The sequence below is a fragment of the Bacillus sp. WC2503 genome, assembly GCF_052682895.1.
Genome location: NZ_JBQYMD010000001.1, coordinates 1,409,735 through 2,332,480 on the forward strand (window position 1 = coordinate 1,409,735; position 922,746 = coordinate 2,332,480).

Consider the following 922,746-nt stretch of genomic DNA (forward strand, 5'->3'; position numbering starts at 1 on the left):
TTCAAACGTGAGACATAGTAAGCTCCTTTATCATGGATCTTCTGTAAGTCATGTAAGTCGAAATAGCCTAAATCTCTTATGTACAAGTCTTTTGGTTGAATGGTTTGTAGGCTTGTTGAACCAAAGGTTTTATCATTTTCTCTTCCTTCTCCTACATAAACGTGCAGGAACTTTCCACTCAATAGGTCATACTCCAATTGAATTTTAACTCCTGCCGTATGGCTACTTCCACCAGAACCTTGATAATGTGAAGAAAACTTATCTGGAAGCTGAAATGTTGTAGAGTCTAGAATCCGAATGTGCTTAAATGCCGTGGTATATTGATGAATTATTTCTTTTGTTGAATGAATTCTTTGAGTTAGAAGGTTAGCTAGAACTTGTTCAAGAAACTGTACTGCGGAAGCATTAAATCGTTGGTTAAGTCCTTCAGGGCTGATAAGAATACCTGTAGATACTTCAAGGCAGCTACATAATTGTGTGAGTGATGTACTTGCAACCTGTTGACTAAGCCATACACATAAAGCAACTAACTCCTGTGCTTGATATTTACTCTTTCGCTGAACGAATCCTTTTTCTTTGGCTAGGTGTTCTAGAACATGAGGAGACATATGTCGTTGTAATTCTTCAGCAATCGGTTGAAGTTCGTCAAGGATCGAAAGATTCATAAAGAGACGCCATCCTTTCCTATAATTCTACAGAAAGGATAACGTCTTTTTTGCTTTATGGATAGTGCAGAACCTTAGCTTTATATCGATGTGGCGGTACCCCTGGAAGCTTTGGATACAATCTGATATAGGCTTAATTTCGTGGGTTTGTCCTGGTTGTAGCTGGTATGGATTCGGCAATTGTTACGGGAAAAAGAACCGACATTCTGACAAATATGGAAAACCGAAAACGGCCGTGTATGAAACTTTCTATATTTATACTCAAAGTTGGTGCTACTTCTTTATTGCATTAGATAGTAATGTAATTTATAATACGTTTAAATGATTAAATTCTTCAACAAAAGGAAATGTGAGTGAAATGAACTGTAATGATAAAGTAATGCATCTTTTAGAAAGTTTAGGACCGTGTTTTCAAGGGCTGGGAGATCCAACACGTCGGCAAATTGTATCACTTTTAATTGATAAAGATAGCTTAAATGTGACGCAAATTGCGGAGCATATTCCTATGTCAAGGCCTACTGTATCTCATCATCTGAAAATATTGAAACAATCAGGGTTGCTTCAAGTTCAGAAAAAAGGCACTGAAATGTATTATTGCCTTGAATTTAATGAAACAATAAATCTTTTAAAAGAACTTGTTTCTTTAGTCGAAGATGAATGTAAGAATTAGATACAAATTTATAATTTAGGGACACATTTTGCCCCTTTTTTAATGGTTTTTATGTTAAAAGGTTTAAGTTTTTAATCATTTAAACTTATAAGTGAATACTAATTAAAATGGAGGTTTCAGATGAATAAGAAAACCGTATTAATTGTTGGTGGATATGGAGTTGTTGGTAGCCAAATTGCTCAAATTTTACATGATCGACATCCTGATTTGGAAATTAGATTAGGAGGAAGAACCTTAGGGAAAGCACTACCTTTTGAATCAGAGAGAGTAAAAATAGTCAAGGTGGACAACACAACAGATGATCCTTTAAGAAGTTTGAATGATAATCTCACATTAGTTGTTAATGCGGTTAATGATTCTCAAGATAGACTACTTCTATCCGCGGTCAAAAGAAGAATTCCATTGGTTGACATTACTCGTTGGACTGAACGATTTCAGAGTTCTATTGCTCGATTGAAAAATGTTGAAGTTCAATCCCCTGTTGTATTAGCTTCTGGGTGGATGGGGGGGACAGCAGCCCTTTTTTCTAAAATTTATTCAAAAGATCTTCAAGAGGTTACAGTTGATATCAACGCATTATATTCTCTTCAAGACAAAGCAGGACCAAATTCAACAGCATATATGGATCGGTTAACTATTCCATTTGAAGTCAAATCTCAAGAGGGAATGCGACAGGCCTATCCAATGACTGATCCAATCAAAGTCCGCTTTCCCAACGGTTATATAACAAAATGTTATCGTTTGGATACTCCTGATCACATAACTCTGCCAGAATCTATTCATGCTGTTTCGGCTAACTTTCGTATTGCTTTTGATAGTAAAATATCTACATATGGATTGGTTTCTCTGGTGAATACAGGAATTTGGAAAATAATTAGCGGAGAAAAATTTACCGGTTTACGGAAAAATATTCTCTATAAACCCGGAAAGGGAAGTGCACATAACATAGTTATTCACCTTAAAGGTTATGATGATACTGGTGTATTGCATAGACGATGTGTGAACATATCGGATCCGTTAGGACAGACACATCTTACTGCTTTAGGAGCATCTGTCCAAGCAGAGAATATTTTACAAACATCTGATATTGTGGTTCCGAATTCTGAAATTTACTTTCCAGAAAATCTATTAGATTTGGGTGTGAATGCATCTACAATTTTAGATTTTTATAGAGAATACGGAGTTAATATTACGACAGAAAATATATAAAAGGTACCGTTCTATACGTGGTAGTACACATATCGCTATCAAACTAAAGTTAAGAAATCGAATTCCTCACATTCATCAATTTAAGAAGTCTAGTATTCCTCAAAACGAAAAAAATGAGCTGAATTGTAAGAAACAACTGTACAGAAATAAAATTTTCGTTTTGGGGTAAATCGTCCTTGTTAGCTTGATGGCGATGTGGTGGTATCCCTATACAGTTACTCATAATTTTTGTACTGTGTAACTCAAAAGAGAAAGTTAAATGAAATCAATGATACCAAGGGATTTAACGATAGGGTCAGTTACACACAATATAAGATATGGGTAAGTGAAGAGAAGGCATTTGATGGGCAGGTGGTGCAATCCTAATAGATTTGGGATCTCTCTTTGTATCACCATCCTTTAATTATCATATACATATAAAGTATTAAAAATAAATTTTAAAGGAGAAATATGCTATATGACAAAATTGGAGGAACTAGAGAAAGATTTTAATCAAATGAAACTAGATTTAAAAGCTATACAACATGATATGAGAAATTTAGAAACAAGAATACTAGTAGCTGAAAAGGATGTTTTAACTATTAATAAACAATTAGATAAAATTAGTGCAAATACTACATGGATTTTACGATTAATCATAAGCGGATTGTTAACAGGAGTACTTGGTGTAGTAGCAAGAGCCCTGTTATAGGAAAAAAGGATGTTGGTCAATCAAAACGGATTTAGCGAAGCAAAGAGATTATTTGATTAACTAGCGTGGGAGCCCTTCAAGGATTGAGGGGCTCAAAGGGGACAGTCCTCCATAGGGTACACTCTTTACCGTTGATGTGGTTTACATATATTTTGATAGTCGTAGAAATTACCTCCTGCTCTTAATAAGCAATAGGTGAACAGTCTGGGACAGTATAGGCAGTATAGGAGAATCGCCACAAAACGAAAGAATCATAAGCCTGCCCAAGCGACAAAATTTTGGTTCAAATCATAATTGTTATTGATTTTAAAAAAATAAAAAATCGCCTTATTAAAGGCGATTCATTTTGCATTCTATTGATAAATAAATATCTTTTAAAATTAAATACAATGTCCTACATTAACGTCTTTCTGGATCTTTGTCTTTTTTTCTAAGACCAAATAATCCTAGTAGTCCCAATAAACCAAGCCAAGTCCAATTATTATTTTTATTACGATTATCATTTAAATCATTTGTCGTATTTACATTTCGAGTTCTCACATCATTATTAACTCTATTCATGTTATAGTCATTAACTCTATTCGTGTTATAGTCATTAACTCGAGTTGTAGTATTGTTATTGTTAACTCTATTCGTATTATATCCATCGTATTCAGCATGGACGCTTGTACCAAAAACCATAATAGTTAGTAATAGGGCACCTAAAATAGATGAAAGTTTTTTACTCATGTTTTTCCCCCCTTTCGTATTTAGTAATGTCTCCAGTTCCTTTAGACAATATTCGGTTGAAAATATATAAAACCATTTGAATTGAAATTATAATAAACATCTTTAATTTTTATTATTAAAAGTACTTAATAATAGTGGATTAAGTTAATTAAAAGGTATTTATTCTTTATAAGCATAAATTTTTGGTAACGGTACATTCTATGAGAGGTAATTACTATATTTGGGTAAGGTGTTCCTTATGAGTTATAAGAACTTATTTTCTTTAATCAAGAACATGGTTGGGAAAATTTTTTCTATAGTAAGTATTGTTGCTAAAAGTCTAATTTCTTTAAGGAGGAATATTTTTATGGGTATTTTAAGTGGAAATCCACAAAATGAACCAATGCACTACGGAGAAGTCTTTGGAATTTGGAGTTATCTTGCAGCGGCACAAGGTGCAATTGCTGGATATCAAGTTCTTATTAACCACACAGGAGACGAGGATTTAAAGAAATTTTTAGAAAACCTTGTAGAGAATGATATTCAATCAGAAGTTGAAGAATTAAAAAATATATTAAAATTGAATGGTGTTGCATTACCACCAGCACCTCCAGAAAGACCAGTTGCATCTATTGAAACGATTCCTCCTGGTGCTCGTATTAATGATGCAGAAATTGCAGCTAAAGTTTCTATGGATCTTGCTGCTGGGTTAGTAGCATGTAGTCAAGCTATGGGACAATCTCTTCGAGAAGACGTTGGAATGATGTTTGGTCAATTTCATATGAAAAAAGCACAAGCTGGAGCTATATTACTTCGACTGAATAAGAAAAAAGGTTGGATTATTCCGCCTCCATTACATGTTCTACAATCAGATCAAGCATAATACCTAAATAAAATCCAATCTATTCTATTCTTTATGACTGTTGCAGTGAGGTTGTCTAGGAAAATAAAGGTTATTAGTGAATTAAAATAAGTGGCAGAGTCGTGACCGCTTTTTGGCAGTAAATGTGCCGGTTGTTTTGGAATTAACGTGATATATTTGTATTGTGAGTAGTGGCGGAAAACATTGCTTATAAAATTCCTTATAACTGAAAATGGGTCGTCATAACCGGTGGCGAAGGTTGCAGATTGGATGAACAGTTATTTCTTGTTTTCACATTTAATTGGAATTCACGTTGTATAAACGGGGAAGGGCTTTTGCTCTTCTTCCAGTTACTTAATAATGTACAAACAAATTGATGCAGCAATATTAGGTGATTGGAAGAAGGAGAAAACTTCATTTACCGTAATTGAAATACAAATAAATAATTGATATCAGAGCATCCATTCAGGTGCTTTTTCTTTTGATATGCTAATTAATCACAAATCGGTATTCCAAGTACTCTTAGAGCTAATGCTACTTGAAGAGAAATCTCTAATCTAGCAATTTCGATACCAGCTACTGTAAGAACTAAAAAAGAATGGCCATTTACAAACAAAACAAACTCAACACAAACCAAATATTGTAAATGATGGTCAAAAATTATCTAATGTAACACATCATATATTTTGTTACATTAGATTTCAGAAGAGAAATGCTGTTATATCAACGTTTCTATTGTTTTATAAAAATAGATACCATATTTTATGTAACATATTGTATAATAAAGATACATCTAATGTAACATAATGTATGGAGGGGTAAGGAATGAAGTTTGTGCAACCAATTCGAGATAAGAAAAAATTAGAAGAAGTGAAAGAGGTTTTACGTCGCCAGTCTTATCGTGATTTGTTTTTATTTGAAATGGGAATCAATACAGGTCTAAGAATTAGTGATTTATTAAAGTTACACGTAAATGATGTGAAAGAAAGAACTCACATTGTAATTAAAGAACAGAAGACCGGGAAAGAGAAACGTTTCATTATCAATACAGCGTTAAGAGAAAAAATAAATGAGTATGTAAGTGGAATGAATGAAACAGATTGCTTATTTGCTTCTAAAAAGACAGGAAAACCGATCACAAGAATTCAAGCTTATCGAATTATGAACGCTGCTGCTGAAAAAGTAGGGCTTGATGAAATTGGAACGCATACTCTTAGAAAAACTTTTGGATACCATTATTACCAAAAGACAAAAGATGTAGTAATGCTACAAACAATCTTTAATCATTCCGCTCCATCGATTACATTACGTTATATAGGGATCCGACAAGATGAGATTGATAAATCATTAGAAGACTTCAGTTTATAAATGAGACACAAACAAAAGTAGCGAATTTGCTGCTTTTTTATTTTGTATAGAAAAAGGAACCTCTAAGGATCCCTTTTATACTACGCTGTCTTATAATTTTTATCTTTAATCCTATTTTTAGTAGCCATTAATGCAGCGTAGGTAGCTATAGCACTACCTAAATCATAGACTTGGAATTTGTGGTCAAGAGCAAGTCCTACAATGAAATTGTAGCTGTATATAAAACATGTAATACCGAATAACCATAACATAAACTTCAAGTCTTTTAAGCTCAATCTATAATTCTTGATTTTTTCCCACATATGTATCAGCTCCTTTCAGTATGGGTTACTTATAATATTACATTTAAATTTATAGATTTACAATAAAGCAAAAAGCGATTAGCGTGAGGTGGTGTAAATGGAAGAAGAAACTATAAACGTTCCTACATGCTCTGTTTGTAATGAACCTTGCATGTGGACATTAAAAATGCCATTAACTATTACTCATTTTGATAAAACATATCTCCGTGAAGCAAATACGGATAATGCTCATATATGCATTGAGTGTTTAGAGAAGGAAGTGCAAGCAATTGGATAAGGGGGCAGGTGTTATGTAATTATGGCCAGACAACGAAGTCCAGACCGTAACAAAGCGTATGAAATATTTAAAGAACATAACGGCGATATTACTAATCGTAAAATTTCCGAATTGTTGTCTACATCCGAAAAAACTGTAAGTGAAAAAACGGTTGGTGGATGGAAATCCAAAGATGGATGGATAGACCAATTAAATGGAGTACTCCATAAAAATGAACGGAGTACTCCAAAGAAAGATACGGAGTACTCCAAAAAGAAACCAGGAGCACCCAAAGGTAATAAGAATGCTGTAAACAATCGTGGTGGAGCTAAAAAGGGCAATAAAAATGCTGCTGGTAATCCCGGAGGATCTGCTCCATTGCGTAATGGTAATGCTGCTACTCATGGTTTATATAGAAAGTATTTACCAAAAGAATTATATGATTTAAAAGAAGAGCTAGAGGAAGCGATTAACAATGATTCTTTATCGATTCTATGGGAAAGTATAATGTTGCAGCACGCTCAAATCATTCATGCTCAACGTATTATGTTCGTTAATAATAAAGAGGACATGACAAAGGAACTAAGAAAGAAAAAACTTAGTGAAAGCGGATTTGAAGAAGAGTGGGAAATTCAATTTGCTTGGGATAAACAAGCGAGTTTCTTAAATGCTCAATCTAAGGCCCTTTCTACTTTGTCTGCTCTTATTAGAGATTTTGACAGATTAGCAAATATAGATGATGAGCGGCGTGCCAAACTTGAATTTATCCAGGTTCAAATCGACAAAATTAAATCTAATACTAATAATAATGATAACAATATTGAGCCAGTTGTCATTGTAGACAATATCAGTGGTGATTTAAATGTCTAAAAAGCAAATCGGTGAAATACTGCCGCCGGCATTTCATCAAGTTTGGTTAGCTCGTAAATGTGAATCGATATTAAAAATCGTTTGTAAAGGCGGACGTGGTTCAGGTAAATCTACTGATATATCCATTTGTATTGTTATGGATCTTATTCAGTTTCCTATTACAGTGCTTTGCATACGTAAAGTAAAGGATACAATAAGGGAATCTTGCTATGAGCAAATAAAAGAAGCTATAGAAATACTAGGTGTAGAACATTTATTTCGTTTTAAAGAAAGTCCAATGGAAATCATTTATAAGCCGCGTGGAAACAAAATGATATTCCGTGGCGCTGATGACCCTGCAAAAATCAAATCTATTAAGATAGCCAAATATCCAGTTGCTATTGCGTGGTTTGAAGAATTGGCCGAATTTAAATTAGAGGAAGATGTTTCTACAATAGAAAAATCTATTTTGCGTAAAGAATTACCGAATGGATTGCGATATAAAATGTATTACTCATACAACCCACCGAAGAGAAAACAATCCTGGGTTAATAAGAAGTTTGAAACGCAATTCAGACCAAAGAATACATTTGTACATCATAGTACATACCATGATAACCCGCATATTTCTAAGCAGTTTGTAGAAGAAGCAGAAGAAACAAAAAGGCTTAAACCGCAGCAATATGAACATGAGTATGAAGGAAAACCAACGGGCAGCGGCGTTGTTCCATTTAGTAACCTTAAATTCAGACGTATTACAGATAAAGAAATTAAAACATTTGATAATATACGTCAAGGAATTGACTGGGGTTATGGGAATGACGCGCTGTCTTTTGGTCGTATGCATTATGACAAAACACGCAGGAAGCTTTATATATTTGGTGAAATACATGGTGTTAAAATCAGTAACCGTTCATTAGCTGAAAAGATTAAGAAACTCGGCTGGGATGATGTTGAAATAATTGCGGATTCTTCTGAACCAAAATCAATCGATGAAATGAAAAACGATCATGATATTAAGAGAATCAAGGGTGCAGTTAAAGGGCCTGGTTCTGTTGAATACGGAGAAAAATGGTTAGATGATTTAGTAGAAATCATAATTGATCCCGAGCGTTGTCCAAAAACTGCAGGTGAATTTGAAAATATTGATTATGAAGTTGATAAAGATGGTAATCCGAAAAACAGATTACAAGATAAGGACAATCATAGTATCGATATGACTCGTTATGCATGTGAGGACGATATGAGCAAACGTAAAGTAGTTATGGGTGGAAAGGTTAAAAGAATGTAGTCGAGCATTTATTGTTCGGCTATTTCTTTTGCTTTCTATTAATAGAAGAAAGGAGGACATACAAAGGATATGAGCGACAAGAAAACCATAAAAAATGTAAAAGTATTTAGTATAAATAAATCCGCAGATGGCCCAAAGAATAAGGAAGATAACAGCAAACAAATGGCAGTTGACCCATTCGCACAAATATATGGAGATAGGGGATTGGTTAAGCCTCCTTATGATATGAAGGTACTGATGGATATAAAGGAAAGTAACCCTATTCATTCTGCTTGTATTAGCGCGAAAGTGGATGATATTGCAGGTGTCGGCTTTGACTTCGCGCCTTTTGAAGAAGTGAAAGAAGCAGCGAGCCAGGAGCAATATGAAATGCTAAAGAATTTCATGCGGAAGTGCAACCCAGAAATGACAAGTTCAGAAATTCTTAGAGCTGTATGGGAGGATTATGAAACAGTTGGCTGGGGCATTATTGAAGTTGTTCGCGATAATAAAGGTGAAAGTCCGGTAGAGCTTTATCATATACCGGGACATACAGTACGTGCTCATAAGGACAAAATACGCTTTGCTCAAATCGTAAACAATAAAGAAATATGGTTTAAAAAGTTTAATTATCCAGATGATTATCATCTGGATAATGGTAGGCCTTTAGGTGCAGATGATCTTGTAGGAAATGGAACAGAAAAAGCCGGAGAAGTAATTGTTATTCGTAAATTTGGTTCTCGTTCTTCTTATTATGGAATACCTAATTACGTTAGTTCTATAGGTTCAATAGTGGGTTCACAAGCAGCAAGAGATTACAATATCGACTTTTTTACAGGTAAAACCATCCCGGATTCCATTTTATTTCTTGAGGGAGTCGATGAAGTAGATTCTGGAACAGAAAATGAACTGAAAGCATTCTTCTCTGCAGAAACAAAAGGAGAACATCATAAATTAGCCGTTGTACCTGTGCCAGATGGTGCGAAAGCAAGGTTAGAAAAGATTAGTCCAGATGTAAAAGAAGGTAGTTTCCGTTTATATAAACAGGATAGCGCAATGGAGATATGTGTGGCCCATCGTGTACCGCCTTATCGTATCGGCTGGGCTATGACAGGTTCATTGGGGCAAACAACTGCTAAAGAAATGAACGAGATGTACAAGCGCTCTATTATAGAGCCTGGTCAAGAAATCCTAGAGCATCGATTGAACAATCAATTATTCCGTGTATTCGCTGAAATACTAGGTAGTTTAGATTGGCATTTCAAATTAAATGAAATTGATACGGATGACCGTGAAGCGGATTTAAAGTATGCAAAAGACAGTTATGAGGGTGGAATATTAAAACTGAATGAGTCTCGTAAAGTAGTAGGTTATGAACCTGTACCAGAAGGAGATAAATTCTTTGATGGTAAAACTGAATCTTCTCCGCCTGAACCAATTGCGAAAGCTGCAGATAATGAGCAAGAGAACATAATTGCTATTAATGCATTTAGGGAAAAGCATGAAGAAGTAGAGAAAGCTATGCAAAAGAAGGTAGCGGATTTTTTTCCGGACAGGGAAAACGGCTCTTAAACCTGCTTCCCGTAATTCGTATTAATAAAGCAGATGAAGAAATTGATCTTGTAATTGCAGAAGCAGAAGTTGATGAATTTCTTGATAGTGTCGATTGGGATGAAGAAAGACAAATGTTTGTCGATGAAGTCACAGACACGCTGCAGGATGATGTAACAGAATTTGTACAAAGTACCATTGCATCAAATGGTTTAACTTGGATGGTATTAGATCCAATTGGTGACGTAGCTGCAAAATGGGTTGCTGCTTATGCCTTTGAATTAGCAAAGGGAATCCATGAAACTACTAAAGATAGATTAAGAGAAACAATGTTAAAGAATCTTAGTGAGGGAATGGGTGTCGATGCATTAAGTGTTTCTATTGCAGATGTGATGACAGAAGCAAGTAACTACAGAGCAATGATGATTGCACGTACAGAAACAACATATGCAATGAATTACGGCAATTTAATTGCTTATAAGGGCGCAAATAGAAATAAGAAAACATGGCTTACAGGAAACGATGAGCGTGTTTGTAAAGAATGTGGTGGTTTACATGGGGAAACGGTAGACATTGATGATCTATTTAGTAATGGAAAGATGTGTCCGCCAGCTCATCCACATTGCCGCTGCACTATGATTTCAGAAGAGTAATAAAATACACCTATTTGATTGGGGTTTCATCGTCAAAACGTATGCGGCTTTAAAGTGGCTATTATGCGTTTTGACAGTGGAACCCCAATATTGATAGGGAAGGAGGTAAAACGATGGGATACGAACTAAAAAACGCCAATATCAGCTATGTTTCATTAGTTACTAAGGGCGCTAATGGTCGTCAATTCGCCATTATGAAAAGCGAATCTGCTAAACAACCAAATATATCGAAACAAGTTCCAATCCTTAAAACAGAGGAAGAGAAGCAGCTTGTTACAGGTGTGGTATATGAACCAGATGTAGAAGATTCACATGGGGATAAAATGACCGCAGAAGAAATAGAAAAGGCTGCTTATACCTTTATGGAAAATTACCAACATATCGACAAGCAACATGATGAAATCGCTGGTAAAGGAACAGTTGTTGAAAACTGGATTGCTAAAAGTGATATGACAGTAGGCGAACAAGAAGTACAAGCAGGAACGTGGCTTATGACGGTTCGTGTTGATGATGCAGACACTTGGGAAGAAATTAAAAAAGGTGAAGTCACTGGTTTTTCTATGGGTGGATTTGGTGAACGTGTAGAAATTGCCAAGACTGATGATTTTACTCATGAAGATAAAGGCATTATTCGAAAAATGCTAGATTTCGTTAAAGGTGAAACTCACAAAATCGCAAAAGGCGAAGTAAAAGACTGCTTTATTGATGAAAAACAAAAGCGTGATTTACGGGCTGTTTTTAATTTGTTTGAAGATGTGTTCTATTGGGAGATTTGGGAAAGTAATCCCGATATCGACCGTATGGCAGCTGCTCTTGACGATATGAAGGACATACTTTCTTCTATTAAAGGTGGTTATACCATTGCGAAATCAGAAGACAGTGTACAAGCAGAAAGCATTGTTTTAGAAAGTATTAAAAAAGCGGGGAAAGTATTATCCCAAAAGAATCATACAAAATTAGATGAAGCATTAGCTTTAATTACTGAAATAAAAGAAGCTGCTTCACCACAGGAGGAAGATGAAATGAAAGCAGAAGATATTGCAGAGATTGTTAAACAAGCAGTAGAGCCACTAGCTACCAAGTTAGATAAGATTGAAAAACAAGTGAATGGTGAAGAAGTAGAACCGACACCAGAAGAGCAAACGGATGAAGAGAAAGTTGCAGCAGTTATTCAAAAAGCATTGGAGCCATTTGCTGAACGTCTTGAGAATATCGAAAACGCGGCTTCTATTCGTAAAAGTTTAGATCCAGACGAAGAATTTACACCAGGACAACAACAAATTAAAAAGTCTAAATGGGCAGGAATTAACCTGTAATATAAGGGGGAAATATAAATATGGGCACAATGAACAATCAGGATTTATTAAAACGTGTATCTAGAATTGAAAAGACAATTACTACAGGATCAGTTTCTTCTGGTTTATTAAATCCAGAGCAAAGCAAAGAATTCTTTAGAATGGCATTTGACGCAACACCATTCTCTCAATTACATCGAAAAGAGATGCGTAAAGCAAAACAAGGTGTACTTGATAAAGTTGGTATTGGCGGCCGCATTCTACGTAAGAAAACAGAGAATAAAGATGAGGATTACCGTGCAGGTGTTAATACATCAACTATTCCATACAATACAAAAGCACTTCGTCTACCTTGGGAAATTACAGAAGAAACGCTGCGTGAAAATATTGAAGGTGAAGGTTTTGAAGATACTGTAATGACACTTATGTCAACTCAAACAGGTATTGATTTAGAGGATTTACACTGGAATGGTGATGTTGAATCATCTGATCCATTTTTATCAATTAACGATGGCTGGTTGAAGAAGATATTAAAATCAAAAGAATCGCATATTATTGACCACGCTAAACTAGTAACTGGTACAGGGGAAGAAGCAAAAGCTAATGGATTTGGTAAAGGTTCGATCTTTGCTTTATCTGGTGTAATGCCAAATAAATATAAAAATAGTAATCTTCGTTGGATTATGTCACCAAATCGTAGAGAAAAATGGATTGAATATTTAACAAACCGTCCAACTGGAGCGGGAGACGCTGCGTTATTAGGAGCAGGAGATCAAGTAAATAAACCAATGGGTTATGGGATTGTTACAGTTCCTTCTCTATCAGATGACATTATTATTCTTGCAGATCCACGTAACTTTATTGCTGTTAACACATATGAAACTCGCATTCGTAAAACAACAGAAGGTAAATCTGCAGTAATGGAAGATAAACGATTCTATGTAATTCACTTTGATGATGATGCTGTAATTCAAGAAATGGATGCAGTAGCAATCCTAACAAATATTCCGGATACGTTTGGAGCTTAATATCCAGGCGTATTTTTTATGGGAATAAACCCTTTGTTATTAGGGTTTTGAATGTATACTTTTTTAATATTTTCTTGTTTTTAACGGGAAATGAGATAGAACCAATAAAACTAGCAATGCGAATGTAAACTTTCATTTAAAAGTTTACATTCATTTTTCAATGTGAATATCTAAAAGTTTTAACAGTTTGATAACATGATAGTTAAACAAATTAATGAAGAACAATGAATTAATATAATATTTTATAAAGATAGATTATCGAAATTTCTGCGTAATATTAAAGTAATTTCTAAAAAAACATTTATACTAAGCCATAAAAAAATAATTATAAAAAGAAAATCAATAATTATTATTAAATAGTTTTTTGACTCTCTTTTTATTTCTGTATTTAGTGCTGAAATAAAATTTATTTTTAATAAAATTAAGACTGAAAAAAATAATAAATTGAATAAAAAAATATCCATTATGAGACCCCTTTGTATGTTTTGGTAATAAATTACACTTATTATCAAATATACAAAATTTTTCGTTAAGGAGTAAGTCCAGATAGATAAAAAAGTAAACTTTTATGCAATAGTTTACATTCGTGAAAGGGGTGTTAATTATGAAAGTAGTTACGCTGCGATTAGGTGGTACTTACACGGCTTATGGACAAAAGTTTAAGAATGGCCAAGAAGAAACAGTAGCAAATGATAAAGCTGATTACCTTGTAAGTACTGGACATTTTGAACTTGTAAAAGAAGTCGATAAGAAGGAGAAAGAAACATAATGGATATTACCATGCAGGACATTAAAGACCGCGTAAATGTGCAGAAAATGCCCGATAAGGTTATTCAAGAACTAATAGATTACTACGCAGTTATTGTTAGGAAGTATATAAGAGTTAAGCCGGAGAATCCAATGAAAGAAGTCATTCAAACAAGCAAACTAGCTTGGCTTTCTTTTCCTGCTGAATCTATAGCAAAAGTAACTCATGTTAGTTCGAAACAAGATATGACCGATTCTATTACTGTAAATGGGCGTATTGTTTACGGTTTATCTGAAAATCAGTTATATGAATTCGAATATAAGATACAAGATTATGACGATCTGCAGGTACTTATGAAAAAATGTATTATTGATTTGGTTGTTTCTGCAGTAGTTCGTGCTAACTTACAACGAAAAGGCATGAAGACAACGGAGAGCATTGGCGATTATTCGTACCAGATTAGCCCAGAAACACTAGATGAACCAGCTACAAACAATAAGATACTCAATGGTTTAAAAGGCTTTAGAGCAAGAGTTAAGCCGGTGATGGCCACATGAACGAAATGTATTTTGATGATGGTGGAATGGATGATTTATATATACATGAGGTAGTTGTAAAACGAAAAATGAAAAAGAAACAATCCTCTGGTAATTATGCAGAAACAGAGGAAGACATTTATGAGAATATGACTTGTCGTGTAACTACTAATTCTGCTGCTGATAATGAGAGGTTTAAGCGTGATAAACAAAATTTTGATACAATCTTTAAGATATATGCACCTGCTTCTTACAAAATTAAGCCTAATGATCGTATTCATTTCAAAAGTGAAGAATTAGGTGTTGATTATACGTTTGAAGTTAAAGGAGAACCGCGCAATCCTGCGTTTATGAATCACCACATTGAAATTTATTGCGAAAAGGTATGATTCTATATGGCTAATTCAGTAGAAATTGAGTATTCAAGCAATATGGAGCAAATCAAGACGCATATTAACGCTATGTGTGTTGAAAAGGTCACAGCAGCATCTATTCATTTACAAAATCAAGTGAAGAAGAACCTCACGGGTAGCCGTAGCGGTAAACAATACAAAATACCTCATACGAGTCGTAAATATACTGCTTCTAAACCAGGTGAAGCTCCTGCTGTTCGTACCGGTGACTTGTTAAATTCGATTAAATACAATGTTAAACGGTCACAATCAGAGGTATTGGGTGCCGTAGGAAGCGACTTGCAGAAAGCAATATGGCTTGAAACTGGTACAAGTCATATGGAAGCCCGCCCATTCCTATTAAAAGCGTTTGAAAAAGAACGCAGAGAGCTTAAAAGAATGATGGGAGGGTAATTGTATGTCTAATGCTATTGCAGCTATTAGAATGCTTGTAGAGAACGATGAAATAATAAAAGCTAATCTATCAGAATATGGTGAAGGCGAGGACAAAGGCCCTGCTCTTTCATTTCAAACTGCACAAGATGATATGGAAATGCCTTATGTAGTTATGAGAATTGAAGCAGATAATCCGGATGATGTTGAAATTATAGATCGTATGATTCTAAATTTCGATGTGTATTGTGATAATGGGGATTATGATAAGGCAAAGTTAATTGCTACACGTATTGAAAAGTTACTAGATAGAGAAGTTGGTTTAAAAGATGATGGGATACTTTCTATACATCGTGCAGGTAAACTGTCGGTACCAGATGAAGACCCATCTATCATTCATATAAATGCGAAATTTCTTGTCCGAACCATGCGAACGGACTTGTATTAGGGGGTAGGGCAAATGAGCTGGAAATTAATTAATGGTGTCCGTGAAGGGACTACAGATAATTTTGTTATCGGTCCTGGTGTCATGTACAAAGGGTTTAAAAGTGTAAAAGAATTAGGTGAACTTGTAGGAGCGACTACAGGCGGAACTAAAGTGGGTTTTGATCGTGAGTATTATGATGCAGATATTGATGGTGTACTAGGTAAAATGGTTCGCGGTAAGTGGTTATTAAAAGATGAGCCGCATGTAGAACTTACATTAGTAGAGTTTACAAAAGAAAACCTGCAGTTAGCTTTACCAGGGATGACGGTAGATAGTACAACTGAAACTGATTACGATATTATGAAACCTTCAAATGATATTCCAGATTCGAATTACCATGATATCGCACTAATCGGTATGATTTCGGGTAGTGAGTTACCAGTAATTTTTGTAATTCGTAATGCAATGGTAGTTTCATCTATTGAAGTGGATCTAAAAGACGGTAAAGGAACGGTTGGTTTGAAATGTAAGTTTATCGGTCATTACAGTGAATCTGCACCAACTACACCACCATACGAAATCTATTTACCAAAGAAAAAGAAAGCAACAGTACAAAAAGCACCGGCTACCGCATAAATGGTAGTCGGTTTTCTATTGCATAAAACGAACGGAATACAAAAAAAGGAGCGGACAAAATGACTTCTATATTAGAAAAAATGATGAATACCGGTACAGAAATTACAATCTTAGGTGAAAAAGTAACAATGCGACGATTAAATGTAACGGATGTTTGGCGATTCGCTAAGATTATTTCGAAGGTTGGACGCAGCGCAATGGCTAACTTTGCTGATTTCGGTAAGGATAAGCAAACAATGGATGAACTAACTAAAGCAGCAGAATCTCTTCCAGAAGAAGAAAAGCAAGCGCAATTAGTTGCACTTAAAGAGAAGCAACAACAAAAAGGATTAGAATTTGCTTTCCGTGTTCTAACGATGATCCCTGCTTGCGAGGATGATTTTACAGAGTTCTTTGCTAGTTTATTAAAAGTGAAAGCAGAAGAATTTAGACAGTTCCCTCCGGAAGCAATGGTTACTGTTATACAGGGCCTATTAGAAAGTGAAGACTTAATGACTTTTTTCAACCAGGTCAAGGGACTCGTGAAAGTTCAGAGCGAGAAATGGAGCCAATCAGCAGCGGTACCGAACCTAGCGTAAATGAAAATTCAGATGAATATTTAGAGGAAGCCGAACAAAATATGTTACGTGCTTTCGATAAAATCCAAAAACGGTATGGATGGACAGATGATTATGTCTTATCAATACCGTATTCGCGTTTAATGGACCTGTTTTCTTTAATTGCACAAGAAGAGCAGCAAGAAGAACTAAATGAGTGGAAGAAGATGGCGTTCATTGGCTTTCAAACTCGTCAACTTGAAGAAGGTACTACTTTTAATGATTATCTTCAAGCCTTTGGACTAACTGACACCCAGGACGATAAAGAATCATCTTATGAAATGGGTCAAGTGTGGACGAAAGAAGAGTGTGAAGCGCATGCTGCTCAAATCATGGCTCACTTCCAAGAAGACGATGAAGAATAAAATGGGTATCGGCCCCGTGAAAGGGGGTGCGTAAATGTTAGCTGAAATGTTCCAACTGTTCGGAACGATTGGTATTAAAGCAGAAGGCGCTTATAAAGATTTACAACAATTCGAAGATCGTGTACAAAAAACTGCAAATGGAATGCATGATAAGTTTCAAAAAGCAGGGGAATCAATTAGCCATGTAGGTAGCAAGATGCAAGAAACAGGAGCAAATATGACTGCAGGTGTTTCATTGCCTTTAGCTGGTATTGGTGCTGCTGCTGTAAAAGTAGCGTCTGATTTTGATGCGTCTAATAGAAAGCTAGAATCTACACTTGGTTTATCAAAAGAAGCTACAAAAGAGCTTGGTAATGTTGCAAAAGATACCTGGAAAGATGGATTTGGAGAAAGTATTCAAGAAGTTGATGAAGCCGTAATACAAGTAAGTCAAAACATGAAGAATCTTTCTTTCGATGAAATGCAGGGAGCTACGCAGAACGCTATGACTCTTGCAAAAACTTTTGACACGGATGTTAATGAGGTTACACGAGGGGCCGGACAGCTTATGAATCAGTTCGGTTTAGATGCAAAAGAGACATTTGACCTTTTAGCTTCTGGTGGACAAGCAGGCTTAAACTTCTCAAATGAAATGTTTGATAACATTTCCGAATACGCGCCTTTATTTAAACAAGCAGGATTTTCTGCAGAAGAGATGTTTACCATTATGGCAAATGGGACGCAAGATGGTTCATACAATCTCGATTACATAAACGACCTTGTGAAAGAGTTCGGTATTCGTGTACAAGATGGATCAAAAGGTGTAACTGAAGCATTTGCAGAAATGAGCCCAGAAACTCAAAAGGTTTGGGACAATTTCAATAAAGGTAAAGGAACTTCTGCAGATGTATTTAATGCCGTCTTAGGTGATTTAGGTAAGATGGACGATAAAGTAAAAGCAAACCAACTTGGTGTTGCTGTATTCGGTACAAAATGGGAAGACATGGGTGCAGATGCTGTATTAGGTCTAAATAACGCCGATGGTGCATTACAAAACGTTGATGGCAGCATGAAAAAAATGCAGAAAACGCAGCAAGAAGCTTTTGGTGTTCGTTGGCAGAAACTTGCTCGTACTACAATGGCATCATTAGAACCGTTAGGACAAGCTATTTTAGACATTGCAGAAGTTGCTCTTCCTCCAATCATTAAAGCAGTAGAAGTTGCTGCAAAGGCATTTAGTTCAATTCCTAAGCCAATTCAAATTGGTATTGTAGCAATTTTAGGTATGGTTGCTGTATTAGGGCCATTAATTGCCATGATGGGCTTTATGAGAAGTGGAGTAGGTGCATTTGTTGGCTCGTTTAGATTCCTTGTACCAGTATTAACAAAAGTACCAATGCTATTTACAGGGATACTAAAGGTTGGCCCTAAACTTATTGGTATGTTTGGTGGAATAGGAAAGGCCCTAGCACTGTTGGGCAGATCCATGATGACTTTACTGATGAATCCTTGGACGATTGCCATACTAGCAATTGTAGGATTAGTATATCTGATTTATAAAAACTGGGATGACATCGTTAAATATACCAAACAAGCAGTTAAATGGGTTGGTGATGCCTGTTCTAAGGCTTGGGACGCAACCGTAAAAGGTGCGAAATCCGCTTGGAATGGTTTAGGTAAGTTCTTCTCTGGATTCTGGGAAGGTACGAAAAAATTATTCAGTTCTGCAATGTCATTCATAGGTAAAATATTTTCTAAAGCTTGGGATGGTTATGTAAAAGTAGTTAAATTTTATTTTAGCTTAATGAAAAATATAATTGAATTCGGTTGGAATGCTATAAAATTCATTTTCAAATTTGCCTTAGATGGATTAAAAAAAATTGTAGATGGTACATGGAAGTTCATTAAGAATAGTGTCCAAAAAGCTGTTAACACTTGGGAAAATATATTTAACACTGGATGGAATATTATTAAAAGAATTTTCTCTATAGCTTTAGCTTTAATAAAGCAGTACGTAAAAACCGAATTTGAAAAAATGAAAAATACAATTTCCAGTGTTTTTAATACGATTAAGGATATTGTAAAAAAAGCCTGGGACGCAATTAAATCAACCTTTACTACAGTATTAAAATTCTTAAAAGATTTTGTGAAATCTTCTTGGGAATCTATTAAAGATTCAATTTCTAGCGTTATGAACACAATTAAAAATGTGATTCAGTCAGCTTGGAATTTTATAAAGTTCATAATCATAAGTGCAGTACGTGAATTTGTTGGGTTTGTAATTACTAATTTCAACAAATTATATAACACAATAACCGATGTTGTTGGCGGTATAAAAGAATTTATTGTTAGTAGCTTTAAAACTATAAAGAAAGCAATCACTGGTGCATTTACAGGGGTTGTAGATACTGTAAAAGATGTATTTAGTAAGGTTGGTTCTATAGTAAAAAACGTAGCAAAAGATGCAGTTAGCTGGGGAAAAGATATTATCGCAGGTATTGGTGAAGGTATGTCCGGCATGGCAGATTGGCTTATAAAAAAAGCTAAAGGAGTTGTTTCGGGAATACCTAAAGCCGTATTAAAGTTCTTTGGTATCCGAAGCCCATCCCGGTTAATGATGGAATACGGGGGCTATATTACAGAAGGTCTTGGTGTAGGGATGGAAAAAATGATTCCTGCAGTAGACAAAGCTTCTGAACTATTAAATAAAGCTGTCGTTCCACCTAAACCAATGAAACTAGTAACCGATGTATCTAATCAAATTGGACAAATGGGCGCACGTTCTGCTGATTTAATTGGTAAAACTGCACATCCATTTGCGGGACAAACCCACGTTGAGAAGAAAACGGATAATGGCGTAACAATTCAAAATGCTACATTTAAAATCTCTGTTGAAAAACTACAATCTGCAGACGACTTTGTAAAAATGAGAAAGCTGCTACAAAACGTAGTTGCTGATGATCTAATGGGAATGGCGGTGCGAAATGTATGAGTATATTAAAAACATTGCATAGAAGAGCTGGTTCATACCATCTCTTAGGAAAGGCTGCAGAGCTAAAAGACACAATACGATATACCATTAATTTCTCATGGCCTGGGACATATAACTTTTCGTTTTTGTCCCAGGTTCCTATTGGTTCTGATGGAATGCTACCGAATAAATACTTTGTTGTTCGGGTTAATGGGATTGAAAGATTCAGAGCACGAGGTCCTTATGATTGGGAAGCGAGAGAAATCTTTGTTGGTGCAGGTCCACAAACGATTGAATTTACAACAATCGGTTATGGTTCTTCTGACGTAGCATATATACGCGACGTACATTATTATGCTTTTGGACATGTACCTAATATCGAAAAGATTGAACAAACAAAATTACCGAAATCACTAGATGGCTTAAAAACTTATAATGTCATGCACGGATATCCTCGTTACCAAAGTGCAGGGAATAAAGGTTGTGAAGTAGAATTTACGGCTCTATTCAACGATATCAGTCATTGGCGTGAGTTCATGAGGGAAATATATCGCCCTCATATTATTACAGGTGATTACGGTACCTACGGGGGTATTATTCCACCGAATGAAGTAGATGCAATACGAAAAGGAACGCTAGTCATAGCAAAATGCAAATTAATATCTATGTCACAAGCAGGAGTAGGAGTTGATGGAATGTGAGAGAAGGATCTATTTCTTTAATTAGAATGTTGGGGAGCTATTTCCAGGTTGGGAATAACTCCCCTAATTTAATTGTTTATATGAAAAGAAGAGACTCTTCTTCTTACGTACAAATACAACACCGTGTAATAGGCTTAGAAGTGCAGGAGAACGCAGATCAGTTTGCTAGTACATTTACTATTACCTTTGCGAATGAATACGGCCAAATGGCTCCTGATAACTGGTATGGTAAGTTCTCTTCTATTTCAGAATGGTTTTATAACAGTGAGGTAACAAATACAAACCAGCTATATCCGCAGACTGAATTTAAAGTGTCTATTGGCTACGGTGAGGAATCATTACCTTATATACATGGTTTTGTATCTGATGTGAAGGTAAATGCCGAAAGCGGCACGATTTCAGTTACCTGCACTACATCCTATAAGAAGGTTTTACATAAATCAGTAATCCCAACACCTGGTTCAGATGAAATTGTTGCACCTACCGGTAATGTTTATGATGTTGTGAAGTTCTTCTTCCAAAAAGCCGGAGTTGTCCTACACGGTAACAGAGTAAATATTCCTGGAACCAATCAAAGCTGGATTGTGGAAGGAGCAACCGGTAAGAGATTTCAAAAATGGGATGAAATTGTTCGCGATATTATAGATACAACATTCCATTATATTAAACACGAACCAGACGGAAGTTGTACATTTATGAAAATGCCAGACTATGCAATTAATGAACCTGCAAAGTTTAGTTTTAGAGAAGGGGAAAACCTTATCTCTTTAGATATGCAGCTAACTGATCAGGATATCAGTAATAGTATTGTTGTTAAATGTGGAGATTACGCAAACGGATTTCTTAATTCGTTTTTATTAAAAAATGTATCGCAGGGTGATTTACGAGAGGAAATGATAGAAGTTCCCTGGGCAACTACTTTCTTTGCAAGAAGAGCGGTTGCTGCAGCTTATCATTTAAAAGCAATTCAGAAGTTCAGAACATTAACAGTAGCAGTAGTTGGTGATCCAAGGATTCAATTATTTGATGTTATTTCTGTTTACAATAGAGATTCTGGTCAACAGTGGAATTACTTTGTTAAAGGGATTAATACAATGATCTCTGCAGATGATGGATTCTATCAAACTTTAGATTTAACTGTTAACTATGGGTATGAACCTGCTCCCTATACAGATATAACCGGTATTACAGTAAATGTAGATACATTACGTTTAAAACTTTGGGATTGGGATTTAGAGGATGGCGATTTATTAAATATTTACTGTAATGATAAATTAATCGAAGAGAATTATTTCATCCGGAACAATCCGACATATGTAGATATTCCACTTGAATATGGCGTGAATATTATCGTATTTGAAGCAGTACGAAACCCAAAAGGGATTCTTACAGGACGTTTGCAAGTACTGGATACGCAAAATAATATCTTATTTGATTATGGTTCTTTACCAGATTTATCATTTCCTCGGGTAAATCAAGATGCAAATCACTATTATATCCAGCGTCCAGCCAAAACATGGTCTGTGACGCGCGTGAACTAGGGGTGATTCTATGATAATGCAAAAAAACTTATATGATCCAATCATGTATTTGATGAAAGGATTAATTGACAGGCAAATATATACCGGTGGTAAACCAATGCCTGGTAATGACCCAAACGATGTATTTAAAGAAGGTATGACAGAAGGTTACACCCTCATTCGTGATGGTGCTCGTTTATCTGCAGTCGATGGAGATAAATACTTACACTATGATTTAGCCTTTAATTCACAAGGTATGCTAGAAAAGGTTCTTATCTCTCATAAAGTAACCGGAAAAGAGATGGAGATACAATTAATATATAATGCGCAAAAACAATTGGAACGTGTGCAGCCGCGACTTCTTAATAAAGGTAACGGTATACTATCTGATTTACCAATTCCCGATGTGTCGTAATGATACACGGGAATTTTTTAATACAAGAAAAGGGTGATTGCTCTTGTTTGAAACAACTTATTTAGCCGGTGGCCGATTAGATCCACCTTTTCATCCAACTAAAACAGAACCATTCATACCTGGTTTCATTATGGATTCTACATCATTTAAAACCGATGAAAAGAAATATACATTACCTGCAGATATGGAGATTTATGCAGTTAGTGTTAGTTCTTCTATTTACGAATTAGATGATAAATGGGATTTAATCGTGAACGGGCAAACCGTTTGCCAAGATATTTATACAAAGCGGATCCCGGAAGGTATGCATTTTATGGTTTATAAAGCAGTAAAAGCAGGAGACACAATTGTATTTCGATTTCATAATCAAGGGATTCTTGATAAAACAATTTGGTTTGAATTGCACTTTTTAAGATAAGGGGGCGTATTGATGAGTTTTGCTGTTACCTATATGGCTGGTGGAAGATTCGACGCACCTTACTTCCCAACAAAAACAGAGCCATTCATACAAGGGCGAAGAGTTGGTATACATGATGAAATTCATTTAGATAAGTTTTCATTACCATTCGAAACAGAAATGATTGCTTTTTCTGTTGCTGCTTCACATTACAGTGATTCGGACTATTGGAATTTATTTATAAATGGTCAACAAGTATTTAAAGAGGTTTATGTAAAAGATGTGCCGGAGGGATTTAATTTCTCCATTGTAAAACCTATACCTGCTAATGCAGAGCTAAAGTTCGAATACCACAATGTATCCGCAGAGAAAAAGGCTATATGGCTTAATTACCAACTATTAAGAGATTAGGAGCGTGTAATAGATGGCATACGTTGAAAAAATGTATACAGAAGGCGAATTCCAAGACGAAATTGTTAAATTGGTAATCGCTAACGGATGGAAGAAAGTAAAATCATTTTTCAGAGCTGTTTATCCAGATATGGAACAGAAATCTGACGATGATACAAAATTTGAATTTGGCATGAGTAAACACATGTTAGTGAAGAACAATAGCGGTTCTATTTATGGGATTGCTCAAATTTCAAAATGGTCACTTAAAAAGTCAGAGATTAAATACAACTTCACAAATGAAGAAGGAAAGAAAGCTTTTGCTGAAGACGGTAAAAAACGTCTAGAAAGTGGCAGGGATCGTTCTTGTTTTTACGTTTATATGATTGAAAAAGAACCAAGCGTTGCTGATGAAGGTATACTTGTTCTTCCTTATGAATCTAATAAATTTGAAAAAATATTATTAGATGTGGAATTAACTAAGATAACAGTTACTACAAAAGCAAGTCCAGGTGGTGGCGGTAGTACTTACAAAATTTACTCTTACGATGAAGCGGAGACACAAGTCATGATGTCCCCTTGGGTAAAGGTAACATTACGAAATACGAATTTACAAGGTATCAACGCTCAAACAAATTGGTGGCCGGATTCATTGGTCCGGATTAATGGCCAAGTTGATGAAAGCCGTGTTGTTTTATTAATACAAGCTGATAATACACCAGCCTTTGAAAACAACGTAGTTCCAGTTACACCGCTTTATATGGGCCAATTAGAAAGTTACGCTAATGATGATACATTAGGTGATGCATTATGGGCAGGAACAGCTTTTGATACAGGTAATGAAGAAGCATCACATAAATTTGATTTTAACGATACGAAACCATATAGAAATGTAGAAAACTACATGCCTGTCATGAAGTCTTATCCACGTTCCCCTGGTAATGGTATTGATAACGTGATTATTAAACGTTCAAGATTAGGAGCAAGGTACCAGGCTCATTTTATTGCTTGGAATGTAGCACCTAATGCAATGCCACCAGATCGCGTTGGTAAAGATGGCGGTCAATATTCACTAGCATGGCAATCACAAGATAATGACGAATACAAATATCAATTTAACCCGTCTGTTTACAGTAATAAAGTACATACTTCACGCGCTTATATTGTTCATCCAGATGAAGGTGTACGTGGATATTTACCTTATATGATCCTATTGTCTCCACTAGGTCTATTAAATGGCGATAGATTAAAAGTTAGAAAGAATACTTGTCCGGATTCACACGACATTTACAAATTCTTTAATGTAGATGCTATTTCACCAATTACAAAAAGACCTGCTACGGCCTACCGTCCTGCTGGATTAGGTATTTTTGAGAAAACAGTATAAAGGAGTGTACATATATGTGGTTTGATAAAGTCGTATATTTACAAACATTACCGCAAGAATTAGAAAAACTATTTGCAGATAACGGTTGGAAACGAACGCTATTTTTCCAAATTAAGAGCGGCATTTCAAAATTTATTGATGTAAGGTTGTTTGAATCATTAGGAAGTGATGGAGAACGCAGAAGATTCGGCATAGCAAATGCGTATGATACTGCGGATTCTGATTTCACTGATAGCCGGTTTATTTCTGCAGATTCTCCACTAGGTAAATTAGGGATGGGGGATGGAGTTAAGAAAGACTTCTCTATCCCTGTTTCTCCTGTTCTTGGCCCTTCTGTCATTGTATATGTAAATGGGTTTGAGCAAGAAAAGAGTAAATATAAGGTGGATGCAACTACAGGAAAAGTAACATTTACTACCGCTATTGCAAAAGGCGATAAAGTAACATGCGAATATAGATTAGCTACCAACACATATGAACCGAATAATGACATGCTGCTATTTACTTTCAATCGATACTTTATTGAAAAAGAGATCCTTTCCGGTGATAAATTAGGTGAATTAGGAAAAGGAAATGGAACGAAAAAGAACTTCGCATTGCTATTCCCTAACTTTGACGAAAGTAGGACCGTAGTTTACAAGGATAATACTATTGTTGATCCTAGCGAGTATTCGTTCACTGAAACGGAAATTGTATTTAAAACCGCACCTGCAGCAGATACAACAATTAAGATTAGCGGTATTTATTTCTTATTACCAAAAGAAGACGGAACACTGGATACATTAACGGCAAAAACAAGTTTCGATGTACAAAAGATGGAAAGTATTATGGGCGAAGTATATTCTACGATTAATTTTGTGAACCCATCCCCTTATACATCAATTAGTTTTACACCGGAGCAGCGTTTCTGTAAAGAATTAAATCGCGACTCTGTTGTTTATCTGTATGGGAACGCAAACAAGGACCGCTTAATTATGTTTATGCGTGTAGATCCAACACCAAATCCAGTTCGTGCATTATTTGTTCCGTTGTATATCGGAAAATTATATACATTCGATGTTGCACCAAGAAAAAACATGATTATTTTAAGCGGCTGCAGACCAGGCGACCAATTTGTATATTCACCAAATAAGAAAATTGGTAATGCGCCACTTGATTACGGTTCTGATACATCAAACGGAAACGAAACGGTTCAATTATCACAATCAAGTACAGGAGCCATGTACCAGCATCATTATTTAGCTTTCATTACTCATGATATGTCAGTAGATAGTGGACAAGGACGCTTTAATCCATCGGTTTATAGTGGTAAATATCATTTATCTCAAATTTATATTGTGCATCCAAATGATGGCTATGTTGGAAAGCTGGATGATGTATATGCAGTACATCCGAAGAACATCCAACAAGCCGATGAGCTAGAAATTGAAAAAACAGTTGTAGATGAAGTGCTTGGACAAGGTGACGGACACCGTAAAGTATTTCATTTAGAACATAAGCCAAAGGGCGAAACGTTAAGATTATTCATTTCATGTAAAGAAGTAGAAAAAACAGATTATGTATACAATGCAGAAGATAAGACCGTTACATTTAACGAAGCACCGGTTATAGGTTCTGAAATCACAGGCGCTTATGAAATGGCTCAATTATATCGTTACACATTACCGACAACGCCCGTTTGTCCTATGACACAAGCGAAAGCAACACCATTTAATCCAATTGGTTTAGCAATCTACAAAGAAGATATTTAAGCATAAGGGGGTAGCAGAAGAATGAGTGAAAAAGTTTATTCTATTGCTTCCCCTTCTATATGTACCAAAGAAAAAAGTCATGTTGTTGTAGTTGATTCTGGACCTAATCAGAATGAAAAAGTTTATTCTTTCTCTATTACACCAGCGAATACAGAAAACAAAAATGATGTTGATTATCCAGTTTGCATTGCTCCTTATGCGAGATATAAGGCTGTTAAAGAAGATAACGCAGGAGTAACTGCCACTAAAGTAAGAGCAAAAGGGATTTTAACAGATGTTGTAGAGAATGCATTGCGACAAATAGAGGTAGAAGCCTACATTTCAAATACAACTGATATTGATTTAAATCGAAATATAAATGTGGCCAACATTGAAATGCAGCATTCGCAACGAATGGACAGTATTTCTGTTCAACTAATTTCTGCAGAAGCATCGCAACAACATAGACGAATTTTCGATATAAACCATATCGAAGGGGTAGAGAGCGAAAAACCAAACGAGATAGAGGCAATGGTACACGCTTCTGATGAAACAGATCTTATAACGAATAAATATGAAGCTGCACCGATCATACAGCAGGATTTACTACAAGGTAAGTTACGTGAATTCGCTGCAGGTGTAGAAGTATTACCGGAATGGGTAAATGTTGCACGTATTGTATATGGTGAAGGTTTCTATAATGATCTTATGGCTGATAGAGTTACAACGGATTATGAAGCTGTATCAATACATAATGAAACGAGCGAGATTGTTACCAGGGAGCTAAAAGCTACACATGCAGAGGTTACTTTATCTACTGCAGTGCCAAATATATTACCTGTATCCATTGCCGAAAATGAAACTGGTGATATACAGCAAAAAGAAATGCTTCTTCATGCTCCGGCACAATTCGAATTTGGTACAAAAGAGCGAGAAGTCAAAGGAATCATAGAAGAATTTGATTTGTTCAATGGTATGGGTATACCGGTTTATCTTCCGGATTATGATTTATTTGCTCGTATGCAAAGAGACATTGAAACGTCTATCGCTAAACAATATGAGTTGAATCGTGTAGAAGAAATTGAAAATGTGGACCTGCTTCCTTATGAAGATATTGAAAGCGCGTATTTAATTCGTGAAATAGATGTAGAGCAAATTAAACTGGATCAAACTATTCGAGCAAAGGAACTTGCTGCAGATGTTATTGCAAGTAATGAAGTAAGCAAGAAAATAAATGTATTTGATTCTGAAAGAAATGAATCTACATCATTTACAAGAACAAAAGAACAGTATGCGAATGTAGATACAACACACGAATTTGAACGTATCGCAGAAACACTTAATTCTGTTTATGCCGATCAACAAGAATTCGCAAATAAAGAAAATGTATTTACTGCAGATGTAGAGGTAGGACAAGAAGTTGAAAATACTTCACGGGTATTATCTGTTAAAGATGTTTCCGAAACTGACGATGCGAATAAATCGCAAAACATATTCGAGATACAGACAATTGTCGCAGAAGAAGCAGAGAGATTACATGAAATAAATGCCGGTATTACTACTGCAGATTATTCTCATCGTATCTTAAAAGAATTACAAAGCGTATCGCCAGACGTTACTTTTGCAGAAATGAAAAATGAGTTGCAAGCAACTGTAGTTGAACTGGATCAAGCAGATAAAGAAGATACTGCAGTACTTACACATGTAGATGCAACTTCTTCATTCGGATTAAAAGAACGCGTGCTTATTACCGATGTAAATACTGATGAAGTTGCCAATAAAACAGAAAAAGAATTTCAAGCTAACATAGAAGAGTTTGATTTATTTGAGGGCCTTGGTATTCCTGTATATCTTCCAGAATTCGATTTGTTCGGCCGTGTTCAAAAAGAACTAGAAACACGTATTACCTTATTTAATAATTCATCTAAATCATTAAATGTGATGCAGATGAAACTAGATCAAACAATTGAATCTGAAAAAGCAATAAAAGAACATACAACTGCAGTAATTGAAGAAGTGGCTTCTGACATCGTTCCAGTTATCTTAGATACTGAACATATATCATTAGATATTTCTTATAAACAGGATACACAACAAGCTCTTATTACAGAGCAAGAAGCCTTTACCGGTATACGTGAATTTGAAAGCGGAATTATCTCTGATATAACACCAGCCGATAAAGAAGTTATAACGAGAGATACAAATGTAATTGAAACTGTAGATGCAGCAAGGGAATCTGAACGATATGCAATCGTTAGTAAACAAGAATTATTAGAGCGACAGGCTATTGTAGACGCTGCGACTAATGAAGTAGATACACTTGATAGGAAACGTGAATTAGAAATCGTTACAGAGGAATATGAACGATTTGAACGTACACCAGAACGAGAATCAGTTCTAGAGGATAATGAACTATTCAAAATGGAGAGAGTACTAGATACAGAAAAACCAGATGAATTAATAGTTATTGAAAAAGAAAATGATGATCCTAAGTTATGGCTGCGACATAGCCGCCAATCTTGGTGGACAAATTCAAACTGGAAGAAAACAAGATAAAGAGAAGGTGATAAAATGGCAATCCAATTAGGAAAAAACTTATTGCAACCAGAACCAGGGTGGACTCGTGAACATTGCACTTTAGAGAATGCAAAACCAGGTAAGTTTTTTTCAAATGTAGACTTAACCGGCAATATTACAGGAGATAAATGGCGTGTAGTTGGGGATTCTAGCAGTTTAGAGCGGAATAGTTCCTGGTATGTCGGTGACTCTTTAGGTCGTTCATTTTATTTTAAATTTACAGGGACCGCATTGCGTATATTATTGAAAAATTTTACAACTCATGCATTTAACATTACTGTCACTATAGATAATATAAGATATGTTGGTTGGGTACCAGCTTATTCTGCTGAATACTCTCTTGTCGTATTTGAGCAACTTAATCTAATTAAGGGTGAACATAACGTTAAAGTAACTACAGAAGGAAGGGCTTCTGGTGCACCTGGATCTGCTTATACGTTTTTAACTGCTATTGATTACGCAGATTTAGGTGCTAAAGTTGGTGATGTATTAAAAGAACCGGAACCAGGTTGGAAACGGTTTGATGATACGGATAGCAATTTTCAATATTCTGGAGCATGGGACATATCTAAATCAATTGGACCCTATGGAGGTTCTTTACACTTTTGTCGAGAAAACAACAAAATAGTAACTGTACAATTCAATTTTTTCGGGACAGCTTTACGAATTATAGGCTTATTATTTTCTGCGTATGATGTAGGTCAAATTTCAATTGATAACATGCCACCCGAAAACATCTCTTATAAAAATGGTTCCACAAGGTATCAGGCACTAGTTTATGAGAAATTCGATTTAACTGAGGGTGTTCATACAGTGAGTTTATCCGGCCTTAATATAAATTTTGATGCAATCGATATTTTGGCCGGAGAGTTAATTCCCTTTAATTCTCGAAAAAAACAAGTATCGCTATACGAAAAAGAAAGTGGAAAAATATTTGTAGACGATTTTGATTACGTAAATCCCAAATGGCTTATGTCACTATCAAGTGCATTTAACAATGCTATCAAAAAAGGTTTCTTACGTATGAATCATTCTGCAGATAAAGACGTTATGCTGTTAATCGATAAACCGCAAGGTAACTTTGCAATCCAGGTTATTGCGGATTATGCTCCTACAAAAGAAGGAGATGAGGGTGGCTTACTGCTCTATCAAAACGAAAAGAATAAGGTTGAATTCCTTGAATCTTATGCTGCTAATGGTTCACAAATCAATAAAGAGTGGATGGCAATTTGTAAGGAAGATCAATGGGACTTTTACACAAAGACAGATACATTTTTTGATTATGCGGATAACGACTCATTAGCAGCAAAAAGAATTGGTGTTGTTTTAAAAAGAGGAACTGCAGAGGGATTTGTACCGCTAGACATCAATAAAATTATTATGACAACAAGCAACATGTTACGTCTGCGCCAACTATATGAAAATTATAAGGTTGTATTAAAAGATACTGCAGATAATATACTGTCTACTAACATTGTAGCTGCAGCTCATACAGGCATTGATATTCTACTTCCTTCTTTAGAGTTTGAAGGAATCATAGAAATATATGACGAGGAAAACGAACTAATAGCAAAGAAACAAGCTACCTTTTACGGTGGGGATATGTATTGCATGGGTTCATCCCTGCAAATCAAAATGAATAGCGAAGAATTAAATACAACGGATCCAACGAACTTAGGTTACATGGTGAATAATGAGCGTATTGTAAAAATGACAATCGTAAATGACAACATCGGTACTGCTACAAATATAAAACTATCCATTCAACAGTACATGGAGAAAGTTGGTTACACCTGGGCGCTTATTTCGTTAGATGGGACAAGCTATTTAAATGAAATACAGATTGATTCAGTAGCCGCACAAAGTACGCGTGATTTTTGGGTAAAGGTTGTGAAGGATACAAATTTCCTAGCATTCGAACCAATTTATTTTAATATTCATCTAAAACATAATTGAGGTGAATACAATATGGGAACTGTAATGAAATTATATAAATATACATCGGAAAGTGAGATTACACCATCAATCCTTATTGAGAGGAATATAAAAATTACAATTGAACCAGGAAAAACTCTATATGCTCCACTAGATGTAGGTTGTAACAAATACGATATTCGCACGATTCAAGTTACAAATGATTCAAATGTTGAAGCAATGTTATTTATGTACGATCAAAAAGAGAATGGGAATCAAATTTATAAAAGTTTATCAGAAAAAAGAACATATGATATTTTAGCCATTCCTTGCGAGGATAAAGATCATACAAACAAGGTCCATCTTTATATAGAAAATAGGGGCGTAGCAAACTCTACTTTTAATGTTTCTATGAAAGCCATACGTTTAAGTTAAGGAGGAACATATAAAATGACAAATAAAATTTGTAAGTTACACAGACTAGAGCGAAGAGAAGTCTTTATGAAGATTATCGATGAAATGAAAAAGGCTGGATGGCAGCAATTAAATGCTGATGCGCCATCAAAAGATAAAATTTACGTCATGTACTCAAGCGGTAACGACGGTATGAAGAACCATTCTTTAGAATTGCGCCCATTCGATTACGTCACTGCAACTAGCAAAGATATTATAGCAGGGATATATAGAGACTATGATATAAGAGACCCTGATAAGTATGCTACTGATGCAACCTTTAGATTAATTGAACGATATGATAAAGAGCAGGATGTTACTTTCGGAGGACCTGGTCCTTTCTACCCTTTGTGTTTTCATCAAGGGAAAGTAACTAACAGCACTAGTGTTACTACTATTAGTAAACCAATTGCTATGGTGGACCTATATTTATACGTTGATAAAGACATTGTTATCTATTGTGTTTATGAAAACGATGATAATCTTCCAGAACGAAAAGGGAAGACTGTAATGGGATTATTCGGAATTCCAGATGAACTATATCAACAAGAACAATTCAAGCCTATATCTTCTCCTTTTAGTGTCTTGGTGAGTGTTTGTCCAAAGTCCCCTGGTGCAGCAATGGTAGCTGCTAGAAGTAAGCTTATATATGATGGATTAAATAGTATTCCTGTTAATACTTTCATTTGGGATAAGGTATTTTTAAAGGCACCTTCTTTAGAAGGAAATATAATATTCACATCATTTTTTATGGGAGATAACGTAGATGGATTAAGGGCAAAATTTGATGGCCTTTACACATATAGAGGTTCAAATTTTGTAACTGGTGATATCGTTGAAATTTCTCAAGATGAAGAAGTGCAGAAATATAAATTATTTAACACCTACTACTCAAGTGTATGGAGTTCATTTCCGGAGTTCAACATTGCATTAAGGGTAGAATAAGGCTGGTGATTTTATGACAATAAAAGGCATAATAATTCAACCAAAAACAATGTATCAAACCGTACAACGTAAACCACAAATACGCAAAGGCTCAAAATTAGAAATCAGTGACATGTATATTACAGGGGTGAGACAAACCGCCACACGAAAAGGGGTTATGTTTAATTTCTCCCGAAACGAAAGCAAAACTACTGAAAAAGCAGTAATGAAACCACCACGTACTGAACCACTAGAATACGCGTGGAAGAAAATGAACATATAACTGGATCAAAACTCAAGCGTGCAGCAGCAGGCTTTTTTATTTTGGTCAAAATTTGAAAGGAGGTGAGAACTTGGAAAGAATTCACGAACTCATCAAGGCATTGAATATAAGCGATGTTATTACAAGTACTCAATTTAAAGTAGGTGGTGCTATCGGTGGTGGATTAGGAACAATAATTAATTTACTCTACGGCAAAGCTAATTTAATTTGGATATCAATTTATTGCTGGATTATCATGCTCGACTGGATTACGGGTAGTAAAGCTTCAAAGGTAGACGGAACATACTCATCACAATATGGAATTGAGGGCATCACGAGAACCGTGGTGCTTTTATCATTACCAGCTCTTGCACATTTATTTGATATTGCTCTTAAACTACCTGATTTCTTTTTCTTCATGGTAGTCGGTGGATTGAGTTATCACATTTTTAATAGTTTTGCAGCAAACTGTGCACGAATTGGCTGGGAAAAATGGATTCCTGCATGGTTATTAGAAAGTGTAGCATCCGAAATTCAAGCAAAAATCCAAAGAAGTGATGCACGAAAAGAAAAACATAACACCAAATAAAAAATACACGCCTTACATAAGGAGAGCATTGTCAAAAGACGGTGCTCTTTTTGTTTGGCAAAAGGGGAAAATACACAATGAAAAAACCAATTAAACTATTTAGTTCTTTATTTATGACTCTATTACTCTTATTTTCGTTTGCTACGGCTTCATTTGCCGATAGAGTACTAATTATCCAAGACTTACCGAAACAAGCATATCGCTACGGTGTGGGCGCTTATGAGGGCGTTGTTGCACATAGTACTGCAACACCAGAAGCACCAGCAATTAACATTCGAAATTATGAAGCTAGAACATGGAGAAATGCATTTGTACATTATGCTGTAGATTGGAACGAAACAGTCCAAATTGCTGATACTAAATATGTTGCTTATGGTGCTGGACCAGCTGCAAACAAAAGATTTGTTCACGTAGAACTTTCTGAAACTAGCAACCCAGATAAATTTAAATCTTCTTACGAACGTTATGTAAAACTATTAGCTAAGATTTTAAAAGATAGAGGGATTCATCCAAGCAAAGGTTTATGGACACATAAAGATATTACTTACAAATTAGGTGGAACTGACCATGAAGATCCGATTAATTATCTTCGCAGTCATGGTGTATCAGAATCACAATTCAGAGCGAACGTACAAAAGGCGTATGAAGGCGCAACAGTTACAGTTAAACCAAAACCACAAGAACCATCTCAAAAAGTTGTAGGCGCAACAGGAGTAGCTTACATTGATGGGTTTAACGTAAACCTAAGAAGTGGACCATCAACAAATCATGGTACTATCCGTCAATTAAATAAAGGGGAATCATATCAAGTATGGGGAAAACAAGGTGATTGGTTAAATCTTGGCGGTAACCAATGGATTTATAACAACCCTTCTTACATTCGATATGAAGGGGAACAAACTAATACTTCAAGTTCTGTAGTAGGAAAACGTGTTGTTTCTAAAGTGGACGACCTTCGTTTCTATGACTCTGCTTCTTGGTCTGATAAAGATGTAGCAGGAACGGTAGATGAAGGGCTTAGATTTACTATTGACGCTAAAGTATCAGTGAATGGTTCACCACAATACAAAGTACACAACAGTAAAGGCACAACATACTATGTAACTGCAAATGAAGCCTATGTGTATGTAAAGTAGGGGAACCGCCAGCATCTTGGAATAAAATCATGCTAAGCAAAAAAATACAATAAGCTGCCCATATGGACAGCTTATTTACATAATTATTGTTATCAGTAGTAAAATTTAACTCAAAAATAGCTAATTTTATTAGTTGTTGAATGTCTGAAAAAAATCAAACTAATGATATTGTCGAGATCCTTTGGTAACTTCTTGCTGTGATGACTATCATAGTGACTTTTTCTCCAGCAACCATTATTAGTGGTTAATTACCATAGGGACTTATTTTTGAAATTTGCTATTTTTTAGAAAGTATGTTAATTTAAGAAAGACCTATTTTTGTTCGGTTTGAGATTAAAAATAAATTTTGTTTTTCGTCTAAGGTATTTGAGCAAGGGTAGTAACATATGTGTGGGTATCCACACTAGGAGGCAACAATTATGGAACAAGGTAAAGTAAAATGGTTTAATGCAGACAAAGGTTTTGGATTCATCGAGCGTCAAGGTGGAGAAGACGTATTCGTACATTTCTCAGCTATCCAAATCGACGGTTACAAATCTTTAGACGAAGGACAAAGTGTAACGTTTGAAGTAGAACAAGGACAACGTGGCCTACAAGCTACTAATGTTCAAAAAGCTTAATATTAGTTCATGAAAGACCCTCTTGTAGGGTCTTTTTTTGATTTTGTTATAATATTCCGAATACAACTTTTTAAGGGGATTTGGAGTGCTTAACTTTTAATAAAAAAGAAGATGTTAGGTGTATCACCACATCGCTATCAAGCTAAGAAAATATAACTACCTCCAGAACAAGATTTTATGCTAATTTGTAATAAAAAAGCTCATTTTTTTGTTTTGGGGCTGATTTGTATTCTTAAGTTGATGGGCATGGGGTATCACCAGCATTCCGGAAAAAAACCACGCTAAGCAAAAAATAAGCTGTCCAGATGGACAGCTTATTTACATAACTACCGTTATTGGAAGTTACTTAGCATTTTATATCAGTAGTCCTCTAATATAAAAAAAGATCATCCAAAGGATGATCTAGATAACACAGTATTCGAAATAAGAGATTAAAGTGTACTAACCCAGTATGATTCTATATTTTGTTCTTGTACTTTTTGCATTAGTGTTTGTACGGCAGTATCTGGCATGACTTTATGTTTTCTTAAATTTTCTTTGTCAGGTACAATCCAGTAGAATTCTAGGTGAGATTCTTTTGATGTAGGATTTGTTTCAACTTCTAATGTATCACTATTAACTTTAAAGACATGATTAATTTCGTAATGTTGTGTATTCTCATCTTTCCATTGATTTTCAATTACACCAAGGAACTTTTCAATAGAACAAGGAGTTCCTATCTCTTCCTCCCATTCTCGTATAAGTGCATGTTGTACTGATTCTCCTAATTCAATATGTCCTCCTGGTAAAAAACAATGATGCCCTTTATAGTGTGCTACTAACAATTTTCCATCTTTTATAAGTACGCCTCTTGCAACATGGTGAAATTGAACCTTCATGTTTTTCCTCCTTAAATTGCTTATCAGATATTAAATTCTTTTAGAAGTAGTGAAATCCCTTTGTATAGCGTATACATGATTGGTTAACATAACGTCTCATTATTGGTAGCAAGAAAAAGGCGAATTCCTCTTGAAAGTAGGGATTCGCCTTTTTCTTTTTCTATAACCCTATTCATCTTTTTATACATTCCTATCCTGGTGCGATTTTAGGGTTCTTGTTTGTTACTGGAACTGTATAAAATCTTGCATACTCTTAGCGTGTTTTTTTCCGAAATGCTGAGGGCACCCTTTTTCATTTTTTAACGTTAAAAAATGGGATTTTTCTATATTTACCCTATTTTAATTTGACTCACGTCAAATAAAATGCTATAATAAGAGTATAAAGAAAAGGAGGTGAACAAAGTGGATTGGATGATAATCTTATGAACGATAACAGCGTTCATAACAATTTACTCTCAACTTTCTTCTGGTGTTAAAGACACAATTGATATTTACTACAAAATCAAGGAAGAAAAAGAAAAGAGTCGCTCCCGCCAAGAAAACGACTCTGAGTAAGACACCGCAAGAGAGGGAAACCTCTCTCGTACCTAAGATTATATCACATGACACTATATTTTATGAAAAAAGTCATTTTTAGTAACATACCAATTGTTGTGATTTTAGGATACATCTTGTATCAAATTGATTATAACAATTTACAAACATTAGATTACATCTTCATCGTACTGTGTATACTTGCATTTGTAATGATGGTGTTTAATTTAGTAACTACCTATATCAAGGGAAAGCAGGAGAAAAAGAATGTATAAATTTGAAACCAAAGACGATTTAATTCGTTTTATTCAAAATGAAATCGTGAATACTTCGGAAGCATTAGAAATTTTGGGTTGTTCACGCCAAAATTTAAATGTAATGGTGCAGAAAGAAAAAGTGAAACCAATTAAAGAAATGTCACGAGATCGATTGTATTTTAAAGAAGATATTATAAAAAGCAAAGAGCAAATGAGAAAGTAACCCATAAATCGACGGGTTACTTTTTTTATGCCGTTCTAACATAAAAAATAAGTTACGGATAACTAAAACATGAATATGTGAAATAAAAAACTTTATCAATTCGGTAGAACCCCTTTTTATATTTCTTTGATACTTACTAAAAGGAATCTTATTTTTAAAACAGAATAGTTATATTTTGAAATTACTTTTGTATTTATTAAAGAGGGGGTGAATTAGTGTTTAAATTTATTTGGGCAATTGCATTCGCTCTAATTATATTTTTTATTGTACGAAGTACGTTTATACCCTATATAGCTTCTAATGAAAATATTGTAGCTTTATTTGTCATTTTTACAGTAGTTATTATTAATTCATGGATTATTGATTTAATAAATCGTCTATATAAAAAGAAAGCCGAACTAGATAAATAGTCTAGTTCGGCTTTCTTTTTATTTTGTATATTTCATAACCTTTGTATCTGTATATACTTTCTTACCGTTTTTAATTGTATCCGTTACTGTTTTTACATAATGGTTAACTGCATCAAGATCTCTATACGCCTCAGTATGGTAATACGTAATAGAAGGTTGATTAAAATACATTAATCCACTTGCAACTACTTGTGCAGTAACCTGTACTGGTTTCCAAGGAATATAAGAAGATAATCCATTTACTAAAATAAGTCCTACATTATAACTGTCTTTATTAATCCTATTGCTTGAATCTTTGCTACTAGCGTGTTTCCAGTTGAAGCTACCATCATTAATAATTACTCCTTGTACATTACTTGTACGGGTCTCAGTCCCTGAAACCTCCCTATTAATAACGTTTTCGTTTTCATCAAATTTTACTGTTTCACTGTATAACACTTCAAATTCTGAATTTGAAGTATCCAAAGGGGATGTCACACCTGCAAATTTTGCTGGTGAATTAGTAGATTCAGGTGCTTTAGGTGAATCTGCATACACATTACCTGCGCCCCAACCAGTACCAGCTAACATACCACCAACTAGTAACATTGGGATTGCCTTTTTCTTTAATAAGTTTTTATAACCCATAATAACATCTCCATTCATTTGAAAAAATTATGCTATTTTACCGGTATTTTCTAGCACACTTCCGATACTAACTTACAGAAATCTTAAAATAAACAATTTTCAGATAAAAATACTTACAAAACAATTCGACACCCCTTCTTAAAGCTATACCCTTACTGGGCTTATAATGATTTTTATATAAATAATTTCATCTTTACAATCTAACGATTTACCGATGTTTTTACGTCAATTGATAAAAAATACATTTAATATTCTGAATATTTTTTTATAAAATTGTTTTTTACAACTTATTACAATTAAACTTTGTTATGATTGATTTTATATAAACTAAATAAAGGAGATTGCGATATGATAATTCTGAATAATGAAAAAGTTACTAAACTATTAAATGAATGGTATAAAGTTATTCTATCTAAACAAATAACAAAAGCGACAAGAATGAAAGAAGAAGTTGATGAAAAGATTAGTGTCTTAATGGTCGAACAAAACCGAGATCTACAAGATCAAAATCTCTTATTGTATTATTCTCTATTGGATTATAGTTATAAAGTGTTAATAAATAAATCATATGTAACTCGTAGTGATTTTGATGCAGTTGAAAAACTTACAACAAAAACTATTGATGAGTATTTAAAATACTACTACCATTTCTATAAAGCTGTGCATAACACCATGATTGCTAACTATATGGAAGCTATGGAGCAATTTGAAGAAGCTGAACGACTTTTAGAGTATATTCCTAACGAAATTGAAAAAGCTGAATTTAATTATAAACTTGGTGAACTATATTACCATCTTCAACAACCTTTATTAACAATTAAGCATGTCATGAAAGCAAAAGACATATACAAAAAGCATGAAGACTATGTAATAAATCAAATTGAATGCGATACAATCCTGGGATTGGCAAGTGTCACTTTAAGTCAGTTTGAACAAGGAGAAGAACTTTTTGTTAGGTGTTTGGATATGGCTAAAAAACATAACTGTACTCGACTAATTACCTTAATTCAATACAACTTAGGTTTTCTTTATGCAAAACAAGGTATATCCGCAACTGCAATTCGGCATTTAATGGATGTCTATAAATCTGAGAGACCTTACCATAAAACTGTGTTCTTATTGGCTCGAGAACATTTCAAAGTAAATGAAATTGAACAAGCACAAGAATTTTTGACTCAAGGTTTTGAATTAGCTGACGTTGAATATACACATCATTTACGAATACTTCGAGCACAATACGATGAAAATTATAAGCAGAATCTAGAAACAACGATTGCAGATGGACTAGATTACTTCGAATCCCAAAAACTTTATGGATTTATGGAAGAGTACGCTGGAATTTTAGCGAAAAAACTTTATCAAGAAGGTAATCATGAGAAGGCTAGCCAATATTTTAATATATCTTATGATGCTAAAGAATTACTTCAGAAGGGAAGTGCGTTAAAATGAAAAAAGTACTAATGGGATTTGTTAGTTTTGCTGCTGTTTTAACTATTGGAAGTTTTGCAGAATCTAATACATCACAAGCTGATCATGGTAGACCGCCTGCACCACAAAGACCAGATTATATTTCTAATGTGGCCGATTTTGATCACGGTAGACCACCTGCGCCGGCATACGAATACGGCGATACTTATATTGATCATGGTGAACATATATAAAACAAAAAGAGGACGTGATATATACGTCCTCTTTTTGTTTTATTTTAATTACGACCAAAGTATATTTGAAATAATATAAGGGATAATGTTCTAGTATATCAATTTCATCAACAATAATGTCTGGGTGTGGATTGCTATCAAGAAACTATCCGAGTGCCAACAGGAAAAAGTGTTAGTTTCTCATATAAATCTCATAATTGAGAATTGGTTTAAATAACCGGTGCACCAACAGCAAAATGCGATTCATATATTTGCACACATTTTGCTCACATTTTGTTCACGTACTATATAAAAAAATATGAAAATCTATAAAAATAATTATTTCAATAAAATTTATTCTAGATATTAAAAAGTGCCAAAACCCTTGTGGTATAAGGGTTTTGGCACTTTTGTGTTTTTTATATTTTATCAAATAAACAATCCTAAAACTGCTCATTCTTCTCCCAAGATTCAACGATATAATGAGCAATTGTGGGGTTATATCCTTTTCCAACTAAAAACATAATCGCAGCGACTTCTGTTAAAGCGTGTTTATGTGAAGTATGTTTCGCTTCATTTAAACCATAATCTACCCAAGGTTTTACGAAATCTAATACAGGTTTCTTTAAAGGTAAAAATTGTGTACCGACAACTTGTTGAATTTGTTGTTGAGTCGGTTCTGTAATAGGCCCAGGTGGTAAAATTTGTGGTTGTGTAATATCTAAAGTCGGACCTGGTGGTAAAATTTGTGGTTGCGTTGGATCAATTGTTGGTGGTTTAGGTGGTGAGACACGTGCGTCGTAGTTGGGTTGATACATTTGTTGTTGGTATTGTGGTTGTTGTGGCTGAGTTACATACGGATTTTGTTGTTCTTGAGTTTGCGGTGCTGCATATGGATTTTGAGGATATTCATAATTTGGACGTGTGTCATATGGATTTTGTTGTTCTTGAGTTTGCGGTGCTGCATATGGATTTTGAGGATATTCATAATTTGGACGTGTGTCGTATGGATTTTGTTGTTCTTGAGCTTGCGGTGTAGCGTATGGATTTTGTTCGTATTGTTGTTCTGGCTGTTGTAATTCTTGTTCCTCATATTGTTCTGTATATCTTTGTTCCGGTTGCTGAGGGTAAAATGGTTGTTGTGGATAAGGTGGTTGATTATTATAGAACATGTTTATTCCTCCTTCATGATGATGCCTACCACCTAGTGTATGGGCGGACAAGAAAATATGTGATGAAAAAAGGCGGGCGTGTTACAATAAGAAACTGGGTGAAGATAAAATGACAAAACAAGAAAAGATTAAAAAAACAATTACTTTTGTAAAAAATATTTTAGAAAAAGATGCGAGTGGGCATGATTGGTATCATATTGAGCGCGTACATAAACTGGCGATTTCTTTATCCGAGCAAGAAGGAGGAAATCGTTTTATAATTGAAATGGCAGCATTACTTCACGATGTGGCAGATGAAAAGTTAAATGAAAGTGAAGAAGCAGGAATGAAAAAAGTTTCTGATTGGTTAGAAGAGTTACATGTAGATGAGGAAGAAAGTAAACATATTCTTCATATCATCGTCAATATGTCTTATAAGGGTGGGCATGGCGGCGCAGTTGAGTCAGTTGAAGGGAAAATTGTTCAAGATGCAGACCGTTTAGATGCCCTTGGAGCAATTGGGATTGCACGTACTTTTGCATATGGCGGAGCGAAAGGGAGATTAATGTATGATCCAACAATTCCGCCGCGTGAAGTAATGACGAAAGAAGAGTATAGAAAAAATAACGATCCATCTTTAAATCATTTTTATGAAAAACTTTTAAAATTAAAAGACTTAATGAATACGAACGCAGCAAAACAAGAAGCTGAAGTTCGTCATTGTTATATGGAACAGTTTATAGAACAATTTATGAAAGAGTGGAATGCACAAATATGAAAATGTTAACTGTGGAGAACTTATCGAAATCATACGGAGAAAAACCGTTATTTGATGGATTATCATGTAGTATTACAGAAGGACAACGTGTCGGAATTATTGGTGTAAATGGTACTGGTAAATCAACATTATTAAAAATTATTGCAGGGTTAGAAACTCCTGATACAGGTGAAATGACGCATTCACGTGGATATACAATTAGTTATTTATCACAGCAACCAGAGTTTGATGAAAAACTAACAGTATTAGAGCAAGTGTTCCATGGTGATACACCTTTAATTCGTCTTCTTCGTGATTATGAAAAAGCACTATTAAATATTGAAAAAGATCCAAGTAATGAAAAAGTACAGGAACAATTATTTGCAGTGCAGCAACGTATGGATGCAATGAGTGCATGGGAAGCAAATGCAAATGCGAAATCTCTTCTAACGAAATTAGGAATTACAGATTTCACTGCAACTGTTGGGAATTTATCTGGTGGACAGAAAAAACGTATCGCAATGGCACAATGTTTTATTGAAACACCTGATTTATTAATTTTAGACGAGCCTACGAACCATCTTGACCATGAGACAGTTGAATGGTTAGAAGAATATTTAGCAAGATATACAGGGGCGGTATTACTTGTAACCCATGATCGTTATTTCTTAGATCGTGTGACGAATCGTATTTTTGAATTAGATAATGGTAAACTATATAGCTACGAAGGAAACTATAGTACATTTTTAGAAGCGAAAGCACTTCGTGAAGAGCAAGAATTGGCACAAGAATCCAAACGCCAAAATTTATATCGTCGTGAACTTGCTTGGATTCGCCGTGGTGCAAAAGCCCGTTCTACGAAACAAAAGGCGCGTATTCAGCGTTTTGATGAGTTAAAGGAACAAGAAGGGCCAGCTGCAAAACAGTCAGTTGATATTGCACTAAGTGGAAGTCGTTTAGGAAAGAAAGTACTTGAGTTAAAAGATGTAACGAAAAAATTTGGCGATAAGACGGTATTACATAATTTTAATCATATTGTGAAACCAGGCGATCGTATCGGAATTATTGGGGCGAATGGAAGCGGGAAATCTTCTCTATTAAATATGCTTGCAGGCAAGTTATCTCCTGATAGTGGTGAAGTTGAAGTAGGACAAACTGTAAAAGTTGCTTATTATACGCAAGAAAATGAAGAGATGAATTTAAATCAGCGTATGATTGAATACATTAAAGAGATTGCAGAAGTTATTCATACAACAGATGGAAAAGTAATTGGTGCATCTCAAATGTTAGAACGTTTCTTATTCCCGACGCATTCACATGGTACACCGCTTGGTAAACTATCTGGTGGTGAAAGAAGACGTTTATATTTATTACGTATTTTAATGGGGGAACCAAACGTACTATTACTTGATGAACCTACGAATGATCTAGATACACAAACATTAACAGTACTAGAAGATTATTTAGAAGATTTCCCAGGTGTCGTTTTAACTGTATCGCATGACCGTTACTTCTTAGATAAAGTAGTAGATGAACTGTTCATCTTTACTGGCGGAGGAGAAGTGCGTGAGTTCCTAGGTAGTTATACAGATTATTTAGAAATGGAAAAAACGAAAGAACTTATTGAGAAAGCGGAAGTTCAAAAAGAGAAAAAAGTAGTAGAAGCAGCTCCAAAACAACAACGTAAACGTAAACTTTCATACAATGAGCAGCGTGAATGGGAAACAATTGAAGATACAATTGCCGAACTAGAAGAGAAAATTGAGTCAATTGGAGAAGAACTTGCGAAAGTTGGATCTGACTTCACAAAGGCACAAGAATTATCTGAAGCACAGCAGAAAACAGAAGAAGAGCTAGAAAAAACGATGGAAAGATGGAGTGAACTATCAGATATCGTTGAAGGATTAAAATAAAAACAAGCTGCATATATTGAAAAGTAAAGAGAAAAACTTTACACTATTGGTAGAACCTATTTTAGGAGGGAAAAAATGAGAACATCTAATCCAATGTTGAAAAAAGAGGCATTTCGTAAAGAGGGAGCAAGCGCTTCTGCGATGACTATTGGCGGAACAGTAGGCAAAACGTTTATCATGCTTATCTTGCTACTTGCAACGTCTGTCTATTCATACATACAGATGATGCAGGGTACGATGAAAATGCCAGTGTTAATTGGTGCATTAGTAATTGCGGCAATCATCGCATTTGCATCTATCTTCTTCCCGCGAATGGCACCAATTGGGGCGCCAATTTATGCGGCGGTAGAAGGAGTTGTATTAGGAAGTATTTCAGCAGTTTATACAATGAAATTTGGCGATTCTATCGTTTTAAACGCTGTATTACTTACAATTTCAATTCTATTTGCAATGTTAGTTTTATATGCAACACGCGTTGTAAAGGTAACTGATAAATTCCGTACGGGTGTAATTGCAGCGACAATGGGAATTATGGTTATGTATTTAATCGTATTCTTATTAAATATGTTCGGTGTAACTGTTCCATATATTCACCAGGGCGGTACAATCGGTATTATCATTAGTGCGGTTGTTATTGTAGTTGCTGCATTAAATTTATTACTAGATTTCGATTTAATCGAAAGCGGTGCACGTAGCCAAGCTCCAAAATATATGGAATGGTACAGTGCAATGGGTCTAATGATGACTCTAGTATGGTTATACTTAGAAATTCTTCGTTTCGTTTCTTACTTTACGAAAAATGACTAATGAAAAAATCCTGCATGAAATGTGCAGGATTTTTTTATTTTCAAAGATAAATTGAATGAATGGTATAATGTGGATGTTAGAAGTTTGAATGGAAGGGGATGGAATATGATGAAAGAGAAGAAAGGGATTATGAAAAAACTATTTTCTAAAAGTTTTTTCATAGAACTAGATGATGCTTTAACATATCCGTCAGCAGAATGCATTATTTCAGCCATTGAAGGGTATGCAGCTGAATGTAATGAACTACTAAAATTTGAGAGTAAAGTTAAACCGATTACATTCTACTTAGACGATGCATTGTTTAGCGCTGAAATAAAGATGGCTCGCGGAGGGTATTACATCTCTTGCAGTGAAATATAATATATCTTGAAACCTTACATGTTCATAATATGTAGGGTTTCTTTTTTGCTTTTTTATATGCAAAGTAATCCTTTTTACTTTAGAAATATATAATTTTATCCTTTTTACCCTTCACACATTTTTCTTTACAATGAAGAAAAACATGCGAGGTGGTATAACTTATGATGAATCGAGTTGTATTAATCGGTAGATTGACAAAGGATCCAGAATTATACTACACAAAACAAGGCGTCGCTTATGCACGAATATGTGTTGCAGTGAATAGAGGATTTCGAAATAGTTTAGGTGAACAACAAGCAGATTTTATAAATTGTGTCGTTTGGCGAAGAGCAGCTGAAAATGTAACAGAATATTGTACGAAGGGATCACTTGTTGGAATTACAGGGCGTATTCATACGAATAATTACGATGATGAAAAAGGAAAGAAAATATATAGAACTGAAGTTGTGATTGAGAGTATTACCTTTTTGGAGAGAAGGAGGAAGGGGGCATCGTAATAAAAGGGGATTTTAAGTAATAGCTTCGGAAAAAATTGTGGAAAGTATTTTAATAAATTTAAAGAAGGGGTACTGTCAGCAATTTTGAAGAAAAATACGCTAACGAAAATTATAAATTTAAAATTTTTTATACTGAATATTGAAAGACTCCTCTGGAAATGGTTACTCATTGAAGTGGGATTATTAGATTGGTTCTATTCCACATTTTTCACGGTACTTGTTAATCTTTTGAATCATTGATTTATTAATATTGAAGATAATTATGTGCATATTAATCACATAATTTGTCCCTATCAAAATGAACTTTTCTTGCATCTACTATATTGTTAAGAATATTTTATTTTGAAAGGATGTGATTATATGGCTCATAAATCTACTGGGGTTTTTCGAGTTCCGGTTTCTGAGAATGGTATTATTCCAACTGCTCTCAATATTATGTTAAACAATGATTCACGCTGCCATACTAGTAATGTAACGGTAATTGTTAAGAGAAGTCCAAACACTTTTTTCCCAACGCAAAATGAATTAGTTGAAATCTCTCGTACTATTGTTTCTTTAGGACCAAACAGAACATCTAAGATTGTGTTGTTTACTCCAGAATTCCATATAGAAGATTTTCTTGACGTTATCATTAGAGGAAATAAAGATGATGTTGAGGATGTTCTTGTGTATTCTTTCTTAGCGGACTCAGAAGGTCACAATCTTCCATCTACTGTTTTCAGAAATGAAGAATATACTTTTGCTTGCTAACACCATGATGATGTATATCATACACAAATATATTTGACATAATATGGAATTACCGTAACGAAAAAGGCGAACCTCTTAATTTCATAAAGGGTTCGCCTTTTTTCTTTCTATCACTCTAAGCAATTCCATTAATTCATCTTTCGGAATATCCACAATCAAAATGTCTTCAGAAATCAATTCTCCACCAACAAGTCCCTCAGAGCGCATTCGTATGAACGTTTTTATATATAAATCGTTCTTCTTTCTTAGTAGTATCCTCCAGAGCTTTATTTATTAACTGCACTTCACTTTAAAATGAATGATCTAACTAGGATATAGATACCTCTTTTTATGTAGGGCAAAGAGAACAAATTCCCTCCTTAAAATAAAACCTATCGGAAGCGAACGGTTTTAAAATTTCGTTCCTAATTTGAAATGTAAAAAATGAAATAGTATGGTAGCGGGAAGAAAGTAGTAAAATTAAGCATCCGAGTAGGAGTATAGAGTGATAACATGTTACAATACAGCTAAGAACACGCAATAAAGGAGAGTTTTTTACGTGAAGATTAAAGCAATTGAACCGACGCCAAGTCCAAATACAATGAAAGTTATTTTGAATGAAGTATTACCATCAGGAGCGCGTAATAATTATACAAATGAAAATAAAGAACAAGCACCAGTACAAGTGCAAGAAATTTTGAAAATTGAAGGCATTAAAGGTGTGTATCATGTAGCAGACTTTTTAGCAGTCGAGCGTAATGCGAAGTATGATTGGAAAGTTTTATTACAACAAGTTCGTGCCGTTTTCGGTGAAGAAGTAGTAGAAGAAAGCGAAGAACAGCAACTTTCTCACTTTGGAGAAGTGAAAGTATTTATTCAAATGTTCTTTACAATTCCGATGCAAGTGAAGTTAACAGATGGAACGACGGAAGAGCGTGTTGGTTTACCTGATCGTTTTAAAGAATCAATCATGAAAGTGCAAATGTCTGCACCTAACGTTGTGAAAGAGCGTAAATGGGTAGAGCAAAGTACACGTTACGGTAATTTTGAAGAAATAGGGAAAGAAGTAGTAGAAGAAATTGTTGCTGCTTATTCAGAAGAACGTGTAAATGAAACAGTTAAAGAATTATTAGATCAGGCTGGGGCAGTTGAAGTAACGATTCAAAAGCGTGAGCCATATAAAGTAACAGAAGAGATGATGAAAGATTCTGACTGGAAAAATCGTTTTGCAGCTTTAGAGCAAATGGATCCTACTGAAGAGGATATTCTAGTGTTGAAAATGGCGTTAGACGATGAAAAAGTATCTATCCGCCGCATAGCAACAGCTTATTTAGGTATGGTAAAAGGTGATGAAGTATTACCGTTATTATATAAAGCGTTATTAGATCGTTCAGTAAGTGTTCGTCGTACTGCAGGGGATTGCTTATCAGACGTAGGTGACCCAGCAGCGATGTTCGTTATGATTAAATCGCTGAAAGACCCAAGTAAATTAGTACGCTGGCGTGCAGCTATGTTCTTATTTGAACTTGGAGATGAAAGTGCGATTCCGGCATTAAAAGCAGCGCAAGATGATCCAGAGTTTGAAGTAGCGATGCAAGCTCGTCTTGCATTAGAGCGTATTGAAGGCGGCGAAGAAGCGAAAGGTTCTGTATGGAAACAAATGACGGAATCTCGTAAAGGGGAATAATATATGATTGTTTTCTATGATAGTTGGTGTCCGATGTGTACTGCAGTGGCAGAGCGTACGAAGAAATTAGATAAAAAGGGTAAAATGACATTTGTTTCATTTCGAGATGATGATGTAGTTAAGAAGTATGATCTTTCTCAAGAACTACAAAGTAAGATGGAGCAAAGGATGTATATTTTTAAAAATAATAAATGGTATGACGGAATTCATAGCATAAACGTATTAGCGAAGGCTGTTCCATCTTATTGGTTTGCAGTGCCTTTTATAAAATTATCTATCGTACTTGGATTTGGAAGCAAAGTATACGATTATATCGCTAACAATAGAAAACTTGTCCCAGTTGGACATTGCCGCGGTGGGGTTTGTGAAATCCCTTCAAAAAAATGAAAACGTCACTATCTTTCTTTTGCACCTATTAATAGAGCGTGATATGATGAATTTGGAATGAAAGTTGAAGGAGAGATACAAGATGTCAAATGCTTATGAAGAATACATGCGTCAAATGGTAATTCCAATGCGCCAAGAATTAGTGCGTTCTGGATTTGAAGAGTTAACTACAGAAGAAGCTGTTACAGAATTTATGGAGAATGCATCAGGTACAACATTAGTAGTTGTAAACTCAGTTTGTGGATGTGCAGCTGGTTTAGCGCGTCCATCAGCAGGTCAAGCAGTTGTTCGTGCTGAAAAACAACCTGATCATCTTGTAACTGTATTTGCAGGTCAAGATAAAGATGCTACTGCAAAAATGCGTGAATACTTCGGAGAAATCCCTCCATCTTCACCATCTATGGCATTATTAAAAGGAAAAGAAGTTGTTCACTTCATTCACCGTCATGAAATTGAAGGTGCAACTATGGACGAAATTATTACGAACTTAGAACAAGCTTTCGAAAAGAATTGCTAAAGAAGGGGGAGAGTAAATCTCCCTCTTTTCTTTATATAGAGGTGAAATAATGATAGTAACAACAGCAGGACGAACAAATAAAGAAATGACATCTTATGCAAAAAAAATAGCGACAGAATTAAATAGTTCTTTCGTTATACGTAATGATATACCTGTGCACAAACTGCATGAGAAATATGAACAAGATGTGCTTGTCGTAGGGAAGAACCGATTAGCTATTTACCCTGAAGGTACGGAAGAGTCGTTTTTCTTTCATCCAAACTCAGCAATGTTTCGTGTGAAAAGGTTAATGCGCGGAGAGCACGATCCGTTTGTACAAGCTGCTAAATTAGAGAGCGGAATGACGGTGTTAGATTGTACGCTCGGCATGGCATCAGATAGTATTGTAGCTAGCTATATTGTTGGTGAAAGTGGAAAGGTAACAGGACTTGAAGGTAACGAATATATGGCTTACATAATGGAAAAAGGTTTGCAAACATGGTCTTCATCAGTTGCTGAAATCGATAAGGCAATGCAAAGAATCCATGTAAAGCAAACAGAGCATTTCGCTTTTTTAACGCAATGTGAGGATAATAGTTATGACGTTGTTTACCTTGATCCGATGTTTGAAGAAACTGTCATAGAATCAGATGGAATTAAAGGATTAAAACACTTCGCTTTGTATCATGATATTACTGATGAAACAATTGCGGAAGCGAAGCGTGTGGCGAGAAAGCGTATTGTTCTGAAAGACCATTTCCGTAGTACTAGATTTGAAAAACACAATTTTCACGTATACAAAAGAAAAAGTGCAAAGTTTCATTTTGGCGTAATTGACCCTTGCTAATTGTTTGAAAAGATGTATAATAAGCAATAATTAATTAAATATACTGTCTGTGATGAAGAGAGTAGTCTTTTTCAGAAGGAAAGCGAGCTAGGGATGGTGTGAGCCTAGTGCGGAAGAAAAAGATGAAGCGCACTTCGGAGACGCTTCTTGAACGAATAGTAGAGTAAGCCGAGGTCCCCTGTCCTCGTTATAAACGGGAAAGTGGTTCGTAATGAACAACAAGGGTGGTACCACGGGTTAAAACTCGTCTCTTATATAGAGACGAGTTTTTTGTGTTTAAAAAAATAAGGAGGTTGTAGTATGGAATATAAAACACAGTTTGCGAAAAGTTTATCAAATATTTTTGTAAATGAATTAACGCAAAATCAAATTTTAGATTTAATCGAAACACCGAAACAAGATGAATTCGGAGATGCAGCGTTCCCATGTTTTTCACTAGCGAAGCAATATGAAAAATCACCAGCTATTATCGCAAAGGAAATTGCGGAGAAAGTAAATGATCCGTTCTTTACGAAAGTAGAGGCTGTTGGTCCTTATGTAAATGTATTTTTCAATCGTGAAACTGTAAGTGATGCTGTATTAAAAACGATTTTAGCTAAGAAAGAAGAATACGGTCAAAATTACTTTGGATGTGAAAAAACAGTAGTTATTGATTACTCATCTCCAAATATTGCAAAACCTTTTTCGATGGGGCATTTACGTTCTACAATGATTGGAAATTCACTGAAACATATCGCTGAAAAATGTGGCTATGAAGTTGTAGGAATTAATTATATTGGGGATTGGGGAACACAGTTTGGAAAGTTAATTACTGCTTATAAAAAATGGGGAAATGAAGCAGTAGTTAAAGAGGATCCAATCCGTGAATTATTTAAGTTATACGTTCAATTCCATGAAGAGGTAAAAGACGACGAAGAACTAGAAGAAGAAGGGCGTGCTTGGTTTAAGAAATTAGAAGAAGGTGATGAAGAAGCTGTTGAGCTTTGGAATTGGTTCCGTCACGAATCCTTAAAAGAATTTTCTCGAATTTATGAACTTCTCGGTGTAGAATTTACTAATTTTCAAGGAGAAGCTTTTTATAATAACTTAATGGAAGATTTCATTGGGATTTTAGAGGAGCATGAGTTGCTTGAAGAGTCAGAAGGCGCATTAGTCGTTAATTTAGAAGAAGAGGGAATGCCGCCTTGCTTAATTAGAAAATCAGATGGTGCGACTATTTACGCAACACGTGACTTAACGGCAGCGTTATATCGTCAAAACACTTATGCATTTGATAAAGCCCTATATGTAGTTGGCCTGGAACAAAGTTTACACTTCAATCAATTTTTCACTGTATTAAAAAAGCTTGGCTACAATTGGGTTGACGGCATGGAACATGTACCGTTTGGGTTCATTTTAAAAGACGGTAAGAAAATGTCGACACGTAAAGGAAGAGTTATTTTACTTGAAGAAGTACTTGAGGAAGCAATAGACCTTGCAAAACAAAATATTGAAGAGAAAAACCCAAACTTAAAACAGAAAGAAGAAGTAGCAAAGCAAGTCGGTGTAGGAGCAGTCATCTTCCACGATTTGAAAAATGAGCGTATGCATAATATCGAATTCTCATTAGAAAATATGCTGAAATTCGAAGGAGAAACAGGACCATATGTACAGTACACACATGCGCGTGCTTGCTCTATTTTAAGAAAAGAAAGTGTAGAATTTGAAACGTGTACGTTTGCATTAAAAGATGATCATAGCTGGAGCGTCGTAAAATTACTGAATAAGTTCCGACAAGTAATTGAAGCAGCCTTCAACAAAAATGAGCCATCAATCATTTCGAAATACGTATTAGATGTAGCACAATCGTTCAATAAATATTATGGAAATGTGCGTATATTGGAAGAGAGTAAAGAGAAAGACAGCAGACTGGCATTAGTTTATGCTGTGACGGTTGTATTAAAAGAGGGATTACGTTTGCTTGGGGTGGAGGCACCTGAGGAGATGTAACATAAAAAGGTGTACGTATCATAGTAGATATGTATACCTTTTTTATATTTATAGGAAAGGTATAAGCAAAAGTTTCATTTTTTTAAAACTAAACTTAACTTTTCTTTAAAGTATAGGAATGTCTTTATTAAATGGAGAATTGTAATGTTATATAAGGAGGCGTTAGGTTTGGAAACATACGACTGGAACAGTAAACTAACATATTTAAAAAATACAAGAGATTTATATTACAACGACGATTATGTAAGTTTTTTAGTAAATTCAGTTTGGAAGATTAATAAGCCCGTACATATCGTTGATTTCGGTTGTGGATATGGTTATTTAGGCTTAGTATTAATGCCGTTACTTCCAGAAGGTTCAAAGTATACAGGCATTGATAGTGGAGAAACATTACTTGCTGAAGCGAGAGAGTTGTTTCATCTACTTCCATATGAATCAGAATTTATTGAGGGGGATGCTACAGAAATTGAATTGAACGATAAATACGATATAGCAATCTGTCATGCTTTCCTATTACATATGAATACTCCAAAAATGATGTTAGAAAAAATGATACATGCAATTAAAAAAGGTGGTAAAATAATCTGTTTTGAACCACATTGGATTTCAAATATGTCTTCATATGTCTTAGATGGAGAGAATCAATCGGAAATTATTAAACTAGGTGCTTTGCAGAAGTTATTTGAAAAAGACGCGCAGAGAAACGGTAAAGATGGAAATATTGGCATGAAAATACCGATGTATTTAAGTAAATTAGGTGTGAAAAATATTGAGTGTAGAGTGAGCGATAAAGTGAACTTTTTAGACTCTAGTATGCATCACAATGATAAACACAGTTTGTATCATTCATTAAGAGAAGAGGGGATTGCGGACAACCCGGGTGATAAACAGCAATTTATAGAACGTTTAATGATAAGAGGATTAACATATGATGAAGCATTAGCTCAATATGAAGCAGAACTACGATTTTTTAAAGCGCTCCATATACATTCATCTTTAGTATATGCTCCGAATATGAAAATTACATTTGGTGACATAGAATGTTAAAAGGTAGCAATTTATTGAGGATTGACATTTTTTATCGATAAGTCGATATTCACCGTATAATCGCTGATATATTTGAATTATCGCCGATATAATTTCATGTACTGATTTTGGCCTTGAAAAGATAAGATCCTCAATTCACGTTATTCCATATAATTAAACAAAATACGAAGAAAAACAATCATTTTTACTATATTTTGTTATAAATTCGAATAATATTAAATAATACTATCCATTATAGGAGATTTTAGTTGAATACCTACAATATGATGTGTAAAATCTAAGCAAGTAGCAGTTTAAATAAATATTCGAGGTGAATGCATGCTAGATTTTAAGCAGTTAGAAGCTTGTTTGAAAGACAAGAGATTTGTAGATGGATTACAGGAAATAAATAATGAAATTTCATATATAAAAGAAACGAATACTTTATCCTATGTGAAGACTTGGCTTGCTAATATTCCTTCACATAAGGAGTTTGATATATTAATTCGCCTTACTGATGAAGGGCTTATGCACCAATACAGTTCATTCCTCATTCGCTACGCTTATAAAAAATTCCCAAATATGAGAACGCTCTCTTTATATTGTGATGAGTTAATTGATGAGCGAAAAATCCTTGAAGCAGAACAGTTGTTAAAAGACTCTTTAGAAGAGGCAGATAAAGAAGAAATAGATGACGATTTTTTAGCGAAAACATATTTTACTTTAGTACGATGTTTATTAGAAATGAAACGAAATGAAGAAGCGCTCATTTATATGCAAAAAGCAGAGGAGTACAGTACACGTGCGGTCTTTGATAAATGGGGCTACGTCTATATGCATACAGGTGAATGGGAGAAAGCAGAAGAACAATTTTTAGCTGGAAAGCAGCATAAAGATTGTGAAGAACTATCTACCTACTTATTATCACAGTTATATGCGAATAAAGGGGAACAAAAACATGCATTACAGTTAATTGATGATGCGATTGTAAAGTTTCCACAAGTACCATATTTTCATTTTGAAAAGGTAAAGTATTTATTAGATTTAGCGAAATATGAAGAGATGTTAGAGGTAATAGATAATATTAATAGTACGCTTCCTTATCATGCTTATGAAACTTACTTTGTACATTTACGTGCAGAAGCGTTGTACAAAATGAATAAACTTGTAGATTTACAACAGTTATTAAAAGAAGAAAAAAGTTTAAAAGGCTCTTTATATCATAATTTAGAAAAAAATCCAGATGGAAAAAAGGTTCACCTGCCGATAGTTCCAATTGTACAAAAGGATAATTATTGTGTTCCGACAAGTTTAGAAATGATGTTGCAGCTATGGGGAGAAAAACGTACACAAGATGAAATAGCAGAGTTTATTTTTGATATGACAGGCTCAAAGTTTTCCGATACGGTCTCTTATATTGAAGAGTTAGGCTATGAATATCGTTATTTTAAAGGGAATGAGGAAATTTATAAGATATTACTCGACCGAAAGATCCCCGTTTTATTAAGTATAGACATCGAACATGCTTCACATGTGCAAGTGCTATCAGGATATGATGATACGTTACAAGCTTTTTATGTTCAAGATCCAAACTTTATAGAACCAGTTCTTGTGGAATATAGTAAATTGCAAGAGAAATATCGTTATACAGGTTGTTTGGCGATCACGTTTGTTCCGAAAGAAAAGAAGGAAAAACTAGCATTTTTAAGTGAAGAAGAGAATCATTATTTTAAATCCATTTTCTCTCTTACAGATCATTTAGATGAACAAGATAAAGAGGGAATTAATAACTTAGTACAATTTTTAAAAGAGACGAGTGATAATCGGAATACGTGGTTATATACGATGAAACATTTAGATGTTGAAGTAGATAAAGAATTTATTTTATATTGTATAGAAAAGTTAATGGAAAAGTTTCCGAACTCGGATTTTGTTAAATTGCATGGTGCACAGTGCTTTATTCGTCTTCAAGAAATGGAGAAAGCTGAGCAAATGCTGGCAAGTGTTGAGAAGAAAAATAATCGTGCTTTATATCATTTGATAAATGGAAGATATGCATTTGAACAGGAAAGTTATATAGAAGCGATTACAAGTTTTCGTTCCTCATTACAATTGGACGCAGATCAGCCGATCGCCTGGAGTTTCCTTGCGTTATCTTATATGTATATCGATCAATCTGAAAATGCGTTGCAGTTTTCTCAAGTAGCTGTAGAACGTAGTCCAGAAAGGTTCACTTTAACGAATCACGGTTTAATATTAATAGATTTAGAAAGATATGAAGAAGCATATGAAATCTTTAATAATTTGTTAAGAGAATATAAAAATGAGGCGCATGTATGGTATGAACGAGCGAGATGTGCGCATCAATTAGGGAAATTACATTTAGCGATAAAAGGACTTAAAGTGGCGATTCAGTTAGATAGTAATGCGCCTTACATTTATACGAAACTTTCAGAGATCTATGAATCTGATTTGAAGGATGAGAAAAGCACAAAAGAAATTTTATTAAAAGGTATTGAGAATTGTGATGATAAGGCGTCTCTATATGTAAGATTAGGTGATTATCATTTTCAAAATGATAGTCTGGAAGAAGCAGAAACATTATATAAGCGTGCTTTAGAAGAAGATAATGAAGATGTTTATTCTCATTTCGGACTTACGCAAGTTTATATGGCAAAAGAGCGATATGATGAAGCGAAAGAATATATTCTTGGTCTCGAAACACAAATTGAAAAGAGCCAAGATTTCCTTATGAATGCAGGAATGGTTTTATGGGATGCAGAGGTTGAACTTGGTGGAAATGAAGATGGGTTTAAAGTAGCATTGTCTAAGTTAGAGAGTGGTATAAAGCAGAGTGAATATAATGTAGCAAGTGCGTTAGATGAATATGTGAATCGAATTAAAGGAACTGTATTTGTACAACGAGGTATAGCATTCTTAAGAACGTTACAAAAAGAAAGAAATGAAGTAAGTGAATACAGTTGTTATGCAGGTATTTTACATGAATCTATTGGACAGTATGGCCAAGCGATGAAAAGATATAATAAAGCAATAGAACAAAAGAAAACGGCATTGCCATATTACCGAATTGGTGAAACACTTATGGCATTAGGACAATTGACAGAAGCAAAACAAGCGTATGAAACATGTTTAGAGCTTGATGAAAACTTTTTAGGTGTACATTTACAACTAGCAGAAATATACGAAAAAGAAGAAGACCGTTTCAAAGAACAAATTCATATGGTTCAGGCGATGAAAGAAGAGCCTTTGTATATAAATATGGAATATTTGGCACAGCTTTCAGTAGAAATAAATCTTCAAGAAGAGTTGCTAAAGGAATTAGAACATCTAGCAGGCGAAGTACCCGAAATATGGCGCTTAGATGCGATTGCGTATGTGTATGGAGCGATGGATGAAATAGATAAAGAACAAGCACAGATTGAAGAAGCGCTACAATTAGATAGTGAGCATGCAGAAGTTCTATATCATTATGTAAAAGTATTAGTGAAAAAAAGAGATGCAAAAGCGATTGAAGTTGCAATGAAAGTAATACAAAAAGATGTAAATAATGAACGTATATTTGATGTTTATGTAAAAGCGGTAGAACAACATAAGAAATTGTCTAACATCCGGGATTTTCTTCATACATTAAAAGTGAAAAAAGCAGAAAGAAGTACAGCATTCATGTGTGCAGCAGCTGCGGTTACGGAAAGATGGATTGAACGTCAACAAAATGAACAACCGAAAAAATCTATATTTACGAGAGCTTTTTATCGTATGAAAAACCGGGCAAAAGAAATTTCAATGGTTACAACAATTATTGAGTTATATGAAATCTCATTAAAGTTAAATCCAAAAAATAGTATGGCAGCACAACGATTTGGATTATTTTACGAAAATGTATCGATGAATAAAGAAGCGATAGATGTTCTGCAAACATCGTTAGAAAATAAATGGGATTATGAGGTAGCGAAGCAACTTGTAAATCTTTTCATTGAGTGTGAGGACGAAGATTTGTTACAAGATGCTGTAGAGTTAATGAAGCAATTAGTTCGAGAGCTACCGGATGATTATGATACGCTTCTTATACAAGCGCAAGTATTCTTGAAAGTTGGGGAAGAAGGAAAAGCAGAAAAAATATGCTTACAATTAACGGAGAAAACACCGTTTGTAAGTAGAGGATTCCTTGCTTTAGGAGAAATATACCAAAGTCAAGAGAGATATGAAGAGGCAATTCAGTTATTAGAAGATGCTTCTATACATCATCCAAATGATACGGCAATTCTTCTCTCATTAGCATCTTCATATCATAGTGCCGGCCAAACGATAAAGGCAGAAAAAATAACAAGTGAAGTAGTAACAATGGATACGAGTGATCTGTTAGCAAGATATGATCATGCTTGTTATTTAGCGTTATTAAATAGAAATGCAGAGGCGAAAGAAGAGCTTGAACATGTACTTCGTGAGGATGAATCTGGATTTTTTGCTGAACTTATCGAAGAAGATGAAGATCTAGCAAGACTGAGAGAGTTTGAAAAGTAATTGTATATGTATATAAGTAGTGAAAAAAGGATATAAATAAAAATATATTTTGAATTAGTTGACAATTTATTGTTAAATGGCATAAAATAGCTTTTAACAAAGTATACAAATCTGAAGACGAGAAAGAGTAAAATAATGAACTGTTCCCCAGAGAGCCGGTAAAGTGCTGAAAGCCGGTGTTCAGACGTTATTTGAAAATCATCTCCGAGGAGCCGAGGCTGAAAGTAAGTAGGCCCGGACGGATGTCTACCGTTACAAAGAACGCGTATGTTAGTACGTTGCTAAGCGCTATTAGTGAAAAGCTAATAGAATTAGGGTGGTAACGCGGGTAAACCCGTCCCTACTTCATAGGGGCGGGTTTTTTGTGTGCTTTTAAAACATTCAAAGGAGTGATTGTAGATGAAGAAAGTAGATGTAAAAGAGTCAGCTGTAGGGAGAGAAACACGTATTCGTAAGCAGTGGAACGAACAGAGCATTTTTGAACAATCAATTCAGAATCGAGAAGGCGCGCAATCGTTTGTGTTTTATGAAGGACCACCAACGGCGAACGGTTTACCACACGTCGGCCATGCACTTGGTCGGGCAATTAAAGATTTAGTAGCAAGATATAAAACGATGGCCGGTTTTAAAGTAGTAAGAAAAGCAGGATGGGATACACACGGTTTACCTGTAGAATTAGGTGTTGAGAAGCAACTTGGTATTTCTGGTAAACATGAAATCGAAGAGTACGGAATTGAGCCATTTATTAAGAAGTGTAAAGAGAGTGTATTCACATATGAAAAGCAGTGGCGTGAGTTCACTGAAAGTATCGGTTATTGGGTAGATATGGATGATCCATACGTTACTTTAGAAAATCCATATATCGAAAGTGTATGGCATATTTTAGGGACGATTCATGAAAAAGGCTTGTTATATAAAGGGCATAGAGTTTCACCGTACTGCCCAAGCTGTCAAACCTCTCTCAGTTCACATGAAGTTGCACAAGGGTATAAAACAGTAAAAGATTTAAGTGCAACAGTTAAGTTTAAAGTGGAAAATAGTGAAAATGAGTATTTCTTAGGTTGGACGACAACACCATGGACACTTCCAGCAAATGTTGCACTTGCTGTACATTCAAATATGGAATACGTTAAAGCGAAACAAGAAGGTCATGTATACATTGTTGCGAAAGAACGTGTACAAGAAGTATTAAAAGAAAACTATGAAGTATTATCTGTTCATAAAGGTGAAGAATTAGTAAATACATTTTACACAGCACCATTTCCAATGAAAGAAGTGACAAATGGTTACCGTGTTATTGCAGCGGATTTTGTAACGGCAGATAGTGGTACTGGACTCGTTCATATTGCTCCAGCATATGGGGAAGATGATTATAGAGTTGTTCAAAGTGAAGGATTGTCGTTCCTACATGTTGTAGATGGAAAAGGTGAGTATACAGATGCAGTACCATTTTTGAAAGGTAAATTTGTAAAAGATTGTGACGTTGATATCGTTCGTTATTTGGCGAAGGAAGGTTTGCTATATCATAAAGAAAAATATGAACATAGTTATCCGCATTGCTGGCGTTGTGATTCACCACTTCTTTATTATGCAGGAGAAAGTTGGTTAATCCGAACAACTGCAATTAAAGATACATTTTTAAAAAATAATGATTCTGTTACTTGGTATCCGGATCATATGAAACATGGACGTTTTGGTAAGTTTTTAGAAAATATGGTTGACTGGAATATTAGCCGAAATAGATATTGGGGAACACCATTAAACGTATGGGAATGCGAAAGTTGCGATCATCAGTTCGCACCGAAAAGCATTGCTGAATTAAGAAAGCATAGTAAGAAAGAAACACCTGAAGATTTAGAATTGCATAAGCCGTATGTAGATGAAGTGCAAGTCTGCTGCGGGAAATGCGGAGGCACAATGAATCGCACACCAGAAGTAATCGATGTTTGGTTTGATAGTGGTTCTATGCCATTTGCACAATATCATTACCCATTTGAAAATAAAGATTTATTTGAAGAGCAGTTTCCAGCGGATGTTATTGCAGAAGGAATTGATCAAACACGCGGCTGGTTTTATAGTTTATTAGCAGTATCAGCACTATATACAGGCAAAGTGCCGTATAAACGAGTGTTATCACTAGGGCATGTTTTAGATGAAGAAGGACAAAAAATGTCTAAAAGTAAAGGCAATGCACTAGATCCAGTTGATTTAGTAGAGAAGTTTGGTGCAGATGCGCTAAGATGGGCTTTACTCGTTGATAGTGCCCCGTGGAATGCGAAGCGTTTTTCTGAAAGAACAGTACTGGAAGCGAAATCTAAATTTGTAGATACATTAGTCAATGTGTATAGCTTCTACGTTTTATATGCAAATTTAGATGAGTATAATCCGAAAGAAACGTATGACGTAAAGCTTACGAAATTAGACGAATGGGTATTATCAAGATTGCATAGTACAACGAAAAAAGTGAGAACAGCACTTGATGAGTATCAATTTACGAATGCAGCTCGTGAAATTGCAGCACTTGTAGATGAAGTGAGTAACTGGTATGTAAGACGCTCACGTAATCGTTTCTGGGAATCTGGTATGAACGCTGAAAAAGCATCTGCCTATGAGACACTTCATGAAGTGCTTGTAACAATTAGTAAATTAATTGCACCATTTACACCGTTTGTCGCGGAAGACATTCATCTGAATTTAGAAGGAAGTAGCGTTCATTTAGCGGATTATCCAGTTGTAAATGAATCACTACTTCAGCCGAAATTAGAAGCGGAAATGGATGCTGTTTTACAAGTTGTCGAACTTGGAAGAAGTAACCGTAATCAGCATTCTTTAAAAGTAAAACAGCCGTTAGCTGAGCTTGTATTACTTGAGCATAAAGAGAATGATATCGATTGGGAATCTTATCGCGATATTGTAATGGATGAGCTAAATGTGAAAGCATTCCATGTTGAACTGGATGAAACGAAGTATACATCATATCAATTGAAGCTCAATTTTAAAACAGCAGGGCCGAAGTTCGGTAAAAATGTGAATGCAGTAAACGGCTGGTTAAAACAATTATCACAAGAAGAAGTACAAAAATTTGTATCAACAGAAAGAGCAGTTTACGAAGCAACATCAGGAGAAGAAGTGGTTGTAACCGCTGAAGATGTGTTAGTTGAGAAAGTTGCAAAATCAGGATTCTCTAATACGACTAACGGACAATATACGGTTATGTTAGATACGAATGTAACGGAAGAATTGTTACAAGAAGGAGTAGCTCGTGAATTCATTCGTGCGGTTCAAGAATATCGTAAGCAGTTGAATTTACCAGTTAACTTACGAGTTGATGTGATTCTTGATGCAGAGGAAGAACTACAGCAAACGTTAACGAATCATAAACATCTATTGGAAGAAAACTTACTCGTCAAGCAATTTACATTTGGCCACTTAACGAATGAAGACGACGAGCTTTCTTTAGGGGAGACAAAACTCCGAATTAAGTTAAGCGAGGCTAATTAATGAAAAAAGGAAGTTGGAATCATTCCAACTTCCTTTTTTGTATGAAGGGAGATTAACCGGATGATTTCCTCATAATCCACTCGATAGGGACACTGGAACATTTCTTTCTTCATATTTTAAAAGTATAAGGTTGAAAGAATTGATAAAGAAATATATTTCTAAAGTATTGTTTTCGTTTTACACATAAATATTGAGAAAATTTCACTTACCCAAAATGTAAAGGTAATAGAATTGCTCGTATAGAATTACTCGTAGATTCACTTTATTTCGTTACTTGTCGACAGTAATAGCCTTATAGGAATGGGGTAAAGGTTTCAATTTATTAGGGGGAGTGGTTTTATGTTAAACAAAAAAATGGTGGCAATGGCAATGACTGTACCATTAGTAATGGGGACGATTTCTACAGTTTCCGCATTGGAAAAGAAGCAAGTAAAGGTAGAAGCTTATTCACCACAGAAAAAAGCAGTTGAATATTTAAAAGGGAATGCCAATCAGTATGGATTAAAGCCCGATCTTTCAGACTTGCAATATATTTCTACAACAGAAACGTCAGTAGCTTCATATGTTAGGTTCCAACAAGTAGTAAATGGCGCGCCTGTATTTTCAAAACAAATTACGGTTACTCTTAACGGAGAGGGAAAAGGAGTACTTGCTGTTTCTGATTATCAACCTGTTACAGGTGTGAAAGAAGTAACGACAAAAATTAGTGAAAAAGATGCAATACAAAAATCAATGGCGTATGTTGGAGAAGCGAGTGAGCAAAACTTATGGGCTCCTACAGAAAAAGAATTCGGATATATTGTAGAAGAAGGTGTCGCTCTTCCAGTATATAAAGTGGTAGTCCATTCTAATAATCCATTCGGTGCATGGGAAACATTCATTGATGCAGAAAATGGAAAGTTAATTAAAAAGGTTGATATAAACCGAAAAGCTGAAGGGTCAGGAAAAGTATTTTTACCTAACCCGGTCGTATCTAGCGGTAGTAAAGTAGGATTAAAAGATAATAATGATGCAGATTCAACAGCTCTAACGAACCAATTGAAGACTGTTACGTTAAAAGGTTTAGATGGAACAGGATTTTTAATTGGAGAGTATGTAACGATTTCTTCAAAAGCGATGACGAAATCTACAAACTTACAATTTAACTATACACGTGCAAATGATAGCTTTGAAGATGTTATGTCGTATTATCATATCGATACATTGCAGCGCTATATTCAAGGACTAGGCTTTAAAAATATTAATAATCGTTCGATTAAAGTAAATGTTAATGGTACAACGGATGATAACTCATTCTATTCTCCATCAACGAAAGCTTTAACTTTCGGTACTGGCGGAGTTGATGATGCAGAAGATGCTGGTATTATCGCGCATGAATACGGCCATTCAATTCAAGACAATCAAGTGCCTGGATTCGGTAGCTCACCAGAAGGTGGAGCAATGGGAGAAGGATTTGGTGATTTCTTAGGTGCTACTTATGAAGATGCAGTGTCGACTACAGGGTACGGAAAAGCATGTGTTGGAGAATGGGATGCGACAGCTTATTCTAGTTCGGATCCAACATGCTTACGCCGATTAGATACGAATAAAGTATATCCGAAAGATATTACGAATGAAGTACATGATGATGGGGAAATTTGGGCTCAAGGACAATACGAAATGGCACAAGCTTTTGGCCGTGATGTAGCAACAAAAATTATTTTACAATCACATTGGTCATTAACGCCAAATGCTAAATTCCGTGATGGAGCAAAAGCAATTAAGCAAGCGGATGCTCTTCTATATGGCGGACAACATGCTGCTGATATCGATCGTATTTGGGCAGCAAGAGGAATTAGTACGAATTAATATAAAAAGTCGTGGCGTTTATAAGCCACGACTTTTTAATTTACATAAGAACTGGTACTAGTAAATAAATTAATATCAATGATAATGTGAATACATCCGCAGCCTCATTTACTTTTTAGATTCTTTAAAAACAAAATGCTCTTTAAATTTTCTAGACTCAACTTTTTGACCGTTTCGCATCGAGCGGAAAGGGTGTTCTTGCCACGTAATAATCACGTCAACCTCATCTGTTTTTGTAGAAATAGGTAAGTTAGCATGTTCAAATCCAGTTTTGTTGCTTGCTAAACGACTTTCCTTTAGGGAAAAGAGTTCATATTTCGTTTTTGTATTTGGCTCGTTGCGGAAGACTTCAACTTGTACGTTATACACTTCGCTTTTTCCGAGATTTTTTACAGAGAAATAATATGTTTGAAATACACCTTTTTTAGGTTGCAACAATTTTTTACTCGTTTTTTTCACTTCATCAATATTCACTTGCCATTGATTAGAATGTTGAGAGATTGGTAAAGATTTTGGTGAATATGCGTACGTTTCATTTACTACAATTTGGCATAACAAAAGGAGAAAGAAACTAATTGCTTTTTTCATATGTACACCTCCGCTACAATTTTGCTATTAATATGCGTGGGAAACATGTAAATTATGTAATAAAATGGAAATGTATATAGAGCGTGAAAAAGACTAGTGTAAATCTAAATGGGAAAATAATAATAGAACATGAAAAATACGCATATATAACGGTAGATGAAGAATCTTAAATAAAAAGGCTTGCGTTTTATAAAATAAAGAGATAGAATACTCTGTAAATATAAAAAGTGATGATCAGGAAAAGTACATGATGCAAAGGTCTACAGAGAGCAATCGGTTGCTGGGAAGATTGCGATACCGCATGATGGAAAGACACCTGTGAGTGTTGCTTTGAACGTGATTATTAGTAAAAGCAAACGGTACCTACCGTTATCAGGGCTAAGATGGTCATTGTGACAATTTGGGTGGTACCGCGGAAAAAATCCGTCCCTATTTCTAGGGGCGGATTTTTGTATTCTTTGAAAGGAGGTGAGTGAACGTGGATGACGACGATGACAACAATAACGTAAATAAAATGAAAACTATTGGAGGGAAATATAATGGGGCAAATAATGAAGCGTTCACTCACTCAAGCGAGTACAGAGCATGTTGGAAAAGTGGTACTCTTACAAGGGTGGGTAAAAAAGATCCGTCATCTAGGTAATGTTAGTTTTTTATTATTACGGGACCGAAAGGGAGTTATTCAATGTGTATTAGAAAACAAGTTAGCTGGATACAAGGTTGATGTAGAAAGTGTCGTTCAAATAGTTGGTGAAATTGTAGAGACTTCGAAAACAGAATTAGGGGTTGAAGTACTTGCTCATGAAGTGAAAGTATTAAATGGTGCAGAACAACTTCCATTTGAATTAAATAAAAAGAAATTACAAGTTGGTTTAGATCAACTATTGAATGAACGAGTATTATCGTTAAGACATGAGCGAACCGCGGCGATATTTAAAGTGAAAGCTACACTCGCTCAAAGTTTTAGTGACTATTTAACAGAGAACGATTTCATACGTATATTTACGCCGAAAATTGTTTCACAAGGGGCAGAAGGAGGAGCGAATGTTTTTAAGCTTCCATATTTCCAAAAAGAAGCTTATTTAGCTCAATCACCACAGTTTTATAAACAAATGACGGTAGCGGGAGGATTGGAACGTGTTTTTGAAATTGCACCTGTTTACAGAGCGGAACATCACAACTCTTCCCGTCATTTGAATGAATATATATCGTTAGACGTAGAGCTTGGATTTATCGATGATTTTCATGAAGTGATGCAATTAGAAACGGATGTTTTACGATATATGTTTCAGCAAGTAGGAGAAACATGTGAGAAAGAACTACAACAATTACAAATAGAAGTACCTGTCATTACTGAAATACCGAAAATTACATTGTCAGAAGCACAAGAGATTTTGAAAAGTAAGTACCGGAAAGAATCACCGATTGGAGATTTAGATACAGAAGGTGAAAAGTTACTAGGGAAATATGTGAAAGAAACATATAATAGTGAATTTGTTTTCATTACACATTATCCGAAAGAAGCGAGACCGATGTATACGATGCCGAATAACGAGAATCCATCTATTACTGATTCGTTCGACTTACTATATAAAGGATTAGAAATAACATCAGGAGCACAGCGAATTCATAATTATGATCTATTACTCGCATCTTTTAAAGAAAAAGGATTACACCCAGAGAAATTTCAATCTTATTTAAATACATTCCGATACGGTTGTCCACCGCATGGCGGTTTCGGCATTGGGCTAGAAAGGATTGTATATAAACTTTTAGAATTAACGAACGTACGAGAGGCGAGTGCTTTTCCGAGAGATTGTACACGTCTTACACCATAAAAAAGAACCTTCGCGATTATCGCGAAGATTCTTTTTTAATGTTCTTTTATTTTTACATTGAAAGTTTATAAAAAATCTTTTCGACAAAAAAATTAATATATACCTTGACAGTTATAAATATAACCGATATACTTCATATTAATTTCAAAAGAAAATATATTCTAAATATTAAAATGTGTTGAATAGGAGTAGTAAGGTCATGTATTTGTGCAGAGAGCTATGGGTTGGTGCGACATAGTCAAATGACATCCTGAACTCGCCTAGGAGCAGTAAGGTGGAACGGAATTACATTCTTAGTAAATCTTAACGGTTAACCTTCGATATTAGGTTTGTAATCAAACGATTACTACTAAGGTGGATTCATAATGGAATCAATAAGGGTGGTACCGCGTTAAGTAAATGGCTTAGCGTCTCTTTTTATAAAGAGATGCTGAGCCATTTTTTATTTTATAGAAAAAGAAATGGAGGGTTTATTCGGATAGGTATATAAAATTTAATTATTTGTATAAAAAGATTTAATTAGGAGGAAAATAAGATGAAACAGACGGAGCAATGGACTTCGAAATTAGGATTTATAATGGCTGCAGCAGGATCAGCAATTGGATTAGGCGCAATATGGAAGTTTCCTTATATCGCTGGGAAGAGCGGGGGAGGAGCATTCTTTTTAATTTTTATATTATTTACTGTGTTAATTGGACTACCACTATTAATAGCTGAATTTATGATTGGACGCAGTACACAGAAACAAGCAGTTGGCGCATTTAAAAGTATTGCACCAAATACAGGGTGGCACTGGATTGGACGCCTTGGCGTTGGAACGTGTTTTATATTACTTTCGTTTTATAGTGTTGTAGGTGGATGGGTATTGATTTATTTATTTAGAGGAGTAACTGGACAACTTATTACTCCGGGACAAAATTACGGTGCATTATTTACTGAAACAATTGGAAATCCCGCTTGGGCTATTACTGGACATTTCGCTTTTATGTTCATTACGATATGGGTTGTATCAAAAGGTGTACAAAACGGAATTGAAAAAGCAAGTAAATATATGTTACCAGCATTGTTCGTTTTATTTGTCGCCCTTATTATTCGTTCATTAACATTGGATAATGCAATGCAAGGTGTGAAGTTTTTCTTACAACCAGATTTCTCAAAGATTACTTCAGAAAGTATTTTGTTCGCAATGGGCCAATCGTTCTTTGCGATTAGTATCGGAATATCAATTATGGTTACGTATAGTTCCTATTTAAATAAAAAAGAAAGTTTACCAAAATCAGCAATAACAATTGTTGGATTGAATTTATTCGTTTCTTTATTTGCAGGTCTTGCAATTTTTCCAGCAGTATTTTCATTAGGAATGGAGCCGACGGAAGGGCCTGGATTGCTATTTATCGTATTACCATCTGTATTTAGTCAAATTCCATTTGGCGGATTGTTCTTAACGGTATTTCTTGCGCTATTTACATTTGCCACATTAACATCGGCGTTTTCTCTACTAGAGACGGTTGTTTCAGCATTAGCAAATGGTGAACAAGAAAGAAGAACGAAACTATCATGGATCATTGGTTTCTGTATTTTCTTAGTAGGTATACCATCTGCGTTATCATTTGGAGTATGGAGTGATATTACGATTTTTGGTAAGAATATTTTTGATGCGGTAGACTTTTTATCTAGTAATATATTAATGCCACTAGGAGCGCTATTTATTAGTATTTTCGTATCATTCAAAATGGAAAAGAAGGTGCTAGAAGCAGAATTTTTTGTAGGTGGAAATTACGGAAAGAAAGTATTTACTTGTTGGGCATTTTTACTTCGGTTTGTAGCGCCACTTGCCATCATCATCGTCTTTTTAAATGTAATAGGAATTATTTAACATTAAATGTTATAATATACAGTAAAAAAGAAGGTGATGATTATAAAGGCGAATTTGATAGAAGCAGGGAAATACATGGACATTAGAGGGAAGAAGTTATATGTTGAAGCACATGGAAACCCTAAAAGTGAGCCTGTATTATACTTGCACGGCGGTCCAGGAGAGAGCTGTTATGATTTTTCATTTCATCAAGCGGAACGTTTAAAAGATTCTTTATATGTAATTATGATAGATCAAAGAGGTGTTTGTCGCTCAGAAGAAATTCTTGAGGACGAAGCTTTTGGATTAAATGATTTGATTGAAGATTGTGAAGAACTAAAAAAAGTATTGCAAATTGAGAAGTGGTCTGTAATTGGACATTCTTTCGGTGGATATGTAGCATTGTTATATGCATTGATATATCCAAGTTCAATAGAGAAAATAATATTTGAAGGATCAACTTTTGATTTTGCATTAACAAGTAGAGCTTTGTTACAAAAGACAGGGGATTTATTAAAAAAGTATGGAAAAGAAGAAGTAGCAGAAGAGTCCATCGCTTATTCATCTAGCAATGCTAGTTCCGAAGAGTTGCTTGAAGCTTATATAAGATTAAGCGATGAATTAGAAGAAAAAAGAATGGAGATTTACAATAATAAGGAAGATAGGACAGATGAGAGTTTATACAGTGATCAAGAGTGGGAAATATTTTCAAAACGCTCCAAGATTCATTTTGATAGATTAAAATTAGAAGGCGCATGTCATACATCATTATTATCCAAAATAAAAGATGTACAAAATCCAATGTTATTACTTGTAGGAAAACATGATGTAGTAACGTGTGAAAAACAAATTGAAATATTTAATAAAGATGCTCGAAACGGCAAGTATATTGCATTTGAAGAGAGCGGTCATTCACCTCATTATGAGGAAGCAGATAGATTCGCAGAAACAGTCATGTATTTTTTGAAATGAAGAAAAGGGTGCTTCTATTAATGAGAAGCACCCTTTTTAAATTTCTGGATATGTGATTGTTATGTTAGGCCATTTACTTTGCCAATTCTTTTTAATAACTCTGTTTTTGTACATATGTATACGTCCTTTTGATTCGAGAAAATGAGCTGTTGGTCTCACTTGTAATGAAAGAACATCTTCAATACCGCACGGAGCTGTTAATATAACATTGTTTTTTTCGTCTAATGTAACCCCTAAAGCCGTTGCTGTTTCAGGGAATTTAGAAATAGCATCAATAGAAGAAGAATATGGTGGCATGTTGTTCACCACATGCATACGAGCTTGATTTTTAACCGACCAAGGTATAGAAGCATCCATATTTGTTAGTGTTTTCTCTACGGATTGTTCATATGTCTCGTCTTTATGTAATGGATCAAAATAGATGACATCAACGTCCGGTGTAGCAGTTCTTACTTCGTAGTTATGCAAAGTATCCCAAAGTTTAGAACGAACAAAACCGGCGCAAATCCACCAATCAGGTAGCTCTAGTGATTTTGCTATGTGTAATACGTTCATCATCCATTTGTCGTTTTCTATTAAGCGAATTACATCTTGTTCTGTTTGTATCTTCATTGATAAATTCACCTTCCTAGTAAATTAATGCATCAGTTCAATAATCCATAAAATCCAGTAAGCACCTGGTACGAACAACAGTTGTGCGAGTAAAGTACCGAGAAGTCTAGATATCATTAACCAACCATACATTTTACTCATAGATTCAGCACCATTTTCTGATTGTAAAGCACGCTCTGTTAATAGAGCAATGCGTGGATCGAGCAATACTGTTAATAAAATAGTAGCAAAACCATTCACAAGGCCAGAAGCTGTACTTGCATTTGTTGCGTAATCTGGATTTAGAAAAGAAGCATAAAGGGCAGAAAGAACACCTGCTGTATAAATTGCAGTAGCAAACATGTTAATAAGCATAATACGCTTTGGGATACCACCGATACGCAATCTATGAATCATTTCAAATCTTGGAAAGCGCACATATTTTTTTGTGTACTTTAATTTTTGAATGTTATTTGTTTTCATCATTCGAATGAAAGAACCATCTGTTTCAAAGTTTTGAATGACATATCCAAATAGTTTTGTCAAAGTTGGATAAAGAATAATCGCAAGTAAGGTACCTATGGAAGCAGATAATAGTACAAGTCGTATAGTATGCTCTAAATTAATAGAAGCATCTCGTTTTGCTTCATCGACAATCCCGCCAATTAAAAAGGCTTGTAGTAAATTTGAAGTTCTTGAAATAAGTAATACCATTCCTACGACAGATAAGGCAACGACAATCTTTTTTAAACGAACACCAGCTAATCGAATACTATAAGAACTAGTTTCGACTGCGTGGATGACAATTGTGAAAGCCATTATAAAAATTAACGTAATTGACATTTGTTTCACCAGTTTCTATTGAATTAATTGCAACTTTCTTACTTTATCATATCTATCCGTCTAATGTAACCGAAACTATGTAACATAGAAAAAGTGATTTTTTTGAAAAAACAAATAATGGTAGTATAGTAGAGGTAGAGTAGTAAAAAAACCTTTAGTATTACATGTAAAGTAGGATGAGTGGGGGATTAAATATGTATACAACATTTTTATTTGATTTAGATGGAACAGTAACGGATCCTAAAAAGGGGATTGTAAATTCAGTTTTGTACGCGTTAGAAAAGGTTGGAATTGAAGAATTACATATAAGTGAGTTAGATTCATTTATTGGTCCTCCTATTCAGTAATCATTCGTAGAGAGATATAATATGAATGAAGGAGAAGTTGAACGAGCTGTTTTTTATTTCAGGGAATATTTAAAGCAACGTGGGTTGTTGGAGAATAGTGTATACGAGGGTATTCCAAATCTCCTAAAACAATTAAAAGATAACGGAAATCGTTTATTTATAGCTACTTCAAAGCCTACTATTTTTGCTAGACAAGTAATAGAGCATTTTCAACTAACGAATTATTTTGAAGATATCATTGGAAGTAATTTAAATGGAACAAGAATAAAAAAAGAAGAAATAATTGCACATATTTTACTTCAGAATGAAGGACTTAATAAAGAGGAAGTTGTTATGATTGGAGATAGAAAGCACGATATAATAGGTGCAAATCATAATGGAATTGCTTCAATTGGTGTTTTATATGGCTATGGTAGTGAAAATGAGTTGATTGAAGTTAGTTCGACTCATATAGCGAAGGATATAGAAGAACTACACCATTTTTGTATAGAAAATAGTTTAATAAAAAAATAAAAATAGAGACTAACAATCCCTTTATAACGTATGACGATGAAATCGTTTCTGTTTAAAGGGATTTTTCATATGTAATCGAATATGTATAATTAGACATTTTAGTATGAAAAATTTGTATGAATTAGAGGAGGGATGTCAGAAATGAAAGATTAGTAGAAGTTTATCAATAAAAGATTGAATTTTCAGTTTAAAGGAGGGGTATAATTGGAGCTAGTTATTATATTATTAGCACTTAGCTTACTTATGTTTGTAGCTTATAGAGGGTTTTCTGTTATTTTATTTGCACCAATTTTTGCATTATTTGCGGTATTTTTGACAGAACCTAGTTTTGTATTACCTTTCTTTTCTAATATTTTTATGGAGAAAATGGTAGGGTTTATTAAACTATATTTCCCGGTGTTTTTACTTGGAGCAATTTTTGGGAAAGTAGTAGAAATGTCAGGAATTGCTGATTCTATTGCAAAGACGATTGTAGAGTTGGTTGGAGAAAAACGTACAATTTTAGCGATTGTTTTAATGGGTGCTATTTTAACATATAGTGGTGTTAGTGTATATGTAGTGGTATTTGCTATATTTCCGTTTGCAGCTAAGCTTTTTCGACAAGCTAATATTCCAAAACGCTTAATACCTGGAACAATTGTCCTTGGAGCAGTAACATTTACAATGGATGCGCTCCCTGGATCACCACAAATTCAAAATGTAATACCTACAACATTTTTTAAAACGGATATTTATGCTGCACCGATACTTGGTATTGTAGGGGCAATTTTTGTACTCACGTTAGGTTTATTATATTTAGAGAGTAGGCGTAAGAAGGCAAAAGCAGCAGGTGAAGGATATTTTGGTTTTAACGATGGGAATACTGAAATGGCAGCATCTTTGGAATTAGAGCAGAAAGAAATACCGCTGTTAAATAGTTTAGAAATTACGAGGGCACAACAACTTATTGCTTTTATACCACTTATTTTAGTAGGTGTAATGAATAAAGTGTTTACTATTATGATACCGAAGTGGTATCCGAACGGTTTTGACTTTTCAGCAATTGGTATGAAAGCATTTGGAAAAGTAGAATTGAGTGCGGTAGTTGGAATATGGTCTGTAGAATTGGCACTTATAATAGGAATTTTAACAACTCTTTTATTATACTGGAGACGGGTAGTAACAGGATTTCAAGCTGGATTGAATACAAGTATTGGTGGAGCACTACTTGCAACAATGAACACTGGAGCAGAATTTGGTTTCGGTGGTGTCATTGCAGCACTTCCAGGTTTTGCAATTATGAGAGATGGCATTTCTGCAACGTTCACAAATCCTTTAGTGAATGGAGCGGTAACGACGAATATTTTAGCCGGTATTACAGGTTCTGCATCAGGAGGAATGGGGATTGTTTTAAGTGCGATGGGGGATAAATTTATTGCAGCAGCCAATCAATTTGATATCCCATTAGAAGTTATGCACCGTATCGTATCAATGGCATCAGGAGGAATGGATACATTACCACATAACGGGGCTATTATTACTATTCTTACAGTAACAGGTTTAACACATAAACAGTCATATAAAGATATATTTGCTATTACAGTTTTGAAAACGCTTGCTGTGTTTTTAGTTATCGCATTCTATACTATTACAGGAATTTATTAAAAATAGATACTATATGAATTGTAAAGGTTTATTTAGTTGATATTTTATAAACTAAACATTAATAAGGGTAAGAAGGGGTGGAGTATTTGCAAGAAGTTGCTGAGTTTCGTATGCCGAAGTCTGTACTATATGGAAGAAATTCGATTGAAAAGCTGGGGGAACAATCAAAGAAGTTTGGGAAAAGAGCTTTTATAGTTACTGATACAATTATGGAGAAATTAGGGTATGTTGAAAGGTGCATAAAACAGCTAAATAAGAAAGGGATTACTGTTATTACATATAATAAAGTGAATGCTGAGCCTACAAATTTACACGTATTAGAAGCGTTAACGATTTGTAAAGAAGGGAAGTGTGATTTTATTATCGGTATTGGTGGTGGAAGTTGTATTGATGCTGCGAAAGCAGTAGCGGTGTTATATACTAATGGTGGAGCAATTGAATATTACGTCCAAAAAGATGTTGAAATAGAAAATGATCCACTACCACTCATTGCAATTCCAACAACTTCAGGTACTGGGTCAGAAGTAACAAGTGTAGCAGTAATTACGAATAAAAAAACAGATGTAAAAATGATGATGAAGCATCCGAGTTTTACCCCGCAAGTAGCGATTATTGACCCGATATTAACAAGTTCGGTACCACCTCATATTACGGCAGCGACAGGTATAGATGCATTATGCCATGCAATTGAAGCATATATTTCTAAATTTTCTCAACCACTTACAGATGTACTTGCTCTTTCGGCTATTGAAAGTATTATGAAATATTTACGTATTGTATATGAAGATGGAGGTAATATGGAAGCAAGGGAAGCAATGATGATCGCTTCATTACAAGCTGGAATTGCATTCTCAAATGCATCTGTTACATTAGTTCATGGAATGTCAAGACCAGTAGGGGCGTTATTTCATGTACCACATGGTATATCAAATGCAATACTATTACCCACAGTTTTAGAATATACAAAAGTGAGTGCAACAAAAAGACTAGCGGAAATTGGACGTTGTTTAAATAAAGATATGTATTCCTATTGTGATGAAGAAGTAGCCGATTATACGCTGAGGGAAATAAAAAAACTTTGTTTTGATCTTCGTATTCCAAATTTAAAAGAATACGGAATCGGTGAGGTTGAATTTGAAAATGCTATTTCAAAAATGGCCTCAGATGCAATTGAAAGTGGTAGCCCAGGAAATAATCCGCGAGTTCCTTCTTATAATGAAATTAAACAGTTGTATCGACAATGTTTTAATTATCAATATGAAAATTCTATAAAAACATTAGGGAGTTAATTTCAGAATATTCACATAAAATTTCCTTGGAAATAGTTAAAACAAGACTTTATATTATAAACTTAAAGTCTTGTTTTATTGTGTATAATATACATAATAAAACATTGTTATTAGTTTAGAAAAAAGTTTAGGTAGGTGTGTTATATATGAAAACGATAGGGCTTATAGGTGGTATGAGTTGGGAATCGACTTCGGAATATTATCGAATTTTAAATGAAGAGATAAAAAGTAAATTAGGAGGATTACACTCAGCAAAATGTTTGATTAATAGTGTGGATTTTGAAGAGATTGAACGATTCCAGTCTAACGGGGATTGGGATGGAGCAGGAGAAGTATTAGGGAATGCGGCGTATTCATTGCAGAAGGGAGGAGCAGATTTTATAATCATTTGCACAAATACAATGCATAAAGTAGTGGAGAAAATAAAAGAGAATATTAACATCCCCGTATTACATATTGCTGATACTACTGCAAAAGAAATTAAAAGAAAAGGTATTCAAACGATTGGTCTACTTGGAACGAAATATACAATGGAGCAAGATTTCTATAAGTCACGTATAGAAGAGAATAATATAAAAGTAATAGTGCCAGTAGAAAAAAATAGAGAAAAATTAAATGAAATAATTTATACAGAATTATGTTTAGGAAAAATAACATCGCAATCTAGAGAATATTATAAAAGAGTCATAGAAGAGCTAGTGCAAAAAGGAGCACAGGGAATAATTTTAGGTTGTACAGAAATAGGATTATTAATAAAGCAGGAAGACGTATTAGTTCCGATATTTGATACAACTTTTATACATGCAATGGAAGCAGTAAATGTGGCTTTAGAAAATAGATTATAATTATATTATGTAAACTTAGTTCGTGTATGTGGAAAACATTCAGAAAATATTTTATAATGTAAGTGGTTACATTTAAGGGGGATGCGTATGTTTTCAGTTCAACCAATCGCATTTGTACATAATGAAAGAAAGGAAATAAAAGATGACGAATGGGGAGAAGTAAGATCCTGTATTACTTTAACTGAATTGTATACAGAGGAAAGTATACAAGGGATTGAAGAATTTTCTCATATTGAAGTTGTTTTTTATTTTCATAAAGTAACGGATGAACAAATTCAATATGTTGCTAGACATCCTAGAAATAATAATGATTATCCTAAAGTAGGCATTTTTGCACAGCGCGGGAAAAATCGCCCGAATCGCTTAGGTGTAACAATTGTAAAAGTGATAAAAAGAGACGGTAAATCAATTATTGTTGAGGGATTAGATGCTATTGATGGCACCCCTATATTGGATATAAAGCCGGTAATGAAAGAGTTTATGCCGAAAGAAGAAATTCTACAGCCTAAATGGGTAACGGATATAATGAGACAGTATTGGAAGGGGAATGGAGTAAAATGAGAATATATGAGGCAACAATTGCAGATTTAGATGGACTAGCATCAGTTTTTAATAACTATCGTATGTTTTACCGACAAGATTCCGATTTAGATGGTGCAAAAGTATTTTTACAAAATCGTATCGAGAGAAAAGAATCCGTTATTTTCGTAGCAGTTGAAGACGGTGAATATATTGGATTCACGCAACTATATCCATCATTTTCTTCCATTTCAATGAAAGAATTATGGATTTTAAATGATCTGTTTGTACAAGCCGCGAAGCGCGGAACTGGAACAGGTAAAAAATTATTAGAAGCTGCTAAAAAATTCGCATTAGAAAATGGCGCAAAAGGTGTAAAATTACAAACAGAGATTGATAATTTATCAGCACAGCGATTATACGCTGAAAATGGTTATTTAAGAGATAATCGTTATTTCCATTATGAATTAACATTTTAAAAAATGTAAGATTAAAAGAGACGTTTTCAAAATGAAAACGTCTCTTTTAAATTGTATTATAGTTGATTTAATATCCAGTTTGTTGCATCTTCAAAGTTTTCTGCAATGTAGTTTGGCTCAATATGTGCCCACCTGTCTCGGTACGTATGTAAAGCATCGTATCCAGCGCCTGTTCGTACTAATATTGTTGTCGCATTCACTTTTTCACCTGCCACAATATCAGTCCAACGATCACCAACTACAGCACATTGTGTTAAATCAAGCCCATGTTTTTCCGCTGCTTTTAGAAGCATGCCTGTACTTGGTTTACGGCATTCACAACCATCACCATGTTTGTGAGGACAAACGTAAATATCATCAAAACCGAAACCTTTTAATTCTTGTACAAAATCAGCTACAGTCGCTATTCCATCCGCGATACCTGGTTGATTTGTGAAAGAGAAAATTTTTATATTTTGAGCTTTTATTTTTTGCAGAGCTGCTTTTGTAAAGGGGAATAATGTAAAAGAACCAGGGTAATGTATTGTAGTGTCGCCGCCAATTGTACCGTCACGATCAATGAAAATTGCTTTAATGTTTGTCATATTTATAGTCCCTTCAAGTGAAAAGTAGTTTAAAAATGTTTTACAAATCGATATCCATTTACTTCATAACCTAATTTTTTGTAAAAAGGATGTGCTTCTACTCTTTTTGTTCCACTAACTAGCCATGTTCCAATGCAATGATGCTTCTTTGCTAATTGTTCTGCATAATCCATTAACACCTGTCCAATGCCTTTCCGCCGTATTGTAGAATCGACGCTAATAATTGAAATTTCTCCATAACGAGTTACATCTTCTAAATTTTCGCGTATACGAAACCCGAGTAATCCAAATATAGTTTCTTCTTCCACATAAACATATAAAAAATCAAAAGGACTCATTTGTACGAATTGCAAGCGGTTGTTCATATCTTCATAGGAAATAGAGGAACCTTTTAATTCTTTCGTTAAAGAACAAAGTGCATCTATATCATCTACCGTCGCTTCACGAATTTGAAAAGACATATTATTCACTCCAATAAAATGTAATCAAACATTTAATATTCTGTTAAAAAATGTTTTTTCCTGCTATGAAAATAAATATTTTATAATGATATATAGATAGTTATACTTCTTCATTTTTATTTATTACCAGCTGTAATTGCCGGGATTATTTTTATAGTATGGATTGGTTGGATTGTATTTTTACCATAGAAAAAGAGCCGAAAATGGCTCTTTTTCTAATCTGTCACACATTGATAAATAAAATATACTAAAACGAGTATGCTTGCGGCAGAATACATGACATCTAAAGTCATTTGGTCGCCTCCTTATTGTTGTTGTATTTTATTGTATTGTATGAAATCTTACAATTTCATATTCAAGTGAAAAATATGTGAACGTTAACAAAATTGTAAAGTGCAAAAATTACAATCATTTTGTATAATAGAAGAAACAACCGTTATATAAAGTGAAACTTTAATCAGTGGGGGTTTTCTTCATCCCCACTGATTATTAGCCTTCACCAATCGGGCTTTTACGGGCAGTTGATCCCCTGCCTAACTTCTTTGCCTTTACTGAATTTTGAGGTGGTGGGGGTCTTACTTACCCGTTAATGCGGGATAAAATATAATGAGTGAAAGGGGAGGGAACATAAATGCCAAATTGGTTTAGAAAAACCTTAGTCGCATTAATTACCGTATTTACATTTGGTTTAGTGACGCCTCCTTCCATATTGCTTGATAATGCCAAAGCTGCGGACAAGCCTACGAGTACAGCTGGGCAACAAAATTTGGAGAGTACGTCCTATACATATGAAGAAACGAATGACAGGTTAACCACCGATACTTTTATTACTTATGCAATGCAAGAAGCAGAGAAGCAGTCGATGCAAAAGTTTGGAACTAAAATTGGTCCAGTAATTGAAGATGAGTTTAAAGATGTAATATTACCGAAAATTGAAGAGGCAATTGCTGAGCTTGCAAATGATGTTCCAGAGGAGTCGTTGCAATCATTATCGATTTCTCAGAAACCCGCTGGTGGAAATAATGAAAAGATTTTTCACGTTTACGATACGAAATCTGGAAATGACTTACTACGATTTCATGTAAGAAGAGATCATCCACCGCAAGATGGTTATTATTTCAATTTCCATTATCATCGTTTTGATGATGGATACTCTGGACATCATGAACTAGGAAATATTTATTGGAATACGAATGTACCGCCAAAATGGCTTTCTTAAAAAGAACAAGAGAAAATCTTGTTCTTTTTTTGTTGATAAAAGGGTAAGACAACTATGTTGTTGAATAACATATGTTTAGGAAAAAAGAAGAAAAGGGAGTATGGAAATGCAAAAATATATTGTTTTTGACTTTGATGGCACATTAGTAGATTCACAAAATATATTTGTACCGATCTATAATCAAATAGCTGAAAAGCATGGTTATAAAACAGTAAGGGAAGAAGAAATTGAGCATTTACGTAAATTAACGATGCCCGAGAGATGTAAGCAACTCGATGTACCACTGTATAAACTACCGATATTAGCGTTAGAGTTTTATAAATTATATCAACCAGCTATAAAAGATCTCGTTTTGTTCCATGGGATGAAGGATGTATTAGATGAATTACATAAAAAAGGCTACGGGATTGCCGTCATATCCTCTAACTCAGAAGAGCATATTCGAGCGTTTTTACATAATAATGGTATCGAAAATATTCAAGAAGTGTATTGTTCTAAAAATTTGTTCGGTAAAGACAAAATGATAAAAAGGTTTTTAAAATCAAAAAAAATAACAGAGCAAGAAATGTTATATGTCGGTGATGAACAGCGAGATGTAGCAGCGTGTAAAAAGGCTGGTGTGAACGTAATTTGGGTATCTTGGGGATATGATGTCATTGAAACAGTGAAAAAAGATGCACCAGATTATATGGTTCATACGCCTATGGAAATTGTACAAGTCGTACAAGGGGCACATTCTTAATATGAATACACTTCGAGCAGGTATTCATCATATTGAATTTTGGGTCGCGAATTTAGAGGAGTCTATTTCTTTTTATGATAAATTGTTTTCGATAATTGGATGGAGAAAGTTAAATGAAGTAGCATATAGTACGGGAGAAAGTGAAATATATTTTAAAGAGGTGGACGGGGAAATTGTAAGGACTTTAGGGCCTAGACATATTTGTTATCAAGCTACTCGTAGAGAAATAGTTGATGAAGTAGCAGATTTTCTTGCTAGTACAAAAGTGAAGGTAATACGTGGTCCGATAGAAATGAATCATTATTCGGACGGATACTATACGGTTGATTTTTACGATCCGAATGGATTTATTATAGAAGTAGCGTATACACCAAATGTAGAAATGTAAGGGGAATAAACATGAAGACAATTGCAGCACGGCAAAACAATATACAAATAGTAAAGGATGCAGCAAATATTGAAGAAATTTCTAAAGGTTTCTCACCTGATAAAAAATATATCATTACGACTATTAAAGATGAAAAGTATTTGTTACGGACAGGCGATATAAAAGAGTTTGAAAGAAAGAAAATAGAGTTTCAAATTTTAAATGAAATGCAAAAACGTAGTGTGCAAGCACAAAGGCCAATTGAAATGGGTTTGTTGGAAGAAGAAGGTTTATGCTACGGTGTTTTTTCGTATATAGAAGGAGAAGATGCGAAAAAATTGTTGCCTACATATACACTAAAAGAACAATATGATATTGGTATAGAAGCAGGAAAAGATTTAGCAAAAATGCATACATATGAAGCTCCTAAGGGTATACTTCCATGGTATGAAAGAGCCATGAAAAAACATCGAAAATATTTAGAGGCATACAAAACATGCGGAATAAAAATAAAAAATGATGATAAAATCATTAAGTTTATAGATGAAAATGAAATGTATGTACAAAACCGCCCAAATCGATTTCAACACGATGATTTTCATTTAGAAAATATAATTGTGCGGGATGGGAAATATGTAGGTGTTGTTGATTTTAATGGTTATGACTGGGGCGACCCACTTCATGATTTTGTAAAAATTGCACTATTTGCAAGAGACATTAGTATTCCGTATTCAATCGGACAAATAGAAGGATACTTTAATAGGAGAATACCAGAGGAGTTCTGGAAATTATATGCGGTGTACGTCGGCATGACAGTTTTCTCATCAGTTGTCTGGACATTACGAGCAGCACCGCATATGTTAGATGATATGTTAGAGCGTCTTACTATAGTTTTAGAGGATCATAATAACTTTGAGTTATCGAAGCCGATTTGGTTTCAATCAGATAAGATTGATATGAAATAGAAAAGATAGGTGTAATTCGCACCTATCTTTATTTTTTACCATCAAAATACTTATTTAATTTTCTTAAATATAAGCGGCTGAGTACTTAACGTAGCTGGCACATGTAACTGAAGGGATGGAAATTCACCACTCACACTCATTTCATAAGCGAATAATAAACTCATTTTCATTCGGAATAAGTCAACTTTTGCAGAGAAGATGTCGTAATGATGATGTGTTAATTGAATGTCCATTTCCATGAATTGCACAAATAATGAATCATCTCGCTTGTATACTTGTAATGTTCCGTATGCAGGATGTTCGAAAGTACCAGTATAATCCTCTAATTTGTGAGAAGGTGTAGTCCCTTTAATTTGCTCAGGAAGGGATTCAGTTGCTTCTTTCATCATTTCCTTCATTTTTTCAGTATCTTCTACAGCACGTTTATGCCAATCGATGCCTTCTAATTCAAGTAGCTCGTCATAAATTTGGTTAGCAAGATAAGTAGGAAGTAATGTGCCTCCAGCATTCGTTAAAATGACAAGACCTACATTTTCTTTTGGCATGAATGAAACAAGTGCCGAAAATCCATCAATATTACCGCCATGATGAATCACTTTGTTACCACGATAAGCGCTAATAAACCAACCGAGGCCGTAACTATTTAATGGAGATTCAGGGAGTGATAGAACTGGTTGATCTGGAATTGAATTGTGTGGTGTATACATTTGTTGTAATAATTCAGAGGAGATTAATTCATGATCTCCAAACTTTCCTTTGTTTAAGTGAAGAAGTACCCAATTTACCATATCTTCAATTGTAGAATTAATACACCCAGCAGCGCCAACTGTATCGATGTTACGGAATGGAACTTCTTTTATTTCACCGTCTTTTTCAATGTAAGGTAAAGCATAATCCTCTGTAATTTGTGAATCTGTAACAGAGAAGTTTGTATGCCTCATATTTAAAGGTTCTAAAATATGTTCTGTAGCGTATTGCTCCCACGTTTGATTTGTAATGTTTTCAACAATGCAGCTAATTGTCGCATACATTAAGTTGTTATATAAAAATGCTGTTCGGAACGGTGCATCAAGTGGTAAATGTTTTATTTTTTCAACGAGATCTTTTCGAGATAAGGAAGAGCTGTACCAAAGAGCATCATGACGACTCACTCCAGTGCGGTGAGAGGCTAAATCCCGTCCTGTAACTTGTGAGGTAGCAAGTAGTTCACATAAAGAGAAGTTAGGTATATAAGACTGGACAGGAGTATCCCAATTAAACTTTTTTTGCTGTGCTAACAAGCTTAATGAAAGTGTGCCAAAAGCTTTCGTTGAGGAACCGATTGCGAACCGGGTGCTCGGTGTAACAGCCTCTTTTGTTTCTATATTTCGATAGCCGAAACCTTCTGAAAGAATAACTTCACCGTCTTTTATAACAGCTACAGCAGCACCAGGAACTTTTAAATCCTTCATCATTTTTTCAACCGTAGTTTGTAACGAAGTCATAACAGGAGTTTCAATTTTAGACATAATTCTAACCTCCAAATTTAAATTTTGTCCTACCGCACTATACTTTCGGTAATAGAAAATGAAAACCTTTTTAAATATGGAAAGTTAATAATTTTGTAAGAATTACTGAAAATAATTTTTATTTATCAAGATTATTAAATTTGTTGTTTTTCATGTTATGATAAATTTCATATAAGATTGAAAGAAGGTTTTTCTACATATGAAACATGCTGAATATGAATACTTAAATTTATGCCGCCATGTAATGGAGCACGGTACGAAGAAAGAAGATCGTACAGGGACAGGAACTGTATCTGTATTTGGATATCAAATGCGTTTTGATCTGAGTAAAGGATTTCCTTTATTAACCACAAAGAGAGTACCATTTCGCCTTGTAGCAAGTGAACTACTTTGGTTTATGAAAGGTGATACAAACATTCGCTATTTATTGCAGCATAATAATAACATTTGGAATGAATGGGCATTTAAGAGCTGGGTAGAAAGTGACGAGTATACTGGGCCTGATATGACAGATTTCGGTCTTCGCTCACAACAAGATGAGGAATTTAAAGTGCAATATGATGAGCAAATGGACCTATTTAAAAAGAATGTTTTAGAAGATGATGATTTTTCGAATAAATATGGCTACTTAGGAGACGTATATGGCAAGCAATGGCGTGCTTGGAAAACGACGGCTGGTGAAACACTGGATCAACTAAAAGATGTAATTGAAATGATTAAAAAAACGCCAGATTCACGTCGCTTAATCGTTTCTGCTTGGAATCCTGAAGACGTACCGAGTATGGCATTACCGCCTTGTCATACGCTATTCCAGTTTTATGTAGCGGACGGAAAACTTTCTTGTCAGCTATATCAAAGAAGTGGCGACATCTTCCTTGGAATTCCATTTAACATCGCAAGTTATTCACTACTAACACATTTAATTGCACATGAATGTGGTCTTGAAGTAGGAGAATTTGTTCATACAATTGGAGATGCGCATATTTATACGAATCATTTTGAACAAGTAGAAAAACAATTGGCACGTGAACCACGTCCGTTCCCGAAACTTACATTAAATCCAGATGTGAAATCTGTGTTTGATTTTGAGATGGAAGATTTAACGATTGAAGGATATGATCCACACCCAGCGATTAAAGCACCGGTTGCAGTGTAATTGTAGAGGAGATGACAAGATGATTGTTTCATTTATGGTCGCAATGGACGAGAATAGAGTAATTGGTAAAGATAATAACTTACCTTGGCGTTTACCGAGTGAATTACAGTATGTAAAGAAAACAACGATGGGTCACCCACTTATTATGGGGAGAAAGAACTATGAAGCAATTGGTAGACCATTGCCTGGAAGACGTAATATTATTGTAACTCGTAATGAAGGGTATCATGTAGAAGGCTGCGAAGTAGCTCATACTGTAGAAGAAGTGTTTGAACTATGTAAAAATGAAGAAGAGATTTTTATTTTTGGCGGAGCGCAAATTTATGATCTCTTTTTACCGTATGTAGACAAGTTATATATAACAAAAATCCACCACGCATTTGAAGGAGACACATTCTTCCCAGAAATGGATATGACAAATTGGAAAGAGATTTTTGTAGAAAAAGGTTTAACGGATGAAAAAAATCCGTATACGTATTATTACCATGTATACGAGAAACAACAATAATAAAAAAAATTGATGTGAGTATTCGCATCAATTTTTTTTATTTGTATTTATAAATGTAAGTTTATAGATGGTATTCAATAGTGCTATAATGAAAGGTAGCATGTGAAAAATGCTAAAATTTTCAAAAGTATTAATATAGAAAGAGGAGGAGAATCAGTTGAGAAAAATATGGGGGATTCTTTTTCTTTGCTTAACATTCATGTTAGTTGGATGTGGTAAAGAAGAAAAACCACAAGAAGCGTTTGATACATATGTGAAATCATGGAATAAACAAAAATTTGCAGATATGTACGATCAATTATCAGAAAATGCAAAAAAAGATATTTCCAAGAAAGAGTTTACTGAGAAATATGAAAAAATTTATTCTGGTATTGAAGTGAAAGACTTAAAGGTAGAAACAGGGGAAGTAAAAGAAGATAAAAAAGATGAAGGCCCTGTTCCTTTTAAAGTAAGCATGGATACAGTTGGTGGTAAAATCACTTTTGGTCATGAAGCAAAAATGGTGAAAGAAAAAGATGGAGATAAAGAATCTTGGAAAATAGATTGGACACCTGATTTCATTTTCCCTGGCATGACAAAAGATAGTAAAGTGCGTATGCAAACGACAGAGCCAAAACGTGGTGAAATATACGATCGTAATGGAAAAGGTCTTGCGACGAATGGGAAAGCTTCTGAGATCGGAATCGTTCCAGAAAAATTAGATGAAACTGCACCGCAAACGAAAGAAGCAGTAGCTAAGTTGTTAAATATGTCTGTAGAAGAAATTGATCAAAAACTAACTGCTAAATGGGTAAAACCAGGGTATCTTGTACCAATTGGAATTTTACCTGAAGGGGCAACGCAAAATACGTATATTGATTTACCTGGTGTTGCAACAAAACCTGTAAATGTTCGTACATATCCGTTAGGGGAAGCGGCAGCTCATCTAACTGGTTATATCGGAAAGATAAATGCTGAAGATTTAAAAACGCTACAAAAGAAAGGCTACCAAGCTGATGAGCCAGTTGGTAAAGCTGGATTAGAGCAAGTATTGGAAGAAAAGCTACGCGGTAAAAAAGGTGGCCGTGTCTTTGTAGAAGATGCACAAGGAAAAGAAATTAAAAATTTAGCAAAAACAGAAGCTGTTGATGGAGAAAATGTAACTTTAACTATCGATAGTGCTGTTCAAGAAAAAACGTATAATGAAATGAAGGGCGAAGTTGGTTCAAGTGCGGCAATTAATCCGAAAAGTGGAGAAACAATTGCACTTGTAAGTAGTCCAGCATATGATCCTAATTTAATTGCACGAGGAACATCGAAAGCACAACGTGAAGCTTGGAATAATGATCCGAAAAAACCGATGACGAACCGATTTACACAATTATCGGTACCAGGTTCTGTATTTAAGCCAATTACAGCTGCAATCGGTCTTGAAACGAAAACGATTGATCCAAAAGAAGAATTGAAAATTGAAGGATTGAAATGGACAAAAGATTCTTCTTGGGGCAATTATTACGTAACACGTGTGAAAGATGCAAATCCGATTGATTTGGATAAGGCAATGAAATATTCGGATAATATTTACTTCGCACAAGAAGCTTTAAAAATCGGAAAAGATAAATTTATGAGTGAAGCGAAAAAATTCGGATTCGATGAGAAATTACCAATTGAATATGGATTCCCAGCTTCTAAAATCGCAAATGATGGTATTAAAAATGATATTCAAATGGCAGATACAGGATATGGTCAAGGACAAGTGTTAATGACTCCTCTTCATCTAGCTTTAACATATGCGCCAATTGTAAATGATGGAACAATTCCGTCACCATATATCATTAAAACAGATAAACAACCAAAAGCTTGGAAAGAAAATGTCATTTCAAAAGGAAATCAGGATATATTAAAAACTGCTATGACTAAAGTAATTAATGATCCGGATGGTACAGGGAAAATTGCTAAAATCGATGGTATGACCCTTGCTGGAAAAACAGGTACAGCGGAATTAAAAGTATCTAAAGAGGCCGAAGGAAAAGAACTAGGCTGGTTCGCTGCATTTGATTTAAATGCACCTGATATGGTCATTACAATGATGATTGAAGATGTAAAAGGTAGAGGTGGAAGTAACATTCCAGCTGAAAAAGTGAAACATATTTTTCAAAAATAAAGGTTGATGAAGGACTATCTCCATGAAATATGGAGGTAGTTTTTTATTTAGTTAACATTTTAAATGGAAATATATAATTTATAGATTACAAAACAACTTATTAACTTACGAAAAAAAAGTAGCTATTTTTTATTGACATGAAGCGAGAGATTTTGTATTATACTTACATAAGGTAAGTTATTTACTTTCGAATTATAAATCTCAAATTAAAGATAAAATTAAAGGGAGAGAATACAATGACAAAAGTACTATTTATCACAGCAAATCCAAATTCAGCAGAAGGTTCTTTCGGAATGGCAGTAGGAGAAGCTTTCATCGAAGCTTATAAAAACGAGCATCCACAAGACGAAGTTGTAACAGTTGATTTATTCAATACGACTGTACCAGCAATTGATGCAGATGTATTTGCTGCTTGGGGTAAATTTGCAGCAGGTGAAGGCTTTGAAACTTTAACAGGAGTTCAACAACAAAAAGTTGCAGCAATGAACACAAACTTAGAAACATTTATGCATGCAGATCGTTATGTATTCGTAACTCCAATGTGGAACTTTAGCTATCCACCAGTAGTAAAAGCATACTTAGATAACTTAGCAATCGCAGGTAAAACATTCAAATATACTGAAAATGGTCCAGTTGGCTTATTAGAAGGCAAAAAAGCACTTCACATTCAAGCAACAGGTGGCGTTTATTCTGAAGGAGCATACGCAGCTGTAGACTTCGGTCGTAATCACTTGAAAACAGTATTAGGATTCATCGGTGTAAATGAAACTGAATATATTGCAGTTGAAGGTATGAATGCTAATCCTGAAAAAGCACAAGAAATTAAAGAAGCAGCAATTGCTAACGCACGTGAATTAGCAAAACGTTTCTAATATAGAATACTTAAAAATGTCCAAACACTTGTTGTTTGGACATTTTTTCTTCTTTTTCCTTCGTTTGTCTAGTATAATGAAGGTCGGAATGATAATAGGTGGGGGTTCTGTATGATTCAAACTTTTTTTAAAATCTTTTATTTAATTTTAATTGTAATTGCGATTACACCGAGAATGTGGCGTCTTAAAAAACAAGTAAATACGATGTCACCGCAAGAAAAAGATAATGCTGTGTATAAAACGACAAATTGGTTTGGTAAAAAAATGGTACGTGTTGCTGGTGGGGCAGTAGAAGTAAAAGGGCTTGAAAATGTTCCGAAAGACAAGCCGGTACTAGTTGTAAGTAATCATCAAAGTAATATGGATATTCCTGTTTTACTAGGTTACTTAAATAAACCAATTGGATTCGTTTCAAAGGCAGAGATTAAGAAGTTTCCAGTTGTACCAACTTGGATGGAACTTATGAATTGTGTATTTATGGTTCGTAATGATCGTCGTCAATCTCTTCAAGCGATTAAAGATGGAATTGAACTATTAAAGAATGGACATTCTATCGTAATTTTCCCTGAAGGAACGAGAAGTAAGGGTGGCGAAATTGGAGAGTTTAAAGCTGGTAGTTTTCACCTAGCAGTAAAATCTGGTGTAGCAATCTTACCTGTAGCGTTAGATGGTACATATAAAATGTTTGAAGCGAATGGAAATCGTATGAAACGAGCTCATGCAACAGTAACGATTTCTAAGCCGATTACACCTGAAGAGTATGCGAATATGGATATTAAAGAATTAACGAAGCATACACAGGATGTTATCGCATCACAATTACATAAGTAATAAAAAAGGTTTCAGCTTTCATCAAGCTGAAACCTTTTTTATTACGCTGCAGGTAAGACGTAAAAGAGTACACAGAAGAACATCATTGCACTACCGCCTAAAACGAAGAGGTGCCAAATGGCATGGTTGAAAGGTAGCTTTTCCCAAAGGAAGAAGATTGCCCCGACTGAATATAAAATGCCACCTGCTAAAAGTAGTGAAAAACCATGTCCAGTTAGATTTTCGTAAAGTGGTTTAATAGCAACGATTATGAGCCAGCCCATAATGATGTAACATAAAGTTGATGCTTTTATAAAACGGCGTACAAAGAAAATTTTGAAGACAATACCGCCAATTGCAAGTGTCCATATAATTGCGAGTAACGTCCAACCTAAAGGTCCACGAAGTGTAATGAGTAGAAAAGGAGTATATGTGCCAGCGATTAATAAATAGATGGCTGAGTGATCTAAAATAGTAAATAATTTTTCTACTTTTGGATGGTGAATGCTATGTAGCAACGTTGAAAACAAGTACAGTAAGAACATGCTTACACCATAAACGGTAAATGCAACAACAGCAGATGCAGTACCATGTTTAGACGCATGAATAATTAATATAATTAAGGCAGGGATGCTTAAAATGGCACCGATACCATGTGTTATTGCATTTGCAATTTCTTCTTTCACAAAATGTGTCATTCGTGTCATTTTTTCAGTCATAATGCAAATCCTTTCTACTATCATAAAATAATATGTCATTTCCCTTACCATATCATACACAAGAGCAATAGAAAATGAAATTTGTATAATTGATTATATTTTTGAATTTTTTTGACAAAAGACGATGGATTTGTTGACGTTTTCAAACTTTTTTGACAAAATAAAATTATGCAATAGTAGGACAAGAAATCTACTAATAAAGGGGATGGGGAAATGTTTTCAAATATTGGCTTTCCAGGGTTAATTTTAATCTTAGTAGCTGTACTAATATTATTTGGGCCTAAAAAATTGCCGGAAATCGGAAAGGCTTTAGGGGAAACGTTAAAAGAATTCAAAAAATCAACGAAAGAATTGACTGATGACGCATTTCAAGAGAAGGAAAAGAAAGAAAAAATGTAATGGATTTTCCTCGTAATGGATAAGTAAAGTGTGGTGAACGAGATGGAAGATCGGGAAATGAGTGTAGTAGAACATATCGTTGAGCTTCGCAAACGAGTAATTTATACAGTGTTATCCTTTGTATTATTTTTAATTATTGGATTTACTTTTACGAAGGATATTTATTTTTGGCTTGTAAAAGATTTACCAATGAAATTAACTGTTCTCGGTCCAAGTGATGTATTGTGGATTTTTTTCTCGATTGCTACAGTATTTGCTATCGTTTGTACAATTCCTTTTGCTGCTATACAAATTTGGTTATTTGTAAAACCAGGTTTACATCCAAATGAACAAAAGATGACTGTAATGTATATACCGGTATTGTCTATATTATTTATTGCAGGTTTAAGTTTTGGATATTTTATTGTAATGCCGTTTTTATTTCATTTTTTAACTACGATAGGTAATGAAATGTTTAATACGATGTTTACGACAGAAAAGTATTTTCATTTTGTACTTAATTTAACAGTTCCATTTGCTGTGATTTTTGAATTACCTGTAGTGGTAATGTTTTTAACGAGTATTGGCATACTTACGGCGGAGTTTCTAATAAAAATAAGAAGGTATGCTTACGTAGCATTGATTATCATTGCCTCGTGTATATCACCGCCAGATTTTTTATCTCATAGTTTAGTTGCGGTACCGCTTATTTGTATTTATGAAATTAGTATTGCCTTATCAAAGATTGTTAGTAAGCGAAAAAAGAAAAGGGAAGAAGAAATACAGTCGAAAAGTGCCTCGTTATAAAGGCACTTTTTTAATTATTTGTTATACTATGGCTATAAACGTATACAATATAAAGAAGAAAAAAATAATAGAATCTCCAAAATTTAGACAAACTTTGCACCTTTATAAGTTTATACTGAATGTATTAAGCAATTTACGGATAACGAGATTCCCGTCTCACGTGATAATTAGGACGGGGGATGGATTAGGTGGAGATGAATAGAGAATAAATCTACTAACCATAAGGACTAAAGGGATCATCTAAGGATACTTTTGTATTCAAAGGAGTCTCCACTTTAAACAACGTGTTACAGCGTAAAGTAGAGGAAGTTCAAAATCCAATGAAAAAGAGGATTGATATTGTGATTACGAAAAGTTTTTATTTCACTCATTCAACAGGGGATTGTATTAAAATATTCGAAATCCCTGTCCTACAGGCGCAGCATCCATTATCGTTTCTAATTCAGTCTCGTCTTCAATTATTTATTGCAAAAATTCAAAAACAAAAGCACCCAAGATTTTCGTATTCTTTCCGTGAATATTTACAAAAATGTTTGAAGTGGAATGATTATTTAAATGTATATAAAACAAATACCCTTGAAAAAAACGCATAAATTAGAGCAGGACAGAGTCAGGAATACTCTGTCTTTTTATTTTAGGTATAAAAATATAATTAATTTGATGAAATTTCGTTCGAAATTGTTGAAAGCATTAGGAATGCTAGTATAATAACAAGGAGAGCGTATTGGAAAGGGAAGAAGGATAGTATGCAAAAAATTAAAATTGTAACAGATTCAACGGCAGATTTATCACAAGATGTAATCGAGAAGTATGACATTCATGTTCTACCATTATCAATCTCTGTAAATGGACAAACATATTTAGATCGCGTTGATTTACAACCTGATGAGTTTATTGAAGAAATGATTAAATCAGAGGAACTACCAAAAACATCACAACCAGCTATGGGTACATTTGTAGAAATGTATGACAAGCTAGGTGAAGATGGAAGTGAAGTACTTTCTATCCATATGACAAGTGGAATGAGTGGTACTGTTGCGACTGCAAATAGTGCTGCATCGATGACTGATACAAAAGTAACAGTTGTTGATTCACAATTTATTACACATGCTTTAGCATATCAAGTAATAGAATCTGCAAAAATGGCAAATGAAGGACGCTCACTAGAAGAAATTTTAAAACGTGTAGATGAAGTGAGAAAGAATACTCGTTTATATGTAGTGGTAGATACATTAGAAAACTTAGTGAAGGGTGGACGTATCGGTAAAGGAAAAGCGTTTATCGGTTCGCTACTTAATATAAAGCCAATTGCTAGCCTTGAAGACGGTGTTTATAACCCTGTAACGAAAGTGCGCAGTCAAGGCCAAATTGTAAAAACGTTAGCTAAGTTATTTGAGCAAGATACAGCAGGAAAAGTTGTAAAAGCTGTTGCGATTCCGCATGCAAAAGCAATTCCTTTAGCTGAAAGTATGAAAGCAGCTGTGGAAAAAGTGAGTGGATTTACTCAATCAGAAATTTTCTATACAACGCCTATTATTAGTACTCATACAGGTCCGGGTGCAATTGGATTTATGTATTTAGCAGAGTAATAAAAAAGCTACTTGAAAATATATTTCAAGTAGCTTTTTTATCCCGCATTAACGGACAGTAAGACCCTCACCTCAAAATTCAGCGAAAGCAAAGAAGTTAGGTGTGAGATCAACGGTCCGTAAATGCCCGATTGGTGAAGGCTAATAATCAGTGGGGATGATGAACAACCCCCACTGATTAAAGTTTCACTTTATGTGAATAGAAAGTAAGAAATGAGAAGGGCTATACAGGCGCTCCCGCTAATGATGTAGCGAGTCTGTAAATATTCATTCATAGAAAACACCCTTTATGATTTTCTATATTATATGATGGATATAGAAAATAAGTAGTTACATTACACTTGTAAAGTTTCGATTTTTTCTTGTACTTGTTTTTTATTTGTGTCGCTATTATAAGTAAAAGTTTGGCCTAAAAAGAGTACATGCAGTTGTTCCCACGGTAACATACGTAAATTCCAATTACTTCGAAGTTTTGTTATTGCCTCGCGAGGTGTTTCATCAGCAAGTGCAAAAGCTCCGTAATGCATTGGAATAAAATGTGTCGCGTTTAAATCTAAATAAGCTTGCACTGCTTCTTCAGGGGAAACATGAGATACTTTCATAAACCATTCTGGTTCATAAGCGCCAATTGGCATAAGAGCAATATCAATTAAAAAGCGCTTTCCAATCTCTTTGAAACCCTGGAAATAGCCGCTGTCGCCACAAAAATAAATGGTTTCCAAAGTCGTTTCATTATCAATAATCCATCCACCCCAGTGAGATGTATTCATGTCAAATAAGGATCTTCTCGTCCAGTGCTGAGCAGGTACGAAGTGAAAAGAAACTTCATTAATCGTCGTACTTTCCCACCATTTATATTCTTCTACATGCGTAAATTTCTTACGAGTAAATAATTTTTTTAATCCGATAGGTACAAGATATAGAACATCATCATTTAACTGACGAAGAGTTGAAAAATCTAAATGATCATAATGACCGTGTGAAATAAGGACTATATCAATTTTAGGTAGTTCTTGTATAGTAAGACCTGGTTCAGTAAGCCTCGGAACTAACTTTAATTTATTTGCCCATACTGGATCTGTTAATATATTAAGTCCATTCGTTTGGATAAGAAAAGTAGAATGGCCCACCCATGTGACTGTCGTTTTTTCAACATTGCTTTGCAAAAATGCATTTTGTTTAACAGGTGATTGTTCTACTAAAAAAGAAAAGTCTTTTTTGTTCAGCTTTCGTTCTTTACGCCATCTTAAAAAAGAAAGAATTGATTTTTTTGTACTGACATTATCCATATTTTCATAGCGCTTTGCCATGAACATCACCTCATTTAAAATCGTTGTAGTTGTATTGTACCGAAATGTTGTTAAGGAATACAGTGTATAACATGGATTAATGTTTAATTAATTGTTAAAAAATAGGGAGAGGTATTTACAATTTTAACATTGAGCTTTGTTTTGCGAATACGATTTAGAGAAATAATAGTGAAAAAACATATTTTGTCTAGTAATTCGCTTGAAATTAAGAAGTATCATACGTAAATTCGTACGATTTCGTGAACAAATGCAGTAAACAATTTTCTCGTAGTGTTAACTTTTGTTATGATGAGCATAACCTATTTAAATTTAGGATAGAGAAAAGAGGTTTATAAATGAAGCGTTATCAAAAACTAATTGGTCTTATGGTTGTATTTTGTCTATTTGTACTCGCTGGATGTAGTGGATCAGGCTCAAAGCTTCGTAAACCATTAAATTGGGATTTAGAAACTTTCCAATTCACAAATCAAGATGGAAAACAATTTGGTACAAAAGATTTAAAAGGGAAAGTATGGGTTGCAGATTTTATGTTCACAAACTGTCAAACAGTTTGTCCGCCAATGACTGCTAATATGGCAAAATTACAGAAGATGGCAAAGGAAGAGAAGTTAGACGTTCAGTTTGTCTCGTTTAGTGTAGATCCAGATCTTGATAAACCAGAAAATCTGAAAGCTTTCATTCAAAAGTTTACAGAAGATACTAGTAATTGGAATTTATTGACGGGTTATTCGTTAGAAGATATTACAAAGTTTTCAAAAGATAATTTCCAATCACTTGTAGATAAGCCAGAGAACGGTCAAGTAATACATGGTACATCATTTTATTTAATTGATCAAAATGGAAAAGTAATGAAAAAGTATAGCGGTATTAGTAATACACCGTACGAAGATATAATACGTGATATGAAGCGATTAGTGGATTAAAAATAAGGGTGCGTAGCACCCTTATTTTTTTACATTAGTCTATAGATAAAATGTCATGCTGTTGTGGAAGTTTCGGTGCACGAATTTCTAACACACCATTTTGATAGGAAGCTTTCGCTGCTTTTTTATTAATGGAATAAGGCAATTTAATCATTCTTGCGGCTTCTGAAATAGACCGTTCTCGGCGATAATAGTTATGAGATGTTTGTTCTTCTGCCTCTTCAAGTATTTCTTCTTTTACAGAGACTTTTAAGTATTCGGTTTGTATTTCAATTTGAATTTGCTCTTTTTGTATACCCGGTAGTTCAGCGGTAACAACGAGTTCTTCATCAACTTCATATAAATCTACAGGGAATGTTAATAAACGATTTCCTTTTTGGAAAAAATGATTCAAATCAGCGATTACATTGCGAAGAGGTGTTTGCTCAAAAAAATCATCAATTTGCTTTAAATAATTGCGAACCGGTGGACGAGAAGAATCTTTTTTTTCTTCACTCATGGTATTCCCTCCTAGAAATCAATTTGCAATATCATATGACAAAAGCGGAGAAAGGTGATTGCCTAATTTTCATGTTTTCATAAAAAAATGTTAAAAATGTGAAATGGAGTGATTTTTTTATAGTTTTTGGTCGCCATATTGAGTTGATTATGCTAGTATAAATAGGGTTGATATAGTAGTATAGAAACAGAATGAAAACCGAAAGAGGGTAAGAAGTATGTGTGGTTTTGTAGGATGTTTATGTGAAAACCCTAGAGAGTTTTCAGAAACAGAAAAACATCAATTTGAAAATATGAACACGATGATTTTCCACCGCGGTCCAGATGACGAAGGATATTTTCGTGATGAACATGTACAATTTGGCTTCCGCCGTTTAAGTATCATTGACTTAGAGGCAGGACATCAGCCGCTAACTTATGAAAATGATCGATATGTAATTATTTTTAATGGTGAAATTTACAATTATGTAGAATTACGCGAAATGTTACTTGAAAAAGGTGCGACTTTCGCAACGCAATCTGATACAGAAGTTATCATTGCATTGTATGCACATATGAAAGAAAAATGTGTAGACTATCTTCGTGGTATGTTTGCATTTATGATTTGGGATCGTGAAGAAAAGAAACTTTTCGGTGCACGTGACCACTTTGGTATTAAACCATTATATATCGCGCAACAAGGTGATACTACATTCTTCGCATCTGAGAAGAAAAGTATTATGCATGTAATGGAAGACAAAGGGGTAAACCCAACGTCACTACAACATTACTTTACGTACCAATATGGTCCAGAACCAGAAACATTAACAATTGATGTTAATAAAATTGAGCCTGGTCATTATTTCGTAAAGGAAATCGGTAAAGAGATGGAAATCCATCGCTACTGGAAGCCTTATTTCAATGCTTCAAGCGCAACGAAAGAAGAGCATATCCAAGCAATTCGTGATGTATTATACGATTCAGTAAAAGTACATATGCGAAGTGATGTACCAGTAGGTTCATTCTTATCTGGTGGTATCGATTCATCTATTATCGCTTCTATCGCAAGAGAAATGAATCCGAACCTTTTAACGTTCTCTGTTGGTTTTGAACAACGTGGTTTCAGTGAAGTTGATGTTGCGAAAGAAACTGCTGAGAAATTAGGCGTTAAAAACCATAACGTATTTATTTCAGCGAAAGAATTTATGGATGAGTTCCCAAAAATTATTTGGCATATGGATGATCCTTTAGCAGATCCAGCAGCTGTACCATTGTACTTCGTTGCAAAAGAAGCACGTAAACATGTAACAGTTGTTCTTTCAGGGGAAGGCGCAGACGAGCTATTTGGTGGTTATAACATTTACCGTGAGCCAAACTCACTAAAAATGTTCTCGTACATTCCTAGCCCAGGTAAGAGCGTTCTAAAAGCATTAAGCGGTGCTCTTAAAGAAGGATTTAAAGGAAAGAGCTTCCTAGAGCGTGGATGTACGCCAATTGAGGAGCGCTACTATGGAAACGCGAAAATCTTCCGTGAAGAAGAGAAAGCGGAATTAATGAAGTTCTACAATGAAAGTGTTAACTATATGGATATCACGAAACCATTGTATAACGAGATTAAAGATTATGATGATGTAAGTAAAATGCAGTACATTGACATGTTCACGTGGTTACGTGGTGACATTTTATTAAAAGCTGATAAAATGACAATGGCAAACTCATTAGAACTTCGTGTACCGTTCTTAGATAAAGAAGTATTCGATGTTGCATCTAAAATTCCAACTGAATTAAAGATTGCTAACGGAACTACGAAAGCTATTTTACGTGAAGCAGCACGCGGAATCGTTCCAGATCACGTGTTAGATCGTAAAAAACTTGGATTCCCGGTACCAATTCGTCACTGGTTAAAAGATGAAATGCATGACTGGGCTATAAATATTATAAACGAAAGTAAAACAGATCATTTAATCGACAAACAGTATGTATTAAACTTACTGGAAGCACATTGTGCAGATAAAGGCGATTATAGCCGTAAAATTTGGACTGTACTTGCGTTTATGGTTTGGCACCAAATTTATGTTGAGCATAAATACGATACGAATAAGTTCCACGAAGAAACAAAACGTGCGTATAGCTTAGTTTAATAAGAAAAACCTTAAGACCGCATATGGTCTTAAGGTTTTTTTTCATAAATAGAACGTATTATTGATACAATAATAGTAAAAGGATGGACAACATATGATTGCGTTTGAAAAAGTAACAGTAGAAAATGAAAGCGTTGTTAAAGAAATGTTCCGCTCGCATAATGTAAGTGAGAAACAGGTGCAGTATTGCGTAAAAGTTGATGATACATATATTGGTGTAATAGATTACAGTGTTCAAGAAGAGAGTGTAGTTTTATCTCAATTAATAATTCATTTTGATTATCAAAGTTACGGATATGGAACAAATACGTATTTTACATTTGAAGAGATGATGAAACAAAGAGGTGTGAAAGAGATAAAAGTGTTACAAAAGGAATTAACAGAACAAGCAAAAACTTTCATAGAGAGCTTTGGCTTTAATGAAGAAGATGGAACATACGTGAAGAAAATATAACGATGATTAGTAATGTGCTAAAATAAATATAAGGCAGGTGGATACATGATAATGACTTCTGGTCTTGTATTAATTGGAGGATGTTTTATTTTGGCAGAACTAAGCCATAAGTTCATTCGGAAAAGAGCTAGTAAGAAAAGAAAGCCGTACGAATTACAATATGTACCTGTGTTTTTTATTTTGTTTTGCATGCTTGTTACAGTACAAAATATTACTAATTTCCCGCCACTTTTGAACATTTTTTTAAAGTTCGGTTTGTTATACAGCGGTGTTGGAATGGGTCTTTTATTTATTTTATTTTGCATACGTTATATTCACTATCAATCGTATATATTTATTTTAAATTGGTTAAAGCAAGATGATAGAAACCGCCTTACATAAGGTGGTTTTTTATTTGTAATTGTAACGGAACTTGTACATTTTACATAAAATAGGACGAGTAGCAATGTAAACCTATTACACGAAAGAAAGGAACGAGACAGTGATATGAAACTTGTAATAGACGCAGGTCACGGTGGATATGATTCTGGTGCTGTTGGTAATGGTTTAGTAGAAAAAAACTTAACACTTCAAATAGCGAGACGTGTGCGAGACATTCTATCTGCAAACTACCCAATTACTATTAAAATGACACGTGATAGTGATGTATTTATCTCTTTATCAGAACGTGCTAATATCGCTAATTCTTTTGGAGCAGATTACTTTATCTCATTTCATATAAATAGTGGCGGTGGAACTGGATTTGAAAGTTATATTTATAATGGGTTATCTAACAGTAGCTCCGCATATGCAAAGCAACAAAAAATTCATGCAGCAGTCAATCCTGTATTAACAAAATACGGCCTTCGTGACCGAGGGGCAAAAAAAGCAAATTATGCAGTACTAAGAGAGACTGCAATGGATGCAATTTTAACTGAGACTGCTTTTATTGATACAACGTTTGATGCAAATTTATTGAAAAACCCACAATTTATTGAAGATCTATGTCAAGCATATGTAAACGGAATAGCAGCTATTTTTGGAGTAGCTCCGAATCCAAATCCTCCAAATCCACAACCTCCAAATCCACAACCTCCAAACCCTCAGCCAACACCACAAACGAAGGGAATTGCTTATATACTTGGGAAAAATGTAAATTTAAGAAGTGGCCCATCAACATCATCTTCAGTAATTCGCCAATTAAACTCTCCAGAATCGTATGTCGTATATCAAGAAAGTAACGGATGGTTAGACTTAGGTAACGGACAGTGGGTGTATTATGACCCGTCTTACATTAATTTTGTAAAGACGAGCAATAGTGATGGTAGCGCAATCGGTGTCGCATATATACAAGGAACGAATGTGAATTTAAGAAGTGGTCCATCAACATCTTCTTCAGTAATTCGTAAATTAAATAAACCAGAATCTTATTTAGTATTTATTAATCAAAACAGTTGGTTGAACCTTGGTGGAAATCAGTGGGTGTATAATGATCCATCATATATTAAATATAATCGATATTAGGAAATAAATTTATAATGTAATATGAATGCGTATCTATATATAACATAGATACGCATTTTAAGAACGGCCATTATTTACATACTTATACAGATAGTTTCAAAAAGAAACATTTGAATAACGGATAGAATCTAAATAGTATATATTAAAAAAGTTCTCTGATATACATTGACAATGTATGTAATATACATTAACCTTTAGTTGTTAATGATAATCGATTTCATCTAGGGAGGACATATGTTACATACTAAAAAAATGTTTATGTTCTGCATTATGATACTTATGGTTATAATCGCAGGGTGTAGTAAAGAAGAAAAAAAAGAAAATGATCCATCAGCTAAAGCGAAAGATTCTTATACTGTAAAGCATGCAATGGGGGAAACAACAGTAAATGGTACACCTAAAAAAGTTGTTGTTTTAACAAATGAAGGTGCAGAGGCTCTTCTAGCTGTGGGAGTAACGCCAGTTGGAACTACGAAACCGCGTGCGGGTGATGAATGGTACCCTCATTTAGCGAAAGAGTTAAAAGATACGAAAGTTGTAGGAACTGAGCGTGATATTAATTTAGAGGCAGTAATGAAGCTTAAGCCGGATTTAATTATCGGGAATAAAATGCGTCATGAAAAAATATATGAACAATTGAAAGAAATCGCGCCAACTGTATACGCTGAAACATTGCGTGGAGATTGGAAGGAAAACTTTACGCTCTATACAAAGGCTGTAAATAAAGAAAAAGAAGGTCAAAAGGCAATTGAAGATTATAAAAAGCGTATTGAAGGAATGAAAGAGAAGCTAGGAGATAAATTAAGCTCTAAAGTTTCTATTATTCGCTTCGTTCCAGGTGATGTTCGTATATATCAAAAGAACTCATTCTCAGGTGTTGTTTTAAACGATATTGGATTTAAACGACCACCATTACAAGATAAAGATGAATTTGCGATAAAAGGAATTACAAAAGAACAAATTCCAAATATGGACGGGGACTACTTATTCTATTTCACATCTGATAAAGATGGCGATAAGAAGAATGAAGGAAACACGTTAGCAAAAGAATGGACAGAAGACCCACTCTTTAAGCAGCTACAAGCCTCTAAAAATAATAAAGTATTCCAAGTAGATGAAGTAATTTGGAATACAGCAGGCGGTATTAAAGCAGCAAACCTAATGCTAGATGATATTGAAAAATATTTTCTGAAATAAAGTTGAACCAATCAGGCGATTACGGGCCGTTATCTCCCACCTAACCTTGAGGTGAGAGTTTTACTGCCCGTCAATAGCGGGATAAATGAATGGCTGAGTGCATCACTTTAAATAGGTGATGCATTTTTTATTTATATAAATACAGAAAATTCCTTTTTTTCAGTCGTTTTAAGTTGTACAATAAAATCAATCACGTAATAAAGGAGTGGGAAGGAATGAAAGCTACTCATAAAGATTGGATTTTGTTTAATGGGAGAATTGTAAATACGAAGAAAGAACAGCCGATGGTTGCATTAGAAGAGCGAGGTTTCCAATTTGGTGATGGTATATATGAGGTATTCAGACTATACGATGGGAAGCCACATTTATTAGATTTACATTTGGAGCGTTTTTTTAAATCAATGGAAGAAATTAAACTCATTGCACCATTTACAAAGGAAGAGTTAGTAGAAGAGCTACATCAAATGATTGAAAAAAATCAATTTCAAGAAGATGGTAATGTATATTTACAAATATCAAGAGGTGCTCAAGCAAGAAACCATGTATATGAAAAAGACCTTCAACCAACGTATTTTGCAAATATTGTTTCGTTCCCAAGACCAGTCGCTACGATGGAAGTCGGTATAAAAGTAACGATAGAGGAGGATATAAGATGGAAATTTTGTCATATAAAATCATTAAATCTACTTCCTAATATCATGATTAAAAATAAAATAAATGAACAAGGATATCAAGAAGCGATTTTAGTGCGAGATGGAGTTGTAACAGAGGGATGTCATTCTAATTTTTTCATAGTAAAAAATGATAAACTGATTACACATCCAGCTGATCACTTTATTTTGCATGGTATTACTCGCTATTATGTTATAACATTAGCGAAAGAGTTACATATCGAAGTAGAAGAACGAGAATTTTCATTACAAGAGGTATATGAGGCGGATGAGTGCTTTTTTACAGCGACACCACTCGAAATATTCCCGGTTGTTCAAATTGGCGATGAACAGTTTGCTAGCGGCGAAAGAGGACCAATTACGAAAAAACTACAATCTGCATATGAAGAAAGTATTAGTTTGTTTAAAGTGACAAATTAATAATGAAGAAAAAAGCTGGTATTCCCCCAGCTTTTTTTCATGATATAATTCAAACATAGGACAGGTTTTGAAAACGCTGTAAAAGGGGATTTAATGTATGAATTATGAAGCTTTTAAAGAGGTAATCCACGGAAGAAGAAGTGTTAGAAAGTTTACAGAACAAGAAGTATCTACTAGTGATATAAAAGAAATTATTGATTGCGCTCGTTATGCACCGAGTGATACGAACTCGCAAACGTGGGAGTTCTTAGTCATTATGAATCGAGAGAAAATTAAAGAAATTGAACAAATGACTTGGGATGCATTACATAAACTTGCGGCAAAAGCAGCAGAAAATGGAGAAGAGAAAGCAGGGAAATTACTTACACGTTCTTTCGGGCCATATGCAACAGCTTTCTCTGAGGCACCAGTATTAATCGTATGTTTGGCAACACCTTATGAATCAAAGTTTCGTGAAAAGATATTTGATCCAATTGCCTTCGTTCCGGATGCAGTGTGGGAAGAGGAAGGAATTAAGAGTAGCTGTTTAGCGGCACAAAACTTAATGCTGGCTGCACATGCGAAGGGTCTTGGTACGTGTCCAATGACAGGGCCTGTATTGTTAGCTCAAAAAGAACTAAGACAATATTTCCAAATTGAGACCGAAAAACAAATAAATATGGTTATTTCACTCGGTTATCCGAAAGATAAACCGAAGAAACTTCCAAGAAAAGAAGTAGATGAGATTACAACGTTTATTTTTTAATCACCATATAGAAAAGACATTGAAATAACAATGTCTTTTTATTTTGGATAGGTATGTTATTAATTTGTTGGGCTAAAATGATAAATAAGATAAAATTACTATTTATTTCATTAAAAAAATTAATGTTCTATTAAGGAAAGTATGGTACAGTAATCGTGAGCAAGCTACTAGTATTTGTTCATGAAAGTGTTAAAAATAGTTTTAAAATTACAAAGTTATTTTTGTATAATAAATTATAATGAAATTACAGGGGGGATGAATTTTGAAGAAATTCATAATCGCTGGATTGTCTGTATTGTTATTAGTAGGCTGTGGTGCTCCAAAGGAAAAAGAGGATGCACAGTCAAATCAGGAAGAACAAGTTGTAAATGCGAGTGAGGAGAGTATGGTTGTATTTCCTGAAGGGGCAGTACCAATTGGAGAAGGGATAGTAAAAGTCATTACACCAGATGGTACTTCTGAAAACGGCAACACACCGACTGTATTTATCAAAAAAGATACTTTAATTCAGCAAGTTGAATTAGAACTTTCTAATTTTCAAAACGATAAAGAAACATTCGTATTTGTAGATCAAATATTTGCTGATAAACATCAAGTAACTAGTACAACACAGACAACAGTACAATTAAAAGAAAAGACACTTGAGACAGGTAGTCATACGATTACTGCAGCTCAGTTTGAAAATAATGACCCAAAAGGAAAAGTCATTAGCTTTAATCAAGCGACGTTTGAAACGAAGCCAGCATCTTAATTATGGATAAAAAGTACATTACTTAAAGTAGTAGTGTACTTTTTAATTTGGATATAAATGGGTTGTTGAGAATAATTTGTTTCACTTTCTAGTACGTATGAATAGTAAGAAATTACTCTTTATTACTAAGAAAGAGTAAGAGGTTGAAGGTGTGCAGCGATTTGTTCGTATTATCTTGCTTAGTATGATAATTTCGATAATCTGGTTTACTTTACACGAGGTGGTTGAAGTTACACTCAATTATCAAATCCATGACATGCTAATAGGAACAGTATGTTTTGTCATAGTATATCTGTTTTATGATAAACTTAGATTAAGTTAAGTTTTGCAAGAAAAATGTAGGTATTTCATTTGAAATGTCGAATAGTACATACGATGTCGTAATAACAAATTTTCTATTGTTTATTGTGAAACAGGAGAAGGAGAGATAGTAGTTATGAAACGAGCTCTTATTAATATCGATTATACATATGATTTTGTAGCTGAAAAAGGTGCTTTAACTTGCGGGAAACCAGGTCAAGAAATTGAGAAGGAACTTGTACATATAACGAAGCAATATATTGAAAATGGAGATTATGTAGTGTTTGCAATCGACAAACATGAAGAAAATGATGAATATCATCCAGAAGTAAAGTTGTTCCCTCCTCATAATATAGCAGGTACAAATGGAAGAGACTTATTCGGTGAATTACAAGATGTATACGAAAAATATAAAAATGATGCGAATGTATATTATATGGATAAAACGCGATACAGTGCATTTGCTGGAACAGATCTAGAGATGAAGTTGAGAGAACGAGGAATAGAAGAAGTTCATCTTGTAGGGGTGTGCACTGATATTTGTGTTCTTCATACAGCAGTAGATGCTTATAATAAAGGATTTAAAATTGTTGTATATGAAAAGGCAGTTGCATCTTTTAATGCGCAAGGACATGAATATGCACTTGGACATTTTAAATCTTGTTTACATGCAGAAGTGAAGTGAAAAAGAGGCCTTTGAAAAGGCCTCTTTTTACGTTTAAATTGAGACGACATTTTGCTCAATTAGTTTTTTTATGAACGGGCTAATGTTTTCTGGTAGCCCATTTAAATCAAAAAATTGTACATGTAATGATTCAACTCCGTCAGCTTTTAGCAAGCCACCTTTAATGTCTTTGCAAAGGTAAGCGATTGTTATAGGATAAAATTCATCTCCGTTCGCTAATTTCACAAAAAACTCTTTACCTGAAAATACACTTACTAACTGAAGTATACCAATTTCAATACCTGTTTCTTCAAGTACTTCTCGTCTTCCGGCTTCTTCTGTGGATTCACCAAGTTCCACAAAACCTCCAGGAACACCCCACATGCCATTTCGTCTTTGTTGTAGTAATATTTGTCCTTGGTCATTTAAAACAGCTACAGCAACTCCTGCTAAATTGAGTGGTCTTGATCCAACAATTTCTCTTAGTTCTTCGATATACCCCATTAATTGTAACCTCCGTGAAAAAAGTATCAAATGAATGATTCGGTGTTATGTGAATGTATTCCTTTAAATGAGGTAAGTATTACAAAGTTGTTTATAAAAATTTCTATTGTAATCTCCCTTTAGATTATTAAAAAGGGTATATTTATAGTAAATAGAAAAGGGCATCAGAAGTTGAAAGATTAATGAAAGGGTTATATTGTTGAAGATGTACTAGGGATACAAATACATAGTTAAGAAAGTAAAATGAAAGGTCAGGGGAAAAGTTACGAAAGAAAATTTTGAGATAATTAATAAGGAATTATAATAGATTAGCTCTACATGAAAATTTAAAAAATAAGGAAGTGGATAGATGAGTATATTAGCGTATACGGAGGAGTTTTTTAATTATGTAAGGGAGTTTTTACTATTAAGATTTTTACTATTTGCTTTAGTTCTTATCATTATTTCGTTTGTTATTAATCGCATTATTGATTGGTTTTTTAGAAAGTCCAGCTTTTTTGATGAAGAGGTAGAGCAGACGATTCAAAGTGTCATTCGATCTATTTTTAGATATATCATTATCATCAGTCTAATCATTTATTTAATTAGTCAGTTTGTAGATATAAAAAGTATCATTGCAGGTGCAGGGATAGCGGGAGTTGTCATTGGTTTTGCTGCGCAACAGATGCTAAAAGATGTCATATTAGGCTTTGCGAGATTAGCGGACAAAGAGTTTCGCGTTGGCGATTTTGTTACTTTTAATGGAACAAATTCAGGAACTATTGAGGAAATTAGTATTCGTTTTATGCAAATACGTGAATGGTCAGGAAAACTACTTACCATACCACATGGAGAGATTAGAACGATACAAAATTTTAATAAAGGGTGGATGCGAGTAATTGAACGCATCACGGTAAGTTATCAGGAAGACCCTACAAGAGTTAAGGAATTGTTAGAAGACGTATGTGTGATATGCAATGAAAATTTGGAACAAAGTTTGTATAGAGTAGAGGATGAGGCTGTTGAACCATTTAAATATGTTGGTGTTACAGACTTAAATCCTAACCTTAAATATGTTGGATATGAATTTTGTATTACAGGTTTAATTAAACCAGAAGATTATTTTGAAACTTCTAGACAAGTAAGGTTTGCATTAATGGCTATGTTCCATAAACATCAAGTGCAAATGCCAGCAGCGAATATGTTCGTTACTACTGAAAGTTTGCAGCATATCCGTGGAGAACAATTTTTGTCAGACAATTAAATAAAGCTTTACATTTAGAATTCTGATTTATAGATGTAGATGAGTCTTAGAGGGTTTAAAAGTAACTTCATTACTTGGCGTTGTTCAGTTTAAGAATTACGCGGTCAAAATTTAAAGGGAAAATAAAAAAATGATTGATAAATAAAAAGAGCTGAAGGAATTCAGCTCTTTTTATTTGTAGAATTTAGAAATTTCTTAATGTTATAATGATAGTTGGTGATGAGAATGAACTTTGAAGAAAAAGAGATACATCGTTTAGAAGCATTAAAAGAAATTGCGGAATTGTTAAATGAAGCAACGAATTTACAGGACATGTTAGAAAAAGTTTTACATACATTGTTACAAGTTATGAATTTACAAACAGGGTGGATATTTTTTATTGATGAAAGTGGAAAGCACCGTATGCTTGTAGACGAAAACTTACCACCAGCTCTTACGTGGCAAGAGAAGAAGCCGATGTGTGAAGGAGACTGTTGGTGTGTAGAGCGTTTTGTGAATGGCAGATTAGAAAAAGCGACAAATATTATTGAATGTAAGCGAATAGAAGATGCGATTGAATGTAATTGGGGTGAAACAGAAGATGTTACACATCATGCGACAATTCCGCTTAGGTCCGGATCAGAGAAATTTGGTCTATTAAATGTGGCTGCACCTCATAAGACTCATTTTTCTGAGGAAGAGTTAGCGTTATTAGAAGCGATTGCATTTCAAATTGGAACGACAATACAACGTATTCAATTAGTGGAGAAAGAACGTAAATATGTAGTGGTAGCGGAAAGAAATCGATTGGCTCGTGATTTACATGATTCAGTAAAACAATTGTTATTTTCTATTATGCTAACAGCGAAAGGCACTCTGAATATGACGCAAGATAGAGGTCTGCAAGAGATGTTAAGTTATATTGGAGAATTATCACAAGAAGCATTACAAGAGATGACGCTATTAATTTGGCAATTAAGACCTGAAGGATTAGAGAAGGGATTAGCAGAAGCAATTCAAAATTACGGGAAGTTATTAGGAGTTCAAGTGGAAGTTCGAATTGATGGGATGGTTTCAATTGGGGATGAAATAGAAGAAGTTTTATGGCGTATTAGCCAAGAGGCGCTACATAATTGTAAAAAGCATGCTTCGTGTGAAAAGGTACATGTTCTTTTAAAAATAGAAAATAACCAGTTACATTTTTACATAGAAGACAATGGAATAGGATTTATACAAGAACAAGTAAGGGGATCAGCACTTGGTCTGAAAAGTATGAAGGAACGTATTCAGTTAATGAAGGGATCGTTTCAAATTACAACAGAGCTAAAAAAGGGTACAAAAATAGAAATTCAATTGCCGATTTGAAGGGGAGAATAAGGTTGAAGATTAAACTGCTACTAGTTGAGGATCATCATATCGTTCGAAGAGGACTTGTATTCTTCTTGAAAACGAGAGAAGAATTTGAAATTATTGGGGAAGCGGAAAATGGCGAAAAGGCATTACATTTCGTGCAAAAAGAAAAACCGGATGTCGTGCTAATGGATGTATCGATGCCGAAAATGGATGGAATTGAGGCAACAAAACGTATAAAGCAATACGATGAGACGATAAAGGTACTTATATTAAGTAGTTTTTCAGAGCAAGATTATGTTATACCAGCACTTGAAGCTGGAGCAGACGGTTATCAATTAAAAGAAGTACAACCTGAGCAACTTGTCGCTTCTATTATTGCAGTACATCAAGGAAATGCGAATTTTCACCCGAAAGTAACACCTGCATTAATGGGGCGTTCCGCAGTAAAGAAGGAAATAGAAAATCCTTTTTCAATGTTAACGAAAAGAGAGCAAGAGGTACTTCGCGAAATTGCGAAAGGAAGAAGCAACAAGGAAATTGCAGCAGAGCTTCACATTACAGAACAAACTGTGAAAACGCACGTTTCAAACGTTTTAGCTAAATTGGAAGTAGATGATCGTACACAAGCTGCATTATATGCGGTGAAGTATGGGGGAAACTAGTTATAAGTGTGTCATATGTTAAGGTAACATTTATAGGAACAAATAAATAATAGTATGATACCGAATAAAGGTTTTTCTTCTTTCAATAATTAGGTACAATATAGCTACAATGGAAGGGGAAGATATGCTATGCCTGGAACAAGAAGTGGGATTGGAAAAATTCAGGCTTCGTTAAACGGTTTGTCACCGAAATTGCGAAGTATTGCCGAACATATTTTGAAACATCCACAAGATGTTGTACATAAATCTATTACTGAATTAGCAGAAGTTACGAATAGTTCCGAAGCTACGATATTCCGCTTATGTAAACACCTTGGTTTGCAAGGGTTTCAAGATTTGAAAATTACATTAGCTCGTGAAATTGTACATACACCGATGCAAAATATTCATGAAGAAGTATCAGCAGAAGATAGTATGGTAACAGTTGCTAAAAAAGTTTTTCATTCGCATATTACAGGACTGCAAGATACATTACATTTGTTAAATGACACCGCACTTGAGAAAGCTGTACGAGCTTTGCAAGAAGCGAACCGAATTGAGTTTTACGGAAATGGTGGCTCTGGAATTATTGCGATGGATGCATATCATAAATTTATGAGAACGGGTATTTCTTGTATTGCTCATACAGATTCTCATTTTCAAATTATGGGTGCTGGTTTACTTACAAAAGAAGCAGTAATCATTGCAATTTCTCATTCTGGTAGTAATAAAGGATTATTGGAAGCGTTAGAAGTAGCAAAAGCAAGAGGAGCTTGCATTATTGCAATTACGAGCTATCAGAAATCAGCACTAAGTCAACTTGCTGATATAACACTTTATACTTCAACACGTGAAACAGAATTTCGTACGGAAGCAAGTTCATCACGCTTAGCGCAGCTAAGTTTATTAGATACTTTGTATGTAGGATTGTCGTTGCAACGACAAGAGGAAACACTACAAAATTTACAAAGTATACGTGAAACAATTTCGATGAAGCGAATATAAAAAAGCTCTTCAAATGAAGAGCTTTTTTATATTGGTGGATCGTTTGATTATATAATCTCTAAATGTAGTTGATTTATTTTCCTGTAGAAAAATGCGACCTACTTATATTCATAAACTCTCATCTTTAATTCAGTTAAGAAATCGATTTATGCAATAATTCAAACATTGTTCATAATTTCACAATTTGCTTATGAAATGTCATGTTATGATGAACGTGTAATGATGATTGAACATTTAAATTTGGCGCAATAATTAGCCAAAATAGTGAGGACAGTAGTTGTGAGATGAACTCATTAAAACTCTAAAACACTAAAGGGGAGATCACATATGAAAGCAGTAGTGGTTAATAAAAACAGCAAAGCGAACATCGAGGTTATTGAAAAAGAATTACGTCCGTTACATTCAGGTGAAGCGTTAGTAGATGTAGAGTACTGTGGGGTTTGCCACACTGATTTACACGTTGCGAATCATGATTTTGGTAACACGGATGGCCGCATCCTTGGTCATGAAGGTGTAGGTATTGTTACTAAACTTGCTGATGATGTAACTTCACTTAAAGTTGGTGACCGTGTAAGTATTGCATGGATGTTCCAATCTTGTGGACGTTGTGAATATTGCGTAACTGGTAGAGAGACATTCTGTCGTGAAGTTAAAAATGCTGGTTATTCAGTAGATGGTGGTATGGCTGAACAATGTATCGTTACAGCTGATTATGCAGTGAAAGTACCAGAAGGATTAGATCCTGCTCAAGCATCATCAATTACATGTGCAGGCGTAACTACATATAAAGCTATTAAAGTATCAGATATTAAACCTGGTCAACCTATCGTCATCTATGGTTGTGGTGGATTAGGTAACTTAGCTATCCAATATGCTAAAAACGTATTTGGTGCAAAGGTAATTGCAGTAGATATTAATGATGATAAATTAGCCTTAGCAAAAGAGGTTGGTGCTGATATGACTATCAATCCAATTTCTCAAGGTCCTGCTGATAAGATAGTGCAAGATGAGTTTGGTGGTGCTTATGCTGCTGTAGTAACAGCCGTTTCTAAAGTAGCATTCAACTCAGCGGTTGATGCAGTACGTGCCTGTGGTAAAGTAGTTGCGGTAGGGTTACCAGTAGAAACTATGGATTTAAACATTCCACGACTTGTACTAGACGGAATTGAAGTAGTTGGCTCTCTAGTAGGTACTCGTAAGGATCTCGAAGAGGCATTTATGTTCGGTGCAGAAGGAAAAGTAGTACCGGTTGTTCAAACGTGTTCTCTAGATAAAGTACAAAATGTATTCGAAGAAATGGAACAAGGTAAAATTCAAGGGCGTATGGTAATCGATTTTAAACAGAATAGTTGTGATTGTAAATAATTCATTTTAAATATAAAAAGCATGAGTCTAGCAAAGGTCATGTAAAAAAGTTAGACGGCATAAAAAAGATGATTCCTGTATTCAATAGGGATCATCTTCTTTATATTCTACTAATATCAATGCCAATTCATACTTGATTGAGGAGATATGATTAAAAGTTCACTTTATTTGCAAACGAAAAAGAATCTTTATTTTTAACAAACTTTTTATGATCTGGAACGTTTTGAGTTGCTACAACTTGCGAATCTCTTGCTTTCAGTGCATCTTGAATCCCGATTGTCATAAGCTTAATAAATAGAATCGTAATAAAGAATGAAGCGAGAGTATAAAAAATAATCCACCATGAAAGATTCATTTCATTACGATTTAATCCAATAAGGCCTGCCCAATCATTAGATATAGAAACAGGTCTGAGCACTCCGTCATAGAGTTCACGCATTTGTATCCCGCCAATTACAATGTTAAGCAACGCTAAATGGATAACGAGTATGAGTGTTTGGACGATATGTTCCATGAATAACACAAATAAGCGGTCAAGTAATAAGACTCGTAAGTGTTTTTTGATAATATGAAAACGGCTAGCACCCAGTAATTGTGAACTTAAGATGTAATCTCGTTTCATAAATTCATCCACCTCTGAGGATATATATAAAGAAAGTGTAGGCAGAGCGACGAAAATAAGTACGAGTACTTGATAAAACGTAAATGAAATATTTGGATCTAACCCATCGGCATTTGATGTGATTACAATATTAACGGGCGTGATGAGTATGAATGCGATAAATAGAGTTGGAATATAATAAAAAACTTCTGAGCATGCCTGGAAAAATCTCTTGAGTTTTGGAGCGTATAAACTTAAGAGGATTCCTATACATGTTCCGCATAAAATTCGAAAGAAGCTAATTGCCACGGCTAATAAAATAGTGAATTTTGCTCCTTCTACAATTTGTAAGAAAACAGACTCTCCAAAACGATCAGATCCAAAAGGCGGTATTAACGATGGTGGAAAGGGGGCCTTTCCAAGTAATTCGTTATTGCCATTGTAAAGTAACTGAGGAGGTTTTGGGATGTTATCTTTAAAGAACCAACTATAAATAAAACTAGCTGAAATAAGTATGAATAAATAAGTAAAGCCGATTAAAAAGCGTTTTGATTTCCAAATAGATTTCATAATGTTGCTCCTTTCAATTGATTTTGCCATCTATTCATCATGAATGAGATTATTTGAAAAATGGTATAAAACGGTAAAATAATCATAACAAGTATGATAAATGCAGCTGGTGGTGAAATAAACGCCTTATTAAATAAAAATTGAATAATACCTTGCATATTAAAAACAAATTCTAAAATGAATAAGTTAGACAGTAAGAAAACAAAAATCGTTTTTAAATGATGGAAGAAGTGGATAGATATATTTTTGAATAAATGAATGCATAGTATATAACTTGATGAAAGGCCTTTTCCATATGCAACCTCTACGTAATGTTTTCCATGTTCTTCTTTTATGTATAACACCATCATCCGAAACATTTGTAATGTAGGTAAGACAGCTAAAGATAAAATAGGGAGTAAATAAGCTCGATTTTCATTAAAAGAAATAATGGTGACAGGAGATTCCCCGAATTTCTGAAGTACCCATATGAAAAATATTTGCAAACAAATCATCATCATCATATCAGGGACAGCTTCTAATATGAACACAATTCGGTTTATCCATTTTTTTATATAATCTTTTGCTAAAAAATAAAAAAATGCCATGCTAGAAGATAGAAAGAGCGCAAGTAAAAAGGCTAAAAATAATACAGTAAATGAATATAGGTAAGGTTCTAAAACAGTTGGGAATAATGGTGTTTTTTTGAAACTACCAAATTTCGGGTCTGAGCCGATAACCACTAATGATTCAGGGGAGAAAACCTCTTTTAACATAGTAACGATCTGATTAAAAAAATATATTGGTTGAAAGGTAAATCCTTGTTGAGTGATAAATAAATAAGGTAAATTTAATAATAGTAAGAGTGATAAAAGAATTGATGAAAGCTTAATTGTGAATTGAGTTATTGTATGTAACATTAAATCCCTCCGACATCTTTTTACAACATTATACAATAAATCCTAATTTATTGTTTTATTTTTCTGAAAAATAAGAATTTTTTTGGGTTTAATAATTATAATACGTAATATGCATTTATATGGTAAAAATGTTATATTAAGGAACCGGTCCCTATGTCCATCAAGCAAAATGTGCAGTATTTCCATTTTCGAGGCATTTACTTTTCTTCAGTTGATGGGCATTTGGTGCTATTCCATTGCGATCAAGTTAATAGAACTAAGTTTTCTTAAAATAAAAACCACCGAAATATAGAAGTGATTTTGAACGTAAGGAATTTGTAAGGAAGGAGTAAGAAAAAAGAGATTTTCAATATGTATGATCAAAATATAGAGAAGAACGGGGGGGGAGTAGTTACTATCTATTTATATAAAAACAAATTAATTAATAAAACGCTATGGAAGAAAAGAAGAAATTATAGAAGTTAACAGATATCTGAAGAAGAGGGATTAATCATTTATTAGGTCAGAGGGTTGTTTGAAGAAATAATTGGTGTATAGATGATTGCAAATTCAGTATTGACTTTTATCATTGGGAGGGTTGATAGCTGTGTGATTAGCATATGAGATACCTATCAACCATCAATACAATTTAAATAAGAGGAGAGGAATGCTTTATGAAAAAACGCAGTAAAATTACATGTGCCAGTCTAGCACTTTTAATAGGTGGAAGTTCCCTGTTATACATAACATCAAACTCAATTGTAAAAGCAGAATCTACGCAAAATGTATCTAGTTCGTTACAAACAAGTACTCAAAGCGATCGTACTTCCGTTAAGAACGCAATACGGGATGCACTACAACTTGGATACCCGGGAATACTCGCTAACATTTCTAAGGGTGGTAAAACTTGGAGTTATGCCGCTGGGATAGCGGATGTGAGAACCAAGAAAACAATGAAAGCAGATTTTCGCTTTCGTATTGGCAGTGTGACGAAAACGTTCATTGCAACAGTTCTACTTCAATTATCTGGAGAGAATCGTTTGAATTTAGACGACTCCATTGAAAAATGGTTGCCTGGTGTCATTCAAGGAAACGGATATGATGGTAACCAGATTACGATCCGGCAAATATTGAATCATACAAGTGGTATTGCTGACTATATGAATTCAAAAGACTTCGATATTATGGATACAAAAAAATCGTATACGGCTGAAGAATTTGTAAAGATGGGGATTTCACTTCCCCCAGAATTTGCCCCAGGAAAGGGTTGGTCTTATTCAAACACAGGATACGTATTACTGGGGATCCTTATTGAAAAAGTAACTGGCAACAGCTATGCGGAAGAGATTGAAAATCGGATTATTGAACCGCTTGATTTGTCAAATACATTTCTACCTGGTAATTCAAGCGTAATTCCAGGCACGAAGCATGCCCGTGGCTATATCCAACTAGACGGAGCAAGTGAGCTAAAAGACGTTACGTATATTAACCCAGGTAGCTCGGATGGGGATATGATTTCTACTGCTGACGATTTAAATAAATTCTTTTCATACTTACTCAGTGGTAAATTGCTGAAGGAACAGCAGCTAAATCAAATGCTTACTACAGTTCCCACAGATAGAGAAGGAACGGGATATGGTCTTGGAATCGTTGAATTTAAGCTTCCGAATGGTGTCTCGGTATGGGGACATAGAGGTAGCGTTCTAGGGTTTTCCACTTTTGTTGGTGGAACACTTGGAGGCAAACATACATTGGCCGTCAATTTGAACAGCTTTAACTTTAGTAATCCTGATCCTTTTAAAAGTATTTTACTTGCTGAATTTAGGAAGTAGGCAAAAAGGCGAAATGGATAAGTTTTGTCATAGGTTTATAGTTTAAAATATATCATTTTGGTGCAAAAAACAACTTGCTCTAAAAAATTTAATACTCGTAATTAAGTATAAAAGAACGCTATCGTTTTAAGAAAATATTTCAGGAGGGTTTTATGAAAAAGAAAATGATTACTGCATTTGGTGTTTCTGCTATAATACTGACTAATTTTGTAGGAAGTACTTATGCAGACTCGAAAACAGGAGTTTCTGTTACAGCTCCCTACAATAAAAATCAAATAGCGGAATGGTTAGAAATGCACGCGAAGCCTTTAAGAACAACGAATCCAAATTCACCTTTTAATGATTTAAAACCACTTAAGAATATGGTAGGTTCAGCTTCAATTGTAGGTTTAGGTGAAGCTACGCATGGGGCTCATGAAGTTTTTACGATGAAAAACCGTATTGTGAATTATTTAGTATCTGAAAAGGGCTTTACCAACCTAGTTTTAGAAGAGGGGTGGGACAGAGCTTTAGAACTTGATCGATATGTTCTTACTGGTGAGGGAAATCCAAGCCAACATCTATCACCTGTATTTAAGACGAAAGAAATGTTAGATTTACTTGATTGGATTCGGCAATATAATGCTAATCCAAAACATAAATCTAAAGTGCGTATCATCGGGATGGACATTCAATCAGTAAACGAGAATGTTTATAATAATATAATAGAATATATTAAAAGAACCAATTCAAAACTTGTGCCGAGGATAGAAGAGAAGATAAAAGGTCTTATTCCTGTAACAAAGGATATGAATACTTTTGAAAGCCTTACGAAAGAAGAAAAAGAAAAGTATATTTCAGATGCTAAACAAATTAGTGCTTTATTAGAGGGAAATAAAAGTTATTTAAATGGGAAATCTAAAGAGTTCGCATGGATAAAACAAAATGCTCGTATTATTGAACAGTTTACTACAATGTTAACGTCACCTCCTGATAAACCATCTGATTTATATTTGAAACATGATATCGCAATGTATGAAAATGCGAAGTGGACTGAAGAACATTTAGGAAAAACTATTGTATGGGGGCATAATGGCCACGTTTCGAAAACAAATATGCTTCCTTTTGTATACCCTAAAGTAGCTGGGCAGTATTTAGCAGAGTATTATGGAAAACGGTACGTATCTATTGGAACATCAGTTTATGAAGGACAATACAATGTCAAGAATAGCGATGGTGAATTTGGCCCATATGGAATATTAAAATCGGATGATCCAAACAGTTATAACTACATCTTTGGACAAGTTAAAAAAGATCGATTTTTTATTGATTTACGTAAGGCAAACGGCGTGACAAAAACTTGGTTAAACGAACAACATCCAATTTTCGCTGGAGTAACTACCGAAGGGCCTGATATACCAAAAACAGTTGATATATCATTAGGTAAAGCGTTTGATATACTTGTTCAAATTCAAAAAGTGAGTCCATCTCAACTACATCAATAAATTTAGAATAATGTACCTTAATGAAGTGTAGTGTTAAGTGTCAATAGAGTTGTTTGAATATGTCAGTTAGGTTATTTTCATTAAAGAATTATTAAATGGAATAAATGTTTTTAAATTAGAGACGATGTGGGATAGAAGCACAGTATCATCAAGTTAACAAAATAAAATTCTACCTAAAATGAAAAAATACGCTATTCTTTCTATAGAATCATAGGTGGTCTGGCCCCATTTGGTGAGACAAAGAAAAAACACCTAGATAACATGTTTCCTATAAGCTATAGGTGACATATTATCTAATTTTCTCTGAATCCGTTCATTATTATAGTAGTGGATGTATTCATCCACAGTTTGTATTATACTAGCATTATTCGATTGTTTTATATTTTGCGCATAGAATCCTTCGGATTTCAAATGAGAATGAAAGGATTCTATGAGGGCATTATCATGGCAGTTTCCTGTACGAGACATGCTTGTGATAATGCCTTTTTCTTTGGCATATGTTTGAAATTGTTTTGATGTATACACCTTTCCTTGATCCGAATGTAAAATCGTATCAATCACATTTCGCTTTTTTAAAGCCTCTTTTAGAGTATCTAATACAAGAGAAACATCCTGTGTCTCAGCTATTTTATAACTTACAATTTCATTGTTAAACCCATCTATAATAGATGAAAAATAAAGAGTCTTATTGCCGAACATCAAATATGTGATATCAGTGAACCATTTTTCATTAGGCTTGGTAGCTTTAAATCTCCGTTGTATTCTATTTTTAGCTACCACTGGTTCATGACCGAGTACAAATATCTTTTTCTTTTTTCTAACCCGAGATAATACGTTGTATTTTCTCATGATACGTAATACTTTTTTATGATTCATTACGATGTTAAATTGATCACGTAGACAAGCTGTAACCCGACGATATCCATACCGATATTTATGATGTTGACATATTTCTATTACGGTTTTTTCTTCATGGTTAGTTACTGTTTTCTCCTGCTTTTTCCAACGATAATAAGTAGCACGTGAAATATTAAATATGGAACACAGTTCTGCAATTGTAAAAATTGATTGCCATTCCTTTATCATTTTCATTATTTCTTCTTTTCCTCCCACCTCCTTAAGATTTCTTGGCACTTTTCCAGCAATATAATCTTTGCCTTTAAATAACGTATTTCTAATTCTTTTTGTTCAAGTTCTGTTAACCTTGTTAAGCCTTTTCCATGTGCAGATTGTCTTCCAATAGATTGTTCAAACCGATAGGTTTCGCCTTCACGATACCATTTCATCCAAGTTTTAATTTGAGCCACATGTCTAATTCCTAAGGCATCCATAATTTCTTTATTTTTGAATCCTTGGTGTTTCATTTCAACTACTTTCCACTTTATTTCGGCGGGATAATGCACCTTTTTCCCCATACGAAAAACACCTCCATTAAAATCATAACTGATACTTACGATTTAGAGAGGTGTTTTTTATCGTCTCATTCCCAGGGTTCACTCCAATAGGAAAGGATGGCGTTTTTTGATCTAATCTATTACTACAATTTGTTCAAGGAATTTAAAACTTTTTATGCAAAAATACCTTACGAAATCTTACTAAAAATGTTGGTTTTGTACAATGAACCACATATCCATCAAGCTAAAGAATTAGTTACCCAAAAACTAGAAAAAGAGTGTGTTTTGAAACAAATATGAAGCAATTTTACCGCATGGAAAAGCTAAATATAGTATGTAAATGAAAGGGAATGAGGGAATTTATTTTTCGTTATGAAAAAAATTTTCTTTTTAAAACTTGATTAAAGAAAAAATATTTTATATACTAATTCATGTAAACGGTTTACTAAATCGTATTTTGCTAGAAACGAAGGGAAGATTCGCATGGAAACAAGGGGGAGAGTAATCGGGATTGATATCGGTACCACAAGTACGAAAACGGTTGTATTCACTGAAAACGGTAAAGTCGTTGCATCACATGCAATTGATTATCCAATCATTCAACCGAACGTCGGATGGGCGGAGCAAGATCCTGATGTAATATGTGCCGCTGTATACAAAAGTGTAAGCGTTGCCATTAAAAAAGGTAATGTACTACCAGAAGATATTTCTTCAATCGGTATTAGTACAGCTATGCACGCATTAATTGCAGTAGATGAAAACGGTGCGCCGTTAACGCGTTCTATCATTTGGGCAGATAATCGAAGTACGAAGCAATCAGAAAAATTATTACAACAAATGAATGGGCATGAAATTTATAGACGTACAGGTACACCAATTCATCCGATGTCACCACTTTCTAAATTGTTATGGATGAAAGAAGAGGAACCAGAGTTATATACAAGTGCTTATAAATTCATTTCCATTAAAGAGTATGTGATTTACCAATTATTTTCACGCTACGTAGTTGATTATTCGATTGCTTCTGCTACGGGGTTATTTAATTTAGAAACATTAAACTGGGATGAAGATGTTTTAACTATGTTACATATGTCACCAGAACAATTATCAACACCTGTACCAACTACATATATTTTATCGGGAATGAAACCGGAATTAGCACAAAAAATGGGCATTCATGAAGATACTCCAGTTGTTATTGGTGCGAGTGATGGTGTTCTTGCAAATGTAGGTGTTGGTGCAATATCACCTGGCTCCGCTGCAATTACGATTGGGACAAGTGGTGCGGTTCGAACTATTGCATCGAGTGTTAATACAGATGAAAAAGGAAGAACTTTTTGTTACGCATTAACAGATGAGCACTGGGTTATCGGTGGGCCAACGAATAACGGTGGAATATTACTTAGGTGGTTACGTGATGAATTTGGTAGCCCGGAACAAGAGGTAGCGAGGAAGCTTGGGATTGATCCTTATGATTTATTAATTAAGTATGCGGAAAGTGTACCAGCTGGAGCAGATGGATTACTATTTTTACCGTTTCTATCTGGAGAACGTGCACCCTACTGGAATGCAAATGCTCGAGGTACATTCTTTGGGATAAACCTTCAGCACAAACGAGAACATTTTATACGAGCAGTTATGGAAGGTGTCTGTATGAGTGTATATTCAGTTGCACTTGCAATCCGTGATTGTACAGGACCACTTACTGAAATACGTGTTTCAGGAGGATTTGCGAAGTCTGCATTTTGGAGACAAATGCTCTCCGATATGATGGGAAAAGAATTGCTTGTTCCTGAAAGTCATGAAGCATCTGCGCTTGGGGCAGCGGCACTTGCTTTATATGCGGTAGGAAAAATTGATTCTCTTGACGAGGTGAAGGATTGGATTGATATTGTCCATCACCATGTACCAAATAAAGAAAATACGGCTATTTATTTAGAAATGTTTTATATGTATGAACGACTTTACAATCGATTGAAAGAAGAATTTGATTGTATAGCTGCTTTCCAACGTAAACAATAGGGGGATTGGGAGAAATGGTAGTTGGGATTGTACTAGCGGCAGTTGTCATACTACTTCTACTTATTACAGTAGTGAAATGGCATCCATTTGTCGCATTAATTTTAACAGCAATCGGAGTTGGGCTAGCAATGGGGATGCCCTTGGTTGCAACTTCACCACAACATCCAGGGATTATTGATTCTATTAAATCGGGTCTTGGAAGTACGTTAGGGTTTTTAGCAATTGTTTTAGCATTAGGAACGATGCTTGGGAAAATGATGGCCGAATCTGGCGGTGCTGAACGAATTGCTAACACATTAATTGATCGTTTTGGGAAGAAACGTGTTCACTGGGCAATGATGTTTGTTGCATTTTTAGTAGGGATTCCGGTGTTTTTCCAAGTTGGATTTGTACTATTAATTCCATTAGTATTTACAATCGCCATAGAAACAGGGGTATCACTTATTACAATCGGTATTCCGCTTGTAGCAGGTCTTTCAGTTGTACATGGACTTGTTCCACCACATCCAGCAGCGATGGCAGCGGTAGGTATTTTTAAAGCAGATGTAGGGAAGACAATTTTATATGCATTAATTGTCGGACTTCCAACTGCAATTATTTCGGGGCCGCTTTACGGAAAATGGATCGGTGCTCGTATACATAAAGAAGTGCCGTTAGATATAGCGGAGCAATTTATTGAAAGAGACAAGAAGAAAGAACTTCCTAGCTTCGGAAATACATTGTTTACTATTTTACTTCCAGTATTTCTTATGCTTGGTGCATCCATTGCTGAAGTAGCGTTACATAAAACGAGTCAACTTGCACAAGTGTTACACTTTATTGGAGATCCAATAGTCGCTTTATTAATTGCAACGATTTATTCTTTCTTTAGTCTTGGTTATGCAAAAGGATTTTCTAAAGATAAAGTATTACAATTTACAAATGATTGCTTAGGGCCAATTGCAAACATACTGTTAGTAATTGGTGCTGGTGGTGCGTTTAATAAGGTGTTATTAGATTCTGGAATTGGTACTACAATTGCTGAAATGGCGAAAGAATCACATATTTCACCAATATTACTTGGATGGGGAATTGCAGCACTTATCCGAGTTGCAACGGGATCAGCTACTGTTTCTATGATGACAGCAGCTGGAATTGTAGCACCGATTGCAGCAAGTACACCTGGGGTAAATGTTGAACTACTAGCACTTGCAACAGGCGCAGGGTCATTAATTTTATCACATGTGAATGATTCTGGATTTTGGATGATTAAAGAGTATTTCGGAATGACTGTGAAAGAAACATTATTAACATGGACTGCAATGGAGACGATACTATCAGTTGTAGCACTTGGATTAATTTCGTTATTAAATATATTTGTATAGAATGGGAGATTGATTAATATGAAACTAGGTTTAATTGGATTAGGAAAAATGGGATTCCCATTAGCTGAACACTTACATGAAGACAAGCATGAAGTAGTTGTATACGATGTAAATAAAGAGCTTGTAGAAAAGGCAGGAAAACTAGGAATTACTGCACGTCATACATTAAAAGAAATGATCGCTGAATTAGAAGCTCCTCGTACGATATGGGTAATGGTGCCTGCAGGAGAAGTTGTAGAGTCAGTATTAAAAGATGTGTATCCGTTATTAGATGAAGGTGATATCGTTATTGAAGGTGGAAATTCATTCTATAAAGATACGTTACGCCGTGCTGAAGAAGCAAAAAGCTTCGGATTACATTATGTAGATATCGGTACATCTGGCGGTGTAGAAGGAGCTAGATACGGTGCTTGTTTAATGGTTGGTGGAGAAAAAGAAATTTATTACCAATTAGAACCTTTATTTAAAGATTTAGCAGTAGAAAATGGCTATTCTTATGCTGGCCGCGTTGGTAGTGGTCATTTCTTAAAAATGGTTCATAACGGTATTGAGTACGGCATGATGCAAGCAATCGCTGAAGGATTTGAAGTACTAGATAAGAGTGACTTTGATTTCAATTATGAAGATGTTGCAAAAGTATGGGCGAACGGATCAGTAATCCGCGGTTGGTTAATGGACTTAACTGAAAAAGCATTTGCAGATGATCCTAAACTTGATGGCATTAAAGGTGTAATGAACTCTTCAGGAGAAGGGAAATGGACTGTTGAAACTGCGCTTGAGTTACAAGCAGCGGCACCAGTAATCGCGATGTCATTATTTATGCGCTATCGTTCTCAGGAAGATGATACATTCCACGGAAAAGTAGTTTCAGCACTACGTAATCAGTTCGGTGGACATGAAGTTGTAAAAAAATAAGGATGTTTTTGAAAAGAAACTTGTGCATAAGCGCAAGTTTCTTTTTTATAGTTTAAGAAATTACTAATTTAAAAATACCAATCAATCATCGTTTTTTTGTCACAAATGACAGCTTCAACATTCATTGATTGAACAATATATTCTATATTTTCTTCTTTAGCTAATAATAAGGTTGTAAAGGAATCGTATATACTCATAAACGCATACTCATTGTCTTCTCCAGTAATAATTAACTCATTATTGCTAATGTCCCAAATATCTAATGGAGTAGTATTATTTACCTGTAATAATCCGTTTGTATCAAGAATTGGTTCAGAGAAATATAGATTTTTTGCACCTTTAGAACCGAGGAGTTTAAGTAATTTGTGTAATAAAAATATAGACGTATAATCTTCTGTTGGATAATAAAGATCTTTTTTTAAGTTTGAATGTAGCTTTTCAGCTAAATCCTCTCTTTTATATTCTTCTGAAAAGGCACTAATGGAAGTCAACATGGCCATTGCTAGGTCTGCGTATGAATGTAATCCACTACAAGACATCATTTCCTTCCAATAAACGGATTTCCCATTGTGAATGATTTCTTCAGCGCTAGGATAGATGTGCTCATATGGTCTTTTTCTCACAGACTTTTCCCATCCTAAAGGCATTTGGACAAATGGATGTAGCAATATAGCTGCAGATTTAAAATTACTTGGTAGTTGTTCTAAAATTGGTGATTTGTCATCTAGCCAAATGTAATCCAACAAAATATAACCTCCTTTTAGACTTTGAAATGTACGGATTCCCGTATTATGTTTTTTTGTATTGATTGTATCAAATATAAAGCGAAGCATGAAATATGTCCCAACATAAAAGTAAGAATAAATAAAATGAAGTTTTCATAAATAGTAAAAGGGTGCTTATGTCATCAGTATAGCTAAAAAATGTTGTTACATATGAGAAGAGCGTGTTAATAAAATATGAGGTGGTTAAATGGGAAATGAGCAAGTGAAGTCTGCAAAGGAAGAAAAAAAGTTATGTCTTTGTATGATTGTCAAAAATGAGTCTAGAATTATGGAAAGATGTTTAAATGCAACAAAATCAATTGTAGATTATGTTTCTATTTGTGATACTGGATCGACGGATAATACGCCTGAAATTATTGAAAATTGGTGTAAGGAAAATGAGATACCTGGGACGGTTCATCATGAGCCGTTTAAAAACTTTGGTTATAACAGAAGTTTAGCTGTTTCATTAGCGCAAAAAACATATCCAGAAGCAGATTATTTATTAATATTAGATGCGGATATGATTTTAGAGGTTGATCCGAATTTCGATAAAACGAGCTTAACGGAAGATCATTATCTTACATTGCAATATGATGTTCATATTAAATATTGGCTTACACGTCTTTTGAAAGCTTCTTTACCATGGAAATCTGTCGGTGTTACTCATGAGTATTGGGATATAGATCGCTCAAAAGTTGGAGCGAATTACAATACGAGGGTAGATCGGTTAGAGACTCTTGTCGTGAATGATCCCGGAGATGGCGGGAGTAAAGCTGATAAATTTGAAAGAGATGAGAGGTTGTTGTTACAAGGAATAAACGACCCAGAAACAACGCCAGATTTGCATATAAGATATTTATTTTATTTAGCTCAGACTTATTTTCATTTAAGTCAATTTGAAGATTCGATTAAATGGTATAAAAAACGAGTGGAAGCAGGGGGTTGGGTTGAAGAGGTATTCTATTCGTTATTGCGAATAGGATTTTGTTATGAGCAGTTAGCAAATCGTTCAGCAAATAAACAAAATGAAGTGACAGATGCTGATGAAAAAGAAAATGTTAAAGGGCAAGAAGAGAAATATTTAGCATTAGCTGTTTTTTATTTTCAAAAAGCGTGGGAATATAGACCAACTCGGGCTGAACCATTATACCAACTTGCAAGGTTGTATCGATTACGATCTCAAAACAATATTGCTTTGATGTATGCTCTGCAAGGGAAGGAAATTCCTTTTCCAAAGGATGATCTTTTATTTGTAGATTATCATGTGTATGATTACTTATTTGACTATGAAATTTCTATTAGTGCTTTCTATATACCTCATAAAAAACATTTAGGGGCGGTGTCGCAAAAGTATTTGGAATCGATTAAAGAAGAGATTCCATTTCATATAGCAAATGTAGTAGAGAATAATGCGAAATTTTATTAAATACATTTTCGGTTAAAGGAGTAGTGGAGTAATCATGGAATTAATGCGATGGGCGATTGAACTAGGAGAATCGGTGCATGGAAATACGTATGAAGAATTGATGCCACTACTAGACTATTATTATGATCGTGATCATTTAAAAGCGTATTGTATCGCAAATCTTCTTTTAAACATGGATGTATTAGATGAACATCGTGAAAGAATCGAATTAAGAAGATGCATCGCTGCTTATTATGCTGGATTATATAAAGTGGCAAGAAAACATGCAAATGAGTTGGTACTTAAACATCCGGATGTAGATTTATATAAAAATAATTTAAAATTAATGGAAGTTTATTTGAATAAAGAATATGATTATTGTCTTTTTATATGCCCGAAGACGTACGGTAGTTTCATAGATGTTGCGCGAGCTTTGAAATGGAGGTTGGAGCAGGAGGGAAATACAGTAATTATATCAGAAACAATACTGGGAAATGTAAAGAATACAGTTATTTTTGGAGCGCATACATACGCTTATAACCCGAATCTCCTTCCGCAAGATGCAATTATTTATAATTTAGAACAGCTATACGAAGGAAGTCCATATGCGCACCCGCTTTATTTAATATTATTAAAAGATAGAGTGATTTGGGATTATAGTAAACAAAATATAGAGTGGCTAAAACAAAAAGGGGTAGGAAAAGAAATAAAACATGTAAAAATGAACTATGCTCCAACTTTGGAAATAAAAAAAGATGCATTTGAAGATGACATTACTGAAGATATTGATATTCTGTTTATAGGTGCTCTTAATCCGAGGCGGCAAGCTATTTTTGATCATCTAAAAGCGATTGCCCCAAATTTAAATATAGTTTTTAAAAATAATGCGTGGGGAATTGTTAGAAATGAATTGATTGCTAGAGCTAAAATTATATTAAATATTCATTTTTACTTATCAGGAATTCTTGAAACACCTCGCGTGTCTTATGCAGTCGCAAATAAGAAATTTATTATTTCCGAAAATAGTAATCCAGAAGATGAGGTAGAGTGGCCGGGAATTGTATTTACTCCGTACGAAAAAATAATTGAAAACGTAATGAAATATATAGAATTACCAGAAGAACGAACAGAATTAGCGGAAAAAGCATATTACCATTTTGAGGCAAATAAAAGCATAGGTACAATAAGTCAGAATGGTGAAACAAAGTAATAGCGCGAAACTCATACGAAAGTATGAGTTCTTTTTTCGTGTATCATACTATTTGATTAAGGAAGTTCCCTCTTTATATTGTGTTTTGTATAGAAATTTCTGATAATATATAAGTAGAATTTGAAAACAAAGGGGAGAATTGTTTATGAAACTAGTCGTTATTAACGGTACACCAAGAAAATTAGGTAGAACTCGCGTTGTGGCAAAATATATTGCAGATCAATTTGAAGGGGAGTTATACGATTTAGCAATAGAGGAATTGCCTTTATATAACGGCGAAGAATCGCAACGTGATTTAGAGGCAGTAAAAAAATTAAAAGCGTTAGTGAAAGCAGCAGACGGTGTAGTACTATGTACACCAGAATATCATAATGCGATGAGCGGAGCGCTGAAAAACTCGTTAGATTACTTAAGTAGTAGTGAGTTTATCCATAAACCTGTCGCATTATTAGCTGTTGCGGGGGGCGGTAAAGGAGGAATTAACGCATTAAATAGTATGCGAACTGTTGCTAGAGGTGTTTACGCAAATGCAATCCCAAAACAAGTAGTGCTTGATGGACTTCACGTACAAGATGGTGAACTTGGAGAAGATGCAAAACCATTAATTCATGATGTAGTTAAAGAATTAAAAGCATATATGAGCGTATATAAAGAGGTGAAAAAACAACTAGGAGTGGAGTGATATGTCCTCGCTTTATCATGATTCTCGCTTGTATTACATTCTAGGAGCCAATAGTTTATCAGCTATTGGTTCCGGGATTGTTATGATTACGATCCCATGGTTGTTAATTAAAGAAGGTGGGGGAGAGACAACGTTTGGTTATGTTTCGATCGTTGCAACCCTCATTATGTTTTTATTAACACCATTCATTGGGCAAAGCATTGATCGTTTTTCAAGAAAATCTTTATTGTTATGTAACGAAGGTATCGGGATAGCCGTTATAGGAATGATGACTATATGGGGATTTGCCGGGCAATCTTATCATTCTATTCATTACATTATTATTTATATAGCAGGGTCATTCTATTATCTATTATTCTATCCTACAATTTTTGCATTTAACCAAGAAATATTTCAAGCAGAACATTATAAAAATTTAAGTGGAACGATGGAGATACAAGGACAGTTAACACAAGTTATTTCAGGAGCAGCTGCGAGTTTTTTAATTGAAATTGTTTCTTTGAAATGGATCTTGTTAGTAGATATGTTAACTTTTGCAGGAGCATTTTTTCTTTTCTTATGTATACCGTACGTAAAGAAAAAAGAAGTGAAACGGAAAGTACCGTTTAAGAAGCAATTGTTCGAAGGAATTCACTTTATGAAAAAGTGTCCTAAGCTTTTTTGGTTTTTACTTGCCACTTATATGCCGTTTATCGGTGTTATGATGGCAAATTATTTAATACCAGTTTATATTTCAGATATACTTAAAGCCAATGCTTCTGTATACGCAGTAGAAGGTATGATGTACGGTGTCGGAGCGGTTATTGCGGGAATCAGTATTCCACTCATAATGAAGTATGTTAAAACAGAAGTTTCAATCGTTTTGACGATGATCATTTATGTAATTTCAATTACCATAATGATCATTGAACCGTCCGTAATGCTGTTATATGGACTAGCGATTTTTCATGCGATTGGAAACGCTGGAACAAGAGTCGCGAGAAATGTATTGATGATGGAGGAAATCCCAAACGAAGTAATGGGACGAGTGGACAGCTTATTTCGCTTAATTGGTACAGGAATACGAATAGTAATATTAATGGTGTTTACAGCAGGTGTATCTAAAGTTGGGGTAATGCTCCCATTTTACCTATTAAGCTGTATATTGATCCTATCATTAGGAATCGCTCTTTACTATGTGATATCACAACGTAAAATCAGAGGGGATGTTCCGAATAAATCACTCGTTTAAAAATTACTTCTGCCTCCCTTTCTTTTTCTATATAATAAAAAGAAAGGGAGTGTTAACTTATTTATGAACAAATGGATATTACTTATAATCTTATTACTACCGCCACTATACATTATTTATATGACGTTTCGAATGAATAAAGTTGCTCGTGAGAAATTGAGTAATCACTCTCCATACGTTCTTATATTAGGTGCAAAGTTATTTGGAGATAGACCGTCTTTATCACTTCAAAACCGTTTGGATGTAGCGTTGGAATATTTATATTCTCACCCTGAGGTGAAAGTAATTGTTTCAGGTGGTCAAGGAGAAGATGAAGATATACCGGAAGCTCACAGTATGAGAAACTATTTAATGGTACACGGTATAGATGAGAGTCGTATTTTAATGGAAGACCGTTCGACAAATACGTATGAAAATTTGAAGTTTAGTATGGATTTATTTGATGTAAAACATGCGGTAGTTGTCAGTAATACGTATCATTTATATCGAACAAAAATAATTGCAAGGCGTTTAGGAATAAAGATGGAGGCATTAGCTGCAGAAACGCCAATGCGTTCTAAGAGAAAAATGTATGTGCGTGAATATGCTGCTATTATGAAAACAATATTGTTCGACCGTTAGAGCTCAAATGTGAGCTCTTTTTTATATAGAAATAATGCGTATCATTTGAAATGAATTCCATATTCCATCAAAATAAAGGAAACAACAATAAAGGAGTTGTATTTGTGATTCAATTTAATCATGTGTCAAAAGCGTATGAAGATGGCACAAAAGCAGTGGATTCATTGCATTTAGAAATTAAAAAAGGAGAATTTTTTGTTCTCATTGGTCCGAGTGGTTGCGGGAAAACAACGACAATGAAGATGATTAATCGTTTGATTGAAACGACAGAAGGTTCAATTTTAATCGATGGAAAAGATATTCAACAATATAATATAAATGAATTACGTTGGAATATAGGATACGTGTTGCAGCAAATTGCTTTATTTCCACATATGACAATCGCTGAAAATATTGCAGTTGTTCCTGAAATGAGAAAATGGAGCAAAAAAGAAATAAAAGCACGTGTCGATGACTTGCTACAGATGGTTGGGCTCGATCCAGATGTATATCGTGATCGTATGCCTGATGAATTGTCAGGAGGGCAAAAACAACGTGTCGGTGTCGTACGGGCATTAGCCGCAAATCCGAAAATTGTTCTTATGGACGAACCATTTAGTGCGTTAGATCCGTTAAGCAGGGAGCAACTTCAGAAGGATATCGTACAACTGCAAAAAAAGATTCAAAAAACGATCGTGTTTGTAACGCACGATATGCAAGAGGCATTATCACTTGGTGATCGCATTTGTGTAATGAGAGCAGGAAAAGTTGTTCAATTAGATACACCTGAAGGTATTATACATAATCCGAAAAATGAGTTTGTTGAGGAGTTCATTGGAAATCGTGGGCGACAATGGTATGAGGGAATAATTATAGAAGATGTAATGCCACTAGACGATCATACACGAATAGAAGGAGCTGCTTTATCTTTACATGCTCCTTTACAAGAAGCACTAGTCCGTTTACAAACTGAAGAATCAGTGCCGGTTGAAAAAGATGGTCAATATGTTGGTATGTTAACAAGTCGTCATATTGTCAATTATATTGTTGAACAAATGAAGGAGAGAGGCTAAACAGTGACTGATTTTATTCAAACGTTCCAAGAAAGAAAAATAGAATTGCTAAGTGCATTAAGTGAGCATTTACAAATATCGCTTATTTCACTATTTTTTGCAGTAATTATTGCAGTGCCACTTGGCATTATATTAACGAGAAAAGAACGAATGGCTGAATTTATAATAGGGACTTCTGCTGTTATGCAGACAGTGCCCTCACTTGCTTTACTTGGACTATTAATTCCGTTAGTAGGAATTGGAAAACTGCCAGCTATAATCGCATTAGTTGTGTATGCACTATTACCTATTTTACGAAATACATATACAGGAATACGGGAATTAGATGAATCACTTATAGAAGCGGCGAGAGCTATGGGGATGAATAGCTGGAAAAGGTTATGGAAGGTAGAGCTTCCGCTCGCGTTGCCAATTATTATGGCTGGTATTCGTACAGCGATGGTATTAATTGTTGGAACGGCTACATTAGCTGCTTTAATAGGTGCTGGTGGGCTCGGTAAGCTCATACTACTCGGAATCGATCGAAATGACCATGCGCTTATCATTTTAGGGGCCGTACCAGCTGCGTTACTCGCTTTATTCTTTGATATAGTACTTCGCATACTTGAGAGTCCCAAACGCTCTTCTAAGCGCGTTATATTGACGATATGTATAGTTGTAGTTATGATTGCTACTCCATTTCTATGGAATACACAAAAGAAAGATATAGTTATTGCTGGAAAACTTGGATCGGAGCCAGAAATTTTAATTCAAATGTACAAACAACTTATTGAACAGGATACAGATTTACAAGTAGAATTAAAGCCGGGTCTTGGGAAAACAGCATTTGTATTTGAAGCGTTAAAATCAGGTGAAGTAGATATATACCCAGAATTTTCAGGAACAGCCTTATCTACTTTCGTGAAAGAAGAACCGAAAAGCACAAATCGTGAGGAAGTATATGAACAAGCTCGCGTTGGAATGGAAAAAAAATATAATATGGTTATGTTAAATCCAATGGAGTATAACAATACATATGCACTAGCGATGCCGAAAAAAATAGCAGATCAAAAGAATATAAATACAATTTCTGATTTAGGAAATATTGCACAGGAAGCTAAAGTAGGATTTACATTAGAATTTGCAGATCGTGAAGATGGTTATAAAGGAATGCAAAAGTTATATAACTATAAGTTTTTAAATGTTAAAACGATGGAACCGAAACTGCGTTATAGTGCAATTCAATCTGGTGATGTGAACGTAATCGATGCATATTCAACGGATAGTGAATTGGAGCAATACGGACTTAAAGTGCTAAAAGATGATAAAGGATTATTCCCACCTTATCAAGGTGCGCCGTTATTAAGAAAAGAGACATTACAAAAATATCCTGAACTTGAAAAAGTATTAAATAAATTAGCTGGAAAGATTACAGATGAAGAAATGCGAAAAATGAATTATGAAGTAAATGTGAATGGTAAAAGTAGTGAAGAAGTAGCGAAACAATTTTTACAAAAAGAGAATTTACTTCGTTAATTTTACAAGAAATATACAATTTTATATGTTTAAAATGACCGCTCATTACAAAATGAGCGGTTTTTTGTGCATACTTATACATTTTTTCAAAAAAGTATTCCATTTTTCTTCATTTTCTTTTAGAATAAGTAATGTTTTCCTGAAAAAATATAAGAGAAACGTCTATTAGAGAAAAAGGTGACTTTAATAGTTGAACGAACATAACACCTAGAATGACAGATGGGGTGGTACAAATAGAAAAGAAGTTAGGGTTTTTTCCGTTAATCGCATTAGTAGTTGGAACGATGGTTGGTGGCGGTGTTTTTAGTTTACCGCATGATTTAGCAGTAGGAGCAAATAGTGGTGCAACGATAATTGGTTGGTGTATTACAGCAATGGGAATGATTCCACTTGCGCTCGTATATCAAACGTTAGCAAGACAAAAACCGGAGCTTGAGGGCGGAATTTATAGTTATGCACGAGCTGGATTCGGTGAATATATTGGTTTTAACAGTGCTTGGGGATACTGGCTGGCAGGGATTTTAGGAAATGTTGCAACAATTATGCTACTGTTTAGTACATTAGGTTACTTCTTCCCAATTTTTAAAGGTGGAAATAATGTTGCGTCAATCGTAGGTGCATCACTTTTACTATGGACATTGCATTTTCTAATTTTATTTGGAATTCGTGAAGCTTCCATTATGAATGTTATTGCAACAGTAGGGAAATTAGTTCCGATCTTATTATTTATTGTCGTAATGGTAACAGCGTTTCGTTGGGATACATTTACACATGATTTTTGGGGAGAAGGAACAATCTCACTTTCCGCTATTCTTGGTCAAGTGAAAAATACAATGCTTGTAACGCTATGGGTGTTCATTGGGGTTGAAGGAGCAGTTGTATTATCAGGAAGAGCAAAAAATAGTAGGGACGTTGGAAAAGCGACAGTACTTGGATTAATTTTAGTTATGTCTATTTATATTTTAATTTCTGTTCTGTCAATGGGAGCAATGACGCGAGGAGAACTTTCCGTTTTAGAAACTCCTTCAATGGGACATGTATTAGAACATGTTGTTGGGCCATGGGGTGCAATGGCAATTAATATTGGATTAGTTGCGTCACTTGTAGGTACATTAATTGGCTGGTTTTTACTTGTTTCGGAAATTTCTCACGTAGCAGGAAAAGATGGCGTGTTTCCGAAGGTCTTTACGAAAACCAATAAAAAGCAAACGCCACACATGGCATTATGGATTTCAAATATCGTTGCTCAAATTATATTTATAATTGTTCTGTTTTCAGAATCGACATATCAAATTATGTATTTTATTGCGTCAACATCAATATTATTACCATATTTATTATCAGCGCTATACCAATTCAAATTAGTAATTACAAATGAACTAAAAGATGCAAAAGTAAAAAATGGCTCGTTAGCTTTAATTGCCTCTATTTATTCTGTATGGCTTATTTATGCAGCGGGTTTAAAGAATTTATTACTCGTTTCAATCGTATATGGAATTGGGATTATCGTTTACATGTTTGCACGAAAAGAAAAAGGGAATCGTTGTTTTGTAGGTATAGAGAGATATGTGATGTGGGCAATTGTTGTCGCAGCTATCACATCACTTTATCTGTTGATAACTGGAACGATAAAAATGTAAAAGTCCTTTTCATTTAAAGGGCTTTTTTCTTTGTGTAGAGAATATTTAATACATAAGATATTCAGGAGGGATGAAAATGGAAGAAAAAGAACAGTTGTCTAGAATAATTGATTTAGCTAGTGAGTTAAGGAAAGTATTAGTACAAGAATCTTTTTTTAATCATCATCCTGAACTAAGGGGAGTAATTGAAAATTTAGCGAGTTCTGTTGAGAATTTAGCGGAGTTGCAGCAAAATAAAGATGAAAACGCTGAGGATCGATTACGATATGTACTGGCTAAAATGAAAATTGCTCACAATGCTATTTTACAAGAGAAAAAAGCATTTCCATCTCATTAATATACGTTTTAATTTTGAACCTGGCGGATAACGTCAGGTTTTTTATTTCTAGTTTTTTTTTTCTTTCATACACTAAGAATAGTATGAAAAAAGAAGGTGATTAAGATGAAATTACATAAAGCTCTTCAGCCAAGTTTTATAAAACGAATGTACTATATGAGGTTTATCGGGAAATTTACAAAAGCAGAGAGAGAGAAGAATGGAGAGAATTTTTTTGTACAATGTCTATCGCCAATACCATCTAATTTACAAGAGCAATTTACAAATGAACATTATATATTTGAAGGGTTATGTAGCAATAAAAAGAATGAAAAGATTTTTTCAGAATTAAAGAAGAAGAAATTAGAAAAGCAATTGGTTATGTTTCGTCTTTATTATGAAAGAGGAAATGTGTACGTGGAGTTAATATGTACAGAAGAACCTAGAGAAATAGCAACTGGCTATAAAATGATTCCAGCACCTAAAGTTGCAGATAATAAAAAAAGAGAGTCTTTAGAACGAAAGCTTTGTAATGGTTATTTATCATTTCTTATGCCGAAATATCCAAAAGACTTTGAGTCTCCTGAATTACTGTGGCATGATGGAAGGTTATATGGAAATATATTGTTAAAGTCATCAATTAGTTCAATCGCGTATTTTGAACAAAATCGAGAATGTAAATATATAGACTTAAGTGACTGGATGAAGCATGTAGAAATTGCGGTAGAAGAGCAATTGTATTTCGTAAGTGATCAAGTGTATGAGCAATTAAAAAAACGAATAACGGAAGAAGGGAAGCTAGTTGAAGTAGAGGATATAAAAGTACACAAGGAAGTATGGGAATGGGATGAGCGTGAATCATCCTTTTTACAGTATGTACAAAGTACGGTGCGTAATAAAGGGATGTATTTGGACGAAACAGATATTTATAATTTTCATATAAGTGTAAAAACAAATATGTTAACGATTCTTGGTGGTATACCGGGAGTTGGAAAATCACGCTTTGTGCAAGCTTATGCAGAGGCACTTGGATTACAGTATGGAGAAGAATTGGTTTGGATTCCGATTTCTCCATCGTATCAAGAACCACATGATTTACTTGGATATCTTCACCCAAATGGTACTTTTATTGAAAGTGAAACAAAGTTAGTTAGAGCGTTAATGAAGGCAAAAGAAAATCAAAATCAATTGTATATAATCGTTTTTGATGAAATGAACATGTCACATATTGAGCATTGGTTTACTCCATTTCTATCTGTTCTTCAACTTGAAAAGGAAAATCGTATTTTGAATTTGTATGAGGGTGCGCAGAAATTAGAAAACCAAATTCCATCAACAATTGAAATTGGAGAAAATATTATCTTTGTAGGTACTGTGAATTTTGATGAAACAACGAAAGAACTCTCTGATCGATTATTAGACCGAACCAATTTAATTACGTTACAAAAAATTCCGTTTTGTGAGATGTGCATGGTACAAGAGAAAGGTGTATTACAACCACCTCTGAAAGTAACAGCGGGAGAATTTCGGATAAATTGGATCAGAAAGAAATCTATGATTGAAGTGTTTTCTGAAGAAGAGTTAGAGCTATTAGATAAGTTGCATGTTGTATTGTCATCACATGATGCGTCAAAGGGAATTTCTTTTCGATGTGCAAATGCAATTGCTATGTATTTGCAAAATATACCATTTCAAAATAATCATTCTTATATGATTAGCAGAGAAGAAGGTTTTGATTTACAAATAAAGCAACGTGTACTGACGAAATTAAGAGGTACTGAAATGATGGTTGGGTCATTACTTTCTGAAGAAGTAAAAAGGGGAGCGACTTTAGTACCTCTTTTGCAATCGCCACTTGCAAACAGAGTCTCTACATTTGAACACTCTTTAGCATATATAAGAGAAAAACGTAGAGAACTGGAGTTGTATGGATATGCGAAATGAAGAGCGGTATGAAACAGAAATCGTTGATACGAATGAAACGCTCCCTTTTGTATTAAAGTTAATCATAGGAACAGAGGCAAAAGGGGAGTATATTTTATTAAATCGTCTTTGCACATCTACTACAGCATTAGTTCAATGTATTTACAAAGTACAAGAATTAAAACCGATAAGATTGCATTACCATTATGAAAGTCCAATGAATATTACTTTCATATGGAATAAAGTGTATGAGGGCCAGAAAAATATAAAAGAGTCACAATACGAAATAAATGAAAAAAAACAAAAGGTACTAATTTATGAACATGGAAAAACGGAATTCTTTTATCCATGGCGATGTGGTTTATATCATTTTGAAGTTCGCATAGAAGACACAACGTATTATGGTGCTTTTCAAATCGTTCCAAAAAATTTTTTTGATGACCAATTTGAAATGATTCAAAACTATGTAAAGTCAATTTTAAATGAGTTGATTTTAGATAGAGGTTATTATAAAAAGACTTTCTCTGCCCTTAGTGATATTGAGGATTCTTCTTATTTAGTAATACTTAGAAAGCTGCCGCAAAAAATGAAAAAGATAAAACAAGTTTTTAAAAAGATTGAATCAAGTTCAAAATTTATACATGAATATAAATGGGAAGTGAAGGAACGGAAGGCAACGAGAAAAGGAACAATAATGGCGGAAAGAAAGTCCTATACGAAATATTATAATCGTAAGTTTATTGAACAAAAAAATAGTAGGGAAAATGCATTTCTTAAATTTAAAGCGATGCAATTTTATCATTATTTACTTGAAGCCGAAAGTTTTTTACGTCAAACAATTGAAATATTAGAAAGAGAAAAAAAGAAAAAATTAGAAGAGTTTGAAGCTGTAAAAACGATTATGCAAACAATTGAGCGTAATGGATCTGTGACTGATAGAGAGAAGCAAAAATATAAAAATATACATTTACTAAAAGAAGCCGATTTACGTAAAAGCTCTGTGAAAATACAAGAATATAAAATATTAGCTCATATTGTACGTGAAAGTGTACAATACTTTAAAACTTTAATATATTCCCCCTTTTGGAGAGAAGTTTCTGAAACGGGTAATATGAACTCATACGATTTACCAATTCCACATCAACAATTACTACAGCATTTAAACTTACTTCCACAATATACAGATCAATCTCCATCTTTATTATTTGTATATAAACCAACGTTTTTAGTGTATGAATATTACGCTTTTTTTATCGTTATTTCCATGCTAGAGCAAATTGGTTTTAAAGCTAGAAATCCCATTCGTGAACAAATACAAGAGCATTTTTATGTAGATGGGTTACAAGATGGGACGACAGTAGTTTTACATCAAGATGATATGAAGGTCCATGTTGCATTTAATGACTTAATTGAAACACATCCCCTTATTGCATTAAGTAAAGGGAGTAACTTTTATAATGGCGAGGATACAAAAAAACCAGATATTCGCTTAGACTGTTATGTAAAGGAAGAAGGGAAATACGTATATAAATCTTCTATTATTATTGAAGTGAAGTATAGCCCAATGTACAATATTTTTCAGCACGTTGGAAATACGAAAGCGACTGAGCAAATGTATAAATACTGGTCTATAAAGTATGTAGAAGAACAGAATGGAAAGCGTGTTTTTCATCGACGGGCAATTTATGAAGTCATTTGTGTATATCCAGGAAGTCATATGCATAGTAAAAAAATTGAATCTGGGTGCGGTGTCTTTTTGCAATTGTATCCATATAAGACGAAACAAGGAGAAGAGAAATTAGCAGGAAAACATGGGATGGTACAAATCTTTGAGAAGTGGTTAAAAAATAATAAGAAGTAAAAGAAATCCTTTTTCATAAAGGATTTTTTTAGATTAAGAAGAATTATATGCTGTATGGAAGTAGGTAGGATGTAATTTAAAAAGTGATACACATAGGTTATTAGAATAACTGTACATGTGAGGTAAAAGACGACGAAGTTGGAATTTAATTCATTTTGCAGAATATAATAAGTCATAAATATTTTTAGTTGCATACGAAGATTTGTTCTTATATGATAGATAGTGAAAGCGTTATCAAAACAGAGCGGCGATGGGAAAGGCGGGGAAATATGTTCCAGCGTGTTCAAACAAAGGAAGAACATTTTTGGTTCGAGCAACTATGGGGAGATTTTTGTGAAGAAAGAAACTTAATGTTCGTAGAACGTAATTTAAATCCAACACGATTTTTATTAATAGAAGATGAGCATCATATAGGTACAGTAGAGTGTATTAAGTATACGGTACCCGAACAATCAAATTCTGAGTTTTTCTATCCGTTTTCTAAAAATGATTTAGTGAAAGATTTGAAAAATGTGTATGAAATAGGCAAGCTAAGTATTGCGAAAACGTCTCGTGGGAGAGGGCATTTCAAAAGGCTAACAGCTATTTTATTTGTGCATGCGTTAGAAACGAAAGCGGAATGGTATATTGCAGCAGTTACAAAAAGAATGTATATGTATCTACTAACACTCGGTTTTCCTATAGAGCCGATAGACAATCCATTTCAGTTTCATGATACTTTACAAGGTGTACCAGTGCGAATTCATGCTCGAAAAGGAGTTACGCATTTGTATTCTTTAAAAGAATTTCGCGATGTGATTCAAGGGAATGCTCATGCACAGGCATTAATCGCGGAATACAGTAAGAATATTATGTTAACAAAATAATTAGAAGTGAATATATATAATATAGAGAATGATATATTAATATGGCAGTATCCTTCATGAAAAAATGACCCTTATTGTTTTAATAAGGGTCTAAAAATCATAATCCAAATATACTAAAAATCATTTTGCGGCGCTTCGGTTTCTTTTCTCTTTCATATGTTGGTTTTGAATCAGGAGTAATATATATGGGCTCTTCTTTTTTGAGGGAAGCTTCTAGCTTTTGGATTCGTTCTAACATTTCCTCCATTTCACGACGGTGTTGCAAAAGTTGGTACGTAACGACATCATTTGCCTTATCTTGCATTTGCTCCTCCATTCGATCTAGCCTTCTTGTAATTGTGTGTAATTGAGTAGCTAATTGTTCAAAGTCATTTGATGATGTGTTTTGAAAAATTGTGTTTACTTGAGTTTTTAATTCTTCAACATCATTTGATGATGTTTTTTGAGTAGGTTGAGAGTTTTGCGAATGCTCAATTTGAGAACGATGGTATTCTAACATTTGATCTACATCATCTTGTTTGAAAATAAAGTGACCATATTTATTTTTTTCTATCGTAAGATTTAATTGTTGTGCAATCCGGACAACAGCCTTGGGGCTAACACCTAACTTTTTTGCGATAAATGGTGTTTTATATTCCAAAATAATCCCTCCTATATATATCCTGTTGAATGATTTCGATCTATGAAGTAAGTTCCCTTCCGGTATGACAAAAGAAGTGTGGAATCGGCAAAGAAAGTGTTTTTTCACGAAATTAAGTTGTGAAGAATATATCGTTTATATAAAAATGATTCATCTTAAGATTTAGAATAATTTGATTTGACGAGGGGAAATGAATTAGATTATCATAATGATAAATATCTTTTTTATGTATGCATATAATATATAAAAAGGTGGTTGCTAATGTAGAATTTTGTTAGAGTATTAGAATGCTTACTTCACTTGAATAAAATTAAGTAGGAGGTGGCTTCCTTGCTTACAATGTAAGTAAGGAAAAGTATTTGGACATATATAGTATAAGTATAGTGATTGTTTTAATTGCCTTAACGGCATTTTTCGTTGCAGCAGAATTTGCAATTGTTAAAGTGAGGAGTTCACGAATTGACAATTTAATTGCAGAGGGAAATAATCGTGCAACTTCTGTCAAAACAGTCATTACAAACTTAGACGAATATTTATCGGCTTGCCAGTTAGGAATAACAGTTACAGCTCTTGGAATTGGGTGGTTTGGTAAACCTGCGCTAAAGCAAATATTTGACACGCTTTTTGCAAATTGGAAAATATCTACTCAGCTCGCAGATATTTTTGCTGTAATTTTAGTATTTTTGTTAATTACTTTTTTACATGTTGTAATAGGGGAATTGGCCCCAAAAACAGTTGCAATTCAAAAATCTGAACAAGTGAGTTTGCTTGTTTCTAAGCCGTTAATTTTCTTTTATCATATTGCATTCCCATTCATTTGGCTATTAAATGGTTCAGCTCGAATCATTACGAAGCTGCTAGGGCTGAAACCGCCGAAAGGGCATGATGAGGTTCATTCGGAAGAAGAATTACGGTTATTAGTTTCAGAAAGTTACAAAAATGGTGAAATTAATCAATCTGAATATAAATATGTAAATAAAATTTTTGAATTTGATGATCGGATTGCAAAAGAAATAATGGTACCTCGAACTGAAATGAATATTATAAGTAAAGAAATGCCCGCTGAAGAAGCTTTGCAAAAAATGTCTCGTGAAAAATATACAAGGTATCCAGTTGTTGATGGTGACAAAGACCACGTAATAGGTTTTGTAAATTTTAAAGATATTTTTACTGAGTTTGTACAGCATAAAGCTGTTAATAAAAAGACAGTAGAGCAATATGTTAGACCAATTATTTTAGTTATTGATTCTATTCCAATTCATGATTTGTTTTTAAAAATGCAAAAAGAAAGAACACATATTGCTATATTGATAGATGAATATGGTGGTACATCTGGACTTGTTACTGTTGAAGATATTTTAGAGGAAATTGTAGGAGATATTCAGGATGAGTTTGATACGGATGAACAGCCAGAAATTCAACAAGTTAGTGAAACAAAGACGATACTAGAGGGAAAAGTACTCGTTAGTGAAGTGAATACGTTATTTGGTCTAGCGATTGATGATGATGGTGTTGATACAATTGGTGGTTGGATATTAACGAAGAATATAGAGATTGCTGAAGAGGATTCCATTGAAATTGAAAATTATAAGTTTTGTGTGAAAGAATTAGACGGGCGCTATATTAAAAGGTTAGAAGTTACAAAAACAGTAGAATCGATTGTCGTTTTAGAAGATGAAAAACAAATTTCTTTACAAGAGCAAATTAGCTCGTAAACTCTGCTATATAGCAGAGTTTTTTTGAGCATAATGTTTTTGGAGGAATACGGGCTATGATACAATTACATAAGTCAGACCTTTCACTAAGTGAAGTATTATTTTATACATATATTTGGAAGGGGAAGAAAGATGAAAAAGCATTTATATATAAATGGAGATTGGAAGTCAGTAAACACGTATAAACCATTATATGCACCATACTCTGAAGAAACGTTAGCGGAAATTGCACAAGGAACGGAAGAAGATGTTCAAGAGGCTGTTACTTCTGCAAAAAATGCAATGAAAAAAATGAATACATTAACAGCATACGATCGGGCAACTATTTTAGAGAAGGTTGCGCAAATAATGGATGAAAGAAGAGAAGAGTTTGCAGAAATTATTGCAAAAGAGGCTGCAAAACCAATACGTGCTGCAAGGGGAGAAGTAGATCGTACTGTTCTAACATATAAATTTGCAGCAGAAGAAGCGAAGCGTATATATGGTGAAACATTGCCACTTGACGCAGCACCTGGTGCAGATGGGCGGATTGCCTATACGATTCGCAAACCAATTGGGGTTATAGGAGCTATTACGCCATTTAACTTTCCGTTAAATTTAGTAGCGCATAAAGTGGGCCCTGCAATTGCTGCCGGAAACACAGTTGTGTTAAAACCAGCTGATCAAACGCCATTATCTTCTTACGCATTAGTTGAATTATTTGAAGAAGCAGGGTTGCCAAAGGGAGCTTTGAATATCATTTCTGGTCCTGGTGCAACTGTTGGCGAGGCAATTGTTAAAAATGATGATGTTGCGTCCATTACTTTTACCGGAAGTCCGAAAGTCGGAATCGGAATAAAGGAAAAGGCTGGATTAAAACGAGTTACGTTGGAATTAGGATCCAATGCTGCCGTTATTATTGATGAAGATGTAGAGTTAACTGATGAGATTATGGAACGCGTGAAATGGGGCGCATTTGTTAATAATGGACAAGTTTGTATTTCGGTACAACGTGTGTTTGTACACGAAAAGAGAATGGATGAATTTCTTTCGAAGCTAAAGAAAGCGATGGAAACTGTTGTTGTTGGTGATCCAATGAATGAGGAAACGGATGTATCAGCTTTAATTTCGAAAAAAGATGTAAAGCGAATTGAAATGTGGGTGCAAGAAGCAATTAAGGAAGGAGCAACTGTTTTATACGGTGGTAAGAAGCGTGATGAAAGAATTTTCGAACCAACTGTATTAACAAATGTTCCAGAGCATGTATCTGTACAGTACCAAGAAGTATTTGGTCCAGTTATGACAGTAAATACATTTAAAGAATTTGATGAGGCGATAGAGAAAGTAAATCATTCACGTTACGGTTTACAAGCAGGCGTATTTACAAATAACTTATTTAAAGCGATGCGTGCAATTGATGAGTTAGAGGTTGGTGGGGTTATGATTAATGATATTCCAACGTTTAGAGTAGATCATATGCCTTACGGTGGTGTGAAAGAAAGTGGCACGGGTCGTGAAGGAATTAAATATGCAATTGAAGAAATGACAGAAATGAAATTAGTGTGTATTAAAAAATAAAGCAAAAGGTACACTTGTTTAATTAAGTGTACCTTTTATTTTACTTCATTTCTTGTTTAAAAATAGCATCTTCTACATAAATTTGTTCTTTATCTACAGCTGTGCTATGAGATAATACTAAACCGATTGGTGTTGCTGTATCTTTATTTTGAACAATTGTAAAAGGAATATTTTTTTCGTTTGCTAATTTAATGTATTTTGATAAATGTGGGTAAGCAATGCCACCGTTTAGGAGGATTTGTAATGATTGAGAAGAGCGTATGCTACTTGCTACTTCAGTATATACATTACTTTGCATTACTTGACCGATAGTTAAAGCGATTTCTACGCGCTCACGTAATGTAGTTAAATACATATTACGTTCTTCTGGTTTGTTTTGCTTTTGGCCATAAATGCCTTCTTGGAGATAGTCTTCCACATTTTTATTTACCATATTTTTCACACCTTTCACTTCCTATTGTACGCAAGAATTAAAAATGATGCAAAAAAAGTCGTTTTGAATACGGAAATAATTAAAAAAATGAGAAGGAAAAAGAGAGATTTGAATATAAATAATTAAATAAGAAAGAAAAAAATAATTTTATCAACAGAAATTAACAAAATGTGACAATAATCTATTAACGAAACATATTTTTTGTGTTAATATTCAAAATATAAAGGGTATTCGTCGTATGGAAATGGAGTGAATGGAGGTTTTTCCAATCGATAAGGATATTAAAGAAGTATTTTGTTCACACTTGAAAAACAATAGGCACCAATTCGTAGAGAACTGGAAAAACAAAATGATAATTTCTGAAAAAGATCCATTTAAACTAGAAGTAGTTCAAAATGGAGAGGATTTATTAGAGTTAATAATCGAACTTACTATGGAAGATAAAGATATAAATTATCTTCAACCATTATGCGAGAAAATCGCAATTGAACGAGCAGGAGCAGATGCGAATATTGGAGACTTTGTTTATAATGCAAATGTGGGAAGAAATGAACTTTTTGAAGCGATGTGTGAATTAGATGTTAGCGCTCGTGAATTGAAACCAATTATGGCCAAAATACATACTTGTTTTGACAAATTAATTTATTATACCGTTTTAAAATACTCGGAAATTATATCGAGGAATTTAGAGGAAAAACAGCAATATATTAATGAAACACATAAAGAAAGGCTGACGATTTTAGGCCAAATGTCAGCTAGTTTTGTACATGAATTTCGTAATCCGCTTACTTCAATTATGGGATTTGTCAAATTATTAAAGGCAGACCATCCGAGTTTATCGTATTTAGATATCATTTCGCATGAATTAGATCAATTAAATTTTCGAATCTCGCAATTTTTACTCGTTTCGAAAAAAGAAATGTGGAATGAATCGGAACGTTTTTGGCTTAATGACTTGTTCCAAGATATTATACAGTTCTTATATCCGAGTTTGGTTAATGCAAATGTTTCGATTGAAAAGAATTTGCCGTATCCAATACCACTTGTTGGTTATCGGAGTGAAGTGAGGCAAGTATTTTTAAATATTTTAATGAACTCAATTGACGCTATGGAAGCAATGAAAGAAGAGCGGAAAATAATCATTGATGTTTTTGAAGAAGAGCAAGCTATTCGAATTGTGATAAAAAATAATGGACCGATGATTCCAGCTGAAAATGTAGAAACGATTTTTGAACCATTTGTAACTACTAAAAAATTAGGAACTGGTATTGGGTTATTTGTATGTAAACAAATTGTAGAAAAACATAACGGGTCCATTATGTGTCGTTCAGATAGCGATTGGACAGAATTTCAAATTGCATTTCAAAAGTAAACAGTCTACACCAAATAAATGGTGTAGACTGTTTTAATTTGTAAGTATAACGACTTCTAATTTAGGGTCTTTAGTTGAATAACCTACTATTGAAATGGTATAAATTATATTCGGTTCAACATCGAATTTAGGTAAAGTTAACAGGATTTTTTTATTATCTGCGAGTGAAACTTCAATATCTGCTGTACCAGGGCTAACTTGTAAAAAATCTGTTATTTGTTTAAAGAGCACATTTTCAAATAAATGATCTCCACCTTTTAAATCTACGTTAACAACAGGGGTATCTGGAGAAAAATGCATAAATCGAATTTTGGCTTGCCCAGATGGTATATGTGTATTATCAAGTATAGGTTGTAATTGTAGGTGATTATCACTATTTATTGCGGCAAGTGTATACGTATGATTTCCCATTATCGGTACTAAAGCTGAAAAAATTGGAGTTTCGTTCCCGACAGGGACGATATCAATGCGATATTTACCTTGCACTAATGATAAATAGGGGCTAAATTGCTTAAATGAAATGTTTTTGATTACCTTTTGTCCATTTACTAAAATGTCAACCGCAGGCGTGTTTGGTGCAGAATGAAAAATTCTTATATGTGACGGTAAAGCAGCTTCTTGTGAATCTCTTTTTTCATATGCCTGTACAAGTTTTGTAAGTGCATCGTAATACTTCATATATAGTTCTACATATTTTTTGGGATTGCTATATTGATAGTAACGGGCGAGCTGATCGTAACGTACAGCTTCTTGTCCATATTTTTCGATTTCAGATTGAGACATGCACATTCCTCCTTTGTCATCATTAAAACTATATGCGAAGTGAGAAAGAGGTTATGCGAAAAACTTGTATTTCTGAATGGGAAAAGTAAAAGATTAAAAACATATTTTGGGAGAAGTATGTCTGAGTATTATTGGCTAGTAAAGTGGTGCTAAAAGAGATGTATATGGAGTTAGTTAAGTTGAATAGAAGCTTATATTTACTAGGAGTAATAAAAATATAAAAAGACTAAATTATAAGGGCATTTCAATCAACGTATCGAATACATGTATAAAAAATTTTTAGTAAAGGGATTTTTTAATTTATAGGCAAACACACATACAAAGGGATAATTGTCCTACATAATTTATAAAGGAAAGGTAGTTTAACTTCGGTGGAAGGAGTGACACCTTGGGATGGGGATATCCCGATTATGATTGTGAATGAAGTTATGAAGGAATTTGTGTGAAAAATCGTTATATGACTGTTGAATTCGTAAAACGTATGGTTTTTTGATTTATTTTAGCGAGTCCCAGTAATATTGATAAAAGAGCGTCGTGCCGAACTGATTAATGTGGTTAATCGGTTCTTTTTTTATGTATAAACTGAAAATATTAAATGTGGAAAATTAGTTTCTATAAAAAGATTGTTATCATTGCGGCGAGATAATTGTCGAAATTTTTTTGGAAATATGCAATTTAAAGTAGGATAATAGGAAGGAGTTTAAAGGGAGTTCCGTCGAAGTTTACACAATGTCGGCATTTGAGGGAAGCTGGCATTATGTTAGGAAAACATTTAGTAATACGTTACTTTTATATAAGGGAGGGTTATTTGAGCGTATAGATAAGGATTAGTCTTTGTTTTAAGTTCTGAATTTTCTGTTTTCGAAACATTTATTAGCACTCATTTGTATATTTTATAATAGTATTTTGATAAATTCACTGCTTGTGCAGAGGATTCTTTTTTATGAAAGAAACGTCAATTTTCTTCATATACATATACAAATTGAAGAAATGGGGGAGCGCTATGCGCGATTACTTAATTAAACCACTTGTTGGTCAGCCGTATCCAATGATTTCACATGGAAAAGGTGTATATTTGTATGACCAGAACGGAAATAAATATTTTGATGGTTCGTCAGGAGCAATTACGGCAGGTATTGGACATGGCGTAAAGGAGATTGCAGATGTTATTAAAAAGCAAGCAGAGGAGATTGCTTTCGTATATAGATCACAGTTTACGAGTGAACCAGCTGAAAAACTAGCAAAGAAGTTAAGTGATTTAAGTGTAGGAGATTTGAACTGGAGCTTTTTCGTAAATAGTGGTACGGAAGCAAATGAAACAGCTATGAAAATTGCAATTCAGCATTTTCAGGAGCGCGGTATTCAAGGGAAACATAAAATTTTATCACGCTGGATGAGCTATCACGGTATTACGATGGGAGCCTTGTCAATGTCTGGGCATCCGCTGCGCAGACAACGTTTCGTATCTATTTTGGAAGATTATCCAACTATTCCAGCCCCATATTGTTTCAGGTGCCCTGTACAAAAGGTATATCCAACTTGTCAGCTTGCTTGTGCAACTGAACTAGAAAGATCAATTGAAAGAATTGGTGCGGAGCATATTGCAGCTTTTATTGCTGAACCGATTATCGGAGCAGCTGGCGGTGCGGTTGTACCGCCGAAAGAATATTATAAAGTGATTAAAGATATTTGTAGTCATTACGATATTTTATTCATTGCGGATGAAGTAATGACTGGGCTTGGTCGTACTGGTGCATGGTTTGCGATGGAGCATTGGGGTGTAGAACCGGATATTATGACGCTTGGTAAGGGATTAGGAGCGGGATATACACCAATGGCTGCGACGATTGTTAGTGACCGAGTTATGGAGCCAATTTTACGTGGGTCACGTTCTGTTATGAGTGGTCATACGCTAAGTGCAAATCCATTATCTGCAGCAACGGCTCTAGCTGTTATTGAATACATGGAGAAACATAATCTACCTGAAAAAACAGCGGAAAAGGGAGAATATTTAATTAAGGGACTACAGAAAGTTCAGCAACAATCGACAATTATTGCGGATGTGCGTGGAAAAGGGTTGCTGATCGGAATAGAATTGCAACCGTTTACAAAAGCTTCGGAGCTTATTTCGGTTGCAGCTAAAAATGGTCTCCTTTTATACCAAGCTGTTTCAGGGCAAGCAGGAAAAGAAGATAGCGCACTGCTTGTGGCACCGCCAATGACAACTACATATTCCGAGTTAGATGAATTACTTTCAATTTTTGCAAAAAGTGTAGAAGAGATGATGCAAAAAGGAGGGCATAGTATCGTATGACAACAATTACAAATACATTCAATAAATTAAAAGGGATAGAGGAAGTAATTTCTTTGTTCCATGATGATATGACATTAATGTTTGGGGGATTTGGGGGAATTGGATCCCCTCCAACTTTAATACAGGCTATTTTAGAAAAGGGAGTTACAAATTTAAATTTAATAGGAAATGACACTGGCTTTCCTGATGTAGGAATCGGTCGTCTTGTTACAAATGAACGGGTTAAGTCTTTAGTTACTTCCCATATTGGTTCAAATCCAAATGCAGGAAGACAGTTAAATGAAGGACGATTACAAATTGAGTTTTCCCCGCAAGGAACATTAGCAGAGCGTATTCGCGCTGGAGGCGTAGGGCTTGGTGGTGTTTTAGTTGATGTTGGTGTTGATACGATTGTTGAAGATGGAAAACGAACAGTCGAAATGAATGGCAAGACATACTTAGTTGAAACTGCATTAACTGCTGAAGTTGCGATTGTTTATGCGAAAAAAGCTGATCCGTTTGGTAATCTTGTATTCGACAAAAGTGCGCGGAATATGAATCCTCATGTTGCTATGGCTGGGGACATAACGATTGTAGAAGCAGAAGAAATTGTTCCACTTGGAAGTTTAGATCCTGAGGAAATTGTCGTTCCAGGTGTTTTCGTAAATTATATCGTACCGTCGGAAGGAGTGAATTGGAAATGGGTATGGGCGTAGAAGTGAGAGATAAGATTGCTAGGCGTGCGGCGAAAGAAATACAAAATGGCATGATTGTAAATTTAGGTATTGGCATTCCATCGCTTATACCGAATCATTTGCCTGACGATATAAATGTAATGTTTCATGCAGAAAATGGAATCGTCGGTATGGGGCCAACGCCAAGTAAAGGGAATGAAGACGAGAATTTATGTAATGCAGCAGGTTTACCGACTTCTCTTATTACAGGAGCGAGTTATTTTGATAGCTGCACTGCGTTTGGGATGATTCGAAAAGGTTTACTAGATATAACGATTCTTGGGTCATTACAAGTGAGTGAGAATGGAGATTTAGCAAACTGGATTGTACCAGGGAAACGTGTGCCCGGTATTGGGGGAGCGATGGATTTAGCACAAAAAGCGAAGCGTGTCGTTGTTGTGATGAATCATGTTGATAAATACGGAAATGCAAAAATTGTTTCAGAGTGTACATTGCCATTAACGTCAAAGAAATGTGTAGATTTAATTATTACAGATATGGCGGTTATGGAAGTGACTTCGAGTGGACTCATTTTACAAGAATTAATGAGCCCGTATACAGTAGAAGATATAAAGCGACATACGGAAGCTGAGTTTCAAATTGGCTCTAACTTACTAGTTATTGAATGAGGGGAGATATAATATATGAAGCAATTAAAAAAGCAAGTTTGTGATTATATTGAGAGTCATGAAGAGGAAAGTGTGAAATTTTTAACACGGTTAATTCAAGAAAAAAGCGTATCTGGTGATGAAAGTGGTGCGCAGGCAATTGTGATTGAAAAATTACGTGAGCTAGGTTTAGATCTTGATATTTGGGAACCATCTTTTTCTAAAATGAAAGATCATCCTTATTTTGTATCACCACGTACAAGTTTTTCAGACAGCCCGAACATTGTGGCAACTTTAAAAGGAAGCGGCGATGGAAAATCTATGATATTAAATGGGCATATTGATGTAGTACCAGAAGGCGATGTGAATCAATGGGACCATCACCCATATAGTGGTGAGAAAATAGGGAATCGTATATATGGCCGAGGAACGACGGATATGAAAGGCGGCAATGTCGCACTTATGCTTGCGATGGAAGCGATTATTGAATCTGGTGTTGAATTAAAAGGAGATATTTATTTTCAAAGTGTCATAGAAGAAGAAAGTGGCGGGGCAGGGACATTAGCGACTATATTACGAGGATATAAGGCAGATGGTGTCATTATTCCAGAACCGACTAATATGAAGTTTTTCCCGAAGCAACAAGGGTCAATGTGGTTCCGTCTACATGTAAAAGGGAAAGCTGCACACGGTGGTACACGTTATGAAGGAGTAAGTGCAATTGAAAAAAGCATGTTTGTTATAGATCATTTGAGAAAATTAGAAGAGAAGAGAAATGGTCGAATTACTGATCCGTTATTTAAAGGAATTCCGATTCCAATTCCAATTAATATTGGGAAAATTGAAGGTGGTAGCTGGCCAAGTTCTGTTCCTGATTCGTTAATTTTAGAAGGAAGATATGGTATTGCGCCGAATGAGACTATAGAGGCAGCAAAAGAAGAGTTTGAGAGTTGGATCGCTGAATTACATGATGTGGACAATTGGTTTGTTGAAAATCCAGTAGAAGTAGAATGGTTTGGAGCGAGATGGGTTCCTGGTGAACTAGAAGAAAACCATGAGTTAATTACAACACTTCAGCATAACTTTGTTGAAATTGAAGGGAAGGAACCAATGATTGAAGCATCTCCGTGGGGGACTGATGGAGGTTTATTTACACAAATCTCAGGTGTACCAACGATAGTATTTGGTCCGGGAGAGACGAAAGTAGCACACTATCCAAACGAATATATAGAAATTGATAAAATGATAGCTGCCGCAAAAATTATTGCATGTACATTACTAGATTGGTGTGAGGTGAAAAAATGAAATACTATGAATCTTTTAGAGAGCAGACAAATTGCCATACAGTAGAAGGAGTTTTAGATTATTTTAATAAACGTATTCGAATAGATCACTATACAGGAAATGTTGAAAGTATTATACAGACAATTGACGGACTAGCAGAGAAACATTCTTTCACTAAATGTATTATTAAAGGAAAGGGAGAGCATGTTTCAACATGGCTCTCTTTCGGTTTCTTATTGGAAGCGACGATACCTCATTATTTTCAAGGACACGATGCATACTTCTTTGTGAAATATAATAATGATGAAAGACGAAATAGTATTCATTGGTCTGAGGAAGATACTATTTTAAGTGGTGTAAAAGCAAAAGAAGTAAAAGAAAAAGTAGTCCCGGAGAAATTTCTGTTAAGAAAAGCGACTGAAGAAGATGCAGAAGAATTAGCAACTGTCTTTGGAAAAGTATTTGAAGTGTATCCGACACCTTTAAATGAAGCGAGTTATGTATTACAGACGATGAAAGAAGACGATACAATTTACTACGTATATGAATTTGAGGGGAAAATCATTAGTACAGCGTCTGCAGAAATGAACGTAAAGGAAGGCAATGCAGAATTAACGAATTGTGCTACTTTACCTGAATATCGTAAACATGGGTTTATGAAAAGTTTGCTCATTAAGTTAGAAGAAGAGCTTCAAGAAAAATCTATTTTCTGTTCCTATACAATTGCTCGATCGCTATCTTTCGGTATGAATGCTGCCTTTCATCAGTTAGGCTATACATATACAGGAAGACTGGCGAACAATTGCTACATTTTCGATAAGTTGGAAGATATGAATATATGGGTAAAAGATTTATCTAGCTATTCGAAAGCATGAAGGCTCCCGCCTCAAAATTCGGCTGTAAAGTAAAAAAGTTAGGTGGGAATCGGGCTGCTCGTAAAAGCCCGACTAATTAAAGTTTTACGTTATCTAATCAAAAATAAATTTCATCAAAATATTAGAACGGAATCGTCATGCTTATAATCGCACATAGGTATGCCGGAAATTCGGCATAGTATTTGCTGAATTTTCGGCAAAAGGGGGGATGACATTGCTAGCAGTTTCGACACAAGAAGTCATTGAAGCGATTTTGGGCAGTATTGATGAGGCTATACACGCAGTAGATGAAAATGGTATTACAATTTTTTATAATACAGTTGCTGCGAAACACGATGGATCCAAAATTGAAAAAGTGTTAGGAAAGCATTTGTTAGAGGCGTTCCCATCTTTAACTAGGGAAACGAGTACATTGATGAAAGTTTTAGATACAAAAAAACCAATTGTACATCAAGTGCAACATTATCAAAATTTAAATGGAGAAGATGTTTGTACTGTAAATACGACGTTACCTATTTTTATAGATGGGAATATTGCTGGTGCTGTTGAAATTGCGAAAGACTACTCTACAATTCAAAAGCTAACTGATACCATTGTCGATTTACAGTCGAAAATAAAGCGATCGTCTAGAAAAAAAGTGATTAAAAAGCATGCTGCATTTGAGACGATAGTGACAAATGATTCTCGCTTTAAACAGACGAAAGAGTTAGCGCAAAAAGTAGCGCCAACAGATGCAAACGTTTTAATATATGGTGAAACGGGAACAGGAAAAGAACTGTTCGTGCAAGCAATTCATGAAGCTTCTAAAAGAAAAAACAAGCCATTTATTGCACAAAACTGTGCAGCTTTACCAGAATCACTATTAGAAAGCTTACTGTTTGGAACGACAAAAGGTAGCTATACAGGGGCGATTGAACGGGCAGGCTTATTTGAACTTGTAGATGGAGGAACATTATTTTTAGATGAACTGAATTCAATGCCGCTCGATTTACAAGCGAAAATGCTACGTGTATTAGAGGATGGAGTCATTAGACGAATCGGTGATAATAAGACGAGGAAAGTAGATGTTCGCGTGATTACCGCGATGAATCAGCCGCCAGAAGTATGTTTACGAGAAAATAAAATTCGCACTGATTTATATTATAGATTAAATGTGTTTTCATTATATATCCCGCCACTACGTGAAAGAACTGAGGATGTATTACTATTAGCTTCTTATTTCTTGAAAGAATATAATAAAAGCTATAAAAAAGGTGTACTTCAAATTGATAAGGAAGCGAAAGAAAGACTACAAGCTTATCAATGGCCTGGAAATGTTCGTGAGTTAAAACATACAATTGAACATGCTGTCATTATTGCGGAAGGAAATGCATTAACCGCAAATTGTTTACCTCGTATATTTAAGAAAGAGAAACTTCCAAAGAAGAAAAGTATATTACCGCTTCGGGAAGCTCTTCATCAAACAGAAAAGGAATTAATAGACCAAGCGTTGATTGAAACGGAAGGAAATATTTTGCAAGCAGCAAAAATGTTAGGTATTCCGCGTCAAACGCTTCAATATAAACTGAGTAAGTACGACAAAACCGCCGAATAATCGGCGGTTTTTGTGTGTTTGCACCAATAAAAGAACGTTTACATATATAAAAGGTAATGAATATGATAGTTAATATTCTGTTATTACTGCACTTGAAAATATTTTTTCTCCTATATAGTAGGGTATTTCGCACATTTACTTATCAAGAATATGAAGTTGGCATAACAATTGCTTATATAAAGGATGAGCGTATAAAAAGGGGGAATAGCAATGTTACATGATGTATACAAACCAAATCGTCACTGGAAGGATATCGAATTATGGAAAGATGTTACTGAAGAGCAATGGAATGATTGGGTTTGGCAATTAACGAATACGATCAAAACGTTAGATGACTTAAGGAAAGTGATTAACTTAACACCTGAAGAAGAAGAGGGCGTTAAAATTTCAACGAAAACGATCCCGTTAAATATTACACCGTATTATGCTTGGCTAATGAATCCTGATGACCCACGCTGTCCGATTCGGATGCAATCTGTACCGATCTCGGAAGAGTTATATAAAACGAAATATGATTTAGAAGATCCACTTCATGAAGATGAAGATTCACCAGTTCCAGGGCTAACACATCGTTATCCTGACCGCGTATTATTCTTAGTAACGAATCAATGTTCTATGTATTGTCGTTACTGTACACGCCGTCGTTTTAGTGGACAAATTGGAATGGGTGTACCGAAGAAACAATTAGACGATGCGATTGCTTATATTAGTGAAACACCACAAGTACGTGACGTTTTAATCTCTGGTGGTGACGGTCTTCTAATTAATGATAAAATTTTAGAATACGTATTAAAAAATTTACGAGAGATTCCGCATGTTGAAATTATTCGTATCGGAACGAGAGCACCAGTAGTATTTCCGCAACGTATTACAGAAAACTTATGTAACATTATTAAAAAGTACCATCCAGTATGGTTAAATACACATTTCAACACTTCTATTGAAATTACAGAGGAATCGAAAAAAGCATGTGAAATGCTAGCGAACGCGGGTGTTCCAATTGGAAACCAAGCGGTAATTTTAGCAGGTATTAACGATAGCGTTCCAATTATGAAAAAGCTAATGCATGACTTAGTAAAAATCCGTGTACGTCCATATTATATTTACCAATGTGACTTATCTGAAGGTATTGGACATTTCCGTGCACCAGTTTCTAAAGGTCTTGAAATTATTGAAGGCTTACGTGGACATACTTCTGGCTATGCAGTACCGACATTCGTTGTGGATGCACCGGGCGGAGGCGGAAAAATTGCGCTTCAGCCAAACTATTTAATTTCACAAAGTGCGGATAAAGTTGTACTTCGTAACTTTGAAGGGGTTATTACGACGTATCCAGAACCAGAGAGCTACATTCCAGGAAGAGCTGAAGGTTACTTTAAAGAAATTTATCCGAACTATGAAGAAAAACGTTCAGATGTTGGTATTGCAGGTCTTATGAGCGATAAGAAATTTAACCTTGTTCCAGATGATTTACAGCGTATGAACCGTCGTAAAGACTATGAAGATAATGATACGCATGCATCTTTAAAAGATAAACGTGATAAGCGAGACCAATTAAAAGATAAAAAATATCAATCGCAAATGGCTAAATTAGAAGAAAACGACAAAAAAACTGAGGGTGATGCAGTATGAATTGTATGTGGTGTGACAGTACAGAAGCGAAAGAAAGCTTGAATACTGTGTATTGGGAACTACCAGATGGTACGAAAGCCATTGAAATCCAAAAGACACCATGTATTTCTTGTTCCTCATGTGGAATGGACTATCAAGCAGACCATACTGTAAAAGAAATTGAAGATCAGTTGTTTTTAATTTATACGAAAGATTTGCCAAAACAACTAACATATGAAGAGTTAATGGGAAGACCAAGACTATTAAAAAGAAATTATTTCGACTTTTAACCAGCTTTTATGCTGGTTTTTTTCTTTTTTGCCTTGTATAATGTACCCAAGTTAGAAAGGCAGGGAATATTTTTGAAAAAGACATTTTACCATTATATGATGAAGCATCGCGCAGCTTTATTTAGAAATGAAATTTCAGATTTAGCAGAGGCAATGTATGATGATTTAAGTTTTCCGAAGCAATCTGAAGACTATGATGAAATTAGTTCATACTTAGAGTTAAGTGGAATGCTAGAAAGTATGTCTATATTTGATGAAGCGTGGGATTTATACATACAAGAAGGATAAAAACGATTTGAAAACATACAGAATACATTACTTCTTGAAAGTGAAGTATTCTGTATGTTTTTTTATATGAAATGTCTTGATTTAAAGCTAGTCTATTTACTAGCTTTTTTTGCGTTTCACATAAATTTTATGTAGTGATATTTTTTTATCGAAAAAATTTATGAATATAAGCTTCTGTGATAAGCGTTTTTAAGTAGGTTGCATATACTGTTATCAAAATCACGACGTCAAAAAAAGGAGAGATAGAGATGGCAAGAAAAAAACAACCTAAATACAACGTAGGGGACATAGTCGTGATTACGCTATATGGAACCGTTGGTAAAATCACAAATATGAAAGTTTTAGATGGGGTTTATGTATACGAAGTCAATAATCACGATGGATTTTATGTAGAACAAACATTGCAGCACGTTACAGAGCAAGAAATGAAAAAGGGCGATACGGAGTGGATTGAATTAAATTATAATTTCACCTTTGGTGATCTCGTGCAAGTGACTGGATATGATAAAGATGTTTTCCGTATTGTTGGTTTTCGTACAGAGGTATGGAGATACAAAAATGACGCATGGGAAGATACGATATATGAGTTATCACGAATTACGGATGGTGAATGGTTAGAAGCGGATGAATCAGATTTAACTTTACTTGCCAATGCTCAAACGGCAAATGCAATTTTGAAGAAAATGAAACAAGATAAAGCCGGCATGAATAAATTGGATTTAGGAAAATTAAAGTCAATTAACAACTCGAAAAAAGTGAGTGTTAAGACAAATCGTCAAGAAATCATAGATGGGTTACTTGATATTTATAACGATTATCAATTGTTATTTGATACATTTAAAGATGAAGAATATAAAATTGTTATGGATGTTGTTCATAATTATTTAGTTAAATTGACAGAGAAAAAATAGTTAACTAGACAGAGAGAATAAATTGAACAACAACATATGCAGTATAAGGTATGCCTACAATTATTAAAAAAATAAAAAGCCATTTAATAAGAGAGTCTGCCCATTGATCTTCATGCATGAACTCTTCTTTTGTTTGTTCTACTTCGTATTGGTATTCCATTATTATTTCCCCCTTTTGGATAGCTTGTACTACCATCGTATGCACCTCGTCCAAATGATATGACCTATAAAAAAAGAAAAACTATTTTTCTAATCTCATATACATAATTTTGAGATTTTTTCATAAAACAGAAATAAAGGAGTGATGCTCATGAAGGAAATTGAAGTCGTAATTGATACGGAAGAGATTGCGGAGTTTTTTTATGAGCAACTAATTGAAAGGGGATACGTCCCAAAGCGAGAGGAAATTGAAGATCTCGCAGATATTACATTCGAGTATTTATTAGAGAAATGCATGATTGACGAAGTTTTTGATGAAGAGGAAGATTGAAAGTAACGGCGGGCTAAACTCGTCGTTTTTTACTCTTTACAAACTTGTCACAAATGTGCTTATAAATTATTGGTATAATTAAGAGAAAATTTTACTAAAGAGGTGAAGGGATGTTCAAAAAAATTATTGATTCTTTATTAGGAAAGAAAAAAAATCGTTCGTATTCGAGTAGTGATTATCGTCATAGAGGGCGCTCTTATTCAAGTAGTGACTATAAGCGACGTTCATCTGGTTATGGACACCAACATTATAAAAGAAAACGTAAAAGCCGTAGCTTCTTTTCAAGTAGCTGATGAAATGGCATCGTGTACTAGCTTTATTTGATAGACCACTGCGAAAAAATACAATTGTAGCAGAACGTTATAAAATTGAATCAGTAATTGGAATGGGCAGTTATGGGGTTACATATGTCGTTAATGATTTACAAATAAATAGATATAAAGTCTTAAAACAGTTAAGACAAAGTAAACAAAGATATGAGTCTGGTAGAAAATCATTTGAGCAAGAGAAAATGATTTTACAAACATTGAATCATCAAGCAATTCCTAGTTTCTATGATCAGTTCTTATGGGAGAAAAAAAGCTTTTTTGTGATGGAATATATGCCTGGTGAAAATTTTGAAGATTATATTTTCTCAGATGGGCGTGTATATAAAGAACGTGAAGTTTTTGAAATTTTATATGAAATATTAGGAATTGTTTCAGTTTTTCATAGTAAAGGTATTATTCACCGAGATTTACGTATTCCGAACATATTAATGAAAGAAAATCAAATTAGTATTATTGATTTTGGATTAGCTAAATATAAAGGTGAGGATGATGAGCGAGCTACAACGTATGAAGGTGAACAAGCTTTGATGCGAGAAGTTCACTTTCGTAGCGATTTTTATGCGCTTGGCCATTTCTCGTTATTTTTATTATATGCAGGATATGAATCTATTGAAAAACATGAAAAGCCATGGTATGAAGAGTTAACTTTGAAAAATGATAATCGTGAAATATTGATGCGAATGTTACAAATAAAAACACCGTACTATGAGAATGTACAAGATTTAAAAAAAGATATAGCTTTTGCTTTAGAAAGGATGGAGACTCCATGTTTCAAAAGTTTTTAGCGAGTGTTGGCATTGGTAGTGCAAAAGTAGATACTGTTCTTGAAAAAGAGGAGTATGTAGTTGGAGAAACGATAGTAGGGAAGGTTCGTATAACTGGGGGATCAGTTAGCCAACGAATTGAAAGCATTTACTTAACGTTATCTACATCATATGTAAGAGAAGTGGATGATAAAAAAGTAACAGCAACGTTTGACTTAGAGCGAGTTCGTTTAACAGATCCATTTTCTGTAGAGCCAAATGAAAAGAAAGAAATTCCATTTTCATTTAAGATGCCAATTGAAGCACCACTAACACTTGGAATGAAAACGGTTTGGGTTCATACAGGCCTTGATATTAAAAATAGTATTGATCCAAGTGACCGTGATTACATTCAAGTGTTGCCAAATGCACTATTGAACAGTGTATTAGAGAGTGTAAATCAATTAGGTTTTAAAGCGCGTCATATAGAATGCGAAGAATTACCATATCGATTACGTAAGCAAGTACCATTCGCACAAGAGTTTGAGTTTATTCCTGTTTCAGGACAGTATTATGGGAAATTAGATGAATTAGAATTATTAATCTTGCCAAGTTCCCACGATCGGTTAGAAATCATTATGGAAGTAGATAGAAAATCACGTGGATTGGCAGGTTTATTTGCAGAAGCACTTGATCTGGATGAGAAGGTTATTCGCTTTACAGTAACGAATGAAGATATCCCAACGATGCAGCAAAAAATTAACAATTATATTTTTTAATAAACTATGCATAAAAAAGAAATGGAGAGGAAAACTAAAACAACCGCTCCATTTTTTTGCATAGTGAGGTTATGTATGTGAAACGATATCGACATTTATACTTGTTAAGCTTTACTCTACTCATTTGTTTTGTCGCACTATCACTTTCGTATCATACCGCTTGTATTGAGAAATTTGACAATATAGTTGCACACTTTATTCAAAGTTTTCGAAACGATTATTTGACAACCTATTTTACTTGGGTGTCCTTTATCGGTTCCAAAAGAATATATTTTCCGTTACTCATTATTCTTGTAATGTATTTTCTCGTTAGAAAAAAGTTGCTTAGTGCATTACTTCTAACAATTAATTACTACGGATCTCGTTATTTAAACAGTATGCTTAAACTATGGTATGAACGGGCAAGACCTGATGTAACGCAGCTTGTTACTGCAACTGGATATAGTTTTCCGAGCGGTCATACGATGAATGCTACTGCTTTTTTAGGATTTATTGCATACGTCACAATTACTGAAGAGCGTATTTCATTGCATAAAAAACTGTTGATTATTCTTATAGCAAGCTTTGTTGTATTATCTATTTCAGTTAGCCGAATATATCTTGGCGTGCATTTTCCATCTGACATATTAGCAGGATGGGCAGCTGGCGGTAGCTGGCTCGTTTTATGTGTTATATTTCATAAAGCGTTTATAAAAAAAGAACCTATGTCATAATAGGTTCTTTTTCCATTGGTTCAACATGAATGTGGGCATGGTAAATTCCGAATTTTTTTCGAAGCATGGCTTCGATGTTGTCAGTAATACAGTGACTTTCTCCAACATCCATACGAGCGTCTACCTCGATTGTAATATCAACGTACGTTTGATTCCCGTACATACGCGCTCGAATATCTACAATGTTTTCCACACCAGAAATATGCTCAATAGCATCAGCATATTCTTCCATTTTATTAGGATCAATGCCATCTGTTAGCATATGAGAAGCTTCTACGAAAATTTCCCATGCAGTTTTACAAATAATAAGGCCGACAATTAGAGCGGCAATAGGATCTAAAATAGGCATTTGGAACTGTGAGCCGACAATGCCTACAACTGTACCAATACTTACGAGCGCATCTGATAAATTATCCTTTGCGGCAGCTTCTAATGATTTACTCTTTGTTCGAATTGCAATCTTTTTCGTATACCTAAATACACAGTACATAACGACAGCAGAAAATAAAGCTACCCATGCAGCAAGTACATTGGGCGCAACTTGTTTCGGATTTAAAAATGATTGAATGGCACTAATAACAACTTCTAATCCGACCGTTGCCATAATGAAAGAAGCAACAAGCGAAGCTATTTGTTCTGCACGCGAATGCCCATATGGATGATCTGGATCTCGAGGTTTACGAGAAATTTTTAAACCGATTAATATTGCTAAAGAGGCACCAATATCCGTTAAGTTATTCAAACCGTCAGCACGTAATGCGCTAGAGAGGGTAATATAACTGATGATAATTTTCATAGAGGATAAAAATATGTAGGCCATAATGCTGACAATAGCACCTTTATCAGCTTCTTTATGAGAAAGAGTATCCATTTTAATCACGCACCTTTCTTTAAAGGAATTTCTTTCTATACATAGAGTATCAAATGAAACTCGTGTGGGTCTATACAAACATTGTTGACACTTTATAGCTTTTTAAGTAGGGGGTAACAATGTTTCGTTAAGGAAAAATATGTTGAAAAGTACAAAGTGAGGGTATGAATATAATTGGGAATCATTCACAATGAAAGGGATACGATGGTAGGTGGATGTAGAAACGAATGCTTTTCTTACTATGTATTTTTCTAATAATGACTGGATGTAATTCATCAAATGATGAAATTGTGAAGAAGTATTATATTTCTAAATGATCAATATCTACATGTAAAGGATACGGTGGATTAAATGAAAGATATGTAATGAACATAGAAAACAAACAAATAATCAATGGGGTTCATAATTTTTGGATTGAAATGAAAAAACAAAAGGAAAGTGGCGAAATACCACAATACGATATATTAATTACATATGAAAGTGGTGATACGAACGTATACATCTATACTTAGGGGATGAAGGGGGAAAGGAGTGTAATTATGTACATTGGTCATGAAGAAAGAGCTACGACAATAATTGTGAAAAAAGATGAAAATCCTCTGAAAAATATTTTTCAGAGGATTTTCATCTTAGTATGCTTCTAAAAACTCAGTAACTTGCTCTTCAGTTTTTGCATTAGCACTATGTAAGTGGCCTAGCTTCTCGCCATTTTGATATACAAGTAAACTTGGAATACCCATTACTTGATACTCTTCAGCGATACTTGGGAACTCATCTTTATTAATAGAATACCATTCAAACTTATTGAACTCTTCCATTACCTCTCCGATAAAGTTGTCCATGCGTACACAATCTGGGCACCATGTAGTAAAGAACTTAACAACTACTGGCTCCTCACTTGCGATGATGTCCTTGAATTCCTTGTCAGACTTGATTTCTCTCATGTTTTTGACTCCTCTCAATGTCACACGGATAAGCTAGTATTTTTATGCAAAATCCGTAATTGCAAACATTTTGCAAACATTAGTGTTTTTGAAATAGATTGTTTGCAAAATCTTCGACTGCTTTTTCTTGTAGGCCTGGTACAACATGTGAGTAGGTGTCTAATGTGATGCCTACTCTTTTATGTCCTAATCGTTCACTGACAATCTTCGGGTGAATACCTTGTTTCAACATTAATGTTGCATGGGTATGCCTTAAATCATGGAAACGAATATCAGGAACCTCACTTTTCTTTATAAGCTTTTTCTTCATTTTTTGCAAGTAGCTGGGATGGCATGATTAGAAATTTCTTTAGATATTTATGGGGAAGTATCGTTAATAGAGTGACATTAAAACTAAATGGACTAGATAATTAGAAAGTGAGAGTGATTCATAATGAATTTTTCAAAAGAAAATACAAAAAAGATTCCGTAACTGAAAAAATGGGTTGCGGTTTTTTCTTTACTTGAATTTTATTATATTAAATTCGGTATGCGAAAAGATTTTAGATGAATTGGCGCCTTATTTGTCTGCACTTGGTATGGACTTAGGTATATGGACAGACCATGAGGAAATCTCTGAATATACTAATAAAAAAGGAGATGTTGAGTAATGGCGCGTTATAGTTTACATGGAGGACACAATAGTATTGTACAAGGGGCTAACTGGGGAAATCGGAAAGAGCATGTTTTGGATCGTCAAGTTAAAGATGCGGTTGCGGCCAAGTTAAAAGCTTTAGGACACACAGTCTATGATGATACGGACGAAGTAGGAAGCACTCAAGCTCAAAATTTAAATAATATTATTCGTAATAGTAATTCACATGTTGTAGATTTAGCTATTGCTTTTCACCTTAATGCAAGTGATGGGACTGGGCAGGGTGTTGAAGTGCTGTATTATGATCAGAATGAACTAGCATCTAAAATTTCAGCTCAACTAGCAAAAGATATTGGATGGCGTGATCGTGGTGCGAAACAACGTAAAGATTTAGCAGTATTGAATGGGACTAAAGCACCAGCTATTCTTATCGAATTAGGATTCATTGATAATGATTCCGACATGGCAAAATGGGATGTTGATAAAATCGCTAATTCAATCGTTTTTGCTTTAACTGGACAATCTGGTGGAGGTAGCCAACCACCTCAAAAACGTAATATTGTCGAAGTTGGTGGAATAGGTAAAGAAAACTTGGCTGAATTAGTAAGTGCTTTAAACTCAGTTAAGATGACAGGTAACTTAATTCTTAGAAGTGATGGCTATGTTTATCCTGTAACTGATCCAACTAGCGATACTCAATTAAAAGCATTCACTGATTATCTTGACCGTAAAGGCTGGGCATATACTGTTAAGTAAACATACTATGTAAATACAAATAAGCCTATGTAAAGCGAAAAAAAGAGGCCTACTCGTATGATGAGTAGGCTGCTTTTTTATTTTATAAAATAAATTAATTTGAATAGAGGTTTTCCTCAAGCATTTATTAAAGCTACGAATATTTATAAGAATATGAGTATGGAAACAGGTCTAATTTTGGAATAGCGGAGGAGATTGTTGTGGACATAACTCAAAGTGTGGCAAGAATAGTGGTAAATGGGAAAGACCTTCCGTTCACTGCAGTTCAAACTTCTGCGTGGAATAATGGTCCTGTATATGATGTAACTGTTTCAACAAAGCAGAGAGTGAACGAGCTTTATCAATTTATGTGGTCACAGGTACCAGTTACACTTACGATGTATTTTCTTCAAGGAGCAGACTTAATGCGATTTGTAAGGATTACTGGGATTAATGAAAGTGTAACGGGAGAATATATATATCATTTCTCTTGGGGATAAAAGCAATTTAAAGTAGCCTAAAAGCTACTTTTTTATTTTGTTAAGGAATTATCGGAAAATCGTGAATGAAAAGTCCCTCCAAAATATATGAAGTGACTTTTCATTCACAAATACTAATAAATTAAGAATGTATGAAAAAGGTTGTAAGTTCACCTATATAAGGAGGGCTGATAGAGCTAGCCACATATAGTTTTTTATTTGAGGTACATTTATTTTTGGATCATAAAATCACCTTTAATAGTTAAAGTATTATTAGCAGATGAAGCTTGGAAGTGAAATAGGAAATTAGGAGGGAAATAGAAACGTTTAAAATGAAAAACGTGCTAAAGGCTAGTAGACTAGCTCTTAGCACTCACTGAAATAATTATACATAACATACTTTGTAATAACTTATTCGGAAGTGAGTTGAAATTAATGTTTTATTCATATGTGGATTCTCAAGTTGGCATACGACCAGCGTATGGTACGGCTATAACGTATAGCGGGGCACAAAGTACAGTTCAAGCTGTTCAACAAGCATTGCAAATGCAACAACAAATGCAAATGCAGCAAGGTATACAACCGTATTATTCCTCAATGGAGTATTTTTACCCAACGCAACATTTTACACCATATGGAATTGCTTTTACTTCAATTCCATATGGAACAGTATTCAATTTATAAATATAGAGGAATAAAATGAATACAAAAGGGTGCAAGTAAAAAGCACCCTTTTAAAAATAAGAATAGCTAGTCCAAACCTCTCTAATCAATCTTGCATAATATGTAGTAATAAGCTTGAAAGGGGAACGAGTATGTCTTGTTATTACTACTGTAAGTATTGTAAGGATTATAAAAAGAAGCAACATGATTGTCGTAATAACACTAGTAAGTGTCATGCCAACAAGGATAACCTTGTTAGGGCATCAACATTTAGAGCTAGAAATACTGTAAATCAAAATGTTCCTGCTAATACTTTTGTGAAAGTGTTATTCCAAAATGAACAATTTGATTTAGCAAATGAGTATAATCCAGCAACGTCTATTTTTATGCCGAAGACGAAAGGCGTATATTCTATTATTGGAACGATTGGTTTCTTTCCAAACGATACAAATTTAAATTATAGAGCTCGTGTAGAAATTCGTGTGAATGGAAATGCAGCAATAGCTATAGATAATGACTTTTTTGGTCCAATAGGTTTTGGAAATGTTGTAAGTGTTTCAACAATCATTCAATTGAATGCAGGAGATATAGTTGAGATTTATGCACAAAGTAGTATAGATGGTGTTTTAAGCCCCTTAGAAGATGGTTCGCACTTTGAAGCGGCAAGATTTCCGTCTCCTACTAAATAAAGTAGGTAATTTAAAAATGAATAGAAGTTTAATAATAGATCCTCACCAAACAGGTGGGGATTCATTTCTTTATTAATAATAGTAACAGCTCATCCAAGCTTTTCTAATCAATTTTGCATAGTATGTAATAATAAATTTAAAGGGGGACTTACTACGTCTTATTATTACTGTAAGTATTGTAACGAGTACAAAAAGAAGAGTCATGATTGTTATAGGAAAAGTAGTCAATGTGATGGGAAGTATGTAAAAGTAAATTGTTGTGGTAATAAGAAAGAGGAGCTTGTAAGAGCGTCGGCATTTAGAGCTGTGAATACAGTTAATCAACCTATTCTGGCAAATACGTCTGTTAAAGTGTTATTTCAAAATGAACAATTTGATTTAGCAAATGAATATAATCCAGTAACATCCACTTTTATGCCTAAGACTAGAGGGGTGTATAGTGTATTAGGGAATATAACATTCTCACCAAATGATATTAATGTGAATTACAGAGCTAGAGTAGAAATTCGTGTAAATGGAAATACAGCAATAGCTATAGATAATGATTACTTTGGGACAGGGGTATTTTTTAATAATGATGTTTCAGTCACTTCTATTCTTCAATTAGAAGCAGGGGATGTAGTTGAAATTTTCGCAGAGAGTAGTATTGATGGCGTTATTGTACAAAACGTTAATGGTTTAAATACTGTTCATTTTGAAGCGGCAAGGTTTCCTTCTCCAATTGAATGGAGCTGATAAGTAGATGTTTTATAGAAAGTTTGTTAAGACCCTCACTAAATAGTGTGGGCTTTTTATTGTTTTTCTAAAATATATAAGCAATCAGATTTAATTTCGTTTATTATATGAGTGTTTTATGAATTAGATATAATAGAAGAGAAATGAATGGTAATAGTGAGAGTATAATATATAGAAGGTTATTGTCGAATCCACACGATGGATATAAAAAAAGAGCATACATAAAAAGTATGCTCAAAAGAAAGATAGGTTTTATGAGTGGATAATCTCCATAGGATAATATATGCGTGTTTAATGAAAATGTGTAAAGAATCAATAAATTATCAATGGAATATCATGAAATGAGTAATTTTAGTTTAGGGATGTAGTTGTTTTCTTTCGAAATAATCTAGGTAACAAAGTTGTGAAAATCGTGCATGATGGGGACTAACAATGGGATAATGATCGTACTTCAGTTACATATTTCTTAAAGGTTGGATATTGCGTGATAGTTTGGCATTTAGGGGTGAGTAGTTGATTAATTATAGAAACATTTGTAATTACTTCGTTACAAGGACCGAAAAATGTAACTTTTAGTTTTGAATTCGGTGGAACTTTGAACACGATAGGTTCTTTTTTCATGAAATCAGCTCCTAATATTCCACATTATATGTGCTTCACCTTTTGATTTAAATGATTATTAAGGTGTATTTATATAATATGAAATCTTTGTTAAGTTGATTATAATATAGAACCTCATTGTCGTATAAGTACATAAACATGTGGGGAAAAGCGGAGAATACTCTATGAAATGTATAATTAATATAATATGAAAAATGATTTGATTATCTAATGCATTTTATGTCCTGATACATATTACGGTAGTAAGAATAGTATGAGGAGGTAATAAAAGAATGCAAGAAAATGTACAAGCTCAGCCACAGCTTTCACCACCGTGGATCACACATTTTAATGAACTAAGAAATTCAATTGGTGCTGATCCAACAGTTACAGTGGGGCCACTTATTCCGGTTGGCGGGAATTATATTATTTTAGTGCATGCGTTAAGTAATGAAAAAGCGAGAGCATTAGCAACGCTTCTAAAATCTTCTGTACAATTTGGAAATGTAAGTGTAACGGTTATTGTAACGAATAATGAAAATGAAATTGTAAATCCATTTCCTTGTCCACTAGATGCATTTGAAATTGCGCATTTATTTCAAGTAGCGTTAGAGAATAATCCTTATTTTGAACAAGTTGTGGTACAACCTCAGTTCCCTGGTGGAGTGAATGTTGTATTTCCAGTTTTTAAAGCGGAAGTGATTCAATTTTTTAATGATGATATTTCAAATCTATGTCAAACGTTTACAGGTGTTGCTGCAAATGTGTTTCGTGATGTAATGCAGGATGATGTTTGTGATATCCCAATATTATTTTCCACAAGTTGCGTTATGAACAGTGAAAATCCACAATTACAAAATAAAGATTTAGAACCAAAGTTGTTTTATTAAGATGCAAAAAGACATTTTCAAAAATCGGAAATGTCTTTTTTTATGTATTAATATTATTTTGTACCAAAATTTATTGGCTGGCAATCAGTGGTAAAATGTAAAAAAATTATAGTTTTACTCAATTTTAAATAGGCTGGATAGCGTATGGAATTGTTGATTACAGATAGAAATGAAATAAACAATGAGTGTTAGGCTAGACTATTATAAAAAGATAGTTCACATATAGGGGTTTTCTACGTACAAGCAAATAAACATAGGACATATAGAAGATTTTATATTATCAACAGAAAAATCATTTTTAAATAAATTGATATTTTCACGCCTAATTATATGAGTTAGAGGAGAGATTGAAAGAAGTAGTTTTAAAGATTATATATTTCAAAAAATAAAGATTTCTTCTTATTTATATTATAGATAGATAGTAATAGATATATGTGGATTACGCTAAAACAAGCTTTGAATATGATAATAAAAAGGAGTTGAATTGTAATGGGTTACATTGTTGATATTTCAAAGTGGAATGGAACTATTAATTGGGAAATTGCAGCGCCTCAACTAGATTTAGTTATTGCTAGAGTGCAAGATGGTTCAAATACGGTGGATTTTATGTATCAAAATTATGTGAATGCAATGAAGAAGCATAGTGTTCCGTTTGGTAATTATGCATTTTGTCGTTTTATTTCTATTGCAGATGCAAAGAAAGAGGCACAAGATTTTTGGAATCGTGGCGATAAGTCTGCTGCGTTTTGGGTGGCGGATGTTGAAGTACAAACGATGGTAGATATGCAAGGCGGGACACAAGTATTTATAGATGAATTACGTCGTTTAGGTGCGAAAAAAGTAGGTTTATATGTTGGGCATCACACGTATGTATCGTTTGGAGCGCGTAATATTGATGCTGATTTTGTATGGATTCCTCGTTATGGAGGGAATAAGCCGGCGTATCCGTGTGATATTTGGCAATATACGGATTCGGGGAATGTTCCTGGGATCGGGAAATGTGATTTGAATCAATTAATAGGAAATAAGTCACTTTCCTGGTTTATAGATTCGAATCAAGAAAATCAATCTAATGTAGTGGATTTGCAGCAATCAAGTGGTATTGGTATTGCAGTTTCAAAATATCCTGATGGATACGGCATAAATTTATATGAAAATCCTGTGAACCCCCAGTATACAGGTGCAATCACTAAGAAAATCCCGTATTTAATTTTAAACAGTTATTGGGGAGGCGGCGATAAAGATATGATTTGCTTAGGGAATGATAAGCAGTGGGTATATTTAAACCATTTTGATGTGAGATGGTATTATGCTTCTTCAAAATATCCTGTCGGGTACGGAGTGAATTATTATGGAGAGCCTGAATGTATTAATTATAAAGGAAATATAGATGGATCAACATCTTACCGTGTGTGGGGAAGAGTAAAAAATGCGGTAGATATCGGACAAAGTAGTTGGATACCGGAAAAACATTTAATCATTAAGTAACCTTAGTCGTTAAATGTTTTTGAGGCATTCGTAAAGAGTCTTCTCATTAATAAATAGTGAGAAGATTTTTCATATTTGTGTATAAAAAATATGATACATATTTGATTCAAATGAAATGAATTACATATGGAAAACACACTGTTTTCACAATAACGGTGTATAGTTACGTTGCATAATAATAAAAGTGAGGTATTTGAATTGAAAAAGAAAAAGCTATTTTTGGGAACAATTATTTCATGCGTGGTACTCGCATTATCTGCATGTGGTTCCTCAGACAACGTAGTAACATCAAAAGTAGGAAATGTTACAGAGAAAGAGTTAAGTAAAGAATTAAAACAAAAATATGGAGAAAGTACATTATATCAAATGGTATTAAGTAAGGCGCTGCTAGATAAATATAAAGTTTCAGATGAGGAAGCAACAAAACAAGTAAAAGAAGCAAAAGATAAAATGGGTGACAATTTTAAAGAGACTTTAGAAAAACTTGGGTTAAAAAACGAAGATGAATTAAAAGAAAAAATGAAACCAGAAATTGCATTTGAAAAAGCGATTAAAGCGACTGTCACAGAAAAAGATGTAAAAGATAACTATAAACCAGAAATGAAGGTAAGTCATATTTTAGTAAAAGATGAAAAAACCGCTAAAGAAGTAAAAGAGAAAGTGAATAATGGTGAAGATTTTGCCACTTTAGCGAAGCAGTACTCAGAAGATACTGGTTCAAAGGAACAGGGCGGGGAAATAGCTGGTTTTGGCCCTGGGCAAACTGTTAAAGAATTTGAGGAAGCTGCGTATAAATTAAATGCAGGACAAGTAAGTGAACCAGTTAAAACATCTTACGGTTACCATATTATTAAAGTGACCGATAAAAAAGAGTTGAAACCATTTGAAGAAGTGAAGGATAAGATCCGTAAAGATTTAGAACAACAAAGATTACAAGATACGACAGGTAAATGGAAACAGCAAGTAGTCAATGATTTATTAAAAGATGCTGATATTAAGGTGAATGATAAAGAATATAAAGAGACATTTAAATTTCTAGAAAAGAAATAATACGGATAAAAAAACAGAAATGTAGCATTTTGCTAGACTTCTGTTTTTTGTTTTTTTGAAAAAAGAATGCAGACTTCTTCGGTAAACACAATCATACTAGAATGATTCGGATAAGTAAAAAACAAAAAACTAAATAAAATAAAATTTTTAAAGGTAAAACTCTAGAAGTATTATGTAACTTGAATTAGAAAAGGGAACTCATATTGAGTTCCCTTTTCTAATTAGTGTGTGTGTTATAAAAAAGATAGTAAGACAATATAATATTACATTTAAATATTAAGAATTACAATGGAAAATTGTAGGAAAATGAAATTGGAAATAATAATCGTTTTAAAAAATGTTGATATAGTAATGTTTTGATTATTTTATTACATATAAATTAAGTATATAAATTTTTATAGTGGATCAACATAATTTGAAGAATAGTACATATAATATTTTTGAATAAACATTTGCAATATTATAGGAAGTGAAAAGTTGAGCATTCTATTAAAAAGGATGTTCTTTTTGTTATGAATATTTCTAAATGTATTATTTACTAGATGAATAAATGAAAGTGGGGGAGAATATATGAAAGTGATTTTTCAAAGAGAAGACGGAGGGAAAGTTTTTGAATCGAATGATGAAAATATAAGTGATTTATTAGCTATATTAAAAGAAACGAAAGGGATTAAAATTGGGATGGTTGAGTATGAAGTGTTAAAATATGAAATAGAGTATTTTCGTCATCCGAAAAGAGGAGAAACGGAGAGAGAGTTACATATAACCATACATCCTAAATATATGTAATGAATGGTAGCGATATCAAACTATTATGAAAGCAAAGGAGTATTTGATATTGTAATATGATATGTACGAAAAGAGAGTGTGGAAATCGCCCTCTTTTCACAGAAAACCTATAAGGAATAAATTGAGTTACATTATAAATTTCTTAAATTTTGTGAGTTCGTTCATTATAATGTATGTTTGCGTTTAATAATGGTTCATGCAAAAAAATAAAGCTTTGTAGTGTAGGCAGGGATATTATATTCAATTAAAAAAATATAATATTGTAGTTTGTTGACGAATAATAAATGAAACTTTCATTTCAAAAAAAAAGCTAGTCAAGATAAAAAATAAACTTGAATAACGTATTAGAAAAAACGATTTCACTTTATGTGAAATCGTTTTTTTATTCGCTATATGTATTTCAATGTGTAGAGAGTAAAAAGTTTGTTTTAAGGGAAAATAAACTATAGATAAAGTTCAATGTTTCAAATTACATTTTGTAAAAAAAATATACATATGCCTCTTCTCAAAAGAACGTAAGTTCGTGTATAATTAGAACAAACGTTCCTTGGAGTGTAGACATTATACAATTTAGAAATAAATACGAGCTTAGTAATTACTAAAAATGATGGAGTAACAGTATGTGTGAAATAGAGTGGATAAATGATCAAGGAGATAAAGAAATGAATCATGTAAAGAGGCGGAAAGAAGAAAGAGAGTGGGTTCCATTTACAGTAATGTCGGAACAATTGTTAAGTATGAGAAAGGTTATTGGTGAGAAATTAAAAGTGCAAAGGCCGATAGTAACAAATGAAGAAAAAGAAAGAATTTCTGATAAATTGCTAACGGCATTATTGTCTGAGCAAGAAATATTGGTGACATATTTTGAAGATGGCTACATACTTACAAGTTATATGACAGTCGTTCATATAGACCCGGTAAGGCAGATTATAATGTGCACAGACGCATTTTATAAAACTCACGTAATGAGTTTTACAGATGTAATTGAAATAATGTAATAGAAGCTGAACTTTAATATCCAGCTTCTATTATTTCTGATAGATGGAAGAAATAATGCGAAATAGCAGCTAGCTTCATGCTAACTGCTAAGCCCCAGGGAAAGGGAGAAAAAGATAGGGTACTCCAACATTCAATAATAGCTGTGAAACAGCCTGATTATAGTATAGACAAATTTAAAATTCCTATACATAAAGATGAAAAATAGGGTTAGGCTGTACCCACTTGATTTTGATCTGCAAGGTCCGAATCAAACGTATTAGTCGCACTAACACCGTTAAAAGTATTAACAACAAAACCAACGTTTGATGCGCCAGATCCATTGTAAGCTTTCGTATTTTCTTTCGGAGAAACGTTGTAGAAATCACCTAAGTTAAATGATCCGTTACTATTTTGTACAACTAAATTCCCTACAACTGAGGGCATAATTTTCACCTGCTTTATAATGAATTGTTAACATTACTATATGGGAGTAAAGTCCAAATGGTTCATGTAACAAAAATTGTGGAATAGTAAAACGTTTCAAGCGTGGCTTTCAATAAAAGTGTGTTAAACTTAATATGAGTTGGATAATAAAAAAGAAATAATTTGTATAATTAATATATACGAAAACAAAGGAGGCAAAATGTTATGAATAACGTTATAAAAAAAGTAGATTTATCAGATGCAAAATCAAGTAATCTTGTTGCGCTTATTTATAGCAATGAAGTTATATTGATTGAAAACGCATTTTGTCCAAATGAAATAAAATTAAAGTTTAATGAGATTGCAATTTTATCTGCAATTAAAACAGCTCATATTGCAAAAGTGTCCATCAGAAAAGAACTTGAAGCGCTTTTTCATGATACAGGAGTATTACTGGTGAAACAAAGTGCTGAAGTTGGTAGCAGTCAATCTATAACAATGCATTTTGAGCAGTTCAAAAAATTACAATATGAAATTGAGCTTTTAAATAAAAGTATGTAATCAGGCTAGTTGAAGATTTTTTCACAAAAGTGGACTGTGTTATGTTGAAAAGTGGATTGGAAATTATTTGGATGAATCGCACTATAAACATAAATATAGTTTTATGAAAATGCAGGGTAATGAGGATTTTCAAGCTGGTAAATTAGGTACAGTTTATATGTATCAATGTAAAAATGCGGGAAAGAAAAGTTGCAATTTAAAAATTAATAATGAAATAAACAACGAATTTTTAAATATGTAAACGGGAGTAACCATTATGGTTACTCTTTTGTTTATGTGTGCAATATTAAAAATACTTCTAAAGTATGAAGTGTTTTTAATACTTTAGTAAATAGATAAATGAAGGTTAAAGGAGTAAAATATGGTAAAGGGAGGCGAGGGATTGAAGCGAAATGACATTAGGAAACTCGTAATTATTACAGGAGTGACGCAAGGATTAGGACGCGCGATGGTTGATCGATTTCATGAATTGGGATGGAACATATGTGGATGTGGACGTTCAAAAGATAAAATTGAAGAACTAAAAAAACAATACGGTAATACACATGATTTTCAAATAATTGATGTTTCAGATTCGCAGCAAGTTAGTAGTTGGGCAAATGATATCCTTACTAAATATCGGGCTCCCGACTTGTTAATAAATAATGCATCAATTGTGAATCAAAATGCACCAATTTGGAAAGTTACCGCTGGGGAATTTGAAAATGTAATGAATGTAAACGTGAATGGTGTAGTAAATGTAATAAGAGCATTTGTCCCAGCAATGGTAGATAGAAAAGAAGGAATTATTATTAATATGAGTTCTAGTTGGGGAAGAGAAGGTGAGGCAGATCTTGCACCATACTGTGCCTCGAAGTTTGCAATTGAAGGTATCACGAAATCTATGGCACTGGAATTGCCTGATGGTGTGGCTGTAGTTGCTTTAGATCCTGGCGGTGGTATTAGCACTCCAATGCTGCATTCATGTGCACCACAGTATGTTAATGAATCACCCACACCTGAAATGTGGTCACATAATGCGATTCGATATATATTGAATATAACAATAGATAAAAATGGAGATTCATTGACATGCCCAGCATGTGTTTAAAAATAAGTATCTATTACTCAATGTAATTTCAGTGATATACGTTTTGGCTAAAAAAGTACCTTTAAGGTACTTTTTGTATTAGTAACACATTATAGAATGCACAAAATTACATATGGAAAATAAAATATTTGATTAAGAGTGACTTTTGGTTATTTCGAAAGCACGAGAAAATATCAAAATAGGTGATAAAAATGAATCCAAGCAGTTTAAAAGTGACAGGAGCATGGTATCAAGTAGGAGGAAATCTTACAGCTGCTATTGGAACGACAAGAGGATTTATTGGGGAAGAGAAAATTGAATCGGACCTTGTTATTATAGGAAGCTCATTACAAGCCTTCGGGTATATTTTACAAATTATAGCGAGTAATTATACCGAAGATGAAGATGAAGAAGTAGAAAATCGAAATATAAGTTTGCAGAATGAAAGTGAAACACTGGATAAAATGGGAATTGAGTTATTGGCATTAGGGAATATATCAAATGTAATAGGAACATATTTTAATAAAAATAAACAATTAACAGAGAATGATTATCTTATCATTGTCGGGAACAGTTTACAATCGATTGGTGCTTTTTTAGGAGTAGAAGCAGCTTTGATTGAGATGAAAGTAATACAGCGAATCATTGTACTAGGCAATTCTATGCAAAGCTTAGGGGCCGGACTACAAGCGTATCAAGGCATAATTAATTTATCGAAGGATGAAGTAGAAAACGAAGATCGTATTCTTGATAAGAAGGATGAGAGGATAATAGCACTGATTGGTATTTGGATACAGGCAATAGGAACGGTAATTTCTGCGATTGGATTAACTGCAGTAGAGAAAGAGAAAAGTTTTGAAAATAATAAGAATTTTAAAATGCTCATTGAAAGAGCGGATGTAAAATGTAATTAAATAGGTAGGAAGAGTTTGGTCTAGTAGGTTTTTTTGCATATGGATAGAATATATATTATAGAAGAAATGTTATAATTGCTTAATTGAAATTTGTGTAACTTCAAAATCAAAGAGTGTGCTTGCATATGAAAAGAAGTGTTATAAAAAATCCAAAATAAGGAGTTTTCAAGAGATGATGTACTTATTGGCAATTCTACTTCCACCTGTAGCTGTATTATTTTGCGGAAAGCCATTTCAAGCAATAATTAATTTCATATTAACTTTAATATTTTGGGTTCCAGGCGTCATACACGCGATTTTAGTCGTACATGATAAAAAGGCGGATCGGCGAGTGAGAAAACAAATTCAAGCATATGATGAAATTAATAAGAGGAATAGAAGATAATTCGTCTGTGAAAATAGTATAAAAAGAAAGGGGGATTAACCTCCTTTCTTTTTATTTGGTGCTTAAGTTTAAATTTTAGTGTAGCGGAAAGAATTTTTAATGTAAGTTTTATGGTAATAACTTTTAGATTGTGCATTTAATAAACCATTGTAAATGTTTTCAGGTACATTAAAGAAATCATACATGCCATTTTTGAATTGGATTCGTAAAATCATAGAAAAGGGATTATAACCAACAGCAATCAAATTTTTTGATATAACAGGAGATAATTTCATAAGCATACAACTCCTTAATTTTATTTGTAAATTCTTTTAGAAATGAGGATTAGGTTGTTGAAATAAGAATATGTAAAGCAGCAGTAATACGGATAGCCAATATATTAAATCTTTGTTATACCTATTTATAAAGAAGTTCACACGAAGTTCATATCGATATGCTATTTTTATCTCACCTTTGATGAAATTAATAAGAAAATATTGACCATTTGAAAAAAAGGTATATTATTTATACGAGGTATTAAAATTTTATCTCTTCCATTTTATGCGTAATGGGGCAGCTTTATTTGAAGGAATAGAGGTAAAAAATAATTTGTTTAAGAGTATCTAAAATTTATAATCTGTGAATTAGGAAAATATTGAATGCTTCCGATGAACACACTTTCTAAATGTAAAGATATTTGGGAAGGTGGCCTCAATATTTTTAGTAAATCAACGGGAGAATTGAAAGGCAGGAGAAAGTAACATGTCAGAAAATTATCGTTCTCGAGAGGAGCGACGACAAGTTAAAAAGAAAAATCAGCCAGCTTCTAAAAAACAAAAACCAAAGGGTAAAACATCATTTTTCCGTAAGTTTTTAATTAGTTGTTTATTACTTGGTATTGTAGGTTTAGTGGCGGGGGTTGCTACCTTTTTTGTAATGATTAAGGATGCACCAAAACTTGAAAAAGCAAAACTTGTTAATCCGTTATCCTCAAAAATTTATGATAAAGACGGGAAGTTGGTATATGAATACGGAAAAGAAAAGCGAACCAACGTTACGTATGATCAAATCCCTAAATTAGTAGAAAATGCTTTTTTAGCTGCGGAAGATGCACGTTTTTATGAGCATAGTGGTGTGGATTTCAAAGGTACTGCTCGTGCAGTTTTAGTTAGTTTAAAAGGAGATTACGGTTCGCAAGGCGGAAGTACAATAACGCAGCAAGTTATTAAAAACTACTTCTTATCAATGGATAAAACACCAAAGCGTAAGGCGCAAGAAGTGTATTTAGCTTATAAGCTAGAACAACAGTATTCAAAACATGAAATATTAGAGATGTACTTAAACAAAATTAATTTAGGAAACCGCTCATACGGAATCGCAACAGCAGCACAAAACTACTATAATAAAGAATTAAAAGACTTAACATTACCAGAAGTTGCGATGCTTGCAGGTTTACCGAAAGCACCAAATAATTACGACCCGTCGAAACCACAAAATATTCAAAAGGCAACAGAAAGAAGAAATGTTGTACTAAAGTTAATGAATCGACATGGTTATATTACAAAAGCAGAAATGGAAGAAGCGTCGAAAGTACCAGTGGACAAAGGTGTTCAAAAGGCAGCTGAATTACAAGCGATGCCACATCCTGCATTTATGGATGCAGTTGTGAAAGAAGTTGAAAAAGAATTACCTGATGCTAATATTGGTTCTGATGGTTTAGAAATTTATACAACATTAGACAAAAAGGCACAAACATTGGCTGATAATATTTTAAATACAAATATTATTGATTATCCAAGTGAGAAATTCCAAGGGGCTTTCACATTTATGGATACGAAAACAGGTGAAGTACGTGCTATAGGTAGTGGGCGTGGTGAAAATAAGGCTGTATTTAAAGGTCATAATATGGCAACTGAATTAGATCGCTCAGCAGGTTCAACAATGAAACCGATCTTTGATTATGCTCCTGCAATTGAATATTTAAAATGGGCTACTTATCATCAAGTCGATGACTCGCCATTTAAGTATACTGGTGGTCAAGATGTCAGAAACTCAGATAGAGGGTATTTAGGACAAATTACAATGCGTGAAGCATTAAAATTATCACGTAATGTTCCAGCTATTAAAACTGCAAAAGAAGTAGGAATAACTAAATCAAAAGCTTTCTCTGAAAAGTTAGGTATTACATTTAATGCACCACCGACAGAATCAACAGCGATTGGTACAAATGAAGTATCGCCAACTGAGATGGCAGGTGCGTATGCTGCATTTGGTAATGACGGTAAATATACGAAGCCGCATTTTGTTAAAAAAGTGGTTTATCCAGATGGTAAATCGAAAAGTTTTGAGCAAAAGTCAAAACGAGTGATGGAAGATTATACAGCTTATATGATTACAGATATGCTTCGTTCCGTCGTAACATCTGGTACTGGTACAGCTGCTAATATAAGTTCTTTAGATGTAGCTGGTAAAACAGGAACAACGAACTATTCTTCGGAAAAAGCAGCGCAATATAAATTACCAGACAGTGCGACTCGTGATAGCTGGTTTGCAGGATATACACCGCAGTATACGATGGCAGTATGGACTGGTTATATGAAAGATAGTAAAGACGATTATATTAGTAGTAAAAATACGAAAATTGCACAGTTGATCTTTAAAGAAATGATGAGCGAGATGGCTACTGATAAATCACAATTTAAGATGCCAAGTAGTGTTGTGAAAGAAGGTAATGAATTACGTATAAAAGGTGAGAAACGTGATTCTTCACCAAATACGAGCGTACCGAATACAACTGAACAGCCGAAACAAGATCAGCAGCAAAAAACTGAAGAAGAGAAAAAGCAAGAAGAACTTAAGAAACAGGAAGAATTAAAGAAACAAGAAGAACAAAAGAAACAAGATGACCTTAAGAAGCAACAAGAAGAACAAAAGAAACAAGATGACCTTAAGAAGCAAGAAGAACAAAAGAAAGAAAATGAACAAAATAATGGAAATGGTCAAGGAAATACAACGCCTCCAAACAACGGAGGAGGCGGGAGCACAACGCCGCCGAACAACGGAGGAGGCGGGAACACAACGCCGCCGAATAACGGAGGAGGCGGGAACACAACGCCACCGAATAACGGAGGAGGCGGGAACACAACACCGCCGAATAACGGGGGAGGTCAAGGGAATCCAACCCCACCAGTGACAACTCCACCGAATAATGGGGGGAATGCAGGAGAAGTCCCTGCTAATACTGGCCAATAAGAAAAGTTAATAAAAAGCAATTAAAAAAGTCGAATTTCTTACATAAGGAATTCGACTTTTTTATGTTGAAAAGGGATTGGAAGTAAATATAGGAGCTATGCAATGATGCTATTTAAATGTTAAACGTACCATAGAAATTTTGAAAATAAATGGATGGAAAATGATAAAAGACTTGAGTCGGGGGTAATGGAACATAACTGGGGTTATAAAAGGTAGTGCTACTTGGGTGTGTACCGTGATGCCAAAATGAGGGAGTAACTTGACCGGGAACTTGATATTGTTGCCAAGTTGCGGGAAGTTCAATGCCAACATCAGAGCTAGCTGTATGGACGGCGGGCACATGTATTCCGGGAGTTGAAGGAACCACGGCAGTTACTCTTGATAATACCCACATAAAAATAATCACTCCTAAGTTGAGATAATAAAATAGTATATTCTCTTAACACGTATAAAGGTACAAATACATAGGACTTTCGGTTAAAGCATACGTACAAAGTCGTACGACCAATCAATGCTGAGAGTGGACTATTTAATATGAAAAGATACGTCTTTTTGCTGAGGGAAAAGAGACAGAGAAAATGTACAATGGGAGTGTTAATCGTAAATTTCACGTGTTTATGGGGGTGTTTTTATGGAACGATTATGGACGAAGTCATTTATTCAAATGTCTTTCGCAATGTTATTTTTATTTACAGGGTTTTATTTACTTGTTCCAACGCTTCCTCTATTCATTAAAGAGATTGGTGGAAATGAATCACAAGTTGGATTGATGATGGGAATGTTTACAATAGCTGCTGTTGTAATACGACCGATTATTGGAGGTATGTTAGATCAATATGGTAGAAGGTCTTTTATTATTTTCGGACTCATCCTTTTTGGGCTAACGATGTATTCCTATAATTTAGCATCGACTATAGTCCTTTTAGCAGTTTTACGCGTTATTCACGGAGTGACATGGGCCGTTTCTACAACAGCTGTTGGAACTGCGATAACTGATATTATTCCAGATTCACGCCGTGGAGAAGGTATGGGCTGGTACGGGATGGCTATGACAATTGCAATGGCAATCGGACCGATGATTGGATTATGGGTAGTACAATATTATTCATTTCATGGTCTATTCCTTTTAGCAACTCTTTTATCTTTCATGGCAGTTATATTATCGTTAATAACGAAAATGTCATTCACGCCACAAAAGGAAAAAGGGAAAATTCAACTATTTGAAAAATCCGTTTTATCAATTACGGTTGTTGTTTTCTTTTTATCATTTGCATATGGTGGCATTACAACGTTTTTACCGTTATTCGCTTCTTCAATTAATGTGAATCCTGGGATGTTCTTTCTTGTATATGCAATTGCATTAACAATTGTAAGACCGATTTCAGGTAAATTATTAGATAAATATGGAGAAGTATTCATCATACTTCCAGCACTATGTATTACTATTTTAGCTATAGTTGTATTAACGATGGCAAATGGTTTGACGGGCATCATTATTGCAGCGACATTATACGGTGTGGGATTTGGCTCAGCACAGCCAGCTTTACAAGCGGCGATGCTTACAATTGTTGATCCTAGTAAAAGAGGAGTTGCTAACGCTTCGTTTTTTACAGCATTTGATTTAGGTATCGGATTAGGTGCAATTTTACTTGGATTTGTGTCACAAATTTTTGGCTATCGTATTTTATTTACAGCAAGCTCTGTTTCAGCTGTAATAGCTTTACTTGTTTTTGGTATGTTTGTAAGACAAAAGTTAAGTGAAAAAGAATTAAGCCGAGAGGGATAAAATTGAATATTATCGTTGAAAACGAAGCTGTAAAATGGTTTAAAGAAGAATTATGAATCAATCGCAATGAATGTATTCGATTTGTCATAAGATATGGTGGAAACAGTTCAATTCAGCCCGGATATTCTTTAGAGATTGTTTCTGAGAAACCAGATGGGGAAATAGTGTCAGTGAAGAAAGATGGTATTCTATTTTTGTAGATTTTGATGATCTTTGGTACTTTCAAAACTATGATTTAGTTGTAAGTTATCATAAAGAAACAGAAGAAATTTAATTTAATTATGTAAAATAATAACTTTATTAAAAATGAATAAGTTTTATATAAGAATTATATTTAGAGGATAGTGAAATAAATATCATATAGAAACGAGCTGTACATGTGTGCAACTCGTTTTTTCTATTTTGTAATAAAATTCGGAAAAAAGATATGTTTGATGGGATTATATGGTTTATCTCTATATTTTGTTTTAAAAAGAAGTGTAAAGAAGTCTGTCCTTTCTTTGAAAAATATGAAAATTATTTTCAAAAAATTGTATTGTTACATCAATAAAAGTATAGGAAACTTATCATTATAAAATAAATTGAAATCTTCTAAAAACTCTGATACATTGAAATAGAAATGTAGTTCTAAAGTATTGTAAAGGCTTACAGTTATGTGCACGAAGATCTATTAGGATTGGAGGAAATAATAATGAAAGCTGAAGAAAAATTTTCCCCGGGATTAGATGGTGTAGTAGCAGCGGAGACGAAAATCTCGTTTCTTGACACAGTAAAAGGTGAAATTGTAATTCAAGGGTATGATTTAATCGAACTCTCAAAAACAAAAGAGTATTTAGACATTGTGCACCTTTTATTAGAAGAACATCTACCGAATGAGGATGAAAAAGAAACACTTGAAAAGAAATTAAAAGAAGAATATGCAGTGCCAGAAGGGGTATTCAACGTTCTAAAGGCGTTGCCTAAAGAAACGCATCCTATGGATGGCTTGCGTACAGGTGTGTCTGCATTAGCTGGTTATGATAATGATATTGAAAATCGCTCGTTAGAAGTAAACAAAGATCGAGGTTATAAGCTTTTAAGTAAAGTACCAAATATTGTAGCAAATAGCTATCATATTTTAAATAATGAGGAGCCAATTGAGCCTCTTCAGGAATTGTCATATAGTGCGAATTTCTTCTATATGTTAACTGGTAAGAAACCGACTGAACTTGAGGAGAAGATCTTTGATCGTTCCCTTGTTTTATATAGTGAACATGAAATGCCAAACTCTACATTTACAGCGCGTGTAATTGCGTCAACACAATCAGATTTATACGGTGCTCTAACTGGTGCGGTTGCATCTTTAAAGGGAAGCTTACACGGCGGTGCGAATGAAGCTGTTATGTACATGCTTTTAGAGGCTGGCAATGTTGAGAAGTTTGAAGAGTTATTACAGAAAAAACTATATAACAAAGAAAAAATTATGGGCTTTGGACACCGTGTTTATATGAAGAAAATGGATCCAAGAGCACTTATGATGAAGGAAGCCTTAAAACAGCTATGTGATGTAAAAGGTGATTATACACTATATGAAATGTGTGAGGCTGGAGAGAAAATCATGGAGAAGGAAAAAGGCATTTATCCGAATCTTGATTATTATGCAGCACCTGTATATTGGATGCTTGGTATCCCAATTCAACTGTACACACCAATCTTCTTTAGCTCTAGAACAGTAGGACTATGTGCGCACGTTATTGAGCAACATGCAAATAATCGCTTGTTCCGTCCACGTGTAAATTATGTTGGCGAGCGACATGTACTTAGTAAATAAGAACAACTGGGGAGTTGTTAGCGCCGCCCGCCAGATGGGTGTTTGACAGACACCCATCATTAATAATAACGAATTTTCGACAGAAAGGGAAGAATAGCATGATTAAAACAAATGAAATTAAACAAAAAGATGCATTATTAGAAGAAATTACGGATTATGTATTAAATAAAGAGGTTACTAGTGCAGAAGCATTTAGTACTGCTCGCTACGTATTATTAGATACACTTGGATGCGGAATTTTAGCACTGCAATATCCAGAGTGTACGAAATTATTAGGTCCAGTTGTACCAGGAACGGTTGTGCCAAACGGTACACGTGTACCAGGAACGTCTTATGTACTAGATCCAGTAAAAGGTGCATTCAATATTGGATGTATGATCCGTTGGTTAGACTATAACGATACTTGGCTTGCAGCAGAATGGGGACATCCATCTGATAACTTAGGCGGAATTTTAGCAGTTGCAGATTATATTAGCCGTGTTCGTATTTCAGAAGGAAAAGAACCATTAAAAGTACGTGAAGTACTAGAAATGATGATTAAAGCACATGAAATTCAAGGTGTACTTGCTTTAGAAAACAGCTTAAACCGCGTTGGTCTTGACCACGTATTATATGTAAAAGTAGCAACAACTGCAGTAGTTGCGAAAATGCTTGGTGGAACACGTGAAGAAATCTTTAATGCATTATCACATGCGTGGATTGATAACTCTAGTCTTCGTACATATCGACATGCTCCAAATACTGGATCACGTAAATCATGGGCAGCAGGTGATGCGACGAGTCGCGGTGTTCATCTTGCAATGACTGCTCTAAAAGGTGAAATGGGTTATCCAACAGCATTATCTGCGCCAGGATGGGGATTCCAAGATGTATTATTTAACAAACAAGAATTAAAATTAGCTAGACCACTAGAGTCTTATGTAATGGAAAATGTATTATTTAAAGTATCATATCCAGCAGAATTCCATGCACAAACAGCTGCAGAATGTGCAGTGAAATTACATCCGGAAATTAAAGAAAGATTAGATGAAATTGATCGTATTACAATTACAACTCATGAATCAGCAATTCGTATTATCGATAAAGAAGGTCCATTAAATAACCCAGCTGATCGTGATCATTGTTTACAATACATTACGGCAATTGGTTTATTAAAAGGAGATATCGTAGCGGACGATTATGAGGATGTAGTAGCAAATGATTCACGTGTAGATGAATTACGTAATAAGATGGTTGTTGTTGAAAACAAACAGTACAGTTTAGATTATCTTGACCCGAACAAGCGCTCAATCGCCAACGCTATTCAAGTTCATTTTAAAGATGGTACTGTAACAGAAAACGTGGAATGTGAATACCCACTTGGTCACCGTTTCCGTAGAGACGAAGCGATTCCAAAAGTTGTTCAAAAATTCACTGCAAATATGGCAGGTCATTATTCTAGTAAGCAACAAGAACAAATTCATGAAGTTTGTTTAAATGAAGAAAAACTAGAAAATATGAATGTAAACGAATTTGTAGATCTATTCTTAATTTAATAATAGGGGGAATTTAGAATGGCTTGGGTTGTGAATAAACAGTCAACACAAGAGGAGCTTGCGAATGGCTTCCGAGCTTTAGTAGAAGCAAATGAAATTTTGCAAATTCCAGGTGCTCATGATGCAATGGCCGCTCTTGTTGCAAAAAATACAGGTTTTTCAGCTCTTTATTTATCGGGAGCTGCTTACACTGCAAGTAAAGGTCTGCCAGATTTAGGTATCGTGACATCTACTGAAGTAGCTGAAAGAGCAAGAGATCTAGTTAGAGCTACAGATTTACCAGTTCTTGTTGATATTGATACAGGATTTGGTGGAGTACTAAACGTAGCGAGAACAGCTGTAGAAATGGTAGAGGCAAAAGTAGCGGCTGTTCAAATTGAAGATCAACAATTACCGAAGAAATGTGGACATTTAAATGGTAAGAAACTTGTTACGACAGAAGAATTAGTTCAAAAAATTAAAGCGATTAAAGAAGTTGCGCCAAGCTTATATATTGTTGCACGCACAGATGCTCGCGGTGTAGAAGGACTAGATGCTGCGATTGAAAGAGCGAATGCATATGTTAAAGCAGGTGCAGACGCAATTTTCCCAGAAGCGCTTCAATCGGAAGAAGAATTCCGTTTATTTACTAGCAAAGTGAATGCACCTTTACTAGCAAATATGACTGAGTTTGGGAAAACACCATATTATAGTGCTGAGGAATTTGCGAATATGGGCTTCCAAATGGTGATTTATCCAGTAACGTCGCTTCGAGTTGCTGCAAAAGCATATGAGAATGTATTCACGCTAATTAAAGAGACTGGTTCTCAAAAAGATGCACTTTCAAATATGCAAACGAGAAGCGAGCTATATGAGACAATTTCATATCATGACTTTGAAGAATTAGATACTGGAATTGCAAAAACAGTATTATCAGAAGATCAATAGATAAAACAACTAGGGCGATGAGAATACATCTTTGGCAAAATGAACTGCTTGATGTGAAAATTCATCGCCTTCTGTTTTCAATAATAAGATATTCCACTCATCGTAGACGAGCATACGCAAAAAGCAATGAAGGTCGAAATGATAGGGGGATTCAGATGGAGAAAACGAAGTTACCTTGGGATGAATTTTTTTCAATCAATAAAGATGTGAACAATACTTTCTTTACACCAGAAGATTTTTCAGGGGATGAAGACTTAATCGCAAAAACGACAGAACAATTCGTTAAACAGGAAATTGTTCCACAAATTGAAAACATTGAAAAACATAACTATAAAGTTTCTCGTCAATTATTTGAGAAAGCTGGGGAACTTGGATTATTAGGCATTGAGGTACCAGAAGATTATGGCGGGTTCGAGTTAGGAAAGGCTGTCTCAGGTCTTGTAGCAGAGAAGATGGGTTACGCTGGTGCATTTAGTGTTTCTTTTAATATACACGCTGGTGTCGGTACATTGCCTTACATATATTACGGAACGAAAGAACAGAAAGAAAAATATTTACCAAAAATCGCATCGGGAGAATGGATTGGGGCTTATGCTCTAACTGAGCCAAATGCTGGTTCTGATGCATTAAGTGCAAAAACAAGCGCAATTTTGAATGAAGAGGGTACAGCTTGGAAGTTGAATGGTGAGAAGCAGTGGATTACAAATGCTCATATGGCAGATGTATACGTTGTTTTTGCGAAGACAAATAAAGGAATGACAGCGTTTATTGTCGAAAGAACATGTGAAGGTGTATCTATTGGATTAGAAGAAAAGAAAATGGGGATTAAAGGTTCTTCAACAGCGACGCTTATTTTAGAAGATGTAGTTATCCCTGCTGAAAATGTGTTAGGGGAAGTTGGGAAAGGGCATCACGTAGCCCTTAATATTCTTAACTTCGCTAGACTAAAACTTGCTTTTGGAAATATTGGAACAGCAAAACAAGCAATTGGTTTGTCAGTTCAATATGGAAAAGAGCGAAAACAGTTCCAAACGGAATTAGTAGACTTTACGATGATACAAGAGAAAATTGCAAATATGATCATTATAACATATGGAGCAGAAAGTGCAGCTTATCGTACAGCAGGTGTAATTGATGACGCAATTCATGAGAGTGATGAGGACCTTATGAAAAAAATGTCCCAATTTGCAATTGAATGTGCACTGAATAAAGTGAACGCTTCTGAAACACTTGCTTATATCGTAGATGAAGCTGTACAAATTCATGGCGGTTACGGTTATATGCAAGAATACGAAGTAGAACGATTATATCGTGATGCTAGAATTAGTCGTATTTTTGAAGGGACAAATGAAATTAATAGATTAACAGTTGCCAAAATGTTAATGAAGCAAATCGAACAAATAGAAGATACTGAAGTAGAAATTGATATAGCAACTGTAGAAAGAAACCATCGTTACATTTTATTAGCGAAAAAATTGTTGAAACAATCTTTGAAAACGCTCTCTAAAACTCCAGGATTAAAAATTGATCAAGAGCAAGAATATTCACGTGTATTATCAAATATGTTGACGGACGTGTACGTCATGGAATCAGCATTTTTACGTACGAGTAAAGCAATTAATAAAAATGGTGAAGAAAAAGAGCGTACAAAACAAATGATAACGGATGTTATTTGTGAGGAAGGCTATCGTAAAGTAGAAGAAGCGGCGATTTCTATACTTTCAGCGGCTGTCACAGAAGAACAAGATAGACACGTAATGTTAGCTGAAATCCGTCAATTATTAGTGCCTTTATACACGAACGTATTTACGAAAAAGAGAGAAATTGCGAAAGCTATTATAAATCGTGGGAAATATATTGTGTAAATAGGAGGAAAGCGATATGAAAAAGATTGGTTTTATCGGTTTAGGTAACATGGGCCTTCCGATGTCTAAAAATTTAGTTAAATCAAGTTACACAGTATATGGTGTGGACTTAAATAAAGAGGCTGAAGCTTCCTTTGAAAAAGAAGGAGGAATTATCGGCTTATCAATCTCAAAATTAGCAGAGACATGCGATGTGATTTTTACAAGTTTACCTTCACCTCGTGCTGTTGAAGCAGTATATTTTGGGGAAGAAGGATTATTTGAAAATAGCCACTCGAATGTCGTATTAATTGATACAAGTACTGTATCTCCACAATTAAACAAACAGTTAGAGGAGTCGGCGAAAGAAAAGAAAGTAGACTTTTTAGCCGCACCAGTTAGCGGTGGGGTAATTGGTGCAGAAAATCGTACATTAACGTTTATGGTAGGTGGATCAAAAGACGTATATGATAAAACTGAATCTATCATGGAAGTGTTAGGAGCAAATATTTTCCACGTAAGCGAGCAAATTGATAGTGGTACGACTGTTAAATTAATTAACAATCTATTAATTGGTTTCTATACAGCTGGTGTGAGTGAAGCTTTAACATTAGCGAAAAAGAGTAATATGGATTTAGATAAAATGTTTAATATTTTAAATGTAAGTTACGGTCAAAGTAGAATTTATGAGCGCAATTATAAAAGTTTCATTGCAGCAGAAAACTATGAGCCAGGATTTACTGTAAATCTATTAAAAAAAGATTTAGGCTTTGCAGTTGATTTAGCTAAGGAAAGTGAACTTCACTTACCTGTAAGTGAAATGTTATTAAATGTATATGAAGAAGCGAGTGAGGCAGGATATGGTGAAAACGATATGGCTGCTTTATATAAGAAAGTTAGCGAACAATTAATTTCTAATCAAAAATAAATCATAAAAAGGAGAGAATACAATGATTACAACTGAAATTAAACGAGTAAAAAATCATATTAATGGCGAGTGGGTAGAATCTACTGGTACAGAAGTAGAAGCGGTTCCGAATCCAGCGACTGGAAAAATCATTGCTTACGTTCCACTTTCTCCAAAAGAAGACGTTGAAAAGGCTGTTGAAGCGGCAAAAGCGGCATTTGAAACATGGTCTAAAGTACCAGTTCCGAATCGTTCAAGAAATCTATATAAATATTTACAGCTATTACAAGAAAATAAAGATGAGCTTGCAAAAATCATTACGCTAGAAAATGGTAAAACGCTAACAGATGCAACAGGTGAAGTACAACGTGGTATTGAAGCGGTAGAACTTGCAACATCAGCTCCAAATTTAATGATGGGACAAGCTCTTCCTAATATCGCAAGCGGAATTGATGGATCGATCTGGCGCTATCCAATTGGAGTTGTTGCGGGTATTACACCGTTTAACTTCCCAATGATGATTCCATTATGGATGTTCCCACTTGCAATTGCTTGCGGTAATACGTTCGTATTAAAAACATCTGAGAGAACGCCACTTTTAGCAGAGCGACTTGTAGAGTTATTCTATGAAGCTGGTTTTCCAAAAGGGGTATTAAATTTAGTACAAGGCGGAAAAGATGTTGTAAATAGCATTTTAGAAAATAAAGATATTCAAGCTGTTTCGTTCGTTGGTTCTGAGCCGGTAGCTCGTTACGTATATGAAACAGGTACGAAACATGGAAAACGTGTACAAGCGTTAGCAGGTGCGAAAAATCATGCGATTGTAATGCCAGATTGCAATCTTGAAAAAACGGTACAAGGTGTAATTGGATCTGCGTTTGCAAGTAGTGGAGAGCGCTGCATGGCATGTTCAGTAGTAGCAGTAGTAGATGAAATTGCTGATGAATTTATCGACGTACTAGTAGCAGAGACGAAAAAACTAAAAGTAGGTGACGGTTTCAACGAAGATAATTACGTTGGACCATTAATCCGTGAATCGCATAAAGAGCGTGTTTTAGGCTATATTAATAGCGGTGTAGCAGATGGAGCAACTTTATTAGTAGATGGTCGTAAAATTAATGAAGAAGTTGGAGAAGGTTACTTCGTTGGAGCAACAATCTTTGATGGCGTAAACCAAGAAATGAAAATTTGGCAAGATGAAATTTTCGCTCCAGTATTAAGTATTGTGAGAGTGAAAGATTTAGAAGAAGGTATTAAATTAACAAATCAATCTAAATTTGCGAATGGTGCTGTTATTTACACTTCAAATGGGAAGCATGCACAAACATTCCGTGATAACATCGATGCTGGTATGATCGGTGTAAACGTAAATGTTCCTGCACCAATGGCATTCTTCGCATTTGCAGGAAATAAAGCTTCCTTCTTTGGTGATTTAGGTACAAATGGTACAGATGGCGTTCAATTCTATACACGTAAAAAGGTTGTAACGGAGCGCTGGTTTTAATAAAGAGTAGACTGCCAGATTAGTTGTTAAATGCGAAAAACACCACTATTAATAGTGGTGTTTTTCGCATTTATCCCGCTATTAGCGAGCAGTAAAACTCCCATCTCCAAATTCGGCTAGAGCAAAAAAGTTAAGTGGAAGCCCTGTGCAGTCCGTAAACGCCCGATTGGTGAAGGCTAATAATTGGCGGGGGATGAACAAAACCCCATTGATTAAAGTTTCACTTTATTAATTATTTTTTTCTAATGCTAGTTTAATACCAAATCCAATTAAAACGATTCCTGTTAGCCCTTGAATATAACGTTGCGTCTTCGGTTTCTTCATAAAAGCACTAATTTTATCAATTAAAAATATATAAAAGGCAAACCAAATGATTGTTAAAACGAGATAAGTAAGACCCATTACGAGAAGCTGAATAAATGTATTATGACTTGGATTTAAAAATTGTGGTAAAAAAGTTAAAAAGAAGACTGCAATTTTAGGGTTTAATAAATTCGTAAGAAACCCTTGGCGAAAACAAGAAGTATGTTCTTTATCATTATTTATAGATACATCATTTGTATTTACACCTTCTTTGTTTTTCACTGCTAATAGGGCTTTAATACCAATATAGATTAAATAAAGGGCCCCAACATATTTGAAAATAGAAAATAAAAGAGCTGACTTTACAATGAGTGCGGAAAGACCAATTACAGCAGCTAAAGTATGAATCAAAAGTGCTACACATGTACCGAATACTGTTTTAACACCGCCCATTTTACCAGCAACTAATGTGTTCTTCGTAGCCATCGCTGTATCAGGTCCAGGTAAAATGATTAGACAAATAGACATAATGATGAAAAGAAGATAATTTTCTATCATATTCGTCCTCCTTCTTTATTTTTAGAATATTTGATTAAAATTAGTTTAGCACAAAATTTGATTTAATAAAATTAAATTTTGTTAAAAAATATTAAATAAGAAGAGGCTATATTCGTAGTGGTGAATACACTACAAATATAGCCTCACTGTTAGGCATTAAGTAAGTTAAAGAAACGATTTACGTCGTCTTCTGAAACATCGCTTACCTGTTTATATTTATAATTCGGATTTTGGTCTTTATCAACGACAACGGAGCGTACGCCCTCGAAGAAATCTTCATGTCTCATGAAATTTTTAGCAAGTATAAGATCTGTAGCGAAACATTCTTCAACAGATTTTCCTTTGCCATCTAATAGTTGTTTTAAAGTTACTTTTAATGAAATTGGAGATTTTGATAATAATATTTGTTTCGTTTGTAAAGCGAATTCGCTATCTCCTTTTTCTAATGAGTCGATAATTTCTTCAATCGTTTCTAAGGCAAAGTGTGTATTAATTTCCTCTAATGAAGCAGCAAGTTTGCTTTCTAAGTCAGGAGTAGATGTAAAGGTTTGAAGAACTGCTTTTAAATGAGTATGTACATCTTCAGTATGCCAATTTACGTTGTCAAGTTCGGCTAGAAAAGCTGGTAATGAATCAGACGTCATAAAGTAATCAGCAGCATGAATAAATAATACGTCAGAAGCTTTTAAAATAGATGCTGTTAAAGCAACGTAATATCCTGTATATCCAGGTGCTTTATTTAAGAAATATGCGGCGCCGACGTCTGGAAAGAAGCCGATGTTCATCTCAGGCATCGCCCATTTTGTGCGCTCCGTCACAATACGATACTTCGCACCATTTGTAAGTCCGACACCACCACCCATTACAATTCCATCTAAACAAGCGATAATCGGTTTTTTATATTGATAAATATATGTATCAATTTCATACTCTTCTTCAAAAAAACGTTCTGCATGCTGTAAAGCAACTTCGTTTGAACGTGCTTCGTAAAGAGTTTTAATGTCACCGCCTGCGCAAAAACCTTTCGTTCCGGCTCCCTTTAATACGATAATTGCAATGCGCTCATCGTTCTCCCATTCTTTAAGTTTTTGCCCAATTGGTTGTAACATATCATAAGATAAAGAGTTAAGTGCTTTTGGGCGGTTTAAAGTAATTGATGCAACGCCGTTTTCACTAACAGAAAATAAAACGTTTTCAGTCATGATTCATCCTCCCTTATATATCTTCTTATTCTTAATTCTTGATACGTATTGAAATGTCCTGTATAAATTTTGTCTAAAGTTGACGGTAAGTGTTATTTTATTCCGCTATTTGTGGATAAGAAGGCCCACACCTTGAAATTCGACGCATACGAGAAAGTTAGGTAGAAGAGAATGGCTGTTAAAAGTTTGATAGGTACGAGCGATAGGCAGTGGGAGTTTTGTTCATACCTATTAATTCATGCTTCACTTTATTCAACGCATATTTTGCCGAGTTATCTTTGCAGGATTTTGAATATTGAAGATGAATAATACATTATTAATGTAAGTGATATTATTTGAAATTATTATGGCAAAAGCGCTATTATAAATGTGTAAAATGTAAAAAATTTCTTGAAAACAGATGGTTTAAATGATAAAGAATGTTTACATGGAATTAGAAATAGAGAAAGGAGAAATCGGAATGCCAGGACCTTTATTATTGTCGGTTATTATCTTGTCATCATTAATGATAGGGATTACTCAGTTTTTTCATCATACAGATACGACAGAAGAAGTAAAGGATAAAGTTCGTCTCGTATTTCCGATTTTTATCGTATCTATTTCCTTATGTTTTCTATTAAATAAAGATGGGTATATTGTGGTGGTTTTTTCATTTTTCGTAGCGAGCGTTTTAATAACGATTTTATATTATGTAATGAAAGATTATATGCAAAAATAAAAATGTCTAAATAGACATTTTTATTTTTGCATAGCATTAAATTTCACATACCGTAATTTTAATAAAAACATAAAACATATAGCAACAGAAAAGTGTGTACTTTACCGTGTATGTACTTGTCAATCTTGCATAGCCACTATACTATTAAAATGTAGAGATTATAAGAAGGGGTTGTATCTATTATGAAATTTGAGATGCACACAAAAATAGTTTCAAATGAAAAAGAAGTAAGATTACATATGGAAGAAAACATATTTCAATTAAACTTGAATGGTTATCATTTATTTGCAGTTCAAGAAATATTACCTTTATATAAATCAAATGAAGAAAGAATTGGTAGTGCGATTATACAAAAGTTAGAGTGGGAGAACGGAAAAACTACAGTAAACTATAAACTCGTATCACTAAACTCAGTAAATTAAAAGGAGAAGGAAATTATGAAGTTATTTCATACAGCGGATTGGCATTTAGGCAAGCTTGTTCATGGCGTGTATATGACTGAAGATCAAAAGATTGTATTAGATCAGTTTGTACAAGCTATTGAAGAAGAAAAACCAGATGCCGTAATTATTGCAGGGGACTTATATGACCGAGCAATTCCACCTACGGAAGCAGTAGACTTATTAAATGATGTATTACAAAAAATAGTGATTGATTTACAAACACCAGTTATCGCAGTTGCAGGAAACCATGATAGTCCAGATCGTATACATTTCGGTAGTAGTTTAATGAAGAAACAAGGATTATTTATTGTGGGGCAATTTCAATTTCCATATGAACCCATTGTATTAAATGATGAATATGGCGAGGTTCACTTCCATCTAGTTCCCTATGCGGATCCAAGCATAGTTAGACATGTATTGAAAAACGAAGACGTCCGATCTCATGATGATGCGATGCGTATTTTTATGAATGAACTTTCTGAAACGATGGATAAAGAAGCAAGACATGTATTTGTAGGTCATGCATTTGTAACTTCTGCGGGAGAAGCGGAGGAGAATACAAGTGATGCAGAACGTCCGCTTTCAATTGGTGGTGCTGAATACGTAAATAGTCATTATTTTGATAAATTTCATTACACAGCGCTTGGACATTTACATCAAGCGCATTTCGTACGTAATGAGACAATTCGATATTCAGGTTCGCCACTTGCATATTCTATTTCTGAAGAAAAACATAAAAAAGGATATTATATCGTGGAACTGGACGAAAAGGGTGAAACAACAATTGAAAAAAGATTACTTACACCACGTCGTAAAATGCGAACAGTAGAAGCGAAAATAGATGAATTATTACAACATCCGGTAAGTGAAGATTACGTGTTTGTAAAACTATTAGATGAAAATCCTGTTTTGCAGCCAATGGAAAAAATACGCTCTGTATATCCAAATGCAATGCATGTTGAAAGGTCTATTCAAAGGCGAGAGTTCACAGAGTCAAATGAAGTAACTGTTTCAAGACATAAAACGGATGATGTATCTCTTTTAAAAGCTTTTTATAAAGAAATGAAAGGCTTAGATTTATCAGAAGAGAAAGAACGTCTATTTGTAGAAGTATTACAAACAGTGCAAGAACGGGAAGGTGAACGAGGATGAGACCGATTCAGCTAATTATGACAGCATTTGGGCCATATAAACAGACAGAAGTAATCAATTTTGATGATCTTGGAGAGCATCGTATCTTCGCCATTTCTGGAAATACGGGAGCTGGAAAAACAACGATTTTTGATGCGATTTGTTACGTATTATATGGTGAAGCTAGTGGGGAAGAACGTAGTGATACGAGCATGCTTCGAAGTCAGTTTGCTGATGATAATGTTTATACAAGTGTAGAACTAACTTTTCAGTTAAAAGGGAAGCGCTATGAAATAAAACGGCAACTTGGCCATAAAAAACAAGGGAATAAGACGATTACAGGACATGCAGTAGAATTATATGACGTTATGGATGGAGAAAAAATTCCAGCTGTTGATCGTTTTCATGTAACAGATGTAAACAAAAAAGTGGAAGATTTAATTGGGTTAAGTAAACATCAATTTAGTCAAATTGTTATGTTACCACAAGGAGAATTCCGAAAACTATTAACATCTGAGACAGAAAACAAAGAAGAGATTTTACGTCGTATTTTTAAAACAGATCGTTATAAATTAATGCGTGAATTACTTGATCAAAAACGAAAACAATGGAAAGACGTTCTGCAAGAAAAACAAAAAGAGCGAGAGTTACATTTCCGCAATGTATTTAAACTACCAATTCGAGATGGAGCATTATTAGAGACATTAGTGGAACAAGAACATGTAAATACGCATCAAGTAGTAGAGGCGTTAGAGCAAGAAACAACGGCATATAAGACAGAGGTTGCGCAATTACAACTAGAACAAGATGCTCGAACAAAGCAATTAAAAGAAGCTGAAACACGTTTTCATGCAGCAAAATCTGTAAATGAGAAATTTACAGATTTACAACAAAAGAATGAGAGATACAACACTTTACAAGAAAACCGTGCAGTCATTGAAAGGAAAGAAACATCTTTTAGACGTGCGGAACAAGCAAAGCATTTATTACCATTTGAGCAATGGCACGAGGAAGCAATGCAAAATGAACAGAAGGCTGAAAGTTTATTAAAGCAGATTATCGTAAAAAAAGAGAATATAATAACCAGTTTTACACTTGCACAGCAGAAATACGAAGTAGAAAAAAATAAAGAACTTGAACGAGAAGATGCTAAAAAACTTGTTCAAAGATTAGAAGAATTACAATCAATTATTGCATCATTAGCTGAAAAAAAGTTGAATTTACAAAACGCTGAAATTCAACTAGGAAGATTAAAAGAAAGTATGCAAAAGCTCGATCAACTACTAGAAGAGCATACAAATCAAAAACAGAGAATGTCTGGTGAATTACAGCAATTGGAACAAGCACTTGAGCAGTATGTAGCGAAAGTAGAAGAACTAACGAACATGCGAGAAGATGCAAAAGTTTTAAAGCAAGCATATGACGTTTGGCAAGAGAAACAAAAATTCGAGCAAGAAAAAGAAGCAGCATATACTAAGATGCAAGAGGCAGTTCGTGCATATGAAAATATGGAACGCCGCTGGCTAAGCGAACAAGCAGGCATATTAGCACTTCATTTACATGATGGTGAATCTTGTCCAGTTTGTGGTAGTACGAATCATCCGAAAAAAGCGACAGAGCAAAGTGATGCGATTGATGAAAAAGAGTTAAATGATTTAAGAGACAAGAAAAATGTCGCTGAAAAATTACATGTTCAAGTAGAGGAGAAATGGAATTTCTATCGACTACAATATGAACAGGTGATCGAAGAAGTCATGAAACGAGGGTATCACTCAGATGAATTAGTTGAAACGTACAGTGCACTCGTTCAAAAAGGAAAACAATTAGCGGCAGAAGTTAATACGTTAAAAGAAAGCGAAGAAACGCGTAAGCAAATTGCTGTGAATATAAAAAGTGTAGAAGAAAAAGTAGATGAACTTCAAAAACAAAAGCGTGAAGCAGAAACATTGCAGCACCGTACAGAAATGGAGTGCATGCAACTTCGTACGTCATATGAACATGATAAGCAAAATATTCCAGATAACTTACAAACAGTACAAGCTTGGAAAGTACAGTTTGACCAAGCAATGCAACAACTTAGGTTAATGGAAGACGAATGGAAGAAAGTGCAAGAAGCATATCAACATTGGCAAAATGAAAATATACGTATTCAAGCAGAACATGAAGGTGCATCTAATCAATTTGAAAGTGCAAAATTGAAGAAAGAAGAGACTCTCGCGCGCTTTATGAAAGAACTAGAGCAGAGGGGATTTATAGATCAGCTAACGTATAAAGAAGCTAAGTTAAATGATGCTGAGATGGAGATGTTACAAAAAGAAATTCAAAGTTACTATTCATCTCTTGAAGTACTTGCAAAACAAATTGAAGAGTTACATGCTGAATTAAAAGATAAAAAGTTTATAGATATTACATCGTTAGGTGAGCATATAAAAGAATTAGAAATCAATCTCGATATAAGTAAAGAAAAACGACAACGTGCGCAAAACGCTGTAACATATATTTCTGATTTACATGAAAATATTAGACGTATTGATGAACAAATTCATGAGGAAGAAAAAGCTTTCCAAGAACTAGTTGATTTATATGAAGTAATGAAAGGCGATAACGAAAGTCGCATATCATTCGAGCGTTACATCTTAATTGAGTATTTAGAACAAATTGTTCAAATTGCAAACGAACGATTACGAAAATTATCAAATGGGCAATTTTATTTAAAAAGAAGTGAGCGAGTTGAAAAAAGAAACCGTCAAAGTGGATTAGGTTTAGATGTGTACGATGCATACACCGGCCAAACACGTGATGTGAAAACATTATCTGGCGGTGAGAAGTTTAACGCATCGCTTTGCTTGGCGCTTGGAATGGCAGACGTCATTCAAGCGTATGAAGGTGGTATTTCCATTGAAACGATGTTTATCGATGAAGGTTTCGGTTCATTAGATGAGGAATCATTAACGAAAGCAGTAGACGCTTTAATTGACTTACAAAAATCAGGCCGATTTATCGGTGTTATTTCACACGTTCAAGAGTTGAAAAACGCAATGCCAGCTGTATTAGAAGTAACAAAGCAGAAGGATGGGTGTAGTCAGACTCGGTTTGTGGTGAAGTAAGTTCAATTTTAGTTCATGCTAAAAGATTTAATCACGCTTTTCTCGAATTGTTTCATAAATTTATTATGTAAGTAATAGTTTATATTTTAAAATGTTTTATTTACATTTAAATTTAAATAAAAGTATGTAAGCTGGTTCTAATCGTTATTAAATGTAGAACTTATGAAAAATCAAAGGCCGTCTCTTTTTTTAGAGACGGCCTTTGTATGTTTGTTATTCAAAATTTGATAACTCACCTATGAATTATCAGAAGAAGGCGGTGTATTTTCCAAACGATTATAAGCTTTAAAAGCTACGATTGCCGATATAACACCACCTACTAAAAATAGAGTTGATCCACCAACTAAAATGATACGACTGACATATGTCTCACGTGCTTCTTCAATTTCTTCTTGTAACATTGTAGGCATATGAAATCCTCCTTTGCCAAATTGTTTTGTAAATAGTATATACAAACGCCTAAAATGTGTTAAGATTACTGGATAGTTTTATGCGGAAGATACAAAATGCATAAAACTATCCAGCACGTAGTAGGATGCAAGTCATTAAATAAATCTTCATCATAAATTTATGCTAACTTCACATAGAGCACATATTAACATTGTATTATGTATATGTACCAAATAAATAAATGAATAAATAAAAAAAGTGAATAATTGTAAGTTCTATTTTTGAAAATTTGAGATCCTATTATTTCTATATAAAGGTCTTGAGCGGGAGTATTGAATTTTGTAGAAATGGATCTTAATAAAAAGGAATTCATATAAAAGGGGAATGTCTTATGACAACATATACGAGTGAAATGAAAAAAAGTGTAGTTTCAGAAGAGGATGTAGATATTTTAAAAATTATGGCGCATCCAATCCGATTACAAATTGTAAATGAATTAAGTACTAGAAAAACTTGTAATGTAACACAATTAACAGAATTGTTGAATATTCCACAATCGACTGTTTCGCAACATTTATCAAAAATGAAAGGTAAAGTGTTACGAGCTGAGCGAAAGGGTTTAGAAATTTATTATCACATTAATAATTTAAAAGCGAGTAAGATTGTTAATGTTTTAGGATATATAAACTAATGAAGTATTATGATATAAAATAGCCTCTGCTGGTGAGCAGAGGCTATTTTGTGTTGTTTTATCCCGCATTAACGGGCAATGAAACTTCCACCTCAAAATTTAGCTTGAGCAAAGAAATTAGGATGGGAGATAAACTGCCCGTTAATGCCCGATTGGTGAGGGTTGATTAAAGTTTTACTTTATGTATTTGCATTTAAAATTTTATAGTTTTTATGATTTACTATCGTTCGATCAAATTCAAAAGTACCACCGCTTACATCTGTAATTTCAACTAAGACCGATTCAGTATATAGTTTTAGTACAGACCCTGTAATCTTTAAATTATTTCGTTGAAAAAGTATAGTATCCCCTACGTTTGCTTTCATAGTACCTCCTTATAAAAGACAGAAATATTTGTTTATTACATATATTAAACCACGGATAGTTATATTAGTGAATATTTAGTTTTGTTTATCAATGAAAAATTTTTTATTTAATAAAAAAGTATAGAGTGCTCCTATGGTAAAAGTTATATTTTGTTTAAGGTTATTATATGCAAAGTAAAATTTTTCAGAATTGGCGAACCAATATTTCTATGTAAATTATGTAGCTAAACAAATTAATCAAAAGAGAGATAATATGTAGCTCTAAACGTAAAGTAGATCAGCAAAGTTTTATAGGGAAGGCAGCATTGTTTTTAGGAGTACAGTAAGTGATTTCTTCAATAAGTATAAATAAGCGTTTCTCAAAAGTAATAGTATTCAGGTGAATATAGTATAAGGAATGAAAAGAAATGGAGTTATGATCTGTATAAATCTGACTAAAAATATAGAAAAACTCAAATATAAAAAGGTATTCAATTAAAAATGGAGAAGTAATATATATGAAAGGAGAGATTCATATGAGTAAAGGGAAAAAGAAAGTTAAGCAAACTAGTTTTCTGGTGAATTTTTTGAACGGCAAGGGGAGTCTCGTGAAATTTTAATAGTATTATAGTTATCCCCTTGTGAAAAAATTGGTTGGGGGAATATATAAATGATAACAGAAATGAATATTAAAGTAGTTTGTGAGGAACAGTTTTCAAATAGAGAAATAAAAATTTTAGAGACGTTTCTTTCAACTCTATCGGGGCATTCTAACGCTTTCGTTACAAAAGAGGGGATGTTTTTAAATCCTTTAAGTAAAGAGAAGAGTGTGGTCTATTATCACAATTTTGTATTTGTAAAATCACTTACAGAAGAAAAGTGTGCAGAATTAAAAGAAGTTTTAACAAGACGTATTAAAAACGCTTTCGTTATGATGGAATTTGTAGAGCCAATCGTTACATTTGAAGAAACAATTATAAACGTATAAAGAAAATCAGCCTTATGAATTGACCTAATAAAACCTTCTCTTTACTAAATAGTAAAGAGAAGGTTTTATTACAGCCCAGTTTAATTTACGAAAATACAACAACTCAATTCAAATAGTACGTGTATTAACAAAGGCTGACAATGATTTCATTTGTGTTCTACTATTTAAAGTTCAATTCAAAGATGGTTGTCAAACAGATATTCATATAGGCCGAATTTTTGAAAGTAAAGTTTTTAATAAGATAGGTATAGATGAGAAGTCATTCTGAGATTAAAGAGGACACTATAGGATTGTAACCATTACACTTTTAATGTAATGGTTTTTTTCATGCAAACAACCAGAAACTTCGAAAAGAAGTTATATATATTCGTATCCAATTAAGTAGGGAACCTTTTGTTTGCATAAGGTAATCAAAATTTGACTGGAGCAAAGAAATTAGGTGGGAGTCGGGCTGCCCGTAAACATTTGATTGGTGTGGCCTAATAATCAATGAGAGGTGAATAAAATCCTACAGATTAAAGTTTCACTAAATGAAAAAGATTTCAAAAACACTTGTAAGCCGTACTTATATAACACAATACGAACAGCCGCTACGTATTTAATAAGTAGTTCTTTGTATTTCACCCTTCGTTTTCTGTAACTGATTTCATATTTTTGACGCTTTGTATTGTAAGTGCTTACATAAGCGGAAACATCTTATACAATGAAGTTGTCAAATCAAAGAGGTGGACAAAATGAACATAAAAAAATCAAATGTAGCGAATAGCATTGAAATAGAAGGAGGAGGCGGGATAATATGAAAAAATCAACTGTTAATCCATGGCTTGTTGTCCTTGGTACAGTCATAGTACAAATGGGGCTTGGAACGATATATACTTGGAGCTTGTTCAATCAGCCTTTAGTTAGTAAATTTGGTTGGAGTCTGAATGCTGTTGCTATAACTTTCTCGATTACAAGCCTTTCTTTAGCGTTTTCAACATTGTTTGCGAGTAAATTGCAAGAAAAATGGGGACTTCGTAAACTCATTATGATAGCTGGACTAGCATTAGGACTAGGATTAATACTTAGTTCACAAGCTTCCTCATTAATATTGCTTTATGTATTAGCAGGAGTTGTCGTAGGGTATGCAGATGGTACAGCATATATCACTTCACTATCGAATTTAATTAAGTGGTTTCCAGAGCGTAAAGGTTTAATTGCTGGTATATCTGTCTCTGCATATGGTTCAGGTAGCCTAATCTTTAAATACATAAACGCACAGTTGATTGAATCAGTTGGTGTATCACAAGCGTTTATATACTGGGGTTTAATTGTTACAGCTATGATTGTGATTGGCGCTTGTTTAATCCATCAAGCTGCTGATCAAGGGGCAGTTCATGAAACAAAAACGAAGGAATATACAACGAAAGAAATGCTAGGTACAAAACAAGTATACTTATTATTTATTATGTTATTTACATCATGTATGAGTGGCTTATACTTAATTGGCATGGTAAAAGACATCGGTGTTCAACTTGTAGGGCTTAGCGCAACAACAGCAGCTAATGCAGTGGCTATGGTTGCAATCTTCAATACATTAGGTCGTATTATTCTAGGACCGTTATCAGATAAAATCGGCCGTTTAAAAATCGTTACTGGTACTTTTGTTGCTATGGCGACTTCAGTCTTGGTCCTAAGTTTCGTAGATTTAAATTATGGTATCTACTTCGTCTGTGTAGCAAGTGTAGCGTTTTGCTTTGGCGGAAATATCACTATTTTCCCAGCTATTGTTGGTGATTTCTTCGGCATGAAAAATCATAGTAAAAACTACGGAATTGTGTATCAAGGATTCGGGTTTGGAGCGCTTGCAGGTTCCTTTATCGGTGCAATTCTAGGTGGATTTAAACCAACTTTCATGGTGATCGGCGTATTATGTGTCGTGTCATTTATTATCGCAATTTTAATTCAAGCACCTAATAAGAAAAAAGAAAAAGAAGAAGAATATCGCAGTGTAGCGTAACGATTTAAACCTTCTATGGCACTACGATAAGAAAAAGCACTCTATGAAATAGGGTGCTTTTTTCTATATGAACTTTTTTAAATTATTTTTCCCTACCAAGTCCTTGTAATCGACGTAATGATACGAATAAAAGCGCGAGTAAAACATCAATTTGGATTATATTAGGATTTTATTAAGGGATGCATAATATAGGAAAATCTAAATAAATCTTAGATTATACATAGAATATTTATTGAGAAATGAAAGATGTAAAATAAAATATTTTCAGAAAAATGTTGAGAAAAGAAAAAATGAATTTTTGGTAAAGCATTGTAGGCGAAGAAATCTACAAGTTATCTTTTTGAATTTCAAAAAGATGATAAGGAATTATGGATTTATTTTGTATCCTTTATTACAGCCCGTAAAACCCCCAATGAATAAAGTTGCACTTTATTTAAAGTACTTTTTAATGCTTATAGATGTAGACTTACATAGAAACATAAAAAATATTTTGTCTGAAAAATAAAAAAAGATTGACAAGATTATTGAGAAACATTATCATTTCGATGTAAGAGCAGTAAATGAAAAACATTATCAATTAATTGCATTTTAATGAAAAGTACACTTGACCAATTAGTTTAGTAAGTGTATTATTTTTTACATTACCAATGATAATGAAAATCGTTATCATTTAATTTGTTTCATTAGATTAATTTTTATATGAAAGGATAGAGGAAATGAACGCAGGGGAATTTGATGGAAAAACCGTTTTCGTAACAGGTGCAGCGCAAGGTATAGGTAGTGTTGTAGCAAAAATGTTTTTAGAAAGAGGGGCTACAGTTATTGCGGTTGATCAAAATGAAGAAGGGTTAAATGTGTTATTAAATCATGATGCATCATATGAAACGCGTATGAAGACATTTCATTTAGATGTGAGTGATAGCAATGCTGTTGAAGAGGTAGTAAACCGAATTGAAAATGACATAGCGCCTATAGATATATTAGTAAATGTCGCAGGAGTTTTACGAATGGGAGCGATTAACTCTTTAAGTGATGAAGATTGGCATAAAACATTCTCTGTAAATACTACAGGAGTTTTCTATATATCTCGATCGGTAAGTAAACGTATGATGGTAAGAAAATCAGGGGCAATTGTTACAGTTGGCTCAAATGCAGCAAATACTCCGAGAATGGAAATGGCTGCGTATGCTGCATCAAAAGCTGCAACGACAATGTTCATGAAATGTTTAGGATTAGAGCTTGCATCATACAATATTCGCTGCAACTTAGTTTCTCCTGGTTCTACTGAAACTGAAATGCAAAGGTTACTATGGGCTGATGAGAATGGAGCTAAAAATATAATTGCTGGTTCCCAAAATACATACAGACTCGGTATACCATTACAAAAAATTGCACAACCTTCAGAAATTGCTGAAGCAGTATTGTTTTTAGCTTCTGATAAAGCGAGTCATATTACAATGCACAATTTATGTGTCGATGGCGGAGCTACATTAGGAGTTTAATAAAAAATTCAGGAGGTTTTCATACTATGAATGAACTTACAGCCGTAAAGGAACTGTCAGAAAAATTATTAGAAGATTATAAGACTGAATCTTCGTTCTTTTTCGCTTCACCAACTCGAACGATATTGACAGAAGGAGAGGTTACTACAGTAAAACATCATGAAATTGAAAGTTTTCCAGAACTTGTACAAGCGGTATTAAGTAATGCAAAACAATCCGGAAATCCGAATCCTATCGTTGTTGGTGCTTTGCCTTTTGATCGTAGAAAAGAAGTTCAACTTATTGTACCGGAATATTGCAGAATTACTGAGTGTTTACAGTTGGAGACAACAAATGAGATAAAACCAAATGAGAAACTGACATTTGAAATGACACCGGTTCCAGCTTCTGAAACTTATATGAATGGTGTGAAGCAAGGGATTGAAAAAATTCAGGATGGAGATTTAAAGAAAATCGTTCTATCTAGATCGTTAGATGTTAAATCTTCAGAGAAGATTGATAAACAAAAACTACTTCGCGAATTAGCAGAGCATAATAAGCACGGTTATACATTTGCTGTGAATTTACCGAAAGATGAAAAAGAGAACAATAAGACATTAATTGGAGCAAGCCCTGAATTGCTTGTTTCACGTAGTGGTATGCAAGTCGTTTCTAATCCATTAGCTGGTTCAAGACCAAGAAGTGACGATCCAGCTGAAGATAAAAGAAGAGCAGAGGAATTACTCTCTTCACCAAAAGATTTACATGAACATGCGGTAGTAGTTGAAGCGGTTGCTGCTGCGCTTCGTCCGTATTGTCATACATTGCATGTGCCAGAAAAACCATCAGTTATTCATAGTGAAGCAATGTGGCATTTGTCTACCGAAGTGAAAGGTGAACTTAAGAATCCAAATACTTCTTCTTTACAATTAGCAATTGCTCTCCATCCTACGCCAGCAGTTTGCGGAACTCCAATGGAAGCAGCAAGAGAGGCTATTCAAAAAATTGAGCCATTTGACCGTGAATTCTTTACAGGAATGTTAGGGTGGAGCGATCTAAATGGAGATGGCGAATGGATTGTTACAATTCGTTGTGCGGAAGTGCAAGAGAATACACTTCGTTTATATGCAGGAGCTGGAGTTGTTGCTGAGTCAAAACCAGAAGATGAGCTAGCAGAAACATCAGCTAAGTTCCAAACAATGCTGAAGGCTTTAGGGTTAAGAGATAATTCGTTGAATGAATAGGGGGAAGAAAGAATGTTAACAGGTTATACGGAATGGCCAAAAGAATTCGTCGATCGTTACCGAGAAGAAGGGTGTTGGCTTGGTGAAACATTTGGCCGAGTGTTAAGAGAGCGTGCTGAAAAATATGGAGATCAGATTGCAGTTGTAAGCGGTAATAAGCATATAACGTATAGTGAACTTGATAAAAAGGTAGATCGCTTAGCTTCAGGTTTACTGAATGTAGGAATAAAGAAAGAAGACCGAGTTGTAATCCAGTTACCTAATATTATAGAGTTTTTCGAAATATGTTTTGCACTATTTCGAATTGGAGCGCTTCCTGTTTTTGCGCTACCTTCACATCGAAGCAGTGAAATTAGTTATTTTTGTGAGTTTGGCGAGGCGAGCGCTTACGTTATTTCAGATAAGGCTCTCGGTTTTGATTATCGAAAACTAGCAAGAGAAGTGAAAGAGAAAGTGCAAACTTTACAACATGTAATTGTAGTGGGAGAAGAAGAAGAGTTTGTGAACATAAATGATCTGTATATGGATCCCGTCTCATTACCAGAAGTTCAGCCAAGTGATGTTGCGTTTCTTCAATTATCAGGAGGGACAACAGGACTTTCTAAATTAATTCCTAGAACACATGATGACTATATTTATAGTTTACGTGTTAGTGCTGAAATTTGTAATTTAAATGCAGAAAGTGTCTATATGGCCGTTCTTCCAGTAGCACACAATTACCCGATGAGTTCTCCAGGAACATTTGGAACTTTCTATGCGGGTGGAAAGGTAGTGTTGGCAACTGGAGGGAGTCCAGACGAGGCATTTGCTCTTATAGAAAAAGAAAAAGTGACGATTACAGCGCTCGTTCCACCATTAGCAATGATTTGGCTTGATGCTGCATCTTCCCGTAATAACGATTTATCGAGCTTGCAAGTGATTCAAGTAGGTGGTGCGAAATTTAGTGCCGAAGTTGCGAAGCGTATTCGTCCTACATTTGGATGTACGTTACAGCAAGTGTTTGGTATGGCAGAAGGGCTAGTAAATTACACAAGATTAAATGATCCGGAAGAAATCATTATTCATACACAAGGTAGACCGATGTCTACATCCGATGAAGTAAAGGTTGTTGATGAAAATGATAACGATGTAAAACCGGGTGAAGTAGGTAGTTTATTAACACGAGGTCCATATACAATTCGTGGTTATTATAAAGCGGAAGAGCATAATGCACGATCATTTACAAAGGATGGATTTTATCGCACAGGTGATCTTGTAAAAGTAAATGAACAAGGTTACATCATTGTAGAAGGAAGAGATAAAGATCAAATTAATCGTGGTGGTGAGAAAGTTGCTGCGGAAGAGGTTGAAAATCATCTATTAGCACATGATGCAGTACATGATGTAGCAATTGTATCTATGCCTGACGATTATTTAGGTGAACGCACCTGTGCTTTTGTTATAGCTCGCGGACAAGTTCCAACTGTAAGTGAATTAAAAATGTTTTTAAGAGAACGTGGTATAGCGGCTTATAAAATTCCAGATCGAATTGAATTTATTGAATCATTCCCGCAAACAGGAGTCGGAAAAGTCAGCAAAAAAGAACTACGTAAAGTCATTGCTGAAAAACTTATTACAGTAAAACAATAATAAAAACCGGAAGGAAGTGATTAGATGGCTATCCCATCTATTTCAGTATATAAAATGCCAATTGAATCAGAACTACCAAAAAATAAAGTGAATTGGACACCAGACCCGAAACGTGCAGTACTTTTAATTCATGACATGCAAGAATATTTTCTTGATGCATATAGCGATAAAGAATCACCAAAAGTAGAACTTATTTCAAATATTAAAATGATAAGAGAAAAATGTAAACAACTTGGTATACCAGTTGTTTATACAGCGCAACCTGGTGGACAAACGTTAGAACAAAGAGGTTTATTACAAGACTTTTGGGGTGACGGTATTCCTGCTGGACCAGATAAAAAGAAAATTGTTGATGAACTTACTCCTGATGAGGAGGATATATTCCTAACAAAATGGAGATATAGTGCATTTAAAAAGACAAATCTATTAGAAATTTTAAATGAACAAGGAAGAAATCAACTCATTATTTGCGGTATTTATGCGCATATTGGATGCCTTTTAACAGCTTGTGAAGCATTTATGGATGGTATAGAGCCGTTCTTTGTAGCAGATGCAGTTGCTGATTTTTCACTAGAGCATCATAAACAAGCATTGGAGTATGCATCTAATAGATGCGCAGTAACGACATCAACAAACCTATTGTTAAAAGATTTACAAAGTGTAAAAGGTGATGAGAGTGAAGGAATCACTATACAGGAAGTACATGAACTAGTTGCACAACTACTTCGTGAGCCAGTAGAGAGTATTGATATTGATGAGGACTTATTAAATAGAGGGCTTGATTCGGTCAGAATTATGAGTTTAGTAGAGAAGTGGCGTCGTGAAGGGAAAGAAATCACGTTTGCAGATTTAGCAGAACGTCCAACTGTTGCAGGTTGGTACAGCTTACTATCTTCACAAACAGCACAGGTGCTGTAACAAATAGACTACATAATAAAGGGGTAGTAAAGAATGCCTAACAGTCAAAAGATTCGTCATTCGTTATCATCTGCGCAGTCTGGTATGTGGTTTGCGCAACAATTAGATCCGCTTAATCCGATATATAATACTGGGGAATATGTAGAAATAAACGGGAATATTCATCAAGACATTTTTGAATTAGCTGTACGTAAAGTTGTAATGGAAGCAGAAGCACTTCATGTTCGCTTCGAAGAGGATGAAATTGGCCCATGGCAAGTTATTGAAGAATCACAGTTTCATATGCATTTTATTGACGTTCGTAAAGAAGAAAATCCTGAAGAAGCTGCTAAAGTATGGATGAAAAATGATTTATCTATGCCAGTCGATTTGAAAAAAGATACTTTATTTACTGAAGCACTTATTCAAGTTGAAAATAATCGTTTCTTTTGGTATCAGCGCATCCATCACATTGTGATGGATGGCTATGGATTTTCACTTCTTAGCCAAAAGGTAGCGAATGAGTATACATCACTTATAGAAGAAACAAACAAGAATGAAAAGCCATTTGGTTCTCTTGCAAAAGTTGTGCAAGAAGATATTGAGTATCGTGAGTCTAAACAATTTCAGGAAGATCGTACTTTTTGGTTAGAAAAATTTGCGGATGAACCAGAAGTTGTAAGTTTGGCAGAACGAGCACCGAGAACATCAAATGGATTTTCACGAGAAACAGCTTATTTATCTAGTTCTAGCACGAAAACTTTACTAGAAGAAATCAATATTTCGTTAACAAGTTGGCCGGAATTCATTGTCGCTGTAACAAGTATTTATATGCATAAATTAACAGGTGAAAATGATATTGTTTTAGGTTTACCAATGATGGGACGTCTAGGTTCTGTATCTATTCATACACCTAGTATGGTAATGAATTTAGTTCCACTTCGTATTACAGTAACTCCAAATATAACTCTTGCGGAATTATTGCAACAAGTTTCTAAAGAAATCCGAGATGTACGTCGCCATCATAAATACCGTCATGAGGAATTAAGAAGAGACTTAAAGTTACTAGGTGAAAATCAAAGGTTGTTTGGACCGTTAGTGAATGTTATGCCATTTGATTACGGGCTTAATTTTGCTGGGAAGCGTGGTATTACGCATAACTTATCAGCAGGACCTGTCGATGATTTATCGATAAATGTATATAAACGTTTTGATCAAAAGGAGTTAATGATTCATTTTGATGCGAATCCCGAAGTATATAATGGCGCGGAGCTAGCATTGCATAAAGAAAGATTTATGAATCTATTTGAATTAGTAATAAATAATTATGAGAAAAACGAGTCTATTGGAAAAATAAACATTACTCTGCCTGAAGAAAACCATAAAGTTTTATTGGAATGGAATGAAACGAAGGAAGATGATGAGTTAATCAGTCTACCTATATCATTTGAAAAACAAGTGCAAAAAAATCCAAATAAACTAGCGATTACTTGTGACGGTGTAAACCTTACGTATAAAGAGCTAAATGAACGAGCGAATGAACTAGCACATTATTTAGTAGAAGAAGGCATACGACCAAACCAGTTTGTAGCTTTAGTATTCCCTAGATCAATAGAAATGGTAGTTAGTATGCTAGCGGTCTTAAAGGCTGGTGCAGCATATTTACCAATAGATCCAGAATACCCAGCAGAAAGAGTTAATTATATAGTAAATGATGCAAAACTAGTTTGTATCATAACACATTCATCTGTTTCATCTAAGTTAGTTATAGAAAATGATATGAAAAAAATTGTATTAGATGAAGAAGAAACGAAACTAGCGTTACATACATATTCTCGTATGAATATAGCATGTAAGAATGATGTATCACTTTTAAACCCAGCCTATACAATATATACTTCAGGCTCAACAGGAAACCCAAAAGGTGTAATTGTTCCTATGAGAGGTTTAAGTAACTTTTTAATGGCTATGCAACAAAAGTTTTCATTAAATGAAAATGATCATTTATTAGCAGTTACAACTTTTGCGTTTGATATTTCTGCTCTAGAAATTTATTTACCTCTTATTAGTGGCGCAAGTTTAACAATTGCGCAAAAAGAAGACATACAAGAGCCATCAGCATTAACGACACTTTTACAAGAAGAAAGAGTGACCATTATGCAGGCTACACCGACGCTTTGGCAGGCGTTAGTAACTGATTATCCAGAAAAGCTACAAGGGCTAAACATACTTGTTGGTGGTGAAGCTCTTCCAGCGTATTTAGCAAATAAATTAAAAGAATTAGGTTGCTCAATAACTAATTTATATGGACCAACTGAAACGACGATTTGGTCTACTTTCATGAACATTGATGAAAGTGAAAAGGGTATACCACCTATTGGAAAGCCAATTTGCAATACAGAAGTGTATGTATTGGATGCAGGATTACAACCTGTTCCACCTGAAGTTATCGGTGAATTATATATTGCAGGAGAAGGAATCGCAAGCGGATATTTAGGAAAACCTGCGTTAACGGCTGAACGATTTGTTGCAAATCCATATGGAGAACCAGGGAAGCTTATGTACCGCACAGGTGATCTTGTGAAATGGCGTAACGACGGTGTGCTAGAGTACATGAGTCGCGCAGATCATCAAATAAAAATTCGTGGTTTCCGAATTGAATTAGCTGAAATTGAAACGGTATTACAACGACATGAAAATATTCAACAAGCGGTAGTGATGGTACGAGAAGATCGTCCAAATGATAAACGCATCATTGCGTATATCGTTGCAGAAGAAAAGGAACCGATTAATCTTTCAGAAATTCGTTCTTATGTTTCAGAAAGTTTAGCGAATTATATGATACCATCGGCATTTGTTGTGCTAGAAGAATTACCATTAACGCCAAATGGTAAGGTTGACAGAAAGAAATTACCTGCTCCTGATTTTAATGGAATGAACAATGAGAGAGTTGCTAGAAATCCGAAAGAAGAAATATTATGTGATTTATTTGCAGAAGTACTTGGTGTTTCTCGAATTAACATTGATGATAATTTCTTTGAAATGGGTGGACATTCACTTCTCGCATCTCGTTTAATGGCAAGAATTCGTGAAACGTTAAGTGTGGAATTAGGAATCGGGAAACTATTTGAATCACCAACTGTTGCCGAACTGGCGAAACAATTAAACCATGCAAAAAGTGCAAGACCAGCTATTCAGAAAGCAAGTAGGCCAAATGAAGTTCCACTTTCATTTGCACAGCGCAGGTTATGGTTCTTAAATTGTTTAGAAGGTCCAAGTCCTACTTATAATATTCCGCTAGTCATTCGTATGAATGGAATATTGAATCGGCAAGCATTACAAGGTGCTTTTTATGATGTAGTTGAGAAACATGAAACACTTAGAACAATTTTCCCTAACGTATTAGGTAGTTCCTATCAGAAAATTTTAGATATGGAAAACTTAAATCTAGAAATGGTTATAACTAATACATGTAAAGATGAATTAGAAAGTGTACTTTCAGAGGCGGTAAGATATAGCTTTAACCTCGATTTTGAGCCGGCAGTTCGTTTGCAACTTTTTACAGTGAGTGAAAACGAACATGTATTATTAATTCTATTACATCATATTGTAGGTGATGGCTGGTCATTACAGCCGTTAACGAGAGATTTTACAGCGGCGTATAAAGCACGATGTCAAGGTGACAGAGTTCAGCTGGAGACACTACCAGTTCAATACGCAGATTATGCACTTTGGCAACAGCAATTGCTAGGTGATGAAACGACACCAGAAAGTCTTATTTCAACACAATTAGATTTTTGGAAAGAAGAACTTAAAGGTTTACCAGACCAAATGGAGTTGCCTACAGATTACCAGCGTCCGGTGGAAACGAGTTATCGCGGGGAAACAATTCATTTTCATATAGATGAAGGTATGCATAGTAGGTTAGTAGAGCTTGGTCGTAAAAATGGGGTTAGTTTGTTTATGGTATTGCAAGCAGGACTTAGTGCACTATTTACAAGATTAGGTGCAGGCACTGATATACCAATTGGAAGTCCGATTGCTGGAAGAAATGATGATGTACTTTCAGATATTGTTGGTTTATTTGTAAATACATTAGTGTTACGTACAAATACGTCAGGAGATCCAAGTTTTAAAGAATTATTAAATAGAGTGAAGCAGGTAAATCTTGCAGCTTATGAAAATCAAGATGTTCCATTTGAAAGGCTTGTTGAAGTGTTAAATCCAGTACGTACTCGAAACAGCCACCCGTTGTTTCAAGTTATGTTGGCTTTTCAAAATACACCAGAAGCAACGTTTAATGCACCAGATTTAGAAGCGAGCCTTGAAATTCAAAGCGTTGGTTCTGCAAAATTTGATTTAACATTTGAAATTAGTGAGAGTAACGAGGTTGATGGTACTCCGAACGGTTTACATGGATTACTAGAGTTTAGTACCGATTTATATAAACGTGAAACGGTTCAAAAACTAATAGAACGATTCATTTTGTTATTAGATGATGCAGCTACAAATCCGAATCAATCAATTGGCAGATTAGAAATATTAACTGTAGCAGAGAAAAATACAGTATTAGAAAAGTGGAATGGTGGTTTTCAAATTGCACCAGAAATGACATTGCCACAATTGTTTGAAAAGCAGGCTCATATAAATCCAAATTCTATAGCTGTTGTCTTTGAAGATAAGAAATTAACTTATGAAAAGTTAAATAGAAAAGCAAATAAAATAGCTCGATTCCTAATAGCAAAAGGGGTTGGTCCTGATCAACTCGTTGCTTTAGCGATGCCAAGATCATTAAACATGGTTGTAAGCTTACTTGCTGTTCTTAAAGCAGGTGCCGGATACCTTCCGTTAGATCCAGATTATCCGTCAGATCGTATTTCATTTATGCTACACGATGCGAAACCATCATGTGTATTAACAAATTCAAGTGTAGAAATTGAATGTGATGAGTCACTAAAGATTTTAGTTGATGATGTGAACGTAATGGAAGAAATTGAGAAATATAGTGAAGAAAATATTGATGAAATGGAGTGCCTGAAGCCGTTAGCTCCTTCACATATTGCTTACGTTATTTATACGTCAGGCTCAACAGGTAGACCGAAAGGAGTTATGATACCTCATCAAAATGTAGTAAGACTTTTAGGAGCAACCGATCATTGGTTCCAATTTGACGCAGACGATGTGTGGACGATGTTCCATTCATACGCTTTTGATTTCTCGGTTTGGGAAATTTGGGGACCTTTATTATATGGAGGGCGTTTAGTTGTAGTACCACATACTGTAAGTCGCTCGCCGAAAGAATTTTTACAGCTTCTTGTTAAGGAAAAGGTTACTGTTTTAAACCAAACTCCATCAGCGTTCTATCAATTGATGCAAGCAGATCGTGAAAATGAAGAGGTTGGTCAAAAACTATCTTTACGATATGTTGTTTTTGGTGGAGAAGCACTTGAACTAAGTCGATTAGAAGATTGGTATAGTCGTCATCCTCATAACGCACCGAAACTTATTAATATGTACGGTATAACGGAGACGACGGTACATGTTAGTTATATTGAGTTAGATGAGAGTATCGTTTCTTTACGAGCAAATAGTTTAATCGGGTGCAGTATACCAGATCTTAAAGTATACGTATTAGATAACTATTTACAACCAGTGCCGCCAGGAGTAGTTGGAGAAATGTATGTTGCAGGTGCTGGACTAGCTCGTGGATATTTAGGAAGAGCAGGATTAACGGCTGAACGTTTTATCGCAGATCCATTTGGTAAACCTGGTACAAGAATGTATCGCACAGGAGACTTAGCGCGCTGGCGTCAAGATGGGACGTTAGATTATATAGGACGTGCAGATCATCAAATTAAAATTCGTGGATTCCGAATTGAATTAGGGGAAATAGAAGCGGTCATAATGAAACACGATAAAGTTGAACAAGTGGCCGTTATTGTCCGGGAGGATCAACCAGGGGATAAACGATTAGTTGCTTATATCGTCGCATCAAATAATGAAACGATTGATACGAATGAAATGCGTCAGCATGCTAGTGGTAGTTTACCAGATTATATGGTTCCATACGCTTTTGTAGTAGTAAATGAGTTACCTTTAACTCCAAACGGTAAATTAGATAGAAAGGCATTGCCAGCTCCAGAGTTTATTGCATCATCATCTAGCCGCGGACCGAGAACACCGCAAGAAGAAATGTTATGTGACTTGTTTACAGAAGTTTTAAGTGTGTCTCAAATTGGAATTGATGATGGATTCTTTGATCTTGGTGGTCATTCACTTCTTGCAGTGCAGCTTATGAGTCGTATGAAAGAGGCACTTGGCGTTGAACTGAATATTGGAACTTTATTTGCAGCACCTACTGTTGCGGGGCTTGCTGAAAGGCTTGAGATTGGGAATGGTCAAAGTGCACTTGATGTATTGCTTCCATTACGAGCAAGCGGGGATCAATTACCACTATTTTGTGTACATCCAGCAGGTGGATTAAGTTGGTGCTATGCAGGACTTATGAAATCTTTAGGAACAGATTATCCAATCTATGGTGTACAAGCACGTGGTATCGCTGAAAATGAAGAACTTCCAAAAAGTTTAGAGGAGATGGCGGCGGATTACTTGAAACATGTTCGTGAAATACAGCCTCATGGACCATATCGTTTATTAGGTTGGTCGCTTGGAGGAAATGTTGTGCATGCAATGGCGGCGCAACTACAAAATGAAGGAGAAGAAGTAGAATTACTCGTTATGCTTGATTCTTATCCTGGACACTTCTTACCGAATACGGAAGCGCCTACTGAAGAGGAAGCGTTAATCGCATTACTTGCTTTAGGCGGATATGACCCAGACAACATGGATGGTAAACCACTTACAATGGAAAGTGCAGTTGAAATCCTTCGTAAAGATGGAAGTGCATTAGCAAGTCTTGAAGAAGAGACTATATTGAACTTGAAAGAAACATATGTAAATTCAGTAGGGTTGTTAGGGAAATATGTACCGAAAGTTTATAACGGGGATATTTTATTCTTTAGGTCTACTGTTATACCAGACTGGTTTGATCCTATTTCTCCAAATACATGGCTAAATTATTTAGATGGAGATATCGTGCAACATGATATTGATTGTAGACATAAAGATTTATGTCAGCCAGGGCCGCTTACAGAAATTGGGCAAGTACTAGCGAAATATTTACAGAATAAGAAAGGGGTAAATAGAGTATGACGAATCCATTTGAAAATGATAATTACACATATAAAGTATTAATGAATGAGGAGGGCCAGTATTCTCTCTGGCCTGCCTTTCTCGATGTACCAATTGGATGGAATGTCGTACATGAAGAAGCTAGCAGACAAGTTTGCTTAGAATGCGTTGAAGTAAACTGGAATGATTTAGAGCCAAAAAAAAATCAAATTAGCGAAAAAATATTAGTAGGAAAACAATAATGAAAGTAAAAATAAATCCAAAAGTAGTTATAAGCATCGTGTATATAACAGCGATGTTTATGGCTGCGATGGATGCAACAATTGTGAATGTAGCATTGCAAACGATAAGCAAAGAACTGCAAGTACCCCCATCTGCAATGGGGACAGTAAATGTTGGGTATTTAGTTAGCTTAGCTGTTTTTCTTCCGATTTCCGGTTGGTTAGGCGATCGTTTTGGTACGAAAAGAGTATTTTTAACTGCCCTTTTCGTTTTTACAATTGCATCTGCATTATGTGGAATTGCGAATGATATTACTTCATTAAATATTTTTCGTATCATTCAAGGTGCAGGTGGCGGACTTTTAACACCGGTCGGGATGGCGATGTTATTCCGAACATTTTCACCAGAGGAAAGACCAAAAATTTCTCGATTTATTGTACTGCCAATTGCTGTTGCACCAGCGATTGGACCAATTATTGGTGGTTTCTTTGTAGATCAAATGTCTTGGCGCTGGGCATTTTATATTAATTTGCCGTTTGGTATTATTGCGTTGCTATTTGGACTTCTATTTTTAGCAGAGCATATTGAAAAATCAGCTGGTCGTTTTGATTCTCTCGGTTTTGTTCTTTCAGCACCAGGTTTTGCGATGCTCATCTATGCACTCAGTCAAGGGCCGTCAAAAGGATGGATTTCTCCAGAAATAATAAGTACTGGGATAGCTGGGATTGTATTCATTTCACTGTTTATAATAGTAGAATTGAAAGTAAAGCAACCGATGTTAGATTTACGCTTATTAAAAGAACCCGTTTTTAGAAAAATGAGTCTCATATCCTTGTTTTCATCTGCTGGTTTACTTGGAATGCTATTTGTTTTTCCGCTTATGTATCAAAATGTAATCGGAGTTTCTGCGCTGGAATCAGGTCTTACGACATTCCCAGAGGCGATTGGATTAATGATTTCTTCGCAAATTGTACCATGGACGTATAAGAAATTAGGTGCTCGAAAGGTAATCTCTATTGGACTAATAAGTACCGCGGTTATATTTGTATTATTAAGTTTTGTAAATCATGATACGAATCCATGGCAAATACGGGCATTATTGTTTGGCATAGGTATTTTCTTAGGGCAGTCTGTCGGTGCAGTTCAATTTTCTGCTTTTAACAATATCACACCATCTTCTATGGGTAGAGCAACTACTATATTCAATGTGCAAAACCGATTAGGATCTGCAATAGGAGTTGCTGTTTTAGCTAGTATACTGTCTGGTTTTGGAAGTAATAACGTACAGAATAACGCACAATCAGATTTCTTGCCATATCAAGCGGCATTAATTGGATCAGCACTATTTTTACTTATAGCATTACTATTTTCTTTACGTATTTCTGATAAAGAGGTAATGTCAAAGAAGAAAGAAAAAATGTTATCCGTATCACAAAAAGAGAAAGAACTCGTCAATGAATAGCAATATATGTATGCTACTTTAATTGAAATTGATATTAGTAGTAAAAAGGAGATTTTACATGATAGAAAGTAAAGTTGTAGATTCTATACCAACTTTGAATGAGAATGATTGTCAAATATGGTGGGCAAGAATTTCAGATTTACAATCATGGCATTACAATTTACTAAATGATGTAGAGCAAGAGAAAGCAAATTCATATCATCATTCGGCAGATCGTGCACGTTTTATAATAGGTTGCGTAATTAGTAGGTTAGTTCTTGGAAAGATACTTTCTATGTCGCCAGTTCAAGTGCCGATTGATCGATTGTGCCCAGTATGTAAGTTACAACATGGTAGGCCGCAATTACCAGAAGGTATGCCACAATTATCAGTTTCACATTCGGGTGAGTGGGTTGTCGTTGCATTTACAAAATCTGCATCTGTCGGTGTTGATGTTGAACAAATGAATCCAAATGTAGATGTGATGAAAATGGCAGAGGGCGTATTAACAGATATTGAAATAGCACAAGTTATGAAATTACCTAATGAACAGCGATTAGAAGGATTTTTAACGTATTGGACTCGAAAAGAAGCTGTGCTGAAAGCGACAGGTGAAGGACTATTGATTCCACCAGTTGAAATTACTGTATCAGCTCCAAATGATCCTCCTAAATTGTTGGTTTTTAGGGATAGACAAGAGTTAGCAGAAAATACAAGGATGGAAGATGTAAGGCCTAGTTTAGATTATATGGCTTCCATTGCAATATTTAGTAAAGAAGTAACTGAAATTACGCAGTTAGACGCGGTAGCGCTCTTAAATTATAAATAAGTTTAATAAAATATTTTATAGAAGAGGTGTTCCACATGTTAGTGGCGGAAAGTAGAACAAATGAATTCACTTATAATGTACAAGCAATTAAAAATATTTTATTTTCTGGAGATACATCATCTATTCTTGCTTTAGAAAAGCTTTTGAATGATACAGTTCAATTTGATGTTCTAGAACAAGAGGTAATAGATAGGCAGTACATTCCGAAAGAAGCAAAAAATTTCTTTGATAAAAACGGAACATTTCTTTATCGTGTATCTAATGTTAGTTATAATGGTAAGGTGTTATCTGAAAATCTAATTTTTGCGGATACTTCTTTTTTACCGGATACAATAAAAAGTGAATTAGAAAGTGGAACTATTCCTGTTGAAAACCTGATAGAAAAAATGGAAGTAAGAAGAAACGTATTATATGAAGGATATCAGCCATCTGGAAATATTATCGAATTGTTTGATGGATGTTCAGTTGCGGCGAATGTGTATCCAACTAGAAAATATCAAATTGTAAGTAACTACAAATGTGTATTTTATATTTGTGAAGTGTATCATGCAGAAAATATAAAGGACTTGCTTAAATAAGAAATAAACAAGAAACCAGCCTATAAAATGGCTGGTTTCTTGTTTATTTAACAGCTTCTTTTAATTCTTTACCTGCTTTAAATGCTGGAACTTTACCAGCCGCAATTTGAATTTCTTCCCCAGTTTGTGGGTTACGCCCTGTACGAGCAGATCTTTCACGCACTTCAAACGTTCCAAAACCGATTAATTGAACTTTATCGCCAGATTGTAATGCGTTAGCAATTGTGTCAAATACGGATTGTACAGCTGCAGAAGCATCCTTTTGAGAAATATCAGCTGTTTGTGCCACATTTTTAATTAATTCTGTTTTATTCATGTTTTCACCTCATAAAAATTTTTTTAGAATGAATGTTTTAGTATAATGGATAGTAAAGATAAAGCTAGTTTTATGGTTGGAAAGAATACTATATAGTTATGTTAATTTCGTTGCAAGAGACTGAATCCCTGCTAATAATTGGGGATTAATTAAGAATTGATGCATACAAAAAGCAATAGTATGAGGATGAGGGGGAATATACGTATGATTTTTCGTGAAAAGAGTGAGAAAGAGAGTATATTAATTCGTCAACATGATCATGGTTTTTTGGCTGGAGAGATTGCTAGGCATATAAAAGAATGTTTTTTTGAAGATACAACATACTTAAAAGAGACAATTGATGCAATATATGAACATGATAGAGGATGGATAGAACTTGATAAAGTACCAATTTTGAATGATGCTAAAAATATTCCGTATACATTTATGGATTGTCCAAGCCCATTACGTTTTGTTTTTTATACGATTGGTTTGAATGAAATTGAAGATTCTAATCCATACGGGGCATTACTGTGTAGTAAACACTTTTTATCATTCCCATTAAATGAGGAAGATGAAGAGATGCTTTCTTTTTATAAACATGAATTAGAACGACAAAAAAGAATTTTGAAAACGTTAACAAAGGAACAGTTTGCGATGTTCGATAAACATTATAGATTATTAAAGTTTTGTGATGAACTTTCTTTATACGTATGTATGAATAAGCCTGGTGTCAAAAAGAAAGATGAAGTTGATTTATTTAAAGATGGTTTTGAAGGAACAGAAATGTTTAATAGTAAAGAGGAGAAACTTATTCAAGCTGAATGGGTGGACGAGGAAACAATTCGGATTACACCATTTCCATTTCAAACGGAATTTTATACGTATGTAAAATATAAAACGATAAATAAACATGAAATTGAAGAAAAAGGGATTGTAAAAGCTGATAGAGAATCGGAAATGAAGGAGCAAAACATTCGTTTTATACAATAAGGAGGTAATATAAATTGAAAGATTATATATTAAAACAGTGTGATTACCATGCTTGGGCTAATACTAGATTATTCAATCGATTAAAAGAGTTACCAAATTATGAGACAATTTTTAATGAGCAGATACAGAGTGTATTCCCATCCATTAAGGATACTTTTGCGCATATTTATATTACAGATCAAGTGTGGTTACACATATTACATGGCAGAAGTATGAGTGAAGCAATACAAGATCGTGAAAAGTTAAAAAAACAAATCGATACAAAATCGCTAAATGAATTAGAAGAAATGTTTTTAAATATAGCTAATCAGTATAAAGAATTTCTAAGTACACAACAAGATGTACATGCTGAATTTGTTATTAAGAATCCATATGCAGGGACACTACATACTTCAATTTTAGAATTAGTGCAACACGTCGTAAATCATGGTACATATCATAGAGGAAATATAACAGCAATGATCCGTCAACTTGGTCATTCATCGACAATGATGGATTTTGTACTGTATTTACATATGATTCAGAAAAAGGGGGAGTAATATAGTTTGTAAGAAGGAGAGACTTTAATTGTAAAAGTCTCTCCTTCTATTTTATCCTGCATGAACTGCCTATAAAGTACCGATTAGTGTGGGAAAATAATCATTTGGGATGTACAAAGCCTCCAATAATTAAAGTTTCACTGTATTTCTTACGAAGCTTTATTTTCTTGTAATTGCTTAGCGTATTGTACAGCCTTATATGCATTGACTCTACCGTTTTTCCAGTACGTACCTGTACCACTAATTTTATCAGAAGTTGACTCAATAATTTGGCGGATTTGTGTATTGCTATATCCTTGATTTGCTAAAAGAGCAGCGACTCCTGCAACATGAGGTGTTGCCATAGATGTACCACTTAATGATTGATACGTGCTCCCTTTATATGTTGAATATATATTTGAACCTGGTGCTGCAACATCTACCCAGCTACCATAAGTAGAAAATGAAGATTTTCTATCTGATTGATCTGTAGAAGCAACTGCAATTACTTCGCTGTAATAAGCAGGGTAATTAGCTTTTGTATTTCCAGCATTTCCAGCAGCTGCAACTATAACAGAGCCTTTATTCCATGCATATTGAACTGCTTGTTGTAATGCAGTACCACCATTTGGAGCTCCTAAACTTAAACTAATTACTTTTGCACCCGAATCAGCAGCTTCTCGAATACCTTGCGCTACAGCATCAAGAGTCCCGCTTCCTTGATTATCTAATACGCGAACAGCGTAAATGGAAGTCTGCGGGGCAACACCAGCAATTCCGACGCTATTATTCGTAAGTGCTCCAGTAATTCCAGCGCAATGTGTACCATGACCATTACCATCATCAGATGTATTGTCGTTATCAACATAATCATGTCCGTAAATTACTTTAGAAGCTAAATCAGGATGTGAGCCTTGAACTCCTGTATCAATGATAGCTACTTTTACACCAGGATCACTTCGTTGGCTATCCCAAGCTTGTGGAGCTTGGATCTTTTGTAATCCATATTGATTTTTAAAATATGGATCGTTTGGATTCCAAAAGGCATGAACGTAATAATTCGGCTGTGCATATTCCACATCTGGATTATTTTTATAACTCTTTATTTTTTCTTTTACAGTACCTTTTGAAAATTGAACGACTTCAAAACCTAACTTATCATCTTTAGATAAGACATTAGCTCCGACAGATTTATGAAAAGATTGCACATTATTTAAAGATGCATTTTGCTTGAACTTAACGATTAATTGGTTAGGAACGTAATCAGTAGATGATGTTTCAGCACTTGAAGTATTCGTGTTAAAGAAGAAACCACCAATAATAAATGACAAAACAGATAGGAAAACAATGAATTTGTTTTTCAAAAGATTTTTCCTCCCTTTTCTTGGATGAGTTTTTCAGCGACACTTTAATGTCGCATTCCTTTTCAACTATATAGTTAGACCATACGATTTATGACATTTATGTGAAAAACTTTTATTGGAATAAAAAGGGGGGAAGATTGATATAAATTTATTTTAAATGATATTGGTTGAGTAAGAGAACGAAAAAAGGAATGCTCATTATGCATGAATCATTCCTTTTTTCATAGATTAATTGTGATTTCCAAATGAAGTTATACCATTTATAAATAGTTGTTACGTTTTATCCATCTTGATAAAAGAAATCTAAGTGGTTAAGAGGGAGTGACTCTATTTCTTGTCTATTAGAAACTTTGTTTCACATATCTTGTTGTGTTATTTGTTTCTGTATTTAATAATTGTAAGGTCTTACCATCGAAATTCTGTACCATATAAGGTATGTCTTTCTTAGAAACAGTGACTTCTTTACCGTTGTCCATTCGCTTCGTTATATGTAATTCAAAAGTCATAGAGTTTTTATCGTAAGACCATGTTCCTTCCGTTATATTGTCCTTGTTTGGGTAAGTTCCTGCTGTATATAACTCAAAAGTATTTCCACCTTTTATGATTAATGTTACTAGGAAACCACTAGAAGTTTCAAGTCCCCAGTCAGCAATTAACTCAGTTCCGTCTGTTACTTTACTCTTAACGTTTGCTTCGTTAACACCTGAATTAGTGTCTATTCCTGTTTTCTCACTAGCAGATATTCCGCCGCCGTTCGCCTTCGTTACTTCGTTTTTCATGTTGTTATATACTTCAATCCAGTATTTGTCGCCTTCTTTAACTAACTTTTCAGCGTTTTCAATTACTTCTTTGTCAGTTTTACCACCAGTATTTTTCTCTGTGTTTTGTGAGAAAATACGTTCTACTCCCTCAAAGGCTTTTCTGTACTTAGCGGTTGCTTTCTCAATATCCTTTTGAGCATCTATATACTTGTTCGGTGGGTCGATTTCTTCAAACTTATCAATTGCTTTAAAGATGTTTTCGACACTAACTAATACGTCTTTTCGTGTCTTATTGCCTTTGCTAGCTTCCCCAACTATATTATTGTACTCTTTGAATAATCTATCAAACTCATTTCCTAAATCAATTAAATACATAGGATAGTCGTCTGCTAATACTCTTACTTTCTTCACATCAGAAGTTGACTGCTTTGAAGTACTAGAGTCAGCTTCTTTAGAAGTCTTAACTTCAGAATCCGTCTTAGCGGTTTTAGACTCTTCTGTCTTAGCGGTTTTAGACTCTTCTGTTTTAGCAGGTTTAGACTCTTCTATTTTTATGCAACCGTTCATTAACAACATAACTGGTATGGTTAATCCTATTAGTTTCTTTGCTTTCATGATTAAATGCCCCTTATCCTTAGTTAATAAATTAGCCGTATCTATTTACCTTGATTTCAGCCTTACTGTGTTTTTCTAGAAATACTATCTGTTGCTTCCTCAAAAAGCTTTGAACCATCTTTAGCTTTCGTTAATGACTGATTCATCTTACTTTCGTTTTGTTCTTCTATTGCATCAAAAAGAAGTGCAAATGCTTCATTATAAAGTTCCATTGATTGTTTTATATTTTCTTGTTCTACTTTTAACTCAGGCGGTGCTTGGAGGTTTCTTAACTTTGTTACATATGCTTTTGCTCCACCTATACTTAATTGTACTTCACTTTTCTTTTGACTATATGACTTAACATCTGAACTTGCTACCTTTTCCATTAATTTCAAAACATCATCAACTTTAGTAGCATTTTCTACTATTTCTGACTTGTATTTCTCAACTTCTGAACCACTTAACTTTGCAGTGGATGAACTAGAGGAAGTAGATGATTTTGAATTGTTAGAAGAAGAACTTGGTTTACTACTTGATGAGTTACTGTTTGCATCTTTACCATTCGCTGCAGATAAGCTATCATCTTTTTTACTATCGGTTGACTTACTCTCTTTCTCCATCTTTTGCGTTTCTTCTTTCTTTGGTTCCGCTTTCTTACTATCAGTTTCAATTGTAATACAACCACTTAATAACATAACTGGTAATGCTAAACTTACTAATTTCTTTGCTTTCATGATTCTTAATACCCCTTTATTTGTAAAATTTAGTGCAAACAAGTTAACATACTTAACTAAGAAGTTTTCTCCGAATAACATCTTAGAATCGTCCATCTATAGATTACCTTTATATTACATAATCTTCAAGAGTTTTCCTTTTGTAATTTTCTGGTTATTAAGTTGTGATTTGTATTGATTTGTATATAATCAACTGGACTTTAAAGTTTTTTGATAATACTGCTTAAAAAAAGAGGGGATTCTTACAGAGATATTTATGTTGAGTTTTGTTCTATTTTAGCATTACTTCACTATAATTTATGTGTGATGCTAATGATTTTTAGAGTAACCAACACTGATCAATTTAAATGAAGTTTACTTAAAAAATAAAAGAATATGCTAAACATATTCTTTTATTTACTTTAATGGAATTTTTTTAATAATATAAAATAAAAAGCCCTACATTTTGACCAATTTCTTTTTCAAAATGTAGGGCTGTATTCTATATAAAATTAATATTTATAGTGAAATTTGAACTGCAGTTATTTTAAACATAGATTAACTTGCCTGTTTTTTATGATTTTCTTTCAATTTTTCTGCTTGTAAAAAGCGATTTGTTTCAGCGACAACGATACCACTTAATCCGATTAATCCGATTAAGTTTGGAATTGCCATAAGTCCATTTGCAATATCAGCAAATGTCCATACGATACCAAGTTTTAAATTGGCACCAATCGCAATCATCACGATAAAGATTGCTTTATAATATCGAACAGCACCTTCTCCAAATAAATAAGCGACACATTTCTCACCGTAATATGACCAGCCTAAAATAGTAGAGTAGGCGAATAAAATTATGGCAATACCAAGGATCATACTACCAGCGGTGCCGAATACAGATTGGAATGCAAGTGTTGTAGCTTCAACACCGGTTTTACCGGATTTCCATGCTCCAGTTGTAATTAATACAAGTCCTGTAATTGTACAGACGATAAATGTATCAAGAAAAGTACCAGTCATAGAAACTAAAGCTTGTTTTGCAGGTGAATCTGTTTTTGCTGCAGCGGCCGCAATAGGAGCACTACCTAAACCAGCTTCGTTCGCAAATACACCGCGCGCCATTCCGATTTGAATAGCTGATGCGACTGTTGCTCCAATAAAACCACCTGCGGCTGCTGTACCTTGAAATGCACCAGAAAAAATAAGTGAAAATGCTTCTGGAATTTGATCAAAGTGATAGAAAATAATAATAAGACCAGCAATTATATAAAAGAAAGCTTTAATAGGAACGATAAATCCCGTTACTTTCCCGATTTTTTTTACACCGCCTAAAATAACAATAGCGATTAAAAATGACATTAATATACCAGTTAAAGCAGGGGGGAAAGAGAAATTAATTCGCATTGCCTCTGCAACTGAGTTAGATTGCACCATATTACCGATCCCGAAAGAAGCAGTTGTACCGAATATAGCGAATAAAACAGCAAGCCATTTCTTACCTAAGCCACGCTCTAAATAATACATTGGTCCACCTGAATATTCACCATTTTCATTACTAACACGGTATTTCACTGCTAGAATTGCTTCGGCATACTTTGTTGCCATTCCGAATAAAGCGGTAATCCACATCCAAAAAATTGCACCAGGACCACCAATTGTAACAGCTGTTGCAACACCGGCGATATTTCCCATACCAATCGTTGCGGCCATAGCTGTCATGAGTGCTTGGAAGTGGCTAATATCTCCAGAAGATGACGTATCTTCTGACTTTTTAAATGCTATTTTGTGAGCGTATAATAGTTTACTAAACTGTAAACCTTTCAAACGCACTGTGAGAATGATACCAGTACCAACGAGTAGCAACAAAGTTGGCAATCCCCACACGTAATGATTCATTTGTTCTAATACTTTACTTACTGTCTCCATCTTTATTCTCCTTTTTTAGAAAAAATAAAAACCACTTCAAGTAAATGAAATGGTCTCTGGAGAAACAAGGAATAGAAAAATAAACCGATACAAATCGGCATTTTCCTTCGCTTGTCTCTGTCCTTTTTACCTGAGAGATTATCCGCTAAAATAGCGGATTTGCTCCTTCGGCGCTCTTTTTCCTCCGCGCTATTAAAAGCGAGAGGGAGTCTCTCCAGAGATTCGTCCCCATGCAGTTCTACTTGTAACCAAGACCTGAGAGTTTCAAAGTTGGTATTACAACTTTTTGCCCCGTCGGTAGATCAATTGACCTTCTCCTGAATGGTTCATCCGAATTATAAAATTAATATACACATTGAATGTAAATCAATAAAAATATTATAGACAGATAAACTGTGAATTGCAATCTTTTTTTTATTTTAAAATAGTAAACAGTTTTATTTTTTAGAAATTCCTAATTTATCTTTAATTTCATTTAAAGTAGATAAAGCGATGACAATATGTTGATCGGCAAGCCCTAAAGCCTGTTTTGTATTTTCAATTATTTCATTGGCCGGAGTAGAATTATTGTATTTATCAATAATTAAATCTGCTGCATTTTTCATGTAATTTGATGCGGATTTAAACTGAGTTGTGAATTGGATTAGTTGTTTTTGTATATGTATATCCGTTATGTTTTCTTCGATTTTTATCGTGTCTATTTCGTTCATAAGTGTTTCATACTGTTTGGAAACAGCACTCATTGTAACTAATAGTTTATTTCTATCCACTGAATCTCCGTTCGTGTTCATCTCTTCCCAGGCAGGCAACCAATCTTTTTCGATAATGTCATTATAATTAGTAGTCAATTCCTTAATTTTAGGTTGTAATTTAGTTTTGAAAGTTTTTGTATCCACTGTTTCTACAGTTTCTTTTTCATTATCAGTTTTATTTTTACCATTAGTTACGTAGAAAATCGTACCGAAAATGATGAAAATAGAAATAACTACTGTCCATTTAGTAAAAAGAATTTTCTTCAATATGTAACGCCTCCAAAATTTAAAAACTTATAATTATAATATATAACAATAATGTTGTTTTAAATAGAGAAAATAAAGTTAGAAGTGATTTGAATTACATCTTTTTTATACGTAACTAATTAAAATTAGTAAAAAGATGAAAGGAATATGTAAGAAAGGGGAATCTTAGTGAAAGTGAATAAAAGAAAACTAGTTTTAAATATTGTAACGGCTATGTTATTAATTGGTGTATCTCGCATTAACGGGCAGTAAGACCCCCACTTCAAAATGCAGCGAAAGCAAAGAAGTTAGGTGGGGGATGAAGAATCCCAAAATGAGTAAAGTTTCACTTTATTTGCACTCATTTATGTAGACAAAGAATCTAAAATTGAAAAATTTCCAGTACCAATGTCAGCAATCCATATTAATGATGATAATGAAGAGGTTTATACATATATAAGTGTAATGCTTATTATAAAGGCAAGTGGATGGGAGCCAGCCTAGTTAGTTTTAAAAAAGTGGAACGAAAGGTAAATGTAAAACATTATCCGAGAGAAATTACGTATTATTTATTTGAGCAATAGATATACAAGGGAGAAAAGATTTCGATGTAATTCCTATAGAGCTACATTTTTTATATTCCGAATTATTTGAAATGAAAACAGATAGATGGTTTGATAGATATAGTGCAAAAAAATGATTATTTGTACAAAAGTAGAAGTTTTTAGTTACCATAGTTTTGTTATGTAAACTAATTGTTGTAAGAGAGAGATTGTATAATAAGGGGGAAGTAGAAATGTTACTAAAAACAATATTTTGCAAAGTGGGAGAAGAGAAAAGGGAGATGTTTTCGGCTGCTCAAGAAAAATGGCGTGATTTACAACATTTAGATGGTTTTCATGGGCAATTTGGTGGATGGAATGAAGATGAGGCATGTGTATATACTTTATGGGAAGATAGAAGTGCATATCAATCATTTATGAACGGTGCTCACGATACAATTTATTTAAATAGTAATCAAAAAGATACGTTTCTTTCATGTGAAATTGAACTATTTCAAACGTTGTATGATATAAATGATAAGCCTTTGCAAAACGTTGTTACAGAAGGATCATTCGTAAGAGTTGCCATATGTGATGTAAAGGGAGAAAAAGAAAATCATTTTTTACATAAGCAAGAAACAATTTGGAATAAAGGAATGGAGAATGCAAAAGGGATGTTAGGTGGAGTAGTTGCGAAGTCTTTAAAAAATGAAACTCGTTACATAGTATTAACTTATTGGGAAGATGAAATGGCGCATCAATATTATGTGGAAGAGGGTTTTCCCATGTTGTATAAACTGGCTAACATTCATGAAGATATAGAAGAGATAAGAAGTAAACAAGCTGTATGTAAGGAAGAATGGCTTGTATATTAAGTGCAGAAAAAGTGTATAAATGAATGTATAATAAAGATAATTTCTTGTAAACAAGAAATTAATAGAAGACGTCATATACCCTTTCATGTTAATATATTTAAGTTAAAATAGGAGGCTTACCCTTTTGTATTGTACGGTAGAAGCAGTGTGAGCTTGAAATTTTTTATGAAAAGGATGTGCCTAACTTGCGTATCAATAAATTTATTAGTGAAGCTGGAAAAGCGTCTCGACGCGGAGCAGATAAATTAATTAATGAGAGAAGAGTAATTATTAACGGTAAGGTTGCAAAAATTGGTGACCAAGTAAATCCAGGTGATGATGTACGAGTGAATGGAGAGCAACTTCGTATTGCTCGAGACCATGTGTATATCGCTTTAAATAAACCAGTAGGTATTACATGTACAAGTGAAAAAGCAGTAAAAGGTAATATTATTGATTTAGTGAATCACCCTTTACGTATTAGTCATATTGGACGTCTCGATAAAGACTCAGACGGTTTAATTTTGTTAACGAATGATGGCGATATCGTTAATGAGATTTTACGTGCTGAAAACAAGCATGAGAAAGAATATATCGTTTCAGTGGATAAGCCAATTACACCTGATTTCTTAGAGAAAATGGCAGCGGGAGTTAAAATTTTAGGTACAAAAACACTTCCTTGTGAGGTTACACAGTTATCAAAATATGAGTTCCAAATTATTTTAACACAAGGGCTGAATCGTCAAATTCGCCGTATGTGTGAAGCTTTAGGTTATCAAGTGTATACGTTAAAACGTACGAGAATTATGAATATAGAATTGAATAATTTACCAGTTGGGCAGTGGAGAGATTTATCGAAGAAAGAGAAAAGACGTCTATTTTCAGATTTAAATTACGAACCACAAGATTGGTAAAATTGTGAAGTGAAACCAAAAAAATTTGGTTTCACTTTTTTAAATTAAATAAATAATTTTTTTAAACACTTGCAAAAATAAAATGAATAAGATATATTAAATAACAATAAATGGATGTTTTATAAAAGCAAAGAAAAGGACACGAGTTATTTTACCCGGTTATACAGAGAAGGAAGGAAAGCTGAGAACTTCCTAACGCAGAAAAATAACTTACCACCTTAGAGCTGCACTGGGGAAATGAAGTATCTAGTGCCGTGTATGCGACGTTATCGCAAAAGAAGCCATTATGTTTTTTGTGATGGGAATCTGGGTGGAACCACGGATATAAGCATATTCGTCCCTATTTTAGGGATGAATATGCTTTTTTGCATTCAATTTCATAATAAGCGAAGAAAAGGACACGAGTTATTTTACCCGGTTATACAGAGAAGGAAGGAAAGCTGAGAACTTCCTAACGCAGAAAAATAACTTACCACCTTAGAGCTGCACTGGGGAAATGAAGTATCTAGTGCCGTGTAAACGACGTTACCGTAAAAGAAGCCATTGTAGGTTTACAATGGGAATCTGGGTGGAACCACGGGTAAAAGCACGCTCGTCCCTATTTTAGGGATGAGTGTGCTTTTTATTATGAAATGGAGAGATGAAAAATGAAAGAACAGATGATTGAAATTAAATTTCCAGATGGTAGTGTTAAAGAATTTGTAAAAGGAATTACTTTAGAAGAAATTGCTGGATCAATTAGTAGTAGCTTGAAAAGGAAAGCAGTCGCGGGGAAAGTAAATGATCAGTTATATGATTTACGCCGAAATATTGAAGAAAATGCGGAAGTAGAAATCATTACTATAGATTCAAATGATGGAGTAGAAATTGCAAGACACTCTGCGGCACATATTTTAGCGCAAGCTGTAAAAAGATTATATGGTGATATAAATCTTGGGGTAGGGCCTGTTATTGAAAATGGATTTTATTATGATATGGATCTTCCAAGTAGTGTAAACGTAGAAGATTTACCAAAAATCGAGAAAGAAATGAGAAATATTATAAAAGAAAATATAAGTATAGAACGAGTTGAGGTTTCTCGAGAAGAAGCAGCAAAACTGTTTCAAGAAATGAACGATCGCTTGAAATTAGAACTTTTAGAAGCAATTCCTAGTGGGGAAAGTGTAACACTATATAAACAAGGTGAATTTGTAGATTTATGTAGGGGGCCACATGTACCATCTACAGGTTATTTGAAAGCATTTCAATTAACTCACGTTTCCGGTGCATATTGGCGAGGTGATAGTAATAACCAAGTGCTTCAGCGTATATATGGTGTTGCATTCTCTTCTCAAAAAGAGTTAGAAGAGTATTTACATTTTGTTGAAGAAGCAGCAAAAAGAAACCACCGTAAGTTAGGTAATGAACTTGAGTTATTTATGTTTTCTGAAGAGGCTCCGGGAATGCCATTTTATTTACCGAAAGGCCAAATTATTCGGAATGAATTAGAAGCATTTTTAAGAGAAATTCAAAAAGAATACAATTATCAAGAAGTACGCACTCCGTTTATGATGAACCAAGAAGTATGGGAGAGATCAGGGCACTGGGGCCATTATAAAGATAATATGTATTTCTCAGAAGTAGACAACAAAAGTTTTGCATTAAAGCCAATGAACTGTCCAGGACACATGCTTATGTTCAAAAATAAATTGCATTCTTATCGTGAATTACCAATTCGCATGTGTGAGTTCGGTCAAGTGCATCGCCATGAATTTAGCGGAGCGTTAAACGGATTATTAAGAGTACGTACTTTCTGCCAAGATGATGCTCATTTATTTGTAACACCAGAACAAATTGAGGATGAAATTAAATCCGTAATGGGGCAAATTGATTACGTATATAAAACTTTTGGATTCGAATATGAAGTGGAGCTGTCTACTCGTCCAGAAGATTCAATGGGTGACGATAAATTGTGGGAGCAAGCAGAAGCCGCATTAGAAAATGTATTACAGTCATTGAATTATAAATATAGACTAAATGAAGGTGACGGCGCATTTTATGGACCGAAGATTGATTTCCATATTAAAGATGCCTTAAATAGAAGTCACCAGTGCGGAACAATTCAGCTTGATTTCCAAATGCCAGAGAAATTCGATTTAAATTATATAGATGTGAAGAATGAAAAGAAAAGACCAGTTGTTATTCACCGAGCAGTTTTAGGTTCGTTAGACCGCTTTTTAGCAATATTAATTGAACACTTTGGAGGCGCGTTCCCGGCATGGGTAGCACCAGTTCAAGTGAAAGTAATTCCAGTTTCAAATGCAGTTCATGTACAATATGCAAATGAGGTTGCAGATAAATTAGCACAAGCTGGAGTTCGTATTGAACGAGATGTGCGAGACGAAAAGTTAGGATATAAAATAAGAGAAGCACAAATGCAAAAAATTCCTTATGTTCTTGTTATTGGGGATAAGGAAATGGAAAACGGATCTGTAAATGTACGTAAATATGGGGAAGAAAAGTCAGAAGTTGTTGCGCTAGATGTATTTGCGGCAAGTATGGAAGAGGAAATAAAGAATAGAAAATATTGATTAAAAAGAAAACACACCATTAGAATTTGGTGTGTTTTCTTGTTTACCTTACAAAAATGTAAGGTAAATGTAAGAGAAATCGAATGAACGAGTTTTAGAAAAGTGAGAATATGAAGGAGGAAAAAGGTTCATGTTACTTGTGCATCTCTTTCTGTTTGAAAAGCTAAAAAATAGTAAGATTTTACATGAGTGAAAAATAAGGATTATATGAAAAAAATAATACTATACAAAAGGGATGGAGTGAAAGAAATGTCAACAAATGTAGTTACTGTAGAAAGTGTAGAAAAAACGTATGGGAAAAGAAATGAGAATCAGTCAAAAGCATTAAGAGGCGTATCATTACATATTAAGGAAGGGGAATTCGTCGGGATCATGGGTCCTTCTGGATCTGGAAAAACGACTTTACTTAATGTGATTAGTACACTGGATCAAGCGACAGGTGGTAGTGTGACGATAGCTGGTACAAATATTACTTCTATGAAGGGGAATGCATTATCAGATTTTCGTTCTCAAAAATTAGGATTCATTTTTCAAGATTTTAACTTACTAGAAAACTTATCAATTTATGAAAATATTGCTTTGCCTCTTTCTTTGCAAGGTGTACCGTCAAGTGAGATTACAGGAAAAGTAAATGAGGTTGCGAAGAAATTAGGAATTACTGAAATTTTAACAAAATATCCGACTGCTGTTTCTGGTGGGCAAAAACAAAGAACAGCGGCAGCACGAGCTTTAGTACATAATCCGGCAATCGTATTAGCAGATGAACCAACAGGAGCACTTGATAGTAAAAATGCAAAAAGTTTATTAGAAGCAATGCAAGATTTACATGAAAATCACAATGTAAGTATTTTGATGGTTACACATGATGCGTTTAGTGCAAGTTACTGTGAGCGTATTTTATTCATTCAAGATGGTCTTCTTTATAAAGAATTAAATCGTCAAGGCACTCGAGAGAATTTCTATCAAGACATTTTAGGTGTGCTCGCTCATATGGGCTCAGCTGCTGAGTCTAAGTAGGGGGCGAAACAATGTTATTTAAATTATCACGTCATAGTATGAAAAAGATGTTAAAAGATTATATGGTTTTACTGATTGGTCTCGTTATTAGTATTAGTATTTTCTATATGTTCCAAACGATGGCGATGAACAGTGAATTTACAAAAGATAATAGTCTCATTAGTAGTATTAGACTCGTCTTCTGGGTAGGTGCAATATTACTTTCTTTCATAACTGTATTTTATATTATATATGCCAATTCTTTTTTACTTACATTAAGAAGAAAAGAACTTGGTATGTATATGATGCTTGGAGCGAAAAAGAAAAAAGTAGCACAGTTATTATTTATTGAAACATTCGGTATGGGTATTGTCAGTATTATTATCGGTATTTTAGTAGGAATGTTACTTGCAAGTGTAGCAGGAAATTTTTTAATGAATGGCATGGAAATTTCAGCAAAAGGTAGTTACGCATCTGTATACACACCAGCTATTTTAGTTACATCTATTTTCTTCTTAATACTATTTTTCATTACGGGTATAATGAATAGCATTCGATTGTTACGTAAAACAGAACTAGAGTTAATTCGTGAAGATGAAACACTAGATGAAGTAAAGAAAAGTAAAACTCGCATTATTATAATGACAGTACTGGGTGTATTACTAGTAAGTACAGGGTATTATTTTATGGTAAATATAAGAACATATGCTGAACTTGGTTTTATAATAGCGACGATTGTTACAACACTTGGAACGTACTTTATTTTTAGTTCATTGCTCCCATTTTTTGTGATGAAAATTAAGGGAAATAAAAAACGAAATGAAATGGGCTTAAATAGTTTTACATATGCACAGTTACGCTTTCGAGTAAATAGTTTATCGAGAGTATTAGGAACTGTAGCGATGTTAATTGCATTAGGTGCAGGGGCAATGACAGCAGGTATGGCATTTCAAAAAAATGTAGGCATTATGACAGATTTCTCACGTGTATATGATGTCGTAATTCATGATCCAAATGATCAAGATACAGCAGCATTAAAGGAAATGGAAATAGTTGAAGAAAGCAAGTATAAGTATAAAGTAGATGGAGAAGCGGTGTATTACTTACGTGACGATTTAACTGAGAAACCGCCACTTATTTCCGACCGCTTTAATATGGAAACTTTAAAAGAGCCTGCGCGTAAACGGGTGGCTGAACCTTTAACTGAACCTGTATATTCTGCTTTGGAAGCTCCCGAAGCAGTGAATAAACTTCCTCGTATGCCAAAAGATTGGGAAGATGCGGTTGTAAGAGAAATACAAATTACACATAATCAATTTAACGGAAAGCCTGTAAGAATTGCTGATGAAGAGCATTATAAAGGAATTCAAGGAACAGAACATACTGTAACATTAGCAAAAGTAGATGATATGAAAAAATATAAACCATTATTGATCGAAATAGACAAGAGACAAAAAGAACAAATTGAAAAAACAACAGGTGCAAAAGTAGACTTATTTACGAAAATGACAATTTATCAGTTTATGAACAGTTTCATGAGTGGGACAATGTTTATGGGGTTTTTCCTCGGAATTGCCTTTCTAGCAATGATGGCAAGTTCGCTTATGTTCAAAATATTAACGGGTGCTTCTCGTGATGTACGACGTTATGAAATGTTACGAAAAATAGGTGTTAGACGTAGTATGCTGACAAAAAGTATTTATAAAGAAATTTCATATTTATTTATCTTCCCAGCAATCATTGGAATTTCCCACGTTTTAGTAGGGCTTAACTTATTCAGTTTTATTTTAGTTGACCCGTTTGTAAAAGTGTGGGTGCCAATAGGGATTTTCTTAGTCATTTATTTCATCTATTACTGGATAACTGTTCAACTTTATAAAGGGATGGTAATGCCGAAAGAAGAAGTAGCGAAATAGTTTATGAAAAAAGTCCTTGTTTTGAAAACAAGGGCTTTTTTCTATGTTTGTGATACATAAATACGGTATGCAAGACGTTATTAAGTCTTCATAATAATAAAATATTGAAAATTAAGAAAATATTAAGAGTTTATATAGCGGAAAGTTAAGATGTGTATGGGACATTAGTAATGTACAAAAACATTGAGATGAAATTGGAAAGTGTACTGGTTTAGTACTTTTATTTTCTTGAGGTAGTTTTGCAGAAATAAATTGATATTTTATAAATTTAACAGAAAGGAAGCGTATTATGAAAAAGATAAAAAAATCAATAAAACTTATTGGAGTCATTACTATACTATTACTAACCATAGCACTAATATTTCCTACATGGACTTCGCAAATAAAGAGTAATAACAGTATAAGTACATTAGAACAAGTAGAGATAAATGGAAGTGGTCATGAGATTATGATACGTGGCAAAGATAAGAGGAATCCAGTAATTATCTTTGTTCATGGTGGACCAGGTTCTTCGGAAATACCATATGCTCAAAAATATCAATACTTATTGGAAGAGAAATTCACAGTTGTTAATTATGATCAAAGGGCAAGCGGGAAATCGTATCATTTTTTTGAAGACTATTCGAAATTATCATCAGACCTACTTGTAGAAGATTTATTAGCTATGACAGATTATGTTTCAAAACGTCTCGGTAAAGAAAAAGTAATATTGATTGGGCATTCTTACGGTACATATATTGGAATGCAAGCTGCCTATAAAGCTCCTGAAAAATATGAAGCGTATGTTGGTATAGGGCAGATGAGTGACACAGTAGAAAGTGAGATGGATAGTTTAAAATACGTTATTGAACAGGCGCAAAATGGGGGAAATGCGGAGGAGGTTTCATATTTAAAAGAGTTAACCGAAAAAATTAAAAACGGCGATACATACACTCCGAGAGATTATGTTACAAAATATGGTGGAACATCAAGACTCATTGAAAATCCAGATGGTGATAACATTCAGATGTTACTTAGTAATGAATATAACTTGTTAGACGTAATTCGTTATAACGTTGGATTATCACATTCCCAAACGGTCTTATTAGAAAAAGATTTAAAGAATCCATTACCTACTAAAGTAACTAAGCTAAAGCTACCATTTTATCTTCTTATGGGTAAATATGACTATAATACTTCATTTCATGCAGCTAAAAAATATTTTGATTTGATTGAAGCGGATCAAAAGGAATTTATAGCTTTTGAAAACTCAGCACATTACCCTCAATTTGAAGAAAAGGAAAAGTTTTATGAGTGGATGTGTGATACATTCGTAAAATAGAATTAAATACAAAAAGCACTTAGTTTAAAAATAAGTGCTTTTTTATAGTATGGAATTGATTAGGAAGGAAAATATTGGATAATGATCGAAAGATATAATACAACTTCCAAAAAATGACGGGAATTGCTATGTTTTTTAGAAAGAGGAGTTAATTTGTTAAAAGGTATAGGTACTATACATGGATTTTATTTCTGAATATTCATTTAAATAGAAAGGATAATAGTTATGTTCATTCGAATTGGTAAGTGGTGTGGAGTTACATGTTTACAATTATTTGCGGCACTTATTTGTATCCTTTTTTTAGGGGCACTTCCGCGTTTATTTAAAGGACTGCAAATTGATTTAATCGGTTTTTGGGACACAGTTCTGTTTCTCGGGGAGAAGTTACTAAAACCGGGTGAAATTACGTATGGATTTCGGAACTCAAGAAAGTTATTTCCACAAATATGGATTCATTATGTAGAGACAATGTTTGTATTTATTTCGGCATTTATACTTTCTTTACTCATTGCGTATGTTATCGTTGTGTGGGTATTGCAGCGCTCTCAATCAAAGCAACGTATATGGAATGGAGTTTTCGTCGCACTTGAAAGTATCCCGGACATTTTATTAATTTTATTATCTCAACTTCTAGTAGTAATTATCTTTCAAAAAACAGGATTTATGCCAGTGAAACATGCGGGATTTGGTGAGGATAGAGCTCGTATGTTACCAATAATATGTCTTGCTATACCTACAACGTTATTATTTATGAAGCTACTATTATTACGTTTTAGAGAAGAATTAGAGAAAGATTATAGCATATTTGCAAAGAGTAAAGGACTGAGTTTAAGACATGTTTTGACGCACCATATTTCAAGAAATGTCTTGTTAACAACAGTCTATTATGCAAAAACAAATATTTTATTTATGTTATCAAATTTATATATTATTGAATGGCTATTTAATACGTACGGCATGTTTGTTTTTTTAAAAGAAAATTCCAAATTAGAAATATTTACAGTGAGTTTAGTTATATTATACGTACCGCTTTTTATACTATTTCGTTTATTACATACGCTTTTAAAAAATGTTATAAAGGAGCGTGTGTAACATGTGGCAAGTTGTAAAAAGAGATGTGAGATTTTGGCTAGGTGTTACTTTTTTGAGTGTATTAATGATTGTTAGTATTGGAAATACGGTGTTTTTTGACGGAAATATTCGTGAATTAACAATGATGTATAACGAAAAAGGAGAATTAGAGGCTGCTCCGTTTCACTTACGGGTTACGTTTCAAATTATAGTTCTTGCGTGCCTTGCTGTACCAACTGTTATGTTGTATACGGCGCAAGAAGTAAAGCGTATTAAGAATGAAGAATTTATGTTGGCTGCTACTGTGCTCGGAGGGAGTAAGTGGCAGCGGTTGAAACGCCATGTATGGCCACATATGTTACCATCATTTCTTTTATTAGTAGCCCAGCAATTTGTAAGCACCCTATTACTTCTCTTACATCTTGGTTTGTTAGAACTGTTTTTCGGCGGAACAATAATCTTTGGTATAGAGGCGGATAGTGTAACAAAAGAATGGACAGGATTAATTGGTCAAAACTTCCGTCATTTAACTACTCATACTTGGATCGTGGTCATACCAATTCTTTTTTATAGTATGACAATCTTATCTGGAAATTTGATTAGTAATAGTATGCAAGATGCAATTAAATTAGGAAATGTGAGAAGGCCAAAGGGGGAAAAGAAAAAAGGGAAAGTAGAGAAACAAATACAACCAACTATGAATGATTTTTCATTCTATAGAGAGGTACAAAAATAAAAAAAGATAGCTGAAGACAAATCGTTTTCAGCTATCTTTTTTCGTTTAAAGTGGAGGTAAATCAATTTTACCTTCTTCAAATAATTCTTTTATCATATGTTTCGTATAACCAGCTGCTTGACCAAATGTGATTTTTGCTGGCATTGGTGCTTCGTTTACATCTACAACTACATCAATAATACACGGCCTGTTTTGTTTTACTGCACTTTCGAAAGCAGGTAGTAGTTCATCTAATTTCTCAATACGGTAGCCAATACCGCCGCACGCCTCTGCATATTTTGCGAAATCTGGATTCGTTAAATCGGTGCCGAATTCGATATTACCCATAACTTCTTGTTCGAATTTAATCATGGCAATTTTATTATTGTTCAATACGACGACAACGATTGGTAGTTTATATTTTACAGCTGTTACAAAATCGTTCATAGTCATTCCAAATCCGCCGTCACCACAAACTGCAAATACTTGTTTATTCGGGAACGCAATTTTTCCAGCAAGTGCACCAGGTAAACCGCAGCCAAGTGTTGCGAGCCAGCTTGAAATGATAAATTGCTGGTTCGTCATACGGAAGTGCCTTGCTGTCCAGACCGTTACATTTCCGACATCAACTGAAAGAATGGCGTCATCTTCTGCTACTTGCTGCAATGCATGCATAACGCGTTGTGGTTTAATTGGAGTAGAGGAATCTTCTTCCTGACCGTGTAATTTTTCTTCCCACTTTTTCATCATTTCTTGATGATCCTCTAAGAAGGAATGGTCCTCGTGTTTTTCTACATTTTCAATTAACCATTTTAATGTTTTATCAGCATCACCGGCTAAGCCGATATCTGTCACATAACGCTTCCCGATTTGGGCAGGATCTGTATCGATATGAATTGTTTTTGCCTTTTCAGGTAAGAAACCAGTGAACGGATAAGAAGTACCCACCATAATTAAAGTATCCGCGTGTTTCATTGCTTCATAAGATGGTTTCGTTCCAATTAATCCTAATCCACCGATGCAAAGTGGGTGTTCATCAGGAACAATTCCTTTAGCTGGCAATGTAAGTACGATTGGAGCGCCGATATGTTCTGCGAATGCAAGTAAAGATTCTCTTGCATGTTTTGCGCCTTTACCTGCTAAAATAACAGGTTTTGTCGCTTCATTTATTGCGAGTTTCGCTGCATCTAAATCTTCTTTTTGCGGAAATAGCTCAGGCAATGTAAAAGAAGTGTTTGTAACACGAGCCCCATTTTTTACTTCGAATTTCGGAACGTCATCCGGAATAGTGAGAACAGATACACCTTTTTTCGTATAGGCCATACGAATCGCTTGATTCACTACAGCAGGTAGTTGCTCCGCTGACATAATGCGCTGGTTATACACTGCAACATCATCAAACAATCTTTCTAAGTTTACTTCTTGGAAAAAATCCGTTCCGAGTAAATCGGTTTCTACCTGTCCTGAAATTGCTAGCACAGGAGCCTTATCGAGTTTCGCATCATATAAACCGTTTAATAAATGAATAGCTCCAGGTCCTGCGATTGCCATACAAACACCGAGTTTCCCTGTTAATTTCGCATAAGCGGCCGCTGCTAATGCGCCAGCTTCTTCGTGGCGAACTTGAATGAATTTAATTTTATCTTGTTTTTTTCTTAAAGCTTCAATTATAGAATTAATAGAATCTCCAGGCATACCGTATATATGTTCTACTCCCCATTCAATTAATAAATCAACTAATGCTTCACCAGCTGTTTTCCCAAACATAATTGTTCCTCCTCATAATAGGTAGATAACATTATGTTTTGAAGAAAAAGGAAAAATATACAAATAATAAATTTTTTAGCTTTAATGATGAACAGCGAATAAAGTAAACACTGTTATTAGTAAAAAACCACTAGTTGCCCACATGAGAAATATAAGGAAAGAGAGCTGTTTCTTAGCTTTCCAAAGCATTTCATGAATTGTGACATAACCAAGTGAACCGATAGCGCTTCCCATAATGAGACCTTGTAAATGAAGAGCTTTTCCTTCCATTAAAATGCCAAACACCGTACCGGTACCGAGAATAAGAGAAAGTAATAAAGTTGTTAATAGAAATGAAATATATTTATGTTTTGTAAAAAGAAAGGGGATAATTAAAGCTAATCCTTCTGGAATATGGTGAACGACGATTGCTATTAAAAAGGGGATGGCTGAGTCAGCATGATTAATAAAAGCTGTGCCTAACGCAAATCCACTCGGTATATTATGAATAAATATAGCGAAAGAGAGAAACAGGAATGTTTGCCATGCTTGTTGATCCTTTTTATGTATCATTGGATGGTGACAATAGTTATCTAATAAGCTCATAACTAAAATACCGATAGCTATACCAAGTATAGGACCAATCATTTCATAGCTTGAAAATGTTTCAGGAATAATTTCAAGGGATAAAAGGCCAAGCAAAATACCACCACATAATGCATATAAACGATGCATCTTTTCTTCAATTAGTTGACGTGTTGCAACTCCAACAGCACCTCCTAATAGTAATCCACCGAACGAAAAAAATGTTACAATCATTGGAATCCATAAACGCTCCATAATATCACACTCCGATTGTAGTCCCTTATTTTTAACTTACGAAAAGTTAAGTTGGATTAGTCCAAGTAATTGTGTTTGAGTATAGAGAAAAAACTAGCAATTCGTTATAATTTATATATTAAATTTAAGTGGGAATATGAAAAGGGGAATTGATTATGCAGCAAATTAAAAAAATAGGAAACTCATTTTGGTATATGACACCTGTTTCTGAAACAGATAGACCTATATTAGGAATGGTCGTTGGAAAAGAAAAAACTTTAATGATTGATGCAGGGAATTCAGAAGAACATGCACAATTGTTTTTAGAAATGCTAAAAGAACAGAATGTATCGAGTCCTGATTTCGTAGCACTAACGCATTGGCACTGGGATCATATTTTTGGATTACCTGTACTACAAGAGGCATTGTCTATTGCACATTCTGAAACGAAAAAAGAGATGAGTACACTTGTTTCTTATGAATGGACAGATGAAGCGTTGGACACACGTGTAAAAGAGGGTACTGAAATTGAATTTTGTGCGGAGTGTATCAAAAAAGAGTTTAATGAAAAAGCGAGAAATATTAAAATTATTCCTCCAACTTTAACATTCCAGAATCAACTTGAATTAGATCTTGGTGAAGTGACATGTGTGCTAAAGCATGTGGGCGGAGATCATTCACATGACTCTGTTGTTATGTATATAAAAGAAGAAAAGATATTGTTTTTAGGAGACTGTATATATGCAGATATTTTTTCTTCGAAGTGGAACTATACGACGAAACGAACGGTTACATTAATAGATGAATTAGAAAAATTTGATGCTGAGACATATATTCTTTCTCATGGGACAGCTATAAATCGGGAGGAGTTTTTAAAAGAAATACAATTGCTAAAAACAGTAGGAACATACACAGAAGCTCATAAAGGCGATGAAGAGAAGATAAAGGCAGCGTATAAACAAGAGCTAGATAGAGAATTAAATGAAGATGAGTTAGAAACAATAACGTATTTTGTAAATGGTTATGAAATGGTTAGCCAGTAAAACGCAACTCTAATCAAATAGCCTTAAACTGTACAAAAAGAGTATTGAAGTTTACTTCAATACTCTTTTTAATAAGTAAATATTAAGCCGCAACCAATTTGAGTTTTTTTGCAGGCTTATCATCTGAAGTTATACGACTTTATTTATTTTTCGTATAGATAGAATTTCAAGTGGAAGCTTTCTTTGCTAAGTCAGTTATATAGTTGAAAAAAACATTGTGGTTTACATTATAAACGACATTTACAGGTCGCCCATCATCAGTTTCCACTGTACGCCCTTGGCTAGGTCCGTATGTATGAACAATACTTTTAATCGTTTGTACCTTTGCAAGGTCAGCTTTCCCAACAAACGCAGCGGTTAATACATCCCACAAATAGTAAGTAGAGTTCGTTGAAAAGTGAACGAGAGGAGGAACCATCGCATAGCATTGACCAAGGAAATCAACACCAATATATTTACGCTCTTTTGCCCACTGTTCACGGATGTCTATTGTTAACGGAACTTGATTTGTACTTTCTAGTGTTACTAAGTCGATTTCAATCTTCGCCTCCCATACACGATCTACTGCTTCAGGGTCCCAAAACGAATTCCACTCAGCCGTTCCATCGTGTTCCGGCTCATGTACATTGCCTGCGGTCCGAAATGTACCGCCCATCCAAACGAGACGTTCAATTTTATCTTCGATTATAGGAGCCTCATATAATGCACGGGCTAGGTCAGTTAGCGGCCCTGTAAATAATAAAGTTGTTTTTCCTTCCGTTTGTAGAAGAGTTTCTATTAAATGATGATGCGCAGGTTTGGCTGCTGCAGGTGTTGCAACTTTTCCATACTCATTTAAAATGGGTAAAGCATCTACATAAAATGCATGCATTCGCCAGTCTTTCGGAAATGGATTTTTTCCACGAGAGTTTGACGCTGCTACTTCGATATTACCTTTGCCGAAGCGATCAATAATTTTACGACTTGCAGACATTGCGGGTTCTAAATAACAATCTGCAGGGATAACTGAAACACCTGTAAGTTCGACATTACCCATCTGGAGTAATAAAAATAGTGAAATTAGATCATCTACACCACCATCATGATTGAAGTACACCTTTTTCATCATTGTAATCTCCATTCTCTAATATTTAGCCAAGAATTAAATTTTAATTTTGGAAAAATCATCGATAATTTCCACCACCTGAATTTTCCCATTAATCAGTAGTTCAGGTAATTCGCTTTTGCTATTTCCTTTCCAATAGTCTCTAGCCTGTTCAATTTTTCTGGAGAAAGAAATACCATCTTCTTTTGGTAAAAGATTTCCGTCGCTTTCAAAAGAATTTCCACTCACTAGTAGCTTAACAATCTGTAAAACATCTCGGTTGTAAGAATCAAATAACGCTTTCCATTTCAAAGCATCTTCATAGCTTTTAGAAGCATATAAGCAAGATAACCTTGAAGGGTATTCAGGATATTCTTGAAGCCTAACCATTTCGACAATCGTTTCCCTAACGGCTCTAATTGTTTGATCCGTATATTTCATAACTACTTGAGCGTTTTCATTATTTATATGTAGTTCGTTATTTATATAATTGCTTTTTAAAATTTGAATAGAATCTTCGCCAGTAGCATTTAAGTGTTCTCTTTCAAAAAAGAAGTGATATAAAGTGTTAGTTTGATTATTATCAAAATGAATGATTTGTCCGATATTCATTTTTTTCTTTGTAACGATGTGATATGCGTAAAATTCTGCTTCATTCATAGTTATCCTCCTAGTAGTAATATATTTCAATGTTAAATTTAGTAATTCAACATTGAAATATATAAAACCTTTATAAACATACAGTTATAGAATGGGAAGATTAGAGTGAAGAGTGAAAGAAATAAACGTAAACGCTTTCGAAATGTTCACAAAATGTTCACTTACGAAGGAGTTTCCAATATCGATATAATGGCAAAGACTCAAAGAGAAGGGATGATGAAAGTTGCCAACAACAAGAAAGGAAAACCTCCAATTCGGTATGATGATGTGCCTAGGGATGGTTATCGTAATGACGTTTTACAATTTATTATTGAACGGAGCAGGAGGGCCAATTCATATTAAGGAGATCGCATTAGAACTACTAATTGGATTTATGATTGCGTTATTAATTGAGATATGTATCGTTGGGCCTTGTGCGAAAAAAATTGTATTCGCGATACCGTTTAATAAATCGAAGAAAATAAATATTATAGTAGCGATGGCTACAGCTATGGTAATCGGAATGGTTTTCTTTATGTCATTTTACGGAATGGCTATGATGTATTTACATGGTGGACTACAAGGGGAATCATTTGTTTCAAGTTATTTTTCAATTTTTATTAAAAATTTCATTATGGCTTATCCATTACAATTAATTATTATGGGGCCGCTTGTGCGTTTCTTATTTGCGAAGTTTGTTATGAAGAAGACTGTTAATGTAGCGTAGTTATAATATGTAAAAAATTATATATTAATAAAAATATAAAAACACATCTCAAATTTTTGAGATGTGTTTTTTGTTCATTTCTAATTATTTTCATAGTGATGTGATATTTGTCCTTTTGCCTTTTAGGGTCATAGCTTTTAATTAAGTTAGAAATAAAAAATTAGGAGATGATTTTTTGAAAGGCATTGTATTTGCTGTTTTTGCTGGTGTATGTATAACACTTCAAGGAACCTTTAATGCGAAACTTAGTTCACATATCGGCATATGGTCAACGAGTATTATAACGCATTTAATTGGGTTCCTTATTGCAATAACTATATTTTTGTTAAAGAAAGAAGAGAAAGTAACGGATTTAAAGGGTGTGAAAAAAACATATTTAGTAGCCGGTGCATTTGGTGGATTCATTATTTGTGCAGAAACTATAGCGATATATTCAATGGGGGTTACATTGACAGCTGGCACACTTATGGTTGCTCAATTGTTAACAGCAACTTTCATTGAAATAAAAGGACTGTTCCATATAAAAAAGATACAGATGGAGAGATATCATATTGTGGGAACAATAGTAATGATTATAGGGATTGTAATATTTAATATGTGAATAGAAGGAGGAAATGAGAATGGAGAATAGATCAGATTTAATTATTCATTATTTGAAAACTAATAAAATATTTGAGATTTTTTCAGAAATAGATACAGCTTATTTTCAAATAAATCATTTTGAAAAAGGCAAGTTTATTTGCAATATAGATGACGAAATGGATCGTTTATATTTTGTAGTGAAAGGTAAAGTAAAAGTTTATACGATTACACCAGAAGGAAAGAAACTAATTCTTCGCTTTATCAATCCATTGGCGGTTGTTGGTGATCTTGAATTGATACAAAAAAGCAAGACTCATAATGTCGTTGAAGCTTGTTCAGATGTTGTAGCTATCTCCATTTCTAATACGGTTATTAGAAACAAGTTATTACATGATCCTATATTTATGAACTTCTTGCTTGAAAACATTGCGAACACGTTAAAAATATCGACCCGTTTTACAGCTCTAAATTTACTTTATCCAGTAGAAGTGCGTGTAGCTAGTTATTTACTATCAATTTCAACAGATAGTAACGGAAATATGTATAAAGAGGATTTAGATGCAACTTCCATATCAAGTATTGCTGATTTTATAGGAGTAAGTTATAGGCACGTAATTCGGGTGTTACAAAAATTAAATAAAGAAAAATTAATTGAAAAGAAAAATGGAGTTATCGTAATTAAAGATTTTTCTAGAATGAAGGAAGTTGCTAAAGATAATATATATGAGCAATGAAAGGGAGAGGAATATTTTGATTGGATTTAGTTTAGCTATATTTGCTGGAGTATTAATTAGCTTACAATCTATTTTTAACACAAAGGTCAATGAATGTGTAGGACAGTGGTTAACAACTGCATGTGTTCTTGGAATAGGTCTCATAAGTTCTGGTCTATTTTATATCATAACAGAGAAAAGTATTAGCATTAATTTTTACACTACAAATTATTTGTTTTATATAAGCGGATTGTTTGGCATTGGATTAATTATTTGTATAATGGGTGCAATAAAGAGTTTAGGTCCAGCGTATACGGTGTTAATTAGTCTTATTACACAATTAGTTGTTGCATTATGTATTGATACATTCGGATTGTTTGGAATGGAGAGCGTTCCAATACAAATAAATAAATTAGTTGGAATAGGTGTATTAATTGTAGGGGTAGGAATTTTTAAAAATCTATTTTCGAATAAGAAAGCTATTCATATAAACAAGGATAGGGTCTAAAGAATTTAAAGGAAAAAGGTGTTAATGATTAGAATAATTACACTTAGCTCGAATGGCTGAGGAACAATTAACTGGCCAATATAGATTAGACTAAGTTAAAGAAATGAAAAAAGAAACTATATATAAAACGGGTTCTTTTTTACATAAATTTCAAGAATTTTGATGGTGAACTAGAAAAATGGCTTCTCAAATTCTTTTAAAACGATCCTTTAAAGTGGAGTTAATAACATAGGTATCATTAGGGAAAAAACCTCATATGAGTAGTCAGAGGGTGTTTAAATAGCATTTTGTTTTTATTTATAGTATTTAATAAACTATAATATAACTTCATTTAAAGGTATTTTGATTCTTAATTAAAAATAAAGTGGAAAATTAAGAATATGTTGATGTGGTGCGGTATGAAAGCTAGGTAGCATAAAGATTAATAATACAAAGATGAACAACATATAAATAAAGTTTATTCATATGTTCTATCTCCCCTGCAATTCCTAGTATTTTTGAAATCTATATATTTCTTCCTCATTTGTGGAAAATAAAACTAATGTTGGGACCAGTAATATTGTGGGGATTAGATAAAAATAGTTGTCCCTATATCGCCAGAATTTTAAATATTCCATTCGTTTTTTATGTTTTCTTTTTTTATTTTTGTACTGATGATAAGATTCTTTTCTCAATTAGATCTTTAAATAACGTAGATCTATTTGGTGCTTGAATTTCTTCCAACGTGTACTTTCCGAAGCATAGTGGTTCATAAATAGTCTTATCATTGTCCTCTGTCGTTAATTTCCCGACTTTTTGTTATCTTTGTCTAAAATTTGAAACACAGTAGGTTTTCAGTTTTACATTTAAATTAGCATTATCTATTTTTGGAATTCAATTTGTACAAGTAATTGAATTGAAATTTTGATTGTTGGTTTTTGTGGTGGTACAGTATCTCTTGTTACTTTCGCTGTATTTTGAATCTTTTTTCCAGCTTGGTCCTCGCATGGAGTACCACTGTATTTTGTATGTTCTTCACTGTTTTCTCAAGTGTAATGATTAGATCTTGTAGAATTAAGAAATGACCTTCATTCATTTCATTTTCTTATCTACTCTGATATTTAGATGCTAATTACAATTAAATAATATATGATTTTCATAAAAAAGATATAGTAATATTTTGTCGTGAATTGTACTAATTTGATATTTTATAGTATTATTTGTCGTGAATTATACCTAGCAGAATATATATTATGAAACTATAAAAGGAACAATGAGGAAAATTATCAAATAATTTACTTAAAAGGAGAATGTAATGAATACTTCTATCGATATACAACACTTGTGTGATCTTGCACATAAAGCATTTAATGCCCCTGTACATATTTTATCTACAGACAAAAAAATTTTATATCATTCTACATCTGATGATGTTTATAGTCCTTTTTATTCTTCAAAAGAAGAACATCTTAGTGATATTTATCAAGAAAACGATCCCTTTAACTTACCACTTTTCAGATGTAACAGCTATCTTGAAAATTTTGTTCTAATACATATAGAAAATCATGATCACATTAAAGGGACTATTATTATCGGTCCCACTATACATCCAAAAGGTTCAGATGATATGACCATAAAACTTCAAAAAGAATTTAAATCAAGTGATAAAATTCAAGAAAGACTAGCCTATTATCAGTGTTTATCTGAGATTGAAAAAACTACATTAATTGATATGGGAATTTTATTACATTACATGATTTTCAATGAAAAGTTAGATGTGGGTATTGTTTTAGAAAAAAATAAAGTACTAGAGGAAGTTCCTAATAAAATTGTGAAACCTGATTTATATATTTTAAAACGCCGACAAAACAAACCTAAAACTCACAACATGGCATTAGTAAATGATTTCTTTTTGACTATCAAAGAAGGAAATAAAAAAAAGTTAATACAGTATATGTATGCAGTTTCACAAGAGGATGTTGAACTGATGTTAATAGAGGATCCGCTCAGGAACCAAAAAAACCTTGGAATTATTGCGATTACCTTAGCTACTCGATATGCGATAGAAGGGAACCTGCCACCAGATATTGCTTTTGCTCATAGTATTTTATATATACAAACTCTGGAACAATTAGATAACGTAGAATCTGCAAAGCGATTGTCAGGAGACGCTTTACGTACCTTTGCAGATCGTGTGAAAGAATTCAATGCACAAAAGTATTCATACGCGGTTACTACATGTATGAAACATATTAATAAAAATGTTTACGATGGAATAACTCTCAATGAACTTGCTAATCATTTGGAAATTACCCCTACTTATCTGTCTAAACTATTTAAAAAAGAAATGGGAATTACTTTAAGCGAATATATTCAAAGGGAACGAGTGGAAGAAGCAAAAAAATTATTAACTCTAACTACTTATTCGCTATCAGATATCTGTGCTTGGCTTAACTTTAATGACCAAAGTTATTTTACGAGGGTTTTCAAAAAAATTACTAGCATGACCCCTAGACAGTACCGTGAAAAATATACAATAATATAGGCTTGTTATCTGGTCTCAATGTAAAAACTTAAAAATAGGTGTAAGTAATCTCTAAAACTTGAAAATACTGAGCTTATTACTCTAGAAAAAGTGTGTGATTTGTTTAGATAAGGAACTTGTATTCAAATAGACGTATGATCAACCTGATATTATCTTGTTAGCGGAACAGTTTCAATTTTCAGGAGTTGGCAAAAATAATGGAGAAACGAAGCTTATCTATTTTTTAAATAATAATTAGGCGCTGGATTTATCAGTATAGTTCTGAATTAGACAAACGAGTCTGACGTCAGCTCAAACAAATAGCTTTTGAAGAGTCCATGAAACATATATCCAAGCAAAAGCACAATGGAAATGTTTATACCATATTGTTAACTTGAAACACTATTTTTCTAAAGAAAACAAAAAAACAGAAGGCTGCAAAGGATTTTTAAGAAAGCTTTGCAGCTATTTTATATTTTAAAATCTATGGTTATAACGATGGATAAGTTTATAGATTAATATCTCCATTTTAAATATTTATTAATGTTGATATTAGGGTATATTTCGTAAAAATTAATAATGTAACATATATCACATGATATATCTATGTTTTATGCAATTATACATAACTAAATAAAGGTAAAAAAGTATAAAAAAACCTATTAAATTATTCTATAAGTATTTTTTCTAAAATATAATTTCTTGGTTAAGCTAAAATAGTTATTTTGTAACCTTATATATATTAATTTGTAATCATTACAATTACAGAGGTGAAATTTTTAATTAATTATATTTGTATAATATTTTTGGCTCGTGTTTTTACTTAACAGTTAAATTATTGAGTACAATCGACAAAATTTTGCTATTTACGCATTAAAAATTTAATGTTTTAATGAACAACATAACTGGTATGACCAGAGAGAAAGGAGAAGATGACGCTAATAGGAGTATAGCGAAGTTGTAAGTAACATTATGTCGAAAATAATTATCTTAATAATCAGTTAATTAACGAGAGACCTAGAATCTCAAAATGATCAAGTTTGTAATAAAAGTGTTCTAAGTTTTTGCATAACAAAAGTGAATTTATTCCGCAATAAAAGTATAAGCAATGTACAGTATAAGTTCATCTTTTGTAGTCTTGTAAGGCTCTTGCTGACAAAACTAAGAGACATATTATGTAATTGATATTAAACAAGGTCAAAACAGGATTAACTGTCAGCATTGGTTTATCTATCCTCGCGGTTCTGTAAGTTAAACCGCAACTCTATGGGAGAATTAATATTTTACTACCCATTGGGTGTCTAATTCAAATATAGCTGATGAATTTTTATTGTTTATTTTTGAAAAATAGAGTATCTAAATGAGAGATGAGTAAAATTCTTACATCCTATTAGAAGTAAAAAATAAGGATAACACCCTATCTGAAAGACTTCTCTTTCCTCATCCGTGTACAAAGAGAGAGCCTAGTGCTAGGTCGTACAAGTTATATGAATCAATTTATAGAAAAAAATGGTAAAGGAGTGTACGGAATGAAGAATAAAATAATGACAGGATTTTTAATAACATCCATTGTAACTGGAGCGACTATTCCTATCAATACTCTCGCAACACCAATCGTTCAAGCAGAAACTCAACAGGAAAACATGGATATTTCTTCATCATTACGAAAATTAGGTGCGCAATCTAAATTAATCCAAACGTATATTGATCAATCTTTAATGAGTCCTAATGTACAGCTAGAGGAAGTCCCAGCTTTAAATACAAATCAATTCCTAATCAAACAAGATATGAAGGAATGGTCATCGGAACTCTATCCACAGTTAATTCTATTAAATTCAAAAAGCAAAGGATTTGTAACAAAATTTAATAGCTATTATCCGACATTAAAATCGTATGTAGACAATAAAGAAGATAGAGAAGGTTTTGTGGATAGACTTGAAGTACTTCAAGAAATGGCTATGACGAATCAAGAAAATGCGCAACGACAAATTAATGAGTTAACTGATCTTAAATTACAGCTTGATAAAAAATTAAAAGATTTCGATACTAATGTGGCAACTGCGCAAGGCATATTAGGTACAGATGGAACAGGAAAAATAGATCAGTTAAAAAATGAAATATTAAATACCAAAAAAGCAATTCAAAATGATTTACAACAAATTGCATTAATACCAGGAGCTTTAAATGAGCAGGGATTTGCTATATTCAAAGAAATTTATAGTCTTTCAAAAGAAATTATTGAACCGGCTGCTCAAGCAGGGATGGCAGCGTATAACAAAGGAAAAGAAATTAACAACTCTATTCTAGAAGCTGAGAAAAAAGCAGCGCAAGAAGCGACAGAGCAAGGTAAAACAGCTCTAGAAATTGAATCGGCAAAAAAAGCAGCTCGTGAAGCAATTGAGAAAAGCAAACAAGGTGAAATAGCTGCAGCTGCAGCTGCAAAAACGCAAGAATATGACCTGATGAAAGCCATTGATACTGAAAAGATTAAGAAAACATTTGGTGTCTTCGCAGAAGTAAATAAACTAACAGCAGAGCAGCGATCATATTTAGATGACTTAGAGAAACAAAACCAAAAAATATATGATTTAACAACGAAACTATCAATAGCAGATTTGCAAAAATCAATGCTTCTTCTTTCACAAAATGATTTGCATACGTTTGCAAATCAAGTAGATGTAGAACTTGACCTACTAAAGCGCTATAAAGAAGATTTGGATCTAATAAAAAATAATATTACAAAATTATCTACTAATGTTGATGCAACTAACGAGCAGTCTCAAAAAGATACATTAAGACAATTAAAAAATGTAATAAGTTACCTTGAAGAACAGGTATATAAATTTTGATATTACGTTTTTGGAAAAACTATGAAAATTCTAGGAATCTAGCGAAAAAAGGAGAAAAGTGATGAAAAAATTCCCATTCAAAGTGCTAACTTTAGCCACTCTGGCAACGGTTATAACTGCTACTACTGGTAACACTATTCATGCATTTGCACAAGAAACGACCGCTCAAGAACAAAAAGTAGGCAATTATGTTTTAGGTCCTGAGGGACTGAAGAAAGCATTGGCTGAAACAGGGTCTCATATTCTTGTAATGGATTTGTACGCAAAAACAATGATTAAGCAACCGAATGTAAATTTATCTAATATCGATTTAGGATCAGAAGGAGGAGAGTTGCTCAAAAATATTCACCTTAATCAAGAACTGTCACGAATCAATGCGAATTATTGGTTAGATACAGCGAAGCCACAGATTCAAAAAACAGCTCGTAATATTGTAAATTACGATGAACAATTTCAAAATTATTACGACACATTAGTAGATACTGTACAAAAGAAAGATAAGGCAGGTCTAAAAGAGGGCATAAATGATTTAATTACAACAATTAATACAAATTCAAAAGAGGTAACAGATGTAATTAAGATGCTACAAGACTTCAAAGGGAAACTATATCAAAATTCTACAGATTTTAAAAATAATGTTGGTGGTCCAGATGGGAAAGGTGGATTAACTGCAATATTAGCAGGTCAACAAGCAACGATTCCACAACTTCAAGCTGAAATTGAGCAACTTCGTTCTACTCAGAAAAAACATTTTGATGATGTATTAGCATGGTCAATTGGTGGTGGATTGGGAGCAGCTATTTTAGTTATTGCAGCTATTGGAGGAGCAGTTGTAATTGTTGTAACTGGTGGTACAGCAACACCGGCTGTTGTTGGTGGACTTTCAGCTCTTGGAGCAGCTGGTATCGGTCTAGGAACTGCGGCTGGTGTCACGGCATCTAAGCATATGGACTCCTATAACGAAATTTCTAACAAAATCGGGGAATTAAGTATGAAAGCAGATCGTGCTAATCAAGCAGTTCTTTCGCTTACTAACGCGAAAGAAACATTGGCATATCTATACCAGACTGTAGATCAAGCGATATTGTCTCTAACAAATATTCAAAAGCAATGGAATACAATGGGCGCAAATTATACAGATTTACTGGATAATATCGATTCTATGCAAGACCACAAATTCTCTTTAATACCGGATGATTTAAAAGCTGCTAAAGAAAGTTGGAATGATATTCATAAAGATGCAGAATTCATTTCAAAAGACATCGCTTTTAAACAGGAATAGAACTGAAAATGAAAACTTATATTGGAGGAATATAAAATGATGAAAAATATCCCGTACAAACTAATCGTCGCATCGGCTCTTTTAACTATGACAGCAACTTCTGTAGTCTCACCAGTAGCAACTTTTGCAAGTGAAATTGAACAAACGAACAATGGAGATACGGCTCTTTCTGCAAATGAAGCGAGAATGAAAGAGACCTTGCAAAAGGCTGGATTATTTGCAAAATCTATGAATGCCTATTCTTATATGCTAATTAAGAATCCTGATGTAAATTTTGAAGGAATTACTATTAATGGATATGTAGATTTACCTGGTAGAATCGTACAAGATCAAAAGAATGCAAGAGCACATGCTGTTACTTGGGACACGAAAGTAAAAAAACAGCTTTTAGATACATTGACTGGTATTGTTGAATATGATACAACGTTCGACAATTATTATGAAACATTGGTTGAGGCGATTAATACAGGGGATGGAGAAACTTTAAAAGAAGGAATTACAGATTTACGAGGTGAAATTCAACAAAACCAAAAGTACGCACAACAATTAATAGAAGAATTAACTAAATTAAGAGACTCTATTGGACAAGATGTTAGAGCATTTGGAGGCAATAAAGATCTTTTGCAGTCGATTCTAAAAAACCAAGGTGCAGATGTTGATGCAGATCAAAAGCGTCTAGAAGAAGTATTAGGATCAGTAAACTATTATAAACAATTAGAATCTGATGGGTTTAATGTAATGAAGGGTGCTATTTTGGGTCTACCAATAATTGGCGGTATTATAGTGGGAGTAGCAAGAGACAACTTAGGTAAGTTAGAGCCTTTATTAGCAGAATTACGTCAGACCGTGGATTATAAAGTAACATTAAATCGTGTAGTTGGAGTTGCTTATAGTAATATTAATGAAATGCACAAGGCACTTGATGATGCTATTAACGCTCTTACTTATATGTCAACGCAGTGGCATGATTTAGATTCTCAATATTCGGGCGTTCTAGGCCATATTGAGAATGCAGCTCAAAAAGCGGATCAAAATAAATTTAAATTCTTAAAACCTAATTTAAATGCAGCGAAAGATAGTTGGAAAACATTACGAACAGATGCTGTTACATTAAAAGAGGGGATAAAGGAATTAAAAGTGGAAACTGTTACTCCACAAAAATAGGGAAATATTTATTCTGTTGCAAAGTGACCCATAACATAGAGAGTCTATGATTACACTGATAAACAGTAAAGCGGTAATTAATAAATCCTTATATATTAAAAAGGCGGAGTCTCATTAAAGACTTCGCCTTTCACTTATATATAAGTTGTATCCAAATAAAAAGATAGCCATGTAGTTTACTTGTTTTTAAAAATTTGTAACAGAATCGATCAATAGGAGACAGGTTATATAGATTTGCTTAATAATATCGAATCTATGCAACAACATCTTCTTTTAATAAGAATAGGACTTGAAATCATACTCTATACAGGAGGAATAAGAAAAGATGAAAAAAAAACCTTATAAAATACTGGCTGTATCAGCATTTTTAATTATGACAACTACCTATGCACTCACACCAATAGCAACCTTTGCAATTGAAACTGAACAAACGAACACTGGAGATATGTCTCTTTCAGCAAATGAAGAAAAGATGAAAAAAACTGTACAAGATGCTGGGTTATTTGCAAAGGCTATGAATGAATATTCTTATTTGCTAATTAATAATCCGGATGTGAGTTTTGAAGGGATTTCTATTAATGGGTATGCAGATTTACCTAGTAAAATTGTACAGGATCAAAAGAATGCAAGAGCACATGCTGTTACATGGAATACAAAAGTAAAAAAACAGCTTTTAGATACATTGACCGGCATTATTGAATACGATACAAAGTTTGAAAATTATTATGAAACATTAGTAGAGGCGATCAATAATGGAAATGGGGATACTTTAAAAAAGGGGATTACAGATTTAAGGGTGGGGATTCAACGAAACCAAAAGTCCGCAAAAGCGTTAATAGAAGAATTAACTAAATTTAAAAACGCTATTGGAGAAGATGTTAGAGTATTTGGAAGCCATAAAGAGACCTTGCAATCGATTTTAAAAAACCAAGGAGCTGATGTAGAGACTGATCAAAAGCGTTTAGATGAAGTTTTAGGACAAGTAAACTATTATAAGAAATTAGAATCTGATGGGTTAATAATGGTGAAAGTCCCTTTTATCCCCACGCTTATTTCTGGTGGCATAATGATAGGTACTGCTAGAGATAATTTAGGTCGATTAGAGCCTGCTTTAGCAGAATTACGTAAAACTGTAGATTATAAAATTACATTAAATCGTGTAGTCGGAGTTGCATTTCATAATATTAGTGATATGCATAGTACGATTGATAGTGCTATTACTGCTCTTACTTATATGTCCACACAATGGGATGATTTAGACTCTCAATATTCGGGCGTAATGGGGCATATTGATAAAGTTGATGAAAAAGCTGATCAAAATAGATATAAATTTTTAAAGCCTAACTTGAATTCAGCTAAAGACAGTTGGAAAACATTAAGAGCAGATGTTGTCACATTACTAGAAGGTATAAAAATTGCAGAGAAGAAAGAACAAGATTTTATGAATCTACTTCGTCCATCAAACGTTTTTTACTTTTATAAAAAAATCCATAACGCATATACTTTTGAAATAAAGACTGGAACAAATGCACCAAATGCGTCTTATAAAGTTATGAATTTAACTAAAAACACTGTTCATCATATGTGGAGTGGAGGTGCTAATACAAGCATGTGGGCTGACTGGCTTTCATTCAATCCAAATGATGAATTTGCGGTGGTAGCAGTAGTGGATGGAAAAGAATATGTTGTATATAAAGACAAAGTAGAAAATATAATGAACTGAACCCGAAAAAATGTATTAATTGGAGATGGTACACTAAACTAGACACCAAGTTAATTGAAAAATTGACCGGCATATGGCTCCTTATTTCCTAGAACCCCTAGCTAAAGCAAAGGAATTCGTACATAGATTAGTTGACATTTATGTAGGTTTCATCCATTTTCAAAGATAGTTTTTCTTTTTTGTTTTATTTTTCAAAAATCACGAATGAAATTTCCGCATTTACGAACTCAGCACATAATGGTTGTTAGATGAATTGACATACCACGTCCCTTTAGAATTTCAGGCATATTATGATAACTTAAAGAAAAAAATAATAGTAGCAAATGGCTACTATTATTTTTCTTTAAAATATCACATCTATCATGTTCCTTATTTGCTTTCCCAGAATTTATTCTAGTTAAAAAAACCTTGCACCAGAACACATATTGTTCTGATGCAAGGTTCGCTGCAATATAAAATACACGACAGTAAGGGCAAGACATAAAATGTGATTTCAAATGAAACATATGTATATGTGAAGTAAGGTAAAAGAGGGGCTGCTCATAACCAGTAGCCCTTCTTTATAACGTTATTTTGCAGGGGAATGTTCAAATATACGTTATATATCATATTCCTCTTTTTCGGAAGAGCAACAAGAACATCTAGCTTAAAAATTTTCACAACAGAGCCAGATAACGTGTTAAAGTATTAATTACTGTGCATGTAAAGATAAAAAAAAGAGCCTTACAAAAAGATGTTTGTAATAGTTTAGCTTATACGATTTTAGGGGATTAATAGTACTTTGTGCCGTTATTATTAACCTAATTTCCAAGAAAAAGAGGTGAATGTAGGATGACTAAACCTTTTAAAAAAAATAGTCGTTATATGGTTGGATTGGACAGTCTAAGGGGCCTAGCTATACTAGGTGTTATTTTGTATCATATTAATTTTAATTGGATGCCTGGAGGATTTTTAGGAGTTACTGTATTTTTTGTACTTTCAGGTTATTTAATTACAGATATTCTAGCCATAGAGTGGAAGAGAAATAAGAGAATTGATTTAAAAAAATTCTGGCTTAGTAGGGCAAGGAGATTGCTTCCAGGAATGCTTGTTATGCTCGTTATAACGTTGGCATGGATTACAGTTTTTCATAGCTCTTTACTTGAAAAAATGCGCGGAGATTCATTAGCGGCATTATTTTATGTTAGTAACTGGTGGTATATTTATCATAAATTATCGTACTTTGATAATTTTAACCAGCTTTCTCCATTGAATCATTTTTGGTCGTTAGCAGTTGAGGAACAATTCTACGTTGTTTGGCCGTTTATCATTAGTTTAGGGCTTTACTACATAAAAAAACAATCCCGTATGATTTTATTAATTTGTCTGGGAGCCGTTGCTTCAGCTTTAGCGATGGCAATTTTGTATGAACCTGGAGCTGATCCGAGCAGAATATATTATGGTACAGATACGAGGGCCTTTTCCTTACTTATCGGAGCGGTACTTGCCTTAGTTTGGCCAAGCAATAGACTTGCAAATAAAATTATCCCAAAGGCGCGTTTCATTCTTGATGTAGTGGGGGGCATTGCCCTTATTATTATTTTGGTTATGTTTTGGAAGACCAATCAATATGATCCATTTCTATACAAGGGAGGAATGGTTCTCTTATCAATTGCAACAGCATTGTTAGTCGCAAATCTAGCTCATCCAGCTAGTCGTATTGCTCAATTTTTACGATTTAGACCTTTACGTTGGATAGGGATAAGATCGTATGGCATATACCTCTGGCATTATCCAATTCTTACATTGACGACTCCAAAGGTAAATGCTGGGGATTTTTCATTAATAAGAGCAATCCTTCAATTTCTTTTGATTATATTGATTGCGCAAATTTCATGGAAGTTTATTGAAAAACCAATCCGACAAGGTGCGCTCCGGAACATTCAGTTTAAGAATTTAAGAATTCAAAATGTCACTTTAGGTGTTAAGTTAGCTTTAATTTGTACATTATTCGTTTCGTCGATAGCGGTCGTAGGGTTATCAAAAGCTAGTAAGGCTAAGGAGAACTCTCAACAAGATAAGGTAAAAGCAGCACAAACACAACCGGCGCCACATCCAGTTGCAGTTTGGGAAAATCCAAATCAAGAGACGCCTCAAAAACAAGGGGAATCAAGAGAAGTAAATTCTGCGCAACCTAAAAATTCACTCACAGTTACTGCGATAGGCGATTCCGTTATGATTGATATTACTCCGTATTTAAAAAATACTTTTCCTGATATTAGGATTGATGCCCAAATTGGTCGCCAGCTGTCAAAAGCGATTCCGGTAGTTGAACAGTTAAAATATGAAGGTAATTTAGGAAATTATGTCATTATTGGATTAGGTACAAATGGAGCCTTTACTACTGAACAACTTGTTTCATTAATAAAAGTAATTGGAAACGAACGTAAAATCATATTTATTAATACGAGAGTACCACGTCCGTGGGAATCAATCGTGAATGAGAGACTGAAAGTAACGGTATCTGAATATCCGAATGTAACTCTAGTTGATTGGTATGCAGCAAGTGCTGGAAAGAAAGACTACTTTGCACCTGACGGTGTGCATTTAACCAAAGTAGGTGCAGAAGCATACGCAGCACTTGTAGCCAAAGCGGTGAAGCAATAATTAAATATGTTTTATTAACTTCTGTTGGGTAAGGAAATGGTTCTGAGTATGAGGTGCCACTCTGAGGTTTAATTACAATTCAAAAAAGAATATTATTCATGTTCTTCTAATCTAAGATTTAGAGTGGCCTGACTCACTTCTGTAATTTGACATGAAATATATGCAAACCTGAAAAAAAGAAAAGGAACTAGAAGAGGCTACAAAGAATACAAAATATGAAGTTGAAATATTAGGAAGAGACTCCGCAGGTAGAAGCACTGCAAATACATTAAAAGAACGACTTGCAATGAAAAAAATTAATTCAAATCCACAAAGAATAGTTCTAACGAGAATACCAATGACAGATTCTTGTTGACCCAAAGAAGGTGGCTAGGAATGGAACTCTTGTAGCAATTCATTATTTTAAAAATAATAGAACAGGCGAATTTAATGATTTTAAATTTAAAAATTAATTTTTTGTTGATAGGAGCTTGTATGTGAAGGTAATGTGTATAAAAAATTCAGGAGATACATTTTCAGAGGTTTTATTAGATCAAGGATATAATCGAGACTCTATTATAAATTTAGAAACCGATAAGGAATATGTGGTTTATGGTATTAGTTCATTGAATGGAGCATTAGACTATCTAATCTTGGGTGAAAATGAAAACTTGCCTTCATGGTACCCAGCAGAATTGTTTGAAGTATCGAACCCTTTACAACCTTTAGAATGGTATTTTGCGGATCATAAACATAGTAAAGCGACAACGATACAATATATATGGGGTTATAAAGAATTAGCTTTAAATGATAGACATGCTCTTGGTTTAATAGAAAGGGAGAATAAAGATATTGCAATATTTTTAAAGCGAAAAGCCGAAATTGAGGAATTAGAAGAATCGTAATAGTGAAGGAATTGATTAATTTATAAAAAACGTAGGAATTAAATATTCCTACGTTTTTTTGTACATAACATTTAAATAAACACCTTATTTTTGGGGATTTACAGGTTCAAATGGAAGATGCCCTGATTTTCGATTTGAATCAATATGATACTATTTACATGTATTGTCATGTACGGAATTATATTTTTTTGCACCTGAACTGTGTATATTATTTGTAGGATTTTCTGTTTTTATGTCGAATATATCTTTAATGCAGGGAGGGACATTACATGATTATTAAAGACTATTTCATCAATCTTTCTATTTTTTCTTTATTAGTTAGCGCAGCGATATTTATTCAAGTGTTTTTGATTCATTCCAGGCGATATTTCGAAAAATTCTATGGAGGGATTATTGCAGTTACTTTGATGCTCTTTTCTTTTCCATACATGGGATTTTCCTACGATCTTCGAGTTGTTCCTCTTATTCTATCTTTTATTTACTTTGGTCGCATTGCTGGTTGGATTACACTAATTAGCATAATTATAATGCGTATCTTTTTCATTGGTGGGTATTGGGAGCCACCTGTGATTGCATATTTAAGTATGAGTGTTCTATTTTTTACTTTTAAAACATATTTTAAAAACCTTCATCCTTTTAAAAGTGCATCTTTATATTTTTCTATTTTTGTCGGAATAAAGTGGTTAGTTGGTGTATTATTTAATACTACATTACTTTACACAGGAGGCTTATTATATATAGCGTTAGGACTTTTAATTGGGCTATTTCTTATGGAAGCCTACCAGAGATTGTATTATTTAACACAGGACTTATCTAAAATGAACCGGGAATTAAAAAAATCCAAGCAAGAACTTACAGATACCGTACATGAGCTTCAAGGAGGGATTTTTAAATTTAAAAAAGTGGGTAAGCACTTTATACACACTTTATGTGATGGACAGTTTTATTATCAAAAAGGATTTTACTCTGAACAGGTGGTAGGGAAAAGCTTACGGACTATTGATGCCTCTATTGTTCCACCACATTTAGTTTCACAATTGATGAAGTATTATCTTCAGGCATGGGAAGGGAAAGAAATTATATTCGAATTATCCTGGCCAGATGATAAAACAATTATTCTTATTGCACTTAGGCCGATTAAACGAAATGGACAAGTTATTGAAGTTGTTGGTTCTACAGTCGATATAACCGAAAGGAAAAAGGTAGAATCAGAATTAAGAGCTACCAAAGAATTACTAGAATCATTTATAAAGCATAATGTAGATGCTATTACCATATCTGATCGAGAAGGGCATATTTTACAAGCAAATAAAGCTTATGAAAAGATATTTGGATGGTCATTAGAAGAAATCATAGGTAAGAGATTACCTTGTGTACCAGATTTCTTAATGGAAGAATCACTCGAAAATATTCAGAAAATTCTAACAGGAGAATCCGTAGTTACTAGATTAGAAACTGTTAGACGACGTAACGATGGAAGTCTTCTTGATGTCAGTCTGACAGTTTCTCCTATATTAGACGTAAGAGGAAATGTGATAGCTTTATCTGCAATATGTAGAGACATCTCTGAAAGAAAACAAGCAGAAAGAGAGCGACATCAATTACATCAACAATTAAAAGATAGTGAAATGAAGTACCGTGCACTAATCGAACAAGCAACTGATGCAGTATATGTAGTAGAGCTGAATGAAAATTATGTTCCCAGTCGATTCATTGAGGTAAACCCTGTTGGTTGTAAAAGATTTGGATATAGTAGAGAAGAGCTGCTCTCGTTACCATTTCCAAATGTAGTACCACAAGATTCTAAAATGATTGTAAGGTTGTTAGAAAAAATTAGAGAGGGAGAAACTTCCTTCACTTTACAAGATGAATATGCTTTTCCAACAGGAAAAATAATAACAACTGAGTTTAGTGTCCGTGTTTTTAACTTAAATGGTAAAAAGGTTTTCCTGAGTATTTCTCGTGATATCACTGAACGGCTAAAAACAGAAGAATTACTACGGAAATCTGAAAAACTTGCTGTCGTAGGACAATTAGCGACTGCAATGGCTCATGAAATTAATAATCCATTAACCGCAATGAAAGGGTTTATGCAATTACTAAAATCAACGGAAACTGAGAATAATCAGGGGTATATAAATATAGTATCATCAGAGATTGAGCGTATAGAAAGTATTACTAATGAATTTATGGCGGTAGCCAAACCACAGGTGGTAAAGATACAACCTAATGATATTAGTGTGCTAATGGATCAAGTTTTAATGCTACTGCAACCTCAAGCAATGATGAATAATATAAAAATTAGAATTGATTTTACACCCGGTATTCCATTGATTCCATGTGAAGGAAATCAATTAAAACAAGTATTTGTTAATATTATAAAAAATGCAATTGAATCCATGCCAACAGGAGGAGAAATTTTGATTCAATTTGATAAACTTGATAATAATCAAATAAGGATTCGCTTTATCGATCAAGGATGTGGGATTCCAAAAGAACGTATACCATACTTAGGAGAACCTTTTTACAGTATTAAGGAAGAGGGAATCGGCTTAGGATTAATGGTATGTTATAAAATTATTGAAACACACCAGGGGAAGGTATTTATTGAGAGTGAAGTGAATAAGGGAACTATAGTTGAAGTCACTCTTCCAATTTGCACGCTTCAAAATTAAAACATTCTTTTACTGAAATTTTATAAATTAGTAAGCAGTTAGCTTTGGCTAGCTGTTTTTTTGTATATATTGTAATCGATTCTTCATATTACGGCTTTTTAATGTTTCATATATAGATTTTAAAAACTCTGTAAGTGTTTTGTAACATTTACGAGAGACTTTTTTAACAGTTATGAGAGAGAAAAGAAAGATTTGTTATATATGATGAAATTAATCTTACTAGTAGGTGTTCTAATTGACCTAGAAACCAAGGAGGAAAAATAACAATGAAACAATTGAAGCCAGCAATTAGTGTATTAGGTAGTGTATCGATGGCACTGACTTTAGCATCTCCTGCTTTAGCAGATGTAAAACAACCGAATCCAGGAGGTACAGTTGAAATATTCAAAGAGAATGTAAATGTAAAAAAAGAAGATAAGAATTTCACGCTCGGATCTGATGGGGAAATAGGTTCACTCATTACACAAAACATTGAAATGGCAAACAACGATTGGGATAAAGATGGTATTTCTAACGACTTAGAGATGAATGGATATAAAATTGAATTCAATTCACAAACTGGAAAAAATGAAGCGAAAGCATGGGATCCCGAGAAGGATAAAGGGAAACCAAAATTTATATCGAATCCTATGAATGCAAATACGGATGGTGATCCTTTTACTGATATGTATGAGGTTGAGAATTATAACAACGATTCTGATACTAATTTCAATCCGATAGTTGCCAACATGCCGAATTTGCAAATTGGTGTCAAACGAATTGAAGTAATTCCTATTGCAACCATTACGGATAATAATGGCGGATCAGTCAGCAGAGGATGGGAAAAAAGTGTATCTACACAACATTCATTTAATGTAGGTTTAAGTGGTTCAGGTGGTGTAGAAGGCTCAGCAGCCGGTCCTGTTCCTTCCGGAAGTGTTTCAGCAAATGTGGGATACGGATATTCAAAAACAACTACGGAAACGGAGAGTTATACAAATAATTTTGATTGGTCTACTGCAACAACTGTGGATACAGCGAACGCAGCAAAATTACGGGTACATTTGGAATATAAGAATGTAGGAACAGCATCCGCTGAAAATGTTTCGCCTCATTTTAATATTCGTTTAGGAAACAAAATTATTAATACTGTAAAGGCAACACAAGATCGTTATAAAGCAAACTATTTAAGTACAGAAAAAGGTGGACGGAATAAAACAGAAGTAGTAATTGACAGTTTAGAAGGACAAGCAGATGCGAATATTGTCTTATCTTTGGATGAATTGAAAGCTGTTGAACAAGGGGAACTTCTTTCGATTGAAGTTTTACCTACAAGTACAATGGATTTATCTATTGAAAAAGGTGAAGAAATTATGCATTTGGGGGATTCAGGGAGATATGAGTCTAGAGTAAATGCAGCTACTGAACAATTAGAAACAGATATAGGAAATATACCAAAGTTTAGGGTATATACTCCTAAAGACAAATCCCTTGCTGATACGCCAGTTTTATCCTATAACGAAGTTTTTCAACATGTAAATATAGATACGAAAAAAGTAAATCATATTGTAAACAAGGCTAAAAGTACTAATAACGTATCAGTAGTTTCAGCTAATAATGGAACTGATGCATTGAACGATTTAAAAGCGGGACAGGGAAATCGCGGTTATTTACATAAAGACTCTGTACACGGTGCTTTTGCAAAACTACAGCAACCAACATTAGTAGAAGGTAGTTTTGATTCTGTGACGCAAAAGATTAGGGCAACAATTTTACCTGGTTTATTTGGTGTGAGTAAAGAGATTCCTACTACTTATAGTAAGAAATGGAATGCTCCGTCACAAACAGTAACACTAGTTAAACGTGAGAATGGATTTACATATGAGTCTAGAGAAAATATACACCCTATTAAATCTGAAATTGCTTCGCACAGAAAAGTTACATTTGAAATCAATGACGCACACAATCTAACCCCTACACAAAAGATTGATACTGAAATTAAAGCTAATAAAGAATTTGAAGATTATGTAGTAGATAATTCAGGTGAATTTGTTACAGAAGGGGTTCCTTATACCGTAGCTTCATATGGAAATACAGCTTATTGGGGAAGTCATCATGCCGGGAATAAATGGGAGTATCTTTGGGCTGAAAAATCTAGCGATGAAAAAGTGAATGTAATTATTGAAAGAGTAGGTCAACCTAAACCTGGAAAACCAATTAAAAAGGATGAAGAGGTATTAATTAAATTTCGAAATCCTATTTATTCAGATTATGCATATTTAAAACTTCAAGATAGTTATATCCATTTAGATCAAAAACAGAATGCAAGTACTTTTAAATTTAATCATGCATATCCAAAGAATTTCACTGGATACCATAAGCAATGGAACATACTATCTAATGGTAACAAGTTAAAGGTAGGATATTTAATCGATTATATGAAATATGGTAATGGAGAGAATGGGACTGATACTATAGCATGGAATCTATCAAGAGTTCAGTAATCGGTAACAGTTCTGTTGCTAAGTTTGAAAAGAGAACCGGAAATGAATTGAATCCGTAAAGTTAGATACAATAATTTAGGTTACTAATAAGGAATGAGTTCGATGTTGAATCGGACTCATTCCTTTTAATTTATATAATTTAGTAACTACTATTTTAAATACTTATCTAGTCATATAAGTAATCAAATGTTAAGATTACTATCTGTATTACAAAATTTATTTTCTGAATTTTCATTGGATAATAGAAACAATAAATTTTGCATTATTGGTGAAAAAGAAGTGAGGATAGTATATGAAGAAAAGAATTTTAATCGTAGAAGATGAAGAAAATATTCGAGAAGTATGCAAACGGTATTTAGAAAGAGAAGAATATGAAGTTTATACCGCTGTAAATGGTAAAGAAGGTTGGGATTTATTTCTTACACATCAACCAGATTTAATTATATTAGATTTGATGATGCCAAAAAAAGATGGATGGGAATTATGCGAGGAAATTCGTCAACAGTCAAATGTCCCTATTATTATGTTAACTGCTAAGGGAGAGGAAAGGGATCGAATTTTAGGCTTAACAATGGGGGCAGATGATTATTTAACAAAGCCATTTTCCCCTCGTGAATTAGTATTAAGGGTTCAAATTATACTAAGAAGAGGAAGCCATGTACCAATACAAGCGAAAGAATCTCTATTGGAAGTGATAGAGTTTCCAGATTTAAAAATATATCCAAAGACAAGATATGTACTTGTTTGTGATAAGGAAGTGGAGTTAACGGTGAAAGAGTTTGAGGTACTTTATCTCATGGCAAAGCATCCAAAACAAGTATTTTCTCGCTCGCAGCTTCTTGAATTAATTTGGGATTTTGGACATGAAGGAGCATCAAACACAGTTACCGTGTTAGTGAGTCGTTTACGTGAAAAGCTCGAAAAGCATACGATAAAGAATCGTTGGATTCATACGGTTTGGGGTATAGGATATCGCTTTGAGCCAAATGGAGGAAATGAAACATGAGATTACGTATTCAATTGTTACTCATGAATCTATTAAGTACTAGTATTATGGTAATTGCTATATGGTATAGTGAGACGAAAATGTTACTTGAACCGGAACAAACGCGGTTATTAACAGTAATTGCATTTGTGGCATTCATTATTTCAACGTTTATTTATTGGTTAATGACACGTCCTATCATGAAATCTATACAAAATTTAATAAAATTGACGAAACAATTTAGTGATAGACACTTTGAAACGATGTATATAATTGGGCAAGAACCACGTGAGTTTAAAGAATTGGCAACAGCTTTTCAACAGATGGCAAAAAAATTAGAAGAAGGGTTTACTAAGTTAGAGGAACAGGAAAACTCTCGTAAGGAGCTAATTACCAATATCTCACACGACTTACGAACACCTATGGCGAGCATGCAAATGATGATAGAAGCATTACAAGATAACCTGATTGAAGATCCTGAAATAAAAAAGCAATACTTGGCAACGGTTTTAAAAGAAATAGAAAGATTAAATGGATTAATTAACGACTTATTTGATCTTTCAAAGTTAGAGTTTGAGCAAGTAGATTTTCACCCAAGTTTCACACATTTAGATAAAGTTCTATTAGATGTATTAGAGTCACATTCTGTCTTATTAGGAGACAAACAAATCCATGTGCAATTGGATGTCCCTGATACATTACCTCGACTTTTGATTATGCCTTGCAAAATTGAAAGGGTCATAGGTAATTTATTACATAATGCAATTCGATATTCTCCTATCTCTGGAACAATTGAATTGACTGTAGTGGAAAATAAATCAACTCAACAGGTCCAATTCACTATGCGGGATGAAGGAATGGGAATTTCTCCAAATGATCAATTACGTGTATTTGAACGTTTTTTTAGAACAGATCGATCAAGAAGTTCACAATCTGGAGGTTCCGGACTTGGATTAGCTATTGCAAAATCATTAATTGAAATGCACAAAGGGGAAATTGGTGTAAGGAATCGCGCAGATGGTAAGCAGGGAAGTGAATTTTGGTTCACTCTTCCCATCACATCAGTAAAAAATAAGATGGCTGAAAGACTTTTGTAACATTTACGTTAGAAAAATGAAAGACCTTCTTGTTAACATACTACTACACAGTATGTTACAGGAGGTTTTTTACTTTATGAAAAGAAAATATGTATGGCTTATAGGTGGTTTAATAATTGTATTGGGGATTTTATGGTCATTGTTCCGACCAGAGAAATTATTTATTGATAAGCACGTAAATGAATCATTGCCACAAGCAGAGATACAATCAACTGAAGTAAGGCAACAAAGTGATCGAGTAATAAGGGAAGGTCAGTTTCAAAACGGTGTCCATGAAACAACTGGAACGGCAAAAATTCACCAATTAGCGGATGGAAAACGTGTTTTACGACTTTCTAATTTTGCAACATCAAATGGGCCAGATGTACGAGTTGTATTAGTTCCTACAAATCGTTTGAAAAATAATGAAGACGTAAAAAACTATCAGTATATTGAATTAGGAAAATTAAAGGGAAATAAAGGAGACCAAAACTACGAAATTCCTGAAGGGTTAGATGTAAATGAATATGGTTCGGTTTCTGTTTGGTGTAAAAGATTTAATGAAAACTTTGGTGCGGTTTATTTTAATAATTAAATATGAACTTAAAATTTCCTCTTACAGACGAAATTCATATGGGTTATGGTAAAAGCTGCAGCGGACTTAGTTGCTAAGAAGGGCACTCATAAGAGTGTCTTTTTCATATTTCTCAATTTTTGTATATTTTAGTGCAATTGGACGTTTACGAAGAGATTTTATTCGTGCATAAATAATTTTAAGAGTATGCCAGGAAATCTTTGATTTATCAAGAAAAATTAAATTTAAAATGTATTATATACAGAAGCTACTTGAGGGGTGTTAAGATGCTAAATTTCTCATTTTGGGGTAGTTGCTTTTCATAGCTATATGACTATGTATCGGTACCCCATAAGAAAAAGGCAGGAACATATCAAATATGTTCCTGCCTTTTTCTTAAGTTTAACATGTATAACCTAAATATAAATGTATTGCGGCCTTCTTTATTTATTATTTTTCAAACCGCAAATGAACAAACTTCAACATCTTTATTACGTTTACAATTCGCATCATAATACGTGTACTACCATCCCAATCTTTATTTGTAGGTATACCTTTAAAGAAAGGGGAGCAACTTAATACTTTTATGGAAGAAGACCATTTTTCTATTGATTTTGGATTGTTTACATAAAAATACATCATCGCGCCGTTATTACCAGATTTTTTTACGGTTGCATTCGAAAGGTTCAGTGCGAATTTTGATTCAGCATCAAAATATAGCTCTCCTCCAGGAAAACGTTTTGACATAGCAACTATGATCTCTTTTAAATCTTCTTCTTTAAAGTAATAAAATACACCTGCTGATATAAAAAGAATACCGTCGTTTGGATCATATCTTATATCGTCAAACCAAGAAGTATCAAAAAATGATTTAGTGATGCTAATATTCCTAGGTGTATCTTCAATTAAAGTCTTGCGAAAAGAGATTGCATCGGGTAAATCAAGGTTATACCAATGTATTGTACCGTTATCAATTCTTGAAAAAGTAGTATCTAGTCCTGAACCGATATTTACTATAGTGGCGTTCGGGTGTTTTGCTATAAATTGTTTTATCGTATCATCAATTTTTCGTGCACGGGTAATGTATGTGATACATCCGTATTCGCCAAATGTATTTGCTATTGTTGAGAAGTCAAAATCGCATTCTTTAATTATTCGAATAGCCTCTGTATCATCTAAAATATCCTTATTTTTCTCACTGCCATATGCTCGTCCCCATAGGGGAATAAGCATCGTACCTTGTACTGATTGTAAATCTAACTCTTTAACCATGAAACATCCTCCGTTGCATAATAAAACAATATATTTAGTCGTTATGTAACATTTTTGAGAGCATTGTATTTGTTTTATATAGTCCGTAAGTTAAATCCCGCCTATCTTCTTCAGATAACTTTTCGAGGTTTACTGTGAAATTTTTATAAATTTGTTTCCATCTCTCATAATGTACCTTTTCAGCCTTTTCTGTCAGAGAAATTAATACAGCTCTTTTGTCTACCGTATCTTGTTTTTTTACAATATAGCCGTTTAGTTCTAAATTACGTAAAGTTACACTTAATTGTTGCTTAGGAATGTTTAAATAATTAGCAATCATCTTTGAATTTACAGGTACTTTTTGCTGGGCGAGATACTCCACTACGTGTTGTTCTAAATGTGTAAATTCAGAGGATTTTTCTGATAGAAATTTGAAAGTACCTGACATATTTAATAATAAATTCATGTATTCGTTTAATAATTCTTTATGAGACATTATTTTCGCTTCCTTTTTGGATTTAGTCATTATTTTATTACTAATTTAGCTATAAATCAAATGTTTAAACTTATTATAGTAAATTAATATTTACTAATTTGTTATTTTGAAATTATATGAAATAAAGAAGAGGAGGATGAGAAGTGATTTTAGAAAAGACGAATATGGCCAAAAATAAAATATTACTAAATATACGTAACTAATGAATGCAATGTCTTTTTCAGTTATTATGTTGTAAATAATTTTATGATAAAATTTTTTACATAATGAAATAAAGGGGTAGTATTCTATGGGTTATTTCTCAAACAGTTTATTAGTTTTGTTCGTTCTTATTGTATGTAGCTGCATAATTTTTGGGTGATAATATAGTGGTAGATTTATATAAAAGAAGTGATCTCAGGTGAGGTAACTTCTTTTTATTTTATGTTGAGAAGGAATTCTGTTTTTCTTATTGAAGTTTGTTCAAGTTAAGTTGATGATGGTTTAAAAATTTTAATAGAGCAATGTAAAAGAGGATACAAATAAATAGGAGAATAGGGAGGCGTTTATGAAAACTAAAATAAGCTACACAATTGAACATCCAACAAATTTCAATGAATTAGTAGCTTTATATGAATCTTTAGGATGGAATTCTCTAAAATTAACGGTTAATGAATTGGAACAAATGTGTAAACAAAGTTGGTATGTGATATATGCTTTTAAAGAGCAACAATTAATTGGCATGGGGCGTGTTATATCTGATGGTGTAATAACAGGCGTTATTTGTGGTGTATGTGTATTGCCAAAATATCAGTCCATTGGCATTGGAAAAGAAATAGTAGAACGATTAATCCAGCACTGTGAACAAAAAAAGGTTATTCCCCAACTGATGTGTGTGGAAAAATTGCAATCTTACTATGAATCTATAGGGTTTGAGGTATTCTCTGTTGGGATGACAAAACATATTAAAAGATAGTGGCGCTTTATATTTTCAGTTTACTCGTACATATTTTCAAACTTCAGTATAAAGGAGAATTGCTGTATGGAGATTGCTAAAGGGGTAGAAATGTTACAACTTGAATTACAAGAATTTATTATTCACCTAATTCTTTTATGGGATGATGAAATGGCAGTATTAATAGATACTGGCTTCCCTGGACAAATTGAAGATATACAAGTAGAGATGGAGAGAGTTGACGTATCGTTTGATAAATTAAAAGCAGTGATTTTAACGCATCAGGATATAGATCATACAGGTAGTCTTCCAGAGTTGTTGCAGAACTGTGGAAGTAATATTAAAGTTTATGCGCACGAGCTAGATAAGCCGTATATTGAAGGGGATTTACCTTTATTGAAAGGTGGAAATGTGGAGAATCTACCAAAAGGAAAAGTGAGTGATACTGTGATTGATGGACAAGAACTTCCGTATTGCGGTGGCATACTAATTCTCCATACGCCAGGACACACGCCGGGTCATATTAGTTTATATTTGAAACAAAGTAAAACTCTTATCGCTGGGGATTCAATGTATAGTGTAAATGGAATGTTAGGAGGAATTCATGCTCCAACTACTTTGGATGTTCAGGAAGCACAACAGTCTTTGAAGAAGTATTTAAATCTAGATATTGAATCCGTAGTTTGTTACCATGGGGGATTAAGTAAAGGGAATATAAATGCACAAATTCAAAATTTGTAAATAATAATTTTTTGCTAATTGGTGCTAAAGAATAATCTAATTGTAAGTATATAAATAAAACACGTAATTGATAAAAGAGCATGTTTGAGAAAAATTCAAATATGCTCTTTTATTAAAGGAAATCTATTTAATACGAATGACCTAACCCGTTCCAATAAAAAGAAACGATTTCTTGTGCTAATTCATCTATATTTGCAAGAATAGGATTGTGATTTTCATCCTTAAAATTCCCAATTGATAATAAAGATACGAAAGCATGGGCAGCAAATTTAGGATTGCCTTTACTTATTTCTCCAAGTTGCATCGCGTTATGAAGTGCTTTTTCCAACACTTCATACATGTTATCTTCGGCATTTTTTAATTCTTTCAACTGCTCTTCAGATAAAGAGTGTTTTGCATCTTTCATAAAGTTCTTCATGTCAATATCCATCGTTGCGTGTAAGTATACTGTAGCGAAGTCTAACAACCTTTCTTCCAAAGTTTTATTCGTGGAAAGTATTTGATCCATATTCTCTCTTATACGTATCATCATTTGAATCATAGTAGCGGTAAATAAATCAGCTTTTGTAGAATAGTAATAGTAGACGGTTGCTTTCGTAACACCGCATTCTTTCGCGACCTCATCCATAGAAACGACTTGATAATTTTGAGTAAGAAATAATCGAGTTGCAACTTCTAAAATTATTTCTTTTGTAGATTTTGTATTTTTATTTTGACGAGGTCTTCCGAGAGGACGTTGTTTTTGTTCCAAATACATTCGCTCCTGACATTTATTATTGAGATAATTATAACATAATTTTTAATCTTTCTTGATTAATTAACTGACCAGTATATATAATTAATATTGTAGGAAAAAAGGAAGGTGGGTTTTTATGAAAAAGCACCCGTTACATATGTTAGGGAGGATTGTAGCAGGGAAGAATACGCAATGGATAACTTTATCAGTTTGGATCCTTATTACATTAGTACTTTCATTTACGTTGCCACAAGTAAATAGTACGAAAGAACCGAATCCGAAAAATTTACCTGAAACAGCTATGTCACAGCAAGCGGAAGAACTTATGAAAAAAGAGTTTCCTAATAATGCAGGAAATCCGTTGTTAGTAGTATGGCATAGAGATGGTGGATTACAGTCAAAAGACTATAAACTTATACAGGACGTTTATAAAGAGTTAAAAGCTAGCCCTTTAAAAGAACAATCAATGTTACCACCATTTGATACAATTCCAGAGCAAGTATTATCAAAAAGTGCATCAAAAGATGGTACATCATTTGTCACATCGATATTCTTTAATAAATCAGCTGGTACGGATATATTAAAGGGAAATCTTGAAGATGTAAGAAAACTGGTGAATAGTAAGGTGGATGTTGATCCATTTAAACAAAAAATAACGGACTCTGGTTTACATGTTCGATTATCTGGCCCTGTAGGTATTCAAACAGATGCGGTTAGTTTATTTAGTCAAGCTGATGTGAAATTATTAGTCGCTACTGTACTATTAGTATTGGTTTTATTAATTTTACTTTACCGTTCACCAATTTTAGCAATTTTACCTATACTTGTTGTTGGCTTTGCATACGGTATTATTAGTCCTACACTTGGTTTTTTAGCTGATCATGGGTGGATTAAAGTAGATGCCCAAGCGATATCAATCATGACCGTATTATTGTTTGGCGCGGGTACAGACTATTGTCTATTTTTAATTTCAAGATATAGAGAGTACTTGTTAGAAGAAGAAAGTAAATATAAAGCGCTGCAACTTGCGATTAAAGCATCTGGCGGGGCAATTATAATGAGTGCATTAACTGTCGTACTTGGATTAGGAACATTATTACTTGCTCATTACGGCGCCTTTCATCGATTTGCAGTACCATTTAGTGTTGCTGTATTCATAATGGGGGTTGCTGCTTTAACAATTCTTCCTGCATTTTTATTAATTTTCGGCAGAGCTGCATTCTTTCCGTTTATACCAAGAACAACTGCGATGAATGAGGAGTTTGCAAGAAAGAAACAGAAAGTAATAGAAGTTAAAAAATCAAAAGGCTCCTTTAGTAATAAACTTGGAGATATTGTCGTACGAAGACCGTGGACAATAATTATGCTAACTATGTTTGTATTAGGTGGATTAGCTTCATTCGTACCACGTATTCAATACACATATGACCTTTTAGAATCGTTTCCGAAGGATATGCCTTCACGTGAAGGGTTTACGTTAATTAGTGATCATTTTTCAGCTGGAGAACTAGCGCCAGTAAAAGTTGTTGTTAATACGAAAGGAAAAGAGCTTCCTATTAAACAAGAGATAGAGAAATTTTCTTTTGTAAATACAGTGAAAGAGCCAAAAGAGGGAAAAGAAAATAAACAAATACAAATGTATGAAGTTTCTTTAGCGGAAAATCCGTACGCAATTGAAGCGCTAGATCAAATCCCTAAATTGAAAAATAGTGTAGAAAAAGTATTAAAAGATGCGGGGATTAATGATGTTGAAGGTCAATTGTGGATTGGTGGAGAAACAGCGTCACTATATGACACAAAACAAATTACGGAACGTGATGAAGCAGTTATTATTCCAGTAATGATTAGTATAATAGCTTTACTATTACTTGTCTACTTACGATCAATTGTAGCGATGATTTATTTAATAGTAACAGTTGTTTTATCATTCTTCTCTGCATTAGGAGCAGGATGGATATTACTTCACTTTGGTATGGGAGCGCCGGCAATACAAGGGGCGATACCGCTATACGCATTCGTATTTTTAGTTGCTTTAGGTGAAGATTATAATATCTTTATGGTTTCAGAAATATGGAAAAACAGAAAGACACAAAATCACTTGGATGCAGTAAAAAATGGTGTTATACAAACAGGAAGTGTCATTACATCCGCAGGTTTAATTTTAGCAGGAACTTTTGCGGTGTTAGGTACGTTACCAATTCAAGTTTTAGTTCAATTTGGTATTGTGACCGCAATTGGAGTTTTACTTGATACGTTTATCGTAAGACCGTTACTTGTACCGGCAATTACAGTTGTTTTAGGTCGCTTTGCTTTTTGGCCAGGGAAACTTTCAAAAAAGAGTGAAGAAATACAAAAAGTGGATGCATAGTTAAAAAAGCCGAGGATATTTTCCTTGGCTTTTTTCTATGTAGTTCATTAATTTTTTGAAGTCAAATCATCAGTTACAGCGTGATCAGCATCTTCAATGGTTGTTTCGGGCATTCCGTATAAGCCGTTCATTGCTTGTTCTTCGCTAGTTAGATTTGCAGTATTATTATTGTGAATAGATGTAGTGTTTTCGATAACATTTACTTTTTTATTTTCATTTTTATCATGCATGTTTGAATCCTCCAAACGTCATTTGATTTATCCCGCATTAACGGGCAGTAAGACCTCCACCTCAAAATTCGGCAAAAACAAAGAAGGTTAGGTGGGGGATCAACTGCCCCCCACTGATTAAAGTTTCACATTATTAATAGTATGTGGATGGATTGCAAGAAATATGTGAATGGATTTTTGCAAATGTTATATAATTAAATAAAAACGTGAGTATAAATGTAAACTATAAGGAGTGAACAAGTGTGGTGAAAACAAGGAAATTAGCCTTCTAAAATAAAAATGAAATTTTAGGAGGCTAATGAAATGAAGTTTCATGTAATTGACAGAGAAAATTGGAATAGAGAGCAGTATTTTGAACATTATTTAAAATTAAAGTGTTCGTTTAGTATGACAGCGAATGTTGATATTACGATGATGCTAGAGAAAATACATCAAAAGGAAATAAAATTTTATCCGACTTTTATTTATATAATTTCTAGAATGATAAATAAACATAAAGAATTTCGAACATGTTTTAATGATGAAGGAGTTTTAGGGTATTGGGAGGAAATGATACCTAGTTATACAATCTTTCATAAAGGTGATAAATCTTTTTCAAGTATATGGACGGATTATTCTAGTGATTTCCACATTTTCTATAAAAACTATGAAGAGGATATGAAATGTTTTGCTAATGTTCATGGTCTCTTCCCGAAAGAAAATATTCCGCCAAATGTTTATCCGATTTCTGGGATACCTTGGACTAGTTTTACAGGATTTAATTTAAATATTAATAATGATGGTGATTTTCTATTACCAATTATAACTTGCGGAAAATATTTCAATGATGGAAGCAAGGTAATGCTACCTTTTTCATTGCAAGTACATCATGCGGTTTGTGATGGATATCATGCGAGTCGTTTTATAGAGGATTTACAGGAACTAGTTAATACATGTAACGAATGGCTTTAAGTAATATCAAATTTTTAATTATATAAAATTGAAAATGAATAAGCGTAAAATAAAAAGAAGAGAACATGTGTATATTACATGTTCTCTTCTTTTTATTCATTCATACTAAGTAACAGTGGAAAATATAGGTTGATTTGTAGTTTAATAGTAAAGAGAGTGATTGATTTTAATTTTCTTTATTTTATAACTATATAGATTACAAAAGTTATGAGATTGTAACAATGAAGGGGAACACAAAAATGACAATAATATCTATAGAAAAAGCTACAATTTTAGATGCTGAAAAGTTAACAGAAATAATGAAAAGAACATTTGACGAAGAAGCGAAGCGGTGGTTATGCGGCCAATATGATGTAATTGATTATAACATTCAACCGCCAGGATATTCTTCAGTTGAAATGATGAAATATTCAATTGAAGAATTGGATTCTTACAAAGTGATAATGGATGAAAAAATAATCGGGGGAATTATAGTTACGATCTCTGGTAAATCGTACGGAAGAATCGATCGTATTTTTGTAGAGCCTTTTCTTCAAGGAAAAGGAATTGGATCAAGGATTATTAAGTTAATAGAAGAAAAATTTCCGAACATAAGGATTTGGGATCTTGAAACATCTAGTAGACAAGTTAATAATCATCATTTTTATAAAAAAATGGGCTATGAAATCATTTTTAAATCTGAAGATGAGTATTGCTATGTAAAAAGAAAAAATGTAGGTGCAGGTGAAGAGAACCTAATTAAAAATAAAGATATGAAAAATGGTCAATACGAAAACTGTAATTTGGTTCATACAGAATATTATCAAGTAAATTTAAAAAATAGTGCATTTGTTGGTAGTAATATAATGCATATGAATATGAGTAATTGTAATGTAAGTCAATCAAAGTTTAGGAATATAAACTTTAGAAGGTCTTCATATGCAGATTTAAATCTTTCTAGTAGTACATTTAATTTGGTGACATTAGGTGGAGTGCAATTCAAAAATACAAGTCTTGGAGATGACAAGGAACCTCTTTCATTTGAAAACTGTGATTTGGAAGGTAGTACAATGCATAATAGTAACCTGAAAAATATTGAAATAGTAAATTGTGATGTAACTGGTATGAAAATAAATGGTATTCCAATAGAGAATTTGCTTGAGCTATATAATAAGGTGAAAATTTAAAGTATAGGGTTATTAGGTTGTTAGGATAAGGTGTTTGGAAACTAAGTGTTATATCAAAATAATTATGTAGAAATAACATAAAGAAATACAGGTGGGGAATGATTTAATATAGGTTTCTAGAATGATAATATAATTCTATTTATATGGAGGGTGAGGAATATGGAAATCAACATACGAGCAGTAGAAATACAAGATGCTAGAGCAATTCATCGTATATGTATACAGGATGAGGTTTTACCTTATATGGTTTTCTTACCTAGCATGCGTGTAGACGCTATGGAAAATAGAATTCGAAACTTAGCACCAAATCAATTTGAATTTGTTGCAGAATATGACGGGGAAGTAGTAGGGTTTATTGGCTTAACACAAAGTCCGGGACGAAGATCTCATTCAGGCGATTTATTTATTGGGGTAGACAGTGAATATCATAATAAAGGTATTGGCAAAGCACTTCTTACAAAAATGCTTGATTTAGCTGATAATTGGTTAATGTTAGAGAGAGTAGAACTTGGTGTATTAGAAACGAATCCGAAAGCAAAAGATCTATATGAAAAATTGGGGTTTGTAGTAGAAGGGGTAAAGGTAGGGAATTTAAAGGCTCACGGAAAGTTTATAAATGAAATTATGATGAGTCGTTTTAGACCTGATGGTTTAATTGTACATAATTAATATGTAAAAGCATGACAAATCAATGTCATGCTTTTTTAATTGTCATTTGCGATTCGCTAGTTTCGGTTGTAATAAAAATAATGTTAATCCAATGAAAATAATTGAAATTCCTAGTGCTTGTTGTAAAGTAATGGTTTCACTCAAAATAAAATATGCTAGAACACAAGTACCAATTGTTTCACCTAAAATACTCATTGAAATAACAGTAGCGCTCATCCATTTTAATAACCAATTGAATATCGTTTGTCCTAAAATCGTTGCAATGAAAGCTAGTCCAATAAAGGACAACCAAGTTTGTGTAGCGTAATGAATGAAAGATTGTTGCTGCATATAAGCAAATATACCGAGAAAGCATGCGCTACTTCCATAACTAATTACCGAATATGGTATAAGAGATAAATCTTTACGAATGTGTTGACTAATGAAAAAGTAAGCTGTAATAATGCCGGCCGCCATAAATGCTAAAATATCTCCGTATAAAGCGTCGCCACTAATTTGGAAATCTTGCCAACCGATGACGATACTTCCTGAAATGGCAATGAAGCAACCGATAACCGCTCCTTTCGTAAATCTCTCTTTAAATAAAAAGTAACCACCAACCATTGAAAATAAAGGTTGTAACGTTACGATAACTGTAGAACTTGCTACGGAAGTATATCGTAAGGATTCAAACCATAGTACATAATGTGTAGCTAAAAATAGCCCGGATAGAAATCCGAATCCCCATTGTTTTTTCGATAATGTTTTTAGTTCGTTTCGATTCCTTTTATTAAATAGTAATAACGGTAACAGAATTACTGTAGCAAATAATAATCGATAAAAAGCAATAATTGCCGCAGGAGCATCTGCCAATTTCACAAAAATTGCTGAAGTTGATAAGGCGAATACACCGAAAAATAAGATGAAATATGAAAAAATAGATGATTTCAAAGTCTGTCCCTCCGATAGAGTGTTTATTATAATATACTTAATGCGATATAATGCACAAAGGTAAGTATATAAGTCTCGAAGACGATAGAAAAGGATTATTTGCCCTTGTTTAGTAAGTCAGCACAAAGGGAATGAAACATACATTATGATGGACGAAAGGGAGTAGTTATTTTGATTCACTATCGACTTGGACAAACTGTTTTAAGTTATCGTAAGAAAAATAATATGACAATTCGTGAGTTTGCTGAGTATGCAGGGATCAGCACGTCACTGATTAGCCAAATTGAAAGAGGACATGCTAATCCTTCTTTAAATGTATTGGAATTAATTGCGAAAGCATTAAATGTGCCGCTATTTACACTTTTTATTAATGATATTGATACAGACTCACTCATTTCTAAGAAAAAAGATCGAAAAAAAGTATATCGGGAAAATAATGATCACATTGTATATGATGTATTAACACCTGATTTTATGAAAGCACGTATTGAAATGTTAATGATGGATTTAAATAAAAAAGCAAGCACAACGGAAAGTCACTATTCACATGAAGATAAGGAAGAGATTGCGGTTGTCATGAAAGGGGAAGTTTATGTGGAATTAGAAGGAAAAGAATATTTTTTAGAAGAAGGTGATGTTGTACGTATCCCACCAAACGTGAAGCATCGATTTTTGAATAAAAGTGATGAATCGAATCACATTTTATTTGTATTAACGCCATCTTTAGGATGAATATAAAGTGAGTTTTATTATGGGGGATAGAAAATGGAAAATAAAAGTTTGTTAAAAGGCGGCCTTTCAATTATTTCTCAATGCAAAAAACAAACAAAGGATATTTGGCATGCACATTACGGGGCAGCTGCAATTGCTAGTTATTTTTTCATGAAGGATAATAATATTGAAGAAGAGATAGCTCGTAATATGCATTCTCATACAAAAATGATGCTGAACAAGAAAAACTTAGATGAAATCATCGATAGTAAAGAAGAAATTGATTTTCAAAGTGCTGAAAAAAAGATAATAAAATCATTGGAATATACAATTGATGAACTTCATTGGGTCGGGCATAACGTCATTTATGCGGCATTAAGTTTATTAGCTATGAAAGAGCTACAAAAATGGGGAAATAATCAAGCGATAGAAGGGATAACTGATCTTATATTATCATTTCAAAAAACAATTCCTGGTAGATCGTGGATTGGTTTTACGACGAAAGAAGTTAAACAATTAAGTATATATGACGAGATACAAAGTGAATTAAGAAATCCAAAACAATTATCTAAGTTTATTTTAAATGAACTATCGGAGTTTAAGGTTATTTATAGAGCAGAATCACATCATGATTTAATTGGCCATATGCTTACTTTTTCCCACGCAATTAATATAATGTATGATTTAGGACATAAAGATGTATTTCAACGAGGGATACGTCCGCTTTTAAAACTAGTATACGTACTGCGTGCTAGTAAAAAACTTATGCTGAATACTAAAATAAATCTACATTCTCCTATAGATCATTTGCCTTTAATTGAATCTAAACGTGCTCACGTATTACCAACTGAAAATCAATTTTGGCTAAAGGACTATAGTGAATTTGATTGGGATTTTGGACATGTTTTCAAATTCTCATATAGTTATTTTGATCATATAAAGAGAGCTCCGGAATATAAAGGTATAACCTTAGAACAATTCCGGTATGTTATTCATTCGTAATGAATTTTAATAATCTGTAAAAAGGGAGGATATAAGTTTCTTTTTTTGTTAGTAGCATATTGTTTTTTCAAATATGTAAGATTTTACATGTGTATTTTACTTTTACTAATTATGTAAGTAGGCTATACTAAATAACATACATTTTATGTTTGGAGAGAAGTAAATCGACATGGAACTAGTAAAATTGGAAAAGGTAATTGAAATAAAAAAAGAAGAACTTTTATATTTAGTATCGGATTATGGAATTCAACATGAAAAAGTACTGGCATTAAGTCAAGAAATAGACAAACTGATCAATTACTTTATGTTTTTAAAATAGAGAGAACTATGACGTGATTTGTAAATGTTATAGTTCTTTTTTATATATTCATTTACAATGATGGTTATGTACGGATTAAATGTATATAAATGTATTTGTATATAGTGTCAAATTTTTTACAGAATGCGCAAGCCGCTAGTCGAATGTAAGGAGTATTGGGTATAATAAATAAAGGAATGATTAATTGTATCGGTTAGGAGCGCAGCACATATGAAAACAGTTGTTGTTATCGGTGGAGGTATAACGGGACTTTCTACTATGTTTTATTTAGAAAAATTAAAAAAGGATTATAATATCGATTTACATTTAATCCTTGTCGAGAAAGAAGAGTCTTTAGGTGGTAAAATCCATAGTGTTGAAGAACAGGATTTTATTATGGAATCAGGAGCGGATTCTATCGTTGCTCGCAATGAACATGTTATGCCGCTTGTAAAAGATTTAAACTTAGAAGAAGAAATGGTATATAACGAAACGGGTATTTCATACATATATTCTGATAATATTTTACACCCAATTCCTTCTGACAGTATATTTGGTATTCCGATGAGTGTCGAGTCGTTGTTTAGCAGTACGCTAGTCTCAACGAAAGGGAAAATTGTTGCTTTAAAAGATTTTATAACGAAAAATAAAGAGTTTACGAAAGATACATCACTTGCTCTATTTTTAGAAAGCTTTTTAGGAAAAGAGTTAGTGGAAAGACAAATTGCGCCGGTACTTTCAGGCGTGTATTCTGGTAAATTGAATGAGCTTACAATGGCATCAACATTACCGTATTTACTTGATTATAAAAATAAATATGGAAGTATTATGAAAGGTTTTGAAGAGAATAAAAAGCAATTTCAATCAGCAGGAAATAAAAAGTTTGTATCATTTAAAAGTGGACTATCTACGATAATTAATCGCTTAGAAGACAAGTTAACTGAAACTGTCATAAAAAAAGGTGCTGTAACGACGGCTGTAAGTAAACGAGGAGATCAATATGAGATTTCTATTGCAAATCAGGAATCAATCCAAGCTGATTATGTTGTTTTAGCAGCTCCGCATGATATAGCACAAACTTTATTACAATCTAATGAGTTAAACGAGCATTTTAATAAATTTAAAAATTCATCACTTATTAGTATTTATTTAGGTTTTGACATTCCAGATGAACAACTACCGGCGGACGGTACAGGGTTTATCGTAACAGAAAACAGTGATTTACATTGTGATGCTTGTACATGGACAAGCCGGAAGTGGAAACATACATCGGGTACACAAAAGCTTTTAGTAAGAATGTTTTATAAGAGTACCAATCCGATATATGAAACGATCAAAAATTATAGTGAAGAAGAATTAGTACGAGTCGCTTTATATGATATTGAAAAGAGTCTTGGAATTAAAGGTGAACCAGAAGTAGTTGAAGTTACAAATTGGAAAGATTTAATGCCGAAATATCATTTAGAACATAATCAAGCGGTTCAAGCATTAAATGAAAAATTGACTGCTCTATATCCTAATGTATATTTAGCTGGCGCTTCATATTACGGTGTTGGAATTGGTGCATGTATTGGAAACGGGAAGAATACGGCCAAAGAAATAATGACTACATTAAGTGAAGAGTTAAAATAATAATATAGAATACATATGTAAAAACTGTCCATTCAGTCTACTGGAGGGACAGTTTTTTATTTATTTCACTTGAATGGAAACTTTTTTAGTTCTTCCATTATTCTCTTTTATTGTTAATGTAATATTTCCAGACTCTTTAAATGAGTATGGTGAGAGTTGATAAATTTCTTTTATGTTGTGTTTTTCTTTTAGTTTATTTGTGGATATTGATACTATACTTGCCCTCCAAAATTCTTGTTTGCCTGAAGGATAATCTATGAATATTTCTGGATTTTTAAACTGTAATGTTTCCCAAGAGGCGAAATACAGTTCAACTTCTACATCTTTTTTCGGTAAGTTCGCTGAGAAATAACCGAACTCGCCCACATTACCGAAAACGGTGTAGTTTTGGTTATGTAATTTAATATCTAAATAACTAGGTTGATATGTTGCTGCGTGATAGATTCCATATGAAAGAGAGAGTGTGGCAGCGATTAATATACCAATTGAAAATGTCTTAAAGCTATTTCCTTTAAAGTTAGTCATCATGGATGAGTTTGGTGTGAATTTTTTTGCGAATAAAAAAATAAGCAAAATGAGTAAGAGGGCTAAGCTGATGAATATATACATAGAATTTTTACACCTCCATAATAGAATGGAATATTTTCTATATTTTAACATTAATGTATGAATTAGTCTGTTGTTTTAGAATGGAAATTATTCTTATAATGAGCGAACGGATGTATCTGGAGGGATATTGGTATTATGTAAAGCGAAATAAGCAAAATATAAATTACATTATATGACCAAGGCGGTAATCAACAAGTAAGAAGGTATACTCTTACTTGTTATAGAATAAAAAGGAAAAGAGTCATTAGAAATATTTGATTAGTGGGACATTGAGGACTTGCCTAATTATGAATATTTTTTCTGGTATAATAAATTAGTAGAGAGAAAGGAGTGATCCTGTGGTATTCCCTATATTAGAAACAGAGCGCTTGCGTTTAGTTGAAATAGAACAATCTTATTGTCAAAAAATATATGAAATCTTTTCATTGGATGAAGTTACATGTTATTACGGTATGAATTCTTTTACGGAATTTGGCCAAGCTTCACGTATGATTGAATCTTTTTCGAAAAATTACTTTGAGAAAAAGGCAATACGATGGGGGATTGTGTTAAAAGAAACAAACACTTTAATTGGGACAATTGGGTTGAATAATTTACAATTATGGAGTAAACGATCTGAAATAGGGTATGATTTGCATCCGCGTTATTGGGGGCAGGGATATGCTTCGGAAGCAGCCGGGGAAATCATTCATTATGGATTTCAAGATTTAGGTTTATATAGAATTGGAGCTATTACATATCCTGAAAACGTTACTTCTTGTAAAATGCTATCTAAAATAGGTTTTCAAAAGGAAGGTTTGTTACGCGGCTATATTCATCAAGGAAATAAACAACACGATGCATTGTTATATTCTATAGTGCGAACAGATGTAGAGGAATTAAATATTTAATAAAAACCCCTCTTATTAAAAGAGGGGTTAAGTAAAATTAACCTAACTTAGGTAATAAACGTTCTCCGCTTTTCATGCTACTTTTACATAAAGGGCATTTAGGTTCTTCTTCAAATGAAAAGTTCTTTCTCATCCATCCTAAACAATCCTCTGATTCACATTCCCAAACAGGTGTTTGTTCTGGTGGTACTTCTGCTACATCGTTCTTTCGATTGCGATACATGTAACCACTCCTTTTATGTAAAAAATTTTAGTTATATATTAAAAAGGTTGTTAACCGAGCTGGTAACAACCTTTTTATTGTTTGAATTATAGCTTTACAACGTTTTTAGCTTGAGGTCCACGGTTACCGTCTTCAACTTCGAAGCTAACTTCTTGACCTTCGTCAAGAGACTTGAAGCCGTCGCCAGTGATAGCTGAGAAGTGAACGAATACGTCGTTACCGTCTGCAACTTCGATGAAACCGAAACCTTTTTCGCTGTTAAACCATTTTACTTTACCTGTTAATGTCATGGTAATGCCTCCTAAAATTTAAAAAGATTACAATATGATCGGCCTTATTTGAATGAAAATAAAAGTTCACATATTATCAAAAACCCATAAGGAGTACGAAATGGTCCTGATTGATACTTGATAATATGCAAAGAAAATATATTGTTAAATTGACCTTAATTACTATCTTACAACAAATGGTGTGAAATAGCAAGTGCTGGTAATACCAGTGAGTAATTTGGGCGATAATGGTAAAACGCACAAAGACATCTCTTTTATTTATATATTATTCCTAATCTGAATGTATTCCAAACAGAAATCATTTATATAAAAAAGTATGTTTAAAGGAAACGGTATATTTTTTAAGAATAAAGATGATTACAATAATTAGGAGGATGAATATTGCAAAATAAACAATTTAAAATAATCGAAGCAGCAAAAGAAGGAAGAAGGAAAGTTCACCCTGTCTTTGCTGTTATACTTGCAATTGTATTTTTGACTTTAGGTGAATTGTTTATGTTATTTATGCTGTTTTTACCGAAAACAGAAACAACTTTTATGAAGGCAATTTATAGCAATATTGAGATGATATTAACGTTTGGCGGGGCTATATTTTTTGTGTTTTTATGGATTAAATTTGTAGAGAAAAGGTCGTTTTCATCTATTGGTTTTTGGAATGAGCAATGGATGAGAAAGTATTTGAGAGGGGCACTAATAGGGTGTATTTTCATTTCGATACCAGTAATTTTACTCATATTAACAGGAAATGTAAAACTACAAATGCAAGAAATTACGATGACAGTTATATTTGGTATTGTAGGATCTTTAGTCGCATTTTTAATACAAGGGGCCACTGAAGAAATTGTTGTAAGAGGTTGGTTATTCCCAGTTCTTTCTGTTAGAAGCCGTATATGGATTGGAATTGTTGTGACGTCCTTTTTATTTGGTTTTCTTCATTTGCTTAATCCAGGAATTACAATTCTTTCAATATCGAATATAATATTAGTTGGCGTATTTGCAGCTTTTTACGTTTTAAAGGACAGTAGTCTTTGGGGGATTTGTGCATGGCATTCCATTTGGAATTGGGCACAATATAACGTTTATGGCTTTGCCGTTAGTGGAATGACGATATATTCAACACCACTATTTAAACCTGTAAAAAATGGCAATGAAGTCCTTCATGGAGGCTCATTTGGGATTGAAGGTAGTATTATTACAACAATAATGCTTTCTATCGCTTCAATTGTTTTATGGAGACAGTTATGGGGGAGAAGAGCGAAACAACGAGATTTTAGTTAATGAAAGTGGGAGAAACTATGGGGATTATAGCGTTTGAGGGAGCGAGTGCTGTTGGGAAAAGTACAACATGCCGTGAACTAGAAAACAATTATGGAGCCTTCATTATACCTGAAGTGAATTTTTTATTTGAAAGACCAAAAAATGAACATAGAACATGGTATTTTGAAAAACAAGTAGAGCGCTGGAATATGGCAGTGCAAAAATCGCAGCAATATGAATTAGTAATACTTGATGGGGATATATATCAGCCACTTAGTTATAATTGGTGTTTTCATTTTGATATATTTAATCAGCCTTTATCTTTAATAGAAAACTTTTATAAAGAAAAGATGATAAATAGGGAAATTGGTTTTCCAGATCAATATTTTTATTTGTACACGAATGATGAAGAACCTAGAAAACGAAAAGAATTTGATGAGACGAGAAGCAGAAGAAACTTTGAAAAACATTTACATATATCAAAATCGTTGCAGTGTTATTATGAAAATTTAAATACCGTCACAGACGGGTACTGTAAATTGATTGAAGCAAAAAGTATAAAGTCGAATGAATTAGAAATTGTGAAAAGTTTAAACAGCTTAAACGTATGTGAAGATAGACGTTTTGATGTTTCGAGGTTAGATGCTATTACGGAGTGGTTAAAAGAAAATCGTGCATAAAGTAAAAACAACGAGTGTTGTAGAAGGCGCTCGTTGTTTTTTGTTTCCATATAAATATAAAGGGAAATTTTGTAGAATATTTTTGGATTTTGACGGAATAATCTTTCAATTTTACAAAAAAAGAAATACAATATAAGGAAATATATATAAATAATATGGTAGGGGATGGGATGAACTATTTTGAATGAAGGAACTGTTTTATATAAGAAATAATGAGGTAGTAAGAACAGAGATATTTGGGAGGAAATAAGCGAGATGAAAACACTATTTAAAATAATCGGTATTATAGCTGGTATGGCAGTAATCGGAGTAGGTTTAACATATGGTATGCTTTATTATTTGAATAATAGTAAACCAGTTGCGAAAAAGTCAACGCCAGCAGCTCCGGCAGTAGAAGTGCTAGCTGATAGTAATGTAAAAGCCGAAGATGCGAAGCTTTTAGAAAATGGCAATCATTCATTACCTAATAGTGGTTTTAATAAAAATTTTAAATGGACAGATGAGAACATACAGACAGCGTTACATGAAATGGCACACCAAAAAACGAAAGCTGAACAAAAATGGGGCTATATTTTTATCACACAAGAACGTATTGAAAGTTTACTTGAAATTATAAATAGTAATGATGTTGCACAAAAAAATACATATGTGGATATTTTAGAACGATGGAAACAAGGGAAATATGAAAAGGTTGATGTGGATCATAATAAAATTTGGAAATTGCAAAGTGGGAATTTAGGAGAAGGAAAAGGAATAATGTCGCAAGCTGAACAAAAAGAATTAATTAATCAAGTGTTTATGCAAAAAGGTACATATTCAGGTAGTAAATTAATTGCAGGTGGGGGACAGGCTAACAAATAATATACTTATCAATGAAAAAGAGTAAGTGCTTTTTAGGCAGTTACTCTTTTTTTGTGCACATTTTTAATAATTTAGCCTCGCTCTAGTAAGGAAAGAAACGACTGTAGTACCGGGGAAATCCATCTAGATTTATGATAGATTACATGACTTTGAATAACGGCTGGAGTTTCGATAGGTTGAAAACGTATTTGTTCCTTTTGACAATTCTCTTGTACAACGATGTAAGGAAGAATTGAAATTCCTAATTCACACATAACAGCTTGTTTAATGACTTCAACATTAGAAGTTTCAAATGTTTTTTCTAGAATATTTCCACTTTGACGCAAAAAACGATCGACCATTGGTCGATAACCGCAGCTTTGTTCTGTAAAAATAAACTGAGTATCCTGTAATAAACGAAATGGATTTTCCTGTACGGGGGAATGAATAGGTAAAATCCATCCGAATGTTTCATTACAAAAAGTACGTATAATAAAATCGTTATGTGCTATACTTTCACCAATTAAGAAGATAACATCTGTTTCTCCTTCATGTAGCTTTTTCAGTGCATGTTCATTTGTAGTAGTCTCAAGAACGATATTTACTTTCGGATTTTGCTGTTTGTAAGTACGTAATAATTGTGGTAAACGGTACACTGCTAACGATTCGTTAGATGTAATACTTAACGTCCCTTCCAAATAATCATTATTTTGAGGGATTTCTTGTGCTTTTTCATAAATAGCAAGTAATTCTAATGCATAAGGATGAAATTGATGACCTGCTTTTGTAAGAAGTACTTTTTTCCCTAATCGATCGAAAAGAGGGATATGTAAGTCGTTTTCTAATGCTTTTATATGCCCTGTAACAGTAGATTGCGCATAACCTAATGCAAGAGCAGCTTTAGAAAAACCGCCATGCTTAACAATGGCACAAAATGTTTTAACATGTCTCATTTCCATAAGTGACCCCTCTTTTAATATCATGATTTGTGAATGATTATATCATGTATTTCAATTTTTCAAATGATTAAATTTCTTTTAATATTATGTTGTGGGGAAATTCATGTAAGCAGTATTGGAGGAGAAAAAATGAGTAAAAAGAGCTATCATGTAGCTGTTGTTGGAGCTACAGGTGCAGTAGGTCAGAAAATTATTGAACTGTTAGAACAAGAAACAAAGTTTAATATAGCTGAAGTTACATTCCTTTCGTCAAAACGATCTGCTGGTAAGAAAGTACAATTTAAAGGGCGAGAGATTACAATACAAGAGGCAAAAACAACTAGTTTTGAAAGTGTAGATATTGCCTTTTTCAGTGCTGGAGGAGAAGTGTCTAGACAATTTGTAAATCACGCAGTTTCTAGTGGCGCAATCGTAATTGATAACACAAGTGAGTACCGAATGGTGCACGATGTACCGCTCGTTGTTCCAGAGGTTAATTCACACACTTTAAAGGAGCATAACGGTATTATTGCAGTTCCGAATTGTTCAGCATTACAGATGGTAACAGCTCTTCAGCCAATCCGAAAATCATTCGGTTTAGAACGAATTATCGTTTCCACTTATCAAGCTGTATCAGGTTCTGGAATTCATGCGATTCATGAATTAAAAGAACAAGCTAAGTCGATGCTTACAGGTGAAGAAGTGAAGAGTGCTATATTACCAGTGAAAAAAGATAAAAAGCATTATCCAATTGCGTTTAATGTACTGCCTCAAGTAGATATATTCACTGATAATGATTTCACTTTTGAAGAAGTAAAGATGATTCAAGAGACGAAGAAAATTTTAGAAGACCCAAACCTGAAAATGGCAGCTACTTGTGTACGTGTTCCAGTTGTATCAGGTCATTCAGAATCAGTTTATATAGAACTTGAAAAAGAAACAACTGTTATAGAAATTAAAGAAGTACTGCTCGATGCACCAGGTGTTATTTTACAAGATAATCCTAGTGAACAGCTGTATCCAATGCCATTATATGCAGAAGGGAAAATAGATACGTTTGTCGGAAGAATTAGGAAAGACCCTGATACGCCAAAAGGATTCCATCTTTGGATCGTTTCCGATAATTTGTTAAAAGGTGCGGCTTGGAATTCAGTTCAAATCGCAGAGACGTTGGTGGAAAAGGGAATCATTTAGCATAATAGAGTTACACATGTATTATAAGAACTAGGAAACTATTGATTGTAAAAGTATCCTAGTTTTTATTTTAGTGAGAATTTAAAATGAATTAGTTTTTATAGTGTTTTTATAAATATCCATTAGTTTTGTAAAGAATGTACTGTTATTTTTAGTTGCTCAATAAATTCTCGAGTTGCAGCGCACATATATTTATCTTTTCTATAAATCAGTCCTATATCTATAGTTGGAGTAGGATCTTCTATTTTAATAGCTTGAATGTTTTCGTTTTGCAAAAAGTCTATATACGGTTTGGGTAACACTGTAATTCCCATACCTTTTGAAACCATTTGAATTAAAGATTCCATCGTACTAATTTCTAAAATTGGTTTTGGTTTGAAGCTAAAGTTTTGACAATAGGTCGTAAGTAGTTCTGTTAAATAAAAGTTTTTTGGTAGAAGGATTAAAGGGTAGTTCTGTAATTCTTTAATAGACACGTGATCAAGCTCACTTAAAGGATGACCGATTGGAATAACTAATGTAAGTTCACTTTTATATAGCGGGATAGAAACAATTTCTTTATCTTGTACCGGGAGAAATGTAATACCAATATCTAATTCGTTTTGAAACAATTTTTCGCGAATTTCTCCTGTGCGAAGTCCTAACACAGAAAGCTCAATGTTTGGATAAAGAGTATTGAAGTGTAAAAGGGTTGGCGGTAGTAAATAATTTACAACGGTTAACAATGAGCCGATTGTTAAGGATCCGTACTGTAATCCATTTAAGTCCTGGATAGCAGAACGGGCTTGTTCGACTTCATGAAAAATGGTTTTACTATGTGATAATAAAATCTTTCCTGCTTCAGTTAAAGATATCTTTTTACCAATTCGATCGAAAAGTGGCATTCCTACTTCATGTTCTAACGCACGTATTTGTTGACTTAGTGAAGGTTGGGAAATGTTTAATTTTTCGGCTGCCTTTGTGAAATGCAATTCTTTCGAAACAGCTAAAAAGTATTCTAATTGTCGTAATTCGATTGGAATCACCTCAAATTTAATCATAGGATATACCTATCATTATTATATAAATAATTGAATTGAACAATGGTTTTGTGCGATTTATAATCACTTTATTAGAAATAGATTGATGATAAAGATTAGATGAGGTGAAGAGGAATTGTTGAAATCGAGCGTATTACCAGGCAGTTATTCAAAAGTACTTCAAAAAAGGTATGAGGAGGCTGTACCGACAGGAATATATCATTTAACACCTTTATATGTAAAAAAAGCTAGCGGAGCGATCATTACAGATGTAGATGGGAATCAGTTTATTGATTTTGCTGGTGGTATTGGAATGCAAAATGTTGGTCATTGTCATCCGAAAGTTGTAAGAGCGGTACAAGAACAAGCAAAGTCATTTATTCATCCTTGTTTTCATGTAACTCCATATGAAAACTATATTGCTTTAGCAGAGAAAATTAATGAAAAAATACCAGGAACAAGTAAGAAAAAAACGATGTTTGCAAATAGTGGTGCGGAAGCGATTGAAAATGCTGTAAAAATCGCACGTAAAGTAACAGGGAGAAGTAAAGTAATTTCGTTTGAACGAGGATTTCATGGGAGAACATTAATGACGATGTCTTTATCAACGAAAGAAAACCCATATAAAGCAGGATTTGGCCCGTTCGTTTCAGACATGCATATATTGTCGTATCCGTACTATTACAGAGCTGCAGAAGGAGTTTCTTCTGAAGAAGTGGATTCTCAAGTCATCTATCAGTTTGAAAAATTTTTAGAGGAAGTATCACCTGAAAAAGTAGCGGCAATCGTAATGGAACCAGTACAAGGAGAAGGGGGATTTATTGTTCCTTCCATTTTATTTGTAAAACGAATCCGGGAAATTTGTGATCAATATGGAATTTTAATGATCATGGATGAAGTGCAAACTGGATTTGGCAGAACTGGAAAATGGTTTGCAACGGAACATTTTAATATAGAACCTGACATTATTGCATTATCAAAATCAATAGCTGGAGGCTTACCATTAAGTGCGATTGTTGGGCGCGCTGAGTTTATGGATGTTCCTGGAAGGGGTCAAATCGGTGGGACCTTTGCAGGAAGTCCGTTATCATGCGCAGCCGGTCTTGCTGTATTTGAAATTATGGAAGAAGAAAACCTAGTTGAAAGAGCTCAACAAATTGGAAATAGAATAATGTCACATTTACATGCAATGCAATTAAAATACGAAGTCATAGGTGACGTTCGTGGAATTGGTGCAATGGTTGCAATGGAACTTGTAACGGATCGTATAACAAAAGAACCAGCAAAAGAACTAACAGTACAATTAATTGATGAATTCTGGAAGAATGGGCTTATAAGTATTGGGGCAGGGATATTTGATAATGTACTACGTTTTTTACCGCCTCTAGTTATTTCAAATGAAGAAATTGATAAAGGTTTTGAAATAATAAATCAATCTTTTAAAAAATTGTGCGGAAAGTGAGAGAGGCAATTATGATGAATAAATTATATGAGGTACTATCACTAAATATAGGATTCCCAAAAGAAGTTATGTATGGAGGAAAATTAATTCATACGGGTATAAATAAAACGAAAACAAAGGAACCTATATATTTATCATTTTTAAAATTTAAAGGTGATGGTCAGGCGGATTTAGTTCATCATGGAGGGGTGGATAAAGCGGTTTGTGTGTATTCGGGTGAACATTATAGTTATTGGGAAGAAACATTGAATCAAGACCTTGAATATGGAGCATTCGGAGAAAATATAACAGTAAGTGGTATGCGTGAAGAGGATGTTTGTATCGGTGATACGTTTGAGCTCGGAGAAGCGATAGTACAAGTAACGCAACCAAGGCAACCTTGTTTTAAGTTAGCTAAGAAATACAATATTCCAAAGTTACCACTGTATTTTCAAGAAACAGGATATACAGGATTTTATTTTCGTGTATTAAAAGAAGGGTGGGTATCGCCAGTTGATACGTTAAAGTTGCTGAAGTCTGATCCAATAAGTATTACAGTAGCGTTTGCTAATCGTATTATGCATAAGGAAAAACAAAATATAGAAGGGATAAAGAGAATTTTAGAAGTACATGCACTTTCTACTAGTTGGAGAAAGACATTTGAAAAGCGACTGAGGGGAGAAGAAATAAATACGAAGGAGAGGCTTGAAGGAATAAAAGAATAAAAAAATATTTTTATAAATAGTGCATTTCTAATAGTAAAAACTAACTAGAAAGCACTGTTTTTATATAATAACCTTATTAATATACAAAAATCTTAATATTTTTTTATTCGACTTTTTTTCTAATTGTGAAAACATAAAATTAATTGGATTATTTTTTTATATTTTATGATAGTATATTGATTTGTAAGACCTATTATTTTAAGGTCAGGTCATATAACCATATATAATTTTATGGAATTGAAGTATGGAGGGACAACATGGGGAATGTTGAAAAATTTGCAAATCTTCTAATAGAAGAACCGAAAAGAGAGCAGTTATTTCCTTTATTTGAAGAAGTGTTTGGTATTGAGAGTCAAACATTACGTGATTTTACGGAGAAAGGATATTGGGATTATACATATAAAGCTTTATCATTTTTACAAGATAACAAAGTGATTGCGAATGTTGCTGCATTTTCACTTCCGCTTTTAATGAATGGTGAAAAAATAAATGCAGTGGGTATTCAATCGGTAATGACACATCCGAATCATCGTCGACATGGGTTAATGAAACAATTGTTTAGTAAGATGATAGAAGAAATTGATGAGCAATGTGAGTGTGCGCTTTTATTTACTGAAAATCCAGAACTATATAAACCATTTGGTTTTCAAATTGTGCAAGAATATTTGATGGAACTATCATACGAAAACAAGAGTGATAAAGATTCTCAACTTAAAAAGTTAGATTTTTATAATGAAGAGGATAGACAATTAATACATGAGATGATTGAAAATGGCCAAAGGCTTTCTAATACATTTTCAACGTTAAATTACCGCTCTTCGTTTTATTTAAATATGTATGATTCAACATGGAATGAAAACCTATATTATTCAGAGAAATTAGATACGTTGATTGTTTTTACAATAGAAAATCAAAAACTAAAATTATATGGAGTGTTTGCTCCGGTACTTCCGATTTTAGATGAATTATGTGAGGAAATCTCTGGGGAATTTAAGGAGATTGAATTTTATTTTTGCCCAGATCAATTAGGAATTGATGATGTACAATATACAGAATTACAGACTAGTAAGTATTTAATGGTTCGAAGTAATAAGGAATTAGATTTTAAAGGTTATAAATTCCCGGTGTTAACCGAGTTTTAAATATTAATTTAATTGCTTTTTTATGGAGGAATTATGAAAACATCATATATACCAAATCATATTGAGCAACTTACCGTAATGAATGTACCTAAATATTACAAACTGGAAGAAAATCATACATTCATTGTCCATTCGAAGGCAGAAACAGATTGTTGGCTGAAAACACATTATGGCTTTGAAATAATGAATGGTCATGTATTTTATAATGAGATTATGACAGATTTTCAGGCTGAAGTTCAGTTACGTATGAGTCCAAATGCGACATACGATCAAGCAGGTCTTTTTGTTATGATTTCGGAGAACTGTTGGTTAAAAACTTCTTTAGAGTATATCCCTGAGGGGCCATCTCATTTAGGTGCTGTCGTAACGAATAATGGATATTCTGACTGGTCAACGCAAGATTATCCAACTGAAGCAGCTAAGCAACAACTTCGTTTTCGAATTATTCGAAAACGCGGTGATTATTCAATATATGTGAAAATAAGTCAGCGATGGGAACAAATAAGAATCGCTCATTTAATGGAGGATATAGGGAATGAGCCTGTTAAAATAGGCTTTTACACGTGTAGTCCTTCTAAAAATAAAGGATTTGAGACTGAGTTTTTCGATTTTACAATTGAAGAAATATAGATAAAAAACCGCATTCTTTTCATTAAGAATGCGGTTTTTGTATTTGTATATTTATAAAGCACATTTATTGACCGAAAAGTCATTAATGCTTATCATTTAATAATGTTAAATATTAATTTGCATAATATAATAAAAGTAAAGAAGAAATTACAAACTATAGGGTTTAAATAAGGAGGGGTATGAATTACTCAGTGGTAATTTCATGGAAAAAGGAGATTATGTATGAAATCATTTCGCAAGCTATTACAGTATTTAAAACCATACATGTTCTTCGCTATTATTGGACCGCTATTTATGGTACTTGAGGTTGCGATGGACTTAATTCAACCGACTATTATGCAACATATTATTGATGTTGGGATTGCAAATAGGGATTTGAATTATGTAATAAAAATGGGGCTTCTTATGATAGGAGCAGCGGCACTTGGGTTAGTTGGAGGACTTGGGTGTATGATGTATTCTACAAAAGCAGCTGTAAATTTCGCTACAGACATACGAAAAGATGTGTTTACAAAAATAGAAACATTTTCTAGTAAAAATCGGGATACATTTGGAACCGGAAAATTATTAACGATTGTGACAAATGATATTACATCAATTCAATCGGCGATGACGATGACTTTACGTGTTCTCGTTCGTGGCCCTTTGTTATTTATCGGAAGTATAATTATTGTTTTTGTAACAGCGAGGGAGTTATTTCCAATATTACTTGTAGTTGTACCAATTTTATTACTTGCGATTATTTTAATTGCAAGTAAAGCGAGTGGAACGTTTAAAAAGGTGCAAGAAGCATTAGATAAAGTGAATACAAAGTTACAAGAAAATTTATCTGGTGTACGTGTTATAAAAGCGTATGTAAGACAAAAATATGAAATTTCTCAGTTTGGAAATGTGAATACAAATTTAACGAAGATAAATATTCGAGCTGTGCAACTTATTTCCTTAATGATGCCAATTATTATGCTAGTTGTAAGTGGTGGGATTGTCGCAACACTATGGATTGGTGGAGAAAAAGTATTTAATGGAACTCTTCAAGTAGGTGCGATTTTAGCATTTATAAACTATTTGAATATCATTTTAATGGCACTTATGTCTATTAGTATGGTATTTATTCAAATTGCTCGAGCTTTTCCATCTGCGGATCGTGTACAACAAGTCTTAAATACTGAAGTTGATATTATGAACGAAGCTAACGCAATTGAACCTGAGAAAATCGAAGGAAATATTGATTTTAAAGATGTTAGTTATAGTTATACGAAAAATAATGAATACGTTTTAAAAGATATTTCATTCAGCATACGTAAAGGTGAAAAAGTAGGAATTATCGGTTCTACAGGGAGTGGTAAGTCTACTTTAGCTAAACTGCTACCACGCTTATATGATATTGAGCAAGGTGAAATTTGTATTGACGGAATAAATGTTAAGAGGTACGATTTACAAAAATTGCGTGCTTCAATAGGTTTTGTACCTCAAACGGCATTGTTGTTCTCAGGAAGTATAGAAGAGAATTTACGTTACGGTAAAGAAGATGCAACACACGATGAATTGGAAACAGCAGCTTCATCTGCGTGTGCGACTGAGTTTATTAACAAGTTGGAAGAATCGTATCATTATAACTTAACACAAGGTGCGACGAATTTATCAGGTGGACAAAAACAACGTGTATCCATTGCGAGAGCGCTTGTGAGAAAACCATCTATTCTTATATTAGATGATTCTACATCAGCAGTTGATGCGAAATCAGAAGCGAACATTCAATCGGCATTAAGAACAGAATATAAAGGAACAACGACATTATTAATTGCTTCTAAAATCTCATCTATAATAGATGCTGATAAAATTCTCGTATTAGATAATGGTGAATTAGTTGGTGATGGTACACATGAACAACTGCTAGAACAATGTGAGGTATATCAGGAAATTTATCTTTCCCAAGGTGGTAATTTGCATAAAGAAGGTGGGAAAGAACATGCGTAATTTTCAAGGACAATTTGCTAATAAAGGTGGACGTAACTCGCCTAAGAGTGGAAAAGTTAAAAATACTAAAGGTACTGTAAAGCGGATTTGGAACTATATGGGGTATGAAAAGGCTGCTCTAATGTTCGTTATATTTCTAGTATTTGTTACGACATTACTTGGGTTATTAGGTCCATATTTTATGGGAGTAATTATAGATCAATATATTGTACCGAAAGATTTAAACGGTACGGCAAGAATGTGTATGTTACTTATTGCAATTTACGGTGTAACGGTGCTTTTAACGTGGTTACAAACGTATGTCATGATTAATGTTGCATTAAAGACAATTCAAAAAATACGACAAGATATATTTGAGAAAATCCAAACGCTTTCTTTACGGTTCTTTGATGTACGTTCTCAAGGTGATTTAATGAGCCGTGTGACAAATGATATTGACAATTTAAATCAAGCGTTGACGCAAAGTGTCGTACAGATTATTTCATCAGCGTTAACCTTTATAGGTGTGACGATTGCGATGTTCTCATTAAATTGGATTTTGGCACTTGTAACTTTAATTACAGTACCTATTATGTTTTTCGTTACAAAAAAACTTGTTGCATATAGTGGTAAAAACTTTGCAAAGCGTCAAAAAGATTTAGGAGAATTAAATGGTTTTATTGAAGAAGCTATAACAGGCGCGGATGTTACAACGTTATACGGGAAAGAAAAAGAAACCGTACAAAATTTCAATAAAATTAATGAACAACTAAGAATTTCAGCAACGAAGGCTGATACATTTTCAGCTTTTATTTTTCCGAGTATGAACTTTATTAATAACTTAGGAATGGGGCTTGTAATTGGGACTGGATCCGTTATGGTATTAAACGGTATGACAACAGTAGGTGTCATTGCGGCGTTTATTAATTATTCTCGTCAATTTTCAAGACCACTAAGTCAATTTGCAACGTTAATGAATACGATTCAAGCGGCAGTTGCGGGTGGAGAACGTGTTTTTGAAATTATGGATGAGGTACCAGAAATTCAAAATAAAAAAGACGCATTCGTTGTACAAAATATACATGGGCATGTTGAACTTGAGAATGTTTCGTTTGGTTATGTGGAGAATAAAACAATTTTAAAAGAAGTAAGTCTTAAGGCACAGCCTGGAGAGACAATTGCTTTAGTTGGTCCAACGGGATCGGGAAAAACAACAATCATAAACTTATTAACTCGATTTTATGATATACAGCAAGGACAAATTCATATTGATGGAAAAGATATAAAAGATTATGATATCAATTCTTTACGAAGTAAAATAGGAGTAGTTTTACAAGATACGTATTTATTTGCTGGGACAATTATGGATAATATCCGTTATGGACGATTACATGCAAGTGATGAAGAAGTAATCAATGCAGCAAAGGCTGCATCGGCACATTCTTTTATTAAACATTTACCGAAACAATATGAAACAGAGATTGCTTCAGAAGGATCGAATTTAAGTCAAGGACAAAAACAACTTCTTGCGATTGCAAGGGCAATTTTAGCAGATGCGGACATATTAATTCTTGATGAAGCGACATCTAATATTGATACGAGAACAGAATTGCAAATTCAAGCAGGATTAAACAATTTAATGAGAGGTAGAACGAGTTTCGTAATCGCTCATCGACTCAAAACGATTGAAAAGGCAGATCAAATCCTAGTTATAAAGGATGGGAGTATTTTAGAAAGAGGGAATCATGAATCTCTCATGGAAGATCGAGGATTTTACTTTGAATTGTATACGAGTCAGTTTAAAATTTAATAATAATATTCATGTGGTGCGGTTTCTGTAGAAAAGAGAAACCGCATTTTTAATGATTGTAAACATTGCTAAACCCAATAGTCTTTCATTAAATACTTTGACAGTATCACCTTGAATCTCTGGTAAAACATATGAATAGCGTTTGAGGTTGCAAAAATGCGGATTAAACATAGTTAAGTTACAAAAAGGGTAGAATATACAGTTGTTCAGGTATGTAATTTATGTGTTTTTTTAGAATTACGAGTTGTTAGCAAAAACTAGCGGCCTCAGTGACAGATGGTAGAAATAGTTTACGTGGTATTGTAATAATCTCAAGCGCTATCTGCGTTGAATATAGGAGTATTTGAGTTAAATCTAAAGCGAGTGTTAAAAGTATTATGAAGCTTGTAAGAATTACAAAACTACCCCAAAAGAAACTTTTTGAAGTGTTGCGGAAATCTTTTATTAAGGAAAAGAAAGAAAAAAATGCGGTAACAATAAGAATGAAAATTTTATACTTATCAGACATTATAACCCTCCCAAAGAACAGTAACTTATATTATACCGTATTTTTCAGTATTATTATAAATAGACTTTAAAGTGAATATTACGAAAAAAGAAAACCACAACTAATGTTTTAAGTTGTGGTTTTCTTTTTTGAGTACTTTGTTTTAGAAGATAGATAATCTAGAATTGAAAAAACTTTAAAGGGATTACCATACTTTATTTCCGATCCAGCATCAGGTGCTCAATGAAACGGTATGAAAGGTTATAGGCTGGTAATACGAGAATAAATAAGGGCGGATCTGTGTACAACAATATTCCCATATCAAAGTTCTACTAGAGAAAAGTAGTTAGTTAAGGGCAGTATGTGAATAAAAAACAGATGGGTGTGGAAACTAAATATTTATGACATTAAGGACAAAGATTAGGAAATATAGATTGGTATGAAAAAGTACAAAAATCTAAAATTAGAATGAGCATTGAACTAGTGTATAACGATTGAAACGGCACTGAAGACTAATAAAACGGCCATAATGATGTTAAATAATTGGTTATGTTTTATTAATAATTTTTGGAATATTGAACCAAATAAACTCCAACTACATGTACTCATTAAACCGACTACACCTAGAAATAATGAAAAAAGTAGAAAACTTGAATATGAATTGTAGTAAGGGAGTATGAAAGTCGATACTACAGTCAGTCCGAATAATATCCCTTTAGGGTTAACGAATTGAAGAGAAATCCCCACTGTAAATAAGTTTTTATTATCTTTTTCACTGGGATTCGTACTGCCTTTACTAGTGAGTATTTTAAAAGCTAAATATAACATGTATGTTACACCTAAAACTTTTAAAGGGAATTCGATTATGGGTAAGATATTAAGTAGTACTACATTAAAGAAACTACATAAAGAAGTGAGGATGAAAAAGCCGAAAGCTACTCCAAAGCAAAATTGCATGCTCCTCTTTAACCCGTATTGATTGGCGTATGTCATAGCTAAAAAATTGTTAGGGCCGGGTGTGAAACTACTTATAAAAACAAATAATAAAAAAGAAAATATAGGCATTTCAAAACCCCCTTATTATTTTTTGTGTGTTATAATGACCGAAAAGAACAATATAACGTGTACTTTTTATTATACATAACGGTCGTTATATTGTATATAGTGTAGGGGTGTTTTTTTATGGAAGAAATTCAACTTATTCTAGCGAAAAATTTAAAAACAATACGAGAAAAAGAAAAATTAAGTTTAGAAAAGGTTTCTCAATTAACAGGAGTGAGTAAAACGATGATTGGACAAATTGAAAGAGGAGAATCAAGTCCGACACTAACAACAATATGGAAAATTGCTAATGGATTGAAAGTGTCTTTTACTTCTTTAATCAATAATCCACAACCCGATATAAAAGTTGTTTTACGGGATGATGTTCAAGTATTGTCTGAAGATAATGGGAGATATAAAGTGTATCCTTCTTTTCCTTTTCAAGATGATAGAAATTTTGAAATGTATACAGTTGAAATAGAAACAGAAGGGGAACTGAGTTCAGAAGGGCATAAAGAAGGAGCAGAAGAATTTATAACGGTATTTGAAGGAGAATTGACAATAAAAGTGAATAATTGTCAGTATAAATTAAATAGTGGAGATTCCATTCGTTTTAAGGCCGATAGATCACACTCTTATCATAATTTAGGGAAATCGTTGACTCGATTAAGCATGACAATTTATTACCCAGCTACATAAGTGTGCATTTATATATATAAAAGATAAAACCATCTATACAAGGTGGTTTTTATTTTGTGTTAAATTACAAAAAAAGACACTCGTTTGAGTGTCAACATAGTATTGCTCTCGCGTATAGGATTGGAGTACGTTTCTCAAATACGTATTGAGAGATGGTTCGTAAAGGAGAAACTGTCTTCATATTTAATGTAACATCGGTAAGGGTGAGTGTAAATTGATAATGTATATACGGAAAATTTAGTATAGATAGTTTCTACTATAAATATAGTGCAATTTGTTCTGTGTTACGTAATCAACGCCATGAAATAATTGAGTGGTTCTTATTATTATGACAGACTTGGTATTTAATAATGTGTATTAGAAAAAGAATGAATCATTTTTTAATCGATTCGTATAATTGTTAGAGAGGCACCTGTTGAACCACTTCCAACTAAATTAACAATGGATAATATACCGAATAATTGAAGTGAAATTGTATTACCAGCAATTAAATTAGTAATTAAATTATTATTATAATTTGAAGTTGATATAGCGGGAGAAAAAATAGAGCCAGAAAGTGGAGTTGAAGCGTTTAATAGTAACCTTGTTCCAGCGAGTAGAGAAGTTGTCGTATTAACTTGATAGGTTAAATGATATCTTCCGGTTACAGGAATTGTAAATACATCGTTTGAAGCGTTAACTGTAAAATTACCGAGGCTTTGGTTATTAGAAAGTGGAATATTAGTTCCACCTAATATAACTGAGATGGGACCACCTAATGTATTATTAGCGAACATAGAGTTTGTTGTAACTATTGACCCAGTACTTCCGGTAGGTCCAGTACTTCCAGTAGGTCCAGTACTTCCAGTAGGTCCAGTACTTCCGGTAGGTCCAGTATTTCCGGTAGGTCCAGTACTTCCGGTAGACCCAGTATTCCCAGTAGGTCCTGTAAGTCTGTATGGAAGAATTATTTCAAGAGCCATTGATAGTAGTTCTTCTTTTATTTTTTCATTTTTATCTTGCATATAAATCACCTCATTTTTAAATTAGATACCAATAAGTGTAGTATTTTTAGAATGGAACTATCATTTTATTCTATTAATAGTAGTAGTTTATAGTAACGGTAAAATGTTTAATAAATATATGAATCATTTGGAAAGAAAAAGAATAGTTATGAAGTTATTTCTTAATAATAGAGTCATAATAATGTATGTTAGTTAAAAACGTGTGGAATGAGGTATTGAATTGAAGCGGAATGATAAATTATCAATGAATAAAGGTAGGATAGGACCTGAGAATATTGGACCTACATTTCCAGTTCTTCCACCAATTTATGTTCCGACTGGAAGTACAGGGCCAACGGGAGCAACGGGAGCAACGGGAGTAACAGGAGCAACGGGAGCAACGGGAGCAACAGGGGTAACAGGAGCAACAGGAGTAACAGGAGCAACGGGAGTAACGGGATCAACCGGAGTAACGGGGGCAACCGGAGCAACCGGAGCAACCGGAGTAACAGGGGTAACAGGAGCAACCGGAGTAACAGGGGTAACAGGAGCAACCGGAGTAACAGGGGTAACAGGAGCAACCGGAGTAACAGGGGTAACAGGAGCAACCGGAGTAACAGGGGTAACAGGAGCAACGGGAGCAACGGGAGTAACAGGGATAACAGGAGCAACAGGTCCTACTGGGGGGATTGGCCCCATAACAACAACAAATTTGTTATATTATACTTTTTCAGATGGAGAGAAACTTATATATACAAACGCAGATGGGATAGCTCAATATGGTACAACGAATATATTATCACCTAGTGAGGTTTCATATATTAATTTGTTTATTAATGGGATTCTGCAACCACAACCATTTTATGAAGTTAGTACAGGTAAACTAACTTTATTGGATAATCAACCACCATCGCAAGGGTCTTCAATTATTTTGCAATTTATCATTATTAATTAAAAAAGACAGATTCTTATTATAAAAGGAATCTGTCTTTTTTGTTTTAAATTACATTCGTTAACATTAAGTGACGATAAATTCGATTGTGATTGGAATTCCGCCGTCTAATGCATCTCCACCAGGGATTGTAATAGCGCCAGTAGGGCCAGTAGTAACACTGGAGTTCACACTGGGCTGAAGGATACCGTTTACATATAGGTTGTAATACGTGAAAGTCGGAAATGCAGTTGCAGTAGTACCCGCATCGTTTAAGCAAGCTGTGGCAGCAACCGCAAAGGCTGCGCCTGTGCCAGTCCCAGCTCCTAGTGTAGATGTGAATCTTCTAGATGCCATAAATGGTTGAATGATAGGCAATTAATTCTCACTCCTATTCATATTTTATTGGAACGAAGTATTGAATAACTTGTCCACTATATTGTATGAGAGTTTTCTAGAATAGAAACGGCTTTAGGATTAGAAGAGTAGCATAATTTTATTAAAGGTATAACTTTTACTACAATTAAAAAGCGATGTTGGTATTTATGGAATATATGCTAAGGGTTAATTTGAATTTTTGTATTCGAATTAATAGATATTTTTGGAGGTAAGAGATAAACGTGGAAAAATAAAATAAACTCTTAAGTTTAGGTGTTTAATCTAAGCACTCAATTATTAAAAACATATAATTAATATGTGAGTCATGAACATAATTAAATGACGTTTTCAAGTTTGATTATCATTCATATTTCCTATTTTAAGAGAAACATATAACTCAACTACTTTTTTCAATCGCATCTTTTATATTACTTAGAATAGGAAAACACTCAACTATAAGAAAAGTAAGGAGGAAATAAATGAAACATAATGATTGTTTTGATCATAATAACTGCAATCCGATTGTTTTTTCAGCAGATTGTTGTAAAAATCCACAGTCAGTTCCTATTACTAGGGAACAATTAAGTCAATTAATTACTTTACTAAACTCATTAGTATCAGCTATTTCAGCATTCTTTGCAAATCCAAGTAATGCAAACAGATTAGTGTTACTCGATTTATTTAATCAATTTTTAATTTTCTTAAATTCCTTATTACCTTCCCCAGAAGTTAATTTTTTGAAACAATTAACTCAAAGTATTATAGTTTTATTACAATCTCCAGCACCTAATTTAGGACAATTGTCAACATTATTGCAACAATTTTATAGCGCCCTTGCACAATTCTTCTTCGCTTTAGATCTTATCCCTATATCCTGCAACTCAAATGTTGATTCTGCAACTTTACAACTTCTTTTTAATTTATTAATTCAATTAATCAATGCTACTCCAGGGGCGACAGGTCCAACAGGCCCAACAGGCCCAACAGGAACAGGAGCAACAGGGGCAACAGGTCCAACAGGAGCAACAGGTCCAACAGGCCCAACAGGCCCAACAGGAACAGGAGCAACAGGAGCAACAGGAGCAACAGGAGCAACAGGCCCAACAGGCCCAACAGGAGCAACAGGTCCAACAGGAGCAACCGGTCCAACAGGAGCAACAGGTCCAACAGGTCCAACAGGCCCAACAGGTCCAACAGGAGCAACAGGAGCTGGAGCGGTTATTCCGTTTGCATCAGGTGGACCAGTAGCATTAGCAACTGTTTTAGGTGGATTAGCAAACACAGGAGCACTTCTTGGATTTGGAAGTTCATTCTTCCCTGTAATTGTCCCACCTGGTGGCCCGATTACTATAGGCCCTGTACCTCCAGTATTTGATTTCGCATTTGTAGCTCCTCGCGCAGGTACAATTACTTCGTTAGCAGGATTCTTTAGTGTAACTGTAGCGGTTGCTTTAGCGTTAGGAAGCATACAAATTCAAATGCAGTTGTACAGCGCACCAGCAGCAAGTAATACTTTCACTCCAGTAGGTACACCGTTACTATTAACACCAGCATTTAGTGGTCTTATTGCTATCGGTAATACCGCGAGTGGTATTAGCGCACAAGCAATTGCGGTCGCTCCACAAGATAAGATATTACTTGTTGTTTCATCAACTACACCAGGTTTTGATATAGCTACTGCTATTACAGGATTCGCAAGTGCAGGGATAACATTCGTCTAAGCATCGCGTCTTAAATGGTGACCATTGAAAAAAGGAATACTCTTTTTAAGAGTATTCCTTTTTGTATAGCTAAAAAAGATCTTATTTATTTTTATTGCAGTTACATCCTTTTTTCTTTACATAGCCTTGCTCGGCTAAGTCTCTTTGCGATTGGGAATTGGAAGATTGGGAATTGGAAGATTGAGAGGATGCTGACGAGCTACTATTTTTATTATTTGAGTAGTTTTTTCGATAGTTATAATTACTCATAGTACTATCACCTCCAATTAATTATATAAATATTATATGTATGAACTCTATTATTTGTTACGATAAAAAATCTCCTTGGTATTTTCCAAGGAGATAAAGGATGGTTCTATTAAAATGATACTAATTAATACCCCCAGTAAAGAGGGAAGTAATAAGAATCTTGGTAATATAGATTTTGTTGTTGAGTAGGGGGCTGAGTTGACTGATTTATCATGTCGCGGTTTTGATTACAGTTTGCTGGAGGACCAATTACAGTAGTGGATTGAATTGGGGATACTGCTTGTTTCCATTGTTGTTCATTGAGGCAATAAGTATGAGCCATCATATTGGCTGGAGTTAATCTTAAAATATCAGAACCAAAAATAACTTCTGGGGTTGGGGCATCGAAAATAGCTAATAAATGAGTATTATCCGCTGAAGCGATTTCGTAATGCCACCATGCTTGTGGAATGTTGGCAACTTGCCCTGGTTTTATCGGTAAGTTTAATATTTGATTTGTAAATGGATTAAGTAAAGAAACAACAGCAGATCCTGAAATGCAGTAAACAAGTTCAGCAGCATTTTGATGAATATGTGGTTCTACAACATTGCCTGTACTTAAATAAATATCTAGTAAAGAAGTATTTTCTAAAGTATTTAATTGTTTTATGCCAAGTACGTTTATATAGTTTTGGGCATCTTTCTTAAAAAAATTACTTTTACTTACATCATGAGTGAAATTGGTTGAAGGAGAGGTGTAGTCGATATTGGAAGTCAATTGTATTACCTGCCTTTCTATTGGAAAGTATGGGTACAAATTTAGGATATGTGCCTAGTGTTAGTTATGTGCATTTGTTTATATCGTAATACATTCACTTATTTTATAAACAATATGGCCTGTACTTCTTATTTCTCATAATGTTAATACGGATAAAAATTAGAGTGAACGAATGAAAGACGGAATTCGTGATGTTAGGTAAGGAGTAAAAATATTAAAGTATATTTTAATGGTTACGTTATATGAAAAGACCAATGCCTTTTAGAAAGGAATTGGTCTTGTATTTAAGATAGGTTATTGCTGAATAATTAATTGTGCTTTAGCGGTATAGGCGTAATTTAGCCACAATAATGCCAAGTTTTATTTTAAACTAAAATGGATTTCTATGACGTCAAAATGGGATACCGTTGTTTTAAGTGTAACAGGTATGCCAATTACTTTTACTTGTTTCATGTTATATGCAATTCTTGGAAATGCAGAGAAAGTAAAATCAATAATTGTAGCACCATCTGGTAAATAAATGGGTTATAAATCTGAAGTATAAGCCGTAATGATATTTTCAAATAGTTCATACGATACTAGATTGTGGAAAGCGATTGGATCTGTAGTTAATAAATTGTTATTAAAATGGCCATTTTCAAGTGCTATATTGTCTTCGAAATCGTTTATAGTTGGTTTGTAAAATTGATGAATCATTCCAAGGATTTTATAGCAATCTAACACACTTGTAGTGGTGATACATATTCGTGAAACACCTGATACGTTTTGAGATTCTTGTAGTTGTGAGTAGGCAGAGTAAATGGGGCTGAGTTCATAACGTATTTCAATAGAATAAACCTCCTTTAAAATTGTTTTAAATATGTAAAAAATAAAGGTGTTGAGATTAAACTATATTCGTATTCTCATTCATACTTTTGATTGATAGAAAAAAGTAATGAAAATGTTAATTTTAAATTACATCAATCATTTATAAGGAGTGAATGTTTATGTCATTTAGTGAAATGATTAGAAATGAAGTGCTCAGCTGGACGGGTGTTTCTGAAAAACCGCATCGATTTGGTGGTATTGAAATAAATTATGGTAAGAAGGAACTTGGTCATCTTCATGGTGATAAATTAGTTGATTTACCATTTCCGAAGTTAAAGCGAGATGAATTAGTGAAGCAAGGATTGGTAAAACCACATCACGTATTACCTGAATCAGGATGGATCAGTTATTATATAAAGAGTGAAGAGGATATTCCATTTGCAATTGAGTTATTTCGAATGCAATATGACCGAATAAAAAAATAATGAAAGTCAGTAGATAAATAAAAATATATTTTCATGTCACATCCCTCCTTAATCGTTCGTCTTGTATGTAGAACGATAAGGAGGGATTTTATTATGAAGAAATTTGATGTAGCAATTGTTGGCGGTGGGCTTGCTGGATTAACAGCATCTATATATTTAGCGAAAGCTGGAAAGAAAGTGATTGTATTAGAAAAGTCCAGGCGATTTGGTGGTCGAGGGATGACTATAAATAAAAATGGGATCTGCATGAATCTTGGTGCACATGCCTTATATAGAGGAGGAGCAGCATTTTTAACTTTTAATGAGCTCGGTATGAATCTTCCGGGTGGAATACCGACTACAAAAGCACATGGAATATGGAAAGGGGATATATTCACTATCCCAACAGATTTTCGCTCTATTTTATCAACACCACTACTTTCGTGGTCTGCAAAAGTACAATTCTCACGTCTTATGATTCGTTTAGGGAATTTAGATGTAGGAGAAGTTCCAAAAATGAGCCTAACTGCATGGGCGGAAAATGAAATAAAAGATCCAATGGTTCGCAATATATTTTATGCGCTATGCCGAACAACAACATATACGTTTGCTCCTACAATACAATTAGCTTCTTCAGTATTAAAGCAAATACAACTATCTATGAAAGAAGGCGTACTTTATGTAGATGGTGGTTGGGAGACGATTATAACAAAATTAAGAGATATAGCGAATAATGTCGGGGTGCAATTTTTGGCTAAAAAGCATGTTTTGGAGATAGAGCATTACGAAGATAAACAAAGAATACATTGTTTTGATGATGAGGTTTTTGAAGTAGGCACAGTCATCGTGACGACTCCGCCGAAAGAAGCTTGTAAAATAATAAAAGGTGCAGAAGGAACAAGTTTGCATAGATGGAGTGAACAATCGGTACCGGTTACTGTTGCTGCATTAGATATTGGCTTGAGACGATTACCCAATCCTACACATCAATTTGTAATAGGACTAGATCAACCTATATTTTTCACAAATCAATCGAGAGCAGCTAAATTAAGTGAAGATGGATCCATTGCAGTGAGTCTAATTAAGTACCATAATACTGTGCTAGAGATGAATCATATTCATGAAGATAAAGAACAGTTAGAAAGTACGATGGAGTTGTTACATCCAAATTGGAAAAGAGAAGTTGTTGCACAGCAATATTTACCGAAAATAACAGTAGCATATGATTTTTCTCATATTGAACGAGTTGAAACTCCAGGTCCTAATATCCCTGAAATGCCAGGTGTTTATGTTGCAGGTGATTGGACTGGGCAGGATGAATTATTAGCTGATGCTGCAGTAGCAAGCGGAAAACGTGCAGCGTTACACATTTTAAAGCAATTAGAAAGTGAGGGTGTTCATCATGGAAACGGAGCAGTTATATGAAGCGTATCAACCATTATTATTTTCGTTAGCATATAGAATTCTTGGGAGTGTTATGGATGCCGAGGATATCGTTCAGGATGTATTTATCTCGCTGAATAACATAGAGAATATTCAGTCTATCGAAAATATGAAAGCATATTTGTGTAAGATGGCAACAAATCGTTCAATTGATAAATTACGTTCGGCAGCGCATAAACGTAACGTGTATGTGGGGATGTGGTTACCAGAGCCACTTGTAGAAGAGAGTGATGAGCCATCAGAGTCATTTGTAATGAAAGAATCCCTTTCCACGGCATATTTATTACTTTTACAACAACTGTCTGAAGTAGAAAGGATTGTTTTCATATTAAGAGAGGTTTTCAGTTATGAATACGAAGAAATAGCTTCAATTGTTGATAAGAGTAGTGTGAACTGCAGGAAGATCTTTCAACGTGCACGAAAAAGCATTTTGGAGAAACCGAAGCAATCAAAATTAAGCACAGAGAAAATGGCTGCTTATGTTGAAAAGTTTGTATCATCATTACAGTGTGGGGATGCGGAAGGCATGCTAGAAGTATTAAAAACAGATGCTATACTCAAAGCTGATGGTGGTGGTAAAGTTACGACTGCGATCCATCCGATTTATTCTGCGGATCGAATTATACGTTTGTTCTTTGGAATTGCACAACGATTGACTGAAGAGTACACTGTTGATTTCAAAATGGTAAATGGTATACCAGGAGTTATAGTTACAATAAATAATAAAGTAACTTATGTTCTTTCGTTTGCATTTGAGGATGAGAAAATTTCAAATATTTATATGATGGTTAACCCTGAAAAACTTATGCATTTAAATGTAAAAATATAAAAAAGCGCATTTCTTCAGAAATGCGTTTTTTATTATTTTTCTAACATTTCAAGAGGTACATCTTTTTCGCCAGCTACCTCAAATTTAATTTCCCCGTCTTCTTCATAAATACGTGTAATAATCGGTATAGTAATCATTAATTTTTTATGCTGCTTTCGTTTTCGAGCAGCATCTAAGCTAATCACGTTCATTTGTAAGCATCCTTTCTTCTGGAAATATATAAACAAAGAAAATGCGTCCGAAAAGGGCGCTTAATTGAATTTGAAATACCGATTCATTTAAATGGGGTTTATATAATTTAATAACTGCAATTTTAATGTGAAATAATATGAATGGAATAATTGCACGTAGAAATTAACTTTACCAAAAAACGAAACAATATGCTATAAAAAATTATAAATCTTTGTCATATAACAGGAAAAAGGTTTTTGTTTCGCATATAATAAAAAGTAGACGGGCAGCAAGAGCTTTTTCATCATATTGCTTGGAAAGGCGATGAAAAGAATGGATACAGTAGATTCATTATTATTGCAACTTGAACAATATGGAGAAGAGCATGATCGAAATAAAAAAACAAGGGAAGAAAAATTACGGAATGTTTCTCGTGAAATGGGGCAATTTTTATCAATTTTAGTAAAAGGGTGTAATGCAAAAAAAATTTTAGAAATTGGAACTTCTAATGGCTATTCTACATTGTGGTTAGCGAATGCGGTAGAAGAAACAAATGGAAATGTAACAACTGTAGAGCTTTCTTCAGAACGAGTTGGAGAGGCACTTGCCAATTTTGAAAAGGCACACCTGTTACAAAGAATCGATATTCATAATCAAGAAGCAGGGGCATTTTTAGATTTGCAATTAGATCATTCATTTGATTTTATTTTCCTAGATTCAGAGCGTACGCAATACATGTGGTGGTTTGAGCATATAAAACGTATGTTACAACCAAAAGGTTTTCTTGTTGTTGATAATGCAACTTCTCATGCGAGTGAATTAGGTGAGTTTATAAAAATGATTGAAGAAGATGATACGTTTGAAACGGTGTTATTAGCTTTTCAAAAGGGGGCATTTGTAGCGCGCAAGAATAAATAGAAGTGAACGTAATATAATTATCACATTGAAAGCGGGCAAATGTCAAAAGATTGACTACAGCATGACAGAAAGAATGTAAATTATATAGATAACATACGAAGAATCCGCCTTCAGCATGTTCTTCTCTAGGTCTTAAGTCTGAGGAAAATAATGTGGATAACAGGTATACTTATACTAAGAAACAGGGAATGACTGCATAAGCAGATATTTCTTGAAAAATCGATTTCAAACAGACTGATTGTACATGAAATACGATAAATGAAATGAAAAATAGTGCATATAAATTCGCACATATAAATAAAGGAGCGATTTTGTTGACTGAACTCGAGAAAAAAGAACCCGTATCAATTGTGAAAGATAATAATGTAGGAGTAGTAGTTGATACAGTTATAAAAGATGAAGAACTTGATGAATTGAATAAAGAAGCTGATCTTTATGTACACAAGTTAAATAGCGAGCAAAATACAGATTTATCAAAAGTATTGTCTCAGCTAGGAGATTTAGGGGATAAAGAGCAACAAGCGGCAGGACAAACGTTATCGGCGTTAAAACGTCCTGTAACAGCGATGATGAATGGGAAAAATGAAGAAATTCCAAATACATTGTTAGAGTTACGAAAAGTGGTATCAGAGCTTGATCCGAATTCATTAAAAGCAAGTGGTATGAAGAAAATAATGTTTAAAGTATTCAAAAAAAATCCACTTGAAACATATGTGCATAAATACCAATCTATAGATAAGCAAATCGAGGAGATTATTAGATCCCTTCTAATTGGCCGTGACAATTTGCAAGAAGATACGGTTGGCCTTGAAATGTTAAAAGAGCAATCGCATGATAAAATTCATGCTCTTGATAAACAAGTATACTTAGGGAAAAAACTTGCTGGGATGCTTGAAGCTGAGAAGCAAAACCCAGAGCGTCAAAGAGATATTCCATTAATAAACGATGCATTAGAAAAGATACTTGTACGTACACGTAATATGCAGCAAGCGAAAAGTGTACTATTACAATCGATTGCATCTGTAGATATCATTAAGAAAAATAATGAAAAGTTAACAGAGGCAATTCGTAATGCAATTACGATGACGCAAAACGTTGTAACAGTTTCAGCTGCTATTCAGCTAGCATTAACGAATCAACGTAAAACAATTGATGCTGTTAATGCGACAAATGAAGCAATTGAATCAATGGTATTAAGTAACTCTCAAGCATTGAAGCAAAATACAGAAGAAACAACAAAGTTGCTTGAAAATCCTGCTATTAGCATGGATAAATTACGTGAGTCATTCCAAAATGTATTCGCAGCGATTGAAGCTTCTGAGAAATCGTCAGAACGTATTATTGAGTCTAGTAAGAAATTTGTCATTGAATTAGACACATTTAATGATGAGATGAAGCAGAAACTCATTCAACGTCCAAGAAAATAACAGATTATTAGAGGAGGTGAAAAAATGAGTTTCATTCAAACAGTATTAGTACTATTAGGTACATTACTTTTAATCGCATTTACTGTCGTTGTTTTAGTAGTATATTTTGGACGTAAACTGTATTTTTCATGGACGAAACCATACAAGAGGGCGCAAGATTCTATAGAAAAGTTATCGAATAAATCGACACCGTTTTTACAAGAGTTTACGCAACATCCACTCTTTTATCGATGGATTCGTACAGAAGGAAAGAAAGAACAACATACATTGAATACTCTTTTCTGTACATCAAGTCAACGTACGAGAGAGCAAGTATTTTCAATGTTACCGAAAGAAAAACAGAAAAAAGTGCATGTAATGGCAAAAACAACGAAAAAGCTTACAAATGAAGATATCGATGTGGCCGCGATGAAAGTGAAAGATTTCTTAAGACAAGAAACGCAGCAAACTGTAAAACCGTCAGACCTATCGTTTTATAAATTGTATTTTTATGATCGATATCCAGATGCATTGAATACAATTCAAACGTATAAACGCTCGATAAATCCTTCATTACAAAGAACAGTTGATGATATTACAATTTCAGTATTAAATGCATTGCCGTATTATCAAGAGCAGCGTATGTATGAACAACAACATAAACTTGAAACGTTCTTAATGAAAGATTTAACTGCGATGTTATCTTTAGTGGTGCAATTACCTCCGTCACAACGACCAGAAAAAGAAGAAGAGTTAAAAGTCTACTTGCAAAATTTCAAAAAAGAAATGGAAGTAGTAGAGCGTGATATTCGGGACTCCATTGATCATGATTTGAATGTGAAGATGAGAGCAGCGACTGAGAAGTTTAAGAATAAATAGAAAAAGCGCCTTAAAAGCTAAGTGTTTCTCAGCTTTAAGGCGTTTTTTTGAGATTTTATTTTGCCTTAACGGTAGTATAACTAGAAGCACCACTTTCGTTATGCAATCGATCAACTGCAGTTACCACATACGTATAAGTTTCTCCAGAAATAGCCGTTTTATCTACGTAAATTTCTCCAAGTTTTGTTTTTCTTACAGTGGTAAGTAAATGTTTTGGGTTGTGTATATCCACTTCATTTTTTCCATTCACACGGTAAATGGCGTAATAAGCAGAGTCATTATCTCTATTGTCAATTATTCCTACAGCAATACCGTCATCTCTTGGAATGGCACCTTTTAAAGTAGGTTGTTTTGGTGGATCATGATCAAGCCAAGGCATGGGCGGGATTAATGCAGGATGTATATATATGTCTTTGGAGAGTCTATCTTTTATTCCAAGTGGATTGTTATTTATATCTTTTAAACTGAAATGCATACTACCTTTTATTTGTGGATATTGATGGTTTAATGCGATTTGCTTCGGATATTCTTCTGGATTAGACCAAGCAGGGACAGAGTTGTTATTAATTTTATAAGCCGCTTGACCGATGTAAAGGTGAATCGGTTTGTTATTTGTTTCTTTTACCCACCAATCTACTAATATGTCATATGCAGCAGGTGTGAAACCGATATTCCAATATATTTGCGGTGTAATGTAATCAATGTACCCTTTTTGTATCCACTCACGTGTGTCAGCATAAAGATCATCGTAGTTTCTTTGACCTGCGGCTGTATTAGAGCCAGTTGGATCGTCAGCTATATTTCGCCATACGCCGAACGGACTAATGCCAAACTTTACGTATGATTTTTCTTGTTTTATAGCAGTATTTAAACCTTTTACGAGTTCATTTACATTATTGCGACGCCAATCTTCGATAGTTGAAAAATTCCCGTTATTATATAATTCAAATGTTTTTTGATCAGGAAATTCTTCGCCAACTACTTTATAAGGATAAAAATAATCGTCCATATGAATTGCATCAACATCATAATTTTTTACGATTTCTAAAGCGCCTTCTGTTATAAAGTTTTTCACTTCTGGAATACCAGGGTTGTAATATAGCTTCCCGCCGTAAGGTACAACCCAATCGGGATGTTGTCTTGCAGGGTGATTTTCTGATAGTCGATTTATATCAGTGTGATTCATCGTTATTCGGTATGGATTAATCCATGCGTGGAATTCTATATTTCTTTTATGTGCTTCTTCAATCATAAATGCGAGCGGGTCGTATCCAGGGTCTTTTCCTTGTGTACCTGTAATGTATTCAGACCAAGGACCGTAATTTGAAGGATAAAAAGCATCAGCGGTTGGTTTTATTTGTACAACGACTGCGTTCATACCAGTGTTTTTTACATCGTCTAATAATTTTATAAATTCTTGTTTCTGCTTTTCGATAGGTAAGCCAGTTTTTGAGGGCCAATCAATATTAAGAACAGATGCTATCCATACAGCGCGTAATTCATGCTTTTTGTAAGTAGTATTTACTTCAGCATAGGTAGAGTGAGGGGAAATGAAAGAGAAAGGAGTAAACAAGATGATGATACAACACATCATTAATAAACGTTTCATAATCATTTATACGCCTCCCTATTATACGATTATTTAAAATAATATATGATGTGAGGTTGGCCTTGCAATTGAGAAAAATAAATATTGAAACATTAATTTAATAGGAAAAATATTTTTAGTGAAATTTACTTTCAGTATAACTAAATCGTTTCATGTCTTCATATGCTTGTTAGTAAAGTGAAACTTTCTTTCATTTGAAGGAAATAATTTATAAGTATAGGAGGCTTCAATAATGAAAGTTTTATTCGTTTGTTCTGGAGGAATGTCCAGCGCAATTGTTGTAAACGCTTTAAAAAAAGAAGCGGAGAAAAAAGGTGTGAGCATGGAAGTGCATGCAATTGGAACGAATGAGGTAGAGGAAGAAGTGAAGAATGGTTGGGATGTTGTAATGGTTGCACCTCAAATAAGACACCGATTTGATTCTGTAAAAAAATTTGCAGAAGAGGAATCCATTCCGTGCGGCATTATTCCACCGCAAGCATACACACCGCTTGGTGGACCGACTTTGTTGAAAACTGTAAATGAATTAATTAGTTAGGGGGAAGCGTTATGAATAAGTTTGTCACGTTTCTTGATAAAAACTTATCTGGACCGATGGCAAGGCTTTCTGAACAGAGGCATTTACAAGCAATCCGTGATGGAGTTATTTCGGCGTTACCATTTATTATTGTAGGGAGTTTCTTTTTAATAGTAGCATTTCCCCCATTACCGAAAGATAGTTTCATATCAGTATGGGCATTGAAAAATCAAACAAGTATATTAATACCATATCGGTTAACGATGTTTATTATGTCTTTATATATAGCATTTGGAATAGGATATAATTTAGCAAAAAGTTATAAGTTAGATGCTTTATCAGGAGCACAGCTTGCGGTATGTTCACTGCTATTAACGTTAACCCCTGAATTAATTGATAAAAAAGGATTTATGCTTCCGATGACAAATCTCGGAGGTCATGGATTATTTGTGACGATGATTGTTTCTATTTTATCCGTAGAGATATTAAGGTTTTGTAAGACGAAAAATGTAATGATTAAAATGCCAGAACAAGTACCGCCATCTGTATCACGTTCATTTGAAGCACTTATACCTGCTGCATTCGTTATTATTATAATGAGTCTAGTAACTGTCGTTTTTAGCATTGATTTACACCATGTTGTTGATAAATTAGCAGCACCATTAGTAAAAGCTGGTGATAGTTACTTCGGTGTAATCATTCCAGTGTTTTTAATTACATTTTTTTGGTCATTCGGAATCCATGGTGTGTCGGTTGTTGGAACTGTTGCTCGGCCATTATGGGAAGTTTACTTAGGGAAAAATGGTGAAGCAATTGCTAGTGGAGCAGATCAGTTGCCATTCATATCACCAGAACCGTTATATCAATGGTTTATATGGATTGGCGGTTCTGGTGCGACGTTAGGGCTTGTATTAGCTATGATTGTATTTGGTCGATCAAAATATTCGAAAGCATTATCAAGAACTTGTATTGTTCCTGGTATTTTTAATATTAATGAACCTGTTATTTTCGGATTACCGATTGTACTAAATCCAATTTTAATTATCCCGTTTATCATTACACCACTCGTAACAGCAACTGTTGCATATTCAGCAACTGCGATGGGATTTGTAACGCCAACACATATTATGCCGCCGTGGACATTACCAGCTCCAATTGGCGCGTATTTAGCCACAGGTGGGGATTGGCGTGCAGTGGTATTAGTTTTTATAAATATAGCAATATCATTTCTTATTTACCTACCATTCTTTAAAATGTATGACAAAAATATGATTGAAATTGAAAAGAATGGTGACGGGGAATCTGTTAGTCCTTAAGCTTTATACGGTTATTTTGAGTGATAGACTTTATGTCTATCACTTCTTTCGTATTAAACTGAGAGAAGGTGTAAAGGAATGAATATAAAATTTAGTTATAAAGGTGTATTTATATTATTGTTTGGAGTAATATGTGCAAATTTACTCTTAGTACCTGTATTAAGAATACTAAATCTATCACAAATGCATAGTATATGGCTCGTTACAAGTATTGCGGCAAGTGTTTTGCTTACGATCGTTGTTTCTTTTATTGATGGCACATTTGTATCGAAAGTCCAGTTGTTTATTAGATTTGTATTGTTTTCTGTAGGTTGTACGTTGTTTACTTACATAATTGTTTTTTAGTGAATAGGGGGCATGCATAGTATGTATATTGCAGGGATAATGTCCGGTACATCGTTAGACGGAATAGATGTAGCGCTCGTTCATATTGAAGGAAACGGTGTAGATTCTAAAGTTGAACTCATTCATTTTACTACTGTTCCATTTTGTAAGGATATAAAAAATGAGATACAGCAGGCTTTATCAATTGATACATCTAATGTTCAATTGATATGCAGTTTGAACTTTAAGCTTGGTTTATGTTTTGCTAATGCTGTAAAGGAAGTTTGTAAAAAGGCTAATTTGTCATTGGAACGATTAGATTTAATAGGTTCTCACGGACAAACGATTTATCATCAGCCAAAACAAGAAGGCAATTTTATTTCTTCGACATTACAAATTGGAGAACCAGCAGTTATAGCATATGAAACGGAAACAACAGTAATCTCTAATTTTCGAACGATGGATATGGCAGCAGGAGGACAAGGCGCACCACTTGTACCATATTCAGAGATTATTTTATACCAGCATCAAACTAAAAATAGGATACTGCAAAATATTGGTGGGATTGGTAATGTTACAGTCATACCAAGTAAACGAAGTAATAAAAGTGTTATTGCTTTTGATACTGGTCCAGGAAATATGGTAATTGATGAAGTGTGTCAAAGATTATTTCATTTACCATATGATCGAAAGGGTGAAATTGCAAAACAGGGGGTAGTTGTAGATGAAATATTAACATACTGTATGAACCATCCATTCTTAAAAATGAAACCACCAAAATCAACAGGTAGAGAACAATTTGGAAAAGAGTTTGTGAGTGAATTATTAAAGCAATTTGAAAAGTATAGTAAAGAAAGTATATTGACGACTGTCACGATGTTTACAGCAAGTTCAATTGTTCAGCATTATAAGGAGTTTATTTTTCCATTGTATGAAATTGATGAGGTAGTTCTAGGTGGAGGCGGAAGCTATAATGACACACTTGTCGAAATGATACAGAATAAATTAAGAGAAGAAAGATGCAGAATATGTATTCAAGAAGATATTGGGTATTCTTCAGCGGCGAAAGAAGCAATCGCATTTGCAGTTTTAGCAAACGAAACGTACCATCGTAATCCGAGTAATGTGCCGAGTGCTACAGGTGCTAAGGAACCGGTTGTTTTAGGGAATATAACTTTCCATACGACTAGAAGATGAAAGTAGGGCAAGTAAATGAAGTATATGATTGGAGTAGATGGTGGGGGGACGAAGACAGAAGCAATTGCATTTGATCAAGACGGAAATGAGCTTGCGAGAGGTACAAGTGGATTTGGAAATATAGTAATAAATTATGAGAATGCACTCACACATATTATAGATGCGATTAATCAATGTTGGGAACGTTTAATAAATGAGCATTGCGTTTGTATTTGTTTAGGATTAGCAGGTATAAGTGGAGCAAATACAAATGAATTAACAATACGTCTAAAAAAGAAGTACGGAACACAAATTGAAGTTTTTAATGACGCAATGATTGCACATGCAGCTGCTTTAAAAGGGAAGGAAGGAATTTTAACAATTGGCGGTACAGGTGCGATTTGCCTAGGAAAGAAAGGGACAGTATACGAGTATAGCGGTGGATGGGGACATATTTTAGGGGATGAAGGAAGCGGATATTGGATTGCATTACAAGCTTTAAAGAAAATGGCATTACAATTCGATCAAGGAGTTAGCCTTTGTCCATTAAGCTTGAATATTCAAAGGCAGTTTCAACTTTTGACACCGTCTCATATAAAAAGCCTAGTATATACTTCTTCAAAAGATAAAGTTGCAGCAATCGCACCATTAGTTATTCAGGAAGCGAGAAATGGGAATGAGGGTGCACATGAAATTATGATGCAAGCTGGTAAGGAATTAGCGAGAATTACAGTAGATGTTTATAATAAGATGCAATGTAAGTTTTCAACTCCAATTGCAGTAAGTGGTAGCATATTACGTTTAGTTCCTGAAATATATGATGTATTTAAGAAGTGCTGTGAGGAAAGGATTGAAGAACTTACATTTGTATCACAATCAGAAATGGCAGTGAAAGGAACATACTATTTAATGAAGGATTTATATTTTAAAGTGTAAATAGATAAATGAGAATTTTTGTATGATTTGTAAAAATATGATGTTAAAATGTACAAAGGGATGTAGATTAAAAAATGTACAATATACGTAGTAATTGAATAGTGTATATGTATTCCCATGTAGAAAGTGAATGATTACATGATTAATAGTATGCAGTTTTTGTATTTGGTGGCTTCTTATTTATTTGGTAACATCTTGACCGCTTATATAGTAACAAAGTTGAGACATAATGTTGATATTAGGGATGAAGGAAGCGGAAATCCTGGCGCAAGAAATATGGGGCGCGTATATGGAAAATGGTATTTCGTCGCTACATTTTTAGGTGATGCCATTAAAGGTGCAATTGTAGTTTGTATAGCAAAATATCTTTTTGAAGATGCTACATTCGTAATGTTAACATTATTGGTCGTTATTATTGGACATATTTACCCAATGTTGTTTAAAGGTAAGGGCGGAAAGGGCATTTCAACATTTATCGGAGGACTCATCGCATTTGATTATTTGATAGCGCTTACTCTCATAGGTATTTTTATTGTTTTTTATTTAATATTTAAAGGATTTACAAAGCCAGGGTTAATTACAATCGCTTGTTTACCAATTTGTATGGTTTTTTATTCTTACTCTATTGGTACGAATATATTAAGTGTACTTATTATTGTTCTTATTTTATATGTAAATCGAGAATAAAGTGGACCTTTTATCCCGCTATTTGCCGGGCAGTAAGACCCCCACCTCAAAATTCAGCGGAAGCAAAGAAGTTAGGTGGGGGTCGGGCTGCCCGTAAAAGCCCGATTGGTGAAGGTTAATAATCAGTGGGGGATGAACAAAACCCCCACTGATTAAAGTTTCACTTTATAAGTGGGGGTATCTCCACTTATAATTTTTATGAATTAAACAACGAGCAATAAGTAGAGAGAAAGGGGATAGGACATGGGGATAATTTATAAAATTGCTGATCAAGCTTGGGAATTTGAAAGTATACATAAATTGAACTATAAAACATTTGTAGAAGAAATTCCGCAACATGAAGAAACGGAGGAACGTTTTCGTATAGATCGATTTCATGAAGAAAATACATATTTAATTTGTTTAGACGGTGTGAAGTTAGTAGGTATGGTCGCGGTAAGAGGAAAACGCCCATTCTCATTACATAATAAAATCTCAAATTTAGATGTATATTTAAACAAACATGGTGAAAACGTATATGAAATTCGTTTGCTTTCAGTAGAACGTGAATATAGAAATGGTAGAGCGTTGTTAGGATTAATTCGCTTTTTACATCGTTATTTGCTTCTAAATGGATATGAATTGGCACTCATTTCAGCTACAACACGTGAGCTGCCTTTATATGAGCAAATGGGGTTCAAATCTTTCCATACGTTAGTTGGAACAGAAGAAGCAGCTTTTCAGCCAATGTATGTTACACCTACTATGTTCGAAGAATCGAGTGTTGGAGGTATTATGACGAAAGAATTTACGTTTTTACCTGGTCCAGTAGACATGGAAGAGAATGTTCAAAAGGCGTTTTCTACTAAGCCTATTTCGCATCGTTCTAAGTCATTTCAAGTGACAATGGACAATGTAAAGAAACGATTACTTCAAATGACAAAAGCAAAACATGTACAAATTATGTTAGGAACAGGGACGTTAGCGAATGATGCGATTGCTTTACAGATACGTTCTTTAAAAGGTAAAGGGTTAGTTTTAGCGAATGGAGAGTTTGGTAATAGATTAATTGAGCAGGCAAAACGAGCACATTTAAATTTTGATACGTATAAAAAACAAATGGGAGAGTCGTTTAAACAAATCGAATTAGAAAAAATAATTGTAAGTGGAAATTATGAATGGCTTTGGTTTGTTCATCATGAAACATCAACTGGAATGTTAAATAATTTGGACGAGCTAAATGTCTTTTGTAAAAAGTATCATATGAAACTATGTGTAGATTGTATTAGTTCAATTGGAGCAATACCGATAGATTTGAAGGATGTATATTTTGCAAGTGGCGTTAGCGGGAAAGCGATTAAATCATTTACAGGATTATCTTTCGTTTTTCATAATCACAATATAGAGAAAAACGAAGCAATACCTGCGTATATGGACATTGGTATGTATGAAATGAATGACAGCATTCCATATTCACATTCATGGAATTTAATTTACGCACTGCAAGAAGCATTGAAGAAATTTGAGGATGAAACGGCGTTTGTAAAAATAAAAGAGACATATGCTTATATGGAAGAAGCTATTACTAATATGGGTTTAAAGCTTGTTTCACCTAAAGAGCACACCGCGCAAATTATACTCACCATTCAGTTAAATGAAGGGTATTCTTCTAAAACAGTAGGCGATGCATTAGCATTGCAAGGATACATTGTTCATTATGAGTCATCTTATTTGCAAAAAAATAATTGGATCCAAATTGCATGTTTAAATCATTATAAAGAACGTGATAGGAAGAGGATGTTGAATTGTTTGCAGGTGTGTGTTACAGAAAGTCCTTTTAGCGTAAATAATTATTTATAAATTTTATAAAGTTATAATTTACACTTGCTAAGCGAATAGAAGTACATGTATTGACAACAGTCTAAAAGAGAGCGAAAGCCCTCTTTTAAACTTACTTAAATGGACTACTCACAGATTGGAATACCGAGAACTCTCAAAGCTAGTGCTACTTGAAGAGTAATTTCCAATCTAGCAATTTCGATGCCAGCAACTGTGAGTACTAAAAAAGGTTGGCCGTTTACGAACACGATACAACTTTCCATATATACGCCTCCTTTCTAGTAATCTACTACAGTATATGAATAAAACTATAATACGTTATAGTCAGATTCGTGAATTTTATGAAAAATAATAGATTTAAACTATGTTCACGAAATAAATGGGCTCATAGTGTCAATCATATAATAAAAAGCATCTAAAATAAGATGCTTTTTACTATATGTACGTTTTCAGCGTGACAATAAATAAAGCGAATCAATAATCAATAGAGAGGGAAATATATTGATAAATATTTGTATGAGGTAAACTAAGAAGGTTTTAGAAAAACAAAAAGGAATTTTTATACTTGTAACATAAAAATTCTAGGGGGATGTTAATATGGAAAAAACTATGATGGTAGAAACAACAAACATGATGATGTCTATGGAAAAAATGATGTGTGAAATGAAGTGTATGAAAATGATGATGAATAACATGATGCAAATGGATGTAGAAATGGATAAGGCAATGATGGTAAAAATGAACGAATGTGATGAAATGATGAAGACAACTATGTCTATGATGAAAGCGATGAAAGAGAAATGTTGTTGAAGTAACAAAGTATAGCGTAAAATGATGCGGATTTTGCAAATTTGAATTAGAAAAGAGCCTGTATTAGTTGGTACACTAAAATAGGCTCTTTTTAAAGATTGTTCAAAAATAAATTGATTTGATAAAAAAAGAACTAAAGATTATTTTAGTTCTTTTTTCTGTTTTAACACTGTTCAAATCATTGGATTAAAAGCTATAGAAGATGGATAAGTAGTGAACAAAGACAAGTGAGAGCCTATCTTTCTTCGTTAAATGTGTGCTGAAGTAAACAAGGACTCCATTTTAATTTTACTCTTTTCACGAATTTCAGCGTCTGCATGCCTCATAACGTATTTATGCGCTACAGCAATTGCTAAAACATCATCTAATAAGCCAATCCCGATAATAGCAGCTATATCTGGAATGAAATCGATTGTTAATACGTAATAGGATAAAGCAGCTAATATTATGAGTTTTGCTTTAGTAGGTAACGTTTTCTTTTTCATTGTGTAAAATAAAATAATACTTTCATATACGCTGGATTTTCCAAGGTTTGCGGAGCTTTTTTTGAATTTTTTCCAAAGCGTCTGTTTCTCCATATAAACACTCCTTTTACAAAAACATATATTTTTTAAAAGGATGGACAAAGAAGTGAGGGAATAATCCATTTTATTTTTGTTTCTTAATTTATAATTCCATAAGAATAGGAAATTACCTGTTCAAAATAATATAATGTTTATGATGCAACGACCTACAGTGTTTCATTACATAGTATGGATAATAAAATTTATGTAGTCAAAAATGGTGAGGTTGCTGATATTGTAAGAAAGGCTATTTTTCATGGGCATGGATTTGATCCGGTTCATTGTTTAGGAGAAGAGAACGGCAATACTTATAGGTTAGCTTTAGAATTGGGTGACATTATGTACTATAATCTCTATCACGGCTCATGAGGTGGAATATACGTTAGATGACATCGCTCAAATGAATATATCTAAATTAGCAATAAGATACCCAGACGGATTTAATCGAGAAGCTTGTCGGAAATCTGTTGATGGGAAGTGAGACCAAGTTTGAATTTTGTACAGAAACTAAAGAAGCCCATACTTCAATTCGTGATATGTATAGTAAAATGTATGTGGATGATGCAGTTATTATTAAACATTTAATAAACGGTATGGGGGAAGGGAAATGAAGATAATAGAATTACCAATTGAATTTGAATGTAACGGGCGAAAACAATGGATTTATCCGAGCTTAATTGTATTAAACAATGAATTAACTTTAGTAGATACAGGTTATAAAAATTTTTTACCTTTAATTGAAAATGAAATTTTAAAACATGGATATGAGATGAAAAACTTAAAAAATATAATTATTACTCATTATGATGATGATCATATAGGGTCTTTATACGATTTCAAAGTGAAATATCCTCAACTTCATGTTATTGCTAGTGAAATAGAATCCAACTACATTAATGGTGAAATAAAATCAGAGAGACTAGTTCAAGCTGAAGAAATGTTAGAACATATGCCAATTGAAGAGAAAGAATTTAGTGAATGGTTTATACAACAGTTAAAAAATATAAGACATATTTCTGTCGATGAAAAAGTATATGATGGTCAAATGATTTTGAATGATAAATGTCAAATAGTAGCGACGCCAGGACATACTTCGGGGCATATTTCATTATATTTTCCGGACTTAGACTGTGTAATTACAGGGGATGCGGCCGTTCAAGATAATAATGAATTAGTAATAGCTAATCCAAATTTTTGCTTAGATACAGAAAAAGCGGAAGAATCTTTAAAGAGAATTAAAAACCTTAAAGCAGCAAGTTATTATTGCTATCATGGAGGAAAACTCATTATATAAAATATATAAAAAAACCGATCTTTCTTATATTGAAAAGATCGGTTTTTTAATTCATAGATTCCGCAATTCTTATTAAATCAGTAACATTGTATTTTCTTTTTATGTATAGTTTGTTACCAAGGGCGATTTTATATTGAAAACCGTCCTTCTGAAAGATAAGTTCGTATGCTAAATCAAAATGAGGATTATATACTGCCTTTATATTATGTTTTAAAATGTAAAATTTAGTGCCCTTATGTACATATTGATCTAATTTATGTTGAACTGGTGAAACAGTGATTTTAAAAATCCCATTACTATCTTTATTGTAGTATCGTAGTTCTAAGTAATCGTTATAGATGTACCCTTGAAATTCATGAATTTCGAACGGGAATTTTGTAGGAGTAAGTATATGTTCCTTACACTTCATTTCATATTTTTTTACAATAGTAGCTTCTCTCATTAGAGGATTAGTTCCATCATAAATTTGATTAATTTGAGATATTTTATTGTTTTTTGTTATTATTTCTAAAATGTAACCGATAGTAAATTCATCATCAGTGTCTTTGAAATAGGAAATAAGAATTGTAGTATCCTCTTTTGGAGATGGTATTATTTTAATTTCATGAATAGGTTTTTCCTTTTGGAATGTAGGTAGTTCAATCCCTTCTGTTACATATGACCGCATAAATTTTTTATCATTTTGGAGTAAAGCTTGTTTAAATTCACTTATCACATTTGTTTGAGATTTCGCCATAATAATTGAGGTCGATTGAAAATATAGTAAGAACAATATACAAAATATCTTTATGAATGTATTGGTCAATTTTATCACCTTGTAACTATGTTTCCTTAACATTGAAATATATATGTATAGGAGGGGAAAAGATGAGTTTATTGCTTGATGTAATAATGGCTATAATTACATTTTATCCTCGAAATGATATGAAATTAAAACATCATATTGCAAAGTTAAGTGAATTCGAGTGGTTTCGAAAGCTACACGAAGATACAAAGTATACAAGACTAATTTGGAGTAATAGAAAAATTAAAATGTTCATTTTGTCTACTACTAACATGGAAGCATTAATAAATTCCGAGACAAAACAAAAAGAATTTGTCCACCTAGTACATGATGAATATAAAAAAAGAAGGTAAGAATTTTTTTATTTTTCATATTTGGCGAAACAAATGGTACAATGAAAGCTAATGTGAAAAATAAGGAAAAGAAGTGGTCTATTTGAAAAACTTTTTAGAATTAGGAATTAGTGAAACTTTTAATCATACATTACGTGAAAATGGAATTACGGAAGCAACACCAATTCAGGAAAAAGCAATTCCTGTTATTATGTCAGGTAAAGATATTATTGGGCAAGCGAAAACAGGAACGGGTAAAACATTAGCATTTGTCTTACCGATTTTAGAAAAAATCGATCCAGAGTCTAGTGATGTTCAGGCTTTAATTGTTGCACCAACAAGGGAACTAGCATTGCAAATTACAACTGAAATTAAAAAAATGCTTGTTCAAAGAGAAGATATTAATGTACTAGCGATTTATGGCGGGCAAGATGTAGCACAACAATTGAGAAAGTTAAAAGGTAATACACATATTGTTGTAGCAACACCAGGACGATTATTAGATCATATACGACGTGAAACAATTGATCTAAGTAATCTTTCAACGATTGTACTAGATGAAGCGGATCAAATGCTTTATTTCGGTTTCTTATATGATATTGAAGATATTTTAGATGAGACACCTGGTAGCAAACAAACGATGTTATTCTCAGCAACGATGCCAAAAGATATTAAAAAATTGGCGAAACGTTATATGGATGAGCCGCAAATGATTCAAGTACAAAGTGAAGAAGTAACGGTAGATACAATTGAACAGCGTGTCATTGAGACGACAGATCGTGCAAAGCCAGATGCACTTCGTTTTGTTATGGATCGTGATCAGCCATTTTTAGCAGTTATTTTCTGTCGTACAAAGGTTAGAGCAAGTAAGTTGTATGATAATTTAAAAGGACTAGGTTATAATTGTGCTGAACTTCATGGTGATATACCTCAAGCGAAACGTGAAAGAGTCATGAAGAGTTTCCGCGAAGCTAAAATTCAGTACTTAATCGCAACGGATGTAGCAGCTCGTGGACTTGATGTAGATGGTGTAACGCACGTATTTAACTATGATATCCCTGAAGATGTAGAAAGTTATATTCACCGCATTGGCCGAACAGGACGTGCAGGTGGATCAGGTCTTGCAATTACGTTCGTTGCAGCGAAAGATGAAAAACATTTAGAAGAAATTGAAAAAACGCTTGGTGCACCAATACAAAGAGAAATAATCGAACAACCGAAGATAAAACGTGTAGATGAAAATGGAAAACCGGTACCAAAGCCGGCTCCAAAGAAATCAGGTCAAAATCGTCAAAGAGATAGCCGTGAAGGTTCAAGACGTGATTCGAGAAATAGCTCAAGAAGTGATTCGAGAAATGGTTCGAGAAATGAAAATAATCAATCATTTAATAAGCCAAGCAATAAGAAAAGTAGTACAAATCAAGGTCAGAAAAGACGTGGGCGTTAAAATATGAAGTGGTAATTGGGATGAAGAGATATATTGTTTGTTAATAGAGAAATCGATATATAATAAAAAAATCCTGATACAATTATGAATGCAGAAGGAGGCACAAAAATTTGTGGCTCTTTTTGTATTTTAAGATTAGGTTGGTATGCATTTGCTCAATGCGAGTAAAGTTGATAATTTCATTTACCGTATTTAAAGTGAATTGAAAAATAAAGAAAGAATAAAATGTGGAGTTTCATTTGTCTGAATGTTCAGGAGGTTATATAATGATTTTCTGACTATTAAAATATGGAGGAGTGCAAATGAAAAATGAAACGTTACACACACAAGAAGACATTTTAAAAATGCTTGATTCATTATTAAGACCTGCAGAACCATTTTGGAATGAATTTTATGCCAATAGAGAAAAGGATGTTCCGTTTTTTGAAAATATTCCAGATGAGAATCTAGTTTCGTATATACAAAAAGAGAGAGTTTCAAAAGGGAAAGTATTAGAACTTGGATGTGGTCCAGGTAGAAATGCCATTTATTTAGCGAATGAAGGATTTGATGTTACAGCAGTGGATTTATCTGCAGAAGGCATTCAGTGGGCAAAAGAGAGGGCGTTGGCAAAAGGGGTACAAATTCACTTCATTTGTGATTCAATTTTCAATTTAGAGGTTCAAAATGAATTTGATTTTATATATGATTCTGGTTGCCTTCATCATATTCCACCACATAGAAGAATGAATTATATAGAGTTAATTGATAGATATTTAAAATCAGGTGGTTATTTCGGATTAACATGTTTTGCAGCAGGTGATTTGGATGAACGAAATGGATCAGAAATAACAGATTGGGACGTATATAGAGGTTGGAGTTTACAAGGTGGTCTTGCATATTCTGAAGAAAAATTGAGAGAGATATTTAAAGAGTTTGAAGTAATTGAAATTAGGAAGATGAAACAAATGAAACAACCGAATGATATGTTTGGGGAATCATTTCTTTGGACAGCATTGTTTAAGAAGAAATGAAAATTAGATAATTGACAAATTTACCGTTTTTATAGACAATACATTTATAAGAATGTACGTTCGGTTTTGTTGAACGATGTATGTTTTGCATAAATACATAACAAGGGGCTGTCTCTATATGAGTAACACAAATCAAAAAATTACTACATTTTTAATGTTTGAAGGAAAAGCTGAAGAAGCGATGAATTTTTACACATCCCTATTTGATCAATCAGAAATTGTAAGTATCTCTCGCTACGATGAAAATGGACCTGGTAAAGAGGGAACTGTAATTCATGCAACTTTTACGCTAAACGGACAAGAGTTCATGTGTATTGATAGTTATGTAAATCATAATTTTACATTCACTCCAGCTATGTCTCTTTATGTAACTTGTGAGACAGAAGAAGAAATTGAAACGGTCTTTCATAAACTAGCGCAGGATGGAGCAATTCTTATGCCTTTAGGTTCTTATCCGTTTAGTAAAAAGTTTGGCTGGTTAAATGATAAGTATGGTGTATCTTGGCAGTTAACTCTTGCTGAATAAAAAAGAAGCATCACTTATTTGTATAATGTGTTCAGTTAAGAGTTTGAAAAATTAAATAACTTTAAAAAGCGTTCCAACTGTCAACAGGTTTGGAACGCCTTTTTTGTTGGTATATCATTTTTGGGGAATTGTTAATTAATATCGTTTATTTTAAATGAATTGAATAGTTGTCTAATTTCGTGTTTATTTAGAATGTTTTTATATTTGCGGTCGATTATCTGTTAAGATAAATATATACAACTAAGTATTTACTATCTGGTAGGTTAATAAAAAAAGGAATGTATAAATAGTTAATAATCTTACAATTAAATTGCAACTAGGTAGTTAGGAGGAAAAATCGCAATGGATACTACACAACAAAACAGTAATGCATGGGATAAGAAGGTGGAAGAAGGTTCTAGATACACGCAGCCTGTAAGTAGCGAGATTATTGAGAAAAGCAAATCAGGTGAATGGGAGATTACAGTCACTACGGAAAAATCAGTTCCTAGAGAGTGGTTTCCAAAGTCATTAGATGGATTAAAGATACTTTGCTTAGCATCAGGTGGCGGACAACAAGCACCAGTTCTAGCTGCTGCTGGAGCAGATGTAACAGTTACTGATATATCTAAGAAGCAATTGGAACAAGATAAAAAGGTAGCAAAACGGGATGGTTTAACTTTAAAAACCGTACAAGGAGATATGTCAGACCTTGGTGATTTTGAGGATGAATATTTTGATATTGTCGTAAATCCTGTCTCTAATTTGTTTGTAAAAGATGTTCATCTTGTATGGAATGAAGTTTCTAGGGTTTTAAAGAATAAAGGTATTCTTATTGCTGGATTTACAAATCCGTTACTATGGATTTTTGATGATAACCAAGAACAAAAAGGTATTCTTGATGTTAAACATTCAATTCCTTCATCAACATTGGATTATTTACCAGAGGATGAAGTTCAAGATTACATCGATTTAAATCAAACAATAGAATATGCACATACTTTAGAAAACCAAATCCAAGGTCAAATTGAAGCTGGTTTTGTTATAGTGGGTTTTTATGAGGATGATTTTGGTGGAACAAGGATATTAGATAAGCATATTAAAACCTTTATTGCCACTAAAGCTATAAAGTTAAAGGTTGATTAAAAATTTTAGCTTGTTACACAGGGTGTTAGTCGAAGAAGGGATTTATAAATAGTAAAAGTTCAATATACAAGGAAAAGGATGGCACTTACCATCCTTTTCCTTGTATATTTTGAGTGGCAAAACAAGTTTTACAACTTGTAGCTGAACCCGTTATGATTTTTGTAGCGACGCTTTTTCTTTTTAAGAATTTTGGATGCCGAATCTTTTTCCAAGTTTAGCTAACAATTCAGGCTGATCCCCTTGGCTCATTACAACTTCAATAAAGATAAGTCGATTCATATTAAAACTTATTTTATTTAAGACTTCTGCTAACTCTATTTCATTTTCTACTTTAAATGTGAGACTTTTTTCTTCTGATCCGAATACATTTGGCAGTTTATTATAATCCCACATTTGTATGTCATTATATGGTTGGTCTCGTCCATGAATCGCTCGTTCAACAGTATATCCGTTGTTATTAATTAAAAATATGATTGGTTTTAAATTATGACGTAACATAGTGGATAATTCTTGAACAGTTAACTGGAAAGAACCATCACCAATAATTAAAATGTTACGCCGTGTTACATTAGCGAGTTGTGTTCCTAATAGAGCGGGAAGTGTATATCCGATAGATCCCCATAACGGTTGTCCTACAAATGAAGCGTTATTAGGTAAAGGGATAGTGGCACTACCGAAGTATGGTGTTCCTTGCTCTGCAATTAAGACGTCGTTTTCTTGTAAGAAGTGGTACAATTGTTGCCAAAAACGTTGTTGTGTAACGATTTGTGCTTTTGGATTGAACTCTTTAGTAATAGATGATGATTCTGAAATAAATGGCTTAATTTCAAACGTTTCTTCATTACGATGCTTGATTGAATTAATTAAATATTGTAATACGTCTTTCATTACAACCGGTCCGTATTTTTTATCTATAATTTTCACAGTATAGGGATGGATTTCTATAACTTGTTCTTTCGTAAAACCTTGTGTAAAGCCACCGGTAATAGTATCAGTTAATTTCACACCGATACTAATGATACAGTCAGATTCATCAACTCTTTTTCGCAAGTATGGAGGACTAACATCGCCAGTGTAAATTCCTATAAATTGAGGATGTTTTTCTGGGAATATGCCCTTGCCCATACTTAGTGAAGCGATAGGGAAGCCAGTTTTTTCTACGAGTTGATGTAAATCTTCTTCAGCATAAAAACGATTCACTTCAAAATCAGCTAATATAACCGGTTTTTTGGCGCTATTTATTTTTGAAATGGCATGTAGAAGCATTTTATCTAATGCGTCTTTATTACTTACTATGGGATGATTTAAGATTGGTTCCGTAGGTTTATTAATTGGTTTATTATATACATCGATCGGTAAATTAATATGGACTGGACGTTTTTCATTCCAACATGCACGGAGTACACGGTCAATTTCCTCAGCGGCATGCTCAGGGATTAAATTTGTTTGTGCTATAGTAATTTCTCGATACATATTGGAAAAGTGATCGAACTTTCCATCACCTAATGTATGATGAACGAGTTCTCCATTTTCCATTACAGTTGTTGTTGGTGTACCGGTAATTTTTATAACTGGTACGTTTTCGGCATATGAGCCGGCAATGCCGTTTATGGCGCTCAATTCCCCCACACCAAAAGTGGTAATAAGAGCAGCAACACCTTTTATGCGAGCATATCCATCTGCTGCATATGCCGCATTTAATTCATTACAGTTGCCAATCCACTCTAAATTTTTATGTGCAATCACATCATCTAAAAAGGCAAGATTATAATCACCAGGAACACCAAATATATGCTCAATTCCTAATTCGTATAATCGATCTAATAAATATGTACTTACAGTATATTGCGTTTTCAAGAGAATCATCTCCTAATTATTTTAGTTCGTGTAGCGAATGCTTCAATGGACTACAGAAGTTCAAGTGCGTTGATTAAAATATTCATTACTGGATTGTGGTATAATTTACATACAGGGGGAAAGTAGATGACACAACATAAAGAAGAACAGATGAATGAGGCATTGGCATTATTTTATTTTGCATATAAGACATTTACTGAAAAGCCAGATGAAATTATAAAAGAATATGGTATACAACGAGTGCATCACCGAATTTTATTTTTTATCGCACGTTTTCCAGGGATAAGTGTAAATGAGTTACTATCGCTATTAGAAATAAGTAAACAAGCTCTTCATGGACCACTGCGTCAACTTGTGGAAAAGGGACTAATTGAAAGTAATGAAGCTACTCATGATCGTCGAGTAAAACAATTATCCTTAACAGAAGAAGGGACAGATTTAGAGAAAAAACTAAGTGATGTTCAAAGAAAGCAAATGGGTGCTATTTTTTCAAAATTTGGTGAATCATGTGAAGAGAATTGGCATCAAGTTATGAACGAAATGGCGAATAGCCGTTCAGGTCATGATGCATGGATAGCGAAAAGAGAAATTCCAGTTGATCAAAAATAATGAGAAATAGGCCTTTCTTTATAGTTTGAAAAAGAAAGAATTTTATCCATGCATTTGGCAACTATGGATAAATCATAGAGTGAATGGATAAAAAGGTGCATTACTAGATACTTTATACGTGTACGCGATGGAACAATAAAATTCACATTTCCGAGAGGGGAATTATAATGATAAAACTTGTACTAATTCGTCACGGACAAAGTTTATGGAACCTTGAAAATCGTTTTACTGGATGGACGGATGTAGATCTATCAGAGAATGGATTAAGTGAAGCAAGAGAAGCAGGAGCAATATTAAAGGAAAACGGTTATACTTTCGATGTTGCTTACACATCTGTATTAAAACGAGCAATCCGGACTGTATGGATTGTTCTTCATGAAATGGATCTTACTTGGGTGCCTGTACATAAATCATGGAAACTAAATGAAAGGCATTATGGAGCGCTACAAGGATTGAATAAAGAAGAAACTGCAAAAAAATACGGTGAAGAACAAGTTCATATTTGGAGAAGAAGTGTCAATGTAAGACCACCGGCTATTACTGAAGAAGATCCTAGATATGAAGCGAATGATCCGAGATACAAAACACTCAAAAAAGGTGAATTTCCATTGACAGAATGTTTAGAGGATACGGAGAAGAGAGTGCTGGAGTATTGGCATTCAGAAATTGCACCATCATTAAAAAGTGGTGAGAAAGTAATTATTTCATCGCATGGTAATACAATTCGATCGCTAGTGAAATACTTAGACAACCTTTCAAATGATGGTGTGGTTTCATTAAATATTCCAACTAGCATTCCGCTCGTTTATGAATTAGACGAAAATTTACGTCCGATTCGCCATTATTATTTAAGTATGGATGGAGAAGTACCTGAAGGGGAAATTCCGAAACATATTTCTTTTTAACATGAAAATTTGAAATGCATGCTTGTCTACATATACAATGTAGACTCATGATAAAAGACGTGGCCTCCTTCTAATGTATATGCGATGTAGCTAAATTTAGAAGCTTGTCCACGTCTTTTGTCATAAAGAGAGCTGCTTGCGCATGTAATGATATCGTGAGTAGTTTTTGAATGGAGGGTGATGTAATTGACGATCTCTAACATTCGAATTGGCTTATTTATTTTAGCAATCGTTTTTGTAGTTCTTGTTTTCTTTTATTGGAGAAATGAAGAGTTGTATGAAGAGAAAAAGCAGCGAATTCGAAAAACTTGGTATGGATTATTCATAACATCAGTCACAGTTTATTTCATGATTAAAGGAATCGATTTAACCCTCTGGAAAAATTTATTAATGTTCACTGCGATGGTCATTTTCGTTGATATTTCATTTATTTTAACACCTAACATTTCGGAAATATGGGGAGCGAAATTTAGCGATATCGGTAAAACTGTTCAATCCATAAAGCGGTCATTAATCGCTTCAAAAGCAAGAGGGGAAATATATACGAACATTATCCAAAATATTAATCCAGCAGCATTTGGGACGATGGAATGGCATACGGAAGAGGAATATACAAAAAGCTTAAACACATTTTTAGATTCATATGGGGAAAAAATCGGAGCGAAAATTGTTGTATTTGAAGCAGCGAATGAATTAAATACGGGCTTTCGTGGTATTCGTTCTCAATTTAGTATTACAATACCTATAGAGCATATAGAGCAATTGAATGAACAAAAAGCAGTACAAGTAGAAAACGTGGGAATTATACCAGCAAAAATAATGAATGATGTTTTTATCGTTATTGATGGGAAGAAGAATAGCCTGCAAGATCGAGATTTTGAAAATGTATATAATTTAACAATACATCATAGTTATTTTAGTAAGTAGGACAGAATCGTTTTTCTGTCCTTTTCTTCTATACATAAATTCAAAACAAAATTCGACAAAGTTGAATAAAATAGGACAATCATTCCTACACTAGCAGGTAGAGGTGATTGTAGTGATAAAAGATTATGACAATGATTTTTTTAAAGAAGAAAATGAAGATACAACAGATTTCTCTTTAATCAAAGGAGATACGTTGCAGCAAGTAGAAAAGTTAGAAGAAGAATTAAAAAGAAAATGATTCGTGTACACTGTGTCTTTATTTGCTATATAATATAAATAGAAGGTTGTATCTTTTTGAAAAGGGGGAGAAGAGATGGCTGAAATAAATGTACAAAAGTCTTCGTTTTTTAAAGAAAAAAAAGAAGAATCAAATACAGATTTCTCTCTAGTGAAAGGTGCATTAACGGAAAATATAAATCGGTTAGAAAAACTTATGAATAATAGCAGTTCAAAATATATACGAGTACAAAAAACAAAAGAAAATGCATAGAGCATTTTCTTTTGTTTTTTATTCCGTTATTTGCGGGTTAGTTTCAAGTTAGTTAACATTTAATTTTTCTTTTACTTTTCCGGGTAAATCTACTTTCTGAATTTCTTCATAGGACTTCACTTCAAAAGATGATATTTCATTTTTATCTATATCATCTTGATCTACATAAAGACGTAAAAACGCATTATCATTTAATTTATGGTCGTTTTCTTTTTTTGTACTTCTAAATGTAATTTGTTTTTTTTCTCCGTCTTCATCATATGCGGGCAACGTATAGTTCCGTAAGCTTCTGCCTTCTACTTTTTCAATAGCGCCTTCACCTTTTATCTGTACGTAATATACATCCTTACCAATTCTATTTAGTGATGCTCTCTCACATCCAATAGTAATGCTTGAAAATAATAAACATAGTGTCATAACAGCAAAAAGCTTTTTCATATTATTTATCTCCTTCAATTTGTTTCTTTAAAAAGTATACAACTATTGTTAAATTAGAAAAATCGATATAGATTACAACATTCTTACAATGATGTAAGAGTATAAGGTATAGAGCGCAGAAGGATTAAATTGAACTGTTCATAATAAATTTTTAATACGTTTAAAGAAAGGTAAAATAATGAATCATGGTATAATGATAAAAGACTTACATACTATTTTTTCATTTTGAGAGGAGCTTGAAAAATGTATTCTACTTTAGAACAATTAACAAAGCACCCTGTATTTTATCATTTTGCAGAAATTTCAAAGATTCCTAGAGGATCAGGTAATGAAAAGGAAATTAGTGATTATTTAGTGCGCTTTGCAAAAGAGCGTAACTTAGAAGTGATTCAAGATCAAGCATTGAATGTCATTATTAAAAAAGACGCAACTGCTGGCTATGAGAGTGTACCAGCTATTATCATTCAAGGTCACATGGATATGGTTTGTGAAAAAAATCAAGCAACAGTACATGATTTTGAAAAAGATCCAATTGAGTTACGAATTATTGGAGACATGCTATATGCGAATCAAACAACTTTAGGTGCTGATAACGGTATTGCTGTTGCATATGCATTAGCTTTATTAGATTCAAAAGATATTCCGCATCCAGCACTTGAAGTAGTAATTACTACTGAAGAAGAAACGACAATGGGCGGAGCTTTTGCTGTTGATGCAAACCACTTTGATGGAAAGATCTTTATAAATATTGATTCTGAAGAAGATCATAAATTACTTGTAAGTAGCGCAGGTGGTGCGAAAGCAGTTGAAACAATTGCAGTAATTTGGGATGAGGCACCTGCACATATGGACGCATACCGTCTATATGTTGGTGGACTTAAGGGCGGACATTCTGGTATGGAAATTGATAAACAACGCGGAAATGCGAACAAAGTACTAGGACGAGTTTTACGTGATTTATCAATAAATATTCAATTTGATATATGTGAGGCTCACGGCGGATTAAAAACGAATGCAATTCCACGTGAAAGTGTAGCTACAATTTTATTACGTCAAGAAGATGTAGAGCAAGTTGAAGAAAAGTTAAAATCATGGACACGAGTATTACAAGAAGAAATGCGTGCTGTTGATCCAGATGTTCATGTTACACTGACAAAATTAGATGAGAAAGTAGAAAAAGTATTTGCTAAAGAAACACAAAAACAGCTGATTTCATCATTATTCTTAATTCCAAATGGCATTCAAAGTATGAGCATGGATATTAAAGGCCTTGTAGAAAGTTCAACAAATTTAGGGGTTATTGAAACGCTGCAAGATGAAATTAAATTGCGAAACGAAGTAAGAAGTTCTGTAAGTAGTTTAAAACGACATATTGCAGATGAAATTAAATATATTGCTGAATTAGTTGGAGCAACATTTGAATTAGAGTCAGAATATCCGGAGTGGCCATACAATCCAAACTCACAAATTCGTAATTTGTTTGAAAAAGTACATCAAGAAAAATACAACAAAGATGTTGAAATCTTCGCTGTACATGCAGGGATTGAATGCAGTGTATTCGTTCAAAAGATGCCTGAATTAGATGCAATTTCATTCGGGCCAGATATATTCAACGTCCACACTCCAGATGAGCATATTAGTATTTCTTCTGTTGTGAACAACTGGGGATTCTTCGTTGATGTAATGCAGGGAATGAAAGAATTAGCCAAATAATAACGATAAAATGAAAAGTAGCCTATAAAAATTTATAGGCTCTTTTTTTGTGTTGGAATTTATCCCGCATTAACAGGTAGTAAGACCCCCACCTCAAAATTCAGCGAGGGCAAAGAAGTTAGGTGGGGGTCGGGCTGCCCATAAAAGCCCGATTGGTTTAACTAATAATCAGTGGGGGATGAATAAAACCCCCACTGATTAAAGTTTCACTTTATGAGAAGTCATTTTTCGTTAGTATGTAATATTAAGCTTGAACAATTAATAAGGATGAATTGTTGATGTTTTTTAATACTTATGAAGGGGTGAAAAAATGAAGGGAAGAAAGCAATGTATTGTTTGTATGTTTTTATTGTTCTTTACATTTAGTTTCATTGGTGTTCACAAAATAATAGCAGAAGAAGTTGAATTTTCAGGAACAACTGCTCCATTGAATGTAAATGTTAGAGAAGAAAAAAGCTTGAATGCAAATATTGTAGAGGTGATTCCCGGAAATACAAAAGTATCCTTTAAAGGATGGGAGTATGGTGAAGCGGTTAAAGATTACTGGACAGGAAATTTAGATAATCGTTGGTTTTATTATTTTAAAGATGGGAAAAAAGTATATGTAACGTCAGCTTATATTAATGGGAATCCTCCAAATACATCAACAGATCGTAAATTATCTGTTCCTAACATATTACAAGAAAGATCAAATTGGTGTTGGGCGGGCACTTCGGTTTCAGTTTTAAATTATTTTGGGAAAACTCCTTCACAAGATCAGTATGTTAGGTATGTCAAAGGTGGATCATATAATAATCCTGCAACTTCACGTGAAATACAATATGGATTATCAGGATATGGTGTTAGCTCAGCTATAAGTTCTGGAGCAAAATCGTATGATTGGTTCAAAAATCAAATTAATAGTAATCAACCGATGATTGCACTCATTATGTGGCAAAATGGAGCTAACATCGGACACTTTCTAGTACTTGATGGATTCTATAAAGGTACAAATGGAACAGACTATATAACTTACATGGACCCTTGGTATGGTGATCATTATAATCATAATTTCAGTACGTTCCATAACAATAATAATTTTTGGTGGAATGAAACTGTTTATAATATCCGTGCAAATTAATAATATTAAAAGTGTGGGGGTTCATGAATGGGAAAACTACTTAGGCTTGTGATACCATGCATTTGTTTAATGACTGTTATTATTTTCGCTAGTAAAATTAGTTATGCATCAAAAAATAAAAGTGAGCCAGTACAATCGATCGCATTAAAAGATTATCAATATAGTAAGAGTAGTTCTTCTGAAAATGTAAGTTTTGAAAAAATAACAACCTCACCATTTTCGTTACCAATCTATGAAACAATTCCAGCACAGCAAATGTTAAATAGCTCTGAATTTAAGCATATACTATTACCAACAAATGAAAAGTTGTGGTTTATTATGAAAGGTGAGCAGCCGGAGGGACTAATTGTTGCGAATGATACTGAACCGATTCGAACGGGTGGAGAAAATAGAAGTAAAGATTTATATGGGCTATATAAAGCAATAAAAAATAATACAAATGAAACAAAAAATATTAGTTATTTTGAATTTGAAGGGCAAGGAATATTGGTAGTAAATCAAAATAATGACCAAGAAATATATCTTAGTAAGGGTGCTGCTGCTATATTAAAACTTCCTGCTGGTCAAAAAATAGTAAGCAGTGAAGTAATACAGAAAATGAAAGAGAGAATCGTAACTGCTTTTGAATAGTTAATTATAAACTGAATAAATATATACGTATGTAATATGAAATTTCATGTACTGTATTAGTTTTAGAAATGAATACATTCATAAAAAATACAGTAGACGGAGCAGAAAAGATAACAAGTGAAAAAAAGCGCGAGATGTTATAGGGGTCAATGGTGATTATAGTAGGAATTGTTGATTCTTATTTGTTATTTATATGAGGTTGAACAGGCAAAAGGATTGATGTTAGAGGTATAAACATAATAGTGCATATAAAAAGGTTAGAGAAGCTAATTCTTAAACCTTTTTATATGCATTCCAATTATTAGTTTTTATAAATGGTGGAGTTACACATGCTCATCAAGTTAACATTTCATACCACCCCCGGAGTGGATTTTTTGCACAGAAAGATATTGTTCGATTTAAATCGTGCTTCATACGTAATAATTTAATTAAAAAAGCTTGACCTTAACACTATGTAAAGGTTTACAGTGGAACAGAAAAGGAGGTTAAGAAATGCAAAAAATAACGAAATTGTGTATGAGTGCTGTACTAACCACATCTATTATTAGTGGTTATGCTCAAATTAAGGGAATTGAGAAAGTCCAGGCGAAGGAAATTGAAAAACCGCAGAGAGAAGATAGGAAGAAAGTAGAGGCGCAAAAAATAGTAGGAAAGTATACAATGCCAGATGAAAAAAGCAAACATGAAGGAACATGGCTACAATGGCCTCATGAACTTACATACGGGTCAAAATATCAGCAAGAAGTAGAACCGATTTGGATTCAAATGACAGAATCTTTAAGCAAAGGAGAAAAAGTTCATATTGTTGCATATGATCAAGAAGAGAAAGAAAGAATTATTGAAGTTCTAACGGATCAAGGGGTAAATATGGAGAAAATTGATTTCTTTATCGCACCTACTGACGATGTATGGGCTAGAGATACTGGACCAATTTTTGTTTACGATAATGACAAAAATTTAAAGATATTAGATCCAGGCTTTAACGGATGGGGAAAGAAAACGCCATATAAGAAAGATGCTCGTCTTCGTGAGAATCTTAGCAATCAGTTAGGCATTGAAAGAATAAATTGGAATAAATTTGTTCTTGAAGGTGGCGCATTTGAATTGGATGGTAATGGAACTGTTTTATTAACTAGAAGTGCTGTGACGAATAAAAATAGGAACGCTAAATTGTTAGAAAAGGATATTGAAAAATATTTTAGTGAACTTGGGGTAACAAATTTTATTTGGTTAGATGGAGCACCTAACTTAGATATTACTGATTTTCATATTGATGGATTTGCCAAATTCCACGATAAATCTACTATTATAACGTTAAAAGAAAAAGATTTGGCTGAATGGGGAGCGTCTGGCAAAGATATTAACAAGTTGCTGCAGGCAAAAGATGCTACAGGTAATAAGTACAAGTATGTATATCTACCGCTAAGTAAGAATAATGTTACATTAAAAAATGGGAAGAAGCTTGATTATAAAGGTTCCTATATTAATTATTATATAGCGAATGAAGTCATCTTAGTTCCAAACTATAATGATCCTAATGATAAAATAGCAAATGAGATGATTCAAAAACTTTATCCTGATCGTAAAGTGTTGGGGATAGATGTAAGAGAGCTGTATAAAAATGGTGGTATGATTCATTGTATTACTCAACAACAACCAATTAATTTAAAATAATATATTTATAATTCTTTGGGAAGTTGTCTATTTCTTATGAGAATCTGTTTATCCATAGGATAGGTAAAGACGCGATAGCATTTTTACCTATTTTATTGTATTTTTTTATGAGTTTAGTATAACTTTCCTATAAACTGAAGAAACCTACCCTTTTTGAAAAAATCTTAATCAAAATGATAGGTTTTTTAAATGAAAAGCTATACTTGCTGTTGCGGAAGAAACATTGTTTAAAGGTATGTTTTCACCTTTTAAAAGTTTCTAGTACAATCATTCTTACTAAAATATCTATAAGAATAAGATTTATATGTTTTTTTTAACAATCCATACATGCCCATCAACTTCAGAATGCAGAATTACCATAAATAATAAAAGTTCAGCGGTTTTTCTGTTTTTATTTGTAACTTAAACGAATTATACTTGGACAATTATTGTGCAATCTTTTCAAATAAATGACTTTCTTTATTTGAAAATAAGGGTGCATCTATAAACCCAAAATGATAAACTAAAATACCTAATTCCACTCTAGAATGAATACGCCATTTTTCTTTAATATGATTAATTATCGTTGAAATTCTTCTAGGGCTAATATATATCTTTTTGGAAATTTCTGCATCTGTTAATCCTTTTGCTACATAAATAGCCACTTCTAACTCTCTTTCGGTTAACATTCTTTTCATAAAATAAGCTCCTTCGAAATTATTCATATAAAAATCAAAAGAAACTATTATTTGAAATAAAGCTGAAAAATCATATCCAATACTCTTTATTCCCTTTAATTGTAATAATTTCTCTCATTTTAATACAAGTTTGTAAAAGAAACTATAAATCAATATAATTAGTAATTGTAACTATATTAATTTTACATCACATTAAAAGTTGGAAAATATTCTTATACTCATAAATTGTTACATTTGAGGGGGAGAAATGGAATTCTATAATCTCGGTATTATTATTAAAGAACTTAGAAAGAAAAAAAATATATCACAATCTGAACTATGTCGGGGAATATGTTCACAAAGTCAGATTAGTAAGATAGAAAAAGGTATTATTTATCCATCTAGCATATTGTTGTATCAATTATCTGAAAGACTTGGTGTTGATCCGAATTATATATTTGCGCTAACTCAAAATAAAAAATTAAAATATGTAGAAAACGTAAAATATGTAATAAGAGATTGCATAAAACAAAAACAATATGAAGAACTTTATGAAATAGTGAAAAAAGAGAAAAACGAAAATAATTTCGAGTCAAAAGAAAATAAACAATTTCTACTATGGCATGAAGCAATTGCTATATTTATGGTGAACAGATCAACAAAAACTGCTTTAAATCTTTTAAATCATGCATTAAAACTAACTGTAACCAATGCTGATTTTTTATCAGAAAGAGAAATAGATATTATGCATACAATGGCAGTAATCTATGCGGAAAATGGAGAATATGAAAAAAGTATAGGCATATTAAAGAAATGTTTAAGTAATTTTAATAAGATAGAATTTCCTAGAAATAAAGAAATTAAATTAAGAATTATTTATAACTTAACAAAATGTTTACATCTTACATATGAACATGTAGAAGCAATAAAGTACAGTGATATAGGTATTAAATTAGCCATTAATATAAATAGTTTATACTTATTAGGGGAACTAAATTTCGAAAAAGGTTCAAATTTATTAGAACTTCAGCAATCTAGTGAAGATGGTTTTAACTATATTAATAAGGCTTTATTTATTTTTGAACTAACAGAAAGAAAACAATATATTAAGATAATCAAGGATAAATATTTTAAAAACCAGAAATAAACATGAGAAAGCTTTAATATGAGCTATTCCTTATTGGAATTTCCTGTTAAAATAAGTGCTGTAATACGAACTATTCCTTATTGCTGTTTATTGCTAAAATAAGTCCTGTAATAGTAGATAAAAATAAAGGGTGACATTTTATGAAATCAAGAGGGAGTACTCGTAAAGCAGATAGTATGGGGCGTATTGTTATTCCAATGGAAATAAGACGGAGTTTAGGAATTGTAGAAAAAGATGCGCTAGAAATGTTTGTGGAAGATGATCAGATTATTTTGCGGAAATATCAATCTTCGCAAGCTTGTGCAATTACAGGTGATATTTCAGATAAGAATATTTCGTTAGCGAATGGGAAGATTATTGTAAGTCCAGAGGGAACAGAACTGTTAATAAAGAAGTTACAGCAATATCTTTTAAAATAAAAGATAAGTAAGAACTTTAAAATAAAATATACTTGTAAAGAAGGTCCTCTATCATTCAGGGGACTTTTTTTATTGCAAAGACAGGTTGTTTAATTGTTATAAATAAAATAGAGGGGAATAGCTGGTCCAATGAAATGCGAATTATCCTAAAAGTAGTCTGACTATTTTTTATAAAAAATCCTAACTATTTACATTTTTTGGTTTCGTGTTATATTTTTACTGTTAGTATGAAGAAAATTCTGATTTCGATTTTCGGAAAGTTTTAGAAAATGAATTAGATTTTTAAATTAAATATGCTAATTCAAGGGGAATTCGTTGGAGAAATGTAACTAAGAGGAAATCTCGTATCATTCACGTTTAGTATCTGTAAATTGGTGGTTCTAATAGTTCTGACGAAAAGCAAAGGAGCAAAAAAGAAGTGGGTAGTTCATTTAACAGGAGATATGGTGTAGAAAAATAAAATAACGGAGGTTTTATAATGAATAAAGGAATACTGCAGATTACGGAAATTGAAGAAATTACTATTCCTAATGTATTAAAGGATAAAATCAAGAATCTGATAGACAATGAATTAAAAACTCATAATCCTTATACTTGTGATCAAGAAATAGCTGCAAGCTTTTCAAAAGAGTGGCTCATTTGTTTGATTGACTATTCAAAGAAAACTCCGAATTCAGATGTAAAAAAACTACTTCATATGATAAAAGAAGCGAATTGTGGTGGAAACGTACCGCCTATCCTTATTAAAAATATTCCGTGTGATCCTATGGAAACCCTATTACCTGGAGAAAATCGCAAAGGCTTTAATTATGGTGAAAACGAACACGATAGAATGAAAAAATATTTTTATGCTGAATGGGTCACATGGCTTTTTGCCACACTTTTTAATTATGATGCTTTGATTCATCCGTCCGAACATGCAGGGAAAAATAGATTTCATCTCATTTCCCCTTTAAACAATGATGAAGTTTTGCGAAATGTCGGTGCAAGCACTGGTGGCGGAAACTTTTATCAACATAACGATGCGACAGTGTATACAGATATGAAAGATCAATTACATATTGAAGAAAGATTGAAATCGTTCAATACGAATTTAGACATTGTATCGAATAGACTTAATAAATCCGTCGAACTAATAGTTTCGGAAATTACTTGCGGCAAATTTACGAGGGTTGATGCTCTTTTATTAAAAGGAGTGTTAAATTTAAAAACCAATACTCATATTGGAACACCAAAATTACTTCAAAAGCATCTTGAAGAAAATCACTTCAGTAAAGATGATATATTGGCGATAAGTAAAATGCCTATTGCTCATATCGCAGGAATGGCGGATGGTGAAATATCGGGATTCGTAGGGGAAATAAACCAAATTATATTTTTGGATGATAATGGTGATATTATTGCAACTTGTTTGAATGGAGCAGAAAATAGATTGATTTATGTGGGAGGAAGTGAAGAAGAAAAGTTAAAATTCGACATGTTTTTGGAACTGTTACGGACAATGCCTACTTATAAAGTCCCGCTTACATCTGAAGATTTATTGATTATGCCAAATTCATACTATGGTAAGCAAACAAATGTAACCCATGGTAGAGAAAGGTTATCGGAGGAAGAATATAAAATTCCGATTGGTGATAATAAGTATGGACGTAGAATTGTTTGCAGGCAATACGTTTCCAGCCGATTACGCGACCAGAAAGAGAGTTACTTTACAGATATCATAAACTAGTTTAAAGAGAGGAGGGAGAATGGGAAGGTTTGGGCTGTAATAGCTCAAACCTTCCCATTTCCTTTATATGGATTTTACTATTGAATTACTCATATTACTATTTTTAGTAGCTATTTTAGCAGGATGGATAGATACAATTGCTGGGGGCGGTGGTATGATAACTATCCCAGTAATGTTATTAGTAGGTATGTCTCCTTCTGTAGCGATAGCAACTAATAAACTACAAGGGAGTAGCGGAACCCTCATGGCAACTGTGATTTTTATTAAGAAGAAAGAAATTAATCTCAAAGAAATGCGTTTGTCCATCTTAATGACCTTTTTTGGATCTATTTTGGGTGGATGGCTTATTTTACAGATACGAGCAGAATATTTAATCATGATATTACCTTTCTTACTTATTATTATTGGTCTTTATTTTCTATTATCTCCAAATATAGCAAACGAAGATCGACCGAGAAAAATAAGTATGTTGTTATTTGCGTTAACAGTGGCTCCATTCCTTGGATTTTATGATGGTTTCTTCGGCCCAGGAACAGGTAGCTTAATTGCTTTAGCTTTCATTCTTTTATGTGGATATAGTGCTACAAGAGCAACTGCAAATGCTAAGATTTTGAATTTTACTAGTAATTTCGCTGCTTTGTTATATTTTATTATTTTTGGCCAAATTGATTGGACAATTGGGCTGATTATGATGCTTGGTCAAATTATAGGGTCATATATTGGGGCAAAGATGGTGCTTACAAAAGGGACGTCATTAATACGACCAATAGTGGTTATTGTTTGCTTTGTCATGGCAATTAAAATTTTTTTACAAAATATGAACTAAATGTAATCAATATATTATTTGTATCAAAGTCAGAGTGTTTTAATGTTCTTATTACAGTATTACGCTGTTTAAGATGTGTTCAAAATTAAACAATTTGACTAGTGTAATGTATTGCGGTATGCTTTTTTTAGTATAAAAGAAAGGCTTGAAGATAATGATTCGTCGTTTGAAAAAGTTTAAAAATGTAGCTGTCGTATTAAGCTTCTAAGTAAATTATTAAATCTACCATACTTAGAAGCGAGGAATGTAATTATGAAGCATCCATTATATAATCATTGGTCTGAAACGAAGTATTTAAAAGATATAGTAACAAATCCACTTATTGAAGTAGGAGAGTACTCCTATTATTCAGGATATTATGGCGATCAAAATTTTGAAGATGGTTGCGTTAGATATTTATGGGGCGATGCTAAGTCTCGAGTACTGTTCAATCCAATTGAACAGATGGGTTGGCAACTTGATAAACTCATTATTGGAAATTATGTTTGTATTGCAAGTGGAGTTGTCATTTTAATGGGTGGGAATCATAATCATCACCCTGAATGGATTACAGTTTATCCATTCATTGAGCAAATAGAACAATCATATGAACCGAAGGGTGATACAGTCATTAAAAGCGATGCCTGGATTGGTATGAATGCTATAATAATGCCTGGCGTTACAATCGGTGAAGGTGCAATTGTTGCGGCAGGATCTGTCGTAAGTAAAGATGTTCCGTCGTATACAATAGTTGGTGGAAATCCTGCTAAGGAAATAAAGAAACGATTCACTGATATAGAAATAAACATGTTAATGGAAATGCGTTGGTTTGATTGGGATAGGGAATTGATTGAGAAGGCAATTCCTCTTTTATCTAGTCCATCCATCGAACCATTATTTGCTTTTTATAAAAATGAAGTGAAAAATAAATAAATCAGTTAGAAAAACTACATTCAATATAGGATGTAGTTTTTTTCTTATTTAGTATGAGTCTAGCAAATAGCTGCATTGAATAAGTAAAAACCTTGATAGCTAATAAACGAATGCTAAGCTACCAGTGTGTCTCGATATTTAATCGGAACACACTGTTTTTTTGTAAACATGGAACAAATGTATTACTTACACTGTCTATTAAGTGTAATCCTAAAAAATATGAAAGTACGGATCATTTTGAAAAATACGAAGGTATTAAAAAGAGGGATGTGTGTGGGAATACGAAGTGTCATTGTCCTAAAAGGGTTTGATGAGATGGTCTATATGAAAGTTATCCTAACGTCTTATATGTATATAGAATTTGATAACACTGTCTGTTTTTTGAGGATTATGTTAGAAGAACGTTTTTTGAGTAAAAAGATATTGGAGGTAACAGAAGTGAAAGGTATGTTTTGCAAGAGATTTATTGCAATAGTAACAGTGCTTGCACTATTTTGTAGCATTGTTGTTACATCTGGAAGAGCATCAGCGGAAACAGTTCCTGCTATAGACGTTGAAGCAGGATCAGCAATTTTAATAGAGGCAAATTCCGGAAAAATTTTATATCAAAAAAATGCAGATGAATCATTGGCAATTGCTAGTATGACAAAAATGATGAGCGAATACTTAGTGCATGAAGCGGTAGCTAAAGGAAAAATTAAATGGGATCAAAAAGTTAAAATCTCTGAATATGCACATAAGATTTCGCAAGATCGTTCATTATCAAACGTTCCATTAGAAAATGGTGGCTCTTATACGGTAAAAGAGTTATATGAGGCAATGGCAATTTACTCTGCAAATGGTGCAACAATTGCTTTAGTTGAAGAGATTGCTGGTAAAGAAGTCAATTTTGTAAAAATGATGAACGATAAGTCAAAAGAGTTTGGAATGAAAGATTATAAATTTGTAAACTCTACAGGCTTAACAAATCAAGATTTAAAAGGATATCACCCAGAAGGGACAACTCTAGACGAGAAAAATAAAATGTCTGCAAGGGATTGTGCAATTTTAGCACAACGTCTTATTCAAGATTTCCCCCAAATATTAAATACAGCAAAAATTCCTAAAAAAACATTCCAAGAGGGTGGTAAATATCCAATTGATATGGCGAACTTTAATTGGATGTTAAAAGGTTTAATTAAGCAATATGAAGGTGTAGATGGTTTGAAAACAGGAACGACTCCAGAAGCGGGAGATTGTTTCACTGGTACAGTAGAAAGAAATGGTATGCGCCTAATTTCTGTAGTGATAAAAGCAAAATCTCATACGGCACGTTTTGATGAAACAAAGAAATTATACGATTATGGATTTGCGAATTTTGAAGTGAAGAATGTCTACGGAAAAGATGCAGTAGTAAAAGGACATGAAACAGTTCGAGTAGCAAATGCAAAAGATAAAGATGTAGTAGTTCAAACGAAGCAAGCTGTTGCACTTCCAATGCCGAAGGGCAACAATGACGTTTATAAAAAAGAATTTAAAGTATCGAATAAAGAACAAGAAGCGCCTATTAAAAAAGGTGTAACAATTAGTAAAATGATTATCTCGCCTAAAGATAATATAGATCCTGGGTTCTTATCAGGTAAATCATTACAAATAGACCTTGTAACAAAATCTGATGTAGAACAAGCAAATTGGTTTACACGTTTTATGCGCCAAATCGGATCTTTCTTTAGCGGTATGTGGGATAGTGCGGTTGATATAGTAAAAAGCTAACTTTATAGGATAAAACTAAATAGTAATCTGGAACAAAAAGTTTCAAAGTACTATAGATTCTTATGAGGGTAGCTTGGAATGGAAGATTGTATTAATTCTCAAATTTGGTTCTTCGGAACTTTTCGTATTGCAATTAAGCTAAAATTGGTCTGGCCCCATTTGGTGAGACAAAGAAAAAACACCTAGATAATATGTTTCCTATAAGCTATAGGTGACATATTATCTAATTTTCTCTGAATCCGTTCATTATTATAGTAGTGGATGTATTCATCCACAGTTTGTATTATACTAGCATTATTCGATTGTTTTATATTTTGCGCATAGAATCCTTCGGATTTCAAATGAGAATGAAAGGATTCTATGAGGGCATTATCATGGCAGTTTCCTGTACGAGACATGCTTGTGATAATGCCTTTTTCTTTGGCATATGTTTGAAATTGTTTTGATGTATACACCTTTCCTTGATCCGAATGTAAAATCGTATCAATCACATTTCGCTTTTTTAAAGCCTCTTTTAGAGTATCTAATACAAGAGAAACATCCTGTGTCTCAGCTATTTTATAACTTACAATTTCATTGTTAAACCCATCTATAATAGATGAAAAATAAAGAGTCTTATTGCCGAACATCAAATATGTGATATCAGTGAACCATTTTTCATTAGGCTTGGTAGCTTTAAATCTCCGTTGTATTCTATTTTTAGCTACCACTGGTTCATGACCGAGTACAAATATCTTTTTCTTTTTTCTAACCCGAGATAATACGTTGTATTTTCTCATGATACGTAATACTTTTTTATGATTCATTACGATGTTAAATTGATCACGTAGACAAGCTGTAACCCGACGATATCCATACCGATATTTATGATGTTGACATATTTCTATTACGGTTTTTTCTTCATGGTTAGTTACTGTTTTCTCCTGCTTTTTCCAACGATAATAAGTAGCACGTGAAATATTAAATATGGAACACAGTTCTGCAATTGTAAAAATTGATTGCCATTCCTTTATCATTTTCATTATTTCTTCTTTTCCTCCCACCTCCTTAAGATTTCTTGGCACTTTTCCAGCAATATAATCTTTGCCTTTAAATAACGTATTTCTAATTCTTTTTGTTCAAGTTCTGTTAACCTTTTTAAGCCTTTTCCATGTGCAGATTGTCTTCCAATAGATTGTTCAAACCGATAGGTTTCGCCTTCACGATACCATTTCATCCAAGTTTTAATTTGAGCCACATGTCTAATTCCTAAGGCATCCATAATTTCTTTATTTTTGAATCCTTGGTGTTTCATTTCAACTACTTTCCACTTTATTTCGGCGGGATAATGCACCTTTTTCCCCATACGAAAAACACCTCCATTAAAATCATAACTGATACTTACGATTTAGAGAGGTGTTTTTTATCGTCTCATTCCCAGGGTTCACTCCAATACAGGAAGGATGGCGTTTATTATGAATATTTAGATTCAAAGGGTTCTGATGCAAGGTTAGTTTAATAAAGTTACATGATGAAAGAACATTCATTATTCCATCAGGTGAAAATAAAAATTGATACCTGGTACTTATTTCTGTTATTAAATTTTATAAAAATTTAATAAAATCTTTTCTTTCTATTAAATATTTTGTTTTAAATTAATTATATAAAGAAATGGAGGCTAGAAAATAGATGCATAGATTGAGTTTGTACTGCTTATATTAGAGATTTAAAGAAAGAATATGTACGATTCTCCCACTACACTAGTATAGTGGCCTTTATTAACAGAAAAATTTACAATTTACAAGGAGAATATTTTATGAGTAAGAGAATAAAAGAATTAGATTCCATACGAGGGTTAGCAGCACTTACAGTGGTATTTGGACATTTTTGTTTAATGCTACCATCGTTGCCTAATTCTATTAAATTTTCCCCGCTTAGGTTTTTATGGGCGGGTGGAGAAGCGGTAATCGTTTTTTATGTACTGAGCGGTTTTGTGTTATCTATGGCACTTTATCATTCAAAAACAAATTATTGGGGATATTTAATTAAGCGATTTGTAAGAATTTATATTCCTTACTATTTTTGGATAATCATTACCTTTGCGTTATTTATTTTGTTTTCCCCGTATGAGGTGGCAGGACTACGGGATTGGTTCTATGATAGGTGGCAAGGGTCTATAACAAAAATAGATATTATAAACCACATTGTGCTTCTTAATAACTTTTTTACGGAAAATTACAATCCAGTTATTTGGTCATTGGCTCAAGAAATGCGTATATCGATTGTATTTCCTTTGTTATTCCTTCTTTTTTATAAACTGAGTTGGAAGAAAACGATATTAATTGCTTTGAGCTTTTCTTTAATTAGTGTTTTCCTTAATATGTTGCATATTGGGAAAGCAGAGGGATTTTATAATGGTTATGCCGATACACTGCATTTCACATCTATGTTTATGGTTGGAATGTTACTTTTTAAGTATCAGGAAAAACTTATTTACTTATATCAAAATATGAAAAAATATAAAAAAGGATTTCTTATTGCATTAGGGATTATTCTATATTTATATTCCATTTTAATTTATGGTTTTTCCCGTAATGATACTACTTTCTTATTCAAAGATTGGGGTGTCGTAATGGGGGTTAGTATATTTATTATAATGGCTATGAGTAACCTAAAAATAAAAGCATTTTTAAATAAGAGTGTATTTGTATATTTAGGAGAAATTTCATACAGTATCTATTTGTGTCATTTTCCAATCATGATGGTACTATTTAAACTTTTGTATACAAAGATACCTATTTTTTTCCTTCTCACTTTGTGCATTATAATGACACTACTTTTTTCTATAGTTTCGTATCATTTAATCGAAAAGAAATGTATCAACTGGGCAAAACAAAGAACAACAAATTTTTTGAAAAAAGTATAATTCCTAGAGAGATTTTATTTCTTTAGTAAATATACGAATATGACTGATTCCTAAGTATACTTAGGAATCGGTCAATTTTGGATTCTAAATGTAAATATAGTAAAGTGGAATATAATTGAAAACGAAAACGAAAACCACTTAGAAATAACAATTACGGTGTGAGCTATTGTATAGTATAGATATGGTTAATAATAAAGGGGGAATACATATGTGGAAGCGATTTGTAGCAATTGGTGATAGTTTTACAGAGGGGATAGGGGATGGAGTTGAGGGAATAGCATTAAAAAGCTGGGTAGATCATTTTGTTCAACTGTGTGAAAACGATATAGAATATGCTAATTTTGCAAAGCGTGGGTTAGTAACTGAAGAAATTCGCTCGCAGCAATTGGAAAAGGCATTAACTTTTAATCCAGATTTGGTTAGTCTCATTGCAGGTGCAAATGATGTTTTAAAAGGACGTTGGAATCATGATGCATATAAGAACGATATGGAATTTATGATAGACACATTAAGTAAAACAGGCGCTGATATTATGATAGCAAACCTTCCAGATTTTACTGTTAGGCTTCCATTTCCTTCTGGAAAAAAACAAGTATTAAAAGAAAAATTATTAGAGGCGAATGAAGTTATACTTTCGCTGAGTAGAGAGTATAAGCTTCATCATGTTGACTTTTGGAATCATCATTTAGTTAATGACAATACGCTTTGGTCTACGGATTTCATTCATCCAAACTCAAAAGGATATGTAAAAGTTGCTGAATTAATTTTTAGTAGTTTGCCTGTACAGAAGAAAAAATAATAGTTTGCAATTTAACGAATATGATATTAATTGTATGAAGCTATGTTTTTTAGTAAATGGAAAGAACTAAACATTTAGCAAACAAAGCGTATCTACGATATATTTCTACAGTAGTTCATAAATGTAGAATCACAAAGAAAGATCACTTATGGAAATAGGTGGTCTTTAAACATTTTTATAACTAAATTAAAATATATACTGTATTACTAACAATTTCGTACTACATAAAAATTAAGTTCTCTTATAGAAAAACTGATTTTATATTATATTAAAATATAATAACATATTCAAATCATATTTTAGGTATGTATCCTAATTGTGAATAATGTGTAATTTTTTTGAAGTATAAATATCCAATAAATAAAATAGGTAGTAGGTGCAGAAGTATTAATACTATATTATTCAATTCTGTTATGAGTGCATTAGTAATTGGTAGTATTATATTTTTATTATCAATTTTAGTTATTGGAATTAATTTGCATAGAAAATATGTAGGATAAGAAAAGATAAATATACTTTATTGTATATTTATCTTTTTGTTTAGTAGGATTTATAGTCTCTTTAAACTATTATGTTAATAAAATTAAAAAACTTAATTCTTAATATCCTTATGGCTAAAGCCATCTATAAAATGACAATATAACTAAATAATTTTTTGGTATGATTTTTGGATTTTGTTTTTTATCCGAATTTTCTGATTCAAATATTTCAACTTTATGAATATAGTAGGTGAAATATTTGTGTGATAGTATTTGAGATAGAAAAAAGTCAACTTTAAAAAGGATGTGAATTGAATGTGCAAACGACTGTAAATGGTTACATTAAGGTAAAGTTTAGCTGTTATTAGTGTAAGGGAAAGATATATTTTGTAACAGTTGATATAAAAATGAAGAAATAGGTACGTTTTATTTTATCTGACTATTTTAAAGATATAAAAAATAATACTGGTTTAAGTTTTGACGAAGTTAAATTCTAGGTGAGATGTCAATAATAATTAATTAGGTTTAATAAAGGGGTACCTTATACGCAAAAGCGTTTATATTAGTAACTTAAGGAGCTTGCTTTTATGAAAACTACCGATTCAAAAGGCCTATTAGGAAATAGGGTTTATTTACAAGTTTTCTCTGCCTATTCATTGCTTATGCTTGGTGTTTTTATTGATATGTTAGCGATTATGACTATAGTTGGGTTTGAATGGGAAGTAGATCCTACTATGATTGGATTGATCCCTGTTGCATATGCACTTCCTGGAATTATTTTTGGCTCATGGGCAGGTGTTATTGCGGATCGTTTTAGAAAAATTCCAATTATGATGTTCTGTAATCTAATGGTTGGTTTAATAACAATTGCTCTTTTATTTGTACAAAATATCCACTGGCTCTTAGTGGCATTAATGATTCGTTCCATTTTTATTGTTTTCTATTATCCTGCACAGCAAACACTAACAAGACAGATTGTATCCCCGGACTTGCTTACTAAAGCAGTAAGTATCAACGGAATAGTAGAGCAGGGTACAAAGATAGTAGGCCCACTTATAGGGGGCATGTTGCTGAGCTGGTTTCAACCAGAGTTCTGCCTCATTATAAGAGCTATAAGTTGTTTATTAGCTACCTTAGTTCTGATACCCACAATAAAATTTAAAGAAACTATATCGAAAGAATTTGTTGAAAAGCAAAAACAAAGTACTTGGACCGCTTGGGTACAAGGGTGGGGTTATGTGTTATCTAATCGGATAATATTATCAACCATGATTTTCGTTACAATAGCCATGGCAGTATTACAATTAGTAGACTCACAATTCCCAACTTTATTTAAGAGCTTATTCCCACATGATAAAAGTAAAATGGGATATATCATTTCTATTATTGGTCTTGGCGGAATACTTGGTGCATTACTAACTCAGAAATTAAAACAATTTCAATATGGCTGGGTAGTATGTGGAGGTATGGTTTTAATGGGAATTGGTTTTGGGGGGATTGGTTTGATAACGCCCGGTACGGTCTTCGTTTTAGCCTATTTAATTAGTTTTATCGCTGGTATCGGAAGTGGGCTGATGCTTGTATCTAATCAAGTCATTTTACAAATAGAATCCGATCAAGATCAAGTAGGAAGAGTATTTGGTATACAAAGCAGTTTAACAAACGCAGTTCTAATTATTTCTCCTGCTATGAGTGGTCCATTAGTGCATTTGTTTGGAGTAACTCAACTCTATGTTTATGGAGGGATTGGGCTTGTTATTATTGGAGTAATTGGAGTTTCACTGCAGAAATATTTATGGGCTAAACATAAACACGAACCTATAAGAGCAAATAATTTTTGAAGGGAAGATTTTTATGACCAATGAGGAATGCTATCCATTAAGCCATCCGCAGCGAAGAATATGGTATACAGAAGTCGTTCATTCTGATAAAGGAATATGTAATTTAAGATTTTTATTTAAACTTCATCGAAAAATGAATTATTCAAAATTAAACCAAGTTGTTAATCGCGTTATCAGTGAAAATGACGGTCTGTGCATTAGGTTAAAAGAAAATGGGCATCAGGAACCGAAACAATATTTTACTAAACATGAAGAACAAGAATTTGAGTTTTTTGATTTCAGTAATGTGGAGAATACAAATTTGCTTGAGGAATGGATTGAGCAGAAAACAAAAGAAACGTTTACATTATTTAATTCAAATTTATACTATTTCGCTTTAATAAAATTAAACGATAATAAATGTGCAGTCTTTGGAAATGTTCATCATATTATTATGGATGGTTTATCAATTCAAATATTTACTGAGCAGATTGCAAAATATTATTATGACATGCATAACGAGAATGAGGAAGGCGAAATTAAAAATTCATATGTTCAATTTCTGACCAACGAACAAACATACTTGAATAGTAGTCGCTTTCAAAAAGATCAAAAATTTTGGTTAGAGGAATTTAAAACACTGCCATCTGTGACCGGATTGAAGCCCTATAATACGTACCAAGTTAGTACCAAAGCATCACGTGAGACATTTATATTAACGGAGCATTTGAAGAGAAAGATAGAAAAATTTTCTGAAGATTACAAAATTAGTTTATACACCCTTTTTGTTGCTGCTTTCTCGTTGTCTATGTATCGGTGGACCTCATCGCTTGATATTGGTGTAGGAATGGCTTACGGCAACCGTATGACTAAAATGGAACGAAAATTGATTGGAATGATGGTGAGTACAGTTCCTTTAAGAATGGATATTGATCCAGAAGAAGAAGTACTTTCATTTATTAGTAGGGTGTCAAGAAAACAAAGTAAATCATTAAGACACCAGAAATATCCATTTGATTTGTTATTAAAACAGATTAATAAAGAGAATAACAGTAATGTGAGACTTTTCGGAACTACGATTGATTATAGGGATCGTGATGAAAGTGGTGACTCACTATGGATTCCAAACCGTGAAGAGGTACAAGATTTTGCAGTGCATATTGAAAATCTAATTGATATAGACTCTTTACATGTACATATTGATTATCGTGAGGAGCTATTTTCTAAGGAAGAGATAGAACGATTTTTTAACGTTATGCTAGTGATACTAGAAAATACTTTTGAAAACCCAAAGCAGATGGTGGCTGAAATAGAAATCATTTCTGAAGAAGATAAAAGAAAAATTTTAGTTGAGTTCAACAATCCTAAACTGGATGTCCTACCTCAAGTAACTATTCATGAAATGTTCGAACAGCAAGCGATGATTTATCCAAATGCTATTGCAGTTACGTATGAAAAAGAAAAAATTACTTATAAGGAGCTTAATGAACGTGCAAACCAGTTAGCTCATTATCTGCAGAAAAAGGGAGTAGGACCTGATACTTTAGTTGGACTGTGCGTTGAACGTTCCCTCGAGATGATTGTAGGTATTTTAGGAATTTTGAAGGCTGGTGGGGCTTATGTTCCACTTGATCCAACATATCCAGAGCAGCGACTTCAATATATTTTAGAAGATGCTAGCATTCAGTTATTCGTAACGCAAGAAAGTTTAAAAGAATTGAACTGGTTACCAGAAAATGTTAAGTCGATTTACCTGGATCGTGATCAAGATGAGATTGGGAAAGAAAGTAAGACTTTGCCGGTTTCTAATATCGGTCCCCAAAATCTGGCATATGTGATCTATACTTCGGGATCAACGGGAAATCCAAAAGGCGTTATGATAGAGCATCACAATGTTATACGGTTATTTAAATCGACGGATTGTTGGTATCAGTTTAATGAAAAAGATACTTGGACGCTTTTTCATTCGTATGCATTTGATTTCTCAGTATGGGAAATTTGGGGAGCGTTATTATATGGTGGAAAATTAGTTGTTGTTCCGTACTGGATTAGTCGATCACCTAAGGATTTTTATCAATTATTGGTGGAGGAAGAAGTCACAGTTCTAAATCAGACACCTTCCGCATTCCGCCAATTAATACGAGTGTGTGAACAAGAAGATAAGAATAAAAATTTGCAGCTGCGTTACGTGATATTTGGCGGAGAAGCGTTAGAACCTATTAGCTTGTTACCGTGGTTTCAAAGGTATGGGGAGAAAAAACCACAGTTAATTAATATGTATGGAATTACAGAAACTACAGTTCATGTTACATATTATCCAATTACTCTAGATGATGTGCAGCATGCTTCAAGAAGTAATATTGGAAAGCGGATTCCCGATTTAGAAGTGTATATACTAGACGCTTATCAACTACCTGTTCCTATAGGTGTTGATGGTGAACTTTATATTGGTGGAGCAGGATTGGCACGTGGATATTTAAATAGACCTGAATTAACAGCAGAGCGTTTTATATCTCATCCATTTAGTAGTAATCCGAAAGCAAGATTATACCGGACAGGAGACTTAGCGAGGTATTTGCCAGATGGGAATCTAGATTATCGTGGAAGAATTGATCATCAGGTTAAAATACGTGGTTTCAGAATTGAGATTGGGGAAATTGAGTCTACTTTAAATACATATGCATCTGTAACAGAGGCAGTTGTAATTGTAAGAGAAGATCAGCCGGGCGATAAAAGATTAGTAGCATATGTTGTAGGAGATGGAAATGTAGATGCGTGGAGAGAGTATCTTAAAGCGAAACTACCAAGTTATATGGTTCCTTCGGGATTTGTGGCGATGGAAGCTATTCCACTTACAGCTAACGGTAAAGTTGATCGTGAGGCCTTACCTATGCCAGAGGAAAAGCAGATTAATAGTGAATGTGTTGGCCCTCGGAATAGTAACGAACAGATACTGACTACCATTTGGAAGCGAGTATTAGGTGTTAAAAAGGTGGGAATCTATGATAATTTCTTTGAAATTGGTGGCGACTCGATTCTCAGTATTCAAATCATATCTCAAGCAAGTCAAGTGGGGTTAAAGCTTACTCCAAAGCAAATGTTTGAATGCCCAACTATCGCTGAGCTGGCACAAGTGGCTATAGAAACGCAGGGAGTACAAGCGGATCAGGGAATTGTGATAGGTGATGTGCCTCTTACTCCAATTCAGTGCTGGTTCTTCGAGCAAGAACATCCACATACAGAGCATTGGAATCAATCAATGCTTTTAAGAGTAAAAGAAAGATTGAATGTGAAATTACTAGAGGGAGCGATATTAAATTTACTGAAACATCATGATGCTTTACGTTTCCGGTACGAACAGTTACCAAACGGAACGTGGAGGCAGAGAAATGAAGGGACTGATGAGCTGTCAGTACTCCATGTTGTAAAACGTAATCAAGTTAATGAAAAAGAGTGGAATAAAATAATACAAGAAGAGATGAACATTAATCAAGCTAGTTTCAATTTAGTTACTGGTCCGTTAATGAGAGTAGTGTACTTTGAAGATAACTTGACTGGAAATGATCGAATATTCTGGGTGATTCATCATTTAGTAGTAGATGGAGTGTCATGGAGGATTCTATTGGAAGATTTACAGGTGGTATATAACCAGATGAAACAAGGTCAAGAAGTTCGCTTACCTGCGAAAAGTACATCTTTTAAAGAGTGGTCTGAACGACTCCAGACATACAGTGATTCGGGTATTTCAAAAGAAGTACAAAATTATTGGAATGAACAAGTAGAAAAAGAAACGATGAAAATTCCAATGGACTATCCAATACAAGAAACAACAGAAGAATCGATTGATCAAGTGACGAGGACTTTAGGAATAGAAGAAACACAAACATTGTTACACGAAGTTCTAGTCACTCATAAGACAAGGATTGATGAGGTACTATTAACGGCATTAGGACAAGCTATCGTCGATTGTACAAATCAGCAAACCGTTTCTATTCATCTAGAAGGACACGGAAGAGAAGAGATGATTGAAGGTATTGATTTATCAAGGACAGTGGGCTGGTTCACGAGTATTTATCCCGTTCATCTCAATTTTCAAGGAACTCAAACACCTATTGAAGGGTTAAAGGCAGTCAAAGAACAATTGCGTCGAATCCCAAATCGCGGAGTAGACTATGGTATTTTACGTTACTTGAATAAAGAAATACTTCCGTTTTATCAGCAAAAGCCTTCAATAAGCTTTAACTATTTGGGCCAATTTGATCAGGTGTTTTCAAAGGAATCTTTGTTTATGCAAGAGGCAGGGTTTACATTTTTAGATCATGCTCCAGATTCCAAGCCATCTCATCTAATTGATGTTATCGGAATGGTGAAAGATGAAAAGTTACATTTTATTTGGATGTATAGTAGAGAACAGTTTTCTAAATTAAAAATTCAAGTAATAGCAGATGGTATGTTAAGGCATCTTCGCCAACTTATAAATAAACCAACAACAGAGTCAGCTTTTACGGTATCAGATTTTGCTGATGCAGAGGATCTTACGGAAGAAAGCTTGAGCAAAGTATTACTTAAATTAACAAAGAAGAGGGTGTAAAAATGGGAGACGTTATTGATATATATGGTTTATCACCTTTGCAAAAAGGAATACTGTTTCATACTTTATACGATCAAGATGATGAATATTCTTTTTCCTATATTGTACAAGTAGGTTTCTTGCTCGGGGGGCAATTGGATGTTGCTACTTTTGAAAAAGCTTGGGAATATGTTATTCAACGACATGAGGTTCTGCGCTCAGTATTTGTTTGGGAGGAAGTAGAAAAACCTCTACAAGCAGTTTACGAACGTCTTCCTTTTACTATTCATCAAGAGGATTGGAGTACCCATTCGCATGAGGAGAAGGAGAAGAAATTACACCAGTTTTTGACTGCAGATCGTAGGAAAGGATTTTTATTGGATGAAGCACCATTGATGAGAGTCACTGCGATTAAAGAAGCAGAAGGGGAAACGAGAATTATTTGGACACATCATCATATTTTGCTAGATGGTTGGAGTGTTTCATTGGTGTTTAGTGAAGTGATGGAAGTTTATCTCAAGATGATAAAGGGAGAATTGTTGAATCTTCCTAAATCTCTTCCTTATAAAAAATATATCCAGTGGATAAATAAACAAGATCAAAGTCAAGCAGAGGAATTTTGGAAAGAAGAATTAAAAGGGTTCTATGCACCTACGCCAATAGCGATGGAAAGAAAGGATCAAGGGCAGGAGAAGGGCTATGGAGAGTGTGTTTATCAGGTATCTGAGGAACTCACTGAGAATTTACAAGAGTGGGTACGAAATAGTCGATTAACATTGAATACATTAGTACAAGGAGCATGGGCCTATTTGATGGGTAGGTATAGCGGTGAAAGTGACATCGTATTTGGCGTAACTAGCTCTGGACGTCCTACTGATTTGATAGGAGCAGAGAATATGGTAGGCCTATTTATTAACACATTACCTACTAGAATTCGATTAACGGATAATACATCTGTAGTAGATTGGCTTCGTAAAATACAGATGAAAGAAATGGAACGAAGACAATATGAGTATAATTCATTGATAGATATTCAAGGGTGGAGTGAGGTTCCGCGAAATAGCTCCTTATTTCATACCTTGTATGTGTTTGAAAATTATCCAATTCAAGGTGAGAGAAATGATGATTTAAGATTACTAGATGTTAAAAGCGCGGAACAAACAAATTATCCTTTAACACTCATTGTAATGCCTGGTAAGAAAATTACTTTAAAGTTGATGTATGATCGAAGCTATTTTAATGAAGAAACAATAAATCGGATTCAGAATCACTTATTGCAAATATTAATCCAGATGACGAAGAGCCTAGATTCAAAACTATTTGAAATTACTCATTTAACAGCGGAAGAACAGATACAGTTATTAGAGGAATGGAATCATACTCAAGTAAATTATTCGGCTGAAGGCATGATTCATACGATGTTTGAGGAGCAAGTTAAAAAAACGCCGGAAGCAATCGCGGCTATTTACGAAAATGAACAAATTACCTATAAAGAGTTGGAGGAGCGTGCGAATCAGCTAGCTCATTATTTACAAAAGCGTGGTGTAGGCTCAGAGTCTCTGGTTGGGGTATATATAGAACGTTCATTACAAATGATGATAGCGTTATTAGGTATTCTAAAATCAGGAGCAGCGTATGTTCCACTTGATCCTACTTATCCAGAGAGTCGGCTTCGATATATATTAGAGGATGCTGGAATCGAAGTACTAGTGACGGAAGAGAATTCTAAAAATTTGTTTGTATCTGAAAATGTTGAAACGATTTGTATGAATAAAGATTATACTGCAATTGAAAAAGAAGAAACAACCCCATGTATAAGTGGTGTAACAGGAAGAAGTTTAGCGTATGTTATGTATACTTCAGGATCTACAGGGAATCCAAAGGGAGTAATGATTGAGCATCATTCAGTAATCAATTATCTAGAATGGATGCAACATAAATATCCACTTTCTGAAAAGGATGTGGTCTTGCAGAAAACGCCATTCTCATTTGATGTCTCTGTTTGGGAGTTGTTTTGGGGTATTCACGTTGGTGCAAGTGTATCTTTCCTGCCTCCAGGTGGAGAAAAAGATCCTTCTATTATAGCTGAAGTGATTAAAAAACATCAGGTTACTATAGTTCAATTTGTACCTTCGATGTTATCTGTTTTCTTAGATCACTTCAATCATATTGAATTGAACATGAATTGTTCGTCCATACGCCATGTATTTTCTGGTGGGGAAGAACTAAGTTCAGGGTTGGTTAGACGATTTCAACAGAAATGGAATCATAGTGGACAAGTGAAATTAACCAACTTTTATGGACCAACTGAAGCCACTATTTATGTGAATGCATTTGATATTCAGCCAAATCAAGAATTTGTTTCTATTGGGCAGCCGATACAGAACACGCAATTATATGTATTAGACCAAAATCAACGCTTGCAATCAATAGGAATTGAGGGTGAGTTATATATTGGTGGTGCTGGTTTAGCACGTGGATACTTAAATCGTCCGAATCTTACTGCTGAAAAATTCGTTTCGCATCCATATCGATTCGGGGAACGACTATATCGAACAGGAGATTCAGTAAGATATCTAACTGATGGAAATTTAGAATTTATAGGTAGAATGGACCATCAAGTCAAAATGCGTGGTTTTAGGATTGAATTAGGAGAAATTGAAGCGACTTTAGAAAAATGTTCGTTTATTAAAGAGGCTGTCGTATTAGTTAGAGAAGATCGTCCAGGTGATCAACGATTGGTTGCATATGTAATGAGCGATGGAAATACCCAAGAGTGGAGAGAGTATTTACAAAACCAATTACCGAATCATATGATTCCAGCGCACCTTGTAGAGTTAGAACACTTCCCGCTTACTCCGAATGGGAAAATTGACCGAAAGGCCTTGCCAGCACCTGATGAGCAAACTATTGGAGGTTTAAATGTTCTACCTCGGACGCCATCGGAAGAGCTTATTGCCTCGGTTTGGAGTCAAGTGTTAGGAACTGAAAATATCGGTATTCAGGATTCCTTCTTTGAACGGGGTGGGCACTCACTACTCGCTACTCAAATTGTTTCTCGATTACAAGAACTGTTCCAAATTAAAATTCCATTACGTGAACTTTTCAAGCACGATACAGTGGAAGCATTGGCGAAACGAGTGGATCAGTTACGAAAAGAAGATAAAAAACGAAAGGTTGCTCCTCTTGTACCTATGAAACGAGAAGAAGTTATCCCACTTTCCTATGCGCAGAAACGTCTATGGTTTATTGATCAATTAATGCCAAATAGTGCTATGTACAATATTCATGCAGCGTGTCGCTTAACAGGTAAATGGTCAATTGAAGCGTTGGAGGTCGGATGGAATCAGTTGTTGGAGCGTCATGAATCATTACGGACGATAATTCTAGAACAAGAGGGTGAACCTTTCCAACAGGTTCAATCTCATGTATTCAGACATATCCCTCAATTGAATCTAACAGATCTCTCTTTGGAAGATAGGGAAAGAGAAATGAAACGGTTCATTCAAAACGAAGCGGAGGAACCATTTCATTTTGGACAAGGTCCTCTGATTCGAACACGAATATTGAAAGTGGACAGAGAAGAATGGGTTCTCATTTGTACGATGCATCATATTATTTCAGATGGATGGTCAATGGGGATTTTACTTGAAGAATGGATGGCTTTTTATGAAGGAGCACTAAGCGGAAAACCGGCGGAATTGAAGGAGTTATCTATCCAATATGCAGACTTTGTTATGTGGCAGAAGGAATGGCAAAAAGAAGAGAATTTGGATCAGCACCTTCGATATTGGAAGGAAGAATTGGCTGGGGAGTTACCGGTTTTACAATTACCGATGGATCGTCCTCGACCTGCGGTTCAAACCCACCGTGGTGCAAGTCAGTCCTTAATGGTGGCGAATTCCCTACAGGAAAAGCTCAAAGATTTAAGTCTGCAAGAAGGATGCACTTTATTTATGACATTGATGGCAGCGTATCAAAGCTTCCTTTCCCATTATACAGGACAGGATGACATCTTGGTTGGAAGCCCAATCGCTAATCGAAATGTTAAAGAGATTGAGGGATTAATAGGTTTCTTTGCAAATACGTTGGTTTATCGAGCTGATTTCAGTGAAAATCCGACGTTCCAAGAACTTTTGTCGCAGGTAAGAAAAAAAGCACTAAAAGCATACGAGTATCAGGACATCCCATTTGAGAAAGTGGTAGAATCCGTAAAGCCGGAACGGAATACAAGTCATTCACCAATATTCCAAACTATGTTTATTTTACAGAATACGAAGCAAGAATTTCCTCAGCTATCTGAAAGACAAATGGAACTCATGGAAAGCCATGCTTCTGTAGCGAAATTTGATTTGAGTTTATTTGTTACTGAGACGGAAGAAGGATTATCACTAACCTTTGAATACAATACTGATTTGTTTGATGATACAACCATTGAACGTATGGCAAGTCATTTTGAGCATTGGTTAAATCAAATTGTCTCTCATCCAAAATGTTTATTATCAGAATTGAATATGTTATCCAAAGTAGAATATAAGCAATTACTAGAAGAATGGAATGAATCAGCTGTTATAGATATAGAAGAATGCGCGATTCATACATTGTTTGAAGAACAAGTGGAAAAAACACCAGAAGCAATTGCAGTAGTATGCGAGGATGAAGAACTAACATATCGAGAGTTGGACGAACGCTCGAATCAGCTGGCACATTATTTACAAAAAAATGGTGTAGGTTGCGAATCATTGGTTGGGATTTGTGTTACACGTTCATCTGAGATGATTGTAGGCCTCTTAGGAATTATGAAGGCAGGAGGAGCATATGTCCCAATAGATCCAGCGTATCCGGAAAGTCGACTGCAATACATTTTAGCGGATGCTCAAATAAAGGTACTAGTAACACAGGAAAAATTACAACAAAAAATGGTTATACCTAAATCCGTTGACGTGATTTGTATTGATCGTGATCGAGCAGAAATAGAACAAGAAGTAACTACGGTGTGTACGAGTGAAGTGACGGGTGATAACTTAGCCTATATTATCTATACTTCAGGTTCCACTGGAAATCCAAAGGGAGTAATGATTGAGCATAGGAATACGGTAACAATGATTCGTTGGGCGCATCACACATATTCCCGAAAGGATTTAGCGGGAGTGTTGGCCTCCACTTCGCTATCCTTTGATCTATCTGTTTTTGAAGTGTTTGTTCCCCTGACGATGGGTGGTAAGGTGATTGTCGCTGAAAATGCTCTACATCTAGACAAGTTGTCTACCAAGGATGTGACTTTAGTCAATACTGTGCCATCGGCAGCGAAGGAACTGGTTCGAGCAAAAACACTCCCTTCTTCGGTAAAGGTGGTGAATTTGGCTGGAGAACCATTGCCATATTCACTTGTTCAAGATTTATATGAGAGAAGTACGGTTGAGAAGGTGTACAACCTATATGGACCGTCCGAAGATACTACGTATTCCACTTATATGGAATTAGAAAAGGGTGTCGTCCATAGGGTACCACCAATTGGTAAACCAATATTCAATACAGAAGTATATGTACTAAGTATTGAACAAAAAATGGTTCCAATTGGTGTAGTTGGTGAGCTGTACATTGGTGGATCGGGATTAGCACGTGGATACTTAAACCGTCCTGACTTAACGGAAGATCGTTTTATACCGCATCCATTTAAAGAAGGGGAGCGAGTATACCGGACTGGAGATCTAGTAAGGTATTTGCCGGATGGAAATTTGGAGTATGTTGGACGAATCGATCATCAGGTAAAAATTCGTGGGTTCCGGATTGAACTAGGAGAAATTGAAGCGGCATTACAAAAGCATACATTAGTTAACGAAGCTATTGTGACGGTGAGGGAAGATTATCCTGGTGATCTACGTTTGATTGCTTATGTTGTAGGAGATGGGGATGCTCAAAAGTGGCGTGATTATCTCAAGGACCAGCTACCAAATTATATGATTCCAGCCTATTTTGTCGGATTGAATGCATTTCCACTCACTCCAAATGGAAAAATTGATAGGAAGGCCTTACCAGCACCAGAGAAACAGGAGATAACAAGTGGTTATATTGCTCCTCGTACGCCTACGGAAAAAACAATCGTTTCAATATGGAATGAAGTTTTAGGTATGGAAAATATCGGAATTCAGGATTCGTTTTTTGAAATAGGTGGTCACTCATTACTTGCTACGCAAGCTGTTTCCAGTCTTAAAGAGGCTTTTGGAATTGAGATACCATTGCATGATTTATTTATGTTTCATACAGTGCAGCAATTGGCAAAACAGATTGATCAATTGCTACATAACAAAAATCAAGAAATGCAGAATGATAGTAACGAGAATGTAAGTCTTCAAGACTATATTCAAAAAGAAGCAGAAGTGAGTAATGATGAAGAATTACTTGAACTGCTTAAGCAATTAGAAGAGCTATCAGAGGAAGAAGCACAAGGAATATTTGAGAGTAATTTAGTTGAGGAAGGGGTAAAAAAATGAGAAGTGATTTACTTGCAAAGCTGAGTTCACTTTCTCCTGAGAAGAGAGCTTGGCTTCAAAAGCAAATGCAAAAAAAGGAGAATAAAGAAGCGCTCCCGTTGTCTTATGCACAACAACGTTTGTGGTTTATGGACAGATTTAATCCAAACAGTTCTTTATATAATATTCCAACGGTATGGAATCTAAAAGGAAATTGGATACCTGAAGCATTAGAAAAGGGATTCAATCGACTTATTGAACGTCATGAATCATTACGAACTGTTTTTAAAGAAGTAGAAGAACAACCTGTACAACAAATTGTCGAATTCCTTCCTAGAGCATTACCTGTAAGAGATTACTCTCAACTTCCTCTAGAAGTAAAAGAAAAAGAGGTAGATAGTTTAATTGCGAGAGAAGCGCAAGAACCATTTGATTTAATGAATGGTCCTTTAATTCGTAATCACCTTGTTCAATTAGAAAAGGATGAATGGTTATTACTGTGTACGATGCATCATATTATTTCTGATGCTTGGTCCATTGGTATATTCATGAATGAATTACTTGCTTTCTATGAAGAGGAAACAGGCGGAAATCCTGCTAAATTAAGTTCATTATCCATTCAGTATGCAGACTTTGCGAAGTGGCAAAAGGAGTGGTTGCAAGGTGATGTGCTAAATCGTCAGCTTACGTATTGGCAGGAAGAATTGTCTGGTGAGCTCCCTATATTACAACTGCCAGTGGACCGACCTCGACCGGTTACGCAAACTTATTCTGGGGATACGCATCACGTGATTTTTCCTTCTAGATTACTCAGTCAATTAAAAGATTTAAGTCGACAAGAAGGATCTACTTTATTTATGACTTTAATGGCTGCATATCAGAGCTTTCTTGCACGTTATACAGGACAAAAAGATATTCTAGTCGGAAGTCCGATTGCAAATCGGAATCATAAGGGAGTAGAAGGATTAATTGGTTTCTTTGTTAATACGTTGGTTTACCGATCAGATTTGAGTGGCACCCCTACTTTTCGGGAGATTTTGAACCAAACAAAGAAAAAGGCGTTAAAAGCTTACGAATATCAAGATATACCATTTGAAAAAGTGGTAGAAGCTGTGCAACCTGAACGAAGCATGAGCCATTCTCCTATCTTTCAGACCATGTTTACGCTACAGAATATAAAACAAGAACGACTAGATTTGCCTGGTAGAAGTATTGAAATGGTAGAAAGTAATATGTCTATTGCAAAATTTGATTTGAGCTTAACTGCCTATGAAGTGGAAGAAGGTCTATTTGTCTCATTTGAATACAACACGGATTTATTTGATAGTAGTACCATTGCACGTATGGCAGGCCATTTTGAGAACTGGCTAAATAAAATCGTGCATCATCCAGATGAATCATATACAAAGCTGTCAATGTTATCGGACACTGAGCAGAAACAACTCCTAGAAGAATGGAATGATACAGAAGTAGTTTATGGTCATGATTGTATGATTCATGAGCTATTTGAGCAGCAAGTTGCACGTACACCTGATGCAGTGGCGGTAGTTTATGAGGGTGGAAAGCTAACGTATCAAGAACTCAATGAAAAATCGAATCAATTGGCACATTTTCTACAAAAACGAGGTATTGGACCTGAATCATTGGTTGGTATATGTATTGAACGTTCTCCTGATATGATTATTGGTCTCTTTGGAATTTTGAAAGCAGGTGGGGCTTATGTCCCACTGGACCCAAGTTATCCCGAAAACCGTCTGAGATACATTTTAGAGAATTCACAAATTCAAGTGCTGTTAACAAAAGAGGCACTACAGGACTGGTTACCTAAAGATATTCAAGCAATTTGTTTAGACAGGGATCAAGTAATGATTTCTAAAGAGAGTAATTTAGCTCCGGTGAGTGGAGTAACAGCAAATAACTTAGCCTATATCATATACACTTCGGGTTCAACGGGAAATCCAAAGGGGGTAATGATTGAACATCATTCGGTTATCAACCGCCTACAGTGGATGCAGAAAAAATATCCATTGTCCGAGGAAGATACAATCCTACAAAAGACACCGTTTTCGTTTGATGTTTCCGTTTGGGAATTATTTTGGTGGTCATTTGTAGGAGCACGTGTTTGTTTGCTTCCACCAGGAGGAGAGAAAGATCCTGCAGTGATTGAGGAGTATGTTGAACGATATCGTGTGACCACCATGCACTTTGTTCCGTCCATGTTATCTACTTTCTTGGATTATATGGAACTATATAATTCGAAAAGGGATGTATCGTCTTTAATTCATGTTTTTACTAGTGGAGAAGCATTAAACTCTGAGCAGGTTCGCCGGTTTAAGTGGATCTTTTACAATGTTCAGCAAACACAGTTAATTAATTTGTATGGTCCTACTGAAGCGACTGTGGATGTGACTTATTATGATTGTGATTTAGAAAAAGAATCAATGCTTATTCCAATTGGTCGTCCAATTGATAATACAGAGTTGTATGTGTTAGATCAATATCAACAGGTGGTCCCAATTGGTGTGTCGGGGGAACTTTACCTTGGAGGAGTAGGATTGGCACGTGGCTACTTCAATCGACCAGATTTAACTACTGAACGTTTTATTCCGCATCCCTTTAAGGAAGGGGAACGATTATATCGAACGGGTGACCTGGTGAGATATATGAATAATCGTAATTTAGAATATATTGGAAGGATAGATAACCAAGTCAAAATTAGAGGATTCAGAATTGAATTGGGAGAAATTGAAGCAGCTTTACATGATCACTCATCTGTAAAAGAGGCTGTTGTGTTGGTGAAGGAAGATCGGCCAGGAGATAAGCAGTTAGTAGCTTATGTAGTGGGTGAAGGGGATACTGGAGAGTGGCGTGAATATCTCAAGAAGCAACTGCCACATTATATGGTTCCGGCATACTTTTTCCAAATTGAAGGGATGCCACTCACTCCAAATGGTAAGGTGAATCGGAAAGCCTTACTGGAATTGGAAGCACAGTTCATAAGTGAAGATATTACTTCATCACGAACACCAGTGGAGGAGCTCATCGTTTCCGTATGGAGCCAAGTGTTAGGTGTAAAAAATATTAGTGTTCAGGATTCCTTTTTTGAAATCGGTGGTCACTCACTACTAGCTACTCAAGTAGTGTCACGTTTACAGGAAATCTTTCAAATCGAATTACCAGTACGTGAACTATTTGAGTATGCAACGGTGGAGTCACTGGCAAAGCGATTAGATCAGTTACGTAAAGGAGATAGAAAACGAGAGATTCCGCCACTAATGCCGATGGAACGAGGAGAAACTATTCCACTATCTTATGCGCAACAGCGCTTATGGTTTATTGATCAATTTACACCTAATAGTGCCCTTTATAATATGCCAATGGTATGCCGCCTTACAGGGAGTTGGCTACTTGAGGCACTGGAAACAGGATGGAACCAACTAATAGAACGTCATGAATCATTGCGGACGGTCTTTCATGAAGTGAACGGTCAACCCGTACAGCAAATTGAACCGTATGCTTTTCAATCAATTCCGAAAACGGATTTAACTATGCTTTCTCCAGAAGACCGAGAAGAAGAAGTTAAACGTTTGATTCAACAAGAAACAGAAGTGCCATTTGATTTAGCAGAGGGCCCACTAATCAGGACAAGTATTTTGCACGTGGGAGAGGAAGAATGGATACTCCTTTGTACTCTACATCATATCGTTTCAGATGGATGGTCGATGGGAGTCCTACTTGAAGAATGGATGGCATTTTATGAGAAAGAAACGGATGGAAAGATAGCAGAACTTGAACCATTACCGGTTCAATATGCCGACTTCGCTCAGTGGCAAAAAGGTTGGCTGAAGGAGGAGGTGCTTGATCAACAACTTCAATATTGGAGGGAAGAATTGTCTGGAGAGCTTCCTGTACTCCAACTTCCTATGGATCGTCCGCGTCCTGCAATACAAACTCATCACGGGTCGACATACACTCTGGTTCTGCCAAGCACGCTACATGATAACTTGAACAAACTTAGTCGCAAAGAAGGGGCTACACTCTTCATGACGCTGTTGGCTGCATATCAAAGTTTTCTATCCTGTTATACGGGACAAGAAGATATTCTGGTCGGAAGTCCAATTGCGAATCGAAATTATAGAGAAATAGAAGGACTAATTGGTTTCTTCGTCAACACGCTGGTTTATCGAGCTAATCTGAGTGGTAGACCGACATTTCAAGATGTTCTGTCTCAGGTTCGTCAAAAGGCATTGAAGGCGTATGAATATCAGGATATCCCTTTTGAAAAAATTGTAGAAGTTGTGCAACCAGAGCGGAGTACAAGTCATTCGCCAATCTTCCAGACCATGTTCATCTTGCAAAATATGAAACAAGAGTTCCCGGTGTTATCTGGTAGAAGTATTGAAATGATAGAAAGCCATAGTCCAATTGCAAAGTTTGATTTAAGTGTAATGGTAGCTGAGACAGAAGAGGGATTGCTTTTTACTTTTGAATACAATAAGGATTTATTCAATGCATCTACTATTGAACGGATGGCAGGACACTTTGAGAAATGGCTACACGAAGTTTCTCATCACCCACAAAATCCGTTGCATGACCTGAGCATGCTATCGGAACCCGAGCGTACTTTGTTATTAGAAACATGGAATGACACTGTAATGGAAATGTCTCATCAGGCTCTTATTTGTGACAGATTTGAGGAACAAGTAGCAAGGCGCCCTGATGCGATTGCCGTTGTTGATCAAACAAAAAAGTGGACTTATGGTGAACTGGATGCACAAGCAAATCAGTTGGCAAATGTTTTACAGCGAAAAGGAGTCGCCCCAGAGTCAGTGGTGGGAGTTTATCTTCCGAGGTCAGCTGAGCTCATGGCAAGTTTACTAGGCATTTTAAAAGCTGGTGGAGCTTATGTTGTTTTAGATCCGTTGTATCCAAAATCAAGGTTAGAATACATGATTGAAGATGCAGGAATTCAATTTGTAGTGACGGCGGAAGGACAAGAAGGCCATTTCGCACACGTCGAAACGGTGAGGTTAGAAGAATTAACAGTGGAAAGCGTAATCGCACCTACACGTCAGTTAAATCCAGAGAACTTAGCTTATATTGTCTATACCTCTGGTTCTACAGGAAAGCCAAAGGGTGTCATGGTTGAATATCGCTCATTAATGAATATGGTTTCTTGGCATCAAGAAGTTTATCGTATTACAGCAGAGGATCGTGCGACCCAGATTGCAGGGATTGCTTTTGATTCGGCTGTCCAGGAAATTTGGCCGTATCTAACTGCTGGTGCAGCACTCTACTTGTCAACAGAGGAACTGAGAATTAATCCAGAAGCACTAAGGGACTGGCTCATTGATTCACGAATAACAGCTAGTTTTGCACCTACTCCTATTCTGGAAAGACTCTTGAAATTATCTTGGCCAGATAAAACGGATCTTCGTTTTATCCTTACAGGTGGGGATCAATTAACGCAGTATCCATCTAAAGATATTCCTTTTGCGGTAATTAATCAGTATGGTCCATCGGAAAATACCGTTGTTACCACAGATTGTTACGTACCTGTAGGAGTGACAACAGGTACGCCATCGATTGGTCGACCGATTGCGAATACAGAAGTTTATGTATTAGATTCTCATCTTCAGTTAGTACCAATTGGTGTAATTGGAGATCTCTATATTGGAGGGAAGAGTCTTGCACGTGGATATGCTAATCGTCCGGATCTTACAAAGGAAAAATTTATTCCACATCCTTTCAAGTCAGGAGAACGTCTCTATTATACAGGAGACAAAGCAAGTTATCTTTCTGATGGTAATCTCCAGTTCCATGGACGTATAGATGACCAAGTGAAAATTCGTGGTTTCCGGATTGAATTGGGAGAAATAGAAGCTGTTTTGCAGGCGCATTCTTCTGTGAAAGAAGCTGTTGTATTGGCGCGAGAGGATAATCAAGGTGATAAGAGATTAGTAGCTTATGTAGTTGGTGAAGGAAGTGTCCATGAATGGCGAGAACATCTACAAACACATTTACCTAATTACATGGTTCCAACAAACTTTATTGAGATGGAATTTTTACCACTTACACCGAATGGAAAACTTGATTTGAAGGTATTGCCTATACTTAGTGAACAATCCGCTGAAAATATTGTATACCCAAGAACTCCGCTGGAAGAACTTATTGCTTCAGTGTGGAGTCAAGTGCTAGGAATAAGAGACATTGATGTTCAGGATTCTTTCTTTGAGCTCGGTGGTCACTCTCTACTTGCTACACAAGTGGTCTCACGCTTACAGGAAGTCTTTCAAATCAAATTGCCAGTACGTGAACTGTTCGAATATTCAACGGTCGAGGCATTATCGAAACGAATAGATCAGTTACGTAAGGGGAGCGAAAAACGAGAAATTCCACCATTGATGCCGATAGAACGAGGGGGAAATATTCCACTGTCTTATGCCCAACAGCGCTTATGGTTTATTGATCAATTTGCACCTAATAGTGCACTTTATAATATGCCAATGGCATGCCGTCTTACAGGGAATTGGTTATCTGAGGCATTGGAGTTGGGATGGAATCAGTTGATAGAGCGTCATGAATCTTTACGGACTGTATTTTATGAAGAGGATGGCCATCCTATGCAGCAGATTCAACCGTACGTTTTCCGTCCGCTTCTGCAAATGGACTTAACTAAGCTTTCATTAGAGGAGCGAGAAAGAAAGCTGGAGCAATGGATTCAAACTGAAGTCGAATCTCCATTTGATTTAGAACAAGGACCATTGTTCCGTGGACAAATCATAAGAATTTCAGAAGAAGAATGGGTTTTTCTGTGTAATATGCATCACATTATCTCAGATGGATGGTCGATGGAAATCTTGCTTCAAGAATGGATGACATTTTATGAGAATGCGATTGGTGAAAAACAAGCAGAGCTGGAACCACTACCAGTTCAATATGCCGATTTTGCTCAGTGGCAAAGAGGATGGTTAAAAGATGAGGTACTAAATCAACAACTTGCATATTGGAAGGAAGAATTATCTGGTGAGTTACCAGTCTTAATGTTGCCAATGGATCGTCCGCGTCCGCCAGTGCAAACCCACCATGGATTAACTCATAATGTGCTGTTGTCACGTTTATTACTGGATAAATTAAACGAACTAAGTCGTCAAGAAGGGGCCACGCTTTTCATGACCTTATTGGCATCGTATCAAAGTTTCCTTGCCCGTTATACGGGACAATCGGATATTATTGTTGGCAGCCCAATTGCAAATCGAAATTATCGAGAAATTGAGGGGCTGATTGGTTTCTTTGTCAACACATTGGTTTATCGGGCTGATTTAAGTAATGCACCGGTATTTCAAGAGTTGTTGTCTCAAGTGCGGATAAAAGCATTGAAGGCGTATGAGTATCAAGATGTTCCGTTTGAGAAAATTGTAGAGGTTATCCAACCTGAACGAAATACAAGCCATTCCCCGATTTTCCAAACCATGTTTACTTTGCAAAATACGGGACAGGAGCTACCAGAACTACATGGAAGAAATATAGAAGTAATGGAAAGTAATGCTCCAATCGCTAAGTTTGATTTAAGTTTAACTGCTGCAGAAGTGGAAGAGGGTTTATTGCTTACTTTTGTTTATAGGACGGATTTATTTGACAGCTTAACTATTGAATCCATGGCTGAACATTTTGGAAACTGGTTGAATGTAATCGTGGAGAATCCTGATAAATCATTAGCTAAGTTGCCTATATTATCAGGATTACAGCAAAAAGAGTTGGAAGAGTGGAATAATAATGCTGTAGTATATCCACGGGAAAGTGCGATTCATCAGCTGTTTGAAGAGCAGGTAAATCGTACACCTGACGCGGTGGCAGTGGTAGATGAAAAACAGCAGTTAACATATCGAGAGCTTAATGAAAAAGCTAATCAATTGGCCCACTATCTTCAGCAATGTGGGATTGGGACTGAATCATTAGTTGGACTTTGCTTTGAGCGTTCAGTTGAGATGATTGTTGGTATTATGGGGATCTGGAAGGCTGGAGCAGCATATGTTCCATTGGACTCATCCTATCCAGAAAGTCGTCTACGATATATTTTGGAGGACACTGGAATTCAAGTATTAGTTACGAATGAGTCATTAGAAGATTGGATACCCAAAGAAGTCAAGGCAGTTTGTCTAGATAGGGATCAAGCAATGATTTCAAAAGAAAGCATTCTTTCACCAAAATGTGAAGTAACAGGAGAAAACCTAGCGTATGTTATCTATACTTCGGGATCGACGGGGAATCCAAAGGGTGTCTTGATACAGCATCATTCTGTAATAAACTTGTCGCATGGTTTACAAAAAGAGGTTTTCGAACATGAGATACCATCTAACATGCATGTCGGTTTAAATGCGTCAATTGCCTTTGATGCATCTATTCAACAATTACAAATGCTGTTGTATGGTTCAAGTTTGTATATTATTCCGAATGAAGTACGAAGTGATCCGGAACAGTTTGTAGCTTATATTAGGGAGAACAAGTTAGCAATCTTTGATATAACACCTTCATTGCTTCAATTACTTATAGATGCCGGATTGTTAGAAACGTACGATGGCGTTCATGTTCCAAGTAAGGTAATGGTTGGCGGCGAAGCGATTATGCCGTCATTATGGGAACAGCTAGTAGAGACTGATAAAATTGAGTTTTATAATGTATATGGTCCTACAGAATGTACGGTTGATGCAACATGCTATCATATCAAAAAAGATAGTGTGAGAGTAACGATTGGGCGTCCGTTTCCTAACGTTCAAACTTATGTATTGGATAGAAATGGGTTGCCAGTTCCAGTTGGTGTGATGGGTGAACTTTATATCGGAGGAGCGGGTCTAGCGAGGGGATACTTAAATCGTCCAGAGTTAACATCCGAACGATTTATTTCTCATCCATTCAAAGAAGGCGAGAGATTATATAGAACAGGCGATCTCGTGAGATATCTTCCTGATGGTAATATAGACTATTTAGGAAGAATGGATAATCAAGTGAAGATTAGAGGATTTCGAATCGAACTTGGGGAGATTGAGTCGACTTTACAGGAGCATGACTTGATAAAAGAGGCAGTTGTAATAGTTAGGGAAAATCAGTCGGGAGATAAGAGGTTGGTAGCTTATATAGTGGGCGAAGGCAGTTTAGAAGAATGGCGCGAGTATCTTAAAATAAAACTGCCAATCCATATGATACCTTCCTACTTTGTCGAAATGGAAGAGTTACCGCTAACCATAAATGGAAAGATTGATCGGAAATCATTGCCTATACCAGATTATCAAGGAACACAAGAAGGCTACGTAGCCCCAAGAAATGAACGTGAACACAAGCTTTCTATCATTTGGGAACGTGTGCTGGGTTCAAAACGTATTGGTATTTATGATAACTTTTTTGAAATTGGTGGAGATTCAATTCTTAGCATTCAGATTGTCTCTCGCGCAAAGCAAGCTGGTTTACAGTTGACACCAAAACAACTATTTGAACACCAAACGATTGCTGAGTTGGCGCAAGTAGTCAAAGAAGAACAAGGTGTACAAGCTGAACAAGGAATTATAACTGGAGAGACGATACTTACACCTATTCAACAAAGGTTTTTTGCACAAAATCATCCTAATCCACATCATTGGAATCAATCCATGTTCTTTAGAACGAAAGAAAAATTGGACATAGGATTACTGGAAAAGGCAGCGCGTAACCTTCTACTTCATCATGATGCCCTGCGTTTAAGATATGAACGTTTACCTAATGGGACTTGGGAACAGTGGAATGAAGGAATTGAAGAACAATTGATGCTGACTGGCATTTCATTAGACGAAGTGCCGGAAGCGGATTGGCATGAAGTGATTCAAAAAGAGATTAATGTTGCACAAGAAAGATTGAATTTACATGATGGTCCTTTAATGAGAATGGTGTATTTTGATGAAGGTGAGAAGACTGGCCGATTATTTTGGACAATTCATCACTTAGCCGTGGATGGTGTTTCTTGGCGAATTTTATTGGAAGATTTGCAAACAGCATATACGCAAGCAGTCCAAGGGCAAAAAATTCAATTACCTATGAAGAGTACATCTTTTAAAGAATGGTCGGAGAAATTACAACATTACGCTGAAACTGGAATATCAAAAGAAGTGCTACATTACTGGGAGCAGCAGGCTGAACAAGACGTAGTTATACTGCCAGTAGATGGTACTATAAGTAATCCAGTAAGCGCAGTAACTGAGGAAATTACTGTGGTGTTAAACGAGAATGAGACCCGTATGTTATTGCAAGAGACTTTAAGCACTCACCGTGTCCAAATCAATGAAGTATTATTAGCAGCATTGGTACAAGCTACAGCAGCATGTACGGGGCAGCCGATATTAAGCGTAGATTTAGAGGGACATGGTCGAGAAGAGATTATTGAAGATGTTGATTTATCGAGAACCGTGGGATGGTTTACAAGTATTTACCCAGTTCATTTAAATATTACTAATGCTAATACGCCCATTGCAGCATTAAAAGCAGTTAAAGAACAAGTTCGCAAAATTCCTAATAAGGGTGTTGATTATGGAGTGTTGCGTTACATGAACGCAACACTGTGTGAGCAATTGAGCTCTCAACATACACCGTCTATTAGTTTTAACTATCTTGGACAATTTGATCAAATGTTTTCTAGCGATGCAATGTTTATGCCGGAGAACGAATTTAAGCGTTTAGATCATGCTGCCGGTTCCAAGCGATCGCATGTAATTGATGTAATTGGGGTTGTAACGAATGGAAAACTTCAGTTCACTTGGGTATACAATGTTGGACAATTCGCCAAATCAACGATTCAAAGTATTGCACAGAATATGCTATATCAACTCAGCAGATTGATTCAACCTTCAGATAGAGAATCTGCACTGACCATTTCGGATTTTGCAATGGCTAATCTTAACCAAGTAGGCTTGACGAATGTACTAAACAAAATGAATCGTGGAAAGAACAATCAGATTACTAATTTATATCCACTATCACCTTTGCAAGAAGGTATGATTTTCCACACATTGCATGACCAAGGGGATGAACATGTTGCACCGTATATAGTGCAATTAAGTTTTATGATTAAAGGGAAAATGGATATTCCTACTTTTGAGCAGGCGTGGAAATCTGTAATTCAGCGGCATGAAATTTTTCGTACAGCATTTGTTTGGGACGAAATTGAAGAACCTTTACAAGTGGTGTATGAAAATATCCCATTTAAGGTGAACAAAGAAGACTGGCGTACAATGACAACTGAAGAGATAGAGGAAAAGAGAAAAGTCTTTTTGGCATTGGATCGAAAACAAGCCTTCCAATTTGATAAAGCACCATTGATGCGGGTAACAGTCATTCAAGAAGGTGAGGAAGAATATCGGATTGTTTGGACACATCACCATATTTTACTGGATGGATGGAGTTTACCATTGGTCTTTAATGAATTACTTACAGTCTATCAGAAGAGAATGAATGGAGAAGCTGTAAAGTTACCTAAATCCTCACCATATAAGAAATATATCCAATGGCTCAGAGAACAAGATAAGGAGCAGGCGAAACAATTCTGGAGAGAGAAGCTAAAAGGTTTTACTGCACCAACTTTACTGGGCTTAGAAAGTAAAGAGGAAGAAAAAGGTTACACAGAGAAGGTTACGTATTTATCAGAAGAGCAGACTCAAGAGTTACAAGGATGGGCGAAACGAAATAAACTTACTTTGAGTACAGTAATTCAAGGTGCATGGGCATATCTCATGAGCCGATATAGTGGAGAAAATGACATTGTCTTTGGTGTAACAAGCTCAGGGCGTTCTACGGAGATTATTGGTGTTGAAAACATCGTAGGTCCTTTCATTACAACGTCACCGACGCGAATTCAATTGATGGATGATATAAAAGTAATAGATTGGTTGCAGAAGTTACAAGAGGAAGAGATAGAAAGAAGACAATATGAGTATGCTTCTTTGACAGAGATTCAGGGGTGGAGTGAGGTTCCTAGAGGTACGCCGCTGTTCAATTGTTTATATGTGTTTGAAAATTATCCAGTGAAAGAAGAATCTTCAGAAAATCTGGAAATTGGTGAATTGAAAGGGGTAGAACAAACCCACTACCCATTAGGATTGGCTGTAGTTCCAGGAATCCAGTTATCGTTAAAGTTAATGTATGACCGTAGTAAGTTTAATAGAGTAACCATTGAACGAATGCTGGGTCATTTACACAAAGTGTTAATGCAAATGCTCAAAAACATTGATCAAAATCTATCGGAGCTAGTATATATTACGGAGGCTGAACAAAGAAGGCTATTGGAAGAATGGAATAATAATGCTATATCCTATCCACGTCAAAATGTAATTCATCAACTATTCGAAGAGCAAGTAAATCGTACACCTGACGCGGTGGCAGTGGTAGATGAAAAACAGCAACTAACATATCGAGAGCTGAATGAAAGAGCTAATCAATTAGCCCATCATTTACAGAAATGTGGAATTGGGACAGAGTCATTAGTTGGCCTCTACCTTGATCGATCAGTTGAGATGATTGTTGGTCTCATGGGAATTTGGAAGGCTGGAGCAGCCTATGTTCCATTGGATCCATCGAATCCGGAAAGTCGCCTGCGATATATTTTAGAAGACACAGGAATTCAAGTATTGGTTACAAATGAGGTATTAGTAGGCTGGATACCTAAAGAAATCAAGACAGTTTGCTTAGATAGGGACCAAGCAATGATTTCTCGAGAAAGCAAACTTTCGCCGATATGTGAGGCAACAGGGGAAAACTTAGCGTATGTTATCTATACTTCTGGTTCGACAGGGAATCCAAAAGGTGCTTTAGTACAGCACCATTCTGTAATAAACCTATCATATGGTTTACAAAAAGAAGTTTTCTCACATGAGATACCTGGTAATATGCGCGTCGGTTTAAATGCGTCAATTGCCTTTGATGTATCTATTCAGCAATTACAAATGCTGCTTTATGGTTCAAGTTTATATATTATCCCAAGTGAAGTTCGCACTAATCCGGAACAATTTGTGTCCTATATTAGGGAGAATAAATTGGAAATGTTTGATATGACACCCTCATTACTTCAATTACTTATAGATGGAGGATTGCTAGAACCAAGTGCTGATGTTCATGTACCAAGTAAGATATTGGTCGGTGGTGAAGCAATCATGCCGTCATTATGGGAACAGCTAGTAGAGACTGAAAAAATTGATTTTTATAACGTATACGGTCCTACAGAATGTACGGTTGATACAACGTGTTATCATATCCAAACAGATAGTAAGCGAGTTACAATTGGACGTCCATTGCCGAACGTTCAAACTTATGTATTGGATAAAAATCTGTTGCCTGTTCCAGTTGGTGTAACAGGTGAGCTATATATTGGTGGTGCAGGTATAGCGAGAGGATACTTGAATCGTCCAGAATTAACAGCAGAGAGATTCATTCGTCATCCATTTAATGAAGAAGAGCGTTTATATCGTACAGGAGATTTGGTTCGTTATTTACCTGATGGTAATTTAGATTACTTGAGAAGAATTGATAATCAAGTGAAAATTCGAGGCTTCCGTATTGAACTTGAAGAGATTGAAGCGAATCTAGAGAGTCATCCATTGGTAAAAGAAGCAGTAGTTTTGGTAACAGAGGATAAATTAGGAGAGCAGAGATTGGTTGCTTATGTAGTTGGAGCTGGAAGTATGCATGAATGGCGTGAATATATCAAGACACAAGTACCGAATTATATGGTTCCCGCACACTTTATTGAGGTAGACGAGATTCCTCTTACAATGAATGGAAAAGTTGATCGGAAGGCATTGAACAGTTTAACTATTCAAAGAGAAAATAACTTCTCTACACCAATCATTCCAAGGGATGAAATTGAATATCAGTTGGTTAAAATCTGGCAGGATGTGTTACAGATAGAAGATGTCTATGTAAACGATGATTTCTTTAATAGAGGGGGACACTCTCTCCTTATAATCAAATTAGTTTCAAAAATTAGGGAGAAGTTTGGAAAAGAGATTAAGGTGTCTACATTGATTAAGAATCCAACATTGGAAGGAATCGCATGCCTTATTCGTGATAAGCATGATATGACAAAATCTGTATCAGCGCTGGTACCACTACAAGAATCAGAGAAAAGACCTTTCTTCTGCGTTCATCCGTTTATGGGGAATGTATTTTGTTACATTCAACTAGCAAGATTGCTTAAGAATCACTGTTCATTTTATGGTTTACAGAATCCTCTCATAGAAAAGAGAGAGATCGACGACTCGACCTTGCCGGAACTAATTCAACTTTACATTGAAGAAATAAAAAGTGTTCAGCCAGAGGGCCCATATCGTCTTGGAGGATGGTCTTTAGGCGGTGCAATTGCTTATAAAATCGCAACTATACTAAGAAATCAAGGAGAGGAAGTTGAATTGTTGGTACTTATGGATACTAAAGTACCTTCAGAGCAGGATCATAAAACAAGGGAGGATATGCTCTCATATATCTCTCAGCATTTCATTCCTGTAGGTTTAACAGAGCAGGAAGAAGGCCTCGTCCATAAGCAAGATATGCTTGTGGAGCGATTAATTATGGAAGGAGTACTCCCGCCTGATGCAGATCTTATGAATTTGAAGCAAGTTATTAATGCTCATAGGAAATGCCTGAACTTAATGGCAGAGAATGATTTGATACCATACTTTGGAGAAGTTATCTACTTTAGTGCTGAGGAAGAAAAAGAGTTGTTTACAGATTGGGGACCTTTATTAAAGGGAAGAGTAAATAAGTATTCTGTCCCTGGATCACATGAAGAAATAGTAGACTTCCCCGCAGTTGAAAAGATAGCTAAGTATCTATTAAATGAATTTGAAGGAATAAAAGAAACATCCCTTTCATTAACTGAAAAGTAGAGAGTGCAAAAGATGCAACGCTATGAACGAAAAGGGCAGCCCAATAACTGCAAATAAAGTGTAGGCAATAATGAATATATCAAGAGTATTACTTTTTAAGAGGATAATGCAAAAAATAATTGATAGAGACATAGAAGCCTATATGAGTTGCTCATAGAATGATGTAAATGCTCTCCATTTTTTGTAATAGAAGCTAATGCTTTGATGATATTACTGAGGAAAGGTGTATATTTTCATTGATATGTAAATATACACCTTTTCTATTGTATTTGCAATTTAATAAAGTTAATTTGAATTTATGTAACGCACATATATGAAGCCATCCTTTAAAAAAGGAAGTGATTTATCATACACATTCAAGCTGTGAAAATACCAAAGAATATTGAAAGTCATTTGTTTAAGCAACTTAGTAACTTGGTTTCAAATGAGAAGAAAGAACGAATGAAGCGTTTATTAAACTCATGCGACATTAATAGGACCCTGATAGGGGATTTACTAATCCGATCTCTAATCTGCCAAAAGTATAAAATTAATAATGAAGAAATTAGATTTATATATAATGAGTATGGAAAACCTTTTGTTGAAAATTTTTCTGACTTTCATTTTAATCTGTCACATTCAGGAGAATGGGTGGTTTGTACTACTGCTAATTTTAATGTGGGTATTGATATAGAAAAGGTTTCAGAAATAGAGGCTTTTAAATTAGCAAATGAATTTTTTTCAGAGGAAGAATTTTATGATATATCTAATTTGAATTCTGATGAACAAATTAATTATTTTTATGATTTATGGACATTAAAAGAAAGTTATATAAAAACGATTGGAAAAGGGCTTTATATCCCGTTAAATTCATTCTCTATAAAAAAAGAGTCACGAACTTTAATTTCATATAAGTATATACCTCAAAACTTTTACTTTAGACAATATAACATTGAGCCAAATTATAAGATATCTGCTTGTGCAACAAGTGATGAATTTCCGCAAGAGATAATAATTAAAGACATTTATACAATTTGCCAAAATATATACAAATTTGAAAGTAAGGAGAAAATCAATGCAGAAGACTAAACTTTTTTGCTTTCCACATGCTGGGGGATCTGCGTTTAGTTACGCAAAATGGAAAAATTGCTTTAATCCATATATTGAGGTAGTCCCGATAGAGTTAGCTGGTAGAGGATATAGAATTGAAGAAAACTTGTACCAAAGTATGGAAGAGGCCGTAAATGATGTCTACAATAATATAGTTATGCAGATAGATGATTCGCCCTACATTCTATTCGGGCATAGCATGGGAAGTTTGATCGCCTATGAAGTAGCCAGAAAAGTAAAGGACTCTAAAAACGTATCGCCTGAATTTCTTGTTTTGTCCGGTAGAAACCATCCAAATAGTAAAATAAAAAATATCCGATATAATCTTTCTAATGAGCAATTTAAAAGAGAAGTTATTGCAATGGGAGGTACACCATCCGGGGTACTTCAATCAGAAGAATTAATGGAGATTTTTCTCCCAATTCTAAGAGCAGATTTTAAGATTGTCGAGACATATATTCATGATAATAATATACAACCATGTGATATTGATTTTCTTATATTTAATGGGAAAGATGATGAATTTACTACATACGATCAAGTAATAAAATGGAAGCAATATACAAGTAAAACGTGTACTTTTCATTCTTTTGAAGGTAGTCATTTCTTTCTAAATGAAAATATTGAAGAAATAGCAAAGAGTATTATAGGAAAGTTAGATTCTAAAAGATTATTAACTAGTTTTTAGAGGTTTTCTAAGTATACTCATGGCTAAGAAACAAAAATATTAAAGATAAAGAATACAGGCACTGCTGAAATATCTTTGAATAGAGGCAGGGCATTTTAAACTAACTGTTCAAAGGTAGGTATTGATGGAATTTTAAGTAAAATATATGAAGTGACTTTAGTTTAAGTTGACTTTACCTGAAGGTGAGGTTTTCTTTCATCATCAGATAGTCGTTGGATAACTGGTGAGTTAATTGATGCAAGTGGTGGATCTTGCATATAATGCTAATTGTAAGTACTATGTACTTTAAAATCAAAAATTTCTCAATTTAATGTTGAGAAATTTTTGGTTTTATTATTCTAGTAGTAATCGCTTTTTTAAAATTATAGAAATTTAAAGATAAAGTATTGTATACATGTAAGTATGATTAAAAATGAAAAGTTGTAAATGCTAAATTTAATTAAATATGCCTTACTCTCTTTAACATTGGCCTGAATGAATAGTTTATAGGAGATTACACTGGCTAAAGATGCGATAATTGTTCCGAGCCCTCCAATATTTACTCCTAGTAATAAAGCTTTCCAATCAGAAGTAAAGTTTGATAGAAGAATTGAAGTAGGAAAATTGCTAATCAATTGACTCAAAAATATGGAACTAAAGAAGACTGAAGTATCTCCTCTTAAATTAGCGCGAGCAAATGTCTCCAGCGCATCCGAATGGGAAATGTTTCCGATAAAAATAAAAAAACAGACAAAGGTTATTAGAAGAAAGTAATCGATCTTAAATAGTAAGTTTCTATCTAACGTAAATGCTGCCATCAATGTGACTATTAGCGCAATGTAATAATTAATAACACCAAAAATAGATGCAATGATAGTGATAAGTATCAAAATCCAGACGGTAGCTTTTTTTCGATTTTTCACGGTAATAACAGGTAGTTCTATTTTCAAATCTGTTTTTTGAAGTTTTTGAGTAAATATAAATAACAAACTAATTCCAAGTACAGCTAAAAGCAGGATTGAACCTAAAAATGGGATGAGCTTAATTCCATAGTAAGAATAAAGGTATAAATTTTGTGGGTTTCCCATAGGCATCAAGCTACTACCGATGTTTGCCGCAATTGTCTGCAGGATGATTGTATCCATCATGTTCATGTGTGTTTTTTTACTAATGACAAGTGTTATTGGTACAAAAGTGAGGAGAGCAACATCATTTGTTACAAACATGGAGCAAATAAAGCATAACAAAATTAGAATAATAGATATTGACCTGCTGTTATTGCATTTATTTAAAATAGCAACGGCAAGTTTGTCTAATATCTTTAGCTGTTCAAAGGCCTTAATGGCCACCATTAGATTAAATAAGCTAATTAACACTTCAAAGTTAATATATTCGATCTTTGGCGAATGTATTAAGCAGCTTACAATTGCTAGTATCAGTGAAATGGTAAGTACTAAATCCTTTTTTAAAAATTCGAATTTCATAAGGAGTCTTTTTTTATTTTGAACGAATACTATTTCTTTCACAATACACCACCTGTAATCTATGTTAGTAAATATACGTTTTTGGGGATAACTCGATATTGCTAGAAAAGAGGATGTCATAAGGTCCTAAATAAGAGTTTTGTAATGTTTCATCCCTTCAACAAAATCCTTTTTTCTTGGTTTCTTTAATGTTGTAAATATGTGCAATATAGACGAATCCAACTAGGGGGATTAATTGAGAAAACAAATGTTTTTTGTATGATACCATAAATAAATTAAATGTTTTATTTTTAAAATATTCTTACAATATTCTGTTGATTCTTGATTTCAAATACTTTATAAGAAGTTCTAAAAGAGAAAAAGTATGCATGTTTTTATGAAGAAAATAGAGGCTTGTCAAAGGATAGGTAGAATAAAATCTGCGACGTTTGGATACTGTATAAAATTCACAAAATCTCAGTGTTTTTTAGATGAAAAAAACTTAAAATATTTTTTTGTTTTTATAAAAATCTGTACTTTTTCGTAACATTCTGTACTTTTAATTATAAATTAAAGACAAGGTTTTCTTAGTTGAATAGTGAAAGCGCTTTATAGATTTTTCGCGAAGTTTTTACCTAGCCTATTTTTGAGATTAGTAGTGGGAAAGGAGGTATTTCCATGTTCTTGAGACAATTAACAAAAAACCACTTAATCACTATTGATTATTATGATTTAAATCACCGGTAAACGAAACAAACATAATAGTACAACAATGTTAGTGGATAAAAATATTAGTTTGCAGAAAGGGGTAGAGCATCCGTTTGTATAAGCGTTAAGTACTTCAAAATTTCAGTTTTACGGTTACATGTTGTGATGTTTGCTTAAACAGGCCAATCCGATTAATATAGAAAATTTTTATCCTTGTTGTATTTGAATATAAAAGAGGTATTTATACCAGGAAATATAGGTGATTTTATATAGATTATGATATACAAATTTTGGCATGGAGTGATGATATGGAAAGGCTTTTTGTAGACTTAGTTGGATCAACAAATGATTTTTTATGGTCTAAATTGTTAATTATTATGCTTGTTATTTGCGGAATTTATTTTACATTTAAATTGAATTTTGTACAGTTTCGAATGTTAAAAGAGATGGTCCGTGTATTAATGGAGGGGAAAAGTGGTTCTAAAGATCAAATCTCTCCTTTTCAAGCGTTTTGTATTGGTATGGCAGCCCGCGTTGGAACAGGGAATATCACAGGAATTGCGATTGCAATTGCATTAGGTGGTCCTGGAGCTGTATTTTGGATGTGGATTATTTCTATTATTAGCTCGGCATCCAGTTTTGTCGAAAGCACATTAGCACAGATATATAAAGTAAAAGATAAAACTGGTTTCCGCGGTGGTCCATCCTATTATATGGAAAAAGGGTTGAATAAACGTTGGATGGGAGTATTATTCTCTATTTTAATTACAATTACTTTTGGTCTTGTATTCAATTCAGTACAATCAAATACAGTTACAATTGCTTTTCAAAACTCATTTGGTACAGATCGTCTAACAGTTGGGATAATCATGGCCATTGCTTTCGCTGCGATTATTTTTGGTGGTGTACAACGTATTGCAAAGATGGCTGAATACAAGGTGGTGTTTTTAGCGGTATTATACATTGGAGTTGCATTATTTGTTGTAGTTACCAACATATCAAAAATGCCGGAAGTTCTTTCTCTTATTGTTCAAAACGCATTTGGTTTTAAACAAATAGCAGGCGGTTCAATTGGTGCAGCACTTATGAATGGAGTTAAACGCGGTTTATTCTCAAATGAAGCTGGTATGGGAAGTGCACCAAACGTTGCCGCAACAGCAACAACAAGTCATCCGGTGAAACAAGGACTGATTCAAGCATTTGGTGTATTAACGGATACACTGATCATTTGTACTAGCACTGCCTTTATTATTTTGCTGTCTGATGCATATAAACAACCGGGGTTAAATGGTATTGCACTTACACAAGCAGCATTAAGTGAACACATAGGTCCTTGGGCATCGGGTTGTCTTGCTATCTTTGTTTTTTTATTTGGATTTGGTGCGTTAATTGGCAACTATTATTATGGTGAAACAAATATTCGCTTCTTACATACAAGTAAAGTGTGGTTAATGATATACAGAATAAGTGTGTTGGCTATGATTGTATTTGGTTCTGTTGCAAAGATTCAAATTGTATGGGATTTAGCGGACTTATTTATGGGCTTTATGGTTATTATTAATTTAATTGCTATTACCTTACTTTCAAAAGTAGCATTTGCGGCGTTACAAGATTATATAAACCAGAAAAAAGCTGGTAAAGATCCTATTTTTTATAAAGAAAACATTAAAGGGCTTGAAAATATTGAATGTTGGGATAGGTATGAGAAAACTTCAAAAAAGAAAAGTGTGTAATAAGAAGGATATTCAGACTGAAATATGTCTGAATATTTTTCTTGGTTCTAGTGCAAAGATTATTGATTATAGTAAAGGAAAAATCATTCTATATAAAGTTAATAGTACGGGGGAATATTATTAAATGATAAAGGATTCTAGCGTTCAAGTTGAGGGTCAAGAAAAAGTTTGCTTAGATCAATGGGTAGCTCATTATAGAACGTATGCAGCTAAGGGACGAAGCGCCAGTTATATTCCCGCTCTGGGGGAAATAAATGTATCGCAGTTAGGTATTTGTATAGTAAAGCCAGATGGAACAATGATAAAGTCAGGAGATTGGGAGATACCTTTCACATTACAAAGTATATCAAAAGTAATCGGTTTTATAGCCGCTTGTTTAAGTCGCGGTATTTCTTATGTATTAGAACGAGTTGACGTAGAGCCAACTGGAGATGCCTTTAATTCAATTATTCGTTTAGAGATACATAAACCAGGAAAACCTTTTAATCCTATGATTAATGCTGGAGCGATTACGATAGCTTCACTTTTGCCAGGGACATCGGTGCAAGAAAAATTAGAATCTTTATACGTATTAATTGAAAAAATGATAGAGAAGCGTCCCGCTATTAATGAAATAGTATTTCAATCAGAATGGGAAACGGCTCATCGTAATAGAGCATTAGCATACTATTTAAAGGAGAATGGTTTTCTAGAATCAGATGTGGAGGAGACACTAGAGGTTTACCTAAAACAATGTTCGATTGAAATAAATACAGAAGATATTGCCTTAATAGGGCTTATACTAGCACATGATGGATATCATCCTATTCGCAAAGAACAAGTGCTCCCTAAAGAAGTAGCTAGGTTAACAAAAGCTTTAATGCTTACTTGTGGAATGTACAATGCTTCTGGAAAATTTGCTGCTTTCATTGGATTACCAGCTAAGAGTGGGGTATCCGGTGGAATTATGACACTTGTTCCCTCAAAATCTAGGAAGGATTTATCGTTCCAAGATGGATGTGGTATTGGTATTTACGGACCAGCCATTGATGAATATGGGAATAGTTTACCAGGAATTATGTTGTTAGAACATATTGCAAAAGAATGGGATTTAAGTATATTTTAAAAAGGAGCACAGATATTTTGGTGTTAGAGCGAGTCCAAAAGTGTTCAGACCTTATATTGTGTCTGAACATTTTTGAGTTATAAAGTATCTTTCTAAAGTAGAAGAGTGTAATGAATACTCACAATCTATAATGCTTTCGTTTATATCTTATTTATCAGTTTTTGAAAAAAATAGAGTAAGTATTGTATTAATGCAAATAGGTTTGTATACTGACTGTTAGGCGAAAGTGAGAAGTGATTATTTTGAATCTTAGTAATTTAGTAAAAAAAGACATCTATATTCTCGTTTTAATGATACTTACAGTACCCTTAGTAGGTGAAATAAAGTCATTTCCCTTAAATGAAACATTTAGAATGAGCTTTGGTGCACCAACATTTTTCTTTTTTTTGTTATTATTTCGACGAGTTCCAGCATTTTTACCGGGTTTTTTAACAGCGATAGTCGTGGTAGTATTTCGTATCTCAATGGATGTCATTATAAAGGAAAATATGGATTGGCTAGCCGCTTTTCATACTCACTATCCTAGTTTTTTCTTTTATTTTACTTATTCGTATCTCTTTCATTTAGCAAAAATCAAACGTTTTTATCATCAACCACTAATGATTGGTTTTATTGGTTGCATTATTGAAATACTGTCAGACTGTGTGGAATTAATGATTCAATATTTCGTATTAAAAACATCAATCACATCCGAGGCAATAAATGAGATCATTGTTATCGCATGTTCCCATAGTTTTATAGTTCTAAGCTTTTTCAATATGATGAAATTGTATGAAGCGCAATCAAGGGAGAGACACATAAAGAAACAAAATGAACACATGCTCATGCTTATCTCTAATTTATATGAAGATGCTGTTCATTTAAAAAAGACCTTACAAGATGCTGAGAATATAACAAAAAAATCCTATGATTTATATAAAACCTTAGACTCTTTTGAGCACAAACAGATGGATTTTCAGTTTGGGGATTTAAGGCAACAGGCATTACAAATTGCTGGTGAGGTCCATGACGTTAAAAAGGATAACCAACGTATTTTTGCGGGACTTTCAAAACTAATTTCTGATGAAAGTTTTACAGATTATATGTCTGTACATGAACTAGTAAATATCATTATACGGGCAAATACGAAATATGCACGGTTGCTAGAGAAAGACATCCAATTTGTGTATAAAATTGAGGGTGTGCATCCTCATTATCATATTTACACAATCTTATCTATTATAAATAATATCGTTACAAACGCTGTAGAAGCTATCCAAGGTATGGGAACCATCACAATTGACATTAATAAAGACCAACATTTTGTTGAATTTCAAATAGGCGATAATGGTCCCGGTATTTCTTCAAAATATAAAGATTCAATTTTTGAACCTGGGTTTACTTCTAAATATGATGATTTAGGCAACCCATCGACAGGTATCGGATTATCGTATGTTAAAGAAATGGTCGAACAACTTGAAGGTGATGTTACGCTTGAGGACAGAACCGAAGGAAAAGGATCAATTTTTATAATTAGATTAGGAATTGATCATATAATTTCGAAAGGGTGATTCTATGTATTTTTATATAGTAGATGATGAAAAAGCGGTTCGCTCAATGTTGGCTCAAATTATCGAGGATGAGGATCTTGGGGAGGTTATAGGAGAAGCTGAGGATGGTTTATCTTTAGAGCAACAAATGGTAATCCTTAAAAATATAGACATTTTATTTATCGATTTGTTAATGCCGATTCAAGATGGAATAAAAACAATTCGTCAAATAAAACCTTCGTTTAAAGGGAAAATCATCATGGTCTCTCAAGTAGAATCAAAAGAATTAATTGCTGAAGCTTATTCGCTTGGTGTTGAATACTATATTATTAAGCCAATTAACCGGATTGAAGTATTAACAGTTGTTCGGAAAGTCATTGAACGAATTCGTTTGGAAAAATCGATAAAAAACATTCAAGAATCGCTTAATATGGTACTAAAATTGGATAGTAATTCAAGTGCGCAAGAAAAATACCGTAATGAAAAACATTTAAATACTTTCAATCATTTTCAAAATTCCATTCATTTTCTTTTGTCTGAATTAGGAATAGCCAGTGAAAGTGGAAGTAAAGATTTAATGGATATGCTGGATTATTTATATAAATATGAACAAGATAACACGTTGGAACAAGGCTTTCCCTCACTAAAAGAGATTTTTATGAATTTGGCTCAAAAAAAACTTGGGGATTCAGCTGAAGATGCCGAATTAAAAAGGTTCATAGAAGCTTCCAAACAACGGATTCGGAGAGCTATTTATCAATCATTAAACCATTTAGCATCCCTTGGACTTACTGATTTTTTAAACCCGAAGTTCGAAAATTATGCTTCTAGATTTTTTGATTTTACTACAGTAAGGAGAAAGATGACAGAATTGAATAATGAACCAACATTACCTGCTCGTATTGATACGAAAAAATTTATTCAAGTTCTTTATTTTGAAGCAAAACGAATACACTTGGAGTTAAGATGATAAATTTTTGCTAATTATTATTTTCAATTGATAGATTGATAATTGTTTTAATTATATTTTTTTATATAGTTTTTCTTTTTATTCTCCTTTATTTCATATTAGTTTTAAAATCAGAAAATTCCGTATCGATTCGGTAGAAGTGTATGAACTTAGAACAAAAGAATATGTATTTTTTATTTTTTAAACTTTAATATTTATTAAAAAAAACGAGTATTTCCAAAATAAAATATGAATACATAGTAAGTTGAATTAAAAAAAAGATGCTATCTTCTAGCATCTTTTTTTCTTTAAGAGGAAATATCATTAATCCTTATATTATTTAAAATTCAAATGTGGGCATATAAATAAAGAAAAAGGAGATAATATCTAACAAATTATAATTGAAAATGGTATTTTAAGTAAGAAATGTTTTTATATTAACTAGGTTATTGGTACTAAATAAGCATAATGTCTCGCTTTTCTGCTCTTTAATCTTATAGTTATTTTTTATTAAGTACATACCGTTCTTTAAAAATCTCAATCCTAGCAGAGTATATAAATTGGGTGATAAAAATGTGGAACATAATTACTTCTTATCTTCCAGATTGGAAAGTCTTTGTACAAGCTTTTATCTTGTTTTTAATTCCGTATACTATCTCAAGATTTTTTCATTGGGTTCGTATGTCAGAGAAAGAGTGGGAAGAATGAGTTGGTGGAAGTCAAGAGACAAACAAGTGAAAAAAAACAATATTCAAAGTAAAACGAAACAAGAGCATAAAACTTCTCAAAATACAATCGTTCATTTCACGAATGATTTTGCCTCTAACTTAGAACTTATAAAGCAACAAATCGGACATAATTCTGATGTTCGCTTTCGGAAGTTTAATATTGGACGCACAGATATTCAGGCTGGGATCATTTTTGTTGAAGGTCTATCAGATAAAGAGATAATTGACAAACATATTATGAAATTATTAATGGATGATTTTTCTGACGAATATAAAAATGAATCTTCTTATGTGGAGGGGACTTTTTCAAAGGAATATATTAAAAATAAAGTTCTTACAATTAGTGAAGTAGCAGAAGTCCATTATATAAAAGATTTAATATCCAAAGTATTGATAGGTTCGACAGCTCTTTTAATTGATGGCTTAGCAGATGTGTTTATTCTTGGTACAACAAAAGCAAATAAACGAAACATTGAAGAACCAGTATCGGAGGCATTAGTCAGAGGGCCACGGGTCGGTTTTACTGAAGTATTAAGTGATAATACCTCACTTTTGCGAAGGCATTGTGCAGATGATAATTTATCATTAGTAAAGCTACCAGTAGGAGAACGTGCAAAGAAAGAGTTAGTTGTCGCATTTATTAAAGATCTTGCTAGTACAGAATTGGTGGATGAAATAAAAAACAGAATTCAGAAAATTGACATAGACAGTGTACTCGAATCTGGTTATATAGAGCAACTCATTGAAGATAATTATCTAAGTCCTTTTCCGCAGATTCAAAATACAGAACGACCTGATCGTGTTATTAGTGCTTTGATGGAAGGTCGAGTAGCTATTTTGTTAGATGGAACACCATTTGTTTTAATTGCTCCAGTTACATTTAGCATGCTGCTGCAATCACCAGAAGATTATTATGAAAGGTGGCTTCCTGGTACGCTTCTCCGCTTATTACGCTTCATGACAGCTTTTGTTTCATTATTTGCTCCAGCACTGTATATTTCTTTCATTTCATTTCATCCAGGATTAATTCCCACTAAGCTCGCTATTTCTATTCTCGGATCGCGAGAAGGAGTTCCTTTTCCCGCTTTAATAGAAGCGTTAATTATGGAAGTAGCTATCGAAGTTTTACGAGAAGCAGGTTTACGTCTGCCTAAACCGATTGGACCTGCAATGGGAATTGTGGGCGGATTAATAATTGGTCAGGCTGCCGTAGAAGCAGGAATTGTTAGTCCAATAATGGTTATCGTTGTTGCGGTAACAGCTATTTCTTCTTTTACTATCCCGCAATATAGTGTGGGAATTACATTACGCATTCTTCGTTTTGTAGCTATGTTTTGTGCTGCGATATTTGGCTTGTATGGAGTTATTCTCTTCTTTCTTTTACTTTGCAGTCATTTAGTGAAACTGAAAAGTTTTGGCGTTCCTTATACTAGCCCTGCTGTTCCGTACCGATTTAGTGACTGGAAAGATTTTATGGTTCGCATGCCATTAAAAATAATGAGACATCGACCGAAAATAATGCATACCAAAAAAACTAACCGCAAAAGGTAGCTGATGACGAAAGGAAGTGGCCTTCAGTGATTACTATACCTAAAGACCGAATAACAACTTCGCAAGCAGTTGTTATTATTGTAAATTACATACTTGGAACAGGAATTCTCACTCTGCCCAGAGCATCTGTGGAAAAAGTGAAAACACCAGATGTATGGCTAAGTGTGATATTAGGTGGGATACTAGCAATGGTTTCAGGAGTAATCATGGTGAAATTAAGTCAGCAGTTTCCAGAAAAAACCTTTTATCAATACAATCAAGAAATTGTAGGGGAATGGATAGGCAGATTACTTAGTTTACTTATTATAGGTTATTTTCTTACAACCTCAGCTTTTCAAATTCGTTCAATGGCAGAAGTAATAAGCTTTTTTTTGCTCGAAGGAACTCCTACATGGGCCATTATTATGCCTTTTATGTGGATAGGTCTCTATTTGATTATGAGTGGTATTAACTCAATTGCACGGATGTTTGAAATAATATTTCCTATTACTGTTTTTATTTTTTTACTCATTTCCTTTATGAGTATCGGAATATTTGAGATAGATAATCTCCGTCCCGTATTAGGTTTGGGAATTAAGCCAGTGTTAGATGGGATAAAAACAACGTCTCTCGCATATACAGGTCCTGAAATTATGTTAATTCTTTTGGTGTTTATGGAACAACGAAATAAAGCAGTAAAAGCTATTTTAGTTGGAATTTCTATTCCGTTAATCTTTTATGTAATAACTGTTGTAATGGTCATTGGTGCATTATCAATTGATGGGGTTGTAACAAGAACATGGCCGACAATTGACCTTATGCGCAGTTTTGAAATTTCTGGTTTGATATTTGAACGTTTTGAATCTTTACTGCTTGTAATATGGATTATGCAAATATTTGCTACATATACAATTAGTTACTATGCAGCTGCATTAGGATTAGCGCAACTCTTTAAAAAGAGTATTCATCCGTTTATTTTTGCTTTGATTCCAATCATTTACATCATTGCTATGACTTCGAAAAATATAAATGATTTGCTTAAATTGGGGGATATGCTCGGTAATGCTGCTTTATTTTTGTTTGCTTTACTGCCACTGCTTCTTCTTATTATTACTCGATTAAAAGGAGGAGTAGTGTGAAAAATAAATTTTATTATATGCGGTTCTATTTGGCTTTGTTATGGACGCTTTTGCTTCTATTTTTAACAGGATGTTGGAGCAGTAAAGAAGTAGAAGAGTTGAGTTTAACTGCAGGTATAGCACTAGATAAAGGGAAGGATTCAACAATTGAGAAAGAGGATGAGGAAGGAGGTTATCCTAAAAGAAATCTTATAAAAGCAACTTATCAAATTGTCAGTTCGCAAGCACAAAGTAAAGGAAACGGACAACAAAAACGTTATATAAATGTTTCTGAGACCGGTGATTCCATTCATCAAATTGTTCGTGAGTTTTCATTGAAAAGAGAGAGCGCAATGTTCAGCCCACATTTAAAAAACATTGTTATTAGTGATAGTCTTGTACGTACATACAGTTTAGAACAATTACTTGAACAGTATCTCCGCGACAATGAAGTTCGGCTTAGCTGTATGATCTTAATTAGCAAGGGTCTAGCGAAGGAGGTACTGGAATCAAACAAAAAAGGAGAAATCCCAGCATTTCGTTTGTCTGGAATTGCAGATAATCGAAATAGAACAACAAGGATTTTACCTCCTGTATCGCTCGCTAAATTGGAAGGAAAGATGCGGTCAGGTTCCAGTTTTCTTTTGCAAAATGTAATCTCGATAAATGGGGAAACAAAATTTGCAGGAGCTGCTGTAATTAAAGGGAAAACAAAAAAGTTGATGGGTTTTTTAAATGAGCAGGAATTGGAAGGAGTAGTATGGATAAATGGAAAAAGGAATGGTGGTGTGGTAAAAACTTTTGATAAAGAATCAAAGAAGCTCATTATATACGAAATAAAGTCAATAAAAAGCAAAATCATACCACATGTTAATGGAAATAATATTTCCTTTGATGTAAACATTGAATCAGAAGGGCGTTTGTCTGAAAATTGGATGCAATCAGGAAAAGATTTTGAAAATGAATTTTTAAAAAGGGAAGAAAAAGCTATTGAAAAAGAAGTAAAGCACTTAGTACATCATGTTACAAAAAAAATACAAAAAGAATATCAAGTCGATATTGCGGGTTTTGGCAACCAATTAAGAATTAAACACCCGAGAACATGGGAGAAAGTCAAAAAAAATTGGGATCAAACATTTAGTAAGGTACCGATTAAATATCATATAAATGTAACTATACAAGATTATGGAGCGTCAAGTTTAAAACGATGAGATACCTTAATTGACATTATATTTGCATCAAAACAAAAAGTTATAAAAGTTTTAATTTGAAAATTTTTGTAACTTTTTGTTTTTTTATGTCCTTCTTATTATAGATTAAAGAAATGATTTTATCCAACTATTTGGCGGGCAGTAAGACCCCCACCTCAAAATTCAGCGAAAGCAAAGAAGTTAGGTGGGGGATCGACTGCCCGTAAAAGCCCGATTGGTTCAACTAATAATCAGTGGGGGATGAACAAAACCCCCACTGATTAAAGTTTCTCTTTATCCTATGCATTTCTTTTGCGCTATAAAGTAGATAACAACAGTTACTATTGGTGCTTTATTTAACGTTAGGAAAAAAAGAGGAATCGCTATATATCCTTTACTAGGTTGAATAGGAGGGAGTTTGAAGTGCAAGCGAAAGCAGTGCAAATAGAAGGGATTTTTGAAAATAAGTAATTATTAGAGGTATATGTAAGCTCTATATAGGAAGGAGAATTTTTAAATTCTATTGATAAACCCAGTAATTGTAATAGCCCTTATTTAGAATAATAATTTCAAAATCAATAAAATTTAGAGTAGAAGGAGCAAGAGCAAATTATTATGAATAAACAAATAGGATTCATCGGATGTGGAAACATGGGTATTGCTATGATAGGTGGGATGATTAAAAAAAATATAGTTTCTCCAGATCAAATAATTTGTTCAGATTTAAATGTCATTAATTTAAAAAATGCTAGTAATGAATATGGCATAACTATAACTACTAACAACAATGAAGTCGCTAACAGTGCTGACATTTTAATTTTATCGATCAAACCAGATTTATACTCATCGGTAATTAACCAAATAAAAGATCAAATAAAAAATGATGTAATCGTTGTAACTATTGCTGCAGGAAAAAGTATTAAGAGCACTGAGAATGAATTTGGTAGAAAGTTAAAAGTTGTTAGAGTAATGCCTAATACACCGGCACTTGTTGGAGAAGGAATGTCTGCGTTATGTTTTAATGAAATGGTTACAGAAAAAGATATAAAAGAGGTACTGAACATATTTAATATTTTTGGCCAGACGGAGGTCGTAAATGAAAAACTAATGGATGTTGTTACATCTATTAGTGGTTCTTCTCCAGCATATGTGTATATGTTTATAGAAGCCATGGCAGATGCTGCTGTACTTGGCGGTATGCCGAGAAAACAAGCTTATAAATTTGCGGCTCAGGCTGTATTAGGTTCTGCAAAAATGGTATTGGAAACAGGAATACATCCAGGTGAATTGAAGGATATGGTTTGTTCTCCAGGTGGAACGACGATAGAAGCTGTAGTAACGCTAGAAGAAAAAGGTTTAAGAACAGCTATCATTTCAGCTATGAAACGTTGTACGCAAAAATCTATGGAAATGTCTAGTTTAACTAGTAAGTGAGAAGCGAATTTATATAATATTTCAAATCTATTTAATGTAAAAGAAATATTATGAGGCTAGTTAATAACTAAGTAAATTTATATACAACACTAACGAGAAGAACAAACCTTATTTTAAAGGGGATACAGAAAATATGAGTAATTTACTAAAAAAGAAATCCGTTACACAATTGTTAGAGCATAATCAAAGCAAGACCTTAACGAAAACATTAGGAGCATTTGATTTAATTATGTTAGGGGTAGGCTCGATAATTGGAACGGGGGTTCTTGTGTTAACTGGATTAGTAGCAGCAAGAGATGCTGGTCCAGCAGTTATCTTTTCATTTGTACTTGCAGCAATTATATGTGGATTTATAGCATTATGTTACGCAGAAATTTCTTCTGCGCTCCCGGCATCTGGTAGTGTATATACGTACTCATATGCAACAATTGGTGAGTTTGTTGCTCATCTAGTAGGTTGGTCTTTACTGTTAATATATATTGTGGCAACAGCGGCTGTCGCTGCTGGATGGACAGGCTATTTCCACAATTTAATAAAAGGATTTGGATTAGAGATACCTAAAGCTCTAGTAACGATTCCTTCACATGGTGGTATTGTGAATCTACCAGCAGTAATCATTACATTGATATTAGCATGGATGTTATCCCGTGGTACGAGGGAAAGTAAACGAATCAATAATATAATGGTATTGATTAAAATTGGAATGATTTTGTTGTTTATTACAGTTGGTATATTCTATGTAAAACCAATGAACTGGGTACCAATTGCACCATACGGCTTAAGTGGAGTTTTTACGGGTGGAGCAGCTATTTTATTCGCTTTTACGGGTTTTGATATATTAGCAACTTCAGCAGAAGAAGTAAAAGATCCGAAACGTAATCTTCCCATCGGTATTATCGCATCATTAATCATATGTACAATTATTTATGTAATGGTATGTCTTGTTATGACAGGAATGGTTTCCTATAAAGAATTAAATGTTCCTGAGGCGATGGCTTATGTAATGGAAGTTGTAGGACAAGGAAAAGTCGCTGGTGCAATTGCTGCAGGTGCTGTAATTGGCCTTATGGCTGTTATTTTTTCCAATATGTATGCGGCAACACGAGTATTCTTTGCAATGAGTCGTGATGGATTGTTACCGAAATCATTTGCGAAAGTTAATAAGAAAACTGGAGCACCCACTTTTATAACTGGATTGGCAGGAATAGGGAGCTCTATAATAGCTGGGTTTATTGACTTGAAAGAATTAGTTAATTTAGTTAATATCGGTAGTTTGGTGACGTTTGCGTTAGTTTGTCTATCAGTTATTATCCTCCGTAAATCACACCCAAATTTAAAACGTGGATTTATGGTACCTTTTGTACCTGTATTACCAAGCGTTTTAATTGTATGTTGTGTGTTTTTAATGCTAAATTTACCGTTAAGGACATGGGTGTACTTTAGTATTTGGATTACTATTGGGGTAGTAATATATTTCCTTTACTCAATAAAACACAGTAATTTAAATGAGGAAACGATCTCGAAATTACAAGATAAAATTGCGAGATAATAACGATCGAAAATTTTATTAATAATCATATTGATAGTTGAGTAACATAGAAACAGTTTTTTGAAATTTAGCAAGAGATAAAATAAGAGATGCTAGGGCAGCTAAGTACTTTTTTAGAAACCTTGCTTGTTTTTTACGATTTAAAACTGCTAAGGAGAGGGAGAAGTATGAGTGAATTGCATTTTATGAGTCTAGAAGAACTGGATAATAAATTGGAAAAATTTTACAGTGGTATTTATTTCATTAAAGATTATAATGACAATATTATTTATGTAGGCAAGGCTTTTAGTATAAAAAGTAGAGTGTTAGCTCATTTTAATAGTTATTCCAATATTAAGGAATATGTACATTTATTTAATAAAGTAGCGTATCTCATTGAAGATAGTTTGTTAAAACGCTCATTGTTACAAGTTACGTATATGATTAAATATAAACCAGTATTAAACAAAGAAGTCCAAAAAGAATTCCCAGAGTTATATAATCAATATATTAAGCAAACAAATAAAAAATCTATGTTGTTAGAAATTGATGAAGCTAAAGAAAAAAGGGATGAGTTAAAGAATAGATTAGTAAAATTAGTGGGTGGAAAAACTATGTTTTATGACATAATTTCTCTGTTAAACAATGGATATAACTATCATGTCCTCGCAAAAGTATTGAGCATAGAACTTCAAACTTTAATTATAATAAAAGAACACCGAAATAAATTCCCGATACCACATAATTATAAGAGGACAATAAAACATCAAGATATAATGTATGCTTTATCTGGAAAAAAGAATTTAAGTACTTCAAGGTTAAACACTTAAATTTAAAATAGTAAATTCGTTGCTTTTAGCACTTCAACTAGACTGTGCCCCCCGAAAGTTAGAGGATTCGGTTTATTAGATAGCCTCTGGGATATGAGCCTAGTACAATGCTGGGTTCATACCTTTTAATTTTCCCTTGATTCTTTCATGCTTATAGCACTCTATATACTTTGCTAATTCTTGTTTGAAATCTGTTATACTTTCAAATTCTTTCGATACAGAAATAGACATACAAAAACGCCATCCTTTCCTATGAATCTACAGAAAGAATAGCGATTTTTTCAAAAATGAGTTCTTTTATTGAAAAGCTTTGGTTTTATATGACAGATAAAAGGGCAAGCAGCGCTAAAATAGCGGGGAGTCCTTGTTTCACGATAATTGATTTATTGGATGTGAAACCTCCGAAAATAGCTGCTACCACCACACAAATGATGAAAAATAATTGAATCATATAACCAATGGGATTGTTTCCAAGTATAAGTCCCCAAATGAGGCCAGCTGCTAAGAACCCATTATATAAACCTTGATTTGCAAACATAATGGCTACGTTTCGATCTCCTTCTAAATGCTTCGGCAATTTGAAAGCGCGTTGTGCTACTTTTGAATTAATAAAAAACATTTCGAGAATCATGATAAATAAATGCTCTAATGCTACGATTCCTACTAAAAGAGCTGTGATTATTTCCATGCTATTCTGTCTCCTTTAATCCTTAATATAAATTTTATACTATTTCCATTTTGCAATTCTATCAACAGGGAGAAGATATGAAGCATATCCTTCGTCGGCTACTATATCAAAAGATAGAAGTAGAACTGATGCATAGCGCTCTTTTTCCAAACGAAAGAATGCATTGCTATTTTCCTTGTCATGTCCTCTGATTGGATTTGGATTATACATATGTGCACGTGCTGCCAGCATGAACTGCATGGAGAGAAGTACTAGATCAATCAGTGTAGTTCCGCGATTTTTCTTGGCATGGAAGTTTTTGGGGAAGAATATTTTTCATATATAAAATAATAAAATGTAATTTATAAATATGAAGTTGATAAAATGAATTCGGATTAATAATATTCCCCCAAGCTAATCCTATATAAACCGTTTACAAATTAATTATCTAAGTATTTCTAAGTTTAAAGAGTGCAGTGTCTTCGTTCTTTAGTTAATCAATTTTCAAATGTTGATTCAATATTTTCTATTCTCTTGGAACTTAGTTCTCGTTTACTTCTCACAAAAGCAATAAAATCAATTATCTCTTCTGTTGAAAGTACTTCTCCATCTATTAAAAGTGTTGAATCTGGATCGTTTAGGAGTCTTGTAATATCAATTACATCTTTGTTTTGATGTGAATGTTCAATTCGACCTAATATATAATCTACAGACGTATCAAATAAATCTGCTATTTTAGATAAAGATTGTAATGAAGGTAATCTATAACCATTTTCATAACCAGCATAGGTGCTTTTCGCAATCCCAAGTCGATCTGCTGTCTCTTGTAAGGACCATCTTTGATTTTTTCTTAATTCAGATAAACGTTCCAGCATTCGTCTCATACCCCATCTAATTTTATTAAATTAATTATAACATAGAAAAAGAATCAAGAACAGAAAAAAAGTACGCGTATTGAATACGAAAGCTTGATTAATTCAAATTAAGTTCTATAATGATAAGTATAAATACGCATTTCGCGAACGATATATCGTTGTTTATTTTATGGAGGGGTTGTGTATGAAGAGAATTTTATTACTTGCAACTGGTGGGACAATTGCATCTGTGGAGGGGAATGAAGGGCTTGTTCCAGGATTGTCCGCTGAGGAATTATTGAATTATTTTTCGAGGTCATCCCGAAACTTAGAAATAGATTGCAAAATCTTAATGAATATTGATAGTACCAATATGCAACCTGAGCATTGGAAAGAAATAGCTAATGCTGTTTTTAATCACTATGATGACTATGACGGGTTTGTGATTACACATGGAACGGATACGTTAGCTTATACATCTTCTGCGTTATCTTATATGCTTCAAGGTTTAAGAAAACCAGTTGTTTTAACAGGCTCACAAGTACCTATTAGTTTTAAAAAGACAGATGCAAAGAAAAATGTAGCTGATGCTCTTAGATTTGCCTGTGAGGATGTGGGCGGTGTGTTTATTGTTTTTGATAGTAGGGTGATTATTGGGACGAGAGCAGTAAAAATGCGAACAAAAAGTTATGATGCATTTGAAAGTGTGAATTATCCATATGTTGCTGAGGTAAATGAAGATGAAGTGAAATATCATTGGAAGCCAACTTCCTCACATAATGAACTTTCAATAGATACTAATTTATGTACGGACGTTTTTCTTATGAAATTGTATCCAGGTACAAAGTCAGAGATATTTGATTGTTTAAAAGATTTGTATAAAGGGATTATTATTGAAAGTTTTGGTAACGGTGGATTACCTTTTGAAGGAAGGAACTTGCTTTCGAAAATTCAAGAGTTGACTGAAATGGGGATTGCTGTAGTGATTACTACTCAATGCCTGGAAGAAGGAGAAGACATACTTCTCTATGAAGTAGGACGGAAAGTGGCGCAACATCAAGTAATATTATCTGGAGATATGAATACGGAAGCCATCATAGCAAAATTGATGTGGACGCTTGGAAAAACTAATAAATTAGAAGAGATTAAAAAAATTATTGAAGAGCCTTTAGCCTACGATTTAACAATAAAATCTGATAAGGATTGGTAATAACTTCATATGATTTATTTAGGTTTTACATTTAATATGGGGGAGAAATTAAAATGTCAATAACAAACAAGAACATGCGAGTGGAGAAGGATTTTTTGGGAGCAAAGGAATTACCCATTAAGGCATATTACGGAATTCAAACTTTACGCGCTGTTGAAAATTTCCCGATTACAGGGTACAAAATTCATGAAAGTTTAATTAGAGCATTCGCAATTGTAAAAAAAGCAGCAGCACTTGCAAATACAGATGTAGGTAGATTGGAATTGAATAAAGGCGGCGCGATCGCAGAAGCTGCTCAAGAAATTCTAGATGGAAAATGGCACGATCATTTCATCGTCGACCCAATTCAGGGCGGTGCGGGTACTTCAATGAACATGAATGCAAATGAAGTCATTGCCAATCGTGCTCTTGAATTATTAGGAATGGAAAAGGGAGACTATCATTATATTAGTCCAAATAGCCATGTAAATATGGCACAATCAACAAACGATGCATTCCCAACGGCGATTCATATCGCGACATTAAATGCATTAGAAGGCTTATTACAAACGATGGGTTATATGCATGATGTATTTGAATTAAAAGCAGAACAATTCGACCATGTTATTAAAATGGGTCGTACGCATTTACAAGATGCTGTACCAATTCGTCTTGGACAAGAGTTTAAAGCGTATTCTCGCGTACTTGAACGTGATATGAAACGTATTAAGCAATCACGTCAACATTTATATGAAGTAAATATGGGAGCAACTGCAGTTGGTACAGGCCTAAATGCAGATCCAGAGTATATTGAAGCAGTTGTAAAACATCTTGCTACAATTAGTGAATTACCCCTTGTTGGTGCAGAAGATTTAGTGGACGCAACGCAAAATACTGATGCGTACACAGAAGTGTCTGCAGCACTAAAAGTATGTATGATGAACATGTCTAAAATTGCGAATGACCTTCGCTTAATGGCATCAGGTCCACGTGTTGGTTTAGCAGAAATTATGTTACCAGCTCGTCAACCAGGTTCTTCTATTATGCCAGGGAAAGTAAACCCTGTTATGCCAGAAGTTATTAACCAAATTGCGTTCCAAGTTATTGGTAACGATCATACAATTTGCCTTGCTTCAGAAGCAGGACAATTAGAATTAAATGTTATGGAACCAGTACTTGTTTTCAACTTACTTCAATCTATTAGCATTATGAATAACGGTTTCCGTGCCTTTACAGATAATTGCTTAAAAGGAATTGAAGCGAATGAAGATCGTTTAAAAGAGTACGTTGAGAAAAGTGTAGGAATTATTACAGCCGTGAACCCTCATATCGGTTATGAAGCAGCAGCTCGTGTTGCGAAAGAAGCAATTGCAACAGGTCAATCCGTTCGTGAACTTTGTGTGAAAAATGGTGTATTGTCACAAGAAGATTTAGAGTTAATTCTAGATCCATTCGAAATGACACATCCAGGGATTGCAGGAGCAACTCTTTTAAAGAAAAAATAAATAATAAAGAAACGAAAAGAATCAAAAAAAAAATCAAAAAAGGATTAGAAATGGTCTTATATGTTGCTCGTTTAGAAACATTTGAACAGGATTTTCATGTGGACAGATTGCAGTTATTTGGAATGATTGATTCTGCTATTCATGAAAATAAACATCTATTTATACGTAGTTATGTGTATCCAGAGGTAAAAGTAGAGCCGAATCTTATTGTAGAAACAGATAAGAAATGGTTTTGATTTATACTCAATCAAGTACTGTCAAATGCTATTAAATATTCATCAAGTAAGAAAGAAAAAGTATTAGTATCGGCGTGTTCAAAAGGACGAGCAATTATTTTGGAAATAAAAGATTATGGGGGTGGTATTCCTACTGCTGATTTACCACGTGTTTTCAATCCATTTTATACTGGAGAAAATGGTAGGAAATTTAAAGAGTCTACGGGAATGGGATTATATCTTGTTAAAGAAGTATGTGAAAAATTAAATCATAAGATTGAGCTAGAATCTGAGGTAGGTAAGGGAACAAAAGTTAGAATCATATTCCCGTATGCATCTCGTTAACCGATGAAAGGTATACTTTTCATCGGTTTTTCTTTTGAATCTTACAAACTTCTCTCTTCAAATGCAACTTAAGCGTAATTTAATTTTTTTGTAAATATGGAACAATGTCATTACTTACACTGTCTATTAAGCGTTGAAACATTTTTTATTTAATAAATTAAGAAAGGAATCATCATTTTTAACTAAGGGAGAAGATTGAATTGAAAAAATTATGGATGCTGTTTTTCATTTGTTTCGCAGTTATGTTAGTAGGGTGTAATAAAAACGAACCGCCAAAACAGGCGTTTGAAGAATATATTAATTTATGGAATGATAAAAAATTTGCAAATATGTATGAACATTTATCAGAACATGCAAAAAAGACGATCTCTAAAAAGGATTTCACCGAGAAATATGAAAAAATCTATGAAGGTATTGGAGTTCAGAATTTAAAAATTAAAACGAAAGGAGAGAATACGGAAGATAAAGAACGTTTTCTTTTTGAAGTTAAAATGGATACGGATGGAGGAACAGTTTCATTCATCCATGAAGCAGAACTTGTGAAAGAAAAGGAATCTTGGAAAATAGATTGGACGCCAGACTTCATTTTCCCAGGTATGAAAAAAGATTACAAAGTACGTATGCAAATAGAACAAGGAAAACGCGGAGAAATATATGATCGAAATGGAAAAGGGCTTGCAACGAATGGTAAAGCGTCTGAGGTTGGAATTATTCCAGAGAAACTAGGTGAAACTGCAGCGCAAACGGAAGAAATACTAGCACAATTACTTGATATGTCTATAGAAGAGATCGATCAGAAGCTCGCAGCGAAATGGATAAAACCAGACTCCTTTGTACCAATTGGTATTTTAAAAGAGGGAACGAGACAGAATGATTATATTGAATTAGAAGGAGTTTCATCTCGCCCAGTAAATATTCGTACGTATCCATTAGGAGAAGCAGCGGCACACTTAACAGGATATATAGGAAAGGTGAATGCAGAGGAGTTAAAAGCGCTTCAAAAAAAAGGTTATCAAGCAGATGATTTAGTGGGTAAGACTGGTTTAGAGAAAGTATTAGAGAATAAATTGCGTGGTGAAAAGGGTGGACGCGTATTTATGGAAGATGAGAACGGGAAAGAGATTAAAAACGTAGCAAAAAAAGAAGCGAAAGAAGGGGAAAATGTTACGTTAACAATTGATGCTGCAATCCAAGAAAAAATCTTTAATGAGATGAAAAATGAAGCAGGATCTAGTGCAGCGGTCAATCCTAAAACGGGTGAAACAATCGCACTTGTAAGTAGCCCTGCTTATAATCCAAATATAATAGTTAGAGGAGCGTCAAAAGCCCAAAGAGAAGCATGGAATAACGACTCGAAACTGCCAATGATGAATCGCTTCACAAAAGCATTTGTACCAGGTTCTGTATTTAAAACGATTACAGGTGCAATTGGTTTGGAAACGAAAACATTAAATCCTAAAGAAGAATTTAAAATTCAAGGATTAAAGTGGACAAAAGATTCATCGTGGGGAAATTATTATGTAACACGTGTGAAGGAAGCTAGTCCAATTGATTTTGAAAAGGCAATGAAGTACTCTGATAATATTTATTTTGCTCAACAAGCTTTGAAAATGGGGAAAGAACAGTATGTAAATGAATTTAAGAAGTACGGATTTCATGAAAAATTACCAATCGAATACGAATTTCCTATTTCAACAATTGCAAAAGATGGGATAAAAAATGATATTCAACTAGCAGACACGGGATATGGACAAGGACAAGTATTAATGACGCCACTTCATTTAGCATTAACATATGCACCGATTGTGAATGAAGGGAATATTCCGTCGCCTCATCTGTTAAAAGAAGCAAAAGTAGCGGGGAATTGGAAAGAAAATGTGCTTTCTAAAAAGAATCAAGAGATAGTAAAGAGCGCGTTAATAAAAGTCATTAATGACCCTGACGGTGCTGGGAGAATTGCAAAGGTTGATGGTGTAACTCTTGCTGGTAAAACCGGTACAGCGGAACTGAAGGAGTCGAAAGAAGCAGACGGAAAAGAACTTGGATGGTTTGCAGCTTTTGATGCAAATGCACCAGACATGATTGTTACCATGATGATTGAAGATGTAAAAGGAAGAGGGGGGAGTAACGTTCCAGGCGAAAAAATAAAACATATTTTTCAGAAATAACACTTAAGTATAAGGTGAAATCTATTACTACATTTATTATATGTATGCCTAACTCAAAGGTATAAATTAGGAAAAATAAAGAACAATTAAGTTTCAAAAAAAGCATTCTCCCTAATTGAGAATGCTTTTTCTATGTTAATGTGGCTCTAGAAAGTTGATAGCGCATCATTTTCATTGTTTGCAAGTACGGGCTGATTGGTAGTTTGCCCTAAATACTGATTTAAAACTAGAGGATTCAGTCGGAAGTGCAAGTCTGATTGGGACAGGTACTAATACAGCTGGTGATAAAAAACTTATTCATTTTTATTTTCATATTTGAAATCTTGGTATTGTTAATAGTAAATATAAGAGAAGAACAAATTGAAATAGACAAACGAGGGTGCTTTTAAACTTTAATAAAAGAGTTATTTAGAAAAAAATAAATAGAGCACACCAATAAGTATGCTCTAAGAAAAAATAGGTGATACAAATCGAGTGTTGCGTGAAATTTAAAAAATCATAATCAGATTTTTACGAGTAAATTTTTAACATTGTATGCATTACTTGTTTTTTAGAGCCTGTCATAAAAAAGAATGTAAAGGTGATTGAGTAATGAAATGTATTGCATACCTTTACATTTTTCAGGAGAATTCTTCTATCAAAAAAAGATAAACAATGGAACAAATGAAACTTGTATCATGTCTATATATTGAAACCATATTAAAAGTGAGGGAAGTTTTATGTTTATTCAAATAAGTTTGAGGTGTGGAAATGGAACAGAAGTTTATTGAAAAATGTAATCATGATGAGCTTGACTATGTTATTAAAGACTATTGGCAAGATGTATGGAATTATTCATTTATTATTACGAAAGATCCACACTTATCAGATGACATCACACAAGATGTCTTTATAAAGGTTTTTAAACATTGGCATTCATTTCGAAAGGAGTCATCTATTAAAACGTGGATATTAAAAATTACAAGAAATACAGCAATAAACTATTTGAAATCCTCTTATTTTAAAAGGATATCTTTAGTGGGGTTTTTTAGTGACGATAAGCAGTCTGCCTCGGCAGAACAAGAGTTTTTTAAGCAAGAGGAACTAAATGAAGTGTGGGAAGTTGTATTAAAACTACCTAAAAAACACCGTGAAATACTAATATTGGACGCGAAATATGAATTATCTTATGAAGAAATGGCTGAAACATTAGGTGTATCAATTGGAACAGTCAAATCTAGATTAAGTCGAGCGAGAAGTAAAGTTTCAAAACTAATAGGGGAGGGTAGTAGTGATGAACAGTAAAAAAAGTCCTGACTGGTATAGTAAATTGAAAAAAGGCCCAATGGAGCATCGGAAAGATGAAGAAGAATTTATTTATAAAATAAAGCAATCGGTATATCAAAATAGTGAAGTAGATTCTGTAACAAATAAGAGACCATTTCGTAAAAAAGCATTGCCTGTTGCAATTGTTTTGGTTTGTACTATGTTATTTTTTATTGTTCAACAACCTTGGCTTGATGACAATAAATCACCGGTACAAAGTAGTACTCAAATTAAGCCGAAAACAAAAGATGAGTCTGCTCAAGATCCATCATTAAAACAATTTATGAATGATTTATATCAAAGCACAAATTCAAAAAATGAAAATGATTTGTATAGAGCATTCAATGATGAAGTTCTATTTAAAGGGAAGAGTTATAAAAAGGATAAATTGAAGTTTGATGAAGACATTTTTCATGAGTTGCAAGTCGCTCTTACAATGGGGGGAGAATTTGCAAATGATACAAAAAAAGTATACAAAGTACCAAGTGGATTGACAGAAAGTAACCAACCAAAGCAAGCGCATTTTATATATGCAACGGTTACTGGAAATAAAACAAAAATTTTAGCTGAACCAAAACGAGAATCACAAGTTTTATATGAAGTATCTAATGAAATGGTAAAAGCTTGGATTCCAGAAAAAGTGCAAAATGATGGATATATAAAAATATCGACAATTAACGGCAATACTGGATATGTGCAAAAAGAGTATGTTTTAACTGATATTAAGTATTCATTTATGTTCGAAAAGAATGATAATGGTGAATGGAAAATAATAAATATAGATTCTATTTGGTAAAAGAGGAAGGTTCACTTTAATGAACCTTCCTCTTTATTATTATTTTCTTTTTGAAGTGTATGCCAAGACGCTAAAATTTCTGATGTCACGAGAGCAGCGATGTTTTTTTCTGAATTACTACCAGGAATAACGACAGAAATGGCGATTTGTGGATCTTCAGTAGGAGCATATGCAATGAAAAGAGAATGATTTATCATTTTTTCTTGCTCATTCGGAAAACCTGTAATACCCGTTTTACCTGCGACATGAAAGGATAAGTTTTTAATCTCCTCTATATTTTGACTCATTCCGCCTTGCACGACACTCCAAAACTTCATAGGATAACGATTTGAGCTTTCTAAAATTGGTTTAAACTTTTTTGTTTCCTTACCGTCTGGACTCATAATAGCACTTACGATTTGAGGTTTATATTTATCACCTTTACTCGCCAAAGTTGCTGCATATTGAGCGAGTTGAAGAGGGGTATGCACTTCATTTCCTCCCCAAGAGGCATTTAATAAAGCGGAGATTCCATTTTCAAACTTATTAGATGGATGGAATTCATATTGTCCGTCTTCTTCAAAGGGTAAATCAATCCCGGTTTTAGAACGTAGGCCGAATTGCATTAAATAATCTGTCCATATATGTGCCACTTTTTCTATATTCCCATTATTTTGGTTGAATAAGGGCAGAGCTACTTTTGCAGTCATAAATGTGTTAGATGAATTAATGATAGCCTGCCTTGGTGTAATCTCACCTGTTGGCGTTCCAGGTGCATTCGTAATGTTATTTTGATTATCATACTGAAAAGTACCCTTATCTAAATAAGTATCTTCAGGTTGAAAAAGCTTTTCGTTTAATCCAATTAAAATAGTAAGTGGCTTTATAGTAGAGGCCATATTTACATAATATTCACCATACTTTAATTTTTGAATTGCTTTATTTTGCGAAAGTGATTTAATGTTTTCATTTCTAAATGATACATGTGTATATAATGTATTTGGATTAAAAACTGCCGAGTTGGCCATAGTTAAAATTGCGCCAGTTTTTACATCAGTTACTACAACATAACCAGCTTTAGCATCATGTGTTTTCTTAATTTGAGATCGTAATGCTTCCTCAGTTTTTTGCTGCAATTTCGAGTCTAAAGCTAGCCGGACATCTTTTCCTCTTTGTACTTTTTGAATGTTCCATGAGAACTTTTTATTATTCATTTTAAAAATCAGAGTTTTTCCGGGTTTTCCTTTTAAATCATTTTCATATTGAAGCTCAATCCCACTTTTCCCAACAGGTCCATACTTAGAATTAAGGTCATTTTTTACATACCCAATTAGCTGTGAACCAATTTCGTGTTTAGGATAATATCGAATCCATTCATCTTTAATTATTACATTATCGGGTTTGTTCTTGTTTATGAATGTAAGTTCACTCTCATTTATGTCAGAGTATAACGGTATATCATTCATAGTCTGCTTTTTACAAGATTGTTGTAAGTGTGATTTTACGTCCTCTGCAGAAATGTCATGTTGAAACTCGTTTGAAAATTGATTAAAAAAAGCTAATGTGCTTGATGTATCTTGATTTGATAGCTTTTCATCATTAGAAGTGCAATATAGAGACTTAACTTTCTTATTTGTAGCTAGTATTACACCATTTTGATCAAAAATTTTTCCTCTTTCAGCTGAAGAAGTTGCGATAGTAATTGAAATGAAGTTGATTTTTACTAAAAGTAGTAAAATCAAACCTACAATAGAAAGAACTGCAAAAAATCTCCATCTTTTTGTATGTAACATATAACCCTCCCTTATGTAGCCTATTTCATCTTATAGTTAATTATTTTTTTTGTAAATGTGGAACAATTTTATTATTTAGGTTGTCTATTAAGTATTACAGCATGAAGAAAGGAATAATTAGTATGAAAAGTTACTAGCAAGTCTATGTGTAAGCTTAATATGAGTCATTATACAGTTTAGCATTTCTAATGCAAGTGATAAAAAAAGATAGAAAACAGGAAAGGAGATGTATCAATTACGCGGCTAAACGAAAGGGACTTGACGCTTACAAGGATGTATAAAAAAAGATAAGGCACTATTTATAACTGAATGGTGGTTTCTAATATATAGGGAACGTATTTATTTACTAAGTATTAGTGAGGAGTTCCGGAAGAATTATATGGAGGGTTTATGAAAAAACAAAAAGAAAAGAAGCTGCAGACATATATATCTATACGATTGAATATAATGTTCCTTTGCATATTTCTACTATTCTCAGCCATTATTATGCAGCTAGGAAAAGTACAAATCGTTGAGGGAGAGGCTTATAAGAACCAAGTGGAAAGCAGTCAAAATGAAACAACTAGTATACCCGTTCCACGTGGACAAATTCTAGATCGAGAAGGGAAAGCAGTCGTTAATAATAAATCTCTTCGCACAATTACGTATACAAGGGTGAAGGGGATTACGAGTGAAGATATTTTAAAAACAGCAAAAGACTTGGCGAAAGTACTTGAAATGCCTGAACAAGATATAAGTAAGTTAACCGAAATCGATAAAAAAGATTTCTGGATGCAGTTGAATAAGAAACGTGCAGAGACAAAGATTACTAAAAAAGATATAGAAAAGTTTAAAGAAAAGGGAATAGAGGGAAAAGAGTTAGATAAAAAAATTGATGACTTAAGACGAAGTCGCGTTACAGAAGTAGAATTGGCAGAATTAACAGCACAAGATTTAAAGGTGTTAGCTATTAAAAGCAAAATGAATGCAGGTTATCAATTGACACCACAAATTATCAAAAAAGACGTAACAGATGAAGAGTATGCGCGGATAAGTGAAAAGCTTGAGGAGTTTCCGGGAGTAGATGCAACGGTTGATTGGGAACGTAATTATGTAAATGGTAATTTATTTCGTTCCGTGTTAGGTAATATTACAAGCAGTGAAGAAGGATTACCGAAAGAAAACTTAGATTCTTATTTGGTACGTGGATATAACCGTAATGATCGTGTAGGAAAAAGCTATATTGAACAACGATATGAAGATGCATTACACGGTACAAAAGAAGAAGTGAAAAACATTACTGATAAATCCGGAAATATTGTTAGCACAGAAATAATCTCTAAAGGAAAAAGTGGTAATAGTTTAACATTAACGATTGATATGGAATTACAAAAAAAAGTGGAAGAAAGTATAGAGAAAAACTTGAGAGCTTTTAAGAGTTCAGAGCCACTGTTGGACCGAGCTTTTGTCGTCATGACGAATCCAAATAATGGACAGATTTTATCTATGGCAGGCAAAAAGATTGTAGAAAAAGAAGGGAAAATAGAGATTGAGGATTTGGCTTTAGGTAACATGACAACTTCGTATGAGCTAGGGTCAGCTGTAAAAGGTGCTACTTTATTAACTGGATATGAGACAGGGGCAATACATCCAGGAGATCAATTTTATGACGCGCCCATGAAATTTAAAGGTACACAAGCTAAGAAATCATGGAATGTATCTGGATTTGGTAATATTAATGATTTAAGAGCTTTACAAGTATCTTCGAATGTATACATGTTCCAAACGGCCTTACAAATCGCAGGGGTTAATTACGTACCAAATGGTACGTTGGATATTAAACAAGAAGCATTTGATACGATGCGCTATTATTTTAAACAATTTGGTTTAGGTGTCCCAACAGGTATTGATTTACCGAATGAAATAACCGGACAAACGAGAACGGTAGATAGTCAACCTGGGTTTTTACTAGATTTTTCTATCGGTCAGTATGATACGTATACGCCATTGCAATTGGCACAATATATTTCAACAATTGCGAATGGCGGTTATAGAATGCAACCTCAAATTGTACAAGAAATACGAGAACAATCAATAAAAGAAGAAGAGGTTGGCAAAGTTATACGCTCTATAGAGCCTGTCGTATTAAATCGAGTTGATATGAAGACAGAACATATTGATCGGATAAAAGAGGGGTTTAGATGGGTATTCCAAGAAGGTGATGGAACTGGCGTGAAACATTTCAAAAATGCTCCATATAAACCAGCAGGAAAGACAGGGACAGCTCAAACTGTATATGGAGGAGATGATCCAATTGGTAGAAATGCAAAAGGAGAACGTATGGAATGTTACAATTTAACATTAGTTGGATATGCTCCATATGATAATCCAGAAGTAGCATTTTCTATAGTAGTCCCATGGCTTCATGATGATAAAAGTGGAATTAATTCTATAATTGGAAAGGAAGTTTTAGATGTATACTTTGATTTAAAAAAGCAACGTATACATGGTGAAGCTACTAATACAGATAGTTCTAAGCAAAATTAGAGTACTTTTCTCAGGGAAGAGACCCTGTTTATATAAAGCCATTTATAAGTAAAAAAATGAAATGTGAAATAAGAGATAGCGGCGATCATAGCTACTATCTCTTATTTGTTAATAACTCTCATACTAGCTATAAATTTTTTTCGGTTTATGGAACAAATTTGGTTCCGTGATTGTCTATTATGTGTACGTATAAAAAGGTGCTGAAAATTTGAAAGGAATGATGATTTTGAAAAACAAGAGGATGCTAAAAATAGGAATGTGCGTTGGTATATTAGGTTTAAGTGTTACAAGTCTAGAAGCTTTTACAGGAGGGGCATTGCAAGTTGAAGCGAAGGAAAAGACTGGACAAGTGAAACATAAAAATCAGGCGACGCATAAAGAGTTCTCTCAACTTGAGAAAAAATTTGATGCTCGATTAGGTGTATATGCGATTGATACTGGTACAAATCAAACAATCTCTTATCGACATAACGAAAGATTTGCCTTCGCATCAACCTACAAGGCTTTAGCGGCAGGAGTATTACTACAGCAAAACTCAATTGATACATTAAATGAAGTCATAAAATTTACGAAAGAAGACTTAGTGGATTATTCACCTGTTACAGAGAAACATGTAGATACTGGAATGAAACTAGGAGAAATTGCTGAGGCTGCTGTTCGTTCAAGTGATAATACTGCAGGGAACATTTTATTTCATAAAATAGGCGGACCTAAAGGATATGAAAAAGCGCTTAGACAGATCGGGGATCGGGTTACTATGTCTGATCGCTTTGAAACAGAATTAAACGAAGCTATTCCAGGAGACATTCGTGACACTAGTACAGCAAAAGCAATTGCTTCGAATCTTAAAGCTTTTACGGTCGGAAATGCACTTCCGGCTGAAAAACGTAAAATTCTTACAGAGTGGATGAAAGGAAATGCTACAGGAGACAAACTTATTCGTGCAGGCGTACCAACTGACTGGATAGTTGGAGATAAATCAGGAGCTGGAAGTTATGGTACACGAAATGATATTGCTATCGTATGGCCGCCAAATAGAGCACCTATTATCATCGCAATTTTATCTAGTAAAGATGAGAAAGAGGCTACCTATGATAATCAACTAATTGCAGAGGCAACTGAAGTGATAGTTAAGTCTCTTAAATGATAATTCCTCAATTCTTTATGTAACGTAATTGAAAATATGAACCTAGAAAGCGATTCTTTTCATGTGAAAAGAATCGCTTTTTTGTATTCCTATAATGAATAGTAAGTAAATAAGCAAATATTGTTATTTTATGGATAATTTATCCGTTAAAAAGTGCATGAGGGGAGTTTTCTCCTGTGATGTTCGTAGTAACAAAAATATTATTTATACGATAATAATATTTTTGGCGTATGTATGCTAGTTACTCCTAGATGGATATGTAATTTTACATATCCATCTAAAAGACACATATGCGTCAATCACTATTAAATTATATTGAAATTATTTTCGGATGAGGGATTCATATAGGCTTTAGGGAATAAAAGGATTTTTATGTTTAATTATCATAGTATAATTATTTCACTTTATGAAATGAAATTTGATTTAACTTTTTTAAATATAATATTTTATAATTTGAATAATAAATATCTGAAAAATCAAATTTAATAAAAGCGATTTTCTGGTTTACTTATGAAAAACATAGTGTTTAAAATGAGGGGGAAGTAAGGTCCTTATATTCTTTCAAAAATAAATAAAAAACGAGATGTAATTACTTTTTTGAAAAAATCTCTAACCTCAAGTATGTGTGAAGAAATCCTAACGTTATGTTGTACAACATTTACGATTAAAACTGTAAAAAACAATAGTGAAGAGGTGTACGGAATGAAGAATAAAATTATGACAGGATTTTTAATAACATCAATCGTTACTGGAGCGACTATTCCTATGAATACTCTCGCAACGCCAACCGTTCAGGCAGAAACGAAACAAGAAAATATAGATATATCCTCAGCATTACGAAAAATAGGTGCACACTCCAAATTAACACAAACCTTTATAGATGGAGCCTTAGCAAATCCGAATGTGCAACTTGAAGAAGTTCCATCTTTAAATACAACTCAATTTCTAATTAAACAAGATATGAAAGAGTGGTCATCAGAACTATATCCAAAATTAATTCTACTAAATTCAAAAAGTAAAGGATTTGCAACCAAATTTAATAGCTATTATCCAACATTAAAAGGATTTGTAGATAATAAGGAAGATAAAGAAGGGTTTTTAGATAGACTGGAAGTTCTTCAAGATATGACTATAACAAACCAAGAAAACGTGCAACGTCAGATTAATGAGTTAACAGATCTTAAACTACAGGTAGATAAGAAACTGAAAAATCTTGATACAGATGTGGTAAAAGCACAAAGTGTACTTAGTTTAGAGGGAACAGGAAAAATAGACAAATTAAAAAATGAAATGCTAAATACAAAAAAATCAATTCAAAATGATTTACAGCAAATAGCATTATTACCAGGAGCTTTAAATGAACAAGGGCTAAAGGTATTCCAAGAAATTTATAGTCTATCAAAAGATATCATTGAACCGGCTGCTCAAACCGCAGTAGTGGCGTATAACAAAGGAAAAGAAATAAACAATGCTATTGTAGAAGCAGAGAAGAAAGCAGAGCAGGAAGCAACAGAAAAGAGAAAATCAGCTATAGAAATTGAAGCTGCAAAAAAAGAAGCACGTGAAGCGATAGAGAAAAGTAAAAAAGGTGAAATTGCTGCAGCTGCAGTTACAAAAACGAAAGAGTATGATCTTATGAAAGTGATTGATCCCGAAAAAATTAAAAAAACATATAGTACCTTTGCCGAAATTAATAAACTAACAGCAGAGCAAAGAGCATATTTAAATGATTTAGAGAAACAAAATCAGAAATTATATGAATTAACAACTAAATTAACAGTAGCAGATTTACAAAAATCAATGATTCTTTTCATGCAAAATGATTTGCATACATTTGCTAATCAAGTAGATGGGGAAATTGAGCTAATGAAACGTTATAAAGAGGATTTGAATTTAATAAGTAATAGTATTACAAAATTATCGACTGAAGTTGATACTAATAACACTCAGTCTCAAAAAGATACATTAAGACGACTAAAAAATGTAACAAATCAACTCGAAGAACAAGTTTATAAATTTTAATATTAAGAAATTAAATTTAATAAAAAATTATAATGCAACTGAAAATAAGGAGGAGAATCAAATAATGAAATTTCCATTTAAGCTCATAACTTTGGCCACGTTAGCAACGGTTATAACTGCTACGAATGGTAGTACTATTCATGCACTTGCACAAGAACAGACAGCACAAGAACAGAAAATAGAAAATTATGCGTTAGGACCTGAAGGGTTAAAGAAAGTGTTGGCTGAAACAGGCTCTCATATTCTTGTAATGGATTTGTACGCAAAAACAATGATTAAGCAATCGAATGTAAATTTATCCAACATTGAATTAGGTTCAGGAGGGGGAGAATTAATCAAAAACATTCACCTGAATCAGGAACTGTCACGAATCAATGCAAATTACTGGTTAGATACAGCGAAGCCAAACATTCAAAAGACAGCACGTAATATTGTAAATTATGATGAACAATTTCAAAATTATTACGACACACTAGTAGATACTGTAAAAAAGAAAGATAAGGCAGGCCTCAAAGAAGGAATAGGGGATTTAATCGGTACAATTCATACAAATTCAAATGAAGTTACGGAAGTTATTAAGATGTTAGAAGCTTTTAAAACAAAGTTGTATACAAATACTGTAGATTTTAAAAATAATGTTGGAGGTCCAGATGGACAGGGGGGATTAACGGCTATATTAGCGGGAAAACAAGCGTTAGTCCCACAACTTCAGGCCGAAATTGAGAATTTACGTTCTACGCAGAAAGCACATTTTGATAATGTATTAGCCTGGTCAATTGGTGGTGGATTAGGAGCAGCTATTTTAGTTATTGGAACGATTGCAGGAGCGGTAGTAATTGTTGTGACTGGTGGCACAGCGACACCAGCTGTTGTTGGTGGTCTAGCAGCTCTAGGGGCAGCTGGTATTGGTTTAGGAACAGCAGCTGGTGTTGAGGCATCGAATCATATGAACTCCTATAATGAAATTTCGAATAAAATTGGAGAATTAAGTATGAAAGCGGATCTAGCTAACCGAGCAGTTATTTCACTTACTAATACAAAAGACACTTTAACATATTTGTATCAAACAGTTGATCAAGCAATTATGTCTCTAACAAGTATTCAGCAACAATGGAATACAATGGGAGCAAATTATAAAGATTTATATGATAATATCGATCAAATGCAAGAACATAAACTTTCGTTAATACCTGACGATTTAAAGGCTGCAAAACAAAGTTGGAATGATATTCATAAGGATGCAGAATTCATTTCAAAAGACATTGCATTTAAACAAGAAAAAACAAACTAAAAATATATATGTATAGGAGGAATTAAAGTGAATAATAATTTTCCATATAAACTACTTGCTGTATCGACGTTTTTAACTCTGACAACAACTACTGTAGTTTCTCCAGTAGCAGCTTTTGCAAGTGAAAGTAAAATAGAACAAACGAGTGCTGAAGATATATCTCTTTCTGTAAACAGCGAAAAGATGAAAAAGGCTTTGCAAGATGCTGGGATATTTGCAAAATCCATGAATGATTACTCTTATTTGTTAATTAATAATCCAGATGTTAACTTTGAAGGAATTGATATTAAAGGATATACAAATCTACCTAGACAAATTCTACAAGATCAAAAGAATGCTAGAGAGCATGCTTCAAAATGGGATTCACACATAAAAAAACAACTTTTAGATACACTGACGGGGATTGTAGAGTATGATACTAAATTCGACAATTATTACGATACATTAGTAGAAGCGATTAATGAAGGAGATGCAGATACATTAAAAGAAGGCATTACAGATTTACAAGGTGAGATTAAACAAAATCAAGCATATACACAGAATTTAATACAAGAACTAGCTAAGTTAAGAGATAGTATTGGAGAAGATGTTCGAGCATTTGGAGGTCATAAATATATCTTGCAATCGATTTTAAAAAACCAAGCATCTGGAATAGATGAAGATGAAAAACGCCTAAATGATGTTTTAGAGCAAGTAAGACATTTTAAACAAGTAGAATCAGATGGAATAATAACTGTATCAGTTCCTTCAATCCCTACATGGATCGCTGGCGGTATTATGATAGGGGTAGCAAGAGATAATTTAGGTACGTTAGAGCCGTTGTTAGCACAATTACGTCAGACTATAGACTATAAAGTAACGTTAAACCGCGTAGTTGGTGTTGCGTATAATAATATTAATGAAATGCACGATGCAATTGGATCCGCTATTAATGCTCTTACCTATATGTCTGCACAATGGCATGATTTAGATTCTCAATATTCAGGAGTGCTTAGTCATATTGACAAAGCGTCCCAAAAAGCAGATCAAAATAAATTTAAATTCTTAAAACCAAATCTGAATGCAGCGAAAGACAGTTGGAAAACATTAAAAGCAGATGCGTTTACATTAAAAGAAGGTATAAAAACATTAAAAATGGATCCTGTTTTTTCAAAAAAATAGGGGAATACGGTTTTTGTTTCAATGGCATTTATACAGTCATAAAATGATTTTTTGTTCTTTATAAATTGAAAAGACAGAGGTGTAATTGGGCCTCTGTCTTCTATTTTTATTGAAATATTTCTTAGTGTAGTGAAGGCTCTTACATTAAGAGTAAATAAATATATGTATAACTCTATCCTATATGTAAAAAGTAGTTATACAAGTTTAAACTTTTAAGGTAAATGATTTTTATGAATTTTTCCATAAATAATAATCTATGATTAGTAAGCTTTATATTCTTATTTTACTAATTGAATACTTTTATACAATTAGATGGAAGTTAACAATACTGAATCAAAACATAATAGGTTGTTATTGATGAGTTTATCGCAAAGTTGTTATTTTATGTGTCATCAAATAACATTTATAAACAATTAGAAATAAAGAAAAGGAGATTAGTATGAGAAAAAATAGAGTATTAGATACAACATAAATAGCGTAAATAATTTTTGGTGTAAAAAAATAATAAATAAAATAATAATCCTTACATGCACTAAGGAAAAATGAGGGAGATAATATGAGGAATAATTCAAAATATAAAACTAGAAAAATACTTGCAGCTACTGCTACAGTAACTATGCTTGCGACTGGAATGATTTCTTCATCGGATGTCTTTGCAGAGGAAAGGCAGCAGCAAAAAAAAATATCAACATCACTGCAAGAAGAAAAATCAGTTAAATTAGAAAATAGAACATATATAGTCCCAGGAAAAGGGGATGTTGAGGCACTAAAACAACAGGAAAGAAAAAGTATGGCATTTAGCCCATATGAACCAACTGGTTTATATGCAAAGCCAAATGAACAAATAACGATAAATGTAGAAGGAAATCAAAATATTCAAGCATACATTGGAACGTATTCGTATGATGCTTCTTGGAGAGAAGATTCTAAAATAAAATCATTTACATTAAAACCTGGTACAAACACAATCCAATCTCCAAATGGGGGGATGATTTATTTTTATAATAAACAACAAGGTGGCACTATTCGAACAACAGTCACAACAGGTGGAACGACTACTCCTTTCTTTGAACTAGGCAAGCATACGAAACAAGATTTAATAAACATGCTGGACCAATATCCAAATGCACATGCAGTGGAGTTAAAAGGAGAACGTGTATTAATTACGGCCAGCCCGGCACGTGTTAAGAAATATTTGTTAGGTTCTAATACAGATCCTGTACAACTCTTAAAAAAGATGGATGAAGCTACTCGAATTCAAGACAAAGTGGCTGGATTATCTGAAGAACAAGTAGATAAACATTATATTCATTACGTAGAAGAAAATCATTCTCCTGATTATTATATGTATGCAACTTCTTATCGAACCGCATATGTAGGAGACGCAATCCAATACGTGTTAGATATTAATAAATTTATAAAAGATGGTTGGGGTCCATGGCATGAGGCAGGGCACTTGAGACAGCAATCACCTTGGAAGTTTTATAATATGACAGAAGTACAAAATAATATTTACAGCCTTTCTGTAGAAAAAGCATTTACATCTAATCAACCTTTTAGATTACAACAAGAGGGTGCTTATACTAAGGCATTTCAATACTTAGAACAATCTAATAAAAATTATGATGAAATTAGTGATGCTTTTGTTAAGCTTGTTATGCTTTGGCAACTACAGTTAGCATATGGAGAGGATTTCTATCCTAAATTGCATCAATTGTATAGAGACATGCCTTCAAATGAACTTCCACAAACTGATGAAACTAAAAAACAATTATTTATGATTTCAGCATCAAAAGTAGCTAAACAAAATTTGATTCCTTTCTTTGAGAAGTGGGGATTACGTCCAAATAACGATACCATTCAAAAAGTGACTGCATTAGGATATCCAGTTTTAACAGCAGAAATTTGGAAGGGTACGGATTCTAATCCAATTAAACCAGATATGCCTAATGGAATTAATATTTTAGAAGGAAAACAGTTTGCATGGTCACTAAAAGGAATTAGTGATTTCGAGTTTGCTAAAATCAATTTCAATAAGTCGACAGAAGAAATGCAAGTTGACTTAAAAACAGGCGTACCACATCATTATTTTAATGAAACATATGCGAGTATTAAAGTACAAAATGCATCAGGGAAAGTAGTATACAAGAAAGACATTTATGGAAACAAACAACAAAGTGCTGAATCGCAAAAAGTCCCAGTCAAAATAGGAGATTATATTGAGTTAACACATCTAGAAGGTTTGCATAGAGCTACTCTCATAAATGTAGATAATAGTAAACAAGAGAGCTTTGGAAAAAAAGCAATGTATGAAGTTACAAAAGAGGGCTTGAAAAAAGTAGAAAAAATGCCAGAAGTAACAATTTTAGATGGAAATCAATTTGCATGGTCACTAAAAGGAATTAGTGATTTCGAGTTTGCTAAAATCAATTTTAATAAGTCGACAGAAGAAATGCAAGTTGACTTAAAAGCAGGCATACCGCATCATTATTTTAATGAAACATATGCGAGTATTAAAGTACAAAATGCAACAGGAAAAGTAGTATACAAGAAAGACATTTATGGAAACAAACAACAAAATGCTGAATCGCAAAAAGTTCCAGTCAAAGTAGGAGATTATATTGAGTTAACACATTTAGAAGGTGTGCATAGAGCTACTTTCACAAATGTAGACAACAGTAAACAAGAAAGCTTTGGAAAAAAAGTTATGTACGAAGTTACAAAAGAAGGCATGAAGAAAGTAGAAAAAATGCCAGAAACAACGGTTTTAGACGGAAATCAATTTGGTTGGTCTTTAAAAGGATATAGTGATAGAGAAATCGCAAAAGTAGATTATAATAGGGCAACTGAGAAAATGCAGGTGAAGTTAGAAGCAGGCGTACCACATTCTTACTTTAATAATACGTATGCAAGTATTAAAGTACAAAATTCATCCGGTAGTATTGTGTACAATAAGGAAATAGTGGGAAATAGACAACAAACTGCCGAAAGCCAAACCGTGCCCGTAAAAGTGGGAGATTACATTGAGTTTACCCATATAGAAGGGGAAGCAGTAAAGGAAAAGACACGCGCTACACTTATTAACCTTGAGAATAATAAACAAGAATATATAGGCAAAAAAAGAACCTATCAAGTTACTTCAACGGGATTAAACAAAATAGATTAACATGAAGAACATTTAAATTATTAGTAAGAAGCCAAATAGTCGTTCATTATGAACGGCTATTTGGCTTTTGGAGCACTTTAAGTTTAAGTGTAAGCAATAGAATAAATATAATGCTTATACTGGCATGGATGATGTTGTTATTAATTGGAGGATTATTTCCAAAAAAACGAAGTAGTACAAATAAAATGCTAAAGTTTAAAGCTGTTTGTTATAAACCAAAAGGGAATTAAACGGATAGTTGGTTTAGATAAATATAAAACTAGGTAAGTTTGGATAAATACATAGGGGAAACTGAATTTATAAGAGGAAAAATAGCTAAAAAATATGTTGGAGAATAGAGCAATGTCTAGGAGCTATAAATTTGAGAAAAAAGAAACAGAATAATAAGGTAAATGAAGGAACTTATTTATGAAATTGATGAAAATGCCTTTGTCACTGTATATGATGTTGCGGAAGTAAAAGGAGGAAACTTTAAAAAGCAAGATATCCATTAAGGGTATTAACAAAGTTAAATATTTTATACATAGTTAATTATTGAAAAAGATGAAACCCACATTTAGATAGAAATCTGATACGTAATAAGGGGGACAACAGTAAGGCATAAGGGCAGTACTTTTTGTTTTTTAATAATTGATTATTATTTTTTGTAACTTTTTATGGATATGATATCTGATAATAATTAGTTATTGATATAGAAAAGCAAGAAATTTGAAATAATCTCAGGGGAAAAGTAATAAAATTTAATTGATAACAGGATAGGATATTTAAACTAACAATGATTTATTAAAGCCACATTAAACGAAAACATTATGCACAAATATGTTGATGTGTATCTATTATATCAAGGTACATAAAAGAAAAACTAAGATGTTCGTACGAACTCGAAAAGCTGAAATTCCTTAATTTAGGAATTTCGGCTTTGATATTATGTCATGGAGTTACAATTGGAATGGAATCTGGCATATATACTGCACTAGAGTTAAAAGTTCTTCAGTTCCTTAAATTAGAAACTTGTACTTGAATAGGCTAGTCTAATTTCTAATGGTCCCAGTATCTTTTATTTTGACGTGTGTCTTTACATTTATTTTAGCCTCTGCTAATGCTTGCAACCAATCTCCTTTTCGTTTTTTCCACTCTTTATATTGAAAAGCTCTAGCATATAGGGATAATCCGATTGGATCAATTTTATTCTGCTGTATTTCATTCAACATATTTTGTAAATTCTTATTAATTTCTTTTTGAATAGCACTTTCTAAATTATTTATATTTTTTTTATTATCATAATGCTCCTTAATTAAATTCACATTGGTTTTTTCTATTAAAGCTACATTAGCATTTATATGGAGATTAAATACAAACTTTCCGTTTTGAAAATTAACATCCACCTTCCTTGTCGCATTTTGTACCAAGATAGAAGTGTTTGGTTTTTTGTTGGATTTTTTAGGAGGAAGCACAAGGTGTAGTATCATTCGGCCGCTATTTTTCGACTTATTTATAAGATTGAAAAATTTAACGTCTTTTTTAGGGATGTGAGTTAAATATTTTCCTTGTCGATTTAAAAATGCAATGCCTACTGTGTCGATTTCATTCTTTGTTTTCTTGATAATCGGAACAGTTTGTGTCATTCCTTCTTCATTTCGTTCTCTCATTAATTGTTGAATTGTAGAAGAGACGGATTGATTATTTTGAATTGAAGATTCAATTACACCATTTATATAAGATGGAAGTGATGGTTTACTAGGCTTATGAACTTTAAAAATTTCTTCTGTAGGTCCATCTACAAGTACTACTTTAGCATTAATGGTAGCGTAAGGATCACGGTAAGAAGAATCAAGTTCCTGTAACCAATTTGATTCTTGCGCCAATTTTTTCCCAATTAAAATAATTTCAGCTTTTGAGGCTGTCATATAGCCCGTTAACTTCGTATCTATCTTACTGAATCCATTATATACAGTGGATGCCTGTGTCCAATGCTCTATAGTACTTTGTTGCTGTTTATGATGAAAGAGTGGGATGCTTGTGCCAACTTTTATGTCTCCATTAGGGGTTCTATCCAAGCCAATTAATAGGATTAATGAAACCTTCTCAAGAGGAATTCTCTGACTACAACCAATCAAATATACACAACAAATTACAATACATATCCATTTTCGAATCAAAGTTGTTTCCTCCTAGTAACCCAAGCAAAAAGAATGCTGTAAGCGAAAAATAAGATTGGTAATAGAATAAAGAAAATGATATTTAAGATATCCATAAGAGAATATATAAATAAATATTGATCCACATTTGGATTTAGAAAAATAAATAAGCCGACTATTAATACCATAAAACCAACCAACGCCCAATTGCGAGCGTTTTTTTGAAGTGAAATGGTCACAGACTCAAAACTGAAAAATAAATATGGATATATTGTAGTGGAAAATACAATTAAATAGTAAGCGATATATATAATTTCTAATCGTTCTATGAAAGAAAAACGAACTCCTTTTAACAGATGAAATACTGGCCAAATTACGTCTTTTATCCCCTCAGGACTAAAGTATATATAAGAAAGAATAGTCACATAGAGATAGAAAAACATGGTTCCAGTATTCGCTATTAGTAGTCCCTTTATAGCTTGTTGTTTTTTTTGTAAGAACGGATATATATAATATGCAATTTCTAAGCCGGCATAAGGGGTAATGGTTTCTTTTGTTGCCTTTACAATAGGGTATAAGCCATCTTTAAAAATAGGTAGTAGATGTAAAGGAGCATACATACTCTTTAATGAAAAAAGAAGAAATAGTGGCATCCAAGTAGTGAAGAAGAAAACAAGCATAGAATAACTAGTAAGGGCCCTTAACCCACTTAGGGCTAAAATAATAAAAGGCAATAGTAATAATATGGTGATTTGATAAGCAGGAGTGGAAGGGAATATCCACACTTTTACAATATCAGTTGCCTTTAATAAAGTATTAAAGCCAGCAAAGAATAGATAAAAAGCATATAAAAGAAAAAAAATTGTCCCTAGCCATTTACCAAAGTATGTTTTTAAAATCTGTGAGAAATTTTTGTTAGGATTTTTTTGTAACATTAATATAATAAATACGCCAATTATAGAAGTAGTTATCCAACCCAGAATGATAGAAATCCAGGCATCTGTGCCAGCGGTAGTAGCAAGTGGGCTCGGCATAATTAACATACCTGAGGCTAGTTGCAGTGAATGAATGAAAACAATAAATTCAAATAAAGTTATGTTTTGGAATTTAAGATTCCCCATGCGAACCACCTTCTTTTTTCTTTTTTTGTTTCGGCTGTCCAGTACTCGAGCGGGTGGTGATCATAGAAATAGGAAATCTTACAAATGAATCTTTTAACTCTTGGAGACGAAATGGTGCTATTGGCAATCCGTATGGTGAACCATAGGAAGTTAGTGAAACAAAATGAGCAAATAAGAGCATTAATCCACTAACAATGCCTACAATGCCATAAAAGTATGCCAATAACATCATTGGAAAACGAATAAGGCGTATAGAACTTGATAAATCGTAATTAGAAACAATAAATGATGCAATGGCTGTAATAGATACGATAATAACCATAACGTTACTCACAAGACCAGCTTGAACAGCCGCCTGCCCAATTACAATTCCTCCAACGATCCCAATAGTTTGTCCAATTGGTTGTGGTAAGCGAATACCAGCTTCACGTAGCATTTCAAGTGTAATTTCCATTATAAATGCTTCCAGCAGGGGAGAAAAAGGGACTTTGACTCTTGACGTTGCAATAGAAGTGTATAAATCTAAAGGAATGATTTCAAAGTGAAAAGAGACGATAGCAATATAAATTGCGGGTAAAAAAATCGCTATAATAAAACCAGCAAATCGTAATAAACGAAAAAACGATGCAATGAGCCAATGAATATTATAATCATCGGGGGTTTGAAAAAATGCAATTAAATTCATTGGAACAATCATTGCACCAGGGGATCTATCCATTAAGACTGCTACTTTTCCATCAAGGATATGATTTGAAATCGCGTCTGGGCGTTCGCTTAAATAGGCCTGTGGAAAAGGAGTCCAATTTTGATCTTTTGTATAATTAGATAGTTCTCCAATGCTCAATACCGCATCCGTTTTAATATTACAGATTCTAGTTTCTATTTCTTGGACTACGTCTACGCTTGCTACATCACCTAAGTAAATTAAATAGACTAAAGAAGTGGCTCGTTCTCCAATCGTCAGCTTTTTGATTTTTAACTCTGTAGAAGGAATATATCGACGAATTAGGCCTATATTTTTTGTGGCATTCTCAATAAAACCATCATGTGAGCCTTTAATAGTAACTTCTGAAATCGGTTCTTGAATGGATCTCTCTGCCCAGCCTTTTGTATTTATTAGAAGTGACCGCTTTTCTCCCTCCATAAACAGTACACATTGACCCTCAAGTAATCCTTCTTTAATTTCATTCCATGTATATACTATTTTGGTATGAGTAGCAATAATATTAGAATTAAATATTTGACTGTCTTCCTTTACTTCTTGTAATAATGGTGTAACAACATTGCTTTTTAATGCGACACCATCTGTAAGGCCTTCAAAATAATATAATAAAATATTCGTTTTTGTTTTTAATTGCAAAGGATGTTCAATCAAATCTGCACTAATATCAAAGATGTTATTTAGTGTATCTTTAAGTCTTTGTAAGTTACTCGTTTGGATCTTTTCAATGGTTTTATCTGTCTTCGTTTCTAAGGTCTCTTCATTTAAGGACAAAATTGACACCTCTTTAATATATAACGATTAGTTGTATTTATTATTTTTATATGATTGAATTTTATTCACTAATTTAAACTGATTGGGAACAAGAATAACTAAATTTGATGTGCAATATTATAAATGCAATAATTGAGAGCCAAAAAGTAGATGTAATCTGTGTGGAAATCTAAGTATCAAGATAGAATTGAAATTTGAATCATTATAATAAAAAAGAACCTTCGATAGGTTCTTTTTTATAGTTGGTAAATATATTGTCAACAATAGATGGCGTTAAAGGAAGTAATTTAGATGTTTTTATGCTACTCAGCTGAATTTTGTAGGAAGAATTCTTTTTTCATACCTCAATGCTCAATAAAAAAGGACATTTCATTTATTTGGGTGTTCTAGTGTATTTGAATTTTGCGTGCTAATAAATTTTGTTTAGGGACAAAATGTGTTTTCTTAATTATCAGAAAAATCAGCGCAACAAAATTCTTATTGGTTATTTTGGTAAGTATCAAATATTTCTTTGGCCTTATTTTCTTGAAAGTACCGTACGTTTATATGTTTCTAAGGGAAAGAAATACTATCATTTTTATTACCATCTATTGTTTGATTAAGATGTTAACATGAAATTGAAACGTTTACAACCAGAAAATAAAGAAAAAATAGTAAAATACGACTTTTTTCGACAATTATTCTTTACTTATATAATATTTTTATAGGAAAAGGCATAGGGAAACGTACCTTTTCCTATAAAATGTATTGTTAGAATTAGAAATAACTAAAGTAGTAATAATAGCCTAAAATTAAAATGAAATTCTGTGATAAAGTTATAATTTTTATTTTTGGAACCCAAGTGTTTTAAACTTTAATCCATTTTGCGTTTCTTCCTTTTGTAACCAGCTTAATATGGCCAAATAATTGCAATGAATTTAAAGCTTTACTGATTGTACTCTCTGCAATGTCTGGATATGTGTTACGAATACTCTCCTTAGTAAAGGGTTGTTTTTGTTTAAGTATATAACCCTGAATTCTCTCAACTTTAGTGTGTTTACATATAGAATCTAGAACTGTGTTATGAAGATCTTTGTAAGCCTCTAAAATAATAGTTAAAAACGTTTTTAACCAAAAGCTACTATTATGTTCCTCGCAATACCAATTCACAGAAGATTTATAAATCGAATTGTAATATTCAGATTCGTTTTTCTTAATATATTTATCCAAACATACATATTTTACAAATGTATGTCCACTCTTAATTAACAGCAATTGCATTAACATAAATGCCAGCCTACCATTACCTTGATTGAAAGGGACTATGCAATAAAAATTTAATATAAAACGAGCTATCAATAAAAGCGAATGGAGCCCCTTACTAGTATTTAATGAGTTGTATTGATCACATAATTGCTCCATAAACTGTGGAATAAGTTCATGCGGAAGAATGCGGTAACTATTCAAGTGCATTCCATGTTCTGGAATTCCTGGAATAATAAAAGGTTTTTCACGCCATTTGGCACTGTCCGAGGTAATGTAATGTATAAGTTGAAAATGCAATTCCTGTATAGTTGCTGGATTGATTAATAAAGTACAGGAATTTTTATGTACAAAAGAAAGTGTTTGATAATAACAAAAAATAGCATCTTCCGAAATATTTTGAGGTACTATATCATCTAAAATAAGTTCTTTTAATCTTTTATTAGGAACTTTTATATCCTCATAAATAGTAGTGAAATTTTTTATGTAATGTAGTGGTATAGTTTTTTCTAAACTATTAAATATGTCAGGGTTTTGTTCCTGATAAGCAGCTAATTTTCCTTTCAATTCGCTAATTTCACTTATTAAATGTATTAACCTCCTTTTTAATTCAATATTCTTATACTTATCATCAAAAAAGTCTCTCATTTTTGTTCCCCCTGTAACCCCTTAACACGTTGTTGCATACATCTGTCCATTCTAAAGGTATTGCACGACATTATTATAAAATAATGACATTTCCGTTCTGATTTTGAATATATTTCAGAATCTATAATTTTATTTAACAATTAAAATATGGAAATTATAAAGAAGAATCATTAGGATTCAATTTTAATAGGCATAATCCTAACATCAAATGTACAAATGTACAATAAAAAAATAAAAAATATAAAACTATCGACTCTTTTGAAAGATTATTTAAAAGAGTTTTAAGTAATTGTTGGTATAGATGCACTTTAGTTTAGGAGTAAAGATTGAAGTGGTAATAAAGTTTTTCAAAGGTAATCAATAAGTAGATAAACTATTAATTTGTGACAATTATGTGCCTGATCTATTATTTGCTATTATGAGAATTCTAAAATTAAATCCTAACGAGCTGAATTTTCTATATTTAGCATATGGATTAGGAGAGACGTGTTGATGAAATGTATCATTTTATATAGAAAGATGTAACGTTTAACACTTGTATTGTAAAATATTTTGACATACGTTAATTTAAATATTAGGTACAGGAACATTTAATAAAAACTCAGTACTAAAGTACCCTTTAAACGTTTCACCCTAAAAACGTTTATTTTTATATTTCAAGCACACTGAAGTTTATCCTTTGTTTCTGTACCTTATTAGATAAAAATAATATAATAAATTAGTGGTATTTGATAGGAAATGTCTATAAATGTATTACAAGAAATTATGTTAAGATGAATATTTTAAGTTATTTTATGGATAGTTAAGGTTTAGTTTGAATTAGTAGGGGGATATGTCTAAGATTAAACGATCTATGCGCATTAACCATATAAATCAAACCATATTATTTATGGTGTTTTTTAAGGTTCAGAAACTATGTGTCAACTTAACATTGGAAATGTCGTATTTGTATGTTGTATAACAGAAGTGTGAAGTCTGGAAGAAACTGATATAATCGGTGTCTTCCAGACTTTTTTTACTTTTTGGTAACATAAAAAGTTAAATTTTTCCTACATGAGATAATTCTCTAAAATAATATTTGAATTTTTTGTGAAATTAAACGAAGTTTTTATTCTTCTTTTAATACATAATGTTACAAAATAGAGTTATTGTATTTACTTTATTTTTATAAGAGATTAAAAATATTAATAAATGTACCAATTTATGAGAGATATTAATATATTAATTAGCGATTTGTTCGTTTATCCCTATATTGCTATTATATTAGCGTAAACAATATATTGGGGGGACAATAATGAATTTGAAATTAATATCTAAATTAGAAAGATTAAGAAAAAGTAAAAAAGGAATTGGTGCTTTTGTTCTGGCTGCAGGGGTGACGGCAATTACAATGGTTCCTCAAAGTGCGTATGCACATGGGTTTGTTGAAAAGCCAAGTAGTCGTGCTGCTTTATGTAGTCAGAATTATGGGGCATTAAACTTAAATTGTGGAAATGTAATGTACGAACCTCAAAGTCTAGAAGCACCTAAAGGATTCCCAGATGGTGGACCGATTGATGGAAAAATTGCTTCGGCAGGAGGATTGTTTGGAGGAACTCTTGACCAACAAACATCAAGTCGCTGGTTCAAAAACACAATTAAGGGTGGAGCAAATACATTTACATGGAAATATACAGCGGCACATTCTACAAGCAAATGGCATTATTACATTACAAAAAAGGGATGGGATCCTAATAAACCATTAACACGTGCTGAATTAGAACCAATTGGAACTGTGAAACATGACGGCTCGGCCGCATCAAATAATTTAACACATACAATTAATGTACCAACTGATCGTAATGGTTATCATGTTATTTTAGCTGTATGGGATGTAGCAGATACGTCAAATGCGTTTTATAATGTAATTGATGTAAATTTAGTAAATAATGAAACTCCTGATACAGTAGCTCCAAGTCAACCAACTGGATTAAATGCGTCTAAAGTTGCTGCCAATAGTGTTGAAATAACATGGAAGGCCTCTACTGATAATATAGGTGTAAAAGAATATCAAGTGTTACGCAATGGAGAAGTAATTGATACGGTACCAGGTACAACTTTTATTGATAAAAAACTAAAAGCAGATACGGAATATACCTATACAATAAAGGCATTAGACACTGCTGGAAACATATCAAAAGAAAGTGAAAAACTAAAAGTTAAGACAACAAATGAAACTCCAGATATAGAGGCTCCGACTCAACCGAAAGGATTACATAGTATGGGTACAACAGCGACAACTGTTGATTTGATGTGGAGTCCATCTGAAGATAATGTAGGTGTTGACCATTATATTGTATATAGAGAAAGCGCTGGGGTTATGAATAAAATTGGGACAGCGGATAATACATCCTTTATGGATAAAAATTTGAAGGCTAATACATCGTACAAATATGTAGTGACGGCGGTTGATTTAGCTGGAAATGAATCTAGTAGAAGTGATGTTTTGAATGTAACTACAAAGTCAGAGGATTCCACATATGAAAAATGGGATGCAAGAAAAGCATATACTAAAGGTGATAGAGTAGTATATGAGGGAAAAGTATATGAAGCGGTTCAAGATCATCAAGGAAATGGCGACTCAAATTGGATTTTTGCCCTATCGCTTTGGAAGCCAGTTATGAATAAATGATAAGCGGGAAAAGGTAGTTAACATTTTTGCACTTCTTTTTGAAAAGTAAGGGTCGTTTTAAGTATGGATTATCTAATGGTTTAAATGATATGTGAATAAATTTAATCACTTAATGTTTACGAAATGAAATCAAAAAAGAATCCCAATGGTATTCCATCAAAAAGGAATTCAGTTGGGATTCTTTATTTTCTAATTTGTAATAGCGTATATTTTCACTGTAAATTTGTTAGTGGCACCAATTGGACTTGCAATATAATATTTAGTATTTGTGTAAGCTTCAGTCCTAGATCCATGTGAAATATTTTTCCAACGAGTAGAATCTGTACCTAGGGAAACATCAATCATTACATTGAAAGAAATAGTAGAAGGATGATCTTTTTCTGAAGGCTCAATAATCCATTTTAATTCCTTAGTACCTACAGGTAAATTATCAATTCTAAAGTTTTGACTGGATCGATTTTGTTGTCCGGATAAAGGACTAGATTCGGATGAAATTTGCGAAATTAATAGTTCTTTTTCATTTGAATGTATACCATTTAATTTAATGATACTATCAATTAAACCTGGTCCAGGAAAATCAGCTGCGATGATACCAACATGTTTTATTTCACCTTGATGCAAGAGTTCGGTCCCAAGTGTATTCATTCCACCATAATATATTTGCCCACTTCTATCGCGAGGGAAATCACTCCACTCATGAGTGAAATTCATTTGAATTAACTTAGGACTACTATCAGTATTTCTATTCTCTTTTCCGCTTGCAACAAACCAAGGATATACATTATTTAAAAATGCGGCTGCACCACCTGTACCACTAAAATGGTTGAGATATATTTTTCCGTTATTAAAGTTAGTATTTGCATTTTGTAGATGGCTTTTTACCGCATTCCATTTTCCATATATTTCGTCTGGACCACTTCCAATTTCAAATTTATCTTGTATATTCAAACTTTCGTAATCAATACCGTACAATTGAGAGGATGTAAAGTTTTGTAAGATTACAATTTTACCCCGGATATCTCCTAAAGTAGGGTTGTTTCTATCAGAAGTTTGTACGGAATTAGGATCCCAAAAATATGAAGCATTAACGTTTTTATATTTTAAAAATATCTCCTCAAATGATAGTGATCCACTTTCAGGAGTAGTTTCTTCTTTTAAGCGCATTAAAATTGTTTCTGTCGGATAATCTTTTAAAAATTGAATTGCCTCTTTTAATACATCTTCAAACATTGCTTTTTGATTTACAATCCCATGGTACATTGCAAAAGAATCTTTTACACGTTTAACACGCATATCTACATATCGAATTCCAGAATTTAATTGTTGAGGTAGACTCATAGTTTGATTTCTTGTCAAATTTTCATCAAGAAAACTTGCTCCATGTAAAGCCATTGTACCGTGAGTCCCTGGAATAGATATTTTACTTAGTTTTGTTGAATTTTCTACTTTCGACATCCACGATGGATTTTGATATCCTATATTGGATTCATAGGAATAACCTGGATGACTATCAGCTAAAATAGGAGATGGTGTACTTAAACTTGCTAGTGTAAAACATGTGAGGATGCTAATTTTAAAGAAATTTATTATTTTTATTTTGTTCATTTTATCTCTCCTGACCTTTAAACAATAGATTAAGATGATTTTGTACTATATTTATTGTTTTCATTTTAAAGTAATGAAATTTTGTGTTTGAAAATAATTAAAAATAGGGGGAGTAACTTATTTGAGACTTTAATAATTTGTTGTTATGAATTGTACTTAATAACCAAACGGATTCTTAAAGAATCGAAGTATAGACTCGAAAAAACAACCTTTTATCGTATTGTATACAAACAAAACAGAAGCCTTAAAAAAGACTTCTATTCTGTGACATATAATGAATGATAAGGTGGTTAACAAATCAAGATAATGTGACTGAGTGGTAAAAATCTATTTATAGCTGTTTCAGAATCTCTTATAACAAGGTTACCTACGAAAAATGGGCCTCTGCAAGGCTAATAAAAATTAAAAAGTTCTACTCATTAAAACTTAAACTAACTACAGTTGCGATAGATTGGGCTGCATGTTCCCAGCTTCCATCTATAACTTTTCCAAGCTGCTGACCAAGTGCATTTAAATCATTTGGGTTAACTGGAATCCCATTATAGGCAGCAAGAATTGATAAAAGTGGAGCAGCAAATGGTGTCCAACCACCTCTATCAATATTAAATACAGGCTTATCTATTACCTTTCCATCTTGCACTGTAAACTCATAATAAAATTGATCATCTGGACGAAAACTTAAATGATGAGAAATTTGTCCCTTAACATATTTTTTTCCAGCACCTAGATTTACTACTTCTATTTCTTTTACATTAAATTCATGCTCAAATACTTTTATTTTTTTGACTTCTGGGCCATTTAAGGCAGCATTAACGGCTGTTTCCAAATTATTTTGTGCAAATGGTTGAATACTCACTTGTGCCTCTTTTTGTTGGATAGGAGCCTCTTTTTCAGCAGCAAACACCGATGTAGTTGGTAGTGCACCTGTAGCTAATGTAGCCGCAAGTGCTGTTGTCATCATGATTTTTCTTTTCATCTTCATAGTTTTCCTTCCTCTCTTAAAGTTATGATATATAATCTTTTAAAGACTGACACGGTGCAATATATTATTTCATAATGCACGCAAAAAATAGTTTAAGAATTATGTGAAACTATGTCAGAAAATTAAAGTTAATTATATATTCATTTACAATGATATCTATCTACACACATTTTTTCAATTTTCTAATAAATAATATAATAATAACTTTTCATAAGGGAATTTAATGTTTTAATTCTCTCTATATACGCTTTAAACAAATTAAAATCGTAGTGGTAATAATATATTTGCAAGCAAATGTCATATATACTTCGAGAAAAATACACAATTTTTTTATAAAAAACTTTAGGAATTATCATTATATCGTTATTAACTAAATAAGATAAATGATAATATGATGAAGAGCTTCCAGGGATTCGCTATAAATTCACTAGAGAATGAGCATGATATCATACACTCATGCAGGACGCCTAGGATATTAAAGCTCCACTTTATAGTAAGTTAATACGAAGGAGATTGGAAACAGCAGTAAGTGTTTATTAGAGACGTATAACACTATGAAAAATACTTCAAATTAATTGGAAAGTTTCAGTTTTTTGAATTCAAAGGGCACGGAATGTTTATTAGAATTGTAGTTCTGATTAAGATTTTAGGAGGAAAAATGAACAAGAAGACTAAAAGAATCATATTACTTATCGGTACAATAGTAGGTATTTGTATCTTTTTATATTTACAGAACAATTTAATAAGTATAACTGAGGTTAAAATAACCTCTAGTAAAATTCCCTCCGCTTTTAAAGGGTATAAAATTCTACAAATTTCAGATTTACATAATAAAAAATTTGGTGATAATCAAGACATTTTAATTCAAAAAGTAAAAAGCATAAATCCAGATATTATTGCTATTACTGGTGATTTAATAGACAGTAAATCGTACGATGAAGAAATTAGTATGCAAGTAATACGAGAACTTGTAAAGGAGTATCCGGTATATTTTGTAACAGGAAACCATGAAAAATGGTCAGGAAAATATAACAGTTTAGAAAAAGAATTAAAGAAAAACCATGTTACTGTTTTGAGAAATGAACATGTAATAATACAAAAAGGCGGACAAGAAATAAACTTGTTAGGTATTGATGATCCGGAATTTAATAACAGAGATATTAATGAAGGAAGTATTGTAAAAGATGCAATTGTAAAAGCGAAAATTGAAACGCAACCAAATAGATATAATGTATTATTATCCCATAGGCCAGAATTTATTGAGGAGTATGCAGAGGAGCGAATAGATTTAGTTTTCTCAGGGCATGCTCATGGTGGGCAAGTTAGGTTACCATTTATCAGCGGATTAGTTGCTCCAAATCAAGGTGTTTTACCTAAATATACAGCAGGTTTATATGAAGAACAAAATACATCAATGGTGGTTAGTAGAGGATTAGGCAATAGTATCATTCCGCAAAGAATTTTGAATAGGCCAGAAATTGTAGTCGCCCAGTTAAATTAAATTGGGCGACTTTTTATGTACAGAATGAGTAAAGGGGCTTTATGTATTTTGCAGGAGTTAACATTACAATTTTGTTAAAAATTTTCTACGTTACATAAAGTAACAAAATTTGACCTGAAGAGTTTGTTATAGTGTAAATAATCAAAAAAACTTAAAAATTAGTCGAGTGAAAAGTGTGATAAGGAATTTATGTAAAAAACTTAAAGGGGTGTACACATGCATAAAGAATATGAAATTGAAGAGTATACGGCGATTGAGGAACAAATACATTATTATTGTCAATGTTTATTAGTGAGCCATCCTGAGCAAATTATAAAATATTTAGAAAAAAGATTAGAAAAATATGCAGAAACATTACAATATGCACATTTATATCCCGATACAGTTATTTTACCGTTACAGCAATTAGTTATCGAATATTCTTTAGACCTTGCTAGAATTAGGAAGTATATGAATTTAGAAACATAAAGTAAAATGCATAGTTTAAATGAAACAGAGTCGACTTTAAGAAATTATATTCTAATGTCGATTCTGTTTCATTGTTTAATATTGTTGATTGAAAATAAATACTAATCAATGAAGTTTGACATATAATTACGCAAGAGTAAAATAAAAGTGAGTACTCACTCATTTTATAGAAAAGAGGGATAATACATGCAAAAACCTTCAATTGTTTTACAGAATGTATCGAAAAGTTTTGGGAAAAAAGAAGTTTTACACGATCTTTCATTACAAATTGAAAAAGCAGAGATATTTGGTTTAGTTGGGCCTTCAGGATCAGGGAAAACGACGCTTATTAAATTGATTGCAGGTATTAATCAGGCATCTAAAGGTGATGTATTTGTATACAACATTAACATGCCAAATTTAAATGAGATGAAAAGAATTGGCTATATGGCTCAAGCTGATGCATTATACGAAGAACTATCAGCATATGAAAATGCAGATTTTATTGCAACGATGTATGGATTAAAGGGAAAGCATAAAAAGGAAAGAATCAAAGAGGTTTTTGACCTGGTACAATTATCACAACATATGAAAAAGCAAGTACAGCATTTTTCAGGTGGGATGAAAAAGCGTCTATCATTAGCAATAGCACTTCTTCATGAACCTGAAATATTAATTTTAGATGAGCCAACAGTGGGGATAGATCCGCTTCTTAGAAAAACAATCTGGGGAAAATTTTATGAACTTAAAAAGAAAGGCACAACTATTATTGTAACGACGCACATTATGGATGAAGCAGAGTTTTGTGAGCGTCTAGGGTTGATTAGAGAAGGGAACTTAGTTGCGGTTGGAACGCCAGAGGAATTGAAAAAACGTGTATCATCTGGACGAATTGAAGATGTCTTTTTGTTAGAAGAGGGGGTTGAATCGTGAGAGTTAATGGTGTAATCATTCGTATTATTCGTCAATTTTTTCGAGATAAACGTTCGTTAGCCATGATGTTTGGGGCACCAATGTTATTACTTTGGCTATTGTCTTTAGTATTTACACAAAAAGATTATAAACCACATATTGCTGTAGTTGATGTGCCCGCTTCTATAGTAAAAGTGATGAAAAATCAAGAAGCCTCAATTTATGAATATAGCAAAAAGAAAGCGATTTCTGAGTTGGAAAAACAAAAGATCGATGCAGTAATTCATTTAGAGAATGGAAAAATAAATCTTTTGTTAGAAGGCAGTGATTCGTCGAAAAACCGTGCTGTACTCCAAGTATTGCAAAAGAGCACAGAGAAGAATGATGTATCGATTATGAAACCTGAAGTGAATTATTTACATGGCTCTAAAGACTTTACGATGTTTGATGGGCTCGGTCCCGTGTTAATTGGATTCTTTACATTTTTCTTTGTATTCATTTTGTCAGGAGTTTCTTTCGTAAGAGAACGTTTAAGTGGTACATTAGAGCGATTATTGTCCACACCAGTTAGACGATGGGAAATAGTTGTTGGATATATAATTGGTTTTGGAATTTTTGCATTCATACAATCTGTTATAATTGTAAGTTTTTCAGTCTATGTTTTAGATTTATATGTAGCAGGTTCTATATGGCTAACGCTACTTATTACATGTATGCTCTCTTTAACGGCACTAACATTAGGGACGTTTTTATCAGCATACGCAAATAATGAATTTCAAATGATCCAGTTTATACCGCTAGTTATTGTGCCACAAATCTTCTTTTCTGGCTTGTTTCCAATTGAATCTATGAATAAGTGGCTACAAATGTTAGGGAAATTATTTCCACTCACATACGGCGCTGATGCAATGAGGCAAGTGATGATTCGAAATCAAGGATTTACAGAAATTGCATTGGATCTTACTGTATTACTACTTTTTTCACTATTATTTGCAGTAGGGAATGTATTTGCTTTAAAGAAACATCGCAAAATATAATAATGACAAAAAGGGGCTTTGTACATGAAGAAGGATTGGCTTGAGGAATTGATTGCTGCAACTAATACTGATAATCGAAATGAACGTCAAATGCGTATTTTAGAAGCAGCTGTTGATATGTTTGGAGAAAAAGGATATGCTTCAACTTCAACAAGTGAAATTGCAAAGCGTGCTGGTGTAGCGGAAGGAACGATTTTCCGCTACTATAAGACGAAAAAAGATTTATTGTTAGCGGTCGTAATGCCAACTTTAACAAAGTTTGCTGCACCATTTTTCGTACAAGCTTTTGCGAAAGAGATATTTAAAACTGATTATGAATCGTATGAAGGGCTTTTAAGGGTAGTCATTCATAATCGATTTGAATTTGCCAAAAAGCACTTTCCAATGATTAAAATATTAATTCAAGAAGTGCCGTTTCAGCCAGAGCTAAAAAGTGAAATACAACAATTAGTAGAAACAGAACTGCTTTCACATTTTAAAAAGTTAATTGTAAAGTTTCAAGAAGAAGGGGGAATTATTGAGATGCCACCACCTTCCGTGTTACGGCTTACATTATCAGCTGTTTTAGGATTTCTATTAACTCGGTTTTTATTATTACCTGAAGAGAATTGGGATGATGAATTGGAAATTGAAAATACGATTCAATTTATTTTGTACGGACTAACGCCACGGAGGTAATGAAATGCGACAATTTGCAAAACCTACAATCGTCGTAAGTAAATGTTTAGAATTTGATGCTTGTCGTTATAATGGAGAAATGATTCCGGATGTAACAATACGAAATTTGCAGCCATTTGTTACATTTATACCTGTTTGTCCAGAAGTCGAGATTGGATTGGGAATTCCTCGTGAAACGATACGAATCGTAGAAGAAAATGGTGTGAATACACTTGTGCAACCGTCGACAAGAGAAGACGTTACTGAAAAAATGGAGCAATTTTCAAATGGATTTTTACAAACGATATCCGATGTGGATGGATTTATTTTAAAGAATCGCTCGCCAAGTTGTGGTACGCGTGATGTGAAAATTTATTCTGGTTTTGAAAAAGCGCCAGCAAAAGGAAAGGGACCAGGCTTATTTGGCGGAGCAGTATTAAAAAATTTTTCGCACCTTCCAATTGAAGAAGAAGGTAGATTGTCGAATTTTATTATTAGAGAACATTTCTTTACAAGGTTATTTACAATCGCATATTACAAAATGATTAAACATAATAAAAATATGAAAGACCTTGTATCGTTTCAGTCGGACAATAAATATTTATTTATGGCATATAATCAGGTAAAACAAAAAGAATTAGGGCGTATTATTGCAAATCAAAAAAATGAAACGATTGAAATTGTATTTGATAATTATGAGAAGACTTTATATGAATTATTTTTGCGCGCGCCCCGCTATACATCGAATGTAAATGTATGTGAACATATTTTCGGATATTTTAAAACGAAATTAAAAAAACAAGAAAAAGATTATTTTTTAGAACTGATACAAAAGTATGCAGAAAAGAAAATACCACTTAGTAGTTTGCTTGCAATTTTAAAATCATGGGCCATTCGGTTTGATGAAAAGTATTTATTAGGACAAACATATTTTGAGCCATATCCTGAAGCGTTAGTAGAAATTTCTGATTCGGGAAAAGGTAGAGATTATTAAACAATAAATTACATAATTCGACATAAAACTTCCTATGTTGTTGTAGAACAATGTAGGAATTTTTTTGTGCATTAGCACAGAATCTGTTTTAAAATTAAGTTATGACAGAATTGTAGCAATTGTCTAACTAATATTCTTGTCTTTTAAGAAGTAATGTTTGTAGTAGAAACTCGCACGCTGTCGAAACTCAATATTCGATAAGGGGTGTGTAGCGGAATGGAATTTACTCTAACTCGCGAAAAACAAATGATTAAAGAAATGGTACGTGACTTTGCTGAAAAGGAAATCGCACCGAAAGCTGTGTATTATGACAAAACTGCAGAGTTTCCATATGAAACATTTCAAAAAATGGGCGAACTAGGATTATTAGGCATCCCATTCCCAGAAGAGTATGGAGGTTCAGGTGGCGATACAGTATCGTACGCGCTAGCAGTTGAAGAAATTGGTCGTGCTTGTGGTGGTACAGGATTAAGCTACGCTGCAACAATTTCATTAGGTGCTTCTCCAATTTATTATTTCGGTACAGAAGAACAAAAACAAAAATATTTAGTTCCAATGGCATCAGGTAAAACGTTAGGCGCTTTCGGATTAACGGAGCCAAACGCTGGATCAGATGCAGGAGGCACACAAACGAAAGCGGTATTAGATGGTGATGAGTATGTAATCAGTGGTGAAAAGTGCTGGATTACAAACGCAGAGTATGCAAATACAATTATTGTAACCGCTATCAACGGTGTTGAAGAGAATGGTAGAAAACGTATTTCTGCATTTATCGTACCGACTACAAGTGAAGGATTAACGATCTCAAGTCCTTACGATAAGATGGGTGTTCGCGCTTCTAATACTTGTGAAATCGTACTTGATGGTGTGCGTGTACCGAAAGAAAATATTCTTGGTGATGTTAATAAAGGATTTAAACAATTCTTATATACACTTGATGGAGGACGTATTTCAATTGCAGCATTAGCAGTAGGTATTGCACAATCTGCATTTGAACGTGCATTGCAATATGCGAAAGAACGTCAACAATTTGGAAAAACAATTTCTAATTTCCAAGCGATTCAATTTAAATTAGCGGATATGGCGACTGAAGTAGAGTTAGCACGTAATTTAGTACATAAAGCAGCTTGGTTAAAAGATAACGATAAACCTTTCGGTAAAGAAGCGGCTATGGCAAAACTATTTGCATCTGAAGCAGCTAGTCGTATTGCGAATCATGCAGTACAAATTCATGGCGGTTATGGCTATATGCGTGAATATGAAGTTGAAAGACATATTCGTGATGCAAAACTGTTAGAAATTGGTGAAGGAACTTCTGAAATTCAACGTCTCGTAATTGCTAGACATTTAGGATGTAGATAAAAAGGAGGAATCACTATGTTTCAAAAAATATTAATTGCCAATCGCGGGGAAATCGCAGTTCGCATTATGAAAACTTGTCAAAAACTTGGAATTCGTACCGTCGCTATTTATTCTGAGGCTGATGAAAATGCCCTTCATGTAAAAATGGCAAATGAAGCTTATCTAGTAGGTGGTCCACGAGTTCAAGAAAGCTATTTAAACCTTGAAAAAATTATTGAAATAGCTAAGAAGACAAATGTTGAAGCAATCCATCCGGGGTACGGATTATTATCAGAGAATCCATCTTTTCCGATTCGCTGTAAAGAAGAAGGAATCGTATTTATTGGTCCTTCAGAAGAAATCATTACGAAGATGGGAAGTAAAATTGAGTCACGTATAGCAATGCAAGCAGCAGATGTACCAGTAGTTCCAGGTATTACTACAAATATTGAAACTGCTGAAGAGGCAATTGAAATTGCAAAACAAATTGGTTATCCATTAATGCTTAAGGCATCCGCGGGCGGCGGAGGCATTGGAATGCAGTTGATGGAAACTGAGCAAACGCTCACCAAAGCATTTGAAAGTAACAAAACAAGGGCACAAAATTTCTTCGGTAATGGAGAAATGTATTTAGAGCGTTATATTGCAGACGCGCATCATATTGAAATTCAGCTTTTAGCAGATACACATGGTAACACAGTGTACTTATGGGAACGTGAATGTTCCGTACAGCGCCGAAATCAAAAAGTAATCGAAGAAGCACCTTCACCTTTTTTAGATGAAGGTACACGAAAAGCAATGGGAGAAGTGGCTGTACAAGCTGCTAAAGCTCTTGGGTATACAAATGCAGGTACAGTTGAGTTTCTTGTAGATGATCAGAAAAATTTCTATTTCTTAGAAATGAATACGAGATTACAAGTAGAGCATCCCGTTACAGAAGAAATTACGGGGTTAGATCTTGTAGAACAACAACTTCTTATCGCAAGTGGAGAGAAACTATCATTTACTCAGGATGATGTAAAACGTAGTGGTCATGCCATTGAAGCACGTATTTATGCAGAAGACCCGAAAACATTCTTCCCGTCACCTGGGAAAATTACAGATTTAACATTACCATCAAATATACGTATGGATCACTTTTTAGAGAATCATGTAACAATTACACCGTTTTATGATCCAATGATTGCAAAAGTCATTGCTCATGGTGAAACTCGTGAAGAGGCAATTTCAAAATTAGAAAATGCTCTAGAGGAGTTGAAAATTGAAGGTATTAAAACAAATACACCGATGCTACTGCAAGTGCTCGGAGACGATGTGTTCAAAAGTGGTATTTATACAACGGGTTTCGTAACGAAACAGCTTGTTAAAAAATAAGATTTATGAATATTAAGGGGGAAAAAATGATGACGAAAGTATATGCATCGATGGCAGGAAATGTTTGGAAGATAGTTGTAGGAGTAGGAGATACAGTAGAGGAAGAGCAGGATGTCGTCATTTTGGAATCTATGAAAATGGAAATTCCAATCATTTCAGAAGAAGCTGGCACAGTTATGAAAATTAATGTGCAAGAAGGCGATTTTGTAAATGAAGGAGATGTATTACTAGAAATTGAATAGGGAGATATAGGGGGAAGCGAATTGAAACTACCTAATTTTGCTGTCATTAAAGAAGTAGGGCCACGTGATGGCTTACAGAATGAAAAAAAGATTGTTGGCACAAAAGATAAAGTAAAATGGATTCAACTACTTACAGAAGCCGGATTGTCGTACGTTGAAGTTTCCTCATTCGTTCACCCAAAATGGGTTCCTGCCTTAGCGGATGCAAATGATGTCTTTTCTGAGCTAAAAAGGGATCCCAATGTTACATATGCTGCGCTTGTTCCAAATCAAAATGGTTTGGAACGAGCTTTTTTGCAAAATGTAGATGAGGTGAATGTTTTTTTATCAGCGAGTGAATCTCATAATAAAAGTAATATTAATAAATCAATTAAAGAAGCATTAACTGTTATTGAAGATATAACAAAACAGGCAATATTCGAAGGGAAAAAGGTTAGAGGTTATGTTTCTACTGTATTTGGATGTCCGTATGAGGGAGATATAAGTGCCGCAGCAGTTGATGAAATATGTAATCAACTATTTTCATACGGCATTTATGAAGTTTCTCTCGGTGACACGATTGGTGTAGCGAATCCATTACAAGTAGAACAAGTATTAGAACATCTATTAAAGAAATATGATGCTTCGCAGTTTGCAATGCATTTTCATAATACGTATGGGATGGCACTTGCAAATGTAGTGAAGTCTTTAGAACACGGTATTACAACGTTTGATAGTTCTTGTGGTGGACTCGGGGGATGTCCATATGCACCGGGAGCATCAGGAAATGTTGCAACTGATGATTTAGTGCATATGCTCCATAAGTTAGGTGTCCAAACAAATATAGACGAAGAAAAGTTATGGAGAGCTAGTCAATTTATTCAAAGTAAGTTAAATATCCAATTACCGAGTCATGTGTATAGAGCGCTTCAACATAAAACGATAAGTAGGTGAGAAGATGCTACAATTACAAAATATTTCAGTTGACTATGTAACACCGCATGTTGTAAAGATTTCGTTATATCGTGAAAGACAAGCAAATTCTTTATCTTTAGCGTTATTAGAAGAATTGCAAACAATATTAACGGAAATAAGTGAAGAGTCAAATACACGTGTAGTTATTTTAACAGGGGCTGGTGAAAAAGCGTTTTGTGCTGGCGCAGATTTAAAAGAACGAGCTGGTATGAATGAAGAGCAAGTTCGCCATGCGGTTGGTATGATTCGTACTACTATGGAAATGGTGGAACAATTACCACAACCAGTTATTGCAGCTATTAATGGAATTGCTCTTGGTGGTGGTACGGAATTGAGTTTAGCCTGTGACTTTAGAATCGCTTCTGAAAATGCAAGCCTTGGTCTGACTGAAACTACCCTTGCAATTATACCTGGAGCAGGTGGTACGCAGCGTTTACCGAGATTAATTGGTGTTGGTAGAGCGAAAGAATTAATTTATACAGGAAGACGTATTTCGGCGCAAGAAGCGAAAGAATATGGTTTAGTAGAATTCGTCGTACCAGCTGATTTACTAGAAGAGAAAGCGATTGAAATTGCAAATCAAATTGCTAGTAATGGTCCTATTGCAGTTCGATTAGCAAAAGAAGCAATTTCTAATGGTGTTCAAGTAGATTTACATACCGGATTACAAATGGAAAAACAGGCGTACGAGGGTGTAATCCATACGGAAGATAGATTAGAAGGATTACAGGCATTTAAGGAAAAACGCAAACCGATGTATAAGGGGGAGTAAATGTGTTAGAACAAAAACAACAATCAAATAATTTTGAAGAACGAGTTGAAACGATTAAACAAGGTGGAGCACCGAAATATCATGAACAAAACAAAGCAAAAGGAAAACTATTTGTTCGAGATCGTTTAGCTCTTCTATTTGATAATGGCGAATATGTAGAAGATGCATTATTTGCAAATTGTGAGCAAACAGGGTTACCGGCTGATGGTGTTGTAACTGCAACTGGTAAAATACATGGGCGTACTGCGTGCGTAATGGCAAATGATTCAACTGTGAAAGCCGGATCATGGGGAGCTCGTACAGTTGAAAAGATTTTACGTATTCAAGAAACGGCTGAAAAGTTACGTGTTCCATTATTTTATTTAGTTGACTCTGCTGGAGCGCGTATTACAGATCAAGTAGAAATGTTCCCAGGGCGCCGCGGTGCGGGAAGAATCTTTTATAACCAAGTGAAATTATCAGGTAAAGTTCCACAAATTTGTTTATTATTTGGTCCTTCTGCTGCTGGTGGTGCATATATTCCAGCTTTTTGTGACGTTGTTATGATGGTGGAAGGTAATGCATCTATGTATTTAGGATCTCCACGTATGGCTGAAATGGTTATCGGTGAGAAGGTAACTTTAGAAGAAATGGGCGGGGCTCGTATGCATTGCTCAGTATCAGGATGCGGAGACGTTTTATGTAAGACAGAAGAAGATGCAATTACACAGGCTAGACAATACATTTCATATTTTCCAAGCAACTACTTAGAAAAGACTCCATTGATGACACCTCAAGAACCGAAACAGTTCGATAAAACGTTAGAACAAATCATTCCAGAAAATCAAAATGCTCCTTTCAATATGAAAGATCTGATTAACAGAATTATAGATGACGGCTCATTCTTTGAAGTGAAAAAATTATTTGCTCAAGAACTCATTACAGGTTTAGCACGCATTGATGGTAAGCCAATAGGTATTATTGCAAATCAGCCGCGTATGAAAGGTGGCGTTTTATTCCACGATTCAGCTGATAAAGCAGCGAAGTTTATTAATTTATGCGATGCATACCATATTCCATTATTATTCCTTGCAGATGTACCAGGATTTATGATTGGTACAAAAGTAGAGCGCGCTGGTATTATTCGTCACGGTGCAAAAATGATTTCTGCAATGAGTGAAGCAACTGTACCGAAAATTTCTATCATTGTTCGAAAAGCATATGGAGCTGGTTTATATGCAATGGCAGGTCCGGCATTTGAACCAGATTGCTGCTTAGCATTACCGACAGCTTCTATTGCTGTAATGGGTCCAGAAGCAGCGGTCAATGCTGTATATGCAAATAAAATTGCGGCTTTACCAGAAGAAGAGCGTGCAAGCTTCATAGCTGAAAAACGTGAAGAGTATAAGAAAGATATTGATATTTATCATTTAGCATCAGAGATGGTGATTGATGGTATTGTTCATCCAAACAATTTACGTGAAGAGTTAAAAGGGCGTTTCGAAATGTATATGAGTAAATATCAAGTATTCACGGATCGTAAACATCCTGTATATCCAGTTTAAAAGCCCTATTTAGGGCTTTCTTGCTCAAAAAGTCAAGGAGGGGAAAACATTGAAACAAGCAGTTTGGTTTCCAACAGAAGAGTATAAGGAAAAAACACGTTTATATGGTTGGATGAAATCATTGGGATATGAAGACTATGAAACTTTTTATAATAAATCTATTGAGGAAACAGCTTGGTTTTGGGGAGAGGCAGAAAAAGCAGTTGGCTATCAATGGATGAAACCTTATACAGAAGTGTTAGATTTAGAAAATGGTACGCCATTTGCACAGTGGTATAATGATGGAACATGTAACGTTGTAGAATCAGCTTTATCCCGCTGGATTGCGGATGAAGTGACAAGAAAACAGCCAGCACTTCAGTACGAAGGGGAAAATGGAACTTCAAAATCATTTACATATGAAGAGCTTGACAATTGGGTAAGCCGTGTGGCCAATGGTTTGAAACAAGCGGGTATTGAGAAGGGCGATCGTGTAACAATTTATATGCCGATGATTCCGGAAACAGTTGTTGCGATGCTAGCTGTAATGAAAATCGGAGCAATTATTTCACCAATATTTTCGGGATTTGCTTCGGATGCAGTTATGACACGCGTACAAGCAGCTGGTTCAAAAATGATTATTACCGCAGATGGATTTTCACGCCGCGGGAAAATTGTTTCTTTAAAGGATGAAGTAGATAAAGCTTGTGAACATTGCCCGACTGTTGAAAAGGTGGTAATTGTTCGTCATGCAGGAAATAATTTTACACCGCATCATTATGACTTTTCATGGAGTACGCTAGAAAAAGAAAAACCATTCATACATGCCGAAGAAATGCATAGTGATGATCCTTTAATGCTCATATATACATCAGGAACGACTGGTAAGCCGAAAGGAACGGTACACACGCATGCAGGATTTCCTTTGAAAGCAGCTTTTGATGCAGGATTTGGAATGAATATTAAACAAGGTGATCGTGTATTATGGGTAACTGATATGGGCTGGATGATGGGGCCATTTTTATTATTCGGTTCACTCATAAATGGTGCAACGATGGTTATGTACGAAGGTGTTCCAGACTTTCCAGAAGCAGATCGCTTATGGGAGACGGTTGATAAATATGAAATTACTCATCTCGGTATTTCGCCAACGTTAATCCGTGCATTAATGGCAAAAGGTGATGAGTATGTGAATAAACATTCTTTAAAGAGTTTAGAAGTATTCGCATCAACAGGAGAGCCTTGGAATCCTGATCCATGGATGTGGCTGTTTGAAACAGTTGGAAAAGGAAAAGTGCCAATCTGTAACTATTCAGGCGGAACTGAAATTTCTGGTGGGATTTTCGGTAATGTTCTGATTAAGCCAATCGCACCAATTAGTTTTAACGCATCGTTACCAGGTATGGCTGCGGTTGTACTTGATGATCAAGGTAAACCAATCCGTGATGAAGTTGGAGAATTATGTTTAGAGAAACCTTGGGTTGGAATGACGAAAAGTTTCTGGGAAGACGATGAGCGTTATGTGAACACATATTGGTCACGATTTGAAAATAAATGGGTTCATGGTGACTGGGTTATTTATGATGGTGAACAATATATCATTACAGGGCGTTCAGATGATACGCTAAATATTGCTGGTAAACGTATTGGGCCTGCTGAATATGAGTCTATTCTTGTGAAACATATTAATGTAATAGAAGCAGCTTCCATTGGTGTACCTGACGATGTAAAAGGTGAGGTTTGTCATTGCTTTGTAGTATTACGAGATGGTGTAATATTTACAGCAGAATTAAAGAAAGAATTAATGAGTTTAGTAAATTCTCATATCGGAAAAGCATTATGTCCAAAGGATATCCACGTTGTAGCGGATTTGCCAAAAACACGTAATTCTAAAGTAATGCGACGCGTCATCAAAGCGGCTTACTTAGGAAAAGAATTAGGAGATTTATCATCACTTGTAAATCCAGAAGTAGTTCCACATATTCAGGGTCTACAGTCTAGTAAATTATAAATGTAGGAATGAGCTCTATGTAAATGGAGCTCATTTTTCATGTTTATAAAAAGAGAAGAAGTAAATTTGAAGTAGTAAAATTCTACTTGTATTATTACGACGTATGTTTGTTTTATAGTTTTTATCAAAATAGGATTGTGGCGTGTCTATTCATTGGAGTGATTGAATTGTGTTAAGGATGAAAATTTAGTGAAGCGAAAAGTAATGAATAAAAGGAGAAATCCCTGGGGGACAGGGATTCACTAAGGGAGATAGTATTGTCGTGCGATGTCGAAATTTGGCGTATTCGACAAATTAATATTATCACGAATTTTCAGGAGATTGTAATAGGGAATGTGTCAAAAATGTGTACGTATTTCCTATTAAAGTGTTATGTAAATAGGAAAAGGGAAAAAATTAAGTTCACTCGTTCTTAAGAATTTTTCCCCTTAAAATTTAGTATTTGTTCGTTATTCTATATACGTCTTAATTTGGTAAATCTTCAACATGTAAAGATTGAGTATTGCCCTTTTTGTTTGAATTATGTGCCTTCTGAGATGTTTCTTGCATTTGCTCTTGGGCTTTACTAGGAGTATTCAGCGCATCAGATGATACATGATCAAGTTGTTGACTTAATAAATCTTTTTTATCCATGTTATGTAGCTCCTTTTTGAACTTTGATATAAAAACGAAGTGTTTTTAAATAGTTACGTGGGTATTATGTATCTTTGAATGGAATTATATACACAAACTACATTGAGAAGTTAACTACTTATAAAAATTACCTGTGATGACAAGCTGAAGAAATATAAAGATCATTAGTGATTAATAAAAGCATTATTTTAGTAGGGTGTTACGAAATTTCATTTAAAAGGAACATCCCAATGATAAAAAAGAGCACTGTAAATCAGTGCTCATCTTATCAGAAACTGCTTAGTCCTTAAAAACAAAACCATTACGGACAATTCACAATGGTAATAGTGACGCTAGCCATTGTTCCAGGAGAATCAAGAAGTGAAGCAGTAACGGTTACTGTTCCAGGCCCATTAGCGGCTAGAAATACAGCGGTAAAGTTACCTGAAGCATTGGTAATGACAGCAAGAGGAACCATGAAAGCAAGAGAAGGGTTACTAAATGAAAAACTGACCACTACTCCTGGAGTAGGACTACCGTTTACTAATACTTGCCCCGAAAAAAATAAAGTATTATTTCCTTGAGTGGATACACATGCTGTGGTTTCGTTAGAAGTCAAGGTAATAGATGCAGGCCCAGCGGGAAGATTAAATCCAGTTGGTCCAGTTGAACCAGTAGCTCCTGTAGAACCTGTGGGACCAGTAGGGAATTGAAAGGGTTGAACAGGTGGAAGTGTAGGTCCAATAGAACCCGGATTAAGTGCAACAAAAGATAAAAACTCGTCCATTATTTATCACCTCTAAAAATTGTATTACTAATAGTAAATGTACTGACAGAGCAAAGTGAAATGGACAAGCGGTTGTATTTTAACAAATTAAGCAAAATAGTTATTTGATAGAAAGAGAGAGTAGTATGATTCCTTTAGAAATTAAATATAAAAAGGCGATTATCTTCAAATCGCCTTTTGGGTAATGCAGTGTAATTTTATTCAGTTATTTGAAATATAGTTTCATTCGGTTTAGAAAATCCATACAATTTCCTTGCGAATTTTAAAATTTCTTCTTCACTACTTGTTAAAGCTTTAACATCATTCTTAAGGGAATGACCATCCTTCTTTACAGAAGATAATTTTTGTTGTTCCGTATTCAGCGTGATTTGTTTTTCTTTAATCATTTCTTGTTGGTTATTCAGAGAATATTGAAGGACAAAAATTATAGGTACCATAATAGCCAAAGTAGTTATAATACGGCGTCTTGTTTTTTTTCTATTACCTTGTTGTGTATTAGGGTTCACTTGCTGTGAGGGTATATTAGGATTTGATTGGTGTGATGATACTTTTGGGATGTTTCCCATTAAAATGCCTCCATTACTGATTGTAGAATTTAAACCGTTTAAAAGTATTATAAATGTTTAATGGGAATTTTAGAAGATATTTTAATATAGTTGCATATCGTAAAGTTTAAACAAAATCCTTATTTACATAAAAGAAACACCGATTGTCTGCGAGGCTCCTAAGGATAATCATCAAGTAATGAAGTACTCGACTAATTAACGATATCACGAATTTTTGGGTAAAAACATTGAAAAATCCGTTTAAATTAATAGGAGTATTATTTGAAATAAAAACGCTATTTTAATACGGAAGGGAATAATGATGATTCCATGGGATAAGCGAGTATACATTGTATCAAGGTGATCATTTTATTACAGAGGGGACAATTGTAGAGGTTAGTGAAAAGGCAAATAAATCATTATATTGGCTCCAGTGCATGATAGCTCCAAGTTATGAAAAAGTGTGCGGGAATAGTATAAAGCGACTTCGGTTGATTCGGATAGATAATGACGAAGAATGAGATGATTAAGGATAGGTATTGAATATGCCATATTTGTATGAATAAAGAGCAGAATATAGCCAATATATAGGTGCTGAAATTGTTCTAAAGGTAGGGATATCTGAAATATAAATAATTGAGGGGAGTGAACTAAAAATGGAAACTAGCACTTTTTTAGGATTGTTTTGGGGATGGATCACGGTTATCGTATCGGGAATACTTTTCGTACGCCCATCGGTATTACGTGAATTGAAAAAATTAGTGGTTGAAGACAGAGGGTTTGGTATTATGTACGGTTTTTTATCGATTTTCCTAGGGCTAGGCACTGTAATCTTACATAATGTATGGGCATTCAACTGGCAGGGGTTCCTAACGGTTATTGCATGGCTTGCATTATTAAAGGGAATTTACATAATTGCATATCCTGAACCCTCCAAGAAAACTGATTTTGAATTAAGGATACTATCTACACGTATAGCGCTCGCTATCATTGGCGCCTTGGCTTTATGGATGCTTATAGTAATCTATATAAAATAATCTTTTTCTAATGAGAAATATACTAAAATATGAGAAAAGGCTATAATAATAATTATAAATTTAGTCCTACTGGAAGAATCCGTGGACATCAAACTAAAAAGGGAGTTGTTATATTACTCTGTAGTTTGGTGGCCACTTTTTTATTTTTTATTAACAAAATAGATCAGGGTTATTTTTATAAATGACGCAATTAACTTCCGAATTAAAACTGACCGGAAAGAAATGTATGTTTGTTCGGGAGGGGTGTTAAAGAAATTATTACAACTGTGTAAGGTTAATGTAATATTAATCGATAGTAAATCAAGATACTTAAGTGTATTTTTAATAGGATTTGAAAGTACTGTTTTTAACATATTGGGTTAAATAAAATTTAATTAGGAAGTGTAATACAATGATTGAGATTAAATCTATGATTTATTCGTACAAACTAAAAAGAAGAATAGCTAAAGATTTATATGGCAGCAGAGATGAGTTGACGATGTTATTAAATGAATTTAATAATATGAAAAGTAAACTGAAGTCTGACAAAAAGAAAAATAATATGTTATCCCGTTTACAATTAATGTACCAAAATATGAAATTAGACAAGCAGTATTCTCTTCCGTTTGCTCTTAATAGTAGGTTATTGGAGCGATTAGAAGATGAATCTATTCAAACAACTGAAAAATGTGTATCATGTCTACACGTAATGTTAGAAATAAATTATGAGAAAATAAAACATTATGGATCTAATACAAGTAGGTCATTTGTTCCTTTATCACAGTCTTCCATTTGTCTTGCTGATTTTGTTTGTTTGACAGGATTTGTTTTATTAGGCTTACTAGGAACAATTACATTTGGAGGGATAATGTAATCTTTTTATTCACTTACATAAAAGACCACCCATTTAAGGTGTATTTTTTAGTTACATAGAAGAGCTCATGCGATAGACAGGGAAGAATGACACGGATGCTAATTTCTAGTTGCTCATTGTTAATGCATTGTGTAACTAGAAAGATAAAATGTTATGATGCTATGAATAACAAGGAATTTAGCGTTTGGGCTAGTTACACAAAATATAAGATATGGGTAACTCATAGTAAACGTGAAATGATAAACCCTATGTTGTCGCAGCGATTAAGTGAGTATGCTGAGGGTTTGTTATTGATGCAAAATTAAGTGTTACAGGACTTAATGCACCATAGCAAAAGGAAAACTTACTACTGTAAATAAAGTGTATGTGAAATAATTACAAAGTCGATTTATAAGAGTCAGCTTATATTTCGACACTCCACTCAACTTGTAACTATAGATGCCATTCTAAATCTGTACGTGTTAATATACAAAAAGCTGACTATACTCAGTCAGCTTTTTGTATATTATATTCTAGTATTTATCGATCCCAAAAGACATATTCTTTCCGTTAAGTTGACATTAAAATCTTACCAATGTTTTCTTTTACAATGACAACAAATAAAGAAACATTTACAACGACACTTATTTCGTTTAGAACTCCAATCATCATCACAATGATGCTTTTCTTTAGACTTCCACCAATCATCATTACAATGCTTTTCCTTAGAACTCCAATCATCATCACAATGATGCTTTTCTTTAGACTTCCACCAGTCATCACAACAATGCTGTTTCTTAGAACTCCAGCAATCATTATTCCAGGACATTTTTTTATACCTCCCTTCAATAGGATTACTATCATTCTATGTTTTAGTGAAGAAATGGCTTGTTTATAAACCTATTATTTTATCTTTATATGATAGAGTGCTTTCTACTACATATAGAATTCATAAAAACTATGCTAATTTCCAAGAGATAGTGGAGAGAATTACTGGTTATGACATTTATCAATAAACACATGTTGAAGAAAACATTCTGATTATAAATAATATCTAATTTTGGAGTACATTTTTCTGAATGTATATTTCAAAACAGCGGAGAAAAAATATATTATATTACTGCAAACAAAGCCTATGTATATGTAAAGTAATAGAAAAAACAGCTAACTCTTAAAGGAGCTGGCTTATTAAAAGAAAAAAAGATTCATTTGATAAAGAGGTTATCTAAACTTTAAATTCAGCAGAATTAAATCCAAGTCCCCTCATTAAACAAGCCGCTAACTGTTAAAGAATTGTTTTTATAATTAATAAAGAAAAAATGTTTAGTACAATTGTTTGTTTTTTTCTTTCTATGTGTTTGCCTCGTACACTTTTAAGCTAGTGGACATACTTTACTAATAGAAAGGATTAGGGGGTGAGGTTTTGGGTTCTCGATTTAATAATTGTAAAAAGAAGTGTACATGTAAACAGGATGATTGTTGGGAGATATTCGAAGAGTGTAACAAAGAAAAGCATGAGAAATGTGATAATTCTTGTGTGCAAGGAATTAGAGATGAGCTTAAGAAATTAATTAATCGCACAGTTCAAATTAATACAGAGGGACGTACTTATGTAGGTACTGTTTCGTCTGTAAGTTGTGATGTAGTTAAGCTTGCAGCTATTCCTGGATCTGTTGCAGTAATTATCTCCATTTGCAAAATTGAAGCAATTTTCCCTCCTGTTACAACGGTTACTGCAGAGTTTGATTTTAATGGTGTTGACGTAGCAAATAAAGCATAATTATGCTTTGTTTGTAAAGCCATTCTGATGAATGGCTTTATTTTAATTTCGTATAAAAGGAGAATATATTCTTTATATAGAAATAAGTTTGAGGCTATAAAGAGTGATGTACGAAAGGAGAATGAGAGTGATTAAATTAGTGCCCTTTAAAAGATCTAATTTCAAACAATTAATAAATTGGATTCATTCCGAACAATTTTTAATACAGTGGTCAGGAAATGCATTCACATATCCTTTAAACGAACAGCAATTAGAGAAATATATAGAAAGTGCAAATACACTCGCTTTCAAAGTAATAGATGAAAAGACTGAAGAAGTACTTGGTCATATTTCACTTGGTCAAATAGACGATATAAATAAGTCTGCGAGAATTGGAAAAGTGTTAGTTGGTAATACGAAAATGAGAGGGCGTTCAATAGGAAAACATATGATGAAAGCAGTACTTCATATTGCGTTTGAAGAATTAAAACTACATAGAGTAACTCTTGGCGTGTATGATTTTAATACGTCGGCCATTTCTTGTTATGAAAAAATAGGATTTGTAAAAGAAGGTTTATTAAGAGATTCAAAAAAAGTAGGAGAAACGTATTGGAATTTATGGGAAATGAGTATGCTAGAATATGAATGGAATAATAAAAAATAATAGTTTCTTATAATTTTATTATGTTAATTAAAAGGGATTGGTGGGAAATTATGAATAGAAAGACTATAGTAATCACAATTGCAGCTGTTTCAGGGGGAGGTAAAACTACTATTACAGAAAGTTTAACTCATGAGTTAACAAATTCAAAAGCGCTATTTTTTGATAGTTATAACTTTGATAACTATCCTGCTGATATTTGTAAATGGATTGATGATGGAGCGAATTATGACGAGTGGGTACTTACACCATTAATTCATGATATTCAGCATCTTATACGAGATAGTAAATTAGACTATATTATTGTAGATTATCCTTTTGCATACTTAAATAGAGAAATGGGGCAGTTCATTGATGTAACTATATTTATTGACACACCTTTAGATATTGCAATGGCTAGAAGAATTTTACGAGATTTTAAAGAAGATACTATGAGTGAAATACATAATGATTTAAAACATTACATGGCACATGCGAGAAAAGCTTATTTAGAGGCAATTCATACTGTTAAACCGAATTCAGATATCGTATTGGATGGATCTTTTTCTGTAAGTGAAATAATTGATCATGTTGTTGAGGAACTTGACCGAAGAGAAGTGATTGTCAATGGTTAAATGTATAGAGGAATATGTACAAGTTGATGATTTTAAAATGTATACGAAAGTATTTCAAGGAAAAAAGCGGCAGCCTGTTATTATAATGGAATCAGGCTACGGGGATTATTCAAAGGCATGGGATTATATTGCTGAAAGACTGACGGAATTTGGGACGATACTTACATATAATCGAGCTGGATTAGGGAAAAGTGGGAAGAGTTCCAAGCAACGTATTAGTTCTGAAATGGTCAAAGATTTAAGAACATGTTTAAATCTTTTACAACTGAAGCCACCTTATATTTTTGTAGGGCATTCTTTTGGTGGTATAAATGCACGGTTATTTACGGTTTTTTATCCCGAGGATATGTTGGGAACAGTTTTGGTTGATTCGACACCAGAAAATTATAAAGAATTATTTTTGCCAATCATGTCTCCAGAATTTCAAGAAGCTTACTATAAACAATTTGCATATGAAAGTTCATATGAAGAGTTTATGTTTAGTCTAGGTGAAGCAGATAGACATTGTAAATCAATGAACGATATTCCCCTTGTCGTGCTAGCTGCTGGTAAAAAAGCTTTTTATTCGCAAGCTGCACAACTGAAATGGTTACAATTACAAAGAGAATTATTACAATTATCCAGTAAAAGTAAATTTATAATTGCAGAACATAGCGGTCACTATATTCAAAAGGATGAGCCACATTATATTATAGGTGCTGTTAAGTGGATACTTGGGGTAGGGGAGAGATAAATGTGTACACTGTATTTCAATATAACTGGCAAGTAAGAGAAGATTGGTTTAAGTGGTGTGAACAACTTACAGTGGAAGAATTACTTCGCAAACGTGTTGGTGGTGTTGGAAGTATATTAGAAACATTATTTCATATTGTAGATGTTGAGTATAGCTGGATTTGTGATTTGAAAGGAAAAGAAGTAGATGAGCCGCAATTTAAGGATTATCAATCTATTCAAAAAGTGAAAGCATTATCTCATTTGTATAATAAGGATTTAGAGGGATTTTTACAATCGTGGACAGAAGACTTAGAGAATAAAATATTAAAAGTTTCATGGACGGATAAAGAGTACAAGTATGGTGAAGTGTTACGACATGTTGTCGTACATGAAATTCATCATATAGGTCAGCTATCAATATGGGCAAGAGAGTTAAATCTTCAGCCCGTTTCAGCGAATTTAATTGGAAGAGGATTATAGACGTAAAAACCGACTTGTACTGTAAACGCAAGTCGGTTTTTATATGTAAGAAGATTTCTTAGTTGAAATCCTCGGATTTTCTTTGACGTAAATGTAAAAACATTAAAATTGTAATAATGAAAAAAATCATCATCGTTTGTATGATTAAATTTTTAAACTGTAGCAATATTGCCCAAGATGTAAGAGTATCTTTAAAAGCTTGGAGTGCAGAGTACGAGGAAGGTTCAAAACCGTACTGAAGTAATTTTTTTGTTTCAATAAAAGTAGTGTTTTCTTCATCGGATTCTAATATTACTGAAATAAGCCTAGTATCTCCTAGTTTTGCAGTACCGACAAAACTATTATTACCGTTAGTTGAAAAACTAGTTTGCAAGCCATCAACACCTTGGAATTTAATGTTTTCATTGAGGGAATAAATCATTTTATTTGTGTTGAAAACTTGAAAATTTTTGAAGGTAAATTGGTAAGAGGTTAGTTTCGTCATATTCAGTACATTAGGAAAATCTTTTACTAAATGCGTTGCTAGTTTAGCTGCATCTTTCGCTGTTGTATTCGATTGTTTATTTGTATCTTGATTAGCTCCAGTAGAGTTTAGAAAAGGAGATGGCTGTGATAACTGTAGCTGTTTTGCTTTTTCATTCATTAACGTTGTAAAGTTATCTTCATTGCCACCAATGTGTTCTGCCAGTGCGAGTGCAGAACGATTATTTCCTGTTAAAAGCAATGCATGAAGTAAATCACGAACCGTCGTTTTATCCTTTGCTGTTACTTGCATAGGAGTCGTTTCCGCTTGGAATAATTCGTTACTTATTTTTACGGATTCATCTAACTGTATTTTGCCGTCATTTAGTTGTTCCAATACGATATACTCTGTCATTAATTTAGACAAAGTAGCTGATTGTATAGGGGTTTCTTCATTTTTTTTATAAATAACTTCACCTGAATTAGCATCTATTAAAATAGCTGATTTAGCTTGAATAATTGGACCATTTACATAAAGATAAAAATATAAAACGATAAGTGCAGTAATAATAAAAGATAATAATAAAATTGTGAATTTTTTCAAGAATTGCATAAGCGATCCTCCTACTATGACATCAATAATAATATTGTAAAAAGGAATGCTTAATTAGGAAGAAAGAAAAGGTAAAGAATTTCTAAAGAATTATAAAAGATTATTAAACTTTGGATATTGATGGAAAATAAAAGGTTCAATTTCTTATCATATTAGAAATTGAACCTAAAATTATGGTGTATTAATTTTTATATGGTAGTAGTTTTACAGTGAAAGTTGTTTTCTTGTCATCACTATATACTTCAATCGTTCCTTTATGCAGTTCGACAATACTTTTTGCAATTGCTAATCCGAGTCCTGATCCACCAGTGTTTGTTGAACGTGATTTTTCAACACGATAAAAACGTTCAAAAATATGAGGTAAATCTGTACTAGGAATAGGTTGTCCGTAATTTGTTATATCAATTGTAATCATATTATTGCTTTCATAAGCGGTAAGGTCAATATAACCACCTTCGTTTCCATAAGCGATAGCGTTTATAATAAGATTTTCAAATACACGCACTAATTTGTCTCCATCAGCTAATACCATGAGTTTTTGAGAGGGGAAAGAAGGACGGCATTGAATATTTGCTTCTTGCACTTGTATTCGGAATTGAACAGTTAATTGTCCAAGTAGCTCTACAATATCAATGGGAGCAGAATATAAACTTAACTCTTTATTTTGAACACGGGTGTATTCAAACAAGTCATTCATTAATGCATTTAGACGTGTTACTTTACCATAAATGACTTGTATGTAATGACGTAATTCCACTTCATCTCTATAATTATCATGATGGATTAAATTCACGTATCCAACTATTGATGTAAGGGGAGTACGTAAATCATGTGATACATTTGTAATTAGTTCGCTTTTTGCTTGTTCTGCCTGTCTTTCTTCGTCAATTGACTCTTTTAATTGTTCAACAATTTGATTGACCCCAGTCGCTAACTCTTCTAAATAATTATGATTTACGATGGAAACTTTATGATTGAAATTTCCATCTGCAATATATCGAATCTCTTCTATCATTTTTTTAATACAAGTTTCATAGTAAAGCTTTCTCTCGTGACGATAAAAAATGTATAGATAGGATGAAAAAATAGAAAATAAAAATAAATAAGAAACAATCATCATCCATAAAGATTCTTTAATCCCTTTATACTTTTCATAACCAAAAATCCGAATGAATTCTTTACCGAGTTCGGTTAGAGTAAGTGAACTCTCGATTACACTCGTAATGAGGCGATATATAATTAATTCAGTAATAGGTGTAAGAGTGATAGCTAATAAAAACCAAAAAATTATCTTCCATTTTGGGATATCTTTTAAAATATCAAATGCTTCATTTCTCAATTTTATAGCCTACTCCCCAAACAGTATGAATAAATTTTTCTCCATTCATTACTGTTTCAAGTTTATCCCGTAAATTACTAATATGAACCATTACAGTTTTATTTGAGCCATAACCATCTTCATTCCAAACACGTTCGAATATTTCTTCGGAACTAAATACTCTTCCTGTATTGCTCGCTAGTAAATATAAAATATCAAATTCAATAGATGTAAGTTTAATATATTCATTATTTACTTTAACAGTATGATTATGCTTATGGATTTCAGCTGTTCGAATACGAATGATACCATCGTCTTTCTTTTGAGTAGCAGCGTTTTGGAAAGTGGATCTTCTCAGCAAAGCTTTCACTCTAGCGACTAATTCTAGTGGATTAAACGGTTTAATCATATAATCATCTGCACCTGTCATAAGCCCTAATATTTTGTCCATGTCTTCAGCCTTTGCACTCAGCATAAGGATAGGTACAGTATTATTTTCACGCACTTCCTGACAAACTTCTAATCCATTTCGCTTTGGCATCATAATGTCCAAAATCATGAGGTCAACTTCATATGCAGATATCATTTGTATTGCTTCATCACCGTCATAAGCTTTAAAAATGTTATATCCTTCATTTCGTAAATAAACAGCGAGTAATTCTACAATATCTTTATCATCATCAATAATTAATATGCTTTTATTCATTATATAGTTAGTTCCTTTCCTTACAAATCATCAACACTACTATAATAACAAACATTTATGTACTTTGTAGCAATGATTTTACATAAAATTTCATGTAACGTATTAAAAAGGAATTAAAGCATTCATAACGAATTAACAATAGAAGAATTATTTGAATTTCCTATTATATTGAAGGAACGTAATAAAGAGGAGATTAACGTGTTATATAATGAAAGATGTTCATTTACTCCAACTGGGAAAATAGAACACTCTATAAAAGAGTTTCTATTAAAGTACGATAAAGAATTTACATATCACCATTCAATTCGTGTGGCAAATGAAGCGCGAAAAATAGCGATAATGTTTCATGAAAATGAAGAAAAAGCAGAAATTGCAGGGTATTTACATGATATAAGTGCAATCTTTCCGAACGAGGACCGGATTAAAGTTGCTGAAGCAGTTGGAATCGAAATATTACAAGAAGAACGGAAATTTCCAATGATTATTCATCAAAAACTATCGAGAGTAATCGCAAGAGAGATATTTAAAGTGGAAGATGAAGAGATTTTAGGTGCAATTTGTTGCCATACTACATTGCGTAAACATGCAACGAAGATGGATTTAGTGTTATTTGTTGCAGATAAAATAGAATGGGATCAAAATGGGACACCATCATACTTAGTAGGTATAAAAAATGGATTAGAAAAATCTTTAGAACATGCTGCTTTTGTATATATTTCATATTTGTGGGAAAGAAAAGATACATTGAAAGTTATACATCCGTGGCTAGAAGAAGCTTATTGGCATTTAAAAGAACTTGTAGAGTAGAAAGGATACGAAAATGCAGTTAAAAGAATATATGAATCAAACATTTCCAGGAGTTACGTTAGTACCGTCCATATACTCTCAGTGGGAAAATCATCTACATTTTAATTTTGGGAAAGATAAATATCAAATTGTAGAAGGAACCGACGATTTAAATATGGAATACTTCTCTCAACTATATACAGATAATAAATACTTATTTGAAGATATATTTTTAAAAGAAGATGTAGTGTTTGTAGTAGCAAATGTTTATCGGTTTAAAAAGGAAAATATAAAAACTCCACAGAAAATAAATATATACAATAAATATATTAAAAAGAGAGATTTAAAGTTTCGTATAAGACAAGAAACGTTACCTTTTCTATTTGAAGATGAAGAAGCAGATTTATATTGTACATCTCAATTTTCTTTAAAATGTCTTGCGGAAGATATTAAATATGAACTACTTATTCAAGCTGTTAATCATGAGGATTTTCCAGATCTTTATCCTCGTTTTGGACGCAAAAAAGAGGTTTCTTATCCTGACGTATTTCTCATTAACGCAACGAAAGATATTGTCATGTTTATTTATGATGATAGAGGATGTGAAGTCATTGCGAAGAATAAAGAAATAATACGAGGCTTATATGAAAAATACAAAGAGTGGATTCCAGTTTATGAACGAGAAAGTATAGATAGCTTATTTAAATGACAGTAGGGGAAGTGAAGTGTGTAATGAAACGTATCGCAATCGTATCCGCATGGGAACCAGAACTTACGTATTTGCATCAACATTATCCGAGTGAACGTATTGAAAAAAGAGCAGCTTGGGAATTTCATTTTCATTATATAAATGATCTGGAAATTATTTCAGTAATAACTGGTGTTGGCAAAGTAAGTTGTGCTAGTTGTGTACAATTATTAATAAGTGAATTTCAGCCGGACGAGCTATTTATGACAGGAATATGCGGAAGTTTATCAAATAAGGTGAAAAATGGTCACATTGTAGTAGCACTTAATGCAATACAACACGATGTTACTGCTGCTGGTTCAGGGGAAGATGTTTTTAATTTATATGATGGTAGAACAGCACCTATTGAAACAACAAAGTCAATTGTAAGAAAAATAAAAAAAATACGATCTTATGATCCAGTTCACTTCGGTACGTTCTTATCTGGAGATCAGCGTATTCGTAGTTCCGAAATGAGATATTTACTGCATACTGTATACGGAGCATTGGCGGTTGATCAAGAAGTCGCTGCTTTCGCTTACGTATGTCATATAAATAAAAAACCATTTTTATGTTTAAAAGCTGCTTCAGATCAAGCGAATGATAAAACGAAAGAAGAACAAAAGGTTTTTAAAATGTTAGCATGTGAACGAGCATGTGAGCATTTAATTGCTTTTTTACGTGTTTATGAGATTACTGTAGTAAATAATAGATAGTTAAAAGATTCAGGTGAAAGAAATTCATTTCATGTATTTGAATGTAGTATATAACAAGCCAAAGCGGAGGATTATATTTATATGATTCAATATAAAAGATGTAGTGAAGTAAGTATAGATTTAGTGTATGGAGCTTTTAAGGATGGATTTTCAGATTACATTATTAAAATGGATGTTTCAAAAGAAGATTTTATACAAAGATTTTTTGGACCAGAAGGTAACTCGCTAGAACACTCTTTTCTTGCTTTAGATGGTGACAAATCTGTTGGCATAATACTTGGTGGTATAAAGGTTTATGAAACTATAAAAACAATGCGTTGTGGAACATTAGCTGTTCATCCAGAGTTTCGCGGCATTGGAGTAAGTCAAAAGTTATTTGAGCTACATAAAGAAGAAGCGATACAAAATGAATGCCAGCAACTTTTTCTTGAAGTTATTGTAGGTAATGATAGGGCGATTCATTTTTATAACAAATTAGGTTATGAAAAAGTGTATGATCTTTCTTATTATAATTTAAATGATGTAACTAAATTAACAAATAAAGATAATAAAAATATTGAAGTGCAAAGATTAGAATTTCAAACATTTAAACTTGAAATTCAGAAATGGCTTAACTTCCATATAAATTGGCAAAATGATATTGATTACATTGAAAAAACAAATAATACGTATTACGGTGCATATGTTGATAATGATTTAAAAGGCTCTGTATGTGTAAATGAACAAGGTAAAATTAGTTATATTTTCGTAGATAAAGATTATAGAAATATTGGGATTGGGATGAAATTATTACAAGTAGCAAGAGTAGAATCAAATTTATCAAGTTTATCTATTGGTTTTCCAAACAACAGTTTACTAGAAGGGTTTTTAAAGAAATCTGGGTTTAAAAAGAATTCTTTAGCACAATATGAAATGTATTTATTGTTATAAAAAGCGGAAGGAATTATTCTTTGCGCTTTTTATTTTTGCACTATGAGCGTAAAATATTTCTCATATATAATCCGTGAATAAGTCCCAACATACTATATGTGGAGGTCTTTTTATTAGAAGGTTATTTATAAAGTGACAGTAAAATAACGAGAGATTACATATTGAATTAGAAACGAGGAAGCAGGTTAGAAATTATAAAACTGTTCCAGAAAGCAGTGGATAGTTTTTTGGAAATTAGATTTTTTTGAAAATAAAAAGGCGGTTGTTTCCGCAACCACCTTTCAGTAAAACAAAGCACTTTTTCAGAAATAAATTATGGATGATTCTAAAAAAAGTTATAGGATATAATCCCATTTTTATAACCGAAGTGACGAGCTTAATTTATAAGAAAGGAATGACTATATTATATGAAAATTTGTGTATAATGGTTACAAAGAAAAGAGCAGCTAGCAAAAGTTATCTGCTCCATTAAAGGCATATGGTTAAGCAATGGTTTGTTTACAGTATTGATTGAATAGTAAGGTTTATCGAGAGAAGAGGAATTATATAAATTAAATTATGATAGTCGATATTCTCCATATTGACCAGAAAAAAACTAAAAATTCTAGTGAAATTCCAAGCGTTCTTTTCTTAGGTTTTTGAATTTCTTTTATTAGATAACCTACAGCACTAATTGCTATAAGTATGAAAAGAATGAGTTCTAATGTTTCTGGCATTATATCTACTCCTAATTATATATTTAATTTATTATATAACAATTAAAAGATTATTTGAAGATTAAAAGTAAGGATTGAAAAGTTTGAATTTGTTTCTTCTTTCGTTATCTTTTTAAATGTCACTTTCATAATAATATTTTATTTTGTAAAATATTATTATTTTATGTAGAATAGATAGGATGGGAGGGAATGAAATGAATTATGGTTTAAAGTTTAAGATTCTTGAATTACAATGTTTTATTCAAAAGACTTATTCTGATATTAAAACAGCATGTGATATTGCTATTTATCAAGAAAACACTTCTAAATATTTAATTTCATTAGGATTTTTGAATAAATCATATATGACTTATATAGAAGCAAAAAGATTTTATCGTGAAAATGACGAGCTTGTAAGTGTAGAATTTGATAATTTCTTTGATGCGTATGATAAATTAGAACACGAATTAAAACAAGTTATTTCAAGAGAAGATAAAAATCCTTCATTGCTACATAGCAAATTTGATCAGTTTCAACAGAAAATTGAAAATATAAATGACCTAATAAAAGTTTTGGAAAATGCTCGTTAATAAATTATTTTTCTTTGTTACATAGAAATTATACATTATAAACATTTTTGGGATAATATGTATTGCGAATCTATTGTAAGAAGGTGACTTTTGTTGATTACAGAAGTCACCTTTTTATAATATGCTTTATATCTGTAATTAATATATTGTGTTACACAATTCACTTTTATATGACTTCATTTATTGATGAAAATTAAAATAGAAAGATCTGAAAATAGAAACCTACTAAGGCTTATTTGCTATGATAACCTTAGAAAACTCAAACTGGATCTTTAAAAAAAGAGAATTTACACGTGAAATTTAATTTATCGAACCTTATATATATCTATAAAAAAGTTCATTAAAAGCAGTGATTTTCTCTAGAATAACTATATTTAAATAATGAATTAACGTCATTAAATTATGCGATTTTGTTTAATTTTATATGCTTTTTATTTTCTTTTTTTGATACGAATGAATAGTATAATTTTAACAGTTTTATATTTTAGGAAATTATAAGAGGTAAATATCATGAAAAATAAAAAAGAAATAGCTATAGTTGCATTAACAACAGGATTGGCTTTAACAGCTGTAGCGCCATACGGAATAGGTCATGCAGAGGAAACAGATCAACTACAAGTTCAAATGCAGGAGGAATCGTTCCGCTCAGGTGAACTTACTCAACCGTCACAAAAGACACCAGAAAATGTAGTAAAGGATGCACTTAAGGAGAAAACAGAACAAGCGCTTTCTCCAAAGCAAGTCAATGGAGAAACAGGAGTAGATTATAAAGTCTTTCAAAAACGTGGTTCGTATGATGGGACTACACTCGTACGTATGCAGCAAACATACGAAGGAAAAGAAGTATATGGCCATCAATTAACTGCACACGTAGATAATAAGGGTGTTATTAAAAGTGTTTCAGGCGATAGCGCGCAAAATTTAAAACAAGAAGATTTGAAAAAGCCTATTAAGCTATCAAAAGAAGAAGCCAAACAATATATTTATACGAAGTACGGGAGCGATATCAAGTTCATTTCTGAACCAGAAGTTAAGGAAGTTATTTTTGTGGATGAAAATAATGGACAAGCTTCAAATGCATATCAAGTTACATTTGCTGCTGCAACACCAAGCTATGTATCTGGAACTTATTTAGTGAATGCCGATAATGGTGAAATGTTGAAAAATATGGTACAAGAATCAGGTTTAAAAGTAAGTGAAGAGCATGCTGAACCTTTAAAGGAAAGTAGAAAAAACAATTTCGTATCACTAACTGGAACAGGGAAAGATGATTTAGGTATAACTCGCACTTTTGGTATTTCTGAACAAAGTAATGGGAAATATGCTCTTGCTGATTACACAAGAGGGCAAGGAATTGAGACATATGATGTAAATTATAGAGATATTACAAATGAAGAAAAATATTATCCTGGTATATTAGTAACTAGCACTTCACCAACATTTACTGATCCAAAGGCGGTAAGTGCTCATTTTTTAGCAACAAAGGTATATGATTTTTATAAAGATAAATACAAGCGTAATAGTTTTGATAATAAGGGAAAAAAAGTAGTATCAGTTGTACATGCATGGGATTCTGGAGGAACAAATAACCCTAAAAATTGGGAGAATGCATTTAGTGCTAATATTAATAAAATTAGTATGCTTATATATGGTGATCCCATGGTGAAAGCGTTCGATATAGTGGGCCATGAATTTACACATGCGGTTACCTCTAGCGAATCTAACCTTGAATTTTTCGGAGAATCTGGTGCAATTAACGAAGCGTTATCTGATATTATGGGAACGGCTATTGAGAAATACATAAATAACGGGGAATTTAACTGGACAACAGGAGAACAAACTGGATCGGTTTTCCGTAATATGAAAAATCCATCTTCAATCAATTATTCAAATGGAGTACCATATCCAGATGATTATAGTAAATATAATGATTTAAATGGAGAGGATAATGGAGGCATTCATTTCAACTCAAGTATTATTAATAAAGTTGCGTATTTAATTGCTCAAGGTGGTACTCATAACGGTGTAACTGTAAATGGTATTGGTGAAGATAAAATGTTTGATATTTTCTACTATGCAAATACTGATGAATTGAACATGACTTCTAATTTCTCAGAATTGAGATTAGCGTGCCTTAAAGTTGCAACAAACAAATATGGAGCGAACTCAATTGAGGTTCAAGCGGTCCAAAAAGCTTTTGATGCAGCAAAAATTAAGGAAACAGTGAAAGAAAACGAAAAAACTGCCGAAAACCAAGTCCCAGAGTTAACTGTACCGTCTACAATTACACTACGTGTAGGTGATACGTTTGACCCGATGAGAAATGTAACAGCTGCTGATAAAGAAGATGGTGATTTAACAAATAGAGTACAGCATAAAGGCGATGTAGATACATCTAAACCAGGTAAATACATTGTGAACTACTTGGTTGTCGATTCCCAAGGGGGGAATGCAACGGATACGCAGACTGTAATTGTAGAGAAAAATGAAGAAATATTAGATATAGAGCCTAAATTAACAGCGCCTATTGGAGTGACTATTAATGTAGGAGATTCATTTGTTCCGATGACAGAAGTATTAGCTATTGATAAAGAAGATGGCGATCTTACTTCTAAAGTAAAAGTTGATGGTAAAGTAGATACATCTAAAGCTGGTACTTACGTATTAACATACACAGTTACAGACTCTAAAGGTCATGAAGTAACTGCGAAACAAACTGTAACGGTTACAGTTAGAGAAGAAGTTAAAAATGACAACCCAATACTAAAAGTACCTGCTACAACTACAATTAATGAGAATGATCAATTTGACCCAATGGTAGGAGTATCAGCTACTAATAAAAAGAATGATGACCTTACTTCTAAAGTAAAAGTTGATGGTAAAGTAGATACATCTAAGGCTGATACTTATGAAATAATATATAGTGTCAGAGATTCCGTAGGTAATGAGGTAAAGGCAATACAAAAAGTACTAGTGAAAGATAAAGACACTAGCAAAGCTAATGGCCTTGCTAATAATAGTAATATCTCAAACAATAGTAATTCAGATAAAAAAGAATATACATATAAAGAGCTTCCAAAAACGGGTGCAAGTACAACTAACAGTGCAGTAATGGGCATGTTGATGGTTATTGCAGGTACAGTACTCACTTTGATTCGTAAATTTAGAAAGACACATAAATAATAGTAGGTATAGGTATCATTCGTTTGAGGAAAAGAATTCATAATCCAGAAAAAACAAAGTGAAAAATATGTGAAACAAAAAAGGGAGTGTGTCTTAGGCGTAAATTATATTATCGGTACCGAAGGGCGAATGTCACTAGCTGATAAATAGTTTGGAATTTTGTACACACAATAATTATTAGATAAGGTTTTTACTTACTAAGATTTTAGTAGTTAGGAGGTACATTTGGCTTCCATAAAACTTTGCACTTGGATGTGATTCTGTCTACAGAAATATATTACGTAAAAAACACGTTACTATTCTCATTAAAAATAGTAACGTGTTTTTGTTGTTTAAAAATAGCCTGAATCGTAAAGTTCATGAATGTTAGAGTAGTTTTAAATAGCCATTCATTAATTACTGAAAACACTTTGTATTAATGGAAGTTTCACCTATATGACAACATGAGATTTCCGGTATTTACCAGGCGTTTCGTTAGTGAATTTTTTAAAAATTTTAGTGAAGTAGCTTTGATCAGTAAAATTGAGTGAAGCACAGATGTCAGATAAGGAATAGGTTGTAAAAGTTAATAATTTCTTTGCTTCTTCGATTCGTTCACGCTGAATATATTCACTTAATGAAATACCAACTTCTTTTTTAAATAATATAGATAAATAATCCGAATTCACGTTTGAAAATGTAGCAAGTTGTTTAACTGATATTGGATTGTAAATGTTTTTGAAAATGTAGTTTTTGCAAATAGCAATAGTCTGTGAATGTTGCTGTGCTTTTTGTGCCTTTACACGGTCTGCAAAAGTACAGAAAACATTTTTTAATAAATGCCAAACAGATTCTTTGTCTTTTAAATTTTCTGTTCTTTGGATATGTAGATCATAAATCTTGTAAGCAATTCCAGATGGAAGCCCTCCTTTTATCGCATATCTAGTAGCGAGTGTAATAGATGAAATACAAATGTTTTTATGACGTCTTAATTGATGGAATGAAGATAATGATGAAAGAGTCTCTTGTTGGAATACATAATAATATTTGAGTACTGTTTCTTTATCCCCGTTTTCTATAGCTCCAAGTAGTTGTTGCTCTAAATACAAATTATGACAGATAGATTCGTTATTTTGCATTGAAATATATACATCTTCGTTTAAGATACTGCTATGACTTACATGAAATGAGTCACTTTTATTTGCAAATGTACTTATATTTGAAATTTTTTTATAAAGAATGTTATGGAACAAAATCGCCATATTTACAAAGAAATATTGATCTTTGAGTGACAATGAAAAGTAATAGTCTCTTGTTTTTTTATAATTCGGCATAAAATGAAAGCTGCTATCCGTTTCGTTTTTAGAAAAGCTTACATCTGTTACAGGTCCAATAATAACAGTGCCGTTCACCATATAATCGCTCTTTATGTGAATTAAAATGAAGTGCCCTAGATGTTGGTGAGTCCTGAAGATGGGAGAATTATATGAATCATTTCTCTGATAAAGCATATGTAACTGTTCTATTTTTGATGTATACAATGAAAGTGAATCATTTTTTGATGTAAAAGCTAAAAGAATATTTTTGTTGCAATCTAAAAAACAAACTGGAACTTCAAAAGATTGGAAAAACATATTGCAAATGTACTCTATCTCAACTAGACTGAGCTTTTTAGTCATATTCTTCCTCCTTACAGTTGTGCGTGATAGTTGAATAAACACATATTCCTTTTTTCATAAGTAGAAACGGAAAAACTTTAGCAATAAAAATTATAAACTTCTAAGAATAATACCATAATTTAACATGAATAGCACATATTATTTGAATATACAGGTAATAGTTTTGGGGAGTAGCATAAAATATGAATCATCACACTTATTTGCTAGTTACTGCTAACATGTATCAAAAAATGTTTAAGATTGGATTCAAATAGAGATAAGAGGGGGAGATTAACGAATTGGCGCCTAAGTAATTAGTAAAAATTAGCGATGAAAGCTACTATGCAACAATAATAATTATTTTTGAAGTAGAGACATAAGTGAAATGTAGGAGAGAAAATTACATATATCATACGGGGAGACGACGTAATAGTAGAAATAAGAACAGTGAATAAGTGATTGTAAACAATGGGGTGTGGGGACAACTATGTTTTATGTTATTCGTTCAAGGCTGATACTTGGCACACTATTGCTCTTTAGATGGTAATAGTAAAAAATAGATTTTTAAAATGATAGAAGTAGTAAAGGGGATAATAGAGAAATGAAAAAAATATTAAGTGTGCTTCTAGTTGTTTTCTTAACGTTTTCAGCGTGGTCTAGTGTATTAGTAAAGGCAGCTTCATCAACCAAAGGTTCTTTAACGATTCATAAGTACGAACAAGAAAAAGATGGAACAACAGGAGTAGAAGGTGATGGTTCCGCAAATCAAGAGGTGCCAACAAATGCGAAACCGTTAAAAGGTGTAACGTTTGAAGTAATAAGGGTTGCGTCGTTTGAACAAATTTCAAATGATGGAAAAATCGTGAAAGAAGATGTGAAACCTGTAACGGGGGCAACTCCGTCTCAAGTAGTAACTGATGATAACGGACAAGCTGTATTAAAAGATCTTCCGCTAGGACGTTATGAAGTGAAAGAGGTGGCAGGCCCTCCACATGTTAATCTAAATCCAAATACGTATACAGTAGATATTCCATTAACGAATAAAGAGGGTAAGGTGTTAAACTATGATGTTCATATGTATCCAAAAAATGAGATTAAACGCGGTGCAGTTGATTTAATAAAAACTGGTGCAAACGATAAAGCATTAGCGGGTGCAGCATTCTCTGTATTTAAAAAAGATGGAACAGAAGTGAAAAAAGAGTTAGTAACGGATGCTAATGGTCATATTCGTGTGCAAGGATTAGAGTATGGAGAATACTATTTCCAAGAAACAAAAGCTCCGAAAGGCTATGTGATAGATCCAACTAAACGCGAGTTTTTTATTAAGAACTCCGGAACAATTAATGAAGATGGAACAATTACTTCTGGTACAGTAGTTAAAGTAGAAGTGAAAAACTATGAAGAACCAACTATTGATAAAAAGATTAACGGGAATTTGGAAGCGCTACCGATAAATCCGTTAACTAATTACAATTATGATATTAAAACATTAATTCCAGAAGACATTAAAGAATACAAAAAATATGTGGTAACAGATACTTTGGACAATCGTTTAGTGATGCAAGGAAAGCCAATCGTGAAGATTGATGGAGCGGAAGTAAATGCAAGCATTGTAGATGTAACTGTAGAAGGTCAAAAGGTAACAGCTACAGTAAAAGACTTTACAAAATTAGATGGTAAAAAAGAATTTCATTTACAAATTAAATCACAAGTAAAAGAAGGAATACCATCTAGTTCGGAAATTTTAAATACAGCAAAAATTGATTTTACAAATAAAAATGATGTAATTGGAGATAAAGAATCTAAACCGGTAGTTGTTGTTCCGACAACTGGAATTATTGAGTTATCAAAAATTGATGGTGATGATAAGAAGGAATTAAAAGGTGCAGAGTTTGTACTTAAAGATAAAAAGGGGAAAATAGTTGTTGTAGCAGGAAAAGAAGTAATAGGTGTATCAGATGAAAATGGTGTTATTAAATGGGCTAACATTCCATACGGAGACTATCAAATTTTTGAAACGAAAGCACCAACATATACAAAAGAAGATGGTACAACAGCTTCTTATCAATTATTAAAAGACCCAATTGATGTAAAGGTTAGCGAAAATAATCAAACGGTTAAATTAACGATAGAAAATAATAAAAGTGGATGGATTCTTCCAGTAACGGGTGGTATAGGAACGACTCTTTTTACTGTACTAGGTCTTATGTTAATGGTAACAGCAGCGTTTGTTTTCTTTAGGAAAAAGTTTGCTAATAAATAAAGTTTTAGGAACATGTAACCATGTGATGTAAAAAGGGGAGAAGCAAAATGCTTTCCTCTTTTCAATATTTTAGTATATACAGAGGTGGAAATATGAAACGAAATCTTGTTTTAGGAGGTATTTTTTTATTTGGATTAGGTATTTTTTTATATCCTACTATTAGTAATTGGTTGGCGACTCGTGCTCATTATTCTGAGATTAGTTCTTATGATAAGAAGATTAAAGCGTTACAAAAGAAAGAAATTGAACGTAGGGAAAAAGAAGCAGCCGACTATAATAAACAAGTCCAAACTTCCAAGCAAACATTTGCAGATCCATTTGCTGAGGAAAATAGTATTCAACAAGCGTATGCCGATGCGTTAAATTTAGGTGATGTAATGGGGTATATTGAAATATCGAAAATTAAAATAAAACTGCCAATCTATCAAGGTACCTCTGAAGAAGTATTGAGTCGGGGGATAGGTCATTTGGATTATTCGTCACTCCCGGTAGGTGGTGAGAATACGCACACTATTTTAACCGGGCATCGTGGTTTACCATCAGCAAAGTTATTTTCAGATTTAGATAAGTTGAGTGAAGGAGATCTTTTTTATATTCACTCTTTAGACAAAATTCTTGCCTATAAAGTAGATCAAATTAAAGTAGTTTTACCACACGAAACGAACGATTTGCAAATTGTGGAAAATAAAGATTATACAACATTAATTACATGTACGCCTTATGGAGTAAATACAAATAGATTGCTTGTTCGAGGTGAGCGTGTAGAGTTCAATCAGAAAGAAAAACAAGAAATAAGTACAGAGGTATTTATGTTTAATAAGTGGATGGTAATAGTTCCAATCCTATTGTTATGTGCGTTTCTAGTCGTAATTTATAAGAAAAAAATAACTAGATAGATTGTATGTATCCCGCAATAATGGGCAGTGGATCCATTAATTTAGGGATAAGCAAGGAAGGTATAGAAGGGATGAAGTAAATCCGTACTGATTAAAGTTCACTTTTTTTAACTGTAGAAAAAATACGGTAAAGGTGGGAACAAGGAAATTGAGGCTACAATTAAAGCTGGTAAGTATTCATTTAATGGTTTTGTTAATGATATGTGTAAGTTTTGTCATATATGTACCAAAAGAAGTTTATGGATCCATGGTAGACTTAAAAGGTTTAGGTGACATATCGCGTTATAATGCGATTATCTTTGGGAACCATAAAGCAGTTGGTGGAGACGTTGAAGGTGCAATCGCAGTTCAAGGTGATATGGATGCATCAGGTTATACGATTGTAGGTGCAGCGGCAGGTACATCTAATATAGTTGGCGAAAAATGGAGTGATGAAGGATATCCGTCTTTGTTATTGTCTGGAAAATTTAAAAAATCAAGAGAGGAATCTTTTATCATTCAAAACGGAATAGTCGTTATGACAAAAGAGAGTGATCCAGATCGTACAATACAATCTTCTTATGATCGTATTGTTTTTAAAGAAAAACAAGAAATTGATGCGAAATTCAATGAGTTTCGTAACATAGTGAACCAAGTCAATCAAGATGCAGGTCAATATAAAACGAATACCCCAATTCCAAACATGAGTTTTGGCATTGGAAAAGAGATAAACAATCCTAATATTTATGTTTCATCAGAATTGACAGGGAAAATAAATTTAGAAATAAGAGATGTATTTTTACCCAATGCTAAGGACAAAGATTTTATTGTTATGTATTCGGATGCAAGAGAGATTACCTTTAATAAGGGGTCTATTTTATATGACACGAACGATATAGGAAGGGCTACGGATATAATTCCTACATCACAACCCTATTCTTCTGATTCACCATTTACTGAGCTATATGGGAAAGTGGTTTGGGTTTTTCCTAATGCGAAAAAAATCACAGCAGAGGGGTATGGTGTTGTTGGAAGTGTATTTGCTCCAAATGCTGTATTAGAAACAAAAGGCGGTTCAATTAATGGACAAGCATTTGTCGGTACAGTGCAACAAACTGGTGGATTCGAATTTCACAATTTCAAATTTAACTGGAAACATTGGAACAAGCCTAGTACAGGGAAAATAAAAATAAAAAAAGTAGATAGTAATAATAATGATAATAAATTAGCAGGAGCAAAGTTTCATATAGAAGATTCAAACGGAAAAGTAGTCGGAGAGTTAATAACAGATGAAAAAGGAGAGGCGATATCTAAAGATTTACCAATAGGAAACTATAGCCTTGTAGAAGTAGAAGCGCCTAAAGGTTATGAATTATTGAAAGATAAAGTAGTTGTAAAAGTAGAAAAAGATAAAGTGATAGAAATGAAAATAGAAAATAAAAAATTGCCAGATCCAATAGGGAAAATAAAGCTTGTGAAAGTAGACACAAATGATAAAAATAAAAAGCTAGCAGGAGCAAAATTTCATATAGAAGATTCAAAGGGAAAAATAGTCGGAGAGCTAATAACAGATGAAAAAGGAGAAGCGATATCTAAAGATTTACCAATAGGAAACTATAGCTTAGTGGAAGTAGAAGCGCCTAAAGGCTATGAATTATTGAAAGATAAAGTAGTTGTAAAAGTAGAAAAAGATAAAGTGATAGAAATGAAAATAGAAAATAAAAAATTGCCAGATCCAATAGGGAAAATAAAGCTTGTGAAAGTAGACACAAATGATAAAAATAAAAAGCTAGCAGGAGCAAAGTTTCATATAGAAGATTCAAAGGGAAAAATAGTCGGAGAGCTAATAACAGATGAAAAAGGAGAAGCGATATCTAAAGATTTACCAATAGGAAACTATAGCTTAGTGGAAGTAGAAGCGCCTAAAGGTTACGAATTATTGAAAGATAAAGTAGCTGTAAAAGTAGAAAAAGATAAAGTGATAGAAATGAAAATAGGAAATAAGAAATTGCCAGATCCGGGTGGGAAAATTGAAATTGAGAAAGTGGATGGCAAGGATATCAATTTAAAACTAAAAGGTGCTGTATTTCAAGTGTTAGATAAAGAAGGGAAAGAAGTTGCTAGATTAACAACAGATGAAAAAGGAAAGGTGATTTCCAGGCAATTAGTACTAGGAAAATATACGATTAAAGAAATAAAAGCACCAAACGGATATATGTTACTTAGAGATCCAATAGAGGTAGAAATTACAGAGGCAGTAAGGACACAAAAAATAACAGTAAAAAATGCGAAGAATAATTGGATGATTCCTAATACTGGTGGCAGTGGTACAACAATTTTTTATGTGGTTGGTATTTTGGTAATGTTTGGTGTGTTATATTTCTGTAAGAAAAAGCATGTGTAAATAGTTATGAAAACAGTACATATAATGAACTGTTTTCATAACGTTAGACAGATTTTGCATTAGACAATTTTAATGGCATGAGTTCGGTATTGTACCGGGCTCATGCTACTGAATTTCCACTTAATTCGTTTGTTGTGATAATAATCACTATATTTTTATGACGTTTAACAATTCATTTTTTCGCTAAAGTACCATATAACGGAATAATAGAAAAGTTACATTCGACTGAATGGTTTTATTTAATAAATCCAATTTGCTTCTTAGTTCATTCAGAAACTACTTTAAACTTTTCTCTCATATTAGAGGAGGGATATATGTTTCTTAATTTGTTGCAGCAGGAAAGGTTATAGTAAACATAGAATATATTGATAAATCAAAATGTTTACGGGGTGAAAATGATGGTAATAAAACAAGATGAAATTAAAGTAGTAGTTGGAGCTGGAGTGTTTAATAATAATCCAGGTTGGATTCAAACGCAAGAAGATGAACTTAATTTACTAGACAATACCACTTGGGAAGAAAGATCTGAATACAATTCTATTTCAGCTATTTTAGCTGAGCATGTATGAGAACATCTTACGTTTGAAGAAGGTGTAAAAGCAGCTGAAATTTGTTATGAATTTTTAAAACCATCTGGTCATATTCGGTGCGGAGTCCCTGATGCATTCTTTCAGGATGAGGCATATCAAAATATAGTTCAAATAGGGGGCCCTGGTCCGAAAGCTCATCCAGCAGCAAGTCATAAAATCGTTCATAATTACAAAACATTAACGAAAATGTTTGAAACGGCTGGATTTGAGGTAGTTTTACTTGAGTATTGTGATGAAAATGGTCAATTTTATTACAACGAATGGGATGCGAATGACGGTGTTATTTTCCGTTCGAAAAGGTATGATTCTAGAAATCGAGGCGATAAACTTGGTTTTCCATCGTTAGTTGTTGACGCAATTAAAAGATAAGTCATTCAAATAAAGTAGGTATGAGTGCATGAGTCGCAAATGCGGCTTTTTTATTTGTGCTGTAATTATAATAAATCAATGAATTTTCAAAATGTCATCTACACATTAAATTAATATTTAGTTGCCATAGAGATTTCTTTTATGCATAAATTCGTGTAAAATAAAATAAGAACATACATTCTGTACGTGAGTGAGGGGAAGAAATATGTTAGCTGAGATAGAGAAACAATCTAATGGGTATATTGTAAAATTTGAACGCCAATTTCCTTATACGATAGAGGAAGTTTGGTCTGTGTTAACTGAAAACAGTAAGCTTAAAAAATGGATGTCTAATTTGCAGATTGAAAACCTTAAAACAGGTGGAATGATAAAGTTCGATATGATGGACGGTTCATTTTTAAATATTGATATTTTAGAGTGTCAACTAAATGCAGTACTTGAATTCAAATGGGATAAAGGTCGTGTCCGATTTGAAATACATAAAGCAGGAAATGGATCCCTATTACTTCTTAAAGAATTCATTCATGAATTAACAGATCATACACCGAAAGATATTGCTGGTTGGCATATTTGTTTAGAACTTTTTTCTTCCGTGTTAGAAGGAAAAGAGAAGGAATTTCCAAAAGATGAGTGGCAACAATGGTTTGGAAAATACAAGGTTAAGATTCATGAACTGAAAGGTTAATTACATAATAGGTAATATTAATTGTGTAATTATTATATTATAAAAATGTTTTTTAAAGAAAATAAGAATAGAGGTTAATATGAAAGTAAATCAATTAATTGCTAATAACATAAATAAATTAGATGCAACTATACCATTTAATAAATCGTTTGGAATTGCTGGTTTATCTGGATCGGGTAAAACAACTTTTTGCCAAACAATTGGTGAAGAGTCAAAAAAACGATTAGTTTCTTTATTACCAAAGGCTGAATATCAATATTTATTTCCTAACATTATGGAAACAAATTTTAGTGCTATTAAGATGGAAGAAATGCCATTAGTACTTTTTCTAGGAAAATCATCGATTTCGTCTAATCCGCGTTCAACGATTGGTACTCATACTGGTGTTTTTACAGCGGTTCGGGAAAAACTTGCTGAAGTATTTAATCTTTCTCCAGAGGTCTTTTCATTTAATAATCAACTAGGCTGGTGTACTGGTTGTAAAGGTCGTGGTACTACAAAAAATGTTGAGTGTAAAAAATGTAAGGGAAAACGTTATAGTGAAGAAATTGAACAATATGAAATTGATTTGTTCGCTAATCCGCATTCAATTTCAAATATTAATGATTTAAGTGTTGAATCTATTCTTTCACTAGCAAAAGAATTAAATATTAGTGAAGAAAAACAGCATATACTGCAAAATATTATTAATATGAACATTGGCTATTTAACATTAAATCGAATTATGGGTACGTTGTCAGGTGGAGAATTAACACGACTTTACTTAGCTGAATTCATGGCAGTAAGTGAAAATGCAGTAATTATTATTGATGAGATTTCTGTGGGGCTTGATCATGTAACATTATTACAAATATTAGAAGAAATCGAAAAGTTAGGGTGCAAAAATCAAATTTGGCTCATTGATCATTCAGATACAGTACTAGATACAACTGATGAGCAATTATTCTTTGGACCTGGTAGTGGAAAATATGGCGGGAAAATTGTGAAAGAATCACCAAGACCAAAGCCAATACTGTCAGAACGAAATAACGAAATGCCAACAGAATATTATACATTTCGTGAATTATATTGTCGAAATATCCAAATGACTAAATTTCAGATTCCTAAAAATAGACTTGTAACTGTTACAGGGGAATCAGGATGTGGAAAATCTACACTTGTTAATGAATGTATCGCTAAAGATTTTCAAAAGCGATATCCAAAAGACAAACTTGTTATGGTAGGACAAGATCGCAATCAGTCAATTACAAGTCGATCAACCGTTGCTACTTTCCTTGATATTAAAAAGAAACTGACAAAGTATAGTGAAGAAATTGATGATATTTTTGAACGTTCAATTGAGGATATTATTGATGATCTTCCAAATGAAGATATCGTATATAAGCGCTTGAGTTTACTAATCAAATTAGGACTCGGCTATTTAACATTAGAAAGAAAAACACAAACATTATCAACAGGTGAGTTTCAATGTGTTCATTTAGTGTCGGAGTTATTTGCCAACACAAGAAACCCACATACTTTATTTATTTTTGATGAGCCTTCAAAAGGTTTATCACAAAATATTTTAAATCAATTTATAGATAGTGTCAGAGGGATTTTACAAGATGAATCAGTCTCAATCATAATGATTGAACATAATAGTTACATGTTAGAAAGCTCTGATTATATAGTTGATTTTGGAAAAAGGCAGAATGAATCTGTAGAGCATTTGGATGTTAGTAGTCATGATGATTATTATCGTCAAAAAAGTAGTGTGAAAAAGGCTGCACAAATACATATTTCTTCAACGCTCAAGCGTAAAGAAGGAATTCACTATGTAAAAGAAAATCATATTAACTATTTTAAAAATGCTGAAAACGTCTATAAGGGGGGGATTTTAAAAAGTTTATCATCAATGGCCCGATTAATTTATGGCGAATATCAATCTGATACAATTGCACCAATAATTGCTATTGATCTTGAAAGACATTTGTATAGTCAATATAGTTTCTTATATGAGATTGGTGGATTAATTAATCAAATTATAGCTGCCCATCCAACCAATAAAGATACGAGAAGTTTTGATTTTTATTCACAGGATAATCACTGTCCGTCTTGTTCAGGTCGCCTTAAGATTGAAGTCTTTAATAAAGACATTACAATACAAGATAAAAATGTTCCATTTTGGGATGGTTTATTCGATCCGGAAATCATGAAAGTATTGAAATTTTATCAATATGAAAAAATAGAATTTTTATTTGAAGAAATTAAAAATGAACTCGGTCATGATTTATCAAAGAGCTATAATGATATGTCAGAAGAAGAAAAACATACATTTTGGTACGGGTATTTTGAAAAATCATTTTATGATAAGAAAGGTAAGACACGTAGAACATGGGTAGGATTTAATACGATCATTGGTGGATATATTGTTATTTCTAAAGCAGCTATTAAAGAACAAATTAAGGAATCTAAAGAAATCATGACATGTCCAATTTGTGAGGGGACGGTTTTAAATCATCATAAACCGCTTAAGTTTGGAAACTCAGACATTCGTGAAATAATTAATCAGCCTATGGATGAAGTGTTGAACACAGTTGGTGATTTACCGGCACTCGTTAAATTGAAGTCTATAATAGGTGGAGATATGAGATTGACAGAAGATGTTTCTTTATTGCCAAGAAAAGCACAAGTCGCACTGAAAATGTTTGAATTAGAACAAGCAAGTTTTTCAAACTATGAAATGGTGTTACAAAATGTTTTACCATTCTGGGACGAAATTAAAGGGAATATAGAATCCATTAGCGACAATAATCAAGTAACTATTTGTGATTTTTCTAATGTTTATGAAACAAGAGAAACCATTATAGATCAGTATTTCACAAATGGAAAATATAAAAAACTAACATATGTATACGAAGCATTTGGTTACAAAAAATTAGTTACACAAATTAATAAAGTTAAAAAAAGCAACCCATGTCCATTTTGTAACGGAAAGAAAGTTATAACTGAAGATAATCTACATGATGGCGTGTTTAAATTAACAATTCCATGTGTAACTTGTAATGCAAGTGGTATTAATGATGAAGGGCTTAAAGAAATTGTTGATGGCATAGATGTGCAAACATGGTTAACTGGAACAGTTAGTGATGTTGTGGATGAAAGTTTATTAACGGAGGCTGTTGCACAAATACCGATTTTTAATCGTATTCGTGAGTTGGATAAACGAGATATGATGGCAGTTTATGAATGTCTGGAGATTAACAAGTAAAATTTTATTAGTTTATGTGTTATTAAAACCACTAATACAATTAATATTAAGCGTATATTCTTAATGGTGAATGTAATAGCACAGTATGATTATTACGAAATAACGAAAGAAGATCCAACTTCTTAATATCAAAATTAAGAAGTTGGATTTTTTAGTATTTTTATGTCCCACATACAATATTTCTCACTACGGAAAGAAGTATAAGTGGAAGGGAGAATGAAAACTAAAAGGGATAAAAGGTTGATATATTATGTAATAATTATATTATAAAAGTGGAAATTAGAGATAAATATAGGTCATGAGTGCTGATGTGTGTAAACCTTTTTGTTTTATTATCTGATTTTTTAAATTTAACAGAAATATATACTTGAATGAAGTATATATTTCTGTTAAATTTATCCTATGGACAGAACAAGTTTAATTAAAGGCCATTTAGAAATGTGTGTATTATCGATTTTATCGAGAAAGAAAAGTTATGGATATGAAATCATGAAAGAGCTTGAAGTACACAATTTAAAGTTGAAAGGAGTAGGAAGTATTTATCCCATTTTAACTAAGTTGAAAAATCAAGAATGGGTTAATACATATCAAGAAGTAACAGCCAGTGGCAAAGTTAGAATTTATTATGAAATTAATGACAGCGGGAAAATAAGACTTGAGAAGAAAATTAATGAGTGGCTAGAATTGCAATCTGATATTCAAACATTATTAAAAAGCGGTTTGAAAGGAGACCTTTTGAAATGAGGAATGAACTAAAAGGTAAAGAACAGCAATTTTTAACTGACGTACTTAAAGAGTTAAAGCAATACGATATAAGCATAGAAGAAAGGGAAAATATTAAACGACAATTATTAGAACATTTTCAAGAATGTCGTGAAGATGGCGAGGATAGTATAAATAATCTAGGAACTCCTCAATTATTTGTTCAAGATTTTTTGGAAATAAATGAAATTGATATACGAGTAAAAATGAAACAATTTCAAAATGAAAATGGAAAATCAAATGCACTACTATTAAGTGGCATATTCATCGCATTTATTACTTACCTCATCTCACAAACTACACTTTCAATATTTTTAACTGAATCATTTCATTCAACTCATAGTAAAAATTCATTTAATTATAATCTTTTATATCGTATAGCAGAGAATCAGTGGTGGAACTATGTATTAATAATGATTAGTTTTACACTCTCTATATTAGTATTTATTAGCCTAGTAAGTTATAAAAAAAGAAAGCTATCCAAAGTATAATGAAGAAAATTATCTATAAAGTATTTCAAATTTGTATTCTTTGTAATGTATTAATATTATGTATCGTACATCCAAAAGTTTATGCTGAGCAAAATATTAAAGTTACTTTAGATAAGTACATTGAAAAATTTATAAAGGAGCAGAACATTCCAGGAGCTTCTGTTGCAATTGTACATCATAAAGATGTATTCTTCGCAAAATCGTGGGGAATTACTGGAGAGTCTGAAAAAAAGGTAACTAGTAAAACACCGTTTGCCATCGGTTCAATAAGTAAATCTTTAACAGCTTTAGCTATAGTAAAGTTAATAGAAGATAAAAAAATAAAACTAGAGGATCCAGTTCAACAACATCTCCCTTGGTTTAAACTAAAAGATACTCAATTAACCTCGAATATAACAATCCAACATCTACTAACTCATACGAGTGGAATAAATACATTTGAAGGTTTAGCATTATCAGATAAGCAATTAAAAAGTTCTACATCATTAAAAGAAAATGTAATGAAACTTTCAAATGTTAAATTAACTGCTCCACCAGGGGAAATATATCAATATAGTAATGCGAATTATATTGTTTTAGGTGCACTTATTGAGGAAGTAACAAATGAAACATATTCTTCATATATGGAAAAGCATGTTTTTCAGCCATTAAAAATGAATGGTGCGGCAACAAATAAAGATAGTGCATATGAAAAAGGATATTTAACAGGCTATCAATCTTGGTTTGGTATACCAAGAAAAAGTGAAGTGTCCTATGATAATGCTGGGGCACCGTATGGTTATATTACGGCGAATTTGGAAGATATGATTCAATATATTATGTTTTTAAATCGCCAAGAGCACACTCAATTTTTAAAGAGAGAAAACATTGACCTTTATCTATCACCACTTTATAAAATAAATCCAGAAAAAAGTTATGGGTTTGGATTAAGAACAACGAATTTAAATGACAACGAAACGATGATTTGGCATTCAGGATCTACCCCCGATGCTCATGCTGAAATGTTTACTTTTAATAATAGCGGCTGGGGTGGTGTGATTTTAACGAATAAAAATCATGTATTAGAAGAGGCGACACTAGTGGTATTGAAAAAGGGAATTATTAGTATTTTGAATGGTGAAGAACCTCATGAAGTTCCTAAAAATATCCCCATCACACAAATTGTTATGTCGTTAGTTATACTTACACTTTCCGTTACATCAATTATGTTAATTAAAAAATATAAACATAAGAAAAACCGTAAAAAATTCAATTTGTTTTTCATAGGGAGTCTATTTCTAATATTATCAATTATTTTAATCCCATCTCTTACTTATAGCACAAATTCACCGTGGCATACGATTGAAGTATTTTCAGCAGATGTAGCTTTACTAACTAGAATTATAATAATCTTATTTGCTGTAAACGGACTAATATCAATCTTAATTGCCTTAAGAAGGCAGAAAGAAGGTAATTAATTAAAGAATTATAGTTCAAGTTGTTATAAACAGTTGACTCTCACACGATGTCATTGTTTAAAATGAAGTTGAGCTTCGAAGCGGATGGGAATTTTTAGGGGGAAACCATGTTTAAAATTGGAGATTTTTCAAAATTATCTTCCATTAGTATACGTATGTTGAGACACTACGATAAAGTGGAGCTATTACAGCCAGTAAAAGTCGATGAGCAAAGTGGTTATCGATATTATTCAGCGGCTCAACTAAAGAAAGTAAATCAAATTCAAACGTTAAAAGGTATGGGGTTTAATATTGCTACCATCAAAGAAATAATAGAATGCGATAATATAGATAGTAAAAAAGAGCAATTTTTAAATCGTAGTGCTCAAATTAAAGAAAACATGAATAACCTCCAAAAACAATTACGTCTCCTCGAAAACTCAATGAAAACGATGAGAGAGGATGTTGTTAAGATGAATTATCATGTTTCAATAAAAGAAATTCCAGAAAGAAATGTAGCTACTGTTAGAAAGGTTATTCCATCGTATAATTGTGAAGGCGATTTATGGAGTATATTAATGCAAGAAATTCATATGAAAAATATTAGTATGGCTCACCCGAGTTATAGTATCGCTGTCTTCCATGATCAAGAATACAAAGAAAATGATGTGGATATAGAAATACAGCTAAATATCTTAGGAAAGCATGAAAATACAAAAGATGTTCATTTTCAAAAAATAGAGCCAATCAAAGTAGCTTCTATAACAGTAAGCGGAAGTTATGAACAAATGACAAACGTAAATGAAGCAGCCGCAAAATGGATTGAGACGGAAGGTTACGAATTAGCAGGCCCGATGTTTAATATTTATCATGTGAGCCCAGCGATGGAACCGGATCCTAATAAGTGGGTTACAGAGGTTTGTTATCCAGTTAAATGATGATAAAGAAAAAAGGCATTATTTATATGCCTTTTTTCTTTATCAACTTATCCATAAATATTAAGACAAATTACTTCTAGATTCGATTCGTCAACTACTAGCACTACTTTATTTGCAAATGTACAAAATGAGCGGATTGTAATGGATTCCTTTAATGAATCCTCTAAAAACCAACCTGTTGGTACTAAAGAAATGCAGCCATCTTATTGGAAATTTCAGCAGTGTTTACATTAGCAACAAAAGCGACCGTAATAAGGGGCTTTTGTCTTAAATAATTTAATGATATGTGTATCCTCCATCAGGAAATAATACACTAGCCGTAGTAAACCCATTTTGCATTAAATACAGGACAGTATGTGCAATTTCATCATTATGCCCAGGTCTCTGTACAAGAGAAAGAGACTTATAATCTTCATAAGCAGCTAGTCTTTTTTCGTTTTGTTCATTCTCTCTTCGTATCGTTCCAGGAGAAACAACATTAACTCTAATCGGAGCTAATTCAACAGCTAGAGCTTTTCCTAAACTTTCAATAGCACCATTACAAGCTCCATAAGCAGGTGCGCCTTTAAGTGGTCTTTGACTAAATGCACCAGACATTAACACGATAGATCCAGAGTTTGAAAGAAAAGGAATGGCATATTTTACGGCATAATATTGAGGCCAAAACTTTCCGATAAAGCTACTTTCAGCAACTTCCTCCGTAGGGGTTATTGGCCCAAGTGTGTAAGAAGCTCCAGGTGTGAATAAATGATTAAATTTCCCGATATCCTTGAAAAAATCTTGTAATTGCTCTTTATTTTGATTATCCAATACAAAAGTTTGAAGGTGATTGTTATTTATTAATTCTTGAGCAGCCTTTAGCTTTTCTTCTGAGCGTCCGGCAATAATAACATGTGCACCTTGTTCAATTGCTTGTGTAGCTGTTGCTAATCCTATACCAGAACTCCCGCCAATAATAACGATTCGTTTATCTTTTAATGTAGTAAAAGACATGATTAAGTCTCTCCCTTAATATAAAATTAAAAATAAATGTGTGTTGTTTTTATTATTCGTTAAAAAATGGTTATTGAAAAGTACGCACTTTACTTGTACTTAGTCGCAACTTTCGTACTAATGAGTCAGTGAACGGAGAAATAACATGAAAAATTATTTATTATGATCTATGATGGGATTGGAGAGGAGAGGTGAGAAGATGGATTTACAAGAACCTAAATTAAAAGGGGTAATAGCGACATTACAAATAATCGGTGGGAAATGGAAGCCATTGATTTTATTTATTTTGCTAACAGATGGAACGAAACGGTTTGGTGAATTAAAGAGATTACTACCCGATATATCTCAAGGAACATTAGCGAAGCAGCTTCGTGAATTAGAGCAAGATCAACTAATAAAACGTGAAATGTATCAAGAAATACCACCTAAAGTGGAATATAGCTTATCTGAACATGGAAAAACGGTAAGCGCTGTGTTGGATAGTATGTGTGGTTGGGGTAGAGGACATTTAGAATTTATCGATAATAATAGACTATAAAATTATTATGTAAACTAATTGTTTTTGTAGAAAGGTACTTTTTTAGTAATTTGTATTTTATAATATATAATTAAATAATGTTATTACACATAAAATCTTCCAATTGAGGTGGGGTAGATGAAATCCTATATTATTAGAAGTAACTAGTAGTTCGGGGCTGAAAAATGCATACTAGATATAAAAGAAGCTTTACGAAAATATAAACTATGAGTCTATATTGAGAATCATCAGTACTAAACATTTCATGCATTTTACAAAGGGGAAATAATAAAATGAACGAATTAGAGTACATAAACTTTTATGATAAAGTAGGAAGATTAAATGGGTGGGATTTCAGTAAGCTGAAATGTGAAACGGTAGGAGACACTTGGGACTTTTATGGCGAAGTGAAAGAAAGATGCAAACCATCAGACATGCTACTTGATGTAGGTACAGGTGGAGGAGAAAATGTACTTAACATAGCATCTTCAGCTAAATTGTTAATTGGAATAGATAATTCTAATGGCATGATTGAAACAGCACATTCCAACTTGAAAAAAGCAGGTGTACAAAATGTTGAGTTTCTCCAAATGGGTTCTGAAGCTTTAACGTTTCCGCATGCTTATTTTGATATTGCTTCTAGTTGTCATGCACCGTTTCTAGCATCTGAGTTAGCAAAAGTAATGAAAAAAGGTGCTTTTTTCTTAACACAACAAGTTTGTGAACATGATAAATTAAACCTTAAAGAAGCATTTGGCAGAGGACAATGCTTAGGTGAAAGAGATGGCACTTTAAAAGAAAAGTATATGAGTGAACTTATTAGTGCAGGATTTGAACTCGTGCAAGTACGTGAATATGATGTTACTGATTATTACAGTACACCTGAAGATCTCATTTTCTTATTAAAACATACGCCTATTATTCCTAATTTTGGAGAAGGGGAAGAGGATTTTACTATTTTACAAAAATTCATCGACCCGAATAGTTCTGAAAAGGGGATTCGTACGAATTCAAAGAGGTTTATGATTATTGCTGTTAAATTATAATATATTTTAGTGTGAAAGCTTATTTTCTATTAAAGAAAATAAGCTTTTTTGTATGGAAAAGAATGCAGGAAAAACTTGAAAATAATAGAAATAAGTTAAGCGCTAATCAAAAAATCGAAATATGGAGGATAGTTGTTTTGAAACGTTACTATATTAACAATGAAAAATTAAACGTACATATTACTGAATGGGGAGAAAAGGATAAACCCGTTATTTTTTGTTTACATGGATTAGGTAGTACAAGTTTAAGTTTTATAGAAATCGCAGAAGAACTAAAGGAAGAGTATAGACTTATATCCATTGATGCACCTGGGCATGGTAAAACACCGCCCTTTGAAAGAACAAAAGATTATGAGATGCAAAACTTAGCAAATTGGTTAAATGAAATAATAAATGAACTAAAAATTGAACATTTTTATTTTCTATCACATTCGTGGGGAAGTTTTGTAGCGCTATTTTATTTATTACATAATCCAGAAAAAGTATTAGGAAGTATTCTCATTGATGGAGGGTACCAAACGAAAAGGCTTCAAGAAGAAACGTTGGAAGAAGAAATTGCTTATTATGAAAAGGACTTTGAAGAGTATGTTTTTAATAGTTGGGATAATTTCTTTAAAAGTGAAAAAGAAGTGTATACAAGATGGTCTCCATTATTAGAACTTGCAGTTAAGGATCTTGGTATAGAAATAGATAATAAAGTATGTTGGCATGCGAGGGGTACAACAGCTGGTAATATCGTAAAGGGTATGCACAAGGATGAAATAATGGATATATATGAGGAGTTACCATCTAATATAATATTACTTCGTGCTACAGTACCAAAAATTTGGGATGAGTATAGAGGGAAGACAGCGAGTATTTTTAGTGAGAGAACAAAAGCGACAGTAAAACTAATCCCGAATTCTACCCATCTGTTACATTGGGATTATCCGGAGGTTATAGTAGAAGAAATAAGAAAACATTGGTAAAGTCCAATATAATTTAAAAAGGTTGATTCTTGCAATGTATTAGAATCAACCTTTTTGAAGTGGATGTAATAAAACGTATTGAGCAAGTTGTTTGCTTAAAGTGTTATTTTTTTGCCGGTGTATTTCCCATCGCGATAGAAATTCTATTCCAACTATTAATTTGATTAATAATCAAGACAAGGTCAATATATTGTTTTTCATCATAATGTTCACATACTCGTTTGTATAGGGAATCAGGAACTCTTTTAGTAGGAATAAGTATAATATGCTCAGCTAATTCAATTGCGATTTTTTCCTCCGCTGTATAAAAAGTACATTCACCCCAAGTACTTAAGCAATAAATTCTTTGTTCAGTCTCTCCCATTTTTCGTGCATCAGATGTATGTAAATCTATGCAGTAAGCACAGCCATTGATTTGAGAAACTCTAATTTTAATAAGTTCTCTAGTCGTTCGATTAATCGTGGATTGTTTTGTGTACTTTTCCATGTCCATCATAATTTTCATAGCATCAGGTGCAGCATCATAGTAAGAAATTCTTTGCGTCACAACACAACACTCCTTTTAGCTTAAAATATTATTCATTATATCTTGAAGTGGTCGTTCATACTAATTATTTGTACTAAAACGCAAACTGCTTAAAGCTTAGATTGTATTAGCTGAAATGTTAACGCAACAGTTCTAATACAAAAGTAGTAGTTTGTTAATTAAAGTTTCAATCTCCAGATGGATTTTTCCTGTTAGTTTTTGAAATACAATACTAATAGAAATAATGAATTTGGAGGTTTATTATAATGATTACACACATTTCAGATATTAAACTACAAACTGTTTCTATAGAAGGAGTAAAACAAGTATACAGAGATATATTATCTTTTCCGATAAAAAAAGAAACAGCATCATTTATTCAATTTGAAGTAACGCCATACACAACAATTAGTTTTCAGGAAGTGTATGAACCAATTGCACCTGCGCATTTCGCTTTTGAGATTCCATATTCAAAATTTCAAGAAACAGCAAACTGGCTTGAAGGATCTGGTTTACTCATTGTGAAATGGAAAGATGGTCATACAATTGACGAGGAGAGCGGTCGATTCAATTTATACTTTAAAGATGGTGATGGAAATCTTCTTGAAATTATCGCACATAGTTATATTAATGAAGAGGTATTAGTTTCACATTCACCGTTAAACGTTTTATACGTAAGGGAAATTGGTCTTCCTGTTAAAAGTGTACCTGTATTTACGGAGTGGTTGAAATCAAATCTAAATATGAAAACGATGGAAGATGGGGACATTTTTAACTTTGTTATAGGTGGCACTGCATACATTGTTGCAACTTGGTGGCAGCGAGCTTGGATTCCAATTGCTATGAAAGCTTTACCACCAAAAGTACATGTTTCTTTCGGAACACCAGATCAAGCATTTTTACAACGAATACAAAATAATTTGAAGAAAAATAGTGTTCCATATGAATGTAAACATAATGAAGTATTATTTATTGAGCAGGGATATACGTTTACTGTCTTGTATACACCAGAGTTCCGTTCTGATATTGCTAGTAAATTACACTTACCACTTTCTATTTAGTTATAGAGAGCGGTAAGTTTATATTGTTTTAAAGAATATAAAATCTAGTTATTATGTTGATGTAACATTTGAGCTATTCCTTGACCAAATGACCAGTTCTCAATTGATGTCTCATGTAAAGTAATGAAAACATCAGCACTAGAGATGTGTAATATAGTAGCCGTGGTAGTTGCTATAGCATTATACAAATCCTTTTTTTGATTCATTGTTCTTCCTGGTCCACACGTAATTGAAACATAAATCATATTATTAGATCGTTTTGTTGAATCCTCTAATAGATAAGAAGAATCATAAAACAGCTGATGGGATGCATAAGGTAAAAACATTTGGAAATAATCGTTTTCGGGGATATTAAAATGTTCCATTAATGAATGATGGATTTTGATACTTACATTTTTTAATAACTTATTATCGGATAATTCTTCAGGATGATAAACAGTAACAAATGGCATATTAGAGCACTTCCTTTCTTTTGAATTCATTTTACTTCCAATCATTTCATTTGTATAATTGAAAATATATTAACTTATTATCAATAAAATCGATAAAGATGGTGTGTCAAATGGAAATAAAAGAATTAATTACATTTAAAAAAATTATTGAAGAAGGAACGTTTTCACAAGCTGCTAAACAATTAAACTATGCACAATCAACTGTAACAGCACATATAAAAAAGCTAGAGAATGAAATAGGTTTTCTATTATTTGAAAGAGGATGGGATGCGAGATTAACAGAAGAGGGAAAACTCTTTGCAGAGGAAGTAGAAAACTTATTAACACATTGGGAGTATTCCAAATCTCAAGCACAACGTATTAGTAATGAAGAGAGAGGGAGTTTAAGGATTGGTCTATTAGAATCTTTTGCTAAAAGGTTAATTCCAATAATATTAAAGTTTTTAAACGATGAAAAACCATATATACATTGTGATTTTGTAGTGGGAAATACTGCACTTTTAGCAGAGATGATTAAACAAAATAAGGTCGATTTTGCGGTGTGTGGACATAATAATAGTTCGAATATAAAATTCACTCCAATAAGTGATGAACAAATTGAATTTATAGTAAACCATCCGAATCATCCTTTACTACAAAAAGATTTTGTTGAAGTATTTGATATTATAGATTACCCCATAATTGTAGGTGAAAATAGTTGTTTTTCATATCAATCTGTAAGTTCTTTATTAGCGGAAAATAATTTGTCTTTTAAGAGAGTATACAATTGTAGTGCTTTGAACCTTATTCCACAAATGCTCTTTGAGAATGCTATAGGAATTATACCAAAAGGTACAATTTTGAATGAAGAAGTACTATCTTTTAAGATTAAGGGTTTTAATTCTAACATTCCGATTGGTATATTAATATCTACTAAAAATAAAAATTATTTAAGTCAAACGAAACAAAAAATTATGAACATCATTAAAGTAGCCCTATAATTATGCAGAAAATAATTATATGGCTATTTTTAATACGTATTTTTCATTTATTATTTCAAAGGTTTTATAATGACAGGATTTATATGAGTAGAAGGATTCCCTAACATTACAGTGAATTTAAAATAAAGGTGTAGTAATAATACTATATAGTTTAAGGAGGAGAAGATTTGAATTTAGGTGAGTTGATAGCCAAAGGAAATACAGCGAAGATATATCTTCATGAAAATAAAGTTATTAAATTATTTGAGGAATACCTTCCAAACACAGAGTCTACAAATGAAGCAAAAAAACAAAAATATGCTTATTCATGCGGACTACCAGTTCCGAACGTATTTGAAGTGACAAAGATACAAAATAGACAGGTAATTATTATGGAATATGTAAAAGGAGAAAATATTGGCGAACTCCTGCTTAATAATCTAAATAAGGCAAAACATTACATCAATATTTGTGTTAATGAACAAAAAAAGATTCATGCTATACGTGTGAATATAGATGAAATGGAACCAATGAGAGAAAGGTTAGAGCGTCAAATTAAATCTGTTCATAAATTGGATGAAAACAAAAAGAAAAATATTTTACAAAAATTAGATTCAATTGTATTTGATTCTAGGCTATGTCATGGAGATTTTCATCCGTTTAATTTGATTTTGAGTAACGATAACGTAAAAATTATAGACTGGATAGATGCAAGTTCAGGTGATATCCGTGCAGATGTATTTCGTACATACTTATTGTACGCTCAGGTCTCAGTAGAATTAGCTGAAATGTATTTACATATGTATTGTAGAAATACTGGCCTATCAAGAGATGAGATTTTTCAATGGGCTCCAATTATTATTACAGCTAGATTTGCTGAGAAGATATCTCCGCATAACGCAGTTTATTTAAATGGAGTGTTAGATCAGTATGTATAATTAAAAAATAAATAAAATCCAGTAAGTAATTATCCTTATATAGGATGTGGTTTAACTATTGTAGCTAAACCACATTTGCTTTACATTTTGATTAATGAATCTTTATTTTCAAGTTTCATTCTATAAAGATTCATTATCCGTACTTGATTCTCAGTTAATTCTTCTTTATTCCAATACATGTGCATTAAACTATATTCAAATATCTCTTTTAATTTGATAAACAACGGAAGCTTGTCTATCATTTCTTTAGGTAGTTCTCTTTCTTCTTGATACCCGTCAAGTATCGCTTTTGTAATAGAATTCTCATAGTCAACAATATTCCCATTTCCAGCAAATGAATATTCTATTGCACTATAAATTGGAACTGCTAAATCGAATATGTAAAAGTGTTTTTCACAGTCTTGAAAATCAATCATGGATAAGTTTGAATCGCTATCAACTAAAATGTTTTCTAACCATAAATCTCCATGGATCAGGCCGTAGTTCGTAGATGTTTTTGGTAGGTTCTTAATGGAAGATAAAACATCGCATGCAATTTCTCTAATAATAGTCTCTTCATTAGGGATATATTTAAGGAAATTATATTCTTCATTTTCATACCAAGCGTTAATATGTTTAACTCGTTCAATACTTTCAAAGTCTTGAGATATCAGATGTAATTTGCCAATTTCTTGACCCAATTGTTTAAATACATCGGGATTCCATTCACTTCTTGGTAAGTGAATGCCAGGAGCAGCTTTATAAACTACAGCAAATACCTCCTTGTCTAATGTTAAATTTTCTACTAAATTCCCCTGTAAAGAAGGTATGATTGGTGGAACACCTAATCCAGTTTGATATAAAAAGTTTGTATATTTAACTTCTTCTAACTGTTCTTCATATGTTTTATAGTTTGTAATTCTAATGAAGTAATTCCCTTGTACTGTATTACATTGATACATTTCGTTTGTTATGGGTTTAATGTTAATAAAATGTAATGGATAACGTTCGTTTACTAATGTGAGTATTTCTTTTTCTAATTCCTTCATTTTGAATTCCTCTCTATATTTAAATTTTTTCAACCTAAAAACTAAAAGTTCCTTAATTTACAAAATTCGTGTTTTATTTTATGAAATCCTTTAAAAAGATATATCCTGTAATTTACGTGTTAATAATTAGTAGGGTAGGAACACTCCACAATGATTAAAGTTAAATTGAAAAGTGAATAGAATATATGACAAAATAAGATAGCTGAAAAAATATAAAACAAAGTATTTAAGGATTTTAGAGAATGGTTCGTGTTATAAACCACAAGAAACATCAAAAAAAAGAAACGTATCCCTCTTATAATTTTTAGTGGGGAGTGAAGTAAATGAATGAGTATATACAGCAAATGATTGATTGGATTGAGGCCAATTTGAGGAAGGCATTCTCATTGGATAAATTATCGCATTACATGGGATATTCCCCTTATTATTGTTCTTTCAAATTTCATCAAGTAACAGGTGTCAGCATTAGGCGTTATGTTCTTCTTAGAAGATTGTATTTATCTACGGAGGAATTGACGAACGGTAGAAAGATAATAGATATTGTAATGGATTACGATTACTCTTCGCAAGAGGCTTATGGTAGAGCTTTTAAAACTGTTTTTGGTATAACCCCAAAAAATTTCCAACTTAGCAAGATGCCAATTCAATCATTTGTTAAACTCAATATAAATAAAGAAGAGGAGTTTAAAATGAATATTTCTAGAAAAATAGAGGTTGAGCAGTTACGAAATAGGAAATGTGAACTGTTCGATAAAGACGTACTAAATATATTAAATGGCCAATTTATGTATGAAGAATTTAAAAACGAAAAATTAATGGGAGAGTCTGATTATGCCCCATTTAATGAAGCAATGTGTGTAAATGCTACTAGTACACAAGTTTTCGATGAAGAATTCATTGAAGTAAGAGCAAGGGGGCATAATAGTTCAGTAGAGAATTATATAAAAAAGGTTATAGATCCATTAGAAAAGTTTTTTAAGAATAATTATGAATGTATTGTTTTATGGTTTGGTGAAGATATGTTTTGCCAAATGAACCTAGTAACAATACTTTCTTATCTTGAGCAGTCAGGCTATGAGGGGAGAGTGATTTTAAATAGCTTTAGGGAAGATGAATTCAAAGTCAGTCAAACTGAACTTAAGTTAGGTAACTATTGTTCTGTATACAAAGAGGTATTGGTAAACCATAGAAAACCATCTGTGGATTTACTCCCAGTGATGTATCAGGCTATAAAGTTATATTTAGAAATGTTAAAAGAAGATAATGCTGTAACAAAATTCATCTACAAAAATAAAGAATTATCAAACCAAGAATTATTAATAAAGTTGTTCCATCTTTTTCACGCAATCGGATATGGAGATTCTCAGTACATAGAACTTATTAATAAAATAAAGAAGAAAGCTGCACCTAAAATATAGGTGCAGCTTTCTACTTATATACGTTCAAGTGAATCTAACTCTGCTTCTACAAATGTCATTAATTCTTTAATAGTTTCACCAGAGAAATCAAAACGAATACCAGCTGCTTCATACACTTCTTTTATAGATTTTGAGCTTCCTAGTGATAATGCCTTCCTATAATTATTTAGTGCTTGTTTAGGATTTTCTTTATATTGTTTATACATTTGCAGTGCACCAAGTTGTGCGATTGCATATTCAATATAATAGAATGGTACTTCAAAAATATGAAGTACTGGCAACCAACTCGTTGCTATCCAGTTTTCGTAACCATCAATATGTATGACGCTAGACTGATAATGTTTTTGAAGTTGTAAGTATTTTTCATTTCTTTCCTCAGTAGTATGATTAGGGTTTTCATACAGCCAGTGTTGGAACTGATCTACGATAAGCATAACAGGTAAATATGAAATAACATCTTTAAAGTAGTTGATTTTTGCTTGTTTTAAATCTTCTTTGTCTGTATAGAAAGTATCCCAATAGTCTATTGTGAATACTTCCATTGTCATACTAGCTAGTTCAGCCGTTTCAGCGGGAATTTCTATATACTGTCGTAATTCTAATGGTTTTACGCACTCGTTATGAATGCTATGCCCCATTTCATGTATGAAAGTAATAATATCATCTTGTGTATAGTTTAGGTTCATAAAAATAAAAGATAATTGAGAAGCAGGTAAGTACTCACAAAAACCACCAGCTGCTTTTCCTTTACGACTTCCTAAATCTAAGCAATCATGAGTATACATTTGGTTTAATAAAGCTGAAAATTCAACATCTAGTTTATTGAAGATATAAGTGCATTTTTCAATTAAATCTTTTTCATTTGCAATTGGTTTAAGCACTTTTTGATCAGGTGCTACAGCTGTTACATCCCATGGGCGAAGCGTATCTACTTGTAGTTTCTCTTTTTTCTCTTGTAATATTTTATCTTTAAGTGGTACAACGTACTCTCGTATTGATTCGGCTAGTTCATAGCAATCTTTCGCTGTATAATCAAAACGCTCATATTTTTTGAACATATAATCACGATAATTCTCTACTTGAATGTTTTTTGCTTTTTGGTGGCGAATGTTAATTAATGTATTTAAGATGCTTTGGAGTTCTTTTTCAACAGATAAAAACTGTTCAGAAATAATTGTTTTTGCTTTTTTACGGATGTCACGATTCGGATTTTGTAAATAGGATTGTAATTCCGTTATCGTTTTTTCTTCGCCGTCCCAATTTCCACTTAGTCCTCCTGTAATTTCAAAGTACTCTGTTACTAATTGGTCTTCTTTAATTTCTAATTCGATATTTTCCTCGCAAAATAAAGTTTGAGCATTTTTTATTTTTACATCTAATAAACCATATACTTTAGAATCTAATTCCATTCGAAATGGTGACTGTAAGTATTTATTATTAAATAAATTTTGATAACGTTTTAAAAGTGGCTTTACAAATTGTTGATCATGTTCAAAAGTATCTTTTATTTCTTTATTATCTGTATTACTTTGAAAGGCGATATAGTGTAATCGTAATTGTTCTTCGATTTCCCAAATTAATGTAGATTGTTCTTTTAACCAGTGTTCAAGGTCTAGTTTTGAAGAAATCTTTTTATTTATTAAAGTTGAAAGAGCTTGTTCCAATTCAAGTATATTACTAATATCAATCGTATTTACGCGCTGCATTATATATCCCTCACTTTTTATTTACTTAAGGAAGTATTCTTTTTCTTTATTACAATCCCTTTTTTTCCTAAAAAGTTTGTGCCCACTACTCCAAGAACAATCAGAATTGTGCCGATGATATGGTAGTATGCGATTTGTTCATGTAAGAATGCAACTCCTGCGATAATGGTAATAAGTGTAGATAAATTGCTGAAAACACTTATTTTAGCTGCTTCAATATAAGATAATGAATAGTTTAATAACAATGCGGTCAGTAAAGAAGATAGTAATCCTAAATATAAAATGGAAATAAGAAATGTTCCATTCATAAATGGCTTAAAGAATATAGTTAATGTACCTTTGTTTATATGGCTAGTGATAGCAATTACATTAAAACTAATAAAACCAATCGCTGTCATTGTGTAAGTTAGATCCATTAGCCTGAAATTCTTTGTCATTTTTCGAGCTAACACATTATAGCAAGCAGATGATAATGCCGATAACAGAATAAGAATAACACCGATGAGACTAGTTTCATGAGCCCCTAAACCATTCATGATAAATATATAAACGACACCGATGACAGAAATGAAAACAGAGATTTTTTGCCATATATTCGTATATTCTTTTAAAAAATAAGAAGCTAATATCATCGTAAATATAGGAATTGCCGCTTGGATAATTCCAGCTTCAGATGAGCTTGTATACACTAAGCCAAACGCTTGGAAAGCAAAAAATAGTGCTGGATAAAATATTGCAATTGGTAAAAGGGCAAGTATGTTTTTAAACGATATATTTAACTTTACAAAACCGAAAATAACGGGAATGCTTGCAGCTACGAAAGCAATTGTAAAACGATGAGCAAGAGTATCAAGGGGGCTCGTAACTGTTAATGCTAATTTCACAAACATAAAGGAGAATCCAATAATAAATGAATAGAGTAATGCTGATAAATATGCCTTTGTTGTATGTTTCATAATTTCACCTCATAGTAGTTGATTTCTTACTGGCCAGTATACGTACATAGTAATCTTTCTGATCTAGTGCTACAATGTGAACAAATACAAACTGTACCGGTACAAATTAAAGGTTGAGGTGGTAATGATGTATAAGTATTTACATGTTTTAAACGACTTAGAAAGTATGATTCAAAATGGAGAGGTAAAAGAAGGGGAAAAATTACCGTCTATTCGGGCTTTAGTTACGCAATATGAATGTAATAAGGCGACAGTTATACGTGCACTTCATGAATTAGAAAAGCGTCATATTATTTATTCCGTCCCTCAAAGTGGATACTACGTTGTTAAGAAATCCGGGAGTATCATAGAAACTAACGAGATAATTGATTTTGCTTCCTCAGCACCAGATCCAGATGTGTTTCCGTATTTAGATTTTCAACATTGTATTAATAAGGCCATTGATACATATAAAAACGACTTGTTCATATATGGAACGCCGAAAGGTTTACCAACTCTAATTCCAGTTATTCAAAAACAGCTGACAAACTATCAAGTTTTCACAAAAGAAGAAAATATTTTTATAACGTCAGGTGTACAGCAAGCGCTTGCTATATTAACATCTATACCATTTCCGAATGAAAATGAAACGATATTAATTGAACAGCCAACCTATCATCTATATATTGAATATCTAGAAATAAATAAAATTCCTGTAATAGGTATTAAACGTACGAATGAAGGTATCGACTTGAATGAGTTGGAACGTATATTTCGAACAGGAAAAATAAAATTTTTTTATACGATACCAAGATATCATCATCCACTTGGAACTTCTTATTCTAAAGATGAGAAAGAAAAAATCGTACTATTGGCTAAGAAGTATAATGTATTTATAGTGGAAGATGATTATTTAGCAGATTTAGAAAATGATTCAAAAGCAGATCCTTTATATAGCTTACATAATTGTAATCATGTCATATATTTGAAAAGTTATTCGAAGATTATTTTTCCTGGTTTACGAGTCGGTGTGGCGGTTATTCCACCAGCTATTGCAAATGCTTTTCATAAATATAAAAAGATTTTAGATATCGATAGTCCAATGATATCCCAAGCTGCATTAGAAATTTATATAAAGAGTGGCATGTTCGAACGCCATAAAAATAAAATTAAATCTTCCTATTACGATAGATCAAAAAAACTAGCAGAAATATTAGAAAAATTGCAAAATGAAAACCCACTTTTATTTACATATAAAAAGCATAGTACGATAGGAATTCATACTTGTTTAGAAATACATAAAACAAGTATTTCGGAAATGTTTTTTGAGAAATTGAGTGACATTCAAATAAATATTGATTCTATTGATAAAAATTACGTCAAAGGTTTTCCTAAAGAGAGATTGTTAAAGTTAAACGTATCGAATGTAAAAGAAGATAAGATTGAAGAAGGAATTCGCAAAGTAATCGAGGAAGTAAAGCAATCGGCACGTCTAGATTTTCAATTTAAAAAAGAATAATACGAATAAGGAGGTTTATTGTGAGAGGGAAAATAATAACCTTGTTTGTATGTATTTAGGTATTGGAGCAATGGTAGTTATTAAATATTATATAGATGATGATCAGTGCATAGCAGTTGCAAAATATTCAAGAGGTATTATCGTAGATCAAAATAACGAACCTATATCTAATGTGAAAATTTATGAAGATTCTATTGAAAGTGAGGAACGTAGTATTTCAAATGCACAAGGTGAATTTGAGATACCACATGGTGTTTGTGGTGAAATTGCGTTACAAGTGGTTACTCCAGATGGCGGAATTTATACGAGAAAATATGATAATGAACATATACCAAAAGTAATAAAGATAGAGTATAAAAAGTAAGAAGAATCATTTTAAACCAATGCAAGGTGAGTATGTTAAATCAAAATTGATAATTTTTTAGAGCACTCAATAGTTAAGTGCTCTTTTTGTGTATGACATAAGTGCACTACACGGAAAAAGATACCAATAAATGATATCCTTAAAATATAGCTTTTATTTTGAATAGGAGGGTGATGGAGTCTATGGCGGTACGTATAGTCGATGATTTACAGCAATTATCTTTGTTCCTTATGTTTTTAAGTACATTTATATTTTACAGATATTTAAAAAAGATTAAACGAGAGAGAAAATTGAGTGGTTTCGAATGGACAATGTATTTTGTCACTCAATTTGCGACATTAATTTGGGCAATTACTTATTTTATTAAACACTTAGCTGAATCGTAAATTCTAATCATTCAATCTAGCTTACTGTTATCTATTAGGTGTATAAATATAGTCTGTATCTAAATCGATGACAACATCGCTTATGACGTCTTCTTGTAATAATTTTGGGATTTTTTCGTATTGATATCGTACACAAAATAAGCTTAGAAGGTCCTCATTAGATATCTCTTCATTTTTTATATTTAAATACATTGTTATTAATTCGTTAATAGAACAGTTATGGCCAATAACATACTCATTTATTCCATATCCATCAAATTCAATTATCATGTTATCACTGCTGGGTGCTAGCCAACGTTATAGCTTAAAATTTGGATAAAACATCCACATGAAATATATTATACTTCACTCACACAATGTTTTGAAGAATTGAGATCAGGGGTAATTAAACAAAAGTATATGTTTCATATGAATAACGAAAAAATAGAGAAAATATTTGTCACAAACCTCACATCTGTTTCGTCACATTTATGATTACTAAATGAGGAGGAACATATATGAAAATATTTGTAGCAGGTGCAACGGGTGTTATAGGACGTTCTTTATTACCTATGTTAATAAAAGAGGGGCATACGGTATTTGCAATGATTCGTAATGAATTACAAGTAGAAGCAATGAAGAAAATTGGTGCTATACCAGTAATAGCCGATGTGTTTAATCGACAGGCTGTATTTTCTGTATTGGAAGAAACAACTCCCGATGTAGTTATACATCAATTAACGTCATTGTCTACATGGAATTTTGAGGATAATGCAAAAATTAGAACAAAAGGCACTCGTAACCTTGTCGATGCCGCAAAAAATATAGGGGTAAAGAAAATAATCGCTCAAAGTATTTCATGGGCGTATGAAGCAGGGGATACATTTGCGACAGAAAAAGATTCACTACATATTACTGCTCCTATGCCTCGGCAAATCACTGTTAAGGGCATATTAAAATTAGAATCAGCTGTTTCTGAGTTACCAGAATCGATTATTCTTCGTTACGGTACACTATACGGAGCGGGAACATGGTATGCGGAAAACGGCTTAATTGCAAATCAAGTTCGTAATAATGAAATGATTGCAACAGATGGGATAAGCTCTTTTATACATGTCGAAGATGCCGCTAGAGCAACTATGTTAGCTCTTAATTGGCCTCCAGGAATCGTAAATATTGTTGATGATTCCCCAGCAACTAGTAAAGAATGGTTACCAATATACGCAGCTGCAATTGGGGCACCGGCTCCTAAAGCTCAAGCTGGGAAAAATAGTTGGGAAAGAGGAGCCTCAAATTATAAGGCACGTAAAGAGTATGGATGGACACCTTTATTTCCATCATGGTCTGAAGGATTTAAAAATTTGATAAGTATGTAAAATAATCCTTTAATGGGAATGCTAATAACATTCACCATTAAAGGATTGGGCTATTATGAATATAATTTGGGAAAGTATTATTTTAACCCTTACTGGAATTATTGTTTTAAAAATGACAGGTAGTACATCTGTTAGCCAAATGACGAGAGCTGAAATAATTATAGTTGTATCAATTGGACGTATTATTGTAGAACCTGTATTAAGTAGGAAAGTAGTTCCATCTATCTTTGCCGCTATCATATTTTCGAGCATTCTACTTATCATTCATTTCTTTGAATTGAAATCAAGGAAGGTGGAGCAATTTCTAAATGGAAGTAGCATTGTAATTGTTGAAAACGGAAAGATTGTAAAAGCAAATTTGATACGAGCAAAAATGTCAGAACAACAACTTTATATGCAATTAAGAGAAAAAGGGATCCATGATGTAAAGCGTTTACAGCAAGTTACAGCGGAACCGAATGGGCGTATTGGCTATCAATTAATAAAACAAGCACAACCAATAACTTTAGAAATGTTAGAAAAAGTATTAGATCAGTACAATATAAAAAGATAATTTTTCATGAGAAACAGCCAATACTACAATAAAAATATTGGCTGTTTTTTTATTTTCTATAAACGTAAGGATTAATAAAATAGGGGAGATTTTTAACCAATATTTATAATAGATATAGGCTTATTATTATGCTATATTCAATGGGGCTACGATGACTAAGGTAAGTCGTATGAATAGAAGAAAAAACTATATACTAACAATACAAAAAATTTGCCTTTACTTTGATACTAAAAATGGATTGAAAATAAGGAGATAGATACATAATGGAATTTTGGGAATCAAGTTTTATTGAAAAACAAACGATGTGGGGATTTGAACCTACAGAATCCGCAATTATGACGAAAGATTTTTTTCTTGAAAAGAACGTTAAGGATATATTAGTTCCGGGTATTGGATATGGAAGAAATGCAAAGGTTTTTATTGATAATAGGATAAATGTAACAGGTATTGAAATTTCAAAAACAGCCATCGATTTAGCAAAGCAAAACGGACTAGAAAATATTAGTATGTATCACGGTTCAGTAAATGATATGCCTTTTGATAACAATCTTTATGATGGGATATTTAGTCATGCACTTCTTCATTTGTTGAATAAGCATGAGCGTGAGAAATTTATTAAAGATTGTTATAATCAGTTAAAACCAGGCGGATATATGGTTTTTACAACGGTTTCTAAAAAAGCGCCAATGTACGGAAAAGGGAAACAGTTGGACCAAGATTATTTTGAGATAATGGAAGGTGTAAAAATGTTCTTCTATGATTCTGAATCTATAAAACATGATTTTAATGAATATGGACTAGTACAAGTTTCGGAAATTGACGAACCAAATAAGAACATGGAAAATAAGCCTTCAATCAATTTTTTAATCATAAAATGTAAGAAAGAACAATAAATAAAGAATTGTAAGCATTACTAACAATCTCTATATGTTGAATATGAACCAATAAAGAGGACGAGCATATATTATAAATACCTCTTAACTTTAAGTAACCTTAACTTTCGTTAATAGGATATCTCAAAATCCCCGAAAAGAGCACTTGCGGAAACGAGTGCTCTTTTATTTATGTGATAATAGATTTTTATGGGTATTCTATTTGGAATTTTAAACCATAAATATAGAATATAATGTTAAACTTAATGTAGCACTTGTTGAAATTAATAGTTGTGCTGTAATAGAGAATAAAGTACTTGAACGGAGTGTTATTGAATGCAAACAAGAAAAGCTTATTTATATGTATTTCATACGATGTCAGATTGGGAATACGGACATTTAATTGCTGAACTGAATACAGGAAGATATTTCAAAAAAGGTTTAGCGCCTTTAAAAGTAATTACAGTAGGAGTAAATAAAGAAACGGTTATTTCAATGGGAGGCTTGAATATAAAGCCAGATATTTTCCTAGATGAATGTGTGTTTGAGAGTAACGATCTATTAATTTTACCTGGAGGAAATACTTGGAGTGAAAATATACATAAACCTATTTTGCAAAAAGTTGATGAAGCTTTAAAGACGGGCGTAATTGTTGCTGCGATTTGCGGTGCAACTATAGGGCTTGCAAATTACGAATTCTTAGATGATAGAAAGCATACAAGTAATAGTTTAGATTATATGAAAATGGTTTGCCCGAATTATAATGGAGAAAATTTGTATGAAATGGGACCTGTAGCATCTGACCAAAATCTCATTACTGCATCTGGAGTAGCCCCTCTGGAGTTCGCAATGGAAGTACTGAAAAAATTGGATGTACTTGCACCGGATACACTTCATTCATGGTATAACTTACATAAGACTCATGAACCTGATTATTTCTTCCAGTTAATGAATTCTCTTAATAATTGAGTAGTTTATAGTATCTCGAATAGGAACCATGCTTTAGATAGACAACGTCAAAGCATGGTTTTTTCGTTTTGTTTCATAAATATTTAAATATACAAATTTCGTATAATAAAAATGAGTCCGGGAGAAATATTCTTCTCTTTTTATACGATTATTGCTGAACGACAAAAGTAATAGCATTTGTTTTTAATTGAATGTGTCTTTCATTTCGAACTATATCAAAAGCTAATTCTTTTATTTCAACTTTTACTTCTTTCCATCCTTTATAAATACTTTTTAATAGACGTATCATTTCTTCGGTTGGGAGATTAATTTCAATTAAAGCTTCTAATTCTTCATTCGTTTTTAAATCAATTTCTTGTATGTTAGAGTTAATAATTAAACAATTAATACCGCCGTTTTTTGTCCCTTTTTTCATAGAATGGAGCACGTTTGTTAAATCTTCTTCTGATTTAACATGCTCTAAACTTGATACTGCAACGATATAGTCATAAGTGTTAGGAGGAATATCGTAGTTTTCAATTGCTATTTGTTCCGTTTTTATTATTCCAAATACTCCATGTACTTTGCTATAAACTTGTAACTTTGTTAAAGCAGAATGAAGTAAATCGACACAAGTAACAGTGCCGCTACAATTTTTTATCTTTTGTGCAATTGGAATACTATTTCTTCCAACGCCAGATCCGAGGTCAAGTACTTGCAAGTTGTTTTGTCTTTCGAAATAGTCCATCATGTCCATAACTGTTTTAACTGGTTTGTAAAGCCAAGATCCAGTCTCAAATAGTTTATATTGTTCATAACAAAGGTCATGATATTTCTTTTCTTCTTGTCTTATGTAATCGATACGATTCATATTGTTTCAGCTCCAATATGTTCACTGCAAAATGAATAGGTAGGACAGCCTTTTATATTCGTTTGAATTCGAAAGATACCACCAGCATGTGGGTACTTTTTTAATTCTTCATCCGTCATTCTTGTTCTGGCTGTTGTAACATATAAGTCAGTTGAATTAGGGCCTCCAAATGTACACGACGTTACATATAAGGCAGGAATTGGAACACTTAATATTTGTTCTCCAGTCAAAGGATTCCATCTAGTAATCTTCGAACCACCCCAATGTGCAATCCATAAGCAACCTTCTTCATCGATTGTCATCCCATCAGGTAAACCATCATTTTCAGGAAAAAGGATAACATCAGTTGGATTACTAATTTCTCCAGTACGTATATCATAATGAAAACGAACTACTTTTTTAGTAGGTGTATCAATAAAATAAAGGTATGTATGATCAGGTGACCAAGCGATTCCATTTGATGTATTTACATATGAAACTTTTTTCTCAACGCTCAAATTATTATATAAACAATATAAGGAACCTGCAGCATTTATTCCATTTAAATCAGTAGTACCCGCCCAGAAGCGACCAGCTGGATCACATTTCCCATCATTAAAACGATTTTCTACTAAATGTGGTTCAGGATCATAAATATGTGTCAGTTTTTCTGTTTTCAGGTTAAGAGAGTAAAATCCGTTTTCCATTGCTAAAAGTACTACATCCTCTACATATGGAACAACACAGCCGATTTGCTGATTAAGGGCAATTACCCGGTTTGTATTGTTAGTGGGATTATAGATGCATAATGTTTTCTCCATAATATCAACCCAATATAAAAGTTGCTTTTTTTCATTCCAACATGGTCCTTCAGCTAAAGTTGCTTTAGCATCTAAAACTAATTCTATATTACTAAACAAGATGTTCACCTCGCATTATAAGATATTTATATAATTCGATAAAAATAGAGGTAAACCTTTTAGCGAGAGAATCTTAAGATTTGCAATGTAGAAAACAGACCTTCTCATATTAAAAAAGTGTATAAACACAGAGAGGAAAATGCATATGATGTTTTATGAGGTTGTTTGCTTTTCTTGTAAAAATATATTCCGAGTATATGAAGGTAGTGAACAATATAAGCGGTTTAAAGAGAAATCGAAAGGGATATATTGTTGTGATGAATGTAGCCACAAGATTCAATTAGAAGCGATAAAACATTTTTTTAGATAATTATATGTAATGTATTACCGTTCAGAAAAATTTGACAATAAACGTGTAATAAATTATCATATGTAAAAATCAACATTTAAAATGGCATGGAAGAGAAGAGTAGTTAAGAAAGAATACGTACAGAGAGCTCTGGTAGCTGAGAAAGAGCGGTATACATCTTAATGAAAAAAGACTTGGAGCTACGCAAGGAACTAATTTATTTAGGGATGGTGCGACGGGTTCTCCCGTTATAGAGATAGGGTATAAGCATATTTTGCCGTACCTGAAAAGGTTAATATGGTGACGTATTAACAAACTGAGGTGGTACCGCGAAGCTAATAACTCTCGTCCTCAAGATGAATAATCTTGGGGGTGGGAGTTTTTTTGTTGTATAAAACTGAAAATGTGAAAACAAAAAATAATTGAGGTGAGTGACATATGCATTGGGCGTATGAAGTAGCACATGAATTAATTAGAAAACATCCAAATAAAGAAACTTTTGTTTGTGCATCTGGAATTAGTCCATCTGGTTCTGTTCACATTGGAAACTTCCGTGAAATAGTAACGACTTATTTTGTTGTAAGAGCTCTGCAAAATTTAGGGAAAAAGACTCGTTTTATCTTTTCATGGGATGATTATGACAGGTTTAGAAAAGTTCCTAAAAATATTGATCCATCTTTTGCAAGATACATTGGTATGCCGTACTGTGATATCCCTGATCCGCATGGGTGTCATAACTCATATGCAGAGCATTTTGAAAAAGAGTTTGAGAAATCGCTTCAAGCATTTGGGATTGAAGTGGAATTCATATATCAACATGCTGAATATAGAAGCGGAAGGTATAATGGCAATATATTAGAGGCTTTGCATAAAAGAAAAGAAATATATGATATTTTAATGCGTTTTAAAACAGGAGTTCACTTTGAAGAAGATAGAGAAAAATTTTATCCAGTTACGTTATATTGCGAGAGGTGCGGGAAAGATGCAACAACGATTACACAATTTGATGAAGTATTAGAAACAGTACGGTATGCATGTGAATGCGGAAATGAAAATGAATTATCGGTAGTAAATACAAATAAAATGAAACTGAATTGGAAAATTGATTGGCCGATGAGATGGATGATAGAGGATGTTATTTTTGAACCCGGCGGAAGAGATCATTCATCGGAAACAGGTAGTTACAATGTATCAAAAGAAATTGTAAGGGAGATATTCAATCGTGAAGCGCCTTATTACGTTGTTTATGATTTCATTGGTCTTAAAGGTAATCATGAAAAAATGTCTAGTTCTTCAGGAAATAGCATTACACCTAGCGACTTATTAAAAGTGTATGTACCAGAAGTAATTCTTTTTATGTTTGCAAAATATAGGCCAGGCGCAGCTTTTCATATAGGTCTTGATGAAGATGTGATCCGAAATTATACAGAGTATGAACGATTGAAAGATAGTTATGAAAATGAAGCACTAAAAAATGAAGATTTATTTGATGCAATTAAACTTTCTAGAGTTGATAACCGATTCAAAGAATATCCAAAGTTTAATCAAGTTGCAAGTACTTTACCACTATTAAATTTTGATTCCTCTATTTTACAAAATATATTAGAGAAAATAGATAGGAGTTATGCATTACCTGAAATGATTGCGATAAGTAATCGTGCAGAGTATTGGATAAGAAATTTTCAATCTGAAAAATTGATTACGGTAAATAAAGAGAAGAATACGGAGTTTTATAACACATTAGAAGATAGACAGAAAAACTGGGTGGAAGAAGTTTGTAAAACACTTCGTTCTAATAAAGAATATTCTAATTTAATGGAGCAACTGTATACGATTTGTCATCATGAAAATAAAAAAATAATGAAAGGAAATCAAAAGCTATTATTCACCATTATATATAGGCTCGTTATGAATCAATCAAGTGGCCCACGTATACCGTTATTAATACATGTGGTAGGCATCAAAAAAGTCATCACTTTATTAGATTTCTAATATATAGCTAAAAGCAACGCAAGTACTCAAAGATCTAAGTGCTTGCGTTGTAAATTTTACTACCGTGTATACAGTTTTGGACATTCATCACCACTTGGCTCATAAAAACAATGGCTTTTAAATTGCCCTACAAACGGCTGATTATACCATTCAGGTGGGCAAGCTCCAACTGGACGGAAATACCAAAGAGCCCATCGTGCTGGCCAGCGCCATTCACCTTGTAAAACCTTTCTTGCAATTTCTTTTTCTGACTCACGAGCGCGTTGATAAAAATATCCATATTGTACCGCTTCAAATCCACCGGGGCTTTGATATACAGCATCACGAACGGTACGGAGTTGTTTGAAATCTAAGCAATCGCAAAATACACGATTCACAACAACGCAGCCAACAAGCTGTTCACCTTGTCGGCCTTCTCCTTCAGCTTCAGCACGAATTAAACGAGCTAGTAAATCAACATCGCTTTCGTTATATGGAATAAGGGGCATAGTGATACCACCTTTCTGTTATAGTAAAGAGTGTATGTTATAAAATAAGCTACGTGCTTTTTTACATAAAAATAATATTTGATTTTAATAGGAGTTTGTATAAAAAAAGTTAATTAGTAATAGTAGATAAATAGAAAAGGGGAGAGGTATTATGTATCGAATTCATAAAGATGACATTATTTACGCAATGTCACCAGAAAATAAGCCGTGTATGGAAGTGGAAATTGGGAGCCGTCTTGTATTTGAAACATATGATTGCTTTGAAAACCAAATTGATTCTGAAGATGTTGTGTTCCAAGAATTAGATTGGAACCGAATTAATCCAGCGACTGGGCCTGTATATATTACAGGTGCAGAACCGGATGATATATTGGCCGTAACGATTGAAAAGATTAAAATTGCAGAGCAGGGTGTTTTAACTACAGGTGCGAACCTCGGTGTAATGGGTGAAGTGCTAAATGAAAATACAGTGAAAATCGTCCCAATACATAATAAACATGTTTTGTTTTCAAATGAACTGCAAATTCCGATTAATCCAATGATCGGTGTGATTGGTACTGCGCCGAAAGAGGAGAGTATTTCCTGTGGAACACCGCATGACCATGGCGGAAATATGGACTGTAAAGAGATAAAAGAAGGGACAACATTGTTATTACCTGTAAATGTTCCTGGTGCTCTATTAGCATTAGGCGATTTACATGCAGCGATGGGTGATGGTGAAATTGGTGTTAGTGGAGTAGAGGTTGCTGGTGAGGTGACGGTAACAGTTCAGATTATAAAAGGAAAGAAATGGCCACTACCAATGGTTATCCAAAAAGAAAAAGTAATGACGATTGCTTCAGAGAAATTGTTAGACGATGCAGTGAATCGTGCTGTACATAATATGGTGACATTTTTACATGAGGAATTAGAAATGTCTAAAGCAGATGCAACTCTTTTATTATCAGCAGCGGGTAATTTAAAATTTTGCCAAGTTGTGGATCCACTAAAAACGACGCGGATGGAACTAGGAATGGAATATGCGGAAAAGCTAGGTTTTAATTGGAGTAAATTTAATATTAAATAAGAATACTAGAAGAAGGATGCTGTTTTTTAAAAGTATCCTTTTTTAATTTACGGATGAAATAAAAAGAGGTAGTATTTACTTTGTATAAGTATATTTGAGATTGTGAATTAAAAGGAGTTTAAGAATGGTCAAAATTATGATTGTTGAAGATGATATGAAAATTGCGGAGCTATTATCAACTTATGTTGCGAAATACGGTTACCAAGGAATTGTAATATCGGATTTTCAAAATGTGTTAGACATATTTTTAGAAGAACAACCAGAGTTAGTTTTATTAGATATTAATTTACCAAGCTTTGACGGTTACTATTGGTGTCGTCAAATTCGCGGAGTTTCCACATGTCCAATTTTATTTATCTCGGCCCGTGAAGGTACGATGGATCAGGTTATGGCGTTAGAAAATGGTGGCGATGATTTTATTCCGAAGCCTTTTCATTATGAAGTTGTAATGGCAAAAATTCGTAGCCATTTAAGACGTGCTTACGGTGATTATGCACCGAAACTAGAAGAACGAATGGTTGAGCAACAAGGACTTAGTTTATATCCCGAAAGGCTTGTATTGAAGTTGCGAAATCAAGAGATTGATATAACGAGAAACGAAGCCATTTTATTAGAAATGTTAATGAAAAATTATCCGCGTGTTGTGAGTAGAGAAGTGTTGCTTAATAAGTTATGGGATAGTGAATCTTACGTTGATGATAATACATTAAGTGTAAATACAACACGTGTGCGTAAAAAGTTAAAAACATTACATATTGAGGATGCGATTGAAACAATTCGTAGTGTTGGATATAGGTTGCATATTACTTGGGAAAATGGTGTGGAAAAATGATAAGGCTGTTTATACGTGACCATATACCACTTATTTGTTTTACAGTGCTCCAACTACTAGCCATATTCCTCGTATATTGGTTTGATGGACATAATCATATTACAACAGCATTATATGCAATGTTTTTAGGTGCTTTTTTTATGGTAAGCTACTTAATATTTCGTTATTTTACACATCGTTCTTTTTATGAGCGTTTAGCAAATCCATTGCAATCTTTGGATGAATCCGTTCAAAAATCTGATTTTGCAGTTGTATCTACTGCTCTCCAAGATTTACTTGATGCACAATATCGTCATTATCAAAATCAGCTGCAATTACAAGAGAGAAAAAATAATGATCAATTAACCTTTATGAATCAGTGGATTCATCAAATGAAAACACCTCTATCTGTAATAGAATTAATTACACAGGATGAAGTGGATTCGCGTTTTGAAAGTATTAATGAGGAAACAGATCGGCTGAAAAAGGGGTTAGAGATGGCACTGTATGTCGCACGTTTAGAGGCATTTACACAAGATTTTTATGTGGAAAGAGTACAACTACATAAAATAGTGAATCATTCTGTACATGAACATAAACGCTTTTTTATCCGGAATTTCGTATATCCAGAGCTTGAAATTGATAAGGGTATTACTGTAGAAAGTGATGCGAAATGGTTACAATTTTTAATTGGACAAATTATATCGAATGCAATTAAATACTCATCAGGTAGTAGAGAAAAGATTAAAGTGAAAGCATGTAAGGAAGGTAATACTGTTGTACTTGAAATAGCCGATAGTGGCGTCGGGATACCGAAGCAAGATTTACCAAGAGTATTTAAACCGTTCTTTACAGGAGAAAATGGTAGAGATTTTAAAGAATCAACTGGAATGGGGTTATATCTTGTATATGAAATTACGAAACAATTAGGGCATCGTGTAGAAATTCATTCAGAAGTTGGTAAAGGTACCGTTGTACGAATTATATTTTTTAATGTGTAAATAAGTGATTTAGGCTAAAGAACTTTGAAGATAAGTTTTTTAGCCTTATTTTATAGCGATTATTTGAAATGGTAAAAGGTCATCTTGGTATGTATAATGAAACGCTAATAAATACGATTGTTAAATTAGAAGGATTTAATAAAAAGCTGATAAATAGTTTTTGTAAGAAAAAATCCACCCCTTTGAAAGAGATAGCTTCATGAATCCATCCTATGAATAAGTGCATCAACATTAATAAGTATAATGTACGAATTCGTGATAAATTTTGTGGATTATAATAGAGTTAGTCGTTTATTTTTTTTCATGATATAGTATTGTAATTAAGTAAGCAAACTTAATACTTTATATCCAATTAACCCTAAAATAATGATAGGAATCATCATTAAAAAAGAAGAAATTCGATTAGCATTAGAGCGTTCTAATACAAGAATCAAGATAATCCCAACTATGACTTCGGTATATCCAACAGGTAACATGTGACTATAGTCGTCAAAATTTAAAAGAATGTGAAGTCCATCCGTTACAAAAACTCCACTTAAAAGTGCGCTTCCGAATTTATGAAGTGGATTTGTAGTATCTTTCCATAGAAAACCTGCAATTCCAAAGATAGTTCCTCCTATACATGCACATACAATCCATACAGATATAAAATAAATAGAGTGAGCTACATTTTTAATAATTATTGCATAACCATAATAGCCTAAAACCATACCTAGCAGCGCAAGTATACCGGAAAGCATAGCTGTACGCTTAGAATAACTAAGACTAGCCACAAAAAAGGATGGAACTAACCAAACACTTCCTAGATTAGCTAATGAATTCCAATGTCCTGGAAGTATACCCTGCCCCAATTTAGTTAGTATACCAACAAAAACCCCTACTATAATCGGGATGAGAAAAATCCTTAAAAACATATTTGATTTTATGATTTTTAATGTCTTGTCCATAAATTCAATCCTTACTTTAATATTCTCTGTAAACATATAATAGCTTATTAAGGAAAAATAATCAATCGAATTTTATCGAAAAACAATAAAAAAATATTGAATAACGAACGGTGCTTTGTTTTTATAATTAGGTGAATAAAATATCAAAACTAGTTACTCAACCAAAATGGTAAATGAAATAATAAATGCAAGTAATAAAATTGCTGAAAACACATAATTCAACTTATCATAAGATGCTCTTGAGGATAACATTCACTCTTATACTTGTAATTTAGAATTTTTAATGATTTTCATCTCGTATTTACAATGAAATGATTTATGATAAAAAAGAAAAGGGATTGATATAGTTTCCTCCTGTTTTTATTTACAATTTATTAGAAGGAGGGATTTTTTACTAGTTGTGAATGTTAGGGGGATTGTAATGGATATTCGAAAAATGAAATATTTCATAACAGTGGCAGAAGAATTAAACTTTAGTCGTGCAGCAGAGCGTCTTATGATGGCACAACCGCCTTTAAGCCAAGAGATTCGTAAATTAGAAGATGAATTAGGGGTTCAACTTTTTTACCGGACAAAGCGAATGGTTGAGCTTACCGATGCCGGGAAAATATTTTTAGAAGGTGCGCGACAAACGCTGCTTCAAGTAGATAGAACGATTAAAGAAACACAGCTTGCGGATGAAGGAAAGATAGGCCATTTAATAATTGGGTTTGTCGATTCTACAGAAACCGTTATAAATGTTTTAAAAAAATTTCGAGAACGGTTTCCTAAAATTCAGCTTATATTACACGAAATGACAACTGATCAACAAATCAAAGCGCTCTATGAAAAACAAATTCATATTGGATTTATTCGTTCCAAGCAGAATAATGAAATTTTAACTTCCGAAGTTTGTTCTGTAGAATATTTAAAATTGGTTTTGCATGAAGATCACCCTTTCGTTATGTTACGTAACATTCCAATTAAATCATTAGTGGATGAACCATTTATTTTATTTCCACGTCATTTTGGTACAAACTTTTATGATGTAATTATTAGTTACTTTTGGGAACATGGAGTAAGTTTAAATATTGTTCAAGAAGCGATTCAAATGCAAACGATTGTGAATTTAGTTGCAGCAGGAATGGGGATTTCTGTCGTTCCGTCATCAGTGGAAAGTTATAAAAAAACGGGAGTTATATATAAAGAAATTCAAGAAAATACCCCAAAAATAAATTTATATGCTGGATGGAGACTAGATGAACAGTCTGTTGTGTTAGAGAACTTTTTAACTGTTGTTAGAGAGGTTTATACAACTTCACAATGTGAATGTAAAAGATAATAACCCATCTGTATAGGATGGGCAGTGTAGATTTGAAAAGGAAAGCTTCTTTATAGGTAGAACAAAAAGGTGTTTTAACCTGTTTTGCTCGGATCATACTCAATGAAATCTTTTAGTACACCATCAATTTGATCCATAATTTCAGGTTGTAATTTAACGCTAGAAGCAATTACGTTTTCTCTTATTTGCTCTGGATTTGATGCACCAATAATTGCAGAGGAAACAGCTGGATTTTGTAATACCCAAGCAACTGCAAGTTGAGGTAAGGTAAGATTAGTTTCTTGCGCGATGGGATTAAGTTTCTGAATTGCATTGAGTACATCATCGCTCATCCAGCGTTGCACGAGTTTTTGGAAAAATGGTTTACCAGCATCAGAGTTAGCACGTGATTGATTCGGCAATGGTTTACCAGGTTGATATTTTCCTGTGAGAATACCTTGTGCAAGGGGAGACCAAACAACTTGACCAAGTCCCTCACGTTGACATGTTGGTATTACATCAGTTTCAATAACTCGCCACAACATCGAATATTGAGGTTGGCTAGCGATAAGTGGAATGCTTAATTCTCGTGCAAGTGCTGCACCACGGGTGATTTGTTCTGATGTCCACTCACTTATGCCTAAGTAAAGGACTTTACCTTGTCTTACAAGATCAGCAAAAGCTAACATCGTTTCTTCAAGGGGAGTTGTTGTATCAAATCTATGTGCATAATAGACATCAATGTAGTCTGTCTGCAACCGTTTTAATGATGCATTACAATTTTCAATAATATGTTTTCGCGACAATCCACGATCATTTTTTCCAGGTCCGGTCGGATGACATACTTTTGTACATAGTTCTATACTTTCTCTCCGTATGCCTTTTAAAGATCGGCCTAGTACTTCTTCGGCTATCGTGTCCGAATAAACATCAGTAGTATCAAACGTTGTAATTCCGACATCTAGTGCGGTTTTCACACAATTATTTGCAGTATCTTCATTTACCTTTCCGCCATGGTTTATCCAGTTCCCGTATGCAATCTTACTTACTGTTAACCCACTGTTTCCGAGTTTGCTAAATTCCATTGTAGAATCCCCCATTAAAAATGATACCTTTATTATAAGAACTGAAATTTAGTATATAAGAGGGGGATGTTTAGAATTTTATTAATAGGGGAATCTAAAGCAAGTAGTACAACAAATGTGGTGTATGCTTGTTCAATATGAAGTTTAGAATTGATAAATAGACCTTAAAGAAAGCAATCTTTTTAAAAGCACATATAATTACATTTACTCATACAGTACTATTATGGTACAATATGGTTATTAACGACGGAAAGGAATGATGGGTGGACGATGATTAACTAATCTTATTTTTAAATGTTGAAATTAAATAAATTTCAATTTGTAAAAAATAGGATTAGTCTGCCCAATTCCATTCAACGGTATTGCTATTTGATTTGCGTAATAGCTTATTTGGGTATAAATAATGTAAGGACTAATCCTGCCAAAATTACTTTGGGAGGATTTTTTTGTTCTCCCTTTATGAAAGGGATCGGTAATATGAAAGAGCTTTTAAAATTAAATGATGTGTATGTTGAAATAAAGGAAAATACTTTGTTAGAAAAAATGAATGTAGTAGTAAAACAAGGGGATGTAATCGGATTAATTGGTAAAAATGGTGCTGGTAAATCAACGTTACTTCAATTAATAAATGGGAAGATTGAGCCATCAAAAGGAATTGTTGAGTGGCAGCAAATGAATATGACAACAGCATATGTTGAACAAGAAATAGAATCTTTTATTAGTAAGGATGTGATTGCAAAAGAAGCAGAGCTTCTTGCGAAATGGGGCGTGCCAACGAACGATTTTCGTACTTTAAGTGGTGGTGAAAAGCTGAAAGTTCGCTTAGCGAAAGGATTTGCGGAAAATCCTAATGTCTTAATATTAGACGAACCGACAAATCATTTAGATGAGATGAGTACGGAATTTCTCATTAAACAAATAAAAAATATGAAAGGTACAGTTATCGTTGTATCGCATGATCGATATTTTTTAGATGTTGTCGCAACAAAAATATGGTCAATTGAGGATAAAAAATTAATTGAGCATAGCGGTAATTATACGAGTTATATGAAAGCACGTGAGCAAAAAAGACTGACGCAACAACGTGAATATGAAAAGCAGCAAAAAAAGATTGAACAAGTAGAAACACATATAAAAGAATTAAGTTCATGGTCACAAAAGGCACATGCACAGTCTACAAAACAAGAAGGTGTTAAAGAATTTTATCGTGTAAAAGCGAAGCGAATGGATGCGCAAGTTAAGTCAAAACGAAAACGTCTCGAAAAAGAGCTAGAGAAAACGAAAGTAGAACGTGTGAAAGAGGAGTACTCAGTTGAGTTCTCAATTCAAGCGAGTAAAAAAGTAGGAAAACGCTTTTTAGAAGTAAAACAATTAAAAAAAGACTTTCATGGAAAAATATTATTTGAAAACGTTAATTTTACAATTCAGCACGGTGAGAAGGTTGCGATTGTTGGACCAAACGGTAGTGGGAAAACAACATTACTAAAGATGATTATGGGAACGGAAACTGTGGAAGGAGAAGTATGGGTTTCACCATCTGCAAACATCGGTTATTTAACACAAGAAGTATTTGATTTACCACTTGATAAAACGCCAGAAGATTTATTTTTTAAAGATTCATTTGAAGAAAGAGGGAAAGTCCAAAATTTAATGAAACATTTAGGGTTCCAAGCTTCTCAATGGAAAGAGCCGATTGAACATATGAGCATGGGAGAACGAGTGAAATGTAAGTTAATGGCTTATATTTTAGATGAAAAAGACGTACTCATTTTAGATGAACCGACAAATCACCTTGATCTGCCTTCACGTGAACAGCTTGAAAATACATTAGCGGAGTATAATGGAACACTAGTTATCGTTTCTCACGATCGATATTTTCTAGAGAAAACAACTAACACAAAACTCGTGTTTTCAAATCATACGATACAAAAACAGCTAGAAGAACCTCCTAAAACAAGAGATGAAATTGAAGAGTTACGTTTAACGTTAGAAACAGAGAGACAAGAAGTATTAGGAAAATTAAGCTTTTTAACTTCTAATGATAAAGAATATAAAGAGCTTGACGAACGATTTATAGAACTTACGAAACAGATTAAGGCGCTATAATTATTTAGGGGGATTAATATGGGAGCAGAGAGTTCAACTAAGTTATTTAGAATAGACTGTGGAGATATATATCTACAAGAGTTTACTATGAAAGATGCTGAGAGTATTTATAAAATATCGAATCAACCGGAAATAGAAAAATTTTTGCCAGACTGGAAATCAACGAAAGAACAGAGGGTTAATTGGATTATCAATGATGAAATACCAGCAAATAAAGCATTTCTTGAGGCAGTGAAAACTACGAATAACATAGATAATCATATGTTAAAGCTAGGAATATTTAAGCAAGCTACAAATGAATTCATTGGATGGTGCTGCACAGGTATTAAAGAAGAACTCCCTTCACCAAACAGAGAGATAATGTATGCTATCTCAAGTGAATATCAAAATAATGGCTATGCTACAAAAGCGACTAAAGGCTTAATTGACTATTTGTTTAAAAAAACAAATGTAAATGTCCTCAACGCAATTGCTTTAATTAAAAATGTACCATCAAATAAAGTTATTGAAAAATGCAGATTTACTAATATGAGCCAACAGACGATAGAAAATCGACTATTTAATCATTATGTATTGAGTAAATCAGAGTGGATAAAAAATATAGCTCTTTGAAGGGAGCTATATTGCATATGAAATCAGTAAAAAAGCTTAGAGCTAAAACTCTGAGCTTTTTTTCGTACTATATGATAAGTTGTTATTCATTGTTTTGAAGTTGTATAGTTATTCTTTATAATATATTGCATGTTGCTAATAAAGAATACAAGGTGTTTCAGCGACTAGAAGTAAGAAGCATTGTATTCCATACCACTATACAAATATTATAAGATAGATATACGTTGATTATATATTGGAAATAGATTTGTTATCAGTTTTTTTAGAAATCTTACAAGCGTGTAAGATAAATGAAAGATGAATCAATATGTGCTATAAGACAATTCATTTACACTTTATAGTGAGCAGTGGAAATGAAGGGAGAATATAAATGGAAATTTTACATGCAAAAAGTATTAGTAAAGTATATAAAGGGAAAATACCTTTTAAAGCATTGGTAGATATTGATTTATCAATTCAAGAAGGTGAATTTGTAGGGATTATGGGACCATCAGGAAGCGGGAAAACAACGTTATTAAATATGGTATCTACTATTGATTCTCCTACATCGGGAGAAATATTAATAAATGGTACAAATCCTTTCCAGTTATCATCAGACAGTTTAGCTTTATTTCGTAGGAAACAATTAGGATTTGTTTTTCAATCATTTAATTTACTTAGCACACTTACAGTGAAAGAAAACATTGTATTGCCGATGACACTAGATGGTGTATCTGTACAAGAAATGAACAAACGAGTGGAAGATATTGCAGAGAAATTAAATATTGCAGATATATTGAGTAAAAGAACGTTTGAAATATCAGGGGGGCAAGCTCAAAGAACTGCAATCGCTCGTGCTATCGTTCATAAACCGCAATTATTACTTGCAGATGAACCGACAGGGAATTTAGACTCTAAATCTTCAAATGATGTAATGGAGATGCTCGATACTCTTAATAAAGAAGAAAAAGCAACGATGATGTTAGTTACACATGATCCGTATGCAGCGAGCTTTTGCAGCAGAGTTATATTTATTAAAGATGGTCAATTATATAATGAAATTTATTGTGGTGAAAGCAGGCAAGCCTTTTATCAAAAGATTATGGATGTCCTTTCTTTGTTAGGAGGGAAAAGGCATGACTTTTCGTCAGTTCGCATTTAATAATATTTTTCGTAATAAGCGTACATATGCTGCTCATTTTTTAAGTTGTACGTTTTCTATTATGATTTTCTTTACGTATGCCCTTTTGTTATTTCATCCTGATTTACAAGGGGAGTTGAAATCGACAAGTGCAACAATAAGTGCATTTGGTACATTAGGATTTACAGTTTCGCAAGGCTTGATATTTGTCTTTTCATTTTTCTTTATTCTATATTCAGTAAGTTCATTTTTAAAAACGCGTAAGAAAGAATTTGGCATTTTAATGATGCAAGGTATGTCAATGAGGCAACTAAAGAAATTATTATTAATTGAAAATATGTTAATTGGACTTGGGTCAATTTGTATAGGGATTTTCATCGGTCTCATATTTTCTAAACTAGTATTATTGATTAGTGCAAGTGTATTAATGATTAGTAATGGCTTACCTTTTTATATACCAGTGAAGGCCGTACTATTAACACTCATCACATTTCTTTTCTTATTTTTAATCGTTTCGCTTGTTACTTTTAAAATGATAAAAGTAACGGAACTTGTGGAACTTATTCAAGCAGAGGAAAAGCCAAAGCCTGAACCGAAATTTTCCATTTTATTATCGCTACTTTCTTTAATTAGTATAGGATATGGATATATTTCAGTATTTCGCTTTATCCCAAGTATTAATTTTATTACGCTCGGAATGGGTGTACTTCTAGTCATTATAGGAACATACTTTTTATATACACAGTGTAGCGTTTATATATTGTATCTTGCTAAAAGGAGAGAATCTTTCTTTTTAAAGCGAACAAATATATTAACATTTTCAGAATTGATTTACCGTATGAAAGATAATGCAACGATGTTTTTTATAGTATCTATTATTTCAGCAGTTGCATTTACAGCAATCGGTACAACAGCCGCTCTTGGTAATAGGAATTTAGTGTGGATGACAAACCCATATACATTTCTGTATGAAAGCTCTGAAAACAACAAATTAGTAGATAAACATCTCTCTATTATAAAAAAACATCTTTCTGATGCAAATATTCCGTACCGAATGGCTTCATCTTCAAGTAAATTTACAGAAAGTAACGTAAATGTATTGAAATTAAGTGAATATAACGAACTTACGAGAGCACTAGGGTATCAACAAGAAACGATTGAAAAAGAAGATGAAATTTTACTAATCCCTGGGAGGGTGTCACAAAAACAAGAATTTAAAAATGGTGACTATAAAAAAAATATTGAAGTTATTCAAGGAGATTGGACAAAGACATTTCGTGTAAAAAAAACTGTGGGGGATCTAGTTTTACCACATGATTCTAGTAGTATTTATATTGCTGTTCAAGATCATGTGTATGATGAAATTCCTCTGACGAGTAATCCAAAAGATGAAAATATTCAACATCGTACTTACGGATTTGTTGTAGATGATTGGATAAAAACGAAAGAGATTTCAAATCAATTAAAGAGTATATTCGATAAAGATCTTAGGGACAGAGATTTCTACTTTGAAGCTTTAACATTAAACTTGTTAGAGGCAAAGCAAAAGAATGGTTTATTACTCATGGCAAGTGTTTTAGTCGGAATCGTCTTCTTTACATTTGCTGCTAGTTTTATTTATTTCCGATTATATACTGATTTGGACCGTGATCAACAACAATATAAAATGATTTCGAAAATGGGATTAAGTAAACGAGAGTTAAAAAAAGTTGTAACGAGACAGTTAGTATTAATGTTCTTCTTACCAATTATCATTGCAGTGATTCATACTGTAGTTGCGTATACGGCACTGCAACAATTAGTCAGTTTTTCTATTTTAAACAGCTCGATCTTTATTTTAATTTCATTTATATGTATACAAGTTTTATATTTTTTTATCACTCGTTGGCGTTACCTACAAAAGCTTTATAAGACTATGGAGCAATAAAATGAAACTTTAATTAGTGGGGGTTTCCTTCATCCCCCACTGATTATTAGCCTTCACCAATCGGGCTTTTGTGGGCAGTTGAGCCCCCACCTAACTTCTTTGCTCTCGCTGAATTTTGAGGTGGGGGTCTTACTGCCCGTTAATGCGAGATAGAGGATATTAACTAATAAAATTACAAAAAAACATGTAAAAAATGATATGAATTATGAAAGGAACCGTGATGAAAAGAACTTTAACTATTTTTATGTTAACTATAATACTTTTAATAAGCTTTAGTGCATGCTCTAAAAAGGACAACGCATTCCCTGCAAACGGTGTATTAATTATTGGAGATGAAAATAATATTTCACCAATTATTAATCGTTATCAGGAAATTACGAAAGAAAATGAAGTGTTTTCTGTGAAAAAAAGTGAAGTTGGAAATGGACATGTCTTAATTTTAAATGAATCTACAGCACTAGCGTTGATTAAAGAAAAAGTTTTTCGTAAACGAGATAATGACTCCGATTATATTATAGATACGTTACCGAAATTCCCAAAAGAAGGATCGCTACTGTTTACAAGTGAAGACGAAAAGACTATGAAAAGTATTAAAATAGAAGGAAAAGAGATTCCTGTTACATACGATAGTGACGCTTGGATAGGTAACAATCGTAAATATCCAACGCAATCGTATGTGATTGTAGCAAAAAATAGTGTATATAAGGAAATAAAAGCAAATGAAACGAAAATGCATCTTCTTCAATTTAAGAAATCTTTAGGTGACGAAAGGCCTAAAATGTCGACAGATAATACAATGGTTAATGAAAATGTCAAAGTAAAAAAGCTAATTAAAGGTTTGGAAGGAGAAGTATCTTTTCAGTTTGTAACGATTGGAGAAAAATCTTAAAAAAGAGTTCGAGGTTGATAGAAACTATATCAACCTCGAACTCTTTTTAGTTATATGCCATTTAGATTACATTACTTCATTTAATCGAGTCTCGTTTGTTTCCTCAATCACATTTGGGTTTTGAACCGAATTACTTTGAGCTTCTTTTTCTTTACGAGACTTTTGTAGCATTTCAAGAATGATCCATAATGGAACACCTTTATCCTTTAACATCTTCCATAAATCTAATTCGTTAAATTTATGCTCAGGCTGTTTCATTTCTTTTTCAGATGAACGAATATCGAACTTGATAGGATCATTTGCTTTCTTACCTTCAAGTTTAGTAGAAGAGATAGTATTATGCTCAAGGTTAGATGGAGTTATTTTAGTAGGTTGAGCTAATGTATGAATGTTTGATCCGATTTGCATGCTTTTTCCTCCTTTTCAAGCAATAAAATTAGTTTTCTTATGATTGTTAAATTCATGTAACATGAGGAAACTACATTCAATTATAAATTCAAATAATCAGATTTACAAGTTGTATTGTAAAAAGTAAATGTTTACTTGAATTAATATTTATCAACATTTGTGTATGTTTTCTATATATACAACGTATATAAAATACTTTACATTATGTGTAAGTTAAAAACTGAATGTGTCAATATTTTTCACGGAAAAATGAAAGCGTTTAATTAGGGGGAGAAAGTATGGGAAAGTTATTTTTAAAAGTATGTTTTTTCACATTAGTGACTGTTTGTTCATTCATAGCGAAAACAACTTACGCTGAAGAGAGGCAACAAAATAATTATCCTATCATTTTAGTGAATGGATTTGCTGGATGGGGTAGGGAAGAAATGTTAGGGGTAAAATATTGGGGTGGTGTTCATGATATACAGGAAGATTTAAAAAGAAATGGCTATACAGTACATACGGCTGCTGTTGGTCCTGTTTCTAGTAACTGGGACCGTGCATGTGAATTATATGCACAAATTAACGGTGGAATTGTAGACTATGGTGCGGCACACGCTGAGAAACATGGACATAATCGTTTTGGTAGAACTTATAGTGGATTTGCACCAAATTGGAGTGAAACAAATAAAGTTCATTTAGTTGGGCATAGCATGGGTGGACAAACGACAAGAACATTAGTGCAGTTATTAAAAGAAGGCAGTTATGAAGAAAAAGACTATGTGAAAAATCATCCGAACGCAAAGATATCACCACTATTTGAAGGCGGTAAATCGTATGTTCATAGTGTTACAACTTTAGCAACTCCTCATAATGGCACAACACTCGCGGACGGAAGTCTTCTATTGCCGTTCGTTAAAGATTTACTCATTACAGCTGCGAGTTTAGGAGGAAACAATAATTTATCATTATATGATTTTAAATTGGACCAATGGGGTATGAAAAAAAATGCTGGAGAGTCCTTCTTCCAATATACTGATCGGATTTTAAATAGTTCAATTTGGGAAAATACAAAAGATATTAGTCAATGGGATTTAAGTACTGATGGAGCAAGGGAGTTAAATAGTTGGGTAAAGACGCAATCGGATGTGTATTACTTATCGTATAGTGGACATGCATCACAAGCAGCACCTATAACAGGTTTACAACTACCTCATATTACAATGAACAAAGTGTTAATGGGGAATGCATTTTTCTTAGGTTCCTATGCAAGATTTGAAGAAAATCGCCCATTAATTGATACATCTTGGTGGCAAAATGACGGTGTAGTAAATACAAATTCTATGATTGCGCCTTCAACTAGTATTGCTGTAAATAATAATGAGTTTTTACAGGTTGGAAAATGGAATCATATTGAAACGAAAGCAAATTGGGATCATTTAGACATGGTAGGACTAAGCGTTTCAGACACGTTAGGTTTTTCTAATATTCAAGAGTTTTATAGAACAGTTGCAGAAAAGTTATCGCGGTTACCGCAATAGTTAATAATAAAGCGCTCTCGATGGAATTCGGGAGCGCTTTATATTATATTGAAAGAGGGATATGGAAGAAAAATATGGGGGGATATTATGAAAATACAAGTTGTTTTATCAGGATACGGGACAGTAGGAAGAGAGTTTATAAAATTAGTAAACGAAAAATATTTATATATATACGAAACATATGGAATCCATTTAGTTGTAAGTGGCGTATTAGGTAGAAATATTGCAATACATAATGAGGAAGGTTTGTCTATTCATCATTTATTAATGTATGGTAGCGGTACTGCATCAATTGAAAAGTATATAGAACATCACCCGAAAGACCGTGCAACAAGTGGGATAAGTGGTACTGTATTGGTAGAATCAACAGTTACAAATCTTAAAGATGGAAATCCGGGAAAAAAATATATAAAACAAGCGATTGAGAAACATATGGATATTGTTGCAATTTCAAAAGGTGCACTCGTTACTAACTGGAGAGAAATAAAGGCAGCAGCAAAAGAAGCGAATGTACGAATTCGCTATAGTGGCGCAACTGCTGCAGCACTACCGACATTAGATATTGGACAATTTAGTTTGGCTGGCTGCAATATTGAAAAAATAGAAGGAATATTAAACGGGACAACTAATTATATTCTTACAAAAATGTATGAAGAAGATGTTACGTTTGAAGAAGCACTGAAAGAAGCGCAAAATAAAGGAACTGCTGAGACGAACCCAATATTAGATGTAAGTGGTTCGGATAGTGCGTGTAAATTATTACTTTTGGCAAACAGCTTGATGGGTGTTGAGAATATGCTTACTGATATGCATATAAAAGGAATCGAAAATGTTACAAAACAACAAATTCGACATGCTAAGGAACAAAACAATTATATTAAATTAATAGCTTCAGCATATAAGGATATGGATGGTAAAGTGAATCTTAATGTAGAACCGCTTGAAATAGAAAAAGACCATCCACTAGCAAAAGTAAATGGAACTGAAAAAGGAATAACATTCTTTACAGATACAATGGGACAAGTTACTACAATTGGTGGAGCTTCTAATCCACGCGGAGCCGCAGCAGCTGCTTTAAAAGATGTAATTAACTTATATCGTAGAGATTTATAGAAGTAAAACTCACACCTTCAAAATTCGGATGGAGAAAAAAAGTTAGGTGGGAGCCTTTTTGCCCATATATGTCCGATTCGGGCTAAAAATCGGTGGGGGATGAATAAAATTCCCACGGATTAAAGTTTCACTTTATAAGACCGTACCGCTGTTAATAAAAAATACATATGTAGTGGACCTTTTGAGAATGAAATAAATATGCAAAAATAATTGCAGGGGGTAAGAAATTGTTTAAAGATTTTAAAGTTGTAAAAGATCGTCCCGTTTATATTCAATTAAAGGATTATTTTAAAAAGATGATTATGAAAGGGCATTTGCTCGGTGATCAAAAGATCCCATCAACAAGGGAACTGAGTGAATTATTATCAGTGAGCAGAAATACAGTACTCTCTGCTTATGCGGATTTAGAACAAGAAGGACTCATTTATGCAGTAAAAGGAAAAGGGAATTTCGTTGCGAAGGTGGATATATCTAACACTTCGTCTGTTGAAATAGATTGGAAAAATAAACTTAATACAGTTACCACATTAGCGGATGAATTAGACTTAATGAAGCATGGAGTCCGCTGGGAAAAAGGAATGGTTGTTTTTAATAGTATAGCCCCGGACGAAAAGCTATTTGATGTTGAAAATTTCAAAAGAGCTTTTCTTACTCGTATGTCCATTGAAGGGGATATCGTATTGAACTACGGATATGCAAAAGGTTACCGCCCGTTAATGAAATATCTACTTCATTACATGGAAATAAAAGGTGTAGATATTTCGAACAAAGATATTTTAATTACAAATGGATTTACAGAAGGATTAGATATTGTACTATCTTCCTTAGCGAAAAAATCAGGGCGTGTGATTTGTGAGAATCCAACTCACCATGCTGCATTGAAACTTTTTTGCTTACATGGACTTGAAGTTCATGGGATAGATATGAATGATGATGGTATTGATACGACTGAAGTAGAAAAAAGTTTACGTGAAAAGGATTTTGATTTTGCGTATTTAATTCCTTCTTATCATAATCCAACTGGTATTGTTACAAGTTCGGAAAAAAGAACGGAATTGATGAGGTTATTTTCGAAATATAAGGTTCCTATTATAGAGGACGGATTTAATGAAGAATTACGTTATTCAGGTTCACATTTATCGCCACTATTAACTTTTGCAGGGGCTGGTAATAATGTGATTTATATTAGTAGCTTTTCGAAGGTACTTTTCCCTGGTTTACGTGTAGGGTGGATTATTGCCGATAAAGAACTGATTCATTATTTAGAAAGTGTTAAAAGAGCAAGAACCATTCACACATCTACGTTAGATCAAGCTGTTTTGTTTCAATATTTACATGAAGGATATTTTGAAAAATATTTAAAAAAGGCAAGATCTGTTTACAAGAAAAAATATGAGTTAGCCGTTGGGGCTTGCAATCAGTATATTCCGTTTAAAAGGATGACTGGAGATGGCGGACTTCATTTGTTTATAGAGTTGGAAGAGAAAATTCACGCTCGCACACTTTTACAAAAGTGTTATGAGAAAGGTGTAACGTTTTCTCCTGGAGATGTTTTTTATTCTGATGGAGGGGGAGCGAATACATTCCGCTTAGGTTTTTCACGTTTGAAGGAGAAAGAAATAGTTAGTGGGATTCAAATAATTGGTGAAACTTTAAAAAATGAAACTTGGAGTTGAGAAAATGAGAATTGGCGTTATTATGGGAGGAGTATCCTCTGAAAAACAAGTATCAATTATGACTGGAAATGAAATGATTGCACATTTAGATAAAAATAAGTATGAAATCGTTCCAATTACGTTAAATGAAAAAATGGATTTAATTGAAAAAGCGAAAGACATTGATTTTGCATTGCTAGCATTACACGGAAAATACGGAGAAGATGGTACGGTTCAAGGGACGCTTGAGAGTTTAGGTATTCCATATAGTGGCAGCAATATGTTATCTAGCGGTATATGTATGGATAAAAATATTTCGAAAAAGATTTTGCGTTATGAAGGAGTAGAAACACCAGATTGGATTGAACTTACAAAAATGGCGGATCTAAAGCTTGATGATTTAGATAAGTTAGGATTTCCGTTAGTGGTAAAACCAAACTCTGGCGGCTCGAGTGTTGGCGTAAAGATCGTCAATGATAAAAATGAATTGATCTCAATGCTGGAAACTGTATTCGAATGGGATTCTGAAGTAGTAATTGAGAAGTATATAAAAGGTGACGAGATTACTTGTTCAATTTTTGATGGTAAACATTTACCTATCGTTTCAATTCGACATGCAGCTGAGTTTTTTGACTACAATGCAAAATACGATGATGTTAGTACAATTGAAGAAGTTATTGAACTTCCAACTGAAATTAAGGAACGTGTAAATAAAGCGTCATTGGCTTGTTATAAAGCATTAAAATGTAGTGTTTATGCAAGGGTTGATATGATGGTGAAGGACGGAATTCCATATGTAATGGAGGTTAATACATTACCAGGGATGACCCAATCAAGTTTACTGCCAAAAAGTGCAGATGCCGCGGGGATTAATTATAGTAAACTATTAGATATGATAATTGAAACTTCATTAAGAGTGAGGAAAGAAGAAGGTTTTTAAGATAATTATACAATTAAAACTTTTGATAGTTCCACGAAGTATGCTATGATAATTACAATACGACAACTAAATATTTATCCACTAGGGGGGCCTTTTGTAGGCTGAGATCAAACATAATTTTGAGACTCTTAGTACCTGATCTGGTTAATACCAGCGTAGGGAAGTGGGAAGACGATTATATTTAAAGAATACATTAATATTGTCTATTTCACTTTCTTTACGCCTGTAAAGAAAGTTTTTTTTGTTTTACAGATTTAATAACTGTGGATAAATACATATATTTTATACATTATTGGAGGAATTTAAATGACTTTTTCACAAACATTACGTAAAGAAGTAGATTCTATTTGGGAGGCAAGTTTTCATCATCCTTTTGTAAAAAAACTTGGTGAAGGTACGTTAGATTTGGCAAGTTTTCGTTATTACGTACTTCAAGATTCATATTATTTAAGTCATTTTGCTAGAGTACAAACTTTAGGAGCTGCAAAGGCTCTTGAATTAGAAACGACAGCTCGCATGGCACACCATGCTCAAAATACATACGAGGCAGAATTATCATTACATGAGAATTTCGCAAAGAAATTAGGAATTACGGAAGAAGAAAAAGGTCATTTTATCCCTGCCCCAACTGCATATGCGTATACTTCACATATGTACCGTGCGGCGTATGAAGGGCATTTAGGGGATATTATCGCAGCAATTTTACCTTGCTACTGGCTATATTATGAAATTGGTGAACGTTTAAAAGAATGTCAGCCAGAAGAGCCGATTTATAAAGAGTGGATTTCTGCTTATGGATCTGATTGGTTCCGTACTTTAGTTGAAGAGCAAATTACACGATTAGATACTATCGCTGAACAAGTGACAGAGTCTGATCGGAAGCGTATGAAACAGCATTTCATTATTAGTAGTCAATATGAATATTCATTTTGGGAAATGGCTTATACATTAGAAAAATGGCCAGTGGATACAGAAGTAAAAGATGTAATTGGATAAAGAGTAGAGGTATTGTTATACATATGTATGGATAATACCTCTTTATATGATTTCAAAAAAGGGGTATCGCAAAAAAGACGTATCAATCTAAGTGCGTCTTTTTTTCAATTTTCTTCAATTAGCAATTTCATGGAGAGCTTGCTGAAAAAGTAGAATGAAAAGCCCTAATCAGGGCTTTTTTTGTAGGAATTTCTTAACCGTCATTGAGTCCTGTCACTAGTAGGTGTTTTGACGCTACGACGGACTAAATCGATTATTCGGCTAGTGAAGTATATAAAAAAGTTAGGAATATCTGAAGGTGCTCTCAGAAAGTATATGGAAGTGTTATAACGAGAGGCATTTACAGTACAGAAAAATCTAAGCGGCATACGGGAATACGTAGGATACGGCATCATGGTTATTGAGAAATGAATTGAACTTAGTAAGCATGAAGATATGACGCAAGCATTCACATTTTATAATTTCTATTTATAAAAATGAGCCCATAGTAAAAATAGGTATATGAACAAGGTGCACCGTCTAGTGATAGGTCATACTTTATAGGTGTACGTATTGAACTTAGTTTATAGCGTTATTTCTACTTAGATTTAACGAACAGAAATATTGGAAAGCATCGATGAGGTTAAAGTTTATAAACGGAGGTCATGAAAATGAATAAGTTTCAACAAGAACTACAAGCGTTAAGCCTTAATGATTACCAGTCTGGAAATATTGTGTATTGGGACCAGCAAAACCAATATCCATACTACTATTTTGAAGATGCTGCTCGTCGCTGTGGCGGTTGCGGTCGTTGTGGCGGTTGTGGAGGTCGTTGTGGTGGTGGTGGATTCCGTTGTGGTGGATTCCGTTGTATTGGTTGTTTTGGTTGTGGCGGCTGTGGCGGTTGTGGTGGTTGTTCTAATTGTTTTAATGGTTTTAATGGTATCACTGATACTACTGGTACTATTGTAACATATGAATATTGATAAGAGAGAAAAGGAATCTACTTTGTAAAGCGTTATACAATTTTATAAAAGAGATAAATCAAAACACACGTAGCATCTTTTAATTTAGAGAGATAATTTATCCAACCTTTTATAAACATTGTGACTTTATTTCAAATCAAAAATCGAATGTCTTTTTATGTTTTATACTCTTGACGCACTCTTTGACTTTTATAAGCAGATTTATTGCACCAGAACCAAAAAGAAGAGCTGCTATCAGCCCTTCTTTCTCTTTTCTTTTTAAGATTGTAATTCTTATAGCCTGTATAATATCTGTCCATAAATGCAACCATGTCACCAAAGAATCCCCATTTACCTACATTTATCCAACCTTTAACAACTGCCGATTTTAATGCTTTTTTCCCCGCATCTTTACGATCTTTTGCTGTTATATCTGATTTTCTGCTCATTCTCATACTTTATATGAAATATGTGAAAATCAGTATGAATGGTGGAAGTGAGCGCAACTTTAAAAGCTATTTATTGGGATTAACAAATTTAATAATCTATTTTTATTACTATTGATTAATTTTGAAACGTAACAAAACTACGTAACTGTTTGTATAAAATGCACTGCTCTAGTATTCAAAATTTAGAACATGGAATAGGGTGCTTTGTTTCTACAAGCTGTTTTTGTTTTACTTCATATTACGATTTATAGACCGGGAATTACACTTTAAATGTTTATTACTGTAGCAGTTATGTTTCTTTCACTAATAGTGTTAGTGGATGTACCAATTCCCGTGGCATTCAGAGATAGCCTGTATACATAAGTACCAGGGGGAGGCGTATCTATCCAGACTATTGAAACGTTGTGTGTTAAATTTGTTGAAACATTTACTGGTTTTTAAATATCTTCTTGAAGCTCCATCTGAACCGCAATAGTAAAGACGCCTCTTTTTAGAGCGAGAATTGAAGATACAGTAAATTCTGTAAGGGGACTTAGGGAAACATAATCAGATCTGAAAACTCCTTCTAACTTTACTATTTGATTAACGCCTACACTAATAGCTGGTAATACGAGGTTAGTTGGGCTAGTTGCAGGAATATGACTTTGGTTAAATGTAACTGAAACAATGCCAGGTGGTCCGGTGTTACCGGTCGGTCTAGTAGGGAATTGAAAAGGTTGCATAGGTGGGAGTGTTGGTCCAATCGAATTCTGGTTTAATGCAGCAGAAGATAAAAACTCGTCCAATATAATTCACCTCTAAAAAATTTATATTACTGATAGTAAATGTAGGCGTTGAGCAAAGTGACATGGACAAGCGGTTGTATGTTAAAAATTAAACAAAATAGTTATTTTATTAAAGAAAAAACATGCACAAAAATTGCGCATGTATAATAAAAAGCTATTTCTTGTCTATGTAAATATATGATTGGCTTATACAAACCGTGAGTGTGTTTGAGAAAAATGGTTATTTATTAACAAATATAAAGAGCGCTTTTAAGGCGCTCTTTAACCAAAACTAATATTAAAAAAGAATACCGCATGATATTTTATGTATGTTCTTAATAAATGTGCGGTTTTTAAACAAAATCCTTATTTTATCTTAAATAAAAAGAGCACACATATAAGCGTGCTCTCAAATAAGAAAGGTAGAATGCTATGAATGGAAAGCCTCGATAGAATAACATATGCTTGTCCGGTTTAAATGTGAGAAGTTTTTAATAAAAACGCTATTTTAGTAAGGAACAAGTTTAAAAGGGAACAACACTTGACATGTTAAAAATTATGACTGAAAGGTATTTTCATATTACCATTAGTGGGGTTTTAATTCCAATAATGGTTGTTGAGAAATAAAACCTTTATTTTGCACAACAAAGCAGCTAGCTGAAGTAGCTAATTGCTTTATTGTACAATTTTAGAAGTTCACTGGATACAGATATATGTTGTAACAAATAGTTACATCTATGGTATAAACAAATACCAAAATATTATGCAGGAAAGAAAACTAAATTAAAACTTCATTTTATAAAGAGAGAAGCACAAAATATTATATGTGTATCCAGTCAATTGAGTGCGTTTTTACTAACAAAGAGCATCTAGCAAAAGCTAACTGTTCGGTTCTCCAAGGGGGAACAAGGAGAAAGTAACTTAATGGGTTGTCTACATTATTGACGGAATCTGGAGGCTTATTCGGTCAAATAAAAAAGGTACTGTATATAAGTGCACTTTGGACCAAGTTTTTTATGGTAACAGTTATTGGTATTATGTGTAAGAACTAACGCGTATCTTGAAAATAATGATTATTTATTTAAATGTAAATTCATAATTAGAGTAGAATCGCATCAATACGCTCGCAGTTAACTACAGTGATATATCCGTTTTCATCTATAAATGTAGCAAGGCGGGATCTATTATGGAATCCTACAAATATAGAAGCTTTTAATATTGTGCCGTTAACTAACAGCTGTTTTATTTTTTTTCCTAAGTAATATGTTTCTAAAAGATAGCAAATATTTTTAGAACTCTCTTTTTGGGTTGGGATAAAAGAACGTCGGTTATTTGGAAGAGATGTTAGATTAGGATTGAATACTTTGGGAGTAATAGCATAGTTGATGAAAACTGACATTTTTCCGGCTCCTCTATTTTATAATTTATATTGAAATATGCTGTGTGAAATAGGGCTTTTTTCAAAGCCCCATCTTTACTCTACTCAGCTTCAATTCTAAGCGCTTGAATATCACGACAGTCCAAAACAATTATAGAGCCAGGTTCTGTTGTGTTATCCACAAATGTTACACAAAAATTATCTGGATTAAAGTTAGTAAAAATAAGATCCTCTAGTGTTGTTCCTGTAAGGAAAACATCTACTTCTGTACCTAACTGTAATCTTTCTAATTGTTCGCAAACACATTTTGTATGCTCAGCCATATAAAAACACCTCCTTTTCTCAAATTACTATTAATATATGTATAAATTAAATAGAACGATTGGAGTAATAGCTTAGTAATATTAATTATTTTGCTAGTTAATATTTTTATAAAATAATCCTTTGAAATGAATATCGTCCGGCTAGAAAACTAGAGGACACCAATTCATTAAAGCAGCCATTAAAGCTGTTTTAGGAATAGGTGTCCTTTTTATTTTGAAAAGGGAGATGGGGAAATGAAGGTATTTAAGGATCAGCTACGTGAGTGGAAAAAGCAATCAAAACCAGCAAAGAAGAAAGGCAAGAAAAAGCGAAAAGAGAAATTTAGTACTCATGAAATTGAGGATTTGATGGGGATGCATAGACCTTGTTATGAACGGAGACGTGGAGCTTTAAGACAAAAATAATTAAAAAATAAAAAGGAGTGGTCTTACATGACTAAACAATTATCTTTCTTACCAAAAATTGATAGAGCAGCAACGCAAGAGAAATTAGAAGGTGTTCTTGAAAGTGTGCGTATATATAGACAGTTCGGAATGATTCGTAAAGAAATGAAAGTCATTCCTTCTTATGAAATGAGAGAACACGGTCCAACTTATACAGTAGGGAAGCCTTTAGAGGATGTAGCAATCGCTAATTTACAACAAAGTGAGCATGAAGAGTGGTTGGAGTTAATGTCATTCCGTATTAATCAGTTTTTAAGTCGCTTAGGTAATAGTTATGCAGGAAAGATTCAGAGAGACATTATAAATAAGCGTTATTTAGACGAAGAAGCCGTATGTGATTATATGGTTTATAACGAAATTGGAATGGCTGAACGTACATATCGCCGTTGGAAGTCCAGGGCATTTTATAATTTAGCTTTTGCTCTTAGATTAGAAGTTTATGAAACTGAAGGAACTGGAGGGAATGAATAATGAACTTCGTTCAACCAATACGTGATCCAGAAGAAATACAGCAACTAAAAGAGTATTTTAAGGAAAAGAGCTTACGTAATTACATCCTCTTCATTATAGGTATTAATACTGGCCTGAGAATCTCTGATATTTTGAAACTGAGGGTAGGAGATGTCAAAGGTAGTCATATATCTATGAGAGAAAAGAAAACAGGGAAACAGAAACGAATACAAATTACTGCAGCACTGAAAAGAGAACTTAAATGGTTTATTGAGGTAAGGAAAGATAATGAGTACCTATTGCAAAGTAGACAAGGTAGGAATCGTCCAATTGGTCGTAGTATGGCATATAAGATATTAAGCGGAGCAGCGGCGGAGTTTGGATTAGATGAAATAGGAACACATACGTTGAGAAAAACCTACGGGTATCACATGTACATGCAAACGAAAAACATAGCATTGCTCATGGAGATATTTAATCACTCGTCAGAGAAGGTTACGTTACGTTATATAGGTGTAAATCAAGATGCAATGGATAAGGCAATGACTAGGTTTAAAATTTAATCATTGGTTTTTCTTTTGCGCTAGTTTAAAACCTTAGTCTAATTGCGATTGGATTACCATATCAAAAAAATGAATGTTACGTTAAGACACATTTTAGACAGAAAATCATTAGTTCTCTGAAGGACTACCATTATCAATCTTGTTTTATTGGATAATCTTGAGAAAATATTTATCTGGATAAAAAATTAACATTTTTTCAATTTCCTGTAATTATAATTAAAGGTATTCTGTTAGTGTTATACAAATGTATCTTTCAATCTATTCCATGTATGAATCTAGTCTGGCTATCAACAGAATATTCCACACACAATTGAAAAAGGGGGAAAGTTTATGCAAAGAATTTTAAAATTCCTGATCATGTCCGTTTTTTCTTTGATTTGTGTTTTGTATGTTCAAACGAACGCTTTTGCCGCACCAGCATACGAGGGAGTTGTCAAAATGAAGCAGCCGTCAGGCGAAACTTTTGAAGGCTCGTTACATGGAGATGAATGGTTCCACTGGGTAAGTACAAAGGATGGCGACATACTTTTACAAGATCAGAAGGGATATTGGAATTACGCTGAGCTTACATCAGATGAACTGAAATCAACGGGTACAAAATATAAAATCGATAAGAAGCCTTCAATGGCGGTAAATGAGGACAATTTGAATAAGTGGATAAAAAAATACAACCCTCAAGCAAAGAAAAAACAGGAGCACATGAATAAGTTACAAAAAGAATCACCAAAAAATATTGATGGAACTGTCACTCCAGTTGTAGGAACCAAAAAATTACTTGTTTTGTTAATTGGGTTTACAGATGTTGATATTGCATATAACGATAACGACTGGAGTAACAAATTCTTTTCTACAAATCAAAAGTCAGTTAAGAATTACTATAATGAAGTAAGTAACGGAAAAGTACAGATAACTCCAGCTCCTGAAACATATGGTACTCAAAATGATGGAGTAGTTAAAGTGAAATTAGATTACGCTCATCCGAGTACATCGGGAAAAAGTATGGGTACGGTTATAACAGATGCACTGGCTAAAGCTGATTCTCAAGTGAATTTTGCTAGTCTTGATACTAATAATGATCAAGTCATTGACTCTAAAGATGGCTTCTACATTGTAAGTTTTCTTGCTGGTAATGAACAGGCTGCTCCTGGTGCCCCACTTCCTTATATTTGGGCACATCAGTCGTATGCTCCCAATACAAATCACGATGGTGTTACTGTATCAGGCATGTATACGGCGCAGGGTGAAAAACAATATGGTCATATGGCAACGATTGGTATCCCTGCGCACGAGTTAGGTCATTCCTTTGGTCTTCCAGATCTATATGGTGATAATAATCGTGTGGGTAGCCTAAGTATAATGGGTAATGGATCTTGGAATAATCTTCAAGGAGAAGATTATGGAGCTACACCCGGTCATATGGATGCTTGGTCAAAAGTAAAATTAGGATTTGTAACACCAAATGTAGTAAATACCACTAATAACTTTACTCTAAATGCGATTCCAAATAACTATAATGTGTTAAAGATTCCTTTAAAGGATAATACGTATTTTTTAGTTGAGAATCGCGCAAAGGTTGGGTATGATGCGAGCTTACCAACAAATTCTGGTGGTATTGCGGTTTGGCATATTGATGAATCCATGAATAATAATTCCAGTGATCCTCATCCCTTCATTGATATAGAGCAATCAGTCAGTGAATACCAAGACCCGTTCTATTACACGAATCAAAATCATGCTGCTTCCTTTGGTCCAGACACCAATCCGAATAGTAATACCTATACGGGAGAAAAATCAGGAGTAACGATTACAACTACAAGTACAAGTAATTCTGCTATGAATGTAGCAGTCACAACAAAAGAAGCTAGTTTAATTCCGCAAACAAACTGGACACTAAAATATGTAGATAGCTATAATTGGTACAATTTAGGTACGTATGCCTTTGATGGAAACAAAGACACATTTTGGCATACAAACTGGAGCCCCGTAGCTCCAATGCCGCACGAGATTCAAATTGATTTAGGTGCAACTTATAACCTCTCCAAATTCAGCTACTTGCCAAGGCAAGACGGCCAAATTAACGGAACGATTAAGGACTATGAGTTTTACGTCAGTAGTGATGGAGTAAACTGGGGAACAGCGGTATCCATAGGTGCTTTTGCAAACAATACTAACTTGAAAGAGGTCAGCTTTGCAAACAAGACAGGTCGTTATATTAAACTACGTGCATTAAGCGAGGTAAACAACAATCCATGGACAAGTGCCGCTGAAATTAATGTATTTGGAGTGGTTCAATAATATATTTGTGAGGTTATCTAATTAAATCATTGATACGCTAGTTCAAAAGGTTATCAAATGCTGAGGGTTCGCTCAGCATTTGATAACCTTTTTGTTCTATACTAGCCAATATGCAAAAGAAAAATATGGATTGATAAAATTCATATTTTTAGCTTGATAGCAATGTGGTGGTACTCCTTACAGTTACTCATAAATTTTGTACTATGTAACTCAAAAAAGAAAGGATTATAAATTTAATGATACCAAGGGATTCAGCGAAGGGGGCAGTTACACACAATATAAGATATGGGTAAGTCAGTTGAAGTGTTATAATAAGATTTATTGATATAAAATATTTAAAGAGGAGGATGGTCATGGGATATACTCGTGAGCAGTGGGAAGAGCGAAGTAGTCATAGAACAGATCTAAGTGCTTTTTTAGTTCATTTAACAAAAGGTATATATGATGAAAACGGAGGGCAATTAAAAACAGCAAGTCAGGTTCTTGGTGAAATATTGACTTCTAAGAAGTTATTGGGAAGTACAACGCAGTCGGGGTATATAATTGGAGATAATAAAGCAGTATGTTTTCAGGACATGCCGTTACATAGTGTATGTCAAAATATATTGTTCGAACAGGAGCGAACAAAGGACAGGTCTCAAATGAGGTACACTGCAGTCGGTATAGCTTTTCCGAAGGCTTATGTGTATGCCAAAGGTGGCAGACCTGTAATGTATGAAAAAAAAGAAATTGCTAAGAATCTTCTTCCAAGAGATGAATGGTGGCGGATAGTAAATTTAAATTTAGACGATAAAGAGAATTTTATTGATTGGACACATGAAAGAGAATGGAGGGTAAAAGGAGACTTCCAATTTGACCTTAAATCGGCAGTTGTTCTTTTTGGTAGTCCACCTGGATATAGAGGTTTTGTAGAAAATACAAATTCAACAATTTTAAAGGAATTAGGTGGAATAAATATGATGGCACCAATTATTTTTTAAGAGTTAAATAAAAAGTGGCAGAGAAATGACCGCTTTTTGGCAGTAAATGTACCGGTTGTTTTGGAATCAACGTGATATATTTGTATTGTGAGTAGTGGCGGAAAACATTGCTCATAAAGTTCCTTATAACTTAAATGGATCGTCATAACCGGTGGCGATGGTTGCAGATTGGATGAACAGTTGTTTCTTGTTTTCACATTCAATTGCAATTCACGTTGTGTAAACGGAGAAGTGCTTTTGCTCTTCTTCCAGTTACTTAATATTATTGGATAGATAAATGTAAACAACATTAGGTGGTTGGAAGAAGAATAAAACTTCATTTACCGTATTTGAATTACAAAATAATAAATAATGAAATGGCATCTATTTGGCGCTTTAAATCTTTTAAAAGGATAATGTTGTCTTTTGTCGAATGAGTAGTTGGAGTTAAGTTTAATTCAATAATCAAACAGGAGATGGTATTAATGGCACAAGTAGAATATAGAGTGAGAGTGAAAGGAATAGAGTGTAGGGAGGCTATATGTTTTCAACCCAATTCTGAATTGAATTCAAATAGTGGCATTACCAATGTAGAAATCAGCTTTACTGATTTGGATTCTGATTACTATAGCATGCTGATTAAAGTTACAATTAATAATAATCATGCTCAAGTAGAAGAATTTATTTCGAAAATTTTAGGTTTATTTTCGTATGAATTTGGTATGTTATATAAAGATTTGACAAAAATTTCAGACTCACGAAGTTTAGCTACTGGAATGATAACCATATACAATAATTCTGGCTATCGTTTGTTAGAAGAAACAGATCGAGAGGATATTATTAATAATTTAGGAAATCAGACTTTTGAGGCGGATATTCTAGGGAATGCTTTTGTTTCAATTCTTGTAAATTCATTAAGAATTGAAGGTGTTGTTGGTAGGTTTATTCAGTTATATGGGCTGTTACAAATGGTTGTACCAACATCAGATTTAAGTAGGCCAACTAGTCAGCGAGATGTCGATTCTTTTATTAGAAATAATGGATTTAGCTTTTATAATGTAAATGAGGATAAGCCTACTACACGTCCTAGAGGTTCTGGTAATGATACGATATATACTTGGTTAAGAAATCAAGTAGGGCATACAGGTTCTACGGTAGATGTAGCGGATGTCCAAAATCAAATCGAAGATAAAGTTAACGAGTTGTTTATCATTACAAAAACAGCAATCATCAATTTTGAGATGTAAAACTAATACAGAATTTATTAATTAGAAATATTGGATGATGAAACATGTATGAGGTATGAGAGTAAAGTAGCGAATTCGCTACTTTTTTATTTTATAGAAAAGTAAAGAGTGATTCTGGATCGGGGGAATACATCTATTTTGAAGAATAACAACTTGACGAGTGAGTTAAATACTATGAAGAGGATTATGCAATTGAAGATATATGGATGTGGTAAAAACAAATGAAAAAATATAAAACCAAACAACAGAAGCGTAAGTTCTATGACAGTGGTGAATGGAAACAATTACGAGAACAAGTAAAGAAGCGTGATAACTATGAATGTCAAGAGTGTAAACGTAACGGACGTGTTCAAACAGATACCAATGAATACAGTGAGAGTGCAAAGCGTAAGAAGATACAGTTAGTTGTCCATCATATAAAAGAACTTGAACATCATCCAGAACTTGCATTAGAAATAGACAATTTAGAAACAGTCTGTGTGGATTACCATAATAAAGAACACGGTAGAACATTCAAAAAGAAACAGAACAAATGGGAACACGATGAAAAGTGGTGAAAATGATTCAGAAACAGTCCCCCCTTAAAATATTTCATCAAAAAATGCTCTAAGGGGCACCGGAGGAGGGGGTCGATTTTCTAAATTTATAAGTAAATTCGCGCGTTATATCAAATTGGAAAACGATGTAAATCAGAAGGGAGGGATATTGTGGCTAGAGTTAAGCGTGAAACAATGAGAAAAAGGATTGAAAAGGATTTAATAAATCAATTGAAAGAAAAAAAGATTGTAGGTAATCATTATGCTGACTTAATTCAAGATTATTTATCGCTGTGGGATTTAAAATGTATTCTTGTTGATGATATTGAAGAAACAGGAATAAAAGTATCCGGCATGCACGGTCCGAAATCCAATCCTTCTATTAATGATTTACATAAAACTAACGATCGAATGATAAAGATTTTAGATGCACTTGGATTAGAAGCATCGGCAGAAGAAAAGAAAGTTCCTTCAAAACCTGTGCGCTCTGCTAGAGATTTAACATGATTCAAAATGAATATGTAACTGAATATATTGAAATGTATCGAGCGGGAAAAATTAAGCTAAATAAAGAGCGCATAATGCTAATTGATTACCTAGAGAAATACATTTTAATACGTGATGATCTGTATTTCGATAATGAAATGCATGATGATTATATAAAGTTTACAGAGAAATGGTATTTTGAATTACAAACATTTCAGAAGTTTTTAACCGCTTTTGTTTTTCTTTTTTATGAAGAAGACGATTCGGTTTTTTACGAGCAGTTTCTAATTATGATGGCTCGTGGTGGCGGTAAAAATGGTTTGATTTCATCATTATGTCATTTCTTTATTAGTCCACTACACGGGATAGAACGCTACAATGTTTCAATTGTGGCTAACAACGAGAAGCAAGCTAAAGTTTCTTTTCGTGAAGTCTATGATGCTATTAAAGGAAAAGAAATACTAGAAGATATGTTTTATCGAACTAAGGTAGAGATACTGAGTAACGATACTCAAAGCATTATGCAATATCATACATCTAATGCTGGTTCTAAGGATGGACTTCGTGACGGTTGTGTTATTTACGATGAAATACATCGATATGAAAACTTTGATGTAGTAAATGTATTCTCTAGTGGACTTGGAAAAGTGCCAAATGCTAGAGAATTTTTTATTGGTACAGATGGTTTTGTTCGCGATGGGTTCTTAGACAAGACGAAAGAGCGAGCGATGAATATTCTAAAAGGCAAAGATTTAGAAGACCCATTGTTTCCCTTCATCTGCAAGATCGATAATCCAGAAGAAATTGATAATCCTGATGTGTGGGAAAAAGCAAATCCTATGTTCAGCGAGCCGAGAAGTTCTTACGCTAAACAATTATTTAAAAAGGTATTAACTCAATATAAACAATTAGAAAATAATCCTTCAAACCGTGAAGAATTTATAACAAAACGGATGAATTATCCCGAAACAGATTTAACAAAGTCTGTAGCTTCATGGGAAGAGATAATGCGTACTGGTTTTGAAGAAGATGGAGAAACGCGTTCGTTCATTATGCGGTTGACTGGAATGGAATAATCCAAATCGCAGATACAAAGTCCATTGCTTATGGTGGAGGTACTGCTGCTAATAAACGATTTGTACATGTAGAGTTATGCGAAACAGTGGACTATACAAAATTCAAACGCAGCTATGATAAATATGTTAAGTTACTAGCTAAAATCTTACGTGACCTTAGATTATCTGTAGAAAAAGGATTATGGACTCACTATGATGTAACGAAATACCTTGGTGGAACAGATTATGAAGATCCACTTGACTACTTAAAGTTTCATTTATTTTGTGCGGGCTGAAAGGGATGGTTGGTTAAATCTTGGTGGGGATCAGTGGATTAAGAACGATCCATCTTATGTGCAGTTTAATAAGAAAAGTACAGTTGATTCATCTATTGTAGGGAAGCGTGTGGTTTCTAAGGTTAATAATCTACGTTTCTATGATGCTCCATCTTGGCAGGTTTCGTAGATGCAGGTGAGGGATATACAATTGAAGGAAAGGTAAATATGGACGGTTCACTACAATTTAAGGTGCACCATTGTATAGGGAAAACATATTATATTACGATTAATGAAGTTTATGTGTATGTAAGATAACTGTATTACTACAATATAGTACAATCATAGGAGGTAGTTATGTGTTTGATAAAAATGAAATACAAAAGATAAATGGGATACTTCAAGCAAATGCATTAAATCCAAATGTAATTGGCCCTACACTTCCCCCAATCCCACCATTTACTTTACCAACCGGTCCCACGGGTCCAACAGGAGGGACAGGCCCAACGGGAGGAACGGGTCCAACAGGAGGGACAGGCCCAACGGGAGGAACGGGTCCAACAGGAGACACAGGCCCAACGGGAGGAACGGGTCCAACAGGAGACACAGGCCCGACAGGAGCAACTGAAGGTTGTCTTTGTGATTGCTGTGTTTTACCTATGCAAAGCGTTTTACAACAACTTATTGGAGAAACTGTTATTCTTGGCACTATTGCAGACACACCCAACACGCCCCCACTTTTCTTTCTATTTACTATCACTTCCGTGAATGATTTTTTAGTTACAGTTACAGATGGCACTACAACCTTTGTGGTCAATATTTCTGATGTAACAGGAGTAGGTTTTTTACCACCAGGACCACCTATAACATTACTTCCACCTACCGATGTAGGATGCGAGTGTGAATGTCGTGAACGACCAATTAGACAGTTACTGGATGCGTTTATTGGATCTACAGTGAGTCTTTTAGCAAGTAATGGTTCTATTGCAGCGGATTTTAACGTGGAACAAACGGGACTTGGTATAGTACTAGGGACATTACCTATAAATCCAACTACAACTGTTAGGTTTGCTATTTCAACTTGTAAAATTACAGCTGTGAATATAACTCCTGCTACGATATAGTGGATTTCTTTCAGAAGTATCTGTTCCTAATAGATTAAAAAGCAGAGTAGACAATCTACGTTTCTATAATGCTCCATCTTAGCAGGATAAAGATGGAGCTGGTTCTGTAGATACAGGATTGGGATTTATAATTGATGCAAAAGTGAGTGTCAATGGTTCGCCACAGTATAAAGTACATAACAGTAAAGGAAAAACATACTATACTACTACAAATGAAGCCTATGTATTTACTCATCTAACACAATGTATCTTCATGATTAATTAGCTGTGTCCTCTTGCTCTTTCTAAATCCTCTATCTGTAAATTCTCCACAACTATATTATTGGCGTACAATAATTAGGTAAATGTGTCTAAATGGTTTTCTAAGCGTACAAAATTCCCAAATTGATATGGTAAGTTTATGAAAATAATAGTGAAAAATAATATATATGTCTAATACACTATCGAGTTTTATCCATATTATCTTATTAAGAATTACAAAAGGAGGTGGAAAAAGAATGGACGAGCATATACAACCTCAACTTTCACCGCCATGGATCACATATTTTAATGAACTTAGAAATTCAGTAGGAGCTGATCCAACTGTAACAGTAGGTCCGCTAATACCGACTGATGGAAATTTTATTATTTTAGTACAAACTACGGATTTTGAAAAAGCGATTACATTAGCTACACTTCTTAAACCTACAGTGCAATTTGGCAATGTAACTATTATTGTTAGTGTTATTGGGGATGGGATTGTAAATCCAATTCCTTATCCTTTAGACGCTTTTGAACTTGTACAAGTTGTTGTACAGCCGCAGTTCTCGGGTGGAGCGAATGTTGTTTTTCCAGTTTTTTCTGCAGAAGTAATACAGTTTTTTAATGATGATATATCTAATCTGTGTCAAACTTTCACAGAAGTCGCTGCAAAAGTTTTTCGTGATGTAATGAATGATGCAATATGCGGTATACCGATTTTATACTCGACAAGTTGTAGTACAAGTACTGAAACTACATAATTTATTGGTGAAAAAACTGATCAAAATAAAGAAATACAACCAAAATTGTTTTATTAATTTAAAAGAGACATTTCCAATTTTAGGAGATGTCTTCTTTCATTTGTAAAACGAATACATGTCCTAAGAAATTTACTTCATTTATAAAAATTCTTATATATGATTAATAGAATAATTATAAAAAGTGCTAACAAGTTTGCAAACGAACTTACTAACACATATAAGAAATAGATAAAAAATATCGCTGATATGTCACCTTCAAATATAGACTTAATCATATAGAAAACACTAATACTGAATACTCATAAAATCATTCGTGATATCAAAGATAGATAATGTATTCAAGGAATTTTGATACCCGATATATCTAGAAGTCCATAATAAGTTTTTGAGAGTGTACGTACTAAAAAATATAGGCTGGTTAATAAAATTTTATTAAAATGCTGAAACTTCGATAGTCGCGGTTGTTATTAAAGTGATTGGGATAGTAAAGGTAATTGTATTTGTTGCTCCACCAGAAATAGTAAGTACGCCAGTGTCAATTACCCTATCGGTAAGAATTAATGTTGGTAGATCCGTATTACCGGTAGGTCCAATTGAACCTGGATTTAATGCGGTGGTATTGGTTTTAACTCGACTTCAAATAATTCACTTTCAAGTTCATTAAGTGCAAACATTGATACAGGGTATGGAGATGTATTAGACAAAATTTGTGATGAAATAGGTTCTCCTAATGATGAGAAAAATGTAACAAACACTTGTGAAAGTGGAGGGACCATAATGATAATACGATCAGTTTTTTGTAACGTATGAACCAACTCCAAAATTATATAGTTTATAAGAATTCAAAACTATATTCGATAAATATGAAGATATTTTTATTAAGGTTTTTCCATTAGTGAATTGAGAAAATTAATACATTCTATCTTTCTATGAGTGGGGGGTATACAATAGCGTATGCTTGTCCAATTTATATGTGAGAAGCTAACTAAAATTTTACTGGTTTCAGGATTTATATGAGTGATTATAGCATTATTAGTCATACTAATAAGGGTAAGACCGCATGTCCATCAACTTAATTTTTAAGTAGGTCAATTTTGAACAATAAGAAATTCTATTAGTTACAAATGGCTAGTTTAATTCTGTAGGACAAGGTGAAATGTCTAATTCGAAAAATTGAGCGCTGACTAATTCACAATACGGTTGTTCGTTATAAAACACTGTATTTTCGAAGAAGTATTTGTCTAAACGTGGTAAATCACCATTTTTAGGCTTAATAAAGTGAGACGTAATTGGATAAAGAATAGAGGAATTGCTAGTAAGTATAGGCAATACTTTTTTTATATTTGTTTTTTGTAAAATTATTGTAAAATATAAATACAGTATATAAATATATAGTATATAATGTGTACGTAATATGTTTGAGATGTTAGGGGTGATGTATATGATAATTACGTGTAACTTTTAAAAGTGTTTCTTTAATAACGTATTATTCTAATAAATAGTTTTAAATTCTTCTTTTAGATAGTTAGTTTTAAATTGATTAGATTAAGTAATTGTTATTTCTCATTTTTTGATAATCAAGACAAATGAAGAGAGGAAGTACTCAATACATGGAAAAATTACGGTTATTAACATTTAAAAATATAGTAGAGCCACTTTTAAAGGAACATGTCTCATTTATATATTTTCCTATTGAATGGCTAGACATTGTAGAGATACATTATAAGACATTTTTATTAACTAGTAAGTTAAAGCGTTTAAATGAAAGATTGTATGATATGTTTTCTGATATATTGTTTATTCAGCATAATCCGTATGTATTAAATGAAAATACGCCATGGATTGTGTCAAAAGAACCAATTAGGCAAGAACAACTTGATTATATATTTCAAAGTTGGTATGAGGTCATTCATGATTGGAAACCGAATCAATTAATGGAACCGCCAAAATATGAATGGCATGACGATTTGATTTCGAATGTAACAGTATTACATGATAGTGAAACGTTTTCTAAATGGGTACCCGCATTAATTTCACATGTTTTTTGTGTACAACCTATACGAATTGAGAATAAAAATGAAGAAATCTATTTTTCTCCACTTCGATCACAAAATATTTGTGAGGCAATGTCAGAGCCGATTAAAGATGAAAAAACACAAGACTTTTTCGCCTATGTATACCGATTTGAATGTATAACTCGTGGTGGTGAGAATATTCCATTATTAAAGGTTACAGTAGGTATTCGGAGATTCTACCAAGAATATAACCATCCCGATATCCCTTTACTTTTGCGACGAAAACGAGGCATGATATTGATTTCTACTTCAGAATTTGCATCAGATAATAAAAAAATGCGGTTTGTAAAGTTAAAAGTACAACAAGCTACAAACGGTATGAAATGGATTAAGTTATTTAGAACATTAAAAGATGATTTTCAAATAGGTGGAGAAATTGAATTAGACCATATTGTCCAATATCCGAAAGATTATATTGTCGGAACAAATAGAAGAGTATTACTTCCGTATAATGAGAGAATATATAAAGTGCAAGGTACTAAAAAAAAGCTAGGTATAAAAGTAAAGGAGAAAGGATATCTATTTAAAGAATTTCAGCGGAAATTCTCTCATTTCACATTACTGCCAGAATGCAAAAGGGTAGCAACAAATAATGAAAATGAATTATTTCCTTTATTTGCACCAAAAGGATTAGAGACCATAACATTAGAAATTTGGTCCGAAAATATAGTATTGGAAATAGAACAAGCATTATTTGATAGTGAAATAGTTTTAGCTAAAATAGGAGAAACATCTTATGTAGTAAATGCAGATTCACCAGTATTATTAAAGATTGTAAGATTTAATATGGAAAAAGTGTTACAAAATCCATATAAAATGCAGTATTGCCAAAAATATAAAACAAATCTTGTAGATGATGTTGTAAAAGCAGTTCATGCTACGGCAGGTAAGCGAAGTGATACGACGTTAGCATTAATTGCAATGAAGAAGTGTGATGGAAGAGAGAAGATTGATCCGAAACAAATTATTCGTGAAGGGTTTGCACGAACAAAACGTATTTCAACATTTATTAATTTATTTATAGGTCAAAGTGTATCTCGTGAAACAATTGTAACTAGTATTTTTAATTTATTAGAACAAAAAGGATTTTTGAAAGGCAATTGGAATAAGAGGAATTTACCTTGTACATATGTCAATTTATCAGTTGAACGAATCTCGAAGTTTGATTTCTTACCTATTATTTCAAAAATAAAAGGTAAAGAAATATCATATAAATTATATGGGGATACGGATTCGGAGTGGCAACCGATCGACTATATGTTATTACAAATAAATAAACATAATGTATTTTTACCACAACCATCAAAAAGAAATGATGTGGGTGCCCGTTTTAAGGAATTTGTATCTGAAACATTAATGGGAATGTTACAACATGCGCAAAAGGAAAATGAACAAGTTTATTTCATTGTAGATGCGAATTTGAGAAAATATTGGATTAAAGAGTTGCAAAATGAAAAAATTAATATAGATATTGCACCTGAGATTATTCCAGATATATTAAAGGTTCCGAATTTAAACGTTATAAGAATAAATACTGCTTTTGATGTACCAAGCTTTGTTGTAATAGATCGTGAAAATGATATGGATAGAACTGGATTATATGCGGATCAAACAGGGATGTATTATAGCACTGGTGAATATCGATTAAATTGTAGTGACACAATTCAACAATATATACTTGAAATTCTACCATTAGGTGTAAAACATGTAGAAAGGGAATATATCGCTAAAATGATACATTTCATGTGTTGTAATTCAAGTATACTTCCGGAAAAAAATGTGCATATGCCATATTCTATGCATATGGCTAAAGTAATAAAGAGTTATGCCACTGATATAGATGCAAGAGAGTTTAAAGAATTCGATGATGAATTAGATGTTGATGTAATAAAGAGAGAAAAGAAAGATTCAATAGTGCTAATTTAAATAATAGTAAATAAATCCTGTTCGTTATACTGATCAGAATTTGTCATTTGTTCATGTAAATATAGCTATCCTTTGTCATGTATCTTTTCTATTTTGTATTTACTTTATAAACATTCAGGATTAAGATGTTTTTTAGAAATACAAAAACTGAATCACATGGAAAATTAATTTTAAAACTTAATAGAAATTTGAAAGGAATGGGGAATTGTGAAGAAATTAGATGTATTATTAATGCTACTGAGCGGCCTCTTTCCAATTGCAGGAATGTTAAAGCAAATCCCTCTTGAACAATCTTTATATATTGGAGGACTTTTATTTTTTACTAGTTTCGGTAGTTACTTTGCAAAAAAGATATATTCACGTATATGTAGCTGGATAGCATATGCACCATTTATAACACTACTGTTAGTTATTTGGAATCAGGATATTTCAACAAGTGCTATAATAGCAAATGCCAAAATTGCCGCCTGTATCGCTTTAATACCTTGTATATTTCGCTTTCGTACATACGGGCTTACTTTAGGTTTATTCTCATTATGGGCCGCTTTATTATGGGATATAAAGGAAGTACAGTCGTTAGTCATACTTGAGCGTATGACGAGTTTAATGACAAGCAATTACGTATATCTTCTACTCTTAGCTGGAGGACTTATATTAGGTGGATTACTTGCGACGTTAATACACCGTAAAGAGAAGGATAATAATAAAGAAAATATAAATCTATTTCACCAAAAAAAGAAACGCAAAAAACTATCATTTAAGATGCCACTTCCAAGATTACCGAAATTTAAGATGAAATTATTTAAGTTTGGTGGAAAAGGTTCTAAACGTAAAACGCCAGAAAAAATACGTAAGCATAATTACGAAGAATCAGCTCCAGCTGTAACATATGAAATGTCGGAGCAAATAGATCAATATAAAGAAGATACTGTTCAAGGACAAACGAGGATGGAACGTCGTAAAAATAGGTATAATGCATAATAAATTTCAGTAAACCTTTAATGATTTATCGTTAAATTGATAAATTATTAAAGGTTTTTTATGTAATTAAATATAGATTGCCAATGAGAAATTCATAGCATATTCTAAAGTTGAGGACTTAAATAAAATAATGGGAGGACAAAATGCTTATTATTGCATATATTTCTGTCTGTATATTATTTTCAGTTAGTTTTTTACATATTTATTGGGCTTTCGGGGGTAAGTGGGCGACAAATAGTGTCATTCCAACTAAAGCTGGAGAAAAGGCGTTTACACCAGGTGTAGGAATGACATTGTTCATTGCGTTATTATTAAGTATGGCAGCAATGATTTTATTACAACAAACAAATATTGTTCATTTCAAAGTTCCCAATATTTTTATTCAAATGGGATCCTGGGTTTGTATGGTTGTTTTTTTCATAAGAGTAATTGGTGAGTTTCATTATTTTGGTATCTTTAAACGAAAAAAAGGTACGCAGTTTGCTAGAATGGATACTGTTTTATATATACCACTTTGTGCATTTTTATCATTATCCTTTTTATTATCAATTATAAAGTGAACTTAGGAAAGATAATCATGTAATGTATTTAGTATATAAAGATACGGATATTAAATAAGAGGTTTCTGTGCAATCAGAAACCTCTTATTTTTTGTGATTGTAAACATCGGTTATTAGGGAGCTTATTTATTTAATTAAGATAATAGAATGTTTATATTTGAAAGAAATGAATTGGGATTTAGTTATTACTTCTATGAATGATGCATTTTCTTCATTTTTTTGGTCCCTAAAATACAACTAATAATTGCGAGTAATGCATTTGAAGAAATAAAGTTTACAGTCCAATAAATTCCTGTTCCAGCGATTATATCGATAATTATAAATCTTTTAATTGCCGAACTTTTGACTACATGAAAAACAAATTGATTGTTATCCAATGTTATCACATCCCTTATCTAATATATGACAAGGCATGCTTGTTCTAGTCTCCATGATAGATAATACACAAAAGAGTAATTAGCAGAAGCATATAAAGTAGTTATATATAAAGGATAACTTATTGGAAGTTAAATTCTTAAATTCAGTGAAAAAAATAAAAATCATAATTTATCCTGTGTTATTGATGGAATATTATGTTTTACTTAAGAGGTTATGCGGAAAGTTTGAAGAAAAATTCTTTCATTAAAAGTACGATTCCTAGCAGAAACAAGACTTCAATTGAGAACCAAAACATACTTTTTTGAGGTTTTTTAAACTCCATAATAATTGATGAAAATAAAAAAATTGCAATCAGTATGATGATTAAGAGTCGGATTATATCAACCATTCATAACACTCCTATTATTTAATCAATACTATTATATAATCTTTTCCAAAGATATAGAATTCTAGAAACGTTTTATTGTAATTTTAATAAATAGAATAAACGGTGTATATTATCTGTTTTTCTGCAAATTATTTCAAACGTGTAGTGGAAAGTGATAAATCCACGTTTTAATAAAAGGATGTAAGCGTATTCTTAGCGAATTATAGATAATTAAGAGAGGCGGTGACACTATGAAATATGTAAAAGTTAGCATGAATGGTGGAAGTGAGCACAAGTTCTCAATGACTTTAGAACGATTTGAAGAGCTTATTACTACAGAGAATGGATTATTAGAAAATAAATTAGTTTGTATTGAAAATGTAATGATTAACCCAACTAATATATCTTCCGTAGTTGAAAAAATTGGTGTACCTGCTAAATTTATGGAAGTTTAAAGGTAATTAGATAAAAAACATCCATGGGGATGTTTTTTGTTTATAAATAAAGTAATTGTACAATGAATATATGAGCAGATTTTAATAGTAATCATGTAGGCTATCAAGAATGAATGGATATAGAAAGGTCTTTTCTAGCGCTCCAATGTGTATGTATCTCTTTGGCATCTAGATATTGTGCTTTTTCATGCACAATGTAATACGTACAAGCATATAGTATGTAATAGGACAAGATCTTCGTGTCCTACTAAATACTCAGAAAAAACCTCTAATCACATTAGAGCATCCAATAGCAGGGTGCTCTTATTTTTTATGGAAAATGTAGCTTCATAAAGGTTTCGTTTCAATTATAGTTTTCATTAACTTTTGATTTTAAACTTATCTTTAACGTTAATAAATATTATGGTTAATATAATAGCAATAATTAAATTAGACAAATAGAAATTTTGGTGAATCAGTAGTTCGAAGATGACATCGAATGTATACAATAAAGCGACAGCAGGTAATATACAAATAAATATAAATCTCCAATTTTTTAAATAATGTTTATAATTAGTAAGTACTTTCTCCATTCATATTGCTCCTGTATTTTTTATTTTCTATATAATTATACATTTAAATAAAAAGATTTACAAAGTATTTAAAAATATTTAGCAACTAATGTGATTTTGGGAGATAGATAAGGAGAAAGCAAAAAACATTATAGATCTATAGATTGAGAGAAATATAGAGAAAGCTTTTGTTAAAAACTTAGATGGTTGCAGCAATATGTGTAATAAACGATTTGGCTTTAAAAAGACTTTTAAACATCTAGACTAAAATGATACACTATAATCTACGTTATTTTAGAAATGAATAGAGGGATTTATATGATAGATAAAATTAAAAATGTTGTTGAGGATATGTATGAAGATGAAGCAAAACATTTACTTCAAAGTATTCTCATACAGTTAGATGTATTAGACGGTAATTATAGCGAAGATATGCTAAAAAATTTAACGAATATCCCTAAGCAATTGACGAGTCATACAACTCAGGAAAAGAATTTAGAAGAAAGTACACACATTCATATTGCCTTTGATGATTCAACAGCTGGATGTTTAAAATATATGTTGAAACAAGAAGGATTACACGAGGAGAATGTTGTTTCATACTCTGAATTCTTTTCAATTGGTCCCATACATCAATTACATACGAATGAAGGTCAATTAGAAAGGTCACAGTGGTTATTAAATAACTTAACTTCTTATGATTGTTATTTTGAAGAAGAGTATTTACCAAGATTTAAGGAGACTTTAGAAGAGCTACATTCAATTCCGAATGAAACACCGATTACCATTTGGAAGGCGGATAATGCCCATGAGCATGTAGGACTTTGTTTTGCAATTGCTCAATTAAAAGATAAGAAAAATATTCGTGTTATAAATACTTCTGAAGCGAGTAGAGAAATATTAAAACAAGATTATGATATTCGTGGAACTGGAGAATTATCTCCTGAAATTTTAGCTCTTTTTCTAAAACATTTTGTGGAATTTCCGTATTTAACTGAAGAGAAGCGAATGAAGTTTGCACATGAGTGGGATATATTATCGCAAAGCATGGAGTTTTTAAGAGTTTGGAAAGACGATGAAGTGCATTCTGTACAAGAAGGTTATTTTGATCAATTCATTATTGAGTGTGCAAAAAATGTAGGAGCAGATAAAGAATTTCATAAAGCTCCGAGAGTAATAGGTGAAGCACTTGGTCTTGCAGATCAATTGGTTGGGGATACGTTTTTGGAATATCGCTTGAAAGAATTAATTAAGCAAGAAGTATTTGAATATGAAGGTTCATTAGATCAAATGCGTTTTTATAGTGTGAAGTTAAAAAAATAATAAATATATCCAGTGTATGAAAAAGTTCGTATTTTTAAAATGCGAACTTTTTTCAATTGAATTTAGGCTATACATAAGCTTCCTATAGTTAACGAATTACATATGAATGTTAAAGGAAATGAAAAGAAGGTGATTTGTTAATATGTATAATCAACAAAACTATCCATATGATCAAGGGATGTATTATAATCCACAAAACTACGGTTATGAATCTACAAATGAAGTGAGAGATATTGAACAAGAAGATTACAGACCAGATGATGCGGAAGATGCTCCAACGTCACCACCACCGTCACAAGCTCCGTCGTTACCGTCCACATTTGCTTCTCCTGCACAAGCAGGTAATATGAAATCATGGATGTGTAACTGTCTAGGAAGATGGGGCTATTTACGTTTACATCGATCTGGGCCTTTCGGAAGAGATTTATGGTTCTTTCCAACTGAGGTAAGAAGAAACGGGGTTTCAGGTTATACTTGGCAAGGTGGTCGCCGTCGTAAAGTAAGTTACCGATATCAACAAATTAGTAACTTTATGTGCTTCGCATAAAGAAAAGTGAGCGAGTAGAATACTTTTACTCGTTCACTTTTTTATTTTTCAATATACGAAGTAAGATTTTAATTAAAAATTTACAATTTTCACGTTTTTATTAGAGTATAATGCATATGTTGGTTGATTTTCAAAAACAAGTGAGAGTGAGGGAATGCAATGTCAATGAAAAACAAAGTGGGCCTAAGAATAGAGGATGGCATTAATTTAGCTTCAGCTCAGTTTAAAGAAGATGCGTATGAAATTTATAAAGAATCGAGAAAAGTGCAGCCTATATTATTTGTAAATCAAATTGAAATCGGTAAAGAATGGCTCATTACAAGATATGAAGATGCTTTGCCGCTTTTAAAAGATAATCGCTTAAAAAAAGATCAGGCAAATGTGTTTCCTCAAGATACAAAGAACATGTATCTTTCCGTTGACAATAGTGATCATTTAACAACGCACATGTTAAATTCGGACCCACCTAACCATAGTCGTTTACGATCTTTAGTTCAAAAAGCTTTTACACCGAAGATGATTTCACAGTTAGACGGAAGAATTCAGAGAATAGCGGATGATTTAATAAGTGAAATAGAGCGAAAAGGTACATTAAATCTTGTGGATGATTATTCATTCCCATTACCGATTATTGTAATAAGTGAGATGCTTGGAATTCCAAAAGAGGATCAAGCGAAATTTAGAATTTGGTCTCATGCTGTCATTGCATCGCCAGAAACACCTGAAGAAATAAAAGAAACCGAAAAACAACTATCTGAGTTTATTACATATCTTCAATATATAGTTGATGTAAAACGAAAAAATCCAAAAGAAGATTTGGTTAGTGCGTTAATACTTGCAGAAAATGAAGGGCAGAAACTTAGTGCTCGAGAGCTATATTCAATGATCATGTTATTAATTGTAGCCGGACACGAGACAACAGTGAATTTAATAACAAATACGGTATTAGCACTTCTTGAAAATCCGAAGCAATTACAGTTATTAAAAGATAATCCGAAATTAATTGATTCAGCTATTGAGGAAGGATTGCGTTATTATTCTCCAGTTGAGGTGACAACTGCAAGATGGGCGGCTGAGCCGTTTCAAATTCATGACCAAACAATCCAAAAAGGAGATATGGTTATTATCGCATTAGCTTCCGCAAACCGTGATGAAACAGTATTTGAAAACCCAGAAGTATTTGATATTATGCGTGAGAATAACCGTCACATTACTTTCGGACATGGTAGTCATTTCTGTTTAGGAGCTCCACTTGCTAGGTTAGAAGCAAAGATTGCTATTACTACTCTGTTTAAAAGAATGCCTGAACTACAAATAAAGGGCGATCGTGAAGATATTAAATGGCAAGGAAATTATTTAATGCGTTCTTTAGAGGAATTGCCTTTGACTTTCTAGAATAGTTAAAATGAGACATGCATACATTGAAAATGTTTTACATAGAGTATGTATGTGTAATTTAAATTCGAAACGGAAGGGTGAAACTATCCCAATGATCAACTAATTCTATTTTTAAGAGATCTTCGTTAAAAAACGAAATATTCTTCTGAATAGGATTAGTATGTACATATATAGAAAAGGGATGTGTTTCGCACTGCGAAAAATATAGTCTTTTCATATGATTTGTGCTGCCTCCTGTTCAGAACATGAAATAGGAGGCTTTTTTATGTCGACGACTATAGAACCGAAACAAAATCATGGGGTATCACAAGTATTGAAAAATCGATTTGTACAGGGAATTCTTGCATCAGCATTATTTTTACAAATAGGAATATGGGTTCGAAACTTTGCGGTATTATTGTATGTTATGGAAATGACGAAAGGTGATGCTTTCGCTATATCAATGATTTCAGTTGCTGAATTCGCCCCGATTTTTATATTCTCATTCATTGGTGGAACTTTTGCTGATAGGTGGAAGCCGAAGAGGACAATGATATGGTGTGAAACGTTAAGTTCTATTTCAGTATTCGCTGTATTAATTACACTTATGTTTGGAACGTGGAAAATTGTGTTTTTTGTGACGCTAATCTCTGCAATCCTTTCGCAGTTTTCTCAACCATCTGGAATGAAGTTGTTTAAACAACACTTATCGACGGAACAAATTCAATTAGCAATGTCGATATATCAAACGATTTTTGCGATATTTATGGTGTTAGGACCAATTCTCGGAACATTTATTTTTCATAGTTTTGGAATTTATATTTCAATCATTATAACAGGTATCGCGTTTTTACTTGCTGCAGGTGTATTGTTATTTCTTCCAAAAGATCTTGAAAACGAAGCAGAAAAGAAAGACATCACGCTGTTGCAGGAAATGAAGGATGGTATTAAATACGTCAAAAAGAAAAAAGCATTAACTTTACTTGGATTATGTTTTATGGCAGCAGGACTAGGAATAGGCTTAATTCAGCCACTAGGCATATTTATTGTAACTGAGCAGTTAGGGTTATCAAAAGAGAGTTTACAATGGTTACTAACAGTAAATGGCGCAGGGATGATTGTTGGCGGAGCTTTAGCGATGGTATTCGCAAAAAACGTTGCGCCGCAAAAAATGTTAATCGTAGGTATGCTTGGTCAGGCTATTGGAATTGGTATAATTGGTTACTCCACAAATTTATGGGTGACACTTACGGCACAACTTTTTAGTGGGTTAGCTCTACCGTGTATTCAAATAGGTATAAATACACTTATTATACAAAATAGCGATACGGATTTTATTGGTAGAGTAAATGGCATTTTAAGTCCACTGTTCACCGGTTCAATGGTAGTAACGATGAGTATTGCTGGTTCATTAAAGGAGATGTTTTCGTTAAGTATGATGTACGAGGGGACGGCTCTACTATTTGTTATTGGATTATTGTTTATTTTACCTATATACAATTTAAAGCCAGTAATAGCAGTAGAAAGTGAAATGAATGGTAAAGGAAGTGCTGTGCAACATGAATCCTAATCCAAACGTTAAATACCCAATTGAAGGAAATCAAAACGTTCATTTTATAAAAAATACAATAACGAAATCTAATATACTTGTTGGTGACTATTCTTATTATGATGCGAAACATGGGGAAACATTAGAAGATCGAGTATTATATCATTATGAATTTATCGGAGATCGTCTCTTCATTGGCAAGTTTTGCTGTATTGCATCTGGAGTTACCTTTATTATGAACGGAGCGAATCATCGAATGGATGGATTTTCAGCTTATCCGTTTAATATTTTTGGGAATGGATGGGAGAAGTTTACACCAGATTTGTCTGATTTACCGTATAAAGGAGATACAGTTATAGGAAATGACGTTTGGATTGGTATGGATACAACGATTATGCCCGGAATTAAAATAGGAGATGGTGCAATCATTGCAGCGAAATCTGTTGTGACTAAAGATGTCGCACCATATACAATTGTTGGTGGAAACCCTGCAAATAAAATAAAAGAGAGATTTTCAAATGAAATAATAGAAGAATTATTGCAAATTCAATGGTGGCATTTTGACATTGAAAAGATAACTGAAAATATCGATGCTATTGTACGAGGGCATATAGAAACATTAAGAAAGCTAAAAAGGTAATAAAAAATAGATGACAAAGAGTATCATACCTCCGAATTTTGTTAATGATAATAGAACAAGGAGGTGTGATACTATGGCACAAGACGTTTTATGTGAAGTAAACAATTGTAAATTTTGGGCTAACGGTAATAAATGTAGTGCAGATGCAATTTATGTAGTTAGTCATAAAGGGAAACAAGCATCTACAACGGAAGAAACAGATTGCAAAACTTTCGATCCAGAATTGTAAATTTTTGAAGGGTAGCCAAATAGTGGTTGCCCTTTTATTAATACTAGTATTGATAATAAATCTCATTTTCATTCATTATTTTTAACTTTTTCTGTTATTTTTTTATATTTTCTTCATAAGTGATGTAATCCAACGTAGTTCATGCTCAATACGTGATTTAGTAAATTCAACAACTTCTGTAATAAAAGGTGAGACAACGTCACGGGATTGGATGGCTGTAAGTTGTTTTTGAAGAACGTTTTGGCGCGTAGTTAAAATTTTTATTCTAGCCTCGTAATCAAGTTTGTCGAAAAGCGCGATACGTACAAGGACCTCAGTGTTGTTTGTCGCAATCTTTTCGGGGAATTCTCTTAACATTTCATAAAAAATTTCTTCTCCTCTTTCTGTTATATTGTACATATTTCGGTTTGGTTTTCCGACTTGTTTCTGTACATTTTTCATTATGGCTCCCATGTTTTCAAAACGCCGAAGAGTAGGGTAAAGCATGTTATGATTTAATTCAAAATTATTGCCTAACCGATTTTGAATATTTTTCTTTATTTCATAGCCATGTTTTGGCCCTGTTGTTAATTCTGCAAGTAATAAAATATCAACATACATAAAAAAGCCTCCTCATATATTTCTCAAGTTTTCATTTGAAAAGTTTTGCTATGTATATGTTAAAATAACATATGTTAGTTTATACAACTTTGAATTACCTACCTATCACTTTTATTGTAAAAGAAAAGGGAGGAAAGAACTATGGATTCACCTGAAAATGTTATTTTAGTTCATGAAATTTCAAAGCTAAAAACAAAAGAAGAGCTGTGGAACCCGTATGGATGGTATCAATTTATGAGGGATAATCACCAAGTACATTATGATGAAGAGCAAGATGTTTGGAATGTTTTTTTATATGAGGACGTGAATCGTGTTTTATCAGACTATCGCTTATTTTCAAGTAGAAGGGAGCGGAGACAATTCGCAATCCCTCCTTTAGAAACTAGAATAAATATAAACTCTACAGATCCGCCAGAACACCGTAACGTACGTTCAATTGTTTCTAAAGCATTTACTCCAAGAAGTTTAGAACAGTGGAAACCTCGTATACAAGCTATTGCAGACGAACTTGTAAAAAATATAAAAAAGTATGATGAAGTTAATATTGTTAATCAATTTGCTGCACCTTTACCTGTTACCGTTATATCAGACCTATTGGGAGTACCTACTACAGACCGTAAACAAATTAAAGAATGGTCTGATATTTTATTTATGCCGTATAGTAAAGAAAAGTTTAATGATCTGGATGCCGAGAAAGGGATCGCATTAAATGAATTTAAAGCATATCTTTTACCGATCGTTCAAGAAAAAAGATATCATTTAACCGATGATATTATTTCAGATTTAATACGAGCTGAATATGAAGGTGAAAGATTAACCGATGAAGAAATTGTAACTTTTTCATTAGGTTTATTAGCAGCTGGTAATGAAACGACTACAAATTTAATTATTAATAGTTTTTATTGCTTTTTAGTGGATTCACCTGGAATTTATCAAGAATTAAGAGAAGAACCTAAATTAGTTGCAAAAGCGATTGAGGAAGTATTACGCTATCGCTTTCCTGCTACATTAGCTCGGAGGATTACAGAGGATACAAACATATTTGGTCCTTTAATGAAAAAGGATCAAATGATTGTTGCATGGGTTAGTGCAGCAAATTTAGATGAGAACAAATTCTCACATGCTTCTAAGTATAATTTACACCGCATAGGAAATGAAAAACATTTAACCTTTGGTAAAGGTCCGCACTTTTGCTTAGGGGCACCGCTTGCACGTTTAGAAGCGGAGATTGCATTAAGTACCTTTATAAATGCTTTCGAAAAAATAGAGTTATCTCCATCTTTTAATTTAGAAAGATGTATATTGAAAAATGAGCAAACTTTAAAATATTTACCTATTCGCTTAAAAACTCAATAAAACGTTCAACAAGGTACATTGTATTGTACCTTGTTTTTTTATTTCTCAATTGTAAAATTTTGGTGTGTTTTATAGTATGGAGGTGTGTGAAAAAAGCGTAGAGGAGGATGCTTATGTTAACGTGCAATGGGAGTAAAACGTTTCAAACATTTATTAAAGCTGTAACTGATTTAATAAATGGTGATTTATTAGAAGAAGAAATCGTGTGTAAAATTGAAACATTACTAGAAGAACTTTTAGAAAAGAAAACATGGCTTCCGTTAGATAAACAGAAGTCAAATTCGGCTCAATATGCACGACACTTACTGTATGAAGATCCATTAAAACGTTTTGAAGTATTAGCTCTCGTATGGAAAGATGGACAATCTACACCATTACATGATCATGATGGTACATGGGGAGTAGAAGGCGTTTTTTCAGGAAGGATAATGGTGCAGAACTTTGTTCAAACGAAGCAGCTTGGAAATTCACTTTCTTATTTAACACATACAGGAAATCTTTATTTGGGAGAAGGCGAAACAGATAAAGTAATTCCACCAGCTGATTGTCATATTCTGGAAATACCCGAAAATGAAAGCGTAATCACTATTCATATATACGGAAAGCGTTTAGAAAAGTTTAAAGTATATATCCCAACAGAAGAAAAAAATGTATATATGTGTGAGACAAAATATATTAGTTATAATTCATAGCATAAAATCCAAAGCTTTTCTATAAAAAGAACAGCTTTGGATTTTATTTTTAATTATTTCTTGACCTGAAACGCTTTTCATAAATTATAAATAAGGAGTACTTCACGAGATTCGTATGAAAACGATACCTTTTATTTAATAAAAACTCGTGTATTTATAGAAAGTGGTGAAGAAATAATGAAATTAATCGCAATTGATCTAGATGGAACTCTTCTTTCAGGGAATAAAATGATTAGTAAAGAGAATGCAGAAGCAATTCGAAAATGTCAAGAAGCTGGCCATGTTGTAGCAATTTGTACAGGACGTTCTATTGTGGATATTGAACGACTATTGTTAGAAGTTGGTTTGGAGTGTCCGATTATCGCAGAAAATGGTGCGCTTATATATAAAGATAAAAAAATGATGAAGAGATATCCAATTCAAAATATGCAGGCACTTGAGATTGTAGAATATCTTGAAGAGAATGGTTTGTATTATCAGCTCTATACTAATAAAGGTGTGTATGTACCCGATTATGGAGTAGAGAGTGTACGTAATGAAATCGAGTATGTGAAGAATGCAAAAGGAAATTTCGATTTGAAAGAGTTAGAAACGATTGCTGCATTATACCTTGAGCATACAGCATTTCATAGCACAGAAAGTTGTAAACCAATTGTAGAAATGGATATACATGTGCATAAACTTTTACCGTTTTCTTATGACATAGAGAAATTAAAAAAATTAAAAGAAACGTTTCTGCATAATACGGATTTAGCTATTACATCTTCCTATTGGCATAATTTAGAGATTAATCATCGAGATGCTCAAAAAGGAAATGGATTATATACTTTAGCAGAACATCTTAATATTCCAGTTGAAAACACTGTAGCAATAGGCGATGGCTTAAACGATGTTTCTATGATGGAGAAAGCAAATATATCAATTGCAATGGGAAATGCAGTTGAAGAAATAAAAGCGATGTGTAAATACGAAACGTTAACAAATGAAGAACATGGTGTCGCACATGCTTTATATAAATATGTAATGTAATAAAAAGAAAAAAAGAATCCAAAAAGATTCTTTTTTTCTTTTTATTAGGGGTAAGGTATTCTATGAGATTCATAGAAGCCTTATTACACCTCATTATATAGAATATATTGGAATAAATGTTTATATTTTTCATGAAAGTTGTGAATTTTTTGTGAATTTTATGATTATTATATTTTTATCCCGCATTAACGGGCAGTAAGACCCCTCACCTCAAAATTCAGCGGAAGCAAAGAAGTTAGGTGGGGGATGAACAAAACCCCCACTGATTAAAGTTTCACTTTATACTTCTACTAGCAGCGCATAACATTCCCATATTATTTTCTGTTTTTAATTGAAAAATAGAATTTGTTTGAATAATTATTCTACAGCTATATACCTAGGAGCACTTTCTTCGTATAATGAAGAAGTATGAATTTTGAATTTGTATAAATTTTACATATTGAGGTGAAAAAGGAATGAATGCGCGGCTAATGGAACTTATTGATGTGAGTACAATAGAAACCATGGCAGAACAATTTTATAAATTAACCAACATATCACATCAACTTCTTGATGCTGAAAACGAATGTATATTTTCATTTGGAATTAATGAAATGAAAGTATGTAAACTTCCAAAAATTGAAATCCCCCTTTTCTTATACAATCAATATTTAGGATCTTTTGTTGTATGGTCCAAACGAAGCGAAATTTTCAATTGCCAAAAATATTTTGAAATGCTTTCTAACCTTATTATAACTGGGGTGAAAAAAGAAGTTCAAAGTAAAAATATATCGTTACTTTCTCGAAAAGAGGAAGAACTACATACGATCTTACAAAACATGCCTGTTATGGTTGATGCGCTTGACTATAATGGAGATTTTGTTTTGTGGAATCGAGAATGCGAGATTGTAACAGGTTATACTGCTGAAGAAATAATTGGGAATCCAAACGCTCTTCAATTACTGTATCCTGACCATAATTATCGCCATCAAATACAAAATAAATTTTTGACTCGTGGAAAAAATTTTAGAGATTGGGAAATGAGTTTAACATGTAAAAATGGAGAAATTAAAACGATAATGTGGTCCAATATATCAGAGCAATTTCCTGTAACAGGATTTAGTTACTGGGCTGTTGGGGTAGATATTACACATTTAAAAGCAATAGAAGAGCAATTAAAACAACAAACCTCTGAATTAGAATTAATTTTCAAAGCTTTACCAGATTTATGTTTTTTAACAAAAGATGATGGGACAATTATAGATTATAAAGCAGGATCCCCTACAAAATTTTACGTGCCCGCAGAAGCTTTTATGGGAAAAAAGTTTTACGAAATATTACCGTCTCCAGTAGCACAGCAATTTCAAGAAGCAATTCGCCAATTGAAAGATGAAGGAAAGAATGTAATTGTAGAATATCCTCTAACAATTAATGGAAGTATTGATTTCTTTGAAGCTAGATGTTTACCATTATTACAAGATAAAATTATGATCATTGTCCGCGATATTACAGAGCGGAAAAAGGCAGAAGAATTGCTAAATAAATCAGATACACTTGCGGCAATTGGTCAATTAGCAGCCGGTGTAGCTCATGAAGTGAGAAACCCATTAACTGTAATTAAAGGATTTATACAGTTATTCCAAATTAATAAAGAGGATCAAGAGAAATACTTTGACCTTATGCTTTCCGAAATAGAAAGAATAGAAGCAATTCTCCAAGAGTTTTTGTCGATTGCTAAAACTGATGAAATAAATACAGAAAAGAAAAATATTTATCAAATTTTTAAAAATGTCGTATCACTAATTAATACAAAAGCAATCATGACAAATATTCAAGTTGAACTATTTACAGATTCCGAAGAGATAATCATTGAATGCTCAGAAAATCAATTGAAACAAGTTTTTATTAATATTTTGCAAAATTCAATTGAAGCAATGCTAAATGGTGGGAAAATTTCAATTCATATAAAAGAAATACATAAAAATGGTGTCATTATTAGTGTAATAGATGAAGGAATAGGAATACCTGAAGAAAGAATTAAAAGATTAGGTGAACCTTTTTATAGTACGAAAGAAAAAGGTACCGGTATTGGATTGATGTTAAGTTATAAAATTATTGAAAGTCATCAAGGAACAATAAGTATAATGAGTGAGGTTGGTGTCGGGACAACTGTAACGATTTACTTGCCAAAAATGCAGAGTAAACAATCTCTATCAAATTGTGATGATAGATGTATTTCAATACGTTCTAATATTAAATCTTAAAATACTTAATACCCAATAACAAAGCTAAGCTTTTGTTATTGGGTATTTTTATATTTAATTTAGTAAACTTTACCTTTTCTTTATGTTTGTTTTAATTTCTATTAAGTTTTGAACGTTATATTTATATGCGTACAAAGTAATGTGTGGAAATTGTACATTACTTTTAATATAGAAAGCCTAAAAGTATTAAAAATGTTGTAAGGAGGAGATTATGACGAGGTGAAAAAGAAAGAGAAAAAGAGTGGTAGAGCAATACCGATGCGCTTAAATATTTTATTCTTTTGTGTATTTTTATTATTTTCTGCCATGATTATACAGTTAGGTAAAGTACAAATTGTCGATGGAGAGACATATAAAAATGAAGTAGAAAAGAGAGAAAAGGCAACTGTGAGTCTTTCTGTCCCGCGTGGGAAAATATTTGATCGAGAAGGGAATCCAGTTGTTGATAATAAGTCTTTACGCACGATTACGTATACAAAGATGAAAGGTGTAAAATCAGAAGATATACTAAAAACTGCAAGACAACTTGAGGAAATAATTGAAATGCCGCAAGAAGATATAGACAAGTTAACTGAGACGGATAAGAAAGATTTTTGGATGCAATTAAATCCAAAACTCGCACAAAATTTAATATCAAAAAAAGAAATAGACAAGTTTAGGGAAAAAGATATTACGGGTAAAGACCTAGATAAGAAAATAGAAGATTTAAGAAGAAAGCGTGTTACAGATAAAAATCTTCAAGAGTTAACAGCTCAAGATATAAAAGTGTTAGCTATTAAAAGTAAAATGACTGCAGGTTACCAAATGGCTCCTCAAATTATTAAAAAAGATGTGAGTGAAAAGGAATATGCAAAAGTTAGTGAAAATTTAGGAAATCTTTCAGGGGTAGACGCATCGGTTGATTGGGAGAGACACTATGTAAATGATGGCTTATTTCGTTCAGTCCTTGGAAACGTTTCGAATGCTGATGAAGGATTGCCACGTGAACGATTAGATTATTATTTAGTGCGTGATTATAGCCGAAATGACAGGATAGGGAAAAGTTACATTGAGCAGCAATACGAGGATGTGCTTCACGGCTCGAAAAAAGAAGTGAGAAGTGTAGCTGATAAGCAAGGAAATACAATGAGAATGGAAACAGTTTCTGAGGGGAAAAGTGGGAAAAATTTAACGTTAACAATTGATATGGAATTACAGAAAAAAGTTGAAGAGAGCATAGAAAAAATATTAAAGGCATATAAAGGTTCAGAATCGATGTTAGACCGTGCTTTCGTTGTAATGATGAATCCGAAAAACGGCCAAGTATTATCAATGGCTGGGAAAAAGCTTATAGAAAAAGACGGAAAAACGGAAGTAGAAGATTATGCTTTAGGTACGATGACAAGTTCATATGAGCTTGGATCAACTGTTAAAGGTGCAACAGTATTAACAGGATTTGAAACGAAAGCTATAACACCAGGTACATATTTTTATGATGCACCAATGAAGTTTAAAGGAACTAAGGAAAAAAAGTCTTGGAAAGAGTTCGGAAATATTGATGATCTAAGGGCGTTACAAGTTTCTTCAAACGTTTATATGTTTAATACAGCATTGAAAATTGCAGGTGTAGATTATGTGAAAAATAGTTCGTTAAATATTAAACAGGAATATTTTGATAAAATGAGATATTATTTCAGGCAATTTGGATTAGGTGTTCCAACTGGTATTGATTTACCGAACGAAACAGCTGGACAAATTGGTAAAAAAGATAATCAACCTGGTTTCTTACTAGACTACTCGATTGGACAGTATGATACGTATACACCACTTCAGCTTGTACAGTATATTTCGACTATCGCAAACGGCGGTTATCGAATGAAACCACAAATTGTTCAAGAGATTAGAGAACAAACCGCTCAAAAGGATGAAATCGGTAAAGTGATGCATGCAATAGAACCTGTTGTTTTAAATAGAATTGATATGAAAGAAGAATATATCAATCAAGTAAAAGAAGGGTTTAGAAGAGTATTCCAAGAAGGGGATGGAACGGGAGTAAGGGCGTTCCAAAAAGCACCGTATAAACCAGCTGGCAAAACAGGAACTGCACAGACTGTATACGGTGGAGAAAGTGATATTGGGAGAAATGAGAAAGGCGATCGTAGAGAATGCTATAATTTAACATTAGCAGGATATGCGCCATATGATGATCCAGAAGTAGCATTTTCCGTTGTAGTACCATGGGTTATAAATGATAAGTCTGGTATTAACTCTGATATTGGGAAAGAAGTTTTAGATGCTTATTTTGATTTGAAAAATAAGCGATTAACTGGCGAAGCACCAAAAACTTATGACTCTAAAGAGAATTAATATATACGAAACGTCTCTAGCATTTATATGAACTAGAGGCGTTTTTACATACGAATAGGTTAGAAATGAGGTATATATGAAGCAATTAATTCTAAAAGATTGGAGAAAAATATGCAGCTATATTTTAATTATAATAGGCATTCTTTTTATTAATAAGTCATTTTTATTTTGTATGGTAGAAGGAATTTCAATGCAACCTACTTTGAATGAAAATAATCGAATACTAGTTAATAAGGCTAGTATCTATTTTTCTTCTTTTCATCATGGTGATGTTGTAATAATAAAAAAAGAAGACGAGCCTACATACTACGTGAAACGAATTATTGGATTACCAGGGGATAACGTACAAGTAAGAAACGATGTGGTATATATTAACGGCAAAAAACGAGATGAGTTGTATATACAGTTAGATATGTCACAAGTATCAAATCGTTTTTCAAACTTTAGAGAAATGAAAGTTCCCACGCATAAATTATTTGTGTTAGGTGATAATCGAAATCATAGTAAAGATAGTAGGAATACGCTTGGACTAATTGATGAGTCAAATATAATAGGTAAAGTAAAAATGGTATATTATCCATTTGATCAAATAAAATGGTTAAAATAATTCTATTAACTATTCACGTTTTATAAAATAATTCATATATTGATAGCATAGGACAAGCAGAAAAGCTTATCCTAACCTCACAGAACACTCCTTATCACAGTTAGGCATCTACTTATGTAGATGCCTTTTCCGATGAATAATAATTATTTATCAACCTAAAGTAGTAAGCAAATTGGGACTATTAGGGGAAGATTGCTTGTAATAATTACAGTACGATTAATAAGAACATTGAATTGTAAGGAGTGAGAAATACGTGTTGAATATTTTAATAGTTAATTTTCCTGCAGAGGGACATGTAAATCCTACATTAAGTTTAGTAAAGGCTTTTACTGAAAGAGGAGATAAGGTACACTATATTACAACGGAAAACTTTAAGGAAAGGCTTGAAGTTTTGGGAGCTATTGTACATACTCATCCGGATTTATTAAAGGAGATTTCTATTGATAATGAAACTTCCTATGGATTAACAACTTTCTTTCATGTACATGTTCAAACTTCTTTATATATATTAGAAATTACGAAAGAATTATGTAAAAGCATAAATTTTGATTTCGTAGTTTATGATATATTTGGTGCCGGAGAGTTAGTAAAGGAATATTTACAAGTTCCAGGCATAGTTTCCTCTCCTATATTTTTAATTCCACCAGAAGTATTGGAAACCTTGCCTTTTCATCCAAATGCAGAAAAACAATTCCAACCCGATGAACTCTCTGAAAAATTACTGTATCAAATGGAACATGAATTTGGAGTAAAGCCCAAAAATCATCTTCAATTTATGCAAAATAAGGGAGACATTAGTCTCGTGTATACAAGTCGTTATTTTCAACCTAATAGCGATTCGTTCGGAGAAAAGAATGTTTTTATTGGGCCGAGTATGATAAAGCGCAAAACAAATATAAAGTTTCCACTTGAATTGCTTTCAAAAAAGAAAGTTATTTATATTTCAATGGGAACACTTCTTGAAGGGCTCGAACCATTCTTTAATACTTGTATTGATGCTTTTTCAAATTTCGAAGGGATTGTAGTAATGGCGATCGGTGATAGAAATGATATTTCAAAAATTAAGCAAGCTCCAGACAATTTTATTATATCCCCTTACGTACCTCAATCAGAAATATTAAGTGAAGCAAATGTTTTTATTACACATGGTGGAATGAATAGTGTACACGATGCAATTCATTACAATGTCCCATTTGTGATAATACCGCATGATAAAGATCAACCAATGATAGCGCAAAGATTAACTGAACTTGAGGCAGCACATAGATTATTGAAAGAGCATGTTAATGTGCAAACTTTAAAAGAGGCGGTAACAGACGTTCTTTCAAATGAAAAGTATAAACATGGCATTCGAAAACTGAATGAAAGTTTTTTAGGGTGTGGTGGTTCCAAAAGAGCCATTGCAGTTATTGATGCTCTTTTAAATAAATAGTTCGGACAATATACAAGCATAGAGGCTCTACCTTTATGCTTGTATATTATTATCCAGCAAATTGTACAGCAGTATTTGCATGTAAAAAAGCAGTATCAAAAACAGGAACAGTAAGGTCATTTTGGGAAATAAGTAATGGTATTTCAGTACAGCCTAGTAATATACCTTCCGCACCGTTTTGAATTAATGAATTGGTAATTTGTATTAGTTTCTCTCTTGAAGTTTCTGAAATAATGCCTCTACTTAATTCGTTTAATATGACGTGATGGATAAAAGTTCTTTCTTCGTCATTTGGGATAATTGTCTCAATGTTATATTTTGCTAGTCGTGATGTATAAAAATCTTGTTCCATCGTTTGTTTCGTTCCTAATAGTCCGATACGTTTTATATTCTGTTCTACCATTTCTTTAGCACTTACATCACCGATATGAAGAAGTGGAATTGATATTGCTTGTTCTACTTCCTCAGCAAATAAATGGACTGTATTTGAACACATTAATAAACATTCCGCCCCGGACTTTTCAACCTTTTTAGCAACTGTGACTAATTCGTTTTTTACTTCTTCATATTGATGGTTTTGTAATAAAGTAGTTACTTCTCCAAAATCCATACTATATAAAACGAGCTTCGCATTTTGATCGTATTGAGAGAGTGTTAGCGTATTAATATGTTTATAGTATAGTGATGTAGATTCCCAGCTTAACCCACCAATTAAACCAATTACTTTCATCATACATTCCCCCTTGTAACAATTTCGAATCCATTATTTCATAATTCCGATAAGAATACAATGATTTAAATACACTATTTAATAAAAAATAAAAATAATTAGAAAAGTGTTGAAATTTATCTTTCTTAGTGCCATAATACGAATTACAAATTAATACTTATCCAGAGAGGTGGAGGGAACGGCCCTAAGAAACCTCAGCAACCCCTATGTGCATTCATAGGAAGGTGCTAATTCCGCAGAGGACACGATGTGTTTTTTGAAAGATAAGAGGATTCTTGCACGTGAAAGAAAATGACCTCTTATGTAAGAGGTCATTTTTTGTTGTATAGAAAGGGAGTGTCGATGCATAATTCATTATTAAAATAAATATAGAGTAATGAAAGCTGACTAATTTGAGAGGAGAATTGAAATGAACAAATTATCAACAAAGTTAGTAGTAGCAATCGGAATCGGAGCAGCTTTATATGGGATATTAGGACTTTGGGGATTTACTATTGCACCAAATACATTTATTAAACCTGGATTAGCTATATTAACCATTTTTGGAGCGTTATTTGGTCCAGTAGCAGGACTGTTAATAGGACTTATCGGTCATACCGTAACAGATACGATCTCTGGTGGGGGGATTTGGTGGGGCTGGGTTCTGAGCTCAGGAATTATTGGTTTTGCGATGGGGCTCATTCAAAAAAGAGGTGGGTTTAATGTGAAAAATGGGTCGTTTAGTAAGGGAGATATTTCTTATTTAGCAATTACTGGTTTAGTAGGTATTGTCATTGCTATTATATTTGCTGGGGTATTCGATATTATCGTGATGGGAGAACCGTTTGACAAAATTGTTATACAAGTATTAGGGGCAACCATTGCTGATGTTATTGTTTTCTTAGTTCTTGGATTACCGATTACAATTGGCCTAGCAAAATCGAATAAAAAACATACACATTTAAAAATTGAAAAGTAGGGATGTTAACATGCAACCAATTATTTCGTTTGAAGAATTCAGCTTTCAATATAAGCATGCTGCGCAGCCTACTTTGAAAGATATTACATTTCATATCAACCCTGGAGAAAAAGTACTAATTGCTGGACGAAGCGGTTCTGGGAAGTCGACATTAGCTCATTGTATTAATGGGCTAATCCCATTTTCGTATGAAGGGATTAGTACTGGTAACGTATTAATTGCTGGTAAAGACCCGAGGAAAGGCAGTATTTTTGAACAGAGTAAGCATATAGGAACAATATTACAAGATCAAGATGCTCAGTTTATTGGCCTTACAGTAGAAGAAGATGTCGCTTTTTATTTAGAAAATGAATGTGTAAATCAAGATGATATGAAAAAGAGTGTTGCAGACTCATTAACAAAGGTAAAGATGCATACTTTTCGTAAACAAAGTCCGCATGAATTATCAGGAGGACAAAAACAAACGGTTTCTCTTGCAGGTCTCTTAACAACAAATGCGGATATATTATTGTTCGATGAACCTTTAGCAAACTTAGATCCGCTAAGCGCCATACATACGATAGAACTTATGAAAGATATACATGCACAAACTAATAAAACAATTGTAATTATTGAACATCGAATAGAAGAAATATTAAAATTGGATTTAGATAAAATGATTTTAATTGATGAAGGTAAAGTCATTACGGTAGGGACTCCGGAAGAAATATTAGCATCAAATATATTGCCTCGTATTGGCTTAAGGGAGCCGATTTATATTGAAGCATTAAAGAGATTACATTTTGATAGTAATAATGCTGTAATATATCCACTGGAAAAAATTCAAAAGGAAAAAATTAGTGGCGTTTTAAAAGAATGGATGCAGAAGCAAGTTTTTTTAAAAGATGCTACTAAAAATAAAGAATTATTAAGAGTAGAGAATTTATCATTTTCCTATCCTAATAGACAAAGAGTATTGAAAAATATAAATTTTTCGATAAGTAAAGGAGAACTTATCGCTCTTTTAGGACACAATGGAGCTGGAAAATCAACATTAGCTCACAGTCTTATTGGTATAAATAAAACAAGTAATGCAGGGATTTTATTAGATGGAGAAAATATTAGTTCTTGGTCTATTCGTAAGCGTGGGGAGATGATCTCTTATGTGATGCAAAATCCAAATCATATGATTACACAACCTACTGTTTTAGAAGAGGTTTCATTCACATTAAAATTAAAAAAGTTTTCTAAGGAAGAAGTTAACTATAGAGCTGAAGAATCATTAAAAATCTGTGGTTTATATCCATTTCGTAATTGGCCAATTCAGGCATTAAGCTATGGGCAGAAAAAGAGATTAACTATCGCATCTGTATTAACAACAAATCCTAAACTTATCATATTAGATGAACCGACGGCTGGACAAGATTATTATCATTATAAACAGTTTATGTCATTTATTAGAAACCTGGCTAAAAAGGGAATATCCTTTATTTTCATAACACACGATATGAATCTAGCATTAGAATATGCAGACCGAGCGGTAGTTCTACATGAGGGAGAAATCATTGCGGATAATACTGCAACTACTGTATTAGGACATAAAGAAACGTTACAAAGAGCCAATCTAAGAGAGAGTTCTTTATTCGAGCTTGTTACATTTAGTGAAATTTCATGTCCAGAAAAGTTTATGGAACTTTATTGCGATGTTAGTAGGAGGGAGGAAAATGCATAATACGTATTTTCGTCGTATGGATGGGGCTGTGAAATTAGTTTTGTTTATATTTTGTATGACGCTTACTTTTATGTTTTTTGATTTTCGCATATTACTAATTTTATTTATGTTTGGATGTATCGGACTCTTACTTGCTAAAATTCCACTTCGTAAAATTTTACTTATTTTTACTGTTATATTTACATTTAGTTTATTAAACACTGTTATGATTTTATTAATTACACCGACTCATGGATCTGAATTAACTGGATCGTATACTTCGTTTTTACATATTGGTTATGCAACAATTACATATGAAACATTATTTTATGCAGTTACACTTTCATTAAAATATTTTACGTTGTTACCATTTACACTTATCTTTATTTACACGACAGATCCAAGTGAATTTGTAAGTGGCTTAAGTAAACTTGGTATTCATTATAAGATTACATATGCAATAAATATTGCACTACGTTATATACCTGATATTCAGTCCGAATATAAAATTATTAAACATGCGCAAGAAGCGAGAGGAGTAGCTTTTGAAAAAGGGGAAGCGAGCTTATGGATTCGTATGAAAAACCGTATTTTAATTTTCTGGCCGCTAATCATTCATTCTCTAGAAAGAATCGATACCGTTTCAAATGCAATGGATTTAAGAGGGTTTGGAAAGAAGGATAAACGTACGTGGTTCTATACAAGTAAAGCGGAAAGTGGTGATTTCATTGCTTTATTTACAGGTGTTTTTATTTTAATGGTTGCAGTATATTTAAAACTAAATGTATTTCAAAACTTTTGGTATCCATTTTAAAGCACTCGCAATCGAGTGCTTTTACTTATTTTTAAGTAGACATGCTCAAAAAAGGGATATATACATAATGTATAATACGAACCAGTTAAAATGATCAACTACCTATTAGTTTTCAAACCAAAAGGAGGAAAAAATATGAGTTACGGTGGTTCTTGTGGTTTTGGTGGAGGTTTCGCTTTATTAGTTGTGTTATTCATTTTATTAATAATTGTAGGATGCAGCTGTTGGGGCGGAGGATACTAATTTTTAATTAGTCTTCACAAATGTAAACTTAAAAAACATAGAAGATACTTATGTATCGAGACAAAGAAAAAAGGAGCTATTATGCTCCTTTTTTCTTTGTTATATATTTTTATCTTTTGGGAATGTAATCGTTAAAGCCGTTCCTTTACTAACGGTACTTTGGATTTTTAAATTACCATGCATCGTTTCAATAATTTTAACAGCAACCATCGTACCTAAACCAGTACCTTTTGATTTTGTACTAAAATAAGGTTCGCCAAACCTGTTAATTTGCTCTTGTGACATTCCAATTCCGCTATCTTCAATTCGTATTATAACTTTATTATTGCTTATGGTGGAGGATATATTTAAGGTACCACCATTAGGCATTGCTTCAATACTATTTTTTATTAAGTTTAAAAAACATTGTTGAAAGTGCTGTTTATTACCAACAATGTTTGCCTTTGAGAAATCTTTTGTAATATGTATCGTATTCATATTACATAATGGCAATATCATATTAATAGCTCGATTTAACTCTTGGTCTATTGAAATATGATCTAGTTTTTCTGGTGCTGGTTTAGCAAACGTTAAATAGTCATCAATAATCTCTTGCGCACGATTTAATTCTTCAAGTATATGTTCAATGTATTCGTCCCTTGATTCAGGAGATAAATTTGGTGTTTTTAAAAGTTGTGTAAATCCCTTTACGACAGTTAAGGGATTTCTTACTTCGTGCGATATACTAGCAGCAAGTTGACTAACGATCTCCATCTTTTCCATTTTAATTAATTTTGAGCGCATAAATACTGCATCTTTTAAAACTTCATTAAAATAAACAATAAATAACATTAAAGTAGTCGGTAATAATATGAAATAAATAATATATAAATTATTTACTTCAAATTCTGATAATGTTAGTACAATCACAGTTGTAAATATTGCTAGGAAAAAAGTTAAAAACATAGCAAAAGCTACTTTAACCTTTCTATTGTATGCATTAAATTTTGTAGATGCGAATGCTGTTATGATGAACATTGTGCCATAAACAATAACTGTTAACATGTTAAATCCATAAAATAAAACTCTTGTAATTAATAAAATAGTAAACAATATAATGCCGACAGGGAATCCACCATAAAGTGTACCTATTATTACTGGGATTTGTCTTAAATCATGAATACAACTTTCATCCATATAGATAGGGTATCGCATACATAAAATAAGTGGGATACTCGTACAAAGAATAATAAGCAGTCTTTTATATTTCTTCAAATAGCGCCTGTTATCATATATAAAATAAAAAATAAATATACTACTTAAAATGTAAAGAAGATTATTTAATACATTTTGATTAATATAAACAAAGTCCATAATATTAGCCTCGTCATTCTGAATTTCCATTTCATATGTATTATACATGATAAAAGTATAAACTCTATATTTGTTTTAAAAATATAAGCTTATATCATTTTAGCACTAGATACTTTTAACCATGCTTCATAAAATTCTTTTACTGATGTATACCGTTCTGCACGGTTTTCATTCACAGCACGAGAGGCAACCTCATATAATTCTTTACTTGCACCCCATTTTATAAAGGAACGATCTTTTTCACCACCTAAAAGTGCGAAAGCTACCGCGCCCATATTAAATACATTTGTTTTTTCATCAATTATAGCGTTTAGCTCAAATTCTTCAGGAGACATAAAACGAGAGGAACCCCATAGTCTTCCCATTTTATTTATGTATGGTTTTTTAGAGTATAAATCAATATCACAAATCTTCGTCTCATTTGTACTAAAATTATGTAAAATACTACCGTCATAAAAATCTATAGCTACATAGTTTTTCTGTTCTACATGAGCATGGAAAGAAAAAATCGCATTCAATGAATAAATTCGTTCCACAACAGTTAAATGTCTAAATTTATAAAATGGAGAGTTTGGATTTTTATATTTCTCAGGAGGTGGGAAACTCCAATGTGGGTGAAGCGATTCCCCATCAAACCAATCAAATATTAAAACATATCCATTATGTACTGGAAAGTGTTCAATTAAAGTTATTAGTGATTCATGTTTTAATTCATCGTAAAGGGAAACCGATTTTATTAATGTTTCAATAGCGGCCTCTGGAGTTCCATTATATGCAATTGTTTGTGCTCCTGCATATTTAACAAATTTCTTATGACCATCCTTTTCTACACCAAAACATATATTACCCGAATCTTGTTGGTCAAAAACGGCAAATACAGTTCCTAATTTCAAAAGCCAATCAAAATTATGATGTTCTTTTAATTGTAATGTTACTTGATTCAACTGAATTTCAACTGGAATATCTTTCATAATGTACCTCGCATTTATTATAATAAAGTTGTATGTTTTAATATTCGACATATTTTGTGAAAATCCTATATTAATAACATGAAATTTTATAAATATAATGATAAAAGCTTTTTAGGAGGCAAATAAAATGGATCAAAAAATTATTATAAAATCCTATCAAAAAGACTGGCATGAAGAATACTTAAAGGAAAGATACAAATTTAATTCTTTATTAGGGGAAGAAATTGTTGCTATTGAACATATAGGAAGCACTGCCGTAGAAGGGTTAGGCGCTAAACCTCTTATTGATATGATGATTGGCGTAACGGATTTACAAATTACCGAAAAGTGGACTCATATCCTTTCGGAAATTGGATATGAGTATGTCCCAAAAGAAACACCAAGTTGGCGGTTTTTCAGAAAGGGGAAATGGAGAGCGGGTACTCATCATTTGCATGTTTATATTTATAATAGCGAGGAATGGAGAAATAATCTTTTGTTTCGAGACTTTCTAAAAAAACATGAATGGGCACGTAAAGAATATAGAGAACTAAAAGAGGGGCTTGCAGCTACATATCCTTTTGATCGTGTGTCGTATACAAATGCAAAAGCGCCATTTATTCGAAATATAATAGAATTGGCTAGAATCAATTAAAGTTAAATTTACAGTTTTTTATCTAAATAGTTTTGAAAATAGTACTGATAAATCCTTCTTTTGCTTTTTAAAAGGAAGGATGTTCTGTTTTGTCATAAAAATATACTTTCTTTCTATTTATTGGAGACAGATTGTTTTATTTATTTCAATGTTTCTAGTACATTAAAAATATTAAGGGGGAATGAAACAATGAAAGCAATTATACATCAATATAAAAAAGGATTAGAGGGGTTAGAATATAAAATTTTATCTGAATTAACTCCTAATGCTGGTGAAGTAAAAGTAAAGTTAAAAGCTGCAGGGTTAAATCATAGAGACTTATTTATAATAAATAATAGAAAAGAAATGGATATACCATTAGTAATAGGATCAGATGGATCGGGCATTGTTACAGAAATCGGAGAAGGGGTTTCAAATACTTCACTACATACCGAGGTTATTATTAATCCTAGTATTGGATGGGATAGTATTGCTAATGTGCCAGAGTTACCTGAAGTGTTAGGTGGACCGAAAGATGGAACGTTTGCTGAATATGTAATTGTACCAGCTGAAAATGTAGTGGAAAAGCCGTCATATCTTACTTGGGAAGAATCCGGTGTTCTATCATTATCGGCATTAACTGCATATAGAGCACTTTTTACAAAGGGGAGATTGAAGTGCGGTGAACATGTTTTAATTCCAGGAATAAGCGGTGGTGTGGCAACCTTTTCCATGTTATTTGCAAAAGCAATTGGCGCAAAAGTAAGTGTTACTTCAAGGTCAGAGAACAAAAGAGTGATTGCTGAAAAATATGGTGCAGACTGTTCTTTTAATAGTTCTGGAAATTGGGAAGAGAGTTTGCAAGGAGAAAAAGTAGATTTAATTATAGATAGTATTGGTCCTGCGACGTTCTTAAAATATTTTGATGTATTAAAACCAAATGGAAGAATTGTTAATTTTGGTGCAAGCTCAGGAGAGAAAATTGAATTGCCATTACGTGCATTATTTTATAATCAAATCGATATTATGGGAACATCTATGGGAAGCCGTGAGGAATTTAATGAAATGATTCAGTTTATAAAAAAACATAAAATTAAACCAATTATGGATAAAAGTTTTTCGTTAGAAGAAGCAGTTCAGGCATTAAATCGTATGGAACAAGGCGAACAATTTGGTAATATCGCTCTACGTATGGAATAAAAATATGATTTAACAACTAATATTTTTATATCAATATGGTATGTATTTTATGTATGTATAGATTTTTAATTTTGTTATTTAGAAAGGTTTTTTAACATTATATATTTTTAACGCATGTAAATAGTTACATAATTGTAAAATGAAAAATAGTAAAAACAAATAAAGTGAAAATCAAAATGTGACTAAATGTTGTATACTGTGTAAATCAAGTAAACTCGTATCTTTATTTTAAGTACGATGAGAAAAATTAAGGAGAGAGTAACGTGAATTACACAGTATTTCAATGGATAAACAATTTAGCTGGTACATCTACACTATTAGATAAGGTAATGATTGTTATTACAAATAGTGCTGCATATGTGGCGATTCTATTTATGTTTATCTTATGGTTTCATAATGGAAAAAAAGAGAAAGCGATAAGAAAACAATACACAGTGTTATATACGACACTTTCTGTAATGATTGCATTATTAGTAAATGTTTTCATTCATGCGGTATATTACCATCCGCGTCCGTTTATAGCACATGATGTGCATCAATTAGTACCACATGCAGAAAATTCATCATTCGTTAGCGATCATTCTGTACTTGTATTTTCGATTGCGTTCGTCTTTATGCTTAGAGGAGAAAAACTTAAATATATAGCGCTTATTTGGGCGGTATTAGTTGGCATATCACGTTTGTATGTAGGTGTTCATTTCCCGTTAGATGTAATTGGTGCCGCTGTAATAACAATTATAACAAGCAGCTTGTTGTTGCAGAATAAACGAATATTTGAACCAATCGCAAAAATCGTTTTCAAAATGTATGCGTTGGTAGCAAAACGAATTCCTTTTTTAGCAAAATATAACCATATAGCTTAGGGTTAAAATCTACTATTTATAAGTTTGGTTTAAAAAAGTTCCCACCTTGGGTATCAATAGGGGGAACTTTTTTTATTGAATAAAAGAATGGTATTGGAAATGAAATGTAGAAAAAACTGATGATTGTCAACAAGTAGTTAGAGTAAATAATGTAGGAAATATGAGTACAGTAGGGGGTGTAATAATAACATTATTATCGGTAATCTCAAATTTTTTTATTTAGGAGAGCTTTACATTATATATAATAACAGCCAGGTTACGAAAAATAGTTAAAAAGATACGGTATCGATAATATAAGGATTACACCTACAACAGTCACGGCTATAATTTTAATTACTTCGCTCTTTACTTCCTTCTCCAAAACAACACCTCCCGACGCGTTTAAAAATCTATTGTAATAATACTATCATTAGACAACCTTATTTTTCCAATTATAATATTCATGTTAAACACTTGAAGAAATTACTTATCTATATAGCAAATAAAGGTTTTTAGTCTCTCTTTACACGATAAAGGAAAGCTAACTTTAAAAAAAGTATTTTTATTTGAATATCCATTAATTTCACATACCGTACTATAAATGAATAAAATTAAACCCAAAATAATAATAGTTGGTTTTGTTTTAAAGGGATTAAACAGAAAACTTCGAAACATATAGTATCGAAAATAAAAATAAAAACTACATATTTTAAAGCGCATCTTCGCAGGAATCAATTACAAATGAAAGGAGATAAATATGCATAAACTTCAAACGAATAAAGGTGCTCGTTATATGATGATTGCTTTTATTGTTTTGTTTCTTACTATGCTTTTGCGTATTTTCTATATACAAGCAGTAGGAGTCGTGCATAATGTGGATGTAAAAGATCTCGCGAATGAACAACATAATAAAAATGGAGTATTAGAAGCAAACCGTGGCACAATTTATGACCAGACTGGAAAGGTACTAGTACAAGATTCCGCAACGTATCGAGTTGTTGTGAATTTAAAAGGAAAAGATAAAGTGAAAAATAGTGATGAAACGGCACAACAATTAGCTGATGTACTTGAAATTGATAAAGAGGAAGTAATAAAAAATTTTCATGAAGGACGCACACAAGTTGAAATTGGAAAAATTGGTCGGAACTTATCTAGAGAAACGAAGGAGAAAATTAGGAAATTAAAAATACCGGGTGTATCTTTTATGCCTGAAAAAGCAAGAGTGTATCCAAATGAAGATTTTGCATCCTATATACTTGGTTTTGCTAGACCAGATGATAAAGGAAATACGGAAGGGAAATTTGGACTTGAAAAAAGTTTGGATAAATATTTGCGCTCTACGAACGGGAATATAGAATATGTAGGAACACGAAAAGGTATCCCACTTACAAATGACATAGGTAAAGTAGAACCTGCTAAACATGGAAATAACGTATATCTTACGCTTGATAAGCAAATTAATAGTTTTTTAGAAGAAGCGATGAACAAAGCACAACAACACTATGATCCTTCTATGTTAATAGGAATTATTGCAAATCCAAAAACTGGTAAGGTTTTAGCGATGTCTAGTAAACCTAGTTATAATCCTAATAAAGGCGATATCGAATACTTTTTAAATGATCCAATTGCAAACGCATATGAACCAGGTTCAACAATGAAAGTGTTTACGTTAGCTGCTGCTATTAATGAAGGTGTATATAACGGGAAAGAATATTTTCAATCAGGAAAATATTCGGTTGGTTCAACAGATATAAAGGATCATAATGGTGGATTTGGATGGGGCTCAATTACATTTGATGAAGGCTTTGAAAGATCGTCAAATGTAGCTTTTTCTATTTTAGAAGATCAGTTATTAAAACCCAATAAATTTAAGCAATATATGAATAAATTTGGTTTCAATCAAAAAACAGGAATAGATTTACCCGGAGAAAGTAAAAATACATTATTATTAAACACACAAATCCAACAAGTTACAACTTCTTTCGGGCAAGGTTCCACTGTCACTCCTATTCAATTAATACAAGCCGCTACGGCAATAGCAAATGACGGGAAAATGATGCAACCATATATCGTTGATAAAGTTGTAAATCCAACAAACAAACAAGTTATTATGGAAAATCAACCGAAAGAAATTGGGAATCCGATAAAAAAAGAGACAGCGGACAAGGTAAGAAGCTTAATGGAGCGCGTTATTACGTCTTCAAAAGGAACTGGTACAATGTATAAAGTGGATGGTTATCCAATTGGGGGTAAGACAGGAACAGCCCAAATTCCGAACCCTGAAAATGGACGATATATGGAAGGGAAAGAAAATTATATTTTTTCATTTTTAGGAATGGCTCCAATTGATGACCCAGAGTTAATCGTATACTTAGCTATTAAGCAGCCAAAATTAAAGGGAGACGAGTATGGAGCTCAGCCTCTTGCTGAAATATTTAAACCAGTTATAAAAAATAGTTTAGAATATTTAAAGGTGAAACCATATACAGAAAAACAAATTGTCGATGCAACGAAGCAATCTCAATTAAAAGTACAAAGTTATGTGAATCAATCCATGGGGACAGTAGAAAAAAGTGCAGAAAAAGAGAAGCTACAGCCGGTTATTTTAGGAGAAGGAAAAATAATAAAACAATACCCACAGTCTGGTGAGGTAATGAGTGAAGGAGATCGTATATTTCTATTAGGAAATAACGCAAAAATGCCAAATATAAAAGGTTGGTCCATGCGTGATGTTATGTATTTCTCTAAGCTTTTGAAATTAGATTTAAAAACTTCAGGGACGGGTTATGTAACAAATCAAAGTATTGAAAAAGGGAAAGATTTACAAGAAGGTGATACGTTAAAACTAGAATTAGAACCACCGCTACAACCGTTAGTAGAGGCAAATACGAATTAATTTGGACATTGTGAAGGGCCTATATATAAGAGGCTCTTTTTTTAGAGATTCTAGTAATTTCACGCACCGTAATTTTTAGAAAAAATAATAAATAAGACTGTTAACATTGGCATAACTTGAAATATGTAATTATTTATTATTTACAGTTAAATATATATGTGATAATATGGAAAAAATCAAATGCAGTGAAGAGAAGAGTAAATAAAATGAATTTTTCACAGAGAGCTCCATAAAGCTGAAAAGGAGCAAAAATTCTTTATTGAACCAAGCCTCTGAGCAGTACATCGGAATCTTTTATAAGAGGATGGTGTGACGGGAGCTCCCGTTATAGAGCTACGGTATAAGCATGAAAACAATGCAGTACCTGATAAGTTTAATATGGCGACATATTAATAAACTAGGGTGGCACCGCGATGATAAATCTCGTCCCTAAGACTATAAGTCTTGGGGGTGGGATTTTTTTATTGTTTTAAAACAATATGGAAAGCGGGGACCTAAAGTGAAAAAAATACTTAAAGATTGGAAATATCCTTTATTACTACTGTCCGGAGTTGGTATTGCGAATTTAGGTGCATGGATTTACTTAATAGCACTGAATGTACTTGTCTATAATATGGGTGGCTCAGCCTTAGCTGTTGCTACTTTATATGTAATTAAGCCACTAGCCGCTTTATTTACAAACGCTTGGTCAGGAAGTATGATTGATCGTTTAAATAAACGAAAATTAATGATACACCTTGATATATATCGTGCAATATGTATTGCTATGTTACCTGTACTTCCATCACTTTGGATTGTTTATGTATTCGTATTCTTTATAAGTATGGCCAGCGCGATTTATGAGCCGACTACTATGACGTATATGACGAAATTAATTCCAGTAGAGCAAAGACAACGTTTCAATTCACTACGTAGCTTAATATCATCCGGTGCATTTTTAATTGGTCCGGCGGTAGCGGGAGCTTTATTAATAGTGAGTACACCAGAGTTTACTATATATATGAATACTATAGCATTTCTCTTATCAGGATTAATTACACTACTTTTACCTAATCTTGATAAAAAAGAAGATTCTCATTCACCTAGTAATACAATATCTATTTCACTATTAAAAAAAGATTGGAACACTGTTATAAATTTTAGTAAAAAACATGTGTATGTCGTATGTGTGTACTTCTTATTCCAAGGAATGATGGTACTAGCTACCGCAACTGATTCACTTGAATTATCATTTGCGAAAGAAATTTTATTGTTAACAGATAGTGAGTATGGCTTTTTAGTAAGTATTGGTGGAGCGGGCTGTATTTTAGGCGCCATAACAAATACAATTTTATCAAAAAGATTAGCACCTTCATTTCTAATTGGGATAGGATCATTATTCATCGCACTCGGATATTTAATCTACGCTTTTTCAAGTGGATTTTTAATAGCTGCTACCGGATTTCTTATTTTATCTTTCTCTATGGCATATGCAAATACAGGGTATTATACATTTTACCAAAATAACGTTCCTGTTCATATGATGGGACGGATTGGGAGTATATATGGGCTCTTTATTGCAGTAGTAACAATTTTTATTACAATATTGTCTGCTGTTGCAACGCAATTCATCTCTATACAACTAGTAGTCATTGTAGGAACATTAGGAATGCTGTTTATAACTATCGTATTGTGTGTATTTACTTTATTACCATCACAATTTAAATGGAGTTCCGACGAATCAATAAATTCGAAATGAATTTTGTGTTCTTATTAATAATTTATCGTATTCAATTAAAGGGTTCTTTCCCCTTTATATGGAAAAATAATAAGGGGAAAGAACAATAAGAAAAGACAAGGGTGATTGTCGTGATAAAAACAAAAGGGGAAATAGACAAAATTGTAAAAGAGATGTATCGAAATATAGATTTCTCTGGGGTAGTTTTAGTGAAAAAAGAAAAAAACTTAATCTATGAAGAGGCGTTTGGTTACGCAAATAGAAGTGAATGTATAAACAATACACTACAAACAAAATTCGGAATTGCTTCAGGATGTAAATTATTCACTGCAATCGGCATCTGTCAACTTGTTGAAAAAGGTGTAATTACTTTTCATACAAAGTTAAAAGATTGTCTACATATTAAATTTCCAAACTTCAATGATGATATTACAATACACCAACTTTTAACACATAGTTCTGGTATTCCAGATTATTTTGACGAAAGTATAATGGATAACTTTGAGGATCTTTGGAAGCAAACACCTATGTACCTTTTAAAAAGTTTAAAAGACTTTTTACCATTATTTCAAAACAATAATATGATGTTTGCACCAGGAAGTAAGTTTCACTACAACAATGCAGGCTTTATCTTACTTGGATTAATAATAGAAGAGCAAACAGGACTTGAGTTTGCGGAATATATAGAGCAAAAAATATTGAATCCAATTGGCATGAATGATTCCGGCTATTTCTCTTTAGATACATTACCAAAGCACACCGCTCTTGGATATATAAAAGATGTAAATAGCCAAAAATGGAGAACAAATGCATATTCCATACCGATAAAAGGTGGTTCTGATGGCGGTGCTTATATTACCGCACCAGACATGCTTAAGTTCTGGGAAGCATTATTTAACTATGAAATATTAAGCCAAGAATATACTAATTTACTTTTAACTCCTCACATTCAAGTAAATAATAATCAGTTTTACGGCTATGGAATATGGATTGAAACAAGACAAAATAATATTTTTAAATATCATATAATGGGCTATGATCCAGGTGTTAGTTTTCGCTCGGCTGTTTATCCAGACTTAGGAATTACATTAGTTATTCCTTCGAATAAAGGAGCAGGACCTGAAAAATTAATGAAAGAACTAGAAAAATATTTTTGAAAAAGTTAAAAGAGTTCATAATTGCATCTGCCTTGAAATGTACTCTTTATATTTCGATAAACGTTTGATTAAAAGTCTTCATTTTTATTATTAAATGAAGATTTTCTGTAATTGAATAACACTGTTTTATAATTGTATATCGATATGCACATGTAATATTAAAGAGGTGGAAAAAATTTGTATATATTAAACGGTAGTATGTTTATTGTTTTTGGAGTCATCTCCTATTTGATTGTACGAAGTATTTTAATTAGGATGAAAAATAAAAAACATGTAAATTGGTGGAAAGAATTAATTCGTTTTCTATTCGTAGTATACATTTGTATGGTTGTTGCCGTAACTTTATTTCCTTTACCAATTGGTTTTCCTTCTAGTGCTGAAAATCTTAATCGTTCAGTTAATTTTATTCCCTTTGCATCAATTTTTAAGGATATTGGTCAAATAGGAAGTGCTTATGATGGTGATGTCCTATTTATGATCGGTCTAATCGTAAGAAATGTTGGTGGGAACGTTTTATTATTAATACCTTTAGGTTTTTTAGCACCAATTATATGGGATACATATAAAAAGATTAAAAATACTATTTTATTAGGATTTACCATATCAGTTAGTATTGAATTATTACAACTAATTGAGTCTTTATTTAGTGGATCGGCACGTATTACTGATATTGATGATGTGATCTGTAACGTTCTAGGTTCTATTGTTGGATATTTTATTTATAAAATCACTTTAAAGCTAGCTGCTACATTTAACATGCAAGTAGTAGATAAAACTAATTCTAAAGATATAAAATGTATTGATAAAAGTTAAACGAGTTTATGAATGTAATAATAAAGGTAATAAAGACGTACGAGTAAAAAGTATGTCTTTTTATTTTTATAACTAATGAGTAAGATTGATGGGAAATTACATTTCACATTACACTACTTTAAAGTAGCTATCGTGTTTCAAGTATGGAATGAAAAGAGGCGAATATAATTTTCAAAGGCAAACAAGTATATAGGAGGACTCTAAATGGATATTCTATTTGTTATTCTATTTGTTATTCTACTTGTTATTCTTATAATTATATTAATGCAAGGTAAGGAATATAAAGTGAATATTAATCGTATTTGGATCATTCCGGCTTTGCTGTGCCTCGTAACAATCCAGTCCATTTTTCATATGGGACAATTAAATATATTACAAGTACTACTATTTGTTGCAATGCTCGGTATTGGATTGGGTCTTGGGGTTATTAGGGGAAAAGCATTAACATTTCGATTAGATAGTGAAACAGGTCATGTATTACGAAAGGGAAATTGGTTAAGTACAATTATTCTACTTGTTATTTTAGGTGCAAAAGTTGTGATTAAGCAGAGTATGTTTTCTGGCAGTACGCATCAAACATTAACGATTGTAACGAATGCCTTTTTATGTATCACATTAGGTACTGTAATCAGTAGAAGATATTATATTTGGAAAAAATATAATGATTTAACACAAAAAGCGTAATTTCATTCTTCCCTTGTTTAACAATGCTATGAACGGTCATACTAAATAACATTGAACATTTACAACAAGGGATGATAATATGATATTCATTTACACAGACTTCGGTGGTACACATACAACTTCACTAGCTGCAGCGTATCATTTAAATAAATTACCAACTGATCGGAAGTTAACGAAAGAAGAAATATTAAATGTAGAGTACTTCAATAAATTAAAAACAGAAGATATGGGGAAAATTATTTTTCATGGATTAGACGAAAATGGCAATCCTGTATATACGATTGGATGCGGCGCATCAAAAGTCGTTGTACCTGCGATGAAGCATTTAGGAGAGATTCTACAAAAACATTATGAAAGCCATGAAAAGATTATTTTTTCTAATACATCACCAACAGTGCCTTTACCAATGACTTTTGGTGGTCTGTTTTCTAGGAGGTTTCATATCGATTTTATCGGCGTACCCTTACTCGTATGGGGAGCAAAAATTTGTTGTGATAACATACAAAGGCTTGTCAGTTATACGAAAGAAGCTGGGCGATTGACGAATGATTATGTTGTAATTTTAGATAATGAAAATTTTAAATAATGTATGGAAGAAGAAAATCGGACATATGCTCCGATTTTCTTTTTTTATTGGTGAAACAGACAAGAAATAGTCACATTTAATTTTCATCTACTATAGCCAAAACAATAAAGTCCTGTTACTATTACAGGGATATTCTCTTTTCATAGCATAAATATATAGAAAAATTAGAAAAGAGGAATTGAATTAAGGGAGGAACAACATGAAGCGTGTTGCTTGGATTACTGATAGTACAACTGCGAGTTTTACAACAGAAGGAGATAACTTTGTTATCCCAATCGAGGTTATTATTGATGGTGTGTCGTACAAAGATTGTGAAGAAGGTGTACGTGAACGTGTTTATAATGCGTTAAACGAAGGTAAGACAGTCACTACATCACAACCTAACATTGGGGAAATGGTAGAGTTATTTACGAAATGCAAAGAAGAATATGAAGAAGGATTTGCAGTTGCTATTAGCGGAAAAGTAAGTGGAACCTATCAAAACATGAAATTAGCTGCAGAAATGGCTGGGTTCCCATTAACGGTATTAGACAGTGAAACGACAAGTTATCCAATGGATGAACTAATTAGAAAAGCGAAATTGTTATACAATGATGGTATGACTTTACAAGATATACACAAAACATTAGTAGATGAAAAAAGAAGACCTTTTCATGTATTTCCAAAGAGCTTAAAAGGTTTGTATGCAAGTGGACGTGTAAAGGGAGTTCAATTTTTACTTGGAAGTTTATTAAGTGTCAACTTAATATTAGAAGTAAAAGGCGGCGAACTTTTACTTGAAAAGAAAGTTCGTAAAATCCAAAAATGTCGAGAATATATTAAAAATGAGCTTGAAAAAGAATTACCTAAAGTACTTCATATGTTCCATGCTAATGACAAAGATGGAGCTGAAGAATGGATTTCAGATATAAGACAAGCATTCCCTGAAATGGACTTCAAACTATATCCATTACCGATTTCATTTGCTGTTCATGCAGGTGAGGGAACAATAGCAATTAGTTATTAAATAAAAAACCCGTGAATGATTCACGGGTTTTTTATTTAATTAAAATGAAATGGATCCCTGCCAAATCTCCATCGAGCTTAGAAATCGATGATTCCTCAATACCTCATAGAAAACTGTGGAATGCTCTTTTTATGGCTTATCCGATTATTTCTTACAAGATTTAGGAAGGATCGAGTTGAAAATGGGATTATTTTAGTGTAAAATTACACTAAATAAAACATTAGTTACTTTTGGAGGAGAGAAAGTGAATAAAGATCATACAATTGAACTCATTTCAACGAAAATAAAGTTAATACGTACTGAAAAAAGATATACACAAGATAAAATGGCTGAAATTCTCGGGATATCCAAAAAAACGCTTGTTCAAATTGAGAAAGGGAGAACGAATGCAGGCTGGACCAACACCATTGCTATTTGTGCATTGTTTAGAGATAGTGAAGTTTTACAGAATGCTCTTGGGGATGATCCATTAGTAGTAATCGAAACAATGGCCCACAGTAGCACTAGCAATTTCAAAGAAAAAACATTGGGAGGAAAAGTCTGGTGGAAACAGATTCAAGAAAAAGGGAACTTTCGTTTACAACAAAATCTGATTAGTCAGCATTATCGTATTTTAGACAAACAGGATTACCGTTGGTTTAATTCATTTGATTTAGAAGAAGCGCTAAATCAAATGAATCAATTAGCAACGAATTCAGACAGTCAAATAACCCCTTAAAATTATAGAGAATGCAGAAAAATTGGAGGGAATTACATATGATCATTTTGAGTTTACTTTGGATCTACTATATGCCTTATCTCGTGTTATGCGGATTTTTTGGAGGATTGTATTTAATTATTAATGGGATTAAACATCGTAACTTACTCGTAAGTATACTAGGATTACTTAGCCTTTCCTTTGTCGTACTGCCTTTTATTTTTTGGGGAATGGGGATTTCTGAGAATAAACTTCTTGATATTCCTACAGAATTATACTGGATTCTATTTTCTTTAACTGGGCTATTAGCTGGAATCATTGGATTACGGTCAAAAATTAAAGGAATACGTAATATGGGATTTATTATTTTTACTAGTGGAATAGTAGGAGACCTTTTTTATGTTTTAATGTCTGTACCTGATTCCATGTATATCAACTAGTTTTTTAAACTAAGCTCATTTTTATTTACTGCTACATGGTGACTTAATCCAAAAAAGATAGCACAACAAAGGTAGAGGAAGAATCGCTGTCTTTCTTTATGAATCAGTACATAAAAAGGAGATGCTATAGTACCTATAGCATCTCCTTTTTCACATGAATCATTTCTCTATTAGCTGGATTGCACATAAACGTTTGATTTCATCCAGTACGTAGTAGGTAGCATATCGATAGCTATCTGTAATTTCTACACCCTCTGACTTTAAATGATAAAGGTAATGTTATCACAGTTGTTCCTGCAAGGGAAAAAGAAAAAATAAATAGTGTAGTAAAAACATTCTAGAATAAAGAAGCTTAGGAATATGGGATATAAAATATGGTAAATACGAGTTGTTAGAAATTTTCAAGAATGAACGGAAGAATACAAAGCATAAGCGAGTTTACAATTTGCATGCCAACACTACAAACTTGACATGCTTATTGAGAAAGAGTGAGAATGAGTAATATAACACTTATCTAATACATTCAGGTGATATTAGTATTGGATTTATTTTTAAGGGGGATGTTTAATGAAACCAGAACTAATTGTTAGAAATTTCTTCAAAGAAGTGCGTTCAGGGAATAATCCAGACTTTTCAAATCGATATATGGCAGATAAAGTATTGGCACATCAAGTTATATCTGAAGAGGAACAAACAGTATACAGATCGCCAAAAGATTATGCTGAGCATGTAAGAGAGATGATAGAAGTATATGGAAATTTCTCTTTAGAAATTCAAGAATTATTAGTACAAGATAGTAAAGTATATGTACGCTGGAAGCAAGTAGGTACACACATAGGAGAAATAGATGGATACGAACCTACAGGCCTCCCTATAACTCAAATAGCAAGTGCGGTATATAGAATTGAAAACGGGAAAATTTCAGAGTATTGGATTCAAATTGATAGATCAGGAATTCAAAATCAATTAGAGTACAATAAGAACATTCAATAAATTATCTTTAAGAATAATAGTAAAAAGCACAAAAACAAGATTTTTAAAACGAGTATTTCTATTACATAAAGGATACAAATCAATGCACTTTTTTACTGAAAGATTCATTCAAATTAATAAAAAAAGAGCATGTATTAATAAATCTTTTAAAATATGCTCTTTTTTATTGTTTCTACGTGTACTGACATCAGCTTAGTGTAACTTTATTATATGGTAACAACAAACATAGACACCTGTTTATGAACCCAAAAAATAGCAATAATTGTTCATGCGGTTTAAATTCGGGATAGACTAGCTAACAATGAAAATAATAGAATCAAGTTGTAATGTGTATTTCGTTTTACACTGTAAGTTATTCATATTAAGTAATAGAATTGTAGAAACATATAATAGAATATTCGCACTAATATTTATACAGTTACAATCTATTTACATATAAGATTATTAGGATTATATTGGCAATGAAAGAGAAAACAATAGATGGAAGGGGATGTTTTTTATGTTTAAAAAAGCAGCACTAGGGATTTCATCGTTAGCAATCACAGCGTTCGTTGGGTTAGGAATGGCAACAGAAGCTTCGGCTGGACCTGCAGCTCCACTTACTTCACTAAACGTCGTACAAGTAGAGTCTGAGCTGGGCGGAGTAGAAACAATTAACCAAAACAGCTTTAGCACAACACGTAACCACGGGGGAAAATACTTATATATTACAACGAAAGAGATGGGATACGGTCAAAATCCATTTACTAAAATGAATGGTTCTAATGTAAAAAGTATTGGATCCACAATAATCGGCGGAAAACCAATCGTTGGCTGGTATTACAAATGGGATGCGTCTGGACATCAACAAGGAACATTTGAATACCAAAAAACATCTATAAACGCACCATTTAATACAATGCGTACGTCAATTTATATTCAATAATTTTTGAAAACGTTCGCACATATAGAATAGTCAAAAAAGGTACTCCTAGGAGTACCTTTTTGACTATTCTATATTTACAATGCCGATCCCACAGCAAGAACACTTCCCATAAAACAACATCCTAAACGTCTATGAAATTGATAGGAACGGGTAGTACAAGTCCTCTATAGTTAAAGTACGTAACCTTGCATATTCCAATTCAATGAGAACAGAAAAAGACTGTAGTACTTACGCCAAAATTCAAGATTAAAAAAGAATAGCTAAACTTATATAAGCTTAGCTGGATGAGTATGTGACGGAACCCTAAAATGAATTACATCTTTTTCATACCATAAATAATTTTGTATAGGGAGATGAAAGGATTTTTTAAAATAATAAAGAAGTATGTATAAACAAATATATAAATGGTAGTGATAGTATGAAAATCAGTAAGTTTGCAGAAGTAAATACTGTAAGTGTAGATACGATTAGACATTATATAGACCTCGGTCTCATTATTCCTGAAAAGAAAGGTGGGCACTATTTTTTTGATGAGTATTGTCAAAAAGATATGGAACTTATTTTAGAGTACAAAAGGCTAGGATTTAGCTTAAATGAAATTAAAGATCTTTTTCTTTATAAAAATTTAGGGAAATCTATAGATTACGAAAAAAATACTTTTTATCAATCTTTATTTAAATTGAAATATGAAAAGATTGAACAGGAAATAAAAAATTTAGAGGAACAAAAAGATAAATTAAAGAAAGCGTTAAATAATTTATCTATAAAAACTAAAATTTCGAATTCAATTTTAGGGATAGATTTAAACGTACTTAATGTATTTAAGTGTTTTAAGTGTAACGGAAATTTGATTCTTGAAGATGGCATTATCAATAAGAATCAAATTGTTGAGGGAAAGTTAATTTGTAATTGTGGTGAAGAATACGCGATTATTTCAGGGGTTTTAACAGCGGGAAACTCATGTAAAGCATATGAAAAGACATCACTTGAAGATTCTATTTCGGATTATATCCATGAAACTGATACTGCTTTTTTGGAAAATGTTCAAAGAGGAGGAGAATGGGCGAAAAAGAAACTAATGCAACTAGATTTAAATGAAAAAATACTACTTGATTTAGGATCTGGTATTGGGTTCTTTTTACGAAATATTTATGAGGAACTACCAGGAAATTGCCTATATATTGCTGTTGATCGAGATTTGAATAAACTTTTATTTTTAAAAGATGTAATTGAAAGAAGAAACCCGAAAAGAAACATTCTATTTATCTGTGCCGACTTTTTAAACATACCTCTTCAGAATTATTCTGCTGATATTGTCATTGATCAGTCTGGTACAAGTAATTATAGTTTTGAGCATAAAAACTTTTTGTTGCATGAATTAAATCCACTTTTTAAGCCAGAGTGTTATATGCTAAGCTCATATATTTTATTTAAAAATTTCAGCATACATAGTCATATATCAATTAGATTACGAGAGAATTTTACCTCTTCAAAAGTTAAGGGAGAAATTCAAAAACTACAGTTTCAAACCATTGATGAAAGAACTTCTAATTATTTGGAAAGAGGCGGGAAATACGAAAATTTCTTCGTTCAAGGAGAAGAAATTTATACATATTCATTTTTCGGAAGAAGATGGGGTTAACCCCATCTTCTTTTATTTTTCTTTTAAAACTTTTTAATAATAGCATATTGATATTGGGTTGACCCGAGAACTTACACTGTATGTAATACAAAGTTAAACGGGAGGAAAGAGTTATGGGACGTTTACGAATACATTCACAAAATGAGCAAAGTACTCAAGAACTAAGAAATATTTATCTCTATTCATTTGGGAAAACAGTATCAATATTTGGTAGCTCTATTTATAGTTTCGCATTAGGATTATATGTGTTACAAATAACCGGATCAGCATGGAATTTCGCAATTACGCTTATTTTAGGAACGATTCCAATGATTGTTATGAATCCATTTGCAGGTGTAATCGCAGATAAAGTTGATAAAAAGAAACTGGTCGTTTGTATGGATTTACTAAGTGGAGGCTTATTAATTACTGTTTATACATTGAGCAGTAATTATGGATTAAACTTATTCATCATTTATACTACTACTTTTCTTTTAACAGTATTTACAACGTTTTTTGGAATAGGATTAGAATCCGCAAAACCGAATATCGTCTCTAAAGAGAGGTTAATGAGTATTAATTCTATAAGTAAAATTATTGATTCTGTATCTTTAATTCTCGGTCCTATGTTAGGTGGTATCGTTTTTGCTGTTGTAGACATAAAACTTTTTATAATGATAAACGGTATTTCATTTATCCTTTCTGGCATATCCATACTGTTTATTCACTTTAAATTGTTCGGGCACGATATAAAGGAGGAATGTTCAATAAGAGAAATTAATTTTATTAAAGATATAAAAGAGGGATACTTTTACTTAATGGAGAGGGAAAGCTTAAAGAATACGTTTCATATTTTAATTTCGCTTAATTTCTTCTTAGGATTTGCTGTAACTGTTCCATTACCATACATTATTAACACAGTTCTCAATCTTAGTTCGAAGCAATTTGGTATCATTCAAGGAACTTTTCCAGTAGGGATGATAATTGGTGCAATTTTAGTGAAAAAGATAACTAATCGTTTTTCTTACTCTTATCTTTTGAAAAAGCTAAGTTCAATGTTGGCAGTTTTTATGATTATTTCAGGAATTCCAGTTTTATTCAAAAGTTTTGAAGCAAATGATTTTGTATGCGTTATTACGTATTGTGTTGTTATGTTCTCTTTCGGGCTAATAATAGCGTTAATTGATATTCCTTTAATTTATTTCATGCAAAAAGAAGTTCCTGATGAATATAGGGGAAGAGTGCTCAGTATTGGATTAAGTATAGGTAAAATGATGCAGCCGATAGCACTGGCATTATCAGGTCTATTATTAAATTATATTCCAGCCTACACGCTTCCAATTGCAGGAGGAATAGTATTTCTTATTTTGAATAAAGCTTATTCAAATAAGTTCAATTTAGAAATTCATTCCAAAGATTATAGTGTTTAACGTAACTATTTGATATTGTTACAGATAAAAAAGCGCAGGATCATCATCCTGCGCTTTTTTATCGTAATTCAGCTGTCTTTCTAATAACAATCTTATCAATATCATCTTCTTCATCACCAATAAATAATCCACGCTCTTTTAAATACATTTCAAAGTATAAATCTGCTTCTGCACGTTCATCATACGGTTTTACAGAAAGTACGAAACCTAATTTGTTTTGCTCATCTAAATGAGAAGTGGAGATATAAGCCGGTACATTATGGCGTAAAAAGAGTTCTTTAACGGGAATAATCATATCTTTCATTAACTTTGTTAACATACCCATTTCAAACTCAAAATTAAAGCGATCTATACTAGATAAATCGGCGAATACTACACCGATAAAACCTGTATTAAATACTTCTTGGTATTCTACATCTTCGTTACCATAAAAATTCTTTTCGATCAAATAATTTATAAAATAAGACACACCATCACTTTGTTCAAAAGGTTTTGTTGAAAGAACAAAGCCGATTTTCTTTTGGTTATGTAAATACACACATGACATATATGCAGTGATATTATGTTCTTTAAATAATGCGCTCATTGCTCCAGATAGACCATCAAGTACATGATGAACAATTTGAAGTTTTTTACGAGCGAAATAATAGGATTTCTTTTGTAACTCCAATGTATCAATAAAGACAGAGCCGATAAAGCCTGTATTTGAAATAATAGGTGTTTGCTTTTTTCTTCCTCTGCGCTTTGCTTGAGCCATTGTAAAAATCATCCCTTCATGTACAATTAAAGTAAAAGAACATTTGTTCGTATATGTATATTTTACTATTAAAACACTCTAAAGTAAAGGGTTTTTGATGAAAAAAACAACAAAAAAGACACCTGTAAAAGGTGTCTTAAACGCTGTAGGGAATAGGGTTTATCCCGTTTATTTATATTATGATACAGAAACAATCTCTTCTGTATCTTCTACATCTAAATGACAGTCCATAGTACGTACATCTTGATCTTCATGACTTCCGAAATAAATAGTAATTTTCATATGTATCGCTCCTTTATTCTAGGAATACCTAAAATAATTACTAGTAATGTTAATGTTTATTATATACCACTTTTTTCATTCCGACAACGTTATATCATTTTTAATTCTTTTAAGCTATCCAGCATAAATTAAAGAGATATTTTTATAGAAAAAGGTAAATAACTTATGTGTTATATTTAAAATCAAAGAGTTCGGATACTAATTTTTATGAAAGGAGCACAATTTATGAATTATAAACAGTTACTATTAGATAATTTTACATTTAAAATCTCATATATTGCTAGACTTGTGCAAGGAATGAATGTAAAAGAAACGAAGGATTACATTGCTGTCGACTGTGGTTTACCTGCAGATACATTTAATATCATTACTTTACTTAACAATAATGTAACAGATAGAGCTAAGCAATTAAATAAGGAGGTAGAATACTATAATCAAAAGAAGTTTCCAATGTGTGTTTGGCTTTGGGATGAAGAACAAGGGCAGACTATTAAGAGCGAGTTATTAAAATTTGGTTTAAAAGAAGCAGAACATAGTATTGCGATGGTTGCAGACTTAAAAATAATTTCTCCAACAATAGACACGCCAGTAGGCTTTACAATTCAACAAGCATCTTCGCTCGGACAAATACAAAGATTTGGAGAAACGCTAGCTGATCTATTCGGTACATCAGAGGAAGGTATACATGTACAATCATTCTATAATCAAATTTCTTCTTTCGATTTATGGAATAGTGAAAATATGAAGCTATACTTAGGTATGTATAAAGATGAAGTTGTAACTGTTGGTTCGTTGGTCTGTACAAAAGATAGTATTGGTATTTATGACATAGCAACTCAAGAAGAGATGAGAGGACGAGGATTTGGTTCTACTATGTTTAACTTCTTGCTGCAAGAAGCAAAGAAATTAAAAAATACTTATTGCGTTTTACAAGCTTCACCTGATGGAATCAATATTTATAAAAAGTCGGGCTTTCAAGCTGTTGGACGAATGACTGTTTTTGAAAATCGACATTTATTTGAGTAAATCATACAAGTCAAATTGTTTTAAATATAGGAGTTAACATACCGTTATGAAAAAAATATCTCTAATTACAATCATTTGTTTTTTCATAGTAATAAGTATCTTTGTTTTTCGGCAAATAAACGAACATAAATACACTAAAGCTATTAATCAATCAAATCATATAAAGAATATCGCACATAGAGGCGCTTCTGCGTATGCACCAGAACATACAATAGCAGCATATAAATTAGGCCAACAATTGAAGGGGGATTACATAGAAATTGATCTCCAAATGACAAAAGACGGACATTTACTAGCTATGCATGATGAAACCGTAAACCGTACAACAAACGGTAAAGGGTTAGTAAAAGAACATACATTAGAAGAAATGAAGCAACTAAATGTAGGCTCTTTTTTCAATGAAAAATATCCGAATTTAGCAAAGAAAGAATTTGAAAATGCTAAAGTTCCAAAGTTAAAAGAAATTATAGAAATGTTTGGGCATAATGCTAATTATTATATAGAAACAAAGTCACCAGATGAATATCCGGGTATGGAAGAAAAGCTATTAGAAATTATAAAGTACTACCAAATAAGTGATAAAGTTATTATTCAATCCTTTAGTGAAGAAAGTCTGCAAAAGATTCATAGTTTACATGCTAATATCCCACTAGTACAATTATTATCATATCAAAAGTCAGTTCAATTAAATGAATTAGAGATAGAAAAGTATAAAACATACTGCATAGGTCTTGGTATGAATTACAAATATATTGATTCAGCTTACGTAAAGAAAATAAAGAAACACGGATTAGAAGTTCATCCATTTACAGTAGATAATGAAAAAGATATGAAAAAGTTACTTTCATGGGGAGTCGACGGGATGTTTACTAATTATCCGGATCGTTTACATTCAATATTGGATTTAAAAAATCATAAATAAAAAGAATTACCCGATAGGAAATGATATATGGCTGTTTTCATGATGGTAATATCATTGAATACATTGAGCCGAAGTTTAAATAACTATGCAAAAGAGAAAATAAAAAGAATCCAATAACTTTATTGGATTCTTTTTATTTAGTTCTATGCACCCATCGTGAAACAATAGGATAATGAAACTCTTTATTTTGTAATTCATATAAAATCCCTTTAATTGGTCCTAAAATTATAGCAGCTAAAAGTATTATATATAGTGGAATTGTTCCAAAAATAACAAACAAGGAATTTGTACTCAAGTCAATGTGTAATAAGGAAAACATGAGCGTACGGACTACTACGAAGTTCCAAAGAAATACAGCGAGCCATACTCCAAATTGAAAAAGGGCTGATTCTAGATTCATTTCTTTTATACTTTGTGATTTGAAAACGAAATAAAGTATGAGCGGTATAAAGAAAAGTGTATTACCAAAGAGGAAAAAGGCCAAGAAAGATAATAAAGTAATTCCATGTATCGCTAGTTTAATGTTTTTATCTTGTGATAGTATCATCAAAATCCTCCTATATTTAATGTAGATGGTAAAAAACAATACAACCCATTATATCATAGGAAACATGGAATAAAAATGAACTAGAAAGTAATCAAAATGTAACTAATTTTAACTACGCTTTTTATATTTTTTTGATACACTGACTACGAGAGGAATACCGATTAAAGTAGGTAAAAACCAAAACCATATAGGCGGCAGTAAATTAATAATAGGAATATGAATTCCGACGTTTACTAAAAGTGCGGTAACGGCACCGATATAGGAGCCTAACATGCCTCTAATATGGTGGCGAATCCAATTTTCCCAACGCTTTTTTCCTGCAATATAGCCATAAATCGCAAATGAATAAGAGAAAATTGCTACATAAAATAAATATGCGATTTTATCCCAATTTATTATGGACAATATGATTGCAGTAAGGGTGATAACAACATAAGATGCATGATATATTTCGCCCCATTCTGTATGTTTACCTTTCTTCTTTTGAGCAACCATCGCTACAATACCGGTAATTAAGCATATTGTTCCAAATAAAATGTGTATGGATAAAAGAATGTTGAAAATGCTCATAATAATTCCTCCTTTTTTATTTTTATAGTATTGCAGTATAGGAGAAAAGTTGAAACATATTGTTTATTCGTCTTAATATATTGAAATAAAGGTACTCTTAGAACAAATTTAAACGGACAAATTTTCTTGAATTTAGTGAGTCACGTATTACGTGAAATGAAGGAGAGACTTCCATGTTTACATCTATTACATATTTACAATTAGGGAATGACAAGCAACAAAAAGTATATGATGTTTTGAATACATTAAACATAATGGAGGATTTAGCTTTGTATAGTCCCGTTCTTTGTGGGACAATACCTATAAGAATTGATACTCTTCAATCTGACTTAGATATTGTAATGGAAGTACATAACTTTGATGTTTTTGAACAGGAAATGAGATCTTTATATGGTTCTTATGAAGGATTCAAAATAAAAAAGAAAAAAATTAAAAATACTGAATCAATAAAGGTGAATTTTAAATTTGAAGGTTTTGAATTTGAATTATTTGCCCAACCTAAGCCAGTGCGTAGCCAAAATGCATATAAACATATGATTGTTGAGCACATGATATTAATGCAGAATCCACATATAAGGGAAGAAATTATTCGCTTAAAAGAACAAGGGATAAAAACAGAACTAGCTTTTGCTCAAGTATTAAAAATTGACGGAGATCCTTATGAAGAACTTATTTTATTGGGACAGGAAATGCGTTTGTGGTAAATAAGGTACACAAAAAATCCTCTTATAAATAAAAGAGGATTTTTGTTATATCATTAACTTACGGATTAATCCACTTAACAATTTTATCCCGGTGATTATTTGTTCTGGAGAAGCATATCCATACGATAAACGTATACATTGATCTGATTCTTCTTCATAAATACGTCCTGGGTTTAAAAGAATCCCTTTTGATAGTGCCTCTGAAAATAGTCTCTTCATCGGAATGTTAGGTACAACCTTTAGCCATATAAAAAATCCACCACTAGGAATATCCCAAGTTGCTATGTCTGCACAATACATATGTAAAGCTTGTACCATCATTTTTCTTCGTTCTTTTAAATGCGTTCTTACGTTCGCTACATGGTCTTCATAAAAACCTTTATTTATCCATTCAGCAGCAACTCTTTGAGATAAAGAGCTCGATCCATAGTCTGTTTGCATTTTTATATCTGATAATCTATCAATCACAGGTTCTGGTCCGATAATCCATCCAATTCTAAGTCCTGGAGTTAGTGTTTTAGAGAGGCTACCAACATATAATACATGTCCATGTTTATCTATCGATTTTAAAGGAGCTGGAGGTGGTTCATCAATCCATAACTCACGGTAAATATCGTCTTCGATGATAGGTAACTGTTCTTTTTCACATATTTTTAATATTTCTTTCCGGCGCTTTTCAGACATTAATATCCCTGTTGGATTTTGAAAACAAGGAATAGAATATAAAATATTTTTCTTTTGACTATATTTAGTGCATGTTAATAAATCGCTAGGTAAAATCCCGTACTGATCCATCGCTATACCAGATAGGTGTATATTTGCTGATTGAAAAACATGAAGTGAATATAAGTAAGAAGGTTGTTCGAGTAAAACGGTTGATTTTCTATGTAAAAGACCAATTGATATTAATTGTAATGCTTGTAATGCACCGGAGACGATTAATATAGAGTTAGGCGATACGTGTATTCCAAACGATTTTACGTAATTACTTATTGCTTTACGTAACGGAAAAAAACCTTTTTGTTCCTCATATCCGAAATAATCTAATTCCTCACTAACGTTTTTCATAATGGATTGCATCGTTTCTAGTGGGAAAAGATGCGGGGCAAGTTCGCCTTTACTAAGATGGATAAGTGTTTTATTTGATTCTGCTTCATTTATTTCACGTACCATTCTTACTTGGTTTATGAATACCAGCCTTTACATATTCACTCCAATTAGGCGGGGGATTCGTTGCTAATAAGGACCACGTATTATTCATAACAATTGTTCCTGCCCCGATTTGCCCTTGAATTAAGCCGTCAGCCATAAGCTCTTCTAGCGCAGTTATTACAGTACTCCGATTTACATGAAATAACTTTGCTAACTGCCGCTGGCTAGGAATCTTACTTCCGATTGGCCATTCTCCGTTTTCAATTTTTTCTTTCATATAGTCTATTATCTGCCGATATTTGGGCACCTTTTTATCGATTGTCATATAAAAACTCCCTCGTTTATTTAAAAATGAAAAGTGGTTGGTTTTTTCGATAAATAACTGGTTGAAGACATTGTATCAACTATTAAATATGATGAAAAGAAATAATTGGCAATTTGAAAATGGTTGGTTTATTGGAGAGGAAGAGAAAACATGCTTAATAAAAAATGGGATTTACAAATCATATGTGCTCACGCTTTTACGATTCTAATATGGGGAACTGCATTTCCGACAATTCGTATGGGGCTTGAATCATACACACCTGAACATCTTACTTTACTACGCTTGTTAATCGCTTCATTCATACTTCTTGTGTTTTCCTTTATATACAAACTGCGATTACCTGATTTGAAAGACATTCCAGCGATTTTTATATTCGGTGCTTTAGGGTTTACTATTTATCACATTGCATTAAACTACGGCGAAAAAACAGTAAATGCTGGATCTGCAAGTTTAATAATTTCAGTCACTCCAATAGTGACGGCAATTCTTGCTTCTGTTTTTTTGAATGAAAAAATGAAATTAAATGGCTGGATCGGTGGTGTAATTAGTTTTATTGGAATTGCTCTCATATCATTTAGTCAAGGAGGTTCTATTCAATTTAATAGTGGAGGATTATTTATATTATTAGCAGCCGTTTCAGAAAGCCTATTTTTCGTTTTCCAAACTTCTTACTTGAAAAAGTACGGCTTTTTGCCATTTACCATATATACAATTTTATCTAGCACTGTATGTATGCTTATTTTCTTACCGGGAATTTATACAGAAACACTAGCAGCTCCTCTTGAAGTGAATGTGAGTGTTATATATTTAGGCTTATTTCCAACAGTACTCCCGTATCTTGCCTTAGCGTATATTATATCTCGTGCTGGTGCTTCCGAGGCAACAAGTTCTCTATATTTAACGCCAGTCACTGCGTGCTTTATAGCTTGGGTATGGTTAGGTGAAGTACCGACTTTTATTTCTGTAATTGGAGGTGGGATTACTATACTTGGGATATTGATTGCTCATATACGAGTAGTAAGAAAAGAAAAACATAGGAATCTAGTAAACAATAAATCGATATAACTTAATTAGATAATGATTTTATGATACTTTTTGATATAGTTTCTTTCTTATGTTGATAAATATAATATTTTGTATTTCAGTTAAATATTGTATGTTACATTTTATGTAGTAAACATTTTAAAAGGAGATGACAACATAATGAATAGAAAAAGAAATATTTTTATATGCCTTTCTATTATAGGTATCGGATTAGCTAGTGTTTCTAATTCTAGTTTTGCAGCAAATGTAACGGATAGTTCAGTACAACATTCTATCCCTGTCATGAATCAACAAGTAGCTGTTGCAACAGAAATGAAACCATTTCCTCAGCAAGTTAATTATGCAGGTGTTATAAAACCGAATCATGTTACACAGGAAAGCTTAAATGCTTCTGTAATAAGTTACTACGATAATTGGAAAAAGAAATATTTGAAAAATGATTTATCTTCTTTACCTGGTGGTTATTATGTAAAAGGAGAGATTACGGGTGATGCCGATGGGTTTAAGCCACTTGGAACTTCAGAGGGACAAGGGTATGGGATGGTAATTACAGTATTAATGGCTGGTTATGATTCGAATGCCCAAAAAATCTATGACGGTTTATTTAAAACAGCAAGAACTTTTAAAAGCTCTCAAAATCCTAATTTAATGGGGTGGGTTGTAGCAGATAATAAAAAAGCACAAGGACATTTTGATTCTGCTACTGATGGAGATTTAGATATTGCATATTCACTTCTCCTTGCTCATAAGCAGTGGGGATCAAATGGATCAGTTAATTATTTGAAAGAAGCACAAAACATGATTACAAAAGGTATTAAAGCTAGTAATGTTACGAATAATAACCGACTAAATTTAGGAGATTGGGATTCTAAAAGTTCACTTGATACGAGGCCATCTGATTGGATGATGTCACACCTTAGAGCATTTTATGAATTTACAGGTGATAAAACTTGGCTTACTGTTATTAATAATTTGTACGATGTATATACGCAATTTAATAATAAGTACTCTCCAAATACAGGGCTTATTTCAGATTTTGTTGTAAAAAATCCACCACAACCCGCACCTAAAGATTTCTTAGATGAGTCAAAATATACAAATTCATATTATTACAATGCTAGTCGGGTACCATTAAGAATTGTAATGGATTATGCGATGTACGGCGAGAAAAGAAGTAAAGTCATCTCTGATAAAGTCTCTTCATGGATTCAAAATAAGACGAATGGAAATCCTTCTAAAATTGTGGATGGCTATCAATTAAACGGATCAAATATTGGTAGTTATTCAACTGCTGTATTCGTTTCACCATTTATTGCTGCAAGTATAACGAGTAATAATAATCAAAAGTGGGTAAATAGTGGTTGGGATTGGATGAAGAATAAGCGAGAAAGCTATTTTAGTGATAGTTATAATTTATTAACGATGCTATTTATTACGGGAAATTGGTGGAAGCCTGTACCTGATGATAAAGAAACACAAAATCTAATAAATGATGAAATGTATGAAGGATATGATAAATAATAGAATTTGATAATGGTTAGCTGGGAGAAGGAATTAGCATGCGCTAGTTCCTTTTTAATATCCCGTAACACATTATCCATTCTAAAATTTGCATAGATATACTTGCATTTTTCATATACATAACTATTGTTTGCTTTATTTTTTTATGGAAGGAGAGTATTTCTTGGAAAAAGTATTATTTTTTGGAGATCCAGGAATTGATGACTCATTTGCCATTATGTATGGTTTACTGCATCCCGAAATTGAAATTGTCGGTATTGTAACTGGATATGGAAATGTTGAGCATATACATGCTGCACATAATGCGGCGTATATTTTACAGTTAGCAAATAGGCAAGACATTCCTGTCATTAGCGGCGCAACAAAACCACTTACTGAAGAAATTTCAACGTACTATCCTGAAATTCATGGATTAGAAGGATTAGGGCCCATACATGTTCCAGAAAGCGTATTATCTATTCCGATATATAATTTTGGTAGTATTGCTGCAATTCTTGTAAAGTATGGAAAAGATTTAACAATTGTTGATGTAGGAAGATCTACTTCATTAGCGATTGCTTTTAATTTATGGAATGACTTAATACTAAATGTAAAAGGAATACATTTCATGGGTGGTGTCTTTTTAGAAGTAGGAAACGTTACTCCATTAGCAGAGGCAAATGTGTATGGAGATCCTATAGCAAGTAAAATTGTTTTTCAGCAAGCAAAGAATTTATTCATATTCCCTTTAAATGTAACAAATAAAGCTGTGTTAACTCCAAATGTATTTAATTATATCCAAGCTAATTCAAAGAATCCATTTCATACGATAATGAAACCGATGTATGATTACTATTTATCTGCATACCAAAAACTTAATCCATCTATCGAAGGGCCTTTGCTACATGATGTGGTTGCTATAAGTGGATTAGTTAACCCAAGTTTTTTTGAATTTGCGCATCGTACAGTGAATGTAGATACATACGGAGATACGAAAGGACAAACATTTGCTGATTTTCGCCCTAGCTCAATATCTAAAGGGGCCCGTATAGCATTAGAAATAGATGAACAAAAATTTATTCAAGATTTTATAAAAATCATGTTATAAGCTGTTGTCGAAAAAGGGAATTATTTCACTACGTTGAATATAAAAATATATCCTCTTTATAAAGGAGCTTACAATATTGAATGTCCAGTTAAAGGTTGTTACGAGAGAGAATTGGGAAGAGGCATTACAGTTACAAGTTAAAGAAGATCAAAGGAAATTTGTCCCCGCCGTAGCAGTTTCACTTGCTAAAGTATATATAAAGCCAGATGGTGACAATGTAGAGTACATACCATTTGCTATATACGATGGTGACCTTATGGTTGGTTTTGTTATGCATGCTGTTGTAATAGAGACATCGGATATGTATTGGATTAACGGATTTATTATTGATCAATCGCAGCAAGGTAATGGTTATGGAAAAGCGGCATTACAAGAAAGTATTTATTTAATAAAAAATACGTTTAAGGCGTGTAAAGAAATAAGATTAACAGTACATAAAGATAATATATGTGCAAAGAAATTATATGAAAATTACGGTTTTCAACCATTGGGACATGATTATGATGGCGAGGAAGTATATCGTGTATTTGTTTAACTTTTATTAAGTATTGGCGTGAAATGAAAATGACTACTTTAATCAAGGGAATAGCGAATGACTAGGAGGAATATCAATTGAAAAGTAAATTCCATCATATTGTACGAGCAGTCGTGATAAAAGATGAGAAATTATTGGTTGCTGAATATATTGGGCATCATTATTTTTTACCAGGTGGCCATGTTGAAATCGGGGAATCAGCAGAGCATGCATTAATAAGAGAGCTACGAGAAGAACTTGGAGTAAACTGCAGTATAAAACAATTTTTAGGAGTTATAGAAAACCGATGGCAAGATAAAGGAATGCTTCATCATGAAATCAACCACATTTTTGAAGTATCTTCAAAAGAGTTGTATATTGATTTATCACCAAAGTCTAGAGAATCTCATTTAGCATTTCATTGGATAGATTATAGTAAAGAATCTTTAAAAACTTATAAAATCATGCCAATGCCCTCCGTTAAAGAATTACTAGAAAGAAAATTAAATGATGAACTACTAAATTGTTGGATAAGTAATTTTTAAATCACTCTATTTTATAGTAAATACGTCCATCGAAAGGATATAAAGAAAATAGGCTAAAAAACAAGGTACATCACCTAGTGTAAGTTCATATTTTGTTGATGTACGTATTTAGTCTGTAGCTTTGTTTCTATTTGGTTTACAAAAATATATAAACTTTTTACATTTGGGCGGAATTACTTATAAATGGAGGGGTTCGTAATGAATCAGTTTCAACAAGAACTACAATCATTAAACCTTAATGATTATCAATCTGGTAATGTAGTTTATTGGGATCAACAACAAAATCAATATCCATACTATTATATTCAAGACGATGGACGTCGTTGCGGTGGCTGCGGAGGTTGTGGTGGACGCTGTGGTGGATGTGGCGGCAGATGCGGTGGTTGTGCAGGACGTTGCGGCGGATGTGTAGGTTGCGCAGGATGTTTCAGCTGCTTTAATTGCTGGAACTGGTGGATTATTTAAGTATAGAAAATCAATAATATTTCACATGAAAGAAAGGTGTTTATAGTAATACTTTTCTTTCATGTTGTGATTTTTTATGAGTATTAAGGGGGATTTATTTGTATACATACGATAAGTTGATTTCTTGGGTAGAGAGTATAAAAAAGAAAAACGATAGTTCTGCTACAGCGCTATGTATTATAAAGGATAACAAAATTGTACTAGAGCATTATAGTGGATATCATTCAAATACATCTACTAGTAAAAAAGTAACAGCATCTTCACAGTTCAACGTCGCTTCTGCGAGAAAAAGTTATTTAGGATTCATGGTAGCGTATGCGCTTTATGATGGGAAAATAAACTCTATTGATGATGAAGCGATAAAGTATTTTAAAGAATTTGATCCTACATTACTTGATAAAACAACGATTAGACATTTAGTAACTCATTCACACGGTCTAGGAGAAACGGATGACGGGACAATTTTCCGTGAATTTGAAGCTGGACAAGATTGGGCGTATAGAGATATTAATGTAAGAATGATGACGCAGCTCATTTATCGGCTTTATAATAAAAGTTTTCCTGAATTGTTAAAGGAGCGTGTATTTACTCCTGCTAATTTCCAAGAAACAGGATGGAGAATACAGCAAAATGAAAATTTAGTTAACGTTGTTAATAATCCAAATGAAGACGCGATCAGTGAGGTCGGTACAGTAGATGACGGTACCGAAAAAAATCTGTTTGTCTCAGCTAGAGAGTTTGCTTATTGGGGCAACCTTCATTTAAATCAAGGCATGATAAATGGTAAACAAGTTGTTCCAAAAGAAGTTATAAAAATTGCTACTAGCTTGCAGAGTCCAGCTTATAAAAATAATGAACTACCACAAAACGGGTTGTTTTGGTTCGTTCAAAATGAACCAAAACAATTAAGTGAACTTGGTGAACGTGTTCCAAAAGGTTCGTATCAAATATTAGGAATTACTGGACCAACCATTTTAGTAATACCTGAGTATAATGTAGTTGTTGCGAAAATGTACAATAAAAGATATAACTACGGCGGTGATAATTACTTATATTATTTACGTGAATTTAGCAATTTAGTCGCCGATACATTTACTAGCTGTAATAGGGCATAATTACTCCTATAACAAAAAGGAGGGAAAGAATTTGAAAGATAAAGTGAGTAAAGATAAAAAGCAAAATATTAAAGATGTAAATACAGAGCAAAATGCAATTTTTAGCGATCCGAAAGATGCAGCTAACATGCAAACTGTACCGCAGCCGAAAGATTTTGATGAAATCGAATATTAATTTCTCATCCGACTATATGACGAATAAAAAATACGTCTTAAGTCCCATCACATGTAAGAAAATATTTGATAACATATATACATAAGCACTTGAAAATGGCTTATCTTAACAAAGCTTTCTTTAAATGTATCTGATATAACCTGCAAAAAGACACTTCATTATGAAGTGTCTTTTTGTGTACATAAACTTAATTTCCATTTTCCGTACAGTATCTTGTATTTTTCAATGGATATACTAACTGTGAAAATTCATGTCAAGATAAAAGAAGGGGACAGTTAGTATGAAACAAACTTCTATAAATCCGCTATTAATTGTTCTAGGTACAATCATTGTTCAAATTGGCCTTGGAACAATTTATACATGGAGTTTATTTAATCAACCCCTTGTAAGTAAGTTCGGATGGAATCTCAATTCAGTTGCGATAACTTTCTCCATAACAAGCTTTTCTTTATCATTTTCAACCTTGTTTGCAGCAAAGTTGCAGCGAAAATTAGGACTTCGCAAACTTATCGCTACTGCAGGAATTGTTCTAGGACTCGGTTTAATACTTAGTTCACAAGTTTCTTCCTTACCATTACTATATTTATTAGCTGGTGTTGTTGTTGGATATGCGGATGGAACAGCTTATATTACGTCACTATCTAATTTAATTAAATGGTTTCCAAATCGAAAAGGACTTATTTCTGGAATATCTGTTTCAGCATATGGAATGGGCAGTTTAATTTTTAGATATATAAACGGAAATCTTATCGATAGCCTTGGTGTATCACAAGCATTTTTATATTGGGGCATTATCGTCTTACTTTTAGTATTAATCGGATCGTTCTTCTTACGTGAAGCGATTGTAAGTAATACGGTAACAGAAACATTACACAATGACTATACGCCACGTGAAATGATGAGAACGAAACAAGTATATCTGTTGTTTTTCATGTTATTCACATCGTGTATGGGTGGTCTGTACTTAATTGGTATGGTAAAAGATATCGGCGTACAACTCGTTGGACTTAGTGCAGCAACCGCCGCTAACGCCGTCGCAATGATTGCAGTCTTTAATACAGTAGGTAGAATCATTCTTGGAACGTTATCAGATAAAATTGGTAGAATGAAAATTGTCTCTGCAACATTTATTATTATTGGAGTGTCCGTCTTTACTCTTAGTTTCATTCCATTAAATTACGGGATTTATTTTGCTTGTGTAGCAAGTGTCGCCTTTTGCTTCGGCGGTAATATTACAATATTCCCAGCTATTGTCGGAGATTTCTTCGGTTTAAAAAATCATAGTACAAATTACGGGATTGTATATCAAGGTTTCGGATTTGGTGCACTTGCAGGTTCATTCATTGGAGCATTACTTGGTGGGTTTCAACCAACCTTTATTACAATAGGTGTTTTATGTGCGATTTCTTTCGTTATTTCTATATTAATTCGTCCACCAAATATAGAGAAGAAAAAAGAAATCAAGCAGTTACATCGAAAAATAGCTTAGTTTTAAAAAGAGTCCTTATCGTAGGGCTCTTTTTCATTACAACGTTAACTATGCTCCTTTCATTATTTAGTAAAGACAGGACAATACAATTATGAAATGGAATAGATAAAATAAAAGGAGCGTGATATGTAAAATGAAGATAGTAAAACAATGGGTTCAAGAAGATAGTAATTACATACGAGAAAAAGTAATTGAATATAATCAAAAGCATCTTTCAAATGAAGAGAAAGCTCCTTCAGAAAAGGTTAGTTTTATAGTGAAAAATGAAAAAGAGGAAATAGTAGGAGGGATAACAGCTATAACATTTTGGCACCATGTACATGTTGATTTCCTATGGGTTTCTGAAGAATGCAGACACGAAGGATACGGAAGTAAATTAATAAAACTTATCGAAGAATTTGCAATTGAAAAAGGATGTAGGCTAATCAACTTAGATACGTTTAGCTTTCAAGCTCCGGATTTTTATAAAAAACATGGATTTAAAGTAATTGGAGTGAGTGAAGATCATCCAAAAGGACATAATCATTATTATTTAGAGAAAAGGTTATAAAGTGTATGGAATTAATTAATCTCAATATATAAAATTTAATGATTTAAAAAGAACGTATTTTGAATCATCTATATCAAAATACGTTCTTTTTAATTTGTATGTATCTGGTAAAATGAAATAGAGACAGAAAATTCTTATTAATAAAGGGGTAAATATGAAAAAGGTTAATGTTACATACGCGCTTTTGTACGATAAAACGAACGAAAAAATCTTAATGGTAAAAAACAAAGGGAAAAATGGATCTTATTACACATTACCAGGTGGCGCAGTTAAATTTGGGGAAACGTTAGAAGAGGCAGTCATTCGGGAAGTAAAAGAAGAAACAGGGCTACATATAACTGTAAAGGGGATTTGTTCCATAAGCGAAGCCTTTTTCGAGGAGAGAGGCCATCATGCCATTTTCTTTAATTTTTTAGGTGAAATAATCGGCGGAGAGACATATATATCCCGTCCAAAAGAAATCGAAGAGATTACTTGGATGGAATTACATATAGCAGCACCGTATTTACGTATACCTGAACAGTTACTAGATTTTTTACAAAGGAAAGAAATAGTACCTTACTTTTTTAACGGAACAATCGTTCATCAATCTTTATAAATAAATTATTTCATTTAAGGCGGGGAAAAACATGGAGTTTATCGTTAATCACAAACATATCACTCAAGCACTTTCAGAAGTAAGTAAAGCTATATCTACAAAAGTTTTAATTCCTATATTATCTGGTATCAAAATAACAGCCGATCAATCTGGAATTACTTTAATCGCAAGTAACTCGAATGTTTTTATTAAAAAATTTATACCTAATTCAATCGAAGACGAACAGATTGCAACTATATTACAAGCAGGAACTATTGTTGTACCTGCAAAATATTTCATTGAAATTATAAAGAAAATGCCAAGTGATATAGTAATAAAAAGTAAGAATGAACAAATCATTACGATACAATCAGAAGAAATCACATTAAACTTAAATGGACTTCCAGCAAATGAGTTTCCGAATGTACCACTTATAGAGGATCATGCAGAAATACAAGTAGAAACAGAACAATTGATTGAAGTGTTTAAACAAACTGTCTTTGCAGTAGCTAAAAACGAATCCAGACCTGTTCTCACCGGAGTACATATAGAGTTAGATCATAATAAGTTAGTTTGCGCTGCTACTGACTCGCATAGACTAGCTATACGTGAAACGCTAATTTCTTCAGATGCGAAAGCAAATTGTATCGTACCAAGCGCAACCATTAGTGAACTTCTAAAATTAATGAACAGTCATACGGAATTCGTATACATATACCTTTCAGACAGTCACGTTATTTTTACATTCGGAACAACTACGTTATATTCAAGACTCATTGAAGGGAAATATCCTAATATATCTAATCTCATTCCAAATGAATTTCAAACGGTTATTAACGTAGAAAGAAAAAAGATTTTACAAGGTGTAGATCGATCGAGCTTATTAGCAAGTGAATGGGCAAATAACAACGTCAACTTAGAAATCATAAACGAATCCACAATTAAAATTTCTTCTAACGCTTCTCAGATTGGTAAAATAGCTGAAACACAACAAGTAGATGCGATTCAAGGTGAAAAACAATTAAATATATCTTTCGACGGACGATTTATGGTAGATGCTTTAAGGGCAATAACAGAAGAAATGGTTACTTTAAGTTTTGGTGGTTCAATGAGACCGATATTAATCGAAGCAGGAGAGCAATCTGCCGCAGTACATCTTATATCGCCAGTAAGAGCTTATTAGGAACAAAGGAAGGACTTATATTATGCACAAGCACACTTTATGCTTCATAAAAAAATGAAGAAATACTGATGCTAAATAGAGAATATGACCCTGTAAAAGGATTATGGAACGGGGTAGGAGGAAAGATAGAACCGGGAGAAACACCTTTAGCAAGTGCAATTCGTGAAATAAAAGAAGAGACTGATATAGATGTTAAGCAAAATCAAATTCAATTTAAAGGAATTGTTAAGTGGGAAGACTCTTTCTACTCTGGTGGCATGTATATTTATGTGGTAGAACTACAAAATGAAGTTACATATGGTACACTTAAAAAAGTATCCGAAGGGATTTTAGATTGGAAAAGTGTGTCTTGGATATTAAGCGACTATAATTACGGTGTAGGAGAGATGTTACCTAAATTTATTACCTGAAGTACTTCATAATGAATTCATATTAGAGCACAATTTTGTATTATCTAATCATAAATTAATAGATTATAGGAATGAAGAATTGGTTATGTTGGACAGCAAATTTAATAGGAAGAAGCAGATGTAATTATTTAAGAAATATTTTTAAAGAAGTAAATCTTTTAACATAAAAGAGCGGATAATTTTTAACTAATAGGTGCGCTTAAATGCAAAGAAACCTAATTACAAAAAGAGCGAATCCCTTATAAAAAGGTTCGCTCTTTTTTACATATACAATTAAACTTCGCGCCACCAAGCTGATGAAAGATAGTTTGTAGATTTTAATGTAATTGATTCACCAATTTGTGGCGTTGCAACTGTAACTCCTAAACGTTTTGCTTCTTTCGTAACGCGTTCAATTGGATCGCTCCATTCATGCAACGCTAATGTAAAAGCACCCCAATGAATCGGAAGTAGTAATTCTCCTTTAACGTCAATATGAGCTTGTACCGTCTCTTCTGGCAACATATGAATAGCAGACCAACGTGTATCATATTGCCCGCATTCCATTAAAGTAAGATCAAATGGACCGTATTTATCACCAATCTCTTTAAAGTGAGGAGCATATCCGCTATCACCACTAAAGAAGACTTTAGTTTCTTGACCAAGAATAAGCCATGAACACCATAACGAACGATCTCTATCTGTCATACTTCGTCCAGAGAAATGCCTTGCAGGAGCGCATACTAACTTAATAGTATCAAACGTAATTTCATCCCACCATTTATGCTCACTAATCTTACTAGGTGAAACACCCCATTTAATAAGATATTGTGCAACTCCCATCGGAACGTAAAAATGCTTCGTACGATCTTTTAACTCCATAATACTTTTATAATTTAAGTGGTCATAGTGATTATGTGAAATGATAATCGCATCAATTTCTTGAAGGTCTTCACGTTCTAAAGAAAACGCACCACTATACCGCTTACTATTAAAAATAGGAAATGGGGAAGATGCATCACCAAGCATAGGATCTAATAACAGCTTTTTACCTTCTATTTTTAAAAGAGACGCAGAATGGCCAAACCATGTAACACTCTCTAAAGATTCATCGTCTTTATTTGATAAAACGATAGGTAAATCCTTTATAGGACGCAGCTTTGATTTCATTTTAAAATAATCCGTCATTAAACCTATAATATCTTTCGGTTTAAAACTCATATCAGTATGAATTTGATTTGTATATTTCTTATTCATTGGTTCTCCTTTTTACGTTTAACAATATACGTATGTTGTTATTGTAGCTATTTGTAGTTTAAACTATATCATTTTACCTTTCATCTTACATGCAGTACATTTCATAAATTCGTCAAATTCATTATTCGTATATATAAAATAAAATTCATTCAGCAGCAGATAAAACTAATATGAAGTAAATGTAAATTATTTTATTTTAGTAAAATTCCTCTTATAAGAATCTAAGAACATATGTTTCGTTGTATGTTATAGAAGAGAATATGTCTCTAATGAACAATAGGAAGGAGAGGATGCAAATAGAGAGAAAAAAGAAGTCAAAATGTAAACTATCAAAATCTGAAATCATCCAGTTGTATGCAGAAGGGAAGAGTACCTCAGAAATTGCTATACTTGCTAATGTGTCTGCAAGGTATATTCGTATGGTTTTAAAAGACAATAACGTACCAAGACGAGCTATAGGTAGTTGGAAGAGGAAGTATGACCTAAAAGAAGATTATTTTAAAACTTGGTCAAATAATATGGCTTATATTTTAGGGTTTATAGCAGCAGATGGTGTAATACAAAAAGAAAACCAATGTGTCAGTATCTCACAAAAAGAAAGTGACATCTTAGAAGATATTAAAAAAGAATTAAACACAAACCAGCCACTTTACCAAAATAAAAAAACAGGCGTATATATGCTAAACATTAATAGTAAAACAATAAAAGACGACCTTATGAACATACACGGAATCATGCCGTGTAAATCATTTAACATCGAATTTCCTTTTGTACCAGAAGAATATTTACATCATTTTGTTCGTGGATATTTTGATGGGGATGGTTACGTCAAGTATGAAACTTATACAGTAAGCTTTGTAGGAGGATCATATAGCTTTATGAATTCTTTAAATCAGGTACTACAAAATCACAATTTACTAGCCGATTTACTAAATCAAAATAAACATTATCGTGTCATATTAACAGGGAGAAAATCAATACAATTATTTTCAAATTGGATTTATAAAGACAAAGATATTTATTTACATAGAAAATATGAAGAATTTCGAAAAGAAAGTCTAAGTCTAGATCAATTACAAGATCGAAAACTAAAACAAACTCAAACTGCCGTTAAACAAAGAAAACAAAATTTCCTTAATGAATATATGAAAAATAAATGTAATGATACAGCTTGCTCTAATTTAAAAATAAGCGAATCAACTTCTAAGCGTTGGTTAAAAAATGATAATCAATTTAAAAAAGACTATGAAAGAATTCATTCACTATAAAAATGCAAAAAACCTTAGTATATCTATGCTAAGGTTTTTAATTTGAGATTATTAGAGGATACTTATTTTCGTTTATAGAACTTAATAAATACATAGATTTTACAATGAATTTACTAGTAAGGGAGGGAATATGAAATGCCCACTAATAATAGTCCGGAGAATATATTACATACATCTTATGAAACTAAAATGATTTCATCTTGGTTTTGAGTCAAATGCTATAAAAATGATGCTAAATTGGACAAATGATGAATTTGAAAAGCGCGTTAATTCATTAGAAGTAGAGGGGCTATTGAAACAAACAGGAGGGAGGTACTATCCAACGTGTATGGTGATAACAGCTTGTGAAGGAAAAAAACTTTATAATCTTTGTGAACCTCTAATTAAACCAACACTTAAGATCATTGAAAATCATTCAAATCAAATTGAATTTATCTCAAAAAGAATCGACACGTTTAATCATTTACCTAAAGAATCGTATAGTCTTTTACTGTATAGTGGTGTGCTATTAGATTTTGGACAAATAAATTACATTGAAGAAAACTATTTAAAAAAAAGAAACGACCTTTAAGAAATAAGAAAAGATATTATTATACTATTCAAGAACAAGAACTAGCAGATATAGGGGCTTTCGGGATGTATAGTAATGCGTATTTAGATTTAGGAGAAGTTCAAATTGGTCTTTATGGAAATTCTCGATATTCAACATTAAATTTAATAACAGCAAATAACGAAATATTTGAAGAATATTTTCAAAACACTAATACTGATATTAATTATAAGAAAAAGCAATTTGTAAAAGGTTTCGTAGCAGCAGATAGACAAATAGATTTAAATTTAAATGTAGTTTATGAAAAATTAGGCTTATATCAAAATTCACAACCTATTATCCCAGTGTTTAAAAGAAAAGACTTATCTACGCTTCACGAAATTGCAAACATAATCAGTGAAGATTTAATCTCATTATTTAAAGAATACGATAAATCTTTAAAACAATACTTTGCCAGCAGCAGATACTCAAATGAAATAACTTATGAAGAGTTTTTTATCTGGTGGTATCACTTTTTCTATACAAAAGTAACTGAAGAATTAATAAAACAAGGTGTAATTATAACAAGCGCACAAGAAAACCAAACGTACATGATCCATTAATAACTTTAAATTAAAGTGCTAATATACTTTTACATATGTAGCAGCTGAATGGATAAAGAATTATTAGTAAATAGGGGATAATCTGAAATTAAAATCTAATATAAAGAAAATAAGATATTCAAAGGGGAGAAGAGCCATGCAAAAGAAATTTATCAATCCAGAAACGATGCCACCAACTTTTGGATACTCACATGTAGTCGAAGTTACTAACGTTAAACGAACAATTTACATATCTGGACAAGTAGCGATTAACACTGATGGTCAAATAGTCGGCATTGGTGATTTATTAACGATAACTTATTAATTGAAATTGAAGCAATTGCTGTAGCAAACTAAATTTAAAAGCTTATTCGGAATTAATATCAATACAATTCGTTTAATGTGTTTATTTCAAACGAATTGTATTTTTTATTGTCTTAAATATAATTACCACACAATACGTCACACAGTATTAATTCAAAGAGAAAGGGGAAGCATAACGACTAGAACTAACTTATAATAAGTTTATTATTTTTAATTAGTTAACATAATATATATTATAGGCAGTTATAGAAACAAAGTGTTTACAGGTATCAAAAACCAAGTAAACTATACTTAATGAGACGAAACGGAGATTTTCAGTGAGATTCCCATAAAATCTAATCTATATGAATTTCTACAGTTTTATCGTTTATTTTGCTTTAAATGAATCATAGCAAATCCTAATCAATAATTACTTAAGATTTAACGAATCCAAATCATTTTTAATCGACAAGAAATTTTTCTGCATAAAAATTATTTCTATACAAAATATAAATTAATAATTTTATTTTATGTTTTACTTATTCAATTTATTGCTATTTACACACGTTTTACAGCTTTACTTTATTTGTTGTTATTTCTATCATTTACGCTTGACTTTTAATGCGCTTATTGTTCTATACGCTAGTTAACATAACGTTTATTTGTAACATAAAAAAATCCTCCTCGCCTTCAGGAAGATTTTTTAACTTGCTATTAGATTATATATATCTTTTTAGTAGCAATCCCAATTGTAAATAACATTGGAAAAATCTAGATTTAACAAATCATCTTTCTTTATAAAGAAATTAGCAACACCAGAATCTCCCCACATAATATTTAATGAGTCGTCTGTATCGATTTGCAGCAATAACACATCATGCTGTTTGTATTTTTCTTGCCATTCTCTTGGATCTGTCTGTGTAAAAAATGGATAACCACCAATTTTATGCCCTTGATCTTCGCATAAATCATCATACAGTTCGCCTAATTCTGTATTGTTTTCTTTATCAACGATTTCTTCCCAATCAATGTTATCGTTAAAAATCATTTCAAATCGATAATCTCTAGATGTTACTGGTTGATAATTCAATTCAAACTTTAGTTTTGCTGCTTCAGGTATGATAAAATCCTCTGAATCTAAAGTGTTTAAATAACTGAAATCAGTAATAACCTTAGTTAAATCTTCTGTAATTGTAGAATGATACATAATTCGAAAGTCTTTTTGGTCAGTTGGATGATCAAAATCTGCTCCAAAAAGCTCATCATCAGCACTTACGAAAAACTGTAACATACCATTTTGAGGCATATATTCAATATGAGGCATTTCTTCAAAGTTTAATTGAGCAAGTAGCATCATCGGTTGCCCATTTGAGTCTTTAGGATGCTCTTGATCTATAGGTAAATACGGATGACCACCAAACTTACTCTCAAAAAGAGTTGTCTCTGCTAATGTTCCAGAAACTTTAACATACGGTTTCACACTTTCTTCTAAAATACTACGATACTGTTCTAGTTCTTTCGGAATTTGAAGTTGATACGTATTCTTCATCACATTTGCCTCCCTTTAATAATGAATTCAAAATGCCTTACTTAATTATATAGTAAGAGATAGCTTCATTGAAAATTGTTAAAAGTCCGTTTTCATCCTCGTTTTTTGCGCACTTGGTGGACAAAGTAGATTATGTTCTAAAACCTTTTTATTAAGAGTTCGAATTAAATCCGCTACTTCTGCAGTATTTGTAGTTTCTTTTAGCCTTTCTTTTAAATCATCAATTTCCTTTGAAAGCTCAATCCACCTAGGTAAAACATGATTATTTTCCAAAGTTCTATACAGTTGTTTTTCAGGATTATACGAAAGATCTTTATCTAGATTTAGAGGTTTCCCTTTACCTGGCAAATTATCAAAAGACCCTTTCTTTTCTGCTTCTTTAACGATAGAACTAATATGATCCTCATACGTATAGGACCAAACTTTCTCATCTTTTACTAAAATCTCTTGCTTTTTTAGTTTTTTATCTAGTTCTTCTTGATTCATAAAATCTCTCCCCTTTATATTTTATAGTAGCGTTTTTGTAGGTTTTAATGCTTTCAACCCATCAAATAACTTTTCTCGCCACCAAACACCGTCATGACCGCCTTGAAACTCTTCATAAATAATTTGGTGTCCTTTTTCTTTTAAAGCTTTATACAGGCGTCTATTAGCCGTTAAAAGAGGTTTGTTTTCAAGTTCTCCTGCTGCTATGTAAAAATGAGGTTGACTCGTATTGAAATCTATAGATGAAATTTGATTTTCAGTCCAAGGAATTTGATTTTCATAACCATCCTTTTTCCAATGTACGGATCCAGACATTGACAACACGTTCCCGAAAACATGTGGATTTTGAAGCGCTGCATAAAAAGCTGCTAAGCCACCAAGACTGAAACCGGCAATTGTTGTATGTTTCGCGTCTTGGTCTTGATGCACACGATACTTAGCATGAATCCACGGCAGTAATTCCTCTGTTAAAAATATATTCATTTTATCGTTATAAGTTAGCTCTTCTAGCCGATCAACTGGTTCTATAGCAACAGCAATACAAGATGGGATTTCTTTTGTGTGAATTAAATAATTGAGTGTTCTTGCGATTGAAAGGTTATTAATGAATGAATTCCCATCAAATACAATGAGAAGTTCTTGAAGATGTGAAGTGTGAGAATAATCATGAGGCGTATAAATATGAATTTTACGTGTGTTATTTAAAATCGTACTATGAAAAGAATATGTTTCAATTTTTCCGGATGGATAATGTTTTGAAGGAAAACGACTGCTATACTGCACTTCCATTCCTGTGTTTAACATAGACGCTTTATTGGCACCTTCTCCAAATGTATTTCCATTAAATTGGTCTAGTTGGTACTGTCCACTACGCTTTATCCAATCATTTTTGAAAAAATCGTTTACTGAAAAATAGTACGTTGAAATAAAACTCTTATCCGTCCTAAACGTTTCATACCAAATATCTGTCTGAAAAAATCGTTTTAATTGATTTACAGACAGATCCCAACCAGGAAAACTGCCGAATACATAAACATTTTCAGTTTTTCGGTCACTTAACCAAATATACGTTATAAGCTTATACTGATTAGCTACAGGACATTGTTCTATTAGTGGCGTATTATTCGACTTTATTTCATGCAAAAAAGTATAAAAAGCTTTCTCGTTTCCATTTTTTAATTGATTATTCAGTTCCTCTAACTTAGGACTAATTATTGAAGTCACCCCCACTTCCTCCTTCGTTGTACTTCTTTCTTTTTATTAGGAAAGTTTATCAATTGCCTGAACAGATAGTTCCAACGCTTTTATTCTTCTTGTTAAAAGAGTTCTTTGCGGACTACCTACTTTAGACTTATCATAAGCCCTCTCTATTGATGGAAGCAAACCAACAAGGACATTACGAGCTTCTATTAACTCTTCTTGACTATACTGATGACTTTGTTGATTCCAAGCGTTTTCTAGCGCTGCTAACCCTATGCAAACAGCTTTAAATCGTTTTTTCACTAATGTAGTATTTGCACCTTTTTGAGTCATTTGTGACAGTGCATTTTCAAGTTTACGAATTGTTGATTGTAAAGATTTTATTGATTCCGATTTGTCTAGATTTGATACGTTTTCCATTTTACTGTTGTTCCTCCTGGCTTAACTTATTTAATACTGGATATAATAAGTACTTAATTTCACTCGAAATATTTTATCATAAATAACTAACTATATTCGAGGTGGATAATGGATTAAAGGAAAACGGTATCTAAGCGCCTCTCCCTCCCTTACATCATTCTATATGTACTTCTTTCTTCGTATTAGAATCCCTATATAAACAAGGTATTAAAATTGTATTTTTTATGAAAAAAAACGCACAAGCAGCATAACTTGTACGTTTTAATTTTTATTCAGTAAGATAATATAGTAATAGTTTTCGCGCTTTCTCATAATTCATGAAATTTCTATACAAAACGGGATACTTCACAATTTCTGTTTCTATAAAACGATATTGCGGAAACCATTCGAAAAATGATTTTCTCAGCCACTTTATTTGCTCAAACGAAATCTCCTTTTCGTTTTCATTAAGTACGTAACTCAAAGTCCCTGCTGTATGCATCCAATAATAATTTAAATCAGCGCTTATACAATCATCTTCTGTGAACATATTTTTATAATCTTTCCGTATTTTTTGAATGTCACAATTCGGAAATGGTTTATATAGAGGACTATGCATTTTTTGCAATTCATTAAACATAATTTGTTTTCCTAACTTCAAATACCCACTCCTTTATTTCTCTATCCAATTTAATAAGTTTTCATAGTGATATTGAGCATCGATATACCCAAGATTATATAGATTAACAAGCTTTTCCTTATTTCTTTCTATTCCGCTTATAGGAAGTTGTACGCTAGGCTGAATAACATAAAAATTATCTTTTTGTTCTTTTTGATTCATATAAGATATCGTCTCATTATAAAAACGATAATGCTCTACTAAAGTCTCTGCGATTTTCGGATATTTTCTATATAAAATTTTAGTCAGGCCAGAAAATTTATTTCGCTGCTTCTCATATCCTTCTGGTTTTGTCATAATAACAACGTTCTTTTCATAACCATCATTTTGCGCTTTAAAAACTGGTATAGGATCTATAATCCCTCCATCTAACAACTTTCGATTATCGTATTCTACAGCAGGTGCTATAAACGGGACAGAGCTTGATGCACGAATGATTTTTAAAATATCATTTCCATGTTCCTGTTTATTATAATAAACAGCCTGTCCTGAATCGCAATCGGTCGTTCCAATTACAAACTGTTCATTTGAATGTAGGAAAGTTTGAAAATCAAACGGTACAATTTTGTTTGGTACTTCATCAAATAGAAAATCCATACCAAATAATTCACGTTTTCTGATTAAATTTCGATATGATATATATCTGTGATCTGCTACTAGCTCTGTATTCACTTTCTTATTCCTTCCTTTTTGACGTGACAAATAGGTTGCTCCCATACACGCTCCAGCAGATACACCGACTACATACGGAAAGAATAAGTTTTGTTCCATGAAATATTCGAGTACTCCTGCAGTATATAAACCTTTCATTCCTCCGCCCTCTAATACTAAACCAATATTCTTCATGCTATATCCCTCTACTCCTTTTTTCTTACTTACATATTAGCATAAGATTTTAAGATGAGGTTATATAATCGAATTGCAACAATAACCAGAAACTACTAAAGTAATGTCATAATTTCTTAGTAAGTAGCATGGTACAATATAAGTAACACATCCCACATATATTAAAGGAGGAATTTCATATGGGTTTATTTAGCGGTATTTTAGGAAATGCATCGAATGCGAGTACAGAAAGTGTAGAACGTGATTTAGAGAAGATTATGCTAGACGATGAGAAAGTTGAGCATGCTTATAAATTAATTCGCGATTTAATCGTATTTACAAATCGTCGTCTTATTTTAGTAGATAAACAAGGAATATCAGGTAAAAAAACAGAGTATCATTCTATTCCTTATAAAAGTATTACACAATTTAGCATTGAAACAGCTGGGCATTTTGATTTAGATGCAGAGCTTAAAATTTGGGTGTCTAGTATGGATGATCCAATTGCAAAAGAATTTAAAGGTGACGATAGTATTTTAAGCATTCAAAAAGCGTTAGTAACATATACGACAAAATAGTTATTTTGTATTTTTATTCATTTATGAAATTACTAACCCGAATATTTTGGAAGTATATACAAAGTATTTGTATATTTAATCTCTATTAACATAAAAAGGTAAAGCGTATTTCTAATGCTTTACCTTTCTTTTTTGTAATAAATAAGTGTAGCTTTATCATTTAATTTCTTTATAACTTCTGTTCTTTTATAACCTATCTTTTCATATAAAAAACAATTTCTCTCTTCTTCTAAAATAGTAGCAAGTTCCCAACTTATCGCTTCAGGAAACATCTCCTCAATTAATAATAATACTTTTTGAGCAATTCCTTTTCCTTGAAACTCTGGATGTATGAACATAGGACTTATCCAAAATTGATTTGTTTTTTCTTTGTAATATATACATATTGCCCCGACAAACTGACCATCTACGATAATTTTATAAAATCCACCATTCGGGTATTTAATTCTTGTCATCGTTCGTTGAATCGGCTCATTCGCTGGACTCGTCTCATAGTCTTGGTACTTCTCTAATAACGGATAAAATGATGTAACTTGCATTGTGAATATGTCCACTGCATCTTTCTCAGTTGCTCTTTTTAGTATAATATTCATCTTACCAATCTAGGCGCTTTCTTAATGAAGTAATATGTGCTGTATGATGACGACCGTGCCATGCGTATAATCCAATTGCAACAGCAAGTTTTGTTTCACCAGATTCAGGATGATTAAATGTCTTTTCTAAATCAGTAGGTTCTAATGAATATAAAAGGTTAACCCATCTTTTATGTAATGAATCTAGCATTACTAGTGAAACATCTACAGGTAGTTTCGAATCTGGCAATTCTGCCCACTTTTCTTCTTTATACGGTTTAATAGTTGGATTCTTTTCTGTTAGTGCTAATTTAAAGCGTATGTAACTATTCATATGGCTATCAACAACGTGATGAACAACTTGACGAACTGTCCATCCACCAACGCGATACGGTGTGTCTAACTGCTTCTGATCTAAATCTTTAATTGCCTTTGCTAAATCAGTAGGTACATCCTCAATTTCTTGAATCCATTTATCAATCATTTCCTCAGTAATAGGACGCTTGTATGTAAATTGGCCAATTGGATATCGTAAATCATTCATGAATAAGTCCCCCCTATTATTTTGAACACGAAGTAGTTCTGCAAATATAATGTACAAAATTTACACGTTCTCCGTTTAATTCTACAGAAGTTGTATCTGCTTCATTTTTAAAAGAAAATCCGCTTTTTTCTAGTACAATTTGTGATGCAAGATTATTAGTCGTTGTTTTAGCATGAACCTCATTAATTTCATTATTTTTCGCTACGTCTAAAATTAATTTTACAGCTGCTGTTGCAACTCCTTTTTTAGTGAATTTTTCTCCGACTCGATAACCTAACGAACTGATTCGAGTTTCGGTATCTATATTTACTAAGTTAATTCGTCCTATAATTTCTTTTTCTTCATTACGAATTAAATAAAAATAAGAACTTCCATCTGCCTGTTCTATTAATAAATCGTCTAATAGTTTTTGAAAATATTCAAAATCGAAATATTGCGAACCACGATTTGGTACCATCGTTTCAAAAAAAGATTTATTCGTAAGTTCAAATGTAAATAAATCCGCAGCATCTTGTTTTTTTAGTTGCTCTATGTATATTTCCATCCAGTATTCTCCTTCTTGATTTACTAACTGTTATACATTCTTTTTTAATCAATTATATTCCTGCTATTTCTTTCGATTAAGTAATACAGCTAGTAGCACTTTCGGATGAAAAAGGTGAAATGGACTACGAATTAAATTCATCACTCGTACTAACCGAATATAAACATCAGAATCACTTGCGGAAAGTCGATATATTTGTTTCGTATACCATAGCTGAAATTTTTGTTTCGTAGTTAATTCTCTCTTTAGCTGCGGGTGACGTGATATTTCCGTTGTTGTCATATCCCAAGGGATTTCTATTATGTCAGCTGTCTTTTTATAAAATTGTTGTGTAAATGTTTTATCGAGCTGTTTTCTACTTTGCAAAAGTAATTGCAATTGGTGAGCTTCCATAGCAGCAACTGAAACACCTTGACCGAAAACAGGATCAAAACGACATTGTGCATCTCCAACTACTAACAACCCTTCTGGTACATTGTTAACTAAATCAAATCGCCGGCGTACTTGATAGGGAATTTGGTATGTCTTTATATCAGTAATTCCCTCAGCCTTGTTTAGGAAGTCTGTAACATTAGAAATTGATAGGTTTTCAGCAAAATCATAAAACTCATCATCTGTTTGTGGTGCTTTCTCATTTGCGTATCCACTGAAAGTAACAAAATAACGATTATCTTCAATCGTTTGAATAAGAACGCCATAAGGGTTTTCAGGGAAACTCGGAGACATTAGCATATTACAACAGTCTAACTCCTCATTTTCTTTAAGTTGGAACATTTTTGTTGCGTAAAATAAATCGATACGAACTTTCTCTTCTTGTACTTCAATTTCGTATTCTCGTAGCCACTCCATACTTTTTGAGCCAAATCCACTTGCATCAATTACAATATCTGCATGAACTTCTTCTTGCATGCCTGTCTCTAAATATTTAACTTTTACTCCACACACTTTGTTAAGCTTCCCATCTACTAATAACCCATTAACCAATGTTTTATATGTAATAGTAATATTTGAAATTTGATCAATTCGTTTTTGAATATGCCATTCTAATAAAGGACGACTTTGTTGAATCATATGAACTTCCCCTATGAATGGTTGTTTCCATAGACCAAATTGATGCCATTTCAAATCACGCGTAAAGTTATTTATAATACTGCCCGCTTTTATTAATTCATTCGTAATAGTAGGAAACAATTCTTCAATTGCTTTTTCTCCACCTTTTAATAACACGTGAGGATGATCGCTTTGTGGAACTCTTTTTCTTGAAGCTTTTCCATCCCATTTGTCACCGACTTCTAAAATGATTACTTCTTTAAAAGAAGTTGATAATGCCTTTGCTGCAAACTTTCCCGCCATACTTCCACCAATAACAATAGCCTTATTAAACATATTCTCCCCCTTAATAAAAAGAGATCCTGTCGTGTATAAATGAAACAGGACCTTAATTACATTGCTTCTTTATCATTATAATTAAAATACATGAGTAAATTGCAACGTTAAAATTAAAATACCTAATCCCCATACGTAATACGCGAATACTTTTAAGGAATGACGTTTTAAATATTGAATCATCCATGAAACTGCTATGTAACCAAAGAAAGCTGCTGATAACGTTCCGACAATTAATGATGTACTAGAAATAGATTCTGCTTTCCCTTGAAAAACATCTATAAATTGCAAGATGATTGCTCCGACTATTGCTGGCGTAGATAATAAAAAAGAAAAGTATGCTGCTGTTTCACGGTCTAGTTTTCTCCATAAAGCAGCGACAATCGTCATTCCAGAGCGAGAAATTGCCGGGAAAATAGCAGCCGCTTGAAATGAACCAATGATAAATGCATCTTTATATGTAATGTCGTCCATTTTTTTACGACCATCCTTTTGTTTATCGGCCATATATAGAAAGAAACCTGTCACTAAAAACTCCCAACCGATGGTAATGCCTGTTTTTGAAATATCTTCAAAGAAGTCTTTAAATAATAAACCGATTACAACCGCAGGTATCGTCCCAACGATAAGTAATAACATAAGCTTTGAAAATGGATTTTTCATTAAATATATAAATTCTTTTTTGTAATAAATAAACACGGCAAGCAAAGTCCCAATATGCAGCGTCGTATCTAAAAACAATCCCGCTTCATCTAATTGAAACAAATGCCGTCCTAAATAAAGGTGCCCTGTACTACTAATCGGTAAAAACTCTGTTAACCCTTGAATTATACCTAAAATAAATGCTTCTAACCAATTCATGATGGTCTCCTTTCTCGTTTGCTTGTACCAATATATGAAGGTTAAATTTTCGATATGAAAAAAACTATATTTCTCTATGAATTTACTTTTAAATTATGGATATATATGTAAAGAGAGTCGAGGTGGGTTAATATGTGGAGGCACACAAAATTCGGTAATGTATTACTTTGGGTGGGACCTATCCTTGTGTTTTTAGGATTATGTATGACTAATGTTATTTCAGACATTCCTTTCTTTGAAGGAAAACATAAAACGCTCGGAATAATAATTTTATTTATAGGGGTTTTCTGTTTAATTGCTGCTAATTATTTTAAAAAAGGAGAAAGAAATGAAGAATAAAGCTAAATAAAAAAACAATCCCAGTATAAATGCTAGGATTGTTTTTCGTTTATGTTGCTTATTTATAGAATACTTTATCAACGTTATATTTTGCTTTGTATTCATTAATGATATATGTTTCGTAAATTTCTCTTTCTGTTGGATCTTCTACGATACATGCATCAATACGGTATACTTCGTCACGATGATTTTTAATTGGTGAAACATTGTCTTCAAAGTGTTTTTTAATACGTTGTCTAATTTTACGAGCTTTACCTACGAAAAGCAGTTCGTCATTAATATTGTAAAACATAAAAATGCCGCCTTTATCTCTAGGGAACAAGTGGAAATCGATAAAACCATTAATTGGAGTAATGATTGCCTCGTCTCCTTTAATAACTTGTTTACGTTCAGTAATTGAAACATCAGCTTCAGGAATATTAATTTTAATCAAGTTCATTCACGTCCTCTTTTATTATAAAGATAAATAATAGCATACATACGTAAGAAAAGCTATGTCCAGAGGCATATTTCATTTTATAATTCAAATATTATAGGTGTATCATGTAAACTCTTCTTCCAAATCATATGATCACTTGATTTTCCCCAATAATCCTTCAGTACATAACTAGGTTCTCCAAACTTCTTTGTCCATATACTTTGTGCTTTTTTGTATCCACTATCTAAACAGTATTCTGTTATTCCTCTGCTAAGTAATGTAAGATACATTGCATGTAATAGTAAACTCCCTATACCTTTTCTTTGATACTCAGGAAGTATAAATACAGTTCCTATTTCATACAAATCCTTAAGTACACCGCCTGTACAACTAGTAATCAATGTACTTGCTGGACCAATTTCAATTGTTCCAATCATTTTATCGTTATTTGTATCTATCGCTAATAAAAAGTAACGATTTTCTCCATTACTATCAAAATCATCTTTTAAATATTGCTTTTTCAAGTTAATTTCATTTTCTATGTCACCCAATAATTGTGATAATCCTTCATTTTTATATGTATCCGTAATAACTATACGGAAAAACAAGTGAAGTTCCTCTAAATCATCCGAATTCGGTCTCCTAATTTCAACGTTATACATGTTTTAAATCTCCATTCTATACGATTGTTAAAACCAGACTTTATATACTCTATTCAACAATATTCTACAAAGCCCTGCATAGATCCAGCAGTATAGAAAGCTCAGTATAAATATTGATAAAATAATGTTTATATCCATAGTTGTATGAATAATAGGACCAAGTACGGGAAAACGGAAAATATCTAGAACAATCATAATTCCTATAAGTAGACAAATCGCAGAAAAGGAAACCACCCAAATTCTTCTCTTGAATTGTTTAAAGGAAAGCCCTAAGGCTATACCTAATAAGCCTGTAGTAAAGGGAAATACAATTAGTTCACTCGGCTCAATAATAAATAATAGGAGAATAGTAAGAAGATAAGAAAGTACTCCCTCACGAATGGAGTAGAAAATAGCAAAAAAAATTGGTAACGTCGCAAAAGGACTAATGAATAATCCTATACCTGGAATTAAATTACCCGCTGCTTGAAACATGGTGGCCAAAGCGCTCATTAAAGCTGTAATGACTATCTTATTTGCAAAGGACAATTTTCTTTTATGAACATAGTTCGCATCATTCTCTATCATAAGTTGACACAAATAACGTACAAACCGATTCATCGAAATACCCCCTAAAGATATCTAATTTATACACTTATTGTTTATTTGTTACCTTCTTCTAGAAAACAATCACTATACAATAGCCAATTCTAAAAAGAATGAATCTGAGAATTTATATCGTATCAAGGAACAATTTCAAAAATAGTACCTTTGTTAAAATCAGTTACTTTCATAGAACCGTAAACTCCTAAATATAACCTAGTTTGATCCAAATTTGTTCCTAAACTCATATAATAAGCTGCTTGCGTACCAAAATCATAATTAGTTTCAATAACATGAAAGTCATTATGTTTACCGTCTGTACCGGCTCTAGTATATGCTAAAACACCTTTAACTGGAGGACGAGACTCTTCTTTCCTAGCAAGGTCACTAAATACAACACTACCATTTAAATTCGGGATTGCAGTTCCCATATATGGCTGAACGCCTGTTAGTGAAGTTCCGCCAAACTTATCTGGTCTGGGGTCTTTATGAAAATAACTAATTAGTGGCTGAATACGCTTGGCGGATAATTCTATTGTTTCATTATAATAAGCCATTGTTCTCTCATCCAAAGTAGGATTCTCAGAACAGTGCCTTATAAAAGAAGTAGGTAATTCTCCTTCCCATCCTCTCCAACCAAAATTAATAAACCCATCTTGATTGGGAGTGAATCTCATTGCATGCGTTTGAACAAGTTTGGTAACCGGTATCGGTTTATATTGAACAAATGAAAAAATAGACTCTACAATATCCTGTCCGACATTACCTGCATATTTAATATATTGATTATAAAACCTTTGGAATGAAATACCGGTTATATTACGAATACCTTTCGCAATTACTGTAAGTGTTTCTTGTATAGATAAAGGAAGTTCATTAAAGCGCGAAACTACTGGAGGATTATTTATGACTGTATTTTTACTTACATCGACTTCAATTATTTTACCTGCTATTTCTAAATCATCTTGGCTTAAATTAAATGGATCATATCCCGATCCACCATCTCCATTTGTAAAAACAAGTTTTCCCGTTTCAGGAGAAAAGTTTAAAGTGTTTACTCCGTTATGATTAAAAAATGGGCGTTTTATATTAAGTAATGTTCTGCGTTTTTGAGGTTGACCATTTGATTGTAAAACCCATTCTTCAATTGTATCAATATGATCATATTGCGTATTTCTATTAACCCACTTTAAGTTTAACGTTTTAGGGTCACACGGATTCGGTTTAAATTGTTCAGAAAGTGCACCAGGTCCTTGAGTTCCAGCTACTGAATAATGAAGATAAAATAAACCGTTATGATGAAATTGAGGATGAAACGCAAGTCCTAGCAATCCTCGCTCATCATATCCACTACTAGCAACACCTTCTTCAAATGTACCTAATTTAATAATTCGTGGACGAATATTTAAAAATGTTTTTATAACACCGTTTCCTATGTAAAAAACCTCTCCTAATTGAGTTGCGATGAATAATCTTTCGGTCGATTCACCTGGAATTATGGCTGTTTTTATTACAGTTGGTAAATTTATATTATGAACAATGGGCCGTAAACGAATCTTAACTTTAGTCAATTAACTGTCCACCCCTTTTTCTTTTATTTAATAGAAGAGTATGATTAGAGTAGTCTTATTAGTATCAATTAACTCATATTCCTTTTTATTACAATTTTACATATAATATAATTATAAATAAACTAGGGGGACTACTTATGACACTTTTACTACAAATCATAGTACCACTTATATTTGCACTATATTTATTTACCATCTATCGTAATAATACTATTGGAAAAGCTGCTTTTCTTTTAGCGGTCATAATTGGGATTTTCGGTTTAGAGAATATTTTTCAATATGCTAGTTTAACAGATCATGCTGTTTATCCATATTGGGGCAGTTTGAAAGCTGTTGTTATCATTTTATCAGTCGTATTTCTATTTAAAAAAGGTGGTCTGACAGGAAAATACTAATTTGTAACGCTATACATATTTTCTTGTCAGATTGCTTTTATTTTATAAAAGAAGAAATGTCCATGTAAAAACAAGAAGGAGTGTGTTACATATGTCTATAAATATTATTTCTATAGTTTCTATTATAATATGGATTGTGTTGATTACAGAACTTATAAAACCTTCAAAAGAACAGAATGGACGAAAAATCGTAACTTTATTATCTGCTGGTTCCGCATCGACAATTATTTTGACGGTTTCATTTATTCAAAATATCCCGTTTTGAAATTGGTAGTGATATAATTACAAGAAAATATTTATAAATAAAAAAGATTAGGATTCGCTCCTAATCTTTTTTATCATTCAATTGCACCAGCAACATCATAATCATTTAAATCCAATTCAATAGGCTGTCCGAGCGCTAGTTTAGCAAGTTCTGCTCCTAAGTATGGACCAGCTGTTAAACCTGAAGCTCCTAATCCATTCGCAACGAGAATTCCTTCAAAGTTAGGTATTGGTCCGATAACAGGTAAGAATCCTGGTGTGAATGGTCTGAATCCTACTCTCGTTTCAAGCATTGTAGCATCTTCTAAGCCAGGTGCAACTGCTAACGCTTTATGGAATACTTCATGTAAACCACCTGCAGTTACACGGTGATCGAAACCAGTATCATTCTCATGTGTTGCACCAATTACAACATGACCATTATCAAACGTTAATATATATTGATCGTTTGGCGGCATAACAACAGGCATATTTTCTGTTGCTGTATTTTCCATTTGCAGGTGAACAATTTGTCCTTTTTGGAACGTAACTAAGAAATTAATTCCTAATGGGTTTAATATTTCGTTCGCCCATGCGCCAGCAGTTACAATAACCTTTTCTGCTAAAATTGTCTCGTCATTTACTTTAACTCCAGTAATATGATTCCCTTCACGGACTAATACTGCATCTCCTTTTATGAAAGTTGCACCATGTTTTTTCGCAGCGCTTATTAATGCGTTGCGTAATAATCTTCCGTTTACTCTTGCAGCACCACTAATATGAACAGAACTATATTCTTCTGATAATGCCGGGAATAATTTTTTCGTTTCTTCAGCTGATAAACGCGTAATTTCACCAATCTCTGGTGCATCTTCACGTCGTTTATAAGCTCGCTCTTCCATTTGATCTAGTTTTTTCTCGTCAGTATGTAAACTAATTGCACCTACACGGTTGTAACCTGTATCCGTTTCACCGTCTTCTTCTAATTGTTGAATTAACGAAGAATAGTAACGTGCACCGCTTTTAACGATTTTATACCACGCTTTATTACGACGTTGTGAAAGCCATGGACATACTATACCTGCTGCTGCATCAGTTGCTTGCCCTAATTGTTGGCGATCCATGATAGTAACATTCGCACCAGCCTTAGCCAGATGATAAGCAGTAGACGCTCCTAAAATTCCAGATCCAACTACAATATACGATTTCATTTCAAACACCTTTTCTCTTTACTAATTATATAAATATAAGAACATTCTTAAGTATAATAGAAGGAATCCTTTTTTCAATGTACTCATCGCAATTAATTGTTTCATCATTGTGACTTTCCTAATCGTTATTTTTTCTTCTTATGGAATAATTCAATTGTTTTATAGCCTTGTGAAAGGATTTCAATCATTTTCTCAAAACGTTTTTCACGTGTTTTTTCTTGTTTCACAGAAAATAAATTACGTGCCCAATCTTTTTGATATCCAGGAGTTAAACTTTGATAAAATTTAAGTTCATTGGGATGATTAGCTAATAAAGCTTCAACATCTTTAATTCGATCTGCATAATCGGCAACACATTGACTCATAGCAGGCGTTTTCGTCGCTTTTTTCTTTTCACGCTTTAAGCCTACAACAGTAAAGACGTCATCCATACTTACCATTCGAGCAAATTTAATTTCGCTTTCTCCTACATATCCATCTTCACCAACGCTTAATGCTGGAAACATCTCATCACGGTGAATAAACGTACTGTAACGAGCATTACCTTTTTTCGGATATGCGAAAAACACATAACCTTTTTCAAGTAATAATGCTTCATTACTAATAATAAAATTCGTTTGTTTCACCATTTCATCAAGCGTTTCAACAAAAATAAAAATAGCATCGTGTTCTTTTGAAAATGCAGTTTCTTTACCTGTGAAAATGTCATAATCACTTGGTTCGTTAATAACAACCATATTCGTATACTTATCAAGTTTCAATTTATCGATAACTGACATAATAATCTTCCTTTACATTCGAAATTCATTGTACATACTTTTTTATACTGTTCTAGTGTATTATATCTAGTTAGAAAATCAAACTTTAAATAGTATTATTCTGTTTCAAAAGAACAAAAATCTTTATTTGAAGAGCTGGTTTTACAAGAGGATGATGGAAAAGAACCAGTTTTTAATTCATATGAAGAGGCTGCAGAAACATTAAAAACATTAGAAGAAAACCTTTTAAACCAAAAATTATACAAATAGCCGATTCCGAATAAGAACAGGCTATTTGTATAATCACAACTCAATAGCAAATAAAGTATATAAAAGCTCTCTATATTGATCTTCTGTAATTTCACGCTTAGTTTTTGCTCCATACATCATTTCAGTTAAACTAGAATTCGTTAAAGAGATATGGCCAGCGTTCGTCAACTTTACTGCAATTGGTCCTTTATTGAAAATAGACTTTTCATCTTCTACCACTCTTCTTTGAACATCGTTTACTACTGTCTCGTCAATAATATGAGTATAAAAAGCATGACAAATTTTCCATTCTCCATCAACATCTATTCTTTCTAGAACATAATTGCCTTTACTCGTATCTTTTCGTCTCACCCGGTACGAACCGTTTTTTGAAGAAACAGACTCACCAGTAAAAGGTACAAGAACGAGAGGTACTAACGAAGCTATACCTACATCAATTAAATACTGTACGTTATCTTTATTTAAAATAATTGTTATATGTCCGTCCTCAAGTGCCCAAGCATTTATATCATTTTTATATACAGTACCTAGTGCGAGTTGTACATCATAACCACTATCTTTTAAAAAATAATAAAAAAGAGTATTTAATTCATAACAAAGCCCACCGCGGGAACTAGTTAAAATTTTCTCTTGTAAGTTTTTCATAGAAATTGCATTTATATTACCTGCTATAACATCTAAATTCTCAAACGGTATTGTGTGAGCAAATGCAAAGAGTATTGTACTTAATTCTTCAAACTTTATTTCAGTACGTTTTTCAAGGTTTAATCTTGTAAAGAGTTGGTCTTGTAAATTTGTCATATTCAGCACTCCTTAATAAGTTATAAGTTAAAATAATATATGCTGATTGTATATGTGATGAGGTACTGTAACAATGTACATTCCGATTAACTGTACCGGTACAAAAATTCTAATTCACAAGATAACCTAATATAAGAAATTAAAATAAGAGGCATCATTAAAATGCCTCTTATTTACTCTGGGATGCTACGAATATAAATGTAATAGTTTGTCTATGGATACACTATTAATATTACTTAAATCAATAAAATATTGAAGTTGCCACATTTGGCTCTTTTTAGCTTGATTACTAACAGGGTTATCCCATATAGGATAAACTCTCATAGCCATCTTTCCTTTTTGACTTTGAGTTTTTAATATTTTTTCTTCAAGAAGAATCTCTTTCGGGAAAATAAATTGTCCTAGTTTATGATCATTAATACATGTGATAACTAATAAGTCAGGAGCAGCGTCATAAGAAAACGCTTGATTTTGCATGTTTTCATTTTTCTCCCAAAAAGAAACAAATTGACCAATTTTGTTAGGAGTAATTTTTGATACTCTAAAACGTATCGTTTTGTTATTTAAGTGAAATAACGCCCCAGCATACTCTGAGTTTTGTCTTTCTTCTTTTAGATTAGTGATTATTAAGTTATTAGGTTTATATACTATGTCATTTAAATTTTGAATGATATCATTAAAGTTGTTCAAGTAAACTCCCCCTTTATCCACCTTTTAGTTTATCACAAACATTAGTTCTTATATATCGTGTAGATAATATATAGTAATAACGACGTGAAAAAGAGGGTTATTTTAGTGGAATATGATTATGCAGGTTGACTAGATTATTTCAATGTACCCAATTTTTCAATTGCTTGTTGTTCAGTTGCTAAATAAAAAATATTATTACCTTTATTACATTCATAAATGAAGTCTTTTAAGCTTTTACTAGTGTACATAGAAAAATCCCCAACGATAGCAATCTTTACCTTGTAGTTTATAAACTTTTGAAGGATATCGCCCGCAAGCCGTGTTTTTAGATCAAAGAAATCTTCACTTATTAAAGATTTATGGATAATAATATGTTTCGCATCTACATCATATTGAACTGTTGCCATAGTATCTAATGCAGACTGAACATCCGATATTAATACCTTATCGTTTCTAATGACCGCAATATTGATTCCATCGATTACTACTTTCTTTATTTCCATAGTCCCACCCCTTTATAATTTACACAGTATGAGTAAAATTGTTTTACAAAACTTCGTATTAATCATAGATTAAATTAGCCGCAGCTATTAAAATCGCCTCTATTTTTTATTGTAAATATCTATTTTTTATTACTAATACGGTCAATGAAATTAATGATAGTTTCTTTTTTGTATTTTTGAATATATATATAATTTCTTTTACTTGTTATAAAAATATTGTGGAGTAACATAACTTAACAAACTATCCAAAGTGTTAATCTCGGCATATGGTTGTATTTTGGTAGTATTCTTGATTTTCTGAGGGTTAAACCACACACCTTTTATATTTGCATTTTGAGGACCAGCAATATCCTTTTCTAAGTCATCCCCAACAAATAAAGTATTTTCCGGTTGTAAATTTAGCTCATTTAATGCTAGTTCGAATATACGTTTATCAGGTTTACTAAATCCCACTTCTTCAGAAATAATAATTGTTTCAAAATACCTATTTAAATTCGTGTTAAATATTTTAGCTTTTTGCCTCTGAGTTGATCCATTTGTTATAATTCCAACTTTAAAGTGCTTCTTTATTTGATTTAAGAAATGAATAGTATTTTGGTCTATTGAAAAACATCTAGGGAAATTATTATTCCAAAAATCTTGGATGTAATTGCGTGGCAATCTATACCTTGGTGTGAATTCATCAAACAATGATTCTAAAACTGTCGTTTTATTACTTATGCCATATTCTCTTTTATCGTATTCTTTGAATTTCTGTAACATGTTGCTTTTAGCCGCACCATCTACATTTTCATAACACTTTTCTAACACAATTAAAAATAATGCCTCTACTGCTTTATCCCTATCAAGTAATGTATCATCTAAATCAAACAGCATCGCTTTATAACCCATCAAATAATTTCACAACCTTTCTCGGATGATTTAAATAATCCTTAGTTCACACCTTAAGCGTTTACTAAATTAGCAAAAAAACTCTAAAGTTTGTGACGTACACTCTATAATTTCGCTAGCTTTTTTTTATTGAAATTCATTTCCGTTTCCCCTTCTAGTAAGTAGCGAAAGTATATGTTCACACAGTTTAAGAAATCACATGTAGTTCCCAATATTATACATTAGTTTTTTAGAAATATAAATCGTTCAGCTTTTCATACGATAAGTTTTTTCAAGCATACAATTATTTTTTCATAAAACGGAATATGGCTAATAATATTTTTTTGGAGAATACACATTCTTGAAAATGAAGCTAATACGTTAAACGTCCTATGAAGTTCCTATTGTATCTCCACATAAACTCCAGATAGTACGGCTATAATGACTACCAGAGGTGATATTATGAAAAACTATCATATTCTCGTGGTAGAGGACGATCAAGAAATTCAGGAATTAATTAAACAATTTTTAATGACACAGCATTATACAGTGGTAGTCGCTTCAGATGGACTAGAGGGTATGACACAATTTAATAATCAATCATTTGATTTAATTCTTCTAGATGTCATGATGCCCAATCTTAATGGGTTTGAAGTTTCTAAAATGATTCGAAGTCAGTCAAACGTACCAATTATTATGCTAACTGCGTTGGAAGAAGAGGAAGATCAAATGAAAGGATTCGACCTTGGGATCGATGATTATATAACAAAGCCCTTTTCATTTCATGTTTTGATTAGACGAGTCGAAGCTGTACTTAGAAGAAGTTATGATAAAAATGTAAATAATCATTTAATATTTAAAGAAGTGCGTATTGATGTGGATGCATATAGAGTATATGTAAATGACGTTGAAATTATATTAACGACAAAAGAGTTTGAAATTCTACAACTACTATTTCAAAATGAGAGAAAAGTACTTACAAGAGAAAATATCGTAGAAAAAGTTTGGGGTTACGATTATTTTGGAGAAACACGAATAATCGATACACATATTAAAAACCTACGCAAAAAATTAGCTATCCCTTATATTAAAACAATAAAGGGTATTGGATATAAAATTGATGAATAGTATTGTGAAACTCATGAAAATGAAGCAAATTACTTATAAACTCTTTATGACTACATCTCTCATTTTATTATCCTTTGCAATATTGATTTATTTAACTTTATACTTCTTTCTTCCGACGTTTTATGAGCAATATAAAACAGATCAACTTCAAACAGGGATAAACGAAATCATTGATAAATCTAAAAATCTTACGTTTCAAGATGCGATACCACTTTTTGATGAATACGCAAAAAAAAATAATGCGATGCTTTATCTTCAAAATAAAGAAGGAATAATTATTTACTCTCCTTCATTTTCTTTTATTCAAAGTGGTACGCAAAAAACAGTAGTTACTAAAGCAACACGATTCGAGAATGCAAGTACCCTTAGCAATTCATATAACGTTACGAAACCAATTCAATTTCAAGATGGTAGTTTAACGCTTGTAGTGTTTGCTACATTTCAACCGATTGATGAAGCTTCACAGGTTTTAGTACGCTTTCTCCCCTATATTAGTATCATTGTGCTCGTTATTGGTATAGGGAGTGCTTATTTTTATTCCAGGTTTATTACAAAGCCACTTATTTATATTAATGAAGGTGCACAAAAGATGGCAAATTTAGATTTCTCCGAAAAAATTGAGGTTCGCTCTACAGATGAGTTAGGAGAATTATCTAATAGTTTGAATGACATGTCTATTAACTTGCAACAAGCTATGTTTGATTTAAAAAAAGCAAATGAACAATTAAAAAATGATATTGAAAAAGAAAGAGAAATAGAAACAAAACGCAGAGAGTTTTTTGCGATTGTAGCACATGAATTAAAGTCCCCTCTTACTGTAATGAAAGGATACTTAGAAGGAATGATATACAATATTGGCCCTTATCAAAATCGCGATCAATATTTAAAGAAGAATCATCAAATTATTGAAAGTATGGAACAATTAGTTCGTGAAATTTTAAGCGTATCGAAATTAGAACAACACACCTTTAAACTAAAAGTAGAAAAAGTTAATCTTTCAAAGTTAATAAATACAATTACAAAAGATCTCGAATTTTTCGCTTCACAAAAAAACATCCAAATAATAAAAGAAATTGATTCTGACCTTTCCGTTTATACAGATTATGTTCTTTTAGAAAAAGCATGTAAAAATATTATCCATAATGCGGTTATGTATTCACCACATAATGAAAAAGTTTATATACAGTTAAGTAAGGATCCTAAACAAGGTCAAATTAAAATGCAAATTATGAATACAGGTGTCAATATTAAAGAAGAAGATATACAACAAATTTTCAAACCGTTTTATCGAATTGAAAAATCAAGGAATCGAAATACTGGAGGAAGCGGTTTAGGACTATATATTGTGAAACAAATTCTTGAAACGCTAGATATAAAGTATTCTATAAAAAATATGGAACATAGTGTGCAATTTTGCATGAACATTCCATTATCTAAACAAAAAACAAACAAACTCCCCTCTTAGTAGGACGAGTTTATTTGTTTTTGTAGTAAGTATAAACTTATGATGAAATCATTATAGTGGAAATAGATTATGAAATTGATTCAAGTTTAGGATAGTTCATTTTATAATTTGATTTTGGAGTTAGCATAACAATTGTATATATAAAATTTTTAAATGGATTTGATCACTAGTTGGTTTTAGAAAACCTATAGTTATTACCGTTGATGTTGAGGTACAGACCGCAAATCAAAAAAACCACACTAAGAAAAATAAAAGCCTTGCTGCATTTGAAGTGTGGCAAAGCTTTTTTAAATTGCTCAATTGTTGTTCCACTAACGTCTTTGTTAGCTAACACTTTAATTGTTTTAATAGCCTTTTGTTTAATTCCCACAATGCTGTTTTGTTGCTATCCCATTTCAAAAGGGTTACTGCTTCCTCAAAGCATAACCATTTATAATTGAAGTGTTCCTTAGATAATGAAATATTTTTTGTAGGAACTTTAACTCCAAAAGAAAATTCTTTTATTACATAAACTTCTTCTCCCCAAAGGAATCCGTCAACTACATCCTCTACTGGTAATGACGACACAGAATCTAATGTTATATATGGGCATTCTCTTATAATACCAGCCTCTTCAAACTCTTCCCGTTTTGCTGATTCAATAGGAGTCTCACCATCTTCTCCACCACCAGCTATTCCTTGCCAATAACCATAATCACTTCGGTTAAAAATGGCATATTGAATGGAATCATCCGTTTTTATATAAGGAAAAATCAATACTTGATATGGTGCTCTCATTGTTTAAGCTCCTCCCGAAAATAAGCTTTAAATACATATGAACAATTTATTCACTAACTTGCCGTTTTAGTGAATAAAGAGCCGGCATCACAATTCTACATTAATAATGCAGGTTTATGGTCGCGGCTCTCCATTTTTAAAGAATTTTATTTTTCATAAACGGGGGTCACCATACATGTCCATCAACTCAAGAGGTTTTAATACCCTCAAATACTCAAAAGCGTCATCCTTTCTAATGAATCCCTCGATTCAAGATGAACTACTACCATTTGCAGAAGAATTAAAATGATATCACTCGTACGGTTTCCAAATCCATCATATTCATACGCATTGATCGTTCCATCTGCTATCGTATTCATAGGAAACAGTTCGTAAAGATTCGCCCTATATTTCTAACGCATCAAGATTTATAAAAGTTTTTTACAATTTTATATTTGATTTTTTAGTAACTCAACATATTATATCGTTAGAACTGAGTTACATATTTAAAAATCATAATCTGGAAAATCTGCAGATGTGCGGGTTCTTTTTTGTAACATAACATCAGAAAGTAGAGGTGAAACGAATAGGAACTTTAAAGTCTTTAAAACGTGATGCATATCTTTTTATTGCGATGTTAATTTATTTTTATGGCATCTTCATCTCAATACTTATTATGGACAGTACATTTAACTGGTTAAGCTTTATACTTGCATTGCTATCCCTATGTGCCTTAGTTTTCACCATACAAGACATTAAAAATAAGAATTACAGAATAAAATAAAAAAGCATCTGATTCAGATGCTTAACTCTCAATTTTATAAAATATTGACGCCCATGACCATACAGCTACCAAATACAATACATAGTAAACCTAACAGGATTAAAAACTCTGGTAGATCAAAGTGGTCTAGTAGCGCACCTATTAATAATCCAAAGGGATAGAATACAATTTCGATCCAGGTTACGCCCCCTGCTTTTTTTATTTCTCGGTAAGATACAATGCTAACAATTAAAATGCCTAACACAATCAATCCTATCCCTAACATCATTCATCAATTCACCCTTTTTAAAATTTAAAAATCTAGCTTTTCACTTTCATATACTGCTCTTTTACACGTGCCAGTAAGTCCCGCAGCTTATTTTCTACAGGATGTTCTTGATTTTCTGGTACTTCTCTTCCATTTGATGAAAAGCTTTGTGAGCATGAACTTTGTGTAACTTCAAATTTTGCATATGGGAAAGTGTGCTCATTTTCTTCACCAACGTTTTCAGTAGTGCTTCCATTTGAACCAGCGCGTATGCAGTTCTCGTCAAGTTTTGTGCGCTTCCCTTCCTTGTTTACCGTGTAATAGGTATCGTTGACCGTACCATATTTCATATCGGCTGTAGATGTTACTGCGGTTCCGTCTGAGGTGAATGTAACTACACGAAAACCATCTTCTTCTGGCAACAATTCCGCTCCAGGTACATTGTATAGTACCACTAAATCTCCTTCGTACGCTTCAGGAATGAGATAAATCGTATTTGTGGTGTCTTTTCCAAATCGGATACAACCGCTTAATACAATCATAAAAAAGATTCCGAAATAAATTATTACGTTTCTCATAGAGTCTCTCCCGTTATTTGTAAGAATGGTATAGTATTTATTATATAATGCAATATATTTCCTTGGATAGAATAAGTTTCTGGTTTAAAGACAGCTTTCCTTAGCTTGATGGTGATGTGGTATTCCCTAAAAAGAAAGACTAAGGAAGGTCCCATAAACTAAAGCTCTCCTTTAGTTGAAAAAAAGGAATCCTCTCATTGTTTCTCACTTTGTAAATCTTATTGTTTACTAAAGATAAAGTGGTCTTCAGGCTTCCAAACGTGCAGATGGTCAGCAATGTATCTGCGTAGCCACAACATGACATTAATTCGTCTAGGATAAAAGCCATTTGAAAAATCATCGTCTTTAGATAATATTTCCGATGATATTGTGATGGAGCTTGTTGTTTTTGTGATTTTTATAAATAAAATTAATGGATATATTAAAAACCGTACTCATAAATGGAACAAATGTGTTACTTAGATTGTCTATTACGTATAAAAAGGTGTTCTTGGTAGTTCTCTCCTTTTGTAATGCAAGAAATACAAGATGAGTCCTATCCTGTACATTTGTTAATTGTATTGGTATGTAAAATACCAATACAAAATCCATAAATTCTTGAAAGAGGTTGAAAATGTATGATCGTTCCAAAGAAGTTTTTTCACATTTCGCATTATAAAAAGATGCTACCTGTAGTATTACTTTCATGTGTAACGCTTATAGGCTGTTCCAATAGTAATATTCAATCCGAACCTCCGAAACAAACAAAACAAGAAAATACAAGTAATCATTCTTTTGTTAAACTTGAAAAAGAATATGATGCTAAACTTGGTATTTATGCATTGGACACAAGTACGAATCAAACTGTTACTTATCGTTCAGATGAACGTTTTGCATACGCATCTACCCACAAAGCACTTGCTGTTGGAGCACTGTTACAAAAGAAATCAATAGAAGATTTAGAACAAAGAATTAAGTATACTAGCAAAGATCTTGTGAATTACAATCCAATTACTGAAAAATATGTAGATACAGGTATGACTTTGAAAGAACTTGCGGATGCTTCCATTCGATATAGCGATAATACTGCACAAAATCTTATTCTTAAGCAATTAGGTGGGCCAAGTGAATTCAAAAAATCACTGAGAGAAATAGGAGATACTGTCACAAATCCTGAACGTTTTGAACCAGAATTAAACGAAGTGCAGCCAGGAGACACTCGTGACACTAGTACCCCAAAGGCATTAGCTACTAGTCTTCAAGACTACGCGCTAGGCGATATACTTTCAATTGAGAAACGAAACTTTTTAATAGATTTGATGAAAAGAAATACTACGGGGGACAACTTAATTCGTGCTGGAGTTCCAGGAGAATGGGAAGTAGCCGATAAGACTGGCTCTGGATCTTATGGAACAAGGAATGATATCGCAATCATTTGGCCACCAAATAAGAAGCCAATTATTCTTGCGATACTTTCTAATCATGCGAAAGAGGATGCGAAGTACGATGATAAGCTTATTGCAGATGCAACGAAAATAGTGTTAGATGTTTTAAAAGTAACGAATAAATAATAATAGTCATGAATGTAAGCTGCTCCTACTTTACGGTACATATCGTTTGAAAGACATTTACGTATATAAACGCTAAGAAGTATCATTGAATGTATTTAAATTATTCAATACCAAATAATAAGCATCTCTTGTTAAAAGGGTGATTATGTTTTAAATGAGCAAATACTTTATATATAGCTTTTGAGTAATCCAATTTTAGTTTTTTGAAATTTAGTATGCAGCACTGGAATACACGTTTATTCACTATAGTTGTCGAATATTCTGTGCTTAATTATCTCCAGACTGATATACTATAAACACAATTGTTCTTGAAGGGTGATGATATTATGTATGAACAACAAAATAATAGGGATAGAGATCAAAAAATGATGTTTTCTATGCAAGGAATTCCCACAAATAAAGTTAACATGAATCAATTACCTAAATGGATTAGAATTTTCGGCTATTGTGCGTTTGGTTGGATGATAGTATTTAGTTTCATTATGATTGTAGGTTTAATTCTTCAATAACTATACAGATAAACAATTAAACAGGACGGTATTTAGATCATATATCTAGGTAATGTCTTGTTTTTCATATATAATTCCTCATTGATATAGTTAACCGGTCATAACAAAAAGAACCTGTAGAATATTCTACAAGTTCTTTTTTTAATATTGTTAAAAAAGGAACAACAAACTATCTTAACATTCAATACAGGGAGACCATTTTGATTATGGCTTGGTTTTATTGTATATCAATTATTAATATTTGAAGAAATATTTTTTCAATATTATGTGAATTAAAAACCTAGAGTGTTTATTTTAAATTTCATTTACTACTAACTTCTTCTTACTTAAATAAACTGCACGATCAGATTTTTTAGCAACTTCCTGTGAGTGCGTCACAACAATAATACATTTATTTTCTTTATGTGCAAGTTCTTGAAACAGTTCTATTATATCCATTGCCGTTTCTTCGTCGAGGTTTCCTGTTGGCTCATCCGCAATCAGTAAATCAACATTACAAGATAATGCTCGAGCAATTGCTACACGCTGTTGTTGCCCGCCACTTAGTTGCAGAACGTTACGTTTCGCTTCTACTTCTGTGAGTCCTACCTTTTCTAATAATTCTAATGCCCTTGCAGTTTTATTTTGCACTTTAACACCTGTAATTTCCATTGCTGTTAGGACATTTTGAAGAGCAGTCATATAGGTAATCAAATTATAAGATTGGAAAATTACAGATACATGTTGATTGCGGTATCGATCCAAACCAATTTTTCGAATATCTTTTCCATTATACAGGACATAACCATTTTTAGGGACATCCAGTCCGCAACCTAAGCTCAGAGTTGTGGTTTTACCAGATCCAGATGGTCCTAAAATTGTGTAGAAATGCCCTTTTTGAAAAGAAAAATTAACATTATCTAGTATCGCTACATTTTTCCCATTACTTTCATAATAATAATCCAAATTTTTAAATTGTAAAATCGTTTCCATATCGATCCTCCTTATTCATCTTTTAAAAGAATTTGTTTTGGATTTAAACGTAGAATTGATAATGCTGGAAGAAGCGTTGCTAATATAGCAATAGCTAGTCCTATCCCTCCCATTTTGCCTACATCTTCTCCTGTTACACTTACATCAATTTTATCAATCGGATCCTCTTTTTGATTTTGTACAGTTCCACCAGGTCCAGACATCATTACAGTCCCATTTTGCGGGTTGTTTGTTTCTTCGCTTGCTGTAGCAACTTCACTTGAAAGTAAATTATCCCCTATATATTGAGAAACTTTAGCTCCTGTTGTTATGGATAATCCAAAAGCTAAAATAGCGATACATACTACTTCTACTACGAACTGCGCCATCAGCTTCCACTTTTTTTCTCCAATGGACAATAGAATCCCCATTTCTTTACGACGTCCTTTAATCGATAACATAATGATTAATCCTAATATAATCGCACCTGCAATTGATACAATATAAATAATCATTTGAGAAGTAGATGAGATATTTTCGATAGGCCCAATCATTTGTTTGTACAATGAATCATGTGCATCTAATTTATAGTAATTAAAATTAATCTTAGATTTTTTTGCTTCTTTTTTAAATGCTTCAATGCTTTGTGGGTCTTTCAAGAAATACACGACTTGAATGCTACTTATACCTTGATCTACTTCAAATTTTTTCATAGTTGAATGCGGCATATATAGTTTATTAGCTGGATCCATTATAGGAGGGGCCTGTTGACCCATTGCTTGCTCATTCGTTTCGTAAATACCGATAATTTCAACCTCGAGGGTTTCCTTCTTATCCCCTGATTGCACTTTAACTTTGTCTCCTACTTTCAAATTGTTTAATTCCGCTAATCGTTTTTCCATTAAAGCTACATTCTGATCTTTCATCTGTTCTGTAATTGGTTTCCCATCAATGATTTTACTTTTTCCGTTCTTAAAGCTTTCTTGTAATGCAGTCTTGCGAACTCCCTCAATCATAAAGGAAGCATTCATATCTATTTCTGTACCGGAGCTTGAACCGCCTCGTACAGCCGCCATTCCCGCTTTACCCTTTCCTTCTTCTTCTCCTTCTCCTTCTGAAGCTCCTACTAGTTTAAGTCCATCCGAGATTCCGAATGTATTGCTTATGTAATTATAGTCTTTTACATACTTTGACTTCGCTAACTGATCTGCTTCTTTCGTGTTGAGCTTCGGTGGATTAGGCATCTCTCCAGTTTCCTGAGCCTGTTGACCTAATTTGTCAAAATCAAGACTTAAAGTAACATCTGCACCTAGTTTTTTTCTTGCTGCATCCGCAGCTTTTTTTGATGCATTTTGGATTGTAAATCCTGCCAACACTAAATTTGTAACAATTAGGAAGACTGCCATCAAAATTAATGATGTTCCTACTCTTTTTTTCATACTGAGAATTGCTCTTTTCATAAAGTTCATTTTTTCCTTACCTCCTTGATAACTTATATTCTATATAGGTTATCTAGAGTCTATATGGAGCGAATCGGTAGTTTATCTAGAGATATAAGGAGTTTATGTGTAGTTATTCAATGACTTTGGTGAAGAATATTGGTAAGGAGCTAGTCCATATATATTAAGATTCATTGAATGAGAGCTTACAAATCTATGCTTATTATGTAATTTCTATAGAACTAATTAAAAGCACCCTATTTGAATGGTTATATGTGGTTTGTTAAATATAAAAATCCATTAATGAATATGGCGTTTTATTGAAGTTGGTCGGATTTTTTAATAATAATATTGTGTTAAAAAGCCTAATATATCATTTTATAAGTTAGGCTTTTATGTTATCTATAAGAAAAAGTTATAGAGACTCATAATATTTTATAATTTAACCTATTGTATTTAAACAAGTAAAATAAAAGTAACAAGTGCATACATTAAGGAGGTTTTTTAATAGTGACAGAAACTATAACATTTAGGATTGCTACGGCAGATAATTTAGATGATATTGTAAAAATGCTTGCTGATGATGTTTTAGGCAATAAAAGAGAGCGCTATGAAACACCACTCCCTGATAGTTATATAAGAGCATTTCATGCTATTGATTGTGATCCAAATAATGAGTTGATTGTAGCGTGTGATGGGACGGAGATTGTTGGTCTTCAACAAATTACATTTACGCCTTACATTGCACGTCAAGGGGGTTGGAGAGCTACTATTGAGGGGGTACGGACAGTCTCATCAAAACGTGGTAAAGGTATAGGAACTAAACTTATTAAATGGGCTATTCAACGTGCTACATTGCGGGGATGTCATTTAGTACAGTTAACAACAGATAAAGAACGACAGGAAGCGTTGCAATTTTATAAGAAATTAGGATTTAAAGATTCTCATGAAGGATTAAAACTTTTTCTTTAATGAATATTGTTATTTATATACCCAAAAGATGCATATTGTAAGGTTCATTGACTACCGGCTTCGAAAACTATAGTAACTATCACTGAATAAAATATATTAATTGATACATTGTTCATCATTTAAATTACATTACTTCAAACGGTGTATCTTTTGATACGAAAATAAGCAAGTTAATGTTCTCTCATATAAATGAGAATATTAACTTGTCTTTTAAATTGTAGTATAAATTATTTATGGTTTTATTTTATTGTTAGTTTTATAATATACAAATTTATCACCTGGCTTTATAATTCAAGCACGTACTATTAGACGAAAAAAATATTTTAAATTTAATTTACAGTATAAATAAAACATAAATTTTGTCCATGTTTTAAACAATATGTATTTTGGAGGAAGTTAATTTGATTTTTTCAAAACTCATTGATCGATACGCCTTGTATGATTTGCACAAAAAAAGAAGTGGAGAGTTTCAATATACTTCTCTTTCTAACACCGCACTAGATATAAAGGATATAGAATTTTTTTATAAAGTACAACCATCTAATATTCATTTTAACATTAAGCATGCAAAGCAAGAAAAGGAATACATGGTTGGACAGTTCAAATATAAAAGCTCGGTTCAATCTGGTGATTCACGCAACGATTCTGTAACTGGGGAATTATTTTTACATGAAAACGAAGATGCACCTCATGTCATCTTCGTTCACGGTTGGAGAATGGATTCTAACGAACGTGTAAAAAAAATATTTCACGACCATATGACTAACTTGAAGTGGAATATGTATTATTTTACTCTACCCTATCATTTTGAAAGAAAACCCAACCAATCCCTATTCAGTGGAGAGTACATGGTAAGTGCTAATATTGAACGAACTGTACAAGCCACTAGACAAGCGGTAGCTGATTTACGAACTTTGATTAAATGGATTAAAGCAAATAAAAATGGTCCCTTGATTTTAATAGGAATCAGTTTAGGTGGGGTTATTACAAACCTAACAGCTCTTGTTGAATCAGACATTGATGTATTGGCATCCATTTTCTACGCGAATCGACTTTCATATTCAATTTGGAAGACAAATCCAGGTAAATTCATTAGAAAAGATTTGGAACATCATGGTGTAACGTATAATGATTTAATAGATTATTGGAAAATCACTGAACCGAGTCAAGCATTACCAAAAGTGAAAAAAGAAAATATTTTATTAATTTCAGGCAAGCACGATCTATATGTGCACCGTGAGGATACGGACTACTTGTGGGCATCTTGGGAAAAACCTACTCGATATATTTATACATGTGGGCATGCTGGGATTGTTCTTAAACGTAAAAAAATTGCAACTGATACTATCAATTTTATTCAGAATCGATTGAACTCCCCACACTTTCCCAATGTCATGCTTTAAAACAAGAGATTACTAAGTACAGGATTTTATACTTATAATGTTTTATTTTATACTGAGCTCATTTTTAAATCTTTCTATTGTCACCTCCCTTAACCTTGCATGATTGGAAAATGATATAGAATTTAGGAAGAAACTATGAAATAAACTCGCCATATGGAAAAGCGCTACTTATTCACCAGATATTATTGTTGTTTAGCTTGTTTATGCAATATTACATATAAAATGCTTTATTTGTTCTGTTATAATTTTAAGAGTAAGTTATTCATCCATTCATTTACACCATCCATATCTACAATTATGGAAACCCTAATTACACATAAAAAAAGAGAAGAACATTGGTGAGTTCTTCTCTTTTTTTATTTTTTTAAGATTACTATCCAAAGTAATTATTGCAATTACTTCAAGCTGGCTTTTGAATTATAAATTCTGATTTTCATACTTCTTCATGATTCTATATAAGGAAAAAAGAATTTACTCCTTTTCTAACCAAATAAAAGGAATTTTTTTAAACAGTTATTTTAATTTGTACTGTTCTCCTATATTAATGCCGGCCCATGAGTATTTTCCTAAATTATATATTAAGGAATACAAATGTATTAATCCTTTCCGAATATGAATTCGAACATGTATCCGTTGCAATATGCCATTAAAATAAAACGGATCACCTCTTGGTTCAATTAGAAAACTACTTGTAAATAACTACAACGACATGAAAACACTTTACTCCTAAATTAATCACTTGTATTACTGGTTGCATGAAACTCCTTCTTGAGAAAGGTTCTGATTTCCGAATATTCTGTTGACTGCTAAGACATATTCAATTTACAATTTAATTGTGATGTTTTTTCACAATTAAACTACTTAGAATACACTTCATTTATTCGAAAACAATTACAAATAGAGGTGCTAAAATGAAAACAAGAGTAAATCCAGAGTTATTACAAGGGTTAGAGATGTTTCCAGATCTCGATTTACGCCCGGAAAACTTGCAATCAATCAGAGAAGGAATAGCTCAAATGAGACCACCTACCGTTGTTGATGAATCCCTTTCGTTAACTGATGAAATCATTATTGGACCTGATGATAATCCGTTACCATTAAGAATTTATCGTCCAAAATCAAATAATGAATTTTTACCTGTCTTATTATGGATACATGGTGGTGGTTATATCTTAGGTTCTATAGATGATAACGATGATACTTGTATGAGATTTGCAAAAGAAGCTGGCTGTGTGGTCGTATCTGTAGACTACCGCTTAGCACCTGAACACCCTTACCCAGCACCAATTGAGGATTGTTATTCAGCTTTAAAATGGATCGCTGATAATGCAAAGTCATTAAACATTGATTCGAATCGAATTGGGGTTGCAGGAGTAAGTGCTGGCGGTGGACTAACAGCAGCATTATCATTATTAGCGCGAGATCGAAAATATCCTTCAATTTGTTTACAAATGCCACTATATCCAATGATTGATGACCGAAATAATACACCTTCAGCGAATGAAATTAAAGAGGGATTTGTTTGGAACCAAAAAGCAAATGAAGCTGGGTGGAAAATGTATTTAGGAGAAATGTATGGAACGGATAAAATCCCTGCCTATGCAGCGCCTTCCCGAGCGGAGGATTATAGTGACTTACCATATACTTACACATTTGTTGGCCAATTAGATCCATTCCGCAGTGAAACATTAACCTATGTAAGCAAACTAGCGCAAGCTGGTGTTGATGTCGAGTTTCATTTATATCCAAATGCCTATCACTGGTTTGAAGGGTTAAATCAAAATGCCGATGTATCTATTTACGCTGTAAACGAAATGGTACAAGCAGTAAAGACCGGTTTCAAAAGAGTCTCTAAGGTTGAGGCTTAATCCCTATACAAGAAAAACACTCGTAAATAGTATAATAGCCGATTCTCATTTAGAATCGGCTATTAATGTGTAAAATTCACCTAATATATCAAGGTTGAGAAACGGATATAAGATGTTTAGGCGATGTGTTTATTTCCTCTGCCAATGCTTTTATGTTCATCATGATTTGAATTATTTCTTCTTTTGTTGTCCTTGGGTTGATAGAGCAAAGTCGAATTACTACTTTTCCTTTTAATTTAGTCGTACTTAGCATAGCAAATCCTCTTTGATTAATTTCTTCCACCAGTTTTTTGTTTATTTCATGAATTGTATCTGTAGATGTTAGCTCACATGGAATATAACGAAAAGTAACAATTCCTAACTGTGCAGGTGTTACCACTTCCCAATCTTTTTCTTTCCTTAAAAACTCTTCAACTTGTTCAGCCAACATAATGCCATGAGCAATTGCCTCGCGAAAAGCTGAGACTCCAAATACTTTAAAAGAAAGCCATACCTTTAATGCCCTAAATCTACGAGAAAGTTCAATTCCACGCTCCCCAAAATTCACTTTTTCTTCTATATTAGTTTCTGTATCCTTAATATACTCTGGGATCATACGGAATGTTTCACTTAAATATTGGCTATTTCGAATGAGTACACAACCAACATCATAAGGCTGAAAAAGCCATTTGTGCGGGTCTAACGTCAAAGAATCGGCACGATGAATTCCACTTAACAACTCCCTTCCTTTTTCGCTAAGAATTGCTGCAGCCCCATAAGCCCCATCCGCATGCAGCCATACATCTTCATCACTACAGAGATCAGCCAATTCATTAAGAGCATCAACTGCTCCGCAATTCGTTGTCCCTGCATTAGCAATAACACAAAATGGTTTTTTTCCTTTTAATCGATCTTCTTTTATTTGCTTTCTTAAAGTACTAACTGAAATTTTTAAATCTTCATCTGTTTCAATTCGGCAAATTTGAGAATTTTTAAAACCTAATACTTTAAGTGCTCGATCTACAGAAAAATGAGTTTGGTTAGAAAAATACACAACCGCATTTTCTATGTCATTATTCAACTTGACCTGTCTCGCTACAGTAAGTGCAGTCAAATTAGCCATGGAACCGCCACTGACAAATAGCCCTTCAGCTGAATCAGGGAATCCTAGCATTGATTTTAACCAGTTGATTGTCGTTAATTCAATTTGTTCCGCACCTGCACCTACTATCCAAGCTGTAGGGAATACATTAAACCCACTTGCTAAAAAATCTGCTACTACACCAACATAATTATTCGGACCTGGCACAAAAGCCATAAAATGAGGATGGTCCACATGAGTAATTTGATTAAACACATTGTTATTAAGAAAATGAAGTAACTCTTTTGGGTTGGATCCGTTTTCTGGAATTGTTTCAATTAGATTGTCTCTAAAAATATTACTATCAATTGTTTCCGAAACTGGTTTACTTTTTAAATGATTCATATGATCAACAATCAAGTCCACAGCTTGATATCCTAACTGACGCATCTCTTCGGCTGATAACTGCAAGTTTTTTGTCATTTGGTTTACTCCTATTCTATTTAAAAAGGCGAGTTCTTGCTCGCCTTTTTATTTTTTATAATTTGTAATCACCGATTGCCTGTATTGGATTTTGAAGAATTGTGTTGATTAACTGATGGATGTGATTCAATATTTCCTGTATTTTTTCCGCTTCATATACGGTTTGATCATATCCAAACTTTATTGTAAGTTTCTCTTCAGGGAAGCACATAATTCCAAACTTTACATGCGGCTCATCAACAACTTCATAATCTGTGATGGCAAAATTTCTGTTTTCATTTGAAGAAAAGATAGCTGGGTTAGTCGGATAGTTTTCAAAAACCCAAAGATGGTCAGTCAACTGATTTTTTAATTCACTTTGTTTTTGTATGTCAACAAATGAATAGTATGCATACTCATTACATTTCAATGTTTCTAGTTGTACTTTTTGCAGGAAGTCCACAAAAGATTGCGTTTCTGTCCATGCTAGTCGGATAGGCAAAACATTTGTGAACAGACCGAACATATTTTCAATCCCTTCTACTTCGGGAGGTCTGACTGATACTAGATTAGGTAATACTACTTCTCTCACTCCGTTGTATTTGCCAAGCAATATTCCCCATACAGCCAGTAATGCTGAATTCATAGTTATATTGTTTTTAGTTACAAATGTCTGTAACTGATTAGTCAAATCCTTATCTAATGTTAAATCCTTAAATATGAAATTTAACCCTTCACTTTGAGTTGGTACTTTCTTTTTAGGAATGCTAATTTTCCGATTGTATCCTGATAAATAATCCCGCCAAAAATGACGTGCTTTTTCATGATCACGTGTTACAGTCCAATCTATGAATGTCTCAAAAGGTTTCACCATAGGTAACTCTGCCGTAGTTCCCGCATTTATTGTTTCATAGAGCTGGAATAATTCGTCTATCAAAATGCTGACGCTCCAACCATCACATAATAGATGATGGGAACTCCAAACCACCTTATGCTCGTTATTACCTAGTTGGAATATACAGAGACGGGTCATGAGTTCATCATTTTTGAATCCTTGACTTAAATTTTCATTCATCCACTGGTCTAGGAATTCTTGCTGTTCTTGTTTCGTCATCTCAATCAAGTTTTTTATCTCTGAAATCATTTGAACATCTTGTAGAACAGCTTGCCAAGGTTGTGCTTGTTCATCTTGCACAATTATGGTTCTTAGAGAATCATGACGAGCAACTAATTGTTGGAAACACTGAATAAAGAGATTAATATCCAGCTCCCCCTCAAGTGCCCAAATTGTTTGTTCGAAATATGCATTTGTATCAGGTTCAGTCGCAGCATGCTCATAAATAACTTCCTGGAAAGGTGCCAATGGGTAAATACGTTCTATTTTTATTTCGGGCATTTTTTCTTGTATTTTGATGAGTGTATGTTGATTAAGCTGTTTATCTTTAACATTTAGTGATGTAACTTTATTATCGTTCATTTTGTTTACATCACTTGTTTGCGAATTTGGAAGATATTCTAGCTTTTTAACAAATTGAACCATGTCTCCTAATATAGGAAATGAAAATAAATTTTTTGGTTCTAGCTCAAATCCTTGTCTATACAGTCTGACGGAAACTTGAATAGCTTTTATCGAATCTCCACCTAAGGCAAAGAAATGATCATTTACTCCAATCCGATCTACTTTGAGTACTTCTTGCCAAACACTAGTTAATATTTTTTCCATTTCAGTTTTTGGAGCAATAAATACTTCACTTTTTTGTTTCGCCGGAGTAGGGAGTGCTTTTCTATCTAATTTCCCGTTTGGAGTCAAGGGCAATTGTTCCAAATAAACAAAATAAGAAGGAATCATGTAATCTGGCAAGTGATCTCGCAAATGCTTTCGTAGTTCTGTTGTGCTAATATTTTGCTCAGTTACCACATATGCGACTAAAAATTTTATTCCATACTCATCTGTCTGATCAATCACTACTGCATGTTCGACTTGTCTGTAAGTGAGAAGACAATGGGCGATTTCTTCTAACTCTACTCGATATCCTTGAATTTTGACTTGATAATCTTGTCGGCCTAAAAATTCAATATATCCCTCAGGATGCATTTTTCCACAGTCTCCTGTCTTGTATATAAGACCAAAATCAGGATGTGATACAAATGCTTCATTTGTTTTCTGTTCATCATTTAAATATCCTTTAGCAAGGCCCACTCCCCCGATATATAAATCCCCAATTACACCAACAGGGCACATTTTCTTTTCATAGTTCAACACATAATACGTTTGGTTTGCCAAAGGCATCCCGTATGGAATACTATTCCAATGTGATGCTACCTGATTGACCGGATAATAAATTGACCAAATCGATGCTTCTGTTGCTCCTCCTAGTGAAATTACTTCTGCAATTGGAAAATGTCGTTTTATTTTTTCTGGTAAAGAAAGTGGAATCCAATCTCCACTATGTAAAACTAAACGCAAGGAAGAATGTTCAAAATGAGAACCTACTTGCTCCAATGCCAAATCCATGATTGCAGGCACTGTATTCCAAATTGTAATTCCTCTACGTTCGACAGTACGGATTAATTCTTGCATGTCTCTTGGATCACGAATCATTACCAACATTGCACCTGTGCTCAAAGTTCCGAAAATATCGTATACAGATAGATCAAAACACATGGAAGAAATACCAATAGTACGATCATCTTCATTTACCTGATATTTTTGATTAATATCTTGAATTGTATTTGAAACCGCTTGATGAGTAATAATTACTCCTTTCGGTTTTCCAGTACTTCCTGAAGTGTAGATAATATAGGCAAGATCTTCCGGACCAGCAATGGCAGGCATATCTTCTGTTGTATATAATGACAAATGCCTTTCTTCATAAAGACTAGCTTCTAATAAAAGTTTGCATGTGCTATTTTCTAAAATATATGTTTGACGATCTAAAGGATGGTCAGGATCAATCGGTACATACGCGGCACCCGCTTTTAGAATACCTATCATATTAACAATTGTCTCAACTCGTCTTTGTGCTAAAAGACCAACTTTGTCACCTAGACCAATTCCTTGTTCTTTTAAAAAGTGCGCAACTTGATTGGAACGCTTATGGAGCTCCGAGTATGTTAACCAATCTTGTTCAAAAACCACTGCTACTTCATCCGGTGTGCGTTTTACTTGGTCTGTAAATAATTGATACAGAGTAGTTGAAGGTATTTTTTCTGTTGTCTCATTGTATTGCTCAGTTAAAGTTTGATCCGATTCTTTCATCTGCAAAGATGTTACGTCGCTTTGTTTCACCAATTGTTCCAATAAGTCAACAAATTGGGCGAACATTGCTTCTATCACATCAACATCAAACAATTCTTCAACATAGTTCCAGCTAATTAATAACTCTCCATTTTTTTCAATTACCACATTATCCAAATACACTTGTGGAGTCCGAGCATGAATATGGCGAAGTGAACCAAGCTGTTCCCAAGCAAAAGCACCCGCACCTGCTAGCATCGAGGTGAAAACAATTGGCATAACTGCTTTTGGCGTCATTTGATGATATCGAGTAAAATCTCGAATGAAATTAACTCCATCGTAATGGCGATGTTCAAGGCCATCTAATAAAGTAGATTGCGTTTCTTTTACTCTAGTAAAGAAAGATTGCTCTGGTTTTACATCAATATCCAACAAGATGAGTGAAGTGAAATCTCCCACAATTTTCTCTACTTCTTCATGAACAGGATAACGGTTAAATACAGTCAAATTAATTGCCAATCGATGTTGATTACTCCAATATGCCAACACATCACCATATATTGTACAAAGCAGAGCAGAAGGAGTTACTTCTTTCTCTTGTGCTAACTTTCGTAGCTTTGTCCATTTTTCATTGTCTAGGATTTTAGTAAGTGATTGGAATTTAGGAATAGCAATCTCTATCGGGTCCTTTTTTAACAGCAAGGAAGGCGCAAATGGAAAATCAGGAAGCTTACTTGTCCAATAATCTTTTGCTGTTTTATATTCTGTGCTTTGTTCCATTTCATTATAAATAAACATGTAATCTTGAAAATCAAAAGATAGAGGTCCTAATCTTTGCTCTGGTTTATAATAATAATGAAACAAATCCTGTCCAACAATGTTCATACTAGCTCCATCCATTAATAAAGCATCGTATCGAAAACATAATAAATACGTGTCTTCTTTTACAAGAAAGGCTTTTAATTCAAACAAAGGCCATTGCCCCAAAGGGAATACATGGTTAGTCATTCGAGAACGTTCTTCTCGCAAGCGAGCATTTTGTTTCCCATCATCTAAATCTATGAGGCTCACTATTTCAATCTCGTAATCAGGAACACTTTCTAATATTTGCTGTTTTCCCTCTGGTAAAATTACAGCTCGCAACATTGGATGACGATGAATTACCTTTTGAAGACTTTTTGAAAGACGATTGATATCCAATTCTGTTTCATATTCAAAATATGTTTGAGGTGAAATACCACTTAATTCAAACTGTGAATTCCTTCCTAACATATACGCTGTCTGAACTTCTGTTAAGGGAAATGGCTTAGACAAATTTTTAACATGAGTTGGTCTATTTTCAAACCTTTCCTCTTTATGCTCTACCTCTATACAAGAACTAAGTTGAGCAATCGTAGGGTGCTTAAAAAAATCTGTTGTACTTATTTTCAAACAGTCTTTTCTTAATAAATTTATTACCTGTAATGCTTTAATCGATTCTCCTTTTAGTGCGAAAAAATTATCATGAATACCAATTCCCTCAATCTCCATAACTTTTTCCCATGCATGCACCAATTTTTGTTCAATTTCATTGCGCGGGGCAACGTATGGAATTGATACATAATCAGTTTGTGTTATATCCAATAACCTTTTCCTATCTACTTTCCCATTTGGATTCAACGGAATCTCTTCCACCTGAATCATTTTTTCAGGAATCATGAACTCAGGTAATTTATCACTTAAATATTTTCTGATTTCACCAAAAGGGACCTTATTATCCGATACATAGTAAGCAGCTAATAATTTCCTATTTCCATATACTTGATCAACAACAATAGTTTGGTTTATTTCTGGATACTCCCTTAACTGACTTTCGATTTCTCTTAATTCAATCCGATACCCCCGAATTTTCACTTGATGATCCATTCGACCTAGATATTCAAGCTCCCCATTAGGCAACCAACGAACAAGATCACCCGTATGATACATCATTTCTCCTACCATAAATGGACTCTGTACAAACTTTTCATCTGTCAGTTTAGGTTTACCAAGATACCCTCGTGCTACCGCCACGCCAGCAATGCAGAGTTCACCCGGAATTCCAAATGGTTTTAATTGACCATACTTATTCAATATATAGGAATGATAATTCGGATTGGGATTTCCAATCGTAACTTCTTTGGCAGTGCTTAAATCCTTTACTGTTGCACAAATAGTTGTTTCTGTAGGACCATAAATATTTAAAATCGTTGCTTCACTAATACATCGAATCTTTTCAACCAAATCAATGGAAAATGCTTCTCCTGCTAACAAAATAGATTTTAAATCTTTTAGAAAATTTGCCCCTTCTGGATCACTCAAAATAACTTCCATTCGCGATGGCGTTGACTCCCATAGATCCACATTATGCTCTTTGACCAAATGAGCCAATTCTTTTGTTGCAAACTGGTCCTCTGTAGCAATAACTACTTTCGAACCTTGAGTTAAAGGAAGACATATTTCTAACAGGGAAATATCAAAAGATACACTAGCAAGAAACAAGAATGAATGATTATCTTTTACTTTTTCTCTCATTACACTTAAAAAATGGACAAGCGATTTCTGTTCCACCATTACTCCTTTTGGATTTCCTGTCGATCCTGATGTGTAAATAACATAAGCCAAATCATTAGGATGACTTTCTCGAACTAAATTACTTTCTTCACCTTGGAAGAAATGCCCCTCATCAAGATACAGCACTTCACCCGCAAATTGTGGCAATTCTACTTCTGTTCGCTTGCTCAGTAAACATTTTGCTTGACTATCTTGTAACATATATTCAATTCGTTCATTTGGATAATTAGGATCGATTGGTAAATATGCTGCTCCGGCTTTCAATATCCCCACCATACCAATGATCATTTCTAATGACCGATCCACCATAACCCCAATAATACTTTCTGTCGAAACATCTTTACTTTGAAGAATAGAAGCCAATTGATTTGCTTTCTTATTCAATTCTCTATATGTCAAAGATTGATCATTACAAACAACAGCAATTTGATCTGGGGTTTTTGATACTTGCTTCTCAAACAAATCTTGAAATGATTGAGACAATTCTATGTCCGCCTGACCTTGATTCAATTCTTTTAGCAACTCTTTCTCTTCTTCTGAAATGATACAAATATCTTTCACAGCCAAATTCGAATTTGTTGACACTTGCTTTAAAACATAAAGATATGAATTTGCAAACTGTTGCAAAGAAGAGAATGAATGAGACTTGAAAGAAATTTGAAATTCAAATTCATTATGTATTTCATTCCATTTTCTTCGTATCCATATGGCTAAATTATTCTCTGCGTATTCTTCTATCGAATTTTTATTATGTAATCCTTCCATCCCAATAACAATTTGAAAAGGAGTTAAATGGTGTTTCGCTAATAATTCAGAAAGTGGATAACTCTGATTGTCATACCCGAATAAAGTCGCTTGTTCAATCTGATTTACTACTTCTTTAAAGCTGTGATGAGGATGGATTTCACTTCCTAAAGGAATCAATTTATTAAGATTCTCGCTTTGTTCAAGATTTTTTTCAATTACAGGAATACCAATAGTAATTTTTTCTTGATCTGTATAGTGTGCCAAACAAATCCTTAACGTGGCCTGTAACCAACTAAATAATAATAAATCTTGAGACTTACTTACTTTTTGTATACTTTTACTAAACTCTACATTCATTATGACTTGAACGTGCTCGCAAGGATTTTCTTTATTTAGTTGGTAACCGCTATTAAATACAGAAAAATCGAGAACCTCGGAAGATAACTGCTCCTTCCAAAACGCCTCTACCCCTTTATTTTCATGAATCGAACTTCGATCTTTAATGTGCATTTTTATCTTTATCCCCCTAATATTCATTTCATCTATTCGTTAATTTTCAAGCCAACTTCAAGCCCATGGAGAAATACTTGATGGCTATCCAAACATAAAAATTGCTCAATCTCTTCAAATTTCATATGACCAACTGAACAAACGCCTAAATTCAAAGTCTCAGCCACCATATTTAAGGTAGCAGTGATAATACCAGACTCAATACAAGCAAATAAATATCCATCTGAACCGTATTTTGGGATGGAAGCGTTCGCATTATAAACCAAATAAACTGAAAAGGCAGACTGAGTAAATAAATCTTGGTTAATTAACTCATGATCACTTTTGATTACTTGATCAATATTATTTACAATCACAAGACAGTTTTTTGATGGGTTATAATAATAAAATCCAGCTTTCATACCTTCTATACGTTTTGGTTTTATATAAATAAAGATATCAATAGGGTAGAGCCCGCCTGCACTTGCGTAATGATAGTATATATTTTCTTTCCTAACCTGTTTTAGAGTTGATATGAATTGGGAAAATTCTAAAAAACTAATATGTTTTTTCATATCGAATTGGCGACAAGACCTACGCTCCTTGATTATAGTTGGTAGCTCATTTGTTGTTTCAAGTTGAATTTCGGCTGGTCGCGCAGAAACGTGCGTTCGATTCAATTGTTCACTCATATACATATCTAAATATTCTTTAGAAAAGCGAATCTGGTCGCTATATGGATTTGGAAAAATCTTTTCTTGTGTGGAAAATACTTCTCTTGGGTGTAATATGTTACTTACTAACACACGATTTTTTATCATAAGCTCTATTGTTTTTTGTGTCTCTTCTACATTTCCTAAAGAAAAGCGTTCTACTAGTTCACTAATTTTCACACCTTTTTGAGTCAAAAAATAAAACTCAGGAAACCACTCAGACAGAATACCTGTAAATCTCATTTCCCCTATCAAAACTTCATTATGCAACTTCTCCCAATGTTTAATAGGAGACCAATAATAAATTTTCTCGCTCATATAACCCTCCATAAACTTTTAACTTAATTTTCAAATACACTTTTCTAATCTACAAAAATAATTTTTAGATTCTTCCTCTTGTCTCGAAGTGATTATAAATACATGTACTTCAATAAAGCTTGAGAATAATAAAATAACTTTTTCTTCATTAAAATTTTTTATTTCATCATAAAAAATATTTTTTTATTAGACATTTCACATCCTTTCCCATAGTAATCCTATAAGGTATAAACCATTTAGAACATTGGGAATATTCGTGTATTTCCAATGTGAAATTATTGTAATGGATTGGAAAGCAGATGGATATAGTTATTAAACACAATAATATTGAGAAAGTTTTATTTGTTATAGCAATAAAATTTTCTAATGAGATTTATTACATATAGCTTAAGAAAAGAATTTAATATTTTTCTTTTGAAGTTAGTGTGAAAATGCAACTTACTTTTACATACAAGTTATTTACTAACATATCGTATTTAAAATAGAGAAAAGACACCTTAAATGGTGTCTTTTCTCTATTTTAATTCCATATACTTTTTCATGTTTGCTATTTTTTAAACGATTTGTAGGAATTAATACAAAGATATCTTCTCCTCCTACTGTTACAATAGAAATAATTTCTTGTCTATTTCCTTTATTAAATTGTAATATAATTACAGTATGTGAAATTATATTAATTTAATTTTAAAAGCGAAGTGAAAATAACCGTCACTTCGCTTTTTGCATGTACAATCCTTATTACATGTACTCAATTCAGTATATACTTCCACATGACTTGCTTTTATTTAATCGGTTTCGCTGTTTTTAAAACGAATGAACTTAATGCAGGAACTTTAATTTTATTATTATGGACAACATAAAGTGTTTTACTACCTGCCTGCTTACCATCTACTAGTACTTTCCAAGGACCTTTCGATGGCAAAGTTATGTCAACGGATTCTCTATTTGCATTGTGAGCCACCATAAAGTTTTCATTTTTATTCCCATTGCCCTTTCCATCTATTGAATAAGCTATAACATTTTTGGGAGCATCTATAAATGATATATGCTTTTTAATTTGCTCAGTAGATGTCATTCGAAAAGCTGGGTACTTTTTGCGTAAATCTATTAAGCCCTTCATATAATCTACTTCATTATTATATGCTGCACGGCGTAACCAATCCATCTGGTTAATTGAATCAGGAGATTTGTAACTGTTATGATCACCATATTTCGTGCGCATAAACTCTTGCCCTGCATGTAAAAATGGAATTCCTTGTGATGTTAATAAAATTGAAGAAGACAATTTGTGCATTTGTTTTCGCACTTCTGCACTGTCACCTGGATTAGTTAACTCAAGTTTATCCCATAATGTATGATTGTCATGAGCTTCCACATAAGTTAATACCTGTTCCGGATCTTGATAGGTAGACGAATTTGTATCATAGTCAATGCCTGCTGTAATGCCTTTTTTAATACGGTCTTCCATGTTTTGCTTTCCATTTACAAAACCATTTTCTTTCTCTTCAAATACACTACCTTTCAATCCATCACGTATATTATCGTTAAAATGAGCAATCCCTTTCATTTTCTCCGCGTTTTTTTGATTTGCTTTCAACTCAGCTGCAAGAGGTGTATTTAAATCCCAGCCTTCTCCATGCAGTATAATGGAAGGGTCAATTTGATCAACAGCTTTACGTATCTCATTCATTGTTTCATAATCATGAATGCCCATTAAATCAAAACGGAATCCATCTAAATTGTATTCTTTTGCCCAATATGTGACAGAATCAACCATAAACTTCCTCATCATTTTTCGTTCTGAAGCAGTATCATTTCCTACTCCAGTTCCATTTGCAAATGTTCCATCTTCATTGTATCGGTAATAATAACCTGGAACTAACTTATGAAAATTAGATTCAGCCGCATTATACATATGGTTATATACTACATCCATTACAACACGAAGATTATTATCATGTAGCACTTGAATCATTTGCTTTAATTCAGTTATTCGAACAGTCGGCTCATATGGATTTGTAGAATAGGAGCCCTCTGGGACGTTGAAGTTTTTCGGGTCATATCCCCAGTTGTATTGTGGTTCATTTAAAGTTTCTTCATTGACTGATGCATAATCAAATATCGGTAAAAACTGAACGTGCGTAACACCAAGATCTTTCATATGATCAAGTCCTGTTTTTACACCTTCAGGCCCTTTTGTTCCTTTTTCTGTTACCCCTAAATATTTTCCTTTCTGTTTAATGCCACTTTCAGGTTGGATGGAAAGATCGCGTACATGCAATTCATAAATAATAGCATCTTCCGGTTTTTTAAATTCCGGTTTTTTATTTGCTTTCCATTTTTTCGGATTTGTTTCGTTTAAATCAATGACTACACCTTTATCTCCATTTACAGAAGCAGCACGCACATATGGATCAACTGCTTCAGTCCATTTATCCCCAATTTTCACCTTATACGTATAAAAGAGACCTTTTTGGTTCCCTTTAATTTCTGCTTTCCAAGTTCCCTTTTCACCTTGTTGCATGTTTATTTCAGTACCTATTTTATCGTTCCATTTTTTATATGTAACTAACTTTGCTTCACTCGCAGTAGGAGCCCATACACGGAATTTTGTATGTTGCGGGGAATATATATTCCCTAGATCGTTACCACTATAATAAAATAATTTATCAAACTCTTCGCTACGAATGACTTTACCGATTTCAGTATTCGTATAAGCTAAGTTTTCTATTTTAACTTTGTATGTCTGTTTTAAATCAATTTTCTGTTCTGTAATTATTTTCACCTTATTAGTAATATCTCCACCATTTTTATCAAAAGGATTAATTTCCTTAATTTTAATGCCCTCAATTTCAATTTTCTGTTCCTTAATATTAAAAGGAACATTAGTCGTTACAGTGATTTCATTAAAACTATCAATAGTAGCTTTTTGAATTGTGAGATCTGAAGAAGGCTTAGAGTTATATACTTTTTCATCACCCGAAAGAATCCATACTTCAGCACGACCGTCCTTTATATTTTCAATCCAACGATCGCCACCATCTTTTTCCCACTCATTCGTACGAATAATAAATCCTACACGATTATAGTCACCATCTATTTTAATCTTTGCGTACTTTCCAAATTCATCTTCACCAGTAAATTCATATGATTTACCATTTGCATTTTCTCCCCACATCCAAAGATTCCAGTCTTTTGTGTTTCCAGACTGCTCTTTGTAATGAACGATAATTTCAGTTGTTTTTAAATTTGAAACTGCCTTCACATTCTGAAAAGAGAAAACAGATGATAACATAACGATTATAGTAAGTAATAAAACTGATTTGTTAATTAATCTTTTTGTTATTCGCACCACATACACCCTTTCTTTAAATAGTACGAGCGATTTATTATGCTCGTATAAATTACACTGCTTAAATTAAACTAGAAATCTCTTTTACTTCACCTCCATATTGGCTATTTTCACATATGTATTTCAATGACCTTTTAATACGAAAGCGTTTGCATTAAAACTTAAAAAAATAGATTTTTTATGCCTTTATATACTTATAAATACTAAAAGATCAGGGAAATCATTTTAAAGCAATCGTTTGTTATCGCTTTCATTCTATAGCACTTTCTATCAAGAGGTCAATATATTATTAATTTTCTGTTTTTATATACATTTAACCTTATATATTATTCGCAACGTATTGAAGATAGACAGCCTAATTATCGCTTAGTAAGTTTATTATCAATAATGCATTGCTGTGTAAAAAAACAGCTAATATCCTTAAAGTGACATTAGCTGTTTTTCATAATGTATTAATATAAGAATGAAAATGATACTTCTAACTTACTTAATTTTTGCTGCATCAAATGCCTTTTGAACTGCTTGAACTTCAGCTGTATTCGCTCCATATTTATTAGTTGCCACTCGAATACATGCAGACTTCAATTCTTTGAAATTAGAAGTCATGTTTAACTCATCTGTATTTGCATAATAGAAAATATCAAACATTTTATCTTCACCAATTCCTTTAACAGTTACTCCGTTATGAGTTCCGCCTTTTGCAATGAGATACGCAACTTTATTAATAATGCTTGAATTAAAATGAACGCCGCCTTGATCCCAGCCATTAAAATCGTTAAATTCACTGTAATCATCTGGATAAGGTACTCCAAGTGAAGATGGCACAGAAGCTGGGTTTTCCATATCACGGAAAACAGATCCGGTTTGTTCACCCATTGTCCAGTTAAATGTTCCGTTATTTACGTATTTCTCAATAGATGTTCCCATAATATCAGATAGTGCCTCATTGATTGCACCAGATTCACCGTAATATTCAAGATTAGATTCGCTAGAAGTAACAGCATGTGTAAATTCATGTCCAGCTACGTCATATGCTTTAACGATAGGATCGCCATATACAAGCATACTTCCATTATTAGCACTTAATGCATTCTGCCAATTTTTCGGATCGTTCGTATCTTCAGAATCCCAAGCATGTACAACTGAAACTACCTTTTGTCCCTTATTATCAAAACTATTACGCTTGTATTTATCTTTGTAAAAATCAAATACCTTTGTTGCTAAGTAATGAGCACTTACTGCTTTTGGATCGTTAAATGTTGTTGAAGTACTAGTTGCTAATGTACCAGGATAATAGCTTTCTTCTTTAGTAATATCTTTGTAATTCACATCATAAGTTTCAATTCCTTGCCCTCTTGTATAATCAGCAAGCGCATATTTGCCATTACTTTGTTTAGAAATACCAAATGAACGAGAAATACCTAAATCATCTTTTCCTGTTCCAGTTAATGATGTAAGACTGCTTTTTTTACTTTCCTTTAAGGCCCCAACTAGTTTTTCACTTGCTTTTAAGTTAGATTCTTGTACCATATTTTTTAACATATTGCCATTTTGCGCATTTACTAAATAAGTTCCAGAAACATAGTTTGGTGTTGCAGCTTCAAATGTAACTTGGTATGCATTGCTAGCTTGTCCATTATTTTCATCAACAAAAATAACTTCCTTAATTTCTGGCTCAGAAATAAACTTGATATCGTTCCCGTACTTCGTAAAAATATATTGTTTTGCTTCATCTTTTGATAGATTAATAGTTTTTTTCAATTCTTCTTGTTTTAAATTTTGCGCGCTATCACCTGAAACACTTTTAATAACCCCCTTATTATCTACGTGTGCGGTTAATTGATGGCCATATACTTCTTTTCCTTCATATGTTTGCTGGATACGTACGAGTGTAGTCCCATCATACGAATCACGTTTTTGAAGAACTTTATAATCTACTCCTGTTTCTCCATTGACTTGTTTTTGGGACAGAGCTTGTTCTGTTTTCTCCTTAAGTGCATCCTTTACTACATTTTCTGGTGCCTTTTGTGACGGTTGTGTAAGTTCACCCGAACGGAACGATTCCTCCTGAATTTGAACTTGTAGTTGATCTGTTTCCTCTGCATGACCTATTCCGTATGGTGCCACAGCTGTTAAAGCTAATCCTGTTGTTAATGCTACCTTAGTTAATGTCTTTGTGTTTTTCATTTTTTCACCTCGTATAATTTTTGAAATAGAAAGCTTGTACAAAGTATACTGTCTATTTATGTCGAAAAAAAGAGAAAATACAAAATTTATGTAATATTATGCAAAATTACATAAATTGTGGTCAATATTGTAAATAATTAACGGAACACATAAGTACATTAATTTGAATAAAAAAAGAATCCTTTTTGGCAGCGCTCATCCAATTGGTTAGTTATTAATTACCTATATTTATTCTAATAAAAGTACACTTACATCTAAATAACAACATAAAAACCCACTCTTTACTATTGTAAGAGTGGGTTTAATGCTATTAAAATAACAATTACTATAAGAAACCTTATAATTTATATTTTTTTAGTAATCCTACTAAGTTTTTTATAAAATTCACCTTTTGTCTTTGTATGATTAAACTGATTTGGATTAATATTAGCTTTTTGTGAGAGTGCTACAATCTCTTCTTTTGTAATTGAATCTTTAGTATTTATAGATGCTATATTTGTATATTTTCCATCTTCTGTTTTTGGAATTTCTAAAATCCCTTTATTTACAAGATCAACTACAGCTTTATGCTCTGAAGAATGTGTATCTACACCAGTAATTTTCCAATTACGCATAACTTTTGGCGTATATACACCGTTCTTTACCTCTTTTAAATACGTAATAGCAAGGTTACGAATGGTTCCACCTGTTTCTCCGAATGCATTCTCTTGTTTAGATGACCAAGTTTGTTCAAATTTACGTCCCTCTAAAGCTCCCCCTTTTGCCTGTAGAGCCTCCATTCTATACGCATTCATTCCTAGCGTCATAACATCGCTCATTTTAATCGGTTTATTTGTACGAATAGAGCGTAAATTTGTAATTCTACTACCATATGGCTTTGTTAAATCAATTTCGTATTTTACGCCTCCAAAGAAATCATTCGTACTGTATTTAGACGCGCGACGGTTTTTATCAAAACTAACTGTTACATCTCCGGCACGAGATGAGTTAAAATATCCTGCTGCCCATTCCATATAGTCTTTTAAATCTTTTCCAGTTATCTTGTAAACTGTAATTTCTCCCAAAGCATATTGATAATTATACGCAATATCTTTCTTCTTTATAGGCCCTATATCCAAACGGGCAGAATCATTATCAATTTGATGGGCTACTACATCCGCTTTACTGTAATGGAGCATAACTTCATGAAAGAAATCTGATAAAGGTGTCTCTTGAATCTGCACACTTGGAATACCCTTTATTTCATTTTCAGGAACAAGGTTTCTCCCTTTTAATTGAGCAACTACAACATTTGCATCTCCTCTTGCATACTCATGAAAAGGTGTTAATGTTTCTTCAAGTGCAGAATCAGATAATACTGTTGTTCCATCAGCATTTTTTACAGGTATAGCGGTAGCTGTTTTATCTTTTAAAACAAGCTTTCCATCTTGCTTTGTAAAAGTAAGGTCAATACGTGAAATATGCGTTCCATATTTATCTGGTTCTGTAATAATTACGCCATTTACAACTTCTTTTTTTACAAGTTTATGCATATGAGCCGCAAAAATAGCGCTTAGTTCCGGACAAGCATTCGCAATATCTTGAACACCAGTACCTGGGATTCCATTCTCATTTTCTAGTCCCATATGCATAACCCCTACCATTACATCTACTTTACCTTCTAATTCTTTAATTGCCTTTTTTGTCTCTTCTACTGGATTTTTCACTACTAAACCATCCAAATGATCTGTCCCTTTTTCAAAATCACTAATCATTGGTGTATTCATACCAATAATCCCGACTTTAATTCCACCTTTTTCAACAATCGTATATGCAGGAAGAAAACGCTCTCCATTTTCCTTATAAATATTTCCTGCTAACGTCTTTCCTTTATATTGCTCACTAACTTTTTTCAATGTATCTAATCCAAAGTTGAATTCATGATTTCCAAATGCCCAGGCGTCATATCCCATTGTATTCATCGCTACCATCATTGGCGATTGTGGCTTATCGTTGAATAATTCTACTGAGTTTCCTTGAATTGTATCCCCGGCATCTACTAATATGGTATTTGGATTTTCTTGACGTACCTTCTTTATAACCGTATAAAGCTGCGTCAAACTTCCACTCATATTTGCTCCATCAAGCGCATAATCCCAAGGCATAAATCTACCATGAATATCTGCAGTACCTAACAATGTAATGTTAACATCAGATTCCTCAGCCTTAGAAATAGCTGGTTTGACTGTTACTGCTGTTACAAGAAGCATAAGAATAATAAAATAGCATACATAGTTCTTCCATTTCATTTTTTGCATAATAACAATATTTCTCCCCTTTTTGTACTGGCATAAAGTTGCTTGAACTTTAAAAATGTAACTTATTATTCGGAAAAATTCAACTACAAAAGATAATTTTGGAGGTGGTTTTACTGTGAAAATATAGAGAATCAAATGCATATTTCCCCTAACAGAATAGTATGTTATCGTTTTCTAACAAAATACTTCTTCCTCCAACGTGTGAAGAGCGCTAAACCAACGGTAGATGTATATGTGCTTTCAAAATTTTGGACATATAACTCATTTTCGGATTTCATTACCAATTTACTTCCTTCTATATGAAAATACTGAGATCACTTCCAAAAATAATAACCCCGCTCTTCATTTAAGACGGGGTTCCACTTATACAGCAAATCGGATTCAGTTTTTTTTCGAATGTTCGTTTCCTCTTCAGGAGTAAGATCTGCTAGTTTCGTATTTTCTTCTGCTTATTAGTTGCGTTCAACTACATTCATCATAATTTTAATCAGGATTTGAATTTTATCACTCGAACCCTTGATACTATCCCAAATCGCCCAATAAAAAGATAATGATTTTTACTTTTCAACTTCACAAAGCAATTTTATCTCTTTAATTTGTTCTATATGACGCTGTTCATGCAAATAGATCAGTTCTATCCACTGATCTAGAAGTAATTCTCCAAGAGCTGGATGCATCACTGATTTTTTCGCTAATATAGATTCATCTTCTATTGTACGCAGGAAACGCATCAATTCTTTTCTAGCGTTGTTTAACAAATCAATCATTTGCTGTACTTCAAATGTTTCTATACTTGGTTCAATCATTTCTGGAGCTATAAATTTTATCGATCTATCTAATACAATAGCGTGAATTTCTTTACGCTCATTTTGGATACTATCCATCTTTTTTAATCCTGACGAAATAACTGTTATAACTCTCTCGTCTAATAAAACTAAGTGATGACAAACTTGTGCTATACTCCATTTATCCTGATCTGGTTTTCTATTAAATTGAGCATCACTTAACAAAGTAATTTCCTCAAATAATTGCTTTCTCGTTTCATCAAACTTGTCATTTACAAATGTATTCATGTGAATTCTCCTTTCATTAGAACCTACATACTTAGATTCCTACGTTAGAAATATTCTCTATAGAAAAAAGATTTTCCTTCACTACTATTTCAATCAAATCTTTTCTTGCTTTAATAGTTTCTCTAATTCACGACGAAATATATGCGTTTTCTCAAAATCCTTGAGGTTTTCATGTGCTACAGTTACACCATAATACTTTCCACTGAATCCTTTCGATACAACTACGTAAAACGTTCCTAATTATCAATCTAGCATTAAGTAAATGTAAAAAATCACCCTATTTATTCATTTTTCATGCGTATGTATGTACATTTGTTAATTTATTCGATATATTATGGGTATTGAATGATTACGAAAAGATAATAGGTCGCTCGTATAACACCTTATATTTTTATATCCGTGAAAACTGCAAAATGTATGAAATTCCATTTGTCAAATGAATTTAATGCGGAAGGAGGTTTGTGGTTACTTCATCGGGATATAATAATCAGTTTTGAACTGATAAAAATATAGGAGGCGACATAATGTTTCGTACGATTTCAAATTTCATGAGAGTAGCTGAGATAAGAAACAAAATTCTTTTTACACTAGCGATGCTAATTGTTTTTCGAATTGGCACATTTATTCCAGTTCCTCATACTAACGCAGAGGTATTAAAGGTACAAGATCAAGCCAACGTTTTAGGTATGCTAAACGTATTTGGTGGAGGAGCATTGCAACACTTCTCGATCTTCGCTGTAGGTATTACACCATATATTACAGCTTCCATCATAGTACAATTACTACAAATGGACGTTATACCTAAATTTTCGGAATGGGCAAAGCAAGGTGAAATGGGCCGTAAGAAGTCAGCTCAATTTACTCGATACTTTACAATCATTCTTGCATTCATACAATCCATTGGGATGTCTTATGGTTTTAATAATATAGCAGGTGGACAATTAATAACAGATCAAAGCTGGACTACATACTTATTTATTGCGACAGTTTTAACTGCAGGTACTGCATTTTTACTTTGGTTAGGTGAACAAATTACCGCTAATGGTGTTGGTAATGGGATTTCAATGATTATCTTCGCAGGACTTGTTGCGGCAATTCCGAATGTTGCTAATCAAATTTACTTGCAACAATTTCAAAATGCAGGCGATCAATTATTCATGCACATAATAAAAATGGTTTTAATTGGACTCGTAATTTTAGCGATTGTTGTTGGTGTCATTTACATTCAACAAGCTGTTCGTAAAATACCGATTCAATACGCAAAAGCTGTATCAGGAAACAATCAATATCAAGGAGCAAAAAACACTCATTTACCGCTTAAAGTAAATAGCGCTGGTGTAATTCCAGTAATCTTTGCTTCAGCCTTTTTAATGACGCCGCGTACAATTGCGCAGCTCTTCCCTGATTCAGGCGTATCCAAATGGTTAGTCGCAAATCTTGATTTTGCACATCCAATTGGAATGACGCTTTATGTCGGTCTTATCGTTGCTTTCACATACTTCTACGCATTTATTCAAGTAAATCCTGAACAAATGGCTGAGAATTTGAAAAAGCAAAACGGTTATGTTCCTGGTATTCGTCCTGGTAAAGCGACAGAACAATATGTAACCAAAATTTTATACCGTTTAACATTTATCGGTGCAATTTTCTTAGGTGCAATTTCAATATTACCACTCGTATTTACGAAAATTGCTACGTTACCACCTTCTGCTCAAATTGGTGGTACAAGCTTACTAATCATCGTCGGTGTAGCACTAGAAACGATGAAGACGTTAGAAAGTCAACTAGTGAAACGTCATTATAAAGGGTTTATTAAAAAAGTTAATTAATTATAAAAACACAGTTGGTTATTTTCCCGACTGTGTTTTTGCGTTTACTACCCCGGTAATATACAGGGCTGTTACATTATCCAACTACAGTTCCTTCTCTAATAACCGCCCTTGTTTGAAATACGTCCGGATTGTAGAACGATTTGCTAAAAATACTCCAATCAAAATGAGACACGCTCCAATACCCATCATCGGATTTAATGGTTCTCCTAAAACAATATATCCTACAATAATTGCTATTAACGGTGATACATATAACCACGTCGATGGGAATACAGGATTTGTTTTTGCTAAAAGCCAGTAATATAATCCGTGCCCACCAATTGATCCGATAAATATGAGATATAAAATAGGCCACTGTACGCTCCATGAGGTTAATACAGTTACATTCGGCTGCTCTATTATGAATGATACGATTAGTAGTAAAATCCCTCCATAAAACATTTGAATACCGTTAATAAGAAATGGTGATACACTTCGTAAATCCGAAAGTATTTCTTTTGAGCGAATAGAACCTATTCCGTAAAATAACTCCCCTACTACTAAAACAATACAAGCAATACTCCATATGAAACTTACTTCTTGATGCATTCCTGGTAAAGAAACAAAAATAACACCTATTAGCGCAATAATTAAAGCGAAAAATTGCTCCTTTTGCAATGTTTTCTTATTTCTTCTTGCTTGTAATAATAAAATCATCATAGGACCTGTTGCAGAAAGTACAGCAGCTAACCCAGAAGAAATATATTGTTCAGCCCAGTACAAAGATGCGAATGTCATGAACGTTAAACAAAAACCAGCATACATAATACGTTTTGAAAATACATGCGGCATAATTTCTTTTCGCTTTAACTTAAATATAAACATTAAGATTACTCCTGCTAAAAAGAAACGAATTCCTGCTGAAAATAATGGAGGCGCTCCTGCTTCAATTCCGATTTTTATCGTTAAAAATGTTGTGCCGAAAATAATACATACTAAAATATAATTGAAAATGACCATTTTTCTTCCTCCTTTTTACTCTTAACATGAGTATAGAGGGTTTCGTGTATAACAGTGTATCTATGCTTATAACAGTTACATCAAATTGTAGTTGATTCTCTTTATATTTTTCGCTTTAATTAAATAAAAAGGAAACAAGGTGAAGCCATGAAGATTGTAATACGGAAAGAATCCAACATACCGTATTATCAACAAATATATATGCAAATCGTTGAAAGAGTACAAAGTGGCATGCTTTCATATGGTGACTCCCTTCCCTCATTACGTTGTATGGCCGAAGATTTACAAATTAGCTTATTGACTGTTCGTAAGGCGTATAAGCAGCTAGAAACGAAAGGATATATACGCATCGAGCAAGGAAAAGGCGCTTATATATATAAACGTGTAAAGAAAGAGTTCAAAACAATTCCTTATAAATGGCAACAAACGAAAACTATTAATGTTATGCGTTCTCAATATGCAATGAATCAACACCGAAAATATTATGATTTTTCACAAGCGATTTTATATCCACGTCTATTACCAAATCCATTTCTAGCAGACGAAATGCACAAATTGCTGGATAAAAATCCGATGTTACTAGCAACTTATGGACCTATTCAAGGCGATTATGAACTTCGAGTTGAAATAGTTAATTATCTAAAAGAACATCAGAAATTAGTGACAGACCCCTCTCAATTATTAATTACAAGTGGTGCCCAGCAAGGAATTGATTTGATCGCTCAAACATTATTAAAACCTGGAGATATAGTATTAGTAGAAAGCCCTTGTTATGGCGCAGCACTTGATGTTTTTCTCAACAAAGGAGTGCAGATTATACCTATTAGTCTTGATAAAAACGGCATTCGCTCAGACTTAATAGATGACCTTTGTCAAAGAAAGAATCCTGTTTTGTTATATGTGAATCCTACTTTTCAAAACCCAACAGGTACAGTAATGAGTAAAGAACGGAGATTGGAACTTATAGAACTAGCGGAGTTATATGAGTTTTTTATAATTGAAGATGATTCTTTCGGAGAAATATATTTTGAGGATGCTATAGTTCCTCCTCCAATCAAAAGTTTTGATACGAATGGTCATGTAATATATTTAAAAGGTTTTAGTAAAACGTTAGCACCTGGACTACGTATCGCTGCACTTATAGCCGATGGGCCTATTTTTGAATGGTTATATGCTGTGAAGGGTTCGATGGATATCGGTAGCCCGTTATTAACGCAAAAAGCACTACTTCCTTTCTTACGTGCAGAACGTATGAAAAATCATTTAGAAAAATTACGCACCGCTTTACAAATTAGACGCGATTTAACAATCGCTATATTATCGCCACTAAAAGAAATACACTTTAAAATACCAAATGGCGGCTTTAATTTATGGATTACACTTCCTAATACAATTGATCCTTTTAACTTATTACAAAAAGCAAATGAAGCAGATGTCTCTTTTTTACCTGGAACAGCTTGTCTATTAAATAACGATACAAATAATAACCAATTAAGAATTAGCTATTCCATGTTAAATGAAAAAGATATGGCGATTGGATTAGAGAAATTACATGATACAATACGAAACTTTAATTTTTAAAAGTATGTTCACTAGCCCATCAAACTAAGAAAAGCTAATACCCCAAAATAAAAGTACTTTGGGGTATTATAAAATTATGGAGTACTCCAATTTATCTTTATTCACTACAAGTCAATATACAGCGGCTATCATCATTCCACTTTAATTACAATCTTACCTCTAACATGTTGCCCTTCACTCAAAATATGAGCTTCTCTAACCCCTTCTTCATTAAGTGACACAACTTTACTTATGATCGGTTTGATTTTTCCATGTACAATTAAATTTGATAACTCTTCTAATTGTTTTCCACTTGGTTTTAGCCATAAAAATCCTGATTTTATCCCTTTCACTTTATAATTTGGTTCATGAACAATCGAAACTAGAACACCGCCAGGTTTAATAATTTGAAAACTTTTTTCTTGTACTTCGCCACCGATTGTATCTAATACAATATCAAAATCTGATAGTAGCTCTTCAAATTTATCTTTTTTATAATCAATAACGAGATCCGCTCCTAAATCCTTTAAAAATTCTTCATTTTTACCACTTGCAGTAGTTGCAACAAAAGCTCCAAATGATTTTGCAATTTGGATTGCTAAACTTCCGACACCACCAGCTCCAGCGTGAATAAATACTCGGTCATTTTCTTTTATTTTTGCGTAATCTACAAGACTTTGCCAAGCAGTAAGTCCTGCGAGTGGAATAGAAGCTGCCTCTTCAAAACTTAGGTTAGTAGGCATATAAGTTACTAAATCTGATTTTACCGCAATGAATTCAGCATAAGATCCCTTCCCTATATTTTCAGGTTTCGTAAACACTTTATCTCCTATTTTGAAACCTTCTACCTCTTCTCCAACCTCTTCGATAACTCCAGCTACATCTAACCCTAAAGTAATTGGAAATGAAAATTGCAATTGTTGTTGTAAGTCTCCTTTTCTAGTTTTCCAATCAACTGGATTAACAGATGTTGCGAGAATGCGTATTAATACCTCGTTATATGTAACAACTGGTTTTAAAATTTGTCTTTCTTTTAGTTCTTCAACACTACCATATTCATCAATAACAATTGCTTTCATTTCCTCTCCTCCTTGCTGTTTATTTTAATAACTTACAATTATTTTTCAAAATTTTTTGCTTTGAATGACAATAAACATGTTTAGAGGTGGTATTTATGCTACGCTATTAATTAATGTGAGTTCCAAATTCAATTTTGTGTACATCTTAGAATCATACAGAATTTTATTTTCTATGTTTGTAATAAAATCCAAAAGAAATGGAGATAACACTATGACCGAAAAGATGATTAAAACAAACGGGACTGATATTTGTACAGAAAGCTTTGGAAATCCTAATAATCCAGCAATTTTATTAATTATGGGAGCTACGTGTTCAATGGTTTATTGGGATGAAGAATTTTGTGAACAGTTAGCTAGCACAGGGAAATTTGTCATTCGCTTTGATAACCGTGATGTAGGACGCTCTGTTACATATGAACCTGGAACTTCCAATTATACGGTAACAACTATGGCTGAAGATGCAATTGGGGTGCTGGATGCCTATCATATTGATAAAGCGCACTTATTTGGTATGTCATTAGGTGGCATGATTGCTCAAATTGCCGCTGTAAAACATCCTGAAAGAATTTTAACGTTAACTTTACTAGCAACAAGTGTTATAGGCTCAGATAACAACACTCGCGATTTACCTCCGATGGATGAAAGAATTTTAATACATCATGCAAATGGTGCAAATTTAGATTGGTCAAATCAAAACGCTGTGACAGAGTATTTAGTTACAGGCTCTCGTCTATTGTGCGGCTCAAAACGTTCATTTGATGAAAACAGAGTTTATACACAAGTAAAACTCGAAATAGAAAGGGCTAACAATCTATTAAGTATGTTTAATCACGCTTTACTTCAAGGTGATGATGCTTATGAAGGTGTACTTAGCTCCATACAAGCACCCACATTAGTAATTCACGGAACTGACGATACAGCACTACCATTTGAACATGGTCTCGCACTTATTGATGAAATTCCAAACTCAGCACTTTTAATTCTTGAAGGAGCAGGACATGAAAACCATCCTGATGACTGGGAAAACATTATTCAAACTGTAACAGAACATACATCTAAAATATAGATAAATAATAAATAGAAGGGGCACAAATTTGTGCCCCTTCTATTTATTGGAATAGCGATACACTAACAAAAACCCATCACTGTATCCATATGTATAGTGATGGGCTTACATAAATGTTTCTATGTTTAAAAAAATGGACAATCTAATTGATCAACAGATTCCCATGATTTTTTTTTTACACTTTCGGTGGATTTATTCGCTTCTAGTGGTACGTTTTTAAAAGGATTTACTTCGACTTTTAATAAGGATGAGGGCTCCATATATAATGAGAAAACATGGCTATTTGGTAAAGTTTTTGACACATCAATATCTCCTACTTGTTTAAATAATTGCTGTGCTGCAAAGAAAAAGAAATTAGTTGGGTTTGATTGTTTATTAAGCCATGCAAGCATTTCAGGTGATACTGATTTATGAATATTGATTTTCACTCGATCACCACGTTTATATCGCCTAGATCGCATGTTTCCACCAACTAACTTATCGTTAAGTTTGTAAACCCTAACTCTTTTTGTTTATGTTCTCTATACTTTGGCGAACAAGTGTAGACTAATAATCCTCTTGCATTTGTAAATAGTGGATTATCTACAAAGATAACATTTGTTAAACGCCCTTTTTGTTTTAAAATCATTTTCAAGCTATTTTTAATGATAACTGCGCCCCCACCATAAATAAACACGTATGGATCGTCTTTCATATCATCAATTTTATTAATAATATCAGTTGCGACGCGCGCAGCTAAACCTAATAGTGCTGGTTGTGATTCCTCAACTAATAATGCATTCCTAGGATGTTTATCATTTAAATAAATTTGATTGAATTCTGTAATACTATCAATCGTCTTTGTTGGATACTTCCGGTTCCATCTCGTAATAATTTGTAGTAACGTTTCTTTTACACCGTACGATAATCCTTTACTTAATTGCGGACGGAAATTTACCCCTAACGAAACAACTTCTTCTGTTGTCCCCGCACCAATATCAAAAGACAATAAAGTTTTATCAACAAAATCAATTTCTGAAACTTGATTTTGTTCACATTCTATTTTATGTTTCACAACATTTCCTTCTTCATCATATACAATGCCCCACGTCCCAGAAGCGCCCTCAGGCAGGCATTTACAAAACTCAATAGAAACATTAATAGTAACATCACGACCGTTCGGATAATGGAAAACAACCTTGTGATTTCCCATATAACGTTTTGCATTTTCGGCAGCTATTTCTTGTGTAATAAGCTGCATAGGAAGAGCGACAGATAAATCATATCGAATGTTAATATGACTAGAAGTTGGACTTTGACGCATAGCACTTACTGCTAAACCCGATAGTATTGTAATAACCATTAGCTCATCCGTCGACTTATTCGATTTCTTCTCCACTTCAGTACCTTTTAATTGATCTTGAATGACTTTTTCTCCAACGATGTACCGTACATTATTTAACATTAGCGATGGAGAACTAATGGTCACATCGATATGATTTTCTAATTCAGATAATGACACATCCCCCTCATCTAACAATCCTGTAGGCTCACCTATATATAAAGAATAAATACTCGGAATAAAAATAGGGTCTTGCCCTTTCACCATTAACTTCAAACCGTTATTTCCTGCATCTGCACCAGCTTTTAAAAGTATAGACATAACTACCCCCTAAATTAATCTGACATCCCTTCCAAATATATGCGAGCCTATTCTTTTACATTCAAATGTAATGTAATTTTTTATTTATCATTAAAACAAAATACTATATACCTTCGCCTTGCTTGTAAAAAGTATTTGACATGAACCTTTTCCAATTTTATACTATAAATGGAAAGAGTTTTTTACAATCGTGGGGGTGTTGTTCTAATATGAATCGTAAAAAATTCATTTTAATAACAATTGTTTTATCATTAGTCGGAGTACTTATACACGGAGCTTATAAATACATCAATGGAGGTGTAATTTTAGGTGGAACAATTTTTACAAGCGCTTTAATACTTAGCTACCTCATCAATCATATTACATGGGGAGATCCCCACGGTGTATCAGAAGAAAGTCAGGATGAAATGGGACAGCAAATTACATATAAAAGCTTTAAAATCGCGTATTTTGTACTTGTAGTTGTATTGTTCCTTCTATTACTCTTCTCGGAAGGTTTTTCTATGGGTTCCAATTTAGATGGAGTTAAAAACCTACCACTGTTTATCGCACTTTGTTCTTCATTCTTTATTTATCCTATTGTCGAACTCATAGTTGCAAAACAATATAAATAAAAGATGAGGTTTTCTATATATAGAAACCTCATCTTTTTATATTTACATACCCTCTACAATTGCTTTTAATTTATTAACAGTTCGCCAATTCCTTACTGTAGCTGGTGTATGTAACTTCTGAAATTGGTTCATTAATTTAGAATTCCGAATGCTATTTTTGAAATACAAATATACAACCTTCTCATCTATATAGCAATCTTCAAGTTCACTTTTGTACATAAGTAACTGCTTCCTCTCATCTTCAGAAAATGGATGAGCTAAAAAGGCAACGTGTATACTTTCTCCTTCTAACAAAGCATCCGCCTTATAAGGGGAATATTTTATAGTATTTATTAATTCTTCATTTGTTTTTAGGATGACTTGAACATCAAAATTAAATTCCTTTTTAATTTCAGATTCAATTTTTACTTTTAGAGCGTTTATATCTTCCTCAGATTCAAACACGATATTACCGCTTTGAATATATGTTTTCACTTGTTTTAATCCTATTGATTCAAACAATCGTTTTAAATCTGCCATTTTGATTATTTTATGTCCACCTACATTGATTCCCCTTAGTAACGCAATATAAATTGTCATATCATTACTCCTCGCATATTCATTGACCTTTCAATTATATATGTTGAAACCTTTATCTTTTTTGGATACCTACTTTCGTTTTTACTAACATAACACAAAATAAAAAAAACTTACTACATGAATGTTCAAGAGTAAGTTTTCTATCCCGTTATTTTATTATAGGTAAATGCATTATTATTTGTTGACCAATCGGTCCCATTCTTCTAAAGCCTCTATCTTCGAAGCCAACTTTTTCATATAACTTTTGTGCTGGCATATTTTTTTCATTTACAGCAAGTACAACTTCATTTTCTATTGGAAAATAACGTTTTACAAAATCTTTTAATAATGCCAATGATTTTTTAGCGTATCCTCTTCTTTGTTTATTATAATTTATAGAAAATGATGTTAAAAGTAAAGCATCTTCATTCTCTGTGAACTCTTGTACTCTTTCGCCTGTTTGTAATGCGAAAAGACCAACAGGTACCCCGTTGTAATCTAAAATAACAATTACATTTTTTGTGCGATCGCTTTTTGCTTTTTTCAATAATTCGCCTGGATCTGATGTGAATTGAACTTGTTCACTTGGTAAAGTAAATGATTGTATAATTTCTTTATACGTCTCCTTATACGGAACTAATTGTATTTCCCCAGTATGTATGTTCATGCTATACTCTCCAATTTTTATCAAATTAACTTAAACCTTGCTGTGATTTAGAATGCACTTTTCCATCCAAAAATGTAATTTCAACAAATGAATTTGGATTATTCCCCTTCCAAGCAAAAATTTGTTTAATTTGTGTAGAATGTTCTACCCCTTCTTCTATAAGTAAATTTCCTTCAAAACCGATTAAATCTTTCACTTCTGTATAAGTCATTCCTTCATCTATTTTTGAGAAATGATTTATATTGATAAATTCTTTCTTCTGACTTTCCATCACAGTAGAAGAAGTCGCTGTTTGCTTTTTCACTTCTTTCTTTTGTTCACAGGCTGTCATACTGAAACTTAGGCAGAAACCACATAAAATAAATGCACTTTTTTTCATCATAACAGTTGTCCCTCCCACAATAATTAAACCATATATTCCCTTAAAAATAAACTGAATATTTAATATTATATTTAAAAAGCCTCGTACAATTTAGTACGAGGCTCATTTTACTTATTCAAATGATTATTAGATTGGTCATTCTGTTCTTTTCTTAGTTCTTGTTCTTCATCTTTTGGTAATTGCTTGTCATTATCTTTAATTGGATTCGTTTCTCTATTTTCAATCATATCATTCGGAACTTGTGGCATCACGCGGCCAACAATTGCTGCTAATTCATCCAGTATACCTTCGCCAGTTTTCCCTTTTTTAATTTGCTTTCCAATTTGTTTCAGCCGTTCATACGTATCAACATCAGCTACAACGACTGCATTCGCACCATCCGGATCGTTTTTTAAACTTTCTGCAACAGAGTACTTAATTGACTCAACACGAGTTCGGTCTAGTTTCGCTTTTACATCAATACCTACAATAGCATATTTTCCAACAACTACTGCTGTTGCATCATTCACACCTGGCACACTTGCCGCTAAAGATGCTAAATGATCCGCTGCTTTTTCATTTGGCTTATTTGATTTGTTTGTATAATTAACATTTTTCATTGAGACATTTTTTTGTTCTGGCTTTTCATTTGGATTGTCTTTTTTTCCAATACTGCATCCAGTTATAAAAAAGCAAAGCATCAACACATATATTAGGATTTTCATTCTTTTCACCACTTTACTATTAAGGTTTAATCATAAATTTTTTCAACAGCTTGCATTTTTTTCACTTTTTCTTCTGCTCCGCTATTCGCATTGATGAAAATTTGATACGTATCTTTCCCTAACGTTCCAACAAATTCATAGCAAAGTACTTCATTATGCAAATCATTTACTACAACTGCTTTTCGCTCTTCCATCACTTTCACATCAGGGTTAATTTTCTTCCTTGCTTCTGCTGCAGTTAGCTTGGCAGACGGAATTGTTCGTTTTTGATGTGATGCTAAATATTCTTTTGCAGAAAATCCAACGATAGATCCGTCGTCTAAAGCAATTTTCATTTGGATTGCTTCCGGATAAATCCGTACGCCATTCTCATTTACTACATAAGTAAACACGCCGATAGTATCATATTGAGAACTATCATAGAGCTCCATATTATTAAACTTATGATCCTTTAAAAACGTCAATCCTTTACTTCCTGCATCATTTAAACTAATTTTCTGTTCTTTAATTTCTCGATTATTCATTACCCAAATTGGATATCCGCCTTTTCCGGTAATATCCATGTAAAACTCATTATTCGTTGCAGAGTCTTTAATCTTCACACTATAGAATGATTCTTTCGCACCTTTTCCACTTTTCTCTACATCGACTTTTTCATTTCCTTTTAAATTTAAAAATGATTTTGCGATTTTTGCTGCTTCATCTTTAGAAATTGCCTTTCCTTCTGCTTCAAATCCACCTTTTTTATTTTTTTGTGCACTTGTAAAGGTCGGTCCGAAGTTTGTAGAAGAGTATGATGTTACGTTTTTCTCTACAGTTTTTAATCCATCAATAATTGTGTTATCTGCTGGATCGCGATTTGATGCAAGTGCCATTTCAACATCCATCCAGCGTAAATTATTTTTCAAAACAAGATGTTGTACTTTCCTTAGTTCATCTTGTATATTTCCCGCATTTGAATATAAAGTTTGCAACGTTTTATATTCTTGTTCATTTAACGGCTCTTTTTCTAAATCACGAATGGCTGCACGGTAACTAAAATCACCGATATTTGCTAAAAACTCTTCCGTTTTATTAAACGGCATTAATGTTAACGGGAGTTGTCCTACATCTGAACGAGCTTCAGATGTTAAACGCCATACATCTGCTAATGCAGGTGATAAAGATGAGCGTGAATTCATCGCAAGTGTTGTACCAATTTTATCGTGTAATAAATCAACTTCGTATGCTAAATCATGGAATGCTCGTTGATAACTATTTTCCGCTCGAATTAAAACCGCATTTTTCTCTTGGTGCTCTTTATAGCCCCAATATCCTGTTCCAACTACACCAACTGTTAATAATACAATGATAATACCTCTTAACATTGTCCCACCTCCGCTCTATTTACAGAAAATATGTTTACCAATTTTTTTAATTTGTGGACGAGTCCAAATCCATTTACTTGTCGCAGTATCTGGGTTGAAATAATATAAAGCATTTCCTGTTGGATCCCAGCCGTTTATCGCATCTAAAACCGCTTTTTTCGCTGTTTCATTTGGCGTTAAATATATTTGTCCATCAGCCACCGCTGTAAACGCTCTCGGCTCAAAGATTACACCTGAAACGGTATTTGGGAATGATGCGCTTGTAACACGGTTCAAAATAACTGCAGCTACTGCAACTTGTCCTAAATACGGCTCACCACGTGATTCTCCATATACTGCATTTGCCATGAGCTGAATGTCATTTTGGGAATAACCGTTCGGAACATTTGTCCCTTTATTTTGTGGTGGTTTATTTTCTTGTGCAGTGCCACCACTATTTCCTTTATTCGTTGTCGTCCCTTTATTCGCAGTCGACTTATCATACTTTGTTGCCTTTACGAGCATCTGCTTCGTTTTAGCACCCGCTAAACCATCAACAGGTAGTCCAAATTTCTCTTGAAAATTCCGAAGTGCCCAATATGTACCCCATCCGAAAACACCATCTACTTTTCCTGTATAAAATCCGTTATATTTCAAACGAGATTGTAGTTCAATGACATCTTCACCGGATGCTCCTCTTTGAATGACTTGATTAGAAAAAGCTTCTACATTCTTTAGTTGTATACTACTGACCATTAAAGACAGTCCTATGAACGCAAGTAAAACTGCTATTTTAAAAATAGCTTTTTGGCGCATAATTTTCCCTCCTTAATTACAGAAATGATTTCTTGGTTATGTTTTGTAAAAGCCTCGCTTTTATGTAAAGAAGACAAAAAAATCCAAACTTATATCGTTGAAAGAATATGTAAACAATATACAAAAAGGAGAAAAGGAGTTCATTATGAAGCAATTGTTAAAGCGTATCGCATTCGTCATTCTTTTATTAACAACATGTTTAAATATATATACCGGGTCATCGATTGTTCATGCACAACCGCCTTATGCAAAATGGGGTAAACTTGCTGTAGAAAAGACGAAAGAACAATATCCGAAAGCAGAGATTGTTGATTATCTTCATATAGGTAGAAAACCAAAAACGGTTCAAATAACTGTTGAAAAGTTTAAATTGTGGCTACGTGAAGATGGAAAAGAATATGGTGTTTTTGTTGATGTAGAATTTGAAACGAAGACAGAGAAATTTATAAAGTTGTCGTTTCAGAAGACGAGTAGATAAAGTAAAACTTTAATCAGTGGGGGGTTTGTTCATCTCCCACTGATTATTAGTTGAACCAATCGGGCTTTTACGGGCAGTTGATCCCCCATCTAACTTCTTTGCTTTCGCTGAATTTTGAGGTGGGGGTCTTACTGCCCCGTTAATGCGGGATAAAATGAAACCCCACTGTTAAAAACGGAAACAGTGGGGCTCCTTGCATTTCTAAAATTCTTTCCTAAAGTTTCGATTCCCTAAAAATCTTACCAATATACAAATAGCGCCAATTACAACCGCTATCCCTATACTGTATAAAAGTACTTTACCATACCCACCTATTCTTGGATCTAAAAACGGATATGGATACCAATTCACGATTGGGCCACGTATTAAGCTATATACAACGTAAAAAAACGGGAATAAGAGCCAACTTGCAGATTGTTTCCAAGTGATTTTCTTAATAGGTGGATTTAAAATCCAATCTAAAAGCATTGCAATCGGCATGATATAATGTAGCACTGTATTTACCCATGGTATTGCCGTTTGAAGTGACTCTTCTAATCCTCTTAATAGCAAAAAATAAATGAGTCCTGTCGTAAGTATGTATACCGTTGCCGCACCTCGAAGTATACTAAATTGTTCTGAGCGACCAAATGTAGCTGTTCCGATACTACTTAAAAGGAGAATACATACAACTAAAATGTTACTTTCAATCGTAAAGAAACTAAAAAAATTAACTGGATTGAACGGTTTCAATTGTGCCCTGATTATGAATTGCGTAATAATGGCACTACATGCTAGAAGACTTAAACATAGTCTAAATAAAGATAAAGTTTTTTCATCCCTCATACATTCCCTCCTTTTCTTATATATAATTGGAATTTCCCTGTACATGCTCAATAAATAATTTTAATGGAACGAGCCCACGTTTTGGCATATGACTACTTATAATAGCTACTACTTCTAACTGAGGAATGATAACGATGTATTGTCCGCCGTACCCCATAGCGAAATATATACAATACGGTATGTGAAATCTTTCGTTATGTAATACCCACCAGTGATATCCATATGCGCCAACATGTTCATATGTTTCAAATTGCGCCCTACTTGACTCTTCTAACCATTTCGCTGATACAATTTCTTTCTCATTCCAATATCCATTTTGCAAACATAGTTTTCCTAATTTTAATAAATCGGTAGATTTCATTTTCATACCGAAGCCGCCGACATATATACCTTGCGGATCTTGTTGCCACTCATATTCGCTAATTTCTAATGGCTCAAATAAATATCTTTTCACAAACTGCTCTGTCGACATCCCAGTAGCTTCTTGAATAATATAGCTAAGTAAATGTGAAGAACCTGAATTATAATTCATTTTTGTAGCAGGTTCTTCAATTATTGGCTTTTCTAATATGTACTGTACCCAGTTCTCTGATTCTACAAAGTCATTTGGGAATACTACTCCATTCCCAAACTCTTTCCAATCCTCACCAGTAGTCATTGTTAATAAGTGATACAGCGTTAAATCATGTTTTTCCCCAGGTACATTTTCAATCCACTCTGTAATCGGTGTATGTATATCATTTATATAGCCCTTATCAATTGCAATACCAATTAATAAAGATATGATACTTTTTGTAATCGAATTTATTTTATATAAGTTATTTGCACATTCGGGTGTTTTATAATACTCAGTTGTTAATTCCCCTTTTTGATAAATAAGAAATGTATTCACTTTTTTCTTTTCAAATTTATTTTGTAGTTGCTTAAAATCCAAAAATCTTACCTCCATTAAAATAGTTACTTCATTTATTATATCTTGTTCCTTTTATTAAAACATAATTGTGCTCAAATAAAAAAATAAGCTTATCAGCCATAATTAGCTGACAAGCTTATTCCTATAATTTCGTACGAACATTCCAAAGTTCAGGGAAGAACTGTTGATCAAGTACTCGTTTTAAATAAGATACACCTGAAGATCCGCCAGTTCCCATTTTATTTCCGATAATGCGTTCTACCGTTTTCATATGACGGAAACGCCATTGTTGTAGCCAATCTTCGATATCAATTAATTTTTCAGCAAGCTGATATAAATCCCAATATTTCTTCACGTCCGCATACACTTCTATCCAAGCCGCTTCTACAGTTGCATCTTCTTCGTAAGGCTGCGTAATATCACGATTTAACACATCTTTATGAATTTGGAAGCCTTCTTTAACAAGCGCCTGTATCGCAACATCATACAAACTTGGTGCGTGTAGCGCTTTATGAAGTCGAGCGTGTAATTCTGGATCTTTTTCATAAATCTTTAATGCATGTGGTGTTTTATAACCAAGTGCGTACTCAATCATTCGATATTGATACGATTGAAAGCCTGAAGCTTGACCGAGTGAATCACGGAATTCAATATACTCAGATGGCGTTAATGTCGCAAGAATATCCCAAGATTGAATAATTTGCGATTGAATTTTTGATACACGTGCTAACATTTTAAATGCCGGTGCTAATTTATCGTTTTTAATCGATTCAATTGCTGCATTTAGTTCATGTAAAATAAGCTTCATCCAAAGCTCACTAGCTTGGTGAATAACGATAAATAACATTTCATCATGATGGTCTGATAATCTCTTTTGAGAAGATAGTAAACTATCTAATTGTAAATACTCACCATACGTCATATTTTCCTTAAAATCCGTGTGAATCCCTTTTTCCATAATTACCTTTTCATTTTCTTTCATATTAGTCAAACACCCCTTTTATATGTTTCTACTTATATTGGTCTAATGACAGCTCGAACTGGACTTCCATCTGCATCTGTTAACGCAAGTGGTAATGCAATTAATTCGTAATCGCCGTCTGCTACATGATCTAGTACGACATTTTCTAAAATATGAATTCCATATTTAAACAATTGATGATGTGCTGCTAGTTCTTTATCATCTAACGGATCAACTGATGGTACATCCACTCCGATTAAACGAATTCCCTTATCAGAAAGAAACGGTGCAATATCAGCACGTAAATGCGGGATCACATCTGGAAATTCTTCTGCTTTACCATGTGAAGATGTACGTAATAATAGTCGTTCTACACCTTCTAAATGAAAACTTTCTAATTCTTTTTTTCCGATGCTTTCAAGGTTAGAAACGTCAATGATTCGCGTAGGTCCGACATAAACTTGAACATCTAAATCTATTACTTTCTTTCCGTCATTATCAAAATGAAAAGGCGCATCAATATGAGTACCTGTATGAATACTCATCGTTAACTTTCCGACGTTTACTGAACCGCTCTCTTCTTTTGACCATGAAACTTCATACGAGAACGGTGTATCTCCTGGCCAAGTTGCAATATCATTATTTAATGGCTGTGAAATATCAATCCACTTTGATGTTTTCATTCTTATGCCACAACCTCTCGTTTATTTTCAAATTGTTTATACTCTTCCTCCTTCATAACTTTCTTTAAAATTTGAACAGACTTCCATACTTCTTCATACGTATTGTATAAAGCTACTGGCGCAAGTCTTATCCCATTTGGTGCTCTGAAATCTGGAATTACTCCATTTGCCTTTAGTGCTTTACAGATACGCGCTGCTTCCGCATGCTCTAAATAAATATGTCCACCTCGTTTTTCATCCTCTAACGGGTTTCCAATTGTAAATCCGAAATCTTTTAATTCATGATCAATTAAATCCAGCATGTATCTCGTAATATGTAAAGACTTTTTACGTAAACGTTCCATACCAGCATCTTTAAAAATTTCAAGAGAACCGATTAACGGTGCTGTACTTAATACGTGAGGTGTACCAATTTGATAAGCACCTGCATGATCAGCTGCAGTTAATGTATGCTCCATATCAAACTGTTTATCTTTTCTAGAACTAAACCATCCAGACAATCCTGGCAGTCTATTAAAATGTTTACTATTTACATAAAGACCTGCAACACCACCCGGCCCTGCATTTAAATATTTATAATTGCACCATACAGCGAAATCAACATCCCACTCTTTAAAATGATGTGGAATAGAACCAATTGAATGACATAAATCAAATCCGATATGAATGCCACGTTTATGAGCTTCCACTGTTAAACGTTTCATATCAAGAATTTGACCACTTCTATATAAGACTGAAGGTAATAAAATTAAAGCGATATCATCTTCCATTGCCTGAATAATATCTTCTTCAGAAAGTGTTCGACCATCTTGGCTTTTCACTCTTACTAAATGCTCATCTGGCTCTAAGCCTTTTAAACGAATTTGACTTTGAAGTGCATAAATATCTGACGGGAAAGTTAATTCATCCGCAAGAATTTTTGTACGTATTCCTTTCGGCTCATAAAACGTCGCAATAACTTGGTGTATATTCGCAGTCGTGGAACCGGTTACAATAGTTTCTTCTGGTAAAGCTCCAATAAGAGGTGCCGTCAGTTCACCTAATTTCTCCGAAAGGAAAAACCATGGATGTTCGCCTTCTGTCCAGCCATCAATGCCATACTCTTTCCATGAATCTAGTAAAGTAAGTAACGATTTTTCTGCTCTTTTCGAAAGTAGTCCTAATGAGTTTCCATCTAAATATATAGTTCCTTCTTTTTTATAGAATTCAGTTTGAAAATCTTTCAGTTCATCATGTTTATCACACTCAAGCGCATACTCATAAGTTGGTTGAAATGGTTCTTTATACATGGTGTCACCTTCTCTTAATTTTCTTTTTATTCTAACTAATTGAAATATATCACCTTAGTTGATATAACGTCAATGATATTATGTCAGTTGACTTTACATACTATCTTCTTTTACAATACAATTATATTTTCAGATATTTCAGTATAAAGAGGTGATTCTTTGAAAAACACTACTCTTTCAACTAGAAAACACCGCTCCTTAGAAACAAAAAAGAAACTATTACATTCGGGTTACACTATTTTTATTACTAATGGATTTCAGAAAACGACAATCACGCAAATTATTAAACATGCAGAAACTGGTTATGGAACAGCATATGTATACTTTAAAAACAAAGATGATCTCCTTATCGTGTTAATGGAAGATGTTATGAATCGTTTTTATAATATTGCTGGGCGCTCTTTCTTCCCTCAAACGAAAGCAGCAGCACGTGACTTGATTCAAAATCACGTTAGAGCATTCCTACAATTAGCAGAAGAAGAACGAGCTATTTTGCAAGTTGTCGAAGAAGCAATCGGATTATCAAAAGAGATACGTCAAAAATGGGGTGAGATTCGCGAACGCTTTATAAAAAGTATTTCGCAGGATATTACTTACTCTCAAGAAAGTGGATTAGCGCATCCTGAATTAAATAAAGAGCTCGTGGCACGCGGTTGGTTCGCAATGAATGAAATGTTTCTTTGGACTATTGTACAAAATAACAAAGAAGTAAAACTAGAAGAAATAGTGTATACATTAACGGAGATGTATACAACGGGATTATATAAATAGCGCACTTCACATATTTAAAGTGTGCTATTTTTTCTTAAAATCATCATTCTAACTATAAATGGAATAGCCTATTATAATAATTGCGAGTATGTATGTGATTATTATAATCATAAAAATACAACCTGTTTTATTTTATTGTTTTAACCTACTCACAATTCCAATAATAAACTTATACTCAGCTCTACTTTTCCTTACTTTCTTAAAGCCCTCTTTCGTATCAAAAATAAAACACATTTTCCGAAACCAAACACGGACATAAAATGATTCAAAATAAATAGGTCTCACAATTCCTTTTTCCTCAAATTCAGTACCGTCTGTATTTTCGGTCTCTGTTCGAACGAACCATCTATTCCCGATACCAATTTCAATATACTTCACATACTAACCTCCTTTAGGGAATTTCCCGTCTAACTATTTTATTATTTCCCTGGGAAGCGCACATTCCGACAGAACATGAGCTCAAAAAGAAAAAGCAGATTACAAAAATCTACTTTTATAGATTAAATTTTTGCATTCGTTTATAAAATGTACTACGGGGTACATCCAATAGTTTTGCGGCTAACGAAACATTTCCGTTCGTCTTTTGAAGCGCTTCAATCATACTATCATGCTGTATTCTTTCACGGAAACTTAATGTATGTTCTTCATTATTTTCTGTTTGCAACTGGGATTGTCTTTCACTTCCCATCATTGTTTGTATCAAAAAAGCGACTTGTTTTTCGCATATTTCCCGTCCTTGCGACAAAATGTAAATGCGTTCTAATACATTTACTAGTTCTCGAATATTTCCGGGCCATGTATGTTGTAAAAATTGATTGCAAATACTCTTCGGAAATACAACATTCCAATTCTTCCGTTCGCAAAAGTGTTGTATAAAATATGGAATATCCTCTTTTCTTTCTAGTAACGATGGAACATATAACGGATAAACGTGCAAACGATAATATAAATCTTGACGGAATTTCCCTTCTTCTACTAACCGTAGTAAATCTTTATGTGTGGCAGTAATAATACGAATATTTACTGGTACCTCTTTTGAACTTCCTATTGGAGTTATTGTGCGTTCTTGTAAAACACGCAATAAGGCTACTTGCATCTCTGATGGTACTTCACCAATTTCATCTAAAAACAATGTTCCTCCATTCGCTTGTTCAAATTTCCCTTTATATCCTTGACGTCGCGCACCTGTAAACGCACCTTCAGCATAACCGAACAATTCACTTTCCATTAATTCTTTAGGCAAAGAACCGCAGTTAACAGCTATAAAGGGCCCGTCTTTTCTTGGACTATTTTCATGAATCGCTCTCGCAACATATTCCTTTCCTACTCCTGTCTCACCACATACATACACACTAGCATCAGTCGGTGAAACAAGCTTAATTTCTTCTAGTGTGTGTTGAAATGCTTTGCTTGTCCCGGTAACTCCTGAAAAAGTAATTCCTTTTATAAATGTGAAAGCAGAATATGTATTCATTTGTTTGTTTTCCTTTAAATACATACATTTCCCGATCATTCTTTCATTACTATATACTGGTATCTCTAATTTAGTTTCCAATCCATAGCGCATTAAATCTTCAAGTTTCATTCTTGACCAATTAGTTACTCGTTCCCGAACGCTCTTACTCGCAGAAACGATAACATCACGATGATTACAAATAACTACTTGTTCATCACTATCAATGACATCTAAAAAACGATGAATTAAGTGTAATTCATTTTGATGAACTCTTATGCTACATTCACGTTCTATCGCATGTGCAATTGAAGTTACCATACCGAGCATATATGGATGCGAAAATTCAATTGGACAGGAGAAATCTAGAACACCAATTAATTTCCCGTCATCGTTATGAATGGGAGCAGCCGCACAACTCCAGCTATGAGATGCCACGGAGTAATGTTCAGTACCACTTATCATAATAGCTTCTTCAATTTCTAATGCTGTTCCTATTGCGTTTGTCCCCACAGCTGCTTCCGTCCATTTTACACCTTCAATAAAATTAATATGTTTCGCTCGCTTTAACGTTTGTTTATTTCCACTTAAGGATAGAACATAACCATCTGGATCGATTAATAATGCCATCATTTGTAGTTCATCAATGGTTTTTCTCATATTTTGTATTTGAGGTAATGCTATATCAAGGAAAATTTCACTCTTTTTCTTTTGTTCTTGAAAAATATTAGAAGACAAAATTTTCTGACCTTTATTCATATGAGGATTCACATTTGCTTGTTTACATCGATGCCATGACTCTGAAATTCTTTCGTTTATACGGTTCGAATCAAGGACTCCTTTATCAATAAACTTTTTCCATGTGTGTAAGTAAAACGGTGAAGCTAACATTGTATCATCTCCCTTTTAATTGTTTTGGAGATTTATTCCGCATTAACGGGCAGTAAGACCCCCACCTCAAAATTCAGCTAGAGCAAAGAAGTTAGGTGGGGGTCAGGCTACCCGTAAAAGCCTGATTGGTTTAACTAATAATTAGTGAGGGATGAATAACACCTCCACTGATTAAAGTTTCACTTTATAAAACATACTTTTATTATAAAACTGAATAAAAGCGTTTTCAATACAACTAGAAAGACGACACAAATATGTTAATAATTTGAATATCTTAATGCATTTCTTTATTCTTTTTTAGTAGCACTATATTTTGTATAATGGACGCAAAGAAAATACATAACCAAAACCATTTTTGTGGATTACCATTTATAAAGAAAACAATCACGGCTGCAAATAAAATAGTGGATGCTAAACTAAAATATAATTTTGTTTTAATTTCAATTATCCCTCACCCCTCTGTTACTTTACAGTACATACTAACTCTTCATTTTTCATCTCTACTATGTACTCCTGTAAAACATATTCTTTCCCGCCATGGTTTTCATACCATTCATGTATTCTTCTAACATGCCTCTCGTCACTTCTAATTTTCGATTCTATTTCTTTATACTGTTCATAACTATCATATTCCCATATGGCAAATACTTCAGACGTACCATTCTTATTATCTTTCATCCAGCGTCCTATTAGCCTAGAACCATGCTTTAATTGATTAGGTAAGTTTGTGTTATTGAAATGATCATTAAATACTTCTATGAATTCATTTTTCACTACATAGTACTTCCTTCTGTAAAACATACTTCTTCACCTCTTTTATGAAAAGTATCAGTAAACCTTCCCATCACTACCGTATTATAATACTTTCCATCCGATAGTCTTTTGTCATTTTTCAAAATGCCTTCTACTTCAAAACCTAATTTTTTATAAAGATGAATAGCTTTCTCGTTTGTCTCTAATACTTGTAAAGATATTTTATTTACTGCATTTTCGTCAGCCCATTTAATAGATTGTTGTAATAGGCTCTTACCCATTCTATATCCCCAAAACTCTTTTAAAATACAAACGCCAAACTCCACTTTATGAGATAATCTCTTAAAATTTGATCCTTCACATCTTGAAAATCCAACAATTCGATTGTGCACTTCTACAACTAAAAAGAGATTCTTCGTCTCTTCAATATCTGTTTTTATTATTTTTTGAAACCCTAGATTATCTATAAATCCCTCTCCAGCATCTCTATCCATATTTTCAGTTTCTCCATCAATCTGAACTCTAATTTCCGATAACTGCTCAGCATCTTTCTCAGCTGCAGAACGAATTGTATAAGTTAATCCATTTATATGAAACTTTTGCTCTTTTACAATCATGTCAAACTCCTTTCAAATGAATATAATGGCGCTATTACAACTTGTTTACCTTGTTTCTCAAAGTCCTGAACAGTTTCTTTACTAGCCTCTTCGTCAGTTATAATAATGTCAATTTCTTTTAGAGACTCTCCTCTTATAAAACAATCTATTCCAAGTTTATTATGCGGAACTAAACAAATATTTCTTCTAGCAATTTCACTTACTCTTTTACTAAAATAAGCAACTTCAGGTGTTGCAGTACTAATACCTTGTAATGAAATGCCTCCACCTGTAGAGAAATAAAGATCAATAGAAAATCTACTTATCAATTCAGAGGCAAGTGTATCAGTAATATTCCCTGAAGGTTTTACTTTTCCGCCAATTAAATACGTATCAATATTCTTATATTCTCGTAGATAACCAGCTATTTCTATAGAATTCGTAATAACCGTAAATGATACTTCCGGTAAATATTTCAGCATCGCATTATGAACGGAAGCCCCACCAATAAAAATTGAATCACCTTCTTTTATATAAGATACCGCAACTCTTGCAATTGTGTCCTCATATATTGAGCTATCACTATAACGTTTAGCTGGTTCCGCAGCTAAGTTTCTCACTCGCGTAAGTTCAATTGCACCTCCGTGCGTTCTTTTTAATAAACCATCCTTTTCCATAATAGACAAATCTCTTCTTATAGAATCAATAGACATATCAAATCTTTCCGCAAGATCTTTTACGATTACTCTTCCATCTGTACTAAGTAGTTCTAAAATTTTCTCCCGACGTTCTTCAGTAAACATGTTATCACCACCGTTATTGAAGATTCAGAAATTTGAACTTTATGTTAATTATATGCACGTTTCTTCCGTTTCACAATATTTTCAATCCTTTTTCTTCCGTCTTTATGCAGGTTTTCTCTCTTTTTCTATTTTGTTAACTTTACATAAAATAAATGCACATTTGTATATTCTACTAAAAGACTTCTATTTATTTCCTTATTCATGTAAAATTATTCCTATGTTTTACTTTTTAATACAGAAAGGAATTACTATGAAATCATTAATCAAAACGACATGTACAGCATTATTATTTACAGGAATATTAACAGGATGTAATAGCAATACTACACCAAAACAAGAAAAGAGCGCTCTCGAAAAGAATGCAATGCACTATGGAGAAATAGTTAAAAACGAATACTATAGAGCAACAGTTGAAAATGCAAAATTTGAAAAAATAGACAAAGAGTGGCGCCTTACTACTCGTGTTATGATTAATAATGTTCGAGACGATGGACAAACTATTGATCTTTCGAAAATAAAATATTTCATACAAGATGAAAAAACTGGTCAGAAATATGAAGGTGAAGCTCATCCGATAGATGACGAGCACTATAAAAATGTTCCACACAAATTTTCTTTAACTACTGACGTTGTATTTGAAATGAAAACTTCTCCTAAAGACTTAAATAACATGTATTTGTATATTGATAGTAAAGTTGCTCCATTAACAAATACATATTGGAAGCTTGGGAATCTAGCATCAAAATAAAAAAACAGTCTTTATTGACTGTTTTTTTATTGTTGAACTTGTAAATACCATCTAAAGGAACTCTCTTTATTATTAGTTAATATACATGTAACTTAATCATTTTTTCTCAAGGAATACATCTGCTGCCCAAATCGTCACTTCTCTAAATGGACAGTCAAATAAAACACCTAGTTCAAAACCATCTTCAGTAAGAGCTATTTCATGATATAGCCACCAAGCACTTTCAAAGTTTTCTGGCATAGAACACTTGGTTACTCCTATAAAAGTTACTTCAAGTTTATCAAATTCACTAAAAGTACCACTGCAATCTAATACGATAGACAAAGTATCTTCTGATTTTCTCTTTACTACTTTAATCACACTATCATGTAGTGACATCTCATGTAGCTGAGCAACATGAGACGGAAGTTTTTTCTTAATGGAATTAAAATGTTTTAAGTATGATTGATCTAATTGTGCCATTCTTGCCTCATAATCTGCTGTCCACTCTAACAAAAGTTTCTTTAATTCATTAGGTAGATATACTGAATCAAACATGTTGTTATGAATGTATGGATGTAGTGTTTCAGGAAGATAGTGTAATAAATCTTCTTTCCTTTCTTCTACTTCGTCTTTCAAACTTTGTATATAATCGGGATCTATGTCTTTCCATTCTTCTATTGACTCTATGAAATGCACAAATCCTGAAATTTGCATTTCTTTATACCAATCTTTTGTGAAATATTTCAATTACATCTCTCCTAAAACATTTTATCATCCAAGAAAAGCAATGTATCCGCTTATTATATCATTCCAATAATCATTTTTTCTAAAAAAAAAATGTAAAAATGTAAATATTCCGCCTATTTTTTCTAAAACTTCAGAATATTTACAAAAATAATAAATTAGAATACATTTTAGTTGTACAAGATTCACCTGTACAAAAATCTAAACAAAAAGGGATGGTTATAGGTTGAAGAAATTAGTAGCAGGAACATTAGTAGCGGGTTTTGCATTAACTGGCGGACTAGGCGTAGCAAGTGCTGAAGAAAAAGGTAACACAATTAAGTCATTTGATTATTTAAAAGTGGATGAACAGAATGTTACTTCATTTGCAAAATTAAGTGATCAGGATAAGAAAGACATCCAAATTACTATGGTATTACCAGAGCAAAATGAAAATGGAGATTGGCTAGCTTATGGTTTTACTAGTAGAGAAACATTGGATGCTTATATTGAAAAGGATAAAAAAGTACTTAAAAATAAAATTAATCCTTTAGGTAGTGGTGCTGGTAGTACTGATTTTTATGAACATAAAGATAAAGGTGGCCAATATATTTACTGGAGTAGCGGCTTTAAAAACTTACCATCTAGCTGGAACGACAGAATTTCTTCTGTAAGTACAGCGTCACCTTCTGCAAGTTATTCAACGACACTTTGGGAGCATACTTCTACACAAGGATATGGAAAAGGTGTTTTATTTAAACACGCTGATTGGTATGGTAAAACTGCTAATTTAGCTCCTGATTGGAACGATATAACTTCAGCTATTGAAATTAAATAGTAAAAATTCAAACCACTATTCTCTCATTCATTTAGAGAATAGTGGTTTATTATATTTTCATTTAAGCATGTACAGCATGTCCTATCGCCTGCAATAAAGCTTCATGAATTGCCTCAGATAAAGTTGGATGTGCTGCAATATAACCTCTCATAATATCAGCGGTAACTTCTGTATGAATCATTACGGTGCCTTGACCAATTAGTTCAGTTGCACGAGGACCGATAATAGAAATCCCTACAATTTCTTGATATTTAGGTTCCACAATGACTTTTACTTTCCCCATTTGTTCTCCTAAAATAAGAGCTTTTCCATTCGCTGTAAAAGGAAATTCTCCGATAATAATATCACCATATTGTTCTCTTGCACCTTTTTCACTTAAACCGACGCTAGCTATTTCTGGAGCTGTGTATATACAACGAGGCACAGCACGATAGTTTACTTTCACATCTTCTCCGCTCGCATGTAATGCCGCTGTCGTTCCTTCATGAAAGGCTACGTGAGCAAGCTGTATTCCTCCAATAATATCACCGGCTGCGTAAATATGTGATACGTTCGTTTGCATATGCTCATTTACAGTAATCCCTTTATTTGAAAATTGAACTCCTGCTTTTTCTAATCCTAAATCTTGCACACGAGGTTTTCTACCAACAGAAACGAGAACAAATTCTGGAGTTACTTCGTGCATACTTCCTTCGTATTCAAACGAAGCCTGTTTCTTATAATTGTTTAATCCTTTTAAAGCTGCTCCTGTGAAAATTTCTACACCATCTTTTTCTAGTTTCTCTCTTAAAATGCTTGCGATATCTTCATCCTCACCAGGTAGTAATTGCGGTGCCATTTCAACAATCATTACTTTCGTTCCAAGACGACTATATATACTGGCAAATTCGCAACCTATTACGCCACCGCCAACAATAAGTAATGAAGCTGGTATGTTTTCAAGAGACATCGCATGACTACTATTTAAAATCCATTTCCTGTCGAATGGAGCAAAAGGTAATTCAGTAGGTTCTGAACCTGCCGCAATAATGAATTGTTCTCCAACCACTATCGCTTCCTTATTCCCCTGCATAACTCGCAGACGATGATCCGTTTCAAATTTCCCTTTCCCCTTTATAACTTTAATTTTATTTTTCTTCATTAAATATTGTATTCCTTGTACGAGCTGCACAACAATTTGTGATTTTTTGGTCTGTATTTGATTCCAATCAATTGATATACTTTGCTTATCTACTAATACACCAAAACGTTGCGCATGATTAACAATATTGTATACTTCAGCACTTTCTAACAAAGATTTCGTAGGCATGCACCCGACATTTAAACAAGTTCCACCAAGATCAGCTTCATCAATAAGAGTAACATCTTTCCCAGTTTGAGCTGCGGTAATTGCCGCCACATATCCAGCGGGTCCGCCTCCAATAACTACTAATTTATTCATTCTCCCACCTTCTCTTTATAAAAGAATTGTTACCGGTTCTTCTAAGTATTGTTTAATTGTGCGTAAAAATGCAGCTGCTGGTACACCGTCTAGTACACGATGATCAAATGTTAAACTTAAAGGTAACATACTACCTTTTTTTATTTTCTTTCCTTTATATACTGGAACATGTTCAATTGCACCTACACCTAAAATACCAGTTTCAGGTGTATTTAATACTGGCGTAAAATATTCGATACCAAAGCTTCCTAAATTACTAATTGTAAATGTCGTTCCTTGCATATTATCACTATTTAAACTACCTGCTCGTGCCTTTTGTGCCACATTTTTAATCTCTTTAGATAACTCTACTAAAGATAGATTATTTGCAAAGCGAATAGCCGGAACGACTAAGCCGTTTTCTAACGCTACTGCCATACCTAAATGAACATGTTCAAATTGATGGATTGCATCATCTATATAAGCACTGTTCATTTCCTTATGCTCCTGAAGCGCTAATACAACAGCACGAGAAACCAAATCAGTAATGGTTAGTTTGTTATCGTACCGTTTTTGTACAACTTCCGCTATTTCTTTATGTAAAGCAACTAAATCCGTAACATCTACTTTCATCGTTAATGTCAATTGTGCGGTATTTTGGAGGCTTGCTTGCATCCGATTTGCGATCTCTTTCCGCATACCGGTAACAGGAATTACTTTACTTTCTTCTTTTACAAACGTTTCTGGGGTAGCAACTTTTTCTTCAAGTACTTTTAATACATCTACCTTTGTAATTCTCCCACCAGGACCTGTTCCTATTAATGTGGAAATTCCAATATTTTCAACTGTTGCCATTTTCTTTGCTACAGGAGATATTTTTATTCTTTGTTTCTTTGATCTTTCTTCCGCGTACGGTTCAGGATGTTGTACATTTTGAGGTTCTACTTTCGGTATTGATTCTTCTGTAGCATTTACGGTTTCATTTACCGATACCTGTTCATTTGGTTTTCCGATGTAACATATTACAGTACCAGGTGGAACTCCTTCATCTTCACTTACAGTTATATCCAGTACCGTTCCATCAGCGGGTGCTTCTATTTCTGTTTCGATTTTTTCAGAATTAATACTAGCAATTAATTCACCTTTTGCTACATTATCACCAGCTTTAATATTCCAACTCGTAATAATACCTTCTTTCATCGCCATTCCTAATTTCGGCATTACAACTTCTACAGCCATATTTCTCTCTCCCTTCTCATCGTTTCATTACACATTCAATAAAGAACGGTCCCCAATCATTTCTGATACAGTTTCAATTACTTTCTCTGGCGTTGGTAAATATAGTTTTTCAAGTGGTGGTGAGAACGGAACTGGTGTATGTGGTGCTGTAATTCGTTTAATAGGTGCATCTAATAAATCGAACCCTTTATCCGCTACAATTGCTGCAATGTCTGTTGCGATACTACATCTTGGGTTTGCTTCATCAATAACGATAAGACGATTTGTTTTTTCAACAGATGCTAAAATTGTATCTTCGTCAAGCGGTGATAAAGAGCGTGGATCAATAACTTCTACCTCAAGTCCTTTTTTCGATAATTGCTCCGCAGCCGCAAGCGCAGTATGAACTTGCTTCCCAATTGCGACAATCGTTATATGAGAGCCTTCCCGTTTAATATCTGCTTTTCCTAAAGGAATTGTATAATATCCTTCTGGCACTTCACCTTTCATATTGTAAAGTGTTTTATCTTCAAAGAAGATTACTGGATCATCATCTTCAATTGCCGCTAATAATAAGCCTTTTGCATCATACGGGGTGGACGGAACGATAACTTTAATACCTGGAATGCTCGTAAATAACGCGTATAAACTTTGAGAATGCTGAGCTGCTGCGCTAAATCCAGCACCATGCATCGTTCGAATTGTAACTGGTACTTTTGCTTTTCCACCAAACATGTAACGGAATTTTGCACCTTGGTTTAAAACTTGATCAAGACAACTACCGATAAAATCATTAAACATTAATTCAGCGATCGGACGTAATCCCGTTGCCGCCGCTGCCATCGCAGCTCCCATATAACCAGCTTCAGAAATTGGTGTATCTAAAATACGATTTCGGCCAAATTCTTGTACAAGCCCTTTCGTAACGCCAAGAACACCGCCCCACGCTTCATCATCTTGCAAATGATCAACTTGTGCACCACCCGCAACGTCTTCACCTATTAAAATTACATTTTCATCACGGTGCATTGATATTTTCATCGCTTCATTGATAGCAGTTGACATACTTACTGTTCTAGTCATTATTTTTCCCCCTCCTCTTATTTGTAAGAAACGTATACATCTTTTAATAATTCTTCATCCTCTGGATATGGACTATTTTCACTAAAATCAATTGATCGTTGCACTGCTTCGTCTACTGCTTTTTCCATATCAACAAGTTCAGATTCCGTTAATAAACCTTCATGAATTAAATGCTTACGGAAATTCACAATCGCATCTTTTTCATTTAAATGTTCTTCTTTTTCTTCTGAGGTTTTATACGTTTGTGCTTCCCCTTCGAAATGGCCGTAATTACGATATGTCATACATTCAATTAAAGTTGGGCCACCGCCATTACGTGCACGTTCAACAGCCTCTTCCGCTGCTTTATATACCGCTAGTAAATCTTTTCCATCTACTTGAACTCCCGGAATGTTATATGCTTTTGCACGATCAGCAATAGAATCACAACTTGAAGCATATTCAAATGTAGTTGCTTCACCGTAACCATTATTTTCAGCGATAAAAATAACTGGTAACTTCCAAATCGCCGCTAAATTAACCCCTTCATGGAATGTTCCTTCATTATTTGCTCCGTCACCGAAGAAGCAAACACTTACATCTTTCGTTCCTTTATATTTAGCTGTTAATGCTGAACCGCAAGCAAGTGGGAAACCCCCGCCTACAATGCCATTCGCACCAAGCATTCCTTTATCTAAATCGGCAATATGCATGGAACCGCCTTTACCTTTACATAATCCTGTCGCTTTCCCGAAAAGTTCAGCCATCATACCATTTAAATCACAACCTTTTGCAATACAATGTCCGTGACCTCTATGTGTACTTGTAATACTGTCACTATCCGTTAAGTGGGCACATACACCAACTGCTACCGCTTCTTCTCCAGCATATAAATGAACGAAACCTGGTAAAACACCTTGCGCGAACAATTCATGTACCTTATCTTCAAATTTACGAATCTCTAACATTTTTTCATACATCCAGCGAGCTTGTTCTTTCGTAATTTCATTCCCTTTACTTTCAGTTGTTTTTAACATGTCCAGCCCTCCTATTTTCTTGTTCATCTATTATATTGCAAGAAGCGTGCCAAATTCTAACCTTGATTTAATAGACTTTCTCTTCTTTTTAAAAATAAAAAAGTGGACAAAGCGAGACAGCTGTCTCGTTTTGTCCACTCTTGTTCACCTTACTAGAGAATCATTCGCTTATTCACTATCAAAACTTTTTTGTAGTTTCCGGATGTAAATAATTTGACCAATATGATACGCATTATGAGTAGTTACATTACCTAGCACTTCCCACCACTTCGCGGATACAGGAAATCCAACTACATCACTTTCAACCTTGTCTTCATTAATGAGATTTTGCCATTGTAACAATTTCTCTAATAATTTTCCCCTTAACTCTTCGAATGTTTGATTATCTGATAGCATAAAGCTTTTGTTATTGTCACCAATAGCGGGTACCGCATTAACATTTGATTCTTTATACCTAGTTTGCCACGTTGAGTTCCAATACAGTAAATGTTGTACAATTTCTGCTATACTATTACTCTCTTCATTCGGTTTCCAGAAAGCTTCTCTCTCTGATAAATCCTTCACTGCATCTGAAAATGGCATATACCAACTAGGATCATTCGCATTTGCTAACAACTGATCTGCTAATACGTCTTTCACATGGACCATTTTTTTCCCCTCATTTCATTGGCTTATATAATACTTACTTCTCTATATACGCTGAGTCTACACAATTCCCTTTTTAAATCATTCCAATACATATATAAATGAAGAAACTAAAGCACTTTATCATATAATCTTATTAAAACAACATGTATCATTAATAGATTTTATTCCTATAACTCGTTATGATAAAAGAAAAAGAAAGCGAGCGACCAATGAATAAAAAAATCGCGGTTATTACAGGAGCATCAAGTGGATTCGGACTATTAACGACACTTGAACTAGCAAAAAAAGACTATATTGTCATTGCTACAATGCGAAACCTTGAAAAACAAGTAAACTTACTATCTCAAGCTACTAAACTAAACTTACAACAAAACATAAAAATTCAACAATTAGATGTAACAAATCAAAACTCTATACATAACTTCCAAGTGTTTTTAAAAGAAATTAATAGAGTAGACCTCCTTATAAACAATGCAGGATATGCAAATGGAGGATTTGTAGAAGAAATTCTAGTAGAGGAATATCGTAAACAATTTGAAACGAATCTTTTTGGCGCTATATCAATCACTCAGCTTGTTTTACCATATATGAGAGAACAAAAAAGTGGAAAAATCATTAATATAAGCAGCATTAGCGGCCAAGTTGGATTCCCTGGTTTATCTCCTTATGTATCTTCAAAATATGCATTAGAAGGCTGGAGTGAATCCCTTCGCTTAGAAGTAAAACCTTTCGGAATTGATGTTGCTTTACTTGAACCAGGTTCTTATAACACAAACATATGGGAGGTTGGTAAACAACTAGCTGAAAACCAATCTGGTACAACATCTCCTTACAAAGAATATATGGATAAAATACAAAAACATATTAATAGCGGTAGTGATACATTTGGTAATCCGATAGATGTTGCTAATAAAATCGTTGAAATTGCTGAAGCAAAGCGTACTAAATTACGATATCCAATTGGAAAAGGTGTAAAATTTATGATTTTTGCGAAGAAGATTCTTCCTTGGAGATTGTGGGAATTTCTTGTTTTGAGGAGTTTTAGGAAGATGTAAATAAAAAGAGTAACTATCAAGATAAATAATGGTAGCTACTCTTATTAAATATTCATCATTAAAAACCCAAACGATATCAATATGTAGAAAGAGGATCAAAATAAAACAACATTGAAACCATAAAAACAAATGCAAAGAATCCAATTATAGAAAGAATATATTCCTTTGTCTCTCTGTTATACTTCCATTCCATCCATACGCGTAATAAGGAAATTGCTCCAAAATAAATAAGTACAACAATTCCTATATTAGCATTTTCTGCTTTGAACAGATAAATAAAACTTAATATAAGATATACGATAAAAAGACCTATTTCTAATTTTACATGTAAACTATTTACATGCTTATATATCCAAACATTGCCCTTTGGCATATTTAATTTTCTTCTTAAAAACTTTTCTAAAAAATATCCTCCAATTATCATACTAATAACTATAATCCAAATAGTAGAGTTGCCCATTGCATTCCCTCCTATTAAATTAATTATATTTTTAATAAAGTAGACTATATAATTTTTCCATGTTTCGATAATGTTTTCATTTTCTTTATGCTTAAGTAGTAGTTTTATCAAGACATGTTTTATGTATTGTACAACAACAATCTATTTCTCATCCTTTTTGTTTCAGGATGTTTAACTTTTTTCTTGCTATTCTTTCATAAGCGAATATGGATAGTACCTATAAAATTAATAGAGCCATTTTTATAATTGACGGACCCCCCTCCTTTTATTTTCTTACTTTCATTTTCTCCGGCTGATCACTCGGATACGTAGCATTCTTTTTATTTTCAACATCCCAACTAATAATTGTTGCACTATCTCTCCCCAATTGATGATGCACGTGTTCTAAAACATTGTGAACATTTTCTTTAAGCTCTATCTTATTTTCATTCATATCGTTATACAGATTTAATGGCGTTTCATAACGACGTTCCCCACATTCTAATACCCCATCTGTCACCATTACAATTCGATTGTTGCCAGTACGTAATTCACGAATTCCTGATGAATAGCAAGGTACAGGTAATTCAAATGTATTTACATTGCCAATCCATTCGTAAAAATGACGTTGATTTAGTGCGTATTGCCCTAATTTATGTAATTCATCATGAAATACATAAACGAGACAGTCTCCAATAGATAGCCACCATATATAGTTTTCTTTTCTTACACATAGTAAAAAAGCTGTTTCACCTTTAACTCTTTTGCACTTTTCTTTAAATGAGGAGGATTGAAAAATTGTAAGTATATGATTTGCAACTGATTGAAAAACTGTTTCAATTCGTTCATTCATCATTATTTTTATATTTTCATATTCTTTTTCGATTGTATGTATAACTAAATCAACACTTTCTGCGCTATTATGCCCGTCTAAAATAGCTGCAAATTCCCAATCATCATTTGACCAAACTAACGCACCGTCTTCATTCTTTTTTGCTCCGGCACTTATATTCCCACCGTATTTACCAAGTACAATGTCATCATATTGCTTAACTGAGATTTCCCCTAAACACATTTCCGTATTTCCAACCCATGAATATTGGTTATTATTTGTTGTATGCATACTCATTTACCATATACTTTCGTATTCTTTCACATAGTTTTTTAATTTCTTCAGAACCTCCATATGGTGCACCAGTCCAATTTGCTACTTCAGTAGGCGACCAAAATTCTCTTGGTGTATCCGGATAACGGGGAATAATATGCATATGTAAATGCGGTACACCATTACCCGAAACAAACGTGTAAATATGTTCTGCACCTTCGTTTTCTGTTAGCGCTTTACTTATTCTACTTGTTATAAGTCCAAATGCTTTCGCCTCATCTTCATTTAATTCAGCAAGACCAGGTACATGTCTTTTTATATCAATCATTACGTAACCGAGATATGTTTCTTCTGTATCCCAATGGACATGTCCAACGTATATAAGATCGTCTTCATAAATAGCGTCACCTGGAACTATAATGTTTCCTTTATGTTTTTCACAAATGAAGCAGTTTTGTTCTGCTGGATTGTATATTGACATATCCATCACCATCCTTTTTATATATAATATCATAAAAAAAGGAAAAAACAGGTTTTTTATTCCGAAAATTCAATCTTTTTAATTAGGAATTTTTACATTATTTCATTTTAATAATTTGCACCTCATTCCTTCTTCAAAACCGCAATCCCCATTCCAATTACAATCCCAATCGCAATTCCAATTACTACATTATCAGTAAATAAGCCAGGTACTACGCCGATTACAACGCCTATAGCGACACCAATTGTCATTGCATTATTTCTTTTTTTATTATTAGCCAAAATAGCATCTCCTCTCATCATTTCTCCCAATATAATATTTACATGAATGTTGCTATTTCCTAATATATTTTCTATCCCACTTGAAAATTTCCAAAAAATGTACTTTATTACTTTTCCATTCCCCCTATTTAATCCTCTTTATATGAAAGAATTTTCAAGTCACCATTACATCTACATAGGCATTTACTATAAGAAAGATCAGTTATTCATTGAAGGAGGAACGATTCAAATGTATCCTCATTGGAATCCAAATATAAATCAACAATATGCTTACTCCCCCCATCCCGTAAGAAATACACTGCATCACGATTCACAATATATGATGCAGCGCATCGCAAGTCTTGAAAGCCAATTAGCGAAATTAATCTCATTAATCGAAGAAAATAATCAATTAATAAAATCAATGGAACAAGAAAAAAATCAAGTTTGTGCACCAGCTGGCGGTTCTGTTATTGTTCGTATGTAATCTTTTCGAACAAAAAACACACTTTGTATAATAAAGTGTGTTTTTTTTTGTTATTTTCTTTTTTGGTGAAATCCTTGTGTAATGCGGTCTAATATAATCGCGATGACAACAATGGCTAGTCCCGCTTCAAATCCCATTCCGATATTAACTTGTGTTACAGAACGGTACACATCTACTCCTAGTCCTGGTGCTCCTACAAGTGACGCTGTTACAACCATCGATAACGAAAGCATAATACTTTGATTCACTCCGGCCATGATCGTCCCAGTTGCGAGTGGTAATTGTACTTTAAATAGTTTTTGTGATGCTGTGGATCCAAATGCATTCGCTGCTTCAATTAAATCTTCCGGAACTTGTCTAATTCCTAAGTCTGTAAATCTGATTGTTGGTGGCATCGCAAAGATTACTGATGCAATTATGCCAGGTACTACACCTACTCCGAAAAATGTAATCGCTGGTATGAGATATACGAATGCGGGCATTGTTTGCATAAAATCTAATGTTGGTTTTAAAAACTTTGAGAAACGCTCATTTTGAGATGCTAAAATACCGATTGGAATTCCGACAATAATCGAAATAATAACAGACGTAAGTACGAGCGCTAATGTTTGCATCGTTTGTGCCCAATAGTTAATATTTAAAATAAATAACAATCCGATGAGTGTAAAAATAACTAAAGATAATTTTCTCGTTGTGTACCAAATGAGGAAACATAGTATAATAATCATCAATATAGCTGGTATTATTGTTAAAAAATTAGTGAGTAAATCAACGAATCCACCGATAATATAAGAGAATCCTCGGAACAAGCCTTCAAAGTTCTCATATAAACTTGCAACAAACGAGTCGACCCATTCCCCTAATGGAATACGCGGTATACTATTCATCGTCTTTCACCTCTTCCTCAATGTTACCTGCAAGAGCTTGAATGACACTTTCACGTTTAATAATTCCTCTTAACCTTTTCTTCTCATCAATAACGGGTAACGGATATTTCATCTCTGCCATTTTTGCATACGTCTCTTCAAGTAAAGTATCTAAATAAACGTGCGGAATATCGTTAAGTAATAAATCAGCAATCGGCCACTGTTTTTGTACTGCTTTACTTGCATCATCTGCGGTTAATATACCTAAAAACTCATACTTTTTGTTTACAACATATACTGTAGAAACGCCCGCATTTCTCATAATTTGCAGTGCCACACGAGGTCCACGGTCAATTAATAAAGTCTCCGGTCGTTTTAATATAGACTCCGCCGTAATTACTTTTCCTAAATTCACATCCGCAACAAATTTCTCTACAAATTCATTAGCAGGGCTCATCATAATTTCTTCAGGCGTTCCAATTTGAACAATTTCTCCATCTTTCATTAATGCAATACGATCTCCAATTCGAAGTGCTTCATCTAAATCATGAGTAATAAATATTATTGTTTTCTCCATTTTATCTTGTAGCTCTAACAATTCATCTTGCATTTCTTTTCGAATAAGCGGATCTAATGCACTAAATGATTCATCCATAAGTAAAACATCCGGATCATTCGTAAGCGCTCTCGCAATACCAACTCGCTGTTGCATCCCACCACTAAGTTGACTTGGATAATTGTCTTTATGATGATCGAGTCCCACTAACTTAAGTGACTCTAACGCTTTTTTCTCTCGTTCCTCTACTGGAACTCCTTGTATTTCTAATCCGTATGCAACATTTTGTAAAACAGTACGATGCGGAAATAGAGCAAACTTCTGAAACACCATACTCATTTTCGTTCTTCTTACTCTTCGTAATTCTTCTTTTCCCATCGTTGCGATGTCTTCACCATCTATGTATATATGCCCCGCTGTCGGTTTGATTAATTGATTTAGCATTCGAACTAGCGTTGATTTCCCGCTACCGGATAAACCCATAATAACGAAAATTTCTCCGGTGTATACTTCAAACGTTGCCTTTTTCACACCAACATTCATTCCGGTCTCTTTTAAAATTTCGGATTTGCTTTTTCCTTCTTTTAATAAAGAAAGGGCTCTTTGCGGGTGTTTCCCAAATACTTTTGTTACGTTTTCAACACGCACCTTTGTATTATCCATGTCACTACTCCTTTTCTACCCATCTATTTACATAGTGTTGCGATTTTACAAAGAAATATTACATAAAAATGACATTCATAAGATTTCTTTAAAATTCTCGTTTCCGTTCATAATAAGAATGCTTACTTATACATTTATTTAAAAAGGCAAACGTTTCTTAGGAGGTTTTCAATGAGAAAGAAAATATGGCTTATATGCCTTGCATTATTTATTACTATGATTTTCACCTCATGTAATGCAACAAATGCAAATTCGAAAGGGAAAATTAAACTTGGTGTAACAAGTTGGAAAGAAAATATTGCAACTGCAAACATGTGGAAAGTGTTATTAGAACAAAAAGGCTACAAAGTTGAACTCATGTATTTAGAAAAAGCGGCAATTTGGACTGGTGTCGCTCGTGGTGATGTTGATGCAAATTTAGAAGTATGGCTGCCTGTTACGGATAAACCATTAAATGATCGATATAAAAATGACATTGTCTTAAAATCAAAATGGTATGAAGGTACAGGGCTTGGCCTTGTCGTTCCTTCTTATTTGAAAAACATAAACAGTATCGAGGATTTAAATGCACATAAAGATGAACTAGATAACAAAATTGTCGGAATCGAACCTGGCAGCAGCCTAATGAATTTAACAAATAAGGCGATGAAGGAATATGATATTAAACTAAAACTTGTCCAATCTTCAGAAGCTGCGATGATGAGTGAATTAAAAAAGGCATATACGAAAAAGAAACCAATCGCTGTTACGCTTTGGAATCCTCATTGGGGTTTTTCAGAATTTGATTTAAAATATTTAAAAGACCCTAAGAAAGTATATGGTGAAAAAGATGACATTTATTACTCCGTTCGTAAAGGTTTCGAAAAAGATCATCCGGATATTGTGAAATACTTTGATAAATGGAAAATGAACGATGAGCAGCTTGGTACATTAATGGTCATGCTAAATAAAACGAAAGATCCAGAAGAAGCAGCACGAAAATGGATTGAAAAGAATCAATCGTTAGTTGATGAATGGATAAAAGATTAATAAAACAGGCTAGAGAATTCGCATATTCTCTAGCCTGTTTTATCTTATTTTTTCGTAACAACATCATCTACAATCCCATATTCCTTCGCTTCTTCTGCAGTCATAAAATAATCTCTTTCTGTATCATGTGCTACCCTTTCAATCGGTTGCCCTGTTTTTTCTGCAATCATTTTATTAATATCATGCTTTAGCTTTAAAATTCTTTTTGCTGTTATTTCGATTTCAGTTGCCTGCCCTTGCGCACCACCAAGCGGTTGATGAATCATAATTTCACTGTTAGGCAATGCAAATCGTTTTCCTTTTGCACCTGATAAGAGTAACAACGCACCAAATGATGCTGCAAATCCCATACAAAGTGTTTGCACGTCTGGTTTAATTAAGTTCATTGTATCTAATATTGCAAAACCTGCTGTCGTTGATCCGCCTGGGCTATTAATGTATAAATATATATCTTTCTCTGCATCTTCCGCTTCTAGAAATAATAATTGAGCTACAACACTACTCGCTACTTGATCGTTAATTTCTGAACCGATAATAATAATTCGGTCTTTTAATAACCTTGAATATATATCATAGGAACGTTCTCCTAATTTCGTTTGCTCTACTACATATGGAATTGCATTCATTTTAAATCCCTCCAATAATTGTTATGCCGCACAAAGCATACAACTGTAGGAAGAAGAGTTTTTCGCACTGAATAATAAGACAGGTTGTTTAGTTGGTAACTTCGTAAAATCTATTGTTGGAAGAAGCTTAGTTAACAATTCCGGCCTTTCTTCACGAATAGACGTTACAACAATATCAATATCTTCTGTGAATTCAACGATTTCAAGCCCTTCTTCACTTACAGTTTTCAGCCTATTTCTACTCCGAAATAAAGAAGCTTTCACTGCTCCTTCCGATACAGAACATACTTTAGCGATATCAGCGATACTATATTGAAAAACATCCTTTAATAATAAAATTGTGGATTGTTGTACATTTAATGAAGATAATACTTTCCCTACCATTTCATGCAAATCTGCAATTTTTTCATGTGGTTCTTCGAAAGTAACTTGTTCCCTTATTTTTTCATGAACTGATTTTGACTTTATCTGGTCTAACCAACGATTTCTAGCTATTTTATATACAAGTGTCATGCAAATATCTTTATTACTATATTTTTGAAGAACTTTACAAACTGTTTCTTGGGCGAGATCTTCCCCATCCCATCTGTTTTTCGTTAAAAACGTACAATACCTTTTTAACTCTGCATAATTTTCAATCAAAAAATTTATATTTGAATGATTCATATCGATATGTTTCTTAAACAATTGCGTTACTTTTGTGCACAAAATAACCACTCCTTTTCAGCGCTTACTTAATAAACGATTGATGAAACGAAAAAGTTACGGGACTTATAAAAAAATAATGTTTATGTTCAATAATTCGCGGTCATAAATATGTTATGTACAATTTTACGTGAGGAGGAACAAATTTGCCAAAATTAACAATTGAAGGTGCTGGCACTTTTGATGTGAAAGAAGGAACAAAGTTAGTATTAGCAATTGAAGATAACGGTGTAAACATTCTTCATCGTTGTGGTGGAAATGCACGTTGCACAACTTGTAGAGTAGAAATTATAGCGGGTGATTTCTGTGAAGCGAGTGCGAATGAAAAAAATGCGATGACAGAAAAAGGGATTGAAGATCATTTACGATTATCTTGTCAAATGCGTGTACATAAAGATATAGTCGTTCGTCCGGTACTTACAGTTGAAAATTCAGGATTAGCTGCCGGTCCACGCCCAGCGGAGTAAAATGATGAATTTAAAACAACTTGTTGGCGAATATGCTGCTAACTTTGTAAAAGATGGAATGAACATTGGACTAGGTACAGGATCTACCGTATATTGGACGATACAAAAATTAGGTCAACTTGTACAAGAAGGACTATACTTTCAAGCTGTTCCAACATCAAAGGAAACTGAAGCTTTAGCAAAGCAACTAAACATCCCCCTGATTTCTTTAAACGACGTACAAAGTCTTGATCTTACAATTGATGGAGCGGATGAAATTGATTCCGATTTACAGCTCATAAAAGGCGGCGGTGGCGCATTACTTCGTGAGAAAATTGTTGCCTCCTCCTCTAAAGAACTCATTATTATTGCTGATGAATCAAAACTTGTGGCTCGTTTAGGTAATTTCCCATTGCCTGTTGAAATTATCCCTTTTTCATGGAAACAAACCGAAAGTAAAGTTCAATCTTTAGGGTGTCAAACAACGTTACGTATAAAAAATAATGAAACCTTTATTACCGATAATAATAACATGATTATCGATTGTATATTTCCTAATCATATATCTAACCCTGCTAATTTACACGAACAATTAAAAATGATTACTGGTGTAGTTGATTCAGGATTGTTTATAAATATGACAAGGAAAGCGATTATCGGTACTAAAAACGGGATAAAGGAACTATAATGAAAGCTGACTTTTTAAAGTCGGCTTTTTATTATTTTCTTCTTCTCTTTATAGCTATTTATTATGATATACTATGAAAACAAAAACTGATTACACTAGAAAGGACTGAACAATTTGCAATCCAAACTCATAACAAAACTTACAGATTTAGAAACTGCCTTTCACATTCGAAAAGAAGTATTTGTAAAAGAACAAGGTGTTCCTCTTGAAGATGAATTCGATACATTTGATGAAATCGGTGAAGAATGTAAACATATTTTAGTTTATTATAATGAGCTTCCTGTAGGTACAGGTCGTATACGATTTGTTGATGGTGCCGGAAAATTAGAACGCATTTGTATTTTAAAAGATTATCGTACATACGGATTAGGTAAAGTAATTATTCAAACGTTAGAAGAAATTGCCCGTAGTAAAAAAGCTACAAAAGTGAAACTACACGGGCAAACACAAGCTGAAGGATTTTATAAAAAATTAGACTATCAAACTTCTTCCAATGTATTTATGGAAGATAGCATTCCACATATACTTATGACGAAAGTATTATCATAATAGAAAGGTTACTATATGAATTTACATGAAGTATTCTTATAGTAACCTTTTTTGTATCTTATTCGTTTTGAATTATTTTTGGTGGATATTCTAATATCATATCTATAAACTTTCAATTTGCTGGCAGTATAATGTTCCTACCGCTTTCGAGTTATTAAAAACAACGACCCGCAAGATGAAATTCTTGTACAAAAAATTTAATCCCCATGTATTGAGAGTCATACATTCATGTACCTAATAGTGACTTCTATATAAAATTTAAAATTGATACTATTACACCTACCCCTGTATTGCTAGCCAATTTCAACATTTTTCAAGAGGACTATTTATATAGATTTTATAATATATAACCTTTACAATTATTTAGATTGCATGATTTGGAATGCGGTATGCTATATTTTTTCTTTAATGGTATTTGAACCCTCTGAATAAAGATCTATATCCCGTCAATATTCTCCTGTTTTCTCTTTAAAAACCTACCAAGTAGTTTGCTAATTCGGCTAGCTGCTTTTTTCTATATAAAATTAAAAATTATCCGTAATAGTAACACTTCTGCACTTTGTACTATAAATTTTCATATATTGTATTATGCTTGTCCAAAACGTGAGATTATTACTTACGTTATCTAAATGAAAGAAAGGAGTGAAAATATGCTCTCATCTAGTCGTAAATTCACGCACTTTAATTGTGGTGCACAAGCCCCTAGTACACTACCTGCCCTTGGTTTTGCTTTCAATGCTACTTCACCTCAATTTGCAACATTATTCACCCCACTACTATTACCTAGTACAGGGCCAAATCCTAATATTACCGTTCCCGTAATAAATGATACAATTAGTATTGGAACTGGTATTAGAATTCAAATAGCTGGTATATATCAAATTAGTTATACACTAACAATTAGCCTTGATAATGTTCCCGTAGCACCGGAAGCAGCACGATTTTTCTTGACACTAAACTCATCAACTAATATTATTGCAGGATCTGGAACCGCAGTCCGTTCTAATATTTTTGGCACTGGTGAAGTTGATGTATCCAGTGGTGTCATTCTCATTAACTTAAACCCTGGTGATTTAATTCAAATTGTACCCGTTGAAGTAATTGGTACTGTAGACATTCGTTCGGCAGCGTTAACGGTTGCACAAATTCGGTAATAAAAACGCAATGTGAGCCGAAATATATTATTATAGATTCGACACACATTTATATTAAATAAGCATATTTTATTGTATGGTGACTATTTAGTCATACAAATTTAAAGCTTTCATAGGAGCACACTTTAATGTGTGCTTTATTTTTACTTAAAAACTAAAACATTCTCAAATTATATACATATCAAATAGCGTTTTCAATTATTTACGATAGCGGATGTTAACCTTTTGTACAAGCACTTTTTCCTTTTGTTTAATAATATATATTGATATCTCAAAGAAAGGAGAGTAACATAAGTATGGCAAATTATTTTTATAAAGATGGTAAAAAATATTATAAAAAACAATCACATTCGGACGATCAAAAAAATAACTGTTTTATTGAAACCCATACAATTGCTGGTTCTGCAGAAAATGCAAATGGAAATATACCTGTATCTGTTTTCCTTGAAACCACTGCTCCACAAACTGTATTCGAGGATTTTACAAACAATCATAATAAAACATTAATTCAGTTATTCGTCGTCGGCATGAGTGCACCCGTTCAAGTAACTATTCTCACAAGAAAATCTAGCCGCCCAATTACTACAACATTACAACCTGTTCAAACAAAAATATTTCAAGTTGAAGATTTTCAAAGTCTTACTCTTACAAAACAGGAAGGTTCTACTAGTATAGTTAGTTTATTTGTCAAAAAAACATTTTGTATTTGCTGTAACGAGAATAACGATTCATGTGATGAATATTATCAAGATTGCAATTAATAGATTCACTCACCAGAAGAACCCCTTTTATAAAGGGTTCTTTTTTTCACTCACCACATTTTTAAAAACATTTTAGAATCATACTCAACGATTTTTCTATACATTTCTCATTTCTCCTTTTTTATTATATTAACGCTTTTGTTTAATTACGGGACTTATCATCATTTAATGGAGGAAAGTAAAATTTATAAAAAAGACGACGCTGAATACGTCGTCTTTTTTATAAGCAGAAAAGTGAATTCTCAAGCTTCCTTTTTTTGCATCAAAGCCCATTATCTTTTATTTCATTTTGAGGTAAAACTTACACTGCTCTCCATAAGGATAAAGCATAAATCCAGTTTGGATCCCCATTTCCTTGATGATTTTGTACGGCTTCATACACTTTTCCTTCGTATAGGACTCTATCACCCTTTTTATACGCTTTCTTTGCATCCCACTCTCCATATGAAACGCTTTCAGTTTTTGTAGTAATTGTGAATATATCACTTTGTACGGATTCATTTCCAGCTACATCAACAGCTTTCACTACATATTTATAAGTCTTATTAGCGAGTAAATTATTATCCATATAAGAAGTCGTATTAGATGTTGCGATTTTTTTCATTGTTCCTTCTATTTCTCTATAAATATCGTAGTGGTCTACACCAACATTATCGTCAGATGGACTCCACATTAGGTCCACACTTGACGCTGTCGTTCCCATACTATGTAATCCTTTTGGTTGTGTTGGTGCTTCTGTATCAGGAGCCTCAACTGTTGTTTTTGCTGTAAGCGCTGTACTTTCTTTCGATACATTGCCAGCTGCGTCAATTGCTTTTACAGTATAAGAGTATTCTGTACTTGGTTGTAATTTCTTATCAATAAAATGAGTGCCTGGTACGGTGTCAATCATCTCTCCGTTACGGAAGATTTGATACCCTTTTACTCCTACATTATCCGTAGAAGTGTTCCATGTTAGTTCTATACTATTCGCTGTTACTTTTTGTGTCTGAATTCCATTTGGAATACTTGGCGCTTCTGTGTCTGGTTTCACATTATTGATGAGATTTACATCAATTACATTATAGAACGCATTTGCTGTATCAGCTACATCCCATACAGCTAAAATCACATGGTAGCCACTACGATCCGTAGGTACATTGATTTTGTGTGCTACATTATTTGAAGCTGCGGAACCATCATGTTGTACAGTTCCAATTGGCTCAAAGTCTGCTCTTGTTAGTGCTTTATTTGGATTCCAGCCTATTTTAGTAATGTAGTAGTGCCATTTGCTTGTTAAATGTGGCGCTGTAAACTTCCAAGTAAACGTATTTTCTCCGCCAGTGATTGTATTTTTAAACCAACGATCCGCTGTTTGTTGATCCAAAATACCACCAAATTTTCCGCCTGCAGAAGCGATTTGTCCATCAACTGGACCAGCTTGCGGGAATCCTTTTGGTGCTTCTAAGCTTTGTGGTTCATACATAACACTTCCGCAGTTTACATTTAGTGCACCATAAGTTGGACTACATAAAGCGGAACGGCTGCCAGGCTTTTCAACAAAACCATGCGCGTAAGCATTTTGAGGAATAAGTGTCGTGCCGATAATTCCCGCTGTTAATGCAACAGCTCCTAGACTTTTTTTGTTCATTTTCATGTTCTGTAGATGTTTTAAAATTCGATTATTCATGTTCATGTCCCCTTCTTGTTATACTTCGTAGTGTAATGTGGGCTTTGATGTAAAAGAATAACACGAGACAATATTGTAGTGATGTATGCATAAGTTATGCATACACCGTAGTAAAGAAATATTTCATTCCATGTGATATATTTCACTTACTGAATATATCATGACATAGAAATTACCTAAACACGTGCAGAAGTTGTGCAGAAACAGTGAAATTATTACTAACACATAAAACTACATCTTAAAATTATAAAGTAAAAGTTCGCAATAGCAATTATAAATCTTGTAAAAAAAGGCCATATAAAAGCATTTTGTATAAGCGGATGGATTGCACCAAGTCTTCTCGAAATATTTCTTAATCAACTTGATATGCATAGTAATGTGAGATTAAATTTTTTGAAACACCCTTCCATTTCCATATTCAATATATATATCTATTGGGTACGTGAAATTACTTATGTATTGCGAATAATCCTTAATGTTTCAAAATAGTCTCATAAAACTTGTCATACTCTTCATAGTATTGGATTTTTAATTTTTCTATTAAACTTGTATCTGGTGAAATAATGTCAATTACGTCTGTACTTATATACAGCAAATAAGTATCGTTATAAAAAGAAATATACGCTTGCTGACCACCACTAACGACATACTTGCAATATTTATATACTTCATCTTCATTGACACCTTTAATCGTAGTAAATATGATTGTACTTTCAAGATCATCAACGTCTACTTGCGTTTCGGTCCAATTTTTAATCTTCATGAACCTTCCAATTTTTGTTTTCTCATTTACTCTCTTACTTTTACCATATGTTATATAACCGGAAGTAAATGAAACGTCAATTGTATCGGGGCTTTTAAAAAGTTCAGTCAGTAGTCCTCTTAATTTTCTCAAATTCCCCTCAAATAATTCTATATCGAATCTAATTCTATTTTTTGCCTCCACTTGAAAAAATGGTGTAGCTGTCATATCTTCAAAATTCACATTTAATACTTTCATTCTTTCCATATAATTAATTCCTCGCTTCATATAACATAAAAGTGTCTACATCATTTAATATAGACACCCTTTCACATATATAGTTTTAATACCGGCCAGTAAATTTAAAAACTTCATCAACTGCTTGCGTATACCCACCTGATTTTCGGAGAGACTCCTTCAAATTCAAAGCAGCTTCTTTATATGATGGATTACTTAATACTATTTCTACACTTTTACTAAGTTTATCCGCAGTTAATCCTTGCATTTGCAATTTAACTCCTGCTCCGAGACTCTCTACTCGCTTTGCGATTACTGGCTGATCTGCATTTTGCGGAATTACAACGAGTGGAACTCCGTTATATAGTCCTTCATGCGTACTGTTCATCCCGCCATGTGTAATAAATAATTTTGTATATGTAAGTAGTTCAGTTTGCGGTACATAGTTTTTCACAATGAAGTTTTTAGGAATATCACCTAAATCACTTATTTTCGTTTTACTACCAATAGACATAACAATTGTATGTTTACTATTTTCGAATGCCTTCATACAAAGTTTATAAAAATTAATTGCTTCATTAAAAACAGTACCTAGTGAAATGTAAATCAGGCTTTGTTCTTCAATTGAAGTATAATCAAAATCTTCATTTTCCCCTTGTGCAGAAATAGATGGACCTACAAATTTAAATGTTTCATTAAACGTATTACCAAAAGGTTGGAACTCCTTAATCGTATACACAATAGTAAGCGGTGCTGGATTACAGAAAACTTCATACGGTGAATTTATTTCAACACCATATTTCCCTGCAATTTCTCTAGTTAAGTTTTGAAAATCATTATATATTCTATTCTGCACTTCCACTGGGATATTTTTAGAAAGATGGTCTAACATTTGTTTAAATGATTTTTCATCCTGCGCAAAAGATGTACAGGAATTTATGGCCGGAAGATTAAGAATTTGGGCAATTAAATGACCACAGCCAAACATAGAATCGTGGATCATGTAATCAAAATATTCTCCTTCAATTTGCTCTAAAACACTAGGTATTACAATATCTGCTGTATGTAGAAGGCCGTTTATTCTTTCCTGTAAATAATTTCGACCACCGGAAAGAAATGCTTGTATAAATTTTTGATCATCTATTGTTCGTACAGTAGCACCTGTCTTCTCAATACGCTCCCTGAAAGCCTCTATTGAAAAATAAACGACCTCTTCACCGCGAGAAATCAGTTCTTCTACAACTTGTAATGTTGGATTTATATGTCCTTCTGATCCAGCGTTAATGAATAAAATACGTGCCATTCAAAATACTCCTTACATTTTAAAATTTCTATGTTGTAAAGAGTATGGATATTTTCCATACTCTTCACGGTATTTTATGTATCATTTTCCTGCTCAATTGACCTAGCAAGCCTAAAACCGAGATCGTCTATATGAAATGTAGGATGGCTACGACGGCGACAAGTCGCACCGCAACCTCTAGCTGCTTCAGCCCAACTACCACCACGAAAAATTCGGTACGATCCGTACACTTTTTCATCATACAAATCATAGCACCATTCCCAAACGTTTCCTAACATATCATAAAGTCCCCATGCATTCGGCTCTTTTTTACCGACGTCATGAATTTGTCCAATTGAATTTTCATTATACCACGCTATTTTCTGAAGTTCCCCATATGTATATCCCGTCGTACCTGCTTTACATGCGTATTGCCACTCTGCCTCATATGGCAATCGGTAGCCGTCAGATTCTATATTACAACTAACCTTTTTTCCATCATCACTAATAGAATAATACGCTGTTAATCCCGCTTGTTTAGAAAGTAAATTACAAAAAGCAATTGTATCATTCCATGAAATATTTACAATTGGTTTATTACTATCTTTATCATTATTTAATGTAGGATTTGTAATGGCATTATATATTTCCATTGTTACAGCATACTTTGCAAGAAGGAATGGTTTTATTTGAACTTGCCATTCTTTTTTTATTCGATCATCTCTTAATACTACCTCTCCTGCTGGAATTTCCATCATATTAGAATCAATCGAGCGAATGAATGTATTCAATAGTATCCCCCCATATTACTTCTTTTTAAAATCTAACTACTTATCGTACTTCTTCAAAAACCGTTTCACTTCATTTGGAGATTTTAAAATAATCACTTCTTTTCCTTTACTTAATTGATCTAGTTTTTTTAAAATGGCAGGTTTTTTCTTATTCGGATACTCCCATATCCATTTAAAGAATTGTAAATCTAGTCTTTCTTCACATCCGGCACCCATATCCGGTCTTGTTTTATTTCGATATTGTACAATTCTTTTAAAAGCACGATAAACACAAATCGTTCTATGAATATCAAGAAAGATAATTGTATCCGCTGCATTCAGTCTTAAATCCATCGTCCCGCCATAATTCCCATCAATAATCCACTCTTCTTCTTTAATTAAGTTTTTTTGAACTTTTCTTTGTTCTTCTCGAGGAACACCTTCCCAGTTCGCTTTCCAAAACAATGCATCAAGATGATGCACCTTAATATTTAGTTTATTTCCTAACTGCTTTGCTAATGTAGATTTTCCTGAACCACCAGAACCAATTAATATGATTTTTTTCATATTCATACGGTCCTTACTATAGATTCTTCAATATCTTCCTTATTTGCAAAAATCCAGAAGAACATCTCTTCATTCAACTTTAATAAATTTGGTAACTGAACAAAATAAGTAATAAAGATAACTTGAATAGAAAGCATGACATACCAAATAGATTGTAGTTCTTCTCTCGTTAAAATGCTTTGTTTATAATATCCTTCAAAGATTTTGCTGACAATATGTAACCATTTCCCTCTTCCTGTTTCATCACTAAATAGCTCACTTAATATACTTGTACAGCAGTAGCATAAATCGAATACTCTTACATTGCTTTCTAAAAGTTCAAAATCTATAAATCCTTGAAATTCATTGTCATGAAAAATCACATTCGATAAGTGCATATCACGATGAATAATTTGTTTTGGTAGTGGGTGAACCGTTTCCTTCAAAACTGTACGTATTTGATCCATTTTTCGAACGACATTCCGATGGACAGATGCATTCTTTTCTAAAATTGGTAAGGCCCATTTGTATACCACTTTATACAATTCTCTTTTTATTAACTCGTTAGCACTATTCATTGAATATAGTGCTTGATGTAAATTAGCTATCTTCTCTCCAATTGTACTTCCTAGCTCTTTTAGCTTTTCTGTATCTTTTATTTCTAGTACACTTCCACCAATATATTCGTACAAACAATAATACTTCTCTTTATAAAATACGTACCTTTCATCATTTCTCATTTTTACTAGTTTTTGTACTTTAACTCCTTTTTCATCAAGCTGTTCTAATACATTTAGTTCAACTAGAAAATGTTTTATCGATCCCTTTTCCTTTAAAATATACGCTTTATTATTACAGTAAATCTTCGTTACGTTTGGTTGAACTTCAATAGTTGTGATATCTTCATCTTCAAACCAAAACTTTGCAATTTCTAATATATCCTCCATATACAAATACCCCTTTTAAAATTCACTTATTTCTTCCGTAACATAAATTCACAAAGCATTCCTATCCCAACACCAATTGTATAAGCAACTACATCACTCCACAAAAATCCGTAACCTAAAACGAGTCCCCCTATAGTCGTTGCACGAATATTATCAATCCAAGGTGCATGGTACAATTGGCTAATTTCAATCCCGTAGCAAAATATTAAACTCATAAAAGCTAATTTCTTCGTTTCTATTTTAGGAAACAAAAATCCGAATCCAACGAAAATCATTAATGCCCATAAAGCATCACCTAAGTAATCATTTAATAAATGAGGTAACGCAAAAGCAAATTTTCTAGAACTAAGACCTAACATAATAACGACTATAGTAAACATTACATATAGTAATTGATTTCGTTTTATATTCATTTCAAAAGCTCCTAATTCATCATGTAAAACTGCAAATAGCTAGTAAAATACAATCATTTTACTAGCTATTTATTACTTGCTTTCATAATAAGAAAATGTGGATTTGTACTTAAATAATGATATGATTTTCTGTCTACTTCTCTCATCTTTTCAATCGGCTTCGGTTCCACTATTTTTTCTAATACAAAATAGTTTGTTGTTTCATTGATTATGTCTTGGAGCGACCTCCTAAAAAAACTAACTTCTATTGTAATATTTGGTTTAACCCAAGTATCTACTAATAATTGTTTTTCAAAATAATCTTCACATGTAAACTTTGTGAAATCCATAAAAGGATGATGAACGGAATATATAAGTTCTCCACCCGGCTTCAATACGCGCTGAAACTCTTGAAATACTTGCGTCCAATTTTCTAAGTAATGAAGAGTTAACGAACTTACAATGATATCATACGTATTATTTTCAAATGGCAATGTTTCTTGCAAATCGTGACAAAGGAACGTTGCTTTTTCTCCCATACTTTCTTTTACGGCTTTTACCATTTCAGGACTTATGTCAATTGCTGTAACGTTAGCCCCTCTTCCTACGAATTGAGAAGTATACCATCCAGCGGCACATCCAGCATCTAGTATTCTCTTCCCTTCTAGTTCCCTTGGAATAATCTCCATCATCGCAGGTCTTTCATAATAACTATTATATGGATTTGCCAAATCTATATTTTCTTTATATGTACTCGCTAATTTATCATACGTATCTTTGACTGCGTCTTTCATTATATCCACCCCTAATACATATTAATCCATTAACTCTTGCTGCTTTTTCTTTGAAAATGATTGTAGTACTAACTCATACGACCAATCGATCATTTTATTAATTTGCTCCTGTTCTACTCCCTTATGTATATACACTGTATTCCAATGTTTCTTATTCATATGATACCCTGGAATTATTGTGTCTGGATAATCTTCTCTTATTCGTAAAGCGAACTCAGGATCACATTTTAATGTAATCGCAGCTTTTTCACCTTCTTCATGGTTCACTATCGCAAATATTTTATTATTGAGTCTCATACATGTTGCACTCCAGCCATTTGGAGAATCCTCTGTCGCTTTTCTTTTTGATAGACAATATGCTCTCGTTGCATTCATTTTAAATGGCACCTCTTATTCTTTCACTATTTGATTACGATGCATCACAATTTGCTTCGTCGCTTTAAATTGCTGTTCCCCATAAAACTTTATGAGTTTCTCTCCGCAAAATAGACTAACAATATCAATATGAGATATCTCTTCCAGTAACATTGTAAGCATATTCTCTCCAATGCCTTTATTTCTTACACTTGCATGTACGACAACATCTTCTATGTACGCTCGAAAAACACCATCTGAAACGACTCTAGCAAACCCAATTAACTCATTTTCTTTCCATACCCCAATTGCTATGCTATTCTTTAACATTTTTTCAATATCGATTTCTTTTCTTTCTGGCCACCAACCGACAGAGTCGTAAGCTTCTTTATTTTCTCTGCACAAATTGGTCGTTCATGTTGTAATTTATACGTGTACATATTCTTTCTCCCATCAACTAGTATACATAATATTATTATAATCTCTTTTCTAAAAAGTGTTGACTATACCCTTTCGGATGATCTTCAACGACACCATATTCTCGGTAGCCGTGCTTTTTATAAAATTCCGGTGCTTGGAAACTAAATGAATCTAGTAATATGAGTCTACATCCTTTTTCCTTCGCAATGTCTTCGATTTTATGTATCAGTTGACTTCCATAACCATCATGACGAACGGATTCATCAACCCATAAAAAATCGATATGAAGATGATAAAAATACATCGTTCCTGTTACGCCGCCAAAGATTTTTCCTTCCTCATCTTTCACTACAAGGCTTACTTGTTCCATCGGCTGCTTTACTTCATCTGTTAAGATGGACATATTATATTGAATGACTTTATTTCTAATGTATTCTCCTTCATTACGAGTACCATTCTCTATGTGTTTCATATATATTTCTTCCTTTCAACTTAGTAAATTACATCTAATTTTTATTTCGCCTTTTTAAAATACTAATGAATACAAATCCACCATATGTAACAAAACACGAAAAACCAATTATCCCAGGTACAGAGACATAGCCTGTTCGTACATAACTTATAACTGCAAAACTAATAATTAACATTATTATAGATGGCCAAAATATTAGAGCCGTTTTTCTTCGTCTCTGTTTCGATGTACGTTCTTTCTCTTCAGAAACACGTGTACCAAAAAGCAATACAATACAAATAAGAATCGCTGCAAAGTAAATGGTATCTAATGACAAATTGTGATCATATAGTGCGATTCCAACTTCAAGAGCAATAATCGTTACAATTAAAATAATAATTGTTGAAGTCTTTAAGTTTCGTTTCAATCGCTCACTCCTAGCATGCTTTCACTATATGCTTTGTAAATGTATTTCAAAGCTGTTGCAATAGTTTCATCAACCTCTATATTATAAACTCGCTCGGGTAAATCTTTTCCCCCAATTACATAAAGAAACGGGAATTCGTTAAACATTCCCATTATACCAATATTTATTGTAGCTGTGGGCAATCCACCTGTCATATGAGCTAAATGAAAATACGGTATACTTTCATAATCCCCTTGTTGTCTTACCATTCCATTGATAATTGGTTCCCATACTGCTGGTTCTACTTTATAGCCTTGAAAAATATGTACTAAAAGCGAAAGAACTTGATTTAATTCTCCAACATTTTTCTCATCTCTAGCATTCTCTTGTATATAAATTTTTGAAAAATACGTTTGAGCATTTATTTTCACAGCATCCCATCCACCGCAGTGCTTTACAACCGAGTGAGCAATATAACTGTCGTGACAAGCTATCATCACTTCTACTGCTTTACTAAGTGTTAAAGTACTTCTTCCTTGTAGATGCGGATATAACTGTGCACTATCTTCATGTGGATGAAATTTAATGTGATGAAGTATATCATTCCAATTACGTTTATTTTCCTTCACCATTTGTGCTGCTACAAATCCAATTACTACTTTTGCTGCCGATGCTAATGGAATATATAATTCACTATTATATGAAATAATTATACATTCGTTTTTTGTAGAATAAATAGCTACTCCTACATGACCAACTTGTATCTCTTTCATTTTTTGAATGACAGTTTCCATTTCCATTCCTCTTTTCACATCGTTATATCACCTTCTAATAATTCAATATGGAATATAAAAAACCTTTTTTGACAGGTTATATTTGTAATGACAATTAGAAAAAGGTAGCATGAATTACTCCTTGCTACCTAAAACATTCATTTTCACGAAAAACTTCTAATCTTCTATAGGATTTTCAGGCCCGTTAAGCTCCAATTGATAAAAGGCTAAATCTAGCCATCTATTAAACTTATAACCAGCTTTTTGTATTGTTCCGGCATGAACAAATCCATAATTTTGATGCAAGGCTATACTTTTCTCGTTTTCCGCATCGATTCCAGCAATTAAGGTCATATATTCTCTTTCTTTTGCGGTTGCGATTAATTTTTCCATCAAAGAGGAGCCAATTCCATTTTTTCTATATTCCTTATCAACATACACAGAATGTTCAATTGAATATTTGTAAGCAGGCCACGCTCTAAATGAGCCGAATGTCGCAAATCCTACTACTTTATTATCTAGTTCGTATACGAAAATTGGATAGCCATCAGCCTTTTTTTGTTCATACCAATCTATTCTATTTTCAAGGGTTACAGGTTTATATGCATATACAGCTGTTGTATAAAGTATCGCATCGTTATAAATGTCTAAAATATATGCTACATCTCTTTTCGTTGCTTCCCTGATCATCGTTTTCTTCCTTTCCTAATGTTAATCTTCTTTCGCTATCTTTTTAATAATTTTATTTTACCGAAATTTCTGTTTTATTTCCACATACGAATACTTGCTTTTCGGAAACCATCAAATATATTAATCGCAGCGGACAACGTATAAATGATAATTCCACCGCCAACTAACCACGTTTTAAATCCTTCTGGGGAAATAGTAAACACATTTGCCAAATACGTAATAAATCCTTCGTTAAATATATGTGGATTTACTACAATTACAATGAATACTATCGTTCCGACTACTTGAAGAATACCATTTCCGATTGCCAATCTTTTCGTCCATTGTCCTTGTACTAACTTATAAAGAGATATAGCTACTTCAAAAACGATCATAACCAAAATAATTGGCCAATATTGAAGTAAAACATCTTGATTAAACGTTGGCGCGATAAACTTCAGTCCGTTTTCCGTACCATTATATACGCCTACAAGATGGTTCGCATAAAAGTAAAGGGTAGCCCATATTGCTGTCCACATTAAACCTCCAAAAACTTCAAACTTTGAGATTGCCTTTTTCTTCGGGATATACGAGATATTTTTCAAATCATCTGGCGTCCATTTTTTTAAACTTGTTGTTAATGGGTGTGGATCCTTTTCTTTATCAGTTCTTTCTAAAACAGCAAATACAAGTGTCAACCAGAAAAACACATGGAGGCCTACTTCAACAATTTCCCCAATGCCTTTACCTATCAATTTTAAAATAACATCTAATACTACTTGATTACCAGTATAGCCTATAAAACTTTCTGCAACCATTGCAATGAGTGCGATAACAGCTGCAATTGGTATAATCATTTTTAATAACGTCGTATATACATCAAAATAACGTGGTCCAATTAAATGCATCGGTCTATCCAAATACCCATTAGCCAATGAAACCGGACTTCCCAATTTTTCGAGAACGCTCTTCACATCATCTTCATTATAATCGTCTGGTAACATATCCTCTATTGTCGACCGTAGCTCAAGCGTAATATCTTCACGATTTTTTTCAGGTAATCTCTTCGCCACTTCTTGGACGTACATATCAATCAAACTCATTCTCGTCCTCCTCCTTTAATAGGTTATAAAGTTCTTTCGAATCCTTTATCCACTCCTTTTTCAATTGTAAAAATATCTCTAGTCCATATTCACTTAAAACATAATACTTACGAGGTCTACTCTCCGTTTTATCCCAACTACTCGTAACTAGTTTCTGCTTTTCTAATCGACGAAGTAGTGGATATAAAGTACTTTGATCAATTGTAATCCCTGATTGCTCCAATAATTGGACAAGTGAATATCCATACTGCGGCGTTCTTAATTGACTTAAAACCGCTAATGTCAATGTCCCTCTTCTTAACTCAGTAATTAATGAATTTAATAAAGTATCCATTCACCCACCTCATTTTTATTACTATATGTCATACAGTATGTGTTTTATACTATGTATCGTACAGTATTCGTGTGACAAAAACAATTATCATTTACCAAAAAACGGATAAAAAAAGCACAAACTATACGATTTGTGCTTTTCTAGCTAACTTATATATTTATAACACGCTTAACTTTGTACCTCTGGTAATATAAACTCTCCTTTTTCTTTAGGAAATGGGATAACCCCTACAATCGACTCAACATTGATTACTCCATATACATGCGGGTATTCTTGACCATTTGAAGCAAGTTCATATTTTATTTCTGCTTTTACCAAGGATGGATTTATTGTAAGTAATAAAACCTCTTCTTCATGAAAGAAATGTTTTTCTGCAACCTTTAAAGCTTGTTCAAATAATGAACAATGAATAAACCCCTCTTTTATAAGTGACTCTTCATGAATTTCTCCAGTTGTTTTTGCGATTTCCCATTTTCTTTTTGTTATTACTTTTGTAATCATAGCTTTTCCCCTTTTTTAATATATGTAATGATATAATAACACTAAAATTTCCAACAAATGATTAGTTGATTGAAGAATCTTAATGGATAAAAAATTAGAAGAGATCATTGTAAAATCATTTTTTACTAAGCGCCTTCAAAATAGAGTACTATTTGAGCTTTCTTCTTCAAAAAAACGTAAAGATGCGATCGGTCGACTTTGCCATAATTACAGAACTACGTTACGTGAAGAATATATGATTGAAATTCCTAAGCCTAATTATTGTCCAATTGATATAGGAGATCTGTTAAAAAAACATGGGGCTGTTGATTCTTGTTACGCCATATCATGGGACACAAAAATCGATGGAAAAACACTCCCTTTGCTGGACGCATTAGAGGCTGCTGTTGGAATGGGAATGCCTTCTATTCTATACTCAATTACAAATCAAGTTGCGTATTTTGAAGCAGAACAAGAAATACTTCCACCACCAAGATTTATACTTAAACGCACATATTAATGCATATAACTCCATTGCACTTTTTTTACTTTATTATATTATTTAAATAACCGCTCAGGTCGTTAATTCATCTAGCTTTTAAATATAAAAAAGAGGATTTTCATACCCTACTAGAAAATCCTCTTTTTACATTTATTTTAATCCTTTAATTAAAGGCGACGCTTCACCGCTATGGAAAATCCATAAATCATGCAGTGATCTCGTACATGCGACATACAGTAATTTCGCATCATGCTTTGTATTTTTATAATGGTCTTCATCAACATCCATTAGAATTACAGCGTCAAATTCTAAACCTTTCGCTAAATATACAGGTACTACTGAAATACCACCTTCATATTTACTTTGATTTGCTTCAATGACATTTACCGTCAATCCTGCATTCGTTAATTTCTCATACATATCGTGGCATTCATCATCTGTTCTACCTATTACTGCAATTGTTTTTACATCTTCATTTTGCAAATGCTTTATTGTCTTCAAAACTTCAGTGAATTGATCTTCTGCATGGATTACTTTTACGTCTTCACCGCTACGGAAAACTGGTGTTGCGAGCCCCACTGGTATTTCTGCATTTTTAATTATTTCATTTGCGAATTCAATAATTTCTTTTGTAGAACGATAACTTCTAGTCAATTCAAAATAACCTGTTTCTTGGAATACTTCCTTAAATGCGTTCCAATCTTCAATTCCTTGGTAATCATAAATCGCTTGCGATAAATCACCTAATATAGTGAAAGAATTACCTAGTGTAATTTCTTTTAATACATACACTTGAAATGGCGAAAAATCTTGCGCTTCATCAATAACGACATGATGAAACTTCTGACCGATTTCAATACCTGTTATGCGATGATGGATGTAAATTAAGGCAGGTAAATCTTCTACATACACTTCTTTTTTACGACAACTCTTTTCTGTTTCTTTAACAAGTTCTTCAGGTAAAACTTCGAGTATTTCTTTACTTTTCAATATTGAACTATACAGTGAAAGAGCACTCATTTTTGGCCAAAACTTCATATATGTGTTCAATCTCTTAGTCGCTTCTTTTTTGAGCAATTTTTTCTCGTTCGTTTCCCCAAACTTTTTAAGTTCAATTTCAATCCAGCGCTTCATGCGGCCTACTAAACGTTCTCTTCTTTTCTTTAGTGGATAATGTTTATATTCAACTTGCATCCATTTTTTAATGTCTTCTACTGGAATAATCGCTTTATCCCACGCCTCAAAATCCTTTGTCGGAACTAAGTCATTTTCAAATTGAATCATTCTCTCTTCAATAAACGCCTTAAATTCCAGTGTACCCTTTAATTTACCGAGCATTACCTTACTTTCATCACGATTAATTGAAAATGCTTCTTTCAATTTCTCTTCTGTTTGCTTTAGTTTCACTGAATCATCTAACGTACGCAATGCCCAATCTGGAAACGTTGTTTGACTAATATTCCCTACCCCTAATTCAGGCAGTACACTCGAAATATAATCTAAAAACAAGCTGTTCGGAGCAAATACAATCATTCTTTCTGCCTCTAACTGTTCACGGTATTCATAAATTAAAAAAGCAAGGCGATGTAAAGCGATTGTTGTCTTTCCGCTCCCTGCAACCCCTTGAATAAGTAATGGTAAATTTCTTTCCGCTCGAATAATATCATTTTGTTCCGATTGAATCGTTGAAACAATATCCTTTAGTTTATTATCTTTATTCTCACCTAATCGATATAGAAGAAAATCATCGGCATGCGATACATCTTCATTTCCTTTCACATATGTATCAACAACACGTTCAAGTTCTCTTTTACGAATGGAAATGTTTCGTTTTAAATACACATCACCTTCAACTAACCCATCTGGTGATTGATAAAACGCTAGTTCTTCTCCACCGGTAAATGAATAAAACATACTTGCGACAGGCGCTCGCCAATCGATAACAATTGGTTTCATCGTGTCCTTATCTGAAACACCTACTTTACCGATATAAATCGGCATAACTTGTTCTTTTCCATCCTCTTGAAAGTCTAGTCTTCCAAAATACGGCTCTTCCACACCGATACGTAAGTTCTGTCTATTTGACTCCCTCATGCTTTCAAGAATTTGCTCTTTAAAATCTTCTCCATAATAAACCGGGATTTTTTCAAGCTGTTCTAATTGATCATCCATCGTATGTAAAGTATCCCTCATTTTTTGTAACTCATCTTCAAATATGTTGCTCATTTCGACGATTCCCTCCTGTCCGTTCTAATTTTTCAGTCGAAATACAATTGTATTAAAAATCCATTCGCAAAGTCAATAGTTCTAGTGAGAATTTTCTAAAATATAAAAGAGTAACCATTAATCCCTACTCTGCTTTGCTTTAATTCGATATAACATATTTAAAACATTCTTTATTAATTTGAGAAGTTCAATTAAAAGAAACAATAAAAAGCAGATAATGAAATATTTCATTATCTGCTTTCCAATTTTATATAGTTACTTATATTATACTTTTTGATATAAAAGCCAATCCCCAGAATCAATCACTTTCTTTAACATCTTTTTATCCTGAGCAATATACACATACGCATGTATTTCCGTATCAGCAACATACACTGTTTGCGTTATTCGGTCATATAAATCAGTCTCTGCATTACCTGTATATTCTTCTAGTTCATCTAACTTATGCAAAACATCATCATTTACTTCATAAACTTCCCCATATACCTTTACTTCATTAGAACAAATCATGGCCGGATATCCTTCGTTTGTATCAAATAATTCCCCATACGTCCATGCTCCGTCTGCGATGCATGTTGCACCTTGCATATAATGAGCATTCGTTTGCCCTCTTCTTAACGTGCCATAAACGAAAACATGATACATAAATCCCTATCCCCTTTATATGTCTCTACTTTCTTATTTGTAAATAAGCACGGATCATAAAGTAACTCACTTCATTTGGAAGCTGTTCTTTAATAGATTTCAAACCACCTTCTGCATTTTGTACAGCAGTTTCTATAAGAGATTCATACTCTTTTGGTACAAAACTTTGCCAATCTACTTCCATCCCATCCTCAAAAGAGCGAATTAAATGGTTTTCAATTGTTTGTCTTGATAGATCACGTTCTTTTGCAATCTCATTTAGGTCAATTCCTTGTTTATACATTTCATACGTTTCCAAATGAGAATTCGCTGAAGCTTTTCCTGATTTTTTACGCTCAGAAACAACTTCTGTCTTAATTGTTTCTACATAGTTTGGATTTTCATCAATAAAATGCTGAACTGCTTGTAAGAAGTGCGAGCCATACTTCACAAGTTTGTGTTCTCCAATACCTTTTACTGTTAACAGTTCGGAATCATTTCGCGGCATTTTGGCACACATATCTTTTAATGTTTGGTCAGAGAAAATAACGAACGGAGGTACACCTTCTCCTTGTGCGATTTCTTTACGTACTTCACGCAACACTTCAAATAAAGGATGATCTTGGACGATTTGTCTCGTCTCTACTCGTTCTTTTCGTAGAACATTCTCATTACCAAGTAATACTTCTTTCCCTTTTCCCGTTACTTTTAATGTCGGATACGTACCATGTTCAACTGCAATTAACTCATCTGAAATTAAAAACTCTATAAAGTCACTCACTTCTTTTACACTACGGTTTGATAAAAGGCCATACGTTGGTAAAGTATGAAAATTAAATTCAATAACTTTCTTATTTTTCGATCCAGTTAATACTTGTGCAATCATTTGTTTTCCAAATCGTTGGTTCGTTCTAATCATACAGGATAAAACCATTTGTGATTCTCTCGTCACATCGATGCTCTCACGGTCATCCGTACAATTACCGCAGCGTCCACAATCTTCTTTCGGTTCTTCTCCAAAGTATTGCAAAATGAATGATTGTAAACATTGTTCTGTATGACAGTAATCAGTCATATTTTGCAATTTTTCAAGTTCATTCGAAAAACGTGATTCTCCTGTTGATTGATCAATTAAAAAGCGTTGTACTTGCACATCTTGAGAAGAATATAACAAAATACATTCACTATCTAATCCGTCACGACCAGCACGTCCTGCTTCTTGATAGTAACTTTCCATATTTTTTGGCAGCTGATAATGAATAACGTAACGAATATTCGATTTATCAATACCCATTCCGAATGCAGATGTCGCTATCATTACACTTACTTCATCTCGTAAAAAGAGTTCTTGTTGCTCATTTCGATCATGATCACTCATACCAGCGTGATATTTTGATACCGAAACTTCCGCTTTCATTAAATCTTCATACAACTGATCAACTACTTTTCTAGTAGCTGCATATATAATCCCTGATTCCTTTTGATTTTGACGAATATAATCCGCTAAATAAGCATTACGATCCTGTCCTTTAATGACAGAAAATGATAAGTTCTCACGCTCAAAAGTTGTCATAATTGTATTTTCTTGATTAATTTCAAGCGTTTTGCAAATATCATCACGTACTTGCGGAGTTGCTGTCGCTGTTAACGCTAATACGAGCGGTTTTTCTGGGAGATAATCTAGTATACGATGTATATGTAAATAACTTGGACGGAAATCATGTCCCCACTGCGAAATACAGTGCGCCTCATCAATCGCAATCATCGGGATTTTCATATCGATAAGTTGATCAACAAACTCCATTGAATCAAGACGCTCAGGAGCGACATAAAGTAACTTATAATGCCCTTGTTTCGCTAATTGAATTCTATGATTAGCTTCTGTCATTGAAATAGAACTATTAATATACGTAGCGGATATACCGTTTTGTATTAGTGTATCTACTTGGTCTTTCATAAGTGAAATCAAAGGTGATATTACTAACGTCGTTCCTTCGAATACTAATGCGGGAATTTGATAACAAATTGACTTACCTCCGCCCGTAGGCATAATGCAAACTGTATCTTTCCCCTCTAATACATTTTTAATTGTTTCATCTTGCCCTCTTCGGAATGACGAATAACCGAAATAAGACGCTAAAAGTTCTTGTGCTTTTGTAAACAAAAAAGATTCACCTGCTTTTCTTTATCTTTCATCTACTTCTATTATATCATCACTTATGCGACTTGAAAGCGATGAATAAATGCTTATTATTTTTTCATTATTCTATATTTCACCTCGTATTTAATATTAATTAGCATCGGTGTTTTGTATGTTTCACAACATTTAAAACATACATCCATTACACATGAAGAAAGCATTTCAATTTAAATATTCATTTTATTGCCCTTTCTTGAATACTACTAATCGTATACATATAAATGCAGGAGGTTATTATATGAAGCATCGTAATATGAGTTCCATCAAAGCAAAAACAAAACAACTCCAATTCTCTAATAATGATGCGTGGAAATATGAATCATATTATAAGTACCAGCCATTATTTTCTTATAGAAATTTTTTTGATTTTCTTTCTCAACTTTTTAGACGTTAATATATGCGCAAAAAATAGATCATCCACAGAAGTTTTCTCAATATGAAACGTATAGACTTACTACAATTCAGTTGCTACCATATATAATAATCTGTTGGATAAACCCCTTAAGTTGACCTGCTCATAATAGCAGGTCTTTTTCATGATTACATATTTCTGTGCACTTCAATTTCACTTCCAAGTCTTTTCTCCATTTTATAACCAGATTTAAATCCCAACAATTCATGATAATCATAAAAAGTAAAATATAAATTGTTCACATGTAATTATGCAATTCTTTTTTCTCAATACACAAAACGCATTTTACTTGTTACTATAAAAGTAATCCAGATGAGTTTTTGCTCATCTACATTATCTAGTTAATGGGGCCTGCCGCGGGAAGCAGGTCCTTTTGACTTTATTAAAGTTCCATTTTTATTTGGACACATTTACCAGGTTTTTTTAAAAGAATTTTATGATAATATTACGTAGTCGAGTCCGACATCTCGGCAATACCCTTTAGAGGCTCTGCAACTTCCCTTGCAGAGCCTCTTTTACTTTATATTCAATTTATTTATATATATCACAACATCATTTATCGAATTTCTCCATTTCAAATTACCTGAAAATTATCTAGGACACGTAACTAAAAATAAATCTTTATCATACTTTGAGTTATACATGTTCAAAGGAGTGTTACTTTTTATGTATTCTTATTGGCAATCGTATTACTCCCCCTATCATAACCCTTATGTAAACTATGATTTATCCGTACGTAACTACCGAATAAGTAAAAACGAGAATTTTTTAAAAGGATATATGCGTTCTTTATGGGAACAACACGTCGCTTGGACGAGATTGGCTATTATAAGTATTGTCTTTAATTTACCCGATGTTAACGTTACTGTTGGACGGCTTCTACAAAACGCAACACATATGGGACTATCACTTGAGCCCTTCTATGGCGAGGATGCAGTAAAGAAATATAGTGCATTAATTAAAGATCATTTAGTAATTGCAGCCGATCTTGTGAAAGCCGCAAAAGCTGGTGATCAAAATGCAGCTGCCGCTATAGAGAAGAAATGGTACGCTAATGGTGATGAAATTACTGAATTTCTTCACAGTATCAATCCATATATAGATAAAGAGGAATTTAGAAAAATGTTTTATGAACATTTAGCACTAACGAAAGCAGAAGCGCTTGCCTTCCTAAATAAAGATTATGAAGCAGGAATAAAACTTTACGATAAAATTGAAAAAGAAGCATTAGAAATGGCCGACATGATAACAAACGCAATCGTAAAACAATTCCCGCAAGTATTTCAATAAACTGAGACGTTAACCAGTGATGGGTTTGTACATCCCCACCGATTACTAACCCACACCAATCAGGGTTTCACGAGCATTTTATCTCCCGCCTAACTTCTCTACTTAAGCTGAATTTCAAGGTGTGATTCTTACTTCTCGTCAATGCGGGATAAAAATAAGCATAAGCCGATTTCAAAAAAAAATCGGCTTATTTAGCTTTCTCTCAATGTTATTTCGCCTCTCCTCTTTACATTTAACGTATATCGATATATTTTATTTATATCCGTTTTTTATAGGAGGAAATAGTTTGATTAACGCCATTGGTCTCGTATTTATACTCACAAATAAACACGAGAAAAAGAAGAAAGTGTATTTGAATGAAAAATTTGCATTAATAGACATTATTGATTCTAAAGAGGTAATTGATGATGAAGGTAACTCATTAGTAGAACTCACTTGTAAATACAGTATATATTTAGATGAAAAATACTACTGTAAATCTCTCGATGATTATACTGGACAAGTATTCCCCTTTTTAAGCGCTAAAATAGGAAAAGGACTTCTTAGAAATTTAAATTATTACTTTTCTTACGTTGATGCCTATGATAAAAAACCACCTGTTAAAGAAATAAGACCGCTTATGAAACAAGTAACGAACAGATAACAATAATCATTCAAAAAAGAAAACATCTAACTTCTGATGTTTTCTTTTTTGAATCAACAACTTGTTGCCTTCTATCCTCTTCTAAATGTATGTATCCAGGCATACTTTAAATTAAAAACATTGGAGGATTAGACTGAATGAAATACTCAGAAACAATTGTTAGTAAAAGACTTCGAACACTAAAAATGTCTAGTATGTTTATCATGCTAGTTTTAATCGCCTGGCTTGGATATACAAAATTACTTTATGAAAATGGATTTCTTCAAGAAAAAAAGAATTCAGTAGAAGTAATGAATACTAGCATTACAGGAGAAATTGAACAGATTTTCCATGTGAATTTACAAGGTTATCGTAAAACAAACATTGATGCCGTTATAGCTGAAAGTAAAACCGACCCGAGCGAACTATCCTTACTTGAGCTCGTTAATACATCTTGTTCACGAGATTGCATAAGTGAACCAATAACATACGTAAACGCAAACAATGGCTATATTTTTTATAAAGAATCTGGCGGAACTAATGTAGCTATAAAAATTAAAAAGCGAGATACATGGGAAATTGAAAAAAAATTAGTTCAAGATGGAATATAAACTCATAAAATAAAAGAGTACGTAAAGTACTCTTTTATTATTAATACCCTTCCTGTTTACAATGGCATTTCGGTTTCTCTTTACAATGACATTTTTCGCAATCACACTTCGGCTTTTCCTTGCAACGACACTCGTCACAATCACATTTCGGTTTCTCTTTGCAGCAACATTCGTCACAGTCCCTGCGTTTACATCTACATCTTCCAAACATTAAATCATCCCAAAATGAACGTCCACAATGACAATGATTCCCCATGAATATGCTTCCTCCTCAATAGAATTCATCATATTCTATGTTTAAAAGTAGAAAAAGGCTTGTTTACTAGTCTATTTTCTACTTTTAAACAATAGTTTTTTAAGTATTACACTTTCTTAAAAATTTTCTATTAAATATTCGTAGGAAATATTGCAAATAAAAAAGCCCAATGCTTGGGCTTTACATTCATGTATATTTTCTTACTTCTCGTTCATAATAATAGGTAACTACTACGTTAACTAAATATGAAACACCACTACTATAGTTCCTTTACCTCCGCCACAGCTCCTTTCAACCTCTGCAGCATATACCCGATCCCTTTACATCCTTCTAACGGATATGTAATGATTTCTTCTGGATATAACTTTGTGACTACTTTTTTATGCTTCTTTCCCGCAAGCAAAACAATTTCGTCAAACTGTATTAAACCTTTATCAATCATCTGTTTTTGTAGTTGCTCTATACTAATAACTTCATCACTCTTCGAATCAAATGCAAGATCATAGTTTTCTTGTACAATATCATTCGGCTTTAAAAATCCATGCTTTGCTGATAAAATAACCCAATCATCAAAAAACTCAGTTGCGTACGCCTGACATGCTTTCCCGAAAGGACTAATATATACATTCTTCGCCTCAGTAGGTCCATAATCTACATACTTATCCCAGATTTTCTTCTTTCCACATGGGATTATACATAATCTTTTCATCTATATTTTTTACCTCTTTTCTTCCTTATGTTAAATCAATTATTTCATACATTTCCCTCGCAAAATACTATATAATAATTCCAAACGTCACAATTGAATATTTTACCATATTTATATCGATTTCCACTCATATTTCACTTCTTTTCAGAAGCATAGTCCAATTTTTTTCGTTCTACATCTACGTAGTACACTGCACTCTTTACAAATATAATACTACTTCATAAACATTTTGTGAGCTTAATCTTTAAAATGAATCATAAAAATTTTAATATATGAATATGTTTATTTTATTGTTTTTTAAAGGAGGTGAACAATAATGAAAAATATTATCCCTGCACTATTCGTCTATTTTATCGTTTGTGTTATTGTTATGATTGTTCCAGCATCTGAAGGCTATAATTCTATTAGTTGGAAGTTGTTTGTTGGGCAAGCGTACGCAATACCCATTTTCCTCATTACTGCTGTTTTTACATTTTATATAAACAGGAAAAAGTCTTACGAATAAAGTGAAACTTTAATCCGTGAGGGTTTTCTTCATCCCCCACGGATTATTGGCCTTCACCAATCGGGCTCTTACGGACAGTTGATCCCTCACCTAACTTCTTTACTTTCGCTGAACTTTGAGGTAATGCTCTTACTGTCCGTTAATGCGGAATAAACAGTTATAAGGATAGCTAATGCTGTCCTTATTTTCATACCAGTATCCTATGTAACAAATAAAAAAGACAAGTAGCCATCCGACTACTTGTCCTTTTTGTTAATCAGTACTGAATAGTATTAAGCTTGGAATGCTTCAGTTAATACTGGTACGATTTGTTTTTTACGAGATACAACACCTTTTAATGTAGCTGTGTTGTTTTGTAATGTTACGTTGTATGCTTTCTCAACAACGTTTGCTGCTTTACCGATCGCAAGACCGACAGAATCGTTAGTTAAGATATCAGTTACAACGAATAAGAATAGGTCTAACCCTTTTTCTTCTACTACTGCAGAGATAACTTTTTCAAGTTCCGCTTGGTGTACAAGAACGTCGTTAGTATCGACAGCGTTTACTTGTGCAATTTCAACTTTCGCGTTAGCCATTTGGAATTCTTTAGCATCAAGAGAGATTAATTGCTCCATTGTTTTTCCGCTTAAGTCAGCACCAGCTTTTAACATTTCTAAGCCATAGCTATCTGCATCTACACCAGCGATTTCCGCTAATTCACGAGCTGCTGCTACGTCTTGTTCTGTGCAAGTTGGAGATTTGAATAATAAAGAATCTGAAATGATTGCAGATAACATTAAACCTGCAACTTCTTTACGAATTGTAACGCCATTTTCTTTGTACATTTTGTTTAAGATTGTAGCTGTACATCCAACTGGCTCACAACGGTAGTAAATAGGATCGCTTGTTTCAAAGTTAGCAATACGGTGATGATCGATTACTTCTAACACACGAACAGATTCGATATCGTTAGCACTTTGTTGACGCTCGTTATGGTCAACTAAAATAACGTTGTCCACTTCGCTTGCAACTGTCTCAACAAAACGCGGTCCTTCTACTTTAAAATAGTCTAACGCAAATTGAGTTTCACCGCTGATTTCGCCTAAACGTACAGGCTCAGCATTCATTCCTAATTCTTTTTTCAATTCTGCATAAGCAATTGCAGAACAAATTGCATCTGTATCTGGGTTTTTATGCCCGAAAACTAGTACTTTTTCCATGTTTTCCACCTCTTCATGAAAAGGATATCTTAAAGAAGCAAATATGACAATATTTAAACCCGAATTTTTTATAAATAATTGTACTTTCCTCTATATTTTTCATAAAAAAGATCATCTAAAATGAATTAGATGATCAAAATGTATATTTAATTTAAAATAGTGTAGGAACTTGCACTGCATTGTTAAATGCAAAATTGGAATTTAAACCATTATTCACAAGGTTCACATCAATAACTTGATAAAATGCATTTCCAGTGTCCGCAATCTCCCAAACAGCTAAAATAAGATGGTAGCCACTACGATCAGTTGGTACATTTGCTTCATGCGTTACTGTTGTCCCCGGTCTAACTCCGCCATCATTTTTCACATAGAACGGCACTATATCTAAACTAGATCTTGTTAAAGGCATATTTGGATTCCAATCCTTCTTTGTAATGTAGTATTTCCATTCTTTCGTACTATGAGGAGCCGTTAGTTTCCACTTGAATGTATTCGTCCCGCCGTTTAACGTAACTTTCTTCCACCTATCCACTGATTGAGCGTCTAAAGCAGGAAAATGACCAGCACCTGCAATTTGTCCATCAGAAGGTCCTAATTGCGGAAAGCCGCCTATTCCTTCTACACTTTGTGGTTCATATTGAACTGGACCGCAATTTACATTTACCCCTTGCTTACATAAATAAGATCGGCTCGCTGGTGATTCTACATACCCATGAGCTGAAGCCTTTTCTGAAAATCCAAATGTTAATAATCCCGTAAGTAATATCCCACCACTTAACATAACCTTTTTCATCTTTTGTAAACTTGTCTTTTTCATTCTTTCATCCCCTTCCCAAAAATGAAACGAAAATAACTATAGTTGCCTAGTCATCTTCTCTACATCCATTATAAGTGGAAGAGCATTACTAAAAGAACCCTCTAAAAACTTTCTCAAATTCGTTTAACTACAACAATATCAATTCTTCACGTATATTAATTACCAGTTATCACATCTATTATTTATTTTGTCGTTTTATTGTTAACTACTTACAATTATATATCACAGTGTAGCGCTTAAAAAAGTTTGATTACATTAACTCTATAAACCTGGATAAAATAATAAATAGAAAAAGTGGGTTTTGAAAAAGATTGATTATTACTTGATCCTTGTGCCATTAAAGCGTGCAATTACGAATTTGGCAAAGGTAGTCTAGTTATCAAATAGCCCTCTCCCTCTCAGATTTGCGGAAACTGGCTCCTTTCCTATCTCACGTGCCCATATAGATAACTGGCCGATATGATGGATTTCGTGGACAATGACATGACGTATTAACTCTCCGTTTGTACATTCAATGACTCGGCGCCTAATTGGTGCGTCTCTTGAGCTAATCGGCTCTTCCTTGAAGTCAGCTTTTGAAAGTTTCCGAGAATCCATTTCATTTGTCCAAGAAGTCACAAACGGCTTCACTTTCTCGTGGTATTGAGCTGAAAGATTTTTCACTTTTTGTAAGCTGGCATACTCTTCAAACACTGGTTCCTCAGGGACTGATTCACCGCGCAACCCTAAGATCCACATATATTCCACATCTACAATATGAAATAGGGTATGTAGTATACTGCCGAACCCACCGACCCGTTTCTTTACTAGTTCTTCAGCCGATATGTCTTCGCACCATGTAAACCAATCATCACGAACTTGCCAGTTATATTGAAACAGTTTCAACATCACAGCAACCTCCATCTTTTAGATTAACATTTACTATTCACCAAATGGCTTCAAAATCCCTATTTTAATACTACCTCTTAAAAACCTGTTAAACTCTTATATAAACTGGACTTCAAATTGAACGTTCAATTTGAAGTTAAAGAATGAAAAGAAAAAACTAAATCATTTTATAATAAATAACCGTTGCATCTAACTCACCATCCGGAGAAATTGCATACCCTGGTATTTTACCGGATTCTTGAAAGCCTAATGACTTGTACAATCTATTGGAAGGGTCTCCTTCTCTAGTATCTAATACTAAAAGAGATCTGTTTTCTAGTTTCGCTCTTTCCTCTGCTTTTTGCATAAGTGAACGTCCAATACCGTTACGTCTAAAATTCGGATGAGTCATTAACTTGCAAATCTCAGCTCTATGGGTCCCGTTAGGCTTTGTAACTAAATGTAATTGAACACTTCCTGCCACTTCATTGTTTATTTTAGCAACATACAATATTACTTCTGGTGCTAATACCGCTTGCCAATAATTTGTTGCTTCTTTTTGTTCCAGTGGAGGTAAAAAACCAATTGATGCCCCATCATCTACAACCGTTGTCAAAAGTTTAGAAAGATCTTCAATCTCATTTTCTAGTTGCTTCATTTCTTCAATTACTAAATTTCGCATTACTTTTCCCCCTTTTGTTTTCATTTTAACAATTTTTATAGCAGGAATAATTAAATATTAAGATGAAATTAATTAAGATACGATTTTTTAGAGAAAGGATCACTATATGAAATATATATTAGACAGGAAATACGCAAGAAAATTACTGGATTGGGCATATGAACAAAACCCAGGTCCTTGGTTCGAACATTCAATTCATGTTGCCAATGCAACTGAAAAAATAATTGTAGAACTTATAAAAAATGGGTATGACTTAGATGTTGATATAGCATATAATGCCGCTCTCCTGCATGATATAGGAAGATATAAAGGTTTTACTAAATCTGTTATTCATTCCTATGATGGTTACATGTATATGAATGATTTAGGGTATACAGGAAACGCCGTTATATGTGTGACGCATTCATTTCCTTGCAAAAATGAGCATATAGATATCGCAGCAGAGTGGAGCCTTGTTCCTGATTATATGAAAAGCCGGTTAATTGAAATATTGAATGAACATAGTGACTATGACTTATACAATAAAGTAATTACTCTTTGCGACGCTCTCGCTGATGCAGATGGTTTTACTACGCTTGAAAGAAGATTGGTTTCTGTTGGTTTACGTCATGGCACAACCTCTCATACTTCTTTACATTGGAAAGGATTCTATACAATTAAGAATGAATTAGAATCTTTAATTGGGAAGAGCATATACACCCTTCTCCCTGATGTAGAGAAATCAATTTATAAGAATACAGAATATTAAAACAATCATAACTTAAAAACGATACAATTTGTAAGTATGCTTCTAAAAAACTCATTTAAAAGTGGAGGGATTACTTATTAGTAAAATAGGATTTGACTTAATAAATCATGAAGGTAACTTAAATATTGGATATGAAGATATAGTTGATATCTCTAGGAAATGTAAATTTTCTAACTGTTCACATACAAATGAACCACAATGCGCGGTTAAAAAAGCCATGTCTGATGGAATTCTTTCTGAAGAAATATTTAAAAATTATTATAGACATTTAAACGAGGCACAATATGTTTCTAAGCAAAGAAATAAAACAAAAGCTATCGACTATATGAAGCAATTGAAACTTTTTCAAAAAAATTAGGATAAACTAGAAAACCCTCCTTAAAATAATATTTTAAGGAGGGTTTTCTAGTTTAATGACTTTGATTTTTTAATTCCACCATACACTCTTGTACTAAAGTTACTGCTTGACTCATTGCAGCTCCGCCAGCAAACGCGGTCGAAACACCACAAGCTTCTAAAATTTCTTTATCAGAACATCCTTGGTCAATACATCCCTTTGTATGATAAATCGTACAATATTCGTCTTGTGTTGCTAAACTAATCCCTAATGCAATAAGCTGTTTTTCTCTTTTAGTTAATGCACCCTCCTGAAAACACGCTTGTGTAAAAGCGTTATAGGTTTCTGCAATTTCAGGAATTTGTTGTGTGAAATTCCCAATACCTTCTTTGTAATGAAGTAATACATCATTTATAGAGCCAAATTGTTGATTTTCCATCGTATATCCTCCATTCATTTTATTTACACTTACTTTAGTATGAGATAAAATGAATGATATATACAAATACTCACTTTAAAAATAGAAAGAATTTTCAGTTTATTAAACTTTTAAATTTACACGTTTACAGTTTCAGCCCATCATCCACCGACATTTTTTCTTTAGAACTTTTCCTTTCTCCCTCTTTACTTCGCTCTTCCCAAATCGTTAAACCTTCCATTCCTACTTTTTTAGGATCAAATACTGGATCTTTCCCTTCTTTTTTCTGCGCCTCATAATCTTTTAACACTTTTAATGCGGTTTTGCTTAATAATAGGATTGCAATAAGGTTTAACCATGCCATACTACCGATTCCTAAATCTCCAAGATTCCATAAAAGTGAAGCTGATTCTACGCTACCGATGTATACCATAATTAAAAATCCAATTTTTAAAACTGGTTTTAACCATCCATATTTCAATCCACGATCTAAATAAGTGAGAGTCGTTTCTGCGATATAGTAATAAGCAAGCAAAGTTGTAAATGCGAAGAAGAAGATTGCGATTGAAATAAATATTGGACCAAATCCAGTCATAACAGTTTCAACTGCTTGTTGTGTATAAATAGGACCTGCTTCTACATTGCCTATATTTTGTACAATTGCACTTTTCCCTTCAGGTATAACATTGTACATACCTGTTATTAATATCATAAGCGCTGTCGCTGTACAAACTACAATCGTATCGATATATACAGAAAACGCTTGAACTAACCCTTGTTTTGCAGGATGCGATACTTCTGCAGCAGCCGAACTATATGTTGCCTCTCCAACACCTGCAACGTTTGAAAACACCGCTCGCTTTACACCCCATGCAATTGCTGCACCAACGATCCCGCCAAACATTTCATTTACACCAAATGCACTTGAGAAAATTAAAGCAAACATACTTGGAATTTCTGTTACATTTGCAATTAAAATGATGCATGTAACAATTACATAGCCAATTGCCATAAAAGGTACTAACATTTGTGACACACCAGCAATTCTTTTTACTCCCCCAAAAATAATCGCTGCTAGTAACACAACTAAAAATATACCTGTTACATATTTACTAATACCGTTAGAGTTTTCAAATCCAACAGCGATACTACTCGATTGAATACCTGGTAATAAAACGCCGTATGAAAGTGTTACAACTACCGCTACAATGACTGCAAACCATTTCATTTTTAAACCTTTCTCAATGAAATATGGTGTACCGCCACGATATTCATTTCCTACTTTACTTTTATATACTTGAGATAATGTTGATTCAACAAATGCGCTAGCGGCTCCTAAAAGTGCCATCACCCACATCCAAAATACAGCGCCCGGTCCCCCAAAAGCTATTGCTGTTGCTACCCCTGCGATATTACCTATTCCAACCCTTCCTGATAGAGCCAAACAAAATGCTTGGAAGGATGATATTCCAGTCTCTGAACTTTTCCCTTCAAAAAGTAGCTTAATCATCTCTTTAAAATAACGAATCTGTAAAAAACGAGTCGCAATGGTAAAATACACTCCTGCTCCTAATGCGAAAACAACTAAACCTATACTCCATACTTGCCCCACTAACCACTCTACTAACTTTTCCATCCAAATCCCCCTTATCATTCTTTTGAAAAAGTAATTTTTTATATAAGAAAACGGACAACCTTTATCCCACATTCCAGTTGTCCGCTTCTCATACTATTTCATCATTCTTTTATCTCACTATTAATCGTCTGCAAGACTCTCACAAACTAGTTTTTCACTTAATATTAACCCAAACACTCTTCACTTCTGTATAATTATCAAGCGCATAGGAACCTAGTTCGCGCCCAATACCAGATTGCTTATATCCACCAAATGGTGCAGCTGCATTTTCTAAGTTATAATCATTAATCCATACTGTTCCTGCCTTTAATTTATTGGCAACTTGATGTCCTGTTTTAATATTTTGTGTCCATACGCCTGCTGCAAGTCCATATGAAGAGTGATTTGCCCTTTCGATTACCTCTTCTGTTGAATCGAATGGAAGTACAACGACAACTGGTCCAAAGATTTCTTCCTTAACAATTGTCATATCATCAGTAGCATTTGTGAATACGGTTGGCTGAACAAAATAGCCTTTTTCAAATGCACGTTCACCACCAGCTGCAACAGTAGCACCTTCCTTCTTTCCTTGTTCAATATAATGCAGCACACGCTCTTGTTGTTTTTTAGATACGAGTGGCCCCATTTCTGTATCTGTTTCCATCCCAGCTCCAAGTTTAATATTATTTGCCCTTTTTACTAACTCTTCTACTACCGTTTCATAATGCTTCCGATGAACGAATACGCGGGATCCCGCACTACAATTTTGGCCATGATTATACATAATTCCTTGGAATGCACCATTAATCGCTTCTTCTAAATCAGCATCTTCTAAAACGATATTTGGTGACTTACCACCAAGCTCTAACGTTACATGTTTAATTGTTTCTGCAGATTGACGCATAATATATTTTCCCGTAACAGTAGATCCTGTAAAAGCAACTTTATTAATATCATGATGATTTACTATCGCAGCTCCTGCTTCAGGGCCGAAACCTGGTACAAAGTTTACAACACCGTTTGGAAAACCAGCTTCTTTAAAAAGTTTTGCTGTATATAGCAACGATAAAGGTGTTTGTTCTGCAGGTTTTAATACAATCGTACAACCAGTTGCAAGTGCAGCTCCCATTTTCCAAGAAGACATAACGAGCGGAAAATTCCACGGAATAATTTGACCTACAACACCAACTGGTTCATGGCGTGTGTAATTTAAGTAATCTTTTGAAATCGGAATTGTTTGTCCGATAATTTTTGTAGCCCAACCTGCATAATAACGGTAGTTTTCAACCGTCGCTGCAATATCATCTTCAAGTGCTACTTGATATGGTTTTCCATTATCTAATGCTTCTAGCTGTGCTAATTCTTCTTTATGTTCTTCAATTAAATCCGCTAGTTTATATATAAGATGTGCTCTTTCAGCAGTAGTCATTTCTGTCCAAGGGCCTGATTCAAAGGCCAATCTCGCAGCTTTTACTGCGACATCAATATCTTCTTCTTGTGCTTCACATACGACAGCTAGAACATCCTCTGTTGCTGGATTATATGTTTCAAACGTCTTCCCGCTAATAGAAGGAACAAATTCACCATTAATAAACATTTTAATCTCTTCATTTAAAAACGCTTTCACTTTTGGTTTTAGCACAATGTTTGTCGTTAACATATATACACGCCTCCCTATTTAAACAGCTGCATGAGCTGCGATTTCGGATAATATCGTTTGAAGCTTTTGATCTTCTACTTCAGTTAATCCTAATCTCGGATAACGAGAAGGTCCTCCAACTTGCCCGTGTAATTCCATTGACCGTTTAACAATTTGTACATATTTCCCTGATCCTTCAAGAAATTCACAAAGCGGTAAAATCGCATCGTTTATCTCCCATGCTTTTTCTAATTCACCATTTTGAAAATGCTCATACATTTTCGTAACGAGTCCTGGTACGATATTTCCTGCAACTGAAACCCATCCCGAGGCACCAACTAAATAAGACTCCATAACTAAATCTTCAGATCCGCAGAAAACTTGAAAAGCACCTTCGCCTTGTCTTACTAAATCTCTTGCTTTACGAATATCTCCACTAGACTCTTTAATATGTGTAACATTTTCACACTCTTTTCCAATTCGAAGCATTAGCTCTGTACTCATATCAACACCAGAAGTAAATGGATTATTGTATAACATAATTGGTATATTTACAGCGTGTGAGATTTCTTTAAAATGAAAATAAATTTCCTCTTCCTTTGGTTTACAATAGTAAGAGTTTATAATTAATGCGCAATCCGCTCCGTGTGCTTCTGCATGTTTCGTATATTCAATCGTTTCTTTCGTCGTTTCTGCTGCAGTTCCAACAATGACTGGAATACGGCCATCGACTTCTTTTAATACTGTTTCTACCATGTTAAATCGTTCTTCTTTTGATAAACTAACAAACTCCCCTGTACTTCCATTAATAATAATTCCAGCTACCTTTTGCTCAATAAAGTAGTTTACGTTTTGTTTTACACCTTTCCAATCAATCTCTTGAAATTCATCCATTGGTGTTATTAATACTGGAAATGCTCCTTTAATTTTTTGCATATTTATCTCTCCCTTTAACATTTTATTTTAATAAAAAACCTGTTGGAAATGGATCAGTAGGGTCTAATAGAAACGTCTGCATCCCTGTAATAAAACCTCTACTCTCAAAACGGAAAATATATCCTAGTTCTTCTTTCTTCACTTTTTCTACTGTTATAAAGCTATTAAATATGCTTTCATTTTTAAAAGGTTTATCCGTTATATACTCATTATTAAATAACGCATGTACATAGGACACAATAGTAGAAACAAAGCCCGGAGAACGGACAATAAAGTTATCTTCATGAAATGTAATCGACTTTATATGTTTCTCTTCTGTTTGCGAAGAATCTACTAAAATAAGTCTTTTTATAAGCGACTGTTTTTGTATCGCTTGAAGTGTAGCTTCTCCCCATTTCTTTAATTCAGAGATATTTTCAATACAAATTTTTGGTGGATACGTATCCTTTTCTACAATTGCATATACTTTATCAGCCTGTATAAGAGAGTAACGTATATTACCAATCTTCAAATCTTTCTCAACCATATAACATAGTTTACTTTCAAACGACACCGATATCACTTCATCATCCACTACATAGGCATGAACTGAAAATATTCCAGATAGCGTTTCAATTTTGTATTGATTAGACTCTTTCTTTTTTAAATATCCACTTTCTAGTAACATCGTTATTACTGCGACAATACCTCCATAATGAAGAGGAATGGTTCCTTCATGATTAAAAAATAACACAGCTGCATCAACTTCCTTATGAATAGAAGGAACGACAATACATCCATTTAACCCAATAAAACCACGTGGTTCATTTAATAAAAGCTGCATTTCTTCTGCTAATTCGCCTGAAAATTGTTCATTTAAATGTTCTAAACTGTAGTAGTATTTGCATGGTACGTCCTTTATTACACGAAACGCTTCGCCAGCTACGTGCACATCTACTGCTGTATACATTTTTTGAATGTTCATTTTACATCCTCCGTTTCATGTTCCATCGGCGGAATTAGCAAAAAGCCTTCTTTCAGTGAATCCTTTTCATTGTAGAAAAATCTATGCATCCCCATAAGCCAAGCTGAGCCGGTAATCTTTGTTACTACCGCTTCAATATTTTCTACATATGTTGTATTCATGACACACCCTTTAAATAGTGAACCTACAATACTCTCATGAACAAATTCTTCATCGATGTCGATTTTTTTATGAGCGTATAATACAGCTAACTTCGCTGATGTTCCTGTACCACATGGAGATCGATCAATTCCTCCTGGCGGAACAACAACTGTATTTTTCACATGCGCACTTTTATGAGTAGGATCTGTATAAAATTCAACATGTGTTAATCCTTTTATAAACGAATACTCTGGATGAATAATTTCAAACTTCTCATTTATTGAGTTTCGAATATGAATCGCCTTATCAATAATTATGGATGCATTTTCTGGTACTAACTCTAAACCAACTGACTTCGCATCGATAATGGCATAAAAATTTCCTCCATACGCAATATCAGCCTCTACAGTTCCAATTCCTTCGACTTGTACAGTAATATTTTTCAGTAAAAAAGCTGGTATGTTACAGAATGAAACTTCTTTCGCCTTTCCATTTTGAACAGTAATATCCACTTCAACTAAGCCGGCTGGTGTATCAAGCTTTAAAGAAGTAATCGGTTCAACTATTGGAATTAAACCTGATTCAATTAAAGCTGTACACACACCAATTGTATCGTGACCACACATCGGTAAATATCCACCTGTCTCTATGTATATAACGCCTATATCAGCTTCAGGATGACATGGATCTGTTAACAATGCTCCAGACATTACATCATGACCACGCGGCTCATTCATTAACAATTTGCGAATCCAGTCATATTCCTTTTTCATATGTAACATCTTCTCTGCCATCGTCTCTCCAATTAGCTTAGGAAGGCCGCTAATTAATGTCCTCGTTGGATTCCCGCCCGTATGTGTATCAATCGTCGTAAAGACTTTTTGTGACCTCATCCGTTTAACACCCTTTCTGTAAAACGACTCAAACGAAGTGGTTCAATAGGAATAATTGTTTCTTTTTCATTTAATAACTCTTCAATCACTTTCCCAGTAACTGCCGCAAGACTAATTCCATCACCTTCATGTCCAGCTGCAATATAATAATTTGGAATATGATCCACTCGTGAAATAATTGGCAAATGATCTTCTGTCCACGGACGTAAGCCGGCATATGAACGAATCACCATCATATCTGCCATTTTCGGATAAAAACGAATTGCTCTGTTCGCAATGCATTTAATAACCTCGTTGTTAATTCTCGTATGAAATCCTACAAACTCTCGACTACTACCAATTAAAAAATTTTGGCTTTCTGTCGGTTCAAATACAAGAGCTACCCCGTATTTTTCAGTTAAAGCATCCACTTTTCGTTTTCCGCCAAATTTAGAAATTAAATAACCAAATTCCATTACTTTACGGCAACCTACATGTTGTTGCCTTGAGGCTACAATAATATGCCCTTTTCTCGGTTCGATTGGAATATTTACATCTAACATCTGCCCGATTTTAGGAGCCCACACACCGGCTGCGTTCACAATTTGCTTCGCAGTAAACGTCCCATTTGTCGTTTCTACAATAAAGGAGCCGTCTATATCTCTTTTCATTTCTTTTACTTCTGTATGATTAATCGCTTTCGCACCCATTTTTTTCGACTCTGCTAGAAGTGAAAATGCAAGGAGATATGGATTTACAGTAGAATCAGTTGCGCATTCTAAACCACCCAATAAATCATCCGCAAAAAATGGTGATTCCTCTCTTATGTCTTGCCTATCAAGCATTCGAAACGGTAACCCAGCATCTTTTTGACGATTCACCCATTGCTGCGCTGCCTCCATCTCTTCGTCTGATTCACAGACTAGAATACTTCCTGGCGCCCTATATTCAAATGAGTGCTCCAACTCCTCACTTAAATCTGTTACTAATTTTTGACTTACTAATGACATTTGACTATCAAACCCTGGGTCTTTATCAATCGCCAAAATGTTTCCGTCACATCGTGAAGACGTCCCACTGACAAACTCACCTTTTTCAATGATTGTTACGTCTCTTCCGTATTTTGAAGTGTAATATGCAATAGAACATCCTATAATTCCACCACCTATTATTAAAACGTCACAGTGCCTCACAAAACACCCCTCCTTTCACTTACATCTCTCATTTTCTTTTATGCAATTGACGTGCCAACTCTACATATATACACTTTTTATAAATAATATTTTTATTTGTAAAAATATTTTAAATTTATCGTAAATAGGTGTATTATTTTTTTATCACTGTCTAAATTTTTATACATATCAGGAGGACGCTATGACATTTTCATTTCCAACAATCAAAGAGTTTATGAAAATTTTGTCTATCGATTGTACAAGTAGCATGAAACACATTAACACAGTAGATGGGACATTTTATTACCTCCCTTCTACTACAGAAGAATATAGTTGCGGCTATATATATGAGGACGACTCGTTCACTACTTTAATTGATGCACTTTCACATGCATTAGCCGTTGTCATCATTAACAAAAACGAAGAGCCAATATGTTGTATAACGGCTCAGCAAATGATTCCGTTTCTTTATAAGTCTTACACTGAGCTACAATCTTTTTATAACACTGTAATTCAAACGACTGATTCTTCTGTTACAGTCATTGATGAAAAAGAATGTGTCCGTACGTGGACAGATGGTGCTGAAAAAATCTTTTCGGTTAATCATAATGAAATTATTGGACAACCAATTACTCGTTTTTTTGATTATAAAGACTTGGAAATCTTGCAATCATTGCATGACGGAAAAAGTATAATCGCTCAATTCCATCAGCCTCGTCCTGATTTGTTCGTATTAATAAATTCAAACCCCGTTTACTGTAACGATGAAATTATAGGAGCAGTCGTTTCAGAAACAGATGTGACAAATCAAGTTGTATTGAATGAAAAACTATTTAATATGTCACATGAAATGCACCGATTAGAGCAAGAAGTAGCAAAATATAAAGATACATCCGATCCTTTCCTCGCGATGAATGGAAAAAGCCCTGTTATACAAAGGACTATTCAATTAGCTAGAAAGGTCTGTTCAGTGAAATCAACCGTTTTAATACTCGGCGAAAGCGGTGTCGGAAAAGAAGTATTTGCGAAAGCAATACATGAAGCAAGTGAGGCAGCAAAGGCGCCTTTCATTTCAATTAACTGCGGCGCAATTCCAGAAGCTTTATTTGAAAGTGAATTATTCGGATATGAACGTGGGGCGTTTTCTGGAGCGAATAGTAAAGGAAAAAAAGGTAAAATAGAGCTCGCTCAAGGTGGTACTTTGTTCCTTGATGAAATAGGTGAAATGCCTCTCGATATGCAAGTGAAACTTTTACGTGTATTGCAAGAAAGAAAGTATTATCGAGTTGGTGGAGAGAAAGAAATAAATATTGATTTCCGTATTATCGCTGCTACAAATCGTGATTTACAAGAAGAAATGCGAAAAGGAACTTTCCGAGAAGATTTATACTATCGTTTAAATGTAGTTAGCTTACAGATTCCACCGCTGCGAGAAAGACGAGAAGATATTATTGAATTAACATACTCTTTCTTAAACGATTTTTCGATTAACTATAACAGACCTATTCGTGACTTACCTTCAAGCATTATGCATGAACTACTTCATTACGATTGGCCTGGTAATATTCGTGAACTTCGAAATGTAGTTGAGAGACTCGTCGTATTTGCGACAGACGGTATTATAAAACAAGAATATTTACCATTTCATACAAATGATACTATAGACAATCATACGTCTCATTCCCTATTACTCAGCAATAATCATACGATTCTTTCTTTACAAGAAGAGATGGTTGAGCATGAGAAAAAAGTAATTGAAAGAGCTTTACACATTTTAAAGGGGAATAAATTAGAATGTGCGAAAAAACTTGGGGTAACGCGAGCCACTTTATATAATCGTTTAAAAAAACTTGGGTTACAATAAAGTGAAACTTTAATCAGTGGGGGTTTTGTTCATCCCCACTTGATTATCAGCCCTCACCAATCAGGCTTTTACGGGCAGTTGATCCCCCTCCTAACTTCTTTACTTTCGCTGGATTTTGCGGTGGGGTCTTACTGCCCGTTAATGCGGGATAATTCTTAACTCCTCTATATTGGCATAGTTTTTGCATTATAATTTGTGCAAACCGAACTAGAGGAGGAATACATATGACGAATAAAGAGAACTTAATTGTTTGTCGTTGTGAAGAGATTACATACGGACAACTTCAATCGACAATTGCTGAATATAAATGCTCGGCAAGAGAATTAAAACTAAGAACACGTGCCGGTATGGGATTTTGCGGTGGCCGCACATGTAGAATGATGTTAGATCGAATGATTGAAAGTGCAAATCCTGACGTAACTCCTAATGAAATACCGTTAAAATATCAACCACCAATACGTGCTGTTACCTTTGGAGCGGTAGGTGATAATAAATGAGTAGAATTACACATCACCCTATTTTAGGTAGTTTACATAATAGTCAGCGCATCACTTTTCAATTTAACGGGCAACAATATGAAGCATATGGGCATGAAACAATTGCTGCTGCCCTGCTAGCAAATGGAATACGAACGCTACGCGTACATGAAGATAGCGGGAACCCGCGAGGTATTTATTGTAATATCGGTCATTGTTCAGAATGCCGTGTGACAGTAAATAATCAAACGAATGTACGCGCATGCTTAACAGTTGTAGAAAACGATATGATTGTTGAAAGCGGAAAACAGCATCCAAATATCGTGAGAGAGATGGTGAAAAAGCGATGATCGATGTAATTATTATTGGTGCAGGGCCGGCAGGATTATCAGCTTCCATCTCTTGTGCACGTTTTGGACTTAACGTACTTGTTATTGATGAATTTATGAAACCTGGCGGGAGATTGTTAGGACAGTTACATCAAGAGCCTACTGGAGAATGGTGGAACGGAATTGAAGAAGCAAAACGTCTTTACGAAGAAGCCGAATCACTGTCAGTCGATATTCGGTGCGGTGTTTCCGTCTATAATTTAGATAAAGATGATAGTTCTTGGTTCGTACATACAAATATCGGTATGTTAGAAGCTCCGTTCGTATTAATTGCTACTGGCGCTGCGGAGTATTCTATCCCCCTTCCTGGCTGGACACTTCCAGGAGTTATGTCAATTGGAGCGGCTCAAGTTATGACAAATGTTCATCGCGTGCAAGTCGGAAAAAAAGGAATCATTATTGGTGCTAACATTTTATCATTCGCCATTTTAAATGAATTGCAATTAGCTGGAATTAAAGTGGATCATATCGTACTACCTGAAAAAAGTGAGTTAAGCCAAAAAGCGGGTGAACCAGAAGAAGTTTTGAACTCCCTTTTAAATGCAGCTCATCTCGCTCCTTCTGCTTTTTTGCGTATAGGTAGCCGTTTTATGAAATATGATTGGATTCGAAAAGCCGGATTAACCTTCTATCCAAATAACGGAATGAAAATAAACGGGACACCACTTCATCTTCGGAAAGCTGCACTTGAAATTATTGGAACAGATCAAGTTGAAGGTGTTCGTGTTGCTACTATTGATTCTAAAGGAAACATTATGAATGGATCAGAGAAGATATATGAGGCAGATTTCGTTTGTATCGCTGGAGGTTTATATCCGCTTGCTGAGCTTGCTGCTGTAGCTGGATGCCCTTTCCATTACATCCCAGAATTAGGTGGACACGTCCCTCTTCATTCCGAAACAATGGAAACCTCTCTTCCAGGTTTATTTGTAGCCGGAAATATTACTGGGATTGAAAGTGGGAAAATCGCGATGGCGCAAGGGAGTGTCGCTGGATATTCAATCGTAAAACAAGCTAATATAAAATCAAATTCAGTTGAACAACACTTACAACAAGCAATCCAACATGTTCACACCGTACGCCATCATGCTGCGATTCAGTTTAATCCAATGATTGATGCTGGTAGACGAAAGATGAATGAAATTTGGCGTGATTATTCCACCACATATGCACATACTAAAAAGAGCTGCTGAGATTACTCTCAACAGCTCTTTTCACTACTCATCCGAGTTATTAAATTTCGCTAATGCATAAATGCCTTCTTCATCATCTAATTCAAGTTGTAATCTTGCTGCGAATGAATTGACATTGTATTCTCTGTCAAGTAATAAGCGTAGTGCCTCGATTAAGTTCGCTTGAATTAAAATTTGTTGACGACCATTTACCTCTACTTCAGCAGAGAAACCATACTCATCATCATACATTAGTTCAACTAATACTTCTTCTGGACCCACTTGTCTTTTTTCAGCGATATATACGCAAAGCGCATTTATAAGCTCTTGCTCAGAAATTTTTATTGTTTCCATGCTACTTCATCTGCCTTTTTCTTACGTTGATCTTTGAAGTATTTAAATGCACGAACTGCTAACATTACGATACCAGCCATTACTAACATATTTACCATAAACGCTAATACAGAACCAAGAGCTCCCATATTTGCAAATAAGCTACCCATTAGTAAACCACCAAGACCACCTAGTAATAAACCTTTCATAAAGCTTCCTTTATTACTTTTTGGCGCTGTGTTTGCTGCTTTTGTTTTTGAATCTGGATTCGTTTTTTGAGAATTCACGTTTGAGTCTTTTTTGTTTAAATCAACTTTTGACTTTTGACCTGAACTTGGTGTAAATGATTTTTTACCAGATTTGTAACTCTTCGCTGCTGCGTGATCTACAAACATGAAGCTACTAGCTCCAAAGATAACCATGAATGCTGTCATTACTGCTACAAGTTTTTTCAACATATTATATCCATTCTCCTTTTATATAGATATATGTGAAATCTATCTTTCTTGTAAATTTAGAATGATAGATTTGTTTTTAAGAACATTTTAAAGGTTCTTATGAACTTATTATATGAACTTTTGTCGAAATATGCAAGTATTATTTACTTTCAACAGTTTGGTCACAAAGGAAAAATTAAGCAAAACAGAATTGACTTTAAATGAAACAAAACATATTATAAGTTCATAAGAACTTTTTATTATTTTGGAGGTGAAAAGATGGAAACATTTCATCTCACACGAAACGAAATGGCTACCCTTCTTCTATCACTAAGAGGATGGAATACGAAAAAGCCTCTCGGTATTTTACAAGAAGCTTGGGCAAAGTCACATAAAAAAGATATTGAAAGCGGACAAAGCGTTACAGCTTTTATTACTACCGCACTTTCACCTATTTTTGAAAAGCTGATTAAAATTGACGATACTGATGTCGGTTTTTCTTTAAATGAAATAGTTGCGCTTGGCAATCAGATTGAAAACACAAGTTTCTCTGTAACTGCTATGCAAAACTGGGTGAAACGAGATATAAAAGAAATGATTGGCTCTCCTCAAAAAGGGAAAAAATATTCAATTGAACAAGCAGCCTTACTATTTATTGTCGAAGATTTAAAAACAGCACTTGATTTTGAATCCATTCGTAAGCTATTACGCCTTATTGTAAATGACCCAGCCGATCGAAGTGATGATTTAATCAATCCTGTTCATTTATATGTAGCATACTCTTCTCTATTTGAAGAACTCAATCAAGGGAATTGCTTACAATTAAATGCAACAGATACCGTTCATACAATTGAAAATATCGTAAAAGAAAAAGCTGATAAAATCGCAAGCAAGTTCGATCAAATTAATAACGAACAACGCGAAGCAATTCGTAACGCTATTATTATTGCGACCCTTTCTGTACATACCGCATATGTACAAATGTTAGCGAAACGTTACGTAACAGCAACGTTATTTTTACAAAACTTAGATGTGAAACAGTAAAAAACAAGCATCCCCCTGTCCTACGTATATGACAGGGGGATGCTTGTTTTCAATCAATATAAACTACACAAATCATTTTACATTTAAGTTTCGTTCTACAATAGCTCTTGATTATGTAAAAATCATTACTAACCTAACATTCAACAATGTTCATTTCTTTCTATTAAATTCCTATCAGATTTTCTCGATAAACTTAATTACTTCATTTTTATAATTATATTTATCATTAATTTCTTGTAATAATTCAATATCATGCGTATGAGTTTTTCCTGTCTCTAGCAGCTCACGGTATAAATCAATATAAGGAAGATTTTTATTAGTGGCATTTTTATATTCCTTTTCTACATCGTAAAAAACCTTTTTAAACCTCACGTCAGTAATCCCTGCCTCATCAATTTCAAGAATTGCATACTGAGCACGTAAGTCAGAGTTTAGCTTATTCCACTTGTAAAAAGGTTGTCCAACTGTTCCTGGGTTAATAATTAATTGATCATTGCTACTATAGCGCAACAATTGATGGTGGGTATGAGCGTAAATCGCAATATCATAATCACAATCAAATAACCGATCAAACTGTTCTTGATTATTAGTGGGCCATAAATCCCCTCCGTAATTTTTATTTTGTAGATTATGACTAATACTTATTGATAAATCATTAACCTGTTTTGTTATATGTAATGGTAAATTTTTAATATGATTAATATAGTTTTTATCCAAGTTTTCACATTGATACTGAACTAATCTAGAAACATAAATATCGGTTGCGTTATCAATATCAATGTTTTTATTAAGAACGTCAAGAAAGCTATCTTCCCAGTTTCCTTGTACATAAGTATCAACGTTAACACTATCTAACATTTCAAATAAATCATTCGATCCAGGACCAGGCATAATTAAATCTCCTAAAAACCAATAATCAGTCACACCTTCTTTCAAAGAATCTTCGATAACTGCTTTTAAAGCAGTTGCATTTCCATGTACATCTGCCAGTACAGCAATTTTATGTTTCATGTATTTCATCCCCCTAAATTAACATTATATTCCGAATTAACTGCGTGTATTTTTCTATATTGTTTCTCCTTTCTTAACTCTGTGCATATCATACACTTTCACTTGATTCTCTATATACGATTTTTCTTTTTTAAATCCAGCTTTCTCATAACAACGAATGGCCCTCTTATTATCTTCCCTAACTTGTAATACAACAGCTTCTATATCAGGATCTAAAAATGATTTACTAATAAAATACTTTGTAATCTCTGTTCCAAGCCCTTTTGAATATAAATTCGAAACACCAATGAGGATAGAGTATTCCATCATGTACGCATCTTCATATTTCTTCTTTTTTAATCCGACTCTCCCTATTACTTCATCTTCTACTACTATTACATGATAGCTCGCATAAGACCGCGACAATTTTTCAGTCCAATACTGCCGAAGCTCTTCAATTGTATATCGCTTAAATGATTTCACATCTGCTATATTTTGTAATTCCTCATTGTTATACCATTCTAATATAATTGATAAATCATCTATTTGTAATAAACGTTCATGCCAATCCATATTTTCACCTCATCTACATTTCAAATTACTACACCTAATTAAAAAAAATACGCATATTCTTTTTTAGGCAATTTTACTATCTCTTGAATGAAATTCGATTTTTCTAAAATGTCATCTAGCTGCCCCTCATTATAAACATAAATACCACCTACGTATGAACTGTAAGCCTTTTTCTCAGTTATTACCACTGCGGTGCTATTTTTCTTTTTATAATCGCCCTCTATTCCTTTTTCAAATGACAAACTTTTAGTTGCTGAGAAGTAAAGATGGATTAATTCTGCTATTTCTATGTCATCTGATTTTGCAAAGCACTTTATTTCATTTATAATCATTTCATCTTGTAACGGAAGAAAGTCCTCTATCTCTATCTGCTTTCTTTTATAAAAGAAATTTTGTATCTCAGGAGTATGGAACGAAAGATTTTTCTCCTTTATCTTTTGAAAAATGGATTGCAACAATAAGTCTTTCCCTACTACAAACGGATGGCCAAAGCCATTATTGTAAAGCCCTTTTTTCATTTTCATTAGTTGTTCAATGTACGGGATTCCTTGTTCTGCAATAACCAGATTTACTAGTACATATACACCTATCGAATGTTCTTCCCTCGTATGTATTGCGTTCTCATGTAAAAAATAAGTATGTCCTTGTTGTTTAATATAGGCCAACCTTTGAAATGCTTTTGTATCTATCAATTGAAGGATATCTATATCATGAATAGAGATTGGGCCATAAATTGGATCTGCAACATGCATACATTCTCCTCCTATTTTGTAAATTAAAACCTATATTATTATACTTAATTTTCAGTCTATTTTCATTAATATATGAGAAATTTTTAATGAACTTTTCATTATTTCCGCATGAAAATTTGGCTTATATCCTTTACTATAATACTTATACGAGACATAAAAGAATTGAAATAGCAATCCCCTATATAAATAAGGTATAATCTACACATAGTGAACCTTTTATATCATTAAGTAAAAGGGCGTATATTCAAAAATCCATACATTAGAAGGTGCAACAATGTTAAGTAGTTTTATTCACTCAGTATTAACGTTTTTTGAAGGATTAGGTTATTGGGGCATTATGCTTGGACTTATGATCGAGATTATTCCAAGCGAAATTGTTCTCGCTTATGCAGGATACTTAGTATTCAATGGTAGCATCTCATTTATAGGCGCAGTTGTATTTGGTACTATTGGCGGCGTTATTGCTCAAATCTTTATTTATTGGATTGGACGATACGGTGGACGCCCTATATTAGAACGTTACGGAAAATATATTTTCATTCATAAAAAACAAATCGATGCTGCCGAAGATTGGTTTAATCGTTACGGAACTGGCGTAATTTTCACAGCTCGCTTCATTCCGGTAGTGCGTCATGCGATTTCAATCCCTGCTGGTATTACAAAAATGCCATTACTACGTTTCACTACGTTAACGGCACTTGCAATCATCCCTTGGTCTATTATTTTTATTTATTTAGGTGAAAAACTAGGTGAAAACTGGGAGAATATTAATGATATTGCTGGACCGTATGTGAAATCATTCGCTATCGGTGGCTTCGTACTTATTCTTTTATATTTCGTAATAAAAAAGTGGACAAAAAAACGTAAAAAACTTGCTTAAGATAATAAAAAAACCGCTAAAAATTCATTCAGAATTATAGCGGTTTTTATTATAGGCTCGACTATGTATTAAAAATTGTATTATTTCCTCTTTATGCTTCAAGTCATGCTGAATGAGTAATGAAAAGTAATTAATTAATCTCACTTTTTTTGTATCAAATTAGTAGTCATTATAAAAATATCGGGTGGGAATCCGCTCAATTTGCTCCACTAATTGTTTATGAGTAACACTAAATTGATCTAATTGTTCTTCTTTTGAAATACATGATCTCGCATATCTTTTTGCACCCTTATTCATTTGCTCTACATCTATCGAAACATTAGGTACAGATTGAGTACTTAGAAAATAAGAAATTCGATATTTCATTACAAACTCGTCTCGAACGATAAAATGTGAAATCACATCCCTCTTTCAATGCTTAACATCATTCTATTAAACTTAACTTTTCATCCATAATATTTTCTTTCTTCATTTTTCATTCCTTTCCGCCATTTATAACCCACTCCTAATAACACCTTCTAGAAATTGTATGAAAAGCCCCCATATTTACATGGATAAGCAACAATTTAGGCATTCCTTTCGTATATTATCCCAAAAAGGAGTGACTCCCCCAATGCACTGGCAACAAAAAATACCATACTTAATTGGACGCCCTATCGGCATTTCCTTCATGAATGGGCAAGGAACTACTGGGGTATTATGTTCAGCACATGATGGCCAATTATATGTGTATGAATACCTTTACCAATCTCAGTTCGCGATGAAACATTATGATTTCAGACAAATTCAAGATATACACGCATTTCCGAATTGCCCACATCAAAATCCTCTTTATTAAGAAACAGGAACAGCTCATAGCCGTTCCTGTTTCTTAGTTGTTATTTCTCAGAATAAAACTTCTGCACAGCTTCATCAAAATAGATCCAGCCTTTCCAGCCTAGATGAATCGTATCTTTTAAGAAATACTTATCATATTCATGGCTAGAGAAATCGACTACTGGATACCCTGCTTTCTCAACTTGCTCTCTAACCTTTGTATAATACACTTCACGGCGTTCTTTCGGGAAACCAGCGTAATCATACCAAGGTCCATTTACAGGTACAGAGATAAAGAGTGGCTTAACATTTTTTTCTTTGAAAAGATCTAAAACAATTTGTAAGTCATCATATTCTGGTGATTCATCATACGATTCATTTGCTCTAAAATTTTTTAGGCCTTTTAATTTTTTCTTTAAATTATGTTTATAGTAATACGGGTTTTCAATTCCAAATGTATTTGTAGTAGACTCCGCTTGCCCTTCTTGTTCCGCATGTTTACGTGCATTCTCCCAAGAAATTGAACGTAGTCCCATATTTGTTTTCTCTTTCATCGGTTCAATCTTAAATAAAGAATTAAATAAATCTCTATGATCTAAAATGTTTCGGTACATATAAGCAAGTGGTTTGGCTAGACCTGCTTTTATGTTATGTTTCGTATCATTATAAACAATACCTTCTAATGAATTTTTTAATATATCATCTTTTTGCACAACTTTATAATCTAATAGTCGTTTCGCGATCTGCTTCTTCATTTCAGGTTTAATGTCATCATTAAAAATAAAATGATATGCTTGTTGTTTGGAGAAATTATTAGTAAAATCTCCTTGTGATACACCCGTTTTTGTAAACCATTGTGGCGAAAGAACAAAGACGACTTTTTTACCTTCCAAATCATCCATTGTAGACGTCATATTTAAAATATGAGCTAAACTTTGCGTACCGCCAGTTCCAATTAAAAATGGTGTAAAACCTGCTGGATTTACTTTGAAATAGTTAGATGGATGGTATGCATCCATTCGTAAAAATTCAGATGAACCGTACATCGGTAAATACTGCGAATTCTCTAACATTTTCTGTTGTAAGAAAACACTTTGTAGTTTTTCTTTTTGTAAGGACGTTGCCGCATCTTCTATCTTTTTATCACTAATTAGCGATACTAAACTTTTAGACGGAATAAGCAATACAATGAAAAAAAGTACACAGGCTAAAATAATTGGTCCGAAAGCATGCTTCATCTTCATTAAATATTCCTCATTCCATTACTATTAAATTGTAACCCTTGTTTTTGACACGTCATCTTTTCTCTCCTTTTTCTCTATACATGTTCCATTCTATTTATCTATTATATACATGTATGTATTTCCTTCCTTGTTCTATTAAGTCCTATACAAATAGCGCAAGCAAATGTTTCCATAGAAACACGTTAATTATACAAGATTCTACATAAATTTCACACTGGAATTTTAGTAATAATTTTATTTTTAAACGTCGAAAAAACAAATGAAATGTCTATAATTCATCCGATTATGTATTACATAAGAAAAAAACAGACCACCACATACGTGAAGTCTGTTTCTTCATCACTTTATTTTTGTACCTCTGCCCATTTTAAGCTTGTAGCTGGACCGAATTGATGCACATATAAGTCTTTCACATATGGTTTTTGTAAGTAAGATAGACCGCGCTGGAATACCGGTGCAATTACTGCATCATCCAGAAGCATTTTTTCAGTATCTTGCAGTGCTTTCCAACGTGCTTTTTCATCGTTACCTAATTCAGTTTTTATCTTCTTAATTAACGCATCATATTCTGGATTTGCATACCCTGTATTATTTACAGTACTTCCTGAAAGGAATACTTCTAAGTAAGTCATCGGATCTGGATAATCAGGTAACCAGCGCGACAACGACATTTCATATTCTTTTTTCTTCTCTAACGCTAGTTTTTGCGTATGTGGTTGTAATTTCACATTTACTTTTAAGCCAGATAAGTTTTTCTCAAGCTGTTCTTTAATATATTCGCCTACTTTTTTAAAGTTTTCTAAGTCATAGTTTAATAACTCAAGCGTTACTGCATTCGTTCCTGTTTCTTGCTTTGCCTTTTCCCAATATTCTTTTGCCAGTTTTACGTCTGTCTTATTAAATTCGCCCGCTGTACTTCTAAAGTCTTTCTTATCTGGCCCTTTTAAAAACCCTTTTGGTACATAGTAGTTTGCAGCAACAGAACCATCATTTAAAAATGAAGTCGCAAGGCCCTTCTTATCAAACACTGTACTTAGTGCCAGACGCGCATTTTTATTTTTAAGAATCGGTACATTTTCATTGAAACGGAAGAAATACATGACTGGATCTGTATATTGTTTCAGTTCCTTATTCGTTTTATATTTATCTACAAATTCTGTAGAAATGACCGCTCTATCAACCTTATCTGTTTCATATAAATTTACCGCAGTTGAAATTTCTTTAACAATTTGATAGTTTACTTCATCTAACTTCACTTCTTGTTTATCCCAATACTTATCATTTTTCTTTATTGTAAAGCTAGCTTCATGTTTCCATTCTGATAATGTAAACGGTCCATTATATACCGTTTTATTTGCTTCTAATCCGTATTTATCACCTTGCTCTTTCGCATATTTTTCATTAATCGGATAGAAAGATGGCAAAATGAGTAGTTTCGTAAAATACGGTACAGGATGTTCCAGCTCTACGACAAATGTTTTATCATCCTTTGCTTTTACTCCTAATTCATCTAATCCTAGTTGTTTCTTATTTATTTTCTCCGCATTTTTCACATCATACGCAATATATGCATATTGAGAAGCTGTATCTGGATTAATAAGCTGCTTCCAAGCATATACGTAATCGTGAGCCGTTACTGGATCTCCGTTAGACCATTTCGCATCACGTAAATGAAATGTATAAGTCTTTCCATCCTTACTAACCTCATATTTTTGCGCTCCGGCTTCAATTACTTCATCATTTTTCGATAATCGGAATAGCCCTTCCATTACGTTATTCAAAACGTTAAATGATATCGCATCTGTTACTTTCCCTGAATTTAATGATGGAATTTCACCCGTTTCTAGTAGCTGCAATACTTTTTTCTCATCTTTCGGCTTTGTAACTGTTTTTTCTTTTGCGCAACCAACTAAAAATGAAGAAACTAATAGAGTACTAACTAACGAGTAGCGAACTACCTTTTTCATTTCCAAACCCCCTCTATTTTTTACGGTAAGTAACGGCGAGCACCAGCGTATTCTTCTATATATCCTGGTGTATTTAACGGGATTATTTCAACTGATCTTTCAGCTCTTGGTGAGTGAATCATATTACCATCACCAATATACATCCCAACGTGATGGACACTACCTTTCCCTTGATCATGCGCAAAGAAGATTAAGTCCCCTTTTTGTAAGTTTTCTTTATCAACGGCAACCCCCGCTCTTGATTGCGGTCCAGAATCGCGCGGTATTGTAATACCGTGCGATTTATAAATCGTATGTGTGAATCCAGAGCAATCAAATCCAAACCCACTTGTACCAGCCCATATATATGGTAAACCTAAAAACATTTTCCCTGTGTTGATTAAATCATCGGCTGTCGGTGTTGGAATATCCTCTTGAGAACGGTAAACCGCTCCATCATTTTTTCGTAGCCATGCTTTCTGTCCATTTGGCAACAATACGCGGTATGAAATGCTATCTTCACTTAGTAGCGGCAGTCGCGTATTATAGCTAACTTCAAGTGCTTTTTGTTTTTCAGAAGGATTTATATATAAAATTGCGGTCGGTTTCGTTACTAATACGAACGGTTCGTTTGTTTTATCTGCAAACTCTTGATTATACGTTAATTGTTTTTCCGGCATCCATCCCGGATAACCTTCTTCATTTCGCGGTGTCGGTTGTCCGTGTACTAACACTTTTACCCAGTCACCTTTCTTATCAACAACCGTTACTTCTTGACCGAGTAGTGCTTGCGTTTCTAATTTATTTGCATTTGTTAACCATAGTTTTTCATCGAGCGTCATTGATTTCGTCCATTTCCATAAATCAACTGGATTTGTTGCACTCGGTGCATCAATTGGCCGTAACGAATCAGGTGCAGTCCATAACGTTGCGGCAGATACATCTATAAACGCTTTGCTATCTTTCTTCTCTTCAGCATTTGCCGATGTAAATGATGAAAATATAAATAGAGTTGTTAATAATGCAGTTCCTACTTTTTTCATATATATCCTCCTTAAAAGGTAAGTTACTAGTCATTTCTTCTAAGATTACATATTCACTTTAGAATGAAGGTTTACCTTTGAGCCGGAGTAAGTCATTCCTTCCGGTTCTTCCATTAACCATAGCGGTGCATCAAGATCGAAATAATAAATATTTGGATGTGCAGCAGCTAAGTGTGCTACAGCACTAACGGAAAGTGAAGATTCCATCATGCTGCCAACCATACATTTCACACCTGCCGCTTCTGCAATATCTGCAATACGCCACGCTTCACGTATACCACCGCATTTCATTAATTTAATATTGATTAAGTCCGCATAGCTTCCTTGCACGAGTTTTAATGCGTCACTTGCTGAAAATATACTTTCATCAGCCATAATAGGCGTTTGTACATTTTCTTTTACGTACTTTAATCCATCCAAATCTTTCGCGTGAACTGGTTGTTCAATGAATTCTATATTTAAATTACGATTTTCCATCTCTTTAACAATAGAAACCGCTTCTTTTGGATTCCATCCTTGGTTTGCATCTAATCGTAACGTTGTATTTTTTGGTACGCTATTTCGAATCGCCTCAATACGCTCTAAATCTAAATGCACAGATTTACCAACTTTAATTTTTAAAGTTTGAAATCCTTTTTCTATATGTTGCTTTGCCTCTTTTGCCATAATAATAGGATCATCTACACTTACTGTAATATCTGTATAGATTTCTTTCTTACCGCCTAATAATGCGTAAAGTGGGACGTTTTGATATTGGCAATACACATCATATAAAGCGATATCAACCGCCGCTTTCGCACTTGTATTTCCTATACAACTCATTTGGATATGCTGTAATAACTGCTGAAATTGAATTATATCTTGACCAATTAAGCATGAACGCAGCGGCCCTAATATAGCTTCCTCAATCCCACTAGCGAAATCTCCCGTAATAACCGGTGTTGCGGCCGCAGCTCCTTTTCCAACAATTCCTTCATCTGTATGAATAAACACATCAATACTTTCAATTTCAGTTACGGTACGAAGTGCGGTTTTAAATGGAGTATGAAGCTTTACACAACGACGCTTCACCTTTATATCCGTAATTTTCATTTCGCTCATCCTTTCGTTGTCCAATAAAAAAATCCAGCCGCAAGAACTTCCTTACGGCTGGATTTTGTCTATGATTGAGTAGACAAAGCAGCAATCTGATTATATTTTTTTTTCGCATCTTTTAGCGCTACTAATAATGCCTTTTGAGATGAACCGAAATAACGATCTTTTATTTCTGTTACTAGCGCTGGATCATTAATATTTTTATGTAGAAATAAATATTTAACGAATTGAGATGTTAATGCAATTGTCGCTGAGCAATCTGCATCTACAATTTCCCCTGTCTCCTTCACAAGTACAAAAGCTACAAAATAGCTTTTAAACTTTTCCGTAATGGGATTATTTTGAGGCGCTTTCGCATCCCCTACGACATAAATTGTATTTGAAGCATACACAGCTATCTTCCTTTCTTATACAAGGATAACGGGTTTCTTAATAGTCGTACGAGCGATAAACTCAACATTCATTAAAAAATGTATCCGCTTACGAATATTATATAAAATTATCAGAATTTTAACAACATTTATCTTTACACATATTTCATAATTATGGATAATTGAATTCCATTGATGTAATGGCTTCAACTGTACATCTTACATTATGTTAGAACTCCTTGTACCATGCAAAAATTTAGCTTTTTTGTTTTCGTACTTCATTTACAAATAAAAAACAGTTAGCCAACGCTAACTGTTTCATTACTTTGGTAATACGAAAATCGTTTCATTTGACTTAGAAAATTGGTACTCTTTTCTCGCAAACTTCAAAATTTCCTCTTCATTATCCGTTAAATTCTCAATGTTAGTCTTTAGAAACGATTGATCCTTCTTTAATGTAACTAATTGTTTCTTTTGATTTGTAATCGTATCTTTTTTATTCATTATTATCTCTTGCTGTTTCGTTAAAATATATTGAACATACAAAGTAGTCGCTGCAATAAAAAGAACCATTAAAATAAGTCGTCTTAACTTCTTTTTGTTTATAGTACGATTGTCACTAGGTTGTGATAGTTGCTCTGGTATATTAGGAACATTTACTCTTTTGAGTTTCCTCATTTCAAGTCCCCCCAACCCATATTTTTCACTACCATAGGCACGTTTTCTTACTAAACTAAATTCTATTCTTATAAAATAAGTTCCTTCACAAAAATATCTCACAAATTAACCAATTAAAGATAGCATTCGACGACATTTCCATATTTACATCGAGATTTTTTATGTATGCTGCAATAAAATAGTAGTTTATGTTATTCTTTTTCTACTATTGTAGAAGAGTTTTTTTACTTAGCACTTTATTTTATCTCCTCAACATAAGGATTCGCATATAAATCAATATCAAAATCAGCTTTAATACTGTTAGCAAAATCAATTACTGGATTATCTAAATGAACAGCTGGTGTATGGCCATCATTTATTTTAATTACAATAGTGAATCTACATTCTAATCCAAATTCTCTTTTTAGTTCATTAATAATGGCTGACTTATCTTTTAGTTTTAGAATTACTTGCTCCATTACATCTCCTACATCTAATGATTCCTGATATCCTGTACTTATTTGCCAAGATGTATAGTTTCTTGTTATGTTTTCAGTTTCGTTTGTTTTTCTAATTATGTCCCCTTTTTTATAACTTATAGTTGGGCTTACTTGCAATCTTTCAGAAACAACCTCTACTGGAAATTCATCTCCGGACAGATTGAAATAAACTATTACTTGCGTTTCATCCATTAATCTCACACCTTTATTAAAAATAAATTATTATTTAATTCAATCGTTCCATTTTACTACAGACTACAAGTTGAATTTTATGCCAACCTATAACTAATATTAATATGAATCATTCTACAATTACATCTTTTTATTAAGATATAACATTTTTATTTTTATAAAGTAAAACTTTAATCAATGTAGGTTATGTTCACCCCCACTGATTATCAGCCCTCACCAATCGGTCCAGCCCCACTCCCACCTAACTTCTTTGCCCCAGCCGAGTTTTGAGGTGGGAGTTTTACTTCCCGGCAAATAGCGTGATAAACTCTATTACTAACGGCGCATTACTTCTCCATTTAAAATTGTTTACATAATACTATTATTTTTATAATTTATTATCCCAATAAAAAAACAATCCATCTAACAAATGGATTGTTTTTATGTTTCATTTTTATAATTCTTTAAATAATTTAATCGTTTTTACCTTAACTGAATTTGATTTATAATAATGAAATAAAAATATATATTAAAAAACCGAGCACATTATGCATATCAAAAAATAGCTGCCTAATAAACATTTATCATTTGAAAGTTAAAATGTATTTTAACCTTTCATTTGAAAAAAATACGTATAAACCCTCTAAAATGAGCAGACTTATCATACTAATCTATAACAATTTTGCCTTCTCCCCTTACCTGTTTCCTTTAACACATATGATTTTAAAACAAGGGCAGTTAATGAATCCGTTAATGTTTTATATGATAAATTAGACAATGCCAATAGATCGTTTGTATATAACATTCTATGCTTCTCTAATAATAATAGTACTAATCGTTCTGACGGTTTTAATGTCTCATCACTTTCTAGTATAAAGTCTATATTTTTCATTTCTCTAATTATTGCTCCTTATATAAAAAAATACTTTAAATGATTATTTAATATAAAAATAATACATAACAAAATTTGAAGTATACTAAAATAACATCATTTTAAAACACTATTATACTATAACATAGAAAAAGCATTTCCCAAAATAGGAAATGCTTTTCTTAATTCACTTTCTTATATTGCTTATATGATTGTTCCAAACCTATATTATATTTCGTGTTTTTATCCGTCCAGTCTTCTCCTAAATTACCTGGCCATCCTGATGTATTAGCGACATATTTTAATAACTCCCAATCTTTTAATCCTTTTTTCACACCGCGCTCATATGATTTGACCATATTAGTGATTGCTATTTTTGCATTGATTTGTGAATCCATTAAACTTTCTTCAGATAAAGAGGCTGGTGCTAATCCGCCCCGATGCAATTGGAATAATCCAAATGATGTGCCCTTATCCCCTATCGCTTTTCGATTCAATTTTGTTTCATGGTCTGCGATAGATAGTGGAATCCAATCTGGAATATCATACCTCTTAGCAACTTCACCAATTATTTTCTTATTATTTTCAATCTCTTTATACTTCTCATATTTTGAATAAAGAGCATTCGTTACTGTTACTAACGTAAGTAATATGAATATATATTGCAACGCTTTTTTCATCATTTCATCTCCTGCTTTGTGTATACTTCACTTCCTACTCACACTATAAAGCCTTTATGTGACATTCATTTGACGAAATGATATGAATGATGCATAAGTTAATAATAAATTAAGTTTTTCTAAAATCACTTAAACAAATAAAAACGGTTAGCCACCCATGTTCTAAACATGAGTGGCTAACCGTTTTCGAGTGTCTTTTTAATAAACACGTTCTACCTTATATATTTCTTGCAATATGTGGTTTGCTGTAATGACTCGTTCCGCCGCCACCTACTACTACTTTACCGCCTTTTCCAAAGATTAATAATTTACTTGAACCATCTGCAAGAAGTACTATTACTTCCGCATGATCACTTGTAGCTACATAGATTACATAACCGCTTTTTGAAATACACGTTTCCCAATTCTCATCAAATTCTGATCTAACTACCCGATTAGAATACACTTGATTTTCAATTCTTCCTTGTTCTTCGTTTTCCAAATTTATTCTCCCCTTTTCCTTGAATAGTTATATATATATTAAAATAGCAGTCCTGTTTAAAATAGTGACCGATTTTAACATAAATAGTATATGTAGGTAGTAGAAGAATGCTTGGACAATGAAAACGTATCAGCATTTAAAAATTTTACAATCGAAACTTCTCTTTAATCATTTCCGCTACTTCTTTTGGACTCAAGTAAGTATTATTAATTTTTATATACTCTTCTTTTTCAATTTCACCATGAAGAGAGTTTAATCTATGCTTTTTCATCGTTTCTTTTAAATTATTTTCAGACCATTCAATATCTCTTTTTTCGGTTTATGTTCTAATCTATGCGGGCTTTTATTCCGTTCTAATCTTTCATCTAATTCCGCTTCCAGCTCTACAAAATATACCGTCCCACCTTTTGATTCAAAAATACTTACTACATGATGTATATAATCCCAATCGGATTGGAGGTCAAATGCCCATACATAAGTAAAAATCATTCCAGATAAATCACTTTTAGATACTTCTTCAAATATTTCATTACGAAATAAACTTACTAGTCTTTTTGCTTCTTTCGTACTGTAATCAAAAATTGGACTTACTAAATCAATTGTCATATGGTTATGAAAAAGTTTTAAACCGGTTAATGTTGCTAATTCTTGCCCCACTGTCATTTTCCCAACTGCTTGTGGGCCAAATATTAATATGAATTTCATTTATTTCCCTCCTATCGCTCTCTATAAACAATTACATAAAATAGAAAATAAGGCAGTCGATTTCGTATCGATTGCCTTATTTTTATTAATAGTTTCTGTACTATTTTTTTCGCACAGCTTCAAACGTAACCATTTGATTTGCATTTGACGGCTCTTTTTCATATACATAGTCAGCAGAGCAAGTAATGTTAGAGAAACCAATACTTTCTAAAAGGAGTTTAAACTCTTCTATACCATACCACCGCATTGCAAAACGTTGTAGTTCTGTTTGCGTTAACTGTCCTTTACTCCACTTTTCATATTTTAAATATGATACAGTAATTTGGTTCAGCCAATCCATTTCAATTGATTTCTTTTCTAACGTAATTCCGTCTCCGCTTGGCAGAGAAAAAGTCGATGTGTGAATTTCACCTGTCTTCCAGTCATACGGAAGTATAAGATCTACAATTAAGCGCCCACCTGGATTAAGATGTTCATACAAACATTTCAAAGCATTTATAGAATCCTCACGATTTTCAATTAAACAAAAGGATCCAGTAGGAATGATAATCGCCTCATACTTATGTGGTAGTGAAAATCGATGTAAGCTTCCTTCATATAAATTAGGATGTAAGTCTCTCTCTTTACACCGCTTACGGCAAGAATCTAGCATTTCAGGCGAATAATCTATCCCATCAACGTTAAAACCAGCTTCAAGAAATGGAATAATGACACGTCCTGATCCTACAGCTGCTTCAAGAATTCTTCCTCTACAATTTTTTAAACGTTCTTCATAATACTCAATATCACCATTTAAAGAATAACCGACAGGCTTTGTGTAATCATAAAGTTCCGTACAAAGTGTACTATAAAAACTAAACATTTATTTTCTCCTCCGTTTTATACGTACGGAAGATTTCAATTCAATTAATCTTCCTGTACCTTTAATTTTAATGAAAATTCGAAAGAGCTGACTGTCATACTATATCACTCGCTTTCCATAGAATATAATCACATTGTATAATATTTCCTTCAAAATGAATATATAGAAATCGAAAATTCAGACTTATTTCGAAAGGATGATATGATGAATTCATTAATTGGATTTCTTTTTCTTCTTATCACTTTTAATGCTCTAATTTTCTTTATTGCAAAGAAGTATAGGCGAATATGGAAAATTGCCAGTGGCATTTTCATCCTTTCTTCCCCCATCATTTTCTTCGCGACTATGCATGTAATTGGTGAAAAAGTTGGAGATGGTTTCGCTGGAGGTGCTGCTGGGCTTACCTTTAGTGGAATTTTAATCCTAAATGCAATTGTTTTATTTGTTGTAAGTATTTTTAATAGAAATTCATAATCGCCTCCTCGTATTGATAAACAATTACACCCCAAAATTTAAAGAGCTTACTATATAGTAAGCTCTTCATTAAAAATCATTTATTTCACAATCGGTAATATTACTTCGCTTAATTTTACTGTAAGCTTCGTACCCGCTTTCGGTCTAATTGTATAATCATAGTCACTAGCAATTAAAACGATCCCAATTTGATGTCCTGCTTTAAATACATATTCATCTGGCTGCATGTCCCATGTAAATGTATAATCTTTTCCAGGTTGAAGTGCTGTTGAATTTTTTATACTATTTAAGTTTTGCGGGTCCATCCAGCCTCTCGTGACGATTTCAGGCTTTGCTCCACCGTAATCAACAAGTAAAGCTGTTAAATTCGCTACAGAACGGTCAATATTTCCTTTGAATGAAACTTGTGCTGTACCGCTTATTCGTGTATCTTTTTGCAATACTGGCATTGTATACACTAATCGATTTGCTACTTCTAATTCCGGGTTTGCTACTAATTGGTTTGATTTCATTTTTGCATCATCTACGAATGAGAAAGTCTTATTAGCAGATCCCATACTTAATGGCAAATTGACTGCTTTATTACTTAAATACATTCGGATTTTTGACGGCACAGCCGCTGGATCTGGCCAATTTTTTAACTTTTCCCATGTTTTATTTTCTCGTTGTACATCAACCATTGGTTCATCCATAATTCCATTTTCAATTCCGTACAACCAATAATCTAACCATTTATTTTGTGTTTGCTGCCAGTTATTACTTGATGTTCCGCCGTGTCCACCTTGATGTAACCACATTTTACGAGGTACATCATTTTCTCCAAGTGCATCCCACCATTGCGCGAACTGCTTCGTTTTTACGTTCCAATCGTTTAAACCGTGAACGACAAATACGCTCGCTTTTACATTTTTAGCATCTTTCACATAGTTACGTTTATCCCAAAAATCATTATAATTACCAGTTTTCCGGTCTTGTCCATCAGTGAGCTCTTTTATAACTTGTCCGCAAACTTCAGGGTTTTCCCTTGTTAGTACTGCTTCTGCCATATTATCTGTATCTTCCCCTTGATACCCACCTGGCGCAATGACTGCGCCATTTGCACGATAATAATCATACCAACTACTAATCGCTGCGATTGGAATAATTGTTTTTAACCCTTCAACTCCAGTCGTCGCAACAGCATTTGGTAACGTACCATTATAAGAAACCCCTGTCATACCTACATTTCCAGTAGACCAATTTGCATTTACTTCTTTTCCATCTTCTGTATATGCTTTCGCACGCCCATTTACCCAATCAATGACAGACTTCGTCCCCAATATTTCCTGTTCGTCTCCAGTCGTAGGACAGCCATCTGATTTTCCAGTACCGATACTTTCTCCTAAAATAACTGCATAACCTCTTGGCACGTAATAGTTTCCGTACGAACCAAGATTAACCGCTCCATACGGTTTTCCTTCATACGCATACAATTCTTCATCTACATTATATACAGGAACATCTTTTAATCCAGCTCGATATGGACTCATTTCATAAATAACAGGAACTTTCACATTCGGATCAGTTTTTGGACGCATAACCTTTACTGATACACGATCCTTTTTACCATCGCGATCACTATCAACTTCTGTTTCTACAAACAAATTTTCAATAATCGCTTCATCAAGTGAGTAAATAGGTTTTGTCATCCCATTTTCTAATTCAATTTTTGTGTTCGAATGTAATGCTTCTGAAACTTTTCCATTTAACTTAACGCCATTTTCATTTCTAGTGTTTGTTTCCTTATTTTCTGCATACGCAGTGATAGTAGAAACTCCTGATGTAATTGATAAAGATAAAATAGCTGATAGTGTAATTGCAATTTTCTTTTTCTCCATGCCCTTCCCTCCCCAATACTTCTCTTCTTACTATACAACAAAATTACTGAAAATTCAGTTTATATTTTATACAATAACTTGAGAAATTTGTAGAACATTCTCCCTACGAGCTTTCAAAATTATATAGTTCCACTTAATACTGTCTTATAATCATAAAAAAGCATCGTCTCCTATTGAAAATAGACGATGTTTTTTAGTTTTTAATTAGCCCTTCTTCATATAAATATCAAACTGTATCTCTCCATCTATAGTAGAGACTCCATATTCAAAACCATGTCTTTCTAAAATACTTTTCACTATCGCTAATCCTAATCCTGTACCTGATTTTTCTTTACTACGAGAAGATTCTAATACATAAAATGGTTCCCAAATTTTATCGATATCTTTAATTTGTTCAGCATGAATACCATTTTGAATTTGAAAATATATACCATCGTTTCTATTTTGTAAATAAATTTCCACATTTTGATTCGTTGTATATTTAATCGCATTAGAAATTAAATTTTGAAACACCATTCCCATTTTATTTAAATCTGCATAAATGATTGTATCACCAACAGTATTGTTCACTTGCAAATTGATTTCTTTCGATTCCAGTTCAATCTTATGTTTATCTATTATACTTTGGACTAGTGGCTCAATAGGGAATTCTTCTTTTTGTAATATATCTCTTTCTAGTTTAGAAAATCGTAATAACTCTTCAATTAGATTTGAAATTTGATCAGTTTGTTTAATAATTGTATCTACGTACGTACCATCATCTAAACCATCTTTTATTCCCATAGAATATGCTTTTACTAATGCGATAGGTGTTTTTAATTCATGAGTCATATCACCCATAAATTGTTTTAAATGTTCATTACGATCTGTTAAATCTTGATGTGCTTCATGCAATTTATCACTCATAATATTGATACTATTGGCTAAGTCTCCTATTTCATCGTTCGTTTTCACTTTCGTTCTTTTAAACTTCAAACGTGAAATTTCTTCTGCGACATCACTTAATTCTTTCAATGGTGTCGTGATTGTTTTTGAAAGTATCCACACAAGTAAAATAATGAGAAGGATTGAGAAACACAAAATGTATAAGTAGAATGTATTTAACGTATTAATAATTTCATTTGAATTTGCAATAGAAGTCCCAATTAAAATTATCGTATCATCTTTCGCAATATATTTAGCAAAAAAGCTTGCTTTTACCTTTCCTTGATCATATAGTTTATTCGATTGCCCTTCCGTTTTCACTTTTATGACTTCGTCTTTCGTAATCCACAGTTTATTTAATGTTACCTTCTTTCTCATAAGTTTTGTGTGTAGTGCTTCGTTCATATCAACTATTGACTGGTTGATTGGCGTATACACAATTGAAACATTACTTTCATTTTCAATTGTATGGATAACATCTTCTAAATCTTTTACTGATGTATTTTGTATTTGCATTGTAAATTTATTTAAGTTTTCACGTGTTTTATAAATATTATATTTCGGTAAAAGATAATTAATTAATAATAAAGAGATCATAAAAATAAGAATAACCGTTAAAGAAATGCTGAAAAATAGCTTTTTTCCAAGTTTATTCACTTTGTTCCTCCAGACTATAACCTAAACCACGATGCGTCTTTATAATATTCTCTCCGATTTTTTTACGCAATCTCCTCACATGTGTATCAACCGTTCTCTCTTCTCCAAAATAGTCAAATCCCCATACGATATCTAACAATTTTTTACGCGTTAAAATCATTCCTTTATGATTTAAAAAGCACTTTATTAATTCTAGTTCTGTTTTTGTAATATCTAATTCTATATCATTTTTATATACTTTATTTTTGGCGAAATTTATCTTTACATCTTGCACTTGAATTACATCATCCTGTTGTACAAGCTTTTTCGCTCGGGTAATTAGTACTCCTGGATGAAATGGTTTTTTCACATATTCATCTGCCCCGCTTTGAAGCGCTGCTAATTCATCTTCACTTTCACTTTTTGCCGTAAGCATTAACACTCTTACACTTGAATTCTTTTTTATTTCCTGACAGACTGTAATACCACTATGTTTCGGCATCATCCAATCTAAAATAGCTAAATCTATTTTCTCATCATAAAAAATTTGAAGTGCTTCCTCTCCATCTTTTGCTAATAAAACTTCGAAGCCTTCTTTTTCAAAATAAGCTTTTAAAATTTTCAACATATCTTGTTCATCATCTGCAATCAATACTTTCATAATTTATCCTCCATTACTTTTAAACAAAAACCAATTGTATCATACAACTTCTTTGTTACATGTATGTGACAGAAAAATATTTAAACCTTTTGAGGGTATAGTAAAGATGAGGTGTTGTATTATGAAAAAAAAAATCGGGTTCATTTCTCTTCTTTTCTTCCTATTATCAACAAATGTGCTCGCAAATACAAATCAACAAATTGAAGTGTTTGATTGCAAAAAAGAAATGGTCATTCAAAAACAATCTTTAGATCCAGCAATCCAAAAAGAAGCAGTTCAATACGCTAAAGCAATAACTGGACCATTTAAAAACTTAAACGTCGTTCCGAAAGATGGACATATGATAAAAATCCCTTTATCTAAACCTATTTCTATTACGAATCAATGGTTACATACTACAATAGACGAAGTACTTATACTGCTCCCACAAAATGAAAAACCTTATATTATGCTATATGATGATGAGAATAATCCGCATTTTTATTATGTAAAAGGTAATCCAAATAGATTATTGAAACAAATGAATGTTACATTATAATTTAAGAAAGATCCCACAAATATCATTTGCAGGATCTTTCTTTATCGGTTAACAACTTGATTTTCATTAAAAAAATGCATAACCTGTCTTTTATGATGTTTATCATGATCTACAAATTCTTTAATAATATATATAAGAGAATACGGCGTTCCAGTATGAGGACAATGTGATACTCCATTGGCAGTTACAGGTTTCTTTAGATTTCCAGCAGGCAATAAACTAAGTTCTTTTACGAGTAACTCTCTTTTTGTTTTTGCTTCTTCAAGAAGTTTCATCTTAGATATACCCGATTTGGCATAACTAGAGGCTATTTTATTATATGTATTAAAGTCAGGGAACTCCACTCCCTGTCCTTCTCTCACTGATGGTAAGACCTTACTTAAAAGACATTCATCCCAATTCATAATATGAGATACAATCTCACCAATAGTCCATTTCCCCTCTGATATTGATGCCACCCACAATTCTTCTTTCATACCTTTCAATGTATTTAACCAAATTGAATATTCATTGAAATCATGAATAATTTTATTTTCTTCCATCATCCAATTCCCCATTCTAATAATAGATTCAAATGAATTATATCATCAATCCACATAAAAATAGAACAAAAGTTCTGTCAAAGTGGATAAATAATAATTCACTACATCCTTTTATATAAGTTCAAATAATGGCTCGCTCCTACATATTTTTTCCCTTTCACAAATCCACCCGAAGTATAAAATTTGTCACCCTGTTCCGTATCTGTATTTAAGACAACGATATTAAAATATTTTTTAGCATCACTTAAAATTCGCACTAACAGTAACCTCCCTAATCCTTTCCTTCGGTATTCTTTTGCAATATAAAATCTTCTTACCCTACCAATCTTATTATTTTCTGTATATGGATCCTCATTTAGCCCTCCTATTCCAATTAACTTTTCCCTTTGAAAAATACCATATAAACATTCTCCAGTTTTATTAAATACATTTATTTTGTTTTCATATTCATTTATTAATTTTATTAGGAAGTTAAAACCTCCTTCCTTACTGTCCTGAACGAGATGACTAATTTCATATTTCATTAAATTTTCTATTTGTTGAATATGTATATCTTTCAAGTAAATTCCCTCCCTTAATATAAAAATATATAAAAATGCTCAAGAATCATTTATTCTGAGCATTTTTATGGTTGTTACCTTATTCAATTCGTAGCATGCGTATTCTGCACTTCAGACAATATTCCCTTCAACTCCATTAAATCATCTATTACTATATCGGCACGAGCCAGTTCATCTTCTTGTGCAAAATCAAAATTGCATCCAATCGCAATTAAACCGTTATCTTTCGCTGCATTTATATCAGATAGTCGGTCTCCAACTACGGCTGCCTCTTTTATATCATATTTGCTCAAAATGGTTTTGACTAAGTCACTTTTATTTAGCGATTGTATTTGTTCAATACTACATGTTTCAGTAACCCACTGATCCAAAGCATAATAAGATACGATTGCTTGTAAGTATTCTTTTAAGCCATTACTAGCAATGTATATTGAACAATTATTTTCTTTTATGTGCGTAAATACTTCTTTTACATTCGGATATAAAGCACCTTTTCCGCTCTTTATGTTTTCAATTAATCTTTCCAAAAAATATGCGTCTGTTTGTTCTCTCACTTCAATAGAATGGTCTGGTAATAACGTCTCCCAAACTTTCGGTAACGGCACACCCATAATTTCACGATACTTATCAATTGGCGTTACTGCATCCCATAATTGTAGTGACCGCAAATGATTAAAAGTATCATCTACCGATACTTCTAAAATTTTATCTGTTTGAAATAACGTTCCGTCCATATCGAAAATTAGTGCTTGAAACATGTCATCCTCTCCTTACATAAGCTGCAAATATTCATCAATATCTTTAGAAATTTGTATAAAAGCTTTATCCCAAAATTCATAGCTTGTTATATCTATTTGAAAATGTTTTTTCATGAGCTCTTCTACTGGAGCTTTTCCTGTTTCTCGTAGAAATTCTTTATACTTTAAATGGAATGTACTTGAGTTTTGCTTCGCTATTTCTAATAAACTAAAACTTGCTAAATATCCAAATGTGTACGGATAATTGTAAAAAGGAACATCCGCAATATAAAATTGAATATATTTAATCCACACGAACGGCTGATATTCACTTAAAGCATGTCCATATGCTTCTTCTTGTGCCAATATAGATAACTTCTCAATTTCGTCAGCACTTATGGGACCTTCTTTACATTTTTCATAAAAATTCTTCTCAAATTGAAATGATGCTCGAATGGCCATAACATAATTAAAAGTATTTCTTATTTTCCAGCTAAGTAATGACTTTTTCATATCTATACACTTTGTTGTTTCGATTAAATAGTTTATGAGTACTGTTTCAAAGAAAATAGACGCTGATTCAGCTGTACTCATTGGCAAATAATCATCTAAAAAAGAAGTAGAGTGTTCAAAACTCATATTATAAAAATGCCAAGCATGTCCTAGCTCATGAGCAAGTACTCTTACACTATCTATACTCCCATCATAACGCATGGAGATTCGTGATTCTTTCTCAATGAAAAATGGAGCACAAAAACCACCTGGTGGTTTATTCTCTCTCGGTTCAGCATCTACCCATCCACTTTCTATCGCATTACGTGCAAATTCTGCCAATTCTTCATTAATATCTTTTAATGCATCATATATGTTTTGTACTGCTTCTGAAAAAGGAATAATAGCCTCATTATTTTTCTTTACTGTCATAAGTTCATGCCATGTAATGAAAGCTTTTCCGTTCTTATACACTTTTAAAACGCTGGCTAATTTATCTAGATTTTCTTCTGTCGCATCCCACATTTGTAATAATACAGTTTCAGAGATTTCATTCGCTTGGAGAGATTGTGTTAAAATCTCTCTATCCCCTATTTCGTTACTTTTTGTATTACGTAATCGCCCTATTTGATTTAATACAGTAGCAAAGATTTCTTTTTCCTTATGCAAAGCACTTGTAAGTAACTCGAATACTTCTAACCTTTCCTTTTCATTATCACTATTCATTGCAATATGATTTGCTTGACCAAATGATAATTGTTTATTATTGTGCTCTATTTCTATCTTATTTCTTAATTGTATGTACATATTTTCCCACGCATTTAGTTCATCTTTTATGAACCTAGTATTAATATTATCAGAAATTGCCACCTCACTTTGTTGTATTACTTGCTGTACTTCACTTTTTAGTTCCTTTACTTTCACAGTCAATATAGTATTGTCAGATGAAACACTTTCTTCAGCCGATCGGCAATACAAATAGTATTCTGCCTTTTCAATAGCCTGTATAAGTTTTGAAAGGATTTCCACATCCTTTGTCACTATATATTGTTCTTTCAACTCTAATATCGGAAATATAATATCTTCACACGAATATAATCGATCTAAATCCCACCTAGCAATTTCATGCATTTTTATAGCCGCCTCCTATTTTTACAAATAGTTACAGATATTTCTCCCTACCCAATTATATATGAAACTACAATTTTTTAATATCTTTAAATATTTCGTTTTTTGATGAGCAGGACTAGATTTATATTCGTTTCTTTCACCACTCAATCACAAATAGCATAAACACATGAATGATACGATGTGTAAAAAAGACAATAAAGTTATTTACTTTTAAACCTAAAACAAGCATAACCCCGTTCTAAATTTAGGACGGGGTTAAAATATAGATGTATAATTTTCGATATAAGATACTTCACTGTACTTAAAAATATAACAATAAAGTCGTTTGAAAATCTAATTTTTATTCAACAATAGCGCCTATTGTTGAATAATGTTCAATTTTAAACGAATAAAGCCATTAATATTAAATTTTGATAGCCGTCATCCAATTTTACACCCTTTGCTTTTCTACCCTCTTCAAAAAATCCTAGATTCTTATATAACTGGATTGCACCTAGATTATCTTCCATTACCTCAAGACAAACTTTTTCAATCTTACTGTTATTTTTAGCCCAATTGATTAACGTTTCTAGAAGAGCTCTTCCAATACCATAATTTCGATATTCAGGTAGTATGGTCATCGCAAAAGCCCCTTGATGACTAATTTTTTCTTTGTTTCCGTTCTTAAAATCGATTGCACCGACTAACTTACCATCAACTTCAGCAATAAACTGTACATAATTTGGATTTTCATGATAAGCTTTTAACGTTTTTTGAATAGCATCAACACTCATCTTTTTTACACCTTCAACCGTACTTAGCATGTATGGAGCATTTATTAAAGCTTTTGAAGCAGCATTTAGCATTCTTTCTGCGTCCTGTTCTTTAGCTTCTCTAATTATTACTGTTTGTCCATCCTTAAATTTATAAGTAAAAACATTAGTTGATAATATATTATACACACCCTTTCGGAATATAATTAATCGGATTCTTTAACTATTCCACAATTCTTAAGTAAGAGAAAGTCGTATCACCTTTTCTGTAATCGCCCTCCTTTAACTTAATAACAATTATTTCAAATATTTTTAATTTTGACAAGAAATCGTTTCGTTATATAGTTCGATTGTTGAATAACATGACTGGCGTTTTTAAACAACTTTATTATCTCTGTACACGATTACTGATATAAGTATCACTTCACCAATACCATATCGACCAATTATCACAGATTAAAAATAAAAAAGGATTGATCAAAAGATCAATCCTTTACTCTACTTCATTTAAGAAAAATAATGTTATAACGCCAGGTCCTGTATGTGCACCGATTGCTGCTCCAATTGTATTTACGATAAATACTTCACAGCCGAATCTTTCCGTAATTAATGCTTTTAACGCTTCAGCTGTTTCTAAGTCGTCGCCATGAGTCATTGCGATTGTTTGACCTTTAAGTTCTTTCCCACGCTCTTCCATAATATCTACAATTCGGCCAAGTACTTTCTTTTTCCCTCTTACCTTTTCAAGTGGTACAAGTTTTCCTTCTTCCACATTTAAGATCGGCTTAATGTTTAATAAACCGCCGATAAAACCTGCTACTTTACTTAAACGTCCACCTCTAACAAGGTACTGTAAGTCAGCCACAGTGAAGATATGTTCCATATGGTTCATTAAAAAAACGACACGTTTTAAAATATCTTCTTTTGATGCGCCGTCTTTCGCCATTTTAGCAGCTTCTAAAACGACAAGCCCTTGACCAAGCGAAGCACATTTCGTATCAATAATCTCCAAATCTAAATCTGCATATGTTTCTTTTACTTCCTCTTTAATGACAATTGAAGATTGATATGTACCAGACAGTTCAGATGAAAAAGCTAAATATATACAAGGGTTACCTTCTTTTGCATAAGAAACAAATTTTTCTTGGAAAGTTTCAAGTGAAGGCAATGATGTTCTATAAACAGCGCCTTCTCTCATTTTTTGCAATAATGTAACTGACTCTAATGTAACTCCATCTAAATACTCTGTTTCTGCTTCATCATATACACGGAGTGGAATTAAATCAATATCATATGCTTGCAGCAATTCTACCGGTAAATCCGCCGCACTATCCGTAATGATTTTAACACCCATTTTTAAACCTCTATTCTGTTATAAATATAAAATAATAAAATAAAAATAGTACTTTTAAATTATATACGTAAAACTTAAATGAAGAAAGGAAAACACTTTATATTGTATGCACTATTCTCCAAAACTTGAACTGTTAATAAAAATCATGCCATTTTAACCACTTTTTCCTGAAAATATATTATGTATAATGGAAATAGTAAAAGTTTTCTGAAGGAGGATGCATATGAGTATTCAACTGGCTACATATAATGATCTAGAATGGATTAATAATCAATACGAATCAATAGGATTTGTACGGAGCGATTTAAAGCGAGATAAAGTTGCAATCATTACATACAACAATGAGTACGCAGGTGTTGGACGACTAGTCAAAATAGATGATAATACTATAGAAATGGGTGGGATTTTTATTCTCCCAAAATTTAGAGGTCTACAATTAGCTGGGGAACTTGTTTCATTTTTAGTAGAAACTGCGAAAAAATTACAAGTACAAAATGTGTATTGTCTTCCTTTTGAGGAACTAGAAAACTTTTATAAGAAATATGGCTATACTGAGGTCGATACTACGAAAGAAGTTGTCCATCCAATTATTCTAAAAAAATATAATTGGTGTTTAAAACATTATGATAAACATGTATTACTGTTTAAATTGTAAGTTTTCTATAATGGGGGTGGATACACTTTGTGTTACACCTCATGTTTTAACAAAGATTTATCCATTTCATCTATTAAAAGAATTAGTTTTTTAAAGCGATCCATCAATTGTATTTCATATCTTTCCCAAACGCTTATTAGCAAGCTCATTTACAAACTTGCTAGCATTATTTTTAAGTTTCTCTAATACATTTTCCTGAAGAAATTTTTAACTAATTGATGTAGAGATGATTAATTATCTAATCCGCACCCAAACTTCCTGTTCTTGTAACAATTGCACAGTTAATTCCAATACAAGGTTTTGTATTAACTGATACGCGTTATCATGCGGTGTACTTCGTTCCGATATAAATTCAATACATTGAAAAATATAACCTTCTACGAGTAAGCTCCCTTTTTCAATTTTAGATGGATTATTTCCTTTCCTTATTATTTTTGGTAATAAAAACTCATTTTTTGTTAAAATAATTTCCTGTGACACCTCTTTTATTTCTATAACTTTTTCTTTAAATACCACTTTTTCTCGTAAATTAATTTCACCTTTATACTTCCCTATTTCTATTGGTAATTTCGCAGGTATATAATTATTTACTCCTCCTTCATCTTCCTTATCTAAAATTATTCCGTGTATAGGAATCCACGAAGATGTTCCTACCCAATTCTCTTCCATATTACTTTTTATTTTTTGATTAGAAAGTTCTAAAAGCACTCTCTTTTCATAAAGGTTTGAAGAAACTAAATTACAATTAACTTCTCCTTGATAATGTTGCACTGTAGTTAATAACTTAGTATCCAATTCACAACCCCTTTCATCTTTTTGATTCCGAAATACAAATACTTCTTGATTTTTCACATTCATATTAGGGAATTTTATAAAACTAGTCACATCTGAAATAATAGAAAATGGGGTTTTTACTACTTTTGAACGTACTAAGGTCTCTATTTTTGATTCTGAATCTTGACGTTTTTTCTGTGACTCTGTTTCTTTACTCTTTTTCTCGGATTTAACTGCTTCTTCTTTTTTTGACTTTGTTTTTTTACTTTCTTTCTCTGATTCAATTGTTTCTTCTTCTTTTTTCGACTCAGTTTCTTTACTTTCTTTCTCTGATTCAATTGTTTCTTCTTCTTTTTCCGACTCAGTTTCTTTACTTTCTTTCTCTAATTCAATTGTTTCTTCTTCTTTTTTCGACTCAGTTTCTTTACTTTTTTTCTCTAATTCAATCGCTTTATCTCCCTTTTTTGATTCTGTTTTTTTACTTTTTTTCTCTAATTCAATCGCTTTATCTCCCTTTTTTGATTCTGTTTTTTTACTTTCTTTCTTTAATTCAATTGCTTTATCTTCTTTCTCTGATTCTGTTTCTTCAATTTTTTCCTTTTTTCTTATTTCGCGTGCATCATCTTGAACATTCAGCTTTTTCCCTTTATAAACTTTGTTCCATATTTCCTGACCAACCCATGGATTTTTCATCACCATCCCCCCGTCTAATGAAATTCATAAAAATATGTTTTTTGTACGCGACCATTTCATCATTATATATGTTTTATAATAATAAAAAAGACATTGTCTTTTTATCAAAGACAATGCTTTTTTAGTTTTATACTTGTACTTGTTGTACTTGTAAAACTTTTAAAGTAAGATCTAGTACAATTTTTTCACGAAGAGTATCAAATGGTTCGTTTAGGTCTGTTGGACAAGGTGAAAAGTCTAATTCAAAAAATTGAGCGCTGACTAATTCGCAATACGGTTGTTCATTATAAAAAACTGTATTTTCGAAGAAGTATTTGTCTAAACGTGGTAGATCACCATTTTTAGGATTAATAAAGTGAGAAGTAGTATCTGAGGAAGCAGCCACTATAGCTTGTGATAGAAAATCACCAGCTGTTAAATCAGCAAAACCAGAAAATGGAACATTAGCAATGCGGTCATATAGCACACCATTACACTCGTCATTTGCATATTCAATGTTTTTACGAATATATCCTTGTACAAATAATTTTGCTCTTGTAACTCGGCGGTAAGGTGTACCTGGTACTGGAGTAAATGCTACAGGAACTAACTTACATTGTGTTAAAAATGCATTTTTTAAGATACGTTTAATTTCAACCGCTGGAGGATCTAATGAAATATCAGATTCTACAACAATTTGAATTGTTCTTTCTGCTAATACAACCGGTATTTTTACAATTGGCGCTCCCGGAGTAGTAATTGGCGTTACAGGTGCATCACTTAATGGTGTTTGGGTTTGTCCTACTACCTGACATGGTACATTAATTGGACATTGTTCACTCATATTTTATAATCTCCTTTATAATAAAATTTAGAGTTTTTTAACTCTCTTTACTGTATATGTACTTTTTCTATTAATGCGTGGGTTTGTATCATAGTCACTTTTATCAATTGCATAGTAAAAGCTTCAATTCCTCTTGATAGTTAAAAATACATAAATTAATATATGGAGCCTATACTGATATCTACCTATATAAAATAGAATTTCTCGACTTTTTTATGATAAAGCTAATAGGTGTTCCAAAATTAATTTTTCAAGAGTCTTTTATTCTATCTAACAAAGAATACATTTAATAAGAACCATCTGCCAACTTAATACTATCCACAAAACAGAACATCACGACTATTGTCCTCTTTATAAAAAATAAAAACCGGCTAAAAAAGCCGGTTTTTGTACTCAATAGATTATAAAATCTCCTTATTATTGAAATAATCATTTTATCCCCTAATATTTCCATAGGAGTTTTTAACAATGCTATCGAAACATTCCAGTCATTTGTCTTTCCCTTTTTAAATTCTTTATTTTGTACAACTCTTACAATCTCTGCTCATTCATCTATTATCCACAAAATAAGTATCATACGCCTTATCAAAAACATATCCTAGCTTTTCTGCTAGTTTGGCAGATGTCGTATTCGCTGCATCCCAGTTTGGGTATTTTCCCTTTTCTAAACAATCCAATATTAACGCTGCACTCACTACGGTCGCCAAACCTTTTCTTCTATGGTTCAGATCCGTCGCAACTTCAATTTCTATCCCCTTATCGTAAATACTATACGAGGATGCACCGCATATAACTTCTCCATTATACAAAATGCTATAACCTATACCTCGATTTAAATAATCTTCTACCGATTGAAATTGACTTGTAAAGTCTTCAGAAAGCTTATGTAGTGTAGAATTATTTGCAATATGCTCATCTATTCTTCTTAACTCGTATCCTTTTGGAAGTGTTGATATAAAAGATTGTAATTTTGAACGGTCAAAAACTTCCGAATTACGTTTGAATTTATAGCGTAAAAACTTATCTATTTTTCTTTCATAAAATGTTTCTAAACGCTTTTTCCATTCTTCACTATTTATGATTACTAACATTTTTTCAGGAATATTACGTAATAACTCTTCTGTTTCTTTCACATTTGGATCTCCAGTATAAAATGTGAAAATCCCTACTGTAACTTGTGCTACTGTTGGATTTTCAAGATCGTTTACCCAGGCTCTTCCCATATGTCCTTGTAAATAAGAAAGTAATATAACATTATTAAAATCTTCGAACATGGAAACTAATTTTCTTCTAGTATATATATTCGCTTCATATATCATTTACATTCCTGCTTTCTACAAATCAATATAACTCTACATTTTCATGAGGTAACTTATACCCTTTTTACACATCCATTTATTCGGCATATAAGCAAACACCCCTTAGACTTAACTTTCATATAATTATAAATTATTCACAAATACAAAATCATTATAACATCAAATCAAAAAATAAAAATTCACTTTTTCAATTTTAAAATATATATCTTATTATCCAAATAAAACATATTTTTTGATAAAATTTTAACATATACCCAATCCAGTCGAATCACTGTAAGATTGATTTATAAATAAGCTTTTTAAGGGGGATTATAAAACGACTGATTTCTATTCTCGTCTTTCAAAAAGTGATGTCGCTCTTATGCGTATGGCTCATGGCGGGGTTCAACTAATGAACTGGTTTAGCATTGCAGCAGAATTACAGTGTGACTGGCGAAATGATGTTGAAGGCTTTGGAGCTTTACTTGCTAAACACCTTCCAAGTTATCAAAATATCATAGGAAGCTATATGGGAGCTCAAAAGGAATTTAGTAAATAAATTACTCAACTTTTGATTAAACATGCTATCAAGTTTGGATAACTATGTAAACACAATAAAAATAGCAACAGCTATGTACATAATTAAGAAAAGGGCTGCTTCAATAGCCCTTTTCTTAATTGCTTTATCAATATTGTATGCTCTTCCGTCACTTTATTTAAATCAATTACATACTATTCCCCTAGCTTTTCTGTAATAGCTTCTTTCATATTTTGCTGCAAAAGACCGCATTATAGGAGATTATCCATAACAAATCATAGTACAACTAACCACTCTATTTACTTCTAACACCGTACATACGACAAAAGTGATTTTCCCGCCGCTATAACGCTCCTATTATATGTAAAAACCCTCCTGTATTTTAAGAGGGTTAATCAATAGATACGTTATAACTCCTTCTTAGAAATAAAGGATTCCGTCTCACCATTTTTATATACTTTAGTCAATTTAACAACTGATTTGTACGTGTTATCATCATCGTTTATCATTTTTTTTAGCTCTTCTATTTCAGCATTACCAGTTCCACTCTCTATTTTTAAGCAGTTCGAAATGGAAAGGTATCCGCTTGATGCCAATATAAAAATAAAAATCGTATCAGGAAAATTAATAAATAACAACCCGTAGTTTAAAGGATCTCCAGCTGGATGTGATAAAAGCAGTCGAAAACCTACCAGTTCAGGCACTTGAACGAAATCTTTAGAAACAATTGCCTCACCTACTATAGTAATTTGCTTTACTACATTCCCGAGTTCATCTGTAAATTCAGTACATCTAGGTGGATTAATTGTGGTTGCTTGGAAAGACACATTTAATTCAGGATTGTTAAAATCAAAAAAGATTGTACTACCCTCCGTTAAACATTGCGGGCAAACATTTCCTAGCAAGCTAAAGTCCTCTTCAATAAATTTAACTTTCGTTTTACAACTACACACTTTTCCTATTCGAATCGCATCAATTTTTGAACAGTCTACAAATATTACCTCATTGTCTTCTTGTACAAATGATACAATGCCCTTCCTCTTGTTAAATGAAAGAAAATAAGATACATCGATTTCGTTTCCAGCTATTACGATACTTTCAACTTGAGTAAAAGGTTCTAGACTTTGTAAAAATTCACATATACTATTTTGGCAACACCCACAATTTCGTTTCGGCTCGCAATCCACTTACATTCAATCCTTTCCCTATATGTTTTTATCTAATACATATAATATGAGCGGAAGATAAGAAAAGGTTGGACAATATAATATTAACGTAAGGAGATAGTTAGCTACTCATTAGGTTAATAAGGGATTTACACCAATAATAAGTAATAACACATATTTTTTACTATAAATACATATAACAATTTCATCTTTCATGAAAAAAACGTTATAATAAGGTGTAGCCTCTACGATTACGTTATAAAGGAGATTAAAACAATGGCTAAAATTAAAGTATATCAAGCAAAAGAAGAAAATATGGACGCAGTAAAAAACATCATTGATGTTGAGGAACAAAACCCAACTGCTGAAAACTTACAAAATCTATACGCATGTGTATTAGAAACTGAAGATATGGCATTGCCTGAATCATACATTGAAGAAGATATCTTAATTGATTCTATGGAAGTTATGGTTAATGCTTCTCAAAGCAAACTAAGAGACTTAGGTACATATGATGTAATCGAAGTTCAAAACAAAGGTAAAAAAACACAAATTTTATTATTAGCAGACGAAGAATACGAAATCATCGAAGGCTAATCTAACACCGTACATACGACAAAAGCTCCTTTCAAATTTGAAAGGAGCTTTTTCATTAAGATTTTGATGCTTCACTCTTTATATTCTTTTGTTCTTTCTGAAATACCATGCGTTCATTTCCCATAAAGAAAATGAATACGAATGCTAAAACAGCTGGTACCAATGCCCACATGAATGTTTGAACAATTGAACTAGAAAGAGCGTCAATAATTTTATCTAATATTTGTGGCGGAATTTGAGATCTAGCCGATTCTGATAAAATGGCTCTTGAATCTCCTACAGCATTTGAATTCATTCCCCCGCTCATACCTTTAAATGCTTCTTCTAATTGATCTTGGAAACCTGTTCTTTGGATCATTCCGAAGATGGTAATACCAAGTGTCATACCTAATGAACGAATAAAGTTACTCGTTGAGGTCGCAGATCCGCGCTGTTCCATACCGAAGTTGTGAATTGAAGCCATGCTTAGTACAGAGAATGAGAAACCAACTCCGAATCCGATAATAATCATGTAAACCGTTAATAATGCCCGACTTGTTTCTGGCGTTAACGTGCTTAATAAGAATAATCCGATTAGCATAATAACAGCAGAAATAATCATAATGTTTCGGTAGCTAAGCTTTGTCGTTAAAAATCCGCCTAACTGTGCTGTTACGACTGACCCTAACATCATCGGTAAAAGTAACAATCCTGAGTTTGTTGCAGTCCCACCATATACACCTTGAATAAATAACGGAATGTACACAGTTGCTGACATAAATGCAGCTCCGTAACATAATGCAATAATTGTACTCATTCCAAACAGACGTTGTTTAAACATCTCAAATGAAATGATTGGCTCTTCTACTTTTCGTTCGATATAAATAAATGCGATTATTAAAATAGCGAATCCAGCAAATAAACTTAAAATAAAGCTAGAATCCCAATCATATTTTTGTCCGCCAAGTTCAAGTGCAAACATTAAAGAAACTACTGCACCAACTAAAGTAATTGCGCCGAACCAATCAATTTTTTGTTTTTTATGAACTCGTGATTCTTTATAAAAGAATGTAATAAAAATAAGTGCTAAAATGCCAAGCGGTAAGTTAATATAAAATACCCAGTGCCAACTAATATAATCTGTAATATATGCGCCAAGTAATGGCCCGAAAATACTTGATAATCCAAATACTGCTCCGAATAATCCACCCATTTTCCCACGCTTTTCAGGTGGAAAAATATCAAACACGATAGTAAACGCGATCGGCACTAATGCCCCGCCGCCAATACCTTGAATGGCACGATAAATGCCTAATTGTGTAATATTTTCAGCAGTCCCACAAAGTGCCGAACCAATCATAAAGACGATTAAACCGAAAATAAAGAATCTCTTTCTTCCATACATATCTGATAGTTTACCGAAAATCGGCATACCTGCCATTTCTGCGACCATATAGGCAGAAACGACCCATACAAAGTTTTCAAGACCTCCTAAGTCACCAACGATCGTTCCCATCGCTGTTACGACAATGGTATTATCCATTGATGCCATTAAAATACCTAGCAATAAGCCCGCCACAATAAAGCCAAGCTTATTATTCTTCTCAACCATATCTCTTGCTCTCCCTCGCATTACTTATATTTGTTTATGTTCTTTTACGACTGCATTACCTTTTTGGTTAAAACTAGTATGATATTCCACAACACTAATTTCACAGCCAGGACCAATGGTAACGTTGTTTCCTCTTACTACTTCAGCAATTGTATGTTCTAAATAAATATCATCCCCTTCAACAATTGAAGTTTGGAGGTTTCCAGCATGACTAGTAAAAGGAATAAATCTTGATTTCTTACGCACTGTAATCTTTTTGCCACCGATTTCTCTTACTTTACTTCCTTCATAACGAAGTGAGATTTCAATATGTTCAGCATTAAGCAAACCATCACTTTCAAGACCACCAGTTAGTGATAATTCTTCTACTTCAATATCTCCCTTCACATTTAAAGCACCTTTCACATCTACGAAATCACCTGAAAACTTCCCTGTAACATCAATCATACCTCTAATTTTTGTTTTTTCAATATGAGCATCACCATGCATTTGTGTATTACCATATACTTTTACATATGCTGCATCTACATTTCCTTGTACTTCACTATCTCCATACACGACATAGTTTTTAACTTTCATATTGCCACGCACATCACTTGTGCCATATGTTTTAAACTCATTACAACTCATATCATTCGCAATTGTCCCTTCACCGCGAATCTTCACTTTGTTATAATCTCCGCCCGCTGAATTACCAGAACCATTTACTGTGAGACTATGTTGATGTTCCATACTGATTACCCCCCTCCGTTAAACTTGCTTAATTTCTTTTACATTTGCGCTTTTATCAACAGTAATAACACCGCTATATTCAATCAGTTCAATCTCACAGTTCGGTCCTACTGTTACATTGTTTCCTCTTACTGTTTTTATGTGAGCATAATCAATATCGATATTGTCACCTTCTAACAATTCAGCTTCTAACTGCAAGCCAAATACTGATTTAAATAGTCTACTAAATGTACTCAATCTATGTCTTACTTTAATCGTTTGGCCACCAATTTCTTTCGCTCTACATGTACCGTGAATATTTATATTAATCTCATCTGCGCTTAATAAACCACCGATTGTAAATTGTCCTTCTGAAGAAAAAATATCAACTTCACAATTCCCATCAATCGTCGCTTGACCGTTGATTTTAAATTCTTCACCCTTAACGTTTCCACCTATCGTACCTTTTCCTGCAATTTTTAAACTATTCGCCTTTACATCTTGTGTAATTGTTGCTTTCCCATCAATTCGCATCGTTTCTGTATTAACTGTACCATCGACTTTACCTGATCCACTAATTCTTGCGTTGCTACTGTTCAAATCACCAGTTACTGCACCATAACCATTACATTGAAATTCATCACATTCAACATTTCCGTTCACAGTGCCTTTTCCATTTAGTTGTACTTTATGAAATTCACCGCCATTGGATGAACCGTAACCATTTATAATTAAATTTTCTGTACGCATTATTTCTCCTCCACTACAACAGTTTAGTTTTTAATGCTTCGGTATACTTCATAATCGCTTCTCGTAAAATAATCTTCGTTCCCTTTTCAAAAATTAAATCCTCAATATTCGATACTAAGAAACATGTAGAAATCCCTATTTTTCGAATCATAACTAAATCACAATTTTTATGTTTGATTGCTTCATAATTTTCTCGTAAAACTTGCAGAACCATTTTACCTTCTTCTAAACTAACTTCTCCTGATTGTAGTAACTCTTCTAACATATACACATAAAGAATATCTACAAATCGAAAGTCTGCCGTTTTGTTCGTTTGCTCAATAAAAAATTGTAAAACAGGTTCTGATGTAATCCCTTTACGGATGAGATCTTCTTTCGTTAAAAGGATTTCTGTCACACTCGGTGAAAACATATTTGCTAATTCATCTAGTGATAAATCTTCTTTCATCGTTTGGATTTTATCAATACGCTCTAAAATCTTTTCTTTCGGAAAAAATGTCTCTTGACCAGTAAATGTTGACTTTCGTACAAACCAATCTTCCGGAATTAAATTTTTTCTCTTCCACCTATATAACTGTCCGTATGAAATACCTGTAAGCTCTAATAATTCTTTTTTTGAAATTAAATTTGTACTCAACTGTGTAACACTCCTCCCTAATAACAATGTAACATAACACTGTTACGCTGTAAATGGAATTATACTACAAGTAGCGTAACAATGTGTAAAACAAACTTCTTTCACATAGAAAAAAGGCTCTGACACATCTTCTGAAAAATGCGTAAGAACCTATATATATCAAGACTTAAACCATATTTCATAAAAATCAATCCAACCTTGCGAATTAATCATTATATTTTGTACTTTTTCATGAGTACTTACCTCTTGTTTGTTACGATATAAAGGAATAATATGAATTTGACGTAACAATGTGTCCTCAAGATCGCGTAACAGTGTAACTCTTTTCTCTACTTGTTCTTGTTTAAAATAAGGGGACAAGATTTCGTGAAAGTTCATGCTGCTATGCCCATGAATAAAACTGTTTTTTGTCAGAAACATATATAGCAAACTATCTTCTATTCGTTCACTAATTGTTGCGCTATCATGCATGATATCAGCTTTTTGTATCGTACTTATTTGCAATAGTTCTTCTATTTCAAGAAAATTAATCTCTACACAAATTCCATACTTCGCGCACTCTTTTTGTATCCATTGTGCATCTTCAACGTGATCTCGTCCTTTAAATGTATACAGTTGTAGCACTTCATTATGATAAATACTTCTTTTCATTAAACTTTCTATATCTTCCTCTATCTCTACTATGCTGGCCTTTGCTGATATTAGTTCCTTTGCCACTTCTCCACGTTCTCCACCGAGTTCTTGAACGATTATATCGCCATGAATGATTTTATATAACGCTTTCCGAAATAACTTATCTTGCATTGGTCCTTCTTTCGTAAGATTGCATGTTACATAAGTCACGTTCGACTCAAGTCGAGACAGTTCTTTATTATGTTTCTCTTTATCTTTATACTGTGCCTTTACTAAAACATCATATGTATCTACACTTTGTTCTACATTCCACAACTCAACGCGATCTAGAAAAGGTCTCTCACGAAAATATAAATGATGCGCTTCCAGTATAAACAGATCTTCATTACTTTTGTATAACTGAAAAGGTCCTGTCCCCATTAATTTTCCTGCTTCATCTTCACTTACGATAGAACACTGTTCTAAACTTAGCATATGTAAAAACATCATATTTTCCGTATGTAATTTAATTTCTAAAACATATTCACCTACTGCATGAAAACTTTCCACATGCTGTAACATCCATGCGTGCGGGTTGTCTACAGCTGTCATAAATCGATTCAATGAATATATAACATCATGTGCAGTAAGGCGTTTTCCATTATGAAAGTGAACTCCTTTTCGTAAATAAAATGTCCATATTTTTTCTTCATCATTATATTCCCAGTGAAAAGCAAGTCTCGGTTCAATAGCAGTTCTTTCTTCATTGATATATACGAGTGTATCAAAAATATGTTTAACCATATGACATTCCGAGCGCATTGTAGCGTAAACTGGATCTAAAGCGATGTCCAGATTCATTTGTACTTGTAAACGGAGTACATCTTTTCTCCCTTCAGAAGTCATTTCAATTTTATGACCAAACATAGAATCAACCCAAGACTGGTATTCTCCCTTTACTGATGGAAAATGTGCGCTATAGCGTTCCACAAATGAGATCCCGCTTTTCACATTCCCTTTTTTCGTTATTTCTTTTCCTCTATCTAAAATCAATGGTGCCGGATTCTTTTTAAATATTAATTTAGAACGATTTCCTCTCCCGCGACCTGGAAACCAAGCGATCCAATGTAACTCTTCTAATTTTTTTATAATTAATTTACTATTACGCTCTGTACAAAATAAAGTTTCAGATATATTTTGCACTGTTATCTCTAATTGTTCTCCTTCTCGTTTCCCTTTCCCATAGGCAAACCATAATTCAATGTATTGATCTAAAATAAACATCATAATCCCCCTAAAAGGTGAAAAATACTCCCTTTTATTTCTACCCTTTTTCCATTTCTCCTTTCATCTTATCATTTCAATATAGAAAGGAGGAAATCAAATTGAACCATCTCTTACTACGTTACAATAAACCTATTATCATTAGACTGTGTGGTGAATTATTAACCCGAACAACGGAATCAATGTTAACCCTCATTATGATTATATACGTTAATAAGATGTTAAACGGCAATATAATGATGACTATGCTTATTTTCGGACTACAACCACTTTCAGACATTGTCTTTACACTTATTGCTGGAGGCGTTACTGATAAATATGGGAGAAAAAAAATTATGTTACTCGGCCTATTGCTGCAAGGTGTTGCAATCGGTAGTTTTATTTTTGCTCAATCCATTTTTATATTTGCACTGTTATACGTCATTAATGGTATTGGTCGTTCTTTATACATTCCAGCTCAACGTGCGCAAATTGCCGATTTAACAAAACAAAAGCAGCAAGCAGAAATTTTTGCTCTCCTGCAAACGATGGGAGCAATTGGATCCGTAATCGGTCCTTTAATTGGTGCTATCTTTTATACTACTCACCCTGAATATTTATTTATGATGCAAAGTATTACACTTATGATATATGCAATAGTTGTTTGGACGCAGCTCCCAGAAACTGCTCCAGCAATTACAACGCCAAAACAAAAACTTGAAGTAGCATCATCTCCAAAACAATTTGTACGCAAACATTACGCTGTATTTGGACTTATGGCTTCTACACTTCCTATTAGCTTTTTCTATGCACAAACGGAAACAAATTATCGTATTTTCGCAGAACATGTATTTCCGAATTTCGTATTCATACTCGCATTTATTTCAACTTGTAAAGCCATTTTGGAAATCATTCTACAAATTTTCCTCGTAAAATGGTCTGAACGATTTTCCATGACGAAAATCATCCTTATTTCTTACGCCTGCTATACGATAGCCGCAATTGGCTACGGGCTTTCAGCAACAATCTCGTCACTATTTTTCACATTACTCTTTTTAGTCATTGGAGAAAGTATTGCTTTAAACCATTTATTGCGATTCGTTTCAGAGATCGCTCCTACAGATAAACGTGGATTGTATTTTTCGATTTATGGCATACACTGGGATATATCTCGAACGTGCGGTCCTGTTATTGGTGCAGTATTATTAAGTAAACTAAACGGTAATATGCTATTTTATATTTGTGCATGTTTCTTAATAGTTGGAGGTATTGTTCAGGCACTTTTTGTTCAAAATTTAGAACGTAAAAAAATAAAGGGAAATGTCCAAAAAGATAATTCGCAACATACCCCTCAAGTTTTATAGGATGCTACTTTTTTAATAGATCGATATCTCTTATTGGATGAATTATAAAAAACGTTATCCTTCCCTATAAATCTATAGGTAGATAGCGTTTTTTTACTTACTTTGTATTTTTTTCAAAAATATAATTGAATTATTTCGCCATATGAAAGTATGTATCATAAGGTCGGAAACATACCTTGTTTACAATTGAATACACCTCACTTTTAAAATAATTGAGGTGTTCTGGAGATTATTTGATTTTTTATCCTGCCATTTTATTAATACTATCCTCTGGCGAAAATACCGAAATATGATATACCTTACCGATCAATTTTGGAATGATGAATTTTAACTCGAACTGATTGTTTACTTTATATACATATATTTGATCTTCACCATTTACTTTAACTGAAGTTGGTTTTCCTAACGCCTTTTCAATTTCTTTTAATGTAATTGACTTTAGTTCTGTTTGATATGAACGTACATCAAAAACTTGTGATCCTTTATTAAAACCGAAGACAACATTTTTATTTGTAAAGGTTGCGTACATTCCGCTCCCTGCTTGTTCTGTTTTATCTGCTTTCCCCCATGCTTTTTCTATTTCTTCGATATCTCCTGTATGAGCAGCAAATGGAACATTAGGTACTTTCCCATCTTTCGCTAGTTCAAATAATTCTTTAACATAGTTAATTGATTTTTGGTTAAGAGTTGGACTTTTTGAATCTGGCCCTGTTGAAGGTTTTGTTGAATCTTGATTTTTGGGGTTATTCGCTGACTCGTTCTCTTTTTGAGGTGCAGTTCCTTCATTCTTTTGTTCCGTATTTTTTTCAGATGTTGGGTTCGTCTGTTTCTTTTCCTCATTATTCGTACAAGCCATCAATGTTAATACACATGTTAAAGTGAACAATATTCTCAAATGCGCTTTCATATTTTACTACCTCCCATTCGTAAACACTCTATAACATGATTTTTATCTCACATTGATTTCAAACAGGTTGAGATGTGTTGTTTTTCCTTACTATACACCTTCTCTTCTTACATGCTTTATCCTTCTTCTATCACCTTGAATAAAGTACGTCACAAAAACGCAAAAAACCAACAGAAACTACGTAACATTTCCCTGCTGGTCTCATATTTTTAAGGTTTGAAATTTAATTACATCATTTCTTATTAGTAAACATATGATTCTCTCTACTCTTGTTTTAATGAAGTTGTATAATTTTTCTTTATAATATCTTTTATATGTATGATAAACGATATAAGGAATATCACTGCTAATACACCATTTATCCAATAATATGTATTTTCTTCTGTGTATTTATTATAAAACGATTGAACATTAAATAATAACAGAAACAGAGAAAACAAAGCAGAGCTTGCTAGCATGCCAAAACTTTTCACGAAATTCACCTCTTTTCTAAAATTTATGACCTTTATAATAATACATTTATATAAAAAGATTTTCAAATAGCAGATGAACTTATCTATACTTTAGTATAAATTAAAAAGAACCTGAAATAATACAGATTCTTTCCAAAATAACATATGTAGATAAGCTTTAAAAGCAAAACTAAGAGGTAAGCCTTACTTTCTTTACGTATGTAGAAATCGTACTTTTTACAGTTTCAAAATTATGAGCAAATGTATTATCTCCACTCAGTGCCGTTATACATGTTAAACTTGCCGCTTTAATAAAATGTTTTACATCTACAAGCATTGAATTAGCCCCCATGAATTTAATTATGCTTATTATAACAGATGTATTCCGATTGAAACATGGAAGAAATAAACAACCCTTCGGAAAATTCCATTTCCCCTCAACTTTTTAGCATACAACATACATGTACCTTTATTATATAATTAAAAAGCTGTCCAATATTGGACAGCTTCAAATATGTATATTACACTTCGATTGACTTACCATCTTCTACAATATGATAAAGTAAGTGCGCTAAATGATGAATTGGACCATATTCTTCCTCTTCTTCATTTGTTTCACCTTGGAATTCAAGATCATTTAAGTATAATGCTAAAAATTGATAGTATAATTGCAAATCAAATCCGTAGCAAGCACTTGGCTCTTCGTGATCTCCTTCATATTGTAACATTAAGTATTGATCATTTCCTTCTGCATCTTCTGCGTCAAAGAATACGAAGAAACCAACGTTTGTATCTAAATCAAATAGATGACGAGTACCTTTTTCTGTTGCTTTATTGAAGTCCTCTTCACTTAATTTATGTACTGTTGTCGCTTTTGCATTATCTTCTTGATGGAAATTTACTGTATATGATTTCAATGCTGACACCTCCTGATTGTATAACAGTAGCATAACAGATTAGGCCATATAATTCAAAGGGACTGCTTACAAATGTAAACAGCCCCCTGTATTCATTTTCGCATCGCCCGGAATATAAAGCTTACGATGAAAATCAAAATAATCGCACCTATTAAGGCTGGAACAATCGCATATCCACCTATAATAGGTCCAAATTTACCAAGTAACGCTGTACCAAGCCAAGAACCGACAATACCAGCAATAATATTACCAATTACACCGCCAGGTACATCCCTTCCAGTAATTAAGCTTGCAAACCAACCTAATATACCACCGACAATTAAAGACCAAATCATATGATAACCTCCTTTATAATTCACCAATCAAACTATAATCAGAAACAATTGCTTACCATTAGTTATGTTTCATTTTTCATAAGTTATTCATACAGCTCAACTATTAGATTATTTGAGAACGAAGCTCACTGGACAAATGATTTTACAACTTCACATTTTACATATTAGGGACAATCAGGCTTTAATATCGTCCTCATAAATTCTTCTTTAAAAACTGGATAATTAAAACCAACCGCAATTTTTTGTACAGGCCTATTATCAAACGTGATTGGCTCAGCTATTTTTCTAAAATCCGCAACACTTTGTCCTCTCGTTACATCATTCGTCGTACTAATCCAAACTGCTGATTTTTTATATTCAAAAATATCATCATTTATAAACGAAATAAACGGCAGTAAATCATGAATAGGACTCCCAGTAATACCCGGGTATTCCTTTTTATAAAAGTTCTCATAATAAAAATCGATCATTGGTTTAATGAGTTTCGCCTGCCCCGTTCCTTCTTTATTAATAATATCAAGCATTTCAGGAGTAATAAGCGCAGCCTGTGTTACATTTAACGGATATATAGTAGCGTTCTGCGCATACTTCATAACAATATTCGCCGCAATTGGATCGCCATAAAAATTCGCTTCAGACACGGGTGTAACATTACCTGGAAATAAGAAAGCGCCTCCCATAATATAATAAGAACAAATACGATTCATTACATTTGGATATAATAAAAATAACGTTGCAAGTGTTGTTAATCTTCCTGTCGCCACAATAACTATATCTTCTGGACAAGGCTCAATTAATTTAATTAATTCACAAAAATTTTCCCGTTTACAAATTCTCATTTCAGGTGGAATAATTGGCCCTAAACCGTGATCCCCATGAATTTCCGGGAAGAATAAAGGCTCTTCAGCTGTCATTGGTCTAGCTGCACCTTCGATGATTTTCACTTCTGTAGCATAGTATTTTTCTAAAAAATATACATTCTCTGTAACGATTTCTCGCGATACATTCCCATACTCTGCGACAATTCCTATAATATCTAATTTACAAGTTTTATTTGCATAAATTAACGCAACTGCATCGTCAATACCAAAGTCTCCAAAAAAGATAATTTTCTTATTAACAATCCTCACCTCTCTTCAGCATAATCTACTATTATTATTATGTGAAAAAGACAAGGCGGTGAAACGATGCAAACTAAAAAAGCCGCCTATTTATTGGCGACTTCAATCTTTTTATAAGACAAATATGCTAATACATTCTTACTTGAATCGTATTTTGGATTGTTTCCTTTTCTCGGTTCTCTCATATGCGTTTTTTCAAATCCAGGAATGTCCGGCATTTTCTCCATAAATTCAAGCATTTCTTCTTCAGTTCCTTCAATACGTACGCGAATCATTATTGCAATTCCTCAATTCTCATTTTCTCAGTACTAAGTATAACGCACTTTGAAAAGACTTCAAGAAATTTATCTTTTTAATGTTGTACTTTTTTTACAAATAAACATAGCCATTTCAGTATAGAACGACTTTACTTTATTATTTTCAAATAGAATATGAAAGTATTCCTTCATTTCGTTTGGTGTTTTCATCATACACTCTGTTAATTTTTCACGCTTTTGCATAGGTACTTCCAGCATGTCACACCACCAGTCGAAATCAAACTTTTTATCAAAAGTGAAGCATGACTGCATTTGCAGACCATTTTTTTCTAATAAAGTAATCCATTCTGTCTTTTTCAAAGCTCTTTCATGACTCGGATCACGCTTTTTTTCTATAAAATTATAAAATGTATCATATTCATTATTTTCTGGCGAAACATTATCTATTAAAATAAATAATCCATCATCTTCTAACGTTCGATTTACTTCATAAATAAATCGCGTCGGATTTGTAAAATGATGTGCTGCAATCCTGCATGTAATTGTATCAAATGCTTTATCAGCAAATGGCAATTTTTCAGCATGTCCAACGATAAAAGATACATTGTCATGCCCATTACCTAAAATGAATTTTTTCGCATTCTCTAACATTTTTTCAGTTAAATCTAATGCAACTACTTCTTTAAACAATGGTGCTAATAAATTTGCAACATGTCCACCACCAGTAGCAATATCAAGAAGACGATTATTATGACGAGGTTCAACTTGTTGAACTACATATTGTAAATCCAGTCCTTTAGCATGAATTTTACTTTTTACATACTTTTCTGCATTATTACCAAACTGTTGTTTCATAAGCTCTTCCTTACTCATTTTATCATCTTCCTTCTATTGTTATTAACATATATGATTCATATAATAATTAAAGTTCTCTTTATGTATTTTCAAATCCTCTTTTCAGCTCACCTCTTGTAATACAGACAGACCATCGTCAAAATGATATGAATATTACTTTAAAACAAAAAAGGTTATGGGAACTAATCCCCTAACCCAACTAAATATCTATTACATTTTTATTTCCTCATATATATCTATGTAATATAAATCCTCTTTCAACTTCATAATAACTTCTACTTCATTATAAGTAGCCTCTCGAGCATGTAAACCAAATTGATTCATGCCAATCCATATCCATCCAGGTGTATGATGAAGTATATCGATATTAAAACCATCTAACTTAGTAAGCTCCGATTTAATAAATGTATCTTTAATAGCGATTTGTTTGTCTATTAAGCCATATTCTTTTCCATTTTCAAATAGCGATATAATTTTCCCTAAAATCGGATGTTCCCGAACAATAAAATGATATTCCCTTTCATCTACATTCGCCACAATCAAACGAAAATCAGATACATCAGTCCCAAAATTCGGCATATTCATTTTTTCACCCCCTTAATTAGCTTCACTAATATCATAACAAATGAATATTTAAATAAAGTTAATAAAATGTAAAAAATAAAAAAGCTGACTTCCCTTTAGGAATCAGCCTTTATATTTTAGTTACCTTTATACTTTTACAACCTATTACAATGTTTCCTTTTCCTCATCATTTCCAGAAACTAAATTTCCTATAGCATCTGCCGTTACTTCTACCACAAATTCACAAATACCTGCTACAACTTCTCCAATTACTTCATCCATCTTTTTCCCTCCTTATTTTATGTAACTTATTTGTAGTATAGAAGAGATTGGTTATTTTTAACTATCGGAAAAGGTGACAAAAACATTACAGATTTGTAAGCTATTTCAACATGTTAACATTTTTACTTCTACCTTTTGAAACCCAAAGTATGATTAACAGGTATATAGGCCACCATAATATAAAGCAAGTAATACATTCGATAGAGGAGGCGTGCAAAATCTATTACGTAAAATTAATTAAAGGAAAATCATTCTATGCGTTTGATCATCGTTACTTAGTGTCTGAAGAAGAAGAGGTTTCAGAAAAAATTTATAATTACTTACTACGTAATGAATTTTTCGAAGTTCGTAAAGAAGAATATTCTGCTTAATGTAGGAAGGGCATCAAGAAATAAACCACATACTCGTGGTTCTCTTCTTGATGCTTTTATATTATTCCCCTATATTCAACCCTATTCTATTACTATCTTCTAATATACGTCCAATCTAATCCGTCATTACCTTCATATTTTAATATATGAGGAGGTGACAACCATAACTCATATCATTGATTACCAAGCTATTCAGCCAATAAATAAAACTGACGCAACTACTTTTACAATTCCCGATTCCCCAAACAAAGCAATTCTAGCAAATATTGAATTAAAAATTCCAATAAAAGATTCACGTGATAATCGAGTAGAATTAATTGCTACAGTTGGAGTTAAAGGTATAACTGATATATCACAAATATTGTTTAGGGTTTTCCGTAACAACATTGAAATTTTCAACACACAAGTAAGTATTAGATCTACAGATTCTGAACAATATTACGTTGAAACATTTCAAACAATTAATAAAAATATAAGCTGTGGGATTCACGAATACACTTTAACTGTGGAAAATTTAACAAGTGCTGCAAGTGCAGATGTTATTGGCCCCCTCACCTTTAGTGCATTAGCAATTGGACAAGGTCATAATAGTTATTAAGCAACTCTATTTACAAAGTGTATTTTAGAAAAGTGAGACGTACTATTACGCTCTTGCTTTTTTTATTTTTTATATGTAATTAATTCAAAGTTCATTTTATTTTTAATGCTTATTTCATCAACTCATAAATCCAATTTTCGCCAAATCAAAAAGATTGAAATCCACTAATGAAACACGTAATATAGACTCTGACTCTAAAAAAGTTCGTAAAAAAATACTACATAAATAAGGAGGTTTTATATACGAGTTTTTCACTTTAAAAGACGGAGAGGTTTTACATTATGTGGCGTAATAAAAATGTTTGGATCGTTTTAATTGGGGAGTTTATTGCTGGTCTAGGTTTATGGCTTGGTATTCTTGGCAACTTAGAATTTATGCAAAAATATGTCCCTTCTGATTTTATGAAATCAGTTATATTATTTATCGGACTATTAGCAGGTGTTATCGTTGGTCCAATGGCTGGTCGGGTCATCGATCAGTATGATAAGAAAAAAGTTCTTCTTTATGCTGGGTTTGGTCGGGTTTTAAGTGTTATTTTTATGTTTTTCGCTATTCAATTTGAAAGTATAGCCTTTATGATCGCCTTTATGGTTGCACTTCAAATTTCAGCCGCATTTTATTTCCCTGCATTACAATCTGTAATTCCACTCATCGTACGTGAACATGAGTTATTACAAATGAACGGTGTACATATGAATGTTGGTACAATTGCTCGTATTGCAGGTACTTCACTAGGTGGAATTCTTTTAGTTGTAATGAGTTTACAATATATGTATGCCTTCTCAATGGCTGCATATGCTCTATTGTTCCTTTCAACTTTCTTTCTACAATTTGAAGATAAAAAATCAACAGTGCCAAGTAAACAGGCTGCAAAAGATAATAGTTTTATGGAAGTATTTCGTATTTTAAAAGGAATTCCTATTGCTTTCACAGCACTTATATTAAGTATCATCCCACTATTATTTATTGCTGGTTTTAATTTAATGGTTATTAACATTAGTGAAATGCAACATGATCCAACGATTAAAGGATTCATATATACAATTGAAGGTGTTGCATTTATGTTAGGTGCCTTCGTTATTAAACGTTTATCTGATTATTTTAAACCTGAAAAATTACTATATTTCTTCGCAGTTTGTACCGCTTTTGCACACCTTTCATTGTTCTTTAGCGATATAAAATGGATGGCTCTTACATCATTTGGTTTGTTTGGCTTTAGTGTCGGCTGTTTCTTCCCTATTATGTCGACAATTTTCCAAACGAAAGTAGAAAAAAGCTATCACGGCCGCCTCTTCTCATTCCGTAATATGTTTGAGAGAGTTATGTTCCAAATTGTCTTACTTGGAACTGGCTTCTTCTTAGATACGATTGGGTTGCAATATATGGTTCTCATCTTCGGAGTCGTTTCGTTGTTGATTATTTCTATTTCCCTTTCTAAACAGAAACATTATGAAAAACAACCTTCGCAATCTGCGAATTTATAACGTAAACATTATTGGGCATGGATTCAGTTTTATACTGGGCCATGCCTTTTTGTTTTATAAAAAACCATTTAATATGTTAAGTGAAACGATTTAAAGGAGTCCCCCTTTCGCTTTCGAATATAGTATATAAATAATAAATAAAGGAGTTGGGAAAATGTATGATGGCATGCAGTTATTTATTATCTTTATTTTTGTAATAGTTATATTTAGCATCCTAAACTTTTTAACCATTTCCCTTTCTCAACATAGCTTTAAAAGGCGAATTGTGGCAGGTTTCGTTTTCTTATTGTTAACTCCCATTGTCTTTTTGACTACTACAGCATTCGCTTCTATATTCGATAAAAGTGGATTTAGCGTAGGTACGTTAGCCTTTATTATTGCAAGTGTATATATTTTAAATGGAATAGTCATCCTACTTTCCTCCTCATTTATCCTCAAAAAGGCATAGCAAAAATTATACTGATAGGCATGAAAAACTAGTATTACGGTAAATTCATGTCTTTTATTTTTGCTATGCTTTTCCCAATTTTTATGTGAAATTAAGTAATTCTTTAAAAAAATTTAAACTTTATTTATTACAATATTTCTATCGTATTCGCACGTTTATTAGCCATAATAAGAAAGGAGCACAAAATGAAAAAATATCTACTTATATTTCCTATACTGATCGTTTTACTTAGTGGCTGCAACAAGAATGATATATACGGTTCTTGGGAAGTCGTTGACAATAAAAACGGTGAATGTCCTGTATATTATAAATTTGAAACAGTTGTCAAAAAAGAAAATAAAGAGGAAATTGTTCAAAATTTAGTAGAAATGCAAACTACAAATAAAAAAGAGGATTTATATAAAGGTTCATTTGTCAAAAATTCTAATGTATATCACATTGATTATGGCAACTCATTTACATCAGATCAAACTTTAAAGGTTGTCGATGATACATTATTAAATGTATATTTTTTGACAGCTGAAAAATTATGTACATATAAAAAGAAATGATTACATTTCAGATGAGACGCAGGAAATATTTTCTGCGTTATTTCACTTTAGAAATCTTTCTCAAAAACATTTCCCTCTTTTTAATCTTTTAATTTGAATGTATAATTGCTTAATAATCTAAATAATTTCACTGTGAGGTGCTTATTATGAGAAGTTTAAGTTCCTTACTTATATCAACAATTTGTCCCGTCATCCTAATCCGCGTAGAAAGATATAATAGACATTTCAATTAACCATTCTAGCCTATATACAGCTTCCTCTTTCAAAATAGACTAACCCTTCCTCTAAATTTGTCAATCGTTTTAATTTTCATAAAAAAGTGATAAAATGTAAACATGTGTTTTCAGAATAATTAAATACGTAGAAAGAAAGCACTGTTTTTAGGAGGGGTTTTGATGACTTACACGTTAGCAACTAGAATGAAAGCATTCCAATCTTCTATATTTAGTGAATTAGGGGCCTATAAAAAAGAGAAAATTGCAGCAGGTCATAAAATGATTGATTTAAGTATCGGAAATCCTGATATGCCTCCTGCTGATTTCGTAAGAGAAGCAATGGTACATACAGCAAGTGAAAAAGAAAGCTATGGATACACATTAACAGGTATTCAAGAATTTCACGAAGCTGTAACTGAATATTACAATAACACTCATAACGTTATATTAAATGCTGAAAAAGAGATTTTATTATTAATGGGTTCACAGGATGGACTCGTTCATTTACCGATGGTTTATGCAAATCCAGGAGATATTATATTAGTTCCTGATCCAGGATATACAGCTTATGAAACAGGTATTCAAATGGCTGGTGCAACATCGTACTACATGCCATTAAAGAAAGAGAATGATTTCTTACCTAACTTACAAGTTATCCCTGAAGAGATCGCCGATAAAGCAAAGATGATGATTTTGAACTTCCCAGGGAATCCAGTTCCAGCAATGGCACATGAAGATTTCTTTAAAGAAGTAATCGCATTCGCGAAAAAACATAATATTATTGTTGTCCATGATTTTGCTTATGCTGAATTTTATTTCGATGGCAACAAACCAATTAGCTTCCTCTCTGTACCTGGTGCAAAAGAAGTTGGTGTAGAAATAAACTCTTTATCAAAAAGTTATAGTTTAGCAGGTAGCCGCATTGGTTATATGATTGGAAATGAGGAAATTGTCGGAGCGCTTACGCAATTTAAGTCTAATACAGATTACGGTGTATTTTTGCCTATTCAAAAAGCAGCATCTACAGCACTAAGAAATGGTGCGGAATTTTGTGAGAAAAACCGCACCATTTATCAAGAACGTAGAGATACTTTAGTCAATGGGTTCCGAACGTTTGGCTGGAATGTCGATAAGCCAACTGGCAGTATGTTCGTATGGGCTGAAATACCGAAAGGATGGACTTCTCTAGAATTCGCTTATGCATTAATGGATCGTGCAAATGTCGTTGTAACACCAGGTCATGCATTCGGACCTCACGGAGAAGGCTTTGTACGTATTGCTCTTGTTCAAGATAAAGCGGTATTACAACAAGTCGTTGAAAACATTAGAAATAGCGGCATTTTTTCTCTTGAAATAATAGAGGAATTAGTTAAAAATTAGTTACTACTCCCCTGCTTAACTTTAGCAGGGGTATTATTTATTGGAGGTACTTTCATATGCACGTTAAAGATACACTACCCCATCGTTATCCATTTTTAATGATTGATAAAGTAACAAGTATAAAACAAGGTGAATCCGTGACAGGATACAAACTCATTACAAATAACGAATGGTTTATAAATGATACGCAAAAACATATGCCTCATATGTTAATTGTAGAAGCACTTGCGCAGCTTAGTGCATTTGTAAATACAAGTGACTCTGAAGGATTAGGCTTTCTCTCCTCATTAGATGGAGTTGAGTTCCATGAGAAAGCATACCCTGGTGATAAACTTGATTTACATTATGAGCTAACACGTAACCGTCGAGGGTTTGTTCTCGGTACAGGTACGGCAACAGTTAACAGCCACCCTATTGTAACTATAAAAAAACTATTAATATATCAAGCAGATTAATCACTATTTGATCCGCCCGGGATATCTATCCCACGCCAATTGGGCTTATAAGATAAATATATTACGTAGTTAGGAGTAGGAAAATGGAAAGAACTATCGGTATCGATGCTGGAGGAACATTAACGAAAATTGCTTATATTAATGAAAAAAAGGAATTAGCTTTTGAAAAGTTTTATTCACATGAACAAGATAAAATTATGGATTGGCTTCAGAGCAATAATAGAATGAAACAAATATGTATTACAGGTGGTAAAGCGAAACTATTACAACAACTACTTTCGGATGCATATACAATAGTAGAGCTAAATGAATTTGAAGCTACTCTTGCAGGTGTACGATACATATTAAAAGAAGAAAAACATTCTATAAACAACTTTATTTTAACAAATATCGGTACAGGTACTTCTATCCATTACGTTTATAATGACCATTATATTCGAGCTGGAGGAACTGGAGTTGGCGGAGGTACTATTATGGGACTTTCAAAATTATTAACAAATATTGATCATTTTGAAGATGTAATCCCTCTTACAAAAATAGGTTCTAGAAAAGAACTAGATATTACGGTGGGAGATATTTATGGTGGTATTCTCTCTCCTATTGATAATAGTTTAACTGCAAGCAATTTTGGTAAAGCCGCTATTACAGACTCAAATTATAGTAGCTCAGATATAATTGCTACTGTACAAGGACTTGTCGGTGAAGTCGTTACTGCATTAAGCCTTCCATTCGCCGAAGCAAAAAACATTGACCATATTATTTATATCGGTTCGACTCTATGTAATAATGTACACCTTCAAAATATTATTAGTAGTTACACAAAATATCAAAATAAAACACCAATCTTTTTACAAGATAATGGTTATAGTGGTGCGATTGGCGCTTTACTTCATGCTACAAAATAAAGAGGCTGACTTTTGTCAGCTTTTTTGCAATGGTACTTCAAATTCAATAATTGACTCTTCGTTCTCTCCAATTCGCTCCACACTAATTCTATTAATCACACAATTTAATTTCTCATGAAAACTAGGAATACTTTTAACTACTTCAGCAGCTAGCTCAGCACTTTCTTTTCTCCCGACTGTTACATGCGGGATGTACGGAATGTCTTCTTTCAAAAACTGTAATAAAGGTCCTGTATACAGGATATTACGTAGATCTTCTATTTGTTCTTTCCCTTTTTCAACTCGAAAAACAAATATGCTCCTTCACTCGTTATTTGATTCGCAAATTCAATTTCTATATTATATATCTTTTTTGATACATTCAAAATATGTAATTTCAACTCCTCATTTGAAATAGGACTTTGAAACGGAAATACAATTGTAACATGCGGTGGGATTAATCCGAATAAAGGATCATGCTCTAGTCTAATGTCCTCTATTTCATGGATGGACATGTTCTTTAGAAAAAGTAAAATGGTACGCATTTTTATATCCCCTACTTCCCCTTAATTTTTTATATTTATCATATTGTATGGCAGCCTGTACTTCAACAAATTGTTTTGCTTACATCTAAAAATAAAAAACTTCTCAAATGAGAAGTTTTCATATAGCAGGATTATTATTTTCCCGCCAAACTTTCCTAAATTTTATATAACAAGCAATTCTCCATGGAATAATATACGAAACGGCAACGACATAAAATAATAAACCAATCGTTTGTGGATCCAAATCAACAATATATTGCCTTGAACCGTATCTTAAAACAACAAGTGCAATAAAAGTAATTAGAAAAGCTGTGCTTTTTTTCGTATAAATATTCCCATCATCTCTTCGTTCGTAATTTGTTAAAATTATAAGTGGTACGGCGAAAAGAATCCCAATGCATGCTGCTAAAACTACTTGTAAAATAGCTGGATGTACGGGACCAAAAAACCATATTATCCCTGGCGTTAAAAATAGTAATGGCCACAAAATTCGTTTTCCTGTTCCTTTTATCGGTTTGTACATAGAACGGTAACGACGCCAAAATATTAGTAGTGCAATGCATACAAAGACGGTTATTAGTGAAGAAGTGTCTCCCATTTGTTTTTCCTACTCTCCCAAAATATATATTTAATTACACTTTAAATGGTTTGCTCAAATGATACTTTTCGAATAAATATACCGCTAGTCACGATATAGACGATAGTTAAAACAATTGAAATGACAATAAAGTATGGGATATCTATTAAAGATAGATTAGATGTAGAATTTAAATCCTGTATTCCTACTTCTGCATAAAGTACACTATTCAATGATATAAAAAATGTTCCGCCTATCATAAGACCAATCCACTTAAAACGTTTCTTAATCACTACTGCTACTTGAAAAAAAGTTGCAATTGTAACATACAATAATAGTTGTACAATAAACTGTTTAACTGAGTGTTCTCCTAAACTAATATTTACTGCTCTATACAATGTATTTTGTAAAACAATCACTTGAAGGAATGAGAAAACCGCAGCTTGTAATATGATATAGCAAACTGATCCAATGAAAAACTGTAATCTCGTTACTCCAAATGAAACTGCTAAACGAAACACATCATCCTGTATAATAAAAGTACTTACTACTATAAACAATGTAATTACAATCGAAGGATTATTTAATATATGTTGTAAAAATCCTTCTCTTATTTCTTTTAACTCCATTACACTTGTGATTCCTTTTATAAGTAAAGCTGTAATCCAAAATATTAAAATTGCTTTATAATGAAATTTTATATGTAACTTTAACTGCTTCATTATCATCGTCATTTCACTTCACCACCAGTTATATGAATAAATAGTTTTTGTAATGTAATTCTATCAACTACTAATCCCTCTTTTTCAACAGAATAATAATCTTCATTAGAAAGCTCTTCCCATATAACAGTAATGCCTTTGTTCCCATAAACTTCTCGATTTAAAACTTTTTTATTAATTGAGAACTCATCCACTTTATCTTTTTTCCCCGAAATAATATGTCCTTGTTGTAATAAATCTTCCACTGATGATTGAACAACTAATCTTCCTTCTTTTATGATGATTATCTCTTCAATTACATGAGTTACTTCTTCTACTAAATGTGTTGATAATATAATTGTTCGAGGATGCTCACCATAATCTTCTAATAGTAAACTATAAAACAACTCACGATGCGCTGCGTCTAAACCTGTAGTTGGTTCATCAAAAATAGTAATTGGTGCTCTACTTGCTAGTCCTTGTATTATTCCAACGACTGTTTGCATACCATGTGATAGTTTATGGTATTTCTCTGTCATATTAAGCTGAAACTTATCAGCAAGTTTTTCAGCGTACTCTCCATCCCAATTTTTATAAAACATGCTACACATCTTAAAAATTTCTCTTACTTTATAACTTAAATGAGCTTCTTCTTTCACTCTAACAAAACAAATATTTTGCATCGCTTTACTATTTTCAAATACATTTTCACCTAATATTGATACATTTCCACTACTTGAAATAATTTGTCCTGCGAGTAAATTTAATAGTGTCGTTTTCCCTGCTCCGTTCCTTCCAAGCAAACCATATATTTTATGCTCTTCCAATGAAATAGTTACTTCATTTACAGCTATTTTCTTTTTATATTTTTTCGTTAAATCTTTCGTTTCAAGTGCAAACATTACGCTTTCCCCTCCTTCGTAATTTTTTGTATCATATCCATCAATTCGCCTTTTGATATTTCTAGTACTTTTGCTTCTTCCCACACTTTAGGTAAATACTCTGTCATAAAAGTATTTTGTCTTTTTTTTAGTACGACTTCTTTTGCTCCCTTTGCAACAAACATCCCGATCCCTCTCTTTTTATATAGAATCCCCTCATCTACTAATACATTTACCCCTTTAGCTGCAGTAGCTGGATTTATTTGTAACATCTTTGCAAATTGATTTGTCGATGGAACTTGTTCTTCTTCAAGCAATATATCTTTTAAAATATCAGATTCAATAGTTTCCGCAATTTGTAAGTATATTAACTTATTTTGTTCTAGAGTAGGTTTCACAATTTCACCACCTTAGGTTCATAGGTTCATTACTTATGTAATTAACCATATCACATTACAAATGTTTTTTCCATAAATTTCTTATACATAAAAAGGAATCATTCATTTAAGAATGATTCCCTAAAAAAACTCGTAGTTTCAACAATTATTCCAACTGCTTCACTGGATATTTAGCAAATAAAGATTGCCTAAAATCTTTATCATTCACAAGCATTTTAATTTTTTCTTCATTGCCCTTAAAAAACTTTATAACTTTATTTTTATCCCATATATCTTTTTCTTTTGGAAAATCATCGAATTTCCTATGCAAAATTGATAACATTTCTTCCCTCGTTATCTTAAAGTTTTTATTTTCTATTTGAAACTCATACGCTTTTGCATTTGGTACTAAAATCACTAGATATATAGCATTAAAGAGAAAATTCTTCTTCATCGTATCCTTCCCATCAAACCAATACGTCTCAATCATTTCTTCTGTAAGAGTCCCACTCTCTTTTACGCCATAGTTCACTTTTATACTTTCATTTTCTAAACTTATACTTTGAACTGTTCCACCACCGGGTAAATTTTTAACAATTGCAACCACATCTGAATTATTACCAACGTACGTTCCAGTATATTTCTTAAAATCATCTGACCTAACATCAGATATATCTTTTATTCTTTCTCCGTTAGAACAAGCCGTCATAAATAAAAAAATTGTTAGCATAACGAGCACATTACGATGCATATATTTCATTTAGCATCCCCCATTTTTATCGATATTTCGTTACTTACTATACTGCTTTTCAAATCCCTTTTAAATATAAGCATTTTAATCAAAATTAAAAATTTTCAATTTTTAGGTTTACAATTATCCATTAATTGTATATAATTACTAACGTAAGAAAAAAATTCTAAAAGGAGGTCGAAGAAAATGATGAAATTACAATTACATGCATTAACTTTTGCGTTAGCTGCACCTTTGTTTTTCGGACAATTGAATATGAATTCGACCACCCTAATGGAGAATTGAAGATCGTATATTATTTCTTTTAATTCATAAATTCGCCACAGGAGGTCGTATACTTTCCTGTGGCTTTTTCACGCCCAGCCGTAGGAGAACTGTATCTTCCTGTGGTTTTTTTGTGCGGTTTTTTAGTCTCTTACATTATTTTTTAAAGAAAGGAGCAACATTCAATGACTATTAGCGTATTGTTTTTAAGTATTACGATTCAAAGAAATAGACGTTCCAATACGGAACTGCTTCATAATGCGCGAATTCAAAAAGCTATGGATGATGTTAAGGAGCGCCAAGTGCTTTATTGTGATCACCTGTAATTCCTTTTCGAAAGGAGGAATTCATTTATGACTTTTCATGTTTTCTTTTTTACGACTGCACTTCAGAAAAACACTTTATCTGAAGATGAAATCATTCGTAAACAACAAGTAAAACAAACAACTGATAAAATAACTGACATTAAAATTTCATACTATACACAAATGTATTAAAAATATATTTTAAAGGAGCAATATCTTCATGAAATTTAAAGCATTCTTTTTAACCATTACCCTTCAAAAACGTAAGCTTTCACAAAATGAGGTTTTACACGATCAACACGTTCAAACTACTATGGACGAAGTAAAAGAGCTTCAATCTTCTTTTTACAATCGTCTGTTCTAAATAAATCCAAAAGGGGTAATAATTCAATGAAATTTAAAGCATTGTTTTTAACCATTACCATTCAAAAGCGTAAACTTTCACAAAATGAGGTTTTACACGATCAACACGTTCAAACTACTATGGACGAAGTAAAAGAGCTTCAATCTTCTTTTTACAATCGTCTGTTCTAAATAACTTATAAAGGGGTAAAAATCTAATGAAATTTAAAGTATTCTATTTAACCATTACCATTCAAAAACATAATTTTTCTGAAACTGAAATGCTTCACGAACGTCAAATTAATCAAGCTATGGATTATGTAAAAGAAAGACAGAGTCATTACTGTAGTCATTTGTAATTCCCATTTGAAAGGAGGAATTCACATATGAAGTTTCACCTTTTCTTTTTAACTATTACGATTCAAAAAGAAACGATTTCTCAAAATGAATTAAAACAAGAGCAACAGTATAAACAAATTATTGATGAAATTCGTGATTGTAAAAGTAAATATTACACTCACCTATAGTTTATATGAATTAACTTGAAAGGAGTCGATTATGATGTTGATAGTACGGTGTAAAGAAATGATTTGGATAGTTCAGAGGGATTCCACATAGTTTTATAGACCTTAAATCCCACAAGTTTACCGTTAAATTTGATATATAAAAAACATATAATAAAATCGCATTAATACACTTTTTTATATTGATTAACAAACGAAAGATACACCACTTAAAAAGCGGTGTATCTTCCTCAACATATACTATTTTCGATTATTTCGTTTCGTTTTAAACAATCTTACTAAGTTTGAAACAACTGTTTTTGTTACTGCATAAACTGGTACTGCTAAAATCATTCCGATAATTCCCGCGAAATTACCTACCCCTAAAATTAAGATAATAATTGTTAACGGGTGAATATTTAATTTCGAACTCATAATACGTGGTGAAATAATATTACTTTCAAACTGTTGTACTATTGTAACAATAATAATTACGTACAATGCTTGCATCGGAGATACGAACAAACCTACAATAACAGCTGGTGCCGCACCGATAAATGGACCTAAGTTAGGAATGATATTTGTAAATGCTGCAATAATTCCTAAAACAAAAGCGTACGGTAAATCGATAATTAAATAACCGATGAAAGTAAAAGCACCAACAAATATACAAACGAGCGCTTGCCCTTGAATATATGCAGATAACGTTTCATTCGTTTCCTTTATGATACGAAGTCCTTCTTCACGGTAAGACTCTGGTAATAAGCTAACCGCTTTTCCTGGAAAGGCATGCCCATCTTTAAACATGTAAAATAAAATGAACGGTACTGTAAAGATAACTAACGCAACGTTCGTGATGATACCAAATAAAGCCGTTGCACTCGACGTAATTGTATTTGGTATATCCTTTAAGTATTCAATTGCATTTTTTTCAATTGTTTCAATGGAAACGTAATTTTGTGTAGATAACCATTCAAACAATCTGTGATGTGATAAATCTTGTATGTATACTTTTCCCTCTTTTATATACCCTGGCATATTTTTCACTAAATCCATTAACTGTTGTGAAATCGTCGGAACAACTACTCCAACGCCAACCGCAGTTAATGTGATGATAAAAAGATATAACAGTAGAATCGCTAAATTTCTAGGTACTTTTTTATTCTCCAAAAAGACTAATACAGGATTAAATATGAAGTATAAAAAAAGCGCGATTAAGATTGGGAAAAACAATGTTGATATGAAGATACCAATCGGTTGAAATAGAAACGATATTTTTGTGCAAATAAATATGATTCCTACAACCATTAGCACTTCTAATGTCCAAAAGTGCACTTTCGATTTCAAACAAACGTCCTCCTTTAAACTAGCACTTCTCTTTATTGTACCAAATTAAACTTTAATTTCACATAATATTTTCCTTTACAATATTCCAAAATACCAATAAATACACTACAATGAGAATACATACAAATTTGCAGGTAAAGGTGATAAAAATGACACAATGCATCATTTGCAGAAAAGATACGAAAGAACTGAGTGAACAATATGTCATCCCAGAAATATTATGTGGCTATTATTTCACAAACTCAATTTGTGATACTTGTCATGAACAAATGACAACAAATATTGATCGCCCTTTAATTAGGCATAAATTAAGTCAATTTAAGATTGAGCAAATGAAAAAACAAATCGACTCCCCTCTCTATACAAATGAGCATGGTGAGGAACTTGCGGCGGCTGAAACAGATGTTGTTGAAGTAAGTGATGAAATACTTTATTCCAATGCATTAATTATGAAACTATGTAAAAAGCACGATATTTCTCTACATAATGAAATTTGGAAAGAAGAACGTGTAACGAAAGTAGCTAGCTCTATTCAACGTGAATTACTTTTAGATAACCGTAAATACAAAATGAGCGTATTAAAAATGGCTTACGCTTTCGCTGTACAAACAATTGATGGCTACTTTGAAGATCCAGATGCAATTGATATTTCTAATATTCTATCAAATGCCGATTTCATGGAATTAAAAGAAAAGAGTATTGTTCGTGACTTAAGCAAAAGTTCATTATGGAATACATTAAATACAAATAGTGAAAACCATTACTTTATTTTACTTAGCGATAAAGACGGCCTATTCTGCTTCATTCGTTTGTTTGACATCTTTGATGTTGTCGTTCATTTATCAGAAAAGCGATATGAACTTGCATCGCCAATTGTCGGCGTAAATAATGTGAATAAGCAAGAATTTTATGTCCAAACTTTAAAACAGTATATGGATGGGTTATTTAAAGAAACATCATCTACTATTTAATCAAAATCAGAACATACGGTCTCCTTTCTTCATGAAAAGACACTGTGTTATAATGAGTATGAAAAGAACAATACAATCACATAAACTAATTATAAATTGTATATAAATAAAAAAGACTAGTGTGCGGCTACACACTAGTCCACGTAACTTAGCAGATTGGATTGTTCACTTATCCTATTTGTTTCTTACAAACAAAACAACCCACATTCTATTGGCTTAGGTGGGTTGTTATTTTTTGAGCTTGTCTATTAAAACAACGACGAACGTTAACAATGCAACGAGAAACAGTCCACCCTGCAGTAGCAACGCTATTTCACTCATGTATTATCACCCCCCTCCTATTCGGAGAAGTGATAATTGAACAACCAACCGTACCTTAAGTTACTATTTAATTTTACCATATTTTCTGATAGTTTACGATGAAAACCCGCATGCGAATCGCTTGCGGGTTTTTTCTCATTATTTTTTTAATGCAAATGCATCAGCTATCATTTCACCAACAATTTTATTTTCTTGTTTCTTCTCATCTTTCAATAAAGGGAATAACAGTTCTGCCACTTCATATGCCTCTTCTAAATGAGGATATCCCGATAAAACAAATGTATCAATTCCTAACGCTTCATATTCTTTTATTCTTTCCGCTACCGTTTGCGGATCTCCTACAAGTGCAGTGCCTGCACCACCTCTTACAAGTCCGATTCCAGCCCATAAGTTTGGGCTTATCTCTAACGACTCCCTTGTTCCTTTATTTAAATATGTCATCCGTTTTTGGCCAACTGAATCATATCTTGCAAATGTCTTTTGAGCAAGCTCAATCGTTTGATTATCTACATATTGAATTAAACGTTCTGCCTCTTCCCATGCTTCTTCTTCTGTTTCTCTTACAATTACGTGCAACCTGATACCGAATCGTACCGTACGCCCCTTCTCTTCTGCAAGTTTTCTTACTTCCTCTATTTTCTCTTTTACTTGCTGAGGTGGCTCTCCCCACGTTAAATATACATCACTATGTTCAGCTGCAACTTCTTTTCCAGCAGCTGATGACCCTCCGAAATATATAGGAGGATACGGTGTTTGGACTGGCGGGAACACGACTTTACTTTCTGTAACTTTAATATGTTTTCCTTCTAATGAGATCGTTTCACCTTGCAAGGTCGATTTCCAAACTTTTAAAAATTCATCCGCTGCTTCATACCTTTCGTCATGTTCAAGATACAATCCATCTCCTTGTAGTTCAACGGGATCTCCTCCAGCTACTACATTAATAAGTAATCGACCATCTGAAATTCTATCAAATGTAGATGCCATCCTCGCTGCAACTGTAGGTGACATTAATCCTGGTCTCACTGCTACTAAAAATTTTAGTTTTTCTGTTTCAGCAGCAAGAGCTGAAGCTAACACCCAAGGGTCTTCACATCCTTGACCAGTTGGAAGTAAAACACCCGTATATCCTAAATAATCAGCCGCCTCAGCAACTTGTTTATAATAACCATACTCAGCTGCTCTTCCTCGTTTTGTCGTTCCTAAATATCGACCATCTCCATAAGCCGGAATAAACCATAATATTTCCATACTCTTGCACACCCCTTATTTATTTTGAAACGCAAACTAAAAATCTGTATATAAATTACCCCTAATAATTTACATATTAATTCCCTGTCTCACCTTTAAAACTATCTCGCCACCTTAAAAACTTCACTTCTAGTAAACGGACGAGTGAATCAGAAAACTTCCCGACGAATGCAAAGATTATAATACCGACAAATACGATATCTGTATTTGAAAATTGCCTTGCATCCATAATCATATAACCGATACCTTCTGTAGATCCCATAAGTTCTGCTACTACTAAACTCACCCATGCAACACCTAACGATAACCTTGCTCCTAGTAAAAGGTTAGGCAATGCAGCTGGTAAAATTAGTTTCGTAATTAATTTTCGTTTATTAAACTCTAATACTCTCGCAACATCAAATAACTTTGAGTCTACACCTCGTATCCCTAAAAACGCATTTACGTATAAAGGAAAAAATGCACCGTCCGCAATTAATAATACTTTCGATGTTTCGCCAAAACCAAACCATAATACGAAAAGCGGCGCAACAGCTAAATGAGGTACAGTTCTTAACATTTGCACAGATGGATCTAAATATTGCTCACTTCTCGTTGAAAATCCAACAATCGTTCCTAAAATAACCCCTAAGCCCCCGCCAATAAAGAAACCAGCTGCGGCCCTGAATACACTAATACTTAAATGGCCGAATAACTCTCCTGTTTTAATAAGCTCTTGGAAAGCTAGAAAAATATCTAATGGTGTTGGTAAAACTGTTTTAGTGACAAGACCGAATACGCCAGCCAACTGCCAAATTATTAATATAATAACCGGTATAGTAATCGCCCTTACTAAAACTTTTATATTTAACTTCCGCACCTTCTTTACGCTGTTTTTCTCAATCATTATACTCGCTGATTTCATAACAGCTTTCGTATTTTCCACTTTACAAAACCTCTTTTCACTTCGCTTTCAACGCTTTTTCTACGAAAGAATTATCTACAACTTTTTCCGTCTTAATTTCTTTCTTTATAGAACCGAGCTTATATTGAAATTTCGCTGTCTTTTGTTGCTCTGCTATTATTTCCTTCGTTACCGGAACTAAAATTGGTTTGTCGTGATTAAAAACTTCTTTTACGATTTCCGCATCTATCTTTTTTACAGAAGTGTATACTTTTATTGCTTCATCTAAGTTAGCATCTTGCCATACACGTGCTTTCTCATAAACTTTGAGAAATTTCTCAACTAATTCTGGATGTTCTTTCGCAAATTTTGTTCTCGTAATTAAAAATTCTGGTGAAGAGACATCTAATGTTTCACCATCTGCAATCACTTTCGCGCCCTTATTTACCGTATGTAACGAAATAAATGGATCCCAAATCGCCCATGCATCTACTGATCCTGATTCGAATGCAGGCTGCGCTTCATCTGGTTGTAATTGAATGACATTTACATCTTTTGCATCAATACCTTCTTTATCAAGTGCTCGATATAATAAATTAAAGGCACTACTTCCTTTTGCTACTGCAATTTTTTTACCTTTTAAATCTTTTATACTCGCAATCTTGCTATCTTTTTGAACGAGAATTCCAGTTCCTTTTCTCGCATAACTTGTATTGGCGATTTCGGTAAATCCAATACCTGCTGCTTGCGCTGAAATGACTGGAGAATTCCCTACTTCACCAAAATCTAATCGGTTTGATGCGATTGCTTCAAAATAAGGAGGTCCACTTTGGAACTCTGTCCATTTCACTTTAACTCCTTCTTTTTTAAACTCCTCTTCAAACCACCCCTTTTTCTTTGCTAGTAATAGTGGACTTAATCCTTGCTGTATACCAATTTGTATTGTTACATCTTCTTTCTTACTACTTGCTGTACTTTTTTCGCATCCTAATAAAAATACTGATATAGCTAAAGCAAAAGAAAGAACTATAAATTTTTTATACATATAAAATCACCCTTTTCCTATATACTTGTTTGAATCAATCCCCCATATTCAAACTGCTGTAATACTTTCGTTCGAAGTTGTTGGAACGATTGTGAAGTTTTATTTCGCGGATAAGGCAACTTATTTTCAATCACTTTATGTATTTCCCCTGGTTTTGCACTCATAATGATGATTCGGTTTGAAAGATATATCGCTTCATCTATATCATGTGTAACGAATATCATTGTTGTTTTCTTCTGCTCCCAAATATTTAGCAATACTTCTTGTAAATGACTTCGAGTAAACGCATCCAGCGCTCCAAAAGGTTCATCAAGTAATAATACATTCGGATCTCTTAACAAAGCTCTTGCTATCGCAACACGTTGTGACATCCCACCTGAAATTTCTTTCGGATACGATTTTTCAAAGCCATCTAACCGAACGATTTCAACCCATTCTCTCACTTTATCTTTCACATACTTATCTTTTAACGACAAATCTGCCGCTATATTTTCTTCAACTGTTAACCATGGAAAAAGCCTATGTTCTTGAAAAATAAAACCTTGTTTCTTACTTGGTTTTACGATGCGCTCGCCATCAATAGCAACTTCCCCTTCAAAATCATTATCTAAACCTGCAACAATTTTTAATAATGTACTTTTTCCGCACCCACTCGGACCAATTATTGTAACAAAATCCCCTTTCTCTAATTGAAAATTAATATTCTCTAATACTTGAACACTACCTACCGCTTTCGCAAATTTCTTAGATACCCCTTTAATTGAAACTGTCACACGTTCACCCTCCCTACTATGAATCATTTGGATTAATTGATTATGCTGTTATGTAACTAATAAAAAAACCAAAGGCATTTTATCAATAGATAAAATGCCTTTGGTTTCTCCAATCAGCCACTTGTTATAGAATTAACTACATATTATACAAATATTTCCGATAAGTCAACTAGGTTTTAATGAACATTATTTATTTTTAAAGATAGTAGCAGTTTCTATTATAATTTTAGGAAGCAACTCTTGAATGGTATCCGTCAATGTATGAAGAGCTTCTTTTACAAATCCATCTTCAAAGTTTTCTATCGGCTCCGGTAATTCATCCTCATCTAATATGAAATATTCTCCATTTGGAAGTACCATAATATCGATAATTAAATCTTCGAAGGAAACTACTTCTTCTGTTATTTGTGTATTTTTTACGATATTAAAATAGGCACCTACATAATTCCCTTCCTTATCTCTCCATACGTATAAATTGTAAGGACGATCTTCCCAGTAGTATGCAATTGTGTAACTTCCTTTTTGAATAGTTAACTTTGTATCGTGTGCCGTCATTGTAAATGAATACTGGACCTCGTGAAATAACACGATACTTTCCGATTGTTTTTTCAGCAATAAGTAATCGTAATCCACTATTGTCGAATCATACCGAATTTTTCTTTCTGTAATTTCAATTTTTGATGTACGTAATTGATTCATTATTTTGTTCCCCTTATGCTATTTCTATCCTTAATTATATCCATTTATATAGCAATTAAGAAGTATATAGTTGTTTATATTGTTGTCTACAATTACACAATAAAACTCCCTCTTATTTTAGAAGGAGTTTTTCACTATTCATGACTTATAAGTTTTAACCTTTCAGAAATCGCATTATAAAATTTCCGTTCCTCATCAACATTTAAGTGCACACGATTTACTGTTTTAGAAAAACCATATAACACCTGCGCTTTTACTGGCTCTTTTAACGTTATTTCAAAAGTAGCAGGTTCTTTTATGAACTCCATAACAGTTGCATCCAATACCTCTTTCTCTTCTTTTGCTGTTAGTGATTCCCCCTTGTAGAACGTAATATTATCAATTTGTGTAAATGGCAAAACGATTTTCTTTCCTAATCCGATTTGAATCATTACTTGTTTTTCTGTTATGATAATTGGATTTTTACGTATCGCTTGTATTTCAGCTATAAAATAAATCATCGCATATACGTTTAAAATAAGTAAAATCCAAGCTATTACTGGATTCCATTGATGAAGTAAATAATGAAAACCGATACTTTCAATTGCTGTTGCGTGAATTATCATGATATAAACACCTATAGCACCGGTGTTTTTATGGTAAGAATAGGTAAATTCGTCATCTGGTACTTTTGCACGCCAAGATAATAACGCATAATAGATTAGCTTACACTCAGTAAGCATGATATTTATAACCTTACTTCTTTTCATAGTGTCATCAAATGCTGCATCAATTGAATAAGAGAATGAAGAATACTCTTTTTTATGTGCTTTATATTTATTAATTATTTTAGGAAGCATTGTCACGATTTTATATAGAAGGAACAATTGTAAAGCTACAAATGCAATTTCCCCCGTCACTACTATATAAGAAACGAATGAAAAAGCTTGTAAATAGTCGCTTGGAATTATAAATCTCGCAAATATATATCCAGCTATTACGACAGGAAAGATATACGTTAACGAGTATCTTTTTCGAATAATAAAGAAATACGTAATGACTGGAATTACAAACATACAATCTAATAATGACCCAAGCACTACTTCTTTTGGAGCAGCTGGTACAATGGGAAGGGCATACAATAAATAGTTGGATAACATAATGCAAGATACGAGTCCAATCCAAATGCCTTTTCGCCTTCGCGATAGTGTGACACTCATACGTTCACTCCTTTATTTAAACACCTCGTTTAAGTGGTCTTTATAAAATGAAATAGCACGTTCAAATTCTTTTACTTCATCTACTTTCACGACTGTTTCAAGTAATAATTTCATTGCGGATTCATGTTCGTTTACATTATACTTTGCTAATGATAAAAATACTCTCATCGGATCGTTCTCAGGGAATTTCTTTACTCCAGCTTCTAGTACCACAATTGCCTTTTCATACTCTCCAATGCAACGATATGTACTCCCTAAACCGATATAGGCACCGCAAAGGGATTCACCATCAAGTCCATTTGCGATCGCCTGCTCATAATACGGAACTGCTTCTGTTTCTAATCCCATGACATCGTGTATCCATGCACATTGGTACAGTACTTCTGCATCTTTTGTAAAGTTTGTTAATCCTATAAGTATTTCTCTAGACTGCGCATATTTCTTTTCATTTCTAAGTTTAATAGCTTGCTTTAATAAATGTTCCATAGAATCCACTCCTCACCAATTATTCTGCGTATAGCTCTTGATTGGTTTATGCTTCACATTCGTGTAAAAGTAAAATTCCCACTAATTAAAGTTTCGCTTACCCATATACTATGCGGATTCATTCTTATCTAAAAACTTAATTTTACAAAGCAGTAATACGATTACATAATATCTCTAAGCTTTTGACAATTTCTTTCGCTGTTTCATCTTTCCCTTTACATAACTTTCCTTTACCATCTTGTCCAATTACATAGTGTACAGCCCCGCGCGAATATAAAGAATGTGGTGAATTTGCTATCATTACATTCGCCTTTGCTTCTTTCATTCTATTTTTCGCTCTCTCAAACAGTTCTTCTTCACTTAAATCACTTTCAAGCTTAAAACCAACGAGTACTGTTTCCGGATCCCATTGTTTTATTTGCTTCAAAACTTTTGGAGCTTTTTGAAAATGTATAATTGGTGCTATATCACTTGAAATTTTCCCATTCATATTAAGAACATTGCCATCTTGATCACAAATCTTTTCCACAACCCAATCTGATCCAGCCGCTGCCATAATAACCGCATCGACTTTTTCATGCGTAATGATACTTTTCATTTTATCTTGCAAATCAACAATTCCCTCAAATGGATGTAATTCTAATCCTCTATTTACATCGTTCGGTTTCTCAGCGAAATAACCGTGTAAATATATAACGTGTGCCCCTTTAGCTATAAGTTCTTCTGCGATTATTCTTCCAATCGTACCTTTAGCCATATTCGTATGTCCGCGTACTTGATCCCATTTTTCTAAACAACCACCGCTTGTAATTAATACCTTTTTCCCCTTCATTGTAACCATCCCTTACTGATTTTTCTTAAGAAACCATTCTGTTCCAAAGTCAACTATATCACGTTGCTTCATAAGACGGCTCGTTGCATTACCTATTTTCCCCATCGTTACAGTTCCTTTTCGCTCAAACTCTACACCAATTTCCACAAACGTATCTGATTCGTAATCCATTTCAACAAATTCTTTCCATACTCTTTCACCGTTTTCTATAATTGGTGCTCCTACTTTTATTAATTCACATGCACCAGAACGTACTTCAGATAAATGAACAGACGTATTCGAGTCATAGCCAACACCAATTAATAATATGTACCCATCAAAATCGTATATTTTTTTTAATGGTGATTCCTCTCCCAAACTCATCGATAGCGAATGATTCATTGTTATTTCCTCTGCATGTTTCCCCCATGCAGCAAAACTTCCTAATGGATGATTACTTCGTACTACATTCGGGTATGTACGAAAACATTCAACTATTTTCCCCATTCCTCTTGTTGGTGTTATACGTGGATCAAATGCTGGGACGCTATCACGTATAATTTGCCACCAATCTTCAGGTACAGGCGGCCTTGACCAATGTTTCGGATCAGATAAATCCGAAGATTGTGTTGGCATTATAATTGTTCCTTCTTCTGTAACGACTTTCATTAAAGCTTCTACTACTGCAACCACTCCGCCAGATATCCAGCCGATAGAACTTAATGATGAATGAACAATAATTGTCATTCCTTTTTCGACTCCTAGTGCTTTTAAATCGTTTGTAATTGTTTGAATTGTATTCGGAAATTGTGTACTCTCAACTATTTCATTCATTTTCATAACGGTTCCCCCACTAACCACGTATATTAAAATTTAAACTTTTATATAAATATATTATCATATTTTTCTTAATTTTTAACTTGATCGTATTCAATACTACAAAAAAATGGTAGTATTATTACGTAAAAAATAGTTAAATTATGGTATATTCATTTGAATTACTAAAAGAAGGTGAACAAATGAAAAAAATTCTATTTCCTTTTCTACTATTTGGGCTCATTTCTTTACATGCATGTGTTTCTATTAACAATGACTATGAGGGGTATTGGGTATTAGAAAAATCCAGATATAATGAAGGCGGATATGGGCCATTAAATTTATATGAAAAAGCACAAAAAGATCCAACTATGATTCATTACTCAAATGGTAGTATTAGTGAAGGAAAAAGAATGGTGTATGTAGCATTTGGAAAAAAGTATAAAAACGATAAAATTACAGTAAAAGAAGTACAAGACGAAAAAGACACATCTGTTATCGTATTACATATTGAAAAAGATAAAGGGCAAGATGAAAATCCCGTTTTATATATTGGTGCACCAAAACTTAGAAATACTATTAAAATTGTAGATGAAGATGGAAAGAAAATCTTTGAAATGAAGAAAGATGAAAGTGTTACATCACAGCAATAAAAAGTTACCATTTCAATTTACACTTTATAGATAGACGAAAAAGCCCATCAAAAATGAACTGAATCCAAAAAATTAGACAAATATATTAAGCAGCTACTAAGGATTGAACTCTGTATTGCACAGGGGACAATCCTTTTAGTTTTGTTTTAATTCTTTTGTGATTGTAGCAATGAATATAAGTTTCTAGTTCTTGCTTAAATTGTTCCATACTTTCAAACTCTTTAAAATAAAGTAATTCAGACTTTAATAAGCCAAAGAAATTTTCCATGACTGCATTATCTAAGCAATTTCCCTTACGGGACATACTTTGGATAACGCTATGTTTTTTAAGCGACTGATGATATTGTCGCATTTGATAATGCCAACCTTGATCCGAGTGTAAAATAGGAGTTTCCTTATCATTCAAACGTTGAAACGCCTTATTTAACATTTTAGAAACAAGGGAATAGGCAGGTCTATGTTCTATATTGTAAGCTATAATTTCTCCGTTATATAAGTCTAAAATGGGTGATAGATATAGTTTTTTACCATGTAAGTGAAACTCCGTCACATCTGTTACCCATTTTTCATTTGGTTTTGATGCGTGAAAATTACGTTTTAAAATATTAGGAGCGAATTTCCCGACAGTCCCTTTATATGAACGATATTTTTTTAATCGAACAAGACATTTTAATCCCAGGATATTCATTAAACGTCGAACGGTTTTATGATTTAATGCATGGCCTCGATTACGTAATTCCAATGTAATACGACGATAACCATACCTCCCAAAATTCTCACTAAAGATCTCTTTAATTAATTCTTTAACTTTCTTATATTTATCTGGACGTTTCGCTTGTTTCATCCAGTAATAATACGTACTACGAGCGATATTAGCGACTTTCACAAGGTCAACGACCTTGTATTTATGCCTTAATTCATAAATCAATTGCGCTTTGTCTTGGTCTGTGATGTTTTCTTCTTTTGAACTAAGGCATTTAACTTTTTTAAATAGTCATTTTCCATACGCAGACGTTCATTCTCTGCTTGTAGCGCTTCTATAGAACCTTCAAGAGATACTTCGTTTTGTTTTAAATGTTGTAGCTTAGCTTTTTCTTTGGCCATGGTTAGACGCCCCTTTTTCTTTGATTTTAGGGCATCTAATCCTTCTGTTTCATAAGCTACTTTCCATTTTCGGAGTGTTTCGCAAGAAGGAATATTAAAAAAAGCAGCTGTTTCTCTCAGAGATGTCCCATTTTCATTCATATAATGAATTACATCTAGTTTATACTCGAGAGAGTAAGTTGTATAGCGTTTTTCAAACGCCTTTTCCCCTGAAAATTCAAACCGTTTAATCCATTGATAAAGTTCTCTAGGATGAACCCCTATAGAATTAGCAATGGTTTTTCCGCCTTCTGTACCTTCTAGATATCGTTTTACTGCTTGTATTTTATCTTTTGAAGAAAATTTAGCCATAAAAAGTGCACCTCCAATTGTTAATTATGTGTCTAACAATTGGGGTGCACTTCAAAATGATGGGCTTTTCTTTTCATTTTATCCTTCAATCGTAACCCCAGTAAACATCGATAAGTTTCCCGTTATTTTCTCACCAACTCGTAAAAATAACCCTGCCGCTCTCCCACTAATACAATGTGAGCCAATTAATAATTTACCAGTATACGGACCATCCCATGTATCAATGGTATAGTCAGGCATTTCTATGTATTGCTGATATATTTTCCGTTGTTCAAAGTAATATTCCGTTTTATCTTCAGCTAATAGTTCATCATTTTCGTATATAGATACGCCCCCACCTTCACGTCCATATAAAGGTTTAGAAACAAATGATTCATTTCTTTCTTTAAATGGCTTATTTGTAAAATATGTTGGTAAGAAGTATTTATTAATAATAACACGCTCTTCTTCTTCAAAGAAAACCGCTTTTTCATAAAGCTTCCAAATTAATGCAAGCATATTTTTATTTTGCATTACGAATGCGGCTGGTGGATTAATAATTTTCACTCTTCCTTGCGCTATATGATTTAAAAACTGCAGACCAATTCTTTTTCCATTTTTATCAACATCTGTAACTAAATATTCAATTGGATACAGTCGATATAAATAATGAATTCGCTTGCCATTTGGCGTATATATTCCATCATCTGTAACTACAATATCTTGAATTCCTACATATTCCGTGGGCTGATTTAGGCAATAACTTCTTAAAAACTGGACTGTTTGATGGTCTTCATCGTGCCAATCATAGCTACTAAAATATATCGTTTCTTCAGGATCAATATTATAGTCATGTTTAATTTGTTCCCATGCCTGTACAATATGCTCCTCAATATGATTCGGGTGATTCACATCGTGATAACGGCACAACACTTCATTTGCAACAGAAGGTTCTAAATATCCTGTTGGTGTATCACAATTCACTTCTATTAATTTAATAACATCACCATTTACGATAAAGTCGAGCCTTGTAAAATAAGAAAACAAACCAGTATGTTTCATTCTCGCAATCTCCCACGTTTCAGGCGGGAATCCGAGTTTTTGAAAATCTTCTGTCGTATGTACAATATATTGATACGTTCTATATAACACATACATTATTTCTTCTGTCGCTTTCGAAATAGCGGTATATGTGTTTACCGACATACGAAACATCCCTGTTGCCATATACTGATTCCACTCTTCATTCTCTAATAGACTCGGCCACGTAAAACCATTCCTACCAGCCTCTTCCGCAAGTGAAAACCATATTTTCATATACTCTTTCTGTTCTTGTTCTGTATACATGACTCTATTATCCTTTCTCTTTATGATCCGGCCGGCGCTTTTGCGTTCCCAATTCCACTTGAACCAGAATTTACTTTCGGCGTTTGTGTCGTAGATGATTTAGATGTATTTGTATCTGGCGTCACTTTATTTGATGGATTGTGCTGTTGTTTATTTAAATCCACTTTCTTTGAAGAATCGTTGTTGCTAGTAGTTCCGCCGTAATAACCTCCGCCACCGCTGCCACCAGTTCTCCGTTCATCTTTTTCACGATAAGAAAGAACATTGTTTGTATATGGTTTCTTCATTACATTTGGTTTGACTGTATAGTTCATATTTGAGGTTTTACTTGCTAATAAATATCCTGCTACGAACGGTAATATCGGTAAGTGAGAGTTTTCTTGATACGATGAAAATGATGGATTATTTTCCTTGCATAACTCATCTTTTTCTACATTTTCAGTAGTTGGGGCTCTATCATCACAATTTAATGGTTCTTGTTCGCTCCCTTGCTTCCCACCATCCGTTTTAACAGCGGTATTTTCTTGTTGTACATTTTCTTCTTCATAGTCACCACAACCTGTTAATAAAAAAGATGACACGCCAATTGAAGCAGCGACTTTCAAAAATTTATTTTTTTCCATTCTCATGTGCTATACACCTAATTTCTTTTATCTATATTTTTCCATTTAACTATATTATATAATGCAAATATCACTTTTTACAAACTATACTCAATATGCATATTTACATATTTTCATGCTATTTATTCCCTAAATGAAAATGAAATATTATAATAGCCGAATTGTCTATCTGTACACCTAAATAAAGTGAAAGACGATTTTGTATTATGTCGTCTTTCACTTTATTTATTTTTTATATACTAAACGTCTCAATAAAATTTCTAATGGTCCATTAAGATTATTTTTTTCCATTATTAAAGCTACTATGACAGACAATATCCAAATACATATTGCTATCAATGCAGCAAAAGCGTTACTTACATGCCCTCCTAAATCAAATGCTACTGGTGATAAAAATATAACAAGCAGTGCTTCATTTAAAACAAAAAATGTTAATGAACGTTTTCCTAGAGCGATTAATGCAAGGCTAAAGTACCCTGGATTTTTCAATCTACTCCCTATTATCCCGAAACCTGTTGCATATGCTAATCCTCCAGCAATTCCAGTTAAAATATGGATTCCATTTATCATTCCAGCTGTAAATACAGTTGGATACCATATAGTCCCTATAAAAGATAAAGGCAAAGCACCTATTAAAGAAATTGCTAATCCTATAGTTGTTATAAAATATAATTTTTTTAACTGTTGCTCTGGTTTTATTAATAACTTATATCTAGCAATCCACAAACCAAGAATTATAGAAGGAAGAATTGGGAACATAAAATGGATGAGTACAGGTATAATAGGAAAGAAAAGTAATCGTATCATTGTAGTACTAAGATACGTGTCTTTTGCCGAAACATCTGGTGAAAAACCATAATCACCTATTGATTGCATATTAAGTCCCCATATTATTGGAATAAAAATGGTATACAATATAGCGATAATTATAAACGTTCGAATTAATGTTTTCATTTTACACTTTAATAGTGGACTAACAAAAATACCCGCTAAACCATAGGCCATAAGAATATCTTGCCCTCCAATTAAGACCGCTAACACAATCCCAAACAGTATTAAATACAAGGAGCGTTTTCTTACTATTTTTACAGCCTGAATTTCATTTTTCCCTTTTGATATTTGCCCTTCAAATGCTAAAACTAAACCGTAGCCTAATAATACGGCAAACATTGCTCTTGCACGGTTATCAATTATGAATATACCAAAAAGATTTACAATTTGATCAAAGAAACTACTGCTTTCCACTCTATGCATAATTCCAGGATCTGCTGCATACAAGTAAAGCGGTGCATGAGCAAGTACGATTAACAGTAGCATAGTGCCTCTTGCTAAATCCAATGAGACTGCACGCTTTTTTTCAATTGTTCTATCATTTATTGATCTATCCATATTTTACTTCCTTTCTTAACATCAAATGAACATTCCAATCTTTCTTAAGTTTTCGTCAAAAACTAAGAAAGATCTTCTATTAAAAATAGAACAGATAAATAAAAAACGAACTATCTCTTCAATTCCTATTCCGGATATTATATTCTCAGATTATTTCAATATGTTTTATTTTTAAAATACAAATGAAATCTTTCTATCCCTGGATATTTTTCTCCTAAACTTTTAACCTTAAAACCAATTTTCTTATAAAATTCTACTGCCTCATTGTCTGTCTCAGCTTCGACATAAGTCAATTGATGCATTCTTACTACTTCCCTTATCATTTGAAACGCAATTCCTGTATGACGATATTCTGGAACGACTGCTATGTGGCATATTCTCGCTTCATTTGCTCCGATTATTTCAATACCTATACAAGCCTTTTTTTCATATTTATATAATCTACCTTTATTGCTTTGATAAAATACTACCGCTTTCTTTAAGCTTGTTTCACTTGGACCGACTGCATACTGTAGCACATTTAAAATTGAATCCCTTCCAATTTGTTCAACACGTTGCAAATTCATATCTTCATCCCTTTCTATGAAAAAAGATTAGCTCTTTATAAAAAAGAGCTAATCTCATTACGCTGTTATCTTTTCTTCTTTTTTCACAACGACCGCCACATAACTATGCAGTATCATTCCGACAATAACGAGACTCATTCCAACCCAAGATAAAGATGATGGAATTGGAGCAGAAAGCCAAATAAGCTCTCCTACTAAAGCAAATAAAACTTCACCGGATTGTGTCGCTTCAACCGTTGCTAGCTTTTGCGGATCATCTTTCACAAGATCTGTCGCAAAGAAAAATAATACTGTCGCGATTAAACCTGAACTAACTGCTACAATAAAACATTGAAAAACTTGGCTACTTGACGGTAATCCACCTGTTGATACTTCGTAACCAGATAGTAAAAACCAAAATGGTAAACTTGCTAATGTCATCCCGAGAACTCGCTGGAATACATCTAATTCCCCTTTACATACTTGCATCATTTTTCGATTTCCAAGTGGGTACGCAAACGCCGCAATGAGAACAGGAACTACACATAAAATGGTTTCACGAATTCCTAAAGAAGAAGCATGTTCTACTTGCATGAGTACAACACCGAATAAAATAATACCCGACATTACTAATTCTTTCATCGGAAGTTTTTTATGTAATGGGTCTACCGCAAAAAATGGTGTTAACAAAATCCCTGCGACTATCGTAATTTGCCATGTTGATGCAACAAGCCACCCTGGTCCAAATGCGCCAGCAAAACTAAGTGGTGCATAAAAAAGACCAAAACCTACAATACTCCATACCAACCATTCTTTCGGATTGTTTTTCATATATTGAAAGAGTTGCTTTAAGTTGCCTCTATACATGACAATAAGTAGTAGCATTGGTACCATAAAGTAATACCGTAATGATGCACTCCAAATCCAACTTCCACCTTCTAAGTCCATCGCCCGGTTTAAAACAAAGGTAAAGGCAAAGAAAAATGATGCCAATATCCCTATTGCAATTGCTTTCATTATAAAACCCCTTGTTTAGTTTCTTCTTAATACTATACAACAAAATGAATATAATTAAAATTCACGCACTTTAACTTACATGTAATCTAGCTCTATATAATTTTCTTAACTGACCAATATGCGCTTGATGATACCGATTATGATCAGCTATATGCCATATGCCCCATCTTATTGTCGCATTTTCGCCCTTTTCATAAAAAACTTCCCGTGTTAAATCATTTTCTGTTAGTTTCATACATTCTTCATAAAGTGAAACTTTAATCAGTGGGGGTTTTGTTCATCCCCCACTGATTATTAGTTTAACCAATCGGGCTGCCCGTTAATGCGGGATAAAACAATTGTTGCACTGCTTCATAATCTTGCATTAACTCTTGTAACGTGTGTTTTCTTAAAACTGGCAGTTCTCCCACTTCATTCAACATAGGCCCATATTTATTTTTTAGTGCAGTGGAACTTCTTCTCCCTTTAAGCGATACACCCAATGTAAATCGACAACTGCTAAATGCTGAAGTAGCTGTCCGATGCTATTTTCATTATTTTCAGACCCTTTAAAAGATAATTCCTTCTCTTCAGTACTTTCTACTAAATTTCGCAATCGTATATATGTATCTCGAACCGTTGCATACAAAATTGCTACTTGCGGATTCATGTTTTTTTCTAAATAAAGATCTTTCATGATAAACTCCGTCCTTTAAAGGAACAGCACCATATGTTCATCATCACTGTACGCACCATTAATCTTTATAGCCCTTTTTTCAATTCCATATGTTTTAAAGCCCATTGATTCGTACAAATTTTTTGCTGGTTCGTTTGTAGATACAACACCTAATGTCAATTGCTCTAGTTGTATATCCCGCGCTCTTTGAATTGCATTTGCAATTAGCTCACGTGCCAACCCGTTTCGTCTGTTTTGTGCGTCTACATACATCGCAACGATATGGCCTTTATGCTTATATGCTACTTTCTCTTCCGTTAGTAAAGTGACTACACCAATTAATTTTTCTTCATTAAACGCGCCAAGTGTACAACTAATAGTAGATGTTAAATTCCCTTCAACTCGCTCAATAGGATTTTCCTGACGAATCGCCTCTTCATAAGTTGTTATAAACGCCTCTGGGTTTACTTGTAATGCTTGTAAACGTAAATCCCAATATTTTTTTGCATCTTCTTTCGTAAGTAATCGAATCATGTATCTCTACCCCTTTTTAATTTACATAATATTTTTATAAACCACTAATTATAGATTGATATTCTTCTTTTAACATACTATAACGATAGCGATGAATGAACTTCTTTTGACGTAACCGATCATTTCTCATTAGTCCTTCACAAACAAAGCCAGCCTTTTCATAACTCTTTCTAGCTTGTAAATTATCCTCATCTACACGTAGCCAAACTTTCTCCAATTCGAAATCAAAGAATCCCAGTTGTAATATACTATATAGAGATGCTATTCCATACCCTGTTCCCCAATACTCTTTATCCCCAATCGTAATTCCTAGTTCCGCATTTTTATTTGTTTTGTCAAAATTTTTAAGGTCTACCCAGCCAATGTGTATATTGTTTTCTGTAACGATAGCCCTTTGTTCATAACCATTCTTTCGACTTATGCATGCTTCAATCCATTTTCTCGTATCTTCACGAGTGAACGGAGGATATTGATCTGGTACGACTAAGTGTTTTGTCACTTCTGTATCTAATGACCATTGATATCGATCTTCTACATCCTCTAGTGTCAATTCCCTTAATTGAACGAATGGTATTTTCATTTTACTATCCCCTTTTTATTTGCCAATAGAAAATCCTTCGAACACTCTTCCTCCGTATAGTTCTAACGTCTTTTCTGTAAAATTAATTAATACATTTTTATCACCGTTTTTATAAAAATGATCAAAAGCCGCTACAAATTGTTCTGCATAATGGTCATCATATCTTCTTAAAACTCTAATAAACCATTTTGAATTTCCAAGCCATTGGCCATTTACTCTTAATACATATTCATGTATTAATTCCGCTAATAAATTAGCAATGAATAGTTCTTCTTCTCTTTTTGATGCACCAATGAAGTCATCCAAAGTATCCGAAATAAAATAGCGCTTCTGTTTCATCGTTTCTTCGGTCCATTTATCTGGTCCTTTAATTAGTAAATCGTTCGCTTCTTTTTTTAATTTCTCAACAATTTCACTTTCCCCTTTTAATACAATTCCTTCTGAAACTAATTGAGGTAGAGAAGGTCGCCCGCGATCACAATCCATTTAAAAAAAGGTTTTATACGTTACAAAATTATGTACAAATACTTCAACGGGCCATCCATTACTATAGAAGGATTCTCTATAACAAGATGACAAACTTTGATCGACTATAACAATATCAAGGTCAGATGTTTTTGTCGCTTCTCCTCGTACAACGCTTCCTCCCAGTAACGCTACATCACAATTCGGAAATTGTGATGTAATTATGCTTTGTGCCGCTTCAATTGGTTTCATTTTCTTTTCTCCTTCGCTTATTTTACTTTCTTTTTTCTGCTCTTTCTCGAGCCTTTTTTATATACGGTTCTGCATCTGGTGTTTTACATGACGTTGCACCGTGATCAATTTTTACTTTTCCAATTTCACGAGCAATTTCAATTGCTTGTTGCTCTAAAGCTTCATTTCGAATCCCTATCGCAATTAAAGCGCTATTCATTGCTTCTCTTTTTCTATTTTTTTCATTATGTATATGAACTTTAATCTCTTCTAAATACGGCATGAAGAAGTTATCGTCTAACTTTTTATTTTTTATTGCGATATTCGCTAATAATGACCAACCTGCTCTCCCGATCCATTCATCATCAGATTTCGTCCATTCGTCCATTCTTTCTATTGCGATTGGCGACGTACATATAGCTGTCATAAGAACGTCCATTAAACAATAATAATCAACATCCCTAATCCAACTATTCAGCTGTTCTGATGTTACATTCTTCGGTTCTAAAATATACGTTGCTAAAGTCATTGCATCCATATTTTTTGTTTCCCATAATGAAATTGCTAAATCATGATCTTTTTTTATCTTCTTTTTTAATAATTTTAAATTTGCAAAACTGACTCCGAATAGCGGCTCTTTCGCCCCATGATTTTTATACGTTTTTCGATTTTGTTCCGTTCCATATTTCTCTAGTTGCTGCATGACCTCTTCAAGTAGCATTTGTCCACCTCTTTTATGTTTTCTGTTGACTTCATATAGGTATGTACGATATATTCTACATTATTTTTTGATTTTCCTATATTTATTTTTAAAATACGGTATGTGAAATTTTAAATATACTACGCAATCACACCATGAAAAACCTACACATTGTAAACATGCAGGTTTTTCATGGTATCAAATTTCCATAAAATAAGAAATAAACGAAGGAACCACCTTTGGTTCGTTCTCTCAATAATTTATCTCCGCTATATTTTGGCTAAACTCTTTACATCTGACCACTCTTCTATAGAACCTGCATCCGGAAAAACGGTAACTACATTAAAATTCGCACCTTTTTCTTTTCCTAATTGTTTTGCAGCTAATAAGTTTGCTGCCGCAGACGTTCCTATTTTCATACCAGTAGCCTTATAAAAACGGGCCATTTCATACAAGGTTTCTTCATATGAATAAGTCCATTGCTTTTCTATCAAATTGTCTTCCTTTTCTATGAAATGTTGTTTCCGTCCTAGACCGAATCCACCTGATCCTGCATATTTCTTTAAAGCATTTGGCGGTTGTTCAGATCCATATGGTAATTCGGCAGGCATTACTAAATGTAGCTCAACATTTTTTGTATACTTCTTTACTGCTTTATAGACCCCAATTAGAGTTCCACCAGTACCAGCGGATGCTACCCATGCGTGTATTGGTTTTCCGTTCATTTGTGCAATAATTTCTCGGCCTGTTCCTTCTATATGACTTAATAAATTTGCATTATTATAATGTTGGAACAAAAAGTATAACTCTTGTTTTTGTTTGCTAATCTCTATTGTCTTCTCAATTACAGCGTAAAATCCCTTACATTTATCAACTAAGATTACGTTAGCACCATAATATTCGAGTTCATTTAATAGAGATTGACCAGTTGCAGAACTTAACACTAACGTGCATTCAATCCCTAAATAATAACAAAGATAGCCAATTGACCTCGCTAAGCTTCCACCACTATACTCTAAAATATGTTGTTTTTTGTTCGCTTCTTGTAAATATTTATTGATCATTCCAAGTGCTGCTCTATCCTTAATCGATCCTGTAGGGTTGTGCCATTCACATTTAGCATAGATTGAAAGATTCTTCGTTTCTTCGCATTCTAATTTAATGAGAGGGGTATTTCCAACATTTTTAGAAAACTCTTCAAAATGGTTTACTATCATACTTTTATACCTCCGTCATACATCATATTTATAACATTTGTTCTTAGTCAAAATACTTTCTATATTTCAATTACGCTATTAACTATATTTTCCTATAAAAAATCCCTACAAACGTTGTAGGGATTTTTGTCTAAATCATTTTGTTGCACTCTATTACATACGAAAAGAACTTCTTTATTCAAATGCATTCATAAGCACAATTCTCCAGCCATCTGGATCCTCTATTGTAGTACCTTTCTCTATCCAATACGGATTTTCCGGTTCCACCTCATGGTAGCCCATTTCACTTAACCGATTCGCGATTATTTCAATTTCATCTTTATTCGGCATATAAAAAACTAGTAAATTATCTTTTGTCGGTGCTGGGCATGGGCTTCCATTTACATGCGTAGTAAACTCCAAATGGTACTCTTCACCCGGTAATCCAAACATAACCCCGTCATATCCTTCATGATTGTGAAATTCCCCTATACGTTTTAACCCTAATCCTGTTTCGTAAAAACTTATAACTTCTTCAAATTTATCTGTTGGTCTTGCAATTCTAAATTGAACCCAATTCTTCATGCAAATCTCCTCCTTTTCATTTTCCAAAGCTTTATAGTAGCCATTATAAGTTACATATATTTAGTTTAATATCCCTCATTAGTGTGAGAACTGCTTAAGTTGAAAGACCTATTCGTTCATACATAGTAGGACTTTAGTATAAAATTCATATAAACTTAGTTATACAAATATGGAGATAAAATAACGATTTCTTCCATATATATTATTACGTATGAAATAATTCTCCTTGTAGGGCCTTTATATATCGATCAGCAGATCTTTGTACAGCCCTATTCGCATCTTCCATCACAACACCATGAAACGCATTATACAGTCGACTAAATTGGATTCCTTTTACTTTCTCTGCCATTTTTCTAACTTTATTCGCTGGTAATGGGATAAGATTGGGATAACTATACATAAAACTTACCCATTTTCGATCCGAAACTACTTGTATAATATCACCTGATAACAAAATACCTTTCCCCTCATTACCGTCTTTCCAGTGCATAACAGTTCCACCTTTAAAATGGCCACCTAACCGATGCAATGTAAGTTCTTCCGATAATATCAAATGTTCCCCAGACCAAAATTTAATTTGCTTACTCGGGCGGACCACCCATTCTTTATCATCTTCATGAATATAGATAGGTATATGAAATGTTTCCGCCCATTTTACTTGTGTAGAGTAATAATGTGGATGAGAAAGTGCTATTGCTTGAATACCACCTAAATCATATATACGTTGTATCGTTTTATCATCTAAATAACTAATACAATCCCACAAAACATTTAGAGTTTTACTTTGTATTAAAAATGCTGTTTGTCCAATTGCAAACTTAGGTTTAGTAGTAATGCTATACAAACCAGTTTCTTCTTTTATTATTTCATTTTTGTATAAATTGCTATGTTGCATTGTTTCTAATGTTGTCCATGACTGCCCCATTGGATTCATATATTGCCTTTCCTCATTACAAATTTTACAACGCGAAGGTGCCTCTTTATTTTCGGGATACTGAACTCCACATGTCGTGCAAATATAATGAACCATATTCCCACTCCCTTTTTAAATGTAATTGATTCTTTACCAATATTTTAATAAAAAACGAAAATAATTAAATCAATAATTGTGACTAAAATGAAGTCATACGAAAGTACGATTATTCCCCTTCTATTTAAGAATTTAGTCTAAGTACTATATTTTATATTTCTTCTTTCTGGGAAGTTAAATTTTTCAATCATTACATGAAAGAGTAACTCTATACGAAATAAATGAACCTATTCATAGTTTTTGTCACAAGTTTGACACAGTAGTATAAACTAATACACATCTGGGGTATAGTATATTTAAAGTAACGATAAAAAAGAATATTGAATAAATTCTTTTTTAATCGTTACTAGATTACATTTGTAATAACTTAAGGGGAGATTATAATGGAAATCGTTATTATGCTCTATGAAGGGATTACTGCATTAGATGCTATTGGTCCGTACGAAGTATTTGCAGCAGAAAGCAATAACAACATAAAGTTTGTTGCTAAAACTACGGGCTTAATTAAATTAGATTCAAAAATGGGCTATTTACATGCCGATTATAATTTTACTGAAGTTAATTCAGCTGATATCCTTATTATTCCTGGATGTCGCCCGCCTAACTTTAAACAACTTATGGAGGACGAAGAAACTCTCAATTGGATTCTCCAAATACATGAAACTACTAAATGGACTACAACTGTATGTACAGGTTCTTTAATCTTAGGTGCTACTGGCCTACTAAATGGTGTTAAAGCCACTAGTCATTGGAGCTCTTTTGACTTGCTTCGTTCTCTCGGGGCTATTCCAACTGAAGAGAGAGTCGTTCGCCATGAAAAAATCATAACAGCAGCTGGTGTATCTGCAGGTATTGATATGGCTCTCCAGTTGATGGCTTGGGAATTCGGAGATGAAAAGAGTAAAGCAGTTCAGCTCATGTTAGAATACGACCCACAGCCTCCTTTTGATACAGGTTCACCAAAAAAAGCATCCGCATCATTATTAGAAGAATTAAATTTGATGCTTGAAGATTTTCATAATAAAGTTTAAAACCTTCCAATTTTTCAAGAATGCAGTTGATACAAAATCTTGCATATTTTTGACCAAACTTTTTTACAGTTGTAAAAAAGTTTTTTTGCATTTCCCTACCTATAATTGCTAATATAGTAGAGTAGAACTTTTATAGAGAGAAGGAAAATTATGCACAATGGAATTCGAATGACAACTTTAGTAAAAAGGGCTATGTTGATTTGCGCTGGGGTATTATTTACATATGAGGCCGCTTTAGGATCGGTACATACTGCTCTAGCAAGTACAGAAGATGAAGCAAAGTCTGTTCAATTTGTAAGTGAAATTCAAACATCTCTTGCACCGAAAGAAGCTCCAAAACACTATAATGGGCAAGTTAGAAAAGTCGCTTACTTAACATTTGATGACGGTCCTGGAAAATACACAGCTGAGCTTTTAGATATGTTAAAGAAAGAAAATGCAAAAGCAACATTCTTCCTAATTGGTTCAAACGTGAAAGCTTTCCCTGATCTTGTGAAACGTGAAGATGCTGAAGGCCACTATGTTGGGATGCACAGTATGACTCATAACTATAAGAAACTATACACAGAAGGACATTACGTAGATGAAATGAAAGAAGATCAAGGCTTAATCGCTGGCGTTCTAGGCAAATCACCCGTATTAACTCGTCCATCATACGGCTCAATGCCAGGATTAAACGAAGCACTTCGCAACAAAGTGGTGGAAAACGGGTTGAAAGTTTGGGATTGGACAATTGATTCTTTAGACTGGAGATACAACAAAATGCAAGTTGATGCTGCATCAGCTAAAATTGTAGAAAACGTTCTACATGGTGCTACAAATCCAACAGAAGTTATCCTTATGCACGATATTCACCCACAATCAGTTAAAGCAGTACCTGGAATTATAAAAGGACTGAAAGAAAAAGGATATGAATTAGAAGCCTATAATGAGAACGAACACTTCCCATTAAACTTCTGGCATGATAATCGTATGTAATGAAAAGACTTGATTCCCTCTAGTAGGATATCAAGTCTTTTTTTAACGTTTTGGAAAGTTTCTTTGTTGCTCTTCAATAAAACGAATAATCTTTTCTCTGTCCTCATGCGTAATACTTATAGAAAATTCGTACTCCTCTTCCTTACACCATGAAGGGGTAAGTTCCTGAGATAATCGGACTACAATTTGAAACTCACCTTCATTTTTCCCCATTAATTCAAACGCTATATTAGGCTCTATGAAATCTAATTCGGTATATGTAGGATTCGGTAATGATTGAAACCATTTTTTCATATGCTGTAAGTCGAAAGTTTGTAGAAAAGGATCCATCGTTTCAAAAACTTTATTTCCTTCTGACAGTTTCGCTTTTACTATAAGCCAATTTCTATCACACTCCTCTTTTGCATCTTTAAATTGGTATCTCACCACCTCTAAATGTAATGCTACTTTTTCATTTTGAAAATCCATAAATTGCTCCCCTTCTTGCTATAAAACTTTTACTTTATAAATTTGAAATATATAAGCCTTTACTTGCAAGACAATTATTTTTCTATCTCCTGTTAATTTCAATTCTTAAATATAATGATTTTCGTTTATTAATACACATGACTGATTCTAACATATCATTCTTTATACATTAAATATATTTGATTTGCTATATAATCTGAACTAAAGTGAAGTCCATTCCTTATCCACCACATGATAATACCTACCAAAGAGGCTGTTTTAATATCAACTGCAACATAATCATCAGGTAATTTATTTTTCGTATTCTCTCTTCTCGTTTCTATTAATTGCTTTAAAAATAAAAATAATTGCTCTTCAAATTGATTCATTTTAAATAATATAAATAAAAAATTCCGGTGGATATATAAATAATCTAGCAATTGTGTTAGCTTTTGTTTTTCTGATAAATCTTTTGCATGTATTAAATCAACAATTTTATTAGAAAGCTCATTTAAAATCTCGCTATTGATTTGGTCTAGTAAATCTTGAATATCTTGATAATGTAAGTAAAATGTTGTTCGATTTAATCCTGCTTTTGTTGCGATTTTCTGAACCGTTAAGCTTGAAATAGTAGGATTCTCACATAAAAGAGAAAAAACAGCATTTTTAAACATTTCTCTTGAACGAACTGTACGAGGGTCCTCTTTTTTAAGTGTAGACATTTTGAAACTCCTTTATAGATTTTCTCTTTACTTTCTCGACAGTACATATCTTCTCTGTCGAGTAGTGAACATTTTCAACAAAACTGTTCATGGTCAGAGAAAACGTATTTTGTTACCATTAATTTTATCGACACAATGTCGATAAATCAAGGTAACAATGAAGGAGATTACCAATGCAAAAGGAAATATCAGAAAGAAATAAAAAAATTATACTAGTTGTCCTCATTACCGGCTGTTTTTTATCAACCTTAAATCAGACGCTATTAAATGTGGCAATGAGTAATTTAATGAAGGTATTTGATGTAACAGCTGCAACAGTGCAATGGCTATCAACAGGCTTTATGCTCATAAATGGTGTTCTAGTTCCAATTACTGCATTTTTAATGAAACGATTTACAACAAGGCAGCTATTTATTAGCTCAATGCTCTCTTTGTTTATTGGGACCGTTCTCTGTGCATGCGCCATGAATTTTAGCATTTTGTTAACAGGAAGAATGATTCAAGCAGTTGGAGCAGGAATTATTATGCCACTCATGATGACTATTATTTTATATTTGTACCCTAGTGAAAAACGCGGAAGTATTATGGGGACCATCGGATTCGCTATAATTTTTGCGCCAGCTATCGCTCCAACTTTATCTGGCTTTATTATTGAATATGTATCATGGAGATGGCTATTTATTGGATTAGCTCCATTTATATTCATCGTAATTATTCTCGCGATTAAATATTTAATGAATGTTGCAAATACAACAAAAGCAAAATTAGATATCGTAAGTGTCATTTTATCAACAATTGGCTTTGGTTGTGTTATATCCGGATTCAGTAGTGCAGGAAGTAAAGGATGGAATCATCCCGTTGTTATTATAACAATTACTATCGGTATCATCGTTACAGCTTTATTCTGTTTACGTCAAATAAAGTCTAATGATCCATTATTGAATTTATCAGTATTTAAATATAAAGTTTTCACTCTTACTTCAGTCATTAACGTACTCATTACGATGATTATGTATGCAGATTTAATTCTATTACCCATTTACTTACAAAACGGACGAGGTTTTACTGCATTTGAATCAGGTTTACTTCTATTACCTGGAGCTGTCATTAACGCCTTCTTATCACCTATCACAGGCAAAATGTTTGATAAATATGGAGCGAAACCACTCTTTATTACCGGTTTAATCTGTGTCATTATTTCGATGTGGGGTGTAATTGATTTGACCGACTCCACAACTTATATGTATTTAATGGTTCGTACCATTATTTTACGAATTGGGTTAAGTTTCATTTCAATGCCTTTAAATACAGCCGGCTTAAACGCTTTGCCAATAGAACTGGGTTCACATGGTTCAGCAGTAAATAATACAATTCGCCAATTAGCAGGTGCGATTGGGACAGCAGTTATCATCACGGTATATACAATTCAATCTACTTCACACATATCACAGTTATCTAGTGGGAATGGAAATATAACAGCTACACAAGTAACAAAATTATCTTCTATCTTCAGCTCAAGTGATGCATACGTGTTTATGTTAGTCTTATCTTTTATAGCTTTGATTATCGTAAGTTTCATGCCCAAAAAAGTAGTAATCAAAAGATACGAAAGTAAATCTTCAAACATAAAATGATTGTTAAAAATTAAGCACTTAAAAGATGGCTCCGGAATTATACCGAAGCCATCTTTTTGAGTGCTTACGACTATAATTATAATCCTCGATTACTATTTGAAGAGATTATATTTTACAGTTATGCTTTTAAATAATCGTTAGAATTCTTAATACTGAATAGCTTATAAGTACATATTAATCATAAGGAGTGATATGTATATGGATTTTCTTTCATCTGAATATTTGTCAGCCTTGCTTGCCATTATTGTAATTGATCTAGTGTTAGCTGGAGATAATGCCATCGTAATTGGATTAGCAGCAAGGCGATTACCGAAAGATCAACAAAAGAAAGTTATTATATGGGGAACTGTCGGGGCTATCGCTATTAGAGCCCTCGCTACCTTAATTGTCGTTTGGTTATTAAAAATACCAGGATTACTTCTAATTGGTGGTGTACTCCTCATATGGATTGCTTACAAATTAATTGCTGAGGGTAAAAATCATGATATTAAAGCTGAAGAAGGATTTTGGTCTGCTATTAAAACCATTATTATAGCGGATGCATTAATGGGAATTGATAATGTACTCGCTGTTGCGGGAGCTGCGCATGGTAATTTTTCTTTAGTAATCATCGGATTATTAGTGTCTATTCCAGTAGTCGTATGGGGCAGTACATTAATTTTAAAATGGGTTGACCGTTTCCCTGTCATCATTACGATTGGAGCAGCTGTTTTAGCTTATACTGCTGCAAAAATGATTGTAGATGAGAAATGGTTCGCTGGATTTTTCGAAAGTAATCCTTTCATAAAATGGGCATTCATCATTATTATCATCATCGGTGTGGTATTCTTCGGAAAGATGAAACAAAAAACTAAAGATGGTACTATGTAATGTTAATGTAATTATAGTTACAAACAAAAGCGCTACTCATATGAGTAGCGCTTTTTCATATTTATTTAGCTTCCCCGTCTTCAGTCGTTTTTACCTTCGTTTTATTTTTATCACGATGGTTATAGTTATACTTCGAACGATCTACTGGAGTGAAGCCTTCTGGTGTGTAGAATCGTAATAAGTCACCATTTACGACTTGGTCAGAGTATTTTAGTGATTTTTGAACCATTTGTTCATTTTGTTTTATTTCATCTGTTAATTCTACAGGTTTTCCAGTTGTTGTATCATAATATTTTCCGTTCAATGCCGTAACTGTTGGGCTTACATAATTACCGTTACGGAATGGAACAACTTGTTTATGATCTGGTGATAATAAATCTGAACCGAATTGAACATAATTTTTCGTATCTGTACCTAGTAAATGTAATAACGTAGGAAGAACGTCAATTTCACCGCCATATTGATGTTGTACGCCACCTTTCACTCCTGGTACACGAACTATTAATGGTACACGTTGTAACTGTGCATTTTCAAATGAGTTCATTTCTTTACCCATTACTTGTGACATTGCTGCATTATGGTTATCTGAAATACCGTAATGGTCACCATACATAACGATAATCGAGTTATCGTATAAGCCAGATTGTTTCAAGTAATCAATGAACCCTTTTACAGACTCATCTAAATATCGTGCTGTTTGGAAATACGTATCTACTGATGAATCACCTGTAGTCGCTGGTTCAATTGTTGCTTCCGCTTTATCAATAGGATAAGGGAAATGGTTTGATAACGTAATGAACTTCGTATAGAACGGTTGTTTTAACGTTTGTAATAATGGAATTGATTCATTAAAGAACGGTTTATCTTTTAAGCCATAGTTTACTACGTCTTTTTCGTTCATATCATAGTATGACGCATCAAAGAATTTGTTAAAACCAAATGATTTATAAATATCGTCGCGGTTCCAGAATGTTTTATAGTTACCGTGGAATACCGCTGATGTGTATCCTTGTTGTCCTAAAATAGCTGGTGCTGATTGATACGTGTTATGAGCCTTATTTGTAAAAACAGATCCTTGTGGTAATCCGTACATTGAGTTTTCTAACATGAACTCCGCATCAGATGTTTTACCTTGTCCTGTTTGATGGAAGAAGTTATCAAAGTATAACGTATTCGCATCTTTTGTAAATGAATTTAGAAATGGTGTAACTTCTTGCCCATTTAATTTATAATCGATTAAAAAGTTTTGGAATGACTCTAAATGAATATAAATTACGTTCATTCCTTTTCCTTTACCGAAGTATTCAGGATTTGGACTTGCATATGTTGATGCAAGATAATTTCTAACTTCTGTCATATTATCTCCATCAGCTAACGCTCGTTCTGTTGATGCTTTCGCACTTTGAATACCATCATAAATCGTATAGTTGTATGCCCCTAAATATTTCACAATATAATTACGGTCAAATGTTCTTGTCAATAATTCAGGACGATCAGATTCTGCAAGCCCTAGGTTCACACTGAATAATAAAATACCTGCTACAAATACTAGTGATAGTTTATGTTTCGCAACACGAATAGGTTTTGGGTTTGCAAATTTTGTTGCGACTAAAACAATTAAAATGATTGTATCTAAGAAATATAGTGGATCATATAAGTGTAGTAACGCGAAAATACTACCACCTAAATCACCAAAGTTATTCGTTTGTGTTAATGTCGGGAACGTAATAAAATCACTGAAAAAGCGATAATATACTACGTTTGCGTATAAAAGTATCGACAATAACAAATTAATAATAATTACCCAAATATAAGATCGTTTCCCTTTTGCAAATAATGCAAGTCCTAAAAATAGAACTGCTGAACTAAGCGGGTTAAAAAACAGCAAGAATTTTTGGATTGTGTTTGAAATTCCTAAATTAAATTCCATTACATAGGCTGTATATGTTTTGAGCCATAATAAAATAACGGCAAACAGAAAGAATCCAAAATGATTACTTAACACACTTTTGCTCTTTAATAAAAACTGTTTCATCTCTCCACCTCTTTTAATCATCCAAGGCTTATTTTTTATAAGTCCGTCTCTGTATTTAATTTTCTTCTTCAAATAGATTTTATTTGTTTAACTACATGAAGAATATTAGTAATTATAAATTGAAGCTTTTATTTATTCAACTATTTCTTTTTAAACATTGTGACCTTGGTTTCTATTTAACAAAATTAATTTGTAACATTTCCTGTTTTCTCCCAAGTTCCATCCACTACTTATGACTCCACATACTATAAACCTTTATTCACTACTTCGCAAACTAATCTATCTCCATTTTTGGTACATTTTTCACATAACAAAAAAGTGTAGTTTGACCTTATTACTCAAACTACACTTCTCCTGTTACAATTAACTCCTTCAATCCTATACACATTAAATCTCATCTATGTGCCAAAAAACTATGCAATCATAACATTACAATTTCTTACCACCGTTAATATTATATTTGAATAATTATTCATTTAATACCTTAGTCTTCATCTCTTTTCAACAAAACCCCCGCTCTAACAAAGAGCAGGGGTTTTCATCATATATTATTGACCTTTATACATTGCATCTACTTGTTTTTGAAGTTCTTCATTTTCTAAGTACTCATCGTAAGTTGCCTCTTTATCGATTACACCGTTTGGTGTTACTTCGATAATGCGGTTTGCAATTGTTTGTACGAACTGATGGTCATGAGATGTGAATAACATTGTACCTTTGAATGCAATTAAACCGTTGTTTAATGCAGTGATAGACTCAAGATCTAAATGGTTCGTCGGATCGTCAAGTGTGATTACGTTCGCACCACTTAACATCATTTTAGATAACATACAACGAACTTTTTCGCCTCCAGATAATACAGAAACGTTCTTCTTAACTTCTTCACCTGAGAATAACATACGGCCTAAGAAACCACGTAAGAAGCTCTCTGACTCATCTTGTGGAGAGAATTGGCGTAACCAATCAACTAAGTTGAAGTCACTGTTCTCAAAGTATTTAGAGTTATCTCTTGGGAAATACGATTGAGATGTTGTAACACCCCATTTGAATGAACCGCTATCTGGCTCCATTTCACCCATAAGGATTTTAAATAATGTTGTCATCGCAATATCGTTACGACCGATAAATGCAACTTTATCACCTTTATTTAAAGTGAAGTACACATTATCTAACACTTTTTCGCCATCAATTGTTTTAGAAAGTCCTTCAACAGTTAATAAGTCATTTCCTATTTCACGCTCAGGTGTGAAACCAACGAATGGATAACGACGTGATGATGGTCTAATATCATCCAATGTAATTTTATCTAATAATTTTTTACGAGAAGTGGCTTGTTTCGCTTTAGATGCGTTTGAGCTAAAGCGTGCAATGAAGTTTTGTAACTCTTTTACTTTCTCTTCTTTTTTCTTATTAGCATCTTGTGTTAATTTTAAAGCTAATTGGCTTGACTCATACCAGAAGTCATAGTTACCAACATAAAGTTGAATTTTACCGAAATCAAGATCAGCCATGTGCGTACAAACTTTATTTAAGAAGTGACGGTCATGGGATACAACGATTACTGTATTTTCAAAGTTCATTAAGAAGTTCTCTAACCATTGAATCGCTTTTAAGTCCAAGTGGTTGGTAGGCTCATCTAGTAATAGAATGTCAGGTTTACCGAATAAAGCTTGAGCAAGTAATACTTTTACTTTCTCTGCCCCAGTTAATTCTGACAATTTCTTATCATGAAGATCTTCACCAATACCAAGTCCTTTTAGTAAGATTGCAGCTTCTGACTCAGCTTCCCAACCGTTAAGCTCAGCGAACTCACCTTCAAGTTCAGCAGCACGCATACCATCTTCATCACTAAAGTCTTCTTTCATGTAAATAGCATTTTTCTCTTGCATTACTTTATAAAGTTGCGTGTGACCCATAATTACTGTTTCTAATACTGGGAACTCTTCATATTCGAAGTGGTTCTGTTTTAATACTGCTAGACGCTCACCTGGCGTAATATGTATGTCACCTGTTGATGGTTCGATTTCTCCAGATAAAATCTTTAGAAATGTTGATTTACCAGCACCGTTTGCTCCAATTAAACCGTAGCAATTACCTGGCGTGAATTTTATGTTAACATCTTCAAACAATTTGCGATCCGCGAAACGCAAACTAACGTTACTTACTGTAATCATTTGTGTCCTCCTACTAATACCGCTTATTTCAGCGTTTTCTCACCGATTGTCTTAAAAAATCGCATATTACGACTCAATTATTGTAGACTATAGCTATTATATAGTAGAAGCTGGATGAATAGCAACGGTTGATTACCTTTCTACAATGAAATCGGATAGTTTTTATCGATTCTCACTCTGTAATACATTGGATTAATTTCCTATTTTTAATTTTTATATACAGAAAAAACTGTAGGGAAAACATTCCCTACAGTTTTTTCTTATTTCGTATTTATTATTTTCTCTTTATAACTCTTCAATTTACTCGTTAATCCTATTAAAGCAGGTAACAATATCGGTATCACGATTAAAGCTAATAGTAATAGTGCAACGCCAACAACTGATGCTACTTGTATAAGTGTCAATACACCTGATGGAATTAATGCGGCAAATGTCCCGCCTAAAATTAGCGCCGCTGATAATACAACTCCTCCTATATGACGAGATGCAGTTACAATTTTCGTTACCGAATCCCCTTCTATCTCGTTATAGCGCATCATTACGAAAATACTATAATCCACTCCTAAAGCGACAATCATAATGAAGCTAAAGAATGGAACATTCCAGCTTAATAAATCTACATGTAATACATGTGCACTAATTTGTTCGCTTATACCAAGTGATGCAAAGTACGCTAATAGTAATGAGCCAATAATAAATATTGTGTTTAGTAATGAGCGTGTAATTACGATTAATACAATCGCAATTCCAATCAACATAATCGTAGCTGTACGCAAGAAATCTTGCCCGGTTACTTCTTTTAAATCAACATTTCTAGCTGTTGTCCCGCCGATCGCTTTTTTCGCCGTTTTTAATTCAGTACCATTTAGCGTACCATCTATCGTTTTATTAATTTCTTGAATGATTGGCATCGCTTCTTTTGAATACGGATTTACGTCTAAAATGATTGTCATTTTAGCAGTCTTTCTATCATGTGACATGTACGTATTCAATGCTTTTTGGAAATCTTCTCCCGCTAACACTTCTTTAGGAATATAAAATTTCTCAGAGCTTTTTGACTCATTAAGCTCGCCTAAATATTTCTGAGCATCCCCTAGGCCGTTACTTACTTTTCCAAGCCCTTCTGTACTTTTAGATAAGCCGGATTGTAATTGCCCCATCTTTTCTTGCAGGTCTTTCAATCCAGTTAAAAGCTGCCCTTGCCCATCATTTATTTTTGTTAAGCCGGATTGTAGCTCAGATGATTTGTTTGCAATTTGTTTTGAACCTGTAGCTCCTTCGTTTAATCCAGTTTTTAGTCCGGCAGCTCCTTTTTGTAACTTGGTAACGCCATTATTCATTTCCTTTATGCCGTTATCTACTTTCAGTAATGATTGATTCGCTTCTTTAAATGAATTCACCGCAGCTTTATGTTGCACTGCTAATTGATTTAATTCTTTTGAAAGTCCACTTAATTGCTTTTGAGCTTCCTTCGCAATTCCTATCGTTTGCTGTACATTAGGATCATTTGCTACTTCTGGTTTCGTTTGAATGAAATTAGTCATTAACACTTCAATTTGTTCATATCCTTTTTTCGCACCGTCAATCGCTTGAGAAATACTTCCGAAGTATTGATCGTAAGAACTTAAACCCTTTTCTAACTGTGCATAACCAGCATGAAGCTGTGACGTTGCACCCGATAGGACATTTATATTTTCATTTACTGAAGTTAACCCACTCTCAATTTGCTGCGCTCCTTGTGCACCTTCGTTTATGCCAATGGATAATTGATTTAAAGCTGTTCCTAATGCTGATACTCCATTTTTCGCTTCGTTCGTTCCATCAATTAACTTTTGAACATTTGCAAGACTATTTGAGTCATTACTACCCATTTTATCTTTCGCATCCGTTAAGCCATCATTAATTTCCTTTATGCCACCATTGGCATCGCCTAAACCAGTATTTAGTTCTCCCGCTTGTTTATTTAAATATAATTCTTTTATCTTATCACCAGTTGGACGCGTCGGTGCATATACTTCTGAAACACCTTTAACTTTCGAAATTTTATCAGTTAATTCATCTAAAGTTTGTAGAGACGTTCCTTCATCTAATTTTTTGTTAGATTGAATCACTAACGTACTTGGTGAAGAAAATCCTGGTGGAAAATGTTTTTCTATCACATTAATACCCATTTTTGATTCATACTTATTATCCACTTCAAACAAATCATTGTAATTCAGTGTATTAGAGTATTTTAATACGAAAGGAATCGATATCACGAATACGATGATTAAAGCAACAAATGGTCTTGCTACTGAATTTTTAGCAAAGAATCCCCATAAACGGCTATCCTCATGACCTTTAAATGTTTTAACTGGATAAAACATTCCTTTTCCTAAAAGCACCATAAAAAATGGATTTAAAGTGGTTATTACGAGTAGTAATACTAAAACACCAATTGCTACCGCTGAAGTAGATTGATATAATTTAAAACTCGCTAAAGCAAGTGATGCAAAACCAATTAGCACCGCTATCCCGCTATATAAAACGGTTTTACCTGCCGATTTAAATGTTTCTTTCGTGGCCAAAAATGCATTTTCTTGTTTACTTAATTCTTCTTTAAACCTCGTATATAATAAAATGTTGTAATCTGTTCCTACTCCAAACAGTACGACAACTACAAACACTTGCGTAAAGTTAGAAAACGGAAAATTAAATTGATCTACAAGATGAGCAATAATACCCATTGAAACTAAATACGATATACCAACTGTAAGAAGAGAAACAATTGGAACAATTGGTGAACGGAATACAATGATTAATACTATAAGAATGAAAATAATTGAAATAACTTCAGTCTTTTTCACTCCCTCTTGAGAGGATGTAAGAAAATCACCCGCTATTAAGTCACTTCCTGTTAAGTACGTTTTTACTCCTTTCGTTTGCACTTTTTTATGAAGATTATTTGCAACTTTTGATATTTCACCATGCTTTTTATCTATTGATATTTGCGTTAAAATAGTCGTATTATCTTTAGAAACTAATTGTTTCTCCAATTCTTTATTATCTAAATGTGAAACAACTTCCTTAATTCCTAATTGCTCTTTTTCATTTTGCAAAGCGTTGATTGTTTTTGTTATTTCCTCTTTTTGCTCAGTAGTTAAAGCTGTTTTATTGTCACTATTAAATACGGCGATAACTTCGTATTTTTCAACTCCTTCTTTATCCATTTCTTTGATCATCTTGTCAGCAATACTGCTTTGTTCTGTATTAGGGATTGTAATTTTCCCTTTTTCCTTCACTAGTTTATCCATATTAGGCATCGTTACGACCATTGTAATAGTAATAACTATCCATAATAGAAAAGATAAACTTCTCCAACTTTTTAACTTGCCCATTTGAATCATCTCCCGTTTTTAGCGTTTCATGTTAAGTTCGGAATGAACATTCATTCCTACCCTTTTAAAACTATCATTTCGGAATGAACATTCATTCCTATCACTCTATTAAATTATTTTTAAAACTCTATTAAATTACCTTTAACGGAATGAATGTTCATTCCTGTCCTTATAAAGCTATAGAATCAAATGATTCTAATAGCATTCCAAGAGCTTTCTTCCAATTCTTTTACTAATTCTTTTGAGTATTCTAATTGCCCCGTTGCCATTACTTTAGTTAATTTTTCTAGCGGTTGGTATACAATGATAATTAATGCAACTGGAGGCAATGGACGGAGAAACCCTTTTGCGATTCCATCTTCTATAATATTCATAAAGAAGCCTATAAAATCGTCAAATATTTTCTTACTCTGTTCATCAAGAAAATAACTATCACAGTGAGAATTTGTAAAAAGAAAAGCATCCACATTGTTTCTCGCAAATTCAAATAAACGGTTGTACGTATGACTAAACTGTTCACGAATATTTGCTTCAACAGGAAAATCTGTTTTTATCATTTCAGATAGTTGCAACATACTTTTTGAAAATAATGAGTTAACGAGTGCCTCTTTATTTTCAAAATAGCGATAAATCGTACCAGCGCCGACATTGGCTTTTTCAGCGATCATCGGAATTGTCGTACCATCGTAACCACGCTCTGCGAATAGTTGTATAGCTGCTTCAAAAATGTCTTCTTGTTTATTTTTAGCCATTTTTCTCACCTCAATTTTCAGGAATGAAAATTCATTCCGTTTTTAATTATAAATTAGATGGATTAAAAGTCAAGTGTGTGACTACGCAAATGTAGCATTTTCAAATAACACACTCACTTAGATTTCAATGCATTTTTTGAATTAACACTTCAAAAAAATTCTTTGTATCATCGTGACTTAAAATGCTCAATATATCTTGTGTTTTAAAAAATTGAACTTGACTTATTTCATTATCTTTTGGATTCAAATCTGTTCTATCACCTATATATTCTACATAAAACATAGTTGTTTCTTGTTTTTCAAATCCAGTTTTCACTTTTAATTCTTCAGGAAACTCAAAGCAAATTTTATCTTCCATTTGTTTCATAACTATAAACTTTTTTGAACCGGTTTCTTCTTCAAACTCTCTCAATATAGCACTTTCTAAGTCATTATCTGTATGTTTTAATCCGCCTTTAGGAAAATCCCACTCCCCCTTTGACAAATTGTATTCTTCTTCTATATCGCTTATTTTTACCTTATGTACCAATAAAAATTCACTATTTTGGAATATGATTGCGCCTACAGCTTGCCTAATCATTCTATTTCCCCTCCTAAAATAATGCTTTCATTCTATTAATAGAAAAGTACTATAATAACTGTTTTTCATTATAGTACTTTTTTAATGACACATTGCACAGTGTATTAATTAAAAGAAATCATAAATAAACGGCTTACGCACTGGTACTAAATTCTCAAATGACCGCATTGCCTCTTCGCTTCCGCTAATTAATTCAAGTTCGTTTAGTTCTAATGGACGTTTGTATCCAAACATTATTGTCGATAGTGCATTTATATCCAGTTTGATTCCTTTTTCCGTTGCTTCTTCTACAATTGTTAATTCATGATTTGCAAGTCTCACTACTACGTTATTCCACGGAGCAAATGAATCTGTAATATGTAAGATCACTTCTTGCTGTACATCGTTCCAGTTAAATTCATATTGTTTTAAGAACTGCTCTACATCTACAATTCTGCCCATAAAATATGGTTTCACTTCTGTCTTCACGCGTGGCTCTTGCAATGTATATAACAACGGTTCGTTTTCACTTACTGTCATTTCAAGTTCTTTAATCATAGAATCATGCTGGCAAATAAAGTTCCACAGACCATTTCGTGCTTCATTATGCAGTGGTACAAATTCTTCTACTGTCATTTTATAGTTTTCTATTTTATATAACATGTAACCAGCTGCCGTTTTATTTTCATCATAGTAAATCGCTAATGCTAAATCATCATAAACTACTTGTAACCACCAGTTCTTCTCTCGAACTAACATACCTGAAACACGTTCTGCAAAGGTTTCATATAGCTTCTCGACTTCTTCTGGATGATTTTCTTTATTGAAACGTTTCACGGTGCCATTTACTTGTTTTTTCATAACTAAATCGCTCTTAGTCATATGACATACGAGAAGATCCGCACAAAGTTCCCAGCCGTATTTACGGTAAAATGAAACAGAAAATGGATGTAACATCGATACTGTATATCCATCTTTTTTCATCGTTTGAAGAGAATGCTGAAGTAGCTCTTTTACATACCCACTTCTTCTATACTCAGGATACGTCGCTACCCCTGCAACGCCGCCCATTTTAAATGTTTCTTTTCCTATGTATATATGAAATGGAATAAGATGTAGTTTTGCTGCTAAGTCTTCCCCTTCCATAATGCCGTATATTTCATGACTTTCTTTCATTCGAGTGATTTGCTGCTGCAATTGTTCCTCATTTACTTTATATTGAAAAGCGTATTCTGATAAACGTAATGCTTCTCTAAATTTATCTTCTTGTAATTGTATGACATTCATATAATTCTCCTCCATTCCCTGATTGAATTGTATCATAATTCTTACTATTGTAGTTCTGTAAGTGAAATTACACAGACGTTTCAACAAAAAATAGCGATTTTACAACAACTAACATAAAAAAGCAGATACATAATGTATCTGCTTCTCATCACCTTATTTTGCTAACTTTTGAAGTTCTTCAAAGAATGTAGGGTATGATACACCTACTGCTTCTGCATCTTCAATTGTTGTTTTTCCCTCTGCTAGACAGCCAGCAATCGCAAGCATCATTCCGATGCGGTGATCACCGTAACTATTTACTGTACTGCCTTTTAGAGCTGATTTTCCGTATATAATCATGCCATCATCAGTTGCTTCTATGCGAGCTCCTAGTTTCGTTAACTCCGCAACGACTGTATCAATACGGTTCGTTTCTTTTACTTTTAACTCGTGTGCATCTTTAATAACTGTAATACCTTCTGCTTGTGTTGCCGCTAAAGCGATAACTGGAATTTCATCGATTAGTCTTGGAATAATATCCCCACCAATTTCAATTCCTTTTAATGAAGATGTTTCAATCGTAATGTTTGCAGCTGGTTCTGATGCCCCTTCGTTAATCGGCTCTACAGTAAATGTAGCACCCATTGTCTCTAAAACATCAATAATACCTGTACGAGTTGGATTCATTCCTACATTTTGTAATACTAGTTTACTATTTGGAATAATTGCTCCCGCTACTAAGAAAAATGCTGCTGATGATACGTCACCTGGTACTTGAACGTCTGTCGCTGTTAACTTCTGTCCACCTGCAAGTTTCACTGTTTTTCCCTCACGAGTTACGTTAACACCGAATGCTTCAAGCATTCTTTCCGTGTGATCACGCGAAATATGTGGTTCTGTAACAGCTGTTACACCTTCTGCCCGAAGACCTGCAAGTAAAATAGCTGACTTTACTTGTGCACTTGCAACAGGAGAAATATACTCAATTGCTTTTAAATCTCCGCCACGTATTGTGAGCGGCGTAAACGTTCCTTCTTCTCGGCCATCAATTTTTGCGCCCATTTGTTTTAATGGATTTGTAACACGTTTCATCGGTCTTTTTGCGATAGACGCATCACCTTGTACGCAAGAGAAAAATGGTGTATTTGCTAATATTCCTGACATTAATCGTATCGTTGTACCAGAATTACCAACATCTAATACAGCTTTCGGTTCTTGTAAGCCTTCAATTCCTTTTCCAACTACAGTTACTTCATCACCATTTTGCGTGATTTCTACTCCCATTTCCTTAAAGCACGAAATCGTACTTAAACAGTCTGCACCGGGCAAGAAACCTTTAATTGTCGTTTTTCCTTCTGCAATTGCGCCGAACATAACAGCACGATGTGAAATGGACTTATCACCTGGAATTGTAATGTTGCCGTTCAATCCGCTATTTATAGGTTGTATCGTTCTTTCTTTCACGTTTTCACCTTCTCATTTAAATTGTTTCATAAGTTTGGTATTCTTCTTCTCCAAGCGCTAGTTTCGCTTTCATACGATCTTCTTCTCTTTGGAAGCTAATGCGTAATACGCCAAGCAATCCTTCTCGCGCTTCTAATATTTGCAAGTTCGTAATACTAATTTCTTCACGCGCCAAAATACTCGTAATATGAGCCAATGCCCCTACTTTATCTAAAACATCGACGTATAAGTCGTGATAGGCAGGAATTGCCCCTCTTTTTCGTACTGGTAAAGAATCACGGTATTCTTTCGCATCTGCAAAATAGTTTTGAATCTCGCCTGCATCTCCAGTAGAAACAGTATCATATAATTCTTCCATTTCAGAGATCCACTCTTTTAATAATACCATTAAATGCTCACGATTTTGCTTTACAATATCACTCCACATTTTCGGGCTACTAGATGCAATGCGTGTAATGTCTTTAAATCCGCCAGCAGCTAGCTGATGAATGAGCGGATTATCTCCTGCATGTTTCTCCACTTGCTTGACTAACCCTGCTGCGATAAGATGCGGAAAATGACTAACGATTCCTGTTACATAATCATGCTCTTCTGTATTTAAAACGAGAAAATGAGACCCCGTTCCCTTTAACCAACCTTTTAGTTCTTCCACTTGTTCATTTGGCACATGGTTCATCGGTGTTAAAATGTAAAATGCATTTTCAAATAAATGTGCTTTTGCACTTTCAACCCCAGTTTTATGAGAACCTGCCATCGGATGTCCACCAATGAAAGAAATTTCCTTTGAAAATAAAGCTTCCGCTTCGTTCATAATTGTTCCTTTTGTACTACCAACATCGGTCACTATCACATCTTCTCGTAAACGAAATGACGCTAATTTGTGTAATAACTTCTTCGTTTCTTCAACTGGAGAAGCAAAAACAATTAAATGTGCCTCTTCACATGCACGCTGTAAATCTACTGCTACTTCATCTACTACGTGTAATTCTTTCGCACGCTCTACTTGCTCTTGAAATATGTCATAACCTGTTATCGTTACATCGTGCTCTTTCTTAATTGCTAATGCGAGAGAACCTCCTATTAAGCCTGTTCCAATTAATACTACCTTTTTACACATTTGCCTCATCTCGAGACTTATTTTTCTTATTTTCAAAGTGTTGTTTTAACACTGAAATCACTCCTTCATTTTGCTCCCTTGTGCCGACTGTAATACGGACACCATTCGGGAACGGACGAATAATAAACCCTGCGTGTGCACAAGCTTCATAAATCTCTCCACCATTCTCTACCGGTAAGAAGATGAAGTTTGTTTGTGACGGATAAAATGGAAATTCGTTTTCCTTACAAAAACTTTCGTATTGTTGTATTCCCTCTGTATTAACACGTACAATTTCTTCAATAAACGCTTCATCGTTAAAAGCAATCGTTGCTGCTTTTTGCGCTAATGAAGATACGTTAAATGGCAAACGTACGACATTTAATTTCTCGATTAACTCTTCCTGTCCAATCGCGTAACCAACGCGGAAAGATGCTAATCCGTACGCTTTAGAAAACGTTCTAAGTACAAGAATGTTGTTATGTTTTTCTAGAAGCGGTAATGTCTCAGGGAAATCTTTTGCTGTTACGTATTCATAGTACGCTTCATCAATGACAATTAACGTATTTTCACTAATGCTTTCAATGAACTGAGTCAATTTTTGCTCATTCACATATGTGCCTGTAGGGTTGTTCGGATTACAAAGCCAAATGATTTTCGTATTGTTATCAACTGCTGACGAAATTTCATCTAAGTCGTATACACCGTTATTTAAAGCAACTTCTTTCACTTCACAACCTTCAATAATTGCATGATGACGGTACTGTGGGAATGTTGCACCTGCCGTTACGATGTTATCTCCAGCTCGAAGTACGGCGCGACTTATTATTTGAATGACCTCATCTAAACCACTACCGCAAAGTATTTGTTCCATTTGGACTTGTAATTTCTCTGCAATTGTTTGACGGAGCGTTGTAGCACCTCCGTCAGGATATAAAGCATGTTCTAACCACGATTTTTGCAACTCTTCTAACACTCGTGGCGAACAACCGAATGGATTTTCATTTGATGCTAATTTCACAAACGAATGATCTCCGTACACTTCTTTCATTTGTTCTGGTGATTTACCTGGTTTATATGGTTGTAAGGATGATAGTTGATCTTTTACTTGCATGTTAAACCCACCTTTTTTAAAATTCTTTTGCGTATTTGTTATGTTCTGTAATGTTTTGCTTTAATAATTCCATACGATCTTTTCCGAATTGTTCGACTAGTGCATCTGCAAGTTCCCATGCCACAACAGATTCAGCTACTACACCTGCTGCTGGTACTGCGCAACTATCAGACCTTTCAATACTCGCTTGGAATGCTTCTTTCGTATCAATATCAACGCTTGCTAACGGTTTGTATAATGTAGGAATCGGCTTCATAACACCTCTTACAACAATCGGCATTCCCGTTGTCATACCACCTTCTAAACCGCCGGCATTATTCGTTTTTCTCGTGTATCCTTTTTCTTCATCCCAAAGGATTTCATCGTGCACTTTACTTCCTGGCTGTCTTGCCGCTTCAAAACCAACACCAATTTCAGCACCTTTAAATGCATTAATACTCATAATAGCACCAGCGAGTTTTGCATCTAATTTACGATCGTAATGAACGTAACTACCAACACCAATTGGCATACCTTCTGCAATGACTTCGACAATACCACCGATTGAATCTCCACTACTTTTTGCATTATCGATCGCATCCATCATCTCTTGTTCTACTTCTTTATCTAAACATCGAACAGGTGAATTTTCAGTTATCGTTTGAATCTCTTCAATTGATAAGTTGGAAATATGCTTCGCTTGCACCCCACCAATTTCAAGCACATGCCCTGCAATTTCCACACCTAACTCTTTCAAAATTTGTTTCGCAACTGCTCCAGCAGCTACACGAACTGTCGTTTCTCTTGCAGATGAGCGCTCTAATACGTTTCTTATATCACGATGACCGTATTTAATAGCTCCGTTTAAATCTGCATGTCCTGGACGTGGTTTTGTAATTGTGCGTTTCATTTCTTTACTTTCTTGCTCTGAAATCGGGTCTGCACCCATTACTTTCGTCCAATGTTTGAAATCATCATTTTTTACGATTAACGTAATCGGTGAGCCAAGTGTCATCCCGTGACGAACACCACTTACAATTTCAACTGTATCTGTTTCAATTTGCATGCGTCTTCCGCGCCCATGTCCTTTTTGTCTTCTTAATAATTCCTTATTAATATGTTCCGCTGTTAATGTTAAACCTGCCGGTACACCTTCTAAAATAACTGTTAACTGCGGACCATGTGATTCTCCAGCTGTAATGTATCTCATTTCTTTTGCCCCTTTACTATTTTTTTGTACAAAAAAGTCCCTACTGAGCGCTCAGTAGGGACGATGTTTATCGCGGTACCACCCTAGTTGTAGACAACTATCGTCTACCTCTCTTCTTCTTTAACGATCGTTTGACCGTCTTCCCCTCCAAAAGTTGTCGGGAAAGATGCTCCAAGGCTGTAATTCATGCTTATCTTTGTACTGATTCACACCGACCATCAGCTCTCTTTAACAGTGAGATAAGCACTACTGTTTCCTCTTCAGCGCATATATGATATGGAATTAAGATAATTTATTTTTGAAACCTTTTAACTCATCCATGAATCTATGGAATTCTGGAATGTCCATTTGTTGTGCAGAATCTGATAATGCAACTGCTGGATCTGGATGAACTTCAGCCATTACTGCATCAGCTCCAATAGCAAGTGCCGCTTTCGCTGTTGGTAATAATAAATCTCTACGTCCAGTTGAATGTGTTACGTCAACGATAACTGGTAAATGTGTTTCTTTCTTTAAAATCGGTACTGCAGAAATGTCTAATGTGTTACGTGTTGCTCTTTCGTATGTGCGGATACCGCGCTCACAAAGAATAATTTGGTCATTACCTTGCGCAATAATGTATTCTGCTGCATTAATGAACTCATCAATTGTTGCTGCTAATCCACGTTTTAGTAATACTGGTTTATTAACTTTACCTACAGCTCGTAGTAAATCGAAGTTTTGCATGTTACGTGCGCCAACTTGAATTACATCAACGTATTCTAATGCCATTTCAACATCGTTCGGATTTAAAATTTCACTAATAATCGCTAAGTCGAACTCATCTGCTACTTGGCGTAAAATTTGTAACCCTTCTACTCCTAAACCTTGGAAATCATATGGAGATGTTCTCGGTTTGAAAGCACCACCGCGCATTAATTTTAAGCCTTGGTCTTTCATAGCTTGCCCTACTTGGCGAACTTGCTCTAAGCTTTCTACTGCACAAGGCCCCATGATGAACGTTTGTGTTCCGTCCCCAATCAATTCACCTTTTACATTAACGATTGTATTTTCTTGTTTCTTTTTACGTGATACTAATAACGCCTTACGGTTATCATCTTCTTGTAATTCTAAGCTAGCTTTGAAGATTGTTTTGAAAATATGTTGAACTGTTGACGTTTCGAATGGTCCTTCGTTGTGCTCTGCGATCATATCAAGTACTTCACGCTCACGTACTGGATCAAAGCGTTTCGTACCTTGTACTTGCTTTTGCTCCCCGATTTTTTGAACGATTTCACCACGTTTGTTTAAAAGGTGTAATAGTTGTAAGTTAATTTCATCTACCTGTTTACGTAATTGATCTAATTCATGATTTGCCATTTGGAAATCCTCCTCTAATGTTTTAAAAGTATAGTAAGAGAATGAAAAATTCTCTATTTTCTGAACTGGTTAATTATACAAATTTAAAGTGGAATCGATACCTCTTCTTATCTTAAACTAATAATTACCACAAAGACACTAGCTACTAGCTGAAAATCACTTTTTTTGTACAAAAAAGCCCTACTGATCCAATCAGTAGGGACGATATTTATCGCGGTACCACCCTAGTTGTAGACTTCTTTCGTCTACCTCTCTTCCTTGTTAACGATCAATGTGACCGTCTTTCCCTTCATAAAGACAATACTATCTTTACTACGAAAAAGATGCTCCAGGACTGTAATTCGCTCTTGTTTTTGTACTGGTTCGCACCAACCACCAGCTCTCTGTTACAGGGAAACAACAACTACTGCTTTTCCTTTCAATGCATGACTATTTTATTTTCAAGTTGGACCACTAAAATACAAAAAGTCCCTACTGAATAAATCAGTAGGGACGATATTTATCGCGGTACCACCCTAGTTGTAGACTAACTTTCCGTCTACCTCTCTTCACTGTTAACGATCAATTGACCGCTCTTTCTTCATAAAGACAATCCTATCTTTACTACGAAAAAGATGCTCCAAGACTGTAATTCATGATTATCCCTGTACTGGTTCACACCAACCACCAGCTCTCTGTTACAGTAAGACTAACCACTACTGTGATCTCTTCATTGCACTTTGTTTATTCAAATGTTTTTGAAATTGAATAAGTATGATTCGTATTATAGAACGCTTTTCAAAACACTGTCAATATGTTTTTTATATATTTTTTAAAATTCCACTTTCGTCCTATATTTCTTCTTGTAAATTCCCCATTACAATTCCGATGCGAATCATCTCATTTTCTATTAAGTTTAATACGTGTTTTTCTATTCCAAACTGGGCTAATCGTTTTTTTATTTGTATGATTTCATTTTCAAGAAAATCAGCTTCCTGACGTGTTTGCAGTAAAGTGAAAAACACATTTGCATACATTTCTTTATACGCTTTCATACTCTCTTTCTTTTCAAGCATTTCAATAAATAACTGTTTCATTTCCTCTCCTGCACATTCTCCATTTACATCTATAAATGTACGCGACAAAATACGTAATCCTTTTTCTAAAATCTCATCCATGTATAAAATAATACGTAAAATCATTACATATTCTCTCGTTGTTATCTCACCCATTTTTGGTCGTTCTCGTAAAAATATACTGAGCCAAGCTGTCCAAAATTTTTGTTGTTCTTTTACACTTAATGTTTTAACGTAATAGCATAAATGTTGCATAAATTTAATTTTATTCTCTTCATTTTCTCGTATAAGCAACGGATATAGCCAATCTGTTTTTTGTTCCCAATACAGCACACATTTTATAAATACAAAACTAAGCCACTTCAAGAAAGCTTCCCTCGTATGCGGGTGTAAAACTTCTAAATGCTCTACTGCATACTTAATAAACCTCTTCATTTCAGTAAATAAAGGTAAATTTATTTGCGTATAACATAGACCTGCCCAAGCATATTTCGTAATCTCATTTTCTTTCTTTAATTCTAAGTAAGGTAACAAATATTTTCGGCACCATTGTTTCTCAATATGATATAAAAATGTAATATCTGCTATTAAACGCGCAAACATAAAGTTTGTCCGTTCAGAACTTACTCTTACTTGTTCTTCAAATAAAAATAAATATTCATACACATTGCGATCGTATAAATGATCATATGATAACAGTTTTAATAATACAGCTGTCATTTTTCCAACAGGATGCTGAATCGACTCATTATAAAAGTCTTGTTTTCCAATCTTAAAATCTGTATCGCTTTTCATAACTTGAGGAAATACCGAAAAAGCAAAACGTTTTACAAACCGTATACTATTCTCCTCTAACTCTTCTAATCGATTACTAATCTCATATAGAAAACTACTAATTAACCAATGAAACGCAGTGTTTCTAACAAATTTCTGTAACAGCGGAATAATTTTTTGGATTTGCCCATTTGTCAGTCTCCGGTTATTTCGCCACTCTCTAATACAAACAAACCACACTTCGTTACTTATTTCATGCATGCCTACTAATTGGTACGCAAATGAAATACTCCACTCTGTATTCAATTTACATGCCTTTGATAACATCTCTAAAAAATGACGTTGTTCAAAAACACCGTCATTCGAAAATTGCCGAATTTGGTTCATGATTTCATCGTCTTTCAGCTGCAGTAATCCATCGGCAGTTACATTACAAGTAATACTTTGTTCGATAGCCTTTTTTTTAGGTACACTGTATAGAACAGAATGAAAATGCGGATGTTTCTGTTTCATTAGCTCGTATCCTTGTGCTGTTGATGGACTATTTGAATCACAAGTGAATAATAAATCTAAGACTAAACAAACATCAAATGCCCTCTCCTCTGCAAGGTGCTTCGTTGCAGTTTGAATGACTTCTTCCTTTGTTTTTTCTAAAGAATGTGCGTAATGATTTTTTAAAAGTTGAAACACCTCATGTTTATATGTGACATCTAAAAGAAGCCCTTCCTGTAACAACCATTTCATTTTATCATCTACGCTAACAAATAAATTTTTATTCATCGCATCAATTGCAATTCGCTTTTGAAGCAAACTATTTGCTTCTATCATTTCTGTAATATAATAATTCGCTTTTTTCTCATTGTTTTCACATAAATAGATTAGACACTCTTTTACAATTTGAATTAAAAATGCAAGGTCATTTTGATGAAACTCTTTTTCTACATTTTCCTTATTTCTTTTTTTCAGTGCCGTTTGTCTTAATGACAACATTCGCATCTTCTCTAATCCCATCATCAAAATGGGAACTGCGTAATAAGAAATATGCGGTCTCATCTTCTCATTCCAAATTTGCTCCACATGAGAAAATGTAGACACCGGTAACCGACTCGATTCCTCAAGTTCAATGGATTCTTGCGTATCATTTCCTAACTTTCTTTCACGCTTCAACTTAAGTTTTCCGTCCAAAATAAACGTTAGTAACAATAAAGCAATTTCTTTATGCTCAGGAAAAAAACACTTTTGCAATAAGTAAGAGATTTTTTCTATAGATTTACTATCTTTTTCAGCTGTTTCTAATAAAAGGAGTGTCCATCTTGCAAACAACAATGGGTCCATTTTGATCTTCGTCTCGTTTAAATAGCTGCAAATTGTTCTCCATAATAACGGGGATATTTTAGAATGATTTTTAAAAATCAATTGAAATAATTCTTTCTGATGACTAAAAAGAAATTGTTCCACCAACCATTCTGCAAGCAATTCATCTACTTCATCATAGGTTGACGTAAGCAAAAATAAATTTCGTAATTTCCCCTCTGCTTCAAGCCATTCCACCCATTCATAATCTCGGGCAAATTCAACAAAATATCGAACAGTTTCAATTTTTTTAATGGACTGTTTTATGTAGGATAATTGTTCCTGCTCTACTGATGGTGGCACTGTTACAATGTCACGAATACGCATTCTTTTTGTAATATAATTATCCCCCATTAATTCCGCCCAGCGTTTTACCGCTTTGACGAGGGACTGGTGATTATTTGATTTATTCGGATACACAATCGGCCTTATCCCTAAATGTTCCCAGTGATACGTATTTTCTCCTTGTGCGACAAATGCATAGCGCCTTGTACTTGGTGGTAAACCAGTTGCTAAATATTTCATTACTGGGTCATTATGGCTATACCCAACGAATAAAACGGTGTAATTGGAGAATAAATCAACTAAAAATCTTCTCGCCCATCCTTCCGTTAAGTAAGCCCTTCCAAAATCACCATCTGTTAAAATTAAAGCTTCCTTTTCTTGTTCTATATTTCCATGTATGTAAGCAAGCCCTTTAAACGCTCTACCTGTAGGTAAAGCAGGTGCATAATAAACATTTAATTCTCTATTCATTTCGTTCATCGCAGTTGTAAAATGTCGATCAAAATTCGTCGTTACAATGCGAACTTCTGTATCTAAAGGAAACAACCTCGGAATTGCAAAATGAAGCGGATTTGGTTTTGACGTTTCTATATGAACTAGGTCTTTTGCAACTTGATGTACATCTTTTGTTTTCGCAATTTTACCAAGATAATAATCATGAGGTTCTGTTATTTCACGCTTTTCGACATATAAAGTTTTTGCAATTTCATCAACTAAATCATCAAAATTCGGTAAGTTTGATTTCCCTTTCATAGAAACTCCCGCTCCAACAAACAATACTAACTTTCCTTGTTCAAGATGATCGATTAGCTCATCTGGAATTTCTACTTCTGAAGTAATCCACATTTGGATTCACCCCTTACCTAAAAATGTCATATACTCTCATTTTACTATAACATTTTTTTGTTATTTTTTTAATATTTAGACATAAATTCGAACATGAAAAAGTTTTATTTAAATATATTAGTTACAATGTATGAACTCCTGAGTTTATTGCAAAACTATGTATAAATCGGAGGTGTAACTATTGAATGGTTTTACTGTAGTACTTATCAAATTCATATCATGCATTATCGCATTTAGTATCGGACTAGCTTTATTTTTCCCTGCAACGTTCGTCCAAATTATTTCATTCAGTCTTTTTGTGACAATCGTATCTTATATGTTCGTTGATAAAATTATTTTAAATCGCATTGGCAATACTGGTGCCATTATGACAGATTTCTTATTAGCGTATTTAAGCGTTTGGATTTTCGGTAATATTTTATTAGACAACTACATGCAAATTGCATGGGGAAGTATCCTTTCAGCGATTGTCTTCACATTATCAGAAGTAATTGTACATCGCTTCTCTAACTCACACACAAGACATCACAACGATAATATTCATATTAATCGCCGATTTGCATATGGTACGGAGTTTGCTGAAGAACAGAATGTATTGGATAAAGATAAGAAGAAGTAACATCTTGATGAAGGAGCTCCCTTTTTAATCATGTGGGCTCCTTTTTCTGTACTATCATTTCGGTACATGAAATTATATAGACTTACCAACAATATTTGATATGTTATCTTCAAATAAAAAACTGCCTCTTATTTAGAGGCAGCCACTTTCAAATCTTTTAACGTCACAACATCAGCAAACGCTCCAAACACTACGTTATGATGCTTCACAATATCTTCAGCACGTAACACATCTGTATCAAATGTACTATGTGCATCACTTACTAACGTTACTTTATACCCTTCACTACATGCTCTGCGCGTTGTCGTATCCACACAGTACTCTGTTTGCATGCCTGAAATAATAACATGTTCAATTCCTTTTTCTTGTAACACTTCGTTTAAGTTTGTTTTATGGAATGAATCTGGCGTCGTCTTTTCAACGATACTATCACCCTCTTTTGGTGCAATTGCCGCATGCACCTCCCAGCCATCTGTCCCTTTTTCTAACGGGTGATCTTTTGGCCCGTTATGTTGGACATACATAACCGGAATATCATTTGAGCGACATTCCCCAATGAGTTCTTGTAATGTTTCTAAAAACTTTTCCCCATTATGTACTGATATTCCTGCTGTATACATACCTGCTTGTACATCAATTACTATTAATGCTTTTTTCATTTCGCTCATCCCCTTTGTTTGTATAAGCCATTGGATATTCACTATAGTTGTTTATATTCTATCATCCAACAATCTTCTAATTTCCCCTCATGCAGTTCATGTTCCTTTAAAATCTTCACTTTTTTAAATCCGCATTTTTCATAACACTTTATCGCACGTTCATTATTTACTTTTGGATCCATTGCGATTGCTTCCGCCCCCACGTTCTCTACAATATATGTAATCGCTGCTTGAACGAGTTTTGTTCCGATTCCCTTTCCCCAAAAGGTCGGTTCTCCGATAAATTGATCCATCCCCCATATATTTTGCGATTCTTCATATCCATATAACGCTTTCCATTCAGAATCAACTTGGTACATTTGAATGTATCCGATCGGCACTTCATCAAATTCTATTAAACATCTTTTTTCATGGCTGTTTGGATTATGTATAAAATGAGTAAGCACCATTTCTACAGATTGCGGATTATCGCGTCCTTCGTAATACTGCAAAACTTCTGGGTCTGTTAACCATTTAGACATGATAGGTGCGTCATCTTCTATTACGTACCTAACCAATAAATCTCCTTTTTGAAAAAGCATGTGACACCTCTATTGTTCCTGTATATTTTTCTTTACTATTACATCTTTACTTGCACCTACTAGTGCATATGGTAGTAATGTTATCGCAAAAAATATTGTAAATACATTCAATTGCGAGATTTTATATGGTGTGAACCATTCCGTGAAAAATTGAGAATGTAAAACTCTATTAAAAAACTCTCCGCCCAGTCTAAAGTTTGGTTTCCATTCAGTAACATCACAAATAATAAAAATGAATTGTACAATTAAAAATGCCCCTAAATACCGAAACCAAATTCAATTCCAAATCGGCTGCACTTTATTTAATGTATCTTCCATCTAGCTCTCACCTTTTTTATTTCTATCATATTGATTATACACTTTCCTCACTTTATTTGTTAAAATTTTCTATACAATCAAAGATGTTGGGGGAAATATATGATGTCTAATCCTATACAAAAATCAACTTTAATTATCCTTCGGGGAAACTCCGCAAGTGGCAAAACAACAATCGCAAAGGAACTGCAAGAACATTTCGGGCAAGGTACACTATTAGTCTCACAAGATGTCGTGCGTAGAGATATGCTAAAAGTACACGACACAATGGGTAACTTATCTCATGATTTACTATTTGAAATTACAAAGTATGGAAAAGGAAAATGTGAATTTGTTATTTTAGAAGGTATTTTAAACAGTCGTAGATACGGTAATATGCTGAAAGAATTAATACACCACTTTGATGGAAACGCGTATACATACTACTTCGATTTATCATTAGAGGAAACGATCAGACGCCATAATACAAGAGAAAAACGAATTGAGTTTGGAGAGGATTCATTACGAAAATGGTACAATCCTCACGATACAATTGTAGTGAATAGGGAGACTGTTTTTACAGATGCTTTTACGCAAAAAGATATATTTCATGCGATTCTTAATGATGTAACGATACAAAAATAAGACCGACAGAATATGTCAGTCTTATTTTCGTTATGTACTTTATATTTTGGTTTTTATAATTGAACAATCTTTACATAAATAAAAATATATATTCATTTCCCCGAACTGGAAATCAACTACTGAAATAAGTTTCCGTTCCTTAATATCTTGTGTAATTGTAGCAACATACTTCATTTCTTTAGAGCAAGTTGGACATGCAAAATCCTCTGGAAGATCTTCATATAATGGTGCCCCTAATAATCTACAAACATATTCTGAACCGAACAAGTCAAAAGCTTCCCAGTAACTATTCTCATCAGTAGGTATATCTTCATTTTTCATATTTATAAGCTTTACAGTTGTTTTTGGTAATGAAACTGGAAGCTTATCTTCCTCTTCCATTACCCATTCTTCTGTATTTTCTTGCCGTATAATTTGAACTGTTTTACCTCCATTACTTAATTGGAAATATTGTGGCTCCCACACCATTGCACAATTCAAGCATGAAACTAATGGTAAAATATTTAGTTCTCCACTTTTAAGTTCAGCAAGCCGCTCATCATTCAAATCAAAACAAATGATTTGGTGCATCTTCTCACCACATAACTTACATACTGGTAAATGACAATCTTGATCGCCGAAATAATGATTATACAAATCTTTCCCTTCGATTACTCTATACCCTTTCTTTTCATTGCAATATGCGCCATATAATTCCGTTGTCATATTCCATCCTCGCTTTATATAAATGTGATCCACCATATTATATTAATTAACACTAAAAAGCATCGTCTTCCTGCATAGTTTCTATAATAAATCCTTTTAAATTTCGGGCTATTTCTTCCCTTTCCGCATCTTCGTGATACCAAATATATATTTCATCACAAACTATTCCGTTATGTATTTTAAAGCACAATTTATCCCCTGAACCATCGTCACCAATTATCATAAGGTCTTCAGATATATATTCATCTCTCAACTCAATATTTTGTCTAACTACATCATCCCAAGTTTTTGCTACATTTTTATTATCTTTAATAGGATATAATATCCATTCCCCTATTTCAGCGTTATTTACTAATTTAAAAAGATCTCTATATTGTGCCGGGAAAACAACACCTAACTTTTCTTCGGTTTCTTTTATATACAATTCAAATACACCTTGTTTCTTTGTTTCAATAATTTCTCTTACTTCTTTCATACAATACACCTATCCTTTGAACTTAATTACACGAATATGAGTGAAAGTGCTTAGCAAATAATTTAATTTATATATTTCATTATATATTAACCCTTCGTTGCCATCATACTGTTCTTGTCAATTTCTCAATGAATCACACTAACTCAAAAAATAAAAGCCAGCCTCAATAAAGAGAACTGACTTCTATCTAGATAACTATATATATTATAGAATTTTCACTTTAACGGTTTGTCTTCCCCAATTCATAGCTTTACTTTTTGACCCCATTAAAACATCAATGCGATTACCTTTAATTGCACTTCCGGTATCTCCAGCGATAGCTTCTCCATAACCTTCTACCCATACTTTAGATCCTAAAGGAATTACTTTCGGATCAACTGCAATAATTCTCATATTCGGATTAGCCGTTAAATCATGCCCCATCGCAGTTAAAACGCGTCCACCATATGTACCATTTTCACTTGGATCAGCAGTATATGCTGTCGCTACTACCGTTAATTCACGTTTAGCAGACTGTGTGTTATTTTTAGATTCTTCTTTTGCTTTCGCTTCTTCTTTAGCCTTTTCTATTTCTCGAGCTTTCGCTTCTTCCTTAGCCCTTGCTATTTCTTTGGCTTTCGCTTCTTCCTTAGCCCTTGCTATTTCTTGGGCTTTTGCTTCTTCCTTAGCCTTTGCTATTTCTTGGGCTTTTGCTTCTTCCTTAGCCCTTGCTATTTCTTGGGCTTTTGCTTCTTCTTTAGCCTTTGCTATTTCTTGGGCTTTCGCTTCTTCTTTAGCCTTTGCTATTTCTTGGGCTTTCGCTTCTTCTTTAGCCTTTGCTATTTCTTGGGCTTTCGCTTCTTCCTTAACTTTTTCTACCTCTTTTACTTTTGCTTCTTCCTTAGCCTTTGCTATTTCTTGTACTTTCGCTTCTTCCTTAGCCTTTGCTATTTCTTGGGCTTTCGCTTCTTCTTTAACTTTTTCTACCTCTTTTACTTTTGCTTCTTCCTTAGGCTTCGCTATTTCTTGTACTTTTGTTTCTTCTTTAGGCTTCGCTATTTCTTGCACTTTCTTTTCTTCCTTACCTTTTGCTACTTCTTGTACTTTTACTTCTTCCAGCATTTTTGTTGTTTCTTTTGTTTTTGCTATTTCCTGTATTTTTGCTACTTTCTGCGTTTTGGCTTCTTCCTTAGCTTTTACCGCTTTTTGTACTTTCGCTACTTGCTTCGTTTTCTCTCCAGCTTTCTTTTCACTTGGTGCTGTACTTGATAGGAAAGAAACATTTGCATAAGCTGTTTTTCCTTTATACTCAAATTGTAGCCATCCGTCTTTTGCTTGATGCGTTGATTCAATTACATCATCTTTTTTCAGTCTACCAAGAATTTCTGATTCTGTGTTTGCTTCAGAGCGTACATTTAACAAGTTTGCTGTTACATGATAAATATCTTTTGTAAACTCCGAACTTACAAACAATTCTTTACCATTTAAATCAATTTTTGACCATCCTTCTTCGGTATTTATTACTTTTAACTTTTGTCCTTCTTTTACTTTTTCGATAACTTTTGATTCCGTAGTTGGCTTTTCACGTACGTTGAGTACATCCGCTGTTACGATCGTTTCTGCGATAGCAGATGTAGTAAAAGCCCCCAATCCAAAAACTGTTGCTGTTGCTGCGCCAATTATTTTTTTCATATTAGCCTCCATTGCTTTTTTTGGGTTTTATGAAATGCTCCCATAAAATTAGGTAATTTCACGGAATATCAAAACATTTGCAATGATATATTTATACTGCCTAATATACCGTTATTAAAACCCTTTACTCCAATAGTATCAAATTCTCATTTTTAATTCTATAAATTATCAATCTCTTTATCTTATATAAACGTTTCTAATCCTTTTTCTTTTTACTAAATAGTCGTTGCAATTCCTGCCAGAAATAAACTTACAATTGCTAAAAATGAAGTACCGACTATAGCCCCTCTTAAATGGAACATGTAATCTTTATATCCCTTCATCCCATCCGTACAAGGAATAACAACAAACCTCGGAGTAATCCAGCAAAAAATAAGCCAATCAATTATAATTAAATCTACTAAATTGAAGATCATTAAAATGCCTAAAGTATGTAAATAAGCTTCAATATACAATAATTTTTCTTGTTGATGTAGTATATATGTAGAAACGAAAGGAGTACCGAAAAGAATTATATTGTATGCAATATTAAAGTAAATCGTTTGCTTTTTTTCATGAATTGATTTCGGAAGAACTACCTTTTGAATATCTTTCGGATAATCATTTAATGATAGACGAGGATTATAATATACAGACCCCAATATCATTACGGAAAGTACAATAGACATAATGACACCAACGTACATCATTTGCTCAAATTGACTCATAAGCCTCATTCACCCTTTTCTGTAATTCCTATGTAAGTCATTCACTTAATTACACATTGTATGTACGGACACAACTAAAAATTAAAAATTATCTTTTTTGCCAAATCAAATCCCTTGTAATATAAATACAGTTTTTATACAGTGAAAGCCTAATTAGTACAGATAGGATTGGTGGAACCTATGAAAATTGAACATATCGCAATTTGGGTAAATGATTTAGAATTAATGCGTGATTTTTATATAAAATACTTTAACGGTAAATCAAACTCTTTATATCATAATGAAGCGAAACAATTTGAATCTTATTTTATTACGTTCGAATCTGGAGCAAGGATCGAACTAATGCGTAAAAAAGGTATAGAAAACCAGCCTAACCTTCATATAACTGGCTATGCACATATGGCTTTTTCTGTCGGTAGTGAAGAACGTGTAAATACATTTACTACAACATTACAAGATGATGGTTACCCTTTATTAAGTGGACCTCGTTTCACTGGAGATGGATATTACGAAAGTGTGATAGGCGATCCGGAAGGTAATCAAATTGAAATTACGATTTAGCTTACTTTTTCTTTTCTGAAGAACAAATAAAAATTGGTTTGGAGGAATATTATGCAAAAGCTATATTTTACTAAATATGGAGCAACAGATTTCAATCAATATTTCCAACTCGTATCAAATGAAGAAGTGATGGCGCAAATTACCGAGCGTGCCATTCCGTTAGATGAGGCACAAAATGACTTTGAAAAATTGTTAAAGCGCAACGAAAAGCATCGGCTATTTGGCTCCTATAAAGTGTATGACTCTATTACAAATGAATATATCGGCCTTGGACACGTTACACTCAGTGAGGAAAATGAAAAAGAGGCTGAAATTGGTTATATGATTTTGCCAGGATACTGGGGAAAGAGATATGGTAGTGCGATTGCAAAGGAATTAATGCATATAGCGAAGCAAACAGAAGTAAACGTATTAAAAGCAATTATTGATCCGAATAATATCCCCTCTCGTAAAATATTATTAAACTTCGGTTTTACATCTGAAAAAGTTTGCGAGATTGATGGATTGCCTGGGGAGATTTTGAGTACATATATTTAACTATATAAAAAAGCAGTGCTACATTTGAACTAACCGTAGCATTGCTTTTATCTTTTATTATTATAAAAGTCCATTTTCACTTTAATACGAACTAAATCATTATTTCTTTATCTCGTCTACTACACTTTGAACTAAAGAGATAAGAGCTTCCTTTGTATCCTCATCTGTTACCTTTGCATCATTACTAAATTTAGTGCGCGCTGATGAGATTAATAGCGAACCATTTTGAACGACAATTGTATCTAGCATACCTAGCGTAAGTAATAATGATTCATGAGCTTTATCCCCTCCAGCAATCGACGGTGAAGCTGTTATAATAGCAACTGGCTTTTTATAAAGTTCCGCTGATGAAACAAGCCATTCTAATGCATTCTTCAAAACTCCTGGAATACTTTTTGCGTACTCTGGTGTACAAATAATAAGTGCATGTGCCTCACTTAATGTCTTTCGAAATTTTTCAACAACAATCGGTGCTCCAACTCGATCTACATCCGGATTAAAATGAGGTAGTTCCCCTATCCCATTATAAATAGTGTAATCTATACCTTCTGGAATAAATGCTGCTAAAGTTTTTAATACGTTTGTGTTGGATGACCCTTCCCTAATACTTCCTGAAATCGCTATGACCCTTTTGTATTTACACATATGATCCCCCTAAGAACATCATACTGATACAGCCATAGAAAAATCAAAAATATTGAATCATTTAACAAATGTACATCCGTTAAATTTGTTTACATAATAATATTATGAGTATAAAAAACGAATCAGTTATTACTTTCACCGTTTTTCATTTAGTCTCTACATACCACGCACTATTCCACCACCGAAAGTAAAACTTTCTCAAGCTCTTTTTTAGACAACATACTATCGTTTATATACACTTGGTATGCATTTCTTCCTTCTTTTGCAGGTACTACTATTTTTTTATTTTAACATGCTGGATATGCATTAGAACCCAAATAACGTTCTTTTATAATTTGACGATGATGAAGCTCATGACCAGCGATAATGTTTGCTAATGCAAGAACCGTGACTTCAGAATTGTTCGCGATTCCCCTTTGTAACCAGGCTTCTTTATCTAAACTTTTAAGCAAATGCACAGTAGATTGGCGAACAACTATTAAATTCTCAAGAAGATCTTGCATAGATTGCTTATCAAAAGCTGCTCTAAGAACATACATATCATCGTTATATCCAGGAAGTTCTGCTGTCTCGCCTCTTGCTATGGAAAGCAATCGATATGCCATAATACGTTCAGTATCCACAATATGACCGATTACTTCTTTTATACTCCATTTATTAGGAGCATATCGAAAATGTCCCTCACTATCAGAAATATCTTTCAATAAAAGATTTGTTTCCTTCATTTGTTGCTCTAGAATACGTATGATATCTCCATTTGGTATTAAATTTATGTACGTTGAATAATACGGATTATATTCATTTGCGTCTGGTCTCTTTTGCATGCTTATCATCCTTTTTATCTTATCTTTATATACAACTTATCATAAAGTATTATCATATTAATCAGATAATTTAAATTCTAAAACAAAAGGTCCCCTTCCTATAGAATTACATTAACAAAGCGACTCATCCCCAAGCTTCCAACTAAACCATCTCCCATGCCCTTCCGTTTCCCCAACAGTTTCACGATATTCGTTTCCGTTAATATAATAATCAATATGAAGATCACGATCCCACATGTTGTTATATAGGTGGAATACATCACGTTTTGCACCAATTTCTTTCATTTGTTTTTCTAGCGTATGTTTTACATTCTCAGGTATTTGGTTTGCCACATGTGTATGGAAAATACAAATAACAGCATCTTCCCTTATTTGATTTACAATGGCCGGAAGAAGCGCTACACCGTCCCCTTCAATTAATTGCACTGATTTTTCTTTTACAAGCGTCGCTGCTTGGTCAAACATTTCAAGCCTTTCTTTATGTTCTGGCCAAATGAGTGCACGTAGCCATAAATAATTTTCCTCATTATGTAAATCATTCACATGTAAATCAAGCCCGATTCTTTCTACGACAGGCGGACTTTGTTTTAGAAAACGCGGCACATTCTCCCCTCTTATTTCAGAAGTTACATGCACATTTGAATTTACATTTCCGTACATTTCATCCGTTCCGTACGAATAACGGTATTGGTCCCAGAACAATTGTAATCCAGAGCTTGTCCCAATTTCAATTAATGCTACTGGTTTATTCACTTTGTTAAATATGTAACAGAAACTTGGGTATAAGTATGCACACCTCCTTACTTCATTTGTTTGAACGAGTTTTGTTTGTAACAAAGTAATGATTTCTTCTCGGTATTCTTTACAGAAACCTTTAAAATAATCAAAAGCTTTATCTAAATTTGTTTCGGCATTTTCAACTAAACTACTATAATACGTTTTTAAATGATGTTCTTTCCCTGCAAGCAATAAATAATGTACTGCACCTAATAATAAGTTTGGGACTGGTTGACCTACCTGAGCATAGGACGATAGTGTAAGTACTTCCTCATCTTCAGCAATTTTCATTGATAAATATTCATATAAATCACTTGACCCTTTACATTCCTTTATTGAAAAGTTTCGAAATAAGTTTGAAATTTGCTCTTTTGTACGCATTAAAGTCCCTCCTTTTTTTTCAGAATAATCTTACCATTACCGAGAGAAAAACCCCATAAAAAGGTACTCGATTTAGTCACTTAAGGATACGTAAGCTTTTTCGAGATAATTTCAAACTGTAATTTTTTTCTATTCATTAACTGAAAAGTGCTTGTTAAATAAGAATTTTGGCAAATAAAACGTTAAATAGTTTAAAATTATCAGATAACACTAGATATTTTAGTCTATTAATTATTATAATAGAGTATGAGATGGTTATATAATTGAGACAAAAAAGGTATACACCTAGGTGGGGCCTAGGCGGTGTTTCTCTTTTACGGCTTAGACATAGAAAACACCTACTCTTTTTTGCCAATATAGGGGATGGAGAGATTATCATGAGCAACATGCAGCAAAAAACAGACGTTATCTTAATTGGTGCAGGAATTATGAGTGCAACGTTAGGCTCATTACTAAAAGAATTAGCACCTGAATGGGAAATTAAAGTTTTTGAAAAACTCGCAAGTGCCGGGGAAGAAAGCTCTAACGAATGGAATAATGCAGGTACAGGGCATTCTGCGCTATGCGAACTGAACTATACTTCCGAAAAATCTGACGGATCTATAGATATTAGTAAGGCTGTAAAAGTGAATGAGCAATTCCAGCTTTCAAGACAATTTTGGGCATATCTTGTAAAAAGCAAATTAATTCGTAATCCACAAGATTTTATTATGCCACTTCCTCATATGAGTTTAGTAGAAGGGGAAAAAAATGTAGAGTTTCTAAAAAATCGTTTTGAAGCGCTTTCAAAAAATCCACTGTTTCAAGGAATGGAGTTTTCTGATGCTCCTGAAACATTAAAAAAATGGCTTCCTCTCATTATGGAAGGTCGTACATCTAATGAACCGATGGCTGCAACGAAGATTGACTCTGGAACAGATGTTAACTTCGGTGCATTAACACGTATGTTGTTTGATTACTTACAAACGAAAAATGTCGAGCTAAACTACAAACATAGTGTCGAAAATATTAAACGCACGAAAAATGGTTTGTGGGAAGTAAAAGTACACGATATGAATAGTGGTAAAATTGAGCATCATACTGCAAAATTTGTCTTTATCGGTGGCGGTGGCGGTAGCCTACCTCTACTACAAAAGACAGGTATTCCTGAATCAAAACATATCGGTGGATTCCCAGTAAGTGGACTATTTATGGTATGTAAAAATCAAAAAGTCATTGAGCAACATCATGCAAAAGTATACGGTAAAGCTAAAGTTGGTGCTCCGCCAATGTCTGTACCTCATCTGGATACGAGATATATAGATAATAAAAAAGCTTTATTGTTCGGACCGTTCGCAGGGTTCTCACCTAAATTCTTAAAAACTGGTTCAAATCTTGACTTAATCGGTTCTGTAAAACCGAATAACGTCTTAACGATGTTAGCTGCTGGTGTAAAAGAAATGGGACTAACAAAATACTTAATTCAACAAGTTATGTTATCACATGAAAAACGTATGGAAGAATTACGCGAATTCATTCCGAACGCAAAAAGTGAAGATTGGGATATTGTAGTTGCTGGGCAACGTGTACAAGTAATTAAAGATACTGATGCTGGCGGTAAAGGCACACTTCAATTCGGTACAGAAGTTGTAAGTGCAGCTGACGGATCAATCGCTGCATTACTAGGTGCTTCACCAGGTGCTTCTACTGCCGTTCACGTCATGCTTGAAGTATTAGAAAAATGTTTCCCTGATCGTATATTAGGATGGGAAGAAAAAATAAAAGAAATGATTCCTTCTTATGGCATTTCTCTTACTGAAAATCCAAGACTATTCCAAGATTTACACACTTCAACTGGACGTACACTTGGATTAAACGAAAAAGAAACTGTTCATAATTAATGAATACATTCACAAAATGACATAATAAAAACGTCCGATATATTCGGACGTTTTTTCTTCATTAAAAATTATACTTATCAATATTATCTTTCGTAAAGACAACTCGCTCTGGTAATACGATAATTCCGTTTCCTTCTGCCTCATAGTCATATCCTTGTATGGAGTTAGGCTCTACTTTCACTTTTCCGATACCTTTTACTTCGAAGCTATCCCCTACTTTTAACTTCTTCCCTTTCACAACAATTTCATTTGCTACATATGTTGCGAGAGCCCCTTGCTGTTTTACATCCCATAATCCAAATTGTTGTACTGTTCCTCGTTTTACATAATCACGCATAACGTTCGGCGTAGAAAATCCAGTTACAACTACTTTTTTATCCATTTTTAAATTTTCTGCTGCTTGTGCCATTGCTGGAAGTGCTGTTGCATCTGGACAAATGACTGCGTTTATATCAGGATACGTTTTTAATATGTTCTCCCCTACTGACAAAGACTTTTGCGCATTATTTTCACCATACTGAGTCGTTACAATTTCCCAGTTCGGATATTTCTTTTTAATTATTTCTTTCGCCTTCGTTACCCATTGGTTTTGATCCGTTACAGTTGGACTTGAATAAAAGAATGCTACTTTTCCTTTATCTCCAATTTGCTTTGAAGTCATTTCAATCAATACATTAGCAAGTTGATCTGGTGTTCCTTGACTTATATAAAAAGAACGATCTTTCGGATTCACATCAGAATCCCACGTTAACACTGTCATCCCTTTTTTCTTAGCACGTTGCAGTGATTGTGATAGGCCGTCCACCGACGTAGAAGAAACCATTAGTGCATCATAGTTTTGGTTAATAAAATTGTTTATATATTTTACTTGTCCTGATACACTCGCTTCAGACGGTCCATCATATTTTACTTGTACACCTAGCTTATCCCCCATCTCTTTCGCGCCTTCACCACCTGATGTGAAGAAACCAACTCCAGTTAATTTCGGGATGAATGCAAATTTTACATCATCAGCCTTTTTCTTATCTGCTGTTTGACTAGAGCAAGCAATTAAACCGATTAAACAAATACATACAATAATAACAATCCCCAGTTTTCTCTTCATGAAATTTCCCCCTTATGCAAATTTCTTCTTTTTCCCGCTAAGAATGGATGTACTTTGAAATGTCTCATAATAACTGAAAGAATAAGGATAATACCAATCACTACATTGGATTGTTCATTAGTTAAGCCTGTCATTTGCAAGCCATACTGCATTAGTCCTATAAATACACTCGCTAGTACAGTACCGATAATACTTCCTTTTCCCCCTGTAATAAGTGTCCCGCCTAATACGACTGCTGTAATGATCGGTAAAATTGTTTCACTTCCCATATCAGCACGTGCGGAACCAAAATATGCAGTTAAGAAAGCTCCCCCTAATCCACCTCCTAACCCAGAAATTATATAAGCGATGATGACTACTTTCTCCGTTTTGATTCCGGTGTATTTCGCTGCATTTTCGTTTGCGCCTGTTAATTTTACGTGGCGCCCATATATGGTACGATGAAACAATACAGTGCATAAAACAGTTAATACGATTAGGATCCATAATAGATTAGGTATTCCTACTAAACTACCATTTGCCAGTTGCACATACGCATCAGGTAAACCACTTATTCCTTCGTATCCAGAAGCGCCCGCACCTCCTGAAATGACGAGTGCAATTCCTCCGTATAAAAACATCGTTCCGAGTGTAACGACAAGTGGTTCTACACCTGTCATTTTTATAATGATTCCGTTTAAAGCGCCTGCTAAGCAACTTATTATTAGGGCGATTATGACAGCAAACAAAATAGGTATTCCGCTCATCCAAAGTACACCAATCAAAATCGAAGTGAGCCCCATTATTGAGCCGACCGATACATCAATTCCTCCTGTTACAATAACGAAAGTCATTGGTATCGCCGCGATTGCGATAAATAGGAAATCATTTGTACTAAAAAGGAGATTACTAACGTTGAAGAAATCACTATTTAGAAAACTAAAGAGAATGAATTCTATAAGAAGGAATACGATTAGAACACCTTCCCATCTGTAAACATGCTTCATATATTCATCCTCCTTTCTGCTCTCCACTTTTTCATTACACTATCTAATATAATAATAAGTAATAGTAAAAATCCTGAAATAGCATTATTCCAAAATGCTGGTATTTTTAAAAAGACGAGTGAACTGCTTATTGCTTCTAAAAATAATGCACCTAATGCGGCCCCAAATATAGAACCTGTTCCCCCTTTTAAATGAATTCCTCCTAGCACAGCAGCTGCGATAACCTGTAGTTCTATTCCTGTACCTGTTTGATTTGGAACGAACCCGATATTCATAACAAAAATGCAACCAGCAAGTGCCGCACTTAAGCTCGATATAATAAACGCATTTATCTTCACTTTATTAACAGGTATCCCAATGAGTCTTGCACCATTTTCATTATCACCTACCGCATAAAAGTATCTTCCGTACGGCACTTTCATTAAAAAGAAATAGAGTAGTAGTAAAATAATAAGAACAATCCATACAGTTATCGGTAGACCAAGTATGACGATAGATGACAGCTGCTTAAAAACGTTTGGAATATCTTCAATCCACTTCCCGCCTGTGAAGATTAACATTGCACCTCTAATAATTCCTAGCATGCCTAATGTCATAATAATGGCTGGTACCCGAAACTTCGCAACGCCAATCCCGTTTAAGAAACCGATAATAGTGCCAAGTATCATAGTAGCAACAATTGAAAAGAATGCACTATACCCGTTCGTTAACAACATTCCGCAAACCGCTGCGCTTAATCCCATAATCGAGCCAACTGATACGTCTATATTTTTCGTAAATAAGACGAAAGATTGGCCAATTGCTAGAACGACTAAAATAACGCTTGATTTCATCATTAAAGATAACGAGTTAAACTGAACAAAACTAGGATTTATCATTCCGACAATGGCTATATACATAAGTAGTAACAGTATGATAGACGTTTCGTGCATTTTATACATGCGTTTCATTCCGTTACACCCCCATATGCAAGACGTGTAACTTCACCTACACTCATTTGTTCTTTCTCTAAATGAGAAACAAATTGACCATTTCGCATTACATATACACGGTTAGAAAATTGGACAATTTCCTCAATATCTGAAGAGATCATTAATATGGCGAGTCCTTCCCCTTTCATTTTTTCTATCGCCTCATACACTTCAAGTCTTGCTTTTGCATCAATTCCGCGCGTCGGTTCATCGAGAATAATAATTTTTGGGTTACATGCTAAATATTTCGCAAGCACGACTTTTTGCTGATTACCTCCTGATAAAGATGCCAGTTCTTCATTCATGTTTGGCACAACAATTCGAAACTGGTCTATATACGACTTCGCTAAAGCGCTTTCTTTTTCTCGGCTAATAAAAAAACGATTATTTTGCTGTAAACATGCTGCTGTAATATTTTCTGTAACAGATGCGATTGAGAAAATCCCATTCCTCGCTCTATCCTCTGGCACATAAACGAGTCCTTCGCCTAGCCTTTTATGCAAAGAAAATGTATCAATAGATTTTCCTTCTAATAAAATAGACCCTGTTTTTATAGATTTCAATCCAAATATCGCTTCTGCTAATTCAGTTCTACCTGATCCAACGATGCCAGCAATACCTACAATTTCTCCAGCGTGTACAGCGAATGATATATTTGAAAATGCGTGGCCAGTTACATTCGTTACTTCTAATATTTTTTTCGTCCTTTCTATCTCTTGAACTACTTCTCTTTTTTCTTCCTGTTTATATCCTTTTGGCAATAGTCCCTCCATCAGCATGTCATAAGTATAGTCACATACATCCCCTTGGCTTATAATCATTCCATCACGTAATATCGCTACTTTATTAGCAATTTCAAAGATTTCTGGAAAACGATGCGTAATGTATATCATCCCAATTCCTTTTTCTTGTAAACTTTTCATCAACACAAAAAGACTCTTCATTTCGTGAGTTGTTAATGTCGATGTTGGCTCATCTAAAATAAGAATCTCGGCTTCTCGTATTAATCCCCTAACGATTTCTACTAATTGTTGCTGCGCAATGGATAACGATGCTCCTAGCTCATAAAGGGCAATATCCCAACCTAAACTGTCCATTAATTGCTGAATCTTTACTTTCAGTTCCTTTTTCTTTCTGTTTAGCCCAATACATATATTTTCTTCAATAGTCATATGCGGAAAAATGAGTGGTTCTTGTGGTATTAAATACATACGTTCTCGATGTGCTTCTGACGGATTTGAAAATTGTTGCCTCTTTCCTTTTACATACATTTCTCCACTATCATACGAATATAACCCCGTCAATATTTTCATTAATGTTGATTTTCCAGCACCATTTCCCCCAACTAAAGCGTATATATCTCCACGCTCTACTTGTAAGTTCACTTCTTTTAGCACAAGTTGATTTGAAAACGCCTTACTCATTTTCTTTACTTGTAATAAGGGTATGTTCTCCACATGATGTCACCTGCCTTTATCCCGCTATTTACTACCCGTTCATGCCCGATTGGTGCGGGCTGAAAATCAGTGGAATGAATAACCCCCCCCACTAATTACAGTTTCACTTTATGCAGAACATTTTTTGAGAAAATGATTATTTGTTCTACTTGTTTTGTAGCATTGTATATTCCTTTTTTCATATCTAGAACACTTTTTTCACCAGACGTTTCATCGTTTCAACTGGAATAAACAAAATATGTGGCACATATGTTTAAGCATTGGTCAATTGTTGAAAGGGATGAAGAGTATGCCACAGCTGAACTTTGAAGAAAATTTGTTAACAAAAGTCGCTTGGTACTATTATAAAGATCAATTAACACAACAAGAAATCGCTTCACTTCTTCACATTTCAAGAAATAAAGTGGTTCGGTTATTAGATAAGGCGCGCAGTGAAGGAATCGTTACTTTTCACGTAAAAGGGACTGGTTTACACTGTTTGAGCATTGAGCGTGACCTAATGAAAAAATTCAACCTAAAAGATGCTTTCATTATCCCTACTCCAATAGACAATTATGCCACTTCTCTCGGAAAAGCTGCTGCACAATATTTAGAGACTCAGCTCCAGCAAGGCGATTTACTCGGTATTGGCTGGGGAGAAACGATTAGCAAAATGCTAGAAAACATTCATTTTGAAAGTTCTATTAATCTTTCAATCGTAACGCTAACAGGCGGAGTCAACCACTACCTCCCAAGAAAACAAAATTATTTACATTACATGCAAGGTGATCTTCATATTATCCCCACTCCTTTTCTTGCATCTACTACTGAAATGGCAAAAAGTATTTTATCAGAACCGAGTGTGAAAGATATGCTTCATGTCGCTTCACTTGCACAAACGGCAGTTGTCGGTATTGGAGGGTTATCTCAAGATGCTACCATTGTGAGAGAAGAAAAATTAACACTACGTGAAATGACATATATTCGTAGCCAAAACGGTACTGGCGATATTTTAGGACAGTTTTATAATACGAATGGCGATTTATTGGAGCTTCCACATCACAATCGTCTTATTGGTACGCCGCTCTCTATTCTTCGCAATATGAAACATGTCATTGGTGTGGCTGGAGGTACAGAAAAGATAGATGCAATTTATGGTGCCTTAAAAGGAAAGTTCATTCATACATTAATTACAGATGAGGAAACAGCCCTCTCCTTATTACGAAAGGATGGTGATTGTAAATGTCTACTTTATTAGCTTTTGATGCTGGTACGGGAAGTATTCGAGCTGTACTTTTTGATTTACTCGGTAATCAAATTGCGGTCTGTCAAAAAGAATGGGTTCATAAAACCGATCCTCTTTACCCAGGCTCTATGAATTTTGATGTAATTGAAAACTGGGAGCTAGTACAACAGTGCACGAAAGAAGTTCTACAAAAAAGTAATACCTCTCCTTCTTCTATTCAAGCTATTAGCGCTACTAGTATGCGAGAAGGTTTTGTTTTATATGATAAAGATGGGCAAGAAATATGGGCTTGTGCAAATGTTGATGGGCGCGCATCCGCTGAAGTTAGTGAACTAAAAGAAATTCGGTCACATCTTGAAAAAGATTTATATACAAAGTCTGGTCAAACTTTTTCATTAGGTGCTTTACCTCGCCTACTTTGGATTAAAAAACATGAATCCGAAGTCTATAGCAATATTCATTCTTTTACGATGTTAAATGATTGGATTTTATATAAATTAAGCGGCGTACTGCAAATCGACCCTTCAAACGGTTGTACGTCCGGAATTTTTGATTTACACAATAGAACTTGGGATAACGATGTCGCTAAAGAGTGCGGGATAACTTTACCGTTTTCACCAAAAGTAAATGAAGCTGGCACCGTGATTGGTAATGTTACAAAAGAGTGTGCAGCATTAACTGGTTTACGCGAAGGAATTCCTGTAATCGCCGGGGGCGGAGATGCTCAAATGGCATCACTCGGAACTGGAGTCGTGAAGCCTAATCAAACATTAATATGCGGGGGCAGCTTTTGGCAACAAGAAGTGAATATTACTAAACCAATAACAGATCCGCATGCTGCGATTCGCGTAAATTGCCACGTCGTTCCAAACCTATGGCAATATGAAACGATTGCCTTTTTCCCAGGTCTCGTTATGCGCTGGTTTCGAGATGCCTTTTGCCAAGAAGAAAAGAAACTTGCAGAAAAACTCGGTGTAGATGCTTATGAATTGTTAGAAGAACAAGCGAAAGACGTACCGGTCGGTTCACATGGCATTATCCCTACTTTTTCAAACGTCATGAACTACATTTCTTGGCGTCATGCCGCACCTTCTTTTTTAAATTTAAGCTTAGATGCTGACAAATGTGGAAAAAAAGAAATGTTCCGCGCTATCGAAGAAAATGCCGCCTTCGTTACACTTGGTAACTTAAAGTTAATAGAAAATCTAACTGGTACGTTCCCTTCTGAAGTTATTTTTGCTGGCGGCGCCGCTAAAGGAAAACTTTGGCCACAAATTCTTTCAGACGTACTCGGAATTCCTGTTAAAGTACCTGTTGTGAAAGAAGCAGCTGCTTTAGGAACTGCGATTGCTGCTGGTGTTGGTGTTGGCATATATTCATCTATAGGAGAGACTGCCGAACAGTTTGTACAGTGGGAAAACACATTCGAACCAGTTACTGAAAATCACGAACTATATAAGGCGTTCTATGAAACTTGGAAAACTGTGTATGACAGTCAGCTCACTTTAGCTGATATAGGACTTACATCACATATGTGGATCGCACCAGGTGCACTGTAACACATTACATAAAGGAGTGAAATGTATGCGAAAAGCGAATGAAAATGATTTCTCCTATCGCTTCGGTGATAACGGGCCGAAATATTTAATACAAGGTCCAAATATTGATCTTGGCCTTGTTGTCATTCAGCCTGGGCAAGAGTTTCAAAATCATTACCATACAACATGCGAGGAAGTCTTTTATGCATTAGAAGGAGAAATAGACTTCTATGTAAATAATGAAAGAGTTCCAATTAAACAAGGTGATGTCTTACAAGTTCGTCCTCATGAATCTCATTATCTTATTAACCATTCTGACAAACCTTTTAAAGCTGTTTTTATAAAGTCACCACATTTACCAAATAAAGATACTGTACAAACAGAAAATCCAACTTTAACGAAGGAGTGATTTCGAATGACTTGGGGATTTAAAAATCGATTAAATACAATTTTACCTGATGGAAGAGCGGTTATGTTAGCGATCGACCATGGCTATTTTTTAGGACCGATTCACGGACTAGAACAACCATTAGAAACAGTTAAAAACTTACTTCCTTATACAGATTCCCTTTTTTTAACGCGAGGTGTACTTAGCTCTTGTATTCCTGAAAACTGCAGCACACCGATGGTTATGCGTGTATCTGGCGGAGCTACTGTCGTCGGTAAAGATTTAGCGAACGAAACTATTGTTACACCTGTGAAAGAAGCAGTAAAACAAAACGCAATTGGCGTCGGCGTTTCTGTCTTTGTTGGATCAGACTATGAAACACAAACGGTTTCAAATCTCGCAAACGTAGTTTCAGAAGCTCATGATTACGGATTACCAGTTCTCGGCATTACCGCGGTCGCAAAAGAACTACAAAAACGAGAGGCACGCTTCCTCGCACTCGCTTCCCGCGTATGTGTTGAAATGGGTGCTGACATTATTAAAACGTACTACTGCGAAGGATTCGAAAAAATAACGAGCACATGCCCTGCCCCAGTCGTCATCGCCGGTGGACCGAAACTAGATTCAATCGAAGACGCATTAAACATTACGTACAATGCACTGCAAGAAGGTGCAATTGGCGTAGATATGGGCCGAAACATATGGCAATCTGAACATCCAGCTGCAATGATTCAAGCAATACATGGTATTGTGAAGAACGGATTGAATGTGAAAGAGGCGCTGGAATTATATGATGATGTAAAAAACTAAGATAATAGATAGACTATTACACTTAAATATATACAAAATCAATATTTACTATAAGGAAAAGCCCATATCTAACATATGGGCTTTCTTTTACATTTTTAATTGTTCCGAATCTAATCCGATTTCTACAGATCGCGTACGTTCCAAACAATCTCACCTCGTTCACCAAACGTACTGTGATGCCGCTTAAATCCTATCTTTTCTAATACCCGGAAGGACGCCGTATTCCAAGCACCTACAGTTGACCAAAGTCTTTTGCGACCAGTAGCAATCGCAGCCTCCAGTACTGCTGATGCCGCCTCTGTCGCATAACCCATGCGATGAGCACTGCGGAACAACTCATATGCAATCTCCGGCTCTTCAAGCGTGGAACGACCGATAATTAAGCCACAGTATCCGATGAAATCGCCTTCGTCTCGTCTACGAATCGTGAGAAGGGATATGCCATTTTCGGTTGCTTTCTTGCGCTTCTCAATAAGATCGTTACGAACAGATTCAACGGTTGGCATTTCCACTCCACGTTCACCAATTAGTTCTCTAAGCCAGACTGCATCCGATTCCTCCCACATATTCAGGTCGAGTCGTTCCGTTCTTAGATGGAACGCCATATCTTTAAATACAGATGTCATAGTAGTAACCTCCTATTTATATCACTGTACTACTTATAATAGTTTTGTACTGTACCATATGGGAAACCTGCTTGATTCTCTAGATTTTTTGCATTAAGAAACATTATTGCTATTTTATGCATAAGCAATTCCTTTGCAAAATAGACTTTGTTATGAAACTTTATTTCAAATCTATAATATTTAGTTTAAGAGGAATACCCTCTAGTTTATAAACATTTTGATGTTCACTTATCATACAAATAAAATGCTCAAGCCCCTTTCCAAACTGGATAAGGGGCTATATTCACATCTTCAAAACAATTTCTCTTATTGCTATCGAACTTTCTTACCATCTTTATAGTCAAGGCACGATACTTCAATTAACAATCCATTAAACATTGTAAAATAAAAACCATAACTACTACCTCTCATCACATAAGGTGCCTTGTCTATTTCAATGCCCCCAGCTACTAAACGATTATATGATTTATCAACTTCATTTGTAGTTTCCACTAAAAAACCAATATGAAAAGCTTCTGGATACGTAACGTCCTTATTCCCCTTGAATGCTTTTGGATCACTTAATACAAGTATAAATCCACTCTCATCGCTCATCACTACAAGTGCCTTTCCTTTTTGCTCCAAAAATTGAAAATCAAAAAAAGTTTCAAAGAAATGTCTCGCTTCTAATAAATCATCAACACATAAATTCAAATGATTCAACTTCATTCACACATCTCCTTTTAAACAGGGGCTATACAGAAGTATATTGACCCATATTAATAACACCCGAATGTTTAAGGTTGTATTCAAGTGTTCATTTTTTAATAGTTTAATACTTTTTTCTATCGTCTAGAACGTTTTTTCAATGCAACTTTTAAGATACAGTGAATGAAATTATACGAACGATTCGAAACGGAATATCTATTTACCAATAAAATTTAACAATCGTATTCTATTGTTTATTCTCCAAATGAATTAAAATCCACTCAATCAAGAAAACTGCTGAAGAGATTCGCTCTGTCGTGTCACCTAAAAACAGTTTATTTATAAAATCTTCAAAGTGAGTTGGTACTTTGGATAATGTTTCAATATACTTCAAAACAGATCCAGCTGAAGGTACTGGCTTGTTATTAATAGCCCATATTCCCTCTAACAATGTCCAAGTTGATGTTTGAACTATATATGATGCTTTTAACTCATCTTTTGCTTTCAGAGCAGTCTTAATTTTAATTAGCGAACTATGTAACCAATGAGAAATGCCCTTTACTTTATCACTAGCAACTCGATAGTTTTCAAATTTTTGTTTTGCTATTGCCTTTAATTCTTTCAATTCACCGCTTTTATCAAACAAAATTTTCCCTTCTAAAAATGAATATAGTTCCATCTGATTATTTTTAAAGTTTACTTGTATTTGATTAAAATCAGCATACTTATATTCAACTAAAATATCTTCTCTCATTTCAGAATAAAATCGCTTCTTTTGTCCGTCTTCTAAAAGAATATATAAGTCTAAATCCGAATCAGGATATGCATCACCTCTTGCGACAGAACCGATGAGCATAAATCCGGTTACTTTTTCTATAGATAAACATTCGTTTAAAATTATTTCCACTATTTCTTTATGTTTTTCATATGTAATAAATGAAAGGTTTTCTATCACTTACATCCCTCCAGTACTAAAAAAGAGGATACATGTTAATTTCTACAACATGTATCCTCTGCTTATATTTTACGACTGCTGATAAGCCGCTTTCGATGATTTCACATAATAAACACCGTGTTCAACGTTAATGATATGATCTGGTTTTGGTTTACCACGGCCCGCTCTATGTCCAGCTAAATGTTCTTCACTCGTTTCCCAGTTTTTCCATGCCTCTTCAGATTCCCAGCGAATCATAACGACAACTTCTTCATCGCCGCGTCTTACTTTTTTCACAAGAACACTTAAGTCAATGAAGCCTTCAAATTTTTCAATTATACCTTCTCCAGTGAAACGTTCTACAACTATATTTGATGTACCTTCTTTTACAGTAAATGTTTTCGTTTCGATAAACATATATCCCACTCCCTCTTTGTAATTCGAATACTAGTATTCTTCTATTATAGTTGATTATGATAATTATTTTCAATTATAAAGTTTTAAATCTTTTGAATTATGCTGTTTTCTCTTCAACTGCCTCATCTAAAAATTTAAAATATGGGAGTAATATTCCTATTAAAGAAGTGACACATATAATCGCACCGATGATAAGGTATAGCGCTCTAACTCCCCACATTTCACTTAGTATGCCTCCTACTAACACACCTAACGGCATAGCGGATCGTATGAAAAATAGTCGAACTGAAAATACTTTTCCTATCATATTGTTCGGGACAGTTTGTTGGCATATTGTTGTGTTATGAACATTGAAAAATGCGATGCAAACACCTGCAATCACTTCAGTTATTACCGCAATTATTATACTATGATTGAACCCTAGAGAACTGTATGTGAGCCCTCCTATAAACAATCCACCAAGCATAAGTATACGCCGGCTTTTATATGTTACTTTTCCGACTAGTATAGATCCAACTACATAGCCAAGCGGGAAACCAGCCATAAAATAACCAAACTCCGCATATCCTGCGGACAACTCGTCTTTTATATAAGGAAGATTTGTAACCATCGTTACCCCTACTCCAAACTGTACGAAAGTAAGAAATACACCGAGCCAAACGATGATTGGTTTTGTGAAAAAGTATGTAAAACCGTGAAGAAACTGTTCTAGCCACGTTTTTCTCAATTCTTGTTTTACTCTTTTTTCTTTTATGAAAAGTAACAATCCCCCACTAATGAATAGACAAACACAAACGAACAACATTGTTAATTTGATTCCAATGAATGTAATAACGATACCACCTAATAGTGGCGCAAGAAACATCATAAGACGAGTCATTCCATCAATATACGCATTTGCATCTTGAAGTTGTTCTTTACTTACAATGCTCGGTGTAATTGCTTGACTTGCAGGTGTATAAAGCGGTGTAATGAGCCCAATTATAATTTGAACGACATACACGTGCCAAGCTTCTATATTACTAGTAACTACCATGACTAAAGGTAGTAAGAAAACAGATGCCCGCATCCATTGCGAAAAAATCATAATCCACTTTCGGCTCCATTTATCAATAAATGGTCCGCTTATTAGTTGCAGTATGAGAGATGGGATAAAATATAATAACCACATACTACTTAATGCTGTTTTTGATCCCGTTAACTCATAAACAAGAATTGAATTACACAACGTCCCGAAAGCTCCGCCTAATTCCGAAATTGCGCTACCAATCCACATAAAAAAGAATGAACGATTTTTCAATACACTCTTCACTATAGCTCACCAACTTTTCTATTTAATTCCTCCCTTTATGTACATTCTCGTTGTATATTATCTATTTAAAAATACATCTAATTCTTTCGCTAACGACTGCACTGCTTTTTTTCTCAATACATATTTTCCGTCATGTATATCAACTAACTTAGCCGAACGTAATAATTTTAAATGATGATGCACTGTCGATTTACCAAGTTGCAGTCTTTCCGTAATTTCCTGCAATGTACGTTCTTTTTCAAACAACATTTTTACAATTCGTAATCTCGCTTCATCCCCAAGTGCTTTATGTTTTTGAACTAAAAAATAATTCGGCTCATACGGATCTTCTGGATGTATACTTTCATTTGCGACAGGATAATGAAACACTTTCGTATCTTCAATATCAGCTTCTATATTCCACGGCCTGTACGTCAGTTGCGGGATAAGAAGTACGTAATGAACACTTGGCTCTGGCATATAGTTAACGCCACCAGTCGCCCACTCGACAAACTCTTCCGGTTTCATCTTTTTATTCATTTCATTCTTTGCTTCATAGTCTCGCTCTAATATAGAAAGTAATTGCTCTTCCTCTTTTTTAATAACACTCTCATACCATCCTGTCATAACAGCGATAAAATGGTCCTTTAGTTCTTGTATATCACTATTACATATAAAGCTAATATACGTAGAGAAAAACTGATGATCCTGTGTCAGTTCCTTTAATTTTTGTATTGCAGTTACGTCTCCATTTCCTGCTAAACGTCTTTTTTCTTCATACTTCTCTCCTATAAAGGGTAAACATATATACTTTAAATCTTCTTCTGAAAGCGAATCGATATTCGCAATAAACTGTGATAGATTTTGAAAATCACCTTCATACAACAACTGAAGCAGCGCTTTCCACGTATTATGCTCTTCTACAAACTGTAAGTGCTCCCTCATTTCTTCTGTTAATGATTGTCTAATTTCTTCCCATTCGCTTTGGGATTTTTCAAGTGTGTCTATTAACCTTTTATGAGTAATTGCCGCAATGCCAAGTGCACATTCGAAAAGTATCGAATACTTCATTTGAATATGGTACGTTTCCCTCTTTCTACTCGTTACATGAAAGACTTCCATTTGATCCCCTCCTTATTTGCTATATATTTGATTCTACAATTATCGAATAATACCTTCTATATTTTTAGAATTATATTACAATTACCGAAAACTAAAGACTATGATAATCTTTTTAATCCTTACTCCATTAAAACGCCGATTGTTAAATACCTTATTAATAATGGAGGTTCTTTTTTAGCTCTTTTATACGTTGCAGTTCATATTCTTGTTCTACTATAGGGCAGGCATATTGAAGAGAAAGGAGAATGTATTACATGGAGAAAAATAATGTAGGAAGCGTATGTTTATTTTTGCAATTACTAAAGTTAAGAGTACAAAAGATGTTTATTAAAAAAGAATTAAAAAAGTATACTTGGCAACAAACAGTAAAGCGAACGCTTCAAGTACATGATGCCTTACAATCTTCATTAACATCTCTTCAAGAAGCAGAACTGGATCAACCGATTCCTTCTCTACCTGTTTGGCAACAATATATGAATATCCTTTTGCACGATGCTTATCATACAGGACAAATTATACAACTTCGGAAACTCCAAGGTTCATGGCCAACTCATCGTTCTTATTTATATATAATGATTAAAATTGCTTAAGTTTAACATGCCACCAAACAATTGAACGCAGTTAACTGTTACATCAATTTCTCTCCCGTAATTACTACTATTACCCAAGATAAAGTAATAAGAAAAATAGCATCGTAACAGAGGTAGTCTAGATACGAACCGAAAGAAGTGAAAACGTTAGGTTTTATAAAATTACTTTTATTGCTACAGATAATAAGTGGGAATCTACCGAAGGACCTTTTTATATCAATGTCCCACATTACAAAGAACTAAATGGGCCTGCTGTAGATAATGGACAATTATTTGATTTTACATTATCTGAATAAATTCAAAAAAAGCAAATGAGATGCTAGCTCTCATTTGCTTTTTTGTAAATCTATGTTTATTAATAATATAAAATATTAGCCCAAACCAATCGGGTATTTCCAGACCGTAATCCCCCATCTAACTTCTTCACATGCGCCGCTTATTGATTCATTTGCGCATCCTTCAATAGCTCAATTATTTCACTTAACATTTCTTCTGTAAATGCGCCTGCACTAAAGTTTACTAACGCTCGTAACGGCATGTAATTTAGCATAGCATCCATCATTTCAGAGGCATCACTATCCCCTTCAGCCATACTTGCAAACGGGCTGTCTTTTAATGCTTTTTCCATAAGCTCTTTTGCAATTGGTGCTAACATTCGGTCCGCAAATATGTCCCCTAGTAACGTATTCCGATGCACTGTTTTTTTAATTATAGTCGTTGATTGAACGAATATGTTATCTTGTAAAACAATCTCTCTTGAAGACTTTCCTACTAAAATTTCGAATTCACCTGTTTCAACATGCCAGTCCTTCATTTCAACATTATAATAAGCAAATGACCTGTTATTTAAAGTAAAACTAACCGTTTTTTCTTCTCCCGGTTGCAACTCTATTTTTTCAAATCCTTTTAATTCTTTTTCAGGACGAATCATACTACTTTCAACATCTTTTATATACAGCTGAACAATTTCTCTCCCAGCTATACTACCAGCATTTTTCACGTTTACAAGAACAGAAACAGTATCCGTATCTTTTATCTCGTTTTTACTTATTGAAAGTTTACTATACTCAAAGTTTGTATAACTTAACCCAAAGCCAAATGGGAACAATGGTTCAATATTTTTTGCATCATAATAACGGTATCCAACGAACACGCCTTCTTTATATTCTACTTTATCACCTTCACCCGGGAAGTTTAAGTAAGAAGGATTATCGCTTAAAACTTCCGGGAATGTTTCTGCTAGCTTCCCACTTGGATTCGCATCACCAAATAATAAATCAGCAATTGCTCCGCCTAATGCTTGGCCACCTAAATAGCCTTCAAGTATTCCTTTTACTTTACCTATCCATGGCATTTCAATTGGCGCACCATTACTTAAAACTACAACGATATTACTTTGAACTTCAGCAATAGCCTCAATTAATTGCACGTGATTTTCTGGCATTTGTAAATGTTTTCGATCAAAGCCTTCTGATTCATAACGATCTGGAAGCCCAACGAAAAGGACAGCTGTATCTGCGCTCTCAGCTATTTTTTTTGCTTCATTAATCAAGTTTTCATCTACGTCATCGCTTGCAAGATCATAACCTTGTGCAAATAAAATGTTCGTTTTTTCACCTGATACCATTTCAAGTTCTTCAAAAATACTTGCAAGCTTTGTTGGATTAATATGAGAGCTTCCGCCGCCTTGATAACGTGGTTGCTTTGCAAATTCTCCAATTACCGCTACCGTCCCCTCTTTTTTTAGCGGAAGAATGGAATCTTCATTTTGTAACATAACCATACTTTCACTTGCAACTTCCCTTGCAAGCTGATGATGCATGTCCTTACTATACGTAGCGTTTTCTAATTGATTATCATAAGCTTTAAAAATAATGTAAAGAAGACGCTCAACTGCTTGATCAAGCTTTTCTACACTTAGCTCACCACAATGAATTGCATCAATAATTTTCTTCTCACCAATTCCAAAGCTTGAAGGCATTTCTAACTCTAAACCGTTCGCTAAACTTGCAACACGTTCATTTACTGCGCCCCAATCAGATACGACAAAGCCTTCAAATCCCCATTCATCTTTTAAAATATCATGTAACAAATAGTTATTTTCCGAAGCGTATTCACCATTTACTTTATTGTAAGCACTCATTACTGTCCAAGGCTGTGCTTCCTTAATAACATCTTCAAAGCTTGCAAGGTAAATTTCACGTAAAGTTCTTTCATCAACAATTGCATCTACAGACATTCTGCGATGCTCTTGATTATTAGCTGCGAAATGCTTTAATGACGTTCCAATGCCTTGACTTTGGACGCCTTTAACATGATTTATAGCCATTTGCGATGATAAATACGGGTCCTCTGAAAAATATTCAAAATTTCTTCCGCATAGCGGTGAACGTTTAATATTTGCACCTGGTCCAAGGAGAACACCTACATGTTCAGCCTGACATTCTTCTCCTAATGCAACTCCTACTTCATGTATTAAGTCTTTATTCCATGTACTTGCTAACCCTACTGCTGAAGGGAAACAAGTCGATGGAATACTGTTATAAATCCCTAAGTGATCTGCTCCCTCTGCCTGTTTTCTTAGACCATGTGGTCCATCAGTTACCATAATTGATGGAATCCCTAATCGTTCAATCCCTTTTGTATTCCAAAAGTCTAATCCAGAACATAGACTTGCCTTTTCTTCTAGCGTCATTTCAGAAATGATTTTCTTAATATCTCTTTTCATGATAGCCCTCCTAAAAAACATATAAGTAAACGCTTTCTTAATGATATTATAGTTATTATCTTTCAGATATTATGGTATATTTTTTAGACTACTTGTAAAAATTTTAGCTGTTTTTTAAAGAATAGAGGTTAAAATAATGAATTGCTCCAAACGAGAAGATCTATATTATATTTGTAAGCTAGTCTTTGATCTACATAAAACACCTATCTATTTTCTTACTAACAAAGGAGATTTAGTATTTGAAATCTCGTCCAATATTCTGCATAACCCTATGTATTCTTCCAAAGAGGCAATACTGAATGAACTATATAAGGAACAGCCTTCCTATACTTTTCCGTCACTAGTAGAGACCGCCTTTCTCGAAAACTTTTTCGCAATTCATCTGCGTTTGAACGACCAAATTAGTGGGAATATAATTGTTGGACCAGTCCTTTATTCCAGGCTATCAGAAACATCAATTAATGGCATTGTTAATGATCTTCAACTAAAAATAAACAAAGAAGAAATGATTCGATATTATCGTTCTCTACCCGTATTAAATAATATGAGTTTTTTAAATGTAAGTTTAGTGCTTTATTACATGCTATATCAGAAACAGTTGGACATAGCTGATATACTGCAGAAAAACATGCTAATAAAAAAGGCGGAATTCGAAATTGAACAGCCTGATGTACATATATCAGAGCAACGACAAAGTACATTAACTCATATCGATCCACTAGCCGAGAGGAAAATATTTGAATGTATTAAGCAAGGGAAAAAGGAGGAGTTAATTAAAAATCTAAGGAGATTACCTGAATCAGGAGAACTTGGGGTGTTATCAAAGACAAGTCACCTGCGAAGCCAAAAGAATTCTGCCATTGCAGCTATTACACTTGCAACTAGATCTGCTATTGAAGGTGGAGTTTTCCCTGAAATCGCATATACTATTAGTGATTTATTTATACAAAAACTCGAAGAAATACATAAAAATGAAGCAATTCCCCCTTTTTTAGAGAATGCGTTACTTGAGTTTGCAGAACGTGTCAAAAATAGTACAGTGCAGCAACATTCAAAACATATAAACGTATGTCAGAATTATATATTCACTCATCTTTATGGTGATATTACACTAAATATCCTTGCAGAAATAGTCACATTAAACCCTAGTTATTTATCTTCCCTTTTCAAAAAAGAAGTTGGAATTTCTTTAAATGAATATATTCAGCGTGCGAAAGTCGATGAGTCAAAAAAGTTAATGACATATACGAGACATTCTATATCCGAAATTTCTACAGTACTAAATTTTCACGACCAAAGTCATTTTACAAAGGTATTTAAAAAACATACTGGTATTTCGCCTAAACAATTTAAAAATGGATGCAGTTATTAGTTATCCTCCGTTCCGTCAATAGATTTAATTTGTTGCTTTACATTCCTAATACATATACTTTATAAAGCGAAAACATTAATTGTTAGTACATTAATTGAAATAGATGAATGCTAAACATAATTCACATTCTTCATAACTCCTGATTATAATCCAAATTTGGAAGAATAGAGGCTTTTTTATATACAAATAATAAGCCTCAAGGAGTTGTTGACATGCATTTCATATTAAATATGTTAGGGATTTTTGTTGTAATATTAATCGTCTTCCTTTGTTCGCCTAATAAAAGAAAAATAAAATGGAGACCAATCGTTATTCTAATCATATTGGAGCTTTTTATTACGTGGTTTATGTTAGGCACCAAATTGGGCAGTATTATTATTAATAAAATTGCGTCATTTTTCAGTTGGCTACTATCGTGCGCGAATGAAGGTATTCGTTTTGCATTTCCTTCAGCTATGGAAAATCAAACAGTTGATTTCTTCTTTAGTGCCTTACTTCCTATCATTTTTGTTATCACTTTTTTTGATATCCTTTCCTACTTTGGAGTCTTAACTTGGATCATTGATAAAGTTGGTGCACTTATTTCTAAGATTTCTCGTTTACCAAAGTTAGAAAGTTTCTTTTCCATTCAAATGATGTTTTTAGGAAATACGGAAGCACTTGCGGTTGTTCGTGATCAATTATCTGTTTTAAAAGAAAATCGTTTGTTGACTTTTGGAATTATGAGTATGAGTAGTGTCAGCGGATCCATTCTTGGTGCTTATCTATCAATGGTTCCAGCAACATATATTTTCAGCGCTATTCCTTTAAACTGTATTAACGCATTAATTTTAGCTAATGTTTTAAATCCTATTGAAGTTACGAAAGAAGAAGATGTTGTTTATAAACCTTCAAAAAATGAAAAAAAAGATTTCTTTTCTACTATTTCAAACAGTATGTTAGTCGGAATGAATATGGTAATCGTTATTTTAGCTATGGTAATTGGATATGTAGCTTTAACAGCATGTTTAAATGGTATTTTAAGCTTTTTTGTAGCAGGTTTAACAATTCAAAAAATCTTCTCCATTATCTTTAGCCCCTTTGCTTTTTTACTCGGTTTAACAGGTAAAGATGCTATGTATGTAGCTGAATTAATGGGAATCAAAATCACAACGAATGAATTTGTTGCCATGATGGATTTAAAATCAAACTTAAAGTCTTTACAACCGCATACGATTGCTGTTGCAACTACATTTCTAGCCTCTTTTGCTAACTTTAGTACAGTAGGTATGATATACGGAACTTACAATTCATTATTTGGCGGAGAAAAATCATCAATAATCGGTAAAAATGTTTGGAAGCTTCTTGTTAGCGGAATGGCTGTTTCCTTGTTAAGCGCTATGCTCGTGGGGCTTTTTGTGTGGTAAATCAATACTTATAATAACGAAAGACACCTAAATGAAATTGGGTGTCTTTCGTTATTATTTCACTTTTTCCTTTATAATTTTTATCCCCGAATCTGTCCATTCCCACGAATCACATATTTTGTAGAAGTTAATGCAGGAAGTCCCATTGGTCCCCTTACGTGTAGCTTTTGCGTACTGATGCCAATTTCTGCGCCAAATCCGAATTCAGATCCATCCGTAAAACGAGTCGATGCATTATGATAAAGTGCTGCGGCATCAACGGATGTGAAAAACTTGCTGACGTTTTCCTCGTTCTCTGTAATAATCGCTTCGGAATGCATAGATCCATACGTATTTATGTGATGAATCGCTTCTTCTACTGTAGAAAGGACTTTAACTGCTAGCGTGAGAGATAAAAACTCAGTTTCCCAATCCTCTTCTGAAGCTAATGCAATAGAAGAATCAATTGCCAATGCTTTCTTATCACCACGTAGCTCCACGCCTCTTTCCTTCAATAAAGAAAACAGTTCGCTACCAAATTGCTGCGCCCACTTTTCATGAAGTATAATCGTTTCAATTGCATTACATACAGATGGACGCTGCGTTTTTGCATTTATAATAATATTAAATGCCATTTGTTTATCCGCTGTTTCATCAATGAAAATATGACAATTTCCCGCACCTGTTTCAAGTACTGGAACAGACGCTTCTCTTACTACAGTATCGATTAATTGCTTGCCACCTCTTGGGATAAGAACATCCAAGTAGTCATTTAATGTAAATAACTGCTTCGCGCTATCTCGCGTCGTATCTTCTATGAGCTGTACACTTTCTTGAGGCAAGCTCGTTTGTTTGAGCGCTCGGTGAATTACAGCAACGATCGCTTTATTAGAATGGATAGCGGAAGAACTACCACGCAATATGACTGCATTTCCTGTTTTCAAACAAATTGTAGCAGCATCTACTGTCACATTCGGCCTTGCCTCGTAAATCATCCCGACAACACCAAGTGGTACTCGCATCTCCTGAATAGATAGTCCATTTGGTCTTTCCCATGCACTTACACATTCCCCAACAGGATCACGTAAATCAATTAGCTGCTTAATTCCCTCAGTCATATCAATGATACGTTGTTCATTCAGCATAAGACGATCAAGGAGTGACTCAGAAAATCCTTTTGCCTTACCTTCTTCAATATCCCGTTTGTTTTCCTCTACAATATAAGCTGTTTCTACTATCAACTGATCAGCAATTGCGGTAAGTGCTTCATTTTTTTGATTTGTAGATGTAAGCACAAGTTCTCTAGCAACCTCTTTCGCTTTTTTCCCCTTTGCCAACACTTCATTCATTTTTATTTCCTCCTTTTTAAAGGTTAATCAGTATATTATTTGAGAACCATTTAACACGAGTATCTAAAACTTACCTGCCCATTCAAATTTGCGTGCTCTCTTTTCTTAAAATGAAACCCAATGATCTCTATGGATGACTTCATAATTATGCCTTTCGCCTCTTGCTTGAATATCTTGGCTTTTCATACCTTTTAAATTCCTTAGTTCCTCCGCGCTATATGTGCATTGTCCTTTTCCTATTACGCGCCCTTGTTGCGTAATTACTTCCACGACTTCACCCACTTGGAAAAATCCTGACACATTTGTAACACCAGCAGGAAGAAGGCTCTTTCCATGTTGAATGATAGCAGTAGCTGCCCCGGCATCTACTTCAATTTGACCGCTAACAAGCGAATGCAAGGCGATCCATTGCTTGTTCATTTTAATTACTTTTTGAGGAGCATTACCGATATACGTTCCATCACCTTTGCCCTTCAAAACATCTAAAAACTTTTCCTGTCCACGTCCTGTTCCGATAAATACACTCACTCCAAGAGATAGTGCCGTCTTTGCAGCATCGATTTTTGATTTCATACCGCCAGTTCCAAGTTTTGAACCAGCATCTCCAGCAAGAGAAGCGATTTCTTCCGTAACTTCAGGAAGAAAATAATATTTTTTCGCATCCGTATTTTTTTGAGGATTTTTGTCATATAAACCGTTCACATCCGTAAAAATCATAAGCATATCTGCCGACACAAGTCCGCTTACTAAAGCTGACAGCATATCATTATCACCGAACGTCAGCTCCTCTAAAGAAATGGAATCATTTTCATTGATGATAGGAAGAGCGGAACGGTTTAGTAGCTCTCCTAAAGTAGCGTACGCGTTACTGTATTGTTCTTTTCTAGAAAAATCACTTCTCGTTAATAAAAGTTGTGCAGTAACAATATCATATTTACGGAACTCCTCTGTGTACGCCTGCATTAATAAACTTTGTCCGACAGCTGCTGCAGCCTGTTTCCCTTTAGTTGTCACTGGTCTGCTAGGATACCCAAGAGCAGAAAAACCTGCTGCGACGGCTCCAGATGTAATTAACAAAACTTCATGCCCTTCCTGTTTCAGTCGTGCCAATGCGGCAACGTGATCTGAAAGTTGTTCTTTAGAAATGCCTCCATGACTATCTGCCAAGGAACTACTCCCTATCTTTACAACAATTCGTTGTTTTTTCACTTTTGTAACCCCCAAGTCTAAAATCAAAGTTTTTATACATTACACTTCTATTCATTCAGTTTGCAGCTATATTTATTCTCATCCATGCTGCCCTGTAGTATGAAAGAGCAAAATAAAAATGACCGCTTCGCCCTTAATAAAATAATAAGGACGAAACGGTCATTGTTCCGCGGTACCACCTTGATTGATATACATAGATATCCACTTGACGCCTATAACGCAGGCGAACGCCTAAACTTTCATTTAAGACTCAGGGATAGGTTCGATACATTCTATACGAGGAATCTTTCAGCCGGTGAATTCCACTCTCTTTCGTAAGAAGACATATGTACTAATTCCCTTCAACGATTTTCGATCTAATTTTTTTATATTATGCGATATAGTTCGATTCGGTGTCAAGAGGTATTTTTAAAAATAAATAGAGCCGCAAGTTACTGTTATGAAATTATCGCCCTACTGAATGAAAATAAAAATTGATATAAGTTTAACTCATATTCATAAGCATAAAACCTTAAATTATAGTGTATATATTTACATAATGTCGAATATAGTTAATTTTTATCTTTTAGTGTTGCAAAAAGGAATATATTCTCTTAGAATGTTTCTTTATATTGCACAGGGATGTTATTCTTATTCTAAGATAATAATATCAAACCGATATAATTTATTATAAAAGGAGCAAGATCGAGTTATTATGAACAAACAAATTGGATTCATCGGATGCGGAAATATGGGGATGGCTATAATTGGCGGTATGATAAACAATAATATAGTATCTTCAAATAAAATCATGTGTTCAGATTTGAACACTATGAATTTAAAAAATGCTAGTGAAAAATACGGGATAACTACAACTACTGACAACAATGAAGTAGCTAAAAAGGCTGATATTTTAATTTTATCAATAAAACCAGACTTATACTCCTCCGTAATTAATGAAATAAAAGAAGTGATTAAAAACGACGTTATCGTCGTAACAATCGCTGCGGGGAAAAGCATTAATAGTACTGAAGATGCCTTTGATAAAAAATTAAAGGTTGTGAGAGTAATGCCTAATACTCCTGCTCTTGTTGGAGAAGGAATGTCTGCTTTATGCCCTAACGAAATGGTTACAGAAAAAGATTTAGAAGATGTACTAAACATTTTCAATAGTTTTGGTCAAACAGAGATCGTAAGCGAAAAATTAATGGATGTTGTAACATCTGTAAGTGGTTCTTCGCCAGCATACGTATATATGATTATAGAAGCGATGGCAGATGCTGCTGTACTAGATGGTATGCCAAGAAATCAAGCATATAAATTCGCAGCTCAAGCTGTGTTAGGTTCTGCAAAAATGGTATTGGAAACAGGAATACATCCAGGTGCATTGAAAGATATGGTTTGTTCCCCAGGCGGAACGACAATAGAGGCTGTAGCAACATTAGAAGAAAAAGGCTTGCGAACAGCCATCATTTCAGCTATGCAACGTTGCACGCAAAAGTCTATTGAATTATCTAATCAAACTAAAAAGTAAACACTAATTACAAACTGTTTTTGACTATATACACATGTAGTTTACATACCCCTATTTTCGCCAAAAGATAAACGGACAAATTCATAAATGATTGAGTTTGCCCGTTTTGTTTTTATTATATTAAAATAATTATATTCAAATCCTCTTTTTGGCTTCTATTTCTATACCTTCTGAATGTTATGTTTTCCATTCATTCACTTTTATACACACCTAACTATGACTGAGTAATTTTATTAGATACAAGTAATTTTTCAATACATATCGGTAACATATCGAATAGCGTTTCAAATGCGTAATTTACGTCTAGACGCTCTGTCCATTGATGTGCATCTTTTCCTACCGGCCCCATATTTAATACTGGAACGTCAAACTCTTCTAATTCCTGAAGTGGAATTGAATAGCCTTTATCCCATAATGGCATATTGTCTACAAGAGAACTCATTGAATCCAATGGGTTCTGTAAGCCCACATAGCTTAAATCTGAAATTCCTCCAAAATAATTTTGATTTTCAAATGTAATGCTATGATTGTATTGGGCATACTTTTCCATTTCTACAACTACCTCTTTAATGAAAGGATTGTCGCGTGAACTCACAGCTGGATAGTACGGCGGAGCGAAGAAAAGTACAATCATCGGCGCTTTTTCTTTACATAATATAGCTAATTTATCAACTAAATCGATTGTTACTGCACGATCATCTTTATCTTCTCTATTTTTTATAATATTAGATTGAATATCATTTATTGTCTCTTTTCCATGTTGTTCAATTGCATACGCGATAAGCTCTTCATACGTTAATACATTTACTTTAAGATTAGGAGGTATGAACGGATTATATTTAGAAAAACGATATGCTTGCTTCTCGTAAGACTCTTCGATTTTCTCTGCTACTTTCGTTACTTTTTGACGCAGCAACGAAACGACATCTGTCATCGATTTTTCTAGTAAAAACAAATTAAATAGTGTGACTGCACGATGCGGAATTTGTACAGAATAGTCCTCTTTTAAGTCTCTTTGAAGCAAGTTAGTTGGTGGAGGACTCGCTTCACCATCTACAATATCACAAAGGTCCGTATTCAACTCTAATTCTGCTGTTAATAATGCAGCCATATAACTCCCATTTAAGCCTGCAAAAGGTTCACCTACATGTGTCTCTTTTCCATAGCAAAGGAAACCAGGTAACACCTTCCCAATAGAACCAGTATAAATATACTTATTTTGGTCCCCAGGATGCCTTGAAAACATAGGCTCTGAATTTAGAACCGTTTTAAATTCTAAATCATGTTCTCTTGCTAAATCTAATAATCTCGGAACAGCTGCTCTCATCCCTACGGAGTTCACTTCTTCATCTGGAACAGCTAATAAAAGAACATTCCCATCAAATCTTCCTTCACAAGCTTGCTCAACCATTGCCATTTGTAAAGCTAGACCACATTTCATATCCATTGTCCCTCTACCAAATAGCCAATCTCCCTGTTCTATATCTTCACGTACATGATCTGGTAGTTCATCTTTATGAGAGTAAAACATAGATGTTAACTTTTTAGGATGAAATGCATCTTCTTTCCACACTCCATAATCTTGTACATCTACAACATCAAAATGACTAACAAGAATTACAGTATTTTTCGTACTATCACTTTTCTTTACTAGGGCGGTAACAAAATATCGTCCATCCCCCGTCGGATTTTTTTGCAAATGATGCGGATTTTGTTTGAAATACTGTAAGTCAGATAATTGTTCTACAACAAAGTCTGGTAATATAACTTCAGCTTCTGAACCTGTAATACTAGGAATTTCAACAAGATTGCTTAATAACTGAATCAATTGTTCTTTTGATTGCCACTTTGACATAGTAACCTCCCTATTTTTCCGCATTATGAAAATCAATTCCAATATATGAATAAAAAATAACGACAGTTATCAAAATTATAATTCTGATGTACTGCCGATTTTTATTGAAATTTCATGAGCTGCTTCTTTTACCTTACTAATAAGAAAAGATAGTCGATCATCATTAATACGATGACTAATTAACCCAACACTTAATGCTCCTACTACTTTATGATTGAATCCGATAATAGGTGCAGCTACTGAAGCTGTCCCTTCTGTTTTTTCACCATAACTTACAGCATATCCTTCATTTTCTATTTGTTTTATTTGATTAAGAAGAATTTGCTTTTGTTCTGGTAAAGAAGAAAGTAATTGTTCTACAATGTATTCCATTTCATTCGTTTTCATATTGGCAAGCATCGTTTTATTTGCGGCGCCAATCGAAAGTGGAATCTGTTCCCCTAAGTTATCGATAACCCGAATTTTTAAAGGGCTATCAATTCTTTCAATAATAATAGAATGAGTTCCATTTGGAATGTTCAAATAGACACTTTCTTCCACTTCAGCGGCCAATCGCTTCATCACTTCCCTTGCAACAGATCTATAGTCTACCTTCTCCAATTGACGTAATCCTATTTCCATCCACATTGGCCCAATCTTGTACTGCTTTGTTTCTGAAATTTGTGTAACTAACCCATGCTCCATTAGAGAATTAAGTAATCTATGTACTGTACTAACCGGAAGATGTGTTCCATCAGCTATATCAGAAATAGCCCAATACTCTTTTTCATTTGTAGAATTTAATAGCTTAATAATACTTATCGCTCGATCAATGGACTGTACCATAATTCGCCTCAACTTTACTTGTAGTATGTTTAGCCTAATTAACTATCAATTTATCAAAAATTCAAACTGAAATCAATCAATTTATTTAATTTTCAAAATAAACAAAAGATACGCTATCAACATTTTGAAAACGCAAACAAAAAAATATTGACTTTTCTTTTTAATTATCTGAAAATTAGAACAATATTTCACATCACGGAATACATTCCATAATACGGAAAAACATCAATTTTCATACTACCAATTTTGAAAGTGAGGAAAACAATGACGCAAGTAAACAATACAAACAATGAATTAAAGCGCACAATGAAAAGTAGACATTTATTCATGATTGCACTCGGTGGTGTGATTGGAACGGGGTTATTTAACGGATCTGGTTTTATTATAAGTAAAGCTGGACCTGGCGGATCCGTACTTGCCTTTATGGCCGGTGGATTATTAATGTATCTCGTTATGCTATGTCTTGGTGAGCTTGCTGTAGCCATGCCTGTTTCAGGTTCTTTCCAGGAATATGCCACCAAGTTCATTAATCCTGCAACTGGGTTTACAATCGGATGGTTGTATTGGTTAAGCTGGGCGAATACGACCGGTCTTGAATTTACAACTGCCGGAATTACGATGCAGCGCTGGTTTCCTGATATTCCTGTCTGGGTTTGGTGTTTAATATTTGGTGTTACCATATTCACTATAAACGCATTATCTGCTCGTAGTTATGCAGAAACAGAGTTTTGGTTTTCAAGCATTAAAGTATCTGCCATTATCGCTTTCATTATTCTTGGCGGCGCCGCTATGTTCGGTTTTATTGATTTAAAAGGAAACGAACCAGCCCCGCTATTTTCAAATTTCATAAATCACGGTGGTTTATTCCCAAATGGACTTGCCGCTATCCTATTAACAATGGTTACAGTCAATTATTCCTTCCAAGGTACAGAACTTGTCGGAATCGCAGCTGGTGAAAGTGAAGATCCAGCAAAGACTTTGCCTCGTTCTATTAGAAATATTATATGGCGCACGATGTTTTTCTTCGTTTTAGCAATTTTTGTTCTCGTAGCTTTAATTCCTTGGGAAGGAGCAGGATTAACAAAGAGCCCATTCGTTGCTGTTTTTGATAATATCGGTATTCCGTATGCAGCTGATATTATGAACTTTGTTATTCTTACCGCTGTTCTTTCTGTCGCAAACTCAGGACTGTACGCCGCAACTCGCATGCTTTGGTCATTATCAAAAAATGAAATGGCGCCAGCCTTTTTAAAGAAATTATCATCACGAGGAATACCACTAAACGCTTTAATCTTGACGATAGCTATTTCTGCTTTTTCTCTTTTGACAAGCGTGGTAGCTGCTGAAACGGTTTATTTATGGCTTATTTCAATTTCTGGAGTCATTACAATCATTGTTTGGATGTCAATTTGTGTTTCTCAATTCTTTTTCCGTAAACGCTATTTAGCTGAAGGTGGAAAATTAGAAGACTTAAAATTCAAAACTCCACTTTATCCACTTGTACCCATTCTTGGTTTTGGATTGTATGGCATTATATTAGTAAGTCTTATCTTTATCCCCGATCAAAGACTAGGAATCTACTGTACTGTACCATTTATCATCTTTTGCTACACTTACTATCACTTTAAGATTAAGAAAAAAATCACCAGTAGCACTCATAAAGAAGGTAAAATTAGCGAACCTTTGTAGTACTGTACGATACAGAGAAGACCGCGCATGGATTTCACCTCATGTGCGGTCTTTTATCATTCCTTCATTCATTTTCTCAGGAACAATTCCCCTATTTCTTCTATACTATTGAAATGATTATTTATAGCACTTCGTGTTTTGAATTGTTCAGGAGGTTTTTGCGTTCAAGTGTTATCCTCAAACGGGTCAGTATTGCTACACTCCTTTCCTTTACTTTGGTTTCAAAGATGATGTCGGTATAATTAATGTAGGAAATGCTGTTAGCAATTATTATTTTTTTATTGTTCATAAGTTGATGCTTTTCCTTACTATTACCACTTTGTTTTGATATATTAAATTTATACTACGTCACATTAAAAATTTTAAAATAGACAGGAGTTATATAAGATGATCAAAGGATTCGGAGGAATATTTTGGAGAACTAAAAATATTGATGTTATAAAAAAATGGTACAGCGAAGTATTGAAGATTGAAATAGAAAATTGGAATGGGACTGTGATTAAACCCGAATCAGGAACTGAGACTATCTTTTCTTTCTTCAATGAAGATGACAATTATTTTCCAACAGAACAACAAGTGATGTTAAATTTCCAAGTACATAATCTACATGAGACTATTCACCATCTTGAACAAATTGGTATACCTCTTGAAAAGAAAGAAGAGGTTAGTGAATTTGGAAAGTTTATTTGGATTAAAGATCCTGAAGGACGACTCATCGAGCTTTGGGAGAAATAGTCGATTGTAATCATTCGCTATTAAGATAACGGATAATTTCGTTCAGCCGATGTCTTCGGCTATCCATAATAGATTCCTGTTGCAAATTTGTAGCAGGCTCTATTTTCACTTCATCATTTTCATTTAAACGAGAATCAATTATCCTTAACGACATTTCCTAATCCTTCGTAATTACAATTTGAAATCCCCTCCTCATCAATCATCTACTATTTAAACAAAAACTCCCCTTAAATCAAAAATGATTAAGGGGAGTTTTTCATATGCGATGAAGTTATAGTTCAGATTTCACTCGAACAGAAACATTATTTTTAATTATATTTTTGACATCTTTAAAGCTAACAAAATTGTTACTTTTCTCATCCCAAAGACGGAAACGTAGTGATTGTAAGCTTGTAGCAAGCGTAATCGTTGGTACATTTTTTAACGGAAGCGTATTATTATGTGCCTCTTCTAGTTTATAGTTAGGTACTCTTGGGCTTAAATGGTGAACATGATGGAATCCAATATTACCAGTTAAGAATTGCAAAATTTTTGGAAGCTTATAAAAAGAACTTCCTTCCACTGCCGCTTTCACATATTCCCAATCTTTATCCTCTTCAAAATAAGAATCCTCAAATGTGTGCTGTACGTAAAACAGCCAAATACCTATTGAGCCTGCTATTAAGAATATAGTACCATGTACGAAAAGGAACGATTGCCATCCGATTGCCCAGCAAAGTACCCCTATTAAAGCAACGATTAATATATTCGTCAAATAAGTATTCATACGTTCTTTCTGTCTTGCACCTTTTCGGTTAAATCTATTTTTAAGCAAGAAAACATAAATCGGACCTAATCCAAACATAACGAATGGATTGCGATATAAACGATATGCTAAACGAAGTCTAAATGGTGCAGCTACATATTCATCAACTGTAAGCGTCCAAATATCCCCTGTACCCCTCTTATCCAAATTACCACTCGTAGCGTGGTGAATAGAATGCTCATGCCCCCATTGATCAAATGGGAATAAAGTTAAAACACCCATACATGTTCCAACTATTCTATTTGCACGTCGACTTTTAAAAAAGGAATAATGGGTGCAATCATGAAAAATAATGAAAATTCGTGTCATAAATCCAGCGGCTAACAGAGATGGAACTAATGTTAACCAATAAGAAACTGACAAACTTTTATAAGCAAGGTACCATAAAATAATAAATGGAACTATTGTGTTGATAAGTTGCCAAACACTTTTTTTAATCGTTGATTTTTCAAAAGGAGCAACTTGTTTTTTTAAATTTTTAGTATTTTGTAAGGTCATTTTTCTAATTCCTTTCCTGTATGTTGCTAATTCATATTATAGCATACTATTAGTATCAGGTGTTATGTGTAGATATAATAAATATTTTATACAATGAAAATCTCTTTTTTCTTACTCATTTCTTACAAATTTCTTACGTCCAAAATAGCTTCTATAATAAGAAAGAAGGAGCATTTGTGCCGAGAATTCGAGTTTTTTTCCAATAAATACATAAAAAAAACACAGTGCTTTTTCACATCTGTGTTTCTTATTTTCATTCCAATGAAAACCAAGTAAATTTAGGATTTATACTTTTTTGATAAAAATAAGAATTACATACATGCTATACTATATAATCTATGCGTTTACCATATTACTCACTATTTTCATTTTTACAAACTAAAAATGGTTCGTACATCATTATAGCGTGATTCTCCGTTACATATTGATCTTCTATAAACTGCTTCTGTTGATTATATACTCTGCGTTGAATCACATTATGTCGTATATAACCACCCCAGTATGCAGGCTGAATGGCGTGTTCTTTTTCATAAACTTCATATTGATAAAGTTGCGGATACATTGTTCTCCATTCACCAACTAAATATTTCTCTGTCATATAAAGGTGAAGTTGATATGGTTGATCCGTGTCATTTTTAATTTGCAAATCCAAATAATTATAAAAGCACGTCGCTCCACTTCCAAACGGCTGCGTTCGCCTGGAATCAGGAAAGACATCAAAGCTATGACGATATCGCTCCGTTACTGTCAGCGGTGTATGTAAAGTCATCCAATATATTAAATTTGAAAGCTGACAAAGGCCTCCTCCAATACCTGTTTGAAAAGATCCGTAGTGTAAAACCATACCTTCTACATACCCTTTTTTCCTCGTAGGCTTACCTATTAAACGCCAGTAAGAAAATGTTTCTCCCGGTCTAATGACGATACCATTAAGTTTTTTAATAGCAATTTTTAAATTAACAACCTTATTGTTTTGATACCACATATCTACATCCTTGAGCTTCCGAAGTAGTATTGTTCGGTGCTGAATTGCTGTACATGGCAGCTTTTCTTGTTGGAACCTTTTTGCATATGTTTTTCCGTCTACTAACCACTGAATGTACCTCTTTGTAGAGTAATACCATGTCCCTACTATAATGCGATACTTAGACCGCTGCTTAGGACGTAATTTCACTATATTCATTTTATTCCCTCTCTCTTTCATATGCTGCCATTTCCGTTATTACCCCGACAATTGGTTTCCATATTCACCTGCACAGCATTGAAATACTAATTGGTGCATTCTCTTTTTCTTCAAATAAATTCTAATATACCTCTATTTCAATAAATTGCACTTTTCTTAGTTGCATAATCATTTTTTTTCAATAAATAAAGAGTAAATGTACTCTAGTGAAGATTTTATTTTTTGGATTTCTTTATAATTGTGTGAAACTGCGTCGCAATACGATAAATTGAAATAAACACATTATAAATATAACGGATAATTTTAAACAAATAATAATGAAAATTAAAGGAATTCTAAAGTATTAATATATTTTCTGTAAATATTGAGTGATCATACATTACTTATTAAAACTTTACTATATGTATCAATTCTCTATTCTACAAACGAACTTCTTTATTTTAAGAGAAGCATTTTTTTCCTTTCTTGTTTTTATAAGTCTCTTCTGGAAAACTTTGCGGCAGAATCCAAACATCACTATTTACAGGACAAAACACAAAAAATTGCCAACCAGTTAGCTTAGCAAGGTTAACTAGTTGGCAATTTTTTAACGAGAATGCTTTACAAATAATTGAATTGCTTCTTCCGGTACATAGAACTTCCCATTACTCTCTACAATAATACTTTCTAATTCATACTCTTTATCATTAATACGAATTATATTTTTATTAACACTTAATTGAGCTTCCACTTTATTATGATTTACTACGAGCACTGGGTTTGCTACATCGGTTTTGTCGATTGATACAGTGGCACCAATTCTCTTAAAGGCTTGTTCACTCTCTAAAAATATTTTATTTGTTACTTCTTCTAAGTTAAAGCCCATTGCTTTCGCCATCGTCTTCGCAATGTCTATATTTTGGATTAAGCCTTCTGGTTTTTGTGGTCCATAAGAGTATAAGAATACATCCTCACCTGTATGTCCTCCTGTCGTAAAGCCAATATTTGCACGATTAGCCAATAACGTAGTAAGGATTCGACCTACATCCATTTTCTTTTTTGCCGCTTTTAACTTTTCTTTTTCATCATGAGTTAGATTGTCCAAACCGTATAGTTTAGCTACACCTTCTACATTTGATAAATCAGATTTCAGTTTATTTGTAGTCCCTTCAAGTGTCATTTTCGCCTTTTTCAATGGGGCAATGTATGCAGATACAGGTGTAGTATTATATCCCTTTGTCGTATTCATATTGCCAATAGAGATACCACTGTTGCCATGGTCAGCTACAGCAATGAGCATCGTATTACCGTCTTTCTTCGCAAATTTTAATGCTTCTGCAACCGCATTATCAAATGCCAATACATCACTAATAATCCCAATTGGATCATTCGCATGGGCTGCCCAATCTGGCTTACTTCCTTCTACAAATAAAAAGAAGCCATCTTTATCTTTTGATAATGTTTGAATTGCTTTTTCCGTCATTTGAGAAAGTGTTGGTTGCTCTGGATTTGTTACTTCACGATCCATATCGAACGCAAGGGCATTATGTGAGAAAGAGCCCCAAATTTTATCAGATTTAGAGTTCAATAATGCATCTTTTGTTTCAACTAAGTCGTATCCTTTATCTTGAATCACTTTAACTAAATCTTCACCATCTTTACGGATTCCATTTCTTTTCACAGGCTGTAGTGCTGCTTTTCCCCCGCCTAATACGACATCTATATTTTGATACACTTGCTGCTTCGCAATTATGTCAAAATGCTTGCGGTTAGCATGATGGGCAGAGAACCCAGCAGGAGTAGCATGTTGAATTTCAGATGTAGCAACAATTCCAGTTGCGCGACCAGAGCGCTTTGCACCTTCTAGAACGTTCGCAACTGGCCGCAGCTTCTCCTCTTCTTTAATTGGTTTTAAGCTAGGTGAATTCACAATAGATGGCAATACACCTACATATCCTGAATTTGATTTATTCCCTGTTGCTAAAGCTGTAGCTGCTGGGGCTGAGTCTGTAATAGCGGATTCTGCTGAATATGTGCGAACACCTCCCGTTATGATTTCATCTAATGCAAGCGGTGCCCCTTTATACAAGCGAGCTAACGTTGTTGCTGAAGAGCTCGTTCCATCCATAACCATCATAATTATATTTTTTGGTTGATGTTCTACTTGTTTCACCTTAGCTTCGGCCGCCTGATAATTCATCATGCTTTCAGTACTTAATACACTTAATGTTACAGTTGATACTAATAATATCCCCTTCACTTTTTTACTCAATTTCATCATTTTTGTTCCTCCATAAACTTCACATTCTTTTATATACAAGATCCAATTTTCCATTACGTTTATACAAACTTATATATGTTCTTTTTTATTAGTTCCCTATTGTCATAAAGCTAACAACAATTACCGTCACTTTCGTTCATTAATTAAATAATGTTATATGTCACAGCCCTATATTCTCTACTATTAAAGTGTCATTATTCTCTTCATCATATAAAAATTTGTTTATCAATAAAAACACGATTAAATTAAATAAAAGTTTATTGTTAAACAATAAATTACATGTTAAATTATATAGATAATAATTAAATGAGGTGCTTTTTATGAAACAAGGATCAACACTCTTTTTAAAGACGGCTGTTATTCTTATGGGAATTCCTGTTCTTGCTATGTGCATTTTTTTAGTTCCTAAAATAGGGAATTTCGCTACAGAATTATATCCTGATATTGCATATATTAAATATCTTGTATTTATCAACTTATACGCAACAGCAATACCTTACTATTTCGCACTGTACCAAACGTTTAAGCTGTTAAACTATATTGACAAAAACAACGCATTCTCAAAATTGTCTGTAAAAGCGTTGAAAAATATTAAGAACAGTGCATTAACAATTAGTGTATTATATGTATTAGGCATGCCGCTTTTCTATCTCGTGGCAGAGAGAGATGACGCCCCGGGCATTATTATTATTGGAATGATTATGATTTTTGCTTCATTGGTTATCGCTGTCTTTGCTGCCGTTCTCCAAAGACTATTAAAAGATGCTATTAATATAAAATCAGAAAATGATTTAACGGTCTGAGGTGAATAATATGGCAATAATAATTAATATTGATGTAATGTTAGCGAAAAGAAAAATGAGTGTAACAGAGCTTTCGGAGAAGGTTGGAATTACAATGGCTAACCTTTCTATTTTGAAAAACGGAAAAGCAAAAGCGATTCGATTTTCAACTTTAGAAGCAATTTGTAAAGCATTAGAATGTCAACCAGGAGATATTTTAGAATATCAACCTGAAGATACCGAATAAAAAGAGTCCTTCTCACATGAAGGACTCTTTTTATTGCACATTACGGTGCGAAATTAATTTGACCAGTAAACAATAAGATAATCGTGATAATCCAAAATATAAAAAATGATGAGGACAGTATGAATGAAAGAATACCTATCCCCTTCTTCTCTGTTTTTTTCGTCATTATAATTATTGAAAGTATGATACCTACGCCTGTAAGAGCAATAGTAATATAATCTCCCACTATATTACCCGCATTCGCTATCCTCGTTGGAGTTATAAAAACGAATAAAAAACACAAAATTCCAATAAGTAAAGATATATAGCTTATTATACTGTACTTCTTTTTGAGGACTATTTCGGTTTTCATCATAACCCACCCCTTCTGTATAGCTATGATTTCATACTAGCACGAATAACTATAATTTGGTTTTATTTTACCGCCTATAGCACTTTTATTGAGTTAATTTCTTTTTAATACTTTTTTTAAAAAATATATTGGACCTACTACCAAATATGCTGGGTTTGATAAGAAAGTCGGCTTCTTACCTTCAATTGCATGACCTACAAATTGAAAAATCCATCCTAATATAAATAATGATAGCCCTAATTTCCAATTCACGAATAAAATGAATATAGAAATGATAATTGTAGGAATACCAATAAAGTGAAAAAATTTATTCATTGGATGTTGATGGTCGTCTCGATATTTTTTAAACATTTTTTAAAAGTCCATATCTTAACCCCTCTCCATTATTAAAAATCTTATTTTAATTTGAAACTAACGAAAGTAAATTTTCTTCTACTAATATATATGCAGGTGTACCATGTATAACCTGTAAAGCCAATCCTTTTAAAGAAACTAATAAAGCTCTTGAAAAAGCTTCCTAAAATAATTAACCTACTACATATAAAATAACCTCTACTTTTTGTATGAAAAGTAAAGGTTATTTTCAAACCATTTATAAAGAAACCTCTCTATCAACCACTACCTTAAAAAATTCCGAGTAATGTGCCAAAGAATAGTCCGCTACATCACAAATCCCTTGAAACATGCATGTTGAAATACCTAATTCCTTTGCAGGTAATAAATCTAACTCTCTATCTCCAATAGCTAAATCAATATTGTACTTCCTATGTAAATGATCATACGCTAAAGAATTCGGTTTTCGAGGGAAACCATCGTCAATTGTAACCATATCGACGAAGTATTTATCCCATCCGTAATATTTTAAAATTTCCATAACCCCTGCTTTATGTTTATGGGTCATGATTACATTTTTATCTGCAAATTTCAAAACCTTTTCGACACCAGCAAAAGGCTTCATATCTTTTGGAGTAAATTTCTTCTTCAAAATTTTAATCTTTTCTTCCTGCTCACATGAAATATTATAATAATGAATTGCGTGAGAATATGATATTTTCAAGTTTTTGTATATTTCTTGTTCATCTACTGTATCACCTAATATTTCAGAAAGCATCTTCGTATATGCAGGATACGTATCAAATAACGTCCCATCAAAATCCCACAAAATATTCATTGTATTCACCCTTCTATTTCCGAATCATTGTATGACTAAATCCGCCCTATCCTTCGGCAATTCCATTTCTAAATAATACTCCTCTGCTTTCCAATACCTGTTTTGAAACTTTGAAAGTTTCTTTTGTGTCTCTTCGCTTTCACGCTGAAACCTTGTTTCCCTTGGACAGTCCAAATACACCATATAATGAAAGAAATCTCTCCATTCTTTTCGCTGTAGAAAAACTCCTTCAATTACAATTACACCTACAATAGGGATCTGGACTTTTTTCATTTCACATGAATCTGTATCATCATAATAGAAAGGCAATTTCAATTTCGTTTCATGTTGTAACTTTTGAAAAAATTTCTGCCGCAAGTATGCAATATCCCACTGTAAATGATAGTACTCATACCATTCTTCATATCCTGTTTGATATCGTTTATTACGCTCCACTATATGATCATCAATATGGAAAATATGAAACGGAATGCCTTCTTGTTTCATATTTTCTTTTAATTTTGTTGCGAATGTTGTTTTTCCTGAACGACTTAAACCATCTATTCCGATAATGAATCGGTTTTCTTTATGTTTCTTCATTATACTTATAATTTCACTCGTACTCATTGCTTCTTCCACTCTTCTTTTAATAAAGAAAATAAAATGGTATCATGAGCAACTCCATTTTGAATCATATGTTTTCGAAGTAATCCCTCTTCTTGAAACCCTGCTTTTTTTAGCAATTTTTGAGATGCCTTATTTTCTACATATACGACAGCTGCGATTCTTATAAGTTGCAGCTTTTCAAATCCGTAAGTTAAGATGGCTTGTAATGCTTCGGATGCATATCCCTTTCCCCAATATATATCATCTAATTCATAACCAATTTCAGCTCGTTTATGATGATTGTTAATTAAATGAAATCCGCACGTTCCGATTAATTGGTCCGTCCCTTTTTTCTCTATTCCCCAGCGAAACACATTGCCTTCTTCATAACGATTTTTAAACGTTTGAATCGTTGTTTTCGCTTGCTCAATATTTTCGAAAGAATCCATTCCGAAATATCGTATAACAGATTCTTTCGAAAAATATTGGAACATCATTTCTGCATCTAATAGTGTAAGTTCTCTTAAAAGTAAACGTTCTGTTTCTAGTTTCGGAAATTCCATCTCTTTTTCTCCCTCTATTCTAATGAACTGCAAATTTCAATATAATTTCCATCTGGATCAGCAATGTAGGCAATTGTTTGTCCCCATGGTTTCACAATTGGTTCTACTAAAACTTTAATACCTTGCTCTCTGAATTGCTCAATTGTTTCTTGTACATTCTCAACTACGAATCCTAATTCGAAGTGAGAAGATTGTAATTCACCTTCTGTAAGCGGTAGTCCTGTTAATTCTTTCACGTCTTCTCGTGTATTCATCGCTAATATTGTAGATCCAGTATTAAATTCAATATATGTACCATGCTCAGCTTTTATAGGTAACTGTAAAGTATCTTTATAGAATCTTAAACATTCTTCAAACTTTTCTACATATAAAATGATGTATTTCATTTTTAAATTCATGTTACATCCCCCTTTTGTATTCATCCCTAAAAATTCGACAAAAACTACAAAAAAACCTTGTTCTTCCTACAAATGAACATAAAAAAATGAGGCCGATTTCTCGGCCTCCCAGCTTATTGGCATAAAACAGGAGATTTGGTTTGGACATAACCAGTTCGTACTTTTATTATATTTTATTTTTTCTGAATTTTAAATACTTTAAACACCTATTTATATTGAGAAAGTTTTTTTACTTGCATAAAATTATACTGTTTAAGAAATGCTACAAATGGAGGTGTATACATATGGAACCAATGCTTTGTCCAAGCTGTAAAACAAATCGTACTCGCTTTAACATTCTTGAGCAACAAGTAAAACCAGTAAAGTTAAATCCTCAAACTGGTCAAGTAGAAGAAGAGTATACTAATGAAACGATGAATGCTTTTCATATGGCTTATCAAGGACCTACATACCGAGTCCAATGCGCTGTATGCGGACTTGTTGAAAACCCTGAACAATTTATTAAACCTGCTCAAAATCAGTCTTTCTCATAAAGTGAAACTTTAATCAGTGGAGGTTTTGTTCATCCCCCACTGATTATTAGCCTTCACCAATCGGGATTTTACGGGTAGTTGATCCCCCACCTAACTTTTTTGCTTTCGCTGAATTTTGAGGTGGGGGTCTTACTGCCCGTTAATGCGGGATAAAATATTGTTAATCAGTAGTTCCTTATTTATGATTTTTTAGGTATTGTTACGGGATATCTCCATCTACAATTGTTCGTTCTATACCTTGAATACACATATTTTTATTGTGTAAAAAATAGCGAACAAAAATAAAAAATATATAAGAATTAAAGAAGATAATTCCCATATCCCCCTTCTTTAATAATTCCACTCTTTGTTACAATATTTCCTTTTTCAACTGTTTAATCTTCCAAGTTATATTAATAAATATATATAAATACATACATCCTATAAACCCTACCATACCTTTAAATATATAAGGAATTCTAGATTCTGATGGTCCAAGAAAACATAAGTAAAACGTTGGCATTATCGTTACAAACACAATTACAAAGAATAGTAATAACTCATTTAGTTTTTGTATCCTCGTATCCTTTTCTGAATATATATCAGGCAACTCATTTTCTTCTTCTACTTCTTTACAAAAATAATTCCATTTTGCAAAACTCGTTACATGTTTCCATCCACACATTTCATATATATCAATATTTTCTTGTTGCTTTTCTTTTGAATCTTTATAATCCAATCTAAAATCCGCTTTATATACTACATCTTTCGGCTCAGTTTTCTTAAACGTATACATTACATTATACTTTTGTAAAGCCCAACCTTTTTGATGCATTTTTCTTAAAAAGTCTTCTTCTTTTTCTAAACTCCATACCGCGAAAGGTTTGAATATCTTCTTTGTCCCCATCTTCCATTCACTCCCCTAATATACTGTTTCCATTTCTTACAGATCTCTGTAACCTGTTATACTCTAGCTCTAAAACTTCTCTTCCAAACGGCGTTAACTCATAGCACTTCTTTCTATCTGTAGAGGCCACTTCAACAATTAACTTCTCTTTTAGTAACTTCGTCGTATTCCCATATAAAGTACCAGGACCGAGCCTTACTTCCCCTTTTGTCATCTCTTCCACCATTTGCATAATTCCATATCCGTGCATTGGTTTCACTAATGACAAAAGTATGTAATACGTCGCCTCTGTTAACGGAATATATTTTTGTGCTTTTGCATTCATTATACCTACCTCCGATACATCGTCTTATGATATATCGATTAACGATACATCGTATAACGATATTGCATAATCATATTCCAAAATATACAAGTATAATTTAATAATTAAATATCCATTTCTTTAAATTGAAAAATCATACCTATTTTCAGAATAATTTGTTAAAATATAGAAACATTAACTCTTTTATAATGAAAGGAATGATACATATGATTCATACATTAAAAGAAAATATAGGGTGTGTGTTTGTTGGTAAAGAAAATGTTATTGATCTACTACTCGTTTCTCTACTTGCTGATGGACATGTACTGCTTGAAGACGTGCCTGGTACCGGGAAAACGTTGCTGGCGAAAACAATTTCAAAAAGTATTGGTGGTAATTTCTCTCGTGTTCAATTTACCCCTGATGTACTTCCGAGTGATGTAACAGGTATTGAATATTTCAATCCGAAAACGAGTGAATTCGAATTAAGACTTGGACCAGTTATGACGAACATTTTACTAGCAGATGAAATTAACCGTGCAATGCCGAGAACACAGTCTAGTTTGTTAGAATCAATGGAAGAACGACAAGTAACGCTTGAAAAACAGTCTACTCCTCTTCCGAAACCGTTCTTTGTTATTGCGACGCAAAATCCAATTGAATCACAAGGAACTTTCCCTCTTCCTGATGCACAGCTCGATCGCTTTTTAATGACAATTGCAATTGGTTATCCGGCCCCAGAAGATGAGTTACAAATGATGCGACGTTTTCGTAACGATACACCATTAGAAAGTGTTACATCTGTTATCTCTTTAGAAGACATTTTAGAAGCGCAGAAACAAGTAAAAGAAATTTTCGTATCAGAACCGTTAGAACATTACATAATTAAACTTGCGCAAGCTACTCGAAATCACGATTACATTGCTAACGGTGTAAGCCCACGTGCCACTTTAGCTTTAGTGCGCGCAGTTCAAGCATTAGCCTTTTTACGTGGCAGAGAATATTGTACGCCTGAAGATATTCAATTTTTAGTTCCTTCTGTTTGGAATCACCGTATCGTCTTATCAATGGAAGGTGCATTACGCACGACAAAGAATGAAATTATGCAAAGGATTTTAAAAAAAGTTGATGTACCTGTGGAGATTGAACAAGCATGAATGGTCAACGCGTTGTAACTGTACCTTTATTTTTCCAGCTTCATATTATTCAATTAACTGTGCCAGTCGCGTTACTTTTCACATTCTTTTTCCCGCAACGAATGTTTATGTTTCTCTTTTTCTTCTATTATTTATTTGCGATTTTCATTTATAAATACGTCGCTTTCATAGAGAAAAAGTTTCAAGTTATAAATGAGAAACAGACGACTCGGCTATTTCCTGATGAAACTGGACAATTTTTTATTCATTTAAAAAATGGAGCAAGCATACCACTCGTGAATGGGGTTTGTTATTTTCATTTACATTCATCTCTTATACCGCATAAAGATCAAGGAATTGAACAAATTTCAAAGACATTATTCTCCTTTCCATTTTCACAACCTGCACATTCAGCGCAAAAATGGGATTTAACATTAACTGCGACGAAGCGTGGTGTGTTTCAAATTGAACAGTTCGAATGTGTATTAAAAGATCCATTTCATCAATTGAATGTACATTTACCTGTTTTTGATAAATTAAAGACCGAAATTATTGTGTATCCTTCTCCTAAAGAAGTAGCAGGCTTGCAAGAACTTCAGCAACTATTAAATGGTTCATATCGAACAAATTTTTCTTTTTACAATGATGAAACATCTATTATCGGTGTGAAACGATATGAACGTGAATCATTCCGCTCTATTCATTGGAAAGCATCTGCTAAAATGCAGGAATTACAAGCAAAGCAATATGAACCAGTAAAAAATTATAGCTGGACAATTTGTCTATCTTTAGCTGCTAATCGCGGGTTTGGTTGGAGAGATAATGTAGAAGAACTTATTTCATATGCAACATATATTTGCCAGTACGCAACGAAGCAGCAAATTCCGTTTGAATTGTTTATTAGTGTATTAGCAGAAGGTGGCCCTCTGCACTTACCATTAAACGAAGGACAAATGCATTATGGGAAGGCATTAGAGGAATTGGCACGTATTTCAGATGATAGTACACTTCTTCCAAAACAAGGATTTCTTCACTATGTAACGAGAAAAAGAGAACGCTCGTCTACGATGATTTACATCGGTATACAGAAGAATGAGCTCCCTCTTCTAACGCAACCTACATTTCTCATAAATATTGAAGGGATGGTGGAAGCAGTTGAAAACTTGGCTCTATCACGTTAATGACTTTATTCTGCTGCTTCTCCTTTCGTTATTAACGGAAAGAGACGAAATAGTTGGTATTGCTATATTTTTAGCGACCGGTTATGTAGGAGTACTTCTTATTAATAAATTAATGAAGAAAAAAACAACAGGATTTGTAATACTGTTAGTTGCTCAAATAGTCGGTTGTTCTTTCATCCTACCTTTTTCTCTTTTTGGCACAATTATGTTACCGCTTTTCTTCTTTATCGTACATGCAATTGGACCTGGGTATCCGGTGCAAAAGTCGTTAAGCGGTATTTTATGGTTTGTATTTTCAGCTATATTTCATGCCCCTTTTCCACCGTTATGGAAATTGTTATTATTAGTTTTACACATTATGATTACATTTTGGCAAACAGGTTCAAATCGTAATCAACAGCTATTACGTTTCACTTCTATTATTGCCATTGGAACAATTAGTGCTTTACTTATTCCGGTATTCCCTTATATTCGTCTTGTTTTTTCTTATATCGTTCAAGTAGTTGCGTTAGGATTCGGATACGCTATCAATCCGTTGTTTTCGGCAGCTGCATTAAAAGAAACAGATGATTTTTGGTCGAATAAAGGGAATCTAAAAGATCCTACTATTAAAGATGATCTGGAGCCACTTCCTTTTGATCCAACTCTTATAAATAGCATAACCATAATAGTCTGTACCACCATCACCATTTATATCGTTTGGAAAATAATAAAACATCGAAAACATTTAAGTTTACCAAATATACCATTCTTCGAATCTACAATCATTACTGATAAAGAAGGTATGAGCCAAAAACGAATGAAGCGAAATAAACCACCACATAATGAAATTCGAAAAGAAATTTTCAAGCTGGAAAGTAAATTATCCCCTCCTTTAAACCGGGAACGAGGAGAAACAGTTGAAGTATGGTTAGAAAGAATTCATGATGATGAAGGTATACATATTCAGAGGCATATTATTATAGATGCGTATAATGCAGTACGTTATTCAAATGGTGAAAACGTTGTACTTCTGAATGAATTTAAAGAAGAGGTTCATAAGCTTTATGCGTATGAGAAGAGTTTGAAGAAAAAGAAAAAATGATGTATACAAAAAGACTCCTATTAATGAACTGAACCCAAAAAATTAGACAAATATATTAAGCAGCTACTAAGGATTGAACTCTGTATTGCACAGGGGACAATCCTTTTAGTTTTGTTTTAATTCTTTTGTGATTGTAGTAATGAATATAAGTTTCTAGTTCTTGCTTAAATTGTTCCATACTTTCAAACTCTTTAAGATAAAGTAATTCAGACTTTAATAAGCCAAAGAAATTTTCCATGACTGCATTATCTAAGCAATTTCCCTTACGGGACATACTTTGGATAACGTTATGTTTTTTAAGCGACTGATGATATTGTCGCATTTGATAATGCCAACCTTGATCCGAGTGTAAAATAGGAGTTTCCTTATCATTCAAACGTTGAAACGCCTTATTCAACATTTTAGAAACAAGGGAATAGGCAGGTCTATGTTCTATATTGTAAGCTATAATTTCTCCGTTATATAAGTCTAAAATGGGTGATAGATATAGTTTTTTACCATGTAAGTGGAACTCCGTCACATCTGTTACCCATTTTTCATTTGGTTTTGATGCGTGAAAATTACGTTTTAAAATATTAGGAGCGAATTTCCCGACAGTCCCTTTATATGAACGATATTTTTTTAATCGAACAAGACATTTTAATCCCAGGATATTCATTAAACGTCGAACGGTTTTATGATTTAATGCATGGCCTCGATTACGTAATTCCAATGTAATACGACGATAACCATACCTCCCAAAATTCTCACTAAAGATCTCTTTAATTAATTCTTTAACTTTCTTATATTTATCTGGACGTTTCGCTTGTTTCATCCAGTAATAGTACGTACTACGAGCGATATTAGCGACTTTCACAAGGTCAACGACCTTGTATTTATGCCTTAATTCATAAATCAATTGCGCTTTGTCTTGGTCTGTGATGTTTTCTTCTTTTGAACTAAGGCATTCAACTTTTTTAAATAGTCATTTTCCATACGCAGACGTTCATTCTCTGCTTGTAGCGCTTCTATAGAACCTTCAAGAGATACTTCGTTTTGTTTTAAATGTTGTAGCTTAGCTTTTTCTTTGGCCATGGTTAGACGCCCCTTTTTCTTTGATTTTAGGGCATCTAATCCTTCTGTTTCATATGCTACTTTCCATTTTCGGAGTGTTTCGCAAGAAGGAATATTAAAAAAAGCAGCTGTTTCTCTCAGAGATGTCCCATTTTCATTCATATAATGAATTACATCTAGTTTATACTCGAGAGAGTAAGTTGTATAGCGTTTTTCAAACGCCTTTTCCCCTGAAAATTCAAACCGTTTAATCCATTGATAAAGTTCTCTAGGATAAACCCCTATAGAATTAGCAATGGTTTTTCCGCCTTCCGTACCTTCTAGATATCGTTTTACTGCTTGTATTTTATCTTTTGAAGAAAATTTAGCCATAAAAAATGCACCTCCAATTGTTAATTATGTGTCTAACAATTGGGGTGCACTTCATTAAACTAGGAGTCTTTTTGTAAAAGTCCACGTTGCTTTTCACAAATTATGCTTTTTTTCCTGCTTCAATTTCTAAAGATTCTTCATGCCACCAAAGTGTTTCTTCCGGATCCTCTTTAGCAATTTGGCGTGCTTCTTTTTTCGATTCTACTGTAGGATATGAACCTTTTAGCGCACGTCCTGATGTTGTAACGAATAGTACACTAAATACGACTAATCCAATTATACTTACACCTGCTAAATAAAATGCTGGTGCGAGCGGATTACCGGTTGCATGAACTAAGTATGAACATACGAGCGGTGTTGTTCCACCGAATATAGATACAGAAATATTAAAGGAGATCGAGAGTGCTCGATAACGTACATCGGTGAAAAAGAGTGATGGTAATAACGAAGGTAGTGTTCCTTCATACACACTTAGGAAGAAACCTAATACGAAAATACCTGCAAATATAGCTGCAATATGTCCGTTACCTATTAGTAAAAATGCTGGAATTGCAAATACGCTTAAACCAAGTAAACCAATTTGCACGACGCGTTTATTACCAATTTTATCACTTAATTTACCGAAATAAAGTGCTAATGGAATCATAAGTGCCATCGTAATTGAAATAATTAATAAGCCAGTTGTTTCTTTGACTTTAAGTACTTGAGTTAAATAAGAAGGAATATACGAAAGAATCATATAATTCGTAATATTAAAGAAGGCGACAATTACTGTGCTTAATAAGAAGTCTTTTTTGTGATATTTAATAATATCCATAAATGAAAATTGTTCATTGTCTTCAGATTCCTCTTGTGCTTTTTCCATCTCTTCAAAGATGGGAGATTCATCTAAATGACGGCGTAAATATAAACCGACCAAGCCTATTGGTGCAGCTATTAAGAAAGGAATACGCCAGCCCCAGCTGAGCATTTGCTCATCTGTTAACAATAACGTTAAAATGGTAACAATTACCGAAGCAGCAATGTAACCTGAGAGTGTTCCAATTTCAAGACCACTACCGAGTATACCACGCTTTTTATCTGGAGAAGATTCTGCGATATAAACCATTGCTCCTGAATATTCGCCGCCTGTAGAGAAGCCTTGAATCATTCGGGCAACTAAAAGTAGTATTGGTGCCCATACACCAATTTGTTCATAGGTTGGTAGTAATGCGATGAATAATGTAGAAAGTGCCATTAAAATAATAGTAGTACTTAATACGATTTTTCGGCCATACTTATCTCCTATTCTACCAAAGAATACACCTCCGATTGGTCGAACGAGAAAGGCCGCTGCAAATGTACCAAATGTAAGTACAAGCTGCAAACCGCTATTATTAACACCTGAGAAGAATAATTGACTTAAAATTACCGCTAAATACGCGTATAATCCGAAGTCAAACCACTCCATTGCATTCCCTATACCAGTAGCAACCACTGCTTTCCTGGCTTGTTTAGGATTGACAATATTAACGTCTTGAGGTTCAAAATTTAAATCATTATTTTGTTGCATATAATAAAACAGCTCCTTGTTTAATTTAACTTCTTTAAGCACACCTTCTCTTATTGAATAAAATTAATTCGAAGCACTTAAGGAAAATTAATGTCTCCTTATCTGTTATTATTGTTTCACATAATTAATTATTTGTCCAATGAGATGCTCTCTATGTTAAGTAATTTACTATTTTAAAAAGCTGAAGAAGGCGCTAAAATAGCGCCTTCTTCAGCTTTTTATATTTTTTTATATTTTTTTAAATACTTGCTGTAGCTGCTATGCTATGAACACAGGAAATAAACTCATAAGTGAATGCGTCAATTTCCTCTTTCGTAATAATATACGGCGGAAGTAATCGAATAATATTCCCTTGTGTTACATCGACTAACATTCCTTTATTCATTAGCTCAATCTGTAATTTCTTCACATTTTCATTCGTGTCATTCACACTTATCCCAAACATCATCCCCACATGACGAACTTCCTGAATATAATAAGAATTTTCTTTCTGAATGTCTTGCAGTTTATCATTCAAATATAGTGACGTTTCATAAGCTTCTTGCATTAACCCATCATCAAGTAATGTATTTAATACCGTTAAACCTAAAGCTGTTCCCATTGATGAATGAGCAAATGTAGTGCCATGATCTCCTGGTGAAAATACATCGCATAGCTTTTCACCTACAATAATTCCCCCTAGCGGTATCCCTCCTCCTGCGCCTTTACCAATTTGAATAATATCCGGTGTAATATTAGAATTTTGATAAGCGAACAATTTCCCCGTTCTACCCATACCACTTTGTACTTCATCAACGATAAGCAGCACATTATACTTGTCACAAAGATGTTGAACACCATATAAATATTCACTTGATAAAGGATATATCCCGCCACTTCCTAATACAGGCTCTAACATAATTGCAATAGGCTTTTCATTTAAAATTGTTTCTTCTAATTGCTCTATATTCTCACGCTCTACTTCGTATACAGGAATAGATGTTTTAGGGAAACTTTGATATACATTTTCTTGTCTCGTAAAATGAAGTGCCCCTAACGTTCGCCCGTGGAAACTACCTTTGAGCACAACGACACCTTCTCGCTCTTCATTCGTAATAGATCTATATTTATCAATTAATTTCAACGTTGTTTCTGTCGCTTCCGTACCAGAGTTTGTAAAAAATACTTTGCCGTTTTTTAAAGAGTACTCAACTAATTTCTTTGCATACTCAATCGCAACTGGGTTTAAAAAGTGAAATGGAAGATGCAACGATTTCGTAACTTGCTCCATTGTCGTTTGCACAATTTTAGGATGATTGTATCCTAATACATTTACTCCTACGCCAGAAAACATATCTAAATACTCTTTTCCATTCACATCATACAGTTGACAACCTTCTCCTCTTTCTATTGCAACCTCCGTACGGCAATACGTAGGCATCATATATTCTTTATCTAATTGAAACCAATCCGACATGTTCATTTCCTCCTAGTTATTTTTACTATTTTTTTAATGACCATTATCTATAAAGTTATTTATCAATTAATTTTTAAGATTAAAATTTTAATAGTGTGTTTTCTCTTTCCGATATTCATTTTTCCATAATTTCTTCTATTTCAACAGGTCCACTCTATATGCGTTTTTTTCATCTAGCGGTATGTTACTACTTTGAACTTTGTATGTAATACATAATCAAGGCTATAGAATCATATTTAGTAACAATCGAAGAAAAAATTTGGAGGCTATATCGATGAATGAAAAATATAATAAAAAGAGGCAACCCTTATTAGGAGAAGACCTTAATCAAAATCGAGAACTTAATGAACAAGCTACACTTCACTCTCAAACAGTCGGTTCACGTGGACCTGTTCTCAAGCAAGATAGTGTACTGCATGAAACGTTACAAGAATTTATACATGAAAAAATTGTAGAAAGACCTGTTCATGTAAAAGGTTTTGGGGCATTCGGTTATTTTCAAACGATCTATCCGATGTCTGCACATACAAAGCTAAGTTTTTTACAACATTCTAATGAGAAAGTTCCTGTTATGGTACGGTTTTCGTTAGCTGTTAGTACGAAAGGAACACCAGATACTTCTAGAAATGTACGCGGATTTTCCACAAAATTTTATACAAAAGAAGGCGTTTTCGATCTTTTATGTAATCACATTCCTGTCTTTTCCGTTCGTGATCCGATGCGTTTCCCTGAAACGATTAAAGCGTTGTTGCCTTCACCTAAAAATAACTTAATAGATCCGGATAGATTTTGGCATTTTGTCGCTAGAGCACCCGAATCCATTCATTTTGTTGTCCGTTTATACTCTAATGTCGGTACGGTAAAAAGTCTTCGTCACATCCCAGGACATAGTGTAAATACATACGTTTGGAGAAATGCTGAAGGCAATCGAAAGTACGTAAAGTATCATTGGTATCCTTTTGAAGGTGTACAATTCATTACTAGTAAGGAAGCTACTAAACTAGCTGCTGAAAATCCGGATTATAGTGGGAAAGATTTATATGATGCAATTGAGGCTGGTAAATCCGTGGAGTATGGTTTATATGTCCAGCTCATGGATCCAAAAGATGAAGTACATCTTTCTTATGATCCGCTAGATGATACAAAAGTATGGGATGAAAAGATGTACCCTCTTATACCAGTCGGTAAAATGGTATTAAATAAAAACCCTGAAAATTATATGGAACAAGTAGAAAAAGTCGCCTTCTCCCCTTCTAATTTACTAGATGGTGCAGAACTATCTGATGATAAAATGTTGCAAGGGCGTGCTAACATTTATAGCGATTCTCAAAGAAGAAGAATTGGACCCGAATTTCGAAAATTAGCGATTAACCAACAGCAAAATTGGACACCTGCTAATCAAATAACAAGCGGTGATGGAAGGTATGTTGAAGGTAAACTTGAAAGAGCTCCTATAACGAAACAGAATGACTTTACGCAGGCTGGTGAATTTTATACGCAGTTAAAACCAATAGAAAAAGAATATCTTGCTGAAAATTTAGCTAATGATTTGAAAGGTATATCTGATGATATTAGGAAGATCGTTTTGGAGTATTTCAATCGAGTATCCACTGATTTGAAAACAAAAATTGAGACAAAAATGAAAGAGCATTAAGAAGATTAAAACATACTTTCCGAATGAGAATTCAAATCTATATTAATTATTTTCTTGTCAAAATCCAATGAGTTTATTTAATTAAAAAATGTAAAGCCAATATATCCCTGTTCTATAATTAGAACAGGGATATATTGAAGTAGTTTAATGTTTAACATTAAATACTTTATTTCGCTAAAAAATGCAATAAGTAGCCTTTCAAAACAAACTATAGTAAACTACTTTACTTGTACCGTATAATTCCCTGTTCCACCACCATACTTATATACACTTAAGTAATATTTCCCTGGCTTTGCATTATAATTTCCAAGCAATTTGTTTCCATCACGTTTTGTTGCATAAGCTACATAATTGTTTAGATCTGATTCAGAATATAATACCCAGTTCAGTCCCAGATTTTGTTCGTTCGTAACAGAAATTTGTAAATCTTTTTGATCCTTTACATCAATAACAAATTTATCTCCCTGATCTTGATCGCTCAAGGTTCCTCTTAACAAAATATTCAAAGATAGTGGGTTTGCTGTTTCAAATGAATTATTTGGTTCTTTTTCTACAGCCGTACCTTCTTCCGTATTTACTCCGCTAAACACAACATCATATTCAAATTGTCCAGCATGATTAACACGGTAATTTATAAAATAAGCAGTCAATGTTTTATATCCAGTCCACTCTTTTCCTGAAATACGTTTCAACATTTCATTTGTTGCTTCATTCATTACTTTCCAATCCTCAATCTCTCCTTTTGCTGAACTTCCAGTATATGTCCCCTGTAGTGTAAATGTATTAAAGAATTGTGATTTATTCTTTGTTACTTTCACACCTTTTAACTTTGCTTCATTCGTAATATCTGAAGTAATGTCCGAAAGCGATTTTGGATCATGCTGCGCTAAGTACTCATCTGATACTTGTGGGATTGTATACTTATCGCGATTATCTATAAGCATTTGCATATAAGATTGATATTCTTCATTTAAGTTATTATCTTTGCTTAATGCAGAACGGTATGCGTCGTAACTTGAAACATCATTTGCACGAATTAAATCATGCACTTTATCGAACATTTCAGGACGTTTATTATACATATATGATTGCAATGCAAACGAATAGTTATAAAAATCCCACGTTCCATATTTCGCATTTAATGTTTGTGATGCTGTATAGCGTTTTGCAGGATCATTAGATAACCCACCAATTATACTTTTTCGCGGTACTACACTATTTAATCGCGTTGAACCTGCAAAGAACTCTGCATTTCCTTCTTCAAACCATGTTAAACGTTCATTTTGATACATTTCCCCTTGGCCCCATAATCCCTGAACCTCGTACCTTCCTTGTAAGTAGTGTGTAAATTCATGGCGGAACAATTCTTCCAAACTATAAATACTTTGCTCTGGTGTACGTTCATATGTAAAGAAAGTTCCCGTTCCTTCAATATAAATTCCACCATTATTCGTTTCATATCCGTACAGTTGACGATTAAATTGATACTCATCTGGACTATTATAAATAACCATCGTTAGCACATCATCCGCATGTCCATTTTCAAGTGGTTTATCGCTACCAACTGTACGATAAAATTGAGAACGTACTTCTTTCGCTGCCCAGTATAGTCGCTTAATTTTCTCTTCACTAACCTTATCCCCAGCTTTAAAGACAATTGCTCCATCATCAAACGTATACGTTTTCGGTAAATATTTCTTTTTACCCTCTTCTCGAATTTGATCTAAATTTACAGTTTTTCCGTTCGCATCTATTCCTCCATAATTTGTAGTAATTTGTTCTGCCGCAACAAAGTATTGCTCTCCTAAAAATGGATAAATTCGCATTGCATCTGTAACAACTTGTTGTCCTTTTGTCGGCGTGCTATGAAGCTTGCCCAATCGGCCAGCATAGTAAATTCCGTTATTTATTAACCATCCATTTTTATCTGATACAGTACCAAGTAGTGCGAAACGACTTACTTCATTAATAAAGTTATCGATATTTCGATACCATATCGTATCTTTCGGCTCTTTTCCAGTCGTGTACATATCCGTCTGAATATCAAAGTCAATTCCCTTCATCAACTCATATATAGCGTCTCCTTTTGTTCGGTCTTCAATGAAAGTTGCAAGATTATCGTTATATTGTTTAAAAATTTCACCTGCATATAAAACCGTTTCAACATCTGCTGATGCATTTCCAATTAATTTTCCATATGATGAAATTACTTTATTTTGTTCTGATGTACCAAGTTTGAAATTTGGATTTTTTGCAATTGTTTTTAAAGCTGGTAAACATTTATCATGGTAGCTACGCTCATTTAGTTTGCTTAATTCATCATGGTAAAAACCTAAATAAAATGCTGCACGTAGCGCTTCTACTAATGTTTCAATCCCTTTTGAGTCATCTTTCGTATAAGCTTGTCCTTGTTCTGCTAGTTTATTAATAATCGCTTGCATTCGGCTATCATCTTGATAGAATTTAAGACTATCACTATTAAACTGAAATAATTCCGGAATTTGATACCATTTAATAGTCACAAGAAGATCAGTTAATTGTTTGTTACTTAATTGATTTAACTCAGCCATCGAATACTTTTTTTCTTCAGCTAACGGTTTAATATTATCGGTTGGTGCTAGTGGACGCTGCGATAAATCCGCTAACTTTAACCGTTTTGTAAAAGATGCATTTTCTTGTACTTTTGAAGGGTGCGCCAATTCATCAACAGATTTCTGTATGCCAACCGGCTCCATTTGTAATACGTTCTTCACATTTTTCTCTTTTGTCTCTGCTTGAATTTGCAAACCATTACATGTTATTGTCACTAGTCCAACACCAAGAATCCACTTAGAAATTTTCGAATATTTAACCATACCATTGCCCCCTAATAATTTAAAAGAAAATTCTGAATTTTAAAATCAAAAAACTACTTATTTATATGTATTTACAGTTCCGCTATAAATACAACTATGATCAATAATGCAATAGTAGCTTGTTTTATACTATTACGAGTACAGATTCCTTATATACAATCTCCCTTCCTTACATGTAATACAAGCAAAAACTGTGCCAATCATATTTCTTATGAATAGCCAACATTCTTTTATAAATACTGTAGAATAAAATATACATAGGTGGTTCGACAATGTATAAATCATTTGACACAAAATCTAATTTTTATGAAGAACAAATTCATTGAATGTTATAAGTTCATTAGCAAGTACATAATTTTCAACTAACAACATCGCAAATTTTTAAATCTCTCAAAAAAGGTAAACAAACATATTCCATAAAGCTAATATGTTTGTTTACCTTTTCCGATTTCAAATCAACAGCAAGATATCGTTGAATAAAAGCAGCATTAATACGTATTTTGTTATTCATTTCTCTTTTTCATATAATCTTTTTCACATTGTAACGGTTTGAATTTCACTTTTTTCCCTTTCTTCTTTTTCGTTTTTATAACGAGCCATTCCCCTTTTTCAACGTCTAGTTTTAGGCGTTTCATTACATTGATATTATCGTTTTCTTTATAAAGTAAAAATGCCTCTTGCGCCCTTACAAATAAGCTCGGCTGCTCGCTAAATCCACCACTATCATAAATTTTAGTTAGCGAATTATAATAAGAATCATTTTCCTTTCCACCATACATCAAATGGGCAGCCTCCAAATCTCTTTTACTTACTTCCCAAAAACTATGTTCATCAATATTTAAATTAAATGTGGATTTAATGTCCTGTATTATATTCTTCACATACTTTTCATCTCGAATTTTCCTTTCTTCGAGACAATCCGAAGATAACCTTGGTGCATCTGATTGAGAATGTACAACGTGTTGTATCGATACACACAGAATAAATATGCTTAAAATGTAAAATATTTTTTTCATATTTACATATCACCTCAAATGATTTAGATACTATATCATTTGAGGCTTACAATATTCTTATGCTAATAAAAGGAAAGATCCTATAAAATAAAATTTTTATAGGATCTTTCCTTTTAATATTGCTTTATCAAATTCACGGGCTGGGCAACTACCTTACTACTTTTCACATCATATAATCCTATAGGTGTTACTCGTATAAACGGCAAGTGCGTCGCAGAAAAGAATAAAATGGTAAATGCTGGATCATCATACGCGTAGCCACGCTCTTGTAGTAATTTCACCATCTTTTTCTCTTCCTGTATTAATTCACTCATTTTTAAATCGGACATAATCCCGAGCAACTGTAATGCAATTTCGTGTAACACTTCATTGTTTTCTGCTATGACCATTCCACCACCGAGCTCTTTTACTCTACGAAAAGCTGTAAGCATATCTTCTTTCCTTTTTCCGATAAGAATAATGTCACCTGTACCAGAATAAGAACTTGCAAGACCTCCTAATTCATTTACAAAACCTTTCACAACTGTATTCACTCGCCAAGTACCATCGCGGGCAATCATCATTAGGAAACATTCATCATGTTCCATGGAAAGTTCATCACAGTCTAAGTCGATTTCGCTAACATATGGTTTTGTTATAACATTGTTTAACAAGTGTATACCCGTTTTATTAGAAAAAATCATATGTTCTTTTTCTATAGACCAGTCTAATGATAATGGGGTTACTTTAAATTCACTCCAGTTTATATGTAATGATTTATTTTTGTTTACTCCGTCACGCTTCACCCATTTTCCCTTTGCAATTACACTAATTGGCACCGGATTTTCTTTACTTTCCAAAATATTAATATTGGCGATTCTCCCTGTCGCAATGGAGCCATGTAAATGCTCCATATTATAATAACGAGCAATGTTATAACTTGCCATATGGTAAGCATCTATTGCCGGAATTCCTTGCTCAATCGCTATTTCTATCAATCTATTCGTCATTCCGTTTTCATAAAATGACGGATGTGAACCATCTGTTGTAAAAATGAATCTATCAAATTGCTTAACACCTAATTCTAGTAATTCTTTCAATAAAACTTTTAAATCTGGACGAATCGAAGAATTTCTAAGAGAAACAGTGTAGCCTTGCATAAGGCGCGTGAAAGCTTCCTGTCCTGTCATCGCTTCATGATCACAATCTGTACCTAACAGTTTTAACTTCGCTAAAGTCGTTTCAGATGCCCCCGGAAAATGTCCTTCTACTTTTTTCTGTAACCGCTTCGTTTCCTGCACCCAATTTAACATTCCATCATCGCCATGTAATAGTTTCGGCCATGCTGTTAACTCGCCGCCTTGAAGAACTGCGTCATGCTTTAGCCACTCTATTATTTCTTCACTATTAAATAAAGATTCCCCTTTTTGCAATTCAGTCTGTCCATCAAAACGACACCACCAATACATACTTGCCGGAACCTTTTTAAATTCATCTAATAAACGAAATGCTTCTTCACGTTGTAATGTGAAAAATAAAGTTAAATTATCATTAATAAAAGTTGTCGTCCCAAATTGCATCGCATGATTCGCTAACGTCTCTGGATTATACAATTGATATGGATGTGCATGCGGTTCGATGTAACTAGGCACTACATGCTTTCCATCGCAATCAATCACTTCACATTCACTTAGTTGCTCTGGCAATTTTTCTCCTACATATACAATGCGGTCATCATAGATCCAAATATTCGCTTTCATCCACTCACGCATATACGAATTTAGGTATGTTGCATTCCTTAATAAAATGTGTGGACTTCTTTTACCATCTAATACTTCAACATGTTCTCGTAATTGCTTGTTAGTCCATTTAAAATGATTTTGTTCCATTGTATTCAACTCCAAATCAACTCATAATTATTTTGATTAAAACGAGAAATATTTAACTAACTAAAGTATTTTCTATGCATAACTCCCCTATTGATGCCCCTATACCCTTCATTATATGGAACGATTTCAAAAATAACAATTTTCAGAATCATATACATACCTCTTTTATCCAAAATAAAAAGAATGTCATGTAACTGACATCCTTTTTATTTTTATCGTAAGCTATACGATTGATTTTCACTTTGAAATACACTTGATGCCCTATCATAAATGCTACTACTGTCCATAGTTGCGCATTTAACAAAGTACCTCTTTTATATACAACTATAACAAAATTCCATTCATTTTCTTTTCATCTATTTATTAAATTCAATTTGCATCATTTTATTAAACTGCGAAACAATATCGACCTCATCTAAAGAGTTAATACTGACAGCCAATGTATGTTTACCACCAATTACTCCGCCAGCAAAAGTTGTAAATCCGGGAATTCCTCCTCCGTGACCCCAAACTGAAACACCGTTTGGAAGTTTAGTCTCATAGATTCCAAGACCATACCCATCACCAACCGCTTTTCCTTCTACAGGAACTGTAGTAAGCATTTCTTTTAGCTCTCGTTCCTTCAATAACTTACCACTGAGTAAAGATGAAAAGAATTTATTTAAATCATCCGCATTAGAAATCATATCTCCAGCTGAATTAGCTAAACTCGGATTATAATACGTAATGTCTTTCAACTCGCTCGTTCCTTCGGTTTTCACATACCCACGAGCATGATTCTTTCCTGGGATGACAGGTGAATTACCTGGTAAAAACGTATTTGACAAGTCCAAAGGTTCAATAATTCGCTTTTCGATTTCTTCCGCATAACTATTACCAGTTATTTTTTCAATAAGCATTCCTAGTATTACGTATCCTGTGTTTGAATACGACCAGCCTTTACCTGGCGAAAAATCTGGAGGCAGAGAAAGGCCTATTTTCACTATTTCTTCTGCTGTATACGTTTTTTTCGAATTCATTATGTCAGCATCTTTTGACTTTAAATATTCAGCTATACCGCTCGTATGATTCAAAAGTTGGCGTATCGTAATTTGATTACCATCATACCCATTTCCTTGAATGAGGCCCGGTAGCCACTTTTCAATTGAATCGTCAAGTTGAACGCGATTTTCTCCAACTAATTGTAGAACAGTCGTGGCAGTAAAAGTTTTCGTCACACTACCAATCCGAAAGCGATAATCTGATTTCACCGGTTTCTTTGTACTTAAATCTGCTACGCCAGCAGTATAACTACTCGTTTTTCCGTTATTATACGCCTTAGCTAATATCCCTGGAGCGCCAAGCTGTACTGTTTCCTGCATTACTTGTTTCCAGCCATTACGATTCTTTTGATCATGTACTTGTGACGAACTAGAAATATTTTGAGTTGACTCTGCAGTCACAGTAAAATCAGGTGTGAATAGAGCAGTACCCGCTAATAAAACTGCAAAACTTGCTAACTTAATTGAATTACATTTTTTCATAAGGCTTTCTCTCCTCCATTAATATCGGATTGATTCAAGCTATACTTTCATCCTATATGATAAATCTCTCTTTTTTCTTATCCATTCCTTACGAAATACTTACGTTTAAATTTAAATACGGTAAACTGAGGAAGAGTTATGCATGCAAATAAAAAGAGAACATGTTTTCATTTTTTATGTAAACATGTTCTCATAAACATTTAAAATTCTATATCAACTTTTTATTCTATTCTTTAAACAACTAATCTTTTTTCACTTTTACCATCCTGCACTGGCGTTCATACCATTTCCGATAATAGTAAGAAATAATGGCCACAGTACTGGCCCTAACGTAAGAAATATATTTAGAAGTATAAGTATTCTATATCCCACGGTAAAATTATTATTTTTACGATTTACCAATACTAAAATAAATAATAATATTATGGTCGTTAAAAATAAAAATAGAATTAGCAACCAATACCAAACCATTAAACTGAGACTCCATGGTGTTAATAGCTCGTGTATTATACCAAATATGATTCCTAATACCCCAAAACTAAAGGTAGTAACTGTTGATTTTATAAGCAATTTATTTAATGTTTTTTCATATGTATTTTTACAATATAAATCTATTAAAGTGAATAAAGATAAATATGCCATTAATACACCTACCCAAGACAATAACCAGTCCCCGCCACCTCTAAATAACAAGAACATCAACCAACACATACCTACTGCAGAAAAAATAAAGGAAATAAGTATGCTTTTTAATACCAGTTTCATTATATTTTCACATCCTTAAAAATAAATTGTAAGTTTTTACTAAACTCATGTAATTTTTTTATTAACATGCTACCCATTAATTGTTTAGTTTTAGTGCATCTTTTTTTCATTTTATATTAATAAAACAAAGATACACTCATAAATAATTTAAGAAGCAATACTATACAAAGAGTTACATATAGCTTATATATTCTTCCATTGGTAGAGATATAAAAAATTAAGTATACATTAACATGCAATTAAATATAAGTAAATAAAATTAATTTACAATTAATTTCATTCACTTATATAATTTTTATATTTAGATTAATTACGCCATCTTTTTTATTTTGAAATAGTACATTCTGCTATTCATACCGCCCTTTTCCATCCCGTTCTATCCACTGTATAGTCTTCTCTATATCTAACTCCGTATACGCCTTTTCCCCATACCGAACTGACTCATATAACGGAATAATATCTCTCGATCTACAAATTCTCTCTAGCCATTGTTGCATCGTTTCATAGGACCTTCTCTGTTCATGAAATGGTAAAGTTCTTTCCCATTTAACTAAGCTTTTCCTTATTTTATCTGTAGGTAACGAATGCTCTGACCGATGAATGACTTTTTCATTCTTTACGTTTCTTACCGTATCTTCTTTTGTTACCGATTGTTTCTCCTGTTCTATTTCTGATTTCGTTAACTTTTTCCTAATAGATTTGTAGAGAAAATATATAATTACCACTGCAATAACTACATAAAAAACTATACTAATCCATGAATTTGAAAGCACCGAAAATACGTTTCTCCATGAACTTTCCTTTTCAAAACCTTTAAATTTTTTACCCGTTGTCGTTCTCTCACCATTATCTCCTACTTTTTTCTCTTCTAAAGGTGTTCCATAACCTTCAGTATCACCGTAGTTTATAGTTTCCTTATAAATTTTTTCAGGTTTCTTTTCACTAAAAAAACGCTCTTTTACTATATCTTGTACATACACAACACCTTGTGATAACGTTATCGCACTAATCGCAAAGAAAAGTATGATTAAGGTTCTTACACTCCATAACTTCACTTTCATATGCCGCTTTTTATTTACCATGACATAAGCCCCTTCTTATTCTTTCATTACAATCCATTTATTCGTTCTACTGCATTTCTTTGGTGAAGTACCAATAATTAAAGGAACCGCATCCAGTTCCTTTCGACGAAAACCAGCTGTGTAAAAGTAAGAAGAAGATATAGGCGTATCTTGGTCTGATATCGAGGCAAGTATCCTTAATACATTTTGCAAATGTTTCCGATTATCCCCATTTTTTATATGTAGCAAACCGTTATCTTTTACACTATTGATCCATACTTCAAATGAACAGTTTTGCATGAGCAATTGTTTACATATACCCGCCGTTAATTCAATTAGTTCCTCTGTATCATTTCGCAAAGAAACACCACTTTTATTTTGCAAGTTGAGATAAATCGCGTATTTATCACATTGTGTTCGCTCATACTTTTTCGCAGTTATCGTCCCTGTTTTCGCCGTTGCACTCCAGTGGATGGAACGAAAATCTTCATTTTCATAAGACTTTACTCCCATTACTTTCGTTTCATCATATAAGGGTGAAGACATCGCTTTTCGAAATCCTCGTGACCATTCTTGTAATTCAGGAACTTGTATTTTCGGAACAGCTGGTAAAACTAAATAAGACGGCGTATCAACTTGTTTATATGTTATATTGTTCGTTATAAATCCAAAGAGATCGGTAATCACAATTTCAACTTCTTCCCATTTCGCGATGCCTCTTTTTAACGCTACAGCTTGCAAATCAAATGAAACTGACTCCTTTCCTTTTAAATTAAAATTCATATAATAATTTGAACCTGTACTATGATTTTTGTTTATTTCATCATGATTCCAAGTTAGCTTATTTTCACATTTAAATCGAAATACGATATTAAGAATAGGAAATATCGACTTGTTTGAAATTTTCATTTTGCACATATTCGTTTCACCTATAAAAACGTTCGAATTCCCTTGACTGTATTCCCATTGAACACGAGATACTTTACGTATATATACATGCATAGCACCTATTAAAATTACATATAAAAATACGAGAGATAAAAACAGTAGATTACTTGAAAATACACTTAAAATAACGGCTACAACTGACATAACCCCCATTACGAAAGGCTCCGCTAAAGGTGTATACACAAGCTGTTGATTCATCGTACATTCTCCACTGGCACACTAATCGTATGAAGAATTTCTTTCATAATTTGTTCTTTCATCGTTTTCATCTCTCCCTCAATCGTTAACGTTAAACGATGAGCACAAACTGATGCAGCGAGCGTCTTAATATCATCTGGCGTACAGTAATCTCTTTCATTTAATATTGCCCGTGCTTGAATTGCTCTCATAAATGCCAACGTTCCCCGAGGGCTTACACCAATTTCAATTAACTCATGGTTACGAGTTACTTCAATAATTTCAAGGAGATAATCTTGCACATCATTCCCTACTAACACTTCTCTTGCACGCTTTTGCATCGTAATAATTTCTTCACTTGAAATAATAGAATGTAACGTTTCTAACGGATCATTCATTTGAAACCGATTCATCATTTCCTTTTCAGCTTCTCTCGTAGGATAACCTTGGCGTATTGTGAGTAAAAACCGGTCTAACTGAGCATCTGGTAACGGAAATGTGCCCGCTGATTCGAGTGGATTTTGCGTTGCTATAACTAAAAAAGGTTCTGGTAATGAATGTGTCTGTTTCGCAATTGTAACAGTACGCTCTTCCATAACCTCAAGTAACGAAGATTGTGTTCTCGGTACAGCTCGATTAATTTCATCCACTAATACGATATTTGCAAAAATGGGGCCTAACCTCGTTTTAAAATCCGATTCCTTCACATCAAAATATTCAAGACCAATAACATCTCCAGGCAAAGTATCCGCTGTAAATTGTATTCTTTGAAATTTAGCGTCCACACTTTTAGCCAAACTTTTCGCTAACGTTGTTTTTCCTGTCCCAGGTACATCCTCTAATAAAATGTGTCCTCTTGCTATTAGAGCAATGGCTGCTAGTTCTATCGATTCGTCTTTTCCTATAATAACTTTCGAAATATTGTTAGTAATTTTCTTTAATGTACTCATATAGTAATCTACCACCTTTTAATTATCTAAAAATTAAGAATATATTTTTTCCAAATTATAACATGCATTTCAAAGATGAAATACAGTGAAAATGAATCTTTTATTTTTTCTTCATTGCACGCAAAAAAGCACCTATTGTCGTATATTGACAATGAGGTGCTTAACTCAATCCAACAGCTTTCTTTCCCTCTAATTTTTAGTAACAATACATCCTTTTTTCTCCCACGCATGCATTGTTTTCAATTAACTAGTAAAATGCATTCTAATATTACATATAATGAAAACCATTTCTATTTTATCGTTATAGAACTTCCTCTACATCGACACTCTCTATCTTTACTTCATACATATTTGGGATGTTTGCTTCTTTTGGTACCCATGCATAATAATTTTGATCATTTTCTAACATAAATTGAACTAACTTTGTTTCTGAAACATTCCAGAAATTTTTAAGATTATCAATGTAGTCCTCTAAATCTTCTTTATAGTCCAATTGTAATATATAATCTCTTAATGTCAGGGCAAACACAATTAAACTTCCTAATAGATTTTTTTGCTCGTTTTCTTCTTCATACTCTTGTGGTAAGAACCACACTTGACCTATTCCTATCGTTTTTTTGTATTTTTCATAAAAACTACTATCACCCATATTCTCATAGTCATGGATCAATTCATTGACCAATGAATGCCATTTTGGAGGAATAATGTTTTCCAATGCAGAATTATTTTCAATTCCTTCTACTATATCCTCGATTTCTTCTGTCTCATCTTCATAGTGATATTCACTTAGGTCTATATGCTTGTATTTCATTTCATTTTTATAATGTGCCAAATCATATGGATAATGGTTATTATCTTTTAAACTTGTATCATCAAGTTCGAGTATCTTTACTAGTGCAGCTGTCTCAAAGCTCCAGTACCCTACATATCCAGGTTCTTTATGTGCATTTTTCCATTCATAATCATAATGGCCTTTAAACCATTCTTTCTCCATATACGTTTGTAATCTTTTAGACGCTTCTTTTTTATCTGTTTGTGCAAGTTCTATAATCTCTCTCGTTTTTGCATATGAATTTTCTTTATAATATCTGTTCGTCATTTTTATGTATCCGATATCACTAGCGCATAAGAGGAAATCAATTACTGCGTCGTTCATATTTTTTGTATCAACTATCTTTTTTAATCTTTCTATATTCTTTTTATCCGTTTCTAACAAAATTCCTAAGGAAATCATCCAAATTAGACTTAAATATCCAATTTCCCTACTCCCTGTATTCTCTAAATCATAAATTGCATTATGAAAATCTTCTTCTATTACACTAATTTCTTCCCCTAAAGAATACTTTGCCCTAATATCCTCCATCTCATATCTAAAATTGGCTAGATAGGTCCCTTCTATAATACTCTTATTATCTTTAGAATATCTTTGAATTCCATTTTTAGTATCTTCTTCTAAACTTTTAATATCTTCTCTATTTTCCTCTATAAACTCTTTATTATATTCAATTCCTTCTCTACATTTTTCTTCTATACATAAATAATTTCTCATATCATTCAATTCCTCCTCGCTTCTAAATTATGGCCACTCTCCAACGATGTTACCCTTTGCATCTATCTTAAATGTTTTAACCTTTCCACTACTATCGACTTTTGATAATACTCTTTCTACCTTATCTCTCTCCAACGCTTTCGTAATCTTATCTGCTAATCTTTTATCTCCATCAACAGCTTTCAATATTCTACTTTTTTCAGTCTTCACACCTGTCAACCAATCATCCGACATTTGTCGTCCATCTTTAGTTTTCCCTAATTGTGAACTGCCAAATTTAGCTTCATCAATAACATATTTGATCTTTGATTCTGCATTTGTATTTTCGTATAATCCATCAATTCCTTTTACTATTTTATCATTTATGCCTGATGTTGCACTTTTTCCGACTGGCTTTAAATCAAATCCAGCATCTTTTAAACTTTGATTATTCAATAAATTGTCACTTGATTTTATTTCACCATAATTACCTTTTTGCTTATTTGTAGCTGTTTTTGCATCAAAATTATCTACAGTTGTATTTTTACTACTGCTAGGTTTACCGTTAGCCGTATCCTAAGTATCATCCTTAGCCCCTTTAACTCAACCAATTTCTTCCTAAAGCTTTGAAATCTTACTTTGAGTATAGGCTTTCGTGTCTTTATGACTTAGGGTGATTGCCTCTTCAAATATTAACTACTATAATTACAAGTAAATTAAAACAAACTTAAAAGGAATGAATTCTTTACTATACAGAATTCATTCCTCACTAGTTGCTTAAAATATTTATCTAACTCTTTAGTTTCAATTCACATTCAATATCCCCTAAACATACATTAAATTTAAATTTCCCTCCATATTTTTAAATTCCTAAAAATGATGGAAAGCTAGCATACCCTGCAAGCTTATGCTGAATACCACTCTTCCGTAGAAAAATTATCAGCATTTGAATTTCCTTCTAACTCCCATTCGCTAATAAAATTAATTATTTCTCCTAAAATTAGATTTATATCATGATTTTTTATAATCAAACCTCTATGATTATTCCAAGTCAAATCAATTTCGATATTTATATTCAACTCATCCTCACATTTACTTAAAAAGTCATTCATTACTAAGGTAAAACATAAATTTACAAAATTATCAGAAACCCAAATTACGGATGAATCATCATTAACCTTCTCTATTCTAAATCTTAAATTATTGTATGCAATCCACTTTATATTACCTTGTATTTTTTCTTCTTTCATAATTAATTTCCTCCCATACTATGAAATAATCCTGTCAAGACATCCATTGCTGGATTTGTTTTTAAACTGCCATATATCACATCTTCCCATGAACCATACTTTTTATAAAGTTGTTCAGGTGTAGGTCCTTCTGCCCTGCCATATTCAAGAATATTTCTTTCTTTCATTGCATTCAATCCATCTAAATTATTAGATTTTATATACGTTTCCATTCTTCCTTGATTTCGCTCTTCAACTTTCAATCTAGCAATTTCCTCCATAGATAGCCCATCATTTTGAAGATTTTTAATATCTTGTTCTAGTTGTATTCTTTTTTGTTGTATTTTTTCATGATACTTTATTCTTTCGCTTCTTGCATAACCTACTTCATCACCATTTGTCCAGTCTACCCCAAACTTATTTAAGGCAGATTCCTTCTTAGGTGAATATCCATATACAGCTTCAGTATTTCCCTCAATCTCCTTTGCTATCTTAGGATTATCTAATGGATTTCGAAGTTTAGAATTTATTTCTATTCTGGTACCACCAGCCTCGACTATATCATCAAGATAATTGCTTACAGTTTTACCCGTACCCTTACCACCATCTTTAGACTTCGCAAACTTATAATAAGCTTCTATTAATTCGCCTTGAGGTATTTTGGTTACAATAGTTCCACCAACACTAGAGAATGCATAGGAAGCATTTCTCTTAAATGATTGTAACATTTCAAACGTAGGCTTCAATTCTTTTGCCAGTTTTACTGCATTAGCAAATGTACTTACTCCACTTGATGCTTTTGCTCCTTTTGTGATATGGCCTACTTTATTTAGTGCCCTATCGCCTAATATTGTGGTAGCTATTTGTGTTAATCCATAGGTAGTCAATTCTGTACGACTCTCTGCATCTCCCTCTATCATATCTCGTTTTATTTTATTTGAAAATGCATGCCACATATTTTTTGCAGTTTCATCCAAATGGAAAAGTGCATAGGTTACATTAATAAAAGTTCCTATGTCCATATTACTTAAAGCTATTGCGGACTCGATTTCATCACCAATAGCTTTCCCCGCTCCTCTTTGAATAGCTTCCCACATCTTTTTCGCTGTTTCAAACGTGCCAACTATACTGTCTGCCGCATCGTCCCAAGCATTTCTAACCGGAGATTTCTCCTCAATTATGTTATTTGTTTCTATATCTTTAATTGACTGATCATTTTTTCGGGCTGTTTCTTCTATAATCCCCTGAATAGAACTCACCCAATCCATATTCAACCCTTGTGTACTAAACGTACCACTCACTGGACTAAATCCTTTCCCGCTTTGCACTTCAGCGAGTCCGGCTGTGATGCTAGCTGCTAATTGGAGGGCGGTACTGTAGTTGTTGCTGGATGAATGATTGAATTCATATAAATGCTCAAGTTTTTCTTCCAGTTTTTTTCTCATTGCACCTAATACCGTTACACTCGCATTTACTCCGGGCATTGGTATAAGTACTTCTATTGCTTCTATACTTGTAATCGATTGATTAATTCCCCGTATTTGTTCTCTTATTTCTTGTTCGATCACATCTGTCGAAGCAACTTTTGCTTGAAAATCATTTGGAAATGCTTCGTTTTGGCGAATTAATTCTTCACATAAGCATATGATTCCTTGTGCTAATGGCCGAAATGTTTGGACAAGGTAGGCTTTTGCACTACTGTATGTTTGTCCTTGTAGTACTGTATCTACCGCAAATGCATCAATAGATTGAATGGCTTGTTCCATACTTTCAATCGTAGCATTACATATAGCGTTCATACTTTGAGTTTGACTTTGTACTTCTCCCAAATACATGTTTAAACTCATGTATTGGCCTCCCTTTGTAGTTGCTGCTGTTCATAGGAAAGGTCGTTTTCTTTCTCACTGAGATGCCGTTTTTCTTTAAGCAACGTCTCTTTTTCATTTTCTAATTCGAATGTAAGTTTTCTTTCATACTGTCCGATTTCTTGCCGCATATTCGTAAAAAGATGAAACACTTCTTTGTCGCCGTGCCAAGTTTCTAGTATTCGGTTAAATAAACGATTGCTTCTATTTTTCCATTCATGAAAACTAGCCTCAGCTCGTTCTTGATTTTGCAGCGCAATTCGGTTTTCATTTTGTTCTTCAAATATAATTCGTAATTTTTGATTACATTGACTCATTCTCGTTTCAATTTCTTGACTCATCTTTTCTCCCTACCTTTTCCCCTTTACGTAGGCTGTTACATTATTGAAAAGTCTTTTGAAGTCCTGTATCCATTTTCTCAAATTCATTTGCTACGGAATGGATATTATCAATTGTTTGTTGAAAAGCAGCACAAAATTGTTTCGTGATCTGCAAATTTTGTTGATTTGCTTCTTGTGCTTTGAAGTTCACAGATAGTGTAGTACGCGTTGCCTTATTTATAGAGCGACTAGTAGCACTTTGCATTCTATTTGAAGCAGTTCTCATTTTCGTTGCAAGTTGCGTTGCTCTATGCAAATTACTTTGAAATTCTCCCATCACTTACTCTCCTCTACCTTTTATCCACAAGAAAATTATACCATGGAAAAATATTCTAATAAACTGAATGTTCGAACTTGACATTCAATTCATCGATGTTAGTAAGGAGAAAAGCAACACTTATCTTTCAACATAACTGTTTCGAGAGTCGCTTCCACTTATACAAAAAAAGATGACCTCAGCCATTCGCTAAAGTCATCTTTTTCTAACTTATTATTTCACTAACTCTCCATTATAAGCTTTTATATCAAGCGGAGCAGTTAAAAATTGTGCTGCTTTACTAACGAAAGATGTGAAGTGTTCACTCGTATTATGGCTCGCAACTGCCGCTTCATCTTTCCATACTTCTACCATCGTATAAACACTTTCTTTTTCTGAATCTTTATATAAGTCATAAGATACATTTCCACTTTCTTCTCTTGAACCGTGAATGAGTGGCTGAATTTCTTCTAAAAATGCTTGTTGTTTCGCTGGATCTACTTGAAATATTGCGTGAATAATAATCATGGTGCTTCCCCTCTCATCTTTCACTTATTGAAGTTCTTTTATAAAATTATTTCCACTCTGCAACTTTTTCAATTGGAAGACGCACTGATTGGTAACCACTGTCAGCAGCTTTCCCGATTGAAATTAGCATTACTGGTACGTAGCGTTCTTTATCTAATCCGAAAGCTTCTGCAATTTGGTCTTTTTCAAATCCACCAATTGGACAAGTGTCATAACCGTGCGCACGAGCTGCTAGCATAAATTGCATCGCTACAAGACCACCATCAATTAATACTGTATCTTTCATTACTTCTGGTGTAACCATAGAGAAGTAAGCTGAAAGTTTTTTCATTTGATCTTCTTTTACTTCTGCTGGCATAAGTCCACGCTCTACTGCTGTACCGTAAATTTCTTCTGCGTTATCGAAGTTGTTTAAATCACCAAATAAAGCGATCATTGCTGAAGATGTTTCTACTTGAGATTGATTGAATTTCGCAAGTGGCGCAAGTGTTGCTTTCGCTTCGTCACTTTCAATCACTACGAATCTCCATGGTTGCATGTTTACTGAAGATGGTGCAAGTGTTGCTTCTGTAAGAATTTCTGTCATTTCTTCTTTGCTAATTTTCACTGAAGGGTCGTACTTACGAATTGAACGACGTCCTGTTAAAATTTCGTTAAAATCATTTGTTTTTACTGAGTTAGTCATAGTTGTATTCTCCCTTTTTTATAATTCTTTTATATTTTCTTGAATGTGATTTAAAATATTTAAAAGATTATCGCGTTCTTCCTCACTTAATCCTTTAAATGCAGATGCTGCAAAACGTTCTTTTTCCTCTTGAAACGCCTGAATTTTATTTCGTCCCTCTTCAGTAAGAGAAACTAACGTAATTCTGTTATCATCTGGATTTTTACGTCTTACAATCATTTCATTGGCCTCAAGCTGCTTTAAATGCCTTGTTATCGCAGCATTATCAATATTCACTTCTTGTTGAAGCGCTTTTTGACTAATTTCACCTACTTCATATAACTGAAGTATAAGCTCTAATCGAGACTGGCTCATACCCGTACACCCTTCAAACTTCGAACTTACTTCTTTATTTAGAAAGTGTAATTTATATAAAATAATCGCTTCTTTTGAGCATGAACTTGTCAAACTACCCCTCCTTTACATCCAAATCAAAAACATTTGATGTATCAATAGTTGATATGTCAATTAATATAATCTATATCGATTTAGAATGCAAGCATTTTGTTTTCATTCTATTTTTTCCAAAATAAGGCGCTTTGTAGCGTTACAAAAAATGTAAATTACATTATAATAGTAATAATTTAAATGACTGGAGTGTGATTGTAATGCGGCAATACACAAATAGAAATGAGGAAATGAAAATGGAAAATGAAATGAGGATATTTATATATGACAACAATAAATATAGGGATTGTCGCGCACGTAGACGCTGGCAAGACGAGTTTGACTGAGCGTATTCTTTATGAAACGAATGTGATTAAAGAAATTGGCCGAGTTGATAGTGGTAATACGCAAACTGACTCAATGGAATTAGAAAGACAGCGCGGAATTACAATTAAAGCATCTGTCGTTTCTTTCTGTATTGATGATGTAAAAGTAAATGTCATTGATACACCTGGACACGCTGATTTTATCGCTGAAGTGGAGCGATCATTCCGCGTTCTAGACGGTGCGATTTTAGTTATCTCTGCCGTTGAAGGTGTGCAAGCACAAACAAAAATTTTAATGCGAACATTACAGAAACTAAACATACCGACAATTTTATTCGTTAATAAAATTGATCGTAGTGGCGCAAACACTGAAAAAGTTATGAAACAAATAAAAGAGGTTCTTTCAAATGAAGCATTCCCCTTCTACTCTGTTCTAAACGAAGGAACGAAAGAAGCCCGGATCATTGAATACAAATCATATGACGATTGTATGGAACGAGTAGCACCATATAATGAAACGTTGCTTGAATCATATGTAAATAATGAAGTAGTACCCGACGTGCGATTAAGAAAAGAACTAGAAAAACAAATACAGCAAGCAAATGTGTATCCAATCTTTTTCGGCTCAGCAATGACAGGTATGGGAGTAACTGAACTACTTGAAAATATTTCAGCCCTAATTCCAGCTGAAATATCGGCACAAGATGGAACATTATCTGGTGTTGTGTTTAAAATCGAACGTGAATCTTCTGGTGAAAAAATCGCTTATGTAAGAGTTTTTTCTGGTAGTCTACACGTTAGAAAATATGTTGATATTCAGCGAAGTAAGTCTCAATCACATAAAGAAAAAATTAAAAAAATGTGCATGTTTCATAACGGAAATGCAGTTCAAGCTTCTACCGTTCCTAGCGGAGAATTTTGTAAAGTGTGGGGACTGAGTGATATTAAAATTGGTGATATTATTGGTGAACGGACGGATTATATAAAAGATATTCACTTTGCCGAACCGCAAATGGAAACTGCCATTGATGCAGTACCAAAAGAACGAATTCATGATTTATACGCTGCACTTATGGAACTATGCGAAGAAGATCCGCTCATTAAAGTGTGGAAAGACGATGTTCATAATGAACTATACATTCGCCTTTTCGGTGAGGTGCAAAAAGAAGTGATTGAAACGACACTTCATGAGAAATATAATTTACAGGTTACTTTTTCAAATACACGAGTTGTGTGTATTGAAAAACCAATTGGCATAGGAAATAGTGTTGAAGTAATGGGTGAAAAAGAGAATCCATTTTACGCAACAATCGGTTTCAAAGTTGAACGTGGGAAGCATAACTCTGGCATAACGTACAACTTAGGTGTTGAACTTGGATCACTACCTTTAGCATTTCATAAAGCGATTGAAGATACGGTATTTCAAACGTTAAAACAAGGTTTATACGGATGGGAAGTTACGGACATTATCGTCACGTTAACACATACTGGTTATGCAAGCCCTGTTACAACAGCGAGTGACTTTAGAAACTTAACACCGCTCGTTTTAATGGATGCTTTACAGCTAGCTGAAACATGTGTATTTGAGCCATTAAACGAATTTGAATTAACTGTACCAGAGCACGCAATTAGTACCGCAATGTATAAGCTCGCAGCCATTCCAGCAACTTTCACAGAACTTATATTGCATAATGATTCTTATCACTTAACTGGATCGTTACCTATTGCGAAAACAGAAAATTTTAAACAAATGCTCCATTCATTTACAGAAGGAGAAGGAATCTTTACAACGAAGCCAGCTGGTTTCACAAAGCTTACGGCCCCCTTCCCTACTCGAAAACGCGTTGACTTTAATCCGCTGAATCGAAAGGATTATTTGCTTCATGTGTTGAAGGCTTATTAAATAAAAAAGAGGTGCAAATTGCACCTCTTTTTGCATGTATTGAAACTTAAATTAGTTTGTCCTAACAACTTCTTTAAGTGTTTCTATTACTTTCGCTATAGCTTCAATTGAATTCTCTGTTTCATATTCCCCAACATGTAAAGAATGGTTTGCATTATTGACAATTTCAATCTTTAGATTCGAATGATCTAATTGCTCAATTTGATCTGCATTGTATTGATGATCTCTATCCCCAATTACCAACAGCCCTTCGTGTCGACTATGTAAGATAGAATCAAAAATCGAATTAAAAGTTAACAATGGTGTAAGTAATATCATTTTTGACTGTGAAAATTCTTCTCTCTTCATTAAATCATTCGCAATTGGAATTGTTCCAAGTGATTTTCCTAAAAACATCGAATCGTTGTATTGTCCACTTTTTAGCACTTCATTAATGATAGGGTTAATATCATCCATCATTACTTTCGTTACTACTTCCATTGGTTTTTCCATTAATTGTCCATCGTAGGAATAATGAATATATACTACATCTATTTTATGTTCAAGCATTAACATTGTTGCATAATAAAATAAAGGCTTGTCATAATTATAGCCTGAACCTGAGAACATAAAGCATACCGCACTGGAACCCTTTTCGATATGTGTGTAACGAATGACTTTATCATCTATATGTATCTCTTTTTTAGTCCCCTTCACCGTTTTCCCTCCAGATACGTTTACTTTTGTAAAACGATATGTTCTGTCTGAACTGGTAAATCCTTTACTTTCTCTTTTATAAACGCTGGCTGTAAGTTGTATGCATCTAACTCTTCTATCGGCACCCACTTAAACATATATGTTCTATCCTCTTCATTCAGAATATATTGATCTGCCCCATTTGCAGGTAATTCTTTCAGCTCTACTTCATAGTAAAAACTAATTTCATGGAACTTTCGCTCAGAAAGTGTAAAGAAATTTTCTACTGACCATATTAATCTCTTTACTTCAATTGGAACAGCTAGTTCTTCAGCAAGCTCTCGTTTTAACGCATCTTCACTATTTTCTAGCATTTTCACTCTTCCGCCTGGTACATACCAAAAATCTTCACCGTCACCTTGCAGAATGAGTATTTTATTATCATGTTTACAAATTGCTCCGACTCGGTAATTAAAACATGTTTCCTCTACTTTAAACGTAAGGTCCATCCCGAATTCCCCCTATTTATTAAATATCGAATTATTGCAAAACAATTATGTAATTACTGTAAAGATAAGGTTACTAAATTTATCCACTTCATTCAATCATTTTCGAATTTTCCAAACGCTTATTTTTCATCATTACAAGTGTATATACATATGTTACAATCACATTGCATACTAGAAAAATATGATGGGGGTACGAATGGAAACGTTATTAATCCAGCAAACTGAGAAATCAAATAAGTTTTGGAAAATCGTTGTGAAAGAAAGCGACTACGTTGTGTTTTACGGGAAAATTGGCACAGCTGGTAGCGTGAAAGCGAAAGAGTTTGAAACAGAAGAAGAGTGCATAAAAGAAGCTAACAAACTAGTTGCTTCCAAACGTAAAAAAGGATATACAGACCCGTGCCCTGGGGAAGATTATATAAAAGAAAAAACGATAACAGAAGAAGAATTTTGGGGGCTACTCGCTCGCGCTAAAACGAAAGGTGAAGACCAGGAAGAACAAATAGAATGGCTTACTTCTCATCTCTCTAAGCGTACAGTACATGAAATTGTTGCTTTTGATACACATATGCATCATATATTAAAAGCTTCCTATACATCTCGCTTATGGGCAGCAGCCTATATTATTTTAGGCGGTTGTTCGGATGATTGTTTTGATTATTTCCGCGGGTGGTTATTATATCAAGGAAAAGAAACTTACGAAGCGTGTATTGAAGATCCAGAACGGTTAATACATGTATTAGAAAATTTGAGTGAGTATGACGTACCAAACATTGAAGAACTTTCTCTATATTTCGGTTTCACTGTATATGCAGAAAAAACTGGAGATGAAGAAGACACTTACTTTACACTTTACCATGTACTAACTGATGAAAGAGCTCATAATGACGACATTGAATTCGACTGGGATCAAGATGACGAAGAAGGTCTGAAAAAGATGTTTCCTAAGCTGTGGGAACTGTACGGAGAAGAACCGATTGAGTGGTAGATTTACATACGAAAAACGCCTTGTTTTTTTAGTAACAAGGCGTTTTTTATTGATACTATGTTTAAATTGTTATCTTCCCACTCTCCCACCACTCCATAAAAGGCTTTAAAGAAGGAGCAATCCACGTTCTACTATCATTTTCATGATTCCACACATATATATCATCTCTTTGTACCATTCCATTCAAAATAGAATAGCCAAACAAATCACCATTTCCGCCATCAGCAAAAAATAATAAACAGTCAAAAGGCATATATAAATCTTTAAAATCCACTATATTTCTCATATTCATATTTTCAGTTTTAATTTTTGAAGCTGACCATATAAAGTCCCCGTACTCACCTTCTATACCGTTTGTTTCCTGTAATAATTGATATAACTCATTAGGTAACTCCACGTGTAACCATTTTTGTATATCAGCAAGTTCATCCTTCGTTGCTGGGTTTTTCATACTTAAGTTTAAAGAAATACTTCGAATGATATTTTTCCACATAACCTTTTATCCTTCCTATAGTCCTTCATGTTCAATCAAGTTTATACCAATAATCAAATTGGGTATGTACTTGGATTATATATGTTATTATCTCTGGATCACTAGGTTGTTTTTCCTTCTTTTTATCTCTAATATCATATTCATTTACATAACGAGTATCTCCTATCTTATCTCGGTAATAATTCCCCTTTTCGGTTTCTACTACTGTACTATCATCTAAAAAATAGAGCTGAATTTCTACACCAGCCTCGTTAGAATTTGGATACTTTAACTTCCCTTTTTTTTGATAGAATGAGATTACTTCTGCCTTCGATTGCTTCGTTTCTATAACACGATTCGCTACCACTTCCCAATATCCGCCATTTGCTAATTCAATCCAATTCTTCTCATCTGCTTCATAATCTTTAATTAGCTTACTATCCAAAGGCATCGGCAATTGAAAAAATTCAGAAGAAAAGGAATGAGAGATATACCACGTACTATTTCCTACGAGAATGACCGTTAGCAAGAGCATTATAACTGTTGAAATTGTCGTCCTTTTTCTAACCTTTTTTAATTGACGTATCATATTTCTCTCCATTCCTATTATCTATAAAAACTATCCATTCCACTTTTCTAATAATTCTTTCTCCCTTTCAACTGAAATACCTGCCTTTAATCCCCTCTCTTTCATTTCATTCACCCAGTCATACACATCTGTAACAGTATCTTCTAATCTTCTAAAAGTAAGCCCTGCTTTAACAGCATTCTCAATACTAATAGAAAATCCACCTTTCCACGGCTTCGTTTCCCCTTCTAATGGAAAAGTTTCCGGAAGCCATAAAGGCATCTCTGTCCAAGGCTGTACTTTATGTTCCTTCATAAAAGATTCATCGACCCAAACGAATTCAGCATCACTATTCGTAACCTTTTTACACGTATTTAATAGCTCTTCCATCGTCAATTCATCATTTGGACCTGTTATATTGAATGTACCGGCTTTATTATTTTCTACCATGTTTAGTCCAAAGCTTGCGACGTCTTTTATATCAACTAATTGCACTGGACGATCTTTTCTTCCTGGTACTAACACTTTCCCGCCCTTTGCTACACGCTGAACCCAGTATGGAAGGCGATCTGTATAATCAAACATTCCCGAAAGAAGTCCTGCTCTTACATGTAAAACACGCCCCGGCCAATAATTCTCTGCTTCTTTTTCACATAATACCTTTAGCGCACCATAATGCTCATAAGGCGATATTTCACCATTCTCTACAGCCTTTATCCGATCACTTGTTGGTTCAGGTTGTAATATATAGTCTTCTTTTATATGATGCAGAATCCAATCTTTATATACGGAAAGGCTTGAGATGAATATATAATGCTTTACATTATCTTTTAATACTTCGCCAACATTCCGAATATGGTGCGGAGAAAACCCACACGTATCTATGACAACGTCCCATTTTCGATTTTCTAAACTTGAGACATCATTATTTCTGTCACCGATTAACTGCTCTACTTCAGGAAAAATTTCTTTATTTGTTCCGCGATTAAATAATGTAACTTCATGCCCTCTTTTTAAAGCCTCTTCTACAAAAGCTCTTCCTAAAAATCGCGTACCACCTAGAATTAAAATCTTCATAGTTCTCCCCCATTCGTGATTGAAAATCCTTTCTTTTGTTAAACGAATTTTTGTTGTGAAAAGTTACGGGATTGGTCTAACTTTTTCCACAAGTTCAACATATGTAATTTCCATTTCATATATAATTAAAATATCGGATATTTGATTAATCACTTATACATGTAAGTAGGTGAAAAATATAAATAGAAATATAGTTTATCATTCAACTCTATGTATTTATTTTCTTACATCGTTTGTATATATCATCTTACTGAACATAGAAAATGGTCGTAATTATTTAGGGTTTACGATGGTTATTCCGCTTTTAGCTGCTATTTTATATCAGAAATTATATAAGAAACAAAAAATGGTTCATACATTTGGAATTTCACGTCCAAAAATAAAACCATTAATTTTCTCCATATTATTGCCACTACTTCTAGGGCTATGTCTACATTTCTATTTTTATATTTATAATATAAAATTCTTATTTAATCATTGTAATGAATTGGGATTTTTCCTACTCATTGGTCTTACAATTGCTGCTTTGTCTGCATTTTTAGAAGAAATCATATGGCGCGGAAATTTTCATTACCATTTACGAAAAAAATATTCATTAAAACAAACAGCAATCATTACTGCATCGCTTTGGTCTTTATGGCATTTACCAGTATCAATCTTTTATAAAAACTATGAATTATGGTTTGTAGGAATATTAAGCTATCTCTCGTTATTATTTATTTTATCTATAATTTTGACGTATACGAGAGAGTATAGCCATTCTGTGATAACACCTGCAATTTCACATGGCATGTTCAATGTATTTTATTTAACAGATGGAGTAGAAACAAAATGCGATATTAGCCTAATGGAATTAGTTAAATTTAGCTTGCTGGCAATTGTGTTTTGCATGATTTATCTAATACATAGAAAAGTTAAAAAATAGTTAAAAGTACCTAAACAAATTATAAAGTACTTCAACACCTTGCAATTATTCAATAATCGTATAGGTGTTGAAGTTTTCTAACTATAGTTGAACAACTTTGTTCTCACAACACTTATTTCAATCATGGAGAATATAACAAGTATAACTTAACCTTTTATTCTTATTTTTATAAAAATAACCATATTAATCTTTTAAATAAGGAAATATGGACTCTTTAATTAACTTCCATCTATCCTCTGCATTCGGTATGACTTCAGAAGCAATCACCACAACCAATTCCTTCTCCGGTACACAACAAATCACATTTCCACCATCGCCCATGGCACAGTATGAAAAGATACCACCCTCTTCTCGTAACCACCATAAGTAACCATATCGATTTGGATTCATCGCCGTTGATTCTTGTATCCACGACTTTGAAAGAATTTGCTTTCTATTATAAGTACCTTCATTCAAATACAAACGTCCAAACTTAGCCATATCCCTAACCGTTAACGTCAGTCCCCATCCGCCAGTTGTAATATCGTTTGGATCGTGAACCCATCCTTTTACATCTTTTCCGAATAAGTCATCAAATCCAAATGCTTTCATATTGTAGTTTGGAATTTCTCTCATACCGAGTGGCTGAAATAGCTGTTCATTCGCAAATTCACGCGCACTTTTTCCTGTTGCACTCGAAATAATTGCTGATAGTACATGTGCTCCTGCAGAAGAATATTTAAAAGATCCAATTTCTCCGCCGTTCCCCATTCTATTAAGTGTATACTGTACCCAATTCTGTTGTGTGCATAGTTCTTCTAACGGTTCCTGCCAGTCTACAAAAGGATATGGAGCTGTCATTGTAAGTAGGTGTCGCACTGTTACTTCTGATGACTTAACGTTATATTCAGGAAAAAACTCTATTACTTTTTGATCAACACTTTTTATATAGCCTTTATCTATACATATCCCAATGAGCGCAGAGATTACCGTTTTTGTGACAGACGCTACATGGTATGCATCATCTGGACCGTAACCATTATAATAGTTTTCAAAAACAACATTACCTTTATGCACTACTAACATACCGTTTATATTTTTATAGTCTTCTTTTATCTTGTAATCCAACTCTTCAAAAGTTTTCATCATTTTTCCCCCTTAATCTATGATTAAAAAGGTTCGATCGGTACATATATATCCACTATATGTTTATGTTCTGGATGCTTTCTTGGATCATTTCTATATACTTCAAAAGGATACGCATCTCTCGGTTTATATCCGCTATTTGGGAGCCATTCGCCGTATAAAAAGTCCCATGCACCTTTATATTCATCTTGACGTATTTCAAAATGGCCTACCGCATATTTCCCTGAAGGTATTACCATTATTCCAATATCACTCGTTCCTACTGCGGATTCATCTGGAATTGTTATACATAAACTTGTTCTTAAATGATAGTCCTCAGTAAATTCATGATGGTCATGGTAAATTGTTAATACTTTCGTATCCCCAAATATATGATAGTTTTGCTCCGCTGCATAACGAAATAATTTCTCTATCATTTTTGGAAAAACTATAGTTAACTCTTCATATGTACCGATATGTCTTATGTATGCGACGTTTCTATCGTCCGCTGTTACAATTTCAACATTTCCTCGAACCTTCTTACATTCATTGTATTGAGAAGGTTCACTTACGTCTTTGCAATTCTTGCTATTGTAGTTTCGATATTGAGATGGACTTACTCCGTAATAATTTTTAAATGTACGGGAGAAAACTGCTGAATCTGTGAAACCGAAGTGATACGCAATGTCTGTGATCGTCATATCCGGACGATATGTAATAAGGTGAGTTGCCCTTTCTAGTTTCAAGCGATTTACATACCGAGATAACGGCTCATCTACTATCCCTTTAAAAATTCTATGAAAATGAAACTTTGAAAATCCTGCTACATCGGCTAACGCTTCAATTGAAAGTGCATCATTTATATGTAATTCTATATAATCTTGCACTTTATAGATGCGACGTAAGTACTCATCTTTACTTTGAACACTCTCCATATACTTTCCTCCTCACAACAAAAAGGCTAACTTCGCGCTAGCCTACTTTACACATGTTTTAAAAATAAAACTCTACTCCCGCCATTCCCATCATAATTTGTATGTACGGATACACCTTCTATTTCATCATCCCCAGCCTCAATTCGAAAGCCGATTTCTTGATGAAATAGTATCGATTTTTTATTTACTGGTGACGTGATTGCTTTTACAACTTTACGGTTGCTTGCACGAGTGACATCAAAGAAATAAGAATACAATGTCGATGCAATTCCTTTTCTTCTATATTTCGGATTGACACCGATAAAATGAACGTACGCTTCCTCTTTATGTGTTTGTGAAAAGAATCCGCATAAGAAACCTAACGTTTCGCCATCTTCTTCAATGATAAAACTCGTTTCTTGAAAATGAACGAAAAATAATTTTGGCAACATAGCAGCCATGTCTCTCCCGCCCCACCATTCATTTAAAACAGAATGAATCTTTACATAATCTTCCCCTTGGATGTTTCTTACTCGCATATGTTTCTCCCTCTCACTCACTTCATTTTTTCATAAATTTTAATGACTGTTTCTACTAATAGGATGAATACCCATATCCCGCAAAATACAAGAACAGACTGGAATATCGATCCAATTATCATAACACCAACTGCACCTGTTATTGAAAATGTTATTCCGCCAAGTCCTGGATCCTGTATAAGTGCTCCGGCAGAAAAAGCTGTTATAATAGATACGATTAAATAAATAACACTCATTATTTTTAATATTTTTATAGAAAGATAAGAATTTTGTCCTTTCTCCACTTGTGATAATTCGATTTCCCCGCTCGCAATTCCTTTTTGAAGACAATCTTCACACAAAAATTCTTCCTTAATTTTTTTACCCCCATGTATTGTACCCGTTATATCTTTACACCTTGAACATTTTCGATTTATCATTTTGATATCACTCCAATCAACAAGGATTACCTTAATACAATTCGTCATTTACCTTATTATCCCTTTTATGTATTTTATAGAGAAAGGTCGTGTTTTATGATTTCAAAGCTTACATTTGGTTCTAAAAATCCCACTGTTCATTATGTATTACAGCCTAGTTGCTATGCGGTTATTTTCCATTCATCTTCTTTAATGATTGCTGTTATCCAAAAAGGAGACCGTTACTT

874 protein-coding genes, 28 pseudogenes, 3 riboswitches and 12 other annotated features (2 of these 917 only partly in view) are annotated in these 922,746 nt (G+C 33.5%); of the genes and pseudogenes, 520 read left to right on the top strand and 382 right to left on the bottom strand.

From position 1 onward, the window contains the following. Positions 1-665, bottom strand: the beginning of a protein-coding gene (locus ACUN26_RS07450) for an IS4 family transposase (protein WP_001053925.1). It extends 769 nt beyond the left edge of the window; 665 of the gene's 1,434 nt are visible here — the first part of the coding sequence; the start codon lies at positions 663-665; its stop codon lies beyond the left edge, outside the window. Between the two features lie 358 nt (positions 666-1,023). Here ACUN26_RS07450 and ACUN26_RS07455 point away from each other — a divergent pair, with 358 nt between their 5' ends. The 3 genes from ACUN26_RS07455 to ACUN26_RS07465 all read left to right on the top strand — a co-directional run bounded on the left by ACUN26_RS07455 (position 1,024) and on the right by ACUN26_RS07465 (position 3,235). Beyond that, positions 1,024-1,335 carry an ArsR/SmtB family transcription factor gene (locus ACUN26_RS07455; protein ID WP_000995772.1) on the top strand — a complete coding sequence of 104 codons (312 nt, stop codon included), beginning with the start codon at positions 1,024-1,026 and terminating at the stop codon, positions 1,333-1,335. A gap of 120 nt (positions 1,336-1,455) precedes the next feature. Next, positions 1,456-2,544: a saccharopine dehydrogenase NADP-binding domain-containing protein gene (locus tag ACUN26_RS07460; RefSeq protein ID WP_001036803.1), complete on the top strand. Its 1,089-nt coding sequence runs from the start codon at positions 1,456-1,458 to the stop codon at positions 2,542-2,544. Between the two features lie 457 nt (positions 2,545-3,001). Further along, positions 3,002-3,235 carry a hemolysin XhlA family protein gene (locus ACUN26_RS07465; protein ID WP_016513941.1) on the top strand — a complete coding sequence of 78 codons (234 nt, stop codon included), beginning with the start codon at positions 3,002-3,004 and terminating at the stop codon, positions 3,233-3,235. A gap of 399 nt (positions 3,236-3,634) precedes the next feature. Here ACUN26_RS07465 and ACUN26_RS07470 read toward each other — a convergent pair whose 3' ends face one another. Beyond that, complete coding sequence (locus ACUN26_RS07470) at positions 3,635-3,964, bottom strand: WGxxGxxG family protein (RefSeq protein ID WP_016513942.1); 330 nt, start codon at positions 3,962-3,964, stop codon at positions 3,635-3,637. Between the two features lie 346 nt (positions 3,965-4,310). Between ACUN26_RS07470 and ACUN26_RS07475 the strand changes: the two genes are divergently transcribed. Next, the gene (locus tag ACUN26_RS07475) at positions 4,311-4,826 is read left to right on the top strand and encodes a DUF3231 family protein (protein WP_000512143.1); all 516 of its coding nucleotides are present in this window, start codon (positions 4,311-4,313) and stop codon (positions 4,824-4,826) included. Positions 4,827-5,298: 472 nt separating this feature from the next. Here the strand turns inward: ACUN26_RS07475 and ACUN26_RS07480 are convergent, their stop codons facing one another. Then, the gene (locus ACUN26_RS07480; protein ID WP_080223070.1) at positions 5,299-5,442 is read right to left on the bottom strand and encodes a DUF3956 family protein; all 144 of its coding nucleotides are present in this window, start codon (positions 5,440-5,442) and stop codon (positions 5,299-5,301) included. A gap of 188 nt (positions 5,443-5,630) precedes the next feature. Between ACUN26_RS07480 and ACUN26_RS07485 the strand changes: the two genes are divergently transcribed. Continuing rightward, complete coding sequence (locus tag ACUN26_RS07485; protein WP_016513943.1) at positions 5,631-6,173, top strand: site-specific integrase; 543 nt, start codon at positions 5,631-5,633, stop codon at positions 6,171-6,173. 80 nt (positions 6,174-6,253) lie between these two features. On the opposite strand, the gene ACUN26_RS07490 is transcribed toward ACUN26_RS07485, so the two are convergent. After that, a complete protein-coding gene (locus ACUN26_RS07490) occupies positions 6,254-6,475 on the bottom strand; it encodes a hypothetical protein (protein ID WP_016091047.1) in 222 nt (73 codons plus the stop codon). A gap of 97 nt (positions 6,476-6,572) precedes the next feature. Here ACUN26_RS07490 and ACUN26_RS07495 point away from each other — a divergent pair, with 97 nt between their 5' ends. The 31 genes from ACUN26_RS07495 (at position 6,573) to ACUN26_RS07645 (ending at position 35,435) form a co-directional block, all read left to right on the top strand. Beyond that, positions 6,573-6,752, top strand: a complete 180-nt coding sequence (locus ACUN26_RS07495) for a hypothetical protein (protein WP_016513944.1) — start codon at positions 6,573-6,575, stop codon at positions 6,750-6,752. A 21-nt stretch (positions 6,753-6,773) separates the two neighbouring features. Then, positions 6,774-7,601, top strand: a complete 828-nt coding sequence (gene terS, locus ACUN26_RS07500; RefSeq protein WP_016513945.1) for a phage terminase small subunit — start codon at positions 6,774-6,776, stop codon at positions 7,599-7,601. After that, a complete protein-coding gene (locus ACUN26_RS07505; RefSeq protein WP_016513946.1) occupies positions 7,594-8,871 on the top strand; it encodes a PBSX family phage terminase large subunit in 1,278 nt (425 codons plus the stop codon). The genes terS and ACUN26_RS07505 overlap by 8 nt, the downstream gene beginning before the upstream one ends. 69 nt (positions 8,872-8,940) lie before the next feature. Further along, entirely contained in the window at positions 8,941-10,422 is a 1,482-nt protein-coding gene (locus ACUN26_RS07510) for a phage portal protein (protein WP_016513947.1), read from the top strand. Between the two features lie 113 nt (positions 10,423-10,535). Then, complete coding sequence (locus ACUN26_RS07515) at positions 10,536-11,054, top strand: phage head morphogenesis protein (protein WP_016513948.1); 519 nt, start codon at positions 10,536-10,538, stop codon at positions 11,052-11,054. A 113-nt stretch (positions 11,055-11,167) separates the two neighbouring features. Next, positions 11,168-12,370: an XkdF-like putative serine protease domain-containing protein gene (locus ACUN26_RS07520; protein ID WP_016513949.1), complete on the top strand. Its 1,203-nt coding sequence runs from the start codon at positions 11,168-11,170 to the stop codon at positions 12,368-12,370. A gap of 29 nt (positions 12,371-12,399) precedes the next feature. Beyond that, the gene (locus ACUN26_RS07525) at positions 12,400-13,377 is read left to right on the top strand and encodes an XkdG (protein ID WP_033660281.1); all 978 of its coding nucleotides are present in this window, start codon (positions 12,400-12,402) and stop codon (positions 13,375-13,377) included. Positions 13,378-13,981: 604 nt separating this feature from the next. Then, a complete protein-coding gene (locus ACUN26_RS07530; protein WP_016513952.1) occupies positions 13,982-14,146 on the top strand; it encodes a YqbF domain-containing protein in 165 nt (54 codons plus the stop codon). Continuing rightward, positions 14,146-14,682, top strand: a complete 537-nt coding sequence (locus tag ACUN26_RS07535) for a hypothetical protein (RefSeq protein ID WP_016513953.1) — start codon at positions 14,146-14,148, stop codon at positions 14,680-14,682. The genes ACUN26_RS07530 and ACUN26_RS07535 overlap by 1 nt, the downstream gene beginning before the upstream one ends. Further along, a complete protein-coding gene (locus tag ACUN26_RS07540; RefSeq protein ID WP_016513954.1) occupies positions 14,679-15,050 on the top strand; it encodes a hypothetical protein in 372 nt (123 codons plus the stop codon). Before ACUN26_RS07535 ends, ACUN26_RS07540 begins: the two co-directional genes overlap by 4 nt. Before the next feature lie 6 nt (positions 15,051-15,056). Next, positions 15,057-15,467, top strand: a complete 411-nt coding sequence (locus ACUN26_RS07545) for an HK97-gp10 family putative phage morphogenesis protein (protein WP_000024032.1) — start codon at positions 15,057-15,059, stop codon at positions 15,465-15,467. Positions 15,468-15,471: 4 nt separating this feature from the next. After that, the gene (locus ACUN26_RS07550) at positions 15,472-15,894 is read left to right on the top strand and encodes a hypothetical protein (RefSeq protein WP_016513955.1); all 423 of its coding nucleotides are present in this window, start codon (positions 15,472-15,474) and stop codon (positions 15,892-15,894) included. 12 nt (positions 15,895-15,906) lie between these two features. Next, positions 15,907-16,509 carry a hypothetical protein gene (locus tag ACUN26_RS07555; RefSeq protein ID WP_000118571.1) on the top strand — a complete coding sequence of 201 codons (603 nt, stop codon included), beginning with the start codon at positions 15,907-15,909 and terminating at the stop codon, positions 16,507-16,509. 59 nt (positions 16,510-16,568) lie between these two features. Beyond that, the gene (locus tag ACUN26_RS07560; protein ID WP_016513956.1) at positions 16,569-17,087 is read left to right on the top strand and encodes a hypothetical protein; all 519 of its coding nucleotides are present in this window, start codon (positions 16,569-16,571) and stop codon (positions 17,085-17,087) included. Then, positions 17,051-17,470 (top strand): hypothetical protein, encoded by a 420-nt coding sequence (locus ACUN26_RS07565; RefSeq protein ID WP_016513957.1) that lies wholly within the window; start codon positions 17,051-17,053, stop codon positions 17,468-17,470. The genes ACUN26_RS07560 and ACUN26_RS07565 overlap by 37 nt, the downstream gene beginning before the upstream one ends. A 34-nt stretch (positions 17,471-17,504) precedes the next feature. Continuing rightward, positions 17,505-20,441, top strand: a complete 2,937-nt coding sequence (locus ACUN26_RS07570; RefSeq protein ID WP_445540875.1) for a phage tail tape measure protein — start codon at positions 17,505-17,507, stop codon at positions 20,439-20,441. After that, positions 20,438-21,121, top strand: coding sequence for a hypothetical protein (locus ACUN26_RS07575; RefSeq protein WP_000025592.1), 684 nt, complete (start codon positions 20,438-20,440; stop codon positions 21,119-21,121). Before ACUN26_RS07570 ends, ACUN26_RS07575 begins: the two co-directional genes overlap by 4 nt. Continuing rightward, complete coding sequence (locus ACUN26_RS07580; protein WP_016513959.1) at positions 21,118-22,662, top strand: hypothetical protein; 1,545 nt, start codon at positions 21,118-21,120, stop codon at positions 22,660-22,662. The genes ACUN26_RS07575 and ACUN26_RS07580 overlap by 4 nt, the downstream gene beginning before the upstream one ends. Before the next feature lie 10 nt (positions 22,663-22,672). Continuing rightward, the gene (locus tag ACUN26_RS07585; RefSeq protein ID WP_000605848.1) at positions 22,673-23,056 is read left to right on the top strand and encodes a hypothetical protein; all 384 of its coding nucleotides are present in this window, start codon (positions 22,673-22,675) and stop codon (positions 23,054-23,056) included. Positions 23,057-23,099: 43 nt separating this feature from the next. Next, a complete protein-coding gene (locus tag ACUN26_RS07590; protein ID WP_016513961.1) occupies positions 23,100-23,474 on the top strand; it encodes a hypothetical protein in 375 nt (124 codons plus the stop codon). Positions 23,475-23,486: 12 nt separating this feature from the next. Next, positions 23,487-23,864 carry a hypothetical protein gene (locus ACUN26_RS07595; protein WP_016513962.1) on the top strand — a complete coding sequence of 126 codons (378 nt, stop codon included), beginning with the start codon at positions 23,487-23,489 and terminating at the stop codon, positions 23,862-23,864. A 13-nt stretch (positions 23,865-23,877) separates the two neighbouring features. Then, a complete protein-coding gene (locus ACUN26_RS07600; protein WP_016513963.1) occupies positions 23,878-25,230 on the top strand; it encodes a hypothetical protein in 1,353 nt (450 codons plus the stop codon). A 14-nt stretch (positions 25,231-25,244) separates the two neighbouring features. Beyond that, on the top strand, positions 25,245-26,981 hold the full coding sequence (locus ACUN26_RS07605; protein WP_016513964.1) for a hypothetical protein: 1,737 nt from the start codon (positions 25,245-25,247) through the stop codon (positions 26,979-26,981). 21 nt (positions 26,982-27,002) lie between these two features. Beyond that, positions 27,003-29,516 (top strand): hypothetical protein, encoded by a 2,514-nt coding sequence (locus ACUN26_RS07610; RefSeq protein ID WP_016513965.1) that lies wholly within the window; start codon positions 27,003-27,005, stop codon positions 29,514-29,516. Between the two features lie 15 nt (positions 29,517-29,531). After that, positions 29,532-31,493 (top strand): hypothetical protein, encoded by a 1,962-nt coding sequence (locus ACUN26_RS07615; protein ID WP_016513966.1) that lies wholly within the window; start codon positions 29,532-29,534, stop codon positions 31,491-31,493. Between the two features lie 12 nt (positions 31,494-31,505). Continuing rightward, positions 31,506-31,886 (top strand): DUF1998 domain-containing protein, encoded by a 381-nt coding sequence (locus tag ACUN26_RS07620; RefSeq protein ID WP_016513967.1) that lies wholly within the window; start codon positions 31,506-31,508, stop codon positions 31,884-31,886. A gap of 15 nt (positions 31,887-31,901) precedes the next feature. Then, the gene (locus tag ACUN26_RS07625) at positions 31,902-32,849 is read left to right on the top strand and encodes a hypothetical protein (protein ID WP_016513968.1); all 948 of its coding nucleotides are present in this window, start codon (positions 31,902-31,904) and stop codon (positions 32,847-32,849) included. Between the two features lie 13 nt (positions 32,850-32,862). Continuing rightward, a complete protein-coding gene (locus ACUN26_RS07630) occupies positions 32,863-33,111 on the top strand; it encodes a hypothetical protein (protein WP_000152792.1) in 249 nt (82 codons plus the stop codon). A 70-nt stretch (positions 33,112-33,181) separates the two neighbouring features. Then, positions 33,182-33,679 carry a phage holin family protein gene (locus ACUN26_RS07635; RefSeq protein WP_016513969.1) on the top strand — a complete coding sequence of 166 codons (498 nt, stop codon included), beginning with the start codon at positions 33,182-33,184 and terminating at the stop codon, positions 33,677-33,679. A 77-nt stretch (positions 33,680-33,756) separates the two neighbouring features. Beyond that, positions 33,757-34,815 (top strand): N-acetylmuramoyl-L-alanine amidase, encoded by a 1,059-nt coding sequence (locus ACUN26_RS07640; protein WP_016513970.1) that lies wholly within the window; start codon positions 33,757-33,759, stop codon positions 34,813-34,815. 419 nt (positions 34,816-35,234) lie between these two features. Then, positions 35,235-35,435: a cold-shock protein gene (locus tag ACUN26_RS07645; RefSeq protein WP_000434820.1), complete on the top strand. Its 201-nt coding sequence runs from the start codon at positions 35,235-35,237 to the stop codon at positions 35,433-35,435. Positions 35,436-35,866: 431 nt separating this feature from the next. Here the strand turns inward: ACUN26_RS07645 and ACUN26_RS07650 are convergent, their stop codons facing one another. Beyond that, positions 35,867-36,313, bottom strand: coding sequence for an NUDIX domain-containing protein (locus ACUN26_RS07650; protein ID WP_016513971.1), 447 nt, complete (start codon positions 36,311-36,313; stop codon positions 35,867-35,869). A 602-nt stretch (positions 36,314-36,915) separates the two neighbouring features. Here ACUN26_RS07650 and ACUN26_RS07655 point away from each other — a divergent pair. From ACUN26_RS07655 to ACUN26_RS07665, 3 genes are all read left to right on the top strand, one after another. Beyond that, entirely contained in the window at positions 36,916-37,122 is a 207-nt protein-coding gene (locus tag ACUN26_RS07655; protein WP_033660269.1) for a hypothetical protein, read from the top strand. After that, a complete protein-coding gene (locus tag ACUN26_RS07660; protein ID WP_000276343.1) occupies positions 37,115-37,327 on the top strand; it encodes a hypothetical protein in 213 nt (70 codons plus the stop codon). The genes ACUN26_RS07655 and ACUN26_RS07660 overlap by 8 nt, the downstream gene beginning before the upstream one ends. 215 nt (positions 37,328-37,542) lie before the next feature. After that, complete coding sequence (locus tag ACUN26_RS07665) at positions 37,543-37,737, top strand: hypothetical protein (protein ID WP_016513972.1); 195 nt, start codon at positions 37,543-37,545, stop codon at positions 37,735-37,737. Between the two features lie 18 nt (positions 37,738-37,755). Here the strand turns inward: ACUN26_RS07665 and ACUN26_RS07670 are convergent, their stop codons facing one another. Then, positions 37,756-38,364, bottom strand: a complete 609-nt coding sequence (locus ACUN26_RS07670) for a hypothetical protein (protein WP_016513973.1) — start codon at positions 38,362-38,364, stop codon at positions 37,756-37,758. 348 nt (positions 38,365-38,712) lie between these two features. Between ACUN26_RS07670 and ACUN26_RS07675 the strand changes: the two genes are divergently transcribed. Further along, on the top strand, positions 38,713-39,813 hold the full coding sequence (locus ACUN26_RS07675; RefSeq protein ID WP_016513974.1) for a response regulator aspartate phosphatase: 1,101 nt from the start codon (positions 38,713-38,715) through the stop codon (positions 39,811-39,813). Continuing rightward, positions 39,810-40,025 (top strand): hypothetical protein, encoded by a 216-nt coding sequence (locus ACUN26_RS07680; protein WP_016513975.1) that lies wholly within the window; start codon positions 39,810-39,812, stop codon positions 40,023-40,025. The genes ACUN26_RS07675 and ACUN26_RS07680 overlap by 4 nt, the downstream gene beginning before the upstream one ends. Positions 40,026-40,447: 422 nt before the next feature. On the opposite strand, the gene ACUN26_RS07685 is transcribed toward ACUN26_RS07680, so the two are convergent. After that, positions 40,448-41,176: a hypothetical protein gene (locus ACUN26_RS07685; RefSeq protein WP_000499664.1), complete on the bottom strand. Its 729-nt coding sequence runs from the start codon at positions 41,174-41,176 to the stop codon at positions 40,448-40,450. Between the two features lie 109 nt (positions 41,177-41,285). Between ACUN26_RS07685 and ACUN26_RS07690 the strand changes: the two genes are divergently transcribed. The 6 genes from ACUN26_RS07690 (at position 41,286) to ACUN26_RS07715 (ending at position 46,239) form a co-directional block, all read left to right on the top strand. Beyond that, positions 41,286-41,933, top strand: coding sequence for an HD domain-containing protein (locus ACUN26_RS07690; RefSeq protein WP_000165953.1), 648 nt, complete (start codon positions 41,286-41,288; stop codon positions 41,931-41,933). Next, positions 41,930-43,825, top strand: coding sequence for an ABC-F family ATP-binding cassette domain-containing protein (locus tag ACUN26_RS07695; RefSeq protein ID WP_000783187.1), 1,896 nt, complete (start codon positions 41,930-41,932; stop codon positions 43,823-43,825). The genes ACUN26_RS07690 and ACUN26_RS07695 overlap by 4 nt, the downstream gene beginning before the upstream one ends. Positions 43,826-43,900: 75 nt before the next feature. After that, positions 43,901-44,632, top strand: coding sequence for a Bax inhibitor-1/YccA family protein (locus ACUN26_RS07700; protein ID WP_001260657.1), 732 nt, complete (start codon positions 43,901-43,903; stop codon positions 44,630-44,632). Between the two features lie 105 nt (positions 44,633-44,737). Continuing rightward, positions 44,738-44,992, top strand: a complete 255-nt coding sequence (locus ACUN26_RS07705) for a DUF4318 domain-containing protein (protein WP_000975118.1) — start codon at positions 44,738-44,740, stop codon at positions 44,990-44,992. Positions 44,993-45,153: 161 nt separating this feature from the next. Then, a complete protein-coding gene (locus ACUN26_RS07710) occupies positions 45,154-45,489 on the top strand; it encodes a single-stranded DNA-binding protein (protein WP_000982002.1) in 336 nt (111 codons plus the stop codon). 360 nt (positions 45,490-45,849) lie between these two features. Further along, positions 45,850-46,239 carry a hypothetical protein gene (locus ACUN26_RS07715; RefSeq protein WP_000940649.1) on the top strand — a complete coding sequence of 130 codons (390 nt, stop codon included), beginning with the start codon at positions 45,850-45,852 and terminating at the stop codon, positions 46,237-46,239. Positions 46,240-46,320: 81 nt separating this feature from the next. Here ACUN26_RS07715 and ACUN26_RS07720 read toward each other — a convergent pair whose 3' ends face one another. Beyond that, positions 46,321-46,446: a hypothetical protein gene (locus ACUN26_RS07720; protein WP_001255857.1), complete on the bottom strand. Its 126-nt coding sequence runs from the start codon at positions 46,444-46,446 to the stop codon at positions 46,321-46,323. Positions 46,447-46,777: 331 nt separating this feature from the next. On the opposite strand from ACUN26_RS07720, the gene ACUN26_RS07725 reads away from it, so the two are divergent. From ACUN26_RS07725 to ACUN26_RS07765, 9 genes are all read left to right on the top strand, one after another. Further along, on the top strand, positions 46,778-47,905 hold the full coding sequence (locus ACUN26_RS07725) for a conserved virulence factor C family protein (protein ID WP_000692595.1): 1,128 nt from the start codon (positions 46,778-46,780) through the stop codon (positions 47,903-47,905). Between the two features lie 3 nt (positions 47,906-47,908). Beyond that, positions 47,909-48,292, top strand: a complete 384-nt coding sequence (locus ACUN26_RS07730; RefSeq protein ID WP_000634894.1) for a thiol-disulfide oxidoreductase DCC family protein — start codon at positions 47,909-47,911, stop codon at positions 48,290-48,292. An 82-nt stretch (positions 48,293-48,374) separates the two neighbouring features. Further along, a complete protein-coding gene (locus ACUN26_RS07735; protein WP_000063703.1) occupies positions 48,375-48,809 on the top strand; it encodes a BrxA/BrxB family bacilliredoxin in 435 nt (144 codons plus the stop codon). A gap of 49 nt (positions 48,810-48,858) precedes the next feature. After that, positions 48,859-49,635 (top strand): class I SAM-dependent methyltransferase, encoded by a 777-nt coding sequence (locus ACUN26_RS07740; RefSeq protein ID WP_000637472.1) that lies wholly within the window; start codon positions 48,859-48,861, stop codon positions 49,633-49,635. Positions 49,636-49,675: 40 nt separating this feature from the next. After that, positions 49,676-49,890: a binding site (T-box leader), on the top strand. A gap of 45 nt (positions 49,891-49,935) precedes the next feature. Next, positions 49,936-51,624, top strand: a complete 1,689-nt coding sequence (gene argS, locus ACUN26_RS07745; RefSeq protein ID WP_000456030.1) for an arginine--tRNA ligase — start codon at positions 49,936-49,938, stop codon at positions 51,622-51,624. Between the two features lie 144 nt (positions 51,625-51,768). Then, a complete protein-coding gene (locus tag ACUN26_RS07750; RefSeq protein WP_000965873.1) occupies positions 51,769-52,671 on the top strand; it encodes a class I SAM-dependent methyltransferase in 903 nt (300 codons plus the stop codon). Between the two features lie 318 nt (positions 52,672-52,989). Further along, complete coding sequence (locus ACUN26_RS07755; protein ID WP_000883818.1) at positions 52,990-57,192, top strand: bacteriocin-processing peptidase family protein; 4,203 nt, start codon at positions 52,990-52,992, stop codon at positions 57,190-57,192. Positions 57,193-57,297: 105 nt separating this feature from the next. Further along, positions 57,298-57,537, top strand: a binding site (T-box leader). A gap of 54 nt (positions 57,538-57,591) precedes the next feature. Further along, positions 57,592-60,693: an isoleucine--tRNA ligase gene (gene ileS / locus ACUN26_RS07760; protein WP_000754889.1), complete on the top strand. Its 3,102-nt coding sequence runs from the start codon at positions 57,592-57,594 to the stop codon at positions 60,691-60,693. Positions 60,694-61,032: 339 nt separating this feature from the next. Next, a complete protein-coding gene (locus tag ACUN26_RS07765) occupies positions 61,033-62,541 on the top strand; it encodes a M36 family metallopeptidase (RefSeq protein WP_000932729.1) in 1,509 nt (502 codons plus the stop codon). A gap of 108 nt (positions 62,542-62,649) precedes the next feature. Here ACUN26_RS07765 and ACUN26_RS07770 read toward each other — a convergent pair whose 3' ends face one another. Next, positions 62,650-63,129 (bottom strand): hypothetical protein, encoded by a 480-nt coding sequence (locus ACUN26_RS07770; protein WP_000709329.1) that lies wholly within the window; start codon positions 63,127-63,129, stop codon positions 62,650-62,652. Between the two features lie 221 nt (positions 63,130-63,350). Beyond that, positions 63,351-63,563, top strand: a binding site (T-box leader). A gap of 105 nt (positions 63,564-63,668) precedes the next feature. On the opposite strand from ACUN26_RS07770, the gene aspS reads away from it, so the two are divergent. The 3 genes from aspS (at position 63,669) to ACUN26_RS07785 (ending at position 67,794) form a co-directional block, all read left to right on the top strand. Beyond that, the gene (aspS, locus tag ACUN26_RS07775) at positions 63,669-64,967 is read left to right on the top strand and encodes an aspartate--tRNA(Asn) ligase (protein WP_000529817.1); all 1,299 of its coding nucleotides are present in this window, start codon (positions 63,669-63,671) and stop codon (positions 64,965-64,967) included. Between the two features lie 169 nt (positions 64,968-65,136). Next, positions 65,137-65,385 (top strand) — a binding site (T-box leader). A 117-nt stretch (positions 65,386-65,502) separates the two neighbouring features. Then, complete coding sequence (locus tag ACUN26_RS07780) at positions 65,503-66,843, top strand: sodium-dependent transporter (protein WP_000814552.1); 1,341 nt, start codon at positions 65,503-65,505, stop codon at positions 66,841-66,843. A gap of 36 nt (positions 66,844-66,879) precedes the next feature. Further along, positions 66,880-67,794 (top strand): alpha/beta fold hydrolase, encoded by a 915-nt coding sequence (locus tag ACUN26_RS07785; RefSeq protein ID WP_000584212.1) that lies wholly within the window; start codon positions 66,880-66,882, stop codon positions 67,792-67,794. Positions 67,795-67,830: 36 nt separating this feature from the next. On the opposite strand, the gene ACUN26_RS07790 is transcribed toward ACUN26_RS07785, so the two are convergent. Together ACUN26_RS07790 and ACUN26_RS07795 are read right to left on the bottom strand one after the other, a co-directional pair. Beyond that, positions 67,831-68,406, bottom strand: coding sequence for a nucleotidyltransferase family protein (locus tag ACUN26_RS07790; protein WP_000701724.1), 576 nt, complete (start codon positions 68,404-68,406; stop codon positions 67,831-67,833). Positions 68,407-68,430: 24 nt separating this feature from the next. Then, positions 68,431-69,228, bottom strand: coding sequence for a lipid II flippase family protein (locus ACUN26_RS07795; protein WP_000028917.1), 798 nt, complete (start codon positions 69,226-69,228; stop codon positions 68,431-68,433). Between the two features lie 194 nt (positions 69,229-69,422). Here ACUN26_RS07795 and ACUN26_RS07800 point away from each other — a divergent pair. The 6 genes and pseudogenes from ACUN26_RS07800 (at position 69,423) to ACUN26_RS07825 (ending at position 74,864) form a co-directional block, all read left to right on the top strand. Next, positions 69,423-70,088, top strand: a pseudogene (locus tag ACUN26_RS07800) (HAD family hydrolase). Between the two features lie 204 nt (positions 70,089-70,292). Further along, positions 70,293-71,732: a GntP family permease gene (locus ACUN26_RS07805; protein WP_000424323.1), complete on the top strand. Its 1,440-nt coding sequence runs from the start codon at positions 70,293-70,295 to the stop codon at positions 71,730-71,732. An 86-nt stretch (positions 71,733-71,818) separates the two neighbouring features. Next, positions 71,819-73,021, top strand: a complete 1,203-nt coding sequence (locus ACUN26_RS07810) for an iron-containing alcohol dehydrogenase (protein ID WP_001158490.1) — start codon at positions 71,819-71,821, stop codon at positions 73,019-73,021. Between the two features lie 146 nt (positions 73,022-73,167). Next, positions 73,168-73,866: an aspartate/glutamate racemase family protein gene (locus ACUN26_RS07815; RefSeq protein ID WP_000848585.1), complete on the top strand. Its 699-nt coding sequence runs from the start codon at positions 73,168-73,170 to the stop codon at positions 73,864-73,866. 87 nt (positions 73,867-73,953) lie between these two features. Further along, positions 73,954-74,427 carry an SAM-dependent methyltransferase gene (locus ACUN26_RS07820; protein WP_000493241.1) on the top strand — a complete coding sequence of 158 codons (474 nt, stop codon included), beginning with the start codon at positions 73,954-73,956 and terminating at the stop codon, positions 74,425-74,427. Then, a complete protein-coding gene (locus ACUN26_RS07825) occupies positions 74,424-74,864 on the top strand; it encodes a GNAT family N-acetyltransferase (RefSeq protein WP_001223858.1) in 441 nt (146 codons plus the stop codon). The genes ACUN26_RS07820 and ACUN26_RS07825 overlap by 4 nt, the downstream gene beginning before the upstream one ends. Before the next feature lie 56 nt (positions 74,865-74,920). Here the strand turns inward: ACUN26_RS07825 and ACUN26_RS07830 are convergent, their stop codons facing one another. Then, positions 74,921-75,448, bottom strand: a complete 528-nt coding sequence (locus ACUN26_RS07830; RefSeq protein ID WP_000181775.1) for an HAD-IIIA family hydrolase — start codon at positions 75,446-75,448, stop codon at positions 74,921-74,923. 29 nt (positions 75,449-75,477) lie between these two features. Then, positions 75,478-75,909, bottom strand: coding sequence for a GNAT family N-acetyltransferase (locus ACUN26_RS07835; RefSeq protein WP_000009794.1), 432 nt, complete (start codon positions 75,907-75,909; stop codon positions 75,478-75,480). A 631-nt stretch (positions 75,910-76,540) separates the two neighbouring features. Here ACUN26_RS07835 and ACUN26_RS07840 point away from each other — a divergent pair. From ACUN26_RS07840 to ACUN26_RS07855, 4 genes are all read left to right on the top strand, one after another. Beyond that, on the top strand, positions 76,541-77,128 hold the full coding sequence (locus tag ACUN26_RS07840; protein ID WP_001134417.1) for a YpjP family protein: 588 nt from the start codon (positions 76,541-76,543) through the stop codon (positions 77,126-77,128). Positions 77,129-77,234: 106 nt separating this feature from the next. Further along, positions 77,235-77,870 carry an HAD family hydrolase gene (locus ACUN26_RS07845; RefSeq protein WP_001174984.1) on the top strand — a complete coding sequence of 212 codons (636 nt, stop codon included), beginning with the start codon at positions 77,235-77,237 and terminating at the stop codon, positions 77,868-77,870. A 1-nt stretch (position 77,871) separates the two neighbouring features. Then, complete coding sequence (locus ACUN26_RS07850) at positions 77,872-78,258, top strand: VOC family protein (protein ID WP_001094652.1); 387 nt, start codon at positions 77,872-77,874, stop codon at positions 78,256-78,258. 11 nt (positions 78,259-78,269) lie between these two features. Beyond that, positions 78,270-79,202, top strand: coding sequence for an aminoglycoside phosphotransferase family protein (locus ACUN26_RS07855; protein ID WP_000848159.1), 933 nt, complete (start codon positions 78,270-78,272; stop codon positions 79,200-79,202). A 50-nt stretch (positions 79,203-79,252) separates the two neighbouring features. Here the strand turns inward: ACUN26_RS07855 and ACUN26_RS07860 are convergent, their stop codons facing one another. Continuing rightward, positions 79,253-80,710, bottom strand: coding sequence for a serine hydrolase (locus ACUN26_RS07860; RefSeq protein ID WP_000034327.1), 1,458 nt, complete (start codon positions 80,708-80,710; stop codon positions 79,253-79,255). Positions 80,711-80,909: 199 nt separating this feature from the next. Between ACUN26_RS07860 and ACUN26_RS07865 the strand changes: the two genes are divergently transcribed. The 5 genes from ACUN26_RS07865 to ACUN26_RS07885 all read left to right on the top strand — a co-directional run bounded on the left by ACUN26_RS07865 (position 80,910) and on the right by ACUN26_RS07885 (position 86,220). Next, positions 80,910-81,866 carry a thymidylate synthase gene (locus tag ACUN26_RS07865; RefSeq protein ID WP_000679621.1) on the top strand — a complete coding sequence of 319 codons (957 nt, stop codon included), beginning with the start codon at positions 80,910-80,912 and terminating at the stop codon, positions 81,864-81,866. A 19-nt stretch (positions 81,867-81,885) separates the two neighbouring features. Next, positions 81,886-82,374, top strand: a complete 489-nt coding sequence (locus ACUN26_RS07870; protein WP_000637202.1) for a dihydrofolate reductase — start codon at positions 81,886-81,888, stop codon at positions 82,372-82,374. A gap of 157 nt (positions 82,375-82,531) precedes the next feature. Then, positions 82,532-84,517 carry a penicillin-binding protein 3 gene (pbpC, locus tag ACUN26_RS07875; protein WP_001227254.1) on the top strand — a complete coding sequence of 662 codons (1,986 nt, stop codon included), beginning with the start codon at positions 82,532-82,534 and terminating at the stop codon, positions 84,515-84,517. Between the two features lie 236 nt (positions 84,518-84,753). After that, on the top strand, positions 84,754-85,389 hold the full coding sequence (locus ACUN26_RS07880) for an FMN-dependent NADH-azoreductase (protein WP_000170039.1): 636 nt from the start codon (positions 84,754-84,756) through the stop codon (positions 85,387-85,389). Positions 85,390-85,500: 111 nt separating this feature from the next. Then, positions 85,501-86,220: a lysophospholipid acyltransferase family protein gene (locus ACUN26_RS07885; protein ID WP_000616563.1), complete on the top strand. Its 720-nt coding sequence runs from the start codon at positions 85,501-85,503 to the stop codon at positions 86,218-86,220. Between the two features lie 41 nt (positions 86,221-86,261). Here ACUN26_RS07885 and trhA read toward each other — a convergent pair whose 3' ends face one another. Next, a complete protein-coding gene (gene trhA, locus ACUN26_RS07890; RefSeq protein WP_000136879.1) occupies positions 86,262-86,918 on the bottom strand; it encodes a PAQR family membrane homeostasis protein TrhA in 657 nt (218 codons plus the stop codon). 213 nt (positions 86,919-87,131) lie between these two features. On the opposite strand from trhA, the gene ACUN26_RS07895 reads away from it, so the two are divergent. From ACUN26_RS07895 to ACUN26_RS07910, 4 genes are all read left to right on the top strand, one after another. Continuing rightward, positions 87,132-87,317, top strand: a complete 186-nt coding sequence (locus ACUN26_RS07895) for a twin-arginine translocase TatA/TatE family subunit (RefSeq protein ID WP_000492443.1) — start codon at positions 87,132-87,134, stop codon at positions 87,315-87,317. Between the two features lie 42 nt (positions 87,318-87,359). Continuing rightward, complete coding sequence (tatC, locus tag ACUN26_RS07900; RefSeq protein WP_000390131.1) at positions 87,360-88,103, top strand: twin-arginine translocase subunit TatC; 744 nt, start codon at positions 87,360-87,362, stop codon at positions 88,101-88,103. Positions 88,104-88,444: 341 nt separating this feature from the next. Beyond that, positions 88,445-88,696: a DUF2535 family protein gene (locus ACUN26_RS07905; RefSeq protein WP_000629011.1), complete on the top strand. Its 252-nt coding sequence runs from the start codon at positions 88,445-88,447 to the stop codon at positions 88,694-88,696. A 153-nt stretch (positions 88,697-88,849) separates the two neighbouring features. Further along, on the top strand, positions 88,850-89,692 hold the full coding sequence (locus ACUN26_RS07910; protein WP_001169476.1) for a DegV family protein: 843 nt from the start codon (positions 88,850-88,852) through the stop codon (positions 89,690-89,692). Positions 89,693-90,027: 335 nt separating this feature from the next. Here the strand turns inward: ACUN26_RS07910 and ACUN26_RS07915 are convergent, their stop codons facing one another. Beyond that, the gene (locus ACUN26_RS07915) at positions 90,028-91,002 is read right to left on the bottom strand and encodes an MBL fold metallo-hydrolase (RefSeq protein ID WP_001129605.1); all 975 of its coding nucleotides are present in this window, start codon (positions 91,000-91,002) and stop codon (positions 90,028-90,030) included. A gap of 335 nt (positions 91,003-91,337) precedes the next feature. Between ACUN26_RS07915 and ACUN26_RS07920 the strand changes: the two genes are divergently transcribed. After that, complete coding sequence (locus tag ACUN26_RS07920; RefSeq protein WP_000833349.1) at positions 91,338-91,925, top strand: SCO family protein; 588 nt, start codon at positions 91,338-91,340, stop codon at positions 91,923-91,925. A 34-nt stretch (positions 91,926-91,959) separates the two neighbouring features. Here ACUN26_RS07920 and ACUN26_RS07925 read toward each other — a convergent pair whose 3' ends face one another. Next, entirely contained in the window at positions 91,960-92,424 is a 465-nt protein-coding gene (locus ACUN26_RS07925) for an Hsp20/alpha crystallin family protein (protein WP_001288081.1), read from the bottom strand. Between the two features lie 217 nt (positions 92,425-92,641). Here ACUN26_RS07925 and asnB point away from each other — a divergent pair, with 217 nt between their 5' ends. The 9 genes from asnB (at position 92,642) to ACUN26_RS07970 (ending at position 101,269) form a co-directional block, all read left to right on the top strand. Beyond that, a complete protein-coding gene (asnB, locus tag ACUN26_RS07930) occupies positions 92,642-94,543 on the top strand; it encodes an asparagine synthase (glutamine-hydrolyzing) (protein WP_000333815.1) in 1,902 nt (633 codons plus the stop codon). Positions 94,544-94,637: 94 nt separating this feature from the next. Beyond that, entirely contained in the window at positions 94,638-94,997 is a 360-nt protein-coding gene (locus ACUN26_RS07935) for a GNAT family N-acetyltransferase (protein ID WP_000559960.1), read from the top strand. A gap of 51 nt (positions 94,998-95,048) precedes the next feature. After that, the gene (locus ACUN26_RS07940; RefSeq protein ID WP_000200454.1) at positions 95,049-95,378 is read left to right on the top strand and encodes a hypothetical protein; all 330 of its coding nucleotides are present in this window, start codon (positions 95,049-95,051) and stop codon (positions 95,376-95,378) included. Between the two features lie 105 nt (positions 95,379-95,483). Then, positions 95,484-96,500 (top strand): N-acetylmuramoyl-L-alanine amidase, encoded by a 1,017-nt coding sequence (locus ACUN26_RS07945; protein ID WP_000779880.1) that lies wholly within the window; start codon positions 95,484-95,486, stop codon positions 96,498-96,500. A 234-nt stretch (positions 96,501-96,734) separates the two neighbouring features. Next, positions 96,735-97,697, top strand: coding sequence for an ABC transporter substrate-binding protein (locus ACUN26_RS07950; protein WP_000903334.1), 963 nt, complete (start codon positions 96,735-96,737; stop codon positions 97,695-97,697). A 215-nt stretch (positions 97,698-97,912) separates the two neighbouring features. After that, the gene (dat, locus tag ACUN26_RS07955; RefSeq protein ID WP_000648382.1) at positions 97,913-98,788 is read left to right on the top strand and encodes a D-amino-acid transaminase; all 876 of its coding nucleotides are present in this window, start codon (positions 97,913-97,915) and stop codon (positions 98,786-98,788) included. Positions 98,789-98,885: 97 nt separating this feature from the next. Then, positions 98,886-99,533, top strand: coding sequence for a nitroreductase family protein (locus ACUN26_RS07960; RefSeq protein WP_001105130.1), 648 nt, complete (start codon positions 98,886-98,888; stop codon positions 99,531-99,533). A gap of 262 nt (positions 99,534-99,795) precedes the next feature. Further along, positions 99,796-100,284 carry a hypothetical protein gene (locus ACUN26_RS07965; protein WP_000713449.1) on the top strand — a complete coding sequence of 163 codons (489 nt, stop codon included), beginning with the start codon at positions 99,796-99,798 and terminating at the stop codon, positions 100,282-100,284. A gap of 436 nt (positions 100,285-100,720) precedes the next feature. Beyond that, the gene (locus tag ACUN26_RS07970; protein WP_000816780.1) at positions 100,721-101,269 is read left to right on the top strand and encodes a cysteine hydrolase family protein; all 549 of its coding nucleotides are present in this window, start codon (positions 100,721-100,723) and stop codon (positions 101,267-101,269) included. 33 nt (positions 101,270-101,302) lie between these two features. On the opposite strand, the gene ACUN26_RS07975 is transcribed toward ACUN26_RS07970, so the two are convergent. Next, positions 101,303-101,752, bottom strand: a complete 450-nt coding sequence (locus tag ACUN26_RS07975; RefSeq protein ID WP_000540499.1) for an NUDIX hydrolase — start codon at positions 101,750-101,752, stop codon at positions 101,303-101,305. A 349-nt stretch (positions 101,753-102,101) separates the two neighbouring features. On the opposite strand from ACUN26_RS07975, the gene ACUN26_RS07980 reads away from it, so the two are divergent. The 5 genes from ACUN26_RS07980 to adhP all read left to right on the top strand — a co-directional run bounded on the left by ACUN26_RS07980 (position 102,102) and on the right by adhP (position 107,338). Then, positions 102,102-102,995: a mechanosensitive ion channel family protein gene (locus ACUN26_RS07980; protein ID WP_000025244.1), complete on the top strand. Its 894-nt coding sequence runs from the start codon at positions 102,102-102,104 to the stop codon at positions 102,993-102,995. 246 nt (positions 102,996-103,241) lie between these two features. Further along, positions 103,242-104,339 (top strand): GAF domain-containing sensor histidine kinase, encoded by a 1,098-nt coding sequence (gene casK / locus ACUN26_RS07985; RefSeq protein ID WP_220388544.1) that lies wholly within the window; start codon positions 103,242-103,244, stop codon positions 104,337-104,339. A gap of 14 nt (positions 104,340-104,353) precedes the next feature. After that, entirely contained in the window at positions 104,354-104,989 is a 636-nt protein-coding gene (gene casR, locus ACUN26_RS07990) for a two-component system response regulator CasR (protein ID WP_000694638.1), read from the top strand. 129 nt (positions 104,990-105,118) lie between these two features. Next, a complete protein-coding gene (locus tag ACUN26_RS07995) occupies positions 105,119-105,973 on the top strand; it encodes a MurR/RpiR family transcriptional regulator (RefSeq protein WP_001119636.1) in 855 nt (284 codons plus the stop codon). Positions 105,974-106,300: 327 nt separating this feature from the next. Further along, entirely contained in the window at positions 106,301-107,338 is a 1,038-nt protein-coding gene (adhP, locus tag ACUN26_RS08000) for an alcohol dehydrogenase AdhP (protein WP_000649126.1), read from the top strand. A gap of 151 nt (positions 107,339-107,489) precedes the next feature. Here adhP and ACUN26_RS08005 read toward each other — a convergent pair whose 3' ends face one another. Together ACUN26_RS08005 and ACUN26_RS08010 are read right to left on the bottom strand one after the other, a co-directional pair. After that, positions 107,490-108,509 (bottom strand): ABC transporter permease, encoded by a 1,020-nt coding sequence (locus tag ACUN26_RS08005; RefSeq protein WP_000836580.1) that lies wholly within the window; start codon positions 108,507-108,509, stop codon positions 107,490-107,492. Then, complete coding sequence (locus ACUN26_RS08010; RefSeq protein ID WP_000903312.1) at positions 108,506-109,408, bottom strand: ABC transporter permease subunit; 903 nt, start codon at positions 109,406-109,408, stop codon at positions 108,506-108,508. Before ACUN26_RS08010 ends, ACUN26_RS08005 begins: the two co-directional genes overlap by 4 nt. Before the next feature lie 653 nt (positions 109,409-110,061). Here ACUN26_RS08010 and ACUN26_RS08015 point away from each other — a divergent pair. Both ACUN26_RS08015 and ACUN26_RS08020 read left to right on the top strand, forming a co-directional pair. Continuing rightward, entirely contained in the window at positions 110,062-111,219 is a 1,158-nt protein-coding gene (locus ACUN26_RS08015) for a serine hydrolase domain-containing protein (protein ID WP_000747391.1), read from the top strand. Between the two features lie 152 nt (positions 111,220-111,371). Continuing rightward, on the top strand, positions 111,372-112,703 hold the full coding sequence (locus tag ACUN26_RS08020; protein ID WP_000728397.1) for an erythromycin esterase family protein: 1,332 nt from the start codon (positions 111,372-111,374) through the stop codon (positions 112,701-112,703). 252 nt (positions 112,704-112,955) lie between these two features. Here ACUN26_RS08020 and ACUN26_RS08025 read toward each other — a convergent pair. After that, positions 112,956-114,118, bottom strand: a protein-coding gene (locus tag ACUN26_RS08025; protein ID WP_096001585.1) for an IS3 family transposase whose coding sequence is annotated in 2 segments (ribosomal slippage) — positions 112,956-113,851 and positions 113,851-114,118 — 1,164 coding nt in all. Because the reading frame shifts where the segments join, the coding sequence is not laid out codon by codon here. Positions 114,119-114,580: 462 nt separating this feature from the next. Between ACUN26_RS08025 and gntK the strand changes: the two genes are divergently transcribed. The 3 genes from gntK to gnd are packed head-to-tail and all read left to right on the top strand — an operon-like array spanning position 114,581 to position 118,398. Further along, on the top strand, positions 114,581-116,119 hold the full coding sequence (gene gntK, locus ACUN26_RS08030) for a gluconokinase (RefSeq protein WP_000450022.1): 1,539 nt from the start codon (positions 114,581-114,583) through the stop codon (positions 116,117-116,119). A gap of 14 nt (positions 116,120-116,133) precedes the next feature. Further along, positions 116,134-117,483, top strand: a complete 1,350-nt coding sequence (locus ACUN26_RS08035) for a GntP family permease (protein ID WP_000260212.1) — start codon at positions 116,134-116,136, stop codon at positions 117,481-117,483. An 18-nt stretch (positions 117,484-117,501) separates the two neighbouring features. Continuing rightward, on the top strand, positions 117,502-118,398 hold the full coding sequence (gene gnd, locus ACUN26_RS08040; protein ID WP_000765983.1) for a phosphogluconate dehydrogenase (NAD(+)-dependent, decarboxylating): 897 nt from the start codon (positions 117,502-117,504) through the stop codon (positions 118,396-118,398). 68 nt (positions 118,399-118,466) lie between these two features. Here gnd and ACUN26_RS08045 read toward each other — a convergent pair whose 3' ends face one another. Then, on the bottom strand, positions 118,467-119,231 hold the full coding sequence (locus ACUN26_RS08045; protein ID WP_002038629.1) for a DUF2711 domain-containing protein: 765 nt from the start codon (positions 119,229-119,231) through the stop codon (positions 118,467-118,469). Between the two features lie 139 nt (positions 119,232-119,370). Between ACUN26_RS08045 and ACUN26_RS08050 the strand changes: the two genes are divergently transcribed. The 12 genes from ACUN26_RS08050 (at position 119,371) to ACUN26_RS08105 (ending at position 133,487) form a co-directional block, all read left to right on the top strand. Beyond that, complete coding sequence (locus ACUN26_RS08050) at positions 119,371-120,591, top strand: glycosyltransferase (protein ID WP_000526215.1); 1,221 nt, start codon at positions 119,371-119,373, stop codon at positions 120,589-120,591. A 34-nt stretch (positions 120,592-120,625) separates the two neighbouring features. Further along, positions 120,626-121,780, top strand: a complete 1,155-nt coding sequence (locus tag ACUN26_RS08055; protein ID WP_000422337.1) for a hypothetical protein — start codon at positions 120,626-120,628, stop codon at positions 121,778-121,780. Between the two features lie 145 nt (positions 121,781-121,925). Further along, positions 121,926-122,462 carry an NADPH-dependent FMN reductase gene (locus ACUN26_RS08060; protein WP_000780368.1) on the top strand — a complete coding sequence of 179 codons (537 nt, stop codon included), beginning with the start codon at positions 121,926-121,928 and terminating at the stop codon, positions 122,460-122,462. A 1-nt stretch (position 122,463) separates the two neighbouring features. Next, positions 122,464-123,693 (top strand): MFS transporter, encoded by a 1,230-nt coding sequence (locus ACUN26_RS08065; protein WP_000097149.1) that lies wholly within the window; start codon positions 122,464-122,466, stop codon positions 123,691-123,693. 63 nt (positions 123,694-123,756) lie between these two features. Next, positions 123,757-124,314, top strand: a complete 558-nt coding sequence (locus tag ACUN26_RS08070; protein WP_001045784.1) for a YdcF family protein — start codon at positions 123,757-123,759, stop codon at positions 124,312-124,314. A 104-nt stretch (positions 124,315-124,418) separates the two neighbouring features. Continuing rightward, positions 124,419-125,366, top strand: coding sequence for an ABC transporter ATP-binding protein (locus ACUN26_RS08075; RefSeq protein ID WP_000614062.1), 948 nt, complete (start codon positions 124,419-124,421; stop codon positions 125,364-125,366). Between the two features lie 3 nt (positions 125,367-125,369). Next, entirely contained in the window at positions 125,370-126,881 is a 1,512-nt protein-coding gene (locus tag ACUN26_RS08080; RefSeq protein WP_000129124.1) for an ABC transporter permease/substrate-binding protein, read from the top strand. A 212-nt stretch (positions 126,882-127,093) separates the two neighbouring features. After that, positions 127,094-128,521 carry a basic amino acid/polyamine antiporter gene (locus ACUN26_RS08085; protein WP_000129458.1) on the top strand — a complete coding sequence of 476 codons (1,428 nt, stop codon included), beginning with the start codon at positions 127,094-127,096 and terminating at the stop codon, positions 128,519-128,521. Positions 128,522-128,597: 76 nt separating this feature from the next. Then, complete coding sequence (locus ACUN26_RS08090; protein ID WP_000391448.1) at positions 128,598-128,858, top strand: hypothetical protein; 261 nt, start codon at positions 128,598-128,600, stop codon at positions 128,856-128,858. Between the two features lie 105 nt (positions 128,859-128,963). Continuing rightward, entirely contained in the window at positions 128,964-130,781 is a 1,818-nt protein-coding gene (locus ACUN26_RS08095) for an AAA family ATPase (protein ID WP_000766165.1), read from the top strand. Continuing rightward, complete coding sequence (locus ACUN26_RS08100; RefSeq protein WP_001243340.1) at positions 130,771-132,621, top strand: hypothetical protein; 1,851 nt, start codon at positions 130,771-130,773, stop codon at positions 132,619-132,621. Before ACUN26_RS08095 ends, ACUN26_RS08100 begins: the two co-directional genes overlap by 11 nt. A 269-nt stretch (positions 132,622-132,890) precedes the next feature. Next, the gene (locus ACUN26_RS08105; RefSeq protein ID WP_000487809.1) at positions 132,891-133,487 is read left to right on the top strand and encodes a hypothetical protein; all 597 of its coding nucleotides are present in this window, start codon (positions 132,891-132,893) and stop codon (positions 133,485-133,487) included. 97 nt (positions 133,488-133,584) lie between these two features. On the opposite strand, the gene racA is transcribed toward ACUN26_RS08105, so the two are convergent. Beyond that, a complete protein-coding gene (racA, locus tag ACUN26_RS08110; RefSeq protein WP_000456000.1) occupies positions 133,585-134,127 on the bottom strand; it encodes a chromosome-anchoring protein RacA in 543 nt (180 codons plus the stop codon). A gap of 359 nt (positions 134,128-134,486) precedes the next feature. On the opposite strand from racA, the gene ACUN26_RS08115 reads away from it, so the two are divergent. After that, positions 134,487-135,842 carry a hemolysin family protein gene (locus tag ACUN26_RS08115; protein ID WP_000356238.1) on the top strand — a complete coding sequence of 452 codons (1,356 nt, stop codon included), beginning with the start codon at positions 134,487-134,489 and terminating at the stop codon, positions 135,840-135,842. A 132-nt stretch (positions 135,843-135,974) separates the two neighbouring features. Further along, the gene (locus ACUN26_RS08120) at positions 135,975-137,399 is read left to right on the top strand and encodes an aldehyde dehydrogenase family protein (RefSeq protein ID WP_000716472.1); all 1,425 of its coding nucleotides are present in this window, start codon (positions 135,975-135,977) and stop codon (positions 137,397-137,399) included. 40 nt (positions 137,400-137,439) lie between these two features. On the opposite strand, the gene ACUN26_RS08125 is transcribed toward ACUN26_RS08120, so the two are convergent. Next, on the bottom strand, positions 137,440-137,832 hold the full coding sequence (locus ACUN26_RS08125; RefSeq protein WP_000247575.1) for a YueI family protein: 393 nt from the start codon (positions 137,830-137,832) through the stop codon (positions 137,440-137,442). A 253-nt stretch (positions 137,833-138,085) separates the two neighbouring features. On the opposite strand from ACUN26_RS08125, the gene ACUN26_RS08130 reads away from it, so the two are divergent. Continuing rightward, positions 138,086-139,204 (top strand): BA2291 family sporulation histidine kinase, encoded by a 1,119-nt coding sequence (locus tag ACUN26_RS08130; RefSeq protein WP_000451750.1) that lies wholly within the window; start codon positions 138,086-138,088, stop codon positions 139,202-139,204. A gap of 33 nt (positions 139,205-139,237) precedes the next feature. On the opposite strand, the gene ACUN26_RS08135 is transcribed toward ACUN26_RS08130, so the two are convergent. After that, positions 139,238-139,987: a DUF4397 domain-containing protein gene (locus ACUN26_RS08135; RefSeq protein WP_000083272.1), complete on the bottom strand. Its 750-nt coding sequence runs from the start codon at positions 139,985-139,987 to the stop codon at positions 139,238-139,240. A gap of 1,003 nt (positions 139,988-140,990) precedes the next feature. On the opposite strand from ACUN26_RS08135, the gene ACUN26_RS08140 reads away from it, so the two are divergent. From ACUN26_RS08140 to ACUN26_RS08185, 10 genes are all read left to right on the top strand, one after another. Continuing rightward, complete coding sequence (locus ACUN26_RS08140) at positions 140,991-142,301, top strand: aspartate aminotransferase family protein (RefSeq protein ID WP_001205888.1); 1,311 nt, start codon at positions 140,991-140,993, stop codon at positions 142,299-142,301. Beyond that, positions 142,298-142,996 (top strand): acetate CoA-transferase subunit alpha, encoded by a 699-nt coding sequence (gene atoD, locus ACUN26_RS08145; RefSeq protein WP_000208115.1) that lies wholly within the window; start codon positions 142,298-142,300, stop codon positions 142,994-142,996. The genes ACUN26_RS08140 and atoD overlap by 4 nt, the downstream gene beginning before the upstream one ends. After that, positions 142,981-143,643, top strand: coding sequence for a CoA transferase subunit B (locus ACUN26_RS08150; protein WP_000525263.1), 663 nt, complete (start codon positions 142,981-142,983; stop codon positions 143,641-143,643). The genes atoD and ACUN26_RS08150 overlap by 16 nt, the downstream gene beginning before the upstream one ends. A 15-nt stretch (positions 143,644-143,658) precedes the next feature. Further along, positions 143,659-144,927, top strand: a complete 1,269-nt coding sequence (locus ACUN26_RS08155) for a peptidase (protein WP_000811521.1) — start codon at positions 143,659-143,661, stop codon at positions 144,925-144,927. Beyond that, positions 144,924-145,781 (top strand): putative beta-lysine N-acetyltransferase, encoded by an 858-nt coding sequence (ablB, locus tag ACUN26_RS08160; RefSeq protein WP_000878583.1) that lies wholly within the window; start codon positions 144,924-144,926, stop codon positions 145,779-145,781. The genes ACUN26_RS08155 and ablB overlap by 4 nt, the downstream gene beginning before the upstream one ends. 208 nt (positions 145,782-145,989) lie before the next feature. Further along, on the top strand, positions 145,990-147,375 hold the full coding sequence (rocR, locus tag ACUN26_RS08165; RefSeq protein ID WP_002038616.1) for an arginine utilization transcriptional regulator RocR: 1,386 nt from the start codon (positions 145,990-145,992) through the stop codon (positions 147,373-147,375). Between the two features lie 210 nt (positions 147,376-147,585). Further along, positions 147,586-149,007 carry a lysine 2,3-aminomutase gene (gene ablA, locus ACUN26_RS08170; protein ID WP_000902144.1) on the top strand — a complete coding sequence of 474 codons (1,422 nt, stop codon included), beginning with the start codon at positions 147,586-147,588 and terminating at the stop codon, positions 149,005-149,007. Next, positions 149,004-149,276 (top strand): YokU family protein, encoded by a 273-nt coding sequence (locus ACUN26_RS08175; protein ID WP_000995765.1) that lies wholly within the window; start codon positions 149,004-149,006, stop codon positions 149,274-149,276. Before ablA ends, ACUN26_RS08175 begins: the two co-directional genes overlap by 4 nt. Before the next feature lie 72 nt (positions 149,277-149,348). Next, positions 149,349-149,564, top strand: coding sequence for a YozE family protein (locus tag ACUN26_RS08180; protein ID WP_000750718.1), 216 nt, complete (start codon positions 149,349-149,351; stop codon positions 149,562-149,564). Positions 149,565-149,812: 248 nt separating this feature from the next. Beyond that, positions 149,813-150,475, top strand: a complete 663-nt coding sequence (locus ACUN26_RS08185; RefSeq protein WP_000101503.1) for a hypothetical protein — start codon at positions 149,813-149,815, stop codon at positions 150,473-150,475. A gap of 4 nt (positions 150,476-150,479) precedes the next feature. On the opposite strand, the gene ACUN26_RS08190 is transcribed toward ACUN26_RS08185, so the two are convergent. Further along, the gene (locus ACUN26_RS08190; RefSeq protein ID WP_000456536.1) at positions 150,480-150,635 is read right to left on the bottom strand and encodes a DUF3930 family protein; all 156 of its coding nucleotides are present in this window, start codon (positions 150,633-150,635) and stop codon (positions 150,480-150,482) included. A gap of 150 nt (positions 150,636-150,785) precedes the next feature. On the opposite strand from ACUN26_RS08190, the gene ACUN26_RS08195 reads away from it, so the two are divergent. From ACUN26_RS08195 to ACUN26_RS08215, 5 genes are all read left to right on the top strand, one after another. Then, positions 150,786-150,965 (top strand): YozD family protein, encoded by a 180-nt coding sequence (locus ACUN26_RS08195; RefSeq protein ID WP_000658452.1) that lies wholly within the window; start codon positions 150,786-150,788, stop codon positions 150,963-150,965. Positions 150,966-151,075: 110 nt separating this feature from the next. Further along, complete coding sequence (locus ACUN26_RS08200) at positions 151,076-151,258, top strand: hypothetical protein (protein ID WP_000473369.1); 183 nt, start codon at positions 151,076-151,078, stop codon at positions 151,256-151,258. Beyond that, the gene (locus tag ACUN26_RS08205) at positions 151,258-152,079 is read left to right on the top strand and encodes a serine/threonine protein kinase (RefSeq protein ID WP_000871042.1); all 822 of its coding nucleotides are present in this window, start codon (positions 151,258-151,260) and stop codon (positions 152,077-152,079) included. Before ACUN26_RS08200 ends, ACUN26_RS08205 begins: the two co-directional genes overlap by 1 nt. Then, complete coding sequence (locus ACUN26_RS08210) at positions 152,061-152,816, top strand: sporulation protein (protein WP_000486641.1); 756 nt, start codon at positions 152,061-152,063, stop codon at positions 152,814-152,816. The genes ACUN26_RS08205 and ACUN26_RS08210 overlap by 19 nt, the downstream gene beginning before the upstream one ends. Before the next feature lie 77 nt (positions 152,817-152,893). Next, positions 152,894-153,529, top strand: coding sequence for a phosphatase PAP2 family protein (locus tag ACUN26_RS08215; protein ID WP_002093763.1), 636 nt, complete (start codon positions 152,894-152,896; stop codon positions 153,527-153,529). Here ACUN26_RS08215 and ACUN26_RS08220 read toward each other — a convergent pair. Continuing rightward, the gene (locus tag ACUN26_RS08220) at positions 153,519-154,400 is read right to left on the bottom strand and encodes a cation diffusion facilitator family transporter (RefSeq protein ID WP_000380390.1); all 882 of its coding nucleotides are present in this window, start codon (positions 154,398-154,400) and stop codon (positions 153,519-153,521) included. The genes ACUN26_RS08215 and ACUN26_RS08220 overlap by 11 nt on opposite strands. A gap of 365 nt (positions 154,401-154,765) precedes the next feature. On the opposite strand from ACUN26_RS08220, the gene ACUN26_RS08225 reads away from it, so the two are divergent. Next, positions 154,766-154,912, top strand: a complete 147-nt coding sequence (locus tag ACUN26_RS08225) for a hypothetical protein (RefSeq protein ID WP_001019598.1) — start codon at positions 154,766-154,768, stop codon at positions 154,910-154,912. Between the two features lie 117 nt (positions 154,913-155,029). Here the strand turns inward: ACUN26_RS08225 and ACUN26_RS08230 are convergent, their stop codons facing one another. Both ACUN26_RS08230 and ACUN26_RS08235 read right to left on the bottom strand, forming a co-directional pair. Continuing rightward, complete coding sequence (locus ACUN26_RS08230; protein ID WP_001206935.1) at positions 155,030-155,344, bottom strand: thioredoxin family protein; 315 nt, start codon at positions 155,342-155,344, stop codon at positions 155,030-155,032. Positions 155,345-155,423: 79 nt separating this feature from the next. Beyond that, positions 155,424-155,654, bottom strand: a pseudogene (locus ACUN26_RS08235) (tyrosine-type recombinase/integrase); the annotation flags it as partial. 339 nt (positions 155,655-155,993) lie between these two features. On the opposite strand from ACUN26_RS08235, the gene ACUN26_RS08240 reads away from it, so the two are divergent. The 5 genes from ACUN26_RS08240 to ACUN26_RS08260 all read left to right on the top strand — a co-directional run bounded on the left by ACUN26_RS08240 (position 155,994) and on the right by ACUN26_RS08260 (position 159,279). Then, positions 155,994-156,734 carry an N-acetylmuramoyl-L-alanine amidase gene (locus ACUN26_RS08240; RefSeq protein ID WP_000135303.1) on the top strand — a complete coding sequence of 247 codons (741 nt, stop codon included), beginning with the start codon at positions 155,994-155,996 and terminating at the stop codon, positions 156,732-156,734. A 200-nt stretch (positions 156,735-156,934) separates the two neighbouring features. Continuing rightward, positions 156,935-157,213 carry a hypothetical protein gene (locus tag ACUN26_RS08245; protein WP_002093762.1) on the top strand — a complete coding sequence of 93 codons (279 nt, stop codon included), beginning with the start codon at positions 156,935-156,937 and terminating at the stop codon, positions 157,211-157,213. Positions 157,214-157,627: 414 nt separating this feature from the next. Further along, positions 157,628-157,876, top strand: a complete 249-nt coding sequence (locus ACUN26_RS08250; RefSeq protein ID WP_000500114.1) for a DUF3947 family protein — start codon at positions 157,628-157,630, stop codon at positions 157,874-157,876. Between the two features lie 131 nt (positions 157,877-158,007). Further along, positions 158,008-158,544 (top strand): hypothetical protein, encoded by a 537-nt coding sequence (locus ACUN26_RS08255; RefSeq protein ID WP_001278085.1) that lies wholly within the window; start codon positions 158,008-158,010, stop codon positions 158,542-158,544. A gap of 117 nt (positions 158,545-158,661) precedes the next feature. Then, positions 158,662-159,279 carry a hypothetical protein gene (locus tag ACUN26_RS08260; RefSeq protein ID WP_080001228.1) on the top strand — a complete coding sequence of 206 codons (618 nt, stop codon included), beginning with the start codon at positions 158,662-158,664 and terminating at the stop codon, positions 159,277-159,279. A gap of 426 nt (positions 159,280-159,705) precedes the next feature. Here ACUN26_RS08260 and ACUN26_RS08265 read toward each other — a convergent pair whose 3' ends face one another. Continuing rightward, a complete protein-coding gene (locus tag ACUN26_RS08265; protein ID WP_000712073.1) occupies positions 159,706-159,900 on the bottom strand; it encodes a hypothetical protein in 195 nt (64 codons plus the stop codon). A 272-nt stretch (positions 159,901-160,172) separates the two neighbouring features. Between ACUN26_RS08265 and ACUN26_RS08270 the strand changes: the two genes are divergently transcribed. The 5 genes from ACUN26_RS08270 (at position 160,173) to ACUN26_RS08290 (ending at position 165,094) form a co-directional block, all read left to right on the top strand. Next, positions 160,173-160,769, top strand: coding sequence for a hypothetical protein (locus tag ACUN26_RS08270; RefSeq protein ID WP_001157702.1), 597 nt, complete (start codon positions 160,173-160,175; stop codon positions 160,767-160,769). A gap of 489 nt (positions 160,770-161,258) precedes the next feature. Continuing rightward, positions 161,259-162,257, top strand: coding sequence for a glycoside hydrolase family 25 protein (locus ACUN26_RS08275; RefSeq protein ID WP_000540675.1), 999 nt, complete (start codon positions 161,259-161,261; stop codon positions 162,255-162,257). A 198-nt stretch (positions 162,258-162,455) separates the two neighbouring features. Then, a complete protein-coding gene (locus tag ACUN26_RS08280) occupies positions 162,456-163,307 on the top strand; it encodes a peptidylprolyl isomerase PrsA (protein WP_000727480.1) in 852 nt (283 codons plus the stop codon). Between the two features lie 570 nt (positions 163,308-163,877). Next, entirely contained in the window at positions 163,878-164,096 is a 219-nt protein-coding gene (locus ACUN26_RS08285) for a hypothetical protein (protein WP_000864289.1), read from the top strand. A gap of 662 nt (positions 164,097-164,758) precedes the next feature. Then, positions 164,759-165,094 carry a YolD-like family protein gene (locus tag ACUN26_RS08290; protein WP_033657368.1) on the top strand — a complete coding sequence of 112 codons (336 nt, stop codon included), beginning with the start codon at positions 164,759-164,761 and terminating at the stop codon, positions 165,092-165,094. 208 nt (positions 165,095-165,302) lie between these two features. Here the strand turns inward: ACUN26_RS08290 and gerPF are convergent, their stop codons facing one another. After that, on the bottom strand, positions 165,303-165,518 hold the full coding sequence (gene gerPF / locus ACUN26_RS08295) for a spore germination protein GerPF (protein WP_001141565.1): 216 nt from the start codon (positions 165,516-165,518) through the stop codon (positions 165,303-165,305). 204 nt (positions 165,519-165,722) lie between these two features. Between gerPF and ACUN26_RS08300 the strand changes: the two genes are divergently transcribed. The 5 genes from ACUN26_RS08300 (at position 165,723) to ACUN26_RS08320 (ending at position 168,426) form a co-directional block, all read left to right on the top strand. Next, positions 165,723-166,058, top strand: coding sequence for a hypothetical protein (locus ACUN26_RS08300; RefSeq protein WP_001066863.1), 336 nt, complete (start codon positions 165,723-165,725; stop codon positions 166,056-166,058). A 109-nt stretch (positions 166,059-166,167) separates the two neighbouring features. Continuing rightward, positions 166,168-166,299: a hypothetical protein gene (locus ACUN26_RS08305; protein WP_371399713.1), complete on the top strand. Its 132-nt coding sequence runs from the start codon at positions 166,168-166,170 to the stop codon at positions 166,297-166,299. Between the two features lie 120 nt (positions 166,300-166,419). Beyond that, complete coding sequence (locus tag ACUN26_RS08310) at positions 166,420-167,148, top strand: SDR family oxidoreductase (RefSeq protein WP_000238413.1); 729 nt, start codon at positions 166,420-166,422, stop codon at positions 167,146-167,148. A 191-nt stretch (positions 167,149-167,339) separates the two neighbouring features. Further along, the gene (locus ACUN26_RS08315; RefSeq protein WP_001070054.1) at positions 167,340-168,041 is read left to right on the top strand and encodes a DUF6944 family repetitive protein; all 702 of its coding nucleotides are present in this window, start codon (positions 167,340-167,342) and stop codon (positions 168,039-168,041) included. 172 nt (positions 168,042-168,213) lie between these two features. Continuing rightward, positions 168,214-168,426, top strand: a complete 213-nt coding sequence (locus ACUN26_RS08320) for a YqaE/Pmp3 family membrane protein (RefSeq protein ID WP_000990226.1) — start codon at positions 168,214-168,216, stop codon at positions 168,424-168,426. Positions 168,427-168,494: 68 nt separating this feature from the next. Here the strand turns inward: ACUN26_RS08320 and ACUN26_RS08325 are convergent, their stop codons facing one another. After that, positions 168,495-168,701: a KTSC domain-containing protein gene (locus ACUN26_RS08325; protein WP_000777815.1), complete on the bottom strand. Its 207-nt coding sequence runs from the start codon at positions 168,699-168,701 to the stop codon at positions 168,495-168,497. Between the two features lie 466 nt (positions 168,702-169,167). Here ACUN26_RS08325 and ACUN26_RS08330 point away from each other — a divergent pair, with 466 nt between their 5' ends. Continuing rightward, on the top strand, positions 169,168-171,657 hold the full coding sequence (locus ACUN26_RS08330) for a transglycosylase domain-containing protein (RefSeq protein ID WP_001294004.1): 2,490 nt from the start codon (positions 169,168-169,170) through the stop codon (positions 171,655-171,657). A gap of 112 nt (positions 171,658-171,769) precedes the next feature. Here the strand turns inward: ACUN26_RS08330 and ACUN26_RS08335 are convergent, their stop codons facing one another. Continuing rightward, positions 171,770-172,051, bottom strand: a complete 282-nt coding sequence (locus ACUN26_RS08335; RefSeq protein ID WP_000270098.1) for a hypothetical protein — start codon at positions 172,049-172,051, stop codon at positions 171,770-171,772. 237 nt (positions 172,052-172,288) lie between these two features. On the opposite strand from ACUN26_RS08335, the gene ACUN26_RS08340 reads away from it, so the two are divergent. From ACUN26_RS08340 to ACUN26_RS08375, 8 genes and pseudogenes are all read left to right on the top strand, one after another. Continuing rightward, entirely contained in the window at positions 172,289-173,443 is a 1,155-nt protein-coding gene (locus ACUN26_RS08340; protein ID WP_000440643.1) for an MFS transporter, read from the top strand. Positions 173,444-173,499: 56 nt separating this feature from the next. Further along, a pseudogene (locus ACUN26_RS08345) lies at positions 173,500-173,717 on the top strand (HesB/YadR/YfhF family protein). Between the two features lie 417 nt (positions 173,718-174,134). After that, complete coding sequence (gene mmgD / locus ACUN26_RS08350; RefSeq protein ID WP_000642649.1) at positions 174,135-175,253, top strand: citrate synthase; 1,119 nt, start codon at positions 174,135-174,137, stop codon at positions 175,251-175,253. Between the two features lie 98 nt (positions 175,254-175,351). Next, a complete protein-coding gene (gene prpD, locus ACUN26_RS08355) occupies positions 175,352-176,788 on the top strand; it encodes a 2-methylcitrate dehydratase (protein WP_000598145.1) in 1,437 nt (478 codons plus the stop codon). Between the two features lie 18 nt (positions 176,789-176,806). After that, positions 176,807-177,715, top strand: coding sequence for a methylisocitrate lyase (gene prpB / locus ACUN26_RS08360; RefSeq protein WP_000312644.1), 909 nt, complete (start codon positions 176,807-176,809; stop codon positions 177,713-177,715). A gap of 155 nt (positions 177,716-177,870) precedes the next feature. After that, on the top strand, positions 177,871-179,580 hold the full coding sequence (locus ACUN26_RS08365; protein ID WP_000415979.1) for an acyl-CoA dehydrogenase family protein: 1,710 nt from the start codon (positions 177,871-177,873) through the stop codon (positions 179,578-179,580). A 16-nt stretch (positions 179,581-179,596) separates the two neighbouring features. After that, on the top strand, positions 179,597-180,487 hold the full coding sequence (locus ACUN26_RS08370; RefSeq protein WP_000719424.1) for an NAD(P)-dependent oxidoreductase: 891 nt from the start codon (positions 179,597-179,599) through the stop codon (positions 180,485-180,487). Positions 180,488-180,509: 22 nt separating this feature from the next. After that, positions 180,510-181,970 (top strand): CoA-acylating methylmalonate-semialdehyde dehydrogenase, encoded by a 1,461-nt coding sequence (locus ACUN26_RS08375; RefSeq protein ID WP_000633339.1) that lies wholly within the window; start codon positions 180,510-180,512, stop codon positions 181,968-181,970. A 228-nt stretch (positions 181,971-182,198) separates the two neighbouring features. Here the strand turns inward: ACUN26_RS08375 and ACUN26_RS08380 are convergent, their stop codons facing one another. Both ACUN26_RS08380 and ACUN26_RS08385 read right to left on the bottom strand, forming a co-directional pair. After that, positions 182,199-182,831, bottom strand: coding sequence for a LysE family translocator (locus tag ACUN26_RS08380; protein WP_000572351.1), 633 nt, complete (start codon positions 182,829-182,831; stop codon positions 182,199-182,201). 149 nt (positions 182,832-182,980) lie between these two features. Continuing rightward, positions 182,981-184,033: an enoyl-CoA hydratase/isomerase family protein gene (locus ACUN26_RS08385; RefSeq protein WP_000138562.1), complete on the bottom strand. Its 1,053-nt coding sequence runs from the start codon at positions 184,031-184,033 to the stop codon at positions 182,981-182,983. Positions 184,034-184,493: 460 nt separating this feature from the next. Here ACUN26_RS08385 and ACUN26_RS08390 point away from each other — a divergent pair, with 460 nt between their 5' ends. The 4 genes from ACUN26_RS08390 (at position 184,494) to ACUN26_RS08405 (ending at position 189,432) form a co-directional block, all read left to right on the top strand. Continuing rightward, the gene (locus ACUN26_RS08390; protein WP_002093761.1) at positions 184,494-184,751 is read left to right on the top strand and encodes a hypothetical protein; all 258 of its coding nucleotides are present in this window, start codon (positions 184,494-184,496) and stop codon (positions 184,749-184,751) included. A gap of 182 nt (positions 184,752-184,933) precedes the next feature. Then, a complete protein-coding gene (locus ACUN26_RS08395) occupies positions 184,934-185,173 on the top strand; it encodes a DUF2584 family protein (protein WP_000667356.1) in 240 nt (79 codons plus the stop codon). 15 nt (positions 185,174-185,188) lie between these two features. Then, the gene (locus ACUN26_RS08400; RefSeq protein WP_000765125.1) at positions 185,189-186,346 is read left to right on the top strand and encodes an exonuclease SbcCD subunit D; all 1,158 of its coding nucleotides are present in this window, start codon (positions 185,189-185,191) and stop codon (positions 186,344-186,346) included. Beyond that, positions 186,343-189,432, top strand: coding sequence for an SbcC/MukB-like Walker B domain-containing protein (locus ACUN26_RS08405; RefSeq protein WP_001247483.1), 3,090 nt, complete (start codon positions 186,343-186,345; stop codon positions 189,430-189,432). The genes ACUN26_RS08400 and ACUN26_RS08405 overlap by 4 nt, the downstream gene beginning before the upstream one ends. Before the next feature lie 236 nt (positions 189,433-189,668). Here the strand turns inward: ACUN26_RS08405 and ACUN26_RS08410 are convergent, their stop codons facing one another. Next, complete coding sequence (locus tag ACUN26_RS08410; protein WP_001142745.1) at positions 189,669-189,842, bottom strand: hypothetical protein; 174 nt, start codon at positions 189,840-189,842, stop codon at positions 189,669-189,671. A 371-nt stretch (positions 189,843-190,213) separates the two neighbouring features. On the opposite strand from ACUN26_RS08410, the gene ACUN26_RS08415 reads away from it, so the two are divergent. Next, positions 190,214-190,513: an ArsR/SmtB family transcription factor gene (locus ACUN26_RS08415; protein ID WP_000214792.1), complete on the top strand. Its 300-nt coding sequence runs from the start codon at positions 190,214-190,216 to the stop codon at positions 190,511-190,513. Positions 190,514-190,692: 179 nt separating this feature from the next. On the opposite strand, the gene ACUN26_RS08420 is transcribed toward ACUN26_RS08415, so the two are convergent. Next, positions 190,693-190,878: a YkvS family protein gene (locus ACUN26_RS08420; RefSeq protein WP_000646787.1), complete on the bottom strand. Its 186-nt coding sequence runs from the start codon at positions 190,876-190,878 to the stop codon at positions 190,693-190,695. 649 nt (positions 190,879-191,527) lie between these two features. Here ACUN26_RS08420 and ACUN26_RS08425 point away from each other — a divergent pair. The 11 genes from ACUN26_RS08425 (at position 191,528) to ACUN26_RS08475 (ending at position 209,356) form a co-directional block, all read left to right on the top strand. Further along, positions 191,528-191,845, top strand: a complete 318-nt coding sequence (locus tag ACUN26_RS08425) for a hypothetical protein (RefSeq protein WP_000627296.1) — start codon at positions 191,528-191,530, stop codon at positions 191,843-191,845. A 796-nt stretch (positions 191,846-192,641) separates the two neighbouring features. After that, positions 192,642-193,844 carry an L-lactate MFS transporter gene (locus tag ACUN26_RS08430; RefSeq protein ID WP_000750115.1) on the top strand — a complete coding sequence of 401 codons (1,203 nt, stop codon included), beginning with the start codon at positions 192,642-192,644 and terminating at the stop codon, positions 193,842-193,844. Between the two features lie 716 nt (positions 193,845-194,560). After that, positions 194,561-195,346: a 2,3-dihydro-2,3-dihydroxybenzoate dehydrogenase gene (dhbA, locus tag ACUN26_RS08435; RefSeq protein ID WP_000991102.1), complete on the top strand. Its 786-nt coding sequence runs from the start codon at positions 194,561-194,563 to the stop codon at positions 195,344-195,346. Between the two features lie 26 nt (positions 195,347-195,372). After that, the gene (dhbC, locus tag ACUN26_RS08440; RefSeq protein ID WP_001004384.1) at positions 195,373-196,569 is read left to right on the top strand and encodes an isochorismate synthase DhbC; all 1,197 of its coding nucleotides are present in this window, start codon (positions 195,373-195,375) and stop codon (positions 196,567-196,569) included. Positions 196,570-196,581: 12 nt separating this feature from the next. Then, the gene (locus ACUN26_RS08445) at positions 196,582-198,198 is read left to right on the top strand and encodes a (2,3-dihydroxybenzoyl)adenylate synthase (RefSeq protein ID WP_000955337.1); all 1,617 of its coding nucleotides are present in this window, start codon (positions 196,582-196,584) and stop codon (positions 198,196-198,198) included. Positions 198,199-198,222: 24 nt separating this feature from the next. After that, positions 198,223-199,116, top strand: a complete 894-nt coding sequence (locus ACUN26_RS08450) for an isochorismatase family protein (protein ID WP_001007271.1) — start codon at positions 198,223-198,225, stop codon at positions 199,114-199,116. A 33-nt stretch (positions 199,117-199,149) separates the two neighbouring features. After that, complete coding sequence (locus ACUN26_RS08455) at positions 199,150-206,307, top strand: amino acid adenylation domain-containing protein (protein ID WP_001133900.1); 7,158 nt, start codon at positions 199,150-199,152, stop codon at positions 206,305-206,307. Next, a complete protein-coding gene (locus ACUN26_RS08460; RefSeq protein ID WP_000184074.1) occupies positions 206,304-206,528 on the top strand; it encodes an MbtH family protein in 225 nt (74 codons plus the stop codon). The genes ACUN26_RS08455 and ACUN26_RS08460 overlap by 4 nt, the downstream gene beginning before the upstream one ends. Further along, complete coding sequence (locus tag ACUN26_RS08465) at positions 206,528-207,970, top strand: MDR family MFS transporter (protein ID WP_000865164.1); 1,443 nt, start codon at positions 206,528-206,530, stop codon at positions 207,968-207,970. The genes ACUN26_RS08460 and ACUN26_RS08465 overlap by 1 nt, the downstream gene beginning before the upstream one ends. A 58-nt stretch (positions 207,971-208,028) precedes the next feature. Further along, positions 208,029-208,778 (top strand): 4'-phosphopantetheinyl transferase Sfp, encoded by a 750-nt coding sequence (sfp, locus tag ACUN26_RS08470; protein ID WP_000573008.1) that lies wholly within the window; start codon positions 208,029-208,031, stop codon positions 208,776-208,778. 35 nt (positions 208,779-208,813) lie between these two features. Continuing rightward, positions 208,814-209,356: a hypothetical protein gene (locus tag ACUN26_RS08475; protein WP_000959152.1), complete on the top strand. Its 543-nt coding sequence runs from the start codon at positions 208,814-208,816 to the stop codon at positions 209,354-209,356. 43 nt (positions 209,357-209,399) lie between these two features. Here ACUN26_RS08475 and ACUN26_RS08480 read toward each other — a convergent pair whose 3' ends face one another. Further along, positions 209,400-209,672, bottom strand: a complete 273-nt coding sequence (locus tag ACUN26_RS08480) for an HU family DNA-binding protein (RefSeq protein ID WP_001043908.1) — start codon at positions 209,670-209,672, stop codon at positions 209,400-209,402. Between the two features lie 204 nt (positions 209,673-209,876). Between ACUN26_RS08480 and ACUN26_RS08485 the strand changes: the two genes are divergently transcribed. Further along, positions 209,877-210,644, top strand: coding sequence for a DUF3891 family protein (locus tag ACUN26_RS08485; protein WP_000577310.1), 768 nt, complete (start codon positions 209,877-209,879; stop codon positions 210,642-210,644). Positions 210,645-210,658: 14 nt separating this feature from the next. Continuing rightward, complete coding sequence (locus tag ACUN26_RS08490; RefSeq protein WP_000656264.1) at positions 210,659-211,183, top strand: DinB family protein; 525 nt, start codon at positions 210,659-210,661, stop codon at positions 211,181-211,183. A 149-nt stretch (positions 211,184-211,332) separates the two neighbouring features. On the opposite strand, the gene ACUN26_RS08495 is transcribed toward ACUN26_RS08490, so the two are convergent. From ACUN26_RS08495 to ACUN26_RS08515, 5 genes are all read right to left on the bottom strand, one after another. After that, a complete protein-coding gene (locus ACUN26_RS08495) occupies positions 211,333-212,526 on the bottom strand; it encodes a S8 family peptidase (RefSeq protein ID WP_000790785.1) in 1,194 nt (397 codons plus the stop codon). Between the two features lie 341 nt (positions 212,527-212,867). Next, the gene (locus ACUN26_RS08500) at positions 212,868-213,902 is read right to left on the bottom strand and encodes a DUF3994 domain-containing protein (protein ID WP_000644816.1); all 1,035 of its coding nucleotides are present in this window, start codon (positions 213,900-213,902) and stop codon (positions 212,868-212,870) included. Positions 213,903-213,964: 62 nt separating this feature from the next. After that, a complete protein-coding gene (locus tag ACUN26_RS08505) occupies positions 213,965-214,618 on the bottom strand; it encodes a DUF7018 domain-containing (lipo)protein (RefSeq protein ID WP_000644852.1) in 654 nt (217 codons plus the stop codon). A gap of 537 nt (positions 214,619-215,155) precedes the next feature. Next, entirely contained in the window at positions 215,156-216,523 is a 1,368-nt protein-coding gene (locus ACUN26_RS08510) for an alanine/glycine:cation symporter family protein (protein WP_000451042.1), read from the bottom strand. A 107-nt stretch (positions 216,524-216,630) separates the two neighbouring features. Next, a riboswitch (glycine riboswitch) is annotated at positions 216,631-216,751 on the bottom strand. Positions 216,752-216,960: 209 nt separating this feature from the next. Beyond that, on the bottom strand, positions 216,961-217,542 hold the full coding sequence (locus tag ACUN26_RS08515; protein WP_000721822.1) for a hypothetical protein: 582 nt from the start codon (positions 217,540-217,542) through the stop codon (positions 216,961-216,963). Positions 217,543-217,884: 342 nt separating this feature from the next. Here ACUN26_RS08515 and ACUN26_RS08520 point away from each other — a divergent pair. From ACUN26_RS08520 to ACUN26_RS08560, 9 genes and pseudogenes are all read left to right on the top strand, one after another. Next, positions 217,885-218,105: pseudogene (locus ACUN26_RS08520) on the top strand (hypothetical protein). 212 nt (positions 218,106-218,317) lie between these two features. Beyond that, a complete protein-coding gene (locus ACUN26_RS08525) occupies positions 218,318-218,938 on the top strand; it encodes a DUF4937 domain-containing protein (RefSeq protein WP_000925134.1) in 621 nt (206 codons plus the stop codon). Positions 218,939-219,123: 185 nt separating this feature from the next. Further along, the gene (gene rluF / locus ACUN26_RS08530; protein WP_001222161.1) at positions 219,124-219,831 is read left to right on the top strand and encodes a 23S rRNA pseudouridine(2604) synthase RluF; all 708 of its coding nucleotides are present in this window, start codon (positions 219,124-219,126) and stop codon (positions 219,829-219,831) included. 121 nt (positions 219,832-219,952) lie between these two features. Continuing rightward, positions 219,953-220,176: a binding site (T-box leader), on the top strand. 35 nt (positions 220,177-220,211) lie between these two features. Continuing rightward, positions 220,212-220,434, top strand: a binding site (T-box leader). Between the two features lie 44 nt (positions 220,435-220,478). After that, positions 220,479-222,401: a threonine--tRNA ligase gene (gene thrS, locus ACUN26_RS08535; protein ID WP_000663078.1), complete on the top strand. Its 1,923-nt coding sequence runs from the start codon at positions 220,479-220,481 to the stop codon at positions 222,399-222,401. 249 nt (positions 222,402-222,650) lie between these two features. Next, on the top strand, positions 222,651-223,418 hold the full coding sequence (locus ACUN26_RS08540) for an ABC transporter ATP-binding protein (RefSeq protein WP_000106414.1): 768 nt from the start codon (positions 222,651-222,653) through the stop codon (positions 223,416-223,418). An 11-nt stretch (positions 223,419-223,429) separates the two neighbouring features. Then, positions 223,430-225,313: an FtsX-like permease family protein gene (locus ACUN26_RS08545; RefSeq protein WP_000897867.1), complete on the top strand. Its 1,884-nt coding sequence runs from the start codon at positions 223,430-223,432 to the stop codon at positions 225,311-225,313. A gap of 289 nt (positions 225,314-225,602) precedes the next feature. Then, positions 225,603-226,634, top strand: coding sequence for an alpha/beta hydrolase (locus ACUN26_RS08550; protein ID WP_000721401.1), 1,032 nt, complete (start codon positions 225,603-225,605; stop codon positions 226,632-226,634). A 225-nt stretch (positions 226,635-226,859) separates the two neighbouring features. Beyond that, positions 226,860-227,726, top strand: a complete 867-nt coding sequence (locus ACUN26_RS08555) for an ABC transporter permease subunit (protein WP_000470649.1) — start codon at positions 226,860-226,862, stop codon at positions 227,724-227,726. 1 nt (position 227,727) lies between these two features. Continuing rightward, the gene (locus ACUN26_RS08560) at positions 227,728-228,441 is read left to right on the top strand and encodes an ABC transporter permease subunit (RefSeq protein ID WP_000267899.1); all 714 of its coding nucleotides are present in this window, start codon (positions 227,728-227,730) and stop codon (positions 228,439-228,441) included. Between the two features lie 45 nt (positions 228,442-228,486). Here the strand turns inward: ACUN26_RS08560 and ACUN26_RS08565 are convergent, their stop codons facing one another. Both ACUN26_RS08565 and ACUN26_RS08570 read right to left on the bottom strand, forming a co-directional pair. Next, positions 228,487-230,187: a pyruvate oxidase gene (locus ACUN26_RS08565; protein WP_000467253.1), complete on the bottom strand. Its 1,701-nt coding sequence runs from the start codon at positions 230,185-230,187 to the stop codon at positions 228,487-228,489. An 81-nt stretch (positions 230,188-230,268) separates the two neighbouring features. Continuing rightward, positions 230,269-231,006, bottom strand: coding sequence for a ZIP family metal transporter (locus ACUN26_RS08570; protein ID WP_000440622.1), 738 nt, complete (start codon positions 231,004-231,006; stop codon positions 230,269-230,271). 155 nt (positions 231,007-231,161) lie between these two features. Here ACUN26_RS08570 and ACUN26_RS08575 point away from each other — a divergent pair, with 155 nt between their 5' ends. Continuing rightward, complete coding sequence (locus ACUN26_RS08575; RefSeq protein ID WP_001184102.1) at positions 231,162-232,028, top strand: MBL fold metallo-hydrolase; 867 nt, start codon at positions 231,162-231,164, stop codon at positions 232,026-232,028. Between the two features lie 166 nt (positions 232,029-232,194). On the opposite strand, the gene ACUN26_RS08580 is transcribed toward ACUN26_RS08575, so the two are convergent. Both ACUN26_RS08580 and ACUN26_RS08585 read right to left on the bottom strand, forming a co-directional pair. Further along, on the bottom strand, positions 232,195-233,136 hold the full coding sequence (locus tag ACUN26_RS08580; protein WP_002093760.1) for a nucleoside hydrolase: 942 nt from the start codon (positions 233,134-233,136) through the stop codon (positions 232,195-232,197). Positions 233,137-233,169: 33 nt separating this feature from the next. Beyond that, complete coding sequence (locus ACUN26_RS08585) at positions 233,170-233,772, bottom strand: DUF2441 domain-containing protein (protein ID WP_001001042.1); 603 nt, start codon at positions 233,770-233,772, stop codon at positions 233,170-233,172. Between the two features lie 223 nt (positions 233,773-233,995). On the opposite strand from ACUN26_RS08585, the gene ACUN26_RS08590 reads away from it, so the two are divergent. The 16 genes from ACUN26_RS08590 (at position 233,996) to ACUN26_RS08665 (ending at position 257,146) form a co-directional block, all read left to right on the top strand. Beyond that, entirely contained in the window at positions 233,996-234,478 is a 483-nt protein-coding gene (locus tag ACUN26_RS08590) for a hypothetical protein (protein ID WP_001143399.1), read from the top strand. Between the two features lie 175 nt (positions 234,479-234,653). Then, positions 234,654-235,079, top strand: a complete 426-nt coding sequence (locus ACUN26_RS08595) for a DMT family transporter (protein WP_000676418.1) — start codon at positions 234,654-234,656, stop codon at positions 235,077-235,079. 19 nt (positions 235,080-235,098) lie between these two features. After that, on the top strand, positions 235,099-235,794 hold the full coding sequence (locus ACUN26_RS08600; protein WP_000431587.1) for a Crp/Fnr family transcriptional regulator: 696 nt from the start codon (positions 235,099-235,101) through the stop codon (positions 235,792-235,794). Positions 235,795-235,810: 16 nt separating this feature from the next. Further along, complete coding sequence (locus tag ACUN26_RS08605) at positions 235,811-236,281, top strand: DMT family transporter (protein ID WP_000578999.1); 471 nt, start codon at positions 235,811-235,813, stop codon at positions 236,279-236,281. A gap of 1,294 nt (positions 236,282-237,575) precedes the next feature. Beyond that, positions 237,576-238,805, top strand: coding sequence for a helix-turn-helix domain-containing protein (locus tag ACUN26_RS08610; protein WP_001097927.1), 1,230 nt, complete (start codon positions 237,576-237,578; stop codon positions 238,803-238,805). A gap of 1,508 nt (positions 238,806-240,313) precedes the next feature. After that, the gene (hblC, locus tag ACUN26_RS08615) at positions 240,314-241,633 is read left to right on the top strand and encodes a hemolytic enterotoxin HBL lytic component L2 (RefSeq protein ID WP_002093759.1); all 1,320 of its coding nucleotides are present in this window, start codon (positions 240,314-240,316) and stop codon (positions 241,631-241,633) included. A gap of 61 nt (positions 241,634-241,694) precedes the next feature. Further along, positions 241,695-242,915 carry a hemolytic enterotoxin HBL lytic component L1 gene (gene hblD / locus ACUN26_RS08620; protein WP_000714444.1) on the top strand — a complete coding sequence of 407 codons (1,221 nt, stop codon included), beginning with the start codon at positions 241,695-241,697 and terminating at the stop codon, positions 242,913-242,915. A 36-nt stretch (positions 242,916-242,951) separates the two neighbouring features. Then, positions 242,952-244,079 (top strand): hemolysin BL binding component B, encoded by a 1,128-nt coding sequence (hblA, locus tag ACUN26_RS08625; protein WP_000977258.1) that lies wholly within the window; start codon positions 242,952-242,954, stop codon positions 244,077-244,079. 325 nt (positions 244,080-244,404) lie between these two features. Continuing rightward, positions 244,405-245,802: a hemolysin BL regulatory component HblB gene (gene hblB / locus ACUN26_RS08630; protein WP_000730117.1), complete on the top strand. Its 1,398-nt coding sequence runs from the start codon at positions 244,405-244,407 to the stop codon at positions 245,800-245,802. 831 nt (positions 245,803-246,633) lie between these two features. After that, complete coding sequence (locus ACUN26_RS08635) at positions 246,634-248,448, top strand: acyltransferase family protein (protein WP_000165414.1); 1,815 nt, start codon at positions 246,634-246,636, stop codon at positions 248,446-248,448. Positions 248,449-248,924: 476 nt separating this feature from the next. Beyond that, entirely contained in the window at positions 248,925-249,332 is a 408-nt protein-coding gene (locus ACUN26_RS08640; protein WP_000866989.1) for a hypothetical protein, read from the top strand. 269 nt (positions 249,333-249,601) lie between these two features. After that, a complete protein-coding gene (locus tag ACUN26_RS08645) occupies positions 249,602-252,007 on the top strand; it encodes a PAS domain S-box protein (protein WP_000584268.1) in 2,406 nt (801 codons plus the stop codon). A gap of 266 nt (positions 252,008-252,273) precedes the next feature. Next, positions 252,274-254,490, top strand: coding sequence for a binary toxin-like calcium binding domain-containing protein (locus ACUN26_RS08650; protein ID WP_000811547.1), 2,217 nt, complete (start codon positions 252,274-252,276; stop codon positions 254,488-254,490). A gap of 292 nt (positions 254,491-254,782) precedes the next feature. Then, complete coding sequence (locus tag ACUN26_RS08655; protein ID WP_000746049.1) at positions 254,783-255,496, top strand: response regulator transcription factor; 714 nt, start codon at positions 254,783-254,785, stop codon at positions 255,494-255,496. Continuing rightward, positions 255,493-256,572, top strand: a complete 1,080-nt coding sequence (locus ACUN26_RS08660) for a sensor histidine kinase (protein ID WP_001239398.1) — start codon at positions 255,493-255,495, stop codon at positions 256,570-256,572. Before ACUN26_RS08655 ends, ACUN26_RS08660 begins: the two co-directional genes overlap by 4 nt. Before the next feature lie 76 nt (positions 256,573-256,648). After that, complete coding sequence (locus tag ACUN26_RS08665) at positions 256,649-257,146, top strand: DM13 domain-containing protein (protein WP_000824734.1); 498 nt, start codon at positions 256,649-256,651, stop codon at positions 257,144-257,146. Positions 257,147-257,575: 429 nt separating this feature from the next. On the opposite strand, the gene ACUN26_RS08670 is transcribed toward ACUN26_RS08665, so the two are convergent. After that, entirely contained in the window at positions 257,576-258,397 is an 822-nt protein-coding gene (locus ACUN26_RS08670; RefSeq protein ID WP_000237904.1) for a class I SAM-dependent methyltransferase, read from the bottom strand. Between the two features lie 34 nt (positions 258,398-258,431). After that, positions 258,432-258,872 carry a MarR family winged helix-turn-helix transcriptional regulator gene (locus tag ACUN26_RS08675; RefSeq protein WP_000018437.1) on the bottom strand — a complete coding sequence of 147 codons (441 nt, stop codon included), beginning with the start codon at positions 258,870-258,872 and terminating at the stop codon, positions 258,432-258,434. 547 nt (positions 258,873-259,419) lie between these two features. On the opposite strand from ACUN26_RS08675, the gene ACUN26_RS08680 reads away from it, so the two are divergent. Then, entirely contained in the window at positions 259,420-259,827 is a 408-nt protein-coding gene (locus ACUN26_RS08680) for a GNAT family N-acetyltransferase (protein ID WP_000850348.1), read from the top strand. Between the two features lie 66 nt (positions 259,828-259,893). After that, positions 259,894-260,547, top strand: a complete 654-nt coding sequence (locus ACUN26_RS08685) for an MBL fold metallo-hydrolase (RefSeq protein WP_000401510.1) — start codon at positions 259,894-259,896, stop codon at positions 260,545-260,547. 127 nt (positions 260,548-260,674) lie between these two features. Here ACUN26_RS08685 and ACUN26_RS08690 read toward each other — a convergent pair whose 3' ends face one another. Further along, on the bottom strand, positions 260,675-261,298 hold the full coding sequence (locus ACUN26_RS08690; protein WP_000436003.1) for a TetR/AcrR family transcriptional regulator: 624 nt from the start codon (positions 261,296-261,298) through the stop codon (positions 260,675-260,677). Between the two features lie 121 nt (positions 261,299-261,419). Here ACUN26_RS08690 and ACUN26_RS08695 point away from each other — a divergent pair, with 121 nt between their 5' ends. Then, positions 261,420-263,651: an MMPL family transporter gene (locus tag ACUN26_RS08695; protein WP_000716533.1), complete on the top strand. Its 2,232-nt coding sequence runs from the start codon at positions 261,420-261,422 to the stop codon at positions 263,649-263,651. A 47-nt stretch (positions 263,652-263,698) separates the two neighbouring features. Here the strand turns inward: ACUN26_RS08695 and ACUN26_RS08700 are convergent, their stop codons facing one another. Further along, positions 263,699-263,881 carry a DUF4021 domain-containing protein gene (locus ACUN26_RS08700; RefSeq protein WP_000543745.1) on the bottom strand — a complete coding sequence of 61 codons (183 nt, stop codon included), beginning with the start codon at positions 263,879-263,881 and terminating at the stop codon, positions 263,699-263,701. A gap of 303 nt (positions 263,882-264,184) precedes the next feature. On the opposite strand from ACUN26_RS08700, the gene catA reads away from it, so the two are divergent. From catA to ACUN26_RS08715, 3 genes are all read left to right on the top strand, one after another. Beyond that, positions 264,185-264,832, top strand: a complete 648-nt coding sequence (gene catA, locus ACUN26_RS08705; RefSeq protein ID WP_000668560.1) for a type A chloramphenicol O-acetyltransferase — start codon at positions 264,185-264,187, stop codon at positions 264,830-264,832. A 221-nt stretch (positions 264,833-265,053) separates the two neighbouring features. Then, entirely contained in the window at positions 265,054-265,998 is a 945-nt protein-coding gene (locus ACUN26_RS08710) for a GNAT family N-acetyltransferase (protein ID WP_002038651.1), read from the top strand. Positions 265,999-266,157: 159 nt separating this feature from the next. Next, complete coding sequence (locus ACUN26_RS08715; protein WP_000405103.1) at positions 266,158-266,667, top strand: GNAT family N-acetyltransferase; 510 nt, start codon at positions 266,158-266,160, stop codon at positions 266,665-266,667. Positions 266,668-266,709: 42 nt separating this feature from the next. Here the strand turns inward: ACUN26_RS08715 and ACUN26_RS08720 are convergent, their stop codons facing one another. Next, positions 266,710-267,597: a DMT family transporter gene (locus ACUN26_RS08720; protein ID WP_000842529.1), complete on the bottom strand. Its 888-nt coding sequence runs from the start codon at positions 267,595-267,597 to the stop codon at positions 266,710-266,712. Positions 267,598-267,768: 171 nt separating this feature from the next. Between ACUN26_RS08720 and ACUN26_RS08725 the strand changes: the two genes are divergently transcribed. The 4 genes from ACUN26_RS08725 to ACUN26_RS08740 all read left to right on the top strand — a co-directional run bounded on the left by ACUN26_RS08725 (position 267,769) and on the right by ACUN26_RS08740 (position 271,240). Beyond that, complete coding sequence (locus ACUN26_RS08725; protein WP_000582250.1) at positions 267,769-268,329, top strand: helix-turn-helix domain-containing protein; 561 nt, start codon at positions 267,769-267,771, stop codon at positions 268,327-268,329. A 33-nt stretch (positions 268,330-268,362) separates the two neighbouring features. Next, the gene (locus ACUN26_RS08730; RefSeq protein ID WP_000428913.1) at positions 268,363-269,310 is read left to right on the top strand and encodes a hypothetical protein; all 948 of its coding nucleotides are present in this window, start codon (positions 268,363-268,365) and stop codon (positions 269,308-269,310) included. Between the two features lie 169 nt (positions 269,311-269,479). Continuing rightward, on the top strand, positions 269,480-269,629 hold the full coding sequence (locus tag ACUN26_RS08735; protein ID WP_000424361.1) for an aspartyl-phosphate phosphatase Spo0E family protein: 150 nt from the start codon (positions 269,480-269,482) through the stop codon (positions 269,627-269,629). Positions 269,630-269,839: 210 nt separating this feature from the next. After that, positions 269,840-271,240: a protoporphyrinogen oxidase gene (locus tag ACUN26_RS08740; RefSeq protein WP_000860341.1), complete on the top strand. Its 1,401-nt coding sequence runs from the start codon at positions 269,840-269,842 to the stop codon at positions 271,238-271,240. A 60-nt stretch (positions 271,241-271,300) separates the two neighbouring features. Here the strand turns inward: ACUN26_RS08740 and ACUN26_RS08745 are convergent, their stop codons facing one another. Next, positions 271,301-271,849, bottom strand: coding sequence for a hypothetical protein (locus ACUN26_RS08745; protein WP_000275259.1), 549 nt, complete (start codon positions 271,847-271,849; stop codon positions 271,301-271,303). A gap of 338 nt (positions 271,850-272,187) precedes the next feature. On the opposite strand from ACUN26_RS08745, the gene ACUN26_RS08750 reads away from it, so the two are divergent. After that, positions 272,188-272,739 carry a GNAT family N-acetyltransferase gene (locus ACUN26_RS08750; RefSeq protein WP_000231763.1) on the top strand — a complete coding sequence of 184 codons (552 nt, stop codon included), beginning with the start codon at positions 272,188-272,190 and terminating at the stop codon, positions 272,737-272,739. A gap of 37 nt (positions 272,740-272,776) precedes the next feature. Here ACUN26_RS08750 and ACUN26_RS08755 read toward each other — a convergent pair whose 3' ends face one another. Further along, the gene (locus ACUN26_RS08755; RefSeq protein WP_000286203.1) at positions 272,777-272,962 is read right to left on the bottom strand and encodes a cold-shock protein; all 186 of its coding nucleotides are present in this window, start codon (positions 272,960-272,962) and stop codon (positions 272,777-272,779) included. An 86-nt stretch (positions 272,963-273,048) separates the two neighbouring features. Continuing rightward, positions 273,049-273,252: a cold-shock protein CspD gene (cspD, locus tag ACUN26_RS08760; protein WP_000176365.1), complete on the bottom strand. Its 204-nt coding sequence runs from the start codon at positions 273,250-273,252 to the stop codon at positions 273,049-273,051. A gap of 381 nt (positions 273,253-273,633) precedes the next feature. Between cspD and ACUN26_RS08765 the strand changes: the two genes are divergently transcribed. The 3 genes from ACUN26_RS08765 to ACUN26_RS08775 all read left to right on the top strand — a co-directional run bounded on the left by ACUN26_RS08765 (position 273,634) and on the right by ACUN26_RS08775 (position 276,050). After that, a complete protein-coding gene (locus ACUN26_RS08765) occupies positions 273,634-274,530 on the top strand; it encodes a CPBP family intramembrane glutamic endopeptidase (protein WP_001180195.1) in 897 nt (298 codons plus the stop codon). After that, positions 274,530-275,189: a hypothetical protein gene (locus ACUN26_RS08770; RefSeq protein WP_000862575.1), complete on the top strand. Its 660-nt coding sequence runs from the start codon at positions 274,530-274,532 to the stop codon at positions 275,187-275,189. The genes ACUN26_RS08765 and ACUN26_RS08770 overlap by 1 nt, the downstream gene beginning before the upstream one ends. 255 nt (positions 275,190-275,444) lie before the next feature. Then, positions 275,445-276,050: a PRK06770 family protein gene (locus ACUN26_RS08775; protein WP_000853589.1), complete on the top strand. Its 606-nt coding sequence runs from the start codon at positions 275,445-275,447 to the stop codon at positions 276,048-276,050. Positions 276,051-276,121: 71 nt separating this feature from the next. Here ACUN26_RS08775 and ACUN26_RS08780 read toward each other — a convergent pair whose 3' ends face one another. Then, positions 276,122-277,012, bottom strand: coding sequence for a LysR family transcriptional regulator (locus tag ACUN26_RS08780; protein WP_002038649.1), 891 nt, complete (start codon positions 277,010-277,012; stop codon positions 276,122-276,124). 105 nt (positions 277,013-277,117) lie between these two features. Between ACUN26_RS08780 and ACUN26_RS08785 the strand changes: the two genes are divergently transcribed. Beyond that, entirely contained in the window at positions 277,118-278,161 is a 1,044-nt protein-coding gene (locus tag ACUN26_RS08785; protein WP_000039424.1) for an aspartate-semialdehyde dehydrogenase, read from the top strand. Between the two features lie 122 nt (positions 278,162-278,283). Here ACUN26_RS08785 and ACUN26_RS08790 read toward each other — a convergent pair whose 3' ends face one another. After that, positions 278,284-279,186 carry a LysR family transcriptional regulator gene (locus ACUN26_RS08790; protein WP_079519513.1) on the bottom strand — a complete coding sequence of 301 codons (903 nt, stop codon included), beginning with the start codon at positions 279,184-279,186 and terminating at the stop codon, positions 278,284-278,286. Positions 279,187-279,316: 130 nt separating this feature from the next. Between ACUN26_RS08790 and gabT the strand changes: the two genes are divergently transcribed. The 6 genes from gabT to ACUN26_RS08820 all read left to right on the top strand — a co-directional run bounded on the left by gabT (position 279,317) and on the right by ACUN26_RS08820 (position 286,884). Further along, positions 279,317-280,642, top strand: a complete 1,326-nt coding sequence (gabT, locus tag ACUN26_RS08795) for a 4-aminobutyrate--2-oxoglutarate transaminase (protein WP_000920471.1) — start codon at positions 279,317-279,319, stop codon at positions 280,640-280,642. Between the two features lie 11 nt (positions 280,643-280,653). After that, entirely contained in the window at positions 280,654-281,346 is a 693-nt protein-coding gene (locus ACUN26_RS08800) for an MOSC domain-containing protein (protein WP_002038647.1), read from the top strand. Positions 281,347-281,603: 257 nt separating this feature from the next. Beyond that, the gene (locus tag ACUN26_RS08805; RefSeq protein WP_000528654.1) at positions 281,604-282,488 is read left to right on the top strand and encodes a GNAT family N-acetyltransferase; all 885 of its coding nucleotides are present in this window, start codon (positions 281,604-281,606) and stop codon (positions 282,486-282,488) included. A gap of 33 nt (positions 282,489-282,521) precedes the next feature. Beyond that, positions 282,522-283,118 carry a DUF1349 domain-containing protein gene (locus ACUN26_RS08810; RefSeq protein WP_000858457.1) on the top strand — a complete coding sequence of 199 codons (597 nt, stop codon included), beginning with the start codon at positions 282,522-282,524 and terminating at the stop codon, positions 283,116-283,118. Positions 283,119-283,340: 222 nt separating this feature from the next. Next, positions 283,341-285,095 (top strand): ABC transporter ATP-binding protein, encoded by a 1,755-nt coding sequence (locus ACUN26_RS08815; protein ID WP_000834798.1) that lies wholly within the window; start codon positions 283,341-283,343, stop codon positions 285,093-285,095. Then, complete coding sequence (locus tag ACUN26_RS08820) at positions 285,088-286,884, top strand: ABC transporter ATP-binding protein (RefSeq protein WP_001243546.1); 1,797 nt, start codon at positions 285,088-285,090, stop codon at positions 286,882-286,884. The genes ACUN26_RS08815 and ACUN26_RS08820 overlap by 8 nt, the downstream gene beginning before the upstream one ends. A 247-nt stretch (positions 286,885-287,131) precedes the next feature. Here ACUN26_RS08820 and ACUN26_RS08825 read toward each other — a convergent pair whose 3' ends face one another. Together ACUN26_RS08825 and ACUN26_RS08830 are read right to left on the bottom strand one after the other, a co-directional pair. Next, positions 287,132-287,392 (bottom strand): hypothetical protein, encoded by a 261-nt coding sequence (locus tag ACUN26_RS08825; protein ID WP_001281131.1) that lies wholly within the window; start codon positions 287,390-287,392, stop codon positions 287,132-287,134. Positions 287,393-287,851: 459 nt separating this feature from the next. Then, the gene (locus ACUN26_RS08830) at positions 287,852-288,436 is read right to left on the bottom strand and encodes a LysE family translocator (protein ID WP_001121301.1); all 585 of its coding nucleotides are present in this window, start codon (positions 288,434-288,436) and stop codon (positions 287,852-287,854) included. Between the two features lie 117 nt (positions 288,437-288,553). Between ACUN26_RS08830 and ACUN26_RS08835 the strand changes: the two genes are divergently transcribed. Next, entirely contained in the window at positions 288,554-289,111 is a 558-nt protein-coding gene (locus ACUN26_RS08835; RefSeq protein ID WP_000391306.1) for a helix-turn-helix domain-containing protein, read from the top strand. Between the two features lie 380 nt (positions 289,112-289,491). On the opposite strand, the gene ACUN26_RS08840 is transcribed toward ACUN26_RS08835, so the two are convergent. Then, positions 289,492-290,115 (bottom strand): BclA C-terminal domain-containing protein, encoded by a 624-nt coding sequence (locus ACUN26_RS08840; protein ID WP_001152967.1) that lies wholly within the window; start codon positions 290,113-290,115, stop codon positions 289,492-289,494. A gap of 220 nt (positions 290,116-290,335) precedes the next feature. Between ACUN26_RS08840 and ACUN26_RS08845 the strand changes: the two genes are divergently transcribed. Further along, on the top strand, positions 290,336-291,049 hold the full coding sequence (locus ACUN26_RS08845; protein ID WP_445540876.1) for a DUF4183 domain-containing protein: 714 nt from the start codon (positions 290,336-290,338) through the stop codon (positions 291,047-291,049). A 63-nt stretch (positions 291,050-291,112) separates the two neighbouring features. Here the strand turns inward: ACUN26_RS08845 and ACUN26_RS08850 are convergent, their stop codons facing one another. Further along, a complete protein-coding gene (locus tag ACUN26_RS08850; RefSeq protein ID WP_001121652.1) occupies positions 291,113-291,403 on the bottom strand; it encodes a DUF4183 domain-containing protein in 291 nt (96 codons plus the stop codon). Positions 291,404-291,882: 479 nt separating this feature from the next. Here ACUN26_RS08850 and ACUN26_RS08855 point away from each other — a divergent pair, with 479 nt between their 5' ends. Beyond that, positions 291,883-293,124 (top strand): exosporium glycoprotein BclB-related protein, encoded by a 1,242-nt coding sequence (locus tag ACUN26_RS08855; protein ID WP_002093756.1) that lies wholly within the window; start codon positions 291,883-291,885, stop codon positions 293,122-293,124. Between the two features lie 373 nt (positions 293,125-293,497). Here the strand turns inward: ACUN26_RS08855 and ACUN26_RS08860 are convergent, their stop codons facing one another. Together ACUN26_RS08860 and ACUN26_RS08865 are read right to left on the bottom strand one after the other, a co-directional pair. Continuing rightward, entirely contained in the window at positions 293,498-294,130 is a 633-nt protein-coding gene (locus ACUN26_RS08860; protein WP_000203240.1) for a cupin domain-containing protein, read from the bottom strand. Positions 294,131-294,424: 294 nt separating this feature from the next. After that, positions 294,425-294,961, bottom strand: a pseudogene (locus ACUN26_RS08865) (HD domain-containing protein); the annotation flags it as partial. A gap of 155 nt (positions 294,962-295,116) precedes the next feature. Here ACUN26_RS08865 and ACUN26_RS08870 point away from each other — a divergent pair. The 3 genes from ACUN26_RS08870 to ACUN26_RS08880 all read left to right on the top strand — a co-directional run bounded on the left by ACUN26_RS08870 (position 295,117) and on the right by ACUN26_RS08880 (position 297,673). Beyond that, positions 295,117-295,422 (top strand): luciferase domain-containing protein, encoded by a 306-nt coding sequence (locus ACUN26_RS08870; RefSeq protein WP_000010329.1) that lies wholly within the window; start codon positions 295,117-295,119, stop codon positions 295,420-295,422. 93 nt (positions 295,423-295,515) lie between these two features. Continuing rightward, positions 295,516-296,826, top strand: a complete 1,311-nt coding sequence (locus ACUN26_RS08875; protein ID WP_000712983.1) for a phytoene desaturase family protein — start codon at positions 295,516-295,518, stop codon at positions 296,824-296,826. Next, a complete protein-coding gene (locus ACUN26_RS08880) occupies positions 296,804-297,673 on the top strand; it encodes a sigma-70 family RNA polymerase sigma factor (RefSeq protein WP_000447155.1) in 870 nt (289 codons plus the stop codon). The genes ACUN26_RS08875 and ACUN26_RS08880 overlap by 23 nt, the downstream gene beginning before the upstream one ends. 32 nt (positions 297,674-297,705) lie before the next feature. Here ACUN26_RS08880 and ACUN26_RS08885 read toward each other — a convergent pair whose 3' ends face one another. Further along, positions 297,706-297,864: a hypothetical protein gene (locus ACUN26_RS08885; protein ID WP_001100984.1), complete on the bottom strand. Its 159-nt coding sequence runs from the start codon at positions 297,862-297,864 to the stop codon at positions 297,706-297,708. A 304-nt stretch (positions 297,865-298,168) separates the two neighbouring features. On the opposite strand from ACUN26_RS08885, the gene ACUN26_RS08890 reads away from it, so the two are divergent. The 3 genes from ACUN26_RS08890 (at position 298,169) to ACUN26_RS08900 (ending at position 301,047) form a co-directional block, all read left to right on the top strand. Next, a complete protein-coding gene (locus ACUN26_RS08890; RefSeq protein ID WP_002093755.1) occupies positions 298,169-298,762 on the top strand; it encodes an O-methyltransferase in 594 nt (197 codons plus the stop codon). A gap of 314 nt (positions 298,763-299,076) precedes the next feature. Continuing rightward, positions 299,077-300,189, top strand: coding sequence for a toxic anion resistance protein (locus ACUN26_RS08895; protein WP_000137413.1), 1,113 nt, complete (start codon positions 299,077-299,079; stop codon positions 300,187-300,189). A 24-nt stretch (positions 300,190-300,213) separates the two neighbouring features. Continuing rightward, the gene (locus tag ACUN26_RS08900) at positions 300,214-301,047 is read left to right on the top strand and encodes a DUF3974 domain-containing protein (RefSeq protein ID WP_000008389.1); all 834 of its coding nucleotides are present in this window, start codon (positions 300,214-300,216) and stop codon (positions 301,045-301,047) included. A gap of 55 nt (positions 301,048-301,102) precedes the next feature. Here ACUN26_RS08900 and ACUN26_RS08905 read toward each other — a convergent pair whose 3' ends face one another. Continuing rightward, the gene (locus ACUN26_RS08905; protein ID WP_000605561.1) at positions 301,103-302,662 is read right to left on the bottom strand and encodes a glycoside hydrolase family 10 protein; all 1,560 of its coding nucleotides are present in this window, start codon (positions 302,660-302,662) and stop codon (positions 301,103-301,105) included. A 226-nt stretch (positions 302,663-302,888) separates the two neighbouring features. Here ACUN26_RS08905 and ACUN26_RS08910 point away from each other — a divergent pair, with 226 nt between their 5' ends. The 7 genes from ACUN26_RS08910 (at position 302,889) to ACUN26_RS08940 (ending at position 309,451) form a co-directional block, all read left to right on the top strand. Beyond that, the gene (locus ACUN26_RS08910) at positions 302,889-303,194 is read left to right on the top strand and encodes a PTS sugar transporter subunit IIB (protein WP_000865901.1); all 306 of its coding nucleotides are present in this window, start codon (positions 302,889-302,891) and stop codon (positions 303,192-303,194) included. An 11-nt stretch (positions 303,195-303,205) separates the two neighbouring features. Continuing rightward, positions 303,206-304,489, top strand: a complete 1,284-nt coding sequence (locus tag ACUN26_RS08915; protein WP_001032297.1) for a PTS sugar transporter subunit IIC — start codon at positions 303,206-303,208, stop codon at positions 304,487-304,489. Between the two features lie 78 nt (positions 304,490-304,567). Beyond that, the gene (locus ACUN26_RS08920; RefSeq protein ID WP_001021949.1) at positions 304,568-304,834 is read left to right on the top strand and encodes a hypothetical protein; all 267 of its coding nucleotides are present in this window, start codon (positions 304,568-304,570) and stop codon (positions 304,832-304,834) included. A gap of 21 nt (positions 304,835-304,855) precedes the next feature. Then, entirely contained in the window at positions 304,856-306,010 is a 1,155-nt protein-coding gene (gene anmK / locus ACUN26_RS08925; protein WP_000274946.1) for an anhydro-N-acetylmuramic acid kinase AnmK, read from the top strand. A gap of 15 nt (positions 306,011-306,025) precedes the next feature. Further along, the gene (locus ACUN26_RS08930) at positions 306,026-306,925 is read left to right on the top strand and encodes a BadF/BadG/BcrA/BcrD ATPase family protein (protein WP_000876608.1); all 900 of its coding nucleotides are present in this window, start codon (positions 306,026-306,028) and stop codon (positions 306,923-306,925) included. A 138-nt stretch (positions 306,926-307,063) separates the two neighbouring features. Beyond that, positions 307,064-307,612 (top strand): glycerol-3-phosphate 1-O-acyltransferase PlsY, encoded by a 549-nt coding sequence (plsY, locus tag ACUN26_RS08935; RefSeq protein ID WP_000610842.1) that lies wholly within the window; start codon positions 307,064-307,066, stop codon positions 307,610-307,612. A 243-nt stretch (positions 307,613-307,855) separates the two neighbouring features. Continuing rightward, a complete protein-coding gene (locus tag ACUN26_RS08940; protein ID WP_000511441.1) occupies positions 307,856-309,451 on the top strand; it encodes an aminotransferase class V-fold PLP-dependent enzyme in 1,596 nt (531 codons plus the stop codon). A 104-nt stretch (positions 309,452-309,555) separates the two neighbouring features. On the opposite strand, the gene ACUN26_RS08945 is transcribed toward ACUN26_RS08940, so the two are convergent. Next, on the bottom strand, positions 309,556-309,693 hold the full coding sequence (locus tag ACUN26_RS08945) for a DUF3956 domain-containing protein (RefSeq protein WP_000443202.1): 138 nt from the start codon (positions 309,691-309,693) through the stop codon (positions 309,556-309,558). Between the two features lie 334 nt (positions 309,694-310,027). Here ACUN26_RS08945 and ACUN26_RS08950 point away from each other — a divergent pair, with 334 nt between their 5' ends. Then, the gene (locus ACUN26_RS08950; protein ID WP_000416118.1) at positions 310,028-310,240 is read left to right on the top strand and encodes a hypothetical protein; all 213 of its coding nucleotides are present in this window, start codon (positions 310,028-310,030) and stop codon (positions 310,238-310,240) included. 248 nt (positions 310,241-310,488) lie between these two features. Here the strand turns inward: ACUN26_RS08950 and ACUN26_RS08955 are convergent, their stop codons facing one another. Further along, positions 310,489-310,818, bottom strand: a complete 330-nt coding sequence (locus tag ACUN26_RS08955; RefSeq protein ID WP_000415068.1) for a YkvA family protein — start codon at positions 310,816-310,818, stop codon at positions 310,489-310,491. A 204-nt stretch (positions 310,819-311,022) separates the two neighbouring features. Between ACUN26_RS08955 and ACUN26_RS08960 the strand changes: the two are divergent. Beyond that, positions 311,023-311,284, top strand: a pseudogene (locus tag ACUN26_RS08960) (hypothetical protein); the annotation flags it as partial. Positions 311,285-311,410: 126 nt separating this feature from the next. Continuing rightward, on the top strand, positions 311,411-312,097 hold the full coding sequence (locus ACUN26_RS08965; RefSeq protein ID WP_000691129.1) for an MBL fold metallo-hydrolase: 687 nt from the start codon (positions 311,411-311,413) through the stop codon (positions 312,095-312,097). 46 nt (positions 312,098-312,143) lie between these two features. On the opposite strand, the gene ACUN26_RS08970 is transcribed toward ACUN26_RS08965, so the two are convergent. After that, positions 312,144-312,935, bottom strand: a complete 792-nt coding sequence (locus tag ACUN26_RS08970; protein WP_073990678.1) for a hypothetical protein — start codon at positions 312,933-312,935, stop codon at positions 312,144-312,146. A gap of 29 nt (positions 312,936-312,964) precedes the next feature. On the opposite strand from ACUN26_RS08970, the gene ACUN26_RS08975 reads away from it, so the two are divergent. The 5 genes from ACUN26_RS08975 to ACUN26_RS08995 all read left to right on the top strand — a co-directional run bounded on the left by ACUN26_RS08975 (position 312,965) and on the right by ACUN26_RS08995 (position 317,324). Continuing rightward, positions 312,965-313,234 (top strand): hypothetical protein, encoded by a 270-nt coding sequence (locus ACUN26_RS08975; protein ID WP_000054889.1) that lies wholly within the window; start codon positions 312,965-312,967, stop codon positions 313,232-313,234. A gap of 73 nt (positions 313,235-313,307) precedes the next feature. After that, complete coding sequence (locus tag ACUN26_RS08980; RefSeq protein WP_002038674.1) at positions 313,308-314,660, top strand: DEAD/DEAH box helicase; 1,353 nt, start codon at positions 313,308-313,310, stop codon at positions 314,658-314,660. A 302-nt stretch (positions 314,661-314,962) separates the two neighbouring features. Then, on the top strand, positions 314,963-315,673 hold the full coding sequence (locus ACUN26_RS08985; RefSeq protein WP_000787488.1) for a class I SAM-dependent methyltransferase: 711 nt from the start codon (positions 314,963-314,965) through the stop codon (positions 315,671-315,673). Between the two features lie 118 nt (positions 315,674-315,791). Next, a complete protein-coding gene (locus ACUN26_RS08990; protein WP_000072495.1) occupies positions 315,792-316,199 on the top strand; it encodes a VOC family protein in 408 nt (135 codons plus the stop codon). 342 nt (positions 316,200-316,541) lie between these two features. Beyond that, complete coding sequence (locus tag ACUN26_RS08995) at positions 316,542-317,324, top strand: class I SAM-dependent methyltransferase (RefSeq protein ID WP_000381784.1); 783 nt, start codon at positions 316,542-316,544, stop codon at positions 317,322-317,324. Positions 317,325-317,504: 180 nt separating this feature from the next. On the opposite strand, the gene ACUN26_RS09000 is transcribed toward ACUN26_RS08995, so the two are convergent. Further along, a complete protein-coding gene (locus tag ACUN26_RS09000; protein WP_000857155.1) occupies positions 317,505-319,181 on the bottom strand; it encodes an alpha-keto acid decarboxylase family protein in 1,677 nt (558 codons plus the stop codon). 126 nt (positions 319,182-319,307) lie between these two features. Between ACUN26_RS09000 and ACUN26_RS09005 the strand changes: the two genes are divergently transcribed. The 5 genes from ACUN26_RS09005 (at position 319,308) to spoIISB (ending at position 322,112) form a co-directional block, all read left to right on the top strand. Then, positions 319,308-319,790, top strand: coding sequence for a MarR family winged helix-turn-helix transcriptional regulator (locus ACUN26_RS09005; protein WP_000191892.1), 483 nt, complete (start codon positions 319,308-319,310; stop codon positions 319,788-319,790). Between the two features lie 167 nt (positions 319,791-319,957). Beyond that, positions 319,958-320,695, top strand: coding sequence for a 2,3-diphosphoglycerate-dependent phosphoglycerate mutase (gene gpmA, locus ACUN26_RS09010; RefSeq protein WP_000594132.1), 738 nt, complete (start codon positions 319,958-319,960; stop codon positions 320,693-320,695). Between the two features lie 186 nt (positions 320,696-320,881). Beyond that, complete coding sequence (locus ACUN26_RS09015) at positions 320,882-321,622, top strand: type II toxin-antitoxin system SpoIISA family toxin (protein WP_000155917.1); 741 nt, start codon at positions 320,882-320,884, stop codon at positions 321,620-321,622. Positions 321,623-321,734: 112 nt separating this feature from the next. Continuing rightward, a complete protein-coding gene (locus tag ACUN26_RS09020) occupies positions 321,735-321,860 on the top strand; it encodes a hypothetical protein (RefSeq protein ID WP_000588713.1) in 126 nt (41 codons plus the stop codon). A 75-nt stretch (positions 321,861-321,935) separates the two neighbouring features. Next, positions 321,936-322,112, top strand: coding sequence for a stage II sporulation protein SB (gene spoIISB / locus ACUN26_RS09025; protein WP_000808012.1), 177 nt, complete (start codon positions 321,936-321,938; stop codon positions 322,110-322,112). A gap of 48 nt (positions 322,113-322,160) precedes the next feature. Here spoIISB and ACUN26_RS09030 read toward each other — a convergent pair whose 3' ends face one another. Next, positions 322,161-322,550: a YxeA family protein gene (locus ACUN26_RS09030; RefSeq protein WP_000732294.1), complete on the bottom strand. Its 390-nt coding sequence runs from the start codon at positions 322,548-322,550 to the stop codon at positions 322,161-322,163. A 243-nt stretch (positions 322,551-322,793) separates the two neighbouring features. On the opposite strand from ACUN26_RS09030, the gene pepD reads away from it, so the two are divergent. From pepD to ACUN26_RS09050, 4 genes are all read left to right on the top strand, one after another. Then, positions 322,794-324,263 carry a beta-Ala-His dipeptidase gene (pepD, locus tag ACUN26_RS09035; protein WP_000287565.1) on the top strand — a complete coding sequence of 490 codons (1,470 nt, stop codon included), beginning with the start codon at positions 322,794-322,796 and terminating at the stop codon, positions 324,261-324,263. A 310-nt stretch (positions 324,264-324,573) separates the two neighbouring features. Continuing rightward, a complete protein-coding gene (locus tag ACUN26_RS09040) occupies positions 324,574-325,383 on the top strand; it encodes a papain-like cysteine protease family protein (RefSeq protein ID WP_000678381.1) in 810 nt (269 codons plus the stop codon). Positions 325,384-325,410: 27 nt separating this feature from the next. Then, on the top strand, positions 325,411-326,013 hold the full coding sequence (locus ACUN26_RS09045; protein WP_000517300.1) for a hypothetical protein: 603 nt from the start codon (positions 325,411-325,413) through the stop codon (positions 326,011-326,013). Positions 326,014-326,505: 492 nt separating this feature from the next. Next, a complete protein-coding gene (locus tag ACUN26_RS09050) occupies positions 326,506-327,687 on the top strand; it encodes an agmatine deiminase family protein (protein ID WP_001169635.1) in 1,182 nt (393 codons plus the stop codon). Between the two features lie 425 nt (positions 327,688-328,112). Here the strand turns inward: ACUN26_RS09050 and ACUN26_RS09055 are convergent, their stop codons facing one another. After that, entirely contained in the window at positions 328,113-328,364 is a 252-nt protein-coding gene (locus ACUN26_RS09055) for a response regulator transcription factor (protein WP_000827556.1), read from the bottom strand. A gap of 247 nt (positions 328,365-328,611) precedes the next feature. Here ACUN26_RS09055 and ACUN26_RS09060 point away from each other — a divergent pair, with 247 nt between their 5' ends. The 6 genes from ACUN26_RS09060 (at position 328,612) to ACUN26_RS09085 (ending at position 335,128) form a co-directional block, all read left to right on the top strand. Then, complete coding sequence (locus tag ACUN26_RS09060; protein ID WP_000397971.1) at positions 328,612-329,490, top strand: helix-turn-helix domain-containing protein; 879 nt, start codon at positions 328,612-328,614, stop codon at positions 329,488-329,490. Positions 329,491-329,630: 140 nt separating this feature from the next. Then, on the top strand, positions 329,631-329,909 hold the full coding sequence (locus tag ACUN26_RS09065; protein WP_000842219.1) for an AbrB/MazE/SpoVT family DNA-binding domain-containing protein: 279 nt from the start codon (positions 329,631-329,633) through the stop codon (positions 329,907-329,909). Positions 329,910-330,387: 478 nt separating this feature from the next. Then, positions 330,388-331,638 carry a hypothetical protein gene (locus ACUN26_RS09070; RefSeq protein WP_001032371.1) on the top strand — a complete coding sequence of 417 codons (1,251 nt, stop codon included), beginning with the start codon at positions 330,388-330,390 and terminating at the stop codon, positions 331,636-331,638. Between the two features lie 67 nt (positions 331,639-331,705). Then, a complete protein-coding gene (locus ACUN26_RS09075; RefSeq protein ID WP_000347979.1) occupies positions 331,706-332,464 on the top strand; it encodes a TSUP family transporter in 759 nt (252 codons plus the stop codon). A gap of 252 nt (positions 332,465-332,716) precedes the next feature. Further along, complete coding sequence (locus ACUN26_RS09080; protein WP_000682552.1) at positions 332,717-333,376, top strand: CatB-related O-acetyltransferase; 660 nt, start codon at positions 332,717-332,719, stop codon at positions 333,374-333,376. Positions 333,377-333,814: 438 nt separating this feature from the next. Next, the gene (locus ACUN26_RS09085; protein ID WP_033657365.1) at positions 333,815-335,128 is read left to right on the top strand and encodes a D-alanyl-D-alanine carboxypeptidase family protein; all 1,314 of its coding nucleotides are present in this window, start codon (positions 333,815-333,817) and stop codon (positions 335,126-335,128) included. Positions 335,129-335,310: 182 nt separating this feature from the next. Here the strand turns inward: ACUN26_RS09085 and ACUN26_RS09090 are convergent. Continuing rightward, a protein-coding gene (locus ACUN26_RS09090) for an IS3 family transposase (RefSeq protein WP_098436510.1) occupies positions 335,311-336,473 on the bottom strand; the annotation gives its coding sequence in 2 pieces (ribosomal slippage) (positions 335,311-336,206 and positions 336,206-336,473; 1,164 coding nt in all). A gap of 450 nt (positions 336,474-336,923) precedes the next feature. Between ACUN26_RS09090 and ACUN26_RS09095 the strand changes: the two genes are divergently transcribed. The 9 genes and pseudogenes from ACUN26_RS09095 to ACUN26_RS09135 form a co-directional block, all read left to right on the top strand. Beyond that, a complete protein-coding gene (locus tag ACUN26_RS09095) occupies positions 336,924-338,033 on the top strand; it encodes an acyltransferase family protein (RefSeq protein WP_000044181.1) in 1,110 nt (369 codons plus the stop codon). Between the two features lie 181 nt (positions 338,034-338,214). Then, a complete protein-coding gene (locus tag ACUN26_RS09100; RefSeq protein WP_002040445.1) occupies positions 338,215-338,832 on the top strand; it encodes an SGNH/GDSL hydrolase family protein in 618 nt (205 codons plus the stop codon). A 1,066-nt stretch (positions 338,833-339,898) separates the two neighbouring features. Then, positions 339,899-341,152 (top strand): MFS transporter, encoded by a 1,254-nt coding sequence (locus tag ACUN26_RS09105; RefSeq protein WP_000858623.1) that lies wholly within the window; start codon positions 339,899-339,901, stop codon positions 341,150-341,152. 13 nt (positions 341,153-341,165) lie between these two features. After that, on the top strand, positions 341,166-345,722 hold the full coding sequence (locus tag ACUN26_RS09110) for a non-ribosomal peptide synthetase (RefSeq protein WP_000180447.1): 4,557 nt from the start codon (positions 341,166-341,168) through the stop codon (positions 345,720-345,722). A gap of 2 nt (positions 345,723-345,724) precedes the next feature. Beyond that, complete coding sequence (locus ACUN26_RS09115) at positions 345,725-352,195, top strand: non-ribosomal peptide synthetase (RefSeq protein WP_000503049.1); 6,471 nt, start codon at positions 345,725-345,727, stop codon at positions 352,193-352,195. Beyond that, on the top strand, positions 352,192-367,074 hold the full coding sequence (locus ACUN26_RS09120; RefSeq protein WP_001255767.1) for a non-ribosomal peptide synthetase: 14,883 nt from the start codon (positions 352,192-352,194) through the stop codon (positions 367,072-367,074). The genes ACUN26_RS09115 and ACUN26_RS09120 overlap by 4 nt, the downstream gene beginning before the upstream one ends. A gap of 363 nt (positions 367,075-367,437) precedes the next feature. Next, positions 367,438-368,142, top strand: a complete 705-nt coding sequence (locus ACUN26_RS09125; protein WP_000701206.1) for a 4'-phosphopantetheinyl transferase family protein — start codon at positions 367,438-367,440, stop codon at positions 368,140-368,142. Continuing rightward, a complete protein-coding gene (locus ACUN26_RS09130; protein ID WP_001172928.1) occupies positions 368,129-368,851 on the top strand; it encodes a thioesterase II family protein in 723 nt (240 codons plus the stop codon). Before ACUN26_RS09125 ends, ACUN26_RS09130 begins: the two co-directional genes overlap by 14 nt. Positions 368,852-369,037: 186 nt before the next feature. Next, a pseudogene (locus ACUN26_RS09135) lies at positions 369,038-369,112 on the top strand (short-chain dehydrogenase); the annotation flags it as partial. A gap of 101 nt (positions 369,113-369,213) precedes the next feature. Here ACUN26_RS09135 and ACUN26_RS09140 read toward each other — a convergent pair. Next, positions 369,214-370,356 (bottom strand): anion transporter, encoded by a 1,143-nt coding sequence (locus tag ACUN26_RS09140; protein ID WP_000659273.1) that lies wholly within the window; start codon positions 370,354-370,356, stop codon positions 369,214-369,216. A gap of 953 nt (positions 370,357-371,309) precedes the next feature. On the opposite strand from ACUN26_RS09140, the gene ACUN26_RS09145 reads away from it, so the two are divergent. The 10 genes from ACUN26_RS09145 (at position 371,310) to ACUN26_RS09190 (ending at position 384,675) form a co-directional block, all read left to right on the top strand. Then, complete coding sequence (locus ACUN26_RS09145; protein WP_000440274.1) at positions 371,310-372,734, top strand: alanine/glycine:cation symporter family protein; 1,425 nt, start codon at positions 371,310-371,312, stop codon at positions 372,732-372,734. A gap of 124 nt (positions 372,735-372,858) precedes the next feature. Continuing rightward, positions 372,859-373,839, top strand: coding sequence for a glutaminase GlsA (glsA, locus tag ACUN26_RS09150; RefSeq protein ID WP_000588656.1), 981 nt, complete (start codon positions 372,859-372,861; stop codon positions 373,837-373,839). A 233-nt stretch (positions 373,840-374,072) separates the two neighbouring features. Further along, positions 374,073-375,389 (top strand): sensor histidine kinase, encoded by a 1,317-nt coding sequence (locus ACUN26_RS09155; protein ID WP_000584808.1) that lies wholly within the window; start codon positions 374,073-374,075, stop codon positions 375,387-375,389. Positions 375,390-375,393: 4 nt separating this feature from the next. Further along, the gene (locus ACUN26_RS09160; RefSeq protein ID WP_000274082.1) at positions 375,394-376,338 is read left to right on the top strand and encodes a response regulator; all 945 of its coding nucleotides are present in this window, start codon (positions 375,394-375,396) and stop codon (positions 376,336-376,338) included. Positions 376,339-377,021: 683 nt separating this feature from the next. After that, positions 377,022-378,596, top strand: a complete 1,575-nt coding sequence (locus ACUN26_RS09165) for a spore germination protein (RefSeq protein ID WP_000119238.1) — start codon at positions 377,022-377,024, stop codon at positions 378,594-378,596. 26 nt (positions 378,597-378,622) lie between these two features. Then, complete coding sequence (locus tag ACUN26_RS09170) at positions 378,623-379,714, top strand: spore germination protein (RefSeq protein ID WP_000628602.1); 1,092 nt, start codon at positions 378,623-378,625, stop codon at positions 379,712-379,714. Then, positions 379,711-380,904: a Ger(x)C family spore germination protein gene (locus ACUN26_RS09175; protein WP_000790846.1), complete on the top strand. Its 1,194-nt coding sequence runs from the start codon at positions 379,711-379,713 to the stop codon at positions 380,902-380,904. Before ACUN26_RS09170 ends, ACUN26_RS09175 begins: the two co-directional genes overlap by 4 nt. A gap of 594 nt (positions 380,905-381,498) precedes the next feature. After that, positions 381,499-382,317, top strand: a complete 819-nt coding sequence (gene proC, locus ACUN26_RS09180) for a pyrroline-5-carboxylate reductase (RefSeq protein WP_001041296.1) — start codon at positions 381,499-381,501, stop codon at positions 382,315-382,317. Between the two features lie 133 nt (positions 382,318-382,450). After that, positions 382,451-383,866 (top strand): amino acid permease, encoded by a 1,416-nt coding sequence (locus ACUN26_RS09185; RefSeq protein ID WP_000067437.1) that lies wholly within the window; start codon positions 382,451-382,453, stop codon positions 383,864-383,866. Between the two features lie 167 nt (positions 383,867-384,033). Continuing rightward, complete coding sequence (locus ACUN26_RS09190; RefSeq protein ID WP_001292183.1) at positions 384,034-384,675, top strand: hypothetical protein; 642 nt, start codon at positions 384,034-384,036, stop codon at positions 384,673-384,675. 99 nt (positions 384,676-384,774) lie between these two features. Here the strand turns inward: ACUN26_RS09190 and ACUN26_RS09195 are convergent. The 4 genes and pseudogenes from ACUN26_RS09195 to ansR all read right to left on the bottom strand — a co-directional run. Next, positions 384,775-384,888 (bottom strand): annotated as a pseudogene (locus ACUN26_RS09195) (IS3 family transposase); the annotation flags it as partial. A gap of 103 nt (positions 384,889-384,991) precedes the next feature. After that, positions 384,992-385,363, bottom strand: coding sequence for a DUF1304 domain-containing protein (locus ACUN26_RS09200; protein ID WP_000402873.1), 372 nt, complete (start codon positions 385,361-385,363; stop codon positions 384,992-384,994). Positions 385,364-385,402: 39 nt separating this feature from the next. Beyond that, positions 385,403-385,651, bottom strand: a pseudogene (locus ACUN26_RS09205) (nitroreductase family protein); the annotation flags it as partial. Positions 385,652-385,839: 188 nt separating this feature from the next. Continuing rightward, on the bottom strand, positions 385,840-386,217 hold the full coding sequence (ansR, locus tag ACUN26_RS09210) for an HTH-type transcriptional regulator AnsR (protein ID WP_000893561.1): 378 nt from the start codon (positions 386,215-386,217) through the stop codon (positions 385,840-385,842). Between the two features lie 184 nt (positions 386,218-386,401). Between ansR and ansA the strand changes: the two genes are divergently transcribed. The 6 genes and pseudogenes from ansA to ACUN26_RS09240 all read left to right on the top strand — a co-directional run bounded on the left by ansA (position 386,402) and on the right by ACUN26_RS09240 (position 393,719). Continuing rightward, positions 386,402-387,406 (top strand): asparaginase, encoded by a 1,005-nt coding sequence (gene ansA, locus ACUN26_RS09215; protein WP_000821711.1) that lies wholly within the window; start codon positions 386,402-386,404, stop codon positions 387,404-387,406. Positions 387,407-387,459: 53 nt separating this feature from the next. Next, on the top strand, positions 387,460-388,890 hold the full coding sequence (gene aspA, locus ACUN26_RS09220; RefSeq protein WP_000028978.1) for an aspartate ammonia-lyase: 1,431 nt from the start codon (positions 387,460-387,462) through the stop codon (positions 388,888-388,890). A 29-nt stretch (positions 388,891-388,919) separates the two neighbouring features. Then, positions 388,920-389,450 (top strand): annotated as a pseudogene (locus tag ACUN26_RS09225) (ATP-binding protein); the annotation flags it as partial. A 200-nt stretch (positions 389,451-389,650) separates the two neighbouring features. Next, the gene (locus ACUN26_RS09230) at positions 389,651-391,618 is read left to right on the top strand and encodes a penicillin-binding transpeptidase domain-containing protein (RefSeq protein WP_000737731.1); all 1,968 of its coding nucleotides are present in this window, start codon (positions 389,651-389,653) and stop codon (positions 391,616-391,618) included. 750 nt (positions 391,619-392,368) lie between these two features. Further along, positions 392,369-392,902 carry an RNA polymerase sigma factor gene (locus ACUN26_RS09235; protein WP_000435491.1) on the top strand — a complete coding sequence of 178 codons (534 nt, stop codon included), beginning with the start codon at positions 392,369-392,371 and terminating at the stop codon, positions 392,900-392,902. Continuing rightward, positions 392,892-393,719, top strand: coding sequence for an SH3 domain-containing protein (locus ACUN26_RS09240; protein WP_001086158.1), 828 nt, complete (start codon positions 392,892-392,894; stop codon positions 393,717-393,719). Before ACUN26_RS09235 ends, ACUN26_RS09240 begins: the two co-directional genes overlap by 11 nt. Positions 393,720-393,730: 11 nt before the next feature. On the opposite strand, the gene ACUN26_RS09245 is transcribed toward ACUN26_RS09240, so the two are convergent. Next, on the bottom strand, positions 393,731-395,491 hold the full coding sequence (locus tag ACUN26_RS09245; RefSeq protein WP_000903349.1) for a peptidoglycan D,D-transpeptidase FtsI family protein: 1,761 nt from the start codon (positions 395,489-395,491) through the stop codon (positions 393,731-393,733). Positions 395,492-395,881: 390 nt separating this feature from the next. On the opposite strand from ACUN26_RS09245, the gene ACUN26_RS09250 reads away from it, so the two are divergent. From ACUN26_RS09250 to ACUN26_RS09280, 7 genes and pseudogenes are all read left to right on the top strand, one after another. Then, positions 395,882-398,017: a peptidoglycan D,D-transpeptidase FtsI family protein gene (locus ACUN26_RS09250; protein ID WP_000744253.1), complete on the top strand. Its 2,136-nt coding sequence runs from the start codon at positions 395,882-395,884 to the stop codon at positions 398,015-398,017. Between the two features lie 220 nt (positions 398,018-398,237). Beyond that, positions 398,238-399,164 carry a class A beta-lactamase Bla1 gene (bla, locus tag ACUN26_RS09255; RefSeq protein WP_033657364.1) on the top strand — a complete coding sequence of 309 codons (927 nt, stop codon included), beginning with the start codon at positions 398,238-398,240 and terminating at the stop codon, positions 399,162-399,164. A 702-nt stretch (positions 399,165-399,866) separates the two neighbouring features. Next, complete coding sequence (gene hblC / locus ACUN26_RS09260; protein WP_000791010.1) at positions 399,867-401,186, top strand: hemolysin BL lytic component L2; 1,320 nt, start codon at positions 399,867-399,869, stop codon at positions 401,184-401,186. Positions 401,187-401,247: 61 nt separating this feature from the next. After that, positions 401,248-402,477, top strand: coding sequence for a hemolysin BL lytic component L1 (gene hblD / locus ACUN26_RS09265; protein ID WP_079995204.1), 1,230 nt, complete (start codon positions 401,248-401,250; stop codon positions 402,475-402,477). A gap of 27 nt (positions 402,478-402,504) precedes the next feature. Then, entirely contained in the window at positions 402,505-403,638 is a 1,134-nt protein-coding gene (gene hblA / locus ACUN26_RS09270; RefSeq protein WP_001063464.1) for a hemolysin BL binding component B, read from the top strand. Between the two features lie 556 nt (positions 403,639-404,194). After that, positions 404,195-406,804, top strand: a complete 2,610-nt coding sequence (locus ACUN26_RS09275; protein ID WP_001245633.1) for a putative mucin/carbohydrate-binding domain-containing protein — start codon at positions 404,195-404,197, stop codon at positions 406,802-406,804. Positions 406,805-407,196: 392 nt separating this feature from the next. Then, positions 407,197-407,298, top strand: a pseudogene (locus ACUN26_RS09280) (DUF2179 domain-containing protein); the annotation flags it as partial. Positions 407,299-407,835: 537 nt separating this feature from the next. Here the strand turns inward: ACUN26_RS09280 and ACUN26_RS09285 are convergent. The 4 genes from ACUN26_RS09285 to ACUN26_RS09300 form a co-directional block, all read right to left on the bottom strand. Beyond that, entirely contained in the window at positions 407,836-408,963 is a 1,128-nt protein-coding gene (locus ACUN26_RS09285) for a Ger(x)C family spore germination protein (protein WP_000619970.1), read from the bottom strand. Next, positions 408,960-410,063, bottom strand: coding sequence for a GerAB/ArcD/ProY family transporter (locus tag ACUN26_RS09290; RefSeq protein ID WP_000527373.1), 1,104 nt, complete (start codon positions 410,061-410,063; stop codon positions 408,960-408,962). Before ACUN26_RS09290 ends, ACUN26_RS09285 begins: the two co-directional genes overlap by 4 nt. Next, a complete protein-coding gene (locus ACUN26_RS09295) occupies positions 410,050-411,558 on the bottom strand; it encodes a spore germination protein (protein WP_000055710.1) in 1,509 nt (502 codons plus the stop codon). The genes ACUN26_RS09290 and ACUN26_RS09295 overlap by 14 nt, the downstream gene beginning before the upstream one ends. Positions 411,559-412,404: 846 nt before the next feature. Further along, on the bottom strand, positions 412,405-413,448 hold the full coding sequence (locus tag ACUN26_RS09300) for a Fic family protein (RefSeq protein WP_001204202.1): 1,044 nt from the start codon (positions 413,446-413,448) through the stop codon (positions 412,405-412,407). A 1,294-nt stretch (positions 413,449-414,742) separates the two neighbouring features. On the opposite strand from ACUN26_RS09300, the gene ACUN26_RS09305 reads away from it, so the two are divergent. Then, a complete protein-coding gene (locus ACUN26_RS09305) occupies positions 414,743-416,119 on the top strand; it encodes a lytic polysaccharide monooxygenase (protein ID WP_001049730.1) in 1,377 nt (458 codons plus the stop codon). A 189-nt stretch (positions 416,120-416,308) separates the two neighbouring features. On the opposite strand, the gene ACUN26_RS09310 is transcribed toward ACUN26_RS09305, so the two are convergent. Both ACUN26_RS09310 and ACUN26_RS09315 read right to left on the bottom strand, forming a co-directional pair. Further along, positions 416,309-417,724 carry a phosphatidylinositol-specific phospholipase C gene (locus tag ACUN26_RS09310; protein WP_001033559.1) on the bottom strand — a complete coding sequence of 472 codons (1,416 nt, stop codon included), beginning with the start codon at positions 417,722-417,724 and terminating at the stop codon, positions 416,309-416,311. A gap of 412 nt (positions 417,725-418,136) precedes the next feature. Continuing rightward, positions 418,137-418,706 carry a hypothetical protein gene (locus ACUN26_RS09315; RefSeq protein WP_000782800.1) on the bottom strand — a complete coding sequence of 190 codons (570 nt, stop codon included), beginning with the start codon at positions 418,704-418,706 and terminating at the stop codon, positions 418,137-418,139. 658 nt (positions 418,707-419,364) lie between these two features. Between ACUN26_RS09315 and ACUN26_RS09320 the strand changes: the two genes are divergently transcribed. The 13 genes from ACUN26_RS09320 (at position 419,365) to ACUN26_RS09380 (ending at position 432,471) form a co-directional block, all read left to right on the top strand. Then, on the top strand, positions 419,365-420,207 hold the full coding sequence (locus tag ACUN26_RS09320) for a metallophosphoesterase (protein ID WP_001036669.1): 843 nt from the start codon (positions 419,365-419,367) through the stop codon (positions 420,205-420,207). A 216-nt stretch (positions 420,208-420,423) separates the two neighbouring features. Continuing rightward, a complete protein-coding gene (locus tag ACUN26_RS09325; RefSeq protein ID WP_000548627.1) occupies positions 420,424-420,675 on the top strand; it encodes a hypothetical protein in 252 nt (83 codons plus the stop codon). Positions 420,676-420,861: 186 nt separating this feature from the next. Further along, positions 420,862-421,587: an ABC transporter ATP-binding protein gene (locus tag ACUN26_RS09330; protein ID WP_001171599.1), complete on the top strand. Its 726-nt coding sequence runs from the start codon at positions 420,862-420,864 to the stop codon at positions 421,585-421,587. Then, entirely contained in the window at positions 421,584-422,603 is a 1,020-nt protein-coding gene (locus ACUN26_RS09335) for an ABC transporter permease (protein WP_001265602.1), read from the top strand. The genes ACUN26_RS09330 and ACUN26_RS09335 overlap by 4 nt, the downstream gene beginning before the upstream one ends. A gap of 24 nt (positions 422,604-422,627) precedes the next feature. Next, a complete protein-coding gene (locus ACUN26_RS09340; protein WP_000711180.1) occupies positions 422,628-423,281 on the top strand; it encodes a TetR/AcrR family transcriptional regulator in 654 nt (217 codons plus the stop codon). 4 nt (positions 423,282-423,285) lie between these two features. Then, positions 423,286-424,254: a YbgA family protein gene (locus tag ACUN26_RS09345; protein WP_001248628.1), complete on the top strand. Its 969-nt coding sequence runs from the start codon at positions 423,286-423,288 to the stop codon at positions 424,252-424,254. Between the two features lie 216 nt (positions 424,255-424,470). Further along, entirely contained in the window at positions 424,471-425,616 is a 1,146-nt protein-coding gene (locus ACUN26_RS09350; protein WP_000397277.1) for an acyl-CoA dehydrogenase, read from the top strand. Positions 425,617-425,631: 15 nt separating this feature from the next. Continuing rightward, on the top strand, positions 425,632-426,969 hold the full coding sequence (locus tag ACUN26_RS09355; RefSeq protein WP_000486760.1) for an acetyl-CoA carboxylase biotin carboxylase subunit: 1,338 nt from the start codon (positions 425,632-425,634) through the stop codon (positions 426,967-426,969). 26 nt (positions 426,970-426,995) lie between these two features. Beyond that, positions 426,996-427,211 (top strand): acetyl-CoA carboxylase biotin carboxyl carrier protein subunit, encoded by a 216-nt coding sequence (locus ACUN26_RS09360; RefSeq protein WP_001987345.1) that lies wholly within the window; start codon positions 426,996-426,998, stop codon positions 427,209-427,211. A 21-nt stretch (positions 427,212-427,232) separates the two neighbouring features. After that, the gene (gene mvaB / locus ACUN26_RS09365) at positions 427,233-428,144 is read left to right on the top strand and encodes a hydroxymethylglutaryl-CoA lyase (protein ID WP_000775419.1); all 912 of its coding nucleotides are present in this window, start codon (positions 427,233-427,235) and stop codon (positions 428,142-428,144) included. A gap of 4 nt (positions 428,145-428,148) precedes the next feature. Beyond that, on the top strand, positions 428,149-428,937 hold the full coding sequence (locus ACUN26_RS09370; RefSeq protein ID WP_000939822.1) for an enoyl-CoA hydratase: 789 nt from the start codon (positions 428,149-428,151) through the stop codon (positions 428,935-428,937). A gap of 2 nt (positions 428,938-428,939) precedes the next feature. Continuing rightward, positions 428,940-430,481, top strand: a complete 1,542-nt coding sequence (locus ACUN26_RS09375) for an acyl-CoA carboxylase subunit beta (RefSeq protein ID WP_000893092.1) — start codon at positions 428,940-428,942, stop codon at positions 430,479-430,481. Positions 430,482-430,530: 49 nt separating this feature from the next. Continuing rightward, on the top strand, positions 430,531-432,471 hold the full coding sequence (locus ACUN26_RS09380) for an AMP-binding protein (protein WP_000806475.1): 1,941 nt from the start codon (positions 430,531-430,533) through the stop codon (positions 432,469-432,471). 465 nt (positions 432,472-432,936) lie between these two features. Here ACUN26_RS09380 and ACUN26_RS09385 read toward each other — a convergent pair whose 3' ends face one another. The 3 genes from ACUN26_RS09385 to ACUN26_RS09395 all read right to left on the bottom strand — a co-directional run bounded on the left by ACUN26_RS09385 (position 432,937) and on the right by ACUN26_RS09395 (position 434,436). Beyond that, entirely contained in the window at positions 432,937-433,104 is a 168-nt protein-coding gene (locus tag ACUN26_RS09385) for a hypothetical protein (RefSeq protein WP_000358199.1), read from the bottom strand. Between the two features lie 301 nt (positions 433,105-433,405). Further along, positions 433,406-433,870 (bottom strand): exosporium leader peptide-containing protein, encoded by a 465-nt coding sequence (locus tag ACUN26_RS09390; protein WP_000343244.1) that lies wholly within the window; start codon positions 433,868-433,870, stop codon positions 433,406-433,408. A gap of 197 nt (positions 433,871-434,067) precedes the next feature. After that, positions 434,068-434,436, bottom strand: a complete 369-nt coding sequence (locus tag ACUN26_RS09395) for an FtsB family cell division protein (protein ID WP_000526884.1) — start codon at positions 434,434-434,436, stop codon at positions 434,068-434,070. Positions 434,437-435,071: 635 nt separating this feature from the next. On the opposite strand from ACUN26_RS09395, the gene ACUN26_RS09400 reads away from it, so the two are divergent. Together ACUN26_RS09400 and ACUN26_RS09405 are read left to right on the top strand one after the other, a co-directional pair. Further along, positions 435,072-435,452, top strand: coding sequence for a hypothetical protein (locus tag ACUN26_RS09400; RefSeq protein WP_000450239.1), 381 nt, complete (start codon positions 435,072-435,074; stop codon positions 435,450-435,452). A gap of 391 nt (positions 435,453-435,843) precedes the next feature. After that, on the top strand, positions 435,844-436,305 hold the full coding sequence (locus ACUN26_RS09405; RefSeq protein ID WP_000569864.1) for a hypothetical protein: 462 nt from the start codon (positions 435,844-435,846) through the stop codon (positions 436,303-436,305). A 549-nt stretch (positions 436,306-436,854) separates the two neighbouring features. On the opposite strand, the gene ACUN26_RS09410 is transcribed toward ACUN26_RS09405, so the two are convergent. Then, positions 436,855-437,100 (bottom strand): hypothetical protein, encoded by a 246-nt coding sequence (locus ACUN26_RS09410; RefSeq protein ID WP_002093748.1) that lies wholly within the window; start codon positions 437,098-437,100, stop codon positions 436,855-436,857. Positions 437,101-437,707: 607 nt separating this feature from the next. Between ACUN26_RS09410 and ACUN26_RS09415 the strand changes: the two genes are divergently transcribed. From ACUN26_RS09415 to ACUN26_RS09435, 5 genes are all read left to right on the top strand, one after another. After that, positions 437,708-438,064, top strand: coding sequence for a hypothetical protein (locus tag ACUN26_RS09415; protein WP_000535571.1), 357 nt, complete (start codon positions 437,708-437,710; stop codon positions 438,062-438,064). Positions 438,065-438,167: 103 nt separating this feature from the next. Then, positions 438,168-438,707 (top strand): GNAT family N-acetyltransferase, encoded by a 540-nt coding sequence (locus tag ACUN26_RS09420; protein WP_098643488.1) that lies wholly within the window; start codon positions 438,168-438,170, stop codon positions 438,705-438,707. Positions 438,708-438,757: 50 nt separating this feature from the next. Beyond that, positions 438,758-439,318, top strand: a complete 561-nt coding sequence (locus ACUN26_RS09425) for a hypothetical protein (RefSeq protein ID WP_001080628.1) — start codon at positions 438,758-438,760, stop codon at positions 439,316-439,318. Further along, positions 439,311-440,051, top strand: a complete 741-nt coding sequence (locus tag ACUN26_RS09430) for an alpha/beta fold hydrolase (protein WP_000237663.1) — start codon at positions 439,311-439,313, stop codon at positions 440,049-440,051. The genes ACUN26_RS09425 and ACUN26_RS09430 overlap by 8 nt, the downstream gene beginning before the upstream one ends. 2 nt (positions 440,052-440,053) lie before the next feature. Then, positions 440,054-440,512: a DinB family protein gene (locus ACUN26_RS09435; RefSeq protein ID WP_000288861.1), complete on the top strand. Its 459-nt coding sequence runs from the start codon at positions 440,054-440,056 to the stop codon at positions 440,510-440,512. Between the two features lie 58 nt (positions 440,513-440,570). On the opposite strand, the gene ACUN26_RS09440 is transcribed toward ACUN26_RS09435, so the two are convergent. From ACUN26_RS09440 to ACUN26_RS09450, 3 genes are all read right to left on the bottom strand, one after another. Next, on the bottom strand, positions 440,571-441,587 hold the full coding sequence (locus ACUN26_RS09440; protein WP_001160069.1) for a D-alanyl-D-alanine carboxypeptidase family protein: 1,017 nt from the start codon (positions 441,585-441,587) through the stop codon (positions 440,571-440,573). Between the two features lie 181 nt (positions 441,588-441,768). Continuing rightward, positions 441,769-442,926, bottom strand: a complete 1,158-nt coding sequence (locus ACUN26_RS09445) for a sensor histidine kinase (RefSeq protein ID WP_001243277.1) — start codon at positions 442,924-442,926, stop codon at positions 441,769-441,771. Beyond that, positions 442,916-443,611, bottom strand: coding sequence for a response regulator transcription factor (locus tag ACUN26_RS09450; protein WP_001043192.1), 696 nt, complete (start codon positions 443,609-443,611; stop codon positions 442,916-442,918). Before ACUN26_RS09450 ends, ACUN26_RS09445 begins: the two co-directional genes overlap by 11 nt. 198 nt (positions 443,612-443,809) lie before the next feature. On the opposite strand from ACUN26_RS09450, the gene yqeK reads away from it, so the two are divergent. The 4 genes from yqeK to ACUN26_RS09470 all read left to right on the top strand — a co-directional run bounded on the left by yqeK (position 443,810) and on the right by ACUN26_RS09470 (position 446,770). Further along, entirely contained in the window at positions 443,810-444,418 is a 609-nt protein-coding gene (yqeK, locus tag ACUN26_RS09455) for a bis(5'-nucleosyl)-tetraphosphatase (symmetrical) YqeK (RefSeq protein WP_000966613.1), read from the top strand. 13 nt (positions 444,419-444,431) lie between these two features. Continuing rightward, a complete protein-coding gene (locus ACUN26_RS09460) occupies positions 444,432-445,106 on the top strand; it encodes a DUF3885 domain-containing protein (RefSeq protein ID WP_001176122.1) in 675 nt (224 codons plus the stop codon). After that, positions 445,103-445,840, top strand: coding sequence for a 5'-methylthioadenosine/S-adenosylhomocysteine nucleosidase (gene mtnN, locus ACUN26_RS09465; protein WP_000215738.1), 738 nt, complete (start codon positions 445,103-445,105; stop codon positions 445,838-445,840). The genes ACUN26_RS09460 and mtnN overlap by 4 nt, the downstream gene beginning before the upstream one ends. A gap of 81 nt (positions 445,841-445,921) precedes the next feature. After that, the gene (locus ACUN26_RS09470; RefSeq protein ID WP_000617087.1) at positions 445,922-446,770 is read left to right on the top strand and encodes a GNAT family N-acetyltransferase; all 849 of its coding nucleotides are present in this window, start codon (positions 445,922-445,924) and stop codon (positions 446,768-446,770) included. 551 nt (positions 446,771-447,321) lie between these two features. On the opposite strand, the gene ACUN26_RS09475 is transcribed toward ACUN26_RS09470, so the two are convergent. Next, positions 447,322-447,486: a hypothetical protein gene (locus tag ACUN26_RS09475; protein WP_001115306.1), complete on the bottom strand. Its 165-nt coding sequence runs from the start codon at positions 447,484-447,486 to the stop codon at positions 447,322-447,324. A gap of 194 nt (positions 447,487-447,680) precedes the next feature. On the opposite strand from ACUN26_RS09475, the gene ACUN26_RS09480 reads away from it, so the two are divergent. Beyond that, positions 447,681-448,055 (top strand): hypothetical protein, encoded by a 375-nt coding sequence (locus ACUN26_RS09480; RefSeq protein ID WP_001106151.1) that lies wholly within the window; start codon positions 447,681-447,683, stop codon positions 448,053-448,055. Positions 448,056-448,565: 510 nt separating this feature from the next. Next, the gene (locus ACUN26_RS09485) at positions 448,566-451,238 is read left to right on the top strand and encodes a M4 family metallopeptidase (RefSeq protein WP_000791127.1); all 2,673 of its coding nucleotides are present in this window, start codon (positions 448,566-448,568) and stop codon (positions 451,236-451,238) included. A gap of 431 nt (positions 451,239-451,669) precedes the next feature. On the opposite strand, the gene ACUN26_RS09490 is transcribed toward ACUN26_RS09485, so the two are convergent. Next, positions 451,670-452,896, bottom strand: a complete 1,227-nt coding sequence (locus tag ACUN26_RS09490; protein WP_000162855.1) for an AraC family transcriptional regulator — start codon at positions 452,894-452,896, stop codon at positions 451,670-451,672. Positions 452,897-453,476: 580 nt separating this feature from the next. Here ACUN26_RS09490 and ACUN26_RS09495 point away from each other — a divergent pair. The 3 genes from ACUN26_RS09495 (at position 453,477) to ACUN26_RS09505 (ending at position 458,417) form a co-directional block, all read left to right on the top strand. After that, positions 453,477-455,138: an LPXTG cell wall anchor domain-containing protein gene (locus ACUN26_RS09495; protein ID WP_000722903.1), complete on the top strand. Its 1,662-nt coding sequence runs from the start codon at positions 453,477-453,479 to the stop codon at positions 455,136-455,138. A 92-nt stretch (positions 455,139-455,230) separates the two neighbouring features. Beyond that, positions 455,231-456,034 (top strand): class C sortase, encoded by an 804-nt coding sequence (locus ACUN26_RS09500; protein ID WP_080001301.1) that lies wholly within the window; start codon positions 455,231-455,233, stop codon positions 456,032-456,034. A gap of 148 nt (positions 456,035-456,182) precedes the next feature. Beyond that, a complete protein-coding gene (locus tag ACUN26_RS09505; protein ID WP_001239306.1) occupies positions 456,183-458,417 on the top strand; it encodes a SpaA isopeptide-forming pilin-related protein in 2,235 nt (744 codons plus the stop codon). A 59-nt stretch (positions 458,418-458,476) separates the two neighbouring features. On the opposite strand, the pseudogene ACUN26_RS09510 reads toward ACUN26_RS09505, so the two are convergent. Further along, positions 458,477-458,557, bottom strand: a pseudogene (locus ACUN26_RS09510) (IS3 family transposase); the annotation flags it as partial. 255 nt (positions 458,558-458,812) lie between these two features. Between ACUN26_RS09510 and ACUN26_RS09515 the strand changes: the two are divergent. The 7 genes and pseudogenes from ACUN26_RS09515 (at position 458,813) to ACUN26_RS09545 (ending at position 466,938) form a co-directional block, all read left to right on the top strand. Next, positions 458,813-459,376 (top strand): annotated as a pseudogene (locus ACUN26_RS09515) (class I SAM-dependent methyltransferase). A gap of 205 nt (positions 459,377-459,581) precedes the next feature. Then, positions 459,582-460,061 (top strand): SRPBCC family protein, encoded by a 480-nt coding sequence (locus tag ACUN26_RS09520; RefSeq protein WP_000879006.1) that lies wholly within the window; start codon positions 459,582-459,584, stop codon positions 460,059-460,061. A 79-nt stretch (positions 460,062-460,140) separates the two neighbouring features. Continuing rightward, the gene (locus ACUN26_RS09525; RefSeq protein ID WP_000867741.1) at positions 460,141-463,311 is read left to right on the top strand and encodes an ATP-binding cassette domain-containing protein; all 3,171 of its coding nucleotides are present in this window, start codon (positions 460,141-460,143) and stop codon (positions 463,309-463,311) included. A gap of 402 nt (positions 463,312-463,713) precedes the next feature. After that, positions 463,714-464,055, top strand: coding sequence for a PadR family transcriptional regulator (locus tag ACUN26_RS09530; RefSeq protein ID WP_000376294.1), 342 nt, complete (start codon positions 463,714-463,716; stop codon positions 464,053-464,055). Then, a complete protein-coding gene (locus ACUN26_RS09535) occupies positions 464,052-464,564 on the top strand; it encodes a hypothetical protein (RefSeq protein ID WP_001243387.1) in 513 nt (170 codons plus the stop codon). The genes ACUN26_RS09530 and ACUN26_RS09535 overlap by 4 nt, the downstream gene beginning before the upstream one ends. Then, entirely contained in the window at positions 464,564-466,021 is a 1,458-nt protein-coding gene (locus ACUN26_RS09540) for a serine hydrolase domain-containing protein (RefSeq protein WP_445540877.1), read from the top strand. Before ACUN26_RS09535 ends, ACUN26_RS09540 begins: the two co-directional genes overlap by 1 nt. Before the next feature lie 107 nt (positions 466,022-466,128). After that, positions 466,129-466,938, top strand: coding sequence for a MerR family transcriptional regulator (locus ACUN26_RS09545; RefSeq protein WP_000472658.1), 810 nt, complete (start codon positions 466,129-466,131; stop codon positions 466,936-466,938). A 276-nt stretch (positions 466,939-467,214) separates the two neighbouring features. Here ACUN26_RS09545 and ACUN26_RS09550 read toward each other — a convergent pair whose 3' ends face one another. Continuing rightward, complete coding sequence (locus ACUN26_RS09550) at positions 467,215-467,931, bottom strand: SDR family oxidoreductase (protein WP_000011253.1); 717 nt, start codon at positions 467,929-467,931, stop codon at positions 467,215-467,217. Positions 467,932-468,130: 199 nt separating this feature from the next. On the opposite strand from ACUN26_RS09550, the gene ACUN26_RS09555 reads away from it, so the two are divergent. The 3 genes from ACUN26_RS09555 (at position 468,131) to ACUN26_RS09565 (ending at position 470,462) form a co-directional block, all read left to right on the top strand. Beyond that, positions 468,131-468,469 carry a winged helix-turn-helix transcriptional regulator gene (locus ACUN26_RS09555; protein ID WP_000365533.1) on the top strand — a complete coding sequence of 113 codons (339 nt, stop codon included), beginning with the start codon at positions 468,131-468,133 and terminating at the stop codon, positions 468,467-468,469. A gap of 272 nt (positions 468,470-468,741) precedes the next feature. After that, positions 468,742-469,494: a class I SAM-dependent methyltransferase gene (locus tag ACUN26_RS09560; RefSeq protein ID WP_001003840.1), complete on the top strand. Its 753-nt coding sequence runs from the start codon at positions 468,742-468,744 to the stop codon at positions 469,492-469,494. 137 nt (positions 469,495-469,631) lie between these two features. Further along, entirely contained in the window at positions 469,632-470,462 is an 831-nt protein-coding gene (locus tag ACUN26_RS09565) for an alpha/beta fold hydrolase (RefSeq protein WP_000833430.1), read from the top strand. Between the two features lie 103 nt (positions 470,463-470,565). On the opposite strand, the gene ACUN26_RS09570 is transcribed toward ACUN26_RS09565, so the two are convergent. After that, positions 470,566-471,009 (bottom strand): carboxymuconolactone decarboxylase family protein, encoded by a 444-nt coding sequence (locus ACUN26_RS09570; protein WP_000194101.1) that lies wholly within the window; start codon positions 471,007-471,009, stop codon positions 470,566-470,568. Positions 471,010-471,254: 245 nt separating this feature from the next. Between ACUN26_RS09570 and ACUN26_RS09575 the strand changes: the two genes are divergently transcribed. Next, a complete protein-coding gene (locus ACUN26_RS09575) occupies positions 471,255-472,049 on the top strand; it encodes a VOC family protein (protein ID WP_000627950.1) in 795 nt (264 codons plus the stop codon). 44 nt (positions 472,050-472,093) lie between these two features. Here ACUN26_RS09575 and ACUN26_RS09580 read toward each other — a convergent pair whose 3' ends face one another. Continuing rightward, complete coding sequence (locus ACUN26_RS09580) at positions 472,094-472,501, bottom strand: tautomerase family protein (protein WP_001117403.1); 408 nt, start codon at positions 472,499-472,501, stop codon at positions 472,094-472,096. A 110-nt stretch (positions 472,502-472,611) separates the two neighbouring features. Between ACUN26_RS09580 and ACUN26_RS09585 the strand changes: the two genes are divergently transcribed. Continuing rightward, positions 472,612-473,481, top strand: a complete 870-nt coding sequence (locus ACUN26_RS09585; RefSeq protein WP_000403088.1) for a LysR family transcriptional regulator — start codon at positions 472,612-472,614, stop codon at positions 473,479-473,481. 167 nt (positions 473,482-473,648) lie between these two features. Further along, positions 473,649-474,398: an aminoglycoside phosphotransferase family protein gene (locus tag ACUN26_RS09590; protein WP_001048444.1), complete on the top strand. Its 750-nt coding sequence runs from the start codon at positions 473,649-473,651 to the stop codon at positions 474,396-474,398. 80 nt (positions 474,399-474,478) lie between these two features. Here ACUN26_RS09590 and ACUN26_RS09595 read toward each other — a convergent pair whose 3' ends face one another. Then, complete coding sequence (locus ACUN26_RS09595) at positions 474,479-475,426, bottom strand: phosphotransferase enzyme family protein (RefSeq protein ID WP_000661042.1); 948 nt, start codon at positions 475,424-475,426, stop codon at positions 474,479-474,481. A 323-nt stretch (positions 475,427-475,749) separates the two neighbouring features. Between ACUN26_RS09595 and ACUN26_RS09600 the strand changes: the two genes are divergently transcribed. Continuing rightward, the gene (locus ACUN26_RS09600) at positions 475,750-476,844 is read left to right on the top strand and encodes a helix-turn-helix domain-containing protein (RefSeq protein ID WP_001008130.1); all 1,095 of its coding nucleotides are present in this window, start codon (positions 475,750-475,752) and stop codon (positions 476,842-476,844) included. A gap of 14 nt (positions 476,845-476,858) precedes the next feature. On the opposite strand, the gene ACUN26_RS09605 is transcribed toward ACUN26_RS09600, so the two are convergent. Both ACUN26_RS09605 and ACUN26_RS09610 read right to left on the bottom strand, forming a co-directional pair. Continuing rightward, the gene (locus tag ACUN26_RS09605; protein ID WP_001190004.1) at positions 476,859-478,550 is read right to left on the bottom strand and encodes a M3 family oligoendopeptidase; all 1,692 of its coding nucleotides are present in this window, start codon (positions 478,548-478,550) and stop codon (positions 476,859-476,861) included. Between the two features lie 17 nt (positions 478,551-478,567). Then, positions 478,568-479,506, bottom strand: a complete 939-nt coding sequence (locus ACUN26_RS09610) for a DMT family transporter (protein ID WP_000683318.1) — start codon at positions 479,504-479,506, stop codon at positions 478,568-478,570. Between the two features lie 127 nt (positions 479,507-479,633). On the opposite strand from ACUN26_RS09610, the gene ACUN26_RS09615 reads away from it, so the two are divergent. The 3 genes from ACUN26_RS09615 (at position 479,634) to ACUN26_RS09625 (ending at position 481,754) form a co-directional block, all read left to right on the top strand. Beyond that, complete coding sequence (locus ACUN26_RS09615; RefSeq protein WP_000280145.1) at positions 479,634-481,004, top strand: aminotransferase-like domain-containing protein; 1,371 nt, start codon at positions 479,634-479,636, stop codon at positions 481,002-481,004. A 49-nt stretch (positions 481,005-481,053) separates the two neighbouring features. Continuing rightward, positions 481,054-481,368 carry a carboxypeptidase regulatory-like domain-containing protein gene (locus ACUN26_RS09620; RefSeq protein ID WP_002038770.1) on the top strand — a complete coding sequence of 105 codons (315 nt, stop codon included), beginning with the start codon at positions 481,054-481,056 and terminating at the stop codon, positions 481,366-481,368. Between the two features lie 182 nt (positions 481,369-481,550). Next, complete coding sequence (locus tag ACUN26_RS09625; protein WP_000290881.1) at positions 481,551-481,754, top strand: hypothetical protein; 204 nt, start codon at positions 481,551-481,553, stop codon at positions 481,752-481,754. A gap of 27 nt (positions 481,755-481,781) precedes the next feature. Here the strand turns inward: ACUN26_RS09625 and ACUN26_RS09630 are convergent, their stop codons facing one another. After that, positions 481,782-482,024 carry a hypothetical protein gene (locus ACUN26_RS09630; RefSeq protein ID WP_000582705.1) on the bottom strand — a complete coding sequence of 81 codons (243 nt, stop codon included), beginning with the start codon at positions 482,022-482,024 and terminating at the stop codon, positions 481,782-481,784. Positions 482,025-482,251: 227 nt separating this feature from the next. Here ACUN26_RS09630 and ACUN26_RS09635 point away from each other — a divergent pair, with 227 nt between their 5' ends. The 4 genes from ACUN26_RS09635 (at position 482,252) to ACUN26_RS09650 (ending at position 485,503) form a co-directional block, all read left to right on the top strand. Beyond that, complete coding sequence (locus tag ACUN26_RS09635; RefSeq protein WP_000689419.1) at positions 482,252-483,109, top strand: NAD-dependent epimerase/dehydratase family protein; 858 nt, start codon at positions 482,252-482,254, stop codon at positions 483,107-483,109. 55 nt (positions 483,110-483,164) lie between these two features. Continuing rightward, a complete protein-coding gene (locus ACUN26_RS09640) occupies positions 483,165-483,662 on the top strand; it encodes a DUF421 domain-containing protein (RefSeq protein ID WP_001021709.1) in 498 nt (165 codons plus the stop codon). Positions 483,663-483,925: 263 nt separating this feature from the next. Then, the gene (locus ACUN26_RS09645; protein WP_000397622.1) at positions 483,926-484,555 is read left to right on the top strand and encodes a class I SAM-dependent methyltransferase; all 630 of its coding nucleotides are present in this window, start codon (positions 483,926-483,928) and stop codon (positions 484,553-484,555) included. 315 nt (positions 484,556-484,870) lie between these two features. After that, on the top strand, positions 484,871-485,503 hold the full coding sequence (locus ACUN26_RS09650; protein WP_001194785.1) for a type 1 glutamine amidotransferase family protein: 633 nt from the start codon (positions 484,871-484,873) through the stop codon (positions 485,501-485,503). Positions 485,504-485,651: 148 nt separating this feature from the next. Here ACUN26_RS09650 and ACUN26_RS09655 read toward each other — a convergent pair whose 3' ends face one another. Together ACUN26_RS09655 and ACUN26_RS09660 are read right to left on the bottom strand one after the other, a co-directional pair. Continuing rightward, positions 485,652-486,353 carry a class I SAM-dependent methyltransferase gene (locus ACUN26_RS09655; protein WP_001079472.1) on the bottom strand — a complete coding sequence of 234 codons (702 nt, stop codon included), beginning with the start codon at positions 486,351-486,353 and terminating at the stop codon, positions 485,652-485,654. Next, the gene (locus ACUN26_RS09660; protein ID WP_000492437.1) at positions 486,350-487,252 is read right to left on the bottom strand and encodes an SMP-30/gluconolactonase/LRE family protein; all 903 of its coding nucleotides are present in this window, start codon (positions 487,250-487,252) and stop codon (positions 486,350-486,352) included. The genes ACUN26_RS09655 and ACUN26_RS09660 overlap by 4 nt, the downstream gene beginning before the upstream one ends. 139 nt (positions 487,253-487,391) lie before the next feature. Between ACUN26_RS09660 and ACUN26_RS09665 the strand changes: the two genes are divergently transcribed. Together ACUN26_RS09665 and lysS are read left to right on the top strand one after the other, a co-directional pair. Beyond that, positions 487,392-487,562 (top strand): DUF2197 domain-containing protein, encoded by a 171-nt coding sequence (locus ACUN26_RS09665; protein WP_044810524.1) that lies wholly within the window; start codon positions 487,392-487,394, stop codon positions 487,560-487,562. A 78-nt stretch (positions 487,563-487,640) separates the two neighbouring features. Then, positions 487,641-487,897, top strand: a binding site (T-box leader). Positions 487,898-487,979: 82 nt separating this feature from the next. Beyond that, entirely contained in the window at positions 487,980-489,533 is a 1,554-nt protein-coding gene (gene lysS / locus ACUN26_RS09670; RefSeq protein ID WP_000558627.1) for a lysine--tRNA ligase, read from the top strand. A 59-nt stretch (positions 489,534-489,592) separates the two neighbouring features. On the opposite strand, the gene ACUN26_RS09675 is transcribed toward lysS, so the two are convergent. Continuing rightward, positions 489,593-490,021, bottom strand: a complete 429-nt coding sequence (locus tag ACUN26_RS09675) for a cell wall hydrolase (protein WP_001128414.1) — start codon at positions 490,019-490,021, stop codon at positions 489,593-489,595. 151 nt (positions 490,022-490,172) lie between these two features. Between ACUN26_RS09675 and ACUN26_RS09680 the strand changes: the two genes are divergently transcribed. From ACUN26_RS09680 to ACUN26_RS09690, 3 genes are all read left to right on the top strand, one after another. Next, positions 490,173-491,087, top strand: a complete 915-nt coding sequence (locus ACUN26_RS09680) for an acetamidase/formamidase family protein (RefSeq protein ID WP_000285648.1) — start codon at positions 490,173-490,175, stop codon at positions 491,085-491,087. A 124-nt stretch (positions 491,088-491,211) separates the two neighbouring features. Beyond that, positions 491,212-491,919: a response regulator transcription factor gene (locus tag ACUN26_RS09685; protein WP_000239006.1), complete on the top strand. Its 708-nt coding sequence runs from the start codon at positions 491,212-491,214 to the stop codon at positions 491,917-491,919. Then, positions 491,916-492,899, top strand: a complete 984-nt coding sequence (locus ACUN26_RS09690; RefSeq protein ID WP_000620177.1) for a sensor histidine kinase — start codon at positions 491,916-491,918, stop codon at positions 492,897-492,899. Before ACUN26_RS09685 ends, ACUN26_RS09690 begins: the two co-directional genes overlap by 4 nt. Before the next feature lie 320 nt (positions 492,900-493,219). Here the strand turns inward: ACUN26_RS09690 and ACUN26_RS09695 are convergent, their stop codons facing one another. Next, a complete protein-coding gene (locus ACUN26_RS09695; protein ID WP_000361815.1) occupies positions 493,220-493,846 on the bottom strand; it encodes a DUF6518 family protein in 627 nt (208 codons plus the stop codon). Between the two features lie 421 nt (positions 493,847-494,267). On the opposite strand from ACUN26_RS09695, the gene ACUN26_RS09700 reads away from it, so the two are divergent. After that, complete coding sequence (locus ACUN26_RS09700) at positions 494,268-495,167, top strand: LysR substrate-binding domain-containing protein (protein ID WP_000354652.1); 900 nt, start codon at positions 494,268-494,270, stop codon at positions 495,165-495,167. Positions 495,168-495,241: 74 nt separating this feature from the next. Here ACUN26_RS09700 and ACUN26_RS09705 read toward each other — a convergent pair whose 3' ends face one another. Next, positions 495,242-496,231, bottom strand: coding sequence for an aldo/keto reductase family protein (locus ACUN26_RS09705; RefSeq protein ID WP_000395986.1), 990 nt, complete (start codon positions 496,229-496,231; stop codon positions 495,242-495,244). A gap of 477 nt (positions 496,232-496,708) precedes the next feature. Between ACUN26_RS09705 and abc-f the strand changes: the two genes are divergently transcribed. The 5 genes from abc-f to ACUN26_RS09730 all read left to right on the top strand — a co-directional run bounded on the left by abc-f (position 496,709) and on the right by ACUN26_RS09730 (position 502,885). Beyond that, a complete protein-coding gene (abc-f, locus tag ACUN26_RS09710; RefSeq protein ID WP_002093744.1) occupies positions 496,709-498,337 on the top strand; it encodes a ribosomal protection-like ABC-F family protein in 1,629 nt (542 codons plus the stop codon). Between the two features lie 18 nt (positions 498,338-498,355). Continuing rightward, a complete protein-coding gene (locus tag ACUN26_RS09715; protein WP_000500623.1) occupies positions 498,356-498,949 on the top strand; it encodes a GNAT family N-acetyltransferase in 594 nt (197 codons plus the stop codon). A 370-nt stretch (positions 498,950-499,319) separates the two neighbouring features. Continuing rightward, positions 499,320-500,090, top strand: a complete 771-nt coding sequence (locus ACUN26_RS09720; protein ID WP_000404263.1) for an ABC transporter ATP-binding protein — start codon at positions 499,320-499,322, stop codon at positions 500,088-500,090. Further along, positions 500,065-501,996 carry an FtsX-like permease family protein gene (locus ACUN26_RS09725; RefSeq protein ID WP_000144134.1) on the top strand — a complete coding sequence of 644 codons (1,932 nt, stop codon included), beginning with the start codon at positions 500,065-500,067 and terminating at the stop codon, positions 501,994-501,996. The genes ACUN26_RS09720 and ACUN26_RS09725 overlap by 26 nt, the downstream gene beginning before the upstream one ends. A 220-nt stretch (positions 501,997-502,216) precedes the next feature. Further along, positions 502,217-502,885, top strand: a complete 669-nt coding sequence (locus ACUN26_RS09730) for a lipoprotein BA_5634 family protein (protein WP_000831680.1) — start codon at positions 502,217-502,219, stop codon at positions 502,883-502,885. A 66-nt stretch (positions 502,886-502,951) separates the two neighbouring features. On the opposite strand, the gene ACUN26_RS09735 is transcribed toward ACUN26_RS09730, so the two are convergent. Next, positions 502,952-503,293 carry a DUF3914 domain-containing protein gene (locus tag ACUN26_RS09735; protein ID WP_001165487.1) on the bottom strand — a complete coding sequence of 114 codons (342 nt, stop codon included), beginning with the start codon at positions 503,291-503,293 and terminating at the stop codon, positions 502,952-502,954. A gap of 278 nt (positions 503,294-503,571) precedes the next feature. Between ACUN26_RS09735 and ACUN26_RS09740 the strand changes: the two genes are divergently transcribed. From ACUN26_RS09740 to ACUN26_RS09765, 6 genes are all read left to right on the top strand, one after another. After that, a complete protein-coding gene (locus tag ACUN26_RS09740) occupies positions 503,572-504,813 on the top strand; it encodes an esterase/lipase family protein (protein WP_000517088.1) in 1,242 nt (413 codons plus the stop codon). A gap of 87 nt (positions 504,814-504,900) precedes the next feature. Beyond that, positions 504,901-505,926, top strand: a complete 1,026-nt coding sequence (locus ACUN26_RS09745; protein ID WP_000701778.1) for a homoserine dehydrogenase — start codon at positions 504,901-504,903, stop codon at positions 505,924-505,926. A 227-nt stretch (positions 505,927-506,153) separates the two neighbouring features. Then, a complete protein-coding gene (pdxR, locus tag ACUN26_RS09750) occupies positions 506,154-507,602 on the top strand; it encodes a MocR-like pyridoxine biosynthesis transcription factor PdxR (protein WP_000471597.1) in 1,449 nt (482 codons plus the stop codon). A gap of 4 nt (positions 507,603-507,606) precedes the next feature. Beyond that, positions 507,607-508,521 carry a D-alanine--D-alanine ligase gene (ddlB, locus tag ACUN26_RS09755; RefSeq protein ID WP_002038752.1) on the top strand — a complete coding sequence of 305 codons (915 nt, stop codon included), beginning with the start codon at positions 507,607-507,609 and terminating at the stop codon, positions 508,519-508,521. Positions 508,522-508,594: 73 nt separating this feature from the next. Next, positions 508,595-508,700: riboswitch (TPP riboswitch) on the top strand. Between the two features lie 127 nt (positions 508,701-508,827). Beyond that, the gene (tenA, locus tag ACUN26_RS09760) at positions 508,828-509,517 is read left to right on the top strand and encodes a thiaminase II (RefSeq protein ID WP_000144532.1); all 690 of its coding nucleotides are present in this window, start codon (positions 508,828-508,830) and stop codon (positions 509,515-509,517) included. A 644-nt stretch (positions 509,518-510,161) separates the two neighbouring features. Beyond that, positions 510,162-510,482 (top strand): heterocycloanthracin/sonorensin family bacteriocin, encoded by a 321-nt coding sequence (locus tag ACUN26_RS09765; protein WP_002038751.1) that lies wholly within the window; start codon positions 510,162-510,164, stop codon positions 510,480-510,482. 155 nt (positions 510,483-510,637) lie between these two features. On the opposite strand, the gene ACUN26_RS09770 is transcribed toward ACUN26_RS09765, so the two are convergent. The 4 genes from ACUN26_RS09770 to ACUN26_RS09785 form a co-directional block, all read right to left on the bottom strand. Next, a complete protein-coding gene (locus ACUN26_RS09770) occupies positions 510,638-510,910 on the bottom strand; it encodes a hypothetical protein (RefSeq protein ID WP_000088127.1) in 273 nt (90 codons plus the stop codon). A 437-nt stretch (positions 510,911-511,347) separates the two neighbouring features. Further along, positions 511,348-511,695: an exosporium leader peptide-containing protein gene (locus ACUN26_RS09775; RefSeq protein ID WP_000343263.1), complete on the bottom strand. Its 348-nt coding sequence runs from the start codon at positions 511,693-511,695 to the stop codon at positions 511,348-511,350. 1,078 nt (positions 511,696-512,773) lie between these two features. After that, the gene (locus ACUN26_RS09780; protein ID WP_000110271.1) at positions 512,774-513,073 is read right to left on the bottom strand and encodes a hypothetical protein; all 300 of its coding nucleotides are present in this window, start codon (positions 513,071-513,073) and stop codon (positions 512,774-512,776) included. A gap of 80 nt (positions 513,074-513,153) precedes the next feature. Next, entirely contained in the window at positions 513,154-513,375 is a 222-nt protein-coding gene (locus ACUN26_RS09785; protein ID WP_000807684.1) for a hypothetical protein, read from the bottom strand. A 234-nt stretch (positions 513,376-513,609) separates the two neighbouring features. Here ACUN26_RS09785 and ACUN26_RS09790 point away from each other — a divergent pair, with 234 nt between their 5' ends. From ACUN26_RS09790 to ACUN26_RS09850, 13 genes and pseudogenes are all read left to right on the top strand, one after another. Then, positions 513,610-513,780, top strand: coding sequence for a hypothetical protein (locus tag ACUN26_RS09790; RefSeq protein ID WP_000862383.1), 171 nt, complete (start codon positions 513,610-513,612; stop codon positions 513,778-513,780). Between the two features lie 27 nt (positions 513,781-513,807). Continuing rightward, the gene (locus tag ACUN26_RS09795) at positions 513,808-514,290 is read left to right on the top strand and encodes an ArpU family phage packaging/lysis transcriptional regulator (RefSeq protein ID WP_000166148.1); all 483 of its coding nucleotides are present in this window, start codon (positions 513,808-513,810) and stop codon (positions 514,288-514,290) included. After that, the gene (locus tag ACUN26_RS09800; RefSeq protein ID WP_001012111.1) at positions 514,290-514,832 is read left to right on the top strand and encodes a site-specific integrase; all 543 of its coding nucleotides are present in this window, start codon (positions 514,290-514,292) and stop codon (positions 514,830-514,832) included. The genes ACUN26_RS09795 and ACUN26_RS09800 overlap by 1 nt, the downstream gene beginning before the upstream one ends. Before the next feature lie 330 nt (positions 514,833-515,162). After that, on the top strand, positions 515,163-517,127 hold the full coding sequence (locus ACUN26_RS09805) for a M6 family metalloprotease domain-containing protein (RefSeq protein WP_001188942.1): 1,965 nt from the start codon (positions 515,163-515,165) through the stop codon (positions 517,125-517,127). A gap of 353 nt (positions 517,128-517,480) precedes the next feature. Beyond that, positions 517,481-518,107, top strand: a complete 627-nt coding sequence (locus ACUN26_RS09810; RefSeq protein WP_000542411.1) for a hypothetical protein — start codon at positions 517,481-517,483, stop codon at positions 518,105-518,107. A gap of 464 nt (positions 518,108-518,571) precedes the next feature. After that, positions 518,572-519,333 carry a hypothetical protein gene (locus ACUN26_RS09815; RefSeq protein WP_000079579.1) on the top strand — a complete coding sequence of 254 codons (762 nt, stop codon included), beginning with the start codon at positions 518,572-518,574 and terminating at the stop codon, positions 519,331-519,333. Positions 519,334-519,554: 221 nt separating this feature from the next. Beyond that, a complete protein-coding gene (locus ACUN26_RS09820) occupies positions 519,555-519,890 on the top strand; it encodes an HNH endonuclease (protein WP_000760162.1) in 336 nt (111 codons plus the stop codon). 150 nt (positions 519,891-520,040) lie between these two features. Then, positions 520,041-520,376, top strand: a complete 336-nt coding sequence (locus ACUN26_RS09825; RefSeq protein WP_000124841.1) for a P27 family phage terminase small subunit — start codon at positions 520,041-520,043, stop codon at positions 520,374-520,376. Next, positions 520,373-521,395: pseudogene (locus ACUN26_RS09830) on the top strand (terminase large subunit domain-containing protein); the annotation flags it as partial. The gene ACUN26_RS09825 and the pseudogene ACUN26_RS09830, both read left to right, overlap by 4 nt. After that, positions 521,380-522,003, top strand: a pseudogene (locus ACUN26_RS09835) (N-acetylmuramoyl-L-alanine amidase); the annotation flags it as partial. The pseudogenes ACUN26_RS09830 and ACUN26_RS09835, both read left to right, overlap by 16 nt. 41 nt (positions 522,004-522,044) lie before the next feature. Further along, a complete protein-coding gene (locus ACUN26_RS09840; protein WP_002093742.1) occupies positions 522,045-522,809 on the top strand; it encodes an exosporium leader peptide-containing protein in 765 nt (254 codons plus the stop codon). Positions 522,810-522,846: 37 nt separating this feature from the next. Further along, positions 522,847-523,074 (top strand): annotated as a pseudogene (locus tag ACUN26_RS09845) (hypothetical protein); the annotation flags it as partial. 232 nt (positions 523,075-523,306) lie between these two features. After that, entirely contained in the window at positions 523,307-523,810 is a 504-nt protein-coding gene (locus ACUN26_RS09850) for a hypothetical protein (RefSeq protein ID WP_000343310.1), read from the top strand. Between the two features lie 605 nt (positions 523,811-524,415). Here the strand turns inward: ACUN26_RS09850 and ACUN26_RS09855 are convergent. Next, positions 524,416-524,631, bottom strand: a complete 216-nt coding sequence (locus tag ACUN26_RS09855) for a hypothetical protein (RefSeq protein WP_097952700.1) — start codon at positions 524,629-524,631, stop codon at positions 524,416-524,418. 310 nt (positions 524,632-524,941) lie between these two features. Beyond that, positions 524,942-525,097: pseudogene (locus tag ACUN26_RS09860) on the bottom strand (DUF7852 domain-containing protein); the annotation flags it as partial. Between the two features lie 323 nt (positions 525,098-525,420). Between ACUN26_RS09860 and ACUN26_RS09865 the strand changes: the two are divergent. From ACUN26_RS09865 to ACUN26_RS09875, 3 genes are all read left to right on the top strand, one after another. Further along, positions 525,421-527,811 (top strand): RNaseH domain-containing protein, encoded by a 2,391-nt coding sequence (locus ACUN26_RS09865; RefSeq protein WP_000413657.1) that lies wholly within the window; start codon positions 525,421-525,423, stop codon positions 527,809-527,811. Between the two features lie 207 nt (positions 527,812-528,018). Then, positions 528,019-528,792 carry a DUF3959 family protein gene (locus ACUN26_RS09870; RefSeq protein WP_000732195.1) on the top strand — a complete coding sequence of 258 codons (774 nt, stop codon included), beginning with the start codon at positions 528,019-528,021 and terminating at the stop codon, positions 528,790-528,792. A gap of 143 nt (positions 528,793-528,935) precedes the next feature. After that, entirely contained in the window at positions 528,936-529,352 is a 417-nt protein-coding gene (locus tag ACUN26_RS09875; protein WP_000905314.1) for a DUF3995 domain-containing protein, read from the top strand. Positions 529,353-529,543: 191 nt separating this feature from the next. On the opposite strand, the gene ACUN26_RS09880 is transcribed toward ACUN26_RS09875, so the two are convergent. Beyond that, entirely contained in the window at positions 529,544-529,735 is a 192-nt protein-coding gene (locus tag ACUN26_RS09880) for a hypothetical protein (protein WP_087944425.1), read from the bottom strand. A 206-nt stretch (positions 529,736-529,941) separates the two neighbouring features. Further along, positions 529,942-530,118 carry a hypothetical protein gene (locus ACUN26_RS09885; protein ID WP_000227641.1) on the bottom strand — a complete coding sequence of 59 codons (177 nt, stop codon included), beginning with the start codon at positions 530,116-530,118 and terminating at the stop codon, positions 529,942-529,944. 230 nt (positions 530,119-530,348) lie between these two features. Between ACUN26_RS09885 and ACUN26_RS09890 the strand changes: the two genes are divergently transcribed. After that, positions 530,349-530,552 carry a hypothetical protein gene (locus ACUN26_RS09890; RefSeq protein ID WP_000878374.1) on the top strand — a complete coding sequence of 68 codons (204 nt, stop codon included), beginning with the start codon at positions 530,349-530,351 and terminating at the stop codon, positions 530,550-530,552. Between the two features lie 359 nt (positions 530,553-530,911). Here ACUN26_RS09890 and ACUN26_RS09895 read toward each other — a convergent pair whose 3' ends face one another. After that, positions 530,912-531,124: a hypothetical protein gene (locus ACUN26_RS09895; RefSeq protein WP_000416832.1), complete on the bottom strand. Its 213-nt coding sequence runs from the start codon at positions 531,122-531,124 to the stop codon at positions 530,912-530,914. A 297-nt stretch (positions 531,125-531,421) separates the two neighbouring features. Between ACUN26_RS09895 and ACUN26_RS09900 the strand changes: the two genes are divergently transcribed. From ACUN26_RS09900 to ACUN26_RS09925, 6 genes are all read left to right on the top strand, one after another. Continuing rightward, positions 531,422-532,426 carry a DUF1835 domain-containing protein gene (locus tag ACUN26_RS09900; RefSeq protein WP_000565712.1) on the top strand — a complete coding sequence of 335 codons (1,005 nt, stop codon included), beginning with the start codon at positions 531,422-531,424 and terminating at the stop codon, positions 532,424-532,426. Between the two features lie 142 nt (positions 532,427-532,568). Further along, complete coding sequence (locus ACUN26_RS09905) at positions 532,569-532,973, top strand: hypothetical protein (protein ID WP_000282699.1); 405 nt, start codon at positions 532,569-532,571, stop codon at positions 532,971-532,973. A gap of 159 nt (positions 532,974-533,132) precedes the next feature. After that, positions 533,133-534,368: a cytochrome P450 family protein gene (locus ACUN26_RS09910; RefSeq protein WP_000062111.1), complete on the top strand. Its 1,236-nt coding sequence runs from the start codon at positions 533,133-533,135 to the stop codon at positions 534,366-534,368. A gap of 268 nt (positions 534,369-534,636) precedes the next feature. After that, entirely contained in the window at positions 534,637-535,920 is a 1,284-nt protein-coding gene (locus ACUN26_RS09915; RefSeq protein ID WP_000108180.1) for an MFS transporter, read from the top strand. Continuing rightward, positions 535,910-536,539, top strand: a complete 630-nt coding sequence (locus tag ACUN26_RS09920) for a Vat family streptogramin A O-acetyltransferase (RefSeq protein WP_001069238.1) — start codon at positions 535,910-535,912, stop codon at positions 536,537-536,539. Before ACUN26_RS09915 ends, ACUN26_RS09920 begins: the two co-directional genes overlap by 11 nt. 73 nt (positions 536,540-536,612) lie before the next feature. Continuing rightward, positions 536,613-536,768, top strand: coding sequence for a DUF1540 domain-containing protein (locus ACUN26_RS09925; protein ID WP_000046090.1), 156 nt, complete (start codon positions 536,613-536,615; stop codon positions 536,766-536,768). A 102-nt stretch (positions 536,769-536,870) separates the two neighbouring features. Here ACUN26_RS09925 and ACUN26_RS09930 read toward each other — a convergent pair whose 3' ends face one another. Continuing rightward, entirely contained in the window at positions 536,871-537,368 is a 498-nt protein-coding gene (locus ACUN26_RS09930) for a PadR family transcriptional regulator (protein ID WP_000289114.1), read from the bottom strand. Between the two features lie 141 nt (positions 537,369-537,509). Between ACUN26_RS09930 and ACUN26_RS09935 the strand changes: the two genes are divergently transcribed. The 7 genes from ACUN26_RS09935 (at position 537,510) to ACUN26_RS09965 (ending at position 547,073) form a co-directional block, all read left to right on the top strand. Next, on the top strand, positions 537,510-538,724 hold the full coding sequence (locus ACUN26_RS09935; protein WP_000378114.1) for a cytochrome P450: 1,215 nt from the start codon (positions 537,510-537,512) through the stop codon (positions 538,722-538,724). Between the two features lie 113 nt (positions 538,725-538,837). Beyond that, on the top strand, positions 538,838-539,416 hold the full coding sequence (locus tag ACUN26_RS09940) for a cysteine dioxygenase family protein (RefSeq protein WP_000954447.1): 579 nt from the start codon (positions 538,838-538,840) through the stop codon (positions 539,414-539,416). A gap of 177 nt (positions 539,417-539,593) precedes the next feature. Beyond that, positions 539,594-540,445, top strand: a complete 852-nt coding sequence (locus tag ACUN26_RS09945) for a Cof-type HAD-IIB family hydrolase (protein WP_000766360.1) — start codon at positions 539,594-539,596, stop codon at positions 540,443-540,445. Between the two features lie 455 nt (positions 540,446-540,900). Next, on the top strand, positions 540,901-542,688 hold the full coding sequence (locus ACUN26_RS09950) for a PAS domain-containing sensor histidine kinase (protein WP_000994069.1): 1,788 nt from the start codon (positions 540,901-540,903) through the stop codon (positions 542,686-542,688). Between the two features lie 219 nt (positions 542,689-542,907). Then, positions 542,908-545,034, top strand: coding sequence for a peptidoglycan D,D-transpeptidase FtsI family protein (locus tag ACUN26_RS09955; protein ID WP_000726031.1), 2,127 nt, complete (start codon positions 542,908-542,910; stop codon positions 545,032-545,034). 76 nt (positions 545,035-545,110) lie between these two features. Further along, on the top strand, positions 545,111-545,641 hold the full coding sequence (gene lepB, locus ACUN26_RS09960; RefSeq protein ID WP_000811461.1) for a signal peptidase I: 531 nt from the start codon (positions 545,111-545,113) through the stop codon (positions 545,639-545,641). 253 nt (positions 545,642-545,894) lie between these two features. Next, the gene (locus ACUN26_RS09965; protein ID WP_000932110.1) at positions 545,895-547,073 is read left to right on the top strand and encodes a macrolide family glycosyltransferase; all 1,179 of its coding nucleotides are present in this window, start codon (positions 545,895-545,897) and stop codon (positions 547,071-547,073) included. A 49-nt stretch (positions 547,074-547,122) separates the two neighbouring features. On the opposite strand, the gene ACUN26_RS09970 is transcribed toward ACUN26_RS09965, so the two are convergent. Beyond that, the gene (locus tag ACUN26_RS09970) at positions 547,123-547,806 is read right to left on the bottom strand and encodes an aspartate/glutamate racemase family protein (protein ID WP_000978599.1); all 684 of its coding nucleotides are present in this window, start codon (positions 547,804-547,806) and stop codon (positions 547,123-547,125) included. A 151-nt stretch (positions 547,807-547,957) separates the two neighbouring features. Then, a riboswitch (SAM riboswitch) is annotated at positions 547,958-548,073 on the top strand. Between the two features lie 139 nt (positions 548,074-548,212). Between ACUN26_RS09970 and ACUN26_RS09975 the strand changes: the two genes are divergently transcribed. From ACUN26_RS09975 to ACUN26_RS09990, 4 genes are all read left to right on the top strand, one after another. Next, positions 548,213-548,761 carry an ECF-type riboflavin transporter substrate-binding protein gene (locus ACUN26_RS09975; RefSeq protein ID WP_001038218.1) on the top strand — a complete coding sequence of 183 codons (549 nt, stop codon included), beginning with the start codon at positions 548,213-548,215 and terminating at the stop codon, positions 548,759-548,761. Positions 548,762-548,771: 10 nt separating this feature from the next. Then, positions 548,772-550,472 (top strand): ABC transporter ATP-binding protein, encoded by a 1,701-nt coding sequence (locus tag ACUN26_RS09980; protein ID WP_001182463.1) that lies wholly within the window; start codon positions 548,772-548,774, stop codon positions 550,470-550,472. Then, positions 550,465-551,265 carry an energy-coupling factor transporter transmembrane component T family protein gene (locus ACUN26_RS09985; protein ID WP_000552028.1) on the top strand — a complete coding sequence of 267 codons (801 nt, stop codon included), beginning with the start codon at positions 550,465-550,467 and terminating at the stop codon, positions 551,263-551,265. Before ACUN26_RS09980 ends, ACUN26_RS09985 begins: the two co-directional genes overlap by 8 nt. A gap of 135 nt (positions 551,266-551,400) precedes the next feature. Then, complete coding sequence (locus ACUN26_RS09990; RefSeq protein ID WP_000120182.1) at positions 551,401-551,508, top strand: YjcZ family sporulation protein; 108 nt, start codon at positions 551,401-551,403, stop codon at positions 551,506-551,508. Positions 551,509-551,607: 99 nt separating this feature from the next. Here ACUN26_RS09990 and ACUN26_RS09995 read toward each other — a convergent pair whose 3' ends face one another. Continuing rightward, entirely contained in the window at positions 551,608-552,909 is a 1,302-nt protein-coding gene (locus ACUN26_RS09995) for a sensor histidine kinase (RefSeq protein WP_002038784.1), read from the bottom strand. Positions 552,910-552,950: 41 nt separating this feature from the next. Further along, complete coding sequence (locus ACUN26_RS10000; protein WP_000651960.1) at positions 552,951-553,832, bottom strand: protein kinase domain-containing protein; 882 nt, start codon at positions 553,830-553,832, stop codon at positions 552,951-552,953. A gap of 127 nt (positions 553,833-553,959) precedes the next feature. On the opposite strand from ACUN26_RS10000, the gene ACUN26_RS10005 reads away from it, so the two are divergent. The 16 genes from ACUN26_RS10005 to ACUN26_RS10080 all read left to right on the top strand — a co-directional run bounded on the left by ACUN26_RS10005 (position 553,960) and on the right by ACUN26_RS10080 (position 571,452). After that, positions 553,960-554,466, top strand: a complete 507-nt coding sequence (locus ACUN26_RS10005; protein WP_000372152.1) for a GrpB family protein — start codon at positions 553,960-553,962, stop codon at positions 554,464-554,466. 189 nt (positions 554,467-554,655) lie between these two features. Further along, complete coding sequence (locus ACUN26_RS10010) at positions 554,656-555,645, top strand: zinc-binding dehydrogenase (protein ID WP_000643939.1); 990 nt, start codon at positions 554,656-554,658, stop codon at positions 555,643-555,645. 263 nt (positions 555,646-555,908) lie between these two features. Continuing rightward, entirely contained in the window at positions 555,909-556,508 is a 600-nt protein-coding gene (locus tag ACUN26_RS10015) for an undecaprenyl-diphosphatase (RefSeq protein ID WP_001110144.1), read from the top strand. A gap of 736 nt (positions 556,509-557,244) precedes the next feature. Next, positions 557,245-559,383, top strand: coding sequence for a penicillin-binding protein (locus tag ACUN26_RS10020; RefSeq protein ID WP_000549368.1), 2,139 nt, complete (start codon positions 557,245-557,247; stop codon positions 559,381-559,383). A gap of 176 nt (positions 559,384-559,559) precedes the next feature. Continuing rightward, positions 559,560-559,817, top strand: a binding site (T-box leader). A 65-nt stretch (positions 559,818-559,882) separates the two neighbouring features. After that, on the top strand, positions 559,883-561,121 hold the full coding sequence (locus tag ACUN26_RS10025) for an MFS transporter (protein WP_000722091.1): 1,239 nt from the start codon (positions 559,883-559,885) through the stop codon (positions 561,119-561,121). Between the two features lie 110 nt (positions 561,122-561,231). Further along, the gene (locus ACUN26_RS10030) at positions 561,232-562,257 is read left to right on the top strand and encodes a serine hydrolase domain-containing protein (RefSeq protein ID WP_000598073.1); all 1,026 of its coding nucleotides are present in this window, start codon (positions 561,232-561,234) and stop codon (positions 562,255-562,257) included. 177 nt (positions 562,258-562,434) lie between these two features. Continuing rightward, complete coding sequence (locus tag ACUN26_RS10035; RefSeq protein ID WP_000275663.1) at positions 562,435-563,070, top strand: VanZ family protein; 636 nt, start codon at positions 562,435-562,437, stop codon at positions 563,068-563,070. Positions 563,071-563,274: 204 nt separating this feature from the next. Further along, positions 563,275-563,754, top strand: coding sequence for a DUF1453 family protein (locus tag ACUN26_RS10040; RefSeq protein ID WP_000353186.1), 480 nt, complete (start codon positions 563,275-563,277; stop codon positions 563,752-563,754). A 79-nt stretch (positions 563,755-563,833) separates the two neighbouring features. Then, a complete protein-coding gene (locus ACUN26_RS10045; protein WP_000576345.1) occupies positions 563,834-564,340 on the top strand; it encodes a DUF3189 family protein in 507 nt (168 codons plus the stop codon). Between the two features lie 199 nt (positions 564,341-564,539). After that, positions 564,540-565,346: a DegV family protein gene (locus ACUN26_RS10050; protein WP_000831953.1), complete on the top strand. Its 807-nt coding sequence runs from the start codon at positions 564,540-564,542 to the stop codon at positions 565,344-565,346. A 244-nt stretch (positions 565,347-565,590) separates the two neighbouring features. Continuing rightward, on the top strand, positions 565,591-566,064 hold the full coding sequence (locus ACUN26_RS10055) for a helix-turn-helix transcriptional regulator (protein ID WP_001030626.1): 474 nt from the start codon (positions 565,591-565,593) through the stop codon (positions 566,062-566,064). Between the two features lie 38 nt (positions 566,065-566,102). After that, on the top strand, positions 566,103-566,483 hold the full coding sequence (locus tag ACUN26_RS10060) for a hypothetical protein (protein ID WP_000584988.1): 381 nt from the start codon (positions 566,103-566,105) through the stop codon (positions 566,481-566,483). A gap of 567 nt (positions 566,484-567,050) precedes the next feature. Beyond that, positions 567,051-567,476 carry an ester cyclase gene (locus tag ACUN26_RS10065; RefSeq protein ID WP_000801762.1) on the top strand — a complete coding sequence of 142 codons (426 nt, stop codon included), beginning with the start codon at positions 567,051-567,053 and terminating at the stop codon, positions 567,474-567,476. A 499-nt stretch (positions 567,477-567,975) separates the two neighbouring features. Beyond that, entirely contained in the window at positions 567,976-568,401 is a 426-nt protein-coding gene (locus ACUN26_RS10070) for a DUF4879 domain-containing protein (protein ID WP_000472921.1), read from the top strand. 418 nt (positions 568,402-568,819) lie between these two features. Then, the gene (locus ACUN26_RS10075; RefSeq protein WP_000703296.1) at positions 568,820-570,043 is read left to right on the top strand and encodes a methyltransferase domain-containing protein; all 1,224 of its coding nucleotides are present in this window, start codon (positions 568,820-568,822) and stop codon (positions 570,041-570,043) included. Positions 570,044-570,156: 113 nt separating this feature from the next. Next, positions 570,157-571,452, top strand: a complete 1,296-nt coding sequence (locus ACUN26_RS10080) for an MFS transporter (RefSeq protein WP_000533145.1) — start codon at positions 570,157-570,159, stop codon at positions 571,450-571,452. Between the two features lie 58 nt (positions 571,453-571,510). Here ACUN26_RS10080 and ACUN26_RS10085 read toward each other — a convergent pair whose 3' ends face one another. After that, positions 571,511-572,221, bottom strand: coding sequence for a hypothetical protein (locus ACUN26_RS10085; protein WP_002038924.1), 711 nt, complete (start codon positions 572,219-572,221; stop codon positions 571,511-571,513). Positions 572,222-572,716: 495 nt separating this feature from the next. On the opposite strand from ACUN26_RS10085, the gene ACUN26_RS10090 reads away from it, so the two are divergent. Both ACUN26_RS10090 and ACUN26_RS10095 read left to right on the top strand, forming a co-directional pair. After that, positions 572,717-573,517 (top strand): GNAT family N-acetyltransferase, encoded by an 801-nt coding sequence (locus tag ACUN26_RS10090; protein ID WP_001107088.1) that lies wholly within the window; start codon positions 572,717-572,719, stop codon positions 573,515-573,517. A 46-nt stretch (positions 573,518-573,563) separates the two neighbouring features. Then, positions 573,564-574,439, top strand: a complete 876-nt coding sequence (locus ACUN26_RS10095; RefSeq protein WP_000724033.1) for a glycerophosphodiester phosphodiesterase — start codon at positions 573,564-573,566, stop codon at positions 574,437-574,439. A 133-nt stretch (positions 574,440-574,572) separates the two neighbouring features. On the opposite strand, the gene ACUN26_RS10100 is transcribed toward ACUN26_RS10095, so the two are convergent. Together ACUN26_RS10100 and ACUN26_RS10105 are read right to left on the bottom strand one after the other, a co-directional pair. After that, entirely contained in the window at positions 574,573-574,986 is a 414-nt protein-coding gene (locus tag ACUN26_RS10100) for a DUF4870 domain-containing protein (protein ID WP_000603894.1), read from the bottom strand. A 108-nt stretch (positions 574,987-575,094) separates the two neighbouring features. Then, a complete protein-coding gene (locus ACUN26_RS10105) occupies positions 575,095-575,556 on the bottom strand; it encodes a DUF2306 domain-containing protein (RefSeq protein ID WP_000021721.1) in 462 nt (153 codons plus the stop codon). 173 nt (positions 575,557-575,729) lie between these two features. On the opposite strand from ACUN26_RS10105, the gene ACUN26_RS10110 reads away from it, so the two are divergent. Next, a complete protein-coding gene (locus ACUN26_RS10110; protein ID WP_000495164.1) occupies positions 575,730-576,260 on the top strand; it encodes a DUF4269 domain-containing protein in 531 nt (176 codons plus the stop codon). A 45-nt stretch (positions 576,261-576,305) separates the two neighbouring features. Here the strand turns inward: ACUN26_RS10110 and pdxR (ACUN26_RS10115) are convergent. Continuing rightward, a pseudogene (pdxR, locus tag ACUN26_RS10115) lies at positions 576,306-577,737 on the bottom strand (MocR-like pyridoxine biosynthesis transcription factor PdxR). 150 nt (positions 577,738-577,887) lie between these two features. Here pdxR (ACUN26_RS10115) and ACUN26_RS10120 point away from each other — a divergent pair. From ACUN26_RS10120 to ACUN26_RS10180, 13 genes and pseudogenes are all read left to right on the top strand, one after another. Beyond that, the gene (locus ACUN26_RS10120; RefSeq protein WP_000932797.1) at positions 577,888-578,802 is read left to right on the top strand and encodes a DMT family transporter; all 915 of its coding nucleotides are present in this window, start codon (positions 577,888-577,890) and stop codon (positions 578,800-578,802) included. Between the two features lie 138 nt (positions 578,803-578,940). Then, complete coding sequence (locus tag ACUN26_RS10125) at positions 578,941-580,302, top strand: glycosyl hydrolase family 8 (protein ID WP_001080598.1); 1,362 nt, start codon at positions 578,941-578,943, stop codon at positions 580,300-580,302. A gap of 163 nt (positions 580,303-580,465) precedes the next feature. Continuing rightward, entirely contained in the window at positions 580,466-581,389 is a 924-nt protein-coding gene (locus ACUN26_RS10130; protein WP_000416767.1) for a nucleoside hydrolase, read from the top strand. Positions 581,390-581,465: 76 nt separating this feature from the next. Then, a complete protein-coding gene (locus ACUN26_RS10135; RefSeq protein WP_001102692.1) occupies positions 581,466-581,924 on the top strand; it encodes a GNAT family N-acetyltransferase in 459 nt (152 codons plus the stop codon). Positions 581,925-582,001: 77 nt separating this feature from the next. After that, the gene (locus ACUN26_RS10140; RefSeq protein ID WP_000836842.1) at positions 582,002-582,448 is read left to right on the top strand and encodes an NUDIX domain-containing protein; all 447 of its coding nucleotides are present in this window, start codon (positions 582,002-582,004) and stop codon (positions 582,446-582,448) included. 198 nt (positions 582,449-582,646) lie between these two features. Continuing rightward, positions 582,647-582,913 carry a heterocycloanthracin/sonorensin family bacteriocin gene (locus tag ACUN26_RS10145; protein WP_001071378.1) on the top strand — a complete coding sequence of 89 codons (267 nt, stop codon included), beginning with the start codon at positions 582,647-582,649 and terminating at the stop codon, positions 582,911-582,913. Between the two features lie 98 nt (positions 582,914-583,011). Further along, on the top strand, positions 583,012-584,028 hold the full coding sequence (locus ACUN26_RS10150) for a serine hydrolase domain-containing protein (RefSeq protein ID WP_000288919.1): 1,017 nt from the start codon (positions 583,012-583,014) through the stop codon (positions 584,026-584,028). Between the two features lie 31 nt (positions 584,029-584,059). Continuing rightward, positions 584,060-584,203: a hypothetical protein gene (locus tag ACUN26_RS10155; protein WP_000653682.1), complete on the top strand. Its 144-nt coding sequence runs from the start codon at positions 584,060-584,062 to the stop codon at positions 584,201-584,203. Positions 584,204-584,483: 280 nt separating this feature from the next. Further along, the gene (locus ACUN26_RS10160; RefSeq protein WP_000815140.1) at positions 584,484-585,692 is read left to right on the top strand and encodes an L-lactate MFS transporter; all 1,209 of its coding nucleotides are present in this window, start codon (positions 584,484-584,486) and stop codon (positions 585,690-585,692) included. A gap of 133 nt (positions 585,693-585,825) precedes the next feature. Beyond that, entirely contained in the window at positions 585,826-586,242 is a 417-nt protein-coding gene (locus tag ACUN26_RS10165) for a GNAT family N-acetyltransferase (RefSeq protein WP_000706730.1), read from the top strand. A 154-nt stretch (positions 586,243-586,396) separates the two neighbouring features. Continuing rightward, positions 586,397-586,840 (top strand): NUDIX hydrolase, encoded by a 444-nt coding sequence (locus tag ACUN26_RS10170; protein WP_000757631.1) that lies wholly within the window; start codon positions 586,397-586,399, stop codon positions 586,838-586,840. Between the two features lie 31 nt (positions 586,841-586,871). Further along, complete coding sequence (gene dnaN / locus ACUN26_RS10175; RefSeq protein ID WP_000394464.1) at positions 586,872-588,002, top strand: DNA polymerase III subunit beta; 1,131 nt, start codon at positions 586,872-586,874, stop codon at positions 588,000-588,002. A gap of 22 nt (positions 588,003-588,024) precedes the next feature. Beyond that, positions 588,025-588,536, top strand: a pseudogene (locus ACUN26_RS10180) (NUDIX hydrolase). Between the two features lie 149 nt (positions 588,537-588,685). Here the strand turns inward: ACUN26_RS10180 and ACUN26_RS10185 are convergent. Continuing rightward, the gene (locus ACUN26_RS10185; protein ID WP_001037055.1) at positions 588,686-589,648 is read right to left on the bottom strand and encodes an MBL fold metallo-hydrolase; all 963 of its coding nucleotides are present in this window, start codon (positions 589,646-589,648) and stop codon (positions 588,686-588,688) included. A gap of 290 nt (positions 589,649-589,938) precedes the next feature. Here ACUN26_RS10185 and ACUN26_RS10190 point away from each other — a divergent pair, with 290 nt between their 5' ends. The 3 genes and pseudogenes from ACUN26_RS10190 to ACUN26_RS10200 all read left to right on the top strand — a co-directional run. After that, complete coding sequence (locus tag ACUN26_RS10190) at positions 589,939-590,916, top strand: helix-turn-helix domain-containing protein (RefSeq protein ID WP_001165394.1); 978 nt, start codon at positions 589,939-589,941, stop codon at positions 590,914-590,916. Positions 590,917-591,051: 135 nt separating this feature from the next. Continuing rightward, a pseudogene (locus ACUN26_RS10195) lies at positions 591,052-592,068 on the top strand (hypothetical protein). A 136-nt stretch (positions 592,069-592,204) separates the two neighbouring features. Continuing rightward, positions 592,205-592,366 (top strand): annotated as a pseudogene (locus tag ACUN26_RS10200) (RidA family protein); the annotation flags it as partial. A gap of 717 nt (positions 592,367-593,083) precedes the next feature. On the opposite strand, the gene ACUN26_RS10205 reads toward ACUN26_RS10200, so the two are convergent. The 6 genes from ACUN26_RS10205 to ACUN26_RS10230 form a co-directional block, all read right to left on the bottom strand. Further along, positions 593,084-593,899 carry a YwqG family protein gene (locus ACUN26_RS10205; protein WP_000799792.1) on the bottom strand — a complete coding sequence of 272 codons (816 nt, stop codon included), beginning with the start codon at positions 593,897-593,899 and terminating at the stop codon, positions 593,084-593,086. A gap of 78 nt (positions 593,900-593,977) precedes the next feature. Next, entirely contained in the window at positions 593,978-594,385 is a 408-nt protein-coding gene (locus ACUN26_RS10210; RefSeq protein WP_001070917.1) for a DnaJ family domain-containing protein, read from the bottom strand. 21 nt (positions 594,386-594,406) lie between these two features. Then, complete coding sequence (locus ACUN26_RS10215; RefSeq protein WP_000200649.1) at positions 594,407-595,609, bottom strand: alpha/beta hydrolase; 1,203 nt, start codon at positions 595,607-595,609, stop codon at positions 594,407-594,409. A 36-nt stretch (positions 595,610-595,645) separates the two neighbouring features. Further along, on the bottom strand, positions 595,646-596,005 hold the full coding sequence (locus ACUN26_RS10220) for a hypothetical protein (RefSeq protein ID WP_000432672.1): 360 nt from the start codon (positions 596,003-596,005) through the stop codon (positions 595,646-595,648). 268 nt (positions 596,006-596,273) lie between these two features. Then, on the bottom strand, positions 596,274-596,645 hold the full coding sequence (locus ACUN26_RS10225; protein ID WP_000765928.1) for a YxiJ-like family protein: 372 nt from the start codon (positions 596,643-596,645) through the stop codon (positions 596,274-596,276). A gap of 12 nt (positions 596,646-596,657) precedes the next feature. After that, entirely contained in the window at positions 596,658-597,509 is an 852-nt protein-coding gene (locus ACUN26_RS10230) for a patatin-like phospholipase family protein (protein WP_000789301.1), read from the bottom strand. A gap of 179 nt (positions 597,510-597,688) precedes the next feature. On the opposite strand from ACUN26_RS10230, the gene ACUN26_RS10235 reads away from it, so the two are divergent. Continuing rightward, the gene (locus ACUN26_RS10235) at positions 597,689-598,066 is read left to right on the top strand and encodes a PH domain-containing protein (RefSeq protein WP_000522467.1); all 378 of its coding nucleotides are present in this window, start codon (positions 597,689-597,691) and stop codon (positions 598,064-598,066) included. 119 nt (positions 598,067-598,185) lie between these two features. Here the strand turns inward: ACUN26_RS10235 and ACUN26_RS10240 are convergent, their stop codons facing one another. The 5 genes from ACUN26_RS10240 to ACUN26_RS10260 all read right to left on the bottom strand — a co-directional run bounded on the left by ACUN26_RS10240 (position 598,186) and on the right by ACUN26_RS10260 (position 601,973). Continuing rightward, positions 598,186-598,659: a GNAT family N-acetyltransferase gene (locus ACUN26_RS10240; RefSeq protein ID WP_001021462.1), complete on the bottom strand. Its 474-nt coding sequence runs from the start codon at positions 598,657-598,659 to the stop codon at positions 598,186-598,188. 1 nt (position 598,660) lies between these two features. Continuing rightward, positions 598,661-599,182: a YfiT family bacillithiol transferase gene (locus tag ACUN26_RS10245; protein ID WP_000999060.1), complete on the bottom strand. Its 522-nt coding sequence runs from the start codon at positions 599,180-599,182 to the stop codon at positions 598,661-598,663. Between the two features lie 16 nt (positions 599,183-599,198). Beyond that, a complete protein-coding gene (locus tag ACUN26_RS10250) occupies positions 599,199-599,726 on the bottom strand; it encodes a GNAT family N-acetyltransferase (RefSeq protein WP_000409229.1) in 528 nt (175 codons plus the stop codon). A gap of 63 nt (positions 599,727-599,789) precedes the next feature. Continuing rightward, positions 599,790-601,112 carry an NAD(P)/FAD-dependent oxidoreductase gene (locus ACUN26_RS10255; RefSeq protein WP_000482068.1) on the bottom strand — a complete coding sequence of 441 codons (1,323 nt, stop codon included), beginning with the start codon at positions 601,110-601,112 and terminating at the stop codon, positions 599,790-599,792. 81 nt (positions 601,113-601,193) lie between these two features. Beyond that, complete coding sequence (locus ACUN26_RS10260) at positions 601,194-601,973, bottom strand: undecaprenyl-diphosphate phosphatase (protein WP_001104286.1); 780 nt, start codon at positions 601,971-601,973, stop codon at positions 601,194-601,196. 132 nt (positions 601,974-602,105) lie between these two features. Here ACUN26_RS10260 and ACUN26_RS10265 point away from each other — a divergent pair, with 132 nt between their 5' ends. Next, complete coding sequence (locus ACUN26_RS10265; RefSeq protein ID WP_000269008.1) at positions 602,106-602,312, top strand: hypothetical protein; 207 nt, start codon at positions 602,106-602,108, stop codon at positions 602,310-602,312. A 58-nt stretch (positions 602,313-602,370) separates the two neighbouring features. On the opposite strand, the gene ACUN26_RS10270 is transcribed toward ACUN26_RS10265, so the two are convergent. The 4 genes from ACUN26_RS10270 to ACUN26_RS10285 all read right to left on the bottom strand — a co-directional run bounded on the left by ACUN26_RS10270 (position 602,371) and on the right by ACUN26_RS10285 (position 605,545). Then, positions 602,371-602,751 carry a nucleotide excision repair endonuclease gene (locus ACUN26_RS10270; RefSeq protein WP_001048938.1) on the bottom strand — a complete coding sequence of 127 codons (381 nt, stop codon included), beginning with the start codon at positions 602,749-602,751 and terminating at the stop codon, positions 602,371-602,373. Positions 602,752-602,828: 77 nt separating this feature from the next. Next, positions 602,829-603,392: a GNAT family N-acetyltransferase gene (locus tag ACUN26_RS10275; protein ID WP_000282923.1), complete on the bottom strand. Its 564-nt coding sequence runs from the start codon at positions 603,390-603,392 to the stop codon at positions 602,829-602,831. Positions 603,393-603,419: 27 nt separating this feature from the next. Then, entirely contained in the window at positions 603,420-603,992 is a 573-nt protein-coding gene (locus ACUN26_RS10280) for a hypothetical protein (protein ID WP_001079201.1), read from the bottom strand. A gap of 122 nt (positions 603,993-604,114) precedes the next feature. Further along, positions 604,115-605,545, bottom strand: a complete 1,431-nt coding sequence (locus ACUN26_RS10285) for a PQQ-dependent sugar dehydrogenase (RefSeq protein ID WP_000169935.1) — start codon at positions 605,543-605,545, stop codon at positions 604,115-604,117. A 137-nt stretch (positions 605,546-605,682) separates the two neighbouring features. Here ACUN26_RS10285 and ACUN26_RS10290 point away from each other — a divergent pair, with 137 nt between their 5' ends. Continuing rightward, positions 605,683-605,940 (top strand): hypothetical protein, encoded by a 258-nt coding sequence (locus ACUN26_RS10290; RefSeq protein ID WP_000173573.1) that lies wholly within the window; start codon positions 605,683-605,685, stop codon positions 605,938-605,940. An 82-nt stretch (positions 605,941-606,022) separates the two neighbouring features. Next, positions 606,023-606,205, top strand: a complete 183-nt coding sequence (locus ACUN26_RS10295; RefSeq protein WP_131229101.1) for a hypothetical protein — start codon at positions 606,023-606,025, stop codon at positions 606,203-606,205. 73 nt (positions 606,206-606,278) lie between these two features. Here the strand turns inward: ACUN26_RS10295 and ACUN26_RS10300 are convergent, their stop codons facing one another. The 6 genes from ACUN26_RS10300 to ACUN26_RS10325 all read right to left on the bottom strand — a co-directional run bounded on the left by ACUN26_RS10300 (position 606,279) and on the right by ACUN26_RS10325 (position 611,307). Continuing rightward, positions 606,279-607,394 (bottom strand): NAD(P)/FAD-dependent oxidoreductase, encoded by a 1,116-nt coding sequence (locus ACUN26_RS10300; RefSeq protein ID WP_000844376.1) that lies wholly within the window; start codon positions 607,392-607,394, stop codon positions 606,279-606,281. Between the two features lie 125 nt (positions 607,395-607,519). After that, entirely contained in the window at positions 607,520-608,173 is a 654-nt protein-coding gene (locus tag ACUN26_RS10305; protein ID WP_000110837.1) for a YdeI/OmpD-associated family protein, read from the bottom strand. 282 nt (positions 608,174-608,455) lie between these two features. Further along, the gene (locus ACUN26_RS10310) at positions 608,456-609,223 is read right to left on the bottom strand and encodes an arylamine N-acetyltransferase family protein (protein ID WP_000183393.1); all 768 of its coding nucleotides are present in this window, start codon (positions 609,221-609,223) and stop codon (positions 608,456-608,458) included. A gap of 186 nt (positions 609,224-609,409) precedes the next feature. Then, positions 609,410-609,913, bottom strand: coding sequence for a MepB family protein (locus ACUN26_RS10315; RefSeq protein WP_001058755.1), 504 nt, complete (start codon positions 609,911-609,913; stop codon positions 609,410-609,412). A gap of 134 nt (positions 609,914-610,047) precedes the next feature. Further along, positions 610,048-610,416, bottom strand: coding sequence for a DUF4180 domain-containing protein (locus ACUN26_RS10320; protein ID WP_000403457.1), 369 nt, complete (start codon positions 610,414-610,416; stop codon positions 610,048-610,050). Between the two features lie 198 nt (positions 610,417-610,614). Next, positions 610,615-611,307: an HAD family hydrolase gene (locus tag ACUN26_RS10325; protein ID WP_000540715.1), complete on the bottom strand. Its 693-nt coding sequence runs from the start codon at positions 611,305-611,307 to the stop codon at positions 610,615-610,617. 441 nt (positions 611,308-611,748) lie between these two features. Between ACUN26_RS10325 and ACUN26_RS10330 the strand changes: the two genes are divergently transcribed. Together ACUN26_RS10330 and ACUN26_RS10335 are read left to right on the top strand one after the other, a co-directional pair. After that, positions 611,749-612,414 (top strand): response regulator transcription factor, encoded by a 666-nt coding sequence (locus tag ACUN26_RS10330; RefSeq protein ID WP_000800729.1) that lies wholly within the window; start codon positions 611,749-611,751, stop codon positions 612,412-612,414. After that, positions 612,407-613,879, top strand: coding sequence for a sensor histidine kinase (locus ACUN26_RS10335; RefSeq protein ID WP_001084877.1), 1,473 nt, complete (start codon positions 612,407-612,409; stop codon positions 613,877-613,879). The genes ACUN26_RS10330 and ACUN26_RS10335 overlap by 8 nt, the downstream gene beginning before the upstream one ends. Positions 613,880-614,206: 327 nt before the next feature. On the opposite strand, the gene ACUN26_RS10340 is transcribed toward ACUN26_RS10335, so the two are convergent. From ACUN26_RS10340 to ACUN26_RS10355, 4 genes are all read right to left on the bottom strand, one after another. Next, on the bottom strand, positions 614,207-614,656 hold the full coding sequence (locus ACUN26_RS10340) for an NUDIX hydrolase (RefSeq protein ID WP_001202614.1): 450 nt from the start codon (positions 614,654-614,656) through the stop codon (positions 614,207-614,209). 206 nt (positions 614,657-614,862) lie between these two features. Then, entirely contained in the window at positions 614,863-615,015 is a 153-nt protein-coding gene (locus ACUN26_RS10345; protein ID WP_002038895.1) for a hypothetical protein, read from the bottom strand. A gap of 438 nt (positions 615,016-615,453) precedes the next feature. After that, positions 615,454-615,687 carry a hypothetical protein gene (locus tag ACUN26_RS10350; RefSeq protein WP_000979111.1) on the bottom strand — a complete coding sequence of 78 codons (234 nt, stop codon included), beginning with the start codon at positions 615,685-615,687 and terminating at the stop codon, positions 615,454-615,456. A 32-nt stretch (positions 615,688-615,719) separates the two neighbouring features. Next, positions 615,720-616,244, bottom strand: coding sequence for a DUF6843 domain-containing protein (locus tag ACUN26_RS10355; protein ID WP_001246653.1), 525 nt, complete (start codon positions 616,242-616,244; stop codon positions 615,720-615,722). A 617-nt stretch (positions 616,245-616,861) separates the two neighbouring features. Between ACUN26_RS10355 and bla (ACUN26_RS10360) the strand changes: the two genes are divergently transcribed. Further along, positions 616,862-617,794, top strand: coding sequence for a class A beta-lactamase (gene bla, locus ACUN26_RS10360; RefSeq protein ID WP_000636873.1), 933 nt, complete (start codon positions 616,862-616,864; stop codon positions 617,792-617,794). Between the two features lie 326 nt (positions 617,795-618,120). Continuing rightward, positions 618,121-618,303, top strand: a complete 183-nt coding sequence (locus tag ACUN26_RS10365) for a hypothetical protein (protein ID WP_000273228.1) — start codon at positions 618,121-618,123, stop codon at positions 618,301-618,303. A 294-nt stretch (positions 618,304-618,597) separates the two neighbouring features. Here the strand turns inward: ACUN26_RS10365 and ACUN26_RS10370 are convergent, their stop codons facing one another. Together ACUN26_RS10370 and ACUN26_RS10375 are read right to left on the bottom strand one after the other, a co-directional pair. After that, on the bottom strand, positions 618,598-619,275 hold the full coding sequence (locus tag ACUN26_RS10370; RefSeq protein ID WP_000447845.1) for an ABC transporter ATP-binding protein: 678 nt from the start codon (positions 619,273-619,275) through the stop codon (positions 618,598-618,600). A gap of 11 nt (positions 619,276-619,286) precedes the next feature. After that, on the bottom strand, positions 619,287-620,723 hold the full coding sequence (locus tag ACUN26_RS10375; protein ID WP_001010239.1) for an ABC transporter permease: 1,437 nt from the start codon (positions 620,721-620,723) through the stop codon (positions 619,287-619,289). Between the two features lie 480 nt (positions 620,724-621,203). On the opposite strand from ACUN26_RS10375, the gene ACUN26_RS10380 reads away from it, so the two are divergent. The 3 genes from ACUN26_RS10380 to ACUN26_RS10390 all read left to right on the top strand — a co-directional run bounded on the left by ACUN26_RS10380 (position 621,204) and on the right by ACUN26_RS10390 (position 624,936). Beyond that, positions 621,204-621,665 carry a GNAT family N-acetyltransferase gene (locus tag ACUN26_RS10380; RefSeq protein WP_000140906.1) on the top strand — a complete coding sequence of 154 codons (462 nt, stop codon included), beginning with the start codon at positions 621,204-621,206 and terminating at the stop codon, positions 621,663-621,665. 401 nt (positions 621,666-622,066) lie between these two features. Further along, the gene (locus ACUN26_RS10385; RefSeq protein ID WP_000577691.1) at positions 622,067-623,068 is read left to right on the top strand and encodes an alpha/beta hydrolase; all 1,002 of its coding nucleotides are present in this window, start codon (positions 622,067-622,069) and stop codon (positions 623,066-623,068) included. A 911-nt stretch (positions 623,069-623,979) separates the two neighbouring features. Continuing rightward, positions 623,980-624,936, top strand: a complete 957-nt coding sequence (locus tag ACUN26_RS10390; protein WP_000857948.1) for an alpha/beta hydrolase — start codon at positions 623,980-623,982, stop codon at positions 624,934-624,936. 88 nt (positions 624,937-625,024) lie between these two features. Here the strand turns inward: ACUN26_RS10390 and ACUN26_RS10395 are convergent, their stop codons facing one another. The 7 genes from ACUN26_RS10395 to ACUN26_RS10425 form a co-directional block, all read right to left on the bottom strand. Then, on the bottom strand, positions 625,025-626,479 hold the full coding sequence (locus ACUN26_RS10395; protein ID WP_000164820.1) for a pyridoxal phosphate-dependent decarboxylase family protein: 1,455 nt from the start codon (positions 626,477-626,479) through the stop codon (positions 625,025-625,027). Between the two features lie 55 nt (positions 626,480-626,534). Continuing rightward, positions 626,535-633,545 (bottom strand): non-ribosomal peptide synthetase, encoded by a 7,011-nt coding sequence (locus ACUN26_RS10400; RefSeq protein WP_000547625.1) that lies wholly within the window; start codon positions 633,543-633,545, stop codon positions 626,535-626,537. 32 nt (positions 633,546-633,577) lie between these two features. Next, positions 633,578-634,555 carry a SagB/ThcOx family dehydrogenase gene (locus tag ACUN26_RS10405; RefSeq protein ID WP_001290973.1) on the bottom strand — a complete coding sequence of 326 codons (978 nt, stop codon included), beginning with the start codon at positions 634,553-634,555 and terminating at the stop codon, positions 633,578-633,580. 781 nt (positions 634,556-635,336) lie between these two features. Further along, complete coding sequence (pulA, locus tag ACUN26_RS10410; RefSeq protein WP_001223295.1) at positions 635,337-637,907, bottom strand: type I pullulanase; 2,571 nt, start codon at positions 637,905-637,907, stop codon at positions 635,337-635,339. Between the two features lie 483 nt (positions 637,908-638,390). Then, positions 638,391-640,094: a M4 family metallopeptidase gene (locus tag ACUN26_RS10415; protein WP_000799180.1), complete on the bottom strand. Its 1,704-nt coding sequence runs from the start codon at positions 640,092-640,094 to the stop codon at positions 638,391-638,393. 344 nt (positions 640,095-640,438) lie between these two features. Further along, positions 640,439-642,391 carry a bifunctional metallophosphatase/5'-nucleotidase gene (locus ACUN26_RS10420; protein ID WP_002038889.1) on the bottom strand — a complete coding sequence of 651 codons (1,953 nt, stop codon included), beginning with the start codon at positions 642,389-642,391 and terminating at the stop codon, positions 640,439-640,441. A 557-nt stretch (positions 642,392-642,948) separates the two neighbouring features. Next, a complete protein-coding gene (locus ACUN26_RS10425) occupies positions 642,949-643,464 on the bottom strand; it encodes a DinB family protein (RefSeq protein WP_001091625.1) in 516 nt (171 codons plus the stop codon). Between the two features lie 524 nt (positions 643,465-643,988). Here ACUN26_RS10425 and secY point away from each other — a divergent pair. After that, positions 643,989-645,293 (top strand): preprotein translocase subunit SecY, encoded by a 1,305-nt coding sequence (secY, locus tag ACUN26_RS10430; protein WP_000490109.1) that lies wholly within the window; start codon positions 643,989-643,991, stop codon positions 645,291-645,293. A gap of 84 nt (positions 645,294-645,377) precedes the next feature. On the opposite strand, the gene ACUN26_RS10435 is transcribed toward secY, so the two are convergent. After that, complete coding sequence (locus tag ACUN26_RS10435) at positions 645,378-646,295, bottom strand: DMT family transporter (RefSeq protein WP_000234346.1); 918 nt, start codon at positions 646,293-646,295, stop codon at positions 645,378-645,380. Between the two features lie 147 nt (positions 646,296-646,442). Here ACUN26_RS10435 and pdxR (ACUN26_RS10440) point away from each other — a divergent pair, with 147 nt between their 5' ends. Further along, positions 646,443-647,876, top strand: a complete 1,434-nt coding sequence (pdxR, locus tag ACUN26_RS10440; protein ID WP_000706565.1) for a MocR-like pyridoxine biosynthesis transcription factor PdxR — start codon at positions 646,443-646,445, stop codon at positions 647,874-647,876. 131 nt (positions 647,877-648,007) lie between these two features. On the opposite strand, the gene ACUN26_RS10445 is transcribed toward pdxR (ACUN26_RS10440), so the two are convergent. Further along, positions 648,008-648,934 (bottom strand): NADP-dependent oxidoreductase, encoded by a 927-nt coding sequence (locus ACUN26_RS10445; RefSeq protein WP_000644552.1) that lies wholly within the window; start codon positions 648,932-648,934, stop codon positions 648,008-648,010. Between the two features lie 211 nt (positions 648,935-649,145). Between ACUN26_RS10445 and ACUN26_RS10450 the strand changes: the two genes are divergently transcribed. Beyond that, on the top strand, positions 649,146-650,000 hold the full coding sequence (locus ACUN26_RS10450) for an alpha/beta fold hydrolase (protein ID WP_000136873.1): 855 nt from the start codon (positions 649,146-649,148) through the stop codon (positions 649,998-650,000). A gap of 125 nt (positions 650,001-650,125) precedes the next feature. Here ACUN26_RS10450 and ACUN26_RS10455 read toward each other — a convergent pair whose 3' ends face one another. Then, positions 650,126-650,461, bottom strand: coding sequence for a hypothetical protein (locus tag ACUN26_RS10455; RefSeq protein WP_001257765.1), 336 nt, complete (start codon positions 650,459-650,461; stop codon positions 650,126-650,128). A gap of 11 nt (positions 650,462-650,472) precedes the next feature. Continuing rightward, positions 650,473-651,642: a ParM/StbA family protein gene (locus tag ACUN26_RS10460; protein WP_000025613.1), complete on the bottom strand. Its 1,170-nt coding sequence runs from the start codon at positions 651,640-651,642 to the stop codon at positions 650,473-650,475. Positions 651,643-651,851: 209 nt separating this feature from the next. Here ACUN26_RS10460 and ACUN26_RS10465 point away from each other — a divergent pair, with 209 nt between their 5' ends. Further along, positions 651,852-652,256 carry a hypothetical protein gene (locus ACUN26_RS10465; protein WP_001080326.1) on the top strand — a complete coding sequence of 135 codons (405 nt, stop codon included), beginning with the start codon at positions 651,852-651,854 and terminating at the stop codon, positions 652,254-652,256. 42 nt (positions 652,257-652,298) lie between these two features. On the opposite strand, the gene ACUN26_RS10470 is transcribed toward ACUN26_RS10465, so the two are convergent. From ACUN26_RS10470 to sleB, 6 genes are all read right to left on the bottom strand, one after another. Then, complete coding sequence (locus ACUN26_RS10470; RefSeq protein WP_000158249.1) at positions 652,299-652,835, bottom strand: DUF1697 domain-containing protein; 537 nt, start codon at positions 652,833-652,835, stop codon at positions 652,299-652,301. Between the two features lie 148 nt (positions 652,836-652,983). Continuing rightward, positions 652,984-653,481: a GNAT family N-acetyltransferase gene (locus ACUN26_RS10475; protein ID WP_001020893.1), complete on the bottom strand. Its 498-nt coding sequence runs from the start codon at positions 653,479-653,481 to the stop codon at positions 652,984-652,986. A 25-nt stretch (positions 653,482-653,506) separates the two neighbouring features. Continuing rightward, the gene (locus ACUN26_RS10480; RefSeq protein WP_000976449.1) at positions 653,507-653,863 is read right to left on the bottom strand and encodes a hypothetical protein; all 357 of its coding nucleotides are present in this window, start codon (positions 653,861-653,863) and stop codon (positions 653,507-653,509) included. Between the two features lie 107 nt (positions 653,864-653,970). Next, a complete protein-coding gene (locus ACUN26_RS10485) occupies positions 653,971-654,567 on the bottom strand; it encodes a YhcN/YlaJ family sporulation lipoprotein (RefSeq protein WP_000698005.1) in 597 nt (198 codons plus the stop codon). Between the two features lie 26 nt (positions 654,568-654,593). Next, positions 654,594-655,934 (bottom strand): germination protein YpeB, encoded by a 1,341-nt coding sequence (gene ypeB / locus ACUN26_RS10490; protein WP_000943731.1) that lies wholly within the window; start codon positions 655,932-655,934, stop codon positions 654,594-654,596. Positions 655,935-655,949: 15 nt separating this feature from the next. Further along, positions 655,950-656,729: a spore cortex-lytic enzyme gene (sleB, locus tag ACUN26_RS10495; RefSeq protein WP_001249053.1), complete on the bottom strand. Its 780-nt coding sequence runs from the start codon at positions 656,727-656,729 to the stop codon at positions 655,950-655,952. A gap of 145 nt (positions 656,730-656,874) precedes the next feature. On the opposite strand from sleB, the gene ACUN26_RS10500 reads away from it, so the two are divergent. Beyond that, positions 656,875-657,207: a YqzG/YhdC family protein gene (locus ACUN26_RS10500; RefSeq protein ID WP_000811610.1), complete on the top strand. Its 333-nt coding sequence runs from the start codon at positions 656,875-656,877 to the stop codon at positions 657,205-657,207. A gap of 201 nt (positions 657,208-657,408) precedes the next feature. On the opposite strand, the gene ACUN26_RS10505 is transcribed toward ACUN26_RS10500, so the two are convergent. The 5 genes from ACUN26_RS10505 to kynU all read right to left on the bottom strand — a co-directional run bounded on the left by ACUN26_RS10505 (position 657,409) and on the right by kynU (position 661,878). Beyond that, the gene (locus tag ACUN26_RS10505; protein ID WP_001204117.1) at positions 657,409-658,032 is read right to left on the bottom strand and encodes a Pr6Pr family membrane protein; all 624 of its coding nucleotides are present in this window, start codon (positions 658,030-658,032) and stop codon (positions 657,409-657,411) included. Between the two features lie 16 nt (positions 658,033-658,048). Then, the gene (locus ACUN26_RS10510) at positions 658,049-658,966 is read right to left on the bottom strand and encodes a serine hydrolase domain-containing protein (RefSeq protein WP_000346270.1); all 918 of its coding nucleotides are present in this window, start codon (positions 658,964-658,966) and stop codon (positions 658,049-658,051) included. 121 nt (positions 658,967-659,087) lie between these two features. Continuing rightward, positions 659,088-659,927, bottom strand: coding sequence for a tryptophan 2,3-dioxygenase (kynA, locus tag ACUN26_RS10515; protein ID WP_000661949.1), 840 nt, complete (start codon positions 659,925-659,927; stop codon positions 659,088-659,090). 32 nt (positions 659,928-659,959) lie between these two features. Further along, on the bottom strand, positions 659,960-660,589 hold the full coding sequence (gene kynB / locus ACUN26_RS10520) for an arylformamidase (RefSeq protein WP_000858202.1): 630 nt from the start codon (positions 660,587-660,589) through the stop codon (positions 659,960-659,962). Positions 660,590-660,591: 2 nt separating this feature from the next. Then, the gene (gene kynU, locus ACUN26_RS10525; protein ID WP_000276279.1) at positions 660,592-661,878 is read right to left on the bottom strand and encodes a kynureninase; all 1,287 of its coding nucleotides are present in this window, start codon (positions 661,876-661,878) and stop codon (positions 660,592-660,594) included. Positions 661,879-662,037: 159 nt separating this feature from the next. Between kynU and ACUN26_RS10530 the strand changes: the two genes are divergently transcribed. Next, complete coding sequence (locus ACUN26_RS10530; RefSeq protein WP_000799614.1) at positions 662,038-662,649, top strand: TetR/AcrR family transcriptional regulator; 612 nt, start codon at positions 662,038-662,040, stop codon at positions 662,647-662,649. 132 nt (positions 662,650-662,781) lie between these two features. Here the strand turns inward: ACUN26_RS10530 and ACUN26_RS10535 are convergent, their stop codons facing one another. From ACUN26_RS10535 to ACUN26_RS10555, 5 genes are all read right to left on the bottom strand, one after another. After that, positions 662,782-663,027: a DUF3977 family protein gene (locus ACUN26_RS10535; RefSeq protein ID WP_000873853.1), complete on the bottom strand. Its 246-nt coding sequence runs from the start codon at positions 663,025-663,027 to the stop codon at positions 662,782-662,784. A 115-nt stretch (positions 663,028-663,142) separates the two neighbouring features. Next, complete coding sequence (locus tag ACUN26_RS10540) at positions 663,143-664,993, bottom strand: sigma-54-dependent Fis family transcriptional regulator (RefSeq protein WP_000881389.1); 1,851 nt, start codon at positions 664,991-664,993, stop codon at positions 663,143-663,145. Between the two features lie 462 nt (positions 664,994-665,455). Then, positions 665,456-665,794, bottom strand: coding sequence for an NIPSNAP family protein (locus ACUN26_RS10545; protein ID WP_000499990.1), 339 nt, complete (start codon positions 665,792-665,794; stop codon positions 665,456-665,458). Continuing rightward, positions 665,767-666,363 carry a GNAT family N-acetyltransferase gene (locus tag ACUN26_RS10550; protein ID WP_000635699.1) on the bottom strand — a complete coding sequence of 199 codons (597 nt, stop codon included), beginning with the start codon at positions 666,361-666,363 and terminating at the stop codon, positions 665,767-665,769. Before ACUN26_RS10550 ends, ACUN26_RS10545 begins: the two co-directional genes overlap by 28 nt. Continuing rightward, positions 666,360-667,145, bottom strand: a complete 786-nt coding sequence (locus ACUN26_RS10555; protein ID WP_000493650.1) for a DeoR/GlpR family DNA-binding transcription regulator — start codon at positions 667,143-667,145, stop codon at positions 666,360-666,362. Before ACUN26_RS10555 ends, ACUN26_RS10550 begins: the two co-directional genes overlap by 4 nt. A 250-nt stretch (positions 667,146-667,395) precedes the next feature. Between ACUN26_RS10555 and ACUN26_RS10560 the strand changes: the two genes are divergently transcribed. Then, positions 667,396-667,893 carry a hypothetical protein gene (locus ACUN26_RS10560; RefSeq protein ID WP_000838463.1) on the top strand — a complete coding sequence of 166 codons (498 nt, stop codon included), beginning with the start codon at positions 667,396-667,398 and terminating at the stop codon, positions 667,891-667,893. A 96-nt stretch (positions 667,894-667,989) separates the two neighbouring features. Here the strand turns inward: ACUN26_RS10560 and ACUN26_RS10565 are convergent, their stop codons facing one another. Continuing rightward, positions 667,990-668,622, bottom strand: a complete 633-nt coding sequence (locus tag ACUN26_RS10565) for a DUF4085 family protein (RefSeq protein WP_000873423.1) — start codon at positions 668,620-668,622, stop codon at positions 667,990-667,992. 223 nt (positions 668,623-668,845) lie between these two features. On the opposite strand from ACUN26_RS10565, the gene ACUN26_RS10570 reads away from it, so the two are divergent. Next, positions 668,846-669,436 carry a hypothetical protein gene (locus tag ACUN26_RS10570; protein ID WP_000737317.1) on the top strand — a complete coding sequence of 197 codons (591 nt, stop codon included), beginning with the start codon at positions 668,846-668,848 and terminating at the stop codon, positions 669,434-669,436. Between the two features lie 61 nt (positions 669,437-669,497). On the opposite strand, the gene lpdA is transcribed toward ACUN26_RS10570, so the two are convergent. The 5 genes from lpdA to ACUN26_RS10595 all read right to left on the bottom strand — a co-directional run bounded on the left by lpdA (position 669,498) and on the right by ACUN26_RS10595 (position 674,821). Continuing rightward, positions 669,498-670,877 carry a dihydrolipoyl dehydrogenase gene (gene lpdA / locus ACUN26_RS10575; protein ID WP_001038364.1) on the bottom strand — a complete coding sequence of 460 codons (1,380 nt, stop codon included), beginning with the start codon at positions 670,875-670,877 and terminating at the stop codon, positions 669,498-669,500. 15 nt (positions 670,878-670,892) lie between these two features. Next, positions 670,893-672,095, bottom strand: coding sequence for a dihydrolipoamide acetyltransferase family protein (locus ACUN26_RS10580; RefSeq protein WP_000257789.1), 1,203 nt, complete (start codon positions 672,093-672,095; stop codon positions 670,893-670,895). Between the two features lie 27 nt (positions 672,096-672,122). After that, on the bottom strand, positions 672,123-673,157 hold the full coding sequence (acoB, locus tag ACUN26_RS10585; RefSeq protein ID WP_000198878.1) for an acetoin:2,6-dichlorophenolindophenol oxidoreductase subunit beta: 1,035 nt from the start codon (positions 673,155-673,157) through the stop codon (positions 672,123-672,125). A gap of 17 nt (positions 673,158-673,174) precedes the next feature. Next, positions 673,175-674,173 (bottom strand): acetoin:2,6-dichlorophenolindophenol oxidoreductase subunit alpha, encoded by a 999-nt coding sequence (acoA, locus tag ACUN26_RS10590; RefSeq protein WP_000921287.1) that lies wholly within the window; start codon positions 674,171-674,173, stop codon positions 673,175-673,177. Between the two features lie 168 nt (positions 674,174-674,341). Next, positions 674,342-674,821, bottom strand: coding sequence for a DinB family protein (locus tag ACUN26_RS10595; protein ID WP_000233796.1), 480 nt, complete (start codon positions 674,819-674,821; stop codon positions 674,342-674,344). A 209-nt stretch (positions 674,822-675,030) separates the two neighbouring features. On the opposite strand from ACUN26_RS10595, the gene ACUN26_RS10600 reads away from it, so the two are divergent. Further along, complete coding sequence (locus ACUN26_RS10600; RefSeq protein WP_001034821.1) at positions 675,031-675,876, top strand: oxidoreductase; 846 nt, start codon at positions 675,031-675,033, stop codon at positions 675,874-675,876. 76 nt (positions 675,877-675,952) lie between these two features. Here ACUN26_RS10600 and ACUN26_RS10605 read toward each other — a convergent pair whose 3' ends face one another. The 4 genes from ACUN26_RS10605 to ACUN26_RS10620 form a co-directional block, all read right to left on the bottom strand. After that, entirely contained in the window at positions 675,953-676,336 is a 384-nt protein-coding gene (locus ACUN26_RS10605; RefSeq protein ID WP_000528453.1) for a DUF4181 domain-containing protein, read from the bottom strand. Positions 676,337-676,601: 265 nt separating this feature from the next. Beyond that, positions 676,602-677,444, bottom strand: a complete 843-nt coding sequence (locus ACUN26_RS10610; protein ID WP_002093707.1) for a PP2C family serine/threonine-protein phosphatase — start codon at positions 677,442-677,444, stop codon at positions 676,602-676,604. Then, positions 677,422-677,907, bottom strand: coding sequence for an HIT family protein (locus tag ACUN26_RS10615; RefSeq protein WP_002093704.1), 486 nt, complete (start codon positions 677,905-677,907; stop codon positions 677,422-677,424). The genes ACUN26_RS10610 and ACUN26_RS10615 overlap by 23 nt, the downstream gene beginning before the upstream one ends. A 116-nt stretch (positions 677,908-678,023) precedes the next feature. Further along, positions 678,024-678,200 (bottom strand): hypothetical protein, encoded by a 177-nt coding sequence (locus ACUN26_RS10620; RefSeq protein WP_001213777.1) that lies wholly within the window; start codon positions 678,198-678,200, stop codon positions 678,024-678,026. A gap of 211 nt (positions 678,201-678,411) precedes the next feature. On the opposite strand from ACUN26_RS10620, the gene ACUN26_RS10625 reads away from it, so the two are divergent. Then, entirely contained in the window at positions 678,412-678,648 is a 237-nt protein-coding gene (locus tag ACUN26_RS10625; protein WP_000283217.1) for a hypothetical protein, read from the top strand. A gap of 50 nt (positions 678,649-678,698) precedes the next feature. Here ACUN26_RS10625 and ACUN26_RS10630 read toward each other — a convergent pair whose 3' ends face one another. Both ACUN26_RS10630 and ACUN26_RS10635 read right to left on the bottom strand, forming a co-directional pair. Continuing rightward, positions 678,699-679,535, bottom strand: a complete 837-nt coding sequence (locus ACUN26_RS10630) for an ABC transporter permease (RefSeq protein ID WP_001084772.1) — start codon at positions 679,533-679,535, stop codon at positions 678,699-678,701. Next, a complete protein-coding gene (locus tag ACUN26_RS10635; RefSeq protein WP_000370617.1) occupies positions 679,528-680,733 on the bottom strand; it encodes a quaternary amine ABC transporter ATP-binding protein in 1,206 nt (401 codons plus the stop codon). The genes ACUN26_RS10630 and ACUN26_RS10635 overlap by 8 nt, the downstream gene beginning before the upstream one ends. Positions 680,734-680,904: 171 nt before the next feature. Between ACUN26_RS10635 and ACUN26_RS10640 the strand changes: the two genes are divergently transcribed. Continuing rightward, positions 680,905-681,762 carry a glycine betaine ABC transporter substrate-binding protein gene (locus ACUN26_RS10640; RefSeq protein ID WP_001227651.1) on the top strand — a complete coding sequence of 286 codons (858 nt, stop codon included), beginning with the start codon at positions 680,905-680,907 and terminating at the stop codon, positions 681,760-681,762. 44 nt (positions 681,763-681,806) lie between these two features. On the opposite strand, the gene clpP is transcribed toward ACUN26_RS10640, so the two are convergent. Together clpP and ACUN26_RS10650 are read right to left on the bottom strand one after the other, a co-directional pair. Then, on the bottom strand, positions 681,807-682,388 hold the full coding sequence (gene clpP, locus ACUN26_RS10645; protein ID WP_000991620.1) for an ATP-dependent Clp endopeptidase proteolytic subunit ClpP: 582 nt from the start codon (positions 682,386-682,388) through the stop codon (positions 681,807-681,809). Positions 682,389-682,409: 21 nt separating this feature from the next. Further along, positions 682,410-683,096 carry an RNA polymerase subunit sigma-70 gene (locus ACUN26_RS10650; RefSeq protein ID WP_000337532.1) on the bottom strand — a complete coding sequence of 229 codons (687 nt, stop codon included), beginning with the start codon at positions 683,094-683,096 and terminating at the stop codon, positions 682,410-682,412. 143 nt (positions 683,097-683,239) lie between these two features. Here ACUN26_RS10650 and ACUN26_RS10655 point away from each other — a divergent pair, with 143 nt between their 5' ends. From ACUN26_RS10655 to ACUN26_RS10675, 5 genes are all read left to right on the top strand, one after another. Further along, entirely contained in the window at positions 683,240-683,560 is a 321-nt protein-coding gene (locus ACUN26_RS10655) for a 2Fe-2S iron-sulfur cluster-binding protein (protein WP_001125383.1), read from the top strand. A gap of 4 nt (positions 683,561-683,564) precedes the next feature. Beyond that, positions 683,565-684,227, top strand: coding sequence for a ribose 5-phosphate isomerase A (gene rpiA / locus ACUN26_RS10660; RefSeq protein ID WP_001050008.1), 663 nt, complete (start codon positions 683,565-683,567; stop codon positions 684,225-684,227). 114 nt (positions 684,228-684,341) lie between these two features. Then, the gene (locus ACUN26_RS10665) at positions 684,342-684,776 is read left to right on the top strand and encodes a GNAT family N-acetyltransferase (RefSeq protein ID WP_001190886.1); all 435 of its coding nucleotides are present in this window, start codon (positions 684,342-684,344) and stop codon (positions 684,774-684,776) included. A gap of 650 nt (positions 684,777-685,426) precedes the next feature. After that, entirely contained in the window at positions 685,427-685,930 is a 504-nt protein-coding gene (gene exsF / locus ACUN26_RS10670; RefSeq protein WP_000953228.1) for an exosporium protein ExsF, read from the top strand. Between the two features lie 296 nt (positions 685,931-686,226). Next, a complete protein-coding gene (locus tag ACUN26_RS10675) occupies positions 686,227-686,691 on the top strand; it encodes a hypothetical protein (RefSeq protein WP_000024958.1) in 465 nt (154 codons plus the stop codon). 301 nt (positions 686,692-686,992) lie between these two features. Here ACUN26_RS10675 and ACUN26_RS10680 read toward each other — a convergent pair whose 3' ends face one another. The 17 genes and pseudogenes from ACUN26_RS10680 to ACUN26_RS10760 form a co-directional block, all read right to left on the bottom strand. Beyond that, complete coding sequence (locus tag ACUN26_RS10680; RefSeq protein WP_001065212.1) at positions 686,993-688,360, bottom strand: lytic polysaccharide monooxygenase; 1,368 nt, start codon at positions 688,358-688,360, stop codon at positions 686,993-686,995. Positions 688,361-688,832: 472 nt separating this feature from the next. Continuing rightward, positions 688,833-689,369: a hypothetical protein gene (locus ACUN26_RS10685; RefSeq protein WP_000440724.1), complete on the bottom strand. Its 537-nt coding sequence runs from the start codon at positions 689,367-689,369 to the stop codon at positions 688,833-688,835. Positions 689,370-689,445: 76 nt separating this feature from the next. Beyond that, positions 689,446-690,642: a macrolide family glycosyltransferase gene (locus tag ACUN26_RS10690; protein ID WP_000101094.1), complete on the bottom strand. Its 1,197-nt coding sequence runs from the start codon at positions 690,640-690,642 to the stop codon at positions 689,446-689,448. Positions 690,643-690,716: 74 nt separating this feature from the next. Then, positions 690,717-691,412, bottom strand: a complete 696-nt coding sequence (locus ACUN26_RS10695) for a formylglycine-generating enzyme family protein (RefSeq protein ID WP_001091311.1) — start codon at positions 691,410-691,412, stop codon at positions 690,717-690,719. 36 nt (positions 691,413-691,448) lie between these two features. Further along, the gene (locus ACUN26_RS10700) at positions 691,449-691,958 is read right to left on the bottom strand and encodes a DNA topology modulation protein (RefSeq protein ID WP_002038865.1); all 510 of its coding nucleotides are present in this window, start codon (positions 691,956-691,958) and stop codon (positions 691,449-691,451) included. A 2-nt stretch (positions 691,959-691,960) separates the two neighbouring features. Then, positions 691,961-692,884 carry a phosphotransferase enzyme family protein gene (locus tag ACUN26_RS10705; protein ID WP_000389476.1) on the bottom strand — a complete coding sequence of 308 codons (924 nt, stop codon included), beginning with the start codon at positions 692,882-692,884 and terminating at the stop codon, positions 691,961-691,963. A 26-nt stretch (positions 692,885-692,910) separates the two neighbouring features. Then, entirely contained in the window at positions 692,911-693,297 is a 387-nt protein-coding gene (locus ACUN26_RS10710) for a ribosomal maturation YjgA family protein (RefSeq protein ID WP_001022591.1), read from the bottom strand. Positions 693,298-693,362: 65 nt separating this feature from the next. Further along, on the bottom strand, positions 693,363-694,070 hold the full coding sequence (locus ACUN26_RS10715; protein ID WP_000650683.1) for a class I SAM-dependent methyltransferase: 708 nt from the start codon (positions 694,068-694,070) through the stop codon (positions 693,363-693,365). A gap of 21 nt (positions 694,071-694,091) precedes the next feature. Continuing rightward, complete coding sequence (locus tag ACUN26_RS10720; protein WP_000994631.1) at positions 694,092-694,445, bottom strand: MmcQ/YjbR family DNA-binding protein; 354 nt, start codon at positions 694,443-694,445, stop codon at positions 694,092-694,094. Positions 694,446-694,460: 15 nt separating this feature from the next. Continuing rightward, positions 694,461-694,864: pseudogene (locus ACUN26_RS10725) on the bottom strand (GNAT family N-acetyltransferase). 35 nt (positions 694,865-694,899) lie between these two features. After that, positions 694,900-695,316 (bottom strand): GNAT family N-acetyltransferase, encoded by a 417-nt coding sequence (locus ACUN26_RS10730; RefSeq protein WP_000680421.1) that lies wholly within the window; start codon positions 695,314-695,316, stop codon positions 694,900-694,902. A gap of 34 nt (positions 695,317-695,350) precedes the next feature. Further along, positions 695,351-695,722, bottom strand: a complete 372-nt coding sequence (locus ACUN26_RS10735) for a hypothetical protein (protein WP_000828014.1) — start codon at positions 695,720-695,722, stop codon at positions 695,351-695,353. Continuing rightward, positions 695,719-696,495, bottom strand: coding sequence for a serine hydrolase (locus tag ACUN26_RS10740; RefSeq protein ID WP_000450778.1), 777 nt, complete (start codon positions 696,493-696,495; stop codon positions 695,719-695,721). Before ACUN26_RS10740 ends, ACUN26_RS10735 begins: the two co-directional genes overlap by 4 nt. A 156-nt stretch (positions 696,496-696,651) precedes the next feature. Next, positions 696,652-697,164 (bottom strand): GNAT family N-acetyltransferase, encoded by a 513-nt coding sequence (locus tag ACUN26_RS10745; RefSeq protein ID WP_000617533.1) that lies wholly within the window; start codon positions 697,162-697,164, stop codon positions 696,652-696,654. A 74-nt stretch (positions 697,165-697,238) separates the two neighbouring features. Next, positions 697,239-698,246 (bottom strand): HAAS signaling domain-containing protein, encoded by a 1,008-nt coding sequence (locus ACUN26_RS10750; RefSeq protein WP_000052362.1) that lies wholly within the window; start codon positions 698,244-698,246, stop codon positions 697,239-697,241. Beyond that, the gene (locus ACUN26_RS10755; RefSeq protein ID WP_000380297.1) at positions 698,233-698,580 is read right to left on the bottom strand and encodes a PadR family transcriptional regulator; all 348 of its coding nucleotides are present in this window, start codon (positions 698,578-698,580) and stop codon (positions 698,233-698,235) included. Before ACUN26_RS10755 ends, ACUN26_RS10750 begins: the two co-directional genes overlap by 14 nt. 168 nt (positions 698,581-698,748) lie before the next feature. Further along, on the bottom strand, positions 698,749-699,081 hold the full coding sequence (locus ACUN26_RS10760) for a DUF952 domain-containing protein (RefSeq protein ID WP_000629055.1): 333 nt from the start codon (positions 699,079-699,081) through the stop codon (positions 698,749-698,751). An 82-nt stretch (positions 699,082-699,163) separates the two neighbouring features. On the opposite strand from ACUN26_RS10760, the gene ACUN26_RS10765 reads away from it, so the two are divergent. Further along, the gene (locus ACUN26_RS10765) at positions 699,164-699,580 is read left to right on the top strand and encodes a hypothetical protein (protein WP_000358554.1); all 417 of its coding nucleotides are present in this window, start codon (positions 699,164-699,166) and stop codon (positions 699,578-699,580) included. A gap of 132 nt (positions 699,581-699,712) precedes the next feature. Here ACUN26_RS10765 and ACUN26_RS10770 read toward each other — a convergent pair whose 3' ends face one another. The 3 genes from ACUN26_RS10770 to recQ form a co-directional block, all read right to left on the bottom strand. After that, on the bottom strand, positions 699,713-701,788 hold the full coding sequence (locus tag ACUN26_RS10770; RefSeq protein ID WP_000065186.1) for a HelD family protein: 2,076 nt from the start codon (positions 701,786-701,788) through the stop codon (positions 699,713-699,715). A gap of 264 nt (positions 701,789-702,052) precedes the next feature. Then, complete coding sequence (locus ACUN26_RS10775) at positions 702,053-702,433, bottom strand: gamma-glutamylcyclotransferase family protein (protein WP_000274911.1); 381 nt, start codon at positions 702,431-702,433, stop codon at positions 702,053-702,055. Between the two features lie 25 nt (positions 702,434-702,458). Beyond that, positions 702,459-704,576, bottom strand: a complete 2,118-nt coding sequence (recQ, locus tag ACUN26_RS10780) for a DNA helicase RecQ (protein WP_000494299.1) — start codon at positions 704,574-704,576, stop codon at positions 702,459-702,461. Positions 704,577-704,850: 274 nt separating this feature from the next. Between recQ and ACUN26_RS10785 the strand changes: the two genes are divergently transcribed. The 4 genes from ACUN26_RS10785 (at position 704,851) to ACUN26_RS10800 (ending at position 707,547) form a co-directional block, all read left to right on the top strand. Next, positions 704,851-705,006, top strand: a complete 156-nt coding sequence (locus ACUN26_RS10785) for a hypothetical protein (RefSeq protein WP_000682737.1) — start codon at positions 704,851-704,853, stop codon at positions 705,004-705,006. 684 nt (positions 705,007-705,690) lie between these two features. Next, the gene (locus tag ACUN26_RS10790; protein WP_000287721.1) at positions 705,691-706,314 is read left to right on the top strand and encodes a hypothetical protein; all 624 of its coding nucleotides are present in this window, start codon (positions 705,691-705,693) and stop codon (positions 706,312-706,314) included. Positions 706,315-706,600: 286 nt separating this feature from the next. After that, positions 706,601-706,957 (top strand): hypothetical protein, encoded by a 357-nt coding sequence (locus tag ACUN26_RS10795; protein WP_000606238.1) that lies wholly within the window; start codon positions 706,601-706,603, stop codon positions 706,955-706,957. A gap of 137 nt (positions 706,958-707,094) precedes the next feature. After that, entirely contained in the window at positions 707,095-707,547 is a 453-nt protein-coding gene (locus ACUN26_RS10800) for a hypothetical protein (protein WP_000877597.1), read from the top strand. Here ACUN26_RS10800 and ACUN26_RS10805 read toward each other — a convergent pair. After that, positions 707,527-707,754: a hypothetical protein gene (locus ACUN26_RS10805; protein ID WP_023440958.1), complete on the bottom strand. Its 228-nt coding sequence runs from the start codon at positions 707,752-707,754 to the stop codon at positions 707,527-707,529. The genes ACUN26_RS10800 and ACUN26_RS10805 overlap by 21 nt on opposite strands. A 308-nt stretch (positions 707,755-708,062) precedes the next feature. Then, positions 708,063-708,512 carry a DUF6884 domain-containing protein gene (locus ACUN26_RS10810; protein WP_000824892.1) on the bottom strand — a complete coding sequence of 150 codons (450 nt, stop codon included), beginning with the start codon at positions 708,510-708,512 and terminating at the stop codon, positions 708,063-708,065. A gap of 316 nt (positions 708,513-708,828) precedes the next feature. Between ACUN26_RS10810 and ACUN26_RS10815 the strand changes: the two genes are divergently transcribed. Further along, positions 708,829-709,017, top strand: coding sequence for a DUF4017 family protein (locus ACUN26_RS10815; protein WP_000789480.1), 189 nt, complete (start codon positions 708,829-708,831; stop codon positions 709,015-709,017). A gap of 272 nt (positions 709,018-709,289) precedes the next feature. On the opposite strand, the gene ppaC is transcribed toward ACUN26_RS10815, so the two are convergent. The 4 genes from ppaC to ACUN26_RS10835 form a co-directional block, all read right to left on the bottom strand. After that, on the bottom strand, positions 709,290-710,219 hold the full coding sequence (gene ppaC / locus ACUN26_RS10820) for a manganese-dependent inorganic pyrophosphatase (protein ID WP_000416867.1): 930 nt from the start codon (positions 710,217-710,219) through the stop codon (positions 709,290-709,292). Positions 710,220-710,370: 151 nt separating this feature from the next. Continuing rightward, the gene (locus ACUN26_RS10825; protein ID WP_000753783.1) at positions 710,371-711,036 is read right to left on the bottom strand and encodes a lytic polysaccharide monooxygenase; all 666 of its coding nucleotides are present in this window, start codon (positions 711,034-711,036) and stop codon (positions 710,371-710,373) included. 372 nt (positions 711,037-711,408) lie between these two features. After that, complete coding sequence (locus ACUN26_RS10830) at positions 711,409-711,924, bottom strand: DinB family protein (protein WP_000915556.1); 516 nt, start codon at positions 711,922-711,924, stop codon at positions 711,409-711,411. Between the two features lie 157 nt (positions 711,925-712,081). Then, complete coding sequence (locus ACUN26_RS10835) at positions 712,082-712,585, bottom strand: GNAT family N-acetyltransferase (protein WP_001245264.1); 504 nt, start codon at positions 712,583-712,585, stop codon at positions 712,082-712,084. Positions 712,586-712,691: 106 nt separating this feature from the next. Here ACUN26_RS10835 and ACUN26_RS10840 point away from each other — a divergent pair, with 106 nt between their 5' ends. Continuing rightward, positions 712,692-713,333, top strand: a complete 642-nt coding sequence (locus ACUN26_RS10840) for an HD domain-containing protein (RefSeq protein ID WP_000874099.1) — start codon at positions 712,692-712,694, stop codon at positions 713,331-713,333. Between the two features lie 61 nt (positions 713,334-713,394). Next, positions 713,395-713,691, top strand: a complete 297-nt coding sequence (locus tag ACUN26_RS10845; protein ID WP_000398687.1) for a hypothetical protein — start codon at positions 713,395-713,397, stop codon at positions 713,689-713,691. Positions 713,692-713,743: 52 nt separating this feature from the next. Here the strand turns inward: ACUN26_RS10845 and ACUN26_RS10850 are convergent, their stop codons facing one another. From ACUN26_RS10850 to ACUN26_RS10880, 7 genes are all read right to left on the bottom strand, one after another. Further along, positions 713,744-714,109, bottom strand: a complete 366-nt coding sequence (locus ACUN26_RS10850) for a carboxymuconolactone decarboxylase family protein (RefSeq protein WP_000431413.1) — start codon at positions 714,107-714,109, stop codon at positions 713,744-713,746. Positions 714,110-714,233: 124 nt separating this feature from the next. Beyond that, the gene (locus ACUN26_RS10855; RefSeq protein ID WP_000413790.1) at positions 714,234-715,724 is read right to left on the bottom strand and encodes an alanine/glycine:cation symporter family protein; all 1,491 of its coding nucleotides are present in this window, start codon (positions 715,722-715,724) and stop codon (positions 714,234-714,236) included. Between the two features lie 154 nt (positions 715,725-715,878). Next, on the bottom strand, positions 715,879-717,363 hold the full coding sequence (locus ACUN26_RS10860; RefSeq protein ID WP_000958345.1) for an aldehyde dehydrogenase family protein: 1,485 nt from the start codon (positions 717,361-717,363) through the stop codon (positions 715,879-715,881). A gap of 18 nt (positions 717,364-717,381) precedes the next feature. Further along, entirely contained in the window at positions 717,382-718,278 is an 897-nt protein-coding gene (gene dapA / locus ACUN26_RS10865) for a 4-hydroxy-tetrahydrodipicolinate synthase (RefSeq protein WP_001169442.1), read from the bottom strand. A gap of 22 nt (positions 718,279-718,300) precedes the next feature. After that, a complete protein-coding gene (locus ACUN26_RS10870) occupies positions 718,301-719,242 on the bottom strand; it encodes a proline racemase family protein (protein ID WP_001025531.1) in 942 nt (313 codons plus the stop codon). Continuing rightward, positions 719,239-720,276: a proline racemase family protein gene (locus ACUN26_RS10875; protein ID WP_001257494.1), complete on the bottom strand. Its 1,038-nt coding sequence runs from the start codon at positions 720,274-720,276 to the stop codon at positions 719,239-719,241. Before ACUN26_RS10875 ends, ACUN26_RS10870 begins: the two co-directional genes overlap by 4 nt. Next, complete coding sequence (locus ACUN26_RS10880) at positions 720,273-721,448, bottom strand: NAD(P)/FAD-dependent oxidoreductase (RefSeq protein WP_001215237.1); 1,176 nt, start codon at positions 721,446-721,448, stop codon at positions 720,273-720,275. The genes ACUN26_RS10875 and ACUN26_RS10880 overlap by 4 nt, the downstream gene beginning before the upstream one ends. Before the next feature lie 181 nt (positions 721,449-721,629). On the opposite strand from ACUN26_RS10880, the gene ACUN26_RS10885 reads away from it, so the two are divergent. The 4 genes from ACUN26_RS10885 to ACUN26_RS10900 all read left to right on the top strand — a co-directional run bounded on the left by ACUN26_RS10885 (position 721,630) and on the right by ACUN26_RS10900 (position 725,349). Then, positions 721,630-723,291, top strand: a complete 1,662-nt coding sequence (locus ACUN26_RS10885) for a sigma-54 interaction domain-containing protein (protein WP_000144294.1) — start codon at positions 721,630-721,632, stop codon at positions 723,289-723,291. A 224-nt stretch (positions 723,292-723,515) separates the two neighbouring features. Further along, a complete protein-coding gene (locus ACUN26_RS10890) occupies positions 723,516-723,788 on the top strand; it encodes a (2Fe-2S)-binding protein (RefSeq protein ID WP_000182283.1) in 273 nt (90 codons plus the stop codon). Next, positions 723,785-724,117, top strand: coding sequence for a (2Fe-2S)-binding protein (locus tag ACUN26_RS10895; RefSeq protein WP_000087054.1), 333 nt, complete (start codon positions 723,785-723,787; stop codon positions 724,115-724,117). Before ACUN26_RS10890 ends, ACUN26_RS10895 begins: the two co-directional genes overlap by 4 nt. Beyond that, complete coding sequence (locus tag ACUN26_RS10900; protein ID WP_000567614.1) at positions 724,114-725,349, top strand: NAD(P)/FAD-dependent oxidoreductase; 1,236 nt, start codon at positions 724,114-724,116, stop codon at positions 725,347-725,349. The genes ACUN26_RS10895 and ACUN26_RS10900 overlap by 4 nt, the downstream gene beginning before the upstream one ends. Before the next feature lie 24 nt (positions 725,350-725,373). On the opposite strand, the gene ACUN26_RS10905 is transcribed toward ACUN26_RS10900, so the two are convergent. After that, complete coding sequence (locus ACUN26_RS10905; protein WP_000447764.1) at positions 725,374-725,682, bottom strand: YxcD family protein; 309 nt, start codon at positions 725,680-725,682, stop codon at positions 725,374-725,376. Then, the gene (locus tag ACUN26_RS10910; RefSeq protein ID WP_000914475.1) at positions 725,670-726,119 is read right to left on the bottom strand and encodes a hypothetical protein; all 450 of its coding nucleotides are present in this window, start codon (positions 726,117-726,119) and stop codon (positions 725,670-725,672) included. Before ACUN26_RS10910 ends, ACUN26_RS10905 begins: the two co-directional genes overlap by 13 nt. A 258-nt stretch (positions 726,120-726,377) precedes the next feature. On the opposite strand from ACUN26_RS10910, the gene ACUN26_RS10915 reads away from it, so the two are divergent. After that, on the top strand, positions 726,378-727,142 hold the full coding sequence (locus tag ACUN26_RS10915; RefSeq protein WP_000447232.1) for a DUF1836 domain-containing protein: 765 nt from the start codon (positions 726,378-726,380) through the stop codon (positions 727,140-727,142). A gap of 174 nt (positions 727,143-727,316) precedes the next feature. On the opposite strand, the gene ACUN26_RS10920 is transcribed toward ACUN26_RS10915, so the two are convergent. From ACUN26_RS10920 to ACUN26_RS10930, 3 genes are read right to left on the bottom strand one after another with little or no spacing between them, the layout of a single operon-like run. Continuing rightward, positions 727,317-728,153: a metallophosphoesterase family protein gene (locus tag ACUN26_RS10920; protein ID WP_000680864.1), complete on the bottom strand. Its 837-nt coding sequence runs from the start codon at positions 728,151-728,153 to the stop codon at positions 727,317-727,319. A 54-nt stretch (positions 728,154-728,207) separates the two neighbouring features. After that, positions 728,208-728,705 carry a GNAT family N-acetyltransferase gene (locus ACUN26_RS10925; protein WP_000383784.1) on the bottom strand — a complete coding sequence of 166 codons (498 nt, stop codon included), beginning with the start codon at positions 728,703-728,705 and terminating at the stop codon, positions 728,208-728,210. A gap of 38 nt (positions 728,706-728,743) precedes the next feature. Beyond that, a complete protein-coding gene (locus ACUN26_RS10930) occupies positions 728,744-729,457 on the bottom strand; it encodes a hypothetical protein (RefSeq protein WP_445540878.1) in 714 nt (237 codons plus the stop codon). 274 nt (positions 729,458-729,731) lie between these two features. Between ACUN26_RS10930 and ACUN26_RS10935 the strand changes: the two genes are divergently transcribed. Then, positions 729,732-730,337, top strand: coding sequence for a DedA family protein (locus tag ACUN26_RS10935; RefSeq protein WP_000952906.1), 606 nt, complete (start codon positions 729,732-729,734; stop codon positions 730,335-730,337). Positions 730,338-730,496: 159 nt separating this feature from the next. Here the strand turns inward: ACUN26_RS10935 and ACUN26_RS10940 are convergent, their stop codons facing one another. Beyond that, on the bottom strand, positions 730,497-730,703 hold the full coding sequence (locus tag ACUN26_RS10940) for a hypothetical protein (protein ID WP_002093687.1): 207 nt from the start codon (positions 730,701-730,703) through the stop codon (positions 730,497-730,499). Positions 730,704-730,950: 247 nt separating this feature from the next. Here ACUN26_RS10940 and ACUN26_RS10945 point away from each other — a divergent pair, with 247 nt between their 5' ends. After that, positions 730,951-731,175, top strand: coding sequence for a hypothetical protein (locus ACUN26_RS10945; RefSeq protein ID WP_000558696.1), 225 nt, complete (start codon positions 730,951-730,953; stop codon positions 731,173-731,175). A gap of 40 nt (positions 731,176-731,215) precedes the next feature. On the opposite strand, the gene dltD is transcribed toward ACUN26_RS10945, so the two are convergent. The 12 genes and pseudogenes from dltD to ACUN26_RS11005 form a co-directional block, all read right to left on the bottom strand. Next, complete coding sequence (gene dltD, locus ACUN26_RS10950; RefSeq protein WP_000782332.1) at positions 731,216-732,397, bottom strand: D-alanyl-lipoteichoic acid biosynthesis protein DltD; 1,182 nt, start codon at positions 732,395-732,397, stop codon at positions 731,216-731,218. Between the two features lie 344 nt (positions 732,398-732,741). After that, positions 732,742-734,364 carry a peptide ABC transporter substrate-binding protein gene (locus tag ACUN26_RS10955; RefSeq protein ID WP_000758272.1) on the bottom strand — a complete coding sequence of 541 codons (1,623 nt, stop codon included), beginning with the start codon at positions 734,362-734,364 and terminating at the stop codon, positions 732,742-732,744. A gap of 20 nt (positions 734,365-734,384) precedes the next feature. Further along, positions 734,385-735,386 carry a C40 family peptidase gene (locus ACUN26_RS10960; RefSeq protein WP_000755463.1) on the bottom strand — a complete coding sequence of 334 codons (1,002 nt, stop codon included), beginning with the start codon at positions 735,384-735,386 and terminating at the stop codon, positions 734,385-734,387. 45 nt (positions 735,387-735,431) lie between these two features. Beyond that, a complete protein-coding gene (locus ACUN26_RS10965) occupies positions 735,432-736,478 on the bottom strand; it encodes a dipeptide epimerase (protein ID WP_000704542.1) in 1,047 nt (348 codons plus the stop codon). Positions 736,479-736,546: 68 nt separating this feature from the next. After that, the gene (locus ACUN26_RS10970; RefSeq protein ID WP_000271325.1) at positions 736,547-736,873 is read right to left on the bottom strand and encodes a DUF3870 domain-containing protein; all 327 of its coding nucleotides are present in this window, start codon (positions 736,871-736,873) and stop codon (positions 736,547-736,549) included. Between the two features lie 300 nt (positions 736,874-737,173). Next, positions 737,174-737,530, bottom strand: a complete 357-nt coding sequence (locus tag ACUN26_RS10975; RefSeq protein ID WP_001228732.1) for an FtsB family cell division protein — start codon at positions 737,528-737,530, stop codon at positions 737,174-737,176. A 236-nt stretch (positions 737,531-737,766) separates the two neighbouring features. After that, on the bottom strand, positions 737,767-738,201 hold the full coding sequence (locus ACUN26_RS10980) for a DUF4279 domain-containing protein (protein WP_000344615.1): 435 nt from the start codon (positions 738,199-738,201) through the stop codon (positions 737,767-737,769). 640 nt (positions 738,202-738,841) lie between these two features. Beyond that, the gene (locus ACUN26_RS10985; RefSeq protein WP_000789036.1) at positions 738,842-739,072 is read right to left on the bottom strand and encodes a hypothetical protein; all 231 of its coding nucleotides are present in this window, start codon (positions 739,070-739,072) and stop codon (positions 738,842-738,844) included. Between the two features lie 161 nt (positions 739,073-739,233). Beyond that, positions 739,234-739,734, bottom strand: a complete 501-nt coding sequence (locus ACUN26_RS10990; RefSeq protein WP_002038830.1) for a hypothetical protein — start codon at positions 739,732-739,734, stop codon at positions 739,234-739,236. Positions 739,735-739,948: 214 nt separating this feature from the next. Continuing rightward, on the bottom strand, positions 739,949-740,212 hold the full coding sequence (locus tag ACUN26_RS10995) for a hypothetical protein (RefSeq protein WP_000426647.1): 264 nt from the start codon (positions 740,210-740,212) through the stop codon (positions 739,949-739,951). Positions 740,213-740,357: 145 nt separating this feature from the next. Beyond that, positions 740,358-740,917, bottom strand: a pseudogene (locus ACUN26_RS11000) (AAA family ATPase). 100 nt (positions 740,918-741,017) lie between these two features. Beyond that, a complete protein-coding gene (locus ACUN26_RS11005) occupies positions 741,018-741,779 on the bottom strand; it encodes a class I SAM-dependent methyltransferase (protein WP_000490894.1) in 762 nt (253 codons plus the stop codon). A gap of 204 nt (positions 741,780-741,983) precedes the next feature. Between ACUN26_RS11005 and ACUN26_RS11010 the strand changes: the two genes are divergently transcribed. After that, positions 741,984-742,253, top strand: a complete 270-nt coding sequence (locus ACUN26_RS11010) for a hypothetical protein (RefSeq protein ID WP_001086638.1) — start codon at positions 741,984-741,986, stop codon at positions 742,251-742,253. 80 nt (positions 742,254-742,333) lie between these two features. Here ACUN26_RS11010 and ACUN26_RS11015 read toward each other — a convergent pair whose 3' ends face one another. The 3 genes from ACUN26_RS11015 to ACUN26_RS11025 form a co-directional block, all read right to left on the bottom strand. Further along, the gene (locus ACUN26_RS11015) at positions 742,334-744,130 is read right to left on the bottom strand and encodes a Xaa-Pro dipeptidyl-peptidase (RefSeq protein ID WP_000412267.1); all 1,797 of its coding nucleotides are present in this window, start codon (positions 744,128-744,130) and stop codon (positions 742,334-742,336) included. 204 nt (positions 744,131-744,334) lie between these two features. Next, entirely contained in the window at positions 744,335-745,711 is a 1,377-nt protein-coding gene (locus ACUN26_RS11020) for a HAMP domain-containing sensor histidine kinase (RefSeq protein WP_001037230.1), read from the bottom strand. Continuing rightward, a complete protein-coding gene (locus ACUN26_RS11025; protein ID WP_000865955.1) occupies positions 745,704-746,351 on the bottom strand; it encodes a response regulator transcription factor in 648 nt (215 codons plus the stop codon). The genes ACUN26_RS11020 and ACUN26_RS11025 overlap by 8 nt, the downstream gene beginning before the upstream one ends. A 121-nt stretch (positions 746,352-746,472) precedes the next feature. On the opposite strand from ACUN26_RS11025, the gene ACUN26_RS11030 reads away from it, so the two are divergent. Then, the gene (locus ACUN26_RS11030) at positions 746,473-746,889 is read left to right on the top strand and encodes a hypothetical protein (RefSeq protein WP_000726753.1); all 417 of its coding nucleotides are present in this window, start codon (positions 746,473-746,475) and stop codon (positions 746,887-746,889) included. Between the two features lie 41 nt (positions 746,890-746,930). Here the strand turns inward: ACUN26_RS11030 and ACUN26_RS11035 are convergent, their stop codons facing one another. From ACUN26_RS11035 to ACUN26_RS11060, 6 genes are all read right to left on the bottom strand, one after another. Beyond that, positions 746,931-747,431 (bottom strand): DinB family protein, encoded by a 501-nt coding sequence (locus ACUN26_RS11035; protein ID WP_000392137.1) that lies wholly within the window; start codon positions 747,429-747,431, stop codon positions 746,931-746,933. Between the two features lie 101 nt (positions 747,432-747,532). Then, a complete protein-coding gene (locus ACUN26_RS11040; RefSeq protein ID WP_000651690.1) occupies positions 747,533-747,991 on the bottom strand; it encodes a GNAT family N-acetyltransferase in 459 nt (152 codons plus the stop codon). An 83-nt stretch (positions 747,992-748,074) separates the two neighbouring features. Next, on the bottom strand, positions 748,075-748,749 hold the full coding sequence (locus ACUN26_RS11045) for an HAD hydrolase-like protein (RefSeq protein ID WP_000484702.1): 675 nt from the start codon (positions 748,747-748,749) through the stop codon (positions 748,075-748,077). 12 nt (positions 748,750-748,761) lie between these two features. After that, positions 748,762-750,351 carry a M3 family metallopeptidase gene (locus ACUN26_RS11050; RefSeq protein ID WP_000544325.1) on the bottom strand — a complete coding sequence of 530 codons (1,590 nt, stop codon included), beginning with the start codon at positions 750,349-750,351 and terminating at the stop codon, positions 748,762-748,764. 380 nt (positions 750,352-750,731) lie between these two features. Then, the gene (locus ACUN26_RS11055; RefSeq protein WP_000282372.1) at positions 750,732-751,292 is read right to left on the bottom strand and encodes a GNAT family N-acetyltransferase; all 561 of its coding nucleotides are present in this window, start codon (positions 751,290-751,292) and stop codon (positions 750,732-750,734) included. Between the two features lie 304 nt (positions 751,293-751,596). Beyond that, positions 751,597-752,457 carry a DegV family protein gene (locus tag ACUN26_RS11060; protein WP_000538271.1) on the bottom strand — a complete coding sequence of 287 codons (861 nt, stop codon included), beginning with the start codon at positions 752,455-752,457 and terminating at the stop codon, positions 751,597-751,599. A 223-nt stretch (positions 752,458-752,680) separates the two neighbouring features. On the opposite strand from ACUN26_RS11060, the gene ACUN26_RS11065 reads away from it, so the two are divergent. Beyond that, a complete protein-coding gene (locus ACUN26_RS11065; protein ID WP_000027173.1) occupies positions 752,681-753,112 on the top strand; it encodes a GNAT family N-acetyltransferase in 432 nt (143 codons plus the stop codon). Positions 753,113-753,346: 234 nt separating this feature from the next. On the opposite strand, the gene ACUN26_RS11070 is transcribed toward ACUN26_RS11065, so the two are convergent. The 3 genes from ACUN26_RS11070 to ACUN26_RS11080 form a co-directional block, all read right to left on the bottom strand. Next, positions 753,347-754,579, bottom strand: a complete 1,233-nt coding sequence (locus ACUN26_RS11070; protein WP_000795520.1) for a BC_2427 family protein — start codon at positions 754,577-754,579, stop codon at positions 753,347-753,349. Positions 754,580-754,706: 127 nt separating this feature from the next. Further along, on the bottom strand, positions 754,707-755,402 hold the full coding sequence (locus tag ACUN26_RS11075; protein WP_001295000.1) for a CsxC family protein: 696 nt from the start codon (positions 755,400-755,402) through the stop codon (positions 754,707-754,709). A 548-nt stretch (positions 755,403-755,950) separates the two neighbouring features. After that, positions 755,951-756,721: a GNAT family N-acetyltransferase gene (locus tag ACUN26_RS11080; RefSeq protein ID WP_000638746.1), complete on the bottom strand. Its 771-nt coding sequence runs from the start codon at positions 756,719-756,721 to the stop codon at positions 755,951-755,953. 346 nt (positions 756,722-757,067) lie between these two features. Here ACUN26_RS11080 and ACUN26_RS11085 point away from each other — a divergent pair. Further along, a pseudogene (locus tag ACUN26_RS11085) lies at positions 757,068-757,259 on the top strand (isochorismate family cysteine hydrolase YcaC); the annotation flags it as partial. A 386-nt stretch (positions 757,260-757,645) separates the two neighbouring features. Here the strand turns inward: ACUN26_RS11085 and ACUN26_RS11090 are convergent. Continuing rightward, the gene (locus ACUN26_RS11090; RefSeq protein ID WP_000340387.1) at positions 757,646-758,425 is read right to left on the bottom strand and encodes a BC_2878 family exosporium-associated protein; all 780 of its coding nucleotides are present in this window, start codon (positions 758,423-758,425) and stop codon (positions 757,646-757,648) included. 255 nt (positions 758,426-758,680) lie between these two features. Between ACUN26_RS11090 and ACUN26_RS11095 the strand changes: the two genes are divergently transcribed. Beyond that, entirely contained in the window at positions 758,681-759,001 is a 321-nt protein-coding gene (locus ACUN26_RS11095) for a hypothetical protein (protein WP_001062729.1), read from the top strand. 55 nt (positions 759,002-759,056) lie between these two features. Here ACUN26_RS11095 and ACUN26_RS11100 read toward each other — a convergent pair whose 3' ends face one another. The 5 genes from ACUN26_RS11100 to ACUN26_RS11120 all read right to left on the bottom strand — a co-directional run bounded on the left by ACUN26_RS11100 (position 759,057) and on the right by ACUN26_RS11120 (position 764,586). After that, a complete protein-coding gene (locus tag ACUN26_RS11100) occupies positions 759,057-760,592 on the bottom strand; it encodes an MDR family MFS transporter (RefSeq protein ID WP_000229598.1) in 1,536 nt (511 codons plus the stop codon). A gap of 24 nt (positions 760,593-760,616) precedes the next feature. Then, positions 760,617-761,324: a hypothetical protein gene (locus ACUN26_RS11105; protein WP_000401015.1), complete on the bottom strand. Its 708-nt coding sequence runs from the start codon at positions 761,322-761,324 to the stop codon at positions 760,617-760,619. A gap of 18 nt (positions 761,325-761,342) precedes the next feature. Further along, positions 761,343-762,053, bottom strand: coding sequence for a polymer-forming cytoskeletal protein (locus ACUN26_RS11110; protein ID WP_001258574.1), 711 nt, complete (start codon positions 762,051-762,053; stop codon positions 761,343-761,345). A gap of 13 nt (positions 762,054-762,066) precedes the next feature. Then, positions 762,067-762,690: a YhbD family protein gene (locus tag ACUN26_RS11115; protein ID WP_000106212.1), complete on the bottom strand. Its 624-nt coding sequence runs from the start codon at positions 762,688-762,690 to the stop codon at positions 762,067-762,069. A gap of 159 nt (positions 762,691-762,849) precedes the next feature. Further along, a complete protein-coding gene (locus ACUN26_RS11120) occupies positions 762,850-764,586 on the bottom strand; it encodes an ABC transporter substrate-binding protein (RefSeq protein ID WP_000470187.1) in 1,737 nt (578 codons plus the stop codon). 101 nt (positions 764,587-764,687) lie between these two features. Between ACUN26_RS11120 and ACUN26_RS11125 the strand changes: the two genes are divergently transcribed. Beyond that, on the top strand, positions 764,688-765,929 hold the full coding sequence (locus ACUN26_RS11125; RefSeq protein ID WP_001016147.1) for an MDR family MFS transporter: 1,242 nt from the start codon (positions 764,688-764,690) through the stop codon (positions 765,927-765,929). A 241-nt stretch (positions 765,930-766,170) separates the two neighbouring features. On the opposite strand, the gene ACUN26_RS11130 is transcribed toward ACUN26_RS11125, so the two are convergent. The 9 genes from ACUN26_RS11130 to ACUN26_RS11170 all read right to left on the bottom strand — a co-directional run bounded on the left by ACUN26_RS11130 (position 766,171) and on the right by ACUN26_RS11170 (position 771,352). Then, on the bottom strand, positions 766,171-766,836 hold the full coding sequence (locus ACUN26_RS11130; RefSeq protein ID WP_000643632.1) for a YjgB family protein: 666 nt from the start codon (positions 766,834-766,836) through the stop codon (positions 766,171-766,173). Between the two features lie 263 nt (positions 766,837-767,099). Next, on the bottom strand, positions 767,100-767,309 hold the full coding sequence (locus ACUN26_RS11135) for a hypothetical protein (RefSeq protein WP_000834516.1): 210 nt from the start codon (positions 767,307-767,309) through the stop codon (positions 767,100-767,102). Between the two features lie 169 nt (positions 767,310-767,478). Continuing rightward, a complete protein-coding gene (locus tag ACUN26_RS11140; protein WP_000959555.1) occupies positions 767,479-767,625 on the bottom strand; it encodes a hypothetical protein in 147 nt (48 codons plus the stop codon). A gap of 184 nt (positions 767,626-767,809) precedes the next feature. Beyond that, the gene (locus tag ACUN26_RS11145; RefSeq protein ID WP_000844594.1) at positions 767,810-768,205 is read right to left on the bottom strand and encodes a hypothetical protein; all 396 of its coding nucleotides are present in this window, start codon (positions 768,203-768,205) and stop codon (positions 767,810-767,812) included. A gap of 92 nt (positions 768,206-768,297) precedes the next feature. Then, complete coding sequence (locus ACUN26_RS11150) at positions 768,298-768,540, bottom strand: GlsB/YeaQ/YmgE family stress response membrane protein (protein WP_000638302.1); 243 nt, start codon at positions 768,538-768,540, stop codon at positions 768,298-768,300. Positions 768,541-768,704: 164 nt separating this feature from the next. Then, positions 768,705-769,670 (bottom strand): nucleoside hydrolase, encoded by a 966-nt coding sequence (locus tag ACUN26_RS11155; protein ID WP_001223668.1) that lies wholly within the window; start codon positions 769,668-769,670, stop codon positions 768,705-768,707. A gap of 77 nt (positions 769,671-769,747) precedes the next feature. Next, positions 769,748-769,936 carry a DUF3970 family protein gene (locus ACUN26_RS11160; RefSeq protein WP_000621879.1) on the bottom strand — a complete coding sequence of 63 codons (189 nt, stop codon included), beginning with the start codon at positions 769,934-769,936 and terminating at the stop codon, positions 769,748-769,750. Between the two features lie 69 nt (positions 769,937-770,005). Next, positions 770,006-770,791 carry a class I SAM-dependent methyltransferase gene (locus tag ACUN26_RS11165; protein ID WP_000031294.1) on the bottom strand — a complete coding sequence of 262 codons (786 nt, stop codon included), beginning with the start codon at positions 770,789-770,791 and terminating at the stop codon, positions 770,006-770,008. Between the two features lie 192 nt (positions 770,792-770,983). After that, positions 770,984-771,352 (bottom strand): hypothetical protein, encoded by a 369-nt coding sequence (locus ACUN26_RS11170; RefSeq protein ID WP_033657361.1) that lies wholly within the window; start codon positions 771,350-771,352, stop codon positions 770,984-770,986. 485 nt (positions 771,353-771,837) lie between these two features. Here ACUN26_RS11170 and ACUN26_RS11175 point away from each other — a divergent pair, with 485 nt between their 5' ends. The 8 genes from ACUN26_RS11175 (at position 771,838) to coaW (ending at position 778,026) form a co-directional block, all read left to right on the top strand. Further along, positions 771,838-771,990 (top strand): YqbF domain-containing protein, encoded by a 153-nt coding sequence (locus tag ACUN26_RS11175; protein ID WP_073990761.1) that lies wholly within the window; start codon positions 771,838-771,840, stop codon positions 771,988-771,990. Positions 771,991-772,153: 163 nt separating this feature from the next. Next, a complete protein-coding gene (locus ACUN26_RS11180; RefSeq protein WP_033657360.1) occupies positions 772,154-772,588 on the top strand; it encodes a hypothetical protein in 435 nt (144 codons plus the stop codon). Between the two features lie 281 nt (positions 772,589-772,869). After that, complete coding sequence (locus tag ACUN26_RS11185) at positions 772,870-774,072, top strand: MFS transporter (protein ID WP_000269231.1); 1,203 nt, start codon at positions 772,870-772,872, stop codon at positions 774,070-774,072. 154 nt (positions 774,073-774,226) lie between these two features. Beyond that, complete coding sequence (locus tag ACUN26_RS11190; RefSeq protein WP_002093668.1) at positions 774,227-774,520, top strand: hypothetical protein; 294 nt, start codon at positions 774,227-774,229, stop codon at positions 774,518-774,520. Positions 774,521-774,705: 185 nt separating this feature from the next. Further along, the gene (locus ACUN26_RS11195) at positions 774,706-775,071 is read left to right on the top strand and encodes a hypothetical protein (RefSeq protein WP_000760383.1); all 366 of its coding nucleotides are present in this window, start codon (positions 774,706-774,708) and stop codon (positions 775,069-775,071) included. Positions 775,072-775,466: 395 nt separating this feature from the next. Continuing rightward, positions 775,467-776,666, top strand: coding sequence for an LL-diaminopimelate aminotransferase (locus tag ACUN26_RS11200; protein WP_000222659.1), 1,200 nt, complete (start codon positions 775,467-775,469; stop codon positions 776,664-776,666). 56 nt (positions 776,667-776,722) lie between these two features. Further along, on the top strand, positions 776,723-777,121 hold the full coding sequence (locus ACUN26_RS11205; protein ID WP_000558188.1) for a 3-hydroxyacyl-ACP dehydratase FabZ family protein: 399 nt from the start codon (positions 776,723-776,725) through the stop codon (positions 777,119-777,121). 83 nt (positions 777,122-777,204) lie between these two features. Next, positions 777,205-778,026, top strand: coding sequence for a type II pantothenate kinase (gene coaW / locus ACUN26_RS11210; RefSeq protein WP_000442510.1), 822 nt, complete (start codon positions 777,205-777,207; stop codon positions 778,024-778,026). A gap of 15 nt (positions 778,027-778,041) precedes the next feature. On the opposite strand, the pseudogene ACUN26_RS11215 reads toward coaW, so the two are convergent. The 6 genes and pseudogenes from ACUN26_RS11215 to ACUN26_RS11240 form a co-directional block, all read right to left on the bottom strand. Continuing rightward, positions 778,042-778,550: pseudogene (locus ACUN26_RS11215) on the bottom strand (2'-5' RNA ligase family protein). 118 nt (positions 778,551-778,668) lie between these two features. Beyond that, positions 778,669-779,148, bottom strand: a complete 480-nt coding sequence (locus ACUN26_RS11220) for a CcdC family protein (RefSeq protein ID WP_000502991.1) — start codon at positions 779,146-779,148, stop codon at positions 778,669-778,671. Positions 779,149-779,189: 41 nt separating this feature from the next. Continuing rightward, on the bottom strand, positions 779,190-779,861 hold the full coding sequence (locus ACUN26_RS11225) for a DUF4052 family protein (protein ID WP_000177831.1): 672 nt from the start codon (positions 779,859-779,861) through the stop codon (positions 779,190-779,192). Next, positions 779,858-780,730 (bottom strand): ATP-binding cassette domain-containing protein, encoded by an 873-nt coding sequence (locus tag ACUN26_RS11230; RefSeq protein ID WP_000457684.1) that lies wholly within the window; start codon positions 780,728-780,730, stop codon positions 779,858-779,860. Before ACUN26_RS11230 ends, ACUN26_RS11225 begins: the two co-directional genes overlap by 4 nt. After that, complete coding sequence (locus ACUN26_RS11235; RefSeq protein ID WP_000805198.1) at positions 780,730-781,107, bottom strand: GntR family transcriptional regulator; 378 nt, start codon at positions 781,105-781,107, stop codon at positions 780,730-780,732. The genes ACUN26_RS11230 and ACUN26_RS11235 overlap by 1 nt, the downstream gene beginning before the upstream one ends. A gap of 145 nt (positions 781,108-781,252) precedes the next feature. After that, on the bottom strand, positions 781,253-781,846 hold the full coding sequence (locus ACUN26_RS11240) for a DUF4825 domain-containing protein (RefSeq protein WP_000876550.1): 594 nt from the start codon (positions 781,844-781,846) through the stop codon (positions 781,253-781,255). A 440-nt stretch (positions 781,847-782,286) separates the two neighbouring features. Between ACUN26_RS11240 and ACUN26_RS11245 the strand changes: the two genes are divergently transcribed. The 6 genes from ACUN26_RS11245 to ACUN26_RS11270 are packed head-to-tail and all read left to right on the top strand — an operon-like array spanning position 782,287 to position 783,275. Then, the gene (locus ACUN26_RS11245; protein WP_000156182.1) at positions 782,287-782,427 is read left to right on the top strand and encodes a YrzI family small protein; all 141 of its coding nucleotides are present in this window, start codon (positions 782,287-782,289) and stop codon (positions 782,425-782,427) included. A gap of 27 nt (positions 782,428-782,454) precedes the next feature. Continuing rightward, a complete protein-coding gene (locus ACUN26_RS11250; RefSeq protein WP_000142746.1) occupies positions 782,455-782,598 on the top strand; it encodes a YrzI family small protein in 144 nt (47 codons plus the stop codon). Between the two features lie 28 nt (positions 782,599-782,626). Continuing rightward, complete coding sequence (locus ACUN26_RS11255) at positions 782,627-782,770, top strand: YrzI family small protein (protein WP_000668989.1); 144 nt, start codon at positions 782,627-782,629, stop codon at positions 782,768-782,770. Positions 782,771-782,796: 26 nt separating this feature from the next. Further along, complete coding sequence (locus tag ACUN26_RS11260) at positions 782,797-782,940, top strand: YrzI family small protein (protein ID WP_000669086.1); 144 nt, start codon at positions 782,797-782,799, stop codon at positions 782,938-782,940. 26 nt (positions 782,941-782,966) lie between these two features. Next, positions 782,967-783,107: a YrzI family small protein gene (locus ACUN26_RS11265; protein ID WP_000669820.1), complete on the top strand. Its 141-nt coding sequence runs from the start codon at positions 782,967-782,969 to the stop codon at positions 783,105-783,107. A gap of 27 nt (positions 783,108-783,134) precedes the next feature. After that, positions 783,135-783,275 carry a YrzI family small protein gene (locus ACUN26_RS11270; RefSeq protein WP_000668494.1) on the top strand — a complete coding sequence of 47 codons (141 nt, stop codon included), beginning with the start codon at positions 783,135-783,137 and terminating at the stop codon, positions 783,273-783,275. Between the two features lie 237 nt (positions 783,276-783,512). Here the strand turns inward: ACUN26_RS11270 and ACUN26_RS11275 are convergent, their stop codons facing one another. Next, a complete protein-coding gene (locus tag ACUN26_RS11275) occupies positions 783,513-784,598 on the bottom strand; it encodes an AI-2E family transporter (RefSeq protein WP_000837897.1) in 1,086 nt (361 codons plus the stop codon). Between the two features lie 149 nt (positions 784,599-784,747). Here ACUN26_RS11275 and ACUN26_RS11280 point away from each other — a divergent pair, with 149 nt between their 5' ends. Next, the gene (locus ACUN26_RS11280; RefSeq protein WP_000189690.1) at positions 784,748-785,569 is read left to right on the top strand and encodes an HNH endonuclease; all 822 of its coding nucleotides are present in this window, start codon (positions 784,748-784,750) and stop codon (positions 785,567-785,569) included. Positions 785,570-785,797: 228 nt separating this feature from the next. On the opposite strand, the gene ACUN26_RS11285 is transcribed toward ACUN26_RS11280, so the two are convergent. From ACUN26_RS11285 to ACUN26_RS11330, 10 genes are all read right to left on the bottom strand, one after another. Further along, the gene (locus ACUN26_RS11285; protein WP_001289320.1) at positions 785,798-785,890 is read right to left on the bottom strand and encodes a putative holin-like toxin; all 93 of its coding nucleotides are present in this window, start codon (positions 785,888-785,890) and stop codon (positions 785,798-785,800) included. Between the two features lie 138 nt (positions 785,891-786,028). After that, positions 786,029-787,141 (bottom strand): FMNH2-dependent alkanesulfonate monooxygenase, encoded by a 1,113-nt coding sequence (gene ssuD, locus ACUN26_RS11290; RefSeq protein WP_000404867.1) that lies wholly within the window; start codon positions 787,139-787,141, stop codon positions 786,029-786,031. Positions 787,142-787,217: 76 nt separating this feature from the next. Next, entirely contained in the window at positions 787,218-788,066 is an 849-nt protein-coding gene (locus ACUN26_RS11295; RefSeq protein WP_000432143.1) for an ABC transporter permease, read from the bottom strand. Positions 788,067-788,082: 16 nt separating this feature from the next. Continuing rightward, positions 788,083-789,069 carry an aliphatic sulfonate ABC transporter substrate-binding protein gene (locus ACUN26_RS11300; RefSeq protein ID WP_000276900.1) on the bottom strand — a complete coding sequence of 329 codons (987 nt, stop codon included), beginning with the start codon at positions 789,067-789,069 and terminating at the stop codon, positions 788,083-788,085. A gap of 17 nt (positions 789,070-789,086) precedes the next feature. Then, complete coding sequence (locus ACUN26_RS11305) at positions 789,087-789,842, bottom strand: ABC transporter ATP-binding protein (RefSeq protein ID WP_002093657.1); 756 nt, start codon at positions 789,840-789,842, stop codon at positions 789,087-789,089. A gap of 186 nt (positions 789,843-790,028) precedes the next feature. Then, the gene (locus ACUN26_RS11310; protein WP_001072803.1) at positions 790,029-790,541 is read right to left on the bottom strand and encodes a DUF402 domain-containing protein; all 513 of its coding nucleotides are present in this window, start codon (positions 790,539-790,541) and stop codon (positions 790,029-790,031) included. Between the two features lie 134 nt (positions 790,542-790,675). Beyond that, positions 790,676-791,740, bottom strand: a complete 1,065-nt coding sequence (locus tag ACUN26_RS11315; protein ID WP_000117462.1) for a hypothetical protein — start codon at positions 791,738-791,740, stop codon at positions 790,676-790,678. A gap of 12 nt (positions 791,741-791,752) precedes the next feature. Then, on the bottom strand, positions 791,753-792,226 hold the full coding sequence (locus tag ACUN26_RS11320; protein WP_000400640.1) for a tetratricopeptide repeat protein: 474 nt from the start codon (positions 792,224-792,226) through the stop codon (positions 791,753-791,755). A 142-nt stretch (positions 792,227-792,368) separates the two neighbouring features. Further along, a complete protein-coding gene (locus tag ACUN26_RS11325) occupies positions 792,369-793,058 on the bottom strand; it encodes a phosphopantothenoylcysteine decarboxylase domain-containing protein (protein ID WP_000676697.1) in 690 nt (229 codons plus the stop codon). A gap of 12 nt (positions 793,059-793,070) precedes the next feature. Then, positions 793,071-793,871: an aminoglycoside N(3)-acetyltransferase gene (locus tag ACUN26_RS11330; RefSeq protein ID WP_131202461.1), complete on the bottom strand. Its 801-nt coding sequence runs from the start codon at positions 793,869-793,871 to the stop codon at positions 793,071-793,073. Positions 793,872-794,056: 185 nt separating this feature from the next. Here ACUN26_RS11330 and ACUN26_RS11335 point away from each other — a divergent pair, with 185 nt between their 5' ends. Further along, positions 794,057-794,506 (top strand): hypothetical protein, encoded by a 450-nt coding sequence (locus ACUN26_RS11335; protein ID WP_000721816.1) that lies wholly within the window; start codon positions 794,057-794,059, stop codon positions 794,504-794,506. Positions 794,507-794,591: 85 nt separating this feature from the next. On the opposite strand, the gene ACUN26_RS11340 is transcribed toward ACUN26_RS11335, so the two are convergent. The 14 genes and pseudogenes from ACUN26_RS11340 to ACUN26_RS11405 form a co-directional block, all read right to left on the bottom strand. Continuing rightward, a protein-coding gene (locus ACUN26_RS11340) for an IS3-like element ISBth167 family transposase (RefSeq protein WP_144080795.1) occupies positions 794,592-795,961 on the bottom strand; the annotation gives its coding sequence in 2 pieces (ribosomal slippage) (positions 794,592-795,496 and positions 795,496-795,961; 1,371 coding nt in all). A 78-nt stretch (positions 795,962-796,039) separates the two neighbouring features. Next, a complete protein-coding gene (locus tag ACUN26_RS11345; RefSeq protein ID WP_000287861.1) occupies positions 796,040-797,287 on the bottom strand; it encodes a glutathionylspermidine synthase family protein in 1,248 nt (415 codons plus the stop codon). A gap of 20 nt (positions 797,288-797,307) precedes the next feature. Then, positions 797,308-797,916, bottom strand: coding sequence for a hypothetical protein (locus ACUN26_RS11350; RefSeq protein WP_001242218.1), 609 nt, complete (start codon positions 797,914-797,916; stop codon positions 797,308-797,310). 219 nt (positions 797,917-798,135) lie between these two features. Beyond that, positions 798,136-799,299 carry a DUF418 domain-containing protein gene (locus tag ACUN26_RS11355; protein ID WP_000376140.1) on the bottom strand — a complete coding sequence of 388 codons (1,164 nt, stop codon included), beginning with the start codon at positions 799,297-799,299 and terminating at the stop codon, positions 798,136-798,138. A 155-nt stretch (positions 799,300-799,454) separates the two neighbouring features. Further along, a complete protein-coding gene (locus tag ACUN26_RS11360; protein ID WP_001053326.1) occupies positions 799,455-799,865 on the bottom strand; it encodes a GNAT family N-acetyltransferase in 411 nt (136 codons plus the stop codon). Between the two features lie 57 nt (positions 799,866-799,922). Then, positions 799,923-800,861 carry a DMT family transporter gene (locus tag ACUN26_RS11365; protein WP_000643649.1) on the bottom strand — a complete coding sequence of 313 codons (939 nt, stop codon included), beginning with the start codon at positions 800,859-800,861 and terminating at the stop codon, positions 799,923-799,925. A 70-nt stretch (positions 800,862-800,931) separates the two neighbouring features. Beyond that, a pseudogene (locus ACUN26_RS11370) lies at positions 800,932-801,537 on the bottom strand (DinB family protein). Positions 801,538-801,552: 15 nt separating this feature from the next. Further along, positions 801,553-802,050 (bottom strand): GNAT family N-acetyltransferase, encoded by a 498-nt coding sequence (locus tag ACUN26_RS11375; RefSeq protein ID WP_000620331.1) that lies wholly within the window; start codon positions 802,048-802,050, stop codon positions 801,553-801,555. 34 nt (positions 802,051-802,084) lie between these two features. Continuing rightward, a complete protein-coding gene (locus ACUN26_RS11380; protein ID WP_000701132.1) occupies positions 802,085-802,630 on the bottom strand; it encodes a GNAT family N-acetyltransferase in 546 nt (181 codons plus the stop codon). Positions 802,631-802,645: 15 nt separating this feature from the next. Then, a pseudogene (locus tag ACUN26_RS11385) lies at positions 802,646-803,368 on the bottom strand (nucleotidyltransferase domain-containing protein). Position 803,369: 1 nt separating this feature from the next. After that, positions 803,370-804,047, bottom strand: a complete 678-nt coding sequence (locus ACUN26_RS11390; protein ID WP_000923467.1) for a DNA alkylation repair protein — start codon at positions 804,045-804,047, stop codon at positions 803,370-803,372. Between the two features lie 248 nt (positions 804,048-804,295). Further along, positions 804,296-805,243, bottom strand: coding sequence for a PLP-dependent cysteine synthase family protein (locus tag ACUN26_RS11395; protein WP_000636772.1), 948 nt, complete (start codon positions 805,241-805,243; stop codon positions 804,296-804,298). Positions 805,244-805,417: 174 nt separating this feature from the next. After that, positions 805,418-805,807: a VOC family protein gene (locus tag ACUN26_RS11400; RefSeq protein WP_000800673.1), complete on the bottom strand. Its 390-nt coding sequence runs from the start codon at positions 805,805-805,807 to the stop codon at positions 805,418-805,420. A gap of 205 nt (positions 805,808-806,012) precedes the next feature. Further along, a complete protein-coding gene (locus ACUN26_RS11405; protein WP_000233816.1) occupies positions 806,013-806,837 on the bottom strand; it encodes an MBL fold metallo-hydrolase in 825 nt (274 codons plus the stop codon). Between the two features lie 383 nt (positions 806,838-807,220). Here ACUN26_RS11405 and ACUN26_RS11410 point away from each other — a divergent pair, with 383 nt between their 5' ends. Both ACUN26_RS11410 and ACUN26_RS11415 read left to right on the top strand, forming a co-directional pair. After that, on the top strand, positions 807,221-807,868 hold the full coding sequence (locus ACUN26_RS11410; RefSeq protein ID WP_000407027.1) for a DJ-1/PfpI family protein: 648 nt from the start codon (positions 807,221-807,223) through the stop codon (positions 807,866-807,868). A 150-nt stretch (positions 807,869-808,018) separates the two neighbouring features. Then, entirely contained in the window at positions 808,019-808,846 is an 828-nt protein-coding gene (locus ACUN26_RS11415) for a peptidoglycan-N-acetylglucosamine deacetylase (RefSeq protein WP_000551438.1), read from the top strand. Between the two features lie 42 nt (positions 808,847-808,888). Here ACUN26_RS11415 and ACUN26_RS11420 read toward each other — a convergent pair whose 3' ends face one another. Together ACUN26_RS11420 and ACUN26_RS11425 are read right to left on the bottom strand one after the other, a co-directional pair. After that, positions 808,889-809,314: a WapI family immunity protein gene (locus tag ACUN26_RS11420; protein WP_000347502.1), complete on the bottom strand. Its 426-nt coding sequence runs from the start codon at positions 809,312-809,314 to the stop codon at positions 808,889-808,891. A gap of 155 nt (positions 809,315-809,469) precedes the next feature. Next, positions 809,470-810,015, bottom strand: coding sequence for a TetR/AcrR family transcriptional regulator (locus ACUN26_RS11425; protein WP_000105642.1), 546 nt, complete (start codon positions 810,013-810,015; stop codon positions 809,470-809,472). A gap of 173 nt (positions 810,016-810,188) precedes the next feature. On the opposite strand from ACUN26_RS11425, the gene ACUN26_RS11430 reads away from it, so the two are divergent. Further along, complete coding sequence (locus ACUN26_RS11430) at positions 810,189-811,649, top strand: DHA2 family efflux MFS transporter permease subunit (protein ID WP_001168362.1); 1,461 nt, start codon at positions 810,189-810,191, stop codon at positions 811,647-811,649. A 198-nt stretch (positions 811,650-811,847) separates the two neighbouring features. Next, positions 811,848-812,519: a TerC family protein gene (locus ACUN26_RS11435; RefSeq protein WP_000346960.1), complete on the top strand. Its 672-nt coding sequence runs from the start codon at positions 811,848-811,850 to the stop codon at positions 812,517-812,519. Between the two features lie 61 nt (positions 812,520-812,580). Here the strand turns inward: ACUN26_RS11435 and ACUN26_RS11440 are convergent, their stop codons facing one another. From ACUN26_RS11440 to ACUN26_RS11495, 12 genes are all read right to left on the bottom strand, one after another. Beyond that, positions 812,581-814,554: an LTA synthase family protein gene (locus ACUN26_RS11440; protein WP_000808782.1), complete on the bottom strand. Its 1,974-nt coding sequence runs from the start codon at positions 814,552-814,554 to the stop codon at positions 812,581-812,583. Positions 814,555-815,102: 548 nt separating this feature from the next. Continuing rightward, the gene (locus tag ACUN26_RS11445; protein ID WP_000633859.1) at positions 815,103-816,728 is read right to left on the bottom strand and encodes an ABC-F family ATP-binding cassette domain-containing protein; all 1,626 of its coding nucleotides are present in this window, start codon (positions 816,726-816,728) and stop codon (positions 815,103-815,105) included. A 260-nt stretch (positions 816,729-816,988) separates the two neighbouring features. Next, positions 816,989-820,105 carry an MMPL family transporter gene (locus ACUN26_RS11450; RefSeq protein WP_000517245.1) on the bottom strand — a complete coding sequence of 1,039 codons (3,117 nt, stop codon included), beginning with the start codon at positions 820,103-820,105 and terminating at the stop codon, positions 816,989-816,991. Positions 820,106-820,290: 185 nt separating this feature from the next. Further along, positions 820,291-820,857, bottom strand: coding sequence for a TetR/AcrR family transcriptional regulator (locus tag ACUN26_RS11455; RefSeq protein WP_001107311.1), 567 nt, complete (start codon positions 820,855-820,857; stop codon positions 820,291-820,293). Between the two features lie 124 nt (positions 820,858-820,981). After that, entirely contained in the window at positions 820,982-821,437 is a 456-nt protein-coding gene (locus ACUN26_RS11460) for an NUDIX domain-containing protein (protein ID WP_000620962.1), read from the bottom strand. Positions 821,438-821,545: 108 nt separating this feature from the next. Beyond that, complete coding sequence (locus ACUN26_RS11465; RefSeq protein WP_001100936.1) at positions 821,546-822,703, bottom strand: GNAT family N-acetyltransferase; 1,158 nt, start codon at positions 822,701-822,703, stop codon at positions 821,546-821,548. Positions 822,704-822,856: 153 nt separating this feature from the next. Further along, positions 822,857-824,146, bottom strand: a complete 1,290-nt coding sequence (gene aroA, locus ACUN26_RS11470; RefSeq protein WP_000664599.1) for a 3-phosphoshikimate 1-carboxyvinyltransferase — start codon at positions 824,144-824,146, stop codon at positions 822,857-822,859. A gap of 16 nt (positions 824,147-824,162) precedes the next feature. Further along, positions 824,163-825,263, bottom strand: a complete 1,101-nt coding sequence (gene tyrA, locus ACUN26_RS11475; protein WP_000335164.1) for a prephenate dehydrogenase — start codon at positions 825,261-825,263, stop codon at positions 824,163-824,165. After that, positions 825,256-826,356 carry a histidinol-phosphate transaminase gene (hisC, locus tag ACUN26_RS11480; RefSeq protein ID WP_001197267.1) on the bottom strand — a complete coding sequence of 367 codons (1,101 nt, stop codon included), beginning with the start codon at positions 826,354-826,356 and terminating at the stop codon, positions 825,256-825,258. Before hisC ends, tyrA begins: the two co-directional genes overlap by 8 nt. Before the next feature lie 16 nt (positions 826,357-826,372). Then, positions 826,373-827,545, bottom strand: coding sequence for a chorismate synthase (aroC, locus tag ACUN26_RS11485; RefSeq protein WP_001269419.1), 1,173 nt, complete (start codon positions 827,543-827,545; stop codon positions 826,373-826,375). Between the two features lie 53 nt (positions 827,546-827,598). Beyond that, positions 827,599-827,818: a binding site (T-box leader), on the bottom strand. A gap of 9 nt (positions 827,819-827,827) precedes the next feature. Continuing rightward, positions 827,828-828,904 carry a bifunctional 3-deoxy-7-phosphoheptulonate synthase/chorismate mutase gene (locus tag ACUN26_RS11490; RefSeq protein WP_001273577.1) on the bottom strand — a complete coding sequence of 359 codons (1,077 nt, stop codon included), beginning with the start codon at positions 828,902-828,904 and terminating at the stop codon, positions 827,828-827,830. Positions 828,905-829,098: 194 nt separating this feature from the next. Beyond that, positions 829,099-829,335, bottom strand: a binding site (T-box leader). A 54-nt stretch (positions 829,336-829,389) separates the two neighbouring features. Further along, positions 829,390-829,626 (bottom strand) — a binding site (T-box leader). 108 nt (positions 829,627-829,734) lie between these two features. Continuing rightward, positions 829,735-833,217, bottom strand: coding sequence for a DUF4020 domain-containing protein (locus tag ACUN26_RS11495; RefSeq protein WP_000265199.1), 3,483 nt, complete (start codon positions 833,215-833,217; stop codon positions 829,735-829,737). A gap of 181 nt (positions 833,218-833,398) precedes the next feature. On the opposite strand from ACUN26_RS11495, the gene ACUN26_RS11500 reads away from it, so the two are divergent. Beyond that, positions 833,399-833,836 carry a YndM family protein gene (locus ACUN26_RS11500; protein WP_001013100.1) on the top strand — a complete coding sequence of 146 codons (438 nt, stop codon included), beginning with the start codon at positions 833,399-833,401 and terminating at the stop codon, positions 833,834-833,836. 128 nt (positions 833,837-833,964) lie between these two features. Here ACUN26_RS11500 and ACUN26_RS11505 read toward each other — a convergent pair whose 3' ends face one another. From ACUN26_RS11505 to ACUN26_RS11515, 3 genes are read right to left on the bottom strand one after another with little or no spacing between them, the layout of a single operon-like run. After that, positions 833,965-834,495 carry a cysteine hydrolase family protein gene (locus ACUN26_RS11505; protein WP_000709524.1) on the bottom strand — a complete coding sequence of 177 codons (531 nt, stop codon included), beginning with the start codon at positions 834,493-834,495 and terminating at the stop codon, positions 833,965-833,967. A gap of 41 nt (positions 834,496-834,536) precedes the next feature. Then, positions 834,537-835,076, bottom strand: coding sequence for a GNAT family N-acetyltransferase (locus ACUN26_RS11510; RefSeq protein WP_000898791.1), 540 nt, complete (start codon positions 835,074-835,076; stop codon positions 834,537-834,539). A gap of 9 nt (positions 835,077-835,085) precedes the next feature. Continuing rightward, positions 835,086-835,352: a YfzA family protein gene (locus ACUN26_RS11515; RefSeq protein WP_225988035.1), complete on the bottom strand. Its 267-nt coding sequence runs from the start codon at positions 835,350-835,352 to the stop codon at positions 835,086-835,088. 141 nt (positions 835,353-835,493) lie between these two features. On the opposite strand from ACUN26_RS11515, the gene ACUN26_RS11520 reads away from it, so the two are divergent. Continuing rightward, complete coding sequence (locus ACUN26_RS11520) at positions 835,494-836,015, top strand: kinase (protein ID WP_000987481.1); 522 nt, start codon at positions 835,494-835,496, stop codon at positions 836,013-836,015. 39 nt (positions 836,016-836,054) lie between these two features. On the opposite strand, the gene ACUN26_RS11525 is transcribed toward ACUN26_RS11520, so the two are convergent. The 4 genes from ACUN26_RS11525 to ACUN26_RS11540 all read right to left on the bottom strand — a co-directional run bounded on the left by ACUN26_RS11525 (position 836,055) and on the right by ACUN26_RS11540 (position 839,573). Further along, positions 836,055-836,720, bottom strand: a complete 666-nt coding sequence (locus ACUN26_RS11525) for a hypothetical protein (RefSeq protein ID WP_000206092.1) — start codon at positions 836,718-836,720, stop codon at positions 836,055-836,057. Positions 836,721-836,772: 52 nt separating this feature from the next. Next, positions 836,773-837,195 (bottom strand): SMI1/KNR4 family protein, encoded by a 423-nt coding sequence (locus tag ACUN26_RS11530; RefSeq protein WP_000665933.1) that lies wholly within the window; start codon positions 837,193-837,195, stop codon positions 836,773-836,775. Between the two features lie 204 nt (positions 837,196-837,399). After that, complete coding sequence (gene entB, locus ACUN26_RS11535; RefSeq protein WP_000720110.1) at positions 837,400-838,866, bottom strand: cell wall-binding protein EntB; 1,467 nt, start codon at positions 838,864-838,866, stop codon at positions 837,400-837,402. Between the two features lie 215 nt (positions 838,867-839,081). Further along, the gene (locus tag ACUN26_RS11540) at positions 839,082-839,573 is read right to left on the bottom strand and encodes a hypothetical protein (protein ID WP_000077243.1); all 492 of its coding nucleotides are present in this window, start codon (positions 839,571-839,573) and stop codon (positions 839,082-839,084) included. A gap of 180 nt (positions 839,574-839,753) precedes the next feature. Here ACUN26_RS11540 and ACUN26_RS11545 point away from each other — a divergent pair, with 180 nt between their 5' ends. Then, a complete protein-coding gene (locus ACUN26_RS11545; RefSeq protein WP_000687538.1) occupies positions 839,754-840,134 on the top strand; it encodes a VOC family protein in 381 nt (126 codons plus the stop codon). Between the two features lie 51 nt (positions 840,135-840,185). Beyond that, positions 840,186-840,671, top strand: a complete 486-nt coding sequence (locus ACUN26_RS11550) for a GNAT family N-acetyltransferase (protein WP_001171007.1) — start codon at positions 840,186-840,188, stop codon at positions 840,669-840,671. A 99-nt stretch (positions 840,672-840,770) separates the two neighbouring features. On the opposite strand, the gene ACUN26_RS11555 is transcribed toward ACUN26_RS11550, so the two are convergent. The 3 genes from ACUN26_RS11555 to ACUN26_RS11565 all read right to left on the bottom strand — a co-directional run bounded on the left by ACUN26_RS11555 (position 840,771) and on the right by ACUN26_RS11565 (position 843,298). Further along, positions 840,771-841,316: an NADPH-dependent FMN reductase gene (locus ACUN26_RS11555; RefSeq protein WP_000335421.1), complete on the bottom strand. Its 546-nt coding sequence runs from the start codon at positions 841,314-841,316 to the stop codon at positions 840,771-840,773. A 287-nt stretch (positions 841,317-841,603) separates the two neighbouring features. After that, positions 841,604-842,140: a DinB family protein gene (locus ACUN26_RS11560; protein WP_001172119.1), complete on the bottom strand. Its 537-nt coding sequence runs from the start codon at positions 842,138-842,140 to the stop codon at positions 841,604-841,606. Positions 842,141-842,251: 111 nt separating this feature from the next. Beyond that, entirely contained in the window at positions 842,252-843,298 is a 1,047-nt protein-coding gene (locus tag ACUN26_RS11565) for a DUF2332 domain-containing protein (protein WP_001259294.1), read from the bottom strand. Between the two features lie 377 nt (positions 843,299-843,675). Between ACUN26_RS11565 and ACUN26_RS11570 the strand changes: the two genes are divergently transcribed. Then, complete coding sequence (locus ACUN26_RS11570; protein ID WP_000069153.1) at positions 843,676-845,178, top strand: malate:quinone oxidoreductase; 1,503 nt, start codon at positions 843,676-843,678, stop codon at positions 845,176-845,178. Positions 845,179-845,239: 61 nt separating this feature from the next. On the opposite strand, the gene lsrB is transcribed toward ACUN26_RS11570, so the two are convergent. From lsrB to ACUN26_RS11590, 4 genes are read right to left on the bottom strand one after another with little or no spacing between them, the layout of a single operon-like run. Continuing rightward, entirely contained in the window at positions 845,240-846,283 is a 1,044-nt protein-coding gene (gene lsrB / locus ACUN26_RS11575) for an autoinducer 2 ABC transporter substrate-binding protein LsrB (RefSeq protein WP_000823645.1), read from the bottom strand. Beyond that, positions 846,280-847,269 carry an ABC transporter permease gene (locus ACUN26_RS11580; RefSeq protein WP_000683485.1) on the bottom strand — a complete coding sequence of 330 codons (990 nt, stop codon included), beginning with the start codon at positions 847,267-847,269 and terminating at the stop codon, positions 846,280-846,282. The genes lsrB and ACUN26_RS11580 overlap by 4 nt, the downstream gene beginning before the upstream one ends. After that, positions 847,266-848,219, bottom strand: coding sequence for an ABC transporter permease subunit (locus ACUN26_RS11585; RefSeq protein ID WP_000827682.1), 954 nt, complete (start codon positions 848,217-848,219; stop codon positions 847,266-847,268). The genes ACUN26_RS11580 and ACUN26_RS11585 overlap by 4 nt, the downstream gene beginning before the upstream one ends. After that, positions 848,216-849,697 (bottom strand): sugar ABC transporter ATP-binding protein, encoded by a 1,482-nt coding sequence (locus ACUN26_RS11590; RefSeq protein WP_000427976.1) that lies wholly within the window; start codon positions 849,695-849,697, stop codon positions 848,216-848,218. The genes ACUN26_RS11585 and ACUN26_RS11590 overlap by 4 nt, the downstream gene beginning before the upstream one ends. A gap of 271 nt (positions 849,698-849,968) precedes the next feature. Between ACUN26_RS11590 and ACUN26_RS11595 the strand changes: the two genes are divergently transcribed. From ACUN26_RS11595 to lsrF, 4 genes are read left to right on the top strand one after another with little or no spacing between them, the layout of a single operon-like run. Beyond that, entirely contained in the window at positions 849,969-850,934 is a 966-nt protein-coding gene (locus tag ACUN26_RS11595; RefSeq protein ID WP_002038949.1) for a sugar-binding transcriptional regulator, read from the top strand. Continuing rightward, positions 850,919-852,481: an autoinducer-2 kinase gene (gene lsrK / locus ACUN26_RS11600; protein ID WP_000105706.1), complete on the top strand. Its 1,563-nt coding sequence runs from the start codon at positions 850,919-850,921 to the stop codon at positions 852,479-852,481. The genes ACUN26_RS11595 and lsrK overlap by 16 nt, the downstream gene beginning before the upstream one ends. A gap of 25 nt (positions 852,482-852,506) precedes the next feature. Then, positions 852,507-852,869, top strand: a complete 363-nt coding sequence (locus ACUN26_RS11605; protein ID WP_001224016.1) for a cupin domain-containing protein — start codon at positions 852,507-852,509, stop codon at positions 852,867-852,869. A 6-nt stretch (positions 852,870-852,875) separates the two neighbouring features. After that, a complete protein-coding gene (lsrF, locus tag ACUN26_RS11610; protein ID WP_000219772.1) occupies positions 852,876-853,658 on the top strand; it encodes a 3-hydroxy-5-phosphonooxypentane-2,4-dione thiolase in 783 nt (260 codons plus the stop codon). 122 nt (positions 853,659-853,780) lie between these two features. On the opposite strand, the gene ACUN26_RS11615 is transcribed toward lsrF, so the two are convergent. The 6 genes from ACUN26_RS11615 to ACUN26_RS11640 form a co-directional block, all read right to left on the bottom strand. After that, positions 853,781-854,284, bottom strand: a complete 504-nt coding sequence (locus ACUN26_RS11615; protein WP_000204930.1) for a GNAT family N-acetyltransferase — start codon at positions 854,282-854,284, stop codon at positions 853,781-853,783. Between the two features lie 312 nt (positions 854,285-854,596). Beyond that, positions 854,597-854,992, bottom strand: a complete 396-nt coding sequence (locus tag ACUN26_RS11620) for a VOC family protein (RefSeq protein WP_000773071.1) — start codon at positions 854,990-854,992, stop codon at positions 854,597-854,599. Between the two features lie 226 nt (positions 854,993-855,218). Then, positions 855,219-855,926 (bottom strand): nucleotidyltransferase family protein, encoded by a 708-nt coding sequence (locus tag ACUN26_RS11625; RefSeq protein WP_000572074.1) that lies wholly within the window; start codon positions 855,924-855,926, stop codon positions 855,219-855,221. A 69-nt stretch (positions 855,927-855,995) separates the two neighbouring features. Beyond that, entirely contained in the window at positions 855,996-856,322 is a 327-nt protein-coding gene (hmoA, locus tag ACUN26_RS11630) for a heme-degrading monooxygenase HmoA (protein WP_000469501.1), read from the bottom strand. 97 nt (positions 856,323-856,419) lie between these two features. Further along, the gene (locus ACUN26_RS11635) at positions 856,420-857,634 is read right to left on the bottom strand and encodes an MFS transporter (RefSeq protein ID WP_000843817.1); all 1,215 of its coding nucleotides are present in this window, start codon (positions 857,632-857,634) and stop codon (positions 856,420-856,422) included. Positions 857,635-857,691: 57 nt separating this feature from the next. Beyond that, positions 857,692-858,735, bottom strand: a complete 1,044-nt coding sequence (locus ACUN26_RS11640; protein WP_000451626.1) for an ArsR/SmtB family transcription factor — start codon at positions 858,733-858,735, stop codon at positions 857,692-857,694. Positions 858,736-858,989: 254 nt separating this feature from the next. On the opposite strand from ACUN26_RS11640, the gene ACUN26_RS11645 reads away from it, so the two are divergent. Then, positions 858,990-859,325 (top strand): hypothetical protein, encoded by a 336-nt coding sequence (locus tag ACUN26_RS11645; protein ID WP_000414475.1) that lies wholly within the window; start codon positions 858,990-858,992, stop codon positions 859,323-859,325. Between the two features lie 436 nt (positions 859,326-859,761). Here ACUN26_RS11645 and ACUN26_RS11650 read toward each other — a convergent pair whose 3' ends face one another. Next, a complete protein-coding gene (locus ACUN26_RS11650; protein ID WP_000817452.1) occupies positions 859,762-862,053 on the bottom strand; it encodes a glycoside hydrolase family 3 C-terminal domain-containing protein in 2,292 nt (763 codons plus the stop codon). Positions 862,054-862,189: 136 nt separating this feature from the next. Here ACUN26_RS11650 and ACUN26_RS11655 point away from each other — a divergent pair, with 136 nt between their 5' ends. Both ACUN26_RS11655 and ACUN26_RS11660 read left to right on the top strand, forming a co-directional pair. After that, positions 862,190-863,425, top strand: coding sequence for a helix-turn-helix domain-containing protein (locus tag ACUN26_RS11655; RefSeq protein WP_000995839.1), 1,236 nt, complete (start codon positions 862,190-862,192; stop codon positions 863,423-863,425). A gap of 212 nt (positions 863,426-863,637) precedes the next feature. Continuing rightward, entirely contained in the window at positions 863,638-864,831 is a 1,194-nt protein-coding gene (locus ACUN26_RS11660; RefSeq protein ID WP_000545491.1) for a nucleoside transporter C-terminal domain-containing protein, read from the top strand. 80 nt (positions 864,832-864,911) lie between these two features. On the opposite strand, the gene ACUN26_RS11665 is transcribed toward ACUN26_RS11660, so the two are convergent. Then, the gene (locus ACUN26_RS11665) at positions 864,912-866,159 is read right to left on the bottom strand and encodes a glutamate-5-semialdehyde dehydrogenase (protein WP_001006648.1); all 1,248 of its coding nucleotides are present in this window, start codon (positions 866,157-866,159) and stop codon (positions 864,912-864,914) included. Positions 866,160-866,264: 105 nt separating this feature from the next. Continuing rightward, positions 866,265-867,368, bottom strand: a complete 1,104-nt coding sequence (gene proB / locus ACUN26_RS11670) for a glutamate 5-kinase (protein WP_000744732.1) — start codon at positions 867,366-867,368, stop codon at positions 866,265-866,267. A 143-nt stretch (positions 867,369-867,511) separates the two neighbouring features. Next, positions 867,512-867,722 (bottom strand) — a binding site (T-box leader). Positions 867,723-868,062: 340 nt separating this feature from the next. Between proB and proC (ACUN26_RS11675) the strand changes: the two genes are divergently transcribed. Next, positions 868,063-868,881, top strand: coding sequence for a pyrroline-5-carboxylate reductase (gene proC / locus ACUN26_RS11675; RefSeq protein WP_001041315.1), 819 nt, complete (start codon positions 868,063-868,065; stop codon positions 868,879-868,881). A 214-nt stretch (positions 868,882-869,095) separates the two neighbouring features. On the opposite strand, the gene ACUN26_RS11680 is transcribed toward proC (ACUN26_RS11675), so the two are convergent. Continuing rightward, positions 869,096-870,736: a M20/M25/M40 family metallo-hydrolase gene (locus ACUN26_RS11680; protein ID WP_000049535.1), complete on the bottom strand. Its 1,641-nt coding sequence runs from the start codon at positions 870,734-870,736 to the stop codon at positions 869,096-869,098. 75 nt (positions 870,737-870,811) lie between these two features. Beyond that, positions 870,812-871,561, bottom strand: a complete 750-nt coding sequence (locus ACUN26_RS11685; RefSeq protein WP_000250754.1) for an IclR family transcriptional regulator — start codon at positions 871,559-871,561, stop codon at positions 870,812-870,814. Between the two features lie 264 nt (positions 871,562-871,825). Here ACUN26_RS11685 and ACUN26_RS11690 point away from each other — a divergent pair, with 264 nt between their 5' ends. Both ACUN26_RS11690 and ACUN26_RS11695 read left to right on the top strand, forming a co-directional pair. Further along, the gene (locus tag ACUN26_RS11690) at positions 871,826-873,250 is read left to right on the top strand and encodes an amino acid permease (protein ID WP_000195519.1); all 1,425 of its coding nucleotides are present in this window, start codon (positions 871,826-871,828) and stop codon (positions 873,248-873,250) included. A 387-nt stretch (positions 873,251-873,637) separates the two neighbouring features. Further along, positions 873,638-873,985: a VOC family protein gene (locus ACUN26_RS11695; protein ID WP_000589583.1), complete on the top strand. Its 348-nt coding sequence runs from the start codon at positions 873,638-873,640 to the stop codon at positions 873,983-873,985. A gap of 10 nt (positions 873,986-873,995) precedes the next feature. On the opposite strand, the gene ACUN26_RS11700 is transcribed toward ACUN26_RS11695, so the two are convergent. From ACUN26_RS11700 to ACUN26_RS11715, 4 genes are all read right to left on the bottom strand, one after another. Beyond that, positions 873,996-874,139 carry a hypothetical protein gene (locus tag ACUN26_RS11700; protein WP_000058621.1) on the bottom strand — a complete coding sequence of 48 codons (144 nt, stop codon included), beginning with the start codon at positions 874,137-874,139 and terminating at the stop codon, positions 873,996-873,998. Positions 874,140-874,256: 117 nt separating this feature from the next. Further along, positions 874,257-875,288: a fatty acid desaturase gene (locus ACUN26_RS11705; RefSeq protein WP_000174972.1), complete on the bottom strand. Its 1,032-nt coding sequence runs from the start codon at positions 875,286-875,288 to the stop codon at positions 874,257-874,259. Positions 875,289-875,640: 352 nt separating this feature from the next. After that, a complete protein-coding gene (locus ACUN26_RS11710; RefSeq protein WP_001028382.1) occupies positions 875,641-876,471 on the bottom strand; it encodes a VanW family protein in 831 nt (276 codons plus the stop codon). 586 nt (positions 876,472-877,057) lie between these two features. Continuing rightward, positions 877,058-878,731 (bottom strand): alkaline phosphatase, encoded by a 1,674-nt coding sequence (locus ACUN26_RS11715; protein WP_000977075.1) that lies wholly within the window; start codon positions 878,729-878,731, stop codon positions 877,058-877,060. Positions 878,732-879,051: 320 nt separating this feature from the next. Between ACUN26_RS11715 and ACUN26_RS11720 the strand changes: the two genes are divergently transcribed. Together ACUN26_RS11720 and ACUN26_RS11725 are read left to right on the top strand one after the other, a co-directional pair. Then, a complete protein-coding gene (locus ACUN26_RS11720; protein WP_000809103.1) occupies positions 879,052-879,534 on the top strand; it encodes a DUF2975 domain-containing protein in 483 nt (160 codons plus the stop codon). A gap of 10 nt (positions 879,535-879,544) precedes the next feature. Further along, on the top strand, positions 879,545-879,760 hold the full coding sequence (locus ACUN26_RS11725; protein WP_000974611.1) for a helix-turn-helix domain-containing protein: 216 nt from the start codon (positions 879,545-879,547) through the stop codon (positions 879,758-879,760). A 40-nt stretch (positions 879,761-879,800) separates the two neighbouring features. On the opposite strand, the gene ACUN26_RS11730 is transcribed toward ACUN26_RS11725, so the two are convergent. From ACUN26_RS11730 to ACUN26_RS11755, 6 genes are all read right to left on the bottom strand, one after another. Then, positions 879,801-880,112, bottom strand: coding sequence for a hypothetical protein (locus tag ACUN26_RS11730; protein ID WP_000845545.1), 312 nt, complete (start codon positions 880,110-880,112; stop codon positions 879,801-879,803). A 93-nt stretch (positions 880,113-880,205) separates the two neighbouring features. Next, entirely contained in the window at positions 880,206-880,463 is a 258-nt protein-coding gene (locus ACUN26_RS11735) for an Mpo1-like protein (RefSeq protein WP_000475332.1), read from the bottom strand. Positions 880,464-880,704: 241 nt separating this feature from the next. Continuing rightward, positions 880,705-881,283 carry an HAD-IA family hydrolase gene (locus tag ACUN26_RS11740; RefSeq protein ID WP_001024225.1) on the bottom strand — a complete coding sequence of 193 codons (579 nt, stop codon included), beginning with the start codon at positions 881,281-881,283 and terminating at the stop codon, positions 880,705-880,707. 24 nt (positions 881,284-881,307) lie between these two features. Further along, positions 881,308-881,889: a kinase gene (locus tag ACUN26_RS11745; protein ID WP_000107735.1), complete on the bottom strand. Its 582-nt coding sequence runs from the start codon at positions 881,887-881,889 to the stop codon at positions 881,308-881,310. After that, positions 881,886-882,431 (bottom strand): GNAT family N-acetyltransferase, encoded by a 546-nt coding sequence (locus ACUN26_RS11750; protein ID WP_000395622.1) that lies wholly within the window; start codon positions 882,429-882,431, stop codon positions 881,886-881,888. Before ACUN26_RS11750 ends, ACUN26_RS11745 begins: the two co-directional genes overlap by 4 nt. Positions 882,432-882,445: 14 nt before the next feature. Further along, positions 882,446-882,829, bottom strand: a complete 384-nt coding sequence (locus ACUN26_RS11755) for a VOC family protein (protein ID WP_001049858.1) — start codon at positions 882,827-882,829, stop codon at positions 882,446-882,448. A 284-nt stretch (positions 882,830-883,113) separates the two neighbouring features. Between ACUN26_RS11755 and ACUN26_RS11760 the strand changes: the two genes are divergently transcribed. Next, a complete protein-coding gene (locus ACUN26_RS11760; RefSeq protein WP_000433610.1) occupies positions 883,114-883,362 on the top strand; it encodes a hypothetical protein in 249 nt (82 codons plus the stop codon). A gap of 349 nt (positions 883,363-883,711) precedes the next feature. On the opposite strand, the gene ACUN26_RS11765 is transcribed toward ACUN26_RS11760, so the two are convergent. After that, on the bottom strand, positions 883,712-884,248 hold the full coding sequence (locus ACUN26_RS11765; RefSeq protein ID WP_000536846.1) for a DUF2812 domain-containing protein: 537 nt from the start codon (positions 884,246-884,248) through the stop codon (positions 883,712-883,714). 7 nt (positions 884,249-884,255) lie between these two features. Continuing rightward, entirely contained in the window at positions 884,256-884,573 is a 318-nt protein-coding gene (locus ACUN26_RS11770) for a PadR family transcriptional regulator (protein WP_000991888.1), read from the bottom strand. Between the two features lie 188 nt (positions 884,574-884,761). Here ACUN26_RS11770 and ACUN26_RS11775 point away from each other — a divergent pair, with 188 nt between their 5' ends. Genes ACUN26_RS11775 through ACUN26_RS11785 form a run of 3 tightly spaced genes read left to right on the top strand, consistent with a single transcriptional unit; the run spans position 884,762 to position 887,953 of the window. After that, the gene (locus tag ACUN26_RS11775) at positions 884,762-885,709 is read left to right on the top strand and encodes an AAA family ATPase (protein WP_002038955.1); all 948 of its coding nucleotides are present in this window, start codon (positions 884,762-884,764) and stop codon (positions 885,707-885,709) included. After that, entirely contained in the window at positions 885,706-886,869 is a 1,164-nt protein-coding gene (locus tag ACUN26_RS11780; RefSeq protein ID WP_001014405.1) for a DUF58 domain-containing protein, read from the top strand. The genes ACUN26_RS11775 and ACUN26_RS11780 overlap by 4 nt, the downstream gene beginning before the upstream one ends. Next, positions 886,844-887,953 (top strand): DUF4018 domain-containing protein, encoded by a 1,110-nt coding sequence (locus ACUN26_RS11785; RefSeq protein WP_445540879.1) that lies wholly within the window; start codon positions 886,844-886,846, stop codon positions 887,951-887,953. Before ACUN26_RS11780 ends, ACUN26_RS11785 begins: the two co-directional genes overlap by 26 nt. Before the next feature lie 55 nt (positions 887,954-888,008). Here ACUN26_RS11785 and ACUN26_RS11790 read toward each other — a convergent pair. The 3 genes from ACUN26_RS11790 to ACUN26_RS11800 all read right to left on the bottom strand — a co-directional run bounded on the left by ACUN26_RS11790 (position 888,009) and on the right by ACUN26_RS11800 (position 892,386). After that, positions 888,009-889,378, bottom strand: a protein-coding gene (locus ACUN26_RS11790) for an IS3-like element ISBth167 family transposase (protein WP_087945508.1) whose coding sequence is annotated in 2 segments (ribosomal slippage) — positions 888,009-888,913 and positions 888,913-889,378 — 1,371 coding nt in all. Because the reading frame shifts where the segments join, the coding sequence is not laid out codon by codon here. Between the two features lie 100 nt (positions 889,379-889,478). Then, a complete protein-coding gene (locus ACUN26_RS11795; RefSeq protein ID WP_001186948.1) occupies positions 889,479-890,930 on the bottom strand; it encodes an MFS transporter in 1,452 nt (483 codons plus the stop codon). 238 nt (positions 890,931-891,168) lie between these two features. Further along, positions 891,169-892,386, bottom strand: a complete 1,218-nt coding sequence (locus ACUN26_RS11800; protein ID WP_001286451.1) for an aspartate aminotransferase family protein — start codon at positions 892,384-892,386, stop codon at positions 891,169-891,171. Positions 892,387-892,660: 274 nt separating this feature from the next. Between ACUN26_RS11800 and ACUN26_RS11805 the strand changes: the two genes are divergently transcribed. Then, positions 892,661-894,040, top strand: a complete 1,380-nt coding sequence (locus ACUN26_RS11805) for a catalase (RefSeq protein ID WP_001003627.1) — start codon at positions 892,661-892,663, stop codon at positions 894,038-894,040. A gap of 218 nt (positions 894,041-894,258) precedes the next feature. Here ACUN26_RS11805 and colA read toward each other — a convergent pair whose 3' ends face one another. From colA to ACUN26_RS11890, 17 genes and pseudogenes are all read right to left on the bottom strand, one after another. Continuing rightward, positions 894,259-896,895, bottom strand: coding sequence for a collagenase ColA (gene colA, locus ACUN26_RS11810; RefSeq protein WP_000241876.1), 2,637 nt, complete (start codon positions 896,893-896,895; stop codon positions 894,259-894,261). A 503-nt stretch (positions 896,896-897,398) separates the two neighbouring features. Continuing rightward, complete coding sequence (locus ACUN26_RS11815; protein WP_000719364.1) at positions 897,399-897,911, bottom strand: hypothetical protein; 513 nt, start codon at positions 897,909-897,911, stop codon at positions 897,399-897,401. Between the two features lie 113 nt (positions 897,912-898,024). Beyond that, positions 898,025-899,779, bottom strand: coding sequence for an adenine deaminase C-terminal domain-containing protein (locus tag ACUN26_RS11820; protein ID WP_000437107.1), 1,755 nt, complete (start codon positions 899,777-899,779; stop codon positions 898,025-898,027). 356 nt (positions 899,780-900,135) lie between these two features. After that, positions 900,136-901,302 (bottom strand): serine hydrolase domain-containing protein, encoded by a 1,167-nt coding sequence (locus tag ACUN26_RS11825; RefSeq protein ID WP_000710625.1) that lies wholly within the window; start codon positions 901,300-901,302, stop codon positions 900,136-900,138. Between the two features lie 258 nt (positions 901,303-901,560). Continuing rightward, a complete protein-coding gene (locus tag ACUN26_RS11830) occupies positions 901,561-902,067 on the bottom strand; it encodes a DUF3902 family protein (RefSeq protein ID WP_000780146.1) in 507 nt (168 codons plus the stop codon). Positions 902,068-902,414: 347 nt separating this feature from the next. Continuing rightward, positions 902,415-903,149 carry a hypothetical protein gene (locus ACUN26_RS11835; protein WP_000247502.1) on the bottom strand — a complete coding sequence of 245 codons (735 nt, stop codon included), beginning with the start codon at positions 903,147-903,149 and terminating at the stop codon, positions 902,415-902,417. 15 nt (positions 903,150-903,164) lie between these two features. Then, on the bottom strand, positions 903,165-904,274 hold the full coding sequence (locus ACUN26_RS11840; RefSeq protein ID WP_001075951.1) for a DUF58 domain-containing protein: 1,110 nt from the start codon (positions 904,272-904,274) through the stop codon (positions 903,165-903,167). After that, positions 904,271-905,203 carry an AAA family ATPase gene (locus ACUN26_RS11845; protein ID WP_000105664.1) on the bottom strand — a complete coding sequence of 311 codons (933 nt, stop codon included), beginning with the start codon at positions 905,201-905,203 and terminating at the stop codon, positions 904,271-904,273. Before ACUN26_RS11845 ends, ACUN26_RS11840 begins: the two co-directional genes overlap by 4 nt. A 301-nt stretch (positions 905,204-905,504) precedes the next feature. Beyond that, a complete protein-coding gene (locus ACUN26_RS11850) occupies positions 905,505-906,752 on the bottom strand; it encodes a PoNi-like cognate immunity protein (RefSeq protein WP_001246977.1) in 1,248 nt (415 codons plus the stop codon). 27 nt (positions 906,753-906,779) lie between these two features. Beyond that, positions 906,780-907,307: pseudogene (locus ACUN26_RS11855) on the bottom strand (cytoplasmic protein); the annotation flags it as partial. Positions 907,308-907,636: 329 nt separating this feature from the next. Next, the gene (locus tag ACUN26_RS11860; RefSeq protein ID WP_000656836.1) at positions 907,637-907,981 is read right to left on the bottom strand and encodes a hypothetical protein; all 345 of its coding nucleotides are present in this window, start codon (positions 907,979-907,981) and stop codon (positions 907,637-907,639) included. A 2-nt stretch (positions 907,982-907,983) separates the two neighbouring features. Beyond that, a complete protein-coding gene (locus ACUN26_RS11865) occupies positions 907,984-909,807 on the bottom strand; it encodes a T7SS effector LXG polymorphic toxin (RefSeq protein WP_000056091.1) in 1,824 nt (607 codons plus the stop codon). Beyond that, positions 909,804-910,166, bottom strand: a complete 363-nt coding sequence (locus ACUN26_RS11870; protein WP_000076600.1) for a DUF3958 family protein — start codon at positions 910,164-910,166, stop codon at positions 909,804-909,806. The genes ACUN26_RS11865 and ACUN26_RS11870 overlap by 4 nt, the downstream gene beginning before the upstream one ends. 40 nt (positions 910,167-910,206) lie before the next feature. Continuing rightward, positions 910,207-910,482 carry a TIGR04197 family type VII secretion effector gene (locus tag ACUN26_RS11875; protein ID WP_000503631.1) on the bottom strand — a complete coding sequence of 92 codons (276 nt, stop codon included), beginning with the start codon at positions 910,480-910,482 and terminating at the stop codon, positions 910,207-910,209. A gap of 213 nt (positions 910,483-910,695) precedes the next feature. Further along, complete coding sequence (locus tag ACUN26_RS11880; protein WP_000583803.1) at positions 910,696-910,989, bottom strand: putative quinol monooxygenase; 294 nt, start codon at positions 910,987-910,989, stop codon at positions 910,696-910,698. Between the two features lie 46 nt (positions 910,990-911,035). Next, entirely contained in the window at positions 911,036-911,674 is a 639-nt protein-coding gene (locus ACUN26_RS11885) for a nitroreductase family protein (protein ID WP_000185391.1), read from the bottom strand. An 18-nt stretch (positions 911,675-911,692) separates the two neighbouring features. After that, complete coding sequence (locus ACUN26_RS11890; RefSeq protein ID WP_000204170.1) at positions 911,693-912,121, bottom strand: MarR family winged helix-turn-helix transcriptional regulator; 429 nt, start codon at positions 912,119-912,121, stop codon at positions 911,693-911,695. 264 nt (positions 912,122-912,385) lie between these two features. On the opposite strand from ACUN26_RS11890, the gene ACUN26_RS11895 reads away from it, so the two are divergent. Further along, positions 912,386-914,329, top strand: coding sequence for an elongation factor G (locus ACUN26_RS11895; RefSeq protein ID WP_000207785.1), 1,944 nt, complete (start codon positions 912,386-912,388; stop codon positions 914,327-914,329). 51 nt (positions 914,330-914,380) lie between these two features. On the opposite strand, the gene ACUN26_RS11900 is transcribed toward ACUN26_RS11895, so the two are convergent. Both ACUN26_RS11900 and ACUN26_RS11905 read right to left on the bottom strand, forming a co-directional pair. Continuing rightward, a complete protein-coding gene (locus ACUN26_RS11900) occupies positions 914,381-915,025 on the bottom strand; it encodes an alpha/beta family hydrolase (RefSeq protein WP_000679122.1) in 645 nt (214 codons plus the stop codon). 20 nt (positions 915,026-915,045) lie between these two features. Further along, a complete protein-coding gene (locus ACUN26_RS11905; protein ID WP_000366234.1) occupies positions 915,046-915,513 on the bottom strand; it encodes an NUDIX hydrolase in 468 nt (155 codons plus the stop codon). A gap of 196 nt (positions 915,514-915,709) precedes the next feature. On the opposite strand from ACUN26_RS11905, the gene ACUN26_RS11910 reads away from it, so the two are divergent. Further along, positions 915,710-916,501, top strand: coding sequence for a DUF4240 domain-containing protein (locus tag ACUN26_RS11910; protein WP_000449134.1), 792 nt, complete (start codon positions 915,710-915,712; stop codon positions 916,499-916,501). A gap of 61 nt (positions 916,502-916,562) precedes the next feature. Here the strand turns inward: ACUN26_RS11910 and ACUN26_RS11915 are convergent, their stop codons facing one another. The 3 genes from ACUN26_RS11915 to ACUN26_RS11925 are packed head-to-tail and all read right to left on the bottom strand — an operon-like array spanning position 916,563 to position 918,618. Continuing rightward, positions 916,563-916,994 carry an SMI1/KNR4 family protein gene (locus ACUN26_RS11915; protein ID WP_000265757.1) on the bottom strand — a complete coding sequence of 144 codons (432 nt, stop codon included), beginning with the start codon at positions 916,992-916,994 and terminating at the stop codon, positions 916,563-916,565. 31 nt (positions 916,995-917,025) lie between these two features. Next, on the bottom strand, positions 917,026-917,562 hold the full coding sequence (locus tag ACUN26_RS11920) for a hypothetical protein (protein ID WP_000621041.1): 537 nt from the start codon (positions 917,560-917,562) through the stop codon (positions 917,026-917,028). Between the two features lie 30 nt (positions 917,563-917,592). Then, entirely contained in the window at positions 917,593-918,618 is a 1,026-nt protein-coding gene (locus ACUN26_RS11925; protein ID WP_000697711.1) for an SDR family oxidoreductase, read from the bottom strand. A gap of 169 nt (positions 918,619-918,787) precedes the next feature. Between ACUN26_RS11925 and ACUN26_RS11930 the strand changes: the two genes are divergently transcribed. After that, complete coding sequence (locus tag ACUN26_RS11930) at positions 918,788-919,543, top strand: CPBP family intramembrane glutamic endopeptidase (RefSeq protein ID WP_002038994.1); 756 nt, start codon at positions 918,788-918,790, stop codon at positions 919,541-919,543. A 183-nt stretch (positions 919,544-919,726) separates the two neighbouring features. Here the strand turns inward: ACUN26_RS11930 and ACUN26_RS11935 are convergent, their stop codons facing one another. The 4 genes from ACUN26_RS11935 to ACUN26_RS11950 are packed head-to-tail and all read right to left on the bottom strand — an operon-like array spanning position 919,727 to position 922,519. Then, the gene (locus ACUN26_RS11935) at positions 919,727-920,668 is read right to left on the bottom strand and encodes a serine hydrolase domain-containing protein (RefSeq protein ID WP_000846445.1); all 942 of its coding nucleotides are present in this window, start codon (positions 920,666-920,668) and stop codon (positions 919,727-919,729) included. 23 nt (positions 920,669-920,691) lie between these two features. Beyond that, positions 920,692-921,582, bottom strand: coding sequence for an AraC family transcriptional regulator (locus tag ACUN26_RS11940; RefSeq protein ID WP_000446743.1), 891 nt, complete (start codon positions 921,580-921,582; stop codon positions 920,692-920,694). Positions 921,583-921,629: 47 nt separating this feature from the next. Next, complete coding sequence (locus tag ACUN26_RS11945) at positions 921,630-922,100, bottom strand: GNAT family N-acetyltransferase (RefSeq protein ID WP_001266068.1); 471 nt, start codon at positions 922,098-922,100, stop codon at positions 921,630-921,632. A gap of 17 nt (positions 922,101-922,117) precedes the next feature. After that, a complete protein-coding gene (locus tag ACUN26_RS11950) occupies positions 922,118-922,519 on the bottom strand; it encodes a DUF3980 domain-containing protein (RefSeq protein ID WP_002038991.1) in 402 nt (133 codons plus the stop codon). A 96-nt stretch (positions 922,520-922,615) separates the two neighbouring features. Here ACUN26_RS11950 and ACUN26_RS11955 point away from each other — a divergent pair, with 96 nt between their 5' ends. Next, positions 922,616-922,746 carry the start of an NUDIX hydrolase gene (locus tag ACUN26_RS11955; protein ID WP_000624014.1) on the top strand. It continues 322 nt past the right edge of the window, so the window shows 131 of its 453 coding nt (coding positions 1-131); it begins with the start codon at positions 922,616-922,618; its stop codon lies beyond the right edge, outside the window.

Bases quoted from the DNA above. Each gene is read 5' to 3' on its own strand.
- ACUN26_RS09235 (WP_000435491.1), top strand. From the start codon at position 392,369: ATGGAACAGAAGTTTATTGAAAAATGTAATCATGATGAGCTTGACTAT.
- ACUN26_RS11405 (WP_000233816.1), bottom strand. From the start codon at position 806,837: ATGGTTCATTATATTTGCACGACATGTGGAGTTCAGTATCCCGAAAAT.
- ACUN26_RS11520 (WP_000987481.1), top strand. From the start codon at position 835,494: ATGATGTCTAATCCTATACAAAAATCAACTTTAATTATCCTTCGGGGA.
- ACUN26_RS11460 (WP_000620962.1), bottom strand. From the start codon at position 821,437: ATGATTAGGCAAGCTGTAGGCGCAATCATATTCCAAAATAGTGAATTT.
- ACUN26_RS09550 (WP_000011253.1), bottom strand. From the start codon at position 467,931: ATGTCTTTTACTACATTAAAAGATAAACGAATCGTTATTATTGGCGGG.
- ACUN26_RS10915 (WP_000447232.1), top strand. From the start codon at position 726,378: ATGGAAACATTTCATCTCACACGAAACGAAATGGCTACCCTTCTTCTA.
- ACUN26_RS08175 (WP_000995765.1), top strand. From the start codon at position 149,004: ATGAATTGTATGTGGTGTGACAGTACAGAAGCGAAAGAAAGCTTGAAT.
- ACUN26_RS10885 (WP_000144294.1), top strand. From the start codon at position 721,630: ATGACATTTTCATTTCCAACAATCAAAGAGTTTATGAAAATTTTGTCT.
- ACUN26_RS09385 (WP_000358199.1), bottom strand. From the start codon at position 433,104: ATGGATAAAAAAGATTTATTAAGTCAACAACTTGATCATGTATCATCT.
- ACUN26_RS08105 (WP_000487809.1), top strand. From the start codon at position 132,891: ATGTTCCAGCGTGTTCAAACAAAGGAAGAACATTTTTGGTTCGAGCAA.
- dapA (WP_001169442.1), bottom strand. From the start codon at position 718,278: ATGCAAAAAATTAAAGGAGCATTTCCAGTATTAATAACACCAATGGAT.
- ACUN26_RS07550 (WP_016513955.1), top strand. From the start codon at position 15,472: ATGTCTAATGCTATTGCAGCTATTAGAATGCTTGTAGAGAACGATGAA.
- ACUN26_RS10325 (WP_000540715.1), bottom strand. From the start codon at position 611,307: ATGGGTTATAAAGCGATGCTGTTTGATTTAGATGATACATTACTTGAT.
- ACUN26_RS11285 (WP_001289320.1), bottom strand. From the start codon at position 785,890: ATGAGTGAAATAGCGTTGCTACTGCAGGGTGGACTGTTTCTCGTTGCA.
- ACUN26_RS09525 (WP_000867741.1), top strand. From the start codon at position 460,141: ATGAAAGTAAATCAATTAATTGCTAATAACATAAATAAATTAGATGCA.
- ACUN26_RS10345 (WP_002038895.1), bottom strand. From the start codon at position 615,015: ATGAATACGATAGCAGATGGAACGATCAATGCGTATGAATATGATGGA.
- ACUN26_RS11880 (WP_000583803.1), bottom strand. From the start codon at position 910,989: ATGATTATTATTCACGCAATATTTCAAGTAGATCCAGCGAAACAACAA.
- ACUN26_RS09765 (WP_002038751.1), top strand. From the start codon at position 510,162: ATGAAAATGAATAAGTTTCAACAAGAACTACAAGCGTTAAGCCTTAAT.
- ACUN26_RS10905 (WP_000447764.1), bottom strand. From the start codon at position 725,682: ATGGAAACAATAAAAATTTCTGAGCAAGAGCTTATAAATGCGCTTTGC.
- ACUN26_RS07855 (WP_000848159.1), top strand. From the start codon at position 78,270: ATGAAGACAATTGCAGCACGGCAAAACAATATACAAATAGTAAAGGAT.
- ACUN26_RS07945 (WP_000779880.1), top strand. From the start codon at position 95,484: ATGAAACTTGTAATAGACGCAGGTCACGGTGGATATGATTCTGGTGCT.
- ACUN26_RS08870 (WP_000010329.1), top strand. From the start codon at position 295,117: ATGTCATTTAGTGAAATGATTAGAAATGAAGTGCTCAGCTGGACGGGT.
- ACUN26_RS08405 (WP_001247483.1), top strand. From the start codon at position 186,343: ATGAGACCGATTCAGCTAATTATGACAGCATTTGGGCCATATAAACAG.
- ACUN26_RS08785 (WP_000039424.1), top strand. From the start codon at position 277,118: ATGAGTAAAAAGAGCTATCATGTAGCTGTTGTTGGAGCTACAGGTGCA.
- ACUN26_RS09990 (WP_000120182.1), top strand. From the start codon at position 551,401: ATGAGTTACGGTGGTTCTTGTGGTTTTGGTGGAGGTTTCGCTTTATTA.
- ACUN26_RS11780 (WP_001014405.1), top strand. From the start codon at position 885,706: ATGAATGGTCAACGCGTTGTAACTGTACCTTTATTTTTCCAGCTTCAT.
- acoA (WP_000921287.1), bottom strand. From the start codon at position 674,173: ATGTTAAAAACAACTGAAAGTAAAGGGAATGAAATTACGAAAGAACAA.
- ACUN26_RS08550 (WP_000721401.1), top strand. From the start codon at position 225,603: ATGAAAAAGATAAAAAAATCAATAAAACTTATTGGAGTCATTACTATA.
- dltD (WP_000782332.1), bottom strand. From the start codon at position 732,397: ATGAAGATGAAGCATGCTTTCGGACCAATTATTTTAGCCTGTGTACTT.
- ACUN26_RS07920 (WP_000833349.1), top strand. From the start codon at position 91,338: ATGAAGCGTTATCAAAAACTAATTGGTCTTATGGTTGTATTTTGTCTA.
- ACUN26_RS08505 (WP_000644852.1), bottom strand. From the start codon at position 214,618: ATGAAAGCAAAGAAATTAGTAAGTTTAGCATTACCAGTTATGTTATTA.
- ACUN26_RS11875 (WP_000503631.1), bottom strand. From the start codon at position 910,482: ATGGGAGAATTTCAAAGTAATTTGCATAGAGCAACGCAACTTGCAACG.
- lsrK (WP_000105706.1), top strand. From the start codon at position 850,919: ATGTCTACTTTATTAGCTTTTGATGCTGGTACGGGAAGTATTCGAGCT.
- ACUN26_RS08890 (WP_002093755.1), top strand. From the start codon at position 298,169: ATGAAAAGAATGGATACAGTAGATTCATTATTATTGCAACTTGAACAA.
- ACUN26_RS10370 (WP_000447845.1), bottom strand. From the start codon at position 619,275: ATGGAAACGATTTTACAATTTAAAAATTTGGATTATTATTATGAAAGT.
- ACUN26_RS11160 (WP_000621879.1), bottom strand. From the start codon at position 769,936: ATGATTCGCGTACGTATTGAAGGAACTGAAGAAGAAATGCTTGAATTT.
- ACUN26_RS11345 (WP_000287861.1), bottom strand. From the start codon at position 797,287: ATGTATACAGAACAAGAACAGAAAGAGTATATGAAAATATGGTTTTCA.
- ACUN26_RS10580 (WP_000257789.1), bottom strand. From the start codon at position 672,095: ATGGCTGTAGAAGTTGTAATGCCGAAATTAGGAATGGCGATGAAAGAA.
- ACUN26_RS09665 (WP_044810524.1), top strand. From the start codon at position 487,392: ATGCATATGATGTTTTATGAGGTTGTTTGCTTTTCTTGTAAAAATATA.
- ACUN26_RS07910 (WP_001169476.1), top strand. From the start codon at position 88,850: ATGCAAAAAATTAAAATTGTAACAGATTCAACGGCAGATTTATCACAA.
- ACUN26_RS11170 (WP_033657361.1), bottom strand. From the start codon at position 771,352: ATGCCGAATTTTGGGACTGATGTATCTGATTTTCGTTTGATTGTGGCG.
- ACUN26_RS10985 (WP_000789036.1), bottom strand. From the start codon at position 739,072: ATGAAAAATATAGACTTTATACTAGAAAGTGATGAGACATTAAAACCG.
- ACUN26_RS10675 (WP_000024958.1), top strand. From the start codon at position 686,227: ATGGCAAATTATTTTTATAAAGATGGTAAAAAATATTATAAAAAACAA.
- ACUN26_RS11310 (WP_001072803.1), bottom strand. From the start codon at position 790,541: ATGAATCAATTACGTACATCAAAAATTGAAATTACAGAAAGAAAAATT.
- ACUN26_RS09560 (WP_001003840.1), top strand. From the start codon at position 468,742: ATGAACGAATTAGAGTACATAAACTTTTATGATAAAGTAGGAAGATTA.
- ACUN26_RS11150 (WP_000638302.1), bottom strand. From the start codon at position 768,540: ATGATTTGGTCTTTAATTGTCGGTGGTATATTAGGTTGGTTTGCAAGC.
- ACUN26_RS10460 (WP_000025613.1), bottom strand. From the start codon at position 651,642: ATGTCTATACTTTTAAAAGCTGGTGCAGATGCAGGAAATAACGGTTTG.
- bla (WP_000636873.1), top strand. From the start codon at position 616,862: ATGATCGTTCCAAAGAAGTTTTTTCACATTTCGCATTATAAAAAGATG.
- ACUN26_RS07740 (WP_000637472.1), top strand. From the start codon at position 48,859: ATGATAGTAACAACAGCAGGACGAACAAATAAAGAAATGACATCTTAT.
- ACUN26_RS08510 (WP_000451042.1), bottom strand. From the start codon at position 216,523: ATGGAGACAGTAAGTAAAGTATTAGAACAAATGAATCATTACGTGTGG.
- ACUN26_RS11830 (WP_000780146.1), bottom strand. From the start codon at position 902,067: ATGAAACTGGTATTAAAAAGCATACTTATTTCCTTTATTTTTTCTGCA.
- ACUN26_RS11650 (WP_000817452.1), bottom strand. From the start codon at position 862,053: ATGAAAAGAGATATTAAGAAAATCATTTCTGAAATGACGCTAGAAGAA.
- ACUN26_RS10685 (WP_000440724.1), bottom strand. From the start codon at position 689,369: ATGGAAAGAATGAAAGTATTAAATGTGAATTTTGAAGATATGACAGCT.
- ACUN26_RS08575 (WP_001184102.1), top strand. From the start codon at position 231,162: ATGCAGCAAATTAAAAAAATAGGAAACTCATTTTGGTATATGACACCT.
- ACUN26_RS10855 (WP_000413790.1), bottom strand. From the start codon at position 715,724: ATGGAAAAGTTAGTAGAGTGGTTAGTGGGGCAAGTATGGAGTATAGGT.
- ACUN26_RS08600 (WP_000431587.1), top strand. From the start codon at position 235,099: ATGGAGAATAGATCAGATTTAATTATTCATTATTTGAAAACTAATAAA.
- ACUN26_RS11260 (WP_000669086.1), top strand. From the start codon at position 782,797: ATGAAATTTAAAGCATTGTTTTTAACCATTACCATTCAAAAGCGTAAA.
- ACUN26_RS11490 (WP_001273577.1), bottom strand. From the start codon at position 828,904: ATGGCAAATCATGAATTAGATCAATTACGTAAACAGGTAGATGAAATT.
- ACUN26_RS09060 (WP_000397971.1), top strand. From the start codon at position 328,612: ATGGAATTCTATAATCTCGGTATTATTATTAAAGAACTTAGAAAGAAA.
- ACUN26_RS08670 (WP_000237904.1), bottom strand. From the start codon at position 258,397: ATGGTTAAAGAGTTAGATTTACAATCAGTACAAGGTACGATGCTTATT.
- ACUN26_RS07975 (WP_000540499.1), bottom strand. From the start codon at position 101,752: ATGGGGTATATCGAAGAACTAAGAGAAATTGTTGGATCAAGACCACTC.
- ACUN26_RS10470 (WP_000158249.1), bottom strand. From the start codon at position 652,835: ATGACAATTTATATTGCGTTACTAAGGGGAATCAATGTAGGTGGACAT.
- ACUN26_RS10265 (WP_000269008.1), top strand. From the start codon at position 602,106: ATGTGGAGGCACACAAAATTCGGTAATGTATTACTTTGGGTGGGACCT.
- ACUN26_RS08225 (WP_001019598.1), top strand. From the start codon at position 154,766: ATGAACATAGAAAACAAACAAATAATCAATGGGGTTCATAATTTTTGG.
- ppaC (WP_000416867.1), bottom strand. From the start codon at position 710,219: ATGGAAAAAGTACTAGTTTTCGGGCATAAAAACCCAGATACAGATGCA.
- ACUN26_RS11185 (WP_000269231.1), top strand. From the start codon at position 772,870: ATGTGGCGTAATAAAAATGTTTGGATCGTTTTAATTGGGGAGTTTATT.
- ACUN26_RS10640 (WP_001227651.1), top strand. From the start codon at position 680,905: ATGAGAAAGAAAATATGGCTTATATGCCTTGCATTATTTATTACTATG.
- ACUN26_RS11415 (WP_000551438.1), top strand. From the start codon at position 808,019: ATGCACAATGGAATTCGAATGACAACTTTAGTAAAAAGGGCTATGTTG.
- ACUN26_RS09720 (WP_000404263.1), top strand. From the start codon at position 499,320: ATGGAAATTTTACATGCAAAAAGTATTAGTAAAGTATATAAAGGGAAA.
- ACUN26_RS11640 (WP_000451626.1), bottom strand. From the start codon at position 858,735: ATGGAAGTCTTTCATGTAACGAGTAGAAAGAGGGAAACGTACCATATT.
- ACUN26_RS09700 (WP_000354652.1), top strand. From the start codon at position 494,268: ATGGATATTCGAAAAATGAAATATTTCATAACAGTGGCAGAAGAATTA.
- ACUN26_RS11540 (WP_000077243.1), bottom strand. From the start codon at position 839,573: ATGAGTCAATTTGAGCAAATGATGTACGTTGGTGTCATTATGTCTATT.
- ACUN26_RS07625 (WP_016513968.1), top strand. From the start codon at position 31,902: ATGACAAATAAAATTTGTAAGTTACACAGACTAGAGCGAAGAGAAGTC.
- ACUN26_RS11060 (WP_000538271.1), bottom strand. From the start codon at position 752,457: ATGGGTGTTAAAATCATTACGGATAGTGCGGCGGATTTACCGGTAGAA.
- ACUN26_RS07655 (WP_033660269.1), top strand. From the start codon at position 36,916: ATGACACTATATTTTATGAAAAAAGTCATTTTTAGTAACATACCAATT.
- ACUN26_RS10335 (WP_001084877.1), top strand. From the start codon at position 612,407: ATGAATAGTATTGTGAAACTCATGAAAATGAAGCAAATTACTTATAAA.
- ACUN26_RS11140 (WP_000959555.1), bottom strand. From the start codon at position 767,625: ATGCTTGTAGATGTAAAACATTTTATTAAAGCGGCAAGTTTAACATGT.
- anmK (WP_000274946.1), top strand. From the start codon at position 304,856: ATGTATATTGCAGGGATAATGTCCGGTACATCGTTAGACGGAATAGAT.
- gnd (WP_000765983.1), top strand. From the start codon at position 117,502: ATGAAACTAGGTTTAATTGGATTAGGAAAAATGGGATTCCCATTAGCT.
- ACUN26_RS11050 (WP_000544325.1), bottom strand. From the start codon at position 750,351: ATGCATGAAATTGCTAGGTGGGATTTAGATCGATTATATTCGTGTGAA.
- ACUN26_RS08940 (WP_000511441.1), top strand. From the start codon at position 307,856: ATGGGGATAATTTATAAAATTGCTGATCAAGCTTGGGAATTTGAAAGT.
- ACUN26_RS08825 (WP_001281131.1), bottom strand. From the start codon at position 287,392: ATGTCTGATAAGTATAAAATTTTCATTCTTATTGTTACCGCATTTTTT.
- ACUN26_RS09800 (WP_001012111.1), top strand. From the start codon at position 514,290: ATGAACTTCGTTCAACCAATACGTGATCCAGAAGAAATACAGCAACTA.
- ACUN26_RS10840 (WP_000874099.1), top strand. From the start codon at position 712,692: ATGAAATATATATTAGACAGGAAATACGCAAGAAAATTACTGGATTGG.
- pdxR (WP_000706565.1), top strand. From the start codon at position 646,443: ATGAAGATTGTAATACGGAAAGAATCCAACATACCGTATTATCAACAA.
- ACUN26_RS08200 (WP_000473369.1), top strand. From the start codon at position 151,076: ATGTTCAAAAAAATTATTGATTCTTTATTAGGAAAGAAAAAAAATCGT.
- gpmA (WP_000594132.1), top strand. From the start codon at position 319,958: ATGATAAAACTTGTACTAATTCGTCACGGACAAAGTTTATGGAACCTT.
- ACUN26_RS07850 (WP_001094652.1), top strand. From the start codon at position 77,872: ATGAATACACTTCGAGCAGGTATTCATCATATTGAATTTTGGGTCGCG.
- ACUN26_RS08965 (WP_000691129.1), top strand. From the start codon at position 311,411: ATGAAGATAATAGAATTACCAATTGAATTTGAATGTAACGGGCGAAAA.
- ACUN26_RS11035 (WP_000392137.1), bottom strand. From the start codon at position 747,431: ATGGAAGAAAATAAAATTATTCATGATTTCAATGAATATTCAATTTGG.
- ACUN26_RS08975 (WP_000054889.1), top strand. From the start codon at position 312,965: ATGAGTTTATTGCTTGATGTAATAATGGCTATAATTACATTTTATCCT.
- ACUN26_RS09740 (WP_000517088.1), top strand. From the start codon at position 503,572: ATGGGAAAGTTATTTTTAAAAGTATGTTTTTTCACATTAGTGACTGTT.
- ACUN26_RS08585 (WP_001001042.1), bottom strand. From the start codon at position 233,772: ATGAATGAAGCAGAATTTTACGCATATCACATCGTTACAAAGAAAAAA.
- ACUN26_RS08915 (WP_001032297.1), top strand. From the start codon at position 303,206: ATGAATAAGTTTGTCACGTTTCTTGATAAAAACTTATCTGGACCGATG.
- ACUN26_RS10010 (WP_000643939.1), top strand. From the start codon at position 554,656: ATGAAAGCAATTATACATCAATATAAAAAAGGATTAGAGGGGTTAGAA.
- ACUN26_RS08660 (WP_001239398.1), top strand. From the start codon at position 255,493: ATGAGATTACGTATTCAATTGTTACTCATGAATCTATTAAGTACTAGT.
- ACUN26_RS09655 (WP_001079472.1), bottom strand. From the start codon at position 486,353: ATGAATCGTATCGATTACATAAGACAAGAAGAAAAGAAATATCATGAC.
- ACUN26_RS09440 (WP_001160069.1), bottom strand. From the start codon at position 441,587: ATGCAATTCTTGAAAAAATTCACAATTTTATTATTATCTTTTATTATT.
- ACUN26_RS08945 (WP_000443202.1), bottom strand. From the start codon at position 309,693: ATGGAAAGTTGTATCGTGTTCGTAAACGGCCAACCTTTTTTAGTACTC.
- ACUN26_RS11080 (WP_000638746.1), bottom strand. From the start codon at position 756,721: ATGATATATGAAGCGAATATATATACTAGAAGAAAATTAGTTTCCATG.
- ACUN26_RS07765 (WP_000932729.1), top strand. From the start codon at position 61,033: ATGTTAAACAAAAAAATGGTGGCAATGGCAATGACTGTACCATTAGTA.
- ACUN26_RS09935 (WP_000378114.1), top strand. From the start codon at position 537,510: ATGGATTCACCTGAAAATGTTATTTTAGTTCATGAAATTTCAAAGCTA.
- ACUN26_RS11715 (WP_000977075.1), bottom strand. From the start codon at position 878,731: ATGATGAAATTGAGTAAAAAAGTGAAGGGGATATTATTAGTATCAACT.
- ACUN26_RS10090 (WP_001107088.1), top strand. From the start codon at position 572,717: ATGAATTATAAACAGTTACTATTAGATAATTTTACATTTAAAATCTCA.
- prpD (WP_000598145.1), top strand. From the start codon at position 175,352: ATGATTAAAACAAATGAAATTAAACAAAAAGATGCATTATTAGAAGAA.
- ACUN26_RS09290 (WP_000527373.1), bottom strand. From the start codon at position 410,063: ATGGGGAATCTTAAATTCCAAAACATAACTTTATTTGAATTTATTGTT.
- ACUN26_RS07690 (WP_000165953.1), top strand. From the start codon at position 41,286: ATGACAAAACAAGAAAAGATTAAAAAAACAATTACTTTTGTAAAAAAT.
- ACUN26_RS07790 (WP_000701724.1), bottom strand. From the start codon at position 68,406: ATGAAGATACAAACAGAACAAGATGTAATTCGCTTAATAGAAAACGAC.
- ACUN26_RS07475 (WP_000512143.1), top strand. From the start codon at position 4,311: ATGGGTATTTTAAGTGGAAATCCACAAAATGAACCAATGCACTACGGA.
- ACUN26_RS09495 (WP_000722903.1), top strand. From the start codon at position 453,477: ATGAAAAAAATATTAAGTGTGCTTCTAGTTGTTTTCTTAACGTTTTCA.
- ACUN26_RS07545 (WP_000024032.1), top strand. From the start codon at position 15,057: ATGGCTAATTCAGTAGAAATTGAGTATTCAAGCAATATGGAGCAAATC.
- ACUN26_RS08675 (WP_000018437.1), bottom strand. From the start codon at position 258,872: ATGTCTCATAAAGAATTATTAAACGAATACATGAATTTATTATTAAAT.
- ACUN26_RS09770 (WP_000088127.1), bottom strand. From the start codon at position 510,910: ATGAGCAGAAAATCAGATATAACAGCAAAAGATCGTAAAGATGCGGGG.
- ACUN26_RS08995 (WP_000381784.1), top strand. From the start codon at position 316,542: ATGGATACTACACAACAAAACAGTAATGCATGGGATAAGAAGGTGGAA.
- lpdA (WP_001038364.1), bottom strand. From the start codon at position 670,877: ATGAATAAATTAGTAGTTATTGGAGGCGGACCCGCTGGATATGTGGCG.
- ACUN26_RS11510 (WP_000898791.1), bottom strand. From the start codon at position 835,076: ATGCTTTTTCAAAAAGGAGATTTATTGGTTAGGTACGTAATAGAAGAT.
- ACUN26_RS07490 (WP_016091047.1), bottom strand. From the start codon at position 6,475: ATGTGGGAAAAAATCAAGAATTATAGATTGAGCTTAAAAGACTTGAAG.
- ACUN26_RS10895 (WP_000087054.1), top strand. From the start codon at position 723,785: ATGAGTAGAATTACACATCACCCTATTTTAGGTAGTTTACATAATAGT.
- ACUN26_RS08400 (WP_000765125.1), top strand. From the start codon at position 185,189: ATGAAGTTATTTCATACAGCGGATTGGCATTTAGGCAAGCTTGTTCAT.
- ACUN26_RS10505 (WP_001204117.1), bottom strand. From the start codon at position 658,032: ATGAGGGATGAAAAAACTTTATCTTTATTTAGACTATGTTTAAGTCTT.
- ACUN26_RS08320 (WP_000990226.1), top strand. From the start codon at position 168,214: ATGATGTACTTATTGGCAATTCTACTTCCACCTGTAGCTGTATTATTT.
- ACUN26_RS10190 (WP_001165394.1), top strand. From the start codon at position 589,939: ATGCAAATAGAGAGAAAAAAGAAGTCAAAATGTAAACTATCAAAATCT.
- ACUN26_RS07825 (WP_001223858.1), top strand. From the start codon at position 74,424: ATGAGAATATATGAGGCAACAATTGCAGATTTAGATGGACTAGCATCA.
- ACUN26_RS10715 (WP_000650683.1), bottom strand. From the start codon at position 694,070: ATGAAAGACGCAGTCAAAGATACGTATGATAAATTAGCGAGTACATAT.
- ACUN26_RS08985 (WP_000787488.1), top strand. From the start codon at position 314,963: ATGAAAAATGAAACGTTACACACACAAGAAGACATTTTAAAAATGCTT.
- ACUN26_RS07530 (WP_016513952.1), top strand. From the start codon at position 13,982: ATGAAAGTAGTTACGCTGCGATTAGGTGGTACTTACACGGCTTATGGA.
- ACUN26_RS11250 (WP_000142746.1), top strand. From the start codon at position 782,455: ATGACTTTTCATGTTTTCTTTTTTACGACTGCACTTCAGAAAAACACT.
- ACUN26_RS11205 (WP_000558188.1), top strand. From the start codon at position 776,723: ATGCACGTTAAAGATACACTACCCCATCGTTATCCATTTTTAATGATT.
- ACUN26_RS09520 (WP_000879006.1), top strand. From the start codon at position 459,582: ATGTTAGCTGAGATAGAGAAACAATCTAATGGGTATATTGTAAAATTT.
- ACUN26_RS09630 (WP_000582705.1), bottom strand. From the start codon at position 482,024: ATGATAATTGAATTTGATGGATATGGAATAAATGAGTATGTTATTGGC.
- dat (WP_000648382.1), top strand. From the start codon at position 97,913: ATGAAAGCTACTCATAAAGATTGGATTTTGTTTAATGGGAGAATTGTA.
- ACUN26_RS11570 (WP_000069153.1), top strand. From the start codon at position 843,676: ATGAGCAACATGCAGCAAAAAACAGACGTTATCTTAATTGGTGCAGGA.
- ACUN26_RS10060 (WP_000584988.1), top strand. From the start codon at position 566,103: ATGATCATTTTGAGTTTACTTTGGATCTACTATATGCCTTATCTCGTG.
- argS (WP_000456030.1), top strand. From the start codon at position 49,936: ATGGAATATAAAACACAGTTTGCGAAAAGTTTATCAAATATTTTTGTA.
- ACUN26_RS10975 (WP_001228732.1), bottom strand. From the start codon at position 737,530: ATGAGGAAACTCAAAAGAGTAAATGTTCCTAATATACCAGAGCAACTA.
- exsF (WP_000953228.1), top strand. From the start codon at position 685,427: ATGCTCTCATCTAGTCGTAAATTCACGCACTTTAATTGTGGTGCACAA.
- ACUN26_RS09490 (WP_000162855.1), bottom strand. From the start codon at position 452,896: ATGACTAAAAAGCTCAGTCTAGTTGAGATAGAGTACATTTGCAATATG.
- ACUN26_RS10005 (WP_000372152.1), top strand. From the start codon at position 553,960: ATGGATCAAAAAATTATTATAAAATCCTATCAAAAAGACTGGCATGAA.
- ACUN26_RS08875 (WP_000712983.1), top strand. From the start codon at position 295,516: ATGAAGAAATTTGATGTAGCAATTGTTGGCGGTGGGCTTGCTGGATTA.
- ACUN26_RS08655 (WP_000746049.1), top strand. From the start codon at position 254,783: ATGAAGAAAAGAATTTTAATCGTAGAAGATGAAGAAAATATTCGAGAA.
- ACUN26_RS10400 (WP_000547625.1), bottom strand. From the start codon at position 633,545: ATGCACATTAAAGATCGAAGTTCGATTCATGAAAATAAAGGGGTAGAG.
- ACUN26_RS10255 (WP_000482068.1), bottom strand. From the start codon at position 601,112: ATGTTTAATAAGGCTATTGTTATTGGTGGAAGTATGGCGGGAAAGTTT.
- ACUN26_RS09315 (WP_000782800.1), bottom strand. From the start codon at position 418,706: ATGAAGATGAAAAGAAAAATCATGATGACAACAGCACTTGCGGCTACA.
- ACUN26_RS08210 (WP_000486641.1), top strand. From the start codon at position 152,061: ATGTTTCAAAAGTTTTTAGCGAGTGTTGGCATTGGTAGTGCAAAAGTA.
- ACUN26_RS07640 (WP_016513970.1), top strand. From the start codon at position 33,757: ATGAAAAAACCAATTAAACTATTTAGTTCTTTATTTATGACTCTATTA.
- ACUN26_RS11815 (WP_000719364.1), bottom strand. From the start codon at position 897,911: ATGAAAAAAATATTTTACATTTTAAGCATATTTATTCTGTGTGTATCG.
- ACUN26_RS07595 (WP_016513962.1), top strand. From the start codon at position 23,487: ATGAGTTTTGCTGTTACCTATATGGCTGGTGGAAGATTCGACGCACCT.
- ACUN26_RS10940 (WP_002093687.1), bottom strand. From the start codon at position 730,703: ATGAAATATCGAATTTCTTATTTTCTAAGTACTCAATCTGTACCTAAT.
- ACUN26_RS10740 (WP_000450778.1), bottom strand. From the start codon at position 696,495: ATGGAAACTGTCATTCAAAAAATGAAAGAGATACAAGTTGGTCATGTA.
- ACUN26_RS09725 (WP_000144134.1), top strand. From the start codon at position 500,065: ATGACTTTTCGTCAGTTCGCATTTAATAATATTTTTCGTAATAAGCGT.
- ACUN26_RS09605 (WP_001190004.1), bottom strand. From the start codon at position 478,550: ATGCAGCGCGTAAATACGATTGATATTAGTAATATACTTGAATTGGAA.
- ACUN26_RS11770 (WP_000991888.1), bottom strand. From the start codon at position 884,573: ATGAATGCAAAAGCACAAAAATATATTCCGTTAACAGAGGCGACGTAT.
- ACUN26_RS10900 (WP_000567614.1), top strand. From the start codon at position 724,114: ATGATCGATGTAATTATTATTGGTGCAGGGCCGGCAGGATTATCAGCT.
- ACUN26_RS10435 (WP_000234346.1), bottom strand. From the start codon at position 646,295: ATGGTCATTTTCAATTATATTTTAGTATGTATTATTTTCGGCACAACA.
- ACUN26_RS10875 (WP_001257494.1), bottom strand. From the start codon at position 720,276: ATGAGGTCACAAAAAGTCTTTACGACGATTGATACACATACGGGCGGG.
- ACUN26_RS08445 (WP_000955337.1), top strand. From the start codon at position 196,582: ATGTTAACAGGTTATACGGAATGGCCAAAAGAATTCGTCGATCGTTAC.
- ACUN26_RS07700 (WP_001260657.1), top strand. From the start codon at position 43,901: ATGAGAACATCTAATCCAATGTTGAAAAAAGAGGCATTTCGTAAAGAG.
- ACUN26_RS11375 (WP_000620331.1), bottom strand. From the start codon at position 802,050: ATGATTCGATTACTTACGAAAGAAGATGCAAAAAAATATTGGGATTTA.
- ACUN26_RS10815 (WP_000789480.1), top strand. From the start codon at position 708,829: ATGAAAAATATTATCCCTGCACTATTCGTCTATTTTATCGTTTGTGTT.
- ACUN26_RS09915 (WP_000108180.1), top strand. From the start codon at position 534,637: ATGTCGACGACTATAGAACCGAAACAAAATCATGGGGTATCACAAGTA.
- ACUN26_RS08050 (WP_000526215.1), top strand. From the start codon at position 119,371: ATGGGAAATGAGCAAGTGAAGTCTGCAAAGGAAGAAAAAAAGTTATGT.
- ACUN26_RS11820 (WP_000437107.1), bottom strand. From the start codon at position 899,779: ATGGAACAAAATCATTTTAAATGGACTAACAAGCAATTACGAGAACAT.
- ACUN26_RS10125 (WP_001080598.1), top strand. From the start codon at position 578,941: ATGAATAGAAAAAGAAATATTTTTATATGCCTTTCTATTATAGGTATC.
- ACUN26_RS10850 (WP_000431413.1), bottom strand. From the start codon at position 714,109: ATGGAAAATCAACAATTTGGCTCTATAAATGATGTATTACTTCATTAC.
- ACUN26_RS08885 (WP_001100984.1), bottom strand. From the start codon at position 297,864: ATGAACGTGATTAGCTTAGATGCTGCTCGAAAACGAAAGCAGCATAAA.
- ACUN26_RS09650 (WP_001194785.1), top strand. From the start codon at position 484,871: ATGCAAACAAGAAAAGCTTATTTATATGTATTTCATACGATGTCAGAT.
- ACUN26_RS09160 (WP_000274082.1), top strand. From the start codon at position 375,394: ATGTATTTTTATATAGTAGATGATGAAAAAGCGGTTCGCTCAATGTTG.
- ACUN26_RS07935 (WP_000559960.1), top strand. From the start codon at position 94,638: ATGATTGCGTTTGAAAAAGTAACAGTAGAAAATGAAAGCGTTGTTAAA.
- ACUN26_RS07465 (WP_016513941.1), top strand. From the start codon at position 3,002: ATGACAAAATTGGAGGAACTAGAGAAAGATTTTAATCAAATGAAACTA.
- ACUN26_RS08880 (WP_000447155.1), top strand. From the start codon at position 296,804: ATGGAAACGGAGCAGTTATATGAAGCGTATCAACCATTATTATTTTCG.
- ACUN26_RS08315 (WP_001070054.1), top strand. From the start codon at position 167,340: ATGAATCCAAGCAGTTTAAAAGTGACAGGAGCATGGTATCAAGTAGGA.
- ACUN26_RS08305 (WP_371399713.1), top strand. From the start codon at position 166,168: ATGCAGGGTAATGAGGATTTTCAAGCTGGTAAATTAGGTACAGTTTAT.
- terS (WP_016513945.1), top strand. From the start codon at position 6,774: ATGGCCAGACAACGAAGTCCAGACCGTAACAAAGCGTATGAAATATTT.
- ACUN26_RS07870 (WP_000637202.1), top strand. From the start codon at position 81,886: ATGATTGTTTCATTTATGGTCGCAATGGACGAGAATAGAGTAATTGGT.
- ACUN26_RS08370 (WP_000719424.1), top strand. From the start codon at position 179,597: ATGAAAAAGATTGGTTTTATCGGTTTAGGTAACATGGGCCTTCCGATG.
- ACUN26_RS10600 (WP_001034821.1), top strand. From the start codon at position 675,031: ATGAATAAAAAAATCGCGGTTATTACAGGAGCATCAAGTGGATTCGGA.
- ACUN26_RS09980 (WP_001182463.1), top strand. From the start codon at position 548,772: ATGCAACCAATTATTTCGTTTGAAGAATTCAGCTTTCAATATAAGCAT.
- aspS (WP_000529817.1), top strand. From the start codon at position 63,669: ATGGGGCAAATAATGAAGCGTTCACTCACTCAAGCGAGTACAGAGCAT.
- ACUN26_RS09625 (WP_000290881.1), top strand. From the start codon at position 481,551: ATGGCGGTACGTATAGTCGATGATTTACAGCAATTATCTTTGTTCCTT.
- ACUN26_RS11030 (WP_000726753.1), top strand. From the start codon at position 746,473: ATGAAAAAAAAAATCGGGTTCATTTCTCTTCTTTTCTTCCTATTATCA.
- ACUN26_RS08680 (WP_000850348.1), top strand. From the start codon at position 259,420: ATGAAAACTAAAATAAGCTACACAATTGAACATCCAACAAATTTCAAT.
- ACUN26_RS07750 (WP_000965873.1), top strand. From the start codon at position 51,769: ATGTTATATAAGGAGGCGTTAGGTTTGGAAACATACGACTGGAACAGT.
- ACUN26_RS11545 (WP_000687538.1), top strand. From the start codon at position 839,754: ATGAAAATTGAACATATCGCAATTTGGGTAAATGATTTAGAATTAATG.
- ACUN26_RS11655 (WP_000995839.1), top strand. From the start codon at position 862,190: ATGAATTGCTCCAAACGAGAAGATCTATATTATATTTGTAAGCTAGTC.
- ACUN26_RS09685 (WP_000239006.1), top strand. From the start codon at position 491,212: ATGGTCAAAATTATGATTGTTGAAGATGATATGAAAATTGCGGAGCTA.
- ACUN26_RS07925 (WP_001288081.1), bottom strand. From the start codon at position 92,424: ATGAGTGAAGAAAAAAAAGATTCTTCTCGTCCACCGGTTCGCAATTAT.
- ACUN26_RS08390 (WP_002093761.1), top strand. From the start codon at position 184,494: ATGCCAGGACCTTTATTATTGTCGGTTATTATCTTGTCATCATTAATG.
- ACUN26_RS09950 (WP_000994069.1), top strand. From the start codon at position 540,901: ATGAATGCGCGGCTAATGGAACTTATTGATGTGAGTACAATAGAAACC.
- ACUN26_RS11795 (WP_001186948.1), bottom strand. From the start codon at position 890,930: ATGCAACAAAATAATGATTTAAATTTTGAACCTCAAGACGTTAATATT.
- ACUN26_RS11265 (WP_000669820.1), top strand. From the start codon at position 782,967: ATGAAATTTAAAGTATTCTATTTAACCATTACCATTCAAAAACATAAT.
- ACUN26_RS11945 (WP_001266068.1), bottom strand. From the start codon at position 922,100: ATGCGAGTAAGAAACATCCAAGGGGAAGATTATGTAAAGATTCATTCT.
- dnaN (WP_000394464.1), top strand. From the start codon at position 586,872: ATGGAGTTTATCGTTAATCACAAACATATCACTCAAGCACTTTCAGAA.
- ACUN26_RS11685 (WP_000250754.1), bottom strand. From the start codon at position 871,561: ATGGTACAGTCCATTGATCGAGCGATAAGTATTATTAAGCTATTAAAT.
- ACUN26_RS08460 (WP_000184074.1), top strand. From the start codon at position 206,304: ATGACGAATCCATTTGAAAATGATAATTACACATATAAAGTATTAATG.
- ACUN26_RS09865 (WP_000413657.1), top strand. From the start codon at position 525,421: ATGGAAAAATTACGGTTATTAACATTTAAAAATATAGTAGAGCCACTT.
- ACUN26_RS10100 (WP_000603894.1), bottom strand. From the start codon at position 574,986: ATGATACTATCACAAGATAAAAACATTAAACTAGCGATACATGGAATT.
- secY (WP_000490109.1), top strand. From the start codon at position 643,989: ATGTTTCGTACGATTTCAAATTTCATGAGAGTAGCTGAGATAAGAAAC.
- ACUN26_RS11325 (WP_000676697.1), bottom strand. From the start codon at position 793,058: ATGAAGGGGAAAAAGGTATTAATTACAAGCGGTGGTTGTTTAGAAAAA.
- ACUN26_RS11025 (WP_000865955.1), bottom strand. From the start codon at position 746,351: ATGAAAGTATTGATTGCAGATGATGAACAAGATATGTTGAAAATTTTA.
- ACUN26_RS08905 (WP_000605561.1), bottom strand. From the start codon at position 302,662: ATGATTATGAAACGTTTATTAATGATGTGTTGTATCATCATCTTGTTT.
- ACUN26_RS11765 (WP_000536846.1), bottom strand. From the start codon at position 884,248: ATGGGGACAAAGAAGATATTCAAACCTTTCGCGGTATGGAGTTTAGAA.
- ACUN26_RS11165 (WP_000031294.1), bottom strand. From the start codon at position 770,791: ATGAGTAAGGAAGAGCTTATGAAACAACAGTTTGGTAATAATGCAGAA.
- ACUN26_RS10960 (WP_000755463.1), bottom strand. From the start codon at position 735,386: ATGAAAAAAGTAGGAACTGCATTATTAACAACTCTATTTATATTTTCA.
- ACUN26_RS09555 (WP_000365533.1), top strand. From the start codon at position 468,131: ATGGATTTACAAGAACCTAAATTAAAAGGGGTAATAGCGACATTACAA.
- ACUN26_RS10785 (WP_000682737.1), top strand. From the start codon at position 704,851: ATGAAGCATCGTAATATGAGTTCCATCAAAGCAAAAACAAAACAACTC.
- ACUN26_RS08275 (WP_000540675.1), top strand. From the start codon at position 161,259: ATGGGTTACATTGTTGATATTTCAAAGTGGAATGGAACTATTAATTGG.
- ACUN26_RS11860 (WP_000656836.1), bottom strand. From the start codon at position 907,981: ATGAAAGAAGAAAAAATACAAGGTAATATAAAGTGGATTGCATACAAT.
- ACUN26_RS09430 (WP_000237663.1), top strand. From the start codon at position 439,311: ATGGTTAAATGTATAGAGGAATATGTACAAGTTGATGATTTTAAAATG.
- kynA (WP_000661949.1), bottom strand. From the start codon at position 659,927: ATGAAAGAAAATGAAAAGGTAATTATGGAAAAAGGGATTCACACGGAT.
- sleB (WP_001249053.1), bottom strand. From the start codon at position 656,729: ATGCGCCAAAAAGCTATTTTTAAAATAGCAGTTTTACTTGCGTTCATA.
- ACUN26_RS11315 (WP_000117462.1), bottom strand. From the start codon at position 791,740: ATGAGTGTCACACTATCGCGAAGGCGAAAAGGCATTTGGATTGGACTC.
- ACUN26_RS08715 (WP_000405103.1), top strand. From the start codon at position 266,158: ATGGAAATCAACATACGAGCAGTAGAAATACAAGATGCTAGAGCAATT.
- asnB (WP_000333815.1), top strand. From the start codon at position 92,642: ATGTGTGGTTTTGTAGGATGTTTATGTGAAAACCCTAGAGAGTTTTCA.
- ACUN26_RS09730 (WP_000831680.1), top strand. From the start codon at position 502,217: ATGAAAAGAACTTTAACTATTTTTATGTTAACTATAATACTTTTAATA.
- ACUN26_RS09585 (WP_000403088.1), top strand. From the start codon at position 472,612: ATGGAAATAAAAGAATTAATTACATTTAAAAAAATTATTGAAGAAGGA.
- ACUN26_RS09185 (WP_000067437.1), top strand. From the start codon at position 382,451: ATGAGTAATTTACTAAAAAAGAAATCCGTTACACAATTGTTAGAGCAT.
- ACUN26_RS10210 (WP_001070917.1), bottom strand. From the start codon at position 594,385: ATGAATCAAGAAGAACTAGATAAAAAACTAAAAAAGCAAGAGATTTTA.
- ACUN26_RS11745 (WP_000107735.1), bottom strand. From the start codon at position 881,889: ATGAGTACGAGTGAAATTATAAGTATAATGAAGAAACATAAAGAAAAC.
- ACUN26_RS09785 (WP_000807684.1), bottom strand. From the start codon at position 513,375: ATGGCTGAGCATACAAAATGTGTTTGCGAACAATTAGAAAGATTACAG.
- ACUN26_RS11700 (WP_000058621.1), bottom strand. From the start codon at position 874,139: ATGTCGTTAAGGATAATTGATTCTCGTTTAAATGAAAATGATGAAGTG.
- entB (WP_000720110.1), bottom strand. From the start codon at position 838,866: ATGAAAAAAATAATTGGCGCAGCAACAGCAACAGTTTTTGGATTGGGG.
- aspA (WP_000028978.1), top strand. From the start codon at position 387,460: ATGTCAATAACAAACAAGAACATGCGAGTGGAGAAGGATTTTTTGGGA.
- dhbA (WP_000991102.1), top strand. From the start codon at position 194,561: ATGAACGCAGGGGAATTTGATGGAAAAACCGTTTTCGTAACAGGTGCA.
- gerPF (WP_001141565.1), bottom strand. From the start codon at position 165,518: ATGCCCTCAGTTGTAGGGAATTTAGTTGTACAAAATAGTAACGGATCA.
- ACUN26_RS08055 (WP_000422337.1), top strand. From the start codon at position 120,626: ATGGAATTAATGCGATGGGCGATTGAACTAGGAGAATCGGTGCATGGA.
- ACUN26_RS09620 (WP_002038770.1), top strand. From the start codon at position 481,054: ATGTATTTAGGTATTGGAGCAATGGTAGTTATTAAATATTATATAGAT.
- ACUN26_RS09190 (WP_001292183.1), top strand. From the start codon at position 384,034: ATGAGTGAATTGCATTTTATGAGTCTAGAAGAACTGGATAATAAATTG.
- ACUN26_RS10275 (WP_000282923.1), bottom strand. From the start codon at position 603,392: ATGTATAACGTTGAAATTAGGAGACCGAATTCGGATGATTTAGAGGAA.
- ACUN26_RS08190 (WP_000456536.1), bottom strand. From the start codon at position 150,635: ATGGAATACCAATACGAAGTAGAACAAACAAAAGAAGAGTTCATGCAT.
- pepD (WP_000287565.1), top strand. From the start codon at position 322,794: ATGTATTCTACTTTAGAACAATTAACAAAGCACCCTGTATTTTATCAT.
- ACUN26_RS11445 (WP_000633859.1), bottom strand. From the start codon at position 816,728: ATGATTACAGTAAGTAACGTTAGTTTGCGTTTCGCGGATCGCAAATTG.
- ACUN26_RS09080 (WP_000682552.1), top strand. From the start codon at position 332,717: ATGAAGCATCCATTATATAATCATTGGTCTGAAACGAAGTATTTAAAA.
- ACUN26_RS10405 (WP_001290973.1), bottom strand. From the start codon at position 634,555: ATGAGCGAGAAAATTTATTATTGGTCTCCTATTAAACATTGGGAGAAG.
- ACUN26_RS11905 (WP_000366234.1), bottom strand. From the start codon at position 915,513: ATGGACCTTACGTTTAAAGTAGAGGAAACATGTTTTAATTACCGAGTC.
- ACUN26_RS10705 (WP_000389476.1), bottom strand. From the start codon at position 692,884: ATGGAGGATATATTAGAAATTGCAAAGTTTTGGTTTGAAGATGAAGAT.
- ACUN26_RS07565 (WP_016513957.1), top strand. From the start codon at position 17,051: ATGGAGCCAATCAGCAGCGGTACCGAACCTAGCGTAAATGAAAATTCA.
- ACUN26_RS08815 (WP_000834798.1), top strand. From the start codon at position 283,341: ATGAAATCATTTCGCAAGCTATTACAGTATTTAAAACCATACATGTTC.
- ACUN26_RS11005 (WP_000490894.1), bottom strand. From the start codon at position 741,779: ATGTTTAGTTTTTATAGTACACTTTGTACGGAACTTTATGATTACACA.
- ablB (WP_000878583.1), top strand. From the start codon at position 144,924: ATGAAATACTATGAATCTTTTAGAGAGCAGACAAATTGCCATACAGTA.
- ACUN26_RS08425 (WP_000627296.1), top strand. From the start codon at position 191,528: ATGATAACAGAAATGAATATTAAAGTAGTTTGTGAGGAACAGTTTTCA.
- ACUN26_RS09075 (WP_000347979.1), top strand. From the start codon at position 331,706: ATGGATTTTACTATTGAATTACTCATATTACTATTTTTAGTAGCTATT.
- ACUN26_RS07535 (WP_016513953.1), top strand. From the start codon at position 14,146: ATGGATATTACCATGCAGGACATTAAAGACCGCGTAAATGTGCAGAAA.
- ACUN26_RS08395 (WP_000667356.1), top strand. From the start codon at position 184,934: ATGAAATTTGAGATGCACACAAAAATAGTTTCAAATGAAAAAGAAGTA.
- ACUN26_RS08685 (WP_000401510.1), top strand. From the start codon at position 259,894: ATGGAGATTGCTAAAGGGGTAGAAATGTTACAACTTGAATTACAAGAA.
- ACUN26_RS09045 (WP_000517300.1), top strand. From the start codon at position 325,411: ATGGGAAAACTACTTAGGCTTGTGATACCATGCATTTGTTTAATGACT.
- ACUN26_RS09875 (WP_000905314.1), top strand. From the start codon at position 528,936: ATGCTTATTATTGCATATATTTCTGTCTGTATATTATTTTCAGTTAGT.
- ACUN26_RS07630 (WP_000152792.1), top strand. From the start codon at position 32,863: ATGACAATAAAAGGCATAATAATTCAACCAAAAACAATGTATCAAACC.
- ACUN26_RS10550 (WP_000635699.1), bottom strand. From the start codon at position 666,363: ATGATTGTAAAAGAGCAAAAGTTTCATATAAATGGATTAACTTATACA.
- ACUN26_RS11010 (WP_001086638.1), top strand. From the start codon at position 741,984: ATGAATTCATTAATTGGATTTCTTTTTCTTCTTATCACTTTTAATGCT.
- tenA (WP_000144532.1), top strand. From the start codon at position 508,828: ATGACTTTTTCACAAACATTACGTAAAGAAGTAGATTCTATTTGGGAG.
- ACUN26_RS11045 (WP_000484702.1), bottom strand. From the start codon at position 748,749: ATGTTTCAAGCACTAATTTTCGATATGGACGGAACGTTATTTCAAACA.
- ACUN26_RS11420 (WP_000347502.1), bottom strand. From the start codon at position 809,314: ATGGATTTTCAAAATGAAAAAGTAGCATTACATTTAGAGGTGGTGAGA.
- ACUN26_RS11825 (WP_000710625.1), bottom strand. From the start codon at position 901,302: ATGAAAAAATGTAATTCAATTAAGTTAGCAAGTTTTGCAGTTTTATTA.
- ACUN26_RS10615 (WP_002093704.1), bottom strand. From the start codon at position 677,907: ATGGATATGTCAATATACAATCCAGCAGAACAAAACTGCTTCATTTGT.
- ACUN26_RS08555 (WP_000470649.1), top strand. From the start codon at position 226,860: ATGTTCATTCGAATTGGTAAGTGGTGTGGAGTTACATGTTTACAATTA.
- ACUN26_RS11750 (WP_000395622.1), bottom strand. From the start codon at position 882,431: ATGGAATTTCCGAAACTAGAAACAGAACGTTTACTTTTAAGAGAACTT.
- ACUN26_RS08340 (WP_000440643.1), top strand. From the start codon at position 172,289: ATGGAACGATTATGGACGAAGTCATTTATTCAAATGTCTTTCGCAATG.
- ACUN26_RS11200 (WP_000222659.1), top strand. From the start codon at position 775,467: ATGACTTACACGTTAGCAACTAGAATGAAAGCATTCCAATCTTCTATA.
- ACUN26_RS10020 (WP_000549368.1), top strand. From the start codon at position 557,245: ATGCATAAACTTCAAACGAATAAAGGTGCTCGTTATATGATGATTGCT.
- ACUN26_RS09390 (WP_000343244.1), bottom strand. From the start codon at position 433,870: ATGGACGAGTTTTTATCTTTTGTTGCACTTAATCCGGGTTCTATTGGA.
- ACUN26_RS11840 (WP_001075951.1), bottom strand. From the start codon at position 904,274: ATGAATCAACAGCTTGTGTATACACCTTTAGCGGAGCCTTTCGTAATG.
- ACUN26_RS11100 (WP_000229598.1), bottom strand. From the start codon at position 760,592: ATGGTTGAGAAGAATAATAAGCTTGGCTTTATTGTGGCGGGCTTATTG.
- ileS (WP_000754889.1), top strand. From the start codon at position 57,592: ATGAAGAAAGTAGATGTAAAAGAGTCAGCTGTAGGGAGAGAAACACGT.
- ACUN26_RS09735 (WP_001165487.1), bottom strand. From the start codon at position 503,293: ATGCAAATCGGATCAAACATTCATACATTAGCTCAACCTACTAAAATA.
- ACUN26_RS09925 (WP_000046090.1), top strand. From the start codon at position 536,613: ATGGCACAAGACGTTTTATGTGAAGTAAACAATTGTAAATTTTGGGCT.
- ACUN26_RS09005 (WP_000191892.1), top strand. From the start codon at position 319,308: ATGACACAACATAAAGAAGAACAGATGAATGAGGCATTGGCATTATTT.
- tyrA (WP_000335164.1), bottom strand. From the start codon at position 825,263: ATGTGTAAAAAGGTAGTATTAATTGGAACAGGCTTAATAGGAGGTTCT.
- ACUN26_RS10620 (WP_001213777.1), bottom strand. From the start codon at position 678,200: ATGAGAGGAGATGCTATTTTGGCTAATAATAAAAAAAGAAATAATGCA.
- ACUN26_RS11950 (WP_002038991.1), bottom strand. From the start codon at position 922,519: ATGATAAATCGAAAATGTTCAAGGTGTAAAGATATAACGGGTACAATA.
- ACUN26_RS10425 (WP_001091625.1), bottom strand. From the start codon at position 643,464: ATGAATACATTTGTAAATGACAAGTTTGATGAAACGAGAAAGCAATTA.
- ACUN26_RS11555 (WP_000335421.1), bottom strand. From the start codon at position 841,316: ATGTGTAAATACAAAAGGGTCATAGCGATTTCAGGAAGTATTAGGGAA.
- lysS (WP_000558627.1), top strand. From the start codon at position 487,980: ATGCATTGGGCGTATGAAGTAGCACATGAATTAATTAGAAAACATCCA.
- ACUN26_RS09885 (WP_000227641.1), bottom strand. From the start codon at position 530,118: ATGGTTGATATAATCCGACTCTTAATCATCATACTGATTGCAATTTTT.
- ACUN26_RS09310 (WP_001033559.1), bottom strand. From the start codon at position 417,724: ATGAACAAAATAAAAATAATAAATTTCTTTAAAATTAGCATCCTCACA.
- ACUN26_RS10240 (WP_001021462.1), bottom strand. From the start codon at position 598,659: ATGAATATTATACTAAAAAGAGCAACTGAGAAAGATGCAGTGGACATA.
- ACUN26_RS08970 (WP_073990678.1), bottom strand. From the start codon at position 312,935: ATGTTAAGGAAACATAGTTACAAGGTGATAAAATTGACCAATACATTC.
- ACUN26_RS09355 (WP_000486760.1), top strand. From the start codon at position 425,632: ATGTTTCAAAAAATATTAATTGCCAATCGCGGGGAAATCGCAGTTCGC.
- ACUN26_RS08830 (WP_001121301.1), bottom strand. From the start codon at position 288,436: ATGCCTATATTTTCTTTTTTATTATTTGTTTTTATAAGTAGTTTCACA.
- ACUN26_RS07600 (WP_016513963.1), top strand. From the start codon at position 23,878: ATGGCATACGTTGAAAAAATGTATACAGAAGGCGAATTCCAAGACGAA.
- ACUN26_RS10825 (WP_000753783.1), bottom strand. From the start codon at position 711,036: ATGAAAAAGACAAGTTTACAAAAGATGAAAAAGGTTATGTTAAGTGGT.
- ACUN26_RS10120 (WP_000932797.1), top strand. From the start codon at position 577,888: ATGCTTAATAAAAAATGGGATTTACAAATCATATGTGCTCACGCTTTT.
- ACUN26_RS09690 (WP_000620177.1), top strand. From the start codon at position 491,916: ATGATAAGGCTGTTTATACGTGACCATATACCACTTATTTGTTTTACA.
- ACUN26_RS10070 (WP_000472921.1), top strand. From the start codon at position 567,976: ATGTTTAAAAAAGCAGCACTAGGGATTTCATCGTTAGCAATCACAGCG.
- sfp (WP_000573008.1), top strand. From the start codon at position 208,029: ATGATAGAAAGTAAAGTTGTAGATTCTATACCAACTTTGAATGAGAAT.
- hblC (WP_000791010.1), top strand. From the start codon at position 399,867: ATGAAGAATAAAATTATGACAGGATTTTTAATAACATCAATCGTTACT.
- ACUN26_RS08480 (WP_001043908.1), bottom strand. From the start codon at position 209,672: ATGAATAAAACAGAATTAATTAAAAATGTGGCACAAACAGCTGATATT.
- ACUN26_RS08010 (WP_000903312.1), bottom strand. From the start codon at position 109,408: ATGTTACATACAATAACTCAATTCACAATTAAGCTTTCATCAATTCTT.
- ACUN26_RS11335 (WP_000721816.1), top strand. From the start codon at position 794,057: ATGAAAAAAATTCTATTTCCTTTTCTACTATTTGGGCTCATTTCTTTA.
- ACUN26_RS07620 (WP_016513967.1), top strand. From the start codon at position 31,506: ATGGGAACTGTAATGAAATTATATAAATATACATCGGAAAGTGAGATT.
- rocR (WP_002038616.1), top strand. From the start codon at position 145,990: ATGACATTGCTAGCAGTTTCGACACAAGAAGTCATTGAAGCGATTTTG.
- ACUN26_RS08900 (WP_000008389.1), top strand. From the start codon at position 300,214: ATGAGTTTCATTCAAACAGTATTAGTACTATTAGGTACATTACTTTTA.
- ACUN26_RS09600 (WP_001008130.1), top strand. From the start codon at position 475,750: ATGAATGAGTATATACAGCAAATGATTGATTGGATTGAGGCCAATTTG.
- ACUN26_RS08840 (WP_001152967.1), bottom strand. From the start codon at position 290,115: ATGCAAGATAAAAATGAAAAAATAAAAGAAGAACTACTATCAATGGCT.
- ACUN26_RS11390 (WP_000923467.1), bottom strand. From the start codon at position 804,047: ATGCTACTTGAAGAGGTCATGCAGCAACTAGAGAAATATGGAACGGAA.
- ACUN26_RS11220 (WP_000502991.1), bottom strand. From the start codon at position 779,148: ATGGGAGACACTTCTTCACTAATAACCGTCTTTGTATGCATTGCACTA.
- ACUN26_RS10290 (WP_000173573.1), top strand. From the start codon at position 605,683: ATGACACTTTTACTACAAATCATAGTACCACTTATATTTGCACTATAT.
- ACUN26_RS11835 (WP_000247502.1), bottom strand. From the start codon at position 903,149: ATGGTAAATAAAAAGCGGCATATGAAAGTGAAGTTATGGAGTGTAAGA.
- ypeB (WP_000943731.1), bottom strand. From the start codon at position 655,934: ATGTTAAGAGGTATTATCATTGTATTATTAACAGTTGGTGTAGTTGGA.
- glsA (WP_000588656.1), top strand. From the start codon at position 372,859: ATGATAAAGGATTCTAGCGTTCAAGTTGAGGGTCAAGAAAAAGTTTGC.
- ACUN26_RS09320 (WP_001036669.1), top strand. From the start codon at position 419,365: ATGAACAAGAAGACTAAAAGAATCATATTACTTATCGGTACAATAGTA.
- ACUN26_RS11465 (WP_001100936.1), bottom strand. From the start codon at position 822,703: ATGAATGTCATACAATTACAAGAAGATAAATTTAGAGAAGCATTACGT.
- ACUN26_RS08365 (WP_000415979.1), top strand. From the start codon at position 177,871: ATGGAGAAAACGAAGTTACCTTGGGATGAATTTTTTTCAATCAATAAA.
- ACUN26_RS08805 (WP_000528654.1), top strand. From the start codon at position 281,604: ATGGGGAATGTTGAAAAATTTGCAAATCTTCTAATAGAAGAACCGAAA.
- ACUN26_RS09485 (WP_000791127.1), top strand. From the start codon at position 448,566: ATGAAAAATAAAAAAGAAATAGCTATAGTTGCATTAACAACAGGATTG.
- ACUN26_RS08085 (WP_000129458.1), top strand. From the start codon at position 127,094: ATGACAGATGGGGTGGTACAAATAGAAAAGAAGTTAGGGTTTTTTCCG.
- ACUN26_RS10310 (WP_000183393.1), bottom strand. From the start codon at position 609,223: ATGACAAATTTACAAGACCAACTCTTTACAAGATTAAACCTTGAAAAA.
- ACUN26_RS11565 (WP_001259294.1), bottom strand. From the start codon at position 843,298: ATGCGTACAAAAGAGCAAATTTCAAACTTATTTCGAAACTTTTCAATA.
- ACUN26_RS08060 (WP_000780368.1), top strand. From the start codon at position 121,926: ATGAAACTAGTCGTTATTAACGGTACACCAAGAAAATTAGGTAGAACT.
- ACUN26_RS10145 (WP_001071378.1), top strand. From the start codon at position 582,647: ATGAATCAGTTTCAACAAGAACTACAATCATTAAACCTTAATGATTAT.
- ACUN26_RS10830 (WP_000915556.1), bottom strand. From the start codon at position 711,924: ATGTTGAAACTGTTTCAATATAACTGGCAAGTTCGTGATGATTGGTTT.
- ACUN26_RS08300 (WP_001066863.1), top strand. From the start codon at position 165,723: ATGAATAACGTTATAAAAAAAGTAGATTTATCAGATGCAAAATCAAGT.
- ACUN26_RS10230 (WP_000789301.1), bottom strand. From the start codon at position 597,509: ATGAAGAATATTGGTTTAGTATTAGAGGGCGGAGGAATGAAAGGTTTA.
- ACUN26_RS07575 (WP_000025592.1), top strand. From the start codon at position 20,438: ATGAGTATATTAAAAACATTGCATAGAAGAGCTGGTTCATACCATCTC.
- ACUN26_RS09065 (WP_000842219.1), top strand. From the start codon at position 329,631: ATGAAATCAAGAGGGAGTACTCGTAAAGCAGATAGTATGGGGCGTATT.
- ACUN26_RS10095 (WP_000724033.1), top strand. From the start codon at position 573,564: ATGAAAAAAATATCTCTAATTACAATCATTTGTTTTTTCATAGTAATA.
- ACUN26_RS09635 (WP_000689419.1), top strand. From the start codon at position 482,252: ATGAAAATATTTGTAGCAGGTGCAACGGGTGTTATAGGACGTTCTTTA.
- ACUN26_RS11095 (WP_001062729.1), top strand. From the start codon at position 758,681: ATGGCTAAAATTAAAGTATATCAAGCAAAAGAAGAAAATATGGACGCA.
- ACUN26_RS11805 (WP_001003627.1), top strand. From the start codon at position 892,661: ATGAATGAAAAATATAATAAAAAGAGGCAACCCTTATTAGGAGAAGAC.
- ACUN26_RS08635 (WP_000165414.1), top strand. From the start codon at position 246,634: ATGACTAAACCTTTTAAAAAAAATAGTCGTTATATGGTTGGATTGGAC.
- ACUN26_RS09105 (WP_000858623.1), top strand. From the start codon at position 339,899: ATGAAAACTACCGATTCAAAAGGCCTATTAGGAAATAGGGTTTATTTA.
- ACUN26_RS11705 (WP_000174972.1), bottom strand. From the start codon at position 875,288: ATGACCTTACAAAATACTAAAAATTTAAAAAAACAAGTTGCTCCTTTT.
- hblA (WP_000977258.1), top strand. From the start codon at position 242,952: ATGATGAAAAATATCCCGTACAAACTAATCGTCGCATCGGCTCTTTTA.
- ACUN26_RS11740 (WP_001024225.1), bottom strand. From the start codon at position 881,283: ATGAATATTTTGTGGGATTTTGATGGGACGTTATTTGATACGTATCCT.
- ACUN26_RS08220 (WP_000380390.1), bottom strand. From the start codon at position 154,400: ATGGATACTCTTTCTCATAAAGAAGCTGATAAAGGTGCTATTGTCAGC.
- ACUN26_RS07605 (WP_016513964.1), top strand. From the start codon at position 25,245: ATGTGGTTTGATAAAGTCGTATATTTACAAACATTACCGCAAGAATTA.
- ACUN26_RS08500 (WP_000644816.1), bottom strand. From the start codon at position 213,902: ATGAAAGCAAAGAAACTAATAGGATTAACCATACCAGTTATGTTGTTA.
- ACUN26_RS08465 (WP_000865164.1), top strand. From the start codon at position 206,528: ATGAAAGTAAAAATAAATCCAAAAGTAGTTATAAGCATCGTGTATATA.
- ACUN26_RS08775 (WP_000853589.1), top strand. From the start codon at position 275,445: ATGAAAACACTATTTAAAATAATCGGTATTATAGCTGGTATGGCAGTA.
- ACUN26_RS10925 (WP_000383784.1), bottom strand. From the start codon at position 728,705: ATGGATTGGCATGAACGTTTATTACAAATAGATGATTTATCAATTATA.
- ACUN26_RS10185 (WP_001037055.1), bottom strand. From the start codon at position 589,648: ATGAATAAGAAATATACAAATCAAATTCATACTGATATGAGTTTTAAA.
- ACUN26_RS09475 (WP_001115306.1), bottom strand. From the start codon at position 447,486: ATGCCAGAAACATTAGAACTCATTCTTTTCATACTTATAGCAATTAGT.
- ACUN26_RS09095 (WP_000044181.1), top strand. From the start codon at position 336,924: ATGAGTAAGAGAATAAAAGAATTAGATTCCATACGAGGGTTAGCAGCA.
- ACUN26_RS09680 (WP_000285648.1), top strand. From the start codon at position 490,173: ATGTATCGAATTCATAAAGATGACATTATTTACGCAATGTCACCAGAA.
- ACUN26_RS08955 (WP_000415068.1), bottom strand. From the start codon at position 310,818: ATGGAGAAACAGACGCTTTGGAAAAAATTCAAAAAAAGCTCCGCAAAC.
- proC (WP_001041296.1), top strand. From the start codon at position 381,499: ATGAATAAACAAATAGGATTCATCGGATGTGGAAACATGGGTATTGCT.
- ACUN26_RS10450 (WP_000136873.1), top strand. From the start codon at position 649,146: ATGACCGAAAAGATGATTAAAACAAACGGGACTGATATTTGTACAGAA.
- ACUN26_RS07685 (WP_000499664.1), bottom strand. From the start codon at position 41,176: ATGTTCTATAATAATCAACCACCTTATCCACAACAACCATTTTACCCT.
- ACUN26_RS11620 (WP_000773071.1), bottom strand. From the start codon at position 854,992: ATGAAGTTGAATCATTTGAATTTATGTGTTGATGATTTATTAGAAGCG.
- ACUN26_RS11870 (WP_000076600.1), bottom strand. From the start codon at position 910,166: ATGAGTCAAGAAATTGAAACGAGAATGAGTCAATGTAATCAAAAATTA.
- ACUN26_RS09070 (WP_001032371.1), top strand. From the start codon at position 330,388: ATGAATAAAGGAATACTGCAGATTACGGAAATTGAAGAAATTACTATT.
- ACUN26_RS07785 (WP_000584212.1), top strand. From the start codon at position 66,880: ATGATTATAAAGGCGAATTTGATAGAAGCAGGGAAATACATGGACATT.
- ACUN26_RS08020 (WP_000728397.1), top strand. From the start codon at position 111,372: ATGAAAAAGAAAATGATTACTGCATTTGGTGTTTCTGCTATAATACTG.
- ACUN26_RS08270 (WP_001157702.1), top strand. From the start codon at position 160,173: ATGCAAGAAAATGTACAAGCTCAGCCACAGCTTTCACCACCGTGGATC.
- ACUN26_RS09645 (WP_000397622.1), top strand. From the start codon at position 483,926: ATGGAATTTTGGGAATCAAGTTTTATTGAAAAACAAACGATGTGGGGA.
- ACUN26_RS11130 (WP_000643632.1), bottom strand. From the start codon at position 766,836: ATGAAAGCGCATTTGAGAATATTGTTCACTTTAACATGTGTATTAACA.
- ACUN26_RS09815 (WP_000079579.1), top strand. From the start codon at position 518,572: ATGGCACAAGTAGAATATAGAGTGAGAGTGAAAGGAATAGAGTGTAGG.
- ACUN26_RS07720 (WP_001255857.1), bottom strand. From the start codon at position 46,446: ATGCGCTCTGAGGGACTTGTTGGTGGAGAATTGATTTCTGAAGACATT.
- hblC (WP_002093759.1), top strand. From the start codon at position 240,314: ATGAAGAATAAAATAATGACAGGATTTTTAATAACATCCATTGTAACT.
- ACUN26_RS07845 (WP_001174984.1), top strand. From the start codon at position 77,235: ATGCAAAAATATATTGTTTTTGACTTTGATGGCACATTAGTAGATTCA.
- ACUN26_RS08855 (WP_002093756.1), top strand. From the start codon at position 291,883: ATGAAACATAATGATTGTTTTGATCATAATAACTGCAATCCGATTGTT.
- spoIISB (WP_000808012.1), top strand. From the start codon at position 321,936: ATGGCTGAAATAAATGTACAAAAGTCTTCGTTTTTTAAAGAAAAAAAA.
- ACUN26_RS10080 (WP_000533145.1), top strand. From the start codon at position 570,157: ATGGGACGTTTACGAATACATTCACAAAATGAGCAAAGTACTCAAGAA.
- ACUN26_RS09895 (WP_000416832.1), bottom strand. From the start codon at position 531,124: ATGGAGAAAGTACTTACTAATTATAAACATTATTTAAAAAATTGGAGA.
- ACUN26_RS11885 (WP_000185391.1), bottom strand. From the start codon at position 911,674: ATGACTAACTCAGTAAAAACAAATGATTTTAACGAAATTTTAACAGGA.
- ACUN26_RS07560 (WP_016513956.1), top strand. From the start codon at position 16,569: ATGACTTCTATATTAGAAAAAATGATGAATACCGGTACAGAAATTACA.
- ACUN26_RS08735 (WP_000424361.1), top strand. From the start codon at position 269,480: ATGGAACTAGTAAAATTGGAAAAGGTAATTGAAATAAAAAAAGAAGAA.
- ACUN26_RS09580 (WP_001117403.1), bottom strand. From the start codon at position 472,501: ATGCCATTTGTTACTGTTTATCATCCTGAAGAATTATCCGATAATAAG.
- ACUN26_RS11665 (WP_001006648.1), bottom strand. From the start codon at position 866,159: ATGAATGAAGTGTTGGCAAAGGGGAAAAAAGCGAAAGAGGTTGCTAGA.
- ACUN26_RS10810 (WP_000824892.1), bottom strand. From the start codon at position 708,512: ATGAAAAGATTATGTATAATCCCATGTGGAAAGAAGAAAATCTGGGAT.
- hblD (WP_000714444.1), top strand. From the start codon at position 241,695: ATGAAAAAATTCCCATTCAAAGTGCTAACTTTAGCCACTCTGGCAACG.
- ACUN26_RS10730 (WP_000680421.1), bottom strand. From the start codon at position 695,316: ATGAAACACATAGAGAATGGTACTCGTAATGAAGGAGAATACATTAGA.
- ACUN26_RS10635 (WP_000370617.1), bottom strand. From the start codon at position 680,733: ATGGATAATACAAAGGTGCGTGTTGAAAACGTAACAAAAGTATTTGGG.
- ACUN26_RS10170 (WP_000757631.1), top strand. From the start codon at position 586,397: ATGAAAAAGGTTAATGTTACATACGCGCTTTTGTACGATAAAACGAAC.
- ACUN26_RS10765 (WP_000358554.1), top strand. From the start codon at position 699,164: ATGGATAAAAAATTAGAAGAGATCATTGTAAAATCATTTTTTACTAAG.
- ACUN26_RS09545 (WP_000472658.1), top strand. From the start codon at position 466,129: ATGTTTAAAATTGGAGATTTTTCAAAATTATCTTCCATTAGTATACGT.
- ACUN26_RS11735 (WP_000475332.1), bottom strand. From the start codon at position 880,463: ATGTTTAAAAAATATCGAGACGACCATCAACATCCAATGAATAAATTT.
- acoB (WP_000198878.1), bottom strand. From the start codon at position 673,157: ATGACTAGAACAGTAAGTATGTCAACTGCTATCAATGAAGCGATGAAA.
- ACUN26_RS10270 (WP_001048938.1), bottom strand. From the start codon at position 602,751: ATGAACTTGATTAAAATTAATATTCCTGAAGCTGATGTTTCAATTACT.
- ACUN26_RS10085 (WP_002038924.1), bottom strand. From the start codon at position 572,221: ATGATTTTTACAATGGCTCAAGCAAAGCGCAGAGGAAGAAAAAAGCAA.
- aroC (WP_001269419.1), bottom strand. From the start codon at position 827,545: ATGAGATACATTACAGCTGGAGAATCACATGGTCCGCAGTTAACAGTT.
- ACUN26_RS11730 (WP_000845545.1), bottom strand. From the start codon at position 880,112: ATGAAAACCGAAATAGTCCTCAAAAAGAAGTACAGTATAATAAGCTAT.
- ACUN26_RS10485 (WP_000698005.1), bottom strand. From the start codon at position 654,567: ATGAAAATCCTAATATATGTGTTGATGCTTTGCTTTTTTATAACTGGA.
- lsrF (WP_000219772.1), top strand. From the start codon at position 852,876: ATGACTTGGGGATTTAAAAATCGATTAAATACAATTTTACCTGATGGA.
- ACUN26_RS07660 (WP_000276343.1), top strand. From the start codon at position 37,115: ATGTATAAATTTGAAACCAAAGACGATTTAATTCGTTTTATTCAAAAT.
- ACUN26_RS09715 (WP_000500623.1), top strand. From the start codon at position 498,356: ATGGGAGCAGAGAGTTCAACTAAGTTATTTAGAATAGACTGTGGAGAT.
- ACUN26_RS07815 (WP_000848585.1), top strand. From the start codon at position 73,168: ATGAAAACGATAGGGCTTATAGGTGGTATGAGTTGGGAATCGACTTCG.
- ACUN26_RS08065 (WP_000097149.1), top strand. From the start codon at position 122,464: ATGTCCTCGCTTTATCATGATTCTCGCTTGTATTACATTCTAGGAGCC.
- ACUN26_RS10790 (WP_000287721.1), top strand. From the start codon at position 705,691: ATGTATTCTTATTGGCAATCGTATTACTCCCCCTATCATAACCCTTAT.
- ACUN26_RS10760 (WP_000629055.1), bottom strand. From the start codon at position 699,081: ATGATTACAAAAGTAATAACAAAAAGAAAATGGGAAATCGCAAAAACA.
- ACUN26_RS08450 (WP_001007271.1), top strand. From the start codon at position 198,223: ATGGCTATCCCATCTATTTCAGTATATAAAATGCCAATTGAATCAGAA.
- ACUN26_RS11560 (WP_001172119.1), bottom strand. From the start codon at position 842,140: ATGCAAAAGAGACCAGACGCAAATGAATATAATCCGTATTATTCAACG.
- ACUN26_RS09900 (WP_000565712.1), top strand. From the start codon at position 531,422: ATGATAGATAAAATTAAAAATGTTGTTGAGGATATGTATGAAGATGAA.
- ACUN26_RS09535 (WP_001243387.1), top strand. From the start codon at position 464,052: ATGAGGAATGAACTAAAAGGTAAAGAACAGCAATTTTTAACTGACGTA.
- ACUN26_RS07695 (WP_000783187.1), top strand. From the start codon at position 41,930: ATGAAAATGTTAACTGTGGAGAACTTATCGAAATCATACGGAGAAAAA.
- gntK (WP_000450022.1), top strand. From the start codon at position 114,581: ATGGAAACAAGGGGGAGAGTAATCGGGATTGATATCGGTACCACAAGT.
- ACUN26_RS09975 (WP_001038218.1), top strand. From the start codon at position 548,213: ATGAACAAATTATCAACAAAGTTAGTAGTAGCAATCGGAATCGGAGCA.
- ACUN26_RS09745 (WP_000701778.1), top strand. From the start codon at position 504,901: ATGAAAATACAAGTTGTTTTATCAGGATACGGGACAGTAGGAAGAGAG.
- ACUN26_RS10040 (WP_000353186.1), top strand. From the start codon at position 563,275: ATGGATATTCTATTTGTTATTCTATTTGTTATTCTACTTGTTATTCTT.
- ACUN26_RS07485 (WP_016513943.1), top strand. From the start codon at position 5,631: ATGAAGTTTGTGCAACCAATTCGAGATAAGAAAAAATTAGAAGAAGTG.
- ACUN26_RS11105 (WP_000401015.1), bottom strand. From the start codon at position 761,324: ATGGAACATCAACATAGTCTCACAGTAAATGGTTCTGGTAATTCAGCG.
- ACUN26_RS11525 (WP_000206092.1), bottom strand. From the start codon at position 836,720: ATGACAACGGAATTATATGGCGCATATTGCAATGAAAAGAAAGGGTAT.
- ACUN26_RS09345 (WP_001248628.1), top strand. From the start codon at position 423,286: ATGCGACAATTTGCAAAACCTACAATCGTCGTAAGTAAATGTTTAGAA.
- ACUN26_RS10540 (WP_000881389.1), bottom strand. From the start codon at position 664,993: ATGTTAGCTTCACCGTTTTACTTACACACATGGAAAAAGTTTATTGAT.
- ACUN26_RS09250 (WP_000744253.1), top strand. From the start codon at position 395,882: ATGAAAAAACAAAAAGAAAAGAAGCTGCAGACATATATATCTATACGA.
- ACUN26_RS11380 (WP_000701132.1), bottom strand. From the start codon at position 802,630: ATGAAAATACCATTCGTTCAATTAAGGGAATTGACACTAGAGGATGTA.
- ACUN26_RS09820 (WP_000760162.1), top strand. From the start codon at position 519,555: ATGAAAAAATATAAAACCAAACAACAGAAGCGTAAGTTCTATGACAGT.
- ACUN26_RS09240 (WP_001086158.1), top strand. From the start codon at position 392,892: ATGAACAGTAAAAAAAGTCCTGACTGGTATAGTAAATTGAAAAAAGGC.
- ACUN26_RS08035 (WP_000260212.1), top strand. From the start codon at position 116,134: ATGGTAGTTGGGATTGTACTAGCGGCAGTTGTCATACTACTTCTACTT.
- ACUN26_RS09050 (WP_001169635.1), top strand. From the start codon at position 326,506: ATGCAAAAAATAACGAAATTGTGTATGAGTGCTGTACTAACCACATCT.
- ACUN26_RS10395 (WP_000164820.1), bottom strand. From the start codon at position 626,479: ATGACAAAAAACTTGCAGTTATCAGCCGAAGAGATGCGTCAGTTAGGA.
- ACUN26_RS10480 (WP_000976449.1), bottom strand. From the start codon at position 653,863: ATGATGAAAAAAAGTGCATTTATTTTATGTGGTTTCTGCCTAAGTTTC.
- ACUN26_RS11270 (WP_000668494.1), top strand. From the start codon at position 783,135: ATGAAGTTTCACCTTTTCTTTTTAACTATTACGATTCAAAAAGAAACG.
- ACUN26_RS11410 (WP_000407027.1), top strand. From the start codon at position 807,221: ATGGAAATCGTTATTATGCTCTATGAAGGGATTACTGCATTAGATGCT.
- ACUN26_RS10770 (WP_000065186.1), bottom strand. From the start codon at position 701,788: ATGAGCAACATATTTGAAGATGAGTTACAAAAAATGAGGGATACTTTA.
- ACUN26_RS11225 (WP_000177831.1), bottom strand. From the start codon at position 779,861: ATGACGATGATAATGAAGCAGTTAAAGTTACATATAAAATTTCATTAT.
- ACUN26_RS10755 (WP_000380297.1), bottom strand. From the start codon at position 698,580: ATGGATACTTTATTAAATTCATTAATTACTGAGTTAAGAAGAGGGACA.
- ACUN26_RS07515 (WP_016513948.1), top strand. From the start codon at position 10,536: ATGTTTGTCGATGAAGTCACAGACACGCTGCAGGATGATGTAACAGAA.
- ACUN26_RS10105 (WP_000021721.1), bottom strand. From the start codon at position 575,556: ATGAGCATTTTCAACATTCTTTTATCCATACACATTTTATTTGGAACA.
- ACUN26_RS09165 (WP_000119238.1), top strand. From the start codon at position 377,022: ATGAGTTGGTGGAAGTCAAGAGACAAACAAGTGAAAAAAAACAATATT.
- ACUN26_RS10870 (WP_001025531.1), bottom strand. From the start codon at position 719,242: ATGAACATTCAAAAAATGTATACAGCAGTAGATGTGCACGTAGCTGGC.
- ACUN26_RS11760 (WP_000433610.1), top strand. From the start codon at position 883,114: ATGGAACCAATGCTTTGTCCAAGCTGTAAAACAAATCGTACTCGCTTT.
- ACUN26_RS10890 (WP_000182283.1), top strand. From the start codon at position 723,516: ATGACGAATAAAGAGAACTTAATTGTTTGTCGTTGTGAAGAGATTACA.
- ACUN26_RS10280 (WP_001079201.1), bottom strand. From the start codon at position 603,992: ATGAATCGGTTTGTACGTTATTTGTGTCAACTTATGATAGAGAATGAT.
- clpP (WP_000991620.1), bottom strand. From the start codon at position 682,388: ATGAATGCAATTCCATATGTAGTAGAGCAAACGAAATTAGGAGAACGT.
- ACUN26_RS08665 (WP_000824734.1), top strand. From the start codon at position 256,649: ATGAAAAGAAAATATGTATGGCTTATAGGTGGTTTAATAATTGTATTG.
- ACUN26_RS09480 (WP_001106151.1), top strand. From the start codon at position 447,681: ATGAATTATGGTTTAAAGTTTAAGATTCTTGAATTACAATGTTTTATT.
- ACUN26_RS08545 (WP_000897867.1), top strand. From the start codon at position 223,430: ATGTTATTTAAATTATCACGTCATAGTATGAAAAAGATGTTAAAAGAT.
- ACUN26_RS07865 (WP_000679621.1), top strand. From the start codon at position 80,910: ATGAAACATGCTGAATATGAATACTTAAATTTATGCCGCCATGTAATG.
- ACUN26_RS07915 (WP_001129605.1), bottom strand. From the start codon at position 91,002: ATGGCAAAGCGCTATGAAAATATGGATAATGTCAGTACAAAAAAATCA.
- ACUN26_RS09360 (WP_001987345.1), top strand. From the start codon at position 426,996: ATGATGACGAAAGTATATGCATCGATGGCAGGAAATGTTTGGAAGATA.
- ablA (WP_000902144.1), top strand. From the start codon at position 147,586: ATGTTACATGATGTATACAAACCAAATCGTCACTGGAAGGATATCGAA.
- ACUN26_RS09905 (WP_000282699.1), top strand. From the start codon at position 532,569: ATGTATAATCAACAAAACTATCCATATGATCAAGGGATGTATTATAAT.
- ACUN26_RS10320 (WP_000403457.1), bottom strand. From the start codon at position 610,416: ATGGAAATAAAGAAAGTAGTAATCGATGGAATCAATATTGCGGTCATT.
- ACUN26_RS11240 (WP_000876550.1), bottom strand. From the start codon at position 781,846: ATGAAATATATGCATCGTAATGTGCTCGTTATGCTAACAATTTTTTTA.
- ACUN26_RS08185 (WP_000101503.1), top strand. From the start codon at position 149,813: ATGGCAAGAAAAAAACAACCTAAATACAACGTAGGGGACATAGTCGTG.
- ACUN26_RS11720 (WP_000809103.1), top strand. From the start codon at position 879,052: ATGAAACAAGGATCAACACTCTTTTTAAAGACGGCTGTTATTCTTATG.
- ACUN26_RS11910 (WP_000449134.1), top strand. From the start codon at position 915,710: ATGGAAACGTTATTAATCCAGCAAACTGAGAAATCAAATAAGTTTTGG.
- ACUN26_RS08130 (WP_000451750.1), top strand. From the start codon at position 138,086: ATGGAGGTTTTTCCAATCGATAAGGATATTAAAGAAGTATTTTGTTCA.
- ACUN26_RS10250 (WP_000409229.1), bottom strand. From the start codon at position 599,726: ATGGAAATATACATAGAGCAACTAAAAAAACAAGATGCTGCGGATTTA.
- ACUN26_RS07950 (WP_000903334.1), top strand. From the start codon at position 96,735: ATGTTACATACTAAAAAAATGTTTATGTTCTGCATTATGATACTTATG.
- ACUN26_RS10420 (WP_002038889.1), bottom strand. From the start codon at position 642,391: ATGCAAAAAATGAAATGGAAGAACTATGTATGCTATTTTATTATTCTT.
- catA (WP_000668560.1), top strand. From the start codon at position 264,185: ATGAAGTTTCATGTAATTGACAGAGAAAATTGGAATAGAGAGCAGTAT.
- ACUN26_RS11110 (WP_001258574.1), bottom strand. From the start codon at position 762,053: ATGCGTACAGAAAATTTAATTATAAATGGTTACGGTTCATCCAATGGC.
- ACUN26_RS10750 (WP_000052362.1), bottom strand. From the start codon at position 698,246: ATGAGTTTGATTGATATGTACGTCCAAGAAGTGGCGAAGAGATTACCT.
- bla (WP_033657364.1), top strand. From the start codon at position 398,238: ATGATTTTGAAAAACAAGAGGATGCTAAAAATAGGAATGTGCGTTGGT.
- ACUN26_RS10160 (WP_000815140.1), top strand. From the start codon at position 584,484: ATGAAACAAACTTCTATAAATCCGCTATTAATTGTTCTAGGTACAATC.
- ACUN26_RS11450 (WP_000517245.1), bottom strand. From the start codon at position 820,105: ATGGGCAAGTTAAAAAGTTGGAGAAGTTTATCTTTTCTATTATGGATA.
- ACUN26_RS08330 (WP_001294004.1), top strand. From the start codon at position 169,168: ATGTCAGAAAATTATCGTTCTCGAGAGGAGCGACGACAAGTTAAAAAG.
- ACUN26_RS08375 (WP_000633339.1), top strand. From the start codon at position 180,510: ATGATTACAACTGAAATTAAACGAGTAAAAAATCATATTAATGGCGAG.
- ACUN26_RS08420 (WP_000646787.1), bottom strand. From the start codon at position 190,878: ATGAAAGCAAACGTAGGGGATACTATACTTTTTCAACGAAATAATTTA.
- ACUN26_RS10165 (WP_000706730.1), top strand. From the start codon at position 585,826: ATGAAGATAGTAAAACAATGGGTTCAAGAAGATAGTAATTACATACGA.
- ACUN26_RS07570 (WP_445540875.1), top strand. From the start codon at position 17,505: ATGTTAGCTGAAATGTTCCAACTGTTCGGAACGATTGGTATTAAAGCA.
- ACUN26_RS09790 (WP_000862383.1), top strand. From the start codon at position 513,610: ATGAAGGTATTTAAGGATCAGCTACGTGAGTGGAAAAAGCAATCAAAA.
- kynB (WP_000858202.1), bottom strand. From the start codon at position 660,589: ATGAAAACATCAAAGTGGATTGATATTTCACAGCCATTAAATAATGAT.
- ACUN26_RS08155 (WP_000811521.1), top strand. From the start codon at position 143,659: ATGAAGCAATTAAAAAAGCAAGTTTGTGATTATATTGAGAGTCATGAA.
- ACUN26_RS10990 (WP_002038830.1), bottom strand. From the start codon at position 739,734: ATGATGAAAAAAGCGTTGCAATATATATTCATATTACTTACGTTAGTA.
- ACUN26_RS08325 (WP_000777815.1), bottom strand. From the start codon at position 168,701: ATGAAATTATCTCCTGTTATATCAAAAAATTTGATTGCTGTTGGTTAT.
- ACUN26_RS09530 (WP_000376294.1), top strand. From the start codon at position 463,714: ATGGACAGAACAAGTTTAATTAAAGGCCATTTAGAAATGTGTGTATTA.
- ACUN26_RS10920 (WP_000680864.1), bottom strand. From the start codon at position 728,153: ATGAAACATAAAATTGCTGTACTGGCAGATGTACATGGAAATGCAACT.
- ACUN26_RS09300 (WP_001204202.1), bottom strand. From the start codon at position 413,448: ATGAGAGACTTTTTTGATGATAAGTATAAGAATATTGAATTAAAAAGG.
- ACUN26_RS07710 (WP_000982002.1), top strand. From the start codon at position 45,154: ATGATGAATCGAGTTGTATTAATCGGTAGATTGACAAAGGATCCAGAA.
- ACUN26_RS10455 (WP_001257765.1), bottom strand. From the start codon at position 650,461: ATGCGATCTAGGCGATATAAACGTGGTGATCGAGTGAAAATCAATATT.
- ACUN26_RS07980 (WP_000025244.1), top strand. From the start codon at position 102,102: ATGAGTATATTAGCGTATACGGAGGAGTTTTTTAATTATGTAAGGGAG.
- ACUN26_RS09850 (WP_000343310.1), top strand. From the start codon at position 523,307: ATGGACGAGCATATACAACCTCAACTTTCACCGCCATGGATCACATAT.
- ACUN26_RS10390 (WP_000857948.1), top strand. From the start codon at position 623,980: ATGAAAACAAGAGTAAATCCAGAGTTATTACAAGGGTTAGAGATGTTT.
- ACUN26_RS07670 (WP_016513973.1), bottom strand. From the start codon at position 38,364: ATGGGTTATAAAAACTTATTAAAGAAAAAGGCAATCCCAATGTTACTA.
- ACUN26_RS07680 (WP_016513975.1), top strand. From the start codon at position 39,810: ATGAAAAAAGTACTAATGGGATTTGTTAGTTTTGCTGCTGTTTTAACT.
- abc-f (WP_002093744.1), top strand. From the start codon at position 496,709: ATGAAAGAGCTTTTAAAATTAAATGATGTGTATGTTGAAATAAAGGAA.
- ACUN26_RS08120 (WP_000716472.1), top strand. From the start codon at position 135,975: ATGAAAAAGCATTTATATATAAATGGAGATTGGAAGTCAGTAAACACG.
- ansA (WP_000821711.1), top strand. From the start codon at position 386,402: ATGAAGAGAATTTTATTACTTGCAACTGGTGGGACAATTGCATCTGTG.
- ACUN26_RS11495 (WP_000265199.1), bottom strand. From the start codon at position 833,217: ATGTGGATTACTTCAGAAGTAGAAATTCCAGATGAGCTAATCGATCAT.
- ACUN26_RS10075 (WP_000703296.1), top strand. From the start codon at position 568,820: ATGAAAATCAGTAAGTTTGCAGAAGTAAATACTGTAAGTGTAGATACG.
- ACUN26_RS09350 (WP_000397277.1), top strand. From the start codon at position 424,471: ATGGAATTTACTCTAACTCGCGAAAAACAAATGATTAAAGAAATGGTA.
- ACUN26_RS10245 (WP_000999060.1), bottom strand. From the start codon at position 599,182: ATGAATGATTTACGATATCCAATTGGCCAATTTACATACAAGCGTCCT.
- ACUN26_RS09890 (WP_000878374.1), top strand. From the start codon at position 530,349: ATGAAATATGTAAAAGTTAGCATGAATGGTGGAAGTGAGCACAAGTTC.
- ACUN26_RS07510 (WP_016513947.1), top strand. From the start codon at position 8,941: ATGAGCGACAAGAAAACCATAAAAAATGTAAAAGTATTTAGTATAAAT.
- ACUN26_RS10835 (WP_001245264.1), bottom strand. From the start codon at position 712,585: ATGCGAAATTTAGTAATTGAAGAAATGAAGCAACTAGAAAATGAGATT.
- ACUN26_RS07645 (WP_000434820.1), top strand. From the start codon at position 35,235: ATGGAACAAGGTAAAGTAAAATGGTTTAATGCAGACAAAGGTTTTGGA.
- ACUN26_RS10690 (WP_000101094.1), bottom strand. From the start codon at position 690,642: ATGGCACGTATTTTATTCATTAACGCTGGATCAGAAGGACATATAAAT.
- ACUN26_RS07820 (WP_000493241.1), top strand. From the start codon at position 73,954: ATGTTTTCAGTTCAACCAATCGCATTTGTACATAATGAAAGAAAGGAA.
- ACUN26_RS10445 (WP_000644552.1), bottom strand. From the start codon at position 648,934: ATGAAAGCAATTGTTATTGATGAATATGGTAGTGTTGAAGAACTAAAA.
- ACUN26_RS10375 (WP_001010239.1), bottom strand. From the start codon at position 620,723: ATGAACTTTATGAAAAGAGCAATTCTCAGTATGAAAAAAAGAGTAGGA.
- ACUN26_RS11865 (WP_000056091.1), bottom strand. From the start codon at position 909,807: ATGAGTTTAAACATGTATTTGGGAGAAGTACAAAGTCAAACTCAAAGT.
- ACUN26_RS09795 (WP_000166148.1), top strand. From the start codon at position 513,808: ATGACTAAACAATTATCTTTCTTACCAAAAATTGATAGAGCAGCAACG.
- ACUN26_RS11195 (WP_000760383.1), top strand. From the start codon at position 774,706: ATGAAAAAATATCTACTTATATTTCCTATACTGATCGTTTTACTTAGT.
- ACUN26_RS08475 (WP_000959152.1), top strand. From the start codon at position 208,814: ATGTTAGTGGCGGAAAGTAGAACAAATGAATTCACTTATAATGTACAA.
- ACUN26_RS07735 (WP_000063703.1), top strand. From the start codon at position 48,375: ATGTCAAATGCTTATGAAGAATACATGCGTCAAATGGTAATTCCAATG.
- ACUN26_RS09370 (WP_000939822.1), top strand. From the start codon at position 428,149: ATGCTACAATTACAAAATATTTCAGTTGACTATGTAACACCGCATGTT.
- ACUN26_RS11430 (WP_001168362.1), top strand. From the start codon at position 810,189: ATGCAAAAGGAAATATCAGAAAGAAATAAAAAAATTATACTAGTTGTC.
- ACUN26_RS07610 (WP_016513965.1), top strand. From the start codon at position 27,003: ATGAGTGAAAAAGTTTATTCTATTGCTTCCCCTTCTATATGTACCAAA.
- ACUN26_RS10595 (WP_000233796.1), bottom strand. From the start codon at position 674,821: ATGGTCCATGTGAAAGACGTATTAGCAGATCAGTTGTTAGCAAATGCG.
- ACUN26_RS08570 (WP_000440622.1), bottom strand. From the start codon at position 231,006: ATGGAGCGTTTATGGATTCCAATGATTGTAACATTTTTTTCGTTCGGT.
- ACUN26_RS08135 (WP_000083272.1), bottom strand. From the start codon at position 139,987: ATGTCTCAATCTGAAATCGAAAAATATGGACAAGAAGCTGTACGTTAC.
- ACUN26_RS08265 (WP_000712073.1), bottom strand. From the start codon at position 159,900: ATGAAAAAAGAACCTATCGTGTTCAAAGTTCCACCGAATTCAAAACTA.
- ACUN26_RS08580 (WP_002093760.1), bottom strand. From the start codon at position 233,136: ATGATGAAAAAGGTGTACTTCAATCATGATGGTGGTGTAGATGATCTA.
- ACUN26_RS08950 (WP_000416118.1), top strand. From the start codon at position 310,028: ATGGAAAAAACTATGATGGTAGAAACAACAAACATGATGATGTCTATG.
- ACUN26_RS08285 (WP_000864289.1), top strand. From the start codon at position 163,878: ATGAAAGTGATTTTTCAAAGAGAAGACGGAGGGAAAGTTTTTGAATCG.
- ACUN26_RS08610 (WP_001097927.1), top strand. From the start codon at position 237,576: ATGAATACTTCTATCGATATACAACACTTGTGTGATCTTGCACATAAA.
- ACUN26_RS07795 (WP_000028917.1), bottom strand. From the start codon at position 69,228: ATGTCAATTACGTTAATTTTTATAATGGCTTTCACAATTGTCATCCAC.
- ACUN26_RS11075 (WP_001295000.1), bottom strand. From the start codon at position 755,402: ATGAGTGAACAATGTCCAATTAATGTACCATGTCAGGTAGTAGGACAA.
- ACUN26_RS08800 (WP_002038647.1), top strand. From the start codon at position 280,654: ATGATGAATAAATTATATGAGGTACTATCACTAAATATAGGATTCCCA.
- ACUN26_RS08780 (WP_002038649.1), bottom strand. From the start codon at position 277,012: ATGATATTAAAAGAGGGGTCACTTATGGAAATGAGACATGTTAAAACA.
- ACUN26_RS10555 (WP_000493650.1), bottom strand. From the start codon at position 667,145: ATGTTTACTGAAGAACGTCGGGAGAAAATTTTAGAACTACTTAGTACA.
- ACUN26_RS08740 (WP_000860341.1), top strand. From the start codon at position 269,840: ATGAAAACAGTTGTTGTTATCGGTGGAGGTATAACGGGACTTTCTACT.
- ACUN26_RS11695 (WP_000589583.1), top strand. From the start codon at position 873,638: ATGATCAAAGGATTCGGAGGAATATTTTGGAGAACTAAAAATATTGAT.
- ssuD (WP_000404867.1), bottom strand. From the start codon at position 787,141: ATGGAAATATTATGGTTTATTCCGGCTTATGGAGATGGTCGATATTTA.
- ACUN26_RS11690 (WP_000195519.1), top strand. From the start codon at position 871,826: ATGACGCAAGTAAACAATACAAACAATGAATTAAAGCGCACAATGAAA.
- ACUN26_RS09110 (WP_000180447.1), top strand. From the start codon at position 341,166: ATGACCAATGAGGAATGCTATCCATTAAGCCATCCGCAGCGAAGAATA.
- ACUN26_RS07840 (WP_001134417.1), top strand. From the start codon at position 76,541: ATGCCAAATTGGTTTAGAAAAACCTTAGTCGCATTAATTACCGTATTT.
- ACUN26_RS08820 (WP_001243546.1), top strand. From the start codon at position 285,088: ATGCGTAATTTTCAAGGACAATTTGCTAATAAAGGTGGACGTAACTCG.
- ACUN26_RS08700 (WP_000543745.1), bottom strand. From the start codon at position 263,881: ATGCATGATAAAAATGAAAATAAAAAAGTAAATGTTATCGAAAACACT.
- ACUN26_RS08240 (WP_000135303.1), top strand. From the start codon at position 155,994: ATGGCGCGTTATAGTTTACATGGAGGACACAATAGTATTGTACAAGGG.
- ACUN26_RS11065 (WP_000027173.1), top strand. From the start codon at position 752,681: ATGAGTATTCAACTGGCTACATATAATGATCTAGAATGGATTAATAAT.
- ACUN26_RS11435 (WP_000346960.1), top strand. From the start codon at position 811,848: ATGGATTTTCTTTCATCTGAATATTTGTCAGCCTTGCTTGCCATTATT.
- ACUN26_RS09805 (WP_001188942.1), top strand. From the start codon at position 515,163: ATGCAAAGAATTTTAAAATTCCTGATCATGTCCGTTTTTTCTTTGATT.
- ACUN26_RS09575 (WP_000627950.1), top strand. From the start codon at position 471,255: ATGATTACACACATTTCAGATATTAAACTACAAACTGTTTCTATAGAA.
- ACUN26_RS11775 (WP_002038955.1), top strand. From the start codon at position 884,762: ATGAAAGGAATGATACATATGATTCATACATTAAAAGAAAATATAGGG.
- ACUN26_RS10500 (WP_000811610.1), top strand. From the start codon at position 656,875: ATGAAGCAATTGTTAAAGCGTATCGCATTCGTCATTCTTTTATTAACA.
- hmoA (WP_000469501.1), bottom strand. From the start codon at position 856,322: ATGTTTATCGAAACGAAAACATTTACTGTAAAAGAAGGTACATCAAAT.
- plsY (WP_000610842.1), top strand. From the start codon at position 307,064: ATGATTAATAGTATGCAGTTTTTGTATTTGGTGGCTTCTTATTTATTT.
- ACUN26_RS08770 (WP_000862575.1), top strand. From the start codon at position 274,530: ATGAAAGTGGGAGAAACTATGGGGATTATAGCGTTTGAGGGAGCGAGT.
- ACUN26_RS09100 (WP_002040445.1), top strand. From the start codon at position 338,215: ATGGTTAATAATAAAGGGGGAATACATATGTGGAAGCGATTTGTAGCA.
- ACUN26_RS08125 (WP_000247575.1), bottom strand. From the start codon at position 137,832: ATGGTAAATAAAAATGTGGAAGACTATCTCCAAGAAGGCATTTATGGC.
- ACUN26_RS11015 (WP_000412267.1), bottom strand. From the start codon at position 744,130: ATGGAGAAAAAGAAAATTGCAATTACACTATCAGCTATTTTATCTTTA.
- ACUN26_RS11940 (WP_000446743.1), bottom strand. From the start codon at position 921,582: ATGGAGAGTGTTCAAAGTAAAGATGAGTACTTACGTCGCATCTATAAA.
- ACUN26_RS08205 (WP_000871042.1), top strand. From the start codon at position 151,258: ATGAAATGGCATCGTGTACTAGCTTTATTTGATAGACCACTGCGAAAA.
- ACUN26_RS09995 (WP_002038784.1), bottom strand. From the start codon at position 552,909: ATGTATAATACATATGAAATGGAAATTCAGAATGACGAGGCTAATATT.
- ACUN26_RS10415 (WP_000799180.1), bottom strand. From the start codon at position 640,094: ATGAAAAACACAAAGACATTAACTAAGGTAGCATTAACAACAGGATTA.
- ACUN26_RS08920 (WP_001021949.1), top strand. From the start codon at position 304,568: ATGAATATAAAATTTAGTTATAAAGGTGTATTTATATTATTGTTTGGA.
- ACUN26_RS08005 (WP_000836580.1), bottom strand. From the start codon at position 108,509: ATGAAATCTATTTGGAAATCAAAACGCTTTTTAATCGGCTTTACTTAT.
- ACUN26_RS10910 (WP_000914475.1), bottom strand. From the start codon at position 726,119: ATGTTGAAAAAACTTGTAGCAGTAATGACAGCATTCATGGTTATCTTT.
- ACUN26_RS08565 (WP_000467253.1), bottom strand. From the start codon at position 230,187: ATGTTTGGGAAAACAGCTGGTGAAGCATTAGTTGATTTATTAATTGAA.
- ACUN26_RS09130 (WP_001172928.1), top strand. From the start codon at position 368,129: ATGCAGAAGACTAAACTTTTTTGCTTTCCACATGCTGGGGGATCTGCG.
- ACUN26_RS11755 (WP_001049858.1), bottom strand. From the start codon at position 882,829: ATGAATTTAAAAATGAAATACATCATTTTATATGTAGAAAAGTTTGAA.
- ACUN26_RS09340 (WP_000711180.1), top strand. From the start codon at position 422,628: ATGAAGAAGGATTGGCTTGAGGAATTGATTGCTGCAACTAATACTGAT.
- ACUN26_RS07495 (WP_016513944.1), top strand. From the start codon at position 6,573: ATGGAAGAAGAAACTATAAACGTTCCTACATGCTCTGTTTGTAATGAA.
- ACUN26_RS09410 (WP_002093748.1), bottom strand. From the start codon at position 437,100: ATGATTGCTGGAGTTCTAAGAAACAGCATTGTTGTGATGACTGGTGGA.
- ACUN26_RS10065 (WP_000801762.1), top strand. From the start codon at position 567,051: ATGAAACCAGAACTAATTGTTAGAAATTTCTTCAAAGAAGTGCGTTCA.
- ACUN26_RS08430 (WP_000750115.1), top strand. From the start codon at position 192,642: ATGAAAAAATCAACTGTTAATCCATGGCTTGTTGTCCTTGGTACAGTC.
- ACUN26_RS10720 (WP_000994631.1), bottom strand. From the start codon at position 694,445: ATGAATGCAACGAGAGCATATTGTCTATCAAAAAGAAAAGCGACAGAG.
- ACUN26_RS09030 (WP_000732294.1), bottom strand. From the start codon at position 322,550: ATGAAAAAGCTTTTTGCTGTTATGACACTATGTTTATTATTTTCAAGC.
- ansR (WP_000893561.1), bottom strand. From the start codon at position 386,217: ATGCTGGAACGTTTATCTGAATTAAGAAAAAATCAAAGATGGTCCTTA.
- ACUN26_RS07880 (WP_000170039.1), top strand. From the start codon at position 84,754: ATGACAAAAGTACTATTTATCACAGCAAATCCAAATTCAGCAGAAGGT.
- ACUN26_RS10935 (WP_000952906.1), top strand. From the start codon at position 729,732: ATGTTAAGTAGTTTTATTCACTCAGTATTAACGTTTTTTGAAGGATTA.
- ACUN26_RS07730 (WP_000634894.1), top strand. From the start codon at position 47,909: ATGATTGTTTTCTATGATAGTTGGTGTCCGATGTGTACTGCAGTGGCA.
- ACUN26_RS08045 (WP_002038629.1), bottom strand. From the start codon at position 119,231: ATGCTTCGCTTTATATTTGATACAATCAATACAAAAAAACATAATACG.
- ACUN26_RS11190 (WP_002093668.1), top strand. From the start codon at position 774,227: ATGTATGATGGCATGCAGTTATTTATTATCTTTATTTTTGTAATAGTT.
- ACUN26_RS09245 (WP_000903349.1), bottom strand. From the start codon at position 395,491: ATGTTACATACAAAAAGATGGAGATTTTTTGCAGTTCTTTCTATTGTA.
- ACUN26_RS08310 (WP_000238413.1), top strand. From the start codon at position 166,420: ATGGTAAAGGGAGGCGAGGGATTGAAGCGAAATGACATTAGGAAACTC.
- ACUN26_RS07540 (WP_016513954.1), top strand. From the start codon at position 14,679: ATGAACGAAATGTATTTTGATGATGGTGGAATGGATGATTTATATATA.
- ACUN26_RS10340 (WP_001202614.1), bottom strand. From the start codon at position 614,656: ATGAGAGCACCATATCAAGTATTGATTTTTCCTTATATAAAAACGGAT.
- ACUN26_RS08755 (WP_000286203.1), bottom strand. From the start codon at position 272,962: ATGTATCGCAATCGAAAGAACGATGTAGCAGAAGTACCACCAGAACAA.
- ACUN26_RS08140 (WP_001205888.1), top strand. From the start codon at position 140,991: ATGCGCGATTACTTAATTAAACCACTTGTTGGTCAGCCGTATCCAATG.
- ACUN26_RS11365 (WP_000643649.1), bottom strand. From the start codon at position 800,861: ATGAAAGCAATTGCAATAGGGATATTGGCATCATTTTTCTTTGCCTTT.
- ACUN26_RS08645 (WP_000584268.1), top strand. From the start codon at position 249,602: ATGATTATTAAAGACTATTTCATCAATCTTTCTATTTTTTCTTTATTA.
- ACUN26_RS10350 (WP_000979111.1), bottom strand. From the start codon at position 615,687: ATGATGTTAGGGATAGGATTGATTGTGTTAGGCATTTTAATTGTTAGC.
- ACUN26_RS09610 (WP_000683318.1), bottom strand. From the start codon at position 479,506: ATGAAACATACAACAAAGGCATATTTATCAGCATTACTCTATTCATTT.
- lepB (WP_000811461.1), top strand. From the start codon at position 545,111: ATGAAGCAATTAATTCTAAAAGATTGGAGAAAAATATGCAGCTATATT.
- ACUN26_RS10680 (WP_001065212.1), bottom strand. From the start codon at position 688,360: ATGAATAATCGAATTTTAAAACATCTACAGAACATGAAAATGAACAAA.
- ACUN26_RS10000 (WP_000651960.1), bottom strand. From the start codon at position 553,832: ATGAAAGATATTCCAGTTGAAATTCAGTTGAATCAAGTAACATTACAA.
- ACUN26_RS11615 (WP_000204930.1), bottom strand. From the start codon at position 854,284: ATGACATCTGTATTTAAAGATATGGCGTTCCATCTAAGAACGGAACGA.
- hblB (WP_000730117.1), top strand. From the start codon at position 244,405: ATGAAAAAAAAACCTTATAAAATACTGGCTGTATCAGCATTTTTAATT.
- ACUN26_RS09705 (WP_000395986.1), bottom strand. From the start codon at position 496,231: ATGGAATTTAGCAAACTCGGAAACAGTGGGTTAACAGTAAGTAAGATT.
- ACUN26_RS10545 (WP_000499990.1), bottom strand. From the start codon at position 665,794: ATGTTTTACAGAAGGAAGTACTATGTAGTGAAAAATGAATTCATAGAA.
- ACUN26_RS10930 (WP_445540878.1), bottom strand. From the start codon at position 729,457: ATGCATGTTGCAGATCCAATTTATGGCCCAATCTCTATTCATGATATA.
- ACUN26_RS10300 (WP_000844376.1), bottom strand. From the start codon at position 607,394: ATGAAATCGTATATTGTAGTTGGATCTGGAATTTTAGGAGCGTCTACT.
- ACUN26_RS11350 (WP_001242218.1), bottom strand. From the start codon at position 797,916: ATGAGAATGGAAAAAAATAAATTTTTGAAAGTCGCTGCTTCAATTGGC.
- colA (WP_000241876.1), bottom strand. From the start codon at position 896,895: ATGGTTAAATATTCGAAAATTTCTAAGTGGATTCTTGGTGTTGGACTA.
- ACUN26_RS11245 (WP_000156182.1), top strand. From the start codon at position 782,287: ATGACTATTAGCGTATTGTTTTTAAGTATTACGATTCAAAGAAATAGA.
- ACUN26_RS08415 (WP_000214792.1), top strand. From the start codon at position 190,214: ATGACAACATATACGAGTGAAATGAAAAAAAGTGTAGTTTCAGAAGAG.
- ACUN26_RS09675 (WP_001128414.1), bottom strand. From the start codon at position 490,021: ATGCCCCTTATTCCATATAACGAAAGCGATGTTGATTTACTAGCTCGT.
- ACUN26_RS07970 (WP_000816780.1), top strand. From the start codon at position 100,721: ATGAAACGAGCTCTTATTAATATCGATTATACATATGATTTTGTAGCT.
- ACUN26_RS11330 (WP_131202461.1), bottom strand. From the start codon at position 793,871: ATGAATGAAATAGTTGAGAGTACACAATTTCCGAATACAATTCAAACA.
- ACUN26_RS11580 (WP_000683485.1), bottom strand. From the start codon at position 847,269: ATGAAGCATGTTTACAGATGGGAAGGTGTTCTAATCGTATTCCTTCTT.
- ACUN26_RS08730 (WP_000428913.1), top strand. From the start codon at position 268,363: ATGGAAAATAAAAGTTTGTTAAAAGGCGGCCTTTCAATTATTTCTCAA.
- ACUN26_RS11455 (WP_001107311.1), bottom strand. From the start codon at position 820,857: ATGGCTAAAAATAAACAAGAAGACATTTTTGAAGCAGCTATACAACTA.
- ACUN26_RS09405 (WP_000569864.1), top strand. From the start codon at position 435,844: ATGATTGAGATTAAATCTATGATTTATTCGTACAAACTAAAAAGAAGA.
- ACUN26_RS10560 (WP_000838463.1), top strand. From the start codon at position 667,396: ATGAAATCATTAATCAAAACGACATGTACAGCATTATTATTTACAGGA.
- ACUN26_RS09040 (WP_000678381.1), top strand. From the start codon at position 324,574: ATGAAGGGAAGAAAGCAATGTATTGTTTGTATGTTTTTATTGTTCTTT.
- ACUN26_RS07755 (WP_000883818.1), top strand. From the start codon at position 52,990: ATGCTAGATTTTAAGCAGTTAGAAGCTTGTTTGAAAGACAAGAGATTT.
- ACUN26_RS08195 (WP_000658452.1), top strand. From the start codon at position 150,786: ATGAAGGAAATTGAAGTCGTAATTGATACGGAAGAGATTGCGGAGTTT.
- ACUN26_RS07470 (WP_016513942.1), bottom strand. From the start codon at position 3,964: ATGAGTAAAAAACTTTCATCTATTTTAGGTGCCCTATTACTAACTATT.
- ACUN26_RS10800 (WP_000877597.1), top strand. From the start codon at position 707,095: ATGAAATACTCAGAAACAATTGTTAGTAAAAGACTTCGAACACTAAAA.
- ACUN26_RS09470 (WP_000617087.1), top strand. From the start codon at position 445,922: ATGATTCAATATAAAAGATGTAGTGAAGTAAGTATAGATTTAGTGTAT.
- ACUN26_RS09930 (WP_000289114.1), bottom strand. From the start codon at position 537,368: ATGTATGTTGATATTTTATTACTTGCAGAATTAACAACAGGGCCAAAA.
- proC (WP_001041315.1), top strand. From the start codon at position 868,063: ATGAACAAACAAATTGGATTCATCGGATGCGGAAATATGGGGATGGCT.
- ACUN26_RS10220 (WP_000432672.1), bottom strand. From the start codon at position 596,005: ATGGAAAACGTATCAAATCTAGACAAATCGGAATCAATAAAATCTTTA.
- coaW (WP_000442510.1), top strand. From the start codon at position 777,205: ATGGAAAGAACTATCGGTATCGATGCTGGAGGAACATTAACGAAAATT.
- ACUN26_RS07995 (WP_001119636.1), top strand. From the start codon at position 105,119: ATGCCTGGAACAAGAAGTGGGATTGGAAAAATTCAGGCTTCGTTAAAC.
- ACUN26_RS10745 (WP_000617533.1), bottom strand. From the start codon at position 697,164: ATGATCAGGGAAGCAACGAAAAGAGATGTAGCATATATTTTAGACATT.
- ACUN26_RS11505 (WP_000709524.1), bottom strand. From the start codon at position 834,495: ATGAAAAAAGCATTAATAGTAATTGATGTACAAGCAGGTATGTATACA.
- ACUN26_RS09985 (WP_000552028.1), top strand. From the start codon at position 550,465: ATGCATAATACGTATTTTCGTCGTATGGATGGGGCTGTGAAATTAGTT.
- ACUN26_RS08335 (WP_000270098.1), bottom strand. From the start codon at position 172,051: ATGTGGGTATTATCAAGAGTAACTGCCGTGGTTCCTTCAACTCCCGGA.
- ACUN26_RS07895 (WP_000492443.1), top strand. From the start codon at position 87,132: ATGTTTTCAAATATTGGCTTTCCAGGGTTAATTTTAATCTTAGTAGCT.
- ACUN26_RS11680 (WP_000049535.1), bottom strand. From the start codon at position 870,736: ATGTCAAAGTGGCAATCAAAAGAACAATTGATTCAGTTATTAAGCAAT.
- ACUN26_RS08835 (WP_000391306.1), top strand. From the start codon at position 288,554: ATGGAAGAAATTCAACTTATTCTAGCGAAAAATTTAAAAACAATACGA.
- ACUN26_RS08745 (WP_000275259.1), bottom strand. From the start codon at position 271,849: ATGTATATATTCATCAGCTTAGCCCTCTTACTCATTTTGCTTATTTTT.
- ACUN26_RS07525 (WP_033660281.1), top strand. From the start codon at position 12,400: ATGAACAATCAGGATTTATTAAAACGTGTATCTAGAATTGAAAAGACA.
- ACUN26_RS09330 (WP_001171599.1), top strand. From the start codon at position 420,862: ATGCAAAAACCTTCAATTGTTTTACAGAATGTATCGAAAAGTTTTGGG.
- ACUN26_RS10260 (WP_001104286.1), bottom strand. From the start codon at position 601,973: ATGAATTGGTTAGAAGCATTTATTTTAGGTATAATTCAAGGGTTAACA.
- ACUN26_RS08455 (WP_001133900.1), top strand. From the start codon at position 199,150: ATGCCTAACAGTCAAAAGATTCGTCATTCGTTATCATCTGCGCAGTCT.
- ACUN26_RS10965 (WP_000704542.1), bottom strand. From the start codon at position 736,478: ATGAAAATTACGGATATAAAGGTGAAGCGTCGTTGTGTAAAGCTTCAT.
- ACUN26_RS09500 (WP_080001301.1), top strand. From the start codon at position 455,231: ATGAAACGAAATCTTGTTTTAGGAGGTATTTTTTTATTTGGATTAGGT.
- ACUN26_RS09450 (WP_001043192.1), bottom strand. From the start codon at position 443,611: ATGAATAAAAGCATATTAATTATTGATGATGATAAAGATATTGTAGAA.
- ACUN26_RS11605 (WP_001224016.1), top strand. From the start codon at position 852,507: ATGCGAAAAGCGAATGAAAATGATTTCTCCTATCGCTTCGGTGATAAC.
- ACUN26_RS11255 (WP_000668989.1), top strand. From the start codon at position 782,627: ATGAAATTTAAAGCATTCTTTTTAACCATTACCCTTCAAAAACGTAAG.
- ACUN26_RS10235 (WP_000522467.1), top strand. From the start codon at position 597,689: ATGGGTTTATTTAGCGGTATTTTAGGAAATGCATCGAATGCGAGTACA.
- thrS (WP_000663078.1), top strand. From the start codon at position 220,479: ATGAAAGAACAGATGATTGAAATTAAATTTCCAGATGGTAGTGTTAAA.
- ACUN26_RS08290 (WP_033657368.1), top strand. From the start codon at position 164,759: ATGAATCATGTAAAGAGGCGGAAAGAAGAAAGAGAGTGGGTTCCATTT.
- ACUN26_RS11925 (WP_000697711.1), bottom strand. From the start codon at position 918,618: ATGAAGATTTTAATTCTAGGTGGTACGCGATTTTTAGGAAGAGCTTTT.
- ACUN26_RS07460 (WP_001036803.1), top strand. From the start codon at position 1,456: ATGAATAAGAAAACCGTATTAATTGTTGGTGGATATGGAGTTGTTGGT.
- ACUN26_RS09120 (WP_001255767.1), top strand. From the start codon at position 352,192: ATGAGAAGTGATTTACTTGCAAAGCTGAGTTCACTTTCTCCTGAGAAG.
- ACUN26_RS11355 (WP_000376140.1), bottom strand. From the start codon at position 799,299: ATGGATAGATCAATAAATGATAGAACAATTGAAAAAAAGCGTGCAGTC.
- ACUN26_RS07780 (WP_000814552.1), top strand. From the start codon at position 65,503: ATGAAACAGACGGAGCAATGGACTTCGAAATTAGGATTTATAATGGCT.
- ACUN26_RS08485 (WP_000577310.1), top strand. From the start codon at position 209,877: ATGATTTTTCGTGAAAAGAGTGAGAAAGAGAGTATATTAATTCGTCAA.
- ACUN26_RS09275 (WP_001245633.1), top strand. From the start codon at position 404,195: ATGAGGAATAATTCAAAATATAAAACTAGAAAAATACTTGCAGCTACT.
- ACUN26_RS10355 (WP_001246653.1), bottom strand. From the start codon at position 616,244: ATGAGAAACGTAATAATTTATTTCGGAATCTTTTTTATGATTGTATTA.
- ACUN26_RS07715 (WP_000940649.1), top strand. From the start codon at position 45,850: ATGGCTCATAAATCTACTGGGGTTTTTCGAGTTCCGGTTTCTGAGAAT.
- ACUN26_RS11120 (WP_000470187.1), bottom strand. From the start codon at position 764,586: ATGTTTATTTTAGATCAATACATTGAATTATGGTTTGCCTATGGGAAA.
- ACUN26_RS09595 (WP_000661042.1), bottom strand. From the start codon at position 475,426: ATGAAGGAATTAGAAAAAGAAATACTCACATTAGTAAACGAACGTTAT.
- ACUN26_RS11440 (WP_000808782.1), bottom strand. From the start codon at position 814,554: ATGAAACAGTTTTTATTAAAGAGCAAAAGTGTGTTAAGTAATCATTTT.
- ACUN26_RS11395 (WP_000636772.1), bottom strand. From the start codon at position 805,243: ATGATAGTAAACCATTTTGAAGAGTTTTCTAAAAATGTTGGAAATACC.
- ACUN26_RS07650 (WP_016513971.1), bottom strand. From the start codon at position 36,313: ATGAAGGTTCAATTTCACCATGTTGCAAGAGGCGTACTTATAAAAGAT.
- ACUN26_RS08100 (WP_001243340.1), top strand. From the start codon at position 130,771: ATGCGAAATGAAGAGCGGTATGAAACAGAAATCGTTGATACGAATGAA.
- ACUN26_RS07520 (WP_016513949.1), top strand. From the start codon at position 11,168: ATGGGATACGAACTAAAAAACGCCAATATCAGCTATGTTTCATTAGTT.
- ACUN26_RS07860 (WP_000034327.1), bottom strand. From the start codon at position 80,710: ATGTCTAAAATTGAAACTCCTGTTATGACTTCGTTACAAACTACGGTT.
- ACUN26_RS10775 (WP_000274911.1), bottom strand. From the start codon at position 702,433: ATGTATCATGTTTTCGTTTATGGCACGTTAAGAAGAGGGCAAACGAAT.
- ACUN26_RS11915 (WP_000265757.1), bottom strand. From the start codon at position 916,994: ATGTGGAAAAATATCATTCGAAGTATTTCTTTAAACTTAAGTATGAAA.
- ACUN26_RS09780 (WP_000110271.1), bottom strand. From the start codon at position 513,073: ATGTCAGTTTTCATCAACTATGCTATTACTCCCAAAGTATTCAATCCT.
- ACUN26_RS08695 (WP_000716533.1), top strand. From the start codon at position 261,420: ATGAAAAAGCACCCGTTACATATGTTAGGGAGGATTGTAGCAGGGAAG.
- ACUN26_RS07675 (WP_016513974.1), top strand. From the start codon at position 38,713: ATGATAATTCTGAATAATGAAAAAGTTACTAAACTATTAAATGAATGG.
- ACUN26_RS10625 (WP_000283217.1), top strand. From the start codon at position 678,412: ATGTATCCTCATTGGAATCCAAATATAAATCAACAATATGCTTACTCC.
- ACUN26_RS07830 (WP_000181775.1), bottom strand. From the start codon at position 75,448: ATGACAAACATTAAAGCAATTTTCATTGATCGTGACGGTACAATTGGC.
- ACUN26_RS08250 (WP_000500114.1), top strand. From the start codon at position 157,628: ATGTTTTATTCATATGTGGATTCTCAAGTTGGCATACGACCAGCGTAT.
- ACUN26_RS10475 (WP_001020893.1), bottom strand. From the start codon at position 653,481: ATGAACATACATACTGGGGAAATACAATTAGTTCCGTATAAGGAGACG.
- ACUN26_RS09460 (WP_001176122.1), top strand. From the start codon at position 444,432: ATGCAGTTAAAAGAATATATGAATCAAACATTTCCAGGAGTTACGTTA.
- ACUN26_RS08230 (WP_001206935.1), bottom strand. From the start codon at position 155,344: ATGAGAGAAATCAAGTCTGACAAGGAATTCAAGGACATCATCGCAAGT.
- ACUN26_RS10710 (WP_001022591.1), bottom strand. From the start codon at position 693,297: ATGAATATAAAACGAAATCAATTACTATATGTAATGTTTACTATAGTC.
- ACUN26_RS10205 (WP_000799792.1), bottom strand. From the start codon at position 593,899: ATGAAGAATACGTATCAACTTCAAATTCCGAAAGAACTAGAACAGTAT.
- ACUN26_RS09540 (WP_445540877.1), top strand. From the start codon at position 464,564: ATGAAGAAAATTATCTATAAAGTATTTCAAATTTGTATTCTTTGTAAT.
- mtnN (WP_000215738.1), top strand. From the start codon at position 445,103: ATGACAGTAGGGGAAGTGAAGTGTGTAATGAAACGTATCGCAATCGTA.
- ACUN26_RS09695 (WP_000361815.1), bottom strand. From the start codon at position 493,846: ATGGACAAGACATTAAAAATCATAAAATCAAATATGTTTTTAAGGATT.
- ACUN26_RS08385 (WP_000138562.1), bottom strand. From the start codon at position 184,033: ATGACTGAAAACGTTTTATTTTCTGTTAGTGAAAACGGCGTTGCATCA.
- ACUN26_RS10465 (WP_001080326.1), top strand. From the start codon at position 651,852: ATGAATCGTAAAAAATTCATTTTAATAACAATTGTTTTATCATTAGTC.
- ACUN26_RS08930 (WP_000876608.1), top strand. From the start codon at position 306,026: ATGAAGTATATGATTGGAGTAGATGGTGGGGGGACGAAGACAGAAGCA.
- ACUN26_RS07585 (WP_000605848.1), top strand. From the start codon at position 22,673: ATGATAATGCAAAAAAACTTATATGATCCAATCATGTATTTGATGAAA.
- ddlB (WP_002038752.1), top strand. From the start codon at position 507,607: ATGAGAATTGGCGTTATTATGGGAGGAGTATCCTCTGAAAAACAAGTA.
- ACUN26_RS08095 (WP_000766165.1), top strand. From the start codon at position 128,964: ATGAAATTACATAAAGCTCTTCAGCCAAGTTTTATAAAACGAATGTAC.
- ACUN26_RS08410 (WP_001142745.1), bottom strand. From the start codon at position 189,842: ATGCCTACAATGTTACAAGAAGAAATTGAAGAAGCACGTGAGACATAT.
- ACUN26_RS09920 (WP_001069238.1), top strand. From the start codon at position 535,910: ATGAATCCTAATCCAAACGTTAAATACCCAATTGAAGGAAATCAAAAC.
- ACUN26_RS08540 (WP_000106414.1), top strand. From the start codon at position 222,651: ATGTCAACAAATGTAGTTACTGTAGAAAGTGTAGAAAAAACGTATGGG.
- ACUN26_RS11660 (WP_000545491.1), top strand. From the start codon at position 863,638: ATGCATTTCATATTAAATATGTTAGGGATTTTTGTTGTAATATTAATC.
- ACUN26_RS08090 (WP_000391448.1), top strand. From the start codon at position 128,598: ATGGAAGAAAAAGAACAGTTGTCTAGAATAATTGATTTAGCTAGTGAG.
- ACUN26_RS09940 (WP_000954447.1), top strand. From the start codon at position 538,838: ATGTTAACGTGCAATGGGAGTAAAACGTTTCAAACATTTATTAAAGCT.
- hisC (WP_001197267.1), bottom strand. From the start codon at position 826,356: ATGCAAGTAAAAGATCAACTATCATCCTTACAACCATATAAACCAGGT.
- ACUN26_RS11645 (WP_000414475.1), top strand. From the start codon at position 858,990: ATGGAGAAAAATAATGTAGGAAGCGTATGTTTATTTTTGCAATTACTA.
- ACUN26_RS09145 (WP_000440274.1), top strand. From the start codon at position 371,310: ATGGAAAGGCTTTTTGTAGACTTAGTTGGATCAACAAATGATTTTTTA.
- ACUN26_RS09970 (WP_000978599.1), bottom strand. From the start codon at position 547,806: ATGATGAAAGTAATTGGTTTAATTGGTGGGTTAAGCTGGGAATCTACA.
- ACUN26_RS08910 (WP_000865901.1), top strand. From the start codon at position 302,889: ATGAAAGTTTTATTCGTTTGTTCTGGAGGAATGTCCAGCGCAATTGTT.
- ACUN26_RS09910 (WP_000062111.1), top strand. From the start codon at position 533,133: ATGTCAATGAAAAACAAAGTGGGCCTAAGAATAGAGGATGGCATTAAT.
- cspD (WP_000176365.1), bottom strand. From the start codon at position 273,252: ATGACATTAACAGGTAAAGTAAAATGGTTTAACAGCGAAAAAGGTTTC.
- ACUN26_RS11895 (WP_000207785.1), top strand. From the start codon at position 912,386: ATGACAACAATAAATATAGGGATTGTCGCGCACGTAGACGCTGGCAAG.
- ACUN26_RS08255 (WP_001278085.1), top strand. From the start codon at position 158,008: ATGTCTTGTTATTACTACTGTAAGTATTGTAAGGATTATAAAAAGAAG.
- ACUN26_RS11320 (WP_000400640.1), bottom strand. From the start codon at position 792,226: ATGGAACATTTATTAAAGCAAGCTATTAAACTTAGAAATGAAAAGAAA.
- ACUN26_RS11710 (WP_001028382.1), bottom strand. From the start codon at position 876,471: ATGAATATAGTGAAATTACGTCCTAAGCAGCGGTCTAAGTATCGCATT.
- ACUN26_RS11360 (WP_001053326.1), bottom strand. From the start codon at position 799,865: ATGAATTTGCAACGTGTTGAACAAATTGGAAGGGATTCAATTTTAAAT.
- ACUN26_RS09305 (WP_001049730.1), top strand. From the start codon at position 414,743: ATGAATTTGAAATTAATATCTAAATTAGAAAGATTAAGAAAAAGTAAA.
- ACUN26_RS11230 (WP_000457684.1), bottom strand. From the start codon at position 780,730: ATGTTTGCACTTGAAACGAAAGATTTAACGAAAAAATATAAAAAGAAA.
- ACUN26_RS10365 (WP_000273228.1), top strand. From the start codon at position 618,121: ATGTATGAACAACAAAATAATAGGGATAGAGATCAAAAAATGATGTTT.
- ACUN26_RS10980 (WP_000344615.1), bottom strand. From the start codon at position 738,201: ATGGATGAAACGCAAGTAATAGTTTATTTCAATCTGTCCGGAGATGAA.
- ACUN26_RS08990 (WP_000072495.1), top strand. From the start codon at position 315,792: ATGAGTAACACAAATCAAAAAATTACTACATTTTTAATGTTTGAAGGA.
- ACUN26_RS10700 (WP_002038865.1), bottom strand. From the start codon at position 691,958: ATGAAAAAAATCATATTAATTGGTTCTGGTGGTTCAGGAAAATCTACA.
- ACUN26_RS07960 (WP_001105130.1), top strand. From the start codon at position 98,886: ATGAATTATGAAGCTTTTAAAGAGGTAATCCACGGAAGAAGAAGTGTT.
- ACUN26_RS09615 (WP_000280145.1), top strand. From the start codon at position 479,634: ATGTATAAGTATTTACATGTTTTAAACGACTTAGAAAGTATGATTCAA.
- ACUN26_RS09425 (WP_001080628.1), top strand. From the start codon at position 438,758: ATGAATAGAAAGACTATAGTAATCACAATTGCAGCTGTTTCAGGGGGA.
- ACUN26_RS11425 (WP_000105642.1), bottom strand. From the start codon at position 810,015: ATGTCTACACTTAAAAAAGAGGACCCTCGTACAGTTCGTTCAAGAGAA.
- ACUN26_RS11725 (WP_000974611.1), top strand. From the start codon at position 879,545: ATGGCAATAATAATTAATATTGATGTAATGTTAGCGAAAAGAAAAATG.
- ACUN26_RS10630 (WP_001084772.1), bottom strand. From the start codon at position 679,535: ATGAATAGTATACCGCGTATTCCATTAGGGGAATGGGTCGACTCGTTT.
- rpiA (WP_001050008.1), top strand. From the start codon at position 683,565: ATGAATTTAAAACAACTTGTTGGCGAATATGCTGCTAACTTTGTAAAA.
- ACUN26_RS09115 (WP_000503049.1), top strand. From the start codon at position 345,725: ATGGGAGACGTTATTGATATATATGGTTTATCACCTTTGCAAAAAGGA.
- ACUN26_RS11280 (WP_000189690.1), top strand. From the start codon at position 784,748: ATGACACAATGCATCATTTGCAGAAAAGATACGAAAGAACTGAGTGAA.
- ACUN26_RS10860 (WP_000958345.1), bottom strand. From the start codon at position 717,363: ATGTTAACGACAAACATTGTGCTAAAACCAAAAGTGAAAGCGTTTTTA.
- mmgD (WP_000642649.1), top strand. From the start codon at position 174,135: ATGAAAGCTGAAGAAAAATTTTCCCCGGGATTAGATGGTGTAGTAGCA.
- trhA (WP_000136879.1), bottom strand. From the start codon at position 86,918: ATGACTGAAAAAATGACACGAATGACACATTTTGTGAAAGAAGAAATT.
- ACUN26_RS11800 (WP_001286451.1), bottom strand. From the start codon at position 892,386: ATGTCGGATTGGTTTCAATTAGATAAAGAATATATGATGCCTACGTAT.
- ACUN26_RS09810 (WP_000542411.1), top strand. From the start codon at position 517,481: ATGGGATATACTCGTGAGCAGTGGGAAGAGCGAAGTAGTCATAGAACA.
- ACUN26_RS07555 (WP_000118571.1), top strand. From the start codon at position 15,907: ATGAGCTGGAAATTAATTAATGGTGTCCGTGAAGGGACTACAGATAAT.
- kynU (WP_000276279.1), bottom strand. From the start codon at position 661,878: ATGTATAAAGAACCATTTCAACCAACTTATGAGTATGCGCTTGAGTGT.
- ACUN26_RS10945 (WP_000558696.1), top strand. From the start codon at position 730,951: ATGCACTGGCAACAAAAAATACCATACTTAATTGGACGCCCTATCGGC.
- prpB (WP_000312644.1), top strand. From the start codon at position 176,807: ATGGCTTGGGTTGTGAATAAACAGTCAACACAAGAGGAGCTTGCGAAT.
- ACUN26_RS11550 (WP_001171007.1), top strand. From the start codon at position 840,186: ATGCAAAAGCTATATTTTACTAAATATGGAGCAACAGATTTCAATCAA.
- ACUN26_RS09945 (WP_000766360.1), top strand. From the start codon at position 539,594: ATGAAATTAATCGCAATTGATCTAGATGGAACTCTTCTTTCAGGGAAT.
- ACUN26_RS10045 (WP_000576345.1), top strand. From the start codon at position 563,834: ATGATATTCATTTACACAGACTTCGGTGGTACACATACAACTTCACTA.
- ACUN26_RS09055 (WP_000827556.1), bottom strand. From the start codon at position 328,364: ATGAAAAGAATGTTAACCGAAAGAGAGTTAGAAGTGGCTATTTATGTA.
- ACUN26_RS09400 (WP_000450239.1), top strand. From the start codon at position 435,072: ATGGAAACTAGCACTTTTTTAGGATTGTTTTGGGGATGGATCACGGTT.
- ACUN26_RS10305 (WP_000110837.1), bottom strand. From the start codon at position 608,173: ATGTCAGTTATCGATAAATTGAAACTTGATAAGTATACGAATATGGTT.
- ACUN26_RS10605 (WP_000528453.1), bottom strand. From the start codon at position 676,336: ATGGGCAACTCTACTATTTGGATTATAGTTATTAGTATGATAATTGGA.
- ACUN26_RS11530 (WP_000665933.1), bottom strand. From the start codon at position 837,195: ATGAAAGAAGTAAGAGAAATTATTGAAACAAAGAAACAAGGTGTATTT.
- ACUN26_RS11920 (WP_000621041.1), bottom strand. From the start codon at position 917,562: ATGATACGTCAATTAAAAAAGGTTAGAAAAAGGACGACAATTTCAACA.
- ACUN26_RS07770 (WP_000709329.1), bottom strand. From the start codon at position 63,129: ATGAAAAAAGCAATTAGTTTCTTTCTCCTTTTGTTATGCCAAATTGTA.
- ACUN26_RS10110 (WP_000495164.1), top strand. From the start codon at position 575,730: ATGTTTACATCTATTACATATTTACAATTAGGGAATGACAAGCAACAA.
- ACUN26_RS11300 (WP_000276900.1), bottom strand. From the start codon at position 789,069: ATGTATAAAAAATTTATAGTTCTTTCTTTTGCTTTAGCTATATCAGTA.
- ACUN26_RS11585 (WP_000827682.1), bottom strand. From the start codon at position 848,219: ATGAAACGCATGTATAAAATGCACGAAACGTCTATCATACTGTTACTA.
- ACUN26_RS11400 (WP_000800673.1), bottom strand. From the start codon at position 805,807: ATGAAGAATTGGGTTCAATTTAGAATTGCAAGACCAACAGATAAATTT.
- ACUN26_RS07705 (WP_000975118.1), top strand. From the start codon at position 44,738: ATGATGAAAGAGAAGAAAGGGATTATGAAAAAACTATTTTCTAAAAGT.
- ACUN26_RS08380 (WP_000572351.1), bottom strand. From the start codon at position 182,831: ATGATAGAAAATTATCTTCTTTTCATCATTATGTCTATTTGTCTAATC.
- ACUN26_RS07940 (WP_000200454.1), top strand. From the start codon at position 95,049: ATGACTTCTGGTCTTGTATTAATTGGAGGATGTTTTATTTTGGCAGAA.
- adhP (WP_000649126.1), top strand. From the start codon at position 106,301: ATGAAAGCAGTAGTGGTTAATAAAAACAGCAAAGCGAACATCGAGGTT.
- ACUN26_RS07885 (WP_000616563.1), top strand. From the start codon at position 85,501: ATGATTCAAACTTTTTTTAAAATCTTTTATTTAATTTTAATTGTAATT.
- ACUN26_RS10330 (WP_000800729.1), top strand. From the start codon at position 611,749: ATGAAAAACTATCATATTCTCGTGGTAGAGGACGATCAAGAAATTCAG.
- ACUN26_RS09200 (WP_000402873.1), bottom strand. From the start codon at position 385,363: ATGGAAATAATCACAGCTCTTTTAGTAGGAATCGTAGCATTAGAGCAT.
- ACUN26_RS07615 (WP_016513966.1), top strand. From the start codon at position 29,532: ATGGCAATCCAATTAGGAAAAAACTTATTGCAACCAGAACCAGGGTGG.
- ACUN26_RS08070 (WP_001045784.1), top strand. From the start codon at position 123,757: ATGAACAAATGGATATTACTTATAATCTTATTACTACCGCCACTATAC.
- dhbC (WP_001004384.1), top strand. From the start codon at position 195,373: ATGAATGAACTTACAGCCGTAAAGGAACTGTCAGAAAAATTATTAGAA.
- ACUN26_RS10955 (WP_000758272.1), bottom strand. From the start codon at position 734,364: ATGAAAAAGGTAGTTCGCTACTCGTTAGTTAGTACTCTATTAGTTTCT.
- ACUN26_RS09325 (WP_000548627.1), top strand. From the start codon at position 420,424: ATGCATAAAGAATATGAAATTGAAGAGTATACGGCGATTGAGGAACAA.
- ACUN26_RS10610 (WP_002093707.1), bottom strand. From the start codon at position 677,444: ATGAGTATGCATACAACAAATAATAACCAATATTCATGGGTTGGAAAT.
- ACUN26_RS07455 (WP_000995772.1), top strand. From the start codon at position 1,024: ATGAACTGTAATGATAAAGTAATGCATCTTTTAGAAAGTTTAGGACCG.
- ACUN26_RS07505 (WP_016513946.1), top strand. From the start codon at position 7,594: ATGTCTAAAAAGCAAATCGGTGAAATACTGCCGCCGGCATTTCATCAA.
- ACUN26_RS07835 (WP_000009794.1), bottom strand. From the start codon at position 75,909: ATGTCTTTTCAAATTCGTGAAGCGACGGTAGATGATATAGATGCACTT.
- ACUN26_RS08650 (WP_000811547.1), top strand. From the start codon at position 252,274: ATGAAACAATTGAAGCCAGCAATTAGTGTATTAGGTAGTGTATCGATG.
- ACUN26_RS09395 (WP_000526884.1), bottom strand. From the start codon at position 434,436: ATGGGAAACATCCCAAAAGTATCATCACACCAATCAAATCCTAATATA.
- lsrB (WP_000823645.1), bottom strand. From the start codon at position 846,283: ATGAAGAGAAAACTGGGGATTGTTATTATTGTATGTATTTGTTTAATC.
- ACUN26_RS11935 (WP_000846445.1), bottom strand. From the start codon at position 920,668: ATGAAAACTTTTGAAGAGTTGGATTACAAGATAAAAGAAGACTATAAA.
- ACUN26_RS08525 (WP_000925134.1), top strand. From the start codon at position 218,318: ATGTTACTAAAAACAATATTTTGCAAAGTGGGAGAAGAGAAAAGGGAG.
- ACUN26_RS08150 (WP_000525263.1), top strand. From the start codon at position 142,981: ATGGGTATGGGCGTAGAAGTGAGAGATAAGATTGCTAGGCGTGCGGCG.
- ACUN26_RS08810 (WP_000858457.1), top strand. From the start codon at position 282,522: ATGAAAACATCATATATACCAAATCATATTGAGCAACTTACCGTAATG.
- ACUN26_RS09640 (WP_001021709.1), top strand. From the start codon at position 483,165: ATGAATATAATTTGGGAAAGTATTATTTTAACCCTTACTGGAATTATT.
- ACUN26_RS11070 (WP_000795520.1), bottom strand. From the start codon at position 754,579: ATGAAAAATCCATGGGTTGGTCAGGAAATATGGAACAAAGTTTATAAA.
- ACUN26_RS10050 (WP_000831953.1), top strand. From the start codon at position 564,540: ATGAAGCGTGTTGCTTGGATTACTGATAGTACAACTGCGAGTTTTACA.
- ACUN26_RS08710 (WP_002038651.1), top strand. From the start codon at position 265,054: ATGAAGGGGAACACAAAAATGACAATAATATCTATAGAAAAAGCTACA.
- ACUN26_RS11845 (WP_000105664.1), bottom strand. From the start codon at position 905,203: ATGAGTACATTAAAGAAAATTACTAACAATATTTCGAAAGTTATTATA.
- tatC (WP_000390131.1), top strand. From the start codon at position 87,360: ATGGAAGATCGGGAAATGAGTGTAGTAGAACATATCGTTGAGCTTCGC.
- ACUN26_RS11850 (WP_001246977.1), bottom strand. From the start codon at position 906,752: ATGAGAAATTATTTATGTATAGAAGAAAAATGTAGAGAAGGAATTGAA.
- atoD (WP_000208115.1), top strand. From the start codon at position 142,298: ATGACAACAATTACAAATACATTCAATAAATTAAAAGGGATAGAGGAA.
- ACUN26_RS08560 (WP_000267899.1), top strand. From the start codon at position 227,728: ATGTGGCAAGTTGTAAAAAGAGATGTGAGATTTTGGCTAGGTGTTACT.
- ACUN26_RS08015 (WP_000747391.1), top strand. From the start codon at position 110,062: ATGAAAAAACGCAGTAAAATTACATGTGCCAGTCTAGCACTTTTAATA.